The 922,746-nt window shown below is 65.1% G+C and carries 792 protein-coding genes, 23 tRNA genes, 1 other RNA gene, 2 pseudogenes and 1 riboswitch (1 of these 819 only partly in view); of the genes and pseudogenes, 456 read left to right on the forward strand and 362 right to left on the reverse strand.

The genetic code is table 11. From position 1 onward, the window contains the following. Window positions 1-398 precede the first annotated feature (398 nt). The gene (locus F8O07_RS00010) at window positions 399-830 is read left to right on the forward strand and encodes an organic hydroperoxide resistance protein (protein ID WP_158030150.1); all 432 of its coding nucleotides are present in this window, start codon (window positions 399-401) and stop codon (window positions 828-830) included. Between the two features lie 80 nt (window positions 831-910). Here the strand turns inward: F8O07_RS00010 and F8O07_RS00015 are convergent, their stop codons facing one another. Beyond that, complete coding sequence (locus F8O07_RS00015; protein ID WP_158030151.1) at window positions 911-2,740, reverse strand: AMP-binding protein; 1,830 nt, start codon at window positions 2,738-2,740, stop codon at window positions 911-913. 220 nt (window positions 2,741-2,960) lie between these two features. Here F8O07_RS00015 and F8O07_RS00020 point away from each other — a divergent pair, with 220 nt between their 5' ends. Further along, entirely contained in the window at window positions 2,961-3,512 is a 552-nt protein-coding gene (locus F8O07_RS00020; protein ID WP_158030152.1) for an NADPH-dependent FMN reductase, read from the forward strand. Between the two features lie 386 nt (window positions 3,513-3,898). Here F8O07_RS00020 and F8O07_RS00025 read toward each other — a convergent pair whose 3' ends face one another. From F8O07_RS00025 to F8O07_RS00045, 5 genes are all read right to left on the reverse strand, one after another. Beyond that, window positions 3,899-5,479 (reverse strand): amino acid permease, encoded by a 1,581-nt coding sequence (locus F8O07_RS00025; RefSeq protein WP_158030153.1) that lies wholly within the window; start codon window positions 5,477-5,479, stop codon window positions 3,899-3,901. Window positions 5,480-5,623: 144 nt separating this feature from the next. Continuing rightward, window positions 5,624-6,682 (reverse strand): asparaginase domain-containing protein, encoded by a 1,059-nt coding sequence (locus F8O07_RS00030; protein ID WP_158030154.1) that lies wholly within the window; start codon window positions 6,680-6,682, stop codon window positions 5,624-5,626. A 15-nt stretch (window positions 6,683-6,697) separates the two neighbouring features. After that, complete coding sequence (locus F8O07_RS00035; protein WP_158030155.1) at window positions 6,698-7,675, reverse strand: ribose-phosphate diphosphokinase; 978 nt, start codon at window positions 7,673-7,675, stop codon at window positions 6,698-6,700. A gap of 45 nt (window positions 7,676-7,720) precedes the next feature. Next, on the reverse strand, window positions 7,721-9,193 hold the full coding sequence (gene glmU / locus F8O07_RS00040; protein WP_158030156.1) for a bifunctional UDP-N-acetylglucosamine diphosphorylase/glucosamine-1-phosphate N-acetyltransferase GlmU: 1,473 nt from the start codon (window positions 9,191-9,193) through the stop codon (window positions 7,721-7,723). Window positions 9,194-9,222: 29 nt separating this feature from the next. After that, a tRNA-Gln gene (locus F8O07_RS00045) sits at window positions 9,223-9,294 on the reverse strand. A gap of 164 nt (window positions 9,295-9,458) precedes the next feature. On the opposite strand from F8O07_RS00045, the gene F8O07_RS00050 reads away from it, so the two are divergent. Then, the gene (locus tag F8O07_RS00050) at window positions 9,459-10,646 is read left to right on the forward strand and encodes a MarP family serine protease (RefSeq protein ID WP_192496553.1); all 1,188 of its coding nucleotides are present in this window, start codon (window positions 9,459-9,461) and stop codon (window positions 10,644-10,646) included. A 32-nt stretch (window positions 10,647-10,678) separates the two neighbouring features. Here F8O07_RS00050 and F8O07_RS00055 read toward each other — a convergent pair whose 3' ends face one another. Both F8O07_RS00055 and F8O07_RS00060 read right to left on the reverse strand, forming a co-directional pair. Beyond that, on the reverse strand, window positions 10,679-10,975 hold the full coding sequence (locus F8O07_RS00055) for a hypothetical protein (protein ID WP_158030158.1): 297 nt from the start codon (window positions 10,973-10,975) through the stop codon (window positions 10,679-10,681). Further along, complete coding sequence (locus F8O07_RS00060) at window positions 10,972-11,307, reverse strand: ArsR/SmtB family transcription factor (protein WP_158030159.1); 336 nt, start codon at window positions 11,305-11,307, stop codon at window positions 10,972-10,974. Before F8O07_RS00060 ends, F8O07_RS00055 begins: the two co-directional genes overlap by 4 nt. A 135-nt stretch (window positions 11,308-11,442) precedes the next feature. Between F8O07_RS00060 and F8O07_RS00065 the strand changes: the two genes are divergently transcribed. After that, on the forward strand, window positions 11,443-12,387 hold the full coding sequence (locus F8O07_RS00065; RefSeq protein WP_158030160.1) for an NAD(P)/FAD-dependent oxidoreductase: 945 nt from the start codon (window positions 11,443-11,445) through the stop codon (window positions 12,385-12,387). A gap of 339 nt (window positions 12,388-12,726) precedes the next feature. Here F8O07_RS00065 and F8O07_RS00070 read toward each other — a convergent pair whose 3' ends face one another. Together F8O07_RS00070 and F8O07_RS00075 are read right to left on the reverse strand one after the other, a co-directional pair. Further along, on the reverse strand, window positions 12,727-14,628 hold the full coding sequence (locus tag F8O07_RS00070) for an ABC-F family ATP-binding cassette domain-containing protein (RefSeq protein ID WP_158030161.1): 1,902 nt from the start codon (window positions 14,626-14,628) through the stop codon (window positions 12,727-12,729). A 129-nt stretch (window positions 14,629-14,757) separates the two neighbouring features. After that, entirely contained in the window at window positions 14,758-15,696 is a 939-nt protein-coding gene (locus F8O07_RS00075) for a 4-(cytidine 5'-diphospho)-2-C-methyl-D-erythritol kinase (RefSeq protein ID WP_158030162.1), read from the reverse strand. 62 nt (window positions 15,697-15,758) lie between these two features. On the opposite strand from F8O07_RS00075, the gene F8O07_RS00080 reads away from it, so the two are divergent. Beyond that, the gene (locus tag F8O07_RS00080; protein WP_158030163.1) at window positions 15,759-16,646 is read left to right on the forward strand and encodes a TrmH family RNA methyltransferase; all 888 of its coding nucleotides are present in this window, start codon (window positions 15,759-15,761) and stop codon (window positions 16,644-16,646) included. A gap of 83 nt (window positions 16,647-16,729) precedes the next feature. Here F8O07_RS00080 and F8O07_RS00085 read toward each other — a convergent pair whose 3' ends face one another. Then, a complete protein-coding gene (locus tag F8O07_RS00085) occupies window positions 16,730-18,076 on the reverse strand; it encodes a CobW family GTP-binding protein (RefSeq protein WP_192496554.1) in 1,347 nt (448 codons plus the stop codon). Window positions 18,077-18,142: 66 nt separating this feature from the next. Between F8O07_RS00085 and F8O07_RS00090 the strand changes: the two genes are divergently transcribed. Further along, window positions 18,143-18,838, forward strand: a complete 696-nt coding sequence (locus F8O07_RS00090; protein WP_158030165.1) for a TetR/AcrR family transcriptional regulator — start codon at window positions 18,143-18,145, stop codon at window positions 18,836-18,838. Window positions 18,839-18,843: 5 nt separating this feature from the next. Here F8O07_RS00090 and F8O07_RS00095 read toward each other — a convergent pair whose 3' ends face one another. The 6 genes from F8O07_RS00095 to F8O07_RS00120 all read right to left on the reverse strand — a co-directional run bounded on the left by F8O07_RS00095 (window position 18,844) and on the right by F8O07_RS00120 (window position 26,640). Then, window positions 18,844-20,667: an ABC transporter ATP-binding protein gene (locus F8O07_RS00095; RefSeq protein ID WP_225733105.1), complete on the reverse strand. Its 1,824-nt coding sequence runs from the start codon at window positions 20,665-20,667 to the stop codon at window positions 18,844-18,846. Further along, window positions 20,664-22,568 carry an ABC transporter ATP-binding protein gene (locus F8O07_RS00100; protein ID WP_158030166.1) on the reverse strand — a complete coding sequence of 635 codons (1,905 nt, stop codon included), beginning with the start codon at window positions 22,566-22,568 and terminating at the stop codon, window positions 20,664-20,666. The genes F8O07_RS00095 and F8O07_RS00100 overlap by 4 nt, the downstream gene beginning before the upstream one ends. Then, window positions 22,558-24,183, reverse strand: coding sequence for an ABC transporter ATP-binding protein (locus F8O07_RS00105; RefSeq protein WP_158030167.1), 1,626 nt, complete (start codon window positions 24,181-24,183; stop codon window positions 22,558-22,560). Before F8O07_RS00105 ends, F8O07_RS00100 begins: the two co-directional genes overlap by 11 nt. Beyond that, window positions 24,177-24,866 (reverse strand): energy-coupling factor transporter transmembrane component T, encoded by a 690-nt coding sequence (locus tag F8O07_RS00110; protein ID WP_192496555.1) that lies wholly within the window; start codon window positions 24,864-24,866, stop codon window positions 24,177-24,179. Before F8O07_RS00110 ends, F8O07_RS00105 begins: the two co-directional genes overlap by 7 nt. Window positions 24,867-24,943: 77 nt before the next feature. Beyond that, window positions 24,944-25,582, reverse strand: coding sequence for an MptD family putative ECF transporter S component (locus F8O07_RS00115; RefSeq protein ID WP_158030169.1), 639 nt, complete (start codon window positions 25,580-25,582; stop codon window positions 24,944-24,946). A gap of 329 nt (window positions 25,583-25,911) precedes the next feature. Then, on the reverse strand, window positions 25,912-26,640 hold the full coding sequence (locus F8O07_RS00120; protein WP_192496556.1) for a GntR family transcriptional regulator: 729 nt from the start codon (window positions 26,638-26,640) through the stop codon (window positions 25,912-25,914). A gap of 113 nt (window positions 26,641-26,753) precedes the next feature. Between F8O07_RS00120 and lhgO the strand changes: the two genes are divergently transcribed. Further along, window positions 26,754-28,010, forward strand: a complete 1,257-nt coding sequence (gene lhgO, locus F8O07_RS00125; RefSeq protein ID WP_158030171.1) for an L-2-hydroxyglutarate oxidase — start codon at window positions 26,754-26,756, stop codon at window positions 28,008-28,010. A 51-nt stretch (window positions 28,011-28,061) separates the two neighbouring features. Then, complete coding sequence (locus tag F8O07_RS00130) at window positions 28,062-29,405, forward strand: MFS transporter (RefSeq protein ID WP_225732959.1); 1,344 nt, start codon at window positions 28,062-28,064, stop codon at window positions 29,403-29,405. 174 nt (window positions 29,406-29,579) lie between these two features. Here F8O07_RS00130 and rsmA read toward each other — a convergent pair whose 3' ends face one another. From rsmA to metG, 3 genes are read right to left on the reverse strand one after another with little or no spacing between them, the layout of a single operon-like run. Next, entirely contained in the window at window positions 29,580-30,530 is a 951-nt protein-coding gene (rsmA, locus tag F8O07_RS00135; RefSeq protein ID WP_158030172.1) for a 16S rRNA (adenine(1518)-N(6)/adenine(1519)-N(6))-dimethyltransferase RsmA, read from the reverse strand. A 2-nt stretch (window positions 30,531-30,532) separates the two neighbouring features. Continuing rightward, window positions 30,533-31,498: a TatD family hydrolase gene (locus tag F8O07_RS00140; protein ID WP_158030173.1), complete on the reverse strand. Its 966-nt coding sequence runs from the start codon at window positions 31,496-31,498 to the stop codon at window positions 30,533-30,535. A gap of 3 nt (window positions 31,499-31,501) precedes the next feature. Then, a complete protein-coding gene (gene metG, locus F8O07_RS00145; RefSeq protein WP_158030174.1) occupies window positions 31,502-33,097 on the reverse strand; it encodes a methionine--tRNA ligase in 1,596 nt (531 codons plus the stop codon). 63 nt (window positions 33,098-33,160) lie between these two features. On the opposite strand from metG, the gene F8O07_RS00150 reads away from it, so the two are divergent. Both F8O07_RS00150 and F8O07_RS00155 read left to right on the forward strand, forming a co-directional pair. Beyond that, complete coding sequence (locus F8O07_RS00150) at window positions 33,161-33,724, forward strand: hypothetical protein (protein WP_225733106.1); 564 nt, start codon at window positions 33,161-33,163, stop codon at window positions 33,722-33,724. Window positions 33,725-33,757: 33 nt separating this feature from the next. Beyond that, window positions 33,758-35,101, forward strand: coding sequence for a dihydroorotase (locus F8O07_RS00155; RefSeq protein WP_158030175.1), 1,344 nt, complete (start codon window positions 33,758-33,760; stop codon window positions 35,099-35,101). A 36-nt stretch (window positions 35,102-35,137) separates the two neighbouring features. Here the strand turns inward: F8O07_RS00155 and F8O07_RS00160 are convergent, their stop codons facing one another. From F8O07_RS00160 to F8O07_RS00190, 7 genes are all read right to left on the reverse strand, one after another. Further along, window positions 35,138-35,620 (reverse strand): hypothetical protein, encoded by a 483-nt coding sequence (locus F8O07_RS00160; protein ID WP_158030176.1) that lies wholly within the window; start codon window positions 35,618-35,620, stop codon window positions 35,138-35,140. Window positions 35,621-35,703: 83 nt separating this feature from the next. Continuing rightward, window positions 35,704-37,476, reverse strand: a complete 1,773-nt coding sequence (locus F8O07_RS00165) for a hypothetical protein (RefSeq protein WP_158030177.1) — start codon at window positions 37,474-37,476, stop codon at window positions 35,704-35,706. Then, the gene (locus F8O07_RS00170; protein ID WP_158030178.1) at window positions 37,476-37,787 is read right to left on the reverse strand and encodes a hypothetical protein; all 312 of its coding nucleotides are present in this window, start codon (window positions 37,785-37,787) and stop codon (window positions 37,476-37,478) included. The genes F8O07_RS00165 and F8O07_RS00170 overlap by 1 nt, the downstream gene beginning before the upstream one ends. Before the next feature lie 35 nt (window positions 37,788-37,822). Next, window positions 37,823-38,122: a WXG100 family type VII secretion target gene (locus F8O07_RS00175; protein WP_158030179.1), complete on the reverse strand. Its 300-nt coding sequence runs from the start codon at window positions 38,120-38,122 to the stop codon at window positions 37,823-37,825. Between the two features lie 161 nt (window positions 38,123-38,283). Next, a complete protein-coding gene (gene rsmI, locus F8O07_RS00180; protein WP_158030180.1) occupies window positions 38,284-39,108 on the reverse strand; it encodes a 16S rRNA (cytidine(1402)-2'-O)-methyltransferase in 825 nt (274 codons plus the stop codon). Beyond that, window positions 39,105-40,295, reverse strand: a complete 1,191-nt coding sequence (locus F8O07_RS00185) for a VanZ family protein (protein WP_158030181.1) — start codon at window positions 40,293-40,295, stop codon at window positions 39,105-39,107. The genes rsmI and F8O07_RS00185 overlap by 4 nt, the downstream gene beginning before the upstream one ends. Beyond that, window positions 40,292-41,026: a TetR family transcriptional regulator gene (locus tag F8O07_RS00190; protein ID WP_225733107.1), complete on the reverse strand. Its 735-nt coding sequence runs from the start codon at window positions 41,024-41,026 to the stop codon at window positions 40,292-40,294. The genes F8O07_RS00185 and F8O07_RS00190 overlap by 4 nt, the downstream gene beginning before the upstream one ends. A 140-nt stretch (window positions 41,027-41,166) precedes the next feature. Between F8O07_RS00190 and F8O07_RS00195 the strand changes: the two genes are divergently transcribed. The 7 genes from F8O07_RS00195 (at window position 41,167) to F8O07_RS00225 (ending at window position 50,595) form a co-directional block, all read left to right on the forward strand. Beyond that, entirely contained in the window at window positions 41,167-41,814 is a 648-nt protein-coding gene (locus F8O07_RS00195) for a biotin transporter BioY (protein WP_158030182.1), read from the forward strand. Between the two features lie 30 nt (window positions 41,815-41,844). Continuing rightward, window positions 41,845-42,534 carry an energy-coupling factor ABC transporter ATP-binding protein gene (locus F8O07_RS00200; RefSeq protein ID WP_158030183.1) on the forward strand — a complete coding sequence of 230 codons (690 nt, stop codon included), beginning with the start codon at window positions 41,845-41,847 and terminating at the stop codon, window positions 42,532-42,534. Continuing rightward, window positions 42,531-43,127 (forward strand): energy-coupling factor transporter transmembrane component T family protein, encoded by a 597-nt coding sequence (locus F8O07_RS00205; protein ID WP_158030184.1) that lies wholly within the window; start codon window positions 42,531-42,533, stop codon window positions 43,125-43,127. The genes F8O07_RS00200 and F8O07_RS00205 overlap by 4 nt, the downstream gene beginning before the upstream one ends. 52 nt (window positions 43,128-43,179) lie before the next feature. Continuing rightward, entirely contained in the window at window positions 43,180-44,913 is a 1,734-nt protein-coding gene (locus tag F8O07_RS00210) for a dolichyl-phosphate-mannose--protein mannosyltransferase (RefSeq protein ID WP_192496557.1), read from the forward strand. Between the two features lie 97 nt (window positions 44,914-45,010). Further along, on the forward strand, window positions 45,011-49,051 hold the full coding sequence (gene hrpA / locus F8O07_RS00215; RefSeq protein ID WP_158030186.1) for an ATP-dependent RNA helicase HrpA: 4,041 nt from the start codon (window positions 45,011-45,013) through the stop codon (window positions 49,049-49,051). A gap of 16 nt (window positions 49,052-49,067) precedes the next feature. Continuing rightward, the gene (locus F8O07_RS00220) at window positions 49,068-49,943 is read left to right on the forward strand and encodes a DUF3097 family protein (RefSeq protein ID WP_158030187.1); all 876 of its coding nucleotides are present in this window, start codon (window positions 49,068-49,070) and stop codon (window positions 49,941-49,943) included. A 139-nt stretch (window positions 49,944-50,082) separates the two neighbouring features. Then, complete coding sequence (locus tag F8O07_RS00225; protein WP_158030188.1) at window positions 50,083-50,595, forward strand: hypothetical protein; 513 nt, start codon at window positions 50,083-50,085, stop codon at window positions 50,593-50,595. 140 nt (window positions 50,596-50,735) lie between these two features. On the opposite strand, the gene F8O07_RS10810 is transcribed toward F8O07_RS00225, so the two are convergent. Then, on the reverse strand, window positions 50,736-51,587 hold the full coding sequence (locus F8O07_RS10810) for a dihydrofolate reductase (protein WP_412973600.1): 852 nt from the start codon (window positions 51,585-51,587) through the stop codon (window positions 50,736-50,738). Then, on the reverse strand, window positions 51,584-52,402 hold the full coding sequence (locus F8O07_RS00235) for a thymidylate synthase (protein ID WP_225732956.1): 819 nt from the start codon (window positions 52,400-52,402) through the stop codon (window positions 51,584-51,586). The genes F8O07_RS10810 and F8O07_RS00235 overlap by 4 nt, the downstream gene beginning before the upstream one ends. Window positions 52,403-52,747: 345 nt before the next feature. Here F8O07_RS00235 and F8O07_RS00240 point away from each other — a divergent pair, with 345 nt between their 5' ends. After that, complete coding sequence (locus tag F8O07_RS00240; RefSeq protein ID WP_192496558.1) at window positions 52,748-53,758, forward strand: CapA family protein; 1,011 nt, start codon at window positions 52,748-52,750, stop codon at window positions 53,756-53,758. A 3-nt stretch (window positions 53,759-53,761) separates the two neighbouring features. Here F8O07_RS00240 and F8O07_RS00245 read toward each other — a convergent pair whose 3' ends face one another. The 8 genes from F8O07_RS00245 to F8O07_RS00280 form a co-directional block, all read right to left on the reverse strand. Continuing rightward, on the reverse strand, window positions 53,762-54,436 hold the full coding sequence (locus F8O07_RS00245; protein WP_192496559.1) for a TetR/AcrR family transcriptional regulator: 675 nt from the start codon (window positions 54,434-54,436) through the stop codon (window positions 53,762-53,764). A gap of 133 nt (window positions 54,437-54,569) precedes the next feature. Next, window positions 54,570-56,024, reverse strand: coding sequence for a GNAT family N-acetyltransferase (locus F8O07_RS00250; protein ID WP_158030192.1), 1,455 nt, complete (start codon window positions 56,022-56,024; stop codon window positions 54,570-54,572). Between the two features lie 18 nt (window positions 56,025-56,042). Then, window positions 56,043-56,519 (reverse strand): hypothetical protein, encoded by a 477-nt coding sequence (locus F8O07_RS00255; protein ID WP_158030193.1) that lies wholly within the window; start codon window positions 56,517-56,519, stop codon window positions 56,043-56,045. A gap of 156 nt (window positions 56,520-56,675) precedes the next feature. Beyond that, on the reverse strand, window positions 56,676-57,854 hold the full coding sequence (locus tag F8O07_RS00260; RefSeq protein ID WP_158030194.1) for a ferrochelatase: 1,179 nt from the start codon (window positions 57,852-57,854) through the stop codon (window positions 56,676-56,678). Window positions 57,855-58,444: 590 nt separating this feature from the next. Next, the gene (nrdF, locus tag F8O07_RS00265; RefSeq protein WP_158030195.1) at window positions 58,445-59,422 is read right to left on the reverse strand and encodes a class 1b ribonucleoside-diphosphate reductase subunit beta; all 978 of its coding nucleotides are present in this window, start codon (window positions 59,420-59,422) and stop codon (window positions 58,445-58,447) included. A gap of 134 nt (window positions 59,423-59,556) precedes the next feature. Continuing rightward, window positions 59,557-61,707 carry a class 1b ribonucleoside-diphosphate reductase subunit alpha gene (gene nrdE, locus F8O07_RS00270; RefSeq protein WP_225732955.1) on the reverse strand — a complete coding sequence of 717 codons (2,151 nt, stop codon included), beginning with the start codon at window positions 61,705-61,707 and terminating at the stop codon, window positions 59,557-59,559. A 20-nt stretch (window positions 61,708-61,727) separates the two neighbouring features. After that, window positions 61,728-61,973, reverse strand: coding sequence for a glutaredoxin-like protein NrdH (gene nrdH / locus F8O07_RS00275; RefSeq protein ID WP_158030196.1), 246 nt, complete (start codon window positions 61,971-61,973; stop codon window positions 61,728-61,730). Window positions 61,974-62,244: 271 nt separating this feature from the next. Beyond that, window positions 62,245-63,006, reverse strand: a complete 762-nt coding sequence (locus F8O07_RS00280) for an HAD-IIB family hydrolase (RefSeq protein WP_158030197.1) — start codon at window positions 63,004-63,006, stop codon at window positions 62,245-62,247. A gap of 163 nt (window positions 63,007-63,169) precedes the next feature. Between F8O07_RS00280 and F8O07_RS00285 the strand changes: the two genes are divergently transcribed. After that, window positions 63,170-64,177, forward strand: a complete 1,008-nt coding sequence (locus F8O07_RS00285) for an endonuclease/exonuclease/phosphatase family protein (protein WP_158030198.1) — start codon at window positions 63,170-63,172, stop codon at window positions 64,175-64,177. On the opposite strand, the gene F8O07_RS00290 is transcribed toward F8O07_RS00285, so the two are convergent. After that, on the reverse strand, window positions 64,157-64,660 hold the full coding sequence (locus F8O07_RS00290) for a DUF3054 domain-containing protein (RefSeq protein WP_192496560.1): 504 nt from the start codon (window positions 64,658-64,660) through the stop codon (window positions 64,157-64,159). The genes F8O07_RS00285 and F8O07_RS00290 overlap by 21 nt on opposite strands. 88 nt (window positions 64,661-64,748) lie before the next feature. Between F8O07_RS00290 and F8O07_RS00295 the strand changes: the two genes are divergently transcribed. From F8O07_RS00295 to F8O07_RS00350, 12 genes are all read left to right on the forward strand, one after another. Further along, window positions 64,749-65,042, forward strand: a complete 294-nt coding sequence (locus tag F8O07_RS00295; protein WP_192496561.1) for a helix-turn-helix domain-containing protein — start codon at window positions 64,749-64,751, stop codon at window positions 65,040-65,042. Between the two features lie 101 nt (window positions 65,043-65,143). Further along, a complete protein-coding gene (locus tag F8O07_RS00300) occupies window positions 65,144-65,557 on the forward strand; it encodes a DUF6907 domain-containing protein (protein WP_158030201.1) in 414 nt (137 codons plus the stop codon). Window positions 65,558-65,566: 9 nt separating this feature from the next. After that, a complete protein-coding gene (locus F8O07_RS00305; protein ID WP_158030202.1) occupies window positions 65,567-66,613 on the forward strand; it encodes a CobW family GTP-binding protein in 1,047 nt (348 codons plus the stop codon). Between the two features lie 51 nt (window positions 66,614-66,664). Further along, a tRNA-Ala gene (locus F8O07_RS00310) sits at window positions 66,665-66,737 on the forward strand. A gap of 281 nt (window positions 66,738-67,018) precedes the next feature. Then, window positions 67,019-68,272, forward strand: coding sequence for an MFS transporter (locus F8O07_RS00315; RefSeq protein WP_158030203.1), 1,254 nt, complete (start codon window positions 67,019-67,021; stop codon window positions 68,270-68,272). Between the two features lie 65 nt (window positions 68,273-68,337). Then, window positions 68,338-69,492 carry a thiamine pyrophosphate-dependent dehydrogenase E1 component subunit alpha gene (locus F8O07_RS00320; protein ID WP_225733108.1) on the forward strand — a complete coding sequence of 385 codons (1,155 nt, stop codon included), beginning with the start codon at window positions 68,338-68,340 and terminating at the stop codon, window positions 69,490-69,492. 1 nt (window position 69,493) lies between these two features. Beyond that, window positions 69,494-70,477 carry an alpha-ketoacid dehydrogenase subunit beta gene (locus F8O07_RS00325; protein ID WP_158030204.1) on the forward strand — a complete coding sequence of 328 codons (984 nt, stop codon included), beginning with the start codon at window positions 69,494-69,496 and terminating at the stop codon, window positions 70,475-70,477. A gap of 109 nt (window positions 70,478-70,586) precedes the next feature. Beyond that, window positions 70,587-71,969, forward strand: coding sequence for a dihydrolipoamide acetyltransferase family protein (locus tag F8O07_RS00330; protein WP_158030205.1), 1,383 nt, complete (start codon window positions 70,587-70,589; stop codon window positions 71,967-71,969). Window positions 71,970-72,008: 39 nt separating this feature from the next. Beyond that, on the forward strand, window positions 72,009-73,439 hold the full coding sequence (gene lpdA / locus F8O07_RS00335; protein WP_158030206.1) for a dihydrolipoyl dehydrogenase: 1,431 nt from the start codon (window positions 72,009-72,011) through the stop codon (window positions 73,437-73,439). Window positions 73,440-73,829: 390 nt separating this feature from the next. Continuing rightward, on the forward strand, window positions 73,830-75,506 hold the full coding sequence (alsS, locus tag F8O07_RS00340; protein WP_158030207.1) for an acetolactate synthase AlsS: 1,677 nt from the start codon (window positions 73,830-73,832) through the stop codon (window positions 75,504-75,506). Beyond that, on the forward strand, window positions 75,503-76,285 hold the full coding sequence (gene budA / locus F8O07_RS00345; protein ID WP_158030208.1) for an acetolactate decarboxylase: 783 nt from the start codon (window positions 75,503-75,505) through the stop codon (window positions 76,283-76,285). The genes alsS and budA overlap by 4 nt, the downstream gene beginning before the upstream one ends. Before the next feature lie 203 nt (window positions 76,286-76,488). After that, window positions 76,489-77,871 (forward strand): MFS transporter, encoded by a 1,383-nt coding sequence (locus F8O07_RS00350; protein ID WP_158030209.1) that lies wholly within the window; start codon window positions 76,489-76,491, stop codon window positions 77,869-77,871. A 59-nt stretch (window positions 77,872-77,930) separates the two neighbouring features. Here F8O07_RS00350 and F8O07_RS00355 read toward each other — a convergent pair whose 3' ends face one another. Continuing rightward, the gene (locus F8O07_RS00355; RefSeq protein WP_225732953.1) at window positions 77,931-78,827 is read right to left on the reverse strand and encodes a LysR family transcriptional regulator; all 897 of its coding nucleotides are present in this window, start codon (window positions 78,825-78,827) and stop codon (window positions 77,931-77,933) included. Window positions 78,828-78,982: 155 nt separating this feature from the next. On the opposite strand from F8O07_RS00355, the gene F8O07_RS00360 reads away from it, so the two are divergent. Together F8O07_RS00360 and F8O07_RS00365 are read left to right on the forward strand one after the other, a co-directional pair. Continuing rightward, the gene (locus F8O07_RS00360) at window positions 78,983-79,894 is read left to right on the forward strand and encodes an NAD(P)-dependent oxidoreductase (protein WP_158030210.1); all 912 of its coding nucleotides are present in this window, start codon (window positions 78,983-78,985) and stop codon (window positions 79,892-79,894) included. Window positions 79,895-79,958: 64 nt separating this feature from the next. After that, a complete protein-coding gene (locus F8O07_RS00365; protein WP_158030211.1) occupies window positions 79,959-81,470 on the forward strand; it encodes a CoA-acylating methylmalonate-semialdehyde dehydrogenase in 1,512 nt (503 codons plus the stop codon). Window positions 81,471-81,601: 131 nt separating this feature from the next. On the opposite strand, the gene katG is transcribed toward F8O07_RS00365, so the two are convergent. From katG to F8O07_RS00390, 5 genes are all read right to left on the reverse strand, one after another. After that, window positions 81,602-83,854 (reverse strand): catalase/peroxidase HPI, encoded by a 2,253-nt coding sequence (katG, locus tag F8O07_RS00370; RefSeq protein ID WP_158030212.1) that lies wholly within the window; start codon window positions 83,852-83,854, stop codon window positions 81,602-81,604. A 64-nt stretch (window positions 83,855-83,918) separates the two neighbouring features. Further along, window positions 83,919-84,383 (reverse strand): Fur family transcriptional regulator, encoded by a 465-nt coding sequence (locus tag F8O07_RS00375; protein WP_158030213.1) that lies wholly within the window; start codon window positions 84,381-84,383, stop codon window positions 83,919-83,921. A gap of 82 nt (window positions 84,384-84,465) precedes the next feature. Further along, window positions 84,466-85,482 (reverse strand): hypothetical protein, encoded by a 1,017-nt coding sequence (locus F8O07_RS00380; RefSeq protein WP_158030214.1) that lies wholly within the window; start codon window positions 85,480-85,482, stop codon window positions 84,466-84,468. After that, on the reverse strand, window positions 85,479-86,132 hold the full coding sequence (locus F8O07_RS00385; protein ID WP_225733109.1) for a GNAT family N-acetyltransferase: 654 nt from the start codon (window positions 86,130-86,132) through the stop codon (window positions 85,479-85,481). The genes F8O07_RS00380 and F8O07_RS00385 overlap by 4 nt, the downstream gene beginning before the upstream one ends. Beyond that, entirely contained in the window at window positions 86,129-87,046 is a 918-nt protein-coding gene (locus F8O07_RS00390) for a UTP--glucose-1-phosphate uridylyltransferase (protein ID WP_158030215.1), read from the reverse strand. The genes F8O07_RS00385 and F8O07_RS00390 overlap by 4 nt, the downstream gene beginning before the upstream one ends. A 52-nt stretch (window positions 87,047-87,098) precedes the next feature. Between F8O07_RS00390 and F8O07_RS00395 the strand changes: the two genes are divergently transcribed. Both F8O07_RS00395 and mscL read left to right on the forward strand, forming a co-directional pair. Beyond that, window positions 87,099-87,734, forward strand: coding sequence for a 5-formyltetrahydrofolate cyclo-ligase (locus tag F8O07_RS00395; RefSeq protein ID WP_192496562.1), 636 nt, complete (start codon window positions 87,099-87,101; stop codon window positions 87,732-87,734). A 91-nt stretch (window positions 87,735-87,825) separates the two neighbouring features. Further along, complete coding sequence (gene mscL / locus F8O07_RS00400) at window positions 87,826-88,263, forward strand: large conductance mechanosensitive channel protein MscL (protein WP_158030217.1); 438 nt, start codon at window positions 87,826-87,828, stop codon at window positions 88,261-88,263. 143 nt (window positions 88,264-88,406) lie between these two features. On the opposite strand, the gene F8O07_RS00405 is transcribed toward mscL, so the two are convergent. The 7 genes from F8O07_RS00405 to F8O07_RS00435 all read right to left on the reverse strand — a co-directional run bounded on the left by F8O07_RS00405 (window position 88,407) and on the right by F8O07_RS00435 (window position 95,772). Next, entirely contained in the window at window positions 88,407-88,619 is a 213-nt protein-coding gene (locus F8O07_RS00405) for a hypothetical protein (RefSeq protein ID WP_158030218.1), read from the reverse strand. Next, window positions 88,616-92,236, reverse strand: a complete 3,621-nt coding sequence (locus F8O07_RS00410) for an ATP-binding protein (protein WP_158030219.1) — start codon at window positions 92,234-92,236, stop codon at window positions 88,616-88,618. Before F8O07_RS00410 ends, F8O07_RS00405 begins: the two co-directional genes overlap by 4 nt. A 108-nt stretch (window positions 92,237-92,344) precedes the next feature. Then, window positions 92,345-92,953, reverse strand: a complete 609-nt coding sequence (locus F8O07_RS00415; RefSeq protein WP_225733110.1) for a C40 family peptidase — start codon at window positions 92,951-92,953, stop codon at window positions 92,345-92,347. A 46-nt stretch (window positions 92,954-92,999) separates the two neighbouring features. After that, window positions 93,000-93,075: transfer RNA gene (locus tag F8O07_RS00420), tRNA-Arg, on the reverse strand. A 61-nt stretch (window positions 93,076-93,136) separates the two neighbouring features. Continuing rightward, window positions 93,137-93,841, reverse strand: a complete 705-nt coding sequence (locus tag F8O07_RS00425) for a C40 family peptidase (protein ID WP_158030220.1) — start codon at window positions 93,839-93,841, stop codon at window positions 93,137-93,139. A 37-nt stretch (window positions 93,842-93,878) separates the two neighbouring features. Further along, on the reverse strand, window positions 93,879-94,946 hold the full coding sequence (locus F8O07_RS00430; RefSeq protein ID WP_192496563.1) for a M23 family metallopeptidase: 1,068 nt from the start codon (window positions 94,944-94,946) through the stop codon (window positions 93,879-93,881). Window positions 94,947-95,076: 130 nt separating this feature from the next. Next, window positions 95,077-95,772, reverse strand: a complete 696-nt coding sequence (locus F8O07_RS00435; protein WP_158030222.1) for a metal-dependent transcriptional regulator — start codon at window positions 95,770-95,772, stop codon at window positions 95,077-95,079. Between the two features lie 135 nt (window positions 95,773-95,907). Between F8O07_RS00435 and serC the strand changes: the two genes are divergently transcribed. Continuing rightward, on the forward strand, window positions 95,908-97,017 hold the full coding sequence (gene serC / locus F8O07_RS00440) for a phosphoserine transaminase (RefSeq protein ID WP_158030223.1): 1,110 nt from the start codon (window positions 95,908-95,910) through the stop codon (window positions 97,015-97,017). Between the two features lie 10 nt (window positions 97,018-97,027). Here the strand turns inward: serC and F8O07_RS00445 are convergent, their stop codons facing one another. Further along, complete coding sequence (locus F8O07_RS00445) at window positions 97,028-97,525, reverse strand: DUF3027 domain-containing protein (protein WP_192496564.1); 498 nt, start codon at window positions 97,523-97,525, stop codon at window positions 97,028-97,030. Further along, window positions 97,518-97,901 carry a cold-shock protein gene (locus F8O07_RS00450; protein WP_158030225.1) on the reverse strand — a complete coding sequence of 128 codons (384 nt, stop codon included), beginning with the start codon at window positions 97,899-97,901 and terminating at the stop codon, window positions 97,518-97,520. The genes F8O07_RS00445 and F8O07_RS00450 overlap by 8 nt, the downstream gene beginning before the upstream one ends. 91 nt (window positions 97,902-97,992) lie before the next feature. On the opposite strand from F8O07_RS00450, the gene F8O07_RS00455 reads away from it, so the two are divergent. From F8O07_RS00455 to F8O07_RS00465, 3 genes are read left to right on the forward strand one after another with little or no spacing between them, the layout of a single operon-like run. Beyond that, window positions 97,993-98,241, forward strand: coding sequence for a hypothetical protein (locus F8O07_RS00455; RefSeq protein WP_158030226.1), 249 nt, complete (start codon window positions 97,993-97,995; stop codon window positions 98,239-98,241). A 5-nt stretch (window positions 98,242-98,246) separates the two neighbouring features. Next, a complete protein-coding gene (locus F8O07_RS00460; protein ID WP_158030227.1) occupies window positions 98,247-99,794 on the forward strand; it encodes a helicase-associated domain-containing protein in 1,548 nt (515 codons plus the stop codon). Continuing rightward, window positions 99,782-101,428: a DNA repair helicase XPB gene (locus F8O07_RS00465; RefSeq protein WP_158030228.1), complete on the forward strand. Its 1,647-nt coding sequence runs from the start codon at window positions 99,782-99,784 to the stop codon at window positions 101,426-101,428. The genes F8O07_RS00460 and F8O07_RS00465 overlap by 13 nt, the downstream gene beginning before the upstream one ends. A gap of 311 nt (window positions 101,429-101,739) precedes the next feature. On the opposite strand, the gene groL is transcribed toward F8O07_RS00465, so the two are convergent. The 4 genes from groL to F8O07_RS00485 all read right to left on the reverse strand — a co-directional run bounded on the left by groL (window position 101,740) and on the right by F8O07_RS00485 (window position 105,531). Then, window positions 101,740-103,359 (reverse strand): chaperonin GroEL, encoded by a 1,620-nt coding sequence (gene groL, locus F8O07_RS00470; protein WP_158030229.1) that lies wholly within the window; start codon window positions 103,357-103,359, stop codon window positions 101,740-101,742. Between the two features lie 119 nt (window positions 103,360-103,478). Continuing rightward, on the reverse strand, window positions 103,479-104,585 hold the full coding sequence (locus F8O07_RS00475; protein WP_158030230.1) for a DUF3048 domain-containing protein: 1,107 nt from the start codon (window positions 104,583-104,585) through the stop codon (window positions 103,479-103,481). Window positions 104,586-104,641: 56 nt separating this feature from the next. Beyond that, window positions 104,642-105,268, reverse strand: a complete 627-nt coding sequence (locus F8O07_RS00480) for a LytR C-terminal domain-containing protein (protein WP_158030231.1) — start codon at window positions 105,266-105,268, stop codon at window positions 104,642-104,644. Window positions 105,269-105,282: 14 nt separating this feature from the next. After that, window positions 105,283-105,531 carry a DUF3263 domain-containing protein gene (locus F8O07_RS00485; protein WP_158030232.1) on the reverse strand — a complete coding sequence of 83 codons (249 nt, stop codon included), beginning with the start codon at window positions 105,529-105,531 and terminating at the stop codon, window positions 105,283-105,285. Between the two features lie 87 nt (window positions 105,532-105,618). On the opposite strand from F8O07_RS00485, the gene msrB reads away from it, so the two are divergent. Continuing rightward, on the forward strand, window positions 105,619-106,068 hold the full coding sequence (gene msrB, locus F8O07_RS00490) for a peptide-methionine (R)-S-oxide reductase MsrB (protein ID WP_158030233.1): 450 nt from the start codon (window positions 105,619-105,621) through the stop codon (window positions 106,066-106,068). A gap of 189 nt (window positions 106,069-106,257) precedes the next feature. On the opposite strand, the gene F8O07_RS00495 is transcribed toward msrB, so the two are convergent. Together F8O07_RS00495 and F8O07_RS00500 are read right to left on the reverse strand one after the other, a co-directional pair. Beyond that, window positions 106,258-106,330: transfer RNA gene (locus F8O07_RS00495), tRNA-Thr, on the reverse strand. An 80-nt stretch (window positions 106,331-106,410) separates the two neighbouring features. After that, entirely contained in the window at window positions 106,411-107,313 is a 903-nt protein-coding gene (locus F8O07_RS00500; RefSeq protein WP_192496565.1) for a DsbA family protein, read from the reverse strand. 161 nt (window positions 107,314-107,474) lie between these two features. Between F8O07_RS00500 and F8O07_RS00505 the strand changes: the two genes are divergently transcribed. Continuing rightward, window positions 107,475-108,551, forward strand: coding sequence for an ABC transporter ATP-binding protein (locus tag F8O07_RS00505; protein ID WP_158030235.1), 1,077 nt, complete (start codon window positions 107,475-107,477; stop codon window positions 108,549-108,551). On the opposite strand, the gene rlmB is transcribed toward F8O07_RS00505, so the two are convergent. The 4 genes from rlmB to F8O07_RS00525 are packed head-to-tail and all read right to left on the reverse strand — an operon-like array spanning window position 108,522 to window position 111,971. After that, window positions 108,522-109,508: a 23S rRNA (guanosine(2251)-2'-O)-methyltransferase RlmB gene (gene rlmB, locus F8O07_RS00510; protein ID WP_158030236.1), complete on the reverse strand. Its 987-nt coding sequence runs from the start codon at window positions 109,506-109,508 to the stop codon at window positions 108,522-108,524. The two genes, F8O07_RS00505 and rlmB, sit on opposite strands and share 30 nt — an antisense overlap. Continuing rightward, complete coding sequence (gene cysS / locus F8O07_RS00515; RefSeq protein ID WP_158030237.1) at window positions 109,508-110,923, reverse strand: cysteine--tRNA ligase; 1,416 nt, start codon at window positions 110,921-110,923, stop codon at window positions 109,508-109,510. The genes rlmB and cysS overlap by 1 nt, the downstream gene beginning before the upstream one ends. Before the next feature lie 39 nt (window positions 110,924-110,962). After that, the gene (gene ispF, locus F8O07_RS00520; RefSeq protein ID WP_158030238.1) at window positions 110,963-111,457 is read right to left on the reverse strand and encodes a 2-C-methyl-D-erythritol 2,4-cyclodiphosphate synthase; all 495 of its coding nucleotides are present in this window, start codon (window positions 111,455-111,457) and stop codon (window positions 110,963-110,965) included. A gap of 31 nt (window positions 111,458-111,488) precedes the next feature. After that, on the reverse strand, window positions 111,489-111,971 hold the full coding sequence (locus F8O07_RS00525) for a CarD family transcriptional regulator (RefSeq protein WP_158030239.1): 483 nt from the start codon (window positions 111,969-111,971) through the stop codon (window positions 111,489-111,491). A gap of 163 nt (window positions 111,972-112,134) precedes the next feature. Between F8O07_RS00525 and F8O07_RS00530 the strand changes: the two genes are divergently transcribed. Then, entirely contained in the window at window positions 112,135-112,710 is a 576-nt protein-coding gene (locus tag F8O07_RS00530; RefSeq protein ID WP_158030240.1) for a hypothetical protein, read from the forward strand. Window positions 112,711-112,740: 30 nt separating this feature from the next. Here the strand turns inward: F8O07_RS00530 and F8O07_RS00535 are convergent, their stop codons facing one another. Beyond that, window positions 112,741-113,427: a response regulator transcription factor gene (locus F8O07_RS00535; RefSeq protein WP_158030241.1), complete on the reverse strand. Its 687-nt coding sequence runs from the start codon at window positions 113,425-113,427 to the stop codon at window positions 112,741-112,743. A 91-nt stretch (window positions 113,428-113,518) separates the two neighbouring features. Beyond that, entirely contained in the window at window positions 113,519-114,718 is a 1,200-nt protein-coding gene (locus F8O07_RS00540; protein ID WP_192496566.1) for a sensor histidine kinase, read from the reverse strand. A gap of 166 nt (window positions 114,719-114,884) precedes the next feature. Between F8O07_RS00540 and phoU the strand changes: the two genes are divergently transcribed. Next, on the forward strand, window positions 114,885-115,559 hold the full coding sequence (gene phoU / locus F8O07_RS00545) for a phosphate signaling complex protein PhoU (protein WP_158030243.1): 675 nt from the start codon (window positions 114,885-114,887) through the stop codon (window positions 115,557-115,559). 90 nt (window positions 115,560-115,649) lie between these two features. On the opposite strand, the gene F8O07_RS00550 is transcribed toward phoU, so the two are convergent. The 3 genes from F8O07_RS00550 to F8O07_RS00560 all read right to left on the reverse strand — a co-directional run bounded on the left by F8O07_RS00550 (window position 115,650) and on the right by F8O07_RS00560 (window position 118,170). Then, the gene (locus F8O07_RS00550) at window positions 115,650-116,408 is read right to left on the reverse strand and encodes a phosphoglyceromutase (RefSeq protein WP_158030244.1); all 759 of its coding nucleotides are present in this window, start codon (window positions 116,406-116,408) and stop codon (window positions 115,650-115,652) included. Between the two features lie 65 nt (window positions 116,409-116,473). Continuing rightward, window positions 116,474-117,553: a YgfZ/GcvT domain-containing protein gene (locus tag F8O07_RS00555; protein ID WP_158030245.1), complete on the reverse strand. Its 1,080-nt coding sequence runs from the start codon at window positions 117,551-117,553 to the stop codon at window positions 116,474-116,476. Then, entirely contained in the window at window positions 117,550-118,170 is a 621-nt protein-coding gene (locus F8O07_RS00560) for an FABP family protein (protein WP_158030246.1), read from the reverse strand. Before F8O07_RS00560 ends, F8O07_RS00555 begins: the two co-directional genes overlap by 4 nt. Window positions 118,171-118,426: 256 nt before the next feature. On the opposite strand from F8O07_RS00560, the gene F8O07_RS00565 reads away from it, so the two are divergent. From F8O07_RS00565 to pstB, 8 genes are all read left to right on the forward strand, one after another. Then, the gene (locus F8O07_RS00565) at window positions 118,427-119,137 is read left to right on the forward strand and encodes a winged-helix domain-containing protein (RefSeq protein ID WP_225732950.1); all 711 of its coding nucleotides are present in this window, start codon (window positions 118,427-118,429) and stop codon (window positions 119,135-119,137) included. Continuing rightward, window positions 119,134-120,024, forward strand: a complete 891-nt coding sequence (gene mshD, locus F8O07_RS00570) for a mycothiol synthase (RefSeq protein ID WP_192496567.1) — start codon at window positions 119,134-119,136, stop codon at window positions 120,022-120,024. Before F8O07_RS00565 ends, mshD begins: the two co-directional genes overlap by 4 nt. 7 nt (window positions 120,025-120,031) lie before the next feature. Next, window positions 120,032-122,221 (forward strand): RNA degradosome polyphosphate kinase, encoded by a 2,190-nt coding sequence (locus F8O07_RS00575; RefSeq protein WP_158030247.1) that lies wholly within the window; start codon window positions 120,032-120,034, stop codon window positions 122,219-122,221. Continuing rightward, window positions 122,218-123,174 carry an NUDIX hydrolase gene (locus F8O07_RS00580; RefSeq protein ID WP_158030248.1) on the forward strand — a complete coding sequence of 319 codons (957 nt, stop codon included), beginning with the start codon at window positions 122,218-122,220 and terminating at the stop codon, window positions 123,172-123,174. The genes F8O07_RS00575 and F8O07_RS00580 overlap by 4 nt, the downstream gene beginning before the upstream one ends. 232 nt (window positions 123,175-123,406) lie before the next feature. Then, window positions 123,407-124,480 carry a phosphate ABC transporter substrate-binding protein PstS gene (locus F8O07_RS00585; protein WP_158030249.1) on the forward strand — a complete coding sequence of 358 codons (1,074 nt, stop codon included), beginning with the start codon at window positions 123,407-123,409 and terminating at the stop codon, window positions 124,478-124,480. A gap of 126 nt (window positions 124,481-124,606) precedes the next feature. After that, entirely contained in the window at window positions 124,607-125,566 is a 960-nt protein-coding gene (gene pstC / locus F8O07_RS00590; protein WP_158030250.1) for a phosphate ABC transporter permease subunit PstC, read from the forward strand. Further along, a complete protein-coding gene (pstA, locus tag F8O07_RS00595) occupies window positions 125,566-126,468 on the forward strand; it encodes a phosphate ABC transporter permease PstA (RefSeq protein WP_158030251.1) in 903 nt (300 codons plus the stop codon). The genes pstC and pstA overlap by 1 nt, the downstream gene beginning before the upstream one ends. Window positions 126,469-126,520: 52 nt before the next feature. After that, window positions 126,521-127,300, forward strand: coding sequence for a phosphate ABC transporter ATP-binding protein PstB (pstB, locus tag F8O07_RS00600; protein ID WP_158030252.1), 780 nt, complete (start codon window positions 126,521-126,523; stop codon window positions 127,298-127,300). Between the two features lie 58 nt (window positions 127,301-127,358). On the opposite strand, the gene F8O07_RS00605 is transcribed toward pstB, so the two are convergent. The 4 genes from F8O07_RS00605 to F8O07_RS00620 all read right to left on the reverse strand — a co-directional run bounded on the left by F8O07_RS00605 (window position 127,359) and on the right by F8O07_RS00620 (window position 130,971). Continuing rightward, window positions 127,359-128,180: a siderophore-interacting protein gene (locus F8O07_RS00605; RefSeq protein ID WP_192496568.1), complete on the reverse strand. Its 822-nt coding sequence runs from the start codon at window positions 128,178-128,180 to the stop codon at window positions 127,359-127,361. Between the two features lie 168 nt (window positions 128,181-128,348). Then, the gene (locus F8O07_RS00610) at window positions 128,349-128,975 is read right to left on the reverse strand and encodes a DNA-directed RNA polymerase subunit beta (RefSeq protein ID WP_158030254.1); all 627 of its coding nucleotides are present in this window, start codon (window positions 128,973-128,975) and stop codon (window positions 128,349-128,351) included. Beyond that, the gene (locus tag F8O07_RS00615) at window positions 128,972-130,459 is read right to left on the reverse strand and encodes an MFS transporter (RefSeq protein WP_158030255.1); all 1,488 of its coding nucleotides are present in this window, start codon (window positions 130,457-130,459) and stop codon (window positions 128,972-128,974) included. The genes F8O07_RS00610 and F8O07_RS00615 overlap by 4 nt, the downstream gene beginning before the upstream one ends. After that, on the reverse strand, window positions 130,456-130,971 hold the full coding sequence (locus tag F8O07_RS00620; RefSeq protein WP_158030256.1) for a MarR family winged helix-turn-helix transcriptional regulator: 516 nt from the start codon (window positions 130,969-130,971) through the stop codon (window positions 130,456-130,458). Before F8O07_RS00620 ends, F8O07_RS00615 begins: the two co-directional genes overlap by 4 nt. Before the next feature lie 110 nt (window positions 130,972-131,081). Here F8O07_RS00620 and F8O07_RS00625 point away from each other — a divergent pair. After that, a tRNA-Lys gene (locus F8O07_RS00625) sits at window positions 131,082-131,154 on the forward strand. 187 nt (window positions 131,155-131,341) lie between these two features. On the opposite strand, the pseudogene F8O07_RS10815 reads toward F8O07_RS00625, so the two are convergent. Together F8O07_RS10815 and F8O07_RS00635 are read right to left on the reverse strand one after the other, a co-directional pair. Continuing rightward, window positions 131,342-131,536: pseudogene (locus F8O07_RS10815) on the reverse strand (hypothetical protein); the annotation flags it as partial. Continuing rightward, window positions 131,533-132,210 (reverse strand): hypothetical protein, encoded by a 678-nt coding sequence (locus F8O07_RS00635; RefSeq protein WP_158030257.1) that lies wholly within the window; start codon window positions 132,208-132,210, stop codon window positions 131,533-131,535. The pseudogene F8O07_RS10815 and the gene F8O07_RS00635, both read right to left, overlap by 4 nt. Window positions 132,211-132,262: 52 nt before the next feature. Here F8O07_RS00635 and F8O07_RS00640 point away from each other — a divergent pair, with 52 nt between their 5' ends. From F8O07_RS00640 to F8O07_RS00655, 4 genes are all read left to right on the forward strand, one after another. After that, window positions 132,263-133,489, forward strand: a complete 1,227-nt coding sequence (locus tag F8O07_RS00640; RefSeq protein ID WP_158030258.1) for a HipA domain-containing protein — start codon at window positions 132,263-132,265, stop codon at window positions 133,487-133,489. Continuing rightward, on the forward strand, window positions 133,482-134,309 hold the full coding sequence (locus tag F8O07_RS00645; RefSeq protein WP_158030259.1) for an HIRAN domain-containing protein: 828 nt from the start codon (window positions 133,482-133,484) through the stop codon (window positions 134,307-134,309). The genes F8O07_RS00640 and F8O07_RS00645 overlap by 8 nt, the downstream gene beginning before the upstream one ends. A gap of 669 nt (window positions 134,310-134,978) precedes the next feature. Beyond that, window positions 134,979-136,988 (forward strand): potassium transporter Kup, encoded by a 2,010-nt coding sequence (locus F8O07_RS00650; protein WP_225733111.1) that lies wholly within the window; start codon window positions 134,979-134,981, stop codon window positions 136,986-136,988. A gap of 139 nt (window positions 136,989-137,127) precedes the next feature. Further along, window positions 137,128-137,850, forward strand: coding sequence for a DUF805 domain-containing protein (locus tag F8O07_RS00655; protein WP_158030260.1), 723 nt, complete (start codon window positions 137,128-137,130; stop codon window positions 137,848-137,850). Window positions 137,851-138,275: 425 nt separating this feature from the next. Here the strand turns inward: F8O07_RS00655 and F8O07_RS00660 are convergent, their stop codons facing one another. From F8O07_RS00660 to F8O07_RS00675, 4 genes are read right to left on the reverse strand one after another with little or no spacing between them, the layout of a single operon-like run. Further along, window positions 138,276-139,421 (reverse strand): bifunctional 2-methylcitrate synthase/citrate synthase, encoded by a 1,146-nt coding sequence (locus F8O07_RS00660; protein WP_158030261.1) that lies wholly within the window; start codon window positions 139,419-139,421, stop codon window positions 138,276-138,278. A gap of 24 nt (window positions 139,422-139,445) precedes the next feature. Next, window positions 139,446-140,357, reverse strand: a complete 912-nt coding sequence (gene prpB, locus F8O07_RS00665; protein WP_158030262.1) for a methylisocitrate lyase — start codon at window positions 140,355-140,357, stop codon at window positions 139,446-139,448. Continuing rightward, complete coding sequence (locus F8O07_RS00670) at window positions 140,357-141,898, reverse strand: MmgE/PrpD family protein (protein WP_158030263.1); 1,542 nt, start codon at window positions 141,896-141,898, stop codon at window positions 140,357-140,359. Before F8O07_RS00670 ends, prpB begins: the two co-directional genes overlap by 1 nt. Beyond that, a complete protein-coding gene (locus F8O07_RS00675; protein ID WP_158030264.1) occupies window positions 141,879-142,574 on the reverse strand; it encodes a GntR family transcriptional regulator in 696 nt (231 codons plus the stop codon). The genes F8O07_RS00670 and F8O07_RS00675 overlap by 20 nt, the downstream gene beginning before the upstream one ends. A gap of 256 nt (window positions 142,575-142,830) precedes the next feature. On the opposite strand from F8O07_RS00675, the gene F8O07_RS00680 reads away from it, so the two are divergent. Continuing rightward, window positions 142,831-144,789 carry an acetate--CoA ligase gene (locus F8O07_RS00680; protein ID WP_158030265.1) on the forward strand — a complete coding sequence of 653 codons (1,959 nt, stop codon included), beginning with the start codon at window positions 142,831-142,833 and terminating at the stop codon, window positions 144,787-144,789. A 137-nt stretch (window positions 144,790-144,926) separates the two neighbouring features. On the opposite strand, the gene F8O07_RS00685 is transcribed toward F8O07_RS00680, so the two are convergent. The 13 genes from F8O07_RS00685 to F8O07_RS00745 all read right to left on the reverse strand — a co-directional run bounded on the left by F8O07_RS00685 (window position 144,927) and on the right by F8O07_RS00745 (window position 157,528). Beyond that, window positions 144,927-146,687 (reverse strand): SulP family inorganic anion transporter, encoded by a 1,761-nt coding sequence (locus tag F8O07_RS00685; protein ID WP_158030266.1) that lies wholly within the window; start codon window positions 146,685-146,687, stop codon window positions 144,927-144,929. A gap of 49 nt (window positions 146,688-146,736) precedes the next feature. Then, a tRNA-Thr gene (locus tag F8O07_RS00690) sits at window positions 146,737-146,809 on the reverse strand. Between the two features lie 98 nt (window positions 146,810-146,907). Further along, entirely contained in the window at window positions 146,908-148,491 is a 1,584-nt protein-coding gene (locus F8O07_RS00695; protein WP_158030267.1) for an alpha/beta hydrolase, read from the reverse strand. After that, complete coding sequence (locus tag F8O07_RS00700) at window positions 148,488-149,657, reverse strand: DNA polymerase III subunit delta' (RefSeq protein ID WP_158030268.1); 1,170 nt, start codon at window positions 149,655-149,657, stop codon at window positions 148,488-148,490. Before F8O07_RS00700 ends, F8O07_RS00695 begins: the two co-directional genes overlap by 4 nt. 9 nt (window positions 149,658-149,666) lie before the next feature. Further along, the gene (tmk, locus tag F8O07_RS00705; protein WP_158030269.1) at window positions 149,667-150,368 is read right to left on the reverse strand and encodes a dTMP kinase; all 702 of its coding nucleotides are present in this window, start codon (window positions 150,366-150,368) and stop codon (window positions 149,667-149,669) included. Further along, the gene (gene topA, locus F8O07_RS00710) at window positions 150,365-153,145 is read right to left on the reverse strand and encodes a type I DNA topoisomerase (protein ID WP_158030270.1); all 2,781 of its coding nucleotides are present in this window, start codon (window positions 153,143-153,145) and stop codon (window positions 150,365-150,367) included. Before topA ends, tmk begins: the two co-directional genes overlap by 4 nt. A 199-nt stretch (window positions 153,146-153,344) precedes the next feature. Beyond that, window positions 153,345-153,686: a hypothetical protein gene (locus F8O07_RS00715; protein ID WP_158030271.1), complete on the reverse strand. Its 342-nt coding sequence runs from the start codon at window positions 153,684-153,686 to the stop codon at window positions 153,345-153,347. Window positions 153,687-153,807: 121 nt separating this feature from the next. Then, complete coding sequence (locus F8O07_RS00720; RefSeq protein WP_225733112.1) at window positions 153,808-154,200, reverse strand: TadE family type IV pilus minor pilin; 393 nt, start codon at window positions 154,198-154,200, stop codon at window positions 153,808-153,810. 22 nt (window positions 154,201-154,222) lie between these two features. After that, window positions 154,223-154,522, reverse strand: coding sequence for a DUF4244 domain-containing protein (locus tag F8O07_RS00725; RefSeq protein WP_225733113.1), 300 nt, complete (start codon window positions 154,520-154,522; stop codon window positions 154,223-154,225). Between the two features lie 136 nt (window positions 154,523-154,658). Further along, on the reverse strand, window positions 154,659-155,627 hold the full coding sequence (locus F8O07_RS00730; RefSeq protein ID WP_158030274.1) for a type II secretion system F family protein: 969 nt from the start codon (window positions 155,625-155,627) through the stop codon (window positions 154,659-154,661). After that, window positions 155,624-156,745: a TadA family conjugal transfer-associated ATPase gene (locus F8O07_RS00735; protein ID WP_225733114.1), complete on the reverse strand. Its 1,122-nt coding sequence runs from the start codon at window positions 156,743-156,745 to the stop codon at window positions 155,624-155,626. Before F8O07_RS00735 ends, F8O07_RS00730 begins: the two co-directional genes overlap by 4 nt. A 151-nt stretch (window positions 156,746-156,896) precedes the next feature. Continuing rightward, complete coding sequence (locus tag F8O07_RS00740) at window positions 156,897-157,370, reverse strand: RidA family protein (RefSeq protein ID WP_158030275.1); 474 nt, start codon at window positions 157,368-157,370, stop codon at window positions 156,897-156,899. After that, on the reverse strand, window positions 157,367-157,528 hold the full coding sequence (locus F8O07_RS00745) for a DUF4177 domain-containing protein (protein WP_158030276.1): 162 nt from the start codon (window positions 157,526-157,528) through the stop codon (window positions 157,367-157,369). The genes F8O07_RS00740 and F8O07_RS00745 overlap by 4 nt, the downstream gene beginning before the upstream one ends. 40 nt (window positions 157,529-157,568) lie before the next feature. Here F8O07_RS00745 and F8O07_RS00750 point away from each other — a divergent pair, with 40 nt between their 5' ends. The 3 genes from F8O07_RS00750 (at window position 157,569) to F8O07_RS00760 (ending at window position 161,134) form a co-directional block, all read left to right on the forward strand. Further along, entirely contained in the window at window positions 157,569-159,956 is a 2,388-nt protein-coding gene (locus tag F8O07_RS00750; RefSeq protein ID WP_158030277.1) for a penicillin-binding protein, read from the forward strand. Next, window positions 159,956-160,948 carry a metallophosphoesterase gene (locus tag F8O07_RS00755; protein ID WP_158030278.1) on the forward strand — a complete coding sequence of 331 codons (993 nt, stop codon included), beginning with the start codon at window positions 159,956-159,958 and terminating at the stop codon, window positions 160,946-160,948. Before F8O07_RS00750 ends, F8O07_RS00755 begins: the two co-directional genes overlap by 1 nt. Before the next feature lie 112 nt (window positions 160,949-161,060). Next, a tRNA-Pro gene (locus F8O07_RS00760) sits at window positions 161,061-161,134 on the forward strand. 94 nt (window positions 161,135-161,228) lie between these two features. On the opposite strand, the gene F8O07_RS00765 is transcribed toward F8O07_RS00760, so the two are convergent. Next, entirely contained in the window at window positions 161,229-161,795 is a 567-nt protein-coding gene (locus F8O07_RS00765; protein WP_158030279.1) for an HdeD family acid-resistance protein, read from the reverse strand. 469 nt (window positions 161,796-162,264) lie between these two features. Here F8O07_RS00765 and F8O07_RS00770 point away from each other — a divergent pair, with 469 nt between their 5' ends. After that, window positions 162,265-164,442 (forward strand): DEAD/DEAH box helicase, encoded by a 2,178-nt coding sequence (locus F8O07_RS00770; protein WP_412973601.1) that lies wholly within the window; start codon window positions 162,265-162,267, stop codon window positions 164,440-164,442. A gap of 91 nt (window positions 164,443-164,533) precedes the next feature. Next, window positions 164,534-166,753, forward strand: a complete 2,220-nt coding sequence (locus F8O07_RS00775; RefSeq protein WP_158030281.1) for a M3 family metallopeptidase — start codon at window positions 164,534-164,536, stop codon at window positions 166,751-166,753. Window positions 166,754-166,849: 96 nt separating this feature from the next. Here F8O07_RS00775 and F8O07_RS00780 read toward each other — a convergent pair whose 3' ends face one another. Both F8O07_RS00780 and F8O07_RS00785 read right to left on the reverse strand, forming a co-directional pair. Further along, window positions 166,850-168,418, reverse strand: a complete 1,569-nt coding sequence (locus F8O07_RS00780) for an HNH endonuclease signature motif containing protein (protein WP_158030282.1) — start codon at window positions 168,416-168,418, stop codon at window positions 166,850-166,852. A gap of 76 nt (window positions 168,419-168,494) precedes the next feature. After that, the gene (locus F8O07_RS00785) at window positions 168,495-170,459 is read right to left on the reverse strand and encodes an esterase-like activity of phytase family protein (RefSeq protein WP_158030283.1); all 1,965 of its coding nucleotides are present in this window, start codon (window positions 170,457-170,459) and stop codon (window positions 168,495-168,497) included. A 23-nt stretch (window positions 170,460-170,482) separates the two neighbouring features. Between F8O07_RS00785 and F8O07_RS00790 the strand changes: the two genes are divergently transcribed. The 3 genes from F8O07_RS00790 (at window position 170,483) to F8O07_RS00800 (ending at window position 174,518) form a co-directional block, all read left to right on the forward strand. Further along, entirely contained in the window at window positions 170,483-172,021 is a 1,539-nt protein-coding gene (locus F8O07_RS00790) for a glycoside hydrolase family 30 protein (RefSeq protein WP_158030284.1), read from the forward strand. Beyond that, entirely contained in the window at window positions 172,021-173,430 is a 1,410-nt protein-coding gene (locus F8O07_RS00795; RefSeq protein WP_158030285.1) for an MFS transporter, read from the forward strand. Before F8O07_RS00790 ends, F8O07_RS00795 begins: the two co-directional genes overlap by 1 nt. Window positions 173,431-173,525: 95 nt before the next feature. Next, window positions 173,526-174,518: a DMT family transporter gene (locus F8O07_RS00800; protein WP_158030286.1), complete on the forward strand. Its 993-nt coding sequence runs from the start codon at window positions 173,526-173,528 to the stop codon at window positions 174,516-174,518. Between the two features lie 30 nt (window positions 174,519-174,548). Here the strand turns inward: F8O07_RS00800 and F8O07_RS00805 are convergent, their stop codons facing one another. The 3 genes from F8O07_RS00805 to rplJ form a co-directional block, all read right to left on the reverse strand. Beyond that, window positions 174,549-175,745 (reverse strand): cystathionine gamma-synthase, encoded by a 1,197-nt coding sequence (locus tag F8O07_RS00805; protein WP_158030287.1) that lies wholly within the window; start codon window positions 175,743-175,745, stop codon window positions 174,549-174,551. Window positions 175,746-175,997: 252 nt separating this feature from the next. Further along, window positions 175,998-176,381 carry a 50S ribosomal protein L7/L12 gene (gene rplL, locus F8O07_RS00810; protein WP_158030288.1) on the reverse strand — a complete coding sequence of 128 codons (384 nt, stop codon included), beginning with the start codon at window positions 176,379-176,381 and terminating at the stop codon, window positions 175,998-176,000. 70 nt (window positions 176,382-176,451) lie between these two features. Continuing rightward, complete coding sequence (gene rplJ / locus F8O07_RS00815; protein ID WP_158030289.1) at window positions 176,452-176,970, reverse strand: 50S ribosomal protein L10; 519 nt, start codon at window positions 176,968-176,970, stop codon at window positions 176,452-176,454. 493 nt (window positions 176,971-177,463) lie between these two features. Between rplJ and F8O07_RS00820 the strand changes: the two genes are divergently transcribed. Both F8O07_RS00820 and F8O07_RS00825 read left to right on the forward strand, forming a co-directional pair. Beyond that, a complete protein-coding gene (locus tag F8O07_RS00820) occupies window positions 177,464-177,994 on the forward strand; it encodes a DUF6882 domain-containing protein (RefSeq protein WP_158030290.1) in 531 nt (176 codons plus the stop codon). Window positions 177,995-178,075: 81 nt separating this feature from the next. Next, window positions 178,076-178,678, forward strand: a complete 603-nt coding sequence (locus F8O07_RS00825; RefSeq protein WP_158030291.1) for a YqaJ viral recombinase family protein — start codon at window positions 178,076-178,078, stop codon at window positions 178,676-178,678. Between the two features lie 3 nt (window positions 178,679-178,681). Here F8O07_RS00825 and aqpZ read toward each other — a convergent pair whose 3' ends face one another. The 7 genes from aqpZ to F8O07_RS00860 form a co-directional block, all read right to left on the reverse strand. Next, entirely contained in the window at window positions 178,682-179,404 is a 723-nt protein-coding gene (gene aqpZ, locus F8O07_RS00830) for an aquaporin Z (RefSeq protein ID WP_158030292.1), read from the reverse strand. Between the two features lie 299 nt (window positions 179,405-179,703). After that, window positions 179,704-180,408, reverse strand: a complete 705-nt coding sequence (gene rplA / locus F8O07_RS00835; RefSeq protein ID WP_158030293.1) for a 50S ribosomal protein L1 — start codon at window positions 180,406-180,408, stop codon at window positions 179,704-179,706. A 126-nt stretch (window positions 180,409-180,534) separates the two neighbouring features. Next, the gene (rplK, locus tag F8O07_RS00840; RefSeq protein ID WP_158030294.1) at window positions 180,535-180,966 is read right to left on the reverse strand and encodes a 50S ribosomal protein L11; all 432 of its coding nucleotides are present in this window, start codon (window positions 180,964-180,966) and stop codon (window positions 180,535-180,537) included. Window positions 180,967-181,063: 97 nt separating this feature from the next. Beyond that, window positions 181,064-181,888: a transcription termination/antitermination protein NusG gene (nusG, locus tag F8O07_RS00845; RefSeq protein ID WP_225733115.1), complete on the reverse strand. Its 825-nt coding sequence runs from the start codon at window positions 181,886-181,888 to the stop codon at window positions 181,064-181,066. A 57-nt stretch (window positions 181,889-181,945) separates the two neighbouring features. Continuing rightward, window positions 181,946-182,218 carry a preprotein translocase subunit SecE gene (gene secE / locus F8O07_RS00850; protein WP_158030296.1) on the reverse strand — a complete coding sequence of 91 codons (273 nt, stop codon included), beginning with the start codon at window positions 182,216-182,218 and terminating at the stop codon, window positions 181,946-181,948. A 62-nt stretch (window positions 182,219-182,280) separates the two neighbouring features. Then, window positions 182,281-182,353, reverse strand: a tRNA-Trp gene (locus tag F8O07_RS00855). A 207-nt stretch (window positions 182,354-182,560) separates the two neighbouring features. After that, window positions 182,561-183,007 carry a hypothetical protein gene (locus F8O07_RS00860; RefSeq protein ID WP_158030297.1) on the reverse strand — a complete coding sequence of 149 codons (447 nt, stop codon included), beginning with the start codon at window positions 183,005-183,007 and terminating at the stop codon, window positions 182,561-182,563. A 280-nt stretch (window positions 183,008-183,287) separates the two neighbouring features. On the opposite strand from F8O07_RS00860, the gene F8O07_RS00865 reads away from it, so the two are divergent. The 3 genes from F8O07_RS00865 to F8O07_RS00875 are packed head-to-tail and all read left to right on the forward strand — an operon-like array spanning window position 183,288 to window position 185,130. After that, window positions 183,288-184,493 carry a pyridoxal phosphate-dependent aminotransferase gene (locus F8O07_RS00865; RefSeq protein WP_225733116.1) on the forward strand — a complete coding sequence of 402 codons (1,206 nt, stop codon included), beginning with the start codon at window positions 183,288-183,290 and terminating at the stop codon, window positions 184,491-184,493. 29 nt (window positions 184,494-184,522) lie between these two features. Next, window positions 184,523-184,909: a phage holin family protein gene (locus F8O07_RS00870; RefSeq protein WP_158030299.1), complete on the forward strand. Its 387-nt coding sequence runs from the start codon at window positions 184,523-184,525 to the stop codon at window positions 184,907-184,909. Beyond that, entirely contained in the window at window positions 184,906-185,130 is a 225-nt protein-coding gene (locus F8O07_RS00875) for a DUF3618 domain-containing protein (protein ID WP_158030300.1), read from the forward strand. Before F8O07_RS00870 ends, F8O07_RS00875 begins: the two co-directional genes overlap by 4 nt. A 7-nt stretch (window positions 185,131-185,137) precedes the next feature. On the opposite strand, the gene F8O07_RS00880 is transcribed toward F8O07_RS00875, so the two are convergent. From F8O07_RS00880 to F8O07_RS00890, 3 genes are read right to left on the reverse strand one after another with little or no spacing between them, the layout of a single operon-like run. Next, window positions 185,138-186,322, reverse strand: a complete 1,185-nt coding sequence (locus F8O07_RS00880) for a UDP-N-acetylmuramate dehydrogenase (protein WP_225733117.1) — start codon at window positions 186,320-186,322, stop codon at window positions 185,138-185,140. After that, window positions 186,319-186,825, reverse strand: coding sequence for a MaoC/PaaZ C-terminal domain-containing protein (locus tag F8O07_RS00885; RefSeq protein ID WP_158030301.1), 507 nt, complete (start codon window positions 186,823-186,825; stop codon window positions 186,319-186,321). Before F8O07_RS00885 ends, F8O07_RS00880 begins: the two co-directional genes overlap by 4 nt. Continuing rightward, on the reverse strand, window positions 186,822-187,334 hold the full coding sequence (locus tag F8O07_RS00890) for a MaoC family dehydratase N-terminal domain-containing protein (protein ID WP_318655784.1): 513 nt from the start codon (window positions 187,332-187,334) through the stop codon (window positions 186,822-186,824). Before F8O07_RS00890 ends, F8O07_RS00885 begins: the two co-directional genes overlap by 4 nt. Before the next feature lie 48 nt (window positions 187,335-187,382). Here F8O07_RS00890 and F8O07_RS00895 point away from each other — a divergent pair, with 48 nt between their 5' ends. From F8O07_RS00895 to F8O07_RS00910, 4 genes are read left to right on the forward strand one after another with little or no spacing between them, the layout of a single operon-like run. Then, on the forward strand, window positions 187,383-188,162 hold the full coding sequence (locus F8O07_RS00895; protein WP_192496569.1) for an AzlC family ABC transporter permease: 780 nt from the start codon (window positions 187,383-187,385) through the stop codon (window positions 188,160-188,162). Further along, entirely contained in the window at window positions 188,159-188,473 is a 315-nt protein-coding gene (locus F8O07_RS00900) for an AzlD domain-containing protein (RefSeq protein ID WP_158030303.1), read from the forward strand. The genes F8O07_RS00895 and F8O07_RS00900 overlap by 4 nt, the downstream gene beginning before the upstream one ends. A 17-nt stretch (window positions 188,474-188,490) precedes the next feature. Continuing rightward, the gene (locus tag F8O07_RS00905; protein WP_158030304.1) at window positions 188,491-189,291 is read left to right on the forward strand and encodes a DUF4232 domain-containing protein; all 801 of its coding nucleotides are present in this window, start codon (window positions 188,491-188,493) and stop codon (window positions 189,289-189,291) included. After that, window positions 189,288-190,130 carry an alpha/beta fold hydrolase gene (locus tag F8O07_RS00910; RefSeq protein WP_225733118.1) on the forward strand — a complete coding sequence of 281 codons (843 nt, stop codon included), beginning with the start codon at window positions 189,288-189,290 and terminating at the stop codon, window positions 190,128-190,130. The genes F8O07_RS00905 and F8O07_RS00910 overlap by 4 nt, the downstream gene beginning before the upstream one ends. Before the next feature lie 34 nt (window positions 190,131-190,164). Here F8O07_RS00910 and F8O07_RS00915 read toward each other — a convergent pair whose 3' ends face one another. From F8O07_RS00915 to F8O07_RS00930, 4 genes are all read right to left on the reverse strand, one after another. Beyond that, entirely contained in the window at window positions 190,165-192,237 is a 2,073-nt protein-coding gene (locus tag F8O07_RS00915; protein WP_158030305.1) for an iron ABC transporter permease, read from the reverse strand. Next, window positions 192,234-193,289, reverse strand: coding sequence for an iron-siderophore ABC transporter substrate-binding protein (locus F8O07_RS00920; protein WP_158030306.1), 1,056 nt, complete (start codon window positions 193,287-193,289; stop codon window positions 192,234-192,236). The genes F8O07_RS00915 and F8O07_RS00920 overlap by 4 nt, the downstream gene beginning before the upstream one ends. After that, window positions 193,286-194,143: an ABC transporter ATP-binding protein gene (locus tag F8O07_RS00925; protein WP_158030307.1), complete on the reverse strand. Its 858-nt coding sequence runs from the start codon at window positions 194,141-194,143 to the stop codon at window positions 193,286-193,288. The genes F8O07_RS00920 and F8O07_RS00925 overlap by 4 nt, the downstream gene beginning before the upstream one ends. 101 nt (window positions 194,144-194,244) lie before the next feature. Continuing rightward, entirely contained in the window at window positions 194,245-195,099 is an 855-nt protein-coding gene (locus F8O07_RS00930) for a helix-turn-helix transcriptional regulator (RefSeq protein ID WP_158030308.1), read from the reverse strand. A gap of 102 nt (window positions 195,100-195,201) precedes the next feature. Between F8O07_RS00930 and F8O07_RS00935 the strand changes: the two genes are divergently transcribed. After that, window positions 195,202-197,997, forward strand: coding sequence for a cation-translocating P-type ATPase (locus tag F8O07_RS00935; protein WP_192496570.1), 2,796 nt, complete (start codon window positions 195,202-195,204; stop codon window positions 197,995-197,997). 118 nt (window positions 197,998-198,115) lie between these two features. On the opposite strand, the gene F8O07_RS00940 is transcribed toward F8O07_RS00935, so the two are convergent. The 3 genes from F8O07_RS00940 to F8O07_RS00950 form a co-directional block, all read right to left on the reverse strand. After that, window positions 198,116-198,189 (reverse strand) — tRNA-Met (locus F8O07_RS00940). 80 nt (window positions 198,190-198,269) lie between these two features. Next, window positions 198,270-198,341 (reverse strand) — tRNA-Thr (locus F8O07_RS00945). 130 nt (window positions 198,342-198,471) lie between these two features. After that, a tRNA-Tyr gene (locus F8O07_RS00950) sits at window positions 198,472-198,553 on the reverse strand. Window positions 198,554-198,653: 100 nt separating this feature from the next. Here F8O07_RS00950 and F8O07_RS00955 point away from each other — a divergent pair. Genes F8O07_RS00955 through F8O07_RS00965 form a run of 3 tightly spaced genes read left to right on the forward strand, consistent with a single transcriptional unit; the run spans window position 198,654 to window position 200,200 of the window. Continuing rightward, window positions 198,654-199,142: a YajQ family cyclic di-GMP-binding protein gene (locus F8O07_RS00955; RefSeq protein WP_192496571.1), complete on the forward strand. Its 489-nt coding sequence runs from the start codon at window positions 198,654-198,656 to the stop codon at window positions 199,140-199,142. Window positions 199,143-199,154: 12 nt separating this feature from the next. Continuing rightward, window positions 199,155-199,949, forward strand: coding sequence for a tetratricopeptide repeat protein (locus tag F8O07_RS00960; RefSeq protein ID WP_158030311.1), 795 nt, complete (start codon window positions 199,155-199,157; stop codon window positions 199,947-199,949). Next, window positions 199,946-200,200 carry a hypothetical protein gene (locus F8O07_RS00965; protein WP_158030312.1) on the forward strand — a complete coding sequence of 85 codons (255 nt, stop codon included), beginning with the start codon at window positions 199,946-199,948 and terminating at the stop codon, window positions 200,198-200,200. Before F8O07_RS00960 ends, F8O07_RS00965 begins: the two co-directional genes overlap by 4 nt. Before the next feature lie 28 nt (window positions 200,201-200,228). On the opposite strand, the gene F8O07_RS00970 is transcribed toward F8O07_RS00965, so the two are convergent. Beyond that, entirely contained in the window at window positions 200,229-201,428 is a 1,200-nt protein-coding gene (locus F8O07_RS00970; RefSeq protein WP_158030313.1) for a hypothetical protein, read from the reverse strand. Window positions 201,429-201,574: 146 nt separating this feature from the next. Here F8O07_RS00970 and F8O07_RS00975 point away from each other — a divergent pair, with 146 nt between their 5' ends. Next, the gene (locus F8O07_RS00975) at window positions 201,575-202,033 is read left to right on the forward strand and encodes a DUF4190 domain-containing protein (RefSeq protein ID WP_158030314.1); all 459 of its coding nucleotides are present in this window, start codon (window positions 201,575-201,577) and stop codon (window positions 202,031-202,033) included. 9 nt (window positions 202,034-202,042) lie between these two features. Here F8O07_RS00975 and F8O07_RS00980 read toward each other — a convergent pair whose 3' ends face one another. Genes F8O07_RS00980 through F8O07_RS00990 form a run of 3 tightly spaced genes read right to left on the reverse strand, consistent with a single transcriptional unit; the run spans window position 202,043 to window position 205,214 of the window. Next, a complete protein-coding gene (locus F8O07_RS00980) occupies window positions 202,043-203,440 on the reverse strand; it encodes an FAD-dependent oxidoreductase (RefSeq protein WP_158030315.1) in 1,398 nt (465 codons plus the stop codon). A gap of 29 nt (window positions 203,441-203,469) precedes the next feature. Further along, window positions 203,470-204,504 (reverse strand): polyprenyl synthetase family protein, encoded by a 1,035-nt coding sequence (locus F8O07_RS00985; protein ID WP_158030316.1) that lies wholly within the window; start codon window positions 204,502-204,504, stop codon window positions 203,470-203,472. Then, window positions 204,504-205,214 (reverse strand): demethylmenaquinone methyltransferase, encoded by a 711-nt coding sequence (locus F8O07_RS00990; protein WP_158030317.1) that lies wholly within the window; start codon window positions 205,212-205,214, stop codon window positions 204,504-204,506. Before F8O07_RS00990 ends, F8O07_RS00985 begins: the two co-directional genes overlap by 1 nt. 92 nt (window positions 205,215-205,306) lie before the next feature. Here F8O07_RS00990 and F8O07_RS00995 point away from each other — a divergent pair, with 92 nt between their 5' ends. Beyond that, on the forward strand, window positions 205,307-206,596 hold the full coding sequence (locus F8O07_RS00995) for an isochorismate synthase MenF (protein WP_158030318.1): 1,290 nt from the start codon (window positions 205,307-205,309) through the stop codon (window positions 206,594-206,596). A gap of 58 nt (window positions 206,597-206,654) precedes the next feature. Here F8O07_RS00995 and F8O07_RS01000 read toward each other — a convergent pair whose 3' ends face one another. The 3 genes from F8O07_RS01000 to F8O07_RS01010 are packed head-to-tail and all read right to left on the reverse strand — an operon-like array spanning window position 206,655 to window position 209,487. Then, window positions 206,655-207,422 (reverse strand): IspD/TarI family cytidylyltransferase, encoded by a 768-nt coding sequence (locus F8O07_RS01000; RefSeq protein WP_192496572.1) that lies wholly within the window; start codon window positions 207,420-207,422, stop codon window positions 206,655-206,657. Then, window positions 207,419-209,071, reverse strand: coding sequence for a 2-succinyl-5-enolpyruvyl-6-hydroxy-3-cyclohexene-1-carboxylic-acid synthase (menD, locus tag F8O07_RS01005; protein ID WP_192496573.1), 1,653 nt, complete (start codon window positions 209,069-209,071; stop codon window positions 207,419-207,421). Before menD ends, F8O07_RS01000 begins: the two co-directional genes overlap by 4 nt. Next, a complete protein-coding gene (locus F8O07_RS01010) occupies window positions 209,068-209,487 on the reverse strand; it encodes a PLD nuclease N-terminal domain-containing protein (RefSeq protein WP_158030321.1) in 420 nt (139 codons plus the stop codon). The genes menD and F8O07_RS01010 overlap by 4 nt, the downstream gene beginning before the upstream one ends. A 113-nt stretch (window positions 209,488-209,600) precedes the next feature. Here F8O07_RS01010 and F8O07_RS01015 point away from each other — a divergent pair, with 113 nt between their 5' ends. Further along, the gene (locus tag F8O07_RS01015) at window positions 209,601-209,966 is read left to right on the forward strand and encodes a DUF4229 domain-containing protein (protein ID WP_192496574.1); all 366 of its coding nucleotides are present in this window, start codon (window positions 209,601-209,603) and stop codon (window positions 209,964-209,966) included. Between the two features lie 2 nt (window positions 209,967-209,968). On the opposite strand, the gene F8O07_RS01020 is transcribed toward F8O07_RS01015, so the two are convergent. The 4 genes from F8O07_RS01020 to F8O07_RS10500 form a co-directional block, all read right to left on the reverse strand. Continuing rightward, entirely contained in the window at window positions 209,969-210,877 is a 909-nt protein-coding gene (locus F8O07_RS01020) for a 1,4-dihydroxy-2-naphthoate polyprenyltransferase (RefSeq protein ID WP_158030323.1), read from the reverse strand. A 62-nt stretch (window positions 210,878-210,939) separates the two neighbouring features. Then, window positions 210,940-212,289 (reverse strand): AMP-binding protein, encoded by a 1,350-nt coding sequence (locus tag F8O07_RS01025; protein ID WP_158030324.1) that lies wholly within the window; start codon window positions 212,287-212,289, stop codon window positions 210,940-210,942. Next, window positions 212,277-213,248, reverse strand: a complete 972-nt coding sequence (locus F8O07_RS01030) for a 1,4-dihydroxy-2-naphthoyl-CoA synthase (RefSeq protein ID WP_158030325.1) — start codon at window positions 213,246-213,248, stop codon at window positions 212,277-212,279. The genes F8O07_RS01025 and F8O07_RS01030 overlap by 13 nt, the downstream gene beginning before the upstream one ends. Next, window positions 213,245-213,406 carry a hypothetical protein gene (locus F8O07_RS10500; RefSeq protein ID WP_192496575.1) on the reverse strand — a complete coding sequence of 54 codons (162 nt, stop codon included), beginning with the start codon at window positions 213,404-213,406 and terminating at the stop codon, window positions 213,245-213,247. Before F8O07_RS10500 ends, F8O07_RS01030 begins: the two co-directional genes overlap by 4 nt. Window positions 213,407-213,609: 203 nt before the next feature. On the opposite strand from F8O07_RS10500, the gene F8O07_RS01035 reads away from it, so the two are divergent. Next, a complete protein-coding gene (locus tag F8O07_RS01035; protein ID WP_158030326.1) occupies window positions 213,610-214,788 on the forward strand; it encodes an FAD-dependent oxidoreductase in 1,179 nt (392 codons plus the stop codon). 25 nt (window positions 214,789-214,813) lie between these two features. Here F8O07_RS01035 and F8O07_RS01040 read toward each other — a convergent pair whose 3' ends face one another. Continuing rightward, complete coding sequence (locus tag F8O07_RS01040) at window positions 214,814-215,482, reverse strand: response regulator (protein WP_158030327.1); 669 nt, start codon at window positions 215,480-215,482, stop codon at window positions 214,814-214,816. Continuing rightward, a complete protein-coding gene (locus tag F8O07_RS01045; protein ID WP_158030328.1) occupies window positions 215,479-216,804 on the reverse strand; it encodes an ATP-binding protein in 1,326 nt (441 codons plus the stop codon). Before F8O07_RS01045 ends, F8O07_RS01040 begins: the two co-directional genes overlap by 4 nt. Before the next feature lie 203 nt (window positions 216,805-217,007). Between F8O07_RS01045 and F8O07_RS10760 the strand changes: the two genes are divergently transcribed. Together F8O07_RS10760 and F8O07_RS01055 are read left to right on the forward strand one after the other, a co-directional pair. Next, entirely contained in the window at window positions 217,008-218,507 is a 1,500-nt protein-coding gene (locus F8O07_RS10760; RefSeq protein WP_158030329.1) for a PspC domain-containing protein, read from the forward strand. 65 nt (window positions 218,508-218,572) lie between these two features. After that, on the forward strand, window positions 218,573-218,989 hold the full coding sequence (locus F8O07_RS01055) for a hypothetical protein (RefSeq protein ID WP_158030330.1): 417 nt from the start codon (window positions 218,573-218,575) through the stop codon (window positions 218,987-218,989). Here F8O07_RS01055 and F8O07_RS01060 read toward each other — a convergent pair. Then, window positions 218,986-220,512 (reverse strand): DHA2 family efflux MFS transporter permease subunit, encoded by a 1,527-nt coding sequence (locus F8O07_RS01060; protein ID WP_158031724.1) that lies wholly within the window; start codon window positions 220,510-220,512, stop codon window positions 218,986-218,988. The two genes, F8O07_RS01055 and F8O07_RS01060, sit on opposite strands and share 4 nt — an antisense overlap. A 172-nt stretch (window positions 220,513-220,684) precedes the next feature. Here F8O07_RS01060 and F8O07_RS01065 point away from each other — a divergent pair, with 172 nt between their 5' ends. Further along, window positions 220,685-221,701 (forward strand): o-succinylbenzoate synthase, encoded by a 1,017-nt coding sequence (locus F8O07_RS01065; protein ID WP_158030331.1) that lies wholly within the window; start codon window positions 220,685-220,687, stop codon window positions 221,699-221,701. Between the two features lie 23 nt (window positions 221,702-221,724). Here the strand turns inward: F8O07_RS01065 and ccsB are convergent, their stop codons facing one another. The 5 genes from ccsB to F8O07_RS01090 are packed head-to-tail and all read right to left on the reverse strand — an operon-like array spanning window position 221,725 to window position 226,700. Continuing rightward, the gene (gene ccsB, locus F8O07_RS01070) at window positions 221,725-222,612 is read right to left on the reverse strand and encodes a c-type cytochrome biogenesis protein CcsB (RefSeq protein WP_158030332.1); all 888 of its coding nucleotides are present in this window, start codon (window positions 222,610-222,612) and stop codon (window positions 221,725-221,727) included. An 11-nt stretch (window positions 222,613-222,623) separates the two neighbouring features. Beyond that, window positions 222,624-224,471 carry a cytochrome c biogenesis protein ResB gene (locus tag F8O07_RS01075; protein WP_225733119.1) on the reverse strand — a complete coding sequence of 616 codons (1,848 nt, stop codon included), beginning with the start codon at window positions 224,469-224,471 and terminating at the stop codon, window positions 222,624-222,626. Then, complete coding sequence (locus F8O07_RS01080; protein WP_158030333.1) at window positions 224,455-225,279, reverse strand: cytochrome c biogenesis CcdA family protein; 825 nt, start codon at window positions 225,277-225,279, stop codon at window positions 224,455-224,457. Before F8O07_RS01080 ends, F8O07_RS01075 begins: the two co-directional genes overlap by 17 nt. Next, a complete protein-coding gene (locus F8O07_RS01085) occupies window positions 225,280-226,008 on the reverse strand; it encodes a TlpA family protein disulfide reductase (RefSeq protein ID WP_158030334.1) in 729 nt (242 codons plus the stop codon). It lies immediately after the preceding gene. Continuing rightward, window positions 226,005-226,700, reverse strand: coding sequence for a histidine phosphatase family protein (locus F8O07_RS01090; protein WP_158030335.1), 696 nt, complete (start codon window positions 226,698-226,700; stop codon window positions 226,005-226,007). Before F8O07_RS01090 ends, F8O07_RS01085 begins: the two co-directional genes overlap by 4 nt. Window positions 226,701-226,930: 230 nt before the next feature. Here F8O07_RS01090 and aspS point away from each other — a divergent pair, with 230 nt between their 5' ends. From aspS to F8O07_RS01110, 4 genes are all read left to right on the forward strand, one after another. Then, window positions 226,931-228,754, forward strand: coding sequence for an aspartate--tRNA ligase (gene aspS / locus F8O07_RS01095; protein WP_158030336.1), 1,824 nt, complete (start codon window positions 226,931-226,933; stop codon window positions 228,752-228,754). Window positions 228,755-228,945: 191 nt separating this feature from the next. Continuing rightward, the gene (locus F8O07_RS01100) at window positions 228,946-229,446 is read left to right on the forward strand and encodes a flavin reductase family protein (protein ID WP_158030337.1); all 501 of its coding nucleotides are present in this window, start codon (window positions 228,946-228,948) and stop codon (window positions 229,444-229,446) included. 129 nt (window positions 229,447-229,575) lie between these two features. Beyond that, window positions 229,576-230,100, forward strand: coding sequence for a MarR family winged helix-turn-helix transcriptional regulator (locus F8O07_RS01105; RefSeq protein WP_192496576.1), 525 nt, complete (start codon window positions 229,576-229,578; stop codon window positions 230,098-230,100). Between the two features lie 50 nt (window positions 230,101-230,150). Further along, window positions 230,151-231,749, forward strand: a complete 1,599-nt coding sequence (locus tag F8O07_RS01110) for an MFS transporter (RefSeq protein WP_225733120.1) — start codon at window positions 230,151-230,153, stop codon at window positions 231,747-231,749. Here the strand turns inward: F8O07_RS01110 and F8O07_RS01115 are convergent. Next, the gene (locus tag F8O07_RS01115; protein ID WP_158030339.1) at window positions 231,728-231,997 is read right to left on the reverse strand and encodes a glutaredoxin family protein; all 270 of its coding nucleotides are present in this window, start codon (window positions 231,995-231,997) and stop codon (window positions 231,728-231,730) included. The genes F8O07_RS01110 and F8O07_RS01115 overlap by 22 nt on opposite strands. Before the next feature lie 80 nt (window positions 231,998-232,077). Between F8O07_RS01115 and F8O07_RS01120 the strand changes: the two genes are divergently transcribed. Then, complete coding sequence (locus F8O07_RS01120) at window positions 232,078-232,782, forward strand: HAD family hydrolase (protein ID WP_158030340.1); 705 nt, start codon at window positions 232,078-232,080, stop codon at window positions 232,780-232,782. Window positions 232,783-232,889: 107 nt separating this feature from the next. Here F8O07_RS01120 and F8O07_RS01125 read toward each other — a convergent pair whose 3' ends face one another. Next, window positions 232,890-232,988 (reverse strand): 30S ribosomal protein bS22, encoded by a 99-nt coding sequence (locus tag F8O07_RS01125; protein ID WP_003792170.1) that lies wholly within the window; start codon window positions 232,986-232,988, stop codon window positions 232,890-232,892. Between the two features lie 86 nt (window positions 232,989-233,074). Continuing rightward, window positions 233,075-233,578, reverse strand: coding sequence for an ArsR/SmtB family transcription factor (locus F8O07_RS01130; RefSeq protein ID WP_158030341.1), 504 nt, complete (start codon window positions 233,576-233,578; stop codon window positions 233,075-233,077). Between the two features lie 160 nt (window positions 233,579-233,738). Between F8O07_RS01130 and F8O07_RS01135 the strand changes: the two genes are divergently transcribed. Then, a complete protein-coding gene (locus tag F8O07_RS01135) occupies window positions 233,739-235,190 on the forward strand; it encodes a TrkH family potassium uptake protein (protein ID WP_158030342.1) in 1,452 nt (483 codons plus the stop codon). Further along, the gene (locus F8O07_RS01140) at window positions 235,183-235,851 is read left to right on the forward strand and encodes a potassium channel family protein (protein ID WP_158030343.1); all 669 of its coding nucleotides are present in this window, start codon (window positions 235,183-235,185) and stop codon (window positions 235,849-235,851) included. Before F8O07_RS01135 ends, F8O07_RS01140 begins: the two co-directional genes overlap by 8 nt. 49 nt (window positions 235,852-235,900) lie before the next feature. Here F8O07_RS01140 and proC read toward each other — a convergent pair whose 3' ends face one another. After that, on the reverse strand, window positions 235,901-236,836 hold the full coding sequence (gene proC, locus F8O07_RS01145) for a pyrroline-5-carboxylate reductase (RefSeq protein WP_158030344.1): 936 nt from the start codon (window positions 236,834-236,836) through the stop codon (window positions 235,901-235,903). Between the two features lie 58 nt (window positions 236,837-236,894). On the opposite strand from proC, the gene F8O07_RS01150 reads away from it, so the two are divergent. Continuing rightward, window positions 236,895-237,878, forward strand: coding sequence for a cation diffusion facilitator family transporter (locus tag F8O07_RS01150; protein ID WP_158030345.1), 984 nt, complete (start codon window positions 236,895-236,897; stop codon window positions 237,876-237,878). A gap of 41 nt (window positions 237,879-237,919) precedes the next feature. Here the strand turns inward: F8O07_RS01150 and F8O07_RS01155 are convergent, their stop codons facing one another. Further along, window positions 237,920-239,326 carry an MFS transporter gene (locus F8O07_RS01155; RefSeq protein ID WP_158030346.1) on the reverse strand — a complete coding sequence of 469 codons (1,407 nt, stop codon included), beginning with the start codon at window positions 239,324-239,326 and terminating at the stop codon, window positions 237,920-237,922. 71 nt (window positions 239,327-239,397) lie between these two features. Between F8O07_RS01155 and F8O07_RS01160 the strand changes: the two genes are divergently transcribed. Continuing rightward, on the forward strand, window positions 239,398-240,300 hold the full coding sequence (locus F8O07_RS01160; RefSeq protein WP_158030347.1) for a LysR family transcriptional regulator: 903 nt from the start codon (window positions 239,398-239,400) through the stop codon (window positions 240,298-240,300). Window positions 240,301-240,412: 112 nt separating this feature from the next. Here the strand turns inward: F8O07_RS01160 and F8O07_RS01165 are convergent, their stop codons facing one another. Both F8O07_RS01165 and tadA read right to left on the reverse strand, forming a co-directional pair. After that, on the reverse strand, window positions 240,413-241,276 hold the full coding sequence (locus F8O07_RS01165; protein WP_158030348.1) for a universal stress protein: 864 nt from the start codon (window positions 241,274-241,276) through the stop codon (window positions 240,413-240,415). A gap of 112 nt (window positions 241,277-241,388) precedes the next feature. Further along, window positions 241,389-241,850: a tRNA adenosine(34) deaminase TadA gene (tadA, locus tag F8O07_RS01170; protein WP_192496577.1), complete on the reverse strand. Its 462-nt coding sequence runs from the start codon at window positions 241,848-241,850 to the stop codon at window positions 241,389-241,391. Between the two features lie 432 nt (window positions 241,851-242,282). On the opposite strand from tadA, the gene F8O07_RS01175 reads away from it, so the two are divergent. The 3 genes from F8O07_RS01175 to F8O07_RS01185 all read left to right on the forward strand — a co-directional run bounded on the left by F8O07_RS01175 (window position 242,283) and on the right by F8O07_RS01185 (window position 245,379). Beyond that, window positions 242,283-242,996 carry a winged helix-turn-helix domain-containing protein gene (locus F8O07_RS01175; protein WP_158030350.1) on the forward strand — a complete coding sequence of 238 codons (714 nt, stop codon included), beginning with the start codon at window positions 242,283-242,285 and terminating at the stop codon, window positions 242,994-242,996. Window positions 242,997-243,278: 282 nt separating this feature from the next. After that, complete coding sequence (locus F8O07_RS01180; RefSeq protein ID WP_158030351.1) at window positions 243,279-244,469, forward strand: MalY/PatB family protein; 1,191 nt, start codon at window positions 243,279-243,281, stop codon at window positions 244,467-244,469. Window positions 244,470-244,509: 40 nt separating this feature from the next. Next, entirely contained in the window at window positions 244,510-245,379 is an 870-nt protein-coding gene (locus F8O07_RS01185) for a nitroreductase family protein (RefSeq protein WP_158030352.1), read from the forward strand. On the opposite strand, the gene F8O07_RS01190 is transcribed toward F8O07_RS01185, so the two are convergent. The 14 genes from F8O07_RS01190 to F8O07_RS01255 form a co-directional block, all read right to left on the reverse strand. Then, window positions 245,372-245,890 (reverse strand): hypothetical protein, encoded by a 519-nt coding sequence (locus F8O07_RS01190; RefSeq protein WP_158030353.1) that lies wholly within the window; start codon window positions 245,888-245,890, stop codon window positions 245,372-245,374. The genes F8O07_RS01185 and F8O07_RS01190 overlap by 8 nt on opposite strands. Before the next feature lie 77 nt (window positions 245,891-245,967). After that, window positions 245,968-246,044, reverse strand: a tRNA-Arg gene (locus F8O07_RS01195). A 71-nt stretch (window positions 246,045-246,115) separates the two neighbouring features. Further along, complete coding sequence (locus tag F8O07_RS01200) at window positions 246,116-246,988, reverse strand: FHA domain-containing protein (RefSeq protein ID WP_158030354.1); 873 nt, start codon at window positions 246,986-246,988, stop codon at window positions 246,116-246,118. Beyond that, complete coding sequence (locus tag F8O07_RS01205) at window positions 246,985-249,507, reverse strand: transglutaminase-like domain-containing protein (RefSeq protein ID WP_158030355.1); 2,523 nt, start codon at window positions 249,505-249,507, stop codon at window positions 246,985-246,987. Before F8O07_RS01205 ends, F8O07_RS01200 begins: the two co-directional genes overlap by 4 nt. Beyond that, the gene (locus tag F8O07_RS01210; protein ID WP_158030356.1) at window positions 249,504-250,853 is read right to left on the reverse strand and encodes a DUF58 domain-containing protein; all 1,350 of its coding nucleotides are present in this window, start codon (window positions 250,851-250,853) and stop codon (window positions 249,504-249,506) included. Before F8O07_RS01210 ends, F8O07_RS01205 begins: the two co-directional genes overlap by 4 nt. Then, window positions 250,850-251,824: an AAA family ATPase gene (locus tag F8O07_RS01215; RefSeq protein ID WP_158030357.1), complete on the reverse strand. Its 975-nt coding sequence runs from the start codon at window positions 251,822-251,824 to the stop codon at window positions 250,850-250,852. The genes F8O07_RS01210 and F8O07_RS01215 overlap by 4 nt, the downstream gene beginning before the upstream one ends. Before the next feature lie 85 nt (window positions 251,825-251,909). Further along, complete coding sequence (locus F8O07_RS01220) at window positions 251,910-257,843, reverse strand: Ig-like domain-containing protein (RefSeq protein ID WP_158030358.1); 5,934 nt, start codon at window positions 257,841-257,843, stop codon at window positions 251,910-251,912. Further along, a complete protein-coding gene (locus F8O07_RS01225) occupies window positions 257,840-258,964 on the reverse strand; it encodes a serine/threonine-protein kinase (protein ID WP_158030359.1) in 1,125 nt (374 codons plus the stop codon). Before F8O07_RS01225 ends, F8O07_RS01220 begins: the two co-directional genes overlap by 4 nt. Before the next feature lie 64 nt (window positions 258,965-259,028). Then, the gene (locus F8O07_RS01230; RefSeq protein WP_158030360.1) at window positions 259,029-260,147 is read right to left on the reverse strand and encodes a PP2C family protein-serine/threonine phosphatase; all 1,119 of its coding nucleotides are present in this window, start codon (window positions 260,145-260,147) and stop codon (window positions 259,029-259,031) included. Between the two features lie 114 nt (window positions 260,148-260,261). Further along, entirely contained in the window at window positions 260,262-262,265 is a 2,004-nt protein-coding gene (locus tag F8O07_RS01235; RefSeq protein WP_158030361.1) for an ABC transporter ATP-binding protein, read from the reverse strand. After that, window positions 262,265-263,998, reverse strand: coding sequence for an ABC transporter ATP-binding protein (locus tag F8O07_RS01240; protein ID WP_158030362.1), 1,734 nt, complete (start codon window positions 263,996-263,998; stop codon window positions 262,265-262,267). Before F8O07_RS01240 ends, F8O07_RS01235 begins: the two co-directional genes overlap by 1 nt. Before the next feature lie 444 nt (window positions 263,999-264,442). Further along, on the reverse strand, window positions 264,443-267,070 hold the full coding sequence (locus F8O07_RS01245; protein WP_158030363.1) for an MMPL family transporter: 2,628 nt from the start codon (window positions 267,068-267,070) through the stop codon (window positions 264,443-264,445). Between the two features lie 59 nt (window positions 267,071-267,129). Continuing rightward, window positions 267,130-267,840, reverse strand: a complete 711-nt coding sequence (locus F8O07_RS01250) for a TetR family transcriptional regulator (protein ID WP_158030364.1) — start codon at window positions 267,838-267,840, stop codon at window positions 267,130-267,132. Between the two features lie 73 nt (window positions 267,841-267,913). Continuing rightward, entirely contained in the window at window positions 267,914-269,638 is a 1,725-nt protein-coding gene (locus F8O07_RS01255) for an HNH endonuclease (protein WP_158030365.1), read from the reverse strand. Window positions 269,639-269,755: 117 nt separating this feature from the next. Here F8O07_RS01255 and F8O07_RS01260 point away from each other — a divergent pair, with 117 nt between their 5' ends. Continuing rightward, the gene (locus F8O07_RS01260) at window positions 269,756-270,100 is read left to right on the forward strand and encodes a hypothetical protein (protein WP_158030366.1); all 345 of its coding nucleotides are present in this window, start codon (window positions 269,756-269,758) and stop codon (window positions 270,098-270,100) included. Here the strand turns inward: F8O07_RS01260 and F8O07_RS01265 are convergent. From F8O07_RS01265 to F8O07_RS01280, 4 genes are all read right to left on the reverse strand, one after another. Next, the gene (locus F8O07_RS01265) at window positions 270,090-270,449 is read right to left on the reverse strand and encodes a DMT family transporter (protein ID WP_158030367.1); all 360 of its coding nucleotides are present in this window, start codon (window positions 270,447-270,449) and stop codon (window positions 270,090-270,092) included. The two genes, F8O07_RS01260 and F8O07_RS01265, sit on opposite strands and share 11 nt — an antisense overlap. Beyond that, window positions 270,449-270,763 (reverse strand): DMT family transporter, encoded by a 315-nt coding sequence (locus tag F8O07_RS01270; protein ID WP_158030368.1) that lies wholly within the window; start codon window positions 270,761-270,763, stop codon window positions 270,449-270,451. The genes F8O07_RS01265 and F8O07_RS01270 overlap by 1 nt, the downstream gene beginning before the upstream one ends. Window positions 270,764-270,776: 13 nt before the next feature. Next, window positions 270,777-270,841: riboswitch (guanidine-III (ykkC-III) riboswitch) on the reverse strand. A 110-nt stretch (window positions 270,842-270,951) separates the two neighbouring features. Further along, window positions 270,952-271,041 (reverse strand) — tRNA-Ser (locus tag F8O07_RS01275). A gap of 72 nt (window positions 271,042-271,113) precedes the next feature. Beyond that, a complete protein-coding gene (locus F8O07_RS01280; RefSeq protein ID WP_158030369.1) occupies window positions 271,114-272,439 on the reverse strand; it encodes an LCP family protein in 1,326 nt (441 codons plus the stop codon). Window positions 272,440-272,534: 95 nt separating this feature from the next. Between F8O07_RS01280 and nucS the strand changes: the two genes are divergently transcribed. Continuing rightward, on the forward strand, window positions 272,535-273,230 hold the full coding sequence (gene nucS, locus F8O07_RS01285; protein ID WP_158030370.1) for an endonuclease NucS: 696 nt from the start codon (window positions 272,535-272,537) through the stop codon (window positions 273,228-273,230). On the opposite strand, the gene F8O07_RS01290 is transcribed toward nucS, so the two are convergent. Together F8O07_RS01290 and F8O07_RS01295 are read right to left on the reverse strand one after the other, a co-directional pair. Then, window positions 273,227-274,615 (reverse strand): MATE family efflux transporter, encoded by a 1,389-nt coding sequence (locus tag F8O07_RS01290; RefSeq protein ID WP_158030371.1) that lies wholly within the window; start codon window positions 274,613-274,615, stop codon window positions 273,227-273,229. The genes nucS and F8O07_RS01290 overlap by 4 nt on opposite strands. A 55-nt stretch (window positions 274,616-274,670) precedes the next feature. Then, window positions 274,671-275,195: a YbhB/YbcL family Raf kinase inhibitor-like protein gene (locus F8O07_RS01295; RefSeq protein WP_158030372.1), complete on the reverse strand. Its 525-nt coding sequence runs from the start codon at window positions 275,193-275,195 to the stop codon at window positions 274,671-274,673. Window positions 275,196-275,293: 98 nt separating this feature from the next. Here F8O07_RS01295 and F8O07_RS01300 point away from each other — a divergent pair, with 98 nt between their 5' ends. Continuing rightward, window positions 275,294-277,342 carry a M13 family metallopeptidase gene (locus tag F8O07_RS01300; RefSeq protein WP_158030373.1) on the forward strand — a complete coding sequence of 683 codons (2,049 nt, stop codon included), beginning with the start codon at window positions 275,294-275,296 and terminating at the stop codon, window positions 277,340-277,342. A 25-nt stretch (window positions 277,343-277,367) separates the two neighbouring features. Here F8O07_RS01300 and F8O07_RS01305 read toward each other — a convergent pair whose 3' ends face one another. Genes F8O07_RS01305 through F8O07_RS01315 form a run of 3 tightly spaced genes read right to left on the reverse strand, consistent with a single transcriptional unit; the run spans window position 277,368 to window position 279,954 of the window. Next, window positions 277,368-278,771 (reverse strand): D-alanyl-D-alanine carboxypeptidase family protein, encoded by a 1,404-nt coding sequence (locus F8O07_RS01305; protein ID WP_158030374.1) that lies wholly within the window; start codon window positions 278,769-278,771, stop codon window positions 277,368-277,370. Next, entirely contained in the window at window positions 278,768-279,280 is a 513-nt protein-coding gene (locus tag F8O07_RS01310; protein WP_158030375.1) for a hypothetical protein, read from the reverse strand. Before F8O07_RS01310 ends, F8O07_RS01305 begins: the two co-directional genes overlap by 4 nt. Continuing rightward, the gene (locus F8O07_RS01315) at window positions 279,277-279,954 is read right to left on the reverse strand and encodes an EndoU domain-containing protein (RefSeq protein WP_192496578.1); all 678 of its coding nucleotides are present in this window, start codon (window positions 279,952-279,954) and stop codon (window positions 279,277-279,279) included. Before F8O07_RS01315 ends, F8O07_RS01310 begins: the two co-directional genes overlap by 4 nt. A 91-nt stretch (window positions 279,955-280,045) precedes the next feature. Between F8O07_RS01315 and F8O07_RS10505 the strand changes: the two genes are divergently transcribed. Beyond that, entirely contained in the window at window positions 280,046-280,651 is a 606-nt protein-coding gene (locus tag F8O07_RS10505; RefSeq protein ID WP_192496579.1) for a nitroreductase family protein, read from the forward strand. Between the two features lie 63 nt (window positions 280,652-280,714). Here F8O07_RS10505 and F8O07_RS01325 read toward each other — a convergent pair whose 3' ends face one another. Further along, window positions 280,715-281,812, reverse strand: coding sequence for a biotin/lipoate A/B protein ligase family protein (locus F8O07_RS01325; RefSeq protein ID WP_158031728.1), 1,098 nt, complete (start codon window positions 281,810-281,812; stop codon window positions 280,715-280,717). 325 nt (window positions 281,813-282,137) lie between these two features. On the opposite strand from F8O07_RS01325, the gene F8O07_RS01330 reads away from it, so the two are divergent. Then, a complete protein-coding gene (locus F8O07_RS01330; RefSeq protein ID WP_158030377.1) occupies window positions 282,138-283,529 on the forward strand; it encodes an NAD-dependent succinate-semialdehyde dehydrogenase in 1,392 nt (463 codons plus the stop codon). 192 nt (window positions 283,530-283,721) lie between these two features. Here F8O07_RS01330 and F8O07_RS01335 read toward each other — a convergent pair whose 3' ends face one another. From F8O07_RS01335 to F8O07_RS01355, 5 genes are all read right to left on the reverse strand, one after another. After that, window positions 283,722-284,561, reverse strand: a complete 840-nt coding sequence (locus tag F8O07_RS01335; RefSeq protein ID WP_158030378.1) for an alpha/beta fold hydrolase — start codon at window positions 284,559-284,561, stop codon at window positions 283,722-283,724. Between the two features lie 7 nt (window positions 284,562-284,568). Beyond that, the gene (locus F8O07_RS01340; RefSeq protein WP_158030379.1) at window positions 284,569-284,829 is read right to left on the reverse strand and encodes a GlsB/YeaQ/YmgE family stress response membrane protein; all 261 of its coding nucleotides are present in this window, start codon (window positions 284,827-284,829) and stop codon (window positions 284,569-284,571) included. A gap of 108 nt (window positions 284,830-284,937) precedes the next feature. Then, window positions 284,938-287,469, reverse strand: coding sequence for a bifunctional lysylphosphatidylglycerol flippase/synthetase MprF (locus F8O07_RS01345; RefSeq protein WP_158030380.1), 2,532 nt, complete (start codon window positions 287,467-287,469; stop codon window positions 284,938-284,940). Then, a complete protein-coding gene (locus tag F8O07_RS01350; protein WP_225733239.1) occupies window positions 287,466-288,815 on the reverse strand; it encodes an alpha/beta hydrolase in 1,350 nt (449 codons plus the stop codon). Before F8O07_RS01350 ends, F8O07_RS01345 begins: the two co-directional genes overlap by 4 nt. A 3-nt stretch (window positions 288,816-288,818) precedes the next feature. Further along, window positions 288,819-289,712, reverse strand: a complete 894-nt coding sequence (locus tag F8O07_RS01355; protein ID WP_158030382.1) for a rhodanese-related sulfurtransferase — start codon at window positions 289,710-289,712, stop codon at window positions 288,819-288,821. Between the two features lie 61 nt (window positions 289,713-289,773). On the opposite strand from F8O07_RS01355, the gene F8O07_RS01360 reads away from it, so the two are divergent. Both F8O07_RS01360 and F8O07_RS01365 read left to right on the forward strand, forming a co-directional pair. Continuing rightward, on the forward strand, window positions 289,774-290,715 hold the full coding sequence (locus F8O07_RS01360) for an alpha/beta hydrolase (RefSeq protein WP_192496580.1): 942 nt from the start codon (window positions 289,774-289,776) through the stop codon (window positions 290,713-290,715). Then, window positions 290,712-291,713 carry a DNA-methyltransferase gene (locus F8O07_RS01365; protein WP_412973602.1) on the forward strand — a complete coding sequence of 334 codons (1,002 nt, stop codon included), beginning with the start codon at window positions 290,712-290,714 and terminating at the stop codon, window positions 291,711-291,713. Before F8O07_RS01360 ends, F8O07_RS01365 begins: the two co-directional genes overlap by 4 nt. Here the strand turns inward: F8O07_RS01365 and F8O07_RS01370 are convergent, their stop codons facing one another. Next, complete coding sequence (locus tag F8O07_RS01370; protein ID WP_192496581.1) at window positions 291,714-292,799, reverse strand: substrate-binding domain-containing protein; 1,086 nt, start codon at window positions 292,797-292,799, stop codon at window positions 291,714-291,716. Between the two features lie 145 nt (window positions 292,800-292,944). On the opposite strand from F8O07_RS01370, the gene pheA reads away from it, so the two are divergent. Beyond that, on the forward strand, window positions 292,945-293,877 hold the full coding sequence (pheA, locus tag F8O07_RS01375; protein WP_158030385.1) for a prephenate dehydratase: 933 nt from the start codon (window positions 292,945-292,947) through the stop codon (window positions 293,875-293,877). Continuing rightward, window positions 293,874-294,788: a D-alanyl-D-alanine carboxypeptidase family protein gene (locus F8O07_RS01380; protein WP_158030386.1), complete on the forward strand. Its 915-nt coding sequence runs from the start codon at window positions 293,874-293,876 to the stop codon at window positions 294,786-294,788. Before pheA ends, F8O07_RS01380 begins: the two co-directional genes overlap by 4 nt. A gap of 36 nt (window positions 294,789-294,824) precedes the next feature. On the opposite strand, the gene F8O07_RS01385 is transcribed toward F8O07_RS01380, so the two are convergent. Further along, on the reverse strand, window positions 294,825-295,820 hold the full coding sequence (locus tag F8O07_RS01385) for a diacylglycerol/lipid kinase family protein (protein ID WP_158030387.1): 996 nt from the start codon (window positions 295,818-295,820) through the stop codon (window positions 294,825-294,827). 80 nt (window positions 295,821-295,900) lie between these two features. On the opposite strand from F8O07_RS01385, the gene serS reads away from it, so the two are divergent. The 7 genes from serS to F8O07_RS01420 all read left to right on the forward strand — a co-directional run bounded on the left by serS (window position 295,901) and on the right by F8O07_RS01420 (window position 304,111). Next, window positions 295,901-297,169: a serine--tRNA ligase gene (gene serS, locus F8O07_RS01390; RefSeq protein WP_158030388.1), complete on the forward strand. Its 1,269-nt coding sequence runs from the start codon at window positions 295,901-295,903 to the stop codon at window positions 297,167-297,169. Window positions 297,170-297,236: 67 nt separating this feature from the next. Next, window positions 297,237-298,196 (forward strand): HAD hydrolase family protein, encoded by a 960-nt coding sequence (locus F8O07_RS01395; RefSeq protein ID WP_158030389.1) that lies wholly within the window; start codon window positions 297,237-297,239, stop codon window positions 298,194-298,196. A 133-nt stretch (window positions 298,197-298,329) separates the two neighbouring features. Continuing rightward, a tRNA-Ser gene (locus tag F8O07_RS01400) sits at window positions 298,330-298,417 on the forward strand. 27 nt (window positions 298,418-298,444) lie between these two features. Next, window positions 298,445-299,449 (forward strand): glycosyltransferase, encoded by a 1,005-nt coding sequence (locus tag F8O07_RS01405; protein WP_158030390.1) that lies wholly within the window; start codon window positions 298,445-298,447, stop codon window positions 299,447-299,449. A 372-nt stretch (window positions 299,450-299,821) separates the two neighbouring features. Beyond that, a complete protein-coding gene (locus tag F8O07_RS01410; protein WP_158030391.1) occupies window positions 299,822-301,627 on the forward strand; it encodes a helicase HerA-like domain-containing protein in 1,806 nt (601 codons plus the stop codon). A gap of 148 nt (window positions 301,628-301,775) precedes the next feature. After that, window positions 301,776-302,465 (forward strand): FadR/GntR family transcriptional regulator, encoded by a 690-nt coding sequence (locus F8O07_RS01415; protein ID WP_225733121.1) that lies wholly within the window; start codon window positions 301,776-301,778, stop codon window positions 302,463-302,465. Continuing rightward, a complete protein-coding gene (locus tag F8O07_RS01420; RefSeq protein ID WP_158030393.1) occupies window positions 302,462-304,111 on the forward strand; it encodes an amino acid permease in 1,650 nt (549 codons plus the stop codon). Before F8O07_RS01415 ends, F8O07_RS01420 begins: the two co-directional genes overlap by 4 nt. 77 nt (window positions 304,112-304,188) lie before the next feature. On the opposite strand, the gene F8O07_RS01425 is transcribed toward F8O07_RS01420, so the two are convergent. From F8O07_RS01425 to F8O07_RS01440, 4 genes are all read right to left on the reverse strand, one after another. Further along, entirely contained in the window at window positions 304,189-305,001 is an 813-nt protein-coding gene (locus F8O07_RS01425) for a glycerophosphodiester phosphodiesterase (RefSeq protein ID WP_158030394.1), read from the reverse strand. A gap of 238 nt (window positions 305,002-305,239) precedes the next feature. Then, the gene (locus F8O07_RS01430) at window positions 305,240-306,613 is read right to left on the reverse strand and encodes an ABC transporter substrate-binding protein (protein WP_158030395.1); all 1,374 of its coding nucleotides are present in this window, start codon (window positions 306,611-306,613) and stop codon (window positions 305,240-305,242) included. A 149-nt stretch (window positions 306,614-306,762) separates the two neighbouring features. Beyond that, window positions 306,763-307,716 carry a carbohydrate ABC transporter permease gene (locus tag F8O07_RS01435; RefSeq protein ID WP_412973603.1) on the reverse strand — a complete coding sequence of 318 codons (954 nt, stop codon included), beginning with the start codon at window positions 307,714-307,716 and terminating at the stop codon, window positions 306,763-306,765. Then, window positions 307,716-308,675: a carbohydrate ABC transporter permease gene (locus F8O07_RS01440; protein ID WP_192496722.1), complete on the reverse strand. Its 960-nt coding sequence runs from the start codon at window positions 308,673-308,675 to the stop codon at window positions 307,716-307,718. Before F8O07_RS01440 ends, F8O07_RS01435 begins: the two co-directional genes overlap by 1 nt. A gap of 250 nt (window positions 308,676-308,925) precedes the next feature. Between F8O07_RS01440 and F8O07_RS01445 the strand changes: the two genes are divergently transcribed. Continuing rightward, window positions 308,926-310,074 (forward strand): ABC transporter ATP-binding protein, encoded by a 1,149-nt coding sequence (locus tag F8O07_RS01445; RefSeq protein ID WP_158030397.1) that lies wholly within the window; start codon window positions 308,926-308,928, stop codon window positions 310,072-310,074. 45 nt (window positions 310,075-310,119) lie between these two features. Here the strand turns inward: F8O07_RS01445 and F8O07_RS01450 are convergent, their stop codons facing one another. From F8O07_RS01450 to F8O07_RS01460, 3 genes are all read right to left on the reverse strand, one after another. Then, entirely contained in the window at window positions 310,120-310,719 is a 600-nt protein-coding gene (locus F8O07_RS01450; protein ID WP_158030398.1) for a TetR/AcrR family transcriptional regulator, read from the reverse strand. Between the two features lie 4 nt (window positions 310,720-310,723). Next, entirely contained in the window at window positions 310,724-311,278 is a 555-nt protein-coding gene (locus F8O07_RS01455; protein WP_158030399.1) for a hypothetical protein, read from the reverse strand. Window positions 311,279-311,666: 388 nt separating this feature from the next. Beyond that, window positions 311,667-311,750 (reverse strand) — tRNA-Leu (locus F8O07_RS01460). A 140-nt stretch (window positions 311,751-311,890) separates the two neighbouring features. Between F8O07_RS01460 and F8O07_RS01465 the strand changes: the two genes are divergently transcribed. The 7 genes from F8O07_RS01465 (at window position 311,891) to pknB (ending at window position 320,954) form a co-directional block, all read left to right on the forward strand. Continuing rightward, window positions 311,891-312,562 (forward strand): FhaA domain-containing protein, encoded by a 672-nt coding sequence (locus F8O07_RS01465; protein ID WP_158030400.1) that lies wholly within the window; start codon window positions 311,891-311,893, stop codon window positions 312,560-312,562. Then, on the forward strand, window positions 312,562-313,083 hold the full coding sequence (locus F8O07_RS01470; protein WP_158030401.1) for an FHA domain-containing protein: 522 nt from the start codon (window positions 312,562-312,564) through the stop codon (window positions 313,081-313,083). The genes F8O07_RS01465 and F8O07_RS01470 overlap by 1 nt, the downstream gene beginning before the upstream one ends. 4 nt (window positions 313,084-313,087) lie before the next feature. Next, complete coding sequence (locus F8O07_RS01475) at window positions 313,088-314,539, forward strand: PP2C family protein-serine/threonine phosphatase (RefSeq protein WP_158030402.1); 1,452 nt, start codon at window positions 313,088-313,090, stop codon at window positions 314,537-314,539. Further along, window positions 314,536-315,960, forward strand: coding sequence for an FtsW/RodA/SpoVE family cell cycle protein (locus F8O07_RS01480; protein ID WP_158030403.1), 1,425 nt, complete (start codon window positions 314,536-314,538; stop codon window positions 315,958-315,960). The genes F8O07_RS01475 and F8O07_RS01480 overlap by 4 nt, the downstream gene beginning before the upstream one ends. Then, window positions 315,957-317,411, forward strand: coding sequence for a peptidoglycan D,D-transpeptidase FtsI family protein (locus F8O07_RS01485; protein WP_158030404.1), 1,455 nt, complete (start codon window positions 315,957-315,959; stop codon window positions 317,409-317,411). Before F8O07_RS01480 ends, F8O07_RS01485 begins: the two co-directional genes overlap by 4 nt. Further along, complete coding sequence (locus tag F8O07_RS01490) at window positions 317,408-318,970, forward strand: serine/threonine-protein kinase (RefSeq protein ID WP_158030405.1); 1,563 nt, start codon at window positions 317,408-317,410, stop codon at window positions 318,968-318,970. The genes F8O07_RS01485 and F8O07_RS01490 overlap by 4 nt, the downstream gene beginning before the upstream one ends. A 202-nt stretch (window positions 318,971-319,172) precedes the next feature. Next, window positions 319,173-320,954, forward strand: a complete 1,782-nt coding sequence (pknB, locus tag F8O07_RS01495; protein ID WP_158030406.1) for a Stk1 family PASTA domain-containing Ser/Thr kinase — start codon at window positions 319,173-319,175, stop codon at window positions 320,952-320,954. 116 nt (window positions 320,955-321,070) lie between these two features. Here the strand turns inward: pknB and F8O07_RS01500 are convergent, their stop codons facing one another. Genes F8O07_RS01500 through F8O07_RS01505 form a run of 3 tightly spaced genes read right to left on the reverse strand, consistent with a single transcriptional unit; the run spans window position 321,071 to window position 322,638 of the window. After that, the gene (locus F8O07_RS01500) at window positions 321,071-321,709 is read right to left on the reverse strand and encodes an anthranilate synthase component II (RefSeq protein WP_158030407.1); all 639 of its coding nucleotides are present in this window, start codon (window positions 321,707-321,709) and stop codon (window positions 321,071-321,073) included. Next, window positions 321,709-321,864: a hypothetical protein gene (locus tag F8O07_RS10510; RefSeq protein WP_192496582.1), complete on the reverse strand. Its 156-nt coding sequence runs from the start codon at window positions 321,862-321,864 to the stop codon at window positions 321,709-321,711. Before F8O07_RS10510 ends, F8O07_RS01500 begins: the two co-directional genes overlap by 1 nt. 3 nt (window positions 321,865-321,867) lie before the next feature. Then, window positions 321,868-322,638: a class E sortase gene (locus F8O07_RS01505; protein ID WP_158030408.1), complete on the reverse strand. Its 771-nt coding sequence runs from the start codon at window positions 322,636-322,638 to the stop codon at window positions 321,868-321,870. Between the two features lie 33 nt (window positions 322,639-322,671). On the opposite strand from F8O07_RS01505, the gene F8O07_RS01510 reads away from it, so the two are divergent. Next, window positions 322,672-322,929 carry a cell division protein CrgA gene (locus F8O07_RS01510; protein WP_158030409.1) on the forward strand — a complete coding sequence of 86 codons (258 nt, stop codon included), beginning with the start codon at window positions 322,672-322,674 and terminating at the stop codon, window positions 322,927-322,929. Between the two features lie 57 nt (window positions 322,930-322,986). Here the strand turns inward: F8O07_RS01510 and F8O07_RS01515 are convergent, their stop codons facing one another. Together F8O07_RS01515 and F8O07_RS01520 are read right to left on the reverse strand one after the other, a co-directional pair. After that, a complete protein-coding gene (locus F8O07_RS01515; protein WP_158030410.1) occupies window positions 322,987-323,709 on the reverse strand; it encodes a rhomboid family intramembrane serine protease in 723 nt (240 codons plus the stop codon). Between the two features lie 3 nt (window positions 323,710-323,712). Then, entirely contained in the window at window positions 323,713-324,252 is a 540-nt protein-coding gene (locus F8O07_RS01520; RefSeq protein ID WP_158030411.1) for a peptidylprolyl isomerase, read from the reverse strand. Between the two features lie 107 nt (window positions 324,253-324,359). Here F8O07_RS01520 and F8O07_RS01525 point away from each other — a divergent pair, with 107 nt between their 5' ends. The 3 genes from F8O07_RS01525 (at window position 324,360) to panB (ending at window position 327,295) form a co-directional block, all read left to right on the forward strand. After that, the gene (locus F8O07_RS01525; protein ID WP_158030412.1) at window positions 324,360-324,935 is read left to right on the forward strand and encodes a hypothetical protein; all 576 of its coding nucleotides are present in this window, start codon (window positions 324,360-324,362) and stop codon (window positions 324,933-324,935) included. Between the two features lie 203 nt (window positions 324,936-325,138). Continuing rightward, the gene (locus F8O07_RS01530; protein WP_158030413.1) at window positions 325,139-326,224 is read left to right on the forward strand and encodes a 2,3-butanediol dehydrogenase; all 1,086 of its coding nucleotides are present in this window, start codon (window positions 325,139-325,141) and stop codon (window positions 326,222-326,224) included. 174 nt (window positions 326,225-326,398) lie between these two features. Continuing rightward, window positions 326,399-327,295 (forward strand): 3-methyl-2-oxobutanoate hydroxymethyltransferase, encoded by an 897-nt coding sequence (panB, locus tag F8O07_RS01535; protein WP_158030414.1) that lies wholly within the window; start codon window positions 326,399-326,401, stop codon window positions 327,293-327,295. A 9-nt stretch (window positions 327,296-327,304) separates the two neighbouring features. Here panB and F8O07_RS01540 read toward each other — a convergent pair whose 3' ends face one another. Both F8O07_RS01540 and F8O07_RS01545 read right to left on the reverse strand, forming a co-directional pair. Continuing rightward, complete coding sequence (locus F8O07_RS01540; RefSeq protein WP_158030415.1) at window positions 327,305-328,288, reverse strand: zinc-binding alcohol dehydrogenase family protein; 984 nt, start codon at window positions 328,286-328,288, stop codon at window positions 327,305-327,307. Further along, a complete protein-coding gene (locus F8O07_RS01545) occupies window positions 328,285-328,827 on the reverse strand; it encodes a PadR family transcriptional regulator (RefSeq protein ID WP_158030416.1) in 543 nt (180 codons plus the stop codon). Before F8O07_RS01545 ends, F8O07_RS01540 begins: the two co-directional genes overlap by 4 nt. 185 nt (window positions 328,828-329,012) lie before the next feature. On the opposite strand from F8O07_RS01545, the gene F8O07_RS01550 reads away from it, so the two are divergent. From F8O07_RS01550 to F8O07_RS01565, 4 genes are read left to right on the forward strand one after another with little or no spacing between them, the layout of a single operon-like run. Beyond that, complete coding sequence (locus tag F8O07_RS01550) at window positions 329,013-329,825, forward strand: ABC transporter ATP-binding protein (protein ID WP_158030417.1); 813 nt, start codon at window positions 329,013-329,015, stop codon at window positions 329,823-329,825. Further along, a complete protein-coding gene (locus F8O07_RS01555; RefSeq protein WP_158030418.1) occupies window positions 329,822-330,478 on the forward strand; it encodes an ABC transporter permease in 657 nt (218 codons plus the stop codon). The genes F8O07_RS01550 and F8O07_RS01555 overlap by 4 nt, the downstream gene beginning before the upstream one ends. Continuing rightward, window positions 330,475-331,158, forward strand: a complete 684-nt coding sequence (locus tag F8O07_RS01560) for an ABC transporter permease (RefSeq protein WP_158030419.1) — start codon at window positions 330,475-330,477, stop codon at window positions 331,156-331,158. The genes F8O07_RS01555 and F8O07_RS01560 overlap by 4 nt, the downstream gene beginning before the upstream one ends. A gap of 28 nt (window positions 331,159-331,186) precedes the next feature. Beyond that, window positions 331,187-332,104, forward strand: a complete 918-nt coding sequence (locus tag F8O07_RS01565) for an ABC transporter substrate-binding protein (protein ID WP_158030420.1) — start codon at window positions 331,187-331,189, stop codon at window positions 332,102-332,104. 641 nt (window positions 332,105-332,745) lie between these two features. Here F8O07_RS01565 and F8O07_RS01570 read toward each other — a convergent pair. The 9 genes from F8O07_RS01570 to dnaA all read right to left on the reverse strand — a co-directional run bounded on the left by F8O07_RS01570 (window position 332,746) and on the right by dnaA (window position 343,918). Continuing rightward, window positions 332,746-332,818 (reverse strand) — tRNA-Ala (locus F8O07_RS01570). An 80-nt stretch (window positions 332,819-332,898) separates the two neighbouring features. After that, a tRNA-Ile gene (locus F8O07_RS01575) sits at window positions 332,899-332,975 on the reverse strand. A gap of 85 nt (window positions 332,976-333,060) precedes the next feature. Next, the gene (locus tag F8O07_RS01580) at window positions 333,061-333,462 is read right to left on the reverse strand and encodes a DUF3566 domain-containing protein (RefSeq protein WP_192496583.1); all 402 of its coding nucleotides are present in this window, start codon (window positions 333,460-333,462) and stop codon (window positions 333,061-333,063) included. 20 nt (window positions 333,463-333,482) lie between these two features. Continuing rightward, on the reverse strand, window positions 333,483-336,149 hold the full coding sequence (gene gyrA, locus F8O07_RS01585; protein WP_158030422.1) for a DNA gyrase subunit A: 2,667 nt from the start codon (window positions 336,147-336,149) through the stop codon (window positions 333,483-333,485). A gap of 81 nt (window positions 336,150-336,230) precedes the next feature. Then, window positions 336,231-338,177, reverse strand: coding sequence for a DNA topoisomerase (ATP-hydrolyzing) subunit B (gene gyrB / locus F8O07_RS01590; RefSeq protein WP_225733122.1), 1,947 nt, complete (start codon window positions 338,175-338,177; stop codon window positions 336,231-336,233). A gap of 188 nt (window positions 338,178-338,365) precedes the next feature. Next, on the reverse strand, window positions 338,366-338,845 hold the full coding sequence (locus F8O07_RS01595) for a DUF721 domain-containing protein (protein ID WP_192496584.1): 480 nt from the start codon (window positions 338,843-338,845) through the stop codon (window positions 338,366-338,368). Continuing rightward, window positions 338,826-340,058 carry a DNA replication/repair protein RecF gene (gene recF, locus F8O07_RS01600; protein WP_158030425.1) on the reverse strand — a complete coding sequence of 411 codons (1,233 nt, stop codon included), beginning with the start codon at window positions 340,056-340,058 and terminating at the stop codon, window positions 338,826-338,828. The genes F8O07_RS01595 and recF overlap by 20 nt, the downstream gene beginning before the upstream one ends. A gap of 9 nt (window positions 340,059-340,067) precedes the next feature. Next, window positions 340,068-341,207: a DNA polymerase III subunit beta gene (gene dnaN / locus F8O07_RS01605; RefSeq protein ID WP_158030426.1), complete on the reverse strand. Its 1,140-nt coding sequence runs from the start codon at window positions 341,205-341,207 to the stop codon at window positions 340,068-340,070. A 1,100-nt stretch (window positions 341,208-342,307) separates the two neighbouring features. Beyond that, a complete protein-coding gene (gene dnaA / locus F8O07_RS01610; RefSeq protein ID WP_158030427.1) occupies window positions 342,308-343,918 on the reverse strand; it encodes a chromosomal replication initiator protein DnaA in 1,611 nt (536 codons plus the stop codon). Between the two features lie 299 nt (window positions 343,919-344,217). On the opposite strand from dnaA, the gene rpmH reads away from it, so the two are divergent. The 9 genes from rpmH (at window position 344,218) to F8O07_RS01655 (ending at window position 350,125) form a co-directional block, all read left to right on the forward strand. After that, window positions 344,218-344,355: a 50S ribosomal protein L34 gene (gene rpmH / locus F8O07_RS01615; protein ID WP_158030428.1), complete on the forward strand. Its 138-nt coding sequence runs from the start codon at window positions 344,218-344,220 to the stop codon at window positions 344,353-344,355. A 5-nt stretch (window positions 344,356-344,360) separates the two neighbouring features. After that, window positions 344,361-344,711 carry a ribonuclease P protein component gene (gene rnpA / locus F8O07_RS01620; protein WP_158030429.1) on the forward strand — a complete coding sequence of 117 codons (351 nt, stop codon included), beginning with the start codon at window positions 344,361-344,363 and terminating at the stop codon, window positions 344,709-344,711. Then, complete coding sequence (gene yidD, locus F8O07_RS01625; RefSeq protein WP_158030430.1) at window positions 344,708-345,046, forward strand: membrane protein insertion efficiency factor YidD; 339 nt, start codon at window positions 344,708-344,710, stop codon at window positions 345,044-345,046. The genes rnpA and yidD overlap by 4 nt, the downstream gene beginning before the upstream one ends. Window positions 345,047-345,122: 76 nt before the next feature. Then, complete coding sequence (gene yidC / locus F8O07_RS01630) at window positions 345,123-346,301, forward strand: membrane protein insertase YidC (protein ID WP_158030431.1); 1,179 nt, start codon at window positions 345,123-345,125, stop codon at window positions 346,299-346,301. Next, window positions 346,298-346,852, forward strand: coding sequence for a protein jag (locus F8O07_RS01635; protein WP_158030432.1), 555 nt, complete (start codon window positions 346,298-346,300; stop codon window positions 346,850-346,852). Before yidC ends, F8O07_RS01635 begins: the two co-directional genes overlap by 4 nt. Then, entirely contained in the window at window positions 346,852-347,517 is a 666-nt protein-coding gene (gene rsmG / locus F8O07_RS01640) for a 16S rRNA (guanine(527)-N(7))-methyltransferase RsmG (RefSeq protein ID WP_158030433.1), read from the forward strand. Before F8O07_RS01635 ends, rsmG begins: the two co-directional genes overlap by 1 nt. Before the next feature lie 48 nt (window positions 347,518-347,565). Next, on the forward strand, window positions 347,566-347,751 hold the full coding sequence (locus F8O07_RS01645) for a hypothetical protein (protein ID WP_158030434.1): 186 nt from the start codon (window positions 347,566-347,568) through the stop codon (window positions 347,749-347,751). Window positions 347,752-347,952: 201 nt separating this feature from the next. Beyond that, the gene (locus F8O07_RS01650) at window positions 347,953-348,840 is read left to right on the forward strand and encodes a ParA family protein (protein WP_225733123.1); all 888 of its coding nucleotides are present in this window, start codon (window positions 347,953-347,955) and stop codon (window positions 348,838-348,840) included. A gap of 346 nt (window positions 348,841-349,186) precedes the next feature. Continuing rightward, window positions 349,187-350,125 (forward strand): ParB/RepB/Spo0J family partition protein, encoded by a 939-nt coding sequence (locus F8O07_RS01655; protein ID WP_412973609.1) that lies wholly within the window; start codon window positions 349,187-349,189, stop codon window positions 350,123-350,125. 69 nt (window positions 350,126-350,194) lie between these two features. Here the strand turns inward: F8O07_RS01655 and F8O07_RS01660 are convergent, their stop codons facing one another. From F8O07_RS01660 to F8O07_RS01685, 6 genes are all read right to left on the reverse strand, one after another. After that, window positions 350,195-351,208 (reverse strand): D-alanine--D-alanine ligase, encoded by a 1,014-nt coding sequence (locus F8O07_RS01660; protein ID WP_158030437.1) that lies wholly within the window; start codon window positions 351,206-351,208, stop codon window positions 350,195-350,197. 93 nt (window positions 351,209-351,301) lie between these two features. Beyond that, entirely contained in the window at window positions 351,302-352,657 is a 1,356-nt protein-coding gene (locus F8O07_RS01665) for a PLP-dependent aminotransferase family protein (protein WP_158030438.1), read from the reverse strand. 158 nt (window positions 352,658-352,815) lie between these two features. Continuing rightward, window positions 352,816-353,139, reverse strand: a complete 324-nt coding sequence (gene trxA / locus F8O07_RS01670; protein WP_158030439.1) for a thioredoxin — start codon at window positions 353,137-353,139, stop codon at window positions 352,816-352,818. 41 nt (window positions 353,140-353,180) lie between these two features. After that, on the reverse strand, window positions 353,181-354,167 hold the full coding sequence (trxB, locus tag F8O07_RS01675; protein WP_158031731.1) for a thioredoxin-disulfide reductase: 987 nt from the start codon (window positions 354,165-354,167) through the stop codon (window positions 353,181-353,183). A 171-nt stretch (window positions 354,168-354,338) separates the two neighbouring features. Then, the gene (murJ, locus tag F8O07_RS01680; RefSeq protein ID WP_158030440.1) at window positions 354,339-355,997 is read right to left on the reverse strand and encodes a murein biosynthesis integral membrane protein MurJ; all 1,659 of its coding nucleotides are present in this window, start codon (window positions 355,995-355,997) and stop codon (window positions 354,339-354,341) included. Further along, entirely contained in the window at window positions 355,994-358,186 is a 2,193-nt protein-coding gene (locus tag F8O07_RS01685; RefSeq protein WP_158030441.1) for a DUF6049 family protein, read from the reverse strand. The genes murJ and F8O07_RS01685 overlap by 4 nt, the downstream gene beginning before the upstream one ends. Before the next feature lie 85 nt (window positions 358,187-358,271). Here F8O07_RS01685 and F8O07_RS01690 point away from each other — a divergent pair, with 85 nt between their 5' ends. Continuing rightward, on the forward strand, window positions 358,272-359,723 hold the full coding sequence (locus tag F8O07_RS01690) for a CCA tRNA nucleotidyltransferase (RefSeq protein WP_158030442.1): 1,452 nt from the start codon (window positions 358,272-358,274) through the stop codon (window positions 359,721-359,723). A 107-nt stretch (window positions 359,724-359,830) separates the two neighbouring features. Here the strand turns inward: F8O07_RS01690 and F8O07_RS01695 are convergent, their stop codons facing one another. From F8O07_RS01695 to F8O07_RS01705, 3 genes are all read right to left on the reverse strand, one after another. Beyond that, window positions 359,831-360,241: a hypothetical protein gene (locus tag F8O07_RS01695; protein WP_158030443.1), complete on the reverse strand. Its 411-nt coding sequence runs from the start codon at window positions 360,239-360,241 to the stop codon at window positions 359,831-359,833. A 147-nt stretch (window positions 360,242-360,388) separates the two neighbouring features. Next, window positions 360,389-360,652, reverse strand: a complete 264-nt coding sequence (locus tag F8O07_RS01700; RefSeq protein WP_158030444.1) for a mycoredoxin — start codon at window positions 360,650-360,652, stop codon at window positions 360,389-360,391. 85 nt (window positions 360,653-360,737) lie between these two features. Continuing rightward, on the reverse strand, window positions 360,738-362,213 hold the full coding sequence (locus tag F8O07_RS01705) for an amino acid permease (RefSeq protein ID WP_158030445.1): 1,476 nt from the start codon (window positions 362,211-362,213) through the stop codon (window positions 360,738-360,740). A gap of 305 nt (window positions 362,214-362,518) precedes the next feature. Here F8O07_RS01705 and F8O07_RS01710 point away from each other — a divergent pair, with 305 nt between their 5' ends. Both F8O07_RS01710 and F8O07_RS01715 read left to right on the forward strand, forming a co-directional pair. Next, on the forward strand, window positions 362,519-362,857 hold the full coding sequence (locus F8O07_RS01710) for a P-II family nitrogen regulator (RefSeq protein ID WP_158030446.1): 339 nt from the start codon (window positions 362,519-362,521) through the stop codon (window positions 362,855-362,857). A 212-nt stretch (window positions 362,858-363,069) separates the two neighbouring features. Beyond that, window positions 363,070-364,317 carry an ammonium transporter gene (locus F8O07_RS01715; protein WP_158030447.1) on the forward strand — a complete coding sequence of 416 codons (1,248 nt, stop codon included), beginning with the start codon at window positions 363,070-363,072 and terminating at the stop codon, window positions 364,315-364,317. A 221-nt stretch (window positions 364,318-364,538) separates the two neighbouring features. On the opposite strand, the gene solA (F8O07_RS01720) is transcribed toward F8O07_RS01715, so the two are convergent. From solA (F8O07_RS01720) to F8O07_RS01765, 10 genes are all read right to left on the reverse strand, one after another. Beyond that, window positions 364,539-365,681 carry an N-methyl-L-tryptophan oxidase gene (gene solA, locus F8O07_RS01720; RefSeq protein WP_158030448.1) on the reverse strand — a complete coding sequence of 381 codons (1,143 nt, stop codon included), beginning with the start codon at window positions 365,679-365,681 and terminating at the stop codon, window positions 364,539-364,541. A gap of 74 nt (window positions 365,682-365,755) precedes the next feature. Then, window positions 365,756-366,889, reverse strand: a complete 1,134-nt coding sequence (locus F8O07_RS01725) for a tyramine oxidase subunit B (protein WP_158030449.1) — start codon at window positions 366,887-366,889, stop codon at window positions 365,756-365,758. Window positions 366,890-367,114: 225 nt separating this feature from the next. Further along, complete coding sequence (gene purT, locus F8O07_RS10620; RefSeq protein ID WP_225733124.1) at window positions 367,115-368,599, reverse strand: formate-dependent phosphoribosylglycinamide formyltransferase; 1,485 nt, start codon at window positions 368,597-368,599, stop codon at window positions 367,115-367,117. A gap of 73 nt (window positions 368,600-368,672) precedes the next feature. Then, window positions 368,673-368,942, reverse strand: coding sequence for a PLDc N-terminal domain-containing protein (locus F8O07_RS01735; protein WP_158030450.1), 270 nt, complete (start codon window positions 368,940-368,942; stop codon window positions 368,673-368,675). Window positions 368,943-368,951: 9 nt separating this feature from the next. After that, window positions 368,952-369,230 carry a glutaredoxin family protein gene (locus tag F8O07_RS01740; RefSeq protein WP_158030451.1) on the reverse strand — a complete coding sequence of 93 codons (279 nt, stop codon included), beginning with the start codon at window positions 369,228-369,230 and terminating at the stop codon, window positions 368,952-368,954. 353 nt (window positions 369,231-369,583) lie between these two features. After that, window positions 369,584-371,041, reverse strand: a complete 1,458-nt coding sequence (locus F8O07_RS01745) for an aldehyde dehydrogenase (NADP(+)) (RefSeq protein WP_158030452.1) — start codon at window positions 371,039-371,041, stop codon at window positions 369,584-369,586. 4 nt (window positions 371,042-371,045) lie between these two features. Then, a complete protein-coding gene (locus F8O07_RS01750; RefSeq protein WP_158030453.1) occupies window positions 371,046-371,837 on the reverse strand; it encodes an HpcH/HpaI aldolase family protein in 792 nt (263 codons plus the stop codon). After that, window positions 371,834-373,234 (reverse strand): MFS transporter, encoded by a 1,401-nt coding sequence (locus tag F8O07_RS01755; RefSeq protein WP_158030454.1) that lies wholly within the window; start codon window positions 373,232-373,234, stop codon window positions 371,834-371,836. The genes F8O07_RS01750 and F8O07_RS01755 overlap by 4 nt, the downstream gene beginning before the upstream one ends. 67 nt (window positions 373,235-373,301) lie before the next feature. Then, window positions 373,302-374,420, reverse strand: a complete 1,119-nt coding sequence (locus F8O07_RS10820; protein ID WP_158030455.1) for a zinc-binding dehydrogenase — start codon at window positions 374,418-374,420, stop codon at window positions 373,302-373,304. Window positions 374,421-374,630: 210 nt separating this feature from the next. Further along, window positions 374,631-375,410, reverse strand: coding sequence for an IclR family transcriptional regulator (locus tag F8O07_RS01765; RefSeq protein WP_158030456.1), 780 nt, complete (start codon window positions 375,408-375,410; stop codon window positions 374,631-374,633). 742 nt (window positions 375,411-376,152) lie between these two features. Here F8O07_RS01765 and F8O07_RS01770 point away from each other — a divergent pair. Both F8O07_RS01770 and F8O07_RS01775 read left to right on the forward strand, forming a co-directional pair. Beyond that, window positions 376,153-377,229 (forward strand): SPFH domain-containing protein, encoded by a 1,077-nt coding sequence (locus F8O07_RS01770; protein ID WP_158030457.1) that lies wholly within the window; start codon window positions 376,153-376,155, stop codon window positions 377,227-377,229. Window positions 377,230-377,300: 71 nt separating this feature from the next. Next, window positions 377,301-378,212, forward strand: a complete 912-nt coding sequence (locus F8O07_RS01775; RefSeq protein ID WP_225733125.1) for an SDR family NAD(P)-dependent oxidoreductase — start codon at window positions 377,301-377,303, stop codon at window positions 378,210-378,212. 308 nt (window positions 378,213-378,520) lie between these two features. On the opposite strand, the gene F8O07_RS01780 is transcribed toward F8O07_RS01775, so the two are convergent. After that, entirely contained in the window at window positions 378,521-380,815 is a 2,295-nt protein-coding gene (locus F8O07_RS01780; protein ID WP_158030459.1) for an FAD/NAD(P)-binding protein, read from the reverse strand. Window positions 380,816-380,938: 123 nt separating this feature from the next. On the opposite strand from F8O07_RS01780, the gene F8O07_RS01785 reads away from it, so the two are divergent. From F8O07_RS01785 to F8O07_RS10785, 5 genes are all read left to right on the forward strand, one after another. After that, on the forward strand, window positions 380,939-382,594 hold the full coding sequence (locus F8O07_RS01785) for a TIGR04028 family ABC transporter substrate-binding protein (RefSeq protein ID WP_158030460.1): 1,656 nt from the start codon (window positions 380,939-380,941) through the stop codon (window positions 382,592-382,594). Window positions 382,595-382,628: 34 nt separating this feature from the next. Beyond that, complete coding sequence (locus tag F8O07_RS01790) at window positions 382,629-383,564, forward strand: ABC transporter permease (protein WP_158030461.1); 936 nt, start codon at window positions 382,629-382,631, stop codon at window positions 383,562-383,564. Beyond that, entirely contained in the window at window positions 383,561-384,364 is an 804-nt protein-coding gene (locus F8O07_RS01795) for an ABC transporter permease (RefSeq protein WP_158030462.1), read from the forward strand. Before F8O07_RS01790 ends, F8O07_RS01795 begins: the two co-directional genes overlap by 4 nt. Further along, window positions 384,361-386,100, forward strand: a complete 1,740-nt coding sequence (locus tag F8O07_RS01800; RefSeq protein WP_158030463.1) for a dipeptide ABC transporter ATP-binding protein — start codon at window positions 384,361-384,363, stop codon at window positions 386,098-386,100. Before F8O07_RS01795 ends, F8O07_RS01800 begins: the two co-directional genes overlap by 4 nt. 122 nt (window positions 386,101-386,222) lie before the next feature. Continuing rightward, window positions 386,223-387,665, forward strand: coding sequence for an alkylhydroperoxidase domain protein (locus tag F8O07_RS10785; protein WP_158030464.1), 1,443 nt, complete (start codon window positions 386,223-386,225; stop codon window positions 387,663-387,665). A gap of 94 nt (window positions 387,666-387,759) precedes the next feature. Here F8O07_RS10785 and F8O07_RS01810 read toward each other — a convergent pair whose 3' ends face one another. From F8O07_RS01810 to F8O07_RS01820, 3 genes are all read right to left on the reverse strand, one after another. Next, window positions 387,760-388,812 carry a zinc-dependent alcohol dehydrogenase family protein gene (locus tag F8O07_RS01810; protein ID WP_158030465.1) on the reverse strand — a complete coding sequence of 351 codons (1,053 nt, stop codon included), beginning with the start codon at window positions 388,810-388,812 and terminating at the stop codon, window positions 387,760-387,762. A 206-nt stretch (window positions 388,813-389,018) separates the two neighbouring features. Beyond that, window positions 389,019-391,016: a sigma-54-dependent Fis family transcriptional regulator gene (locus tag F8O07_RS01815; RefSeq protein WP_158030466.1), complete on the reverse strand. Its 1,998-nt coding sequence runs from the start codon at window positions 391,014-391,016 to the stop codon at window positions 389,019-389,021. Between the two features lie 104 nt (window positions 391,017-391,120). Continuing rightward, on the reverse strand, window positions 391,121-391,762 hold the full coding sequence (locus F8O07_RS01820; protein WP_225733126.1) for a helix-turn-helix domain-containing protein: 642 nt from the start codon (window positions 391,760-391,762) through the stop codon (window positions 391,121-391,123). 148 nt (window positions 391,763-391,910) lie between these two features. Between F8O07_RS01820 and F8O07_RS01825 the strand changes: the two genes are divergently transcribed. Beyond that, window positions 391,911-393,752 carry an FG-GAP repeat domain-containing protein gene (locus tag F8O07_RS01825; protein ID WP_158030467.1) on the forward strand — a complete coding sequence of 614 codons (1,842 nt, stop codon included), beginning with the start codon at window positions 391,911-391,913 and terminating at the stop codon, window positions 393,750-393,752. Window positions 393,753-393,827: 75 nt separating this feature from the next. Continuing rightward, window positions 393,828-395,105, forward strand: coding sequence for a benzoate/H(+) symporter BenE family transporter (locus tag F8O07_RS01830; protein WP_158030468.1), 1,278 nt, complete (start codon window positions 393,828-393,830; stop codon window positions 395,103-395,105). Here F8O07_RS01830 and F8O07_RS01835 read toward each other — a convergent pair. Beyond that, window positions 395,092-396,009: a glycosyltransferase family A protein gene (locus tag F8O07_RS01835; protein ID WP_192496585.1), complete on the reverse strand. Its 918-nt coding sequence runs from the start codon at window positions 396,007-396,009 to the stop codon at window positions 395,092-395,094. The genes F8O07_RS01830 and F8O07_RS01835 overlap by 14 nt on opposite strands. 279 nt (window positions 396,010-396,288) lie before the next feature. Between F8O07_RS01835 and F8O07_RS01840 the strand changes: the two genes are divergently transcribed. From F8O07_RS01840 to F8O07_RS01870, 8 genes are all read left to right on the forward strand, one after another. Continuing rightward, window positions 396,289-397,464 (forward strand): serine hydrolase, encoded by a 1,176-nt coding sequence (locus tag F8O07_RS01840; RefSeq protein ID WP_192496586.1) that lies wholly within the window; start codon window positions 396,289-396,291, stop codon window positions 397,462-397,464. A 24-nt stretch (window positions 397,465-397,488) separates the two neighbouring features. Further along, window positions 397,489-397,683 carry a hypothetical protein gene (locus F8O07_RS10520; RefSeq protein ID WP_192496587.1) on the forward strand — a complete coding sequence of 65 codons (195 nt, stop codon included), beginning with the start codon at window positions 397,489-397,491 and terminating at the stop codon, window positions 397,681-397,683. Window positions 397,684-397,842: 159 nt separating this feature from the next. Further along, window positions 397,843-399,282, forward strand: coding sequence for an amidase (locus F8O07_RS01845; protein WP_158030471.1), 1,440 nt, complete (start codon window positions 397,843-397,845; stop codon window positions 399,280-399,282). A gap of 75 nt (window positions 399,283-399,357) precedes the next feature. Then, on the forward strand, window positions 399,358-400,890 hold the full coding sequence (locus F8O07_RS01850; protein ID WP_158030472.1) for an ABC transporter substrate-binding protein: 1,533 nt from the start codon (window positions 399,358-399,360) through the stop codon (window positions 400,888-400,890). Window positions 400,891-400,989: 99 nt separating this feature from the next. After that, window positions 400,990-401,937 carry an ABC transporter permease gene (locus tag F8O07_RS01855; protein ID WP_158030473.1) on the forward strand — a complete coding sequence of 316 codons (948 nt, stop codon included), beginning with the start codon at window positions 400,990-400,992 and terminating at the stop codon, window positions 401,935-401,937. Further along, a complete protein-coding gene (locus F8O07_RS01860) occupies window positions 401,934-402,800 on the forward strand; it encodes an ABC transporter permease (protein ID WP_158030474.1) in 867 nt (288 codons plus the stop codon). The genes F8O07_RS01855 and F8O07_RS01860 overlap by 4 nt, the downstream gene beginning before the upstream one ends. Beyond that, on the forward strand, window positions 402,797-404,548 hold the full coding sequence (locus tag F8O07_RS01865) for a dipeptide ABC transporter ATP-binding protein (protein WP_158030475.1): 1,752 nt from the start codon (window positions 402,797-402,799) through the stop codon (window positions 404,546-404,548). The genes F8O07_RS01860 and F8O07_RS01865 overlap by 4 nt, the downstream gene beginning before the upstream one ends. Before the next feature lie 149 nt (window positions 404,549-404,697). Further along, complete coding sequence (locus F8O07_RS01870; RefSeq protein WP_158030476.1) at window positions 404,698-405,450, forward strand: FadR/GntR family transcriptional regulator; 753 nt, start codon at window positions 404,698-404,700, stop codon at window positions 405,448-405,450. Between the two features lie 46 nt (window positions 405,451-405,496). Here the strand turns inward: F8O07_RS01870 and F8O07_RS01875 are convergent, their stop codons facing one another. Both F8O07_RS01875 and F8O07_RS01880 read right to left on the reverse strand, forming a co-directional pair. Further along, entirely contained in the window at window positions 405,497-407,692 is a 2,196-nt protein-coding gene (locus tag F8O07_RS01875) for an acyltransferase family protein (RefSeq protein WP_158030477.1), read from the reverse strand. A gap of 35 nt (window positions 407,693-407,727) precedes the next feature. Further along, window positions 407,728-409,920 (reverse strand): acyltransferase family protein, encoded by a 2,193-nt coding sequence (locus F8O07_RS01880; RefSeq protein ID WP_158030478.1) that lies wholly within the window; start codon window positions 409,918-409,920, stop codon window positions 407,728-407,730. A gap of 170 nt (window positions 409,921-410,090) precedes the next feature. Between F8O07_RS01880 and glf the strand changes: the two genes are divergently transcribed. Both glf and F8O07_RS01890 read left to right on the forward strand, forming a co-directional pair. Beyond that, on the forward strand, window positions 410,091-411,239 hold the full coding sequence (glf, locus tag F8O07_RS01885; protein WP_225733127.1) for a UDP-galactopyranose mutase: 1,149 nt from the start codon (window positions 410,091-410,093) through the stop codon (window positions 411,237-411,239). Between the two features lie 27 nt (window positions 411,240-411,266). After that, window positions 411,267-413,294, forward strand: a complete 2,028-nt coding sequence (locus F8O07_RS01890) for a glycosyltransferase (protein WP_158030480.1) — start codon at window positions 411,267-411,269, stop codon at window positions 413,292-413,294. A 122-nt stretch (window positions 413,295-413,416) separates the two neighbouring features. Here the strand turns inward: F8O07_RS01890 and F8O07_RS01895 are convergent, their stop codons facing one another. Further along, window positions 413,417-414,388, reverse strand: coding sequence for a glycosyltransferase (locus tag F8O07_RS01895; protein ID WP_158030481.1), 972 nt, complete (start codon window positions 414,386-414,388; stop codon window positions 413,417-413,419). Between the two features lie 148 nt (window positions 414,389-414,536). Here F8O07_RS01895 and F8O07_RS01900 point away from each other — a divergent pair, with 148 nt between their 5' ends. Beyond that, the gene (locus tag F8O07_RS01900) at window positions 414,537-416,000 is read left to right on the forward strand and encodes a DUF2142 domain-containing protein (protein ID WP_158030482.1); all 1,464 of its coding nucleotides are present in this window, start codon (window positions 414,537-414,539) and stop codon (window positions 415,998-416,000) included. Window positions 416,001-416,066: 66 nt separating this feature from the next. On the opposite strand, the gene F8O07_RS01905 is transcribed toward F8O07_RS01900, so the two are convergent. The 5 genes from F8O07_RS01905 to F8O07_RS01925 all read right to left on the reverse strand — a co-directional run bounded on the left by F8O07_RS01905 (window position 416,067) and on the right by F8O07_RS01925 (window position 422,176). Beyond that, window positions 416,067-417,872 carry a hypothetical protein gene (locus tag F8O07_RS01905; RefSeq protein ID WP_158030483.1) on the reverse strand — a complete coding sequence of 602 codons (1,806 nt, stop codon included), beginning with the start codon at window positions 417,870-417,872 and terminating at the stop codon, window positions 416,067-416,069. After that, window positions 417,869-418,300 (reverse strand): hypothetical protein, encoded by a 432-nt coding sequence (locus F8O07_RS01910; protein ID WP_158030484.1) that lies wholly within the window; start codon window positions 418,298-418,300, stop codon window positions 417,869-417,871. Before F8O07_RS01910 ends, F8O07_RS01905 begins: the two co-directional genes overlap by 4 nt. Window positions 418,301-418,561: 261 nt before the next feature. After that, the gene (locus F8O07_RS01915; protein WP_318655786.1) at window positions 418,562-420,574 is read right to left on the reverse strand and encodes a DUF6541 family protein; all 2,013 of its coding nucleotides are present in this window, start codon (window positions 420,572-420,574) and stop codon (window positions 418,562-418,564) included. An 8-nt stretch (window positions 420,575-420,582) separates the two neighbouring features. After that, window positions 420,583-421,338 carry an ABC transporter ATP-binding protein gene (locus F8O07_RS01920; protein ID WP_158030486.1) on the reverse strand — a complete coding sequence of 252 codons (756 nt, stop codon included), beginning with the start codon at window positions 421,336-421,338 and terminating at the stop codon, window positions 420,583-420,585. Further along, window positions 421,322-422,176: an ABC transporter permease gene (locus F8O07_RS01925; protein WP_158031733.1), complete on the reverse strand. Its 855-nt coding sequence runs from the start codon at window positions 422,174-422,176 to the stop codon at window positions 421,322-421,324. The genes F8O07_RS01920 and F8O07_RS01925 overlap by 17 nt, the downstream gene beginning before the upstream one ends. A 112-nt stretch (window positions 422,177-422,288) precedes the next feature. Between F8O07_RS01925 and F8O07_RS01930 the strand changes: the two genes are divergently transcribed. The 7 genes from F8O07_RS01930 (at window position 422,289) to F8O07_RS01960 (ending at window position 432,220) form a co-directional block, all read left to right on the forward strand. Beyond that, entirely contained in the window at window positions 422,289-423,203 is a 915-nt protein-coding gene (locus F8O07_RS01930) for a UTP--glucose-1-phosphate uridylyltransferase (protein WP_158030487.1), read from the forward strand. Window positions 423,204-423,229: 26 nt separating this feature from the next. After that, a complete protein-coding gene (locus tag F8O07_RS01935) occupies window positions 423,230-423,994 on the forward strand; it encodes a glycosyltransferase family 2 protein (protein ID WP_225733128.1) in 765 nt (254 codons plus the stop codon). Beyond that, complete coding sequence (locus tag F8O07_RS01940) at window positions 423,991-424,473, forward strand: DUF2304 domain-containing protein (protein WP_158030488.1); 483 nt, start codon at window positions 423,991-423,993, stop codon at window positions 424,471-424,473. Before F8O07_RS01935 ends, F8O07_RS01940 begins: the two co-directional genes overlap by 4 nt. Further along, the gene (locus tag F8O07_RS01945) at window positions 424,470-425,639 is read left to right on the forward strand and encodes a hypothetical protein (RefSeq protein WP_158030489.1); all 1,170 of its coding nucleotides are present in this window, start codon (window positions 424,470-424,472) and stop codon (window positions 425,637-425,639) included. The genes F8O07_RS01940 and F8O07_RS01945 overlap by 4 nt, the downstream gene beginning before the upstream one ends. Window positions 425,640-425,702: 63 nt before the next feature. Further along, window positions 425,703-429,782: a family 16 glycosylhydrolase gene (locus F8O07_RS01950; RefSeq protein WP_158030490.1), complete on the forward strand. Its 4,080-nt coding sequence runs from the start codon at window positions 425,703-425,705 to the stop codon at window positions 429,780-429,782. 197 nt (window positions 429,783-429,979) lie between these two features. Then, complete coding sequence (gene rfbB / locus F8O07_RS01955; RefSeq protein WP_158030491.1) at window positions 429,980-431,008, forward strand: dTDP-glucose 4,6-dehydratase; 1,029 nt, start codon at window positions 429,980-429,982, stop codon at window positions 431,006-431,008. 201 nt (window positions 431,009-431,209) lie between these two features. Further along, complete coding sequence (locus F8O07_RS01960; protein WP_158030492.1) at window positions 431,210-432,220, forward strand: adenosine deaminase; 1,011 nt, start codon at window positions 431,210-431,212, stop codon at window positions 432,218-432,220. 146 nt (window positions 432,221-432,366) lie between these two features. Here F8O07_RS01960 and argG read toward each other — a convergent pair whose 3' ends face one another. Next, window positions 432,367-433,788, reverse strand: coding sequence for an argininosuccinate synthase (gene argG / locus F8O07_RS01965; protein ID WP_158030493.1), 1,422 nt, complete (start codon window positions 433,786-433,788; stop codon window positions 432,367-432,369). Window positions 433,789-433,952: 164 nt separating this feature from the next. Here argG and F8O07_RS01970 point away from each other — a divergent pair, with 164 nt between their 5' ends. From F8O07_RS01970 to F8O07_RS01980, 3 genes are all read left to right on the forward strand, one after another. Further along, window positions 433,953-434,756, forward strand: a complete 804-nt coding sequence (locus F8O07_RS01970; protein WP_158030494.1) for an SDR family NAD(P)-dependent oxidoreductase — start codon at window positions 433,953-433,955, stop codon at window positions 434,754-434,756. Between the two features lie 836 nt (window positions 434,757-435,592). Then, a complete protein-coding gene (locus F8O07_RS01975) occupies window positions 435,593-438,049 on the forward strand; it encodes an immunoglobulin-like domain-containing protein (RefSeq protein ID WP_158030495.1) in 2,457 nt (818 codons plus the stop codon). 22 nt (window positions 438,050-438,071) lie between these two features. Further along, window positions 438,072-438,863 carry a hypothetical protein gene (locus F8O07_RS01980; RefSeq protein ID WP_158030496.1) on the forward strand — a complete coding sequence of 264 codons (792 nt, stop codon included), beginning with the start codon at window positions 438,072-438,074 and terminating at the stop codon, window positions 438,861-438,863. A 456-nt stretch (window positions 438,864-439,319) separates the two neighbouring features. Here the strand turns inward: F8O07_RS01980 and F8O07_RS01985 are convergent, their stop codons facing one another. Both F8O07_RS01985 and F8O07_RS01990 read right to left on the reverse strand, forming a co-directional pair. Next, window positions 439,320-440,735 carry a D-serine ammonia-lyase gene (locus F8O07_RS01985; protein ID WP_158030497.1) on the reverse strand — a complete coding sequence of 472 codons (1,416 nt, stop codon included), beginning with the start codon at window positions 440,733-440,735 and terminating at the stop codon, window positions 439,320-439,322. Window positions 440,736-441,185: 450 nt separating this feature from the next. Next, complete coding sequence (locus F8O07_RS01990) at window positions 441,186-441,956, reverse strand: tyrosine-protein phosphatase (protein ID WP_158030498.1); 771 nt, start codon at window positions 441,954-441,956, stop codon at window positions 441,186-441,188. An 81-nt stretch (window positions 441,957-442,037) separates the two neighbouring features. Between F8O07_RS01990 and F8O07_RS01995 the strand changes: the two genes are divergently transcribed. Further along, window positions 442,038-443,216, forward strand: coding sequence for an FAD-dependent oxidoreductase (locus tag F8O07_RS01995; RefSeq protein WP_158030499.1), 1,179 nt, complete (start codon window positions 442,038-442,040; stop codon window positions 443,214-443,216). A 23-nt stretch (window positions 443,217-443,239) separates the two neighbouring features. Here the strand turns inward: F8O07_RS01995 and F8O07_RS02000 are convergent, their stop codons facing one another. From F8O07_RS02000 to F8O07_RS02030, 7 genes are all read right to left on the reverse strand, one after another. Continuing rightward, window positions 443,240-444,712, reverse strand: a complete 1,473-nt coding sequence (locus tag F8O07_RS02000; protein WP_192496588.1) for a serine hydrolase domain-containing protein — start codon at window positions 444,710-444,712, stop codon at window positions 443,240-443,242. A gap of 244 nt (window positions 444,713-444,956) precedes the next feature. Then, window positions 444,957-446,510, reverse strand: a complete 1,554-nt coding sequence (locus tag F8O07_RS02005; protein ID WP_158030501.1) for an ABC transporter substrate-binding protein — start codon at window positions 446,508-446,510, stop codon at window positions 444,957-444,959. A gap of 36 nt (window positions 446,511-446,546) precedes the next feature. Further along, window positions 446,547-447,395, reverse strand: a complete 849-nt coding sequence (locus F8O07_RS02010; protein WP_158030502.1) for an ATP-binding cassette domain-containing protein — start codon at window positions 447,393-447,395, stop codon at window positions 446,547-446,549. After that, window positions 447,392-448,408 carry an ABC transporter ATP-binding protein gene (locus tag F8O07_RS02015; RefSeq protein ID WP_192496589.1) on the reverse strand — a complete coding sequence of 339 codons (1,017 nt, stop codon included), beginning with the start codon at window positions 448,406-448,408 and terminating at the stop codon, window positions 447,392-447,394. Before F8O07_RS02015 ends, F8O07_RS02010 begins: the two co-directional genes overlap by 4 nt. 2 nt (window positions 448,409-448,410) lie before the next feature. Continuing rightward, window positions 448,411-449,289, reverse strand: coding sequence for an ABC transporter permease (locus tag F8O07_RS02020; protein WP_158030504.1), 879 nt, complete (start codon window positions 449,287-449,289; stop codon window positions 448,411-448,413). Between the two features lie 42 nt (window positions 449,290-449,331). Beyond that, a complete protein-coding gene (locus F8O07_RS02025) occupies window positions 449,332-450,270 on the reverse strand; it encodes an ABC transporter permease (RefSeq protein ID WP_225733129.1) in 939 nt (312 codons plus the stop codon). A 352-nt stretch (window positions 450,271-450,622) separates the two neighbouring features. Further along, window positions 450,623-451,534 (reverse strand): NAD(P)-dependent oxidoreductase, encoded by a 912-nt coding sequence (locus tag F8O07_RS02030; protein ID WP_158030506.1) that lies wholly within the window; start codon window positions 451,532-451,534, stop codon window positions 450,623-450,625. 249 nt (window positions 451,535-451,783) lie between these two features. Between F8O07_RS02030 and F8O07_RS02035 the strand changes: the two genes are divergently transcribed. Continuing rightward, window positions 451,784-453,160 (forward strand): aminopeptidase C, encoded by a 1,377-nt coding sequence (locus F8O07_RS02035; protein WP_225733130.1) that lies wholly within the window; start codon window positions 451,784-451,786, stop codon window positions 453,158-453,160. 18 nt (window positions 453,161-453,178) lie between these two features. Here F8O07_RS02035 and F8O07_RS02040 read toward each other — a convergent pair whose 3' ends face one another. From F8O07_RS02040 to F8O07_RS02070, 7 genes are all read right to left on the reverse strand, one after another. Next, window positions 453,179-454,771, reverse strand: a complete 1,593-nt coding sequence (locus F8O07_RS02040; RefSeq protein ID WP_158030507.1) for a serine hydrolase domain-containing protein — start codon at window positions 454,769-454,771, stop codon at window positions 453,179-453,181. Continuing rightward, on the reverse strand, window positions 454,768-455,514 hold the full coding sequence (locus F8O07_RS02045) for a type 1 glutamine amidotransferase (protein ID WP_158030508.1): 747 nt from the start codon (window positions 455,512-455,514) through the stop codon (window positions 454,768-454,770). Before F8O07_RS02045 ends, F8O07_RS02040 begins: the two co-directional genes overlap by 4 nt. Before the next feature lie 124 nt (window positions 455,515-455,638). Next, window positions 455,639-456,727, reverse strand: coding sequence for a dipeptidase (locus F8O07_RS02050; protein WP_225733131.1), 1,089 nt, complete (start codon window positions 456,725-456,727; stop codon window positions 455,639-455,641). 146 nt (window positions 456,728-456,873) lie between these two features. Next, on the reverse strand, window positions 456,874-457,752 hold the full coding sequence (locus tag F8O07_RS02055; protein WP_192496590.1) for an aminodeoxychorismate lyase: 879 nt from the start codon (window positions 457,750-457,752) through the stop codon (window positions 456,874-456,876). Window positions 457,753-457,852: 100 nt separating this feature from the next. Continuing rightward, entirely contained in the window at window positions 457,853-459,025 is a 1,173-nt protein-coding gene (menC, locus tag F8O07_RS02060; RefSeq protein WP_158030510.1) for an o-succinylbenzoate synthase, read from the reverse strand. Further along, window positions 459,022-459,816 carry a MurR/RpiR family transcriptional regulator gene (locus F8O07_RS02065; RefSeq protein ID WP_225733132.1) on the reverse strand — a complete coding sequence of 265 codons (795 nt, stop codon included), beginning with the start codon at window positions 459,814-459,816 and terminating at the stop codon, window positions 459,022-459,024. Before F8O07_RS02065 ends, menC begins: the two co-directional genes overlap by 4 nt. Further along, a complete protein-coding gene (locus F8O07_RS02070) occupies window positions 459,813-460,667 on the reverse strand; it encodes a GNAT family N-acetyltransferase (RefSeq protein ID WP_192496591.1) in 855 nt (284 codons plus the stop codon). Before F8O07_RS02070 ends, F8O07_RS02065 begins: the two co-directional genes overlap by 4 nt. Before the next feature lie 171 nt (window positions 460,668-460,838). On the opposite strand from F8O07_RS02070, the gene F8O07_RS02075 reads away from it, so the two are divergent. Then, the gene (locus F8O07_RS02075) at window positions 460,839-462,071 is read left to right on the forward strand and encodes a M20/M25/M40 family metallo-hydrolase (protein WP_225733133.1); all 1,233 of its coding nucleotides are present in this window, start codon (window positions 460,839-460,841) and stop codon (window positions 462,069-462,071) included. Window positions 462,072-462,080: 9 nt separating this feature from the next. Here the strand turns inward: F8O07_RS02075 and F8O07_RS02080 are convergent, their stop codons facing one another. After that, a complete protein-coding gene (locus tag F8O07_RS02080; RefSeq protein WP_192496592.1) occupies window positions 462,081-463,187 on the reverse strand; it encodes a C39 family peptidase in 1,107 nt (368 codons plus the stop codon). A gap of 326 nt (window positions 463,188-463,513) precedes the next feature. Between F8O07_RS02080 and F8O07_RS02085 the strand changes: the two genes are divergently transcribed. The 14 genes from F8O07_RS02085 (at window position 463,514) to F8O07_RS02150 (ending at window position 475,996) form a co-directional block, all read left to right on the forward strand. After that, window positions 463,514-465,361, forward strand: a complete 1,848-nt coding sequence (locus F8O07_RS02085) for an ABC transporter substrate-binding protein (RefSeq protein ID WP_158030513.1) — start codon at window positions 463,514-463,516, stop codon at window positions 465,359-465,361. Between the two features lie 119 nt (window positions 465,362-465,480). Then, a complete protein-coding gene (locus tag F8O07_RS02090; protein ID WP_158030514.1) occupies window positions 465,481-466,524 on the forward strand; it encodes an ABC transporter permease in 1,044 nt (347 codons plus the stop codon). After that, window positions 466,521-467,447, forward strand: a complete 927-nt coding sequence (locus tag F8O07_RS02095; protein ID WP_225733134.1) for an ABC transporter permease — start codon at window positions 466,521-466,523, stop codon at window positions 467,445-467,447. Before F8O07_RS02090 ends, F8O07_RS02095 begins: the two co-directional genes overlap by 4 nt. A gap of 2 nt (window positions 467,448-467,449) precedes the next feature. Beyond that, a complete protein-coding gene (locus F8O07_RS02100; protein WP_158030515.1) occupies window positions 467,450-469,102 on the forward strand; it encodes an ATP-binding cassette domain-containing protein in 1,653 nt (550 codons plus the stop codon). After that, window positions 469,099-470,109 carry a S66 peptidase family protein gene (locus tag F8O07_RS02105; RefSeq protein ID WP_158030516.1) on the forward strand — a complete coding sequence of 337 codons (1,011 nt, stop codon included), beginning with the start codon at window positions 469,099-469,101 and terminating at the stop codon, window positions 470,107-470,109. Before F8O07_RS02100 ends, F8O07_RS02105 begins: the two co-directional genes overlap by 4 nt. A gap of 21 nt (window positions 470,110-470,130) precedes the next feature. Next, entirely contained in the window at window positions 470,131-470,646 is a 516-nt protein-coding gene (locus tag F8O07_RS02110) for an Lrp/AsnC family transcriptional regulator (RefSeq protein ID WP_158030517.1), read from the forward strand. Then, complete coding sequence (locus F8O07_RS02115) at window positions 470,643-471,464, forward strand: serine hydrolase (protein WP_225733135.1); 822 nt, start codon at window positions 470,643-470,645, stop codon at window positions 471,462-471,464. The genes F8O07_RS02110 and F8O07_RS02115 overlap by 4 nt, the downstream gene beginning before the upstream one ends. Then, window positions 471,461-472,552, forward strand: a complete 1,092-nt coding sequence (locus F8O07_RS02120; protein WP_158030518.1) for a C45 family autoproteolytic acyltransferase/hydolase — start codon at window positions 471,461-471,463, stop codon at window positions 472,550-472,552. The genes F8O07_RS02115 and F8O07_RS02120 overlap by 4 nt, the downstream gene beginning before the upstream one ends. Further along, window positions 472,552-473,349, forward strand: a complete 798-nt coding sequence (locus F8O07_RS02125) for a serine hydrolase (protein WP_158030519.1) — start codon at window positions 472,552-472,554, stop codon at window positions 473,347-473,349. Before F8O07_RS02120 ends, F8O07_RS02125 begins: the two co-directional genes overlap by 1 nt. 143 nt (window positions 473,350-473,492) lie before the next feature. Further along, window positions 473,493-473,828: a 30S ribosomal protein S6 gene (rpsF, locus tag F8O07_RS02130; RefSeq protein ID WP_225732897.1), complete on the forward strand. Its 336-nt coding sequence runs from the start codon at window positions 473,493-473,495 to the stop codon at window positions 473,826-473,828. Between the two features lie 2 nt (window positions 473,829-473,830). Continuing rightward, on the forward strand, window positions 473,831-474,451 hold the full coding sequence (locus tag F8O07_RS02135) for a single-stranded DNA-binding protein (protein WP_158030520.1): 621 nt from the start codon (window positions 473,831-473,833) through the stop codon (window positions 474,449-474,451). A gap of 80 nt (window positions 474,452-474,531) precedes the next feature. Then, window positions 474,532-474,795 (forward strand): 30S ribosomal protein S18, encoded by a 264-nt coding sequence (rpsR, locus tag F8O07_RS02140; protein WP_158030521.1) that lies wholly within the window; start codon window positions 474,532-474,534, stop codon window positions 474,793-474,795. A 30-nt stretch (window positions 474,796-474,825) separates the two neighbouring features. Then, window positions 474,826-475,278, forward strand: coding sequence for a 50S ribosomal protein L9 (gene rplI, locus F8O07_RS02145; RefSeq protein WP_158030522.1), 453 nt, complete (start codon window positions 474,826-474,828; stop codon window positions 475,276-475,278). A gap of 217 nt (window positions 475,279-475,495) precedes the next feature. Continuing rightward, window positions 475,496-475,996 (forward strand): hypothetical protein, encoded by a 501-nt coding sequence (locus tag F8O07_RS02150; RefSeq protein WP_158030523.1) that lies wholly within the window; start codon window positions 475,496-475,498, stop codon window positions 475,994-475,996. Between the two features lie 25 nt (window positions 475,997-476,021). On the opposite strand, the gene F8O07_RS02155 is transcribed toward F8O07_RS02150, so the two are convergent. Together F8O07_RS02155 and F8O07_RS02160 are read right to left on the reverse strand one after the other, a co-directional pair. Beyond that, window positions 476,022-477,461, reverse strand: a complete 1,440-nt coding sequence (locus tag F8O07_RS02155; RefSeq protein ID WP_158030524.1) for an aminobutyraldehyde dehydrogenase — start codon at window positions 477,459-477,461, stop codon at window positions 476,022-476,024. 352 nt (window positions 477,462-477,813) lie between these two features. Continuing rightward, on the reverse strand, window positions 477,814-479,205 hold the full coding sequence (locus F8O07_RS02160) for an NAD(P)/FAD-dependent oxidoreductase (protein WP_158030525.1): 1,392 nt from the start codon (window positions 479,203-479,205) through the stop codon (window positions 477,814-477,816). Window positions 479,206-479,502: 297 nt separating this feature from the next. Between F8O07_RS02160 and F8O07_RS02165 the strand changes: the two genes are divergently transcribed. Both F8O07_RS02165 and F8O07_RS02170 read left to right on the forward strand, forming a co-directional pair. Next, entirely contained in the window at window positions 479,503-480,075 is a 573-nt protein-coding gene (locus F8O07_RS02165) for a cupin domain-containing protein (protein ID WP_158030526.1), read from the forward strand. A 132-nt stretch (window positions 480,076-480,207) separates the two neighbouring features. Continuing rightward, on the forward strand, window positions 480,208-481,683 hold the full coding sequence (locus tag F8O07_RS02170; protein WP_158030527.1) for a peptide MFS transporter: 1,476 nt from the start codon (window positions 480,208-480,210) through the stop codon (window positions 481,681-481,683). A 66-nt stretch (window positions 481,684-481,749) separates the two neighbouring features. On the opposite strand, the gene F8O07_RS02175 is transcribed toward F8O07_RS02170, so the two are convergent. Then, complete coding sequence (locus tag F8O07_RS02175) at window positions 481,750-482,394, reverse strand: TetR/AcrR family transcriptional regulator (RefSeq protein ID WP_158030528.1); 645 nt, start codon at window positions 482,392-482,394, stop codon at window positions 481,750-481,752. A gap of 567 nt (window positions 482,395-482,961) precedes the next feature. Between F8O07_RS02175 and dnaB the strand changes: the two genes are divergently transcribed. From dnaB to F8O07_RS02205, 6 genes are all read left to right on the forward strand, one after another. Continuing rightward, entirely contained in the window at window positions 482,962-484,416 is a 1,455-nt protein-coding gene (gene dnaB, locus F8O07_RS02180) for a replicative DNA helicase (protein ID WP_158031742.1), read from the forward strand. 277 nt (window positions 484,417-484,693) lie between these two features. After that, window positions 484,694-486,526: an N-acetylmuramoyl-L-alanine amidase gene (locus F8O07_RS02185; RefSeq protein ID WP_192496593.1), complete on the forward strand. Its 1,833-nt coding sequence runs from the start codon at window positions 484,694-484,696 to the stop codon at window positions 486,524-486,526. A gap of 58 nt (window positions 486,527-486,584) precedes the next feature. Continuing rightward, complete coding sequence (locus F8O07_RS02190) at window positions 486,585-488,180, forward strand: C39 family peptidase (protein WP_225733136.1); 1,596 nt, start codon at window positions 486,585-486,587, stop codon at window positions 488,178-488,180. A gap of 46 nt (window positions 488,181-488,226) precedes the next feature. After that, window positions 488,227-488,886, forward strand: a complete 660-nt coding sequence (locus F8O07_RS02195; protein WP_158030531.1) for an HdeD family acid-resistance protein — start codon at window positions 488,227-488,229, stop codon at window positions 488,884-488,886. Then, on the forward strand, window positions 488,883-489,413 hold the full coding sequence (locus F8O07_RS02200; RefSeq protein WP_158030532.1) for a hypothetical protein: 531 nt from the start codon (window positions 488,883-488,885) through the stop codon (window positions 489,411-489,413). Before F8O07_RS02195 ends, F8O07_RS02200 begins: the two co-directional genes overlap by 4 nt. 280 nt (window positions 489,414-489,693) lie before the next feature. Beyond that, complete coding sequence (locus tag F8O07_RS02205; protein ID WP_158030533.1) at window positions 489,694-491,145, forward strand: aspartate ammonia-lyase; 1,452 nt, start codon at window positions 489,694-489,696, stop codon at window positions 491,143-491,145. A gap of 233 nt (window positions 491,146-491,378) precedes the next feature. Here the strand turns inward: F8O07_RS02205 and F8O07_RS02210 are convergent, their stop codons facing one another. Then, window positions 491,379-492,380 (reverse strand): proline racemase family protein, encoded by a 1,002-nt coding sequence (locus tag F8O07_RS02210; protein WP_158030534.1) that lies wholly within the window; start codon window positions 492,378-492,380, stop codon window positions 491,379-491,381. A gap of 1,131 nt (window positions 492,381-493,511) precedes the next feature. Here F8O07_RS02210 and F8O07_RS02215 point away from each other — a divergent pair. The 13 genes from F8O07_RS02215 to F8O07_RS02275 all read left to right on the forward strand — a co-directional run bounded on the left by F8O07_RS02215 (window position 493,512) and on the right by F8O07_RS02275 (window position 506,460). Further along, complete coding sequence (locus F8O07_RS02215) at window positions 493,512-494,297, forward strand: amino acid ABC transporter ATP-binding protein (RefSeq protein ID WP_318655788.1); 786 nt, start codon at window positions 493,512-493,514, stop codon at window positions 494,295-494,297. A gap of 2 nt (window positions 494,298-494,299) precedes the next feature. Then, window positions 494,300-494,938 carry an amino acid ABC transporter permease gene (locus tag F8O07_RS02220; RefSeq protein ID WP_158030535.1) on the forward strand — a complete coding sequence of 213 codons (639 nt, stop codon included), beginning with the start codon at window positions 494,300-494,302 and terminating at the stop codon, window positions 494,936-494,938. 1 nt (window position 494,939) lies between these two features. Continuing rightward, on the forward strand, window positions 494,940-495,584 hold the full coding sequence (locus tag F8O07_RS02225) for an amino acid ABC transporter permease (protein ID WP_158030536.1): 645 nt from the start codon (window positions 494,940-494,942) through the stop codon (window positions 495,582-495,584). 120 nt (window positions 495,585-495,704) lie between these two features. Beyond that, window positions 495,705-496,574, forward strand: a complete 870-nt coding sequence (locus tag F8O07_RS02230; protein WP_158030537.1) for a substrate-binding periplasmic protein — start codon at window positions 495,705-495,707, stop codon at window positions 496,572-496,574. Window positions 496,575-496,839: 265 nt separating this feature from the next. Next, window positions 496,840-498,075 carry an NAD(P)/FAD-dependent oxidoreductase gene (locus F8O07_RS02235; RefSeq protein WP_158030538.1) on the forward strand — a complete coding sequence of 412 codons (1,236 nt, stop codon included), beginning with the start codon at window positions 496,840-496,842 and terminating at the stop codon, window positions 498,073-498,075. 384 nt (window positions 498,076-498,459) lie between these two features. After that, on the forward strand, window positions 498,460-498,834 hold the full coding sequence (locus tag F8O07_RS10525) for a RidA family protein (protein WP_192496594.1): 375 nt from the start codon (window positions 498,460-498,462) through the stop codon (window positions 498,832-498,834). Then, window positions 498,831-499,622: an aspartate/glutamate racemase family protein gene (locus F8O07_RS02245; protein ID WP_158030540.1), complete on the forward strand. Its 792-nt coding sequence runs from the start codon at window positions 498,831-498,833 to the stop codon at window positions 499,620-499,622. Before F8O07_RS10525 ends, F8O07_RS02245 begins: the two co-directional genes overlap by 4 nt. 79 nt (window positions 499,623-499,701) lie before the next feature. Then, entirely contained in the window at window positions 499,702-500,691 is a 990-nt protein-coding gene (locus F8O07_RS02250) for a C-terminal binding protein (RefSeq protein WP_158030541.1), read from the forward strand. A gap of 11 nt (window positions 500,692-500,702) precedes the next feature. Further along, a complete protein-coding gene (locus F8O07_RS02255; protein ID WP_158030542.1) occupies window positions 500,703-502,088 on the forward strand; it encodes an NAD-dependent succinate-semialdehyde dehydrogenase in 1,386 nt (461 codons plus the stop codon). An 82-nt stretch (window positions 502,089-502,170) separates the two neighbouring features. Next, window positions 502,171-503,310, forward strand: a complete 1,140-nt coding sequence (locus F8O07_RS02260; RefSeq protein WP_158030543.1) for a tyramine oxidase subunit B — start codon at window positions 502,171-502,173, stop codon at window positions 503,308-503,310. 39 nt (window positions 503,311-503,349) lie between these two features. Continuing rightward, window positions 503,350-504,504 (forward strand): N-methyl-L-tryptophan oxidase, encoded by a 1,155-nt coding sequence (gene solA, locus F8O07_RS02265; RefSeq protein WP_158030544.1) that lies wholly within the window; start codon window positions 503,350-503,352, stop codon window positions 504,502-504,504. 79 nt (window positions 504,505-504,583) lie between these two features. Next, window positions 504,584-505,522, forward strand: a complete 939-nt coding sequence (locus F8O07_RS02270) for an NAD(P)-dependent oxidoreductase (protein WP_158030545.1) — start codon at window positions 504,584-504,586, stop codon at window positions 505,520-505,522. Between the two features lie 74 nt (window positions 505,523-505,596). Continuing rightward, the gene (locus tag F8O07_RS02275) at window positions 505,597-506,460 is read left to right on the forward strand and encodes a universal stress protein (RefSeq protein WP_158030546.1); all 864 of its coding nucleotides are present in this window, start codon (window positions 505,597-505,599) and stop codon (window positions 506,458-506,460) included. 19 nt (window positions 506,461-506,479) lie between these two features. Here F8O07_RS02275 and F8O07_RS02280 read toward each other — a convergent pair whose 3' ends face one another. After that, window positions 506,480-507,667: an MFS transporter gene (locus F8O07_RS02280; RefSeq protein WP_225733243.1), complete on the reverse strand. Its 1,188-nt coding sequence runs from the start codon at window positions 507,665-507,667 to the stop codon at window positions 506,480-506,482. A 544-nt stretch (window positions 507,668-508,211) separates the two neighbouring features. On the opposite strand from F8O07_RS02280, the gene F8O07_RS02285 reads away from it, so the two are divergent. After that, window positions 508,212-509,090 (forward strand): urea carboxylase-associated family protein, encoded by an 879-nt coding sequence (locus F8O07_RS02285; RefSeq protein ID WP_158030548.1) that lies wholly within the window; start codon window positions 508,212-508,214, stop codon window positions 509,088-509,090. A gap of 54 nt (window positions 509,091-509,144) precedes the next feature. Here the strand turns inward: F8O07_RS02285 and F8O07_RS02290 are convergent, their stop codons facing one another. Together F8O07_RS02290 and F8O07_RS10825 are read right to left on the reverse strand one after the other, a co-directional pair. Further along, the gene (locus tag F8O07_RS02290) at window positions 509,145-510,383 is read right to left on the reverse strand and encodes an MFS transporter (RefSeq protein ID WP_192496595.1); all 1,239 of its coding nucleotides are present in this window, start codon (window positions 510,381-510,383) and stop codon (window positions 509,145-509,147) included. Between the two features lie 809 nt (window positions 510,384-511,192). After that, window positions 511,193-511,897: a FadR/GntR family transcriptional regulator gene (locus F8O07_RS10825; protein WP_158030550.1), complete on the reverse strand. Its 705-nt coding sequence runs from the start codon at window positions 511,895-511,897 to the stop codon at window positions 511,193-511,195. Window positions 511,898-512,166: 269 nt separating this feature from the next. Here F8O07_RS10825 and F8O07_RS02300 point away from each other — a divergent pair, with 269 nt between their 5' ends. Genes F8O07_RS02300 through F8O07_RS02320 form a run of 5 tightly spaced genes read left to right on the forward strand, consistent with a single transcriptional unit; the run spans window position 512,167 to window position 516,894 of the window. After that, window positions 512,167-512,961 (forward strand): amino acid ABC transporter permease, encoded by a 795-nt coding sequence (locus F8O07_RS02300; RefSeq protein ID WP_158030551.1) that lies wholly within the window; start codon window positions 512,167-512,169, stop codon window positions 512,959-512,961. After that, window positions 512,958-513,743, forward strand: a complete 786-nt coding sequence (locus F8O07_RS02305) for an amino acid ABC transporter ATP-binding protein (protein WP_318655750.1) — start codon at window positions 512,958-512,960, stop codon at window positions 513,741-513,743. Before F8O07_RS02300 ends, F8O07_RS02305 begins: the two co-directional genes overlap by 4 nt. Continuing rightward, window positions 513,744-515,294: a gamma-glutamyltransferase gene (locus tag F8O07_RS02310; RefSeq protein ID WP_158030552.1), complete on the forward strand. Its 1,551-nt coding sequence runs from the start codon at window positions 513,744-513,746 to the stop codon at window positions 515,292-515,294. Continuing rightward, complete coding sequence (locus tag F8O07_RS02315) at window positions 515,291-515,998, forward strand: YoaK family protein (RefSeq protein ID WP_158030553.1); 708 nt, start codon at window positions 515,291-515,293, stop codon at window positions 515,996-515,998. Before F8O07_RS02310 ends, F8O07_RS02315 begins: the two co-directional genes overlap by 4 nt. Continuing rightward, window positions 515,995-516,894, forward strand: a complete 900-nt coding sequence (locus F8O07_RS02320) for an ABC transporter substrate-binding protein (RefSeq protein WP_158030554.1) — start codon at window positions 515,995-515,997, stop codon at window positions 516,892-516,894. The genes F8O07_RS02315 and F8O07_RS02320 overlap by 4 nt, the downstream gene beginning before the upstream one ends. Window positions 516,895-516,985: 91 nt before the next feature. Here F8O07_RS02320 and F8O07_RS02325 read toward each other — a convergent pair whose 3' ends face one another. After that, window positions 516,986-518,038 carry an Lrp/AsnC family transcriptional regulator gene (locus F8O07_RS02325; RefSeq protein WP_158030555.1) on the reverse strand — a complete coding sequence of 351 codons (1,053 nt, stop codon included), beginning with the start codon at window positions 518,036-518,038 and terminating at the stop codon, window positions 516,986-516,988. A gap of 204 nt (window positions 518,039-518,242) precedes the next feature. Here F8O07_RS02325 and F8O07_RS02330 point away from each other — a divergent pair, with 204 nt between their 5' ends. Both F8O07_RS02330 and F8O07_RS02335 read left to right on the forward strand, forming a co-directional pair. Beyond that, entirely contained in the window at window positions 518,243-519,148 is a 906-nt protein-coding gene (locus F8O07_RS02330) for a substrate-binding periplasmic protein (RefSeq protein WP_192496596.1), read from the forward strand. A gap of 143 nt (window positions 519,149-519,291) precedes the next feature. Then, window positions 519,292-519,888 carry a short chain dehydrogenase gene (locus F8O07_RS02335; RefSeq protein WP_225733137.1) on the forward strand — a complete coding sequence of 199 codons (597 nt, stop codon included), beginning with the start codon at window positions 519,292-519,294 and terminating at the stop codon, window positions 519,886-519,888. Between the two features lie 130 nt (window positions 519,889-520,018). On the opposite strand, the gene F8O07_RS02340 is transcribed toward F8O07_RS02335, so the two are convergent. Next, window positions 520,019-520,423, reverse strand: a complete 405-nt coding sequence (locus F8O07_RS02340) for a tautomerase family protein (RefSeq protein WP_158030558.1) — start codon at window positions 520,421-520,423, stop codon at window positions 520,019-520,021. A gap of 142 nt (window positions 520,424-520,565) precedes the next feature. After that, window positions 520,566-521,912 (reverse strand): aminotransferase class III-fold pyridoxal phosphate-dependent enzyme, encoded by a 1,347-nt coding sequence (locus F8O07_RS02345; protein ID WP_158030559.1) that lies wholly within the window; start codon window positions 521,910-521,912, stop codon window positions 520,566-520,568. A 302-nt stretch (window positions 521,913-522,214) separates the two neighbouring features. On the opposite strand from F8O07_RS02345, the gene F8O07_RS02350 reads away from it, so the two are divergent. After that, complete coding sequence (locus F8O07_RS02350) at window positions 522,215-523,855, forward strand: PucR family transcriptional regulator (RefSeq protein ID WP_192496597.1); 1,641 nt, start codon at window positions 522,215-522,217, stop codon at window positions 523,853-523,855. Here the strand turns inward: F8O07_RS02350 and F8O07_RS02355 are convergent. From F8O07_RS02355 to F8O07_RS02370, 4 genes are all read right to left on the reverse strand, one after another. Next, window positions 523,821-525,791: an amidase gene (locus F8O07_RS02355; protein WP_158030561.1), complete on the reverse strand. Its 1,971-nt coding sequence runs from the start codon at window positions 525,789-525,791 to the stop codon at window positions 523,821-523,823. The genes F8O07_RS02350 and F8O07_RS02355 overlap by 35 nt on opposite strands. A 73-nt stretch (window positions 525,792-525,864) precedes the next feature. Further along, complete coding sequence (locus F8O07_RS02360; protein WP_192496598.1) at window positions 525,865-527,421, reverse strand: amidase; 1,557 nt, start codon at window positions 527,419-527,421, stop codon at window positions 525,865-525,867. 5 nt (window positions 527,422-527,426) lie between these two features. Further along, the gene (locus F8O07_RS02365; RefSeq protein ID WP_158030563.1) at window positions 527,427-528,902 is read right to left on the reverse strand and encodes a sodium:solute symporter family protein; all 1,476 of its coding nucleotides are present in this window, start codon (window positions 528,900-528,902) and stop codon (window positions 527,427-527,429) included. Further along, window positions 528,899-529,132, reverse strand: coding sequence for a hypothetical protein (locus F8O07_RS02370; RefSeq protein WP_158030564.1), 234 nt, complete (start codon window positions 529,130-529,132; stop codon window positions 528,899-528,901). The genes F8O07_RS02365 and F8O07_RS02370 overlap by 4 nt, the downstream gene beginning before the upstream one ends. Window positions 529,133-529,360: 228 nt before the next feature. Here F8O07_RS02370 and F8O07_RS02375 point away from each other — a divergent pair, with 228 nt between their 5' ends. Further along, on the forward strand, window positions 529,361-530,995 hold the full coding sequence (locus F8O07_RS02375) for a helix-turn-helix domain-containing protein (protein WP_158030565.1): 1,635 nt from the start codon (window positions 529,361-529,363) through the stop codon (window positions 530,993-530,995). Window positions 530,996-531,167: 172 nt separating this feature from the next. Here F8O07_RS02375 and F8O07_RS02380 read toward each other — a convergent pair whose 3' ends face one another. The 7 genes from F8O07_RS02380 to F8O07_RS02410 are packed head-to-tail and all read right to left on the reverse strand — an operon-like array spanning window position 531,168 to window position 536,817. Next, on the reverse strand, window positions 531,168-532,217 hold the full coding sequence (locus F8O07_RS02380) for an LLM class flavin-dependent oxidoreductase (RefSeq protein WP_158030566.1): 1,050 nt from the start codon (window positions 532,215-532,217) through the stop codon (window positions 531,168-531,170). After that, entirely contained in the window at window positions 532,214-532,462 is a 249-nt protein-coding gene (locus tag F8O07_RS02385) for a tautomerase family protein (protein WP_158030567.1), read from the reverse strand. Before F8O07_RS02385 ends, F8O07_RS02380 begins: the two co-directional genes overlap by 4 nt. 13 nt (window positions 532,463-532,475) lie before the next feature. Next, on the reverse strand, window positions 532,476-533,972 hold the full coding sequence (locus F8O07_RS02390) for an aldehyde dehydrogenase (protein ID WP_158030568.1): 1,497 nt from the start codon (window positions 533,970-533,972) through the stop codon (window positions 532,476-532,478). Continuing rightward, a complete protein-coding gene (locus F8O07_RS02395) occupies window positions 533,969-534,730 on the reverse strand; it encodes an alpha/beta fold hydrolase (protein ID WP_158030569.1) in 762 nt (253 codons plus the stop codon). Before F8O07_RS02395 ends, F8O07_RS02390 begins: the two co-directional genes overlap by 4 nt. Then, a complete protein-coding gene (locus F8O07_RS02400; RefSeq protein WP_158030570.1) occupies window positions 534,727-535,278 on the reverse strand; it encodes an amino acid synthesis family protein in 552 nt (183 codons plus the stop codon). The genes F8O07_RS02395 and F8O07_RS02400 overlap by 4 nt, the downstream gene beginning before the upstream one ends. Window positions 535,279-535,298: 20 nt before the next feature. Next, complete coding sequence (locus F8O07_RS02405) at window positions 535,299-535,964, reverse strand: amino acid synthesis family protein (RefSeq protein WP_158030571.1); 666 nt, start codon at window positions 535,962-535,964, stop codon at window positions 535,299-535,301. Then, a complete protein-coding gene (locus tag F8O07_RS02410; protein ID WP_225733138.1) occupies window positions 535,957-536,817 on the reverse strand; it encodes a GntR family transcriptional regulator in 861 nt (286 codons plus the stop codon). Before F8O07_RS02410 ends, F8O07_RS02405 begins: the two co-directional genes overlap by 8 nt. Before the next feature lie 30 nt (window positions 536,818-536,847). On the opposite strand from F8O07_RS02410, the gene F8O07_RS02415 reads away from it, so the two are divergent. Further along, a complete protein-coding gene (locus tag F8O07_RS02415) occupies window positions 536,848-537,786 on the forward strand; it encodes a flavin reductase (RefSeq protein ID WP_158030572.1) in 939 nt (312 codons plus the stop codon). Window positions 537,787-537,851: 65 nt separating this feature from the next. Then, window positions 537,852-539,525, forward strand: a complete 1,674-nt coding sequence (locus tag F8O07_RS02420) for a BCCT family transporter (RefSeq protein WP_158030573.1) — start codon at window positions 537,852-537,854, stop codon at window positions 539,523-539,525. Between the two features lie 80 nt (window positions 539,526-539,605). Here the strand turns inward: F8O07_RS02420 and F8O07_RS02425 are convergent, their stop codons facing one another. Then, complete coding sequence (locus F8O07_RS02425) at window positions 539,606-540,469, reverse strand: LysR family transcriptional regulator (protein ID WP_192496599.1); 864 nt, start codon at window positions 540,467-540,469, stop codon at window positions 539,606-539,608. 217 nt (window positions 540,470-540,686) lie between these two features. Between F8O07_RS02425 and F8O07_RS02430 the strand changes: the two genes are divergently transcribed. From F8O07_RS02430 to F8O07_RS02455, 6 genes are all read left to right on the forward strand, one after another. After that, window positions 540,687-541,850, forward strand: a complete 1,164-nt coding sequence (locus tag F8O07_RS02430; protein ID WP_158030575.1) for an FAD-dependent oxidoreductase — start codon at window positions 540,687-540,689, stop codon at window positions 541,848-541,850. Between the two features lie 44 nt (window positions 541,851-541,894). Beyond that, a complete protein-coding gene (locus F8O07_RS02435) occupies window positions 541,895-543,124 on the forward strand; it encodes an allantoate amidohydrolase (protein ID WP_158030576.1) in 1,230 nt (409 codons plus the stop codon). Window positions 543,125-543,411: 287 nt separating this feature from the next. Then, window positions 543,412-544,551 (forward strand): tyramine oxidase subunit B, encoded by a 1,140-nt coding sequence (locus F8O07_RS02440; protein ID WP_158030577.1) that lies wholly within the window; start codon window positions 543,412-543,414, stop codon window positions 544,549-544,551. Window positions 544,552-544,555: 4 nt separating this feature from the next. After that, window positions 544,556-545,179 carry a HutD family protein gene (locus F8O07_RS02445; protein ID WP_158030578.1) on the forward strand — a complete coding sequence of 208 codons (624 nt, stop codon included), beginning with the start codon at window positions 544,556-544,558 and terminating at the stop codon, window positions 545,177-545,179. 18 nt (window positions 545,180-545,197) lie between these two features. Next, on the forward strand, window positions 545,198-546,463 hold the full coding sequence (locus F8O07_RS02450) for an ammonium transporter (protein WP_158030579.1): 1,266 nt from the start codon (window positions 545,198-545,200) through the stop codon (window positions 546,461-546,463). A 93-nt stretch (window positions 546,464-546,556) separates the two neighbouring features. Next, window positions 546,557-546,898, forward strand: a complete 342-nt coding sequence (locus F8O07_RS02455; protein ID WP_158030580.1) for a P-II family nitrogen regulator — start codon at window positions 546,557-546,559, stop codon at window positions 546,896-546,898. Window positions 546,899-547,017: 119 nt separating this feature from the next. Here F8O07_RS02455 and F8O07_RS02460 read toward each other — a convergent pair whose 3' ends face one another. The 5 genes from F8O07_RS02460 to F8O07_RS02480 form a co-directional block, all read right to left on the reverse strand. Beyond that, on the reverse strand, window positions 547,018-548,817 hold the full coding sequence (locus F8O07_RS02460) for an acetyl/propionyl/methylcrotonyl-CoA carboxylase subunit alpha (RefSeq protein WP_158030581.1): 1,800 nt from the start codon (window positions 548,815-548,817) through the stop codon (window positions 547,018-547,020). Between the two features lie 2 nt (window positions 548,818-548,819). Next, window positions 548,820-550,493 (reverse strand): carboxyltransferase domain-containing protein, encoded by a 1,674-nt coding sequence (locus tag F8O07_RS02465; RefSeq protein WP_158030582.1) that lies wholly within the window; start codon window positions 550,491-550,493, stop codon window positions 548,820-548,822. A gap of 1 nt (window position 550,494) precedes the next feature. Further along, a complete protein-coding gene (locus F8O07_RS02470) occupies window positions 550,495-551,292 on the reverse strand; it encodes a putative hydro-lyase (RefSeq protein ID WP_158030583.1) in 798 nt (265 codons plus the stop codon). After that, on the reverse strand, window positions 551,289-552,065 hold the full coding sequence (locus tag F8O07_RS02475; RefSeq protein WP_158030584.1) for a LamB/YcsF family protein: 777 nt from the start codon (window positions 552,063-552,065) through the stop codon (window positions 551,289-551,291). Before F8O07_RS02475 ends, F8O07_RS02470 begins: the two co-directional genes overlap by 4 nt. A 162-nt stretch (window positions 552,066-552,227) precedes the next feature. Continuing rightward, a complete protein-coding gene (locus F8O07_RS02480; RefSeq protein WP_158030585.1) occupies window positions 552,228-553,535 on the reverse strand; it encodes an NRAMP family divalent metal transporter in 1,308 nt (435 codons plus the stop codon). A gap of 224 nt (window positions 553,536-553,759) precedes the next feature. On the opposite strand from F8O07_RS02480, the gene F8O07_RS02485 reads away from it, so the two are divergent. After that, window positions 553,760-554,422, forward strand: coding sequence for a GntR family transcriptional regulator (locus tag F8O07_RS02485; RefSeq protein WP_192496600.1), 663 nt, complete (start codon window positions 553,760-553,762; stop codon window positions 554,420-554,422). A gap of 3 nt (window positions 554,423-554,425) precedes the next feature. Here F8O07_RS02485 and purB read toward each other — a convergent pair whose 3' ends face one another. Continuing rightward, window positions 554,426-555,805: an adenylosuccinate lyase gene (purB, locus tag F8O07_RS02490; RefSeq protein WP_158030587.1), complete on the reverse strand. Its 1,380-nt coding sequence runs from the start codon at window positions 555,803-555,805 to the stop codon at window positions 554,426-554,428. Between the two features lie 258 nt (window positions 555,806-556,063). Between purB and F8O07_RS02495 the strand changes: the two genes are divergently transcribed. Genes F8O07_RS02495 through F8O07_RS02510 form a run of 4 tightly spaced genes read left to right on the forward strand, consistent with a single transcriptional unit; the run spans window position 556,064 to window position 559,930 of the window. Continuing rightward, a complete protein-coding gene (locus F8O07_RS02495; RefSeq protein ID WP_158030588.1) occupies window positions 556,064-557,002 on the forward strand; it encodes an ABC transporter substrate-binding protein in 939 nt (312 codons plus the stop codon). A gap of 14 nt (window positions 557,003-557,016) precedes the next feature. Continuing rightward, window positions 557,017-558,273: a M20/M25/M40 family metallo-hydrolase gene (locus tag F8O07_RS02500; protein ID WP_158030589.1), complete on the forward strand. Its 1,257-nt coding sequence runs from the start codon at window positions 557,017-557,019 to the stop codon at window positions 558,271-558,273. Continuing rightward, window positions 558,257-559,135 (forward strand): amino acid ABC transporter permease, encoded by an 879-nt coding sequence (locus tag F8O07_RS02505; RefSeq protein ID WP_225733139.1) that lies wholly within the window; start codon window positions 558,257-558,259, stop codon window positions 559,133-559,135. Before F8O07_RS02500 ends, F8O07_RS02505 begins: the two co-directional genes overlap by 17 nt. Further along, window positions 559,136-559,930, forward strand: a complete 795-nt coding sequence (locus tag F8O07_RS02510) for an amino acid ABC transporter ATP-binding protein (protein WP_158030590.1) — start codon at window positions 559,136-559,138, stop codon at window positions 559,928-559,930. A gap of 80 nt (window positions 559,931-560,010) precedes the next feature. Here the strand turns inward: F8O07_RS02510 and F8O07_RS10830 are convergent, their stop codons facing one another. After that, window positions 560,011-560,835 (reverse strand): IclR family transcriptional regulator, encoded by an 825-nt coding sequence (locus F8O07_RS10830; RefSeq protein ID WP_158030591.1) that lies wholly within the window; start codon window positions 560,833-560,835, stop codon window positions 560,011-560,013. 77 nt (window positions 560,836-560,912) lie between these two features. Here F8O07_RS10830 and hutH point away from each other — a divergent pair, with 77 nt between their 5' ends. The 6 genes from hutH (at window position 560,913) to F8O07_RS02545 (ending at window position 568,929) form a co-directional block, all read left to right on the forward strand. Then, window positions 560,913-562,478, forward strand: a complete 1,566-nt coding sequence (hutH, locus tag F8O07_RS02520; protein ID WP_158030592.1) for a histidine ammonia-lyase — start codon at window positions 560,913-560,915, stop codon at window positions 562,476-562,478. Between the two features lie 76 nt (window positions 562,479-562,554). Next, window positions 562,555-563,754 (forward strand): allantoate amidohydrolase, encoded by a 1,200-nt coding sequence (locus F8O07_RS02525; protein WP_158030593.1) that lies wholly within the window; start codon window positions 562,555-562,557, stop codon window positions 563,752-563,754. Then, window positions 563,747-565,084, forward strand: coding sequence for a formimidoylglutamate deiminase (locus F8O07_RS02530; RefSeq protein WP_192496601.1), 1,338 nt, complete (start codon window positions 563,747-563,749; stop codon window positions 565,082-565,084). Before F8O07_RS02525 ends, F8O07_RS02530 begins: the two co-directional genes overlap by 8 nt. Then, a complete protein-coding gene (gene hutI / locus F8O07_RS02535; protein ID WP_158030595.1) occupies window positions 565,081-566,271 on the forward strand; it encodes an imidazolonepropionase in 1,191 nt (396 codons plus the stop codon). Before F8O07_RS02530 ends, hutI begins: the two co-directional genes overlap by 4 nt. 29 nt (window positions 566,272-566,300) lie before the next feature. After that, complete coding sequence (locus F8O07_RS02540; protein WP_225732891.1) at window positions 566,301-568,322, forward strand: urocanate hydratase; 2,022 nt, start codon at window positions 566,301-566,303, stop codon at window positions 568,320-568,322. Next, a complete protein-coding gene (locus F8O07_RS02545; RefSeq protein WP_192496602.1) occupies window positions 568,315-568,929 on the forward strand; it encodes a HutD family protein in 615 nt (204 codons plus the stop codon). Before F8O07_RS02540 ends, F8O07_RS02545 begins: the two co-directional genes overlap by 8 nt. Window positions 568,930-568,948: 19 nt before the next feature. Here the strand turns inward: F8O07_RS02545 and F8O07_RS02550 are convergent, their stop codons facing one another. After that, a complete protein-coding gene (locus tag F8O07_RS02550) occupies window positions 568,949-569,722 on the reverse strand; it encodes a nuclear transport factor 2 family protein (protein WP_158030598.1) in 774 nt (257 codons plus the stop codon). 279 nt (window positions 569,723-570,001) lie between these two features. Between F8O07_RS02550 and F8O07_RS02555 the strand changes: the two genes are divergently transcribed. From F8O07_RS02555 to F8O07_RS02565, 3 genes are all read left to right on the forward strand, one after another. Then, the gene (locus F8O07_RS02555; protein WP_158030599.1) at window positions 570,002-571,393 is read left to right on the forward strand and encodes an NAD-dependent succinate-semialdehyde dehydrogenase; all 1,392 of its coding nucleotides are present in this window, start codon (window positions 570,002-570,004) and stop codon (window positions 571,391-571,393) included. A 102-nt stretch (window positions 571,394-571,495) separates the two neighbouring features. Then, the gene (locus F8O07_RS02560) at window positions 571,496-572,668 is read left to right on the forward strand and encodes a pyridoxal phosphate-dependent aminotransferase (RefSeq protein ID WP_158030600.1); all 1,173 of its coding nucleotides are present in this window, start codon (window positions 571,496-571,498) and stop codon (window positions 572,666-572,668) included. A 26-nt stretch (window positions 572,669-572,694) separates the two neighbouring features. After that, window positions 572,695-573,153 (forward strand): Lrp/AsnC family transcriptional regulator, encoded by a 459-nt coding sequence (locus tag F8O07_RS02565; RefSeq protein ID WP_158030601.1) that lies wholly within the window; start codon window positions 572,695-572,697, stop codon window positions 573,151-573,153. 36 nt (window positions 573,154-573,189) lie between these two features. Here F8O07_RS02565 and F8O07_RS02570 read toward each other — a convergent pair whose 3' ends face one another. After that, complete coding sequence (locus F8O07_RS02570; RefSeq protein ID WP_158030602.1) at window positions 573,190-574,404, reverse strand: MFS transporter; 1,215 nt, start codon at window positions 574,402-574,404, stop codon at window positions 573,190-573,192. A gap of 172 nt (window positions 574,405-574,576) precedes the next feature. Between F8O07_RS02570 and F8O07_RS02575 the strand changes: the two genes are divergently transcribed. The 4 genes from F8O07_RS02575 to F8O07_RS02590 all read left to right on the forward strand — a co-directional run bounded on the left by F8O07_RS02575 (window position 574,577) and on the right by F8O07_RS02590 (window position 579,453). After that, window positions 574,577-575,677 carry a histidinol-phosphate transaminase gene (locus tag F8O07_RS02575; protein WP_158030603.1) on the forward strand — a complete coding sequence of 367 codons (1,101 nt, stop codon included), beginning with the start codon at window positions 574,577-574,579 and terminating at the stop codon, window positions 575,675-575,677. Between the two features lie 29 nt (window positions 575,678-575,706). Further along, complete coding sequence (locus F8O07_RS02580) at window positions 575,707-576,900, forward strand: thiamine pyrophosphate-dependent enzyme (protein WP_158030604.1); 1,194 nt, start codon at window positions 575,707-575,709, stop codon at window positions 576,898-576,900. Further along, entirely contained in the window at window positions 576,897-577,901 is a 1,005-nt protein-coding gene (locus F8O07_RS02585) for an alpha-ketoacid dehydrogenase subunit beta (RefSeq protein WP_158030605.1), read from the forward strand. Before F8O07_RS02580 ends, F8O07_RS02585 begins: the two co-directional genes overlap by 4 nt. Window positions 577,902-577,962: 61 nt before the next feature. After that, window positions 577,963-579,453, forward strand: coding sequence for a dihydrolipoamide acetyltransferase family protein (locus tag F8O07_RS02590; RefSeq protein ID WP_158030606.1), 1,491 nt, complete (start codon window positions 577,963-577,965; stop codon window positions 579,451-579,453). Window positions 579,454-579,579: 126 nt separating this feature from the next. Here the strand turns inward: F8O07_RS02590 and ykgO are convergent, their stop codons facing one another. Beyond that, complete coding sequence (gene ykgO, locus F8O07_RS02595) at window positions 579,580-579,702, reverse strand: type B 50S ribosomal protein L36 (protein ID WP_028245785.1); 123 nt, start codon at window positions 579,700-579,702, stop codon at window positions 579,580-579,582. Window positions 579,703-579,873: 171 nt separating this feature from the next. Between ykgO and F8O07_RS02600 the strand changes: the two genes are divergently transcribed. The 15 genes from F8O07_RS02600 to F8O07_RS02670 all read left to right on the forward strand — a co-directional run bounded on the left by F8O07_RS02600 (window position 579,874) and on the right by F8O07_RS02670 (window position 593,400). Beyond that, on the forward strand, window positions 579,874-580,515 hold the full coding sequence (locus F8O07_RS02600; RefSeq protein ID WP_192496603.1) for an ECF transporter S component: 642 nt from the start codon (window positions 579,874-579,876) through the stop codon (window positions 580,513-580,515). 273 nt (window positions 580,516-580,788) lie between these two features. Next, complete coding sequence (locus tag F8O07_RS02605) at window positions 580,789-581,814, forward strand: permease (protein ID WP_158031747.1); 1,026 nt, start codon at window positions 580,789-580,791, stop codon at window positions 581,812-581,814. After that, complete coding sequence (locus F8O07_RS02610) at window positions 581,801-582,583, forward strand: TIGR03943 family putative permease subunit (protein ID WP_158030608.1); 783 nt, start codon at window positions 581,801-581,803, stop codon at window positions 582,581-582,583. Before F8O07_RS02605 ends, F8O07_RS02610 begins: the two co-directional genes overlap by 14 nt. Further along, window positions 582,564-583,817: a hypothetical protein gene (locus F8O07_RS02615; RefSeq protein WP_158030609.1), complete on the forward strand. Its 1,254-nt coding sequence runs from the start codon at window positions 582,564-582,566 to the stop codon at window positions 583,815-583,817. Before F8O07_RS02610 ends, F8O07_RS02615 begins: the two co-directional genes overlap by 20 nt. A 272-nt stretch (window positions 583,818-584,089) precedes the next feature. Beyond that, a complete protein-coding gene (locus F8O07_RS02620; protein ID WP_158054289.1) occupies window positions 584,090-585,079 on the forward strand; it encodes a metal ABC transporter substrate-binding protein in 990 nt (329 codons plus the stop codon). A gap of 231 nt (window positions 585,080-585,310) precedes the next feature. After that, a complete protein-coding gene (locus tag F8O07_RS02625; RefSeq protein ID WP_158030611.1) occupies window positions 585,311-586,156 on the forward strand; it encodes a metal ABC transporter ATP-binding protein in 846 nt (281 codons plus the stop codon). Beyond that, on the forward strand, window positions 586,153-587,019 hold the full coding sequence (locus tag F8O07_RS02630; RefSeq protein WP_158030612.1) for a metal ABC transporter permease: 867 nt from the start codon (window positions 586,153-586,155) through the stop codon (window positions 587,017-587,019). The genes F8O07_RS02625 and F8O07_RS02630 overlap by 4 nt, the downstream gene beginning before the upstream one ends. Next, window positions 587,016-587,906 (forward strand): metal ABC transporter permease, encoded by an 891-nt coding sequence (locus F8O07_RS02635; protein ID WP_158030613.1) that lies wholly within the window; start codon window positions 587,016-587,018, stop codon window positions 587,904-587,906. The genes F8O07_RS02630 and F8O07_RS02635 overlap by 4 nt, the downstream gene beginning before the upstream one ends. A gap of 145 nt (window positions 587,907-588,051) precedes the next feature. Next, the gene (locus F8O07_RS02640) at window positions 588,052-588,468 is read left to right on the forward strand and encodes a transcriptional repressor (protein WP_318655749.1); all 417 of its coding nucleotides are present in this window, start codon (window positions 588,052-588,054) and stop codon (window positions 588,466-588,468) included. A 213-nt stretch (window positions 588,469-588,681) separates the two neighbouring features. Beyond that, window positions 588,682-588,918: a 50S ribosomal protein L28 gene (gene rpmB / locus F8O07_RS02645; RefSeq protein ID WP_158030614.1), complete on the forward strand. Its 237-nt coding sequence runs from the start codon at window positions 588,682-588,684 to the stop codon at window positions 588,916-588,918. Further along, window positions 588,918-589,085: a 50S ribosomal protein L33 gene (rpmG, locus tag F8O07_RS02650; protein ID WP_158030615.1), complete on the forward strand. Its 168-nt coding sequence runs from the start codon at window positions 588,918-588,920 to the stop codon at window positions 589,083-589,085. Before rpmB ends, rpmG begins: the two co-directional genes overlap by 1 nt. A 5-nt stretch (window positions 589,086-589,090) precedes the next feature. After that, entirely contained in the window at window positions 589,091-589,396 is a 306-nt protein-coding gene (gene rpsN, locus F8O07_RS02655; RefSeq protein WP_158030616.1) for a 30S ribosomal protein S14, read from the forward strand. Window positions 589,397-589,501: 105 nt separating this feature from the next. Beyond that, window positions 589,502-589,789: an HU family DNA-binding protein gene (locus tag F8O07_RS02660; RefSeq protein ID WP_158030617.1), complete on the forward strand. Its 288-nt coding sequence runs from the start codon at window positions 589,502-589,504 to the stop codon at window positions 589,787-589,789. 111 nt (window positions 589,790-589,900) lie between these two features. Further along, the gene (locus tag F8O07_RS02665; protein WP_225733140.1) at window positions 589,901-591,928 is read left to right on the forward strand and encodes a cytochrome c oxidase assembly protein; all 2,028 of its coding nucleotides are present in this window, start codon (window positions 589,901-589,903) and stop codon (window positions 591,926-591,928) included. Continuing rightward, on the forward strand, window positions 591,925-593,400 hold the full coding sequence (locus tag F8O07_RS02670; RefSeq protein WP_158030618.1) for an ATP-dependent DNA helicase: 1,476 nt from the start codon (window positions 591,925-591,927) through the stop codon (window positions 593,398-593,400). Before F8O07_RS02665 ends, F8O07_RS02670 begins: the two co-directional genes overlap by 4 nt. 21 nt (window positions 593,401-593,421) lie before the next feature. Here the strand turns inward: F8O07_RS02670 and F8O07_RS02675 are convergent, their stop codons facing one another. Next, window positions 593,422-595,407, reverse strand: coding sequence for a polysaccharide deacetylase family protein (locus F8O07_RS02675; protein WP_192496604.1), 1,986 nt, complete (start codon window positions 595,405-595,407; stop codon window positions 593,422-593,424). Window positions 595,408-595,571: 164 nt separating this feature from the next. Here F8O07_RS02675 and F8O07_RS02680 point away from each other — a divergent pair, with 164 nt between their 5' ends. Then, the gene (locus tag F8O07_RS02680; RefSeq protein ID WP_158030620.1) at window positions 595,572-597,662 is read left to right on the forward strand and encodes a DUF6541 family protein; all 2,091 of its coding nucleotides are present in this window, start codon (window positions 595,572-595,574) and stop codon (window positions 597,660-597,662) included. Between the two features lie 77 nt (window positions 597,663-597,739). Here F8O07_RS02680 and F8O07_RS02685 read toward each other — a convergent pair. Next, window positions 597,740-597,813 (reverse strand) — tRNA-Gly (locus tag F8O07_RS02685). Window positions 597,814-598,435: 622 nt separating this feature from the next. Between F8O07_RS02685 and F8O07_RS02690 the strand changes: the two genes are divergently transcribed. Both F8O07_RS02690 and metE read left to right on the forward strand, forming a co-directional pair. After that, the gene (locus F8O07_RS02690) at window positions 598,436-599,587 is read left to right on the forward strand and encodes a methylenetetrahydrofolate reductase (protein ID WP_158030621.1); all 1,152 of its coding nucleotides are present in this window, start codon (window positions 598,436-598,438) and stop codon (window positions 599,585-599,587) included. Further along, complete coding sequence (metE, locus tag F8O07_RS02695) at window positions 599,539-601,887, forward strand: 5-methyltetrahydropteroyltriglutamate--homocysteine S-methyltransferase (RefSeq protein WP_158030622.1); 2,349 nt, start codon at window positions 599,539-599,541, stop codon at window positions 601,885-601,887. The genes F8O07_RS02690 and metE overlap by 49 nt, the downstream gene beginning before the upstream one ends. A gap of 154 nt (window positions 601,888-602,041) precedes the next feature. On the opposite strand, the gene F8O07_RS02700 is transcribed toward metE, so the two are convergent. Further along, on the reverse strand, window positions 602,042-602,866 hold the full coding sequence (locus F8O07_RS02700; RefSeq protein ID WP_192496605.1) for a DUF2510 domain-containing protein: 825 nt from the start codon (window positions 602,864-602,866) through the stop codon (window positions 602,042-602,044). 197 nt (window positions 602,867-603,063) lie between these two features. Between F8O07_RS02700 and F8O07_RS02705 the strand changes: the two genes are divergently transcribed. Both F8O07_RS02705 and F8O07_RS02710 read left to right on the forward strand, forming a co-directional pair. Continuing rightward, window positions 603,064-603,330, forward strand: a complete 267-nt coding sequence (locus tag F8O07_RS02705) for a DUF1049 domain-containing protein (protein WP_192496606.1) — start codon at window positions 603,064-603,066, stop codon at window positions 603,328-603,330. Window positions 603,331-603,448: 118 nt separating this feature from the next. Further along, window positions 603,449-604,789: a glycosyltransferase 87 family protein gene (locus tag F8O07_RS02710; RefSeq protein ID WP_158030625.1), complete on the forward strand. Its 1,341-nt coding sequence runs from the start codon at window positions 603,449-603,451 to the stop codon at window positions 604,787-604,789. Here the strand turns inward: F8O07_RS02710 and metX are convergent. Beyond that, the gene (gene metX / locus F8O07_RS02715) at window positions 604,737-605,942 is read right to left on the reverse strand and encodes a homoserine O-acetyltransferase MetX (protein ID WP_412973610.1); all 1,206 of its coding nucleotides are present in this window, start codon (window positions 605,940-605,942) and stop codon (window positions 604,737-604,739) included. The two genes, F8O07_RS02710 and metX, sit on opposite strands and share 53 nt — an antisense overlap. Window positions 605,943-606,067: 125 nt before the next feature. Here metX and F8O07_RS02720 point away from each other — a divergent pair, with 125 nt between their 5' ends. The 4 genes and pseudogenes from F8O07_RS02720 to epsC all read left to right on the forward strand — a co-directional run. Then, window positions 606,068-606,925, forward strand: coding sequence for an SDR family oxidoreductase (locus F8O07_RS02720; RefSeq protein ID WP_158030627.1), 858 nt, complete (start codon window positions 606,068-606,070; stop codon window positions 606,923-606,925). Continuing rightward, the gene (locus tag F8O07_RS02725; RefSeq protein WP_158030628.1) at window positions 606,922-607,617 is read left to right on the forward strand and encodes a uracil-DNA glycosylase; all 696 of its coding nucleotides are present in this window, start codon (window positions 606,922-606,924) and stop codon (window positions 607,615-607,617) included. Before F8O07_RS02720 ends, F8O07_RS02725 begins: the two co-directional genes overlap by 4 nt. Before the next feature lie 113 nt (window positions 607,618-607,730). After that, window positions 607,731-608,666: a cysteine synthase A gene (gene cysK / locus F8O07_RS02730; RefSeq protein ID WP_158030629.1), complete on the forward strand. Its 936-nt coding sequence runs from the start codon at window positions 607,731-607,733 to the stop codon at window positions 608,664-608,666. Window positions 608,667-608,747: 81 nt separating this feature from the next. Then, window positions 608,748-609,278: pseudogene (gene epsC / locus F8O07_RS02735) on the forward strand (serine O-acetyltransferase EpsC); the annotation flags it as partial. A 186-nt stretch (window positions 609,279-609,464) separates the two neighbouring features. Here the strand turns inward: epsC and F8O07_RS02740 are convergent. Further along, window positions 609,465-610,169: an aspartate/glutamate racemase family protein gene (locus F8O07_RS02740; RefSeq protein ID WP_158030630.1), complete on the reverse strand. Its 705-nt coding sequence runs from the start codon at window positions 610,167-610,169 to the stop codon at window positions 609,465-609,467. 165 nt (window positions 610,170-610,334) lie between these two features. Between F8O07_RS02740 and F8O07_RS02745 the strand changes: the two genes are divergently transcribed. Beyond that, on the forward strand, window positions 610,335-611,588 hold the full coding sequence (locus tag F8O07_RS02745) for a carboxylate--amine ligase (RefSeq protein ID WP_158030631.1): 1,254 nt from the start codon (window positions 610,335-610,337) through the stop codon (window positions 611,586-611,588). Window positions 611,589-611,627: 39 nt separating this feature from the next. On the opposite strand, the gene F8O07_RS02750 is transcribed toward F8O07_RS02745, so the two are convergent. Further along, window positions 611,628-612,119 (reverse strand): hotdog domain-containing protein, encoded by a 492-nt coding sequence (locus F8O07_RS02750; protein ID WP_225732928.1) that lies wholly within the window; start codon window positions 612,117-612,119, stop codon window positions 611,628-611,630. Window positions 612,120-612,406: 287 nt separating this feature from the next. Between F8O07_RS02750 and F8O07_RS02755 the strand changes: the two genes are divergently transcribed. The 3 genes from F8O07_RS02755 (at window position 612,407) to dcd (ending at window position 616,922) form a co-directional block, all read left to right on the forward strand. Continuing rightward, a complete protein-coding gene (locus F8O07_RS02755) occupies window positions 612,407-613,456 on the forward strand; it encodes an enoyl-CoA hydratase/isomerase family protein (RefSeq protein ID WP_158030633.1) in 1,050 nt (349 codons plus the stop codon). Between the two features lie 38 nt (window positions 613,457-613,494). Beyond that, window positions 613,495-616,221: an energy-coupling factor transporter ATPase gene (locus F8O07_RS10530; protein ID WP_192496607.1), complete on the forward strand. Its 2,727-nt coding sequence runs from the start codon at window positions 613,495-613,497 to the stop codon at window positions 616,219-616,221. A gap of 95 nt (window positions 616,222-616,316) precedes the next feature. After that, window positions 616,317-616,922: a dCTP deaminase gene (gene dcd, locus F8O07_RS02765; RefSeq protein ID WP_158030634.1), complete on the forward strand. Its 606-nt coding sequence runs from the start codon at window positions 616,317-616,319 to the stop codon at window positions 616,920-616,922. A gap of 43 nt (window positions 616,923-616,965) precedes the next feature. On the opposite strand, the gene F8O07_RS02770 is transcribed toward dcd, so the two are convergent. The 5 genes from F8O07_RS02770 to F8O07_RS02790 form a co-directional block, all read right to left on the reverse strand. Beyond that, window positions 616,966-617,229 (reverse strand): hypothetical protein, encoded by a 264-nt coding sequence (locus tag F8O07_RS02770; protein WP_158030635.1) that lies wholly within the window; start codon window positions 617,227-617,229, stop codon window positions 616,966-616,968. A 145-nt stretch (window positions 617,230-617,374) separates the two neighbouring features. Beyond that, window positions 617,375-618,721: an MFS transporter gene (locus F8O07_RS02775; RefSeq protein ID WP_225733141.1), complete on the reverse strand. Its 1,347-nt coding sequence runs from the start codon at window positions 618,719-618,721 to the stop codon at window positions 617,375-617,377. Between the two features lie 119 nt (window positions 618,722-618,840). Next, window positions 618,841-620,325, reverse strand: a complete 1,485-nt coding sequence (locus tag F8O07_RS02780) for a malate:quinone oxidoreductase (RefSeq protein ID WP_225733142.1) — start codon at window positions 620,323-620,325, stop codon at window positions 618,841-618,843. A 106-nt stretch (window positions 620,326-620,431) separates the two neighbouring features. After that, on the reverse strand, window positions 620,432-621,511 hold the full coding sequence (locus F8O07_RS02785; protein WP_158030636.1) for an aspartate-semialdehyde dehydrogenase: 1,080 nt from the start codon (window positions 621,509-621,511) through the stop codon (window positions 620,432-620,434). Further along, window positions 621,508-622,773 carry an aspartate kinase gene (locus F8O07_RS02790; RefSeq protein WP_158030637.1) on the reverse strand — a complete coding sequence of 422 codons (1,266 nt, stop codon included), beginning with the start codon at window positions 622,771-622,773 and terminating at the stop codon, window positions 621,508-621,510. The genes F8O07_RS02785 and F8O07_RS02790 overlap by 4 nt, the downstream gene beginning before the upstream one ends. Before the next feature lie 219 nt (window positions 622,774-622,992). Here F8O07_RS02790 and F8O07_RS02795 point away from each other — a divergent pair, with 219 nt between their 5' ends. Further along, a complete protein-coding gene (locus F8O07_RS02795; protein ID WP_192496608.1) occupies window positions 622,993-624,354 on the forward strand; it encodes a glycosyltransferase family 2 protein in 1,362 nt (453 codons plus the stop codon). A gap of 46 nt (window positions 624,355-624,400) precedes the next feature. Beyond that, a complete protein-coding gene (wecB, locus tag F8O07_RS02800) occupies window positions 624,401-625,600 on the forward strand; it encodes a non-hydrolyzing UDP-N-acetylglucosamine 2-epimerase (RefSeq protein WP_158030639.1) in 1,200 nt (399 codons plus the stop codon). A gap of 136 nt (window positions 625,601-625,736) precedes the next feature. Here the strand turns inward: wecB and recR are convergent, their stop codons facing one another. The 6 genes from recR to recQ form a co-directional block, all read right to left on the reverse strand. Beyond that, window positions 625,737-626,330, reverse strand: a complete 594-nt coding sequence (gene recR / locus F8O07_RS02805) for a recombination mediator RecR (RefSeq protein WP_158030640.1) — start codon at window positions 626,328-626,330, stop codon at window positions 625,737-625,739. Window positions 626,331-626,384: 54 nt separating this feature from the next. Beyond that, on the reverse strand, window positions 626,385-628,595 hold the full coding sequence (locus F8O07_RS02810; protein WP_158030641.1) for a DNA polymerase III subunit gamma and tau: 2,211 nt from the start codon (window positions 628,593-628,595) through the stop codon (window positions 626,385-626,387). Window positions 628,596-628,707: 112 nt separating this feature from the next. Beyond that, window positions 628,708-628,804: signal recognition particle sRNA small type (gene ffs, locus F8O07_RS02815), an RNA gene on the reverse strand. Window positions 628,805-628,829: 25 nt separating this feature from the next. Next, window positions 628,830-628,914: transfer RNA gene (locus F8O07_RS02820), tRNA-Ser, on the reverse strand. A gap of 220 nt (window positions 628,915-629,134) precedes the next feature. Next, on the reverse strand, window positions 629,135-629,647 hold the full coding sequence (locus tag F8O07_RS02825) for a glutathione peroxidase (protein WP_158030642.1): 513 nt from the start codon (window positions 629,645-629,647) through the stop codon (window positions 629,135-629,137). A gap of 62 nt (window positions 629,648-629,709) precedes the next feature. Continuing rightward, on the reverse strand, window positions 629,710-631,614 hold the full coding sequence (gene recQ, locus F8O07_RS02830; protein ID WP_412973604.1) for a DNA helicase RecQ: 1,905 nt from the start codon (window positions 631,612-631,614) through the stop codon (window positions 629,710-629,712). 416 nt (window positions 631,615-632,030) lie between these two features. Here recQ and F8O07_RS02835 point away from each other — a divergent pair, with 416 nt between their 5' ends. Both F8O07_RS02835 and F8O07_RS02840 read left to right on the forward strand, forming a co-directional pair. Beyond that, the gene (locus tag F8O07_RS02835; RefSeq protein WP_158030643.1) at window positions 632,031-636,500 is read left to right on the forward strand and encodes a DUF11 domain-containing protein; all 4,470 of its coding nucleotides are present in this window, start codon (window positions 632,031-632,033) and stop codon (window positions 636,498-636,500) included. 347 nt (window positions 636,501-636,847) lie between these two features. Beyond that, window positions 636,848-637,951, forward strand: a complete 1,104-nt coding sequence (locus tag F8O07_RS02840; protein WP_225733143.1) for a pseudouridine synthase — start codon at window positions 636,848-636,850, stop codon at window positions 637,949-637,951. Window positions 637,952-638,068: 117 nt separating this feature from the next. On the opposite strand, the gene F8O07_RS02845 is transcribed toward F8O07_RS02840, so the two are convergent. Beyond that, window positions 638,069-638,929 carry an endonuclease domain-containing protein gene (locus tag F8O07_RS02845; protein WP_192496609.1) on the reverse strand — a complete coding sequence of 287 codons (861 nt, stop codon included), beginning with the start codon at window positions 638,927-638,929 and terminating at the stop codon, window positions 638,069-638,071. Window positions 638,930-639,625: 696 nt separating this feature from the next. Here F8O07_RS02845 and dnaK point away from each other — a divergent pair. From dnaK to F8O07_RS02865, 4 genes are all read left to right on the forward strand, one after another. Beyond that, window positions 639,626-641,494, forward strand: coding sequence for a molecular chaperone DnaK (dnaK, locus tag F8O07_RS02850; protein ID WP_158030646.1), 1,869 nt, complete (start codon window positions 639,626-639,628; stop codon window positions 641,492-641,494). Between the two features lie 11 nt (window positions 641,495-641,505). Then, complete coding sequence (locus F8O07_RS02855) at window positions 641,506-642,174, forward strand: nucleotide exchange factor GrpE (RefSeq protein WP_158030647.1); 669 nt, start codon at window positions 641,506-641,508, stop codon at window positions 642,172-642,174. A gap of 120 nt (window positions 642,175-642,294) precedes the next feature. Next, on the forward strand, window positions 642,295-643,317 hold the full coding sequence (locus F8O07_RS02860; protein WP_158030648.1) for a DnaJ C-terminal domain-containing protein: 1,023 nt from the start codon (window positions 642,295-642,297) through the stop codon (window positions 643,315-643,317). A 21-nt stretch (window positions 643,318-643,338) separates the two neighbouring features. Beyond that, window positions 643,339-643,785 (forward strand): heat shock protein transcriptional repressor HspR, encoded by a 447-nt coding sequence (locus F8O07_RS02865; RefSeq protein ID WP_158031754.1) that lies wholly within the window; start codon window positions 643,339-643,341, stop codon window positions 643,783-643,785. Between the two features lie 10 nt (window positions 643,786-643,795). Here F8O07_RS02865 and F8O07_RS02870 read toward each other — a convergent pair whose 3' ends face one another. Further along, window positions 643,796-645,118 (reverse strand): threonine/serine ThrE exporter family protein, encoded by a 1,323-nt coding sequence (locus tag F8O07_RS02870; RefSeq protein ID WP_192496610.1) that lies wholly within the window; start codon window positions 645,116-645,118, stop codon window positions 643,796-643,798. Between the two features lie 158 nt (window positions 645,119-645,276). Beyond that, window positions 645,277-645,894, reverse strand: coding sequence for a DUF5666 domain-containing protein (locus F8O07_RS02875; RefSeq protein WP_158030650.1), 618 nt, complete (start codon window positions 645,892-645,894; stop codon window positions 645,277-645,279). 376 nt (window positions 645,895-646,270) lie between these two features. Between F8O07_RS02875 and F8O07_RS02880 the strand changes: the two genes are divergently transcribed. Beyond that, window positions 646,271-647,197, forward strand: a complete 927-nt coding sequence (locus F8O07_RS02880) for a hypothetical protein (protein WP_158030651.1) — start codon at window positions 646,271-646,273, stop codon at window positions 647,195-647,197. 39 nt (window positions 647,198-647,236) lie between these two features. On the opposite strand, the gene F8O07_RS02885 is transcribed toward F8O07_RS02880, so the two are convergent. Further along, complete coding sequence (locus tag F8O07_RS02885) at window positions 647,237-648,841, reverse strand: CYTH and CHAD domain-containing protein (protein WP_158030652.1); 1,605 nt, start codon at window positions 648,839-648,841, stop codon at window positions 647,237-647,239. A gap of 200 nt (window positions 648,842-649,041) precedes the next feature. On the opposite strand from F8O07_RS02885, the gene F8O07_RS02890 reads away from it, so the two are divergent. The 6 genes from F8O07_RS02890 to F8O07_RS02915 all read left to right on the forward strand — a co-directional run bounded on the left by F8O07_RS02890 (window position 649,042) and on the right by F8O07_RS02915 (window position 654,188). Further along, window positions 649,042-649,500 (forward strand): Hsp20/alpha crystallin family protein, encoded by a 459-nt coding sequence (locus F8O07_RS02890; RefSeq protein WP_158030653.1) that lies wholly within the window; start codon window positions 649,042-649,044, stop codon window positions 649,498-649,500. Window positions 649,501-649,748: 248 nt separating this feature from the next. Further along, window positions 649,749-651,458: a circularly permuted type 2 ATP-grasp protein gene (locus tag F8O07_RS02895; protein ID WP_158030654.1), complete on the forward strand. Its 1,710-nt coding sequence runs from the start codon at window positions 649,749-649,751 to the stop codon at window positions 651,456-651,458. Further along, a complete protein-coding gene (locus F8O07_RS02900) occupies window positions 651,439-652,368 on the forward strand; it encodes an alpha-E domain-containing protein (protein ID WP_158030655.1) in 930 nt (309 codons plus the stop codon). Before F8O07_RS02895 ends, F8O07_RS02900 begins: the two co-directional genes overlap by 20 nt. Beyond that, window positions 652,365-653,210 (forward strand): transglutaminase family protein, encoded by an 846-nt coding sequence (locus F8O07_RS02905; protein WP_158030656.1) that lies wholly within the window; start codon window positions 652,365-652,367, stop codon window positions 653,208-653,210. The genes F8O07_RS02900 and F8O07_RS02905 overlap by 4 nt, the downstream gene beginning before the upstream one ends. 24 nt (window positions 653,211-653,234) lie before the next feature. Next, window positions 653,235-653,825 (forward strand): hypothetical protein, encoded by a 591-nt coding sequence (locus F8O07_RS02910; protein ID WP_225733144.1) that lies wholly within the window; start codon window positions 653,235-653,237, stop codon window positions 653,823-653,825. Between the two features lie 117 nt (window positions 653,826-653,942). Next, on the forward strand, window positions 653,943-654,188 hold the full coding sequence (locus tag F8O07_RS02915) for a hypothetical protein (RefSeq protein WP_158030657.1): 246 nt from the start codon (window positions 653,943-653,945) through the stop codon (window positions 654,186-654,188). Window positions 654,189-654,299: 111 nt separating this feature from the next. Here F8O07_RS02915 and F8O07_RS02920 read toward each other — a convergent pair whose 3' ends face one another. Beyond that, the gene (locus F8O07_RS02920) at window positions 654,300-655,649 is read right to left on the reverse strand and encodes a M20/M25/M40 family metallo-hydrolase (RefSeq protein WP_158030658.1); all 1,350 of its coding nucleotides are present in this window, start codon (window positions 655,647-655,649) and stop codon (window positions 654,300-654,302) included. Between the two features lie 6 nt (window positions 655,650-655,655). Beyond that, a complete protein-coding gene (locus tag F8O07_RS02925) occupies window positions 655,656-658,316 on the reverse strand; it encodes an ATP-binding cassette domain-containing protein (protein ID WP_158030659.1) in 2,661 nt (886 codons plus the stop codon). A 148-nt stretch (window positions 658,317-658,464) separates the two neighbouring features. Here F8O07_RS02925 and F8O07_RS02930 point away from each other — a divergent pair, with 148 nt between their 5' ends. The 5 genes from F8O07_RS02930 (at window position 658,465) to F8O07_RS02950 (ending at window position 664,245) form a co-directional block, all read left to right on the forward strand. Continuing rightward, window positions 658,465-659,115, forward strand: coding sequence for an NAD(P)-dependent oxidoreductase (locus F8O07_RS02930; RefSeq protein ID WP_158030660.1), 651 nt, complete (start codon window positions 658,465-658,467; stop codon window positions 659,113-659,115). 213 nt (window positions 659,116-659,328) lie between these two features. Further along, a complete protein-coding gene (locus tag F8O07_RS02935) occupies window positions 659,329-660,705 on the forward strand; it encodes an aldehyde dehydrogenase family protein (protein WP_158030661.1) in 1,377 nt (458 codons plus the stop codon). A gap of 185 nt (window positions 660,706-660,890) precedes the next feature. Further along, window positions 660,891-661,697: a YceI family protein gene (locus F8O07_RS02940; protein WP_225733145.1), complete on the forward strand. Its 807-nt coding sequence runs from the start codon at window positions 660,891-660,893 to the stop codon at window positions 661,695-661,697. A gap of 32 nt (window positions 661,698-661,729) precedes the next feature. After that, complete coding sequence (locus F8O07_RS02945) at window positions 661,730-662,956, forward strand: glycosyltransferase (RefSeq protein WP_192496611.1); 1,227 nt, start codon at window positions 661,730-661,732, stop codon at window positions 662,954-662,956. A 2-nt stretch (window positions 662,957-662,958) separates the two neighbouring features. Continuing rightward, window positions 662,959-664,245, forward strand: a complete 1,287-nt coding sequence (locus F8O07_RS02950) for a glycosyltransferase (protein ID WP_158030663.1) — start codon at window positions 662,959-662,961, stop codon at window positions 664,243-664,245. Here the strand turns inward: F8O07_RS02950 and F8O07_RS02955 are convergent. After that, window positions 664,186-665,139 carry a hypothetical protein gene (locus tag F8O07_RS02955; RefSeq protein ID WP_158030664.1) on the reverse strand — a complete coding sequence of 318 codons (954 nt, stop codon included), beginning with the start codon at window positions 665,137-665,139 and terminating at the stop codon, window positions 664,186-664,188. The two genes, F8O07_RS02950 and F8O07_RS02955, sit on opposite strands and share 60 nt — an antisense overlap. A 359-nt stretch (window positions 665,140-665,498) precedes the next feature. Here F8O07_RS02955 and F8O07_RS02960 point away from each other — a divergent pair, with 359 nt between their 5' ends. The 3 genes from F8O07_RS02960 to F8O07_RS10790 all read left to right on the forward strand — a co-directional run bounded on the left by F8O07_RS02960 (window position 665,499) and on the right by F8O07_RS10790 (window position 671,213). Beyond that, window positions 665,499-667,697 (forward strand): ATP-dependent Clp protease ATP-binding subunit, encoded by a 2,199-nt coding sequence (locus tag F8O07_RS02960; protein ID WP_158030665.1) that lies wholly within the window; start codon window positions 665,499-665,501, stop codon window positions 667,695-667,697. Between the two features lie 352 nt (window positions 667,698-668,049). Continuing rightward, window positions 668,050-669,435, forward strand: coding sequence for a quaternary amine ABC transporter ATP-binding protein (locus F8O07_RS02965; RefSeq protein WP_158030666.1), 1,386 nt, complete (start codon window positions 668,050-668,052; stop codon window positions 669,433-669,435). Further along, entirely contained in the window at window positions 669,435-671,213 is a 1,779-nt protein-coding gene (locus F8O07_RS10790; RefSeq protein ID WP_158030667.1) for an ABC transporter permease/substrate binding protein, read from the forward strand. The genes F8O07_RS02965 and F8O07_RS10790 overlap by 1 nt, the downstream gene beginning before the upstream one ends. Before the next feature lie 42 nt (window positions 671,214-671,255). Here the strand turns inward: F8O07_RS10790 and F8O07_RS02975 are convergent, their stop codons facing one another. Next, on the reverse strand, window positions 671,256-672,347 hold the full coding sequence (locus F8O07_RS02975) for an alpha/beta hydrolase (protein WP_158030668.1): 1,092 nt from the start codon (window positions 672,345-672,347) through the stop codon (window positions 671,256-671,258). Window positions 672,348-672,412: 65 nt separating this feature from the next. On the opposite strand from F8O07_RS02975, the gene lipB reads away from it, so the two are divergent. The 3 genes from lipB to F8O07_RS02990 are packed head-to-tail and all read left to right on the forward strand — an operon-like array spanning window position 672,413 to window position 675,262. Next, complete coding sequence (gene lipB, locus F8O07_RS02980; protein WP_158030669.1) at window positions 672,413-673,078, forward strand: lipoyl(octanoyl) transferase LipB; 666 nt, start codon at window positions 672,413-672,415, stop codon at window positions 673,076-673,078. Then, the gene (lipA, locus tag F8O07_RS02985; protein WP_412973605.1) at window positions 673,075-674,319 is read left to right on the forward strand and encodes a lipoyl synthase; all 1,245 of its coding nucleotides are present in this window, start codon (window positions 673,075-673,077) and stop codon (window positions 674,317-674,319) included. Before lipB ends, lipA begins: the two co-directional genes overlap by 4 nt. Before the next feature lie 22 nt (window positions 674,320-674,341). Then, entirely contained in the window at window positions 674,342-675,262 is a 921-nt protein-coding gene (locus F8O07_RS02990) for an AEC family transporter (RefSeq protein WP_192496612.1), read from the forward strand. Window positions 675,263-675,481: 219 nt separating this feature from the next. On the opposite strand, the gene F8O07_RS02995 is transcribed toward F8O07_RS02990, so the two are convergent. Together F8O07_RS02995 and F8O07_RS03000 are read right to left on the reverse strand one after the other, a co-directional pair. Beyond that, the gene (locus tag F8O07_RS02995; RefSeq protein WP_158030671.1) at window positions 675,482-676,330 is read right to left on the reverse strand and encodes an endonuclease domain-containing protein; all 849 of its coding nucleotides are present in this window, start codon (window positions 676,328-676,330) and stop codon (window positions 675,482-675,484) included. A 291-nt stretch (window positions 676,331-676,621) separates the two neighbouring features. Continuing rightward, window positions 676,622-677,434, reverse strand: coding sequence for an exodeoxyribonuclease III (locus F8O07_RS03000; RefSeq protein WP_158030672.1), 813 nt, complete (start codon window positions 677,432-677,434; stop codon window positions 676,622-676,624). A 151-nt stretch (window positions 677,435-677,585) separates the two neighbouring features. Between F8O07_RS03000 and pyrE the strand changes: the two genes are divergently transcribed. From pyrE to F8O07_RS03040, 8 genes are all read left to right on the forward strand, one after another. Next, window positions 677,586-678,149, forward strand: coding sequence for an orotate phosphoribosyltransferase (gene pyrE / locus F8O07_RS03005; RefSeq protein WP_158030673.1), 564 nt, complete (start codon window positions 677,586-677,588; stop codon window positions 678,147-678,149). A gap of 126 nt (window positions 678,150-678,275) precedes the next feature. Next, the gene (locus F8O07_RS03010; RefSeq protein WP_158030674.1) at window positions 678,276-679,085 is read left to right on the forward strand and encodes an HAD-IIA family hydrolase; all 810 of its coding nucleotides are present in this window, start codon (window positions 678,276-678,278) and stop codon (window positions 679,083-679,085) included. 25 nt (window positions 679,086-679,110) lie between these two features. Next, window positions 679,111-679,821, forward strand: a complete 711-nt coding sequence (locus F8O07_RS03015) for a TrmH family RNA methyltransferase (RefSeq protein ID WP_158030675.1) — start codon at window positions 679,111-679,113, stop codon at window positions 679,819-679,821. Window positions 679,822-680,007: 186 nt separating this feature from the next. Further along, complete coding sequence (locus F8O07_RS03020) at window positions 680,008-681,819, forward strand: phosphoenolpyruvate carboxykinase (GTP) (RefSeq protein WP_158030676.1); 1,812 nt, start codon at window positions 680,008-680,010, stop codon at window positions 681,817-681,819. A gap of 87 nt (window positions 681,820-681,906) precedes the next feature. After that, the gene (locus tag F8O07_RS03025; protein WP_158030677.1) at window positions 681,907-683,604 is read left to right on the forward strand and encodes a hypothetical protein; all 1,698 of its coding nucleotides are present in this window, start codon (window positions 681,907-681,909) and stop codon (window positions 683,602-683,604) included. A gap of 102 nt (window positions 683,605-683,706) precedes the next feature. Then, window positions 683,707-684,996, forward strand: a complete 1,290-nt coding sequence (locus tag F8O07_RS03030) for an adenylosuccinate synthase (protein WP_158030678.1) — start codon at window positions 683,707-683,709, stop codon at window positions 684,994-684,996. A gap of 18 nt (window positions 684,997-685,014) precedes the next feature. Then, complete coding sequence (nth, locus tag F8O07_RS03035; protein WP_158030679.1) at window positions 685,015-685,680, forward strand: endonuclease III; 666 nt, start codon at window positions 685,015-685,017, stop codon at window positions 685,678-685,680. Window positions 685,681-685,783: 103 nt separating this feature from the next. Continuing rightward, window positions 685,784-686,134, forward strand: coding sequence for a hypothetical protein (locus F8O07_RS03040; RefSeq protein ID WP_158030680.1), 351 nt, complete (start codon window positions 685,784-685,786; stop codon window positions 686,132-686,134). Window positions 686,135-686,170: 36 nt separating this feature from the next. On the opposite strand, the gene F8O07_RS03045 is transcribed toward F8O07_RS03040, so the two are convergent. The 6 genes from F8O07_RS03045 to purD form a co-directional block, all read right to left on the reverse strand. After that, on the reverse strand, window positions 686,171-686,536 hold the full coding sequence (locus tag F8O07_RS03045) for a GNAT family N-acetyltransferase (RefSeq protein ID WP_158030681.1): 366 nt from the start codon (window positions 686,534-686,536) through the stop codon (window positions 686,171-686,173). A gap of 155 nt (window positions 686,537-686,691) precedes the next feature. After that, window positions 686,692-688,989, reverse strand: coding sequence for a phosphoribosylformylglycinamidine synthase subunit PurL (purL, locus tag F8O07_RS03050; RefSeq protein WP_158030682.1), 2,298 nt, complete (start codon window positions 688,987-688,989; stop codon window positions 686,692-686,694). Further along, window positions 688,986-689,786, reverse strand: coding sequence for a phosphoribosylformylglycinamidine synthase subunit PurQ (gene purQ, locus F8O07_RS03055; protein WP_158030683.1), 801 nt, complete (start codon window positions 689,784-689,786; stop codon window positions 688,986-688,988). The genes purL and purQ overlap by 4 nt, the downstream gene beginning before the upstream one ends. After that, complete coding sequence (gene purS / locus F8O07_RS03060; RefSeq protein ID WP_158030684.1) at window positions 689,786-690,040, reverse strand: phosphoribosylformylglycinamidine synthase subunit PurS; 255 nt, start codon at window positions 690,038-690,040, stop codon at window positions 689,786-689,788. Before purS ends, purQ begins: the two co-directional genes overlap by 1 nt. A gap of 216 nt (window positions 690,041-690,256) precedes the next feature. Then, window positions 690,257-691,138, reverse strand: coding sequence for a phosphoribosylaminoimidazolesuccinocarboxamide synthase (locus F8O07_RS03065; RefSeq protein WP_158030685.1), 882 nt, complete (start codon window positions 691,136-691,138; stop codon window positions 690,257-690,259). Between the two features lie 28 nt (window positions 691,139-691,166). Then, on the reverse strand, window positions 691,167-692,444 hold the full coding sequence (gene purD, locus F8O07_RS03070) for a phosphoribosylamine--glycine ligase (protein ID WP_158030686.1): 1,278 nt from the start codon (window positions 692,442-692,444) through the stop codon (window positions 691,167-691,169). A 44-nt stretch (window positions 692,445-692,488) separates the two neighbouring features. On the opposite strand from purD, the gene F8O07_RS03075 reads away from it, so the two are divergent. The 4 genes from F8O07_RS03075 (at window position 692,489) to purM (ending at window position 696,215) form a co-directional block, all read left to right on the forward strand. Beyond that, window positions 692,489-692,947, forward strand: coding sequence for a sterol carrier family protein (locus tag F8O07_RS03075; protein ID WP_192496730.1), 459 nt, complete (start codon window positions 692,489-692,491; stop codon window positions 692,945-692,947). 14 nt (window positions 692,948-692,961) lie between these two features. After that, complete coding sequence (locus F8O07_RS03080) at window positions 692,962-693,453, forward strand: ABC transporter permease (RefSeq protein WP_158030687.1); 492 nt, start codon at window positions 692,962-692,964, stop codon at window positions 693,451-693,453. 2 nt (window positions 693,454-693,455) lie between these two features. Then, window positions 693,456-695,027: an amidophosphoribosyltransferase gene (gene purF / locus F8O07_RS03085; RefSeq protein ID WP_158030688.1), complete on the forward strand. Its 1,572-nt coding sequence runs from the start codon at window positions 693,456-693,458 to the stop codon at window positions 695,025-695,027. Between the two features lie 84 nt (window positions 695,028-695,111). Beyond that, entirely contained in the window at window positions 695,112-696,215 is a 1,104-nt protein-coding gene (gene purM / locus F8O07_RS03090; protein ID WP_158030689.1) for a phosphoribosylformylglycinamidine cyclo-ligase, read from the forward strand. Window positions 696,216-696,363: 148 nt separating this feature from the next. On the opposite strand, the gene F8O07_RS03095 is transcribed toward purM, so the two are convergent. Beyond that, entirely contained in the window at window positions 696,364-696,555 is a 192-nt protein-coding gene (locus F8O07_RS03095; protein ID WP_158030690.1) for a DUF3073 domain-containing protein, read from the reverse strand. A gap of 188 nt (window positions 696,556-696,743) precedes the next feature. Here F8O07_RS03095 and F8O07_RS03100 point away from each other — a divergent pair, with 188 nt between their 5' ends. The 3 genes from F8O07_RS03100 to F8O07_RS03110 all read left to right on the forward strand — a co-directional run bounded on the left by F8O07_RS03100 (window position 696,744) and on the right by F8O07_RS03110 (window position 701,338). Next, window positions 696,744-700,025, forward strand: coding sequence for an efflux RND transporter permease subunit (locus tag F8O07_RS03100; protein ID WP_158030691.1), 3,282 nt, complete (start codon window positions 696,744-696,746; stop codon window positions 700,023-700,025). Window positions 700,026-700,034: 9 nt separating this feature from the next. Next, window positions 700,035-700,946 carry a neutral zinc metallopeptidase gene (locus F8O07_RS03105; RefSeq protein ID WP_158030692.1) on the forward strand — a complete coding sequence of 304 codons (912 nt, stop codon included), beginning with the start codon at window positions 700,035-700,037 and terminating at the stop codon, window positions 700,944-700,946. Between the two features lie 188 nt (window positions 700,947-701,134). After that, window positions 701,135-701,338, forward strand: coding sequence for a cold-shock protein (locus F8O07_RS03110; RefSeq protein ID WP_158030693.1), 204 nt, complete (start codon window positions 701,135-701,137; stop codon window positions 701,336-701,338). Window positions 701,339-701,410: 72 nt separating this feature from the next. On the opposite strand, the gene F8O07_RS03115 is transcribed toward F8O07_RS03110, so the two are convergent. The 5 genes from F8O07_RS03115 to F8O07_RS03135 form a co-directional block, all read right to left on the reverse strand. After that, window positions 701,411-701,890 carry a MarR family winged helix-turn-helix transcriptional regulator gene (locus tag F8O07_RS03115; protein WP_158030694.1) on the reverse strand — a complete coding sequence of 160 codons (480 nt, stop codon included), beginning with the start codon at window positions 701,888-701,890 and terminating at the stop codon, window positions 701,411-701,413. A gap of 107 nt (window positions 701,891-701,997) precedes the next feature. Beyond that, window positions 701,998-702,073 (reverse strand) — tRNA-Phe (locus tag F8O07_RS03120). Window positions 702,074-702,140: 67 nt separating this feature from the next. Further along, a tRNA-Asp gene (locus F8O07_RS03125) sits at window positions 702,141-702,214 on the reverse strand. A gap of 58 nt (window positions 702,215-702,272) precedes the next feature. Further along, window positions 702,273-702,345, reverse strand: a tRNA-Glu gene (locus F8O07_RS03130). Window positions 702,346-702,454: 109 nt separating this feature from the next. Beyond that, window positions 702,455-703,258 carry a FadR/GntR family transcriptional regulator gene (locus F8O07_RS03135; protein WP_192496613.1) on the reverse strand — a complete coding sequence of 268 codons (804 nt, stop codon included), beginning with the start codon at window positions 703,256-703,258 and terminating at the stop codon, window positions 702,455-702,457. A 127-nt stretch (window positions 703,259-703,385) separates the two neighbouring features. Here F8O07_RS03135 and F8O07_RS03140 point away from each other — a divergent pair, with 127 nt between their 5' ends. Further along, window positions 703,386-704,735 (forward strand): M23 family metallopeptidase, encoded by a 1,350-nt coding sequence (locus F8O07_RS03140; protein ID WP_158030696.1) that lies wholly within the window; start codon window positions 703,386-703,388, stop codon window positions 704,733-704,735. 128 nt (window positions 704,736-704,863) lie between these two features. Here the strand turns inward: F8O07_RS03140 and ppa are convergent, their stop codons facing one another. Continuing rightward, window positions 704,864-705,355: an inorganic diphosphatase gene (gene ppa / locus F8O07_RS03145; RefSeq protein ID WP_158030697.1), complete on the reverse strand. Its 492-nt coding sequence runs from the start codon at window positions 705,353-705,355 to the stop codon at window positions 704,864-704,866. Between the two features lie 159 nt (window positions 705,356-705,514). Here ppa and tilS point away from each other — a divergent pair, with 159 nt between their 5' ends. The 15 genes from tilS (at window position 705,515) to F8O07_RS03220 (ending at window position 719,682) form a co-directional block, all read left to right on the forward strand. Continuing rightward, window positions 705,515-706,522, forward strand: a complete 1,008-nt coding sequence (gene tilS / locus F8O07_RS03150) for a tRNA lysidine(34) synthetase TilS (protein ID WP_225733146.1) — start codon at window positions 705,515-705,517, stop codon at window positions 706,520-706,522. 57 nt (window positions 706,523-706,579) lie between these two features. Continuing rightward, a complete protein-coding gene (gene hpt, locus F8O07_RS03155; protein WP_158030698.1) occupies window positions 706,580-707,131 on the forward strand; it encodes a hypoxanthine phosphoribosyltransferase in 552 nt (183 codons plus the stop codon). 161 nt (window positions 707,132-707,292) lie between these two features. Continuing rightward, a complete protein-coding gene (gene ftsH, locus F8O07_RS03160) occupies window positions 707,293-709,293 on the forward strand; it encodes an ATP-dependent zinc metalloprotease FtsH (RefSeq protein ID WP_158030699.1) in 2,001 nt (666 codons plus the stop codon). Next, window positions 709,293-709,877, forward strand: coding sequence for a GTP cyclohydrolase I (gene folE / locus F8O07_RS03165; RefSeq protein WP_158030700.1), 585 nt, complete (start codon window positions 709,293-709,295; stop codon window positions 709,875-709,877). Before ftsH ends, folE begins: the two co-directional genes overlap by 1 nt. A gap of 19 nt (window positions 709,878-709,896) precedes the next feature. Further along, window positions 709,897-710,721, forward strand: a complete 825-nt coding sequence (folP, locus tag F8O07_RS03170; protein ID WP_158031760.1) for a dihydropteroate synthase — start codon at window positions 709,897-709,899, stop codon at window positions 710,719-710,721. After that, window positions 710,718-711,113: a dihydroneopterin aldolase gene (gene folB, locus F8O07_RS03175; RefSeq protein ID WP_158030701.1), complete on the forward strand. Its 396-nt coding sequence runs from the start codon at window positions 710,718-710,720 to the stop codon at window positions 711,111-711,113. The genes folP and folB overlap by 4 nt, the downstream gene beginning before the upstream one ends. Further along, entirely contained in the window at window positions 711,113-711,622 is a 510-nt protein-coding gene (gene folK / locus F8O07_RS03180; RefSeq protein WP_158030702.1) for a 2-amino-4-hydroxy-6-hydroxymethyldihydropteridine diphosphokinase, read from the forward strand. The genes folB and folK overlap by 1 nt, the downstream gene beginning before the upstream one ends. Next, complete coding sequence (locus F8O07_RS03185) at window positions 711,622-712,185, forward strand: DUF3180 domain-containing protein (RefSeq protein WP_158030703.1); 564 nt, start codon at window positions 711,622-711,624, stop codon at window positions 712,183-712,185. Before folK ends, F8O07_RS03185 begins: the two co-directional genes overlap by 1 nt. Continuing rightward, the gene (locus F8O07_RS03190) at window positions 712,182-712,910 is read left to right on the forward strand and encodes a DUF2520 domain-containing protein (RefSeq protein WP_158030704.1); all 729 of its coding nucleotides are present in this window, start codon (window positions 712,182-712,184) and stop codon (window positions 712,908-712,910) included. The genes F8O07_RS03185 and F8O07_RS03190 overlap by 4 nt, the downstream gene beginning before the upstream one ends. After that, a complete protein-coding gene (gene panC / locus F8O07_RS03195; protein WP_225733147.1) occupies window positions 712,907-713,869 on the forward strand; it encodes a pantoate--beta-alanine ligase in 963 nt (320 codons plus the stop codon). Before F8O07_RS03190 ends, panC begins: the two co-directional genes overlap by 4 nt. Next, window positions 713,866-715,422, forward strand: coding sequence for a lysine--tRNA ligase (gene lysS / locus F8O07_RS03200; RefSeq protein WP_158030705.1), 1,557 nt, complete (start codon window positions 713,866-713,868; stop codon window positions 715,420-715,422). Before panC ends, lysS begins: the two co-directional genes overlap by 4 nt. Window positions 715,423-715,432: 10 nt before the next feature. Beyond that, window positions 715,433-715,720 (forward strand): hypothetical protein, encoded by a 288-nt coding sequence (locus tag F8O07_RS03205; protein ID WP_158030706.1) that lies wholly within the window; start codon window positions 715,433-715,435, stop codon window positions 715,718-715,720. 139 nt (window positions 715,721-715,859) lie between these two features. Further along, on the forward strand, window positions 715,860-718,358 hold the full coding sequence (locus tag F8O07_RS03210; protein ID WP_158030707.1) for an ATP-dependent Clp protease ATP-binding subunit: 2,499 nt from the start codon (window positions 715,860-715,862) through the stop codon (window positions 718,356-718,358). 82 nt (window positions 718,359-718,440) lie between these two features. After that, complete coding sequence (locus F8O07_RS03215; protein ID WP_192496614.1) at window positions 718,441-719,007, forward strand: amino-acid N-acetyltransferase; 567 nt, start codon at window positions 718,441-718,443, stop codon at window positions 719,005-719,007. Between the two features lie 9 nt (window positions 719,008-719,016). Then, window positions 719,017-719,682, forward strand: coding sequence for a hypothetical protein (locus tag F8O07_RS03220; RefSeq protein ID WP_158030708.1), 666 nt, complete (start codon window positions 719,017-719,019; stop codon window positions 719,680-719,682). Window positions 719,683-719,692: 10 nt separating this feature from the next. On the opposite strand, the gene radA is transcribed toward F8O07_RS03220, so the two are convergent. Beyond that, on the reverse strand, window positions 719,693-721,060 hold the full coding sequence (gene radA, locus F8O07_RS03225) for a DNA repair protein RadA (protein WP_158030709.1): 1,368 nt from the start codon (window positions 721,058-721,060) through the stop codon (window positions 719,693-719,695). 57 nt (window positions 721,061-721,117) lie between these two features. Further along, entirely contained in the window at window positions 721,118-722,092 is a 975-nt protein-coding gene (locus tag F8O07_RS03230) for a LysR family transcriptional regulator ArgP (RefSeq protein ID WP_225733148.1), read from the reverse strand. A gap of 73 nt (window positions 722,093-722,165) precedes the next feature. Here F8O07_RS03230 and F8O07_RS03235 point away from each other — a divergent pair, with 73 nt between their 5' ends. The 3 genes from F8O07_RS03235 to F8O07_RS03245 all read left to right on the forward strand — a co-directional run bounded on the left by F8O07_RS03235 (window position 722,166) and on the right by F8O07_RS03245 (window position 723,717). Further along, the gene (locus tag F8O07_RS03235) at window positions 722,166-722,831 is read left to right on the forward strand and encodes a LysE/ArgO family amino acid transporter (RefSeq protein WP_158030710.1); all 666 of its coding nucleotides are present in this window, start codon (window positions 722,166-722,168) and stop codon (window positions 722,829-722,831) included. Between the two features lie 70 nt (window positions 722,832-722,901). Next, window positions 722,902-722,989: transfer RNA gene (locus tag F8O07_RS03240), tRNA-Ser, on the forward strand. A gap of 83 nt (window positions 722,990-723,072) precedes the next feature. Further along, a complete protein-coding gene (locus F8O07_RS03245) occupies window positions 723,073-723,717 on the forward strand; it encodes a GNAT family N-acetyltransferase (RefSeq protein ID WP_158030711.1) in 645 nt (214 codons plus the stop codon). 6 nt (window positions 723,718-723,723) lie between these two features. On the opposite strand, the gene F8O07_RS10795 is transcribed toward F8O07_RS03245, so the two are convergent. Further along, window positions 723,724-724,314 (reverse strand): TetR/AcrR family transcriptional regulator, encoded by a 591-nt coding sequence (locus tag F8O07_RS10795; RefSeq protein WP_158030712.1) that lies wholly within the window; start codon window positions 724,312-724,314, stop codon window positions 723,724-723,726. 193 nt (window positions 724,315-724,507) lie between these two features. On the opposite strand from F8O07_RS10795, the gene F8O07_RS03255 reads away from it, so the two are divergent. The 4 genes from F8O07_RS03255 to F8O07_RS03270 all read left to right on the forward strand — a co-directional run bounded on the left by F8O07_RS03255 (window position 724,508) and on the right by F8O07_RS03270 (window position 728,577). Further along, window positions 724,508-726,019 carry an MFS transporter gene (locus F8O07_RS03255; RefSeq protein ID WP_225733247.1) on the forward strand — a complete coding sequence of 504 codons (1,512 nt, stop codon included), beginning with the start codon at window positions 724,508-724,510 and terminating at the stop codon, window positions 726,017-726,019. 211 nt (window positions 726,020-726,230) lie between these two features. Further along, window positions 726,231-727,385, forward strand: a complete 1,155-nt coding sequence (locus F8O07_RS03260; protein ID WP_158030713.1) for an inorganic phosphate transporter — start codon at window positions 726,231-726,233, stop codon at window positions 727,383-727,385. 24 nt (window positions 727,386-727,409) lie between these two features. Continuing rightward, entirely contained in the window at window positions 727,410-727,634 is a 225-nt protein-coding gene (locus F8O07_RS03265) for a hypothetical protein (protein ID WP_158030714.1), read from the forward strand. An 85-nt stretch (window positions 727,635-727,719) separates the two neighbouring features. After that, window positions 727,720-728,577: a universal stress protein gene (locus F8O07_RS03270; RefSeq protein ID WP_158030715.1), complete on the forward strand. Its 858-nt coding sequence runs from the start codon at window positions 727,720-727,722 to the stop codon at window positions 728,575-728,577. A gap of 27 nt (window positions 728,578-728,604) precedes the next feature. Here the strand turns inward: F8O07_RS03270 and F8O07_RS03275 are convergent, their stop codons facing one another. The 9 genes from F8O07_RS03275 to F8O07_RS03315 form a co-directional block, all read right to left on the reverse strand. Then, window positions 728,605-729,093 (reverse strand): MarR family winged helix-turn-helix transcriptional regulator, encoded by a 489-nt coding sequence (locus tag F8O07_RS03275; protein ID WP_158030716.1) that lies wholly within the window; start codon window positions 729,091-729,093, stop codon window positions 728,605-728,607. Window positions 729,094-729,203: 110 nt separating this feature from the next. Beyond that, on the reverse strand, window positions 729,204-730,262 hold the full coding sequence (gene fni, locus F8O07_RS03280) for a type 2 isopentenyl-diphosphate Delta-isomerase (RefSeq protein ID WP_158030717.1): 1,059 nt from the start codon (window positions 730,260-730,262) through the stop codon (window positions 729,204-729,206). A 92-nt stretch (window positions 730,263-730,354) separates the two neighbouring features. After that, window positions 730,355-731,473, reverse strand: a complete 1,119-nt coding sequence (locus F8O07_RS03285; RefSeq protein ID WP_158030718.1) for a phosphomevalonate kinase — start codon at window positions 731,471-731,473, stop codon at window positions 730,355-730,357. 2 nt (window positions 731,474-731,475) lie between these two features. Next, window positions 731,476-732,555 carry a diphosphomevalonate decarboxylase gene (gene mvaD, locus F8O07_RS03290; RefSeq protein ID WP_225733149.1) on the reverse strand — a complete coding sequence of 360 codons (1,080 nt, stop codon included), beginning with the start codon at window positions 732,553-732,555 and terminating at the stop codon, window positions 731,476-731,478. Next, window positions 732,552-733,544, reverse strand: coding sequence for a mevalonate kinase (gene mvk / locus F8O07_RS03295; protein ID WP_225733150.1), 993 nt, complete (start codon window positions 733,542-733,544; stop codon window positions 732,552-732,554). The genes mvaD and mvk overlap by 4 nt, the downstream gene beginning before the upstream one ends. 50 nt (window positions 733,545-733,594) lie before the next feature. Beyond that, window positions 733,595-734,947, reverse strand: a complete 1,353-nt coding sequence (locus F8O07_RS03300) for a tripartite tricarboxylate transporter permease (protein WP_158030719.1) — start codon at window positions 734,945-734,947, stop codon at window positions 733,595-733,597. Next, window positions 734,947-735,273, reverse strand: a complete 327-nt coding sequence (locus F8O07_RS03305) for a hypothetical protein (RefSeq protein WP_192496615.1) — start codon at window positions 735,271-735,273, stop codon at window positions 734,947-734,949. The genes F8O07_RS03300 and F8O07_RS03305 overlap by 1 nt, the downstream gene beginning before the upstream one ends. 54 nt (window positions 735,274-735,327) lie before the next feature. Continuing rightward, on the reverse strand, window positions 735,328-735,789 hold the full coding sequence (locus F8O07_RS03310; RefSeq protein WP_158030720.1) for a DUF3151 domain-containing protein: 462 nt from the start codon (window positions 735,787-735,789) through the stop codon (window positions 735,328-735,330). A gap of 111 nt (window positions 735,790-735,900) precedes the next feature. Further along, complete coding sequence (locus F8O07_RS03315) at window positions 735,901-736,635, reverse strand: glutamine amidotransferase-related protein (RefSeq protein WP_158030721.1); 735 nt, start codon at window positions 736,633-736,635, stop codon at window positions 735,901-735,903. 103 nt (window positions 736,636-736,738) lie between these two features. Here F8O07_RS03315 and tgt point away from each other — a divergent pair, with 103 nt between their 5' ends. Both tgt and F8O07_RS03325 read left to right on the forward strand, forming a co-directional pair. Continuing rightward, on the forward strand, window positions 736,739-737,989 hold the full coding sequence (gene tgt / locus F8O07_RS03320; protein ID WP_158030722.1) for a tRNA guanosine(34) transglycosylase Tgt: 1,251 nt from the start codon (window positions 736,739-736,741) through the stop codon (window positions 737,987-737,989). Further along, a complete protein-coding gene (locus F8O07_RS03325) occupies window positions 737,986-738,468 on the forward strand; it encodes a DUF1648 domain-containing protein (protein ID WP_158030723.1) in 483 nt (160 codons plus the stop codon). The genes tgt and F8O07_RS03325 overlap by 4 nt, the downstream gene beginning before the upstream one ends. Window positions 738,469-738,991: 523 nt before the next feature. Here the strand turns inward: F8O07_RS03325 and F8O07_RS03330 are convergent. Then, window positions 738,992-739,780, reverse strand: a complete 789-nt coding sequence (locus tag F8O07_RS03330; protein ID WP_158030724.1) for a queuosine precursor transporter — start codon at window positions 739,778-739,780, stop codon at window positions 738,992-738,994. 59 nt (window positions 739,781-739,839) lie between these two features. Between F8O07_RS03330 and F8O07_RS03335 the strand changes: the two genes are divergently transcribed. After that, entirely contained in the window at window positions 739,840-740,421 is a 582-nt protein-coding gene (locus F8O07_RS03335) for a DUF4916 domain-containing protein (RefSeq protein ID WP_158030725.1), read from the forward strand. A gap of 7 nt (window positions 740,422-740,428) precedes the next feature. Here the strand turns inward: F8O07_RS03335 and F8O07_RS03340 are convergent, their stop codons facing one another. Beyond that, window positions 740,429-741,649, reverse strand: a complete 1,221-nt coding sequence (locus tag F8O07_RS03340) for a GAF domain-containing protein (RefSeq protein ID WP_158030726.1) — start codon at window positions 741,647-741,649, stop codon at window positions 740,429-740,431. 251 nt (window positions 741,650-741,900) lie between these two features. On the opposite strand from F8O07_RS03340, the gene F8O07_RS03345 reads away from it, so the two are divergent. Then, entirely contained in the window at window positions 741,901-742,686 is a 786-nt protein-coding gene (locus F8O07_RS03345) for an acetoin reductase (RefSeq protein WP_158030727.1), read from the forward strand. A 117-nt stretch (window positions 742,687-742,803) separates the two neighbouring features. Here F8O07_RS03345 and F8O07_RS03350 read toward each other — a convergent pair whose 3' ends face one another. Next, window positions 742,804-744,456 (reverse strand): SulP family inorganic anion transporter, encoded by a 1,653-nt coding sequence (locus F8O07_RS03350; RefSeq protein ID WP_158030728.1) that lies wholly within the window; start codon window positions 744,454-744,456, stop codon window positions 742,804-742,806. 399 nt (window positions 744,457-744,855) lie between these two features. Between F8O07_RS03350 and F8O07_RS03355 the strand changes: the two genes are divergently transcribed. The 9 genes from F8O07_RS03355 (at window position 744,856) to F8O07_RS03395 (ending at window position 761,136) form a co-directional block, all read left to right on the forward strand. Next, window positions 744,856-748,350 carry a DNA-directed RNA polymerase subunit beta gene (locus F8O07_RS03355; protein WP_158030729.1) on the forward strand — a complete coding sequence of 1,165 codons (3,495 nt, stop codon included), beginning with the start codon at window positions 744,856-744,858 and terminating at the stop codon, window positions 748,348-748,350. Between the two features lie 47 nt (window positions 748,351-748,397). Further along, complete coding sequence (locus F8O07_RS03360; protein WP_158030730.1) at window positions 748,398-752,270, forward strand: DNA-directed RNA polymerase subunit beta'; 3,873 nt, start codon at window positions 748,398-748,400, stop codon at window positions 752,268-752,270. A 960-nt stretch (window positions 752,271-753,230) separates the two neighbouring features. Next, the gene (locus tag F8O07_RS03365) at window positions 753,231-755,243 is read left to right on the forward strand and encodes an acyltransferase family protein (RefSeq protein WP_192496616.1); all 2,013 of its coding nucleotides are present in this window, start codon (window positions 753,231-753,233) and stop codon (window positions 755,241-755,243) included. Between the two features lie 102 nt (window positions 755,244-755,345). Then, window positions 755,346-756,194, forward strand: a complete 849-nt coding sequence (ppk2, locus tag F8O07_RS03370; RefSeq protein WP_158030732.1) for a polyphosphate kinase 2 — start codon at window positions 755,346-755,348, stop codon at window positions 756,192-756,194. A gap of 194 nt (window positions 756,195-756,388) precedes the next feature. Next, entirely contained in the window at window positions 756,389-756,763 is a 375-nt protein-coding gene (rpsL, locus tag F8O07_RS03375; protein WP_158030733.1) for a 30S ribosomal protein S12, read from the forward strand. Beyond that, window positions 756,763-757,233, forward strand: a complete 471-nt coding sequence (gene rpsG, locus F8O07_RS03380; protein ID WP_158030734.1) for a 30S ribosomal protein S7 — start codon at window positions 756,763-756,765, stop codon at window positions 757,231-757,233. Before rpsL ends, rpsG begins: the two co-directional genes overlap by 1 nt. A 99-nt stretch (window positions 757,234-757,332) precedes the next feature. After that, window positions 757,333-759,435 carry an elongation factor G gene (gene fusA, locus F8O07_RS03385; protein WP_158030735.1) on the forward strand — a complete coding sequence of 701 codons (2,103 nt, stop codon included), beginning with the start codon at window positions 757,333-757,335 and terminating at the stop codon, window positions 759,433-759,435. Between the two features lie 147 nt (window positions 759,436-759,582). Further along, window positions 759,583-760,773 carry an elongation factor Tu gene (gene tuf / locus F8O07_RS03390; protein ID WP_158030736.1) on the forward strand — a complete coding sequence of 397 codons (1,191 nt, stop codon included), beginning with the start codon at window positions 759,583-759,585 and terminating at the stop codon, window positions 760,771-760,773. A 126-nt stretch (window positions 760,774-760,899) separates the two neighbouring features. After that, the gene (locus F8O07_RS03395) at window positions 760,900-761,136 is read left to right on the forward strand and encodes an antitoxin (protein ID WP_158030737.1); all 237 of its coding nucleotides are present in this window, start codon (window positions 760,900-760,902) and stop codon (window positions 761,134-761,136) included. A 165-nt stretch (window positions 761,137-761,301) separates the two neighbouring features. Here the strand turns inward: F8O07_RS03395 and adhP are convergent, their stop codons facing one another. Continuing rightward, the gene (gene adhP / locus F8O07_RS03400) at window positions 761,302-762,348 is read right to left on the reverse strand and encodes an alcohol dehydrogenase AdhP (protein ID WP_192496617.1); all 1,047 of its coding nucleotides are present in this window, start codon (window positions 762,346-762,348) and stop codon (window positions 761,302-761,304) included. Between the two features lie 136 nt (window positions 762,349-762,484). Between adhP and F8O07_RS03405 the strand changes: the two genes are divergently transcribed. The 31 genes from F8O07_RS03405 (at window position 762,485) to F8O07_RS03555 (ending at window position 781,350) form a co-directional block, all read left to right on the forward strand. Beyond that, a complete protein-coding gene (locus F8O07_RS03405; protein ID WP_225733151.1) occupies window positions 762,485-763,627 on the forward strand; it encodes a ferrochelatase in 1,143 nt (380 codons plus the stop codon). Window positions 763,628-763,692: 65 nt separating this feature from the next. Further along, window positions 763,693-764,475: a hydrogen peroxide-dependent heme synthase gene (gene hemQ / locus F8O07_RS03410; RefSeq protein WP_158030739.1), complete on the forward strand. Its 783-nt coding sequence runs from the start codon at window positions 763,693-763,695 to the stop codon at window positions 764,473-764,475. A 543-nt stretch (window positions 764,476-765,018) separates the two neighbouring features. Beyond that, on the forward strand, window positions 765,019-765,327 hold the full coding sequence (gene rpsJ, locus F8O07_RS03415) for a 30S ribosomal protein S10 (protein ID WP_028245927.1): 309 nt from the start codon (window positions 765,019-765,021) through the stop codon (window positions 765,325-765,327). Between the two features lie 13 nt (window positions 765,328-765,340). Next, window positions 765,341-765,994, forward strand: a complete 654-nt coding sequence (gene rplC, locus F8O07_RS03420; RefSeq protein ID WP_158030740.1) for a 50S ribosomal protein L3 — start codon at window positions 765,341-765,343, stop codon at window positions 765,992-765,994. Between the two features lie 2 nt (window positions 765,995-765,996). Then, the gene (rplD, locus tag F8O07_RS03425) at window positions 765,997-766,647 is read left to right on the forward strand and encodes a 50S ribosomal protein L4 (protein ID WP_158030741.1); all 651 of its coding nucleotides are present in this window, start codon (window positions 765,997-765,999) and stop codon (window positions 766,645-766,647) included. Beyond that, window positions 766,644-766,943, forward strand: coding sequence for a 50S ribosomal protein L23 (gene rplW, locus F8O07_RS03430; RefSeq protein WP_158030742.1), 300 nt, complete (start codon window positions 766,644-766,646; stop codon window positions 766,941-766,943). Before rplD ends, rplW begins: the two co-directional genes overlap by 4 nt. Before the next feature lie 21 nt (window positions 766,944-766,964). Continuing rightward, on the forward strand, window positions 766,965-767,804 hold the full coding sequence (gene rplB / locus F8O07_RS03435; RefSeq protein ID WP_158030743.1) for a 50S ribosomal protein L2: 840 nt from the start codon (window positions 766,965-766,967) through the stop codon (window positions 767,802-767,804). Between the two features lie 13 nt (window positions 767,805-767,817). Further along, a complete protein-coding gene (gene rpsS, locus F8O07_RS03440) occupies window positions 767,818-768,099 on the forward strand; it encodes a 30S ribosomal protein S19 (RefSeq protein ID WP_158030744.1) in 282 nt (93 codons plus the stop codon). Window positions 768,100-768,130: 31 nt separating this feature from the next. Beyond that, window positions 768,131-768,529 carry a 50S ribosomal protein L22 gene (rplV, locus tag F8O07_RS03445; RefSeq protein WP_158031768.1) on the forward strand — a complete coding sequence of 133 codons (399 nt, stop codon included), beginning with the start codon at window positions 768,131-768,133 and terminating at the stop codon, window positions 768,527-768,529. Then, window positions 768,529-769,287: a 30S ribosomal protein S3 gene (gene rpsC, locus F8O07_RS03450; protein WP_158030745.1), complete on the forward strand. Its 759-nt coding sequence runs from the start codon at window positions 768,529-768,531 to the stop codon at window positions 769,285-769,287. The genes rplV and rpsC overlap by 1 nt, the downstream gene beginning before the upstream one ends. Window positions 769,288-769,290: 3 nt before the next feature. After that, window positions 769,291-769,710, forward strand: coding sequence for a 50S ribosomal protein L16 (gene rplP / locus F8O07_RS03455; RefSeq protein ID WP_158030746.1), 420 nt, complete (start codon window positions 769,291-769,293; stop codon window positions 769,708-769,710). After that, complete coding sequence (gene rpmC, locus F8O07_RS03460) at window positions 769,710-770,021, forward strand: 50S ribosomal protein L29 (protein ID WP_158030747.1); 312 nt, start codon at window positions 769,710-769,712, stop codon at window positions 770,019-770,021. The genes rplP and rpmC overlap by 1 nt, the downstream gene beginning before the upstream one ends. Continuing rightward, entirely contained in the window at window positions 770,018-770,305 is a 288-nt protein-coding gene (gene rpsQ, locus F8O07_RS03465) for a 30S ribosomal protein S17 (RefSeq protein ID WP_158030748.1), read from the forward strand. The genes rpmC and rpsQ overlap by 4 nt, the downstream gene beginning before the upstream one ends. Before the next feature lie 27 nt (window positions 770,306-770,332). Next, window positions 770,333-770,701 carry a 50S ribosomal protein L14 gene (rplN, locus tag F8O07_RS03470; RefSeq protein WP_158030749.1) on the forward strand — a complete coding sequence of 123 codons (369 nt, stop codon included), beginning with the start codon at window positions 770,333-770,335 and terminating at the stop codon, window positions 770,699-770,701. A 1-nt stretch (window position 770,702) separates the two neighbouring features. Then, window positions 770,703-771,053: a 50S ribosomal protein L24 gene (rplX, locus tag F8O07_RS03475; RefSeq protein WP_158030750.1), complete on the forward strand. Its 351-nt coding sequence runs from the start codon at window positions 770,703-770,705 to the stop codon at window positions 771,051-771,053. Beyond that, window positions 771,053-771,643 carry a 50S ribosomal protein L5 gene (rplE, locus tag F8O07_RS03480; RefSeq protein ID WP_158030751.1) on the forward strand — a complete coding sequence of 197 codons (591 nt, stop codon included), beginning with the start codon at window positions 771,053-771,055 and terminating at the stop codon, window positions 771,641-771,643. Before rplX ends, rplE begins: the two co-directional genes overlap by 1 nt. A 70-nt stretch (window positions 771,644-771,713) precedes the next feature. Continuing rightward, window positions 771,714-772,112, forward strand: a complete 399-nt coding sequence (rpsH, locus tag F8O07_RS03485; RefSeq protein ID WP_158030752.1) for a 30S ribosomal protein S8 — start codon at window positions 771,714-771,716, stop codon at window positions 772,110-772,112. Between the two features lie 6 nt (window positions 772,113-772,118). Next, a complete protein-coding gene (rplF, locus tag F8O07_RS03490) occupies window positions 772,119-772,655 on the forward strand; it encodes a 50S ribosomal protein L6 (RefSeq protein ID WP_158030753.1) in 537 nt (178 codons plus the stop codon). A 2-nt stretch (window positions 772,656-772,657) separates the two neighbouring features. Beyond that, entirely contained in the window at window positions 772,658-773,023 is a 366-nt protein-coding gene (gene rplR, locus F8O07_RS03495; protein WP_158030754.1) for a 50S ribosomal protein L18, read from the forward strand. Window positions 773,024-773,061: 38 nt separating this feature from the next. Then, on the forward strand, window positions 773,062-773,709 hold the full coding sequence (rpsE, locus tag F8O07_RS03500) for a 30S ribosomal protein S5 (protein ID WP_158030755.1): 648 nt from the start codon (window positions 773,062-773,064) through the stop codon (window positions 773,707-773,709). Then, the gene (gene rpmD / locus F8O07_RS03505; RefSeq protein WP_158030756.1) at window positions 773,709-773,891 is read left to right on the forward strand and encodes a 50S ribosomal protein L30; all 183 of its coding nucleotides are present in this window, start codon (window positions 773,709-773,711) and stop codon (window positions 773,889-773,891) included. The genes rpsE and rpmD overlap by 1 nt, the downstream gene beginning before the upstream one ends. A gap of 2 nt (window positions 773,892-773,893) precedes the next feature. After that, window positions 773,894-774,367, forward strand: a complete 474-nt coding sequence (gene rplO, locus F8O07_RS03510; RefSeq protein WP_158030757.1) for a 50S ribosomal protein L15 — start codon at window positions 773,894-773,896, stop codon at window positions 774,365-774,367. Between the two features lie 75 nt (window positions 774,368-774,442). Further along, the gene (gene secY, locus F8O07_RS03515) at window positions 774,443-775,759 is read left to right on the forward strand and encodes a preprotein translocase subunit SecY (protein WP_158030758.1); all 1,317 of its coding nucleotides are present in this window, start codon (window positions 774,443-774,445) and stop codon (window positions 775,757-775,759) included. After that, window positions 775,756-776,328 carry an adenylate kinase gene (locus tag F8O07_RS03520; protein WP_158030759.1) on the forward strand — a complete coding sequence of 191 codons (573 nt, stop codon included), beginning with the start codon at window positions 775,756-775,758 and terminating at the stop codon, window positions 776,326-776,328. The genes secY and F8O07_RS03520 overlap by 4 nt, the downstream gene beginning before the upstream one ends. Beyond that, window positions 776,328-777,161 (forward strand): type I methionyl aminopeptidase, encoded by an 834-nt coding sequence (gene map, locus F8O07_RS03525; protein ID WP_158030760.1) that lies wholly within the window; start codon window positions 776,328-776,330, stop codon window positions 777,159-777,161. Before F8O07_RS03520 ends, map begins: the two co-directional genes overlap by 1 nt. 115 nt (window positions 777,162-777,276) lie before the next feature. Beyond that, a complete protein-coding gene (gene infA / locus F8O07_RS03530) occupies window positions 777,277-777,498 on the forward strand; it encodes a translation initiation factor IF-1 (protein WP_158030761.1) in 222 nt (73 codons plus the stop codon). Between the two features lie 144 nt (window positions 777,499-777,642). Then, window positions 777,643-778,011, forward strand: coding sequence for a 30S ribosomal protein S13 (gene rpsM, locus F8O07_RS03535; RefSeq protein WP_158030762.1), 369 nt, complete (start codon window positions 777,643-777,645; stop codon window positions 778,009-778,011). Between the two features lie 30 nt (window positions 778,012-778,041). Further along, a complete protein-coding gene (rpsK, locus tag F8O07_RS03540; RefSeq protein WP_158030763.1) occupies window positions 778,042-778,443 on the forward strand; it encodes a 30S ribosomal protein S11 in 402 nt (133 codons plus the stop codon). 141 nt (window positions 778,444-778,584) lie between these two features. Continuing rightward, window positions 778,585-779,577 carry a DNA-directed RNA polymerase subunit alpha gene (locus F8O07_RS03545; RefSeq protein ID WP_158030764.1) on the forward strand — a complete coding sequence of 331 codons (993 nt, stop codon included), beginning with the start codon at window positions 778,585-778,587 and terminating at the stop codon, window positions 779,575-779,577. Between the two features lie 41 nt (window positions 779,578-779,618). Continuing rightward, a complete protein-coding gene (rplQ, locus tag F8O07_RS03550) occupies window positions 779,619-780,212 on the forward strand; it encodes a 50S ribosomal protein L17 (protein ID WP_158030765.1) in 594 nt (197 codons plus the stop codon). A gap of 124 nt (window positions 780,213-780,336) precedes the next feature. Then, window positions 780,337-781,350, forward strand: coding sequence for a tRNA pseudouridine synthase A (locus tag F8O07_RS03555; protein ID WP_225733152.1), 1,014 nt, complete (start codon window positions 780,337-780,339; stop codon window positions 781,348-781,350). A gap of 21 nt (window positions 781,351-781,371) precedes the next feature. On the opposite strand, the gene F8O07_RS03560 is transcribed toward F8O07_RS03555, so the two are convergent. Then, window positions 781,372-781,587: a YbdD/YjiX family protein gene (locus tag F8O07_RS03560; protein WP_158030766.1), complete on the reverse strand. Its 216-nt coding sequence runs from the start codon at window positions 781,585-781,587 to the stop codon at window positions 781,372-781,374. Then, a complete protein-coding gene (locus tag F8O07_RS03565) occupies window positions 781,584-783,935 on the reverse strand; it encodes a carbon starvation CstA family protein (protein ID WP_158030767.1) in 2,352 nt (783 codons plus the stop codon). Before F8O07_RS03565 ends, F8O07_RS03560 begins: the two co-directional genes overlap by 4 nt. A gap of 434 nt (window positions 783,936-784,369) precedes the next feature. Here F8O07_RS03565 and rplM point away from each other — a divergent pair, with 434 nt between their 5' ends. The 22 genes from rplM to F8O07_RS03675 all read left to right on the forward strand — a co-directional run bounded on the left by rplM (window position 784,370) and on the right by F8O07_RS03675 (window position 810,397). Beyond that, window positions 784,370-784,816 carry a 50S ribosomal protein L13 gene (gene rplM, locus F8O07_RS03570; protein ID WP_158030768.1) on the forward strand — a complete coding sequence of 149 codons (447 nt, stop codon included), beginning with the start codon at window positions 784,370-784,372 and terminating at the stop codon, window positions 784,814-784,816. A 32-nt stretch (window positions 784,817-784,848) separates the two neighbouring features. Next, window positions 784,849-785,328: a 30S ribosomal protein S9 gene (gene rpsI / locus F8O07_RS03575; RefSeq protein WP_158030769.1), complete on the forward strand. Its 480-nt coding sequence runs from the start codon at window positions 784,849-784,851 to the stop codon at window positions 785,326-785,328. Window positions 785,329-785,349: 21 nt separating this feature from the next. Continuing rightward, window positions 785,350-786,711 carry a phosphoglucosamine mutase gene (gene glmM / locus F8O07_RS03580; protein WP_158030770.1) on the forward strand — a complete coding sequence of 454 codons (1,362 nt, stop codon included), beginning with the start codon at window positions 785,350-785,352 and terminating at the stop codon, window positions 786,709-786,711. 174 nt (window positions 786,712-786,885) lie between these two features. Then, window positions 786,886-788,010 carry a 5-dehydro-2-deoxygluconokinase gene (iolC, locus tag F8O07_RS03585; RefSeq protein ID WP_158030771.1) on the forward strand — a complete coding sequence of 375 codons (1,125 nt, stop codon included), beginning with the start codon at window positions 786,886-786,888 and terminating at the stop codon, window positions 788,008-788,010. After that, complete coding sequence (locus tag F8O07_RS03590) at window positions 788,007-788,981, forward strand: deoxyribose-phosphate aldolase (RefSeq protein WP_158030772.1); 975 nt, start codon at window positions 788,007-788,009, stop codon at window positions 788,979-788,981. The genes iolC and F8O07_RS03590 overlap by 4 nt, the downstream gene beginning before the upstream one ends. Further along, the gene (locus F8O07_RS03595) at window positions 788,978-789,916 is read left to right on the forward strand and encodes a 5-deoxy-glucuronate isomerase (RefSeq protein WP_158030773.1); all 939 of its coding nucleotides are present in this window, start codon (window positions 788,978-788,980) and stop codon (window positions 789,914-789,916) included. Before F8O07_RS03590 ends, F8O07_RS03595 begins: the two co-directional genes overlap by 4 nt. Before the next feature lie 121 nt (window positions 789,917-790,037). After that, window positions 790,038-791,279, forward strand: coding sequence for a LacI family DNA-binding transcriptional regulator (locus F8O07_RS03600; protein ID WP_192496618.1), 1,242 nt, complete (start codon window positions 790,038-790,040; stop codon window positions 791,277-791,279). 686 nt (window positions 791,280-791,965) lie between these two features. Next, on the forward strand, window positions 791,966-793,438 hold the full coding sequence (locus F8O07_RS03605) for an aldehyde dehydrogenase family protein (protein ID WP_158030775.1): 1,473 nt from the start codon (window positions 791,966-791,968) through the stop codon (window positions 793,436-793,438). A gap of 135 nt (window positions 793,439-793,573) precedes the next feature. Continuing rightward, a complete protein-coding gene (iolD, locus tag F8O07_RS03610; RefSeq protein ID WP_158030776.1) occupies window positions 793,574-795,544 on the forward strand; it encodes a 3D-(3,5/4)-trihydroxycyclohexane-1,2-dione acylhydrolase (decyclizing) in 1,971 nt (656 codons plus the stop codon). Window positions 795,545-795,570: 26 nt separating this feature from the next. Beyond that, window positions 795,571-796,332, forward strand: a complete 762-nt coding sequence (locus F8O07_RS03615; RefSeq protein ID WP_225733154.1) for an HpcH/HpaI aldolase family protein — start codon at window positions 795,571-795,573, stop codon at window positions 796,330-796,332. A 60-nt stretch (window positions 796,333-796,392) separates the two neighbouring features. Continuing rightward, window positions 796,393-797,652 carry a Gfo/Idh/MocA family protein gene (locus F8O07_RS03620; RefSeq protein ID WP_158030778.1) on the forward strand — a complete coding sequence of 420 codons (1,260 nt, stop codon included), beginning with the start codon at window positions 796,393-796,395 and terminating at the stop codon, window positions 797,650-797,652. After that, window positions 797,645-798,595: an NAD(P)-dependent oxidoreductase gene (locus F8O07_RS03625; protein ID WP_225733155.1), complete on the forward strand. Its 951-nt coding sequence runs from the start codon at window positions 797,645-797,647 to the stop codon at window positions 798,593-798,595. Before F8O07_RS03620 ends, F8O07_RS03625 begins: the two co-directional genes overlap by 8 nt. 141 nt (window positions 798,596-798,736) lie before the next feature. Then, window positions 798,737-799,768, forward strand: coding sequence for a substrate-binding domain-containing protein (locus tag F8O07_RS03630; protein ID WP_158030779.1), 1,032 nt, complete (start codon window positions 798,737-798,739; stop codon window positions 799,766-799,768). Between the two features lie 35 nt (window positions 799,769-799,803). After that, the gene (locus tag F8O07_RS03635; RefSeq protein WP_158030780.1) at window positions 799,804-800,883 is read left to right on the forward strand and encodes an ABC transporter permease; all 1,080 of its coding nucleotides are present in this window, start codon (window positions 799,804-799,806) and stop codon (window positions 800,881-800,883) included. Beyond that, window positions 800,880-801,896 carry an ATP-binding cassette domain-containing protein gene (locus F8O07_RS03640; protein ID WP_158030781.1) on the forward strand — a complete coding sequence of 339 codons (1,017 nt, stop codon included), beginning with the start codon at window positions 800,880-800,882 and terminating at the stop codon, window positions 801,894-801,896. Before F8O07_RS03635 ends, F8O07_RS03640 begins: the two co-directional genes overlap by 4 nt. Continuing rightward, window positions 801,889-803,007, forward strand: a complete 1,119-nt coding sequence (locus tag F8O07_RS03645) for a Gfo/Idh/MocA family oxidoreductase (RefSeq protein WP_158030782.1) — start codon at window positions 801,889-801,891, stop codon at window positions 803,005-803,007. The genes F8O07_RS03640 and F8O07_RS03645 overlap by 8 nt, the downstream gene beginning before the upstream one ends. After that, window positions 803,004-803,786 carry an SDR family oxidoreductase gene (locus tag F8O07_RS03650; protein ID WP_158030783.1) on the forward strand — a complete coding sequence of 261 codons (783 nt, stop codon included), beginning with the start codon at window positions 803,004-803,006 and terminating at the stop codon, window positions 803,784-803,786. Before F8O07_RS03645 ends, F8O07_RS03650 begins: the two co-directional genes overlap by 4 nt. Then, window positions 803,783-804,814, forward strand: a complete 1,032-nt coding sequence (locus tag F8O07_RS03655) for a Gfo/Idh/MocA family oxidoreductase (RefSeq protein ID WP_158030784.1) — start codon at window positions 803,783-803,785, stop codon at window positions 804,812-804,814. Before F8O07_RS03650 ends, F8O07_RS03655 begins: the two co-directional genes overlap by 4 nt. Beyond that, window positions 804,811-805,689 (forward strand): sugar phosphate isomerase/epimerase family protein, encoded by an 879-nt coding sequence (locus F8O07_RS03660; RefSeq protein WP_158030785.1) that lies wholly within the window; start codon window positions 804,811-804,813, stop codon window positions 805,687-805,689. The genes F8O07_RS03655 and F8O07_RS03660 overlap by 4 nt, the downstream gene beginning before the upstream one ends. Beyond that, complete coding sequence (locus F8O07_RS03665) at window positions 805,686-806,759, forward strand: Gfo/Idh/MocA family protein (protein WP_158030786.1); 1,074 nt, start codon at window positions 805,686-805,688, stop codon at window positions 806,757-806,759. The genes F8O07_RS03660 and F8O07_RS03665 overlap by 4 nt, the downstream gene beginning before the upstream one ends. Before the next feature lie 97 nt (window positions 806,760-806,856). Then, window positions 806,857-808,377, forward strand: a complete 1,521-nt coding sequence (locus F8O07_RS03670; protein WP_158030787.1) for a CoA-acylating methylmalonate-semialdehyde dehydrogenase — start codon at window positions 806,857-806,859, stop codon at window positions 808,375-808,377. A gap of 412 nt (window positions 808,378-808,789) precedes the next feature. Next, entirely contained in the window at window positions 808,790-810,397 is a 1,608-nt protein-coding gene (locus F8O07_RS03675; RefSeq protein WP_158030788.1) for a GntP family permease, read from the forward strand. 218 nt (window positions 810,398-810,615) lie between these two features. On the opposite strand, the gene F8O07_RS03680 is transcribed toward F8O07_RS03675, so the two are convergent. Together F8O07_RS03680 and F8O07_RS03685 are read right to left on the reverse strand one after the other, a co-directional pair. Next, window positions 810,616-812,070 (reverse strand): dihydrolipoamide acetyltransferase family protein, encoded by a 1,455-nt coding sequence (locus F8O07_RS03680; protein ID WP_225733156.1) that lies wholly within the window; start codon window positions 812,068-812,070, stop codon window positions 810,616-810,618. Next, on the reverse strand, window positions 812,067-814,328 hold the full coding sequence (locus F8O07_RS03685; RefSeq protein ID WP_158030789.1) for a thiamine pyrophosphate-dependent enzyme: 2,262 nt from the start codon (window positions 814,326-814,328) through the stop codon (window positions 812,067-812,069). The genes F8O07_RS03680 and F8O07_RS03685 overlap by 4 nt, the downstream gene beginning before the upstream one ends. 360 nt (window positions 814,329-814,688) lie before the next feature. Here F8O07_RS03685 and F8O07_RS03690 point away from each other — a divergent pair, with 360 nt between their 5' ends. From F8O07_RS03690 to F8O07_RS03700, 3 genes are all read left to right on the forward strand, one after another. Then, window positions 814,689-815,342, forward strand: coding sequence for a GntR family transcriptional regulator (locus tag F8O07_RS03690; protein WP_158030790.1), 654 nt, complete (start codon window positions 814,689-814,691; stop codon window positions 815,340-815,342). Between the two features lie 172 nt (window positions 815,343-815,514). Further along, window positions 815,515-816,033, forward strand: coding sequence for a VOC family protein (locus F8O07_RS03695; protein WP_158030791.1), 519 nt, complete (start codon window positions 815,515-815,517; stop codon window positions 816,031-816,033). Window positions 816,034-816,041: 8 nt separating this feature from the next. Next, window positions 816,042-817,391: an MFS transporter gene (locus F8O07_RS03700; RefSeq protein WP_158030792.1), complete on the forward strand. Its 1,350-nt coding sequence runs from the start codon at window positions 816,042-816,044 to the stop codon at window positions 817,389-817,391. Window positions 817,392-818,196: 805 nt separating this feature from the next. On the opposite strand, the gene F8O07_RS03705 is transcribed toward F8O07_RS03700, so the two are convergent. Next, entirely contained in the window at window positions 818,197-819,759 is a 1,563-nt protein-coding gene (locus F8O07_RS03705) for an RNase H family protein (protein WP_158030793.1), read from the reverse strand. 428 nt (window positions 819,760-820,187) lie between these two features. Here F8O07_RS03705 and F8O07_RS03710 point away from each other — a divergent pair, with 428 nt between their 5' ends. The 3 genes from F8O07_RS03710 to manA (F8O07_RS03720) all read left to right on the forward strand — a co-directional run bounded on the left by F8O07_RS03710 (window position 820,188) and on the right by manA (F8O07_RS03720) (window position 825,449). Then, the gene (locus F8O07_RS03710) at window positions 820,188-822,146 is read left to right on the forward strand and encodes an amino acid permease (protein WP_158030794.1); all 1,959 of its coding nucleotides are present in this window, start codon (window positions 820,188-820,190) and stop codon (window positions 822,144-822,146) included. A 373-nt stretch (window positions 822,147-822,519) separates the two neighbouring features. After that, window positions 822,520-823,866 carry an NlpC/P60 family protein gene (locus F8O07_RS03715; RefSeq protein WP_225733158.1) on the forward strand — a complete coding sequence of 449 codons (1,347 nt, stop codon included), beginning with the start codon at window positions 822,520-822,522 and terminating at the stop codon, window positions 823,864-823,866. Window positions 823,867-824,156: 290 nt separating this feature from the next. Further along, entirely contained in the window at window positions 824,157-825,449 is a 1,293-nt protein-coding gene (gene manA / locus F8O07_RS03720; RefSeq protein WP_158030795.1) for a mannose-6-phosphate isomerase, class I, read from the forward strand. Here manA (F8O07_RS03720) and F8O07_RS03725 read toward each other — a convergent pair whose 3' ends face one another. After that, a complete protein-coding gene (locus F8O07_RS03725) occupies window positions 825,450-825,650 on the reverse strand; it encodes a hypothetical protein (RefSeq protein ID WP_158030796.1) in 201 nt (66 codons plus the stop codon). A gap of 119 nt (window positions 825,651-825,769) precedes the next feature. Here F8O07_RS03725 and F8O07_RS03730 point away from each other — a divergent pair, with 119 nt between their 5' ends. From F8O07_RS03730 to F8O07_RS03770, 9 genes are all read left to right on the forward strand, one after another. Continuing rightward, on the forward strand, window positions 825,770-827,395 hold the full coding sequence (locus tag F8O07_RS03730; RefSeq protein WP_158030797.1) for a hypothetical protein: 1,626 nt from the start codon (window positions 825,770-825,772) through the stop codon (window positions 827,393-827,395). Window positions 827,396-827,499: 104 nt separating this feature from the next. Further along, window positions 827,500-829,428 (forward strand): helix-turn-helix transcriptional regulator, encoded by a 1,929-nt coding sequence (locus F8O07_RS03735; protein WP_158030798.1) that lies wholly within the window; start codon window positions 827,500-827,502, stop codon window positions 829,426-829,428. A gap of 169 nt (window positions 829,429-829,597) precedes the next feature. Continuing rightward, a complete protein-coding gene (locus tag F8O07_RS03740; protein ID WP_158030799.1) occupies window positions 829,598-831,085 on the forward strand; it encodes a sugar transferase in 1,488 nt (495 codons plus the stop codon). Further along, window positions 831,086-832,339 carry a mannose-6-phosphate isomerase, class I gene (gene manA / locus F8O07_RS03745; protein ID WP_158030800.1) on the forward strand — a complete coding sequence of 418 codons (1,254 nt, stop codon included), beginning with the start codon at window positions 831,086-831,088 and terminating at the stop codon, window positions 832,337-832,339. Beyond that, the gene (locus F8O07_RS03750; protein WP_158030801.1) at window positions 832,336-833,460 is read left to right on the forward strand and encodes a glycosyltransferase; all 1,125 of its coding nucleotides are present in this window, start codon (window positions 832,336-832,338) and stop codon (window positions 833,458-833,460) included. The genes manA (F8O07_RS03745) and F8O07_RS03750 overlap by 4 nt, the downstream gene beginning before the upstream one ends. Before the next feature lie 104 nt (window positions 833,461-833,564). Next, window positions 833,565-834,473, forward strand: coding sequence for a glycosyltransferase (locus F8O07_RS03755; protein WP_192496619.1), 909 nt, complete (start codon window positions 833,565-833,567; stop codon window positions 834,471-834,473). Further along, window positions 834,458-835,519 (forward strand): glycosyltransferase family 4 protein, encoded by a 1,062-nt coding sequence (locus tag F8O07_RS03760; RefSeq protein ID WP_192496620.1) that lies wholly within the window; start codon window positions 834,458-834,460, stop codon window positions 835,517-835,519. The genes F8O07_RS03755 and F8O07_RS03760 overlap by 16 nt, the downstream gene beginning before the upstream one ends. 112 nt (window positions 835,520-835,631) lie before the next feature. After that, window positions 835,632-836,861, forward strand: a complete 1,230-nt coding sequence (locus tag F8O07_RS03765) for a hypothetical protein (RefSeq protein ID WP_158030804.1) — start codon at window positions 835,632-835,634, stop codon at window positions 836,859-836,861. Continuing rightward, complete coding sequence (locus F8O07_RS03770; protein ID WP_158030805.1) at window positions 836,858-838,042, forward strand: glycosyltransferase; 1,185 nt, start codon at window positions 836,858-836,860, stop codon at window positions 838,040-838,042. Before F8O07_RS03765 ends, F8O07_RS03770 begins: the two co-directional genes overlap by 4 nt. Here the strand turns inward: F8O07_RS03770 and F8O07_RS03775 are convergent. From F8O07_RS03775 to F8O07_RS03785, 3 genes are read right to left on the reverse strand one after another with little or no spacing between them, the layout of a single operon-like run. Then, window positions 838,035-839,327: a polysaccharide biosynthesis C-terminal domain-containing protein gene (locus tag F8O07_RS03775; RefSeq protein ID WP_158030806.1), complete on the reverse strand. Its 1,293-nt coding sequence runs from the start codon at window positions 839,325-839,327 to the stop codon at window positions 838,035-838,037. The genes F8O07_RS03770 and F8O07_RS03775 overlap by 8 nt on opposite strands. 53 nt (window positions 839,328-839,380) lie before the next feature. Further along, window positions 839,381-840,553 carry a glycosyltransferase gene (locus tag F8O07_RS03780; protein WP_158030807.1) on the reverse strand — a complete coding sequence of 391 codons (1,173 nt, stop codon included), beginning with the start codon at window positions 840,551-840,553 and terminating at the stop codon, window positions 839,381-839,383. A gap of 4 nt (window positions 840,554-840,557) precedes the next feature. Further along, entirely contained in the window at window positions 840,558-841,724 is a 1,167-nt protein-coding gene (locus tag F8O07_RS03785) for a nucleotide sugar dehydrogenase (RefSeq protein ID WP_158031773.1), read from the reverse strand. 245 nt (window positions 841,725-841,969) lie between these two features. Between F8O07_RS03785 and F8O07_RS03790 the strand changes: the two genes are divergently transcribed. From F8O07_RS03790 to F8O07_RS03800, 3 genes are all read left to right on the forward strand, one after another. Further along, window positions 841,970-843,631, forward strand: a complete 1,662-nt coding sequence (locus F8O07_RS03790; RefSeq protein WP_158030808.1) for a polysaccharide biosynthesis tyrosine autokinase — start codon at window positions 841,970-841,972, stop codon at window positions 843,629-843,631. Between the two features lie 101 nt (window positions 843,632-843,732). Then, entirely contained in the window at window positions 843,733-844,290 is a 558-nt protein-coding gene (locus F8O07_RS10835; RefSeq protein WP_225733248.1) for a hypothetical protein, read from the forward strand. A 6-nt stretch (window positions 844,291-844,296) separates the two neighbouring features. After that, a complete protein-coding gene (locus tag F8O07_RS03800; RefSeq protein ID WP_158030810.1) occupies window positions 844,297-845,682 on the forward strand; it encodes a nucleotidyltransferase family protein in 1,386 nt (461 codons plus the stop codon). 82 nt (window positions 845,683-845,764) lie between these two features. On the opposite strand, the gene F8O07_RS03805 is transcribed toward F8O07_RS03800, so the two are convergent. The 6 genes from F8O07_RS03805 to F8O07_RS03830 form a co-directional block, all read right to left on the reverse strand. Beyond that, window positions 845,765-846,238 carry a hypothetical protein gene (locus F8O07_RS03805; protein ID WP_158030811.1) on the reverse strand — a complete coding sequence of 158 codons (474 nt, stop codon included), beginning with the start codon at window positions 846,236-846,238 and terminating at the stop codon, window positions 845,765-845,767. Window positions 846,239-846,382: 144 nt separating this feature from the next. Then, window positions 846,383-847,192: a helix-turn-helix domain-containing protein gene (locus F8O07_RS03810; RefSeq protein WP_192496621.1), complete on the reverse strand. Its 810-nt coding sequence runs from the start codon at window positions 847,190-847,192 to the stop codon at window positions 846,383-846,385. Between the two features lie 54 nt (window positions 847,193-847,246). Further along, window positions 847,247-848,080, reverse strand: coding sequence for a twin-arginine translocase subunit TatC (gene tatC / locus F8O07_RS03815; RefSeq protein ID WP_225733159.1), 834 nt, complete (start codon window positions 848,078-848,080; stop codon window positions 847,247-847,249). A gap of 14 nt (window positions 848,081-848,094) precedes the next feature. Next, a complete protein-coding gene (tatA, locus tag F8O07_RS03820; RefSeq protein ID WP_158030813.1) occupies window positions 848,095-848,355 on the reverse strand; it encodes a Sec-independent protein translocase subunit TatA in 261 nt (86 codons plus the stop codon). A 54-nt stretch (window positions 848,356-848,409) separates the two neighbouring features. After that, on the reverse strand, window positions 848,410-849,096 hold the full coding sequence (lepB, locus tag F8O07_RS03825; RefSeq protein ID WP_158030814.1) for a signal peptidase I: 687 nt from the start codon (window positions 849,094-849,096) through the stop codon (window positions 848,410-848,412). Next, entirely contained in the window at window positions 849,093-849,467 is a 375-nt protein-coding gene (locus F8O07_RS03830; RefSeq protein ID WP_225733160.1) for a twin-arginine translocase TatA/TatE family subunit, read from the reverse strand. Before F8O07_RS03830 ends, lepB begins: the two co-directional genes overlap by 4 nt. 30 nt (window positions 849,468-849,497) lie before the next feature. Here F8O07_RS03830 and F8O07_RS03835 point away from each other — a divergent pair, with 30 nt between their 5' ends. After that, window positions 849,498-850,721, forward strand: coding sequence for a hypothetical protein (locus tag F8O07_RS03835; RefSeq protein WP_158030816.1), 1,224 nt, complete (start codon window positions 849,498-849,500; stop codon window positions 850,719-850,721). A 578-nt stretch (window positions 850,722-851,299) separates the two neighbouring features. Further along, window positions 851,300-851,725, forward strand: coding sequence for a hypothetical protein (locus F8O07_RS03840; protein ID WP_158030817.1), 426 nt, complete (start codon window positions 851,300-851,302; stop codon window positions 851,723-851,725). A 77-nt stretch (window positions 851,726-851,802) separates the two neighbouring features. Here the strand turns inward: F8O07_RS03840 and F8O07_RS03845 are convergent, their stop codons facing one another. Both F8O07_RS03845 and F8O07_RS03850 read right to left on the reverse strand, forming a co-directional pair. Further along, window positions 851,803-852,963: a low temperature requirement protein A gene (locus F8O07_RS03845; protein WP_225733161.1), complete on the reverse strand. Its 1,161-nt coding sequence runs from the start codon at window positions 852,961-852,963 to the stop codon at window positions 851,803-851,805. 2 nt (window positions 852,964-852,965) lie between these two features. Continuing rightward, window positions 852,966-853,295 carry a nuclear transport factor 2 family protein gene (locus F8O07_RS03850; RefSeq protein ID WP_158030819.1) on the reverse strand — a complete coding sequence of 110 codons (330 nt, stop codon included), beginning with the start codon at window positions 853,293-853,295 and terminating at the stop codon, window positions 852,966-852,968. Window positions 853,296-853,378: 83 nt separating this feature from the next. On the opposite strand from F8O07_RS03850, the gene F8O07_RS03855 reads away from it, so the two are divergent. Further along, on the forward strand, window positions 853,379-854,077 hold the full coding sequence (locus tag F8O07_RS03855; RefSeq protein WP_225733162.1) for a TetR/AcrR family transcriptional regulator: 699 nt from the start codon (window positions 853,379-853,381) through the stop codon (window positions 854,075-854,077). 50 nt (window positions 854,078-854,127) lie between these two features. Here the strand turns inward: F8O07_RS03855 and F8O07_RS03860 are convergent, their stop codons facing one another. Continuing rightward, the gene (locus F8O07_RS03860) at window positions 854,128-855,249 is read right to left on the reverse strand and encodes a thermonuclease family protein (RefSeq protein ID WP_192496622.1); all 1,122 of its coding nucleotides are present in this window, start codon (window positions 855,247-855,249) and stop codon (window positions 854,128-854,130) included. 327 nt (window positions 855,250-855,576) lie between these two features. On the opposite strand from F8O07_RS03860, the gene F8O07_RS03865 reads away from it, so the two are divergent. Continuing rightward, complete coding sequence (locus F8O07_RS03865; RefSeq protein WP_158030822.1) at window positions 855,577-856,122, forward strand: excalibur calcium-binding domain-containing protein; 546 nt, start codon at window positions 855,577-855,579, stop codon at window positions 856,120-856,122. 613 nt (window positions 856,123-856,735) lie between these two features. Here the strand turns inward: F8O07_RS03865 and F8O07_RS03870 are convergent. Then, window positions 856,736-857,500: an SOS response-associated peptidase gene (locus F8O07_RS03870; protein WP_158030823.1), complete on the reverse strand. Its 765-nt coding sequence runs from the start codon at window positions 857,498-857,500 to the stop codon at window positions 856,736-856,738. Between the two features lie 125 nt (window positions 857,501-857,625). Between F8O07_RS03870 and F8O07_RS03875 the strand changes: the two genes are divergently transcribed. The 7 genes from F8O07_RS03875 to F8O07_RS03905 all read left to right on the forward strand — a co-directional run bounded on the left by F8O07_RS03875 (window position 857,626) and on the right by F8O07_RS03905 (window position 873,359). Further along, entirely contained in the window at window positions 857,626-858,483 is an 858-nt protein-coding gene (locus F8O07_RS03875; protein WP_225733163.1) for a prepilin peptidase, read from the forward strand. Window positions 858,484-858,761: 278 nt separating this feature from the next. Then, entirely contained in the window at window positions 858,762-862,724 is a 3,963-nt protein-coding gene (locus tag F8O07_RS03880; RefSeq protein WP_158030825.1) for a hypothetical protein, read from the forward strand. A gap of 73 nt (window positions 862,725-862,797) precedes the next feature. Further along, the gene (locus tag F8O07_RS03885) at window positions 862,798-864,345 is read left to right on the forward strand and encodes a SpaH/EbpB family LPXTG-anchored major pilin (protein WP_192496623.1); all 1,548 of its coding nucleotides are present in this window, start codon (window positions 862,798-862,800) and stop codon (window positions 864,343-864,345) included. Window positions 864,346-864,440: 95 nt separating this feature from the next. Then, window positions 864,441-865,376 (forward strand): class C sortase, encoded by a 936-nt coding sequence (locus tag F8O07_RS03890; RefSeq protein ID WP_225733164.1) that lies wholly within the window; start codon window positions 864,441-864,443, stop codon window positions 865,374-865,376. Further along, the gene (locus F8O07_RS03895; RefSeq protein WP_158030827.1) at window positions 865,373-866,959 is read left to right on the forward strand and encodes a SpaH/EbpB family LPXTG-anchored major pilin; all 1,587 of its coding nucleotides are present in this window, start codon (window positions 865,373-865,375) and stop codon (window positions 866,957-866,959) included. Before F8O07_RS03890 ends, F8O07_RS03895 begins: the two co-directional genes overlap by 4 nt. Continuing rightward, complete coding sequence (locus F8O07_RS03900) at window positions 866,956-867,873, forward strand: class C sortase (RefSeq protein WP_225733165.1); 918 nt, start codon at window positions 866,956-866,958, stop codon at window positions 867,871-867,873. Before F8O07_RS03895 ends, F8O07_RS03900 begins: the two co-directional genes overlap by 4 nt. Before the next feature lie 698 nt (window positions 867,874-868,571). Then, window positions 868,572-873,359: a lamin tail domain-containing protein gene (locus tag F8O07_RS03905; RefSeq protein ID WP_158030828.1), complete on the forward strand. Its 4,788-nt coding sequence runs from the start codon at window positions 868,572-868,574 to the stop codon at window positions 873,357-873,359. A gap of 664 nt (window positions 873,360-874,023) precedes the next feature. Here the strand turns inward: F8O07_RS03905 and F8O07_RS03910 are convergent. Then, window positions 874,024-878,724: a glycerophosphodiester phosphodiesterase family protein gene (locus F8O07_RS03910; RefSeq protein WP_158030829.1), complete on the reverse strand. Its 4,701-nt coding sequence runs from the start codon at window positions 878,722-878,724 to the stop codon at window positions 874,024-874,026. Between the two features lie 432 nt (window positions 878,725-879,156). Between F8O07_RS03910 and F8O07_RS03915 the strand changes: the two genes are divergently transcribed. Both F8O07_RS03915 and F8O07_RS03920 read left to right on the forward strand, forming a co-directional pair. Beyond that, window positions 879,157-880,122: an alpha/beta hydrolase gene (locus tag F8O07_RS03915; RefSeq protein ID WP_158030830.1), complete on the forward strand. Its 966-nt coding sequence runs from the start codon at window positions 879,157-879,159 to the stop codon at window positions 880,120-880,122. A gap of 528 nt (window positions 880,123-880,650) precedes the next feature. Further along, window positions 880,651-881,652 (forward strand): LLM class flavin-dependent oxidoreductase, encoded by a 1,002-nt coding sequence (locus tag F8O07_RS03920; protein WP_158030831.1) that lies wholly within the window; start codon window positions 880,651-880,653, stop codon window positions 881,650-881,652. A gap of 305 nt (window positions 881,653-881,957) precedes the next feature. On the opposite strand, the gene F8O07_RS03925 is transcribed toward F8O07_RS03920, so the two are convergent. After that, complete coding sequence (locus F8O07_RS03925) at window positions 881,958-882,431, reverse strand: VanZ family protein (protein ID WP_192496624.1); 474 nt, start codon at window positions 882,429-882,431, stop codon at window positions 881,958-881,960. A 263-nt stretch (window positions 882,432-882,694) separates the two neighbouring features. Here F8O07_RS03925 and F8O07_RS03930 point away from each other — a divergent pair, with 263 nt between their 5' ends. Continuing rightward, window positions 882,695-884,269 carry a S1C family serine protease gene (locus F8O07_RS03930; RefSeq protein ID WP_158030833.1) on the forward strand — a complete coding sequence of 525 codons (1,575 nt, stop codon included), beginning with the start codon at window positions 882,695-882,697 and terminating at the stop codon, window positions 884,267-884,269. 31 nt (window positions 884,270-884,300) lie between these two features. On the opposite strand, the gene F8O07_RS03935 is transcribed toward F8O07_RS03930, so the two are convergent. Then, window positions 884,301-884,957, reverse strand: coding sequence for a TetR/AcrR family transcriptional regulator (locus F8O07_RS03935; protein ID WP_192496625.1), 657 nt, complete (start codon window positions 884,955-884,957; stop codon window positions 884,301-884,303). Next, complete coding sequence (locus tag F8O07_RS03940; RefSeq protein WP_225733166.1) at window positions 884,950-886,608, reverse strand: MDR family MFS transporter; 1,659 nt, start codon at window positions 886,606-886,608, stop codon at window positions 884,950-884,952. Before F8O07_RS03940 ends, F8O07_RS03935 begins: the two co-directional genes overlap by 8 nt. Before the next feature lie 234 nt (window positions 886,609-886,842). Between F8O07_RS03940 and F8O07_RS03945 the strand changes: the two genes are divergently transcribed. Next, the gene (locus tag F8O07_RS03945; protein WP_158030835.1) at window positions 886,843-888,183 is read left to right on the forward strand and encodes a serine hydrolase; all 1,341 of its coding nucleotides are present in this window, start codon (window positions 886,843-886,845) and stop codon (window positions 888,181-888,183) included. 225 nt (window positions 888,184-888,408) lie between these two features. Continuing rightward, window positions 888,409-890,373 (forward strand): DUF4012 domain-containing protein, encoded by a 1,965-nt coding sequence (locus tag F8O07_RS03950; RefSeq protein ID WP_158030836.1) that lies wholly within the window; start codon window positions 888,409-888,411, stop codon window positions 890,371-890,373. Window positions 890,374-890,404: 31 nt separating this feature from the next. On the opposite strand, the gene F8O07_RS03955 is transcribed toward F8O07_RS03950, so the two are convergent. Beyond that, entirely contained in the window at window positions 890,405-891,454 is a 1,050-nt protein-coding gene (locus F8O07_RS03955; RefSeq protein WP_192496626.1) for a LacI family DNA-binding transcriptional regulator, read from the reverse strand. 184 nt (window positions 891,455-891,638) lie between these two features. Here F8O07_RS03955 and F8O07_RS03960 point away from each other — a divergent pair, with 184 nt between their 5' ends. The 8 genes from F8O07_RS03960 to glpK all read left to right on the forward strand — a co-directional run bounded on the left by F8O07_RS03960 (window position 891,639) and on the right by glpK (window position 904,593). Beyond that, window positions 891,639-893,996 (forward strand): FAD-dependent oxidoreductase, encoded by a 2,358-nt coding sequence (locus tag F8O07_RS03960; protein ID WP_158030838.1) that lies wholly within the window; start codon window positions 891,639-891,641, stop codon window positions 893,994-893,996. After that, entirely contained in the window at window positions 893,986-894,909 is a 924-nt protein-coding gene (locus tag F8O07_RS03965) for a carbohydrate ABC transporter permease (protein ID WP_158030839.1), read from the forward strand. The genes F8O07_RS03960 and F8O07_RS03965 overlap by 11 nt, the downstream gene beginning before the upstream one ends. Further along, on the forward strand, window positions 894,906-895,826 hold the full coding sequence (locus F8O07_RS03970; RefSeq protein WP_158030840.1) for a carbohydrate ABC transporter permease: 921 nt from the start codon (window positions 894,906-894,908) through the stop codon (window positions 895,824-895,826). Before F8O07_RS03965 ends, F8O07_RS03970 begins: the two co-directional genes overlap by 4 nt. A gap of 83 nt (window positions 895,827-895,909) precedes the next feature. Next, window positions 895,910-897,208: an ABC transporter substrate-binding protein gene (locus F8O07_RS03975; protein ID WP_158030841.1), complete on the forward strand. Its 1,299-nt coding sequence runs from the start codon at window positions 895,910-895,912 to the stop codon at window positions 897,206-897,208. A 33-nt stretch (window positions 897,209-897,241) separates the two neighbouring features. Continuing rightward, on the forward strand, window positions 897,242-898,351 hold the full coding sequence (locus F8O07_RS03980; RefSeq protein WP_158030842.1) for an ABC transporter ATP-binding protein: 1,110 nt from the start codon (window positions 897,242-897,244) through the stop codon (window positions 898,349-898,351). A 200-nt stretch (window positions 898,352-898,551) separates the two neighbouring features. Then, complete coding sequence (locus tag F8O07_RS03985; protein ID WP_225733167.1) at window positions 898,552-900,324, forward strand: glycerol-3-phosphate dehydrogenase/oxidase; 1,773 nt, start codon at window positions 898,552-898,554, stop codon at window positions 900,322-900,324. Then, window positions 900,321-903,002, forward strand: coding sequence for a helix-turn-helix transcriptional regulator (locus F8O07_RS03990; protein WP_158030843.1), 2,682 nt, complete (start codon window positions 900,321-900,323; stop codon window positions 903,000-903,002). The genes F8O07_RS03985 and F8O07_RS03990 overlap by 4 nt, the downstream gene beginning before the upstream one ends. 64 nt (window positions 903,003-903,066) lie before the next feature. Then, window positions 903,067-904,593, forward strand: coding sequence for a glycerol kinase GlpK (glpK, locus tag F8O07_RS03995; protein WP_158030844.1), 1,527 nt, complete (start codon window positions 903,067-903,069; stop codon window positions 904,591-904,593). Between the two features lie 87 nt (window positions 904,594-904,680). On the opposite strand, the gene coaA is transcribed toward glpK, so the two are convergent. After that, entirely contained in the window at window positions 904,681-905,673 is a 993-nt protein-coding gene (gene coaA / locus F8O07_RS04000; RefSeq protein WP_158030845.1) for a type I pantothenate kinase, read from the reverse strand. Between the two features lie 163 nt (window positions 905,674-905,836). Here coaA and glmS point away from each other — a divergent pair, with 163 nt between their 5' ends. From glmS to F8O07_RS04040, 8 genes are all read left to right on the forward strand, one after another. After that, window positions 905,837-907,687 (forward strand): glutamine--fructose-6-phosphate transaminase (isomerizing), encoded by a 1,851-nt coding sequence (gene glmS, locus F8O07_RS04005; protein WP_158030846.1) that lies wholly within the window; start codon window positions 905,837-905,839, stop codon window positions 907,685-907,687. Window positions 907,688-907,705: 18 nt separating this feature from the next. Beyond that, entirely contained in the window at window positions 907,706-908,185 is a 480-nt protein-coding gene (locus F8O07_RS04010) for a holo-ACP synthase (protein ID WP_158030847.1), read from the forward strand. A 119-nt stretch (window positions 908,186-908,304) separates the two neighbouring features. Beyond that, window positions 908,305-909,501, forward strand: a complete 1,197-nt coding sequence (gene alr / locus F8O07_RS04015; protein WP_158030848.1) for an alanine racemase — start codon at window positions 908,305-908,307, stop codon at window positions 909,499-909,501. Next, window positions 909,494-910,066: a tRNA (adenosine(37)-N6)-threonylcarbamoyltransferase complex ATPase subunit type 1 TsaE gene (gene tsaE / locus F8O07_RS04020; RefSeq protein WP_225733168.1), complete on the forward strand. Its 573-nt coding sequence runs from the start codon at window positions 909,494-909,496 to the stop codon at window positions 910,064-910,066. Before alr ends, tsaE begins: the two co-directional genes overlap by 8 nt. Further along, entirely contained in the window at window positions 910,063-910,674 is a 612-nt protein-coding gene (tsaB, locus tag F8O07_RS04025) for a tRNA (adenosine(37)-N6)-threonylcarbamoyltransferase complex dimerization subunit type 1 TsaB (protein ID WP_158030850.1), read from the forward strand. The genes tsaE and tsaB overlap by 4 nt, the downstream gene beginning before the upstream one ends. Window positions 910,675-910,676: 2 nt before the next feature. Then, window positions 910,677-911,318: a ribosomal protein S18-alanine N-acetyltransferase gene (gene rimI, locus F8O07_RS04030; RefSeq protein WP_225733169.1), complete on the forward strand. Its 642-nt coding sequence runs from the start codon at window positions 910,677-910,679 to the stop codon at window positions 911,316-911,318. Then, on the forward strand, window positions 911,311-912,471 hold the full coding sequence (tsaD, locus tag F8O07_RS04035; RefSeq protein ID WP_158030851.1) for a tRNA (adenosine(37)-N6)-threonylcarbamoyltransferase complex transferase subunit TsaD: 1,161 nt from the start codon (window positions 911,311-911,313) through the stop codon (window positions 912,469-912,471). Before rimI ends, tsaD begins: the two co-directional genes overlap by 8 nt. Before the next feature lie 120 nt (window positions 912,472-912,591). Then, window positions 912,592-913,260, forward strand: a complete 669-nt coding sequence (locus tag F8O07_RS04040; RefSeq protein WP_192496627.1) for a DUF4190 domain-containing protein — start codon at window positions 912,592-912,594, stop codon at window positions 913,258-913,260. A 220-nt stretch (window positions 913,261-913,480) separates the two neighbouring features. Here F8O07_RS04040 and F8O07_RS04045 read toward each other — a convergent pair whose 3' ends face one another. Continuing rightward, on the reverse strand, window positions 913,481-915,097 hold the full coding sequence (locus F8O07_RS04045) for a class I SAM-dependent methyltransferase (protein WP_158030853.1): 1,617 nt from the start codon (window positions 915,095-915,097) through the stop codon (window positions 913,481-913,483). A gap of 165 nt (window positions 915,098-915,262) precedes the next feature. Between F8O07_RS04045 and groES the strand changes: the two genes are divergently transcribed. Then, entirely contained in the window at window positions 915,263-915,556 is a 294-nt protein-coding gene (groES, locus tag F8O07_RS04050; RefSeq protein WP_158030854.1) for a co-chaperone GroES, read from the forward strand. A gap of 556 nt (window positions 915,557-916,112) precedes the next feature. Continuing rightward, a complete protein-coding gene (locus F8O07_RS04055) occupies window positions 916,113-917,375 on the forward strand; it encodes an ABC transporter substrate-binding protein (RefSeq protein ID WP_158030855.1) in 1,263 nt (420 codons plus the stop codon). 1,105 nt (window positions 917,376-918,480) lie between these two features. Here the strand turns inward: F8O07_RS04055 and F8O07_RS04060 are convergent. Genes F8O07_RS04060 through F8O07_RS04075 form a run of 4 tightly spaced genes read right to left on the reverse strand, consistent with a single transcriptional unit; the run spans window position 918,481 to window position 922,302 of the window. Continuing rightward, window positions 918,481-919,218: an ABC transporter ATP-binding protein gene (locus tag F8O07_RS04060; RefSeq protein ID WP_158030856.1), complete on the reverse strand. Its 738-nt coding sequence runs from the start codon at window positions 919,216-919,218 to the stop codon at window positions 918,481-918,483. Next, entirely contained in the window at window positions 919,215-920,381 is a 1,167-nt protein-coding gene (locus tag F8O07_RS04065) for an ABC transporter ATP-binding protein (protein WP_158030857.1), read from the reverse strand. Before F8O07_RS04065 ends, F8O07_RS04060 begins: the two co-directional genes overlap by 4 nt. Beyond that, window positions 920,374-921,348, reverse strand: coding sequence for a branched-chain amino acid ABC transporter permease (locus F8O07_RS04070; RefSeq protein WP_158030858.1), 975 nt, complete (start codon window positions 921,346-921,348; stop codon window positions 920,374-920,376). Before F8O07_RS04070 ends, F8O07_RS04065 begins: the two co-directional genes overlap by 8 nt. 9 nt (window positions 921,349-921,357) lie before the next feature. Then, on the reverse strand, window positions 921,358-922,302 hold the full coding sequence (locus F8O07_RS04075; protein ID WP_225733170.1) for a branched-chain amino acid ABC transporter permease: 945 nt from the start codon (window positions 922,300-922,302) through the stop codon (window positions 921,358-921,360). A 175-nt stretch (window positions 922,303-922,477) separates the two neighbouring features. On the opposite strand from F8O07_RS04075, the gene guaB reads away from it, so the two are divergent. Beyond that, window positions 922,478-922,746, forward strand: the start of a protein-coding gene (guaB, locus tag F8O07_RS04080) for an IMP dehydrogenase (protein ID WP_158030860.1). It continues 1,234 nt past the right edge of the window; only the first 269 of its 1,503 coding nucleotides appear in the window; the start codon lies at window positions 922,478-922,480; its stop codon lies off the right edge, out of view.

A 922,746-nucleotide genomic window follows, 5' to 3' on the forward strand; every position in this document is an offset into this window, starting at 1 on the left:
ACCAAACGGCCCCAGCAACACAATGAGCGGCCCCCGCTTGAGGCCCAGAACCCTACAGATCCCAGCACCTTTGGGGTGACAAGAAGAAACAATACCCACACCCCACCAACCACCCAAAACCACACCACCCACCCGGGCGTGTCGAACACCAACAACCCCACACGCACAGGCACACGCACACCCCACAGGCACAGACACGGACACAGGCACAGGCACGAGCACGAGCACGAGCACGAGCACGAGCACGAGCACGAGCATCCAACTGAGTGTTTCCTATTCGTTCACTCGTCACTCTGGCCGCACCCGGCCTCGTGCGAGACAATGACGGCATACGCGATGGGGTCTGCCCATCGTCCCCAAGACCTGGCGTCGTCTCGATGCCGAGGGAAGGAACACGAATGCCAATCACAAAGACGCTCTACACCGCCGAGGCTCTCGCCACCGGAGACGGACGCAACGGCCATGTGCGCACCACCGATGGCCTGATCGATCTTGATCTGGCCGTTCCCGCCGAGATGGGCGGCGCAGGCGGCAAGGTGAACCCGGAGCTGCTCTTCGCGTCAGGGTATGCCGCCTGCTTCCACGGCGCGCTGCAGCTCGTGGCCAAGAACGAGGGCGTGGCGATCCATGACACTTCGGTGGGCGCACGTGTGCACATCGGCCCCAACGGAGAAGGCGGCTTCGCTCTGGCCGTCGACCTCGAGGTGAACATCCCCGGCCTGCCTCACGACGAGGCCCAGGCATTGGTCGAGAAGGCCCATCAGGTCTGCCCGTACAGCAACGCGACGCGCGGCAACATCCCCGTGAACGTCACCGCGACTGACGACTGACGCTCGCCGCATCGCGAGCACATGCACAGAGGGGCGCACGCCGGCATCTGCTCGGTGGGCGCCCCTCTGTGCATGTGCGGCTACTTCTGTGCGCCCGACCGACGCTCGTTCTCGAGCCGCTCGCGCACCTCTTTGCGCAGCACCTTGCCGATCAGCGACTTCGGCAGCTCATCCCAGATCACGTACGAACGCGGCACCTTGTATTCGGCCAAGTGCTCGCGGGCGTACTCACGCGCCACCTGCTCGTCGAAGGGCTGAGGTGAGTCATCGAGTAGAGCAGTCGCCTTCGCAGCGGATGCCGTGGTCGCAGACGCATCGTCGGCGGACGCTGGAGCGCCGTTCTCAGGCGGGGTCGCGCCGGCATCCGCGTGCTCGGGCACGATCACAGCCGTGACGCTCTCTGCCTGCGACGTACCCCGCCGAACACCGACCACCGCGCACTCCGCGACGCCCGGCACCTTCGAGATCACCGCTTCGACCTCGCTGGGCGACACGTTGAACCCGCCGGTGATGATCAGCTCCTTCTTGCGGTCGACGACGGTGACGAAGCCGTCGGCATCCTGCGTGACGAGGTCGCCCGTGCGCAGCCACCCGCCGTCGAGCAGGACGGCCTCGGTCTCTTCGCGGCGGTTCCAGTACCCCTGGAACACCTGTGGGCCATGGATCAACAGCTCGCCGATCTCACCGGTGTCGACTTCACGCTTCACATCGTTCGGGTCGACCACCTTGATGTCGGTCGACGGGAAAGGAATGCCGATCGTACCGGTCTTGCGTTCGTCTGAGAACGGGTTGCCGAGCGCGACCGGGCTGCATTCAGTGAGCCCGTAGCCTTCGACGAGGCGACCGCCCGCGACCGCCTCCCAGCGTTCGACGATGGCGTCGTTCAGAGTCATCGCTCCCGAGATCGCGTAGATCACGCCGCTGAGATCGAGCTTGCCGTCGCGCGCCACTCGCGCAAGCCGGTCATACATCGGGGGCACCGCCGGTATGAACGTCGCCGGATGCTTCTTCGACGCCTCGACGACGAGCGCCGGGTCGAAGGTGGGAAAGAGCGTCGCCCGCGCGGCAACGTGCACGGCATAGATCACCGAGAGCAGCAGTCCGAACGCGTGGAACATCGGCAGCAGGCCATAGATCGTCTCGGCGCCCGGGGTGAAGCGCGGCATCCAGGCGGCACCCTGACGAGCGTTGGCCCAAAGGTTGCCATGCGTGATCTTCGCACCCTTCGGGTCGCCGGTCGTGCCGCTGGTGTACTGCAGCAGCGCGAGCGACTCATTGGTCGGCCGAGGGTACGACTGGTCGATCGGGCCGTACTTCGAAAGCTGCTCGAACCGCTTGGTCTCGGCCGCCGGGCCGACCAACGCCGCACGTTTCTCGCGGGCTTTCGCCACCGGCAGCCGCAGGGCAAGCCGCAGCTTGAGCGGCATCGCTCGGGTGATGTCGACCGAGACGATGCGGCTGGGCACCGCCGCGTCGCTCATGCTGCGCAGCGTGCCGACCACCTTGGTCCAGGCGATGACGATGTCGGCCTCATGATCGAGAAACTGCTTCTCGTGCTCGCTGGCGGTGTAGATCGGGTTGTGCTCGACCACGATCCCGCCCAGACGCAGCACGGCATAAAACGCGATCACGTGCTGCGGGCAGTTCGGCATGATCAGTGCGACGCGCGTGCCCGCGGCGACGCCTTCGAGTCGCAGGCCCTCGGCCACCGCGTCGACCTGCGCGCGCAGATCAGCGAAGGTGAGCTCCTGTCCGAAGAACTCGATGGCCACGCGATCGCCGAAACGGTTGGCGCTGCCTTCGAGCATGTCGTAGAGCGACCCCGCGGGAAGATCGATGTCTTTCGGCGTGCCGTCTGCATAAAAGCGGTTCCAAGCACGGGTGGCGTTGATCTCAGCAGCGGTAGTCATGCGGTCATTCTATTGGGCGAGACTGGTGCGGCCGCGAAGCGCGCGCAGTGTCGGGGAGCGGCGCCTTAGGACCGACACGCCGACGTAGCGCGAAACATTTAGTTGACACAACAATAGTTATAGATTTGTGTAAGTGCGCAGCGCGTCGTCCGCAATCGACTCCACGCACACACGCGTCATGCATCACTACCCATCAGCACGAAAGCAGAAAGAGACCCGAATGACTCTCAAGATCGGCTACATCGTCGGCAGCATCGCCAGCCAGTCCATCAACCGCAAGCTTGCCGAGGCCATCGCGAAGCTCGACGTCGCCGATGTCGAGTTCTTCGAGATTCCGATCAAGAACCTGCCGCTGTACAGCTACGACTACGATGCGGACTACCCTGCCGAGGGCAAGGAGCTCAAGGCAGCGATCGAAGGCGCAGACGGCATCCTCATCGTCACCCCGGAGTACAACCGCTCGATTCCCGCACCCCTGAAGAACGCCATCGACTGGTCGAGCCGCCCCTGGGGCACCAACTCATTCAACGAGAAGGTCGTCGCAGTCGTCGGTACCTCCCCTGGTGCAGTCGGAACCGCCGCAGGGCAGCAGCACCTGCGCTCGATTCTCTCGTTCCTGAACACCATTCAGCTGGGCCAGCCGGAGGGGTTTATCCAGTTCACCCCTGACCTGCTGAACGAGGCCGGAGAGTTCGCCAGCGAGAGCACTGCGAAGTTCGTGACCAGCATCGTCGACGCCTTCGTGAAGCTCATTCACCGCGTCAACGACTGATCACGGCCTGCCACTGATTCTGGACACTGAGACAGCCTGCGGCTGCCCCTGACCAATCGCCCTGCGCCCTCGCAACTGAGGGGCAGGGCGATTCTGTTTGCAGGAGACGCATCGACAGATCGACGGGCTGCTGTCGCATATGTGCGGCTGGGCGACTCTGCCCACAGGGGGTTGCGCACGGCTTCGTCAAGAACGGCACCGTTCTGTCGAGAATGACACGGTTTTGTCGAGATCGGCCGAGTTTGAGCGGAACCATGTACATCTGGGCGGAACCGTGCACATCTCGACGGAGAGATGGCTGAGCTGGGGCAAGGTCAAGTGCTGCAGCGTGATGTGTGCAGAGTGCTGCTTGCTGCGTGCAGCGTGCAGAGTGCGGTGCTCAGCACTCAGCGCGGGTCAGCCTCTTCAGCCTCATCGTCGTGCGTCACACGACCGTCAACCCGCCGACGCAGCCCCGCCTCACCGGGTTCGTGAGGCAGGTTCGCGACGACCGGGAACATCCCCGTCTCGCCAAGGCGCTGCTCGGCGATCGCACGCACCCGCCCGCGGCAGGCAAACCAGCCGGCAACGAGCGCGGCGGCCACCACGACCATCGAGAGCATCGTGAAGGTTCCGGTCGGATAGTCGAAGCCGATCAGCACCACGACCGCAGCCAAGAACACCAGCGTGATCCAGTTCGTGTACGGCGCACCGGGCATGCGATATTCAGGGCGTTCATAGAGACCAAGCTTCGACAGCTTGACGAAGCGCATGTTCGTGAGCGTGATGGTTCCCCAGGCAGAGATGATGCCGAAGGCCGCGAGGTTCAGCACGATCTCGAAGGCCTGGTCGGGCACGACCATGTTCAGCACGACGCCAGCGAGGGTCACGACCGATGTCAGCAGGATGCCGCCGTAGGGCACGCCCGCCTTCGACAGACGCCCGGCGAACGCGGGTGCGGTTCCACCCTTAGCCATCGAGTGCAGGATGCGCCCGGTCGAATACAAGCCGGCGTTCAGTGACGAGAGGGCGGCGGTGAGCACGACCAGTTCCATGATCGGGGCAGCGGCCTCAAAGCCGACCCCACGGAACAGGGTGACGAACGGGCTCTCGCCCGCGTGGAAGGCTGTGTACGGCAGCAGCAGCACGAGCAGCAGAACCGATCCCACGTAGAACAGAGCGATGCGCATCACGACGGTGTTGATCGCCTTGGGAATCACTTTGCGCGGGTTCTCGGTCTCGCCTGCGGTGGTGCCGACCAGCTCGATGCTGGCGTAGGCGAACACCACGCCCTGCAGAATCACCAGCGCAGGCATCACACCGTTCGGGAACATGCCGCCGTTCTCGAAGATCAGCGTCGGCCCGCGGGGCGACCCGTCGGGCATGCCGAAGATCAGGAACAGCGACCCGACCACCAAGAACGCCACCAGCGCGACGACTTTGATGAGCGCCGCCCAGAACTCCAGCTCGCCGAACACCTTCACCGAGATCATGTTCATGCCCAGCACGACAACGAGTGCGATGAGTGCGATCGACCACTGCGGCACGCCCTGCAGCCAGGGCAGCATGCCCACGTCGCCGAACCACTTCACATAGATCGCGACCGCGGTGACATCGACGATCGATGTCGTAGCCCAGTTCACCCAGTACATCCACCCGCTGAAGAAGGCCATCTTCTCGCCGTAGAACTCGCGGGCGTACGAGACGAACGACCCCGACGACGGGCGATGCACGACCAGCTCGCCGAGCGCGCGCAGAATGAGGAAGGCGAATATGCCGCAGACGGCATAGTCGATCAGCAGGGCAGGACCGGCCTGTTCGAGTCGCCCGCCGGAGCCGAGGAAGAGCCCGGTGCCGATGGCCCCGCCGAAGCCGATCATCTGCACCTGCCGGGGCTTCAGCCCTTTCTTGAATCCGGTCTGCTCTTCGGTGCCGATGCGTCCGGCGCGCTTCTCGGCTGGCGACCAGACGTCGTCATGCTCGCTCATACTGCTCTGCTCTCAAGGTTGTCTTGTGATGGATGCTGTTGTCATGGATGTCTATGTGGTGGCGGCGCTCAGATCGAGTCGCCCGTGTGGTCAGACCTCAGCAGGTTGCGAAACGCTGCGAGGCGACCAAGTCCGACCCGGCCGTCAACTCGCGCTCTGACCGGCCACCGCAGCGACGAAGTCGGCGGCGCCCGCGCCACAGAGACCGCAGGCAAGGGCGACGTGCAGTGCCGCCAGCGCCGCTTCGAGGGTGAGGTCGCGGCCGTCGACGACTCCAGCGGTCTGCAGCGGGGCCGCTGCGGCGTTGACCCCCAGGTGCACACCGCCGTGCCCGCTCTGACTGATGGCGACGACGGCCTGTCGGCGCGCGTGCTGACGCAGCACGTCTTCGACTCCGGGAGTCCCAGACGGCACCGCTCCCGAGCCGAAGCAGCACAGCACAGCGGCCGGCCCGTTGCCGAGCGCCGCATCGAGCTGCGCTGCGGTCACCCCTGGATACACCATGGCGACCCCGATCTCGTGCGGAGCGAACGCCCCGAACTCCAGCCGGCCTCCTGATGCGCCGTCGACAGCACCCACAGCGGCGAACGAGTCGCGGCGTCCGTTCGTCGCGACGAAGCCCTGCGCCGAAACCGACGAGATCTTAGAGACGTGCAGACCGGGCAGCAGACGGCCGCCGAACTGCACGAACACGCCGACCGCGCCCGCGGTGCCGACCTCAGGCGCCTGCGCAGACCCCGACGCAGACGTCTGGGTCGGGGCCGCCGCAAGCACCTGCGCCGCAGCCAGCGCATCGCGCAGGTTGGCCTCGGCGTCGGCATCGTGCGCGCCGTCGGCCCCATACAACGGATGCTGCGCACCGGTCAGCACCACCCGTGCCGGTCGGTCGACCTCCCGCAGCACGATCGGCAGCGCGAGTGAGAGCGCAGCCGCAGTGAAGGCCAACGTGTCAGTGCCATGCAGCACGACCACGGCATCGGCACCACGATCGATCGCGACGACCACTGCGTCGACGATCAGCTGCCACTCGACCGGCCCCACATTGGCGCTGTCGAGCAGCGGAGCGAGCTCGACGACGTCTGTGCCCTCGGGCAGCGCGCCCTCGGCAAGCAGGCGACCGATGAAATCAGGGTCGGGAACGAGACCGGCGGCGCTCTCGGACATGCCGATCGTGCCGCCGGTGTGCACCAGTGTGAGACGCACTCGCTCGAAGACGGCTCAGGCCGCGCCGTCGAACATCGACGTCACCGAACCATCGGCGAAGACCTCGTGAATCGCCTTGGAGATCAGCGGCGCGATCGACAGCACGGTCAGCGTCGGGAAGATCTTCTCGGCCGGCAGCGGCAGCGTGTTCGTCACCACGACGCGGTCGATCTCGGGGCTGGTCAGTCGCTCGACCGCCGGGTCTGAGAACACGGCGTGCGTGGCGCCGACGACGACCTTCGCGGCTCCATGCGCCTTGAGGGCACGTGCAGCTGCGAGAATCGTGCCGCCGGTGTCGATCAGGTCGTCGACCACGAGGCAGGTGCGGCCCTGCACGTTGCCGACGATCTCGTGCGCAGTCGCCTGGTTCGGCACCAGCGGATCGCGACGCTTGTGGATGATGGCCAGCGGCGCACCCAGCTTGTCGCTCCAGGTGTCGGCGACCTTCACGCGGCCCATGTCGGGCGAGACGATGGTCAGATCGTCATGCCCGAGGGTCTCACGGAAGTGCTCGAGCAGAATCGGCTGCGCGAAGAGGTGGTCGACAGGGCCGTCGAAGAACCCCTGAATCTGCGGCGAGTGCAGGTCGACCGACATGATGCGGTCGGCGCCCGCGGCCTTGAACAGGTCGGCGACGAGGCGGGCGGAAATGGGCTCGCGACCGCGGTGCTTTTTGTCCTGCCGAGCGTACGGATAGCAGGGGGCCACGACGGTGATGCGCTTCGCCGAGGCGCGCTTGAGCGCATCGACCATGATGAGCGACTCCATGAGCCACTCGTTGATCGGGGAGGTGTGCGACTGAATCACGAAGGCGTCAGACCCGCGGATGCTCTCGTCGTATCGAACGTAGATCTCGCCGTTGGCGAAGTTCAGCGCTTTGGTCGGCACCAGTTCGGTGCCGAGGTTCTTCGCGATCTCTCGGGCCAGTGCAGGGTGTGCCCTGCCGCTGACCAGAACGAGTCGCTTATGGTTGTCCGCATTAATTCCCGACACGGGATGCCCTTCTGTCGCCTGTCGCCGACTGCTGCTCGTTGTTGACTACTCGTTGCCGCTGGTGCGGCTGTTGCTCTGCTCGGCGTTCTGATCGCCGTTCAGAGCGGCCTCGGCTGCCTCCGCCGCGGCCGTTCCGGCGCGATGCTCGATAACCCAGCCCTCTTTGTTGACCTGAGGGGCCTGGGTGATCACGAGCGAACCCGCCGGGACGTCTTTGCGAATGATGGTGCCGCCGCCCGAGTAGACGCCGGCGCCGATGTGCACAGGGGCGACGAACACGTTGTGCGCACCGGTGCGCACCTGCGGGCCGACCGTCGAGCGATGCTTGTGCACGCCGTCGTAGTTCGCGAAGATCGTGCCCGCACCGATGTTCGAGCCCTCGCCGATCTCGGCGTCGCCCGCATAGCTGAGATGCGGCAGCTTGGCACCGTGGCCGATGGTGACGTTCTTCGTCTCGACGAACGTGCCAATCTTGCCCTCGTTACCCAGAACAGTGCCCGGGCGCAGGTAAGAGAACGGGCCGACGTGCGCGTTCTCGCCGATGCGGGCAGAGAGCGAATGAGTGCGGCAGACTTCGGCGCCGAAGCCGACCTCGGTGTCGACCAGTGTGGTGTCCGGCCCGATCACGGCTTCGTCCTGCACGACGGTCGTGCCGCGCAGCTGGGTTCCGGGCAGCAGCGTGACGTCCTGCCCCAGTTCGACGGTCACGTCGACCCAAGTGCTCGCGGCGTCCTGAATGGTGACGCCGGCCAGGCGCCAGCGTCGGATGATGCGTCGGTTGAGCTCGGCGGCGACCTCGGCCAGCTGCTCTCGGTCGTTGATGCCCTGCACGAGCATCGGGTCGTCGATGACGTGGGCGGCGACGGGTCGCCCCTCGCGCACCAGCACGCCGATGGCGTCGGTGAGGTACTTCTCGTTCTGCGCATTGTCGACGCCCACCTGGGCGAGCGAGCGGCGCAGGTCGTTGGCCTGGAAGAGATAGGTGCCAGAGTTGACCTCGTCGATGAGCAGCTGCTGCTCGGTCGCGTCACGCTGTTCGACGATCGCCTCGAGGTCGCCGGATGCCGTGCGTACGACCCGGCCATAACCCGTCGGGTCTGCGATTCGTGCAGTCAGCACGCTTGCAGCCGCCCCGCTGGCACGGTGCGCGGTGATGAACTCGGCCAAGGCATCCTCGCCCAGCAACGGCACGTCACCGCTCGTGATCAGCACATCGCCGACGAACCCCTCGTCGAGCACGTCGAGACCCGCCTCGGCAGCGGCACCGGTGCCGGGGATCTCTCCCTGCTCGGCGATCTCGACGCGGGGCAGCAGTGTGCGGGCGGCCTCTTCGACGCGCTGACGCTGATGACGGACGACGAGAACCACACGCTCTGGCTCGAGCGCATCGGCTGCGGCGAGCACGTGCCCGATGAGCGGCCGACCGGCAAGCGCGTGCAGCACTTTGGGCGTCGCAGACTTCATGCGGGTTCCCTGCCCCGCCGCCAGAATGATCACTGCCAAGTTGCTGTCAGCCATTTGCCTGAGCTCCCATCGGTTCGACTGCGCTCCGCCTCCAGGATTCGAACCTGGTCTTCACAGCTCCAAAGGCTGTCGTGCTGCCGTTACACTAAGGCGGATCGGCAGCGAGACTGCCGCAGACCACTTTACTCGTGGCTCATCGTCGGCTGCCACCTCACTGCAGAAGACCCCGCACTCTCCAGCTGCTTCGCAGCACCTTGCCGACCGGTTCCACGTCGACTTCTTCTCCGCAATGTCGCAGGCAGTGCATACGATGTCATTCATGGATCTGACACTCGGCGCACTGCCTCTCGACCTCGTGCTGCTGGGCATCATCACGTGGCAGACGATCAGCGGCGCGCGGCGCGGTCTCGCGCGAGTCGCGCTGCGTCTTGCCGGCATGGTGGTGGGCGGTTTCGCCGCCTGGCTCGCCATCCCTTGGGTCGTGACTTTGGGAGGCAACGGTGCGACCCGCATCGCGATGGTCATGATCGTGGGTTTGGGGCTCGTCGTCATCGGAGGCAGCATCGGCGGGGCGATCGGCCGATCGATCGGCGGTGTGCTCGAACGTGTGCGGCTCGGTGCCGTGAACAGGCTGTTGGGTGCCGTGGCCGGGCTGCTCGCGAGCAGCCTGATGATCGGGCTGGTCTCTTCGGCGGTCTCGGGAATCGGCGCCCCGTGGCTCACGCAGACGCTGAGTTCGTCTCGCGTCGTCACCGTGATCGACGGACTGATGCCGAGCAGCCTGCGATCGACTGCCACGCTTTGGGGCCAGAGCGCCATCGACGAAGGCCTGCCTTGGGTCGTCGAGGCGCTGGGCGGTGTGTCGCAAGAGCCATCGCTGCCTCAAGTCGATCTGGCGACACCCCAGCTCACCCAGGCGGCGAAGTCGGTCGTGCGCATCAGCGGCCCCGCATACGCATGCGGGCAGGAGCAGACAGGCTCGGGGTTCGTGGTCAGCGATGATCGAGTCGTCACGAACGCCCATGTGGTGAGCGGCGTCTCAGAGCCGGTCGTCGAGGTGCCCGGCAAGCCTGCGAAGAGCGGCCGCATCACGTATTTCGACCCGAAGGCCGATCTCGCCGTCATCGACGTCGACGGTCTCGGGGCGCCAGTGCTGCCGCTGGCATCGGCCGCAGCCGTCGGCCGTGGCACACAGGGAGCGGTGCAGGGCTATCCCGGCGGCGGACCGTTCACCTCGGGCCCGGCAAGCGTCATGGCTGCCGGCACCGTTGACTTCAGTGGCTCAGGCCCGCGCGACGTGCTCACCTTGGCGGCGAACGTGCAGCCGGGCAACTCGGGCGGCCCGCTGATCACCACAGACGGCGAGATCGCCGGTGTGGTCTTCGCGAAAGAAAGGTCGGTGCCGAACGTGGGCTATGCGATTCCGCTCAGCGATCTCAAACCCGTGGTGCAGAAAGCCCCCGGGCTCACTGCGACGGTGAGCTCGGGGAGCTGCACCACCGACTGAGTGAACGCGGGGGCTTCGAGACGAACGAAAGATCAGTGCTCGTCGTAGTGGTCGCCATGCAGGGCGTGGTGGTGACCGTTGTGGATGTAGTCGGTGTGGTCACCATGCTGCACAGCCTCGTGACCGCAGCCCGGACCGTGCTGGTGCTCTGCGACGGAATGCTCGGCAACCGACTCGTGCTCGTCGTAGTGGTCGCCGTGCAGTGCGTGGTGATGCGTGCCGTGGATGTAGTCCACATGGTCACCGTGCTGCACAGCCTCATGGCCGCAGCCCGGACCGTGCTGATGCTCTGCGACGGAATGCTCTGCGTGAACGTCTGCGATGGTCATGATTGTTCCTCCTGTGAACTCTCGTCAGCCTCGACCGAGTCGGCCGCAGGCTCTTGAACGTGGATGAGCGCATCGGCGATCACATGGCTGACATGGTGGTCTGCGACCCGATAGTTCATCGTTTTGCCGTCTCGTTTCGCTGTCACCAAGCCCGCTTGTTTCAACGTGCGCAGGTGCTGCGAGACCAGGGGCTGCGACAGCCCCGACAGATCGGTCAGCTTGCCGACCGAGAGCTGCTGGTCGCCCAACAGCACCAGCAGGTCAAGCCTCGATTCGTTGCCGAGCACCTTGAACAGCTGTGCTGCCTTGGCCAGTCCCGGTACTGTGCTCATGACTTCATCATGGCATACATATCAACAGATCGCAATATGTTGATTCTTTTATGTGTAGCTATTGTGTGAAACTCGCAACAGCTACACAACCTCTGGATCTTGAGTTGTGGGGTTCAGCCGTGTGAAGTAGACCCCATGAACTCCACTTGGGATGCCATCGTCATCGGCGCGGGTGCCGCCGGTCTGTCCGCCGCCTTGATGCTCGGCCGGGCACGACGCCACGTGCTCGTCATCGACAGCGGCGAGCCCCGCAACCGCTTTGCCACGCACATGCACGCTGTACTCGGCAGCGAGGGGCTGCCTCCTACCGAACTTGCGGCCCGCGGCCGCAGCGAAGCCGAACTGTACGGCATCGAATTCGTCGACGGCAGCGTCGCCACGGTGCGAGAACCGACTGATCGTCCGGACGCGCTCGAAGTGGTGGTCACCCCTTCGGCAGGCGAAACCCAGGAGCTTCTCGTGACCCACACCGTCGTGGTCGCCACGGGAGTGAGTGACGAGCTGCCCGACATCCCAGGTCTTGCGCGCCACTGGGGCAGCACGGTGCTGCACTGCCCGTACTGCCATGGCTGGGAGGTGCGCGACCAAAGACTCGGCATCATCGCGAACGGTCCTGTCGCACTGCATATGGCGCAGCTCGTGCGTCAGTGGAGTCCGACCGTCACACTCTTCACCGACGTCTCAGGCTTCTCGCAGGGCGACCTCGACGCGTTGACCGCGCGAGGCATCCGCACGATGGCGCCTGTCGCCGAGGTCTTCGGCGACGACCGCGTCACCGGGGTGCGTCTGCAGGACGACGCGACGGTCGAGCTGGACGCTCTGTTCGTGCAGTCGCGTATGCACCCGTTGGACGCGTGCGTCGCCGGCCTCGGGCTCGACCGCGCCGAGGCACCGTTCGGAATGGGATCGTTCCTGCAGACCGACCCTATGGGGAACACGAGCCACCCGCGGGTGTGGGCCGCCGGGAACGTGAGCAATCCGGCAGCGAACGTGCCGATCTCAATCGGCAGCGGCGCCACGGTCGGGGCCGCCGTCAACGCTGCACTCGTGCAGTGGGAGGTCGCTGCGGCGGTGGCGTAGGGCGCAAGCGCAGAATCTGCGGGTTCAGCGGCACAAGCCCACCGAAAGTACAGAACCTGCGAGCATCAGCCGATGAAACCCGCACCTTCTACACTTTCGACCCGCATATGACGGATTCTGCACACTCAACGAGCAAAAGCACCTGTCTGAACCAGCGAAAGCACAGAATCTGTGATCTTTCTGCGGTCAGGCCTTGGCGAGAGTACAGAATCTGCCCGGTTCAGGGGCAGGGCCTTGGAGAGCACAGAACCTGCCCGGTTCGGGGATAGGGCCTTGGCGAGAGCACAGAACCTGCGGGCCCCAGAGAGCAGGGCCCCAGCGAGAGTAGAGAACCCGCGACTATCCCTCGAGCTGCTCCGCGAGGTCGAGCCACTCGGCCTCAAGCTCATCGATTTCGCCGCTGGTCGACCTGCGCAGCGCATCGATCTTCGAGAGTCCCTCGAAGTCGCTCTGGTCGGCCGCGGCGAGATCGGCATCGACCTTCGTCAGCGCATCGCGCGCCTTGGCCAGCTTGCGCTCGAGGGCCTGAAGCCGCTTTTCGGCGGCCCGACGCTCGGCACCACTCAGCCCCGCGGCGGATGCACCACTCGCCCCCGCCCCCGAAGCCGCGCCAGCTGCGTGACCAGCCCCACTCGCGGCGCGAGATGAGGACGGGGTCTTGTCGGCATCCGCCGAAGAGCCCTCATGCGCAGCCGCGTCGAGTCGCAGGAATTCGTCGACCCCACCGGGCAGGTGCCGCAGTGTTCCGCCGATCAGGGCGTACTGGTCGTCGGTCACGCGCTCCAGGAAGTAGCGATCGTGCGACACGACGATCAGCGTGCCGGGCCAGACGTCGAGCACGTCTTCCATTGCGGCGAGCATGTCGGTGTCGAGGTCGTTGGTGGGTTCGTCGAGCACGAGCACGTTCGGTTCGTCGAGCAGGGTGAGCAGCAGCTGCAGTCGCCGGCGCTGGCCTCCGCTGAGGTCGCGCACGGGGGTCGACAGCTGCACGCTCGAGAAGCCGAGCCGTTCGAGCATCTGCGAGGGGCTGAGGTCTTCGTCGCCGACCTTGTAGGTCGTGCGCACTCGGCCGATGACTTCGCGCACGCGGTCGTCGTTCATCGCGTCGAGTTCGTGCAGCTCCTGGGTGAGCTCAGCGAGTTTGACGGTCTTACCGACCTTGATGCGGCCGGCCGTGACTGCGGTGCCGTCGCCGGCGTCGAGCTGGGCGGCCTGAGTCGATCCGGCCTTGGCCGAGGCCTCTTTGATCAGGCTCAGCAGCGTCGACTTGCCGGCGCCGTTCGCACCGAGCAGCCCGAGTCGATCGCCGGGGCCGATTCGCCACTCGACGTCGTGCATGAGCACATGCTCGTCGTACTGCACCGTCACGCCCAGCACGTCAATGACGTCTTTGCCCAGACGAGAGGTCGCCATCGACTGCAGCCGCACGCGGTCGCGAACGGGCGGCACGTCGGCGATCAGCTCGTTGGCCGCCTCGATGCGGAACTTCGGCTTCGAGCTGCGCGCCGGCGCACCGCGGCCGAGCCAGGCCAGCTCTTTGCGCATGAGGTTCTGACGCTTGGCCTCGACCGCCGCCGCCTGCCGGTCACGCTCGACGCGCTGCAGAATGTAGGCCGCGTACCCGCCTTCAAAGGGCTCGACAGTGCCGTCGTGCACCTCCCAAGTGTCGGTGCAGACCGCGTCGAGGAACCACCGATCGTGCGTGACCATGACGAGGCCGCCGGCGTTCTTCGGCCAGCGCTGCTTGAGGTGCCGAGCAAGCCAGGTGATGCCCTCGACATCGAGGTGGTTGGTGGGCTCGTCGAGAAAGAGCACATCCCAGTCTTGCCGCAGCAGGGCCGCGAGCGCGACGCGACGACGCTGACCCCCGCTGAGCGCACCGGTCGTGGCGTGCCAGTCGAGGTCGCCGAGCAGACCCTGCAGCACGTCTCGCACCCGCGGCTGCGACGCCCACTCGTGTTCGGGCAGATCGCCCACCACTGCGTGGCCGACCGTCTCGTCGGGGTCGAGGTCTGGTGTCTGGGCGAGCACGCCGACGGTGATGCCGCCGCGACGGGTGACCCGGCCGGTGTCGGGCTGCATCTCGCCGGCGAGCAGTCGCAGCAGCGTGGTCTTGCCGTCACCATTGCGGCCGACGATGCCGATGCGCTGCCCTTCGGCAAGGCCGAGCGAGAGGTCGTCGAAGACGTCTTTGGTGGGGTAACTGAGGCTGATGTGTTCGGCGCCGAGAAGATGTGCCATTCGACAAGGGTACCGCGCCGGTGCAGCGGTGCGGCGGGGTTCGGCGAGACGAGGATGCTGGGTCGGGTAGCGAGCTGCATCCGAGTCTGGGTCAACGCAAGAAAGGCGGGCCTGCGCGAGACCGCAGCCTCACAGCACGTGCGAACCGCGCGCAGGGCTCGAGACCACACTGGCCTGATGTCCGCGAGCCAGCAGCGACTGCGCGAGCGCCGCAGCATGATGCGCATCACCGGCCAGGAGCGCGATCGTCGGCCCCGACCCTGACACGATGCCTGCGACGGCACCGAGGTCACGTGCCTCGTCAAGCGTGCGCTGCAGGCTCGGGCGCAGACTGATCGCCGCAGCCTGCAGGTCGTTGCGCAGGTGCCGGCCCAGCTGCTCCGGATCACCCGTTGCCAGCGCAGTGACCACGGATTCAGCCTCCGAGAGCGCCCGAGCCTTGCCCGTCGCATCGATCTCGCCGTCGTCGACCAGCTCGTCGAAACGACGATAGACGTCGACCGTGCTCAGCCCCTCGGCCTGCGTCACCAGCACCCAGTGGTAGGACTCGCGCGTGATCACAGCCGTCAGACGGTCGCCCCGCCCTGTGCCGATCGCCGTGCCGCCGACCAGGCTGAACGGCACGTCAGCACCGAGTTCCGCCGCCATCTCGCCGAGCTGCTCGCGCGCGACCTCGAGCCGCCACAGCTTGGCGAGTGCGACCAGCGTGCCTGCGGCATCAGCCGAACCGCCGGCCATGCCGCCCGCGATCGGCACCCGCTTGCGCACCATGCACGCAGCGGCCAGGTTCTCGGGTGACGATGCGGTGCGCAGATCTGCGGCGCGCGAGGCAAGCAGCCGACCGGCACGCAGCACGAGGTTGTCGTCGTCGACGAGCAGAGAGTGGCTGCCGGTGAAGTGCAGCGACCATTCCGGGGCCCAGCGCACCGAGATGTCTTCATAGAGATCGACCGCCTGGAACACGTTGACGATCTTGTGATACCCGTCGTCATACTGCCCGCCCACGGCAAGCAGCAGGTTGATCTTGCCCGGCGTGCGGGTCACGATCGGCGGCGATGCGGGATGCATGGCCCCAAGTCTAGCCGCGGCGCGCCCGACGATCGCACCACCGCGCACGGTACCCTGACTGCGTGCCCACCATCGAACTGCATGACCTCGACGACCCGCGGCTGAGCGACTTCGCCCGTCTGACCGACTCGGCGCTGCGGCGTCGCATCGACAGCGAACGCGGGCTCTACCTGGCCGAGTCGAAGTTCGTGTTCGAGCGCGCGCTGGCCGCCGGGCACGCACCGCGTTCGGTGCTGGCCGAGCGCAGCGCACTGCCCGAGGTCGGGTTTCTGCTGACGGCTGCCGGCTTCGGGGATGCCGCGCGGGAGCAGGCGGGTCTGCCACCGGTTCCGGTGTTCACCGGCGATGCAGCCGTGCTCGAACGTCTGACCGGCTTCGAACTGCATCATGGCGTGATCGGGTGCATGAATCGGCCCGCCCCGCTCGATGCGGCTGATGTGATCGCCGGGCGCACGGCGGCGGATGCTGCAGACGGAACCGACAGACGGCGTCTCGTCGTGATCGAGGGCGTGGTTGATCCCACGAATGTGGGGCTGATCTTTCGGTCGGCCGGAGCGCTCGGAGCCGACGGCATTCTGCTCACGCCCCGCACTGCAGACCCGCTGTATCGCCGGGCGGTGCGCATGAGCATGGGCACGGTGTTACAGGTGCCGTGGGCGCATGTCGGAGGATGGCGCGAACTCGGCCCGCAGCTGCACGACGCCGGCTATCACGTGGCGACGCTCGCACTCGACGAGCGATCGGTCACGCTCGACGAGTTCGCCGAGCAGGTGAGCGCAGCGCCCGATCGTTTCGCCCGTCTCGCGCTCGTGCTCGGGTCTGAGGGCTACGGCGTCTCAGACGCCTGCCTGCGCACGGCAGACACACTGGTCGAGATTCCGATGGCTCACGGCATCGACTCGCTCAACGTCGCGGCATCGAGTGCCGTGGCGATGTGGGCGCTGCGGTGACGACTCTGCGCCGATAGTGCACGGACGTCGTGGGGCAGCCGCCGTCGCTGAGGGCCGAACGCAGCTGCGGCACGAGGCGAAGCTCAGATGCGCCGACGGCCGAGACCGGCGGTACGGGCGAACTGGTCGACCGTCACCGTCTGCTGCGGCCATGGGTCGTCGAACTCCTCGCCGCTGCGCCATGCCATGACCTCTTCCGGAGTGCACAGGCACTGCTCGAGCCGAGCGAGAAACGCGCGGGTGTCGGAGTCTTCGCCCAGGAGGGTGATGCTCGTGCGCCGGTCGCCGAAGACCGGGTCGATCTCGTCGACCTCACGCTGCAGCTGCTCGATTTCGCGCGGCAGCAGTCTGCGCCGCTCTGCCTCGCGGGATGAGGTCTGCGCGTCGGCGACCGCGCGCTGCTCGCGGTCGAGCACGCCTGACTTCCAGTAGCCGAAGAACTCGAGGTTCACGCCCCCGGCCGCCTGGTTCCAGAGCAGCACTTTGTCGTCGCGCGTGGGAATCCAGGTCATGCCCTTGCTGCGGTAGAGCGTCTGCGGCAGTGCGGTCGTGTATGCCTCCCAGAGCCTGCGAGGATGAAACGGACGCGCGTCGTCGAGCACCAGCGACACCAGCCGACCGGTCTCTGGATGCTCTGCGTCACGCTGCTCGGTCTCGTGACCCAGCTGCGCCACTCGGTCACGAGGATAACGCGGCTGTGCGAGCACTGCGTCGAGCCGCAGATTGCCGAAGCGCAGACCGGTGATGCCCGCGTAGGGGTTGAGCCGGTGCAGGGCGGCAGCGGTGCGTGTGACCTGCTCGGGCTCGAGCTTGTCGAGCTTGGTCAGATAGACCTCTGAGGCGAACATCACCTGCTCGGCGATCAGCGACTCGACCCCGAGCGTGCCAGCGCCGAGCTGACGGGCCACCTGATCGGCGATCAGCCCTCCGCAGGCGAAGTCGTCGCGCAGCATCGCCGCGTCGACGAGCGAGAGAAACCCGCGCAGCTGCAGGCGCGGATGCCGGGTGAGGGCTTTCACGAGCGGCCAAGGTCGCGTACTGCCTGAGGTCTCGATGAAGATGTGCTCAGGCTGATAGCCATCGAGCATCTGCTCGGCAGTGGCGATCAGCTTGGGCAGCAGCTCGGCGCTGTGCACGCTGCCGCCCTTGATGCTGGCGAAGTTGCCCATCTCGTGGCTGACCACTTCAGTGTCTTCGACCACCAGACCGTCAACGTCGAGCGAGCTCATGTCGTTGACGATCACCGCGGGCCGCAGGTGCGGCGTGCGCTGCCAGGCCTGTACCAGCAGGCTCTGCAGCAGGGTGGTCTTTCCCGCACCGAGAAAGCCGTTCAGCACAGTGACCGCAACAGGCTGATTCTGCCGACGGTGCTGCGCACGTTTGCGCGGGTCTCCACTGCGCGACAGCGAGCGACTATTATTGCGAGCCATTCTCATAACGATACCACGCGGCCCAGTCGCGGTCTCGGACGCATGGACAGCCGTTAGGCTGGCTCTATGGCCCGACTTGATGACGCTCATGGCGCTGATCCGGCTCAGCCGCTCACTCTGGAGCGCATCGTCACGGAGGCCCGCGCGCTGCTCGAGACCGGAGGCTACTCCGCATTGACGATGCGTGCCCTCGCGGCACGCCTCAACTCACGGCCGATGAGTCTCTATCACTACGTGCGCAACAAGTCGGAGCTGCTCACGCTCGCGCTGTCTGACGCCGCCGCAGAGATCGACTGGGTCCTTCCCAGCGGAACACCGGTCGAGCGCATGGTCGCAGTGGGCGTCGAGGTGCATGAAAACCTCAGCAGGCTGCCCTGGGTCGTGCCGATTCTGTCGCGCGGCACCAATATCGGTCTTTCTGCACTGGCCTCGACTGAGCACTTCTTCGCCGCCGCAGCTGACGCCGGCCTCGACGACGCCGCGATGCTCGCCCTCTGGCGAGGAGTCTGGTACCTCATCTCGGCCGACCTGCAGATGCAGGCGGCGGCTGCCGAACGCAGCAGGGACGAACGCGCCTGGTATGAGACGACCGACAGCGAGTGTGTGCAGGGCCTGACGCAGGTCAGCAGGCTGCTGCCGCACTGGCGAGAGCTCTCTGCCGGGTACTCGCTGCAGACGTCCATACGGGCACTGGTGACCGGAACGGTGCTGCAGCACCGCGCTGCCGGCGCGCCCGCCAGCAGCGCTGCTGCACAGGAGTGACAGAGTCAGACCAGCCGCCAGCCGGAGGCCGCAGCCCGCGCCTCGCAGAACGAACGGTACTGACCGGGCTGTGCGATCAGCTCATCGTGGGTGCCGCGCTGTTCGACGTGCCCGTTGTGGCCAAGCACCACGATCTGATCGGCAGACCGAATCGTGTCGAGTTTGTGCGCGATGACCAGCAGCGTGGCCTCTTTGCGCAGGTGCTGCATCGACGCCATCACATGGGCCTCGTTCTCGGGATCGAGCGCGCTGGTCGCCTCGTCGAGCAGCACGATCGGAGCGTGCTTGAGCAGTGCACGTGCGATCGACACGCGCTGACGTTCACCGCCTGAAAGCGCATGCCCGCCCTCACCGACTCGCGTCTGCCAGCCGTCTGGCAGGCGGCGGACGATCTCGGTCACGCCCGCGAGATCGCCGGCGGCCTGGACTTCGGCATCCGTCGCCGATTCGTCGCCCACGCGGATGTTCGCCTCCAGCGTGTCGTCGAAGAGATAGACGTCTTGGAACACCATCGAGAGCTGAACCATCAGATCGGCCGTCGTCTGGTCGCGCACGTCTGCGCCTCCCACACGGACGACTCCGCGGTCGACGTCGTAGAAGCGCGCGACGAGCTTCGCGACGGTCGTCTTGCCGCACCCCGACGGCCCGACCAGCGCGCACATCGATCCTGTCGGCACCTCGAAACTCACATCGTGCAGCACCTGATGCTCGGCGTCGTAGCCGAAGTCGACGTGATCGACCTCAATGCGCCCGGGAGCCGTCGACTCGGCAGACGTCGCCGGTGCAGGAAGCCCCGGCGTGGTCAGAATCTCATTCACGTTCTCGACCATGACCTTGCGCTCTTCGTTGGCGACCACCATGCCTCCAAGGTCTTCGAGCGTCTGCATGAACCGCAGCGACAGACCGATGAACGCAATGGTCTCTATCGGCCCCATCGCCTCGCCGAGCGCCAACCGCACAGCGATGGTGATCATCGCGACCACGATGAACTGCCCCACCAGACCATGCAGCATGAGCGCGAGGGTTCCCCACCAGAGATCAGTGCGGCCGGCGACGACGGAACGCTCATTCGCCGCACGCAGCGGCTCGAAGTCGCCCGAGCGACCGGTCGACCGCAGCGCCCCCTGGCAGCGCGCGTATTCGACGATGCGGTCGCCGAGATCCTCTTCGGCCGGTTCGCTGATGCGCTTGCCGCGGGTGATCGCTTTGCGACCGAGCCAGAGCGCCCCCAGGTAGAAAGGCACCGCAATCGTCAGCACGAGACCGAGGCGCCAGTCCCAGATCCAGCTGCCGATGACCATCACTGCGGCTGTCGCTGCGTTCGACGCCATCGATGCGAGCAGGTGCGCAAGCGACTCGCCGAGCATCAGCACCTCGTGCGAGACGAGCCGAGACATGCGTCCGGCAGCCGAATCGCGGAACCACCCGAGCGGCAGCCGCGTCAGCCGGTCGCCGATGCGACGGTGCACGTTCTTGACCAAGTCGAGAGCGACCGTATAGTTCGTGATCGCCAGCCAGTACTCGGCGATCATGCCGAGCACTGCCAGCACCGCAAAAGTCCACAGCCACCCCGAGAAGGGCAGCCCCCAGATCGTCTCCCCCATCGCGAGTGCGACCGCGGCGGGCAGCAGAACGACGAGTGCGATGCCCCGCAGCACGCCGGAGACAATGGCGAGCACGAGTGTGAGCGTCAGCTGGCCGCGGGCGGGCTTCGACACCAGCCTCGCGAAGCGCGCGATCATCTCAGGTGCGTGCACGATCTCGTCTTCGGGAATCGCGCCTGCTTCGGAGGCGCTGCTGACGCCGGTGTTCTGCCGCAAGGTGTTCATGCCCGGCCCTCCTGTTCCTGAGCGACTGATCCAGCTGTCGCGGTGCGCCCCAGCTCAGCCATATGCTCGCCGGTCGCTCGTCGCAGCGCCGCATAGTGCGGCTCGTCGACGAGCTCTTCGTGGGTGCCCTGTGCGAGCACCCTGCCGCGGTCGAGCACCACGATGCGATCGGCCCCGGCGACCGAGGCCGGCCGATGCGCGATCACCAGCACGGTGCGCCCGCGAACCAGTCGGTTCAGCGCCTTCTGAATTTCAGCCTCCGACTCCGGGTCGGTGAACGCAGTGGCCTCGTCGAGCAGCAGGACAGGTGCGTCGGTGATCAGCGCCCGTGCGATCGCAATGCGCTGCTGCTGACCGCCCGACAATACGGTGTCATCGCCGATCACCGTGTCGTAGCCGTTCGGCAGCGTCATGACGAAGTCATCGATCTGCGCATCGCGTGCAGCCGTGCGCACCCGCTCGAGCGAGGCATCCGGCCGCGCCAGTGCGATGTTGTCGCGCACGCTCATGCGCAGCAGCTGCGGGTCTTGGAGCACGAACGCGACGGTGCGATAGAGCTCGGTGCGCGGGATGTGGCGCACGTCGGCACCGCCGATCGTCACCGTGCCCGACAGCGGGTCGTCGAACCGGGCGACCAGCGTGGCAAGCGTCGACTTGCCCGATCCGCTGGGCCCGATGAGCGCGGTGGTGCTGCCCTCGGCAAGGTCGAGCGTGACGTCGTCGACGGCCAGCAGGTCACCGTATCCGTAGCTCACGTGTTCGAAGCGCACGGCGTGCCCCTGCGGATGCTGCGGGGTCGTGCTCTCGACGAGAGCGTCGACGTGCAGCACCTCTTCGATGCGCAGCGCGGCCGCCCCGGCAAGCTGGTACGACCACTGGCTGGTTCCGATCGTGGTGATCGAAGCGGGCAGCACCAGAGCGATCAGTGTGGTGGTGAGCACTTGAACCGGGGTCACCCAGCCGGCGGCGACCATCGCCGCACCACAGCCGAGGTTGACGAGCAGCAGCACAGCCGGCGAGACGACCGCCATCGACAGCGCAGACGTCTTGAGCATCGGGCGCACCCAGTCGAGGTAGAACTTGCTGAACTCGTCTGCCGCCTCAGCGTAGTTTCTGTGCGCGCGACCGACTCGACCGAAGGCCTTCACCACCGTGATGCCGCTGACGAACTCGACCATAGTCGCCGAGACCTTGGCCAGCTTCGTGTCCATTTCGGCGGTCTTCGTGCCCATGCCTCGATAGCCGAGCAGCTGCAGGGCCAGATAGAGCGGAAAGATCGCAATGGTCAGCAGGCCGAGCCTCCAGTCGACGATGAGCGCGTAGACGAACATCGCGATGGGCATCACGATCGCAGACGTCGTCTCGACCGGGGCGTGGGCGATGAGGGCGTGCAGCGTGTGCGTGTCGTCCTGCACGGCCTTGCGGATGCGCCCCGACGTGGCCGAGGTGAACCATGCCAGCGGCGCGCGGCCCAAGGTGTCGATGATGCGACCACGCAGCAGACCGCCGAGCCGCATATCGGCGAAGTGCGTCACCGTGAGTGCGACGAAGTAGAGCACCAGGCGACCGATGAAGGTGCCGATCAGCACGTTGACCGCAAGGCCGACCGCCTGTGCGTCCGGAGCACGCCCCTGCGTCCATGCGTCGAGAAGCAGTCCGCCCAGCCACACCAGCGAGACATAGGGAAAGATCGCGAGCACCGCCGAGAGCGCCGACAGCGCGCGGGCGAGCATCAGATGCCCTGCGACCGGCTTCATCATGTCTTTCAGCGCCGCTCGGCCGGCTTTGTCCTTCTGCCTGGGGTCGGCGAGGTCGGGTGCGGCCTGCCCCACGGCGTTCGCCGCGCGGTCAGCGGTCGACGCCCCTGGCTGCGTCGACCGTTCGCTCTGTTCAGTCTGCATGGTCTGACCTGTTTCTCGAGAGTTCTGTGATGTGGATGCTCTGGCCGCATGGGTGCTCATCGCTCAGACGGCCGATGGCGACGAGGCGATCGGCACACGCATCGATGAGTTCGGGGTCGTGGGTGATCACGATCACGACCGTGCCGGCCTCGGCCAGTTCGCGCAGGCACTCGGCGATGGCTCGCAGGTGCCGGCGGTCGACGCCGCTGGTCGGTTCGTCGAACACACAGACCTGCGGCTGCTTCGCCAGCGCCGCTGCGATGACGACGCGCTGCTTCTGCCCGCCCGAGAGCGACAGCGGATGCCGGTCTGCGAGCTCGGCCAGGTCGAAGCGTTGCAGCAGCGCATCGATGTCGACCTCGTCACGCGCCTGCGAATCGAGCCCGAGCCGCACCTCGTCGGCCACGCTGTCGCAGAAGAGCTGTCGGTGCACATCCTGCATGACCATGCCGCTACGAGCCATGCGCATCTTGGGCGAGACGCGTCTGCCGTCGAGACGAATGCCGCTGCCCCGGTCTTCGGCGGCAAGCCCGCAGATCACGCGGGCCAGCGTCGACTTGCCGACGCCGTTCGCCCCGACGATCACGCTGACCTGCCCGCGGGGAAACTCGAGGTGCGGAATGTCGAGCACGTCGTGCCGACCGTAGCGGAACCGCACCGCATCGAGCACGAGTCCACGTTCGGGGTCACCGGCGTGGTTTTCGGCAGCAGGCCGTGACGGACCTGAGCCGGCATGGTCGGCGACCACGGCATCCGCATGCTCGGCGACCAGCAGGGCCGCAAGCGCAGCCGGCGCACGCAGCGTGCGCAGCCCGAGCGCAGCCGCGGAGCTCTCGCTCAGTGCACGAAACTCGTCACCAGACCAGCGATCATGCACCCGACCGTGGTCGAGCTGCAGCACTTGGTCGGCGAGGTCGCGCAGAAAGTAGAGACGATGTTCGGCGACCACGATCGCGTGGCCCTGAGCTTTGAGGCGGCCCAGCAGCTGGGAGAATTCGGCGATGGCGGCTGGTGAAAGGTTCGAGGTGGGCTCGTCGAAGAGCAGCACGCTCGTTCCGGCTGCGATGGCCTGTGCACAGGCCACTTTCTGCAGTTCTCCGCCAGAGAGCTGGCGCAGCCCACGGTCGAGCAGATTCTCGATGCCCACTTCGCAGGCCGCGGCCACGCTGCGACGTTGGATCTCTGCCGGGTCAAGCCCGTAGTTCTCGTCTCGGAAAGCGAGCTCGCTGCGCACATCAGCAGTGAAGAACTGTGTGCGCGGGTTCTGGAACACGGTCGCGGTGGTGCGGCCGGCCTCAGAGAGATCGACGCTCGGAACGTCGACGCCGGCGACCTGCACGGTGCCGTCGAGCCTGCCCTCGTGGAAGTTCGGGACGAGGCCGTTGAGCAGACGCAGAGCCGAGGACTTGCCTGATCCGCTGGCCCCGCAGAGCACGGTGAGCGTGCCGACCGGCACCTCGAACGACAGATCGTCAAGCACCAGGGCAGCCGGCTGTTGCGGCTGCTCGTCGACAACCGGACCGTAGGGCGACGCCCCGGTTCGGCCCTGCGTGTAGCTGAATCTGACGTCGGCGACACGGATGCTCGTTTTGGTCTCACCGCGGTCGTTCACCATGACAGCCCCAATCTCAGCACCGATGCGACGCACAGCACGATGAGCACCAGCAGCATGATCACGTCGACGATGCCGAATCGCAGACGCACGATCGAGGTTGGCCGTTCGGGGCGACCGAGGCCTCTGATCAGGGCCGAGGCGCTGAGCTCGTCGGCGATGCGCGAGGTCGAGGCGAGCAGCGGCAGCAGCACGTGCTGCGTGGTGCGCATCGGATGCAGCGCGAGCGCAATTGGACTTGAGGCGATGCCTCGCAGCCGCATGGCATCCATGATCGCGCGCAGCTCGTCGATGACCGTCGGCACGAAGCGAAGCACCACGGCCAGCGGCACGCTGATCATGCGCGGCAGCCGCAGAGCGGCGAGCCCGGCGTTCAGCTCGCTCGGCCCGGTCGAGATGAGAAAGTAGGCGAAGTAGCCGAGCGTGATCGAGAACCGAGCGGCCCAGAACCCGATGGCGACGATGGCCGCAGTGAGCCATCCGGTGGCGACAAGTGGCAGCCCCAAGTAGAGAGCGGCACTCACGAGGTAGGCGATCACGTAGATGATGAGCGGCCTGCGGCTGCTGAGCGACGCCAGCAGCAGCGCGACCACGGCTGCGGCGAGCAGCTGCGCCAGCAGTGACGATGTGCCGTAGGCGATGGTGTTCAGAACGAAGAGCGCCAGCAGCTTCGTTCGCGGATCCATCAGAACTGCGTCACGATGTTTCATCGTCTCAGAGCCGACTGTGGCAGACGCCTGCGCAGCGGGCAGAGCCTGCTGCGTCACAAGATGCCGGCTTTGGCGAAGTTACGCTCGAGGATGCGCGTGCCGATCCAGGCGGCGACCAACGCAACGACGAAGAGCAGCGCCAGGATGAGCACGAGGTTCAGCGGGGTAAACAGCGACATCCACGCTTCGGCGTATTCCTGACCCATTGACGAGGCGACGTAGTCGCTGTACCCGGTGCGGTCATAGAACATCGGCAGGAACGGCCCGATCATCCACAGCTGGAAGACGCCGAACGCGAGGATGTTGCGCCACTTGGAGCGGTACTGGCCTGAGGCGATGACGAAGTCGGCGATGAGCCCGCACACGATGGCGATCGGGATGGTGCCCCAGAAGTGCCCCGTAGAGACGAAGAGCAGCGACAGGATCGCGGAGAGCAGAGTCATCGCGCCGAATGCTGGCGTCTTGACCATGTAGAGCATGATCACAGTGCCGTTGATCAGGATGCCGACGATGTAGCCGACCACGCTGAACGCCGGGCTGAGCATGCCGAGCATGCCGCTGGCGAAGACGACCACGAAGTAGAGCGCGGTGTAGATGCCCACGTTGATGAGTGAGCGCGGAGTCAGCCCCTTCTTGTGGTTCGTCTGACCGGCAGCCACGTTGGCCTGTGCGGTAGGGGTGGTCGCGTGCATGACGCCTCATCTTTCTGTGAGATTCCGCAGCTTTGCTGGCGTTCGGGCAGCATCCTCGTGGTATGCGCAGGCCTGGTCGCTGTCGACCAGACACCCAAATCATCAGATGATGCCAAGGTTCTGTTGGCTTCATCCTTTATCGCATTTTATCGTACATGTACTGACAATGTTTCGCAATACGAGCGCAAGACGCTTGACAGCCTCATAGCCGGTACTTTGCATGTTGCATGCAACAACGACTATTCTCGCTATCACGGTTCCAACGTCGGGATCGTCACGTCAAGAGACTCGACGTGCAGCGCTCAGCAAGAGAGGTTTCTGTGCCCGCTTCAGATGACAAGCCAGCCGAGCCGCTCAGCAGCGTCGATCTCTCGCCCATCGCTGTTCTCGACGAATTCAGGTCGCCTTCTGCTCTCCTGTCGGATCAGGAGGCTCGCGGTGTTGACGATATGTGCCCCCAGAGCCGTTCGCGTCTCGGCGGCATCACGCCGCTGCCACGCCCCGTAGACCTCGGCGTGATCGGCGAAGCACTCTTCGGCGGATCTCGAGGTGGGAACTGTGCCGACTCCGCTCACCAGTACCATCGTTCGCAGGTCTTCGAGAGCAGTCAGAGCGCGGTCATTGTGCGCACCTCTCAGCAGCGCAGTGTGGAAGTCACGGTCAGCGTGCAGCGTCGCCCGGTCGTCGCCATGTGCAGCCGCTTCGCCAAATCTCTCGTAGACCTGATCGACGGCCAGCCGCTCAGCATCAGTGGCCTCTTGTACCGCCCGTTCGACAAGGGGAAGCTCAAGCATCAGGCGCAGCTCGAAGCCCTGCAGGAGGTGCTCAAGCGTGGCCGGCAGAATGCGCACGCCACGATTGCGCTCGATGGTGACCAGCCCCATACGCTCAAGCTGCAGCGCCGCCTCACGCACCGGAGTGCGCGAGACTCCGAGCTGCTCACCAAGGGCCGTCGCCGAGTAACAGACCCCTGGTTCGAGCTCACCTGCGAGGATCGCCCGATGCAGCCGTCGCACCGTCTGATCGGTGAGGGTGCCCGAGCGATCAATTCTCTTCACGCTGGACATTCTCCCACAGCCGGACGGCACGACCACATGTGGCCGTGCCCGAGACGTGCAGACGCCATCAGAGCAGAGTTCCCTTTCCGACCAGCAGCACAGGAGCACATAATATGACCACATACTCACCAGTCAGTCGCCGATACGCCGTGATCGGCGGCGGCATCATCGGCGCAGCGGTCGCCCGCGAGCTCACCCGCAAACATCCCGACGCTCACATCACCCTGTTCGAGAAAGAGGCCTCTCTCAGCGCTCATCAGACCGGGCACAACTCCGGCGTCGTGCATCAAGGCCTGTACTACGAGCCTGGCAGCCTGAAGGCGACTTTGTGCCGTCGCGGAGTGGATCTGCTCAGTGCGTTCTGCACCGAGCGCAGCCTGCCCTACGACGAGTGTGGCAAGGTCGTCGTCGCTCAGAACTCGGTGGAAGAGGAACGGCTGGAAGGAATCTTCGCCAAGTCAGTGGCCAACGGCGTTCCCGACGTGCGCTTGATCGACCGCGCCGAGCTTGCCGATGTCGAGCCGGGAGCCGTCGGTATCCGCGCGCTGCACTCACCGCATACCGCGATCATCGACTACCCCGCCGTCACCAGGGCTCTGGCTGCCGATGTCGTGGCCGCAGGCGGTGATGTGCGTCTGTCCAGTGGCGTGCAGCGCCTCGAAGACCGCTCAGACGGCGTCGACGTGCGCTTCGACGATGGCACCGCGCAGCGCTTCGACTTCGCCGTCGTGTGCGCCGGGCTGCAGTCAGACCGCATCGCACGTGCCTCGAACCAGCCCGCATATCCCGCGATCGTGCCATTCTTCGGTCAGTACGTCATCATCGACCGCGCCCATGAGGATGCCGTGCGCGGCCTGGTCTATCCCGTCCCCGATCCTGCATACCCCTTCTTAGGCGTGCACATCACTCGTCGCATCGACGGGGGTCTGATGGTCGGCCCCAACGCCTTTCTGTCGTTCTCCCGCGAGGGCTACCATGGCCTCGGTCTCGACGTCGGCGACACTCTCAAGACCGCCGCCAACCCCGGATTCTGGAAGTTCGCTCTGCAGAATCTGCCCACTGCCGCCCAGCAGCTCGGAGGGGTCCTCTCAGCTCAGCAGTTCGTCGCTGATGCCTCTCGCTTCGTACCCTCTCTGGCAGGCGCGAAGGGTCACCGAGCCACTCGCGGCATCCGTGCGCAGGCGATGTGGAAGAACGGATCGCTGGTCGACGACTTCGTGATCCAGCACGGCGGACACGCCACCTATGTGCGAAACGCTCCGTCTCCCGGGGCCACCTCGTCAATGGCCATCGCCGAGCACATCGTCGCTCAGGCGACCGAACAGCACGGGCTCGACACGCGACGCCTCACCTCGTCAAACGATCACTGACTGAATCCGACCACCATCACACCCGCACACGAAAGACAATGAGGTACTTCTGTGAGCATCACCGAGAAATCAATCCAGCCATCTGGCCCAGCGCCCAGCTCCACCGGCGAGACTCCTGAGCAGGAACGACTGCGCCTGCGACGGGTGGCCGTCGCAACCGTGGTCGGGACTGCTGTCGAATGGTACGACTTCTATCTGTACGCGACGATGGCGGCCATCGTCTTCGGCACCGTGTTCTTTCCCGCCGGCGACAGCCAGGCTTCAACCTTGAAAGCATTCGCGACTTTCGCGATCGGCTTCATCGCCCGCCCCGTCGGCGGCATCGTCTTCGGGCACCTCGGCGATCGCATCGGGCGCAAGAAGACGATGGTGATGACTTTTCTGCTGATGGGCATCTCCACCGCCATCATCGGTGTGCTGCCGAGCTTCGAGACAGCCGGCTACTGGGCCCCGACCCTGCTGGTGATCGTGCGTATTGTGCAGGGAATGGGTGCTGGCGCCGAGTACGCCGGCGCAGCGGTGAACGCCTACGAGCATGCCCGCCCCGAGCATCGCGGCCGACAGGGGGCATGGCCTGCCCTTGGCCTGAACTTGGGGCTCGTACTCTCATCAGGCACCATCGCGGTGATGACCATCAACGGAGATGACTTTCTGATGGCAGGCGGCTGGCGCATTCCCTTCATCGCCAGCATCGTGCTGGTCGGCATCGGTCTCTGGGTACGCGAGCGGATGCCAGAATCACCAGAGTTCGCTGAGATCAAAGATCAGAAACGCACAGTGACCTTTGTCGAGGTCATGCGCCGTCACTGGCGCGGACTGCTCGTCGTGCTGGTGGTCGCCATCGGATACAACGCGTTGAGCTACATCTTCAAGACATTCTCAGTGGCGTATCTGGCCGAGTTCCAGCACGTCTCAGCCAACCTGAACTCGACTGCTATCACCATCGCCGGTCTCGTCGCGATCGTGACCGTGCCCGTTTTCGGCGCCCTGTGCGACCGCATCGGCAGCAAACGCGTGATCATGCTCGGAGGCGCCTTCGCTGCCATCTTCGCCTTTGTGTTTCTCTGGCTCCTGCAGATCGCCGAACCATGGACGGTCTACCTGGCCATCGGCGTCGGAACGGGTGTTCTGGCTCCGATGATGTTCTCGTCGCAGGGGGCTTTCCTGAGCAGGCAGTTCCCCGCTGACTCGCGCTCCACAGGGGTGGGTGCAGCGCGAGAGGTCGGCACGGCCGTCGCCGGTGCACTCGCTCCGCTCGGAGCGCTCTCGCTCGTAACAGCCTCTCCCACGAACTCGACCGTCGGAGTCGGCATAGTGTTGGTCGCAGCAGGCATAGTCGTCGTGGTCGGAGCCATGTTCGACCAGGGTCGCAAGTTCAGCGAGGGCAAGAACTGACGCGAATGTCGAAGGGCCGGGTGGAAAAGCTCAGGCTTGAGCAGTTCGCCAGGCGATCGCAGCTCCGAAACCGATCAACACGGCACCGGCCACCCGGTCACCAGCGCGCCGAATCCGAGCACAGCCTGCAGAACGGTCAGCGGTCCACGCCTTGTGAAGGTCGTCCAGAAGCAGTCAGTGTCGTTCCTGCGTCGCAAGCGCACGACCGATCGCGACGAACTCGTCGAGTCCGAGCTGCTCGGCGCGCAGACCGGGCTCTACGCCGGCCTCACGCAGCAGGGCCTCGGCCGATTTCGGCCCTCCAGCGATGGCGCCCAGAGACTGACGCAAGGTCTTTCGACGCTGCGCGAAGGCGGCATCCACCGCACGGAAGGTCGACAGCCGCAGCGCTTCGTCACCCGGGCGGTCGGCGACCGGGCGGATGTCGCCGGCGAGCAGCCCGGACGTCACGTTCGGCGCGGGCCAGAACACGTGTTTGCCGACGGATCCGGCGAGCCGCCACGGGCCGTACCAGGCCGCCTTCACGCTTGGCACGCCGTAGATCTTGCTGCCTGGTGCCGCCGCGACGCGATCGGCCACCTCGGACTGCACCATCACCAGCACGCGGCGGATGCTCGGAAAGGTCTCGAGCAGATGCAGCATGATCGGCACGGCGACGTTGTACGGCAGGTTCGCGACGACGGCGGTGGGCCCGTCATCGACGGCAGTGAGCGCTGCAGAATCGGCGGCATGAGCCACTGCGCCAATGCCCGGCGCACCGGATGCGCCGCCCCGAGCTTCGGCCCAGTCGGCGGCGGTGACTTTGACGGCGTCGCCCTGAATCACACGCACGCTGCGACCGGGCGCCTGCTCGGCGATCGTGCCCGGCAGCGCCGCAGCCAGGCCGGGATCGAGTTCGACGACCGTCACGTCGTCGGCGACTTCAAGAAGCCCCAGCGTCAGCGACCCGAGCCCCGGCCCGACCTCGAGCACTCGGTCGTCGCCACGCACGCCGGCCGCGGCCACGATGCGCCGAATCGTGTTGGCGTCGATCACGAAGTTCTGCCCCAGCCGCTTCGTCGGGGTCACCCCGTGCCGCTCGGCGAGCGCGCGCACCTGCGCCGGCCCCAACAACTGCACGGTCATCGTCACCACTCCCCATAGACGCGCACCGTGGTCGCGGCGATCTGCTCGGCGAACTCGACGACCGGCGTCTCGAGCGTCTCGGCCATGAACCGCAGCGTGTTCGGCAGCAGATACGGCGCATTCGGCCGGCCGCGGTACGGCATAGGCGTCAGATACGGCGCGTCGGTCTCGACCAGGATGTGATCGCGGGGCATGCGCCGCAGGCCGTCGCGCAGGTTCTCAGCGTTCTTGAAGGTCACCGTGCCCGAGAACGACGCGTACCAGCCGTGTTCGGCACAGATCTCGGCCAGCTCGGCGTCACCGCTGAAGCAGTGAAAGACCGTGCGCTCGGGCGCACCTACTCGCAGCAGCGTCTCGACGACCTCGCGATGCGCGTCACGATCGTGAATCTGCATCGCCAGCCCGTGCGACTTCGCAAGCTCGATGTGACGTTCGAACGACCCGATCTGGTCGGCGAAGCGCTCTGGCTCGGTGTAGTGGAAGTCGAGCCCGGTCTCTCCGACGACGCGCACCCGGTCTTCGGCCGCGAGACGATCGAGCGTAACGAGCGCATCGTCGAGCACGCCCGCGTCGACGTAGGCCGGCACTTCGTTGGGGTGAATCGCGACGCCTGCGAGCATGCGGCGATCCTGCGCCGCATGCTCGGCCGCCCATTGTGAGGATGCCATGGTCGTGCCCGCCTGCACGATGCCGGCCACCCCGACAGCCTGGGCCCTGTCGAGCTGCTCGACCCAGTCGGCGGGCGCGTTCTCGACGTCCGTGCCCGGAAAGTCGGTGCGATCGGCGTTGCCCGCGATGGCATCCGCGTCACTGTTCGCGTCGCGCGCCGCAGCGGCCGCAGCCTCACGGGCGGGCGTGAGGACCGTATCCTCGAGCCACGGTTCGATATGCGTGTGGTTGTCGTAGACGGGAGCGGGCAGCGGCTCGGGAGCCGGCGGGTAGCTGTGGTCGCGATGTTTGTGGCCCATCGACTACGCCTGGTGCTGTGGCACGGGGGTCTCGGGCACCTCGGACGAGTCGACGCGTGGGAAGAGCGCCTCGATCGCGTGCACGGTCGGTGCTGCGTACCGCTGCCACTGGTCTGCCTCGGTGATGGTCACGTCGGTGATCGCACCGGTGCCGAGCACCTCCCAGAGCTTCGCCGCGGCCTCGGGGATCACCGGTGAGAGCAGCACGTCGAGCGCGCCCAGGCCGAACCAGACGGTGTGCAGAATCGTGCCGAGCCGCTCGGTCTCGCCGCGCTTGGCGACGGCCCACGGCGTCTGCTCGGTGATGTAGCCGTTGAGCGCGTCGACCAGACGCCAGATCTCGCTGATCGCGTCGTTGGTGCGGAACTCGGCGATCGCGGTGTCAGCCTTTGTCGGAATCTCGGCAACCAGGTCGACGATCGCCTGGTCTGCCTCGGTGAGCTCGCCGGCCTCGGGAACGGTGCCGTCGAAGTACTTCGCGATCATCGCGAGCGTGCGCGAGGCGAGGTTGCCGAAGCCGTTGGCGAGCTCGGCCTCGTAGCGCGCGGCGATGTCCTCCCATGAGAACGAGCCGTCGTGGCCGAAGGTGATCGCGCGCAGGAAGTAGTAGCGGAACGCGTCTGCGCCGAACACGTCGGTGATCTGTGTGGGCGCGATGCCGGTGAGCTTCGACTTGCTCATCTTCTCGCCGCCGACCAGCAGCCAGCCGTGGCCGAAGACGTGCTGCGGCAGGTCGAGCCCGGCCGCGAGCAGCAGCGCCGGCCAGATCACGGCGTGGAAACGCAGGATGTCTTTGCCGACGATGTGCACCTGCGGAGGCCAGCGACGCTCGAACGCCTCGTCGTCCTGCCCATAGCCGACCGCGGTCGCATAGTTCAGCAGCGCGTCGATCCACACGTAGAGCACGTGCGATTCGTCCCACGGCAGTTTGATGCCCCAGTCGAAGCTCGAACGCGAGATCGACAGATCGGTCAGCCCCTGCTTCACGAACGAGACGACCTCGTTGCGCGCACTGGCCGGCTGAATGAAGTCAGGATGCTGCTCGTAGAGGTCGAGCAGCGGCTTCGTGAACTCGCTCATCTTGAAGAAGTAGTTCTTCTCTTTGAGCAGTTCGACCGGCTTCGAGTGAATCGCGCAGACTTTCTGACCGGCGAACTGCCCCACGCCGTCGACCAGGTCGCTCTCCTGTTTGTACTCTTCGCAGCCCACGCAGTAGTAGCCCTCGAACTCGCCGGTGTAGATGAATCCGCGGTCGTAGAGGCGCTGCAGGAAGACCTTCACGTTGTCTTCGTGGCGCTGGTCTGTGGTGCGGATGAAGTCGTCGTTCGAGATGTCGAGTGTCTTCAGCAGCGGCTTCCAGGCAGACTCGACGAGGCGATCGGCCCACTGTTTCGGGGTCACCTCGTTGGCCGTGGCGGTGCGCAGAATCTTCTGCCCGTGCTCGTCGGTGCCGGTCAGCAGAAAGGTGTCGTCGCCACGCTGCCGGTGCCAGCGCGCCAGCACGTCTGAGACCACCTCGGTGTAGCCGTGCCCGATGTGGGGCACGTCGTTCACGTAGAAGATGGGGGTGGTGATGAAGAAGGAGTCGCGCTTGGCCATGACCTCCATTCTACGTGCGCGCATGCGAGCCATGCTTGACACCCTGTTTCGTAGACTGGGGGCATGACCAACTCGCCCGACGCCGTCTCGGTGGAAGCTGTGCGCAGCCACGCGGGCCTGCGTGCGGTGGCCGTGCTGCCATTGCTGCCCACGCTGTGGCTCGGCATGATCTTGGCGATCTCGTTCGTCGAGGCTCCGCTGAAGTTCCAGGCACCGGGTATCACGATCCCGCTCGGTCTGGGCATCGGGCGTCTGGTGTTCACCGCGCTGAACATCGTCGAGATCGCCCTCGCCCTCGCGACAGTCGTCACGCTGCTGGTTGGCCGCCGCTCGTCGACGGTCCATGAGTCGCGTGCCGGAGGGCTCACCTGGTCGCTGGTCGCCGCCGTAATCGTGCTCCTGCTCAAAGTGGTCTGGGTGCGCCCGCTGCTCAACGCCCGCAGCGACGTCATCGTCGCCGGCGGCGATCCCGGCCCCTCCCTGCTGCACAGTGCCTACGTCGTACTCGAGTGCCTGCAGGTCGCCGCCCTGATCGTCGTGATCGTCTTCGCGGTGCGCCTGCTGCTCGATGCCGCTCGTGCGCACGCACTGACCGCCCGAGACACGAACTCGTCACCCCGCAGCTGACGCTGCACCCCGAGATAGAGAAGAGACCACCCGATGACGCAGGATTCCACACAGTCACACCAAGGCATCCCCCGAACCACGTCTGCTGTGCTGATCACCGATGTGCGCCCGTACGGAGAGCAGCCGCGTGACCTGCTCATCGACGGGCCGGTCATCGCCGGCGTCTTCGACACCCGCCTGCGCCCGCTCGTGCTGCAGCATGCGCAGCCGGCTCGGGTCATTGCGGGGCACGGCCTCGTCGTGGTGCCCGCGTTCGTCGACCTGCATGTGCACCTGCGCGAGCCGGGCGGCAGCGATCAAGAGACGATCGCGACCGGTCTGGCCGCGGCTGCCGCCGGCGGGTTCTCGGATGTCTTCGCGATGGCGAACACCAACCCGGTGACCGACACTCCCGAGCGGGTGCAGTGGATGCGCGAGCAGGCCGAGCAGACGTCGCGCGTGCGTGCGCATCCGGTGGGCTCGATCACGATCGGGCTGGCCGGCGAGCGCGTCTCACCCATCGAAGAGCTGGCGGATGCCGGGGTCACCCTGTTCTCTGACGACGGCAAGTGCGTCGACGACGCCGGCCTCATGCAGGACGCTCTGCAGCGCACTGGAGCATTGGGCCTGACCGTCGCGCAGCATGCACAGTCGCATGCTCTCGCCGGCTCTGGGCAGCTGAACGCAGGCTTCGCCGCCGAGCGCACCGGACTCGCTCCGTGGCCGGTGAGCGGCGAAGCTGCGATCGTCGCCCGCGATTCGGTGCTCGCCGCTGAGACCGGCGGACACCTGCATGTGTGCCATGTGTCGACGCGACGCACGGTCGAGGTCGTTCGTGCGGCCAAGGCGAACGGCTGGCCGGTGTCGACCGAGGTGACTCCGCATCATCTGCTGCTGACCGACGAGCTCTCGGCACTGGCTTCTCCGACGTTCAAGGTGAACCCGCCGCTGCGCTCGGCCGACGACGTGCTCGCGCTGCGCACGGCGCTGACCGACGGCGTGATCGAGACGATCGGCACCGACCATGCCCCGCACACGGTGGCGAGCAAGTCGTGCGGATGGTCACAGGCGGCGTTCGGGATGACCGGGCTCGAGACGGCGCTGCCCGTGGTGGCCAGCGTGACCGCGGTCGACGGTGTGGTCGACTGGCGCATGATCACCCACATCATGCACGATCGGCCTGCTGCGATCGGCAGTCTGCCCGAGGTTGCGAACAGCGCCGTGCGCGCCGGAGACCCAGCAACGCTGGTGTTCGTCGACGAGCAGCAGGAGCAGACCGTCGACGGTGCCTCGCAGCACACGAAGGGACTCAACACGCCGTTCCAGGGCGTGACCTTCAGCTACCAGGTGGTGGCCACGCTCATCGACGGCGAGCAGGTGCACGGCTCGCTGATCTGAGCAGGTCGTCGGGCCAGCAGGGTTTCGCCAGCGAACTCAGTACTCCGAGAATCGGTTGTAGCCCGGGATCGGAAAGCAGGCGGTGAACCCTGCAATACTCAGCCAATGAGTGTCATTGTGGATGAACATGTTGAGCGACATGCCATTCTCGTGCTTCATGTAAAGGTTCGTGGTGCCGCCAGCGGTCTCGTCCCATTCCAGCTTCCACTCGGGGCGCGCACCCCACTCCTGCTCGACCTGGTGCACATGTGCCCACAGATCGGTCTCTGGCGTGACCTTCGTATCACTCGTGCTCGGCCAGCTGAACAGGGTCTCTTCTTCGTTGCATTTGAAGACCGTTCGCTTACGATCCGGCGACCCTGTGTGCTCCACGATCGAGCCCTCCGGAAGCAGCGCAAGAATCTCATTGCGGTGATCGAACAAACTGGTCTTCGCAGCTTCGAGATTGGGAAACGCCTCAACGGCCTGCTTCTTCGGGGTGACACAGGCGCTCAGCAGCAGCCCGGCTGTCAGCATCATCGTCAGAAGCATTATTGGCAGGACCTGCCTCGTCACGTGGCGCCGTTTGCCGCCGAAATTGCTCAGCGTCGTCGATACACGCATCATTGTGGTCTTCTTCCGAGAATGTCGTCACGCATCGCGCCCAGCGCCCTCTCGTTCTCGTCTGGCCCCTTGGCAATGCGATTGTGCTGTTCGATCGCTGAGTCACCCTCGACCTCGGGGAAGAACCGGTGGGCGAAGAAATCCGAGGCACTGGCCGTCTGGTAGGGCAGCCTCGCTCCGCTTGGCGAGAGGCTTTCGCTCGCGTCGCTGACTCGGTCGATGACCCTGATCGCATCGCCCTCGTAGTTGTAGCTGAAATACAACGTCTCGTCTGCCGCCGTCCACGACTGCGGCGCGTAGGCCCCGCCGATGCCCAACACGGTATGGCGATGAGCCCCATGCGTCTCGGCGGCCAGCTGTATGGTGTGCCCAGCGCTGTGACCGATGCCCACCCGTCTGGCTTCTGCGAGGTTCGGCTGAGCGCCGATCTGCCGTTCGAATTCCGCCACCCGACTGCCGAGACCTGAGAGATAGCGCTCATTGGTATTGGCACGCTCCCCTGCCCAGCTGGGCCACGGACCGTCTTTGTACACGAACGCCACGGCGTTGCCGCCCGACGTCTCGTTCAGATCTCGAACGAGGTAGTTCGCCACCTGCTGAGTCTCGTTGCGGTAGAAGCCGTGCAGATCGGCCCCGGTGCCAGGCAGGTAGGTCATGACGTGAGTCGCCGGTCGGCTGATGTCGCCGATGACCTCGACAAGCCTGTCGTTGCGCGGATCGAAGACGACCAACTGTCGTTCGCCAGAGACGATGCCGCGCAGATAGTCGAGCTGTTCCTGCGAGCGCGGCAGCATCATCGCGCAGTCCCCATTGGTCGCTTCGCCCTGTGGGCAGCGCTGCTCCCACTGCCTGTGTGACTCCTCTGCATCGTGCAGCACGTCTTCGGCACTGCGACGGTTGGCCGCGATCCGGTCGACGAACGGCACGCCGGCCAGACCGCCGACGAACCACGACGCACCTGTGATCAGCTCGGCACGCGTGCTCTCGTCGAGCTGCACCCAGAACGCGCCGACTGCGGCCGGGTCGTGCTGCACCTGCTGCAGATAGGCCTGTGCCGAGGCCGGGTCAGCCGCCCAGCCGTGCAGACCCCGCATGGCGACCAGCGCACCGTCATAGCCGGTGCCGGAGCACTGCGCTGGCAGCGACAGCCCGTTCGCTCGGGCGCACATCTCGGTGTTCACCTCGCTGCGTCGACTCTGCAGCCGCTGCCACGCGGCGATCAGACGATCGACCTCGCCCTCCAGCGCTCGCCAGCGGCCCAGCACCCGCTCGGCTTCTGCTGCCCGACCCTCCCGACGCTGCAGCTCTGCATCGGCCATCTCTGCGCCGGGCTGCGCCAGTCGGTCGACGCCGGCCGCCGAAGGAGCCCGCCAGTCGGTCGTCACCATCTGGGTGAACCCGCCGCTCGCGATCAGCTCGTGGCGGCACCGTGCAATCTGCTGCAGCAGATCTACCGCCTCGCTGCGTACTCGCTCGGCCTGCAGATCGAGCTCAGAGATCTCACCGGCGTACCAGTGCAGCTGCGTGGAACTCTGCTGTGCCGTCTCGCTGAGCGATACCGCCAACTGCTGCGGTCGGGCCAGCAGCTGCTCGGCTCGATCGCAGGCCGCCGCCTGCTGCCCTGCGAAAGCCGAGCGTGACTGGACGATCGCGGCATGCACCTGCAGCACGCCGTCGGTCTGCCGGGCGAGGTGGGTTCCGAGTCCGTGGATCGACTCGGGCTCGCCTCGTCCGGGATGATCGCCGGTGAGCACGCTCTCGACGCTCGCCATCACTCCCCCGCTCCGGCGCGCAGCGCATCGGCGGCGAGACCGAGCTGTTGATCGGCTGCAGTGACCGATGTCGAGATGGCGTGAGCCGCGGCAGCACCGAGCTCGCACCCCTCGATGAGCACCCGAGCCGCGGCTGCGAGAGCACAGCCCACCTGTGACATGGCCGCTTGCACACCGGCATCGCCGTAGTCGAGCCCTTCTGCCGTCTGCACTCGGCTCAGGCTCTCGAGCGCAGCCGTCGCCTGCGCGGTGCTCAGCGTGCTGCCGACGTCGTGCAGCACTTCATGACTCAGTTCGAGTGTCGTCGACATGCTCGCTCCCGCCCCTCGCAGCTCATCGGTGCCGCTCAGCCGATGCGCGAGGCGAGTTCTTGGTCGACCTGCTGCAGCGCTGACGCCGTCTGCCGCAGATACTGGCCGAGATCGGCGAGGCCTTCCATCGCACGCTGCGACCCGGTCACGAACTGCTCGGTCGCCGTGTTGAACTTGCCGGACGCATGCTGCGTGACGAAGCCTCCGCTGACCAGCTCGGCGATCTGCGACCGTGCCCGGTCGAGCTCGCCGATGATCGTCTGCTTCTGCGACTCCAGCCGCGCTGCCGCGCCCTGCAGTTCGTCGTATGAGACCGAGATGCTCGAACCTGCCATGATGACCCTCCTGATGATCAGTGCCGACGCCGGGTGGCGTCGTTCGTGATCAGCACGTTACGAGGGTCTCAGCTCACCGACGATGGCGTCGGCATGCCTGTGGATAAGTCTGTGCACAGCTCAGGCTGTGCACAGTTCCAAAGCCCGCAAACTCGTCAGCGTCAGCGCTCGGCACGGCGCTGCAGCGCGAGATCGTAGAGAGCCTTACGGCTCACTCCGGTGCGTTCGGCGACCTCGGCCGACGCCTCTTTCAGCCGACGCCCTGCGGCGACCAGCGCGAGCACGGCATCCACATGATCGTCGGGCGACTCGATGCGAGCGGGCGCACCGGCGATCACGATGACCACTTCGCCGCGCACGCCTTCGGCAGCCCACTCGGCCAGATGCCCGAGCGAGCCGCGCTCAGTGTGCTCGAAGCGCTTAGTCAGCTCGCGGCTCACGCTCGCGGCCCGATCGGCGCCGAAGACCTCGATCATGCTCGCCAGCGCCTCGGCCACACGGTGCGGCGACTCGTAGAAGATCATGGTGCGCTGCTCATCGGCGAGCGCCCGCCACAGCCTGGTGCGCTCGCCCGATCGACGCGGCACGAAGCCTTCGAAGCTGAACCGATCGGTGGGCAGGCCTGAGACTGCGAGCGCCGTCAGCACCGCCGTCGGCCCGGGCACCGACGTCACGGTGACGCCGGCCTCGCGGGCCGCGGCACCCAGCTGAAAGCCGGGGTCGCTGATCGTCGGCATGCCGGCATCGGTCACGACCACCACGTCGTGGTCGCGGGCGAGGTCGAGCAGCTCGTCGATGCGTTCGCGTTCGTTGTACTCGTGCATGCTGATCATGCGCGGGCGGTTCTCGATGCCCAGCACGTCGAAGAGATGCAGCGTGTTCCGGGTGTCTTCGGCCGCGACGATCTCGGCGTTCTCGAGCAGCTCGATGAGTCGAGGCGAGGCGTCGCCCGCGTTGCCGATGGGGGTTCCGGCCAAGATGATCATCGTGTCTCCTCAGTGTGTTCGCGGGATGCGGATGCGTCGCCCGCCTGGCGTGAGGCGTGCTCGCCGGCGGCCGACGCACGCTGGTCTTCGATGCGCAGACCCGCCACGGCAGCGGCGAGACCGCGGCGGTCGCGCGTCGTCCAGACGCCGATCAGGCTCGCGATCGCAAATGCCCAGGCCGCGGGCAGCAGCCACGCCCGCCACCCGTCTGCGCTCTCACCGGCCGCTCCGCTGATCGTGCCCGACACCGAAGCCGCATCGAGCATGGCGAGCAGCCCGAACCCGCCCGAACCGGCCACGAAACGCAGGCCGCGCGCGAGCCACGCAGGTCGCGCATCCGCCGGCCTGCTGCGCAGCAGCACCGCCCACTCGCCGAACGTGCGACCGCGCCAGAGCACGAACACGAGCTGCACGGCCAACGGCACGCACCAGATCAGCCAGGTCACACGCGGGTCGGCCGCCAGCGTCTCGGCACGGCCGCTGCCCGGCCACAGCCCGGCGACGACCATGAAGAACATCAGCGACAGGCCCTGCGGAGCCAGAAACACCAGGGTCGCATCGCAGAGCATGCCGGTCAGGCGGCGAAGTGCGGTGACCGGCGTCGGCGCGGTGCGGTCTGACTGTGCTCCGCGACTGATGAAGGGGATGGCCGCCAGCGACCCGATGATCGCACCCAGCGTGTTCGTGGTCAGGTCGTCGACGTCGAAGACCCGATAGGCGCACGGGTAGAGCCCCCAAACCCCCGTGAGCTGGGTGAGCTCGATGAGCACCGAGACGCCGAGCCCGCCGATGGCAGCGACGACGACGCCCGCACTGTGACGCACACGCAGCAGCACGCCGAGCGGCACGAAGAGCGCCACATTGAGCGCGAGCTGCCAGACGACCATGCTGCGCATCAGCCCGCCGACCGACGGCCCGCTCGCCAGCAGATGGCGCAGGTCGTGGCCGAGGCTCAGCTGCACGCCGCGGCACACGTACTGCCCGCTCGACGGCAGCGGCAGCAGCGTGTAACAGACCAGAGCGGCCAGGTACACCGCGGTGATCAGCCACCCGCCGACCCACCAGCCGTCAGCGCTGCCGCGACGACGGTAGCTGACGATGACGAAGGGCACGAAGAGCACGAATGCGACCAGCGTGCCGAGCACGACGGCGAGCACGGCGAGACCCGGCTGCAGCACAGAGCTCATCGGATGCGCCTCGACTCTTGGTCTGCACCGCTGCGGCGAGCCGCGAGGCCGTCGACGAGCAGGTCGACGCCGAACGCGAAGTCGCCGGGCACGCTGTCGACCACCATCGCGCCGAAGGCGTCCAGGTCGGCTGCGGCGAACGCGCCGTCTCCGATGCGGTGGTCGACGCGCGGTGCTGCCGGTACATCGAGGCCCAGCTCGCCTGCCTGATCGCGCTGCTGTTCGTGCTGGGTCGAACCGAGCACGAAGTGCAGCAGAGCCGCGGCGCTGGCCTGGGCCGTCTGGTCGTCGAAGCCGCCGTCGCGAACGCTCTTCTCGAGGTGGCGCATAGGGATGCCATGGCCGAGTCCCAGCGCGACGGTGCTCGCGACGATCTCGGCGCCGTCTCGGTGATCGAGCAGTGCGCAGCGCAGCCAGAGAGACTCGGCGCGCAGGGCGCTCGTCCACCCGGGGCGAGCCTGCACGAACGCCGTGCGCAGCTGGTCGCGTTCGGGGCGGTCGCGAGTGATCCAGTCGCTGACGGCGGCCAGCAGACTCTGCTTGTTCTCGAAGTGCCAGTACAGGGCACTGGGCTGCACGCCCAGAGTGGTGGCCAGTCGTCGCATGGTCAGATCGGGCAGCCCGCTGTGGTCGAGCAGCTGCACTGCCGCAGCGATGACGTCGTCACGGCTGTGACGTGCGCCACGACGCTCCCGCTGCTCGGCGCCTGTGCCCTCGTTGTCGACATCCACAAAACGAGTGTAGCGGCGTCGTACCAACCGAACAGTGTTCAGGTGAACGCCGTTCAGGTAATGTGATGAGCGGTCGCCACCGGCTCGACGACCGCCCCTGACACTCGACAGGGGTCGTTCTCAGTGAAGGAGCAGACACGATGTCCACCTCTCCCACCCAGCCGACGCGCACCACGTCGGCCATCAGCGACGCATCCACGAAGACCCCGGCGACGACGCACCGAGGCTTCGACAACCGCGACATCGCCCGCATCGCGGTGTTCGCTGCTCTGATCGCCGCGCTCGGCCTGGTGGGGCCCATTCCCGTGCCGGGGCTCGTGCCGATCACCGCACAGACTCTGGGGGTGATGCTGGCCGGCACGGTGCTGGGCGGCCGACGCGGCGCCCTCGCCGTGGTCGTGCTGCTGCTGCTCGTACTGATCGGCCTGCCGCTGCTGAGTGGCGGGCGCGGCGGCCCTGCGGCGTTCATGGGCCCGTCGGCCGGCTATCTCTTCGGATGGATCGCCGGAGCCTTCGTCGCCGGCGTGATCACCCACGCCGGCCGCAGAATCGTCTGGTGGCGAACCCTGCTCGGCGCCGTCGTCGGCGGCATCTTCGTGGTGTACCTCTTCGGCATCCCGGTGACCTCGATGGTCGCCGGCCTGCCGCTGTCACAGGCTCTCGTCTCGTCGTTCGCCTTTCTGCCCGGCGACGCGATCAAAGCCGTTCTGGCCACACTGATCACCACGGGGCTCTGGAAGGCGTACCCACAGGCCTTCCCGGCACGCATGCAGCTGGCCGGCAAGTAGGCTCGACATCATGACCTCCGAGGTGCTCTGATGGATGCTGCCGAGATTCGGCTCGACGCTCTCTGCGTCGACGCGGGCGGCACGCGCATCATCGACGAGGTGAGTCTCGAGGTCGCCGTGCGTCGGCTTGCGGTGATCGGGGCCAACGGGTCTGGCAAGTCGACGCTGCTGCGTGTGCTCGACGGCCTGATGCGCCCCAGTGCGGGCACGGTGCGGGTTCTCGGGCTCGACCCGGTGCGCGAGGCGAAAGCACTGCGCCGTCAGGTCGGCTTCGTGTTCACCAACCCCGACACGCAGATCGTGATGCCCACCGTGCGCGAAGACCTCGCCTTCTCGCTGCGCGGGCTCAGGCTGCCGCGCGACGAGGTGCGGGCGCGGGTCGACGCCTGGCTCGACCGCTACGAGCTGCTCGATCGCGCCGACGTGCCGGCCCACAGCCTCTCGGGCGGGCAGAAGCAGACCCTCGCGATCGCTGCCGTGCTCATTCGCGAGCCCCGTCTCGTGCTTGCCGACGAGCCGACCACGATGCTCGATCTGGGCAACGCCCGACGCATCAGCCGTCTGCTCGTCGACGAGCTGCCCGGCCCCGTGGTCATCGCCACGCACGACCTCGCCCTCGCACGCCGCTGCGACCTGGCGATCCGGTTCGAGGCCGGCCGCATCATCCGCGTGGGAGACCCCGCCGAGGTCGTCGACGAATACGAGCGAGCGTTCGCGTGATCTCGCAGTACGTTCCCGGCGACAGCCCGATGCACCGCCTGCCCGCGGGCCTCAAGCTGCTGGCGCTCTTGTCGATCGCGCTAATCGTCTCGCTGCTGCCTGCAGTGTGGTGGGCGTCGGCCGGGCTGCTGGTCGTGACCGTGACGCTCTATGCGCTGGCCGGGCCGGTGCTGCGCAGGCTGCCTGCGCAGTTCTGGATGGCCAAGTGGATCATCGTGTTCTTCGGCCTGCTGATTCTGATCTTTCAGGGGCCGATGCCCGCGCTCGTGCAGACGACGCGCTTCGTCACGCTGATCGTGCTCGCCGGGCTCATAACCCTGACCACGACGACGACCGCAATGCTCGACGCGCTGACCCGGGCGGTGGGTCCGCTGCGGTTCGTCGGCATCTCCCCAGAACGGGTGGCGCTCACGCTCTCACTGGCGATCAACGCCGTGCCTGTCGTCTCGGGGCTCTCGCACAGCATCCGCGAAGCCCAGATCGCGCGCGGCACGCCGCCGAGCATCCGCGCCTACGTGCTGCCGCTGCTGGTCATGACGCTGAAGTACTCGGACGACCTCGCCGACGCGCTGACCGCACGAGGCGTCGGATGAGCGACTGATCGACTCACAGGTCGGTCGACTGGCACGACCGTAGAATGGCGTGGTGTCCTCCACCACTCCTGCTCACGACGCTCAGCGAGGGCAGCAGCACACCCTGCGTCACGCCACCTGGCACGAGCCGGTGGCTCACTGGTTCGGCACACAGAGCCCACTGCCGATCTGGCTGAGTCTCAAAGTGCTCGGTCCGGCCGCAGTCACCCTGCTCGCTGCGGTGCTGCGCCTCTGGAATCTCGGCTGGCCGAACACACTCGTCTTCGACGAGACCTACTACGTCAAAGACGCCTGGACGCTCGGCGCTCGCGGCAATGAGGCGCGTTGGCCTGAGTCGCCGAATCCGGCGTTCGAAGCCGGCGATGTGAACTCGTTTCTCGGCGGCGACGGCGCCTTCGTGGTGCACCCGCCGCTCGGCAAGTGGATGATGTGGCTGGGCATGCTGGCGGGGCCCGAACATGCCTGGGCATGGCGGCTGTCGACGGCGATCGCCGGCATCCTCACGGTGCTGCTGGTCTGCGTCGTGACTCAGCGGATGTTCCACAGCGCCGCACTGTCGACCTTCGCTGGCGGCCTGCTCGCGATCGACGGCCTCGCCATCACGATGAGCCGCACGGGACTGCTCGATGTGTTCATCGGACTGTTCGTGCTCGCCGCATTCTGGATGCTGCTCATCGACCGCAGCCGGCACCGCCGAATGCTCGCCGAACGGCTGCACGAACGCGGGTCGATGGGGGTGGTCTGGTGGCGCCCCTGGCTGTTCGCAGCCGCGGTGTTCCTCGGCTGCGCGACCAGTGTGAAGTGGTCGGGCGTCTACTTCGCCGTCGCCTTCGGCCTCTACACCGTCGTCGACGACCTGCTCGCCAGGCGGCGGCTCGCTCGGGCCGCGGGCAGCATCCCTATGACGGCAACCTCGGGGCATCACGCGCACCGACAGACATTCTGGGCGCGGGCCTGGCCGCTGCAGTCGCTCGCTCAGGCCGGGGTCGGCCTCGTCACCGTGCTGCCCACCGTCTTACTGGTGTATCTCGCCTCGTGGACAGGCTGGTTCGTCACCTCGAACGGCTGGGGACGCCACTGGGCCGAGTCGAATCCGGCTGAGGGGTGGCTCGCGGTCGTACCCGACGCGCTGCGGTCGTTCGGGCAGTATCACGCGGTCGCCTACCGATTCCACACGGGGCTCGACAGCCCGCACCCCTGGGCGTCGAGTCCGCTGAGCTGGCCGCTCATGCTCAAGCCCACGCTGTTCTGGCGCACCATCGACGATCCGGGTGAGAACGGCTGCCTGCATGACTCCGGGTGCGTGAGCACGATCTCATCGGTCGCCAACCCACTGCTCTGGTGGGTCGCGCACCTCGCAGTGCTCACGCTGATCGTCTTCGTGATCGTTCGGGTGCTGCGTCGCTCGACTGCGCGGCGGCCCTGGCGTGTGATGTCGCCCGCGAGCGATGTCACCTGGCAGGCCGTCGCGATTCTGTTCGGCTTCGCCGGAGGCTACCTGCCCTGGCTGATGTACCTGCACCGCACGGTGTTCTTCTTCTATGCGGTCGCGTGGCAGCCGTTCCTGATTCTCGCGGTGGTCGCCGTCGTGCGGATGCTGGTGCCGCCCCCGCAGGACAACTCCGGCGCCGCGGTGGCACGTCGGGTCTGGGCACAACCCGTCGTGGCGGGGTTCGTCGTTCTGGTCGTCGCCGTCTCGGCATTCTTCTATCCCCTCTGGACGGGGATGGACGTCTCGCGCACGTTCTGGTCGTTGCACGCGTGGCTCCCGCACAGCTGGCTGTGACGCTGTGCGCTGAACGGCCACTCCCCGCGCTGAGCCGACGTGCGAAAACGCGCACGGACGATCAGACTCCCCTCAGGTACGAAGTACAGTGGATGAGATGACCGATCTGACCCTGACCTACCCCCCGCAGCTGCCGGTCAGCGATCGCCACGACGAGATCATGGCGGCGATCGAGGCGAACCAGGTCGTCATCATCGCGGGTGAGACCGGCTCGGGCAAGACCACGCAGATTCCCAAGATGTGCCTGGAGCTCGGCCGCGGTCTGCCCGTCGAACGAACCGGGAAAGACGGCAGAAAACGCACCTACACTCGACAGATCGGTCACACCCAGCCGCGCCGTCTGGCGGCACGAACCATCGCCGAACGCCTCGCCGTCGAGACGAACACCAAGCTTGGCGAGCAGATCGGCTATCAGGTGCGATTCACCGATCACACCGACACCTCGACCCGTGTGAAGGTGATGACCGACGGCATTCTGCTCGCCGAGATTCGCCGCGACCGCCGCCTGATGAACTACGACACGATCATCATCGACGAGGCGCACGAGCGCAGCCTGAACATCGACTTTCTGCTCGGCTACCTCAAGCGCCTGCTGCCGAAGCGCCGCGACCTCAAACTGATCATCACCTCGGCGACCATCGACGTCGACCGCTTCTCGAAGCACTTCGACGAGGCTCCAGTGATCGAGGTGTCCGGCCGCACCTTTCCCGTCGAGATTCGGTATCGTCCGCCAGAGAAGGACGAAGAGACCCTCGACGCGATGCTCTCGGCCACCGACGAGCTCATGCTCGAGCCCGACGGTGACATCCTGGTGTTCTTCCCCACCGAGGCCGACATCCGCGAAGCGGCCAAGGCACTCGCAGGTCGCCACCGTTTCACCGAGGTGCTCACCCTCTTCGGCCGACTCAGCGCAGCCGACCAGCACAAAGTCTTCGAGACGGGCCGCAACCCGGGCATCCGTCGACGCATCGTGCTGTCGACCAACGTCGCCGAGACCTCGCTGACCGTGCCCGGCATCCGCTACGTGATTGACACCGGCACCGCCCGCATCTCCCGGTATTCGACTCGGTCGCGCGTGCAGCGCCTTCCGGTCGAGGCCATCTCGCAGGCGAGTGCGAATCAGCGCGCAGGGCGATGCGGCCGTGTCGCCGAGGGCATCTGCATCCGGCTGTACAGCGAAGACGACTATATGTCTCGACCGGAATATACGGATCCCGAGATCCTGCGCACCAATCTCGCCAGCGTCATTCTGCAGATGGCCACGCTCAAGGTCGGTGCCATCGACGACTTCCCCTTTCTGCAGCCGCCCGATTCACGGGCGGTCGCCAGCGGCATCGACACCTTGGTCGAGCTGCGCGCGATCGAGTCGCCCAAGGCCAGCCGTGACGGCGAGATGCACATCACCGACATCGGGCGGCGACTGTCCAGGGTGCCGATCGACCCCAGACTCGGGCGCATGATCGTCGAAGCACAGCGCCTGGGTGTGGCACACGAGGTGACCGTCATCGTGGCAGCGCTCACGGTGCAGGATCCCCGCGAGCGCCCGCGTGACCGGCAGCAGGCCGCCGACCAGCAGCACGCGCGGTTCGTCGACCCGTCGAGCGACTTCTTGGGCACGCTCAAGCTCTGGAAGTACCTTGAGCAGCAGCGCCACGATCTCTCGTCGAGCGCATTCCGTCGGCTGTGCCACAAAGAGTTCATCAACTATGTGCGGGTGCGCGAGTGGATCGATCTGGTGCGCCAGCTTGAGCGCATGCAGCCCGATGACCCGTCGTCGTTCCGCATTGAGAGCGCGGCCGCAGCGAACGACACCACGCGTGCCGCAGCAGTCGGCGAGCGCGCGAACGACCGCGGTCACACGAAGAGCAGACACGGCTCCAACCAGCGCAGCGGGCGTCGACGCGGCGATGACGCGACCACCGAGGCTGCCGACGGCATCCATCGCGCACTCATGGCGGGACTGCTCTCGCAGCTGGGCGTCTACGACGAGAAGAAGCGCAACTATCTGGGCAGCCGTGGCACGCGCTTCTGGGTGTTCCCCGGTTCGGGGCTGTTCAAGAAGCCGCCGACCGAGGTGATGACCGCCGAGCTGGTCGAGACCGAGCGGCTCTGGGCACGCGTGAACGCCAAGGTCGATCTGGGGTGGGCCGAGGAGCTCGCCGGCGACCTCGCCAAACACAGCTACGCCGAGCCGCGCTGGTCGGCGAAGCGCGAACAGGTCGTCGCGACCGAGCGGGTGACGCTCTACGGCGTGCCCATCGTGGCCGGCCGGCGCGCGAACTACGGCCGGGTCGACCCAGAGGTCGCCCGCGAGCTGTTCATCCGCCAGGCGCTCGTCGAGGGCGACTGGCACACTCGGCACGCCTTCTTCGCTGAGAACCAGCGGCTGCGCGCGCACGTCGAAGACCTCGAGAACCGCAGTCGACGACGAGACATCGCGATCGACGACGAGGCGCTCTTCGCTTTCTACGACCACCGCATTCCCGCTGAGATCAACACCGGCCGCGCCTTCGACCGCTGGTGGAAGCAGCAGCGCCGCGAGACGCCCGATCTGCTGACGCTCAGCATCGACGACGTGACCGACGATCGCGCCCAGTCGGTCGACGAGACCGACTACCCCAACACCTGGCGGCAGGGCGACCTGACGCTGGCCGTGAGCTACCGGTTCGACCCCGGCAGCGACTCCGACGGCGTGAATGTGGATGTTCCGCTCGCCCTGCTGGCCCAGCTGCGACCCGAGGGCTTCGACTGGCTGGTGCCCGGGCTGCGTGAGGATCTTGCTGTCGCTCTCATCCGTTCGCTGCCGAAAGTGCACCGTCGCAACGTGGTGCCTGCAGCCGACTGGGCGCGCCGCGCGCTCGAGACGCTGCCGCAGCATCCTGACGGCCGCCCCTTCGCCGTCGCGTTGGGCGCAGCCCTGCGCTCGCTCAGCGGCGTGCCGATTCCCGACGACGCGTGGGAGGTCGAGCGCGTGCCCGCGCATCTGCGGGCCACGTTCCGTGTGCTCGACGATCGGGGCCGCGCGATCAGCGAGTCGACCGACCTGCTCGAGCTGCAGCGAGAGCACCATGACAGCGCACGAGTCGCCGTGGCGGCGCGCAGCTCGGCCAACGAGCGCACCGGGCTCACCGCGTGGGCGTCGAAGCCCGGCGACGAGGCCGCCGACCGCGGCATCGGCGCGCTGCCCGTCGAGACCGTCGAAGATCTCGGCGGCAACGTCGTGCGCAGCTACCCGGCGCTCGTCGACGAGGGCAGGAGTGTGGCGGTGCGACTCTTCGCCGCCCCGGGCGATGCGCTGCGCAGCCACTGGGCCGGCGTGCGTCGCCTCGTCGCGCTCAACGTGCCCATGCCGACCGAGTACGTGCTGAAACACCTGACCGGCCCCGAGAAGCTCGCGCTGGCTTCATCGCCGTACCGCTCGCCGCGGGCCGCGATCGAGGACGCGGCGCTGGCCGTGATCGACGCTCACCTCGCCGAACTGGTGCGGCCGAACGCCGCTGGCCACACGGCGGGAGCAGACCTGCAGGCGGGGGCGAGCGGGGCATCCGCAGGAAGTCGTGAACGCGCCCGGCTGCTGCACCTCGCCGAGGCACTGCCCCGCGACCCGCAGGCCTTCGAACAGTTCTGCGACCGAGTCAGCGCCGACCTCGTCGACGCACTGTTCGCGGCGACCTCGCAGGTGGCGAAGGTGCTCGGAGCCCAGCGTGACACCGAGCGCGCGCTGAAGCAGGTCACCTCGATGGCGCTGCTCGGGGCGACCAGCGGCATCCGCGCGCACATCGAACAGCTCGTCTACGAAGGGTTCATCCGCGCCTGCGGCACCGCGCGCCTGCCGCACATCGCCCGCTATCTCGAGGGCCTCGCGCTGCGGCTGCACAAGCTCGAGGCGCAGCCCGGCCGCGACAACACGTGGCGTGCCGAGGCCGACACTGCGCTGCGGCTCTTCGAGGGCGCTGGAGGCCGCATTCCCTCGCCCGACTGGTGGCTGGGTGTGATCGACGAGCGCAGCCGCGTACTCGATGAGGCCCGCTGGATGCTCGAAGAGCTGCAGGTCGGTCTCTGGGCGCAGGAGCTCGGCACGGCCAGCGCGGCGAGCGTTCCCCGACTCAAGAAGCTGCTCGCGAAGCTGCCGAAGTAGGAGCCACAGAAGACACATGTTTGACGATCGCTATGACATCGACCCGCTCGCCGACCAGTCGTGGCGGCGCACGGTGGGGCCGAAGAAAGTCGCCGCACAGCTCGGCGAGGTCTATGAAGACGTCGCCAGCGGATTCTGCGGAGCACTGGTGCGCTTCGACCGGCAGGTGGTCGAGCTCGAAGACCGGCATGGTGCGGTGCGCGCGTTTCAGTGGGGGCCCGGCCTGCTGCTTGAGGGCAAGCCGATCGATCTGGTGCATCCGGGGGATGCCGCACGCGCTGAGCGCGGCGCAGGTCGCGTTGGCGCTGCGGAATCGCTGCGCATCGGAGCCTCGGGCATGCGGGTCGATCCGAATCAGCGGGCCCGGGTGGCTCGGGCCAGTCGGCTCTTCGTCGAGGGCAAGCACGACGCCGAGCTGGTGGTGAAGGTCTGGGGCGACGATCTGAAGGCCACTGGCGTGGTCGTCGAGCAGCTGCTCGGCGTCGACCATCTCGCCGAGGTCATGGCCGAGTTCGAACCCGGCCCCACCCGTCGCATGGGGGTGCTCGTCGATCACCTCGTCAAGGGCTCGAAGGAGTCCCACATCGTCGACGCGCTGCCCGCCGGGCCGGCGCGAGACGCCGTGCTCGTCGTGGGGCATCCGTTCATCGACATCTGGCAGGCCGTCAAGCCCGAGCGACTGGGCATACGGGCCTGGCCCAGCATCCCCCGCGGCATCGACTGGAAGTCGGGCATGTGCCGAGCGCTCGGCTGGCCCGGCGAGACCGGGGCCGACGTCGGCAAAGCGTGGTCGCGCATTCTCGGTACGGTGCGCAGCTACCGCGATCTCGAGCCCTCGCTCACCGGTCGGGTCGAGCAGCTGATCGACTTCGTCACCGAGATCCCGGAGTGAGGTCGGTCGCCGCTCTGCTGCGGGACGCGCCCGCCGTCAGTCTTTGACCAGACCGCCGTCGACATGGGTTCGCGGCTCCGCGGACGCGCGTCGTATTGCATCGCTGCCCCGCCGGCCGGCATGCGCCTATGGTGGAGGCATGAGCACGACCGGTGAGCATCTCGCAGAGTTCGCCATCCGGCCGCCGACATGGGCCCGATGGATCGCCGTCGCGCCCTTGATCTTCGTGGCCGCAGTGCTCGTCATCGTCGCAATGACGCTCGACGGCGGCGCGATCGGCGTCGTGCTCTCGGTCGTGGTCGTCGTCGCGCTGGGGCTGGTCACCTGGTGGTGGATGCGATGGACGGTGATCCGCGTGCGCATCCAGCCGCATGAAGTGCGGCTCTCAGCCCCGTTCTACCGTGCGTCGGTGCACACCGCCGACATCGCACAGACGGCGGTCGTGGACGATGCGACGCTCGGCCGCTCCGGCTTCGACTGGGTGGTGATGGGTCGGCCTCGCGATCGAAGCGGGGTGCGGCTCAATCTCGGCGGTGTGGCCGCGCTGCAGATGCAGACCTTCGATCAGCGGCTCTACACGGTCGTGTTCACGAGCTTCGACGACGCCGAGCGCGCTCAGCGCGTCATCGACCGGCACCGGTTCGGTGGCTGAGCTCTGTCACTGCTTCGAACAGCAGCATTCACATCCAGACATGCCAAGTTCCATGTCTGAATCGGTTTAGGCATCATTTCCCATGGCTCGATGGGCTGAGAGCGCCCACTCCCGCCTTGGGCCTGGCCCAATCAGCAGAGTCAGGCTCGCACAAGCCGTTCGAAGCGATAGCGCATGCCCGAGCGCGAGGTCGCCCAGTCTACCTCGTAGGCGGGGACCGCCCGCCAATCAGCCCCGAGTTCCGGAGCAAAGGTATCGCCGACGACACCCTCATCACCCGCTACGTCGACGTCGAGCATCGTGCGCTCGACCACATCGGCGAGTCCCGAATTGAGCGCCTCGGCGAACAGCTGGGCACCCCCGATGATCCAGGCGTCGATCTCGACATGGGCGCCAGCGCCCTGTGCAGCCGTGCCCGTGCCAGCCGTGCTCTGGGCACCAGCATCCTGCGCAGCCGCATCGTGCGACATCGTGCCGCCTGCGGTCGGCTGCGAGACGGGCGCAGGATGCCCCGCTCCCTCTGCCACTGCATCCTGCGTCGTGAGCGCCACGGCTTCGCTCAGCGCGTGCACGACCTGCAGATCGCCGCGTTCGAGGCCGCGCCGGGCACGCTCGTCGCTCGCCGCGGCGGCTTCGCCCCAGGAGTCCTGTCGAGTGACCACGATGTTGCGCCGCCCGGGCAGCGGACGGAACCGCGGGTTGAGCGAATCCCAGGTGCGCCGTCCCATGATCACCGGCGCGCCCATCGTCACAGCTTTGAAGTGCGCCAGGTCTTCGGGCACGTGCCAGGGCATGCCGCCTTGTGCGCCGATCACGCCGTGGCGATCCTGCGCCCAGATCAGCCCGATCAACGGCCTGTGCGCAATGATCTCTTCGAGGCCGGCGTCTGCGCTGCGTTCCTCGTGCAGAATCTGCTCAGCTTCTGCACTGCGGCCGACGTCTGCCCCGCGTTCGCCACGAGCAGCCTGCTCGGCGGCATCCCCCGTACTCACACCGCCACCGGAGCCTTGATCCCGGGATGGTGCTGGTAGTTCACGATCTCGAAGTCGTCGTACTCATAGTCGAAGATGCTCTCTGGCCGACGACGGATCTTCAACGTCGGGTATGGGTACGGCTCACGCGCGAGCTGCCGTTCGACCTGCTCGGTGTGATTGTCGTAGATGTGGCAGTCTCCGCCCGTCCAGACAAAGTCGCCGACCTCGAGCCCCACCTGCTGAGCGATCATGTGTGTCAGCAGCGCATACGAGGCGATGTTGAACGGCACCCCGAGAAACATGTCGGCCGAACGCTGGTACAGCTGCGTCGAGAGCCTGCCGTCGGCCACGTAGAACTGGAAGAAGGCATGGCAGGGCGCCAGCGCCATCTTCGAGATCTCGGCGACGTTCCAGGCCGACACGATGATGCGGCGCGACTCGGGGTCGCTGCGCAGCTGCTCGATCACCTGCGCGATCTGATCGATATGCCCGCCGTCGGGCGTCGGCCATGACCGCCACTGCACACCGTAGACCGGCCCAAGCTCACCGTCGGCGTCTGCCCACTCGTCCCAGATGCTGACGCCGTGCTCCTGCAGCCAGTGCACGTTCGACTCGCCGCGCAGAAACCAGAGCAGCTCGTATGCGACCGATTTGAAGTGCACGCGCTTCGTCGTGATCAGCGGAAACCCCTTCGAGAGGTCGTACCGAATCTGACGCCCGAAGAGCGAGCGCGTGCCGGTTCCTGTGCGGTCGCCCTTGGCTGCGCCGTGTTCGGAGACGTCGCGCAGCAGGTCTTCGTATGGGGTGGGAATCGCGTTGGTCACGCCGTTCACCCTACCGCGACCGATGCATCGATGAACACCCCGCTCAACGGCTGCAGATGCGAACGCAAAGACGTGTCGAGCGGATGCGTGGGCGGCTCCGCCTCATCAGTCGACTCCGCAGGCTGTCACCGTTCACACAACGTCTCTCACAGCTGAATCACAGCGGCCCATATAATGAGTCGCATGCGCCACCTGCCTCGGTCTCTGCCGCTGTCTCTCACCGTCGGCCTGCTCGGTCTGACACTCGCGCTGACGGGGTGCACTTCGAACGGCGCACCAGATGCACCTGCTTCATCCACCCCAGAGCAGACCAGCAGCACACCAAGCGCACCAAGCGCACCGACAGAACAGCGCGTGACCGTGAGCGCAATGGGCGACATGCTGCCGCATCAGGCGGTCAACGCCGAGGCGAAGACGACAGGCGGCTACGACTACGGCCGTTACTTCGACGCGATCCGGCCGATCTACCAGAGCTCTGACCTGGTCTTCTGCAATGAAGAGGTGCTCGCCTCGGCCACATCCCCTGCACAGATCACGACCTATCCTCGGTTCCGCGCCCCCACTCAGTTCGCCGAGAGTCTGAGCCGCGACGTCGGCTGCAACGACATCAACCTGGCGAACAACCACATGGCCGACTACGAGCAGGCCGACATCGACCGCACCCGCGACACCTGGGATGCCCTGCGGCCGAAGCTCATCGCCGGGGCCAACCGCAGCTCCGAAGAGCAGCGCACGATCGCCTACACCGAGATCAACGGCATGAAGATCGCCCAACTCGCCTTCACCGCGCAGAGCAACATGGGGCACACCACCTTCGGGCTGAACACCACTGACGGCCCGCTCATGGACGAGCAGCTCACCGAGGCCCGCAAACAGGCCGATATCGTCATAGTCTCGATGCACTGGGGCACCGAAGACTCCACGGCGACCGATGCCCCACAGCGCGAGCTCACGCAGAAGCTCGTGAACGCGGGCGCCGACGTCGTCATCGGCACCGGCCCGCATGTACTGCAGCCGGCCGAGTTCATCGATCGTCCGGATGGCGGGCGCACGCTGGTCTGGAACTCACTGGGCAACATGCTCTCGACGCAGGTGCCGGTCAACAATCGCACCGGAGGCATCGCGCAGTGGCAGCTGGTGCGCACCGGCGACGGCCCGGTCACCGTCGAGCAGGCCACGTTCACACCGACGTTCATGGACTTCGTCGCTCGCGGCGTCTCGCTGGGGGCTCGACACGGCCTGCGCATCCTGCCGATGTCGCAGGCCGACGAGCGGGTGCGCAGCGAGTTTCCCGGCGAAAGCGCCGACAGCCGCTACGCGTTCGTGCAGAAGACTGTGGGCGATCAGGTGCAGGTGGTGCGCTGACGCTCAGCCGCGACCAGGATTGCTCGGACGACGCCCGCGCTTCGGCAGCCGGGCGGCCGGCCGGTTGGTGAGTGCGTAGCGTTCGAGGATGCGCAGGAAGTCCTGCTGCAGCTGGCGCCACAGCCACACGCTCACGCGTTTGGCGGGCACCTCGGGAGCTTCGGAGAGCCAGATCGAGATGGTCCCGATCACCGCACCGGCGAGAAAGGCCGCGTCAGCGTCGAACCCCATCGGCACTGCGGTGCTGCGGTCGGCGTACTGCAACAGGCTCTGCTCGATGATCGCGCGAAACTGCTCGCGCAGACGGTGCGTGACCGCGGCGCTGCCTTTCGGGCCGAGCGCCCAGGCATAGGCCGACTTGTATTCGGCGATGTGCTCCAGATACTGCATGAGCGTCTTGGGCAGGCCGGTCTCGGCGTCGTGCGGCACTCCGGGCGAGATCATGTTCGTCTGATTGACGCTGATCGAGAGCTCTTCGAACGCGTCGGCGAGCAGTTCGTCGATATCGCTGTAGTGCACGTAGAACGAGCTGCGGTTGACGCCTGCCTCGCGAACGACGTCTGAGATCGAGATGACCTCGATCGGCTCCTGACTGATCAGGGTGAGCACGGCCGTGCGCAGCGCCTGACGAGTTCGCTGCGCCCTGGGGTCGAGAACTCTGTCATTCTGCCGTGGCACGTCCCTCATTGTATGCCCGTCTTTTGCATAGTGTGCAGCGAATTGTCACCACGTCTTCACGCACGTGTGCGCCAGCGCTGTCGAGGTTCCGTCGCCGGCGATCGGGCCGACACATCCCCTGTGTGGTCAGACCTCAGAAGGGTGTGCGCAGGTGCGGCGCACGGGCGGTCGAGAACAGGTCATCGGCCAGCGCCAAGGTCTCCGCCTCGCATTCGCCCAGCCCACGGGCTCGCCCGGCGCCAGCCAGCAGGCTCGCCGAGGTGTATCCGAAGAGCAGCGACCCCAGGTCGGCGACGTCCAGTTCCAGTGTCGGCACCGAAGCGTCCGTCGTCGCGGCGCTGCGCAGGCGTTCGACGGTGCCTGCGCCCAGCTCGTCGACCTGCAGCAGATAGTCTCCGTCGGCATAGCCCAACGCGTCGCCGACGCGCAGCCGCAGCCGAGTCCCGGCCGGGCTGCGCGACCACGACCGCGCTGCAAGCGCTGAACAGACATCGAGCACACGCACCCAGAGCGAGTCGCTGGTCTGCTTCGCCGCGACCGCCCGCGGATCGTTCAGCAGCCACGGCAGCAGGAAGTCGACCGGCTGACTGCGTGCAGAGACCTCGCCGACCAGATCGGTCGAGAGCAGATGGCGCCAGAGCGCCGCCTCGGCAGCGGGATCTGCCGCGCAGACCTCGTCGACCACCAGACGGCCGTGCTCCTCGCCGCCGGAGACTCGGTACAGGGCGAAGCCTTCAAGTCGCCCAGTCTTCGCAGAGTCGACGCGCAGCGCAAGCGTGGTGCCTGAGTCACCGTGGTTGAACAGCCGCAGCGAGAAGACTCGCAGCGCCTGCTGCCACCACACGTCACGTCGACCGATGTCTCCGGCATTCCGCGCACGTTCGAACACCTGCGGCGCCTCGGCGCGCAGGGCCTGCGGCGCGACCAGCTGCACAGTCATATCGTCGTCTTCTGCCCGGTCGCGCCATGAGACACGCCTCGGATCGAAGCGCAGCCTCGTCGAGCGCGTGGCCGGGCCGAATCCGAATCTCCCGTAGATGCCGCCTTCGGTTGCGGTCAGCACAGCGGCGGATGCTCCGCTCGCGATCGCTGCGTCCAGCTGATCCGTGATCATGGCTCGGGCGATGCCCCGCCGACGATGCGTGCCGGCGACCGTCACAGCAGAAATCGCCCAGGCATCCACCGATGCGCCACCGACAAGCGTGAGACCGGTCGGCCACCCTTGGGCGGTGCCCGCCGGCGATGCCGCGATCGCGCTGTGCATGGCCTCTTCGTCAGTCGGGTCTTCGTCGATTTCGCGATCACTCCGATCGGCAGAATCGCCCTCGATGCTCAGAGCGTCGTCGTAGATGCCGATGATGCGACTGCCGACCAACGTGTCGCGCAGCTCTCGACGCATGCGCGGTGTCGGCGGCAGCGCATCGAGAAAGCCGCGCTCCATGGCGCCGAGCCAGCCGTCGACCGCGACCTCGTCAGACTGATCGACCACTCGGCCCTGCAGTCGGGCGGCGTCCAGTCTGCGCTGCGCGTTCGACGAGAACTTTGCGAGCGCTTCGGCGTTCAGGCGCTGCGACTGGTTCGGCGACATGGTCTCCCGCTTTCTGAGTCAGTCGTCGATGGTCTCAGCGGCCGTGGCCTCCCAGAGGTCGCGATCGACGAACTCGGCTTTGGGCGGAGTCACCGCGTCTCGATGCTTCGCACGATCGATGATGGTGCGCGCCTGTGCAAGCCTGCCGGCCTCGAGCGCGTTGCTGATGGTCTTGGCGTGCGCCAGAAAGCGGGGATCCTCAGCGGTGTCGATGCCCTCCCCGAGCGAGACGAAGCGCACGTGGCTCGCGCTGAGGGTCTCAAGGCTGTCGAGCAGGCTCACCGCGTTCAGACCGAGCACGCAGAGTTCTGAGACCACCGCGGTGTCGTCCGCGTCGAATGTCTCCAGAGTCTCGCGAATGCGGTAGTGCCAGTCTTCCTGCGTGCGCGGTGCGATCTCTGTGCACTCGCTGACCTGAGCGTCGTCGAGGGCCGCGCGCTGGTCGGGAACGGTCGGAAGCCCGGGGTGGTCGATGATCAGTCCGTGTGTCGCCATCAGAAATCCTCATCCTATCTCGCAGCGACGCGCCGATCCTCGACGCGTCCGAAGGGCATCCTGCCTCCACCACGTTACACGTCGCGATCGGCGGTCACGGCTCTCAGCCGACCAGCGGAATGTGCCTCTTCAGACGTTTCACGACGACGACTGCACTCACGGCGCGACGCCTGCGGCAGCACGTTTGAACCCAGCTCTGACGTTCTCGCAGCAGCCTGGTCGACACACGTCGAACCACGGGCCGAGGGCGGTGGCAGACGGGCGATCAGCCGGATCGACCGCCGACATGCGTTCTTCGATGAGGTCCACGATGCCGGCCACCTGCGTGTGGGCGGTGCCGGGAGTTTCCGTTCGCACGGCGCGAAGACCGGCTTCTGACGCCGCCTCGAGAGCCTCGGTGTCGAGATCCCAGAGCACCTCCATGTGGTCGCTGACGAATCCGATGGGCGAGATCGCGATGGCCTCGACCGACTCGCCCGGCAGCTCGGCGATGCGGTCGCAGACGTCCGGTTCCAGCCAGGGCTGTGCCGCGGGCCCTGATCGAGATTGGTAGACGAGCTCCCAGCTCACGTCTTTGAGCATCGCATCCTGATCGCCGACGCGACGCATCACCGCTGCCGCCACCGCCCGGTGCTGTGCCTCATACGCGCCACCCGGGCCGAAGTCTGCATCTCGTGGCCCCGACCGCTGCGCGTCGGCGAGAGGAATCGAATGGGTGGTGAAGAGCACACGCATGTGTTCGACGTCGGTTCCATCGTCGCGGAACCTCTGCAGAGCAGACAGAACGCTCGGAACGAATGAGTCGACGAAGCCCGGGTGATCGAAGAACTGACGAATCTTGTCGATCGTCATGGTCTCGGCGAGGCCGGTCTCTTCGAGCGCACGAGCGAAGTCTTCGCGGTACTGACGGCAGCTTGAGAACGAGCTGTAGGCACTCGTGGCGAGCGCCAGGAGTCGATGGTCGCCTGCCGCATCCGCCTCGCGTACCGCATCAGTCAGATACGGTGCCCAGTTGCGGTTGCCCCAGTACACGGGCAGATCGATGCCTCGCGCCGCCAGCTCGCGCTCGAGCGCCTTCTTCAGTGCTCGGTTCTGTGCGTTGATCGGGCTGATGCCGCCGAAGCGACGGTAATGGTGGGCGACCTCTTCAAGCCGTTCTTCTGGAATGCCGCGACCGCGAGTCACGTTTCTGAGAAACGGGATGACGTCTTCCTGCCCTTCGGGGCCTCCGAAGCCGGCAAGAAGAATGCCGTCGTATCGCTGCGGCTGAGAGACGAACGGCGCCCCTGCTGCGCTTGCAGGCGAGGCATAGGGCACAGCGGTGTTCTGCTCCATCGAAAGCTCCGATCATGGTGAGAAGGCGTTGGGGCGCACTCCGGCTCTGCGTGCACAGCTCTACCGTGAGAAAAGGCGGCAGTCAGGCTCCCTGACTGGGATTATCTAACTTGGTAAACAATATACCTTGCGAGCGGCGTGCCACATCCGCCCGCATCCAGCGCCCGCTTCCAGCGCCACCTGGAACGGTGCACCACGGCCACTGGCGAATGTGTGGAGGCAGCAGATCGAAGCACAGGGCGTCTTGCAGCACGGCCGCGTCAAGGTCAAGCGAGCCGCGACGCGTGAGCAGCGTCGCGGGAGACTGCAGCAGGGGTGGCTGAATCCGAGGTGCACGAACGTTTGTTCTCAACGTCGGTGTCCGCGAGAGCCCCAACTTCAACCCGCCTGCCCCTGCTGCATCGAGATCTTATGAAGGCCGGGGTGTCGATTCGTACGAGGGCGCACAGCCCACCTGCGCGGATCACTCGCTCTCTACCGCGATCACTCGCAAACCGGCCGATTTCGTCCAATCCGCGCAGGCAAAGTGCAATCCCCGCAGGTGCGCTCCGGCAGACAGAGCTCAGCACCTACCGCTGCGCTGTGTCAGATTAGAAGTCCCAGTCGTCGTCTTCGGTGTTGACGGCCTTGCCGATCACATATGACGAGCCCGAGCCAGAGAAGAAGTCGTGGTTCTCGTCGGCGTTCGGCGACAGCGCCGAGAGAATCGCCGGGCTCACGTTGGTGACCGATGACGGGAACATCGGCTCATACCCGAGGTTCATCAGCGCCTTGTTCGCGTTGTAGTGCAAGAAGCGCTTGACGTCTTCGGTGAGCCCGGCCTCGTCGTAGAGATCCTGGGTGTACTCGACCTCGTTGTCGTACAGGTCGTACATCAGCGAGAACGTGTACTCCTTGAGCTCGTCGCGCTTGGCCTGATCGACCGTCTCAAGCCCCTTCTGGAACTTGTAGCCGATGTAGTAGCCGTGCACCGCCTCGTCACGAATGATCAGGCGAATCAGATCGGCCGTGTTCGTGAGCTTCGCATGGCTCGACCAGTACATGGGCAGGTAGAAGCCCGAGTAGAACAGGAACGACTCAAGCAGCGTCGAGGCCACCTTGCGTTTGAGCGGGTCGTCACCGCGGTAGTACTCGAGCACGATCGCGGCCTTGCGCTGCAGCTTCTGGTTGTCGACCGACCAGCGGAAGGCATCGTCGATGTCAGGCGTGTTGCACAGCGTCGAGAAGATCGACGAGTACGACTTCGCGTGCACGCTCTCCATGAACGCGATGTTCGTGTACACCGCCTCTTCGTGCGGGGTGATCGAGTCGGGAATCAGCGAGACCGCACCGACGGTGCCCTGAATCGTGTCGAGCAGGGTGAGGCCGGTGAACACGCGCATGGTGAGCGTCTTCTCGGCCTCGGTGAGCGTGGCCCACGACTGGATGTCGTTCGAGAGCGGCACCTTCTCAGGCAGCCAGAAGTTGCCGGTCAGACGCTGCCAGACCTCGAGGTCTTTGTCGTCTTCAATGCGATTCCAGTTGATCGCGTCGACCCGGTCGACGAGCTTGAGCTTCGGTGCAGACATCTCTCTCCCTCAGAATGAAATTCGCGGTCACGGCAGCAGACAAGAGGAGCCCTCGCAGACACGGGGACTCCTCCTGAGACTAGTCGCATCAATCGGCCTGAGCCGACTGCCGCAGCCAAACAGTCACATCTGCGTCACAGCATGCAGCTGACGCAGCCCTCGACCTCGGTGCCCTCCAGCGCCATCTGGCGCAGACGGATGTAATAGAGCGTCTTGATGCCCTTGCGCCATGCGTAGATCTGGGCTTTGTTCAGATCACGGGTGGTCGCGGTGTCTTTGAAGAACAGCGTGAGCGACAGCCCCTGATCGACGTGCTGCGTCGCCGCGGCGTAGGTGTCGATGATCTTCTCGTAGCCGACCTCGTAGGCATCCTGGTAGTACTCCAGGTTGTCGTTCGTCATGAACGGCGCCGGGTAGTAGACGCGACCGATCTTGCCCTCTTTGCGAATCTCGATCTTCGAGGCGATCGGGTGAATCGACGAGGTCGAGTTGTTGATGTAGCTGATCGAGCCGGTCGGCGGCACCGCCTGCAGGTTCTGGTTGTAGATACCGTGCTCCTGCACGCTCGCCTTGAGCTCGCGCCAGTCGTCCTGTGTGGGGATGCGCACGCCGGCCTGTTCGAACAGCTCGCGGCCGCGCTGCGTCGTGGGCTTCCACTCCTGCTCGATGTACTTGTCGAAGAACGCTCCGCTGGCGTACTTCGACTCGTCGAAGCCGTCGAAGCGCTCGCCGCGCTCGATGGCGATCTGGTTCGATGTGCGCAACGCGTGGTAGAGCACCGTGTAGAAGTAGATGTTCGTGAAGTCGACGCCCTCTTCGCTGCCGTAGAAGACGCGCTCACGAGCGAGGTAGCCGTGCAGGTTCATCTGCCCGAGGCCGATCGCATGGCTGCGGTCGTTGCCCGCCTCGATCGACGGCACCGAGTGGATGTGACTGTGGTCGCTGACCGCGGTGAGACCGCGGATGGCCGTCTCGACGGTGATGCCGAAGTCTTCGGAGTCCATCGTCTTCGCGATGTTCAGCGAACCGAGGTTGCACGAGATGTCTTTGCCGATCTGGGCGTATGACAGATCTTCGTCGTACTGGCTGGGTTCGTTGACCTGCAGAATCTCGCTGCAGAGGTTCGACATGTTGATGCGACCCTTGATCGGGTTCGCCCGGTTGGCCGTGTCTTCGAACAGGATGTACGGGTAGCCCGACTCGAACTGGATCTCGGCGAGCGTCTGGAAGAACTCGCGGGCGCTGATCTTCGTCTTGCGAATGCGGGAGTCGTCGACCCACTCGTAGTAGTGCTCGCTGACCGACAGGTCGGCGAACGCCTTGCCCGTGACGCGCTCGACGTCGTAGGGGCTGAAGAGGTACATGTCTTCGTTGCGCTTGGCCAGCTCGAACGTGATGTCGGGGATGACCACGCCGAGCGAGAGGGTCTTGATGCGGATCTTCTCGTCGGCGTTCTCGCGCTTGGTGTCGAGGAACCGATAGATGTCGGGGTGGTGTGCGTTGATGTACACCGCACCGGCGCCCTGACGCGCACCGAGCTGGTTCGCGTAGCTGAACGAGTCTTCGAGCAGCTTCATGATCGGGATGACACCCGACGACTGGTTCTCGATGTGCTTGATCGGCGCACCCGACTCGCGAATGTTCGACAGCAGGAAGGCCACGCCGCCGCCGCGCTTCGAGAGCTGCAGCGCCGAGTTGATCGAACGGCCGATCGACTCCATGTTGTCTTCGATGCGCAGCAGAAAGCAGCTGACGAGTTCGCCGCGCTGCTTCTTGCCCGCGTTGAGGAACGTCGGCGTCGCCGGCTGGAACCGGCCCGAGACGATCTCGTCGACCAGATGCGTCGCGAGCTCCTGGTCGCCTGCCGCCAGGTAGAGGCTCACGATCGTGACGCGGTCTTCGAAACGCTCGAGATAGCGCTTGCCGTCGAAGGTCTTGAGCGTGTAGCTCGTGTAGTACTTGAACGCGCCCAGGAAGGTCGGAAAGCGGAACTTGTAGCCATAGGCCCGTTTGAACAGGTCTTTGACGAACTGCCACGGGTAGAGGTCGAGGAACTCTTTCTCGTAGTACTCGTTCTCGATCAGGTACTCGATCTTCTCTTCCAGGTCATGGAAGAAGACCGTGTTCTGGTTCACGTGCTGCAGAAAGTACTGCCGAGCCGCCTCGTGGTCTTTGTCGAACTGGATGTGTCCCTGCTCGTCGTACAGGTTCAGCATCGCGTTGAGCGCGTGGTAGTCGAGCTGGCTGTTCTCGCCGCTTCCGGAGCCGGGGTGCGTGGTGTCCAAGATGGTTCTCAGCCTCGGTCTCAGGCCAGGCTTGCGACGGTGGATGCTGCGAGCGCGTCGATCTTGTCGGGGCGGAAGCCCGACCAGTGACCGCCATCGGTCACGACGACCGGCGCCTGCATGTAGCCGAGCTCCTTGACCTGGGCGAGCGCAGCGGCGTCTTCAGTGATGTCGACGACGGTGTAGTCGATGCCACGCTTGTCGAGAGCGCGGTAGGTCGCGTTGCACTGCACGCATGCTGGCTTGCTGTAGACCGTGACTGACATCTTTCGTCTCCATTCTTCAGACTCGCACTCGCCCTCAGCGGCAGTTCGAATCGGTGTCTTCTCAGTGTTCTGGGCAGCTGCGCTCGCGGTGATCCCTCTCTTGGAGCGCCTGCCGCAGCAGATATGAGTCGATACTACATCTAGTGGCGGGCCATGCAAGCCACCACTAGATGATGTGTAACATCAATGTAATTACCACGATGGCGTTCTGCCGCGGAATGACGCGGATCGCGTGCGCCAAGCGGGTGCGACACGCCACGAGAACGATTTTCTACAGCCCCAACAGGTGTCGCAGACGCTGCTCCGTGTCGGGCCAGCCGGTCACCTCGACCGACTCCACTCCCAGAGCCCGCACGGGGTAGTCATTGCCGTCTTCATGGAGCTTGTCGCCGAAGAAGAGCATCTCGTCGAGGCCGATGCCGGTCTGTTCGGCGAGCTGCCGGATGCCATACGCCTTGTCGATGCCGCGCCGCGTGATGTCGATCGACGTGGTGCCCCCCGCCCGCACCTCGAGGTCGGGCAGCACGGCCTGCACCGCACGCCGAAGCCCGTCTTTGCGCTCGCCGGTCGGATCCCACGCCTGCTTGGCCTCGACCGGCGCCTGCTGCCCCAGCGCAGAGAAGGTGATCTGCGACCCACGATCTTCAATGATCGGCCCCCACGTCTTCGACTCCCACAGTCCGAGCCGTTTCGCCTGCTCGGTCAGCGCACGCTCGGCTTCCGCCTTCTCGTCGGCGCTGAGATCCTGCGCGTACACCTCGTGCCAGGCGCCGCCCGCATGCCGGTGGTAGCGCGTTCCACAGGTCGGCATCAGGTGCAGCCGATCGAGTTCGTCGTCGGTGCCGCCGGCAGCCTCGAGCGCATCGATGACTTGGGCCTGGAACTGCCCGATGTTGCCACCCGAGATCACACACACCTGAGTGCGGTCGAGCAGTCGGCGCAGCACCTGCGCCATCGATTCCGGCACGCGCGACTTCGAGGGCGCGAGAGTGTCGTCGAGATCGAAGGCGACCAGTTTGGGCAGATCGGGCACGGGTGGTTCTCCTGTCAGAGTGTTCAGCGGATTCACAGGTACGGGAGGCGCACTCGCCCCCCGAACGTGGCGCGCATCGCTAACATGGGTTGAGCGTGCGGCACGCTCTCAACTGTACTGTTCTCTCAGCAGCCCGGCCGTGCGATGAGAGGGAAGGCCGCACATGCGTCGTCTCGTGACGGTGCTCTGGGCGCTCGTCGTGTTGACGCTGCTCGGAGCCCTCGCCTGGCTGCCCGCGCACCTCGGCCAGCAGATCGGCTTCGCACAGTTCTTCGCGATGCCCGCGCCGTGGCTCGCCGCCCTCGCCCTGATCGGCCTGCTGCTGTTGGCCACATCGCTGCTGCGTCGTCGCGTGCGGATGCTGACGCTGGTCTGCGTGCTCGTCGTCGCTCTCGCCTCGGTGCCATGGCTCTCGCCGCGCCTGACCACCCCGCCGCGCGCTTTCGACGTCGCCAGCCTGCCCGCGGCATCCGCTGACGGCCTGCGCGTGCTCAGCTGGAACGTGGGCGGCTCAGCCGATTCGGTCGACGACGTCGCAGCCCTCGCGCAGCAGGTCTCGCCGCAGGTCATCGCACTCCCAGAGACGACCCCCAGCGAGGCGCACGCCTTGGCCGACCAGCTCGCAGCGGACGGTCTCGACATGCGGGTGCTTCCTGCGCAGGGCAGCGACAGCGCATGGCCGTCGTCGGTGCTGATCAGCTCGAAGCTGGGGAGGTACCGCGTCGTCGACGACACCTCGCAGTCGGTGCGTCCGGGAGTCGCCGCCAAACCGGTCAACGGCCAAGGGCCGACCATCGTGGTGGCGCATGCGCAGCAGCCGGGCTTCGCCGTCGAACAGGCCCAGATCTGGCGGGCACACCTGGGGTGGCTCGGCTCATGGTGCGACAGCGGCGAGGCCGTCATCGTCGGCGATTTCAACGGCACTGACGCGAACATCGGGCCGACGCTGGGCTCGTGCCGGGCGCCGGGCTCAGACACGCAGGGGTCGACCACAGGAGGCACCTGGCCGAGCGTGCTGCCGGCATGGCTCGGAGCGCCGATCGATCGCGCATACACGACCGATCAGTGGCAGGTCAGAGGCCTCTGGCCGATCTCCGGCCAGCGAGTCACCGCAAGCGATCATCGACCGATCGTGGTCGATCTCAGCAGGTCAGCGACGCCAGCCGGCTGAGCGCCGGGCGAACGACCGCAGAACGGCCCGCCAGCCGAACATGAAGACGGCGAGCACAGTGCCGGTGACGATCACGAACCCGAAGGCGACGCCGTGCAGCGTGAGCCCGCGCAGCAGTACGCCCCCGACGAGAGTGAACAGCCAGATCGGCGCAGCAGTGTGCGAGAGGTCGAGCGGGCGACGCCAGGCGTGCGCCCAGACCCACCCGACGAACGCGCTCAGCAGGAACGGCCAGGCCACCTCGAGCACATGCAGGAAGCTCGGGTCGGCTGCGTGCGCACGACCGCCGATGAAGGCGAAGAGCAGAATCGAGACGGCGTCGAGCACGATCGCTGTGATGACCCACACCGGGCCCGTGCCGATGCGGGAGAGCCGATCGGCTCGCTGCTGCGGCGTCTCGAGCTCGGCGAAGACCGTCGGGCTCTCGCCTGCGGCGACGTCGGTTTCGGCGGTCACATCTGGTGCAGTGGTATTGGTGCTCACACAGACAGCGTAGGCCTCGACGCCGGTCTGCGCATTCCCCCTTGTCTGCAAGGGTATGCCACGGCGAAGCGAGCTGCATCCTATTTGGATGCCCCGTCCTGCCCGTCTGACCGCTCACGCGCAGCAGGACTGGCAGCGTTTCATGGCAGACTTCGGGCTGCTGCTCGCTCAGGTGCGGCGAGAGCGCGGCTTCAGCCAGGAGTACGTCGCCGCTCAGGCAGGCATGGCCCCTTACACATATGTGCGCTATGAGCAGGGGCGCGGCCAGGACGGCCGACCTGCAAACCTCACGCTCATCAACCTGATCTGTCTGGCGAACGCTCTGCACGTTCGCGTCGAAGACATCATTCCCGATCAGTACCCCGATATCCGCTTGGACTGAGCACTCTGCACAGACGACCGACCGATCATCGTCTGTGCACACTTCGATGGCCGAGGCCACCCACGTGCCGATCTGTCAGCGCCTGCCGGTGAACTGGCCGCATGAACGAACACGACACCCCAGAGCCCACGCCAGAAGACGCCCTTTCGATCGACGCTCCCGCCACGTCGTCGCACGACCAGCAGCATCTCGGGAACGCCCACGCACTGCATCTCGACTGCCCGTCGTGGTGTGTGTTGGGCGAAAGCCACCAGCACGACCTCGAGGTCGACCTGATGCACATGAGCGCAATGGTTCCCGTGCCATTGGTCGTACGCGAGACGCTGATGACCGACGGACAGGTCCTCTCGACTCCGCGCGGGCACGAATGCTGGGTCGGGCTGATCCAGTGCGGCACCGACCCATACCTCACCTGCAGCACCGACGACGGCCTGGGCATCGATCTCACGCCTGAGAGCGCACAGCGTATGGTCGATGCGCTGATGCTGTTTCTCGGCGTGCTGCGATCGCCGTAGGATGCTGCCATGCCCACCCGTCAGATTCCCGTCTTCGTGCTCGCCGGCTTTCTCGGCAGCGGCAAGACGACCTTTCTGAACGGGCTGCTGCACAACGCACTCGGTGTGCGCGTCGGGGTGATCATCAACGACTTCGGCGACATCCCCGTCGACAGCTGGCTGGTCGATGCCTCGGTCGACACCATGGTGACGCTCGGCGGCGGGTGCCTCTGCTGCGTCACCGACGCCGGTCAGATCGACGACATGCTGCAGCAGCTGCTCGACCCGAGCCTCGAGATCGACGCCGTCGTCATCGAGGCCAGCGGCCTGGCCGATCCGGCGAACCTTGCTCTGCGCGTCAGCCGCAGCAGCACGCGCGGCGTCAGATTCGCCGGCGTCGTTCTCATGGTCGACGCCTGCGAATACCTCGAGACGCTGCGCAGCCACCCGCAGATCGCACAGGACGGCCGCATCGCCGACCTGATCGTACTGAACAAGGCCGACCTGGTGTCGTCCTCCGACCTCGACCAGCTCATGCGCACGCTCGAAGACTCCTCACGAGGTGCGCCGGTGCTGCCAACCACGTTCGGCACGATCGATCCTCGGCTGCTCTTCGACCGGGCCCGGCACGAACCGCCGCGATACGGCCAGGTGCCTCTGCCCTTCGAGAATCTGGAACGCCATGCTCACGACCGGCATCCCCCACACCTGCACGATCAGTACACCAGCGTCTCTTTCCGCACCGACCGCCCGCTCAGCCCGCATCGCTTCCTCGAACTCCTCTATGACCGCCCGGCCGGGCTCTACCGGTTGAAAGGGCACGTTCGATTCACCGTCACCCGGGGGCCGGGAGCGGCACGGCATCCGCTCGAGGTGCAGAGCGTCGGTGCGCACGTGCGTTTCGCCCGCCAGCGCCAGACGCCGAATCATCCGCTCGTCGACGAGACGCAGCTCGTGCTCATCGGCATCGGCGTCGATGCGGCCGACGTCGCCGCACGGCTCGCGGACTGCGAGGCCGACACGGCCACCTCAGACGATCGCACCGCCATGATCACGATCAACCGCTATCTCGACTGATGCGACGACACTTGAGAAGTGGTAGCATCTTCTGGTGCCCGTCAGGGTCACGGGGCTATAGCTCAGTTGGTAGAGCGCTTCGTTCGCAATGAAGAGGTCAGGGGTTCAATTCCCCTTAGCTCCACAGCCGGTCGCCAGTTCTTGCACAGACAAGACTCGGCGACCGTTTCTTTCCTCTCGCCTCCTCTGAGTATGCACTTTTTCGGCCTCACCGCCAGTCTCCCGACACACATCTTCTGCACCTGTTTCGTGTCAGGAATGAACAACGTCTGAACGCAATGCAGACTCCCCGACATCTGTCGGGGAAAGAGTCGTAGAGTGGGATCAGAACCGGTCGCAGAGCGGGACTGAAACCGATGGTCTTCCACATGGCTGCGCACAGGTTCGCTCTGCGAAGGAGTGACGATGAGCCAGACACTCAAGCCCCAGACGTCCGCCGAGCTCGGTGCCGGCGGTTCTCGGAGTCGCGTCCTGCTCGGCACGGTGCTCGCCCAGCTGGGCCTGGGCACGGTCTACGCCTGGAGCGTGCTGAATCCCGCTCTCGCGCAGCGCATCTCGGGCGATCACACGCAGACCTTCCCCATCGCGATCACCTTCTCGATCATGATGATCAGTCTGTCGGTGTCGACGCTGCTGATCGGCTGGCTGCAGCATCGCTTCGGCGTGCGCAGAGTGCTGGTCGCCTGCGGCATCGTGCTCGGAGCCGGCCTGCTCGTCTCGGCCTTCGCCACCAGCCTCTGGATGCTCTACATCTTCGCCGGCGTCATCGTCGGCGCCGCCGACGGCATCGGCTATCTGCTCAGTCTGACCAACGTCCTGCGCTGGTACCCCGACAAAGCAGGTGCGATCTCCGGCGTCTCAGTCGGCTCGTACGGCGTGCCCGCTGTGATCCTGCCGTTCATCGTCACGCCCGTGCTGGGCAGCGCCGACAACGGCTATGCCGGGCTCACCACATGTTTCATCCTCTGGGCGGTCACGGTGATCGTGCTCATCGGCGGCGGCGGGCTGCTGCTCAAAGACGCCCCAGAGATTCCCAAAGACCACTCGCACGCGAGCCACGAGTACACCATTCCGCAGATGCTTCGCCGCCCGCAGGCCTACCTGCTGTACTTCGGCATCACCGCGTTCTGCTTCGCCGGCCTGTTCATCATCGGGCACGCGGGTGACGGCGCGATCACGGCAGATGATCCCTCGAAGTACCTGATCGGCACGGCCATCACCCTGGTGTCGCTGGTCGGGCTGGTCAACACGATCGGTCGTTTCTTCTTCGGCTGGCTCTCCGACCGGGTGCGGCGCACGCTCATCGTGGCCGTGGCTCTCGCGGTGCTCGCCGTCTTCGCGTTCGTCTTGGGTCTGACCTGGCTGCCGCAGCCGGCACTGTACATCGTCGGCTTCCTGCTCTTCGGCGCATCGTTCGGCGGCTGCATCACGATCTACCCGACCATCGTGGGCGAGTTCTTCGGCAAGAACAACCAGGCGAAGAACTATTCGGTGATCTACCAGGGGTTCGCCAGCGGCGCTCTCATCACGCTGATCTTCAACATCCTGATGGCGCAGAAGATCATCACCTTCGGCACGTCGCTGCTGATCGGCAGCGTGTTTCTGGCAGTCAGCGCGGTGATCCTGTTCCTGGTCCGCAAGCCCGGACCAGTCGAATGACCGACCGTTTTCGTGCTCCCACTCGAGCAACCGCAGCAATTAAGAAAAGGAAAGGAACCACAGGCATGATGACCACACCTCATGGCCCTGAGGCCACACCAGTACCCGACGAGGCCAAGCCCATCGTCGACTTCTCGGCGATCGCCGAGAACCTCGGCGAAGAGTACGACCACCCGGTGAGCGTGCTCGACCGCAACAGCAACGTGGTCGACCAGAAGACTTTCGACTCCTACAGCGAAGACGAGCTCGTGCACTTTCTCGAGCTGATGGTCTGGGAGCGTGCGCTGCACGAACAGACGATCGTCTTCTCCCGACAGGGTCGTCTCGGCTTCTACGCCCCGACTCTCGGTGAAGAGGCCAGCAACATGGGCACCATCACCGCCTTCGAGCCGATGGACTTCCTCTTCCCCGCGTACCGCGACCTCCCCCAGCTCATTCAGCACGGCGCGATCACACCCGCTCAGGGCTATCTGTGGTCACGCGGCCACGTGCAGGGCAACGCGATGGCCGAAGGCCACCGCGCCTGGATGCCGCAGATCATCATCGGCGCCCAGTACGTCGAGGCTGCGGGAGCCGCCCTCGGCATCCAGAAGAACGGCGAGCCGAACGTGGCTCTGGCATACGGTGGTGACGGAACCACCTCGCAAGGCGACTTCTACGAGGCGCTGAACTTCGCCGGCGCGTTCCAGTCTCCGCTGGTGGGCATCATCCAGAACAACGGCTGGGCGATTTCGGTGCCGCGTTCGAAGCAGACCCATGCGCTCACGCTCGCTCAGAAGGCGGTCGCAGCAGGCATCCCTTCGGTGCAGGTCGACGGCATGGACATCCTCGCGGTCAACGCCGTGACCCGCGCCGCCCGCGCCTACGCGGTCGCCGGCAACGGTCCCGTGCTGATCGAGACCCTGACCTACCGCTTCGGAGCGCACTCAAGCGCCGGCGACGATCCGAGCCGCTACCGCACACACGAAGAAGAGATGCCGTGGATCGAACGCGATCCGCTCAACCGTCTGCGCGATCTGCTCGTTCCCCGCGGGCTGTGGAGCCCGGACAAAGAGAGCGATCTCACTGAGCAGTACAAGAAGTCGTTCCGTGAGGCGCTGGCCGAGGCCGACAAGGCCCCGAAGCAGACCGTCTCCGACTTCCTGCGCAACACCTACGAGGTGCCCACCCCGGGCGTCGCCAAGCAGATCAAAGCATTCACCGCGAAGGAGGCCGAGTGAGATGAGCTCGAAAAAACTGACGTACATCAAAGCCATCACTGAAGGACTCGATCAGGCGCTCGCCGAAGACGACCGCACCCTCATCTTCGGTGAGGACGTTGGCAAGAACGGCGGCGTGTTCCGCACCACGCAGGGCCTGCAGGCGAAGTACGGCGAAGATCGCGTCTTCGACACTCCGCTCGCCGAGTCGGCCATCCTCGGGCTCTCGATCGGACTGGCCGCCACTGGCTGGCGTCCCGTCCCCGAGATCCAGTTCATGGGGTTCACGTTCGAAGCCGCCGACTCGCTCAACGCGCAGATGGCTCGCAACCGCTTCCGCTTCGGCGGCAAGGTCGCGCAGCCCATCACCGTGCGCACCCCGTACGGCGGCGGCACGCACACCGCCGAGCTGCACAGCGACAACTTGGAGCATGTCTTCACCGGCACCCCCGGTCTGCGCGTGGTCACCCCCAGCAATCCCTACGATGCCAAGGGCCTGATCATCGCGGCGATCGAGAACAACGATCCGGTGCTGTTCATGGAGCACCTGAAGCTCTATCGCTCGGTCAAAGGCGATGTGCCCGAAGAACCGTACCGCGTGGCACTCGACACGGCGAAGGTCGTGCGCGAAGGCACCGACGTGACGATCGTGGCCTACGGCGCCATGGTGCAGCAGGCCGTCAAGGCGGCCGACGCACTGGCTGCCGACGGCATCAAGGCAGAGGTCATCGACCTGATCTCGCTGCAGCCGATCGACACAGACACGATCTTCGCCTCCGTCGACAAGACCCACCGCGTGGTCGTGGCGCAGGAGGCGCAGCGCATCGCCGGCGTCGGAACTCAGGTGGTCTCGGCCATCGCCGAAGAGCGCATCCTCAGCCTCGAGGCACCGATCATGCGCGTCGCGGCTCCCGACTCGGTCTATCCGTTCGCCGCCGCCGAGCTCGACTGGATTCCGAATGCCGCCGACATCGAGGCCAAGGCCCGCGAGGCCCTGACCTACTGATTGCCCACGCTGGTCACGACCAGCGCCGAAATGTCGATTGCAAAGCGCGTCTGCGCAGTGTGACTGCGCAGACGCCGGGCCCCACCGGGGCAATGAAAGGACTGTCAAGATGTCATTCAAGTTCAAACTGCCCGAGCTGGGTGAGGGCCTCTCTGAGGGCGTCATCTCAGCCTGGCAGGTCAAAGAGGGCGACGAGGTCAAGACCGATCAGACCCTCGTCGAGATCGAGAACGACAAGTCGGTCGTCGACCTGCCGTCACCGGTCAGCGGCACGGTGAAGAGCCTGAAGTTCAAAGAGGGCGACACCGTCGAAGTCGGCCAGGTCATCATCGACATCGATGACGGCTCGCCAGACGAGCCCGACGCGTCTGATGAGGCGCCGGCCGCGGATGCCGCCGCTGCCGCCGAGCCCGAGGCACCAAGCGCACCCGCGCCAGCTGCACCGGCACCTGCCGCACCCGCCGCTCCGGCATCCCCGGCACCGACTGCAGCCGCACCCGCGGCCGAACCCGCAGCAGCTCCGGCAGACGCACGCCCAGAGGGCGCTCCGGTGCTCGCGATGCCGTCAGTCCGCCTGTACGCCCGCGAACACGGTGTCGATCTGTCGACCGTGGTGCCCACCGGGGCACACGGTCACGTGCTGCGTGCCGATGTCGACGCCGTCTTCGGCCATCGCGCCGAGCCGGCGGATGCAGGGTCGGCTCCGGCCGTCGCCGCGAGCGCCGAGCCGCATCCCGAGGCAGCCGCCGCACCGACCGACGAGGTCAGCGTCACGCCGACCTACGACGGCAGCGGCGAGCGTCGCACTCCCTTCAGCGGCATCCGCAAGGCCACCGCGAACGCCGTCACGAAGGCGCACGAGATTCCGCCGGTCACCTTCTTCGCCGAGGTCGAGATCTCTGCGCTGCTCGCACATCGCAAGACGTACAAGCAGCTCGCCGTCGAACGCGACATCCATCTGACACCGCTCGCCTACATCGTCAAAGCGCTGGTCGCCGTGCTGAAGCAGTTCCCCGATCTGAACACCCGGCTCGACCTCGACGCCGGTGAGATCGTCTACCGCGACCGCATCGACGTGGGCATTGCGACCGACACCGACCGCGGCCTGTTCGTGCCGGTGGTACGCGATGCCGACCGGCTGAGCCTCTTCGAGGTGGCACAGCGCATCGCCGAGAACACCGAGAAGGCGAAGGCCGGCAAGCTCGGCCCCAACGACATGGGCGACGGGTCGATCACGATCAGCAACCTCGGCAGCGTCGGCGGCGGCTGGTTCACACCGATCCTCAACGCACCCGAGACCTCGATTCTCGGCGTCGGGCGCGCAAAACCGGGCCCGGTCGTCAACGACGAGGGCGAACTCGAAGTCGGGCAGCTGCTGCAGCTGTCGTTCACGACCGACCACCGCGTCATCGACGGCGCCAAGGCACAGCAGGCGCTGAACCTGCTCACCGCGGTGCTGCACGACCCAGCACGTCTGCTGGTCGAGGCCTGATCCGGCCGCGTCACGACACGAAGCATTGAGAGGAACATCATGAGCGACTCCACAGTCGAACACCGCGGCACCATCGTCATCGGTTCGGGGCCAGGCGGCTACGTCGCGGCCATCCGCGCCTCAGAGCTCGGGCAGAAGGTCACGCTGATCGAGGCCACCGATCGAGTCGGCGGCATCTGCCTGAACGAGGGCTGCGTGCCGTCGAAGGCCCTGATCAGCGTCGGGCACCGCATCCGCGCCGCACACGACACCGACCAGTACGGCCTGAGCTTCGAAGCGCCGAAGCTCGACTTCGCCAAGACGCAGCACTGGAAGCAGCACGACGTGGTCGAGCGCATGACGCGTGGTGTGCGCGGGCTGCTCAAGAAGCACGACGTCGAGATCGTCCAGGGCTTCGCCACCCTCGACAGCGACACCGTGCTGCGCGTGATGCCGGCAGGCCCGCAGCAGTTCATGAGCGTCGACCTCGGCCGACAGTTCACCTTCGACGACCTGATCATCGCGACCGGTTCTCGCCCCATCGAGATCCCGAGCTTTCCTTGGGGCGACCGAGTGATCGACTCGACCGGTGCGCTGAATCTGCCCGAGGTGCCCAAGCGCATGATCGTCATCGGCGGCGGGTACATCGGCACCGAGCTCGCCGGCGCCTACGCCGACATGGGCGCCAAGGTGATCATCCTTGAAGGCTCCCCCAGCATCCTGCCGCTCTTCGAAAGCGATCTCTCGTCGATCGTCACGAAGCGGCTCGAGGCCAAGGGCGTCGAGATCCACACCGGCGTGCGGGCGCGCGACGTCGATGAGGATGCCGACGGCGTGCAGGTCTTCGTCACGCTGAACGACGAAGAAGAGACCCTTGAGGCCGACTACTGTCTGGTCACCGTCGGTCGCCGCCCCAACACCGACAACATCGGGCTCGAGTTCACCAGCGTCGAGATCGACAACCACGGTCTCGTCGTCACCGATGAGCAGGGACGCACAGCGTCGCCGCACATCTACGCGATCGGCGACATCACGGCGGGGCCCGCTCTGGCGCACAAGGCGTTCTTCCAGGCGAAGACCGCCGCCGGCGCGATCGCCGGGCAGCCGACGGCGAACGACTACATCGGTGTGCCCGCCGTCTGCTTCAGCGACCCCGAGGTCGCGACAGTGGGCGTGACCAAAGACGAGGCCGAGAAACAGGGCGTCGCGGTCGAGACGGCGAAGTTCCCCTTCGCCGGCAACGCCCGCGCCGTGTCGCTGGGCGAGCCTGACGGCTTCGTGCGGCTGGTGTCGACGAAGGACGAGGGCACGCTGATCGGCGCGCAGATCGTCGGCCCGGGGGCCTCCGACCTCATCTCCGAGCTCAGCCTCGCGGTCAACGCTCAGATGAACGTCGAAGACATCGCGCTGACGATTCACCCGCATCCGACGCTCTCGGAGCCCATCGCCGAGGCCGCCGACATCGCGATCGGGTACCCGACGCACATCTGATCATCGGCTGACCGACGTCGCGTCGCGTCCTCGCCTCTGCGGGCGAAGAGTGAAAAGTGTGGTTTGTCTTCGGACAAACCACACTTTTCGCGTATCAGCCGCTTCATCGACCACAGCTGTCGTCTTCGTCTCGGTGAACTCTTCTGAAACAGATTCGCGCTCAGCCCCAAAGAGATCTAGTATCTATGTTGTATACGGTGAGTCCACCTCAAAGACGCGGGGTGTTCTCGAGCCGGTCGGTTCAGCGTCTCAGCGATGCTGCCGCTCCCCTCACGGAGCGTCAGGCGCCATGACGAGACCGACCCGCTCGTCCACACTTTCCCACAGGTTTCCATCACACACATCCCGGTCGCCGGCACCAGCTGGCGACCGCACAGTTCAGGAGCAGCAATGAACAGCAGCGCAGAATCGGTGCGCAGCGCGAACCGCATCGTCGAAGCACTCGAGGCGGCAGGCGTGAAATGGGTCTTCGGCGTTCCCGGCGCGAAGGTCGATCAGGTCTTCGACGCTCTGGAGGATTCCCCCATCGAGGTCGTCGTCTGCCGACACGAGCAGAATGCGGCATTCATGGCCGCCGCCGTCGGTCGTCTGACCGGTCACCCCGGCGTCGCACTGGTCACTTCAGGGCCCGGCACCAGCAACCTCGCCACCGGACTGGTGACGGCGACCACCGAGGGCGATCCGATGATCGCGCTGTGCGGCGCCGTGCCGCGCGGCGACCGTCTGAAGCGCACTCACCAGTCGATGGATGCCGTGGGCCTGCTGTCGACCGTCTCGAAGTTCGCCGGCGAGGTCGACTCCGCAGACAACGTTCCCGAGGCGATCGTGAACGCCTTCCGCCAGGCTGAGGTGATGCCGCGGGGCGCCGCCTCGCTGGTGCTGCCCTCTGACGTGATGGCGGAGCACACCTCAGTGCCGCTGCCTCCTGTGCAGCCGGTGCCCGACCTCGGTCCGGCTTCTCAGAAGTCGCTGGATGCGGCAGCAGATCTGCTGCGCAATGCCAAGTTCCCGGTCATCCTGGCCGGCGTGCGCTCAGCCTGCACCTCTGGGGCCGAGGCACTGCACCAGCTGTTGAAGGCCACCGAGCTGCCGGTCGTCGAGACCTTCCAGGCCGCGGGGCTCGTCTCACGCGATCTCGAAGATCACTACCTCGGTCGCGTCGGGCTCTTCCGCAACCAGCCCGGCGACGTCATCCTCGATCACGCCGATGTGGTGCTTGCGATCGGTTACGACCCGGTCGAGTACGACGCGAAGATGTGGAATCACGACAGCTCGCGTCGCATCATCAACCTCGACGAGATCGCAGCCGACATCGATGCCAGCTATGCGCCCGCGCTCGAGCTGCGCGGCGACATCCCCACCACGGTCTCGGCTCTCGCCGACCGGCTGCAGGGATTGAAGCTCGAGAGCACGGCTCGCGAGGTCGTCGACTCGCAGCTCGCCCGTCTCGCCGAGAAGGCACGCCCGAGCGAAGAGCACGACGACACGTTCGGACTCGATCCTGTGGCCGTGACTCTCACCCTGCGAGACCTCGTCAGCGATGACACCACAGTGATCTCAGACGTCGGCTCGCACTACATCTACATGGCGCGCTACTTCCGCACCTACCGCCCGCGTCGGCTGCTGTTCTCGAACGGCCAGCAGACGCTCGGCGTCGCGCTGCCGTGGGCCATCGCCACCACCATGGTTCGCCCCGACGAGCCGGTGCTCTCGGTGTCGGGCGACGGCGGCTTCCTGTTCTCGGCCATGGAGCTGGACACAGCCGTGCGCCGCGGAGCGAACTTCACTCACGTCATCTTCAACGACGGCACCTATGACATGGTCGCCTTCCAGCAGATGAAGAAGTACGGGCGCACCTCGGGCATCACCCTGGGGCACCCGGATCTGGCTGCGTACGCCGAATCGTTCGGCGCCCACGGCCGCCGTGCCACCTCGCTCGAAGAACTCGTCACCGAGGTGCGCGCAGGGCTCGCCGAATCGGGCCCGACCATCATCGACGTACCGGTCGACTACCGCGACAACCTCGCGGGTCTCGCCGGTGATCTCAGAGAGGGAGTTCTGTCATGACCACATCATCCGACATTACCGATTCGACGTCGGCACCCGCCGCCAAACGGGTCTCGAACCACATCGTCCGCCACGAGGTCTTTCAGACCTCGCTGATGAGCGCACTGCTCGACGGCATCTATGACGGCGAGATGACCATCGCGGAGCTGCTCGGCCAAGGCAGTTTCGGTCTGGGCACCTTCGACGGGCTCGACGGCGAGATGATCATTCTCGACGGTCACTGCTGGCAGATGCGCGTCGACGGCTCAGTGCAGCCCGCGCCACTCGACGCGCGCACGCCGTTCGCCGTGGTCACCAACTTCGTGACCAGCCTGAGTGCCGAGGTCAAGCCGCACTCCAGCCGTGAGGACGTCTCGGCGCTGGTCGACTCGCTGACGGTGTCGCCGAACTATCTGTACGCGCTGCGCATCACCGGCGAGTTCGACTGGGTCAAGACCCGCACGGTGCAGCTGCAGAGCAAGCCCTACCCGCGCATGGTCGATGCGACCAACGACGAGCCGACGCTGCGCTTCGAGAATGTGTCAGGCGTCGTCGGCGGTTTCCGCACGCCGGTGTATGAGCAGGGCATCTCGGTGCCCGGCTGCCACGTGCACTTCATCGACGATGAACGCACCATGGGCGGGCATGTGCTCGACTTCCAGATGGCCAAGGGCACCGTCGAGGTCTGCCTCGGAACAGACCTGCGTCTGTCGCTGCCGCGCACCGAGGCGTTCGAAGAGGCCAACCTGTCTCCAGAAGACCTGCACGACGAACTGAACCGCACCGAATCGCACAAGTGAGCGACTGACTCCGTATACGATTCCCGCGAGCCGGGGCCTCTGTCATCACGACGGAGACCCCGGCTCGCTGCATGTCTGGCGAGGTCACAGTGCCTGTGCGTATATGCACAGCCACTGTGCGCAATCACCAGCGCCGGTGCATAGACATGACACACCAACTCTTGCAGGATGTTCTCAGATCCCTGACTACAAGGAGGTAGCAGATGTCTGTGTCCGCCCCGGCAGCCCCGAAGAAGGGCCTGCGACAGGTCGTGCTCGCGTCAATGGCGGGCACCATCGTCGAATGGTACGAGTTCTTTCTCTACGCGACGGCCGCGACCCTGGTCTTCAACAAGGTCTTCTTTCCGCCCAGCGAAGACCCCTATGCGCCGATCATCGCCGCATTCGTCACCTACGCCGTCGGCTTCGTCGCTCGACCGCTCGGAGGAATCGTCTTCGCACACTTCGGCGACCGCTACGGCCGTAAGCATCTGCTCCAGGTGGCGATCATCATGGTGGGAGCCTCGACGTTCCTGATGGGCTGCCTGCCAACTTTCGCCACGGTCGGGTACTGGGCGCCCGCGCTGCTCGTCGCACTGAGGTTCATCCAAGGCATCGCAGTCGGCGGGGAATGGGGCGGAGCGGTGCTCCTCGTCGCAGAGCACGCACCGGCGAAGTCACGCGGCTTCTGGGCCAGCTGGCCGCAGGCCGCCCTGCCTCTCGGCAACCTGCTGGCGACGATCGTGCTGTTGGTGCTCTCGGCGTCGCTTTCCCCCGAAGCGTTCCTGAGCTGGGGCTGGCGCATCGGCTTCTGGCTGTCGGTCGTCATCGTGGCCGTGGGCTACTACGTGCGCACGAAGATCTCTGATGCGCCGATCTTCCAAGAGACGCAGCGAAAGATCGAGCAGGAGGACGAGGTGCGCTACGGCGTCTTCGAGGTGCTCAAACGCTACCCGCGTGGAGTGCTCACTGCGATGGGTCTGCGCTTCGCCGAGAACATCCTCTACTACATGGTCGTGACGTTCTCGATCACGTATCTGTCGGTCTGGGTCAAGATGGACACCAGCAGCATTCTGGGGCTGATGTTCTTCGCACATGTCTTCCAGTTCGTGATCGTGCCCCTGACCGGTGCGCTCACTGACCGGGTCGGCCGCAAACCCGTCTACATCGCCGGGGCCGCGCTCACCGGCGTCTGGCCGTTCGTCGCCTTCCCGATGTTCAACACGGCTGCGCCGCTGATGGTGATCCTGGCGATCATCCTCGGACTGTTCGTGCACGGCCTGATGTACGCCGGCCAGCCTGCGATCATGTCCGAGATGTTCCCGACGCGCATGCGCTATGCCGGCGTCTCGTTCGGCTACCAGGTGACCTCGATCGTGGCAGGCTCCGTCGCGCCCATCATCGCGACTGCGCTGCTCGGACAGTTCGCCTCGTGGGTGCCGATTGCGCTCTACCTCGTCGGAGCCGCACTGATCACCCTGATCGCCGCAGTCTCACTGCGCGAGACCAAGGGAATCACCCTCGAAGAGATCGACCGGCTCGACCACGAACGGCACATCGCCCCGTTGATGCAGAGCACACGCGCAGAAGCGACACCGGGAGCCTGAACGCATCCGCCACAGTCTGGCGGGCGGCCGAGGAGAGACCTCTCGGCCGCCCGCCAGACTCATTTCACGAAGTCGCTGCTCTGGGCGTAGGAGACCATAGCCGACAGGCAGGCCCCGACCGCCGGGTTGCGGTCGTTCTCTTCGCGCAGCGCGGCCCAGTATGAGACGCCGTGAGAGAACTCGTGTTCGAGCACCACGGCCAAGTCGTCGTACCGCTGCGCCACATAGTCCGGCAGCAGTCCGATGCCTGCCCCAGCACGCGTGGCCGCGACGTGCGCAAAGACGCTCGTCGAGCTGATGGCCTCGCGCATCCGCGGCAGCAGCTGCAGCGCGACGTCGAGATCGTCGACCTGCAGCGCCGACTCGATGTAGTAGTTGAGACGGTGCTCGGTCAGATCGGCGATCTTCGCAGGCCGACCCATCCGCGACAGATACTCCGCAGTCGCATACAGCCGCAGCTGGTATGAGAACAGCTCGACGGTGACCGCTCGGTTGACCTGCGGCCGACCGACGACCACTTCGATGTCGACGCCTGAGCGGCGCTGTCGAGCCTGTTGCGTCGCCGCGACGACCTCAAGGTCAAGTGCAGGATGTCTGCGCTGCAGCCAGGCCAAGGCCGGCATGGCGATGAAGACCGCATACGCATCCGGTGCCCCCACGCGCACGAGGCCCCGAACGGCATCATGAGGCTTGTCCGAGACCAGATCGTGCACGGAGCGTTCGATGCGCTCAGCCGCCTGCATCGCTCTCGTACCGAGCACGGTGAGCTCCCACCCCGTCGCACCCCGCACCAGCACGCGTCCGCCCAAAGCCTCGTCGAGCTGCCCGATTCTGCGCGAGACCGTCGAATGGTTCACTCCGAGCGCTTTCGCTGCGGCGGTGAAGCGCCCTGAACGAGCAACAGCGAGCAACGTCATCAGGCCCTGCAGGTGCGTCTCGTCAAGTCTGTGTTCCATGGCCCCATTGTGCCGCATCCGCGTCATGAGCTGTGCATGAATGCACAGCTCTGGTGCACAAATGACGTCTCTCAGAGATTGCCACGCACAGAACCGGCGACTTAGCCTGTCATCACACATACGACTTTTCGACAACGGAGCCGAGGAGAATCATCATGGCAACTTTGGGCTGGATCGGGTTGGGCAACATGGGCGGTCGGATGACCGGCCATCTCGTGCGCGCCGGCCACACCGTGCTGGGCTACGACCTGAACCCGGCGGCGACTGCCGCGGCTCAGGCCGAGGGCGTGACCATCGTCGACAGCATCGCCGCAGCACTCGACGGCGCGGATGCGCTGTTCACCAGTCTGCCGAAGGGGCAGCATGTGCGCAGCGTCTACGAAGGTGCCGACGGCGTGTGGGCGCATGCCGCCACGTCGACGCTGCTGATCGACTGCTCGACGATCGACGTCGAGACGTCGCGCTATCTGCACGAGCAGTCAGAGGTCAGCGGGCACCATTTCGTCGACGCGCCGGTCAGCGGCGGCATCAGCGGAGCCGCCGACGGCACACTCGCCTTCATGCTCGGCGGAGACTCGGCCGACACCGCTCGCGCCGCCGAGTACATCGAGCCGATGAGCGGCAGCACCATCGTCGCCGGAGGCCCGACCATGGGCATCGCCGCCAAGATCGTCAACAACATGATGCTGCTGATCGACGTGCTCGCGAATTCCGAAGGCTCGCAGCTGGCCGAAGAGCTCGGGCTCGACCCCAAGGTCTTCTGGCAGATCGCGAGCGCGTCATCCGGCCGTTCCTGGGCCCAGCAGACCTGGTATCCAGTGCCCGGAGTGATTCCGACCTCGGCAGCAGACCACAACTTCGACGCGACCTTCACCGCAGACCTCGCGAACAAAGACATCGGTCTGGCGCTTGAGGCAGGCCGACAGACCGGCGTGCATCTCCCGGCTGCGACGCTGGCGGCCGATCAGCTGCAGCAGCTGATCGACGAAGGGCTCGGTGGCAAAGACTGCACCCTGGTCGCCAAGTACGCCACACCTGACGGCACCCTGCGCGGCTGGCAGCCCTGATCATGCGCATGCGCCGCCCCCACCGCTCATCACAAACACCAGATTCGCAGCTACAGGAGCTCAGATGAACACCACCACCAGCACGACGCAGACGCTCACTCGCATCCCGCACGTCATCGGCGGTCAGCAGACGGACGAAGCAGAACGGTACGGCCCGGTCTTTAACCCGGCAACCGGGCGGCAGACCGCCGAAGTGCCGCTCGCCAGTGCCGCACAGGTCGATGCCGCCATCGCGCAGGCTGCTGAGGCCCAGCGGGCCTGGCGTCGCGTCGGCCTCGCGAAGCGTTCGCAGGTCTTCTTCCGCCTCGTGCACATCATCAACGAGCGCGCAGACGAACTCGCCCGCATCATCACCGCCGAGCACGGCAAAACCGTCCCCGATGCACGCGGCGAGATCGCGCGCGGGCTCGAGAACGTCGAGTTCTGCGCCGGGCTCACGCACCATCTCAAGGGCGAATTCGCCGAGCAGGTCGCCACCGGCATCGACGTGCATCAACTGCGCCAGCCACTCGGCGTCGTCGCCTGCATCACGCCCTTCAACTTTCCAGCCATGGTGCCGCTGTGGATGGTGACGACTGCGATCGCGGCAGGCAACGCGGTCATTCTGAAGCCCTCGGAACGTGACCCCTCCGCATCAGTCTGGATCGCCGAGGCGTTCCGCGAGGCCGGTCTGCCCGATGGCATCCTCAATGTCGTGCACGGCGACAAAGAGGTCGTCGACGAGCTGCTGACCAACCCCGGCATCGCCGGCGCGGCCTTCGTCGGCTCGACGCCGATCGCACGCTATGTCTACGAGACGGCGGCGCACGCGGGCAAACGCGTGCAGGCGCTGGGCGGTGCCAAGAACCATATGGTGGTCATGCCGGATGCCGACCTCGACTCGGCTGCGGACGCTGCGGTCTCAGCGGCATACGGCTCTGCCGGCGAGCGCTGCATGGCGGTCTCGGTGCTGGTCGCCGTCGGCGACACGGCCGACCCGCTCATCGAGAAGGTCGCGGCCCGCATCGCCGGTCTGCGCATCGGCGACGGTTTCGACCCGGATTCGGAGATGGGGCCGCTGATCACACGGCAGGCTCAGGAGCGCGTCGCCGAGTACGTCGGCTCTGCCGCTGGCGAAGGTGCGACGGTCGTCGTCGACGGGCGCGAGCAGCACTTCGAGGGCGACGGCTACTTCATCGGCGTCTCTCTGATCGACCACGTGCGCCCCGGCATGCGCGTGTACGACGACGAGATCTTCGGCCCGGTGCTGGCAGTGGTGCGCGTCGACAGCTATGACGAGGCCGTCGACCTGATCAACTCCAATCAGTATGCGAACGGCACCGCGATCTTCACCCGTGACGGCAAGACCGCCCGTGAGTTCCAGTTCGACATCGAGGTGGGCATGGTGGGTGTGAACGTGCCGATTCCGGTGCCGGTCGGCTCGTTCTCGTTCGGCGGCTGGAAGAGCTCTCTCTTCGGCGACACCCACATGTACGGGCCGGAGTCGTTCAACTTCTACACTCGCCGCAAGGTCGTGACCTCGCGTTGGCCGCACCCCAGCGAAAGCCAGATCGAGTTGGGCTTTCCGACGAACTGAGATGATCTGCCGATCGTCTGAGCGCTGACGCTGCCAGCGCTCGCGACGTGCAAGGGCCCCGTCCACGGAATGATCGTGGACGGGGCCCTTTCGCTCAGGATGCAGCGCTTCGTTCAGCGGCTGCGCACCGCTCAGCGCAGATCGTAACGATCCGCGTTCATCACCTTGTTCCAGGCGGCCACGAAATCGCGCACGAAGATGTCACGAGCATCGTCTGAGGCGTAGTACTCGGCGACAGCGCGCAGCTCCGAGTTGGCTGAGAAGACCAGGTCGAAGCGGCTGGCCCGCCACACGACCTCGTCTTCGCCGTAGTGGCGCATCTCGAAGGTGTTCTGCGTCTCGTCGGTCGCGCTCCATACGTTGCCGTTCTCGAGCAGGTTGCGGTACCAGTCATTGCTCAGCACGCCGGGACGATCGGTCAGCAGACCGAGGTCGGTGCCCTCATAGCCCGTCCCCAGTACGCGCAGCCCGCCGATCAGCGCCGTCAGCTCGGGCACACGCAGCCCGAGCAGCTGAGCACGGTCGATCAGCAGGTTCTCAGCCGGCAGCGAGTGTCCGGGGCGCAGATAGTTGCGGAACCCGTCGTTGGTCGGCTCGAGGTATGCGAACGTCTCGGGATCGGTGTCGTCCTGAGTGGCGTCGACGCGACCCGGTGTGAACGGCACCTCGATGTCGATGCCCCCCTCGTGAGCGGCCTGCTCGATCGCAGCGGAGCCGCCGAGCACGATCAGGTCTGCCAGCGAGATATGGCGCGGCGCGTTCTGCTCGTTGAAATCGCTCTGGATCTTCTCGTAGACCGAGAGCACCTGGTCAAGCTGCTCGGGCTCGTTGACCTCCCAGTGGCGCTGCGGCTCCAGACGGATGCGCGCGCCGTTTGCGCCGCCGCGATAGTCAGTCGCACGGAACGTCGAGGCTGATGCCCAGGCGGTCTTCACCAGCTGCTGTCGGGTCAGACCCGAGGCGAGGATCTGCCGCTTGAGCTCGTTGATGTCGGCGGCCAGCACCGGCTCACCGGTCGCTGCGGGCAGCGGATCCTGCCAGATGTAGTCGGCTGCGGGCACCTCTTTGCCGAGGTAACGCGACTTCGGGCCCATGTCGCGGTGCACCAGCTTGTACCAGGCTTTGGCGAACTCCTGCTCGAAGAGCTTCTGGTCGCCCAAGAACTCACGACCGATGCGTTCGTACTCGGGGTCGACGCGCAGTGCCAGGTCTGTGGTGAACATGCGCGGCTCGCGACGGCCCTCGGAGTGTGCGAGCGGCACCATGTCCTGCCCGGCGCCGTCCTTCGGCCGCCACTGCCAGTGACCGCCCTCTCCCTTGTAGCACTCCCACTCGTATGAGAAGAGAATGTGCAGGTACTCGTTGTCCCAACGAGTGGGGTGATACGTCCACGTCACTTCGAGACCCGAGGTGATGGTGTCGTCGCCGATGCCGCTCTTGTAGTCGTTCTTCCAGCCCAAGCCCTGATCCTGGATGCCGGCCTCAGCCGGACTGCCGTGCACGTGCTCTCCGTCGGGTGCGGCACCGTGCGATTTGCCGAAGGTGTGCCCACCGGCGATCAGTGCGAGTGTCTCGCGATCGTTCATGCCCATACGATCGAAGGTCTCACGGATGTCATGCGCAGCGCGGGCCGGATCGGGCTGTCCCTCAGGGCCCTCGGGGTCGACGTAGATGAGCCCCATCACAGTCGCGCCGAGCGGCTTCTCGAGATCGCGCCGCTGCTTGTCAGTGATGCGGTCTTCAGTGCCCTTCCACTGCGGCTCTGATCCCCAGTAGACGTTCTCGGGCTCCCACGCGTCGATGCGCCCGCCGCCGTAGCCGGCAGTCGGCAGCCCCATGATCTCGAGCGCGACGTTGCCGGCGAGCACGATCAGGTCGCCCCACGAGATGCTGCGACCGTACTTCTGCTTCACCGGCCAGAGCAGACGACGCCCTTTGTCAGTGCTCACATTGTCGGGCCAGGCCTCGGTCGGCAGAAAACGCTGCTGCCCGGTGCCCGCACCGCCTCGTCCGTCGAACTGACGATAGGTGCCTGCACTGTGCCAGGCCACACGGATGATCAGCGGGCCGTAGTTCCCGAAGTCGGCCGGCCACCAGGGCTGCGAGGTGGTGAGCACCTCGGCGATGTCTTTCTTGACCTGGTCGAGATCGAGCGCCTCAAAAGCCGCTTTGTAGTCGAAGCCGTCTTCTTCGGGGTTGCGCTCACGGGGGTTCTCATCGAGCAGCCCGACATTCAAGTGCTTCGGCCACCAGGCGAAGCTGGCGTCGCCCTGCGTGGGATGCGGCAGCTCTTTCTGCGGGATCCCGGGCATGGCGACCCCGGTGGCATCGCCGCTGACCGGTGCTCCGGTCTCGTGGTCGATGGGGCACTTTGATTCAGACATGTGTGCTTCCTTCCGTGCTGTGGTTGTGATTCTGTGTGTCACAGGGGCGACGTCGCCCCTGTGTTCAGTACTGGGGGTCATGTTCGCGCAGCTTCTGCTCGCATTCGGGGCAGACGCCGCGAAAAGTGATGTCGGCGGTCAGCACGCGCATGCCGTGCACGTCGTCAGGCGTCAGGCAGGGGGCATGCCCCACGACGCAGTCGACGTCTTCGATGCGTCCGCAGACCACGCACTGCACATGATGATGGTTGTCGTGAGTGCGCGTCTCGTATCGCGCACTGCCGGAGTCTGGCAGATCGATGCGCCGCACGAGCTCGTGGCGGGTGAGATCGTGCACGATGTTGTGCACCGACTGCGCCGAGATACTCGGCATGCCGTCGCTCAGTCCGGCGAGAATGTCTGCGGCCGAGCTGTGCGGGTGCTCGTCGAGATACTGCAGCGTCGCCAGGCGTCCGGCAGTGACGCGCAGTCCGCTCTCACGCAGCTGTTCACCCCACGATTCGGGAGCGATGGAGACATGAACGCTCATGCCCACAGTCTAGCAATATTTTGATGAACTCAAAATTATGAGCAGGACAAATCACTCTGACGCTCAGACGACGAGCTGCTGCTCATCCAACGTTGCGGCGCCGATTCAGAATGTCGTCGAGGCGCCCCGAGTCGAAGCTCGCGTCGACCCCGGCACGATCGTCGATCCAGTCGTATTCGTCGGGCTCGCCGAGCGATGCCTCGATCTCTTCGGCGACCGCCTCTGCGGCTGGCTGCGCGTCCCGGCTGTGCGCTGCCTCTGCGGCGGATGCGCCCACGGCGTCCGCCTGCGGAGTCACGATCGGGAGCTGGCGCACGTCTGCCTGCTCCTCGTCTGCAGCGCGGTTCGGCGCCGCGGGCCGAAGACCGGGAACCGAGTCGTCACCGATGCGCGCTGCCTCGGCGAGGGCTGCCGCGACGACTTCGTCGCGGGTGACGCCCAGCGGCTTCGGCAGCGGGTTCGGGGTCCAGGTGTGATCCGTCCGAACATCCTCTGCAGCTGCCTGACGCCGGGCTTCGGCGTCGAGATCGTCAGCAACGTCATAGACCGGAGTCTGCTGCGCGGGAACCTGCTGCGCAGTCTGCTCGGTCGCGAGCCGACGACGCTGATGACGCACGACTCGAGTCGCCCGCGCCCGCATGGCCAGCCCCAGCACACCGACGACCAGGCCGCAGCCGAGCCAGAGCCACCCGCTCGCACGATTTGTGACCTGCAGCGCCCCGATGATGACCAGGCCGAGAGCGATCAGGCTCAGTGTCGAGCCGACTCGCTGCCCGCGCACGGCAGCCCGCAGCTTCGGCGGCAGACCGGCTTCGCGGCGGGCTTCGCTACGCTGGGCACGCTGTCTCTCACGTTCCATTCGGCGTGCCTCTCTCGCGAGCACCGCTGCGCGGCGGGCGCTCACTTCTTCTTCGTATTCGTCTGGGAGTTCCTGGTTGCGAGCGATGACGTTGACGGCACGCTGCACACGCGTGGCGTTGCGCGCGGTGGTGCGCAGATTGCGTCGCTCGATCCAGCTTGGAGTGAGCACGGCGAGCCACAGCCCCACGATGCAGAGCACCAGCATGGCGCCGCCGATCTGCCCGAGAAGTCCACTCATGGCATTAACCTACGTTCGGCAGGGTCGTTTAGCGATGATTCGCCACGGTGTGGCGAGCATCCGCCGTCGGCCGCGAAGTGCGCGACCAGGCCGTCACGAGGGGCATCCTCGGCCAACAGCGCGAACACCAAGTGATCGCGCCAACGATCACCGATGTGGATGTAGCCACGGCGCAGCCCCTCGGGGCGAAAGCCGAGTTTCTCGGGCACCCGGCGGGAAGCCGCATTCTCGGGCAGCATACAGATCTCGATCCGATGCATGCCCCACTCTCGAAACAGCAGATCGCAGATCAGGGCCGTCGCCGTCGGGGCGATGCCGCGACCGGCCACACGCTCGGCGACCCAATAGCCGATCGAGCACGAGTTCATCGCCCCCCAGGCGATCTGCGCCACGCTGATCTGACCGACGATCTCGCCGTGCCATTCGATCACGCAGGTGATCGAGAGACCCTCGCGCATGCTGACGATCATCGATCGCACCTGGCGTCGGGTGTCCGGCATTCCCGCCGGCTGACCGGGCAGCGTGGCCTCCCACTGCTGCAGCCAGGCCCGGCCGGCTCTCAGCTCGGCGTCGAGCGCCCGCCAGTCACGCTGCCGCACCGGGCGAATGGCGACCTCTCCCCAGACGCACCGATGCAGCGGCAGATTCACAGCGTCTTGCTGAAGTCGTTGAGCCAGGTGCGGAATGCGGGCCCGAGATCGTCGCGCTCGCTGGCCAGCGTGACCACGGTCTTCAGGTACTCGAGCTTGTCACCCGTATCGAAACGACGACCACGGAACACCACACCCAACACCGGGCCGGCAATCGACTCATCCGCCGCCAACGTCTCCAACGCATCCGTCAACTGAATCTCATTACCCCGACCCGGAGCCGTGTGCGCCAACACATCGAACACCCCCGGCTGCAGCACATACCGACCAATCACCGCAAGATTCGACGGCGACGTCCCCGGCTCCGGCTTCTCCACCAGACCCGTGATCCGCACCACACCATCCTCACCCGTCGCCTCAACCTCGGCCACACCATACAAATGCGTACGATCAGCCGGCACCTCCAACAACGCCACCACCGACGCCCCCCGCGCAGCCTGCACATCCAACATCCGGCTCAGCAAATCCTCATCAGCATCAATCAGGTCATCACCCAACAACACCGCGAACGGCTCATCCCCCACATGCTCACGCCCACACAACACCGCATGCCCCAAACCACGCGGCACACCCTGACGCACCGAATGCACATCAGCCACACCAGTCGCCTCACGCACCGACGCCAACAAAGCATCCTTGCCATCAGCAGCCAGACGAGACTCCAAATACGGCGCCGCATCAAAATGATCCTCGATCGCACCCTTACCCGACCCCGTCACCAACAACACATCAGAAAGCCCCGCACCCGAAGCCTCCTCCAACACATACTGAATCGCCGGACGATCAACCACCGGCAGCATCTCCTTCGGCACCGCCTTCGTCGCCGGCAAAAAACGCGTCCCCAAACCCGCAACCGGCACCACCGCCTTCACCGCACGACGCTGTTGTGTCCCACCCTGATTCTCTGCAGTCATGCGCCTTAGCATACCGGCACCCGTGCGCACTCACGGGTTTAGACTCGTGCCGATGGCCGTTGATCCGATTCCAGAGACGTCGCCGGGCACCGCTGCGGCAGAGACCTCGGCAGCCCGCAAGGCCGAGCTGCGCCAGCGCATCCGCGCAGCGAGACGCCGGTCGCCATCACCGATGCGAGACCTCACTCCGAATCTGCTGCGCCTGCTCAGCCAGCTGACCAGTGGCGTTCCGGCAACCGTCGCCTGCTACCTGGCCGCTCGAAGCGAACCGCAGACACGCGGGTTCATCACGGCCGTGCAAGAGGCCGGACATCGTGTTCTGCTGCCACAGGTACGGGCCGACGGCGGGCTGGACTGGGCCGATGCCGCGGGGGCGGGCGAGCGTGACAGCGGCTTCGGCGTGCCCGAAGTGGATGCTGCGGCGCTGCCCGAGGGAGCATTGCGTGAAGCGTCGGTCATCGTCGTTCCCGCACTGGCGGCGTCGGGCACTGGAGCACGACTCGGGCAGGGCGGCGGCTTCTACGACCGCACGCTGGCCGACCGGGCGCTCACCGCCCACGTGGTCGCTGCCGTCTTCGATGAGGAGGTGATCGCCGATCTGCCGATCGAGGCGCACGACCGACCGGTCGACTGGATCGTCACCGATCGGCGAATCCTCGCCGTGACGCCGCCAACGCATATACAGTAGAAAGCGGCGGCGTTCCACAGACGCTGCACAGGCGCACGGGGCGCCCCTCGACGCGCCATGCGTGCAATCACATGATTCAGGAGCAAACGCAATGAAACAGGTCTTCGCCGGATTCCGAGACTTCATCTCAAAAGGCAACGCGATCGAGCTGGCCGTCGGTGTGGTCATCGGCTCGGCTTTCACCGGACTGGTCAACGCACTGGTCGAGAAGCTCATCATGCCGCTGGTCGCGGCGATCTTCGGCAAGCCCAACTTCGACTCGGTCGGCAACTTCACCATCAACGGTGCTGACTTCTCGATCGGCGCAGTGATCACTGCCATCGTGAACTTCCTGCTGATCGCGCTGGCCCTGTACTTCTGCATCGTGCTGCCGTTCAACAAGCTGCGCGAGTACCAGGTCAAGCACAGCGCCAAGAAGCCCGAGGCACCGGAAGACCCCCGCACCGAGCTCGATGTGCTCAAAGAGATTCAGGAGGCTCTGCAGGCGCAGAACGGCACCACCGGTTCCGGCGCTCACGCGCAGAAATGACCGGTGGTCGGGCGCCCTTCCGCTTTTCCGCTGGGTGGCCCGGCTGAACCGTGTCTCATGGCAGAACCCCGCTGCCACCGCCGCATCGACGTGGCAGCGGGGTTCTCTCTGTCTGCTGAGCGGCAGACACTGATCTCGCCGGCTCAGCCCCAGTGCGGAGGCCGCTGAGCTTTGAGCCAGCGGTCCTCTTCGGCTTCGGCCGTGTGATCGCCCCACTCCCCCTGCTCAGCGGATTCGTCCGCCGCTAGGGTCTGATCACGCCGGGTCAGCGCACGTTCGGCCTGCACGTCGTGTTCGTCGGGCACCGTGCCGTAGACCACGCGCCGACTGCCGATGCGACGGATACGTTCGGTCACTGCTGCCCTCGGCGCGCGTACTCGCGCTGCTGTCGCTCGGCCGCAGCGCGATGCTGATCGAGCTCGGCCGCGATCTCGTCGGCGATGCGCTGCGGGTTCGCGAAGAGCTCGAACGAGTACACCCGGCGAAACTTCCAGCCGAGCTTGGTGAGCAGCGTCGGGTGCAGGCGCAGCACCTCTCGAAGCGTGTCGCGGTTGTAGTCGGAGTCGGTCTCGATGATCATCTGGGTGGTGCCGTCGTCGACCGCCAGCCCCAGATCGTCGTCGAAGTGATCGTTCACTTTGAGCCCCTTGCGGTGCAGCCGACGTCCGAGGTCGACGAGCAGTGCCTGCGCTGAGAAGAAGCGGCGCTCTGGAGCAGGGTCGCGCTCTCCGCCGAGCAGGTCGAAGAGCACACGCGGGGCTCCGGTCAGCCGTTCCAGCTCATTGCCTCTCGGCTGCAGCGCTGCCACCAGCGTGAGATGACGACGGGCGCGGGTGAGCGCCACCCCCAGCCAGCGCATCCCGCTGGGGTCTGGCGTGATCGCCCCGAACGCCGACAGCATCCGGCCGTGCGGCGTACGGCCGTATCCGAGCGCAAAGATCACTCGATCGCGGCTGCGCGCCGCAGCCTGCGCGACAGTGAGCACTAAGAACGGCTCTGGCTGCCGCGGGTCGAAGAACGTCTGCAGCGCCTGTCGCGTAGCCAGCTCGGAGCGCAGCGCCGCACGCACCTGCTGTGCCATGGCCTCGCTGGGCGTCACCACCATGAGCGAGTCGTCCGGGTGCCAGACCGCTGTGGCGAAGGCCAGATCGACGACTTTGGCCACCTCTGCGGGCAGCGCCTCGACGTTGCCGCTGTCGGGGTCGGGCGTGCCTCGTCCGGGGGCCTCGACCTGCACGACGTCGTAGGCTGACTGTCCGGCGAACTCGGCGGCCGAGGGCAGCGCGCGAATCTGCAGGTCGTACCAGCGACGATTCACCAGCGACGCCAGGGCACGGCCGCCGGATCGATAGCTGAAGTCGAGAGTGAACTCAGGCAGCAGCCCGCGCAGCGCCGCGAACGCCGACGGCTCGTCGGTGATCGGCACCACCTCGGGGTCGTTCGGGTCGATGCTGAACCGGCTCGGCGTGCCGAGCACCGGGTCGCCGATGGCGATGACCTGCTCGGACTGTGCGATCGGCAGCACCGCCTCAGACAGCGCCATACTCGCCGCATCGAGCAGAATCACCGTGTCGAAATGCGCTCGATCAGGCACATCAGATCCGAACTGGTATGGCGAGAACAGCCAGACCGGTGCGACGGCCCGCCCGACGACCGGCAGACGCTGCATGAGCGTCGACGGTGTGACGGCGTCGTCGAGCAGACGCTGCCGCAGTTCGGCCGCCTCGTCCGGGTGCAGGTCGATAGCCTCACGCCACCGACTGGCGAGCGTGGCTGCGAGCTCTTGGGCGTGATCGTCGACCACGCGGCGGTCTTCGAGCACGAAATCGCGCTCCAGTCGCGCCAGCACCTGCGTGTTGGCGTTGAGCAGCGAACCGTCGCGCTCGAGCAGCAGTTCGAGCACTGACTGCCACCATGCGAGTTCGAGCTCGTCAGCGGCGTGCTCTGTCGTCACATGCCGTCGGGCGAAGTCGTCGACGAGCTCAGAGAGCCCCTCGCGTTCGAGCGCGGCCAGCAGCTCGGCGCGCTCGTGCAGATGCTCCAACGCACCGACGTCGCGCGACAAGGAATCGAGCACCTCCTGCACCCGCTCGACCGGCACACGCATCAGATCGCCGATGCGCTCACGGTCGAGCGGCCGCTGCAGTTCTTGCAGGTCGGCGGTCAGCGCGGTGTACATGATGTTCACATCGCCGAGGCCGACCGGCACGTTGGGCGGTCGGTGATCGGCCACCAGCTGCCCCCAGAGGATGCGCTCCTCCTGGATCTCCTGCAGCGCCTGGTGCACGTCGTTGACGTGAGCGCCCGGCCGCTGATACTCCTTGGCCAGCTGACGCAGGCGACGGCGCGAGCCGACCGGCATATCCTGTTCGCGACGCGGAGCCGTCGCGATGATGAGCTCTTCGAGCGACCGGTCGTAGACCACCGGCTGAAAACGGTCGAGGGTGCTGCGCACGCGCAGCAGCAGAGCGAGCCCCTCACCGATCTCGGTGAGATTCGTGGGGCGTCGCAGCCCGGCGTCATGGAACACTCGCCGAGACTTCTCGACCAGTACCTGCAGATCATTGCCAGCCAGCCGTTTGGCGAGCAGATAGATGTTCTCAGCGTCTTGCGGGGTGTCGAACTCGGCCCCGTACCACGACGAGTCGTCAGGCCCGAAATCAAACTGGCCGAGGTCAGCGGCCTTGCGCAGCAGAGCCGCTGCCGAGGTGCGGTCGACGGCCAGCGACTCGAGAACGGTCGAGTGCAGACGCACCTTGGTGTGCGGCGGGTCGGGCAGCAGCGACAGACGAGCCAGCTCGCTCAGCGCCTGCTCGACCGAGACGCCATAGGTCTGACTGACCTGCCCCAGGCTGCGCCGGTAGCCAAGCAGCGCATCGCGGATGCGAGCGTAGGCCCCAGCTCGCTCCTCGCGGTCTTGGGGCGCCTGTGCACGCTCGTTGCGCGAGATCGCGTGCACGACGTCCTGGCGCAGGTGCTGCGCCGTGACCGCCATGCCGGCCAGCCCGCGCAATGCCAGCTTCGTCGCCACGGCATCCAGCGTCGCGCGCGACGAGGCGACCACTGCGACCCGACGCCCGACCGGCACCAGGGTGGCCAAGATGTTCGACACCGCCTGCGCAACCCCTGACCCCGGCACTGTGCGCACCACGAATGATGTGCCGGTGCTGGCCTGGGCGACGACGCGCTCCTGCTCGGCGCTCGCATCGAGTATCAGCGCATCCGACAGCGCAGAGCGTTCGTCCGCGCTGTTCACGGTGACGAGCCGGGCCCGTTCCTGCAGCGCGTCGGCCGCGCCGGGCACGCCGGCGACCGCATCGAGAATCGGGTGGATGCGCGTGGCAGCCCGCGTCGAGAGACCGCTCGCCGCGGTGCTGTAGGTTCCCATGACGAGCCGCCCCTGGAAGTCGACGCCGTCGACGAAGTGGAATTCGCGATCGAGACGGTGCAGCGCCTCATCCGGGTGAAAGCCGTTCTCGTCATGCACGGCCGCAACGATGCCGTCGACGTCGATCTCTGAAGAGAAGCGGCGTTCGAGCAGCGAGACGACCTCGGGATTGATCAGAGAACGACCGGTGATGAGCAGCTCGAAGTCGCCGGGCACTGCCTGAATCGCTGCAGGCTGCACAATCAGAGGCAGGTGACCGGAGCGCCCTCTGCTGCCGTGCCAGAGCATCTCACCGGCGAGCAGGTGCACCGCGTCGATGCCCCGGTCTTCGGCCAGTTCGGCCGCCTTGTGCTCGATCTGCCGGGCGACCCGCATCGAACGGGCGCGCGCCTTCTCATCTCGAATGAGCGTCGAGAGTCGGGTGACTCGCCCGCTGAAGAGGCGGGCGATGCCGCCCGGATGCGCGGTGCTGAGATCGAGGATCGCCGAGCGCTCGGTGCCTCTGCGGGCACTTTCGCCGACTGCTGTGAGTCGATCGCGCCACCCCGCCCAGGCGGCGCTGCGCTGATCTGATTCTGCAGTCACACGAACTCCTCCGAAATCCGATTGCACTCCCTCTCCCAGCCTAGCGTCAGCACCGACCGCTGGGCGCCAGCGCCGGTGAGCCTTCGACAGCCTGCTCAGACGGACACCTCACAGATGGCGAAACCCGATCGACGTCCAACGTGAGACCGGGCTGACCATCACCGACTCGCCGGGAGCCGGTGCATGGATCACCTGCCCGCCGCCCAAATAGATGCCTACGTGACCGCCGCCGTTCATCCACACGAGGTCGCCGGGCTGCGCATTCTCGAGCGAGACGGCCTGCCCGACGTTCATCTGTGCCTGCGAGACGCGAGGCAGGCTGATGCCGTTGTGCGAATAGACCCAACTGGTGAAGCCCGAGCAGTCGAACCCGGCCGGAGTCGTGCCACCCCAGACATAGGGAACTCCCAGGTACTGACGTGCCAAGTCGGTCACTCCAGTCGCTGCTTCTGCAGGCGCTGCCGACTCCGACGCACCGACAGTCAGCACCGTCGTCGCCTCTGAAGTAGCTGCGTCGACGGGGCCCTCTGCCTCGGCGTCAAGATCGTTCCGAGTCTGTTCGAAAGAAGGCTCAAGCTGCTGCGAGGGCCCTGAAGCAGGCACAGAGGCAGCAGTCTGAGCCTGTGCGGGCACCACGGATGAGAAGATCAGACCGCCCGAGACGAGAACGGTCGCAAGAACGCTGGACATCTTCGAAGAACGGGACGTGATCAGCATCCGTTCAGTTTACCGCGACTGGCACCTGTTCGCGAGAGCCACGGGATGGTGCCACCGGCGAGAATCGAACTCGCGACGCACAGTTTAGGAAACTGTCGCTCTATCCACTGAGCTACGGCGGCAGAAGGTGAGAGCCGAGTCTCTCGACTCGGCTCTCACCTGCGCTTCAGGGTCTTTGCTGCGTCAAATACGTCGAAATCCGTAATCATTCCAGACGCTGATCGGCGAGATTTTTACCACATCACCTGGCTTAGACGCATGGATTACCTTGCCACCCCCTAGATAAATGCCAACATGGCCACCACCATTCATCCAGACGAGGTCACCTGGCTGTGCCTGATCGAGACCGACAGCTTGCCCAACGTTCATCTGTGCCTGCGAAATCCGCGGAAGGCTAACCCCATGCTGCGCAAAAACGAAGCTGGTGAAACCTGAGCAATCGAAGCCGGCTGGCGTCGTTCCACCCCAGGCATAAGGCACGTTAAGATACAACGTTGCAGTTTGGACAACAGTTCCTCCTGCAACAGCTTGAGCAGAGGCCGGAGTTGATCCAGTCGGAGCTTTCTTCGCCGCGCTCGAGTCACCTACGGTGCGCACTACAGTTGAGGGTGGCGTAAGGGGCGGTGCCGCAACTGGCTCTGGGGTGTCCGCAGAGACCGTACCCACTGCTTCGAGATCATCGAAAGCTGCCGGGGCCAGACTGTTGGTGCTCACGGCCAGCTGCTGCCGCTGCATCTCTGCGCGCACAGGAGCTGTGACGCCCGTCTCCTGGCTGAGACTGACCTCTGCCGCCTGAGAGGGAACCGCAGTCGCGAAGACCAGCCCACCGGCTACAGCGAGTGTTGCGAGAGTTCCAGAGACTTTGGACGATTTCAGTCTGGTCAGCATTGGTACATCCTAACGCTTTCGCGATCCATATCTAAAGTCAGCTCTTACAGCCGGGCAGTGAGGCAGCGTTTCCGGCCTGCAGCATGTCAAGTCCGTCGACGATCTGCCCCGGGCCGCTTGGCCAGACATTGCTGCCGCCGTTGAGGTGCACCTCGAAGTGCAGATGAGGCCCGGTCGAGTGGCCCTCATTGCCGACGACGGCGATCGGCTGCCCCATCGTCACCTGCTGGCCGGCTGAGACGCTGACCGACTCAGGCGGAATGTGCAGGTAGAAATGATCGACCTGTGTGCCGTCGGGCATGACGGTGCGCAGATGAATCATCGGGTTCCCGGCGGCAGACCCGACCTCGATGACCGTGCCGCTCCATGCGGCGACGACCGTGGTGCCGATCGGCGCGGCAAGATCGACGCCGTTGTGCATGCGCCCCCATCGCTCGGCGATGCGAGACGTCACCGTGTACGAGCCCGCCGGCACCGGAATGACACCGGCAGCACTGGGCGTCACCGAGCCCGCCTGAACCTGGCAGACGTTGCCGCTGGTCAGCCGAGCCGTGGCTCGCTCTTCCGCAGTCAGGAAATCGCCGCCGTCTGCGTTCGAATAGCTCGCCGACGACGCGAGCAGAGCACCGGACTGCAGTGAGCCGGAATCGACGAGTTCGGCCTCACGATAGGCGATCTCGGCCGGCGAGAGCTGCGTGAGATTGCTCGTCGCCGCCACAGCGGGCGACACGGCATACGCAGGCACGGCTGCGGTGAAGCTGAGCCCCATGGCAATGGCCACGGCAGTGATGTTGCGGGCGCGCCCCGTTTTCAGAGGGCGGGAGAACGAACGTCGACCTCGCCGAAAGACGGCTCCGCTCGGCAGCTGCTGGCGTCGAGGCATGCGTTCGGGGGAAGGCCCGTCGCCGCCGACCGCCTTCACGACGAGAGCGGATGAGACTGATGGCTCTTCGGCTTTCGCCTCACGGGGGCGCTGAACAGGCTGAGGCTGGCTGGAGTGTGCGACCTGTCGATCTTCTGCTTCCCAGATCGCACGCATCTCGCGGCGAGTCATGGGCTTGCGAGCGGCATGACCGTGGACAGGGGAGCGCTGTTCTGCGGTCACACGCTTCTCACTCTGCATTCGTTCGGAGGTTCCTCTCTGCATAGGCCTGACACGAACAGTCATCAAGCCTATACACCCCGGTGAGAAATGTCACCCTCGCGTTCGACTGGGCACGTCGATCGCGGCTCGATCAGTGGTCGTCCACGAAGATGTGCGTCGCGATCTCAGGGGCCAGCTCGAGCCCTTCGTCACGCCCCTCGACCTTGACGCGCGTGTAGTCGCCCACTGCCTGGATCGTGACCTCGGCGCCGGGCACGATGCCGACCTCGCGGAACTGCTTGAGCAGGTCGGGATCGAGCTGCACAGGCTCACCCATTCGACGCACCGCCCGCTGCAGCGACCCCTTTGCCGTGCGCGCCAGCGTGTGCACATCGACCACGCCGTGCAGGAACTCCACATTGCTCTGTTCGTCCAGCTCGTCCAGACCCGGAATCGGGTTTCCGTACGGGCTCTCGTCCAGCCGCGAGATGAGCGGGATGATACGACGCTCGACGTCTTCGCTCATCACATGTTCCCAGCGGCAGGCCTCGTCGTGCACCAGCTCCCAGTCCAGCTTGATCACGTCTGAGAGGAGACGTTCGGCAAGACGATGCTTGCGCATGACGCGGACGGCTTTTGCCCGCCCTTCTGCCGTGAGCTCGAGGTGACGGTCTCCGCTGACCACCACCAGCCCGTCACGCTCCATGCGGGAGACCGTCTGAGAGACCGTAGGCCCCGAATGGCCGAGTCGCTCTGAGATCCGCGCACGAAGCGGCACGATTCCCTCTTCTTCCAGCTCGAGAATGGTTCGCAGATACATCTCTGTCGTGTCAATCAGATCAGTCACCGAGCAGTCCTCCTTCGGCCGACGCCCGCACGGCCGTCACGCCAAGTTAGTCTAGCCTAAATATTCGGTCGGCTCAGCGCACGACCGTCAACGATCGTCCCGATGTCCGGCCATGTCGACGGCTAGCATTGACGCATGGCTTCCATCGAGATTCCCCAGACACTGCTTCCCCGAGACGGCCGCTTCGGCTCTGGCCCGAGCCGCGTGCGAGACGAACAGCTCGACGCCCTCAACACCGCCGGACGCGCCCTGATCGGCACCTCGCACAGAGCGGCTCCGGTCAAACAGCTCGTCGCCGACCTGCAGCAGCATCTCACCGAGCTCTATGGCCTGCCCGACGGCTACGAGGTCGTGCTCGGCCTCGGCGGTGCGAGCGTGTTCTGGGACACCGCAGCCGCCGGACTCATCGAGCAGCGCAGTCAGCATGTGGTCATCGGCGAGTTCAGCGCCAAGTTCGCCAAGGCCGCGAGCGCACCGTGGCTGCAGACGCCCGACCTGCGTGAGGCGGCGTTCGGCGAGGCGACAGACAACGTGCCGACTCCGGGCGTCGATCTCTATGCGTGGCCACATAACGAGACGTCGACCGGCGTGCAGCTGCCGGTTCGCCGAGTGGATGCCATGGGCGCGTTGAGCGTCGTCGACGGCACCAGCGCGGCAGGCGGCACATTCGTCGATCCCGCCCAGTTCGACGTCTACTACTTCTCGCCGCAGAAGAACCTCGGTTCGGAGGGCGGCCTCTGGATCGCGCTGATGTCACCCACTGCGATCGAACGTGCTGCGCGCATCGCCGACGGCGATCGCTTCATCCCTGCCGCCCTCTCGCTGCAGGGTGCGATCACGAACTCGCGCAAGCATCAGACGATCAACACTCCGGCGATCGCCACGCTCTTTCTGCTCGATCAGCAGGCGCAGTGGCTGCTCGCCAACGGGGGCCTGGCATGGGCCGACGCACGCACGAAACAGTCGTCACAGCTCGTCTACGACTGGGCAGAGGCCGACACTCGACTCACGCCGTTCGTCAGCGATCCGGCGGTGCGGTCACAGGTCGTGACGACGATTGATCTCGACGAGAGCATCCACGCCGCCGACGTCACGGCAGCGCTGCGCGAGAACGGCATCGTCGACGTGAACGGCTATCGCAAGCTCGGCCGCAACCAGCTGCGCATCGGCACGTTCGTCGCGGTGGAGCCGGCTGAGGTGGAGCGTCTCATCGAGTCGATCACCTACGTGCTCGACCGCATGTGATGCCGAGGGGTCACTCCTGCGCGGGTGATCCCTCGGCCTCAGCCGTCGCCTCAGACGTTTCCTCGATCATCGGCTCATCCGCGGCCTCGGACTCGGCGTCACCGTCAGACTGCGATTCGGCATCGGCCGTCGAATCTATGTCGGAGTCGTCCCGGCTGTCGACGTCGTCAGAGTCGTCATCATGCTGCGCTTTGTACTCGGCGAAGCGTTCGGACCACGGCACCCAGGCGGGCGGAACGAGCGCGCCCTCGCCGGGCATGAGCCCGACTTCGAGCACCGTGGGCGTCGACTCAGCGTCGACGCGGCCCAGCACGGCGGCCCATTCCCAGTGCGGGTAGCCGGGAACGTCAGAGGCGAACCGCAGAGTGAACACGTTCGCATCGGGTTCGGGGTCTGCCCGCAGCAGCGCCCCGATCTGCCGGCGTGGTGCGATCTCGGCCAAAGCCGAGCGCGCAGCTGCCTCTTGAGCCAGGAACTCGGCGGGATCAGACACAGTCGGGTCAGACATCGAGTTCGTCCGCCACCTTTCGCAGCACCGCAGCGACCTTGCGCGCATGTGCGTCAGACGGGTAACGGCCGTGCTTCAGACCGCCTCCGATGCCGTCGAGCAGCTTGATCAGGTCTTCGACCACGACAGACATGTCTTCGGCCGCACGTCGACGCGATTTCGCGACGCTCGGCGGCGCCGTCAGCACGCGAACCGAGAGCGCCTGCGCCCCTCGTTTGCCCTCGGCCACACCGAACTCCAGACGGGTTCCCGGGTGTAGCGAGGTCACCCCGGCGGGCAGTGCCGAGGTATGCAGAAAGACCTGTTGGCCGTCATCAGCGGTGATGAAGCCGAACCCTTTCTCCTCGTCGAAGAACTTCACTTTTCCGGTTGGCATCGCACATCTCTTTCGAGTTCACTCACGGTCTCGCGACATCTGCGCAAGATACTCCGTCGCGCGGATCGCGCACGACAAGTATTCTATAAGGATGATCCAACAAGACACACCCCGCCGTTCGCGAGCGGTGAACGTGCTCGGAGCGATCACGATCGGCATCCTCGTGCTTTCCTCAGTCTGTGCGCTGATCACCATCTTCTTCCTCTCCAGGCAGAGCGAACTCGGCACGTTCGCACGCATTGTCGAGACCGTGCCGCTCATCGGTCTCCCCATCGGAATCGTGCTCATCGCGGTACTGACCACAGTCATCATCCGCCAGCGCCGTCGTGAACAGTCGTGATGTGAATGTCACAGACCATCGCCTACTCCGATGCCGTGGTCGCACTCTCTGACACCGATCTCGACACCGTCGTCTCGCTCTCGCACCTGCCCAGACTGCGCATCGCCGATCTCTACGATCTGAGCTCGCGGCTGGCCCACCCTGATGCGATCGACCGTCGACTCGCGGTACTCACCGCCGACGACCTGCGCGCACTGCTCGCCGTCGACACCCCCAGCGAAGCGGCCACCGCACTGCTGCTGGCTGATGGCGCCGGGCATCCTCTTCCCGGAGTTGCAGACCGCATCGCTGCGATGCGTGGGCTGTCGCGCCCAGAGGTGTCGGCCATACCGGCTCTCGACGCACCCGCGCCATGGCACTCCGTCGTCGCAGTGCAGACCGTCGTGCTGCAGGCCGAGAACTCTTCCCTGCCGCTGACCGCGACCGGGCATGTGCCGGTCTCCGCACTGACCGACCTGGGGCACATCCTCGACATCGAGCCCAGCACGGTGAGCGCGCTCATCTCGATCGCCACGACCGCAGGCCTGTTCCGCACCGATGACGACCGCGTCTCTGCCGCGACAGATGCCGAGAGCTGGCTCGACCCGCCTCTGCTCGACGCCTGGCGCAGGCTCGCCGGCGCGACAGTGCCGAAAGACCTCGCGCCCGTCGTCGAGCAGGCCGTTCTGCACGGTGCCGAGACCGCACAGACCATGTCTGATCGGCTGGTCGACGCGGCGAACACGCGCTGGCCGCTGGCACACGAGCACCTCGCCGCCCGGCTGCAGCGCCTGCTTCACGACTGGCGAATTCTGGCCGTCATCGATGCTGCAGGCCGACTGACCGATCTCGGTGAGGCGTGGGTCGCCCACGACGACGAACGGCAGCAGAACCTGGCTGCGCAGTGGCCCGCTCCGACCGAGTACGGCTATCTCTACAACCACCTCGAGCTGCTGGTGCCCGGGCTGCTCACGCCGCAGCTCGCCAGGCAGCTGCGACGGATCGCGACGCCGACGCGACTCGTCGAGACGCACACCTACCAGATCAGCGAGCAGACGATCGCCGCGGCAGTGGGTCATGGGGAGTCAGTGGGCGAGATCCGCGACTTTCTCAAGACGCTGCTGCGCGGCGATCTGAGCCAGCCACTGCAGTATCTGCTGCGCTCCTTCGCAGAGTCGCCCCAAGCCGTCGTCCGCCGCAGTCGGTCAGACACCGCATTCGCATCGACTGGTGCTGCGCTCCGCACCTCTCCGAGCAGCACACCGAGCATTACGATGGAGTCCGCCGACGACCGCGACCCGGTCAGCCGAGCACGTGCGCTGGTCGGCGAGTTCCGCGATTCGCCAGACGCACGCATCCGCCTGCTGCTCGAGACAGCACTGCGCGAGCACGCTCCGATCTCGATCACGGTGCGCGTGGGCGACGCTCTGCGCACCGTCGTACTCGAAGTCATCGGCATGGGGACGACGCGCCTGCGTGGGCGTGAGCCCGGCGCCGAGATCGAGCGCACGCTGCCGCTGAAGGCCATCGCCGAAGTGCATCCGATCACGAAGGAGACCTCATGGGACCACTGATCGTGCAGAGCGACCGTACGGTGCTGCTCGAACTCGACCATCCCGACGCCAACGCCGCACGGCAGACGATCGGCGGCTTCGCCGAGCTGGAGCGCGCTCCCGAGCACGTGCACACCTATCGCATCACCCGCATGGGGCTCTGGAATGCCGCTGCAGCCGGGGTCACCGCCGACGAGATCATCAGCGCGCTGAACACCTATGCGAAGTTCGCGGTGCCCGACACCGTCGTGCGCACCATCACCGACGCGATCGACCGCTACGGCCGCCTCGACATCATCCGCGACGCTGAAGGCCGGCTGGTGCTCACCGCCGACGATGCCCGCCTGCTGACCGACGTGGCCAATCACAAGCGCGTCGCCGCGCTGCTGACCGAGCAGGTCGACCAGCGCACCTGGATCGTGCAGGAATGGGCCCGCGGCCAGCTCAAGCAGGAGCTGCTGCGCATCGGCTGGCCGGCCGAAGACCATGCCGGCTACACCGACGGAGACCCGTATGAGATCGACCTGAACGAGGACGACTGGCACCTGCGCCCCTACCAGCAGCAGGCCGTCGACTCGTTCGTCGCCGGTGGCTCCGGCGTCGTCGTGCTGCCGTGTGGTGCCGGCAAGACCATCGTCGGAGCGGGGGCGATGGCCGCGCTCAGCCGCAAGACTCTGATCTTGGTGACGAACACGCTCGCGGCGCACCAGTGGCGTGACGAGCTGCTGCGACGCACCCTGCTGACCGACGAGCAGATCGGCGAGTACTCGGGCGAGGCCAAGATCATCGCGCCGGTGACCATCGCCACCTATCAGATGCTCACCGCTCGCCGCAGCAAGAAGTACACCCACCTCAGTCTGCTCGACGCCGAGAACTGGGGCCTCATCGTCTATGACGAGGTGCACCTGCTGCCCGCACCCATCTTCAAGCTGACGGCTGAGCTGCAGGCCCGTCGCCGTCTGGGGCTGACCGCGACGCTGGTGCGCGAAGACGGCAAAGAGTCCGACGTGTTCTCACTGATCGGGCCGAAGCGCTACGAGGCACCCTGGCGCGACATAGAGGCACAGGGATTCATCTCACCGGCCGACTGCGTCGAAGTGCGAGTCGAGTTCTCTGAAGACGAGCAGGCACGCTATGCGATGCTCGCCGATGCCGAGCGCTACCACGCGACGGCGCTGGCCGAGGCGAAGCTCGACACGGTGTCTGAGCTGCTCGATGAGCACGCCGACGATCAGACTCTGGTCATCGGGCAGTACCTCGACCAGCTCGAACTCGTCGCTGAGCGCACCGGACTGCCGCTGATCACGGGCAAGACGCCGACCCCGGAGCGAGAACGGCTCTTCGCCGCGTTCCGCACCGGTGAGCAGCGGGCCCTGATCGTCTCGAAAGTCGCCAATTTCTCAGTCGATCTGCCGGATGCGCGCGTCGCGATCCAGATCTCGGGAGCGTTCGGCTCGCGGCAGGAGGAGGCGCAGCGACTCGGGCGCATCATCCGCCCGAACAGCGACGGCTCACGCTCGATCTTCTATTCGATCGTGGTGGCTGACACTGTCGACCAGGACTACGCGCTGTCTCGGCAGCGCTTTCTGAGCGAACAGGGCTACTCGTACCGCATCGTCGATGCCGAAGACCTACCGGTGCAGATTCCGGCCTGAGCTGGCGGCTGTCGCAGCTACGTTCTGCCGCTGCGCCTGCACCAGCGCAAGCACCTGCAGCAACGCCCAGCACCTACACCTACGCCGATTTCAGGACACCACCGCTGATCGCAGGAAGTCGGTCGGTTCCTGCCAATCCGCGACGAAGCCGTCCGATCCGTGGCGGAGCAGCAGCGCCTGTGCTGAGTGCCAGCTGAACCTGTGCCAGCACGGGCGGATGCACCAGTGCAGCGCAGACAGACAGAGGCCCCGGCTGCGAAACGCAGCCGGGGCCTCTGAGACTGGATCAGTCAGCCGAACACGTCAGCTGATCAGAAGTCCATTCCTGCAGACGGGTCAGCCGGAGCAGCCGGAGCAGCCTTCTCGGGCTTCTCGGCGACGACGGCCTCGGTGGTCAGGAACAGACCGGCGATCGACGCGGCGTTCTGCAGAGCCGAGCGGGTGACCTTGACCGGGTCGGCGATGCCGGCCTCAAGCAGGTTCACGTACTCGCCGGTCGCGGCGTTGAGGCCCTCGCCGGGCTTCAGAGTCGAGACCTTCTCGGCGACGACGCCGGGCTCGAGCCCTGCGTTCAGCGCGATCTGCTTCAGCGGTGCGGTGACACCCTTGCGCACGATCTGTGCACCGGTTGCCTCGTCGCCCTCGAGGTCGAGGGTGTCGATGACGTGCGAGGCCTGGATCAGCGCCACGCCGCCGCCTGCGACGATGCCCTCTTCAGCAGCAGCCTTGGCGTTGCGCACGGCGTCTTCGATACGGGCCTTGCGCTCCTTGAGCTCAGGCTCGGTCGCAGCACCGACCTTGATGACGGCGACGCCGCCCGAGATCTTCGCCAGACGCTCCTGCAGCTTCTCGCGGTCGTAGTCCGAGTCGGTCTTCTCGATCTCAGCCCGGATCTGCGCGGCACGACCGTCAATCTGAGCCTTGTCGCCAGCGCCCTCGACGATGGTGGTCTCGTCTTTCGTCACGACGACCTTGCGGGCACGGCCCAGCAGGCTGAGGTCGGTGTTCTCGAGCTTGAGGCCGACCTCTTCAGCGATGACCTGGCCGCCGGTCAGGATGGCGATGTCCTGCAGCATGGCCTTGCGACGGTCGCCGAAGCCCGGAGCCTTCACGGCCACTGACTTGAAGATGCCGCGGATCTTGTTGACCACGAGAGTGGCCAGCGCTTCGCCGTCGACGTCTTCGGCGATGATCAGCAGTTCCTTGCCGGCCTCGCGCACCTTGTTCAGCACGGGAACGAGGTCGTTGATCGCCGAGATCTTGCCGTTGACGATCAGGATGTAGGGGTCGTCGAGCACGGCCTCCTGACGCTCCGGGTCGGTAATGAAGTACTGCGAGAGCACGCCCTTATCGAAGCGCAGACCCTCGGTGATCTCAAGATCGATGCCGAAAGTGTTCGACTCCTCGACGGTGACAACGCCCTCTTTCGAGACCGTGTGAATCGCCTTGGCGATGATCTTGCCGATCTCGGGGTCGCCGGCTGAGATCGATGCGGTCGCAGCGGTCTCTTCCTCGGTCTCGACCTCTTTGGCGGTCTCGAGCAGCTGCTTCACGACTGCAGCGGTCGCCTTGTCGATGCCGCGACGCAGCCCCACCGGATCGGCTCCGGCGGCCACGTTGCGCAGGCCCTCTTTGACCAGCGACTGTGCCAGCACGGTTGCGGTCGTGGTGCCGTCACCAGCGACGTCATCGGTCTTCTTCGCGACCTCTTTGACCAGCTCGGCGCCGATCTTCTCGTACGGATCTTCGAGCTCGATCTCTTTGGCGATAGACACACCGTCGTTCGTGATCGTGGGGGCGCCCCACTTCTTCTCGAGCACGACGTTGCGACCGCGCGGGCCCAGCGTCACTTTCACCGTGTCTGCCAGGGTGTTCAGACCGCGCTCGAGGCCACGACGGGCCTCCTCTTCAAAGGCAATGATCTTAGCCATGTGAAATCGTCCCTTCTGGACTCTCGGAAGTGTCAGCTTCGTTAGCACTCGGCATTCACGAGTGCCAATACATGATTAGCACTCGCACCATGAGAGTGCAAGTCACACGACGAAGTTCGTCAGGCGGCGGTCCGCCCCTCCGGCGTGGCCTGTCCGCTGCCGTCGGGCACCAGCTCTATCCAGCTCGATCCCGGCTGCAGACGGACCTCGCCGGCACCGTCGGTCGTGGTCAGCACGAACGGCGACGCGGCGTCGGCCTTGCTCCACGAGACGTCGAGCACACGACCGCTCGAGAGCACGTACCCCTGCCCACTGGCACCGTCGAGCTGGTAGCGCGGCGAGAGACCTTTCGACCCCAGATCGTAGGGCTTTCCGAGCACCGATCTGATGACCACGACGTTGTCTGCTGCGATCTGCTGCGACTGAGCAGCGCTGGCAGACTCGCCCTGCAGCGTACTGTCGACCTGGCCGTTGGCCGTCGAACGCACCCACCGGTTCTGCGCAGCATCCCACGTCCAACGACGCGGGGCATCCGCCCCGACCGAGACCGACAGCCCCGTCAGCGCGTCGCCGCTCTGCGCGGCCGACGCGGGCTGGTCTTTCGCCGCATAGGCGAACTGGGCGGCCGGCTGCGTCGTCCGGGCTCCGTCGTCGAGCGCATCGAGTGCGGCCTGCGGATGCGCGAACAGGTTGTTCGGAGCGCCTCGACCCCAGCTGTCGTCACGCGTGAGCACATCGCCATGGCTCTCGTCGATTCGGGTGGCCGCCATCGATCCGAGCACGTCGTCGAAAGCGCTGTGCGACCCCGAGTAGACGAAGGCCCCGCCGATCGGCGACACCAGACTGGTGTCGGTGGGGCGGGCAGAACGCACCGGCCCCACGAGGCCCGGCAGCTGCGAGTGGTAGACGGCCACATACCGGGTGATGCCGCCTTCGACCTGCTCCTCGTAGACGAGGTCGGCCGCGTTGAGGTTGACCTGCGGGCGGGCGCCGTCGTTCGCGTTCGGCACTTTCACGGTGACCGCGGCATGGTTCAGGTCGACGCCGGGCATCTCTTCGCCGGTGAGCGGGGCCAGAGCCGGATCCGACGGGCTCGGCGACTCCGAGACCTGCTCCGGCTCATGCTTCGCGCAGCCGGCGAGCCCCGCAGCCCCCAGCCCCACGGCCAGCAGACCGGCGATCACTGCCGAGCCTCGACGAGCGGTTCGCGTACGAATGCTGTTCATAGGGTCTCCTTCGTGATGCGGTTCGGCGGTGTGACAGGTGCAGGCCAGCCAGACGCTCAGCGACGAGCCGAATAGTCGCTGCCGATCGCCACGGTGAGCGGCACTGACAGCGTGTGATTGAGCTGCGGCGAGCTGGAGAGCTGCAGATCGCTGCTGAGCTGTTTGGCGGCGTCTGCGTAGCGCTCATCGGTGTAGTACACGACTGTGGTGCGGTGTGCGCCAAAGTTGGCGGGCGCATTGGTCACCTGGCCGACCTTCCAGCCGTTCGCGGTGAGCTTCGCCCCAGTGCGTGCGGCCAGGCCGCTCTGCGCGTTGGCCCCCTGTGCGTTGAACACGGTCACTTGCAGCGAGTGCGGGTTGACGGACGGGGCTGAAGGGCTGGGCGACGGAGCCGACTCGTTGGGCTCTTCTGACGGTTCGACGGGTTCGGCCGACTCGCTCTGGGACTCCGCCGGCTCAGAGCTCTCGCTCTGCTGCGGTGCTGCCGAATAGTCGTCGAAGACGCTCTGGCTGCGAGTGATCTGCATGACTCCATAGACGATGCCGACCACGAGGGCCGTGGCGATCAGCGCGCCGATCACGATGCGCAGCGTGCGCCAGCCGCGTTCGACCGCACGATGCGCGCCGACCTTGCGCGATGCGGGCAGGTCGTCGAACTCGTCTTTCGGGAACTTCTCAGCCATGTCTCAATTCTCTCTCACTTCTGCGCACGTGGGTCGCGAGGCTCCTGACTGTGCAGCCGACGCTCGACGCGATGCATGACGTCAGGTGCGAACGCCACCGCATCAGGCACGCCGACCAGTGATCGCAGAATCTGCTCGTAGCGCACGGCACTGAGACCGAGTCTGTCGCGAATCGCCCGGCTGCGCCCCTGTCGCAGATTCTGCAGCTCCATCTCGCAGCGCAGCACGTCACGCTGCAGTGATGTGAGTCCGCCCGTGCACATGGTATGGGAGTCTACGCTATGAGTGTGGGGGCGTTCAGGCACGATTCGCCGTTGCGCAGACTGCGGTGAGGCACGGAGGTCAATCCAATGACAGATCAGCACGATTCACCCGCGCACGATGCAGACGCGGTCTCTGACCCGGCGACGGTCACCGAGCCGCAATGGCGACAGCGGCTCGACCCCATCGAGTACGCAGTGCTGCGCGAAGCGGCCACCGAGCGCCCGTGGACGGGCGAGCTGCTCGACGAGCATCGCGTCGGGGTCTACCGCTGCCGAGCCTGCGGCGCCGAGCTCTTCACCTCGACGACGAAGTTCGAGTCAGGCTGCGGATGGCCCAGCTTCTACGATCCGCGCGACACCGACGCTGTGACGCTGGTCAGAGACGACTCACACGGCATGGTGCGCACCGAGGTGCGCTGCGCGAAGTGCGGCTCGCACTTGGGGCATGTTTTCGAGGATGCTCCCCAGACGCCGACGGGACAGCGCTACTGCATGAACTCGGTGGCACTCACGTTCGAAGCAGACTCTGAGGCCTGATCGGGTTCTTCGGGCCCGAAGCCGCCGGTCTGGGTGTCGGTAGCTCTGTTCTCAGCCGTGCCACCGGCACAGCTGACATGCAGGACTGACATCACAACGACATCAGAGATCCAGCCGACGGCGCAGAAGAGGCCCCGACCGTGCTGGTCGAGGCCTCTTTACGCCCGTGGTTCCGGACTGTTCCCCTTGAGCCGACTGCGGGGCTCGAACCCGCCACCTCCTGTTTACAAGACAGGTGCTCTACCAGATGAGCTAAGTCGGCATCGACCGCGCGAACGGCCGAACCCATCTTAGCTGGTGATTCGGGCCGTCCGCACGATCGCGCTCAGATCAGCCTGGCGCTCACTGACCGTCAGAGGCGCCGACACCGGTCTGCGTCATGTCGATGCCACGATCTTTGAGCTTCTGCTGCAGGGTGTCGCTGACTTTGCTGAGGTCATCAACCGACTGTCCATCGATGTAGACCGTGGGCGTACCAGTGAGATTCGCCGCGTCCGTCGACCGTTTGACCCACTTCTTGAACTCGCCGTCACGAATCGACTTCTCGACCTGATCCTGCTGCTCGGGGTGATCGTCGCCGATCACCTGGCGAGCCAGCTCGACGAGCCGGTCATCACTCAGCCCGCTCGTGCTCTCGTTCGCCTGCACGCCGGGCTGCAGCAGCGTGGTGAAGTAGTTCAGAAAGCTGTCGGGCGCATACGTCGCGACCGAGGCTGCGGCTGCGGCAGACCGCGTCGAGTACTTGGTGCCCTGAGAGGCCTGATCCAGAATCGACACCGGGTGGATGACCAGGTCGATGTTGCCCGCCTGAGCCTGCTCGCTGAGCATCTGCCCGTACGTCTGCTCGAACTGGCCGCAGATCGGGCACATGAAATCGGCGTAGATCTCTACGACGAGACGCCCGTCTGGCGAGGTCTGACGTTCCGGCTGCACGTCGGCGGCACGCGGCTCGGCTTTCTGCACCGCAAGACCTTCAGAGATCACCACACCGTCGTTGGGCATATTCGCCGGCATGACCGAAGCCGCTGCCTGCTCGTGCTTCTGCACGCTCTGAATGATGAGCCAGCCGCCGAGAACCACAGCGACCACAGCGACGATCACGCCGATCTGAATGAGCAGGCGCTTGCGCTTGCGCTGCCGTTCCTGCTGCTCACGAAACTGGCGGGCTTTCTCACGCGCCGCCTCACGACGCTGGTTCTTTGTCGGGCGGCTCTGCGGACTGCCGCCTGATGTGCTGCCTGCCATGATCTCCCTCTGGTCGATTCGGCCAAATAAGTTGCATCTACAATGGATTGCGCATACCAGCATGCCACACAGCAGGCCGGATCGCGTGGTCTCACAGCTCTCACCGAGGATACCGTGTCACCCACTGCCTGGCGTCCCCGAGAATCGCGCATAATGAGACTATGCCCTCTCTGGTCTTGGAACGCGCCTCCTGCGTCTATCCGGGCGCGGCCGAGCCCGCGGTGCGCGACGTGTCGCTGTCGGTCGACGACGGAGCCTTTCTCACTCTCTTGGGCCAGAGCGGCTCAGGCAAGTCGACGCTGCTGCGCATGATCGCCGGCCTCGAAGAGACCGCCTCGGGCGCGGTGCGCATCGACGGGCGTGAGGTCACACGCCTGCCCCCGAAGCATCGCAACGTCGCCATGGTGTTTCAGAACTACGCGCTGTACCCGCAGATGTCAGTGCGCGACAACATCGCGTTCGCGCTGAAAGTCGCCGGCGTCGACCAGACCGAGCGCGATCGCCGCGTCAGCGTGGTCGCCGACGGCCTCGATCTCGACGATCTGCTGAGTTCGTCACCGCACGAGCTCTCCGGCCGCGAGCGCCAGCGCGTCGCCGTGGGGCGGGCGCTCGCTCGCATCCCCGATCTGCTGCTGCTCGACGAGCCGTTCACCAGCCTGCCCGCCGATGTGCGCCATCCACTGCTCAGCAGCATCCGCACTCTGGCTGCACGACTCGGCGTCACCACGCTCTACGCGACCAGAGATCTCTCAGAGGCGGCATTGCTCGACGAGCCTATCGCCGTGCTCGACGGCGGCCGGCTGCACCAGATCGGTTCACTCGCGCATCTGCGCAGCCGTCCGGAGGATCTCACCGTCGCCCAGACCGTCATCTACGAGCCGCTCACCTGCTGGACGGCCTCCGCCGAAGACGGCACGATCTGCGTCGGCGATCAGTGCCGCATCGTCCCGGGAGCACACGGCCCGGTGGTGCTCGCGATCGCCTCGCGACACATGACCCTCAGCGATCAGCGCGAAGACCTCGGCGGCACGGTCGAACACATCGCACCGGGGCCCGACGGCGGGCGCACACTCACCCTGCGCCTGGCCGACCGCGACCGCAGCGAGTGTCAGATGCGCACCGACGGCGTCAGGCTGCAGCCCGGTGACCGCGTGCGTCTGGCCGTCGCCGTCGAACTCGCATGGGTGTTCCACGCCGACAGCGGACGACTACTCGCCGCTCCCGCTGCGCGCGGTTGAGACCGCATACATCGCAACCGCGGCGGCGATGCCTGCGTTCAGGCTCTCGACGCCGCTCGTGATCGGAATCGACACGATCTCGTCGCACGTCTCGCGCACCAGACGTGACAGCCCCTTTCCCTCCGACCCCACGACGATCACCAGCGGATCGGTGGCGAGATTGAGCTCGGGCAGCGACACGTCGCCGCCACCGTCGAGGCCGACGACGAACAGGCCGTCTTTCTTGAGCTGGCGCAGCGTCTGAGTGAGGTTGGGCACCATCGCCACGTGCGTTCGCAGTGCGGCACCCGCCGAGGTCTTCCATGCCGATGCCGTCACGCCGGCGCTGCGGCGCTCCGGGATGATGACGCCGTCAGCACCGAAGGCTGCGACCGAACGGATGATCGCACCGAGATTCCTCGGATCGGTCACCCCGTCGAGCGCGACGATGAGGGGCGCATGGTCGCTGGCCTGCGAGAGCAGGTCGTCAAGCTTCGCATACCGGTAGGGCGGCACCTGCAGGGCGATGCCCTGATGCACTGCACCCTCGCCGACCAAGCGGTCGAGTTCGTCTCGAGTGACGGTCGTCACGGGGATGCCGCGCCCGGTCGCGCGAGCGAGCGCGTCGCGAACGCGGTCGTCCGCGTCGATGTGCTCGGCCACGTAGAGGGCGGTGGCGGGCACTTTGGCGACCAGGGCCTCGACGACCGAGTTGCGGCCGCAGATCAGTTCGGTGTCGCGCTGCTTGTGCACCGTCGGTCGACCGGTGCGACTGCTCTGATGGCCGCGGTAGGGCTGTGCGCCGGAGGCGGACCGCTCGGCTCGGGCCTTCGCCTTGGCTTTGGGGTGGTACGGCCGGTCCTCGGCCTTCGGCGTCGGCCCACGGCCTTCGAGCTTCTTGCGCCCCTGACCGCCTGAGCCGGCCTGCGCACCCTTCTTGTGTTTGCGCACGGCTCCCGCGCGACGACGTTCTGCCATCACTCCACACTCCATTTCGCCCCGTTGGGGGTGTCTTCGATCTGCAGCCCGGCTGCGATCAGCTCGTCACGGATGCGATCCGCAGCCGAGAAGTCCCGTTCATTCCGTGCCGTCGCACGCGCCTTGAGGCGCTCGGCCACCAGTTGGTCGAGCACGCGTTCAGCCGCATCGTCACCGTCGGTCTCAGCGGCGAAGTCGTCGGGGTGCAGACCCAGAACCCGCAGCATGGCTTCGACTGCGGCGCCGGCCTGCAGCGCCGTCGCCGCATCGCCGTCAGCCAGAGCTGCGTTGCCGCGGCGCACCTGTTCGTGCAGCACGGCGAGCCCCTGCGGCACACCGAGGTCATCGTCCATCGCCTCGACGAACGCCGTCGGCAGTGCCGCCCAGGCGTCTGCGCCGTCGTCCATGCCCTCGACGGTCTCATGCAGACGCTGCACGAACCCGTTGATGCGTCCGACAGCAGCAGCCGACTCGTCAAGGGCACTCGGCGAGTACTCGAGCGTCGAGCGGTAGTGCGCAGAGCTGAGAAAGTATCGCACGGCCTGCGCCGGGGCCGCATCGAGCAGATCGGCTGCGAAGACCGAGTTGCCGAGCGACTTGCTCATCTTCTGGTCGCCGACGGCGACCAGACCGTTGTGCACCCAGATGCGGGCGAACTCGAAGCCGGCGGCGGTCGACTGGGCCAGCTCGTTCTCGTGATGGGGGAAGCGCAGGTCGAGTCCGCCGCCGTGGATGTCGAAGGTCTCGCCCAGATACTGAGTCGACATCGCCGAGCACTCGATGTGCCAGCCAGGACGACCGCGCCCCCATGGGGAATCCCATGCGGCGGTCTCGGGCTCACCGGCCTTGTGCCCCTTCCACAGCGCGAAGTCTCTGGGGTCGCGTTTGCCCCGCGGATCTGCATCTGCCGCGTCGGCCATGTCTTCGAGGCGTTGGTGGGTGAGCTCGCCGTAGGCCGGCCAGGACTTCGTGTCGAAGTACACATCGCCGCTGCCGTCTTCGGCCGCATAGGCATGACCGCGCTCGATCAGCCGTGCGATGATCTGCTGCATGCGCTGGATGTTCGCCGTGGCACGCGGCTCGTACGTCGGCGGCTGCACGCGCAGCCGGTCATAGGCGTCGTTGAACAGCCGCTCGACCCGATAGGCCAGCGCCCACCAGGGTTCGCCGGTCTGCTCGGCGCCCGAGAGGATCTTGTCGTCGATGTCGGTGACGTTGCGAATCAGTGTGACCTCGAGCCCGCGTGCCGTGGCCCACCGCCGCATGATGTCGTAGATCAGCGCCGATCGCAGGTGCCCGATGTGCGGCGCAGACTGCACCGTGGGGCCGCAGACGTAGATGCCGACCTGGCCGGGGTGCACCGGCCGCAGCTCGCGCAGGGCACGGCTCTTGGTGTCAAAAAGGTGAATCGTCACAGGGCAAGTCTACGTCGAAGGCTCAGATCGAAGACCAGGTCATCGTCGCAGCGTCGCGACCGCCTGGGCCAGCAGCCCGGCACCTGAGCCGATGACTCCGAGCCGGTCTGCGGTCGTCGCCGCGAACGACACCGGGGCCCCGACCAGCTCGGTGAGACGCTGCTCGGCCTCACGACGGCGGGGCGAGATCCGAGGCCGCTGAGTCATCACCTGCACGGCGACGTGTTCGACCCTCCAGCCAGCCTGTGCGACCAGCTGCAGCGTCTCGTGCAGAAAGACCTCGCTGCGGGCACCTGCATACTCGGGCCGATCGGTGCCGAAGTGCTCGCCCATGTCGCCCAGGCCCGCCGCCGAGAGCAGCGCGTCGCAGATGGCGTGCACGACCGCGTCGCCGTCGCTGTGCCCGGTGAGCGCCGGGGTGTCGGCCCAGTCGAGAGCCGCGAGGCGCAGGATGCCGGAGTCGCCGAACGCATGGACATCGCTGGCGATGCCGGTTCGCGTCGCGGAAGACGGAACCTCGGGCGGAGTGGTCATCGAGGAGGCTTCAGAAGCAGAGAGTGAAGCCTCAGGAGGCCAGAACTTTGTCGAGCATCTCGCCGGCGCTGTCTTCGTCGGTCTTCTCGGCCAGGGCGAGCTCTGAGATGAGAATCTGACGGGCTTTGACGAGCATGCGCTTCTCACCCGCCGACAGGCCGCGATCCTGGTCGCGGCGCCACAGGTCGCGCACGACTTCGCTGACCTTGATGACGTCGCCGGAGGCAAGCTTCTCGACATTGGCCTTGTACCGACGCGACCAGTTGGTGGGCTCTTCGGTGAAGGGTTCGCGGAGCACGGCGAAGACGGTCTCGAGGCCCTTCTTGTCGATCACGTCACGAACGCCGACCTCTTCGACGCTGTCTGCAGGAACCTGAATCGTCAGGTCTCCCTGTGCGACCTCGAGCGTGAGATAGAGCTTCTCTTCGCCACGCACGGCACGCTTCTTGACCTCAGTGATCTTGGCTGCCCCATGATGGGGGTAAACGACGACTTCGCCGACTTCAAAACGCATTGAACAACGCCCTCCGTAGGCCGCAAGGATACCATATTCATACGTCCGTTCCGCCGTGCCCACCCAGAGTGATGAGAGACGCACAGAATTCGCGGTAGACTGACCGAGTACGTCTAGTATTTCACCGCCCGCGGCCGTGGGCGGGCACTACCGCGGAGGAAACGTGAGCATTCGCAGAGCATCTTTGGCCGCCCTCTTCGTCGCGCTGGTCTCGGTCGGAGCGGCCGGCTGCTCGTACGCGACGCCAGTCGCCACCGAGCGCACCTACAACGCCTCTGACGGCATCGTGATCGGCGTCGGCGACGTCACCCTGAGCAACATCGCTCTGATCTCTGATGACGAAGGCAGCCAGGCCCGACTCATCGGCCAGGTGGCCACCTCCGGAACCAAAGCGACCAACGTCACGCTGACCATCGAAGGACAGCAGCCGATCAGCTGGAACGTCGAGCCGAACCAGCCGATCGATCTCGAGACCACCGAGAACGAGCACGTGCTCACCGATCTCGGCGCCAAGCCCGGCGCCACGCTGCGCGCGAAGGCGACCGCTGACGGCCAGACCGAAGACCAGAAGACCATCCCGGTCATCGCCGGGCACCTCAAGGAGTACTCGTCACTGGTGCCGAGCAGCGAGCCCAGCTCGCCTGCTGCGACCTCGTCATCCGAAACGCAGTCGCCGAACGGCACCACGGCATCCACCTCGCCGAGCGAAGCCGCGACGCCGTCGCACGCCGCGCACTGACCGGCTGATCGCCGGCGGACGCACGAGACGTCACGCCTCGAGTTTGTACCCCAATCCCCGCACTGTCACCAGACGCTGCGGGTGCTTGGGGTCTTTCTCTATCTTCGAGCGGATGCGCTTGACATGCACGTCCAAGGTCTTGGTGTCGCCGAAGTAGTCGGGCCCCCACACCTGGTCGATCAGCTGGCCCCGAGTGAGCACACGGCCCACGTTCTCAGCGAGGTAGGCCAACAGTTCGAACTCCTTCAGCGGCAGATAGACCTCGCCGCCCTCGACGCTGACCACATGCGAATCGAGGTCGATGCGAATGCCGCCGGCCTCGATGACCGTGATCTCATCGCCGCCGACGTCGGCCCCGCCGCTGCGTCGCAGCACTGCGCGCACGCGAGCCAGCAGTTCCTGAGATGAGTAGGGCTTGGTCACATAGTCGTCTGCGCCGACCTCCAGGCCGAGCACCGTGTCGAGCTCGGTGTCCTTCGCGGTGAGCATGATGACGGGGACGTCCGAGGTCTGACGGATCTGCCGACAGACGTCGAGACCGTTCATGCCCGGCAGCATGAGGTCGAGCAGAATGAGGTCCGGCTCGACTTGGGCGAAGGCCTCGAGAGCCTTGAGACCGTCGTGCGCGACCGTGACCTCATAGCCCTCGCGTCGCAGCAGGTATGTCAGGGGCTCGCTGATTGACGGCGCGTCCTCGACTAGCAGCAGGTGCGTCAACGTGTCTTCCTCTCGTCGCGCGGCGGCAGCAGGCCGCCGTCTTGCCAGAACCGGCTCTGGCATCTGATGAACAGGGGGCGGATGTCAGAGGTCACGGCCGCCGCACCACCACGGGAGCGGCTGTGGGCGTCTCGCGATCGGTGCCGATCACCTGCCCGGTCAGGTCTCCGCTGCGCGGAAGATTCAGGGTGAAGCTCGAGCCGATGCCGACCCTGGACCAGACGCTGACCGTGCCGCCGTGGGTGCGGGCGACATGCTTGACGATGCTGAGCCCCAGACCGGTGCCCCCTGTGCCGGTGGAGCGCACCCGCGCAGGGTCGACCCGATAGAAGCGTTCGAAGATGCGTGCCTGCTGCGCCTTCGAGATGCCCTCGCCTTTGTCGGTGACGACGATCGAGACACCATCATCACGGCCTGAGGCCAGCACGCCGACGTCACTGCCCTGGGGCGAGTACTCGATGGCGTTCGTGAGCAGATTGGCGACCGCCGAGACCAGGGACTTCTCGTCGCCCTCGATGCGCAGGTCGCCCTCAGTGCGCGCGGAGAGGCTGACCCCTTTACGCTGTGCCGTCACCTGCGCAGTGGCTATGGCCGCGTCGACCACTGCCGCCAGATCGACGTCGGAGAACTGCGTACGCTGGTCGAGCTCGCTCTCGATGCGGCTCAGCGAGAGGATGTCTCCGACCATGTCGCTCAGCCGCTGCGTCTCGGAACGCAGCTGCCGGGCGAACCGGCTCACCATCTCAGGGTCGTCCGCAGAATCGGCGAGAGCCTCGCTGAGCAGCAGCACCGCGGCGATGGGCGTCTTCAGCTCGTGACTGACGTTTGTCGTGAAGTCGCGGCGCATGGCCTCGACCAGCACCTCTTGGGTGCGGTCTTCGACGACGACGAGGATGTACCGGTTGCCCAGCACCGAGACGTGCGTGGTGACGTGGCTGTCTGCCCGGTCGCCGCGGCCGCGGCGCAGCACGAGCTCCTGCTGCACTGCGGTGCCGGTCTCTCTGACCTGGTCGATGTCATGGGTGATCTCGTCGAGCACCACACGTCGGCCGGAGACGATGCCCAACGGCTTGAGTGACGGAGTGGTCAGCAGCACCTCGTTCGACGCGTTCACGACGAAGGCGGGAAAAGGCAGAGCCTCCAGCGACTGCACGACGCCGTCGGGCAGAACCTGAGCGACCATGTACCGACCGCGTTCGCCCTTCTGATACGAGCGAAAGAGCAGCAGCCCGACGGTCGTCGCCACGAGCGCGCCGACCAATGCGGCGAGAACGACCGTCCAAAGACCCATGGGCACCATTCTAGGCAAGGAGGTTGGCGCAGAATCGTCACGGCCGTCGCATGGTAAGCTGCCGGTTCGTTCGTGTTCAGCGTCACTTCACCGGTTGTTCACTTCACTCCGAGATGATCAGCAGCGTTGTTCAGCATCGCTGACCCGTCACGTCGTTAGGAATCCCGTGCGCATCGTTTTCCAGCAGGAGCTCGAAGAGGTCCAGGGCAAGCTCGTCGAGATCTCGACACTCGTCTCCGAGGCCATCGAGAAGGCCGTCACCGCATTCAACGAGTCGAATGTGCATCTCGCCGAAGAGGTCATCGACAACGACGACCGCATCGACGAGCTCGCCTCCGATCTCACCGAGCTCTCCATCATGATTCTCGCCAAGCAGCAGCCGGTTGCGCGAGATCTTCGCACCATCGTGAGCACTCTGCGCATCACCGCATCGGTCGAACGCATGGGCGACCTCGCCGCGCACGTCGCCCAGCTGGCCCGATACCGCTTTCCCGATCGCGTCGTTCCCGGCGATCTGCGCGACACCTTCATGCGCCTCGGCGCACTCGACGTCGCCATCGCCAAGAAGGTGCCCGAGCTCCTGGCCACCCAGGACCTCGAGCTCGCCGAGGCGATCCGTCAGGCCGACGACGAGGTCGACGCACTGCACAAGCACGTGTTCGACACCGTGCTCTCTGACGAGTGGAAGAACGCTGCGCTCGACACCGTCGACGTGACCCTCGCCAGCCGCTACCATGAGCGCTTCGCCGACCACGCGGTCAACATCGCCAACATGGTCATCTATCTGGCCACAGGCGACTGGGCGAACGAGGGCGACGAGAGCGACAGCAGCCCGCTCTGATCGCCTCCCCTCCCACAAGCGACATGTCAGAAGAGGGCCCCGACACTGCTCAGCCAGTGTCGGGGCCCTCTTCTGACGGGGCTCAGTCGGTCACTGCTGTTTGCGACCCTGAGCGGCAACGGCGGCGGCACCGGCCGCGGCGGCTTCGGGGTCGAGGTACTCGCCGCCCGGCACGAGGGGGCGCAGCTCCTCGTCCAGACGATAGACCAGAGGGATGCCCGTCGGAATGTTCAGCTTGGCGATCTCGTCGTCAGGCACCCGATCAAGGTGTTTGACGAGCGCACGCAGCGAATTGCCGTGCGCGGTGACCAGCACCGTGCGGCCGGCTGCGAGATCGGGCACGATGGCATCCTGCCAGTACGGCACCAGTCGACCCAGCACGTCTTTGAGGCACTCCGATCGCGGCACGCGCTCGAGCAGCCCGTAGCGGGGATCGTTCGTCTGGGCGTACTCGTCGTCTTCGGCGATCTCAGGAGGCGCGATGTCGTACGAGCGGCGCCAGGTCATGAATTTCTCTTCGCCGTACTTCTCGAGGGTCTCACTCTTGTTCTTGCCCTGCAGCGCGCCATAGTGGCGCTCGTTCAGACGCCAGGAACGGCGCACGTCGATCCAGTGACGATCCGCTGCCTCCAGCGCGAGATTCGCCGTCTTGATCGCACGTTTGAGCACAGACGTATGCACGACGTCAGGCAGCACACCCGCCTCGGAGAGCAGCTCGCCTGCGTGCCGCCCCTCTTCGACACCCTTCTCGGACAGGTCGGCGTCGACCCACCCGCAGAAGAGATTCAGCTTGTTCCATTCACTGTTGCCGTGGCGCAGCAGCACCAACGTGCGCGTCTCTTGAGTCATGCGACAAGTCTACCCGGCCGGCCCGCTCCTGACGCCGCTCGAACGTCTCACCTCGACGTCGTACGTCAGTGCGCCCGGCGACGCGCCCGACGCAGATCGCGTACGGCAGAGGCGGCCAGTCCCCCGGCATCCGCCGGCACGATCGCCTCTTGACGAGCGACCATCGTCTCGTCGCCGTGCTGCACGGTCAGCTCGGCGTCGAGAGCGAGCCCGCGTCGCACCACCGCGAGCGCGACGGGCCCCATCTCCCAGTGCATGCCTCCGGTCGTGACGGTACCGACCTGCTGGTCTCCCGCCAGCACGGCGTCGCCGTGTTCGACCCAGGTGTCACTGCCGTCGAGCTGCAGCAGCACGAGTCGCCGCGGCGGGTGGCCCAGATTGTGCACCTTGGCGATGGTCTCCTGACCCGGATAGCAGCCTTTGTCGAGATGCACTGCGCTGCGCAGCCAGTCGAGCTCATGCGGAATCGTACGGTCGTCGACTTCGTCGGCCTCACGCGGGCGGGCCGCCGCGATGCGCAGCGCCTGCCAGGCGTCGCCGCCGGAACGGCGCACTTCGGCGTCGTCGAGCAGCGTCTTCGCCTCGGCACGCCGGCGGCTGTCGACGAAGGCGATGCGCCAGGTCCACGTCTCGTACTCGACTGTCTCAGCGTCGGCGTACTGCCAGCCTCCGACGGCCAGGTGCGCCCATGGGTCGCACCAGACGAAGTCGGCGAGCTGTTCGAGCGCCGGCTGCCAGTCACGGCCGTTGACGGCGAACCAGCCGACCTGCGCAAAACGCGAGGTGGCATCCTCGGCGTCCACCCGCAGCATGAAGCGCATCTTGTGCACCCATTCGACCACGCGCTCCGCACCACCGCGCTCGGGCAGCAGCCAGACGTCGTCATCGGCGCCGCCGACGGCACCGACGGCGAACTGCACATGGCCGGCGGCATCGAGCAGCAGAGCCTCATCGCTGGCGCCTGCGGGCAGGGATCCGACGTCACGAGAGAGCAGCACGTTGAGAAAGCGCTCGCGATCGGCGCCGGTCACGTGAACGACGTCACGCGTGGGGATGCTCAGCACCGCCCGCCCCGTGATCAGCCGATGCTGCTCGCCGAGGGGATCACCGAGCTGTCGGGGCTCGAGCGGTGCGCGGGAGGTCACTCAGCGACTCCCGCATCTGCTCCGGAGACACTGCGGCGAGCCAACACGCCCGAGGCCATCGAGGCCATCGGCCGGCCGAACGCGGCGATGTCCCACGCCCACATCAGCTGGCCGTCGACCAGGCCGTACATGCGTTCGGCGGCGGTATAGAGACGCGACTCTGCCGGGCGCAGCACGGCATCAGTCCCGATCTGCACGCGGGGGCCGTTGATGGTGCCTACATAGAGCTCGCTGATGCCGTCAGGGTGCAGCACGCTCACCTCGAGCGGAAACCCGGTCTCAGAACGCAGCTCGTCGACGTCGTCGATGGTGCGTGCGGCACCGTCGGCCCCGGGCAGCAGCGCAGGCCCGTGATCGGCAGGCCGCTCGGGCGCGGCCAGGCGCCAGTAACCGGTCTCTGTCGTCAGCGGGGTGCGCTCATCGTCGAGCAGCCAGTAGTACGAGTTGTAGTGCAGGTCAGCCAGGCCCTCATTGGTGAAGCTGACACGCTGCCCGAACTCGTATTCGACGTGGTCTTCGTCGACCCCGTAGCTGACGACGCCTGTGCCCTCCCACACGCCGATCAGCCAGCTGAGCGGGTTGACCTCGGCGGGCAGCCCCTCTGGGATGTCAAACACGCTCAGCGCTGACCCTTGAAGAGCTTGACCAGCACGGTCACCGACACGAAGGCGATCGCGAGGCTGGCCAGTGCGAGCAGGCCGACGAAGAAAATCTCAAGTGCAACGATTCCGTCCATGCCAGCAGTCTAACCCGTTCCGCGCCCCCTCGCGCACGCCCCGAGCAGGGGTATGGATGCGGCTGAGACGCGGCGCTGACGCCGATCGCCCCCAGCCTCGACTATGATGAGGTCAACTTTCCCCAGGAAGGCCCCCAGTGTCGAAGCTCGTCGTTCTCACCAGCATGAAAGACGGCGTGCTGCCCGCTCTCACCCTGCTCAGCCACCAGGTCACGACCGTGCAGCCGTCGAGCAACAGCGTCATGTCATGCATCGACGCCGACGTCGTTCTCGTCGACGCTCGGGCCGACCTGCCTGCCGCGCGACAGTTCTGCTCGCTGATGGCCGCCTCTCATCTCGATGTCGCGGTCATTCTGGTCGTGACCGAAGGCGGACTCGCCGCGATCAGCCGCGACTGGGGCGCATCCGACTTTATTCTGTCGACCGCCGGCCCGGCCGAGATCGACGCTCGCATACGTCTGGCCCGACGCATCAGCGCAGCCGTCGAGCAGGACGGCCCCTCGGTCATCCGCGCTGCCGGGCTCACCATCGACGAAGCCAGCTACTCGGCGCGCATCAACGGCAAACCGCTCGATCTCACGTACAAGGAGTTCGAGCTGCTGCGCTTTCTCGCCGGCCGCCCCGGCCGAGTGTTCACCCGCGAGCAGCTGCTCAGCGAAGTCTGGGGCTACGACTACTTCGGCGGCACCCGAACAGTGGACGTGCACGTGCGTCGTCTGCGCGCCAAGCTCGGCGAGCTCGACTCATTGATCGGCACCGTGCGCAACGTGGGCTATCGCTTCAACCCGGTCGACCAGGAGCGCCCCATAGCCGCGGCGAACGGCGCCGCCAGCGGAGCGGGCGTGTGATCGTCTCGGCGATCGACGGGCCACGGCCGGTGCGCTCCGCCGATCTGCGGGCGCTGCGCGACCTCGCCGCACGGGCGTTCCAGGCTGACGGGGCCCAGCCCTTCAACGACCACTCATGGAGCCAGCTGAGCGAGGGTCAGGCCCGCGTGGCACTGATACACGCCGACGAGAAGACGCTGACTGCCGCCGCAGTCGTCACCGGCGACGAATTCGAGCTCGTGGTCGCCCCTGACGCGCGCCGGCAGGGGCTCGGCAGGCGACTGTGGCAGGCAGCGGTCGGCGCCGGTGGACGCCTCGTCTGGGCCCACGGGGGGCTTGACGCGGCTCGGGCGCTCGCCACGGCATGCGGCGCCGTCGCGATTCGCGAGCTGCTGCTGATGCAGCTGCCGCACCATGCGCTGCTGGAGCTGACCGATTCCGACGCACCCACCCGGGCGCTGCCAGACGGGCTCGAGCTGCGAACCATGCAGACAGGCCGCGACGAGCAGGCCTGGCTCGATCTGAATGCGCGGGCCTTCGCAGCGCATCCAGAGCAGGGCCAGATCACCGCTGACGATCTCGCCGCGCTGCAGCGCGAGAGCTGGTACTCGCCCGACGACGTGCTGCTGCTCTGGCAGGCTGACGAACTTGTCGGGTTCAACTGGACGAAGATCGCACCCGGCCCAGACGGCAGACCCGAGGGCGAGATCTACGCGATCGCGGTGAGCCCCGACCACAGCGGACGCGGTCTCGGGCGGGTGCTCATGGAGCAGGGCCTTCGCCATCTGGCAGAGAGCGTCACCGACGTGTCGCTGTATGTCGAAGCAGACAATGTGCCTGCCCTCGCGCTCTACCGCCGACTCGGTTTCGAGGAGCGTTCACGAGATATTCATTGGCAGGTGAGATGATTGAGGAATGAGCGAACCGTCACAGCAGACTAAGACGAAGAACAGCCAGGGGAAGAGCACCGTCACAGAGCCTTCGCCCACGGCCGCAGCAGAGCCGAGCGCACAGCTGCCACCTGACCGCTATCTGGATCGAGAGCTCTCGTGGCTGGGGTTCAACGAACGCGTGCTGGAGCTGGCCGCAGACCCCGGGCTGCAGCTGCTCGAGCGAGCTTCGTTTCTGGCCATCTTCGCGAACAACCTCGACGAGTTCTTCATGGTGCGCGTCGCCGGCCTGAAGCGCCGCGTGGCACTCGGCATCGCCGTTCCCGCCGTTTCGGGCTATGCCCCGCTCGAGCTGCTCAGCGCGATCTCGAAAGAGGCACACCGTCTGCAGGAGCGTCAGTCGAGCATCCTGCACGAGCACGTTCTGCCAGAGCTCGAGAAGGTCGGCATCGGCATCTCGCACTTCGACGACCTCGATCAGGCCGATCGCGCTCGTCTGCGCACCTACTTCGATGAGAAGGTCTTTCCGATCCTGACCCCTTTGGCGGTCGATTCGGCGCATCCCTTCCCGTACATCTCTGGCCTCTCGCTCAACTTGGCCGTGATCGTGCGCAACCCCACGACGAACAAGCGCGAGTTCGCCCGCGTCAAAGTGCCGCAGTCACTGCCCCGCTTCATTCGCGTCGGCGAGATCGGCGACGCGCAGACGCATTTCGTCCCGCTCGAAGAGCTCATCTCTGCGCATCTCGACCAGCTCTTCCCCGGCATGGAGGTCGTCGAGTCGCACGCCTTCCGCGTCACTCGCAACGAAGACCTCGAGGTCGACGAAGACGAGGCGGAGAATCTGCTGCAGGCGCTTGAGAAGGAGCTTCTGCGCCGCCGTTTCGGCCCGCCGGTTCGCCTCGAGGTGGCCAGCGACATCAACCCGACGATCCTCGAGCTGCTGGTCAGCGAACTGGGCGTGCAGAACGAAGACGTCTACAAGCTGCGCGAGCCGCTCGACCTCACCGGCCTGTTCGCCATCTCGGGGCTGAACAGACCCGAGCTGCACTACCCTGTCGCCGTTCCCGTCACCAATCGCTTTCTGCAGGACATCGAGCCGCATCAGCACGCCGAGTTCTTCGGGGCGATTCGCAAGCAGGACATCCTGCTGCATCACCCCTACGAGTCGTTCGCGACCAGCGTGCAGGCGTTCCTGGAGCATGCTGCGGCCGACCCGACCGTGCTCGCCATCAAGCAGACGCTGTACCGCACCTCGGGCGACAGTCCGATCGTGCAGGCATTGATCGACGCGGCCGACGCAGGCAAGCAGGTGCTTGCCCTCGTCGAGATCAAAGCACGCTTCGACGAGGCCAACAACATCTCGTGGGCGCGCAAGCTCGAACGCGCAGGCGTGCACGTCGTCTACGGTCTGGTCGGGCTGAAGACGCACTGCAAGCTCTCGCTCGCCGTGCGCGAAGAAGAGGGTCGTCTGGTGCGCTACAGCCACGTCGGCACCGGAAATTACAACCCGAAGACCGCACGTCTCTACGAAGACCTCGGCCTGCTCACCGCCTCCGAGGAGGTCGGAGCCGACCTGGGCCGGCTGTTCAACCACCTCTCGGGATACTCGGCCGAGTCGGACTACAACCGTCTGCTGGTCGCCCCCAAGACCATTCGCACGGGCCTGATCGATCTGGTCGACCAAGAGATCGCGCATGCACGCGCAGGCAAGACGAGCGGCATCAAGATCAAGGTCAACTCGCTGGTCGACGAGCAGATCATCGATTCGCTCTATCGTGCCAGCCAGGCCGGCGTTCCCGTCGAGGTCTGGGTGCGCGGCATCTGCGCACTCAAGCCGGGCGAGCCGGGGCTCAGCGAGAACATCACCGTGCGCTCGGTGCTCGGTCGCTTTCTCGAGCACTCGCGAATCTTCTGGTTCGCGAACGAGGGCGACCCGATCGTGTACATCGGCAGCGCCGACATGATGCATCGCAACCTCGATCGTCGTGTCGAGGCGCTCGTGCGGCTGGTCGACCCCGACCAGATCTCAGAGCTCACCGATCTGCTCGCGATGGGTGTCGCCGATACCACCTCGTCATGGCACCTCAGCGCAGACGGCAGCTGGAAACGTCACTACCTCGACGATCACGGCAACCGGCTGCTCGATGTGCAGGAGGAGCTCCTGCGCATCGCCGCGACGCGCAAGGCTCGGGCTCGGGCGAAGCGCAAATGATCGTCGCCGCCGGAGTGCTCTGCTGGCGACGCATCGCCGGCGAGCCCTACATTCTGGTCATCCACCGCGCTGCCCATGATGACTACTCGTTTCCCAAGGGCAAACAGGACCCAGGCGAGAGCGTGCCTGAGACGGCCATTCGCGAGCTGCGCGAAGAGAGCCGGATTCGGGCCGCTCTCGGGCCGTATCTCGACGCCGTGCACTATCACGTCGGGGGCAAGCCCAAGGTCGTGCACTACTGGACCTCTCAGATCTCTGCCGAGCAGGTCAAAGACAGCGCAAAGCACTTCTCGCCGAATCACGAGGTCGACGAGCTGCTCTGGCTGCCCTTCGCCGAAGCGCAGCGACTGCTGACCTACGACTTCGACCGCGAGCTGCTCACTCGACTCGAGGGTCAGCTGCCCACGCTCGACCGCCCGATCCTCACGGTGGGGGTGCTGCGACACGCCAAGGCCACGTCCCGTGTCGACTGGAGCAAAGGCGAGGCCAGCCGCCCGCTGACCTCGCACGGACAGTCCCAGTCCGCACACCTGGCTGCGCTGCTGCAGTGCTGGGGAACGTTCCAGCAGATCGTGACGAGCCCGTGGCAGCGCTGTCTGTCAACGGTGCAGCCGTATGCGACAGCCTGCGGAACCCGTGTGCGCCGTGCCAGCGAACTCACCGAGACCGACTATGCCACCGACCCCGAGGCCTCGGAGCATCTGGTCACCGACGTCGTCTCGCAGGGACGTTCGGCTCTCTTCTGCACCCACCGGCCGGTGCTTCCGGGCGTGCTCTCGGCAGTCGGCGCGCTCATCGACGAGCCAGCCCGTGCCCGGCTGCTCTCACATGCCACGCTGGCACCAGCAGAGCTGGTGATCGCGCAGATCGCCCAGACGGGCGACGCCGAGCGCCCGTTCGAGCTCGTCACGGTGGCGACCTACGCTCCCTTCGACGAAGAGAGTGAGAGCTGACCTGCCTGGCCGCTGAGCGAAGCGCTGAGCGAGCACGGCAACCTGCCCGGGCCATCCTATTCACGAGGTGGCTCGGGCAGAGTGCTCTCAGGGCACGACCCGAACAGCCCTCCGTCGTTCACCTGCCGTTAAGGCACTGGTGAGAATCTCGACACCGAGCATCCGTAGGTTGAGAAACGAACCGGGCCGCTTCTCCCTGCGGCCGCATGCAAGAAACCTGAAAGGGTACATCGTGAAGAAGACTCGCCTCATCCAGGCCGCCGCACTGCTCGGCGTCGCCGCTATCTCGCTGTCGGCCTGCGCCAGCAACGAGAGCGGCAGCAGCTCATCGACCTCTTCGCTGAGCGGTCAGATCAGCGGCTCGGGAGCCTCGAGCCAGAGCGGCGCACAGGAGGCATGGAAGGCCGGCTTCATCGCGTCGAACGCGAGCGTTGCAGTCAACTACGATCCCGAGGGTTCGGGCGCAGGACGCAAGGCGTTCGCCGGTGGCACCGCCGACTTCGCAGGCAGCGACTCGGCCGTCAGCACCGATGAGCTCGCCGGCAAGTTCGCCGCCTGCAAGACCAACGACATCGTCGAGATTCCCGCGTACATCTCACCCATCGCCGTGGCCTTCAAGCTCGACGGCATCGATTCGCTGAATATGGATGCGGCGACGATCGCCAAGGTCTTCTCGGGGCAGATCTCCAAGTGGAACGATCCGGCCATCACCGACCTCAACTCCGGTGTCACGCTGCCCGACACCACCATCAAGGTGAAGTTCCGCGGCGACGAGTCGGGCACCACAAAGAACTTCCTGAACTACCTGAAGTCTGAGGCCCCTGACGCCTTCGGCAGCGCCGAGGTCGGCGAGACCTTCCCCTTCGCGTCGAACCCGAATGCGCAGTCGGCGCAGAAGACCCAGGGCGTCAAGCAGGCGCTCACCGGCTCAGACGGCTCGATCGGCTACCTCGACGCCTCACAGGCCGGCGACCTCGGAACGGTCGCCGTCAATGGGGTGAAGTACTCGGCCGAGGCTGCGGCCAAGATCGTCGAGCACTCGAAGCTCATCGACGGCCGCGGCGATGCCGACCTGGCGTACAAGCTCGACTACAGCGTCGAGGGTGCCTACCCGATCGTGCTGGTCAGCTACCTGATCGGCTGCCAGGAGTACCAGACCGAGGGCAAGGGCGAGCTCGTCAAGGCCTACTTCGAGTACGTCATCAGCGCCGACGGCCAGAAGCAGGCTGCCGACCACGCCGGCTCGGCACCGTTGAGCGATGCCGTCACTGAGAAGGCGAAGACCGCGGTCAACGCGATCAAGTAGCCGAGACACCCGGCTCGCCCATCGCGAGCCTCGCTGAGGCGGAGCGACACACCTTCGTCGCTCCGCCTCAGTCATCACCCAGCAGCACTTCTCCACGCGCCTCCACGTTCTGACCCGATGGGAACCATGAGCACCACCACAAGCCCTCAAGCCGCACCCCGAGCGAAACAGCGCCCCGGCGACATCGTCTTCTCGCGCACGTCGCTCATCGCCGGCGTGCTGATCCTGGTCATCCTCGCCGGCGTCGCGATCTTCCTGGTCGGGCAGGCACTGCCCGCGTTCGGAGCATCGCGGGCGAACGGCGACATCCCCGGCACGGCTGGCGACAACGTCTGGGAGTACGTCGGGCCGCTCGCCTTCGGCACGCTCTGGGTCGCCCTGATCGCCCTCCTGATCGCATTTCCGTTCTCGATCGGCATCGGCCTGTTCATCTCGCACTACGCGAATCGCCGGTTCGCTCAGGTTCTCGGCTACGTCATCGACCTCCTGGCCGCCATTCCCTCAGTCGTCTTCGGCCTCTGGGGCATCGCAGTGCTCGCCCCGGCCGTCGAGCCCTTCTACAACTGGCTGTCGACCTACCTCGGATGGATCCCGCTGTTCGCCGGCCCGGTCGCGAGCCCCGCGACCTCGGTGCTGACCGCCGCCATCGTGCTGGCCATCATGATTCTGCCGATCATGACCGCCATGAACCGCGAGGTCTTTCTGCAGACTCCTGCGCTGCACGAGGAGGCCGCCCTCGCTCTCGGCGCCACGCACTGGGAGATGATCAAGATGGCCGTGCTGCCCTTCGCTCGCCCGGGCATCGTCTCAGGCGCCATGCTGGGGCTCGGTCGTGCGCTCGGCGAGACCATGGCCGTGGCCATGGTGCTCTCGGCCACGCCCGGTCTGGTCAGCTTCGCTCTGCTGCGCGGACAGAACCCGAACACCATCGCCGCCGCCATCGCGCAGAACTTTCCCGAGGCCTCAGGCACGAAGATCAGCGTGCTGATCTTCGGCGGTCTCGTGCTCTTCGTGATCAGCATCGCCGCCAACCTCGGCGCCCGCTGGATCGTCAACCGCCGCAAGGAATTCTCAGGAGCCAACTGATGAGCACAGCCAGCACTCTCTCTGCCTCTTCGGCGTTGGCCGGCAACAGCCGACGGCGCCGGGCCAAAGACGTCACGATGCGCGTGGTGGTCTGGGGCGCATTCCTCATCGCGCTGATCCCACTCGTCTCACTGCTCTGGGTCGTCGTCTCGAAGGGGCTCTCGCGGTTTGACGGCGAGTTCTTCAACAGTTCGATGCAGGTGCCGCTGGGAGCCCCCGGCGGCGCGATCCATGCCATCATGGGCACCCTCATAGTCACGGGTTGGGCCGCGCTCATCTCGGTGCCGATCGGACTGATGACGGCGGTGTATCTCGTCGAGTACGGCCATGGCAGGCTCGCCAAGTCAATCACGTTCTTCGTCGATGTGATGACCGGCATCCCCTCGATCGTCGCCGGTCTGTTCGCCTTCTCAGTGTTCGTGATCTTCTTCGGCGCCGACGCGAAGATGGGCATCACCGGTGCGGTCGCCCTGTCAGTGCTCATGATCCCCGTGGTCGTGCGCTCGACCGAAGAGATGCTTCGCCTGGTGCCAAACGAGCTGCGAGAGGCCTCATACGCCCTCGGCGTGCCGAAGTGGCTCACCATCGTCAAGGTCGTGCTGCGCACCTCGGTGGCCGGCATCATGACCGGTGTCATGCTCGCCCTCGCCCGCGTCATCGGCGAGACAGCTCCTCTGCTGGTCACCGCCGGCCTGGCTTCGAACATGAACTACAACGCGTTCTCAGAGCGCATGACGACCCTGCCGGTGTTCGTGTACAACCAGTACCAGAACCCCGGCATCGACGCCGACCCGTACTATGCCCGCGCCTGGGCCGGTGCGCTGACCCTGGTGCTGATCGTCATGGTGCTGAACCTCGCGGCACGCATCATCGCCAAGATCTTCTCGCCGAAGTCGCGCTAGCTCCACCCCTCGCCTCCGACCTGCAGACCCACATCGTAAGGATTCACAGAACATGTCAAAACGCATCGTCGCCAAGGATCTCAACGTCTACTACAGCAAGTTCCTGGCAGTCGCCGATGTCAGCATGGACATCGAGCCGAAGTCAGTGACGGCCTTCATCGGCCCCTCGGGCTGTGGCAAGTCGACGTTCCTGCGCACGCTCAACCGCATGCACGAGGTCATTCCCGGCGCCCGTGTCGAGGGCGAAGTGCTGCTCGACGGCGAGAACCTGTACGGCCCGGGCGTCGACCCGGTGCTCGTGCGCCGCCAGGTGGGCATGGTGTTCCAGCGCCCAAACCCGTTTCCGACCATGTCGATTCGCGAGAACGTGCTGGCCGGCGTCACGCTGAACAACAGACGCATCTCGCGCAGCGACGCCGACGAGCTCGTGGAGAAGTCGCTGCGGGGAGCAAACCTCTGGAACGAGGTCAAAGACCGACTCGACGCCCCGGGCTCAGGCCTCTCGGGAGGCCAGCAGCAGCGTCTGTGCATCGCGCGCACCATCGCGGTGAAGCCCGACGTGGTGCTGATGGACGAGCCCTGCTCCGCACTCGACCCGATCTCGACGCTGGCCATCGAAGATCTGATCGAAGAGCTGAAGCTGCAGTACACGATCGTGATCGTGACGCACAATATGCAGCAGGCCTCACGTGTCTCTGACAAGACCGCGTTCTTCAACATCGAGGGCACCGGCAAGCCTGGCCGTCTCATCGAGTACGACGACACGCGCAAGATCTTCGCCAATCCGGCTGAGAAAGAGACCGAGGACTACATCTCGGGACGCTTCGGATAGGGCAAACACCCAGCTGCCGTCGGCTTCGGAGGGGGAAGCCGACGGCGTCAGTGCCGGGTCACTCCGGATCGCTGGGATCGAGCGGGGCGTGATGGTCAAGGGCCACCACGCCCCGCTTCCAGTATCCCTGCACGTCGAGATCGCGACGGTCGAGCGTCTCGAGACCGCGCAGATGACGCCGCACCGGAATCAGCGCCGACGCCTCGCCTGCCGCCCAGACGAACGTGCCCGTCTCGAAGTCGATTCCGGCCACGGCATCCTCGAGAGCCGATGACGGCGCATCCGCGGGCACCCAGTTCAGGCTGGCGATGCGGGTTCGCAGCCGCACGTCGAGATATTCGGCATCGGCTTCGTCCGAGCCCCACACGATCACGTCGATGACCGTACGACCCGGCAGAGTCTCGAGCCAGCGGGCCAAGGCGGGCAGTGCCGTCGCATCCGCGATCAGCACGGCGCGAGCGGCTTCGAGCGGAGCCGTGCGCGATCCACGCGGGCCCGCGATCACCAAGTGGTCTCCGACGGCTGCCGCACGCGCCCAGTTCGTCGCCGGTCCGCCTTCGTGCAGCACGAAGTCGATGTCGATCTGCGCCTCGTGCCCGCCCTCGGCGGCACGCCACGCGCGTGGGGTGTAGTCACGGCTGATCAGCGGCGCCTCAGGGCGTCGCAGGCGGCCCTCGGCATCGACGGCGGGCGCGTTGATCGCCCCGTGCTCGTCAGGCAGAAAGAGCTTGACGTGATCGGCCGGCCCGGGTGCGAGAAAGTCGTCGAGCGTCGGCGACGAAAAGGTGATTCGCCGCATGGAAGGCGAGATCTGCGAGACGGCGCTGACCGTCACCTCGCGAACTCTGAGGTCATGGCGGATGCGCTGGCGGTCGAGCATGTCGGATCCTGTCTCTCTCGGGGAGGCAGCCGATCGGCACGTCATCGCCCTCGATCAGAAGTGGTGTGGCCAGGCCGCGAACGCCTCTCGGCGGAAGGCCGCTCGAAGCGGCAAAAGTTGGAGCCCGGGGTTACACGACCTGGCCAGCTCCCGTTGCCGAGAGCCATGTCAGTCTAGGGCATCCTGCGTCCAGAGCACAGCCCCCCTGCGAAAGACCACGACCATGTCGGTGAGCGTCCCGGCCTGGCGGGTGAGTCGTGCGGCCGCATCCGGCTCGGTGAGCTCGATCACGTCGACGTGCGCCAGGCAGCCGGCCGCGAGAACGCTGCAGAACGCCGCCGCCTGCATCAGAGCCAGGTGGAAGTCACCGCTGAAGACGCCCCGCAGGATGCGTTCGCTGAGTCGCTGCACTTCGAGCACCTGTGCGGGCGTGTCGAGCCCGGTGACGATCGGGTCTGCGGTGCTCAGCCGCCGGGCCCCGAGGTCGTAGAGCGCGGTCACCTCTTCGGTCGACGCCATGATGAGGCTGCGCAGCAGATAGATGCGCCAGAGCACGCCGGGCAGACTCTCGGCAGAGGCGGTCGCCCAAAGCTCCGTGATCGTTTCGACGCCGTGCTCGTCGGTGTAGTGAGACAGGCGTTTGAGCACGTTCTCATCGTCCATGCCTCGAGCCCGAGCCATCAGAGTTCGGGCGGTCTCATGAGCTAGGCGGTAGACCGCCGCCGGGTCGGCTGCGCCTTCGATTCTTTCGAACTCCCCGTCGCCGAAGAGCACGGGTCTGTGGTGTTCTCTCACCGCTCCAGTGTATGCGGAGGCCTCTGCCGCCGCTGCACTCGGCGACGCCGTCCGAGCCTGTCGACGTCGATCACGGCGATCTCGGTCGTCACGGTCGAGACCGGCTGAGTGACAGGCTGCCGATCGCCGTCGTCACCGGCCCCCGCGTGCTCGGCTCTGGGCTTCGAGGCGGCCGCAAGATCGACATCCGCCGGCGTGCGAGCCTCACCCCCGTCAAGCTCGATGACGAAGGCATGACGCAGCCCGCCGTCGGGGTTTCGGTGCAGACGGCCATGGTGCGTGAGAAAGAGCCACCAGGCCGCCGCTCCTGCTGCTGCCAGACCCGAGGCTGCGGCGACGACCAACGACCAGCGGGGGCCGAACGTGTTCGCCACCCAGCCGACCAGCGGTGCGCCGAACGGGGTTCCGCCCATCAGCAGCGCCATGTAGAGCGCCATCACACGGCCGCGCACGGTGGGGGCACTGGTCAGCTGCACGTAGCCGTTGGCGCTGGCGAGAATGGTCTGCGTGCACAGCCCCAGCGCGACCAGTGCGATCGCGAAGGTGAGCAGCGTCGGGGCGAAGGCGGCTCCGAGCATGACGAACCCGAAGCCGACGGCACCGAGCATCACGCTGCGCAGCCGAGGCCGTTCGAGAGAGGCGCTGATGAGCGCACCGACGAGCGAGCCGATGCCGAGCACCGACGAGATGACGCCGTACTCCTGCGCCCCCTGCTGATACGTGACGGTGACCATCGCCGAGAGCAGAACCGGAAAGTTCATGCCGAAGGTGCCGATCAAGAAGATCATCAGCATCACGAGCTGCAGATCGGAGCGTCCGCGCACGTAGCGGATGCCCTCGAGGATGCCGCTGGTGCGCGCCGTCTTGGGCGTGGTCGCGACGGGTTCGCCGTAGTAGTCGCGAGGACGAATCAGCAGCAGCGCCGCGATCACCCCGACGAAGGTGAATCCGTTGATCACGAACACCCAGCCCGCGCCGACGATGGCGATGAGCACACCGGCGACGGCCGGGCCGGCCATGCGCGAGAGGTTGAACGACGTGGAGTTGAGCGCGACCGCGTTGCCGACCGCTCCACGGGGAACCAGGTCGCTGACGAACACCTGACGGGCCGGGGTGTCGAACGCACTGACGACGCCGAGAGCAAGGGCGAAAGCATAGATGTGCAGCAGATCGGGGCTGCCGAGCAGCACCCAAGCACCCAAGGCGAAGCCGAGCAGCCCCATGACGATCTGGGTCACCAACAGCACACGACGACGCTGGAACCGGTCGCACACCATTCCGGCCAGCGGCGTCAACAGGAGCTGCGGGCCGAACTGCAGGGCCGTGATGAGGCCGACGGCAGCCGCGTCGTGGTCAGTGAGCTGGGTCAGAACGATCCAGTCTTGGGCCGTGCGCTGCATCCACATGCCGACGTTCGAGACCAGCGCGCCGGCGAACCAGCAGCGATAGTTGCGCACCGCGAGCGAGCGAAAGGTCGAGATCATCGGGCGGCGACCTCGCTGAGGTATGCGGCGGCGCGGCCGAGCTCGGCGCGCTGCTCGGCGGTGAGAGCCGCGAGCTGCCGCCCGAGCCATTCGTCGCGGTGAGCCCGGGTGCGGTCGGCTTCGGCTCGGCCGGATGCCGTGATGCGCAGTCGCGTCACGCGACGGTCGGTCTGTGACTGCTCGCGCTCGACGAGACCGGCCTCGACCAGATGCGACACAGTGCGGTTCATCGACGGAGGGCTGACCATGACGATCTCGGCCAGCGAGCCCAGCGTCTGCTCGCCGCTGCGGTCGAGGGTGAGCAGCACGGTCAGCTGAGCCGGAGTGACACCACCGGGGTTCTCTGAGCGCAGCCGCCGGTTGATACGAGCCACAGCAGTGCGCAGCTCTTCGGCGAGGTCGGCGATCGTGCGGAGCGAGGCGGAGTCAGAGCCGTCAGCGATCGCCGGAGCCGGCGGAGTCGACTGGGGCCGCGGTCGGGAGACAGGTTCAGAGGCAGGAGAGACACTCATGTTGGCTACAACACTAGACAATTAGTTAGCCTAAGTAAATAGGAGCGCTGGTAGCGAAAGGTTCGGCGATTGTGGCACAATGATGGGCGGTGCGCCGCAAAGCGCACTGGGCCCCTCTAGCTCAATCGGAAGAGCAGCGGACTTTTAATCCGCGGGTAGAGAGATCGAAACTCTCGGGGGGCACAAGAAGGCCGGAATTACGCGGGAGTAGCGCCCTCGGTGTCGTTGCTTTTCGCGTGATCCCGCGCTTTCCCCCACTTTGGATCGCGGCCTGCAGTGCTGCGGCAGCGGCCGAGGTGTCGAGCTTCCTGCGCAAATACACGTCTTCGGTCATGCTCGGCCGTGCGTGCCCGAGGTAGTCGGCGATGGCACTGGCACTGAGACCGGCGGCGTCGAGCGCCGTCGCGACGGTCTTTCTGAACGCGTGTGTCGTGAGTTCTGGGTATCCGAGGGCGGCGCGACACGCCCGGAGCTGCTTGTTCACGAGAGATGGGTCTCGTGGTTTGTCGTGGCTGGCTGGGAACACGAGGTCTGAGAGCACGACCCGGTCTGCCAGGAGTTTCACGGCGTCGGCTGGCAGGGTGATTGTGCGGCGGCTCTGGTCGGTCTTGTCAGATCATGCCCTCGCCTGGCACGCGGGCGGGTGTAGCGGCCACTGTGAGCGTCCCGGCGTCGAGGTCGATGTTCATCCCACCGGAGTGCGCACGCTTCGCCTACACGCAGCCCTGTGGCGAGCAGGAGCAGCAGCAGCAGGTCTGTGAGGTCGCGTTCGGCGACGAGTTTGTTCGTGGCGATCGCTGTGCGCAGTGCTGGTACTTCGCCTGGTGGGATTGCTTGCGCGCCGGCCGGGCGTGGTCGCTTCATCTTCGGTAACATGCGCATCGGGTTCTGGTTGAGCGCGCCGTCTTCGATTGCGATGTCGGACGCACCCGAGAGCACCGATCTCGCGGTCTTCGCGATGCCCGCTCCCCTGCTCGTGGCGGTAGAGCGCAACCACTTCACAATGCGTCCAGGCCTGACCTCGAGTAGCGTCGGCTCGCCGCAGCCGTCGGGCCCAGTGATGACGCCGGCTACTGAGTCGTAGCTGCCGATGGTTGCTTGTGCGGTGTCGGTGTCTTGACGTTTGCGCTCGGTGAACCGGTCGACGAGATTAGCGACGGTCGTGACCGTAGTCGTGTCCACGGGGCGCCACGGCTGCTGCTGCAACGCCCGCACACGGCGCCGGTGGAGAAGAGACACGTCTGGGCCATTCTGAGCCTATCCAGCAGGCCATGAGCACGGCGCTGGACTGGTGCTGGTCGACGCCAGACATCGCGAGAAGGGCAAGTGGTCGTACGGGGCCTTCGCCGCGACGAACGATCAAGATTCTGAACACTCAAACAGGAAGTGGAAGGTTGCCCTCGCGCAGGCTGGTTTCATTCTCGATCACGCCGAGCAGGTTGCTGGGGCGAGATGGCAAGAAGAGCGTCGATCGACAGACAACCCATGGGCACTGCAGCGTGGCCCAGAGCGTGGTCTTGGCACGGCCGCCTGTCTCGTGCAGCTACTTGCATCATGCCATACTGATTCAGTGACGGCAGTGGAACGATCGGATATCTCCCGCTGGGAGGTTTATGAAGATGAGCCACAGGGGAAGCATGTTAAGAAATGGCTATTCAACCCTCAGGAATCAGGCTCGTCGCATTGGCTCTTCAAACCAGTTCGAGTGAACCCTGGGACTGGACCTACAGCTGAAGACTTCGCCGAAGTGTTCGCTACCAGAATCGCTCGAGCCCTAGGTATCCCTGCGGCTCGAACTGAGCTAGTCACGTACAAGGGTAAAGCTGGGACGATCTCTGAGAATATCCGCCCGAAGGACTACATACTGACGGCAGGGGGCACATGGCTAGATCTCGGTTTTCCATATGCTGCGAGAAGCGCTGCGAAGATTGCAGGCACCCATCGCGCCAGAGTGCTCCCGGGGTATGGGTATGCGCATCTAGCCTCGTCTCTTCATGCGGTGGGCACGCCTCCGTCATGGGACGGCTCTCCGGAGGTGGACGGCTACACCCTGTTCTCCGGATATCTTCTTCTGGACGCAATCATTGCGAACACCGACCGTCATGACAGCAACTGGGCGATCTTACAACCCGCAGTCGCGAAAGAGGGTAGCTGTGATCGCCTAGCTCCATCGTTTGACCACGGCTCATCATTGGGACAGCAGCTGACGGATGACCAACGTCTTAGGATCTTGAACGGCGCAGCCGATGTTGATTACTTGAGTTGGTGCAGTAAGGGCAAAGCAAGCAGCTTCGACCACGGCCCAAACCCCACCCCGACACTCGTGGACTACTTTCTGGCAGCGTCCCGACTCGCCCAGCAGGACCAGATCAACAGGTGGCTGGCCCAGCTAAACTCAGTCTTGAGTTCCGACGCGCTTGATGAGATCTTAGATGATTACCCAAGCATGTCAGTGGTCACGCGTAAGTTCATGAGAGCAGTAGTACGGACAAATGTGAGGAGGGTCTTAAATGGCTAACAAATCACCGGCATATCCAATCGACCTTGCCCCTGAAGGTGACACTAAACGGCAGCTTATCGTTACTTGGCAGAATATTGACACTAGAGCAATCGAGCCTATCGGCCTTCTGACGAACGCGGGAGACGAGTTTCGTTTTGAGTACTTTGAGAGCGCAAAATCTGTTCTAGGTTTCCGCCCTTTCCCTGGATTTAAGGATTTTGATCACGTCTACACGGCAGAGGAGCTATTTCCTCTGTTCAGCAGTCGAGTCCTATCAAGCACCCGCCCTGACTACCAAGAGTATGTGGAGAAGCTGGACCTCCAAGTCTCAGATGCAACTCCTTGGGAGCTTCTAACTAGGTCAGAAGGTAAGACTGCTGGGGACACCATTCAGCTTTTCCCTGTTCCGCGACGCCGCGGTCAGGAACTTGAGCTGGACGTTCTGATTGCAGGCAGCCGCCACATGACTAAGAAAAAAGTGATTCCTGAAGGTGCAGCCCCTGTCGGAAACTACCCGCCAGAGGATTTCGAGTCCCTTTTGTCGGAGATTTCTCCTGGAGACCAGCTATCGCTGGTCCGGGAGACAGACAACAATGCCGGTCGCGCTTATGCGCGTCTCGTATTGAAAGACACAGTAGACCCCATCGGCTATTTGCCTGATTGGATTGCAAAAGAGTTCGAGCAGCACATCGACAAAGGCGAAGTGTCTTTGACCGTCACCCGGGTGAATCCAGCCCAGGCCGGATGGCATTTGCGAATTCTGGGTAATCTCCGTGTACATACTGACGCCTCTGATCTCTTCCGGGGCGAGCAATGGATGAGCGCGTACGCTGCATAGTGACGATCGAGAGGCTATGGCTCAACGTGGTTAGCGACGTTGGTAAGCTCTCGGCAACATTAAATCCTGACCTCGGGTAGTTGCACCTAGCACCTCCTGTGCTGCAATGTCGTGCCGAGATCCGCCTTGTACGGCGATCCGCACAGGGCAGGCAGACGGATCACCTATCAAGGTCACTGGGTGGCTTTGATGTGCACGCCGCCAGTGAATACGCCAGCAAAGGTGACCTAAAGGGCACGGCCCCGGCATCCACGCGATGGTCGATGGGTCTCATCCCGAGCCGTATCTCAGCTGCTCGAGAGGAGGGCGATGAGTCACGGGCGAACGTCCCCCACTTTTCCCGCACATTGCCTGAGGGCAGAGGGCAAACGGCCGCAACAGGTGAGACGGTCAGCCCGTTTTTCATGAGGGCAGTGCGACTCTCGAGCAACCACCCGGAACCGCTTCGAGGGCTGGTTATGTTCTCCGCGGGTAGAGAGATCGAAACTCTCGGGGGGCACGTCACGAAGGCTCCTCTCCCCAGCGTTTACGCGGGAGAGGGGCCTTCTTGCGCATCCGGCGCACTCTTGGCCGAGCAGCCTGCCACGAGAAGCCGCCCGATATCCGCCTCATTCGTCCGGTCTGCTGCTCGAAACCGCGTTCAGTGTCGCTTCCGTGACACGCCGTGCGATGCAGACGACGCACCCCGCCAGTGGCAAGATGGCGATCATGTTCGCCTCGCGCAGAAACACCGGTGAGAGTCATCCGTACACCGGCCCCGTCACGACGCAGATGACCGCACTGACGGCATCGAAGCGCGGTCCAATCGCTGCGCTCACCCTCGGTGCCATCGGCATCGTGTTCGGCGACATCGGCACGAGCCCGCTGTACACGCTGCGCACGGTACTGCGCTCTCACTCCGACGCCGACATCAACGAGCAGAGCGTGCTCGGCGTCATCTCAATGATCATTTGGTGCCTGATCGTCATCGTCACAGTGACATACGTCGGCATCATCACACGAGCCGACAACCAGGGCGAGGGCGGCATCATCTCACTCGCCGCCATGATTCGACGCAAGAACGGACGCGGTGCTCGCGTCTCCGGGTTCGCGATCGCAGTCGCCGTGGTCGGCGCCGGGCTCTTTCTGGGAGACTCCATGATCACCCCGGCCATCTCGGTGATGAGCGCGTCGGAGGGTCTTTCGGTGGCAGACCCCGACTTCGGATCCTGGGTCGTGCCGATCTCAGTGGTGATTCTCGCCCTGCTGTTTCTCGTGCAGCCTCGGGGCACCGGACGCATCGGCAAGGCCTTCGGCCCGATCATGGCGTTGTGGTTCGTCGTGCTCGCCGTGCTCGGCGTCGGCTGGCTCGCCACCGACCCCAGCGTGCTGCGAGCGCTCTCACCGACGTACGCGCTCTCCTTCGCAGCCGCACACCCATGGGTCGCGTTCATGGCTCTCGGAGCGGCTGTGCTCGCCGTCACAGGCGCCGAGGCTCTCTATGCCGACCTCGGGCACTTCGGCCGACGTCCGATCGTGCTCGGCTGGCTGATGTTCGCCTTCCCGGCACTGTTGCTGAACTACCTCGGCCAGGGTGCGATGCTGCTTCATGATCCTGACGCGCTCAGCAGTCCGTTCTTCCGCATGGCGCCGAGCTGGGCGCTGGTGCCGATCGTCGTGCTGGCAACGCTGGCGACGGTGATCGCCTCGCAAGCCGTGATCTCGGGCGCCTTCTCGATCGTGCGCCAGGCTGTTCGTCTGAGCCTGCTGCCGAGGCTCAAGATCGTGCAGACCTCACGCAGCAACGCCGGACAGATCTATCTGCCGGCGGTCAACGCGCTGCTGCTGGTCGGCGTGCTCGCCTTAGTGCTCGGATTCGGATCTTCCGAACGGCTCGCCTCTGCCTACGGGCTCGCGGTGACCGGCACCCTGGTGCTCGAGCTGACGCTCTTCTTGGTCTTCGCCCGCACGGTCTGGCAGTGGTCGTGGCCGGCCATCGCAACGATGGCGGTGCTCATCGGCGGGCTCGAGCTGCTGCTGCTGGCGGCGAACTCACTGAAAGTGATCACCGGCGGATGGCTGCCGCTCACGATCTCAGCGATCTTCGTCGTCATCATGTTCACCTGGAGCCGCGGCTCGAAGATCGCCTTCGGCCGACGCCACGATATGGAGGGGCCGATCGGCGACCTCGTCGACGAGGTGCGCTGCGGCGGCATCGACCGCGTGCCCGGAGTGGCCGTCTACCCACATGGCGACATCGCGACCACGCCGCTGGCTCTGCGCGCGAACATCGACTTCACGCACGTGCTGCACGAGCATGTCGTCATCGTCTGCGTGCGCAGCCTGGGAATTCCGCATGTGCCGGTCGACCAGCGGATCGTCGTAGACAATCTCACCGACACAGAGGACGGCATCGTACAGCTGCGCTACCAAGTCGGTTTCAACGATTCGCAGAACATCCCTGCTGCGCTTGAGCAGTCCCGTGGTCTCTCACCCGAGCTCGAGATCGATCCGTCGACGGCGACCTACGTGCTCTCTGTGTTCCGCATCGAGCCCGGTGCGACAGAGCACGTCGCGCACTGGCCTCGGTGGCAGCGCCGCCTCTTTCGTGCGCTTGAGCGGCTGTCGACGAACCGCACGCAGGCGTTTCACCTGCCGCCAGAGCGCACTGTTGTCATGGGGGCCGAGCTGCAGGTGTGATCAGTGCTCGGCAGTGATCACCGGATCGCCCCGAGGCCACACCGACCCCTCGCGATCACAGCCGGTCACTGGTCTCCCCTGCCCGCTCGCTGTTAGGCTGCTGGGCAACGACTGGCTGATACCTGAGAAAGGCACTGACATGACCATTCCTCCTCCTTATGAGCCTCCGGCGTCGCCAAACGGCCCAAAGCCGGCCGATGGCAGTGGCCAGCAGCCGCCACAGCCACCGCGTCCCCCGCAGCCACCACAGTATGCCGCGCCCCAGCCTCCCCAGGCCGGAGGCCCCCAGCAGCCGCAGTACGGCGCACCGAGCCAGTACGGTCAGCCGCCCCAGCAGCCTCCGCAGCCGCCCCAGTACGGCGGCCCGCAGGGATACGGGCAGCCCTCGGGGCCGCTCGGCGCAAGCGATCCCGACGACCTCACCCTCCCGCTCTACGGTGCGACGATCAAGCAGGCGGTCGTCCGCTGGCTCAAGAACTACGTGAACTTCTCAGGGCGTGCCAGCCGCAGCGAGTTCTGGTGGGTCATGCTGGTCAACGCCGTGATCTCGTTCGTGCTGAGCGTGCTGACGGGGGTCGGCTCACGCACCGAGGTCTCGACCGTGCGCGTCGGCGACCAGCTCATGACCACCCAGCAGTCCGTGCCCGGGCCGTTCGGCATCGCTGTCACCGTGATTCTGGTGCTTTACAGCCTGGCCGTGCTGCTGCCCACACTCGGACTCGTCTGGCGCCGCTTCCATGACACCGACAAGTCGGGCGCCTTCTACTTCCTGTCGCTGATCCCGTTCGCCGGCGGCATCATCGTGATCGTGCTGCTCGCCCTCGACTCCAAGCCCGAGGGCGCACGGTTCGATCGAAGGTAGCTCCCTCCGAGCTGCCGCCGGCCGTTGGAGCTGCGGCAGCCGGGCATGACACAGGCCGGGTCAGACATCAACGAATGATGTCTGCCCCGGCCTTTTCGTCTGTCTGCATCGCGTTCAGGTCATTTGTGCAGAACGAACACCCGTCGAGACATCGAGACATGGAACTTGGCATGTCTCGACGGGGAGGGCAGTCATATGGCATGTCTCGATGGCGCAGCAGCAGACGACGAACGCCATACCGTGGGCCACAGTCTCAGGCAGACAGGCGCCCAGCAGCCAAGCGCCCAAGCAGACAGGAAAAGGGCGGGATGCGGCATCCCCCGATTCCGCATCCCGCCCGTCTGTAGGCGTCACCCACGCTCATGCCCAAGTGACGCCGGTCTGTGAGTCGCGGCCCCGTTCGATTCGGGTGCCGCAGTGCAAGCCTAGCCCTCGAAGCCCGGCACGTGCCGCTCGTCGACGCCGTTGTACAGCGAGAGCGGACGAATCAGCGCGTTGCTCGCGCGCTGCTCGATGATGTGCGCCGTCCAACCGGTGACGCGGGCCGCCACGAAGATCGGCGTGAACGTCGGAATGTCGAACCCGAGCAGAAAGTACGCTGGGCCGGCCGGGTAGTCGAGGTTCGGCTTGATGCCCTTGGCCTCGTCGACCTCTTTTGCCAGCGCGTCATAGAGACGCTTCAGGTCGTCGCGGTCGTAGCGCTCGATCAACTCGAGCGTCGACTGCTGCATGGTCGGCACGCGCGAGTCGCCCTTCTTGTAGACGCGATGCCCGAAGCCCATGACCTTGCGCTTCTCAGAGAACGCCTGAGTCAGCCAGTCGTGCGCGGCCTGCTCGATCTCGACGCCCTGCTGCTCGGCCTGCGCGTTGATCTCGTTGAAGATGTGCAGCACCGCCTCGTTCGCTCCGCCGTGCAGCGGCCCCTTCAGCGCTCCGATCGCGCCGGTGACCGCCGAGTAAAGGTCGCTCAGCGTCGAGGTGATGACGCGGGCGGTGAAGGTCGACGCGTTGAACGAGTGCTCTGCGTACAGAATCAGCGACACCCTGAATGCGTCGACCTCGAAGTCGTCGGGCTCCTTGCCGAAGGTCTGCCAGAGAAAGTTCGCCGAATAGTCGAGATCGGCGTTCGGCTCGACGTATGCCTCGCCGCGGCGGCGGCGCTGATCGTATGAGACGATCGACGGAAGCTTCGCGAAGAGGTTCACCGCTTTCTCGAGCTCCGCCTCGGGCGACTCGTCAGCCGTCTTGGGGTCGTTCGCACCGATCACGCTGACGGCCGTGCGCACGACATCCATCGGATGCGAGTCAGTCGGCAGCGAGTCGATGACGGCTTTGACGTTCGCATCGAGACCGCGCAGCGAGCGCTCGGTCGACACGAACTCGGCGAGCTGCTCGTCGTTGGGCAGCTCACCGTGCCAGAGCAGATAGGCGACGGCCTCGAACGACTGCGTCGCAGCGAGCTCCTGCACTGGGTAGCCGCGGTAGAGCAGCGAGTTCGTCTCGGGGTTCACCTTCGAGATGGCGGTGTAGTCGACGGGCACACCGGCCAGGCCCTTGTAGATCTCAGTCATGATTGTCTCTTTCGAAAATGCGGATCAGTGGTAGTTGTCGCGCTCGACGTCGAAGTTGAACACCGAGGTGTCGAACTCGCTGTAGGCCGGGTAGTCGACCAGCTCGTAGAGGTCGGCTCGGGTCTGCATGTGCTCGACCTGCGAGCTCAGGCTGCCTTCGCTGATGATCGCGTCGAGCCCGCGCTCAGCGGCGCCCAACGCCAGTCGCTGCAGCGAGACCGGGTAGATCACCAGGTTGAACCCGAGATCCTGCAGCTGCTGATTCGTGAACAGCTCGCTCTTGCCGAACTCAGTCATGTTCGCCAGCAGGGGCACGTCGACCGCCTGGCGGAACGCCTCGAACTCGCCCAGATCTCTCAGGGCCTCCGGAAAGATGCCGTCGGCACCCGCGTCGACCAAGGCCTTCGCCCGGTCGATGGCCGCTTCAAGCCCCTCAGACCCTCTGATGTCGGTGCGCGCCAGGATCACCAGGTTCTCGTCGCGGCGCGCCTCGACGGCGGCATGGATTCGATTGACCGCCGTCGCCTGATCGACGACGGCTTTGCCGTCAAGGTGGCCGCATCGCTTCGGGTTGACCTGATCTTCGATGTGGATGCCGGCGACGCCCGCATCTTCGAGCTCCTGAACCGTGCGGGCCACGTTCATGGGTTCGCCGAAGCCGGTGTCGGCGTCGACGAGCACCGGCAGATCGGTCGAGCGCGCATAGGTGTGCACGCGGCCGGCGACCTCGGTGAGCGTCGTCAGGCCGATGTCGGGAAAGCCGAGATCGTTGGCGAGCACGCCGCCCGACGCATAGACACCTTCGAAGCCTTTGCGCTCGATCAGCCGCGCCGAGAGCGCGTTGAACGCACCTGGCAGCCGCTGCAGCCGGCCGCTGGCCAGCCCGTCGCGAAAGGCTCGGCGCTTCGCCTCGGGGGTGACTTTCGAGTACAACATCAGAAGATTCCCTTCGGGTCGTTGACGCTCTCGAGCAGGCCGGGCCTGGCCACGATGGTCAGCTCGCCCAGCTCGTCGGCAGTCAGAGTGTCAAGGCGCTGAGCGACATCGAGGAAGCGCTCGATCTCGCTGGGCTCGAGCACGGGCTCGGCGAGGGTCTTGAACTTCTGGATGTAGTTCTCTCGCTGGAACGGGCGTGCGCCCAGCGGGTGCGCGTCGGCGACGGCGATCTCTGCCGTGATGTGCGAACCGTCGGCGAGCTCGATCTCGGCGCGACCGCCGAAGGCCTTCTCATCAGGATCGATCGAATGGTAGCGACGGGTCCACTCGGCATCCTCTTCGGTGGTGATCTTGTGCCACAGCTGCACGGTGTCAGGCCGACCGGCGCGCTCGGGAGCATAGGAGTCGACGTGGTGCCAGCGGCCGTCCTGCAGTGCGACTGCGAAGATGTACGGAATCGAGTGGTCGAGCGTCTCACGGCTCGCGGTCGGGTCGTACTTCTGCGGGTCGTTCGCGCCCGAGCCGATCACGTAGTGCGTGTGGTGCGAGGTGTGCAGCACGATCGACTTGACGTTCGCAGGGTTCGCCAGTTCCGGGTGCTCGTTGTGCAGCTTGCGGGCGAGATCGATCCAGGCCTGCGCCTGGTACTCGGCTGAGTGCTCCTTGGTGTAGGTGTCGAGAATGCCGCGCTTGACCTCACCGCGCTCGGGAAGCGGAACCGAGTAATGCGCGTCGGGGCCGTCCAGCATCCACGCAATCACGCCGTCCTCGCCTTCGTAGATGGGCTCGGGGCTGGTCTGGCCGCGCATCGCACGGTCGACCGCCTCGACGGCCATCTTCGCGGCGAACGCCGGGGCATGCGCCTTCCAGGTCGAGATCTGTCCCTTGCGAGACTGACGCGTCGCGGTGGTGGTGTGCAGCGCCTGGCCGATCGCCTGGAAGATCACCTCGGGATCGAGATGCAGCAGCGTGCCGAGGCCGGCGGCGATCGACGGGCCGAGGTGGGCCACATGGTCGATCTTGTGTTTGTGCAGGCTGATCGCGCGCACCAGGTCGACCTGGATCTCGTAGCCGGTGGCGATGCCGCGCACGACGTCGTGGCCGGAGACCTGTGCGCTGCGGGTGCCGGTGACGTGCTGCGCCACGGCGATCATCGCGGGGATGTTGTCGCCGGGGTGCGAGTACTCAGCCGCGAGGAAGGTGTCGTGATAGTCGAGCTCGCGCACGGCGACGCCGTTGGCCCAGGTGGCCCACTCTGGCGAATAGCGCTTGGGAATGGGCAGGCCGAAGACCGTCGAGCCGCCCCGCGTGAACGGGTGAGCCTTTGCCTGTGCGCGAGCGGAGACGATCGGGGCGCGCAGCAGCGATGCCGCGGCCACCGAGGCGTTGTCGATCACACGGTTGATGACCTCGTCGGTCACCTCCTGGCTGACCTCGACGGGGTCAGCGGCGACCTCGGCGATCTTCCAGGCGAGCTGATCTTTGCGAGCCAGGTTCTCTTCGCTCTTGTACACACGGACGTCATGCTGTCTCACGAGCATCTCCTTCATCTGGGCTGACGGCGTCAGCGGAGTGGGTCTCGAGACTGGCGGCCTTCGCCAGTCGGTGGGAAAGACTGTTATAGAGGTGCACGTGCGTGGCGTGCGCAGCGAGGTCGCCGTCGCCGTCGATGATCGCCTGCACGATGAGCGCGTGCTCGCGGGCGGCGTCCATGAGTCGGGCGCGATCGCTGCGCGCCATGTGGCGGATGCGAGCGAGATGCGTGCGCACCGTCGCCATCGCCGAGACCAAGTAGGGATTCCGCACGGCGTGGTCGAGGGCGTCGTCGAGGCGGTTGACGAGTTCGTAGTAGTCGTGCCGGTTGCGGTCACGGGTGTTGAGCAGATCGCTGACGTGCTGGAAGTCCACGAGCAGCGCTCGGAACACGTCGACGTCACGATTGCGTGCGGCGAGTCGAGCAGCCTGGCATTCCAGGGCCAGACGCACGTCATAGAGCTCGCTGATGTTCTCGAACGAGACCTCTGAGACCTCGACGCCGCGTGGCCGCTGCACCGCCAAGCCCTCGCTGATCAGCTGCCGCAGGGCCTCGCGAACCGGGGTGCGGGAGATGCCGAGGCGCACTGCCTGCTCGACCTCGCCCAGCACCGTGCCCGCGGGCAGATCGCCGTTGGTGATCTCTTCACGGAGAGTCTGATACGCCCGGTCACCTGCGCGCATGATCCCCTCCTTCGGTCATCGTCGATCGATCGCCATCAGTGTATACACAAATCACACGTCAATGTATACACAATTTCGCAAAAGCCCGTCATCTCCCGCGATCAAGCGCCATATTTGGCACATTTCATCTGCAGTTCATCGATGATGTTTGCATCTGTGTATACAACGTCGGTATATTGATCCCATGCTTCGAGGATGAGGCGCCACAGAGTCGTCGTGTCGGCATCCTCAGGAGGTACTCAATGAGGAGGACACGATGAACATCACGCGTGACCAGGTGCGTGAGGGAGCCTACGGGCGGGCGTACCAGCAGAGCATCCAGGATCCAGAGTCGTTCTGGCTCGACGCCGCCAAGGCCGTCGACTGGCATTCAGAGCCCACGCAGGCTCTCGATTCGTCCAACGATCCGGAATATCAGTGGTTCCCGAACGGCACACTGAACGTCGCATATAACGCGCTCGACCGACACATCGAGGCCGGCCGCGGCGACCAGAAGGCGCTGATCTACGAATCGGCGGTCACCGACAAGTCGCGCACGTACACCTATAACGAGCTGCGCGACGAGGTCGCTCGCTTCGCCGGCGTGCTGGCCTCCCACGGCGTCGGCCTCGGCGACCGCGTCGTCATCTACATGCCGATGATCCCCGAGGCGCTGATCGCCTCGCTCGCCTGTGCTCGACTCGGAGCCGTGCACTCCGTCGTGTTCGGCGGGTTTGCCGCCAAGGAACTCGCCACCCGCATCAACGACGCGAAGCCGAAGGTGCTCGTGACCGCCGACGGCGGCATCGAACCGAACCGCATCGTCGAGTACCTGCCGATCGTCGCCGAGGCCATCGCCCTCTGCGACCACTTCGTCGACTCGATCATCGTCAAAGACCGCCCAGAGATTCCCGGCGGTGCGAAGGACGGCACCGACTGGGTCGCCGACCTCATCGAGACCGAGTGGTACGACTGGGACGACGAGATGGCCCATGCGGCACCGCACAAACCGGTGCCGGTCGTCTCGACGCATCCGCTGTACATTCTCTACACCTCGGGCACCACCGGCGCGCCGAAGGGCGTCGTCCGTGACACCGGCGGCTACGCCGTGTCTCTGGCCTGGACGATGAAGAACCTCTACAACATCGAGGCCGGTCAGGTCATGTGGACGGCGTCGGACGTCGGCTGGGTCGTCGGGCACAGCTACATCATCTACGGCCCGCTGCTGGTCGGTGCGACCACCGTCGTCTACGAGGGCAAGCCCGTCGGCACGCCGGATGCCGGCCAGTTCTGGCGCATCATCGAACGTCACAAGGTGCGTTCGTTCTTCACTGCACCCACAGCCATCCGCGCAGTGCGCAAAGAGGATCCTCACGCCGAGCTCGTGAAGCAGTTCGACATCTCGTCGCTGCAGGCGCTCTTTCTCGCCGGCGAGCGCACCGATCCCGACACCTATCACTGGGCGGTCGCCAACATCCACCCGAAAGTGGTCGACCACTGGTGGCAGACCGAGACGGGCTGGGCGATCACCGGTAACTTCATCGGTCTGCAGCCGGTCGAGTCTCGGCCGGGATCGTCCGGGCTGCCCACCCCCGGCTACAACGTGCAGATCGTCGACGACGAGGGCAACCCTGTGCCGAACATGGGCGAAGGCAACATCGTCATCAAACAGCCGATGCCGCCGGGAACGCTGACCACGCTCTGGCGCCGTCACAAGCGCTACCAGCGCTGCTACCTGAAGCCGTTCCCGGGCTACTACCTCACCGGGGATTCCGGGTACATCGACCGTGAAGGCTACGTCTATGTGATGGGCCGCACCGACGACGTGATCAACGTCGCCGGCCACCGCCTCAGTACCGGTCAGATGGAGGGCATTCTGGGTGCGCATCCGGCTGTCGCCGAGGCGGCGGTCATCGGGGCCGCCGATGCGCTCAAAGGAGAGAAACCGTTCGGGTTCGTCGTGCTCAAGCACGGGTTCGACAGCACCGAAGAGGTGCTGCGCAAAGAGCTCGTGCAGAAGGTGCGCAAAGAGCTCGGCGCCGTCGCGGCGTTCAAAGACGTGGTCGTCGTCGAGGGGCTGCCCAAAACGCGCTCCGGCAAGATCCTGCGCAAGAACCTGCGACAGATCGTCAACGGCGAGAAGCTGATCGTTCCGCCGACCATCGAAGACACGGCCACGCTGACGCTCGTGCAGATCGCCGTGCACAACTACGAACGCGAGAAGGAGACCGCCTGATCGCCCACTGACTGCGTTGAAGTCGGCGCACTCCCGTGCCCCTGGTCAGGCATCGGGCACTGCACCGCCCAGATCGGCTGCACACCGTGACCGGTGCGCTGCAGGGCCGACTTCAGCGCGAACCACGCCGGCCCGGCTCACTTCGGGGGATGTTGAGTCGGGCCGGTCTCTTGATCAGACCCTGCCTCATGCTCTTCAGCGATGTCGGTGCGCAGGCTTCCGGTAATGGCATCCACCGCCGCTCCCACGGTGGGAGCGAACCGGCCGGTCTCTTCGAAACGCTCACCGGCTCCGAACCGGATGAGCTGATCCTTCATCGGCCCACGAGCCTCGGCAAGAACCAGCCGAACTCCCTGTTGAGTGAGTTCGTCGTCAAGAGCCGCGATCGCATCTGCAGCGGTGATGTCGACTCTGGTCACCGGCTCAGCCGCCAGAATCAGCGTGTGTACCGGCGGGTCGCGAGGCCGATCTGCCAGCTCCTGAACGAATGCGGTGAACAATCCGCTGTTCGCGAAGATGAGCGGCGCATCGAAGCGTGCGATCGCGATGCCGGGCAGTCTTCTGCCCTCGGGGTGCCTGGTGAGGTCATGGTAGCCGCGCACCCCTGGGACCAGCCCCAGCTCGGTGCGATACGGACGACGCGTCTGATTGATGAACGCGAGGAGTGAGAGGCCTACCGCGATCGCGACGCCTTCGAGCACACCGAACGCAACGACGCCGGCCGTCGTCGCAAGGCTCAAAAGGGCCTCGATCGGGCTGCGCCGCACGAGCCTGAGCACATCACGGGCCGAGAACATCGTCGCAGTGGCGGCGATCACCACCGCCGCAAGGGCGGCTTCTGGCAGGTAGGCGGTCACCCCGGGCGCAAGCAGGATAAAAACGATGAGCAGCAGTGCCCCGACGACCGATGAGAGCTGCGTCCGCCCGCCCACCGACTGCACGACTGGGGTGCGTGACGACGAGCCCGAGACCGGAAACCCGCCGAACAGACCAGTCGAGACGTTTGCGACGCCGACAGCGATCATCTCACGATTGCTGCTGACGTGACTGCCGGTTCGCGCCGCAAACGTGCGAGAGAGGATGCTTGTGTCGGCAAACGCGATCAGGGCGATGCCCATCGCCGGAACGGCCAGTTCGACCAGGTCGCTCGGAAGTAGCCCGCTCAGTGTCGGATGCGGCAGCCCAAATGGCAGCGCTCCGACGACGTCGACGGCGGACTGCAGCCCGAGGGCAGCGACTGCGACCGTTGCCAGCCCGATCACAAGAAACGCCGAGGGGATCGTCTTCGCGATCAGACGCAGCAAGATCATTGCTGCGATTGAGGCCAGTCCGATGGTCAACGCGGCCCAGGCGATGTGGCCTGCTCTCAGATTGGCGAGAGTCGCCGGCAGCGCACTCAGCGGCGAGCCCGAAGGGTCGTCGACGCCCAGCAGATTCGGCAGCTGGCTCAGCATGATCACGATGACGATGCCGTTGAGATAGCCGATACGAATGGGCTTCGAGAGAAAATCGGCGAGGAACCCCAGACGCATGAGACCGCCCAGCAGCATGAGCGCACCGATGATGATCGCAAGCAGCCCGGCCAATGCGACGACGCGCTGTGGACTGCCAGCCGACAGCGGCACGATCGCTGCAGCGATCATTGGCGCCAGCGATGAGTCCGGACCGAGCACGAGGATTCTGGACGGCCCCACCACTGCATAGACCAGAAGGGGAACGATGCTCGCATAGAGTCCGGTAACCGGCGGCAGGCCGGCGACCTGCGCGTACCCCATGCCAGCAGGAATGAGCAGTGCGGTGAGCGTTGCACCCGCCAGCAGATCGTGACGCAGCCACGGCAGTCGATAGCGCCCGGCCGTCTGCAGGCCGGGCAGCCAGCGTGCCAAGCGGGGGTTCATGGATTCAGCCTACGTGGCAGGCAGAAAGGAAACACAGAGAAGATTCGAGAGCCACCTGCGAGAATCGAACTCGCGACCCCTTCATTACGAGTGAAGTGCTCTACCGACTGAGCTAAGGTGGCCAATGCCTCGCGGCACCGCCGAACAGACTACCAGAAGTTCAGCCGGATTCACCATTCGCAGCACGACGCGCAGCACGACTTGCGGCGCGGCTTGCGCACTACTCGCAGCGCAGCCCGTCGGCCGGCTGCTCACCGGAGACGAGAAAGCGCTCGACCGCACGCGTGATGCAGGCCGACGCCATGCTGTTGTAGGCGGTGTGCCCCTCACCCACGTTCGTGACGAGAAAACCGTGGTCGAGCTGGTCGGCCAGCGACTGCGCCCAGGCGTACGGCGTCGCCGGGTCGCCGGTCGTGCCGATCACCATGATGGGCGCCGAGCCGGTCGCGCTGACCTTGTGCGGCGCTCCCGTGGGCGGCACCGGCCACCCACTGCACATCGCCGTGCCATTTGCCTGGAACTGCCCGAACACCGGCCCCGCCGCCCGGATGCGCTCGTTCAGCCGCTGCACGCCTTCTGGAGTCTGGTCGGCGGGCAGGTCGATGCAGTTGACCGCAGTGAGCACCTCGGTGGAATTGTCTTCGTATGTGCCGTCGGCCGAGCGCGAGTTGTACTGATCGGCCAAAGCCATCGCACCTCGGGCGTCGCCCTGACTCACGCTGGTGATCGCCCGAGCCAGCGTGCCCCACTGCGAGCGCGAGTACAGCGCCGAACTGATCGCGGTCACCATGGTGTCACTGCCCAGCTGACGACCGTCTGCCACTGACAGCGGATGCTGGTCGAGCCCGCCGACCAGTGCGGCCAGCTGTGTGGCGGCTTCGTCTGCAGTGCCGGTGAAGGGGCAGGAGGCGTTCGAGACGCAGTTCTGCAGGAATGACCGCGCCGCCGATTCGAACCCGCCGACCTGCTCGACGAGCATGTCTTCGGCCGACAGCGAGGGGTCGACGGCCCCATCGAGCACGAACGCCCCGACTCGATCAGGGAAGAGATCGGCGTACGTAGCGCCGATCCGCGTTCCATACGAATAGCCGAGGTAGTCGAGCTGCGGCTGCCCCATGGCGGCTCGAAGCACGTCGAGGTCACGGGCGACGCTTGCCGTGTCGACATGCCCGAGCAGCGGGCCGGTGTTGGCCTGGCAGGCCGCACCGAACGCTTTCGAACTCGCCTCTGACTCGGCGATGTATGCCGGGGTGCCTCGCTGCGCAGCCGGCAGGTCGTAGAGGTAGTGATCCATCTGCTTCGCATCGACACAGCGCACCGGCGTGGACTTGCCTGCGACGCCTCGCGGGTCGAAGGTCACGATGTCGAACTCACGCTGCAGCGCAGACCCGAAGAAGTAGTCGCGGTACGACTTGTCGGTGGCGTACTGCAGGGCTGGAGCCCCGGGGCCACCGGGGTTCATCACCAGTGCCCGGTGATGCCCGCTGCCGTCGGCAGCCTTTCGGGCGAGAGCGACCGAAACGGTGTCGCCCTGCGGCTGCGACCAGTCGAGCGGCAGCGTGAGCGCCGCGCAGTCTGCGCCGTCGCCGCAGTCTGACCAGTCGAGCTGCTGGCTGTAGAACTGCTGCAGCTCGGCGGGCACACCCTGCGTCGGGTCGAAGTCGTCGGCCGCACCGGAGTTCGGGTCCGATCCCGAGACGACCGGACCGAGGGCGCATCCGCCAAGAGAGAGCGCCAGCGCAACGAGACCGGCGAGCGCGGCCAGCAGCGGTCTCGTTCGAGCCGACCGGCCCGCCCGGGTCACTGCAGCACCCCCGGAACGAGACTCGCCAGATATGCGTCGAGCACGAGGGCCGGCGAGACGTTGTGCGCCAGCTGGCCTCTCGCCTGCTCGGTGGCGTCGATGCCGTGCAGCAGCTGAGCCTCGGTGTAGCGCCGTGCGAAGGTCTGCAGCTCGTCGATCAGGTCGCCGTTGATCAGCTGCTGCCCGCTGCCCAGCTTCGACAGCAGCGCGTCTCGCAGCAGCGCCTGCGCATCGGTGAGCACCCGGTCGACGCCGTCGGCCAGCGCGCGCTTCGAGCGACGCTTCCAGTTGTCTTCGGCCTCGCGCAGCTGCGAGCGCAGCTTCGGCGGCACCCGGTCGTCGGGGCCGAGCCCCATCTGACGCATCAGCTTGGCGCGTTCCTGCTGCTCTTCGTCGCCGACCAGCGCAGTGGCGTCGTCTTTGGCGATCTGCAGCAGCTGGCGCGAGACGGCCATGGCACGGCTGAGACTGTCGATGCTCAGGATGCCGGTGAGTGACGAGCGTCGCCGTTCACGGGCCGCAGAGTCGGTGGCCAGACGCCGCGCCATGCCGATGTGCGACTGCGCGGCTCGGGCGGCCAGCAGCGCCAGGTCGCGGCTCACGCTCGACTCGCTCGTGAGCAGATCGGCGATGGCGTCTGGAGAGGGCGTGCCCAGCCGCACGATGCGCACGCGCGAGCGGATGGTCGGCAGCAGATCGGCCTCGCCCGGTGCGCAGAGAATCCACACGGTGCGGTCGGGCGGCTCTTCGAGCGATTTGAGCAGCACGTTCGAGGTGTGCTCGCTCATGCGGTCGGCGTCTTCGATGACCTGGATGCGCCAGCGCCCCACCGACGGCGACAGCTGCGACTGGCGCACGATGTCACGCACCTCGTCGATGCTGATGATGACTTTATCGGTGCGCACCACTTGCACATCGGGGTGCGTGCCCGCCTCGACCATCACCCGCTGATGATCGGGATCGCTGGCGCCGATCGCTTGCAGCTCGGCGGCAAAGGCGAGCGCGGCGACCGACCGGCCCGACCCGGGCGGGCCGGTGAACAGCCAGGCGTGCGTCATCACTTTGGGGTCGTCGGCGTGCGCGATGGTGTGCTCGAGCTGGGCGACGACCTGCGGCTGGCCGACGAGTCGCCGACTCAGTGATGCGGATGCTGCGGGTGCGTTCATGTGTGGAGCCTAGCGTTCGCCGCTGACATCAGGGCTCGCAGGTTCGCCGACAGAGTCGTCGGCAGCGATCTGCCCTGTCAGCCGCTGCATGACGGCGCGGCGGATGCGCTCGGCGATGTCGTCGACCGCCAGTCGGGCGTCGATGATCTCGAAACGCTGAGGATCGGCGGCCGCCAACGCGAGAAAGCCGCTGCGCACGCGCTGGTGGAAGTCTGCACGCTCGCTCTCGAGACGGTCCCGTTCGCCGGGCTCGGCATCCACCCGCGACGCCGCCTGAGCGATCGGCAGGTCGAGCAGCACGGTCAGATTGGGCAGCAGCCCGTCGGTCGCCCAGAGCGACAGATCACGGATCTCGTTCGCGAGCAGCCGTCGCCCGGCGCCCTGATAAGCGATCGACGAATCGAGATACCGGTCAGAGATCACGACCGCGCCGCGTTCGAGACCGGGCCGCACGACCTGATCGACGTGCTGGGCGCGGTCGGCGGCGTAGAGCAGCGCCTCGGCGCGCTCGGAGACCGGGCTCTCAGTATGCAGCAGCAGCTCTCGCAGGCTGCCGCCGAGCGGCGTCGCACCCGGTTCGAAGGTCGAGACGACTTCATGGCCTGCTGCGGTCAGCCAGTCTCGCAGCAGGGTCAGCTGGGTCGACTTCCCGGCACCATCGATGCCTTCGATGGTGACGAAGAGGCCATGCCGCTCAGCCTTCTCGGTCACTGGCCGGTGCTCTCGCCGTCACCTGCGGTCGCGGGCTTCGCTGCCGTGGCTGTCTTGGCCGTTGTCGTCTTCTTCGCCGGGGCTTTCTTCGCCGTGGCCGTCTTCTTGGCTGTGGACGTCTTCGCCGCCGTGGTCTTCTTTGCCGCGGTCTTGCGAGCAGTCGTCTTCTTCGCGGGGGCCTTACGAGTGCGCTTCTTGGCCGGACCCTTCTCTCGCTTGATGGCGAGCAGCTCGACGGCACGCTCGTAGGTGAGCTCTTCGGCGTTCTCGGCCTTGGGTACGGTCGCGTTGATCTCACCGTCGGTGACGTACGGCCCGAAACGGCCGTTCTTCACGACGATCGGCTTCTCACTGACCGGGTCGGGCTTGTCGAACTCGCGCAGCGGTGGAGCCGCCGCGCGACGACCGCCGTACTTCGGCTGAGCCAGCAGTTCTTTCGCCTTCTCGAGGTCGATCGAGAAGATCGCATCCTCGTCGGGCAGCGAACGCGTCTCTTTGCCGTGTTTGAGGTACGGCCCGTAGCGGCCGTTGAGCGCCTCGACGGGCACGTCGTCGACCTCGCCGACCACGCGCGGCAGCGAGAGCAGTTTCAGGGCTGTGGCCAGGTCGACCGTCGCCGGCTCCATGCTGCGGAACAGCGACGCCGTCGGCGGTTTGACCCCCTTGGGCCACTCCTCGCCCTCGGGCAGCGTCTCGGTGACGTACGGCCCGAAACGACCAGCCTTGACGACGACGGTGTGCCCGGTGTCGGGGTTCACACCGAGTTCGCGATCACCGCTCGGGCGATCCATGATCTCGACGGCCTTCGCTGCAGTGAGCTCATCGGGCTCGAGGCCGTCAGGCAGGCTCACCCGTTTCGGGGTCTCCTCCCCGTCGACCTGCTGCTCGAGATACGGGCCGAACTTGCCCATGCGCAGCGTGATCGCGTCGGTGATCGGCGTCGAGTTGATGCCGCGGGCGTCGATCTCGCCCAGGTTGTCGATGACCGAGCGCAGGCCGGGGTGATCGCCTTCGCCGAAGTAGAACTGGCTGAGCCAGTGGCGGCGGTCTTCCTGACCGGCGGCGATACGGTCGAGGTCGCCCTCCATGCCTGCGGTGAAGTCGTAGTCGACCAGCGACGTGAAGTGCTGCTCGAGCAGACGCACCACTGAGAACGCGACCCATGTCGGCACGAGTGACTGCCCCTTGGGCGTCACGTAGCCGCGGTCGACGATGGTCGAGATGATCGCCGCGTACGTCGACGGGCGCCCGATGCCCAGCTCTTCGAGGGTCTTGACCAGGCTCGCCTCGGTGTAGCGCGGCGGAGGCAGCGTCTCGTGCTGCTTCGACTCGGGTTCGATCACCGAGACGAACTGCCCCTGCGCGAGCTCCGGAAGCCGACGCTCTTTGGCGGCGCGCTCTGCGGTCGCGTGGCGGTCGGCGTCACGTCCCTCTTCGTAGGCGTCGAGAAAGCCGCGGAACGTGATGACCGTGCCCGAGGCGGTGAACTCGCTCTTCACGCCCTTGCCGTCGTAGCGCAGCGTGGCTGTGGCGGTCGAACCGGTCGCATCGGCCATCTGCGAGGCGACGGTGCGCTTCCAGATCAGGTCGTAGAGCTTCAGCTCGTCGGCGCGCAGGTTCGAGCGCAGATCGCTGGGCAGCCGAAAGTGGTCGCCCGACGGACGGATCGCCTCGTGCGCCTCCTGCGCGTTCTTCGACTTGCCGGTGTAGACACGAGGCTTCTCAGGCACCGAGCTCTCGCCATAGAGCGACTTCGCCTGCGCCCGGGCGGCGGTGACCGCCTGATGCGACAGAATCGGCGAGTCGGTTCGCATATAGGTGATGTAGCCGTTCTCGTACAGCCCCTGCGCCAGGCTCATCGTCTGTCGCGCCGAGAAGCGCAGCTTTCGTGCGGCCTCCTGCTGCAGCGTCGAGGTGGTGAACGGTGCTGCCGGACGACGACGATACGGCTTCGATTCGACGGATGCGACCTCGAGCCGCGCTGATTCGAGTGCGGTCGCGAGCGCCGTGGCCTCGTCGCCGGTGAGCACATGCGCAGCGGTCTTCAGCTCACCTCGGTCGCTGAAGTCTCGCCCCGTCGCGATCTTCACGCCGTTGTAGCTGACCAGTCGAGCCTCGAACTCGGTCGCGTCTTCATCGGCCTTGGCCTCGACGACGACGTCCCAGTACTCGGCCGATCGAAAGGCGATGCGCTCGCGCTCACGGTCGACCACCAGACGGGTCGCCGCCGACTGCACTCGCCCTGCCGAAAGGCCCGGCCCGACCTTGCGCCAGAGCACGGGCGAGATCTCGTAGCCGTAGAGACGGTCGAGGATGCGTCGGGTCTCCTGTGCATCGACCAGCGCGGTGTTCAGATCTCGGGTGGTCTCTTTCGCCTTGGTGATCGCCTCTTTGGTGATCTCGTGGAACACCATGCGCCGCACGGGAACCTTCGGCTTGAGCACCTGCAGCAGGTGCCACGCGATGGCCTCCCCTTCGCGGTCCTCATCAGTTGCGAGATAGAGCTCGTCGGCACCTTTCAACGCTCGGCGCAGCTCGGCGACGGTCTTCTTCTTCGAGCTGCTGACCTCGTAATACGGCTCGAACCCGTGGTCGACGTCGACCGAGAACTTGCCGAGCGAGCCTTTCTTCAGCTCTGGCGGAAGGTTCTTGGGCTCGATGAGGTCACGCACGTGACCGACCGAGGCGAGCACTGTGTAGTCTTCGCCGAGATACTTGCCGATGGTCTTCGCCTTGGCCGGAGACTCGACGATGACCAGCCTCTTCGTATGTGCCACTTGAGATTCCTCACCCCGCGCACTAGCGGTGTTCCTGCGGTCACAGCTCGCCCGGCGACCTTGAGATTCAGTCTTCCGTCAGTTGTGACTCGTCGTTCCACAATATAGGGGAGCACTCTCGGTTCTACAAAGACGACGCCCGCGACTCGATAAAGACGAGGCCCGCGACAAGCCGTGCAGCGCCTGAGCCACTCGGTATCTAATCTTCGTCGCTGCGGCCGGCATGCGCTGTGGCGGCAGCACGGCCGAGCAGCGTGTCACGAGTCAGCGTGACGAGCATGCCGCGGTCAGTCTCGCCGCACGATGCCACTGTCGCCGCGTGGGCGACGGCGACACGTTCGGCTCGTGCGCACGGGACGTCTGCGATCAGCCCACGCTGTGCGTCAGCGGCCTGCAGCGCGGCGATGCCTGCAGCCGCTCGCACCTGGTCGTGCTGACTCTGTGCGGCGATGACGCCTGCCAGCGCAGCCAGCAGCGTCACGGCGGCGACCAGCACGACGATGCCGACGGTCATGCTGCCCCGTTCTGAGTCGTTCGTCACCGTTCGTTCCTCTTCTCTGCGACTGGTCGCATGTGGGCCGGGAACTCTGTGCGCTCGCGGCGAATCGGGTGTTCGACGGAACCCGGCGTGTCAGCACGCGCTGGCGGCATCGCAACGACCCTCAGCGGCCTCCGCGCGGCACGCACACACGTTGGGTGATATCGAGCGGCAGCGCACCGAGCAGACGCTGGGCAGAGTTCGCGCGCACACAGACCAGATCGCCTTGGTCGGAGATCTGCAGCGTCGCGTCTGGCTGCACCTGGGCGGCGAGGCTGCGCGCCTGTGCCTGAGACTCGCCGCGGCCCAGGCTGCGTGCGGCGGCCGCAGCGGCCTCTGTGGTCGTGGTGATGCGAGCCGACGCCGCGCCGGTGCCGAGCACGAGGCCCAGCACCAGCACGACGACGGGCAGCACGACGGCCAGTTCTGCGGTGGCCGACCCACGCTCCTGTTCGCAGGCATCCCAAGCCCTGCCACGGACGGCGCCTTCAGCACGCTCGCCTCTGGTGCTGCGCACAGTCATATTCTCGGGTGCCGTTCTAAGGCGCCGCGTTGAGCGCATTGCGCACAAGGTTGGTGAGCACCCCGCGCACTTCGTCGCCGCGCAGAATGACCACGAGCACGCCTGCGAAGCCCACAGCGGCGAGCATCGCAATGGCGTACTCCGCAGTGGCGGCTCCGCTTTCCTGTGGTCGCGCCCTGAGCTCGTTCAGACGCTGCAGCGCCAGCGCAGCCGCCGCGGCCGCGACGTCGGTGACGGCCAGCGAGACGCGCAGCAGCAGCGCGCTGGCGACCGCGCGCAGAGCTCGGCGGCCATGTGGCTCTGAGGGGTCAGTCACTGTGGTGATCGTCGACATGGTGTCCTCTTTTCTTCGATGTGCTTTTCTTTGCTGCGTCAGGGATGAACCCGGCTGCGCTTCCAGCGTCGCGGAGGCCGAGGAGAGAGAGCTGGGATATGTGACCGCTGTGCACAGATCAGCGCAGATCGACGAATGTGGAGAACAGAATCGACGCGATCATCGGCAATACGGTGACCACGATGAAGGCCGGCAGCGAACAGACGCCCAGGGGTAACAGCAGCAGCGTCTCGAGCCGGGCGGCACGCACTCGCAATGCGGCCGCACGCATGCGTGCCACGTCGTCGAGCTGACCGTCGAGCAGCCCCAACAGCGGCACGCCGGAGCGCTGCCAGAGTGCGACCAGACGATCGAGCCTCGCGCGCTCGTCGTCTCGGTCGGCGTCAAGGCCGGCGCGAGTCAGCATCCGCTCGCTCAGGTCGATCGCGCTGTCGGCGGCGTGCCCCGCCCGAACCCCCAGCGACACCATTAACAGCAGCATGCCGTCAGAGTCGTCGGGCGGCTGCAGCGAAGCGAGCATCTTCTTCTGCCAGCGAGCGCCCACCAGCATCAGCACCAGCGCCACGACGAGGCAGCCCCACCCGAACGGCGTACCGAAGAGCACTCCGAGCGAATCGACGCCGAGCAGCGCCCCCAGCAGCACGCCGACCAACGGCATCGCCTGCAGCAGACGCGCTGTGGACGTCGGACCGGACGCGACGATGCGGGACTCAGTCTCGATGCGCTCAAGCTGTTCGAGCATGCCGGACATGCGCCGCAGCGCATCGGCCAGCGGAGCCCCGGCTCGTTCGGCAATGCCCCAGACGGCCGCAATGCGGCGCCAGCTGCGAACCGACTGCTGCAGCGCTCTGCCCCGCTGCTCGCCGAACCGGCGTGGCGCATAGGACAGCCGCGCCGCCGCATCGAGCAGCGACGCCGAGGCGCCATGCTGCCGGACTCTGGGCAGCGCCTCGGCGAGCACTTCGCCGTCGAGACCGCCGACGCCGTCGGCCACGAGCTCGAGCGCTCGATGCGGGGCGACCCCCGCATCGACGAGAGCGGAGAGCGCACTGAGCGCCTCTGCCGTGCTGCCGAGAGACTCGGTCATCGGCTCGGTGCGTGCGTGATGCGGTCGGTGGACTGTGGGGGCCCGTGAACGCTCGGATGTTCAGAGTCGACGGTCAGGACCCGTGCGACGAGCAGTCCGTCGGCGTCGACTTCGAGGCGCCCGACCTGTTCGAGACGCCGCACACCGGCACTGCGCCCGAGGTGCAAGACGAGGTCGAAGGCACTGGCCGCCTGACGTGCCAAGGCTCGTTCGCTGACGCCGCACATCAGCGCCAGTGCCTCGAGCCGAGCCGGCACGTCGGCGACCGAGTTGGCATGCAGTGTGCCCGCCCCGCCTCGATGCCCCGTGTTCAGTGCGGTCATCAGCAGCATCAGTTCGGGCCCACGGCACTCACCGACAACGATGCGGTCGGGACGCATACGCAGGGCCTGGCGCAGCAGGACGTCGAGGCCGACTGCGCCGAGACCGTCGGCATTGGGCTGCCGCGTCTCGAGCTGCACGACGTGCGGGTGCCGCACATCAAGCTCGGCGACGTCTTCGACGCAGATGATGCGCTGATCATGCTCGACCAGCTGCAGCAGCGCCCGCAGCAGCGTCGTCTTGCCGGTGGCGGTCGCCCCCGTGATGAGCAGATTCGCACCCGAGTCGATGGCGTCGCGCAGCAGCCTTTCATGCCCGGCGACGATCATGCCTGTGCCAAGCAGCGAGCCGAAGTCGTGCAGCCCTCGCTGGGGCACACGCACCGAGAGCTGGACGCCGCCGACTGCCACGGGCGGCAGCACCGCGTGCACACGCAGCTCACCCAACCGCACGTCGACGAAGGGCGTCGCATCGTCGAGATGCCGCCCTCCGGCGGCGATGAGCGAGACCGCGAGCGCCCGCAGCTGGCGCTGCCCGCTGAGACGCAGAGGCACTCGTTCGACGCCCTTGCCCCGATCGACCCAGATCTCATCGGGCGCGGTGACGAGCACGTCGGTCACTCCGGCGCGGGTGATCAGCGTGCGCAGCGGGCCGAACGCGCCGAGCGTCTCGGCATCGCAGGCGGCGGATGCGGCTGGCAGCGTCGGCGAAGGCGACGAGGGCGCGGTGGTCGCGAGTTCCGTCATCGGCCCACGTGCTGCTGTGGCGTTGAGAGAGACGCGGTGTCTGTGCGGCATGCGCCCATCGTGCAGCGGTCTGACCGCGTGCGCGACAGACGAATGCGACCTGTGCACAGCTTCATGGCATGAAACAGTCTGTGCGCAGATCAGTCGGCACAGATCAGTCGGCACAGATCAGTCGACGCAGATCAAGACCAGCCGGCAGAGATCAGTCGGCGACGAGCTCAACCGTGATCTCGACCTCGACCGGGGAGTCGAGCGGCAGCACGGCGACGCCGACGGCGCTGCGCGCATGTGCTCCGGCCTCGCCGAAGACCTCGCCGAGCAGCTCGCTGACGCCATTGATCACGCCGGGCTGACCGGTGAAATCGGGCGCAGACGAGACGAAGCCGACCACCTTCACGACGCGAGCAATGCGGTCGATGCCGCCCGCAGCATCCGCCGCCGCCGCGATCGCGTTCAGACCCGCCGTGCGCGCCAGGGTCTTCGCCTCTTCAGGCGGTACCAGGCCCTCGCCGACGCCGACCTTGCCGATGGCCGGCAGCTCGCCGTCGATGAAGGGCAGCTGCCCTGAAGTGTGCACCAGGCTGCCGATGCGCAGTGCCGGCACGTAGTCGGCCACCGGGGCTGCGACCGCAGGAAGGGTGATGCCCAGCTCGTTGAGTCTGCTGGTGAAAGTCATGCCTGCTCCTCGATGGGTCGCTTGAAGTAGCCGACGAGGCCGCCGGTGGGCCCCTCGACGATCTGGACCAGCTCCCACCCCTCGGATCCGAAGTTGTTGAGAATCTGCTGGGTGTTGTGGATGATGAGAGGGGCGGTGAAGTATTCCCACTTGACCATGGCTGCTCCATTCATAGGATAATCGCGTAGCATCTAGCCTATGTCTTCTCACCTGCCCGCAAACCGGCGACGTTCCAGCCGCGCGATCGTGCGGTTCATCGCCGCGTCCGCCGCACTCGGCCTCGTCGCAGTCGGCATGTCGACACCTGCTCTGGCCATCGCCAGCGTGTTCGGCGCCGACGCGGTCAACATCGCCAAAACCTTGCCCGCCTCACTCGCCAACGTCGAGCTGCAGAGCCCCTCGACCCTGTACGGCAAGCTCAACGGCCAAGACGTGGCCTTCGCCACGTTCTACGAGAAGAACCGCATCCCGCTGACCGCAGATCAGATGCCTGAGCTCGCGAAGAATGCGGTGGTCTCGATCGAAGACCCGCGCTTCTACGACCACGGGGGCGTGGACTTCGCCGCCGTCGCCCGTGCCGTGCTGCAGAACCAGTCGAGCGGCTCGACTCAGTCCGGCGCTTCGACGATCACCATGCAGCTGGTGCGCAACCTGCGCATCGAGGCGGCCGAGTGGGAGAACGACGAGTCGGCCATCAACGAGGCGCGTGAAGAGAGTGCCTCGCGCAAGCTGCTCGAGATGCGCTATGCGATCGGCCTCGAGCAGAACTACTCGAAAGAGCAGATTCTCACCAGCTATCTGAACTATGCCTCGTTCGGCGGCAACGTCTACGGCATCGGCGCAGCCGCTCAGTACTACTACGGCAAGAATGCTTCAGACCTGACGCTGCCCGAGGCGGCCCAGCTCGTCAGCGTCTTTCCCTCGCCCAACGCCTACCGTGTCGACGCGCCTGAGAACCTGGACCGCGCCAAGGCCCGCCGTGATCTCGTACTGAACCGCATGGTCGAACACGGCTACATCGACCAGCCGACCGCCGATGCGGCGATCGCCACCCCGATCGAGCCGCATATCACCCAACAGCCTCGAGGCTGTGAGGCGGCCACCCACAACGCAAGCTACTTCTGCGACTACGTCGTGAACCTGATTCGCAATGACTCCGCGTACGGCGACACTCCCGAAGACCGCACGGCTCTGCTGCGCCGCGGAGGCCTGCAGATTCACACCAGCATCGACCTCGGGCTGCAGGACGACACCCAGGCAGCCATCGACAAGAACATCAACCGCAACGACAAGATTGGCGCGGCCACGACGATTCTGCAGGTCGGGAGCAGCAATGTGCTGGCCATGGCGCAGAACCGCACCTTCTCGCAGACGGATGACTCCACCGGCGACAACAGCCGAACCGCAATCAACTACAGCACCACGAAAGACGAGGGCGGCTCATCCGGCTTCCAGCCCGGTTCGACATACAAGGTGTTCACTCTGCTCGACTGGCTGAAACAGGGCCATTCGCTCAATGAGCGGCTGAACGCACCCGCACCGGCCACACTGAGGCAGAAGGACTTTCCCGATCGGTGCCAGCCCGGCGGCTATGTCGGCACCTGGCAGCTCGACAACGCTGTGCCGAACATGCCCTCGTCGTTCGACGTGCGCTATGCGACGAAGAACTCGGTGAACACCGGTTTCGCCGCGATGGCGAAGCAGCTCGACCTCTGCGACATCAAAGACACCGCGGCCTCTTTCGGCATCACGAAGTCTGCCAATGGCGAAGACCTTGACCACGTGCCGACCAGCATCATCGGCGGTTCGGCGAACACCATCGCACCGATCCAGATCGCAGGCGCCTACGCCGGCATCTCGAACGACGGCAGGTACTGCACACCCAAGGCGATTCTGAGCGTCGTCGACGGCAACAACGGCAGCGAGCGCCCGACCCCGTCGTCGCAGTGCTCCGAAGCAGTGACGCCGACGGTCGCCCGCACTGCGACCTCAGCGCTGCAAGGCGTGTTCGACCGCGACGGCACTGCCGGGCAGGCGAACCCCGGAGACGGCTCGGCGGTCGCAGGCAAGACCGGTTCAACCGACAGCTACCATCAGACCTGGCTGGTCGGCTACACCACTTCGACGGTGCAGGCGACCTGGATCGGCAACACCGGCACGACCAACAACAAGGCCGACCTCCGGTACTACCGCATCAAAGGCGTGGCCGGTTGGAACGTCCGTTACTCCATGTGGAAGGACATCCAGCGAGGCGTGCACAGCAGGTACCCGGGCGCGGCATCGTTCCCGGCTCCCGATGACACCTCGCTGACCTTCCGCAGCACTGATATGCCCGATGTGACCGGCAAGACGCCCGAAGAGGCGCAGCAGCAGCTCGAAGACGCCGGCTTCCAAGTGGCCATCTCGCCTGAACGTCGACCCTCCGATTCCGTGCCTGCAGGCCAGGTCGTGGCCACTGATCCCGCTGGCGGCGGCCCGGCCGACGCCGGGGCGCTGGTGACCATCTACCTCAGCTCTGGCAAGGAGGGCGCGTCGAACGCTCCCGCAGACGGGGCGGGTGCCTCGCCGAGCCCATCAGCACAGTGATGACTACGGCGGCACCAGGGTCGTCTGGGCCCAGTGCAGAGAACGACGCGAGGCTGTCGGGTCTGCGCACGTTCGCATCCTCGCTCGGCATCGCCGCGCTGGCTGGGATCGGCGCGCTCGCGTACGGCTCGCTGATCGAACGCAACAGCTTCGCGCTGCGTCAGTTCACGGTGCCTGTGCTGCCCGAGGGCAGTCAGCCTCTGCGGATGCTGCACGTCGCCGACCTGCATCTGGCGCCTTGGCAGCGTGCGCGCGTCGCGTGGACCCGTGATCTGGCCTCGCTGAAGCCCGATCTGGTCATCAACACCGGCGACAACTACGGCCATGCGGAGGCATTGCCGGCGATTCTGGATGCCTTGGAGCCACTGCTGGACGTACCGGGCGCCTTCGTCTACGGATCGAACGACTACTTCACACCGATTCCGAAGAATCCGCTCTCGTATCTGCTGCACTCCAGCCGCGTCGGACGAGAGACTCCGGATATCGACACAGCTGCACTCACCCACCGTCTCGTCGAAGCAGGCTGGCGCAATCTGAACAATCAGACCGCTCAGCTGACGGTGAACGGCAGCCGGATCGGCTTGGTCGGCACCGGCGACGCTCACCTCGGCAACGATGATCCCGAGGGGCTGCGTCGACGCATCGCCGGCATGTCCGCAGACGTCGATCTCACGCTCGGTGTGACGCATGCCCCCTACCAGCGTGTGCTCGACGGCTTCACCTCGATGGGCGCCGAGCTCATGCTCGCCGGCCATACGCATGGTGGCCAGGTGTGCGTGCCGTTCTTCGGCGCGCTGACCACCAACTGCGATCTGCCTCGGCCTTTTGTGAAGGGGCTGCACGAGTGGACGACCGGCGATCGCAGTTCGTGGCTGCACGTCAGTGCTGGGCTGGGCACCTCGATCTATGCACCGGTGCGTTTCAACTGCCGCCCCGAGGCCACGCTTCTCACTCTGGTGGCGCGAGACGAGGATGCGCCGGCCACAGTCTGAGCTCCTGCTGCTGCCGTTGCGACGCACTGTCGTTCCGCACGGCGACGACCACACATTGAAACTGCGCCTCAGAATGGACTAAGCTATAGCAGTTGCCGCTGATTCTCAGCGACGGGGTATAGCGCAGCTTGGTAGCGCGCCTCGTTCGGGACGAGGAGGTCGTGGGTTCAAATCCCGCTACCCCGACAGAAAGCCCCCGAGAAGGTCTCACGATCTTCTCGGGGGCTTCTTTCATGCCGCATGTTCAGGGGCCTCCTGCGCTGTCCGCGCAGGCATGCGCTCAGCGCAGCGACTTGCCGAACTGGAACGCGCGGATGATCTGCGCGACGCCGAGGATGATCGCCGAGACGCCCAGCAGCAGCCAGAGCACGGCGGCGCCCCACAGCGGTGAGAAGAGCAGCGTGATGCCCGCGATGATGCTGAGCACGGCGAAGATGATGCTCCAGGCCTTCGAGTCGGAGTCTCCGACGAAGGCGAGGGCCACGATGCCCTCGACGAACCAGGCGATACCGACGAGAATGCCCAGCACGATGCCGAAGGCCGCAGCGGCCGAGCCGAGGTTCGCGAACGCTACGATGCCGATGACGATCATGAACACGGCCAGCAGGATGTCGCCGACCCGCCCCCAGCCCGACTGCAGCTTGCCGAAGATCGAGATCGCGCCGTAGACGAGACCGCCGATGATCGTGTAGATCGCGACGATCGCGACGGCGAGCTCGGCGCTGCGCCCTGGCCAGAACGTGATGGCGATACCGGCGAGCAGTGTCAGCACACCGCTGATGCCGAGTGCGGTGCGAATCGACCCAATGCCCTTCTTGACGAGATCTGCATCGATGCTGTTTGACATGAGGTTCCTCTCAACGTCGCACCAGCCTGCAGCTCGGGAGGTTCCCTGTGCACTCGCCGGCGCGTGATGTCCGACTTCCAGTCTAGGGTCAGTGAAGCCGCTGTCGAAGGCTTGTTTATCAGCTGGTCAATACTTGGGAACCCACCACGCCCCGCCGCCCTCCGTTCCACCACCCGGGACCATCCGACCCCATCACCCTGGACGCGAAAGAAGCAGAGAGAGCCTTCACAGCGACGAACGCCAGAGGATGCTGATAGCATGTGTCGCGGCAGAGGACTACCCTGCGCTGTGGACGCGACACCCTGCCAGCGACTACGATCAGTTGGTGACTTCTGATTCTGCCGCTGGTTCTTCGTCTTCTCCCACATCTTCTTCATCTTCTTCTGCACCATCTGCTGACGCGAGCGACGCGTCAGCTGCCATCGACACCGCTGCCGAGCACACGCCGGCAGCTGAGGAGCACACCCCTGTGAACACCCCTTCCGAACGCCCTGCTGAGTCCGAGTCTGCTGAGCCTGCCGCCGAGACGGTCGCCGAGACCACCGCACCAGCAGAGAATTCGAGCGCCACAGAGAGCGCTCAGGCCGAGACCAAGGCTGAGACTCAGGCTGAGGCCAAGACCGACGCCGACGAGACGACGGGCAACGCGTTCGCCGATCTCGGGCTGCCCAAGCCGCTGCTCGATGCGCTCGACGCCATCGGCTACGAGACCCCTTCTCCGATCCAGTCGGCCACCATTCCGACTCTGCTCGCCGGACGCGACGTCGTCGGCCAGGCCCAGACCGGCACCGGCAAGACCGCGGCCTACGCGCTTCCGATGCTGGCATCCGTCGACCCACAGGTGAACGCACCTCAGGCGCTGGTGCTCGCCCCCACCCGCGAGCTGGCGCTCCAGGTCTGCGAGGCCGTCGAGCGGTTCGCGCAGAAGATGCCCGGCGTGCGCATTCTGCCGGTCTACGGCGGCCAGGCCTACGGCATGCAGCTCTCAGCGCTGCGCAAGGGTGTGCACATCGTCGTCGGCACCCCGGGACGCATCATGGACCACATGAAGCGCGGCACCCTCGACCTGTCGCAGCTGCGCATGCTCGTGCTCGACGAGGCAGACGAGATGCTGCAGATGGGCTTCGTCGACGACGTCGAGACGATTCTCGCCAGCACCCCCGACACCCGACAGATCGCACTGTTCTCGGCGACCATGCCGCAGCAGATCCGTCGTCTCGCCAAGACGCACCTGCATGACCCGGCAGAGATCACGGTCAAGACCAAGACGCAGACCAACACCAATGTGTCGCAGCGTTTTCTCGTGGTCGCCGGCCGCCAGAAGCTCGACGTGCTCGCACGTGTGCTCGAGGTCGAGGGCAGCGACGGCGTGATCGTGTTCGTGCGCACCCGCGGCGACACGGAGACGGTCAGCGAGCGGCTGCGCGCACGCGGCTTCTCAGCCGCCGCGATCAACGGCGACGTTCCGCAGGCGCAGCGTGAGCGCACCGTCGAGCAGCTCAAGAACGGCCAGATCGACGTGCTCGTCGCCACCGACGTCGCCGCTCGCGGGCTGGACGTCGAACGCATCACACACGTGATCAACTACGACATCCCGAGCGACCCGGAGTCGTACGTGCACCGCATCGGGCGCACCGGTCGCGCCGGGCGCACGGGGGCTGCGATCAGCTTCATCACCCCGCGCGAGCGCCGTCTGCAGGAGCAGATCGAGCGCACCACTCGTCAGAAGATGGACCGCATGTCGCTGCCGAGCGTCGACGAGGTCAACGAGTCGCGGCTGAGCCGCTTCGACGACGGCATCACCGAGGCCCTCGAACGTGAATCTGAGATCAGCGAACTGCGCGATGTGATCGACCACTATGTGCGTCACAACGACGTGCCCGAGGCCGACGTCGCCGCGGCGCTGGCTCTCGTCGCCCAGGGCGATCGACCGCTGCTGCTCGATCCCGAGCGCGATCATCTTGAGGCCGTGCCGCACCGCAACCGCGACGACCGCCAGGGTGGCTACAACAAGGGTGGCTACAACAAGGGCGGTCGCGGAGGCTACCAGGGCGGGCACGACAACCGCGGTGGGTACCGTGGCGATCGCAGCGAGCGTGGCGATCGCAGCGAGCGTGGCGACCGAAACGGTCGCGGTGATCGCAATGACCGCGGAGGACGCGGAGGCTGGCGCAACGACCGGAACGATCGGAACGATCGGAACGACCGCAATGACCGTGGCGGGTACAAGGGGAAGCGGCGCGACGGCGACCGTTTCGACAACCGACGTGACGACCGCCAGGACGGCGAGCGGCGCGGAGGTCGCGGCAGCTGGAATCGAGACGACCGACGTGACGGAGGCCGCGGAGGCTGGAACCGTGACGACCGGCATGACGGCGGTCGTCGGGACTGGAACCGTGACGACCGACGCGACAACCGCGACAACGGCGGCCGGCATGAGCATCGCGACAACCGCGGCGAGGGCGACTTCAGGCGCGACGGCCACAGCGGGCCCAAGCGTCGTTGGACGGCTGACGACCGCGCCGCCCGCGACAGCCGGGACAACGGCCACGGCGGCAAGGGCAAGAGCTACCGCCCGGCATACAAGAGCGACCGCCGAGACGGGCACAAGGGCGGCCCGAAGGGCGACGGCAACCAGACCTGGTAACCCGTCAGACCCGCTGATCATGCAGACCCGGTGACGGCTGCCGAACGCCGGGCGGGATTTCTCGACCCGCCCGGCGCGGTACGCTGGCCGCATGACTTCGCACGCATCGCATCCTTCGTCTGATCTGCTCTCACTGCGTCTGCTGCACACCGGGCTTCCCTATGGACTGCCCGACTTCGCCACGATCGGGGAAGACGACTACGAGCCGGCGATCGCCGACGCGCTCGTGCAGCACGACCACGAGATCGTGCACATCGTCGACAGCGACGAACCTGCGACGTTCGAGAACACGATCGTGGCGCTTGAGCACAGCGGGCGGGCTCTCGACCGGGTGCTCTCGGTGTTCTTCAACCTGACGAGCACCGACGGCACCCCGGCGCTGCTCGAACTCGAAGAGCGCATCTCGGGTGTGCTCAGCGAGCACTATGATGCGATGTCGCTGAACCCGCGTCTCTTCGAGCGGGTGCAGGCGGTCTACGATCAGCGCGACGAGCTGACGTTGGATGCCGAATCGCGCTGGCTGGTCGAGCGCACACATCTCGGGTTCGTGCGTGCGGGTGCGGCGCTGAAGCCAGAGGCGCAACAGCGTCTGCGCGAGATCAACACCGAGCTCTCGACGCTGAGCACGCGCTTCGGCGCGAGGCTGCTCGACGATTCCAATGCACTCGGCGTGGTGTTCGACGACCCGGCCGAGCTCGACGGCCTGAATGCGACGGAGCTGGCCGCGGCATCCGCCGCCGCCGATGAGGCGGGCTACCACGGCAAGCACATGGTGACCCTCGTGCTGCCGAGCGGGCATCCATGGCTGTCGAAGCTCACGGTGCGTGCGACGCGTGAGCGCATTCTGCGGGCCTCTCTCGAACGCGGCGCGCATGGCGGCCCCAACGACACGCGGGCGATCGCGGTACGCATCGCTCAGCTCAGGGCGCATCGTGCCGAGCTGCTCGGCTATGCGAATCATGCCGAGTACGTGCTCGCCGACGAGACCGCGGGCAGCCTGGAGGCGGCCGACACCCTGCTGCAGCGGCTTGCCCCGGCCGCGATGGCGAACGCCCGGGACGAAGCACGTGAGCTGCAGAAGCTGATCGACGAAGAGGGCGAGAGAGACGAGGCGAACGGTGCCGCCGAGCCCGCGTCTGCCGAGCGAGGCGTGGGGTTCACGCTTCAGCCGTGGGACTGGCCGTACTACACCGAGCTGCATCGAAAACGAGAGTTCGACATCGACGCCGAGGCCCTGAGTGAGTACTTCGAGGTGGAGCGGGTACTGCGCGACGGCGTGTTCTACGCGGCCGAGCAGCTGTACGGCGTGCATCTCGAAGAGCGGCCCGACCTGCACGGCTATCACCCTGACGTTCGTGTGTTCGAGGTCTCGCGCACGCCCGTCGCTGAAGCCGGCGAGGCTGCGCAGCGCGAGGCGGTCGGCCTCTTCCTGCTCGATCTCTATGCCCGACCGACCAAACGCGGCGGAGCATGGATGAGCTCGTTCGTCGACCAGTCACGACTGCTGGACGAGCGTGCGATCGTGGTGAACGTGCTGAATCTGGTGAAACCGCCGGCGGGCGAGCCGACACTGCTGACGCTCGACGAGGTGCACACGCTCTTCCACGAGTTCGGGCACGGGCTGCACGGGCTGCTGAGCGACGTGCGCTACCCGCAGTTCTCGGGCACCAACGTGCCGCGTGACTTCGTCGAGCTGCCGAGCCAGTTCAACGAGACGTGGGCACTGCATCCTGCGGTGCTGCCGCACTATGCGAAGCACGTGCGCACCGGCGAGGTGATTCCGCAGGAGCTGATCGACCGTCTGAAGGCGGCCAGCACGTTCAACCAGGGCTACGAGACCACAGAGTATCTGCAGGCCTCGGTCATCGACCTGGCATGGCACTCGCTGTCGGCCGCTGAGGCGGATGCACTGGTCGAGCCCGCAGCAGCGGCTGACGACGGCGTCGACTCAACGTCAGAAGGCGAGATCGTGGCCCGTTTCGAGCAGCAGGCGCTGCTGCAGCGGGGACTGGCTTCGAGCCTCGTGCTGCCTCGCTACCGCACGAGCTTCTTTCAGCACATCTTCTCGGGCGGCTACTCGGCCGGGTACTACTCCTACATCTGGAGCGAGGTGCTCGACGCCGACACCGAAGACTGGTTCAACGAACACGGTGGCCTGTCGAGAGCAGCCGGGGAGCACTACCGCCGGGAGCTGCTCACTCGGGGCGGCAGCCAGGATACGAAGAAGACCTATGTCGAGTTCCGTGGTGCGGATGCCGCTATCGAGCCGCTGCTGAAGCGTCGCGGTCTCACTGCGAGCGTCGCGGACTGAGGTGTCGCTGATACTGGAGCGCATCTGGCTGCCGTTCAGGAGCCTCGCTTCTCAGCCGCGTTCAGCCCGACTTCAGAGACACGCCCAGAACCCGCTCTAAAACGGCACCGGATCACCGTCATCAGGCGGGTCGGGCGGGTCGGGCGGGTCGGGCGGGTCGGGCGGGTCGGGCGGGTCGGGCGGGTCGGGCGGGTCGGGCGGGTCGGGCGGGTCGAGATCGACCAGGCTCTCGACATCGATGTCTTGAGGCGGCGTCTCGAAGCCCGGACCGTGTCGAATGGGCCCGGTGCACGGCGCGAAGGTCTGGTGGACTGCGCCGGTCGGGCTCGTCCACAGCAGGTCGGCATCGTCATTGACGTGCATCACGTTCCAGCCGGAATGATGCTTCATCACATGATGCCGCCGGCACAGACACGCCAGGTTGCTCGCGTCGGTCGGGCCTCCCCACTGCCAGTCGAGCGTGTGATCGATCTCACAGTTCTGCGCCGGCACAGCGCACCCCGGGAATCGGCAGGTCTGGTCACGCTCGCGCACGAACCTTGCGAGCGCTGCCGGCGGCCGATAGACACTGCGCCCGACTTCGAGCACGTGCCCGGTGGTCGGGTCAGTGAGGATGCGGCCCAAGCCATCTGCAGAAGCGGCAAGTTCGAGTGCGGTCACCGGGTCGATCGCACCGTAGCCGCGCAGCTCTGCCGTCGCGCCTGTGCTGATGACGGGATGACCGGCGATCTCGTCGATCAGCAGATCAACCGGAATGACCACCTGCACCTGTGCGCGCACGCCCTCGCCCAGCCTCGGCAGGTCGTGGGCTCTGGCAGAGTCTCGACCCGAATGATCGGAGTCTCGGTCTGCACCGCTGGCATCCCGGCCCGCAGTGCCCAGAGCGACGGAACCGCCTTCGACTGCCTGGGCGCTACAGGTGCCATGCACCAGCAGGTCGCGCACCACATCGACGTGCAACTGCGAGAATGTGCGCCGGTCGACCGTGGGCGCGGCCTGCGTCTGATCGCCCTGCGGCATCGTCTTGGCCGCCGCATGCAGACCACGGGCGATCGCGCGAGTGCGCTGGTAGGCGGCCACGGCATCTACCGCAGGCAGACGCACGCTCAGCCAGGCCATGCCGTCGCGGTCGGGCTCGATCGTCACGAAGCGCTCTGCTTGGGCGGCACGATGACGCTCGGCCATGGTCTCACGCTCGAACGTCTCGGCCAGGCGTCGAGCCAGCTCGCGCAGTCGCGCCGGAGGCATCGGCCGATCGACCATGCGCTGCAACAGCACCTGCTCGATCTCACGGCGCCGGTCTTCGTCGAGGCCGCCGAGCTCGGCATTGAACACCTCGACGTGCTGACGCCCGAGATCGCCTCGCTGCCATGCGTCGAGGGTGTCGGGCAGCTGACGCTGCAGGCTCTCAGCCAGATTCATGAGCCGCGATACCGTGCGCTCAGACCAGCCCAGGCGCGTGCCGATGTCTGCGTAGACTCCGCGCAGGTAGACACCAGGGTCGACCCGATGCTGCCGCGCCGCATCGACTGACGCAGCGTGCACGGCGACGAGCTCGGCGGCCTGCCTGCCTTCGGCGGCGAAAAGGTCGCGCTGCCCCGAGCACGCCGACTCAACCAGACCGGCAAGTGCCGCTGCGCTGGGAATCTGGCTTCTCGTGTGCATGGTCAGAGTCTGACAGCACCCACCGACATTGCGGCACCGGCCTTACCGAGCCCTGCCCTACACGCCAAAGTCGCGGTCAGCCAAAGTCGCGCACACCCAGATCGACGAACACCGTCGCGCAGGGCGCATGGCTGTCGCCTGCGTTGTCGGTCAGTGCGAAGAGCCGCCCGCGAGCATCGACCGTGACGCCCTCGAGCTTCTCCTGCACCTGTCCGCCCGGTTCGCGCAGCCACGGCAGCAGATCGGCCACGAGCCGCTTCGTCACCGGCACGGTGATCGGCACCAGGCTGCCGGCGCTGTCGGTCGTCACCTGCCCCGGATGCTCCAGATCGACCGCATAGATGCGTTTCGTGCGCGCACGGTCGCCTTCTTGCTTGTCGCGTTCGGCGAGCACCAGCGTGACACGACAGCCGGGGTCGTCGGCGAACCCACCCTCACCGGTGACCATGGCAACCGAGATCTCAGAGACTCCGACCCAGTCGTTCTTGCGATCCGACGCTGGGTCGAGGCCGTAGCCGTGCCAGCTCCATGCGGCGTCGGACGAGCCGCTCTCATCGCTCACGCCACCGTCATCGCCCACGCCGCCACCGTCATCACCCGCGCCGCCTGTGCCGCCCAGCACAGCATCCACACGAAGGCAGCCGATGCGGATAACGTCGGGGCCGTCGACGCCCACCTCACGAGGCTTCGCCGCCGGGTCTTTCCAGAGCGGCCGCTGAATCACGACGAACAGCCACTCCTGACCGCGCGGGTCGGTGAACGCCGTGACCCCCTCGAACCCCCATTTGCCCATGTGACGCGAGACCGCCTCGGGCAGACGCACCGTCGCACGGATGCGCCCCTCGGCATCGACTCTGTGCACGGCGTTGCCCGGCCCGGTCGCGCCTTCGTCGGCGAGCCAGAACCCGCCCTGCGGCCGTGCAAAGACGCCCTCGACGTCGAGATGCGCCGGCGACCCGTCAGCCTGCGTCACGGTCAGCGCCGCGACGGCCTCGACCGGCGTCTTGGTCGCGTCGAGCGTGAACACACGGGTGAGTCCGACCGAGTCGTCGTTCACCGCATAGAGCAGCCCGGGATGCGCCGGGTCGGCCGAGAGACCGCTGAGCGCCGTGCACTCCCCCGCCCTGATCACGCCCTCCTCGACAAGCCCGTCGGCGACGACGGTCGTGACCCGGTGCGGCTCGACAGCCGGCGGCTGAGAGACCTCTGACGCACCGTCCGCAGCCTGCCCGGATCGCCCAAGCTGCCCGGCCTGCCCGGCCTCGATGTTCCCGGACGCCGACCTGCCGTGCAGCGCGACGGCCACCGCATAGCGTCCGTCCACCGGCTGCCGCCCGGCCAGAAACTCGCTGTGCGAGAAGAACCGCGCATCGCTCACCGTGTCGATGCCGCTCGCGACGATATGGCGCCGCTTCACCCCGGCATCGCGCAGCTGCTGCGGCACCACTTCGGCGAACGACCGATCACCCAGCGCATGCAGCGGGTAGCTCTGACTGTTCGGCGACGGCCCCAGCCACACGACCAGCTGAGCAGGGTCGCTGCGGAACCGCCGCTGCATCCACTCGACCGTGCGCTGCCCGCCCAGCTGCTCGACGCTGTGACGACCGAGATGCGTCAGCGCGACCACCTTATGCTCAGGATCATATGCCACGACCGGCATACAATCGGCGACCGGCAGCAGCAGCGGTGTGCCCGGCAGCCCGGTGGCGAGCGCGTCGCAGGCGGTGGGCGCGTCATCCGCGAACCGAGCGCTGATCGTCTCGTGGTGGGTCGCGTCTCGTTCGTCGCCTGCGCCGTCGGCAGTCGCCTCGTCGACCTCGCGATACTCGCAGAAGTCGGATCGATCGTAGGAGATGCGCACGTAGGCCGCACGCTCGGGGTCGAGACCGGCCTGACGCAGCAGTGCACGTCGGTTTCGCCGTGCCTCAGCCCATGTCTGGGCGTCGTCGCCGTTCGCACCGGGAGCTGCGGCTTTCATGGTGCCGTCACGCACCTCCGAGACGACCAACGTGAGATCGGGATGAAGATCGATGTTCAGCACTCTGCCAGACTACGCTGAGACTCATGCTCCCAGACCAGCCGCCCGAGCTGCTCGCGGCGCGAGTGTCCTCCGGCGACGGCACACGCCTGTATGCGGATGCCACCGCCGGCATCGCCGCCGACCTGCGCTGGCAGCGCGGCGCGTTCGCTCCCGACCACGCGATCGTCATCGACGCCGACTCGCCCCGCCAGCGCATCCTCGGATTCGGCGCGGCGCTGACCGACGCTTCGGCCGAGGTGCTCTCGACGATGCCTGCGCCGAACCGCAGCGCGCTGCTGCGCGAGCTGTTCGCCACACGGGATGCCACCACACGGGATGCCACCACACGGGGGCTCAGCTCGCTGGGGCTCACCACACTGCGTCTCACGATCGGTTCGAGCGACTTCTCGAGCAGCCTCTACAACTACGAGCCTCGGCCCGGTGCGTTCACGCTGCGACACGACGAACGACGCATCGTGCCGCTGCTCGACGAGATCCGCAGCATCCAGCCCGACCTGCGCCTGATCGCATCGCCCTGGTCGGCACCACCGTGGATGAAGACTCGACCCACCATGTTCGGTCGGTTGGGTCCGGGACTCGCCAGACGCACCGCACGCCCGTGGCTCACCTGGCTCGGGCGGCGCAGCCGGCTTGATCGCCGCCACTTCGGCGACTATGCGAACTACCTCGTGCGCTACTGCGAGCGCATGGCCAAGCTGGGGCATCCCGTCGACCTGCTGACCCTGCAGAACGAGCCCGGCCTTGCACCGGGGTATCCCGGCATGGTGATGAGCGTGCACGATCAGATTCGGCTCATCGCCGACCACCTCGGGCCGGCTCTGGCCGCCTCGTCGGTGCGCACACGGCTGCTCGCCCACGACCACAACTGGGATGCCGCACCCAAGGTGCTGCGACTGCTCGGCGATCCGGCGGCCGGCCGCTTTCTCGACGGCACGGCCTGGCACGGGTACAAAGGCGAACCCGATGCTCAGAGCGTCGTGCACCGCGCCTTCCCCAAGCGCAGCACCCATCTGACCGAGATCACCTCGTTTCGCGATCCGAAGACGCTGCTCGCCCAGCCGATCGCGCACGACCTGCGCTGGCACATGCGGATGATCGCCCTCGGAGCGACGCGCAACTGGGCGGAGTCGATCACTTACTGGAACCTTGCTCTGGACGGCCACGGCGGCCCGTTCCTCGGGCCGGGCGCGGTTCCCGGCCAACGCCACGGCTCGCAGATGGAGGGTGTGGTCGATGTGATCGCCTCCCGGCAGACGAACCCGGCAGGCAACAGAGAGACGACCGTCCAGCGCAACGTGGGCTACTACAGCCTCGCCCACCTCAGTGCCGTACGGCCCGGGGCGCGATGCCTCACCTCCACCGGGCACGAGACCGGGTACACGCTCAACGCCGCCTTTCAGAACCCCGACGACTCGCTCGTCCTGATCGTCGCCAGCGACGCCCGTGAGCGACGCACGACGACGATCGCCGTCTCGGGCTGGCATGCCGAACTCTCACTCGATCCGGGTGACACGGTCACTATGGTCATCTCTCGTTCACCTCGGGCCATTAGTCTGCAGTGATGTCGAACGATCTGCACCGCGCCGACGGCAACGCGGCCGCAACCGCAACCGCAACGATCCCGCCGACACGAGGTCGCATCCTGCGCTGGGCATCGTGGGATTGGGGCTCCGCAGCGTTCAACGCGGTGACCACGACCTTCGTGTACACCGTCTGGCTGACCAGCACCGCCTTCATCGGCGACCACACGCTCGTCGACCAGCGCAACGCTGACAAAGCCGCCGGTCTCACGTCGAGCCCCGCCATCGACCAGGTCGAGGCCATTCTGGCGCAGCACTCCTCCTGGCTCGGTCTGGGACTGTCTCTGGCCGGGCTGGTCGTCGCCCTGCTCGCGCCGGTGCTCGGGCACCGCTCCGACGAGTCGGGCAATCGCCGCCGCAACCTCGGCATCACGACCTTCGGCACCGTGATCTGCATGATCGCGATGTGGTTCGTGCAGCCCGACCCCGACTGGCTGTTCTTCGGCATCGCGCTGATCGCCGTCGGCAACATCTTCTTCGAGCTGGCCAGTGCCGAGTACAACGCGCTGCTGCCCGGCGTCTCGTCGCCCAAAGACGTGGGCCGGGTGTCGGGCATCGGCTGGGGCATGGGCTACATCGGCGGCATCGTGCTGCTCGCCATCGTGCTGGTCGGTTTCATCAACCCGGAGGTCGGCTGGTTCGGCGTCGGCGACGAGAACGGCACCCGCTACCGCGCCGTCGCGCTGCTCGCCGCGCTGTGGTTCGCTGTCTTCGCCCTGCCCACGCTGCTGCAGAGAGACGGGCTGCCCGAGCCGGCCCGCGCATCCGGCACGCACACCTCGTTCTTCGGCGTCTACCGCGAGCTCGGCCGCACCATCGCACGACTCTGGCGCAGCGCGCGCAGCACTCTCGTCTTTCTCATCGCAAGCGCCGTCTACCGCGACGGCCTCGCCGGGGTCTTCACCTTCGGCGGCGTGCTCGCGGCCGGCACCTTCGGCTTCTCGAGCAGTGAGGTCATCGTCTTCGCGATCGCCGCGAATGTGGTCTCTGGCATCGCCACGATGCTGCTGGGAATGGTCGAAGACCGCGTCGGCCCCCGCGTGCTGATCACAGTCTCGCTGATCGGCATGATCGCCGCGGCGCTGCTCACACTGCTGACCTCGGGCGGCGGCAAGACCTTCTTCTGGATCTTCGGCATGCTGATGTGCGTGTTCGTGGGGCCGGTGCAGTCGGCGTCGCGCTCGTTCCTCACCTCGATCACCCCGGCCGGGCGTCACGGCGAGATCTTCGGGCTCTACGCCACCACCGGCCGCGCGGTGAGCTTTCTGGCACCGGCCGCGTTCAGTGTGACCGTCGCACTGCTCGGTGCGCAGATCTGGGGTATCTTGGGCATCGCGGCAGTGCTGCTGGTCGGGCTCGTGCTCTTCACCAGGGTGCACGTCGCGCGCTGACCACGACCGTATGAACGTCCCCGCGGCCATGTGCCACCGGGCACGAGACTGCGAGCGTTCTTCACGGCGCCCCGACGCAGTGAACAGGAGCTCCCATGGCATCCCCCGGCACGCCATCGACCACGCCGCCCGCCGCACCATCGCGAGCACGGCTGGTTCTCGACGCCCTGATCACCGTTGCCGCAGGCCTGACCATGCCGGTGCAGTCCCGCATGAACGGCGCCCTGGCCAGCGAGATCAGCGACCCCGTCTTCGCGGCGTTCGTGAGCTTCGGGTCGGGATTCGTGCTGCTGACGGTGCTGCTGGTGCTGCCCGGCAACCGGCGTGCGCTCAGTGCGCTGTGGGCGGCGATCCGCAGTCGACGGATGCAGCCGTGGCTCATCGTGGCCGGCGCGCTGGGTGCGTGGCTGGTGATCGCGCAGAGCATCAGCGTGGGGGTGTTCGGCGTGGCGCTGTTCATGATCTCTCTGATCGCGGGGCAGACCGTGAGCGGGCTGCTCGTCGACCGATTCGGCTTTCTGTCCGACCGGAGGCAGCCCCTGACGCCCATGCGAGTCATCTCTGCCGCCGTCACCATCGTGGCGGTGGTGTGGTCGGTGTCGGGCAGCATTCCCGCCGGGCTCGCCGTCGGCACGATGCTGCTCACCGCGCTGCTGCCGCTGAGCGCCGGCATTCTCAGCGGGTTTCAGCAGGCCATGAACGGGCGCATCGCCACGATCACCAGAGCACCTTTCAGCGCGACCTACATGAACTTCGTGGCCGGCAGCGTCGCCCTGCTCGTCGTCACGCTGATCGAACGCACCTCGCGCGGGCTGGCAATCGTGCCGCAGCTGCCGGGGGTGTGGTGGATGTATCTCGGCGGTGCCATGGGCATCGTCTTCATCTTCACCGGTGCGCATATGGTGCCACGCATCGGCGTGCTGCGCTTCACCATCGCCGCGATCGGCGGGCAGCTGCTCGGCTCGCTGCTGCTCGACTGGGTCTGGCCGACGTCGACGGCCGGTGTCTCGTTCGCAGCGATCGGCGGCGCCGTGCTCACGTTCGGCGCCATCGCACTGTCTGCGCTGCCTGATGTGCGGCGGCGGTAGAGACGGCGGTCGAGACCGGGCTCGAGCCGATCAGATCTGGTCGAGCGCCTGGGAGAGATCGGCCTGCAGGTCGTCGACGCCCTCGATGCCGACCGAGAGGCGCACGACGTTCAGCGGCACCGCGAGGGGCGTGCCCTTGACCGACGCATGGGTCATCTCTGACGGATAGTTGATCAGCGACTCGACACCGCCGAGACTCTCGCCGAGCACGAACAGCTTCGTGCTCTCGGCGAATGTGCGGGCGGCCTGCTCGCCGCCGGCGACGGCCACCGAGACCATGCCGCCGAAGCCCCCGTGCATCTGCTTCGCCGCGACGTCGTGGCCGGGGTGGCCGGGCAGCCCCGGATAGAAGGCCTGCTCGATCTTGGGATGCGATGAGAGCCATTCTGCGAGCTGCTGCGCGTTCTCGGAGTGACGCTGCACACGCACGCCGAGCGTCTTGATGCCGCGCAGTGTGAGCCAGCAGTCGAAGGGCGACGAGATCGCGCCCAGAGCGTACTGGCTGAACCAGAGCCGGTCTTCGTACTCGTCTGTGGCGAGAACCACCGCACCTCCGACCACGTCGGAGTGCCCGCCCAGGTACTTCGTCGTGGAGTGCACGACGAAGTCGGCGCCCAGGCTGATGGGCTGCTGCAGCACGGGCGATGCGAAGGTGTTGTCGACGACCACCAGAGCGCCCGACTGATGGGCGATCTCGGCGAGTGCGGCGACGTCGCTGATCTGCATCATGGGGTTCGTCGGTGTCTCGATCCAGACCACGCGCGGCTGGGCCTCTTCGATCACGCCGCGGGCGAGGTCGACGTCAGAGAGATCGGTCTCGACTGAGTGCACACCCCATTCGCCCCAGATCTTCGCGATCAGACGATGCGTGCCGCCGTAGACGTCGTTGCCACTGACCACGGTGTCTCCGGGCTTCAGCAGTGTGCGCAGCAGGGCGTCTTCGGCAGCCAGACCAGAGCTGAAGCTCAACGCCGCTGCTCCGTTCTCGAGCGAGGCGAGGCTCACCTGCAGGGCGTCGCGAGTCGGGTTGCTCATGCGGCCGTACTCATAGCCATGGCGTCCGTGCCCGATGCCGTCCTGCACATACGTCGACGTCTGGTAGATGGGCGGCACGACCGACCCGGTCTCTTTGTCGGGGTCGAGCCCCACGTGCACAGCGCGCGTCGCCATGTCGGCGTCTCGGAATCGTTCGCGATTGTCGAAGAATCCCTCAGCGTGCTGTGCCATCTGCGCTCCTGTGCTCGGAAGATCATGCCCTGCCAGTCTAGGCCGGGCGGGCATCTGTCGTCGCCGGCGAACTCTGCACCGCAGACGCCTCTGCCAGTAGACAGAGAAGACCGCCCGGAGCACTGTCACGAATGACAGGTCCGGGCGGTCTTTCAGGGGTTCGGCTCAGATCGGGATCAGACCCGGCTCGTCACCGACGCTCGCTGCGTGCAGGCGACCGAAGACGGCCGCTCACTCAGTCGAGCGATCGACTCACTTGAGGGTGACCTTGCCGCCTGCAGCCTCGATGTCGGCCTTGGCCTTCTCGGCGGTCTCCTTGTTGGCAGCCTCGAGAACGGTCGCAGGAGCGCCGTCGACGAGAGCCTTGGCCTCGCCCAGGCCCAGGCTGGTCAGGGCGCGAACAGCCTTGATGACCTGGATCTTCTTGTCGCCAGCAGCCTCGAGAACGACGTCGAACTCAGTCTTCTCTTCAGCAGCCTCGGCGTCGCCGCCGGCAGCCGGGGCAGCAGCCACGGCGACGGGAGCGGCAGCGGTGACCTCGAAGGTCTCCTCGAATGCCTTGACGAAATCGTTGAGCTCGATGAGGGTGAGCTCCTTGAAGGCCGCGATGAGCTCTTCAGTTGACAGCTTTGCCATGATGGTTCCTTTATCTCAGATGTCTGATGTGTGGTTTGCGGATGAAACCGTGGTGAAGACCGAAGAGGTCTTACGCCTCGGCCTCTTCTTTCTTCTGACGCAGCGCGTCGACCGCGCGAGCGGCCTGCGACAGCGGTGCGTTGAACAGGTATGCGGCACCGAACAGCGAGGCCTTGAACGCGCCGGCAAGCTTTGCCAGCAGCACTTCGCGGGTCTCGAGATCGGCAAGCTTCTGCACGTCTTCGGGAGTCAGAGCGGCGCCATCGAAGTAGCCGTTCTTGAGCACCAGAAGAGGATTCTCTTTGCTGAAGTCACGCAGCGCCTTGGCCACAGGGACCACGTCGCCGTGCACGAACACCAGCGCGCTCGGGCCGGCGAGAGCATCGTCGAATGCGTCGATGCCCGCCTCCTTCGCGGCGATCTTCGCGAGCGTGTTCTTCACCACAGAGAACGTGGCATTCTCACGGATTGAATCGCGGATCTTCTTCAGATCTGCAACCGTGAGGCCGCGATACTCGGTCAGCAGCACTGCGCTTGAGCTACGGAATTCCTCCGTCAGCTCGGCGACTGCAGCTTCCTTGTTCGCCATTGCACTCCTCGTGATGTCATGCCGGCGGCCCGATGCCCACAAGAATGAAAAAAGCTCCGACGTAGATGTCGGAGCTCGACGCACGACGCGTTCGACACGGTCGTGCATGTTGTTCGTTCACCTACGCGGGTCGTCACTCTCGTGACCTTCGCCTGTCGCAAGACAGGAACCGGCGGTCTTTGGCCGTCGATCAGCTTACCGGTTCTCAGGAGTCGACACAAGCGGGTCTTCGACCGGCGTTTCCACCCGGACGCTGGATCCTCGTATCGCTGAGAGCACTCCACCGCACGCACGTGCGTACCTACGCGAGAGCGCATACCCCTATCCCTTGAGAACAAGGGGAGTTGTCCACAGTTGCCTGATTCCAGTTGCAGTCTGCACGAACTCCGGTGGAATGGGACTGACGCGGTCGTCAGAGGAGCCGACCCGTCCTGGCCTCTCACTTTGGCGGTCAGTTGAGCCGCGGACGCGGCTCAGGGGGGGGGAAACGCTGATGATCAATGCCTATTGTCCACGCTGCCATCTGCCGCTGAGCGCCCATGAGCGAGGCTGCCCCGCGCCCGAGGCGAACTCGTTGTCGTTGAATCGGCTGGCGCAGATCGGGCTCAGACATCTCGACCGTGCATCGCGTGCGCACCTGATGCGATGGGGCATCGGGGGTGAGCGTCACGTCGAGTTCGACATCGCCACCGGGCAGCTGACCTGGTGGTTCGACGACGCTCGAAGGTTCCGGGCGCCCGCGCAGGTCGTCGGGCTGTATCGCGCTGCACAAGGCGTCTTCTGCTGGGGCTCGACCCTCGGGTTCTCCTGTGCGGCCACCCGAGTCAGCGAGCAGATCGCCCGGCAGACGCATTGTGACGACTGGACCCGGCTTCTGCACCAGCCGCTGCCCTGCAGTCACAGAGAGGCGCAGGCCATCTCTGCCGCAGCGATGGTGCTCTGCCGAGCCCACGGCGTACAGGAGGCGCCGGCTACGCCCGGCACCTCGTGGTACACCGTGTTCAGCCTGCGCGGCCTGGGCTGATCGGTCTGTGCCAGTACGCCGGTCTGTGCCAGTACGCCGATTCTGCGTCAGTCTGCGAGAGCGGTGGCTAGGCTGGAGGGCGTGACTCACGTTCCCGACTTTCTGCGCTCCCGCGTGCTCGCCGACAGCCACGATCGCATCAGCTGGCTCAAGGCCCGCAGCTTCGGCATCACCGCGACCGACGCAGCGCACCTCGCGACCCCGCGATCGGTGGAGGGCGTGGTGCGGTCGAAGTGCGACCCGCACGGATTCTCGGGGAACGCCTACACCGACTACGGTCGCGAACGCGAGCCGGTAATCGCCGAGTGGATGCGACAGAACTTCGGGCTGCACACCAGCACGGTGCTCTTTCGCTCGGACGGCAACGCCCGCCATCTGGCGACGCCGGACGGCATCAACGAATGCAACGGATGCAGCGACCTGCTGCTGGCCGAGATCAAGACCAGCACGAAGCCGATCGAGAAGCTGCCCCGCACCTACCTGCGCCAGATCTGGTGGCAGCAGTACGTGATGGGCGCCCAGCGCACGCTGCTGGTCTGGGAGCAGCACGAGAACTTCCGCCCTTTGGGCGACCCGATCACCCGCTGGATCGACCGAGACGATCAGCAGATCGCGAAGCTCGTGCAGCTCGCTGACGAGACCCTGGCCCGGCTCGACGCCGTGCCAGAGCCCGCCTTCGTCTGACCGCTACTTGCGCTCGCCGGTGACCAGCGCGTAGGTCACACCGGCGAAGATCGCACCGAGAACAGGCGCCAGGATGAACAGCCAGAGCTGCACCAGTGCGTCACCGCCCACGAAGATCGCCGGAGCGATCGAACGCGCGGGGTTGACCGAGGTGTTGGTCACCGGGATCGAGATCAGGTGGATGAGGGCGAGCGTCAAGCCGATGGCCAACGGTGCGAATCCTGCCGCTGCGCGCTTTCCGGTCACGCCGATGATCACGTAGAGGAAGATCGCGGTGAGCACGAACTCGATCACGAACGCCGGCAGCATGCCGTACCCCTCAGGCGAATGCGCTCCGTACCCGTTGGTGGCGAAGCCGTCGCTCAGGCTGAAGCCAGCGCGGCCCGAAGCGATCACGAGCAGCACCGCCGAGCCGACGATGCCCCCGACGATCTGGGCGGCGACGTAGGGCAGCACGTGCTTCCAGGAGAATCGGCCGGCTGCGGCGAGACCGATGGTGACCGCCGGGTTGAAGTGACCGCCGGAGACCGGGCCGAAGGCATAGGCGCCGACCACCACGGTCAGGCCGAACGCCAGAGCCACGCCGAGATAGCCGATGCCGTGGTCGACCGTCGCGGCCAGCACGGCTGCGCCCGTGCCGCCGAAGACGAGCAGGAACGTGCCGAGAAACTCCGCACCGAGCTGATTGCCGAGCTTCGGTGTGGGAAGTGTGGTGGTGTCACTCATGACTGGATCCTCCTATGGATCATGCTCTGGTTCAAACTGCAGAACGCCCTCTGGAGCGTTCCATGCGATTGGGAAGGGCTCAATGATGATGTCCCCCCATCTCAAGTATGGCGAAGTCGACGATCTCTGCCCACTCGCACCGTGCAGAGAGTCTCGATGCGTCCGAGCACACGAGTGGCTGACGAGATGTGGGCCCACGACGCCAGGACACGTCCGGCGCACATCGCCGAGAAAGCCCCGCACGCTCAGTGAGGGTGCGGGGCTTTCTCGAATGCGCACGGTCAGGACGACCGGTGCGACTACTTGGCCGGAACGACCAGTGCGTTGACGTCGAGCGGGATGCCCGGGCCGAAGGTCGTCGAGACGACACCCTTGGTCACATAGCGGCCCTTGGCAGCCGAAGGCTTCAGACGGATGATCTCGTCGAGCGCAGCCTGGATGTTCTGCGTCAGCGCCTCGGGGGTGAACGATGCCTTGCCGACGATGAAGTGCACGTTGGCGTGCTTGTCGGTGCGGAACTCGATCTTGCCGCCCTTGATGTCGGTGACGGCCTTCGCCGGGTCGGTGGTGACCGTACCGGTCTTGGGGTTCGGCATCAGACCGCGAGGGCCGAGCACCTTACCGAGGCGACCGACCTTGCCCATCAGGTCAGGGGTCGCGACGGCCGCGTCGAAGTCGGTCCAGCCTCCCTGCACCTTGGCGATGAGCTCGTCGCTGCCGACCTCGTCGGCGCCGGCGGCCGCAGCTGCGTCGGCCGCGTCGCCGTTGGCGAACACGATCACGCGGGCGGTCTTACCAGTGCCGTTCGGCAGGCTGACGGTGCCACGCACCAGCTGGTCGGCTTTGCGAGGATCGACGCTGAGCTTCAGCGCCACCTCGACGGTTGAATCGGTCTTGGCCGATCCGGTCTCACGGGCGAGGGCGACAGCCTCCGCCGGAGTGTAGAACTTGCCGGGCTCGATCTTCTCGGCCGCGGCCACATAGGCTTTTGAACGCCTGGTCATCTGCTTCTCCTGTATGTCTCGGGGATGGCTCCCCGTTGCAGTGTTTGGTGCAGTCGTGGTTCATCGGGTCGGCGTGACCCTCCCACTCCTGTCTGGTGCGCCGTCGAGGGCCGACGGCGGTGAGAACTACTTCTTGATGGTGATGCCCATCGAGCGCGCCGTGCCCTCGATGATCTTCGCCGCGTTCTCGATGTCGTTCGCGTTGAGGTCGTCGAACTTGGTCTGAGCGATCTCTTTGGCCTGCTCGTGCGTGATCGAGCCCACCTTGTCGGTGTGCGGCACGCCGGAGCCCTTGGGCACACCTGCTGCCTTGAGGATCAGCTTCGCTGCAGGCGGGGTCTTGAGCTCGAACGTGAACGAACGGTCTTCGTACACGGTGATCTCGACCGGGACCACATTGCCGCGCTGAGACTCAGTCGCGGCGTTGTAGGCCTTGCAGAAATCCATGATGTTCACGCCATGCTGGCCCAGTGCCGGGCCGATGGGCGGTGCGGGGTTCGCTGCACCAGCTTCGATCTGAAGCTTGATGAAACCCACCGCTTTCTTCTTCGGTGCCATTTTCTTTCCTTCTTACCTATGTTCTCTCCGCGTTCTGCACGGAAAGTCTGTGACGAGTCGGCGACGACGCATCAGGATGCGCCGCGTTTGCGCCGCCTCAGAGCTGTTTGGTGACCTGGTCGAACGAGAGCTCGACCGGAGTCTCGCGCTCGAAGAGCGAGACGAGCACGGTGAGCTTGCCGCTGGTCGTGTTGATCTCGCTGATCGTGCCGGGCAGGCCCGCGAACGAGCCTTCTTTAATGGTGATGGTCTCACCGATCTCGAAGTCGACGTCGACCGGGATGACCCGAGCGGGCTGTGCCTTCGACTTCTTCGACTTGGGCGTGGCGCCCTGCTCGGTCTCGGCGGCCTTCTCGGCCTCGGCCTGCGCCTCCTGCACCACAGTGGTCTTCAGCATGTCGAAGACCTCTTTGCGGCGCAGCGGCAGCGGGTCATGTGCATTGCCCACGAAGCCGGTCACACCCGGGGTGCGGCGCACCAGCTCCCATGAGTCTTCGTTGAGGAACATGCGGACGAGCACGTAGCCGGGGATGCGCACGCGCTTGACGAGCTTGTACTGGCCGTTGCGAACCTCGCGCACGGTCTCGATCGGCACCTGCACCTCGAGCACGTCGTCGCCACCGGCCTGCGACTCACGGCGCTTCAGAATCGAGTTCTTGACGCTCTTCTCATAGCCGGCGTACGAGTGAATGACGTACCAGTCGCCTGCGGCACGCCGCAGCTCACGACGGAAGTCAGCCAGGACGCGTTCCTCGTCGCTGACTTCGGCGGCCTCGTCGGCATCCGCTTCGGCCGGTTCGACAGCCGCGGTCTCATCGGCAGAAGTCGCCTCAGCAGCGTCAGCCGTCGCCGCGGTCTCGGCTGTCGCCTCGTCGACCTGCGGAGTCTCGGTCACGGCCTGTTCAGTCTCTTCTTCTGCCACGTTCGTCTTCCTCGATTTGCTGCTATGGATGTGCCGGTGCTGTCAGACGACAGGCGCTCAGGCGCTGCGTTCGAACAGGAAGCCCACGCCCATGCCGAAGACGAAGTCCAGCAGAGTGATGATGGCCATCATGATCAGCACGAACACGAGCACGACCAGCGTCTGGTTGGTGAGCTCTTTGCGAGTCGGTGTGGTGACTTTTCTCAGCTCGCCGAAGACCTGACGAAAGAACAGGAAGAGACGCCCGAAGATGCCCCGAGCCTTGGCCCGGTCAGTCTCTGCGTTCTCGACCAGGTGCGCGTTCAGCTCGTCGCTCGACGCTGCAGCCATGTGGTTCCATCCCTCTCATCAACCGTGCCGGTGTGCACAGCACCCCGTTCACACGAGATGTGCAGGGCGGACAGGACTCGAACCTGCAACCTGCGGTTTTGGAGACCGCTGCTCTACCAATTGAGCCACCGCCCTTCACGTGGTTCACACGTGAGGCCCTCGATCTTCACCGACACGCGGTGCGCTGACGTCGAAGGCACAGTTCAGCTTGGTATCTGTCAATACCGTCTGCCAGTGTAGCGGGCTGCGCGCATCATGTCCATACGGCTGCTCCGACCCCTGCCGTGGGGTGGGCCGCACTTCCGATCGACTGTGCCGCAGCCCGCTCACCCGTTGCGCTGCTCAGAGTCCGCAGGTGTCGCGAAGAGTCTTGAGCTTGTCGGTGAAGTCTTTCGTCTTGTCGCTGAACTCAGTCGCCTTGGTCTGCAGCTGTTTCGCTGCCTCGACGTCAGTGACACTGGTGTCGATGCCGTTCGCGAAGTTCTCGGAATAGTAGTCCGAGACACCGCGGGCCGAAGTCGCAGCGTCGTCGACCAACGGTTTGACCTCTTCGTTGCTGATGCCGGAGGCAGCGTTCTCCAGCGTGCTCGCCACATCGGAGAGCGCATCTTTGGCCGCACCGGAGCGCACTTCTGACGCGCTCGGCGTCTGAATGTCGCTGCCGTCGATGTTGCGCAGCTGCGTGCAGGCGTCGTCCTTCGACTGCGCTGTGCTGCAGGCGCTCAGCGAGAGCACGGCTGCGAGCGCCACAGCGGCGGCGGCGCCGGTCTGGATGAATCGGTTTCTCATGGCTGCTCCTCTTGGCTGTCAGCGTTCGGCTGAACGCTGTTGACCCTCACCTGCTCAGAGTCCTCTTTGTCCTGTTCCGCCTCGCGCTGTTCAGCGAGGCCAGGAGCGACGCCGCCACGAGGTTGGGACATTCTCTCATGGACGCGCCCTCTCACCAGGTATGCAATCGCGGGCACCCGACGACGGTGCGCACAGAAACTCAAGTGCATTCTGCAACTCAGTGCATTCTGCGCGCGTCGACTGTGGCCGCGACCGACCACCTGCTCGTAGACTGGAGGCCGTGAGCACTGAACTTCCTCTCTCCCCACGCATCCTGGCCATCAACGAATCAGCCACTCTGAAGGTCGACGCGAAGGCGAAGGCCCTGAAGGCATCCGGCCGACCGGTGATCAGCTACGGAGCCGGCGAGCCGGACTTCTCGACGCCGGCCAACATCGTCGACGCCGCACGTCACGCGCTCGACGACCCCGGCAACTTTCGCTACACGCCCGCGGCCGGTCTGCCCGACCTGCGCAAAGCAGTCGTGGCGAAGACGCAGCGCGACAGCGGCCTGACGGTTGACCCCTCGCAGGTGGTCATCACGAACGGCGGCAAGCAGGCCGTCTATGAGGCGTTCGCGGCGCTCGTCGGCGAGGGTGACGAAGTCATCCTTCCCGCGCCCTACTGGACGACCTACCCCGAGGCGATCCGCCTCGCCGGCGGCACCCCGGTCGAGGTCTTCGCTGGCGCAGACCAGGGCTATCGCGTGACGGTCGATCAGCTCGAAGCGGCCCGCACTGAGCGCACCCGACTCGTGCTCTTCGTCTCGCCCTCGAACCCCACGGGCGCGGTGTACACGCGAGAGCAGACCGAGGCGATCGCACGCTGGGCGGTCGAGCACGACATCTGGATTCTCGCCGACGAGATCTATCAGAACCTGACCTATGACGGAGTGACCGCGACCAGCATCGCCTCGGTCATCCCCGAGGCCGCCGACAACACCGTGCTGGTCAACGGCGTCGCCAAGACCTACGCGATGACCGGCTGGCGAGTCGGCTGGCTTGTCGGCCCGCAGCGGGTGGCCAAGGCCGTCTCGAACCTGCAGTCGCACCTCACATCGAACGTGTCGAACGTGTCGCAGCGCGCGGCCGTCGAGGCCCTGACCGGCCCGCAGGATGCTGTGGCCGAGATGCGCGCGGCGTTCGACCGCCGCCGTCGCCTCATCGTCGACGAGCTGTCGAAGATCGACGGATTCGTCGTTCCGGTGCCCGAGGGTGCGTTCTACGCCTACCCAGATGTGACCGGGGTGCTCGGCCGCGAATGGCATGGCGTGACGCCCACCACGACGCTCGAGCTGGCCGATCTGCTGCTCGACCAGACCGACGTCGCGGTCGTGCCGGGCGAGGCCTTCGGGCGCAGCGGTTACCTGCGTCTCTCATACGCGCTCGACGACGAGTCACTGCTCGAAGGCGTGCACCGTCTGCAGCGATTCTTCAGCGTAGACTGAGGGCCGGACTCAAGGAAGGCGACACGATCATGACTGAGAGACGCCCGATCAGCACTCTGTTGGGAGACATCTCGACCGGCGTGCAGGATCTCGTTCACCAGGAGATCGAACTGGCGAAGGCCGAACTCCGCGACTCAGGCCGCAACGCCGGCATCGGCGGCGCGCTGTTCATCGGTGCAGGCGCCATCGTCGTCTTCGCTCTGCTCTTTCTGTCGCTCGGCGCCTGGTGGGGGCTCGGGCTGCTGGTCGGCAACGGCTGGTCGGGACTGATCCTCGGGGTGTTCTGGCTGATCGTCGCAGGACTCGCCGTGCTCGTCGGCGTCAAGCGGTTCAAGAAGGTCAAAGGCGCACCGAAGACCGTCGAGTCGGTGCGCGGCATCGTCAGCACCATCACCCCGAACAGGAGCGAGCGATGAGCAACACCGACCTCGGCCAGGGCCTCTCAGAGGTCGAGCGCATTCAGGCGAAGATCGAGCACACCCAGCGTCTGCTCTCGGCCGACATCACCGAGCTCACCGCTCGTGCGAATCCGTCAGAATACTCGCGCAAGCTGAAGCGCTTCGGCAAGACCGCAGCGATCGTCGGCAGCTCGGCATTGGGCGTGCTGCTGGCCGCACGGATCTTCCGCCGCCGCTGAGGCCGGCTCAGTTCTCGCCGAATCCCAGCAGAATCGGCTCGGGCTGCAGCGCGATGCCGAATTCGTTGGCCACCCGCGTCTGCACGAACGTGGCGAGTTCGACGACTTGGCGGGCGGTCGCGCCACCGCGATTAGTGATCGCCAGCGTATGCCGAGAGCTGATGCCCGCCTGTGACCCTGGCAGCGCGAAGCTGCGGTGCACTCCTGCGTGCTCGATCAGCCATCCGGCACTCAGCTTGACCAGACGCCGACCGCTCTGTCGCCCCTGCTGACCGGCTGCGTACAGCTCGTCGCCGCGAAAGCGATCGAGCGGGATCACCGCTGCGACAGCGGCATCCCCTGCGTCGCTCGCGGGCGCGCTCGCCGAGCCGGTCGACGATTGCCCGTTCAGCGCTTCTTCCGAGACGGGCCAGCGCGGGGCATCCGCCGGCAGCCCGTTCGCGAACGAGGCGTGCACGATCGGGTTCGTGAAGAACGACCCGCAGCCGTGCGAGTCGATGTCTGTCGGGTCGTAGACCATGCCTTTGCCGCGACGCAGGCTCAGCACCGTGTCACGCACCTGCTGCACCGGTGCGCGATGCCCGACCTCGACGCCGAGTGCCGCTGCCAGCTGGGCATACTGCACCGGGGCTGAGAGCCCGTCGCCGTGCAGCCGCAGGGTGATCGCTGTCACGACACCTTCGAGCTCTCCGCGTTTGAAGGCACTGGTGCGGTAGCCAAGCCCCAAGTCGGCGGCTGAGATCGTACGCAGCTCACCGGTGGCGGCATCGGCGAAGTCGACAGAGACCAGTGCCTCACCCACCTCGTGCCCGTAGGCGCCGATGTTCTGAATCACCGCAGCCCCGGCGCGGCCGGGAACGCCGCTCAGCGCCTCGATGCCACCCAGGCCGGACTCGACCGTTCGAGCCACGAGGTCATCCCAGACCTCGCCGGCGGCCACATGCAGGTCGAGCACGCCCTCGGCGTGCACGCGAACGTCGGTGCCCTCGTTGCGCACCCGAAGCACGGCCCCCTCGAAGCCCTCATCGGCGACGACCAGATTCGACCCGCCGCCGAGCACCACGAATTCGTCATGCACGCCGTCGACCTCGCCGAGTGCCTCCAGGGCCTCGGCCGGTGTGGTGATCTCGAAGACACGCTCGGCCCCGCCGCCGACGCCCATCGTGGTCTCGTCGGCGAAGCGGAACGTCACAGCAGCACCTGCGCCAGCGCCTTGCCGAGCACCGTGCGACCTTCGAAGGTCGCGGTGATCGTGACCTTCGCGGCCTGTTTTCCGGTGTGCACGCCCTGCTCGATCGTCTCGATCGCCGTGATCTTGGCGCTCACCTGTACGTCGGCGCCCGTCTCGACGTCGACGAGCACCGGGCGAGTGAACCGCGCCTGGTAGTCGAAGACGCGGCCGGGATCGCCCGCGGCGACCCAGTCGACGACCGGCTGAATCGCGAGGCCCATGGTGAGCATGCCGTGGGCGAGCACGCTGGGCATACCTGCCTGCTTGGCCGCGTCGTCACGGTAGTGAATCGGGTTGAAGTCACCGGACGCCCCGGCATAGCGCACCAGGCTGTCGCGCGTGAGGTGCACGGTTCTCGGGCCGAACTCTGCGCCGACCTCGACCGCAGGCAGATCGCGGGTGTCTGCGGCGAGCTGCGACTCTGTGTGCGGCTCGACCTGAGGTGTCTGCTCTGCGTCGCTCATCGTGCGTCCTCCTTGCTGCCCTGGGCCGGCTCGGGCACCGTCTCGGGTGCCGACTCAGGCGCGGCCTCGGCCGGCTCCTCGCGAATCACGAAGGTCGCGATGGCAGTCGACACCAGCTGCTGGTCGCGGTCTCGAATCTTGGTGACCGTCGTGACCATGGCGTTGTGGCCGAGCCTGCGCACCGCGGTGACGGTGAGCTGAGCGGTCAGCTCGTCGCCGGCGACGATCGGCCGCTCGTGGATGAAGCGCTGGTCGCCGTGCACCAGACGGGTGAAGTCGATGCCCGCGTCGGGGTCGAAGAGCAGGCGCTGTTCGGCGCGCTGCGAGATGATCACAGCGAAGGTCGGCGGTGCGACGACCCCGCTGTATCCGCTGTCGAGGGCGACCCGCGGATCACGACTCAGCGCGCTGTTCGAGAACACCGCGGAGGCGAACTCGCGCACCTTCTCGCGTGCCACCAGATAGGGCTCTGTGGCCGGATACGTCTTGCCGGCAATGTTGAGATTCACCACGTCTTCAGTGTACCGATGCCGGCCCGGCACGCGATAATGGTCGCCATGCCCGAACACGAGCCGCGCACCGACGAGCACCCCGGTCGTTCCGGGGCCGACGATCGCCGCGAGGCCTGGCGCATGGGGCTGTCGGTGTCGATCGCCACGGCTCTCTACGGCATCAGCTTCGGAGCGCTCTCGGTGGCCGCGGGATTCACCACGGCGCAGTCGCTCGTGATGAGTCTGCTGCTCTTCACCGGCGGCTCGCAGTACGCGATCGTGGGCGTCGTGGCCACCGGCGGGTTCACCCCGGCCAGCGCGGTGAGCGCCATCGCCAGCTCGTCGCTGCTCGCCATGCGACACAGCCTCTACGGGCTGCAGCTAGCGCCGATCCTCGATCTGCCCGGGCTCCGTCGTCTCGTCGCTGCACAGTTCACCATCGACGAGACGGCCGCCGTCGCACTCGCACAGCCGACGAGGGCGGCGAAACGCCTCGGGTTCTGGGTGACCGCCGTCGGCGTCTACCTCGGCTGGGCGGCCATGACGCTGGTCGGCGCACTGATCGGCAAGCAGATTCCCGACCCCCGCGTCTGGGGGCTCGACGCGGCCGCGGCCGCGGCCTTCCTCGGTCTGCTCTGGCCGCGCCTTCGCGGCCGCGAACCGATTGCGATCGCGATCGCCGCCGCAGTCGTGGCACTGGCGCTCACGCCGACGACCCCCGCCGGCATCCCCGTGCTCGTCGCCGCTGCGGTCGGGCTCGCCATCGCCTCCTTCGGCGAGGCGCGACGCGGCAACCCTCGACGCCGACCGCGTGACCGACATGCAGATCGGGGCATGACACGATGAGCATCGCCTGGGTCATCATCCTCGTCTCGGCCGTGATCGCCTTCGGACTCAAGCTGACCGGCTATCTGATTCCGGCCGGAGTGCTCTCGTCGCCGCGTGTGCAGTCGGTGCTCGGCGGCGTCACCGTGGCGCTCTTGGGCGCACTGGTCGCCGTTCAGGCGTTCACCACGAACGGTGCGGTGGTGTTCGACGCCCGTGTGGTCGCCCTCGGCGTCGCCGCGCTGCTGCTGTGGATGCGAGCGCCCTTCATCGTGGTCGTGGTCGCAGGTGCGGCGGTCGCGGCGCTGCTGCGGCTCTGGCTGGGAATGTGACCGTTAGACTTCGGGGCATGGCCACGCCCGGAAAGCGCGCTCGCGCAGCACGTACGACCAGTCTGCTCATCCTGGCGGGCGTCACGCTCACCGCCTGCTCGAGCGTCGGCGCCGATCTGCCGCCACAGACGTCAGAGCCCCCGGCACCGGTCTCGATCACGCCGAACACCGACGCCGAGGTCTCACCCGGCTGGGATCAGCAGCCCGACACCGCAGTCACCCCGGACGCCGAGCTGGGCCAGGCCGAGGTCGACGCACTGCTGCGCAAGACCGCCTCGAACCCGGCGGCTTCGGTCAGACAGGCCTGCCTCCCCGAACAGATCACGTTCGCGTTCACTCAGAGCGACGCCGCGCTGGGCCATCGGTACGCCTCATTGGTGGCCGCGAACTCTTCGAACCGGTCCTGCACGGTGATCGGCTGGCCGGGCATCGGCGGCCGCGGCGAGTGGGGCAGTGCTTTCCTGCTCGACGTCGAGGACTCGCCGACCGATCCCTTCGCGAACGACGCCCCCAACATCGCTCAGCCGGTCACGCTGGCTCCCGGACAGGGCGCAAAGGCCACTCTCGAGTGGACCGGCGACCTGCGCGGCTCGCAGTCCGAGGCGCTTTCGAGCCTGGTCGTCCAGCTCGCCTCCGATCAGCACGCCAAGCTCTACTCTCCGCCGACCGATGACGCTGCGGCCGCCGCTATATCCGCCGCCACACCCGAGTGGGGCGGCTCTCGCATCGGAGTCGCTGGGCGCGACGAGATCGACATCGGCATGTCCACGACGGTGCGGGTCAGCACGTGGAAGCCCATAAACGGGCCGAGCCGATGACCAGCGCCGACCGCCGCACGACGAGCGGCCATCTCACGATCAACGGCCGCGAGATGTATGCCGAAGACACCCGCCCGCACGACGTCGAGGGCGAAGACGCCGGCTCTGCCGAGCGCGCCCCGGTGCTTCTGCTGCATGGCGGGTTCTGCTCGCTCGAATCGCTGCGCCCGCAGGCGGATGCTCTGGCCGCGGAACATCGCGTGCTCGCGTTCGAGCGGCCCGGTCACGGCCGAAGCGCCGATGTTCCCGGAGCGTTCGACTACGACCGAGGCGTGGACGACGTGCTCGCCTATCTCGATGCGATGGGCGTCGACCAGGCCCATGTCGTCGGCTACAGCGACGGCGCGATCATCGGGCTGCTGCTCGCGATGCGGCATCCGCAGCGGGTGCGCTCGCTCGTGGCCATCAGCGCGAACCTCGACCCCTCGGCCTTCGACATGGACGACGAGGCGGGCTCGTCGCCAGAGCCAGAGTCACAGCCAGAGCCAGAACCAGAACCGCAACAAGAGCAGCCGACGGTCGAACCGGGCAGCGAGCGCGACTGGTATCAGCGGCTCTCGCCAGACGGCCCGGAGCACGTCGACGTGGTGCTCGACAAGCTCATGGAGCTCTGGCGCACCGAGCCGCACATCGCTGCGGCCGACCTCGGCGCCGTCACCGCCCCGACACTCGTCATGGCCGCAGATCGCGATGCCGTTCCCGTCGAGCACACCCTGCTGATCGCGAAGTCGATTCCCGGCGCCCAGCTGTGCATCGTGCCGGGAGCCACACACGCGCTGGTCGCCGAACGCCCCGAGCTGATCAGCACGGTCATCGGCGACTTTCTGCACGGGCGCTGAGCCTGCGGCCCCGCTCCTCCGCCCGGCGTGACGCTCAGCGCGACCGACGCATCAGCCAGGCGAAGTAGGGCGCTCCGACCAGCGCGATCATGAGCCCCGCCGGAATCTGCGAAGGGGCGATCAGCGAGCGACCGAGCGTGTCTGCGATCGCGACCAGCAGCGCCCCGAAGACCATCGTCACGGGAATGATGCGGCCATGCCGCGCGCCCACGATCGAGCGCGCCAGGTGCGGCGCCACCAGACCGACGAATCCCACCACGCCGATCGAGACCACGCTGACGGCGGCGAGCACCGCAGCCATCGTGAGCAGCGTCAGGCGCGTTCGTTCGAGCCCGATGCCGAGCAGACGGGGAGTGTCGTCGTCGATCGACACGACGTCGAGCTGCCGACGCATGGCGAAGAGCACCGGCGTCAGCAGCACCAGCGCGATCGCGACCGGCAGCACGTCGACGAGCGTGCGCCCGTAGGTCGTGCCCGAGAGCCAGGTGAAGATGCGCGGGGTGTCCCAGGGATCCGCCCGCAGCAGCAGGAACGTGGTGATCGCGGTCAGCCCGTAGCCGCAGCCGATGCCGATCAGCACGAACCGATCGGGGCGCAGACCGCCGCGCCAGGCCAGCACGGCGATGAGTGCGAACGTGGCCAGACCGGTGAGCACGGCCATGCCGATCAGCAGCGGTCGGCCGCCGGCGCCGCTGGTCACGACCCAGACCGCGCCCAGCCCGGCACCGGCGGTGATGCCGAGGATGCCGGGTTCGGCGAGCGGGTTGCGCACGGTGGCCTGCACGACCGACCCCGAGAGCGCGAGGGCGGCGCCGGCCAGCACTGCTGCGGCCACCCGGGGCAACCGCTCGTCGAGCGCTCGCTCGATCAGGTCGGGTGCGGCGTCCTGGGCCCACAGCACCAGGTCGCCCAGCCGAAGCCAGAGGCTGCCGGCCAGCAGACCGACGACCGCCACCACGACCAGCAGCACCAGACTGCCGACCATGACCGCCGCGAACCGTCGGCTGGTGCACAGGCCGGAGCGAGCACGCTGATGCGGCCGTGAGGCACCGGCGTCGCGCAGCCGCAGCGCGAGCACGACGATCACCACCGCTCCCAGCAGTGCGGTGGGCACGCCGGTCGGGATCGAGGCCGCCGCCTGGGCCCCCATCAAGGCCCGCAGCAGCGCATCGGCTGCGAGCAGCAGGAACGCGCCGAGCAGCCCCGAGGCGGGCAGCAGCAGCGCGTGTCGACGCAACGTCGGCATCCGGCTCGAGATCAGCCGCGCAACCACCGGCGCTCCCAGACCGACGAAGGCGATCGGGCCGGCGAGCGTGACAGCCACGGCGGTGAGCAGCACGGCGCAGACCACTGCGACGCTGCGCGTGCCGCGCACCGAGACGCCGAGCGACGCGGCGGTGTCGTCACCCAGCCGCAGCACGTCGAGGCGCCGAGCGAGCAGCAGCGCAGCGACGAGCACGGCGACGATCATCGGCATCGCACGCATCGCCGCGTCGAGATTCAGCTGTGCCAGCGAGCCGCTCCCCCATGCGAAGAGCCCGGTCGTGCTCTCTTTGAAGAGGATCAGCAGCATGCCGGTCGCGGCGTCGAGGGCCATGGCGATGGCCGATCCGGCCAGAATGAGCCGTGTGGTGGCCGCGCCCGACGCGCTGCCGGCCAACCCGAGCACGACTGCCGCAGCCAGCAGCCCGCCGGCGAATGCGACCAGCCCCGAGGCCCACAGCGGCACGGCGATGCCGAATGCGGCGACGACGGCGAGCGCGAAGTACGAGCCTGCGGTCACCGCAAGGGTGTCAGGCGAGGCGAGCGCGTTGCGGGTGATCGACTGCAGCAGCGCGCCGACGACGCCGAGCGCGAAGCCCACCGCGATGCCGGCGAAGAGTCGGGGCAGGCGCGACCCGGTGAGCACGTCGACGAGCGGCACCCCGCCGACCGTCTCGCCAGACCCGGCGAGCGCCCGCAGCAGATCCCAGGCGCCGACGCCCGAGGTGCCCTGGGTCAGGTGCCAGACGCCGACCGCCATGACCGCGACGGCGAGCCCGCCCAGCACGACGACCCCGCCGGCGATGCCGGACGGGGTCGTCGTGTGCTGACGCGGCTCGGTCACCCCTGGGTGATCGCGTCGACGAAGGCGTCGATCGCCTGCTCGTTCGAACGCGGCCCTCCGGCGCCCCAGACGCCCGAGGGGAAGGCATGCGAACGGTGCTGCTGCACGGCGGGCAGCGACGACCAGATGGGGCTCTTCTCGAGCTCGGTCACATAGCTGTCAGGCGTGTCGTCACTGGAGTAGAACAGGTTCGCGTCGCCCACGGCGGTGAGGCCTTCGATGTCGGTCTGGGCCAGGCCGTAGGCCGGGTCGACGCCGCCGCTGCCGTAGGCCGCGTTGATCTCGTCGGTCCAAGCAGGCTCGAGGCCCAGCTGCTGGCCGAGCGCGGTGAAGAGCGCGCCCTTGCCATAGGGGCGGATCGCGACGTTGCCGCCCTCGATCCAGCCGTCGAAGAAGAGGAAGCTCTTGGTGGGCAGATCGACGTCGGCCACTTTGTCTTTCGCCGCAGCAAGGTGGTCGTCGAACTCCTTGATCACCTGGTCGGCGCGCTCCGTGCGCCCGGTGGCCTCGCCGATCTGCGAGAACACCTTCTTCATGTTGCCGATCGGGTCTGCCGCGTCGGCGCCCAGCGTCGCGAGCACGGGCACACCGCGCTGCTCGAGCTTGCCGATCAGCTCGTCGTCGGCGCTGAACGCCTCGATCACGATCAGATCGGGGTTCGCCCCGTAGAGCGCGTCGAGGTCGGGCTCACCTCGCTCGCCGATGTCGGTCACCTGGTCGGGCAGCCTCTCGGCGCTCACATAGGTCTTGTAACCGTCCGGGTCTGAGACCGCGACGGGCGAGGCGCACAGGCTCAGCAGGTCTTCGGTCTGCTGCCATTCGAGCACGGCGACGCGTTCGGCGGGCTTGTCGAGGTGCACCTGACGGCCGACGCCGTCGGTCAGATCGACGGGGCCGGTGGATGTCGTGGTCGTGTCGTCGGCGCAGCTCTGCGAGGCTGGCGACACGGCTGCGTCGCTCTGATCGACCGTCGTGGTGCCGCAGCCGGCCGCGGTGAGCGACACCGCGATCAGCGCTGCCGCCGCAGCGGCGATTCTGGGGGCGGAGATCATTCGTGATCCTTTCGGGTTTCTTCTCGGGGGATGGAGGCACGACGCCGACGGCGTCTGGAGACCGGATCGATGTGCAGCGCACCGCTGCCCGGGTCGACGCCGACGTCGACGGGGATGCCATAGACCGCCTGGATGTGCTCGGCGGTGAGCACCTCGTCGGGCTCGCCTTCGGCATGCACCCGACCGTGGTCGAGCAGCAGCAGCTCGTCGGCCACGCTCGCCGCCTGCTCCAGGTCGTGCAGCACGACGCCGACGGCCACGTCATGCGCTTCGGCGAGCTCACGCATCAGATCGAGCGTCTCGACCTGATAGCGCAAGTCGAGGTGGTTGGTGGGTTCGTCGAGCAGCACCACACCGGTGCTCTGCGCCAGACACGCGGCCAGCCAGACACGCTGCATCTCGCCGCCCGAGAGCTCTCCGGCGGCGCGACCCGCCTTGCCCTGCAGCCCGGTCACCTGCATGGCATGGTCGATCGCCCGCCGGTCGTCGTCGCTCAGCCCACCGAGTCGGCGGCGGTACGGGTGCCTGCCCAAAGCCACGATCTCGGCGACGCTGAGCCCTTCCGGGGCGGCATGGGTCTGCGCGAAGAGCGTCACCTCGCGGGCGAAGTCGCGACGGGTGAGCAGCGAGACGGGGGTGCCCGGCGCATCCTCGTCACCGAGCAGCACCTGCCCCTCTGCGACGTCGTGCAGCCGGGCCAGCGAGCGCAGCAGCGTCGACTTGCCGCTGCCGTTCGGACCGACGAACGCGGTGACCCGGCCCGGCCGCAGCCGTACCGAGACGCCGTGCACCGCGACCGAACGGCCGTACTGCAGCACGAGTCGATCGCTCTGCAGGCTCCTCGCTGGCCTCATCCGCAGATCACAGCCGCAATGTGGTTGCATCTGAGGGAGGTAAGGGTTGCCTGCACGCACAAAAGAATAGAGACGGCGAAGAGCTGGCCGCAATCAGGACTTCACGACAGCGAGTACGGCTTTTCGGCCACGTAGACGCCCGGCGTCACCCCCATCAGACGACGGAACGTCGCGATGAACGTGCTCGGCTGCGCATACCCGAGTCGGGCCGACACCCGCTGCACGTCGTGCCCCTCGTCGAGCAGCGCGAGCGCATGATGGATGCGCAGCGACTGCCGCCACTGGCCGAACGACAGCCCGGTCGAGGCGCGAAAGGCGCGCGAGAGCGTGCGCACGCTCATGTTCAGTGCGAGCGCCCATTCCCCGAGCGAGCGCCCGTCGGCGGGGTCGTGCAGCAGCACCTCGGCGACTGGGGCGATCCGGTCGTCGGCCGGCAGGCGCAGGGTGAGCTGTCGACTCGCCGGTCGCAGCACATCGAACACCACTGCCTCTGCCCGGGCCCGCGCCTCCTCGGTCAGACCGGGACTCACCAGATGTGAGAGCAGGGCCTGCAGCAGCGGGCTCATCTCGATCACCGTCGGCTCTGCGAACGCCACGGGGGTGCGCCCTGCAGCGAAGAAGGCATCGTGAAACTCCACTTCGGCGGTCAGCCGCCCAGCGTGCACCATACCGGCCGGAATCCACAGCCCGCAGCCCTCCGAGACCGTGAACATGGCGTCGCCGACACGTGCCGTCACCGTGCCGCCGTGACTCCAGACCAGCTCGTGGTGCGGGTGGGAGTGCGGGGCCCATTCCTGGGGCGAGTGCGCCACCTCGGTCTCGGCGAGAATCGTGAAGGAGCCGTGTTCGGTCGGCGCCGCCGTCGTTCCGGTGCGCACGTGGGTGCTCGGCTCCCGACGCCAGGTGCCGCGTATCGATCGACGCGACGGGGGATGCGCCGTCTGTGTACTGACCATCGTTGCAGACTACGTCATCCTGGGCTCACTAGCATGAGAAGAGGACACTTGGGAAAGAGGTTCTGTTCGATGCGTAGCAACGATTCCCCAACGGCCGGCACGATGACCGCCGCACCCACCGATTTCTCCACCCTCTCTGCCGACGCGGCACTGCAGACGCTCGACACGTCGCGTTCCGGGCTCAGTTCGACCGAGGCATCCGGCCGGCTGGCCGAGAGCGGCCCCAACCGCATCGCTCAGGTTGGTCGTGTCAGCCCGATCATGCGCTATCTCTCCCAGTTTCGCGACTGGCTCGTGCTGCTGCTGCTCGCATGCGCCGTCGTCGTGAGCTATCTGGGCGACTGGTCGACCGCCGCCGTGCTGGTGGTCCTGGTGCTCATCAACACCACGATCGGGTTCGCCCAAGAGGCTCGCGCCGAACGCACGATGCAGGCGCTCGAAGCGCTGGTGACGCCCACGGCCGACGTGCTGCGCGACGGGCGCATCACCGAGGTCGACACGGCCACGCTGGTGCCCGGCGACGTCGTGCATCTGGCCGAGGGCGACTCCGTGCCCGCAGACATGCGGGTGATCGAGGCGCAGGCGGTCAGCGCCAACGAGTTCGCACTGACCGGCGAGAGCAATCCCACGCGCAAGACCGTCGCCACACTGGAGTATCCGGTGCCGCTGGCCGACCGACGCAACCTGCTCTTCACGGGCACCGACATCGGCACCGGCGAGGTGTTCGGCGTCGTGACCGCCACCGGCATGCGCACCGAACTCGGACGCATCGCCCAGCTGAGCGATCAGGCTCCGACGACCCCCAGCCCGCTGCAGCGTGAGATGTCGACGATCGCACGCGTGATCGGAATCACGGTCGCCGTACTCGCAGCCGTGCTGCTGGTCTTCGCCGTGATCGCACAGATGCCCTTTCGCGAGGCGCTGCTGTTCGCCGTGGGGCTCGCCTGCGCGCTCGTGCCACAGGGTCTGCCCGCCGAGGTGAACACAGCCCTTGCGCAGGCCTCCGAGGTGCTCGCGCGTCGCCGTGCGCTGGTCAAGAAGCTCAGCGCGGTCGAGACGCTGGGCGCGACACACGTCATCTGCACGGACAAGACCGGGACGCTGACCCGCAACGAGATGACCGTGGTCAGCGCCGAGATCGGCTTCGCACCGTTCACGGTCACCGGCAGCGGCTACGCGCCCACCGGCGAGGTCCACGACGCGCACGGCGCCCGTCTCACCCCGACGCACTGGCAGCGCACGTTCGCCGAGACCGGCGTGCTGGCCAGCAACGCTCGCCTGCTGCCACCCGATGACGATCATCCCGACTGGCACGTGCTCGGCGACCCCACCGAGGGCGCACTGCTGCCCTTCGCCGTCAAGGCCGGTGTCGACCTCGACCAGCTGCAGCACGACCGCGTCGAAGAGCACGAGCTGCCCTTCGACTCAGAACGCAAACGGATGACCTCGGTGCGTCGCGTGGTCGAGGCGAGCCCGGCTCGCCACATCGCCTACGTCAAGGGCGCGCCGGAGTCGCTGCTCGACGTGTGCACACGGGTGCTCGACGGCGACACCGTGCGCCCAATCACCGACGACGATCGGCGTCGTTTCCTCGACGCTCAGCGTCAGGCCGCCGGGCAGGCGCTGCGCAACCTGGCCTTCGCCGTGCGCGACGTGACCTCGCTCGTCGCAGCGGCATCCACCGGCCCGGCCGACTCAGCCGACTCGCCGTTCTCGACGCTCGGCATCGACGACATCGAGCACGATCTGCTGCTGCTCGGGTTCGTGAGCATGCGGGACCCGCTGCGCGACGAGGTGCCCGACGCGATGGCAGAGACACGAGCCGCCGGCATCAATGTGAGCATCGTGACCGGCGACTCGGCGCTCACCGCCGGCGCGATCGCCAAGATGGCCGGGCTCGCCGACCAGGCCGACCACCTCGTCGTGGTGACCGGAGACCAGCTGCACGCCATGCCCGACGCCGAGGTGCTGCGGCACGCACTGGGCGGAGGCGTGGTCTTCAGCCGGGTGGCTCCCGAAGACAAGATGCGCATCGTGAACCTGGTGCGCGACAGCGGACACGTGGTCGCGGTGACCGGCGACGGCATCAACGACGCGCCCGCACTGCGCAGCGCCAACATCGGGGTGGCCATGGGACGCACCGGCACCGACGTGGCCAAGCAGGCGGCCGAGGTCGTGCTGCTCGACGACAGCTTCGCCACCCTCGTGCACGCCATCGGGCAGGGGCGCACGATCTACACGAACATCTCTCGCGGCGTGCTCAGCTGCCTCACCTCGAACGTGGGCGAGTTCGTGGTCAACATGATCAGTCTGGCGCTGACGACGCTGCTGGGCATGCCGCTCGCGATCAACGTGCTGCAGATCCTGGCAGTCGACGTGCTCGGCGAGATCATCCCGATCTCGGCGCTCGGCTCCGACCGCGCCGAGGGCGAGAACATGCGCCGGCCGCCGCGCGACCCGAAGGCCCGCATTCTGCAGGGACACTCGATCACCGATGTCGTGTTCAGCGGCACGGTCATGGGCGTGCTCGCCGCGCTCGCCTATCTGGTCGCCTACCCGCTGCAGGGCCTCGGACTCGGCGAGGGCAGCGCGGCGCAGATCGCTGCGGCCACAACGGTGACCTACGCCACGATTCTGCTCACGCAGCTGGTCAACATCATGCATCGTCGCAGTGTGCACGGCATCTTCAGCCGACACCAGCTGACCAACCGATGGTTCTGGCTGTCATGCCTGCTCGCGATCGCCGTGATGCTGGTGATCGTCTACGTACCGTTCGTCGGCGCCTTCTTCGGCACCTCGCCTCTGTCACCGATGCTCTGGCTTCCGCCGATCGCCGCGATGATCGTGATGGGCCTGGCCCGCGAAGGCTTCGCTCGTGTCAGCGGACATCGGGTGTGAGCGCCGCCTGCGATTTCGGCAGATGCTGCCACCAGCGTTATCACGGGCGAATCTGCGGGGAATGACGAAGGCCCTGCTCCCCAGTGATTCTGCGGGGTGCAGGGCCTTGCATGTGTTGTAGCTGGGGAGGGGATCGAACCCTCGACCTCACGATTATGAGTCGTGCGCTCTTACCATCTGAGCTACCCAGCCAGGGCGATGCGGAGACCGCATCCATGTGGGGAAGTCCGAAGGGGCCAGCGGCTGCTGCGGCCGAACCAACCCGCACTGTGAGCCTCGAGCGAGGATTGAACTCGCGACCCCTTCCTTACCATGGAAGTGCTCTACCACTGAGCTATCGAGGCATGCACTCTGGCCGACCGGCCGAGGCACCATAAGACAATATCATCTTCAGGGCCCCGGCCGACAAGCCGGAGTGCGAGCGGCGAATCGGCTGCGCGACTGCGTCGTGCATGCCGGATCCGCTGCTCGGCGTGGCGGGTGCAGGATTCGAACCTGCGAAGGCTGTGCCGGCTGATTTACAGTCAGCTCCCTTTGGCCGCTCGGGTAACCCGCCGTGCTGCAGTGCTCCAAGAAGACCGCAACCAGATAAGGATACTAGCAGCATCGGCCGCTCGCAAAACAAATCCACAGTTCTTCTCTGTATGATCGGTCACATGGCAGACTCCTCTTTCGACATCGTCAGTTCCATCGACCGTCAAGAGGCCGACAATGCCCTGAATCAGGCGGCGAAAGAGATTTCGCAGCGCTATGACTTTCGCGGCACCGGCGCATCCATCGCCTGGAGCGGCGAAGACGTGCTCATCATCGCCAACAGCGAAGAGCGCGCCAGCGCGGTGCTCGACGTCTTTCAGACGAAGCTGATCAAACGCGGCATCTCGCTCAAGGCCTTCACCGCTGGCGAGCCTGCTGCCAGCGGCAAGGAATACCGCATCCAGGGCTCGTTCGTCGAAGGCATCGCCCAAGACCAGGCGAAGAAGATCGCGAAGCTCATTCGCGATGACGGCCCCAAAGGCGTGAAAGCGCAGATCCAAGGCGATGAGCTGAGAGTGTCGTCGAAGAGCCGCGACAGCCTGCAAGAGGTCATCGCGCTGCTGAAGGGCGCCGATCTCGACGTCGCCCTGCAGTTCACGAACTACCGCTAGGGGTTCCTGTATATGCATAGTGAGCCGACGGAGCATCTGTGGAGGCGCATCGCCGAACAGGCGTGGAACGTCGCGAAAGACTCAGACCCCGAGTCGACCGTGCGTCTGTTCGAAGAGCTCGTGCCCTTCATGGACGCCCAAGACCCTGACGATGTCTTCCAGCTCGCCAGCGCCTACTACTACGCCAACAACCATTTCAAGGCGCAGCTCTTTCTCGAGTTCGTGATCAAGCGCGGTCTCAGCGAAGAGAACCGCCCGCTGGCCATCCTGCAGATGGCCGACTCGCTGCGCTCGCTCGGCCGCGGCGAGGACGCTCTGCGCTGGCTCGACTTCGGTCTCGCTGAGTATCCCGGCGAAGAGCCCGGCCGCTGGTTCGCCGCCCTCAAGGTGCGCACGCTCGCCGACCTCGGTCGACACGACGAAGTCGTCGACATGGCCTTGGGCCTCCTCGGAATGCCCGCTGAGCTGAGTCAGCCGCCGAAACCGTCAGACTCTGTGCCGCCTCAGACTGATCCGACCGACCGAGTGCGCGCGACCCTGCGTCGTCGCGACCTGCGGGTGCAGTCGATGGATGTCGCCTCGGGCCAATCCGCACAGGCCGAGCCCGCCTCCGGCCAAGACCCGTCGGCCACGGCATCCACCAGCCACCCCGGCCCCCAGCGGGCCGCTCGCCGAACCGGCCGCCGGGCGTCTGCACCGGTGCGCCGCCGTGATCTGCGAGACGACCACGCGTCGACCTCGACGCCGAAGCGCTCGAAACCCGACGCGGATGCCGACGACGGTTCGAAGAACCGAGGAGCGAAATGAGCCAGGGCAAAAGCAGGAAGCCGGCGGCCAAGCCTACCGAGAAAGAGCGGGCGCTCGGCAAGCGGCAGATCATCCGCGGGCTGATCATCGGCGCGATCGTCGGACTGATCATGTTCGCGATCACCGGTGAGTGGCTCTACTCACTGGTCGGCTTGGGCATCGGCCTGATCAGCGGACTCGTCATTCAGCCGTCGAAGGCAAAAGACGATCGAGACGGAAAGAACGGCAAAGGGACTCAGCGCCGGCGCTGATCAGCGCACCGGCGCGGCCCCTCCCACCTCAGTACCCGTGATGCGTCTGCCGCGCGCGCTCGATCGCCGCATCAGCCTCAGGCGACCCCTCGACCACCGGCTCGGTGCGCCCGGGGAAGGGCTGCAGCACACTGAACGCCGGCCGGCCGTCGGCTCCCACCGGCAGCGGAGTGATGCCGTCTTCGAAGACGGGCCACGGCAGATGCGGTGCTGGCTCCTCGGCAGCGACCGGTGAGACGACGGGATCGGAGGTCACAGCGGGCTCGGGGTGGGCAGCGGGCTCGGGGTGGACAGGCACCTCTGGGGCGGCCGCAGGTGTGGCGACCGGCGCGACGGGGGCGCTCTCAGCGGCCCACTGAGCTGCCTCTGAGCCGTATGGCCGCTGCCGATGCTGAGCCAGACGCTGCTGACGCTCCAAGCGGCGGGTACGCCGTTCGTCTGCGTTGAACGTCCAAGACAGCAGAATGAACACGCTGATCGCCAGGAACGCGAGCATCAGGACGATCACGATGAGACGCCCGAACCATTCGCCTGCGTCGACACGGAACGAGCGCTGCAGCAGCGTCGGCAGAAACAGGATCACGGCCAGCAGCGAGAACAGCCCCGCCGAGGCGACGGCGAGAAACTTCAGCACAGCGTTCTCACCGGCCTGCTTGAACGTGAACCGAGCCGCAGCGACCGGTGCCTTGGCCGCGATGATCAAGGGGATGAGCAGCCCGAGCGCCAGCGCAGCGTTCTGCCCGGCGGTCGAGACGCTGCTTCGGTAGGAGTAGACGTCGCTGATCTGACGCGCCGGCTCTATCCAGGTGAGCATCACGCCGAATGCCACGACGTAGACGCTGCTCACGATCGCCAGCGGCACAGGGTAGAAGCGATCTCGGTCGGCGATGCTCAGCTCGCCGATCGTGATGCCGATGAACGCCGCGAAATAGACCACCGTGACCGTCACCTTGCCGCCCTTGGCCGGAACGTCTCCGAAGAACAGCGACACGATCACGAAGAGCGTGACGGCGATGAGAGCACCGATGGCGATCCAGAGGTTCGTCGGGATCTTCTGGGCCACACGATTGGCTCGCGGCCGCAGAGCCTCCCCGAAGCCGGCAGCCGGCGGATAGGGGGCCGAAGGCGGCGTCGATGCCTGCTGCTCTGCGCCGGCAGAGCGCGGTTCCACAGGTGGCAGAGGAGGCTGCTGAGCGGGCTGAGGGTCCTGCGAGCTGGGGGCGTTCATCGTTCTCTCCTGACCTCAGGTGTTCGGGCGGGCATCTCAAGCCTAGCCGGGGTGATCAGCTGACGACAGGCAGCCCTGATGCGGACACAGACCGCCACACACGTTACAGTCAGAGAACCAGCTGATCGTTTGAACGAGGAGCAGACATGCCCGATCCGTCCACCCCGAACCCGAATGAGCACCGGTACCAGACTGGCCCCGAGTCCTACGGCACGCCGCCTCAGAATCCTCCCGCATACGACGCGCCGCCGGTCGCCAACGGCGCTCCCGCGTACCCGGGCACGCCGACCTATCCTGCCGCTCCGGTCTACCCCGCAGCACCGGCGTATCCTGCAGCACCGGCGGGCCAGGCGCAGTACGGCTACACGCCGGCACCGCCGACCAACACGATGGCGATTCTCTCGTTGATCTTCGCATTCGTGTTCAACGTGCTGGGCATCGTCTTCGGGCACATCGCACTGAACCAGATCAAGACTCGTGGCGAAGGCGGCAAAGGCCTCGCCCTCGCCGGGCTGATCGTGGGGTACGCCAGTCTCGGACTGACGCTGCTCTGGCTCGCGTTCATCTTCATCATCGTCGCGAGCACCGCCTCATACAGCTACTGAGGCCTGCGTTCACTCGATCGAGTCAGAGCCATTCGCTGTTCGGCTCGCATCGAGCATGCCCTGACGTGAGACGATCTTCACGCGTTCGCGGTCTGAGGCCTCGCCCAGCGCACGCTCAGCGGCATCGAGGTTGTGCCAGCCCTCCAGCGTGGTGAAGTCGACGCCACGCTCACCGAGCAGCTCCGGAATGGTCTCTTCGGCAGCGACGGTCGGCTGCCAGATGCGACCGGCATGCACGTCTTCGATCAGGTTGGTGACCGTCTCGAGCGCATCTGACTTGGTCGAGCCGATCAGCCCCACTGGGCCGCGTTTGATCCAGCCGGTCGAGTATTCTCCGAGCACGGTCTGGCCCTCGTCGACGACGCGACCGCCCTCGTTCGGAATCACGCCGCGCACCTCGTCGAAGGGCACCTGCTCGAGCGGCGACGAGTAGTAGCCGACCGCACGGTAGAGCTGACCGAGCTCGACGTCGTGCGTCTCACCGGTGCCGACCACACACCTCTCGGCGTCGACCTGCGTGCGCTCGAGGCGCAGTCCCTCGACGTGCTCGACGCCGAGCACCTCGACCGGGCGCTGCCAGAAGTGCAGGTGCAGCCGTCGCGATGCCGTGCCCGGCTCACGCTGCAGCCACTTGTCGAAGATGCGCCGGATGACCTTCTTCTGGTTGTTCTTCGCGATCGCGGCCTCGTCGGCCTCGGTGTAGACGAAGTCGGCCGGGTCGAGCACGATGTCGACGTCGGGCACCTCGCCCAGCTCGCGCAGCTCAAGCGGCGTGAACTTCACATCGGCGGGGCCGCGTCGCCCGAAGACGTGCACGTCGGTGATCTTCGAGGCCTTGAGCCCGGCATAGACGTTCGCCGGAATCTCGGTGGGCAGCAGATCGTCGGCGTGCTTGGCGAGCATGCGCGCCACGTCGAGCGCGACGTTGCCGTTGCCCACCACACCGACATGCGGCGCATCGAGCGACCATTCCCGGGGAAAGTCGGGGTGCCCGTCGTACCAGTTGACGAAACGGGCAGCACCATACGACCCGGGCAGGTCGATGCCCGGAATGCGCAGGGGGGCATCCTCGACCGCACCGGTCGCGAAGATCACAGCGTGGTAATGCGAGCGCAGGTCGTCGAGCGTGATGTCACGCCCGAAGTCGACGTTGTCGAAGATGCGGATGTCGCCGCGGTCGAGTGTCTCACGCAGTGCGTTGATGATGCCTTTGATGCGTGGGTGGTCGGGGGCCACGCCGTAGCGCACCAGCCCGTACGGGGCGGGCAGCCGCTCGAACAGATCGATCGACACGTCGAAGTCGCGCTCGGCCTTCAGCAGGATGTCGGATGCATAGATGCCGGCCGGCCCGGCGCCGATGACGGCGACCCGAATGCGCGCCGGCTGTCTCGCTGACGACTCTGACATGCGCGATGCTCCTTGCTGAATCTGGGATCTCAGTGACTTCTGCTGACGATGTAGTCGGCCAGCCGCACGAACAGGTCGCGCACATGGCCTGCGGGCAGCGCCTCGAGCGCGTCGGTCGCGTCTTTCGCCCAGGCCTTCGCCTGTGTGAGCGCCTCATCGGTGACCGGATGCGAGGCGAGCGTCGCGAGAGCCTGGTCAAGCGTGTCGTCATCGGCGAGCAGACGCTTCACCTCGTCTCGCACGGCCGCGGCCTCGGGATCGGTCTCGGCCTGTCGCTGCAGCAGCAGCCACGGCAGTGTCGGCACGCCCTCGCGCAGATCGGTGCCCGGCGTCTTGCCGAGCTCGTCGCTCGTGCTGCGCAGATCGATCACGTCGTCGACGAGCTGGAAGGCCACGCCGATGCACTCGCCGAAGCGACGCACCGCGACGCGGTACTCGTCTGGTGCACCGCCGAGCAGCACGCCGAGCTCGCCGGCGGCGGCGATCAGCGACCCGGTCTTGTCTGCGAGCACCTGCAGATAGTGCTCGATAGGGTCAGCACCCTCGTCCGGGCCGAGCGTCTCATGCAGCTGCCCGAGGCACAGGCGCTCGAAGGTGTGCGCCTGGATCATGATCGCCTGCTGGCCCAGCTCGCTGACGATCATCGACGCGCGTGCGAACAGGATGTCTCCGGCCAGAATGGCGGCGTTGTTGCCCCAAATGCGGTGGGCGCTGGTGACCGAGCGGCGGGTGTCGGCCTCGTCCATGACGTCATCGTGGTACAGGCTCGCCACGTGGGTCAGCTCGACCCCGGTGGCTGCCTCGAGCACGCCGTCGTTCACACCGTCGCCGAGCTCTGAGGCGAGCAGCGCGAGCAGCGGCCGCACGCGTTTGCCGCCCGCCTCGACCAGATACCGGGTGGCGGCATTGGTCACCGAGTCGGCCGAGGTCGACTCCTTGACGATGCGCCGCTCGACGTCTTCGAGCCCCTGCTCCATGCGGCCGACCAGCTGGCGATCCTCGGAACGCAGGAAGAAGCGTTTGGGGCCGCTGACCAGTCGGGTGGTGTCGTTGCCGCGTTCCATCAGTCTTCGTCCTTCGCCGCCGGCTTCCATGCACGATGCAGGGCCACGATGCCGCCGCTGAGATTGCGCCACTGCACATGCTCGAACCCGGCCGCACGCAGATGCCGGGCGAGCGAGCGCTGATCGGGCCAGGCCTCGATCGACTCGCTCAGATACGGGTATGCAGCGTCGTTGGTGCTGGCCAGCTGCGCCAGACGAGGCAGGACGTTGCCGAGCCACCAGTCGTAGACTTTGGCGAACGGACGCCACGTCGGCGTCGAGAACTCACAGATGACGTATCGGCCGCCTGGCTTCAGCACTCGCAGCGCCTCGCTCATCGCTTTGTCCATGTCGACCACGTTGCGCAGCCCGTACGAGATGGTCACCGCGTCGAAGCTGTCGTCGTCGAAGGGCAGCGCCGTGGCGTCGGCCCACTCGAACGTCAGGAACGGGTAGCGGCGGCGCCCCTCGGCGAGCATGCCTTCGGAGAAGTCTGCCGAGACCACATCGGCGCCGGCCTGATGAAAGGGCACGCTCGACGTGCCGGTGCCTGCCGCGAGGTCGAGAACACGTTCTCCCGGCCTCGGGGCGACGGCACGCGTCGTGGCCTGTCGCCACTGCCCGACCTGCCCGAACGTCATCACCGTGTTGGTGCGGTCATATCCCGGCGCGACCTGGTCGAACATCGCCGAGACCTCTTCGGGTCGTTTGCTGAGATCTGCGCTCGTCACAACGCCCCAGTGTACTGACTTTCCCCGAGCAGGGCACGACGGCCTCTCGTCATATCGCCGACAGCGGACGGCTCCGGGCTAGGATCTTGCACGTGTTCCAACTCACCACCCGCACAGTCCAGGTGCACGCCTTCGACACTCCCTTCCCCCTGCTCGACGCCGCAGACCCCCTGCTCTGGTGGCGAGACGGCGAGGGGATGCTGGGCATCGGCCGCGCGCTGACCCTCACGTTCTCGGGCCCGGAGCGCTTCGATCAGGCCCGTCGCGTCTGGAAGTCAGTGGCCGACTCGGCCCACCAGCTGGGTGCCGCGGCAGAGCCGGGAACCGGCCTGGCCGCCTTCGGAGCGTTCGCCTTCGACGACGCCGCAGCCGTGCCCAGCGTGCTCGTGGTGCCGAGCCTGCTAATCACTCAGCGAGGCGGGCGCACCTGGGCCACCCGGGTGATCGACTCGAGTGCGGGAGCCTCCGTCAACGACCGGCTCGACCCCGATCGCATCAGAGCCGAGGTCGACCGTCTGCTGGCCGCATCCGCCGACCGACGCGCACGCCGCGCCGCCGCCCTCGCCGCCGACTCGGTCGCGACGCTGCACGCCGATGCCGACGCACCCGAACGGCACGCGCACGCAGTTCGCCGGGCACTCGACCTGATCGAGCAGGGCACGCTGCAGAAAGTGGTCGTCGCGCGGTCGGAGCACGCGAATCTGCCAGAGGCCTTCGACCTGCCCACCGTGCTGCAGCGGCTCGAGGCCGCCTATCCCTCGTGCTGGAACTTCTGCGTCGACGGGTTCTTCGGGGCCAGCCCCGAGACGCTCGTCGAGGCGCATCGCGGGCGTGTGCACGCGCGGGTGCTCGCCGGCACGCGGCCACGTGACGCGAACCCCGCAGTCGACGAACTCGCTCGCGACCTGCTGACGTCGCCCAAGGATCAGCACGAGCATGCGTTCGCTGCGCAGAGCCTGCTCGACACGCTGGCCCCGCACGTGCATGAGCTCACGACGCGAGGACCCTTCGTGCTCGAACTTCCCAACGTGCTGCATCTGGCAACCGACGTCGACGCCGAGCTCGCCGACGGCGCAGACGTGCTGGCCCTGGTTGCCGCGGTGCACCCGACGGCTGCGGTCGCCGGCGTTCCACGTGAGACCTCTCTGCAGACGATCAGCGCGATCGAAGGCGTGAACCGGGGACGCTATGCCGGCCCGGTCGGCTGGATCGATGCGAGCGGAGACGGAGAATGGGCCATCGGGCTGCGCTCGGCACAGCGCATCGGCTCGACGATCACGGCCTGGGCGGGCGGTGGCATCGTGGCCGGGTCTGTGCCCGAGCAGGAGTTCGACGAGACCAGCGCCAAGCTGCAGCCGATTCGGCAGGCTCTCGCAGGCTGAGAGAGCTCAGGCCTCCCAGGTCGGCCTCGCAGGCAGACCTCGGGATCAGGCCTCAAGATCAGCCCTCGGGATCGGCGAGACGACGACGCGCCTCGGCCAGATCGGCCGCGGTGGTGACTTTGCCGTTCGCCGCGTCGCCGGCGACGACCAGCACCGCGACGTCGGGTCGGGCATGTCGCACCACTGAGCCGTCGTCGGTGGGAGCGAACTCCGGGTCGTTGCGCACACGTCGATGCGCGTCGAGGATCACCCCGAGACGAAACGCCTGCGGAGTCTGCACCAGTCTCATGTGCGACCGCGGCGGCGTCACCGCCAACACCTCTGAACGGCGCCCGCCGACCTCTTCGTCACGCACTTCGATCACGGTGTCGGCGCTCGGCACCGCAGTGACCACCGCGTCTGCACGTTCGAGGCCTGCATCGACTCGCCTGAGCACCTCGGCACTCACGAACGGACGTGCGGCATCATGCAGAAAGACGCGCGCGTCGTCAGGCAGCCGACCCGCCAGATGCTCGACGGCGAGACGGGACGAGTCGCTGCGCTCGGCACCACCGGGAATCACCGCACGCACCAGCGGATGCCGACGAACGCCCGACCCGTCGTCGCCGACCAGCGCGCGCACCGCATCCACATGGTCGGGATGCATCACGACGAGCAGCTCGTCGAACAGGCCGCTGCGCTCGAACGCCGCGATGGTGTGCTCGATGAGCGGCCGCCCCGCGACCTCGACCAGCTGCTTCGGCAGGCCGGCGCCCACGCGAGCGCCCACTCCCCCGGCGAGCAGCACCCCGACGCGCATGACATCGAGCTCGACAGCCGCAGTCACGCGTCGATCACGACCTCGACGATGCCCGGCTCTCCGGCCGCCACCAGACCATCGAGCTCGGCGACGTCGCGCGCCTGACGGTAGGCCCATCCGTAGGCCGCGGCGGTCTCTCGCACGCGCAGCGGCTGCGGCGTGCGCACGACCCGCTCGTAGAGCGCCGGGTCTGCGGTCGCGACCTCGAGGCCGGCGAAGATGCTGCCCCCGTGGTCGTTGACGACGATGATCTGCAGCGGCGGTGCGGCCTCGCACTCCGGGCGCAGCAGGCCGCCCACATCGTGTGCGAAGGCGAGATCGCCGATGACCAGGCGGGTGAGCGCGCCAGCCCCGGCTGCGCGCCGTGCGTCAGCGACGCCCGAGGCGGCCGAGATCGTGCCGTCGATGCCGGCGAGACCTCGATGCCCGAACACGGGAACGGCACTCGCCCCCACTCGTTCGTCGGCCACGCGCACCATGTGCGACGAGGCGAGATAGATCGCATCGGCGCTCGGAGCATCGATGCGACTGTGCCGCCAGACCGCGTCGATGACCGCTTCGCGGGTGAGAGCCTCACCGGTCAGCGGCTCATCCGCAACGACAGACGCACCGGGGGCATCCGCTGCGCCGTCGCCGTGTGCGTCACCCCCCTGCGCACTCGCTTCGAACCGCAGCAGGTCGACGCGACGCGCCCGATGCCCCGGAGAGAAGTGCTCACGCCCGGCCGGAGCCACCGCGATCACCTGCACGTCGGCGCGTTCGGCGAAGTGCCACACCTGCCGCGAGAGTGACGGCAGGCCGGTGACGATCATCCTGCACGCGCCGTCGGCTCCGTGATCGAGCCACTCTCGGTAGCCCTTGACGGTGTGCCACTGCCGCGCTCCCGACGTGATCTCGGCGATGACCGGCACGCCGGCGTCACGAGCCGCTCGCACCAGATCGACGTCGGCGCCCAACCCGGCGACCAGCACGGTGCCGCGCGCCGGCACGGTGGCCGCCTCTTTGCGCGTCGCGTTCAGCAGCGGATGCTGTGGCCGCTCGTCGTCGATACGACGGCGCACCAGCGCCTGCAGCGCGCTCGTCTCGGTGTGGCGGCCCGACAGCGGCTCGACGAACTGCACGTTCACCTGCATGGGCCCGCGCAGCGAAACGTGTTCATCGTCGATGCCGGGTCGGTTGAACTCGGCGAACGGCAGCACCTCGCAGGCGAGTCGAACCGCGAGCCCCACTGGATCGCGCGCGTAGTCCTCCTCAGCGAGGTCGTGGTCGAGCGTCGCCAGATCACCGAGGATGTTCGCCTGTCGAGTGGTCTGGTTGGCTCCGGTGCCGCGCAGCTCGGCCGGCCGGTCTGCGGTGAGCAGCAGCATCGGCACCTGCGCGCGAGCGGCCTCCATCGCGGCAGGCACCAGATTGCCGACAGCGCTGCCCGAGGTCGTGATCACGGCCGCCGGGCGTCGTGTGGCCATGCCGATGCCGAGCGCCAGAAACGCCGCATCTCGCTCGTCGATGCGCACGTGCAGGTGAAGCAGGCCAGCGGCCTCGAGCTCTGCCGCGGCGAGTGCGAGCGCCTGAGACCGCGACCCCGGGCTCACGACGACGTGCTCGACGCCGCGCTCGACGAGCGCCAGCAGCAGGGCCGTTGCGAATTCGCTGGATGCCGCCGCAGCGGCGGTCACTGATCGCCCTTCGAGGATTTGTCTCCGCCGTTCGGCCGATCGTTCTCTTCTTCGAGGTCGGACAGCTGCTGCTCGAGCCAGGCGATGCGCTCGTCTGCCGTCATGCCGTGCATCGCGCTCTCGCTGGGAAGCTCGACTGTCGGGCGCACGCCGCCGGCGTCGCCGTGAGACGAGCCTGCACCACCGGGCCGACTCTGCTGTGCAGACGATGAACCCTCAGCGGTCACCGATGCTCGCGGACGACCCGCGTACCACCAGAGCACCGCACCGATGACCGGCAGCAGCACGATCACGATCATCCACGCCCATTTCGGCATCACGCCGGTGGTGCCGCGAGGCGTCAGGGCGGCATCGATGAACGCCACCACCATGGCGGCCAGCGCCACGAGAGCGACGACGATTCCGATGCGTACCATGCCGTCTATCGTACGCGAGACCGCTGTCAGCGAGCTGGGTGACGTATCTGATCTCGAATCTGGAGACGTGCCCGCACAGGCTCGTCATGAGCAGAGCCTCTAGACTCAAGGGCGTGAAAAAGCTTCCCGCCTGGCTCGTCTACACTCTGCTGCGCGTCGGCATCGTGCTGGTCGCGCTCATCATTCTGCTGCTTCTGGGATTCAACCCGTTCGTCGCCGCGCTGATCGCCGTCGTCGTCGGCCTCTTGGTCTCATACCTCGTGCTCGGCAAACAGCGTCAGGCGTTCAGCGACGAGCTCGCCCGCCGCAAGGCTCACCCTGAAGAGGTGCGGGCGAAGCGTCGCCTCGGTCGTGTGGCCGACGACATCGAAGACGCCGAACTCGACGAGGCCGAGCGGCAGGCCGATGGCCGTGCAGACCGGCCGGCGAAGCCCGACGACGCTGCGAAGCCTGACGACGCGGCGAAGCCCGGCGCCTGAGCTCAGAACTGCAGGCCGACGGCGAGCAGCACCGCGAAGGCCAGCGCTCCGAGGCTGGTGAATTTCAGCGAGGCGATCTGGTCTCGCGGCGAGCGCGGATGCAGCCCACGCACCACGGCGAAGGCGACCGGCACCACCGCAGCCAGCGAGATCCACCCGAGTGACGCATCCGGATGCAGTGCGACCGCTGCGATGACGAAGGGCAGCCCGCACATCAGCAGGTAGGCGATGTTCGCATTGCGATGACCGAGACGGGCCGCGAGCGTGTGCTTGCCGGCCACGCGGTCGGTCTCGATGTCTCGGATGTTGTTGATCATCAGCACCGCGCACGAGAACAGCCCCATGGCCACGGCGGCCCACACGCCGACCCAGCTGGGCGCGCCGGTCTGCACGACCTCGGTGCCCATCGTGGCGACCAGACCGAAGAAGACGAAGACGGCGACCTCGCCGAGCCCTGCGTAGCCGTACGGGTGCGAACCGCCGGTATAGAACCAGGCTGCGACGATGGCCACCAGCCCGATGATCGGAAACCACCAGAACCCCGAGGCGAGCGACAGCCACAGGCCGAGCACTGCCGCCAGCCCGAAGCAGACGAAGGCCGCTGCCTTGACCACCAGGGGCTTCGCCAGTTTGCCGCCGGTCAGACGGGCCGGACCGACTCGATGCTCATCGGTGCCGCGAATGCCGTCGGAGTAGTCGTTGGCGTAGTTCACCCCGATCTGCAGCAGCAGCGCCACCGCGAGCGCCAGCACCGCGAAGAGCAGGTTGAATCGGCCGTAATGGCCGGCGACGCCAGACCCGGCCACGACCGGGGCGATCGCCAGGGGCAGCGTGCGCAGTCTCGCGCCTTCGAGCCAGTCGCCGAACGTGGCTCGGCGGGTCAGGGAACCGGAGGGATCCTGAAAGTTCATGCAGCGGGGGTCTTTCTCGTCAATTCGTCATCGATCAGCCATGAGGCGGCCGGTCGTTCTGGTCAGATGGAGTCTTTGGGCGAGGGGCGCTGAGCTGCGAGCGCCGAACCCGCCAGCGCCTCTGCCGTCTCGTGCAGCGAGCGCAGATCGACCTTGCCGCTCGGCAGCCGAGGCAGCCCGAAGGGGAAGTATGTGATGGCGGCGGCACCGGCATGGCGCCCGAGACGCTCGCGCAGCACGAGGTTCAGCTCTTCTCGCGTCATGCGCTTGACCCGGTTGCGCCCGTCGGCATACACGGCGAAGCGGGTGCCCCACTTCTCGTCGTCGAAGGGAACCGCGACCGCATCGTCCAGGCCGGGCAGGCTGTGCAGCACGTCGTGCACCTCGTTGAGGTCGAGTTTGACTCCACCCGTGATGATGGTCTGATCGTCGCGTCCGGTCACGGTCAACACTCCCTTAGTCAGGTCGCCGAGGTCGCCGGTGGCCAGCCACCGGCTGCCGCCGTGCTCGACGAAGGTCTGTGCAGTGCGCTCGGGGTCGGCGATATAGCCGCTGGCAAGCACAGACCCCGAGACGAAGACGCTGCCGTCTCTGACTGCAAGTGTAGTGTCACCCACCCGCCGCTGCGAACCATCGGCGAGGGTGTACACACAGCCGCCGGCCGTCTCAGAGCTGCCATACGTCGTGACCACGTCGATGCCGGCGTCACGCGCGGCCTGCAGCAGACCGGGCGCCGAACGCTGCCCGCCGACCATGATGTGCGCATATCGACGCAGGGCGTCGAGCGTCTCCGGGTGCGCGGCGGCGTCTTCGAGCAGCACATGCAGCTGTGTCGGCACCAGCGCGGTGAGCAGGTGTGCGGCGGATGCGCTGGGGGCGTCTGCCTGCGCCTCGGCAGCGGCCTGCGCCGCCAGCTCGTCGGTCGCCGCGACGAACGCCTCTGGGGTGAAGTGCCGGTCGACGCAATCGCTGCGCAGGTGGTGTGCGACGACCGGGGTCGTGCCTGCTGCGAGCGACCTCACGAGCACCTGCAGCCCGGCGATATAGTGTGCGGGCAGGGCGAGCAGCCAGTGCCCTTCTCCGAGAATCTCGTTCGTGCCCCGTGCGCTCGACACCAAGGCCTGCGCCGAGAGCCCCACGCGCTTGGGACGCCCCGTCGACCCTGAGGTGCGAATGACGACGGCGACGTCGGGGTCGACGGCGACCTCCATACCCTCGAGGCCGCCGGCCTGCTCGACGAACGCACGCTCGGCATCCGCCGTCTCAGCGGGCGCCGGCAGCAGCGCCGGCCCCTGCCCGGCCAGCACGTCGGGCAGCGCGGTGAACAGCGACATCGGGTCGGCGTCGACCACGACCAGCGGTCGCGCCAGCCCCGGTGCCGACGCCACCTCGAGCGGGGTCAGAACTGCCACGGGAACGGGCTCCAGTCAGGGTCGCGCTTCTGCAGGAACGAGTCGCGGCCCTCGACGGCCTCGTCGGTGCCATAGGCGAGGCGCGTGGCCTCGCCGGCGAAGATCTGCTGACCGACCATGCCGTCGTCTGCGGCGTTGAACGCGAATTTGAGCATGCGGATGGCCGTCGGCGACTTGGTCAGGATCACCCTCGCCTGTCGCAGCGCCTCGACCTCGATCTGGTCGTGATCGACGACGGTGTCCACCGCACCCATCTCATAGGCGCGCTGCGCGTCGTACTCCTCGGCCAGGAAGAAGATGCTGCGGGCGTTCTTCTGCCCCACCTGCCGGGCGAGCAGGGCCGACCCGTAGCCGGCGTCGAACGACCCCACGTTGGCGTCGGTCTGCATGAAGCGCGCGTGCTGGCGGCTCGCGATGCTGAGGTCGCAGACCACATGCAGCGAGTGGCCGCCGCCGGCTGCCCAGCCGCCGACCACCGCGATGACAACTTTGGGCATGAACCGGATCAGCCGCTGCACTTCGAGAATGTGCAGGCGCCCCGAGCGGGCCTGGTCGGCGGCGTCGACGTGCGTCTCGTCGTCTGAGTATTTGTAGCCGTCGCGGCCGCGAATGCGCTGGTCGCCTCCCGATGAGAACGCCCAGCCGCCGTCTTTCGGGCTGGGGCCGTTGCCGGTCAGCAGCACGACACCGATGCGCGGGTTGCAGCGCGCGTCGTCGAGCGCACGATAGAGCTCGTCGACAGTGCGGGGGCGAAACGCGTTGCGCACCTCGGGCCGGTCGATCGCCACGCGCGCGATGCGCCCGCTGACGTCATGGTGGTAGGTGACGTCGGCGAAGTCTTCGAAGCCCGCGACTGCGCGCCACTGCGTCGCGTCGAAGGTCTCAGAGACCGATGCGGCCGCGTGTTCTGCCGCATGTTCTGGGGTGGATGCCGGGGTCGAGTTGTTCGCGTCGCTCACGACGCCGATTCTAGCGGTCGGTCTGGCCGAGCCGCACCGCGCACCACCTCGCGCAGAGCGGCGAGGGCTCCCGTGATCGGCTCGGCGTCGTCACTGCGCAGAGTCACCCGGATGCGGCGTCCCGGCCGGCGGGCAGCCGTGTTTCCCAGTGGAAACATGCCTGGAAGAGCGCCGAAACAATACGTTCGTATAACAATGATGGGTTCTCATTCCGTGCAGGTTCGACCGACACGGCTTCACCTCCCGTTCGGCAGAAGAGGTTCACAATGGCGTTGTCTGCCCTTCATGTGCCGTTGCAGCCGACTCGGCGGTGGAGCGGAGACGGCAGCGTGCCGAACCTCGGCGAAAGGCCGGCACCCGGATGAGCAAGCACACCACACCAGCCGCCAGAGTCGTCGACGTCGCCGTGGTCGGCGTCGGCACGATCGGCTCCATGGCGCTCTGGGCGCTCTCCACAGCACGACGGCGATCCGCGAGCACGCTGCGCGTGCTCGGCATCGAGCAGTACGGCACGGTGCACACCCACGGCGCCTTCACCGGTGAGTCCCGACTGTTCCGCGTCGCCGCCAAAGAGGGACGTCATCTCACCCCGGCGCTGCTCGAAGCGCGCACCCGGTGGCTGGAGCTCGGGCGACTCGCAGCACGCGGTCTCCTCATTCCGGCCGGCGCCATCCACATCGCTCCCAGCGGGCACCCGGATCTTCACGCGGCCTTGAGCGCCGCCGAGGAGTTCGACCTGCCCCACCGGCACTTCGACGCCGACGACCTGAGACGTCAGTACCCTCAGTTCGCAGTCGACCACGGCGACGAGGGCTTCCTCGACGAGCTGGCCGGCGTCGTGCGCCCGGAGAGCGCGGTCTTCGCGGCCTCACGACAGGCTCAGGCCGACGGCGCCGAGGTGCTGTACAACACCGTCGTGACCTCGCTGAGCCCGACGGGCACCGGGGTTCGCATCGAGACCTCTGCCGGCGCGGTCGAAGCCGGTCACGTGATCGTGACGGCCGGCCCGTGGACGGCTCGTCTGGTGCCGGGCCTGAGCCGGATGCTGACGGTCGCGAACTTTGCACTGGCCTGGTTCATGCCCGCCGACATCTCGGCCTTTCTTCCCGCGAGGCTGCCGGGGTTCATGCGCGACTTCGGCGACATGCACGCCTTCGGCGCGCCGAGCATCGACAGCTTCAGCGTGAAGGTCAGCCCGCACCTGCACTTGCCGACGGTGGCCAATCCGGCCCGTCGCCCGATGACTCTCTCGCGAGAGCAGCTGCGCTGGCTCGGCACTCAGGCACAGCGCATCTTCCCGAGTCTCGATCCAGAGCCCGTCCGGTGGTCGGTGCACCCCGACTCTCAGAGCCCTGACAGTCGGCCGATCATCGACACCATCGGCGAGGGACGGATCTCGATCGCCGCCGGCATGTCGGGCAACGGCTTCAAGTTCGCTCCCGTCTGGGGGCAGGCCCTCGCCGATCTGGCGCTCACCGGTGCGAGCCCGTGGCAGGATGCGGAGTTCACGCTGGCGCATCACGCCGACCCCGTGGGCTGAACCGCATGCCGCCGGTCGCGCGCGGTCACAGCAGCCGGCGGGCGAGCGCCCACGCGGTCAGCTCGTGTCTCGACGACATCTGCAGCTTGCGCAGCACCGACGAGACATGCGTCTCGACGGTCTTGACCGAGATGAAGAGGTCGGCCGCGATCTCTCTGTAGGTGTAGCCCTGTGCGATCAGGCGCAGCACCTGCTGCTCGCGCCGGGTGAGCCGGTCGAGTTCGTCGTCGGCCTGCGCGGTCTCTCCGCTGGCCGCTCCGAACGCGTCGAGAACAAACCCGGCGAGGTGCGGCGAGAAGACCGCGTCGTCGTCGGCCACCCGCCGTACCGCGTCAGAGACCTCTTCGGCCGAGGAGCTCTTCGTGATGTATCCGCGAGCACCGGCGCGAATCACTCGCACGACGTCTTCGGCCGAGTCCGAGACGCTCAGCGCGAGAAAGCGCGTGTTCGGCGCCGAACGCTGCGAGCGCTCGATCACCTCTGCTCCGCCACCGCCCTGACCACCGGGCAGATGCACGTCGAGCAGCACGATCTGCGGCTGGGCCTCGCCGATTACCCGCACGGCGGCGTCGACGTCGGGAGCCTCACCGACCACTGCCAGGTCGTCGGCGAGCGACTCGCGCAGCCCCGCCCGAAAGATCGAGTGATCTTCGACCAGCACGACGCTGATGCGTGCTTCATCCGTCTCGTTCATCTGCCGTCCCGCTCCGTCGTCATCGCGTCCTGCTCGTCGAGGGTGAGCACCACGCGCGTACCGTGACCGCCCGGGCCTGCGGTGATGCGCGCCTGCCCGCCAGACCGCCGCATGCGCGCGATGATCGACGAGCGGATGCCATGTCGGTCATCGGGAATCGCACCGAGATCGACCCCCGGGCCGCGATCGGTCACCGTCACGCTCAGCCGGCGACGTGGCGTCGCATCCGCAGCCGCCGCACCCGCGTCGACGCCGCCCTCGACCAGTACCGAGATGCGCCCGCCGACGTGCCGGGCGGCATTCGTCATCGCCTCGTTGGCGGCTGCGACCAGGGCGTCGGCACCGCCGCTCCCGCGCAGCGCCCCGGTGACCACGACCTCCCCGATCGTCACCACGTCGAAGGTGCAGCCGTGCTCCTCGTCCAGCCGCTCTGCGATCGCGCGCAGCCGTGCGCCGACGTCGCTCGGTTCGGCGCGCTCCTCGTCTGTGAGCCCGGTGTCGCGCACGAACAGCCAGTCGCGCAGCTCGCGTTCCTGGCGTCGGGCGATGCGTGCGACGTCGCTGTCCGGGGCAGACTTCTGCCGGATCAGCGCCAGAGACTGCAGCACCGAGTCATGCAGATGCGCGGCGATGTCGGCTCGCTCGTTCGCCCGAGCACGCTCCGCCCGCTCGTTGGCCAGCGTGCGCATCACTTTGACGACCCACGGCGCCAGTGCGACGCCGGCACCTGCCAGCACCGCGAGCGCGCCGCCCAGCACGCCGGTGGGTCGCCCCTCGCCGCCCGGCAGCACGAGCAGGATCACACCGACCACGACGAGCGCCGCGCCGCCGATGACCTGCCAGGTCACCTCCCGCGTTCCGGCTGCGCCGTCGCTGATGAGCCGACGCCAGGCCAGCACCAGGCCCACGACGGCGATCGCGGCGGGAATCAGAATCTGCAGCGGCACACTGCCGGTCGCCACGGCGATGGCGAGCGCGAGCAGCCCGCCGCCGATCAGCAGCGGCACGGCCGGGTTGAAACGACGGTTGGTGGAAGGCGCGGGATCCGACGTTGTCCGAGCTGCATCGCCGGGTCGCTGCAGGATGCTGCCCGCGACCGAGGCGGCCGGTGGCTGACGTGCCGGATCGTCGGCGTCCGGCACCAGCAGCCACAGCCAGAAATAGAGCACGATGCCGGCGCCGCCGAAGAGGGCCGCGACCACCATGCCGATGCGCACAGCCTGCACCGAGACGTGCAGATGCTCCGCGAGCCCTGCGCACACGCCGCCGAGCACACGCGGGCGCGTGCGCAGCATCCGGCGCTGCGAGACGGGTGGGCTCATGCCTCCATCCAACCACGGACGCCTGCGGGGATCGCTCGCTCTCTACCGCGATCGCTCGTCAACGGCTGTTTCGGAGCGATCCGTGGTGGCGGGGAGCGATCCGTGGTGGCGGTGAGCGATCCCCGCAGGGGAGAGTGCCCTGAGCAGAAATCAGGGTGATCCCTGATAGCGGCGGCCCCGGCTCGGCACGCACACTGGTGAACATGAACGCTCACCCCACACCTCCAGCGCCCGAAGGCCCTGCCGACGCCGGCCACTCCGGCGACGGCGCCCAGACTGACCACGGTGCGCAGACAGGCCATGGAGCACAGACCGACCGCGGCGACCAGAGCCGGCAGACCGGCTTCTTCCCCTGGCTGCGCGGCCTCGGGGTGACCCGTGGCGATGACCGATGGTTCGCGGGCGTGTGCTCCGGCATCGCGCATCGCTTCGGCATCGACCCGCTGATCGTACGCGGCATCGCCGTCGCACTGTTCTTCGTCGGCGGCATCGGCGTGCTCACCTACCTCGCGGCCTGGCTGCTGCTGCCGGCGGCCGACGGTCGCATCCATCTCGAAGAGGCGCTGCAGGGCCGCGCGAGCACCGGGGTGTGGGTGGGTCTCGGCGCCGTCGTACTGCTGCCGCTCACCCCGATCGGCGGTCACGGGTTCGGCATCGGCTGGTTCTGGGATGACGATGTGCTGCACCTGTCGGGCCTCGCCATCGCTCTGCGCGTGATCTGGACGATCGCCGTCACCGCCGCGCTGATCTGGCTGGTGGTCTGGCTGATCCGGCGCGCGAGCCGGTCGGGCGGCGGCCCTCAGCCCACCGCATACGACGACGCTGCGCAGCAGACCCGTGACGCTTTCTCTGACGCCGCACAGCAGTCGAAGGCCGCGTTCGCCGCCGCGAACGCCCAAGGTCGTGCGCAGGCGAGAGCAGCGCACGAAGAGGCCCGAGCACGCGGGCGGCAGCAGGCCGAGCAGGCACGGATGCAGGGTCAGGCGGCAGCGGAACGCGCACGTCTCGCACATGAACGCAGCCGGCCGGGCAGCGCGGCCGTCTCGATCGGCTTCGGCATCGCGCTCGTCGTCGGTGGGGCGGTCGGCGGTCTCGCGCCGATGATCAGCTCGGAGGTCAGCGCGCTCACCGCCGTCGCACTCGGATTCGCCGCGGCACTGCTCGTGCTCGGCGTCACGATCACGGTTCTCGGGCTGATGGGTCGACGCGGCGGCGTGCTGAGCTTTCTCGCCGTGGTCGCCGCCGCCGGCACGCTGACGCTCAGCCCGCTGACCGTCGTGCGCACCGGACCCATAACGGTCGCAGGCGACGCGCACTGGAGTGTGCAGCCGAGCGACCTGGTCGACGAGGCGTCGGCACCGTCGTTCTCCATGGTCGCCTCGACCGGCCGGCTCGATCTTGGGGCGCTCGACGACGCTTCGCACACCCCGGCGCCGATCGACGTCTCAAGCACGGCCGGCACACTGTCTCTGATGATTCCCGATTCGGGCACGTTCCGCATCGTGACGACGGCCACCGTCAGCACACTGAACCAAGACGCACTGCCCGGCGGTGAGCCCGAGCAGCGCTCGGGTCTCGGCTTCAGCTCGATCACCGTGGTGCGCGACGGTCGGGTCGTGTCAGGCGACACCGATGATTCTGCGGGCGTGACGGTCAACGCGCATCTGATCGCCTCGACGATGAGCCTGCAGCCGGCACGATGACCCTCGGCCACCCGCACGAACGCGCTGAGCCCGCTCCCCGATCCTCTTCTCGAAAGGTCATTCCGATGTCACTTCCCACCACACCCGAACCGCACGATCCCGTCCAGCGGCCGAAGACGAACACCGAAGACACGCACGACACCCTGCCGCTGCACGAGCCGCTGCACGAGCCGCTCGGCGCGACCACGGCACCCGCCGCAGCTGGTGCGCCCCCTGCGGCTGGTGCGCCCGCTGCGCCCGCCGACGCACCGACTCAGGTGCAGACACCGGAGCAGGCGCCGGGACGCCCCGGCCCGCGCATCGGCACCGTCGTCTGGGGGCTGATCGTCATCGTGGCGGCTGTGCTCGTGGTCGCCTCGCTCACACTGCCGTTCACGATCGACCCGACCATCGCGATCATCTCGGTGCTGATCGGCTTCGGCGCACTGCTGATCATCGGAGGCATCTGGGCCGCGATCAGTCAGCGCGCAGATCGACGTTAGTCGGTCTGCCGGGCAGCAGCCGCTGCGGCAGGCCTGCCGTCGGTCTCGACGCTCGGCGTGCTCCGCCCGCCGAAGTGGTTCGGCCGCTGATAGAACAGGGCGACCAGCCCGGCCACCGTCAGAGCGACCGCGGGCAGGATTATTGAGTCAGACATCGCACTGGTGAAGCCGGTGGCGACGATCTCGGGCAGCGAGCCTGCGGACCCTCCGGCGCTGGCAGCCTCAGACGCACCGGGCAGGTAGTGATCGAGTCGCGATGTCATCACGGCGGCGATCGCCGCGGCGCCGATGACGCCGCCCATCTGGCGAGCCGTGTTGAAGACGCCGGATGCCGCTCCCGCCAGCTTCATCGGCAGGTTTCGGGTGGCCGTGGCGCTGACCGGCCCCCACATGAAGGCATTGCCGAGACCGAGAATCATCGACGGCACGAGCAGCAGCAGCCACGGCGTGTCTGTGTGCATGACGAGCAGGTAGGCCCACATGCCCAGCGCCGAGCACAGCGTGCCCGTCGCCGCGAGGAGGCGCGGGTGCACCCGGTCGGTCAGCCGCCCCGAGATCGGGGCCAGCAGCATGCCGAGCACCGAGGCGGGCAGGGTCATCAGCGCCGACTGAGTCGGTGTGAGGCCCCGGACGATCTGAAAGTAGTAGATCAACGGGATGAACATCGCGGTGATGCCCAGACCGATCAGCGTGATCGTGGTGGTCGAGACCGAGAAGTTGCGATCGCGGAAGAGCTTCAGCGGCACCAGCGGAGCCACACGCTCTGCGCGCTGCCAGAGCACGAACGCGATCAGGAAGACCATGCCGCCGATGATCGACAGCACGACCCAGCCGTTCCAGTCGTAGCGGTTGCCCTCCTGGATGCCGAAGACCAGCAGGAACACGCCGATCGCCGAGAGCACGACGCCGAGCCAGTCGAAGCTCTCGCGATGCGAGGCGAGGTCGGGCACCAGCCAGACGGCCAGCACGAAGCCGATGACGCCGATCGGCACGTTGACGACGAAGATCCACTCCCAGCCGAGGCCGTCGACCAGCAGACCTCCCAGCAGCGGCCCGACCAGCGTGGCCAGGCCGGCGACCGAGCCCCAGACCGCCATGGCGCTGCCTCGGCGATGCGGCGGGAACACACGCTGCACCACCGCCATCGTCTGGGGCGTCATGAGCGCCCCGCCAAGACCCTGAATCGTTCGCGCCACGATGATGTTGACGAAGCCGCTGCCCGGCAGCCAGCCGGCGAGACCGCACCACAGCGAGGCGAGGGTGAAGATCACGAGCCCGACCAGATAGACCCGCTTCGGGCCGAAGCGGTCGCCGAGACGACCGGCCACCAGCATCGGCACCGAGTAGGCGAGCAGGTACGCCGAGGTGACCCAGATCACCTCGTTGACATCGATGCCCAGGCCGTGCTGGATGCTCGGGTTGGCGACCGACACGATGGTCGTGTCGATCAGGATCATGAAGAAGCCGATGATCAGCGCCCACAGCGCCGGCCACGGACCGTGCGGGGTCTCGGGCGGCGTCATGACGTGCTGGTCAGACGAAGGTGCGGTGTTCACTGGTTCTCCCGTTCAGGAATCTCGGTGTGGGGGTGTCAGGATGCGCGTCGGAGCACGCCGCAGAACGACGAACGTGAGCATACTCCGCTTCGATGCGTCCGTGTCGAATCATCTCAGGCCCGTGGAGTAACGTGGGCACATGAGCATACTGCCTTCGCTCGACGAGCTGCTTGAGACGCTGCGAGTCGTCTCGCTGCCCATGAACACGCCGTTTCGCGGCGTCACGGTGCGTGAGGCCGCGCTCTTCGAGGCGCCCGGCGGCTGGGTCGAGTTCTCACCGTTTCTGGAGTACGAGACCGCTGAGGCGAGCACGTGGCTGGCCGCCGCACTCGACGCCGGCTGGCAGCCGCAGCCCGAGCCGGTGCGGCGCAGCGTGCCGGTCAACGCCACGATGCCCGCCGTGCCTGCCTCGCAGGTGCCAGAGGTCTTGGCGCGTTTCGGCGACCTGACCGGGCTGAACACGGTCAAAGTGAAGGTGGCCGCCCGCGGCGAGGCTCTCGAAGACGACCGAGCCCGCCTGCGGGCCGTACGCGAGGTCGTCGGCGACGAGGTGCGCATCCGCATCGACGTCAACGGCCGCTGGTCGCTCGACGAGGCCTTCGCCGCGCTGACCCAGCTCGAGCGCTTCGGGCTCGAGTACGCCGAGCAGCCGGTCGCCACTGTCGAAGAGCTCGCCCGACTGCGCGAGATGCTCGCGAACGCGGCAGTCACCGTGCCGATCGCGGCCGATGAGAGCATCCGCAAGGCCGAAGACCCGATGCGGGTCGCCGCGCTCGGTGCCGCCGACCTCATCATCGTGAAGGCCCAGCCGCTCGGCGGCGCACGCCGGGTGCTCGACATCGTGCGAGACACCGGGCTTCCCGCGGTCGTCTCGTCGGCGCTCGACACGGCGGTCGGCATCGCCTTCGGCGCGCGCGTGGCGGCCGCACTGCCGGCGCTCGAGCACGCCTGCGGGCTCGGCACCGGTGCGTTCTTCGATCGGGATGTCGTGGCCGGCCCGCTGGTGCACGACTTCGCGATCGCCCCGGGGTGGCCCGAGGTCGATGCGGATGCGCTGCGCCAGCTCGACGCCGGCACGGCACGCACCGGATGGTGGCGCGAGCGGATCGCTGACTGCTACGCGCAGCTCACGCGGGATTCACCCGACGCCGACTGAGCCAGAGGCCTTGCCCGAGCGGGTCAGCCGAGCCCGGAGTAGGCGTGCAGCCCCTTGAACAGCGTGTTCACCACGCCGAAGTTGAAGAGCACGCAGGCGAACCCGATGATGGCCAGCACCGCCGCGCGAGTGCCGCGCCAGCCGCGGGTCGCGCGGGCATGCAGGTAGCCCGCGTAGACCACCCAGATGATGAGCGTCCAGGTCTCTTTGACGTCCCAGCCCCAGTAGCGGCCCCAGGCCTTCTGCGCCCAGATCGCGCCGAAGATCAGCGTGAACGTCCAGAGCACGAAGCCGATGATGATCACCGTGAACGAGAGCTGCTCGAGCTTCTCGCTGGACGGCAGCGCATCGAGGTAGGCGTTCTTTCGGCGCTGGTCTTTGGGTTTGGCCTCACGTCGGGCCTGCACGAGCTGCAGTGCGCTCAGTGCGGCGCCCACCGCGAAGAAGCCCGTGCCGAGAATGGCCACCAGCACGTGGATCACGATCCAGGCCGACTCCAGTGCGGGCATCAGCGGTTTGACCGCGGTGTACCAGATGGTCGTCGCGAGCAGCAGCACGATCACGAGAAACCCGGTGACGAACATGCCGGTGAAGCTGACGTCGCGCCAGAGATTCACGAACAGATAGACGCCTGCGATGATCGCGACCGCAGTGATCGAGAACTCGTGCATGTTCGACCAGGGCACACGCTGTGCCGCGACGCCGCGCAGCACGACCGCCGCTACGATGACGACGAACCCGAGCCATGACAGCGATGTGCCGATGCGCAGGCTCTTGTGCGTGCGCGCCGATGCCCGCCCCGCCGTACGCACCGCGAAGTCGTACGCATAGAAGATGAATGCGAGGCCGAAGATGATGCCGGCGGTGACGACCGCGGTCATCGACCATTCCTCGAGTTGCGCCAGATCCATGGTTGCTTAGCCTAGCCCTTCTTCACCGCGTCGCCGGCCTGGGGCCGGTTGTCGTTCGTGTCGTCGTGCGCCCGCGCGAGACGGGCGGCGATGCTGCGCACCGCGTCTTCGAGCAGGTGGTCGTCGCCGCGAGCGAGGCCGCCGATCTCGAAGACCGTGCGCGTGCCGTCGGCGGATGCCGTCTCGCCTTCGCCTGCCGGGTTCGGCCCGGCTGCGGGCACGGGTTCGCTCCACGCGCGCACCCAGATGCGGCGACGGGGCACGAAGAGCGAGGCGATGAGCCCCGCGGCCGCGAGGAGCGCGAAGCCGAGCACCCACACCTGGCTCGCATCGTGACGCATCTCGAGGCTGACGTATGGCCGCACCTCGTCGAAGGTGACCGTGCCACGGCCGCCCGGCAGGTCGACGGTCTGCCCGGGTGTCAGCCGCAGCGACTTCGCCACGCTGCCGCCGTCGCCGGAGTTCGGGCCGCCGGCGATCTGTTCGAGACCGTCGGGGTCGAGGGTGTAGACCGATTTGGGTTCGCCCTGGTCGACGCCGAGGTCGCCCACGTAGACGTTGAGGCTGAGCACCGGGTTGTCCAGCGCCGGGTAGACCGACATCGACATGCCCTCGTGCGCCGACGCCTCAGTGGGATAGAAATAGCCGAGCATGCCGATCTGCTGCGGAGCCACGTCGGTGACCTTCACCACACCCATCGAAGTGAGGTTGGAATCCTGCGGCAGGAACGGAACGGGGTCGGAGAACACCACCTGCCCCTGTGGGTCGCGCACGGTGATCTTGGGCGCATAGCCGTTGCCGAGCAGAAAGACGTCGGTGCCGTCGACGTTCAGCGGCTGGTTGACCTTGATCTGGCCGGGCGCTTCGCTGCCGTCGGCGTGGTGCACGGTCACGTCTGCGGTGTAGTCGAGCGGCTGTCCGTAGGCACCGCTCTTGATGTCGGTCATCGTCTCGGCGTACTTCGTCTCGAACGAGTCCAGGGTGATGGCGAACGGCTTCAGCCGCTCCGAAGAGAACCAGCGGCCCGGGCTGAACGAGTCGTAGCTGCTCAGCGTGTTCGGAAAGGTGCCGCCCTGCACGATCACACGCTGTCCGTGATACGAGATGCCGCCGCCGATGCCGACGGCGATCAGCACGCCGACGAGGGCGACGTGAAAGAGCAGGTTGCCGGTCTCGCGCAGATAGCCGCGCTCGGCGCTCACGCTCACTGCGGCGGGCCAGCGCTTCGACTCGGGCCGGTCATAGCGGGCACGACGGTAGTGGCGCCCGGCCAGCAGCCGATCTGCTGTGGCGATCACCTGCTCCGGCGTCGCGGCCACGGCATCCGCCGTCGACGGCAGCTCGACGCGCTGGTAGCCGGCCAGACGACCCAGCCGCACCGGCGTCTTCGGCGGCTTCGAGAAGAGCGCCTTGGCGTGCAGCTTAATGCGCGGCACGATGCAGCCGATCAGCGAGATGAACAGCAGCAGGTAGATCGCCGAGTACCACGGCGACGCGTACACGTCGAAGAGGCTCAGTTTGTCGAGCACCGGCGCGAGGTCGGGATGCTCGTTGAAGTACTTGGTGACGCCGTTGGGGTCGGCGCCGCGCTGCGGCACAATCGAGCCAGGCACCGATGCGATCGCCAGCAGCAGCAGGAGCAGCAGGGCGATGCGCATGCTGGTCAGCTGCCGCCAGAGAAACCGCAGCCAGCCGACGAAGCCGAGTTTGACATCCTGCGGCAGTGCCTCGGTCTGCCGGCCGGTCGACAGCGTGGTCGCCCGGGCGTCGGCCTCGACCCGAGCACGGTCGGCGGCGGAGGCCTTCTTCGCAGCCTCGGCCTGCTCGGCCTCGGCGGAGTTCTCAGATGAGCGTGACATATGCACCGATCCATCCTTGCAGAGTGTTGATCCACGCGGTCCACAGGCCGGTGGCGAGAGCGAGGCCAAGCACGATCAGCAGCGCGCCGCCTGCCAGATTGATCGCACGCACATGTCGACGGGCCCAGCCCAGCGAACGGTTGGCCCACCCCCACCCGGCGGCGATCAGCAGAAAGGGCACGCCGAGCCCGAGCGCGAATGCGAAGCTGAGCACGGCGCCGACCCAGGCGTCGCCGCTGGTGAAGCTGAGCGTCTGGATCGCGGCGAGCACCGGGCCCATGCACGGCGTCCAGCCGAGCCCGAACACGATGCCGAGCAGGGGCGCGCCGATCAGACCGAGCCGCGGCTGCCAGCCGGGCTTGATCGTGCGCTGCATGAATCCGAATCGTCCGACGAAGACCAGACCGAGCGCCATCACCAGCACGCCGAGCACCCGAGTCACGATCTTCTCGTACGAGAGCAGGAACATACCGAGCGTGCCGATCGCCCCGCCCACGATCACGAAGACCAGGGCGAAGCCGAGCACGAAGAGCAGCGCTCCGACGAGAGTGCGCGAGCGGCTGGGTGATGTCAGCGGCTGAGTCGCGGTCTGAGTCGCGGTCTGAGTCGCGGGGGATGTCGAGGCAGGAGTCGAGGGCCGAGCCGAGGCCTGCTGCCCCGGCGTCACCGCCCCCACATAGGCGAGGTATCCCGGGATCAGCGGCAGCACGCACGGAGACAGAAAGCTGACCAGCCCCGCGAGCAGCGCGATCGGCACGCCCGCCCACAGCGACCCAGAGAGCACGATCTCGGCGAGAGAGCCGCCCATCTACTCGGCCACGGCAGTCTTGATCAGCGCCCGCAGCGTGCCGGCGTCGAGCTGCCCGAGAATCGTCGCGGTGACCCGGCCGTCGCGACCGATCACCACGGTCGTCGGAACGGCCTTCGGCGGCACACCGGCCGCGGCGAAGGCAGCCTGAACGGTGCCTCCGGCCGCCTCGGCGTCGAGCACCGAGGGATAGTCGATGCCGTAGTTGCGCTCGAAGGCCTGCGCGGTCTCGCCGCCGTCGCGAACGTTCACGCCCAAGAACTCCACGCCCTGCGATTCGAATTCGCTGTGCAGCGTCTTCAGGTCGCCGGCCTCAGCACGGCACGGAGGGCAGGCCGCGTACCAGAAATTCACCACCGAGACTTTGCCAGAGAGGTCGTCCTGGGTGACCTGCCGGCCGTCTTCGGTCGTGCCCGAGAAGGTGACGGGTGCCGGGCGCTGGTCGGCGGCGAACTCTTTCACCGCGCCGGTGCCCGAGATGTAGCCCTTGTCGGCCGAGTCGCCGTACTGCTGTTCGGCGAGCGGGTCTGCGTTCGAGCACGCCGACAGCGAGAGGGTGACGCCTGCTGCGAGCGCAGCGGCGACCAGACGGCGGATGCCGCGGCCGGCCGCTCGGCGTGCCTGCGGTTGGTCTGCGCTCTGCTGGGCGGCACGGTGCGGTGCTGAGTGGTTCTGCGCGAAACGGTTCTGCGCGAAACGGCTGTCGTGGTGACGGATGCCCGGGGTCATACGGCTCCCTGGTCGATGCTGGGCACATCCGCCGCCGGATCGCAGTAGGCGACCTCGTGGAACACGTCGTGCTCTGGGTCGTACTCGAAGCTGGTCACGCTCGAGAGCGCGCAGCGGCGGTGTGCGGGGTTGTGAAAGAGCGCGTCGCCGGCGATCGCACGATGCGCCATCCAGATGGGCGACTGATGGCTGACCATCACGATGTCGGCGTCGGGATCGGCGTCCAGGCCGGCATCCTGCGCCCGGTGGTCGTCGACCTCCCGCTGACGCGCAAGCCAGGCGGCGCGCATCACGTCGATCATGCGATTGGCGATGTGCCGGTAGGGCTCGCCCCAGCTCGGGCGGAAGGGGTTGTAGACCCGACGCCACTCTTTGGGGTCTCGCAGCAGGTGCAGGCCCGGTTTGCGAGCCGTGCCCTCATACTGATTGCCGGCTTCGATGAGGCGATCGTCGGTCTGCAGCGGCAGACCGGTGAGGTCGACGAACGGCGCGGCAGACTCCTGCGCGCGCTGCAGCGGCGATGCATAGAGCGCAGCGATCGGGCGGCCGTCGTCGACGAGCGCCCGGGCTGTGGTCTTCGCCATCAGCTCGCCGCGGTCGGACAGCCGGAACCCGGGCAGCCGCCCGTAGAGCACGCCGTCGGGGTTGAAGACTTCGCCGTGGCGCACCAAATGGATGCGTCTGGGAGACATATGCGGCATTCTACGCAACCCTGCGCGCGCGTGCGAGTCGGCGAGCCGTGTCACCAGCGGGGATCGCAGCTGCCTGCACCGATCTCGCGCAGACCGAGCGATTCAGTCCAATCCATGGCGGCGCAGTCCAATCCGTGGCGGCAGGGCGCAATCCGCGCAGGCGATGCCGAGCCGGGCACGGCTCGGCACAGTAGAATCGACAGGACATCACATTCTTCGGAAGGACATCTGTGCTGCGTACGCACGAGGCCGGGTCGCTCGGCAAAGACTTGGTAGGAAAGACCGTCACGCTGGCAGGGTGGGTCGATCGTCGGCGCGACCACGGCGGCGTCGCATTCATCGATCTGCGTGACTCGACCGGCATCGCTCAGGTCGTCATCTATGACGAGGCCGTCGCACACCCGCTGCGCAGCGAGTTCGTGGTCAAGGTCGTCGGCGATGTGCGTCTGCGCCCCGAAGGCAACGCGAACGAGAAGCTCGCAACCGGCGAGGTCGAGGTCGTCGCCACCGAGGTCGAGGTGCTCGCACCCTCCGCCGCCCTCCCCTTCCAGGTCTCCACCGCCCTGGCCGGCACCGAAGAGACCGAGAGCGTCAGCTCCGATGTGCGGCTCAAGTACCGCTACCTCGACCTGCGTCGTCCGGCACCGGCGAAGGCTCTGCGCCTGCGCGCCGCGGTCAGCCGCGCCGCCCGCAGCGTGTTCGACGCGCACGGTTTCGTCGAGGTCGAGACCCCCACCCTGACGAGGTCGACGCCTGAAGGCGCTCGCGACTTCGTGGTTCCCGCACGTCTGTCGCCGGGCAGCTGGTACGCCCTGCCGCAGTCGCCTCAGCTGTACAAGCAGCTGCTGATGGTCGCCGGTCTCGAGCGCTACTACCAGATCGCCCGCTGCTACCGCGACGAGGACTTTCGCGCCGACCGCCAGCCCGAGTTCACTCAGCTCGACGCCGAGCTGAGCTTCGGCGGGCAGGAAGACGTTATCGCTCTGGCCGAAGACGTGCTGACCGCCGTCTGGGCCGAGATCGGCGTCGAGATTCCCCGACCGATCCCTCGCCTGCCCTATGCCGACGCCATGCGCCTCTATGGTTCGGACAAGCCCGACCTGCGCTTCGGCAATCCGATCACCGAGCTGACCGACTTCTTCGCAGACACCCCGTTCCGCGTCTTCCAGGCCCCGTATGTGGGTGCCGTGGTCTACGAGGGCGGCGCGTCGCTGCCGCGTCGCCAGTTCGACGCCTGGCAGGATTGGGCCCGTTCGCGCGGTGCGCGCGGCCTCGCCTACGTGACGTTCAAAGAAGACGGCACCCTGGCCGGCCCCGTGGCCAAGAACATCTCGGAGTCGGAGCGCGACGGTCTCGCCGCCGCCGTCGGCGCGAAGCCCGGCGACGCGGTCTTCTTCGCCGCCGGATCGGTCAAGCCTTCGCAGGAGCTGCTCGGCGCGGCCCGTGTCGAGATCGCCCGCCGCAACGGCCTGCTGAACGACGACGAGTTCTCGTTCGTCTGGATCGTCGACTTCCCGATGTTCAAGCGCGTCGGCGAAGAGGGCGATGACGACGTGGCCGTCGGCGCCGGCGCCTGGACGAGCGAACATCACCCCTTCACGAAGCCGACCCCCGAGTGGATCGACCGCTTCGAAGAAGATCCTGAGCACGCGCTCTCGACCGCCTACGACATCGTCTGCAACGGCAACGAGATCGGCGGAGGCTCCGAGCGCATCCACCGCACCGACGTGCAGGAGCGCATCTTCGAGTTCCTCGGCATCTCGGCCGAAGACGCTCAGGAGAAGTTCGGCTTCCTGCTCAACGCCTTCAAGTTCGGGGCTCCGCCGCACGCGGGCATCGCCTTCGGGTGGGACCGCATCAACGCCCTGCTCTCGCGCACCGATTCGATTCGCGACGTCATCGCGTTCCCGAAGTCGGGCAACGGCCAGGATCCGCTGACCGGCGCCCCGGCCCCGATCTCTGCGCAGCAGCGCAAGGAGGCCGGCGTCGACGCGAAGCCAGAGAAGAAGGGCGACGCGCAGCAGCCCGATCAGAAGTCGGCTGTCGCAGAATAGCCACTGACGTCGAGACCGCGGCCGACCAGCGCCGCAGGGCCGGAGCGTTGCGTCTCGTGACAGAGACGTTCCGCTTCGGCTCTTTCGCGCTGTGCGGTCAGCGAGTACTGTGCCGATCAGATGACATGAGCCCGGGCACGGCAGAGCAGCCGTTCGCCACAGCAGGCAGACGTGTTACGAAGGAGCCACTCATGACCGACCTCGTCCAGGGGTTCAAGAACGCCTTTCGCCGGCATCCCGCCGGTGTCGCCATCGTCGCCGCCGAATCGGCCGACGGACGCTTCGGGCTGACCGTCTCAAGCGTCGCCTCGGTCTCGGTCGACCCGGTGGCCCTCGTGTTCTCGGTGACGAAGTCGAGCGGGTCGGCCGGGCAGATCATCGGCGCCGACTCCTTCGTCGTGCACCTGCTGGGCGAGGGGCAGGCTGACGTGGCCGACGCCTTCGCACGCAGCGGCGAACCCCGCTTCACGCCCGAGCAGCATTGGGGCACTCTGCCCACCGGCGAGCCCCTGCTGCTCGACGCCCCAGTGGCTCTGCGCAGCCGAGCACTCGACACGCTCACTGTCGGGCGATCGCAGCTCATCGTGGCCGAGGTGCTCGACGTCCACGAAGGCCCAGAGTCGGGGCCGCTGATGTATCGCGATCGACAGTACTTCACGCTCGCCGACAGCGCAGCGGTCACACGACCCTGAGCGCGGCACGCCCGCTCTGAGGTGTGACGCGGGCGCCGTGAGACCTGCCGAGCCAGAGGTGACGCGGCGCCGTGAGACCCGCCGCGGCAATTAGTTGCATTCTGCAACCAACTATCTACACTGATGTTCGTGCAAGACCAGACCGCCATCGAGCTCGTGAGTGAGACCGCTCGATTCATCCGCAACGCCCGCGCGGTGTCGTTCGAGGCCACTAAGGCAGGCGCGCTGAACGTTCCGCTCAGCCTGGTGCTCGAGGCACTGCTGAATCACGGCAGCTGCCGTGCCGCGCAGGTCGGCGAGCAGATCGGCTTCACCCCGTCGGTGCTGAGCAGACACATCGCCGAGCTCGAAGAGCACGGCCTCGTCGAACGCGTCGCCGACCCAGACGACGCTCGTGCACGTATCGTGACGATCACCGAGCACGGCCGAAAGCGCCTGCACGAGTCACAGCAGCTCAGAGCGCGACGGCTGATCGACCGCATCGGCGTCTGGGACGAGGTGCAGGCTGCCGAGGCGGTGCAGGCACTCGGCCTGCTCAGCGACCGCCTCGAACGAGGCGCCGCAGAGGCACCTGCGTCCCCTCCCGCCACCCCGTCGTCCAGCGCCCACGACGCGCGCTCAGACGACGAAGCACAGCCAGCTGGCGGCAGCTGATTCGCCCCGCCGCCCCACCATCCACCACGTACCCTTGAACCGAGGCCTGTTTGTCCCCCGCATCCAACACACCTGACAGCTCTGCAGCCGCCCCAGTGCCCGACAGCGCCACCCAGAATCTGACGTTCAGGCAGGTCGCGAAGGTCATCGTCGGTCTGCTGCTCGCGCTGTTCACGGCGATGCTCAGCACGACCATCGTGGCCAACGCGCTGCCGCAGATCGTCGGAGACCTGCACGGCTCGCAGTCTCAGTACGGATGGGTCATCACCGCAGCTCTGCTCGCAAACGCCGCTTCGACTCCGATCTGGGGCAAACTCGCCGATCTGCTGAACAAGAAGACGCTGGTGCAGCTCGCGATCATCATCTTCACGATCGGTTCGGTCGCCTGCGGGTTCGCCCACGGAATGCCCTGGCTGATCGGCGCGCGTGTGCTGCAGGGCCTCGGCATGGGCGGCCTGATGGCCCTCGCTCAGGCGATCATCGCCACGATCACCCCTCCGCGCGACCGCGGCCGCTACACCGGTCTCATCGGCGCGGTCATCGCCGTCGCGCAGACCAGCGGCCCCCTCGTCGGCGGTCTCATCGTGGACAGCGCGCTCGGCTGGCGCTGGACGTTCTTCGTGTGCGTGCCCTTCGCGATCGCTTCGCTGGTGCTGCTGCAGTTCACGCTGAAAGTGCCGAGTGTGCGCACCGGCCCGGTGCACATCGACTGGGCCGGCTCGCTGCTGCTCACCTCGGGTGTCAGCGTGCTGCTCATCTGGGTCTCGTTCGCCGGCCCCCGGGGTTCGTTCGACTGGGTCTCGCCGGCCTCGTTCGCCATGGTCATCGGCGGTGTGCTGCTGCTGGTCGCCACGCTCTTCGTCGAGTCGAGGGTCGCCGAGCCGATCATCCCTCTCGGGCTGCTGCGTGACCGGACCACGGCGCTGGTGCTTATCGCGTCGATTCCGATCGGCGTCGCACTGTTCAGCGCATCGACCTATCTGGGCGAGTACTTTCAGATCGCTCTGCAGCAGACCCCCACAGCCGCCGGCCTGCTGCAGCTGCCGATGGTCATCGGCATGATCACCGCGAGCATCAGCACCGGCGTGCTGATCAGCCGAACCGGCCACTGGAAGGTGTTCCTCGTCGTCGGCAGCCTCTTGGTGACGACCGCGCTCACGATGCTCACCTTCACCACGCACGAGACGCCGATGTGGCAGACCGGATGCCGCATCGCGGTGCTCGGCCTCGGCATGGGCATGCTGATGCAGAACCTCGTGCTCGTCGTGCAGAACACCGTGAGCGTGCGCGACGTCGGTGCGGCCAGCAGCATGGTCGCGTTCATCCGCACCTTCGCCGGTGCGACCGGTGTCGCCGTCTTGGGCACCGTGCTGTCGAATCGAGTCGGCGATCTGGTCAGCAGCGGCTTCGCCGCTTTAGGGCCCGGCGCTCAGGCGGCAGAGGCGACGTCAGGCGCGCCGTCCGGTCTCGACCTCTCCCAGCTGCCGGACTTCGCCCGCGACATCGTCACCAGCGCCTATGGCGACGCCACCGGCCGCATCTTTCTGATCTCTGCCTGCCTGTCGGTGCTCACCGTCATCGCAGTGCTGTTCATTCCGAACCGGCCGCTGCGCAAGACCCTGGACATTCAGGAGTCTGAGACGGCCTGATCGATCTGCGACCGCAGCCGCGCCGGGTCGACATGCCACTGCGCGACCTGTCGGTCGCCGACGAAGACGACCGGGATCAGCTCGCCGAAACGCCTCTGCAGGTCTGCGTCATCGAGGATGCTCCGCTCGCGCAACGTGACCGGCTCGCCTGCCTCTCGCGCCTGAGCGATCACCTCTGCAACGATCGTGCGGGCGTCGTCACAGAGGTGACACCCGGGTTTGCCCAGCAGCAGCACATCGATGGTCATATCTCGATTCTAGGAATCTCGGCGAGTCATCGAGACTCCGACACGTCTCATCTCGGCGCAGGCAGGTAGGATATGCGGTGATGTCATCCGCCTCCCCTTCTGCCGAGATCGCCGTCTTCGACCTCGACAACACCATCGTGCGCGGCTCCGCTGTCTTCCACTTCGGGCAGGGTGCCGTCAAGCAGGGTGTCATCCGCTATCGCGACATCTGGTCGTTCGCCTGGCAGCAGTTTCGCTTCTCGCACCGCGGCGAGAACACCGGCAAACTCACCGACATCCAGGATCGCGCGCTGGGCATCGCCGCAGGGCACCGTCTCGACGACCTGCGTGCGCTCATGCCGTCGATCTACGGCCGCCACATCGCCAAGCGCATCTGGCCGCAGATTCCCGGCCTGATCGCACGCCACCGGGCGGCAGGTCGCGACGTCTGGATCGCCACGGCATCCCCCTCGCTCATCGCCGACTACATCGCCGAACGCCTCGGCTGCACCGGCGCCATCGCCTCGCAGCTCGAGCTCACGCCGACGGGCGAGCTCACCGGACGCTTCGCCGGCCCGGTGCGTCACGGCGGACAGAAAGCAGTCGCCGTGCGCGCACTTGCCGAGGCCCACGGCTACGACCTCGCCGACTCGTACGCCTACACCGACTCGATCAACGACCGCGCCCTGCTCGAGCTGGTCGGGCATCCGGTCGCTGTGAACCCAGATGCGCAGCTGCGCACGCTGGCTCTGCAGAACGGATGGAGCATCCGCCGCTTCACCCGACGCCAGCGCCCTGACGCGTGACCGGGCACGCACACGCACAGGGCACGAAGAAGGGCGCCAGGAAGGAATCCTGACGCCCTGGTCAACACGCGTTCGCGCGGTCGAAGACCGTTCGCGAACCCTGCGACCTACTTCTTGTTGCGACGCTGGTGGCGCGTCTTGCGCAGAAGCTTACGATGCTTCTTCTTAGCCATCCTCTTGCGGCGCTTCTTGATCACTGAACCCATAGGGAAACCTCACTGAATGTTCTGGTCGGGTGCCGACCTTTTGCTCAACCCGCTTATTCTACCAGCAGCTGCACGCCGGCACTACCTCAGCGGCGGCCGAACGCCCGGCCGACCCGCCGCGCACCGACGATGAACGGCCGCGCGACCGCTGCGGCGACCTGACCGAGCGTCTGCGCCACCCCGCGTTCGATCGGGTGCTCTGGTGTGCCGAGACGCGCGGCCAGCGGGTCGTCGTCTTTGAACTGTGCGCCGTCGGTCGGGCATGGGGATGCCCCCTCGCTGCCGCCGGTCGCCCCGACGGTCGCCGTGGCCAGGCCCGTGGGTTCGGGTTCGGGGTAGAACTCGTCGATCCACTCGCGCACCGGATCGAGCGCTGTGACATTGATGCGGTACAGCCGCCGCTGGCCGTCTTCGCGCACCTCGACGAGGTCGTGGTCGCGCAGCACTCTGAGGTGTTTCGACACCGTCGGCTGGCTGACCTCGAGCTGGTCGACCAGCTCGGAGACGCTCAGCTCCGCTCCCGCATCGTGGAGGGCTTGGAGGATGCGTCGGCGAGTCTGCTCGCTGACGGCTTCGAATACCGAGCTCATGCCCTCTAGGCTAGCCAATCGGCCGCGCATGCGACACCGGTCTGTGCGCAGACCCGACGAGGCAGCTCCACCGACCGTGCAGGAGGCACGCACCCTACCATGAGAGATAGGCTGGAGGGCATCGGCGAAGTGCGGCCGATCACGAACCACGGGAGCAGAAATGGCCGCTGAAGTCGGCATCGGTGCGGGGCAGACACGTCTGCGTCGCCTGACCGACCGTCTCAAGACCTATGCGGGGCGCTCTCCCTCGCGTTTCGCGATTCTGGCGTTCACCTCGATCATCTTCATCGTCACACTCGTGCTCAGCACGCCGATGGCCAGCGCGAACGGCACGTGGACCCCGCTGCACGAGTCGCTCTTCACGGCGACGAGCACCGTCTGCGTCACCGGGCTCGCGGTCGTCGACATGGCCACGCACTGGTCGCCGTTCGGCAATGCGGTGATCCTGATCGGCGCGCAGATCGGCGGCATCGGTGTGCTGACGATGGCCTCGATGCTCGGCATGGTGGTCACGCGGCGCCTCAGCCTGCGGCAGCGGCTCATCGCGGCGAGCGACACCAACCCGCTGCGCACGCACGCCGGCCCGGTCAGCGAGGGTCAGGCCATCCGTCTCGGCGAGGTCGGCGGGCTGCTCACCACCGTGCTCTTCACGTCGTTGATCGTCGAGTTCGTGCTGTTCATCGGCATCCTGCCGAATCTGCTCATCGGCGGCGCCTCGTTCGGCACGGCGGTCTATGACAGCGTCTATCTCTCGGTGAGCGCGTTCAACAACGTGGGATACACGCCCTTTCCCGAGGGTCTGGCCGCTCACGAGTCGAATTCGTGGCTGATGGGGATGCTGGTGTTCGGCGTGTTCGCCGGCTCGCTGGGATACCCGGTCGTGTACACCATCATGCGCAACCTCCGGGCTGTGCTGAAACGCAGCACCCGTCACCCGCATTGGAGCCTGCACGTGCGGCTCACCCTGGTCGCCACGGCGGCCATGGCGCTGCTCGGAACGCTGGCGTTCTCACTCTCTGAGTGGAACAACCCTGAGACGTTCGGCGACAACGTCGCATGGAGTCGACCCTTCGAAGCGCTGTTCTACACCACCATGACCCGCTCGGGCGGCTTCGCGCTCTTCGACCCGGCCGAGCTGAACGACTCCAGCCTGCTGATGAGCCAGCTCTTCATGTTCATCGGCGGCGGCTCGGCCTCGACGGCCGGCGGCATCAAGGTGACCACCGTCGCCGTGCTGCTGCTCGCGGCCCTGGCCGAGGCGCGCGGACAGGGCGAGATCCAGGCCTTCGACCGTCGCATCCCCAACGACGTGCTGCGCGTCGCCGTGAGCATCGTGCTCTGGGGCACGACGATCGTCCTGGCCTCGACCATCGCGATTCTGCCGTTCACCGATCGGCCGCTGGCCGACGTACTCTTCGACGTCATCTCGGCGTTCGCGACCTGCGGGCTCTCCACCGGCGTGACCCAAGAACTGCCCACCCCTGCGATCGTGGTGCTCTCTGCGACGATGTGGGCCGGCCGTGTTGGTACAGTGACGTTGGCGGCGGCGATCGCGTCTTCATCGCGTCGCCAGCTGTACAAGCACCCAGAAGAGAGGCCGATCGTTGGTTGAGAGAATCGCCGTCGACGCACCAGTGGCCGTGATCGGTCTGGGGCGGTTCGGAGCCGCCACCGCCGGTCAGCTCAACCGACTCGATCGCGAGGTCTTGGCGGTCGACACGAACCCGTCTCTGGTGCAGAAGTGGTCGGAGCGCGTCACGCACACCGTCGAGGCCGACGCCCGCAACCCCGAGGCGCTCAAGCAGATCGGCATCGGGCACTTTCAGATCGTGGTGGTCGCCGTCGGCACGCTCGAGGCGAGCGTGCTGATCACCGCGAACCTCGTCGACCTGAAGGTGCCGCAGATCTGGGCCAAGGCGTCGACGCAGTCGCACGGCAAGATCCTCGCGCGCATCGGCGCCAACCACGTCGTCTACCCCGAGGCGCAGGCTGGCAATCGCGTCGCGCATCTGGTCAGCGGCCGACTCCTCGACTTCATCCAGTTCGACGACGACTTCGCGATCGTGAAGCTGTACCCCCCGAAGATCATCCGCGACAAGCCGCTGGGGCGCTCGATCGTGCGGTCGAAGTATCATGTGACCGTCGTCGGCGTGAAGTCACCGGGCAAAGAGTTCACCTATGCGACCGAGAACACCGTGATCACCAATCACGACCTGGTGATCGTCTCAGGCCGCGTCGCAGACATCGAGCGCTTCGCCAACCTCGACCGCTGAGCCCGACCCCACGGCCCGGCCAGGCTCCAGGCACGAGCCTCGGCGGGCGTCAGGCGTTCTCAGCCGCCATCTCCTGCGCCCGATCGATCGCCGCATGCAACGCCTCGGTGAGGTTCTCGATCTGACCGCCTCGTGAGATCACCGCGAGCGCCTCCTGCGTCGTGCCGCCCGGGCTGGTCACCGCGATGCGCAGCTGTTCGGCGGTCTGCCCGCTCTCGTCGAGCAGACGTGCGGCACCGATCACAGTCTGATCGGCGAGCAGCCTGGCCTCGTCGGCGGTGAAGCCGATGTTCTGCGCCGCCTGCTCGAACTGCTCGACGAACGCAAACAGGTAGGCCGGCCCCGACCCCGACACCGCGGCCAGGTCGTCGATGCGCGACTCGGGAATCTCGAGCACCGCACCCACCGTCTCAAACAGCGACTTCACCAGCATCCGCTGTTCTTCGGTGGCGCCGGGCCCGGCGGCCAGCCCCGTCACCCCAGCGCCCACTCGGGCCGGGGTGTTCGGCATGGCGCGAAAGACCGGCGTGCCCGAAGGCAGCGCGCCAGCGATGGAGGCGATGGTCACGCCCGCGGCAACGCTCACCACGATCGCCCCCGGCGCGAGATCGCCGCGAATGTCACGCAGCACCTCTGAGACCTGGTACGGCTTCACGCCCAGCACGACGATGCCCGCCCCGCGCACCGCCGCCGAGTTGGCGTCGGCCTCGCGTTCGCCGCTGAGCGCATGCACGCGGCCGCTGTACTCGCTGGCCAGGGCGTCGGCCTTCGCCGCAGAGCGATTGGTCGCACGGATGCCGTCGTCGGCTCCGTCGGCCACGGGGATGCCCGAGGCGATCAGGCCGTGCAGAATGGCACCGTTCATCGAGCCGACGCCGAGAAAGGCGATCGCGGGGAACGCGTTCGGTGCAGCCGCCGACGGCGAGCCGGCGTCAGCTGCGACAGCGGATGTCGGATGCAGGTTCTCAGATGCGCTCTCAGTCATGGTCGTCAGTGTAGTAGCGTGCGGGTCCGCAACGCAGCGCGACGAGTATTCTGAAGGGATGACAACGAACGCGTCAGCAGCGACACCCGCTTCTGCCAGTACACCCACCCCGGCCAGCACACCCGGGCCACGGCAGGAGGGCACCGGCGCGATCATCGCGGCGCTGCTGGCCAACTTGGGCATCGCCGTCACGAAGTTCGTCGCCTACCTGATCTCGATGTCCAGCTCGATGCTCGCCGAGTCAGTGCACTCCTTGGCTGACACCGGCAACCAGCTGCTGCTGCTCGTCGGCGGGCGCAAGGCGCGCCGCGAGCCCACGCCTGAGCATCCGTTCGGCTTCGGGCGTGAACGCTATGTCGCCGCATTCGTGGTGTCGATCGTGCTGTTCAGCCTCGGCGGTCTCTTCGCCGTCTATGAGGGCTTCGAGAAGATCATGCATCCGCATCCGCTCGACAACTGGTGGCTGCCGATCGCGGTGCTCGTGGTGTCGATCGTCTTGGAGTCACTCTCGCTGCGCACCGCACTGCGCGAGTCGAAAGCCGCACGCGGCGACAGCAGCGTCTTGGAGTTCGTCCGGCGTGCGAAGGCCCCGGAGCTGCCCGTGGTCATCCTGGAGGACACCGCCGCTCTGACCGGGCTGGTTCTCGCCCTGTTCGGCGTCGGGCTCACTGTGCTCACCGGCAACGGCGTCTGGGACGGCGTCGGAACGATCGCCATCGGCGTCCTGCTCATCGTGGTGGCGCTCGTGCTCGGCGCCGAGACCCGCAGCCTGCTGATCGGCGAAGGCGCGACCGACGCCGACCTGAACCGCATTCGCACCGCCGTGCTGGCAGGTGACGATGTCGATCAGATCATTCATCTGCGTACGCTCTACCTCGGGCCCGATGCGCTGCTCGTCGCGATGAAGGTCGCGGTGCCTCCGACGGAGTCGGCGCGCGAGCTGGCCCAGGCCATCGATGCGATCGAGGGGCGCATTCGCGCACAGGTGCCGATCGCCACGACGATCTTCATCGAGCCCGACGTCCTGCGCACGACTGCATAGCGCCCAGCCGTTCCGGCGTCTTTCGGCAGGTTTCATCCGTCTCACCGAGACGCAACCGAAGCGGTTCGGCGCCGTCGACGAGCGCTCAGCGCGAACGCCACGCTGGCCACGAAGGCCAGCGCCAGCACGGCGATGCTGAACTCTGCCGAGCCGTCATAGCCGGAGGGCTGCGCGAAGCTCTCCCCATTCGCCGTAGCCATGATGAGAAAAATGGCGCTGAGCGCACTGCCCACGGCATACGCGACACTGCGGTTCAGCTGATATGTGCTCATCGCACTGCTGGTCTCTGCAGGCGGAACCCCATCGGCGATCTGCAGGGGATTGACCGCATAGACGAGTCCGACGCCGAGTCCGTTGAGCGCCATCGCGACGATCAGCTCCGGATACGTGGAGCGCGCGACGAGGAACACCACATACGATGACAGCGGGAACAGGCACCCCAGCGCGACGATGATCTCGTGCGAGAGATGTCTGGTCAGCATGCGCACAAGGCGCGAGGCCATGAAGCTCGCCAGCGAGAACGGCAGAAGCAGCAGCCCGGCGGTCAGGATCGTCGCGCCGAATCCGTAGCCGGTCGACTTCGGAGCCTGCACCAGACGGACCACCAGGGGCGCCAGAGGGTAGAACCCGATCGCGACCAAGAACACTGTGACATTCGCACTGACCACGGCCGGGCGTCTGAACATCCGCAGATCGATCAGAGGATGCGCGGCGCGCAGCTCCCAGAGTGCCCAGACCGCCAGCAGAGCCAGAGCGACGATCGCCAGCATGATGACCGGCACCGATCCCCATCCCCACTCGGCTCCCTCGGAGAGCGCCACCAGCGCCAGGGTCAGTCCTGCCCCAAGCAGGGCAGAGCTGACGAGCCCCACGCGGCTCTGTCCGGCCGCCGTGGCAGGAAGCACGCGGATGACCGCGGCCAGACACACCGAACTGAGCACGGCGACGAACCAGAAGGGCGCAGCCACACCGCCGAGTTCGGCGAGCGCACCCACGACCGGGTATCCGATTCCGATGCCCACCGCCGTCGTGACTCCGATCGTCGCGATCGCACTCGCGCGACGTTCCACGGGAAGATCGTTGCGAGCGGTCGCAAGCGCCAGCGGGACGAGTCCGAGTCCGAGCCCCTGGATCGCACGCCCGAGCAGAAACACGGGGAATCCTGCAGGAAGAGCTCCGAGCACACAGCCGACAGTCATGCCTGCAACCACGCCGATTGTGGTGGCCCTGTGTGCCGGACCCGACCCCAGCCTCCCGATCACCGGCGTGACGACTGCACCGACGAGCAACGTGATGGTCAGCGCCCACTGTGACTCTGACAGCGAGACGCCGTAGTGTTCCTGCACCGCCGGCAGCAGCGGCGTACCCAGGCTCGCGACGGAAGTGGAGAGAACGGCCAGGAAGATCAGGGTCGCCTGAAGCCCTTTGCGAGAGTGTCCAACAGTCATGCTGACAATGGTCGACCCAGTCAGCGAATACTTCCAATACTTATATCGTCTCGGAAATATAATGCACAGTTATGGAGCTACGTCATCTGCGATACTTCGTGACCACGGCGGCCGAGGGAAATGTGACTCGTGCGGCCGCAAAGCTGCATGTGACTCAGCCGGGAGTCAGCGCCCAGCTGCGCCAGCTCGAACGTGAGCTCGGCCAGCCGCTGCTCGATCGAGTGTCACGCGGCGTACGCCTCACCGCCGCCGGCGAAGCCTTCCTGCCTTATGCGCAGGCCGCTCTCGATGCCGCCGAATCCGGCGCTGCGAGCGTGTCTGCCGTGGCCGGTCTGGTCACGGGACACCTCACCATCGGCACGATCTCGACCATCAGTTCCGCCTCCGTCGATCTGCCCGCGCTGCTTGCCGCCTTCCGTGCCGAACACCCCGATGTCGACATCACACTCCACGAGCTGACCAGCGCCCGGCTACTCGACGGATTGAGCCATGCGCGCCCGGAAGTCGGGCTCGTCGGGCTGGGATCCGCCCTCCCCGGAGACAGGACTGCGACACTGGAACTCGCCCGTGAGCAGCTCGTCGCCGTCAGCTGCGGCTCTCCGCTCCGCGCACAGCTCTCAGTGCCGCTGAACGCGCTCGTGGATCAGCCGCTCATCGTCCCCAGCGCCGGAACCGGGCTCCGGGATCGCCTGGACACGGCATTCTCAGATGTCGGAGTCCGGCCGCACATCGCCTTCGAATCAAGTGACCCCGATCTCCTGCTGCGCCTCGCCCTCGCCGGGCTCGGTACGGCTGTCGTTCCGGAATCAGTCATCCTGCGGTACCGCGGCAGCAACCTCGCCGTCAGAACGATCACACCTTGCATCGACGGCGCCATCGGACTCGCATGGAGCACGGCTCGTACGCTGACTCCGGCTGCCCGCGCCTTCATCGACCTCACCCGTCAGTCGCTCGGCACGGCGGCAGAGGGTTGAAGACCGCTCAACGCCAGACGCAGAACGGGCCGCCCCACAGCTGTGGGGCGGCCCGTTCTCTCAGCCGACCTGTGCCGGCCGGCCCTGTCGACGCTGAGACGCGAGTGAACGCCTACTTCTCGAGGTTCTCGTCGGCCCGGACGATGATGACCGGCGACGGAATGTTGTTCAGCACACCGTGGCTGACAGATCCGAGGAAGAGACGGGTGAGGCCCTTGCGCCCCCGGTTGCCCACGACAAGCAGCGCAGCATGCTTGGCGGCCTCGACGATGCCGCGCACCGGCTCGGCCTCGATGAGCTGCGTCTCGATCTTCAGGTCGGGCAGCATGCCTGACACGAGGTCTTTCGCACCCTGCAGCACGGCGCGCGACTCGTTGCGCACCTCTTCGATGATCTGTGCGCTCCATGCGACATCGGTGGCCGGCATGGCGGGAATCGTCCATGCCGAGACGATGTGCAGCGTCTCGCCGAGCGAATCCGCAGCCCGAGCCGCATATTCGAGGGCGACGTTGCCAGTGGGGCTGCCGTCGACAGCGACGTAGACTCCGTGGCGTTCGCCCAGATCATAGGTCGGCACGACGGCGACCGGCGAATGCGCAGACGCGGCCAGGCGGATCGGCTTCGATCCGAAGATCACGTTCGGCAGCTTGCTGCCTTTGTGCGTGCCGACGACCATCAGCTCGGCACCCTTCGACTCTTCTTCGAACACCGCAGTGGGTGTGCCGGGAGCAAGGTTGGTGGTGTAAGTGACATCGGGTGCGACGGACTTCGCGTATGCGACCTCCTGATCGAGCAGCTTCTGCCCTTCAGCGAGAGCCTCGCTCTCGAACACCGGCGTGTCAGAGAACGGGGTGAGGTCGATCACGTAGAACAGCTCGACCTCGGTCTTCGCGCGCTGGGCGTAACCGACACCCCAGCGCAGCGCTGCGCGAGCCGGTTCTGAGCCGTCGACACCGATCACGATCTTCTTGGTCATTCTGGCCTGCCTCCTCAAGGTTCGGCGGAGCCAACTGCCCCCGCCTTCACTCTCAGGCTACCTGTTTCCGCCTCGGCGTTGAGGCTGTGTCGCAAAGATAAACGATCAGAGATCAGCGCCGGGATTGGAAGAACTCCTGCAGCAGCGCAGTGCTCTGCTGCTCGCGCACACCGCCGATGACTTCGACCTGGTGGTTGAGCCGTCTGTCGCGCAGCAGGTCATAGACCGACCCGGCAGCACCTGCCTTGTCGTCCCAGGCTCCGAAGATGACGCGCGGGATGCGCGCCGAGAGAATCGCACCCGCACAGAGCACGCAGGGCTCAAGCGTCACCACCAGGGTCGTATTCGGCAGCTGCCAGCTGTTCCAGGCCCTCGCCGCACGACGAATCGCCAGCACCTCGGCGTGAGCGGTCGGGTCTTTCAGCTTCTCGCGCTCGTTGTGCGCCACCGAGATGACGTTGCCGAGCGCGTCGAGCATGATCGCCCCGACCGGGACGTCTCCGGTCTCGAGCGCGCCTCGCGACTCCTCGAGTGCGGCATCCATCCACTGCTCGAAAACGGGGGAGACAGGCATGTTCACGAAAGGTTCCTCACTCACGGATCGGCTGTGCAGCGCCACGTCCAACTTACCCCAGCGTCACAATCGTCATTGTTCGTCACATCCGACGACCCGATCCATCTCAGCCTTGACTCATCCCTGTCGGTATCGCAGACTGGTCCCTATGAGCATTTTCGACCACACCAGCGCAGCACGCATCGAGGTGGCAGTGAGCCGCCGTTCGATGATGCGCATGGAGGCCGAAGCGTCCCGAATGTGTCGTTGACCCGACATCCCTCCGAGCAGCCAGACCGTTTCGAAGCGCACGCTGACCCACTGTCAGACACTCCGCAGCCTCACCGGCCGAACCATACCGGCGCTCACCCCACGGAGCATCCCGCGCCCGATCAGACGGCAGCGCGCGAGCATCCGCGTACAGACATCGCTCACGACACCAAGGACTCACTCATGACCACTTCATACGATCAGCGCAGCCTCGCCGACGACGTGCAGACCGGCGCCGACGCTCACAGCGCACACACCCAGAGTGCACACACCACGCGACCGGCCTCCCGTCAGACGGACCACGGGCAGCATCCGCACGCCCGCCGCGACGAGAACGTCGAAGCTCGCGGCTTCGCACTCTACGTCGGCTTCGACGAGGTCAGCGCAGCCGCCAGCGGCGTCAGCCTGCAGCAGCTCGTCGCCGCTCTCAAAGAGACCGCCGAGGCGCTGGTGCCCGACATCAAGACGCACGCGACGCTCGCGATCGCACCGCGCGGCGCGGGCGGCCGCGATGTGGATGTCGTGCGGCTGGCTCTGCGCGACCCTGCGGCCCAGCGCGCTCGGCAGCAGGAGCGCCAGACGCAGCGCCGCGGCGTCGTCATCGACTTCTCCCGACAGCGCGTGCTCGTCGACGGCCAGGAGGTCGCGCTGACCTACAAGGAGTTCCACCTGCTCGGGCACCTCGTCGAGCATGAGGGCGAGACCGTGCACCGCAACGACCTGCTCGCCGACCTCTGGGACGAAGAGGCCGAGGGCGTGCCGAACGAGCGCACCATCGACGTGCACGTGCGCCGCCTGCGCGCGAAGCTGGGCGACTACCAAGAGATCGTGCGCACCGTGCGCGGCATCGGCTACCGCTTCGACCGACACGCCGATGTGGCCGTCAAAGCCGACTGAGTCGCTTGCTCTGACGCCCCGCCGATCGGTATCTTTGTAGGGGTCCACACCACGATCTGCAAGTGCTGTGGGCGTGCGGAGACGCACAGCGCCTGCTGTGGCGCAGCACTCTTCTGAGTGCGGGCCGGCTGCCCTCTTCCCCTGGGGCAGCTGGCTCATTCCGCCTCATCTCGCAGCGCCACCCCTCTCATCGAGTCGAGTCACGTCGTGTCGGGCGCATCATTGAACGTGTACCGCACTGAGATTCGCAGCCAACCGAGCACTGCGCCCGAGAGGAACCACATGACCGACGCATCCGCCTTCGCCGAGCTCACCGCCCGCTGGGACGCCATCACGATCGACCAGCTGCGCGCCATCGGCGGCCGCAAGTGGGCGCACTATCCGAATGCCGTGGGCGCGTTCATCGCCGAGTCGGACTTCGGCGCAGCACCTGAGATCACTGCGGTGCTCGAACGCTGGGTCAGCGAGAGCCGCTTCGGCTACCTCGTGCCGCAGCAGGCGCTGGCGCTGCAGGAGGCCACGGCGAAGTGGTACGGCGATGCCTACGGCTGGCAGGTGGATGCCGAACACGTGGGCAGGCTCTCTGACGTGGTCAGCGGCCTCGAGGTGACGCTGCAGCACTTCACGCGCAGGTCGGACAGCAAGGTGATTCTGCCGACCCCGGCGTATATGCCCTTCCTCTTTCTGCCCGAGCAGGCCTGGCAGCGCGACACCGTGCAGGTGCCGCTCGAGGCCGACGGGAGCCTCGACCCGGACGCGCTCGATCGGGCCTTCGGCGCAGGCGGCGAGGTGCTCGTGCTGGTCAACCCGCAGAACCCGACCGGGCACGTCTACACACGCGACGAGCTCGTCGCCATCAGCGAGGTCGTCGAACGCCACGGCGGCCGGGTGTTCGCCGACGAGATCCACGCGCCCCTGGTCTATGCGCCGGGCCGCCATGTGCCCTACGCCTCGGTGAACGAGGCGGCTGCCTCGCACACCATCACCGTGACCAGCGCGTCGAAGGCATGGAACCTCGCCGGACTCAAGACCGCCCAGGTGATCTTCTCGAACGACGACGATCTGCGCACCTGGCAGCAGGTGCGCTACTGGCCGGAAGACGCAGTGAGCCCGCTGGGCGTCGTCGCGAACACCGTCGCCTACAACGAGAGTCGCGGATGGCTCAGCGACCTCATCGCCTATCTCGACCGCAATCGCAGCGCGGTCGACGAGCTGGTGGCCACACACCTGCCTCGAGCGCGCTACCGTCACCCCGAAGGCACCTACCTCGCCTGGATCGATCTGGGCGACTACGGCCTGCCGCGGCCGCTCGGAGGCTTCATTCTCCAGCAGGCCGGCGTCGCGATCACCGACGGTGCCGCCACCGGCCCGAGCGCAGCCGACTTCATCCGCGTCAACTTCGCCACGCCGCTGCCGATTCTCACCGAGATCTTCGAGCGCATCGGCGACGCGGCGAACGCCGCGTCGCGCTGAGGCGTGCGCACGCATCGGCTCAGCCAGATAGCATGACTGCATGAGCGAAGCCGCAGACGCAACGACCAGCCAGAATCCCGACCTGCACCAGCCGACGCGCGACGAGCTCGTCGAGGCGCTGCGCGTGCGCTTCGGAGGTGACGGTGCGCCGGCGTTCGACGCCGTGAACCCGACGATTCTGCGACAGCTGCAGCATCGGTCGGTGCGCAGGTTCAGCGACCGCGACGTCACCGACGACGAACTGCGCGCGATTCTCACCGCCGCGCAGGCCGCATCCACCAGCTCGAATCAGCACTCGTGGAGCGTCATCGTCGTGCGCGACCAGGCTCGCAAAGAGCAGCTGAAGCCGCTGATCGGCAACCAGCCTTTCATCGACAAGGCGCCTGTGCTGCTGTTCTGGATTGCCGACCTGCACCGTTCTGCGGTGCTGGCCGAGCGCGCCGAACAGCCGTTCGTCGGCGGCGCACTGCTTGAGGCCACGCTGGTCGCGTTCATCGACGCCGCTCTCGCCGCGCAGAATGCCGCGGTCGCAGCCGAGTCTCTGGGTCTGGGCATCACGTACATCGGCGGAGCCCGGAATCACCCCGAAGAGACTGCAGCCGCCCTCGCACTGCCGTCGCACGCAGCCGTCGCCTTCGGCATGACGCTGGGATGGCCGAGTCCGACCGACCGCGCGAAGATTCGCCCGCGCCCGCTGCCCGAGGTCGTCGTGCATCAAGAGCAGTACGACGCCGACGTGCTGCCCGGACTGGACGCCTACGCCGAGCGCATCAACGGCTTCTTCGCCGACTACGGGCGCGAGTTCGACTGGGAGAGCTACATCACCGAGCACTTCGCCGACTACGCCGACTTCTACGGGCGCGAACGACTGCGTGACGCCCTGCGCAATCTCGGACTGCCGTCTAACTGAACGGGTCGATGCGCAGGCGAACCTGCTCGGCCAGGTACTCTGCCAGCGGCTGCAGCCGTGTGCCCGTCGTGTGGGGATCCCACCGAACCATGATCTCGCCGTCGACCTCGACGAAGGGGCACGCCTCGGTCTCACCGTGCCCGCTGCTGTTCAGGTCGATCGGCACAGCTTCGAAGTTCACGGTGTCGCCGGGTTCGAAGGGGCCATTCCAGGCGAGCTCCTGCAGCTGTCGGCGCTCTTCGATCGCGAGCGCCGTGTTGCGCGGCCACGCCGGTTCGACCGCCCGAGTCGTCGTGCCGACGATCCACGCGTCGCCGGCCTCGTCGACCAGGAGCGTTCCGATGCGCCAGACGCGGCAGACGGGTTCGAGACGGGCGCGACGGGTGAACATCCATCGCCGATGCGGCGCCACATAACGGGCCAGCGCCTCATCATCGGCTTTGGCCGCACGAAGCGACTCGACCGCCTGTGTGAGCAGCGCACGCACCTGATTCAGCTGCTCGGTGTTCACTTCGCGCTCATGTTCTCTCGCGTCCATGTTCATCGCACGGGTATGAAAAAGGCCCCGCCGCAGCGGAGCCTTTTCGGTGGTGCGCCCGAAGGGATTCGAACCCCCGGCCTTCTGATCCGTAGTCAGACGCTCTATCCAGCTGAGCTACGGGCGCATGTCCGAAGAATCACTATACACACTGCACACCCGACGCACAAGCTCTGATCGGCTGGCGCCTGGCCACAATCAGCGATCGACTTTGAGCTCCATACGGTAGAGCCCGAGCGCGAACGGGCCGTCGAGCGGAGTCGCGGTGTTCGGGGTGATCTCGACCTCATCGTCGGCCGTGCCCAGCGTCACGCCGTTCGTCGACTCGAGATCGGTGATGAACCAGCCGCAGTCGACCCATTCCAGCTTGGCGTGCGTCTTCGAGATCGTCTTGTGCGAATCGGGGATGCGCACGATCTGATCACGTCGGCTGAACTCACCTCGTGGGTTGCGTCCCAGAATCGCCACATCGGCCTCGATCTCGACGCTGTCACCAGACTCCAGCAGCAGGCGGCTGACCGGACGATGATTGCGGCGCACCAGCACAGTCTTCTCGACGTCGTCGTCTTCGACGTCGGAGGCAGTGCCGAAGCCCGTCGAGCCGAAGCCATCAGCGAGCGGCGCCTGCTGCTCTGCCGCGTATGCCTGTGCGGATGCCGGTTCTGCAGCCGTGAACCCGGGCACCGAGTCGATCACCGGCGCTGACTCTCGGTACCACGAGGCAGTCGGCGTCTCTGGTGCCGACACAACTTGCTCGACGACGACCTCCTGCTGTCCGAGACCGCCGTCGGCCGTCGCCTGCGCCGCGAATGCCTGCTGAGCCTGCAGAGCCTGCTCGTACTGATCGGTCATGGCCTGACGCACGTCGTCGCCGCCGTACTCCCACAGCCAGGTTCGCAGTGCGTCATCGACGCTCGGGTTCACCGCCACGACCGCAGAGAGCGAGGGATCCTGCTGGATGATGACGCGCATCTGCTCTGGCGAGGTGGCCGGATCGGCTGCCTGCTGGGCGAGGGAAGGACCACCGGTCCAGTCATTGGATCCGTACGAGGGAAACTGCGGATTCGTCATCTTGTCTTTCCTCTTCCCAGCCCCAAGCGGAAACGCTGGGGTACCTGTGCAAGAATGCGCACGCGTCTAACATATCCTGTCAGCGATTTGGGCGACAACCGCACCCTCCACCGCTGCCAGCGGGTTCTGCCCGCCACCATCCGAGTGCGTTCGGCGTCGACGAGCCGCCAGTACTCGGCAGCCTGCTCGGTGCTCAGTGCGACTCCAGAGAACGCCGCCCAGTCGGCGAGGTCGGCCAGCTGTCGGCTCTCGTCGCTCAGCGGCTCGGCGATCTCGCGTCGCGTGGCCCGAATCGGTACGCTGCCCCCGGCGTCGACGATGTTGTCGACGTGCTCGTCCCAGCCGGCGACGACGCGCTGGTCAGCGGTGCCCCGAGTACGACGACGGCGACGGCGCAGAAGCTTGAGCAGCAGCACTCCCCAGAGCGGCAGAGTGATCAGCGCAGCCCAGAAGAGCACCGTCGTGGCGAAGCGCACGATCGCGAGCACCTGAGCGAGCGTCTGGCTGCCACTGGCGACATCTGACCCGAGGTCTCCCCCCGACGGGTCTTTGTCCGGCGGCGGCACCTGCCCTGCGTTCTGCTGAGCCGTCGTCGGGCTGTACCGCTTGAACGCGTTCTGGTCTGGGTTCTCGACGAAGCGGTTGTCGATGCGCGGGTCGGCGTCGATGGCGACCCACCGACCGTCGCTGGTGAGCACCTCTGCCCAGGCCGTGACATCCCGGCCCCGCACTCGGCCGTCGTCGTCGACCTTCGCTCCGTAGACGACCCGAGACGGAAAGCCGACCACTCGTGCGACGAGCGCGGTCGCCGTCGCATACTGCTCTTGGTCGCCGACCGTGGCCGCGCACTGCGACACCGTGCTCGAGCAGTCGAGATAGCGGCTGTCGAGCATAGAGGCGAACAGCCCGTCGATACGTGCACGCGTATGCCCGGCGTCGCTGCTGCGAAACTGATAGTCCCGAGGCAGCCAGCTGTTCTCATCGTGGCCCGGATCATCCTTGCTGTGCCCCAGATAGCTGCGCTGGATGAGCAGCCGATTCAGCCGCTGCACCTCGCCGAGCGTGGCCCCGCCCTCGCGCTTCTGGGCGACCCAGTCGTTGAGCGCGGGCATCAGATCGGCGCTGACCCCGTCGACCGGGCCGACCCCGGGGCCCAGCTCAGACGACGGCTGCTCGTCGTTCGGGGCGAACGAGAACGTGTACTCGTCGCCAGAGCGAAGACCCTGCTGCCCCGCCCGATCTGCGAGCTGGATGCCCGACTGCAGACGGTCGCTGAAGAAGAACCGGCTGCCGAGCGACCGCTGGTCGCCGCCGTCGAAGCGCAGCTGCTCGAGCTGCTCGCCGAGAGGCACCCACACTGACTGGTAGTCACCGACAGTGACCGTCGCGTCACGCGTCGCACCCGTGGTGTCAAGAACGAACGGCACCCGGCGAAACGCGGTGTCGGCGCTGTTGCTCTGCTCGGGATCTGCCGTGCGGAAGACCTGCCCGTCGTATTCGCCGAGAGTCGCGAACCGCAGCCGCTGCGGTGCATCGCCGCTGACGCTGAGCAGCGTCTGGTTCAGATGCGCCGCGGTGAAGTTGCGGCGGAAGGCCGCCAGCGGGCTGTTCAGCGGCGGCACCTGCGTCTCGGGTTCGACGACGCTGCGGCCGACGATGCGATCGCGGTCGCCGAGCAGCGGGCCGCTGACCGTTCCGGCCACCACCGCTGCGACGACGGCCATGCCGACGGCCAGAGCGATCCGTCGCAGTCGTGCGGCGCGCCTGCCCGAGGATGCGACGGCGACCTTCGCGGCATCGGTCGACTTTCGAGCGGTCTCGCCCTCGGCATCCCCGATCACATCGCTGGCGTAGGCGACGCGAGCGGCCAGGCGCTGCCGTCGCTGCCGCACGATCGGCCAGGCCAGCAGAAGGCCGAGGCCCAGCAGGCCGCAGATCAGGTGCACCGGTGCACGCAGGGAGAGCAGCGGCACCGTCACCGCCTCGGCGGTGGCCCGCGCGCCGAAGACCGTTGGAAAGAGCAGCGCCACCGCGAGCGCCGCCAGAGCGAGCCCCCAGAACCGCACCAGACGCAGCGAGAAGAGCACAGAGAGCAGAGCTGCAACGTAGACGACCAGAAAGAGCGGCAGCTGCATGCCCTGAAAGTCGCCGACCGGAATCGTGATCGTGAGCAGGTTCTTCCAGCCCGTGACCGGAGCGGTCAGCACCTCGAGTGCGCCGTCGCCCAAGGTGGCCGGCAGCGCCGACCACGTCGACGGCACCGCTGCCAGCAGCCCGACGACGGCGTATGTCGCCAGTGCGAGCGCCAGTGCCGGCAGTGCCCGCAGGCGCCGCCGCACGATGATGAGTCCGACGGCCAGACCTGCGACGAGCGCCGCTGCGCCGGCCACAAAGAGGGTGGGTTTGCGATAGATCGGCCAGGATCCGATGATCACGAGCGCCAGCACGACGCTGGTGAACACCAGCGTGGCGACCAGCTGTGCGCGCGAGACGGCCCGCGCCTGACCCACGTCACTCATGACTGCACCACCCTCGCCATCAGATGCCGAAGGTCGTCGAGCACGCCCAGCGTGAAGACGGTGATGTCGCCGATGCGCTGCACCCCAGGCTCGGTGTCGAGGTCGACGCGCACGACGACCACCGCGGTGTCGAGACCGAATCGGTGCGCTGCCGTCTGCAGATCGTGCAGTGAGAGGGACGAACCGCACACCATGAACACCAGCGACAGCCCGTCGATCTGCTGGGCGGTCAGCGTGGCCACCTCGTCGAGGCGCATCATCTGGGCGCTGCGGTCGATCCCGCTGAAGTCGTTGAGCAGGGTGATCGGCGTGAACGTGCTGAGCCGACGTGCCGACCGGATGACTCGCCGGGCCGACTCGGGCACCTCTGCGCTGACCACCACGTCGAGATCTCGCCGGTCACGAATGAGACGCACGCCGATCGACGCCGCGGCGCTCACCGCGAGCTCGAACTCATCGTCGGCGGCGAAGTCGTCAGCTGCCATGCCGAGCACGACGCCGACCTTCGAACGACGCGTCTCTTCGTACTGACGCACCATGAGCGTGCCGGTCTTGGCCGTCGACTTCCAGTGGATGTTGCGCGGGGCGTCTCCCGGCATGTACTCGCGAACGGCATGGAACGAGATGTCGTCGCTGACCAGCACCGATGAGGGCGTTCCTTCGAGGTCGCGCACGAAGCCGCTGGCGGTCGTCGGCAGCGACACGGTCTTCGGGTGCACGAAGAGCGTGTGCCTCTTGGTCCACTGGATGTCACGGTGCAGCAGTCCGATGGGGTCGGCGCGCACCGAGCGAACCGGCCCGACGGCGATGACGCCGCGACGCTGGGCGGGGATGCCGATGCGCTGCGCATGCGTGGCTCCCGCCAGCAGCAGGGGCACGTGCGTCTCGGCCAGGGCGGCGCCGATGGGAATCTCCAGTCGCCCCGGCAGGGCAGGCCGCCGCGAGGCGTTCGTGACAGTGATGTCGCCGGTCACCTCGTCACCGGCGACGACGTGATCCTCCAGCACACCGAGGTCGATCTGGTAGGCGTTCGCCCCGAAGAGAAACACCGATCCGATCAGCAGCAGCACCAATGCGGCGAGCCCGGCGACCAGCCACTCGACGATCCCCAGGCTCAGCCCCAGCAGCGTCGCCAGGACGGCGACCGCGACGGCGACCCACCCCGCCGCCGTCACGGTCTCGCCGAGCCACCGGACGGCATGCCGCATCCACCGCCGAGCCCTGCGCACGGAACGCGCGCCGAACACGCTCAGCCGTGCGCGAGCACGCGTCGAGACGCTGCCCTGCGCGAAGCTGGTGACGGTCTCGGTGCGCGTCGAGGTGCGAGTGCTGGGGTCGAAGGTCACGACTGGGCAGCTCCCTGCGTCGGCGGAGCGGTGTCGAGCAGAACCTGCCCGATGACTTGGTCAGCGGTGACGCCGTCGAACTCGGCTTCGGGGTCGAGGATGATGCGGTGCCCGAGCACCGGCAGCGCCAGCGCCTTGATGTCGTCTGGCGTGACGAAGTTGCGCCCGTGTGCGAGCGCCCAGGTGCGCGACACGTTGGCCAGTGCGAGAGCGCCGCGCACACTGGCGCCCAGCCTCGTCTGCGCCGCGTCACGCGTCGCTTCGACCAGCCGCGTGATGTAGTCGATGAGCGCCGGTTCGACGAACACACCGCCTGTGAGCGCGATCATGTCGTTGACGGCCTTGGGCAGAATGATGCCGGGAATCTGATCGGTGGTGACTGCGGCGCCTTCGAGGATGCGACGGGTCGACGCCGAGTCGGGGTAGCCCAGCGAGGTCTTCATCAGAAAGCGGTCGAGCTGCGCCTCGGGCAGGCGGTAGGTGCCTGCCTGCTCGATCGGGTTCTGCGTCGCGATCACCATGAACGGCCTGTCGAGCGGCCGGGTGACGCCGTCGACGGTGACCTGCCCTTCTTCCATGACCTCGAGCAGCGCTGACTGCGTCTTCGGCGAGGCGCGGTTGATCTCGTCGGCGAGCACGATGTTCGCGAAGATCGGGCCTTTGTGAAACTCGAACTCACCGCGCTTCTGGTCGTACACGCTGATGCCGGTGATGTCGCCAGGCAGCAGGTCCGGGGTGAACTGCACCCGCGACGAGGTGCCCTGCACGGTGCGCGAGAGCGCCCGGGCAAGCGCGGTCTTGCCGGTGCCCGGAACGTCTTCGAGCAGCAGATGCCCGCGGGAGAGCAGCGCGGTGAAGGCGAGCTCGATGACGTGGCGTTTGCCCACGATCGCCTGCTCGACGTTGTCGACGAGGCGCCCGAAGGTGTCGCCGAACCACGCCGACTGCTCGACGGTGATGCTGCTGCTCATGCGTTCTCCTGTTTCGATGGATGCTTGGTCTGTTTCGATGGATGCTTGGTGACATCGCGCTGACCGCTGGTGGCGATCACGAGCGTCACGGGGTGGTCGCGGGTCTGCCGCCCTCGCCGCCTCCAGGCTCAGGCTCAGGCTCCGGGGCAGGGGCAGGGGCAGGGGCAGGGGCAGGCGGCTCATAGGCCTGCGTCTTCAGGGTGAATTGTCGCTCGACTGAATTCGCGTGATCCAATTGGTTCTTGAACTCCACGGACCACTGGAACGTGTAGGTCGCCGTGCCCTCAGGCAGCTTGACAGAAGTGGCGCCTGCCTCCAGCTTTTGCCAGTTGCCGCTGCCCTTGCGGTACTGCACCTTGACCTCGTAGTCACCGCTCGAGGCATTGACGGTCGGCATCGCAGGCAGCGTGAAGGTCCACTCTGCCGCACTGGTGAAGGCGTGCTCCACGGTGCCGCTCTGCCAGCCGCTCGACTCCCCGATGGAGAAGGGGTACTGCGGCGTGCCGGCTGGGCCGACGGTGTAGGTCTGGCTGTCGGTCGTGCCGTCGGAGAATCTCCATCGAATCGTGTAGCTCTGATTCGATGCGCTCGGGAGCGGGCCCTCGCCCACGGCAGTGAAGCCGTCGTCTTCGCTGTCGACCAGACCGCCGAACGTGCCGTCGTTGTTCACCCGATACTTGACTGTGCCTGCACTCGAGGGGAATGTGATCGGCGTCGCAGAGACACTGTTCGACTGCGATGTCGTGTCCCACCCGACGCTTCTGCCCTCAGCGTCGAGCCCTTCGGCCTGCAGCACGAAGGTGTTCGGCCTGTTCTTATTCAGGTCACTCGGGCCGAACGTGGTCGCCGCATTGCCGCCAGACCCCTCACGTCTGCATTCTCCGTTGACGATCCAGCAGTATTTGGTCTGACCGCCTTGGGCGCTGATGTCGCCGGTGACCGAGACCGAACCGTTCTGGGCTGACGCAGAGACGCCGGAGATGCCCGGCTTGCCGACGCCGTAGGCAGAGGTCGTCGCGGTGCCTGCGGTGGTTGCGGGCGCCTGGCGGAGTCCGGTCGGCACGTCGCGGGCGGATGCGGTGACGGTGACTCCTGTCGGCGCATTGTTCACGCCGATGGTGGTGGTTCCTCCCGAGCCTCCCAGCCCGGAGGAGCTGCCGCTCTCACTGGTCAGGGTGATGGTCGAGGCGCTGTCGTCGGGCATGCTGACCTCGATCCTCGCTTGGCGGTCGCCAGAGGGTGCGACGGTGCCGATGCTGGGCGTCGACGGCGCCTTGTACGCGAAGCCCGACACCGACGCCGTCTCACGCGACGACCCGACGTCGTTGACCGCAGCGACGGTGAAGGTCTGGTTCTCGAAGTTCTTGAGGCCGCCGATGGTGCAGGTGCCGCCGACGGCACAGTTCTTCGAGCCGCCGCCGTAGGTCACGTTGAAGCCGGTCACGGCCGGCACGCTCAGCGTCTCGCTCTGGGCGATCGCCAGTGTGACCGTGCCGTCACCGACCGTGTCGAGTCTGACGCTCGGCCTGTTCGGCCGCGCCTGGTAGTTGACCTCGATGCGCCCCTGACCGGTGTTCCCCTGCGCGTCTCTGACCTGGTAGGTGCCGCTCTTCACGCCGCCGGGGGAGTTCGCCGCGACCTGCACCGAGATGTTCGAGCCGCTGATCGAAGCGGTCACTCCTGCGGCGCCGGCAAAGCTCACACCGGTCAGCTCGACCGGGCGATACTTGCTGATCGAACCGTTCGGAGCCAGCGCGTCGACGCTGCCCGAAGCCGCGCCGCCGTCGCCCTCCGAGACATCGACCGACAGGCCGGCCGCCGACAGCGTCTGCGGCGGCAGCGTGCCGACCTGCACGCTGAGCCGCGCACCGGGCTGCGGGGCGAACGACGGCGACACGATCTTCGCGTCAAAGCCGGCCACTGACCCCTGCTGCGCGTCGGCGGCGACCGTGATCGTCGCCGAAGAGCCGCTGCAGGTCACCGTGACACCGGGCGCGCCAGACGCCGGCCCGCACTGGAAGCCGAGTTTGCCTTTGTCGTCGGTCCACTGCACCGAGTCGGTCAGCGAGACGGTCTTGGACTCGGCCGGCGCGACGACCGCGATCTGCTGCGCGCGCATCTCGGGCGGCGGGTTGTCGAGCGTGATCCTCATCGGCAGAGCGACAGTGCTGCGGGTGCCGTCGTCGCTGGCCCACTGCACCTCGACGCTGCACGTGTCGCGCTCGACCTGGCTGTCGCCGCCGGCCGCATAGGTGACCGTGGTGCCGGATGACGAGCAGGTCGCCTGCGAACGTGCGCCGGATGCCCGGGCGGCGTTGACCTGTAGCGTGCGACCGCTGAGCCGGCCGATCTCATCGACGAGATTCACCGAGACCTGCTGCTGCTCGTGCACCTCGTACACCTTGGTCGGGTCTTTGAGCTGTGGCCGGAGGGCGTCTTTCTTCGGCACGCGGACGAACGCCCACGTCTGCGGAGCCTGTTCGGCGTCGCCTTTGGGTGCCGTGACCGAAATCGGCACGATCTGCCGGTGGTCGCGCAGCGACCCCTGCACCCGATCGCCGTCGAGACGCATGCCCTCGGGAGATCCGCGCAGTTCGACCGAGAGGTCAGGGCCCGACCAGACCAGCTTGTTGGCGATGACGTCAGCGCCGAACGAGTCGCCGTCGATCTCTCCCGCACCGATCACGGTGTCGACCAGCACCGGGTACTGCGGCAGAGCGTCGTTGGTGACGTTCAGCACGATGCTTCCAGTGGCGGTGCTGCCGCCTGCGCTCTGCACCGTGTATGTGAAGACGGTCTTGCCGACGGACCGACCGGGGTGCAGCGTGACCGTGTTGTCAGAGACCTCGACCGGCGATCGCGCTGCGTCACCCTCTGCCGCTGCTGACACCACTTCGTCGGCCGACTGCAGTTCGAGCTTCTCGTCACCGACGCGGGTGTCGTTGAGCGTCGGGTCGATCGTCACGGCATCGGTGCCGGGAGCGGCTTCGACGTAGTCGTTGTAGGCGATGGGAGCCAGCGTGGTGTTCGTGATGACACCGACCCGCATGTGCGCGGTACCGGTCGCCCCGCGCGAATCGGCGACGGTGTAGTCGAACTCGATCGGCCCGGCGTCATCGGTGCTGCTGACCTGCACCCGCCCGTCCGCGAGCACCTGCGCCGACCCGCCCTGCCCCGGCTGCGTGACCGAGACCACGCTGACGTCGTCGCCGTCGGCATCCACGCCGAAGCTCGGCACGCTGATCATCGTGCTGCTGCGTGCCTCGACACGAGCGTCGATGTTCTTGGGGGTCGGTGACTGGTTGCCGTCCTCGGTGGTCACCCGCACGTTCACCCGGCCGATCGAGCCCTCCCCCGGGTGCCCCGCGGAATAAGTTCGGTAGTCGATCGTATAGCTGCCCGGTGTGTCACTCGCCAGATAGCGCAGCACGGAGCCGGAGGGGAAGGCAAGACCAGGCAGATCGTCGGTGGTCTGCCGCGGGTCGAGCATCAGAGTGCCTCCCGCCGGGGCCACGTCGTTGTCGAGCACCGGGATGTCGATCTGATCGCCCGCCCGCACCGTCACCTGATCGGCGACGGCGACCGGCTTCGTCGACAGGCTCTCGTCCAGCTGGAAGACCGTCGCCTGGCCGGTGATCGTCTGCGCCCCGTCGGTCACCGCGTAGGTGAACGTGCCGATGCGACCGGGGCGCTTGTCGGGAGTCTGCCCGCTGACCCGCAGCGAACTTCCGCCGACGGCCGCTGCATTGAGCGACGACCTCGGGTCGGCCAACGAGTACTGCTGGCCGTCGCCGACCATCAGCACTCGCCCGCCGGGGTTGCTCACCGGCTGCAGCGGATCGACGGTGACGTCTTCGTCGGGCCGCAGGAACACGCTGATGGGCGGGGTGCTCATCTTGCTCTCGGCGGCACTGGCCGTGATCAGCAGCGTCGCGGTCGCCTGGCTCGACCCCGACTTCACCTCATACGTCACCGGGTAGACCCCGGCCTCGCTCGCCATGACGCTCACCGAGAGCGAGTCGCTGCTGGGCTGCACGCGCACCTTCGACTGCAGGCTCTCATCGACGGTGGCGCGGCTGAGCTCGACGCGGCTGCCCTCGACGCCACCACCCGAGACACCGCTGACGAACTCGCTGAGGTCGATCGACGGCGAGGTGCCGACGGTGACCGTGCGCGAGAACGAGCGCGCCTTGAGCAGCGGGGAGTCGGCGACGGTCACCGGCACGTCTCGCGTCGCGACGCCGCCGCGGCCGTCGGAGACCTCGACGGTGATCACGACGCGGCCGGCAGGCTGGTCGTCGTCGGCCTTGTAGGCGATCATGCCCGACGGCGTGGCTGCGGCGGTGCCGGCGGATGCGGTGGCCTGCGTCACGTAGACCGGATCGCCATCGGGATCGACCCATCCGTTCAGCCCGTTGAACCGCAGCGAGCCGCCGGGAGCGACCTGCAGGTTGGCCAACGACTGGTCGTTGACCGCGCGATACTCCGGTGCGCTGTTCTCGCTCAGCGGGTGCACGGTGACTTTGGCCTCGGCGTTCATCCGACAGTCAGAGCCGTCGGTGATGACGAAGCCGATCGTGCCGCTGCCCTCGGTCGCCGTCGGCGAGAGCGCGACGGCCTGATCGTCATTGACCGCCGACAGATCGCCGAGACCGCCCGCATCCCACTTCGGGCTGTCGGCCGACGGCACGATCGAGATCGTATCCTGTGGGTTCGGATCGAGTGCCGACACCAGAACGGGAACCGTGGTGAGCTGTCCGGGCCGCACCCCGAACTCGGCGTTGGCGCCGCTGGCCGGAATCGGGCACTCGTTCTGTCGGGCGTCCAGGTTCTGCTGCGCGTCGGTGGTCTCTTCTTGCTCGTCATCACGCTGCCAGGCGACCGACGACGGCACCAGCGTCCAGTCGTCACCCGAGCGCTGCCAGATCAGCCCGGAGGCCACGTCGTTGAGCACAAAGCCGCCGTTGTTGCGTCGGAACACCGGCTGGCTCGTGCTCGCAGCCGCCTGAGTCGGTACGTCGAGCGACTGCGAATCACCGCCGCAGTCTGAGACCGACATCGCGCTGCCCGACCCCCAGGCGGCATGCAGACAGCCGGCCTCCCAGACCGGGGCGGCGGGCGTGCCCTGCGCATCCACACTGACGTCGCCGTCATCGCCGTTCGCGTCGAAGGTGCGCAGCCCCGATTCGTCGGCAGTCGCAAGCTGGTCGGCTTCTGCATCGGCGACGGCAAGCCGAGCACCCGCGCCGAGCGAGGACTCCACCTGCGCACCGTCGATCCACAGCGTCGCGCCGCTGTCGCTGTGATCGAGGGCGGCCCAATGCTCGCCGAACACCGTCATCTCGACCTTGTCGCCCGACGTCGGCCCGTCAGTCGACCGTCGTGCGGCCTCTCTGCCGCTGGTGACGTCGAACTCGACGAGGTCTCCCGCGCTGCTCAGCCCGAAGAGGCGCCCCCGCTCGGTGACGGCACCGGCCACGAACCGTTCGGTCTCATCGCCCTCACGCCGATTGATCGGCGACGGCGAGACTCCCCTGGCCAGATCGCCGATCGACTCCGCGCCCAGCGCGCCGGTCTTGCGGTTCAGAAAGGCGACGTAACCGCCGGAGGGCACGATCACATCGGCGTCGAAGGGCGCCGCGGTGACTTCCTGCGGGTCGTCGACGCTCACCGGGTTCGCGGGGTCGACCGTCTTCAGCTTCTGCTGGTCGCTGTAGAGCACGACGTCAGAGCCGCTCTGCAGCACACCGCTGATTCTGAACGCGCTCGGGTCGCCCGCGTGAATCGCACCCAGCTCGGTGACGTCGGTGTTGACCTGCCCATAGAGCGGGCCACGGCCGTTGACCGACCACACTGTGGGGTTTGCCAAGTCGGCCTGCTGCGTGGGCACTCCGCGCCAGACGATGACGCCCACCGCTGCCAGCGAGACGATCACCAGCAGCGCGATCCACCGCGTCCATCGGCTGCGCAGCAGGCGCTGCAGGCCGACGCCCGCACCTGCGACGCCGGCCGGACTCACCGCCCGACCACCCAGATGGTGACGGCCACCGCGATCACGACGAGCGCAGCGGTCATGCCAGACCACAGCCACAGGCGACCCCGCCCCGAAGCACCTCGGGCCTCATCGACCACCTCAGTCTGCGTCGCCAGCTCGCGCACGCTGCGGCCGTGCCGCCGGCGGCCCGAGGCCACCGGCACAGCCGCACGCTTCGGTCCGCGCAGCGCAGCGTCATCGAACCCGAGCACCGACCCGGCGCCCGCCCACTCTGACGAGGCCACTTCGAGCTGCGTGGGCACGACGCCGATCTGCTGCTGAATCTGCTGGATCGCGCGGGCGAACTCGAGCGCCGTCGCCGGGCGCTCGGCGGGATTGGTCGACAGCGATCGCTGCAGCAGCTGCTGCAGTGCGGGCGGAACGTCTTCGCGGTTGATCGGCGTGATGCGGCCTTTGACGATGCGCGCCTTGAGCCGGTCTGCCGAGTTGCGCCCAGAGCCCGGTATCTCGAACGGCGAATGCCCGGCCAGCAGGGTGTAGACGGTCGCAGCCAGCGAGTACACCTCGGTGGCGACCGTGCCTCTCGTCTGCTCGCGCACGACCTCCGGTGCGCTCCAGGGCACCGACATGGCGAACAGATCGGTCGCGTGGCGGCCGGAGAGCGAGGTCGCGATGCCGAAGTCGGCCAGCACCGGCGTGCCGAACGAGGTGAAAAGGATGTTCGAGGGCTTGATGTCGCGATGCAGCACCCCCGCCCGGTGTGCGGTCTCGAGCGCACTGCCCATGCGCACAGCGATGTCGAGCACCGCCGGCAGCGGCAGCACCCGTTCGCGATAGGCCGGGGAGACGCCCGTCGGGCAGTATTCCATGACCAGGCAGGGGCGGCCGTCGGGAGCGATGCTCGCCTGATAGACGTTGAGAATGGCGGGATGCGAGCTGAGCCGCGCCATGACGTCGGCCTCGGCGTTGAACATGCGCACGACGTCTTCGTCGACGACGTCGGAGAGCAGCACTTTCACCGCGACCGGGCGACGGGGCATGTCCTGTTCGAACAGGAAGACGTCGGCGAAGCCGCCGGTTCCCAGCGGCCGCACATAGGTGCAGCCGGAAAGCACCGGAGGAGCGGACGGCAGTCTTTTGCCCATGTCACCCTCCCGAAGTCTCTAGCGATTCTAAGGCACAGGAGGGCGAAGACACACGTCGAAATGGCTATTGCGAACGGTCAGTGGATGCTCGCGCACGCCGCTCTCGACGAATCGGCCTGGTGTCGGCCTCGTCGGAGGCCCGGCCGACCGGCACTGTATCGTCGACGGGCTCGACGACGCACTCGTCTGGGGCGGCAGTCGGCCCGCGCCTGATCACGACGGTGTCGTCGTCGAGGTCGTCGTCGGACTCGCTGGGAGTGATCAGCACGGTCTCGTCTGCCTCAGTGAGGATGCGCGCCCGTCGGCTCGACCGAGAGACATAGCGGGTGTCTCCGGTCTCTGCGGAGTGCTCGACCTCATGGTGGGCCGCGCTTCGACGCCTTTTGTGCACCAACGCAACGTCGGCCAGCGAGGCGAGGCTTTCGCTGGGCGACTCCGGGTCGCTGAGCGACCCGCCCGACACCACGTCGACCACGATCACCGTGACGTTGTCGGTGCCCCCGGCGATCAGTGCGCGCTCCACGAGCGAGTCGGCCGTCGTCTGGGGAGTGCCGCCCATCACGAGCGAGGCCCGCAGCGCCTCGGCGCTGACCAGACCGTGCAGTCCGTCAGAGCAGATCAGCAGCCGCTCGCCGGTGACGACCGGCGCCAGAAAGAAGTCGGGATCGGAGTCGTCGCCCCCGACCGCCTTCGTGATCTCGTTGCTTCGTGAGCTCTCGGCGGCCTGCTCGGGCGTGATGCGACCGGCGTCGAGCCACTGCTGCAGCTGCGAGTGGTCGTGCGTCCACTGCACCAGAGACCCGTTGCGCGACCGGTACACGCGCGAGTCGCCCACGTTGAAGACCAGCCAGTGCGGCTCGCCTGCCGACTCGACCAGCGCGACGCCGCTGACGGTCGACCCTGCGCCATGCGGGCGACTCGCCGAGAGCTCGGCAACCTCGCGCTGGGCCTGCCGCAGAGCATCGGCCACCGCATCCGCCGACGCCGCACCACCTGTCGAAGCCGCTGCGAGCGCACGCAGCCGCTCGATCACCAGCTCGCTCGCGATCTCGCCCGAATCGTGCCCGCCCATGCCGTCGGCAACCGCATAGACGGGTCGCTCGGCGATGCCGGCGTCTTCGTTCAGCCTGCGTCGCAGACCGACGTCAGTGGCGAGGGCGGCGTTGATCTGCAGGGCGTTCACAGTGCTGGCTCCTCATGTCGGCGGCGATGCTCGCCTCAACGTTACCCTGCGGCTTCGCCCCGAGGCGTCAGCCGAAGAGCGTCACCAGCCGATCGAGAAGCGCCTGACTCCCACTCACTCGGCCGCGCCGCTGAACTGACTCTCATAGAGCCGACGATAGGCACCGTGCTGTTCGAGCAGCTCGTCGTGACTGCCCTGCTCGACGATGCTGCCGTGCTCCATGACCAGAATCGTGTCGGCGTCACGAATCGTGGAGAGTCGGTGGGCGATCACGAACGAGGTGCGATCGGTGCGCAGGGCCGCCATCGCGTGCTGCACCAGCGCCTCGGTGCGGGTGTCGACCGCAGAGGTCGCCTCGTCCAGAATCAGCAGCGTCGGTCGGGCGAGGAACGCCCGCGCGATGGTGATCAGCTGACGTTCGCCGGCCGAGATGCTGCCGTTCTCTTCGTCGATGACGGTGTCGTAGCCCTCGGGCAGCTGACGTACGAAGCGATCGACGAAGGTGGCCTGTGCGGCGGCCACGACCTCGTCGTCGGTCGCATCGAGTCGGCCGTAACGGATGTTCTCGAGGATGCTGCCCTTGAACAGCCAGGTGTCCTGCAGCACCATGCCGGTCTGCGAGCGCAGGTCGGCGCGTGAGATGTCTGTGATGTCGACGCCGTCGAGCAGGATGCGCCCCGAGGTGAGTTCGTAGAAGCGCATCAGCAGATTGACCAGAGTGGTCTTGCCTGCTCCGGTCGGGCCGACGATCGCGATCGTCTGGCCCGGCTGCGCCTCGAACGAGAGGTGCTCGATGAGCGGCTCGTCCGGGTCGTAGCTGAAGCTCACGTCGTCGAAGGTGACGCGGCCGGTCGGATGCTCGGGCAGCTCCTCGGTGGCGGTGTCGGGATCCTGTTCGTCGGCGTCGAGCAGCTCGAAGATGCGCTCGGCCGAGGCGACGCCCGACTGCAGCATGTTGGCCATGCCCGACATCTGTGCGAGCGGCTGAGTGAACTCGCGCGAGTACTGGATGAACGCGGTCGCGTCGCCCAGCGTCATCGTGCCCGAGGCGACCTTCAGCCCGCCGAGCACCGCGATGCCCACGTATGACAGGTACGAGACGAACTGCATCACCGGCATGATCATGCCCGACACGAACTGAGCGCCCGCCGACGCCTGGTACAGGCGGCCGTTCTGCTCGGTGAAAGCCTGCTCCATGCGATCGCTGCGCCCGAAGATGGTCACGAGATCGTGCCCTGAGAACGACTCCTCGATAGTGCCGTTGAGCTGGCCGGTCTCTTTCCACTGAGCCGCGAAGAGCTTCTGCGAGCGCACGCCGATCACGCCGGTGATCACAGCGGCGAGCGGCAGCGCGAGCAGGGCGACCAGCGCAAGCTGCCACGAGACGACGAACATCATCACCGTGACGCCGATGACGCTCAGCGCCGACTGCACCAGCTGGGCGAAGGCCTGCTGCAGGGCGTTCTGCACGTTGTCGACGTCGTTGGTGACGCGCGAGAGCAGATCGCCGCGTTTGCGAGTGTCGAAATAGCTCAAAGGCAGCGCGTTGAGTTTGTCTTCGACCTGGGAGCGCAGCTTGCTGACTGCCTGCATGGTGATGCGGTTGAGCACCTCGCCCTGCGCCCACATGAACGCCGACGAGATCACATACATGCCCAGCACGATGACGATGATGACGCCGAGCCGCGTGAAGTCGATGCCCATGCCGGGCACCACGTCCATGTTGGCGAGCATGTCGGCCATCTGCGTGTCGCCCTGGGCACGCATCTGCTCGACGAGCTGATCTCGGCTGACGCCCTGCGGCAGCTGGCTGCCGACGACGCCGTTGAAGATGGTGTCCATCGCCTGGCCCAGCACCTTGGGCGCCCAGACGTTCAGCACCACCGAGCAGGTGACGAACAGCAGCACCAGCACGAGCGGCAGCTTGTGCGGAGCAAGCAGGCCGAAGAGGCGTCGCACCGACGGCCAGAAATGCTGTGCCTTGGTGACCGCTGGGGCGTCTCCGAACATGTCGCCGTCGCCGGGCGCCGGCATGAAGTCCTCGTCATCGGGTTCGTGCACGTGTGAGGCCGCGGCCTTCGTCTGTGCCGCGTCTCGCTTGTCTGCGCGTTCGCTCATCACGCCGCCTCCTCTGCCGACAGCTGCGATCTGACGATCTGTTGATAGGTCTCGTTCGAGGCGAGCAGCTCATCGTGCGTGCCCTGACCGACGATGCGGCCGTCGTCGAGCACGAGGATGCGATCCGCCTCGCGAATCGTCGCGACGCGCTGCGCCACGATGATCGCCGTCGACCCGGCCAGCGCAGGCTTCAGGGCGCGCCGCAGCCGCGCATCCGTCGCCACGTCGAGGGCTGAGAACGAGTCGTCGAAGAGATAGACGTCGGGGTGTGCGACCAGCGTGCGCGCGATGCAGAGCCGCTGCCGCTGGCCGCCCGAGACGTTGGTGCCGCCCTGCGAGATGCGGCGTTCGAGGCCGTCGGGATGCTCGCGCACGAAATCGGCCGCCTGTGCGACCTCGAGCGCCTGCCAGAGCTGGTCATCGGTTGCGTCCTCGCGCCCGAAGCGCAGGTTGCTCGCGATCGTGCCCGAGAACAGAAACGGCCGCTGCGTGACCAGACTCACCCGCTCGGCGAGCTGACGGCGCGAGAGCTCGTCGACCGGCACGCCGTCGATGCGAACCTCGCCGGCGGTCGCCTGCAGCAGTCGCGGAATCAGGCTGAGCAGCGTGGTCTTGCCCGACCCTGTCGAGCCGATGATCGCAACCGTCTCGCCGGGACGCGCGGTGAAGGTCAGGTCGGCGAGCACCGGCTGCTCGGCACCCGGGTAGCGAAAGCCCGCGCCGTCGAACTCGACCACGCCGGTGCGCGGCACCTCGCGTTCGTGCTCCGGCTCGGTCTGATCGGGCTCGGTGCTCAGCACTTCGTCGATGCGCTCGGCGCACACGACGGCGCGCGGAATCATCATGACCATGAAAGTGCCCATCATCACGGCCATCAGAATCTGCAGCAGGTACTGCAGAAATGCGGTGAGCGAGCCGACCTGCATCTCGCCTGCGTCAACCCGGTGCCCGCCGAACCACAGCACTGCTGCGGTCGCGAGGTGCAGCACCATGCCGATCACGGGGAACATGAGCACGAAGATGGCGCCGACTCTGAGCGAAACGTCGGTGAGACGGTGATTCGCGCCTGCGAAGCGTGCGGTCTCATGGGGTTCGCGCACGAACGCCCGCACGACGCGGATGCCGATGATCTGTTCGCGCAGCACGCCGTTGATGTCGTCGATGCGATCCTGCATGCCGCGGAAGAGCGGCATGAGCCTGGCGACCAGAAAGCCCACGATGACCAGCAGCAGCGGCACCGACGCCCAGACCAGCCACGACAGCCCGACGTCTTCGCGCACGGCCATGACGATGCCGCCGATGCACATGATCGGGGTCGACACCATGAAGTTCAGGGTCATGAGCAGTAGCATCTGCACCTGCTGCACGTCGTTCGTGCCTCGGGTGATCAGCGTGGCGGCGCCGAGCCCGCTCACCTGCTGCGCGCTCATCGACGTGACGGTGTCGAACACACCGGCACGCAGGTCGCGACCCACTGCCATGGCGGTGCGCGCGCCGAACCAGATGCCCCCGACGGCGGTGACCACCTGGACGAAGCAGACCAGGAGCATCCTCGCGCCGATCGACCAGATCAGATCGGTGTCACCCTGGCTCACGCCGTCGTCGATGATCTCGGCGTTGAGGCTGGGCAGGTACAGCGCAGCCAGCGTCGAGATGAGCTGGAGCACGAAGACCGCCACGACCCAGGGCCAGTAGCGCTTGGTGAATGCGGTCAGCAGTCTGAGCAGAGTCATGAGCGTCTCTCTGCTGCGGGGACACGTCAGCGGCCCGGCGAGCACATCAGCCCTGAGCCTCTGCGAGCGCTCTCGACTCGATGGTGCGCGCCTCGCGATGTGTGGCCTGCCACCCCGACTGCGAAATCGGCTGGGGATGCTGGCTCAGGTGGTCGCGCAGCGCGTCGCCTTGAGCGTCGTCAGGAGCGTCGCGGTGTGGTGCGAACGGGTGTTCGCATTGTCGGAGGTGCAGGAACAGATGCGTGTCGCGTTGGGGGATGACAGCGCAGCTGCATCAGTATGCCAGACGCATGAGGTCCGGCTCAAACTCGAAGCCCTGACTCGAGTTCGAAGCCCCGGCGCGAACTGCAGCCCAGGCAGGGAGCAGAAGAGGGCCCCACCAATGGTGGGGGCCTCTCACCGATGCGATGTCATCGTGCTGCGACCCTCAGCCGAGGGTCGGACTCATCGCGTCGGCTTCGACGACTTCAGCGCATCGAGTTTCGCACCCTCCACATCGACGTCGGGCAGAATGCGGTCGAGCCACTTGGGAATCCACCAGGCCGAGCGCCGCAGCAGGTACAGCGCGGCGGGCACGATCGTCATGCGCACCAGGAATGCATCGATCAGCACGCCGAACGCGAGCGCGAAGCCGATCGGGCGAATCATCGTCAGCTCCGAGAAGACGAACCCGGCGAAGACGCTGATCATGATGATGGCCGCAGCCGCGACCACGCGACCACCGACTTTGTAGCCGTGCAGCACGGCCTGGCGCGGGGTCGCCCCGTGTGCGAAGCTCTCGCGCATGCCTGAGCCCAGGAACATCTGGTAGTCCATGGCCAGGCCGAAGAGCACGCCGATCAGGATGATCGGCAGGAAGCTCAGCACCGCAGCCGGGTCGTGCACCCCGAAGACAGAGCCCAGCCATCCCCACTGGTAGATCGCCACGACCGCTCCGAGGCTGGCCGCCAGCGAGAGCAGGAATCCCAGCGTCGCGAGCACCGGCAGCAGCACCGACCTGAACACCAGAATCATCAGCACAAGCGAGAGACCGACCACGATCGCGAGATACGGCGGCAGGGCGTCACCGAGCTTCTTCGACACGTCGATGTTCGCAGCTGTGAGCCCGGTCACCCCGACCTGCGCGCCAGTCTGCTGCTCGATCTCGGCGGCATCAGCCCGAATGCGCTCGACGAGCTGCTCGGTCTGCTCCGTCGACGGGCCGTCGTTCGAGACGACCTGCAGCACAGCGGTGCGATGATCGTCGCTCGCTCCGCCGGGCACCGCGGCAGCGACCCCGTCGATCGAACGCAGACGATCGACCAGGTCGAGTGAGGCATCCTCCTGCTGCTCGGCCGTGGTGACGCTCTCGGGCAGCTCGGCCACGACGACCAGCGGCCCGTTCGAGCCGGCCCCGAAGTTCTCACTGATCAGCTGGTACGACTTGTACGCCGTGCTGCTGGGCTCTTCGGAGCTGCCGTCGGGCAGCCCGAGCCGCAGCTGGCCGGCGGGCAGCGCGAGCACCCCGGCGATGATGACTCCGGCGAGAAGCGCCAGCCACGGATGCGCGGTCACGATGCGTCCCCAGCGCGGGCCCGCCTTGGACGAGCGTTTCGAGGCGGACTGTGCGGCAGCCTGCGACGAGGCCTGCGGCGCCTGCTCTGCCGCTGCGTCTGCCGTCTCAGCGGCAGGATCGACGCCGGAGCTCTGCAGCGCACGCCGCTCCCGGCGGCTCAGGATGCGCATCCCCACGAAGCCGAGCATGGCCGGCGTCAGCGTGAGCGCGACGAGCACGGCGACGATGATCGTGCCGGCACCGGCGAGACCCATCACGGTCAGGAACGGCAGCCCGGGAACGGCCAGCGCGGCGAGCGCGATGACTACGGTGAGCCCGGCGAAGAGCACGGCGTTGCCCGACGTGCCTGAGGCATGTGCGATGGACTCGTGCATCGGCATGCCCTGTTTCAGCTGGATGCGATGGCGATTGACGATGAAGAGGGAGTAGTCGATGCCGACGGCGAGGCCGAGCATCAGCGCGAGCATCGGCGAGACCGAGGTCATCTCGATCACACCGGTGAGGGCGAAGGTCGTGCCGACGCCGACGACCACTCCGACGATCGCCATGAGCAGCGGCAGACCGGCACCGATCAGCGTGCCGAGCATGATGACGAGCACGATCGCGGCGACCAGGATTCCGATCGCCTCGCCCGGGCCGAACAGGCCTGAGATGCTCGACGCGATCTCGGTGCTGTACTGAGGTGTCACGCCGGAGCCGTCGAGAGCTTGGTTGACGGCTTCGACGACGGCGTCTTTGTCTTCGGCCGAGACGTTGTCGGACGAAGTCGTGAAGGTCACCTGCGCCTGTGCGATGCGGCCGTTGTCTGAGACCAGCTGCACCCCGGATGCGGCGTCGAGAGAGCGCTCGGCACGAGTGAGTTCGGCCTGCTGTCGGTCGAGTTCGGCGCGACCGGCGTCGAGCTTCTCCTGCTGGGGCGCCAGCTGCTGCTGCGCGGCCTCGAGCTGCGCAGTCAGGGCGTCGGCCTGCGCGGTGGCCTGCGCGGATGCGGCAGACTGCCCGGCGTCAGCAGCCTGCTGAGCCGCCTGCTGCGCGGCGTCGCGGGCCTGCTCGAGCTGAGTGAGGGGGCTCTTCGCCGCATCCAGCTGTTGCTGACCGGCATCGAGCTGCGCCTTTGCGGCGTCGAGCTGGGGTTTGCCCTGATCGATCTGCTGACGGCCGGACTCAAGCTGCTGCTGTGTCTCGAACGGGTCGATCACAGTGGCGACGGCGTCCTGCTGCTTCACGTCGGCGAGCGCACGCCCGATGGCGGCCTTCTGCTCGTCGGTGAACTGCTTTCCCTCGCCCGCATCGAAGACGATGCTGCCGGTGCCGCCCGATGCCGCGGGGATGCGATCGGAGAGTCGGTCGATCAGCGTCTGTGACTGGGTGCCCGGGATCGTGAAGTTGTTGCTGGTCGTGCCGGCGAAGGCGGCGACCGCCCCACCGACCGCGATCATGATGATCAGCCAGATCGACGCGACCATGCGCCGGTGCGCCGCGCTGAAGCGCCCGAGTCGGTAGAGCAGTGAGGCCATGGAGAGGTTCCTTCGTGTGGGGGCGGGCTAGAGCGCGGTCTGCGGGTAGGGGGTCGGCATCAGAGATCCTGATACCCATCGCGCACGGTCTTGACTGCTTCGAGCAGCTGGTCTTTGAGGTTGATGAGGTCGGCATCGGTGAGCGCAGCGCCTGCGAAAGCGGCGTGCGTACGAGACTCTGCAGCACCGATTGCGGCTGTGCCCTGATGTCGCTCGCCGAGCCAGACGTTGATGGTCGCACGGCAGCTCGCCAGCACCGACGCGACGAACACCACCAGGCGTATGCGTGGCATCCCCTCAGGCGCGCGCTGCTGCAGCGCGGTGACGAAGCGAGATTCCGCCTCATCCCACGCCATCAGTTCGTACTGCAGGAATTCGGCGTGCCCATCGAGGGCCGCAGCGAGTTCGAGGCACTGCTGCAGATAGCTGGACGTGACGCTGCTGGTGAAGACCTGCATCACGACATCGATGACGGATTCGTCAGCGGGACGATTCTCGATCTGCTGTCGGGCCTTGACCAGCAGATCTTCGGTGGGCGCATTGAGCGCTGCGTCGATGCCGGGAAAGTAGTTGAAGAAGGTGCGTCGTGAGACCCCTGCATGCTCGGCGATCTGCTCGACGTTCACGTGATCGCGCCCATGCTCGAGCACCAGGCTGATGGCGGCATCGATGATTGCCGCTCGGGTGGCCGCGCGATTGAGCTCGCGTCGGCCAGGCTCACGCACAGCGTCGGGACGCGACGCTGATTGTTGTGCAGAAGAGACGGGCATGAAATTACCCTACGTGCAAGTTTGCCCGGTGTGCAATGACTTGAGCTGAGCGGACGCTGTGAACATGCCCTCGTCATCGCCTTCGACGTGCGGTCTGATGCAGCAGCGAACGAATCTGCGGCGGCCGGATCTGCGGTCTGCCTTCGCACATCGTGATCTGCCAGGCTCCGTTGTCGATGTGACGGTGGTGCCACCAGCACAGCAGCACGCCATTGCCGACATGCGTCTTACCGCCCTGCTGCCAGGGCACGACATGGTGCGCCTCACACGCATGAGCAGGGATGCGACAGCCTGGAATCGCGCACTGGTGACCGTCTCGAGCCGCGATCGCCCGCCGCTGGTGCGTGCTGAACACCCGTTGCGTCGTCGTGAGCGAGACGAGGGCTCCTTGAGCGTCAAGCTGAGCAAATTGGGTGCCGCCGTCACAGGCCATTCGACCGATCGTCTGCGCGGCGACCGGGTCGTCGACGCCCGAGATGCTGCCGGACTCGGCGACCGAGCCGATGCCGCAGCATCTGCCGGCCAGAGCGGCCTCCGCAGAACCGAAACCAGCGCCAACCGAAGCCGCACCGGCGGAAGCAGCACCGGCGGAAGCAGCACCGGCCAGAGCAGACCCGCCCAGGGCAGCAGAAGATGGGCCAGAACCAGAACCAGAACCAGAACCACTGGCAGAGTGATCCGCGGACGGGATCGTCACGATCACCGCAGGCGGCATATGGAACTCTGGGCTGCCGGTGAGCGCGGCGACCATGGCGGCGAAGACGTCGGCGCGCTGTTGGCCGAGCGTGCGCGTCTCGGTCGGTCGACTGCCGCTCACGCCATCTCGGTGTTCATCACCTGTCGCATCTGCACCGCCGACGACGTCACGCAGAAACCGCGGCGGGGTCTTCGCACTGAGACAGGCGTCGAAGACCGCGAGCGCACGAGCTGCGACATCAGCTGGGATCGTACCCCGCACAGCATGCAGCCCGTTGCGAGCCCGAGATGAAATCCAGAAGTCGCGCCGATTGACCGCCTCGTCTTCTCGTGGCTGCACTCCATCGGGGTCGAGCGCCTCTCGCCAAGCTCGCGCCTGCACCCGAACCAGATCTGCGGAGAGGCCGGGCACACGCCGCAGGTATCCCGATTCACAATGATCGTCGTCGCCTGCAGCACTCGGTGAGCCGACATTCGTCTGCTCAGACTCGCGCTGCGGGCACGCCCCGTCGACGAGCGCGCACTCGGCTGCATCCAGCAGCTCAAGATCAGCCCGGGGAGCCGCTTTGCCGAGTTCGCTCACGATGACCTCGGCCGCTTCGACGCCGAGGTCGCCGGCGGCAAGCGCCGCACCAACCTGAGCGAAGAGCGGAGGCAACGGTAGGCCGGTGTCACTCGTTCGCCCGAGCAGCTGCTCACTGAGCCGCACCCGACGGCGTGCCTCCCGAGCCGAGACTCCGGCCACGTACTCGATGAGTTCTGCCGCAGTGCGCTGTCCGTACTTCGTCGACAGACGCTCGTCGCTGTCACACGCCGCGCACCGCTGAGCCACCTCACCGGCCACCTGCACACGCAGCGAATCTATGGCGCGCCCTGCGTGCTCGACGAGTTCGACGGCCGCGACCAAGGCATCCCCGGTCAGGTCGCCCCAGCGCGAACCGGGCCCACTCGTACCAGCACCCTCAAACCCAGACGCAACCCCAGGCGCAGACACGGGCGCTCCGGTCTGCGCACCGACCGCGCCGGCCACGCGACCGAGCGCGATCAAGGCCTGCAGCGGGTCTGGCTGCGAGGGCTGCGCGAGGTGCGTTGTGGCTTCCATGTCCTGATTCAACACGCACCCTCTGACATTCGGCGACTGCAGTCACCGACCCCGCGAGCCCCGGAATGGCGCCGAAGCACGCCTCATATGGACGCTGCCCGATAGACTCGACTCAAGATGACTGCTGAGAACCCCGCCAGACCCCGGCTCAACCGCCGAGAGCAGTGGGCACGGCGCCTGAGCATCGCGCTGCCACTCCTACCGCTGGCAGTCGCGTCGATCTGGTACGCCCTGGTGGCCGTCACCTCTCCCGGCCCATACGCCCCGCTGATCTTCTTGGTGGTGCTCGTCTACGGCTTTCCGGTGGTGCTCGTGCTCGGCATCGCGCTGCACATTGTCGTCGGGGCCGGGTCGTGGAGCTCCCGCTCGACCAAGGTGTTCGTCTCGTGGGCGCTGGGCATCCTGCTCTATCTGCCCGCGGTGATCTTCGCCGCGCTCTACGCGCTGACCTTCACTCTTTAGGCGACGACTCCACGTCTTTCGCGACCGCCGCATCCGACCGCACCAGCTTCAGCCCGATCACCGCCACGACGACACCGCCGATGCAGGCCGCCTTGGGCCATGAGAACGACTCGGCACCCGTCGCCATCGCGAAGACCACCGTCAACACCGCACCGATGCCCACCCAGACCGAGTAGGCCGTGCCGATGGGGATCGTGCGAGCCGCACGACTCAGACCAGCCATGCTGATCACCAGTGCGACGACGAAGACGATGACCGCGACCGGCTGCGTGAGCCCCTGAGAGCTTCCGAGCGCGGTCGCCCAGACGGCTTCGAGCACGCCACTCACGACGAGAATGACCCACGGCATCAGCTCACCACCTTCAGGCCGATGACGGATGCGACGAGCAGCACGAGCAGCAGCACACGCGCGACCGAAGCGCGTTCTCGACCGCTCACCATCGACCAGACCACAGTGAGACATGCGCCGATGCTCACCCAGACGGCATAGGCCGTGCCGGTCGGGATCACCGACATCGCATATGCGAGGCCAGCCATGCTCGCGCCGAACGCGACGACGAAGAGGATGCTGGGCCAGAGTCTGCGAAACCCTCGCGACGCCGCGAGCGCTGCCGCCCAGACGGTCTCAAGCAGACCTGATGCGATGAGTATGATCCATGCCACGACGTGACCCTCCTACGAGTCAGTCTTGTCGTCTGCGGGTACTGCTCCCTCGTCCGCAGGCCTGCATTCAGGCCTCGAAGACAGGTTAGCAGCGGGAGCGATCATGTGGCCATCACTGTGCCGACGACGAGACGACAAAGGCCCCGCATCCCGGTGATTCTGCGGGAAGCAGGGCCTTCGGCTCAGCGCGGAGACGGAGGGATTTGAACCCTCGGTCCCGAAATTCGGGACTCCACCTTAGCAGGGTGGTGCACTAGGCCAGACTATGCGACGTCTCCAGATGTGCCCGCGAAAGGCACCATGTCATCATAGCGGATTCGCACGGGCACGCCACCTTGCTCAGCGCAGACCTACCGGTTGGCCACCGCACAGGTCTGGTCTCGGGCAGTCTGCCCGACGATGCCCTCTGGAAGCACCGTTGCCGGCTGCGAGGCATCCGGCGCAGGCGACCCCGAGGCGGGCGAGGGCTGCGCTGACGTCGACGGCGCGGCATCTGCCGACTGCGAGGCGGCGGCGTCAGGCGCCTCACCCACCGTCTCTGATCCGATGCCCGTCTTGCTGTTCTCGTTCAGCCGCACGCCCTCGCCCGAGGCGATCGCCTGGAAGAGCGGCGTCGACAGCGTCGGATCGAGCACGACGCGGTTGCGGTCGCGAGGGTCTTCGGTCACTGGGGCCTGGACGAAAGCGACGTTGTCGAGCGAGATGCCAGCCGCCGTCGCGCCCAATGAGACCAGCATGCCGGTGTCTTTCAGGTTCGACGAGAACTCCATGTTGCGGGCTGCGGCAGAGGCGAGGTCGTAGAGCCGCACCGGGTTCGTGAGCGCACCCTGTGTCTGAATCGTGCGCACCAGCGACGAGAGATAGACCTGCTGCGAGCTGATGCGCCCGAGGTCGCTGCCGTCGCCCACGCCGTGGCGGTTGCGCAGGAACGCCAGAGCGTCCGACCCCTGGATCGTGTGCTCGCCGGCCGTCAGGTGCAGACCGGAGTCGTTGTCGTTGATGTCGTTCGTCACGCAGACGGGCACGCCGCCGATCGCGTTCGACATCTCGATGACGCCCTTGAAGTCGATCTTTCCGACGAAACCGATGTCGACGCCGGTGAGCTTCTCGATGGTGAGCGCCGTACAGCTCGGCCCGCCGTACGAGATGGTCGAGTTGATCTGCACTCGGCTCTGCGCCGGGTAGGTGCCACCGGTGCCGTCGGTCTTGGGACACGCGGGCATCGAGACCATCAGATCTCGCGGAAAGCTCACTGCGGTCGCCGTCTGGTGGTCGGCCGAGACGTGCAGCAGCATGATGACGTCGGCCAGGTCGGCGTCTTTGTCTTCCGCCGTGAAGCCCTCACCCTGGTCTTTGCGGGTGTCAGAGCCGATCAGCAGAAAGTTGACCGGGCCGTCGACGGTGGCGACCTGCGGGCTGCCGTCCACGTTCGTGAAGTCGAAGTAGCCGATGTCTTTCTGCACCGACCAGACCATGAGCCCGGCGAGTGCGATGCCTCCGACGATGACCATCGTCACGCAGAGGGCGAGCCACTTGAAGATCGCCTTGGGGCCGCCTCCGGCCGGCGCGAGCGCACCGTGGCGTGCGACCGCGGTGAAGCGGTTGTCGTTCGTAGCGGAGGACGCCTTCGCCAGGCGACGTTCAACCTCACGTCGCTCTCGTCGCGACTGCGCCATCAAGGCCCCTTTCGCCAGGTCAGTCTGATCTACAAACTCTACTAGTGTGCCGATGTTTCATGTGAAACGCCTGTCTGCCCGTCTACAATGCCGATGTGCGTCTCGTCATTGCTCGCTGCACGGTGGACTACGCCGGGCGGCTCACGTCCCACCTGCCCCTCGGCACCCGTGTGCTCATGCTCAAAGCCGACGGCTCGCTGCTGGTGCACGCCGACGGCGGCTCGTACAAGCCGCTGAACTGGATGTCACCGCCCTGCAGCCTGACCGTCGACGAACCCGACGACGACCAGCGCAAGGTCGGCGTCACCGAGGTCTGGCGCGTCACCCAGCGCAAGACGTCAGACCAGCTGATCGTGGGCATCCACGAGATTCTCAGCGACACCTCGCACGAGCTGGGCACCGACCCCGGGCTGATCAAAGACGGGGTCGAGGCGCACCTGCAGGAGCTGCTCGCAGCACAGATCGAGCTGCTGGGCGAGGGATGCGAACTCGTGCGCCGAGAGTACGCCACCGCGATCGGGCCGGTCGACATCATGGCCCGCGGGGTGAACGGGGAGCACATCGCGGTCGAGCTCAAACGTCGAGGTGACATCGACGGGGTGGAGCAGCTCACCCGCTACCTCGAGCTGCTGAACCGCGACCCACTGCTCTCCCCCGTGCAGGGCGTCTTCGCCGCACAGGAGATCAAGCCGCAGGCGCGCACCCTGGCCGAGGACCGCGGCATCCGCTGCCTCGTGCTCGACTACGAGGCCATGCGCGGCACCGACGACGCCGACGAGCGGCTGTTCTAGGCGCGCTGCACCCAGCGGTCGCCGCGCAGACGCAGCCCGAGAGTGAGGGCTCGCATGATCATCAGCCCGCCGCCGAAGCACGACCACACCGCGACGAGCTTCCACTGATCCGCGACCATGGCGCCGTCGAGCAGCCAGAGCACCGCCGCCATCCACACAGCCATGCCGGCCAAGTTGAGCAGCCCGGCCAGCGCCAGATAGCGTCCGTCGCCGGCGCCGATCAGGATGCCGTCGAGCACGAACACGTACCCGGCGAGCGGCAGCGTCACCCCCATCGCGATCAGCCCCGGGGTCAGCATCGACAGCACGCCCGGGTCACTGGTGAACGCTCGCCCGGCCCACGGCGAGGCAGCCACGAAGACGACGGTCAGCGCTGCACCGACCAGAACGCCCCACTGCTGCAGTCGTCTGCTCACCACACGCACGCCGAAGGGGGCCGTCGGAGAGCCCTCCGGGGCTCTGGCGTCTGCCGACTCTCGTCGCTGCCGCTCGCGCTCCCCGAGTTCGAGTCCGACCAGCGCCTGACCGGCGACGGCGAGCGCGTCGAAGGCCATGCCCAGCGCACTGAACAGCGAGAAGAGCACCTGGTAGCCGGCGAGGGTGTCGGTGCCGAGACGCGCGGCGAGCCAGACCGTCGCGAGCAGTGCCACGCGCAGCGTCGCCGTGCGCAGAAACAGCCAGCCGCCTTCGCGCATCGAGCGGCCCACGCCCGCCCACTCGGGCCGCAGGCCCGCACCGACGGCACGGGCACGCCGCACGACGATGCCGGCCAGCACGAAGCCCATGCCGCACTGGACGACGACGGTGCCCAGCGCCGAGCCTGCGACGCCCCAGCCCAGCCCGTAGATGAAGAACGCGTTCAGTCCGACGTTCGCCCCCATGCCCGCTGCGACCACCACCAGCGGCGTCTTGGTGTCTTGCAGGCCGCGCAGCACGCCGGTCGCTGCGAGCACGACGAGCATCGCCGGCAGGCCGAACAGCGAGACGCGCAGATACGCATGTGCGTGGGAGGCCACCTCGGCGTCAGGGGTGAGCATCGCCACAAGCGGATCGGCGGCCCACCACCCCACGACCGCGAGCGCGACGCCGGTGAGGAGTGCGAGCCAGAGCCCGTCTATGCCGGCTGCGAGCGCTTCGGTGGGCCGCCCCTGGCCCAGGCAGCGTGCGACGAGGGGCGTGGCCGCATAGGCGAGAAAGACCATCAGGCCGACCGCCGTCTGCAGGATGCTCGCCGCGGCTGCGAGCCCGGCCAGCGGAGCAGCGCCCAGGTGACCGATCATCGCCGAGTCGATCAGCGTGAACACCGGCTCGGCGACGAGCGCGCCGAGCGCCGGAACCGCGAGGGCCGTGATGCGCCGGTCGAGGCTGTGCCGCGGTTCGGTCATACAGGCACTCTAGCGGCGACGCCTGACACGTCGCCGGGTCAGCGCCTCGATCCCGCTAGCGCTGGTAGACGCCGACCAGCGTCGCGCGCGCGAGCGTGTGCGAGAAGAGGTTGAACCCCAGCACGGCCGGCGTCGCGTTCTCTGGCAGATCGAGATGGTCGACGTCGACGGCGTGCACTACGAAGTAGTAGTGGTGCGGCTTGTGCCCGGCGGGCGGTGCGGCGCCGACGAAGTCGCGACCGAGCGAGTCGTTCGTCAGGGCGATCGCGCCCGCGGGCAGTGATCCGCCGCCGGTCGAGGCGTTGCCGGCGCCGGCATCCAGCGAGGTCACCGAGGCGGGAACGTCATAGACCGCCCAATGCCAGTAGCCGCTCGCGGTGGGGGCGTCAGGGTCGTAGGCCGTGATCGCGAAGCTCTTCGTTCCGGCGGGGAAGCCCGACCACGACAGCTGCGGAGACCGGCCTTCGCCGCCGGCGCCGACCCCGACTTGGGCCGACTTCAGCGTCTGACCGTCGACGACGTCGTCGCTGGTGAGCGTGAATGAGGGAACCTGTGGCAGTTCATCGTAAGGATTGACCATGTTCCATGCTAGGCACACTCTGCGGCCGCATGCGAGGGAAATCTACTGGGTGCGGGCAGACAGGCGGACACCGCCACGTCGACAACTATGCTGTGGGCATGACTTCTGCTGCCTCTCGCGACTCTCAGCCCGCCGACCTCTCATCTGGCATCCGCGTCACCGACCTCGATCCTGCGGTGCGCCCGCAGGACGACCTCTACCTGCACGTCGACGGACGCTGGCTCGAACGCACCGAGATTCCGGCCGACAAGTCGCGCTATGGTGCATTCCTGCAGCTCGCCGAGGCGGCCGAAGACGCGATTCGCACGATCATCGAGGCCGACGCCGAGGCCGACGCGAACGCAGACGACGCCTCGACCGCCGACCGCCGCAAGATCGGCGATCTCTACGCGAGCTTCATGGACGAAGACCGCGCCGAGCAGCTGGGCGCCGCTCCAATCGCCGACGACATCGCCGCCGCGCTGGCACCGCAGACCGTCACCGAGTTCGTGACCGCGGTCGGCCGCGCCGAGGAGCGCGGCTCGAGCGGATTCTTCGGGCTCTACGTCGACAACGACCCGGGGCAGCCTGATCGTTATGTGCCCTTCGTCATGCAGGGCGGCATCGGTCTGCCCGACGAGTCGTACTACCGCGAAGAGCAGTTCGCCGACGTGCGAGGCAAGTACCTGATCTACCTGCAGGTGCTGCTCGAGCTCGCCGGCGTCGACGCTGCCGCGGAGCGAGCCCGCGACGTGCTGCAGCTCGAGACCGACATCGCGGCCGCGCACTGGGACGTCGTCGCAAGTCGCGAGATCGAGAAGACCTACAATCTGCGCACGTTCGACCAGCTCGTCGCCGCGACGCCGAACATCGACTGGAGCGCCTACCTCGAGGCCGCGCAGGTCGACCCGAAGGTGCTCGCCGAGGTCGTCGTCGCACAGCCGTCGGCGCTCGAGGGTCTCGCCGCCCTGCTCACCGAAGACCGGCTGCCGGCATGGCGATCATGGCTCGCCGCCAACGTCATCCGCGGTGCCGCCCCTTACCTCTCGCACGACTTCGTCGAGATCAACTTCGACTTCTACGGCCGCACGCTGAGCGGCACCCCCGAGCTGCGCCCCCGCTGGAAGCGCGGCGTCTCGCTCGTGCAGGGAGGCCTGGGCGAGGCCGTCGGGCGCGAGTACGTCGCGCAGCACTTCCCCCCGGCGGCGAAGCACCGCATGGACGAGCTCGTCGCGAACCTCATCGAGGCCTACCGCCGCTCGGTCGACTCGCTGACCTGGCTCGGCGACGACACCAAGCGTCTGGCCCTCGAGAAACTCGCGAAGTTCACCCCGAAGATCGGCTACCCCGTGAAGTGGCGCGACTACTCCACGCTCGAGATCGACCGCGACGACCTGGTCGGCAACGTGCGTGCGATCGGGCGCTACGAGCAGGCGCGGGAGCTGGGCAAGATCGGTCGCCGGATCGACCGCGACGAGTGGTTCATGACCCCGCAGACCGTGAACGCCTACTACAACCCGGGCTTCAACGAGATCGTGTTCCCGGCCGCGATTCTGCAGCCGCCCTTCTTCAACGCCGAGGCCGACGACGCCGCGAACTATGGCGGCATCGGCGCCGTGATCGGCCACGAGATCAGCCACGGCTTCGACGACCAGGGGTCGAAGTACGACGGCGACGGCCGACTGGTCGACTGGTGGAGCGCGACCGACCGCGAGGCCTTCGAGAGGCTCACCGCCGCGCTCGTCGCGCAGTACAACGCGCTCGAGCCGCTCGACGCCCCCGGCCACAAAGTCAACGGCGCCCTCACACTGGGTGAGAACATCGCCGACCTCAGCGGCCTCTCGATCGCCTGGCAGGCATACCTGCTGTCGCTGGGCGTCGATCCGGCGCAGTCAGCGGCGGATGCCGTGGCCGAGGCCGCCCGTCAGGCGCCGGTCATCGACGATCTCACCGGCCCGCAGCGGTTCTTTCTGTCATGGGCGCAGGTCTGGGCCGAGAAGCGTCGCCCGGAAGAGGCGGTGCGTCTGCTCACCATCGACCCGCACTCGCCCAACGATCTGCGCGCGAATCAGATTCCACGCAACCTGGACGCCTTTCACGAGGTGTTCTCGGTCGCCGCAGACGATCGGCTCTGGCTCGGCAGCGACGAGCGCGTGCGCATCTGGTGATTCTCGCCGAATGAATGGCGCCGGGCTATGACCCGGTCTGGCCGGTGATCATCGACCAGGCCGGCCCCGGCAGCAGCCCGATGTTGGCGATGCGCCAGTCGAGCCCCGGGTCGTCGATCGACTGAGAGATCAGCAGCGGCGCAGAGCCGACCTGTTCGCCCGCTCGCTCGATCAGCACCGTGCCCACCTGCGATCCGGCCCGTGCCCCAGCCTGCACCGAGGCGCCGACGAACCGTCCCGTGACCGGCGTGCCCTGCCAGCTCAGCACGTGCACCGTGGCCGCAGACTGCGCATCAGTCGACGCACCCCACGACGTGGTCAGGGTGCCTGCCGACTCCCCAGCGACGAGCACGTCACGCGAGATGATCGACTGCCTGATCGACTGAATGAGCTGCCCGATCTCAGGCTGCAGCTTCGCATGGTCTTCGGTGCTGCCGAGAGCAGCGCCGATCAGCTCGAACGGAACCCCGTCAACGGTGAAATGGGCGGAGTAGGCGAGGTTGAACACATTGGCCAGGCTGCCGGTCTTCAGCCCGTCGACACCCTGTTGACCGAGCAGGGAGTTGTGGTTCTTGATCTCGCCGACCCCAGGGATGTCAGCTGTCGGCGTCGAGACGATCTGACGCACCACCGGGTTCGCCAGCGCCAGCTCGCCCAAGTGCACGATCTGCTCTGGAGTCGCCTGGTTGCGCTCGTCGATTCCGGTCGGGTCGGCGATCGTCATACCGCCCAAGCCGTTCGCCTCCAGCCAGGCCGGGGTGCTCTCCAGATAGTCGTCGACGCTGCCGAACGCCCAGGTCGCCAAGGTGGTGGTGTAGTTGTTGCTCGACGGCAGCAGCGACAGCTCGAGCACTTGGAACTGGCTGAGCGACGCACCCACGGTCACCGGCTCGACCGAACCGTTCTGCTCCACGTAGCTCTTCATGAGGTCTTCGTCGGCCTGCGTCATCGTGATCGACGGCCCTTGGTCGCCGACCTGCAGCGGCCGACGATCGAGCACGCGCAGCGCGGTGACGAGCTTCGTCACGCTCGCGATCGAATAGGCCTTCTGCTCGCCATGCGTCAGCGAGACGCTCACCTGGCTCGCCGCAGGCTGATCGCCGAGGCTGCGCAGCACGAACGCTCCGGCTCCGGTCGACGGCCAGGCCAGCTGAGCGGCGGCAGGCTGAGCATCGTCGGCGGCTGCGACCGCACCGCCGCCGGCCGCCGCTGTGTCTGCGGTCTCTGCGCCGGCAGCCGTCTGCTGCAGCGAAGTGTCGGCGAAGGCGATGCTCGCCGACTGCACCGGCAGCGGCCCCCACGCCACCCACGCCGAGAGTGCCAGCAGAATCGAGGCGACGACGACCGTGATGGGCCACCCGATGCCGCGCGCGGGCCTCAGCGCTGCGGCACCCCCTTGTGCGAGCAGCTCACTGCGTCGACGAGTCATGCTCCGTGCTCTTCCCCTGCTTCGTGATCGCACGAGGGCCGACCGCGAGACGCCGAACCGTCTGCGCGATCGTATTCGGTCTCGTCTGACTCGACGGCCTGTGCGTACCGCGCGCGTGTGCGGGCGGCGTACCCGAACCACTCTACGATGATCGCACGCAAAGACCGGGTAGCGACGTCTGTCTGCAGCCGATTGGCCTCGTCTGCCGGGCTCCCGATGTCATCGATCAGTCGAGTCGTCTGCGGCCCGACCACGGCACGAGTCGTGTTTCCCGCGATCTCGGCCACCGGCAGCCTGCCGGCCAGCACCCGGTCGATCAGGTCGAGCGCTCCCTGTGCGTCGCGCCCCTGCAGGTCGTTCATCAGCAGACGCCCGACCAGTCGGGCTCGTGGGTCGTCGAAGCGGATCTCAGGCACCACCGTGCCGTCGTCGAAGCGGATCTCGGCGAATTCATGGCGCAGATCGCACTGCTGCGGCGCATCGTTCGCTGACTCGTCGTCGCGACTCATCGCTGCACCGGGTACGCCGTGATGATGCGCTCTCGGTCGTCGAGCGCCATCTGTATCGTGAGCCCGCCGCCGCGCCCGACGAACGCGTCACCCTGCGGGCGACGGCTGTCATAGGCCTCATTGATCGCGTCGACCACCTGCTGTGCGCTCATCGAGGTCGGGTAGAACGTCGAGAAACCGCGGTTGCCCGCTTTGGCCCGCCCGTCGACCGTCACCTGGGCGGTGTAGACCCCCTGCGCATCAGGAGGGGTCTCGGTGCCGCCGACCACCGCGCCCTTCGTGCCGGTGAACGCCTGCGAGTGATAGCCGACCGCTTTGCCTGCACGGCTGATCTCACCAGAGAAAATATGGGTGAGCGCGTTGCGGGTGAAATGGTCGGTGCCCTGCAGGCGACTGAGCCCGCTGATGTCGCCCGAACTGCCTGCGTGCGCCCCCGGGGCGTCGAGCGAGGTGTCTTTCGGGGCAGCCTCGCTCGGCTTTGCGCGCGACGCTCCGCTCTCGTTCGGCGCGGCGGATGCCGAGGTGTGCGCTCCGGCATCGTGCGCAGCAGGGTGGGTGGCTTCGTTCGCGTCGAGACCGCGCTGCACGAACACCCAGATCGCGAGCACCGCCACAAGGGCCAGCAGGATCAGATTGCGCGTGAGGCGCTGTCTGCTGCCTCGTCGTGACGTCATGATAGGAGTATATGGAGCCGGCCAGCCGCAGGGCCTACACTGCGCTGTGCAGGCACATTCCTTCCCGACCACGCACACACGCAGGAGCCGCATGTCATCGACCACAGCATCCACCGCTCGCCACGCCGTCACCGACGCCGATCTCGCCCCGGCCATCGCCGCCCGCTGGAGCCCGCGCTCCTTCGACGAACACGCGACCGTCGACAAGTCGGCGATCGCCGCAGCGATCGAGGCGGCACGCTGGGCGCCCTCCGCGTTCAACAGCCAGCCCTGGCGCTTCATCATCGGGCGTCGCGGCGAAGACGGCCGACGCGGTGCGATCTTCGACCGCGTGCTGCCGCACCTGACCGCCTTCAACCAGGCCTGGGTGCACCGTGCGGGGCTCGTCATCGTGAACGCGGCGTACATCGAGGCCGACGGGCACACGCTGCCGACCGCAGCGTACGATCTGGGCCTCGCCGTCGCGAACCAGACCCTGCAGCTGCAGTACGACGGCTATGACACCCACCAGATCTCGGGCATCGACGCCAGCGGCCTGCACGACGAGTTCGAGCTGCCGGACGAGATGCAGGTCTTCACCGTGACCGTCGCCGGTCGGCACGCCTCTCCAGACCAGCTCGACGAGGGCGCCCGTGAGCGCGAGGTCGCCCCGCGCATGCGTCGCGGCAGCGACGAGCTGGTGCTGCTGAGCGACTGAGCAGCTGGCTGAGTGCGCGGCTCAGGGCCGGTAGCTCAGGGCCGGCGGCTGAGCGCAGTCAGCTCAGGGCACGCGGTAGAGCCACTCGTCGCTCGAGAACTTCGTCGCGGCGAGCTCTTCGGCCGCCGCCAGGTGCTCGGGCGACAGAGTGCCGGCGGTGAGTCCGTGCTCTTTGGCGAACACCTCGCACATGTGGTCGATGATCGCCTCGCGGGGCAGACCGGTCTGCGACTTCAGCGGGTCGACACGCTTGTTGGCCGAGCGGATGCCCTTGTCGCTGAGCTTCTCTCGACCGATGCGCAGCACCTGCACCATGCGGTCGGCGTCGATGTCGTAGCTCATGGTCACATGGTGCAGCACGCCGCCGCTGGTGCGGCCGCGCCCGGAGATGCGCTTCTGGGCGGCGCCGCCGATCTTGCCTGCGGTGCTCGCGATGTCGTTGAGCGGTTTGTAATAGGCGTCGATGCCGAGCTCACGCAGCGCCGTGACCACCCACGAGTCGAGAAAGGCGTAGGAGTCTTCGAAGCTCAGGCCGGCGACCAGACTGGCCGGCGCATACAGCGAGTAGGTGACCACGTTGCCGCCCTCCATGAACATCGCACCGCCGCCCGAGATGCGGCGCACCACCGGCACGTCGAAGCGGGCTGCCGCCTCGAGGTCGACCTCATTGCGCACCGATTGGAACGAGCCGATGACGATCGCGGGCTGGTTCCAGTTCCAGATGCGCAGAGTCGGTTTGAGCTCGCCTGCGGCGACCGCCTCGGTGAGCACCTGGTCGAGGGCGAGATGCACCCGCGGAGGCAGCGGATCAGTGCGCACCAGCTGCCACTCATGGTCGCGCCAGGTCGTAGCATGCGTGATCGCACGGCGCAGAGCCGTGACGATGCCCGGCACGGTGACGCCGACAAGGTGCACCTCTGGGCTCAGTGCCGACTCGATGCGCTGCTGCAGCGCACGGGCGGATGCGTCTGCCGGCATGCCTTCGACCGCCGCATTGATCGCGTCGAGGGCGTGGTCGGGCTCGAGGAAGAAGTCTCCGGAGAGCTGAAACCCACGAATGAAGCCGTCGACGTCTTGCAGATCGACGACGACCAGCTTGCCGCCGGGAAGCTTGTACTCGCCGTGTCGGTGCCGGCTCTGGTCGTCGGGCTGGCCGGGCAGATTGGGCTGATCGGGCTGCTGTGCTGTTCCGTTGTGCGCGCTCACGTTCGGCAGTCTACTGACTGTCCTGCCTGCAGATCGGTGTGCTCGGGTTGCAGAGCGTTGCAATTGGCATTCTCACCGCATCGGAATACAATCCGCTCTTCGACGTTGATGACTATCGCAACCGGATCGTGTGGCCCGACCACTAAAATGATTCGGACATCCTGGCGGCCGTTCCCGACCGCCACACGACGGCGGCGACGAAACCGGGTCTGCACCCGGCCGATCTCGTGCCCGCAAGGCCCCCGAGGTCTTCGTCGTCGCATCGAGAAAGAAGAGGTTCATGGCATACGCAACCACCAACCCGTTCACGGGTGAGGTCGTCAAGCAGTTCCCGAACGCCACCGAGCAGGAGGTCGACGCCGCACTCGAGCAGGCACACAAGACGTTCCTCGACTGGCGCGAGACCAGCTTCGAGCACCGTGCCGAGATTCTGGCCAGCGCGGCACAGATTCTGCGCGACAACAAACGCGAGTACGCAGAGATTCTGACCCTTGAGATGGGCAAGCTCATCGGCGAGGCCGAGCTCGAGGTCGAGCTCTGCGCGCAGATGCTCGACTACTACGTGAAGTTCGGAGCCGAGGCGCTCAAGCCTCGCTTCCTGCCCGCCGCCGGCTTCGGCGACACCGACGTGCAGCTGGTCAGCGACCCGCTGGGCGTCATCTTCGCCGTCGAGCCCTGGAACTTCCCCTACTACCAGGTCATCCGCATCACGGCCCCGCAGGTCACAGCCGGCAACGTCATCGTGCTCAAGCACGCGTCGAACGTTCCGCAGTCGGCGCTGGCCATGGTCGACCTGTTCGCCAAGGCGGGCGCCCCTGAAGGCCTGCTGACCAACCTGTTCCTGCCGCATGATCAGACCGAGCGTGTGATCGCCGACCCGCGCGTGCGCGGCGTCGCTCTGACGGGCAGCGAGAAGGCCGGCTCACTCGTGGCCGGGCTGGCCGCGAAGCATCTCAAGAAGAGCACTCTGGAGCTCGGCGGTGCCGACGCATTCATCGTGCTCGAGGATGCAGACGTCGAGAAGGCCGCAGACTGGGCCGTCTTCGGCCGCCACTGGAACGGCGGTCAGGTCTGCGTTTCGTCGAAGCGTCTCATCGTGGTCGACGCGGTCTACGACAAGTTCGTCGCCCGCTACCGCGAGGGCGTTGCCAAGCTCGTCGCCGGCGATCCCATGGATCCCAAGAGCACTCTGGCCCCGCTGTCGTCGCAGAAGGCCGCTGACGATCTCAAGGCGCAGGTCGAGCAGGCCGTCGCAGACGGCGCCAAGGCCGAGACCCTCGCCGCCGACGTGCCGGCTCAGGGCGCGTTCTTCCAGCCGACCATCCTCACCGAGATCGACGAGGACACCGATGCGTTCCACACCGAGTTCTTCGGCCCGGTGACGCAGCTCTACCGCGCCAAGGACGAAGACGACGCCGTGCGCATCGCCAACGACTCGCCGTTCGGCCTGGGCGGTTCGGTGTTCAGCCAGGACATCCACCGTGCTCAGGATGTCGCTCGTCGTCTCGACACCGGCATGGTCTACATCAACCAGCCCACCGGCGTGAAGGCCGACATCCCCTTCGGCGGCGTCAAGAACTCGGGCTACGGCCATGAGCTCATCGACCTCGGCATCAAGGAGTTCGTGAACGAGAAGGTCGTCGTCGTCACCGACATCGACGGATCGTTCTGATCGGTCTCGCCCGACGTTCTCATTGAGAGAACCCGGCTGGCCAGCACAGACTGACCAGCCGACCGCAGAAGCACCCCCGCACAGCATCCGCTGTGCGGGGGTGCTTCTGTCTGAACCCGGATTCGCGGCTCACCACAGGGCGATCAGTCCGACGGGGGCTGGACACAGCGCCAGGCACAGCAGCACCTGGCCTCAGGTGAGACGCGACGCCTGCGCGTTGCCACGCCTCTGCGCTGCCTCCGCCCGATCGGCATCGCACGCACGCAGGAACGCCAGGATGGCCTCGGCAGCCGGGTCGGCATCCGCGATCATCGTCTCGTGCCCCACGCCGGGCAGCTGCACGAACGTCGCTCCGGGAGTCAGCTGCGCACAGTGCCGCACCCAGGGCTCGGGGCAGACTTTGTCATCGCCGCCGCGCAGCACCAGCGTCGGAACACGGATTTGGGGCAGCACCTGCTCGATATGATGGTCAAGCATGATGCCGAGCTTGTCGGCGAACCACTTCGGGCCCACTTTGACATAGTTCGCCAGACCGAGACCCAGCACGCGCAGGCTGTCGTCGCGCAGATCGTCGGCCATGCGCAGCGCCTGTGTCGCCGCAGATCGCGCCGAGGCGTCGACCGTCGGCGCCATCAGCACCAGACGGTCGACGAGCTCAGGGTGACGCACACAGATCTCGGCGGCCACCTGCGTGCCCATCGAGTGCCCGACCAGCGTGACCGGGGTGGGCACGCCGGCCACCCGCATCCATTGGGCGAGCAGGTCGGCGGTCTGCGGAATGTTCAACGGTGTCGGACGCTCCGGCGAGTCGCCGAAGCCCGGCATGTCGGGCGCCCAGACCTCTCCTGCCGAGCTGAGCCGCTCGGCGAGACCGCTGAATGTGTTGCCCGCCATGCCGATGCCGTGCAGCACGACGAAGCGCCGAGACGCGCTCATACCGGTCACGGCGGCGAGATGCAGCATCGAGATCTCGCCGCCGTCGACCGTCACACGGCTGCAGGCGACATGTTCCGAGCGCCAAGTCTCTGCCACGGCAGGCTCAGCTGCGTTTGCGAGTGATCGCGCCCCAGATCAGCAGCACGATCAATGAGCCGCCGATGGCGAGAGCCCAGGAGCCGATCGAGAAGAAGCGGTTCATCTCGGCGCCGAAGAGCACGTTGCCCAGCCAGCCGCCGAGCATGGCACCGATGATGCCGAGCACCAAGGTCGAGATCCAGCCGCCCTCAGACTTGCCGGGCAGAATGGCTTTGGCGATGGCGCCGGCGATGAGGCCGAGCAGAAGGAATCCGAGAAAGCTCATGATGTCGTTCCTCTCTGTCGAGAGGTCAGCCGTCTTCGGTGTCGCGGGGTACGGCACCGCTGTGCATGACCTCGTGTGATTATGGTAGCCGTTCCTGTGAAGAGATGTCTAACTGGGTGAGACGTCGCTCGTCGCCTCGCTGCGCCGAAGCGAGGTCACCAGCTGATCGAGACGCATGCCCGGAACGTACGCCTCGGTGACGGCGAGCGCGATCGACGACAGCGCCGAGGCATCCGGATACACCACCGAGATCTGCTGCTCTTCGGGCTGGAACTTGCGCTTGAAGAAGAAGAGCGAGCGAAAGCCGTAGACCGGTTCCAGAGCGCCGCTGATCGCCGCCAGCAGGCGGGAGAGCGCCGAGCCGTCGTCTTCGTCGAGACCGGCGAGCGGTGCCGCTGAGAGGCTCATGCTCTCGGCCTCGCCCTCCTCTTGCAGCCGCTCGGCCATGCGCGCGATCAGAAACTCCATCACGCCGTTCGAGCTGTCGGGGTGGCGGCGCATGAAGTCGAGCGTCCATCCGACGACCCGACCGTCTCGCCAGAACGGCAGCCAGCTGGTCACGGCGAGCACCTGTCCGTCTTCGTTCTCGGCCAGCAGCAGGCGCACCCGGCGGTCGCGCAGCTGTTCGACGCCGCCGAGCGTGAAGCCCATCTCGGGCAGCGCCTTCTCGCTGACCCATTCCTCGCTGATGGCCTTGATCTGCAGCTGGGTGGCCAGCGAGAGGTCGGCGAACACCGACAGGCGGTCGGTCACTCCCTCACGCTTGGCGCGGTTGATCGCCGTGCGCACATCCTGCCAGCGCTTGCCCTTCGTCTGCCAGTGCACCGGGTCGATGACCGACTCCAGACCGACCGGCTGAGAGCTCCACCCGTGCGCGGCCAGCAGGTCGCGGCAGTGATCATGCACGCTGTAGAACACCGGCACCAGCGCGTGATCGTCACAGAAGCGCACGAACTCCAGCGTGGCCGCATCGATCTCGTTCTCGGCGCCGAACGGCTCCCCCACAGTGAGCGCGACGCCGTGCGACGCACGATAGGCGATGCCGACTCGTCCGGTCGACGAGAACCAGTACGTGTTGTGCGGCCAGGTGGCCATGAACGAGAGAGAGTGGCCGCCTTTGAGCAGCAGATCGTCGACCTTCGCCCGTGCCGCGCGCTCCGAACGCGGCGGCACCACCTGCAGCAGCGAGATCGAGCTGATGACGACCACCAGCCAGGTCACCGGGCCCATCCAGTGATAGATCGTGCTGGCGAGCGCCTCCACAGGCAGGAACCCGGGTTTCGTGAGGCCCAGGAACCCGGCGGGCAGAAACCGCTCGGGCAGGTCGGCCAGCAGCCCGCCGAACGACACCTGCGGCGTGAAGTCTCCGGGACGCGCGACGCCGACGACGAGATACAGCGCCGAAAGCAGCCCGAAGGTGCCGAGGCTGGCGGTGATCGCACCGATCAGACGTCGGCGCGACGGACGCAGCTGCAGGTGCCTGAGCCCGCCCACCAGCATCGCCGAGACGACGAGCGGGGCCAGCGCCGAGGCCAGCAGCACGAAGGTGATCTCGCCGACCCCGTGATGGTGGTTGAGCGACAGCCCGCCGATCAGGAACGGCCCGATCAGGAAGTACCAGAGCGAGAGCAGCGAGTAGGCGAGGTTGATGCCGATGGCCATCCAGGCCGCCACGCGACGGCCGCGCAGGATGCCATACGCGCTCACGAGCAGCAGCAGAGTCGGCAGAATGGTCACCACGATGCCGCTGATCGTCGAGACGCGCGCCACTGAGAACTCATGCAGACATCCCGTGAGCTGGTCGCTGGCGAGGCACCGCGCCAGGTGGTCGGAGTTCGGCCCCGATCCGCTGATGTCGATGTCGCCCTCGCTGAGCAGCAGACCGAGGGGGGCGAGCGGGCCGATCGGCATCGCCGAGAACACTGTGAGCACCGGGCCGACGCCCAGTACCGCGACCATCGTCGCCAGCAGCACACGAGCCTCGTGGTGCGAGCTGCGGCCGACCACGTGCACGTGACGGTCTCTGCCCCACCACATGCCCAACAGCTGCCCGATGACCGCGGCCAGCAGCGCATAGAGGTGGCCCGGAGTCGCGCCGAAGAGCAGCAGCGCGATCAGAACGGAGTAGCCGACCATACGCACCCGACGACGCCAGAACACGTTCATGACGCCGGTCGCGGCCAGCAGCACACCGGTCAGCGGCGCCCACACCGTGCTGCTCGACTGCGCGACCAGGCTCAGCGACCACAGCTCGTTGATGTGCAGCCCCGCAAGCAGCAGCAGCATGCCGATCACCGTGCCGCCGAGGCCGGCGACGACGAGTCCGACCAGCGCGCGCAGCCAGCCCAGCCGGCGCTCCGCGACGCCCAGCAGCACCAGGGTGAGCAGAACGTGCACCGTCACCAGCATCCACCGCTCGCTGATCAGCATCGAGACCGGAACGAACAGGGCACGCCCGGCCACCGTCTGCATGACGCTGACGCTTGACAGGTCGGTGCGCAGCGACGTGCCCAGCACCTGGTCGAGCACCCGCACCAGCACGTTGGCGGCGATCAGCAGAATCACCACCGCCACGGTGAGCGGTTGGGCGCGCAGCCAGCGCGGCACGGCAGCGAAGAGGCGTCTCATCTCGTCGATCATGGCGTCGCCCTCACGACGTTGGGCCAGGTCTGGGCGGGCTCCTCCTGATCGGCCAGGCCGAGCCGGTTCCCGAGCGCATCGATGATCGGCGGCAGCACCGCGCGCACCGTGTACCAGTCATGGCCGGTGCCCTGCGAGATGAAGGTCTGCACCTCACGGCCCGACTGCTTCGCGACCGGGACGAACTTGGCGATCGCGGCCTGCGCGTCGGCGTCGTTGCTGCCGGCGGCCAGAAGAACGTCCTGACCTTGGGCCGGATGCTGTGCGAGCGCCCCGAGCGGAGTCTTCGCGACGAATGCGCTGCGGTCGCCCCCGAAGTACTGATCGATCATCTCGGCCTCGGGTGCGTTGTTGGGCTGCATCTCGCTCGAGATCGCGAAGAGGTGCCCGAAGCGCGCCGTGTTCGCGGGCCCCATCTGCATGGTGCAGGTGGCGCCCTGGCTGAATCCGCCGAGCGTCCACTGACTCGACTCGGTGCTCACCGGCAGGTGGTGCGAGATCCAGTCGGGCACATCCTGCATGAGGTAGGTCTCGACCTGTCCCATCTGCTGCGAATCGACGCAGATGGGATTCTGGTAGGCGTCGCCGAGCTGATCGGGCACGACGACGATGGGGGCGATGCCGTCGTGTTTGGCGGCGTAGGCATCGAGCACCGGCTGCAGCTGGCCGGCGGTGAACATGTCGTCAGGCGCACCGGGCTGCCCGGTCATGGCCACGATCACCGGAAGCTGCGGCGGGTCGTCGGCGACGGCTGCGGGCGGCAGGTAGACCACGCCGTCGCGAGGGCGAAAGTTCGAAGCCTGCGTCGGAATGTGCACCGAGACGACGGTGCCGTGATCGGGCAGGTCATGGTGCCGACCGCGCCAGTCGCCGAGCGAGAGATCAGAGGTGCGCAGCAGCGAGTCGTTCGCCGGGCCGAACTTCGAGATGCCCAGTGCGGCGTGCAGCGTCGGGTACTGCCCAAAGGTCGAGTTCACCTGCAGAGCGGTGAAGCACAGCGAGGCGACCGCCACCAGCAGAGCGACCCATCGCCGCCAGCTGCGCCAGCTGCCTGCGACGACGATCACAGAGATCAGCAGCCCGAGCTCGGCGAACCCCAGCCCGACCCGACGCATGGCGACCCCGCCGATGCTGACGCCGAACACGTTGAACACGTCTGAGACGAGCCAGGCGCCCAGCCACCCCAGGCCGCCGCTCGCCACGGCGATGCCGAGCACCACGAGCACCGTTCGCCAGCGGCGCCACATCGACCCGAGCAGCGCGACGATGCCGGCGAACACCACGATGCGCAGAGTCGAGACGAGCGTGCCGTCGACCAGGTTGACGTCAGGCAGCCAGTTCAGCATCACCTACCGAGCTTTCGCATAGCGGGTGACGACGTCATCGCACAGCAGCACCTGACCCACGTCGCCGGGTGCATGCCCGAGAGCGGTGACGAGGTCGTCTGGCAGACGGTCGAGGTCGTAGTAGGTCGTGGTGGGGACGCCGGTCAGCGCACAGCGGCCCACCTGCGCTGCGTGGTCGCTGAATGTGATCGTCTTGCGGCCGTCGAAGACATAGAGCGACCCCTGCCAGAGGCCGTCGTCGCCACGCTGCTCGCCGTACCGGACGATGCCGCCGTCGATCTGGTAGACCTCGTCGAACCCACGAGCGCGCATCAGCGCCGAGAGCACTTCACAGCGGATGCCACCGGTGCAGTAGGTCACGATCGGCCGGTGCTTGAGGTCGTCGTAGTCACCGCGGTCGAGCACCTCGACGAAGTCTCGGGTGTGCTCGACCGGCGGCACGACGGCGCCAGCGAAGTGTCCGACCTCGGCTTCGAAGGCGTTGCGCCCGTCGAAGAACACCACCTCGTCGCCGCGTTCGGCGACCAGCTGATCGACCTGTGCCGGGCTGAGATGCCGCCCGCCGCCCACGACGCCGTGTTCGTCGACACGGAGCTCTCCGGGAGCGCCGAACGAGACCAGCTCGGCGCGAACCTTGACCCGGAGGCGCGGAAAGACCTGTTCTTCGGTCGATGACCACTTCACTTCGAGGTCGTGGAACGGCTGATACTCGCGTGTTCGCCGAACGTAGGCGCGGCACGACTCGATGTCGCCGCAGACCGTGCCGTTGATGCCGTGCTCCGAGACGATGATGCGCCCGCGCAGATCGAGCCCCTCGCACAGCGCGATCTGCCAGAGCCGCACGGCCTCGGGGTCGGCGACCGGAGTGAAAAGGTAATAGAGCAGGACCTTGCGCATGATTTCACAGCCTATCTGTTTCAGGTCGGCGCAGAACAGTGATGCCGCTACAGTGAACCTCATGACAGCGACTGCACAGGTGCTCGAACAGTACCTCGATCGCCTGCGGCGATCGGGTGCCGAGGTGCACACCATGATCGACCGCTGGGGCGTTGCGAACTACCACTATGTGTGGCGCGCAGAGACCGAGCGGTCGCGCGGTGTGGTGCAGCTGGTGCACGGCATCGGCGAGCACGCCGGCCGCTACATCGCGATCGCAGGTCGGCTCACTGCGGCAGGGTTCGACGTCATAGCCGACGATCATCGCGGCCACGGTGCGACCGGGGCGGCGGCGCTGCTGGACGTGCCGGAGGACGACCCCGCGGGGGCCGCACAGACCGACACGCTCAGAGCGATGGGGCGGCTGGGAAAGGGCGGCCTCGAGGCCACCATCCTCGCCGTGCGCGCCGTCTCGCGAGCCGCTGCAGAGCTCGGCGACGGCCGGCCACCGGTCATCTTCGGGCACAGCTGGGGCTCGTTCATCACCCAGCACCTGCTGAACATCCGCTCGCAGACGTACTCTGCCGCAGTGCTCACAGGAACCGCCTACTGCCAGCCCGGGTGGGTGACTCCCAGCCGTTTCAACCGGCGATGGGACGCTCCGGGCGCCAGCGGCTACGAATGGCTCAGCAGTCGTCCCGAAGTCGGCCGAGCCTTCGCGGCAGACCCTCTGACCACCGACCGCACCGTGCTCTCCAGCCATGGCTTCTGGGACGCTCTACGGCTGTTCACCCGGCCCACGCCGCGCATCCGCAGCGACATCCCGCTGCTGATCGCCAACGGCACCGATGACCCGGTCGGCAGCCCGAAGTCGGTCGAACGACTCGCGCAGGCCTATCGAGACGTCGGTCTGCAGCATGTCGACGTGCGGCTCTACGAGGGCATGCGGCATGAGATCTTCAACGAGGTCGACGGTGATCAGGTGATCAGCGACATCATCGCCTGGATCGAGCAGCAGCTGTGACCCACAGCACGACTGACACGACGGCCGCCGAACTGACCGAGCTGACGCGCGGTCTGGCTTCGGGGCACGGGCTGCTCATCGAGGGCGAGAGCGGCCACGTGCTGCCCATGCTCGACGACGGCTGCTGCCAGCTCATCTACATCGACCCGCCGTTCAACACCGGCCGGCGGCAGACATCGCAGCGCATGTCCGCTCGACGAGTGACCGACGAGTCAGACGGCCAGGAGTCGGCTGGTGGTGACACCTCCGAGCCGAGCACATTCGGGGCCGCGGCCTCCCACGCCGGCGCGACCGCCGCATCCACGGCACAGCCGGCCGGACGGCTGCGCACCGGCTTTCAGGGCGCCTCGTATCGCGCCGTGCGCGGGCGACTGCGCGAGTACGACGACCGCTTCGACGACTACTGGGGGTTTCTCGAGCCGCTGCTGATCGAGGCCTGGCGGCTTCTCGACGAGACCGGCACGCTCTATGTGCACCTCGACTATCGCGAGGTTCACTATGCCAAGGTGATGCTCGACGCCGTCTTCGGGCGCGACTGCTTTCTCAACGAGCTGATCTGGGCCTACGACTTCGGAGGCAAGTCGCGGCGACGCTGGCCGGCGAAGCACGACACGATTCTGGTCTACGTGAAACGCCCGGATCGCTATTTCTTCGACTCGACCGGCGTCGACCGCGAGCCGTACATGGCGCCGGGGCTGGTCACCCCTGAGAAGGCCGCGCGGGGCAAGCTGCCCACAGATGTCTGGTGGCACACGATCGTGCCCACCAGCGGGTCGGAGCGCACCGGCTACCCCACGCAGAAGCCCGAAGGCGTGCTGCGTCGCATCGTGCAGGCCTCGAGTCGGCCGGGCGACCTCGTGCTCGACTTCTTCTGCGGATCGGGCACCACCGGAGCAGTCGCGGCCCAGCTCGATCGGCGCTTCGTGCTGATCGACCGCAACCCCGACGCCGTCGAAGTGACCGCAGCGCGCTTGGGCGACCGGATCACCACGATCTGATCAGCGAGGCCTGACCGCCGGGGCCTGCTGCTGCCACGCGTCGAGCAGCGCGGGCAGCTGCTGCTGCAGCACTGCGAGATCGGTGCCGGATGCCGTGGCCGCGTAGCCGTCGACGAAGCGCTGATACTGCTGCGGCACCGATGCGTTGCGCTGCACCGGCAGTGCGCTCCACGAGCGCGCGATGTCGCTCTGCACCCCATCGTCGAGCAGCAGATCGACGAGCTTCCGCGACTCGTTGACGTGAGCGGAGCCCGCCACGATCGCGGCGTAGCGCACCCGCGGCGTGCATGTCGAGGTCACCGCATCAATATTCCCCTGAGGGAATATATCGACGGCGCGCATCGCCGAGGCGAACACCACCGGGCGATCGCCACCGCCCATTGACGAGGCCTGGAGCGCCTGTGTCTCGGTGGGTTCGATCTGCGCCTGACCGAGCTGACGCAGGGAGTCGGTGAGCTGGTCAGTGCCGCTGCTCTGCCGGTCGACGGCTGCGAGCGCCACCAGACCCGAGCTGTCGGTGGCCGGGTCGGGCATCACCAGACGGTCGGACTGGGCGACGACGTCGTGCAGCGATGTGGGCGACGGCCTTCCGCCGGCAGCAGCCGCAGAGCCGTCGACCAGCGCACAGACCAAGTCGTAGCTGACCGCGGTGAGGCGGTCGCTGCGATCCAGCGCGAAATCTGCGGCTCCGTCGCCGGCACGAGGCGAGACGTACGAGACCAGACCGGCGTCGCCGTCGATGCCAGAAGAGTTCGCGGCGCTCACCCCCAGAACGAGATCGGCGTCGGCATCGTGCAGATGTGCCGCCAGATCGTCGGCGCTGTGCGAGTCGTCGACCGACAGCAACATGCCGGTCTGCTGCTCGAATCGTTCGGCGACGCCGTCTGGCAGCGACAGCCCGGCGGCGATGCGCACCGCGAGCGGCCCGGTCGTGGTCTGCGGAACGGTGGGCGTCGTGCACCCGCTGGCGGCGACGCTCAGCGTCAGAGCGAATGCACCTGTGACGACAGCGCAGGGCACACGGCGGACACGACCACCAGCACGACCGCGGGCACGAGGATGTCGGGAGAGCAGCGGTAAGAGCACACCGAGGAGTCTACCGGCGACGCTCAGTCGGAGCCTCCCAGACCTCGTAGACTGAGTTGCGCTGACGATCGGGCTGCTGCACAGCCGCCCGACGGCGCGATTCAGCCCCAGACGGGCTGAAGTCACAGGTGAAAGCGATGAGTGCATGACCGATTCCACGACGCAGGCCGTCTACAGCTACCTGGGCCCGGCGGGCACCTTCACCGAAGACGCACTGCGCCAGGTCGACCCCGAGCACCTGGGTCGGTGGCGGCCGGTGACCTCGGTGGTTCAGGCCATCGACGACGTTGCCACGGGCCGGTCGACCCACGCGGTGATCCCCATCGAGAACTCGATCGAGGGCGGCGTCAGCGCCACGCTCGACGCCCTGGCCACGATGCCGGGCGTGCGCATCCTCGGCGAACGCCTGGTGCCCATCACCTTCCATCTGCTGGCCCGACCAGGCACGACCCTGAGCGATGTGCGCCACCTCACCACGCATCCGATGTCGTACCCGCAGTGCCGCACCTGGCTGGCCGACCATCTGCCCGAACACGATTTTCTGCCGGCGCCGTCGAACGCCGCAGCCGCCGCGAGCGCGCTGCACGATCAGAACATCGACGCCGCCATCGCCGGAGAGCGGGTGCTCGACCACTATGATCTCGAGGTGCTCGCCCGTGACATCGGCGACAATCGCAACGCCGTGACCCGGTTCGTGCTGCTCGGCCCCGACCGCGGTCTGCCTGCACCGACCGGAGCAGACAAGACGAGCCTGATCGCCGAGCTGCCGGTCGACGAGGCCGGTGCGCTGCTGAGACTGCTCGAGCAGTTCAGCACCCGCGGCATCAACATGACTCGCATCGAGTCGCGGCCCATCGGAGACGAACTCGGCCGGTACCGGTTCAACATCGATCTCGAGGGGCACGCCCTCGACGCCCGAGTCGCCGAGGCACTGCGCGGTGTGCACCGTTTCAGCCCGAACGTCGTGTTCTTGGGCTCCTACCCACGAGCGACGCGCGAAGCCTGCGAGCCCATGCCGCATCAGACCAACGACGACTATGAAGACGCCGCCCAGTGGTACGAGGCGCTTCTGCAGTGATCGACCGACGCCTCCCCACTCCGCCCGGTCGTCGCGCCCAGCTGCGCCCGGGGCGACATCCGCACCAGATCGCCGAACATCGCCGTCAGCTGCGCATTCGTGTGGCGACCATCGCCATGACGCTGCTGGCCGTGCTGATGATCGCGCTGGTGCCGCTGCTCGAACGCGGCGAAGGCGATCCCGCCACCGAGGCCCAGAGCGACGAGGCCACCACCGAGCCGTCATCCGCGGCCGAGCCGCACGAGCAGATCGAGTGGTCTGACACATCGGCGCTCCCCCCGCTCGACACCGATCTCGACCTCACCCAGCACTCCACCGACGATCCGTCCTCGATCTGGGTCGTGACGAACAAGGCGCGCCCGCTCTCTCCGATCGACTGGCAGCCTGACGATCTCGACACCGTCGACGTCTCGGTGAACCGTGACGGCGAGCGCATGCGTCACGACGCGGCTGCCGCGCTGCACGACATGGACGCCGCCGCACAGCGCGAGGTCGGCCAGGGCATCCAGATCATCAGCGGGTTCCGCAGCTATCAGCGTCAGCAGGCCCTCTACGGAACGTACGAACGACGCGACGGGCAGGCAGCCGCAGACCGCTACTCGTCGCGTCCCGGCCACAGCGAACACCAGACGGGCCTGGCCTGCGACATCAACGAGACCCAGCCTCCGTGCGAGCTGTGCAACGAGTTCGCTCACACCGGGCTCGGCACCTGGCTGCAGCAGAACTCTTGGCGTTTCGGCTTCGTACAGCGCTACGAGACCGGCCAGGAGCAGACCACCGGATACATGGAAGAGGCCTGGCACTACCGCTACGTCGGCGTGCCCCTGGCCAGCTGGATGCGACAGCACGACGTGCACACGCTCGAGAAGGTGTTCGGGCTGCCCGATGCGCCGGACTATCTCAGGCCCTGATGCGACGCAGCAGGAGTGGCCGCCTGCCGGCTCCGGTCAGTCGGCGAGCCCTGCAGGCACCTGCACCAACAGCGCCCCGCGTCTGATCCGCGCTTCGAGGCCGATCGCCTCGCCGAAGACGTCGCCGTCCAGCTCGCACGGCACCACCCGTTCGACGCTCACATCGATGGTCTTGCCCACCGTGTGCGAGAGCGTGGTGAGCCGGTGGGTTCCGCCGAGCTCGACCAGACGCTGGCCGGTGCGCGAGCGCGTCAGCTGATGCTCGACCACGATGCGCCGCCAGAGCCCGAACCAGTCGCTGAGCCTCCGCGGAGAGATCGCGAGCACGTCGAGCTCGCCGTCGTCGATCGAGGCGTCGGGCACCAGGAGCAGGTTGCCGGGCAGCATGCCGCAGTTGCAGATCAGCACCGTGTGCGAGCGCGTGCGCATGTCGCGACGCCGGTCGGCGGTGATGCGGGCGCGAAAGCGTTCGGCCCGGTTGACCGCGCGCAGCGCACCGGTCACGTAAGCGACCCAGCCGAAGAGCCGCTTGCCACGTGAGCTGGTGCTGACCATGATCTCAGCGTCGAGGCCGAGGCCGGCCATCACGACGAACGCCTTGGTCTCGATCTGGCCGTCGACACGGCGGATGCGGGCCTCGCCGACGTCGACGGCTCTCGGCTGGCCGGTGAAAGCGACTTCGATCGCGTCTTCGACGTTCGCGAGGCGAAGCTCGAGGTTGCGCGCGAGGACGTTGCCGGTGCCTGCGGGGATCAGCGCGACGGGTACGCCTGAATCGGCGACCTCTTCGGCCACCACACGCACAGTGCCGTCGCCGCCGGCGACGAGAATGAGCTGCACGCCCTGTTCGAGCGCAGTACGGGCCGCAGCGGCGCCCGAGTCGTCGGCCGAGGTCTCGAGCCAGAGCGTCGAGCCCCAGCCGTGGCGTTCGGCCTGACGCTCGACGATCGGATTCAGGCGCACGCGGTCGAGTTTCACCGGGTTGTAGACCACGGCGGCTCGACGACGTTTCGCGCCCGGGGATCTGACCATGCACTCAATCGTAGCCGCGCATTCTGAATGCCTGCTGTGCCTGCCCTGCGTGTGCTGCGCGGGTGGTTTACGCTGGTGGGGTGATTGACGTCGAACTGCTGCGTACCAACCCAGATCTCTTCCGCGAGAGCCAGCGCGCCCGTGGAGGCGATGTCAGTGCTGTCGACCAGGCCCTTGAGGCCGACGCCTCGCGCCGGGTGTCGCTGACCGAGTTCGAGACGCTGCGCGCCCAGCAGAACGCCTTCGGCAAACAGGTCGCCAAGTCGCCGAAAGAGGAGAAGGCCGCTCTGGTGGCTCAGGTCAGAGAGCTGGCCGACCAGGTCAAGCAGGCCGAGGGGCGCGCACGCAAGGCCGAAGAGCAGTTCTCGGTCGCGGTGCGCGGCATCCAGAACCTCGTGCTCGAGGGGGTGCCCGAAGGCGGCGAAGACGACTTCACCGTCGAACGCGAAGTCGGCGAGCACCCTCAGTTCGACTTCGAGCCGAAAGACCACGTGGCGATCGGCGAGCACCTCGGGCTGTTCGATCTGGAGCGCGGCGCGAAAGTCTCCGGCGCACGCTTCTACTACCTCACCGGCTGGGGCGCTCGGCTGGAGCTCGCCCTGCTGAACCTCGCTCTCGACCAGGCGATCGAGAACGGCTTCACCCCGATGATCACGCCCACGATCGTGAACCCCGAGATCATGCAGGGCACCGGCTTCCTCGATCAGCACTCCGACGAGATCTACCACCTCGACGCAGACGACCAGTACCTCACCGGCACCAGCGAGGTCGCGCTGGCCGGGTATCACTCCGATGAGATCATCGACCTCACGGCCGGGCCGAAGCGCTACGCCGGCTGGTCGACCTGCTACCGACGCGAGGCCGGCTCGCATGGCAAAGACACCCGGGGCATCCTGCGCGTGCACCAGTTCAACAAGCTCGAGATGTTCGTCTACACGACACCTGATCAGGCTCTCGCCGAGCATCAGCGACTGCTGAGCTGGGAGGAGCAGATGCTGCAGAAAGTCGAGCTGCCGTACCGAGTGATCAACACCGCCGCCGGCGATCTGGGCTCATCCGCCGCACAGAAGTTCGACACCGAAGCCTGGATCCCGACGCAGCACACCTACCGCGAGCTGACCAGCACATCGAACTGCACCACCTATCAGGCACGCCGCCTGGGCATCAGGTACCGCCCCGAAGAGGGCGGCAAGACCGCCCCGGTCGCCACCCTGAACGGCACTCTCGCGACCACGCGCTGGCTCGTGGCGATTCTCGAGAACCACCAGCAGGCCGACGGATCGGTGCGCGTACCGGCAGCACTGCGCCCGTACCTGGGCGGCATCGAGGCGATCACGCCGGGCGCCTGACGCCCCGCTCCGTTCGCCACAGTGTCACCGGCATGGGCTACTGTGCGGGTGAACGAAGAGGAGCAACATGGTTGGCAACGCACTGCCTTGGCACGCCCCGGGCAAGGGTTCGTTTCCCGAGACCGGCAGCATCCCGCTGCCGCCTGTGCATGATGAGGGCCGCTGGCTGATCGCACTCGACCTCGACGGCACCACGGTTGACGCAGACAACCGTGCCAGCTCCGCCGTACAGCGCGCGATCGACATGGCACAGGCCGCTGGCCACGTCGTGATGATCGCCACAGGGCGCCCCATTCAGGGCGTCACAGGCATTTACCGCGAACTGGGTCTCACCGCCGAATACAGCGTGTGCTCGAACGGTGCGCTCGTCTGCGGCATGCGCGAGCCGACAGGTCAGGCCGCGCAGGGCATCCGCACTCGCGCGGTCGACGACAGCGGCGTCGAGCCGCACGAAGAGTGCACCGGACACTGGCGTGTCGTCGACATGACGCTCTTCGACCCGGCACCGGTCATCGACGCCTTGGTTCCCTCGCTGCCCGACGCCCGATATGCCGTCGAAGACGCCGACCAGGGCTGGCGGTTCTTCCGCCCGTTCAACGCGGGCACCTTCAGTGCTCCCGCCGAGCTGGTGTCGCTCGACGACCTGCGCTCACACCCTGTGACACGCGTCGTCGTGTTCTCTCCGGCACATGACACCGCCGAGTTTCAGCGCATCGTCGAGGGCATCGGCCTGCACCAGGTGAGCTACTCGGTGGGCTGGTCGGCCTGGCTCGACATCGCCCCCTTCGGCGTGAACAAAGGCACGGCGCTCGAGAAGGTGCGGCGCCGGCTCGGCATCCCGCGCAACCGCGTCGCGGTCGTCGGTGACGGGCTCAACGACATCGAGATGATCACCTGGGCGGCAGAAGAGGGCATCGGTGCGGCCATGGGGCACGCACTGCCCGAGGTCAAAGCGATGGCCAACCGAGTCGTCGCCGATCTCGAAGGCGACGGTGTCGCCGATCTGATTCATTCGATCATCGGCTGACGGGCGCTCTCGTCACCACAGAATCAGAAGACGCATCCACGCGGGGCCTGCCCTTGTCTTGTATGATGGTCTGGTTGTCTCTTGCTCTCGCATCCCGATCTCGACTGATCAGGCCGCGCGGCGAGAACGACATGGTGGGCTGTCCGAGCGGCCGAAGGAGCTTGTCTTGAAAACAAGTGAGGGGCAACTCTCCCTGGGTTCGAATCCCAGGCCCACCGCCATGAACTGTGAACGGGAGTCGGGTCGACGTGAGCGCTGAGTCGCAGCCGCAAGCCGAGGGCACTCCCGCGCCACGGCATCCGCTCGACGTCGCCATCGTCGTCGTCACGTACAAGCGCACCAAGCTGCTGCGCGTGCTGCTCGATAGCTTCACTGAGCTCAAGACCGCGCCCTCGTGGATCGTGATCGTGGACAACGCCTCGCACGACGACACCGGCGAGATCGTCGAGTCGTACCGGGAGCGCTTGGGCAAGCGCGCCGACGGCCGCGATCGCCTCGTCTACGCGCCCCAAGAAGAGAACACCGGCGGGGCCGGAGGCTTCAGCGCAGGTACGAAGATCGCCTACGACCTGGGCGCCGAGTGGCTGTGGCTGATGGACGACGACGTGGCCGTGCTGCCCGAGGCGATCGAGCGGCTGACCCCGTGGACCGACCGCTTCAAGGTCATTCAGGGCCGCCGGTACAACTACGACGGGTCGCCGTTCTACTGGCAGTTCGACTTCAACGTGCCGCTGGGCATTCCGAACCCGGTGGCCAAAGACGACTTCAGCGCCCAAGACTGGCTGCCGATGAACACGGTCTGCTTCGAGGGCGGGCTCTTTCATCGCGACGTCGTGCGGCAGGTCGGGCTGCCCGATCCCCGCTTCTTCATCTACTGGGACGACACCGTCTATGGCTACCTGACCTCCAAGGTCACGACGCCGGCGCTGGTCAACACCTTCATTCTGCGGCGCACCCGCGAGATCAAACGGCTCGATCTCGGCACCCGCAAGCTCAACGGCACCAGCGACATGGTGCGCTTTCACATCATGCGCAACCGCGGCTACATGGCGCGGTACTTTCGCCTGCACGGCGACTACAACCGGTTCGTCTTCGGCTTCGGCACGCTGCTGACCCTCGCGAAAGAGGTCATCCGCATCGTCACGGTCGATCATTCGTTCAAGTCGGGGCTGTCGGCGCTGTTCAAAGGGATGCGCGGGGCGCGAAAGATCTACCGCGATCGCTCCTGGAAACCGATGCCGCCGCTGGACTAGGGCCTGGCTCTGCAGCACTTTTTGTGGGTAAAGCTCTCGTTCACCGCAAAAACTGCTACACGGTCGCACGGTCGCGGCTACTGACCGGCCACGGCACGGTTACCGCACGACTGCGGCAACGCGACGCAGCTCCCCTCACAGTCTGCAGCAGACACACCATTTTCCCGCATCACTTGCCGCCTCCAGCAGCTTCGGCGCCGCGTCCACCACCACCGTTTGCTCGACATGCACCGCATTCGCTCCACATCTCCCGATTTGTGCCAATCCGTGGCGGCGAAGTGCAATCCGTGACGGCGGCTCCTCTGCCACTGGCCGCAGATGGCAAGAGTGTCTGCAGCGGCAACAGCTGAGCCCCGGCCGTAGACTTACTGCATGGCCGAGAAGAGCACGGAGCAGCCCGCAGGCGCTGCAGCACCAGAACCCGCACCCGCATCCACTGAGGAGGCAGCGCCGGTTCCAGCGCCTCAGCCCGATGCACCTCAGCCCGATGCTGAGCAGACCAACGCAGCACAGCCCGCGGCTCAGCCCAGCGCGACCACGGCATCCGGCCCGCTCTCGCAGCAGGCCGTCGACGCCGTCAGGGCCGGCTACACCTTCGAAGGCACGACGCTCGACATCGGGGCGCTCGTCAACGGCGAGCCCCTCAAAGACGTGCAGGTGCGCATCCCGCTCGGCATGCTGAACCGCCACGGCCTCATCGCAGGCGCCACCGGCACCGGCAAGACCAAGACCCTGCAGGGCCTGGCCGAGCAGATCGCCGCCAACGGCGTGCCCGTCTTCGCCGCAGACATCAAAGGCGATCTCTCCGGCCTCGCCGTCGCCGGCACCCCCAGTGACAAGCTCACCGCACGCACGCAGGGCATCGGCCAGGACTGGCACCCCGTCGCGACGCCCACAGAGTTCTTCTCACTGGGCGGCGTCGGCCAGGGCGTGCCACTGCGCGCGACGGTCGACGGCTTCGGCCCGACGCTGCTCGCCCGTGTGCTCGACCTCAACGAGACGCAGGAGTCGAGCCTGGGCCTCGTCTTCCACTACGCGAAGCAGAACGACCTGCCCCTGATCACCCTGGACGACCTGCGCACTCTGCTCAGCTGGCTCACCGGCGACGAAGGCAAGGCCGAGCTCAAGGGCATCGGCGGTCTCTCGCCGCAGACCGCCGGCGTGATCCTGCGCGAAATCGTGAACTTCGCCGGTCAGGGCGCAGACGTGTTCTTCGGCCAGCCCGCCGTCGAGGTCACCGACTTTCTGCGCACCGCCTCTGCGACCGGCGCAGACGGCGCGACGACCGAGTTCGGCGTGGTCAGCATGCTCGAAGTGCCCGGTGTGCAGGATCGCCCCGCGGTGTTCTCGACCTTCCTCATGTATCTGCTCACCGAGCTCTTCCGCGCGCTGCCCGAGGTCGGCGACCAGGACAAGCCCAAACTCGTGTTCTTCTTCGACGAGGCGCACCTGCTCTTCAAGGGAGCCTCGAAGAGCTTCGTCGAGACGATCACGCAGACCGTGCGCCTGATCCGTTCGAAGGGCGTCGGCATCTTCTTCGTCACACAGACACCGAAAGACGTGCCCGGCGACGTGCTGGGCCAGCTCGGCAGCCGCATCCAGCATGCCCTGCGCGCGCACACCCCCGACGACGCGAAGGCGCTCAAGGCCACCGTCTCGACCTACCCGACCAGCGAGTATCAGCTCGGCGAGGTGCTCACGCAGCTGGGCACCGGCGAGGCGATCGTGACCGTCATCAACGACAAGGGCGCGCCGACCCCGGTCGCCTGGACGCGTGTTCGCGCCCCGCAGGGCTCGATGGATCCGATGCCCGCAGACGCCATGTCCCAGGCCATCGCGTCCTCGCCGCTGCAGGCCAAGTACGGCACGCCTGCGCAGACCGAGGGCGCCGCCGCGAAGCTGCAGGGCCGCATCGACGCAGCCTCGCAGGCTGCGTCTGACGCGGCCGCCGCCAAGCAGGCCGATGCGGATGCCAAGGCCGCCGACCGAGCAGAGCGCGAGCGCCAGCGCGATGAGGCCGCCCGCGAGCGCGAGTCTCGGTCGACATCGCGCTCAGGCTCCCGAACCGCCAAAGAGCACGGTGTTGCCGACGTGATCGACGACGTGGTCAAGTCGCGCACGTTCCAGACCGTGGTGCGCGAGGTCATCCGCGGCATCTTCGGCGGCAAGAGGCGCTGACTCGCGCAACCGAGTCGGTCTGCCGGCGGCACCCCTTCTCCTGCGTGGTCTGGCCACGCAACCAAGTCGATGCACCTGTGTAACACCCGGGAAACGCAGACCTCTCAAGCTTGTTCTCATGAACCTGTCCGACAGCCAGACTGCAGGAGTGCCACCGGTCAACCGCCTCGGTGCCACCGAGTATGTTCGCCAGAACCTCGAACACGCCATCAGCGCCGGGGTGGTGAAAGTCGGCCAGCGCCTGCCCTCAGAAGCCGCACTCGCCGCACGGTTCGGCGTCAGCCGTTCGGTCGTGCGCGAAGCACTGCGCGTACTCGAGGTGCGCGGCACGACGGCCACGAGAGTCGGGGTCGGCACTTTCGTGATCGCGACCGAACCCGTCTCACAAGTCGACTTCGCCGGGTTCGGCGCCACTGACCTCGTCGAAGCCAGGCCGCACATCGAGATTCCGGCCGCCGGTCTCGCCGCCGTGCGCCGCTCTGAGCACGACCTCGAGCACCTGCAGGGGCTCATCGAGAGCATGCAGCGCACTGATGATCCCGACGAATGGGTCAGGCAGGACACCGAGCTGCATCTCGCGATCGCCGAGGCCTCGGGCAACCGCGTCTTCACCACGGTGCTGCGCAGCATCAAAGCGGCTCTCGCCCTGCAGTCCGGCCAGCTGAACGACGGCTCCAACCGCCGTCTTCCCTCTGAGCACGAGCATCGCAGCATCGTCGCCGCGATCGCCCAAGGGTCGATCACCGAGGCAGAAGACGCCATGCGCTTCCATCTCGATCAGGTCAAAGACGTCGTTCTCACAGAACGATCGAACACACACGAGGGAGAGAACCGATGACACAACAGCACTCGAAGCCCGACGGCCTCTCGCCAGACACGGGCATCGTCACCACCGCTGCATCCGAAGAGAACATCTTCATCGAAGAGGAGGCCGGCTTTCACAAGGGTCTCGGGGCACGCCAGCTCCAGATGATCGCGATCGGCGGCGCGATCGGCACGGGTCTCTTTCTCGGCGCCGGAGGCCGTCTCGCACAGGCCGGCCCGTCTCTGCTGATCATCTACGCCTTCTGCGGCGTGTTCGCCTACCTGATTCTGCGAGCGCTCGGCGAGTTGGTCGTTCACCGTCCCTCTTCGGGATCGTTCGTCTCGTACGCACGCGAGTTCTTCGGTGAGAAGGCGGCATTCGTCAGCGGCTGGATGTACTGGGTCAACTGGGCCACCACATCGATCGTCGACGTCACCGCGATCGCAATCTACGTCAAGTGGTTCGGTCAGTACTCGGCGTTCATCCAGTCGATTCCCCAGTGGACGATCGCCCTGCTGGCGCTCGTCATCGTGGTCGGCATGAACCTCATCTCGGTCAAAGTGTTCGGCGAGATGGAGTTCTGGTTCGCTCTGATCAAGGTCGGCGCGCTGGTCATCTTCTTGGTGCTCGGCGTCATCTTCGTGATCTTCGGCACACCGACCGGCGACCCGCGAGGCTTCACCCTGATCTTCGACAACGGCGGGATGTTCCCGAACGGCATCCTGCCAGCTCTGGTGATCATGCAGGGTGTCGTGTTCGCCTATGCGGGCATCGAGCTCGTCGGCACCACCTCGGGCGAGACGAAAGACGCCCGCAAGGTCATCCCGAAGGCGATCAACACCGTCATCGTGCGCATCGCCGTCTTCTACGTCGGTTCGGTGCTGCTGCTGGTGCTGCTGCTTCCCTACACCGCGTACAGTGCAGGCGAGAGCCCGTTCGTGACGTTCTTCAGCCACATCGGCATCGACGCGGCGGCGCCGATCATGGAGCTCGTGGTTCTCACGGCCGCCCTGTCGTCGCTGAACGCGGGCATGTACTCCACCGGACGCATCCTGCACTCCATGTCGATGGCCGGCTCGGCACCCAAATTCGCGCAGAAGATCTCGCCTCAGGGCGTTCCCTACGGCGGCATTCTGCTCACCGCGATCGTGACTCTCATGGGCGTCGTGCTCAACATGTTCGTTCCCGAGCAGGCCTTCGAGATCGTGCTGAACCTCGCCTCGATCGGCATCATCTCAGGCTGGGCCACGATCACTCTCGCGCATCTGCGGTACTACCAACTCGCGAAGCAGGGTCTCTACCGACGTCCGAAGTTTCGTATGCCGGGTGCGCCATATACGAACTACGCCACGCTCGCGTTCCTGCTGCTGGTCATCGTGCTCATCGGCCTCGACTACCCGACCGGCACCTACACGCTGGCGTCGATGCTCATCGTGATCCCGCTTCTGGTGATCGGCTGGTACGCCTGCCGCTCCGAGGTCAAGCGCATCGCCACTGAGCGCATCGGCTTCACCGGCGCCTTCCCCGTGGTGGCCAGCCGGCCTATGGCCGACGAGCTCGCCGAGGCAGAGGGCGGCGAGGCTCCGGAGGTCACGATCGCCCGCGAGGTGCACGAGGCCAACATCGCCTCGGGCAACCCGAACCCGCTCGACAGCGACAACGACGGCGACAAGCACTGACGCGCTGGTGCCGGCTCGGGGCCAGCCACGGTCTCGAGCCGGCACCAGGCCGAAGGCTGCCGCTGCCCGCGACCGTTTCAGCCGAGGTGCGAGCGAGCCTCGCGCGGGCGATTCGTGATGATCGCATCCACGCCGGCCGCGGCCAGCGCATCCCAGTCGACAGGCTCGTCCGGCGTCCACACCGCCATCTGGGCGCCCAGTCGCTCGTGCACCGCCCGCACCAGGTCGGGTTCGGCGAGCGCACGCCTCCAGTGCGGGTTCACCGCCGAGACGCCCAGAAGTTCGGCGATCTCAAGCTCGGGATAGTGCACGGTCTCATCGATCAGCAGTCCGAGAGCGTAGTCGCCGGCGCGCAGCTGCAGCGAACGCACCGTCGTCGGGTCGAAGCTCTGCAGCACCAGACGCTCCCCCACTCCGGCCGCCTCGAAACTCGCGACCGTCGGCGTGATCTGCTGCGGCGACCACGCCCCCTTGTACTCGACCAGTACGCGGGCGGTCGGGTTGGCCGCGATCCACTCGGCCAACTCGGCGAGCGTGGGGATGCGCTGGCCGGCGAACGTCGTATCGAACCAAGTGCCGGCGTCCAGCGTGCGCAGCTCAGCCGAGGTGCGTGCCGAGACGGCTCCCTGCCCCGACGTCGTGCGATCGAGTTCGTCGTCGTGGATCACCACCACCTCGCCGTCAGCGATGTGCTGCAGATCGAGCTCGATCCAGGCGGGCGCACCCGGCCCCGATTCGCGTGCGGCAGCATCCACCGCCGCATCGAACGCCGCAAGCGTGTTCTCTGGCGCCTCGCTGCTCGCGCCGCGGTGCCCGATGATCGTCGGTGCCGCATGGCTCTCGGCTCGACCGCTGTCGAGGTGCTCACCCCACCTGATATGTCTTGTCATCTGTCTCCCAGCTCTCTCAGTCGTCTCGCGTGCCGCATCTCACGCAGCACCTCATCCGGCACCAGCACGCCGCACCGCACACAGCACCGACACCACCAGCCAGCGCCGTTCGGTCACGCGCAGCACGATTCCGTCAGACTCACCGTAGTGCTGACAAAGCCATGCCCGCTCTGACCGAACGGTGCCATGCCGTTGAGACCAAGCACTCGTCAGCGCAGCCAGGCGCTCATCGTGCTCGTCAGTTCTTCAGGTACGGCTTCACGTTCTCGTCATAGGCCTGCTGCAGCTGCGGTGTGATGGCCCCGAACGCCTCAGCGGCCGCGGTGTTGTTCACCATGATCTGCTCGATGCCGTCGGTGAGAATCTTGTCACCGCCGGGCACGAACACACGTGCCCAATCCTGCGAACGACTCTTCTGTGCCAGCTGGTCGATGGCCGTCTTGAACTGCGGCTTGGTCGACAGCAGCTGCTGCACCGAATCACTCTGAATGGCCGAGGTGCGCACGGGAATGTATCCGGTGCCTGCCGAGAAGAGCGCGGTGTTGTCCGGCTCCGTGATGAAGCTGAGGAACGTCGCCGCGGCGAGCTGGCGCTCGGGCGTGCTCTTCGCGGGGATGCCGATGCCGGTTCCGCCCGTCGGGCAGCCCCCGCCTTGGGGACCATCAGGCAGGAAGGCCGTGCCGACCTCGAAATTGGCGCTCTTGAGGATGCCGCCCAGCGAGCCCGTCGAGCTCAGGGTGCAGGGGAAGGCTCCCGCACCGAAGTCGGTGTCCTGCTCAGTCGCGATGGCCGCGAACTTCTGCTCATGAATCAGCTTGCGCAGATACTCGCCAGCGGCCTCGGTCTCTGCGCTGGTGAGCTTGAGATCCCAGTCGTCAGAGTAGCGCCCGCCCTGACCCCACATCATGTTGCAGAACCACCAGGCGGCCCACGACGTCCCCTTGCCCAAGGCAAGCGCCTGGCCGCTCTTCGAGACGGCGTTGAGCTTCGGCGCCCACTCCTCGAATTCGTCCCAGGTGGCGGGCCCGCGATCGGGAAGGCCAGCCTGTTCCCAGGCGCTCTTGTTGTAGTAGAACAGCGGCGTCGAGCGCGCATACGGAAGCGCCCACAGCTGATCCTGGTACTTGTAGTCGCCCAAGAGCGTGGCGTTGTAGTCGTCGAGCTCGGTGCCCACCTGAGACAGCACGCCGTCGAGCGGCAGCAGCTGGCCGTTGATGAAGTAGCGGAACCACCAGACGTCACTCGCGATCACCAGATCGGGAATGTTGTCGCCTGAGGATGCCGCCTGGAACTTCGCTGCGACCTCGTCGTAGTCTTTGCCGGCCGTCACCAGCTCCACCTGAATCTCGGGGTGCTTCTCGTTGAACTTGGCGATCAGCTGATTCTCGATGTCCTGAGACTTGCCCGGATGGTTGCTCCACCAGGTGATCTTGTCTGCAGGGGTGACTTTCGACCAGTCGGTCGTATCGGCCTGCGTGGTGCCTGCTGCCCCGACGGAGGGCCCGGAGCAGGCGGCCAGGCCGAGGCCTGCAGCACCGAGCAGACCGGCGGCGAGCACGCTGCGCCGACTCACCTGTCGGCTGGCGAAAGATGCGGGAATCGAGGGTTTCATTGGTAACTGCGCTCCTGTTCGAGAAGAGGTGTTGCGGGGGTCATATGGATGCCAGTGTTGGCGGGTCAATGAAGATCGGCAGTGAGAGGGTCAGCGGCGATGGCCGGCGTTCGACGCGCGTGGTCGTCTGTGGACATCGAGCGCCGCGGTCATCCTTTGACCGCGCCGGCAGTCAGCCCTGCGACCAGGCGCTTCTGCATGGCCAGGAAGACCGCCAGCACCGGCAGTGTGACGATCACCGTGGCGGCGAGGATCACACCCCAGTTGTTCGATCCGTCGACGTTCTGCAGCAGGGTGAGCCCGACCGGAAGAGTCATCATGTCGGGCTTGTCGATGATCAGCAGCGGCCAGAGGTACTCGTTCCACTCGGTGACGATCGACACCAGGGTCACTGCGACGATCGTCGGAGCAGACATCGGCACGACGAAGCCCCAGAGTCGACGCCAGTGGCCGGCACCGTCGACCTCAGCCGACTCGAGCACCGACTTGGGCAGCGTCATGAAGTGCTGCCTGAAGAGAAAGGTGCCAAACGCGCTGGCCAGGCCGGGCACGACGATGCCCTGGTAGGTGTTGACCCACCCCAACGAGGCCACCAAGGTGTAGTTCGGGATGATCGTGATCTGCTGCGGAACCATCAGTGCGGCGAGCACGATCACGAAGATCGTGCGCTTGAACGGAAACCGGATGAACACCAGTGCGTACGCGGTGGTCAGGCCCAAGAGCACCTTGAGACCCGATCCGAGAATCGTCACCAGCACACTGTTCACGAAGAGTCGCCCGATCGGCAGGGTGTCGGCGACCTCGGCGTAGTTGCCGAACTGCAGGCTGCTGGGCAGCCACTGCAGCGGAATCGTGAAGATCTCGTTCTGCTGTTTGAAGCTCGAGACCACCATCCAGATCAGCGGAAAGACCATGACGGCTGCGGCGACGATCATGACGAGGTACGAGCCAAGATCGAGATGGCCCAGAAGCCCGCCGCGCGGCCTGCCGCCACGCGACTCAGCGGCACGCGACTCGGAGGCACGCATCATGCTGGTCTGCACCGCTTCGGCGTCGAGAAGCTCGGCGCCCGAACGTGGCTCGGTGATCGTGGGAGTGCTCATCAGAAGTTCACCTTTCGCTCCATGACCACAAGCTGGATGATCGTGATCACGAGCAGAATGAAGAAGAGGACGGTTGCGACGGCAGAGGCGAATCCGGCCCGACCGTTCACGAATCCCTCTTGGTAGATCTGGTACATGAGGGTCGTGGTCGAGCCGACCGGCCCACCACGTGTCATCGCCTGGATCAGATCGAACGACTGCAGTGAGCTGAGCAGCGTGGTGATGCTCAAGAAGAACGTGGTCGAGCCGAGCAGGGGGATCACCACACGCCGCGTCGTCTGCCTCCGAGTGGCGCCGTCGAGAGCGGCAGCTTCGAAGACCTCGTGCGGAATCGCCTGGAGTCCCGCGAGATAGATCAGAGCGACATAGCCGACGTTCTTCCAGATGTAGACGATCATCAGCATGACCAAAGGCCATGGCGACGAGTTGTACCAGTCTGGCGACGGCATCCCGATGGCGCCCAGCACCGAGGCCAGCACCCCGTACCGGGGGTCGAAGATGAAGAGCCACAGCAGGCCGACGGCCACGCCGCTCAACACGTACGGAGCGAAGCTGACGGTTCGCACGATGGTGTGCCCGCGAAGTTTGCGGTTGAGAACGAGTGCAAGGCCGAGTCCCAGCACCATGCCGCCGACGACGGTCACGAGAGTGAAGACCGTCGTGTTCAGCATGATCTGTCCGGTCGAAGGTGCGGTGAACCAGTTGACGTAGTTCTGCAGCCCGACGAACTGCGCGACCTCCGATCCGACATTCCACTGCAGCAACGAGTAACTGAAGCTCTGCAGCAGGGGACGGTAGACGAAGAGTGCCAGCAGAGCCACGTTCGGCCCGGCCAGCAGCAGAAAGAACCCGATGTCCCTCCACTTGTACCGACGGCGCCCACGCGGGCTCACCGAGCGCTGAACACTGACCGGTCGATCAGACGACTTGCCGGCGACGCGCTCTGAGACAGAGGTCACACTCAATGAAAGCTCCTGGAGTTCGAGGCGCTCTCACCTCGTGCAGAGCGCCGACACCGAGTCAGCTTAGGAAGCCGGACTCGCGCCTCAGCCCACTTTCAGCAGTCGGTCAGACAGAGTTCACTCTCGTTCACCGAGCATTAACGAAGGTTCATCACCGGTTCATCGGCTGCTTGAATGCGGCCACTATCTTCGTGCTCAGCGTGCGCCTTCGTCTTGATGCGCACCCGTCCGCCGCGATTGGAGCCCGATGTCATCCGTGCTGTTCGACCATGTCAGCTGTGTCTACCCAGGTGCAGATGCCCCGTCGGTGAACGATCTGCAGCTGAGCATTCCCGATGGCGAGTTTCTCGTGCTCGTCGGCCCGTCAGGGTGCGGCAAGTCGACGACGCTGCGCATGCTCGCCGGGCTCGAACAGGTGACCGAGGGGCGCATCTGCATCGACGGCCGTGACGTCACCGACGTCGACCCCAAAGACCGTGACATCGCGATGGTCTTTCAGAACTACGCGCTGTACCCGCACATGACCGTGGCCGAGAACATGGGGTTCGCGCTCAAGCTCGCGAAGGTCAACCGTGTCGACCGTGAGGCCAAGGTTCGCCGCGCGGCCGAGATGCTCGACCTGACCGAGATGCTCGAGCGCAAGCCCAAAGCGCTCTCTGGCGGGCAGCGTCAGCGTGTGGCCATGGGGCGTGCGATCGTCCGCGAGCCAAAAGTCTTTCTCATGGACGAGCCGCTCTCGAACCTCGACGCACGTCTGCGCGTGCAGACTCGGGCCGAGATCTCCGCGCTGACCCGCGAGCTGGGCGTCACCACGGTCTATGTCACGCACGATCAGACCGAGGCCATGACCATGGGCGATCGCGTCGCCGTGCTGCGCGACGGCACCCTGCAACAGCTGAGCACCCCGGTGGCCCTCTATGACACTCCGGCGAACGCGTTCGTCGCCGGCTTCATCGGCTCGCCTTCGATGAGTCTCTTCGAGGCGCCGGTTCGCGACGGCCGCCCGACCCTGGTCGGCATCCGTCCTGAGGATGTCCGGCTCGTGCCGGCCGATCAGGCTCAGGCCCGCCTGCTGGTGCGTTCGGTCGAGGTGCTGGGTGCCGAGGCGTTTCTGTACGGCGACCTGCTGCGCAGCAGCGATTCCCCACTCGCCTGGGTGGCCGAGGCTCGACCCGCGACCAGCACAGCGCGACCCGGAGTGCTCGGTGCCGCCCATGCGGGATCTCCGCACTCCGCCGAACAGATTCGTCTGGTCGTGCGCGTTGACGGCCGCAGCCACCCGGCCGTCGACGACATCGTGCCGATCGGCTTCGATGAACGCCGACTGCATCTCTTCGAGCCCGCGAGCGGCGAGCGGCTCACCCGATCAGCCGCGCCTGTGCTGCAGTCGGCCTGATGGCGGTCGAGCTGCACTGACCAGCGGGCCCATCTCGGCGACATTTCAAGCAGGAGCACCAGGCAGAGCAAGTTCGTCAAGGTGACGCGCGAGCATGCTGAGCATCTGACTCGCTCCTTGCGTGTCTCCGCTCCAAAGACTCTGCATAGCGATTCCATCCAGCAACGCTCGCAGTCTCTGCGCTTCGTGGTCCGGGTCACGCCCGCCATCGAGTTGGCCTGCTGAGGCTACGAGATCAATCGCGATGCGGCACACCCTACCCACCAGTGCGTTGAGTCTCGCGGCTGCCGGGCGCAGGTCACGGTCGGTGAGGGAGAGCACCCCCAATTGCACCTGCGCGACCAACTCGAGACGCCGCTCCTCGTCCAGTGGAAGCAATTGCGCGAGCAGCGCATCCGCCAAGGCCCGGCCGGTCAGGTCGAGTGACGTGATCCTGGCCGCCGCTCGTTCCTCGATGAGCTCAAGGCAGTACTCTCGAAGGGCGTGCTGAGTCGGGAATGCCCGCCGCAGCGACGCGACGGCGATTCCTGCCTCTGCGGCGAGGCCCCGCACTGACAGGCCGGCGAGTCCGTCGCGTTCGAGGACGCACAGGGCCGCCGCCGCAATCGCAGCCGTGCGTGCTTCGGTGTCGATTCTCCGTGGCATGGCTTTAGTGTGAGGTACTGTTCTGCACCGTGTCGATGGAGCTCTTCGGCCAGACGGTGTAGCTGAGCGCCCAGACAAGGTCGACGGCAAAGATGATCCCGAGAATGCCGAAGTATCCCGAGAGCGCCGCGGTGCGCTCCGAATCGTTGACGAGAAAGATGATCGCGCCGAGGATGGCAGCGGCGATGGCCACCGCAAGGCCGGTCAGCAGCACATCGCGCCAGCACTTGATGCTGTAGCGGGTTCCAGTGAGCTGCTCAGGCTCCGGGCCTCCCGCGAATCGATGGGCAAAGCGAACGTCTGCCCACGTGACCATGCGCTTGCCATATGCCACCGAGATACCGATATAAATCGCGGCGAGACCGTGCTGCCAAGAGGCTGTTCCCCCGCCGAAGAGGTCCACTGCGACCAACGCGAGCAGCACGATGTCGATCACCGGGGCGAGTATCAAGAGTCCGGCACCGAGACGGGGGCGCCGCAGAAGATATCTCGCCGCGAGCCCGCTGAGAATGGCCCCCCAGAATAAGACTTCACACACCACGATCCCCGTCAGAATCATGTCCGCTCCTCGCTGCTTCGCTCACACTCGTCAATTTGTTAGCACAAGTGTACTCACAAAAATCCGTCGCTCGATCGCCGTCACGCTCACCACACTCTTCTGGCAGAGAAACAGCATCCCCCGCAAATGCAGCGCGCTTCACGCCGGCGCATCCACCACACACCTCGGCCGGGGCAGAGTTCGAACCCGAGAAGAGTCTCGTTCAACGAGGGGATATGAGGAGCAGCGGTATCACGTCAGCCACAGCATCGAATCAGCGTTCAACGCGAGGCTGTGACCGCGTTCGGGCGAATCATCGAAAACGCTCAGGGCACCACATGGGACATGCGCCCGACAACGTGCACAAAAAAGCCCCGGAACCGTTGAGATTCCGGGGCTTTTCCCTGTGTGCCCGAGGGGGGACTTGAACCCCCACGACCTTGCGATCACTAGCACCTGAAGCTAGCGCGTCTACCAATTCCGCCACTCGGGCATTGCGCACCTCGACTGGGCCGAACTGCGCGATTGCACTGGAACAGATTAGCATGAAAACGATGCTCCACGGCAACTCGACTCCTCGTCTCACAGCTGAACCGGGTACCATGGCTGCGACAGATCGGTGTGAGGAGACGAGTGGGACTACTCGATAATGTGGAACGCGGCTTGGAGCGTGCTGTCAACGGCGCCTTCGCCAAGACGTTTCGCTCCCGCCTGCAGCCGCTCGAGATCTTCTCTGCGCTGAAGGGAGAGCTCGACTCGAACACGCGCATCCTCTCGCGTGACACGATTCTGGTGCCGAACGCCCTGCGCGTGCGCATCAGCCAGGCCGACTTCGACCGTCTCAAGGCGCAGGGCTCTTCGCTGGCGAACCAGTTCGTCGCCGACCTGCACACCTACGCACATCAGCAGGGGTACCAGTTTCCCGGCCCGCTCACCGTTGCCATCGTGCCTGACGAGAGTCAGAGCGTCGGCATGCTCGACGTGACCAGCTCGACCACCGTCGGCGACGTCACCCTTGTACCGGTGCTCGAGGTGCAGGGGCAGTCCTACCCGTTGCGCCATGGGGTCACGACCATCGGGCGCAGCCATGAGTGCGACGTCACCGTCAACGACTCGGCGGTCTCGAAGCAGCACGCCAGTGTGACCTGGGACGGCACCACCGTCGTGCTGCGCGACCTCGGCTCGACCAACGGCACCAAGGTCGACGGCCAGCGCATCACGACCCTGGAGCTCGCCGGCCCCCTCGACTTCGTGGTCGGTTCGACGCCGATCTCGTACCGTCGTGCACCGAAGGCGGTGGGCTGATGAGCGGCGAGCTGCTCTACCTGCTGATCAGCGCCGTGTTCCTGGTGCTGCTCTGGCTTTTCGTCTTCTCGGTCATCTGGGCCGTGCGCTCCGATCTGTTCGGCCCGAAGGTCAAGCGGATGCGCGGTGCAGCCGCGAGCGCCGGCTCGGCTCCGGCGGCCTCTCCTGCCGCTGCACCTCCCGCACCTGCGGCCTCGGGACGCCGCGCGGCATCCGCCGCCTCGACGGGCACGCCTGCCCACCTCGTGTTCACCGCAGGTCCGGTGCGCGGTCGCCAGCTCACGCTCAGCCAGGACGCCCTGACCTTCGGCCGCAGCGTCGACTCGAGCGTCGTGCTGCGTGACGACTACACCTCGACGCACCATGCCCGTCTGTCGAAACGCGGCGACACCTGGATGGTCGAAGACCTCGGCTCGACGAACGGCACGATGGTCGGCGGTCAGCGCATCGCGCGACCGACGCCGGTCGGCATCGGCGTGCCCATCACCATCGGCACCACCGTCATGGAGCTGCGAGGCTGATCTCATGACCGTGCTGAGAGCAACTGCGCTGAGCCACACCGGCAAGGTGCGGCGCAACAACCAGGATTCGGCCATCGCCGGTCAGTACCTGTTCGCCGTCGCCGACGGCATGGGCGGACACGCCGGAGGCGACATCGCCTCGGCGCTCACCGTACAGTCGCTGGTCGACCTCGACCGGCGCTTCGACACCGTCGACGAGGCCGCGCAGGCGATCGAGCTGGCGCTGCGGCGGGCGAACGCGACGCTCTCCGAGACTGTGGCCGACTACCCGGAGCTCACCGGCATGGGCACCACGTTCTCAGGCTTTCTCGCTGTCGGCGACTCCGCGGTCATCGCGCACATCGGCGACTCGCGCATCTATCGCTGGCGCGACGGCGAGCTCACCCAGCTGACCAAAGACCACACCTTCGTGCAGCGTCTGGTCGACGCCGGTCGCATCACCCCAGAAGAGGCGCTGGTGCACCCCCGACGGTCGGTCATCATGCGCGTGCTCGGCGACATCGAGGCCAACCCCGACATCGACGTCTTCACCGAGCAGATCAACCCCGGCGACCGACTGCTGATCTGCTCCGACGGTCTGAGCGGGCCGGTGGGCGACGAGGCGATCGCCAAGACTCTGGCACGAGGCGACAGCGCCGATATGACCTGCGCGCATCTGCTCGAGCTCGCGCTGCGCAATGGTGCGCCCGACAACTGCACCGTGGTGCTGGTCGAGCCCGATGCCGACCCCGACGCCACTCCGCACGGCACCCCAGGGCATCCGGTCATCGTGGGCGCGGCGGCACGCGAGGTGCGCTTCGACCACCTCGAACGCATCCGCACACAGAAGGCACAGAGCCTGCATGCCCTGCGTGAGGCGGCAAGCCATCTCAAGCCGCGACGACTCGAGCCCACTCAGTTCGAGTCGCAGGCCGACGAATACCTCGACGAGCTGATCGCCGAGACCAGACGCCGCACCGTCCTGCGCCGGGTCGTGGTCAGCGTGCTGAGCGTGCTGATCATCGGCGGCATCGCCCTCGGCGCCTGGCTCGGCTGGCGCTGGACGCAGACGCAGTACTACATCGGCGAAGACGCCGGATACGCCGTCATCTACCAGGGTGTGAACCAGCAGGTCGGCCCGTTCAAGCTCAGTCACACCGTCGACGACTCGCGGCTGCCGCAGATTCCGATGTCCGACCTCGACGAGCTCACGCAGCAGCAGGTGCGCGAGACGGTGGCCTTCCCCTCGCTCGACGCGGCCGCCAGCCGCCTCGGCGAGCTGAACAGCGAGCACCGCCGGCGCGACAGCACCGAGCAGCCGCAGTCGACGCCGAGCCCGCAGCCAGACGACGGCACCGGACCGGTCTCGGTCGCCGAGCCCGACGAGACTCCCCTGACCGCGCATCCTGACGGCACCTCTGACGCCCAGCGCGGCAGCGCGTCGCCGCGCGCCACGACGAACGGGGCCGCCCAGTGAGCCGCCAGCACAATCTGCGTCTGGTCGACCGGAATCTGCGCGGCATCGAGCTGGTGCTGCTCGTTCTCGGCGCCATCGTCTCGGCGCTCGGTCTGGCGGCTGTGCAGCTCGGCGCACTCGGCGCACTCGACATTCCCCCGTTCGTCATCGGAGCCGTCTTCTGGGCCGCCGTGCTCGCCCTGCACATCGTGCTGCGCGTGCGGGCGTCGAAGGCCGACCCGATCATCCTGCCCATCGCCGCGACGCTGAACTCGATCGGCATCGTCGCGATCTATCGCATCGACATCGCCCAGGGGTCGACCGGTTCGACTCCCGCGATGCGCCAGGCGCTCTGGGCGACGGCAGCCGTCGTCATCGCCGCGGTCGTGCTGTACTTTCTGCGCAACCACCGCGTGCTGCAGCGATACACCTACGTGTTCATGCTGGCGAGCATCGTGCTGCTGGTGCTGCCCATGATTCCGGGCATCGGCACATCGCTGGGCACCAATGCCGAGCTCTGGGTCAAGCTTGGGCCGGTCACCTTCCAGCCCAGCGAGTACGCGAAGATCACGCTCGCGGTCTTCTTCGCCGGATACCTGGTCGCACGTGGCGAGAGCATCACCGCCGCCGGCCGCCGCTTCGCCGGCATGACCTTCCCGCGCCCCAAAGACTCCGGGCCGATCCTCGTCGTCTGGGCGATGGCGATGACCGTGCTGGTGGTGCAGAAAGACCTCGGCACCTCGCTGCTCTACTTCGGCCTCTTCTTGGTGATGCTCTACGTCGCCACCGGGCTGGCCAGCTGGGTGGTCATCGGGCTGCTCATGTTCGTCGCCGGCGGCCTCGCCGCCTACCGCTTCATCCCGCTCGTGCAGGGTCGCGTCCACGCCTGGCTCGACCCGCTCGACGACACGCTCTACAACCAGCAGTACGGCGGCAGCTACCAGCTCGTGCAGGGACTCTTCGGTCAGGCGCACGGCGGCATGTTCGGCACCGGCTGGGGGCGTGGCTACCCGCAGCTGACCCCACTTGCCCGCTCCGACTACATCTTCACCAGCATCGGCGAAGAGGTCGGTCTGATCGGCATCTTCGCCATCCTCTGCCTGTTCCTGCTGCTCGTCGGCCGAGGGCTCCGCGTCGGCTTCACGGCGAGCGACGACTTCGGCCGCCTGCTGGCCACCGGGTTGTCGTTCGTACTCTGCCTGCAGGTGTTCATCGTCGTGGGCGGTGTGACGCGGGTGATCCCGCTCACCGGCCTGCCCACGCCGTTCCTCGCAGCCGGTGGCTCGAGCCTGCTGGCGAACTGGGTCATCATGGCGCTGCTGCTGCGCATCACCGACTCGATTCGATCGCAGGCCGACCGATTCGGGGCCCTGCGCAGCACGACGGACGCTGCCCCGGCATCCGCCGTCGGCTCGCCTGCCGAGAAGGAGGCTCACTCATGACCACGCGTCTGCGCCGGGTCGCGATCGTCGTCTTCCTGCTCTTCATCTCGCTCTTCGTGTCGACGAGCCTGATTCAGGGCATCTTCGGCGAGCAGCTCAACAGCGACCCGCGAAACTCGCGCGCCATTCTCGACGGCTTCAAAGTGCAGCGCGGCAGCATCGTGGTCGGCAACCAGGTGATCGCGCAGTCCGACCCGGTCGACAACCAATACCGGTTCACCCGCAGCTACCCCGGCGGCGAGATGTACTCGGCCGTCACGGGCTGGTACTCGCACAGCCTGGCTCCGACCGGCATCGAGGGCGCCGAGAACCTGACGCTCACCGGCACCAGTCGCGGCCAGACCATCGACCAGCTCGTCGACCGCGTCAACGGCACCGAGCCGCGGGGTTCCGACGTGGTGCTGACGATCGACCCGGCCGTGCAGAAGGCCGCCTGGGATGCCCTGGGCGATCGCAAGGGCGCAGCGGTCGCCATGGACCCCTCGACCGGACGCATCCTCGCGATGGTCTCGAAGCCCGGCTTCGACGCCGCCAAGCTCGCCGACAACGACACCGCCCAGGCCAACCAGGTCTTTGATCAGCTCAATGCGGCTGAGGACAAGCCTCTGGTGAACCGCGCGATCGGCGGTGACACGTACCCTCCCGGGTCGACGTTCAAGCTGATCATGTCGGCGGCCGCACTCGAGAACGGCTACACGCCCGAGAGCGCCTTCCCCAACCCCGGTTCGCTCACTCTCACTGGCACCAGCACACAGATTTTCAACGTCACCAAGCGTGCCTGCGGCAACGGCGGCGCTGAGACCACGCTGAAGACCGCGCTGCAGTACTCGTGCAACATCCCGTTCGCCGAGCTCGGTGCACAGCTGGGCGAAGACAAGGTCGCATCGACGGCCAAAGACTTCGGATTCGGCGAGAACCAGCAGATTCCGCTCGACGTCAGCGCGAGTCGATACCCGACCGGCATGAGCACCGCACAGCTGCAGCTGGCCAGTTTCGGCCAGTACGATGTGCGCGTCACGCCGCTGCAGGTCGCCTCGATCTCGGCCACGATCGGCAACAAGGGCGCCCGCATGCAGCCCGGGCTGATCGACGCCGTGCGCGGCCGCGATCTGTCGGTCACACAGCAGTTCTCTCCGCAGAAGCTCAACCAGGCCATATCTGCAGAGAACGCACAGACTCTCACCTCGATGATGGTGAACAATGTCTCATCGGGCGAGATTTCAGGTGCAAGAATAGACGGGGTTGAGGTCGCCGGAAAGACGGGCACCGCCGAGACCACCAAAGAGAGCCAGTACAATCTCTGGTTCACCGGCTTCGCGCCGGCGAACGATCCCAAGGTCGCAGTCGCGGTCGTGGTCGAAGAGGGCGGCGCTTACGGTGACTCAGAGGGCTCGAACCGGGTGGCGGCTCCCATGGCGCAGAAGATCATGAAGGCGGTGTTAGACAGATGAGACCCACAGAAGGCCTCACGTACGGCGCACGATACAAGCTCACGAGCCGTATCGCGGTCGGCGGAATGGGCGAGGTCTGGAAGGCCTATGACGAGGTCATCGGTCGCGACGTCGCCATCAAGATTCTGAAAGACGAGTACATGGGCGACCCCGGGTTCTTGGAGCGCTTCCGCGCCGAGGCTCGGCACGCCGCACTCGTGAACCATGAGGGCATCGCCAGCGTCTACGACTACGGCGAAGAGAAGGGCAGCGCCTATCTGGTGATGGAGCTCGTGCCCGGCGAACCGCTGTCGAACGTGCTCGAGCATGAGCGCGTTCTGCCGGTCGACCAGGTGCTCGACATCGTCGCCCAGACCGCGCAGGCGCTTGCCGCCGCGCACAAGGTGGGTCTCGTGCATCGCGACGTGAAACCGGGCAACCTGCTCATCACGCCCGATCACCATGTCAAGATCACCGATTTCGGCATCGCCCGCATCGCCGATCAGGTGCCACTGACGGCCACTGGGCAGGTCATGGGCACTGTGCAGTACCTTTCGCCCGAACAGGCGAGCGGTCACCCGGCGTCACCGGCCACCGACATCTACTCGCTGGGCATCGTGGCATACGAATGCCTGGCCGGTCGTCGGCCCTTCACCGGCGAGAGCCAGGTCGCCATCGCAATGGCCCAGATCAACGAGACTCCCCCGCCGCTGCCCACCAGCGTGCCCGCTGCGGTGAACAAGCTCGTGATGAGCTGCATCGCCAAGAACCCCGCCGACCGCCCGCAGTCGGCCACGCATCTGGCCAAAGCTGCTGAGGCGCTGCGTGTGGGCGACATCCGCACTGCGGCCATGGAGGTTCCGCAGGTCACGCCGACCGGGCAGCAGACCACCGCGCTCGAAGAGACCGCGCTGATCGGCACCACACAGGATGCCACCCAGCCGGCCACTGCCATCATCGGCACACAGAACGGGCAGCCTCTGCTCGACCCCAGCGCAACCCAGGTCGACGATGCGAAAAAAAGCAGGCCGAAGAAGAAGCGCAACAAATGGACGTGGCCCCTGGTCGCGCTGATCGCGCTCCTGCTGCTCGTCGCCGGTGGCAGCGTCTGGGCGCTGCTGGCCAATCAGAGTGAGCCCGAACCGCCGGCCCCGAGCCCGACGGTGACCGAGACTCCCTCAGAGACTCCCTCTGAGAAGCCGTCTCCGACTCCGACGCACACCCCGACACCGACACCCACGCCGACGCCGACACCCACGCAGAACACGGTGACCATTGCGGCCGACGAATTCGTCGGGCAGGACATCGCCGCTGTGCGGGCCCAGCTGAACGGCAAGGGGCTCTCGGTCAACCAAGTCGAACAGTCGGTGAACTCGCAAGACCAAGACGGCAAAGTGCTCAGCCATGAGGCCGGCACCTTCCAACCTGGTGTGAGCATCAGCGTGACGGTGGGCCAGTACACGAAACCAGCATCCTCCTACACGGACAAGGCGTCCTGTGAGAACGCCGGACACACTTGGACGCCGCCTTCGACGGCAACTCCTACGCCGACACCTGCGCCGACAGGTAAGTGCAGCTGATCCAGTTCCCCAGTCTGCAGACGGTCTTCGGTTGTCACGCTGTTCATCTCAATGCGCTCACAGGCAGCACTTATCCGGTGGCCAGCGACACCGTCTGAAGCGTATGCGAACAGCAATTTGTCTCACCAAAGCCTGTCTACGGTGGCAGCTGCCGTGCTTCCGCTAGACTGGCCGACGGAATCTACTGTCTATAGGTGGGTGTATGAGTGAACAGCCGTTGTTGAGCGGCCGATACAGAGTCGGCCGTCTCATCGGGCACGGTGGTATGGGTGACGTCTACCTTGGTACCGATACCCGCCTTGGTCGCACCGTGGCCATCAAACTGCTTCGACCTCAGCTGGCAGATGATCCGATCTTCCAGAAGCGCTTTCGCAACGAGACCACCGCTGCAGCTCGCATGATCAGCCCGTACATCGTGCGCACGTACGATGCCGGGCAGGACATGATCGCCACTGGACCGAATGCGAGCCCTCAAGAGGTGCCGTTCCTCGTCATGGAATATGTCGAGGGCCAGACGCTCAAAGAGAAACTCGCGAAGGGCACGATCGACCGCGCCGAGGCGCTGAAGATCACCGACCAAGTGCTGCGTGCGCTCGAGTACTCGCACCGGGCCAACATCATCCACCGCGACATCAAGCCCGGCAACATCATGATCACCTCGAGCGGCGACGCAAAGGTGATGGACTTCGGCGTGGCGCGTGCGCTCAGCGAGAGCGAGGGCACCGTCGCCCAGACCGGTTCGGTCGTCGGCACTGCGCTCTACTTCGCCCCTGAGCAGGCGCGTGGCGACCGTGTCGACGGCCGTTCGGACCTCTACAGCGTCGGCGTCATCCTGTACGAGATGCTCGTCGGTCGTGTGCCGTTCAAGGGCGACAGCCCGGCCTCGATCGCCTATCAGCATGTGAACGCGACCGCGCCGACTCCGAGCAGCCTCAACGACGACCTCGGTGAGAACGATGACCGTGTCATTCTGTCGGCTCTCGCGAAAGACCCGACGCGCCGGTATCAGACGGCCGAAGACTTCCGAGCCGACGTCGACCGTTTGGCGCAGGGCGTGCCTACTCGCGGCCCGAGCTACGATGCGGCGAGCACTCTGATTCTCGAAGACTCCCCCATCGACGACGCGCTCGATCTCGACCCCGAAGACGACGACCCCTCGTCGCGCTTCATCGATCGCGAGCTGCGCAAAGGCGGCATCGGCACCATTTGGGCCATCGTGATCGGCGTGGGCGTCATCGGCGTCATCGCCGTTCTCTGGCTCGCCTTGCTGCAGCCGCGCATCGCCAGCCCCGAGGGCGCTCAGGTCGCTGTTCCGAACCTTGCCGGAGCCACCTACCAGACCGCCGAACAGCAGCTGAAAGACCGCGGGCTGAACCCGGTCAAGGTCGATCAGACCGACGACTCGGTCTCGCCCGGTCGCGTCATCGAGACCGATCCCCCGGCAGGAGCCCTGGCTCTGGCTGGCAGCGACGTCCAGGTGAAGGTCTCCAGCGGTGCCCCCATGGTCACCATCCCCGACGTCTCGAAGCTCACTCAGGACGAGGCCACCAAGAAGCTGACCGATGCAGGTCTGCAGGTCGGTCAGATCACCCAGGTGATCAACGGCGACGTCCCCGCCGGTCAGGTCATCGCCTCTGAGCCCACCGCGCAGAGCCAGGTGCGCTCAGGAACCTCAGTGCGGCTGCAGATCTCTTCCGGCCGTGTCGTCATCCCCGGCGATCTTGTCGGCAAGCCGATCAATGACGCGATCAGCCAGCTGCGCGATCTCGGGCTCTCCGCCCGGCCGCAGCCGGTGCGCCGCTGCCAGGCTTCGTCGTACACGGTGCAGTTCTCTGACCCGAAGCCGGGTACCGAGCTGGCAGCGAACGCCTCGACCGAGGTCATCCTGTACTACTACATGGCTGACAGCTCGAAGTGCGCACCACCACCGACGCCGTCGAGCGAGGCACCGGCGCCTGAGTCGTCGGCGCCGCCGGCTCCGTAGTCAGCTCAGCAAGCAGCACAGCCGAGTCAGAGCACAGCACACCCTGATATCCAGCTCGCCCTGATATCAGAGCACGACTGGGGTCTGCTGGGGAGTCTCGCGGCAGCCCCCGCGGCTCACGCCTCGTTGATCAGCGGGCTGAGGTGGGACGCGCGTTCCGCGGCCCCCCTGACACCGGCCAGTTCGAGCCAGTTGCCGAACTGACGGTAGCCGTGCTCGGTCAGCACCGACTCCGGGTGGTACTGCACACCCCACAGAGGCAGCTCACGATGCTGGAGCGCCATAATCACCCCGTCATCAGTACGAGCCGTCACCTGCAGCTCGGACGGCACCGTGGCATCCACCACCGCCAGTGAGTGATATCGCGTGGCCTGAAACCGCTCGGGAACACCCGCAAAGAACGGCACGTCGTCGTGCACGACTGTCGAGAGCCGGCCGTGCATCAGCTGCTCGGCGTTCGACACCGTCGCTCCGTACACCTCGGCCAGGGCCTGATGCCCCAGGCAGACGCCCAGCATGGGCAGGCGATGTGCAGCTGCCCAGCGAATGGCATCGGGGCTGACTCCAGCGTCAGTCGGAGTCCCGGGTCCAGGCGAGACCAGCAGCCCTGCGACGTGGCCCAGAGCCTCGTCGAGATCGCTCGCCTGCAGCTCGTCGTTGCGCACGACCGTCGTCGTCGCACCCAGCTGCTGCAGGTAGCCGTTGATCGTGTAGACGAAGCTGTCGTAGTTGTCGACGACCAGAATGTCGCTCATCAGCCCACCGTCGCTTCGCCGGTGTCGACCAGGGTGTTCACCCAGGGAAAGACGACCCAGTTGAGCAGTGCGAGCACCGCGCCGACCAGAATCAGCGACTGCAGCAGTTTGACCGGCCAAGGCCCCGGCAGAATTCTCCAGATCAGTCCGTACATGGATCAGCCTTTCTGCAGATAGTCCAGTGACGCGGGTGCCCCCGCCGAGCGCGGCTGGAAGCTGTCGAGCACACCGTACGAGATGATCCGCTCGCCGTTCGTGAAGGGATACGGATTGCAGCTCGTGACCGTCAACAGCCGGTCAGTGGCCTGCACGGTGCTCTGCGGCACCGGATTCAGCACGTTCACGTCGACGTCCATGACGTACTCGGTGTTGCGATAGGTGTAGGTGTACCAGCCGTCTTTGGTCTCGACGACCATTTTGTCTCCGACCGTGAGGCTGTCGACGTAGCGCAGGCTCGAGCCCTGACCGCCACGATGTGCGGCGACCGCGAAGTTGCCGACCTGGCCGGGCATATTCGTATCGGGATACCAGCCGAAGCCGATGTGATCGAGCACGGGCTTCTTCTCGACTCCCCGAGCGATCGGTCGCTGCCATTGGTCGCCAAGTCTCTGAATGTAGAGCACTCCGAAGATGTCGTTGCCCTCTGGGTGGATGCTCGGGTCGCCCGGCGTTGCCGTGGCCTGCCCGCCCGTGCCTGGGGTTGCCTCCTGCTGCCAGCCCTGAGAGATGCCGGCTGCGGCTCTTTCCTGAGAGCGGTCGATGCTGGAGTCGTTGACCCACATCTTCCAGCCGATGAAGAGCAGCACGAGCACACCCGCGGTCAGCATCAGCTCGCCGATCACCGTCACGATGACCGACCCCACCGAGCGACGTACGCGGCGCGGCTGCTCGCTGCGGCGGCGCTCTCGGCGCGACATCGGTTCACTCACAAGTCTGCACTCCTTGGGCTACACTGTACTTCCGTGGCGAACAACAAGAAGAAGAACTCCGACCGGCAGGATGCGACCGAGACGGCCGACCGGTCGAAGAGCACGAAACCGAACCCACCGTGGTTCAAGTTCGTCATGTTCGGCCTGATGGCGATCGGCCTGCTCTGGATCATCGTTTTCTATATTAGCTTCAGCGCCCAGTGGCCGATCCCGGCCCTCGGCCAGGGCAACATCCTCGTCGGCTTCGGCATTCTGATGGTCGGCTTCTTGATGACCACACGCTGGCGCTGACCTCCGCCGCGCCCCGCAGGCACCGATGAACGACAACATCACCGCCTAGATCACCGTCTAGCGCTGCCAGAGCATCCCCGGGGCGATCGCGAACAGCACCACCATGACCACACCGAGCACGGCGAAGTAGACGATGCGCAGCGTACGGTCTTTGGGCTGACGCGTTTCGGCCAGGATGAGCCCGCTGAGCAGGCCGACGACGAGACCGCCGAGGTGCGCCTGCCAGCTGACCCCACCGACAAAGAACCCGTAGAAGAAGTTGATCGCGAGCAGTACGAGCAGCTGCGTCGTCTGGCCGCCCAGTCGACGCTGAATCACCAGCAGCGCACCCATCATCGCGAAGAGTGCCCCTGAGGCGCCGATCACACTGGTCTGCGGTGAGAGCAGGTACACGCCCAGTGCGCCGCCCACGAGGCCGAAGAGGTAGAGCGTGATGAAACGGCCGCGACCGATCATCGGCTCGAGAATCGTGCCGAAGATCCACAGTGTGTACATGTTCAACAGCAGGTGCAGCGGCAGCACGCTCTGAGTCGAGTGCACAAAGCCGTAGGTGATCGCCCGCCAGGGTTCGAAGGGAATCAGCCCGGAGAACGCGGCTTCGGGCCCGGCGAGAAAGAACGTGCCGACATACGCGCTGTGAAACTGCATCAGCGATGTGAAGCCGGGCACCACGAGCTGCAGGAGATAGCCCAGCACGCACAGCGCGATGATCACATAGCTGACGACGGGTGCGCCGGGACGCTTCAACGCCCAACGCACCCGCTGAGTCAATGACGGCATGCGTCAGGCCTTGTCGACGTCGACGCCGGTGATGACGACGTCTTCGACCGGGCGGTCGCCGGGCTGCGTGGCGACGGCTGCGATCTCGTCGACCACCTTGCGTGAGGCGTCATCGGCGACCTCGCCGAAGATGGTGTGGTGCCCGTTCAGCCATGGGGTCGCGTCGACGGTGATGAAGAACTGCGAGCCATTGGTGCCGTGGCCGCCTCGCTGGCCGGCGTTGGCCATCGCGAGCAGGTAGGGCTTCGTGAACTGCAGCTCGGGGTGAATCTCGTCGTCGAAGGCGTAGCCCGGACCGCCGGTGCCGGTGCCGATCGGGTCGCCGCCTTGGATCATGAAGCCGGGGATCACTCGGTGGAAGATCACATCCTGGTACAGGGGAGTGGTCTTGGTCTCGCCGGTGCCCGGGTGCTTCCACTCTTTCTCGCCGGTGGCGAGACCGACGAAGTTCTCGACGGTCTTCGGTGCCTGGAAACCGAAGAGGTTGATGACGATGTCACCGTGGTTCGTGTGCAGAGTCGCAGTATGCGTGTGCTGAGTCATGCGTCGATTCTCGCACAACCGACGATGCTGGCAAGATGCGTTGAGTTTGTCACAGAAGCCTGACGGCCTCTGCCTGAGATGGCACAATGGGCACAGGAGGTCACACCATGGCAGACAAGGCAACTGAGAACGTCGAACAGCTCAAGACGCGCCTCGAGAAGGCGATCCGAGACTTCGAGCACTTCACGAACAACACCGTCAAACCGCTGGCGCAGAAAGGCGCAGAGGTCGCCGGCCAGACCACACAGGTCGCAAAAGAGCGCTTCTACAGCGATGTGGTGCCCGCAGCGATCACTGCCGTCGGCACGGCGAAGGCCGTGCTCGAGGCGCTGAAAGAGGCTCCGGTCAACGCCGATGTGGCTGAGAGTGTGCGTCGAGGTGCTGCCGATCTCAAGCAGGGCGCCGAGCACACTGCGGCAGAGGTGAAAGAGGCTGCGGTCGAATCGGTGAAACAGACGAAGAAGGCGGCCAAGCGGGCGGCGAAGCAGGCTCAGCAGGCGACGCACGAGGTGACCGAGCAGGTCGCCGATGCGGCCGAGCCAAAGAAGTCGGGCGCCCGCTGGGTGCTGCCGACACTGGGCATCGCGGTCGTGGTCGGCCTCGGCGTGGCGGTCGTTCGTGCTGTCACGCTGGCCGACGAACACTGGATCGGCATCGACGACGAATTCGGCGACGATCTCTGATTCGCTCGTCAGCGCTGACCTGCACCGCTGACCGACAGCCGCGAAGTGTCCCAGAACAAGACACTTCGCGGCTGTTTCTCTGCCGTTCAGAGTTCGTTGTCTCGCTCTCGATACACTTGGGTCGACGGGGGACACCGTCGACCCAACACTGCGACAGCCACCGTGCGCGTGCTGTCGCGTCACGCAAGGGAGACAACCACACCATGAAGGCAGCACGCTATTACGACCGCGGCGACATTCGCATCGAAGACATCGAGCCACAGCAGCTGAAGCCCGGCACGGTGCGCATCGATGTCGCGTGGTGCGGCATCTGCGGCACCGACCTGCACGAGTTCCTCGACGGCCCGATCTTCGTGCCGCCGGCAGGGCATCCGCACCCCATCTCGGGAGAATCGGCCCCGGTCACCCTCGGGCACGAGTTCTCGGGCGTCATCAGCGAGGTCGGCGAAGGCGTCGACGATCTCAAAGTCGGCGATCACGTCGTGGTCGAGCCGTACATCATCAGCGATGACGTCTACACCGGCCCCGAGAGCAAGGACTACCACCTCTCGAAAGACATGAACTTCATCGGTCTCGCCGGCCGCGGCGGCGGCCTTGCCGAGAACATCGTGGTGCGCCGCCGCTGGGTGCACAAGATCGATCAGAGTCTGCCTCTCGATCAGGCCGCACTCATCGAGCCCCTCTCGGTGGCCTATCACGCCGTCGAGCGCTCCGGCGTTCAGGCAGGTCAGACCGCCATCATCGGCGGCGCCGGCCCCATCGGTCAGCTGACCGCAGCCGTGCTGCACGCACTGGGTGTGAAGGTCGTCATCTCTGAACTGAGCCCGCTGCGCCGGCAGAAGGCCCTCGACGCCGGCGTCGCCGACTATGCCTTCAATCCCGCCGAGGTCGACGTGGTCGAAGAGACCCGCAAACTCACCGACGGCAAGGGTGCCGACGTCGCGTTCGAGTGCACCAGCGTTCAGGTCGTGCTCGACACCCTGCTCGACGCCGTGCGCCCGACCGGCGTGATCGTCATCGTGTCGATCTGGGGCAAGAAGGCCGAACTCGACATGCACAAGATCGTCATGAAAGAGCTCGACATCCGCGGCACCATCGGCTACGTGAACAGCCACCCGGCGACCATCAAGCTCGTCGAGAGCGGCAAGATCGACCTCAAGCCGTTCATCACCGGCAAGATCGCTCTCGAGCACCTGGTCGACGAGGGCTTCGACACACTGATCCATCGCAACGAGACGGCCGTGAAGATCCTGGTGTCGCCTTCTGGCGAGGGACTCGACGAGAATTAGGCGAGACAGCAGTCAGCGCGCCTGCACTGACCTCTTCGAGAGGCGAGCGTCACATGTCGAAAACGGCATATAACGCTCGCCTCTCAGTCGAGTACGCTGGACCACGACCCCGCACGAGCACTGACGCTTCCCGAGTCGTGCCTCCGTGCATCGACTGACGAACAGAGGATTCGCGTGAGCGAGCAGCCCGCACCGTACGGCACACCCCCGGCCATTTCTGCCGACGCATCCACCGCATCCGGCCTGCCCGAGCCGGGCACAGCGCCGGCAACGCCGCTTGCACGCGTACGCATCCCGCATCTGCAGCAGATGAAGGATCGCGGCGAGCGCTGGGCGATGCTCACCGCGTACGACATGTACACCGCGCAGGTCTTCGAAGAGGCGGGCATTCCCGTGCTCCTCGTCGGCGACTCGGCCTCGAACAACGTGCTGGGCAATGAGAGCTCGCTGCCGGTCACCGTCGACGAGATGATCATGCTGACGCGTGGGGTCTCACGAGCTGCGAGGCGGGCGCTGATCGTCGTCGACCTGCCTTTCGGGTCATATCAGGCCTCGCCTGAGCAGGCGTTTCTGACTGCAGCACGCTTTCTCAAAGAGGCGGGCGCTCACGCGGTCAAGCTCGAAGGCGGGGTCGAGGTCGTGCCGCAGGTCGAGAAACTCGTGCACAGCGGCGTGCCCGTGATGGCGCACATCGGGTTCACGCCGCAATCTGAGCACCAGCTCGGCGGCTATCGCGTGCAGGGCAGGGGAGACGACGGAGCCCGTCTCATCGCCGACGCCCGAGCGCTCGAGGCAGCCGGTGCATTCGCCGTCGTGCTCGAGATGGTGCCCGCAGCCGTCGCCGCAGAGGTCACCGCTGCGCTGCGCATTCCGACCGTCGGCATCGGCGCCGGCGCGGGATGCGACGCTCAAGTGCTGGTCTGGCAGGACATGGCCGGGCTGCGCGCCGGCCGTATGCCGCGCTTCGTCAAGCAGTATGCAGACGTTCGCGGCGCGCTGGTGGATGCAGCGCGTGCGTATGCCGCCGATGTCGCCTCGGGCGCCTTTCCCGGGCCTGAGCATCAGTTCTGAACGGCTTGATCAGTCGAGCAGGACGACGAGCTTGCCGTGCGCCTGACCGGATTCCATCAGAGCATGCGCTTCTCGAATCTGGTCGAGAGAGAACACCCGGTCGATCGGCACGACCGTGCGGCCGGCCTCGACGTCATCGAGATACTGCTGCAGCACGTCCACTGGCAGATCACCCGCGTCGCCTGAGTAAGCCGTCAGACGCACACCGCGGGGAATGTAGTCGATGGGGTAGAAGTCTTTGACCGTCCATTGGTTCGAGAGCATCCCTGTGAAGCAGACGACCCCGTGCACACGGGTGGCGCGCAGGGTGTCCGGGAGTGTCGGCGTGCCGACCAGCTCGAGTGCCGCGTCGACGCCCTCGGGCAGCACCGAGCGCACCTGGGGTGCGACGGCTCCGTCGTCTATGAGCACGTGATCGACGCCGGCGGCTCTGAGCGCATCGGCTTTGGCCGGGCTGCGTGTGGTCGACAGCACCGTCAGCCCCTGGCGTTTGGCGAGAACGGCTGCCGCGAGCCCCACCGACGACGTGCCCCCGCGCACCAGCAGGCTCTGCGCGGCCTGCACGTCGAGGCCGATGGTGAGTGAGCCGTGTGCCGTCTGCAACATCTCCGGGATCGCGCCGAGCGTGGCCCAGTCGAGATCCGAGTGAAAGGGGATGACCTGGTGAACCGGCACGCAGGTGTACTGCGCGTAGCCGCCGTCGAAAGTGCGCCCCATGCCCCCCATGAGCGTCATGACCTGCTGCCCACGGGCGAAACGACCCGACGGGTCGTCGTCGATGACTCCGGTGGCCTCGATGCCGAGCACCCGGGGATAGGTCACGGCGGGGCCGGCGAACCCGAGGCGTGTATGCAGTTCTGAACGGTTGAGACCGAACGCCTTCACCGTGATGCGCACCCACCCAGGCGCCGGCACCGGGATGGACAGGTCACGAATGTGCAGATTGGCCACCGGCCCCGGGGCATCGAGAACGACTGCGCGCATGGTGGTCATGTCTGCTCCCGAACTGAGCGTGAGGTGGGCCCGAGCTGGTCACGCAGCCACGTGAGCTCTGCTCTGCGGGCCGCGCGAGCGGTCACGAGGATGCCTTGGCGGTAGGGATCGGTAATCTCGGCTGCACGCAGGGGTCGGTCTGCGTCGAAGAAGAAGCCGACCGGCTGGTCGAGAAAGTCGAGGCGGCGCTGCAGCACGGCGCGACGCTCGAAATCGTCGGGCAGGAGCGACAGGAAGGCCAGCACGATGAAGAACCGTGCGCCGTCGGTGATGTCATGGCCCGAGGCGGCACGCAGCCGCTGCAGCAGCTGCTCATGCCCGCGCTCCGTCAGGTGCAGGGTTCGCCGCGTGGTCGCCCCACGCCCGGTCTCGAGAGTCTGGAGGAGCGCTCCCGACGCGATGAGACGGTTGATCGCCGGATAGATCGTTCCGTCACTGATGGCACGCGCATACCCGTGCAGGCGGTTCATCCGGCGCCTCAGCTCGTACCCGTGCAACGGGCCCTCGGCCAGAAAACCCAGAATCATCAACTCGATCACGTCTCCGACTGTAGCACCACGATTCGAGGCACAACGATCAGAGGTATAAGCTTGAGCTGCGCATCTGCCGAACGATCAGACTGCCGGGCCGAGCGCTGCACAGGGCTTGGGCGTCTGCCGGTTCGAGCTGCGTGAACACGGCGCTCAGCGAGCGGCAGGCCCAGGGAACGGCGGAAGGAATCCGGATGATCGAGTTCACGTCCGTGACGAAGACGTACCCTGGCGGATCTGTCGCGGTCAGGAACTTCACACTGACCGTACCGTCGCATCGCACGGTGGCGCTGGTCGGCTCATCCGGGTCAGGCAAGACCACGCTGCTGCGCATGGTCAACCGCATGGTCGAGCCCTCGTCCGGCCGAGTGCTCATCGATGGTGAGGATGTACGCGCGCGCGACGCCGTGGCCCTGCGCCGGTCGATCGGCTATGTGCTGCAGGCTGGCGGCCTGCTGCCGCACCGCACTGTGCTCGACAACGTCGCCACGGTGCTGCGTCTCAACGGCACGAGGCGGGCACAGGCCCGCATCCGCGCCACCGAGCTGATGCAACGCGTCGGGCTCGATCCCGCCCTCTCAGAGCGATATCCCGCAGAGCTGAGCGGCGGTCAGCAGCAACGCGTCGGCGTGGCACGCGCCCTGGCGCCTGATCCGAACATCCTGTTGATGGACGAGCCGTTCGGCGCAGTCGACCCGATCGTTCGACGAGAGCTGCAGGATGAGCTGCTGAGGCTGCAGGCCGATCTCGGCAAGACCATCGTGTTCGTCACCCACGACGTCGACGAAGCATTCCGCCTCGGCGACGAGGTGGTCGTGCTGCACGATCACGGCGTGATCGCGCAGCAGGGAAGCCCGGCAGAGATTCTCGCCGCCCCCGCCAACGGTTTCGTCGCAGACTTCATCGGTGCCGATCGCGCCGAGCGCACGCTGCACGAGAAGATCGTCGAGGGCCGTTCGATCGTGCTCGACGGCCACGGCCGCCCGGTAGGAGTGATGGCGCCGTGACCTGGCTGACGCTCAACTGGCCGCAGGTCGTCGACCTGCTTCGCAGTCATGTCATGCTGAGCCTTCCGGCGATCGCACTCAGTGTGCTCATCGCCGTTCCGCTGGGTCGTCTCGCATTTCGTCGACCTCGTATCGGCGCTCCACTGCTGAGTGCCGCGACACTGCTCTATGCGATTCCGGCACTGCCCCTGCTGATCGTCATCCCGGTCATTCTCGGCATTCCTCTGCGGTCTGCGGCGACGATGACCATCGCATTGACCGTTTACGGAGTAGCTTTGCTGGTGCGCACCGCTGCCGACGCCTTCTCCACCGTCGAGCCCCACACCCGCGATGCCGCGATCGCGATCGGCCACTCGCCTCGTGCGGTGTTCTGGCAGGTGGATCTGCCACTCGCAGTGCCCGTGCTGATCTCCGGCGTGCGTGTCGTGGCCGTCTCAACGATCGCGCTGGTCACCATAGGTGCTCTGATAGGCGTGCCCAGTCTCGGAACTCTGCTCACTGACGGATTCCAGCGCGGCATCACCGCTGAGGTCGTTACCAGCGTCGTGGCTACGGTGCTGCTGGCCCTGCTGGTCGATGTCCTGCTCTCTGTCCTCGGGCGGGCGCTGACACCTTGGCAGCGCAGTCTGCGACGACGTCGGAGGTCGGCATGAGTCTGCTGATCGATACGGTGGCATGGCTCACCGATCCTTCGAATTGGGCCGGCGCCGGCGGCATTCCCAGGCGAACCCTTGAGCACCTGGCCATCACCGGTGTCTCGGTAGCCGCGGCAGGGATCGTCGCCCTGCCAGCCGGGGTGCTGATCGGACACACCCACCGCGGAGCGGCCACCATCGGTGCGATCACCGGTGCTGCTCGCGCGATTCCCACACTGGGACTGCTCACCCTGTTCGGTCTTGCACTCGGCATCGGGGTCCAGGCTCCGACACTCGCCCTCATCATACTGGCGATGCCCTCGCTGCTGGCCGGTGCATACGCCGGCGTGCAGGCGATCGACCCGGCCGTTCCAAGCGCTTCCCGTGCCATCGGCATGAGCCCTCTCCAAGTCATTCGCCTCGTCGAGGTGCCGCTGGCGCTGCCGGTCATCGTCGGCGGACTGCGCGCGGCCACTCTGCAGGTCGTGGCCACGGCGACTCTCGCTGCGTACACCGCAGACACCGGGTTGGGGCGCTATCTGTTCACTGGGCTCAAATCACGCGACTACGCCCAGATGCTCGGGGGCGCTGTGCTGGTCATCGCGCTGGCCCTGCTGCTCGAGCTCTCCCTTGCCGCGCTGCAGCGTCTCTCAGCTCATCGTGCCGACCCTGCACAGCTGTCTGCTCGACAGCGTTGACCACCATCAAGAAGAAGGAACCCAGAACATGTCACATCGGTCCAAGGTCATCACACTCGGCGCACTCGCGCTCACCGGATCCCTCGCGTTGACCGGCTGCGCCGGAAACGATCCTCTCTCATCCGGCAGCGACGAGGGCTCGTCGTCGAAGACAATCGTCATCGGCTCACAGGATTACTACTCGAATGAGATCATCTCCGAAATCTACGCCCAGGCGCTCGAAGGAGAGGGATTCACCGTCGACCGTCAGTTCCGCATCGGGCAGCGAGAGGCGTACCTGCCTGAGATCGAGTCGGGCAAGATCGACCTCTTTCCTGAGTACACGGGGAATCTGCTGCAGTACTGGAAGCCAGATACCACTGCACGCCTGGCTGACGACGTCTACGGCGAACTGCAGAACGCGACTCCCGACGGTCTGCGCGTGCTCGACCAGTCGGATGCCAGCGATCAGGATTCCTATACCGTCACCCGGCAGTTCGCCGATCAGTGGAAGCTGAGCACGATCAATGACCTCGCCAACGTCACCGTGCCGATGACGCTCGGGGCCAACTCTGAGGCCGAGACACGCCCCTATGGCCCGAAAGGACTGCTCGACACCTACGGCATCACCATCGGTTTCACCCCGATCGAAGACGCCGGCGGCCCCCTGACCGTCAAAGCGCTCAAAGACGGAGACGTCCAGATCGCGAACATCTACACCGCAGACCCGGCGATCTCAGCCGACGATCTGGTCTCACTGACTGACACGAAAGGCCTCTTCCTCGCCTCGCATGTGGTGCCCCTGGCCAGCGACAACGTTAATGACAAAGCCGCTGCGATCATCAACAAGGTCAGCGCTGCGATGACCACCGACGACCTCATCGCGCTCAATGCACGCAGCGTCAACGAAGGTCTGCCGGCCAGCACCATCGCATCCGACTGGCTGGGACAGCAGGATCTCAACTGATCGCCCGGCGACGAACGAAGACTCCTGCCCGGGCGCCGTCATGCTCAGGAGACTCAGGGGCCGCCTGCACGGCCGAGGAGTCGGCTCTCTGCGACACAGCTTGGGCAACGTGGCCGACGGGGGAGCGAACGATTGAGGCGCCGCACCGATCCGCTGGGCCTGGTCGACGACATCATGGCCAGCAGCCTGATCGTCACGCTCGCTCCTCGACATCACATCGGTGCGATCAATCGCTGAAACCCGTTGACGCGACGAGGAGTCCACGCGCAGAAAGAACCTGCGGAGACTCGCCTCGTCCGTAGCACAAGTCGGCCCATCTCGACCGCACGAAGCAGACATGAGTCCAGTTTGCCTCCACGGAGGCCGACTGCGAGCCATCGACAGTGTGACCCCACAGAGAGCCGCACACCAAGAGAGAAGCTTCTGCACAAGTGGGCTCAACCGCTGCCGCTGGCAGCCGCATACGTCACAATCCGTGGCATAGGCCGCGTATCGCGACGATAGTCGCTGCACAGGAAGGGCGCGGGGAATGGCCACATCACGAACCAGCAGCAATCGAAGTCATCGAGATGGATCTGCGATTACCAGCGCCCACGAAGAAAGCCCCGGTTCGCGAACCGGGGCTTTCTCGACGACTGTTGTGGAGCCTGCGGGAATCGAACCCGCGACCTCCTGCTTGCAAAGCAGGCGCTCTACCAATTGAGCTAAGGCCCCGCGTGCTCACCTTATGATTCTGCACGAGCCTGAGACTACGGCAAGTCTGCAACCACGACGAGATTCACCAGAGTGCGCATTGGTGGGCCTACCTGGACTTGAACCAGGGACCTCTTCGTTATCAGCGAAGCGCTCTAACCACCTGAGCTATAGGCCCAATGCACAGCACCAGAAAAGCTTAACGCATAACGGGCGCTGCACACAAGTCGGGATGCTCTCGGGCATCCCGACTCGTGAAATCGCTACTTGACGTTGCTGAACGTGAGCTTCACGCCGCCCACGATACGTGCCACAGCGTTGTAGATCACGGCCATCAGGCCACCGCCGAGTGTGCCGAAGATCACGGTCACGACGCCGGCCAGCAGGCTCAGGCCCAGAACGCGGCCGAAGCTGAAGACGCGTGCCACGTTCTCTGAACCGTCACTGGTCGTGGTCGAGAGCAGGTCGTTGATCGGCTGGAACATGCCCAGCTGGGCCACGAAGAGCCAGAGCACGAGTGCGCAGACCAACTCGACGATCATCAGTGCCAGGCTGAGCAGAAACGACACCTTCAGCGCCGACCACGCGTTGATGCCTGAGAGGCGCAGATGCACCAGACGACGCGAGGCCTTCGAGCCAGAGCCACCCACCGACGGGGGAGTCATGTTCATATTGTGGGTTCCTCTCACTGCTGATCAGCCACGGCGGGCTGATCAGTGTCTTCAGTTGACGGCTCGGTCGCTGCAGCTGCCTCGGCAGCCGCTTCGGCATCAGCCACGGCCTCAGCCTCGTCGAGGCTGTGCTCTTCGTTGCGGGCGACCGAGATCACGGGATCTCTTCCATCGGCGCGCACGAAGACGACACCCATCGTATCGCGTCCCTTGGCCGGCACCTCGGCGACCGCCGAGCGGATCACCTTGCCGCCCGCGAGCACCACGAGCACTTCGTCGTTCTCGCAGACGATGAGCGCCCCAGCGAGATCGCCGCGGTCGTCGTTCAGCTTGGCCACCTTGATGCCCTTGCCGCCACGACCCTGCACGCGGTACTGGTCGACCGCCGTACGCTTCGCATACCCGCCTTCGGTGACCACGAAGACGAACTGCTCCGCAGCATCCGCATCAGCCGGAATCACCGACGCCGACAGCAGCGAGTCGCCCGCACGGAAGGTGATGCCCTTCACCCCCGAGGTGTCACGACCCATCGGGCGCAGCGTCTCGTTCTCGGCGACGAAGCGCAGGCTCAGGCCCTTGCGCGAGACGAGCAGAATCTCGTCATCGTCGTTCACCAGCAGTGCCGAGACGAGCTGGTCGTCGTCACGCAGGTTCACGGCGATGAGACCAGCCGAACGCGGTGAGTCGTAGGCCTCGAGACGGGTCTTCTTGACCAGACCGTTGCGCGTGGCGAGCACCAGATACTGCGCCTGGTCGTAGCCCGAGATGTCGAGCACCTGGGTCACCGTCTCGTCAGGGTTGAGCGCGAGCAGGTTGGCGACGTGCTGGCCCTTCGAGTCGCGCCCGGCCTCAGGCACCTCGTACGCCTTCGCGCGGTAGACGCGCCCGGCATCCGTGAAGAACAGCAGCCAGTGATGGGTCGTGGTGACGAACAGGTGGTCGACGATGTCGTCGGCCCGCAGCTGCGCCCCCTTGATGCCCTTGCCGCCGCGGTGCTGCGACCGGTAGTTGTCCGACCGGGTGCGCTTGATGTACCCGCCGCGGGTCATCGTGACGACGACCTCTTCTTCGGGAATCAGATCTTCCATCGACATGTCGCCGTCGAAGCCGAGCTGAATCGCAGTGCGACGATCGTCGCCGTACTTCGCGACGATCTCGCCGAGCTCTTCGCCGACGATCTCGCGCTGACGCAGCTCGCTGGCCAGAATCGCGTTGTACTCGGCGATCTTCGCCTGCAGGTCGTTGTACTCGTCGGTGATCTTCTGCCGTTCGAGGGCTGCGAGCTGACGCAGCTGCATGTTGAGAATCGCGCGAGCCTGCAGGTCGTCGATGCCCAGCAGCTTCTTCAACCCCTCGCGGGCGTCTTCGACGGTCGCCGACGCCCGAATCAGCGCGATGACCTCGTCGAGGGCGTCGAGGGCCTTCAGGTAGCCCTCCAGGATGTGGGCGCGCTCCTCGGCCTTGCGCAGACGGAACCGGGTGCGCCGAACGATGACCTCGATCTGGTGGGTGATCCACAGGCTGATGAACTGGTCGATCGAGAGGGTGCGCGGCACCCCGTCGACCAGGGCGATCATGTTCGCGCCGAAGTTGTCCTGCAGCTGCGTGTGCTTGTACAGGTTGTTCAGCACGACCTTGGCCACGGCATCGCGCTTGAGCACGATGACCAGACGCTGACCGGTGCGGCCCGAGGTCTCGTCGCGAATGTCGGCGATGCCCGAGACGCGGCCGTCTTTGACGAGTTCGGCGATCTTGATCGCCAGGTTGTCCGGGTTCACCTGGTAGGGCAGCTCGGTGATCACCAGGCAGGTGCGGTTGTGGATCTCTTCGATGTTCACCACGGCGCGCATCGTGATCGAGCCGCGACCCGTGCGGTAGGCCTGCTCGATGCCCTTGCGGCCCAGCACCAGCGCGCCGGTGGGGAAGTCAGGGCCCTTGATGCGCTGGATCAGGGCATCCTGGAGCTCCTCGCGTGATGCATCTGGGTGCTCGAGCGACCACTGCACGCCGTCGGCGACCTCGCGCAGGTTGTGCGGCGGAATGTTCGTCGCCATGCCCACCGCGATGCCCACCGAGCCGTTGACCAGCAGGTTCGGGAACCGACTGGGCAGCACGACCGGCTCCTGCGTCTTGCCGTCGTAGTTGTCCTGAAAGTCGACGGTGTCTTCGTCGATGTCGCGCACCAGCTCAAGCGCCAGCGGGGCCATCTTCGTCTCGGTGTATCGCGGTGCGGCGGCGGGGTCGTTGCCCGGCGAGCCAAAGTTGCCCTGGCCGAGTGCGAGCGGGTAGCGCAGGCTCCACGGCTGCACCAGACGCACGAGGGTGTCGTAGATGGCCGAGTCGCCGTGCGGATGGTACTGGCCCATCACCTCGCCGACGACACGCGAGCACTTCGAGAAGGCCTTGTCGGGTCGGTAGCCGCCGTCGAACATGCCGTAGATGACACGGCGGTGCACCGGCTTCAGACCGTCGCGCACGTCGGGCAGCGCGCGGCCGACGATGACGCTCATCGCATAGTCGAGGTATGACTTCTGCATCTCGACGTTGAGGTCGACCTGCGAGATGTGCCCGTGGTTGTGAGTGCTGCCCGCGCTGCCGAACGAGACGCCCGAGTTCGGCGTCGCGCCTGCGCTCTGGTCGTCGGTGCCCGGGTTCTCGGGGCCCTGTGTGTCGTCTGCCATGTTCTGCTTGTCTCTTTCGTCTGTGCGATTCGAGTGTGCGATGCGGATGCTGTGGTCACGCGTCTGAACGCGTCACGCCCATCAGATGTCCAGGAAGCGCACGTCTTTCGCGTTGGTCTGGATGAAGGTGCGTCGGGAGTCGACGTCTTCACCCATCAGCACCGAGAACACCTCGTCGGCCTGGGCCGCGTCTTCGAGCTGCACCTGCAGCAGCGTGCGCGACTCAGGGTTCATGGTGGTCTCCCAGAGCTCTTCGTAGTTCATCTCGCCGAGGCCCTTGTACCGCTGAATGCCGGAATCCTTGGGCAGACGGTGACCCGCGCCCTTGCCCTCGGCGAGCAGCTCGTCGCGCTCTTCGTCGGAGTAGGCGAACTCGTGCTCGCGGTCGCTCCATTTGAGTCGATACAGCGGCGGCTGGGCGAGAAAGACGTGGCCCTGCTCGATCAGCGGCCGCATGTAGCGGAAGAAGAATGTGAGCAGCAGTGTCGCGATGTGCGCGCCGTCGACGTCGGCGTCGCTCATCAGCACGATCTTGTGGTAGCGCAGCTTGTCGTAGTTGAACTCCTCGCCGATGCCGGCGCCGAACGCCGTGATCATGGCCTGGATCTCGTTGTTCTGCAGTGCGCGATCGAGCCGGGCCTTCTCGACGTTCAGAATCTTGCCTCGCAGCGGCAGAATCGCCTGCGTCTCGGGGTTTCGGCCCTGCACGGCAGAGCCGCCGGCCGAGTCGCCCTCGACGAGAAAGATCTCGCAGATCTCGGCGTTCTTCGACGAGCAGTCTTTGAGCTTGCCGGGCATGCCGCCCGACTCGAGCACACTCTTGCGCCGGGTGGCCTCACGGGCCTTGCGAGCGGCGAGACGCGCCTGCGAGGCCTGCATGCCTTTGCGCACGATGTCTTTGGCCTGTTGGGGGTTGCGGTCGAACCAGTCGGCGAGCTGCTCGCCGGTGACCTTCTGCACGAACGCCTTGGCTTCGGTGTTGCCGAGCTTCGTCTTGGTCTGGCCTTCGAACTGGGGTTCGCCGAGCTTGATCGAGACGACGGCGGTGAGGCCCTCTCGCACATCGTCGCCAGAGAGATTCTCGTCTTTTTCTTTGAGAATGCCCTTCTCGCGCCCGTACTTGTTGATCAGCGTGGTGAGCGCCGCGCGGAAGCCCTCTTCGTGCGTGCCGCCCTCGTAGGTGTTGATCGTGTTGGCGTAGGTGTGCACGCTCTCGGTGTAGGCAGTCGTCCACTGCATGGCCACCTCGAGCGACAGGCGCTTCTCGGCGTCTTCGGCCTCGAAATCGATCACGGGCTCGTTGATGACCTCGGCCTTCTTGGTCGAGTTCAGAAACTCGACGTAGTCGACCAGGCCGCGCTCATAGTGGTACTTGACCTCGACGGGCTCTTCGCCGCGCAGATCGGTGAGGGTGATGGTCAGACCCTTGTTCAGAAAGGCCATCTGCTGAAAGCGCTGACGCAGCGTCTCGAAGTCGTAGACCACCGTCTCGAAGATCTCGGAGTCGGCCCAGAACGTCTGGGACGTGCCGGTCTCTGTGGTGGCCTCGCCCCGCTCGAGCGGGGCGACGGGCTGTCCGCCGTCGCGGAACGACTGGCGCCACACGTATCCGTCACGTCTGACGGCGGTCTCGACCCGGTGCGACAGCGCGTTGACGACCGAGATGCCGACACCGTGCAGACCGCCCGAGACGGCATAGCCGCCGCCGCCGAACTTGCCGCCTGCGTGCAGCACCGTCATGACGACCTCGACGGTCGACTTGTGCTCGGTGGGGTGCTCGGCGACCGGAATGCCGCGCCCGTTGTCGACCACGCGCACGCCGTTGTCGGGCAGCAGCGTCACCTCGATGTGCGTGGCGAACCCGGCGAGGGCCTCATCGACGCCGTTGTCGACGACTTCGTACACCAGATGGTGCAGCCCGCGCGGGCCGGTCGATCCGATGTACATTCCGGGGCGTTTGCGAACCGCCTCCAGGCCTTCGAGAACGGTGATGTCACTGGCATCGTAGGAATGCGGCTCTTGAGTCATCGCGACGTGGTGCTCCTGGTTCTGTGGTGTGACCGACTCTGACGCAGAATCGTCACAGCCCAACTCGCCCATTCTATCAAGAATCCGCCTCAACGGGCCGTACCGCACCCTCAGAGCGATTCACCGTGCCTCCGCGTACTCACCCACGCCAGAGAGACGGGTTCGCGTTGAGACGCCGCTGGCACGATTCACCCGTAGGTGTCGCGCGGCCCGCGCCCGTTCACCGAGCGGATGCCGCGCTTCCACGAGGGCGCATCCGGCCCGATGAAGCGCATGTCGGTGACCTCGACCTCGGGCAGCAGCTCGGCGATGCGGCCGATCAGCCGGCTCTTCATCAACCGCAGGCTCGCCGCCCACGAGGTCGATTCGCAGCGCACCTCGACCACGGTTCCGTTGAGCCTCGCGCTGGTGCGCTGCGCGACGTCCTCGCCCACGATCGTGTGCCATTCGCTCGCCAGCCGCGCCTTCTCGAGCGTCGGCTCCCAGCCGCGATCCTGGGCGAGGCGACCGAGCACCTGCCCGATGCCGCGAAAGTCGCGACCGGCGGCGAAGGGCTCGTCCGACCCGTCGCCGCGCAGATTCCGGCTGCCCGGTCGGGCGCCGCGGCGGGCGAAGACGCGTCGCATGCGCAGATAGACGAGGGATGCCTCATCGCGGATCTCGGCCACCGTCACCTCGCTCTGCACTCGGGCGCGCGTCGTCTGCACTCGGGGCCGCGGCATCCTGCGCTCCGACTTCGACGTTGCCGTAGACGACCCCGTCGCCGGTCAGCTCGCCGTGAGCGACGTGCACCGTTCTCGTCTCACGATCGCCGAAGCTCGGCACGTCGTCAAGCACCGCAGCGGTGATCAGCACCTGCTCGTAGCCTGCCGCCAGCTCGATGAGACGGCTGCGCCGAGCGCTGTCGAGCTCGGCGAACACGTCGTCGAGAATGAGCACAGGGTCGCCTGCTGGAGAGGCCTGGCGCAGCGCCTCGGCTCCGGCGAGCCGCAGTGCGAGAGCCAGCGACCAGCTCTCGCCGTGGCTCGCATACTCACGGGCGGGCAGGTCGTTGATCGACAGCAGCAGGTCGTCGCGATGCGGCCCGACCGTGGTGACGCCGCGGTCGAGGTCGATGTCGCGAGCGGCACGCAGGCGGTCGGCGAACGCGGAACGCACATGCTCGAGGTCGCCCGGGCGATCGGCCACCGTGTTCGTGACCAGCTGCGCGGTGGCTCTGGCGTCGGTGTCGGCGATCAGGTCGTAGAGGCGGTTGAGCGGTTCGGCCAGGCGCGCGACCAGGTCGGCGCGCTGCACGAGCAGTTGGGCCCCGAGGTCGACGAGCTGCTCGTCCCAGATGTCGAGGGTGTTGAGCCCTGCAGCCGCGGTGCGTGCCGACCGCGCCGATTTCAGCAGGGTGTTGCGCTGTCGCAGCACACGCTCATAGTCGCCGAGCGTCTCGGCGAAACGGGCTCGGGTTCCGATGCAGAGCTCGTCGAGAGCGCGACGCCGCACCTCGGGACCGCCCTTGACGAGGGCGAGATCTTCGGGCGCGAAGAGCACCGTCGAGAACTGCCCCTGCGCCTCGCCGACGCGTTTGGGGGCACGGTTGATGCGGATGCGATTGGGGCCGTCGAGATTCAGCTGCGCGTCGATCTGCAGCTGACGGCCTTCGTGCAGCACCGTCGCACGCACCACGGCCTGGCGCTGGCCGGCACGCACCATGGGCGCATTGCTCGAGACGCGATGCGAGCCGAACACCGAAAGATAGCGCACCGCCTCGACGAGATTGGTCTTGCCCTGGCCGTTTCGGCCGGCGAAGACCCAGATCTGCGGCCCCAGAGTGAGCTCGGCGCGCGTGTAGTTGCGAAAGTCGTGCACCTGGAGCGACTGCACGTACACAGCGGCTCGCTAGCGCAGCAGCAGGTTCGGCTGCAGCAGGTACTTGAACGCACCCGGCTGCTCGCCGTCTTTGCTGGTCTGGCCCGTGATCAGCACGGGGCCGGGCTTGTGCGGGTTGTCGGTCTTGGTGAAGGCCATCTTGGCGAACTCGCAGCGAGTGGAGTTCAGCCCGTCGATCAGAAACTGCGGCTTCATCGAGATGACGACCTCGTCACCGGTGAGAAACGCCTCGACACGCTCTCGAGCCTGCGCCTGGTCGTTGCCTGCTGCATCGAGCGTGACGCCGTCGAGGTTGAAGGTGAAGCGCAGCGGGCTCTCGCGATCGAGCACCAGCGAGACGCGGCGCACGGCCTCGATCAGCTCGGCGGTGTTGACCACGGCGTAGTTCTCGACGGTGTCGGGGAACAGTCGGCGAACGGGAGGGTAGTTGCCTTTGATCAGCAGCGACGTGACGGTGCGTCGGTTCGCGCTGAATGCGATGATCTCGCGATCGTCGTTCTTGATCAGAGCGACTTTGACGCTGCCCTGATGCGCGAAGGTCTTGGCGACCTCGTTCAGCGTGCGCGCAGGAACCAGAGCATTGCCCTCAGCCTGTCCGTCGTTGTTCCACTCGATGCCGCGCACGGCGACGCGGTAGCGGTCGGTGGCCAGGAACGTCAGTTCGCTCTCGTCGATCTCGATCTGCACGCCGGTGATGACCGGGGTGACGTCGTCGCGTGATGCGGCGACGGCCACCTGGGCGATCGCGTCGGCGAACTTCTCGGCGTCGACCGTGCCGACCCACTGATCGATCTGCGGCAGGCTCGGGTACTCCTCGAGCGGCATGGTGTAGAGCTCGAAGCGTGCTGCGCCGCTGACGACGAGCAGTTTTCCGTCTTCGAGCGAGAGGGTGACCTCGTCGCCGGGAAGCTTCGACGAGATGTCGGCGAGCAGGCGCCCGCTGACCAGGACGCTGCCCTCTGTCTCGATGTCTGCTGCCACAGCGGTCTGCGATGAGACCTCGTAGTCGAAGGTGGCCAGATGCAAATCGCCGCCCTGTGCTTCGAGAAGAATGCCACCGAGGATCGGCAGGGTTGTGCGCTGAGGCAGCAGTTTCACCGCGAAAGAGACGGCCTCTGCGAGCAGGTCACGATTGATCTGGAGTTTCACGGATGCCTCTCTGTCGGAACTGCTGTCTTGGCCAGCGCATACCGCTGCACCCGCGCGACGTCTCGTCACTGAGACGATCGACGGTTCGGCCTGGTGCGCGGCGTGTCGCCGATCGCAGGCACAGAGGTACTGGTATGCGCGTGAGCGCACCCACCATCTTCGCACAATTCTGCGGCGACACAATTCTGGTGTGTCAGTGTGCGGCTCGAGGTGTTCCTCTCCGCTCAGAACCGTTGAGACAGCGACTATGAGATCAGAGCATGCGTCTCTTATTGAGAATCAGCAAGTGAGCGCTGAAACAGACGTGCAGCAGAGCTGCTCTTCTGCAATGTGCTCGACCATCGCTGTGGTGACGATGATCGTCGCTCTTCATGAGTACATCTTTCCCAGGCTTGCCGAGTGGGGAAGAGAAGGTTCGTAGAGAGTTCGCTGTTGAAAGATGTAACTCTGCAAGGTTAACAACGCTTGTGGATTCCGTGCATGACCTGCTGTCGGCCAGAGAAAACCTGGGAACGACATCGATGTAGTTTGTGCACAGCTTGTGGAGAGCGCTGTGGAGAAAAGAGCGTGGTTCTGGTCAGAAGCGGCGTCTATGCACAAAAAACGTCGATTTCTCCCCAGTTTGGCCCAGTTATCCACAGATCTGTGGAGAGATATGTGGATAAAGTCGCGTATTTGGTGGTTTTCTTGGTTATCCACAGGGTGTGGACAAACCCGTGGATAGTTGCGGTCGCCCAAAACTACATCGGTGTAACTTGTGGAATTCACCTGTGGATTGTGGATAACTCGATCATCCGCCAGCAACCTGTCGTTCACCTTCGTGGCCGTGTCTACAGGGCGATTGAGAGACTCTCTGTGCCGGCGGAATGTGTCCCCCTGCGGCTCGAACTGTGCGCAGGGGGTGTGCAAGTGAGCAGGGGCGGGTGCATATGAGAGGCGCGGATCGGTGTTCTGGAGCGAGGGCGCACCGGAGGAGCTGTGCGTCCAGTGCGACGATGGCACCGGCACACTGTGGGTCGACGGCGGCCGCTTTCTCTGACGCCGGCGGGATGACCCCTCAGAAGGGGGCTGGCGAACCGCCAGCCGGGACAGCCCGCGGTCTAGCGGTGCGCCTGCTTCACAGCGGTCGAGATGTCGGTGACCTGGGTATAGATGTTGCGCTTCTCCTGCATCAGGCGCGAGATCTTGTTGTTGGCGTACATCACGGTCGTGTGATCGCGATTGCCGAAGATCTGCCCGATCTTGGGCAGCGAGAGGCTGGTGAGCTCACGGCAGATGTACATCGCGATCTGGCGAGCCAGCGCGATCTGCTGTGAGCGTGAGGTGCCTACGATGTCATTGACGCTCAATGAGAAATAGGTCGCCGTGGTCTGAATGATCGTGTCGGGGTCGACCAGGTTGTCGTCGGCCAGCGTGATCATGTCTTTCAGCGCCGTCTGCGCCAGGGGAAAGTCGATCGGCTTCTGCTCGATGCTCGCATAGGCGATCACTCGCAGCAGCGTGCCCTCGAGCTCGCGGATGTTCGAAGACACCTTGCTGGCGATCAGCTCCAGGATGTCTCCGGGCACTTCCATCTGTTCGCTCTCGGCCTTGCGGCGCAGAATCGCGATGCGCGTCTCGAGATCGGGTGCCTGCACATCGGTTGTGAGGCCCCACTCGAATCTCGAGGTCATGCGCTCCTGAAAGCCGGTCAGCTGTTTGGGCGGCAGATCGCTGGTGATCACCAACTGCTTGTTGTGATCGTGCAGATTGTTGAAGGTGTGGAAGAAGGCCTCCTGAGTGGAGTCCTTTCCCTGCAGAAACTGGATGTCGTCGATGAGCAGCACGTCGATGTCGCGGTAGCGAGACTGGAACTCGGCCGCCTCGTTGCGCTGAATCGAGTTGATGAAGTCGTTGGTGAACTCCTCAGAGCTCACATAGAGCACCCGGATGTCGGGAAACAGGCTGATCGCGTAGTGACCGATCGCGTGCAGCAGATGCGTCTTGCCCAGCCCCGACTCGCCGTAGATGAAGAGAGGGTTGTACGCCTTGGCCGGAGTCTCGGCGACAGCGAACGCCGCAGCGTGCGCGAAACGGTTCGAGGCGCCGATCACGAAGCTGTCGAAGGTGTACTTCGGGTTGAGCCGATTGCCGTTGCCGCCGGCCGTCGGCTTGGGGGCGGTCGCCTGCACGGTCGGCACACTCGGTCGAATCGGTGCCGGAGGCGGCGGCGCCGAGGGCTGTGCGGCGGATGCGGCACTTGCCTCCGTCTTGGAAGCGTCGGTCGTGAAACGGCCGGCGGCGCTCGGGGCCGTAGCTCCGAGCTGGGACGCGACTGACGCATCCGCAGTCGATGAGGGAGCCGGAGGATGCGGATCGATGTCGAGCGCGTGCAGACTCGGCTGCCTGGTCGAGGGCTTCTGCGGCGCCTGCTTGCTGACCATCTCGCGCAGCGACGAGTTGACGACCACGGCGAAGCTCGTGATGGCGGGACCGTCGGGCTGAACTGTGGTGAGCGCACGCATCACGGCGTTGCGCGCCCGGTGCTCGATCATCTCGCGGGCGAGCTCGTCGGGCACCTCGAGAAGAATGGTGTCGCCGATGGCGCCTTTGGGGTGGATCAGGCCGATGAAGCCAGAGAGCTGACCGGTGATGTCGGGGTCGGACTGCAGGGCGGCAGCCGTCTGCTGCCAGAAGCCCTCCGGGTCTGCTGTCGCATCGATCTGCGGCATGATGCACTCCCGGCCCTTTTTCACGATTCCACAAGGTTATGCACAGGATTACCCACATGTGTATAACTGTGGAAAGCCACTCGTATTGAGTCGCTCCGGATACGCTAGCGCGGTCAGATGCTCTTCGCAAATCTTACTGAGCGGATTTCGGCGTGTCAGAACCGGGTTTCGCCGGTTCTGTGTGCATGATTGTGGATTGTCATGTTTGTCGGCTTGACCTGTACGGGGTTGATCGGTAGGTTTAACCGCTAGTTGCCCGAGTATATCGGCATGCCCTTTTACCATCTTTCGGAGAGATCATGAGCAAGAGAACGTTTCAGCCCAACAACCGTCGTCGCGCCAAGAAGCACGGCTTCCGCGCTCGTATGAGCACCCGCGCCGGCCGCTCGATTCTGTCGGCACGTCGTCGCAAGGGGCGCACCGAGCTCGCTGCGTAACACGCATGCTCGACCGACCGCATCGACTGAGAACATCCGCTGATTTCTCCAGAGTGAGTCGTCGCGGTCGCCGTCGTGGCACCATGCATCTGTTGGTGCATCTGCTGGCCACCGATGACGACACGACCACGAGAATCGGGTTCGTCACCAGCCGGGCGGTCGGTAATGCCGTTCACCGCAACCTCGTCAAGCGCAGGCTGCGCGAGATCGCTCACGAACTCCTCGACACGATTCCCACGGGATGGCTGATCGTCGTTCGAGCGAAGCCCAACGCAGCGCGTGCCACCTATGCCGAGCTTCGTCGCGAGGTTCGCAGTGCCGTGCTCGGTCGTACCGAATCGAAGAGGGCATCATGACGGTCAGCCCTGTGCCCTGCTCCACTCTGCTGTGCGAGGTCGGGGTCTTCGTCTGGACTGCGCCGCGTCGTCTCGCCGTTCTGGTGCTGCGCGGCTACCGCCGTTTCATCTCTCCGCTCTACGGAGACGTCTGCCGCTACTATCCGACCTGCTCGGCCTATGCGCTCGAAGCCTATGCGCGCCGCGGGTTCGTGATCGGCACGGGACTCACTGTCTGGCGCCTGCTGCGCTGTCAGCCCTTCTCAGCCGGCGGCGTCGATCCGGTACCGCAGAGGCGGCATGAATCACAGCATGCGCATCACGACGACGGTCAGCACCGGCACCCGATGCAATGACCAGATCGTCGTGTCGAGACGTCGAGCGCTTGACACCCCAATGACCAGCTGACCGCTTCAGACGAAAGAAGAACACGTGGATCTCATCGGTAGCATCCTGTGGCCCATCAAATGGCTCATCGAGCTCGTGCTCGTGAGCTGGCACTGGGTCTGGGTCAACATCTTCGGCATGGGGGCATCTTCGGGCTGGGCATGGACGCTCTCGATCATCGGGCTGGTGCTCATCGTGCGCGCTGCGATGATTCCGCTCTTCGTCAAACAGATCAAGTCTTCGAGAGCGTCGATGGAGCTCGCACCGAAGGTGCGTGCGCTGCAGCAGAAGTACAAGGGCAAGAAAGACCAGCTCTCACGGCAGGCGATGGCTCAAGAGCAGATGGCGCTCTACAAAGACGCGGGCACGAACCCGATGGCCGGCTGCTTGCCCATGCTGGTGCAGATGCCGGTGTTCTTCGGCCTCTACACCGTGCTGCATGAGGCTGCACAGGGGCACAGCGGCATCGGTGTGCTGAACGGCGATCTCGCCAATGACTTTCAGCATGGATCGATCTTCGGGGCCCAGCTGTCAACCACACTGATGAACTCGATCAATGCTGATCCGATTCAGTGGCAGGTCGTACTGCTTGCCGTCGTGCTGGTGATCTTCATGGTCTCGTCGCAGCTCTACACGAGTATTCAGATCATGGGCAAGAACATCTCTGAAGAGACGAAGGCGTCTCCGATGTTCCGGCAGCAGAAGATGCTCATGTACGGCATGCCGTTCCTGATGATCTTCTCAGGCGTCGCTTTCCCCATCGGTCTGCTCATCTACTGGTTCACCTCGAACCTCTGGACCATGGTGCAGCAGGCCATCGTCATTCGCAGCATGCCCACGCCGGGCAGTGTCGCCTACTTCGCACGTCAGAGTCGCCTCGAGGCCAAGGGCAAGCTGACCGATCGCCAGCGCGAAGAGCTCGCGAAGCACGAGGGCCGTGGCCAGGGGCAGCGTCAGCAGCCGGTCGGCAAGAGCCGCGCGAAGAAGCAGGGCGGGCAGCTGACCGATCAGCAGCGTGACGGCGCGGCCGATGCGAAGTCGGCCGAGAGCGACCATTCGGGCACAGCTTCGGCATCCGCAGCCGGCTCGAAGCCGGGCAGCCCGCAGGGCGCTCAGTCGGGTGAGAACACGAGCCAACAGGGTGACCGAGGCCAGCAGAGTGCCGGCCAGGGCAAGGGCAAAGGCTCCAAGTCGAGCCGGAGCAAGAGAAAGGGCAAGCGATGAGCGACGAGCAGAGCAGCGAGACGCGCAGCGCACTCGAGATCGAGGGCGATATCGCGGCTGACTACATCGAGGAGTTTCTCGACATCGCCGATTTCGACGGTGACATCGACATCGAGGTGCGCAGTGGGCGGGCGTATATCGGGGTGAACTCGGACGATGAAGACTCGAACCTTTCGACGCTGGCATCGCCGCGCGTGGTGTCGGCTCTGCAGGAGCTGACGCGTCTTGCTGTGCAGCAGAAGACGGGTGAGTTCAGCCGCCTGGTGCTCGACGTGCAGGGCTCGCGTGAGCAGCGTGAGCACGAACTCGAAGAGCTCGTCCAGGATGCAGCTGAGCGGCTGCAGGCGGGTGACGATCGTGTGGCGCTGCCCGGCATGTCTTCGTACGAGCGAAAGCTTGTGCACGACTTCGCACGGGCAGAGGGCCTCGAGAGCGATTCAGAGGGCGAGGGCCGTCGTCGCCACGTCGTGCTGACACTCGGCGGCGATGAGGCGACCTCTGAGCACGAGTCAGACGGGCAGGGGTCGTCGGCAGACGAGGCATCGAACTGATGTCGAGCGATCAGCAGCAGATCGGCGAGCTCGAAGACGAGCCCGACGTCGTCGCAGAGCGCTTTCCCGCCGCACGTGTGCAGCTCGTACAGCTCGCCAACGATCTCTATGAGCAGGGCGAACGTCTCGGTCTGCTGGGGCCGCGCGAGTACGGTCGGCTGTGGAGTCGCCATCTGCTGAACTGCGCAGCGGTCGAAGAGCGCATTCCCGAGGGTGCCCGTGTCGCCGATGTCGGCAGCGGAGCGGGGCTGCCGGGCTTGGTGCTGGCGATCATCCGCCCGGACGCCGAGTTCACCCTGATCGATCCCATGGAGCGGCGCTGCACATGGCTCGAAGACGAGAGTGCGCGGCTGGGTCTCACGAACGTGCGGGTGATTCGCGCGCGTTCGCAGGAGGTCACCGACGAGGTCATGGTCGATGTGGTGACGGCTCGAGCGGTCAGCGCGCTGAAGACGCTGATCGGCTGGACGGCTCCGCTGCTGCGGCCCGGAGGTTCGCTGGTGCTGATGAAAGGCCGCTCGGCTGCGGCCGAGATCGAGGCCGCGAGCAAGCCGATTCGCAAGTTCGCACTGCAGGACGTGCATGTCGAACATCTCGGTACCGACTATCTGGGCGAGCCGACGACGGTGGTCTGCGCGACGCTGCCGACCGTCGAAGACGAATAGAGCGCGGTCGCATCGTGAGAGCGGTCACCAACCCGGATGGAGAATGTGATGAGTGACGAGAGCACGCAGCTCCCAGAGATCCCGGCTGACGTGGCGAAGGGTCTCGGGTCTCCGGTCGGCTCGCCAGACGGCGCCCGAGGTCTGGGCTGGCCTCGAGAGTACCCGGTCGGCGAGACTCCTGATCTCGAAGACGCAGGGGGCATGCCTGCGCCAGGCGTGCACGAAGAGTCGTGACCGCCGCCTGAGTGATGTTTCACGTGAAACGTCGCTCCGAGTGTGCGGCTTTCTCGATACGTCGTCGGTGAGGGCGTTTCACGTGAAACACCGACGTCGTGTGATTGTCGGCGCCGGGCACTAAACTGAACACGTCCAATGATGACCCGGTGGGCATCTGCATCGGGCATGATCTAGATCTCGAGCGAGGGTGAAACACGCGTGGAATTCGATGACTCGACACCGCTGGCCAAAGAGCTGGCCAGTCTGTCGAGACGCCGCAAGGCCGTGGCCGAACTCGACTTCAAAAAGCCCAGTCGTACGCGCGTCTTCAGCGTGACGAACCAGAAGGGCGGAGTCGGCAAGACGACGTCGACGGTCAATCTGGCTGCCGCTCTTGCGCTGAACGGCATGCGCGTGCTGGTGATCGACCTGGACCCTCAAGGCAACGCCTCAAGCGCGCTGGGCGTGAACATCCGTGAGGGTGGCGTGGGCATCTATGATGTGCTGATCGGTGATGCCCGGCTCAGCGAGGTGATCGTTCCCAGTGCAGAGAACGATCAGCTGTACTGTGCGCCGTCGAGTATCGACCTGGCCGGCGCTGAGATCGAACTGGTGTCACTGCCGTCGCGCGAGTATCGACTGTGGCAGGCCATCGACAGCCTGAGCCAAGACCGTGAGACGCACTTCGACTTCATCTTCATCGACTGCCCGCCCAGTCTCGGGCTGCTCACGGTGAATGCGTTCGTGGCGGCGCACGAAGTGCTCATTCCGATTCAATGCGAGTACTACGCGCTCGAAGGGCTGAGTCAGCTGCTGAAGAACATTCTGCTGATCAACGACCAGTTGAATCCGGATCTGTGCCTCAGTGCGATTCTGCTCACGATGTATGACGGTCGCACGCGGCTCTCTGAAGAGGTCGCCGACGAGGTGCGATCACACTTCACCGAAGAGACGCTGCAGGCGGTGATTCCACGTACCGTTCGCATCGCCGAGGCACCCAGCTATGGGCAGAGCGTCATCGCGTATGATCCGGGGTCAAAGGGAGCGATCTCATACATCGAAGCGGCTGCAGAGCTCAGCCAGCGAGAGGAGCATCATGGCCGGTAGAAAAGGTGGTCTCGGTCGCGGCATCAGCTCGCTGATCCCCACACACACGGAGCAGCGTCGTGGCGGTCGGCCTGAGACGTCTTCCGACGCCCGCAAGCGTCCCGTCGACGTCTTCTTCGACGGCGCACCCGCAGGAGGGCAGGCGCACTCCGACGTCGAGGCCGCAGAGGCTGCAGAACGCGGTTTCGAGGCGTCTCGTCGTGGCAGCAGTCGGCGTGAGCGCGCTGATGCGTCTGCTGCAGGCAGTTCTGACAGTGCGAATGCAGGCAAGAAGACTCGCCGACAGAAGTCAGCGAAGGCCGTGCCTGCATCCGGCTCTGCTGAGGTCGCTGAGAACGATGTGCGCATCGAAGTCGTCGAACAGGAGCGAAACACGGCCGCATCGGCGGTGCTGCGTGCCGCAGACGAGGCGGCTGCGGCAGAGGGTGTATCCGTCGACGCGGCGGAGCCGGCATCGGCAGAGACAGACCTTGCTGCGGTGCCCGGCCTCACCCTGGTCGAGGTTTCGCCTCACGATGTGGTGCCGAACCCGGTGCAGCCTCGCAAGGAGTTCGACGAAGAGGCGCTCGACGAGCTGGTACACTCCGTCCGCGAGTTCGGGGTGCTGCAGCCGATCGTGGTTCGCCATCGTGAAGAAGGCGGGTACGAACTCATCATGGGCGAGCGCCGACTGCGCGCTTCCAAGGCAGCCGGTCTCGAGGCGATTCCGGCCATCGTGCGCGAGACTGCCGACGAAGACATGCTGCGCGACGCTCTGCTCGAGAACCTGCATCGCTCGAATCTGAATCCACTCGAAGAGGCGAGCGCCTATCAGCAGCTGATGCAGGACTTCGGCATCACACAGGAGCAGCTTGCCCAGCGCATCGGGCGGTCACGCCCTCAGGTGAGCAACACCCTGCGCCTGCTGAAGCTGCCGACGGGCGTGCAGTCGAAGGTCGCTGCTGGAGTGCTCTCTGCAGGCCATGCCCGTGCGCTGCTGTCTCTGGCCGAGACTCATGACATCGACAAGGTGGCAGACAAGGTCATTCACGAGGGTTTGAGCGTGCGTGAGACCGAGCAGCTCGGTGAACGCACGCCACGACGTCAGGCCAAAGCCAAGGCACGTGCCGGCGGAATCCAGGATCAGCTGCACGAAGTCGCAGAGCGTCTCGAAGACCAGCTGGACACGCGTGTGCGCGTCTCGCTGTCGAAGAAGAAAGGGCAGATCGTCATCGACTTCGCGACGGTGGGAGATCTGAACCGCATCGTGGGAGCGCTCGGTGTGAAGGGCTTCGGCGAGCACTGATCGAGAGATGACGGCCGCGTCTCGCGAGATGTTTCACGTGAAACATCTCGCGACGGCCGGCTCGCCGGCTCAGGCGTGTGCGCGCGAGATGGCAGCGCGGGCGATGTCGAGATAGACCTCGCCCTCAGTGCGGCCCGCACCACGAATCGCGAGCGGTGCCAGCGAGGTCTCGGTCGCCCCAGGCGTGACGTTGGCATCGATGAACCAGGGCGTTCCCGCTGCGTCGACGATCAGGTCGATGCGGCTGAAATCGGCGAGTCCGAGTGCGGTGTGCACGGCGACGGCGTCGGCGGCCACGCGATCGGCGACCTCTTCGGTGAGACGGGCGGGCACGTAGAAATCGGTGTCGCCGGCGGTGTAGCGCGCCTCGTAGGTGTATCGACCCTTCACCGGGCTGATCTCGACGATGGGCAGGGCCTCTGGGCCGTCACCTGTGTCGATGATGCTGACGGCGACCTCGGTGCCGCTGACATGGCGTTCGACGAGCAGACCGTCTGAGTAGCTGTACGCGTCGACCAGTGCGCGGGGCAGTTCGTCGGCGTGCTCGACGACTGAGACGCCCTGTGCCGACCCGCCCTTGACCGGCTTCAGCACCAGGGGATACCCGAAGCGGTCGGCCACGGCCGAGAGCACGCTGTGCGCGTCGAGCTCGCTGAACGTCTCACGTGGGAATACGGCGCACTCCGGGGTCTGCACACCGGCACGGCGGGCGATCTCTTTTGCGGTGGGTTTGTCCCACGCCAGGCGTGCTGCTGCCGGACCGCTGCCGACATAGGGAATTCCGGTCAGCCGAAGCACGTCACGCAGTGCTCCATCCTCGCCGCTTGCGCCGTGCAGCACTGACCAGATCACGTCGGGTGCCGCCGCGGTGATCTCATCGAGCAGGCGAGCGTTCGGCTCGAGCACGCGGGTCTGTGCACCGGCACGTCGAATGGCCTCGGCCACCCGGTTGCCGCCGCGCACTGAGACCTCGCGCTCATGGGAGATTCCGCCGGCGAGCACCAGAACATTCAGTGCGTCGGCCTCGCTCTCACTGACGTCACTCGCGGTGGCGTTCTCGCTGCTGACGTTCTCTGCGGTCATCGGTCTGCCTCTCTCAGTCTCATCACGATCGCATCGTGGGATGCGATGGTCGGTCCGTGCTCTCGGCTCGCGTCCGGCTGGGGTGTCCTGCACTCAGACGGTGTCTGGCGGGGGAGTGCTCACTCCGTGCTGCGCGTCGGTGCGAGGGCGTGACGTGCCGAAGGTGGCGAGCAGATCCTGCTCACGGTGCACCACACGGCTGAGTCGTTCGATGCCGGTGCGAATCTCTGCCGGTGTCGGGTAGCAGAACGACAGCCGGATTTTGTCCTGGCCGGTGCCGTCGGCATAGAAGGCCGTGCCCGGGGTGTAGGCGACGAGCTCGTGCACGGCCAGCGGCAGCATCTCTTTGGAGTCGAAGCCTTCGGGCAGCGACAGCCAGATGTAGAAGCCGCCGTTGGGATGCGTCTTGTCAAGGGTCGGCAGGAACTCGTCCAGGGCCGAGATCATCGCATCGCGCCGGTCGCGGTACAGGCCGCGGAAGGTGTCGATCTGCCCGCGCCAGTCGTTGTGCTCGAGGTACTCGGAGACCATGACCTGGCCGAAGGTTGTCGGCGACAGCACGGCGGATTCGTTGGCGAGCACGAGTTTCTCGCGCACCGCATGCGGCGCGAGCACATATCCCAGGCGAAAGCCCGGGGCGAAGATCTTCGAGAACGACCCCAGATACACGACGCCGTCGCTGTCGAGCGAGCGGATGGCCTCGGGTGGCACACGATCGAACCAGAGGAGCCCATAGGGGTTGTCTTCGAGTACGAGGATGCCGTGCTGATGGCAGATGTCGAGCACCTCGCGTCGACGCTCCATCGTCAGCGTCACACCCGCAGGGTTGTGGAAGTTGGGGATCGTGTAGAGGAACTTGATGCGCCTGCCGGCCGATTCCAGCCGCGCGATCGTCTCGCGCAGTGCCTGAGGCTGCAGGCCGTCGTCGTCGATCGGCACGTGCACGGTCTCGGCCTGATACGAGCGGAAGATGCCGAGCGAGCCGACATAGCTCGGGCCTTCGGCGATGACGACGTCGCCGGGGTCGAGGAAGATGCGCGACATGAGGTCGACCGCATGCTGCGAGCCGGTGGTCACGACCACGTCGTCGGGGTGAGCGTGGATGCCCTCCAGACTCATGATGTCGCAGATCTGCTCGCGAAAGTGCGGAATGCCCTGCCCCGAGCCGTACTGCAGAGCCTCGCCGCGACGCGTGGTGGTCGCGATGCGAGCGGCGTCGCCGAGGTACTCCTGCGGCAGCGCCGAGACGAAGGGCATGCCACCAGCCAGCGACACCACCTCAGGGCGTGAGGCGACGGCGAACAGGGCGCGGACTTCGGAGGCACTGAGCCCGGAGGCTCGCTCTGCATACTGATCGAGCCAAGGGTCGAGACGGATTGAGCTCTGCGACGAGTTCGTGGACGGAATTGCATTATCGGACACCGTTGTACCTCCAGATTGCACCAGCATATCCTCCCCATGTGTCGCGCATGTCACAGAGCGCCCGCATGGCGAGCGTGTCGCTTGTTCCGAAGGCGGGGTGACGACACAGAGCTCCCCGCCGCGTGAGTCTCTGAGAGCGGAGACCTGCGCGGCGGGGAGCAGGGAGAGGTGTCAGCGGGATGCGCTCAGGCCACGTGCCCGGCGAGATCCTTCTCGAGCTGTGCCTTGGGGCGTGCGCCGATGACCTCGGTGGCGACCTCGCCCTTCGAGAACAGCTTGAGCGCGGGAATCGACGTGATGCGGTACTGGCCGGCGAGGTTCGGGTTCTCGTCGACGTTCAGTTTGGCGATCACGACCTTGCCCTCGTGGTCGTTCGCGTACTCCTCGAGCACCGGCGCCATGGCACGGCACGGGCCGCACCATTCTGCCCAGAAGTCGACGAGCACAGGTACGTCGGCGTCGAGCACCTGCTGCTTGAAGTTGGATTCGTTCACATTGATGACGGTCATGTCAGCTCCTTTTGAGTTCAGTGGTGGTCTGAGGCCTCGGGTCAGACTGCTGCGGTTTCGGCGGATGCCATGGGCACCCCGGCCTCATCGGCCTCATCGGCCTGGTCGTCCAGGTCGGCGAGGTAGTGCTCGCAGTCGATTGCCGCGACACAGCCCGAGCCGGCGGCGGTGATCGCCTGGCGGTAGGTGGCGTCGAGCACGTCGCCGGCCGCGAAGACGCCGGGCACGCTTGTGCGCGAGCTGCGCCCTTCGACGGCGATGGTTCCCTCGGTGGTCAGGTCGACCTGGTCGGCGAAGAGATCGGTGCGCGGGTCGTTGCCGATCGCGATGAAGAGCCCTTCGATGTCGAGCGTGCTGCGTTCGCCGGTCACGGTGTTCTGCAGCTCGACCGAGCGCAGCTCATCCTCGCCTTCGATCGCGACGACCTGGGAGTTCCAGATCGGCTCGATCTTCTCGTTGGCCAGAGCGCGCTGCTGCATGATCTTCGATGCGCGCAGCTCGTCGCGCCGGTGAATCAGGTAGACCTTCGAGGCGAAACGGGTGAGGAACGTGGCCTCTTCGAGCGCCGAGTCGCCACCGCCGACGACGGCGATGACCTTGTCGCGAAAGAAGAAGCCGTCGCAGGTCGCGCACCACGAGACGCCGTGCCCGGAGAGACGGTCTTCGTTCGGCAGATCGAGTCGGCGGTAGGCCGAACCGGTCGAGATGATGACAGAACGGGCCTCGTAGGTGTCGCCGAGGCTCGTGGTGAGCACCTTCGTGTCACCGAGCAGCTTGACGTCGGTCACGTCGTCGTAGACGACTTCGGTGCCGAAGCGCTCGGCCTGCTGCTGCATCTGGGTCATGAGGTCGGGGCCCTGCACGCCGTCGGGAAAGCCCGGGAAGTTCTCGACCGCAGTGGTCTTCATGAGCTCGCCGCCGGTCTCGACCGAACTGGCGATCACCACAGGGTTCAGACCGGCACGGGCGGTGTAGATGGCTGCGGTCCAGCCGGCGGGGCCGGAACCGATGATGACGACGTCATGCACGCTCATGTGGAATGTCTCCTGTGCTCTCGTGATGTGACCGCGGCCGCACGCTGAGCGTCGGCTGCGGGGCCTGAATCGCAGGCCGACCTCCAGCCTACGGCTGTGTCGATCGGCGCTCGACCCACATCTCAGATCAACCCCGGGTCGGGGGCGCCTATTCCCGCCGTGAGGTCACCCGCGGCTGCGAAGGCGACCCAAGACCTTGCCGACCGGGCGCAGCAGCGTGCCCAGCTCATCCACACGAAGCAGACGCAGTATGACGATGTACACGACGCCCATGACGACTGCGAGCAGCACGCAGCTCACGACCGCCGTGACCTTTGAGGCGAGGGCGAAGCCACCGGGGGTGAACGCGCCGAGCATCACCATCAGACCGAGGCCGACCGCCGCCGAGACCACGGCGCCGAGCAGCAGCCGTACGTGCACGCGCACGATATGGCGGCCGTCGATGCCGCCGAGACGACGGCGCAGCAGCCAGAAGAGCACCATGGTGTCGAAGGCGATGGCGCAGCCGGCGATCAGGGCCTCGAAGAACACCACCGAGTGCGGGTCTCCTCGGGTGATCAGCCAGTAGCAGGGCAGCACCAAGACCATGCGCACCAGGGCGACGAAGAACGGAGTTCTGGTGTCGTCAAGGGCGTAGAAGGCGCGGATGGCGAAGAGGTCGGCGCTCACCACGATCAAGAAGGGCATCAGCACGAGCAGCACGCGGGCGAAGGCCTGGTTCTGGGCGAAGTCGCCGGTGGTGAAGATGCGGGCCATCGGCATGACGGCGACGGTCATGGCGGCGGCGGCGAACACTGTGAGCACCCCGGTGTGGCGCAGGCTGGCCGAGAGATCGCGGGTGAAGGCGACGTGATCGTGCGACGCCGCGTGCTCGCTGAACCTTGTGAAGTAGACGGTGGCGATCGACACGGCGATGATGCCGTGCGGCACCAACTGCAGCAGGCTGGCCGTCTCGAAGCTGGTGAGGCCCATGAGCGTGGTGTCGCCGGGGGTGCGATACGGCTCGGTCGAGTTGGCCACGACGGTCTTCACGAAGGAGTGCACCCAGTCGAGTGCGACCATGCCCAGAATCCACACGGCGGCCACGAACGTGGGCTTGAGCCCGGTGTGACGCCACTGAAAGTCGGGCCGAAAGCTCAGGCCGGCCCTGCGCCACCAGGCGAACATGATCGCGGCCTGCAACGCGACGCCGAGCGTCGCCGAGAGGCCCAGCGTCGAGATCATGCCGGGCGTCCAGTCGCTGACCGGGGTGTTGCCCTGGGGATCGGCGCTGAAGAGCCAGATGAAGACGAGGAAGCCGGCGATCGAGACGACGTTGTTCAGCACTGGAGCCCAGGTGTAGGGGCCGAAGACCCGACGGGCGTTGTAGATGCCGCTGAGCAGCGCATAGAGGCCGTAGAAGAAGACCTGGGGCATGCACCAGTATGTGAACGCGGTGGCGAGGGCGAGGTTGTCTCCCGACCAGCCCCCGGTGAACGCCTTGGTGATCATGGGCGAGAGCAGTGTGAGCAGCAGCGTGACCACGAGCAGCGTCGAGAGCACCAGCGTCATGATCTTGTTGATATAGCCGCGGCCGCCGTCCGCACCGCGGGTCGCCTGCACGATCTGAGGCACGAGCACGGCGGTGAGCACACCGCCTGCGGTGAGCTGGTACAGCAGCGACGGAATCTGATTGCCCGTCATGAAGGCGTTGGACGCCGTGGTGCTGACGCCGAGCGCCGCCACGATGAGGAACGTGCGCACGAAGCCGAGCAGTCGTGAGACGGCGGTGCCGAGGGCGAGCACGAGCGAGCTGCGCCCCACAGAGGCGGGTTTGGCGGTCATCGGGTCGGGGTCTCCGTCGTGTGGTCGGGATGCTGAGCGGTCGGCTCGCCGTCGGCCGACAGGCGATGTCGGCGCCGGATCAGGCTGCGCACGAGCCCGAAGCCGAAGAGCAGGGTGACGGCGGCGCCGGCGATGCCGAGACCGATGCCCTCCCACTGCGCCTGGACGTCCATCGGCCGCGACACCGTCTCGCCGATCGGGTCGCCGCGATCGTTGGTGATCCCGATGTTCAGCACGACGCTGCCGTTGGCGATCGCCCGCACCGGAACCTGTGCGGTGGCGGCGCTGTGCGGATCGATGGTGAGGCTCACGGGAGACTTCGTCGTGATGCGGCCGGTGCTGGGAGAGATGTGCACCTGGACGGTCACCGGCTGTCCGGTGTCGTTGCGCACGGCCACGGGAATCTGCGAGCTGCCCGAGACCAGGGTCAGGTTGGTCGTCGAGGTGATCGCGACGGCATCGAGCTGCGCGGCGCTCTCGGCAGCCTGTGCGGTGACCGCCTGGCGCCAGGCGTCGTTGCGGCTCCAGCCCGCGCCGCACAGCGAGGCGGTCTGCTGCAGGAACGTGCTGTGCACGCTCTGGGGATCGGCCGAGATGGAGGCGAGACGGTCGACCGACGAGGCAGCCTGGGCCAGCTCGCCCAGCGGGCTGAGGTCGTCCTGCTCGGCGGTCTGCGACGAGGTGTCGAGGTCGGTCTGCGGGGCGTCGTGCCCGTCGCTCTGATCGCCGGTGTCGCCGCCGTTCTGTGCGTCGTGGTGCGGGGTGATCTGAACCCCCGGCTGGAACCGTACGCCGGAGCCTGCGACCGACCTGAGTGCGTCGCCGGCCTGTTTGGCCTGCTGGCTCCAGCCGCGCGGCAGCACGGTGGTGACCGTCGAGAAATCCTGTGTGGCCAGCCCGAGCGTCGTCGCCATCGCTGTGATGCGGTCGAGGTCGCGTTGCTGTTGGGCGCCGTCACTCTCGAGACTGTCGTGCAGCGCATCGATGAGGTTGTGGTTGGCCCCGATCACCGGTGTGCCCTGCAGTCGGCGCAGGTTCACATCGGCCGAGGTGTCCTGGAGTCGATCGGTGCTGATGATGAGTGGCCGCTGGCCGCTGACCACGCTGAGTCCTGAGCCGGAGAGGTCGCCAGGCGCCTGTGCGAGCACGAGCGGCTGGTCGGTGCTGCCTGCCACACCGCCGCCGAGCAGGTCGTCGCCGATCTGAGACACTCCTGCCGCAGAGAGCGCCTGCACGTCGGCATCGCCCCAGATGAGCGGCATGATGCCGGGGAAGGCATCGAGCCGCTGCTTCCACGCCAGGGCATCCGCCGGCGCACTCGTGCCCAGCGTCGCGATGCTGGCGAGGATCTTGGGGTCGACGGCCAGCTGTACGTTCAGCGAGTCGAGCGCGTCGATCTGCGTGGTGAGCTCGCCGTCGGCGTCTGTGAGCTGGGCCAGCTGTTCGGCCGTGTAGAAACGACCGGCCGCCGCGGGCGCGTTGATCGGGACGATGACGTTGAGCGGCCGCACATCGCTCTGCGCGACGTTCCAGGCGAGCGTGCTCTGCTGCCAGACGCTGTCACTGCTGTTCGAGGTGAGACGCACCGCGTAGCCGAGCACTCCCTTGTCGTCGGCGAACTGCCAGGTGGGCAGTCGATCGGCGTCGCCGTCGAAGATCACGGTCGCACTGGCGCCGGGCTCGATGGTCTGCATGGGCCGACCCCCGACTTTCGTCGCACGGTTGCTCGGCCCGGTGGCGCTCGCGGTGTCATACCAGTCGCGCACCTGCGTGGTGGTGGTCATTAGGCGGTTGCCCAGATAGAACTCGACCATCGCAGACACCAACGGCTCGTCGCCGTTGTTCGTCACCGTCGCCGTAATGCTCAAGGGGCTGTGCTCATCGAGCGCACGTGGGGGATGGTCGATGCTCAGCTGCACGTCGCTGGCTGAGACCCGAGTGGGCTGGGCCGCGGCTTTGTCACGGCCGGCAGGTGTGACGGCGGATGCCGTGGTGACGCCTGCTGAAGTGCTCGCTGCCGGTGAGGTGGCTGTGGCATGCGCTGTCGGAGCCGTGGTGGCGAAGAGCAGGGCGCCTGACAGCAGGACGCCGCCGATCGCCCTCCACCGCCGGGCAGGTGCTGCCGTCGGCACGGGCCGAGGGAGCGCAGAGGACTGGCCAGCCGAGCGGCCGTGACGTTCTGCGTGCATGAGTACCCTTCGAATTGTGCGTGTCTACTCTACCGGCGCGAGCTCCGGGCCGATTCCGTGCAGGCTGTGGGAAGATTGTCAGGATATGAACGAGAACGAGCAGGCCGAGTCGCAGCAGCAGCCGAAGAGCATCGTCGAGGCGATGGGGTCGATGCATCGGGTGCTCGACTCTCCGACGCTGCTGAAGCTCGGACGCGCCTTCGACAAGGCGGGCTTCGAGCTCTCCCTGGTCGGCGGCTCTGTGCGCGACGCGCTGCTCGGTCATCATGGGGTCGATCTCGACTTCACCACGAGTGCGAGCCCGGATGAGGCGCTCGCCGTACTGAAGCCGCTTGCCACGGCGCACTGGGACATCGGCCGGGCCTTCGGCACGGTGGGGGCGCGCGTCGACGGTCAGCAGGTCGAAGTCACCACGTATCGGGCTGACTCCTACGACCACCAGACCCGCAAACCGACGGTGGAGTTCGGCGACAATCTCGAAGACGATCTGAAACGACGGGACTTCACCGTCAACGCGATCGCGGTGCGACTGCCCGCACGAGCCGTGGTCGACCCCTTCGGCGGTGTGAGCGACCTGCTCGCCGGCGTGCTGCGCACGCCCGGTCCAGCCGCGGTCTCGTTCGCAGACGATCCGCTGCGCATCATGCGCCTGGCTCGCTTCGTGGCTCAGCTGGGGTTCACCGTCGACCCTGAGACCTATGACGCCGCAGCCGAGCGCTCTGCCACGATCACGATGATCTCTGCCGAGCGCGTGCGCGACGAGCTGGTCAAGATGATGCTCTCGGACGATCCCATCAGCGGTCTGCGTCTGCTGGTCGACACCGGGGTCGCAGATCACGTGCTGCCTGAGCTGCCCGCCCTGCGCCTCGAAACAGACGAACACCATCACCACAAAGACGTCTACGAGCACTCGCTCACCGTGCTGAGGCAGGCCATGGATCTCGAAGGCGATCGGCCGGATCTGGTGCTGCGCATCGCAGCGCTGCTGCACGACATCGGCAAGCCGGCGACGCGTCGTCTTGAGCCCGGCGGTGTGGTGACCTTTCACAACCACGACCTGGTGGGCGCTCGTCTGGCGACCAAGCGGCTCAAGGCGCTGCGTTTCGAGAAAGACGTGATCAAGCCCGTCGCTCGACTCATCGAGCTGCACATGCGCTTCTTCGGCTACGGCGAGCAGGAATGGTCGGATGCCGCAGTGCGGCGCTATGTGCGCGACGCCGGCCCGTTGCTGCAGCGTCTGCACTGCCTGACGCGAGCCGACATGACCACGCGCAACCAGCGTAAGGCGGCTCGGCTGCGTGCCGCCTACGACGAGCTGGAGTGGCGCATCGAGTATCTGAACGAGCAGGAGGAGCTCGCGGCCGTGCGCCCTGAGCTCGACGGGCAGCAGATCATGAGCGTCTTAGGCGTCGAGCCGGGGCCTGTCGTGGGCAAGGCCTATAAGTACCTGCTCGACCTGCGCCTCGACGAGGGGCCACTGGGTCTCGAAGAGGCGACGAAACGGCTGCAGGCCTGGTGGGCCGAGCAGCAGAGCTGAGCCTCAGAACCGTCTCGGGCACACGAAAAGACCCTGCGGTCGTCGCCGCACCGTTTCTCGCGGTGGGGCAGCGGCAGCAGGGCCTCTTCTTCTGTGGCAGCGGTTTCTCAGTCGCCGATGACCTCGGTGAGGTGCTGAATGGCGGCCTCGAGCAGGCGCAGGGCCTCTTCTGAGGCGGCGACCGACGTCTTGATCTCGTCGGCGTCGAGCTCGGCGCCGCGTGCGATCTGCTCGGCGTTGATCGCAGCGGCAGCGGTCAGCTGCGCGCGCAGCGTGGCGGGGTGGATGTTCGTCACGCGCATGATCGTCTCGATCGCGGTGCGCGAGATCGTCGAAGTCAGCGTCGAGACCGACAGACGGCGCCACTGTGCGGGCTCGGTGCCGGTCTCGGCGGCGAGCAGTGCGGCGTCGGCGGCCTTCTGCAGGGCGTCGCTGACATCCTGCAGCTTCTGCACGCTGATGCCCGAGAACTCCTCGGGAAGTTCGATGCTGGACAGGTCAGCCTTCTTGGCGGCCATATGAGCTCCTTTGCGTCAATATCTTGTGGCTCAGACGGACCGACGTCGGCGAGGCGGTCCACTGACGATCTTACGTCGCCCGTTGGGGCAGCACGAATTGACCGCACGAGGCGGGGCGACCATGGCATCCGCCGCAGAGCGAGACCGCTACGCGGCACCCAGCCGCTCACGCACCAGCGCGAGCGAGGGGTTCGTCGCCGCACTGCCGTCTGCGAAGAGCAGCGTCGGCACGGTCTGGTCGCCGCCGTTCACTTTGCTGACGATCTCGGCAGCGTCCGGGTGCTGCTCGATGTCGACCTCTTCGAACGGCACCTCGGCACGCTGCATCTGCGCCTTGAGGTTGCGGCAGTACCCGCACCAGGGAGTGGTGAACATCGTGACGTGCCCGGGCTCGGGCTGGTAGCTGGTCATATCGTCGATTCTGTCACTTTCCATGGTGCCTGCGGTGCGGTCACGCTCCGTGGTGCGGGTCTCGTTGCGTCGGGCGACGGATGCGTCAGTCGCGCTTCGTCGACGAGTCGGGCCGCTCGGCGGGCACGTCGTTGTTCGTGCCGGGCACCGGCTCGGTGCGAGGTGTGATGTCGACGCCCACCTCGGCCAGGTCGGTCTTGTTGCTGCTGATGCGGTGCCGCATGAAGAAGTAGACGACCCCCAGCAGAACGAACCAGACGGGCGTGACGATGAGTGCCTGGAGGGTGTCCTGCTCCTGTGTCAGAGCCCAGATCAGGAACGCGAAGAAGACCAACACGACGATCACGCTGACGATGCCGCCGGGCAGCCTGTAGGTCGACTTCTCATGCAGCTCGGGGCGTTTGCGTCGATAGGCGAGGTAGCTGCAGAGGATGATCGTCCAGACGAAGATGAAGAGCACCGACGAGATGGTCGTGATCACAGTGAATGCGCCGATGACCGAGTCGCCGGCGTAGAGCAGCACGATGCCTGCGAGCAGGAAGGTGCATGAGAAGAACAGCGCGTTCTTCGGCACACGACGCTTGCTCAGGGCGCTGAGCCAGAAGGGCGCGTGGCCCTGGGTGGCGAGGCCGTAGACCATGCGCGAGGTCGAGTAGATGCCGCTGTTCGCCGACGATGCGGCTGAGGTGAGCACGACCAGGTTGACGACGTGTGCGGCGATGCCGATGCCGGCCATCGCGAACATGTTGACGAAGGGCGACTGGGTCGGGTCGATCTTGTTCCACGGGTTCACTGTCAGAATCACGAAGAGCGAGCCCAGGTAGAACAGCACGATGCGCCAGGGAATCGAGTTGATCGCCTTCGGCAGCGTCGTCTGAGGGTTCTGCGTCTCGGCGGCCGCGGTGCCGACGAGTTCGATGCCCACGAAGGCGAAGACGGCGATCTGGAATCCGGCGACAAAGCCCCAGAAACCGGTCGGGAAGAAGCCTCCCTCGTCCCAGAGGTGTGTGATCGAGGCGGTGTCGCCTGACGGCGTCTGAAAGTGCGTCGCGAGCATGATGACGCCCACGACGACGAGTGCGGCGATGGCGATGATCTTGATGAGTGCGAACCAGAACTCGATCTCACCGAAGTTGCGCACGGTGGGCAGGTTGAGAGCCAGAAGTAGGGCGATCAGCAGGATCGCGGGCACCCAGAGCGGGATGTTCGGAAACCAGAAGCGTGTGTAGCCGGTGATCGCGATGACGTCGGCGACGCCGGTGACGACCCAGCACAGCCAGTATGTCCAGCCGGTGAAGAAGGTCGCCCATGGTCCCAAGAGGTCACCGGCGAAGTCGGCGAACGACCGATAGTTCAGATTCGAGAGCAGCAGCTCGCCGAGTGCGCGCATCACGAAGAACAGCATCGTTCCGATGATCGCGTAGACGAGCAGGATGCTGGGGCCGGCCAGCGAGATGGTCTTTCCGCTGCCCATGAACAGGCCCGTGCCGATGGCGCCGCCGATGGCGATGAGCTGCAGGTGCCTGTTCTGTAGGTTGCGTTCGAGTGTTGGTGTGGTCATGGAGCGCGATTCTAGTCCACACGCGCTGCAGACGTTTCACGTGAAACGCTTTGACGTGCTCACACCTGCTCTCGAATGTTTCACGTGAAACACTGTCGATCTGGTCTCTCGAGTGGTCACTCCGGCGAGGTTCGGGCATGCTCGTTCGTGCCGTCTCGAACGACGACGCCTTCTCAGATGGGGCTGTGCGGGCGGTTGCCACACATGATTCAGGTCGTAACCGTTCGCTCATGCGACCGAAACACACCTGCTTTTGAATGATGATCATGACCACATGTCCCTGATCTCCTTAAAGGAGTCGCCTCATGCAACTCATCACCGGCGTTATCCAGCCACATCGTCTGCAGGTCGTCAAAGAGGCGCTGAAAAGCGTCAACGTCCACGGACTCACCGTCACTGAAGCCACTGGATATGGAACTCAGGGTGGCCACTCCGAGGTATATCGAGGTGCTGAGGTGCGCATCGATTTCGTCGCGAAGAAGCGAATCGAGGTGCTCGTCGCGGACGAACACGTCGAATCGGTCATCGAGATGATCGTCACAGCTGCCCGCACCGGCAGTATCGGAGACGGCAAAATCTGGACCGTTCCCGTGCACAACGTCGTTCGCGTTCGCACCGGAGAGCGCGGGCCAGACGCCATCTAGCTCCCGACGGCGTTCGCCGGCCACAGCCCAAGTCGGCCAATCCCTCTGGTGCCGGTCGGTTATGGGCCCACCGGCATCTGAACTGTGCTGACGCCTCACTCACCGCACTCCGCTGGTCAGTGGAATCACGGCTTGGCAGTCATGCTGCAGCCGCAGACCAGGCGCAGCACCTTTCGAACACCTGCTTCCCGAATTATTGAGGAGACCCCTTTATGGAAACGCTTCCACAGGCAGATCTCGCCTGGAGCCTGGCTGCATTCGGCCTGGTGATGCTCATGTTCCCCGGGCTTGCCATCTACTACGGCGGCACCGTCGGCCGGAAGAATGTGCTGAACATCATGCTCATGGTGTTCAGCTCGCTGGCGATGACCGTCATTCTCTACGTGGTCTTTCTGCACGGCCTTGTGCTCGGAGACTCAGTCGGTGGGCTCGGCCTCATCGGCAACCCGTTCGACTTTGTCGGCTGGACGTCGTTCACCACAGATCTCGGCACGGGTGGTGCCGAAGACGCCTTCTGGGGGTCGTTCTTCCTGCTTTTCGCCGCGATCACGGTGGCGATCATCGCCAGTGGTGCGGTCGGCCGCATGAAGTTCAGCGCCTGGCTGGTGTTCGTTCCGGTCTGGCTGGTGCTGGTCTACGCGCCTCTGGCTCACTGGGTCTTCGCGATCTCGGATGAAGAGGCAGGCACGACCGGTGGGTGGCTGCGAAACGTCATCGAACTGCATGACTTCGCCGGCGGGACTGCGGTGCACATGAACGCGGGAGTCGCAGCACTCGCCCTTGCCTGGGTGCTCGGTCCCCGCAAGGAGATGGACCCACGCCCGCACAACATCCCCATGCTCGCGCTTGGCGGCGGCATCCTTTGGTTCGGCTGGTTCGGGTTCAACGGCGGTTCGGCCGGTGGGGCGAACTTCTTGGCGCAGTACGTGTTCATGACCACACTGCTTGCCGGATGCGCAGGCATGATCGGCTACATGATCGTCGAGAAGATTCGCACCGGCAGCGTGACCGCATTCGGCACGATCACCGGCATGATCGCCGGCCTGGTCGGCATCACTCCGTCGGCGGATGCTGTGGACGCGATCGGCTCGATCATCGTCGGCATCGCCTCTGGCGCACTGGTCGCCTGGGCGGTGACGTGGAAATCGAAGTGGGGGATCGACGACAGCCTCGACGCCTTCGCCGTGCACGGGGTCGGGGGTCTCGCAGGCACAGTCTGTGTGATCCTCATCGGTTCGTCAGCGGCGCCTGCGGGCGTGACCGGTGTGCTCTTCGGCGGAGATCCCTCCATTATCTGGCGGGAGTTCGTCGCGATCGCCGCCTGCGTTGTCTACTCATTCCTCGTGACCGCACTCATCGCGTGGGTCATGAAAAAGACCATGGGAATCCGTGTCTCCGCAGAAGTCGAGAGCCAGGGATTGGACGAAGGTCTGCACGCCGAGACTGCGTACGAGAAATAACGGCGAGAGAGCCGGGCACAAAGCCCGGATCGTGACGAGAGGTGTGGGCTCGGCTCCCAGTGTCCCGGGAGCCGAGCCCACACTCGTTCTCTTCGACCGCATCCGCCACTCTGTCGAGATCGCGTTCAATGCGGGACGGTGTTCATGCAGGCCGCGCGTGAGCAGCTGTGCGTCGACTGACCCGGTGGCGCATCACATCGCGGGTGACGGCGAACGGGGAATCAGCTGACCGCGGCGAGATGTGCGGCGATGCTGAAGCGATCATCGTAGAGCTCGGTCTGCTCGTCGGCGATCAGCCTGGCTGCGAGCTCACCGAACACGGGCGTGAATTTGAAGCCGTGGCCAGAGAGACCGGTGATCGTCACAACACGACCAGAGTCGCTGCGATCGATGATGGGCACCTTGGTGGCGGTGAAGCCCTCTGGGTGCGTGCTGTAGTGCGCAGGCTGCGGCTGCAGAGCCGGAAAGAACGAGCGTGCCTTGGCCCCGAGGCTGTCGAGCAGAGACTGCGGCAGCACACGAGGCAGGTCAGCGACCGTGCGCACTGCAGGCATCAGATTGTCCGGGCTCACCTTCACGCTGTAGCCGTCGAGTGACGGCGCTCCGAAGAAGTGCACGCCGTCACGATCACGAATGAAGGTGGGGAAGGCTCCGGGCAGAAAGTCGTCGAGACGTTCGGGAATGAACCAGGTCAGCACCAGCGGGTGCACCTTGATGACTGAAGCGAGTTCAGGGTGCAGCTCAGACGCCCATGAGCCGGTGGTGACGACGACGTGCTCGGCGTGAATGATCCGGTCAGACGTACGAATGGTGACGTGCCCGCCGTCTTCGGCGATGCTGTACACCTGTTCGTGATCGTAGAGCGTCGCTCCGTTCACACGGGCCAGCTCCTGTGCGCTGTAGACGGTGAGTTCGGGCCGCAGGCCGCCGCCCAGCAGATCGAGCACGGCCATATCGTCATCGTGAACGCGAAACTGTGGGTAGCGTTTGCGGAGCGCGTCCGCGTCGAAGACTTCGTGCGGAATGTCATGCTCCTGCACGCTCTTCACGACGTTGGCGATCGAGGTGTCCCCCTCTGGTGCTACCGACAGCGTGCCCACCGGAAGGAAGAGTTCTCGACCGGCTGCCTTCTGCAGCTCGAACCACAGCTCACGAGCGCGCATCAGCAGCGGCACGTACATGCTGCCTTCGTGGTACGCGGCGCGGTACAGCCGTGACTCGCCGGTGTACCCGCCGAACGGATGCCCGAGGCCGAACTGCTCGATGCCGATGACTCTGTCGAAGCGTTTGCTCAGCTGCCAGGCGGCAGCCGAGCCGATGGTGCCGAGGCCGATGACGACGACGTCGGCCTGTTCGATGCTCATAATATGCTCCGTTCGTCGTGCCTCTGGAGTCGGTGTGGGCGCTTCTGGGCCCCTGCTCGGCGGCCCGCTGCGTCTCAGGCCAGAGCCGGCTTGTCCCACAGGTTGAGAGAGACGCCGATTCCCCGCTCGATGGCGTTGCGATAGATCGTTGTTCCCCAGGCGACGTCTTCGACGGGCATGCCGCCGACGGAATAGATGATGATCTCATCGTCGCTTCTGCGCTTCGGGCCTTCGGCCTGGGCAATGTCAGCGATCTGTTCGATCTTCTCGAGGTTGAGCAGATCGGCGTTCACGAGATCGTAGAAGTGCGTGCCCACGATGCCGAGAATCTCATAGGCATCGGTTCCGTACTCCTCCTTCCACGCCTCGTACAACCCGGGATGATCGACGATGGTTCGAGCACGGTTGACGATGAAGTCGTCGTCGAAGTGGGCTGCTGCGGGGCAGAGGAACAGTGCTCCGGGTTTGATCCAGGTCTCGTCGAAATGCGGAAAGGTGGATGATCCGCCGGCTCCCGTGGTGACCGCCACGATAACCACGTCGGCGTCTCTCACCGCTTCCTGCTCGGTGTCAACTACATCGATCTTGGTCACCTGCGGGTATTTCTTCTGCACGTATGAGACGAAGTCGTCGATGGCCGCGCGGCCACGACCCTTGACCGTCAGAGTGTCGATGCTCGGGCGCAGCGCGAGCACCCCCTCGACTGCGGTCTTGGCCATCACGCCGGGGCCGATCACTGAGACGGTCTTCGCATCCTCGCGGGCCAGGTGCTTGACGCCGACGCCGGGAACGGCACCTGTGCGGTATGCACTCAACAGGTTGGCAGACATGACCGCCAGCGGTGCGCCGGTGTCGGTGTCATTGAGGGTGAAGAGGTGGATCGATCGCGGCAGGCCCGTGGTGCGGTTCTCGGCATTCGAGCCGTACCACTTGACGCCTGTCGTGCCGAAGCGCCCGCCGAGGTATGCGGGCATCGCCATGAAACGACGATCGGGGCCGTCTGCGGGCATTCCGGGAAAGACTGGGTGTTCGGGAAAGGTGACCATCGCACCATGCGAGTTGCCGTTGGCGCCGGCCATCTTGAAGTCGCCGTCGCGCAGCAGGACGAAGGTCTCTTCCATCACGTCGATGCATTCTGCGATCTCAGTGACACCTGCGGCGATCATGTCGCGCTCATTCAGATACAGAAAGTCGATCTCTGTTGTCATGGACGGTTCCTCTCGTCTGCACGGCTGGTGCCCTGTCTGGGCGACGACGCATCAACGTCGAAGCGGGGCGCTGAGATCCATAGTGCAGGGGCGTCGTGCCTGGGTGTGCGACATGACCGCAGGGGTTACAGGCTGGTAACGCAGCAGAAACGCAGAAGAACCTGGCGATCACATTTGCTTATGCGGGCAGCAGTGAGCGTGTTCGCTGTGTGCTCCTCCAGGTCTTCAGCGCAGCTCGACTTGCAAGGCGTCTGCGATCGCATGGGCACGTGCTCGGGCTTCGTCGACGTTCGCTCCGCGGGCGAGAGCGACCGCCACACGGCGCTCGCCGTCGACTCGAGGCTTGCCGAAGAGACGCAGCTGTGCGGTCGGGGCGGCGGCGAGTGCGGCATCCACATGATGGAACACCGGAACGCCGCTGCCGGCGACTTTGACGGGCACGCTCGCCGCCGCGCCTGGGAAGCGCTCAGGCTCGGCCACGGGGAGTCCGAGCACGGCGCGGGCATGCAGGGCGAACTCGCTGAGATCCTGGCTGACGAGCGTGACGAGCCCGGTGTCGTGCGGTCGGGGAGAGACTTCGCTGAAGATGACCTCGTCGCCCTTGACGAAGAGTTCGACCCCGAAGAGGCCCCAGCCGCCGAGCGCGTCGGTGATGCGCCGAGCGACGTCGCGGGCCTTGGTGACGATCGCCTCGCTGAGGCCGGAGCCTTCCTCGTGGCGGGGGCGGTTCTCGGCGTGCCCTTCTGAGTGGCGCAGGGGCTCTGCGTCGCCCACCGATCGAGACATGGGAATTGTGCCGTTCAGCGATCGAGACATGGAACTTGGCATGGATGAGGGGGCGGAATGCGGCATTTGCCATGATTCGGCGTAGTCGCCGTCGACCTGCAGGTGGTGCACAGGATCGAGGAACGTGGTGCCGCCAGTGTGGCGCACCGTGAGCTGGGTGATTTCGTCGTCGAAGTCGACGAAGCCCTCGACGATGCAGCGCACGGCGTGACCCTCGGCAGCGTGGCCGCGAGACCCGGTCTGGGCGGCATCCCACGCAGCGTCGGCGTCGTCGAATGTGCGCAGCACCGACTGACCATGACCCGACGACGACATGACGGGCTTGATGACCGCAGGCAGACCGAGCTCGCCGACGGCCACGCGCAGTTCTTCGACCGAATCGACGAAGCGGTACGGGCTCGTGGGCAGCCCCAAGGTCTCGGCCGCGAGACGGCGGATGCCCTCGCGGTCCATGGTGAGCACGGTCGCGCGAGCGGTGGGCACCACCCGCACCGGCCACGGCTGCTCCGCTTCGATCTCGGCGAGCACGCTGGTCGCGATGGCCTCGATCTCGGGAATGATCAGGTCAGGTCGTTCGGTCTCGAGCACGCTGCGCAGTGCTGCGGGATCCTGCATGTCGATCACGTGTGCGCGGTGGGCGACCTGATGCGCTGGTGCGTTCGCATATCGGTCGACAGCGACAGTCTCGATGCCGAGACGCTGCAGTTCGATGGTCACCTCTTTGCCGAGCTCGCCGGAGCCCAGCAGCAGTGCGCGGGTCGCATGCGGGGTGAGCGGGGTGCCGATGGTGCCGGGCGTCGTGTCGCGCACAGAGCCGCCGGCGCCGGGCGCAGCAGCAGGTGTTTTGGTCTCGGATCGAGATGCGTCGACGGGTCGACGAGATTCGTCGTCGTTGGATGCGGTGGCGGTTGCAGCGGTGCTCATGCGTCTATTGTGGCGCACTGGGCGGGCAGCAGGGGCGTCGTTTCGTGATGTGTGGTCTAGCCGAGAGAACTGGTCACTTGAATCGGGGCAGAGACGTCGGGTCTTTGCGACCGAGCGCGAAGTACGAGAGCGGGCCTGCCCAGGGGATGTTCAACGCGAGCGACCAGACCATCTTCGGCCCGTGCACCTCGTCTGAGCGCCGATGAGACAGGTCGGCAGCGGCGATGGCCGCGAGAGCGATCTGTGTGATGCCGACGACGGTGACGGCGATCTCACGGCCACGTCTCGACGCAGGTGTTCTCGATGCGGATGCGGCAGCCTGCGAGGCGGGATTCTTCGTCATGTGTCGAGCCTACTCGGGCACGACCCCGAGTTCGCGCACTTTGGCTTCGAGCTCGGCATTCGAGGGTTCGACCTGGTGGGTGCCGTCGGCGAAGGCGATGACGGGGATGTTGGTGCGGCCGCTGATGTGTTTCGCGTCTTCGGCTCGCTCGGGAGTTGCGACGAGGTCGACGTAGTCGTAGGTCACGTGGAGGTCATCGAGCAGGGCCTTGGCGCGACGGCAGTCGCCGCACCAGGCGGCACCGTAGAAGGTGACGGGAGAAGTGGATTCGGAAGTCTCAGCGGTCATGGACTCACTGTAGCGTTCAGGAGTCTATCGCCGTGATTCGACGCCTTTGACGTTGCGGCGTGAATCAATGTGCGTGAATTCTTCGGATCTTAGGCTGCACACTGCCCGGTGACGCATCGCTGCACCGGAATGGCCGTACGTGAGCGTTGCGGTGGGTGAGACGGCTTCGATTCTGTCTGGCTTGGTGTGCCCCCTGAACAGCCGAAGTCTCGAAATGCTGCCCAGATCTCCGGCTCGAACGCCGAGCTGAGAGGTCGCGTGGGGCTCTTGCGACTGGCGCCATTCGAGCGGGCGGTTGCCTTTGTGCGGCCTGCCCACGCGATTGGTACCACGCGGGCAGGCCACACAGACAGTCAGGCGCGTTCCACACGCTTGCCGTCGACCAGTGCAGGCGTCGTTCGAGCCTCATCGCGCAGGTTGGCGGGCAGTAATGACTGTGGCAGGTTCTGGTACGCCACAGGTCGTATGAAACGGCTGATCGCCGCAGATCCCACCGAGGTGCTCATTGACGCGGTAGTGGCCGGATACGGCCCTCCGTGCTGCTGCGCATAGCTCACGGTCACCCCAGTAGGCCATTCATTCCATAGGATGCGCCCGGCGCGTCGACTGAGGGCATCGATCAGCTGAGGTGCCAGCGTGTCATTTTCGTTCGCGATCAGCGTGGCAGTCAGCTGACCAGGTAACGCCTCAACCAGCTGCAGCAACTGCTCGTCGTGCTCATACTCTGCAATCAGTGTCGCCGGCCCGAAGACCTCGTCGAGGAGTGTCGGATCCTCAATCAGCGCCTGCACACTCGTGGCCAGTACGCTGGGTGCTGGGGGAGTGCTAGTGCTTGATTCTGTGAATCGCACTGGCGCGACATGGGGGTGCGCAGCGAGGCCGGCGAGCGAGGTAGCGAATCCCCGCTGGATGCGATCGTTCAGAAGGGGAACAGGATCAGGCAACTGTGCGTGCTCAAGCAGATCGCGAACTCCGGAGCCGGCGGGGTGCAACAGTAATCCGGGTTTTGTGCAGAACTGCCCTGCACCCAAGGTGAATGACTTCACATACTCGTCGACGACTGCTGCCGCACGTTCTGTGGCAGCAGAGCGAGAGACGAAGACCGGGTTGAGGCTGCCTAACTCCCCGTAGAACGGAATGGGTTCGGGTCGGCTTTGGGCTAGGTCGAACAGTGCGCGACCACCGGGAATCGAGCCCGTGAAGGCGCCGGCCTTGATGCGGGGATCAGTCAACGCTTCGACTCCAGCGTCCGTGCCGTAGATGAGCTGCAGTAGATTGTCTGGCGCCTGTACCGTGCGCAGAGCCGAGGCTACCACCTCACCGGTGAGCCGTGAGAGCTCGGGGTGACCGGAGTGCACTTTGAGCACTACGCTGTTGCCGGCAGCGAGCGCAGATGCTGTGTCTCCACCGATCACCGAGAACGCGAATGGAAAATTGCTAGCGGCAAACACCACGACCGGGCCAATAGGAATCAGTGTGCGTCGAAGGTCTGGACGCGCCCCCATTGGCCACTCGGGGTCCGCATGGTCGATGCGAGAATCGAGATACCCTCCGTCTCGAACTACTTCGGCGAACAGGCGAAGCTGGAAGCTCGTGCGCACCAGTTCACCTTGCAGACGTCCTTCTGTAAGGTGTGTCTCACGCTTGGCCATCGGCACGAGCTGGTCGGCTGCGGAATCGAGAGCTCCAGCGATCGCCTCCAAGGCTTGAGCTCTCCGCTCGACCGGGGTAGCAGCCCAGGTCAATGAGGCCTCCGCCGCACGAGTGACGATATCGGGGATCTCTGAAGATGATGTGAAATGTGCGTTCATGGGATCAGTCCTCTCGTTGGCGGGCGATAGCAAGCTGTTCAGCGGCAGCCTCGGCGAGCAGACTCACGTCGGTCGTCACCGTGATCACATTGAAGCCCTGCTGGGCACGCTTTGCCGCAGCCTCGCCGTTTGGTGTGTGGATGCCAGCGATCTTTCCAGCCTGCGTGACGGTTGATCGGATGTGCTCGACACTGGCTTCGAGCTTGGGCAGTATGGCTGGCTCGAACGGCACCTGTGCCCCAAGCCCGAGCGAGAGATCGTAGGGGCCGATGTACACGCCGTCAACGCCGTCGACCGAGACGATCGCGTCGAGATTGTCGAGGCCTTGCTGGGTCTCGATCATCACGAACAATGCGACCGTCTTGTCAACAGTGCGTGGATCTGCGCCGAGCAGATGCTCCGCGCGCATTGGCCCGTACGATCGTGCGCCTCCCGACACCGGATAGCGTGTGGCTCGAACGGCCGCACGTGCCTCGTCGGCGGTGTTGATCAGCGGAACGATGATCGCACTTGCACCCGCATCGAGGGCCTTGCCGATGTCATTGGCGTTGTTGCCCGGCACCCGCACGATGGGCGTGCTTCCTGCTGCGTCGATCACGATCAAGCTCTGAATAACGTCGGCGTAGTCGATCAGGCCGTGCTGCCAGTCGACACAGACGTAGTCAAAATGTTGTCTGGCAGCGAGCTCGAGAGCGACGGTGGGAGTGACCGCGTTCCAGAGACCGAACGAAGGCTCCGCCCCGCGCAGAGCAGCGACCTGGGCCTGGCGTCGCTGTAGCGTCGCGTTGTCGTTCATGCCTCGACACCTTCGGTGCGGATCGACGATACAGGTGTTGTGGCCGATTGTGCTTCTTCAGCTCGGGCCTGGGTGTCGGGCAGGTCGTCGAGATCTTGGTTGTAGCGCTCTTTGGCGAAGGCTACAGCGATCAGTGATACGACGCCGCAAGCTATGACGAACATGCCGACGGGGACGTAGTTGCCGCCAAAGGCGGCCAACAGTGCGGTGGCGATCAGTGGCGCAGGACCGCCCACGATGGCCGCACCCAGCTGGTACCCGAGTGATGCGCCGGTGTAGCGCACTTCGGGCGTGAAGCTTTCGGCCAGCAGCGTGCCGATGAGCGAGCCATATGTGGGCCAGACCAAGAAGAAAGAGACGATAATGCCGATGGCGAGCAGCAATGGATTGCCCGAGTTGAACAGCCACAGGTACGGCAGGATGAAGAGGATCACGGCGATGGTGCCACCCATGAAGACCTTCTTGCGGCCGATCGCGTCAGACAGTCGACCGTAGAAGAGCATGCCGGAGACGCCGAGCAGTGAGCCAATGAGCACCATGTTCAGCACGAAGCTGCGTTCATAACCGAGGCTCACCGCGTAGGTGATCGAGAATGTAGCGAAGATGAAGAAGGTCGAGGTCTCGATGAATTTGGCACCGGTTGCGATGAGAACCTCACGCCAGTGATGACGCAGCGTGGCGGCGATCGGCACACGTTCCTGCTTTCCTTGGGCCTGTACGGCACGGAAGGACGGAGTCTCGTCGACTTTGTGACGAATCCACAGGCCGAGCAGCAGCAAAGCGATCGAAGCGATGAAGGGGATGCGCCAGCCGATCGAGAGGAACAGGTCGCCGGGGAACACCCATCCGGCCAGCACCACGGCGAAATTTCCAAGGGCCAAGCCCAGGAGCGCACCGATCTGTGGCACTGCGCCGTAGAAGCCTCGCTTGCCTTTCGGGGCATACTCGACGGCCAGCAGCAGGCCTCCACCCCACTCACCCCCGAGTGCTACGCCCTGCAGCAGACGCAGCAGTGTGAGCAGAATTGGAGCGGCGACGCCGATCGTGGCGTAACTCGGCACACATCCGATTGCGACGGTGGTGAGACCCATGAGGGTGAGCGTCATGACGAGCGTGCGTTTGCGTCCGATGCGGTCGCCGATGTGGCTGAAGATGATGCCGCCGATGGGGCGAATGAGGAAGGCCAGCGCGAATGAGGCGAGGGCCAGCAGCTGACTGACGATAGGGTCGTTTGAGGGGAAGAACAGCGGTCCGAAGACCAGGCCGCTCATTGTGCCGTAGAGGAAGTAGTCGTACCACTCGATGGTGCTGCCAATGGCACTGCCCCATAGGGCACGCGTACGGTCTTTATGCGGAATCTCTGTCGGGCTCGGTGAGCTCGCGGTCGTCGTTGTCATTATGGCTCCTTGATGATGAGAGGTGATCGACGATGATCACCGGTTGCAGAGGATGGGGAGGCTGCACTCAGACGGGCTGGCTTGCAGGAGAGTTGGGGATGATGACAGGGCGTCCGATGGCGCCCTCGGTCAGGGTGTGCAGAGCTTCATTGACGTCTTCGAGAGAGAACCGCTGGTCGATGAGCTGATTCAGAGGCAGCCTGCCTGCGAGATAGAGATCGAGGACCTCGGGGATTTGCAGGGGGGTGTTCGACGAGCCGTAGAGTGAGCCGTCGATGCTCTTGCCATTCTGCACGAGATGATTGATAGGCAGTTCGGCCGTGTCTCCCACGGCGCCGAGTCCGGCGATGACTGCTTTGCCGCCCTTGCGCAGACTGAAAATGGCCTGGCTGATAGTGCCGGGGCGTCCGATTGCCTCGATGGCGTAGTGCGCTCCTGTGCCGGTGAGACGTTGCACCTCGGCCACGACATCTTGGGTGACTGCGTTGATCACATCTGTGGCGCCGAGCTCGAGCGCTTTATTGAGGCGTGCCGGCACGACGTCAGAGACGATGATGCGCTGTGCGCCGACCAGCTGGGCTCCGAGTACAGCTGAAAGTCCGACGCCCCCAGCCCCGATGATCAAGACGGACTTGCCCGTGACGTCTGGAAGCCGGTTCAGCACGACGCCCATACCGGTGATGACGGCACACCCCGTGATAGCAGCGATCTCGCTTGGCACCTCGTGGGGTACGCGAACTACTGACTCTTGGGGCACCACGCTCTCCTGCGCGAAGCAAGAGATGCCCATGAGGTGATACCGTGGCGCTTCTGACAGGCTGAGGCGTGTGCCTCCGCCCATGAGCTCGTTGGTCGTGCCGTGTACGGCGCCCTTGTCACACAGCGCCGGTTGCCCTGACAGGCAGTATTCGCATTGTCCGCAGCGTGGCCGCCACAGCATAACGACCTTATCGCCGGCAGCTACTGAGGTAACTCCCTCGCCGACTTCCGTCACAATGCCACAGCCTTCGTGGCCGGGCACCAGAGGCAGTCGTGCGTCGAGGTCTCCCATCCAGTAATGCAGATCGCTGTGGCAGACGCCTGCAGCTTCGATTCGCACGCGAACCTCGCCGGCTCTGGGCGCTGCAAGATCGAGATCCTCGATGACGAGGGGCTCGTGGGGTCGGTGCATCACCGCTGCTTTCATCACACACTCCTTCGTGTTGGCCGCTTGCGCCTATCCTCGGGGAATCGAGACGATGCCGACGCGAGCGGCTGCTGAGATATTGTGTGACTTCAGGCAATGACGATGACAAAGAACGTTTCGGTGAGTGAGACGAAAATCGTATGCGATCAAGAGGGAGTGAGCCGCCAAAGCGACCTAGTATTGCGAGGTGTTTGCAATATGCAATGACGCTTAGAGTGATCCAAGTGCTGGATTTGTGCGGATCTGTCGATTCAACCCGAGGGTCGCCGCGTAGACAGTTGGAGCGAAGCGACGAATATCTCCCTCAGATGCCGGTCCAGTGAGCGATATGGCAGCAATGGGTGAGCGGTCTTGTCGCAGCAAGGGGCTCGATACACAGGCAACACCCTCTGCGGATTCCGCGACCTCGAATGCGACACCAGTGGCTCGTATCTCAGCAAACTGTCGGTGTAGTACCGCAGTGTCTGTGATTGTGCGCGGGCCGAGCTTCATCAATGGCCCGGCAAGCAATCCAGCGGTGACACTTGTGTCGGAGTATGCCATCAGCGCTTTGCCTGCTGCAGACGCATGTGCGGGTACGCGTCCTCCGACCCGTGAGGGGAGATGCTCGGGGATGCTTCTGCCGTGCAAAATCTCGATGTAGACCAGATCACCACCGCGCAGCACCGTGAGCTGCACTGTGAGGCCGGTCGCTTGTCGAAGGTCAGACATGGCTGCGACAGCCAGGCGGCGCAGCAGTTTAGACCTGCCAACCATCTCACCAAGTTCGAAGCAGCGCATGCCTAGCTGATAGCCGTGCTCGACACGTTCGAGCAGATCAGTGTCGACCAGCTCTTGGGTGATGCGTGCGACTGTCGCCTTCGGGATGGCGGTGCGTTTCGACAGAGCCCCCAGGCTGAGCACTGGATCGGTGACCGTGAATGCCTGCAGAATCAGAGAGACACGACCGATCATAGATTTCGGGACGGTGCTGAGGCCTTCACGGGACATGCCGAGATTCTATCGAGCAAGCGGTCTTTATCGACACAATCGGGCAGAGCACGGCGCACACGGTGTAGCGCACGTCCAATGCAGTATGTTTCGGGCCTGCGGTTGAAGACTATGTCGTGAGTTGTCGCCGACAGTGATCTTCATCTGGCAGACGCCGACGCCGACTTCCCGACTTTCACGCTTGACGATTCAAGCAGTTCAATCACGGCAGCCACTGCCGGTGTTGTTCCCTCGACTACTTAGATCAGGATACTGAGGGGGCAATGGCGCCACGGTCTGTTTCAGGAGAACATGCGGCTTCTGGTGTCGGCAGAGTCGTCTGCGTGGTGACAGGCAGATCAGCAACTTCTGAAGCACAGCCGTGTTGTCCAGTGCAAACGAGTGTGGGTCGGTCAAGGCGCTTGTCAAGATTTGGTCGGCAGTAGGTGGGGCGGATGGCCCTCCTCGTGGCGTTGTCGGTGCGGTCGCTGAACGGTACGGGCCTGATCGCCGATGTTTCACGTGAAACATCGCGCTTGGGTGAGTGGTGAATTCGTACGTCGGATGCGGATGCGGATGCGATCGCCGTGCAGGCTGCCGACTAACGAAAGGACGGAAGGCCGGAGTGGCGTGCATCGTCTGCGGCGGGCACAGCGCGCCAACATGCTGTCGGAGGGCTTCGATACAATGTGCGCAACCGCGGTCCGCAGCGTCTCGGCGCGCGAGGCCAGTCATCACCGAAGCCTGAAGGGCAAGTGATCCCATGGGAATCATCGTTCTCGCCGTCGTCATCGTCATTCTGATTCTGCTCGCCTTTGGCACGTTCTTCACCGTGCAGACGCAGACCAACACCATCATTGAGCGCTTCGGCCGTTTCGTGCGAATCGCACAGCCTGGTCTGAACGTCAAGATCCCACTCATCGAGAAGAAGGCCGGCGTGGTCTCGCTGCGTGTGCAGCAGCTCGACCTGCAGGTCGAGACCAAGACCAAAGACAACGTGTTCGTGCTCGTGCTGGTCTCGGTGCAGTACGCGGTGCTGCCGCAGCGGGTCGCCGACGCCTGGTATCGCCTCGACGACCCCGAAGCCCAGATCAAGAGCTACGTCTTCGACGCCGTGCGGGCCACCGTGCCGAACCTGCAGCTTGACGAGGCGTTCGAGCGCAAAGACGACATCGCGCAGACCGTAGGTGCGGCGCTCGCCGGCGAAATGGGGGAGTTCGGCTACCAGATCATCAAGACGCTGGTCACCGACATCAATCCCGACGCCAGCGTGAAGTCGGCGATGAACCGCATCAACGCCGCTCAGCGCGAACGCGTCGCCGCGCAGGATCTCGCCGAGGCCGATCGCATCCGCGTGGTCACCGAGGCGCGAGCCGAGGCCGAAGCGAAGCAGCTGCAGGGCGAGGGCATCGCGAACCAGCGCAAGGCGATCATCGACGGTCTGCATGCGTCGATCGCCGAGCTGCGGCATGAGGGCATCGAAGAGTCTGACGTCATCAACCTGATTCTGCTGACGCAGTACTTCGACACGCTGACCACACTCGGCCGCAACGGCGCGACGACCGTGCTGCTGCCCGGCACCCCGGGCGGAGTCTCGCAGCTTGGCGACGAGATTCGCACCGCGCTGCTGACGCAGGATGCCGTGCGTGAGGGGCAGACAGAGCAGCGTGTCGCGCAGAGCCTGGACGAGGCCCGCAATCGCGCGGCCGCCCAACGAGGCACCCATCGCGACGATCAGTCTGGCGCGGAGCGCGGTGCTCAGCGTGGCAGCGCACGCCGTGACGGCAACTCGGGCGGCGGTTCGAGCGCGGACGGCACCGGTGAGCCGACAGGCCGCTGATGACGGCCAGCACCGAGCATCGAGATGTCGCGGGGGCAGGCGAGACGGGCGTGACGAGAAAGGCCGCAGAGATGGTAGAGACCGCAGCAGACAGCATCCACATTGACCTCCCGGTCGCGATCGTCACCGGAGCCACCGGAGGCATGGGGCGGCTCATCGTCGCTGACTTGGCCCGCGACCATCGTGTGATCGCGGTCGGGCGTGACCAGAGCATCCTGCGGCAGCTTGCTCACGAGCACGGGGCCGAGCCGTTTGCCGCCGACCTCGCCGCCGTCTTCGACGCGCGAGTCGCAGCCGAGATGCGCGATGTCGCAGACGGCGCGGCTGGCAGAGAGTCCAGCTGCACATCAGACCGAGCCGAGGGTGCGGCCAGTGCCGAGGCGAACGGCAGCGGCACCGACAGCATGAGAGGCGAACGCGACGCGATCGCTGAGCTGGCGACCGTCGTCGATCGGGTGGATGTCGTGGTGCACGCCGCAGCCATCGCGCGCCGCAACTCGGTGGCTGACGCGCCGGCCGCAGAGTGGCAGCGGCACTTCTCTCTGAACGTCGGCGCACCGGCGGCGCTCACTGCGGCACTGCTGCCGAAGCTCAGGGCGAGTCACGGTATCGCGGTGTTCATCAACTCGGGGGCAGGGTCGAATCCGCAGCCGGGCAACGCCGTCTATGCCATGTCGAAACATGCGCTCTTCGGCGTCGTCGACTCGCTGCGCAAAGAAGAGGCGAATGCCGGGGTGCGTGTGACCACGGTGAGCCCGGGCCCGACCGATACGCCGATGCTGCACCTGATGAACCATGACGCCGAAGCTGCGCAGACCTCTGCAGCCGTGCCGAAGCCTGCCTACGAGATCATCGATCCGGCAGAGATCGCTCGTGCTGTGCGTTTCGTCGTCGATGCCGGGCCGTCTACCCAGATCACCAATGTCGACGTGCGCCCGCGCATCGAGCTCGGTGATCGCATCTCCGACGCCTTCGACGCCTGAGCCATTTCGGGGCCAGCCCGTGCGCACATCTGCGTCGAGACATGGCAAATGTCGTCGTAGCCCATCGAGACATGCCAAGTTCCATGTTTGGATGCGGTGACCGAGCATTTGCCATGTCTCGATGGAGGCTGGCGGCGGGAACGGTGTTAGCTGCGGCGGGAACCGGGAAAAGTGCTGGCAGTAGCGGCAACCGGGAATAGCGCTGGCGGCGGCGAAACGATGCAGTGCAAGTCTTACCCTGAGCCCTGAGCCCTGAGCCCTGAGCCCTGAGCCCTGAGCCCTGAGCCCTGAGCCCCGACCAGCAGCCCCTACAGCCCCTGCGCCACCAGACTGCGGGCGACGCGATCGGTTTCGCGCAGCATCGTCGGATCGGTGCCGGGCATCGGGCTGATCACCGCGTCGCCGAGCAGCTCGTTGAGCGGGATGCCCGCCACGTGCACCCGCGCATCGAGTTCGCCGTCGGCATGCACGACCAAGCCCGTCGCCACATCGATATCGGGGGCGATGCCCTCAAGACGAGTGCCGTCGGCGCGGCGCAGCTCGTGCGGGCGCACGCGAGCATCCGCACGCAGGCTCGCGAGCAGCGGGTCTGCCGAGATGCGCACGTCGGGGGAGTGCATCCACGCGTCGATGAGGGTGCGGGCGCGCAGAGGCTCGCCACCAGTGGTGGGCGAGCGCAGCTCGAACGCGGGACCCTGCGAGTCGCCGCCTTCGTCGATCGTCAGTGTGGGGTGCGCCCCGACGAAGTGCACCAGACCGGCGTCGATCAGCGCGAGCAGCTGCCGACTGCGGAACGCGGGCGGCCCAGAACCGATCATGCCGCCGAAGCTCATCAGATCGTGGTAGCGGCCGCAGCGCGATTCCCAAGTGAAGCGCCCACCGCGACCGAGCACCGACGAGGGCTTGCGTGCGGCGCTGAATGCCCAAAGGCCTGCCTTGATCGGGCTGTCCAGGCCGAGTTCCGCCTCGTGCAGGTCGCCGACGAGGCGGTTGCCGATCAGCTGCGTGAGCGCCTCGACGGTGGATGCGACATCGCGCCCGTCGGCGGAGGACGCCTCGGTCTGTGGTGCAGTGTCGATGCCCGCCAGGGGAGTGATCAGGCGATCCGGATGGAACCGGTCGTCTTCGTTCGGAATCACCGACGCCAGCGCAGCGTCGAGCGCGGCGAACTCGGCCGGGGTGGTGTCGATCAGGTGGATGATCTCGGTGAGGTCGACGAGCAGAGCCTGCGGGCGCACCCGCGCCAGCGTGCGGGCGTGCGCTTCGTAGGCGTCGCGCACGATCGCGGGCCACACCTCGGCGTCGAAGTCGATGCTGCCGACGAGACGGTCGGTCTGGGCCTCGGCCGCCGCCTCGTTCTCGAGCCGACGGACGACCGCGCCGAGCCGATGCAGGTCGGCCTTCGGCGGCAGCGAGTGGTACTTCGACTTCGGCAGGAACGGATACCCGCGCGTCGACGAGACGAGCAGCTTCGGCTCGCGGCCGCCGGCCACGTAGGTGAGCCCCGACCGTGTCTCGGGGGTCACCTCGAACCGCCCGCCCCGCTCGATTGTGAGCAGCGCCATCGCGTCGAAGAACCCCATGCCGGTGCCGCGCACGAGGGCGGTCTCGCCGCCGGGCACGTTCTCGAGCGGCTGGTCGATCGGGTTGTCCGGGGCGATCCAGATCAGCTCCGGGTGCCGATGCGTCGCCAGGCGCAGGGCCTCTTCCTCGACGGTGGGCGCGTTGCGCAGCCAGCCGCCCGAGATCACGGTCGCCGTGGATCGGATGCGCTCGCCGTCGCTGAGCGTGAGGATGTCGGCGTCATCACTGGCGATTTCACCGATGCCGGTCGCTTCGGCTCCCGCAGCGACGAGACCGACGACGCGAGCATGGTGGCGGTGCACCTGCACATTGTCGGGCAGCCAGGCGAGGGCGACGTCCAGGCACCAGCGGATGTACTCGCCATAGAGCGCACGCGTCGGGTTCGACTCGGGGCGTGTGCGGGCCATCTCGTCGAGCACCGGCGACAGCGCGGTCAGATCGGCCGGATGCTCCACCCAGACGCGTCGATGCGCTTCAGAAATCTGTGCGAGCTGCTCACTGTGCAGCGCATGCGTCGGATGCGATGCGCGCGCCGTGCCCGTGCCGCTCGCATCGTGTTCGTGCGCGGCGAACCCGGCAGCAGCATCCGCCGAGACGAAGGGGTCGGCCGAGGTGGCATCCCCGGTCGCCGCGATGCCCGCACGGCGTGCGGCGTCGAGCGCGAGCAGCACCCACTCGTACATCGTGGGCCCCTCGCGAACCGGCCCCTCGACGGTCGCGCCGGGCTCGGTGAAGAGCGTCACGGCGCCTGCGAGCGTGTTCATGCACAGCGTGCGCGTCTGATCGGTGCGCCAGATGCGACCGGCGCCCAGCTGCTGATCGTCGACGAGGTGCAGATCGATGGGCGCGGGGGTCTGCGCCGGGTGTGCGCTCTGCGCGACGCCGATGGCGGCGCCCAGACGCTCGATCAGCGAGACGCCGCGAGGGCCGACGCCGACGACGGCGATGGATGCCCGAGTGGCCGCAGCCGGGCGAGTGTCGGCCGCGCGTGAAGAGAGGAGGGAATTCGTGGTGTGCACTGAAGAACCTTACGTACGCGTCGAAACCCAGTGTCGCACTGTTTCAGTTTGTGACGCGAAAGGTGGCGCGATCGAACGTTGTCGGGTGAACTAAGCCAGTTCCCAGAACCCGAAGGAGTCACCATGCGCACCTCTCGTCTGCGTCGCGCGCTGCTCGCATCAGCTGCAGTCGCCTCATCTGTCGCCCTGTTGGCAGGATGCTCCAGCGGCTCCGGCTCGTCACAGCCGGTCGGCGACCCCAAGACGGGTGGAACGCTCACCTATCTCGAGGCGCAGACGTTCAACGGGCTGTACCCGCCTGCCGCGGGGCTGTACCCGAACGGCGGAATCGTGAACAACATCACCGACCGTCTGCTGTACCAGGATCCGCAGACCCTGGAGCTGAAGCCCTGGATCGCGACCTCGCTGCCGCAGGTCAACGCCGACGCGACCGAATACACCTTCACTCTGCGAGACGGCGTCACCTACTCGGACGGCACGCCGCTCGACGCCGCCAACGTGGTCAAGAACTTCGATCTCTTCGGCAAGGGCGACAAGGGGCGCAAACTCACCGCCTCAGAGCAGATCAACAACTACGACCACGGCGAGGTCGTCGATGCGCACACCGTGAAGTTCCACTTCAAGGCGCCTGCACCGGGCTTCGAGCAGGCCACGTCGACGCTGAACGCGGGGCTGCTCGCCAACGCCACGCTCGACAAGGGCAGCGAGGACTTCGGCCCCGGCCACGCCACCGGCGTGATCGGCTCGGGCCCGTTCGTGGTGTCTGACGAGCAGGTGGGCACGCAGCTCACGCTGAAGGCCCGAGACGACTACAACTGGGCCCCGCCCTCGGCGTCGCACCAGGGTCGTGCGTACCTCGACCAGATCAACTTCGTGCTCGCGGGCGAAGACAGCGTGCGCATCGGCTCACTCGTCGCCGGCCAGGCCGACGTCGCCCGGCAGATCGCCGCACCCGACGAGGCACAGGTCACCGGTGCCGGCCTGCAGCTTGTGGCCGCCGCCACGAACGGGGTCAACAACGGTCTGAACTTCCGCTTCCGCGACTCGCGTCTGAGCGACATCCGCGTGCGTCAGGCGATCATCGCCGGCGTCGATCGCCAGAACATCATCGACTCGCTGTTCACCGACTCCTACCCGCTGGCGACCTCGTCTCTGGCCAAGAACGCCGCCGGCTACAAAGACCAGTCGTCGCACTACGTGTACGACCAGGACAAAGCGAAGCAGCTGCTCGATGAGGCAGGCTGGACGCCGGGCGCCGACGGCATCCGCACCAAAGACGGTCAGCGCCTGTCGCTGACCTTCAACGAGGCCGTGCCGCAGCCGCGCTCGAAAGAGGTCGTGACCAAGATTCAGGAGCAGCTCAAGCAGATCGGCATCGAGGTCAACCTGTATCAGGGCGACTACGCCGCGCAGACCGCTGCGTCGCTCGATCAGGACACCGTGCAGGTGTACCACTCGATGGTCGGCCGCGCCGACTACGACGTGATCAAGAGCCAGTTCGCCGGCGAGAACCGCAACACGCTGCTGAACCTGAACAAGAGCGACGGCAGCTACGGCGACGCGCACCTTGAGCAGCTGCTGCAGGACGTCGCGTCGAAGCCCACCGCTCCCGAACGTCAGGCCGCCAGCCAGGCGGTGCAGGACTACCTCAGCGAGCAGGCCTACGTGCTGCCCATCTTCGAAGAGCCGCAGGTCTTCGGCCTGCAGTCGTACGTGCAGGGCTTCAAGACCGAGGCCGTGGGCCGTCCGGACTTCTACAGCACCTGGCTGAACAAGTAGAGCCGAACATGGACGAAGTGGTGAATCGCCTCATATGAGTTACATTCTGCGTCGCGCCGGGCAGGCGCTGCTGGTGCTGCTGGTCGCATACACCGTGGCCTTCGTGCTGCTCTCGGCTCTGCCCGGCGATGCCGTGATGGCCCGCTACGCCAGCCCCGAACTCGGGCTCTCGCCCGAACAGCTGGCTGACATCCGCGGCTCGTACGGTGCCGATCAGCCCGTCTGGCTGCGCTATCTGATCTCGCTCGGCGGGTTTCTGACCGGTCAGCTCGGCTACTCGGTGCAGACCGGGTCTGCGGTGACGACGATGCTCTCAGAGGCCCTGCCTTCGACGCTGCTGCTCGCACTGCTGGGCTTCGCGCTCGCCGTGCTGCTGGCCGTGACGATCGCCTTCACCTCGACGTTCGGAGCGTTCGCCTGGCTGCGCCGCATCTTTCGCACGCTGCCGCCGCTGTTCGTCTCGGTGCCGGTGTTCTGGATCGGCATCATCCTCATCCAGGTGCTCTCGTTCCAGCTCAAGCTGATTCCGCTGATCGGCGCAAGCGGCCCGCAGTCGCTGGTGATGCCGGTGCTCACCCTGTCGATACCGATCGCCGCCCCGCTCGCCCAGGTGCTCATTCGCAGCATCGACGAGGTCAGGGTGCAGCCCTTCGTCACTGTGGTGCGCGCTCGCGGTGCGAGCACCAGCTGGGTGCTCTGGCGCAACGTGGCCAAGAACGCGCTGCTGCCGACCATGACCATCGCCGGTCTGCTCTTCGGCGAGCTGGTCGGTGGCGCAGTCGTGACCGAGACCGTCTTCGGTCGCGCCGGCATCGGTCAGATCACCGCTCAGGCGGTCGCCAACCGAGACACTCCGGTGCTGATGGCCGTCGTCATCATCTCGGCTGCCGTGTTCGTCATCATCAACCTGATCGTCGACCTGCTCTATCCGGTCTTCGACGCCCGTCTGCGCAAGGAGGTGCGGTCATGAAACGCATCTGGCGCACTCCCACGGTGCTGCTCTCGCTGCTGGTGCTGTTCATCGCGGTGCTCTGGGCCGTCATGCCCGGTCTCTTCGCCCCCGGTGACCCGACCGTGGCATCCGGCGTCTCGCTGCAGGCCCCCAGCGCACAGCACTGGTTCGGCACCGATCAGACCGGCCGCGATCTCTACACGCGCGTCGTGCACGGTGCGGTGCAGTCGCTCAGCGGCGCGCTGATCGCCGTGCTGGTCGGCCTCGTCGTCGGCAGCCTGATCGGTCTGTTCGCGGGTGCCCGCGGCGGGGCGCTGGATGCGGTGCTCATGCGCATCGTCGACGTGCTGCTGTCGATTCCGGGTCTGCTGCTGTCGCTCAGCGTGATCATTCTGCTGGGCTTCGGCACGACCAACGCCGCCATCGCGGTGGGCGTCACCTCGGTGGCCACGTTCGCACGGCTGGCGCGCTCGCGGGTAATGCAGGTGCGTGCGAGCGAGTACGTCGAGGCGGCCTACGGCAGCGGCGGCACCTTCGGCACCGTGCTGCTCAGGCACATTCTGCCCAACTCGCTGGCCCCGGTGCTGGCTCTCGCGGCGCTGCAGTTCGGCAGCGCGATTCTGCAGATCTCGACTCTGGGCTTTCTGGGCTATGGCGCTCCGCCGCCCACGCCTGAGTGGGGGCTGCTGATCGCCGAAGGGCGCAACTACGTGGCCACCGCCTGGTGGCTCACCGTGCTGCCGGGCATCGTCGTGCTGCTGGTCGTGCTGGCCACCAACCGACTGAGCCAGGCCATTCAGAAGGGAGCGGATCAATGAGCGACCTGCTGAGCATCTCTGATCTCGCGGTGCGCTACCGCACTCGCAGTGGGCACATCGACGCCCTGCACGGCATCGACCTCAGTGTTCGCGCCGGCGAGGTGACCGCCGTCGTCGGCGAGTCCGGCTCGGGCAAGTCGACCACGGCGCAGGCCGTGATGGGCCTGCTGCCGACGAACGCCGAACTGGTGCGCGGCACCATCACTCTGGGCCCCGACCTGCGCGTGGGCGATCAAGTGAGCATGGACAGACCCGAAGACGGTGCCGCGGTGCGTGCGACGTCGTCGGTGCTCTCCGACCTCGGGCCGCGCGAATGGCGTGCGGTGCGCGGGCGTCAGATCGGCCTGATTCCGCAGGATCCGAACAACTCGCTCAACCCGGTCAAACGCATCGGCGAGACGGTGTCAGAGGCCCTGCGCATCCACCGCTGGAAGGATCGCGACGCCCGAAACCGGCGCGTGTTCGAGCTGCTCGAGCGCGTCGGCATCGACCAGCCCGATCTTCGTGCGAGGCAATACCCGCACGAGCTCAGCGGCGGCATGAAGCAGCGTGTGCTCATCGCCGCGGCCATCGCGCTGCAGCCGCGTCTGATCATCGCCGACGAGCCCACCAGCGCGCTCGATGTGACCGTGCAGCAGCGCATACTCGATCTGCTCGACGAACTGCGTTCGCAGGACGGCACCGGCATCCTCTTCATCACCCATGATCTCGCCGTCGCCGGTGATCGTGCCGACCAGGTCGTGGTCATGCAGCACGGCGAGGTGCGCGAGCACGGTTCGGCGGTGCAGGTGCTCTCGAACCCTCAGCACGCCTACACCCGACAGCTGCTCGATGACGCGCCCTCGTTCGCGCACATCACCGAGGCCGTGCACTGGAAGCGTCCGGCTGTGACGTCGCCCGATTCGTCGGCGACCGCGGCGGCGGATGCTCCGCTGCTGCGCGTCGAACACCTGCGTCAGGAGTTCGGTGGCGGGCGTGGCAAGGAGCCCTTCGTCGCGGTCGACGACGTGTCGTTCGCCGTGCGGGCGGGCACCACGCATGCGCTCGTGGGGGAGTCCGGCTCGGGCAAGACCACGACGGGCCGCAGCATCGCCGGCTTCAACGCGCCGACCTCGGGCAGCATCCTCTTCGACGGGTCTGACATTCTCGGGCTGGACCGCAAGGCGCGCCGACAGCTGCGCCGAGACATCCAGCTCGTCTATCAGAATCCGTACAGCTCGCTCGACCCGAAGCAGACGATCGGAGACATCATCGGCGAGCCGTTGGCCAACTTCGGCATCGGCGACAAAGCGTCGCGTCGGCGCAGCGCCGCCGAGCAGCTCGATCTGGTGGCGCTGCCTCAGGACGCCCTCGAACGCCGGCCGCGCGAGCTCAGCGGCGGGCAGCTGCAGCGCGTGGCCATCGCGCGTGCCCTGGTGCTGCAGCCGCGGCTGATCGTGCTCGATGAGGCGGTCTCGGCGCTCGACGTCACTGTGCAGGCGCAGATTCTGCGGCTGCTCTCGAAGCTGCAGCGGGAGCTTGCCCTGACCTATGTCTTCATCTCGCACGACCTCGCCGTCGTGCAGCAGATCTCAGATACGGTGAGCGTGCTCAGCCATGGCCGGCAGGTCGAGGCCGGCACCACGGAGCGCATCTTCGCGCATCCCGAGACCGAGTACACTCAGCAGCTCATCGCGGCGATCCCGGGACGTCGCCTGCCCTTCACGAAGAGTGTTTCACGTGAAACACTCGAGTGAGCATGGCTGCGTGACCGCTGTGACCCTGCCCGAGTGAGCCACGGCACAGCACGACCCGGCATCAGACCAGCGCACGACTTCGCCGCGCCGGCACCGCAGCATCCCCGAGACAAGGAACGATCATGACTGAACCGAACGTCGACATCATCGACCAGCTGGCCGGCATCACGCCCGGAAGCGCTCTCGACGAGCTGCGCAGCCATCGGCAGCAGGCGCGCGAGAACGCTCAGCGCAGTTTCGCGGCTCTGCTCGAGCCCGAGCAGCCCGGCACGTTCGGCTACGACGAGCGCTATGCGGTAGCGACTCTGGTGGCCGGTCTGCACGGCTTCGACGAGGCCAGCAGCTTCTATCGAGATCTGCTCTCTGACGCGATCGAAGACGAGACCGCGGTCAAGCGGCTGGCGGGCATCATCGACGAGGTCGTGACGAACAATCGGGTGCAGGGGCCGTTCGGCATCTACCGCGAGCCGCAGCTGGCGAACGAGAATCGTCCCGGCCCAGACCTGCGTCTGACCGACGAGCAGCGCGACGCCCTCGGTGCGCGACTGTCGACGGCGTTCCAGCTCGCGCAGATTCTGGTGCTGCACCCGCGCGACTCACGTCCCGAGATGCTCGTGCCGCTCAGCGAGGCCGGATGGTCGACCACCGACCTGGTCAGTCTGGAGCAGCTCATCGCCTTTCTCGCGTTCCAGCTGCGCAGCGCATGGGGGCTGCGGGCGCTGGCCGGTACGGCTCCGGCTCCGGCATCCGCCATCGCGCCCGACGCGGCGCCGCCGGGGTCGGTTGCGACCGACGAGAACGCAGACGTGATCGCGCTCGCCGACGAGGCGCACGCAGCAGCGGTGGATGCCACGGGCGAGCCCGCACCGCTGCCGGCTGACACGCTGGGCACGGTCGGCACACCGGTGCGCATCTATCCGGAGCTCGCTCGGCCGACGCACTTCGTGCAGCATTCGCTGGGCTGGGTGCCGTGGCTGGAGCCGCTTGCCGAAGACGATCTCACTGATCGACACCGCGAGGCGCTGGTGGAGGATCTGCGCGCGAAGAACCCGTACTTCCGGCTCTTGGTGCGTGACCCCGACGCCCTCGAGGCGCGCACGCTGACCGACATGGACATCTTCTTCAACGTCGACGACGGCATCGGTCGGGCCGAGCGCGAGCTCTCGGCGACGGTGACCTCGCGAGTGAACGGCTGTGTCTACTGCGCTTCGGTGCATTCGGCGCGGGCCAGTCACGAGTCGGAGGCCGCCGGGGCTTCGCGCCAGGCCGACGTGCAGCGTCTGCTCGATCGAGGCGTGGGCGCCGGTGCGCTGAACGGGGGAGCTGCCACCGACCTGGGTGACGACCTCTGGAACGCCATCGAGCGCGCCTCGGCGGTGCTCACGCTCAGCCCGCTCGAGTTCGGTGAGGCCGATGTCGACGTGCTGCGCACGGCCGGTCTCGACGATCTGCAGGTGATCGACATCATCAACGGCGCTGCGTTCTTCAACTGGGCGAACCGGCTGATGCTCGGTCTCGGCGAGCCCGAGGTGCCGAAGCGCTTTCTCGACCAGCACCAGGCATAGAGCGACGGTACAGCGCGACGGCGCAGCGGCTCTGCGGCTGACAGCAGAGCCGCTGCGCACGCCGCTGCACCGTCTCGACGATTCTCGGGTCGGGTCAGCGGATGAGCACCTTGAGTGCCTTGGTCTCTGCCGCGTTGGCGAAGACGTCGTAGGCTTTCTCGAACTCGTCGAATGAGAACTCGTGCGTGACGAAGTTCTCGACATCGAGCTTGCCTGCGGCAACGAGATTCAGCAGCATCTCGAGCGATGTGGTGTTCACCAGGCCCATCGTGATGCCGATGTTCTTCGTCCAGAGCTTCTGCATCGCGATCTCGACCGGCTTGCCGTGCACGCCGATGTTCGCCACGTGACCACCCGGACGCACGATCTCGGTCGCCATCTGCAGAGTGGGAGGGATGCCCACGGCCTCCATTGCGACATCGACGCCCTCGCCGTCGGTGAAGGCCAGCAGCTGTTCCTTCCAGTCGGCGGCGCCGGAGTTCACGCCCGCAGTGGCGCCGAACTCCTTCGCCCGCGCCAGTCGGTTGTCATCGAGGTCGACCGAGATGATCTTCGCTGCGCCCTGCAGACCCGCCGTGGCGACAGCCGCGAGCCCCACGGGGCCTGCACCGATGATCGCGACGGTGTCGCCTGGCTTGACCTGGCCGTTCTGCACGCCGATCTCGAAACCGGTCGGCAGGATGTCGCTCAGCAGAATGGCCGCGCGGTCGCTGACGCCCGCGGGAATTCTGTACGACGACGTCTCGGCATAGGGCACGCGCACGTACTCGGCCTGGGTTCCGTTGATGTAGTGGCCGAAAGCCCACGCATCGCCGACGGCACCCTCGTCGCCGAGGCAGTGGCTGAGCAGACCTTTGCGGCAGTTGGCGCAGTGACCGCAGGTCGACATGCAGCTCAGCAGCAGGCGATCGCCCACCTTGATCGAGCTCACAGCATCACCGACCTCGGTGACGACGCCGACGCCTTCGTGCCCCAGCACGGTGCCGACGGGAGTCTCGGGAACATCGCCCTTGAGCACATGCAGATCGCTGCCGCAGATCGTCGTCGCCTCCATCTTGACAAGTACATCGGTCGGCTTCTCGATGACCGGATCCGGCACGTCCTTCCACTCGCGAACGCCAGGACCGCCGTAGACAAGACCCTTCATGACTTCCTCCTTGAGATCATTTCGTGCCGCGGTGATGCGGCACTGGGCGGGATCGCCACCCGGTGATCTCATGCTGGCAGTCGCCGGGCGGCCTTCGAGGCGTCTTTTTGCGGTTGCTGTCTCAACCTGAGACAGTGCGACGCGTGTGCAGCACTGTTGGGTCGTTCAGTCGTGGTTGACGGGTCGGAGAACGCCCCCGGAATCGGTCAGCTGAGCCCGTACTCGGCCAGCCGTCGATAGAGCGTGGCGCGCGAGATGCCCAGAGCACGCGCTGCTGCCGAACGGTTGCCGCGGGTGCGGTAGAGCATCGTGATGATCGCAATGCGTTCCTGACGCTCCAGCTCGGTCAGCGGTCGCAGAGCCGCGCTGAAGGCATGGGGCGGCAGGTCGGCCGGCGTGAGTACGCCGTCGGGGCGCTGCTCGAGCGCAGAGCGCAGTGCATCCGAGAGCTGATGGATGTTTCCGGGCCAGTGCCCCTCGGCAAGCGTGCGCAGCGCGGCCGGTGAGAGGGCTCGGCGGTGCTTCGGCTGCATCGCGTCGAGCAGGCTCTGGGCGATGGCCGGTATGTCGCCGCGACGTTCCCGCAGAGCCGGTACGACCACGGTGCGCGCGATGAACGGGAGCAAGGCTGAGAGCGGTGAGACCTCGTCGTGCGTGAGCTGCTCAGCGGTGAGCACGATGCGCCCAGGGTCTCCGTGCACTCGAGGCGCTCGCAGAAATCGCTCGATCTGCGTTCGAGAGTCTGCGGGCAGCAGATGCACGTTGCGCAGTACGAGCACTGGGTCTCCGAGTGGATCCTGCCCGACATGGGTCAGAGTGTCGAGCATCGCCGAGAGGTCACCGGTGTGCTCGATCGTCTCGGCTGTGATCACATGTACGTGCAGCCGCTGCGCGGCGGCGACCTCGTTCACCAGCGAGACCTTGCCGACGCCGATCTCGCCGAGCAGCAGCGTGGCCTCACCCCTGCGCAGGCTGGTGCCGAGCTCTCGTCTGGCCAGCTGCCAGGCATTCGACCGCGTTCCTCTGCTCAGGCTGACTCGGTCGACGAGCATGGGCGGATGTGTCTGTGTGAGTTGCTGAGAGAGCGATGCGCCGCGCTGCGTCGCAGCCGGGGCGGCAGGCTGAGACGACGGGTGGGCGTTCGACGTCGCAACCTGTGCAGCGGGGCGTCTGCCATGCGCTGTGCCTGTGCCTGTGCCTGTGCCTGCGGCAGTCGGCTTCGCCCAGATCAGCACCCCGTGTGCGAGGCCGCGATCGAAGCGGGCGGCGGCGACCTGCAGCGCTGCGAACGCACGGTCGTGCAGCGCTCCGGAGGTGCGCGCGGGCGGTGCGGGCGCCCGCAGAGGCCCGCCGCCTTCGAATCCGCTCAGCTCGAAGACGAATCGGGCGCGAGACGCGGCCGCAGTGGCCCGTTTGGCGGCTTGGCACAGTGCGCGGCCTTCGGCGTCGGTCAGCAGTGCATGAGCCTGATCGCTGTGCAGCGTCATGCGGTCGGTGACGGCGAGAACGGCGGTGCGCGACTGCGAGGGGATGCTGCGCATGGCATCCTCGAACGCCTCGAAGACGTCGCGCTCGACTGGGGATGCGGCGTGCAGCAGCTGCCGTTCAATCGCGTGCGCAGTCTGCACGGCGATCGTCTGCATCATCTGACTGGCATCGCGAATGTCGCAGGTGAGATCGAGCACTCCTGCGAGGCGTCTGGTGATCGGGTCCAGGATGGGCGCGCCGGCACAGACATAGCGCAGAAAGCGCTCCTGAAAGTGGGCGGCTCCCTCGACGTATATGGGCATGCGCGTCTGGATGACGGTGCCGACGCCATTGGTGCCGACGAACCCCTCGCTGAAGTCGAAGCCCGGGGCGAGGTCGATGCCGTTGAGCAGCGTGGTCGCGGCGCGTCCGCAGTCGGCTCGAGCGAGTACGTGTGAGCGTTCGTCAGACAGCACGATGCCGACGTCGAGGCTTCCGAGAGCGTGCACGAGCTGATTCATCGGCTCTTGCGCGCAGCGGGCGAGCACGGTGTCGCTTGTGATGGTGACCTGCTTGGTCGCGTCGCCTGTGGCGTCCACGCCTGCTTGAGCAGAACGGTGCCACGAGCCGGCGATCTGCTCAGGCACTAAGTGCCCGAATTCGGCGGCAGCGGCACGTCGGTCGCGCAGAAAACGAGACCTGGCGCGGGAAAGGTCGTCATTGACGGGGATCGTCATATCTCTATTGTGTCCGCGCACGAGTCACTCTGCCAGCACAGGGCGCCGTTTGAGCCTGTGCTGACTGCGTGAGTGCGGCGAAAGCGCGTGACAGGAGCATCCGGTCAGACGAGTGGAGTGGTGATCACCAGCACGGCTTCGACCGGGCCTCTCACCGCGCGGTAGGTGTGCGGGCAATCGCTGACCCACTCCAGATTCTGTCCCGCTGATGCCTCGCGTTCCGCACCCTCACGCCCCGCGCGCAGCAGCCCGGCGAGCACTTGCACGTGCTCGACGACGCCGGGGCCGTGTGCAGGGGAGCGGCGAGAGGCCTCACTGTCAAGGTGCAGCCGGTACACCTCGACAGTGACCTGTGCGCTGCTGTCGACCCCGATGACGTCGGTGTCGAGCAGCCGCACCGAGACCCCCGGGCCCTCGACTGATGAGCCGGCCCGAGCATCCAGCAACAGGGCAAGCGGAGCTCGCAGCGTACCTGCGAGCGCATAGAGGGTCGCGAGCGTCGGGTTGCGCTGGCCGTTCTCCAACTGTGAGAGAGAGGCCACCCCGACGCCGGATGCCTCGGCCAGCGCTCGCAGCGACATCGCGCGTTCGGCGCGCAGGCTGCGGATGCGATCGCCGATCGCTGCGAGGTCTGGCCGAACGGCTGCCGCCGGTGCACCGATCTGTGGCAATGCACCACCTGGCGCAGGAGCCATGCGCGTCTGCGGTGCACGGCCCGGCGGAGGGGTGGTCGCACGGGAGGTCATGCTCGCAGTCTAGCGACGGCAGACACAGAGAGGTCACCTGTTGAAAGAGAGTGCGGCCTTGCCAAGGTCATGCTAATCTCTCACGGTTGTGCTCGTGCGTGCGCACAAGGCGCACGCGAGATCTCGAACCCCCGTAGAGAGCAGCCTAATGACGAAGACGTCCATCATCCCCGCACGTTCGCGTGCCCGAACGCTGACATGTGCCGCACTTGCGGTAGCGCTCGGCAGCGCAGTGCCCGCAAGTATGCCGCAGGCGGCATATGCTGCAGCAGCCTCCGTCGAGGTGGCACATGACGCGACGATTGTCGGGCAGGAGTCGACGGGCTTCGGCGCCACGATGTCGCAGGTTCGATGTGACGTCAACGGCAATGGCCAGCCAGACCTGGGCATCGGCAACTTCGCGATGTTCGGCTATGGCGATGCCGAGCCCAGTGCCGCGTATGTGCTGCTCGACGACACTGCGAGTGCTGCAGAGAGCGGCTCTTCGGTGACCGACCTCCGCCCCGTGCGCATCACTGACAGCGATGTCGACTGGGGCACCGGATCGGATCTTCGCTGTGCCGGCGATGTCAACGGCGACGGCTATGACGATCTCGCCCTGGTGCAGCAGGGCAGGTCGCTCAGCATCGTCTTCGGAGCAGCAGATTTCAGCGACGTCGCACTCGGTGATCTCGGCGAACGCGGACGAACGGTGACCGGATCGATCACGCGCGCGATTGGAGTCGGTGACGTCGATGGCGACGGGTTCGATGAAATCGGCGTCACTGACACGCAGGGCCGCATCACTGTGCTCAGCGCCGACGGCCTGCCGCAGACCAGTGCACTCGACGAGCTCGACGCCCCGATGATCTCAGGGGATCCCGACAGCATCGATCTCGTCTCTGCAGTGTCAGCCGGTGATGCGAACGGCGATGGCCGTGACGATCTGCTGGTCGGGTCGGCCTCATGGTCGATGCCTGGCGTGCAGAGTTTCGCGACGGGGGTGAACTGGGTGCTGACTGACGTTCGGCAGTCTGTGCAGGTGGGGGCAGACGCGGTGCCCGGCTATCGGATCGAAGGGCCCAAGCGCGGCTATGACCTGTTGGGCGGATCGGCGGTCTCCATCGGCGATATCAACGCCGACGGCTTCGACGATGTGATGCTGGGCGGCGACTCCGACGCCCCGAAGACCGGCAGCGCCGTCGTCGTGCTCGGTTCAGACTCCGACGCCCCGGTCACGACCGACCCGGAAGCGACTGCGGGATTCAGCGTGCGTACGGCTGACGAAGCGGGCGTTCAGACCCAGCGCGGCTGGTGGCTCAACGGCATCGCCGCTGACGATCACTTCGGTCATGCCGTTGGCGCTGCACGCATGCAGAACCGGTCGATGCTGCTGGTCGGCGGCATGGATGGGTCGCCCAGCGGAGATCTGGACGGCGCCGGATACGCGGTCGCGCTCGATTCGCACGCACTGGTGACGGGTGCCCTGCCGACTTCGACGACGGGTGTGCTGAATGCCGCCGATCTTGTGAACGCCGACGGGGCGGTCGCCGGGGCTGCTGTGATCATGGGCACCGGCGCGGGCGAGCACCTTGGGAGGTCGTTCGCCGACCTCACTGAGAACCCTGCCCGACAGAGCACCGCGGTACAGTTCGCAATCGGCGCCCCCGCGCTCTTCACCTGGGACGACACCAGGCCCTCGGTGCGCGTCGTGTCGCTCAAGGTCGAGTCTGCGGTCACGCCGGTCGACCCTACGCCGGTCGATCCGGAACCCACAGATCCGGCTCCGACAGACCCGGCTTCCACGGATCCGGCACAGACGCCCGCGAACGATGTGGCTGAGGCGAGTCACGAAGGGACACCGTCTGAGACGGCAGCCGACACCTCGAACGATGCGTTGGCGCGCACCGGCGGGAATGGACAGTGGGTGTGGGCCTGTCTCGGTGCCGCCGGCCTCGCGCTGACGATCGGACTCTGCGTCATACTGCTGCGGCGTCGCATCAGCGAGTAGCACCGGCTGCCGGCGCACCGCCTTCGCCAGTGCTGCGAATTTGGCGGTGCGCCGACGTCGCGCTATGTTCCATATATGGAACAGTCCCGCGCGGCCACACGAGAGGGCACAGCCTCAGGCAGCCTCCAGCCGATTCTCGCGGGCATCACCACGGCTTTGGTCGGCTTCACCAGCTCGTCGGCCATCGTCATCGCCGGCCTGCGCGCCGTGGGTGCCGATCTCGATCAGGCGACCTCAGGCCTCGTCGCGCTCTGCCTCGTGCAGGGCGTCGGGATCATCTGGCTCGCGCTGAGACACCGCACCCCGATCACCCTCGCCTGGTCGACGCCGGGCGCAGCTCTGCTTGCCGGCGCCGCGGGCTCGAGCCTCGCCGGCGCATCCCCCGGTGCCGACCCCGCCGCATGGTCAGCGGCAGTCGGCGCCTTTCTCGTCGTCGCCGTACTGATCCTGCTCACCGGTCTCTGGCGCGGGCTCAGCGACCTCATCGCGCGCATTCCTGCGGCCCTCGCCCAGGCGATGCTCGCCGGCGTGCTGCTGCCGCTCTGCCTTGCCCCTGTGCACGCCCTGACCGTCTCGCCACTTGCGGTCGCACCGGTGATCGTGGTGTGGCTGGTGCTGCTGAGGCTCGCACCCAAGTGGGCTGTGCCCACCGCGTTCGCCCTTGCTCTGGCGATCGCTGTGGCCTTCGCGATGGGCGTCGGGCGTTCGGCGGATGCATCGGTCGCCCCCGCCTTCGCCCTCGCCTCGATGCTGCCCTCTGTGTCGCTCACCATGCCCAGCTTCACCCTCGGAGCAGTGCTCGGCATCGCGGCACCGCTCTACCTTGTCACGATGGTGTCGCAGAACGTGCCGGGCGTCGCGGTCATGCGTGCCAACGGATTCGACGTGCCGTGGCGCGAGAGCATGCTGGTGACCGGGGTGGCCACTGCCGTCGCCGCTCCGGCGGGAGGGCATGCCGTGAACCTGGCCGCGATCTCCGCAGCACTGGCGGCGGGGCCCGATGCGCATCCGCTGAGAAGCCGACGCTGGATTGCGGCCGTCACCTGCGGATGCAGCTATCTGGTGCTCGCTGCGTCGGCGGGTGCGCTTACGACTCTCGTCGCCATTGCACCTGAGGGTCTCATCGAGGCTGTTGCGGGTCTGGCTCTGATCGGGGCGTTCGGTGGGGCGCTCACGTCAGCGCTCAAAGCAGCCGGGCAGCAGACGCAGGCGATCGTCACGATGCTGGTGGCAGCTAGCGGCATCGTCGTGTTCGGTGTGGGCGCCGCGTTCTGGGCGCTCGTGGCCGGGCTGGCCGTGCACGCGCTGCTGGAGCGGCGCGGTACGCGTGAGACAGCCCTCAGACGTCAGTAGGTTCGCTCGGGCCGCGTCGACGGCTGGTCAGCGCGATCGCGGCAATGGCGACCACCCCGAGCGCGACGGCGCCGATGCGCACCGCTGAGTGCAGAGCGACCTCCTGCTCTTCGGCGGCGTCGCGTGTCGTGAACGACGAGGGGGAGAGCCGACCGGTCACGGTGGCGTCGGGCCGCACGTCGTCAGCCAGAAGAACGCTGTCGGCTGCGGGAGCGGCCGCACCTGTCACCGAACCGCCTCGGAACAGCGAAGCGACTGCGGTCGCGGTCTTGGAGATCAGGCTGCGCACGCGGGCGAAGCCCTGCTTGGTGACGCGCAGAGCTCCTTCGGCAGACGTCGAGTCGCCGTCGAGCAGCAGCCGTGGCTCCCCGTGCCCGGTGACCGTGTTCGGCAGCGCGTAGACGGGGTTTCGGCCGCTCAGACGCCTGAGCCAGTTCTCTTCGACGGTCTCATGGTCATGTTCGGGGGTGCGATAGTAGCCGAGCACGGCATGTGACGTGCGCCGATACACGAGCGGCGCAGCGGAGCCTGACACGGCGGACTCGCCGGTGGAGGCGGAGACGCCCACGGCATCCATCGCGGGGTGTGACTGCAGCCAGTCGGTCGCCGACTCAAGTACGGTCGGCGCCCATGACACGTTCTCTGGGTGGACGACGACCAGATCGCCGTGAGACGAACTCACGCCGACGTTGAGAGCGTCTGCTTCGTCGGCTCCGTGCGCGACGCCGATCACCCGAGCCTGCAGATTGGCGAGGTCAAGCTGATGCTCGAGCTCGGTCTGATTCGCAGACGTCACGACGATGACCTCCATGGGGCGCAGCGTCTGCGCCTCGAGGTCTTTGAGCACGTGACGCAGCCGTGCTGCCTGCCCGCTCGCAGGCACGATCACTGAGACAGAAGCCATATACGTACGATACAGCTCTCGCGGAATGCTTTTGACCATCATGGGCGATTGTGGGGAAGGGGTTCTTCGGCGCGATCCGAGTGAGCATGTGCCATGCGACGCGATCTCTCACGCAGCCGTACGAGGGGTCACCGTTTGAAACTCGGGTGAAATGCGCCAGAAATACCTGGCTCCTACGGTTTGCGGGTGCCAAACCGGCGCAAATGACATTGAAGGATCCTCGTGAAACTGCCATCCCCCGTAAGTAAGTCTCTCGTAGCGCTCGCAACTGCCGCCCTTGTGGCAGTTATCCCATTCGCCAACGCAAACGCCGCAGCCACTCAGCCGGTCGCCGACCTGCAGTCGACACTTGACCATCTGGTCACTGAAGCAGAGGCGCAGCATGTGAAAGTCGGAGTGACCGTACAAGATCTCTCAGGTACGTATGGCGATGCCGTGCTGACAGCGGGCGCACATGACGCGCCGTTCAAAGCGGCCAGCACAATCAAATTGGGGCTGACGGCGTCACTCATGCACCAGATCGATCAGGGAAAGCTGTCGCTTGACACCCCGATCACCATTCAACAGTCTGACCTCGTCGGGGGCAGCGGAACGATTCAGAACGATCCGACGATCTTGCCGAAAGCCTTCACTCTTTCGCAGCTCATCGAACTGATGATCACCGTCAGCGACAACACCGCCACGAATCGGCTGATCGACGTGGCTGGTGGATTTGACGCAGTCAACGCCTATACACAGTCGATCGGGCTGCAGGATTCCGGCTTTCACCTCGGCCGCAAGATGATTCTGCCGCACACGGCCGAGCAGGAGAACTGGATTAGCTCAGACGAGGACGCCAAGCTGCTGACGAAGATCTATCAGGCGGCCGAAGCCGGGTCGACGACCCCCGGCATCATCTCGCAGCAGTCTGCTCAACAGGTGATTGCGTGGATGCGTGCCCAGAAAGTGAATACGAAGTTCGGCGCTGTGGTGCCTCGAGAGGTCTTGGCCAACAAAACCGGTGAGAACACCGACGTCAGCCACGACACCGGCTACATTCTGGTGCCTGGCAAGGAGGTCGCGATCTCGGTGATGACTTCGTTCGACCCCGGTGAATTCACAGACTGGAACACGGCGTTCGACACGGCGAACACCCAGGTGCAGCAGGTTGCCAAGGCTGTCTATGACTATCAGCTCACGGATCATGAGGTGGCTCCGGTGGTTCCGGTCAGTCCGAGCGACCCAAAGGGCACTGACCCGGCACCGCTCACGCCGTCACCGACCGACGCGGCGGCGTCGCCCAAGGAGCCGGGATCGTCTGCTGCTGCAGTGCAGCAGGCAGACAGTCACACTGGTCGGCAGACGCTGGCACAGACCGGTGCGTCGGCAATTGAGGTGGCCGCAGGGTTGGCTCTGCTGGCCGCTGGAGGCTGCCTGATCGGCCTGGCAGCGCGCAAGCGGGCGCTGCAACGATAGACGTAGCGAATCAAACAGCCGGGGTTGTCTGCTGCTCTCAGGAGAAGCAGACAACCCCGGCTGTTTGCAGAGCGCCTGCTGCTGCTCGCACTGCTGCTCGCACTGCTGCTCGCACTGCTGCTCGCACTGCTTCTCGCACTGCTTCTCGCACTGCTTCTCGCACTGCTTCTCGCACTGCTTCTCGCACTGCTGCTCGCACTGCTTCTCGCACGCAGGTGAGTCGTGCGCTCGTAGGTGCTTTTGGCCATCGGCATGCCAATGAGCAGTGGACTCGTGCTACTGGTCTGATCAGTAACACATTTGGCTGTTGTCTGACACTGGCCGGTAACAAACGACCCCGACGATGGACTCATCACAACCGAGGAGTTGATCGCAAAGATGTCTGCTTCGACAACACATGACCCGGCCGCAGAATCCGGCGGCACCAGCCTGACCGGGCTTTCGGCAGCCGAACTGGTGGCCGCCTACAAAGAGGGCGACCTTGAGCCACAGGCCGTCGTCTCGGCCAGCTTCGAGCTGATCGAGAAGAGCGAACCTGCGCTGCACGCCATATACGACAGCTTTCCCGAACAGGCGCTTGAGGCGGCACAGGAGTCGGCGAGACGTTGGGCCAGCGGCCACGCACTTGGGCCGCTCGACGGTGTGCCAGTCACGCTGAAAGAGAATCAGAAGGTCAAAGGCCGACCCACACCATGGGGCTCGGCGGCCACGACCCCGGTTCCCGCTGAGTCGAATGCTCCCGTCATCGACCGGCTGCAGAGCGAAGGCGCCATCATTCTGGGGCGCACGACGATGCCAGAGCTCGGAATGCTCTCATCGGGCGTCTCATCACTGCATGAGACGGTGCGCAATCCGTGGAATCTGGCCTGGAGCCCGGGGGGCTCGAGCAGCGGCGGCGGCGCGGCGGCGGCGATCGGCTACGCCCCGATCAACTTGGGGTCAGACATCGGCGGCTCGGTGCGACTGCCCGCATCCTGGTGCGGAGTCGCAGGCTTCAAACCCACGTTCGGTCGCATCGCGGTCGACCCGCCGTACTTCGGTCGACACATCGGGCCGATGGGGCGCAGCGTCGCCGACCTCGCGTTGGCCACCGGTGCGCTCGCCGGGCCCGACGACCGAGACCCCTACAGTCTGCCGAAACAGCGCATCGACTGGGCCGATCTCACGTTCGACCCGGCAGGTCGACGCATCGGTCTCGTGCTCGACGTCGGCGACGGAGCTGCGGCCGACCCCGAAGTGCTTGACGTCGTGCGACAGGCGGCAGAGGTCTTCGAGCGGGCCGGCGCGACCATCGTCGAGATCCCTCCCTTCCTCGAGAGCGGAACGATCGACCTCATCGACCTCTTCTGGCGCATCGGTCACTGGAACGACTACTGCAGAATGGATCCCGAGCGCCGCAAGCTGCTGCTGCCGTTCATCGCCGAGTGGTGCCGTGGAGGTCACGGCATCAGCGGCGAGGATGCTCTGCGCTCGCACGATGCGCAGTTGGACGTCGCACGTCGCACGATCGCAGCGACTGCAGATGTGGACGTCATCCTCTCGCCGGTCTCACCCGGTGCGGCGTTCCCCGCAGAGTGGCCGATGCCGAGCAACGATGTGAACGATCCCATGTCGCATATCGGATTCTGCGTAACCTACAACATGTCAGGACAGCCGGCAGTCAGCGTCAACGGAGGATTCACTGAGGCCGGCAGCCCCGTCGGTGTGCAGATCGCTGCAGCCCGATATGAAGATCGTCTCGCTCTGGCGGCCGCACACTTCTTCGAGAGTGAGCGACCGGCGAGCGCCGTACGCCCCTGGCCGACACTCTCGGCCTGATCCACCTCCATGACCACCGATTCCGAGCTCTGCACAGTCGAACCGTAACCCCCTGCACAACCCTGAGGAGCAAGCATGTCAGTCAACAGATCACTTACTCTGCGCCGCATCGGCGCAGGTCTCGTCGCGACAGCAGTCGCCATCTCTCTCTCGGCCTGCTCGGCCGGGGGCAGCGGCTCCGGAGGCTCCGGAGCGGCCGATGACGCGGCCACCGTCACTGTGGGCATGGCCGCGTCACCGGCTGGCCTGGACTTCACCACCAGCGGCGGAGCGGCCATCTTCCAGGCGCTCGCGGGCAACGTCTATGAAGGCCTGGTCAAGCTGGACGACAAGGGCCAGATTCAGCCGCTGCTGGCAACAGACTGGAAGGTGAGCGACGACGGCCTGCGGTACTCGTTCACCCTGCGTGACGGGGTCAAATTTCACGACGGCACTGCATTCGACGCGGATGTGGTGAAGGCTTCGCTTGAGCGTGTGCCGCAGTGGAAGGCGAACACCCCGTCGAACCTCGCTGCGATCGACCACGTCGAAGTCGTCTCACCCACGCAGGCCGACGTTGTGCTGTCGAAGCCCGACTCAGATCTGCTGTTCTGGCTGACGACGGTGCTGGGATCGATGATTGCGCCGAACTCGGTGGCGACCATGTCGACCACCGCGAACGGCACCGGCCCCTACACGTTCGTGTCGTACGAGCCCGGTGTCAAGATGAAGCTGAAGCGCAACGACAGCTACTGGGGCACGCCGGCGAAGAACGCCGAGGTCGACTTGGCCTACTACGCCGACGCCTCGGCCGCAGCGAACTCGCTGCGCACGGGCGAGACCGACGCGCTCTTCCAGGCCGAGGCATACGACCAGATCGATGCGCTGAAATCCGATTCGAAGTACACCGTGACCGAAGGGTCGACGCAATCGGTCGTCGTGATGCCGATGAACGAGGCGAACCCGGCGCTGAAGGACGTTCGCGTGCGCCAGGCGATCACACACGCGATCGACAAGGATGCCGTGCTCGCCGCGGCCACCAGCGGTCACGGCACCGTGCTCAACGGACCGTCAGTGCCCACCGACGCCTGGTTCGAGGAGTTCGGCGAAGCCGGAAAGCACGATCCTGATCAGGCTGAGCAGCTGCTGCGAGAGGCCGGGGTGTCTGACCTGTCGCTGACCTTCACCGTTCCGAACCGCCCGTATGCGCAGGCAGCCGCTCAGGTCATCCAGTCGAACCTCTCGGAGGTCGGCATCAAGGTGAACCTCGAGGTGCAGGAGTTCCCCGCGGTCTGGGTCGAGAAGACGATGACCGGCAAGAACTACGACCTCACGGTGACCAACCACATCGAGGCGCACAACATGACGAACTTCGGCAACCCGAAGTACTACTGGTCATACGACAATGCCGACGTGCAGTCGGCGTTCGCCGAGGCGAAGGCAGCCACCGATGACTCGGCGAAGACGGCAGCCATGAAGAAGGCACAGCAGCAGATCGTCGACGACGCAGCGGCAGTGTGGCTGTACAACACTCCGAACATCGTGGCCTCCAAGGCCTCGGTGACTGGTCTTCCCACGGATTACTACGGGGCGGGTATCGACTTCTCGCAGGTCACCGTCAGCAAGTAAGCCGCGCTCGGATGGTGGGCAGCTTGGGCCTGTGCGCCTGACTGCCCACCATCCGGCAACCTGACCTCTCTCTGTCTCGGTCGGAAAGGACTGAACAACATGCTTGTGTCCCTGTCACGAAAAGTCCTGTCGTTCGTGGCGTCGGTGATCGTGGCGTCGGTCGTGGTGTTCCTGCTGCTCAGCGTCATGCCCGGTGATCCGGCCAGAGCGCAGCTGGGCACGGATGCCACCGAGGCCGATGTCGAGCGGCTGCAGCAGCAGCTCGGTCTCGATCGTCCACTGATCGTGCGCTACTTCGAGTGGATCGGCGGGTTTCTGCGCGGTGACCTCGGTACCTCATACGCGAGTCACACCGCCGTGGGCCCACAGATCTTCGAGGCTCTGCAGGTCTCTCTGATTCTTGTGCTCTCGGGCATCATCGTCGCCCTGATCATCGCATTGCCACTCGGCACGCTGGCCGCAGTACGTCGCAAGCACATTGACGGGGCCTTCTACTCGGCGGTGAGTCAGGTGGGCATCTCGATTCCCAGCTTTCTGGCGGGCCTGATTCTGGTGACGGTCTTCGCCGTGATGCTCGGCTGGCTGCCCTCTGGCGGATGGTCGGCGCCGGGTGAGGATTTCGTCGGCTTTCTGCAGCATCTCATCCTCCCGGCGCTCGCGCTCGGGCTGGTGCGCGGATCCATCCTCTCTCGATACATGCGCGGATCGGTTCTCGATGTGCTGCGAGAGGATTTCATGCGCACCGCGAGGGCGAAGGGGCTCAAGCCCTGGCAGGCCATGCGCCGGCATGGTCTGCGCAACGCGATCGTGCCGGTGATCACGGTCACCGGAGTCGAGTTTCCCGCGCTGATCATCGGGGCGGTCGTCATCGAGACGGTGTTCGTCGTCCCCGGAATGGGAAGCCTGCTGCTGCGCTCGGTGGCCAACCGAGATCTCATCCAGGTCCAGGGCATCGTGATGGTGATCGTCATGTTGGTGCTGCTGGTGAACCTAATCGTCGATGTCATCCACACGCTGGTTGACCCACGTCTGAGGAGTGTCGAATGAGTGTCAATACCGTAGCTCTCTCTCTGGCCGCGGTGCGCCGACAGAGTTCGCGGCTGAACGGCTCGCTGATCGTCGGTGCCATCCTGGTGGCTCTGATGGTGCTGCTCGCACTGGTCTCGCTGGTATGGACTCCGATGGATCCACTGGCGACAGACCCCACCCATCGTCTGGAAGGGCCGAGCGCCGTTCATCTGCTCGGAACCGACGGTCTCGGCCGAGACATCGCCAGTCAGATCATGGCCGGCGCTCGACCGCCGCTGATGGTCGGGGCGGTGACGGTCTGCATCTCTCTCGTGCTGGGAGTGCCTTTCGGCATCACCTCGGCGATGTCAGGCAGACGTATCGGCGGCGTCATGATGCGGTGGAACGACATCGTTCAGGCGTTCCCTCCGCTGCTGCTCGCCATCATTCTGGCCGCCGTGTTCGGCGGCAGCACGACAGTGGCCATGATCGCCCTGGGCATCGGTGCGGCACCGGGTGTCGCCCGGCTCGTGCGCTCCGGAACCCTGCAGGTGCTGAGTCGCGAATACTCGATGGCCGCTCGTGCGGCGGGCCGTGGCCCGATCTTCAGCGCCTTCCGGCATGTGCTGCCCAACATCCGGGGCATGCTCATCGTGCAGGCTTCAGTCGGATTCGCTGTGGCCATTCTGGCCGAGGCAGCACTGTCATACCTCGGTGCCGGCACGCCGGCCCCGACACCTTCGTGGGGGCGCATGCTGCAGGAGGCTCAGAGCTTTCTCTACGTGCAGCCGCTCACTCTCGTCTGGCCCGGTCTCGCCATCGCGGTGACTGTGCTGGGCTTCAACCTGCTGGGCGATGGCCTGCGAGATCGTTTTGACCCGCGAATGGAGGCAACACGATGAACACCCTGTTGACGATAGACGGGCTGCGTGTCAACGCCGGTCGCAAAGAGCTGGTGCACGGGCTGGATCTGACGATTCAGCGCGGCGAGCGCATCGGCCTGATCGGAGAGTCGGGATCAGGCAAGTCGCTGACCTGCCTGTCGATCATCGGGCTGCTGCCCGATCCGCTGACCTCGACTGGCACGATTGCGCTTGACGGCGTCGGAGACCTGTCGCAGCTGGACGAGGGGGAGTGGTCGAAGGTGCGTGGAGATCGTCTCTCGATGGTCTTTCAGGAGCCCATGACCGCGCTCAACCCGCTGATGAAAGTCGGCGATCAGGTCGCCGAGATCATCGGCCTCCACTCGTCTCTGCCACGCACGGCGTGCAGAAGCCGAGCAGTCGAGCTTCTCGACGAGGTGCAGCTGCCAGACCCTGCGCGCGCCGCGACTGCGTTCCCTCACGAACTGTCAGGCGGACAGCGCCAGCGCGTGATGCTGGCGATGGCCATGGCGAATCGCCCCGATCTGCTTCTGGCCGACGAGCCGACGACGGCGCTCGATGCGACGGTGCAGGCACAGGTGCTGGAGCTGATGCGTCGACAGGTGCGGCAGCATGACGCCTCGCTGCTGTTCATCACTCACGACTTGGGCGTCGTTGCGTCGCTCTGCGATCGCGTCGTCATCATGCAGCGAGGAGACGTCGTCGAGACCGGGCCGATCGATCGGGTGTTCACCCAGCCTCAGCACCACTACACGCGCGCGCTGCTGGCTGCGTCACAGCTGCGCACACGTGCAGACGGGCGTCTCGCCACAGTGGTCGATCTCTCGCAGGCTCGTGACCGCGCCGCCCAGGTGCCGGCCGCTGTCAGAGATTCGAGCACGACCAGGCCGCAGCTGACACCGGCCGCACACACGTGGCTCGAGCCCTCTGGCGAAGCGGCTACCGACAAGGTCTTCAACGCCGTTGCCGCATCAGAGCCCGAGCCGATTCTGCGGGTGCGCGATCTGGTGAAGACCTATCGAACCTCGAGCGGCCCTCTGGGGCGCAAACGAACGGTCGAAGCGCTGCGCGGCATCTCTTTCGATGTGCGGCGAGGCGAGCGGTTCGGCATCGTCGGTGAGTCTGGCTGTGGAAAGTCGACGCTGCTGCGTCTGCTCACGGGACTCGACAACGCCACCTCTGGCGAGGTGTCGATTCTGGGCAATCAGATCGAATCGACGAGAGAGTCACGTCTGCGGTGGCTGCGTGAGTCGGTGCAGATCGTCTTTCAGGATCCAATGGGGTCGCTCGACCCCAAGATGCGCGTGCTCGACATCGTCTCAGAGGGTTTGCGCGGAGTCTCGACCGAGGAGCGCCGCGACCGGGTCGTCGCTCTGCTGAAACGGGTGGGGCTGGCCGCAGAGGCGGCTGATCGCTTTCCGCATCAGTTCTCAGGCGGTCAGCGACAGCGCATCGCCATCGCTCGGGCCCTGATCATGAAGCCGAAGGTGCTGATCGCCGATGAGGCGGTATCGGCGTTGGACGTGTCGGTGCGGGCCGAGGTGCTGAACCTGCTCGACGAGTTGGTGCACGAAGAGAACCTGACCATGGTCTTCGTGTCGCATGATCTGCATGTCGTGCGCCACTCGTGTGAGACGGTTGCCGTGATGCGAGCGGGGCAGATCGTCGAGGCCGGCCCCGTCGACGCCGTGTTCGACGCGCCGAAGCATGACTACACAGAGCGTCTGCTGGAGGCCATTCCGAGCCTGGATCGCGCCGCCAGCTGAGGTCGGGTGCCGTCGTCGGCGAACGCGTAGAATACTGGTCGGGCCAGCTCTGGCTGCTGTTCTCTCACTCTGCCTCGTCGTCGGAGGAGAGCTGCAGCACCACAGGTGCCCACGCCGGCTGGGAGGCCGCACCGATGTGAGGAGACAGCATGGAGTTCAGCCCGGTTCGACGAGTGAACGCGTATGAGCAGATCGTCGAGCAGATCGAACAGGCGGTGATCTCGGGCGAGCTGCAGGCCGGCGATCGGCTTCCCGGCGAGCGCAAACTCGTCGAGACCTTCTCAGTCAGCCGATCGACGGTTCGTGAGGCCATGCGGGTGCTGCACGCGACGGGTCTGGTCGACTCGCGGCCAGGTGACCCTCGTGGCCCTGTGGTGATGCCGTTCACCGCCGAGGTGCTCGACGGGCCGCTGCAGAGAATGGCTTCGCAGGCCGGCACCACCAGAGTCGAGCTGCTGCAGTTTCGTTTCATCATCGACGGTGAGGCCGCCCTGCTTGCTGCCGCACATCACGATGACGAGGCGATCACCGAGATCGCACGAGTGACTGATGAGATCCATCGGCTTCTCGAATCAGGTCAGGTCGGCCCCGAGGCCTTCGGGCCATGGCTCAAACGTTTTCATCAGGCGATTCGGGCCGCCGCCAAGAACCGTCTCATCGAAGTGAGCGGTGCGGCCTTGAGCGACGCGCTCACGCATATCGCGCAGAGCCGACTCAACGAGCCCGGTGACCGTCAACGCGTGGTGCAGCAGTCGGCCAAAGACGCAGGGCGTCTGCTTGAGGCGATCAGGCAGGGAGACCCCACTGAGTCCCGTCGACTGATGACCGGGAACATCTTTCGGTACTACGAACAGGTGCTGACCGATGAGGAGCAGACTGCGCTGAAGCCTTTGATCGGGTGAGTCGCAGAGGAATCAACGTTTCACGTGAAACATAGGGGGCACCCCCTCATGCCGACAAGTGCGCGATCTCCTGACGGTGCTGCACCGCTTGATCCAGCACGTCGGCAAATGCCGGATCGAACCACTGCTCGAGCGTCTGCACGTAGCTGCGTGTGGGGTGATTGTCATCGATGTAGATCAGCCGGCCGCCGATCGCCGGCGGGCAGCTGTCGGCTGTGCAGAACAGGTGCGCGAGATCGAGCGTGAGCACGCCGGGGTCATCGGCCAGGGGCTGCGGCAGCACGTCGGCGAGATCGACGTCGGCGAGCACTTGGTCGCGCGGCGTCGCGCACTGGTCGACCGCCAAAATCGTGTCCTGCGCCTGCGAGACGCAGAGACTCGGCGCCGTCGAGAAGCGTGGATTGTCGCGCATGAGCACGACCGGTGTGCCCAGCTGCGTGATGCGCTGCACCTGCGTTACCAGAGCATCCTCGAAATGGATGTCAGGCGAGTCGGCGACCGACACGTTGCCGACGGTGAACACGGCATCGGGGTGCTCGGTCGCGACGGCATCGAGCATGGTGTCGTTCATGGCCTGGCAGTCAGCGATGCGCTGTGCCTCATCGGGCCAGTATTTGCCGGTTCCCTCTGACTGCACCGGGCAGCCGCCGAGAATGAACGTGCGCAGCGTCCAGTTGTTGCGGTCGGCGAGCGGGGCGAGCAGGGTCATCCAGGTGTCGATGTGCGAGTCGCCGGCCACGAAGATCGTGCGATGCGGCAGCGTCGTCGGGTCGGTGTCGTCATCGGCCATGGTCGGGTCATTGGCCGGCTGGTTCACGCAGGTGATCAGCTCGCTGCCGTGTGCGTCGAGCGGGTCGCACTGTGATGACCAGTCTGCCCACTCGTTGTCGAGCCCGGTGACGGCAGGCTGCAGCGTGGTGAACAGCTGGGGCCCTTGGTAGTCGGCGGTGAGGATGCTGGCGCCGGGATTGTCGGCGTTCGCACTGCGCCCGGTGATGCGGTTGATGTCGGCCTGCCAGCCGACGACCACCATGCCCAGTACGGCGGCGATGCCCACGACCCGGATGGCGGGGCGGCGGCTGGCACGAAGCGCACGGGCGATGTGAGGATGCCGTGTGAGAAACGGTACACGTGCTGCCGCGCTCGCCGCTGGCTGACGCGGGGCGCGAACCGGCTTCTCGATGAAGGTCGTCGTCAGCCAGGCGAGGCCGATCGCAGCGGCGATGACCACGACGCCCTGCCACGCGCTGAGCTCGGTGGAACGGGTGTTCGCCTGCCAGAGCGTCATGAGCGGCCAGTGCCAGAGGTAGATGCCGTAGGAGATGCCGCCGAGCCAGGTGAGCGGCCTGGTCGAGAGCAGACGGTCGGTGCCGAAGGGGCTCGAGGTGCCGGGAACGCGACCGGTCTTGTTCGAGACGAAGATCAGGGCGGCGAAGGCGAGCGGCACCGCGGCGATGGCTCCAGGAAAACTCGAGGAGACATCCGCAATCTGACCGAAGACCAACAGGCCGATCACGCCCGCCCAGCCGGCTGCCAGTCGGAGCGGGCGCGCGACGCGCAGGTGGGGGAGAACCATGGCGAACAGGCCGCCGGCGGCGAACTCCCAGACGCGGGCCAGCGAGTCGTAGTAGGCGAAGGGCTGGCGTGTGCCCGTCGTGACGATCGAGTACACCAGCGAGGCGGTGCCGACGAGAAGCAGGGCCACGGCGACGAACCTCTTGGGACTGCGATGCAGCAGGCGTGCGACGACCACAGCGAGGCCGATCAGCAGCGGCCAGGCGAGAAAGACCTGCATCTGCACGGCCATGGCCCAGTAGTGCTGCACGGGGCTCGCGATGTCGTCGTTGTGGATGTACGAGACGTTGTTCGCGGCGAGCACCCAGTTGACGGTGAACATCGCCGCCGAGGTGAGCTCGTCGACGATCTGTCGCCACCAGGCCATCGGGGTGATCAGAATGCTGGCGATCGCGGTGAAGGCGAGCACCGTCCAGGCCTGGGGCAGCAGGCGTTTGAACTGGTTGCCCCAGAACCGACGCAGCTCGCGCAGGCCCTCGCGAGGCGTGGCGGTGGTGAAGCGGCGCAGCAGCGACGCCGTCATGAAGAACGCCGAGATGAAGAAGAACAGGTCGACGGCGCCTGAGACCCGGTGAAACCAGATGTGATATGCGGCGACCAGCAGGGCGGCGAGTGCGCGCAGGCCCTGGATGTCGGTTCTGTATCCGTTCGTTTGCTTGGAGTTCATCGTCTGTACAGGTTAGACGATGAGGCATCTGAGTCTCAGGTGGCAGTCAGGAGGGGCTCGTCGTGGCCAAGAGAGCTGTTGCTGGCGTCGGATGTGACATCTCGATCTGGAAAGAGTTCATGAAGCGCGCTGGTGAACTGGTCGTCGAACGAGCTGCTGAGGCTGGCGATGTACTGACGCGTCGGATGGTTGTTGTCGATGTAGGTGACAACTCCGCCTATAGCCGCAGGGCAGCTGTTCTCTGGGCAGAACTCGCTGGAAAGATCCATTGTCGCAACCAGAGGATCGTCGGTGAGCTCTTTGGGGAGCAGTTCGTCGAAGGGCCGACTGTCGAGCACGAGACTGCGGTCGGTTGTGCATGCAGTGGAGGCGAGGTCAGGCGTCTTGGCGAGCCGTGCAGCGCAGTCGTTCTGTGACACCACGTATCGAGGGGTGTCTCGAACCATGATGACCGCGATACCCTGAGCGGTGAGGGATTTCACAGTGTCTGCAAATGAGTGCCCCAAGACGAAGGCCGGGCTGTCTGGCTGTGACAGATTCGCGCTGGTGAAGACGACGTCCGGTCGTTGCTCGGTGAGAGCGGACATGCGGTAGTCATTCATGCGAGCGCAGTTGAACACGCTGGCGGTGTCGCTGGGGTCGAGCTTCGCGTCGCCATCTCGCTCGAACGGGCACATGTCCATGTGCAGCTGACGCAGTGCCCAGCCTTGCGCCTCGGCCTGTGGGGCCAGCGCAGTCATCCACGTGGCGGTGTGGGAGTCGCCCACCGCAGCGATGCGCAGCGTACTTTGGGCAGCGCTGACAGAGTTTCGGCAGTCTTGACCGTTGTCGGTCCCAGCTGCGCGTGAGCATTCCCCGATTGCCTCAGGCCACTGTGTGGTCAGCGTGGTGAGTGAAGGCGAGAGGCGCGTGAAAATCTGCGGGCCGTCATAGCCGGCTGTGAGAGCGGCCGCACCGGGATTCTGCGTGCCGTCACTCTTCTTCGTCAGATGGCTGACGCTACCAGCCCAAGTGGTGATGGCGAGGACCAGTGTGAGTCCCAATGCGGCGAGGCGAAACCGTGATGGAGTCAGAAGTTTGAGTTTTCGACGTGGATGGTCACCCGCACGGGTCTGGCCGTTTGCGACCTGAGTCGGTTTCGCAACAGAAGAGTGCCTGATCGGCGCTTCGATGAACCGGGTCGTGAGCCAGGCAAGCACGATGGCAAGCTCGACGACGACCACGCCCTGCGGAAGAGTCAGCTGAGCCTGGTCATTGTGAGCCAGCCACAGGTTCATCAGCGGCCAATGCCAGAGGTAGATGCCGTAGCTGATACTTCCCAGCCAGACGAGAGGCCGAGATGCAAGCAGTCGATCGGTTCCGAATCGGCTGCCGGTGTCATCTGCGAGGAAGATCAGTGCAGCGAACGTGAGCGGCACCGCGGCGACGATCCCCGGGAAGCTGGCTGAAACGTTCAACACCATGCCAAAGCACAGCAGCCCAAGCAAGCCCACCCACCCGGCGAGGAACCGCAGCATCCGAGGAAGTCGGATGTGCGGCAGGGCGATGGCGAACAGAGCACCAGCTGCGAATTCCCACACTCGCGTGAACGTGTCGTAATAGGCAACGGGCTGATTCTGGCCCGTGAGATAGATCGAATAGGCCAGGGATGAGACTCCGACGACTGCCAGCCCTACAGCAGTCATGGCAGTCGCGTTACGCTTCAGCTTTCGTGCCAGCCACACGAAGGCCCAGATGAGCAATGGCCAGACGAGATAGACCTGCAACTGCACAGCCATTGCCCAATAGTGCTGCACAGGGCTGACGATGTCGCCGGCGTGTAGATAGTCAGTTCCATTGGCGGCGAGCACCCAGTTGACCGTGAAAGTTGCCGCACCGACGAACTCATCGATGAGCTGTCTCCACCACGTCATCGGGGTGATGGCCCAAGCCGCAACGAGGGTGAAGACCAAGACTGCCCATGCCTGCGGCAGCATACGCTTCATGAGACTGCCCCAGAAACGACGGATTTCTTTGGCGGGCCGTGTCTCTTGGGTGGCAAACCGTCGCAGCAGCGAGGTCGTCATGAAGAACGCAGAAATGAAGAAGAAGAGGTCGACTGCCCCGGATACCCTGTGAAACCAGATGTGATAGACGGCGACAAGCAGTGCTGCCACCGCCCGGAGCCCTTGAACGTCCTTGCGGTAATGCGGCTTCGGGACGGCCTCTTCCAGGGGTGAGCGGGGCATGACGGTTCATTCTAGAGGGGGCGGCTACCGCCTGCAAAGTCTGTGCACAGATTCGAAGTGTGTGCTCGTCGCGAGAAATGCACCTCTCAGTTGGTAGAGTAGGCAACGGTGTCCAGGCATTATTCAAGGGTTTGGCACATTCCGCACTTATCTGTTTAGGGAGTTTCCTCGTGGACCTGCTCATTGTCGGCTCAGGCTTCTTCGGCCTCACCATCGCGGAGCGGGCGGCGACCCAGCTCGGACTGAAAGTCACCATCATTGAGCGTCGCAACCATCTCGGAGGCAACGCATACAGTGAGATCGACCCCGAGACCGGCATCGAGTACCACAAGTACGGTGCGCACCTCTTCCACACGTCAAACGAGCATGTGTGGGAATACGTCAACAAGTTCACGAAGTTCACGGACTACCAGCATCGGGTCTACGCGAACTACAACGGTGTCGTCTACCCTCTGCCGATCAACCTTGGCACCATCAACCAGTTCTTCAATGCTGCTTACGGTCCTGACGAAGCCCGTGCGCTCATCGCCGAGCAGGCTGCTGAGCTCGAAGGAAAAGAGCCGGAGAACTTAGAAGAAAAGGCAATCTCGCTGATCGGCCGCCCGCTTTACGAGGCCTTTATCAAGGGATACACGGCTAAGCAGTGGCAGACCGACCCGAAGAAGCTGAGCCCCGACATCATCAACCGTCTCCCTGTGCGGTACACGTATGACAACCACTACTTCCGTGACACGCATGAGGGGCTGCCGGTCGACGGCTACACACCGTGGCTGGAGCGCATGGCAGATCACCCGAACATCGAGGTCAAGCTCAACACGGACTTCTTCGACGAGTCTCAGCCTTTGAACAAGACTGCCATGGTCGGCAAGGTCCCCATCGTATACACCGGCCCCTTGGATCGATACTTTGATCACAAGCTCGGTGCGTTGTCATGGCGCACTCTCGACTTCGAGAAAGAAGTCAAGCCGACGGGCGACTTCCAGGGCACCTCGGTCATGAATTACGCAGATCAGAATGTGCCGTACACGCGCATTCACGAGTTCCGGCACTTCCACCCGGAGCGTGACTACCAGACCGATAAGACCCTGATCATGCGCGAGTACTCACGTTTCGCCGGTGGAGGCGACGAGCCGTACTACCCAGTGAACACGCCGGAGGATCGCGAGAAGCTGGAAGGTTATCGCGAGCTCACTGAGGCAGAACCACAAGTGCTGTTCGGCGGGCGCCTCGGCACCTACAAGTATCTCGACATGCACATGGCAATCGGATCTGCGCTCAGCAGGTTTGAAAATGTCGTCCGTGACTGGTTTCGGAACTGAGTCGACACCAACAGAGAGCGGTATGCAATGAGTAAAACTACTGGGACTGAGACCAATACAAAATGGGAGACTGTTCAGAAGACTGTCTTTCCGATCGACGTTGACCCGCTGGTCGAGCCTCTATACATTGCATGGGGCGAGGCGCTCAGCGGATCCGGAATGCAGACGCAGGATGCCGAAAGGCTTTCTGGACTTCGCCGTACGACCGATTCGGGAAGTGTCGCGGTCGGGGCCAAGGTCAAAGACGGCAATCCCCAGCTTTCTGACCGGGCTCGTTACTCCGCATTGCTCCCAGTCGGACAGCGTGTCTCATTTGCCACCTTCTTTAATGCGTTTCCTGCGGCTTACTGGGTGCAGTGGACCGATGTGCCTGCCGTCCGGCTCAAGATTGTGGTCAGCGGTGACATTCGTATCGATGTGTACCGGTCGACTTCGCGAGGAACGTTCAACCGTATCGGAGGTGCGCTCTCCGCGCAGGGAGAGACCACGTTCGAGCTGCCTCTGAAGAACTTTGGTGACGGCGGCTGGCTTTGGTACGAACTGGTTGCTAACGAACTTGATTCCAAGTTGATCGAGGCCGAGTGGCAGGTCGATTCGTCATGCCGTCGCCTAGATCACCCGGGAACGTTTGCTGCATCTATCACGACCTACAACCGCCCCGATGACTGCGTGACGCAGATGCAACGCTTCGCCAGCGAGACCTCGTTGCACGACCGTCTGACTCGTCTGACCATTGTCGACCAGGGAACTGATCTTGTGCAGGAGGCTTCTGGCTACGACTCGGCGCAGAAATCACTGGGTGATCAGTTCGCGCTCATTCGACAGGGCAACTTGGGCGGTTCAGGCGGATTCGCTCGAGGAATGTACGAAGGCGAGCGGTCAAAAGCTGACTACGTCATTCTCCTCGACGACGATATCCTGATCGAGCCTGCCGCGGTTCTTCGTGCTGTAGCGTTCGCTGACTACTGCCGGAAGCCGACCCTGGTCGGTGGCCACATGCTGAACCTGTACGAGAAGTCAAAGGTGCAGAACTTCGGAGAGTATGTCAAAGAGTACCCATTCCGTTATGGTCCTGTGAATGAAGACCTCGTCGACTTCGACTTCGCTCAGAACGATCTGCGCACTACGCCGGGTCTTCACCGACGCATCGACGTTGGATACAACGGCTGGTGGATGTGTCTGATCCCCACTGACGTCATCCGTGAGATCGGCCTTTCTCTGCCGGTGTTCATCAAGTGGGACGATGTCGAGTACGGCGTGCGTGCAGATCGACAAGGATTTTCGACGGTGACCCTGCCTGGTGTCGGCGTCTGGCATATGCCCTTCGTGGAGAAGGACGACCGGCTGGACTGGCAAGCGTACTTCCACCAGCGCAATAGGTGGGTCGCAGCCATGGTCTACTCCCGCTACAAACATGGAGGCTCGCTGCCTGCAGAGAGCTTCGCAACTGATGTGAAGCATCTGTTGGCGCAACAGTACTCTGCGGTCGCCCTGCGCATCCTTGCCCTGCAGGATCTTCTGAAAGGCCCGCAGCATCTCCACGAGACGATCGGCCACAGAGCAGCCGATGCCAGAAAGCTGCGACAGAAGTACTCTGACGGCCAGCTCATCAAGCATGTCTCAGATTATCCCGAGGTCAGCCAAGCTCGACCTGCGCGCCGAGGGCGCACAACTGGAGACCCGAAGAATCGTATGGAGTGGCTGAGCATGGCTGGGTCTGCCATGCTCAAGAATCTGGTGAAGGGAAAGCCCAGCACCAGCCATCCAGAGAGCCGAATCTCTGCTGCAGATGCAAAATGGTGGCGCATCGCTGCCAGTGACAGCTCGCTGGTGTCAGCCTCTGACGGTAACGGTGCCAGTGTGTATCGTCGTGATCCGGAAACGTTCCGTCGGCTCTTGGCGCTGTCCGTCAAACTGCACAGAGAGCTAGTGGGGCGCTGGGATGAGCTGTCGGAACAGTACGCCCGTGAGCATCACGCCTTCACCTCTGTTCACGCGTGGGAAGAGACCTTTGAACGTAATGCAGTTACAGAGCCCGGGCACAAGCAGAAGTAGTTCACTACTGGTAGTGGGAGGGTGCTGAAATATGTCGAGGAGACACGTGGCTTACCGTGTCTCCTCGACATAGAGTTTGTGCGAACGCACTATTGAGTGTTCTGCGCTATCTGTATGTGTGGTCACTCAGACTCTTGAACGCGCGGTTCAACGCTGGGCAAAGCGAGATAAACGAGGCGAGCGTTCTCGTGGCGATTCCGTGTAATCCCATCCAAGACCAAGCCGACGGTCCAGATCATAACTCCTAGAGTCGCGAGAGACGAAGCGAGTACAGCCGTCGGAAGTCTCGGAACCAGGCCAGTCTCCATGAATTCGTTCAGGATTGGAACGCCTAGTGCGACCCCTACCAGTGCAACAAGGGCCCCCAACAATCCGTGAAAGGCCATTGGGCGCTCATGTCGAACCAGGTCTGTGATGAGCCGGAGGATTTTGAAACCATCTCTGAACGTGTGGAGTTTGCTCTCGGTGCCTTCGGCTCGATCCTTGAATCCAACTGGAACCTCAACATGCGGAATACGCAGACTGAGGTAGTGAACGGTGAGCTCCGTCTCTATCTCGAACTCTTTGGACACAGCCGGGAATGACTTCACGAAGCGTCGTGAGAAAACGCGGTAACCACTCAGCATGTCGGTGACTTGGCTCTTGAAAAGGCTGCTCACAAGCCAGTTAAAGGCACGGTTACCGAAGGAATGTCCTGACCTATATGCGGATTGAGTGGTCTCTTTGCGGACTCCGAGCACGTGATCATAGGGGCCTGAAAGTAGGGTTTGAATCATGCTTGGCAGTGCATCGGTTCCATATGTGTCGTCACCGTCAATAAGCACATAAATGTCTGCGTCGATGTCTGCAAAGGCCCGGCGTACGACGTTCCCCTTGCCTTTGGTGTACTCATGACGCACAATCGCTCCGGCTTCCGCAGCGATTTCAGCGGTGTTGTCTGTGCTTCTGTTGTCATAGACGTAGATGTCCATGGTTGGGACTGCAGCCTTGAGATCCAGCACGACCTTACGGATCGCTGCCTCTTCATTGTGGCAGGGAACAATCGCTGCAATCGAGAAACCAGAAACGTCTAGCGGCACTTCCTGTGATTCCATGCAGATTCAATCCTTGGTTTCGTGTGTTTATACGGCAGATATAGTATAGCCGCTGCCCGTCGGCCGCATGTCGCGCCGCTGAGACGGTAGGATTTGCCGTGCTGCCAGACCTTGGGGCGATTGCAAATCTTCTGACAGGAGTTGAACCGTGGTATCCACCCGGAAGACGATGATTCAAGGGCTCATCGTACGTGCTTGGGCGCTGACAGCGAGCCCGATGGCGGTGTTCCTCATCATGGGGGCTTGTTCCATCCTGGCTTTTGCCATCTTGTCACCAGCGGGAACAGGTCCGGACGAGGTGAACCATATCTACCGCGTGGCGGGTATCGCGAATGGCTGGATTCTCCCGCATCAGTACGGAGAGGCTGAGGGGATGCCTCTTTGGGGGGGTGAAGTTCCAAAACAGCTGCATCATGCTCTGCATACACTGCCACAGGCCCCTGACTTTACAGTCACAAGCGCCTACTATGAGGCCCTCAATGCACAAGAAGGCACTGTGCCGGTCAACATCCCGAATACTGAGGTGTACTCGCCGGTACCATACCTGCCCGCATTGCTCGCCTATGGATTGTCCTGGGGCTGTGGTTTTAGCGTGCTCACGTCAATCGTGCTCATGCGGCTGTTCGGCGGAGTCGCCTATCTGGTGTTGACAGCGCTCGTGATCGCCTTGGTGCGCAACCGAAATATGCAGTGGCTAATTGCGGTGGTCGCACTCGTGCCTGTTGGTCTGTTCCAAGCGAGCATTGTCTCCGCAGACACTCTCACCAACGTTGTGGTCGTTGCGTTTAGCTCGATCGCTGCGCTGGACATTTTCTTGAAGCAGCGGCTGGTGAAGTCTCAGCTCGTTGTGTTGCTCATTGCCGCACTGGCTCTTCCGCTGATGAAGCCAACGTACGTGTTGCTTGTTCCTCTGCTCCTCCTCGTGAAGAGCATACGGATTTGGCTCCGTGTGAGCGTGACGGCTGCAGCCCTTGTGCTCTTCGCCTTCTGGTACAAGATGACCGGTACGGCCGGTTACGGAATGGGGTGGATGCGAGTCAGGGAAGACCGGTATCAGGTGCTGCCGAACGAACAACTTCAGGGAGTCCTCCATGACCCTCTGTATTTTGTGAACAGCGTGATCAGAACGTTCTTCATGGACGGAAATGATTGGTTCACACAGGCGTTCGGCCAGATGGGGTACTTCCACGGTGGAACTCTTGCAGCATCAATCGTCACGCCGATCGCGTCACTCATCGCACTCACGCTTGTCGCGAATCTATTCTTGCCCCAGAAGAATCTGCGGCTTGCCCGCTGGGCGACATCCGTCATAGTTCTTGTATCCTTGGGCGCCATCGTTGGAACGCTCTACCTGAATTTCACTGTCTTGGGGCGCAATTTCGTCGAAGGTGTTCAAGGGAGGTACCTATACCCCTTCTTCGTCCTGGGAATCGTGCTCCTCGCAACTGCAGTTCCTGCGAAGTTGGCGCTCCCAGCCTCAGGATCGGGGGGTGGCTGGCAGAGATTCGTAGACACCCGCAAGAGTTGGAGAGTATGGGTGATCGGATGCTGTGCGGTATCGATCTTGTCAGCAGTCGTCACATTCATCATTCGGTATCGAATGGGAGTCTGAGCGACTCCTCGAGTCGTGAGCATGGCGGCCCAGCTCGCCAACGCGAGCTTCGTTCGAGCTGACTGCCTAAGACAAGGCGATGCTGGTGGTGTTGTTTGTGGCGTTCCACGAGATAGAACCGTTCTGGAACTGCTGACGGGCGCCGCTCGGTGAGGATGTTTCTTCCGACACGGGGTACCCCAATTTCCCCTGCGTTCCACCGGCAGCGGCCCACGCGTCACCGATTCCTCCGTGCACGCTGTGCGCACCAGACTGTGGCGACCAGGTGTACAGACCGTTCTGGAAGCGTTGGAGCGCACCTCCGGCGGTGAGGCCTGTCTGCTCTTCCGCTACGGGGTAGCCGAGAAGACCCCGCTCATAACCGCTGCCAGCCCATGCTGTGAGAATAGCCCCGCGAGTCAAGTGTGCGCCGGTCGTTGGGGACCAGTGGACCTGGCCGCCTTGATAGACCTGCGCCGATCCTGCGTTGGAGAGATTCGTGTACTCAGGTGACGTCGGATACCTGAGTGTGCTCTCTTCTCGGCCGATTTCTACCCACAAGTCACCGATGGCACCTCGTGTAATCCAAGTTCCGGTTTGAGGGCTCCAGGTGATCCTGCCGTACTGGAACTGCTGAGTGGCTCCACCGTCTTTCAGACCAGTTGTTTCGTTGCTCACAGGATAGCCCACTTGGCCTGACTCCCACCCGCTGCTGGCCCAGCGGTCCTGAATCGCCCCGCGAGTCATGCGCGCAGGGGTTTGCGGCGACCAATGTACCTGTCCGTTCTGAAATACCTGTGAGGCTCCGTTGCCCCTGAGCCCTACGATCTCATCGGAGGCTGGATAGCCAAGAGGGCCATTCTCCCAGTTGAGGCCTGCCCAGAAAGACTGAATGGCGCTGCCGCCCTTGGTCGCATGCGCACCGGTAGCTGGCGACCAGTGAATCTGACCGCCAACGAAGACTTGATACGCACCGCCTCCACGCAGCCCTGAGCCTTCAGCAGATACGGCGGGGCCCAAATAGCTTCGCTCACGACCAAGCGCGGTGTACTTTGCGCCGATGGCTCCGGACGTGGCGTAACCAGTCGGACTGCCGAACCAGTCGCTGTACCAGAGAAAGAAATTGCGGTTGCCATAGCTCGAGCAGTCGTCGCCAGAACCGTAGCCGGCGTTCTTCGCAGCATTGTTCGGCTGATACGGGGTGTAGATGTACAGCGAGGCAGTCGCCTGATTGCGAATGTAGACGGTACTGCCGCCGCAGGCGGCGTTGGGGTTCCACTGCACATAGTTGTTCTGGCCGGCCCGGTAGGCATAGGAATTCGGGTGTGCGGCGTAGTACTTGAACTGCCATGCTGCTCGGTAGATCTGGTTGAACAGGCCAAAGTACTGCGTATCGCAGGCAGCATTGTCCGGACAGCCGTAACCCATGGCTGTCTGATAGCGCCATGAGCTCGGCCACGTGTGATTGACGAGTGCGTTCTCTTTCTGCAGGGTGACCAGGAGCACCTTCTGGCTGATGCCACAACTGCGAGCGACTCCGTCGATGATCTGGGCGGCGGTCTGTCGTTGAGATGGGTATCCAGAGCAGTAGGTGTCAGCAGGTTTGGCTGTCGTTTGCGTCGAGTAGTCCTTCAGACACGTGACGTCGCGCGGGTTGCTGTCGCGCCATGCTTCACAGTTCGGAACCCGAGCGTTGAGAAAACTCTGCACGTCGCCCGCAGTCATGGAGTTGGAGTCGTAGAAGTTGGCGTCTGAAATGATGTAGCCGGCATCGAAATCCCACGCGCTGGCGGCCTGGGCCTCGTCAGATGCTGCTGGAGCGAGCGTGAGCGCAGCGGCGACCACAGCCATGGTCGCCAAGGCGGCAAAAGACGTTTTGAGAACGCGGATCATGACAGAGTGACCTCCTGCGTGGCCGAAGTGCCGACATATGCCGACGACGAATAGCTGAGGGTGACGTTCCACGTTCCTGCGCTCAGGGCGGCATCGTCGATGCTCAGGCCGTCACCACAGTTCACACCGTTTGGCCCCGCTGCTCCTGAGCCTGACGCCCGCAGCGAAGTCTCGCCTCGTGCGACGGTGAGGGTGCAGGTGCCGCCCTGTTCAGCGATATCAGTGATCAACCCGCCCACTTCGAAGGGGCGCGATGTGCTCCACCGCGTCAGAATGACGGAGACTTTGGCGCGTCCGTCTTGCGCTGTCTGCGACGGTGCCGGCGCTGGTGTGTCTCGGGCTACGCCGTCACCAGGGTCGTTGTCCTGCTCGTGCGCTGTCCCAGAGCCCTGTGGTGAAGCCGACGGGCTGTTCTCACTGTTCGGCATGGCATCTGAAGAAGGCGTCGCAGACACAGAGGTCGAGGCTGAGGGCGAAGCAGCAGGGCTTGACGGAGAATTTGCCATGTTCGCGTCAGTATGGGCGCACGCGGTGGTCAGCAACCCGAGCGCGGCGACAGCCGTTGCTGAAGCGGTGATGGCAAGTGTCTTGGGCAGACGCAGGTGGGAAAACACGCTTTCCACTCTACTGTTTGGGGCGGTGCAGGTTGTGGAACGGATAACTGCACTGTGCTTCGCACGCGCGGAGTGTCATGAGCACTGGTCTATGCGCAGCAGCGCCGACTCGCCGTCGCTCAGCACAGGCGTGAAGAGACCTTGGCTCACAGCTGTATCGATCGCGGCGAATTTGTTGCCAGAAGGGTCACCGCCGTCGAACTCGCCGGTGGACACGAGCAGGTAGTGCACGTTCAAATGCCGAAGGGCGGTGCAGACGGCAGGATCCGACTCAATCTGATCGAGGTGCTGGGCGATGAGCAGGCGATCCGGATCCCATTGGCCGTTGAGATGCGGGAAGACCGGGCGTCTGTCAGCATAGAGCCACGACAGCCCTGATCCGTCCCATGGATCCCCGAGAAGCAACTGATCTGCGGGCACGACGTCGGCGACCTGCCGCATGAAGGCGATCTGCCGGGCATCAACGAAATCCGTTGTCTTCACGTTCTCAAGACGGTACTCATGAGCGGCGGCTGCTCCGACCGGGGCCCACAGGCCCACCCAGCCTGACGCAGCGACGATTGTGGCACTCCCGAGTGCCACAACTCGCGGCCAACGAGTCAGCGCGGCGATGCGGAGCACAGCAAGCGTCGCCAGCGGCACGCCGAGAAGTGGCAAGAGTGCGGAGAGCCGATAGCGATCTTTGTACCAGAGGCCGGTCAGAATCTTCGTCATGTCGGAGTTCGATCCCGCGGCAATCGCGAAGAGCACGGCAATGAGGGCGTAGGCGACGATCATCCACCTGAGATCAGACCTGCGAAAGGCAATGACGAGGCCTGTCAGAACGACGATGGCGAGAATTATCAGCGGGCCAGTCATATCGAGGCCCAAACCGACCAAGGCATTCTGGGTGAGCACCTGCCACAACCCGTCCCAGACGGTCTGCACAGCTTGAGCCTGAGGCCCGTTCAGATGGTCGCCGACGGGTCGTGACGCAACGTGGAAGACTCGGAAAACCACAAGGACGGCAGCGACCGCGGCAACGGAGACGAACGCGAACGCCCCACCGAGCCACCACAGCATCCGACGTCGCCTGGCCCCGCCTGCCTTCCAGGCGACGGCAATCGCGCGAGCACATATCCACAGCACCAGCGGCACGATCAGCAGCACCATGCTGACGAGAGATCGGGGGTGCGTGAAGAATGCGCCCAGCCACCAGACTGCGGCGAGTCCCAGCAGCATCCACCGGTCGTTCCAAGCCCAGGGACGTACCTGATCGCTGACGGCTGGGGCCCAACGGGGCAGCCAGACGTGCGCGAGCAGCATGGCCAGCGCGAGGCCGCTGGGAAAGAGGGCGTACGCAAGAAACGTCGGGTACAGCACACCCCAGATCAGCAGAGCGTACGGGAAGAAGCCGAAAGCTGTGCCGAGCAGCAGGGATGCGCAGAGACCCGCCGTGCGCTGACGCTGGGCGACGACCAGGCTGGTCAGCCAGGCGATGCCGGGCAGCCAGGCGACTGAGACGACGGCGATCGCCAAAGCGTTGAACGCGACGCCGATGCTCACGCCTGTGATCTGACAGATCATCGCGGCAGCCGTGTGCCAGCCTGCCGGATAAGTGCTGATCGTGCGGTCGGTGTTGATCAGGGTGCGCAGCTGCAGTGAGGAGGCATTGCCCGTCTCGAGAATCGACTGTGTCGCATTGAGGTGGAAGAGGTTGTCATAGCTCTGCGAGAACAGGTCGAACGACGGCACTTGATGCAGCAGTACCAATGCAAAGGCGACGGATGACACTGCCCAAGCTGTGACCGGGAGAAGTGCGCTGAGACGAGGACGGCTCCAATGAGGTCTCTTCTCTCGGATGGGCCACAGCACCGCAGCGATGACTGCCGCTGCGATGAGAACGTGAGACCAGTGGAATCGCAGATGGAGGAGGCCATCGATGACGCCTACGCATCCGATGAGCGCCAGAGAAGCAGGTGCCGCCAGAGCCAGACGGGGCAGCGGGCGCAGCCGTAGCGGCAATGTAGCCAGAAGGCCGGGGACGCTGAGCCCGAGACATCCGGCGGCCAAGGCCGACGCGATCGCCCACCACGACACGTTATCCATGACCGGGATCAGCCTGCTCTGAGCGCCGAAATTGTCTCTTCGACAGGTCCGTCGAAGATGAGCTGTCCCTGCTTCAGCAGGATTCCCCGCTGACAGACTTTCTTCACTGACTCCAAATCGTGGCTAACGACCATCAGCGTCTTGCCCTGCTGCTGCAGCTCCGTGATCTTGGCGAAGCACTTCTTCTGAAAAGGTTCGTCACCGACGCTGAGCACCTCGTCGACCAACAGAGTGTCCATCTCGGTGTGGATGGCCACGGCGAATGCCAAACGGACGAACATGCCAGAGGAATAGTGCTTCACCTCGGTGTCGATGAACTGCCCGATCTCGGAGAACGCCACGATGTCATCGAAGCGAGCCTCGGTCTCCTCATGACTCATTCCCAGAATGGCTGCGTTGAGGAACACATTCTCCCTCCCCGAGAGGTCGGGATGAAAGCCAGCGCCGACCTCGATGAGCCCAGCCACTCGGCCGCGGGTCAGCACTTGACCGTTCGTCGGCAGCAGCACACCGCTCACCAGCTTCAGCGAGGTGGACTTGCCGGAGCCGTTGAGCCCGAGAAGTGCGACAGACTCACCCTCGTTGATGGTGAACGAGACGTCGTTCAGAGCCTGAAAGTCGTCGGCGATCGGCTTGCGCTTGATCCACGCCATCGCGGTCTCTTTCATCGAGTGCGTGTGCCTCAGATGAAATTCCTTGGTGACGTGGTCGAGCACGATCGCGGGGTTCGTGCTCAGAGCTGTGTCTTCAGAGGTCTTGTGCAAAGTTCTTCTCCAGATGACGGAACACCAGCTGGCCGACAGCCAAGAAGGCGAAGGCGATGACCAATCCGTAGACCCCGTACTGCATCACATGCTCACCGACGAAGGGCAGCACGTTCTCAGGTGTTGGCGAGGTGATCGTCGGTGCCCAGAATGCGAAATGGAAGAGATTGACTGCGGCCGTGATGGGGTTGAGCTGGTAGATGAAATAGATCAAAGGCGTCGTCGTCTCATGCACCAGTGTGAGCGTGTAGAGCACCGGCGAAAGCCAAGTCGTGAACATCAGAATCATCTCGACGATGCTCTCGGCGTCACGCAGGCTGACGTTGATCGCGCCGAACAGCAGTGAGAGCCCGAGGGCGAGTACGAAGATGATGACGATGCCGAACAGCATGGCGATGATCTGGCTGAGGTTGGGGTGCCAGCCGAAGAACAGGCACACGATGAGCAGAACGACGACCTGTGGAAGAAAATTCACCAACGCAATGAACCCGGAAGAGACCGGAAACAGTTCTCGTGGCAGATAGATCTTCTTGACGAGGGCAGCGTTTTCGACGATCGAACGCGTGCCGTTGCCGAACGCTTCGTTGAACAGGTTAACGATGACAAGGCCCGAGAACAGATAGATGGCGAAGTTCTCCATGCCTCGGTTCAGACCGAGAAACTGACCCATCGCGACGTAGTAGACCACGAATTGGGCAGCCGGCTTCAGGAACGACCAGAACCACCCGAGCACCGAACCGCGGTAGCGAATCTGCACGTCTTTGCGCACGAGCAGACTGAGCAGATATCTGCGGTGAAACACGTCGAGCAGGCCATGCCCGCGGCCGGGCTGGGTCATGCCCGCGTAGAGGTCAGCGGACAAATCGCATCCTTCTCTTTTCGGGAACCAGCGCAGAGTCGCCCTGGTGCTGCAGCGAGTCAGTCTAGTCGAGATGAGTAGACTCGACCCTATGACTGATTTCTCTGGCGACAAAATCTCTCAGCGTGCGGTGAAGGCGGTGGTGCCGGTTGCGGGTTTGGGGACGCGTTTTTTGCCGGCGACGAAGGCGGTGCCGAAGGAGATGCTGCCGGTGGTTGATCGTCCGGCGATTCAGTATGTGTTGGAGGAGGCTTCGGGTGCGGGGCTTTCTGATGTGTTGTTGGTGACGGGGTCGGGTAAGGGTGCGATCGAGGATCATTTTGATGCGGCGCCGTATTTGGAGTCTCGTCTGGCTGCTGATGGCAAGGATGCTTTGTTGGCGTCGGTGCGTGAGGCGACTGGTGTGGCTGATGTGCATTCGGTGCGTCAGGGTGTGCCGCGTGGTTTGGGGCATGCGGTGTTGTGTGGGCGTGAGCATGTGGGGGATGAGCCGTTCGCGGTGTTGTTGGGTGATGACCTGATCGATGCTGATGAGGATTTGCTGAGCCGGATGTTGGATGTGCAGGCTGCGCGGGGGGCGTCGGTGGTGGCGTTGTTGGAGGTGCCGGCTGATCGTACGCATTTGTATGGTGTGGCTGAGGTTGAGGCGACGGGTGAGGATGGTGTGGTGCGGATCACGGGTCTGGTGGAGAAGCCGGAGCCGGGGACGTCGCCGTCGAATCTTGCGGTGATTGGTCGGTATGTGTTGCAGCCGGGTGTGTTCGATGTGTTGGCGCGCACGGCTCCGGGTCGGGGTAATGAGATTCAGCTGACGGATGCGTTGGAGACGTTGGCGGCGGATGAGTCGATTGCCGGCCCGGTGTTGGGTGTGGTGTTCCGTGGTCGTCGGTTTGATACGGGTGACAAGCTCGAGTATCTGAAGACCGTGGTCACGCTGGCCAGCGAGCGCGATGATCTCGGGCCCGCCTTCCGCACCTGGCTCAACGACTTCGTCTCTCAAGACTGACGAGAACCGAGACTGTGCCATCGCCGATGCGGGTTCTGAATGAGCGACTGCCGCTCGTCGTCATGCCCGCGTGGAACGAGGCAGAGGTGATCGGCGGTACCGTGCGGGACGTGTTGGAGAACGGACCGGCCTGCACTCTGCTGGTCGTCGACGACGGCTCGACCGACTCAACCGCACGCCTTGCACGAGAGGCCGGCGCGATCGTGCTGCAGATGCCGTACAACATGGGCGTCGGCGCCGCGATGCGTGCCGGGTTCACGTTTGCCCAACGCTGGGGGTTTACCCGAGCGGTGCAGGTCGATGCCGACGGACAGCACAACCCTGCCGACATCGCCAAGCTTCTCGAACGGCTGAACCAGGGAGGGGCTGACATCGTGATCGGCGCGCGATTCTCCACGGTCGGCGACTACCAGGTGCGAGGCCCTCGCCGTTGGGCGATGCGAATGCTTGCGGCGTCACTGTCTCGCGTTGCCCGAACGAAGCTGACCGATGTGACCTCGGGCTTTCGTGCTGCGAATCGACGGGCGATCGATCAGTATGTTCGGCAGTATCCGGCCGAGTACCTCGGTGACACGATCGACTCGCTGGTCGCAGCTGTTCGTTCAGGCTGCTCAGTCGCTCAGGTGCCGGTCGGCATGCGCCCACGACAGGGCGGCCGGCCGAGCCATTCGCCACTGGCTGCCGCTTGGTCGCTGGGCAGATCGATGATCGCGCTGCTCTTTGCGCTGATCAGGGGGCGAGACCATCGGCCTCCGGCAGATATCGTGCAGAGAGCGTCGGTGTTCAAATGAGAGTTCTCGCAATACTCTTCTTTCTGGTCGGCTTCTTCACGATCATTCAGCTCGTGCGCCGACGCCAGCTCAAAGAGAAGTACGCCATTCTCTGGCTGCTGCTCTGCACGGTCACGCTTGTGCTGCTCTTCTTTCCGCGCCTGCTGTTCAGGGCCGCAGAGATTGTGGGAGTGCAGGTGCCGGCGAACCTGCTGTTCGCCGTCACACTCGCGTTGTTGGCCGGCATTCTCGTGCATCTCTCCTGGGAGTCTTCACGAACGGAAGAGCGCACGCGGCGTCTGGCCGAAGAGGTCGCACTACTGCGTCTGCGGTGTGCCATTCTTGAGGGCGCGATCGCTACGTCACAGGCATCTGACGACCAACCTGATGACAGCGGGAGCACCGCATCCTCCGATGCGCCGAAGTCATGCATTGAACGCCTCCCGACGCAGATGCACGATGAGAACGGCGACAACCCGAAAGACGACTCGAATCGATGAAGACCCGCTTTCTCATCAGCTCTGTGACCGGAGCTCTCAGCATCGCCCTGGTGCCTCTGGTGCCCTTTCTGGTCTTCAGCGCCGAGCAGTCCGGCCGCTTCAGCATCATCTACATGGCCTTCATCATCATGTGGTCGACCATGCTGTCGACGACGAGTGACGTGCGACTGCGCGTCGAAGGCCGCGGCGGGTCGGTGGACGACGAGCACTTTCGTGGCGCTCAGACCACGATCGCACTGATCGGCGCGGTGGCGGGTGCGATCATCGCGATGATCCTCGGTGAGCAGCCACTGCTCTGGGCCGTGGTGTTCGTCGCGGTCGGTGCGAGCCTGCTGCGTGTGGCACTTCGCTTCGAGGCGATGAAATCGGCTGTCACCTTGAAACGGGTGATCGTCTCAGACCTGCTGACTGCGGTGTGCTTTCTCGGAGTCGTTGTCGTCGTGCTCGCTCGCGGCATCCAGGACACGGCTTTGGAATGGGTGCTCTGCGGATGGGCAGCTGGTGGTCTTGCCGGACTCATCGCTCTCGCCCCGTTCGCAGTCGGTTCGCCACGAGGCGCCGGACGCTGGATTCGCGACCACCGACGCGAGGCCCTGCCGTTGCTCGGCGACACCATTCTGCTCGACGCAGGCGGCAGCTTCGCGCCGCTGACCCTGCTCTTCTGGCTCAACCTCGGTCAGTTCGGCATCTACCGGGCGCTGACCAGCGTCGGCACCCCCGTGCAGCTGCTGCTAGACCCTGTGCGTCCGAAGATCTCTGGACTCAGCTCACGAGAGTTTCTGAACTGGCGTGTGCTCGGCGGCGTGACCGTCGGCGGGGGAGCGCTCGCCGGTGCCGCGTATGCCGTGCTTGCGATCATCAATAGGCTCGGCGTCTTTCACAGTGTGCTCGGCGACGTCGCGCACTATGCGCTGCCTGCCGCGCTCTACGTCTTCGGCAACGCCTTCGCCTACTTCGCCTATCTCGTGGCTCGCGGACACTTCACCCCGCGGCTGCTGCTGATCGGGCGTCTGTCACAGACCGCGCTGCAGTTTGCGCTGCCGATCGCAGGCGTGCTGCTGGGCGGCCTCGACCTCGCAATCGCAGGGTTTGCCTCGGCGATCGTCGTCGCTGCGGTGGTCTGGCTGCTGCTTCATGTCTGGTGGGTCGCCGCGCACCGTCGTTGAACATGACCTCCTTGGCTGGATCCCACTAGAGGAGACCAGAGACCCTGTGGATATACTGTGTCGATGGGGAAGAATCATGCTTCGCAGACGCTGAGAACAGCGCTCTTTTCACTTTCGGCAGTCATCACGCTTCTCGCGCTTGTGGTGACGCAGGGGCCATTGCCCGCAGCTGCCACGCCCTCGGGTGCAAATGCGGTTGCAGCGGGTGCCGTCACTCCGAAGGGGCCGACATTTCGTGATGAGGGGTCGGCTGTCTCTGTCTATATCCCCTCGGATGCCGGCGTGCGCTATTACATCTATGTTGGCGAGAGCCAACAGCCGGTGGTGAAAGAGGGCCTGGCATACTCGAAGCCAGGCACATACACGTCTGAAGATGGAGTGACTGCGAACGCAGTCATCCGGGTTGAGGCTCGATCCGCAGGGTCGAGTACTGTTCTCACAGGTACTCTCACATGGTCTCATGCTCTCGTCACCGCCGACCAAGCCCCTCAGTTCTCTGACGAGAACACCACGATCACACTGCCGCAGCTGCCCGGGGCGACCTTCGCCGTCAACGGCACCGATGCATCAGGCACTGTCTCTGGGCAACAGGGGCAGACAGCGACTGTCACTGCGCGCTCGACGCAGAGCAATGACGAAGTGGGGGTGTGGACGCACAAGTTCCCGACTCTTCGCACACCTGAGGCACCTGAATTCAACGCCTCTGCGCTGACTGTCAGGATTCCCTATGGCCAGTCTGGAGTTCGCTACTACATTCATGTCGGTGAAGAGAAGTCGCTCGTGGCAAAGGACGGGCTCGACTACTCCAAACCGGGCACGTATTCTGCCGCAGACGGATTGTCGAACGGAGCTGACGTCGCAGTCTCAGCGAAGCCCGCGAGCTCGCAGGATCTCGTGGTGGGGCAGAGCACTTGGAAGACGCATTTCTTCTCCGATGGCCAAGCCCCGGTATTCGATGATGCGCAGGCCAAGATCACGATTCCTGAGGTTTCAGGCATCGTGTTCACCGTCGGTGGGAATGTCATCGAACCTGGAACCCATCAGTACGCCTCTGGCGAATCGGTCGATGTAGCAGCTCGGTTCTCAGCAGAAGGTGAAGTCATCCGGTCTTGGGAGCATGCGTTCCCAGCTGCCGTCCCGACTGTCACCCCCAAGGGTCCGACGTTCCGTGACGATATCTCTGCTGTCTATATCCCGTCGGATGCGGGTGTGCGCTATTACATCTACGTCGGGAATGACACACAGCCTGTGGTGAAAGACGGTCTGCCGTACTCGAAACCAGGCACGTACTCACTTGCCGATGGTGTCGTGCCAGGGCAGGTCGTGCGCGTTGAAGCGAGGGCTGCAGGATCGAGTCCGCAGCTTTCCGGTACGGTCGTCTGGCGTCATCTGTTCTTCGACGAAGCCTCATCGCCAGCGTTTGACGACAAAGAGACCGCTGTCACCATTCCTGATGTCGCCGGGGTGAAGTTCAGCATCAATGGAGCACAGGCGGATGCAGGCAGACATGAAATGCCCGGCGGCTCGAATGTGAGCGTGGTGGCAAGGCTCGCCGATGGCACCTCCGACGACGTGCTCGGCAGCTGGCAACACCAGTTCGGGTTGGTGCTGACGCCACGTGGACCGGCGTTTCGTGATGACGTATCGACGCTGACGATTCCTTCCGACCCAGGTGTTCGGTACTACATCTATGTCGGTGACAGCCATGTGACGCTTTCGAAAGACGCGTCGCAGGACTTCGCAAAGCCGGGTACGTACACATCGAGCGATGGTCTGGTCGCGGATCAGACGATTCGGGTAGAGGCGAAGCCTGTATCCGCTACGTCAATTCTGTCTGGTGTGACGTCGTGGGAGCACGTGTTCCCCGCGAAGACCCCGATTGGCCCGACGTTCCGTGATGACGGCTCCTCTGTCTACATTCCGTCCGACTCAGGTATTCGGTACTACATCTATGTCGGTGACAGCGATGTCCCCCTGTCGAAGGATGCCTCTCAGAACTTCTCAAAACCCGGTACATACACCGAGTCTGACGGAGTCTCTGAAGGCGTCAGGATTCGTGTCGAAGCGAGACCAGTTTCAGCGACAGCGATTCTGAGCGGAAAGACCGAGTGGGAGCATATCTTCCCTAAACGACCTACGTACTCTCTCACCTCCGGAGACGGATTCGACGATCCTTCGGAGCTGCTGGCCAAAGACTGGTCTGTCTATCGCAACGCGGGCAAAGGGCTGCCGCGAGGCCAGAACACGGTGTACCTCGCCTCAAATGTCAAAGTGAAGGACGGCAAACTCGAGCTGATCACAAAGCGCCATTGTGTCCGAGTGGATGCGGACGGCGGAGTTGACGAAGATCTCAGTGACGAGAACGTCAGTGAGAAGCCATGCGAGGATGGTAAGCGCTCGGTGTTCAGTTCGGGACGAGTGAGCACAGATTTCATCTACAACAGCGCTGCGCACGGCACCCAAGGGCCCTTCACTATGGAAGTGCGCGCCCGGATGAGCGACGGGACGATCCCCGGGCTGCACTTCGCCGGTTGGGTGCGAAACAATCAGCCGTACTGCAGCCCGACGATCAATAAGTCTGATATCGCCGAGATTGACACGATGGAGGTGTTCTCAGATCCAAGCCGCCAGTTTACGACGAACACCTCGCACATTGGCTGTGAAGGCAAATCTTCCACTGACACAAATCGGAACTACAACCAGCTCGACGCTCAGATTGCCGGTGCATGGCACACCTATCGTATGGAGTGGAACGGCTACTCCATTCGCTACTTCCTCGATGGGGTCCCAGTGCCTCTTCGATACAGTGCGCATTCGGAGTATGAGACGACCGCCGCGAGCTTAGGGCTGTCGGACGCTGATTTCAACCGCATGATGAATGACTATCCGTGGCAGCTGATCTTCGACTCGAGAGTCTTTGAAGACAAGACGGGCTGGATTCCCGGGCCCAATCACAACGCCGCGTTCAAGACAAGAACGGATGTTGTCGACTATGTGACGATGACACCGGTTCAGAGCGTCGCGCCTTATGGGGCTATCGGAGCGAAATGGCGCGACAACCAGTGGCTGGGATCTCCACAGTCGGCGGAGGCCACTGACGTCGATGGCACAGGTGCTCGTTTTCAGACGTTTCAGAATGGTGCCATTTTCTGGTCGCCGGATACCGGGGCAGTCGTGGTGTCTGGAGCGATCCGAGATACCTATCTGGGAGAGGCATCTGTGAGGTCAGCAATTGGGCTGCCGACCGGCACTGAGTCCAAGTCTGCAGACGGTCGTGGTGCATACCAGCCTTTCCAGCGTGGACAGATGCATTGGTCGCCGCAGTCCGGCGCGCATGCAACTCGCGGAGCTGTGCAGGACTATTGGGCCCACAGCGGGTGGGAATTCGGGGCCTTGGGGTATCCGATCGGGGAAGAGCTCGCAGTGAGGGGCGGAGCCTCACAACGTTTCGAAGGGGGTACGGTGTTTTGGTCTCCTTCCTCTCAAGCACATTTGGTGAAAGCCGCTGTGCTCGATGAGTACGCCGCCACCGGTTGGGAGGGCGGCGAACTCGGGTTCCCCCTGACCGACGAGATCGGTGGCCTTCGCGACGGTGGTGTTTTCCAGAGTTTCCAGAAGGGGCAGATTCACTGGTCGTCGAGAACTGGCGCACATGCCACGCGTGGAGCGATCAGCTCCTATTGGGGGACGAACAATTGGGAAAACTCCTATGCCGGCTATCCCGTCGGCGATGAGCTCTCTGTTCGCGGAGGGGCCTCCCAGCGCTTCGAGTCCGCGACTCTGTTCTGGGATCAGGAGTCGGGACGGACATTCGGAACGCGAGGGGCTATCCAGCAGAAATACGAATCAGCTGGTTGGGAACAAGGAGAACTCGGCTTTCCTTCAAGCGATGAGCGCGCTCTCTCAGGAGGTGCTTCCCAGAGTTTCCGCAGTGGTTCCCAGATTCACTGGTCGCCGGGCACAGGTGGGCATATCACCAAAGGAGCCATCCAAGGCATTTGGGCAGCTCAGGGATGGGAGACCGGAAGACTCGGCTACCCCACGACAGATGAGCGTGACGACCCGGGAACTCCTGGGGGAAAAGTGCAGTCCTTCTCTGGAGGGGAAATCCATTGGAGTCCGAATAGCAGTTATGTCTCCTGAATTCGGGCATGCCGCCTTCTTGAACACCGTCAGCGCTTGCTGACAGTGCACGCGAAAGCTGCACTGATGATCGTCTCTGTCAGCGACCGCAAAGCATGTGCGGAATCGAATTCGGTCTGTGCTGTACGACGCCTGCTGGGCTGAGCGCATCGCCGGGAAGACGAAGACGGTGCAGGTCTGTCACCTAGCATGACACTATGCACGTACTGATCACCGGGGGCGCCGGTTTCATCGGCAGCAACCTCGTGCGCTGGACGCTGAGACACCGGCCTGACGCTGAGATCACGGTGCTCGACGCCCTGACCTACGCGGGGCACCTGAGCTCGATCGCAGACGTGCGTGAGCGCATTCGCTTCGTTCGCGGAAGAGTCGAGGACGCTGCGCTGGTGAGCACGCTGGTCGGCGAGATGACAGATGCTGATGACGTGGTCATCCACCTTGCCGCCGAGAGCCATAACGACCGTTCGATCGCCGACCCCGCCCCGTTCGTGCAGAGCAACATCGTCGGCACGTTCACGCTGCTCGAAGCCGTTCGCCGTCATGGGGTGCGTCTGCATCACGTGTCGACCGATGAGGTCTACGGTGATCTGCCGCTGAACCCGAGCAGTGCCGCAGGCAGATCTGAGACGGCGGCAGGCGCTTGCCCTGACGAACGAGCAGAGGGGTTTCGCGAAGGCGACCCCTATCGACCGTCGAGCCCATATGCGGCGACCAAAGCCAGTGCCGACCATCTGGTGCGCGCCTGGGTGCGCACGTACGGCATCCGCGCGACGATCAGTAACTGCAGCAACAACTATGGTCCGTACCAGCACCCTGAGAAGTTCATTCCGCAGCAGATCACCCGGGCGCTGCGCGGAGAGCCCGCAGTCGTCTACGGCAGCGGCCTCAATGTGCGGGACTGGCTGCACGTCGACGACCACTGCGAAGCGATCTGGTCGATCATCGAGCGCGGTCGGGTCGGGCAGAGCTACGGCGTGAGCGCGGGCGAGCAGCGATCGAATCTTGCGGTGCTCGAGACGCTTCACACGATCTTGGGCGAGCGGGGCATTCCGTTTCACGTGAAACACATCGCAGATCGCGCGGGACACGATCAGCGGCTGGCGATTGACGCCACCCGACTGTGCGACGAACTGGGGTGGAAGCCGCATCACGCCGATTTTGGGGACGGGCTTCGCGCGACGGTCGACTGGTATCGCAGCAACGAAGAGTGGTGGAGCGCTCTATGACCAGTCGGCGGCGATGAACGACAGCGCCACGCGACGTGGGTTGATCTCACTCGTTCAGGTTGACGACAGCAGGTCGTCGTACGGCGGCTAGACCTAGACTGGTTGCTCGTGGGGGGGGCACAGCGTGCGAGAGTCGCACCGGCAGTGCTGCGTGAGGCTCTCAGACGAGCCGGCCACAGCACCGAGAGAAAGAACCGAACCATGACATCCACCCGAGAATTCATCACCGGCCTGCCGAAGGCCGAACTGCATCTGCACATCGAGGGCACGCTCGAGCCCGAGCTGAAGCTGCGTCTCGCGCAGCGCAACGGGGTCGACATCGGGCAGACGACAGTCGAGCAGGTGCGCGAGAGCTACGAGTTTCACGATCTGACCAGCTTTCTGGCCGTCTACTATCCCGCGATGAACGTTCTGGTCACCGAAGACGACTTCTACGACCTGGCCATGGACTACCTGCGCCGCGCTGCCGCCGACGGCGTCGTGCACGCCGAGATCTTCTTCGACCCGCAGGCACACACCAGCCGCGGGGTCGCGTTCGAGACCGTCATCGACGGGCTCTGGCGTGCTGTGCAGGATGCTCCCTCGCTTGGCGTCGACGCCGCGCTGATCATGTGCTTTCTGCGCGACTTGTCGGCAGAGTCTGCGATGGAGACACTCACGGCGTCGGCTCCGTACCGCGACCGCATCGTCGGCGTGGGGCTCGACTCAGACGAGCGCGACAACCCGCCCGAGAAATTCGCCGAGGTGTTCGCCCGCGCTCGCGAGCTGGGCTACCGACTGACCATGCACTGCGACATCGATCAGGTCGGATCGATCGATCACATTCGCACAGCGCTGCACACCATCGGAGTCGAGCGCATCGATCACGGCACGAACATCGTCGAAGACCCGATGCTCGTCGCCGAGGCGAAAGAACGCGGCATCGGCTTCACCTGCTGCCCCGTGTCGAACTCGTTCGTCACCGCAGACATGAAGGGCGCAGAGATCGCACAGCTGCTGCACGACGGCGTTAAGGTGTCGATCGCCTCTGACGACCCGGCCTACTTCGGCGGCTACGTCGTCGACAACATCGTCGCGCTCGCCGACAAACAGCACCTCACCCGCGACGATCTGGCGCAGCTGGCACGCAACTCACTCGAGATCAGCTGGGTCGACGAAGGCAGACGAGAGGCGCTGCTCGCTCGACTGGATGCGTATCTCTCTGAGCACTGACACAGAGCGGCACGGCCTGACGAAAGCCCCAGCATGAGGTGCCGCCGAAGGCCGTCACTGAAAACACTGAACGCCCCGCGGCGCCTGCATGAGCAGAGGCGCCGCGGGGCGTTCAGCGATGTCACTGCCCGAAAGCAGCGGCGAGATCAGTCGGTGCCGGTGTCGAACGCGGCCGAGAGGCCGAGCTTGTCGGCCTTGGGGTCGACGCCGTCGACGCTGCTGGCGATCTCGCTGGCGCCGCCGTTCTCGAGCTCGCCGAGCAGCGCCGCCGTCTCGCCCTGCACCAGGCCGAGGCGTGCATACTGCTCGAGACGCTGGCGCGAGTCGGCGATGTCGAGGTTGCGCATAGTCAGCTGACCGATGCGATCCTCAGGGTCGAACGCTGCGCCGGCCGTGCGCTCCATCGAGAGCTTCTCGGGCTGGTAGCTGAGGTTCGGGCCCTCGGTGTTGAGAATCGTGTAGTCGTCGCCGCGACGCAGACGCAGCGTCACCTCGCCGGTGATCGCCGAGCCGACCCAGCGCTGCAGCGACTCGCGCAGCATGAGCGACTGCGGGTCGAGCCAGCGACCCTCGTACATCAGCCGGCCCAGACGGCGGCCGTCGTTGTGATATGTCTCGATGGTGTCTTCGTTGTGAATCGCGTTCACGAGGCGTTCGTAGGCCACATACAGCAGCGCCATGCCGGGCGCCTCGTAGATGCCGCGCGACTTCGCCTCGATGATGCGGTTCTCGATCTGGTCGCTCACACCCAAGCCGTGCCGACCGCCGATCTTGTTTGCCTCGTAGACGAGCGCGACCGGGTCGTCGAACTCGACGCCGTTGATCGCCACTGGGCGACCGGCCTCGAAACGCACCGACACCTCTTCGGTCACGACCTCGACATCCTCACGCCAGGCGGCGACGCCCATGATCGGCTCGACCGTATCGAGGCCGGCGTTCAGAAACTCGAGCTTCTTGGCCTCGTGCGTCGCGCCCCAGATGTTCGCATCGGTCGAGTAGGCCTTCTCAGTGGCGTCACGGTAGGGGTAGCCGTTCGCGACGAGCCACTCGCTCATCTCGTGGCGACCGCCGAGCTCGGCGACGAACTGCTTGTCGAGCCACGGCTTGTAGATGCGCAGCGCCGGGTTGGCCATCAGCCCGTAGCGGTAGAAGCGCTCGATGTCGTTGCCCTTATAGGTGGACCCGTCGCCCCAGATCTCGACGTTGTCCTCTTTCATCGCACGCACCAGCAGAGTGCCGGTCACGGCACGGCCCAGCGGAGTGGTGTTGAAGTAGGTCTTGCCGGCCGAGCGCACGTTGAACGCACCGCACTGCAGTGCGACGAAGCCCTCTTCGACCAGCGCGCGCTTGGCATCCACGTGACGCGCGATCTCGGCACCGTACTGCTTCGCGCGACCTGCGACGCCCTCGATGTCGGGCTCGTCGTACTGGCCGATGTCAGCGGTGTAGGTGCAGGGGATCGCACCCTTGCTGCGCATCCACGCGACCGCGCACGAGGTGTCGAGGCCGCCGGAGAAGGCGATGCCGACGCGCTCGCCCACAGGAAGCGCCGAAAGAACTTTGGACATGACTGGATACTCCCTCATCGTTGCACTTGGTCTTTGCACGCCGATACTGTGCCGTGTCGTTGCAATGAGTACTGATTCTAGTCGTGACTGCGCGAGATCGCTGCAGGCGATTCCGTGGGTGGTACGCTGCGCCGTAGACGAGGGGGCTGCGAGAAGGAGTGAGCATGACCGCACACGTCCAGGCGACCGGAAGCACCGTCAACCGTTACGCACTCGATGACAAGGTGGTGATCGTCACCGGCGCCGGCAGCGGCATGGGGCGTGCCATCGCACGAGCCTTTCTGGGCAACGGCGCCACGGTGGTGGCCGTCGGTCGCCGACCCGAGCCGCTGAAAGAGACGCTGGGCGATGCGCCCGCCTCGCAGGCGGTGGCGATCCCCACTGACATCTCTGATGCGGATGCCGTGCGCACTCTGATCGACACGGTCGTCGAACGCTTCGGTCGTGTGGACGTCGTGGTGAACTGCGCGGCGATCTATACGACAGGAGACATCGCCGAGACCGCCGAAGACGCCTGGCGCAGGCTGTTCAGCGTGAACGTCGACGGAGTGTTCCACCTGGCGAAGGCGGCACTGCCGCAGCTGACCGAGACGCGTGGCAGCTTCATCGCGATCACATCGGTCTCTGGTCTTGCCGGAGATTGGGGGCAGTCGGTCTACAACTCGACGAAGCACGCCGTCAACGGGCTGGTGCGCTCGCTGGCCCTCGACTACGGGGAGCGCGGCGTGCGCGTGAACGCGGTGGCACCGGCGTTCACCGAGACCGATCTCAATGCCGATATGTGGGCCGACGGCCGCGACATCTCGGCGTTCACGAACCGCATCGCGTTGGGGCGGCCGAGCACGCCGGATGACATCGCGCCCGCGGTGCTTTTTCTGGCCAGTGACGACGCGAGGTACATCACGGGCACAGTGCTGACGGTCGACGGCGGCACCACCGCTTCGACCGGGCAGCCGCACCAGGAGTAGGGGTGCAGGGGGTTGTAGCAGGCCGCCCGGGCCACGAGTAAGCCTGTAGCAAGCCTCCAGCTGGCCAAGGCGCAGTGCGGCCGGACTGCGAGTGGGCCTGTAGCAGGCCGCCCAGCTGAGAGGCAATGCGGCGAAGATGTGGGCGGCCGGTGCGGGTGCGGCTTCATCGCACACGAACACTTGCGCACGGATTCGCTGATGACTGCACCGTTCCGCTGAATATGGGCACTTTGCAGCGGAACGGTGCACTTCCCGGCCCAACGGTGCACGTGACCCTGTGGCCAAGGCCACAGCTTCTGCGCTTTCGAGGGGCTATCCCACAGCTTCTGTGCACTCGCGTGAGAGGCGCAGGGTGCTCCTCGTCGAGTTGGCAGAAGCCGTGGGCATCAGCGAGTGGATGCCACAGCTTCTGCACTTTCGGGTGCGGGTGCGGGTGTAGGTGTGGGTGTGGGTGTGGGGTGTCCGCATCCGAGTTGGCAGCATATGCGGGCATCAGCGGGCGAAGGCCGCAGGTTCTGTGCTTTCGCGGGGCGGCTCTGGCTCATTCGGCACGTTCTGCACTTTCGTGGGGTCATTCCGCAGGTTCTGTGCTTTCGCGGAGCTGCTCTGGCTCGAACGGCATCGCCTGCGCAGAAGCAGCAGACTCTGTCACCTGAGGCAAGGAGCTGAGCTGGCTTCACCTGTTGTTCAGCTGTGATCAGGCTTGGCGTCATCTGAGAGCCGTACTGTCGCCGAGTCTGATCACTTCGGATGGCCTGATGCTCGTTTCTGCGACATCGTGCTGCGAGCGTTCAGACGACATTCCCCGAAACCCCTGAAACAGAGGAGTCATCTTCGTGAACGTCCCCCTCCCCGCGGCTGGAGCCCATTCGGGCGCCGGCCGTCGGCGCACCAGACTCACAGCCATCATGACCGGCATCGCCCTTGTGGGTGCTCCGCTCGTCGTCGGCGCTTCGTTCGGCACGACAGCCGAGCCGCAGGCCATCGCTGCCGAGGCGGTTCAGCCGCTGCTCAGCACCGCCTCGACGACCTGGAAGTACTCAGATAACAACACCGACCCGGCTGCGGGCTCGGCTGATCGACTCAGCTGGACCACTGCATCCTTCGACGACTCGAAGTGGAAGAGCGGCAAGGGCTCGTTCGGTGCGAAGCACGGCGCTGCGACCGGCATCGGCGGCCACACCGCGAACACTCTGCTGACCCAGTACATCGGCGACAGCAAAGACGACGTGCCGACCTTTCACTTTCGCACCAAGGTGAACGTCACGAAGCAGCAGCTCGCGTCGGCGACGGAGTTCACCGGCACCGCACTCTACGACGACGGCGCGCAGATCTTCGTCAATGGCGCCAAGGTCGCCGGGCTCTCGGACGAACGTGTCGAGCAGGCTCCTGAGGCTCAGCGCAATCTGATGTATGCCGGCAGCGGGGCGAGCGATCCGGCGCCGGCGACGTTCAGCGTGCCGTCGACCGCGCTGCACGAGGGCGAGAACACGATCGCCGTGGCGCTCTACCAGGATCGCAAGAGCAGCTCCGACGTCTACTTCGATCTGCAGTCGCTTGCCCCGGCGCAGCCTGAAGCTCCGGTTGACCCGACCCCGCCCACCGACGTGGTGCTCACCGTCGGCGACGACGAATCGCAGCGTCGCCTGAACTGGTACACCGCCACTTCGACCGACCAAGCCGTGCAGGTCGCGAAGCAGGCCGACGTGACCGGCGATCAGTTTCCGGCCGACAAGGCCAAGACGATCGCCGCATCCGCCAAGGGTAAGACGACCAGCGGCGAGTTCGCGCACGACGCGACCATCACCGGGCTCGAGCCGAACACGACCTACGTCTACCGCGTCGGCAGCGATGTGACCGGCTGGGCGGCAACCGAGACCTTCGCCACCAAGGCGTTCTCGGGCGACTATGAGTTCCTCTTCTTCGGCGACCCGCAGGTGGGCGCCTCGGGCAATCTTGCGAACGACGAGAAGGGCTGGGTCGACACCGTCGACGTCGCCGAGCAGACCTACCCGAACAGCGAGATGCTGTTCTCGGCAGGCGACCAGGTCAACACCGCCTCGCGTGAAGACGAGTACGACACGTTCCTGAAGCCGAAGCAGATGCGCCAGGTGCCGCTGGTGCCGGTCAACGGCAACCACGACGTGGGGTCGAAAGCCTACGAGCAGCACTTCTCGGTGCCGAACTGGGATCAGGAGCACGGCAAGGCGACCAGCGCGACAGCATCGGGCGGCGACTACTGGTTCATCTACAAAGACGTGCTCTACGTGGTGCTCAACTCGAACAACGGCGACACAGCCAGCCACAAGGAGTTCGTCGACCAGGTCGTGAAAGAACAGGGTGCCAAGGCCAAGTGGAAGGTGCTCGCGTTCCACCACTCGATCTACTCGATCGCAGCTCACGTCAACGACAAGCAGATCAAAGACCTGCGAGCCGCACTGCCCACGATCGCCTCTGATGCCGGCTTCGACCTGGTGCTGCAGGGCCACGATCATTCGTACACGCGCACCTACCTGATCAAGGACGGCGAGCTAGCGAACCCCGACGAGACCGCAGCGCAGGGCACGGTCACCGCCAAGCCCGGCGAGGTGCTCTATGTCACGGCAAACTCGGCCAGCGGCTCGAAGTACTACGACATCACCGCGCCCGATGCCTGGTACGCCTCGGTGCAGAACCAGGAGAAGGTGCGCAACTACTCGCACATCGCTGTGACCGACGACTCGATCACCGTAAAGACGCTGCGCAGCGAGCAGAAGGGTGACGACAAGCCGGTGAACAGCGTCGTCGACGAGGTCAAGCTGCAGAAGGTCGACACGACTGCGCCTGCGCTCACCGTGCCGGCTGACGGCACGATCGAGCAGGGCGCCGAGTTCGACCCGCTCGACGGGGTCAGCGCCGTCGACGTTCGCGATGGCGACCTGACCGGCTCGGTGAAGGTCGAGGGAACGGTCGACACCGCGACTCCCGGTGCCTACACGCTCACCTACACGGTGACTGACGCCGCGAACAACGCAGCGACCGCGAAGCGCACGGTGACAGTGGCTGCGAAGGCCACGCCGACGCCTGAGCCTGGTGAGGGCACGGGCGAAGAGGGTACGGGGCAGAACGATGCGCCGCAGTCGCCCGCTGACCAGTCTCCTGCATCCGCTGAGCAACCCGCCGCAGACCAGCCCGCCGCTGAACAGCCCGGGCACCTCGCTCAGACCGGTGCAACCGGGGCCGCCCTCGCCGTCGGTCTGCTGCTTGCGGCCGCCGGTGCGGTCACCCTGATCGTGCGGCGTCGCCGCGCATGACGATGACCTGCGAGGCTCGGCGATGACCGTCGCCGACCTGAGGCAGGCCCGTGCCGCTCGCTCGCGTTCGTCGGTCGTTCCGACGTCGCGGCGGGCGGCACAGGCGTTGCGCCGTCTGGCCGTGATCGCGAGCGGAACGTCGCTCGTCGTGGGGATCGCCTGCGCGGCAGCTGGCTGCGTCTCGGATTCCGCCCAGCCCGAGCAGTCTCTCAGCGCTACGACCGCGCCCACGCTCTCGGCAGAAGCCACGGAGGCCGGCTCGGACGCCGCATCCGCCGCAGCCGGCCCGGCAGACGTGGTCGACGTCGCCGGCGCGACGATCGCACCAGATGCGCTCGCGACGACGTCGGCGAGGTTCGGCTCGGTCGTCGTGGTCGTTCCGGGGGATGCCGCAGGCGACGCCCGCAGCGCATCTGCGGCCGTGATCGAGGCCGTTCGTTCGCAGGCCGACGCTGTGCGACGCGTCGACCTCGCCGTGGCAGAGCAGGACGACGCCCGGCTGCAGGAGCTGGTGGACGATCATCCCGCCCTGATCATCGTGGTGGGCGCAGCGCTCAACGCGGTCGTCGACCGCGTCTCGGCCAGCAGCCTCGATCAGCGGTTTCTGCTGGTCGGCGCACAGCTGCCCGAACCCACCGATAACGTGGCGGCGGTCGTGTGGCCGGGCGCCGATCAACGCGACCAGGTCATGGGCGGCGGGGGAGCATCCGCGTCATCGGGCGGGGCGCTTGCGGCTCGTGCCGCCGAGGCTGTGCCGATCGGTCTGCGGGCGGTGTCTTCGGGGCGTTCTGGCCCCGTCGTCGCGCTGGGGTAGCGGGGCGCGGGCGAGCGTGGAGGGCAGGCTGGCCTCGGTTTGAGCGCCCACGCAGAGTCGTGTCACATTGAGAGCTGACGAGGGGGAGGCCGGCCCGCGCACGGATCCGCTGAGGCGGGCGCCGTTCCGCTGAAATTGAGCTGATCTGAGCGGAACGGTGTCGTGGCCGGCGGATCCGTGCACGGGACTCACTGCGCGGGGCCGAATCTGTACTTTCGGTGGATGCTGTGGCTGGTTTCGGTGCGAGTGTGCAGAAGGCGTGGGCATCAGCGCGCGAAGGTTACAGCTTCTGTACTTTCGGTGGATGCTGTGACGGGTTTGGAAGTGAGGCGGCAGAAGGCGTGGGCGTCACCGAGTGATGGTCGCGTGTTCTGTACTTTCGGGCGGCAGATTTGGCCCGGTCAGCAGGCTCCGCGCGCAGATTCTCACGGATGAGCCTGTGCGCAAGTGACCAGCTCACCGCCCGCGCGCGATGTACGCAGCCATCTCAGCGGCTGGGACCATGCTGCCGCCGGTCGCCCAGGCCACATGCGTGGCGCGAGACATGCGCTCGTCGGTCAGTCGCATCCGCCGGCGGTACGGATCGTCAGCGGGCAGCGACGCAAGCCGCACGAACGAATCGATGCCCACCGTCGACGAGGGCTCTATGTCGATGCCCTCGCTGTCGTGCAGCAGGGCGAGCAGCTCGAACATGTGCGCATCGGGCACGGTCGCGCAGGCGTCGACCAGATGCCGAACGGTGTGGGCGACAAAGCCGGAGGGGCGGGCACAGGCGAGCCCGTCGGCCGCGGTCACGTTGTCGAGGCCGACCGCGTGCACGTCGATCTGGTCGTCGAGGCCGGATGCGAGGCCGAGCAGCATGCTGGGGCTGCGGGCCGGCTCGACGAAGACACAGTGCACGGCGTCGCCGAACGCGTGCTTCGCGCCGAAGGTGATGCCGCCGGGCCCGCCGCCGACGCCGCAGGGCAGGTGCAGAAACAGCGGATGCTCCTCGTCGATCACCACGTCGAGCGCCTCGAACTGCGCTTTGAGACGGTGGGCGGCGACGGCGTAGCCCAGAAACAGGCTGGGAGAGTTCTCGTCGTCGATGAAGTGTGCCAGCGGGTCGCCCTGCGCGCGCTCGCGGCCGGCGGCCACAGCCGTCGAGTAGTCGCCCTCGTGCTCGAGCACCTCGACGCCGTCGTGGCGCAGCCGGTCTTTCTTCCACTGACGCGCGTCGGCCGACATGTGCACCGTGGTGCTGAACCCGAGCTTCGCTGCCATGATGCCGATCGAGAGCCCCAGGTTGCCGGTCGAGCCCACCGACACCGAATGGCGCGCGAAGAACTCGGTGAACGCCGAGTCGGCGAAGCGCCGGTAGTCGTCGCGGGTGGTGATCATACCGGCGTCCAGGGCGAGCGACTCGGCATGGCGCAGCACTTCGTAGATGCCGCCGCGTGCCTTGATCGAACCCGAGATGGGAAGGTGGCTGTCGAGCTTCAGCCACAGGTTGCCAGGCAGCGGCGTGCCGGGCAGCGACATGCCGGGTTGGGTGCTGCTGGGCTGGGCTCTGCTGGTCTGGGTGCTGTCTGTCGTGCCGACGGATGCCGTGCTCGTGCTCGCATGTCCGGCTGACGTTGCTCGGTCTGGTGATGGCGCCGCAGCATCCGCTGACACGCCTGACAGGTTCAGGCTCTCGCCGAGCCGCTGCTGCAGGCTCGGCACCGCTGCCAGCGAAGACTCGATGATGCCGAGCGTTCGCCCGGTCTCGGGAAAGACCAGTGCGAGGTATGGGGCGAACCTGCGCAGGCGTTCGGTCGCATCTGCGATGTCTGCGGCGCCGAGCACGGGGTATTGAGATGCCGCAGGTGCTGCAGACGTTGGTGCTGCCATGGATGCTGAAGATGCTGATGCTGATGCTGATGTTGCTCGTGCGGCTGCAGCTGCCGCAGCTGTGGCAGGTGTTGCTGCTGTTGCTCCTGTCGCTGATGCTGTAGCAGGCGCTGGTGCCGCGAGCTCTGCGGCCGTTGGCGCCGGGGCCAGTGCCTCGTCGGCTGCAAGTACGTCGGGGTCGGGCCAGAACACTGATTCACCGGCACGAAGTCGCATGAGTGCGGCTGCGCCCAGGCGGTCTCTGAGGCGGTTCTCCAGACTGTTCGGCAGATCGGTCACTGCATCCATGCACTGATGATATGCGCCTGTTCGCCTGTGCAGCTACAGCATGGTCTGGTCTGCCTGCAGCGATCGCTCGGAGCAGGCACGGTTCGCTCAGGATCGCTCGATCTGGAGCGAACGAGGTACAGACGGAGCGAACGCTGCAGGTGCGTGCCGGAACCACAAGGCTCAGGCGCTCAGCGAGCTCTGCAGCGCCGCAACCTCGGCATCGGTGAGTCCGTTGCGCAGCAGGTATTCGACCGCACTGCCATACCGAGTGTCGAGGTGGTCGATCGCAGCCTCCAACGCTTCGGGCGGGGCTTCGGCGATCAGCGTGCGCAACGCATCCGTCACAACCGCACCGGCGGCCTCGACCTTCGCAAGCGTGCCCTGCAGCCAGCGCCCGGCCAGGTTCGCGGTGGTCTCGGCGTAGTCGGCGACGACGGCATCCTGCGGCACGCCGACGGCGAGCAGCAGCAGCGCGACGGTCACGCCGGTACGGTCTTTGCCCGCCGTGCAGTGCACCAGCACCGCGCCGCGATCTTCAGCCACGTCACGTGCGATCGCAACGAAGACCTCGGCATCGTCGTCGAGCATGCTGCGGTAGAGGTCGGGCAGCGTGGGCAGTCCGGCGAGGCTCGCCTGGAGCGAGCCCTCGAGCAGCGGCAGGTTGAGCGTGCGTACGGCCCGCCGAATGCCGAACGCGTTGGGCAGACCCTCGCGCTCGCGGGCGGTGCGCAGATCGACCACCGTGTCGATCGGACTGGCCTCGAGCCACTGCGACGCCTCTGGGCTGAGCGTGCCCGGCGCCGCGCTGCGATACAGGCGCTGCGAGCGGGTCTGCCCACCGTGTGCGAGCGGCAGCCCGCCGACGTCGCGCAGGTTGATGAAGCCCGGCAGGCGGATGTCGCGGGAGCGCATCGAGTCAGATTGCGTGAAAGCGTGGTCGGCGGCAGACATGTGTTCAGGCTATCGTGCGGGCACGACGCTGTGCAGCGCGCCTGAGATGGGCCATACGCCGCAGCTCGCTAGGCTGGTTCGATGACTGCAGACGCCAGCTACGACCACATCATCATCGGCGGGGGCGCGATGGGCTCGGCGACCGCCTGGCAGCTCGCCCGTGCCGGCAGGTCGGTGCTGCTGATCGAGCGCTTCGCACAGCTGCACGCTCATGGCGCGTCGCATGGGGCGAGTCGCAACTTCAACATCGCCTACACCGAGCCCGACTACCTCGATCTCGTTGCCGAGGCCGGGTATCTGTGGCGTGCGCTCGAAGCCGAGACCGACACCCGCGTGCTCGACTTGGTCGGCTTGGTCAACCATGGTGCCGGCGAGTCCGAGCACCACGACGAGCTGCTGCATCAGCATGGCTTCTCGGCGACCACGCTGACGCCGCACGAGGCGCAGGAACGCTGGCCGGGCATCCGCTTCGACACTCGTGTGACATACACGCCTGACGGCGGCCGACTGAACCCCGACCGTGCGATTCCCGCGCTGCAGGCTGCTGCGGTCCGACACGACGCCGAGTTCCGGTACGACACCGCGGTGCGCGCGATCGAGGTCGCCGCCGACGGCCAGACCGTTCGTGTGAGCACCGATGATGCGACCTACTCCGCACCTAGTCTGGTCGTCACAGCAGGTGCGTGGGCGCATCCGCTGCTTGACGGGCTTGTGGCTCTGCCGCCGCTGCGGGTCACGCAAGAGCAACCGGCCCACTTCGCCCTGACCACAGCCGGCGCAGCCGATGGTGCTGCAGCACTCGTCGGCGTCGACGAGGCCACGCAGACGCTCTGGCCTGGTTTCAACCACCTTGCGGCCTCAGGCGACCACCGCACCGACTGGTGGTACTCAGATGTCTACGGCATGCTCACCCCCGGCGAGGGCGTCAAGGCCGGCTGGCATGGCACCGGGCCGGTGGTCGACCCCGATCATCGCTCATATCAGCCCGAACCCCGACAGCTGGCTGCGCTGCAGCGCTACGTGCGCGAATGGCTGCCGGGCGCCGACCCCGATCGTCTGGTGCCGGTGAGCTGCACGTACACCACAACTCCCGATGAAGACTTCGTCGTCGACCGACGCGGCCCGATCGTGGTCGGCGCCGGCTTCAGCGGGCACGGCTTCAAATTCACTCCCGCCGTGGGGCGGATGCTGGCTGATCATGCGTTGAACGCCGACGCCCGCCCGATGCCACGGTTCGCGCTCTCGCGGTTTGGGCTGTAGGGGATATGGTCTGCCACAAGTAGTCAGACGACTTGAGTCGTGATGACGTGAGCATGGTCCATGAGATGTGGTAGTCGATTCTGGAGAGCGTCATGACTGTTTGCCTTGCAGATTCGGAGAGCTTGTACGGGATGGGGTGCGATAGAGAGAAGATTTACCTCGCCGACAAGTGTTCCGGAGCGACACCAAATAGCCCAACGTGCACACGCACTGGAGTCTGCTGAAATCCAACGTTGGGATAACTCCGGTTGGAATGGGTCGATGCCGCCGAGCTCGTCTACGAGTTTTTGGAGCTCCTGCTGACGTACCTCTAGTGGACGGTTTCGAAACAGATTCCTAGCCACAGGAACGGGGGTTGATCCGAGGCCTTTTCTTGCCCGAATTGCATGGTCAAAAGCTGCTACGGCCGCTTCTGTTTCGGGCCATAGCTGAATCGCCTCTGCAGGTACACCTATGCTGCCACATACTTCGGACAGAATATATGCGGCAGTTTCCGCTGCGGGGTACTCAGCGGTGTTCGCGAAAACGACTGTTCCAATCTGCGAGCGCGCGTGCCATCGCATATTTGACGAAAAGCCGGGGAGCCCTCCCGAATGTTGCACGATGCGTCCGAGACGATGGTCTTGTTCAACGATCAAACCCATCCCGTATCCTGTGTTGTCAAGATCCCGGCTGAGTAGGCGGTCATCGGAGGAATGGATTGGTGTATGAATCCGTTGCATCTCACGACGGCTCTGTGCTGAGAGTACAGTGGCCCATCTCTTGTTCATGACAGAATCCTGTTCATGAAACGCGCTGCTGAGAAACTGTGACCATCGTGCGATGTCGTCAGGTGTGGAGAAGATGCTGCCGATGCAGCCCAACGCACCACCTTCAATGAACGGAACCTCTTCCCAAGTTAGTTGAGAGTCGAACGACAGGTACCCGTGTGCGATGTGAGAAGTCTTCGAAACCGGTACTGTGTACGACGTGTTAGTGAGGCCCAGTGGGATGAAGATATTCTCTTTAATGTACTGTTCGATCGGTTGACCAGTCACACGTTCGAGCGCGCGTCCGACAAGAGACATGCCTATATTAGAGTACTGATACAGCATGTTGGGAGGGAACGTCAGTCTTAAGCCTTTATCCGATACTAAAGCGAGAAAATCGGATACAGGAATGTCAAGATTATCATCAACCCACGGGTTGTCTTCCGGAAGTCCCGACCGGTTAGACAGAAGCATTTCGAGAGTGATCTGGTCTGCGAGTGAGTGATCATCTGCGCATGTATCAAGATGAAACTTGTCTCTGAACTCTGGAAGTGCGTGAGAAAGCGAGTCTTGAAGTGAGAGAAGATGACGTTCTTGAAGCTGAAGCGCAGCAGCGGCCAGAAAGCTCTTCGACATCGATGCGATACGATAGATCGTCTTTCGTGTGGGCTTAGCGCCAGACATTTTGGCCAGTCCCCATCCACTCCAGCTGACAATTCCCGAGGTGTCAAAGACGGCTGCGCTCACGGAAGGTGCCGCTCGAAAACGTGGATCTGCCAGCGCGTTAGTAAGTGCTTCTCGCGCTATGTCCGCTGTGACGGCCTTGGGGAAGATAGGTGAAGACATCCTGGTTCTTTCATTAAGTGGCGATCGATCGACTTAGGTGTGAAGGAGAAGAGGCCGGCAGTGCTGGATCGGCGACCAAGCCGAAAGCCTGCGCGGGTCGTGAGGGCCCTCAACAGCAGATGACCCTCACGACCCGCGCCATGGCCTACTTGGAAAGCCAGGTATCTTTCAGCGTGTAAGTTCCCACTGTAGAAACTTGGAAGCCGTGCACTGCACTCGACATGGCGAAGAGTGATGGTGTGTAGGCAGTGAGAATGAGCGGAGCATCCTCAGTGACCTGTTTCTGGAGATCACTATAGAGCTGGGTGCGTTCGTTCTGGTCATCGGTCTTTACAGCAGCTTGGGCGAGACGATCAACCTCGGTATTGCTATACCCTGTGTTAATCGTGTTCCCTGTGGTAACAAGGAAGTTAATCATCTGATCCGGGTCAGTGATGTCACTTGTGACGTACGACGTCATCATGTCGTAGTCACCAGAACGGCGCAGGTTCATGATCGCTGTTCCATCCATGACCTGAATATCCAGTTGGACACCGAGTTCCTTCCACGCTTCCTGCGCGATCTGGGCCACTTGCTGGCGATCATTCATGCCGCTCTGTACCAAGATAGTGGCTTTAAAACCATCTGGGAAGGAGGACTGCTTCAGCTCTTCTTTTGCCTTTGCTATGTCGTATGGCAGTGCTTCGATGCTCGGGTCGTGGCCCCAGAGGCCATCCGAGAGGAAAGTTGTCGCTGTTTTACCAACGCCATGATAGACATTCTGAGTCACTGCGTCACGATCCAGTGCCATTGTCAGTGCTCTGCGGACGTGGCTATCTTTGAATGGTTCTCGAGCGCTATTAAGTGCAATATAGTTGACTTCTGTTGACTGAAACTTACCCAGCTGAATCTTGCTATTGCCTTCGAGTGACTTAACACTCGCTGGATCGAGCCCTTCGTTGATCTGTACCTGATTCCCCTGCAACTGCAGCTGTCGAGTGTTGTCGTCCGAAACGGTCTTGAACGTCACTGAGTCCAAGTGCGGGAGCCCATCTTCCCAGTAGTGTTCATTCTTGGCGAGTTTGAGATGCTCGCCTTTTTTCCACTCGTCAAGCTTGAATGGGCCGGTGCCAATTGGGTGCTCACGGAAGTCTTTCTCAGACTGACCGCCAAAGTTGGCCGGGTAGATAGCCGCTGCGAAGAGTGCCAGGTCAGCTGGCAGAGGTGCCCATGGCTGTGACAGGGTCAGCTCGACCGTGTCATCGCCAGCGGCTTTTACATCTGTGATTGCAGTGAAGAGGTCGGTCCAGAGTTTGTCTTCTCGAGCTTCACGAGCGTAGTTCAGAGACCAGACCACATCTTCAATAGTGAGGTCTGTGCCATTTGAGAATTTGACGTTTGGTCGTATCTTGAACTTCCAAGTGAGTTGATCGTCAGAAACGGACCATTCGCTGGCTAGTCCAGGCTCCACTCCCGAACCGTCGACTTTGTTTCTCGTCAGAGTGTCGAAGATCTGCTGCTCGGTCCAGATATCTGGATTATTGTTCGATTGCGCAGGAAGCAGGCCTTCTGGATCTTCGCTTCGCGCCATGACAAGATCACCACCGCTGACTGGCGTCCCATCGGATGATCCGGAGCTTCCGCCTCCAGAACAACCTGTCAGGACGATAGCTCCCGCCGTTAAGCAGGAGAGGATGATCATTAGACGTCGCTTCTTCATTTTCTGGTCTCCTAGTCGTGTGCTGTGTATACGTTGCTAGAGGGGAAGATCGATGCGCTCGGTAGGTGTTGCTCTCCGTATGACGTAATCGCTGTCAAACTTGGGAATGGACGCAATGAGCTGTTGCGTGTAGCTGTTCGTAGGTGAGTCGAAGATTCTCTGTGTGGGGCCTTTCTCGACGATCTGACCGTGATAGATCACAGAAATCTCGTCACAAATCGAACGTACGACAGCAAGGTCGTGGGCAATGAATAGAATTGACAACCCGAGTTCCCGGCGTAGATCAGCCAGCAGGTTGATGATGCCTGACTGCACGGAGACATCAAGCGCGGCGACTGCCTCATCTGCGATTAGTAGTCGCGGGTTCAACGCCAGAGCACGAGCGATAGCTACACGTTGTCGTTGGCCTCCGGACATTGACGATGGATAGGATCCCAGCAGCTTTTTAGGCAACTGCACGAGGTCCATCAGCCTTTCGGCTTGACTGCGCTGTTCCTTGCGGGGCACGATTCGATGAAATGAGAAGAGCTCAAATAACATCGAGTCGATGGTCATTCTCGGGTCTAGCGAGGCGTAAGGGTCTTGAAAGACCATTTGGATGTCTCGTGTCTGAGAGCGCTTGCGGCGTGGCGAAAGCTGAATGCCATCGAATTCAAGAGTACCTTCGTACTCGGTCTGCAAACCGACGACCACTCGTGACAGGGTGGATTTTCCGGAACCTGATTCCCCCACGAGCCCTGCAATTGATCCCTGTTGCACCTCGAAGCTGACGGCATCGAGAGCGGTGACCTCCTCCTTGTCACGTCCTCTGCCGACGCTGAAACGCACGCTTACGTCGTGCAGCGACAGCAACGGTCGAGCGCACTGTTTGGCTAGCTGTGTCATCGCAGGACCGGTTCTTCCTCAAGGACTGATCCTTGGTCATTGACTCGAACACACGCAGACTGCTGAGTTGGGTGCGGAGTGGGGTGTAGGGCATAGAACGCATCTGTCATGCAGATGTCAGTGGCGAACTGGCAGCGTCCGGCGAAGGGGCAGCCGTTTCCGCGGTCTGTAAGCATAGGAGCCGATCCAGGAATCGTCTTCAATCTGCCTCGGGGCCCGTCGAGGCGTGGAGTGGACTCGAGCAGCGCCGCTGTATATGGGTGAGTAGGTTGATTGAAGACTTGTCTTAGACCGCCATGTTCCATGGCTTGTCCTCCGTAGAGTACGGTGATCGAATCACAAATCTGCGATACCACGGCGAGATCGTGTGTCACGTAGAGGAGCGCAATGTTGTCTTCTGCACGCAGTGTGTTGAAAAGGTCGATGATCTGCGCTTGTATAGTGACGTCGAGAGCTGTGGTCGGCTCGTCGCATAACAGAACTTTGGGGTGGCAAGCGACGGCAGCCGCGATCATTACGCGTTGTCTCATACCGCCAGAGAGTTCGAATGGGTATGAGTCGACCCGTTTCTCGGGCTGTACGATACCGACTTTATCGAGCAATTCGATAGCTTTCTGGCGACTGGCAGACTTGCTGAGACTTTCACGCTCTTGCAGGACATCGCTGATTTGCTCGCCGACGGTTGCAATCGGGTTTAGGGCAACCGCGGGCTCTTGAAACACCATCGAGATCCCTGTGCCGCGAATGCTATCGAGGTACCCTCCGCGGTCTCCGTGTAAGAGATCGACGCCATCGAGAGTCACGCTTCCTTTTGTGACATGGGCGTTGTCAGGCAGAAGACCCAGTAGTGCTCTCAGCGTCAGGCTTTTGCCAGATCCAGACTCACCGACCAGGCCCATTGCCTCTCCAGAGCGGACGCTGAATGACAAATGGTCAATTGCGCGGTAAGGGGTATCTCCGATCACTACATCGACGCAGAGATCTTCTACGTGAAGAAGCGGTGAATCTGTCATTCTCATCTTCTCACTTTCAGTGTGCGAGCCAAGCCGTCGCCGAGCAGAGCGAGTCCGAAACTGGTGAGCACGACAGCGATACTCGGGTAGAGAATCAGTGAGTACTGACCTGCGATGATAAATTGCTGTCCATCATTCATCATCTGACCCCAGTCAGGTGTCGGCGGTACAATTCCCAGTCCGAAGTAACTGAGGGTGACGATCACACCGATGTTCATCACGATATCGCTCATGCCATACACAATGGCCTGTGTGGCAGTATTGGGAAGTACATGGCGTATCAGAATTCGTTTGTGGCTTAGTCCAGATGCTTTACAAGCGGCGATGAAGTCTCGATCTTTGAGGATGACTGTCTCGGCTCGAACGATTCGGCAGTAGGCAACCCATGAGACAAGGCTGATAGCCACGAAGATACTGGTAGGGCCGTTGCCCAGCACAAATACCAAGGCAATGATCAGAACATAAAATGGGAACGCGACGACAACATCAGCGATGCGCATGATAGCCGCATCGATCCAACCGCCGAAGTAGCCAGCAATCGCACCGAGAAGCGTTCCCAGTAAGAAAGGAACGACGACAGCGATTGCGGCGATCGCCAAGTTAGTGCGTGCACCATAGAGGAGTCGAGCCCAGATGTCGCGGCCGAGTTGATCAGTGCCTAGCAAATGGCCGTTACCGGCTGGCGCCCAAGCATCCATCAGACTTTGTGCCGTCGGATCGTGCGGGGTCAGCAAAGGGGCGGCGATACCAGCCAAAACGATTCCTCCGACGATCACACATCCCACCCAGAGGGAGATATTGTGACGGCGCAGGAACGCCGGCAGGGGAAGTCTGAATCTGCTCACCTGCTGAGGTAAAGCAGCCACTGTGGTGACACTCATAGATGCTCCTTCAGAAACGCTGGTTGGTGGCGTTGACAATGCTCAGCCTTTAAACCGGGCTCGTGGGTCGAGCCACCCATAAACGAGGTCGGTGAAGAAGTACACGAATACAACCATCACTCCAAAAATCACTGTTGATGATTGAACGACAATGTAGTCGCGCTTTAGAACGGCATCCATCAGCAGTGAGCCCATTCCTGGAATGGCGAAAACATTCTCGACAACGAGTGCACCACCGACTAACCCGCCAACCTGGATGCCGAGAATGGATATTCCTGAAATACTGCCGTTTCGGAGCGCATAGTTGAGATTTACGCGACGAGGAGACAGTCCTTTGGCTATTGCAAACTTGACATATTCGCTTTGTAATGACTCTGAGAGTGAAGTGGTCAAACTGCGGATCAATAGAGGGCAGATCGTGAGCGCCACTGCAATGCTAGGCAGCACAAGAAAGTGCAAGTGGTCGCCGAACGTTTCACCGTAACCTCCGACTGGGAAAAAGCCGGCATTCAGCGCAAGTGAGATCAGAAGCAGAATGCCGATGAGGAAGGTTGGCATGCCTTGGACGATGGCATTGAATACTTTAATGAGCAGACTTGGAAGTGGATTTTGTGAAGTAGCCATCCAGAGTGACAAGGGCAGGGAGATGACAACTGCGAAGATGGTTGACATCATCATTAACAAGAGGGTGGCGGGCAGACGATTTTGCATGAGGTCTACGACAGGCACCTGATAGAGATATGAAGTTCCTAGGTTTCCTGTTACCAACTGGCCGAGAAACGATACGTACTGCAAGATCACAGGACGGTCGAGTCCCCACTCATGTCGCAGCGCGTCTACTGCTTCGGCACTTGCTTTCTCTCCCAAAGCAGCACTCGCTGGGTCTCCGGGGGAAAGCTTCATTAAGAAGAATGTGAGGGTAGCGACAGCCAACACGACAGGAATCATCATGAGGAGGCGCTTCGCTGTATATCGAATCACGTAGGTCCCTTTAGCGGTTATCTGATGTCGAACTTCAGAAAGCTTGCTCTCTTGCGTTTCATATAGTGCATGTTCTCATCTCTGGAATCCAGATGAGAGCAAGTATTCTGCAACTTCGTACCCTGACACTATTGGTGTTACGACGCGGATGAGTTTCAGTTATGTGACGAGAATGTAACAGATCCCAGGCGTCTCATATGTTCTGCAGGGAAGGAGGAAACTAATGGAGGTGACAGTGTGGGAATGGCTCGTTGGGTCTCGCGGTACTCGAGCCCCTCGCCAGATAATTGACTATGGTGAGACATGACTGCGTGTTAACTCTGTAGCCCCTGCTGGCACCGGGTTCAGAACGTCACACCAAGTTTTGCAGGTCAGCGCCTGTGTGCAGAGCACTGACCTGCTGTTGTATCAGGCCCAATAGCTCATGCTCGGCTTGTGTGACCTCACCACCGACGTGAGGTGTGACGACAACGTTCGGCAACGTCCAAAGCGGGCTGTCAGTCCCCAGTGGCTCAGGGTCTACGACATCAAGCATTGCTACCAAGCGTTGGCTTTCAAGGTGTGTTTGGAGAGCGAGTGTGTCAAGCGTTGTTCCGCGCCCGACATTCACGATCACTGCACCGTCGTGTAATGCATTGAACACAGCATCATTGACCACTTTGGAAGTCGAAGGTGTTCCTGGAAGGGTGCAGATGAGAGCATCGGCTCGGGCGGCAAGACTGGGCAGTTCACGTACGCTGTGCACCGCAGTGCCGTCCTGAAGGCGGCGTGCAGTTCGCGCAACCCTGATTATGTGGCCTGGGTGGAACGGGCTCAGCATGTGCTCGATAGTTTTGCCCAAACCGCCGTATCCGAGAAGGATGACTGTGGTGTTTCGGATCGAAGTCGTCGTGCGAGGGATCCAGAGACGCCTTCGGCGATTTTCTTGGTCGATGTCGAGACGTCGGAATCCGGCAATCAGTAGGCCGATAGCATGTTCCGCGGCAAATGGCTCGAGAACTCCTCGTGCGGTGGCAACGGGCACCCCGTCGGGGCGGAACCCCTCAATCCAGTCATAACCCAGTGACATTAACTGGATGAGTCGCAAGGAGGGGATCTCAGAGACACGCGCACGATTGAGATCGTGATCTGGCTTTCCGGTCACCAACATCTCTATATCGGGGACAGGGCCAGAATCGTCTATGTTCCAGATGACTGGCGCAGTGTCACTATCGGCAAGATGGTCTGCAAGGAAACTGCTTGGTACGGCGATTCGCATTTTCATAGATGACTTTCGTCGATGTTAGATCAGGCTCGAGAATATCGGAGCAGTGTTGCTGCATGTGATCATCAGATTACGGATACGTGACGTATGTTGCGACAATGGCAGGCAGTGAGGGCTGAGAACTCAGTAAAACGATGTACTCTGTAATCGTTTGTGTCTGAAGATACGGTTTTGATGTCTCATCGCCGCCTTGATGGCTGAGCATCATGAGCTATTCGTTGAACCGTCAATACGAAGTGGAGATTGTCTGTGCCTTCCTCATCCTCCCGCAGCACCGCCTCTGCCGCCCTGAGCCCTGATCTGCTCGGTCAGCTCCGACAGCAGTTTCTCGCCGACCCCGCACGTGTGCGCGCGGAGAACGCCGTCACCAAGTCGAAGATCGACGACATCGCGCTGAACCGTCAGCGTCTGATCGACACGCCTCGCAGCATGTCGAATCGCCTCGACGACTGGGAGGCCGCGAACCAGAAGAACAGCGGGCGATGCTGGCTCTTCGCCGCGCTCAACCTGCTGCGCAGCGACACGCGAAAGAAGCTGGGGGTCAAGAACTTCGAGTTCAGCCAGAACCATGCCATGTACTGGGACAAGATCGAGCGAGCCAATTACTTTCTCGAAGACGTCATCGCCCTGGCCGACCGTGAGCCGGATGACCGCCTCATGTCGTTTCTGCTGAAGAACCTGCTCAGCGACGGCGGGCAGTGGAACATGGAGGTCAGCGTCTTTCTGAAGCACGGCGTGGTGCCCAAAGAGGTCATGCCAGAGACCGAGTCGTCGGGCAATACGAGCCGCATGAACTCATCGCTCAGCACCCTGCTGCGCAAGGGCGCCAAAGAGCTGCGCGAACTCGTGCGCTCCGGTGCCAGCCTCGACGAAGCCCGTGGGTTCAAAGACCGCCTGCTGGCCGATACGCACACCATTCTGACCATTCACCTCGGTGTGCCGCCGACCGAGTTCGAATGGCAGTGGAACGACGACAAGAACGAGTTCCATCGTGCGGGCGTGTTCACTCCCCAGCAGTTCCTCGCGGAGTACACCGACATCGACCTGCGCGACTACATCTGCCTCGTCGACGACCCGCGCCCTGAGCATCCCAAAGGCTCGACGCTCACCGTCGCCCACTTGGGCAACGTCGTCGGCGGAGACCCGGTGCTCTATCTCAACGCGGATATCGACACGATCAAGAGCGTCACGGCAGCCACGATCGCCGACGGCGAGCCGGTCTGGTTCGGCTGCGACGTCGACCCGCAGTTCTACCGGGAAGACGGCGTCTGGGCTGCCGACCTGTTCGACTACTCCGGCGTATACGGCGTTGATCTGAGCACGACGAAAGAAGACCGCATTCGCTACGGCGACAGCGAGATGACGCACGCCATGCTCTTCACCGGCGTCGACCTGGCCGGTGACGATGCAGAGCAGCCCGGCGCACCCCGTCGCTGGCGAGTCGAGAACAGCTGGGGCATCGAGAAGTTCGACAAGGGCTTCTGCACCATGCACGATTCCTGGTTCGACGAGTACGTCTTCGAGGTCGTCGTTCGCAAGGACCGTCTGTCTGCCGAGCTGCAGGCCGCGATCAGCGCCGAGCCGATCGTGCTCGACGCGTGGGATCCGATGGGCGCGCTCGCCTGACCTTGCCGGGTGGCTGCCTCACCGACCAGGTTCGGCAGTCACCGGCAGGCTGCGCATGGCACTCGGCCGATCGTCGGCAGCGGCGTCCCCTGCGACTACGCTGAAAGCCTGGACGAGCGGGCGACTCAGCCCGACCATCCGCAGCGTGCAGACCAGCTCACCGGCTGCACCCGGCACACGCCAGCGCAGCACAGCCTCAGTGGGGGCGTCGATCAGGCGGGTTTCGAGGGCGGATGCTGCGGCAGGCACGCCTCCGACGCGCGCCCTGGCCGCATTCAGAGCGGCGTCTCTCACATCGGCGGGTTCGTCGGTGAGGACGTTTCGTGCGAAGAGATCGCTGAGCGAGGCGATCGACTGCTCGCCGGTGCGCACGTGCGCATCGAGCAGCCGGGCGGCGCGCAGCGTTTCGGGCCATGGGCGCAGCTGAGCCCCGAGCACACCGGCGGGCTCGGCTCGGCTCGGCTCGCCAGTCGATGTGAGCACGACCTCGTCGAGCAGCCGGTCGTGCACGTCGATCGCGATGGCTGCGGCACTGGTGGCGTCGCTGTTGCCGAAGACGACCACGCCCACACCGCTGTCGACGTGCCAGCGCATATGCGAGGTGAACCCGGGCAGACCTCCCGAGTGCTGCACGATGCGGCCGAGACGTCGATGGTGTTCGACGACTAGGCCGTAGCCGTATCCCGCACCGGTGAGCGGCCGGCTCGACAGCCGTTCGTCAGTGCCGGCGATGATGGTGTGCACCCGCTGCAGCTCGCGACGTGACGCAGCCGAGAGCACGTCTTCGCTCAGTGGATGGTCCGTGAAGGCAGAGCGCAGAAAACCTCCCCATGAGGCGATGTCGTCGACGGTGCTGAAGAGCGCCCCGATGCAGCCGAGCGCGCCGCAGCCGACATAGGGCTCGTTCGCCCACGACGCGCCGGAATCGAAGGTGCGCCAGCCGGTCGCGGCGTCAGGCCGAGCAGACTCGGTCGCGATGTCATCGAGTGAATAGGCGGTGTGGTGCAGGCCCAGAGGGCGCAGCAGCCGCTCTGAGACGAACCGTTCGACAGGCTGCCCGGTCACCTGCTCGATGGCGCGCCCGATCAGCGAGATGCCCAGGTTGGAGTACTGATAGGTCTCGTCCGGGGGCAGGGCGAGCCGAAGCCCGTCGCTGAGCACTCGACTCATCTCGGCCCGAGAGGCGCCGAGGTGGTTGTCGCCCCAGGGATTGTCTTCGGCCAGGCCGCCGCGGTTCGACATCAGCATGTCGAGCGTCACATGCACCGGTCGACCCTGGTAGGTCGCCGCTGCGAACTCGGGCACATAGTCTGTGACCGGTGCGTGCATGTCGAGTCGGCCCTCGTCTCGCAGCACCAACGCCGCCGCACCCAGAAAGCTCTTCGACATCGAGGCGATGCGATAGATCGTGCCACGTGTCGGTGTGGCCGCATCTCGTCGCTGGTGACCTCGGCCGACCCAGGCGACCACGCCGTCCGCGTCGAAGACCGCGGCGCTGAACGAGGGTGCCAGGCGCAGTGTTGCCGCATCGAGACGCTGCTCGAGCGCCGCCGCACCGGCAGCCGCCAGCGCGTCGCGATCAGGTCGCAGATGATCGACGTGCAGACTCATCGAGAGACCTCGGCATGCTCGCGCACTTCGCCGGCGAAGGCGTCGGCCAGCGCGCGGCTGATCGCGGTGTTCTCGCCGTCATGGGCGTCGGCCTCAGCGATCATGCGAGCCAGGTCGAAGTTCTGCTCTGCCAGCGCTGCGTCGTCCCAAGTGCGCAGCCGCTCAGCATTCACCTCAGGGTGAAACTGCAGCCCGCGCACATGCCGACCGAGTCGGAAGGCCTGGAACTCGCAGTCGGCGCTGCTGGCCAGCAGCACGGCCTGATCGCCGAGCGCGGTGATGCGATCTTCGTGGTTCTCGATCATGGGCGCAGAGGGGGCCAAGACGCCGATCACCGGGTCTGCCGTTCCCTCCGATGTGGTGCTGATGCGGGTCATCCCTCGCTCTGACACACCCGTCTTGGCCTTGACTGTGCCGCCGCACACCTGGGCAAGCACCTGACCGCCGAGGCAGATGCCGAGGGTGGGCAGATCACGGTCGATGGCCTCGGCGGCGAGCCGGCGCTCCTGAGCGAGCCAGGGCGCACGCTCGTCGTCGTCGGGCATGAGCCCCCCGCCGAGCATCACGAGCCCGTCGTACCCGTCGAGGCCGGTGGGCAGGCCCTCGCTGCCGATCCGTTGGTCGAGGTCGAGCCCGGCCTCTTCGAGCCACCGCTCCAGACGGCGCAGGCCGCTCGACGTGGAGTTGACGACGACGAGCACACGAGGTGCGGTGCGGGCTGTCAGACGGTCGGTGGTGGTCATGGTCGCTCTCTTCTGTTGGTGCAGCGGGTCTGTAAGTGCAGCCGGTCTGCCTTTGGAGCCGGTCTCTCGGTGCAGCCGGTCTTGTCGATGAATGCTGGTCGTGGGACGCTGCGCGGGCGTGCCCTCAGCCCTCGCCTGCGAGAAAGGCGAGGTGGTTCGCGTCTGAGGCCTCCAGAACGCGCAGCACGTTCTCGTGGGCGACCTTGTCGAGATCTGCGTGCGACCAGCCACGGTCGGCGAGCTCGGCGAGCAGCCGGGGGTAGCCGCTGACGTCGTCGAGTCCGCTGGGCATGCTGCCGGTGCCGTCGTAGTCAGCGCCGATTCCGACGGCGTCGATGCCTGCGAGGTCGCGCACGTGCTCGATGTGGTCGGCGACGTCGGCGACAGTCACCATCGGCGGCTCTCCCTGCTCGCTGCCGATGACCCAGTCGCGTCGCGCCTGGCTGACGAACGATGGCACGAAGGCCACCATGTGCACGCCGCCGCTGGCACCGATGCGCCGAATCAGCTCGTCAGGAACGTTGCGCGGGTGGTCGCACAGGGCGCGCGCTCCTGAATGGCTCACCAGCACGGGCAGGGTGGATGCGTTGAGCGCGTCGCTCATGGTCGCATCCGAGACGTGGGCGAGGTCGACCAGCATGCCGATGCGGTTCATCTCGGCGACCACGTCCCGGCCGAACTCGCTCAGCCCATGACTGCGCGGTTCGTCAGTCGACGAGTCTGCCCACGGAATCGTCTGAGCCCAGGTGAGCGTCATATAGCGGGCGCCGAGCCGGGCGTACGAGCGCAGTACCCCAAGCGACTCGTCGATCTGGTCGCCGCCCTCGATGCCGATCAGCGATGCGATGCGGCCGCGCTGCATGGCCTCCCGGGCCTCTGCCGCAGTGCGGGCCAGCTGCAGATCGTCGGGATACTGCGCCGCCAGCCGATGCACGAAGTCGATCTGCTCCAGCGTCGCGGTCACCTGCTCGGCGCCGTGCAGTGCCTCGTCGTCGACCCAGACCGACCAGAACTGGCCTCCGACGCGACCGGCTCTCAGCCGTGGCAGGTCGGTGTGCAGATCTGGCAGTCCCGTTCCGACTCCGTCGACACGGTAGTTGTGATGCTCGCGGCAGGCCCAGGCAAGGTCGTTGTGCCCGTCGAAGACGAGCGGCAGCTCGGCTGCTGCGGGGAATGCCGCTGACGCGGAATCAGTGAGGCTTTGTGACGACATGGTGCTCCTCATGTGCTGCGGTGCTTGCGCGTGTGCTGCTGTGCTGCCGTGCTGCTGCGCTGGCGCGTGCGTTGCTCTCCTGCAGTGCTGGCGCGCGTGTGCAGTGCTGGCAAATGTGTGCTGTTGTGCTGCTGCGCTTGCGCGTGCTACTTCGTGCGCACCAGCAGCGCGTCGTTCAGCTGATCGGTGATCTCACGAGCGATCGGCACAGCATGCCCGTCGAGCTCGCGAACGGGAGCCGCGCACCGGGTGCTCGACAGCATCCACAGGCCGTCGACACGACCCAGCTCGTCGGCGGCGACCTCGCGGTACTCGGTCTCATGGCCCAGCGACTCGAGCACGGCGAACGCATCAGCCTGCGTGGTGCCCGCGAGGATGCCCTGGTCGGTCGACGGGGTGACGAAGCGCCCGTCGATGAGCAGGATCACGCTCGAGGTCGGCCCCTCGAGCACGAAGCCGTCGCTGCTGATGAAGATGACGTCGTCGGCGCCGCGACGGGCGGCCTCGCGAAGCACGGCCTTGTTCACCGCGTACGACAGAGTCTTCGCGCCCTGCAGCAGCCAGGGCGACGTCTTCGCCACGTCGTGACGGTAGCCGCGGTCGAGAGTGACGGCCGAGATGCCATGCTCACGCTCGCCGTCGTGCTCATCGCCCTCGAAGACGTACACCCAGCCGACCGGCACCCCAGTGCCCTCGATTCCACGGGTCATGATGAACTTCGCCGAGAGTAGATCAGCCGGCTCGTGTGCGGCGACGGCGGCCTCGATGGCCGCCTGCCAGACGTCGAGCCGCGGCTTCGGCAGATCGAGCATGGCGGCCGAGTGCGCGAAGCGGGCGAGATGCGCGTCGATGGCCATCAGAATGCCGTGCTGGACGCCAGCCGTCTCGAAGATGCCGTCACCGCGGGTGACGCTCAGATCCATGACGTTGATGTGCGGCGCATCAGGATCGGCCTGGTGGAACCGCTGTTCAGCGCTGACGCCTTCGGCGAGTTCGTCGACGAAGAACAGGACTGGTGCTGACATTGTGACTTCTTTCGTGCGGGTGCTGAGGTGCTGGTGGGGAGACAGGGTGAATGGGGGAGCTGTACGCGGTTCCGTCGAGATGCACACGGTTCCGCTGAGATCAGGCCGATGTGAGCGGAACCGTGTGCATCTCAGCGGATCCGTGCGGAGCAGACTCAGCCAGATCGGTGTCGAGGTGGCGCAGCCGGTTCTCGGCGACCCAATCGGCATCGACCTCGTGCCCGATGCCCGGGGCCGACGGCACGGCCACGGTGCCGTCGTGGGCGACGACCGGCGGCACGATGACGTCGCGAGCGTAGTACTTGTCCGAGCCTGAGACGTCTGAGGGCAGCGTGAAGCCCGGCAGCGACGAGATGGCCACGTTGGCAGCGCGCCCCACGCCGAACTCGTGCATGCCGCCGCACCAGACGGGGATGCCATGCTCGGTCGCAAGGTCGTGTGCCGCCTTCGCGACGGTGAGCCCGCCCATGCGGGACACCTTGATATTGAGCACGCGGCCGGCGTCGAGCGCGATCATGGTCTGCAGGTCGTCGAGAGAGACCACCGACTCGTCGAGGCACACCGGGGTCTGCAGGCGCTGCTGCAGTCGGGCGTGTCCCACGAAGTCGCGTGGAGCGAAAGGCTGTTCGATCATCGTCAGATGCGCAGCGTCAAGGCCCAACAGGTAGTCGATCGTCTGGTCGTCGCTGGTGTATGCGCCGTTGGCGTCGACATGCAGGTCGATGTCGGGGTGCGCGGCACGCACGGCATGAACCGGCTCGAGATCCCACCCCGGTGCGATCTTCAGCTTGATGCGGTGGTAACCGGCGACCAGCTGCTTCTCGACCTGCTCGAGCAGCGCGTCGATGGTCGGCTCGATGCCGAGAGACACGCCCGCGCGCACCTCGTGCCGGGTGCCGCCCAGCGCCGACGCCAGTGAGACGCCCTCGGCCTTCGCCCACAGATCCCAGGCCGCGCCGACGAATCCTGCCTTGGTGAACTCGTGCCCGCGGATCTTCGCCCAGGCGGTCTCGAGCTTGGCAGGCGTCGCCCAGTCGGCGTCCAGCGCACGGGGCACGAGATAGCGCTCTGAGATCAGCCAGGCGGTGTCGGTCGTCTCTGGGCAGTAGAAGGGGTCGGCGGGCGAGGCGATCTCGCCCCAGCCGGTGCGACCTGCGTCGTCCGTCAGCTCGACCAGAATGTGATCGAGGCTCGACTTGCGATGCGAGCTGGTCTGAAAGCTGTGCACGAGTGGCAGACGCACCTCGTGCAGCTGGATGCGGGTGATCTTCATCGGTCGGAGTTCCCTCTCTGGTGGTCGTGCGTGCGGTGCTTCCGGGTTGCGCTGCGCCGCGCGCCCGTGCCCTTTTCTGCGGGGCCGCTGCCGGCGGCGGACGCGTCGGTGGCGATCGGCTCTGCATGATACAGCCCCAGCGTGGCGCTGATGCGATCGCGCAGGGTCAGCCGTCGTCGGGCGCCCTTGGCGCTCGCGGCGGTGAGCGCGCTGAGCACGTGGCAGACGGCCGCCACGGATGTGGGGGAGTCGGCATAGGAGGCCGAACCGGTCTGCACGATCACGAGGCATGACGCCAGCGACGCAAGCGGGGCATCCGCCGAGTCGGTGACGACCACCAGTGTGCCGCCGGCCTCGGCGAACAGGCGACCGAAGCGCACGCTCTCGGCGCGGTAGCGACGCAGCGAGAAGACCACGAGCACGTCGGTGGCTCGCACGTCGGTGAGCACGGTGAGCTCGGTCAACGACTGGCCGTCGACGCTGAACACGTTCGAGAGCGCTGCAGAGAGATCGGCGGCGAGCAGCGCGGCATAGGTCGCCGACTTGCCTGCGCCCACGATATAGCGACGACGTGCGCCGAGCAGGGCGGCAGCGGCTGCCGGCAGCGCGCCCGATTCGGTCAGATGCTCGAACGTGGTGTTGAGCGAGGCGACCTCTGCCTGCATCAGACGGGTCTGCAGCACCTCTGCGGTGGCGTTCGTCTTGAGACGCTCGCCGAACCGGTCGTGCGGTGACGAGAGGGTGCGGTCGTGCAGGCGCTCGGCCCGTTCCTGCGGGGTGTCTGGCGTCACTTGGCGGCCTCCTTCGGTGCAGGCGTCGGAGCATCATCGGCTCGTTCCACCGCGAGGTAGACCGACGTCTCAGCGGTCAGACGCCGGCAGCTCACGATGACGAAGCCCTGGTTGTACAGGTCGTGCAGGCTCGACCGCAGGTTGGCCCGGCCCCAGCTGATCGCCTCGGTCTCGTCGTCGCCAGAGCTGATGCCCGCATCGATCGGCACCCAGCGCCGATCGCCATCGGCGATCACGTGTCCCCAGTCGCTCTCGCCCAGTGCGCTCTGCGGAGCGAGGCTGCGGTATTGGGCATAGGGATCGGGGCGGTCGTCGAGAATCCACTCGACGAGCACGCGGTCGGTGCGCTCGCGACCGTAGTAGTCTTCGACGAACTTCACGCCAACGCCGCCCAGCGAGTTGAAGTTGAAGTGCCCGTTGCGTGAGAGCATCGGGTCGAACGTCCAGTGCATGCGGTGAGAGCCCCAGCCCAGCGCCACCTGCTTCTGCTGCTCTTTGAGCATGCGGCCGATGCCGTGCCCTTGGAATGCCGGGTCGACGACTGCCGCCTGAGAGTAATGAAATGAGTGGGTTCCGTCGGTTCCCGGGAAACCGTAGGCGAAGCCGATCAGGTCGCCCGAGGGCGCGCGCACGCCCACAGCCGAGCCACCGTTGTGCACCAAGGCGCTGAGCAGGTTGCTGTTGAGGGCCAGCCCTTTGTCTCCGTATCGGAAGACGCGGTTGTAGAGCGCGCTGGCCTCGATGAACTCGGCGTGCTCTGAGAGCGTGCCGCTCCAGAGCGCCAAGTCTTGCGGGGCCGCGGCCCCGGCCGCTCGTTTCGAGCCGGGCTGAGAAGTCGTGCAAGTGTTCACAGAAGACGAGTATACGTATCCTATGTTTCAGGTTTGTTAGCAAGATATTCGGTGACTCCCGCATTTCTTCAGGAAAGGTATCCTCGGTTTATGTGTCACATCGTCGGTAATAAAGGCGAGATGACGGACTGCCTCGGCAGACAGCAGAACGAGAGACCAGAGGAAGCGACGATGAACGCGGTGACGACGAGCAGTGAGATCCACGAGCGAGTGCAGAATGGCCGAGAGCGGGTGTTCGAACGGCTGCGCGAGCTGGTCATGCTTGAGACTCCCTCGTTCGCCCGCGAAGCGTCGCGGCAGATCACCGATCTGCTCGGCGCATGGTTCGAGGCGGTCGGCGGCACGGTCGAGCGCATCGAGACCGAAGCCGGCGTGCACCTGCTGATCGAGGTGCCGGGCACCGGCCGGTTCGACGCGCAGGCCGCTGAATCCGCCCCCGTCGCCCCCGTCGCCGCAGCATCCGCCGTTTCGGGTGCTCCGAGCGAGGCCGATCTGCGGCCGCTGCTGCTGATCGGTCATTCCGACACGGTCTGGCCCTTCGGCACGCTGCAGGGCGACGTGCCCTGGGCCGTCGACGGCGACGTCGTTCGGGGGCCGGGTGTCTACGACATGAAGAGCGGCGTGATCTGCATGCTCACGGCGCTCGAGGTGCTGCGTGATCGTGAGCATCGCCCCGTGCGCATCATCATCGTGGCCGACGAAGAGGTCGGGTCGCCGACCTCACAGCAGCTGATGCGGCGTGCGCTGCAGGGCGTCGCCGGAGCGATCGGGTTCGAGTCGCCGCACCCTGACGGAGCGCTGAAAGTGGGTCGTCGTGGCAGCACTCGAGTGCGCATCGCGGTCACCGGGCGTGCCGCCCACGCCGCGCTCGACCCGAAGAAGGGCATCAGCGCGATCGACGAGCTGGTCGACCAGCTCGTGCTGGTGCGTGGCATCGTGGCGGCAGCGAGCGAGCATACCGAGGTGCTGTGCAACTCGGGCACTGTCAGCGGCGGTACCCGTGCCAACGTGGTGGCGGCACAGGCCGAAGCCGAGCTGGGGCTGCGCTTCATCGACGGCGAGTCGGAGCGCACCGTGCTCGACGCCCTGCAGCATCTGACTCCGGTTCGCGAGGGAGCAGTGGTCGACGTCGAGGTGCTCAGCCACCGCCCGGCCTGGCTGGCGGGGGATGCCGACGCGGCGCTCTGCGATCGGGTCGCGCGGGCCGGTGCGGCGATGGGGGTCGAGATCTCAGGCCGACCGGCCGCCGGCGCCGGTGACACGAATCTGGTCGGGTCGCTTGGTGTGCCGACCGTGGACGGATTCGGCCCGCTGGGCGGCGGAGCGCATGCGGTGAGCGAACACATCGTGCTGCCGACGCTGTACCAGCGCATCGAAATGCTGGCGGTGCTGCTGTCAGAGTGAGCCGCCCTGTTACCAGGTCGGCTCGTGGGTGGGCGCGGGCGGAAGCGGCACGTCCGTCGGGTGCACGAGATAGACGGTTCGGTTGCTGCGCCGCCATGCCAGGTCGAAGACTCCGCGAGGGTATGCGCGTCTCACGCCGGCGTCGTCCGGTGCGGCCGGGTCGTTCACGACCACGTCGCCGCTCGCTGTGAAACCCGCGATGACGAGCAGATGCCCGTCGGTCTCGTAGCCGGCCTCTGGCAGCTCGTCGCTGGTGAACGACACTGAGGCCGCTAGGGGAATGCCGCCGTCGGTCAGCGTCTGTGCCTCGGCCAGACTGTGCAGCCGAGTCACGAGAGCCTCGAGGCCCTGACCGTCGGCTTCGCGGCGGCCGACATGGGCGACGTTGAACGACCAGTTTCCGGCGCGCGAGTATGCGGCATCGTAGGTGCGCAGCGCCGCCCACGGCACCGGGTGCTCTTTCGTCTCGGCGTCGAGGGGACGACCGCGCCAGAACTCCTGCAGCATCACCATCGAGGTCGGCGAGCACCACGATTCGCCGCCGCCGCCGACTGCTCGGTGAGTGTCGGCGTGCAGCATCTGTGATCGCACCGGCACGGCGAGCGGTGCTGTCGGGGGCTTCCGAGAGGCGTTCGCGCCCTGCTCGTTTGCGCCCTGCTCGTGATGGTGGCCCTGTTCGTGATGCTGGCACTTGCCGGGCGCGAAACCGGAGAGCGCGGCAAGATGCAGCACGACCTGGACGGCCGCCTCGCCGGCTGGCTTCGCCTCGATCTCAATCTTCAGCCGTGCGGCGTTCAGGCGCCTGGGAGCCGCGGCCGTGAGCGTGTCGACCTGCAGAGACACGATCTGCGAAGTCGTCTGTGCGGAGGTGTCGGAGGATTCGCTGGAACGCGTCGTCGCCGACGGCGTGGTGATGTCGGCAGGCAGGTCGTTCCAGTGGGCTGTCGGCAGCCAGCCGGTGGTGGTGCCGTCGTCGAGACGAGCCTCCAGTGAGACGACGACCGTCGCCTCGGGCGGAGCCGAGAGGTTCCAGGAGGGCACGATCTCGGTGGCGCCGAAGTCGAATGTCACCCACGGAGAGATCCACTGGCCCTCGATGGCGAGAGGGCCGGTCATCCGGTGCAGAAGACTATGAGGGGCGTGAGGGAGTTCTGGCATGATACGCATCATATATACGTTGCGCCACCGTTCGGCATATGCCCGGCCAGACGAGTAAACTGGTGCAGCGGGAAGCGATGGCGCTGGAAAAGATCCATGATTCATGCAAGGGCGCATGAATTCAACGAGCGATTCTGCTAAGTCACAACATTGTTTCCGATACGTAAAAAGATCAACGAAAGCCCTGTTTCGGTTTGACGTGTGTCGGGCCATCGGCTTGCATCATGTTAGCGAGCTGATGATCCCGTCATGATCATCGATCTCTGAACAAAGGAACAGCTACTATGCGATCTGGAAAAATCTCTCGACGGGTGCGACCGCTGGCCGCCACGTTCACGACCGCGGCACTGGTGATGGGCTCTGCCTTCGGCATCGGCGCTGCGGCATTCGCCGAGCCGGCGCAGTCGTCTGTGACGACGCAGGCAGAGGGCGAGGGCAGCGAACAGGTGCTGCGCATCGCCACGTCGGGCCACGTCGACAGCTTCAACCCGTTCACCTCGATCTACCTGACGCCGACGCAGATTCTGCGCAATGTCTACGAGAACCTGGTGCAGAACGATCAGCAGGACGGATCTCCGACCAAGGGCCTGGCCGACTCCTGGACGGTCGAAGAGGACGGCAAGCGCTGGGTCTACAAGATGCAGTCCGACCTGAAATGGTCTGACGGCCAGCCGATCACCTCGGCAGACCCGAAGTTCACCTACGAGCAGATGATGAACGACTCAAAGCTCGGCACGGCCAACGGCAACCTGGTCTCGAACTTCGAGAGCGTCGAGGCCCCCGACGACCAGACTCTGGTCATCAACCTCAAGACCCCCCAGGCGCCGAACCCCGGCCTCGAGATTCCGGTGGTGCCGAAGCATGTCTGGGAGGGCATCGCCGACAAGGGCGACTACGCCAACGACACCGATGTCGTGGGGTCAGGGCCGTTCCTGCTCTCGAGCTATTCGGCCAACCAGTCGATCACGCTCAAGGCCAATGACAACTTCTGGCAGGGTCGCCCCAAGATCGACGGCATCCAGTACGTCTACTACACGAACTCAGACGCACAGGTGCAGGCGCTGCGCTCAGGCGACATCGACTTCGTGACCGGGCTGAGCCCGACGCAGTTCAACGCGCTCAACGGCGCCGACGGCGTCACCACCCATTCGGGCGAGGGCCGCAGGTACACCTCGATCAGCATCAACTCCGGGCTCAAGACGCCCGAGGGCGAGGCCTACGGCACCGGATCACCGGCGCTGCAGGACAAAGCCGTGCGACAGGCCATTCGACAGGGCACCGACTCCGAGGCGCTGCTCAAGCAGGTGCTCGACGGTCAGGGCACTGTGGCGACCAGCTTCATCCCCTCGGCCTTCGACCAGTGGCACCTGCCGGATGACGACTCAGTGATCAAGAGCTTCGACCCGGACGCCGCCAAGCAGCTGCTCGAAAACGACGGCTGGAAGGCCGGCGCCGACGGCATCCGCGAGAAGAACGGGCAGAAGCTGTCGCTGCGACTGCTCGTCGACGCCGACGAACCGACCGAGCAGTCGATCGCCGAGTACTTCAAGCCGTGGATGCAGTCGATCGGCATCGCCGTCGACGTGCAGTCGTCTGACTCCGACACGATCAGCGATCGCGCAGCCAAGGGCGACTACGACATGTACTTCAGCGGCTGGAGCGTGAACCCCGACCCCGACTACCAGCTCGGCATCAACACGTGTGAGAACCTGCCCGACGCCGAAGGAAACAACGGCACCACGCAGGACGGCTACTGCAACCCTGAGTTCGACAAGCTGTACGCACAGCAGCGCTCAGAGCAGGATCATGACAAGCGCACCGAGATCGTTCGCGACATGCTGCGTCTGAACTACGATGACACCGCTCAGGTCGCGCTGTGGTACGGCAAGGCGCTTGAGGCGTACCGCTCGGATCGGTTCACCGGATTCGGCACGCAGCCCGCCTCGAACGGCATGATCGCCGGTCAGGCAGGCTACTGGAGCTACATCAACGTCGAGCCGGCGTCAGAGGCTGGCAGCGGGTCAGGCACCGCAGTCGGTCTGTGGGTGGGCGCAGGAGTGCTCGTCGTGATCGTCATCGGCGGCGTCATCTTCTTCGCTCGTCGCAAGAAGCGCGCTGACGACGTCGAATAGGTCGAGAATGCTTCATAGGGGTGCGCTCGCAGAGGTCGGGCGCACCCCGCTTCGTCTGCCGGCCGTCTCGCGACGGTCGGCAGACACAACTGCAACAGTCGAGATTTCAAGGAGTCGACATGCCTGATGTCGTGGCGCCCGTCGGGGCGGTGCTGCAGAACGAGGCAGACGAAGAGAGCGTCGCTGGCGGCGGCTCAGGTCTGCGGTATCTGCTGAACAAGGTCGGCGGGGCGCTCATCAGCCTCGCCATGGTCATCGTGCTCGGATTCTTCGCGTTCAAGATCCTGCCCGGCGACCCGGTGCGTGCCATGGCGCGTGAGAAGCAGATGAGCGCCGAGCAGATCGCCCAGCTGCGGCAGGAGTACGGCCTGGACAAGCCGCTGCTCGCACAGTTCTGGGACTACCTGGTCAACGTGTTCTCGGGCAACTTCGGCGAGAGCTATGTGTACCACCAGTCGGTGTCATCGCTGATCGTGCAGTACCTCGGCCCGACGCTGCTGCTCACGGCGACCTCTGCGGTCATCGCGATCGCACTCGGCCTCTGGCTCGGGCAGAAGGCGGCCTGGCAGGCCGGCGGTCTGTTCGACAAGATCACGACCGGCACGTCGCTGGTGTTCTGGTCGGTGCCGACCTTCTGGCTCGGCCTGATTCTGCTGATGGTCTTCGGGGGCACGCTGCACTGGTTCCCGACCGGTGGCATGGTCTCGCCCAACGCACCCTCGAGCGGCTTCGGACTGGTGCTCGACGTGATCAGCCACATGATTCTTCCCGTGATCACCATGGTCGCGGTCATCTACGCCCAGTACGTCATGGTGATGCGCGCATCGCTGCTCGAAGAGATGTCGGCCGACTACCTCACGACCGCACGTGCCAAAGGCCTGCGCGAAGATCTCGTTCGTCGTCGTCACGCAGTGCCGAACGCGCTGCTGCCGACGGTGACACTGGTCTTCATGCACCTCGGCGGTCTGATCGCCGGCGCCGTCACCGTCGAGACGGTGTTCTCATGGCCAGGTCTCGGCAAACTCACCTATGAGGCGATCAGCGGTCCTGACCTGCCGCTGCTGCAGGGCACCTTCGTCGTCTTCTCAGCGATCATCATCCTGATGAACCTGATCGCCGACCTCATCTACCGGCAGCTTGACCCGAGAGTGAGGCGGGCATGACCACCACGACCGAAACCACCATGGCATCCACCACATCGCCCAGACGGCTGGCCTGGCGCCGCCGCACTCAGGCCATCGGCGACTCGTTCCGACTGTTCAGCCACAGCCGTTCAGGCATGGTCGGTCTGATCTTCTTGGTCGTCATCGTGCTGCTGGCCATTCTCGCTCCCGTGATCGCTCCTGCGCGCATGCTCGACGTCACGCAGCTCATGGATCAGCCACGCTTCGCACCGCCGTCACTGGCGCATCCTCTCGGCACCGACCATCAGGGCCGTGAGATCTGGGTGCGGATGCTGTGGGGCGCCCGAGTCTCGTTGATCGTCGCGTTCGCCGCCACGGCGATGTCGATGATCATCGGCACCGTGATCGGTATGGCGGCCGGTCACTTCACCGGGTTCACCGGCGGGCTGCTGATGCGCATCGTCGACTTCTTCTTGGTGCTGCCCTCGCTCATTCTTGCGATCGTGCTCTCGACTGTGCTGTCGCGCGGCGTGCTGACGATCGTGATCGCCATCGGCATCACCTCATGGGCTTCGACCGCCCGAGTCGTCCGGGCGCAGACGCTGTCGGTCGAGTCGCGCGCCTACATCGAGCGCTCGCGCGTGCTCGGCGCCGGGCACTGGCACGTCATCTTCAAGCACGTGCTGCCCGCGGTCATGCCGCTGGTGATGGCCAACACGACGCTGACCGTCGGGTCTGCCGTGATCTCGGAATCGACGCTGGCGTTCTTGGGCCTCGGCGACCCGAACCAGCAGTCTTGGGGCACCATCCTGAAGAACTCCATGGACGTCTCGGCTGCGACGAGCGGGTACTGGTGGTACGTGCTCGTTCCCGGCATCGCGATTCTTCTGGTCGTGCTCGCCTTCACCCTGGTCGGCCGAGCAGTCGAGTCGATCGTCAACCCCACACTGAGGAGCCGCTGACCATGCCGGATCTCGTCTTCGACAACGTCTCGATCACCTATCGAACCTCGGGCCGCAACGACCGAGGCACCGTCGCCGCGGTGAAGGGGGTCTCGCTCGCTCTTCCGGAAGGCGGCACCCTCGGTCTCGCCGGCGAATCGGGCTCGGGCAAGTCGACGCTCGCCATGAGCGCGCTCAGGCTGCTGCCCAAGAACGCCCGCATCGACGGCGAAGTGCTGCTCGGCGACAAGCGAGTCGACGAGCTGAGCTTCGGCGAGCTGAGAGCCGTGCGCTGGGCCGAGGCCTCGATCGTCTTTCAGGGAGCCATGCACTCGCTCAACCCCGTGCGCACGGTGGGGCAGCAGATTCTCGAGGCCCTCGAACTGCACACCAAGGGCAAATGGAAGACCGCCGAGGCACGGCGTGCCCGTCTGCACGAACTGCTGGAATCGGTCGACCTGGCCAAGGCCAAGGCCGCCAGCTACCCGCACGAACTCTCGGGTGGGCAGAAGCAGCGCGTGATGATCGCCATGGCACTGGCCTGCGAACCGCAGATCATCATCGCCGACGAACCGACGACCGCGCTCGACGTGATCGTTCAGAAGCAGATTCTCGACATGATCGCCCACCTCGTCACCGAGCGTGGCATCTCACTGCTGATGATCAGCCACGACCTCTCTGTGCTCGCCACCGCATGCGAGCGCATCGCCGTGATGCGCGGCGGCGAACTGGTCGAGGTGGGCGAGTCGCACCGCATCTGCACGGAGCCCAGCGAGCCGTACACGCAGCAGCTCGCACACGCCTTCCCGACGATCGGCGACCCCGCATCTCGCATGCATCCGGTGACGCGCCAGCATCGAGACAAACCCGATGACGGACTGAACCACGAGATGACCGATGAGGTGCTGCTCGAAGCGCGCAATGTGTCGATCACGTACCGCACCGGCAAACGCCCGCACACGGCTGTGCACGATGTCAACCTCGCCTGCCATCGCGGCGAGATTCTCGCACTGGTGGGCCAGTCGGGGTCGGGCAAGACGAGTCTCGCCCGTGCGCTGCTCGGTCTGCAGCCCGTCGATCCCGGCGGCGAGGTGCTCTACTCGGGCAGCCCCATTCCGACGCGGTCGAAAGAGCTGAGGCGCTTTCGCCAGCAGGTGCAGCTGGTGCTGCAGGATCCATCGGCGGCGCTGAACCCCAAGCTCAGCGTCTACGAGTCAGTGGCCGAGGGGCTGCGCATTCAGGGCTACGGCGGTGACGAGCACGCACGCGTGGTCGAGAGCATCGAGAACGCCGAGCTGCGCCCCGCAGCGCGCTATCTGGGTGCGATTCCGCAGGAGCTCTCGGGCGGGCAGCGCCAGCGGGTCGTGATCGCAGGTGCGCTCGCACTGCATCCGTCGATGCTCATCGCAGACGAGCCGGTCGCCTCGCTTGACGCGTCGGTTCGCGGCGAGATCCTCGCCCTGCTGCTGGGGCTGCGTCGTCGCCTGGGGCTCTCTGCACTGGTGATCACGCACGACCTCGGTCTGGCCTGGAACATCGCCGACACCGTCGCCGTGATGCATCAGGGGCGCATCGTCGAACACGGCACGACCGAACAGGTGCTGCTCGACCCGCAGGACGACTACACCAAGAAGCTGCTGCAGGCGGCTCCGCAGATCGAGCGGGTGACGGCGTGAGCGCGGCACCCCAGACCGTCGGCGTTGCCGACCATGGCCATGCCAGCACGGATGCGGGCTTTCTCGACGACGCCTTTCTCAGCGAGGCGCCGCTGCGCCCGGGTGATCGCGTGCGCTTGGTGGCGCCCTCCGGCCCGAGCAGCGCGGCCAGCATCGCTTATGCCGTCGAGCAGCTGAGCATATGGGGGCTGCGTCCCGTCGTCGGTCGCCACGCCCACGACACCGACGGGCAGCTGCCCTACCTTGCGGGCACCGACGACGATCGCCGGGCCGACCTCGTCGAGGCATGGCTCGACCCGGAGGCGCAGGCGGTGGTCTGTCTGCGCGGCGGGTATGGCGCGATGCGGCTGCTCGACGAGATCGACTGGTCGGCGATGCGTGACGCACGCATCAGCGCGTCCGGGCGAGTCAAGTTGCTCACCGGGTCATCCGACGTCACCGCCCTGCATCAGGCCTGGGGTGCGAACGTCGGCGTTCCCACGCTGTTCAGCCCGATGCCGGCCAACGCGGTGTTTCACGATTCGTCGTTCATTCGAGCCGATGTGCATCGTTGGATGATGGAGCCGTGGGGCGGTCGGGTGATCACCGGGCCCCAGGCTGAGACGCTCGTCGCCGGCGAGGTGCGAGGGCGTACCTTCGGAGGCAATCTGAGTCTGATCGCGGCGTCGATCGGCGCCTCCGAGTTCACGCTGCCCACGGGGGGCATCGCGATTCTCGAAGACATCGAAGAAGACCTCTATCGACTTGACAACCTCATGATCCAGCTGCAGCGCTGCGGCTGGCTGCGTGCGGCCGCCGGCATCGTGTTCGGCTCATGGCACGACTGCGCTCCGTCCGACGACGTTCGTGCGCTCATGATGCACTACGTGGGCGATCTGGGCGTTCCAGTGGCCTGGGAGCTGGGCATCGGGCATGACCCCGAAGCGCCGAGCGTCCCCATGGGCGCGACTGCCCGGCTGTGCGCTCCCGCGACGGAGCATCCCCGTCTGGTCGTCGAGTCGATCTGAGACGCAGAGAGGTGGTGGCTGATGACTGAGAGAGTCGACGAGATCGACCGCATCATCATCGATCTGCTGATGCGCGATGGTCGGGCGCGTCTCGCCGCACTGGCCGAGGCGACCGGGCTGTCGACGTCGGCAGTGCAGCTGCGCCTGCGCCGGCTCGAGAGCACGGGCCTCATCACGGGTTATCAGGCACGAGTCGACTACGACCGGCTCGGGCGCTCGCTGACCGCCCTCATCGAGATCACTCCGGTCGATCCCGGGCAGCCGGACGACGCCCCCGAGCGGCTGCATCATGTCGAGGGCATCGTCTCGTGCTACTCGGTGGCAGGTGCGGCCAGTTACGTGCTGTTCGTGCGCGTGGAAGGGCCCGACGCGCTGGAACAGCTCATCGGCAGCATCCGTCTTCAGGCCCGGGTCACGACCCGAACCACGATCATTCTGAGTACGCCCTTCGAACATCGCCATGAACAGCTGGCCGGCACGCCGATGGGAGCGCAGACCATGACCGACACCGCAACGACCGACAAGGAGCCGCAGTGACCATCGAGATTCCCGAGCTGCATCCGCGTGTGACCTGGTCGATCCAGGCCGCCGATGCGCAGACCGGCGAGGTGCTCGCCTCATACCAGCCTGATACGCAGTGTGAGACCGCAAGCATCGGCAAGATCTTTCTGCTGATCGAGACTGCGCGCCGACTCGACGAAGGCAGCCTGGTCGCGGAGCAGCGCATCGAGATTCCCGACGAGCTGCGTGTCGCCGATTCAGGTCTGCTGTATCGCATGCACGATCAGCGCATCACCGTGCATGACGCTGCTCTGCTGGTGGGCGCGGTCAGTGACAATCTGGCGACCAACGCGCTCATCCATCTGTGCGGCCTCGACTCAGTGCGCGCGGTCGCACCGGCGCTGGGGTATGCGCGCACGTCACTGCATGACTACATTCGCAACGAGCGCACCCCCGATCTGCCCTGGACGCCGTCGTACGGCACCGCCGCCGAGCTCAGCGACGTGATCGGGCGGCTCGGGCGTCGCGAGATCATTTCGGCTGCCGTCAGCGAGCAGGTGCTCGACTGGCTTGCCGCAGACGTCGACACCTCGATGGTCGCCGATGCGTTCCTGCTTGATCCTCTCGCACACGTCGAACCCGAGTACCAGCAGATGGTGCTGCGTCATAAGACCGGCAGCACCGACTTCGCCCGCATCGATGTGGGCGTCGTCAGCGGGCCGCAGTCAGGCGTCGCCTATGCGGTGGCCGCCAACTGGAAGGGTGAGCCCGACGATCTGCGTGCTCCTGTGCTGCGGGCGATGCATGCCATCGGCGAGCAGATTCGCGAGCATGTCACCGGGCTGCCTGCATGACCGCCCAGGTCGAGTCGCTGCCGACTGTCGCAGGTCTGCCGTGGACGGTCTTTCGCGGTGACCGCGAGTCGGTCTTTCTCGCCCTCGGCCGCGAGCACGCCGAGCTGATCGCCTCGGTGCGCAGCCGCGTCGATCAGCAGTGGCAGTCGCTGATGAGCCGAATCGACGACCCGCAATGGGCCGAACGACTGAGCCGCATCATCGACAGCACCACACGACAGCTGCCCGTTGAGGCCCAGGAGCTCGCCTGGATCGCTGCAGGGGCCGGTCAGCACGAACTCGATCTCTGGGTGTACAACCTGCGCGGTGATCTCGGTCGCGACGGCACTGGGTGCTCAGACGTCTGCACGGCGAACGAGGGCCATGTCGTGCTGGGCCACAACGAAGACGGAGACGCTCATCTTCGCGACGACGTGCGTCTCATCACGCTCGACATCGATGGCGACCCCAGCTGCACCGTGATCTGGTACCCGGGAATGCTGCCCGCGAATTCGTTCGTCGCGACCTCGGCGGGCCTGGTCTTCGGCCTCGACCACGTTCCCGTGACGACCCCTGCCGTGACCGGGTGTGGGCGACACTTCGTCGCGCGTCACGCCCAACGCCAGTCTGACGGGGAGGCGGCGCGCCGTGTGGTGCGCGAGACTCCGTGCGCCGGAGGCTTCTCGTTCGACATCGCAGATGCCCTCGCCGGTCGAGCCGACGTGATCGAGAACGCGGCCGGGCGGGTGAGCGAGGTCTCCGCAGCCTCCGCCGCGGTCTGCCACACCAACCATCTGCGTCTCGTCGACGGCACGCAGGCCGGGCTGAGCGTCGCCGATGACGACGAGTGGCTCGCCGAGAGCCGCGCTCGGCGTCGTGCCCTGTCGTCGGCGGTCGAGAGTGCTGAGACGTCGTCGGGCACGGTGGATGCCGCCGGTGTGCTGGCGGCACTGCGCGCGCCCGGCGTGCTGAACCGGCGTGACGACCTGTATACGCTGGCGACCGCGGTGGCCGACCTCACCGGCGATCGCATCACGGTGCAGGCGTCGACGAAGGAGTGGACAGGGCGTCTGAGCGCCTTCGTCCGCGGAGAGCAGGAGGAGATCTGATGCAGGTGCACGACGATGAGACCATGAAGTGGTCGGCCAAGGTGTTCGACATCGACACCGGAGAAGTGCTGCTGGAACACTCCGTCGATCGAGTGCTCAACACCGCGAGCGTCGGCAAGATTTTTCTGCTGCACACGGTGCTCGATCAGGTCGATCGCGGAGAGCGGGTGCTTGAGGAGCAGATCACCCGTCGCCCGTCGGAGATCATCGACAACTCCGGGCTCTGGTATCTGCTGCAGGCTGACACGCTCAGCGTCTACGACATCTGCACGCTGATCGGCGCGGTGAGCGACAACGCCGCCACGAACACGCTGTGTCGAGTGGTGGGGCTGGACGCCGTGCAGCAGCATACCGAGCGACTGGGCTATCGTGACTCGGGTCTCGACGACATCGTGCGCTGGCCCATGCAGCCAGGGCAGTCGCCGACGCTTTCGCATGGCAGCGCGCGCGAGCTCGCGGACTTCGTGGCGCGCATCGCCCGCGGCGAGACGCTCACGTCGTCGAGCATCGACGTCTTCACCCGGTGGCTGGGTGCCGGCATGGACTGCTCGATGGTCGCCAGTGCATTCAACGTCGATCCGCTCTCGCATTACTACTACGATCCTGAGGTGTGGCTCTGGAACAAGACGGGCACGATCGGCTGCGCCCGTGCAGACATCGGCGTCGCGATGTCGCAGACACGTCGAGTCGCCTACGCGGTGCTCGCGAACTGGCGTCGCGGCGATGACCGGCGCGACGAGGCGCTGGCGCAGATGCGCGCGGTCGGCGAGGGCGTTCGGCGGCATCTGCTCGAGTGACTCTGGCAGAACGGCTCCTGCTGCTGATATAATTGGTCAGTCTGTGCCGTCGCACCCCATGTGTCGACGACCGGGCAGTGAGATTACCCTCCTGCTGCAGAAGAGCTCTGCGGCCGTTCGAGTCCGAAGGAGGTGGGTGATTCATGTCTCAGAACATCAACAAGTATGAGCTGGCCGTGATTCTCGATCCGTCGGTGGATGACCGAAAGGTTGCCACGACCATCGAGAAGTTCCTGGCTGTCGTCCCGAAAGAGGGCGGCACCGTCGACAACGTCGACATCTGGGGCCGTCGTCAGTTCGCATACCCCATTCAGAAGAAGACCGAGGGCAGCTACGCCTTCGTGCAGATCAGCTCGACCCCTGACACCATCAACGAGGTCGACCGTCTGCTGCGTCTGTCAGATTCCGTGCTGCGCACCAAGGTGCTGCGCGCCGAAGACGCTCGTGTCGTGCTGCGTCAGCCCCGGAAAGCCAGCTGACCATGGCTGGCGAGACCGTCATCACGGTCGTCGGCAACCTGACCGGCGACCCTGAGCTGCGCTACACCCAGAACGGTGTCGCAGTGGCGTCATTCACGATCGCCTCGACCCCGCGCAGCTTCGACCGCGCCTCGGGTGAGTGGAAGGACGGCGACGCGCTGTTCCTTCGTGCGAGCGTTTGGCGTGACTTCGCAGAGCACGTCGCGAAGAGCCTGACCAAGGGCATGCGCGTCATCGCCCAGGGTCGGCTGCGCCAGCGGTCATACCAGGATCGTGAAGGCAACAACCGCACCAGCTACGAGCTCGACATCGATGAGGTCGGTCCGTCGCTGCGCTATGCGACGGCTCAAGTCGAGCGCGTCGCTCGTGGTGGTGGCCAGGGCGGCTTCGGCGGCGGTCAGAGCAACCAGGGCGGCGGCCAAGTCGGCGGCGGCCAGGGTGGTTACGGCCAGCAGGGCGGCTTCGGCGGTCAGCAGGCACAGCCTGCCGGTGGTCAAGGCGGTCAGAACCCGGGTGGTCAGAACCGCGGCGGTCAGCCCGGCGGCGACGCCTGGGGCGAGCCCGTCTCGAGCGGCGACGGCTGGAATCAGCCGGGCGTCAACCTTGACGACACTCCGTTCTAAGCCGGTCTCAGACACCGCGGAGGCAGGGGCGACCCGGCATCCGCAACACACAGTTTCAAGAACTCAGAAAGAAGTAGAAAATGGCTGGTAAGGGAGCAGCGCGCGCCAAGGCCGCGCGCAACGCCAAGCTCAACCAGAAGGTTGTGCCCTCCAAGGTGATTCGCGTCGACGTCGTCGACTACAAAGATGTCAACACCCTGCGCAAGTTCGTGTCGGAGCGCGGCAAGATTCGCTCACGCCGCATCACCGGTGTGAGCGTGCAGGAGCAGCGCCTGATCGCACGCGCTGTCAAGAACGCCCGTGAACTCGCTCTGCTGCCGTACTCCGGCGCGGGCCGCCACTGAGGCGCGAGAAGCGAAAGGGACTGAAACACAATGTCGAAACTCATTCTGACCCAGGAAGTCGACGGACTCGGCACTGCCGGTGACATCGTCGACGTCAAGGCTGGTTACGCGCGCAACTACCTGCTGCCGCACGGCTACGCCGTCGCTTGGAGCGCCGGCGGCGCCAAGCAGGTCGAGCAGATTCGCGCGGCTCGTGCCGCTCGCGAGCTCGCGACCATCGAAGAGGCCAAAGACCTCAAGCTGCGCATCGAGAACGTGCGCGTGCGCCTCGAGACGAAGGCCGGTCGCGAAGGCCGTCTCTTCGGTGCAGTGAAGCCTGCCGACATCGCCGAGGCGATTGAAGCCGCAGGCATCGGCAAGGTCGACCGCAAGCGCATCGTCATCGCCGACCCGATCAAGGCGACCGGTGACCACAAGGCGCAGCTCAAACTGCACCCCGACGTCGTCGCAGACATCACGCTGCAGGTCATCGCCAAGAAGTAGTTCAGGCAGAGCCGAACGGCACGGGCTGTCAGTCCGCTCAGTCGGCTGATGCGGAGAGGCCCCGACATCCATCACGGATGTCGGGGCCTCTTGCCGTTTCCATGCTGGCGTCAGCAGCGCATCCGTCGGCCCGAGTTCCGGCTCGGGCCGCACGGAGTCTCTCGAGGCTGCTCCGCTCGGCTACGCTAGGCGAATCGTCGTATCGGAAAGGCACCTGATGCACGCCAGACCCCTTCGCAGACCGACCGTCACCGAGCGCATCGACCGCGCAGTGCTCGGTGTGCCTGCCGAGCGTCGCAGTTCGGTGATCTTCGTCACGTCGCTGTTCGGTCTCACGGCCTGCGCCGGCCTTGCGACGCTGGCTCTCGGCATGTCACTCGGCTCAGCAGGGGGTGCCCCAGGCGTGGCGGGGTCACTGCTCTTCGGCCTCACCCTGCCCTGCTTGGTGCTGATGGTCGCGGTCGTGCGCAGAAGAGCGCCTGGGCGAATGATTTGGACAGCCATGCTGACGTCCGGTGTGATCGTCGCTGGTGGGCCGCTGCTCGTGCTCATTAACGGTGGATGGGATGCTCCGGTCTTCGTCGGCGGTCGCTGGGGAGGCAGCCTGGTCGCTCTGCGAGACGCTGCATGGGTGCTGTGGGCGGTCGGCGTCGCCCTGATCGTGTCGGGCGTTCTCGGACTGGCGAGCGCCGGGCGAATCTCTGCGGCGGGTCGCTGACAGAAGAGTGCGCGTCGTCGCGCGTTCACGGCCCGGTGTAGCTCATGACGTGTTTGACTCGTGTGTACTCGTCAAAGGCGTAGTGTGAGAGGTCTTTGCCATAGCCAGAATGTTTGAACCCGCCGTGAGGCATCTCTGAGACGAACGGCAGGTGGGTGTTCACCCAGACACAGCCGAAGTCGAGGTCTCGCTGAAATCGAACGGCTCGCCCATGCTGCTGCGTCCAGACAGAAGCCGCCAGAGCATAGTCAACTCCGTTGGCGAGCTCGAGTGCCTCGGACTCATCGCGAAAAGACTGCACGGTGATGACGGGGCCGAAGATCTCCTGTTGCACGAGTTCGTCCTGTTGGCGCACTCCGGTGATGACCGTCGGTGCTATGAAGAAGCCCAGCTCGCCTACCCGATGCCCTCCCGTGCGCACTGTCGCATGACTGGGCACGCGGTCGAAGATGCCAAGCAGTCGTTCGAACTGGTTGACGTTGTTCACAGGCCCATAGAACGTGTCGGCTGATCGGGGGTCGCCTGTGCGCACATGTCGTTCGATGTGCTCGACCAGGCGCTGCACGAATGCGTCATGCACCGGTGCCTCGACGAGCAGTCGAGTTCCGGCCGTGCAGTCTTGTCCGGCGTTGAAGAATGCCGCGGTGGCCAGCGTCTCGACTGCACGGTCGAGATCGGCATCGGCGAAGACGATGACCGGTGCCTTGCCGCCCAGCTCGAGATGCAGTCGTTTGAGATCCTCGCTGGCCGTCTGCGCGACCTCGCGCCCGGCCCGCACCGAGCCGGTGATCGAGACGAGTCGGGGCACTGGATGACCGACCAGGGCATTCCCAGTGCTCGCGTCGCCCAGTACGACATTGAATGTGCCCGCAGGCAGATGGGCAGAAGCCAGTTCGGCCAACCGCAGAGTGGTCAACGGCGTGGTGTCTGAAGGCTTGACCACGGTCGCGTCTCCTGCGGCAAGCGCCGGACCGATCTTCCACCCCAGCATGTTGAGCGGGTAGTTCCATGGCGTGATCTGCCCGACAACGCCCAGTGGCTCACGCCGAATCGACGACGTGTGGTCTCTGTCGGAGTACTCGGCGGTGGCCGCGCCCTCGAGATGCCGTGCGGCACCGGCGAAATAGCGCAGGTGGTCGACCGTCGGCAGCACTTCGTCTTCTACCAGTGAGGCTCGGACCTTGCCGGTGTTGGCGCTTTCGAGGTCGGCAAACTCGTCACGATGCGCATAGAGCTCGTCAGCGATCGCCAGCAGGGCCTCCTGTCGCTGCGCGGGAGTGGTCGTGCCCCAAGTGCGTTGGGCCATTGCGGCGCTCTGAAATGCGCGGTCGACGTCGCCGGCCGTCGACACCGGCATCGTGGCGATGGTCTCTTCAGAGGCGGGGTCCACGATCGGCAGCGTCCGTTCACCCTCGCTGCTCACGAATGCGCCGTGAATGAAATTCTGGAGGCGGTTTGCGGTCATCGTTTGCTCCTTCTGAGGCGTCGGTCATGCGTCCCGGGCTGCGCATCGAGGTGGGCTATGAGGCGCGAGGCGGCTCGCGCTGCCCCATGCCTCAGTCTGTCATGGTCTCGCCCTCAGACGTCGATGTGCTGGAAGGGTCTTCTGGCGCAGGTGTCGGCGCTGCTGCGTGTGCGCGCTGAAGACTGCACCAACCGCCAGATCACGATACCGAGCAGGAGCAGCCCGAGCGCGATGCCGAGTTCGAAAAAGCCGCCATGATGCAGACTTGGCGGCAACTCACGACGGTGCGAGAGTCAGCCTCTATCAGGTGACCGGTCACCGGCCTGTCTTCGTGATCGGGAGGGGGAGGCGATCAGTCCATTCCGGTGATCTTCGCGGCGAAGCGTGCGATGGGCGCCGTGCGTTCGGCGTTCGCCCGCTCCTCTTGGGTGTCTGCTACGCCGAAGAGGCCGTACATGCTGGTGATGCCGATCCATCTGGCGGGCTCGGGCTCCCACAGGGGCGGGCGGTGTCCGAACCAGGGCAGCCTGCTGTATCGGGAGTCGACCCCGCAGATGCGATCGGCCAAGGTGTTGGCTGCGACGAACGCCGTGGTCACACCGTGACCGGCGTATCCTCCAGCCGTGCCGATGCCGGTCTGCTGGTCGAGATCGACGAATGCGCACCAGTCACGAGTGACGCCGATCACGCCGCACCACGCGTGCGCAAGCGGTATCTCTCCCGCATCGGGAAAGTACTCGGTCAGGCGACTGTGCAGCAGCTGCACGGTCTTGCCATCGACTTCGCCGGCGTGATCCGTTCGTGAACCGTATCTGTATGGCTTGCCGCGGCCGCCGATGGCGATGCGGCCGTCGGCCGTGCGCTGCGCATAGGTGAAGACATGGGCCGAGTCGCCGAAGCATTCGTCATCGTTCCAGCCGATCGTCGACCACTGTGATTCGGCGAGCGGCTCGGTGATCACGATCGATGAGTTCACAGGTGCGATGCGGCGCTTCGGCATGCCGTCGATCTGACCGCTGTATGCCTCAGTGCAGACCAGCACGTACGGTGCGCGCACTCGTTGACCCTGCGCTGTGCGCGCGGTGTGTGCAGCCACGGCGGCGACACGAGTGTTCTCGTGAATGACTGCGCCTCGGCGTTCGACGAGCCGAGCCAGACCGGTGACGAGCAGCGACGGATCGATGCGTGCGGTCGTCGTGTTGAACATGCCGCCCACGGTGCCGTCGACGCGGATGCGCTCGTCGGCCTCCTGTCGGCTGAGCATGGTGATGTGCTCGGGGCGGTATCCCCAGTCGAGTGCGCTTCGCTGAGAGGCCTCCTGGCGGGCAAGGGCGGCAGGAGTGCGCGCCACGCGCAGATGCCCGCCCTTGACCTGATGAGCGTCGATGTTCTCGTCGCTGAGAATGTCGATGATCTCGTCAACGGCTTCGATCATCGTGCGCTGAAACTCGATGACGGCGTCTCGGCCGGATGCTGCTGCGAGTTTGCGGCGATTCGCGCTGAGCAGCGCCGAGACCCATCCGTCGTTGCGGCCGGATGCTCCGTGGCCGACGAAGTCGCTCTCGAGGATGTGAATGCGCAGCGCAGGGTCGTGTCTCTGCAGCAGATAAGCGGTCCACAGACCGGTGAATCCTGCGCCGACGATGCAGACGTCGGTTTCGAGGTCGGCTTCGAGGCGCGGACGCTTCGTCTGCAGACCGTCGAGATCTCGATCCATCCAGAAGGAGATGTGTCCGTTCTTCATGATCGTTTCGCTTTCGGCTGGTGGAGCAGCCCCGGGGGTCGACTCCGTGAGAATTCCCCTTGTCAGAAGCTGACTGGAAGGTGAAGGCCTGCTGCTGCCCGGAAGGGGGGAGAAACCAGGCAGCAGCAGGTGATATGCATAATACCGTCGTATGAGAATTTGGCAAACGATGTCGGAGCAGGCTCTCTCATAAGAAGCTCTTTCCCTTACAAACACAAGGTTCGTCAATTGTAAAAAATGTATTACCAAAAATATATTCTCTTGAGCCCCAGCAGAATCTGGGATTGACTACTGCTCATGACAGACCAGCAGGATCCCACGCTCATCGCCGGCATGCGCATCCGTCGACGCAGACAGGCGCTTCACCTGCGCCTCAGCGACGTGGCATCTCAGGCTGGAATCACCGAGGGGCATCTCTCACAGATCGAACGCGGCAAGTCGAACGCGAGTGTGGCGACGCTGCAGCGCATCTGTGCAGTGCTTCGGCTCGAAGTGGGAAGCATCTTCGCACCTTCTGAGAGCGACCAGTCGTCATCCGTGCTGCGCCACGCAGACGCCCAGGGCATTCACTATGGCGAGGGCGCTTCGAAGATCAGGCTGAACCCTCGAGGCTTCGACCATCTGGAGCTGCTGTTGGGAAGCTTCGATCCCGGCGGTTCGACCGGGCCCGAAATGTACACGCACGGAGACTCAGAAGAGATTTTGCTGGTCGTCGAAGGCGAGGTGGACGTCTTCATCGAAGACGAGAAGCACCACCTCGCAGCGCTCGACTCGGTGCACTATCGCAGCAGCCAGCCGCATCGAGTCGTCGAGAGCACCGGCATCCAGCCGGCGCGTGTGGTCTGGGGCATGTCGCCCCCGACGTACTGACGGGCGTCACGTCCCATCCCAAGCTCGCCGCGCTCCTGTTGCGGAGTCGCGGCATGCGGGCGCCGTCCGGGCCCGCACCATCCGCTCGGTTCCCCCACCTCTCCGAGCACCGAATGTCGAGGAGAACGCACGATGACAACAGCACCATACGTCCAGACGCCGCCAGGAGACGCGCCTCACGGCTCGCGCCGAGAACACATTCCCAAGGGCATCTGGCAGATGGCCTTCACCGAGCTCTGGGAGCGATTCTCGTTCTACGGGCTCCAAGGGATCCTCTCGTTCTACCTGCTCTACTCGTTGGACAAGGGCGGTCTTGAGATCGCACCCGCCGCGGCCGCGGGAATCGTCGGCGCCTATGGAGGCTCGGTATACCTCGCGCAGCTGCTCGGCGCCTGGGCCGGCGATCGACTGATCTCTCCGAAGCGTATGGTGCTGATCGGCGGCATCGTCATCACCGCAGGGCACATCGCTCTGGCAGCGTTGCCAGGGCTGACCGGCCTCGGTGTGGGGCTGGTGCTGATCATCGTCGGCACGGGTGCTCTCAAAACTAATATCACCACGATCGTCGGCTACATGCTCGAAGGGGAGGAGACCAGTCGTCGGGATGCCGGCTTCTCGTACTTCTACATGGCGATCAACGTGGGCGCCGTGGTCGGTCCGCTGCTCACCGGGCTCGCGCAGAATCAGCTGGGCTTTCACTACGGCTTCGGTCTGGCCGCGATCGGCATGGTTGCTGCCCTTGTCCAGTACATTCCCTCCATGAAACGGCTGCCGGAGCGGGCCGGCCAGGTCGACAACCCGCTGCCGCGCGAACGCCGGTTCGTTCCCCTCGCATGGATCGCCGCGGCGATCGTCGTCATCGCAATCGCCTGGTTCACCGGCCTGCTGCATGCTGAGAATCTCTCAAGCATCGTGACGATCATCGCCCTGATCGCCGCTGGCGCCTACTTCGCGGTGATGCTGACGTCTCGGAAGGTGACAACGTTCGAGAAGCGCAGGGTGGCGGCGTTCCTGCCGCTCTTCCTGCTCTCAGGCATCTACTTCGGTCTGCTGTTCCAGAAGTTCACCGCGATCTCGATTCTGGTGACCGAACGCATCGATCTGCACATCGGGTCGTGGACGTTCCCGGTCGCCTGGATCACCATGGTGAGCCCGCTCTCCGCTGTTCTGATCACCCCGCTGATCGCGCGTCTGTGGCAGCGGCTGGGCAAACGGCAGCCGAAGCCGGCGACGAAGTACGCCATCGGCCTGATGCAGATCGGCTGCGCGTACGCCTATCTGCTGCTCATCTCGAGTGTCACCGGGGACGCGACGATTCCGCTGCTGCTGATCCTCTTGTTCATGTGCCTTGCCGGCTCGTCAGAGGTGTTCGTCGGGCCGATCGGTCTGGCTCTGGCGACGAAGATCGGTCCGAAGTCATTCGAGGCGCAGATGGTCGGGCTCAACTTTCTCTCACTGGCACTCGGCTCCTCACTCTCGGGACTGCTGGGCCAGCTCTTCACCGCGATTCCGAACGGCACGTACTTCACCATCGTCGCTGCCGCGGGCATCGTTCTGGGCGGTCTGCTTCTGCTGCTGCGCCGGCCGCTGAACCGCATCATCGAGTAACGTCGCCGGGGCGCGGCGAGAGCGCTGTCTGCACGTGAGGGTCGGACTGCCTGAAGGCGCCGGCCCTCACGCTGCATTTCTGCCGACCAACGCCGCGGCAAGCCCCACGAAGATCGCTTCTGTGCGGTCGTCGACCCCGGGAACGGTGTGGTCGGCGAGCGTGCTGCTCAAGGCGGGCCCGCCGGTGAGGCTGGTCGCCTCGGCCATGGCGTAGCCGTCTGTCAGCCGCAGCAGAATGTCGACGCAGGTCTCAACCGGCATCAGCGGGTGAAAGACTCCCTGCTCTGTTCCGCGTCGGATGACCGTCATGAACGGGCGCCCCCACTCGAAGTACAGTGACTCGAGCAGCGTGCGATGTCTGGGGTTGTTCATCGCGGAGTTCGACAGTGAGATCCAGATTCGTGCGCGTTGACGAATGTCGCCAGAGACGCGGTACCCGTGCAGCAGCGACACCAGCCCCTGCCAGGGGTCGCCCGCATCGGGAATGTTCGACCAGATCTCGCTGATCGTTGCGAGAGTGTGCGCCGAGAGCGCTGCGTCGATGAGGTCGTCGCGAGAGCCGAAGTAGTGCTGCACCGTGCCGATTGACACATTCGCCGACGCGGCCACGTCCTGGAACCGTGTGTTCTCGATGCCGCGCTCGGCGATTGTCTCGATGGCATGCCGAAGAATCTCATGGCGCCGAACTTCGCCGCGTCGAGTGACAGTCATGTCATCACGTTACCTGAGGGCGGGCGTGTCGTTGGGGCTCGTCAGCGCTCGACTCCCGGCGCGGCACATCTGCGCCTCACGATGCACGTCGCCCGGAATCACGGAGATCCGCCTGTGGATAACCTGGGGATAATCGTTGTGGAATGAGGCCGTAGTGCGCTGGTCGGGGTGTTGTCAAATGCTGGAAAACCTTCAACATGAGCTTCAGGTGAACTTGTGGTGCGAAGTTATCCACAAGAAAATCCCCGAAATTCCGGGGGAGTTCGGCGCGCTTGTGGAAGGCTGTGCACAAAAAGGCGAGTTATTCACATGGTTATGCTCAGGTTGGGGAGAGTTCTCACCAGGTTATCCACAGAAAGATTTCGTGGATGGGGATAACCTGCAGTCCGAGGGGTGCACAATTCGGCCTGAGGTGCATAGAGTGGTGCGGGCTGTCTCTCGACGAGGTGCGGGCAGCTACCTCGACTGACCACGGTGTGACCGTGCGGCGCTCCGCACGAGGAGCGATGTCGCAGGGTGCTGTCATGCTGACGGCGACGGATCGCACGGCGGAGGAGGCCACTCATGATGAGCATCGCAAACATCACGGGCGACGCCTCTGGTGGGTCTCGCTCGAAAGGCGACTGGAAGGACGACCGCCGTGGGGGGTCTCGCGGCGAAGGGTTCGCAGGCACGCTCTCCGGAGTCGACCGCACTCCGCCGCATGACGATCTGAGCGAGCAGTCGGTGCTCGGCGGCATGCTGCTGAACAAAGACGCCGTGGCAACCGCTCTCGAAGAGGTCAAAGCCACCGACTTCTATCAGCCGAAGCACGAGATCATCTTCAACGCGATCTTCGACCTGTACTCGAAGGGCGAGCCGACCGACGTCATCGCCGTGACCGACGAGCTGACCAAGACCGGACAGATCTCGCGCGCCGGGGGCATCGAGTATCTGCACACGCTGACCGCCATCGTGCCGACGGCCGCAAACGCCGGTTACTATGCGCGCATCGTCCAAGAGAAGTCGCTGCTGCGCCGCCTGGTCGAAGTGGGGACGCACGTCGCACAGCTCGGGTACAACGCCGAGGGCGAAGTCACCGATCTGGTCAATGAAGCGCAGGCCGAGATCTACGGGGTCGGCGGCAAAGATCAGTCCGAAGACGTGAGCCCGCTGTCGGCGGCGGTCGAGAAGGCCATCGCCGAGATCGAATCGGCCAAGGGGCGCGACGGCTCGATGACCGGCGTGCCCACGGGCTTCGTCGATCTCGACAAACTGACCAACGGCCTGCATTCCGGCCAGCTGATCATCGTGGCTGCTCGACCCGGTCTCGGAAAGTCGACTCTGGCGCTCGACTTCGCCCGATCTGCAGCCATCGCGCACAATATGCCCACGGCGTTCTTCTCGCTCGAGATGGGGCAGACCGAGATCGCGATGCGACTGCTCTCGGCCGAGGCGGGGGTCGAGCTGCAGAAGCTGCGCAAGGGCATGCTCGACGGTCAAGACTGGACCACGATCGCTTCGACGCATGGGCGCATCAACGACGCGCCGCTCTATCTGGACGATTCCCCCAACCTGACGTTGGTCGAGATTCGTGCGAAGTGCCGTCGTCTCAAGCAGCAGATCGGCCTGAAGCTCGTCGTCATCGACTACTTGCAGCTGATGACCAGCGGCAAGAAGGTCGAATCGCGTCAGCAAGAGGTCAGTGAGTTCTCGCGCGCACTCAAGCTGCTGTCGAAAGAGCTGAACGTGCCGGTCGTCGCCCTGTCGCAGCTGAACCGTGGCCCAGAGCAGCGACAGGACAAACGGCCTGCTCTGAGCGATCTGCGTGAGTCAGGCTCGATTGAGCAGGATGCCGACATGGTGATTCTGCTGCACCGCGAGTCGAGCTACGAACCCGGAGCGGTCTCGGGCCTGGGGGAGGCCGAGATGATCGTGGCCAAACACCGTAACGGCCCGACGGCGAACCTGCGAGTGGCGTTCCAGGGGCATCTGTCGCGTTTCGCGAACATGGCGTACAGCGACGTCGAAGAGCCGGTCTAAACGGGCGGCGTATTTGCTGCGCTTCATGTTTTCTATCGGATAATATCCGACAAATGTGCAATATTGCAGCAAGGTAAACGATTGTTGCGAAGTGATGAATGCGCGGTGCCTCCACGGTCCACGCTCCTAGAGTGACTCTTGTCCCCCAGGGCTGACAGCCTGCCCAAAGGTCACTGTCAGCTCAGTCACATGTGCGTAGTGTCGCGCCTTCGTGAAAGAGTCCCACATGCCCATCTCTCGACGTCACTTTCTTCTTGCTCTGAGTTCGGCTGCTGCCGTGAGCACACTGAACGCCTCGCGGCCACCGGCCGCCGTCGCCGCAGAGGTCTCCGCCGGCCTCGAAGCGGCGGCCGCAGACCATCAGGTGCCGATATCCGTCATCGCCGCCTTCTGCGTGCTCAATCACGATGGCTCGAACTCCCAGTCGGGCCTTCCGACGACCCTGGTCGACGGATCCTCTGCGCGTCAGGCGAGAGACGCAGCGTACGGCGGCAGCGCGCCGGCACCTGTCGACCAGCTGGGTGAAGCCGTTCGGCTCTCCGGCCGACCTGCACAAGAGGTCGTGAGCGATCCGGCGGCCAACCTCCAGGCGGCTGCAGCGCTGCTCGCCGACGCTCAGCGGCAGTCCGGCGGAAGCCTGGGCCGGGACACCGACCCCGCCGACTGGATCGCGGCGGCGACGCTGGTGAGCGGCCGCCCGTCTCTCGACGCTCAGACTTCGTTCGCTGACGGTCTTCGCGAGCGTCTGGAGCAGGGCACGACGCTGAAGGTCGGCCGTGACGTCGTACGCCAGCCGGGTCGGTCAGTCGACCGAACCGGGAGCGACAGGGCGCTGCGCCGACGCCGCGATCGGTGGCATCACGCAGTGCCGTCGTCATCGCCCGTCGACGCGCCGCGCGACCTCGGCGTGGAGTGGGTCGAGGCGCCATACCTGCAGACGGGCGCCGGCGCCGGAGACTACGGCAACCATGACCTCGGCGACCGGCCGCGCAGCCCCTCGCTCGACATGGTCGTCATCCACGACACCGAGTGCTCATACGAGCAGGCGATGAACCTCGTACAGGACCCGAACTACTTGGCGTGGAACTACACCGTTCGCTCCTCAGACGGAAAGATCGCCCAGCACCTGCGCACGAAAGACATCGGCTGGCACGCTGGCAACTGGTACGTCAACACGCACGCCGTCGGCGTCGAGCACGAGGGGTACGCGATCAGCGGCACCGAGTGGTACACCGACGCCATGTACCGCAGGTCGGCTCGTCTGGTCGCGTATCTGTGCGAGAAGTACCGCATCCCGGTCGATCGCGGCCACATCCTCGGACACGACCAGGTGCCCGCTCTCAAGACTGAGGGCATTCGTGGCATGCACTGGGATCCGGGACCGTTCTGGGACTGGGAGCGCTACTTCCGCCTGCTGGGCAGGCCTCTCGACCGGGGGACGACGCCGGCAGGACGTCGTCTGCGCCCGGGCAGCACCGTTCGGATCCTGCCGGGATTCGCCGAGAACCTGCAGGTGATCACCGGCAGCTCCGCGCAGGGCACCCTCGACGGCTCGCCGACCTCGTGCAACTTCGTGCCGCTGCGCACCGCGCCCGACGACAACGCCCCGCTGCTCGTCGACGTCGGACAGCATCCGAATGACACCCCGACCACCGACGTCGCCGATGTCGGTGCTCGTGCCTCAGCGGGCACGGACTACGTCGTCGCCGACGTACGCGACGACTGGATCGCCGTCTGGTACCTCGGCGCTCGCGGCTGGCTGCGCAACTCGGCCCGGCGGCCCGTCGTGCGGGTCGTGTCGCGGCCGACGGTCGCTGAGATTCGGCATGACGACACGGCGGTCTTCGGTGCCGCCTACCCAGAGGCCTCGGCCTTCACGAATGCGGCGGATGTGGTCGAGGCCCCGCCTCTCGTCTACCGGCTCGGGCGGGGGCAGCGCTATGTGGTCGTCGACGATCGACCGGCGACCGACTACTACCGCGCGCAGACCTTCGATCCTGACACCCCCGGCGATCATGTCGACATCGTGGGACGCACCCAATACCTCTTGGTGTATCTCGGGCACAGACTCGCCTTCATCAAGCGGGATGACGTGAGGCTGCACCGCTAGGTCTTGAGCCGAGGCAAGACCGCCGTCATCCCACAGCATGCGTGGAAGGAAGAGATTCGTGAACAGACAGACGCTTCGTGCGGCGCTTGCCGCCCTGACCGCGATCGGGGCCGTGCTCATGATTGGGGTGCCCACCGCGACAGCCGATGAGCTGCCGCAGAGTGAGGCCCAGCCGAGGACGGCCGACTTTCAGGCCTGGGACTCCGCAGCAGACTTCAGCCTCGGAGAGAGGAAGGGAGTCGAGATCGACCGCAACGAGACGCTGAGTCTGACGTCGATGCCCGAGGGGCGCACGTCGTATGCCGACCCCTTCGCAGATCATCGTGCCGCTGTCGAGTATGAGACGGGCACATGGACGTCACCTGTGCACGACATCGGCTTCGAGGCCTCAGACGCCATCGTCTCGTGGAACGCGACGACTCCGACCGGCACCTGGGTGCAGAGCGAGATGCGCGGCCGGCATGCTGACGGAACATGGACCGACTGGTTCGTGATGGGGCGTTGGGCCAGCGGCATGGACTTCGCCGCCGGCGACATCCACCGCACCTCGGTCGACGGGCAGTCGAACGCCGACGGAGACGTCTACACCGACACGTTCTCAGCCGCCGACGGCAGACCGATCGTGAGCGACCAGGCGCGGGTGACCCTGCTGCGGCCGGTCGGGGCGCTCGCCGATGTGTCGGTCTCACTGGTCAGCGTCGTCGCCTCTCGTCTTGGCACGGGAACCACGACGACCAGCACGTCGAGCATGACAGAAGACACCGTGCTCGACGTGCCGCAGCTGTCACAGGAGATCCATCGCGGAGAGTACCCGGAATTCGACAACGGCGGCGAGGCCTGGTGCTCACCGACCTCGTCGAGCATGGTGCTCGGGTACTGGAAGAAGGGGCCGACGTCGGCAGATCTGCAGAGCGTCACAGCGCCGAACGGCGACCCGCAGGTCGACTGGGCGGCGATGCACACCTATGACTTCGCATACGAAGGGGCAGGGAACTGGCCCTTCAATACGGCGTACTCCGCGTCATTCGGCCTGAAGAGCTTCGTGACCAGGATGCCGAGCCTGGCCGAGGCCGAGACGTACATCGCCGCAGGCATTCCTCTCGTCGTATCGGTGGCGTTCACACGCGCAGAGCTGCCTCAGGCGGGGTACTCGACGAACGGACACCTGCTCGTCATCGTCGGATTCACCGCTGCGGGCGATGTCATCGTGAACGACCCGTACTCACCGACCAACCAGGACGTCCGGCGAATCTACCCCCGTGCAAACTTCGAACGGGTCTGGCTGAACGGCTCGAACGGCACCGCCTACGTCACGCTGCCGCAAGGTCACCCGCTGCCCGGAGAGGCCTCGCCCGTGTCTCCCACGACGCCAACAGACTCCGACCCTGCGACCCCGGAGCCGTCTCCGGCTGGCCCGACGGCACTTGCCGTGCAGCAGAATCCCGTGCCATCAGCGGGTGCGGAAGACCAGCAGGGTGTGCCGAGCTCGTCTGTCACGGCAGGCGACCAGCCGCAGCAGCTTGCGCAGACCGGATCTGACCTGGCGGCTTGGCGTGCCGCTGCTGCTGTCGCGACAGGAGTCACGCTGGCCGGGCTCTTCACCGCCATGATCGGTCGTCACAGGAACATGCGTCGGCGCGCTCGCGGCAGGTGAGACGATGGCGCTGGTCGAAAGGCAGCTCGACTAGACTCAAGTCGATATGAATGAGATCTCTGCGAGCGAACGAGCGCTCATCACGACTGTGACGCCCAAAGCCTGGTGGTGGGTGCTCGCTCGCGGCGTCGTCAGCGCTGCCGTGGGCGTGATCATCACTCTGAGCCTGAACCACACCGATCAGTTCACCGCAGTGCTCTTCGCGATCTGGGCCGTCGGCGTCGGCATCTCGCTGGTCGGTTTCGCAGCCGCAGGCCTCACCGAGACGATGTCTCGTTTCTACGTCGGCGTGCTCGCAGGCGTCACGGTGCTGGCCGGCGTGCTGAGCACGTTCTGGCAGGGAATGACCGACGACCAGCCGATCTCGACGCTGATTGCCGTCTGGGCGATCGTGGCCGGGCTGATCGAGCTCTTTCTCGGGCTGCGTCTCTCGGCCGGGTCGGACATGCGGGCCGATCACATCATCGCCGGAGCGCTCACGGTGCTCTTCGCCGTTGCGGAGTTCTTCGGCGGGGCAGGCACCACTTGGGCGGCCGGTCTGCTGGGCTTCTACGCTGCCCTGGTCGGCGTGCAGCTCATTCTGGCCGGCGTCGGACTGCGCAGCGTCGGCCGCAGGGCTGCTGCCGACGGCTCGGCTAAGATCCACCAGTCTGGCGTGTATCGTGCAGACGGCGAAGAATCTGAAACGGAGCAGCGCAACGCATGACTGAGCAGCACGAACCCGCGTCGAGAAAAGAACCCGAAGACGCGAACCGCAGGGCACAGGAGCAGAAGCGCCCGCCGATGCAGGCTCGCGCGAAGCCATACGAGATCGTAAGCCTCGCGGGAGTCTTCAGCATCTTCGCCGCGGTGGTCGTCATGATCGGAACCCGTTCGGTCACCCTCACTGCGACCGCTTTCGGCGTTGCGTTCATCGTGGTGCTTGTCGTGTTCGCGACTCTGGCGCTGACGGTGAAACCCGATCAGAGCGAGAAGCAGGAGATCGAGCGCGAGCGGCGGCAACGCGAGATCGACGAAGCGATTCGCCAGGAGGCCGCTCGCATCGAGGCACAGACTGAGCGCGTCAAGAGGCTCAACGACCGCATTCAGGAAGAGCAGGCCGCAGGCGGCGCAGGGCGCAGCACCACTTCGGCAGCAGGTCGCACAGCGCCGGACGCAGCTGCGGACGCAGCCGCAGGCGAGGCCACCGGTGACGGCAACTCTGAGGGCAAGACGGGTGACTCGCAGCACTGACCGCTCAAGGCCGACTCTCACCGATCTCAGCCGCAGTCTCGTCGGCTGACGTGTCGGGACTGCTGACGCCTGCGCTGTCAGCATGATGGCGTCGCAGGGCTGTGCACGGACCTGCGCGGGCAAGAGCCGTGGCGGACCACCGTTGGCCGTGACGGCCGGTCTCTGTTAACACAGACGACACAGCTGCTCTTCTAGACTGTTCGACATGCAGCCGGCAGACGAGGGCCGGCTGCGCAGGTCATGCGACCGCTTCAGTTCCCACAAGGAGAAAACACCGCGCATGAGCAAGATCATGGATGCCCAGACCGTTACCCCGCCCACCGCGGACAGACGCCAGGAGACAGACCTGCTGGGCTCGCTGGACATCGACAATTCGCACTATTACGGCATCAATACGGAACGTGCGCTGCACAACTTTCCGATCACGCACAAATCAGTCGGCAACTATCCGGAATTCGTCAATGCTCTGGCCGTGCTGAAAGAGGCTGCGGCCTCGGTGAACGCCCGTCTGGGGCTCATCAAACCCGACACCTCGAAGGCGATCGTCGACGCCTGTGAGCGCATCCGCTCGGGAGCGCTGCACGATGAGTTCGCCGTCGGCATGATCCAGGGCGGCGCGGGCACGTCGACCAACATGAACGCCAATGAGGTCGTGGCCAATGTCGCCCTCGAAGAGATCGGTGCCGCAAAGGGACGCTACGATCTGATCGACCCGCACAATGACGTCAACTGCTGCCAGTCGACCAACGACGTCTACCCCAGCGCCATCAAGATCGCCCTGCTGCTGATGCTGGACGAGCTCAGCGAGGCATTGGCCTATACAGCCGATGCCTTCGCGGTCAAAGAGAGCGAGTTCGCGCATGTGCTCAAGCTCGGTCGCACCCAGCTGCAGGATGCCGTGCCGATGACGCTCGGCCAGGAGTTCGGCACCTATGCAGAGATGATCCGCGCCGACATCAAGGTGCTGGCGGCCGCACGTGCGCTGCTCAAAGAGCTGAACATCGGCGGCACCGCCATCGGCACCGGCATCAACACTCCACCGGAGTACGCGCCGGCGATGATCGTCGAGCTGAACCGACTGACCGGGCTCGGTCTCTTGGGTGCCGGCAACCTCGTCGAGGCGACACAGGACGTCGGCGGTTTCGTGCAGCTCTCAGGCGTGCTCAAACGCATCGCCGTCAAGATTTCGAAGGTCTGCAACGATCTGCGGCTGCTGTCGAGCGGCCCGCGTTCGGGCCTGGGCGAGATCAACCTGCCTCCGGTGCAGGCTGGCTCGTCGATCATGCCCGGCAAAGTGAACCCGGTGATTCCCGAGGTGGTCAACCAGGTCGCGTACGAGATCATCGGCCACGACGTGACCATCTCGCTCGCGGCCGAAGGCGGGCAGCTGCAGCTGAATGCCTTCGAGCCGATCATCGCGCACTCGCTCTTCGAAGAGATTCGTCATCTCGAACGCGCTCTGCGCACACTGACCGATCGCTGCATCGTCGGCATCACGGCCAACACCGAGCATCTTCGCGAGCAGGTGTGGAACTCGGTGTCGATCGTCACCGCTCTGTCGCCTGTGCTCGGCTACCAGACGGCCACGCGCGTTGCACAGGAAGCGCTGGAACAGAAGCGCAGCATCCCTGACATCGTGCGAGAAGAAGGACTCATGAGCGATGAGCAGCTTGAGGCCGCTCTGCTGCCCGAGCACCTGATTCACCCGTGGATTCCGGTGGTCGAGGAGTGAACTGACCCCGCGAACGGCGATCGGGCTGCCACTGTGCCGCACGGTATCTCACAGACCGTCAGTCCGGCCAACACCATGTCCGAGGCCAATGCCGGTTTTGCATCTGCAGTGACGTACGCAGACTTCATTCGTTGATGCCGAGGTCGGTCATCGGCAGGTCTCTGAAGCGCCCGTTGACCATTACCGACTCAAGCGAACGTCTTACGTGGTCGGTGGTGCGCGTGGGCCTGAAGTCACACAGTGAAGCCTGCAGGGAACGGGTCTGTCGGGTCGAGCATCCACTGAGCCGTACCTGTGACCCAGGCGCGGCCTGTGATCTCGGGGATGACTGCGGGCAGGTCGCCGACCATGGTTCTGCCGACAAGCATTCCTGTGAACGTCGTGCTGATCAGAGACTCATTGACGAACGGCGTCTGGAGCGGGAGTTCACCACGTGCGTGCAGCTGAGCCATGCGTGCACTGGTGCCGGTGCCGCACGGCGACCGATCGAACCACCCCGGGTAGATGGCCATGGCATGACGAGAATGTCGAGCGGTCGAGCCCGGTGCCTGCAGATACACGTGGTGACAGGTGTTAATGCTGGGCTGCTCAGGGTGCTCGGGGCGGTTCGTCGCGTTGATGGCGTCCATGATGCGCAACCCGGCGTCGAGCATCTCTGCGCTTCGAGCTCGATCGAATGGCACTCCGATCTGGTCGAGCCGCACAATCGCATAGAAGTTGCCGCCGAATGCGAGGTCGTAGGTGACCATGCCGAGCTCCGGCACGCTCACCTCCTGATCCAGCGCTTGAACGAAGGAGGGGACGTTGCGGATGGTGACCGCTGTGGCATGGCCCTCGCTGACATGCACGCGCGCCGTGACCAAGCCAGCCGGAGTATCGAGCCGGATGACCGTAACCGGCTCGACGGCAGGCACCATACCGGTCTCGACGAGCACGGTGGCAACGCCGATGGTGCCGTGACCGCACATGGACAGGCAGCCGGAGACTTCGATGTAGAGCACTCCGAAATCGGCGTCTGGGCGGCAGGGCGGCTGTAAGATGGCGCCGCTCATGGCACTGTGCCCGCGGGGCTCAGTCATGAGCAGTGTGCGCAAGCCGTCCTGGTCGGCCATGAACCGTTGTCGGCGCTCTTCCATGGTTGAGCCGGGAAGGACGCCCACCCCGCCGACGACGACACGCGTCGGCATGCCCTCGGTGTGCGATTCGACTGTGCTGATGATCCGTGCAGTTCTCAAGTGTCCTCCTGCGAACGCTTATCCCGCGAAGTCTTCACCGCACAAGCCGTTGCAGAGAGGGGGCGTCCGATGTCGGGGCGTTCTGAGCTTGTCGGTCATGAAGATCGCTCGATTCGTTGACGACACGGAGGCTCCTGACTCGAGTCGGCGAACACACCGCCGCATCCTCTGGTGCTCTGCTGTTGGCGCTTCGAAGGTGTGTCTGAACGCACCGCACTTATGCAGCATAGATCTGCGGAAGGTGCTCCGCCTTCGAGTAACGAGGAATTAACGACAGGACAGGAGCGAATATCGAGACGTAGCCATTGAGTAATCAGTGTGCAATACTCGGATATCTCGTTCTCGAGAATCATGGCACTTCCAGATGTCTTGCCTGCCAACTGCAAAGAACGTCCATGGCACCTGTCACGTGTCAGTCTCCCGAATCGCCTCGCTCGTTCGCGAAGAACACTTCGGCAGGCCAAGGAGTTCATTGGGGATCCGAATGCGCCTCATTCCTCAACCAACGAATTTCGAATCGGCTGACGTCGTACTCTTCTTGACGGTGTGGACGCCTGTGCGATTGAGAGGTATGGGGGCTCGCCGAATCTGCGCCTCGTTCGGCAGAAGGCCGCAGGTTACGGCCGCGTGACGGAACACGCCTGACATGGTGTCATGACCGTGACTCTCGTATGCGGTGCCTCATCTAGACAAGGCGGGATCTATTGGTGCGGCGTCGGCGACCGGACATCTGGCTTCCGTAGCGATCTTCATTGGAAGCTGCCGCGCGGTCAAGACCGATTTCAGACGGGCGGAAAGCTCTGAGCTGTTGTGAACAGACCGCATCGGGTTCCTCGTCGTTTTTCTGACACACGAGATGTGCGGACGAGTCGATGCGTCATACGCGGATCGTACATTCTGCAGACATCGTGCTCGGTGAAAAACCGATTGATGAAGTGAACTGCAGCGGACACCTCTGTGAAACACACAAGAAACAGCTCGTCGATAGTGTGATGTCACGTTCGCCGCAGGGGTGAGTTTCGTAATCGAGTCTCAGCGTGCGAACACGTGCGACTGTGCTGGCTGCACGGTTCTACAAGCTCGATCTGTGAACTCAGAAGCTGTTTCATTCGAGAGTCTAAGGAACGGAAAATGGAAGCACCGATTATCACGATGCCGAATGATGTTGTGCATCTCGGCGTCGATCTGGAGCACATCTCCAAACGATTCGGCGATCATGTCGTACTTGATGATGTCTCTCTTCATGTGGAGCCCGGAAGCGTTACGGCATTGATCGGCCCATCAGGAGCAGGAAAGAGTACGTTTCTGCGGTGCATAAACCTGCTGGAAGTCCCTGATTCTGGAGTGATTAAAGTCGACGGACACACCATCGAACCCGGTAAGCAGGTGTCGGCAAAAGACCTCACCGCTCTGCGTCGCACCGTCGGCATGGTCTTTCAGTCATTCAATCTCTTTCCCAACCTCACGGTTCTCAAAAACGTAAGCTTTCCCCAGCAGAAAATACTGGGTCGTTCGAAGGCAGAGGCAGATGAGCGTTCGCTTGAACTGCTCGACCGCGTCGGCCTGAAAGACAAAGCCGACCAATATCCTGCGAGGTGTTCGGGCGGTCAGCAGCAGCGTATTGCGATTGCTCGAGCCCTTGCACTCAACCCCAGCATCATGCTCTTCGACGAGCCGACCTCAGCGCTTGACCCGGAGCTCGGGCTTGAGGTGCTTGCGGTCATGCGTGAGCTTGCGGCTGCGGGTATGACGATGATCGTGGTCACACACGAGATGTCATTTGCTCGTGACGTCTCCGATCACCTCGTGGTCATGGCCGACTGCAAGATCATCGAGCAGGGAGATCCTCGAGAGATCATGAGCAACCCGAAGGAAGAGCGCACCAGGCGCTTTCTTCGCGCAGTCCTGGAGCGCTGACCGTGGGCGCCCTCACAGCTGTTCTTCTCGGCTTGCCACTGACCTTGCTGATCACCGTGGTCTCGTTCGTCATCGGTTTCATCTTGGCGATTCCTCTCGTCGTCGCACTCCGATCCGAGTGGGCGCCGGTGCGTCTGTTCTTCCGTTTCCTGGTCGATCTCATACGCGGTATTCCGATCATTGTTTGGCTCTTCATCATCTACTTCGGCATCGTCATCGGTCACTTCAAGTTCAAGCCGATTCAGGCTGCGATAGTGGGATTCAGTCTGATCTCCGCGGCGTATCTCGCAGAGATTCTTCGAGGTGGCATTCAATCAGTGCACTTCGGACAGTGGGAGGCTGCGGAGGCGCTTGGGCTCAAACGTTCCACAGCGTTCCTCAACATCGTCGCGCCGCAGGCGTATCGCATCACTTCGCCTTCGATCGCCACGTATCTGATCGGTCTGCTGAAGGACTCATCAATCGCGTCAACGATCGGAGTGACGGAGATGGTCTACTACTCCACCAACTTCGCGAGGCAGAACCCAGGGCCGGATGCGCTCACCCCGTTCTTCATCGCGGCACTGGTGTACATCGTGGTGAGCGTGCCGCTGGCCGTGCTCGCGCGCAGACTCGACGCTCGTCTGAGGAAGGCTGCCTGACATGGATATTCTTCAGTACTTGCCGCGTTTCCTGAGCGGCCTGCAGATCAGTCTGTATGTGACGGTCGTCTCCGTCGCCCTGGGCTATGTGATCGGGCTGCTGCTGGCTGTCGTGGTCTCTGCCCGGAACCCATGGCTGAAATGGCCCGGGCTCGTCCTCGTGGAGCTCGGACGCGGAACGCCTGCGCTTGTGATGCTCTATATCGTCTACTTCGGGTTGCCTGCGATCAACGTGCTCTTCGACAATGTGGTGGCAGCGATCATCGCATTGACCATCACCACCGCCGCCTATTCATCAGAGATGATTCGCGGTGGTCTGCAATCCGTGGCGAAGGGACAGGTGGAGGCCGCACAGGCTCTCGGCCTCGAACGACGAACTGTCTTTGGACGAGTCATCGTTCCCCAAGGGCTCCGGTCGGCGATCCCCTCGCTTATGGGTCTTGCCATCCAGATGTTTCAGGCGACGTCGCTGGCCTACTCGATCGCCGTTCCCGAGCTGATGAGCGCGGCCTACCAAGTGGGCAATGCGACATTCGAATACCTGAAGGTCTTCCTGATCGCAGGAGCTATCTATGCGGTGATCTCGATGCCCGTCACCTGGCTGTCGGTGTTCGTCGAGCGTCGTATGAACCGGAACTACTCATGAGGAGGAACACGCTGTGAGGCGCTCAAGCACAGAGTTCTGCTGCGCCTGACCCCGACATGAACGGTGCCTGTTCTCTTCGACAGTCACCATGATCGAGCTGTACTCGAAAGGATCATTGCAATGAACAAGAAACTGACGACGCTGACCTCGGGCACGGCGATCCTCGCATTGGCGGGCATCGCGCTGGTCGGCTGCTCAAGCGACTCGGGCAGCTCGCAGAACAAAGACTGCACTCCCGCACACTCAGGTCTGAGCACCGCCGCTGACGGGAAGCTCACCGTGGGCGTTACCGACACACCTCCGTTCAGCGCCAATGCGGCCGGAGGTGCCGCCACTGGTCTCGACATCGACATCGCGAAGAAACTGGCGGAGATGGAGTGTCTCGACGTGGCGTACACTCAGGCGACCTACGCCAATTCGATCCCCATGATCAGTCAGCAGAAGACCATTGATATCACTACCGGCGCCTGGTACCCGACTGCTGAGCGCAACAAAGTCGTCGACTTCTCAGGGCCCATGTATACCGACTCCATGTCGATTGTGTCGAAAGACGGTGTCAGCACGGTCGCCGGTCTCGAGAGTCTTGACGCCGTCGGCACCGTTGACGGCTACCTCTGGACCGAGGACCTCAAGTCGGTGCTGGGAGACAAGCTGCAGACCTACCCGAGTTCGGTCGAACTTCAGCAAGACCTCCTCAACGGACGGTTGGGCGCCGCCGTGGACTCCTATGGTGTGCAGGTCTCGGAATACAAGGATCAGACTGATTACACGGTGAAGATCGCCGAGCCTGACAATCGGGTCGTGGCATCGGTGGAACCAGCTCAGACGGTGTTCCCCATCTCGAAGGAGAACTCGGGACTGAAGGAGGCTTTGGACGCTGATCTGAAGAAGATGCGGGAAGACGGATCCCTGGCGGAGCTGGTCAAATCCAACGGCTTTGACGAGAGCATCGTCGTTCCCGCCGAGACAGATCTCAAGATCATCGGCTGATCAGACTGATTCGAAGTCGGAACTCGAGCGGGTGAGACATCTTTTCCCATGGTGTCTCACCCGCTCTTCTCTCAGGGCGGCTGCTGTCACCATTCCGGTGGTCTCAAACCTCCGCCATCGTTCGAGATCAGCAGACCATCTTCATCTAGGGCGTCTTACCAGACAGCCCGGGCGGCGACGTCACGACGCGGTTCTCGGACGTCGACCGGCAAATGCCGGACGTCAGAAACGAATAAACGATTTCAGTCAGAGAAAGGAACGAACGATGAGAATCGCAGTCGTCGGTGGGGGAGTCGTCGGTCTGATCAGCGCTTACCAGCTGGTGCGCAGCGGGCACGAGGTCACCGTTTTCGAGAAGCACCGCATCGGGGCGGGAGCGTCCACGGGCAATGCATGCCTCGTGAACCCCGGGTCATCGTTCCCTGTGCCCGCACCGGGCGGCTTCAGTCAGGCAGTCAGATCGTTCGGTGGTGGTACAGCCCTGTTGATTCGGCCCCATCTTCGTCCTTCGTACGTGCGATTCCTGCTTGGCATGGCTCGGGCATCCAACCAACGTGTCTTCGACAGACAGACAGACGCGTACTCATGGCTCGGCAGAGAGGCGCTGGCCGCCTTCGACCGTCTTGACGACACCGGGCTCGAGTACGAGCGGCACAACCGAGGGCTGGCAGAAGTGTTCACCGAACGAGACCAGCGAGATCGGTATCTGCAGCAGTACCAGCGCGTGAGTTGGATGGCGCCCAAGGTCAGGGCTGTGGAGGGAAACGAGCTCGCCACCCTGGAACCGGCCCTTGCCGACGTTTACCGTTTTGGCGTCTGGACCCAGGAAGCGCGGCAGGTGAACCCCACCAGTCTCATGCAGGCGCTGCGTGACGCGATCGTCACAGCGGGCGGGGCGGTGCGCGAAGAGACGGCGGTGCGTCGTCTTCTGCGTTCGTCCAGCGGACAGGTCAGCGGTGTCAGCACTTCGAGCGGAGAATTCACGGCAGACCGTGTGGTGATCGCTGCAGGCTACACCTCGCCTGAGCTGACACGTGCCCTCGGTCTGCGTCTGTGCATGGAAGGTGGCAAAGGGTACAGCGTCGACTACATGGCCCCGGGTCATGGCATCGTCGGCACGGTGATTCTGGAAGACTCGCACCTCGCGCTATCCGTCTTCGGCGATCGTCTCCGGGTCACCAGCTTCATGGAGTTCGGTGGGGATTCGGCGGTCAAAGACCGGGCGATCTCGTACATCACAAGTCACTTTGAGCAGGCGTTTCCCGGCGTTGACAGTTCCCAGCGCACGGCGGGGTGGGCTGGGTTCCGTCCCATGGCGCCAGACGGCATGCCGGTCATCGGCAGTGTGCCGGGGGCACCGGAGGTCATACTCGCCACTGGGCACGCCATGCTCGGCCTGAGCCTGGGGGCGATCACTGGAGAGGTCATCAGGGATTTGGTCGACGGCACTCTGGACGAGGCGAGCATTCCCAAGGAGTTCTCACCCGGAAGGTTCGCATGAGCCGCAGAGAATCTCTGCGACTGATGCCATTCTTGGCGCTCAAGTGTATTTCGATGAGTTTACGAACAGTCGGCTCTCACCCCGCAGCGCTATCGCATTGAGCACGAGCTGGCCGTTGCGATGCGCAGGCGCATCTTCCGTGGCGGTCTGGGCCCATCGGCTGCACACGCTCGTGAGAGCTCGTTCGCTCTCATGCGCGCGGCGTCTGCTTCGCTTCGCAGTCGCAATGAGCAGGAAACCACGGGGAAACATCCGGTTTCTACCATCACGGAAAGAGGGAAGCAGGACGATTCAGAGCGAGCCCTCGGCCTCCGGCTCTGCACTCGGTATCTGGGCCGAACATCCGCAGCATCCACATCGAGCAGTTGGAGAGAGGAACACCACATGGTAGAAACCATCAGCGTCGGATCAAGCGTAGCCGCCTACAGCCATGCCAAGGTCGTCGGAGGGCTCATCTTCACATCAGGGGTCACCAGTCATGATCTTGAGACCGGCGAGGTGCGTGGAACGACCATTGAAGAGCAGACCGAACTCGCTATCGATCTACTGCGGAAGATCTTGGAGAAAGCCGGAGCCGGCCTTGCCGACCTCGTGCAGGTGAAGGTGTACCTGAACGACATCACCACAGATTTCGCCGGTTTTGATGCGGTCTATCGACGCCTGATACCGGCACCATTTCCTCCGCGTGCGACCGTGGGAGCCACGCTGCCGGGCTATCACATCGAAATGATGGCCATCGCTGCGGTGCCGGAATCATGACCCTGCATTGGCCGAATCGGGTCTACGGCGAACTCGGTCCTGAAACGGACGGTCTGCGACTGCGTGTCGGACAGAACCAGAACATGGGCGGGTTCCCCATCGGCATCGTGTTCATCGACGGTGTGCGTTATCCATACATGCCTGGAAACGTGTGCAACGGGTGGACCTATGATTTTCCGGTGCGCCTCGCTGCCGTTCCCGAGCTGCAGGTCACAGAGCTCTTCGCCGCCGATGACAGCATTGCCGAGCGGGTGATAGACACCTGCCTTGGTCTGCAGCGCGAGGGTGTGCGTGCCATCAGCTCAGGGTGCGGATTCTTCGGCAACTTCCAGCGTGAGGTGCGTGACGCGCTCGATATTCCAGTTGCGCTGTCCAGCCTCGTGCAGATTCCATGGATCGAGCAAGTGGTGCGCTCAGACGAGTCGATCGGTGTGCTCACCGCTTCGTCTCCGGATATCACATCGAAGCTCTTAGAAGGATGCGGGATCGCACACCCCGAGCGTCTGGTAATTCGCGGGCTGCAGGAAGCCCCCGAGTTCTCAGCCATCATTGAGGGCCGAGGGGAGTTCGACAACGGCGAGGTCCGTCGTGAACTGGTGGCGGCGGCTACGGCGCTTGTGGCGGAGTCATCAGCGCCGATCGGCGCGATTCTGCTGGAGTGCAGCGACATGCCTCCGTACGCATCCGCCGTTCAGAGCGCCACGGGGTTGCCCGTCTTCGACTTCATCACGCTGATCAGATGGCTCGAATCGAGCGTGTGCCAGACACCGTATCGAGGTTTCCATTGAGATGCGACGACCACGGTGAGCCCCCACGAGCACTGCACGACGGATGCGTGAGAGAGACGCGCATGAGAGGAGCACGAACATGACAATCCCCAAAGTGGTCTACTTCAACATCCCGGATGACCTCGCCTACGAGCGCCAACTGCTCGCTGAGTGGGGTATCGCCGATCAGATCGATCTGATCGAGGTGAAGACTGAGGACAACAGGCCCGAGACGTTTCTTGAGGCTGCGCAGGACGCCGACGGCGTGATCGTGGAGTACTTCGAACTCACGGGTGACGTGATGAGGCAGATGCCGAATCTGAAGATCGCCTCTGTGCAGGCGATCGGCTCGAACAACATCGACTCGGCGACGGCGAGCGAACTCGGCGTCGCCGTGAGCAACACCCCGGGGTTCTGCGTCGATGAGGTGGCCGTGCACACTGTGGGGCTGATTATCGACCTGTCCCGGAACATCTCTCGTCTCGACCGCAGTGTGCGGGCGGGCAAGTGGGATCCGATGGATGCTCCGATGCCGCACCGACTCGCCGGCAAGACCGTCGGGCTTGTCTTCTTCGGCGGCATCCCCCAACGAATGGTCCCGATGCTGAGAGCTCTGGAACTCGACGTGGTGGTCTTCGCTCCGACTAAGTCCGCAGAGATGCTTGCTGAGTTCGGTGTGCGCAAGGCAGAGTCGCTCGAAGAGCTTCTGCGCGAGAGCGACTACGTCTCGTTGCACACGCCTCTGCTGCCCGAGACCCGAGGGCTGATCGGAACCGAGGAACTGGGGATGATGAAGCCCACGGCGTTTCTGATCAACACCGCACGTGGTGCCGTGGTCGATGAAAAGGCTCTCGTCTCCGCACTGGAAGCCGGAGGCCTCGCGGGGGCGGGAATCGACGTCATCGAAGACGAGGACACCGAGCAGACTGAGCTTCGTCGCTTCGAGAACGTCGTCATCACACCACACGCTGCGTTCCTCTCGGAGGAATCGTTTCTCCAAGCCAGGCGACAGTCGTTACAGTGTCAGATCGACCGACTCGTCCACGGGGTAGCGCCTCGGCACTTGGTCAATCGCGACCTCCAGATCTGAACGAAGGACTCATGAGCTACATCTCTCGCAATCCGTATACCGAAGCAATCGAACACGAGTACCCGGACGCCACTGACGCTCAGGTGGAACAGGCATTGGCCACTGCGCACAGCGCGTTCCTCGACTGGAGCCACACCGATCATGCGCAGCGCGCAGAGCTGCTTCGAGCCGTGGGGCGCCTGCTCACAGAGAGGACCGAAGAGCTGGCAGCGGTCCTCACGCGTGACATGGGCAAGACCATAGGCGAGGCCCGAGCCGAGGTGGGAACCTGCGTGCGCATCCTCACGTGGTATGCGGACCATGCCGAGAAGTTTCTGCAGCCGCGCACTGAGCTCGCCGCGAACTATAAGGGAGGCACCTATCAGATCGTGCCGTCTCCTCTCGGAATCATCTTCATCGTCGAGCCCTGGAACTTTCCGTACTACCAGATCGCCCGTGTGCTTGCGCCTCAGCTGGCAGCAGGGAACACGGTGATTCTCAAGCACGCCTCGAACGTGCCGGGTGCAGCCCAGGCCTGGCAGACCGTGATGGACGACGCCGGTGCGCCCCGAGGACTCTTCACCAACCTGTTCGCCACGCATGATCAGAGCGCCAGAATCATCGCAGATCCACGAGTGCGCGGCGTTGCACTGACCGGCAGTGAGGCCGCAGGTGCCGTCATCGCCGGGCAGGCGGCTCAGGCGCTCAAGAAGAGCACCATGGAACTGGGCGGCGCTGACGCACTGATCGTCCTGGAGGACGCTGAAGTCGAGAAGGCGGCTCGCTGGGCTGCCTACGGCCGGCATCGCAACGCGGGCCAGGTCTGCGTTTCATCGAAGCGCATGATCGTCGTGGACGCGGTCTACGACCGCTTCGTCGCAGCCTATCTCGCCGAGGTGGGGAAGCTTCGCGCCGGTGATCCCTTCGATCCCGACACCACTCTCGCTCCGCTGAGCACAGAAGGAGCTCGTACGGATCTTCAGGCGCAGGTGGAGCGCGCAGTGGCCGCCGGCGCGACCGCACAGTACGTCGATCTGCCAGTTCCGGAGCACGGCTGGTTCTTTCCACCGGTGGTGCTCAGCGACATCAGCCCGGACAACCCGGCGTATCACGAGGAGTTCTTCGGGCCAGTCACGCAGCTCTACCGAGTGGCGGACGAGGACGCCGCGGTCAAACTGGCGAATGATTCGCCGTATGGACTGGGAGGATCAGTCTTCACTGCAGACGAGCAGCGGGGACTTCATGTCGCTCGCAGGCTCGACACCGGAATGGTCGCCGTCAATCGTCCGTCTTTGGGAGGCCCCGACGTGCCGTTCGGGGGAACCAAACGATCAGGCTACGGGCGGGAACTCATCGACCTCGGACTTCTGGAGTTCGTCAATCAGAAAGTGATCGGTCTCGGCGATATCGACGCATAGGCTCTCAGACTGTGTTTTGGGGGGCCTTGACCGTGCACAGGGAGCCAGACCAGCAAGATCGAACAAGAGTGGAGTGAACGAAGTGAGTGAATCGACCAAGCTTGACCTTTTGTATCTCAGCGAGCCGGACATGATCACAGCGGGGGTTCGAGACATGTCCAGATGCATCGACACGATGGAGGAGGTCATGGGGCTGCTTCATGACGGTGACTACCGCATGGGCGGCTCGGATCACAATTCCCACGGCATGATGATCACCTTCCCTGATCATCCACTCTTTCCCGCCATGCCGCATAATGCGGCGGATCGACGTTTCATGGCCATGCCTGCCTACATCGGCGGCCGTTTCGATGTCGCTGGAGTGAAGTGGTATGGGTCAAACACGGAGAATCGTGAGAAGGGCCTGCCCCGTTCGATTCATCTCGTCGTACTGAACGACAAAGATACCGGCGCTCCCATCGCTGTCATGGCAGGAAACCTGGTGAGCGCCTATCGAACGGGTGCCATCCCGGGGCTGGGCGCGAAGCTGCTGGCACGGGAGGATGCACACGTGCTCGCGGTGATCGGCCCCGGCGTCATGAACCGCACGGCGGTAGAAGCGTTCGTCTCCGCACGACCAGGAATCGACACTCTGCGCATCCATGGGCGGCGACGGGTCACATCAGAGCGGTTCGAGCAGTATGTGCGGGAGCAGTTCCCCTCCATCGTCACGATCGAGATCTGCGACACGATCGAAGAAGCCGTGCGCGGTGCGGACATCATCAGCTCGGCGACAACCGGTGCGCGGGGCTCTGAGAACTATCCGTATATCGCCGAGGAGTGGATCAAACCCGGTGCTCTGCTGACTGTGCCTGCGAACCTGCGGCTCGACGAGGACTTCCTCATCGAACGAGCGCACAAGTTCGTCGATCACATGGGGCTCTACAAATCCTGGGCGAGTGAGTATGACGTCCCGAAACTCCATGAGTTCATCGGCATCATCGGCACTCACTTCATCGATCTCATCAATGAAGAGGCGATTCCGGAAGCAGCGGTGACCAGTTTGGGGCAGGTGGTTCGCGGAGATCGTCCGGGACGCACCTCGGACGACGAGATCATCGTGCTCAGCATCGGCGGTATGCCGGTGGAAGACATGGCTTGGGGCGTCGAGCTGTACAGGACTGCCGTCGAACAGGGAATCGGTGTGCGGCTGCCGTTCTGGGACCAGCCGGCGTTGAGCTGAGCCGAGACAGCCTCGGAAGAAAGTCGAAGGAGAGAGCAGATGACTGAACAGAGCGAAGCCAGTGACATCGATGCCGACGTCGTCGTCGTCGGGCTGGGCACGATGGGGTCGATGGCACTCTGGCGAATCGCCAGAAGGCGCAATCTGCGCGTCGTGGGAGTCGAGCAGTATGGTCTGGTTCACAGTCACGGTTCGTTCACGGGTGAGTCACGCGTCTTTCGCACGGCCTATCATGAGGGCACCCGCTATGTTCCTCTCCTTCTAAGTGCCCGAGACATCTGGCACGAGCTCGAAGCCGACAGCGGCCGACAGCTGCTGCTCGAGGTGGGCACGCTGACCATCGGGCATGCAGGAGAACCGGCGGTCGAGAACGTCTTGGCGAGCATCCGCGAGTATGAGCTACCGCACCAGGTGTTCGACGCAAAGGAGCTGCGCAGCTCCTATCCTCAGCATTCCGTCGGAGACGACGCCATGGGGGTGCTCGACCTCTACGGGGGCGGCATGCGGCCCGAACTCAGCGTGTTCAGCGCAATCGAGAGTGCCGCGGCCAATGGTGCGACAGTGCTGGACCATGAAACGGTTCTCAACGTCGAAGCCGATGGCAGCGGTGTTGTCGTCACTACCGAGCGGCGAGTGATTCGCGCGAAACGCGCCGTCATCGCCCAGGGATCGTGGGCGCGGAGGCTGAACCCGGACCTGGCCGCAGTTCTTACCGTGCAGCCGCTCCCGTTGACCTGGTTCATGCCGCACCACCTCGAGCTGTTCACTCCCGATCGTTTCCCCGCTTTCATCCGCGACGAAGGCCCGGTGCACTTTTTCGGAGCACCCTCACTCGATGGCTACTCGGTCAAGGTCACCCCGAGAAGATTCCACGACCCGGTTGCAGATGTGGATGAGGTGCCGAAGACGATCTCTGCGGAGAAGCTCAGTGAGATCGGCCATCTCGCACAGGAGTTCTTTCCCGACCTCAACCCTGAACCGGTGCACTGGAGCGTTCACCACGATGCGTTCACGGCTGACAAGGTGCCCGTCATCGACGCGGGGCTCGACGGGCGTGTGCTCACACTCGCCGGGTTCTCGGGGCATGGGTTCAAGCTGGCTCCGGGCGTCGGGGAGATCGCTGCGCAGTTCGTCAACGATGAGGAGTCCCCGCTGCTTGCCTCTGACTACTCGCTGGCTGCTCATCTGAGGTGATCACCGGCCCGTGGAAGCGGGGCGTCCGGTCTACGAGGGAAGAGCTGCGTGGTCGTGGGCGGAAAGAAGAGGTGAGGCGATGAAGCGTGTTGTGCTGGCGACACGTCTGCCTCTTCAGCGTGCGCAAGAGATTCTTCAGTACCGTCTGAGCGGCATTGCCACCGTGCTCCGCAGCGCAGAGCCAGAGAGTCTCTCTGAGGTGACCGCGGTGATCGCCGAGCCGGACATCACTCTGCGGGCAGAGCAGCTGCAGCACATCGACGGCCTGAGACACATCGTCATTCCGTCGGCAGGCACGGACAACGTGGACCTGCAGGCGGCCCACAGCTTGGGCATCGACGTGTGTGAAGTGCGTGAGCTGGTGCGCCGAGACGCCTCGGATCATACCTTGGCGCTGATCCTCGCCGTCGTCAGAGACGTGCGCACCGGCCAGTTTGCGGCCGCTCACGGACAGTGGGACGTTACCTTGACCCATCCCCGCCAGGTTCAGGGCACCCGTCTGGGCCTGGTCGGGTTCGGTACGGTGGCTGAGGCTGTGGCACGTGGCGCGATCGCGTTGGGGATGGAAGTGCGCGCGCACAATCGGCGCGGTCTCAGCGTAGATGCGGCTGCGCGGGGAGTGAGGCTGGCCCCAGACCTGCGTTCACTGCTGGCCTGGGCAGACGTGATCTCTGTGCACGTTCCTTTGACACCGGCCACGAAAGGACTCATCGGCATGCGCGAGCTGTCGGCCATGAGACCGGGGTCTGCGATTGTGAACATCGCGCGTGGAGCCATCATTGACTCACGAGCACTGCGTCAGGCTCTCGACTCCGGGCATCTGCGCACCGCTGCGCTCGACGTCATGGACCCTGAGCCGCCGCCAGCCGACCATCCACTGCTGCATCACGCCCAGGTGCTGGTCACCCCGCATATGGCTTGGTATTCGCCGATATCCGTTCTGGCCACTTACGAGCGCGTCGGAGACGAACTCCGAAACATCCTGACACGCGGCGCCGACGAACGGTTACACGGCTGAAACGCTGCAATGAAAGGCTTCACAAGTGACGTGGTGATCGGTCTGATCGCCACTCGCCCGAACAGGAGGAAACCATGTCCATTCTTGTCGCATACCGTAACTCTTCGGCAGGCAGAGACGCTCTGCAACTCGGTATCAGATTGGCGCTGAGCGCCGGCACCAGCCTCGATATTGTCACTGTGGTGCGACCAGGCACGAAGGCCGCGACCTTTGCCGCAGGAACCGCTCACTCGAGCGACTCGAGCGACCCGCGCCGATGGCTGGAGAGCGCGCAGAAACTCGTGCAGGCCAAAGTGGAGGTTCATACGCACCTGTCGCTCCATGAATCCGAAGCCCGTGGAATTCTCGATACCGCCCACGAGCTGGGGTCGCGGATCATTGTGCTTGGTACCGCATCAGGGGCGCTGCTGGGACGATTCTCGTTGGGCAGTGTGAGTAATGTGCTGCTGCACAGTGCAGACGTGGCGATCGCCCTGGCCCCTGACAGCGCCCGGGAGATCTCGCAAGGTCAACCGCTCTCTCGCGTCTCAGTGGCGATCGGCGACATCGGTGGCAACCGGACCATGTTCGAGACCGCCCACTACCTCGCGTCGCGCAAACACATTCCCGTTCGCCTGCTCACCTTGGCCACCTCTGACGGCGGACGCGAAGAAGAGGAGAAGGCCCGCACCGCAGCCATCAAGGTGCTGAAGACCACGGCTGCGCGTCATGCTGCCGACACCGGGCCGATCACGACTCAGGTCGAGGTGGCGGGCAGGCTTGACAGGGCTGTCGAACAGGTCTTTTGGGACGACAAAGAGGTCGTGCTCATCGGCTCGGCGCGCATCGCTCGTCAGCGTACGACCTTCCTGGGGTCGACTGCCGCCAAACTTGTCCGACAGCTCACCGTTCCCATGGTCGTTGTTCCACGTGACGACCAAATGCCGGCAGAGGGCTAGTCTTCCCGCCCCGGTCATGTCACATTGGGCCGCCTGTGACTCGGCGGCGTGGAAGACGGATCACCGGCACTGCTGAGGTGTCTGTCGGAGGACCAGCGTGCAGGCTGAGATCCGGGAGAACCCGGAGGGCCCCAAAAGCCAGAGCGATGGCAGACGCGCTGAAGAGCGCTGCAAGAAAGATCGCGCTGGTCGAGCCGAAATGGTCGACCATGTAACCGCCGGCCGCACTGCCTATTGCGATTCCGCTCAGCATTGCGCTGCCCATCCACCCGACCGCCTCAGCCGCATCCGCTGGGCGCAGGCTCGATGAGATTGTGTTGTGCATGACGGCCAGCGCCGGGGCCGCACCGAGACCCGCAACGGCCATGCAGGCGCCGAGCCACCAAGGGTCGCCTGAGAGCGTGGCGATGATCAGCGCGACGAATGTGGGAATCTGCCGCACCGCAAGCGAGCGTCGATGCATCTGGAATGAAACGCTGATGGTGCCCGCGATGACCGAGGCGACGGCGAAGGCGGCGAGTACGAGACCAGCGAACGCCGGAGTGGCCGCGAACGTCGCGACCACTCCGGTCTGAGCCGCACCGTAGCTCGCGTTGAACAGGATCGACGACAGAACGGCGATCAGCACCGGCCACTTCAGCAGGACGCCACCGAGGCCATGTCGGGAACTGGCGAGTCTGAATGTCTTCGTCAAGGGGAAACCGGCGATGAGAAGCCCCCCGACGAGGCCGGTCAGGCCAAGTGTGAGAAATGCCGCAGAGGTGCCGATCAGGGGAAGCAGCACTGTCGCGATGATCGGGCCGACGGCCCAGACGACCTCCTGTGTGATTGAATCCAGCGAGAACACCTGCGCACTCATCCCGGGAGGAGTGAGCTGTGGGTAGAAGCTTCGAACAGCAGGCAGGATCGGAGGGGTGAAGAGGCCGATGACGACAGAAACTGCGAACAGAGCCGGGGGAGACGGTGGTAAGACTCCGAATAGGGCTATGGCAGCTGAGTCGACGACGACGGTGATCAGAAGTATGATGCGCATTCCGAAAACGGAGAGCATTCTGCCCAGAAGCGGGCCGGAGGCCGCCGCTGCGACAGAGAATACCGCCACGACGAGACCGGCGGCCGCGTAACTGCCGAGCACGATTTCGGAATGGACCAAAAGCAGAATGCTCAGGGCGCCCTGCGGCAGCCGTGAGAGGCACTGCGAGCCCATGAGTCGAACGATATGAGGGATGCGGCAGACCTCGACCAGCGTTGACAACAGGCCTCCTGACGATGTGACAGAGAACACGAGGTGTACCCGGTCTGCATCGACATGTGACGAGACCGCGTAGAGAGGAGACTAAACGCAGATTGTTTCTCAGAGGAGTCGGGGCTGAATCGATCTCACGACGGCAGGCGAGACGACCATGATCTCTCGGTTCCGCCGTCGGCGTTCATTCTTGCCTGTCTGAGATTTCTCCCGGGCACGTCGGATGTGCGTTCCTCAGTCGTGCGCGCGAAAGTGTGCCGGACGCAATAGAGGTCCAGGTGAGGCTGACATCCATCGACTGCTTCGACGAAGCAGTCGTCCGCTTGAGGGATCCCGTCTCGGAGGAGGGGAACTGAATCTGTTACAGCACCGTCATGCTGGTGGCACATAAGACGGCTGAACAATCGATAGTCTTCGAGACGATACGCGGTGGCAGGGCAATTAGCTGGGCAAACAGATGTGCCACACCCTCCGCGATGACGTTTCGACGGAAAGCGTGGAGACCATGGCAGGCACAGAAGCGGCATATCAGGCATTTCCAGGAGGGCCGCTCGATGTGAATCGTGACTTCTACGATGCAGTCGCCGACGAGAGCGGCCGCGAGCTCGCCGACGACTTCGAGATCGAGGTCAGATCGGCTCGAGCTTGGCCTGTGAACTCTGGGCAGGTCTGCAGAATCCTTCAGACGGATGGTCCCCAGGTCGGCGATCTCAACGTCTGGAATCGGCACGATCCGCGAGAGCGTCTGTGGGCGGCTCGCACCCGCCAGCTGCAGCGAGCGACTGTTACCACCTACGATCACCTGTGGTCGACTCTTCCCTCGCTGCGACCACTGCTGACGTTCACCTCGGACACGCTCGCCGACCACCCAGAGGCACTGGTCATCCACGATCTGTTGGGAACCCGATGCGATCCCTACGTCAATCGCATGCTCTCCGGCTACGACTTCGATTATCACTGCCACTCGAATCTGACTCGAGCGGTGCAGCCGTTCGGACTCACGGAGTACGACGTGCACGATGTGCTGAATGTGTTTCAGTGTGCAGGGCTGAACGACGACACGCAGTATTTCATGAAGGACTGTCCAGCGCGCGAGGGTGACTACCTGGAGTTCTTCGCTGAGATCGACCTGCTCTGCGCCTTGTCATGCTGTCCGGGCGGCGATCTGTCACTGGCAATGTGGGGGCCGGATGCCGCGAGCACGGAAGAACAGCTGCAGCACTGCCACCGACTTCGTGTACAGGTCTTCGACGTCGACCCCGGGCGGCTGGCCGGATGGGCGCCGCCGCAGCCATCGCGGTACCGTGGGCAGAACGGGCGACACGGTCTGCACGCCACACCCTTCCGACAGCTGCCGCCCGATCAGCAACGCGGCGGGGCATGAAGGTCGTTCCTCCAGCGGCCGGGTGCGTCGATCGCGGCACGATGGCCAACGGGCTCAGCGCTGAGGAGTAACTGAGGCAGGTCGAGCAGGCAGCAGCATCGCCGCGAGGAGAGCAGCGATTGCGCACAGTGCGATGATGCCGATGCCGACACCGGGCCAGTCGAACACCTCGAAGGCGCGCCCGAGCATCCACCCGAAGACGCTGTTGCCGATGTAGAAGACGAGCTGATATATGGCGGTGGCCTGTGATCTGCAGGGCCCCGCCATCAGCGATGTCATGGCCGACGTCACCGGGCTCGTGACGAAGTATCCGGCGGTGAAGACGGCGACGCCGAGCACGATGATCGTCAACGGGCCTGCCAATGTGAGTGCGGCGCCCACTGACATCAGTGCGATACCCGAGTAGAGCAGGCGGCGGTGCCCTAGGCGTCCTGCGGCGGCGCCGGACCAGCGCGCGGTGAACGTTCCGACGAGATACACGGTGAAGACCATGCTTGTGACGGCCGTACTCAGACCGTACGGTGCCGCCTGCAGATGATAGCCGAGAAAGCTGAACAACGAGATGAACGACCCCATCAGCAGGAACGGCTGCGCATACGCGCCCCACAATGAGGGAGTGGTGAGTGCAGTGGTGAAGCGCTGCCAGGCAGACGGCAGGTTATCGGGTCGCCGCCCCTCGTGACGCAGACGGGACGGCAGGTATCCGTGCGGTGCCGGAACGGCGATGACGAACACGGTGCACGCGACGACGCACAGAGCCGCAACCGTCATCAGTCCCAGCTGCCACCCGAAATGCTCGGCGACGAGGCCGGCGACGAGTCGCCCGAGAAGCCCACCGATGCTGTTGCCAGACACGAACGCGCCAGCTGCTGCTGTCACTCGCCGGGCTGGCAGCTCATCCGTGATGTAGGTGATCGCGATGGCCGGTATCGCCGCGAGTGCCAGTCCTTCGATCAGACGTGAACCGAGGATCAGCGGCAGGGAGTGCAGAAACGGTGTGATCAACCCGATCACCGCTGCCGAGACTGCAGAGATCTTCATCACTCGGACGCGACCCCATCGGTCGGCTGCGAATGCCCAGGGGAGGACCCCCGCTGCGATGCCGGTCGTGGCCATAGAAATAGTCAGAGCTGCGCGCGACGGGTCGATCCCGAAGTCTGCGGAGATCTCTGGCAGCACTGACTGCACACCGTATAGCTGCGCGAAGGTGGCGAATCCTGCGGCGAACAGCGCAAAGACGATGCGTCGAAACAGCGCATCGTTCGCCGCTGGATCGTTCGCTGCGTCAGACATGGTTCTCCAGAGAGACAGGTTCGGCGGGGAGTGAGGCCCCGACCCACTGTAAGCACACCATGTTTCCATCGGGTGCCAATGTGGCGTGTGCTGGTATGACGGTCGCTGCCAAATCGAAGAGTCGTTAGCCCGAACAAGCAGTCAGCAGTCAGGGAGGGCACTATGGAAGGGCAGCCGCCTAGGCGCTTGACAGTCAGCAATGAGGCCATCGTCACCAGTCGCGGCAGTAAGTCTAGCATCGACGCCCATAGTCTGGACTGTATAGAGTGGCTCTTCACCGATCTCGGCGGTGGATGCGATCATCACCGCATTCGGTGAGGTTGCGTTCAAACCGGTGCTGGAACTCACGCGTGAGGACTTCATCCAGGCCTCGCACAGGAGACGCTCGCGCAGCTCGACGTGCTGAGCCTCGCCACTCCACACATCAGCGATGGGGGATCAATCGCGCTGACCACTGGCATGCTGGCGCGAGAGGTCGTTCCTGCCGCCTCGGCCTTGGCGGGGCGCTCGAGTTGTTTGTCCTAACGGCCGCGAAGGGCATTGACCAATGTGGTGAGCCCGAGCGTGCTTGACTCTACCTCGGAGAACTTCGACACCTTCCCGGACTCGTCCCGGTGGTCGCCGTGTGTGCCGGGTTCGCACTCAAACGCGCGGCCGACGGAGTGCGGACCGGGCAGATCTACCGTCTCGACTGAAGCTCACAACCCCAAGCTGGGCACAAACCTGTGACGGCGGATACCGCGGTGCGAAAACAAACGATCGATTACCGGTATTGCTTGACGGCCAGACAGACGAGCGACCGCCGAGTTCTAATGCGAGACGAGTCTCGATCGCAAGGAGTCAATGTGGTGACTTGCGGCATCCGACGCACGCGCAGGGTCATGATCGAGGATTGCTGCAAGTATTGCGTGGTGCTCTTTGATTGACGACTGCTGGCGCGCGGCAGTCAAATACGGGCTCTGTCGACTGACTGTGATGATTTCAGTGACTCGATCCAAGAGTGAGACTAACATCGGATTGTGGCTGTAGACGGCGATGGTGCGGTGAAAGAGTTGGTCTAAGATAGCGAACTGGCTTGGGCTGAGGCCAGTGTCTGACATGCGTTGCTCAAGTCGAGCGAGATGGCGAAGATCGACTTCAGACGCTCGGTCGGCGGCTAACGCTGCCACTGGGGGCTCAACACAGGCACGCACCTCCAGTGCTTGCCATAAGGGGGCATCTGTTCCCCCTAAGCCGTCCGTAAGTGCTACTTCATGGGGGTGCGCCGCGGGGCCTTGGACAATGGTTCCCCGACCGCGGCGTCGGTCTATGAGTCCACGCACTTCGAGCTTTCGCAGAGCGTCTCGTAAAGTCGAGCGGGATACACCAAGCTCCCGCGCGAGAACTGTTTCTGGGGGCAGTTTGGTATCTGGGGCGAGTTTTCCTCCAATGATCGCTTCCTCCATGGACAGGGCGATCTCATCCGGCTTCAAAGCTTGTGGTGACTCGTTACCTCTGTCTGTATGGAAGTCCACTTGGTTCCCCTCGTTGCTCCAGAAGTAAATACTGCAAGCTTATTAGTCCGACTAAGAAGGTGCTCGGTAAAACCTAGTTCGGTAACAACCTTGTAATAGTCGCGCTATTCTCTTGAAATCCCGCTGAGAGCACACTTGCTGCAATTTAGATGACATCTAAAAGTCGGACTAAGTCAGCTGCTTCGTGACCCTTGATTACTACCCGGATAAGCCAGGTATTTGCGGATAACGAGCACAGAGGAGATCGGGAGAAGAACGGTGGAAGCGTCATGAAGTTTGACTGGACATATTTTTGGAAAGCGCTCTTTTCGCCGAGTGAGGCATTTCTTAACGGGTTCTATCTGACTATTGGAATCTCGGTTGCCTCAATGGTGTGCGCGCTGGTTCTTGGCCTTGTGATCGCTCTGTTCGGACGAGCCCGTTGGCGATTGCTTAACTGGTTGGCAGCAGGGTACGTCTGGCTAATTAGAGGGACACCACTGCTCGTGCAACTGGTCATCATCTATATGGGCTTTGCTGTTGCAGGCATTTACACCTTTCAAGACACCGCATTCTTTGGTATCCAGCTCAAGGCCGCTGTGCAGGCTGCAATTGTGGGGATGACTATCCACGAAGCGGCCTATATCTCTGAGATTATTCGTGCTGGCTTGGGTGCGGTTCCCCCTGGGCAGTTCGAGGCTGCCAAGACTCTTGGGATGTCCGCACCCAGTGCCATGCGTTGGATCATTCTGCCCCAAGCACTTCGGACTATGGTGCCTCCGCTTGGCAACATTTTCAACGGCCTTATGAAGAGTACCTCGGTATTGAGCATTATCGGCGTGAGCGAGATGTTCCTCGTAGCTCAGTCCATCAGTTCAGCAACGTTTAAGACATTTGAGATTTTCATAGTGGCCGCGATTTACTACCTGCTGCTAACGACAGTGTGGACATTTATTCAGAATGCGATCGAGCGGGCACTGGATCACCAGATTGGGCTGGAGACTCGACGGAACATGATCGACATGCTGTTCCGAAGAAGAGGCAGAGGTGCTTTGCGTGAGGGTGAGATGAGGGAAGCCGTATGAGTGCACAGTCGATGACACAACCGGTGGTGAAAATTGAGCACATCAAGAAGTATCGTGGCGGAAAACTTGTACTTGATGATGTGAGCCTCAGCGTCAGAGCGGGTGAGGTGGTCGTTCTCTTAGGGGCGTCCGGGGCTGGGAAGACCTCGCTGCTGCGAACGATCAACCAACTCGATCCAATCGATAGTGGAAATATCGAAGTCGGGGGCCCGATGGTCGGGTACCGAAAAACCAAGTCTGGTCGTCTCATCCCTGTCGAGAACCGAGAGCTGAAATTGCAACGGCGTGAAATCGGGTTCGTGTTCCAGCATTTTAATTTGTTTCCGCATATGACCGTTTTGGAGAACATCTGGCATGCACCCGTGCGTGTTCGGAGACAGGACCGAGCGAGCTCTATCCAGGAAGCCAGAGACCTCCTCGCTCAGGTAGGGCTTTCTGACAAAGCGGATGCCCATCCAAATAATCTATCTGGAGGTCAGCAGCAACGAGTTGCAATAGCCAGAGCTCTGGCCATGCATCCCACGGTCATGCTTTTTGACGAGCCAACGAGCGCTTTGGACCCTGAAATGACGAGGGAAGTCCTCGAGGTTATGAAATCTCTAGCTCGTAAAAATATGTCCATGATTATCGTGACACATGAAATGGCCTTTGCCCGTGAGGCTGCCGATCGGATCGTGGTTATGGACGCAGGGCGAATTATCGAGAGCGGATCGCCACAGCAGGTTTTTGACAATCCTGTGCAAGAGCGTACTCGAGAATTCTTCGCAAAGACTATGGACTGAATGGAGCTACAGGTGATTTATCAGGGAGCAATCGCGACTGCGCATGATTCCGCAACGAAAGCGGGTGCTGAAACGTACAAACGGGGAGGGAATGCCGTCGATGCCGCTCTAGCTGCTGCGCTAGCGCTGGCGGTCGTATACCCGCACAATACATCGATTGGTGGGGATGCGGTCATCATTGTCAGAACGCCCGAAGGTGAGGTGCGTTGCATTAACGCGACCGGATGGGCCTCTAAGAACATCGACTTGGACGCACTCACTTCGCGCTATGGCCAGTGTCTGCCAGACCGAGGGATCGATACCATCACTCTGCCCGGAGCGATCAGAGGATTTGAATCGCTTCACCAAATCGGTGCTCAACTCCCTTGGGAAGCACACTTCGACGAGGCTGTCCACCTTGCGCTCCATGGCTCTACTGTTGGACGATCACTGGCAAGTGCCATTGCGGCATTCCCCTGGCAGGATTCGGGGAGCACGAGTCTTCAACAGCTCTTCCTTCCTAATGGAGCGCCCCTTCGTGAGGGAGATCGCTTCGTACAGCCGGAACTGGCAGCCACACTGGACACCATTGCGCATAAGGGGGCTGATTCCTTCTACCAAGGATCAGTGATGCAAGATGTCGTGAGTGGCCTGCAGGCAATGGGAAGCGTGCTGGAAGAAAGTGACTTCACTGACTATTGCGTCGAGCTCGTCGCACCGATTTCTACCGCTATCGGCGATCTGACCGTGCTGACCAGTCCTCCAAATACTCAAGGCTTTTCACTCATAAAGTATCTTAATACGCTTAAGGCCGAGCGAGTCAGCTTGGCCGAGGGGTTACACAATCGCGCAGATCTGTTTGCGTCATGCTTCTTTGAATCCAATCGTCTGCGCGATTCAGAGTTAGCAGATCCACATTTCTCCGTTCAGGACACCGAGTATTTTTGCTCTCCGCTGGGGGCGCAGAGATCTGCCCTACCGCAGCAGATCGGTGACGGAGATACTGTAGGGATCGCCGCGGCAGACTCAGATGGATGGGCTGTCTCTCTCATCTTCTCCGTGTTCAAATCTTTTGGCGCCGGGATACGTGACAGTCGAACCGGTGTGCTATTTCAAGACCGTGGAACTGCTTTCAGCCTGTCCTCGTTATCTCCTAACGTGATCGCAGCGAGAAAACGTCCGCGACACACATTGATGCCGGTGCTGGTTCTAGACGATAAAGATGAACTGGCGTGGGTCCAGGCGACGATGGGCGGGTCAGGGCAACCACAGATCCATGCGCAACTTCTGAGCCATATCTCTTGCGGTGCAACGCTGTCTGAGGCTTTAGCCGCTCCGCGGATGAACGTGGGAGCTCGTGGCATTGCAGATGCCCTGAACACCGTTTATGTAGAGCGTTCAGTGTCGGCCTTACCTCGTCAGGCTTTGTCGAAATGGGCTTTGCGTGAGGTTCCTGATCTTACGGACTGGATGGGGCACGCCAATATCGTACGTGTTGCCGGCTCAATGCTTGAAGCAGCTGCAGACCCTCGCTCGGATGGGGCAGGCATGGTCGTGAGGCTGAATCGATGAAGTGGCGAGTGCAGGCCTCATCAAGTGAAGGGAAGTGGAGACGCGAGGTCATCGGGCTCTTGGGGCTCACTGCCTGTACGGGGGTACTCGATGCCGTCAGCTACTTGGCACTCGACGGAGTCTTCACTGGCAACATGACAGGAAACGTTCTGGTCGTCGGGTTCTCCCTAGGAGGTAGCCAAGGGTCGACCCTCATTTCTGGGGTGACCGTTCTTCTGACATTTGTTCTGGGAGCGTTTGCATCCGGTAGCGCGTTGCGTGCGGCAAAGAATGCTCAACGTTGCGCCTATCGCCAGCTTCTGCTCGGAGGCGTCCTCATGGCGATTGCTGGAGTGGTGATGCTCATGACGACTCGCTCTCAGTATTTGGATATGGCCTTTGCGGCGACTCTTGCTGTGGTTATGGGAGTTCAAGGAGCAGCAGTGAGAACCCTTGGCAATAAGAACATCACGACGATCGTGGTCACATCGACATTGGTTCGTTTAGGTGCTGAAGGTATGGCTGCTGTACTGCGGAAACCTCGGGACTTCGCTGAACAGCTCGGAGCCGTTTTAGCTATGGGGATTGGGGCGCTGGTGGGGGCAGTATCAGTTCAGCACATACTACCGGGCATTACGGTTCTCATCACCGGGTTGGTCTATCTATTCGTCACTGTGTTCTTGAAGAAAGTCTTCATTCTCCCCAAACAAACGGGTGGCGTATGAACACCGCCCACAACGAAAGGAACAGCAAGATGCAAATGAAATTCTCTCGCAGAATGGGTACTGCAGTGGCGTTGGCGTTCTTCGCTTCCGCGGCGCTGAGTGCCTGTAGCTCTTCAACGGGCGAGACAGAGACAAGCCCCTCGAAAGAGCCGGTCGTTACTACTCCCACGATCATCAGCGACGGTAAGCTGACAGTTTGTGCGTCGTTCTCGAACCCGCCGGACAATTTCAAGAATGACTCCAATGAACCTGACGGGGCTGAGATTGACATTGCAAAAGCAATTGCAGGTGAGATGGGGTTGGCAGTTGACTATAAGCAGTATTCGTTTTCCGGTCTCATACCTGCACTTCAGGCATCCCAGTGCGACGTGATCATGTCGTCTTTGTACATCAAACCTGAACGTGAAGAGGTAGTGGATTTCGTGCCTTACCTGCAGTCGGGGTCAGCTGTGATGGTTTCAGCGGCGAACGCTCAGGGCGTGACGGGATACAATGACACGCTCTGTGGGCGGAAGGTGGCTGCAGCGAACGGGTCGACCGGGGCGTCCAACGCTCAGACTCAGTCTGGTGCATGTGAGGCTGGGGGGAAGAGCGCTATTGATCTGACCTTGACGGAGAATACCACGGATGCCCTCCATCAGCTGCAAGCTGGTCAGGTCGACGCGGTGTTGTCGACGACTGAACTCGTTGACTATTACGCGAAGAAGACGGAGGGAGAACTGGAGCGCGCTGGTGACTCTTTCTCGCCCATCACAATCGGTGCAGCAACCCAGAAGGGGAGCGCTGAGCTGCACGATGCGCTCTCAACGGCTTTCAAATCGATTGTGGAGAGCGGTGAGTATGGATCGATTCTCGATGAGTGGGGTCTTTCTGAGACTGCTGTTCACCCTAGCTAATCAACAGGGAAACAGTGATGCGCTGATTCCTGATGCGGCTGTGAAGGTTCGTTCAAAGTGACGCTGAAAGAGTTCGCGTACTTTGGGGCCTTCACAGCCCTAAGCTGGGCACGAACCCGTGACGACGGCCATCGTTGTCGATGAGGTGGCCGGCACGCTTGGCGAAACGGGTCGACAACCACCGATCGAGGATGCGGGTGCCGGGGAAACGCTGGATAAGCTGTGCCTCGAGCAGATCGACAGCCGAGAGATCCTGCACCCACATGTGTACATAAAGGTTGGCCTGACCGACCATCGATACGCATTCGCGAACGGTGCGCGACTGCCGTCTGAGAAAGGCTCCGATCTTGTCGAGCTGGTTCTGATCCGCCTCGATCCAGAGCGTTGAGAGGAGTTTGTATCCGATGACGTGCTGGTTGAAATCAAGCCGGAACGAGAGCAGGCCGGATGCCTCCAACCTGTGAAGAGTGCGGCTGACGCCGGAGATCGAGCGCCCAGTGGCATCCGCAATCTGCGCCATCGAGAGCCTGCCGTCGGCGGCGAGCACCTTGACGATCTGGCGTTCGAACGGTGACGGCTGCCGTCTGCCGGAACCGGGATCTGGTGCATGCTGGTTTGTGCGCATCGTGAGGATGGCCTGCTCCTGATCAGCAGTCAGGGCGTTCAGCCGCCAGTCACCCGGCTGTACGTAGAAGCGGCGCAGAGGGTTCGTCACGGTCTTCACGACCCCGTCAATTCGTCCCAGCTGTTCTCGGACGATACGGTCGAGCTCGGCCCAAGACGGAGTGGTGACGGTCAGAAGCAGGTCGCGCGAGCCTGTTGTGCATTCAACGGTCCATACGCATGGAATGCGGCTCAGTGCTGAGATCACAGAGTCCTGGTACCCGGCCTCGCAGGTCACTTCGACATAGGCTGTGGAACCGTACGGCTGTGAGTAGTACCAGTCGGCACGATACCCGGGCTGGCACGCGATCCAGGCCTCACCGGCGTCGTTGAGACGCCGCCAACGTCGGGACAGCGTCGAAGAGTCGACTCCGAGGACGCCGGACAGCTGTGCCCACGGTGCTCGAGGTGTCAGCTGCAGTGCGTGCAGAATCTGCAGTTGCTCCAGCCCCTTGGAAGAATCATGCAACTGAATTGCCATAAATCAATTATCCAGCAATGAAACAGGCCGGTAACAGGAGATCGTGATTATCGGTATGAGCGTGTTTGGGTACCGCGAACGGCCGAGAGGCCACTCCGGGTAAAAGCAGTTCTCGCAGGTGACGTGATGGCGCAGCCAGCGTCGGGGGATGCCCGCTCACGTGGGCACGCCTGGTGCCGAGGAAGAAGAATGGAGAGCATACGCATGAGCGAAAACATGAGGGCAGGACGCAAGCGGTGGTCGAAGACGCGCTGGACGGTCTCGGCTGCAGCATGTCTGGCAGTGGTCTCAGCCGCAGCGCTCACTGGCTGCAGCTCAGACAGCGGCAGCACGGTGGCCGAGGGGTGCACACCTGCCCACGACGGGCTGACGACGACGACATCAGGAAAACTGTCGGTCGCCGTGGTCGATGCGCCGCCGTACAGCTCGAATGTCACGGGCGGCGGAGCCGAGGGGCTTGAAGTCGAGATTCTCAAGAAGCTCGCCGAAGTCGAGTGCTTGGACATCGCCTACTCGGCGTCTTCATTCGCTGGTGCCGTGCCGCTGATCACTCAGCAGAAGAGCGTGGACATCGCGGCTGGCGCATTCTACCCGACAGCCAAGCGCAACGAAGTGGCTGACTTCGTCGGGCCTCTGTACTACGACAACATGTCGATCGCCACCCGCAGCGGAGCGAAGAAGGTCTCAGACCTTGAATCCCTGGGGTCGATCGGAACTGTGGACGGGTTCCTGTGGACTGACGACCTTCGCACCGTGCTTGGGGACAAGATCCGCACGTATGCAAGCTCGACCGAACTCAGTCAGGACATGCTGAACGGTCGGCTCGATGCCGCAGTCGACTCAGTTGCGACATCGCAGCTGTACTACAAGGATCAGAGCGACATCTCGGTAGAGGTCGCCGAGCCAGATCCGAGAGTCGCTGTCACTGAGAACACGCCGCAGGTGATCTTCCCGGTGTCGAAAGACAACGCGGCGCTTCGTGACGCGCTGATCGCGGATGTCGCGAAGATGCGCGATGACGGCACTATGGCAGATCTCATCAAGTCGTCAGGATTCGATGCCTCGGCGAACATTCCAGCAACTGATTCCACGCTTCGCGTCATCAGCTGAGAGTAGATTCATTGGGTGCAGTCGCCGGAAAAGAGGAGAGGCGGCTGCACCGGATGCCACTGACCGCACCGTCGGTGAACCATGGCGGCTGCGGGCCAAACTGTGAGCAGAATTATGAGTCGGGCTGTGAGCAAGGAGTATCAGTGAAGCGAGTGGTGGTCTTCGGCGGACATGGGCATGTCGGCCGAGCAGCGGTTGAGGCACTCCAAAGTGATCATGAGGTAATCGTCGTCGGTCGCAGAACCGATCCGGGGGCTGACGCCAGAGACCCTCAGAGCGTTACGGCGCTCTTCGGTCGGCTGAGCAGGGTTGACGCGGTCGTCGTGGCCCTGGGCGACGTGCCTTTCAAGCCTGTCGTTGAACTCACCGGAGACGACTACCAGCAGGCTTTCGCCGGGAAGGTGCTGCCGCAGGCAAGCATTGTGCGCGCTGCGATGGAGCATCTCGCCGATGGGGGATCGATCACCCTGACAACCGGAATTCTCGCTCGACAGGCGATTGCGGCGGGTGCCGCGGCAGCAATGGCGAATGGAGCTCTCGAGTCGTTCGTCATCGCAGCGGCTCCGGAGATGCCGCGTGGAATTCGGCTTAACGCGGTCAGCCCCACCGTGCTGGAATCGGCTCCCGAATACTTTGACTCGTTTCCCGGCTTTGTCCCGGTTTCAGATGCAACGGTCGGGCAGGCGTTCAAAAAGTCAGTCGACGGAGTGCAGACCGGGCAGATCTACCGCATCGACTAACCGGCTGGCGTGGCGCCGAGCCGTGCTGCACCTGGGTATGGCTGTCCTCCCGGTGCGAACCGAGCGAGGGCTGCCGGCCTGCTGACAGTACAGTCGCAGGCCGGCAGCCGCTTTGCCAGATTGCTGCGCGTCAGCGCTTCGGCACCCCCAGCTCGCCTGTCACATACTGTGCACGCCCGAACCCGAAGGTCCAGTCATTGGGCGTGTTCTCGAAGTAGCCGAGAAAGATGTCTTCGCCTGCCACCCCGACGGCCGCGAGGTTCTCGGCGATCTTCGCGTAGAGTGCCTGCTTCGCCTCCGGAGTGCGGCCACCCTGCGTGAACACGTGAATCATCACGACGCCGTCGCTTCGCTCGAAGCCCAACCCGGCATCTTCGGCGATGATCTCGCCCGGCTCGTGCTTCGTGATGATCTGGAACCGGTCACGCACCGGGATCTTGTAGACGTCGACGATGGCGCTGTGGATGCTGTCGGCGATGGCGCGCACGCTGGCGTCGTCGCGGGTCTTGTTCACGTCGATTCTGACGAGGGGCATGTTGGGGATTCTCTTTCTCTGTGTTCGAACGGATGCGGAATTACGTGAGTGGTGTGCGGCCCGCAGACGTCAGGGGAGGTGCGCCTGCGGGCCGCGGCTTGAGACGTGTGGCGAATCGTCGGCCACACGCACGGGTCGGAGGTCAGGCCTGAGCGGCCTGGTCGGCGATCGACAGGGTCTCGTCGATGATGTCGAGGCCCTTCTTCAGCTCGTCGGCGCTGATGATCAGGGGAGGCGCGATGTGCACGCGATTGCCGTGCACGACCGGCCACAGGCCCTTTGCGATCGCAGCCTTCTCGATGGCGACCAGCGGGTTGTTCTCGCCGCCGGCCTCGATTGCGGGCAGCGCCTCGCGGGTGGTGCGGTCGCTCACGAGTTCGATCGCTGCGAACAGGCCTTTGACGCGGAACTCGCCGATTGAGGGATGCTTCGCCTGCATCTGCTCGAGCCACGGCACCAGCACGGTGCTCTCGAGCTCGCGCACATGCTCGAGCAGGTGATCGCGTTCGAACACTTCGAAGGTCTTGACGCCGATGGCTGCGCCGAGCGGGTGCCCCGAGTAGGTGAGGCCGCCTGAGTACTTGCGCTCGTCGAACGTCGCGGCGATGGCGCCGTTCATGATCACGCCGCCCAGGGGCGAGTATCCCGAGTTGACGCCCTTGGCGAAGGTGAGCAGATCCGGTGTCACGTCGAAGCCCTGCACGGCGAAGAGGTAGCCGGTGCGGCCGAACCCGACCATGACCTCGTCGGCAATGTACTGGATGCCGTACTTGGTCGCGAGCTCGCGCACCCCCTGCAGATAACCGGGCGGCGGCACCAGCACGCCGTTGGTGCCGACGACAGTCTCGAGGATGACGGCCGCGATGGTGTCGGGGCCCTCAGAGAGGATGGTCTGTTCGAGGTGGGTGAGTGCGCGCTCGGTCTCCTGCTCCGGGGTCTCGGCGTAGAACGCCGAGCGGTAGGCGAAGGGACCCCAGAAATGCACGACCGAGGGGTCGGGAACGACAGGCTGCATCGTGCGGCGGCCCTCGCCCGTGAGTGCGATGGCTGTGCCGGTCGCCCCGTGGTAGCTGCGGTAGCTGGCCAGCACCTTGCTGCGGCCGGTGAACTCGCGGGCCAGTCGAACGGCGTTCTCGTTGGCGTCTGCTCCGGCGTTGGTGAAGAACACCTTGCCGTCGTTGATCGGGCCGTTCTGCACGATGAGGCGAGCCAGTTCGCTGCGTTTGTCGTTGGCGAATCCCGGGGCGATGGTCGCGAGGGTCTGAGCCTGGTCGATGATGGCCTGGATGAGATCGGGATGCTGGTGGCCGAGATTCAGGTTCACCAGCTGTGACGCGAAGTCGAGATATTCGTTGCCGTCGTAATCGCTGAAGTAGACCCCATGCCCGGTCTTCACTGGAATGGGGTGGATCTTCTTCTGCGCCGACCAGGAGTGCAGCACGTAGCGTGCATCCTCTTCGACGACGGTTGCTGCATCGAGCTCAGTCATGAGTGAACCTCTCTGTGTGGTGCATCGCGAGTGGGACAGTGCCTGTGGCGTGTCGGCTGCGCGGGCTGATTGCTGTCAACGATATGAGGCTTGAGGCGTCATGACGCGCATGATTTCGTTCGTCTTGGCGCTGTGATATAGGCGATATGCTGCATGTGGGGTGCTGGCAGGGCGAAAAAGCGCGGCAAGTCACGCCACGACAGCGGGGGTGAGACCCACCTCGGCATATGAAGGCTGGGTTACAGGGTGCCGTCGGATCGCCCGATGCAGCGCTCACGTGCAGTCAGTCAGAGGAGCAACGCATGAATGCCATCACCCTGCGAGGGCTGCTGCAGCGCCAGGATCTCTCGCTGCAGTTGGTGAGCGCGATCACCGACGACGGCAGCGGCGCGCTCGATCACCCGATTCGGTGGGGGTACAGCACCGATCTGCTCGATCCCACCCCCTTCCTGCGAGGCAGCGAACTCATTCTCACCACAGGGCAGCAGCTGCTGTCGGCATCAGACGTCGAGACCGTGACGCGCGACTATGTCGAGCGCATCGCACGGGGCGGAGCGGTCGGTCTCGTGTACACCCTTGAGCACCCTGACCCCCGCTGGGAGGCTGTGCTGCGGCGAAGCTGCGTCGCAGCGGGCATGCCGCTGCTCGAAGCCCCCTTCTCGACCCCCTTCATCAGCATCAGCGAGGCCATCAGCTCCGGGCGTGCGGATCCTGAGCGAGAGAGCCTGCGCAAGGTGCTGCATGCGCAGCACGCCCTCACCCTTGCCTCTCTCGAACGAATGCCCGCACAGGCGCTCGTTCGCGAGCTCGCGCTGCTGCTGGGCTGCTCTGTCTGGCTCTGGGGAGGCGGAGCTCGTCTGCTCGGAGTCGCCCCGGTCGACCCTCCGCCGAGCTGGGTGGCGCCGCTCGTGCGAGATCGGATGCACGATGCCCGGCGTCGCCGCCAGTCGGGACGTGAGGAGCACGACGGTCAGCACCTGATCATCCACATGCTCAACGCGCCCGAAAGCACCGCACCCATCGGGGCTCTCACCCTGCTGTGGGCCGCACAGACAGCAGGGCGGCTCGCCAGGCGACCTTCGCAGCGGCGCAGCGTCGAGGCGAACGATCGTGATGAGCGCATGATCGTCAACACGGCCGTCGCCATGCTGCAGCTGGCGCTGACCAGTCGACCGCCGGGGGGCGTCGATCATGACGAAGTCGTTCAGCTGGGGCTGCGCGCGCTGCTGACTGACGAAGTGAGCACGGGCCGCGCCCTGCTCGAGCGGTCATTCGCCGACGGAGGTCGACTCGACGCGGGTGCGCACCATTGGCAGCTGGTGTGCTCGGGGCGCGCGCTGGCGACACGGGGCGAACCTGCGCTCAGCGTTCGCGACGTCGCAGCAGGTGTCTGGGCGACCTTGGTCGCGACGCCGCTGAACGAAGACCCCGACGACACGCTGCGTCGGCTCGCGCGCGTGAACGTGAACGGGCCGGTCGAGGGCTCAGCCCGGCGGGCTTCGGTGGTGGCGGTCGACCTGCCCGCATTCGGTCCGGCGCAGGTCCATGGCCTGTCGGCGCCGTTCGCCGCCGCACTCTGGCGATACCGGCGGCTGCCTGACGCGGCAGGTGTGATCGAACGTCTCGATGCCGGCCAGACAGCCGTGCTGCGTGCGCTGTCGACTGATGCGGATGCCGCCGCGGTGCTGCGGCGTGTCGCGACGATGGCCGACCCTGCTTTGGCTGCCACGTTCACCGTCTGGTGCGACTGCATGTACGAATGGCAGGCGGCTGCCGACCGGATGGGTGTGCACCGCAACACCGTGGTGCGTCGCGTGCGCGCCTTGGGGGTCGCACTCGGATGCGACCTGGAGCACGACGCCGACGCCTGTCGCGTCACGTGGCTCGCACTTGCGGTGCAGGCCGAGCTCAGCGGCCCTGTGTCGGCAGAGCCTCGAACGTGAGCGAGGCCGAGGCATGCCCGGCCTTGACGACGATCATGACCTGGTCGTCAAGACGTGGCCGGTGCACTGAGATGGTGCCACGATAGGTGCCTTCGCCATCGGCGACGGGGCGAAGCAGATGCCCGTCGGCCCACACTTGGGCAGCCGTATCGGCGGGCAGCCGCACCTCCACCTGCCAGAATCGTGCGTGGCGTGAGATGCTCACCTCGGGCACCACGTCGGCCGCAGATGCGGGCGTTCGACTCGTCGTGCCGACCTCGATCTGGTCGCTCGGGAGGGTCGGGGTGAGGAATGCGGGCTCGCGTCGCCGTGTCGCCTGCTCGTAGGCCCAGGCGGCATCGATCAGATGGTCGTCGCTGTACGCCGCCCCGGCGAAGGTGAGCCCGACAGGCATGCGAATGTCGGCCATGACGCCCATCGGCACGGTGACCGTCGGAATGCCCAGGTGACGAATCACCCGATTGCCGTTGGAATACGCCACGCCGTTTCGTGACGCCGCCTGCAGACTCTCGGGGCGTGTGAACAGGTCGTCTCGGCCCACGTCACCTGCGGCGGGAAACACGACGAAGTCGAGCTCCAGCTGCGCCATCCACGCCTCGAAGTCGTCTTTGCGCGCCTGCTCGAGGCCCTTCAGCAGATGATCGAGCTCGGGCACGTCGTCGTAGCTCTGCGGCAGGCCCTGCTTGACGAACTCGGCGAGTCGCTGCCAGTCGAAGCCGCCGCGCGTGCGAGTGACCCAGAGCGGCACCGGCTCGTCCTCCAACGGGAAGACATCGTCGCCGTCGACATCGGCCCAAGTGCTGAGGTCGGGATCGTCGTTCGTGCGCAGAAAGGCGTCGAGAGCCATCGCCGTCAGGGTGTCGCCCTCGATGGCGCGCCAGCTCGCAGGCACCAGCCCACGTTCCGGCAGCCCGCGAGCTCCCGGACGGTCTTCTTCGTAGTTCGAGACGACCGGAAAGTCGACCTCGACCACCTCGGCGCCGAGGTCGCGCAGATCGTCGGCGGCACGATCCCACAGTGCGCGAACCGAGTCGCGAATCGCCGGAGCATCGGTCGTCGTGTCATCCTCGCCGATGTACAGCTTCGGCACGCCGATGCGCACGCCTCGCAGATCTGTGGGGCGCTCGCGTGCCGACGGGTGGTCGAAGACCTCCTTCGGCGAGGGCAGCGCCACCGCGCTCTGCTGACGCCAGAAGTCGCCCGTCGTATCGGGGTCTTCGACGGCGAGCACATCGAGCAGCAGCAGCAGATCGTGCACCGACCGAGTGTGTGGAACCACGACGTCGCAGGTCGGACGCAGCGGCCAGTTGCCGCGCAGTGACAGCACGCCGCGAGACGGCGTGTACGCCACCAGGGCGTTGTTCGACGCAGGAGAGCGGCCCGACGACACGGTCTCTTCGCCCATGCCGAAGGCGCACATGCTCGAAGCCGTCGCGGTGCCCGAGCCGTTCGACGACCCTGAGCCGTAGGCTGCGGTCAGGTACTCGGGATGGTAGGGGCTGCGTGCGTAGTCGTAGACCCCGGGCTGGATGCCTCCGGCCGCCATCGGCGGCATGTTCGTCTTGCCGAGAAGCACCGCACCGGCCGCTCGCAGCTGTGCGACCGAGGCGGCATCCTCAGTCGCGATCAGATCTGCCAGTGCCGGACTGCCAGAGGCGACAGTCAGCCCTTTCGCTTTGTAGCTGTCTTTGATCGTGAAGGGGATGCCTTCGAGGGGCCCTGCGATCCCCTCGCTTCGGCGGCGGTCTGATGCCTCCGCCTCGGCGAGGCAGTTCGGGTTGAGCACTGGAACGGCGTGCAGACACGGGCCGGTGCGGTCGTAGTAGGCGATGCGATTGAGATAGGCGCAGACCAGATCGACGCTGCTCACCTCCCCACTGCTCAGCGCGGCGAGCAGTTCGGCGATGCTTTTCTCAACGATGTCGAAACGGGTCATGATCGTGTGCCTTTCAACGATGGGTGGTGGTGAGGTCGGATGCCGTGCGGCGCGTCGACCGCATCAGTCGGGGTCAGAGCGCCGGGTGGCGACCGGCCCAGGGACGGACCGATTCGACGGCGGCTCCGATCGCGAAGGCGTCGTTCTGCGCATAGGGGTGCGCCACGATCTGCAGGCCGGTGGGTACGCCTGCGTCACCGATGCCGGTCGGCACCGCAAGCACGGGGCAGCGGTTGTTGATGTTGAACGGCACGGCCATCTGCTGCTGCCAGTAATGGCGGCCATGCTCGTCGACCGAGTTGATCGGAGCCTGCGCAGGCAGCGCTGTTCGCGCCGTGACCGGTGCGAGCAGGGCGATCGCACCGTTCATCGTGGCGCTCAGCTCGTCTCGAACGGCCGTTTCGCGACGCAGCGTCTCGTGCAGTGGGATGCGCGCCGCGGTTGCGAGCGCGTGCTCCACGAACTGCGTGATGTACGGAGACACTGCGGCGTGTGCACGGTCGATCTCGTCGCTCATCGACGGAGCGAGCATGTGCCCGTAGTGGGCGAAGGCGAGCTCCATCAGCGCATCGGCGTGCCAGGCGGGCTCGCGTTCGACGACGTCGACGCCGAAGTTCGCCAGGGCCTCAGCCGTGGCATGCAGCTCGCGAAGGGTGTCGGCGTCGACGTCGTAGTCGCCCAGGTGCGAGCTGAGCACCACACGACGGCCGGCGAGCTGCGTCTGCAGCTCGGCTGCGTCGCCAGGAAGCGCGGCGACCGGCGTCGACGGTATCGAGAGCTGGTCTGCCGTATGCTGCCCGGCGATCACGTTGTGCATCACGCGCACATCATCGACGGTTCGTCCCATCGCGCTGTCGCTCCGGTACCAGTCCATGCTCGAGGGCTGCAGACCGGGGACGACGCCGTACGGCGCCTTGTACCCCACGACGCCGCAGTAGCAGGCCGGAACGCGCGTCGAGCCTCCGATGTCCGAGCCCGTCGCGAGCGGGGCGTATCCGGCAGCGAGCGCCGCACCTGAGCCGCCGGATGAGCCGCCCGGGGTGCACTCGACGTTCCACGGGTTGCGCGTGACGCCCCACTGTCGTGACTCGGTGACGGTCGCGGCGCAGAACTCCGGCACCGTCGAACGAACGATCGGCACGGCGCCGGCTGCGATGAGTCGCTCGACGATCGGATGGTCGGCGGTGGGCGTCTCGGCCAGCTCGATGACGCCCTGGGTCAGCGCGTGGCCTGCCAGCGCATGCTTCTCTTTCAGAATGACCGGCACACCCAACAGGGGCTGTGACGCGAGCCTGCTCGTCTTCGCGGCCTCGGCATCCACGTGATCGGCCTGACCGCCGTCAGCCTGTGCGTAGCATCGGTCGGCTTCGGCCGCTCGCGCTCGAGCCGAATCGGCGAGCACCTCGGTGACTGCGTTCAGCTGCGGTTCGAGACGGTCGACACGCTGCAGCAGAGTGTCGACGACGGTCGAAGGCCGCAGCGCTCCGCTGCGATAGGCCCGCACCAGATCTGCCGCGCCTGCTGCGGCTATCTGCGCCTCGTCGGCCCGGGACGTGCGGCCGACCGCCGTTTCTTCGTGCGATGACGCGATGTGCGACGCCGCAGGCTCAGCAGATCTGGAATCACTCATGACGGTCATGCCTCCAAGTCAGCGATCTGCGGTGTACGGTTCGCGGACGGTCGTGCGGCCCCGCGATCCTGTGGCCATGCCGGGCGCACAGCCGGGCCGGTGGCGGCAGACACCGCCAGCATCACGATGATGTTGATGACCAGGGCGACGACGCCGATGTTCAGACCGAAGATGCCGATCTTGCCGAATGTGCAGACGATGACGACTGTCTCTGAGACGATCAGACCCGCGATCAGGCCCCGGGCGTTCACGAACTTCTGCCGTGTCACCGAGAGCACATTCGAGGGAGCGAGCTGGGCCAGCCCCGCATAGGTGAGCAGATACAGGTTCGCCATGAGATCGGGCCGTGAGAGCGCAAGGCCGAGCGACAGGAGCAGGATCACCCCGGAGGAGACGCGACCGACGAGCAGTTTGCGCTCTTCGCTGATGCCCGTCGGCGTGAGGTTCGACGAGACGAGCGTGGCGATCGCCAGCACACAGTGCGCTGCGGGAACGATGGCGCAGGCGAGACCCGAGATGATCACGAGGCCCATGAGCCACCCGGGCAGCGAGTCCGACGCCAGGGTGAGAATCGCGGAGTTCTCTTCGCCCTTGTTGATCTGCAGGTGGCTGACGGCGAAGAAGCCGAGCACGATCGGAATGAACGTTGCGAGGGTGTAAAGGGGCAGCATGATGTGGTTCTTCGAGACTGCACGAGACTTGTTCGCAGCCAGCACCGCCGGCCAGCTCTCGGGAAGAGTCATCGCGCCGAGCCCGATGCCGCTGATGATCACGCTCGAGACGAACCAGACGATCCCGTAGGTCTGCGTTCCCGGGCTGACCACAAGCAGCTTCTCGGCGTTGGTCATCACGTCGGCCATCACGTCACCCGCGTGGTACGTCGCAAGGGAGCCGATCAGGATGATCACGAGAGCGACCACCATCGCGACGTCTTTGAAGTACGCGGTCAGTGCGACGCCGCGCAGGCCCGCCCACGAGACGAAGAGCAGAATCAGCACGGTGGCAACGATCATGCTGAGCGTGCCGGCCTGCTTGTACCCGGTGCCGAACGACACCATGGTTCCGAGCCCGACGATCTGCACCTGCACGATCGGCATGAAGAAGACCACCGCGAGGAATGCGACCAGGCGCCCGAGGAAAGGACTGGAGAACTGATGGCCGACCATGTCTGCGTTGGTGTGGTAGTTGAAGACCTTGCCGAGCTTCCACACGATCGGGCCCAGCAGGAACATGCCGATGTAGCCGATGACGAGGTAAGCCGGCAGGTAGGCGGCAGAGACCCCGCCGAGCACCGTGAGGCCGGACATTCCGAGGAATGTGAAGCTGGTGAAGATCGCGCCCGCCTGCAGAAAGAAGGTGGTCAGCGAACTCATGCCGCGGTCGCCGATCGCCCAGCCGCTGTTGGTGTTCAGCGACCTTCGTCGACCGAGGAAGCCGAGCGTCGCGATGACGGCGAGACCGAGAACTGTTGCGAAGATCATGCGTGGGGCTCCTGTTCGGCAGTGTCTGCGATGGTGTCGTCAAGCTCAGGCTCGCTGCGGTACAGCATCGATAGGATGAGCGTGGTGGCGATCGCCCAGCCGCCGACCCAGAAGAGGATCGGTGGGAGGCCGAGCACGCTGGCCGGAGTGTTGATGAACGGGAAGAACGGAGTGAGGACCAAGGCGGCGATCGGCAGGATCAGCGCCAGGTGCGCTTTCGTGAGATGCATGGTGGGTTCCTGGGCTTTCTCATCTGTGCTGCGTGATTGCTGACGAACTTACGGGCCTGGCCGGAGGGGAATCTGGACGCTTTGTTCGGATTCACTGCCCTGACACGCCGAAATGTCCAGTGAGAAGACTCCATGCCTACGGATCAGGGGTTCGTCAGACGGCACCTCTGAACACCTGTTACGGGAGGTTTACACCGCCGAAACAATTCACACCGTACGGTGTGCCCCATGACCCTGTGCATCAGCGACGTGATCTCACATTTCGCAAGACAGCTGCAGCCAATCGTCGGCAGTGCAGCTCCGGAGTGGCAGCAGGCGATGCATGGCCCTGTTCGATGGACGACATACACCAACCTGATCGACCCGGCTCCGTATCTGAGAGAGGGAGAGCTGGTGTTCACCACGGGGCCGATTCCTGACGCGACAGACGATGACTCGGGTGAATCGGCAGCGGCAGACGGCATCCGCCGATCTGCGACTCTGCAGGGGGCTCAGGCCCGGGAGTACGTTCGGCGTCTTCGAGAAGTCGGTGCTGTCGGAATCGTGGTCGGCCCGGTGCATCCGGACGGAGGCGACACGTCGTCGGGGGAGCACGACCAGGCGAGACGGCTGTTCGAGGGCCAGTGGCACGACCTGATCGACGCCTGTGCAGCGCAGGGGATGCCGCTGCTCTGGGGCAGGAACACCGTGTTCATCGAGTTCGCACGCGAGCTCGGCGCCCTGATCAGAGCCGATGAGCATCGAACCGATGCCTGGCTCACCGACGCGCAGCAGCGCATCACCGACGCCGCGCTGACCGACGGAGGCCCGGCCGCTGTGGTCGAGCAGCTGGCCGAAGAGCTCGGATCGTGGGTGGTGTGCTTCGACGACATGGCACGTGCCCGGTATCGCTCAGCTCGTGCCGACGACCTGACCGGGGCACAGCTCGAGGCCCTGCAGTCGGCGGCCGCTCGTGTGCTCGGCAGCGGTCTCAGAGGCGCGATGCGCCTCGACGTGAGCGATGTGCAGGGAGAGCTTCAGACGCTGGGCCCCTCGCACGGGCTCGTCGGAGTGGTGGCAGTCGGCACTGTCGACTGGGCGGACGCCGACCGTCGCGACGCAGGCAGGCATCTTCTCTCGAGAGCCCGTGCGCTGCTGTCGCTGTCGCTGGTGCGCACACAGGAGGTGCGTCGGGCCGAGTCCGGGCTGAGCGCAGCAGTGCTGCGGCTGCTGCTCAGCGGCGCGGTCGAGGCGGCGCACCACACCGCGGCGTCGTTCTCACCGCTGCCCGACTCCCCAGTCGTCGTCGTTGCCGGATGCTCGAACACCATGTCGGTCGACCAGGTGGCGAGCCTGCTCGGGCGTGCGCATCGTGGCACACGCTCGCTGACGACGGTGCACGAGGGAACCGTTCTGCTGGTCGTCGCATCCCACGATCTCAACGTCGACGGTGACACGCACGAAGACCTGCGCCTCGGGGTCTCTCAGCCGGTGCTCTACGACTCGATGAGCGGCGGCCTCGATCAGGCGATGGATGCGCTTCGACGAGCGCTCGCGGGCGATCAGCCGACAGTGCGCTACGAGCCGGCGGTGCTGGACGATGTGCTCACCGCCGTGCAGCGGGTGCCGGGCATGGAAGACCTTGCCCGCAGCCTGCTGCAGCCGCTCATCGATGTCGACCGCGGTCGGTCAGACGCGCTTCTCGAGACCCTGCGTGTGTGGCTCGAGACCGGGGGACAGTGGGAGGCGGCATCGGCGCGGCTGCAGGTGCATCGTCACACACTGCGAGCCCGCATCGAGAAGTGCGCGCGGGTGCTCGATGTGGATCTGCGCGATCCGAAGGTGCGACACGAGCTGTGGCTCGTGCTGCAGGCGCTCGCCTGAGTGAGCAGATGGAGTCTCAGTGAACGCAGACAACAGGGCGAACACCGTGGCGGAACATTAACCATGAGCGAAAAACTGCTTCACTCCTGCCTCTCAGAGCTGGCCGCCATGCAGCAGAAGATCCCAACCCCGGCCGGCGGGGTTGGGATCTTCTGCTGCATGGAGAGCGTCGTCACTCGGCGAATGCCGGTGCCACCTCCTGTGCGAAGAGTTCAAGCGATCGCTTCTTCTCTTCATGGCTCAGGCTGTTGTCACTCCAGAAGCTGAACTCCGAGACCCCTAGCCGCTCATAGTGACGCAGGCGGGTAATGACCTCTGACGGGGTGCCGATCATCGCGGACTCATGCAGTGCATCGAGGGTGAACTCGGGGCGGTCCGCGAACTTTTCGATCGGGCTGGGCTCCAGAAAGCCATTGGTCGGCGTCGTCTTGTTGCCGAACCATGCGTCGAAGGTCCGGTAGTAACGCTGAATGCCGGCAGCGCCGACTTTCCATCCCTCGGGGTCGTTCTCAGCATGCACGAAGGTATGGCGCAGCACCATCAGCTTCGGACGGCGGGTGACCTCCGGGTGATTGTTGATGGCCGCCTCGTACTTGCTGACTAAGCTCTCAACCTCTTCGTCGCCTTTCATCAGTGGTGTGACCATCACATTGCAGTCGTTTGCGACCGCGAAGTCGTGCGACTCCGGGCTTCGGGCGGCGATCCACATCGGCGGGTGTGGCTGTTGCACGGGTTTGGGCACGCTGGTCGATGTCGGAAACTGCCAGATTTCGCCGTCGTGGGAGTAGTCGCCCTCCCAGAGACGGCGAACTGCCGGGACCAGTTCGTGGAGGTATGCTCCGCCGTCAGTCGCCGGCATGCCTCCCGCCAGACGGTCGAACTCAAACTGATACGCACCGCGTGCGATGCCGATTTCGGCGCGACCGTTGCTGATCACGTCGAGCAGGGCAGTCTCACCGGCGGCCCGCAGCGGGTTCCAGAACGGAGCGATGATCGTGCCTGCACCGAGGTGAATCCTCGTCGTCTGCGCGGCAAGATAGGCGAGCTGCGGCATGGGACTGGGTGAGATCGTGTACTCCATCGAGTGATGCTCGCCGATCCACACGGTACTGAATCCAGCGTCTTCGGCGATCTTGGTCAGCTCGACCAGATTACGAAAGCTCTGTTCGTGGCTGACGGAGTCATCCCAGCGTTCCATGTGGATGAAGAGAGAGAATTTCATGCGTTGTCTTCTTTCGTTTCAGTAGTTTCTTGTGCAGTCTGTGCAGGTGTCAGGTCGTGGTCGCGCTCGGCAATGGTCATGCCAGTGCGCGCCCAGTGCTCACGGTCGACTTCGCGCAGGATGATCGTGATGTTCTCGGGCGCGGCGCCGACTGCTGTCTCCGCGGCCGTGTGCAGTGCTGAGATGAGGGATCGCAGCTGCTCAGGCGAACGACCGCGGGCGATGGAGACATCAATCAGAGGCATGGCTGCTCCTTGCTCATCCGCGCATGACGAACGGGTCGGCGACCGGGCCTTCGTCGGTGTTGATCCACACACTCTTCAGCCGTGTGTACTCGTTCATCGACTCGATGCCGTGCTCGATGCCGACTCCCGAGCTCTTAAAGCCTTGGCGGGGTGACATTGGTGACATCGCTCGGTAGGTGTTGACCCAGATGGTTCCGGCATCGAGGCGGCGGGCCAGACGGTGTGCGCGGGCGAGGTTGTTCGTCCAGACTCCGGCAGCAAGCCCGTAGTTAGTGTCATTGGCCAGTGCGACCAGTTCGTCTTCAGTCTCGAACGGCATGATCGCAGCCACCGGGCCGAAGATCTCTTCACGCACGACACGCATCGAGTTGTTGGCTCCTGTGAGCACGGTGGGTGAGTAGTAGTAACCAGGAAGACCGATCTCAGGACGGCCGCCGCCGGTGTGGAGCGTGGCGCCCTCAGACACGCCGAGGGTCACATACGATGCGACCTTGTTGAGCTGCTCCTCGAATGCCAGTGGACCCAGCTCGGTTTCGGCGTCGAGCGGGTCGCCGATGCGGATGCTCTGGGCACGTTCAGTGACCCGTTCCAACAGTTCGTCGTAGACGCTCTTGTGTGCGAACACCCGGCTGCCAGCGATGCAGGTCTGCCCGCCTGCTGCATAGATGCCAGCGATGACGCCCATCGCGGCATTTGCGACGTTCGCATCGTCGAAGACGATGTTCGGGCTCTTCCCGCCGAGCTCGAGGGTGCAACCGATGAAACGCTCGGCCGCCTGACTCGCGATCGTCGAACCGGTTCGCGTCGAGCCAGTGAACGAGATCTTCGCCAGATCTTTGTGGGCGGCCAGAGGTGCACCGGCCTCCACTCCGGTGCCGGTGACCACGTTGACCACGCCCGCGGGGAAACCGGCTTCAAACGCCAGCTCCGCCAGACGCAGGATCGTGCGCGAGGTGTACTCACTGGGTTTGATCACGAGGGTATTGCCCCCGGCAAGGGCGGGTGCGAGCTTTGAAACGGTCAGGGTCAACGGGGAGTTCCAAGGGGTGATGGCACCGACGACACCCAAGGGCTCCCGTGCAGTGTAGTTCAGGATCTCTTGGGTCATCCCTGGAATCTGGGAGCCCTGGACCTTGTCTGCCAAGCCTGCGTAGTAGTAGAGGTACTCTGGCAGACTTGCGAGCTGGCCACGCATCTCACGGAGCAGCTTGCCATTGTCAAGCGACTCTGACATGGCGAGTTCTTCGGCGTTCTCTCCGATCAAATCGCCGAGCCGTCGCAGCAGGTGGCCTCGTCGAGTCGGTGTCAGCGAGCGCCAGGCATGTGATGCGAATGCCGAGCTGGCGGCTGAGACCGCCTTGTCGACGTCTTCGTCATTGCCACGGGCTGTCTCGTAGAGCACTTCGAGTGTGGCCGGATTCGTGCTGGCGAAGTATTCGCCCGTGCTGGGGCGGGCGTGCTCTCCATTGATGAAATGGTCGAGTCGGATGCTGGACTGTTGGTCACTCATGAGGTTTGATCTCCTTCGGAAAACTCAAGGAATGCGGAGACGGCGGTCAGGAACTCCGCCGGCTGCTCGACAGGCAGCATGTGACGCGCGTTCGGTACGATGACCTTGTCTGCGTCGGGAATCGTCAGTGCGAGACGATGCGTCATCTCCGGTGTCGAACCGGAGTCGAGCTCACCCGTTATCACCAGCGTGGGCTGGGATATCTGAGACAACTCGTCGGCGAGCTCACGGTCGGCGAGTGCGAAGACGGCATAGGCCTGCAGGTAGGAGTCCACATCGTTGGCCCGTAACACGTGTGCGATCTCGTCGATGATGGCCGGGTCGGTACTGGTTCCGGCGGGAAACCAACGGTCGAGTGATCCGCAGACACTTGACTCGAAGTCTGTCTGAGCACGCTCGAGACGCTCTGCGACCGCCGCGGCCTGTTGCGGTGATCGGTCGAAGACCGAGCTGACCAGTGTGAGCGTCTGCACCCGCTCGGGATGAAAAAGGGCGATGTGCTCCGCGATCAGAGCACCGATCGAGAATCCGATGAGGTGGACCGGTCGCTTCTCTGGCATACGTGTCAAGACGTCGTCGGCCAAAGAGGTGAGAGTTGTGGGTCTGCTCAGGGGCGGCTGCTCACCGTGGCCAGGCAGGTCGAGTGCGATGATGTCGCGATCCCCGTGCAGCTGGTGCGCAAACTGAGGTTGAATACGCTGCCACATGGTGCGGTCGAGGCCGACCCCGTGCAGCAGCACGACCGGTGTGGCACTCATCGTTCTGTGCTCAGCGATGCGAGACGCTGCTGCGGGCGGCCCTGGGCCGAGGCGGCAAGGGCGATGATGATCTCGTCGGCATGGGGGGCGTCAGAGATCCGGACCTCGATCGTCTGATGATGGGATCGGATGGTGGCGTCCGTGATGTGCTTCATGGGGATGTCGAAGGTCGTTCCTGCTGCGGCACGCTTCTCGACGGCTGGCAGCAGCGTCGAGGCATGCGCTGCGTCACGGAAGTGATTGCCGAACTTCAAGGTGTGTATGAGGGCTGACCCGTGTTCGATCTCGCCGTTCAACCCGACGATCGCCGCCTTGCCGAACGCCTCAATGGGTGCTCCAAGTGCCTCTACGACGCGAGGCGCCAGAAGCGCTCCGAGGTCGGAGGCGTTTTCATCGATCCCTGCAGACAGGTCTTCGACGAACCCCCGACCTGCCCAAGGGTTGTCGACAACCGCTGCGACGACGGCAATGCGCGCCGTAGGTTCGACGGCGTGACCTCCCTCGTGCAGGATCTCTTCGACGATGGTCGTGATCTTGCGAATGCTCATGTTCTAGTTCCTTTCCAGTGTCAGAGTGTGATGGTCTTAAGGACTTCTGAGGTCACGGGTTGATCTGTGCTGCGATCGCCGATGCGTGCATGGGGGCGCGGCCCGGTTGACGCCGCAGCTATGATGACGATTTCTTCTGGGTGAGGTGCATCGACCAGCGGTGTCTCCAACGACTGATAGTGACTCCGCGTGGAAGCATGGGTCTTGTGCCACATCGGAACATTGATGTGCGTGGTCGGCCCCGTCTGCGTGTCAGAGAAGACGATGATGGAGGTTCCCCCCAGGGCTTCACGCAGCAGGTTGCCGAAGTATGGGGTGTGTATGAGTGCGGCTCCATGCTCGTACTCTCCGGCGGTGCCGACCGCAGCGCTCTTGCCGAACGCTTCGATCTGGTCGGCCCCACCGAGCCGGTCGAGCAACCGGTCGCTGAGAAGCTTCGCCAGAATCGGTGCAATCTCGATGGTCTCGGGCTGCAGGTTTCTGTCTGTCGGAGTGCCGAGCCACGGGTTTGCTATGACTGCGAGGGCGGCAGCCTGATGAATGCCGGAGTCGGCTCCGGCGACGTAGATCTCATCGCAGATCGTGTCGAGGCGGCGCAGACGGATCTTCTCGGCCAGACGAGCGTAGTCGCTCAGCGTCGAGCGAGTGGTCAGGTCGACGGTCTCGACGTGCGGTGAATCAGGCATGCGGCTCCTCTGAGTGGGGTCTGGTCTTCGGATCGATCAGTGCAGTCGTTTTCGGTGATGACAAGTGTTCATGGGCGAAAGCCGTGAACACCTGATCGCTCGAGGCAACGACATGGTGGCGCATGGCGAACTCGGCGCCGATGTGATCTTTGCTCTCGATAGCCTCCAGCACTGCTTCGTGCTCCTGCATCGAATGCGCCATGCGGCCGGGCTGTGCGACCGATTTGAGGACAAGGCGTTGGTACGCGAGCTGGTTCATCAGTAGCTCGTAGTGTGCTTGGAGCTTTTCGTTCGACGACCCCTGCACGATGATGTGGTGGAAATCGTGCACCAGCTCGGCATAGCGATCTCGGTCATCGGAGCGTACCGCCATAGTCGACGTTCGAAGGTTCTCTCGCAGCTGCTCGAGCTCGGGGACGTCGCCACGCCGCGCGAGCAGGCCTGCGGCGAGCCCCTCGAGGCTTTCCTTGAGCTGAAACATCTCGACGATCTCGCGTCTTGTGGGAACCCGTACGAACGTGCCGACACGAGGCTTGATTTCGACTAGGCCCTCGTTCTCGAGCTGTTTCAACGCTTCGCGCACCGGGGTTCGACTCACGGCGAAGTCTTCTGAGAGGGCCGCCTCAGACAGCTGTGATCCAGGCAGGGCCGTTCCGCTCAGCACCAGCTGACGCAGTCTACTGAGCAGGGGTTCCGGCTTCGAACTCTGCGTGGTCGGCTGTGACGAGTTGGGTGTTATCGGTGACATGCCGACACCATAGCTTGCATGCAAGAAGGGTGTCAAATGACGTGAAATGTGTCCGAAATTAGCAATTAACATATTTGAACCCGCTGATTCATTGACCTCAGGCAATGAGCGACTTAGATTCCTTGCATGGTAGCGATGAGAGAAAACATAATTCAGGCTTGGATCGACGCATGGGACACCGGCGACTTCGGCGCGTTAGAGCAACTCACTGATCCTGAGTATCAGCGTGTGAGCTCGCGGTCGGGAGCCGTGAGTGATTTTGATGCGTTGAAACGAGACATCCAAGAGACCCGGGCAGCATTCCCTGGTCTGCGGACAGAAGTCGAGCACGTCGTCGGCGACGACGAGGAACTCGCCATTTTCTGGAGAACCGTCGGCGTCTTCAGTGAGCCGTTGGCCGGCATCCCGCCGACCGGCAACTCTGTAGTGACGCGTGGGTCGAACTACGTGCACGTTCGTGATGGGCGCATTCTGTCTGAAGAGGTCACTTGGGATCAGAGCGCACTGCTCGCCGATGTCGGCGTGCCCTCGCTCAACTCGGCTTTTGAGAAGGTCCCAGAAGACGTCGTCGTCGACGACCTCTCAGGCCAGATTGACCTGAACGCCTTCAAAGGCTTCAACCGCAAGTTCGTTACCGGTGTCACGGTGGTGACGGCCATCGACGCCGCAGGGCAACCACGAGGGCTTGCCGCCAACTCGTATGCATCGGTCTCGGTCGAGCCGCCGCTTGTGCTGGTCTGTGTGCAGAAGACCTCGTCGACCTATGCGACGCTATTCGGCGCGAAGTACCTGGGCATCAACATTCTCAGCAATGGCCAGCGTGAGACGGTCGGCACGTTCGCCGGAAAATCCGCAGACAAGTTCGCTGGGATTGACTGGCACCCGGCGCCACAGGGCAGCCCCATGATTGCCGGATCGTCTGCCTCGATCGAGGCAGAGATCAAGGAGCGGTTTCAGGCGAAGACTCACACTGTTTTCATCGCTCGCGTTCGATATACGGAGTCTTCAGACGCCGGCCCCATGATCTACAAAGCCGGACATTTCTTCGACAGCGATCAGCTGACCGAACTGTGACGATCAGGCTCAGACATTTTCCGGCAGCACCTCTGCCGACCAACTGACGAAACTGGAGCGAACCTATGTCCCAACAAGCTAATGGCCCCGTTGCGGGGCCCGAAGGTCAGGAGCCGCTGAGCATCGGTACCCACGATGCCGAACCGGCCTTCGAAACCGGGACGATCGACATTGTCGACGCCCACCGTCTGCGCAAACGCCCAGGCAGCGTCTTCTGGATCTCGCTATCAGTGATCCTTGCGTTCGTCGTCTGGGCGGCGATTGCCCCAGACAAGCTCAACGAGTTGATGACTGGAGCCATCGACTGGGCGGCGAACTCGATCGGCTGGAGCTATCTGGTTGTGACCTTAGGATGTCTGCTCATACTCCTGTATTTGGCGTTGAGTCGCTTCGGCGGTATCCGCCTCGGCGAAGACCATGATCGACCGGAGTTCAAGACCTGGTCATGGATCGCGATGATCCTCTCTGCAGTCATGGGGATCGGCCTGATTAGCTACGGCGTGGCAGAACCGATCAGCCATTTCGTGACTCCGCCGCATGGACTAGCGGAGTCCGGCAGCCGAGAGGCGGCGGTGGTCGCTATGCAGTTCTCCTACTTTGACTGGGGGCCGAATGCGTGGGCGGTGTTCGGCGTATTCGGGCTTGCCATCGCATACTCGACACACCGCCGTCACAACCCCGGCCTGGTCTCGCCGATGCTTCGACCTCTGTTCGGGAAAGCAGTCGACGGGTGGCTGGGCAAGAGCATCGATATCTTCGCCATCATCGCAACCCTGCTCGGCACGACGACGTCGTTGGGCTTGGGGGCGTCTCAGATCGCTGAGGGAATGAACCGCGTCTTCGGCATTCCGACCGGGGTCTTCACGCAGATCGTAATCATCGGAGGCATCACTGTCGTGTTCACGCTGTCGGCGCTCTCAGGAGTGAACAAGGGCATCAAATGGCTCAGTCAGGGAACGATGGCCATCTCGTCTCTCTTGGCCTTGTTTGTGCTTTTCGCCGGGCCGACGGACTACATCTCGAACCTGTTCTTCCGCTCACTGGGCCAGTTCGTCGGCGACTACTTTCAGATTGCCTTGCTGACGCCGGCGACGCCGACTGACGTGCAGTGGATGCAGTACTGGACGTACTTCATGATGGCGTGGTGGCTGAGCTGGGGGGCATTCGTCGGCGTCTTCCTAGCGAAGATCTCGAAAGGACGTACAATCCGCGAATTTGTCGCTGGCGTCGTGGGCGTGCCGAGTCTGGTGTTCTTCGTTTGGTTCACCATCTTCGGCGGCTCGGCAATTCACTTCGACATGGAAGAGGGTATAGGGATTGGAGCTGCAGCGACCCAAGACGTGAACTCCGCCTTCTTCGAGACGCTCGCTCAGCTGCCACTGTCGACCCTGACATCAGTGATCGCGATCATCCTGGTGGTGCTCTACTTCGTCTCTGGTGCAGACGCCAACACGTTTGTGCTGAGCATGCTGTCATCTCGCGGTACGTTGAACCCGTCCGCGCCGGTTCTGACCGTCTGGGGTGTGCTCACCGGCGTCGTCGCTGTGGCACTGATGATCGTCGGTGGCCTGACCGCACTGCAGCAGGCGGCCATGCTTTCGGCTCTGCCGTTCACGATCATTGTCGCTCTGCTGGCGATCAGTCTCGTCATGGAGTTGCAACAGGATCGGAGGTTCGCAGGAACCTATCCGGCGTCCAAACTGGACATCGCGAGGCTCGAGGGAGAAATTAGGAGCTGACCGTGTGAAGGTTCGTGCCTGACGAGCCGGTTAGACCTCCGGGAAACAGTCTGTGATGGTGTCTGCTGACAAAGACACCATCACAGGCAGTTGAGAAATGCTTCGCAGGCTGGGGAGAGATGATCAGGCATGGTTGCAGCCAGCAGCGAGGTTTGTGGTGCGTTCTCGATCGCTACGGTGGTGACCGAATCAGGCACAGCCACGGCCACTGACTCCGGAAGGATCGCGAAGCCCTCTCCTGCTCCTACGAAGCTCAGCGCAGTCTCTTGATGCACCACCTGCTGGCCGGCCTGCAGGTCGGTAGATCGTGTTCCGAACAGGCTGCGGATGCGATCAATGTATCCAGGCATCAGGCCATACGGAAATGTGATCATGGGCAACTGCAGTAGTGCCTCGGTGGTGACCACCTCCTGGCCGGCCAAGGTGTGTGCGGACGGCACACAGGCGACCAGATGTTCAGTGAGGACGGGAGTGAACTGGAGCGAGCTATTGGCTGCAGTGTCGCGCACGATGCCCATATCGATGGAGTGCTCGTAGAGCGCGTTGATCTGCTCGGCGCTGGTGAGCGGAAGCAGGCGCAAGGTGACGTTTGGTCGGCGCTGTCGGAAGAGCCGCACGGCCGCAGGGAGGAGGGAGTAGTTCGCAGAGCTGACGAAACCCACGGTGAGGTGCCCACGGTGACCAGACTGCACCTCCTGCAGGTCGGCGAAACAGGCGTCGAGCTCGGGCAGTGCGCTTTGCAACCTCGACGCGAGCTCCGCACCTGCAGGAGTGAGCTCCACATGACGTGTCGAACGGGTGAGAAGCGTGACTCCGAGTTCGGCTTCGAGCCTTCTGATCTGCACGCTCAGAGGCGGCTGAGAGATGTGTAGCCGAGCGGCGGCTCGGCCGAAGTGCAGCTCGTTGGCGACGGCGACGAAGTAACGCAGCTGGCGCAGTTCCATGATTCCGCCTCTGAGTATGGTGGTGCTGCCTGTGCACTGGTCGGTACCTTCCGCCATCGCAGGTCACGTTCACAGGTCTTGAACATCGTACCCGCTATTGATAGCAGATCAGGAACAATCTGATGTGAATAGATATTGGACAGAGAATCAATTGACGCGCTCTACTGGTGTGCAGGCCATAGCAATCGTGGTCAGGGTGGACACGAGGAGTAAGAAGATGAACAGCGAATCAGCAAAGGTCGTCATCGTTGGTGCAGGGCTCGCGGGTGCGTCAGCAGCGTGGCGACTGGCGCAGCAGGGTGTTGAAACGTTGGTGCTCGAGCGGACCAAGCCGGCCAACGCGTCGGGAAGCTCGCACGGGTCGGCCCGCATTTTTCGCTACCCATACCTCGACCGGTTCTACACGCACCTCGTCGTGGAGTCGCGCCGTGGCTGGGATGAACTCGAGGCGGTTGGAGGCACACGTCTGATCACCCCGGCCGGCTCGCTTGACTCGGGGGCTGTGCGCAACCCACGGCGTCTCGCGGAGATACTGGGGGCCGAGGACGTCGAGCACGAACTTCTGTCTGTCGATGAGGCGAGTAGACGCTGGCCTCAGTTCTCGTTCGACACCGAAGTGCTCTGGCACCCGGGAGCTGGCGTGATCGACGCAGAGACCACGGTCAAGACGCTGCTGCGCCTCGCCGCAGAGGCCGGCGCGCAGGTGATCAGTGACTGGGAGGTCGCCAGCGTGACCCGCAACGGCAGCGGGTATGCGCTGACCGCAGCCGACGGGCGCACCGTCTCAGCAGAGAGAGTCGTCGTCACTGCCGGCGGCTGGCTGCCGGCTCTGCTCGGTCAGTTGGATCTTCCGGTCGACTTCGTCGACCGTGTGCCGGAGCTCCAGGTGCGGCAGGAGAACGCCTACCACTTTCCCTACCGTGATTCGGCTGACACAGGTGAGGTTCCTGCTGGTGGGCAAACCTCGTGGCCGACATTCATCTACAAAGGCGCCGACATCAAGACCTACGGTCTGCCTGGCGGTCGGGATGCCGGTTTCCGGGGACAGAAGCTCGCTGAGTACAACGGCGGCAAGGTGCTGCCCTCCGCGCTTGACCAGGACGGCCAGATTGATCCTGCGAATCGAGAGCGCGTCATCGAGTTCGTCAAACGCTTCGCGCCTGGGCTGGTTCCTGAGCCGTATGCCGAGACCACCTGCCTCTTCACCAATGTGCCGAACGAGGATATCCTCATCGACTCGTGCGAGGGCATCACGATCGTGTCGCCTTGCTCCGGTCAGGGGGCCAAATTCACACCGCTGCTCGGTGAGTTCATCACTGATCTGGTGACCGGCGCTCGCGGGGTTCCCGACCAGTTCCGTGCTCGCGGACAGCGTTTCTGACCGCCGCACACAGACCGCTGAGACAGCAGAGAGGCGAACCGACGATGAACCATGACATCGCGACACCGAGCGCCCTGCTCGGCGAGATCCAAGAGATCGGTCGAGACTCCGAACGCGGAGGATATACCCGACCGGTGTTCTCAGAACCCGAAAGACGACTCACCGAGTGGTTCGTCAGCCAGGCGCGCCGACGGGGGCTCGATGTCGAGACTGACGGTAACGGTATCACTTGGGCTTGGTGGGATGTGCCCGGAGGCTCGCGAGTAGACGCGATCGGCTCCGGCAGCCACCTGGACTCGGTTCCGGGCGGCGGGGCGTTCGACGGGCCGCTCGGCGTGGTCTCGGCACTGAGTGCGGTCGACCATCTCCGGGCTCGCGGCGTGCAGCCGAAGCGGGCGCTCGCCGTGATGGTCTTTCCCGAAGAAGAGGGGTCACGATTCGGGCTCGCATGCTTGGGATCGCGATTGGCTGCTGGTCTCGCAAGCTCAGAATACGTTCGGGGTCTGCGAGATGCCGACGGAATCACTTATGCCGAGGCAAGTCGAGCCGCGGGGGTCGACCCGAGCGGCATCGGAGCAGATCCTCAGGGCTTTGCTCGACTCCGTTCGTTCGTCGAGCTGCACATCGAGCAGGGGCGAGGACTGGCCGAGCTCGAGCAGCCGGTGGCGATCGGGCGATCGATTCTGGGGCATGGACGCTGGCACCTAGTCATCGAAGGCCGCGGAGATCACGCAGGCACCACACGCATGGTCGACCGTCAAGACTCGATGGTCGTAGCGGGGGAGGTAATCGGCATCGTACGTCGTGAGGCCCTGGCCGTCGAAGGCGCGCGCGGCACCATTGGACGAATCCGTGCCGTTCCTGGTGGAACAAACGTTATTGCCTCGCGTGTCGAACTCTGGCTTGACGTTCGCCACTTCAATGACGATCAGACTCTTGAGATCGTTCGATCGATTGCGAAACATGTCGACAAGGCTGCAGATCGGGAGGGGTGTGTATTTCGAATAGCGCGTGAGTCATTCAGTCCCACGGTTCAATTCGATGAAAGACTCCGTGAAAAGATTGGCAGCATTTTATCCCTGGCTCCCGTGCTTGACACCGGGGCGGGGCACGATGCGGGAGTGCTCTCCGCACTGCTGCCCACCGCCATGCTCTATGTCAGAAATATGACTGGGACGTCGCATTCTCCGCTGGAACACTGCGATGTCGAGGACGCTGATGCGGGAGCGGTTGCGCTCGCCGATGTTCTGCAGGGGCTGTTGACCGAAGACTGATTCAGATGAGAGGTTTGCCTTGCAGGCGCTGCTGGCGTGAGCGCCGAACATGACGAATGCTGACGATCATTCTGGTGTTCGGCGTTCGCGTGTTTCTGTCATTCAACGACTGTATGGCGATGGAATTTGTTGGTGAGTGTCTCATTCGAAAGAAATGTGTTTTCACTCAATTGACGCTGATGCGATACACAGTCGAAACAACTTTAATTTGTACTTGTCTCTGTAAACACATCACGCGGGGGTGACGTGCCTTCAGGATGTGACAGCCGATTAAAGGAGACTCTCGGATGACCGATACAAAAATCGACATGCTGTACCTGAGCGAGCAGGATGTTATCGATGCCGGCGTGATGAATATCGATGAGTGCATCGACGTGATGGAGGAAGTGCTGGTGCTCGTGGCCAACGGGCAGTATCGCATGGCTGGCAGCAGCGCCAACTCGCATGGCGCCATGGTCACCTTTCCGGAGCACTCGCCATTCCCTGAGTTTCCCAAAGACACTGAAGACCGTCGCTTCATGGCCATGGCTGCCTATCTTGGCGGTCGCTTCGACACCGCTGGCGTCAAATGGTACGGCTCGAACATCGAGAACCGGGAGAAAGGGCTCCCGCGCTCGATTCACCTCATCGTGCTCAATGACAAAGACACCGGAGCGCCGTTCGCCATTATGTCGGGCAACTTGGAGAGCGCATACCGCACTGCCGCAGTTCCGGGCGCCGCAGCTCGCAAGCTGGCACCGGAAAACGCCAAGTCTCTTGGCCTGATCGGCCCGGGAGCGATGAACAAGAGCGCGCTCGATACGTTCTCACGACTGCGGCCCACACTCGACACCGTGCGAATCAACGGGCGTCGTCGCTCGACGTCTGAGAAGTATGCCGAATGGGTGCGCGAGAACTTCCCGCAGTTCACCACCATCGAGATCGTCGACAGCGCGGAGGGAGCCGTGCGCGACTCCGACATCGTCAGCGTCGCGGTGACCGGCATGGTCGGCTCTGAGAACTACCCATACATCAACGGCGACTGGATCAAGCCCGGCGCGTTTCTGAGCCTGCCGGCCAACCTGAAGATGGACAAGGAGTACACACTGAGCGGCAAGGCCCGTCTGGTCGCCGACGCGAAGGCCATCTACGAGGCATGGGCAGAAGAGTACCCAGCCCCCTGCCATGAGACCGCCTTCGGAATGATCGGACTCAACTGGCAGGATCTCATCGGAGCCGGTGAGCTGGAGTCAGAACGAGTGGTCAACATCGGCGATGTCTTTGCGGGCAAGGTGCCCGGGCGCGAGTTCCCGGAGCAGCCTGTGCTGTTCAGCGTCGGCGGCATGGGCGTCGAAGACGTCGCCTGGGGCAAAACCGTCTATGAGCACGCGGTCGAGAAGGGAATCGGCACCAAGCTGAACCTCTGGAACACGCCGAAGCTGGTCTGAGGCCATGCGGGTGATTCGGTTCGGCGAGCAGACGGCCACTCCATGGGCAAACGGAGGCGGCCACACGGTCACCCTGCTGCAGCATCCGGCGCATGCCGAGCCGACCGAGGTCATCTGGAGGCTCAGTGTCGCCGAGATCGTCGGATCATCTGCATTCTCGATGTTTCGCGGGCTCAGCCGGTGGTTCGTGCCGCTGACCGATGAGGTCGAGGTCACCGTCGACGAGCAGAGCAATCGTGTGCACCCGCTTGACGCGCTCTCGTTCGACGGTGCTGATCGGGTCAGCACCCGTCAGCATCAGCAGACCACACACAATCTCAACATCATGGTGCGCACCGGTGCGGTCGATCTGCGACTGCGCCGGTGCACACTCGAACCGGGAGAGTCTCTCGGGCCTCGCCTGACACCGTCTTCGGCGAGGCCGATCGGTGACGAATATCCCGGCGAGCTGGATGCGCTGGTCGTTCTCGACGGCCGGCTCACCGGCGCATCAGGCGAGGTCGCCCCCTGGAGTCTCGTGACAGAGCCGACTGGGTGCGATCTCGCAGCGACTGCTCCGACGCATGTGCTGCACGTGCACATCACCTTGGCCGACAGAGGCAAACCGTCGGCAGCACACCCACTGTGACAAGAACAGGATCAAACTATGGACATCACTTCACAGGTGAACACCGCCTGGATGCTCGCGGCGACCGTCGCGGTCACGCTCATGCTGCCGGGCCTCGCGCTCTACTATGGCGGCCTTTCACGCACGAAGAACATTCTGAACACGATCATGGTGGTGTTCGGCGGCTTCGCTGTCACCGCGCTGCTCTGGGTGCTGTTCGGCTACGGCCTCACCCTCGGCGACTCTGTGAGCGGAGCCGGCCTGATCGGCAACCCCAGCGGGCTCTTCGGACTGGTCGATCTGATCGGCGCCGAGACGCCGGAAGGCGCCGTTCCCGGAATTCTCATCGCCGGCTTCCAACTGATCTTCGCCGGGCTGACGGTCGGCATCGTCGGCGGTGCTGTCGAGGGGCGCATGAAGTTCTCGAGCTGGCTGGTCTTCGCCGGGCTGTGGGCCACACTCGTCTACTTTCCGGTCGCGCACTGGGTGTTCGCCTTCGACGCTGCTGACGGCAGCACGACCGGTGGCTGGATTGCGAACAAGCTCGGTGCGCTCGACTTCGCCGGAGGCACCGCGGTGCATATGAACGCTGGTGTCGCCGCGCTCGTGCTGGCGATGTTCCTGGGCAAGCGCAAGGGATTCCCGGCAGTCGGGCGACCGGGCAACCTGCCGATCGCCATTCTCGGCGGCGGCCTGCTGCTGGTCGGGTGGTACGGGTTCAACGGCGGGTCTGCCGGTGGCATCAACGAGGCAGCAGGGTTCTCTCTGACCAACACCCTCGTCGCCGCCTGCGTCGGCATGCTCGGGTGGCTGATCGTGGAGCGCATCTTCGGTGGGCATGCCACCTCACTCGGAGCCATCTCGGGCGTGCTGGCCGGCCTCGTCGGCATCACCCCGGCAGCGAACTCCGTGTCGGTCATGGGAGCGGTCGTGATCGGTCTGATCGCTGGAGCCATCGCCTACTGGGCGCTGTCGTTGAAGGCCAAGCTCGGGTACGATGATGCGCTTGACGCGGTGGCCATCCACATGTTCCCGGGAATCTTCGGCACCGTCGCGATCGCCTTTCTGGCCGACCCCGCCACCCCAGCGGGTGCCGCGGGGCTCTTCTACGGCGGCGGCGGTGAGCTGTTCGCCCCCCAGATCATCGGTGTCGTCTCAGTCTTCGCCTACACCTTCGTGGTCACCGCACTGATCGCCTGGGCGCTCAAGGCGACCATGGGGCTGCGGGTCACCGACGCCGAGGAGAACGCCGGCCTCGACTCGTCACTGCACGTCGAGACCGCCTACGAAAAAGAAGACGCCTGATCGTCGCCGATGGCATCGTCCGGGCAGGCGGCACTGGGTGACGTCGGCACGGCAGTGCAGAACAGACGTCTTGTCGAAAGGAACACGAACACTATGAAACTCATCACCGCAGTTCTGCAGCCTGGAACGCTGCAGCCGATCAAGAGTGCGCTGGAACACGTCGGGGTGAAGGGCCTGACAGTGGTGGACGCCCGCGGATACGGGGCACAGGCCGGAAAGGTCGAGGTCTATCGCGCCCGTGAGGTGCGTGTCGACTTCGTGCCGAAGATTCGCATCGAGGTGATCGTCGCAGACGAGCAGGCCACTGCCGCGATCGACGCGATCCAGGAGACGGCTCGTACCGGAAGCATCGGTGACGGCAAGATCTGGGTCACCGACGTGGTTGAAGTGGTGCGTGTGCGCACCGGTGAGACAGGAGACGCAGCCGTGAGCTGATCGTCTCGACGCCGCCTCTCGCAGACACGGGGTGCCGCTGAGGAGTTTCACCGAACTCAGCGGCACCTTCACCGTCTGTGAGAAATGCCTCGCCTGACCGCTGACGACACCGTGTGGTGCTAGCGCACGATGCCGATCTGAGCCCCCGCGGTGATCAGAGCATCGTCGATGTCGACTTCACGCGTGAGCACCCCGGCGCATGGCGAGAGCACCTGCGTCTCCATCTTCATCGCCTCCATCACTGCGAGCACCTCGCCTTCGGCGACCGACACTCCGTCTTCCGCCTTCCACGCGACGAGCGTTCCGGTGATCGGCGCGCACACCGCACCGGGCTCGTTCGACCCGACTCCGCCGGCTGCGGCATCCGCGGCGGATGCGCTGGCCGTGACCACCTCGCCGCTGGGGCCGCTCTGCAGCACGGCGGCCGCAGAGACTCCGCCTGCCAGCGAGCCGACCAGCTGTGCCGGAAGCCCGAGCTCGACACGGCGGCCGTCGAGTTCGATCCAGCTGCGCGTCAGCGGTTCGCTCGGTATCGGGTCAGAGAAGGGCTGGTGCAGCTCGTCGAGCCAGGAGCATTCGGTCTCGATCCACCTCGTGTGCACGGCGAAGCCGTCAGCGCCGGCGGCGGCGAACGCTGGATCGTCGACGACGCGCCGGTCGAAGTCCAGCAGCGTCGGCACACCGTCGACCTGGAACTCCCGCAGCGCCTGGCGGGCCTTGCGCAGTGCCTCGTCGCGATCGGCACCCCAGACCACGAGCTTCGCCAGCAGCGAGTCGTACAGCCCGCTCACCACACTGCCCGCGACGACACCGGAGTCGAGACGCACGCCCTCGCCGCCCGGAGCGTCGAAACGGCTGATGCGCCCGGGTGCCGGCAGAAACCCACGCCCGGCGTCTTCGGCGTTGATGCGGAACTCGAAGGCATGGCCCCGTGGCAGCGGAGTCTGGTCGATCTCGAGCGGCAGCCCGTCGGCGACTCGCAGCTGCTGTCGCACCAGATCGACGCCGCTGGTCAGCTCGGTGATCGGATGCTCGACCTGCAGGCGGGTGTTCACTTCGAGAAACGAGACCGTGCCGTTCGCCCCGACTAAGAACTCGACCGTGCCGGCGCTGACATAGTCTGCGGCCTCGCAGATGCGCTTCGCCGCCGACTCGATCGCGCTGCGCTGCTCGTCGGTGAGGAACGGCGCCGGTGCCTCTTCGACGACTTTCTGATTGCGTCGCTGCAGCGAGCAGTCACGAGTGCCGACCACGACGACGTGACCGTCGGCGTCGCCGACAACCTGCGCTTCGACGTGTCGCGGGTGTGGCACGTACTGTTCGATGAAGCATTCTCCGCGGCCGAACGCGGCGACCGCCTCTCGTTCGGCCGACTCGAACTGGTCGACCACCTCGTCGAGTCTCCAGGCCACCTTCAGGCCTCGTCCGCCGCCTCCGAACGCGGCTTTGATCGCGATCGGCAGACCGTGCCGCTGGGCGAACGCCAGCGCCTCGGCTCCGTCGGCGACCGGGCCCGGAGTGCCCTCGACGAGTGGGGCCCCGACCGACGAGGCCAGCTGGCGAGCGGTCACTTTGTCTCCGAGCGATCGGATCGTCTGCGGCCGAGGGCCGATCCAGACAAGGCCTGCGTCGATGACGGCCTGAGCGAAGTCGGCGTTCTCTGACAGAAAGCCGTAACCGGGGTGCACGGCGTCAGCATGCGCACGTCGAGCGACGTCGATGAGGGCATCGATGTCGAGGTACGTGTCAGCGGCCGTCGCCCCGGGCAGCGCATAGGCCTCGTCGGCGACGCGGGTGTGCAGCGCATCGGCATCGGGGTCGGAGTACACCGCGATCGAGGTCACCCCGTAGGCGGCGCAGCCTCGAGCGATGCGCACGGCGATCTCGCCGCGGTTGGCGATGAGCACTCTGCTGATCATGTTCAGTTCTCCTTCGTGAGAGATGCGTCGGCGGCGGATGCCTGCCCCGGAGGGGCGGTGACCGCGCGAAAGCGAATGCTGGCGCCGATCGGCACCTGCCCGGCGAGATTGAGGTGATATGAGGCGACTGAGCCGATGACGGGGTAGCCGCCGGTCAGCGGGTGATCGGCCATGAACAGCACCGGCTGCCCGTTGGGCGGCACCTGCAGAGCACCAGAGGAGGTGCCCTCAGACTCGAGCTCTCGGTGGTCGCGGCGCTCCAGCGGCGTCGGCCCGTGCAGGCGCAGACCGACGCGGTTCGACTGCGCCGTGACCTCCCACTGCTGATCGAAGAGTGCCTGCACCGCGTCATCGGCGAACATCTCGGTACGCGGCCCGAGCACCACATCGAGAGTGACCACGTCGCCCGGGGCGGGCAGACGGCTGTGCAGAGTGTCGTCGGGCGCATCCGCACCCCAGATCTGTGCGACCGCAGCGACTGCGGCACGGCGCACCGGCAGCACGTCACCGGCGCGCAGAGGCTTCGGGCCAAGGCCCGAGAGCACATCGGTCGAGAGGCTGTCGAGCACCGGGGCGACGGCGAACCCACCGCGTACGCCGACGTATGCGACGCTGCCGCGCGTGGGAAAGCCGAGCTCGAGCGTCTCGCCGTCGCGCAGAGCGAAGGCCTGCAGCTCGGGAGCCGATCGGGGAGCCTGCATCCGGGCTGCTGGGCGTTCAGCGTCCGTCTCCGTCTCCGGCGTCGACGCGGGGCGGACGGTGGCCGACACCTGCGCGCCGGTGACGGCGAGCACCAGTTCGCCGATCGCTCGCAGTCGCAGACCGCCGTGCGTCTCGATGCTTGCGGCATCGGAGGAGTTGCCGACGAGACGGGCCGCCAATCGGGCGCTGTCATGGTCGAGAGCACCGGAACGTGAGACGCCGAGATCGGCGTGCCCCGGTCGCCCAAGATCTTGCAGAGTCGAGCCGAGCCCAGGCTCGACGACCTCCAGTGCGGTTCGCGAGCCGCTGTCGTCGCCTGCGATGGCAGAGGGCTGGGGTGCGGCTGGCTGCTGCCGCGTCGATCTCTCGGTCTCGACGAAGCGCACGCGCATGCCGGGGCGCAGGGTCGCGGGAGGATCCAGGCGCAGATCGAACATCGGCAGCTCGGTGGTGCCGATGATCTGCCAGCCGCCGGGGCTGACGCGCGGATAGATCCCGCTGTACGTACCGGCCAGACCGACGGCTCCGGCGGGAATGGCAGTGCGCGGGGTGCTCCGGCGCGGCACGTTCAGCCTCGGGTCGCCGCCGACCAGATAGCTGAAGCCGGGAGCGAAACCGGTGAATGCGACGGTGTAGGTCGAGGCGGTGTGCATGGCGATGACGTCTTCAGGAGTGACGCCGAGCAGATCCGCCACCTCGGCGAGGTCGTCGCCGTCATAGCTGATCGGCACCTGGACGATCTCTCCGTCGGCACCGAGCGGCGCGCTCACGTCGCGTTCCAGCAGCAGCGCGGTGAGCTCGGCGGCATCGATGCGGGTCGGATGAAAACGCACGAGCACCGTGCGGGCGGCCGGAACGAGCTCGTGCACTCCCGCAATCGGATCGTCCAGCAGCGACTGGTTGAGAGCCACCGCCTGCGAGAGCTCGTCCAGCTCGACTAACAGCACATCGGTGTTGACTGGCAGCACGCGCATCTCAGACCTCGTACGTCGTGTCGGAGACGTCTGAGACGAACATGTATCCCGGGGCGTGCGTGATCGCGAACGGAAGCCGCGAAGCCATGACGGCCGCCTGCGGAGTGACGCCGCACGCCCAGAACACCGGCACCTCGCCGTCATGCAAGGGCACTGCATCGCCGAAGTCGGGTCGCGCCAGATCGGCGACGCCCAGGCCGGCCGGGTCGCCGACGTGCACGGGCGAGCCGTGCACCGCCGGATAGCGACCCGAGATCATCGCCGCCTCGGCCACCCGATCCGAGGGGATCGGCCGCATCGACACGACCATCTCGCCGTGGAAGGCCCCTGCGGGTCGACACTGCCGATTCGTGCGATACATGGGAACGTTCGTTCCCTCTGCGATGTGCCGAACCTCGATGCCCGCCCGCTGCAGCGGCGTCTCGAAGGTGAAGCTGCAGCCGATGAGAAACGCGACCAGGTCAGGGTGCTCCGCCCAGGCCTCCGTCGCATCGGTCGGCTCGTCGACCAGCTCGCCGTCGCGCCACACCCGATACTTCGGAAGGTCGGTGCGCAGATCCGCGGTCGGCGCCAGCACCGTGCGAGGCGAGCCGGGATCGGTCACGTCGAGCACCGGGCACGGCTTCGGGTTGCGCTGGGCGAAGAGCAGAAAATCGTAGGCGTACTCGCGTGGCACGGCCAGCAGGTTCGCCTGCGCCATGCCCGGGGCGACGCCGGCGGTGGGCAGGCACTCGCCGGCGCGGTAGCGCTCGCGGGCGGTTCGGGCTTCGAGCTGCGCGGATGCGATGGGGGAGTTCATGCGGCCTCCTCAGGGTCAAGCGTGGAACGAACGGCAATTCCTTCGTGCTGTAAGCGGTCACGAATCGCCCGGGCCATGTCGAGGGCACCCGGCGAGTCACTGTGCACGCAGACCGATTCGGCATCGAGATGGAGCTGGCTGCCGTCGACGGCGATCAGGGTGCCGGTCTCGGCGAGGCGAACGATGCGATCGGCCACGGCATCCGCATCACTCAGGACGGCACCGGGCTCGCGACGTGAGACGAGCGTGCCATCGGGCTGGTAGCCCCGGTCGGCAAAGGCCTCGGCGATCACCCGGAGGCCGGCTTCGTCGGCGACACGGGCGAAGACCGAGCCGGCCAGTGCCATCACGGCCAGGTCTGAGTCGTACTCGCGGATCGCCTCGACCACAGCCGCCGCCTGCACCGGATCGACGGCGATGCGGTTGTAGAGCCCGCCATGCGGCTTGACGTAGCGCATGCGCCCGCCGGCCGAACGCGTGATGCCGTCGAGCGCGGCGATCTGATAGAGCACGTCGGCGGTCAGCTCCGGCGAGGCGACATCCATCGCGCGACGCCCGAAGCCGGCGAGATCTCGGTATGCAGGGTGGGCGCCGATGACGACGCCTCGGCCGACGGCCGACTTCGTCGTGTGCATGAGACCGATCGGGTCGCCGGCGTGAAAGCCGCAGGCGATGTTCGCGCTGGTGACGATGTCGAGCATGGCGTCGTCGTCACCGAGCGACCACCGGCCGAAGCCTTCGCCCATGTCGCTGTTGAGGTCTATTGCTGTCATGATGCTCCAATTCTGCGCCCGAAGTCTCGACGACGGGCGGTGCAGGTGTGGTGCTGCGGTGATGATGCTGCGAGGCCACCGCGGTAATGGAGGGCCGGCGGGCGCTCCGGGGAGGGGAGAGCACCCACCGGCCCGGTCTGATGCCGGGTCTGAGCGATCAGGCTACGAGAGGCCGAGCAGAGCGAAGATCGGCTGGATCGACGAGATGCCCATCCACCAGGTGAAGACGCAGACGAGCGCTCCGAGGATGAGCAGCCAGATCGGGTAGCGGTAGTTGCCGAGCAGATCGCGCCGGGCGAAGCCGATGTAGATCATCAGCGTGAGGCCGATGGGCAGGATCAGTCCGTTGAAGCCGCCGGCGAAGACCAGCAGTGCTGCCGGAGCCGTGCCGAGCAGCAGGTAGACGACCAGCGAGACGGCGATGAAGCCGATCGTGGTGATGTTGCGCAGACGCGGTTCGAGGAACTTCGGGCTGAAGACGTTGAAGAATGACACCGAGGTGTACGCGGCGCCGATGGTCGACGTCGTGCCGGCCGCCCAGAAGATGACACCGAAGATGCGGAACCCCCATTCGCCGAGCGCGACCTGGAAGGCCTGCGCGGCGGGGTTGGCGGTGTGACTTGCGAGATCAATCGTGACTCCGCTGGCTGCGACGCCGAGAATGGCGAGGAACAGCAGGTAGCGGATGACGCCGGTGATGGTGACGCCCCAGAACGATGCCGTGCTGATGGCCTTGATGTTCTCGCTGCCGGTGATCTTCGCATCGAGCAGGCGATGCGCGCCGGCGTAGGTGATGTAGCCGCCGATGGTGCCGCCGACGATCGTGGTCAGTGCAGCGAGGTTGACGTTGTCGGGCATCACGGTCTCGGTGAGCGCGTGACCGACGGGGGGCTGCACGACGAAGAGCACGACCACCACGATGGCGACCTTGACCGCGGCGAGCGCGATCACCACTCGATCCATCACCTTTCCGGCACGTTTGTACAGAAAGATGCCGATCGCCAAGAGTGCGCCGATCAGCCCGCCGATCTTCGGGTCAAGCCCGATCGCGGCGTTCAGCCCGAGGCCGATGCCGGCGATGTTGCCGATGTTGAACACGAGCCCGCCGAAGATGACCAGCACGGCGAGCACGTAGCCGGTGCCCGGAATGGCGGCGTTGGCGAGCTCTCCGGCGGTCTTGCCCGAGAGTCCGATGATGCGCCAGACGTTCAGCTGCACGATGAAGTCGATGACGATCGACAACAGGATGCCGAATCCGAAGGCTGCCCCGAGCTGCACGGTGAAGGTCGCCGTCTGTGTGATGAAGCCGGGGCCGACTGCAGACATGGCCATCAGGAAGACCGCGCCGATCAAGGAGCTTCGGCGTTCTTTCAGAAACTGAGCGGTCTGGCTGCCCTTCGATGCAGAAGGGCTGACGCTCGATGATGAGGGCTCTCGGGTTTCCGGCCCGGGAGAGGTCTCTGCGCTCATGGTGCTCCATTCGAACAGGCGGGCGTCGGCCCGCGGTCGTCGTTGACTGTGCGATATCGTACAGGTTGTTCAACAAAGAGCATGAACACTTGAAATATGATCGGAGTTTCGTTCATGTTACAAGTAGGTGAAGTGAACAATTGCCGACCGGTTGAGGTCGGATGCGCTGCACGTGTCACCATGGGGCAGCCGGGAGCCGAAACGGGGCGGGTAGAATTTCTGCTGTGACCCAAGCGCTCCCACTCTCCGTGCCTGAGAAGGCGGCGCAGGCTCTGCGTGTGCTGATCACCGACGGCGAGGTCTCGCCGGGAGACAAACTTCCGGAGGCCGATCTGGCCGAGCGGCTGGGCGTGTCTCGGAACACACTGCGAGAGGTCTTCCGCCTGCTCGCTCGCGAGCGCCTAGTCGAGCACGTTCCCAATCGCGGGGTGTTCGTCAGCCGTCCCGGTCTTCCCGAGGTCTTCGACGTCTTCCGGGTGCGGCAACTGATCGAACCCGAGGCGATCGCCGGTGCCGCACCGGGGCATCCGTCGCTCGAGCGCATGCGAGACTGCGTGCTGCGTGCTCGAGCCGCGGCCGAGGCCGACGACTGGCGCGCTGTCGGCACGGCCGATGTGACGTTTCACGAGGCGGTGATCGCCCTCGCCGACAGCCCGATACTCGAAGACCTGTATCGGTCGCTTGCCGCGCAGCTGCGGCTGATGTTCGGGCTGATCGGCAGCCCGCGCTACATGCATGAGCAGTACATTGACCGCAATGAGCAGATCGTCGGTCTGATTCAGCGGGGCGACTCTGCGGGTGCGGCGCAAGAGATGCGCGCATACCTGCACGACGCCCAAGAGCAGATCGTCAACGCCTACGTCTCCGGGCGAGTCTCCTCAGTCTGAGCCTCACCGCGTCTTCGCCAGCTGAGGCGCGAGCCCGATGTAGGTCTCGGGGCGCAGAGCGAGCAGACGCTGCTTCGCCTCGTCGCCGATGTCGAGGCCCTGTACGAACTCTTCGAGATCGGCCTGACCGATGCGATGCCCGCGAGTGAGCCCTTTGAGCAGCGTGTAGGGGTCGTCGATCTTCGAACGACCGGCGGCGACCTCGGCGCGGATCACGGTCTGAATGGCCTCGGCGAGCACCTCCCAGTTGTGGTCGAGATCGTCGAGCAGTGTCGGCGCGGCCAGCTCGACCGTGTTCAGCCCCTTGGCGACGTTGTCGAGCGCGAGCAGCGAGTGCCCGAACGCCACGCCGATGTTGCGCTGCGTCGTCGAGTCGGTGAGGTCGCGCTGCATGCGGCTGGTGATGAGCGTCTGAGCGAGTGATGAGAGCAGCGCGTTCGAGAGCTCGAGGTTGGCTTCGGCGTTCTCGAAGCGAATCGGATTGACCTTGTGCGGCATGGTCGACGACCCGACCTCTCCTGCGACCGGGATCTGATGGAAGTACCCCATCGAGATGTACGTCCAGAAGTCGGTGGCGAGGTTGTGCAGGATGCCGTTGAAGTGCTCGACCGTCGAGTAGAGCTCGGCCTGCCAGTCGTGCGACTCGATCTGCGTGGTCAGCGGGTTCCAGGTGAGGCCCAGGCCCTCGACGAAGTCGCGTGAGACGTCGGGCCAGTCGGCACTCGGGTCGGCGACCACGTGCGCGGCGTAGGTGCCCGTCGCGCCGTTGAACTTGCCCAGATACTGCTGTTCGCGCACATGCCCCAGCTGGCGACGCAGGCGGTGGGTGAACACTGCCAGCTCTTTGCCCATCGTGGTCGGCGTCGCCGGCTGCCCGTGCGTGTGGGCGAGCAGGGGCACGTCGCCGTAGCGCTCGGCGAGCTCCGCGATCTGGGCGACCACGGCATCCGCCTTCGGCAGCCACACCTCGCGCACCGCGTCGCGCACGATCACGGCGTAGGAGAGGTTGTTGATGTCTTCGCTGGTGCAGGCGATGTGCACCAGTTCGGCGCGATCTGCCAGCCCCAGGGCAGGCAGATGCTGGCGGATGAACACCTCGACGCTCTTCACATCGTGCTTCTTGACGGCCTCGAGCTTGGCGAGCTCGTCGATGCTGTTCTGATCGAAGTCGGTGACCAGTGCTCGCAGACCGGCCTTCTGCTCCGCGGTGAGCGGGCTGGTGCCGAACAGGCCGTTGTCGGTCAGAAAGATCAGCCATTCGACCTCGATGTGCACGCGCGCGCGGTTCAGGCCCGCCTCGCTGAGGTACTCGCCGAGGCCGCTGACGGCCTTCTGGTAGCGGCCGTCGAGAGGGCTGAGTGGCTGGTGGTCGAGAGTGCTCACGGTAACTCCTGCGAAGTGGTGTGGTCGCGTGCGGCGTACCGCACATCATGGCTAAGTCTACCCGGGGGTGGTGCGTTGCTCGGGAGGGCATGTGTCGTCGCGATCGCGCGCCGTCTGTATATGCAGATGTGAAATCAGGTGGAAATTCCGTCGATATCCTCGAGCAACTTTTAAGCCATAAGTTTCAAATGTCCAAAATCGATGGTTTGGAATCGTCGTGCAGATGAAGTCTTTGAACGGTAATGAGGAGTGGAATCTATGAAGTCCGAAATGACGAAACGATTCAAGGGCTGGACGAGTATCGTCTCAATTCTTGCGGTCAGTGGAGCGCTCTTAGCCGGTTGCTCAGGCACTTCAGAGAGTCAGACAAGCAGTGATGGAGATACGATTCCCAATGTTTCGTTGGACGGGGTGCAAAAGAGCGAGCAGCTCAGTGCTAGGGTCCCAAGTGACATTGCTGCAAGAGGGAAACTGATTGTTGGCTCTGATACCACCTTTGCTCCAGCAGAGTTCCTAGCGGGACCAGATGGTAACACGCCCGTAGGATTTGACGTGGATCTTTCAAACGCGATCGCAAAAAAACTGGGCTTGGATCTTGATTTTCAGAGCGCCAATTTTGATTCCATTCTTCCTGCACTAGGAACAAAATACGACATTGGTGCTTCAGCATTTTACATAACGAAGAAACGCCTCGAGGCAGTCAATATGGTCTCGTACCAGAAGGGGGGGTCGACTCTCCTAGTGAAGGCGGGAAACCCGCACGGACTGACTCTAGACAACCTATGCGGTCAGACCATTGCTGTGCAGACTGGCTCGACACAACTAGACGACCTCCAGGAATTCTCGAAGAAATGTCAGGATTCCGGTGAGCAAGCGATCGATGCAGTCGAGCTGAAGACAAATGCTGAAGCTATTACACGCCTCAGTACGGATGGTGCAGTCGGAGTGCTCAGTGGCCAAACGCTGCTTGGGTATGCCGCGACACAGAGTCATGGTCAGCTGGAGACAATCGATGCGACTTACAATGCAGGAATTGATGGTATTGCAGTAGCGAAGTCGGACACCGAATTTGCGCAGCTAATTGCCGACACAATCAACGAACTGATCAATGATGGAACGTACGCACAGATCATGTCGGCTTGGGGGCAAAAGGGCTTAGTGGAACGCGCAGATGTAAATCCAGAGACATCGATGTGAGTAGGGTGTAAGCAATGTCCGACGAGTCTATGATATCGACCGCGAGTCTTCTCAAGAACCGCAGAGTACAATCCGTTCTGACCTCGATTAAAGATCGTGAGTCAGTGACCATTGAGCAACAGGTTGCCCTTAGCGAGACCGCAGCTCCAACTTTTGATGAGGGGCTCCGAAGCCAGCTCTTTCAAGACCTGCTCGTTCGCACTGGCGTTCATGATGTTCTGCCAGACACATACGGCAATGTGATCGGTCGGATCGGCAACGTAGGAAATGGGCCTGTCCTGATGATTACTGCACACCTTGATACTGTCTTTGACGCTGATACTGATGTCGCTGTTACCAAGAAGGGTGCCAAACTGTATGGCCCAGGTATCTGCGACGATTCCAGAGGCTTAGCCGCTGTTTTATCAGTAGCGAAAGCGCTCGTTGAAATCGAGGATGAGCTTTCAGGTGGAATTCTGATTGGAGCGAACGTTTGTGAGGAGGGGAAGGGGAATCTCAACGGAATCAAGCAGTTGATGAATGCGTATAATTTCGATGCATTTATCACGGTCGACGGCGCAACCCCTGACCGGCTCATTACACAGGCCACTGGATGTCTGAGCTATGTAGTCGAGTTTGAGGGGCCAGGCGGTCACTCCTTCGGCAACTTCGGGCGACCGAGTGCTATTCACGCTGCTGCTCGGTCGGCAACTGCAATTGCGGATATCTCCGTGCCTGAAGAGCCAAAGACAATCTACAATGTTGGGGTGCTCAGAGGAGGAGTTACTGAGACTGCTATTGGATTCTCCTGTCGAATGGAGATCGATCTTAGGTCTACCGACGACCGTGAGCTCGCGATCTTGGACACAAAAGTCAGGGACATAATTATTGCGGCAGTTGAGAGAGAAAATGATATCTCGGACTGCGAAGCTGGAAGAGTGAGCTTCGACATGCGGCAGACTGTCGACATTCCAACAGGGTCGCAGGCTCCGGATGCTCCGCTGGTACATGCTGCAGCTGAGGGTCTTCGATCAGTGGGGTTGGAACCTCAGATGCAAGAGGCTGCGACTACGGATGCAAACGTGCCAATTAGTCGTGGAGTTCAGGCAGTCTGCATGCCGGGGGGTGGAACGGGTAGTGGGCTTCATTCAACAAATGAATCCTACGACATCACGAACAGTCACTTGGGGCCGCAGGCGGTGTTCATCGCTGCTCTGTTAGCAGTCGGACTCACGGGCATCTCTCCCCTATTAGAGGCCGAAAGTAAGGTAAACTGTGAAAGTACGAAGTAGCGGCCCTGAGTCTGTCGACGCATCTACTGCTGATATCGAACTGATTCATGCTCGGGCAGTGAGACATCCTGGCAGGTGGATCTCGTCGATAGTTGTCGTCTTTCTTCTTGTCTGCTTTATTGATGGGCTTTTCTCTAATCAGAATTTCCACTGGGACATTGTCGGTCAGTATCTGTTTGCGCCAAATATTCTGAAGGGCGTCCTCTGGACACTTATTCTGACTATCTCGGCGATGGTGATTGCGATCGTTTTGGCCTTGTTGCTGACCATCATGCGTGAATCAGAGAATCGACTGCTGAGATACGTCGCCAATGTCTGGCTCTGGTTCTTTCGTGGGACGCCTGTTTACACCCAGCTGGTCTTCTGGGGTCTGTTTGCTGTGATCTATCCCAAACTTGGGGTTGGTCTCCCCTTTGGAGGGCCTGAGCTGTTCTCGATTTCGACTCAGGACTTCTATAACGCAACGGTCGCGGCGATCGTTGGGCTTGCTTTGAACGAATCAGCATATCTCGCGGAAATATTCCGATCAGGTGTGAATTCGGTTGCGTCGGGACAGCTGGAAGCGTCTGCGGCCTTAGGGTTGTCTCGTCGATATACATGGACAAGAGTCGTGCTACCGCAGGCTATGCGTATCATTATTCCCCCTACAGGCAATGAAATGATTGGCATGCTCAAAACGACATCGTTGGTTCTAGCTGTCCCATTCACTCTAGAACTTACTTACGCTGCAAATGCTGTAGCGAATAGGCTTTATCTGCCGATCCCCTTGCTTGTGGTGGCTGCCACATGGTACTTGGCTATCACCAGTTGTCTTATGATTGGTCAACATTTTCTTGAGAAGCACTTCGGTAAGGGGCATTGAATGTCTGATCAGTTCTCAACGAACCACGGTAAATCGTCTTGCGTAGTTCGTCTAAGCGGTGTTCACAAGTTTTTTGGAGATGCGCACATCTTGACGGGCGTTGATTTGGAGGTCAATCGCGGGGAAGTTGCAGTCATAATAGGACCTTCTGGGTCTGGAAAATCGACAACTCTGCGTACTATTAATCTCCTCGAGAATATCCAAGCCGGCGAGATCTGGGTGGACGGTCAGAGAATGGGGCTCCGTGAGAAGGAAGGTACGCTCTACGAGCTTACGCCCGCTCAGACTGCCGCTCAGCGAGCCAGAATCGGGATGGTCTTTCAGCATTTTCATCTGTTTCCGCACATGACGGTCATTGAGAATCTTGAGCTTGCGCCGAAACTGATGCAACATCGGTCTTCACGTGATCTCCGAACAGAGTCTCTGAGTTTGCTCGAATCAGTGGGATTGAAGTCTAAAGCAGAGAGCTACCCGAAAGACCTTTCCGGGGGGCAACAGCAACGTGTCGCTATCGCGCGAGCTCTTGCTCTCAAACCTCAGCTGATGCTGTTCGACGAGCCGACAAGTGCACTTGATCCTGAGCTGGTCGGCGATGTGCTGGGCGTCATGAAAGACCTAGCCGAGAGCGGAATGACGATGATCGTTGTCACTCACGAGATGGGATTTGCCCGAGAAGTGGCCGATTCAATGGTTTTTATGGATCAAGGACGGGTTATCGAACGTGGAACTCCGGGCGAGATTCTTGATCATCCGAAGAATGAGCGAACGCGTGCATTCCTCGAGCGAGTTAGGTAGGTCACTTCAGCCCAATCAAACTCTAGGAATCTCAGCGGTGAGATCGTTGATCGTTTGCCTGAGCTGTAGATGTGCTTGAGTTAACGTCCTTGGACTCTTCTCGACAGTTCAGCTGATGTGGCTATGAGGTCGGGTAGGAAATCTTCTCGTGCTCTATCAAGGGCAACTCCATCCGAGGATGGTTTGAATGTCACGGCAATGCTGGCTACTGGCCAGCCCAAAGCATTGACAATTGGTACAGCAATCGAGGCCAGGCTACTCGTAACTTCTGACATCTCGAACGCGAAGCCTCTTGCTTGATCTGTGCGCAAAGTTTCCAGGAGTTGCTTGAGGGTTCTCGGCGACCTATCCGGGTGTCTCACAGGTAGGTCCTGAGGGGTCGGAAATGTGGCATTCACCTGCTCACGAGAAAGGCAGCTAAGCATCGCCCGTCCGCTGGCGGTTACGCTGCTTGGCAGGGTTACTCCTACATCGGTCACCAAGGAGGGCCTGTTCCAAGCTCGTGCTTCGACGAGATAGACGACATCACTTCCACGAAGCACGGTGAGGTGAGAGCTCTCACGAAGCTTATCTGTCAAACGATCTAGAAGAGGCTGACCAAGCAGAGTAAGGGGTTGTTGGGCAGAATACGCTGAACCTAGCATAAATGCGGCGGTGCCTAAACCGTAGAGATGTTTCTCCGGAAAATGCACAACGAAGCCATGGTGGCTGAGCGTCGATAAGAGTTCATAAGTGGAGGAGCGAGGAAGGTTGAGGCTCCGTATGAGCATGTTCGCTGTTACAGGTGATCGTCGTTCTGAGAGATACTTCAGTATATTCAAAGCATTATTCACGGCAATCTTCTGCAGTCCGGCTTTTGTGGACTTTGGATTAGTAATGCTGAACCTCCTTAATATAAGCAACATGTTTCATGTCTGTAAATGTAGACGCCAATTGCAATTCCGTAAGTATATCCCGCACACCAACGACAGATACTGAGCACATGACACAGAACTTGATAGATCAGCGGACCATTATCGTTTCACCGTCCGGCGTCTCTGCGCAGGAGCTTGTGGAAGTCGCACGAGACGACGCAAAGGTTGTTCTCAGTGCTGACGCAATCGCGGCGCTGACTCACGGCGCGAGAGTGATCGCTGCTCTGGCTGATGATGCGGAACCGCATTATGGAGTGTCGACGGGGTTCGGCGCACTTGCCGCGGTCTCGATCCCCAAGCAGAAGCGACAAGCTCTGCAACTGAGTTTGGTACGCTCCCATGCGGCATCAACTGGCCCCTTGGTTGAGCGAGAAGTTGTGCGGGCTTTGATGCTGCTTCGTCTCGCCACATTGGCGTCCGGACGCACCGGAGTTCGAGCTGAAGTCGCTGCCGTGTATGCAGATCTGCTGAATGCGGGGATCACACCCGCAGTTCGCGAGTACGGCAGTCTGGGGTGTTCTGGTGATTTAGCGCCTCTGGCCCACTGCGCTCTCGCTGTAATCGGCGAAGGCGATGTCTTCACCCGTGACGGCAGACATCTGCCTGCAGCGCAGGCTCTGGCTGAGTGCGGCATCACTCCAGTTCAGCTTCGTGAGAAAGAGGGCTTAGCCCTCATCAACGGTACAGACGGAATGCTGGGAATGCTGGTGCTGGCGGGCGAAGATCTACACCATCTCTTGAGCCTGGCAGATGTCGCAACGTCGTTGAGTCTCGAGGCGTTGCGTGGCAATGACCGGGTGTTTGCCGCCGACTTGCAGCGAGTGCGTCCGCATCGAGGCCAGAGCGATTCCGCCGCGAACATCTTCCACGCGCTTCAGGGATCGGAGATTATTGCAGCGGCTCGTGCCGCGGGCAAAGTACGTGTGCAGGATGCCTATTCGCTGCGCTGCGCACCTCAGGTGAATGGTGCAGCGCGCGACACACTTGAACATGCTTGCGCCGTGGCTGACGTGGAACTCAACAGCGTTGTCGACAACCCCGTGCTCACAGACGATGATCGTCTCGAGTCGAACGGCAACTTTCACGGGGCCCCATTGGCCTATGTCTTGGATTTTCTTGCGATCGTGGTTGCTGACGTTGCGAGCATGGCGGAGCGTCGCACAGATAGGATTCTCGATCCTGCTCGCAATGGAGGGCTTAACGCCTTCCTCGCGGCAGACCCCGGGACGGACTCCGGGCTGATGATCGCGCAGTACACACAGGCTGCGATCGTCAGTGAGCTGAAGCGGCTGGCGTCACCGGCATCAGTCGACTCTATACCGACATCTGCGATGCAAGAGGACCACGTCTCGATGGGGTGGTCAGCTGCCCGTAAACTCCGGCGGTCCATCGACGGTCTTGAGCGTGTGCTGGCTGTTGAGATTCTCACGGCCTGCCGGGGGATTCGTCTGCGTGAGGAAAAGCCAGGGCGGGTGGCAGCACAGATTGTGTCCTTGATCTCTCCGGAGGCTGTTATCGGAGCAGATGAGTTCTTGTCTCCTGAAATCGAGCGTGTGGTGGCGCTCGTAAAATCTGGTCAACTCTTGTCCTCGGCTCAGGAAGCATACCGAGAAACCGGCTCTGAACTGCGCTGACCTGCTTCTGCTGCCGGCTAAGCGGATGTGCTGTGGTGAAAATCTCCCAGCCGACCAATATCAGACAAGGAATCACATGCACATCTCACTGCAAGATCTCTTCGAACAGATCGACGGGATCGGCAACGGAGGAGAACTCGGATACACACGCCTCGCCTGGACCGAAGAGGACGCTCAGCTCCGCGCTTGGTTCCGCGAACAGGCCGAATTACGAGGTCTCTTGTACGAGGTCGATCGAGCTGGCAACCAATGGGCGTGGTGGGGTGGTCGACCTACGCCCGAGGACCCTGCGATTACCACAGGGTCGCACCTCGATTCCGTCCCTGGCGGTGGGCAGTTCGACGGGCCCCTCGGCGTCCTGTCTGCGCTGGCGGCGATCGACCTGCTGAGAGACCAAGGCTTCGAGCCGCGGCACCCGATAGGTATTGTCAATACGAGTGACGAAGAAGGGGCTCGCTTCGGCATCGCCTGTTTCGGCACCCGCGTGCTGACAGGAGTGATCGATCCAGACCAAGCCCTCGCTCGTGCTGATGCCGACGGCATCACGCTCGCTGAGGCACTGGACGAACACGAGATCGACACCGATGACTACGGTGCTGACCCGATGCTTCTGAAGAGCATCGCTTGTCACCTCGAGCTGCACGTCGAGCAGGGTTACGCGCTGGGAGAGATCGGCTCTCCTATTGCGGTGGCCAGCCACATTTGGCCGCACGGCCGGTGGGAAGTGCGTCTGCAGGGTGAGTCGAACCACGCCGGCACCACACCGATGGGACGCCGCTGTGACCCCATGAACCAGCTTGCAGATCTCATCGTGGCCGTGCGCGAGAGCGCTGTGCGGCACGACGCCGTCGCCACTATCGGACGACTGACAGTGATCCCCAACGGGGTCAACGTGATTGCAGCTGCGGTGATCGCTTCACTCGACGTTCGTGCGTCTCATGAAGAAGCGGTGGGCGCAGTGCTAGCAGATCTTGCGCGGTTCGCTCCACGCCGTGAATCCTGGACAGCCTCCACCTACTTCGACACTTCCGTGAGCGGCATCGTGTCTCAGGCCGTGAGTGAAGAGATCGGCTCAGTGCCGCCGGTGCTCGGCACGGGCGCTGGGCACGATGCCGGTGTGTTGCAGAACGCAGGAGTTCCTACAGCGATGCTTTTCGTGCGCAACACGACCGGAGCGTCGCACACACCTGCAGAGCATGCAGACCCCGAAGACTGCGAGACCGGTGTGGCCGCGCTCGCTGCAGCGCTGCAGATGATGGATGCAGGAGATGAGTGAGATGAAGAGCGTCACCTCCACGTTCTGGTGTGAACATGCCTGGCTCAACGATGGCATCGCTGATTCCGTGCGATTTGTCGTGACAGACGGCCGTTTTGAGTCGATCACCGCCGGTGCGCCTCGACAGCCCGATGACCATGTTCTGGAGGGGCTTACGCTCGCTGGTGCGGCGAACGGTCACTCTCATGCGTTCCATCGTGCACTGCGCGGTGCCGGGGCGCCCGGGGGCACGTTCTGGGAATGGCGAAAGACCATGTACCGTATCGCGCAGGCGCTCACCCCCGATTCGTATTATCGTCTCGCGCGCGGTGTCTACGGAGAGATGGTGGCTGCCGGTTACACCAGTGTCGCAGAGTTTCACTACGTGCATCACCAAGCTGACGGCACACCCTACGACGATCCAAATGAGATGGGGCATGCTCTGCGTCATGCCGCAGCAGATGCGGGCATCCGTCTGACTCTGTTGGATACCTGTTATCTCTCGGCGGGCTTCGGCGAACCTCTCGCACCGGAGCAGCTGCGGTTTTCAGACGGCGACGCCGACTCATGGGCCGATCGGGTAACGCAGCTGGCGCCGACACCGGACTTTCGTGTCGGCGCGGCGATCCACTCCGTCCGGGCCGTTGACGAAGCCTCGATGCGGCGGGTCGCCGAATGGGCGCAGGAACACCAGGCTCCACTTCATGTACATCTCTCCGAGCAGACGGCCGAGAACGATCAGTGCCTGGACCATACCGGCCTCACCCCGACGGCTCTGCTTGATCGGGCCGGCGTCTGGAACGCCCGCGCAACCGGCGTGCACGCAGTCTTTGTCACAATGCAGGACATACACACACTCGGTGAGCGCGGTGCATCGGTGTGCGTCTGCCCCTCGACCGAATGCGATCTCGCCGATGGCATCGCACCGGCGAGCAGCCTCGCCGCAGCCGGCGTGCGTCTCGGCGTGGGCTCCGACCAGAACGTGCTGGCAGACCCGTTCACCGAGGCGCGTGAAGTCGAGATGCACGAGCGTCTGCGGCTCGGAACCCGAGAGAACTTCACGCCTGCCGCGCAGATTGCCATGCTCACCACAGACGGTCAGCGGCTCTGTGGGTGGCCTGAAGCCGGACGACTCGAGGTCGGTTCTCTGGCGGATTTCGTCACCTTGGACACCCGGAACTCGGTGACGGCCGGAAGCCGCCTTGATCGAGTTGTGCAGATGTCCACAGCCGCGCAGGTCGTCGAGGTGTATGTGGGAGGTCGGCAGGTCGCCCACGACGGTCACTGCAACGGCGTTGACCAGGTGCAGGAACTCGCAGAGTCCTGCGCGCAGCTGAGAGGGGAACGATGAGCCACTCAACGACGATCACCGGCATCTCGGAACTGGTGACCAATGACGGAGCAGACTGGGAACTCGGCATCAGACACGATGCCGCAGTTGTCGTCGAAGACGGCAGGATCGCTTGGATCGGACCGAGACAAGCGGCCCCATCGACAGACGATCAACGTGATCTGGGCGGACGCACACTCATCCCCGGATTCGTCGACTCACACAGCCACATTGTGTTTGCCGGCGACCGTAGTGAAGAGTTCGCGCATCGCATGCAGGGGGAGCCGTATACAGGTGGCGGCATCGGACAGACCGTGCGCGCCACTCGCGCGGCTTCGGACGACGACCTTCGCGCTTCAACGCGCCGTCTCCTGCGTGAGAGTCGCAAACAGGGAACGACAACCGTCGAGATCAAGAGCGGTTACGGACTGACCACCGCTGAAGAGCGGCGTCTCCTGCGGATCGCTGGAGAGCACACCGATGAGGTCACTTTTCTGGGTGGACACGTCGTTCCCGCGGAGTACGAGCATGATCCAGACGGCTACGTGTCGCTGATCGTGGACGAGATGACCCCGGCCTGCGCTCCTCTGGCGCGGTGGGCGGACGTCTTCTGCGAGCCGCACTCGGCACACGCGTTCACGGGCGAACAATCCCGAGCCATTCTTCAGGCGGGGCTGCAGAACGGACTGCAGCTGCGTGTGCACGGGGCGCAGCTGGGGCCAGGGCCAGGGCCGCAGCTCGCGGTCGAACTTGGTGCGGCATCTCTCGACCATGCGACGTTCCTGACTGATGCCGACATCTCGGCGCTCGCATCGGTTCGCGCCCAAGGAGGACCTGTCGTGACCTACCTGCCGATCGTCGAGTTCTCGACCAAACAGCCGTTTCCCGATGCGAGACGCACCATCGACGCGGGCATCCCAGTGGCGATCGCCACTGACTGCAATCCCGGCACGTGCTTCTCGAACTCGATGCCTTTAGCGATCGCTTTCGCGGTACGAGACATGCGCATGAGCCCCGACGAAGCCCTTTGGTCGTCGACGGCAGGCGGTGCAAAGGCACTGCGCCGCAGCGACATCGGTCGGATCCGTGTGGGAGCGCGTGCCGATCTGGCAGTCATCGATGCCCCCAACCACTTGCACATCGCCTATCGCGCGGGAGTCCCTTTGGTCTCCGCGCTCGAGCTGTACCCCAAGGCGAACCGCTCATGACGAAGCCATACGACCGACAGGAGATCACCATGACAAACACCAGCAGAACGGTTTTCACCGCACCGCTCATCGACGAGCTGCCCCCTTACCCGGAGTTCGAACCCGGTATTCGACGAGCTCCGTCACGAGGGTTCCACCTGACCCCAGCACAGACCGAGACCGCGTTGAAGAACGCCCTCCGTTACATCGACCCGGCCCTGCACGAACAGGTCATCCCGGAGTTCCTGCAAGAGCTGACGTCGCTTGGGCGTATCTACGGATATCGTTTCCGGCCCCAGGGCCGAATCCACGGACGCCCAGTCGACGAGTATCCCGGCGCAACGCTCGAAGGTCGAGCCTTCCAAGTGATGATCGACAACAACCTCGACTTCGAGGTGGCCCTCTACCCGTACGAACTCGTCACCTACGGCGAGACTGGCTCCGTCTGTCAGAACTGGATGCAGTACCGTCTCATCACGCGCTATCTGCAGCAGCTCACGCAGGAGCAGACCCTGGTGGTTGAGTCTGGGCACCCGTTGGGGCTCTTTCCCTCCCGCCCCGAGGCTCCTCGCGTGATCATCACCAATGCACTCATGGTGGGTATGTTCGACAACATGTCGGACTGGGAGATCGCCGAAGAGATGGGTGTTGCGAACTACGGCCAGATGACAGCTGGCGGCTGGATGTACATCGGCCCGCAGGGAATCGTGCATGGCACATACAACACGCTGTTGAACGCCGGACGCCTGCAGCTGGGTATCCCGAATGACGGCGATCTCGCCGGCAGACTCTTCGTCTCGAGCGGTCTGGGCGGCATGAGTGGTGCACAGCCGAAGGCAATGAAGCTGGCCGGCGGGGTCGGAGTGATCGCCGAGGTTGATCCCTCACGTGTGCAGACCCGCTTCGATCAGGGGTGGGTCGACGAGCGGTACAGCGATCTCGACAAGGTCTTCGCTTCGGCGAAGCGGCATCAAGCCGCTGGAGAGGCGGCGTCGATTGCCTATGAGGGCAACATTGTCGATCTGCTGCAGTACGTCGTCGACAACGACATCCATATCGACCTGCTGAGCGATCAGACGTCATGCCATGCTGCGCATGAAGGCGGCTACTGCCCGCAGAGCCTCTCGTTCGCAGAGCGCACCGCGCTGCTGGCCGAAGACCAAAAGAGATTCGCTCAGCTCGTCGATGAGAGTCTGCGACGGCAGTACGAACTCATCGAGAGACTCGTCTCTACAGGCACATACTTCTTCGACTACGGCAATGCCTTTCTCAAAGCAGTGTTTGACGCCGGAGTGCGAAGACTGTCGAAGAACGGCGTCGACGACAAGGATGGCTTCATCCTGCCCTCATACGTCGAAGACATCATGGGCCCTCACCTTTTCGATTACGGGTACGGGCCGTTCCGTTGGGTGTGCCTCAGCGGCAAGCGTCAAGACCTGCACGCGACCGACGTCGCAGCCATGGAGTCGATCGATCCGGATCGTCGCTATCAGGATCGCGACAACTACAACTGGATCCGTGACGCTGAAGAAGCCGACCTGGTCGTCGGCACGCAGGCTCGCATCCTCTATCAGGATGCCGAGGGTCGCATCCGTATCGCGCTCCGGTTCAACGAGATGGTACGCAACGGCGAGACCGGGCCGATCATGCTGGGACGGGATCATCATGACGTCTCGGGCACAGATTCTCCGTTCCGCGAGACAGCGAACATCAAGGACGGATCGAATGTGATGGCGGACATGGCTGTGCAGTCATTCGCCGGAGATGCAGCGCGCGGCATGAGCCTGGTGGCGCTACACAACGGCGGCGGCGTCGGAATCGGCAAGTCGATCAACGGCGGGTTCGGGCTTCTGCTCGACGGGTCGCCCAGAGTCGACGGAGTCATTCGTTCGGCGCTACTATGGGACGTCATGGGCGGTGTCGCTCGCCGAGCATGGGCGCGCAACGATCACTCGATCGAGGTCGTCTCTGAGTTCAACGACACGTATTCGGAGCTCGGGCACATCACTGAGCCGGCAGTGGCCGATGACGACCTCGTCTCACGTGCCGTCGCAGGTCATTTTCGTGGCTGAGAGAATTGAGGTCATCCGCTTCCGGGACCTTTCGGAAGTGTGTTGGCGAAACGGTACCGGCCGCACCGTGACATTGGTGCAATCCCCTCTTGACGCACCGATCGACGAAGTCGACTGGCGTCTGAGTATTGCGACGATTGACAGCGAGGCGACGTTCTCTGACTTCATCGGATACGATCGGTGGCTGATGTCCATCGGGCCGGCCGGTCTGACCCTGAGAATTGACGGTGAGCAGTGCGAGCTGGCACCATTCGAGTCGGTGCGGTTTCGTGGCGACGACCCTGTGACGTCGAGGCCCCATGGGTCTGGTGAGCGAGATCTCAACCTGATGGTCCGCTCCGGTTCTGTGCACGCAGACCTGCGCCTCAGCACGCTGCGTCCTGAGGAGCATCTGCTGTTGCAAGGCGGCGATGCACAGGTCGAGATCGGCATACTGGTCTCGGGGACGGCTTCAGCCGCGTCGCCTAAAGGCTCGGAACGGGTGCGTGAAGTCATCGAGCTAAACGATGCCATAGTCGCCCGGAACGACGATGTCGGTCTCGATGCCGGTCACACCGGCGCCGTTGTAGTGGTCGCACAGCTGAGGCAGGCGCACGTCGACAGATGAGAGTCGTCGAGACGGAGACTCAGAAGAGACCGTAGGGATGCACAGCCTCGCTGTCTGCCGGAATCTCGGCGATCGCATCCCACAGCTCGACGATCTTGCCGTCGGCCACGCGCCACAGTTCGAGAAAGGCGTGTCTGACGCCGTCGATGCTGCCCTCTGACTGGGTCAGCACGAAGTCGTTCTGTGCGACGCGTCTGTGCGTGCGGTCGTAGACGAGGGGAGTGCCTTCGCTTTTGAGCTGGTGCAGAAACTTTACGACGGCCTCGGTGCCGTCGGCGATGTCGGGGCTGTGCTGGCGAAAGCCCTCGCCGTTGCTGAACGTCGCCCACTCGTCATACTGCTGTTCGACCAGCACGGTCTGGAAGAAATCAGCGACTTGGCGGCGGCTGGTCTCGGTGTCGACGCTTAGGTCGGTGTGCACCGGCCCGTCGAGCTGTGTTCTGCCGCTCGCATTCGGGGGCGCTTCGGGAACGAGGCCGTCCCAGTGCTCGACGATTGCCCCGTCGGCCACCCGATAGATGTCGAATCCGATCAGCGGTTCGTCGTCCAGCCCGGTGTATCGGCCGTGCAGCGCGACGAGGTCGCCGTCGACGAACTGTCGGACGAGTCGATACCTGAGCGTCGGTGCCTCTTCGACCAGCTGCTTCAGCCCTGTTCGGCCGTCGGCGACGAGTGGGGAGTGCTCGATGAAGTCTGGAGCGAAGGCGTCGGTGTCGAGCACGCTGGTGTCTCGGTCGCCGAACAGGCGCTGGTGGGCGGTGACGACGAGCTCGAGGGTCTCTGCTGCAGTCATGTCGGGCCTTTCTGAGAAGAATCCGCGGCACAGCGAGCTGCTGGTGCTCAGGCATCGCCTGCTGTGTGGAAAGGCCCTGCACGAATCGTCGATGAGGCGACCGAGATGTGGGCCGGGTGGCACGTCAGCGGGCTGCCCGGATGCGGCCAGCCTAAGCGATGCTCCCTCGACCGAGGCGGTACGTATACGATCACCGGCGATTCCTCCCATTCCGTCCACTCCGATGACGCGGCGGATAGGCTGGCCGCCAACCGACCCCAACGACAAGGAGACCTCACTATGTCAACGTCGACATACGCTGTGACCAATCCCGCCACGGGTGAGAAGCTGGCCGAGTACCCGGCCATCCAGGACGCCGCGCTCGCCGAGGCGATCAGTCGAGCCACCGAGGCACACGCACGCTGGAGCACGACTTCGATCGCCGAGCGCGTCCAGGCCATCCACCGCGTCGCCGCGCTGCATCGGGAACGCCGAGATCGGCTGGCTGAGATCGCCACCCGCGAGATGGGCAAGCCACTCGAGCAGTCGCTGGGCGAAGTCGACTTCTCGGCCGACATCTACGACTACTATGCCGACCATGCCGAAGCGTTCCTGGCGGATGACCCGATCGAGCCGGCCAATCCCGGCACGGCGTTCGTACGCAAGGCCTCGCTGGGGCCGCTGCTCGGCATCATGCCGTGGAACTTTCCCTACTATCAGGTGGCCCGCTTCGCCGGCCCGAACCTGATCATCGGCAATACGATTCTGCTGAAGCCCGCTCTGCAGTGCCCGGAGTCGGCGCAGCAGATCGAAGACATCATGGCTGAAGCCGGAGTCATCGACGGGGCGTACGTCTCGGTGCTCGCCACCCATGAGCAGATCGAATCGGTCGTCGCCGACCCACGTGTGCGCGGGGTCTCGCTGACCGGCTCTGCCCGTGCCGGTGCGGCGGTGGCTGCGCTCGCGGGGCAGCACGTGAAGAAAGTCGTGTTGGAGCTGGGAGGCTCCGACCCGTTCATTCTGCTCAGCACCGACGATCTCGATGCCACGGTCGAAGCTGCCGTCGCCGCCAGACTCGACAACAACGGGCAGTCGTGCAACGGGGCGAAGCGCTTTCTGATCGTCGACGACCTGTACGACGAGTTCCTGCGGCGCTTCGTCGCAGCGCTCAGCGACGTGCATGCGCAGAATCCCGAAGTGGCGCCGGATATCGCGCTCGGGCCGCTCAGCTCGCTGTCGGCTGCCGAGCTGCTCAGCGACCAGGTGCAGCGAGCACTCGACCAGGGGGCCACTGCGGTGCTCGGCGGCCCCGAACACCGCGGCGCCTACTTCGATCCCGCGGTGCTCACCGGGGTGACGCCTCAGAACGACGCCTATCGCGAGGAGTTCTTCGGCCCGGTGGCGCAGGTCTATCGCGTCAGCGACGAAGACGAGGCGGTGCAGATCGCCAACGACACGGAGTACGGCCTCGGCTCCTACCTGTTCACGACGGATCGCGCCCAGGCGCTGCGCGTGGCAGATCGCATCGACGCCGGCATGGTCTACATCAACGAAGTGGGCGCCGACTCTGCTGAGCTGTCGTTCGGCGGAGTCAAAGGCTCGGGCAACGGACGCGAACTCGGTGCGCTGGGCATTCAGGAGTTCGTCAACAAGAAACTGATCCGCTCTGGAGACACCGATCTGCTGAGCTGAACACAGTCGGCCGGAAAATATCCGGCAGATATTGCAAACACCGGAATTCTTCCGTAATCTGAATGTGGTTGTCTACTCATTCGCAGGTTCAGGAGGACGCAGATGGTTCCGGGAGATCTCTCGCTCGTCGCACAGAGCACGCCGCGCTCGGGAATTCGTGACGTCTTCGACGACTGCGAGCTGATTCCCGACGTCATCACCTTCGCCGTCGGCGAGCCGGCGGAGTCGGTGCCCGAACGCGCGGCCAAGGCCGCATGCGAGGCGATCAGCCGAGGCGACACCCACTACACCAACGTGCTCGGCGTGCCCGAGTTCCGTGCCGCCGCAGTCGCCTACACCAAACGGGCCAAAGGCCTCGAATACGACGCCGAGACCGAGGCCCAGGCGGTGCCTGGAGCGACCTTCGGTCTGTATCTTGCTCTGCGGGCGCTGCTCAACCCCGGTGACGAAGTCATCATTCCCTCACCGCACTTCACCTCGTACGATGCGCAGGTGCTGCTCTGCGAGGGGCGGCCGGTGACGGTGCCGCTCCGGCCTGCGAACGGCATGAGGCTCAACGCCGAAGACATCGAGCGCGCGGTCACCTCACGAAGCAAGGTCGTGATCGTGAACTCGCCCGGCAATCCCACCGGTGCGGTGACCTCGGCGGCCGAGCTGGAGCGTATCGCCCAGGTCTGTCAGCGACATGGTCTGTGGGTGATCTCAGACGAGGTGTACCATGCCTTCGTCTACGGCGACGCCCCGGTCGCTCCGTCAATCGCGTCGTGCCCAGGCATGCGCGACCAGACCGTCATCGTAGACAGTCTGTCAAAGACGTATGCGATGACCGGGTGGCGCATCGGCTACCTGCTGGGGCCGAGCGCTCTGGTCGAAGAGACGGCGAAGATCGCCGAGCTGATCCATTCGTCGAACAACACCCCTGCGCAGTTCGCCGGAGTCGCGGCGCTCAACGGCCTCGACGCCGACATCGCACGCATGCGCAACGCATATGCCGTGCGCCGTGACGCGGTGCTCTCTGCTCTGCAGGATGCGCCGAACCTGCGCGCAGTCGCGCCCGACGGCGCCTTCTACGTCTTCGTCGACGTGCGCGACAGCGGTCTGGACTCTGCCGAGTTCAGCAGCCGTCTGCTGCAGCAGGAGCACGTGGCCGTCGTGCCGGGTGAGGCGTTCGGGCCGCTCGGGCAGGGGTTCGTGCGCATCTCCTACGCGGGCGATCTCGATGAGATCGTCGAGGGCATGGGACGGCTGGTCCGGTTCGCCAATCAGCTTGGCTGAGCGGTGCGAGCCGTAGACTCGGAGTCATGGACAGCATCGACCAAGCCATCGTCACCGCACTGCTGACCGAGGGGCGGTCGACCCTCGCGCGCCTCGCCGAGGTCTCCGGGCTCTCCACCTCGGCTGTGCAGTCGAGGGTGCAGCGTCTCGAGCGAGACGGCACGATTCGTGGGTATCGAGCGGTCATCGACCACGAGGCTGTGGGCCGACCCCTGACCGCATTCATCGAGATCACGCCGTTCGACCCGGCCGCCCCTGACGACGCCCCCGAACGTCTGCGGGGCGTCGCGGGCATCGAGGCCTGCTATTCGATTGCGGGGGATGCCAGCTATCTGCTGTTGGTTCGGGTTGCGGCTCCGAGCGTGCTCGAAGAGCTGCTGCAGCAGATTCGCAGTGTGGCGAACGTCAGCACGCGCACCATGGTGGTGCTGCGCACGTACTTCGAGGGTGAGCCCGAACCCGTCGGCGAGCCGCAGCGCGACTGAGGTCGTCTCTGCCGTGCCAGTGAGGTCCGAGCGCGATCAGCGCTCGCCGATATGAATCACCGGCACAGCGCTGGTGTCGAGCAGCGGCCCTGAGCGCACCGTGAGATCAGGCAGCTTGGACGTTCCGAACGCCGGCAGCAGCACCGCCAGGACGGCGAGCCCCGCACCGAAGAGCATCGCAGACTGCGCCCCGACGTGGTCGACCAACACGCCTGAACCGGCACTGCCCATGGCTATGCCGGCGAGCAGCCCGCTCGACATCCATCCGAAGGCCTCTGTGGCATCTCCGCTGCGCAGGCTCGACGAGACCACGTTGTACATCACCGCAAGCGACGGGGCGGTCCCGAGCCCTGCCACGAAGAGCGCGGCCCCGACCCACCACGGGTTCGGCGACAGTGCAGCCGCCAGCGTTCCGATCGCCAGGGCGCTCTGCCGTGTGGCCATCGACCAAGGTCGCATGGCCACCCGCGCCATCACGATGCCGCCGACGATCGAGCCGATCGCGAACACCGCGATGATGATGCCCACCGTGAACTGCTGCCCGTCGAACATGGCGACCGCCGCAGCCTCGACGGCGCCGTAGCTGGCGTTCTGCAGCGCACACGAGACGATGGCGATCAGCACCGGCCATTTGAGCAGCACACCGCCGAGTCTCTTGCCGCTGACGGGAAAGGTCGCGAGTCGAATCGCCGGAGCCGTCAGCAGCAGCACACCGCCGACGAAGCCAAGCGCGGCGACCAGTGCCAGTGCGATGCTGGTGCCGGCCAGCGGTGCCACCGCCGTGACCAGCACCGGGCCCACCACCCAGATCAGCTCCTGCGTGATGGAGTCGAGCGAATAGACCTGCGCACTGAGCCGAGGCGGCACCAGTACCGGATAGAGGCTGCGCGTGATCGGCAGAATCGGCGGCGTGCAGAAACCGAGCACGATCGCCAACAGCATGAACGCCCACAGTCGATGCGGGCCGAAGGCGATGGCCGTCATGGCCGCCGCGTTGAGCAGCAGCGTGGCCCCGAGCAGACGCCTGGCGCCCAACACGATCATCCAGCGCCCCATCAAGGGGCCTGACACCGCTGCGCCGATCGAGAAGGCGGCGACGGTGAGTCCGGCGTCTGTATACCGCCCGAGGACGTGCTCGACGTGCATGAGCAGCGCGATGCTCAGCATGCCCTGCGGCATGCGGGCGATCAGCTGCGAGCCCATCAGGCGCACCAGGCCGTCGACGCGCACGACCTCGCTGAGAGAAGCCATCTAAACCTCGCAGACACGACAGCGTGAACCACAGATCACTCAGTTGAAAGGGAAGATCAGGTCGAGGAGCCGCGGCTCGGATCGGCATGACGCTGTTGATTGTCGCACAGAACAGAGGGCTTCGGTGCGTGTGGGGCGGGCGAATCGTGCGCAGACGGCATACACTGAAAGAATGGATGACCCGCGACAACAGCCGTCCGTCGAGACGGCTCCAGTGAAGATTCGACCCGAGATCGCCAGTGCAGCTGCCTATCGACAGGGACGCCCCGCTCCGACCGGCGGGTTCAAACTCAGCTCGAACGAAGTGCCCTTTGCCCCGCTGCCCTCAGTCGTGGCGGCCATCGAAGGAGCTGCCGAGAGCATCAACCGCTACCCCGACTCTTCGGCCGCCGACCTGGTGCGCCGTCTGGCGGCGCTGAATCACGTGAACGACGATCAGATCGCGGTGGGCCCGGGATCGATCTCGGTGCTGCGCCAGCTGATCACCGCGGTGGCCGTGCCCGGCGACGAGATCGTCTACGCCTGGCGTTCGTTCGAGGGTTACCCCTCGGTGGTGACCCTCAACGGTGCCACCTCGGTGCAGGTGCCGCTCACTGACGACGGTCGGCACGATCTCGATGCGATGCTCGATGCGATCACCGATCGCACTCGTGCGGTGCTGCTGTGCAGCCCGAACAACCCGACCGGCACCACGCTGACTCATGACGAAGTCGAGCGCTTCGTGGCGTCCGCCCCACGCGACGTGCTGATCGTGATCGACGAGGCCTATACCGAGTTCGTCCGTGATGAGGATGCCGTCAACGGGCTCGCGATCATCGCCGACCACCGCAACGTGGTCACGCTGCGAACCCTGTCCAAGGCGTACGGGCTGGCCGGACTGCGCGTCGGCTATGCCGTCGGCGATCCCATCGTGATCGCCGCAGTGCGTGCGTCGGGGCTCCCGTTCGAACTCACGACCGCCACGATCGAGGCTGCGAAGGCCGCGCTCGACGCGCGTGAAGAGCTGGACGAAAGACTCGAGATTCTGGTCAGCCGGCGCAACCAGATCGAGGCCGGTCTCGTCGACCAGGGCTGGCAGGTGCACGAGTCGCAGGGAAACTTCGTGTGGCTGCCGACCGGTGACCAGACAGAGTCCGCAGCCGAGATTCTCGAAGGGCACGGCATCATCGCGCGAGTCTTTCCCGAGGGCATTCGTGTGACGGTCGGAGAACGCCAGTCTATAGAACCCCTCCTAAGCGCCACCGCTGAAATTGTGCGTGGTCTGGAGAATTAACACAGAAGTGCGCGCCTAGATTGGGGAGCATGACTTCGACTTCGTCCGCTTCGACGCTTCGCCCGGCTGAGGCCGAGCACACCGCGACGTCAGATGCGCCATTCGACTCAGCGACCGGAGTTCAGCTGCTCGACCCCTCAGGGGCACGACAGCGGAACGACCGCAATGAGCCCTACCAAGCCCTTGTCGAGGGTCTGTCGCTCGACGAGCTGCAGCAGTTCTACCGAGACATGGCGATCATGCGTCGCCTCGATGCCGAGGGAACCGCGCTGCAGCGTCAGGGGCAGCTCGCGCTGTGGGTGCCGTCAGTGGGGCAGGAGGCCGCGCAGGTCGGCGCCGGTCGCGCGACTCGTCCCCAAGACTGGGTGATGCCGTCATACCGCGAACACGTGATCGGCATGATCCGCGGCGTCGACTTCGTCGACATGCTCGACATGCTGCGCGGCAACACCCACGGTGGTTGGGACTGGCAGCGCACGCATTTTCATCTCTACACGCTCGTGATCGGCACGCAGTCTCTGCACGGCACGGGCTATGCGCAGGGTGTGGCGCTCGACGGGCTGGTCGGCACCGGCGACATCGACCGCGACACGGCGGTGCTCACCTGCTTCGGCGACGGCGCGACCAGCGAGGGCGACGTCTCAGAAGCCATGATCTTCGCCGAGAGCCTGCACGTGCCCGAGGTCTTTCTCTGCCAGAACAACCAGTGGGCCATCTCGGTGCCGGTGGGCATCCAGGCCGCACGTCCCCTCGCCGACCGTGCGGCGGGCTTCGGACTCAACGCTGTGCGCATCGACGGCAACGACGTGCTCGCGAGCTATGCCGTCGCTCGCAGCCTGCTCGACGACGCCCGCTCGGGCGAGGGGCCCGGGTTCATCGAGGCGGTGACCTTCCGTCGCGGGCCGCACACGACATCCGACGACCCCACGAAGTATCGCACCCGTGAGCTCGAGGCGTGCTGGGCCGACCGCGACCCCATCACTCGCTACGAGACCTGGCTGCGCACCGATCGCGATGTGCCGCAGTCGTTCTTCGACGAGGTCGAGCAGCAGGCGGGCGATGAGGCCGCACGCGTGCGCGAGGCCGTGCTGCACCTGCCCGAGCCCGAACCTGCGAGCATGTTCGCCCATGTCTACAGCGAACCGCACCCGGTGATGCAGGCGCAGGCTGCCTGGCTGGCCGACTACGAGGCGGGCTTCGCAGACGAGGAGGAGCAGGCATGAGCGCCCAGACCGAGACGCAGAAGCGCGTGCGTGAGCTGCCGATGGCCAAGGCGATCAACGCCGGGCTGCGTGAGGCGCTCGCGAATGACGACCGCGTGCTGCTCTATGGCGAGGATGTCGCCGCACTCGGCGGCGTGTTCACCGTCACCAGCGGGCTGCAGCAGGAGTTCGGCGTGCGTCGCGTCTACGACTCGCCGCTCTCTGAGGCGGGCATCGTGGGCACGGCGATCGGTCTTGCCATGCGTGGCTATCGTCCTGTGGTCGAGATCCAGTTCGACGGCTTCATCTTTCCGGCGTTCGATCAGATCACCAGTCAACTGGCCAAACAGACGAACCGTCACGAAGGCACGCTGTCGATGCCCGTGGTGATCCGCGTGCCGTACGGCGGCGGGGTCGGTGCTATCGAGCACCACCAAGAGAGCCCTGAGGCCTATTTCGCGCACACTCCCGGTCTGCGCGTGGTCGCTCCGTCCAATGCGAACGACGCCTACTGGATGATTCAGCAGGCGATCGCGAGCGACGACCCGGTGCTCTTCTTCGAGCCGAAGCGTCGCTACTGGCAGAAGGGGCCGGTCTCGCTGGATGCCGCTCCCGGCGAACTGCATGGCTCGCGCATCGTGCGTCCGGGCGATCAGGTGACGGTGATCGGGTACGGTGCGATGCTGCCCGTGCTGCTCGATGCCGCAGAGATCGCCGCGAAAGAGGGCGTCAGCCTCGAAGTGGTCGATGTGCGCTCGATCTCTCCGATCGACTACGGGCCTCTGGTGGAGTCTATCGAGCGCACCGGGCGCGCCGTCGTCGTGGCCGAGGCCCAGGGGTCAGTGTCGGTCGCGAGCGAGATCGCCGCCCAGCTTGGGGAACGGGCGTTCTACTCGCTCGAGGCGCCTGTCGCCCGCGTCACCGGTTTCGACGTGCCGTTCCCGCCCGCGAAGCTCGAACATTTTCAGGTTCCCGACGCCGATCGTGTGCTCGACGCCGTCGATCGTGTGCTGGAGTACTGATCGACGTGCAGTGTGAGACCACATCGGCGGGCGGCAGCAGACAAGAAGTGAGGAACGACGCATGAGCGAGACCTTTGCGCTCCCCGACGTGGGAGAGGGCCTCACCGAGGCCGAGATCGTCAACTGGCTGGTTAAACCCGGTGACTCTGTCACCGTGAACCAGGCGGTGGTCGAGATCGAGACGGCGAAGTCGGTCGTCGAGCTGCCGGTACCGTTCGCCGGCACAATCGAGCAGCTGCACGCCGACGTCGGCGACATCGTCGAGGTCGGCGAGCCCCTGGTCACCGTCGGCGTCACGGCGGGGTCGGCGCCGTCGACATCGGCGCCGCGGTCAGCCGAGCCGCAGCCAGCCGAGCCGATGCCTGCCACCGCCGACACATCCTCATCGCCCCGCGCCGAGCAACAGTCTGCGGCTGCGGCTGCGGCTGCACCGAAGGCCAGTCGACCTGCCGACGCCGACGAGGGCGGAGCCAATCTGGTCGGCTACGGCGCGAGCAAACGGCCGAAGTCGCGACGCACGCGTCGTCATGCGGCCCACAGCACCTCGCAGCACACGCAGACGGATGCGCATACCGGGGGTTCGCCAAACAACGGAGTCGCCGCCTCCCGCGCGTCGACTGCCGGGGCGCACGCACAGCACCCGCGAACGGGCAGCCCGAGCCTGCCCGCGATCGCTCGTCCACCGATCCGCAAGCTCGCCAAAGACCTAGGTGTGACGCTCTCAGAGGTCACCGGGACCGGGCACGGCGGAGAGGTCACCAGACAGGATGTCGTCGCGAACGCGAAGCAGATGAGCGTGTTCCGTAACATTGAGACTCCGGAGTGGCCTGAGGGTCGCGAGCAGGTGGTGCCGACCAGCGGCCGTGACGAAGTGGTCAAAGTGCACGGGGTGCGCCGATCGATCGCCAAGGCGATGGTGTCGTCGGCGTTCACCGCGCCGCACGTGACCGTGTTCGTCGACGTCGATGCGACTCGCACCATGGAGTACGTTCGTCGGCTGAAGAACTCGTCGGCGTTCGCCGGCGTCAAGGTCTCGCCGCTGCTGATCATGGCCAAGGCCGTGATCTGGGCTGCTCAGCGCAACCCCGAGGTGAACTCGAGCTTCGACGACGAACGCATCACGATTCACCACTATGTGAACCTGGGCATCGCAGCGGCGACCCCCCGCGGGCTGCTGGTGCCGAATATCAAAGAGGCTCAGTCGCTGAGCCTGCGCGAGCTGGCCCAGGCGCTCGGCGATCTGACCGCGACCGCACGTGCCGGACGCACACCGCCGGAGGCGATGCAGCACGGTACCATCACCATCACCAACATCGGCGTCTTCGGCGTCGATGCAGGCACCCCGATTCTGAACCCGGGAGAGGTCGCGATCACGGCGATGGGCGCGATCAGGCAGAAGCCGTGGGTCGTCGACGGAGAGGTGCGGCCGCGCTTCGTCACCACGGTGTCGGCCTCGTTCGACCATCGCTGCGTCGACGGGGATGTCGCCAGCCGATTCACCGCCGACGTCGCCTCAGTGCTCGAAGAGCCGGCGCTGCTGCTCGACGTCTGAGTGGTGCGCGCCATCGCGAATCGCTCGCCGCGATCGCGTGGTTCGCAGAAATGAATGAACCCCCGATCCAATGGATCGGGGGTTCATTCTGTCACCGGTGAAGCCGATGACGAAGTCTCGTGTGGATCAGCCCTGACGGCCGTTCCAGCGCGGGTTCTTCTTGTTGATCACGTAGGTGTGGCCGCGGCGACGAACGATCTTCGAGCCCGGCTTGTTCTTCAGTGACTTGAGCGATGCACGAACCTTCATGGTCACTCCTCTCTTCTCGGTTGTACGACATTTACCGAGGCGGCAAATACGTCAAAGCTGTGTGGGTATGCAACCCGACGCTCAAGCATAGCCCATTAACCGACTCGGTGCATGGTGCGTCGGGAGGGCGGACGGGCGTCTCAATTTGACTTCACCCTTATGCTAGTGAGTATGACTCGCAATAGCCCTTCTCGTTCTCCTCAGTCTCAGCACGTCGACGGTGTCGCAGGTGCCGAAGCAGGCTCTGTGCGCGGCCTCTGGCACTGGTCGACGCGTGAGCTGCTCGTCGCCGCAGTGATCGGGGCGTTCGGAGCCGCCATCACTGCGGCGACGAAGGTCGCGGCGGTTGCCCTCTATGCCGTCTCTCCCATGCTCGCCGCCCCGATGACCGGCACGGCCCTGTTCGTGGGCGTGTTGGCCGCCAGCCTCATTCGGCGCCCGGGAGCGGCGCTGGTGGCCGGCTTCGTCGCCGCAGTGGTGGTGACGCCGTTCGGTGGCTTCAACCCGCGCAACATGGTCGCGGCGCTCGTGGTCGCGATCGCGGTCGAGCTGGCTCTGCTCATCGGACGGTACCGACGCTTCGGCCTGCTGAGCTGTGTGGTCGCGGCGCTGATCAATGCGGCCTTCCTCTTCAGCATTCACTGGTTCGTATGGCATCTGGCACGCACCCCGCTCTGGGTGCAGATCGGCACCGGTCTCTCGCTGCTGGTCGGGCAGCTGCTCTGGGCCGAGATCGGCGTCTGGCTCGCAGCAGCGCTGCGTCGCGCCGGGCTGGCGTCGACGGGGCGGACGGTGCGCACGCGTCAGCCCTGACGTCAGGGGTAGGATGCCCGAGCCTGAGCACAAACCGACGTTGATGCCGCTGGGCTGTGCACAGGATCCCGTGGAATAATGAGCGCCGTGTCAGCCGCATCCGATAATGAGAGCAGGCCTCGGCCCGCCCCTCGCCGCGACCGCAGCGCTCTTCGAGAGCCTCCGATCGAGGTTGATCTGCGGCCGGCCGCCGAACACACAGAGGCACACCGTGCGGTCGCGGCGCAGCGAGTCGCCGCAGAACCGGCTGCCGGGCCCGCCCGCGACGAGCACATGACGATCTCGAGTCGCGAGAGTGCTCGCGCCGGTCGGCGTCGGATGCTCTGGCCGCTGCTCGGGCTGCTCGCGTTGGCGGTCTTCATCGTCATCCGCATCGCGAGTCCGCTGCAGGATGTGACGTTGGGCGATGCGCTGAGCGACTGGGTCACTCTGTCGCTCAGCGTGCTCGTGGAGTCGACGCCCTTCGTGGTGCTCGGCATCATCATCGCCATCGCGCTGCGCTTCTGGCTGCCGCAGGGCCTGCTGCTCGATCATCTGCCGCGCAACGGCTTCACTCGCCGAATCATCATCTCGCTGTTCGGCATCCTGCTGCCGGTGTGCGAATGCGGCAATGTTCCGGTGACCCGAGGGTTTCTGAGTCGCGGCATGAACATTGGCGACGCGTTGACGTTTCTGGTGGCTGCCCCGATTGTGAACCCGGTGACGATCATCACGACCTATCAGGCGTTCGGCTGGCAGAATGGCGTGCTCGTCGGTCGTGTCGCTGGTGCCCTGGTGCTGGCCAATCTGGTCGGCTGGCTGTTCAGTCTCTATCCCGAGCAGCGCCGTCTGCTGACCCCTGCCTTCGGCGAGGCCTGTCGACTTGACGCGCATGAGCATGCGGGGGGCGGCTTCGTCGGGCGGCTGCGTTCCAGCGGTGGGGTCTTCCGCACTGAGACGCAGGCCATGCTGGTCGCCTTGGTCGGTGGCGCGTTCATCGCCGGGGCCATTCAGGTGTTCGTGCCGCGTCATGTGCTGGTCGATCTCGGAGCCGACCCGGTCTGGGGCGTCGTCGCCCTGATGCTGCTGGCGTTCATCGTCTCGATCTGCTCGAACGTCGACGCCTTCTTCATCCTCGCACTGGGCTCGACGTTCCTGCCGGGTGCTCTGGTCGGGTTTCTCGTGTTCGGCGCGATCATCGACATCAAGATGCTGGCGCTGCTGCGCACCACCTTCTCGACCCGAACGCTGATCTGGCTGACGGTGATCGTGGCACTGTTCGTCCTGGTACTCGGATCGGGGATGAATGCACTGGCCTGAGCACTTTCGACGTTGGCACGGCGTCGTCATCGCCGTCGCGCTCTCAGCCTTCATCCTGTGGCTGGCAGCGCAGCATCATCTCGATCTCTATGTGAACCCGCGGTACGTCTGGTTCGCCGTGGCCATGGCTGCGGTCGCTCTGCTGCTGGGCGTGGTCGCGGTCGTGCTGCCAGACCGCGATCACGACCACGGCGACGACGACCACAGTCACGGCGACGACGGGCGGCATCCCACACGAAGCATCCGACGCTGGCCTGTGGTGAGCGGCGTCGGCACCGTCGTCATCGTGGCGATGCTCGCCGTCGCGCAGCCCACGACGCTCAGCGCCTCGCAGGCTGTGACGCGAGACGCCGCCGTCGGCGGCACCACGCTCGCCCAGACGATGACCGGCGACATCGCGACGGTCGGCGCTGGCCCTGAGTCGTTCACGATGTCGGACTGGGCGTCGACGATGCAGCTGCGTGGCGATCTGTCGTTCTACGACGGACACAATGCGACGTTCTCTGGTTTCGTGACGCCGGATCGACAGGATCCCGACAACGTCATGCTCGTGACGCGGTTCATGGTCACCTGCTGCACGCTCGACGCTCAGCCGGTGTCGATTCCTGTCTACCATCCCGGCTGGCAGGCGACGTATCCGCCGCAGTCGTGGGTTGAGGGCAGCGGCGGCTTCGCGGTGAACGCGAGCCAGTCGAGCCCGTATGCCGTCGTCTTCGCGCCGACCGATCTGCACAGCATCGAGGAGCCCGGTGATCCGTATCTCAACTGACCGCTCTGGCGTGACGCCTCGTGCACGTTGGCCCTGGCGAGTCGGGGTCATCTGCACGATTGTGCTGCTCGTCGCGGTGTTCGTCGGCGCACAGTGGTACGGGCAGCGCGAGAACACCGTGCTGACCGATGCCAACGCGGCGGCTGTCGTCGATGAGGCGCCGGTGCTCTCGCTGCGGCGCGGCGGCGGGTACCAGGACGACAGCGCGCTGCGCGGCGACGACCGGATCGTGCGCTCCGGCATCAGCGACACGGGCATGCAGACCGTGTTCACTGCGCCGCGCATTCAGACGTTTGTGGTGGACGACCGCTGGATCGTGGTCGCCGTGGCCGATCGCAGGACGGCTGCCACGAAGCTGGAGCTGCTCGATCGTCAGGCCTCCGATGCGACCTCCAAGGATGCCCGCGAGCTCGTGCTTCCGCTGGATGCGACGGTCATCGGTCTTGCGCTTTCGGGCGACACGGTCTCGGCGACGATCAACCCTCTCGACTACGGGCAGCCCGGCGGGCAGGTCGTCGCCTGGAATCTGGCGGGTGCGGACGGTGCGGTGACGGGTGCCCCTGTGCATACGCCGGACGGCGAGCTGGTGCAGGGCAACCAGGTCGTGCTGACCGATGACGGGCGGTTCGCGGTCGTTCGGCAGTGGGACAACACCATGCTGCGGGTCGCGCTCTTCGAGGTGCGCACCGATCAGCAGTACGACGACGCAGAACAGGCCCCGCTGCCGCTGGGCAGCTACACCGAGGTGCTCGGGTCGGCCGCGCAGCAGCGGCTGCTGATGTCTGATCAGAACGGGACGTTCGCTCTGGTCGACCCGGTCAACGGCGGGCGCCAGCGCCTGGACACCTCGCAGCCGAAGGGTGTCGACAGCGGATCACGGCTCGTGCGGCTCGCGCCTGCGCCGTTCGGCGCGGTCGCGGTGTATGAGAGCAGCTCTGGAGACCAGACCACAGAGACCGTCTATGCGCTCACCGGTGACGGTGCCCGTCGTATCGCCACATCGCCGGGGCGTGGGTCGGTCTCTGGTGTGTGCGCATCGCCATCGGGAAGGTTCATCGCGGTCACGACGGCACCTGCCGATGCCTCGGACGACGGCTATGTGATGATGCCGAACGTGATCGGTGCGAAGACCGAGGTCTTCGCCGCCGATCAGCCGGTGTCGATCGGCACTCTGCCCGGGCTTCGTCCGAGCTGGTGCCAGGGGTATCAGCAGGTGCTTGCCGGGCTGTACTGAGCCCAGGCGGCGACGCGCGTCGCCGCTAATTGACATCGATTCCCATTAGCGCTTAGAGTGGGCGCGTGGTTGTCGTCGCTCCGGCGCCGGCCTGCCGCAGACATCGAGGATGCTCTGCTCGGCGGCCTGCGTCGGGGCGGCACATCTGTCGTCAGACTCGGTCTCGACTCTGACGGTGCTGCGCTCTGGCGGCAGAAGCTGGTCTGCAGAGCATTCGCATCGTCATGGACGGCACCGCACATTTCACACCAGCATTTTGGAGAGAAGTCTCGATGAAGTACACCCGCACCGCATCAGTCATCGGTGTCGTCGCCGCGAGCGCTCTGCTGTTCGCCGGCTGCAGCAGCCAGAGCAGCAGTCCGTCGGCAGCACCGGCCAAGAGCGATCTGAAGATCACGGTCTCGACCACGCAGCTCGGCGATTTCACCAAGCAGGTCGTCGGTGACACCGGTGCCGAAGTGACGCAGATCGTCGCTCCGAACCAGAGCCCGCATGATCTCGAGCTCACTGCCGCCAACTCGGCTGCGCTCGCCGACTCGGGAGCGGTCATCGTGAACGGATTCGGTCTCGACCAGGTCGTCAGCGACGCCGCGCCGGCTGACAAGATCATCGACACCAGCACAGGCGTCACGCCGATTCCTGCGACTGAGGACGAGAAAGAGGAGTCTGAAGAGGGGCACAGCCACACCGAGCTGGTCAATGACCCACACATCTGGACAGACCCGGCGAACGCCAAGATCCAGGTGCAGAACATCGCAGACGGGCTGGCCAAAGCCGACCCAGACCATGCCGACGACTATAAGAGCAACGCCTCGGCGTACGAGGCCAAGCTGGACGACGTCGACAAATGGATCAAAGACACCTTCGCCCCGGTGCAGCCTGATGCTCGTAAGTTCGTGTCGACGCACGATGCATTCGCCTACTTCGTGAAGGCCTTCGACATCACGCAGGACGACTCGGTGCTCAACAGCCTCGACGACCACGCCGAGCCCAGCGAAGCCGAGCTGCAGTCTCTGGTGACCAAGATCAAGGGCACCGGGGTCAAGGCCGTCTTCGCCGAGGCCTCGGTCGATCCGAAGATCGTGCAGCGCATCGCCGACGAGTCGGGTGTGAAGCTCTACTCGGGGGACGACGCGCTCTACGGCGACTCGCTCGGCGAGGCCGGCTCAGAGGGCGAGACCTACCTGAAGGCCACCGTGCACAACGTCACGCTCATCGGGCAGTCGTGGGGGCTCGACCCCAAGGCTCCCGAGGGACTCTGAACGTCATCGGGGGCTCTGCCCCGCGTCTGACAGGCATGGCCTTCATGCCCGTCACGCCGCCATCGTCGCGACGCGCATGCGCTCGCGACTGATGACCGCATCCGCTCGATCACGCGCATCAGTGCGCGCGGCCGGGCGGTTTGCGCTTTCCGGCGACCTTTTCGACGTCACGGCGACGCGGCGTGCCGACACCTCAGCAGATCAGAACCGAGTGCCGATACAGTGAACACCATGCACGCCCCCAAGCCGACCCTGCAGTTCTCCCATGCCGATCTCGGCTACGACAGCACCACAGCTGCGCTCGTCGACGTCGACGGCACGCTGTGCGAGGGGCAGGCACTCGCGCTGATCGGACCGAACGGCTCGGGCAAGTCGACGCTGCTGAAAGGCGTTCTCGGGCTGCTTCGCGTGCAGCGCGGCTCGATCACCGTGCTCGGTCGCCGCCCGGCCGACGCTCGAGAAGACGTCGGCTACCTGCCCCAGACCACTGACATCGATGCGGCCTTTCCGGTGACGGTGCGTCAGGTGGTGGCGATGGGGCGCTACCGCAGACAGACCGGTCGGCCCTTCGGGTGGGTGCGTCGGGCGAGCGCCGCCGACCGTGCGGTCATCGAGCGCAGCCTCGACCGGGTCGGACTCACCGGGCTCGCGAGCCGGCGCTTCGGTCTGCTGAGCGGCGGCCAGCAGCAGCGAGTGCTGCTGGCGCGTGCGCTGGCGGGCGACCCGCGCATCCTGCTGCTGGACGAGCCGTTCAACGGTCTCGACGAGACCAACCGCACCGCCCTCGAACGCATTCTCGAGACCCTGCTCGCAGACGGTCTCTCCGTCGTGCTCTCGACGCACGACATCGGCCTCGCGCGAGTCGTGTGCTCGCATGTGGCGGTGCTCGCCGGACGACAGGTCGCCTTCGGGCCGATCGACGAAGTGCTCACCCCGGAGGTCATCGAAGAGGCCTACAGCGGTGGCAGCGACGTGGCAGAGGCCTTCTCGTCGAGCTGGCGCCCCCACCACCCGGATTCGGGCACACATGACACCGGGTCCGATCCGCACATCGCGGCGCTCGGAGACCACCGATGAACCTGATCGCCCCGTTTCTGCAGTACGACTTCATGCTGCGCGCGCTGCTCGCGTTCGTCGTGCTGGCCGTGCTGGCCGCGGCCATCGGCCCATTCGTCGCTCTGCGCGACCTCGAGTTCGTCTCAGACGGTCTGGTGCATGCGGTGTTTCCCGGGCTGGCGATCGGGGCGCTCGCGTTCGGTCGTGACGGGGCGCTGTCCGGAGCGATCATCGCAGGGGCGATCGCGGCCGCTGTGCTCACGCTGACCGCGACCCGGGTCAGGCAGGCGGACGCCCCGGTCGCGGTGGTGCTGACCACGGCGTTCAGCATCGGCGTGATCGCCGTCTCGGCGAGCGGCTTTCCGGGGCAGCTCGAGCTGCTGCTCTTCGGGCAGATGTTCGCGATTCGTCCGGCGCAGCTCTGGTCGATCGCGATCGTCGCCGCAGTCGCTGTGGTCGCGATGATCGTGACCCGACGCGGGCAGCTCTATCGGGCGTTCGACCCAGAGGGCGCGCGTGCTGCGGGCTTTCGGCCTGTCGTCACCGACCTCGTGCTGAACATGTCGCTGGCCGTGGCGGTCGTCGCAGGCTCGCAGGTGCTCGGCAACCTGCTGGTGCTCGCGCTGCTGATCATTCCGGCTGCGTCTGCGCGCAACTTCGGTGCGGGCATCATCGGCATGGTCGTGCTCGCAGGGGTGTTCACCCTGGCGGCTGGGTGGGCCGGGCTGGCGGTCGCCTTCGACGTCTCGGTGGGACGCGGCGTGAACCTGTCGCCGAGCGGCGCCGTGGTGGGGGCGTTCGTGGTGATCTACGCCGCGTCGCTCATTGCCGGTGCCGTGCGACGAGTCGGGCTGCACCGCCTGCGACGGGGGAGTGCGTCATGAACGTGCTCACCGACGCCATCGGATTCTTCGGCCAAGCGCTCGTCGAGGCGGTGCTGGTCGGTGCGCTCGCCGGGCTGGTCGGCGTGCTCGTGGTGCTGCGCAAGCGCACCTTCTTCGCGACGGCGCTGACGCATGCCACCTTTCCCGGAGGCATCATCGCCGTGCTGCTCGGCTGGAACGTGCTCATCGGCAATGCGATCTTCGCGGTCGTGCTCACGCTGGTGATGCTCGCGCTGACGACCTGGTTTCGCCAGCGGGCCGCCGTCGCCAGCGGTGTGGTGCTCACCGGCGGGTTCGCTCTGGGTACCGTGCTCACCGGGCTGAACCCGTCGCTGCCCATTCGGGTCCAGACGTTTCTCACGGGGTCGATTCTTGCGGTGGACCTGCCGGATGTGCAGTTCGCCGGCATCCTGCTCGTGATCTCGATCTCTGCGATCGTGCTGCTGCGGCGGCAGCTGCTGTTCTCGACCTTCGACCCGGCGGGCTACGAGGCGGCCGGGTTTCGCGGCTGGCGCATCGATGCGGTGGTGCTCGTGCTGATCACCGCCACCGTGGTGGCGCTGATGCCCGCGGTCGGAGCGATCCTGGCGATCGCGCTGCTGGCTGCCCCGGCTCTCGCGGCAGCGCAGCTGACCGTGAGCATGCGCGGGATGCTTTTCGTCGCTCCGATCCTCGGTGCGGCGAGCGGAGTCGTCGGGCTGCTCATCTCGGCACGGTGGCCGGTGCCCGCCGGGCCTGCGATCGTACTCAGCGCCACCGGAATTCTGCTGGTGTCGTGGGGGCTGCGTCGCACACTCGGGCTGATGCGTCGAGGCGGGCCGAATGCGGCATCCGCACGAAGCGCACGCACACGGGCCGACAGCCCGAGGGCGTCGACCTCACGCTGACCCGAGGTGCTCGTGCGGCAGAGTCGTCGAACCTGAGACAGCCGTGAGCCGTGCGTCCAGGCCGTCGCGGCTGCCTCCGGCATGCGGGGCCGCGTCGAGAAAAGACTGACGAGACGACGTGTTCGGGTGGCACAATGGAGGCATCATGACCGATGTGAAACGGCGCAACACCTGGCAGCAGACCGCGGTGCGCGAGGCCCTCGAACGCGAGCACGGCTTCATCAGCGCTCAGGGTCTGCACCTTCGTATGGCCAATGCCGGGTCGACGGTCAGCGTCGCCACGGTCTACCGTGCGCTCAGCCGCATGGCTGAAGACGGCGAGGCCGACGTGCATATCGACGCCGATGCGCAGCAGCTCTTCCGGGCCTGCGGCAACGAAGCTCACCATCATCACCTGATCTGCCGACAGTGCGGGGCGACTGTCGAGATCTCGGCTCCTCCAGTCGAGCGCTGGGCGCATATGGTGGCCGCCGAACACGGATACACCGACGAGGCGCACGTGATCGACGTGATCGGTCTGTGCCCGGACTGCACTGCAGAGCGCGCGGGGCAGCGCCGCTGACCGGTTGCGGTCGCGCTTCTCCCGCTGAGCCGGCGCAGACGACGCACGGCGGTCGGAACACCGGTGTCTGTTGCGGTCTGGGCGTGAAAACCAATAGACTGCATAGGTTGCAGATCTTCCACGTCTGCATCGCGTGATGCGGAACCCCGCATCACAGCCGACAAGAGATCTTGGGTGAACGCCATCGGGGCGGTCACGGTACAGGAGGAAACCATGGCAGCAGTCTGCCAGGTGACTGGAGCCACGCCGGGCTTCGGACACAGCATCTCGCATTCGCACCGGCGTAACAAGCGCCGATTCGACCCCAACGTGCAGAAGAAGACGTACTTCGTTCCTTCACTGCGTCGCAAGGTCACGCTGAACGTCTCGGCGAAGGGCATCAAAGTCATTGACAGCCGCGGTATCGATGCCGTCGTGCAGGAACTGATCGCTAAAGGGGTGAAGCTCTGATGGCTAAGAAGTCTGATGTTCGTCCCATCATCAAGCTGCGTTCGACCGCAGGCACCGGGTACACCTATGTGACTCGCAAGAACCGCCGCAACAACCCTGACCGCATCGTGCTCAAGAAGTACGATCCGGTCGTTCGCAAACACGTCGAGTTTCGCGAGGAGCGCTAAGAAGCATGGCTAAGAAAAGCAAAATCGCGCGCAATGAGCAGCGCAAAGTGATCGTCGAGCGGTACGCCGAGAAGCGTGCTCAGCTCAAGAAGCAGCTGGTCGACCCCAACTCGACCGACGAGCAGCGCGAAGAGGCCCGCGTCGGCCTGCAGAAGCTGCCCCGCAACGCATCGCCGGTGCGCGTGCGCAACCGCGACGCCATCGATGGTCGTCCCCGCGGCCACCTGAGCGCCTACGGCATCTCTCGTGTGCGCTTCCGTGATATGGCTCACCGCGGTGAGCTTCCAGGCATCACCAAGTCCAGCTGGTAGCCTGATGATCCGTCGGTTCTGCAGCGTTTCGGCGCTGGACCGCGGATCTCAAGCACAGAACGAACTGTCCGTAGCCAAAATCGAACTGAACACTAGGGAGCACTCATGGCTGACAACACCCTGAACCGCAGCGAGCTCGTCGCTGAGGTCGCGAACAAGACCGGCGAGACCCAGGCCGCTGTGAACGGCGTTCTCGATGCCGTCTTCGCGACCATCTCGGAGAACATCGCAAATGGCGTCAAGGTGAGCGTGCCCGGCTGGCTCTCAGTCGAGCGCACCAACCGTGCCGCACGCACCGGCCGCAACCCGCAGACCGGCGAGACCCTGAACATCCCCGCAAGCAAGGGTGTCAAGATCTCGGCAGGCAGCAAGCTGAAGGCTGCAGTGAAGTAGTCTTCACCGCTTCATTCGAAAGGGCGCATCCTCTGGGATGCGCCCTTTCTGCGTCTGCAGGGGGGCTGCACCCGATCTGCGTGCGTCTGCGGGTGGCACTAGGCTGGTGTGGTGCAGCGCAAGACCCTTCTCTCTCTTCTTCTCGGCGTCGTCGCCACCGGCATCGGGCTCGTTCTGGCCTTGGTGCATGGCGGTGCGGCGGCGACGTCCGTGCTGCTCGACCCCGGTGCGGTCGTGCGGTGGGGGCTGCCCGCGACCAAGGCTCTGAACAACATCTCGATCGGGGTCACGATCGGTGGCCTGATCATGGCAGTCTGGGCGCTGTCGCCGAAATGGAAGAGCGCCTACAACCGATCGCTGAACATCGCGGCGGTCGCCGCCGCACTCTGGACGATCAGCGGTGCGCTGTCGACCATCCTCACGTACATCTCGCTCGACCCTGACTCTTGGGGCTCGGAGACCTTCGGGGCCAGACTCTGGCTGTTCCTCACGCAGGTGCAGGTCGGCCAGCTCGCTCTGTGGAGCATCTGCATCGCCGCAGTCGTCACGGTGCTGACAGCCGGCGTGCGCGGCCAGATCGGCGTGCTCTTCGTGCTCCTCGCCGCGTTCGCCGGGCTGATCCCGCTGGCCTCTGCCGGGCACGCTGCGGGCACCGCAGGCCACAACCTGGCGGTCAGCGCGATGCTGCTGCACTTGGGCGGAGCCTCCATCTGGATCGGCGGTCTCGTCGTCCTCGCTGCAGTGTCGCCGAAGCTGGGGCGCCATCTGCAGGCGGTCACCGAACGCTACTCGTCGCTCGCCTTGGTCTCGTTCCTGCTCGTCGCGTTCTCTGGCGTAGCCAACGCCGTGCTGCGCGTCGGAACCTGGGACCAGCTGTTCAGCACCGCTTACGGCCAGATCGTGATCTGGAAGGCGATCGGGCTGATCCTGCTCGGCGCCGCGGGTGCGGTCAACCGTCTGCGGCTGATCAGGCGACTGCACGCGTCAGAGACTGCGAAGCGGGCCTTTGGGTGGATCGTGACCTGCGAGTTCGCGCTGATGGGAATGGTCAGCGGCTTCTCCGCTGCTCTCGGCCGCACGGCGACACCGATTCCGCAGCAGCTGTCGAGCGATCCGACGCCGGCCGAGCTGCTCACCGGCGAGCCGGTGCCGCCCGAACCCACCTGGCTGACGTACATCACGGTCTGGCGCATCGACCCGATCTGGCTGGTCGTGTGCGCGTTCGCCCTCGTGCTGTACTTCATCGGGGCCTGGCGCCTGCATCGGCGGGGCGATCGCTGGCCATGGCATCGCACGCTGCTGTGGAGCATCGGCGTGCTCTTCCTCTTCTGGGCGACCAACGGTGCGTTCAACCTCTATCAGACGTATCTGTTCAGCGTGCACATGACGATGCACATGATGCTCACCATGCTGATTCCGCTCTTCTTGGTGCTCGGGGCGCCGGTGACCTTGTGCATGCGGGCGATCACCCGACGCACCGACGGCTCACGGGGAGGTCGCGAGTGGATTCTCTGGGCCGTGCACAGCCCGTGGGGGCAGTTCGTGGCCGGCCCCGTGGTCGCAGCGTTCATCTTTGCGTTCTCACTCGTGGTCTTCTATTACACGCCGCTGTTCGGCTGGGCCACTCGCGACCATCTCGGTCATCAGTGGATGATCGTGCACTTTCTGATCAGCGGCTACCTGTTCGTGCAGTCGCTGATCGGCATCGACCCGGGGCCGAACCGGCCGCCGTATCCCGTGCGGCTGCTCTTCTTGGTGGTCACGATGGCCTTCCACGCCTTCTTCGGCATCTTCATGATGATGGGCACGGGTCTGCAGGAGGCCGACTGGTACGGGGCCATGGGTCGCACCTGGGGAGACAGCGCGATTCGTGACCAGCAGATCGGCGGTGCAATCGCGTGGGGGCTGGGCGAGTTCCCGACGATCGTCCTGGCTCTGCTTGTCGGGCTGCTGTGGTCTCGCAGCGATGCCAAAGAGCGCCGGCGCAGCGACCGCAATGCGGCTCGAACCGACGAGGCGGAGCTCAACGCCTACAACGAGATGCTGGCAGGTCTGCGGCACCCGGTCTCTGACGGGCCCGACAAGTCTGCTGACGAGGCGTCGGCAGAGGCCGAGAACTCGAAGGGAAGCAGAGCATGAGCGACCCCGCAGCGAGCGAAGGCGCGAAGACCGAGAGCAGCGAGGCAGACGACGTCGCGGCGACTGCGGCGAGTTCTGAGGCAGAGGTCGAGACGGCGTCTGAGACGACGACCGGCGGGCGAGCCGGCTCGGAAGCCGACCCGACGACAGACGCGACCGGGGTGCATCAGAGCGCTGCGGCATCCGCCGACGGCATCACGCTCACCGGCGAACAGCAGGCCGTCATCGACGCCGCCATGCGCGGGCAGAGCGTGTTCGTCACCGGGCGGGCGGGCACCGGCAAGTCGACGCTGCTCGCTCGGCTCATGCGCGAGCTGCCGGGCAAAGTCGTGGTGTGCGCTCCGACCGGTGTCGCGGCGCTGAACGTGGGCGGTCAGACGATCCACTCGCTCTTCGGACTGCGCGTCGGCGTGCAGGACGTCGCCAAGATCGCGCGGTACATGAGTCGCGAGACCCGTGAGGTGCTCGCTGCCGTCGACACCGTGATCATCGACGAGGTCTCGATGGTGTCGGCTGACCTGCTCGACGCGATCGACCGCAGCCTGCGACTGGCCAAGAAGCGCAGTCGAACGCCGTTCGGCGGGGCGCAGATCGTGATGTTCGGCGACCCCTACCAGCTGGCACCGGTGCCGCCGCGCTCGACCGATGAGCGCGCGTTCTACACCGAGCACTATGCGAGCCAGTGGTTCTTCGACGCTCATGTGTGGGCCGAGGCGACGGTGAGCGTCTACGAGCTGACGAACATCCACCGACAGAACCACGACGGGTTCAAGCAGCTGCTGAACGCGGTGCGCGAGGGCACGGTGCCCGATCACTGGATCGCGCGGCTGAACCAGATCGGCCACCGCGACCCCGATCCCGATCAGCCGATCATCACGCTGGCCACCACGAACCGCATCGTCGACGAGCGCAACGCCACCGAGCTCGCGCGGCTGCCCGGGCGCACCAAGGTCGCGCGGGCGCAGATCGACGGGGAGTTCGGCAACGCGTTCCCGGCCGACCCCGAGCTCGAGCTCAAGGTCGACGCGCAGGTGATGTTTCTGCGCAACGACCCCGACGGCCGATGGGTGAACGGGTCGATCGGCAAGGTGGTGAGCATCCGCCCCGACGTCGTGGTCGTCGAGCTCGACGGCGAGGACGTCGAGGTCGAGCCGGTGGTCTGGGAACGCTACGAGTACACCTTCGACCCGAACGAGAAGACGATCGAGCAGGATCAGATCGGCGAGTTCACGCAGTTTCCGCTGCGGCTCGCCTGGGCCGTCACCGTGCACAAGTCGCAGGGGCAGACCTATGACCGCGCGGTCATCGACTTAGGCACGCGAGCGTTCAGCCCCGGGCAGACCTACGTCGCGCTGAGTCGGCTGACGAGCCTCGACGGGCTCTACCTGGCGCGGCCGGTGCGACGAGGCGACATCATCGTCGACCGTCGCGTGCTCGAGTTCATGCGCACGGCATCCGCTCCGATGTTCTGACCGGGCCGGCACACCGCGGGGCTACCCGAGACGGTGAATGACATTCTGCGTCTGCTGCGCGGGCACCCGTGCCAGCAGCGTGTCGAGATTCACCAGGGTGAGACCCGAGGCGCGCAGATCGTGCAGCAGCTTCGGCATCATCTCCATGGTCGGCTCGTGCACGTCGTGCATCAGCACGATCGACCCGGCCTTCGCCTCGCGCAGGATCTTGTCGTGCACGACGCTCTGTCCGGGCTCCTTCCAGTCGAGCGAGTCGACGTCCCACAGCACCAACGGGTGCGGTGACGCCTGCGCGACCGTATCGTCAAAGAAGCCGTACGGCGGCCGCACGTGAGCGGGGCGCACCCCGCAGATGCGTTCGACCGCATCATCGGTGCGAGTCAGCTGGTCTCGAACCTGCGCCGAGGTGAGATCGGTCAGCGCGGGATGATCCCACGTGTGGTTGCACACCGTGTGCCCCTGCGCGATCTCGTCGCGAATCTGCTGCGGATAGATCACGGCATGCTGCCCCTCGACCATGAACGACGCGTGCGACCCCGCCGCGGCGAAGTCGCCCATGATCGTGTCGGTGTAGTCGCTCGGCCCGTCGTCGAAGGTCACCGCGGCACATGCGACGAGGTCGGCCGGCGTCGGCCAGACGTATGCGCTGGGGCGCACCGGCCCGTCGTCGTGCGGTTCGGCCTGCGCGCTCTGGTCGGCGCTCAGCGTGCTGACGGCGGATGCCATGGTCGCCTCCGCCGCAAGAGGCGCGGCGAACGACACCTGCGTTCGAGCCGCCTGCGCATCGGTTGCGCCGGTGCGAGCCGGGCCCGACCATGGCATCCGCCGCACGGCCGCCTGCCGAACCACTCGACCGAACTCGGTGCAGTCGTCGTCTGCGACCGCCACACGCACGGTCAGCAGGCCTGGCGTGGCGAGACCGGCCGCCCACTGCTCGCGCTGCTCGTCGCTGAGGCGCCCGGTCTCGACGGCCAGACGCAGCACGAGCTGTCCGCTGTGGTCGAACGAGACATCGTCGAGCAGGGTGCCGCGGTCGATCGCGTCGCGCAGCGGGTCGTAGCCCGGCGCGTCCTTCTTCGACGAGCCGATGGGGGCATCGAGATCGGTGCCCAAAAGGGTGGCGAGGGCGGCGATGGCGCGATTGCGCCCACCGGAGGTGAGCAGGCTGCCGCCGACTCCGGCGGTGCCGCTCGAGATGTCGACGAACACGCTCTGTCGCTGCTCGAAGAGCGTGTGATGGGCGTTGTCGACGGTGGCGGCGCGGGTGGCGCGCAGCTGCACGCCGAGCACGGAGCCGGTGGCCTGCGTCGTGTCGCAGCTGACGGCCAGCAGGTGCCCGTGCGCCTGTGGCTCGGGAAACTCGGCACGGTCGGTGAGCCTGGAGTTGGCATCGCTGCGCGTCGATCCGGGCAGCGGCACGGTGTCGAGCAGACTGCCCGCGCTGAAGCCCACGACCTGTGCGGCATCGGGGCGGCTCCAGGTCGAGCCAGCGGTCGAGGTGCCGGCGCGCAGTGCATCGGCGGTGTCGACCGCCTCTGCCGGTGCGACGTATGAGCCGTCGTCGGCATGGCCGGGCACCGGTGTGAGCACTGGAGAGAACCCACCGGAACGGGCGTACTCGTGGGCGTAGTCCTGCAGCGCTCGGCGAACCCAGGCCTCGACGCGGCCGTTGAACGCATCCTGCCCGGTGAGCACGGGCCAGCGGCCGGCGAACGACACTGAGGGATCGAGCGTGAAGGTGCGCTGCACGCCGAGGCCGGTCACCGCTGCGGCGATCACTGGCACCGTTTCGCCGAATCCTGCGTCGACCACCGGCGCGGCGTCGGCATCGGCGGTGTCGCCGGTCTGGACGAACCCGAGTGCGCCCCGCTGGTGGTTCTGCACCGCGGTCACGACGCCTGCGGCGACTCCGGATCCGACGACGAGCGTGCCCACGACGAGCCCGAGAAACCGTCGACGAGGAAGCTCCGGCTGGTCGGTGGACGCGTCGGTCGAGCTGTCGGTCATGTGTGAATCGCCTTTCGAATGCAGAAGCCATTCGAGCTCTGTGGTGGTGCTGTGCATGGCTGCGCGTTCACGCGCGCTTGCATACATCAGCGTATCGCGCAGGGCAGAATGGAAAGACCGTGCACAGCAGGTGCTCAGGGAACGAACGAGAGCAGAGAACGACGATGGACCTCACACAGGCGCAGACCTGGGTCGAGCTGGTGCCCGCCATGCTCGTCGCTGTCGCACTGCTGCTCGTGCCGGGCGCAGTGCTCGCCCGTGTGCTCGGGCTGCGCGGTATGGCCGTCTGGGGCGCCGCTGCGCCCATATCGGTCTCGGTGATCGCGGTCAGCGCGATCGTCACCCCTCGGCTCGGCCTGCACTGGTCGCTGTGGTGCCTGCTGATCGGCTGGGCGGTCGCTCTCGCGCTGGTCGTCGTGCTTCGTCGTGTCATTCGGCGGATGCTGGCTCGTCGTCCGGCGTCGGTGGCGTGCGGTGCGCAGCCCGTCTCGGCCGGTCCCGATGTGTCGCAGCCGGCGACCGGTGCCTGGCGCCGCGGTGTGATCCCCGGGCTGCTGGCGCTCATCGCCGCGGTGGTGCTGATCTCGACGACCTTCTTCAGACTGGTGCCCGACGCCGAGTACATCATGCAGCTGTTCGACACGACGTTTCATCTCAACGCCGTGCGCGCGATTCTCGACAGCGGAGACGGATCGTCGCTGACACTGTGGTCGATCACGAACAAGGCCAACAACTCGTCGTTCTACCCGGCCGCCTGGCACGACGTGGTGGCTTTGGTCGCACAGCTCAGCGGAATCGGCGTGCCGCAGGCCACGAACGTCGTGGCGCTTGTGGTGAGCGCCGTGATCTGGCCGCTCGGAGCGATCTGGCTCGCACAGGCCATCGGCGGGCCGAACCTGGCGAGCAGCCTCGCCGGCGGTCTGCTGAGCGCCTGCTTTCCGGCGTTCCCCTGGCTGTTTCTGCACTGGGGGCCGCTCTACCCGAACCTGCTGGGTAACTCGCTGATCGCCGCGGCGCTGGCGCTCACGCTCTCGATCTGCCGTCAGCGGCCTGACTCGGTTCGGCACCGTCTGAATGCGGCAGCCGCCCTGCTGCTCGTGCTGCCGGGGCTCGCTCTCGCACACCCGAACTCGCTGCTTGCCGCCGTGGGGTTCGCCGCCATGATCGTCTTCGCGACGCTGGGACCGCAGCTGCGCCGACTGCGGGCCGGCGGCGCAGAGGCGGGAGTGAGCGGGGCCTCCGCCGAAACGCTCGTCGACTGGCTGGGCGTGCGCGGCACCCGCATCACGATCTGGTCGGTCGCCGGCGTGTTCGTGCTGCTGTGGGGCGTGCTGCGCACCGGGCTCGACGTGGCACCGTGGAAGGCCGACGAGAACCTGCGCGACGCTCTGGCAGACATCGTGACGAACGGACCGGTCGACCGCCCCGCGGCCATCGCAGTCAGCGTGCTGGCGCTGATCGGGCTGGTGCGCTGCCTGCGCTCGCGGCGGTGGTGGCCGATCATCGTGTTCGGGTTCACCGTGGTGCTGTATCTGGTGGTGGTGGCGTCGCCGGTTCCGCTGCTGCGCGACGTGCTCACCGCCGGGTTCTACCGCGACCCGAAGCGCATCGCCGGGCTCACGGTGTTCGGCTTTCTGCCGTTGGCCGTCATCGGTTTCACGACGGTCTGGGCGCTGGTGACGATCGTGGTCATGCGCATCGGGCCGAAGCACGCTCATCGACTGTCACGGTCTGCGCAGGCCATGCGGCGGGCGGTGGCTGGGGTGCTGCTGCTGATGCTGGCCGCGGTGCTTGTGCTGCCGATTCGCAACGGGGCGATCGCACAGGTGGTGAGCTGGGCGCAGCGTGACTACGTCATCGCGCCGACGTCGAAGCTGCTGAACACCGATGAGCGCGATGTTCTCACGCACCTGCGTGACTTCGTGCCGACGGGGCAGACCGTGCTGGTCGACCCGGGCAACGGAGGTGCGCTCGCCTATGCCTTTGAGAACGTGCCGGTGACGCGCGTGCACATTCTCAGCGATGTGCCTGACGATCTGCAGACGCTGGACTGGCACTTGAGCGATGCCAGCTGGAAGGATCGCACATGCCCGATCGTGCGTGCGAACGATCTGCACTTCGTGCTCGACTTCGGCGACGCGATCGTCGACAACGTGAAGAAGCCCGGGTTGAGCGACATTCCGCCCGAAGTGGGCACAGTGGTGTACTCGCAGGGACGGGCGCGACTGGTCGAGCTGACCGGGTGTTGGGAGTGAGCGGATGCTCGGCGCGCGTGTTGCTGGGGCCGGTCGAGCGGCTGACTGGTGCGAGCTCTGCTGCAGACGGAGCCGAATGGAGCGGCTGACGGGAATCGAACCCGCGTATCAGGCTTGGGAAGCGTGCGCTCTACCATTGAGCTACAGCCGCATGGTCTGTGACCGCCTGTAAGGGTATCAGAACGGTGAGCCGCTCAGCCACCTGCACGGATTCTCGGGTCGCTCTGCTTGCCGACGCGGTCTTGTGCCTCGAACTTCGACTTTCAGCTGCGCAACAGCCCAGACGTGCAGCCACAGATCAGTCTCTTTGCTCAGAAACCCGCTTGCTGAGCTGCCTCGGCTGGTCGGCGTCGCCACGAAATTGCACGGAATGCGGGCACCACGGATCGCCCAGAGTGTAGCCGCACGGATTGCACGGAATGTACCGGGATCGCTCGAAAATGCCCCCTTTCTGCCAATCCGTGGCGGTGAGGTGTGATCGCGGCAGCTCCCGAGAGTGCAGAACCTGCTCTGAGCCCCGGGGATGCCGCCCCGAGAGTGCAGAACCCGTTCAATGTCGGCGAGTGTGCAGAAGACGTGCGTATCAATCGGTTTTGGCCGCGTCTTCTGTGCTCTCGATGCCCGAATTGCTCTGAAACGATCTTGCCGACAACCGCACCGGAACCATCTCGCCGACAACCGCACCGAAACCAGACCCCCGAAGCGCCCCGCGATGTAACGTGACGTCACACGTGTGGCATCGGCGCAGCGACGCAGAATACGATGAGACCACTATGACCGCCAGCGCGCAGCCCGCAGCAGACCGTCGACCCCAGGTCGCGCGGTCGAACGATGCTGCCGTCTCGACCGGAGCCAGCGCCGAAGAGCCTATTGCTGAGCGCCGCTTCAGCGCGAGTCGCTTCGGTCTGTCCGGCGAAGACGCGTTCGACGACGGCGATGATGCGGCGGATGCTCTGCATGCGCCCGCAGCGCACATCACGCCCGCATGGGACACCCTGCCGAGCGTCGAAGCGCCCACGCTCTCGCTCGAAGTCTTCCCAGCCAGGGGAGTGCCGCAGCTGCGACGCAACGTCGCCGCAGTGCGCAAGCTCCTGAAACTCGGTCCCGACTTCGTCACAGTGACCTACGGCGCGGCGGGCAGCCGTCAGGAGGGCACGAAAGAGCTGGTCACCTGGATCGCACAGTCCGGAGTGCCCACCTATGCACACCTCACCTGTCAGGCCACGTCTCTGCGCGAGCTCGACGAGACGATCGACGAGCTGCTCGAAGCCGGTGTCACGGGCATCCTCGCTCTGCGCGGCGACGCCCGGGACGACGGCAGCGGCCTGGTGCTGCCGCACGCCACCGACCTGATCGCGCGAGTGAGCCAGCGTGCCGAAGCGGCGGGGCAGCGCATCCGCATCGTCGGCGCAGCGTTCCCGACCGGGCATCCCGACAGTCAAGATCTGCGCGAAGACGCCGAGAACGTCGCCCGCAAACAGCAGGCGGGTGCAGACTTCGCGATCACGCAGCACTTCTTCGACGCCGAGGACTACGCGCGCTTTCTCGACCTGGTCGCTGAGACGGGTGCGACGCTGCCGATCGTTCCCGGCCTCACCCCCACGACCACGGTGCGCCGTCTCGAGCGCATCTCAGAACTCTCCGGGCTGACCCCGCCGCCTGCGCTCGCTGCAGCGCTCGGCGCCGCACCGGATGCACAGACTCGCCGCGACATCGCGGTGCAGAACACAGTTGAGCTGGCTGAGAAGCTGGCGCGAGCCGGAGCCCCGGGCATACAGCTGTTCACCATGAATGACGAGCCGACCGCGCTCAGGGTGTTCGACGCCCTCAGCTCTTCGCCTGCAGGTGCGCTCGGCCAGAACACAGGAAGAGAACCATGGCTACTCAACACACAGGGGCCGGCCTTGAAGGCGGCACTGCACTAGGCTACCCGCGCATCGGTCGCAGCCGAGAGCTCAAGAAGGCGCTCGAGCGCTACTGGGGCGGCCGCATCGAGGCACAGGAGCTGGCCGAGACGGCAGCCGAGATCCGTGCGACCAACTGGCGCCGTCTCCACGACCTCGGGTTCGAGGCGCACAACGCCAGCATCGCCAGCGACTTCTCCTACTACGACCAGGTGCTCGACGCCACCGTGCTCGTGGGCGCCCTGCCGAAGCGCTTCGACCAGTGGGTCGACGAAGACGGCAGCCTGAGCCTCGACGGCTACTTCGCCGCCGCTCGCGGAGTGGACCGCGTGCAGCCGCTTGAAATGACCAAATGGTTCGACACGAACTACCACTACCTCGTGCCCGAGATCGGGCCCGACACCACCTTCCGCCAGGGCAGCGATCAGCCGGCCCTGCTCTTCGCCGAGGCGCTCTCGCACGGGTTCGTGACCCGTCCGGTCATCGTCGGCCCGGTCACGCTGCTCGCGCTGGCGAAGCCGACGGCCGACGCTCCTGAGGGCTTCGACCCGATCGACCGCCTCGACGACCTGCTGCCGGTCTACGCCGAGGTGCTCGCCGGCCTCGCCGAGCTCGATGCGCCGTGGGTGCAGCTCGACGAGTCGGCGCTGGTCAGCGAGCTGCTGCCCAGTGACCGCCCGAAGCTCATCGCAGCGGCGAAGCACGCCTACGAGGTGCTCGGCGCGCTCGAGGCCCGCCCGCAGATTCTCGCCCAGGCGTCGTACGCCGCTCTCGACGAGGCACTGCCTGCACTGGCCGAGGCCCCGATCGAGGGCATCGCACTCGACCTGGTCGAAGGCGACGTGCCTGCCGCAGACACCCCCGGCGTGACCGGACTCAAAGACAAAGTGGTGGTCGCCGGTGTGATCAACGGCCACAACATCTGGCGTGCCGATCTGGATGCCGCGCTCGCGAAGCTCGAAGAGCTGCGCCCGCTGGCGGGTCGAGTCGTGGCCTCGAGCTCGACCTCGCTGTTCCATGTGCCGCACACGCTCGACGATGAGTCGAAGCTGAGCGACGAACTGCGCTCCTGGCTGGCCTTCGCAGCAGAGAAGGTCGTCGAGATCGTCACACTCGCCCGCGCCTACGACGGCGACAAAGCGGGGGTGCAGGCAGCGTTCGACGAAGCGGCTGCCGCGCTGGCATCCCGCGCTGAGCATGCCGGCGTGCACCGCCCCGAGGTGGGTGCACGCATCTCGGCCCTCACCGACGCCGACTTCACACGCACCCCGTACGCCGAGCGTGCGCAGGTGCAGCAGGCCGAGCTGGGGCTGCCGCTGCTGCCGACGACCACCATCGGATCGTTCCCGCAGACGCCGGAGATCCGCCGCACGCGCTCGCAGTTCACCAAGGGTGAGATCGACGAGGCCGCCTACAACGAGCAGATCAGGGGGCACATCGCCGACGTCGTGAAGTTGCAGGAAGAGATCGGTCTTGACGTACTCGTGCACGGCGAGGCCGAGCGCAACGACATGGTGCAGTACTTCGCCGAGAACTTCGAGGGCTTCGACGTGACCGAGAACGGCTGGGTGCAGTCGTACGGGTCGCGCTGTACGCGCCCGAGCATCCTCTGGGGCGACGTGGTGCGCCCGAAGCCGTTCACGGTCGAGTGGATCAGCTATGCGCAGTCGCTCACCGAGAAGCAGGTCAAGGGCATGCTCACCGGCCCGGTGACGATTCTGGCCTGGTCGTTCGTGCGTGACGATCAGCCGAAGGGCGTCACCGCCGACCAGGTCGCCTTGGCGCTGCGCGACGAGATCGCCGATCTCGAGGCCGCGGGCATCGACATCGTACAGGTCGACGAGCCGGCCATCCGCGAGCTGCTGCCGCTGAAGCGCGCAGACCACGCCGACTATCTCAAGTGGTCGGTCGGGTCGTTCCGTCTGGCGACCGCCGGCGCCGCCGACCGCACGCAGATTCACACCCACCTCTGCTACTCGGAGTTCGGCCAGGTCATCGACGCCGTCGACGGGCTCGACGCCGACGTGACCTCGGTCGAGGCCGAGCGCTCGAAGATGGACATCGTGCGCGACATCAAGGCCGCCGGCTTCAGCCGCGGGGTCGGGCCGGGCGTCTACGACATCCACTCGCCGCGCGTGCCCACTGAGGCCGACATCGAGGGGCTGCTCGACATCGCGCTCGAGTCGATCCCCGACCAGCTGCTGTGGGTCAACCCCGACTGCGGGCTGAAGACACGCCGCTACGAAGAGGTGGTGCCTGCGCTGACCGACATGGTCGCCGCCGCCCGTGCCGAGCGTGAGAAGCTCGGCGTCGAGGCCTGAGCGTTGGCCGGTCGCCTGATCGGCTGAGATGACAGCAGGGCCGCGACCCACATGTGGTGGGTGCGGCCCTGCTCGTCTTGTCGCCGTCTCTGCTGTCTCCGCCATGTCGCGGGGCGGGCGGATGCGGTGGGCGCGCCGGCTCGGCGGCCAGCGGTCAGATAGTGGTGCCGAGGCGGGTGGCGCCCGCTCCGGTCCCTGCGCCGGAGCCCGAACCGCTGCCGTACTGACCTAGGTCGCCCAGGTCGCCCAAATCGCCCAGGTCTCCGTAGTCCTGGTTCAGATCGTTGTTGTACTGCCTGCCCAAGTCGCCGTAGCGCTTGCTGAGGTCGCCCAGCCCCGGCACGTCGATCTTCATGTTCGAGGTGTCGATGCCCGAAATCTTCCAGCTGCCGCTCTCTTTGACCAGCTTGTAGTCGTATGTGCCTGAGACGGTGACCTTCGTGAGTCCGGAGCCGGACTCGCCGTCGACGTCGTAGGTCACCGTGGCGGAGTCGCCGGTGATGCTCTCTGACGAGAAGTCGTTCGAGATGCCCATGCCGTTCGTGGTGTCAGAGCCCGAGCCGCTGTCGTTCAGACCGTTCGGCAGGCTGCCGATCTGGCTGCAGCCTGCCTTGATCTGCGAGGCCATCGACGACGTGTAGTACTCGGCGGCGCCGTCGCAGTCCCCGCTCTCGGCCGATGCGATGGCTTTCGCGACGACCTCTTTGGGGCTGCTCGTGGCGTTGCCGATCACCGCGAACAGGCCGATGGCGATTCCGGCCAGAAGCAGCACACCGGCCACGGCGATGCCGACGATGAGCCCGGTCTTGCCTTTACGCGGGGTGGGCGAGCCGTATCCGGGGGCAACCGCCTGCTGATCTGGTGCGGTGTGCTCGGTCCACTGGGAGCCGTCCCACCAGCGCAGCCAGCCGGTCTGAGCCGGATCCGGATACCAGTTCGCCGGCGGAGTCGTCGGGTTTTCAGGGGGAACGGAACTCATCGTGATCCTTCTCATCTGGCGAACATGACGGACGGCATACGTCTCTGAGCCACAGTGTATCGAAGGCCGTCGTCCGCAGAGCGCATCGCATACGACCGCATTTCTGCGCAGGAGCATGAGAACGGTCATACTGTTGAGCACAGGGAACTGTGGGGTCGATCGGAGCGATCAGCCCCAGACACAGGCAGGAAGAGATCATGGCTGACAAGAGAAACCCCACACCGCACCACGAGGTCACCGCTGGCGAGCGGGTCGGCGGGTGGCTCAAGAAGACCTGGCCCGCGCTGGTGCTCGTCGTGCTCGCCCTGATCTTCATCTTCCAGAACACCTCGACGGTGACGCTGGTGCTCTTCGGCATGCAGCTCAGCGGCTCGTTCTGGATCTTCACCGTGATCCTGCTGCTCATCGGCATTCTGATCGGCTGGCTGCTGGGTCGCGGCGGCAGAGCCGACCGAAAGAACTGACCATCGGTCTGCTCTCGCCCGCATCAGCTGGTCAGACGCCGCAGAGATGCAGAGCACGGGGACAGAGACGTCGCTGCCGGATGAGCACGTCGGCAGCGCCCGGTAAACTGAACCTTCGATGACGAGCAGCGCACCGAAGACGGATTCGACCGATGTGATGGCCGCGCCCCGGCGAACGAGACTCATGACCGTCGTCAGCCGGGTTGCCGCACGACCGACTGTGCTCATCGTGGCGTTCCTCATGGTGCACCTCTGGCTCGCACTGAGCGGTCGCCATCAGTACGGGGCGCCCTTCGGCGACGTCACCAGCGTCTATCACCTCTGGTCGTTCGACGCAGTCCGGTACGGCACCTGGTACGGCATCACCGACCCATGGGTCTATCCGGCGCTCGCCCTGGTGCCGATGCTCCTGCCACTGACGCTCTGGGCCTCGACCGGCTTGGACTACACGTTCAGCTGGCTGATCATGGTCACTCTGCTGAACGTCGTCGCGCTCGGCGTCTTCACCGAGGGGTTCCGCAACGAGCGCCGCATGCGTACCGCATGGTGGTGGGCGGTCTACCTGCTGCTGCTCGGGCCGGTCGCGTTGGGGCGCATCGATACGGTTGCGCTCGCTCTGGTCGTCATCGCGCTGTCGCTGCTCGAACATCGCCCGGCGCTCGCCGGGCTGCTGCTGGCCGTCGGCACGTGGGTCAAGGTCTGGCCGGCGGCTGTGCTCGCGGCTGCCGTCACGTCGTTCTGGGGGCGGGGCCGGCGGATGCTGCGCGCGCTGATCGCACCCGGCGTCGCGCTGACCGGAGGCCTCGCCGTCGTGGCAGCCATCGCATCCCTCGTCAGCGGGCGCGGCTTCGGCGGCGTCGCCAACCTGCTCGGCTTCGTCGGCGGTCAGGCCTCGCGCAATCTGCAGATCGAGGCGGTCGGCGCGACCGTCGGACTGTGGCGGGCGCGTTCGGGCGACGGTGCCGTCGTCTACAACCACGAGATATACACCAACGAGCTGATCAGTGCGTCGTCACCCGTCATCGCGACGACCGTCACAGTGCTGATGGGCATCATGGTGCTGGCGATCACCCTGCTCGCCTGGCGGCTGCAGCGCGCCGGCGTCGACCGGCTGCAGGTGTTCGCCTGGGCGTCGCTTGCGCTCGTGACGACTTTCATCGTGTGCAACAAGGTGGGGTCGCCGCAGTTCGAGGTGTGGCTGGTGGCACCCGTGCTGCTGCTCGCCGCGGTGCGGCCGCCGCGCTGGTGGGTGCCGATGGCGCTGACGTCCATGATCGGAGTGCTCACACAGGTGATCTACCCGTCATGGTACGGCTACCTGCTGAATCTGAGCGCGTGGATGCTCTGGGTGATCACCGTGCGCAACCTGCTGCTGGTGGTGCTGCTGATCTGGGCCGTGGCCGAGCTCAGGCCGCGAGGATCCGTTCGAGCTGCGCCCCGATCGCCTCTCGCTCGATGAGGAACGAGTCGTGCCCGTAGGGGGAGTGCACCACGACCGCTTCGTCGCCGGCGATGTGCGTGCGCAGACCTGCGACGATGGCGTGCTGCTCGTCGATGCCGTAGAGGCGGTCGGAGTCGATGCCGACGACCAATGACTTCGCCGTGATGCTGCCGAGCGCTTCGACGACCCCGCCGCGGTCACGGCCGATGTCGTGCGAGTTCATCGCCTCCAGCATGGTGATGTAGGTGTTCGCGTCGAAACGCCGAGTGAACTTGTTGCCGTGAAAGTCAAGGTACGACTCAATGGCGAAGCGTCCGCCTTTGCCCAGCGGTGAGACGCCGGACTGGGCCGAACGGCCGAAACGGGTGTTGAACTCTTCGGCGCTGCGGTAGCTGGTGACGGCGACCCGACGGGCGAGCGCCAGCGAATGCCACGGGCCGCGCCCTTCGGGAAGGTCGTAGTAGTCGCCGCCGAGGTAGTCGGGGTCGCTGCGGATCATGTCGACCTGCACCGAGTTCACGGCGATGCGGTCGGCGCTCGTGACCGCCGGTGCGGCGATGACCACGAGTCGTTCGACGTCGTCGGGATACATGATCGCCCACTCCAGCGCCTGCATGCCGCCCATCGAGGGGCCGATCACGGTGTGCCAGCGGTCGATGCCGAGGGTGGTCGAGAAGTTGTGACTCGCGTGCACGATGTCACGGATCGAGACGTACGGAAACTGTGATCCCCACGGCTGACCGGAAGGGCGCATCGTGCTCGGCCCCGTCGTACCCTGACAGCCGCCAAGCACATTCGCGCACACCACATAGAAGCGATCGGTGTCGATCGGGCGCCCAGGGCCGATCTGATCGGCCCACCAGCCGGCGGTGTGATGCCCGAGTTCTCGCACGCCGGCGACGTGGCTGTCACCGGTCAGCGCGTGCAGAACGAGCACGGCGTTACTGTGGTCGGCGTTCAGCTCGCCCCAAGTCTCGTATGCGACGCGCACGCAGTCGAGGTGCCCGCCGAACTCGAGATCCTGCTTGCCGACGTGCACGAACTGTCGGCGCCCCGGAGGATCGCCGACCAGCCAGGCCCCGGTTACGGGAGGTTTGCCGGCGACGCGGGCGATCATGCGGTCGGTGACCGGCGAGAAGAGGTCGCTGTCGTTGTCGCGTGCCCGATCGATGCGGTGCGCGTGTGCTCGGCCGTCGCCGTACTGCTGCATGTGAAGGCCGCCTCTGCCGAATGGGTGAATCACCGTATTTTATCAAGTCAGCAATTCTGCGAAGGGCAGCATCTAGGATGTTCTGCATGACACCAGCGACCCCAGAACCGCAGGCATCCCATCTCCCGCTCAGCGCGAGCGTCGTCGAGCTCGACGAGACCGACGACCGACAGCGCACGGCGCTGGTGACCGGCGCCAGCAGCGGCATCGGGCGCGCGACGGCGGCACTGCTGCGCGAACACGGCTGGCAGGTCATCGCCGTGGCTCGCCGTGCCGAGCGGCTCGACGAGCTTGCGGCGCAGACCGGAGCGATTCCGTTCGCCGCCGACCTGACGTCGCCAGCCGAGGTGCAGGCGCTTGCCGAGTTCGTCGACGAGCATGGTCGGCTGGACGCGCTGCTGAACATCACCGGTGGAGCCATCGGCGTCGACCCGGTCGAGCGCGGTCGTGTCGAAGACTGGGTTCAGATGTATGAGATCAACACCGTGGCGACGCTGCGTGTGACCCAGGCGCTGCTGCCGGTGCTGCGACGCACCGCAGCCGAGCACGGTTGGGCCAGCATCCTTACCCTGACCTCGACGGCCGGGCTTGGCGTCTACGAAGGCGGCGGCGGGTACACCGCGGCCAAACACGCCGAGCAGGCGCTCGTCGACACGCTGCGGCTTGAGCTCAGCGGCGAGCCGATCCGTGTCATTGCGATTGCTCCGGGACTGGTGCACACCGAGGAGTTCTCGCTGAAGCGGCTGCACGGCGACCAAGCGAAGGCCGACGACGTCTACGCCGATGTGGATCATCCACTGAGCGCCGAAGACATCGCTCTGGTGAACGTGCAGACGATCGAGCTGCCGCCGCACATCAACCTCGACTTGGTCGTGGTGCGTCCGGTCGCCCAGTCGGCGCAGCACAAGCTGCATCGAGGCCCGTTGCGTCCGAAGCTGTCGTGACCGATCCCCAGCGGCATCCGCACCCGGTCACCGATCTGGTCGACCCGTCATGGGCACCGGTGCTCGCGCCTGAGACCGAGCGCATCGCGCACATTGGCGAGTTCCTGCGCGGCGAAGTCTCCGACGGGCGCCACTACGCTCCTGGCGGGGCCCACGTGTTCCGTGCCTTTCAACAGCCGCTCGACGCCGTGCGGGTGCTGATCGTGGGGCAGGATCCATATCCGACGCCCGGTCATGCGATGGGGCTCTCGTTCTCGGTGCGGCCCGACGTGCGGCCGGTGCCGAAGTCGCTGCAGAACATCTTCACCGAGCTGCACGACGACATCGGTGCGCCGACGCCGGCGAACGGCGACCTCACGCCGTGGGAGCGACAGGGCGTGATGCTGCTGAACCGCGTGCTCACCTGCGAACTCGGCCGACCGGCCTCGCACCGCGGCATCGGTTGGGAGCAGGTCACGGAGCGTGCCATTCGGGCGCTCGGTGAGCGCGATCGCCCGCTGGTCGCCATTCTCTGGGGGCGAGATGCGCGCAGCGCGGCGCCGATGCTGCCCAATGCGCATCTGATCGAGTCGGCGCATCCCAGCCCGCTCTCGGCCTACCGAGGCTTCTTCGGATCGCACCCGTTCAGTCGCGCATCCGACTGGCTGCAGCAGCAGGAGGGACAGGGCGTCGACTGGGCGCTGCCGATCTGACTCTCTGTTACGAAGTGCGACGGCCGGTTCGTCGGGATGCCGTAGACGCTCGATAGTCTGCGAGAGGCGCGCCGTTCGGCGTGTGCGAAGAGACCGGCGGAAGGCATCACGACATGGCTGAGATTCACGACAGCATCCTCGATACGATCGGCAACACCCCACTGGTGCGCCTGCACAGACTGCCGGGTGACAGCGCTGCCGACGTGCTCGCCAAAGTCGAGTTCACCAACCCCGCAGGCAGCGTCAAAGACCGCCTTGCCTCGGCGATCGTCGAGGCCGCCGAACGCAGCGGCGAGCTGAAACCCGGCGGCACCATCGTCGAGGGCACCAGCGGCAACACCGGCATCGGCCTGGCATTCGTCGGCGCGGCCAAGGGCTACCATGTCGTTCTCACGATGCCTGAGACCATGTCGGTCGAGCGCCGCGTGCTCGCCCGTGCGTACGGTGCAGAGATCGTGCTCACACCCGGCTCTGAGGGCATGAAAGGGGCTGTCGCCAAGGCGAAGGAACTCGTCGAGCAGAGCGACAACGCCATTCTTGCGAGCCAGTTCGCAAACCCCGCAAACGCCGCCGTGCACCGTGCGACCACCGGCCCTGAGATCGTCGAGGCGACCAAAGGGCGCGTCGACTACTTCATCGCCGGCATCGGCACCGGCGGCACCCTGACCGGAGCAGGCCAGATCATCAAGGCAGCGAATCCAGAAGCCAAGGTGATCGGCGTCGAGCCCAGCGACTCGCCGATTCTCAACGGCGGAAAGCCTGGGCCGCACAAGATTCAGGGCATCGGAGCGAACTTCGTGCCCGATGTGCTCGACACCGAGCTCTGCGACGAGATCATCGACGTGGAATTCTCCGATGCGACGGCGACCGCACGCGCGCTGGCCAGCGAAGAGGGCATCCTCGCCGGCATCTCGGCAGGTGCCGCGACATGGGCGGCACTCGAGGTGGCCAAGCGTCCCGAGGCTGCGGGCAAGACCATCGTGGTGATCATCCCGGACTTCGGGGAGCGCTACCTGTCGACGTCGCTGTACAGCGATCTGCTCGACTGAGTCGATGCGAAGATGTCGGTCGTGACCGGTGCTGCGTCTGCTGAGCCGATTGACCAGGTCGACGGCACAGCAGATAGAGTCGTGGGCGTGTTCAGCAGACTCCGGGAAGACATCGACAACGCTCGTCGACACGATCCTGCGGCGCGGTCGGCGGCCGGCATCTTCTTTCTCTATTCGGGCCTGCACGCGATCTGGAACCATCGTCTTGCCCACTGGCTGTGGAGCCATCACGCGAAAGGGCCTGCGCGGTTCGTCTCACAGCTGAGCCGTTTTCTCACCGGTATCGAGATTCATCCGGGCGCGCGCATCGGGCGGCGCTTCTTCATCGATCACGGCATGGGAGTGGTGATCGGCGAGACGGCTGAGGTCGGCGACGATGTGATGATCTATCACGGGGTGACTCTCGGCGGCACCAGCCTGGCGGCTGAGAAACGGCACCCGACCATCGGCGATCATGTGCTGATCGGCGCGGGTGCCAAGGTGCTCGGGCCGGTGACCATCGGCTCGCACTCGTCGATCGGAGCCAACGCCGTCGTCGTCAAAAGCGCACCACCCGACTCGCTGCTGGTCGGCATTCCGGCCAAGCCGCGCCCGCGCCCGCAGACCCGGCCACGAGACGTAGAGAGTCGGCGCGACGGGCTCAGCCCGGCGTCCTCAGACCGCACCACGATCGACGGGCTCTCCCCGGGATCGACGAGGCCGGGCCGTTCAGCGGCGAACGTCGAGCCCGAAGACATGGAACAGTTCCGCGATCCGGCGATGTACATCTGAGGGCACTGAACCCTCCCGGAGCAGCTCTCAGAGCTTCAGCGTGCCACCTGCCCTCACGATGGTCGCGCGGGCCAGCACGTCGAGTGCATCCACACTCGCGTAGTCATGCGCGAACGCGTGTTCAGGCACGCTCAGCTCGGTGCAGCCGATGAGCGCGATCTGAGCTCCGGCTTGCATCGTGCGCTCGAGCACGCTCATATAGAGGTCACGATCGAGCGGCTGGTTCGCCTTGACCTGGTCGAAGATAAGGGTGTCGACGTCATGTTGGACGGCTTCGCTCGGGTTCAGCGCATGCAGGCCGACGGCTTCAAGGGCATGCTGGTACAGACCTGACGAGATCGTGCCGCGGGTGCCCAGCACGCCGACGCTGCTGCCCGGAGGCACGAGTTCGGCCACGTGAGCCGCAGTCAGATCGATCATGTTCAGCACGGGAGCCTCGCTTGCGGCCGAGATCTCGTCAAAGAAGAAATGCGCAGTGTTACACGGAATGGCGATCACCTGCACCTGCCGACGGTTGAGCTCGCGCACGTCGTCGAGAATCGGGACGACCGGGTTCGGCTGGGTGTGATCGAGGATGTAGGCCGTGCGATCAGGGATGCTGCAGTGCTGCAGCAACTCGACATCGAGGTGATCCTGATCGCTCGCGACCTTCGTCATGCCGGTGAGCGTGTGCAGAAAGAGGATGGCGGCGTCTGGCCCCATACCGCCGATCACACCGACATCTGGTCTCACGTGGGTCTCCTTCGTGTGTTCGCCGTGGCCGATTCGTCTGGTCACCGGGGCTTGAGGACGCAGAGATGCGCCCGACGGCCGCAGACTCAGTGTACGGCGTGCCCCCGACTACAATTGCAGCGACGCAGGGCTTCCCGGCAGCGTCAGACACCCAGTGAGGATGATATGACCGCCACAACGACACATCGGTTTCAGCCTGTGCTGCTCGGCACGGACATCAACGCCTATGGCATGGCTCGCTCGTTCCACGAGGAATACGGTGTGGTCTCATGGGCGCTGGGATCGTTCCCGCTGACGCCGACGCGCGACTCGAAAATCGTGCAGGTGAGCATCGACAGCGAATTCGCATCGGACGACGGGTTCGTGCGGGTGCTCAGCGAACTGGGCCGACGCGAACGGGCGGCTGACCCGAATCGCAGCCTGTTGCTGGTTCCGTGCGGCGATGCGTACTCGGCTCTGCTCTCGGCCCATCGAGAGACGCTTGCAGAGTGGTTCGACTTCGTGATGATCGATGACGAACTGCTGGCGAGCCTCGTCGACAAAGCCTCGTTCTACCGACTGTGCGAGCAGCACGGCCTGGACCACCCAGTCACCCGAACCTACAGTCGGCAGCAGTTCGTCTCAGGCACCCCGATCGAACTGCCGAGCGAGTTTCCGATCGCGCTGAAACCGGCTGACAGCGTCGCCTACCTCGACTGCCAGTTTCCTGGGCGCAAGAAGGCCTATGTGCTGGCGAATCGGCAGCAGCTGGACGAGACGGTGCGACGGATCTTCTCTGCCGGGTACCCCGGAGAGCTCATTCTGCAGGACTTCGTGCCCGGCGACGACTCGCAGATGCGGGTGCTGAACGCCTACGTCAACCGTGACGGTACCGTGGCCATGATGAGTCTCGGCAACCCGCTGCTGGAAGACTATGCGCCGGCGAGCATCGGCAACTACGTCGCGATCGTGTCAGAGAGCAATGACGCCGTCTATGCTCAGGCGAAACGTTTTCTCGAGGCCATCGGATACGTGGGCTTCGTGAACTTCGACATGAAGCTCGACCCCCGCGACGGGCGATACCGATTCTTCGAGCTGAACCCGCGCCAGGGACGCAGCAGCTTCTTCACCACGCTCGCCGGTCTCAACCTGGCGCGGTGGCTGGTGCGCGACGTCGTCGAGCAGGAGTACGGCGAGACCGTCTACGGGCGGGAGCACGCACTGTGGGTCGGAGTTCCCCGGCCCATCCTGAAACGGTACGCCGCTGAAGGTCAGCTGAAGGCTGAGGCGCTGCAGCTCATTCGCGAAGGCCGATGGGGCAGCACGGTCTTCTATCGACGTGATCTCGGGCTGCGACGTCGGCTCAACATGTGGAAGCTCTGGCTGTCGTACTACCCCGACTACCGTCGCAACTTCGGCAACCGCGAACTCGATCTCTGAAACCGCCGACGCTGACGGAGGCCGTCACCTGGTGTGCGCTCAGCGCGCCCGGTCGTCGTTGATGTCGACTGAATGCGCGTCTTCGGGATGAACGACCGGGAGCACTTCGGTGATGGGCGCGCGGGGAATCGGCCCGCCGGTGCGCTTGGGGATGCGGTCGCGCAGATACGTGATCTCGGTGTAGCCATGAGGGGCGGGCTTGCCGTCGGGGCCGAGGTTCACGAACACGATCTCGTTGATGGTGAGAATCGTCTTGCGCGTGATCATGTTGCGCACGATGCAGCTCATCGTCAGCGACGTGCGGCCGAACTTCGTGGCGACCAGACCCATCTCGATCAGATCACCCTGCCAGGCGCTCGAGACGAAGTTGATCTCGGAGTAGAACTTCGTGACGCAGCGTTCGTTGCCGAGCTGCACGATCGCGTAGATGGCGGCTTCTTCGTCGATCCATTTCAGCAGCGATCCGCCGAAGAGCGTGCCGTTCGCGTTGAGATCCTCGGGGCGCACCCAGCGGCGGGTGTAGAAGTTCATGTGATGGCGATTGCCCAAAGGCCGATCGTCGTACTGCTCGGCGTCGTGGGCGTCGAAGGCAGCGCCGGTGCCGCCTCGCCGCGAGGAGGCGTCGTGGTCGGGAGTGTGTGCGTTCATGCGGTTAAACCTAGCCCACACACGTGACGTCCGGATGAAGTCGTGAGCACTGCACGTGCTTCGACGGACGCCGCGGTGAGACAGCGACGATCGGCCGGGGCATGCCGGTGAGCGTATATCATCATCGACTGGTGCGGCGCTTCTCAGCAGCACGTGCTTAAATCGGGGGCATGACCACTGAGCAGACGACACAGACGCATGTGCTGACCACCGTGCGCGGCCACCTCGGTGAGATTCTGCTCAATCGGGAACGTGCCATCAATGCGCTGACCTCTGACATGATCGCGACCATTCACAGCCAGCTCGACGAATGGATCGACGACGACCAGGTGCAGGCGGTGCTGATTCGCGGTGCCGGTGCTCGAGGGCTGTGCTCTGGTGCCGACATCCGGGCGCTCTCGCAGGCGTCCGCCTTCGAACGCTATGACTTCTTCGACGCCGAGTATTCACTCGACCTCTGCATCGCGCGGTATCCCAAACCCGTCGTGGCCTTCATGGACGGCATCACGATGGGCGCAGGCGTCGGCATCAGCGCGCACAGTGCGTTCCCCGTGGTGACCGAGCGCTCTCGCGTGGCGATGCCCGAAGTGCGCATCGGCCTGATGCCGGATGTCGGCGCCACCTGGCTGCTGGCTCGGGCTCCTGGTCGCCTCGGCCACCTGCTCGCCTACACGGCGGGCGAGATGACCGGCTCCGATGCGATTGCGATGGGCTTCGCCGGCCACTTCGTTCCGAGCGACTACCTCGGCGACGTCGTCGACGGGCTGATCGCCGGAGTCGGCACCGGTGACGAAGCCCTTGAGAACACGCGACGGGTCATCAGCAGTTCTGCGGTGGAGCCGCCGGCTTCGGTGCTGGTGCGCAATCAGGCGGGCATCGACGAGGCCTTCGCCGATACGTCTCCCTCGAAGGTGATCGCATCGTTGCACGATCACGGCGATGACGGCGCCGACGAGGCCGCCGACCTGATCGCCGGCATGTGCCCGTTCTCACTGATCGTGACCGAGCGAGCACTGCAGCTGGCTGCCGAGAGCACGCTGGAGCAGGTGTTCGAGACTGATCTGCGTCTGTGCAGCGGGCTCACGGCCCGGCCCGACTTTCGCGAAGGAGTGCGTGCACAGGTCATCGACAAAGACCGCAACCCCGTCTGGAACCCGTCTCGACTCACTGACGTCGACCCGGCCGACGTCGACGCCCTCTTCGGCGACCTCGACAGGTGACACTTGTGTGCAGCGCTGGGCGCTGCCACCATTGAGGCATGTGTGCGCGCTCATCCCTGCCCGTCGGGGGCGAGACCATCGTGCAGGTGCGCGACCTCGGAGTCACCTATCCGGAACGCGCACAGACGGCGCCTGACGGCGTCACCTTCGACCTGCAGACCGGCGAGGTCGCGCTGCTGCTCGGGCCCTCTGGCGCCGGAAAGTCGACTCTGGCGCTCACGCTCGACGGTCTGATCCCTCATGAGGTGTCAGCGACCGTCAGCGGCTCGGTCATCGTGGCGGGAACGGACGTCGCGCGTTCCCGTGTCGCGCAGATCGCCACAGATGTGGCGATGGTCTTTCAGGATTCCGACGCGCAGATCGTCGCCGCCACCGTGCTCGACGAAGCCTGCTTCGGGCTCGAGAACCTGCAGAGACCTCGCGAAGAGGTCCTGGCCGCCGCCGAGCGCGCGCTGCGCCGCGTCGATTTGTGGGACCGCCGCCGAGACGATCCGGGCGACCTCAGCGGAGGCGGTCGACAGCGGCTGGCCATCGCCTGCGCACTGGCGCTGGGCTCGCGGGTCATCGTGCTCGACGAGCCGACCGCGAACCTCGATCCGCAGGGCGTAGTCGACGTCTATGCGTTGCTCGGCGAGATCGCGGCCGAGCGCACCCATGCCATCCTGCTGATCGAACACAACCTCGATGAGGCGATGAGCATCGTCGACCGGGTGATCGTGCTCGACTCGGCCGGACGGGTGCGATTCGACGGCCCATCGCGCAGCATCCTCGAGACCTATGCCGACGAGATCGACCGACTCGGCGTCTGGCTGCCCGTCTCGACGGTGGCCGGTCGACGGCTCGGGCTGCGAACGCTGCCGCTGACTCCCTCCGAGCTGACGGCTGCGGTCGACGCGGGGGTCGCCTCCGGCGCACTGCCCACTGTGCCGAGCGCGGTGTCGCAGTCGGCGGATGCCGGCGCTCCCGTCGTCGATGGCGCGCCCAGTGGCGAGGCGGCCCTCGAAGTGCGACACCTGAGCGCGCACGCACACGGCCGCGACCGGCCGCTCGTCGACGACGTCTCGCTGCAGGTGCCCCGTGGGGCGTTGGTGGCCATTGTGGGTCGCAACGGCGCAGGCAAGACGACGCTGCTGCACCGTATGGCCGGAGTCGTGTCGCCGCCGCAGGGCAGCGTGCACATATATTCCGCTCAGGGAATGATCGATGTCGCTACGGCTTCGCCCCGGCGTCTGGCACGTGAGGTGGGCTTCGTCTTCCAGAACCCCGAACATCAGTTCATCACGCCCACAGTGGTCGAGGAGCTGGCGCACGGTCTGAGCCTGCAGGGACTCGGCGAGGACGAGATCACCGCGCGAGTCGAGGCGATGCTGCGGCGCCTGGGACTTCAAGACTGCCGTGAGACACACCCATATCTGCTCTCGGGAGGGCAGAAGCGACGTCTCTCGGTGGGAACCGCGTTGATCACCGGTGCACCCGTGCTCTGCCTGGACGAGCCGACATACGGGCAGGATCAGGCTCGGGCGGCCGAACTCGTCACGCTCTTGAGAGAACTCGTCGACACGGGCTCCACGGTGGTGATCGTGACCCACGACATGCAGCTCGTGACCGAGCAGGCGACCCATGTCGCGGTCATGAACGACGGCCGGGTCGAGACATTCGGCCCGACTGAAGACGTGCTGGCCGGTGACGCGCTCGAACGCGCCGGTCTGCTTCGACCCCCGTTGGCACGGGCTATGGCCGCAGTGGCGGCTCCCGCGTGGCATGGCGTCACCAGACTGCAGCAGCTGGAGAGCCTGCGGACGGGGGCGGCGGACACGAGCGATCTGCTCCCGCCGACCGTGCCGACCGTCAGCCGATCGCCAGCGTTCCCTGCGATGCAGACACAAGTGACCCCGGCATCCGCCGAACACCGGCCGCGTCGTCGGCCCAAGCCCCGACCGACCACAACCAGTATGTTCGATCCGGCCGTTCCTGCGGCAGGCCGCCCCCGCTGGGCGCCGCTGGCCACGCTCAACCCGGTGGCCAAACTGATCGCGATGATGCCGCTCACGATCGTGGCTCTCGCGCTGCACGACATCGGCGCGCTGCTCGGCATGCTGGCCGTCGTGCTGGCGGTCGTCATCGTCGGCTCAGGCGCGGGCTGGCGACGGTTGACCGTCGTGATCGGCGGCATTCTGATCGGCGTCTCGGTGCTCTCGATCAGTGTGGGAGTGTGGATGGACCCGGCCAAAGCCGACCAGCAGCAGACGCTCTGGCAGATCGGCGACTGGCGATTCACGGTCGGCATGTGGCTGGTCGGTCTGGGCGTCACTCTGCGCGTCGGCACGGTGGCGGCGCTCGGCATGCTGCCGGGGCTCACAACGACCGGCGTCGATACGATTCGAGCGCTGGTGCGTCGACTGCACGTGCCCTACCGCCTGGGCTACACGGCGCTCGCGGCCTACCGATTCGTGCCGCGCTTCGGCAAAGAACTCGAGCAGATCAGGCGGGCACACCGCGTGCGCGGCGTCTCGAACGGACGAGGACCGGTCGCTGCCCTGCGGCGGGCGGCCGGGTACGCGCTGCCGCTGCTGGCCAGCGGCATCCGTCATGCCGAGCGCGTCGCTCTCTCGATGGATGCGCGGGCCTTCGGCGCCGGATCGTCGCGCACTGAGCGGTATGAGATTCCGTGGCGCACACGCGACTGGGTGTTCGTCGTCGGGTTCTGGGTGCTCGTCGTAGCCGGGCTGCTGATCGGCGCGGCGCTGCTGCCCGTCTTGGTGTGAGCGATCCGCTCGACGGGCGTTCACAGGGGCGCCGCGGACGAGAGTGCGACGGCGCCGACGCCTCTGCCTGCGGTGCAGCCGTCTACACTGGAGACATGCTGCTTTCTGATCGCGACATTCGCCGTCAACTTGCCGAAGGGCGCATCAAGCTCGAGCCCAGCGAAGACAAACTGGTGCAGCCTGCGAGCGTCGATGTGCGTCTCGATCGATACTTCCGTCTGTTCGACAATCACAAGTATCCAGTGATCGACCCGGCCGAAGAGCAGTCAGAGCTGACCCGGCTGATCGAGGTCGATCGCGACGAGCCGTTCGTGCTGCACCCCGGCGAGTTCGTGCTGGGCGCGACGTTCGAACGGGTCACGCTGCCGAGCGACATCGCCGCACGGCTGGAGGGCAAGAGCTCGCTGGGGCGTTTGGGACTGCTGACTCATTCGACGGCAGGCTTCGTCGACCCGGGGTTCAGCGGCCACGTGACCCTCGAACTGTCGAACATGGCGACGCTGCCGATCAAGCTGTGGCCGGGCATGAAAGTCGGCCAGCTGTGCTTCTTCAAGCTGTCGAGCGAGGTGGAGCATCCGTACGGCTCTAAGAGCTACGGGTCGCATTACCAGGGACAGCGCGGGCCGACGGCGTCGCGGTCATGGCTGAACTTCTCTCGCATCGACGTCAGCACGACCGATGCCGGGTCGCTCGGAGCCTGAGGCGCTGCCGAGTCACTTGGTGCGAGCGGCTCGGCCCTCGAGATCACTCGTCGTCGAGTGAGTCGTCGAGATCGTCGCCCTCATCCTCTTCGGCATCGCGAGCCAGTTCGGCGTCGACCGCCTGAATCAGGTCGTCTGGGTCGTCGGTGAGCAGCTCCTGGAAAGTGTCGTTGTCTTCCATCGCCTCAAGACCGGCCTCAATCGCCTCATCGACTGTCGAGCCCTCGTCGACGGCATTCCAGAGCACCTGCTTGTACCGGTGCAGGGCGTTCTCGACGGCTTCATCGTTGGCGTAGTTCTCAGTCATGCTCACATTCTTCCACCTCGTGGGCCGCTGAGCGCAAACGGCATTGTCGGCGGGCATGGCGTGGCACACACCGCCAGGGTCTCTGTGATCCAGCCGTGCCGAGTGTCACTTGTCAGTCCCCACGACGGCCGGGCATCCCGAGTGATCAGGCCAGACGCTGCCGTCGCGGCCGCAGATCGAGCCCGAACGACACGGACATGAACACCATGCCGCCGAGGGTCAGCCAGATGCCCAGCTGCAGCGTCGACAGATAGCCGGCGCCGGATGCCACCACGAGTCCGCCTAAGAACGCACCGATCGAGTTGGCCATGTTGAATGCCGCGTGATGGCTGGCCGCCGCGATCGTCTCGCTGCCCGGGGCGACCTGCATGAGCCTCGACTGGGCGGCCGGCCCGAGCATCGAAGACCCAATGCCCATGAGAAACACGAACGCGAAGAGCATCAAGAAGCTGCCGCTGTACTTCAGCCCCAAGACGAACTGACCGGCGAACATCAGCACGAGCATCAGCCCGAACGACGCGAGGATCGTGAAGAAGATGCTGCGGTCGCCGAAGCGCCCACCGAGGATGTTGCCCAACGTCATGCCCAACCCGGTGACCACCAGCACCGCCGGCACCCAGACCGGTTCGATGCCGGCGACCTCTGTGGCGATCGGCGAGATGTAACTGTAGAACGCGAACCATCCGCCGAACCCGACGGCGCCCATGCCGATCGTCAGCCACACCTGCACACGGCGATAGGCGCTGAACTCGGTCGAAAGACTGGCGTCCGGATTGCCTCGGTCGCTGGGCACGAAGACGGCGATGCAGGCGAACGTGAGCGTGAACGTCGCCGCCACCACGAGATAGGCCGAGCGCCATGAGGTCTGCTGCCCGAGAAACGTGCCCAGCGGCACGCCGATCACGTTGGCCACCGTGAGGCCGCCGAGCACGAACGCGCCTCCGCGCGACTGCGCTCCCGGGCCGATCAGTCGCGCGGCGATGATCGACGCCACCCCAAAGTAGACCCCGTGCGGCAGGCCCGAGAGAAAACGCGCGATCGCGACCTGCCCGAGCGTGGTGAGCAGCGCGACGGCAAGATTTGAGAGCACGAGCCACGTCAGCACCACCAGCAGCAGGCGCTTCTTCGGCCAGCGGGCCGTGAGCCCGGTGATCAGCGGAGCCCCAACCACGACGCCGGCCGCATACGCCGAGATCAGATGCCCCGCGCTCGCGTTCGCGGCCTCGGGGTCGCTGGCGGCGAGATCGGGCAGCAGACCCTCGGCCAGCTGCGGCAGGATGCCCATGGTGACGAACTCGGTCATGCCGATTCCGAACCCGCCGAGGGCCAGCGAGAGCAGGGCGATGGTGCGCATCGGCCTGCTGAGCACACGGGTGTGCATGGGGATGTCGAACGCGCCGGTCGTGGTCGGCGGCTCTGACGGCAGGGGAGCCTCTCCAGCGCGTTTTTGGGCGTCTGGATTCTCAGAGAAGTTTGGGGGTGTGGAAGTCACCCGCCAAGTGTAGACCGTCGCTGTTACAGGTGTGGAAACGGAGCAGACGAGACGGGGCGGCCCGGCGATGTGCATCGCGGGCCGCCCCGTCGGACGTGCTGAGAGACTGCGGTCAGGGACTACGCAGTGAGTCCGAGCACCTCTGCGGTCGACGCGAAGGTCTTCGCTGCGAGATCTGCGTCATCGCTGAGGTTCGTGCCGTAGGTGGGCACGAGGGTCTTGATCTGCTCGGCCCAGGCGCCGTCGAACTCGGACGGGAACGCCTGCTTCAGCAGCTTGAGCATGATCGGCACTGCAGTCGAGGCACCCGGCGAAGCCCCGAGCAGGCCGGCGATCGAGCCGTCTGACGATGCCACGACCTCGGTGCCGAACTGGAGCACACCGCCTTTGCCCTTCTTCTTGATCACCTGCACTCGCTGGCCGGCCACGATGAGCTCCCAGTCGTCGCCGTTCACCTCGGGGTAGAACTGGCGCAGGGCCTCGACACGTTTGGTGTGATTCTGCGCGACCTCGCCGACGAGATACTTCACCAAGTCGAAGTTGTGCAGACCGACGTCGATCATGGGCACCATGTTGCCGAAGCGAATCGAGCCGGGCAGATCGGTCCAGGAGCCGCTCTTCAGAAACTTCGGAGACCAGCCCGCGTACGGGCCGAACATCAGATGCTGCTCGCCGTTGACGTAGCGGGTGTCAAGGTGCGGCACCGACATCGGCGGTGCGCCCACAGCAGCCTGACCATAGACTTTGGCGTGATGACGCTTGGCGATCTCCGGGGTCTTGGCCCGCAGGAACTCACCACTGATCGGGAACCCTCCGAAGCCGGCGATCTCGGGGATGCCGCTCTTCTGCAACAGATGCAGGGCACCGCCACCGGCGCCGATGAAGACGAACTTCGCGGTGAACGTCTCGGTGGCGCCATTGCCGCGGTTCTTGACCTTGAGCGACCAACGGCCGTCGCCCCGACGCTGGACGTCGCGAACCTCGGCGTTGTATGTGATCGAGGTGTCGCGCTCGGCGGCGAACTTGAGCAGGCTCTTGGTCAGTGCGCCGAAGTCGACGTCGGTGCCGGCCTCGGTGCGCGTCGCGGCGACCTGCTGCTCGCCGTCGCGGCCCTTGATCAGCAGCGGTGCCCACTGCTGGATGGTGCGCTTGTTGCCGGTGAACTCCATGCCCTGGAACAGCGGGTGGTCTTTCAGCGCCTCGAAGCGTGCCTTCAGAAAGTCGCTGTGCTCTTTGCCCATGACAAAGCTCATGTGCGGCACGGTGTGGATGAAACGGTCGGCCTCGAGGTGGCCTTCGTTCACGAGATGCGCCCAGAACTGGCGGGACAGCTGGAACTGCTCGTTGACGTTGACGGCCTTGTCGATGCTGACGGTGCCGTCTGCGGCCTGCGGCGTGTAGTTCAGCTCGCACAGCGCCGAGTGCCCGGTGCCCGCATTGTGCCAGGGGTCTGAGCTCTCACGCCCAGCGCCGGGCAGGCGCTCGAACACCTCGATCGACCAATCGGGCTGCAGAATCTTCAGAAAGGTGGCGAGCGTTGCGCTCATGATGCCCGCCCCGACGAGAATCACGTCGCGGTCGTTGCGGGAAAGCGGTGTAGTCACTGACGGGTCTCCAGTTTCACTTCGGCCTCGTGCCGGCCTCTTCGCCGACGGGGTGTCGAGCACGCCGACACCTCATCCATCATAGCGCCGGGTCAAATCGCGCTGCTCAGGCGCCGAAGCGCTCGTCGGCGATCAGTTCGCCGATCTGCACGGTGTTGAGGGCCGCGCCCTTGCGCAGGTTGTCGTTGGTGACGAAGAGCACGAGGCCACGGTCGTCGTCGACGGTCTGATCCTGCCGAATGCGACCCACGAAGCTCGGGTCTGCTCCGGCGGCCTGCAGCGGGGTCGGCACCGCGCTCAGCTCGACGGCAGGCGCCGCTGCCAGAATGCGCTCGGCATCCGCTGGCGAGATCGGGCGTTCGAACTCGGCATGAATCGAGAGCGCATGGCCAGTGAACACCGGCACGCGCACGCAGGTGCCCGCCACACGCAGCTCGGGCAGCTCGAGGATTTTACGGCTCTCGTTGCGCAGCTTCTGCTCTTCGTCGGTCTCGAGCGAGCCGTCGTCGACGAGGTTGCCGGCCAGCGGCACGACATCGAAGGCGATCGGCGCGACGTACTTCTGAGGTGCCGGAAACTCCACCGAGTCGCCGTCGAAGGTGAGCTGGCGGAAGTCCTGCTTCACCACGGCCTCGACCTGCGAAGCGAGCTCTTCGACGCCTCCGAGCCCTGAGCCCGACACCGCCTGGTAGGTGCTCACGACGAGCTTCTTGAGCCCCGCCGCATCGTGAAGCGGTTTGAGCACCGGCATGGCCGCCATGGTCGTGCAGTTGGGGTTCGCGATGATGCCCTTGTGCAGCCCAGCCAGCGCATGCGGGTTCACCTCGCGCACGATCAGCGGCACATCCGGATCGCCGCGCCAGGCCGATGAGTTGTCGACCACGATCGCACCGGCGGCTGCGAACTTCGGTGCGTACTCGCGTGATGCCGCGCCGCCTGCCGAGAAGAGCGCCAGATCGATGCCGGCGAGATCGTCGGCGGATGCAATGGTCACGTCTTCGACGATGATCTCGCGGTCGCGCCAGGTCAGGGTCTTGCCGGCAGAGCGTGGTGACGAGAAGAAGCGCAGCTGATCGACCGGGAAGTCGCGTTCGTCGAGCAGGCGTCGGATGACACCGCCGACCTGGCCGGTCGCGCCGACCACGGCGACGTTCAGCGGGCGGGTGGGATGTGTGTAGGTGCTCATCGTCCTGTTCCTCCGTAGACCACGGCCTCGCCGTTGGCGTCAAGGCCGAAAGCGGTGTGCACGGCGCGCACGGCCTCGTCGAGGCTGTCGAGCCGGGTGACCACTGACACGCGAATGTCACTGGTCGAGATCATCTCGATGTTGATGTCGTTGTCGGCCAGCGCAGAGAAGAAGCGAGCCGAGACACCGGGATGCGTTCGCATCCCCGCACCGACGATTGCCAGCTTCGCGATCTGGTCGTCGTACTGGATCGACTCGAAGCCGAGTGCCTCTTGATGACGACGCAGCGATGCGACCACCCGAGGACCGTCGCCGGTCGGCAGGGTGAACGAGATGTCTGTGCGACCGGTCGCTGCGGCCGAGATGTTCTGCACGATCATGTCGATGCTGGTGCCCTCGTCAGAGACGACCTTGAAGAGGTCGGCGGCGCGACCGATCTTGTCGGGAACCCCGATGACGGTGATCTTCGCCTCGTCTTTGTCAGTGGCGACTCCGGTGATGATGGGTGCTTCCACGGTCTCTCCCTCTTCGGGCTCGGCGACGATGGTGCCGGCCTTGTTGCTGAACGACGAACGCACGTGCAGGGTCACGTGATGACGGCGGGCGAACTCGACGGCGCGAATATAGAGCACCTTCGCGCCCGACGAGGCGAGCTCGAGCATCTCTTCACTGGTGACGAAGTCGAGCTTGTGCGCGGTGGGCACGACGCGCGGGTCTGCGGTGAAGACGCCGTCGACATCGGTGTAGATCTCGCAGACGTCGGCGTGCATGGCTGCGGCCAGCGCGACGGCGGTGGTGTCCGAGCCGCCTCGACCGAGCGTGGTGATGTCGCCGGTGCTGCGGTTGAACCCCTGGAAGCCGGCGACGATGGCGATTGCCCCGTCTTCGATGGCTTCGAACACGCGCTTGGGCGTGACATCGACGATGCTGGCGTTGCCGTGAATGGCGTCGGTGACCAGGCCGGCCTGCGACCCGGTGAACGACCGGGCCTCCTGCCCGAGGGCGATGATGGCCATCGCGAGCAGCGACATCGAGATGCGCTCGCCAGCGGTGAGCAGCATGTCGAGCTCGCGGCCGCTGGGAGTGACCGAGACCTCGTGTGCGAGGTCGATGAGCTCGTCGGTGGTGTCACCCATGGCGCTGACGACGACGACGACGTCGTTGCCGGCCTTCTTCGTCTCGACGATGCGCTTGGCGACGCGCTTGATGCCCGTTGCGTCCGAGACGGATGATCCCCCGAACTTCTGTACGACGAGTGCCACGCGGTCTTCCCTGCCTTGTCTGAGTCTGCGGTGGCCGAGATCTCTGCGCGCAGCGCCTTCGAGGCCCCACGCGTCGGATGACAGCCAGACTTCAGTCTAACCGGTGCTGCGCGCCCACGGCAGGGTGGGGCGCCGCACACGTCTTTCTCATACTGAGCAACTATTGTGATGAGGGGCATGACACCTGTGCCCCGAGAACATCGACGAGGCGGTGCCGAAATGTCGCAGCTGGAGTCACTGCGTGACATTCTTGTCGCGATCAACCCCTTCAGCGGGCTGCCTCCAATTCTTCAGACGGTCTACTGGGTCGTCTTCGTCACGATTCTGATATCGATCCTCTCGGAGCTGTGGCTGATGGCCAAGGGGGCTCGGGCGACCTCGCGCCACGGCTCGTCAGGGCCAGCCCAGGCGACCGACGACTATCTGTGGGTGTTCGTCGTTCCTGCGCTCAACGAGGAGACCACCATTCGCGACTCGGTCACTCGGCTGCAGGCGGTCGACGTGCGGCACCGACGCATCCTCGTGGTCAACGACGGGTCAGAGGACGGCACAGGCGCGGTGCTCGACGAGATCACCTCGGCCTCTGACGACGTGCTGGTACTGACTAGAAGACCACCGAGTGCCCGCCGGGGGAAGGCAGCAGCGCTCAACGCGGCCTACCGCCATCTGCTGGCCGAGCGCAGCGACCCGACCTCGTCTCTCGCTCAGTTCGACGAGGCGCACACCGTCATCGTCATCGTCGACGCCGACGGTCGTCTGGAGCCTGACGCTCCCCGAGCGGTGACTCCCCATTTCGACGACGCGCGTGTCGGCGGTGTGCAGGTGCTCGTGCGCATCTACAACCGTGCTCGTGTGCTGCCCTGGGTGCAGGATCTGGAGTTCGCCGTCTTCGGCTGGGTTTATCAACGTGGCCGTTCGGCGCTCGACACCGCCAACATGGGCGGAAACGGGCAGTTCAACCGTCTGAGCGCTCTGCAGTCGATCGCCGATGAGTGCGGCCCGTGGCGCAACCGTCTGACCGAAGACCAGGATCTCGGCGTGCGCCTTCTGGAACAGGGATGGAAAGGGCGCCAGGAGAACTCGACGTGGGTGTCACAGCAGGGGCTGTCTTCGCTGCGCCGACTCTACCGACAGCGTGTGCGCTGGTCTCAGGGCACTTGGCAGGCGCTTCGTCTGATCGCACAGTCGCGCACTGGCATGAGGCCGCTCGCACGTGCTGACCAGATCTGGTATCTGCTCACCCCATGCACCCAGGCGCTCGTCGGAGCCACCGTCGCGCTCAGCGTCGTCTACGTCGCCATCGACATCGAGCATCTGCACATCGCAGTGATCACGGGGGTCATGTTCTATCTCATGTCGTTCGCGCCCGGCGTGGCAGCCATGCTCGCCTCGCTGCGTGGAAACGGCCCGTGGCGAGTGCTGCTGGCCATCGCGCTGGCGCATTGCTTCGTGATCTACAGCTGGATAATCTATCCGGTGGTGTATCAGGCCGCCCTGCGGCAGCTGCTGCACAGACAGTCCTGGTCGAAGACGGCGAGAGAACCGATCGACGACGACCCCGCGCTCAGTCTGTCCGCCTGACCGTGCCCTGGACGAGGTATCAGCCATCGAAAGGAATCCTCTCGCCATGACGCAGCCCGACCCGACGACAGCGACAGCGACTGCAGCTGCAGCTGCAGCTGACCATCCGCTGCGCGTCTGGGTGATCTACGGCACGCGGCCCGAAGGTATCAAAGTCGCCCCGCTCGTCCACGTGCTCGAACGTTCACCGCTCTTCGCACCAGTCGCGATCTCGACGAAACAGCATCGAGAGATGCTCGAGCAGGTCAACGAGGTGCTCGATCTGCACCCGGCGCTGACAGATCATCTTGACGTGTTCCAGCCCGGACAGGGCGTGAACGAGCTGTTGAGCAAGGTCATCGCCGGGGTAGACAGACTCATCGTCGAGGCGCCGGAACCGCCTGACTGCATCGTCGTTCAGGGTGATACGACAACGGCGGCGGGCACCGCGATCGCAGCCTTCAACCGAGATGTGCCTCTGGTGCACATGGAGGCCGGGCTGCGCAGCTGGGACATCCGCTCGCCTTTTCCCGAAGAGGCCAACCGGCGCCTGATCTCGCTCGTGGCATCGCTGCATCTGGCCCCCTCAGAGCGCGCGAGGCACAACCTGCTGGGGGAGCGGATCCCAGCAGACCGCGTGATCGTCACCGGCAACACCGTGATCGATGCGCTGAAGTACATCACAGCAAAGGCTCTGCCCGTCACAGACCCGCGGCTGCGAGCCCTGCTGGACAGCGGGCGCCCGTACATTCTGGTGACCACGCATCGCCGCGAGAACTGGGGCGAGCCTCTGCGGCACATCGGAGCGGCACTCGCGACGCTGGCAGCGGCGCATCCTGAGATCGACATCTTCATCCCGCTGCACGGCAATCCGATGATTCATGCGACGCTTGCTCCCTTCATCGACAGCTGCGAGAACATCATCGTCACCACGCCGCTCAGCTATCCCGATTTCGTGCACGCGATGAGCCGAGCCCATGTCATCCTCAGTGACTCTGGAGGGGTGCAGGAGGAGGCGCCGACCTTCGGCGTGCCGGTGCTGCTGCTGCGCGAGACGACTGAACGCCCCTCGGCGGTGGCCTCGGGCGCGGTTCGGCTCGTCGGCACTGATCGCGACCGCATCGTGGCCGAGACCGAGCAGCTGCTGACCGATTCGCAGGCGTGGGCGAGGATGGCCCATGCTTCGAACCCCTATGGCGACGGGCACGCAGCCGAACTCTCGGCGGCTGCACTTGCCGACCTGCTCATTCACCCACGAAGCGAGTGAGCGAGTCGACGACTCTCGCTTCTGGCGTCAGGCGGTTCGATGCAGCTAGTCAGGAAGGCCCGGGCGGCGCGCGGTGGTGATACGGACGTCTGCACTGCGTGCTCACAAGGCCTGTGTGCGGCAGGGATCCGACGCGTCAGAGACTGCGTCGCCCCTCGAACGCGCGGCCGAGCGTGATCTCGTCTGCATATTCGAGATCGCCGCCCACGGGCAGGCCGGAGGCGAGTCTGGTCACTGAGATGTCGAGGTAGCCGAGCTGCCGAGAGAGGTAGGTCGCGGTCGCCTCGCCTTCGAGGTTCGGGTCGGTCGCGATGATGACCTCTTGCACGGTGCCGTCAGCGAGCCGAGGCATCAGGCTCGTGACGCGCAGCTGATCGGGGCCGATGCCGTCGATCGGGCTGATCGCGCCGCCGAGCACATGGTAGAGGCCGTGGTATTCATGGGTGCGTTCGATCGCCGCGACGTCTTTGGGCTCTTCGACGACGCAGATCACCGTCTGGTCGCGTCGGGCGTCGCTGCAGATGCTGCAGATCTCGCTCTCTGTGAGATTGCCGCAGATGCTGCAGAAGTGCACGTGCTCGCGCACTGCCGCGAGCGTCTGTGCGAGCTTGGCCGGATTGTAGTGCTCGTCCTGCACGACGAAGAACGCGATGCGCTGGGCAGACTTCGGGCCGATGCCGGGCAGCTGCCCCAGCTCGTCGATCAGATCCTGGATCAGACCTTCGTACATGTGTTCCTACTGTTCGTGCTTCGTGACAGGTGACTCCCGGCGCGTGGCGGGCGCTCAGCGCTCGTCGATCGGCTTCGCATGCAGCATCTGGCGAATCACGGCTTCGCCATACTGTGCTCGGTGGTGTGGGGTGGTTGACTGCTGCGTTGGTGCAGGAGGCGGGGTGACCGGTTCGGCCGGCTGCGGGGTCTCGGGATCGAGATCGTCTGGGGCAGGAGCACCACCGTACTCGTCTTCGGGCGGTTCTGGCGGGAGCTCTTCTGGCCAAGGAGCGTCGGCGGCGGCGGACTGCGGAGTGGTCGACGGCGGAGCCGAAGGTTCTGTGGCGTTCTTCGCTGGCGCCGTCGCTGTTGAGTGTGATGTAGCTGCATCGCCCGCTGTCGGACTCGTCGGCTCTGCAGGAACAGATGCCGGGGCGCCAGCGTCACGAGGGACGGGGCTGCCGGTCACCTGCGGGGCAGGGCGGGTGCTGCCGCTGTGTGCGATGAAGCGCATCCGGATGCCGAAGATCTGCTGCAGTGCATCGCGTACGCCGTCTGCGGCCGGGTTCGATCCGGTGCGGCTGCCGCGGAAGCTCTCGGCGTCTGTGGACGAAGCGAAGCTCAGCGTCAGGATGTCGTCGCGGAAAGCCACCGGCTTGGCGTTGATCGCAACGATCCAGGCGCGACGGTTTGTTCCCTCCAAATGTGCGAGCACTTGATCCCAGCCGGCTCGAATCTGATCGAGCGTGAGCGCGGTTGCCGGTGCGCTCGGCTGCTGCTTGTCGGCCGTGCTCTCGCGGGATGCGGAAGCGGCGCCGTCGGCTGCGGGAGTCTGCTGCGTCGAGGGCGCGGGAGACTCGGCTGGGGTCGACGTCCTGCTCGCTGGGCTCTCGCCCTGAGCGATGGGACGCTGGGCGGACTCTCTCTGCTGCTCGGTCGAATGACTCGGTGCCTGTGCCGGTGCCGGTGCTGGCTGTTGGGCTGCCGGCTGAGCTTTGGGCTGTACTGCAGGCTGCGGGGGAGTCTGCTCGGGCTGTGCCGTCGGAGGTGCTGCAGGCTCTGGCGAAGAGGCCTGTGGGGCGGCCCCATGGTTGATCGGGGCGCCATTGGTGGCGGTGCTCTGCACGCCGATGCGGCGTTCGAGGCGGTCGATGCGGCTCAGCGCACCGAGCTCGTTTGCGTCGGCGGCTGGGACGAGCAGTCGTGCACACATGAGTTCGAGCTGCATGCGCGGGCTCGTGGTGCCCGCCATGGTGTTCAGTGTGTGGTTGACGATGTCGGCCGCACGCGACAGCTCGGCCGTGCCGAACTCGCGAGCCTGTCGCTGCAGCACATCGAGCTCGTCCTGGCTGGTGCCGCGCAGAATCGCCTGGGCTTGGTCAGGGGCGGCCTGTACGACGATGAGGTCGCGCAGTCGTTCGAGCACGTCTTCGGCGAAGCGCTTGGGGTCTTGCCCGGTCTGCACGACTTTGTCGACGCTGAGGAACAGCTGCTCGGCCTGCTGCCGGCCGATGGCGTCGATCACTTCGGCGAGCAGATCGCCGGGCGTGTAGCCGAGCAGGCCGATCGTGCGTGCATACGAGATCGTGCCGGTCTCAGAGCCTGCGATGAGCTGGTCGACCACCGACAGGGTGTCACGCACCGAACCGCCGCCCGCCCGCACGGCCAGAGGCAGCACGCCGGGCTCCGCCGAGACATCCTCGGCAGACAGGATCTTCTCGAGAAACGGCAGCATCGTGGCAGGGGGCACCAGCCGGAAGGGGTAGTGATGCGTGCGCGACCGGATCGTGCCGATGACCTTCTCTGGCTCGGTGGTCGCGAAGATGAACTTCACGTGCTCCGGCGGCTCTTCGACGAGCTTCAGCAGCGCGTTGAAGCCGGCTGCCGTGACCATATGTGCCTCGTCGATGATGAAGACTTTGTAGCGGTCACGGGCTGGGGCGAACACAGCGCGCTCGCGAAGGTCGCGGGCGTCGTCGACGCCACCATGACTGGCCGCGTCGATCTCGATGACGTCGAGTGAGCCGGACCCGCCGGTCGCGAGTTCGCGGCAGCTGGCGCATTCGCCGCACGGGGTGTCGGTGGGACCCTTCTCACAGTTCAGGCAGCGGGCCAGAATGCGTGCCGACGTGGTCTTGCCGCAGCCGCGCGGGCCGGAGAAGAGATAGGCATGGTTCACACGATTCGTGCGCAGTGCCGTGGACAGGGGAGCCGTCACCTGCTCCTGACCGATCAGGTCGGCGAAGGTGTCTGGGCGATAGCGTCGATAGAGTGCGGTGACCACGTGTACAGAGTACCTGCCGGGTACGACACGAACGATGGATGCCGTGCATCTGTGAGCGAACACGAGCACGTCGTGCCGGTGTGCAGAGGCGAAGATCGGTGTGCCAAGAAAAGAAAAAGACTCCTCGCGCACCCGACAGAGCCCGGTTACCCTTGCTGCGTTTCCGCCCTGGGGGAATTGGCCTGGATGTCGTCACACGAGGAGCCGACTGCAACATTAGCACAGCCGTGAGAGCGGAGGATAGGGGATTCGAACCCCTGAGGGCTTGCACCCAACTCGCTTTCCAAGCGAGCGCCATAGGCCACTAGGCGAATCCTCCAGGCATTGTCGTCGTGAAGAAGACAACTCTCGGAGTATACCAATTCGTCAGGTTTGGGGCGTCGGCGTGAGCGCCGAGCGACTCGACATGGCAACCGAATCGTCTCAGTGTCATGAGCGCGTCGACAGGGCAGAACCGAGTTATGTCTGATCAGCTGTCGTCATCGGGGCCATTCCGCCGCAGCATCCTGCTCGATCTGAACCGGTTGCGAGCGAGTCGATCACTGCGTGAGAGACGCCTCGATCGCTTCGATGATCTGTGGTGCGTCAGGCTCGGTGCGCGGCCTGAACCGGCGGATGCCGGGTACGGCGTCTGCGTCGTCTGCAGCCGGTGGCGTGATCAGGAATTTCTCGAAGTTCCACTGCACGCGCCCGGCCTTGCCGTTGTCGTCGGGCACTTCGGTGAGCACCTTGTACAGCGGATGACGGTCGCGGCCGTTCACCTTGAGCTTCTCGAACATCGGGAAGGTCACGCCGTAGGTCACCGAGCAGAAGGACTGGATCTGTTCGGCGCCGCCTGGCTCCTGGCCGAGAAACTGGTTGCAGGGAAAGCCCAACACGGTGAAGCCGCGTTCGGCGTAGGTGCGCTGCAGCTCTTCGAGCTTCGCGTACTGGGGTGTCAGCCCGCACTTCGACGCCACGTTCACGATCAGCAGCGTCTGGTCGCGGTACTCGGTGAGGGTCGTCGGGGTGCCGTCCAGCCGGTGCAGGGGGATGCTGTAGATGTCGGTCATGGCGGCAGTCTAGCCGCGAGGGTGGGCGCTGTCAGCAGCGATCGCCGACTGCCGGACCGCGGCTAGAAGTCGGCGACGATCTCGAGCAGGGCCTCGCCGTAGGCGGCGAGCTTGGTCTTGCCGACGCCGCTGACCTCGCCGAGCTCGTCGAGGGAGTGCGGCTGGCGTGTGGTGATGCCGCGCAGTGTCGCGTCGTTGAACACGATGTATGCGGGCACGCCCTGCTCTTTGGCCGTGGCGGTGCGCCAAGAGCGCAGACGCTGATAAAGCGGGTCGAGCGCCTCGGGCACGGCTTCTGCCGCAGCGGCTCCGCGCCCACGGCGACGTGCGCCGCCTGAGGAACGACGGCCGATCAGATCGCGGCGCAGCTCGAGCGTCTGCTGCCCCTGCAGCACCGGCACCGCAGCCTGGGTGATCGACAGCGTGGCGTATTTGTCGCCCGAGGTGCGCAGATAGCCGAATGCCAGCAGCTGGCGGATGACGGCGCGCCACTCTGCGGCAGAGAGCTCACCGCCGATGCCGAAGGTGGGCAGCTCGGCGTGGCCGTACTGCTGCACGCGCTCGTTCTCATGCCCCAGCAGCAGATCGATCAGGTAGCCCGACCCGAAGCGGCGGTGGTAGTCGCGTTCGAGGCGCACCACGGTCGACAGCAGCTTCTGCGCCGGGACGGTCGCGTCGAACCGCTCAGGGGGCGTCAGGCACGTGTCGCAGTTGCCGCAGGGCTCGCTGGCCTCGCCGAAGTGGGCGAGCAGCCGCACCCGACGGCAGTCAAGGGTCTCGCACAGCGCGAGCATCGCATCGAGCTGCCGGCGCTGCACCTCACGGTGCTGCTCGTCGCCGCTGCCGCGTTCGATCATCTGACGCTGCTGCACGACGTCTTGCAGCCCGTAGGCCATCCAGGCCGTCGCCGGCAGCCCGTCACGGCCGGCTCGTCCGGTCTCCTGGTAGTAGCCTTCGATGCTCTTCGGCAGATCGAGATGTGCGACGAAACGCACGTCGGGCTTGTCGATGCCCATACCGAATGCGATCGTCGCGACCATGACCAGGCCGTCTTCGCGCAGAAAACGAGCCTGGTTCTGCGCCCGCACCTCGGCGGTGAGCCCTGCGTGATAGATGAGCGAGGGGATGCCCTGGCTGCGCAGAGAGTCAGCCGTGCGTTCGACGCTCGCGCGAGACAGACAGTAGACGATGCCCGCCTCGTGCTCGTGCTCGCCGGTGACGAACTCGACGAGCTGTTCGACAGGCCGGCTCTTCTCGACGATGCGGTACTGGATGTTGGGTCGATCGAAGCTCGACACGAACTGTCGAGCGCCGTCGAGGTTAAGGCGCTCGACGATCTCTCGTCGTGTGGCCGTGGTGGCCGTCGCAGTGAGCGCGACACACGGAACGTGCGGCCAGCGCTCATGAAGCATGCTGAGACGCAGATAGTCAGGGCGAAAGTCATGGCCCCACTGCGACACACAGTGGGCCTCGTCGATGGCGAACACCGAGATGCCTGGCCCTGAGGCCAGACGATCGAGCAACTCGACGGCCTGCTGGCTGCCGAGGCGTTCGGGTGCCACATAGAGCATGTCGAGCTCACCGGCGAGAGCCTGCTGCTCGATCATGCGCTGTGCGTCGAGCGGTGCACTGGAGTTCAGGGCTGCAGCGCGCACGCCGTTGGCGTTGAGCGCTGAGACCTGATCTTGCATGAGAGCGATGAGCGGCGAGACGACGATGCCCACACCGGGGCGCAGCAGCGCGGGTATCTGGTAGCAGACGGACTTGCCGCCGCCGGTCGGCATGAGCACGAGTGCGTCGTGGCCGGCCGCGACTTCGCAGACGATGGCCTCTTGCTGCCCGCGAAAGGCGTCGTACCCGTAGACGTCGTGCAGGATGCGACGAGCTCGTTCTCGCAGTGCCTTCTCGTCGGGCATACCCTGCCCGGTGGCGGAGGGCTGAGGCTGCACGAGGTCTGGAGAAGACATGTGGCCATGCTACGCGCCGCCTCTGACGTCGAAGAGCGGCGACCCAGGTGTGTGAGGGCGTGCCGACGGCCGTGCCTCAGCCAGCCGAGTGGAATTTGATATACGTTCCGATCTGGCTGAGGCGCCCCGATCGCGGGACTGCTAGCGTGGCATCAAGATAGCGATCTCAAGGGGCCAAAAGGGGCGATATCCGCTGACGCACAATGCTGTGCGTCGGCAGAGCACGCTCGGGGGATCGATGGCGAAATGTCATCGAGAGGGCCTGAATCATGTCTGGTGAGAAGCGCAGTCAGTATCGCACGCACACACATCGCTCAACTCGGCGAAGGCGGCCGCACTCCCCGCCAGGCGGTGTGCGATCGGGCGAAGAGAGCTCCGAGCCGCTTCGGCTGAGGCTCCTGCCTCGCATTGCGGCCATGGTCGTCGCCACGTCCGCAAGCTTCGCGCTGGTGGCGAGCGTCGGGTACGGCAGTGTCCCGGCCGTCGCAGAACAGGCGACTCCGCCATCCTCATCAGAGCAGGCTGACATCGACGTCGTGACCTCGCGGTCGGCACAGGCAGTCAATGACGACGCCAACAGCGGTGAGTCGCAGACGAATGAGGCGACGACCTCTGCGCCCACGACGCCAGAGGCCACCTCCGTCACGCCGTCATCGCCGTCAGATGGCGCGACCGAATCGACGGCGCCGGCAGCGAAGGCGACCACGTCACCGGCCGCAGGCAGCGCCGAGGCCGGTGACGGCGGTCTTGAGAACGAGTCGTCTGCGGCGGCCGCAGACGATCTCATCGCGCCGCTCAGCGTGCCGACACCGGGTGAGGGCGAAGCCGTCATCACGGTGAAGGTCGGCGGGGATCGCTCCGGTGTCTCGGGTACCATCCCGTTGGCCGGAACTGTGCTGCATCTGCGCACAGGCGGCAGCAGCGGCCCCTCGAACACTCGGGCCGACGGCGTCGCGGGTGACGGCGTCGGGTGGGCCCGATGCGTCTCAGATGCGCAGGGCGACTGCAGCTTCGTGGTGCCGAGCACCGGCAACGGCGGAGCGAACCGCGACCAGCAGTACTGGGTCGTGCAGCACACTGCTCCTGCCGGGTTCTTTCAGAACTCGCAGTTGAGAGTCGGGCCGAACAGCGGCGGCGGCTCTGCCCAGAACTACACCTTCCGGACTGGCACGCAACTTCGAGCCGGCAGCGTCTACAGCTCGCAGAGCACTTTCATGGTCGGCACAGGAGCGACCAATCTGCAGGCATCGGGCGGCGTTTGGCAGCAGTCCAGGACGAACCCCCCGGCGATGAAGAAGTGCGGGCTGTCTGTTGCGCTGGTACTCGATCTGTCCGGTTCAGTTCAGTCCAGCGGCAGCCTGGCCGCGCTGAAAGCCGCATCTGACGAGCTCGTGGATGCGTTGCAGGGCACACCCTCGCGGATGTCACTCTTCTCGTTCTCCTGGATCTCTCCTGCCCAGGGAGCGACGCAGAACTACCCATCGCCCGTCGGCGTGACGACGGCGGCTCAGGGAACAGAGTTCAAGGATCGTTACAAAAACTGGACAGCGGCGGGAGGTACGAACTGGGATCGTGGGTTCGCCTCGGTGGCAGAGGCCGCACCGTCCTATGACATCGCCGTGGTCATCACCGACGGCAACCCCACCGTCTACAACTCTCCGTATGAGAACAACGGCGTGAACAATCGTCTGCGTGAGATCGAAAATGGGATATTCTCGGCAAACGCGGTGAAAGCGGAGGGCACTCGCGTGCTCGCGCTGGGCGTTGGCGCCGGTGCGACGGGTCAGAACACTGCGCTGAACCTGGCCGCCGTGTCAGGTCAGACAGGCTACAGCGGCGGCAACCTCACGAGCGCTGACTACTTCCAGCTCAGCAGCTACGAGGCCGCGGGACAGGCCCTGCGTGCGCTGGCGATGGAGAACTGTCAGAGCACAGTGTCTGTGGTCAAACAGATCGTGCCGTCGAGCACGACAGGCGAAGACGTCAGCGGTGCGACACCAGCTGGCGCCGGGTGGACATTCGACGCGAGCACGACCACGTCGGGGGTCGGCGGGCTGCCCACGTCGAAGACGACAACGACGGACGGCACCGGGGCTGTCAGCATCCCCTTCACCTATCCGAGTGGGGTCACCGGCATTCCGCTCGAAGTGAGCGAGCGACAACAACCGGGCTTCTCTCTCGTCACCCAAGGTGGAAAGAACGCGATCTGCACGAACCTCGTGACGCAGCAGCCAATCGTGGTCGAGAACGCAGGAGCAACCGGATTCACCCTGGCCACTCCGAACCAGGATGCAGTCAGCTGCACCATCTACAACAGAGAGCCGGCGCCTCATGCCGATCTCACCCCGATCAAGAAGTGGGTGGTCGACGGTGTCGAGTATGAGAACGGCGCACAGCCTGCGGGGCTCACTGCAGCGGCGTATCTGACCGGTCCCGATGGCGCGGATGCGTCGTTCCAGTCGTGGAGCCAGCCTCGCAGCGGGTACACCGCCGGAGACACCGCGACGGTGTCTGAGACGACGACACTGCCATCTGATCTGTGCACGATAGACAGCCGCGTGACGTTGGTCAACGGGCGCCTGCCGGACGGTGCACCTGCTGCAGGAATCCCGCTCGGAGACGGATACCAGACCACACTCGTCAGCGGCGCGAACTCTGTCCAGATCACGAACAATGTGAACTGCACGACCGAACTCACGCTGACGAAGACGGTTCAGGGCGGTTCGGCAGATCCTGCCGCATGGACGCTCACCGCGTTCACCGGCGATGATGGCCCAGTCGCTTTCTCGGGGCAGGCCGGAAGCAGTGCGGTCACGAAACAGAGGATCGCCGGCAACAGCCTGTATGTGCTGGCGGAGGGCTCTGGTGATGCTCGGTACGCACAGGTTGACGTGCGAGAGCGGCCGCTTCGACACGAGCGCTCAACCGGATCCTGGACGTGTCAGGAGATCGACGCGAACGGAGACGTCGTCCCGGGCTTCAACCTTGGGCTCAACGGCTCGGTCTCGGTGCCTCTGGGCAAACGTGTGAGCTGTGAAGCGGTCAATCAGACTGCCTCCCTGACGCTGCTGAAAGCTGTGGTCAACGATGACGGTGGGACAGCGGTCGCCAGCGATTGGGATCTGACGGCCACTCCCGCGGGCGGCATCGACGGTCTGCAGGCGAGTACAGTCGCCGGGGGCGACACTGCGTCGGCGGCCAACACGTTCAACGTTCGGCCGGAGCATACTTACACGGTGAGCGAGTCGGCCGGGCCCGCAGGCTACGTGAAGACGAAGCTGCAGCGGCTTGAGGGCAGTGACTGGACCGATGTCGAAGGCTGGGACGTCAAAGTGCCGGTCTTGGGTGATGCGACCTATCGCATCGTCAACGACGATCAGCCGCGTCCCTGGACGGTCAAGAAGACATCGGATCCGGTGACGGGTTCGACGGTCAGGCCGGGTGACACCATCACCTATTCGGTCACGGCGAGTGCGGCGGATGCACCCGGTGCGATTCGAGACGTGGTGCTGACCGACCGCCTCGACGATGTGCTCTCCGGAGCCGACTTCGTGAGCGGCTCGGCGAAGCTGACCATCGGCTCGACCGCGACCGACGTGGCTGACCCCACAGGTGAGCGTCTGCAGACTTCCGCTTTCGATCTGCCAGCAGGGTCGACTGCGACGCTGACCTACCAAGTCGTCGTCAAGTCGGATGCCTACGGAGCGACCCTGCGCAACGTGGTGACCGGCACGGGCGACGTGCCGCCGACGACGTGTCCGACGCCGGAGGGCGATGACCCCGTCACGGATCCTCAGTGCATCACCACGCATGTGACTGCGAAGTGGTCGCTGTCGAAGTCGTCTGACCCGGAGCCTGGAGCGCAGGTCGTGCCTGGTGCGACGATCGACTACTCCCTGACGGCGACCAACACTTCGGGCAACGGGGCGGTTCTCTCCGGCGCGACGGCAGCGGACGACCTTGGCGGCGTGCTCGATCACGCCACACTGGTCTCGCCCCTGCCGCCCGGGCTGACGCTCAACGACGACGGCAGAACGCTGACTTGGGCCGTGCAGACGCTGGCAGACGGTGCGTCGGCGACCACGACGTACCAGGTGAAGGTGAACTCGGACGCTGTGGGCGTGCAGGTCAGGAACCTGGCGACGCCTGGGGTCGGCGGTGAGTGTGTGCCGACCGAGGGCCAGGACGTGAAGTGTGAGACGTCGCATTCGGTGCCGACTCCGGGGTTCGCTCTGGAGAAGTCGTCGGATCCGGTGACGGGTTCGACGGTGGCACCGGGGCAGGTGATCACATATACGGTGACGGTGTCGAACACTGGTGAGACGGTGCTGACGCCGGTGACGGTGTCGGATGATCTGACCGGCGTGCTGGTGCATGCGACGTTCGATCCGGGGTCGGCAAAGCTGACCGTTGGCGACGCAGCGCCGGTCGATGTCGCTGATCCGGTGGATCAACGGTTCGGCAGCGGCGAGTTCGAGCTGGCGATCGGGGAGTCGGCGACGCTGACCTATCGAATCACGGTCAACGGTGATGCCCATGGAGTCACGCTGAAGAACGTGGCGACGGCAGAAGCGACTCCACCGGGATTCCCCCCGATCACCCCGCCCCCCGGCGAAACCACGCACAACGTGCCGCCGGTGACACCAGATCCAGATGATCCCGGCACGCCGGGCGATCCTGGGCATCCACATGATCCAGGCGGCACCGTCTCGACCTACCGCTCGTACGGCGGCGGTGGAGGCCTCGCGAGAACAGGTGTCGAAGTCGGAGGGCTCATCGCCCTCGCTGCGATGGCCGCCCTCTTCGGAGGGCTGATGGTGGTCGGCTCGCGTCGACGCCCGAAAGGAGCCGAATCCAACCAGTCGTCAGCGCAGAAGAAAAACTGACTGACGTGAGACCGCGGCGCTGAGTTCCCCTTGTCAGCGTCGCACCCAGAGATGCAGTCGTCGGGTATGACCCCTTTGCCCGGCGGCTGCATCTCGCTGTGTGGCGGATGCGGTTCGGCCGGGCTGCGCTGTGTGGCTGATGCAGTTCGGCTGGCATGCGCACAGTTCTGCTGAGATGTGCCCGGTTGGGCCGATCACACATGGTTGCGCCGAGACGTGCGCGGTTCCGCTGAGATGTGCACGGTTCCGCTGAGATCAGGGTGATTTGAGTAGAACGGCGTACATCTCAGCGGAACGGTGCGAGACAGATGTGTCTGCAGCGTCCGGCCGAGGCTACGCTGATGCCTATGCCTTCTGCACCGTTCGCTCCCCGCGACGGTGTGTCGGCCACGCGCGTGGTCACCCCGCCACCGGTGCGCCAGACACAACCCGCGGGTCAGACCCCGCCACGCACGATCGGGGAGTGGCTGCGCGTGCGCTTTCCAGCATCCGTCGATGTCGATGCAGGCCTCGCCGACGGACGATATGTCTATGCAGGCGGGCAGCCGGTCAACGCAGACGATGCATACCGCCCGCGCACCGAGATCTGGTTCGAGCGGGATCTGCCAGATGAGGCGGAGGTGCCCGGCAGCATCCACATCGTGCACCGAGATGACCGGCTGATCGTCATCGACAAGCCTCCGTTCCTGGCGACGATTCCGCGCGGGCAGCACGTGCGGCAGACGGTCGTGGCTCGGCTGCGCTCCGAACTCGGCCTGCCAGAGCTGCAGCCGGTGCACCGGCTCGACCGGCTCACCTCGGGCCTCGTCGTACTGACGACGGAGCGGCGCTGGCGCGGCGCCTATCAGACGCTGTTCCAACGGCGTGAAGTGCACAAGGTCTACCGGGCACTTGCGCAGCTGTCCGCAGAGCGTGTGGCGCTGATGCCTCTGTGCGAGGGTGCGCCGCGCAGAATGGGGGATGCCGGTGTGCGCCCGTCCTGGACGGTCGGGCAGGCCGTCGAAGTGCGCAGCCGCATCGAGAAGCGCCGTGGATGCTGGCAGGCTGAGGAACTGCCGGGCGAGGCCAACGCGATCAGCAGCATCGTGCTTGAACGAGTGCTTGAGCCCGCGGGCGACGAACGCGCATCGAAGGAACTCTTTGGTTCCGGGGCGAATTGTGGCGGTGTCGAGGGCGTGACTGCTGGCGTCGGCGTCTTCCGGCTGGAGCCCTCGACCGGACGCACACATCAGCTGCGAGTGCACATGAACCGGTTAGGGGCGCCGATTCTTGGCGATCCTCTGTACCCGGTGGTTCGAGAGGCATGGCCCGGCGGGCCGCCTGCGGATGGCGTCGAGCAGCCGCTGCAGCTGCTGGCAGCCGAGCTGTCGTTCACGGATCCGGTCGATGGCGTCGCCCGACACTTCGAGGCGCAGCGGCGGCTGCCGATCAGCGTGCAAGAGTGCGAGTGAGGGACGCTGGCCTCTTAAGCTGCTTGGCCCCTTAACCTGCCTGGCCTTTTCCAGCTTGGCTTCACCTGCTTGACCTTTTCCTGCCTGGCCTCGGCGTGCTGGCCTGGAGCGGGTGGCTCAGGCGCGAGCGAGTCGACTCAGGATGTCGCGGTACACCTCAGGCCACTGATGCAGAATCTGATGATAGGTGTACCTGGCGTTGACATATCCTGCATGCTCGATGGCAATATCCTTCGCATGATCACGCTGAAACTGCTCGGCGTCGCGATGCGTGCCTCCATTGAGCTCGATGGCCAGCACTCCGTCGACGACGAGATCGATTCGCTGACGGTTGTCGAGCAGAACCTGTGATTCAACCTGGTGACCCGCCAAAGTCAGAAGCGTACGCGCAATGCTCTCAAGACCGGACTCAGCCTGTGCGTCGATGAGCGCGAGTACAGCGCGACCGCGAGGAGTGCGCCGCAACTCGGCCATAACATCCACAGTGCTGATGTGCAGCTGGCGTCGCGTGCCGTTGCCCGGGCGCAGCGTGGCATGGTGCAGCAGTGAATCGACGACCGCGACGGTCTCGGGTATCGACACATCGTTCAGGCCATGGCGCAGGGCGGTCACCGGAGGCACGACGCCATGCTGCAAGACGGTGCGATTGTAACGAGGGTGGGTGTGGGTTATCACCAAACGGCCTGATGCGGCGGGGGCAGGCGGCAATGTGGTGTTGACGTGCAGGTGCATCTGAGCCTGTGAGGGCAGCCAGATGTCTTTGTGCAGCAGTTTCAACCGGTGGAGCCCAGAGAGATGCCCGCCGGACTTGACGGCTGCGACCACCCACGCGTCGGCGTCGAGAGTCGCGAACCAGCCCGGTCTGAGTCGGACGAGCTCGTTCTGTCGCAGGAGCTGGTCGAGCCTGCGTCGCGAGATGCCGGCGAGCGCTAGGGCTCGTGCGTTGGATACCCCGAATGGTGTTGAAGGAACGGCCATGTCGCCTATGGTCGTGCCCCGGGGCCTGAGCTGCCAGCGGGGCGGCTGCACTGTGGTGAAAGCGATGGCGCCCGAACTGCTGTGCAGAACTGTCTGTGGGCGCGGATGTGTGGGCGGCTGTGGCTGTGGGGTTTGGGCTCGGGCGTGGGGTGTGTGCAGCCGTGGCTGTGGGAGGGTGGCGCAAGTTGGGAGGTGTCGGGCGTGCACAGTTCGACCCGGGTGTGCACGGTTCCGCTCAGATGTGCACGGTTCCGTCGACATCGGGGTGATTTGGGCGGAAATGTGTACAGTGCGGCGGAACCGCGTGCATGCGGCGGAGTCGCGCGGCCGCAGAGATGGGCTGGCTGGCTGGGTTGGTTGGCCTGGTTGGGCGGGTGAGCTGGTGGGCCGCCGGGTGCTCGAGCTGTCGGCGGATGTGCGGAGAGAGCGGGTGAGGACCACCGCTGAGAGGATGGTCGGGTTCGTTCCGCCCCGTCTGATTTCGAAGACCTATGAAACTTGAGTGAACTTTGCTCAACATTTCGGGAATAGCTTGACTAGCGGATGCCGTTGTGTAACCTTGAGCGTAGATGACTCAAGGGTGTGCATCAGAAGCTGATGTGCGAATGACCTGGAGGTCATCGAAGAAGACTTATGTTGCGCGGGTGCAGAGCCCGTGCATGCGTGGCTCGGTTCGCCGAGCAGAAAGGACACACAATGTCACGTGCAGTAGGAATCGACCTCGGCACCACCAACTCGGTCGTCGCGGTTCTGGAAGGCGGCGAACCCACAGTCATCGCGAATGCTGAGGGCTTCCGCACCACTCCATCAGTGGTCGCATTCGCCAAAGACGGGGAGGTGCTCGTCGGCGAGACCGCAAAGCGCCAGGCGGTGACGAACGTCGACCGCACCATCGCATCGGTGAAGCGCCACATCGGCACCGATTGGAAGACCGATGACATCGACGGCAAGAAGTTCACGCCGCAGGAGATCTCGGCTCGCATTCTGCAGAAGCTGAAGACCGACGCCGAGAGCTACTTGGGCGACAAGGTCACCGACGCGGTCATCACCGTGCCTGCGTACTTCAACGACGCCCAGCGTCAGGCCACCAAAGAGGCCGGTGAGATCGCAGGCCTCAACGTGCTGCGCATCATCAACGAGCCGACTGCGGCTGCTCTGGCATACGGCCTCGACAAGGGCAAAGAAGACGAGCTCATCCTCGTGTTCGACCTCGGTGGCGGCACGTTCGACGTCTCGCTTCTGGAGGTCGGCAAGGATGACGACTTCTCGACCATTCAGGTGCGGGCCACCTCGGGCGACAACCACCTCGGTGGTGACGACTGGGATCAGCGCCTCGTCGAGTACCTCATCAAGAAGTTCAAAGAGGCCACCGGCGTCGACGTTTCGGGCGACAAGATCGCTCTGCAGCGCCTGAAAGAGGCCGCCGAGCAGGCGAAGAAAGAGCTGTCGAGCCAGACGACCGCCCACGTGCAGCTGCCGTACCTGTCACTGACAGAGAGCGGCCCGGCCAACCTCGACGAGACCATCACTCGCGCGAAGTTCGAAGAGCTGACCGCAGATCTCGTGCAGCGCACGGCCAAGCCGTTCACCGACGTGATCAAAGAGGCCGGCGTCAAGGTCTCGGATCTCGACCACGTGGTGCTCGTCGGCGGTTCGACTCGTATCCCGGCAGTCGTCGAAGAGGTCAAGAAGCTCACCGGCGGCAAAGAGCCGAACAAGGGCGTCAACCCTGACGAGGTCGTCGCAGTCGGCGCAGCCATCCAGGCCGGCGTGCTGAAGGGCGAGCGCAAAGACGTGCTGCTGATCGACGTCACCCCACTGAGCCTCGGCATCGAGACCAAGGGCGGCATCTTCACCAAGCTGATCGAGCGCAACACGGCCATCCCGACCAAGCGCAGCGAGACGTTCACCACGGCTGAGGACAACCAGCCGTCGGTCGCCATCCAGGTGTTCCAGGGCGAGCGCGAGTTCACCCGTGACAACAAGAGCCTCGGCACCTTCGAGCTGACCGGTATCGCACCGGCTCCGCGCGGTGTGCCGCAGGTCGAGGTCACCTTCGACATCGACGCCAACGGCATCGTGAAGGTCTCGGCTAAGGACAAGGGCACCGGCAAAGAGCAGGAGATCACCATTCAGGGTGGCTCCGGCCTTTCGCAGGAGGACATCGACCGCATGGTCAAGGAGGCCAAGGACAACGAGGCCGAAGACAAGAAGCGTCGCGACGCCGCTGAGGTGCGCAACAACGCCGAGCAGCTGGCCTACTCGATCGAGAAGCTCATCAAAGAGAACGAGGACAAGCTCTCTGATGAGGTCAAGACCGAGGTCACCGCTGATGTCGAGGCCGTCAAGAAGGCACTTGAGGGTTCGGACGACGACGCAGTGAAGGCTGCGTTCGACAAGCTGAACGAGTCGCAGGTCAAGCTCGGCCAGGAGATCTACAAGACCGCGCAGGAAGAGAGCGCCGCTGGCGCTGCTGACGGCGAGGCCAAGGCAGACGGCAAGTCGGGCGATGACGACGACGTGGTCGACGCAGAAGTCGTCGACGACGATGACGACAAGAAGTAAGGCGATTCACCATGGCTGACAACAACGTGGCTGGCACTCCGAACGAGTCAGGGCTTCCTGACGACGGGGCCCAGCCGACGAGCCAGCAGCCAGAGGCCCAGCCGAACGGGCAGCAGACCGAGGGCGCGCAGGGTGCTGATACAGCATCCGCCGCCCCCGGCCGGCCCGCCGGCGAGGCTGACCAGGCTGCAGGCGAGCATGATCGGGCGGATGTCGGCGTGAGCGCCGAGGGTGCCGCGGCAGACGCTGACGGCGAGGCCTCACGCGAGGACAAACTGTTGGACGAGCTGCAGCGTCTGGCGGCGGAGTATAAGAACTACCGCCAGCGCACCGAGGCCCAGCAGATTCGCGATCGCGAGCGTGCGGTCGGCGATGCGGCCAAACGACTGTTCCCGATCTTCGACGACCTCGACCGGGCTGAGAAAGCCGGCGATCTCGCAGAGGGCACGGCGTTCGCGACCATCGCGTCGAAGCTGAGGGCCGTCGGCGAGGGGCTCGGCATCGAGCGCTTCGGAGCGAAGGGCGAGCCGTTCGATCCGAACCAGCATGAGGCTGTGCTGCAGCAGCCCAGCCCCGATGTCGATGCGCTGGTCATCGGTGAGGTCGTCGAACCCGGCTACAAGCTGGGCGACACACTGCTGCGCGCGGCCAAAGTGGTCGTGCTGGCACCTGCTGAGTGATCGGCCGCATGAGAATGCGCCCGACGGGCAACGCGCCCCGTGGTGGGATGCGGATCCTCTCTGGATCCCTTCCGTCACGGGGCGCTCGACACATGAAGACGACAGAAGGAGGCGAGAGGCATGGCGAGTCAGGATTGGCTTGAGAAGGACTTCTACGCCGTGCTGGGAGTGTCGAAAGACATCTCCGACGCCGATCTGAAGAAGGAATACCGCAAGCTGGCGCGCAAGTATCACCCCGATGCGAACCCGGGCGACGCTGCGGCAGAGAACAAGTTCAAAGAGATCAGCGAAGCGTATTCGGTGCTCTCTGACCCCAAGCAGCGCAAGGAGTATGACGCGCTGCGGGCCATGGGCGGAGGTGCACGCTTCACCGCGGGCGCCGGCGGCCAGGGCGGTCAGGGGTTCGAGGATCTCTTCGGCGGGCTGTTCGGCCAAGGTGCCGGGGCACCAGGCGGTCAGCGAGTGCGCTTTCAGACCGGGGGACAGCCCGGCGGCGCAGGTGCGGGCTACGAGGACCTCTTCGGCGGACTGTTCGGAGGCGGAGCCGGCGCCGGAGGGTTCGGCGGTCAGGGATACCGCGCTGCGCCGCAGCGTGGTCGTGACGTCGAGGCTCGTGCGCAGCTGACCTTTGCCCAAGCGGTGCATGGCGCGACGGTGTCGTTGGCATCGCCGCAGGGCAAGCGCGTCAAGACGAAGGTTCCGGCCGGAGTTCGAGACGGCCAGAAGATCAAGGTTCGCGGCAAAGGCGAGCCCGGTCAGAACGGCGGTCCGGCTGGCGACTTGATCGTGCGTGTGCACGTGGGCTCCCACCCGGTGTTCAAACGCGACGGCGACGACCTGCGGGTCGAGCTGCCGGTGACGTTCGCCGAGGCGGCGCTGGGCGCCACCGTTCAGGTGCCGACCTACGACGGCGAACCTGTCAAGGTGAAGATTCGTCCGGGTACCCCTTCGGGCCGCGTGCTGCGAGTCAAAGGCAAGGGCGTCAAGGCAGGTCGGCACACCGGCGATCTGCTGGCAGAAGTCCAGATCGTGGTGCCGAGCAAGCTCGACAGCGCGGCAAAGAAGGCATTGGACGACCTCACCGAGGCGATCGGTGACGCCGACCCGCGCGCAGAGCTCTACGCGCAGGCCAAAGAGAAGTAAGAGAGCAGGTGAGTCGCCATGATGGATGAGACGGAGCATCTGTTCAGCATCTCGGCGGCCGCACAGCTGGCGGGCATGCACCCGCAGACGCTGCGGCAGTACGACCGAATCGGTCTGGTGCAGCCGCAGCGCACTGCGGGTCGCTCCCGTCGGTACTCGCTGCGTGACATCGTGCAGCTGCGAGAGGTGCAGCGTCTCTCGAACGCCGGCGTGAGCCTAGAGGGCATTCGCCGCATGATCGATCTCGAGAACCAGGTGCACAGGCTGCAGAGTCGTGTGGCCGAGCTCGAGGCCGCTCTTGACGATGCACTCATCTACCGCCCCGGTGCTCGCACGTTCGCCGCCGGCATCGCCGGTGAAATCGTCACGCTCGACCAAGGTCGCCGTCGCGTCCAGGCGACGGGCGGCGAACTCGTCGTATGGCGGCCGGTCCGTCAGAACGGCCGGAAGCCGCCGTCAGAGGCCTGACAGCGCATCCTCACCCGCGCAGGGCGTCGAACGACCACTCGCGCTCGGTGAGCATGCGCGCGATGGTCAGCCCGACGGCCAGCGACACGATGGTCGCGAGCGCCTGCACGCCATAGCCGCCGGCCTGCACGATATCGCCCTGGTTCAGGTACACCAGGGCGCGATAGGCGCTGGAGCCCGGCACCATGATGAGCACCGCGGGCACGGTCAGCGTGATGCGCGGGGCATCCAGACGCGAAGCGATCATGTAGGCGAGCAGCCCCACGAGCAGTGCGGCCACGACCGTCGACACCTGCGGCGGCCAGCCCATGTCGCCCGTCGTCAGACGGAACACGTTCGCGATCGCACCGATCCCTGCTGCGCTCAGAGCGAGCCTGAACGGGGTATTGAACATCATCGCGAATCCTGTGACGGCGACGAACCCGGCGACGAGTCGTGATGCGATGACGACCCAGACCGGCCATGTCGAGGGAGTCGGCGCAGCAGTCGGCTGCAGATCGAACATCATGGCGACCGCCCATGCGCCGAACGACACTGACATCAGCACCAGCCCGGCGAACGTGAGGCGGCCGATCGCCGAGTTGAGGTCGAGCCGAGCCAGATCGAGGGTCGCGGTCACCAGCGGAAAGCCCGGTACGAGCAGCAGCAGCGCCGAGGTGAAGCCGGCATCGTGCAGCGGACTCACGTGCCCGCTCACCGCCGACAGGATGCCGGTGAACAGCACGTAGCAGAGACTGGCGATGAGACCGCAGACCGCATACATCGCGAGCTGGTTGATGCGCAGCTTCACCAGCGTCACGCGCAGCCACTGTGCGATTGACACGGACAGCGCGACTCCGACGCACTCCTGCCACCCACCGTTGTTCAGAAACGCGAACCCCGAGCAGGCCATTATCGCGGCGATCAGCGTCAGCCACGTCGGATAGTGTCGAGGTCTCTTCTCGATGACGTCGAGACGCCGGTTCAGCTCCTCTGCCAGCATGCCCTGCGGCATGTGATGCGAGAGTCGCTCCAACTCGACGATGCGATCGGCGTCTACCCCGCCGACTCGTGCCTCGGCGACGCGCGTGCGAAAGATGGCGCCGCGAAAGAACGTGCAGACGATCTCTGTGGCGGTGATCTGCGTGTGCAGTGAGGTCATGCCCAATGCCTGGGCGGCGCGTGACATGGCCTGCTTGACGCGGAACGAGCTCGAGCTCGCCTGCAGCATCATCCGTCCCAGCCGCATGATCGCGTTCGACTTCTCGATCAGATGGATCGGCTCGAGCAGAATCTCGCCGGTCGGCGTCGGGTCGACGGGGGTCGAATCTGGGGAGGGCGAAGACGGACTCATATTCTCTATTGTGCCGCTTCCTCCGGTGGACCGTTCGACGCGTTCCATTGCCGGAGACCACCCAGCGTGCGCGATTGCTGGCCGAGAGGCCTTCTGGTGAAGAGGAGAGAGGGTGTGCCTCCGACTCGCTTGCGGAAGGCAAGTCTCAGGAGGAACGATCAGTTCGTGGTGCTCTGCGAGTTCTGCTGCGGACCGGGGGCGTCTTGCCCCGGACCGCTCTGTGTCCCAGCCATCGGCGTGTTCGAATCGTCATCGCCTTCGGTGATCGACTGAGCCATGATCGAGCCGTTCGACTCCTCGCCCTGGACGCGGATCGAGTCTCCGACGGCCAGATCCGAGACCGTGCCCTGCTGCGTGGTGGTCACTGAAGTGCCTGATCCGGTGTTGATCGTGGTCGTTTCGCCAGACTGCGTCTTGATCGTGATGGTCCCGTCTGAGACTCCGGTGATCGTACCGCTGGTCAGCCCGCTGAGCATGCCGCCGGACGCGGCCTCGCCATCGGGTGCAGCACCCATTGGGGCTCCTTGTCCGCCGGTTCCTCCAGGCCCCTGCTGTATCGAACCGGCTGAGGTGGAGGCCCCCTGAGCGAAGACCGTGCCTCCGAGGAATCCGAGGCCGATGAGGATCACGGCGGTCAGCCCGCCGGTGAGCCACCTTCCGACCTTCGATCTCGACTGCGAGGTCGGCTGTCCGGTCTCGGGTGCGGTGGGTGGGGTCGAACGCGATTCGGCGCCGTCTACGTCGCCGAGCCGGTTGTTCGTCGTCGGGGTGGTCAAGGTTGCTCCTTCATCTCAAGGCGTGTCGGCCGGTGACCGACGAATGCCGCTGGGCAGGTGATTCCCAGTGTTGCGGCGCACCCTGTCCGGTGGGTCTTCGACTGCTGTGTCGTCTCTGTCTCTCTCTTGTGGGGCAGCCAGCACCTCTCGTGCGGGCCAGCCAGCGGAGCCAACCAGCGGTGCCGTTGACTCGAAGAACGCCACCTCTGCTCGGGCGCACTGGCAGCTGCCTGCAGACGTCTGTCGGCCCGCTGCGGGTGGTCTGCGACAGTCTGATGATCGAAGTCGAGGAACTTCACAGCTCGGCATCAGCCGGAGGCCAGCTGAACCGATCACACTGTGAAATGGCCACCATCGTCACGACAGGGAGGACCCCATGCAGATTCAAGAGTTCGCTCGCGTCTACCAGACGCCATACCGTGTGCCGCAGCGTCGCGGCAGCGAGACAGACACGATCATGCTGCCGGCGCGAACGTTCTCATGCGCGTGGGGAGAAGTGCTGTGCCAAGCTCTCGACGGGCAGCCGGAAGGAGCGCTGCGTGCGCGCGTGAAGACGCTGCAGACCGCGTACCAAGGGTGGTTCGAAACAGTGGGAGACGTGCTCATGCGGCAGCTGAGCCATACCCTCGAAGCATCTGACGCCGAAGTGATGACGGCGCTCGCCGAGATGGCTTTTCATCGTATGAACACGCATCTCGGCGCCGCGTGGCTGCGTCTTGCGAGGAGTTCCGAGACCCACGGGGCACGTCGACAAAGCGGTGAGGTCGCGGCCGATGCGACGGCCAGCGCCAGAATCGCCATCCGCGCTGATATCGATCGGCTCAGCGGCGCCCACCGAGGCATCGAGACCTCGGGCGAGTTCGCGGCCGACGATGTCGTCGAGCTCGACGACTGGTATTCCGCGCTGGTGACGCAGATGCGCGCCTTCGACGATCTGCTCGAGGTCGCTCAGATCGATCCGGATGTCGTGGTGCTGCCCGCCCCGGTTCAGTTCAGCACGCAGGGAGCGGCGAGCTGCGACGTGGTACTGGTGAACCCGGCCACTGATCGAGCGATCGGCGTGAGAGTGCCGCACCGGAGCGGCTGGCGATCCTCTCTGAGCAGCAGCTCTGGGATGCCGCGGGCAGGCCGCGTCGCCGCAGCCCAGTCTGCCGACTCGGGGAAGGATACTGAGGACACATCGCCATCGGGCGTCGGCCAGCGCATCGATCACTCCCGCGTGCTTGAGATGGGCACGCTGCGCCCGGCGCAGATCGTGACCATTGCGCTGCATCAGCTGCGGCCGGTGGAGGCGCAGGCCTGACTCCGGCGGTATCCGGCTGAGCGTCGAGCGCGGTCGAGATTAGTCGTCGAGCGCGGTGTTCGCCGAGGCGAGCAGCTCGTCTCGGGCCTCGCCGTAGCGGCCGAGCGCCGCGGCCCCGCGTTCACGGGCGCGCAGAGCGAGCAGATAGTAGGGAAGTGCGGCACGCTGTGTCGTGCGTGCTCGTTCGTCGTCGGCGGCCACATGCAGCACGTGGTCGGTGAAGAGCGCGTCGTCGCGGTGGTCGCCGAGCAGATCCTGCAGTCGTTTCGCCGCCTTCGCCAGGCGCTTCGCATCTGTGCGCTCCAGCACCCGCACCGGGGTGTCGGCGAGCCCGAGCGAGATCGCCTCGGCCGCATACCGGATGCGACGGGCGTCTTTGCGCACCTCGTGCAGGGCGTGCTCGAATCGCAGGCGTGCGCGCACCCCGGCTCCCGTGGGTGGGAGTCGATCCCAGACCTCGACCAAACAGTGGTCGTCTGCGACGAACGAAGCGACTGCCTCTGCGAGCTGTGCACGCAGCGCGGGTACGGCATCCGTCTGGCCCTCGGGTGAGGCCGCTTTGGGATCGGCCAGACGCCGAAGCTGCTCGGCGATGTCGTTGCGACGTTCGTCGGTGAGATCGGCAGTGAGCCGAGCGTGCTCCACGGCGTAGAGCCGCCATGCCGGTTCTGACAGACGGCCGACCAGACGCCTCGCCGCGGGCACACCCTGCAGCTGCAGCACCTGCTGCTCGGCGTCGCGGGCACGCACTTCGGCGTCGCGGGCGGCACCGAGATCGTCGCCGAGACGTTTGAGGTGGCGGCGGGTTGCCCGCACGATCGCCGGGTCGACGAAGACACCGTAGACGTCGAGCACACTGCGCAACCGGCGGATGACGATTCGAGCCTGATGCACGCCGTCGGGTCGGTCGGCGATCGCGTCGTCGAGGCGCGAGTCGAGCTCGGCGGCCAGCCCCTGCGCGATGTGCGCGACGGTCTGCGCCGCCGTCGCCTGTGCTCCCCGGTCGAGGCCGAGCGCGCGCTGCAGCTTCGCCACGGCCGACGAGGGGCGGGCTCCGGCCCCGACCAGACGATCGGAGACGGCCTGCAGCAGCAGTGCACCGAAGCTGCCGGGAGTGTCGTCGAGGCGTTCGTCGAGCTCGGCCTCCCACTCATGCCACTGTCGCACCGATCCGTCGCGCAGGTCGGTGGTGCGCACTTCGTCGTCGGCGATCTCGGCGAGCGGTCGTCGTTCGGCGTCACTCAGCTCGGTGGCCGTGCGTGTGGTCTCGATGCGTGCGACCGGAGCCAGCTCGTCGGGCTTGGCCCAGGCCTCTACCAGACGCAGTGCGCCGACAGGAATCTCGTCGGGGGCGGCCGAGTCTATGGGCCAGTGCCGCTCGATGCGCCCGTGCTCACCGGTCGTCTTCACGTGCCAGCCGGCATCGTGGCCGCCGGTGCGGCGGCGCAGCGCCACTTTGGCCTGTATCAGCGTGAGCGACGGGGTGTCGTAATAGGTGGCGTCGAGATGCGCAGGATCAGCGGTGACCGCATGCGCGACGATGCCGATCTTGGTCAGGTCGGGCAGGGTCGCGGCACCTGGAACGTCGAACTTGCGCTCGATCTCGACGTGGCGTTCGCCAGCAGAATCGGAGGTTGCAGTCATGCTCCAAGACTAGCCGCGGCACCCGGGCGATGCCGCCTGTCAGAGAGTTGAGCGAATCACACTCAAGTTTGGAATAATGTCGATGACGCGACGTTGATACAGATGCAGCCGTCAAGAGGCGGTCGCACCGCATGATCGTGTCGATGACCCGGCGAGTGCCGGGCACCGAATCACAGACATTGACGAGAGGATGAAGCATCATGGCCATGGTTTTCGACCCGTTCCGCGAGATTGATCGTCTGGTGTCGAGCGCACAGCGAGGCCCCAAAGGCATGCCGATCGACCTGTATCGCAAGGGTGACCACTATGTGCTGTTGGCAGACATTCCGGGCGTAGAACCCGATTCAATCGACATCGACCTCGACGGTCAGCAGCTGTCGATTCGAGCCGAGCGCAAGGCACACCGCAGCGGGGAGGTGCAGTGGATCGCGCAGGAGCGCCCCGCAGGCACCTATCTGCGGCAGCTGACTCTCGGCGACGGACTCGACGTCGAGCACATCACGGCCGACTACAGCAATGGGGTGCTCACGCTGACGATCCCGGTGAGTGAGAAGGCGAAGCCTCGGAAGATCCAGGTCTCGACTTCGGCCGATGAGTCTGGGGCGGCGGTCGCTGGCGATGCGGCGAAGGCCTCTGTCGAGGCCCCGACGCAGGAGTGATCGGTCTGGCGGGCTGTCTGAACGACGGCTTGTTGTGGCTCGTCTCCTGAGCCACCTCACGCTTCGACGGGCGGGCTGTGGTCTTCTGCGACCGTGGCCCGCCCGTCGCTTTCTGCGACAGACCCGGCGAAGGCACTGCGCGTGTAACATTCCCGACACCTGAGACTGAGAGACTGCTCAGTGTTCGCAGAACCGACGACATCCGATCCCCTCGTCTCAGCCGCTCGGCTCTGCAGGAGGGGAGACAGATGAGCGATCTGTTCGCCGGGTATCACACAGCTGCGGCACGGCATCCGTTCGGATCTGACGCTTGGGACGAGATGTTCTCGGTGCTGCCGGGCACGCCGGGAACCAGTGTGCAGGTGCGTGACGGGTACGATCGAGTGCTCAGCGTGCTCGAAGGCATGCCGCGTCGAGAGCTGAGCGCACGCATCGACGCGCTCGCGAACTCGTACCTCACTCAAGGCGTCACCTTCGACTTCGCCGGTGAGGAGCGTCCCTTTCCGATCGACCCGATTCCACGCATCATCGAAGACGCCGAGTGGCGGCATGTCGAGGCCGGCATCGCTCAGCGCGTGCGCGCACTCGAGGCGCTGCTCGACGACGTTTACGGGCCGCAGAACGCCATTCGGGATCAGGTCATCCCCTCGCACATCGTGGCATCGTCGAAACACTTTCATCGGCAGGCGGCTGGCATCCGGCCGGCCAACGGGGTGCGCATCCAGGTCGCCGGCATCGACCTGATCCGTGATGCCGCAGGCACGCTGCGCGTGCTCGAAGACAATGTGCGGGTGCCCAGCGGAGTCAGCTACGTGATGTCGAACCGCAGCGTGATGGCCCAGTCGCTGCCCGAGCTCTTCGGAACCCAGACGGTGCGACCCGTCACGGAGTATCCCTCTCGCCTGCTCGCGGCCCTTCGCGCTGCGGCACCCGCTGACGTGGAGGATCCCACCGTGGTCGTGCTGACCCCGGGCATGCACAACTCGGCGTATTACGAGCACACCCTGCTGGCGCGACGCATGGGCGTCGAGCTGGTCGAGGGTCGTGACCTGTTCTGCACCGGCGGCCGCGTGTACATGCGCACCACCGGCGGCCCGGAGCGCGTCGACGTGATCTATCGGCGCACGGACGACGAGTTCATCGACCCGCTGAACTTTCGGGCCGACTCGTTGCTCGGCTCGCCGGGGATCATGCTGGCGGCTCGCTTGGGGCACGTCACGATCGCCAACGCCGTCGGCAACGGCGTGGCCGACGACAAACTGATGTACACCTACGTCCCCGATCTCATTCGCTACTACCTGCACGAAGAGCCGATCATCCCCAACGTGCCGACGTGGCGCCTCGAAGACCCGGTGCAGCTCGAAGAGGTGCTCGATCGGCTGGACGAACTCGTCGTGAAGCCGGTCGACGGGTCGGGCGGCAAAGGCATCGTGCTCGGCCCCCAGGCGAGCCGTGACGAGCTCGATCAGCTGCGCCGGCGCCTGAAGAAAGATCCTCGCGGGTGGATCGCGCAGCCGGTGGTGATGCTGTCGACGATTCCCAGCGTGGTCGAAGACGGCATCCGCCCTCGGCACGTCGACCTGCGCCCCTTCGCCGTCAACGACGGCGAGGACGTCTGGGTGCTGCCCGGCGGGCTGACTCGCGTCGCGCTGCCCGAGGGACAGCTCGTGGTGAACTCGTCTCAGGGCGGCGGGTCGAAAGACACCTGGGTGCTCGGAGCACCCGCCCGATCGTCACTCGCCGACGAACTCGTGCACGACGACCAGATCGACGCCCCGGCCAACGATCTGCTGAAGCTCGGCGGTGCGGTCGCATCCGGCGGCACCGGCAGTCTGATCGGGCCCGACCAGGGCCCGCGCAACGCGCCGGATCTGCGCCGCCAGCAGGAGCAGGAGCAGCAGCAGAGCCGGGATGCGCACAAACACGGGGAGGTGCGTCATGCTGTCGCGAATCGCTGAGAGCCTGTTCTGGATCGGCCGGTACGTCGAACGGTCCGACGGCACCGCACGTCTGCTCGACGTGCACCTGCAGCTGCTGCTCGAAGACCCATGGGTCGAGGAGTCGAACGCGTGTGAGGCGCTGCTCGGAGTGATGGGCAGCGCACCCAAGACGTTCAGTCGCCTCTGCCGCGCCGACGTGCTGCGGCTGCTCGGCACGGATCGTACGCAGCCCTCGTCGATCGCGACGTCGCTGTGGGCGGCGCGAGAGAACGCCCGTGGTGCGCGTGACGTGCTGCCGAGCGAGCTCTGGGAGGCGCTGAACATGACGGTCAAACGTCTGCCCCGGCAGGTGCAGCAGGAACGGTCGCACGAGTACTTCAGACTGGTGCGCGAACGTGCGGCGCTGGTCTTCGGCATCATCGACTCGAACATCAGCCGTGATGACGCCTGGCGACTGATCACGCTGGGACGCTGCCTCGAGCACGTCGACATGACGGCGCGCCTGCTCGCGACCCGCTCGCTGACGGAGGCCAGCGGGCCGTCCTGGTCGACCATCCTGCGCTCGTGCGGCGGGTTCGAGGCATTCCAGCACACCTATCGCGGGCGGGCCAGCAGCCGCCACGCGATCGAGTTCCTGCTGCTCGATCTGCTCTTTCCACGGTCGATGACCTACTCGCTCAACCGTGCCGTCGACTGCCTGCGCGGGCTCGATCCGATGCAGTCGCGAATCTCGGTCGGCGTCGACTCCCTGCGGGTGCTCGGTCGCGTGCGCAGCCAGCTGGAGTATGCGCCCATCGAGACGCTGCAGGACGACCTGCCGCGATACATGGCCACAGTGCAGTCGGCAGTGCAAGAGGCCGCCGAGGGCATTCGCGACCGGTTCTTCCCAGTCAACCCGGATCCGACCTGGATCGGAGAGAACGTATGAAGCGTCTGCGCATCGAGCATCGCACCGGCTACACCTATGACGGCCCGGCCTTCGCCTCGTACAACGAGGCGCGCATGCTGCCGGCGAGCGGCAGATCGCAGCTGGTGATCAGTTCCGACCTGACCGTCTCTCAGGCCACATCGCAGTTCGGCTACGTCGACTATTTCGGCACCAAGGTGTCGAGCTTCGACGTGCTGGTTCCCCACGACGAGCTGACCCTGGTCGCAACCAGTCTGGTCGAGGTGAGACCGCACTCCGACGGGCCAGGTGGGGCAACCTGGGAGCAGCTCGCCGATCACCGCAACGACACGATCGCGCTCAGCGAGCAGCTGCAGCAGACCGGTCGCACCCGACCGCCGGCAGAGGTGGCCCGGCTGGCCGGGCGAGCCGTCGAGCAGACCAAGACTCCCGCTGAGGCCGCAGCCAGCATCCTCAGCGCGGTCGGCGAGTCGATCGAGTACGTGCAGGGTGTGACGGCCGTGACCACGAGCGCGGCTCAGGCCTGGGACAAACGCAAGGGAGTCTGCCAGGATATCGCGCACATCGCGTTGGGCGCACTGCGCGCAGTGGGCATCCCGGCTCGGTATGTCTCCGGCTATCTGCATCCGAGCCCGGATGCGGCCATCGGCGACGAGGTCGCAGGCGAGTCGCATGCGTGGCTGGAGTGGTGGGACGGCGACTGGCACGGCTACGACCCGACCAACCACACCGAGATCACCGACCGGCATGTGCAGGTGGGGCGCGGACGCGATTACGGCGACGTGCCTCCGCTGCGCGGCGTCTACTCGGGCGAGGGCGCATCGCACCTGTTCGTCTCGGTGCACATCACCCGCGAGGCGTGAGCGCGACGCAGTACGCTGTGGTGCGTGGATCATTTGCCTGCGCTGACGGCGGACTGCCGCGAGATCGGTGACTGGCTCGTCGCGCAGGATGCGCGGACGGTGCTCGTCGACGGGCGCTCGGGCAGCGGCAAGTCGTCGATCTCGGCGCGTCTGCAGCAGGCATGGCAGCACCGACTGAACGACACGAGGGTGCGGCTCGTGCATCTCGACGACATCTATCCGGGCTGGTCAGGCCTGCAGCGGGGGAGCGAGCATGTGCTGGAGCAGCTGCTGCAGCCGAGATGTCGCGGGCGGGACGGTCGCTGGCGGGCCTGGGACTGGGAGCGTGATGCGCCCGGGGAATGGCATCAGGTGCCAGCGGACGCCCCGCTCATTCTCGAGGGTGTCGGCGCGCTGACGGCACGATCGAGATCGTGTGCGGATCTGGCGATCTGGGTGGAGGCCCCGGCCGAGCTGCGTCGGCGCAGAGCGCTGCGCAGAGACGCAGACCTCTACGCCCCGTATTGGACGCATTGGCGGGCACAGGAAGACGCCTTTCTCGCTCGGGAACAGCCGCAGAGCGCGGCAGATATCATCGTGCGGAATATGACTCCGGGAGAGTTCGGCGAAGGCTGACCGACAGGCCTATTATCTGAGAGACTTCGGTCGAATTGACGCAGCAGTCAGCGATTCTCGTATCATGTCAGTAGTCTGATTCCCCCATCAGAACATGTGACGAATGAAAGGCCGATAATGGCACGCCGACCCGCAAATCCTGATCGCACTTATGAAGTTGTTCTCGAAGAGTTCCGCGTGGCTCGCGCTCAGGCAGACGAGCTGAAAGAACGCAGCAAAGAAGCGAACGCAGCGGCTGCGAAACTGAAGGCAGAGGCGACTCGACTGAAGAAGCGTGCGGTCGCTGAGGCCGAGAAGAAACTCGAGAAGGCCAAAGAGGAATACGAACGAGTCATCGATCTCGTCGAGCAGCCAGAAGACTGAACGCTCTGCTGCTGTGAACCGGGTGTCAGCGTGACCAGAGACGTCGCACTGGCACCCGGTTTGGGGCATAGCCCCCGACAGAAGAACAGCATCAAGACCGTCACGCAGCAGTCAGCACCGGTCAAAGACCAGTTCGGCCAGCGCTGTCGTCGTCAGACGAACAGACTCGACGTCGACGCGTTCGTCGTTGCCGTGCAGACGACGCCGGAACTCCGCGACGTCGATCTGTTTTGAGAAGAGGCCGAATCCATAGACGTTCGTGCCCATCGGACGCAGAAAACGGCCGTCGCTGCCACCCGGCCCGATGACCGAAGCGGGCACGGCATCCGGGTAGTGGTGTCGAAACACCTTGAGAATGCGCGCGTACATGGCGGTGTCGGTCGGCGTGATGTTGCCCGGTGAGAACTGATCGCCGGTGATGCGCACGCAGTCAGACCACGGCTTGAGCAGCCGTTCGAGCAGACCGTCGACGTCTTCGGGCGTCTGGCCCGGCAGCACACGGATGTCGAGATCGACTGTCGCAGTGCCCGGAATCACATTGTGTTTCTCTCCTGCGCGCACGATGTTCGGCGACACCGTCACACGAGTGAGCGCGTGCCCGAGCGGTGCGAGCGGGCCGAGCGCAGGCAGCGCCCCGTCGAGTCTTGCCGGGTCGAGAAGACGCTCGGTGAGGTCGGCGTCGAGCTGCAGTGCGTGCACGAGACTCACCCAGTGCGGCTGCACCACCGGAGGTGCCGGGTTCTGCAGCAGTTCGAGCACGATCTCGGCGGCGATCCCGGCGGCGTTGCGCGACCCCCACGGCACCGAGCCATGACCGGGCACGCCCGTGACGACCAGACGGCGTGCGGCCTGGCCTTTCTCTCCGATGCCGACGGTGATGCCTGAGGTCGCGCTTTCGGGTCGCAGCAGCACGCCGCCCTGCTCTGTGAGCGCCTCGTCGGTGCGCAGCAGGTCGGGACGATGCTCGCTGATCCATTCGGCTCCGTACCTGCCTCCGGACTCCTCATCGGCGACGGCAGCGAGCACGAGGTCGCCTTCAGGGCGGTGCTGCGGGTCGGCGGCGTGCCGGAACACGGTGGCCATCGCAGCCGTCAGTGTGAGCATGTCTATGGTTCCGCGGCCCCAGACCTCGCCGTCGATGAGCTCGCCGCCGAACGGGTCGTGCCTCCAGTGTTCGGCATCGGCCGGCACGACGTCGATGTGACCCAGCAGACACAGCGACCGTGCGTTCGGGTCGCGCCCGGGAATGCGCGCGATGAGCGAGGCGCGACCGGCGTGCGGCTCGACGATCTCGCTGACCACGCCGGGCTGTTCGAGCGCGTCGCGCAGAAAGGCCTGCAGCGTGCGCACACTGGTGAGCTCCTGGCCCGAATCAGGAGTGCCGTCGTTGACGGCTGCGTTGCGGACGAGGCGCTGCAGCAGCTCGAGCGACTGCTGAGACATGGCGGAGAAGTCGTTCATGACACCTCACGATACCCTGCCGGACTGCGGCGTCAGATGCCGGCTGAGGTAGCGGCCGGTGAGCGAATCGGTGTCGTGTGCGACCTGGTCGGCGGTGCCGCAGGCGACGATGCGTCCGCCGGCGGCACCGCCACCGGGCCCCATGTCGACCAGATAGTCGGCGTTGGCGATCATGTCGAGGTCGTGCTCGATCACGATCACCGTCGCTCCGCGCGCGGTGAGCCGGTCGAGCACGTGCAGCAGTGTGCGCACGTCGAGCGGGTGCAGGCCGACGCTCGGCTCGTCGAGCACGAACACGGCGTCTGACTGGTCGCGGTGCAGCTGGTTGACGAGCTTGAGCCGCTGCGCCTCGCCGCCCGAGAGCGCCGGCGTCGCCTCGCCCAGCGTGAGGTAGCCCAGGCCGAGGTCGTCGAACGCCCGCAGCCGCCGGGTGACCTTCGGCAGACTCGTCACCGTCGTGATGGCCTCGCGAATGGTGAGACCCAAGAGGTTCGGCAGCGACTGCCCGTCGATCAGGTAGCCGTCGGCGGCCGGGGCGAAGCGCGACCCGTGGCAGTCGGGGCAGGGGATGTCGATGTCGGGCAGAAACTGCACGTCGAGTGATACCTGACCGGTGCCCTCGCATCGCGGGCAGGCGAGCGAGCCGGTGTTGTATGAGAAGTCGGATGCGGTGCGGCCGTCCGCCTGCGCCTGCTCGGTGGCGGCGTAGGCCTTGCGCAGCTCGTCCATCACCCCGGAGTAGGTGGCCACGGTCGAGCGCACGTTGATGCCGATCGGCGTCGCGTCGACGACGTGTGCGGTGGCGATGCCCGGCGCCGAGATCGCGCGCACATGCGTCGGCAGTCTGGTTCCGGCGGCCGAGGTTGCGATCGCCGGCACCAGCGACTCGAGCACCAGTGTCGTCTTTCCCGACCCCGAGACCCCGGTGACGGCGGTGAGTCGCCCGCGCGGAATGCGCACCTGGAGGGGATGCACGGTGTGGACCGCCTCAGTGGCCATCTCGATGGCTCCGAGGGCGAAGACGTCGGCGGCGGCCGGGCGCTCGCGCACGACGACCGGCTCGGCACCGGTCAGAAAGCCGGCGAGCCGAGACCCACGTCCGACCGGCTGGTCGTCGTCAGGTGGGCTGCTTGCGGCATCCGTCGTCGTCGCCTCGGGGCGCTGCGAGGCGACCAGATCGTCGACGCTGCCCTGGGCGATCACACGACCGCCCTCTCGGCCCGAGCCCGGCCCGATCTCGATGAGCTGCGAGGCCTCGCGCAGCACCTGCACGTCGTGATCGACGAACACCACCGAGTTGCCGTCGGCGAGCAGATCGTGCATCACGCCGACGAGACCCTCGACGTTGGCGGGATGCAGCCCGATCGACGGCTCGTCGAGCACGTACAGCACGCCGGTGGTGCGATTGCGCACGGCGCGAGCCAGCTGCACGCGCTGGCGCTCGCCGGTCGAGAGCGTCGACGCCGCCCGGTCGAGTGTGAGGTAGTCGAGGCCCAGCTGCATCAGGCGCTGCGCCATCTCGGCGAAGGTGTCGACCAGGCCGTGCGCCATGGTCTGCATGTCGTCGGGCAGGGTGTCGAACACGGTCGGCGCCCAGTCGAGCACCGTGGCCAGCGTCATCGCGGTGACCTCGGCCAGGTTGCGCTGGCCGATGCGTGGGGCCCGTGCGGCGGCGCTCAGGCGGGTGCCGTGGCAGTCGGGGCAGGTGCGTTCGGTGAGAAAGCGGGCGACGCGTTTGAGGCGGCGTTCGTCGCCGGCCCGTTCCAGCTCTTTGGTGACCGTGAGACGCGCGTTGCGAAAGGTGAAGTCGAGCTCGTGCACGCCTTTGCGGCTGGTGACGGTGATGTGCTTCTTCTCTTCGGGGCCGGTGAGCACGATCTTGCGCTCGCGGTCGGTCAGGTCGCGCCAGGGCACATCGGTGCGAACGCCGAACTCGCGGGCGATCGCAGGCTGCACGTTGAAGCCGAACATGTTCCACGGCACCACTGCGCCCTCGTCAAGGGTCTTGCCGGGGTCGGGCACCAGAGCGTCGTCGTCGACGTCGCGCACGACGCCGGTGCCCTGGCAGCGCGGGCACGCTCCGGCCGAGTTGAAGGCGAGCGCCTCGGCGCCGGGGGCCTCCACGGTCGCACCGCACACGGGGCAGACGATCGGTCGTTCGGCCGCGACGTCGATGGTCGGCGGCACGTGGTGGCCGTTGGGGCAGACATGGCTGGCCAGACGCGAGAACATCAGCCGCAGCACATTGAGCAGCTCGCTCGAGGTGCCGAAAGTCGAACGCACGCCGGGCACGCCGGGGCGCTGCCGCAGCGCGAGCGCGGCGGGAACGTGGTCGACCGCGTCGACGGCGGCTCGCGGGGCCTGCGACATGCGGCGCCGCGTATAGGTCGAGAGGGCCTCGATATAGCGACGCGACCCCTCGGCATAGAGCACGCCCAGCGCGAGCGACGACTTGCCCGAGCCCGAGACGCCGGCGATGCCGACCAGCTGGTGCAGCGGCACGTCGACGTCGACGTCGCGCAGGTTGTTCACGCGTGCGCCGCGCACGCTGATGTGATCGGGCAGCTCGGTGAGCGGTGCGGGGATGCTCCGGTCGCGCCCGTCGTGGCGCCCACCGACCGTTTCGCTCGCGTCGTGGCTCGAGACTGCATGCTGAGAGGGCTTCATCGGTTTCACGATAGTCACGAATGCCGTGCGTGACGGCGGCGAACGTCCTCCGGTGCACCGCCGAGGGTCTGCGAGAGTCTGGAATAACCCGGGCGGAGAACCGTTCAATTTCTTGAAGCATCAACAATTTCTGACAGAAAGGCTCGTCATGACGACCATCAGCATCTTCGGCGGAACCGGCTACACCGGCGGAAACATCGCGAAGGAGGCCGCGTCGCGCGGCATCAGCGTGATCTCGTATTCTCGCCACCTGCCGGCCGACGACGCTCGCACAGACGGCGTCGACTACCGCACCGGGTCGCTCTTCGACGAGTCCGTGGTGCGCTCCGCAGTCGATGCGAGCGACGTGGTCGTCGTGGCGCTGCCGGCACGCGAGATCGACGGGCGCAAGCTCATCGAGGCGATTCCCGAGGTGACCGCGGCTGTGGCTGCTGCAGGCAAGCGTCTGGGCGTCGTCGGCGGCGCTGGGTCGCTGAACGTCTCAGAGGGCGGCCCCAAGGTGCTCGACACCCCGGAGTTCCCGGATGCCTTCAAAGAGGAGGCCGGCAACCATGGGAAGGTCCTCGATCTGCTGCGCACAGAGCCGAACGACGTCGACTGGTTCTACCTGAGCCCTTCGGGCGAGTACGGTTCGTTCAACCCCGGCGAGCACACCGGCACGTTCCGCCTCGGCGGCGACGTGCTGCTCACCACCGACGACGGTCACTCGTTCATCTCGGGCGCTGACTACGCACAGGCCTTCGTCGACGAGATCGAGCACCCGGCGCACAGCCGTCAGCGCTTCACCGTCGGGTACTGACAGCAGCCTCGACACCGCAGCGCTGTGTGCACACGTGGTGACAGGGCGACCCGGTCAGGTCGTCGTCCGGCACCACGCCCGTGCGCTGTGAGCGTACCCGGTGGAAGGTCGTCGATCGCAGCGATACTCTTTTGCTGGGAATCCACGGCCACGGTCGCATGAGCACCCGCACGCCGCGTCACCTGTTCAGAGAAGAAGAGAGGCCCACCAGACATGTCCATTGCAACCGTCAACCCCACCACGGGTGCCGTCGAGAAGTCGTTCGACGAGATCGACGACGCCGAGCTCGAGCGCCGCCTGCAGGTCGCGCATGACGCCTGGCTCGCTCATCGCAAGACCACGTTCGCAGAGCGCTCGGCGTTCCTGCTGAAGGCCGCCGACCTGCTCGACGCCGATGCCGAGACGCTCGGCCGCACCATCACCGTCGAGATGGGCAAGCCGCTGGCGCAGGCCGTCGGCGAGGTGCGCAAGTCGGCCAAGGCGCTGCGCTTCTACGCTGAGAAGGCCGAGGGGTTCCTCGCCCCCGAACCGCTCGACGATCCGTCGATCGTCGACGCCAGGCAGGCGTTCTCGGTCTTTCAGCCGATCGGCCCCGTGCTTGCGGTGATGCCGTGGAACTACCCGGTCTGGCAGGTCATCCGATTCGCGGCTCCGGCCATCATGGCCGGCAACGTCGGGCTGCTGAAGCACGCATCGAACGTTCCGCAGACCGCGGTGTACCTCGAAGAGCTCTTCCTGCGCGCCGGCCTTCCCGAGGGCGTCTTCCAGACCCTGCTGATCGGGGCACGCCGCGTCGAGAAGGTCATTCGTGACACTCGCGTCGCCGCCGTCACGCTGACCGGCAGCGAGCCTGCGGGCCGTTCGGTCGCCTCCATCGCCAGTGACGAGGTCAAGAAGAGCGTGCTCGAACTGGGCGGCTCTGACCCCTTCGTCGTCATGCCGTCGGCCGATCTCGACCAGGCGGTCGCGACCGCAGTGACCGCACGCGTCTCGAACAACGGCCAGGCCTGCATCAACGCGAAGCGTTTCATCGTGCACGCCGACGTCTACCATGAGTTCCTTGAGAAGTTCGTCGACGCGTTCTCCAAGCTGCGTCTCGGCGACCCGCTCGACGCCGCCACCGACATCGGTCCGGTGTCGACCGAGCAGGGGCGCGAAGACCTGGTCGAGCTGATCGAGGATGCCAAAGCCAACGGCGCCAGCGTGCTCGTCGGCGGCAGCGTGCCCGAGGGCGACGGCTGGTTCGTCGAGCCCACGGTGATCGCCGACCTGACCCCCAAGGCGCGTCTGTTCTACGAAGAGGCGTTCGGCCCAGTGGCATCGGTCTACAAGGTCTCGAACCTCGACGAGGCGATCGACCTGGCGAACGACACGCCCTTCGGTCTGGGCTCCGCGGCGTGGACCAACGACAAGGCCGAGCAGCAGCGTTTCATCGCCGAGCTCGATGCGGGCAGCGTCGTGATCAACAGCTCGACGATCTCGTACCAAGAGCTGCCCTTCGGCGGCACGAAACGGTCGGGCTACGGCCGCGAGCTCGCCGCAGAGGGCATCCGCGAGTTCACGAATCTGAAGTCGGTGCGCGTCTGCTGATCTGAGTCGGCCGCATCCGAACGCCCCGTGGCGTCGGCATCACATGATGCCGGTGCGGCGGGGCGTTCTCTGTGGGGGTCGACAGGGGGTACTGTCTCGCCCCGCAGGTCACAGTGGCGGCACAGCCGACCGCCCTAAAGTTGCAGGTACAAACAACGTGCATGCGCGGCCTGAGACATTGAGACATGATCAGGCTGCTGCCCGACGAGCAGAAGGAGCACACGATGCCCGCCACCTCCTCCCATGAACCGACTCCGGCATCCGACGAGGCCTCAGCAGATGGCCAGCCGAAGACGAGTCCCAAACGTCGGCGCCGGGTGTGGGGATGGACGATCGGCGTCGTCGTCGTGCTCGCCGCCGCCGCACTCATCTGGGGCCCGTCGGTCTATCGGACGGCATTCGTCGCCCCAGCTGCCGAGAGCCCGGTGGACGAGCTGCAGAACGATTCGTCAGGTGTGCAGGCCTCGCCGGTCGCGGCCGGGCAGTGGTCGGTCGCATCGGGGTCATACGCCGGCTACCGCCTCGACGAGGTGCTGCGAGGCGAGAACGTCACCGTGACCGCACGCACCCAGCAGGTCACCGGCACGGCCGAGACCACGGCGACGCAGCTCACGGCAGCGCAGCTCAGCGTCGACGTCGGCTCCATCGCGAGCGATGCCGATGCGCGCGACCGATACTTTCGCACACAGGCCGTCGACGTGAGTCAGCATCCGACAGCGACGTTCACCCTGACGCAGCCCGCCGACATCGCCGACGCAGGCGGCGCCACGCAGGAGTCGGTGCGACTGCATGGCGATCTCGAGATCAACGGTGTTCGACAGTCGGTGACTGTGGATGCCACCGTCGCCTCTGACGGCACCGGTGTGCGCGTCGCCGGGCAGATTCCGATCGTGTTCGCCGACTACGGGGTGCAGGCGCCGAATCTCGGCTTCGTCGCCGTCGAAGACCACGGATTCGTCGAGTTCTCGACCGTGCTGAGCCACGTCGGCTGATCGTCTCGGCGCTCTTCGGTACTCTTGAGGGCGTGACTCAGACGCCCCACGACCCACCCCTCCGCATTCTCATCGGCTGCGACACCTTCTCACCCGATGTGAACGGCGCGGCGAGATTCACTGAGAGGCTGGCTGCGGGGCTCAAACAGCGCGGCTACGACGTGCACATCGTCGCCCCGGCCACCAGCCGCCGCACAGCGGGCACGTCGACCGAGGTCATCGAGGGGGTGCCGATGACGGTGCACCGGTGGCCGTCGTGGCGGTGGTACCCGCACGACTGGCTCCGCTTCGTTTGGCCGCTCACGATCAGACGTCGGGCGCGTGCGCTGCTCGACGAGGTCAAACCCGACGTCGTGCACTTTCAGTCGTTCATCATCGTGGGCCGCGGGCTGGCTATCGAGGCGCACGCCCGGGGCATCAGGGTGATCGGCACCAACCACTTCATGCCCGAGAACGGCGTCGAGTTCACCGGTCTGCCGGCGAACCTCGATCGCAAGCTCATCGATGCGGTCTGGCGCGAGGCCCGCAAAGTCTTCGCGCTGGCGCAGTTCGTGACGACGCCCACGCAGCGGGCCGCCGACTACCTCGAGCGGTGCACCGGCCTGCGCGACGTGCTGCCGGTCAGCTGCGGCATTCGCGCCAGCGACTACACGCCCCGGCTCGTCGCGGACGACCCGGGCGTCGATCAACGGCTGGTGTTCGTCGGCCGGGTCACCGAAGAGAAGCAGATCGACGTCGCGCTGCGGGCGCTCGCCTCACTGCCGCCCGAGCTGCACGTGGGCTTCGACATCGTCGGCGGCGGCGACCAGCTCGACCGTCTGAAGCGGCTGGCAGTGGTGCTGGGGGTGAGCGACAGCGTGGTCTTCCACGGCCGGGTGACCGACGAGCACCTGCGCCGTGTGCTCTCTGAGGGCAGCGTCTTCGTGATGCCCTCGATCGCCGAGCTGCAGTCGATCGCGACGATGGAGGCCATGGCGTCAGGGCTTCCCGTCGTCGCCGCAGACGCGATGGCGCTGCCGCATCTGGTACACGACGGTGAGAACGGCTACCTCTTTCGCGCCGGCGACGTCGCAGACCTCACGGCCAAGCTCACCACCGTGCTGCGGCAGAGTCAGGCTGAGCGTCTGCGCATGCAGCGCGCCTCGCTGCAGGGCGTTCGCGTGCACGACATCGATCGCACGCTTGACGTCTTCGAACAGCTCTATCACGGGCATCGCCCGAAGACGCAGCCGGCGGACGAATCGAACGAACCGCGCTGATCATGCATGTGCTCATCGTCACCGACCAGCACGCCGACTCCCTCGGCGGGGCGCAGGTGTCGATTCGGCAGCAGCAGGCTGCGCTGACCGAAGCCGGCCATCTCGCCACGGTGGTGGCCCCACGTCTGCACCGGCCGCATCCGCCCCGCGCTCATGACATCGACCTGCCCTCGATGCGCATCACCCGCGACGGCGAGTACGGCATGTCCTGGCCAGGGCGCCGCATCGACCGTCTTCTGCTGCAGCGCCTTGGCCAGCTTCCGCCGGTCGACGTCGTGCACGTGCAGGGCGACTTCTGGGGCGCGCTGATCGGCTACCGCATCGCACGACTGCTGCACGCGCCGGTGGTGCACACACTGCACAACGACGTCGACTCCGGCACGCGCGCAGTCACGCCGCTGGCAGGCCTGGTGTTCGTCGCGCTGCGTGCCTGGCGGCGGATGCTCCTGGGGCGTTCGCTGCCCGTGTCACCTCGCGCTCGGGGGGCGTGGCGATATCTCGCCGAGCTCACCGCCGCTGCCCGAGTGGTGATCTCTCCCAGCGCGCACTTCGCCCGACGGCTGCACGAGCATGGGGTCGAGGGAGCGATCGTGATGCCGACGGGCGTCGACGACCAACTGATCGCGCAGGCCCAGGGCGGGGCAGAGTCACAGGAATCTGCGCCGATTCGGCTCGTCTGGCTGGGACGCATGAGTAGCGAGAAGCGCATCGTCGAGGCCGTCGAGGCGTTCGCCGCAAGCGAGCGCGCAGCCGCAGCCTCGGCCGAGCTGCACGTCTACGGTCACGGGCTGCTCGAAGCGATGGTGCGACGGCGCATCGACGAACTGGGCATCAGCTCTCGGGTGCGGCTGTACGGCGCTGTGTCGCATCCTGAGGCGCTGCGTGCGATCGCTCGGGCGGACGCACTGCTGCAGACCTCCGTGGGGTTCGAGACCCAGGGCATGACCGTGTACGAGGCCTCGGCACTCGGCACCCCGGTGGTGTTCTGCGATCGTGCGATCGCCGACGAGGTCGACGTGCGGCCGAGCTGGGTGACGGCGGGCTCGTCGACCGCCGACCTCGTGCGAGCGATCGACGAGGCCGTCGCCGCGATCGAACAGAGTCGAGCCGATGGCCGTGAGCTGCGCGTCACCGACGTCGATCGCATGCGCTGGCTGCAGAGCCGGCTCACCGAGCAGATGCTGCGACGGTATCGAGCCCTGATCGGCGCGCGAACGACCGTGCGACGCTCAGGCGCGGCGGCGTCGAGCGATCACGAAGATCGTTCGGCTGACCAGGGCAACCACTAAGAAGACCACGCCGATGACGGTGGCCAGCGTCTGCAACGGCATCGTCACGCTGGTGAAGAGCGGCTGTGCGGCGTCGCCCAGCTGGCGCTGCAGCAGATTCGCCATCAGCCAGGCGCCGGCACGTGCGAGCGCGAAGGTCGCCGCACACGCGACCACCAGCCACGTGGCCACGCGACTCAGCGCTCGCATCCGCCCGCCGGCTGCCAGCGCAACGCCGGCGACCAATGCGATGACGACACCGGCGATCAGCGGAGTGGCGTACTGATCGGCGATCGCCACGACGGGCTTGGCCTTCTCGATCGACCCGGTCGGGCCGATGGGCATCGTGATGTCGGCATCAGGCAGCATGGCGGCCAGCGGTGCGTTGATCGTGGCCAGCTGGGTGCGTGCCTGGTCGACGAGGGGGCCGAGCTGCAGGGTGAACGAGTCGTCGGTGGGAGTCGTCTCGCCGCGCAGGGCCGCGACGTTCTGCTGGTGCGACGCGGAGAGCAGGGCACGCCACGTCTGCTGCATGGTGTCCGGGGCGAGGGCGGCGTCGATCCCGGCTCGCAGATCTTTCTGCACTGCGTCTCCGATGACGGCCTGTGCCCCGGCGGGCAGGGTGACCCGTGCCTTGATCGTGTTGGTCGCTTTCGTCACGATGGCGTCGCGAACGTTCGAGTCGTTGATCAGATCGGCGTTCTGGGCCACGAACGCGTCGGTGTCGAGCAGATCGTGCTCGAGCCACCACCCTCCCATGGCCAGCGGCGAGGCCAGCACGGCGAGGGTCAGCAGCAGGCCCGAGAAGAAGCTCGCCCAGCGTGAGCCGATGCTGCGAGGCTCCTGCGTGGGGGCGTCTTCGGCGTCTCCGACGAGCTCGTCGAAGCTGACGGACTGGGCATGCTGTCTCGACATGGGGGCCTTTCCTCGTCGGGCTGCGCCGACTTCGCGGCGGTGCTGTGACCGACTGACTGGTGCTGCGCTCTCTGCATCACTGTAGTGGTGACGCAGCGGATGTCGCCGGTGACCTGCGCAGCGCAGGTGTTCTTGGGCGCTGTGCTGCGGGCGGCGTTCAGCTGGCGCCGACCGCCGGGCTTCGCATCAGCTGTGCGAATCAAAGTTGAGTGGAATAGACTCAAGTTGTGAGGAGTTGTGAGAGATGTGAACGTGAGAGTGGGGTCGCGGTGGCGGCCCCAGGTATCGCACATGTCTGACTGAGGTTTCACCGCAGGTGCGGACGAGACGACAGGGCTCGCCGCACGAAAGGAGACAGCATGGCACAGCAGCCACAGGGCCAACAGCCCAATCAGCAGGAGGAGAAGTCGGCGCTCGAGCAGTACGGCACCGATCTGACCGAGATCGCGAAGAGCGGAAAGCTTGACCCGGTGATCGGTCGCGACGCCGAGATTCGTCGGGTGTCGCAGGTGCTCACCCGTCGCACGAAGAACAATCCGGTGCTCATCGGCGAGCCCGGCGTCGGCAAGACGGCCGTCGTCGAAGGACTCGCACAGCGCATCGTGAAGGGAGACGTTCCCGACTCGCTGAAAGACAAAAGGCTCATCTCGCTCGATCTGGGCGCACTCGTCGCCGGTGCAAAGTATCGCGGCGAGTTCGAAGAGCGGCTGAAGAAGGTGCTCGCCGAGATCAAGGCGAGCGAAGGCCAGGTCATCACCTTCATCGACGAGATCCACACGCTGGTGGGTGCGGGCGCCGGTGACGGGCAGGACGCCGCGAACATGCTGAAGCCGATGCTGGCTCGTGGCGAGCTGCGCCTGATCGGCGCGACCACCCTGAACGAGTATCGCGAGTACATCGAGAAAGACTCCGCACTGGAGCGTCGCTTCCAGCAGGTCTATGTCGGCGAGCCCAGTGTCGAAGACACCGTGGCGATCCTGCGCGGTCTGAAAGACACGTACGTGAACTTCCACGGGGTGCGCATCACTGACGGTGCGCTCGTCGCAGCCGCACAGCTGTCGAATCGCTACATCCCCGATCGTCAGCTGCCCGACAAGGCCATCGACCTGATGGACGAAGCGGCCAGCCGACTCAAGATGGAGCAGGAGTCTTCGCCTGAAGAGATCGACGCGCTCAACCGTGAGCTCGCACGACTGAACATCGCCGAGGCGTCGCTGAAGAAGGAGTCCGATGCGGCGAGCCAGGATCGTCTGAAAGACGTGCAGAAGAACAAAGCGAAGGTCGAGCATGATCTCGACGAGCTGAAGACGCGCTGGGAGTCGGAGCGTCAGGTCTTCCAAGGCGCGAAAGAGCTGCGCGAGCGCAAAGCCGACCTCGAGAAGCAGCAGGAGCGGCTGCTCAACGAGCAGCTCGCCAGCGGCAGCAACGATCCGGGCGTCTGGAAGAAGCTGTCTGAGATCGAGAGCAGGCTTCGTGCCATCGAGGGCCAGCTGAAACAGGCGGAAGAAGCCGAACAGACTGCCGAGCACAATGGCGAGCGCATGGTCAGCACCGAGGTGACCGAAGACGACATCGCCGAAGTCGTGGCAGCCTGGACCGGCATCCCCGTCGGCAAGCTGCTGCAGGGCGAGACCGAGAAGCTGCTGCACCTCGAAGACGAGCTGGGCAAGCGTCTGATCGGGCAGAAGGCCGCCGTTCACGCGGTCGCCGAGGCCGTTCGGCGCACCCGCGCAGGCATCGCCGACCCGAATCGTCCGACCGGATCGTTTCTGTTCTTGGGGCCGACCGGTGTGGGTAAGACCGAGCTGGCGAAGGCGCTCGCCGAGTTTCTCTTCGACGACGAACGCGCGATCGTACGCATCGACATGTCGGAGTACGGAGAGAAGCACACGGTCTCTCGTCTCGTCGGAGCTCCTCCGGGCTACGTGGGCTACGAACAGGGAGGTCAGCTGACCGAGGCCGTGCGGCGCCGCCCGTACTCAGTGGTGCTGCTCGATGAGGTCGAGAAAGCTCATCCCGACGTCTTCGACGTGCTGCTGCAGGTGCTCGACGACGGTCGCCTGACCGATGGTCAGGGTCGTACGGTCGACTTCCGCAATACGATTCTGATTCTCACGTCGAACTTGGGCAGCCAGTTCCTGATCGACGCATCGCTCGCCGACGACGTCAAGCGCGAGCGGGTCATGCAGGTCGTGCATCAGACGTTCAAGCCGGAGTTCCTGAACCGCCTCGATGACATCGTGCTCTTCGATTCGCTCACCAAAGAGGAGCTCACGAAGATCGTCGATCTGTACGTCAAACGGCTCGGCGTTCGCCTGGAGTCGCGCCGGCTGCGCCTGGTCGTCTCGCCCGAGGCGAAGACCTGGCTGGCAGACAAGGGGTACGACCCGGTCTATGGAGCTCGCCCGCTGCGTCGTCTGGTGCAGAAACAGGTCGACGACCAGCTCGCCACGAAGCTGTTGGCCGGCGAGGTGCGTGACGGGCAGAGCGTGCGCGTCACGGTGAAGCCTGACGGAGACGGCTTGGAGGTCGATGCCGAGGGGGTCGTCGAGGGCTGACGTGAGACCGCTGCGATGACAGCGCTGTGAGTCGCGGATGTGGGGTCGAGCCTGAGGGCTCGGCTCCACATCTCTTTCACCAGGTAAAGAAGTCGCGGCGCAGTGGCGTACACTGCTTGGAGCACAATAGAACGCGCGTGATCGCGACGGGCTCTGCTCCGCGGTCATTCGTATGGTTGTCGCAGGGGCGTGCGAACCGCGCACGTATGGTCTCACTGATCGCCGCCATGAAGGCCAGGCTTGATCCGGTGAGTGTCTCAGACCCGCGGCGACCCGTTCGCGACACTCGGCACGACGTCTGAGCGCCACGCATTGCAGCGCCAGCTCCCGACGACGTGCCACGGAGGTGAGCATGACGTCTGCCGTGATCGAAGTCGAGCATCTGTACAAGGTGTTCGGCAGAAAACCCCAAGAAGTGATTCGGCGCCTCAAAGAGGGCGCAGACCGCAGCGAGCTCACCCAGCTCGGCACAGCCGCGGTCATCGATGCGAGTTTCACCGTCGATCGCGGCGAGTTCTTCGTCGTCATGGGGCTGTCGGGTTCGGGCAAGTCCACGCTGATCCGCATGCTGAACGGGCTCAACGAGCCGACCGCAGGGTCGGTCAGCATCTTCGGCCATGACTTGAGCGATCTCGATCCCAAAGAGCTGCGCGCGCTGCGTCGCAAACGCATCTCGATGGTCTTCCAGCACTTCGCCCTGCTGCCCAACCGCACCGTGCTCGAGAACGCCGCATACGGCCTCGAGGTGCAGGGCGTCGACTTGCCCGAACGCACCGAGCGGGCCATCACGGTGCTCGAACGCGTCGGGCTGCGTGACTGGGCGAGCAAGTATCCCGGCGAGCTCTCGGGCGGCATGCAGCAGCGCGTCGGGCTGGCGCGTGCGCTCGCCGCCGACACCGACATCCTGCTCATGGATGAGGCGTTTTCGGCTCTCGACCCGCTGATTCGCCGAGAGATGCAGGAGCAGCTGCTCGACCTGCAGGAAGACCTCAAGAAGACCATCGTCTTCATCACACACGACCTGAACGAGGCGATGTTCCTCGGCGACCGCGTCGCGGTGATGCGCGACGGACGCATCGTGCAGAGCGGCACGCCCGAAGACATCCTCACCGACCCGGCGAACGACTACGTCGCGCAGTTCGTGCAGGACGTCGACCGAGCGCGCGTGCTCACCGCGCGCAGTGTGATGGAGCCGATCCTCGGTCAGGTGCAGATCGGTTCGGGCCCGCGCACCGCGCTTCGGCTGATGCGCGAGCAGCAGATCCCCTTCGTGTTCGTGCTCGACCGCGGCCGCAAATACCGCGGAGTGGTCTCGGACCGCGACGCGACCCGTCTCATCAAAGACGGCGTCACCGATCTCAGCTCGGTCGTGCAGCCCTCGATCACCGTCGGCCCCGACGAGCTGCTGGCCGATCTGGTGCGCCCGTCGGTCATCTCGAAGATCCCACTCGGCGTCGTCGACGACCACGGTCGGCTGCTCGGGGGCATCCCACGCGCCACGCTGCTGGCCTCGCTCGGCAGCGTGCCGGCGACGACGCAGGCGATCGACGTGATCACTCCGGAGGTGCGGGCACTGGCCGAGGGTGACACCCTGACCGAGCAGGCGCACGCAGCGCTGCAGGGCGCCATCGACAGCGGAGGCGAACCTCGCGAGTCGGTGAGCATCGGCACCGGTGCGACAGCGGATGCCGTGGCTGCGCCCGAAGCGGCGGCTGACGACCGAGAGGAGGCCAACTGATGGATCCCATCGTTCGCATTCCGCTCGGTGACTGGGTCGCCGACTTCATCTCCTGGATCACCGACGTGCTCGGCTGGTTCTTCACCGGCATCGGCGTCGGATTCGGCGGCATCTACGACGGCCTCGCCTGGCTGCTCGTCACCCCGCCGTTCTGGGTGGTGATCCTGCTGCTGGCCGCACTGGCCACGTGGGTCGCGACCTGGCGTCTGGGGCTTTTCTCACTGGTCGGGCTCACCCTCGTCTACACGCTGAATCAGTGGTCGAATGCGATGGACACGCTCGCGCTCGTGATCGTCGCGAGTCTGATCGCCGTGATCATCGCCGTGCCGCTGGGCATTCTGGCGGCGAAGTCGCAGACCGCCTCGAAGATCATCAGACCGGTGCTCGACTTCATGCAGACGATGCCTGCCTTCGTCTACCTGATTCCCGCGATCATCCTCTTCTCGGTCGGCGTGGTGCCGGGCATCGTCGCCGCGATCATCTTCTCGCTCGCTCCCGGCGTGCGTCTCACCGAGCTCGGCATCCGCGGCGTCGACGCCGAAGTCGTCGAGGCCGGGCGGTCGTTCGGGGCCTCGCCCTGGCGCATCCTCAAGCAGATTCAGCTGCCGCTCGCGCTGCCGTCGATCATGGCCGGCGTGAACCAGGTGATCATGCTGAGCCTGTCGATGGTCGTCATCGCGGCCATGGTGGGAGCCGACGGCCTCGGCAGCCCGGTGGTGCAGAGCCTGAGCCGCATCGACGTGGCGCTCGGCTTCGAGGCCGGGCTGTCGGTCGTGATCCTGGCCGTCTACCTCGACCGCGTGACCTCGGCCATGGGGCGTCGCGTCTCGACGTCGGCGCGCCCCGTTTCGGCGGATGCCGGCGCAGGGGAGTCGGCCGGCCCGGCTGCCAGTCACACGCGTCGCAACACGCTGATCGCGTTGGGCGGGGTCGTGGTGCTGGTGCTCGCGAGCATCTTCAACGGCGGTCTCTCCGGGCTCGGCTCGACGCAGAAGACTGTGCGCATCGCCGTCATGAACGGCTGGGACGAGGGCATTGCGGCCTCGTGGCTGTGGAAGCAGGAGCTCGAAGGCAAGGGGTACAAGGTTCAGCTGACCAATGTCGACCCGGCCGCCGCCTACACCGGTGTCGCGCAGGGCAGCTTCGACTTGGTGCTCGACACCTGGCTGCCTGAGACCCATCGCGACTACATCGAGCAGTACGGCGACAAGATGATCGACCTGGGCGCCTGGAACGACGAGGCCAAGCTGACCATCGCCGTCAACGAGGATGCTCCGATCACGTCGCTCTCCGAACTGGCGGCGAACGCCGACGCGTTCGACAACCGTCTGATCGGCATCGAACCGGGCGCCGGGCTCACCCGCATCACCAAAGAGGCGGTGATCCCCCAGTACGGTCTGCAGGGCATGGACTACACGACGTCGTCGACCACCGCGATGCTCACCGAGCTGAAGAACGCGACCAGCGGCGGCAAGAACATCGTGGTCACACTGTGGAAGCCGCACTGGGCGTACGACGCGTTCCCGATCCGCGATCTCGAGGATCCACTGGGCACACTCGGTCAGGCCGAGCAGATTCACAGCTTCGCCCGGGCCGGTCTCGAAGACGACGACCCAGATCTGGTGCGCTGGATGCGCGGCTTCCGCATGGATACCGCGACGCTCGCCTCACTCGAGAACGCGATGTTCAACAGCGGCGTCGACGGCAACGACTACACGCGTCCCGTGCGCGAGTGGTCTGACGAGAACCGCGAATACGTCGACCGGCTCACGCAGTGAGCGGTCGCCGGTTCGGCCGGCCGCGATGATCATGCCGGCGCCTCAGCGCAGGTAGCCGCCGGCCCAGCGTTCGATGGCTGCGAACGCTGCCTGCCTCACCAGAGGCCGCGAGAGAAAGATGTCGTGCAGGGCGTCTTCGATGCGCACCACTGTGACCTCCGCCCCCAGGCCGAGGGCCCGTTCGGCGACGTCGCGAACGTTGAGCACGCTGTCTGTGCGAAGCATCGCATCGTTCCACGTGGTCGACAGCGTGCTGTGCGCCGAGGTCATGGTGAGAATGGGGATTCGCACGTCGAGCCCGGCGGCGACGCGCGCGTGCCCGGCGAGCACCGCCGACAGCCAGATCGCCGGCATGTCGCAGCCGCGGGGCAGCCGCCACTCCTCGTTGAACGTCCACTGTCCTCGGGCCTCGGCGCTGACCGAACGGTTGTAGTAGCCCAAGTCGATCGACGGCAGCGTGTTGTGCGGATCGACTCGGGACTGCAGCTCGAGCATCGGCGCGATCACCTGTCGCCCGATGGCCTTCGCCTGCAGCTCGAGCCAGGGGCTGTTGAGCAGCAGGGCGTCGGCCCGACCGGCATGCCGATCTGCCCAGAGGCTGAGGATGAGACCGCCGGTCGAATGTCCGAACAGCGCCAGTCGACGCTTGTGAGCGTGGTGGCGGCGTGCGGGAGTGAGCAGGCTCGCGATCTCTTCGAGCGGGCGTCTGGCTCGTGTCGGCTCGAACGGATCGTCTGCCATCGCCTCGAGCGCCGTAGCGATGTCATAGTCGTATTCGTTCAGATTCGAGATCAGCCCATGCGTCTGCCCGGGACGCAGGCTTCGGCCGTACTTGCGCAGATCGAGCGCATAGAAGCGCGCCCCGCGCTCGGCGAACCATCGTGCGACGTGAGGGTGGAAGAAATAGTCGTTCCAGCCGTGCACATAGAGTACGTCCCACCCGGCGAAGATCTGCCCGCCGGCGGGCAGACGCCCGGGCTGCGCGCTGCGGGCGGCATCCTTCGGCCGATATCTGACCAGGGTTGCGAAGACGTCGCCTTCTGCGTCGACGCCCAACGGCAGGGTGCGCTGTTCGAAGTCGTCGCCGAGCACATCCGGGTGCCAGCGACCGTCTGGCGGCGTGAAGGTCTGCATGCCTCACATTATGGTCGAGTGGCGGGTGTCATTTCGTGTCATCGAGATGGGATAGTGTGACAGGTGTGAACGTCAGCACTGCCACCGGGATCCCCATCAAGGTGGTCGGGCTCGCCCCCGACCTCGTCGACTACCGCGAGGCCCTCGACCTGCAGGAGCGAACCGAGGCCGCCGTGAAGGCGGGCGACAGCCGTGGCGACGTCTTTCTGCTCGAGCACCCGGCGGTCTACACCGCAGGTCGTCGTGCAGACCCCGCAGACTACCCCACCGACGGCACGCCCGTCGTACCGATCAACCGCGGCGGCAAAGTGACCTGGCACGGGCCGGGCCAGCTGATCGGCTACCCCGTCTTCGAACTGCGCGAGCACCTGCGACTGGTGCCCTACGTGCGGTCGGTCGAGCAGGCGCTCATCGACTCGCTGGCAGAGATCGGCATCGACGGCTTTCGCGTCGAGGGCCGGTCAGGAGTCTGGGTCAACACTGGGCTGCCGACCGACGAGAAGATCGCGCAGATCGGCATCCATGCCTCGCGCGGCGTGACCACGCACGGCTTCTCACTGAACTGCAGCACTGACAACTCCGTCTTCCATACTTTCGTGCCCTGCGGCATCACCGATGCCGGTGTGACCAGCATCTCGCAGGTGCTCGGCCACACCGTGACGCCAGCCGACATGGTGCCGATCGTCACCCCCCATCTTGAGAAGCTCATCGAGGAGGTCGCCGTCTCATGACTCAGCCCGTTCCCGATCATGTCGCCCGAATGCTCGCAACTCGTGTCGAGACCGCGCCGGGCGCGGCGGCGCAGGGCGCCGGCTGCGCCTGCGGGGGCACGCATGAGTCGAATGCTGACACGACCCACGCCGCTGGCGGCTGCGGATGCGGCTCTCACGGTGCCAGCGCATCCGCTGGCCCGGCCAGTCTCGGCATGCCCACCATGCCGGCACGCACCGCGGGGCCGTCGCGTGGCAACCTGCGCAACCTCAGACAGGACGGTGAGCGAAAACTGCGCCGCGTCGAGCGCCGCAACGCCGAGACCCCGATCGAGAAGAAGCCCTCGTGGATCAAGACGCGAGCGCACTTGGGCCCCGAGTACCAGCAGCTGCACGGCCTGGTGAAGAACGAGGGGCTGCACACGGTCTGCCAGGAGGCCGGGTGCCCGAACATCTTCGAATGCTGGGAAGACCGTGAGGCGACGTTCCTCATCGGCGGCGCGATCTGCACTCGGCGCTGTGACTTCTGCGACATCATGTCGGGCAAGCCCGAGCCGCTCGACATGGACGAGCCGCGTCGTGTCGGCGAGTCGGTCGCGCGCATGGATCTGCGCTATGCCACGATCACCGGTGTCACCCGCGACGACCTGCCCGACGACGGCGCCTGGCTGTATGCCGAGACCATTCGCCAGATTCATGAGCAGAACCCGGGCACCGGCGTCGAGGTGCTCGCCGACGACTTGAGCGGCAAGCCCGAGCGGCTGCAGCTGGTGTTCGACGCGAAGCCCGAGGTGTTCGCGCACAACCTTGAGACGGTGCCGCGCATCTTCAAACGCATTCGCCCGGCGTTCCGCTATGAGCGCTCGCTCGATGTGCTCACCCAGGCGCGGGCTGCCGGCATGATCACGAAGTCCAACCTCATTCTCGGCATGGGCGAGACCCGTGAAGAGATCTCGCAGGCCATGCACGATCTGCATGAGGCCGGATGCGACATTCTGACCATCACGCAGTACCTGCGGCCGTCGAAGCTGCACCACCCGATCGATCGCTGGGTCAAGCCGCAGGAGTTCGTCGAGCTCAAGGCCGAGGCCGAACAGATCGGCTTCCCCGGGGTGCTCTCCGGGCCGTTGGTGCGGTCGTCGTACCGGGCCGGTCGGTTGTGGGCGCAGACCATGCGCAAGCGCGGGCGTGCCATTCCTGCGCACCTGCAGCACCTTGCAGACAAGGCGGATCAGCCGGACGCGTTCCGGCAGGCCGTCTGACCATGCATCCGGGAATCAGCTCGTGAGCGGGGTGCTCGTCGGCTTCGGCGTCATCACGGTCATCATTCTCGTCGGCTTCGGCCTCGGGCGTGGCGGGGTGCTCGGGCCTGAGGCTCGGCCGGTGCTGTCGAAGCTGATCTTCTATGTGGCTCAGCCCTGCCTGCTGTTCAGCCTGATCGTCAAGACGCAGCCGCAGGATCTGCTCACCCCGGCTCTCGGCGTGCAGATGATCTCGGTCGCCGCGGCGATCGTGATCTATCTCGCCGTGGTCGTGCCGATCTGGCGCCCCAAGGGCGGCGAGACGGTGATCGGAGTCATGTCGGCGTCCTACGTGAACATCGGCAACCTCGGTATTCCGATTGCGGTATATGCGCTCGGCGACTCCTCGCAGATCGCCCCGATCATGCTCTTCCAGATGGCGCTCTACACGCCGATCGCGATGATCTGTCTCGACATCGTGACCGGCGGAGGAGACGGCTTGTGGCCCACCCTCAAACACGTGCTGCTGAACCCGGTGCTGATCGCGAGTGTCGTGGCCATCGCGGTGGTGACGATCGGCATTCCGGTTCCCGACGTGATCTATGAGCCTGTCCACCTGATCGCTGGCATCTCGGTGCCGACGATGCTGATCAACTTCGGCATGTCGCTGGCTGCGAAGCGTCCGTTCTCAGCAGGCAGCCCGATCGGGCGCATCACGGTGGCCGTGCTGGTCAAGAGCTTCGTGCAGCCGGCGATCGGGTGGGTGCTCGCCGTGCACCTCTTCGGCCTGTCGGGGCATGCGCTGATGGTGGCTGTGGTGATGGCCGCGCTACCGACGGCGCAGAACACGTACAACTACGCGACGACCTATGGTGTGGGGCAGACGCTTGCGCGAGACACCGCGTTCACCAGCACGCTGATCTCGGTGCCAGTCGTCGCGGGCATCGTCGCGCTGCTCTACTGAGCCCACCTGCCGTACTTTCGCTCACCCCAGCACCCACCTACTCCAGCCCACCCGGCATCTGCACCTGCCTGCTCCTGCAGAGCGCTCATCTGCGAGGATTGCAGCTCGCCGCCACGGATTGGCGAAACTATGGGGGACTTTAGCCAATCGAGGTGCACGGTGTGCGAATTCGGGCGGCGTCGCGCTCTGGCAGCTCACACGGCAGGAGCTGCAGACGTTTCAGTCAATGGTGAGCAGCCGCAGAATGTCGGCATAGACACCAGCCCAGTTCTGCATGATCTGCGGATAGCTGTATCTGGCCAGACGGTAGCCGGCAGCGCGGATGTCAGCCTCTTTCGCGCGATCCTGCAGCGTGCGCTGGTGCTCATCGTGTGTGCGCCCATCGACTTCGATCGCCAGAATTCCGTCGACCACCAAATCGATGCGCTGACTGTGTGCGATGACCACCTGAGCCTCGACATGGTGGCCGGCCAAGGTCAGCAGCACTCGTACGATGCTCTCGAGCCCCGACTCGGCAGCCGAGTCGGAATGCGCGATGACTCGGCGTCCGAAAGGCGTACGCGAGAGCTCGGCGAACAGATCGGTGGGGCTGATCGTGAGGGACTGTCGGCTGCGCTGGGGCTTCGCCAGCGTGCAGAATCGAGCCAGTGAGTCGACGACCGCGACCGCCTGCTCAAGCGGCTGATCCGACAGCCCATGACGCAGCGCGATGATCGTCGGGACCACGCCGAACTGCACGTCTGGGCTGCACAGTCGGGGCCAGCGGTGGCCAACCCAGCCCTGGGGGTGAGCAGGGTGGTGTGTGTACATGTGACGTGGTGAGTGGGGCGGCAGCCAGATACCGTCGGCGAGGAGTTTGAGACGGTGGAGTCCGCTCAGTACCCCGCCGGCCTGAACCGCTGCCAGAACGGCGCTCTCTGCGTTACGTTCGGCATGCCAGCCTGTCCGCACCGTTGTGAGCGTGCCGTCGGCGTGCAGGCTTCTGATCTGCCACCGTGAGATGCCTGCACGGGCGAGCGTCGCAGTCGTGCAGACGCCGAACGGTGAGAATCGGTGCGGTAACGGCATAGCTCTGATGCTCGCAGCAAATGGCAGCTCGCCATATGGGCGTTTCGCCGTTGTGGAGAATTCCGGGTCTGCCTGCCCAATGTGGAGAATCTGTCACGTGCTCTGGATCTCGCACTCCGTCTGGGCGCTTTGTGAGACGACCCCGCCGGCAGGCTTCCGCGCACAGCTCAGTTCGCACAGCTGACCCAGCGTGCCTGCGGGGATTGCACCTCACCGCCACGGATTGGCAAAATACGGGCGATTCTGAGCAATCGCGGTAGACAGCCTGCAATCTCCGTCAGCGCGCAGCGCTCAGAACGCCATCGGCCGGTCGTCGTCGAAGGCGCCGGGCACATCGATGTCGACGACCACGGGCACATGGTCGCTGGGCTGCACACCCTCGCGTGCACCGCGGTCGACGAACGCGTTCTCGACACCCGCGGCAAACGCGGGCGACCCCATCACGAAGTCGATGCGCATGCCTTCGTCGCGGATGAAGCGCAGCTGCTTGTAGTCCCAATACGTGTACCCGGGGGCGTAGGGGCGCACGACGTCGGAGAACCCCGCACGTTCGAACGCCGCGAAAGCGTCACGCTCGGGCTGTGAGACGTGCGTCTTGCCCGCGAACGCCTTCATGTCCCACACATCAGTGTCGCGCGGAGCGATGTTCCAGTCGCCGACCAGCGCGATGCGGGCGTCAGGGTCGTCGGCGAGCCAGCCCACGGCATCCGCATGCAGCTGACGCAGCCAGGCGAGCTTGTAGGCGTAGTGCGGGTCGTCGAGCTCGCGGCCGTTCGGCACATAGAGGCTCCAGACGCGCACGCCGTCGAAGGTCGCGCCGATTGCTCTCGCCTCGACCACATCGCGAAACTCCGGCTGCCCGGAGAAGCCGCGCTCGACGTCCTCGGCAGGAATGCGGCTGACCAGCGCCACGCCGTTCCACTGGTTGAGGCCGTGCATGTGCACCTCGTAGCCGAGCTCCTCGAAGCGACCGAACGGGAACTGCGACTCCTTGCACTTGATCTCCTGCATGGCGAGCACGTCGACGTCGTTCTCGTCGAGCCATTCGACGACCCGATCGATGCGGGCCCTGATCGAGTTCACGTTCCAAGTTGCGATGCGCACGGGGTCACTTTATCAACGTCGGGGGATGCCGGAGGCGCGCTGGGTCTGCGAGCCGCGCGCTGGTCGGGTGTGCAGGGCGCCGCCGGGGGAGTGCACGCCCCGCCGGCCATCGGCGCCAGAGCCACTCGCCGCGCACACGTAGAATGGCGGCATGACTTCTGCGCCCGCAATCGACGACGTTCGCCGTCAGCTCATCTCGTACATCAACTCCGACGCGGTGTTCCACGGTGACTTCACCCTGGTCAGCGGCAAGCATGCGACCTACTACGTCGACATGCGCAAGGTGAGCCTCGACTACCGAGTGTCACCGCTGATCGGCCAGGTCATGGTCGATCTGATCAAAGACGTGCCAGACATCTATGCGGTGGGCGGGCTGACCCTCGGGGCAGACCCCATCGCTACCTCGATTCTGCATCAGGGCGTCGCGGCGGGGCAGCACTATCACGCCTTCGTCGTGCGCAAAGAGCCCAAAGACCACGGCCGGGGCCGTCAGGTCGAGGGTCCTGATCTCACGGGCAAGCGCGTGATCGTGGTCGAAGACACCTCGACCACCGGAGGGTCGCCGCTGAAGGCAATCGAGGCCCTGAAGAAGGTCGGCGCAGAGATCGCCGCGGTGGCCGTCGTCGTCGACCGCCATACCGGTGCGAAAGAGGCCATCGAGGCCGAGGGCATCCCGTATCTGGCTGCGATCAGCGTCGACGAGCTCGACGTCTGAGCTCATGGTCTTGCGCTGTCCTGCTGCATCGCCGGATCCGGCGTCTGAACTGAGGCCTGCGCACCGCGAGCTGAACAGACGCTGAACGCGCCCGCCACTCTCGCACGTCTGTGGCATTCTGGAGTCATGAGCGAAGATCTGCAGCCCGAGTCACCAGTCGAGCCGGAACGGCGCTCGCGCATCGTCTCGTGGCTGACCGACATGGACGGCGTGTTGGTCAAAGAAGGTCGCGCCCTGCCTGGCGCGGGTGAGCTGATCCGCAGCTGGCGAGCGGCCGGTCGGCGCTTCTTGGTGCTCACCAACAATTCGATCTACACGCCGCGTGACCTGAGCGCACGGCTGCACTCGATGGGCATCGACGTCGCCGAAGACGAGATCTGGACCTCGGCGCTCGCCACTGCGCACTTTCTGAAGTCGCAGATGCCCGGCGGCAGCGCCTATGTGGTCGGCGAAGCGGGGCTGACCACGGCGCTCTACGAGGCCGGCTTCGTCATGACCGATCGTGACCCCGACTACGTGGTCGTGGGCGAGACCCGCACCTATTCGTTCGAGGCGATCGCCAAGGCGATCAGGCTGATTCTCGGCGGCGCGCGCTTCATCAGCACGAACCCCGATCCGACCGGACCCGGCCCCGAAGGGCCGCTGCCCGCCACCGGAGCGATCGCCGCACTGATCTCGAAGGCCACGGGCGGTCACGAACCCTATATCGTGGGCAAGCCGAACCCGATGATGTTCCGCTCGGCGATGACGCGCATCGGCGCCCACTCGCAGACCACCGGGATGATCGGCGATCGCATGGACACCGACGTGGTCGCCGGCATCGAGGCCGGTCTGCACACTGTGCTCGTGCTCACCGGCATCTCAGACCGTGCCGAGGTCGAGCGCTACCCGTTCCGTCCCGACGAAGTGCTCGACTCGGTGTCAGACCTGATCTGACGGCCTGCGGCGCTACACTCGTCGGGTGAACGAGCAGAGCAACGCAACCGACAGCCGACCTGACGCGCAGCAGTCTGAGCCGAGCACGGCATCCCCGGAACGCACCACGCACGGCGTCGGCCCGTGGCCCGGCGGTCAGGCCAGCTGGCCCGACGACCCGTGCTACGACCCTGAGCTGCTCGAGCATGGCGACTCTCGCAACGTGATCGACCGCTACCGGTACTGGAATATGGCGGCCATCGTCGCCGATCTCGATCAGCAGCGGCATCCGTTCCATGTGGCGATCGAGAACTGGCAGCACGACATGAACATCGGCTCGATCGTGCGCAGCGCCAACGCGTTTCTGGCCGAGCGCGTGCACATCATCGGCAACCGACGCTGGAACAAGCGCGGTGCGATGGTCACTGATCGCTACCAGCACGTCGACCACCACGCGACGATAGAGGAGTTCGTCGACTGGGCGCATCGCTTAGAGCTGCCGATCATCGGCGTCGACAATGTGCCGGGGTCGGTGCCGGTCGAGGGGCTGCACCTGCCTGAGCGATGTGTGTTCCTGTTCGGGCAGGAGGGCCCCGGGCTCAGCGAGGCTGCGATCGAGGCGTCGGACGAGATCGTCGAGATCACGCAGTTCGGGTCGACCCGGTCGATCAACGCGTCGGCGGCGGCTGCGGTAATCATGCATGACTGGGTGCGGGAGCACGCCGTGATCCCTGGAACGGCCGCTCCGGCGCACTGAGATGACGCGGATGCCGTGCGCGGCGTGCGCCCCTCGTCTCACGGTGCGTGTCTGGTCTCCGACGTGGAGCGGACGCCCGGTCGGCCACCGGTTCGCACAAAATATATTGCCGGTATAGTGTAGGTCTTGCAGGGCCAACGGCGTCCCCTGAAACACCTCAGCTATCAATGAAGAGAGTCGAATTCCATGGTTCAGCACAATGAGTCCGTACGCCAGTGGGTCGGTCAGTTCGCAGAGATTCTGCAGCCTGATCGCATTGAGTGGGCTGACGGCTCGCAGGAGGAATGGGATCGCCTCACCCAGCAGCTCGTCGACGACGGCACCTTCATTCGGCTGAACCCCGAGAAACGTCCGAACAGCTTTCTCGCTCGCACCGACCCCACCGACGTGGCGCGCGTGGAAGACCGCACCTTCATCTGCTCGAAGAGCGAGGCAGACGCCGGGCCGACCAACAACTGGCGTGACCCCGACGAGATGCGCGCAGAGCTCAAAGAGGCGTTCACCGGCGCCATGCGCGGTCGCACCATGTACGTCATCCCCTTCTCGATGGGTCCTTTCGGCGGTGACATCTCGAAGGTCGGCATCCAGCTCACCGACTCTCCCTACGTCGTGGTGAGCATGCACCTGATGACTCGCGTCGACAACGACAAGGTCGCCGAGCAGATCAACGCCGGCGCCGAGTGGGTGCCGGCTGTGCACTCGGTCGGTCACCCGCTGCGCGACGAGGCTGGCAACGAGATCGCCGACGTGCCGTGGCCGTGCAGCAAGAAGAAGTACATCGTCCAGTTTCCCGAGACCCGCGAGATCTGGTCGTTCGGCTCGGGCTACGGCGGCAACGCCCTGCTCGGCAAGAAGTGCTACGCGCTGCGCATCGCCTCGGCGATGGGGCGCGATCAGGGCTGGCTCGCCGAGCACATGCTGCTGATTCGCGCCACCAGCCCGGCAGGCCGGAGCTACCACATCACCGCGGCGTTCCCGTCGGCCTGCGGCAAGACGAACTTCGCGATGATGCGCCCGACGCTGCCCGGCTGGAAGGTCGAGACGCTCGGCGACGACATCGTCTGGATGCGCCCCAAGGCAGACGGCCGCCTGTACGCGATCAACCCTGAGAACGGGTTCTTCGGCGTCGCTCCGGGCACTGGCGTCACGACGAATCCGAATGCGATCGAAGCGCTCAGCGAGAACGTCATCTTCACCAACGTCGCACTGACAGACGACGGCGACGTGTGGTGGGAGGGGCTCACCGAAGAGGTGCCCGAGCACCTCACCGACTGGCGCGGTCGCGAGTGGACTCCGGCCAGCGAGACGACTGCCGCGCACCCGAACTCCCGCTTCACGGTGCGCGCCGACCAGGCGCCGTCGCTCGCTGATGACTGGGATGCCCCGGAAGGCGTGCCGGTCGACGCAATTCTCTTCGGTGGTCGCCGTCGCACCAACACCCCGCTCGTGGTCGAGTCGAACTCGTGGCGTGACGGCGTCTACATCGGGGCCACCATGGCCAGTGAGCAGACCGCCGCCGCTGAGGGCACCGTGGGGCAGCTGCGCCGAGACCCCTTCGCGATGCTGCCGTTCTGCGGCTACAACATGGCCGACTACTGGGGGCACTGGCTTGAGATCGGCGAGACGCTCGGAGAGGGTGCTCCGCGCATCTTCGGCGTCAACTGGTTCCGTCGCAGCGCCGACGGATCGTTCCTCTGGCCGGGCTTCGGCGACAACTCGCGCGTGATCGACTGGATCGCTCAGCGCCTCGACGGTGACGCCGAGGGCGAGAGCAACGTCCTCGGCGTCATTCCCCGGCAGCAGGAGTTCGCGCTGGAGGGCACCGACGTCACCGATGAAGACTGGCAGGCACTCTTCGCGCTCGATCCGAAGGCCTGGCTGCACGAGACCGACGACGTCGAGAGTTATTTCAAGATCTTCGGCTCCCGCGTGCCCGTGGCACTGCGCGAGCGTCTGAGCGATCTGCAGCAGCAGCTCGAAGAGGCCGCCGACCACTGATCGCGTGACCTCCGGTCGGGCGAAACACATTCGGTAGGGTGGAGGCAGGTCGAACAGGTCTGCTCCGCTCTGCCGAAGGGAACCCCGATGACGAATCCCGCGCTCGAACACGAGGTGCGCGATCCTGCCACCAGCGCTGCCAGACTCGCCGAGATCGCCGTGGCAGAACCTGGCCTGGGGTCGCTGATCGCTCGTCACCCGAACGTCTATCCCGGACTTCTCGACTGGCTGGGCAGCGAAGGCGACCAGCGGGCCAGAGCAGAGGTCGCTCGACTTCGCTCGACCGAGGCATCTGACCGGCAGGCTGCAGATCTGGCGACCAAACCGGCCACCGGTGAAGGCGGGCCTCCGCCACGTCTGCCGCACAACACCCCACCAGTCGGATCCGCACTGCAGCCAGCGCAGCCCGAGTGGTCCTCGTCACAGCCGACGGCACCAGAGCGGCCAGGAGCAGACGAGCCGCCTACGGCCACGAAGAAGGGGCGTCGCTGGATCTGGATCACGGCGATCGTGGTCGTCATCGCACTGGCGATCGGCGGGGGAGCCTGGTGGGCGGTTCGCTCGATCGTGGGAGGCGGCCACTCGTCTCCGGAAGCCGCCGCGGTGAGCCTGATCGACGGGCTCTCCGCGAAGAACCCGGTGAAGCTGCTGGAATCGGTGGCGCCATCCGAGGCCGCGGTGCTCACCCCGCTGGTGCAGCAGTCCGCAACCCATGCCAGCGACTCCGGTCTGGGCGCAGAGGCGACAGACGTGCTCCAGAGCCTGCAGCAGGTGGTGCAGCTGATCGATGTCGAGCAGAAAGACGTCTCGACTCGCCAGGAGTCGATCGCAGACGACGAAGTGTCCAAAGTGACGTTCGTCTCAGGCACGCTCACAGTCTCGACCACCGACGAAGACACACTGGCCCAGCGACTGGCCGATCTCAGCAACAGTGCGGCCGCCATGCAGGGCAGGCCTGGAAGACAGACCACACCAGAGCAGATGCAGCGGCAGATCGACCTGCCGCAGACGATCGATCTGGCGAAACCAGACGAGCACAGCACCCTGCCGCTGTCGATGGTCACAGTGAAAGAATCCGACAAATGGTACTTCAGCCCGCTGCTCACCGCAGGCGAAGCGGCGCTCGGATCGTACAACGAGCAGCATCCCAGCGCTCAGGTGCAGCGCGGGAGGGTGCTCTCAGCGGCCGAGGCCCCTGGCGCGTCCAGCCCCGAAGAAGCGCTCTCGACGACGACCAAGGCTGTGGTCGACGCGATGCAGAGCGGCCGCTACGACGACGTGGCCAAGAGCCTGCCGACTGCTGAGCGACGAGCGTTCAGCCTGTACGGCCAGCCGTTCGCAGAACGATTCGGACGGCCGAGCTCGAACCCCCAAGTGCGGTTGGGGCAGACGCATGGGTCGAGCACGGTCAGCGGAGACCAGGCGCGCGTGATGCCCGACGGCTATGTCTTGGACTTTCCGATGTCGGGCCAGTACGTCCGTCTGGAGATCCGTCAGCTCAAGGTGACTATGACCGTGCAGGGCCGGCCGGTCACGGTCGACTTCGCGGAGCCTCCGCAGGCCGGCGAGCTGGGCATCGACCAGTTCTCGTTCATCGCGGTCAAAGAGCAGGGCGGCTGGTACTTCAGCCCCTTGTCGACCATGGCAGACGTCACCAGCAACATCTCCGGCAGGTTCATGCGGCTGCAGGATGAAGGCCGTCTCGACAGCGTGCTTCAGGACTACGGCCGGGCGATCGGCGAGCAGGTCTCACGGTCTTCGGGGTCGGGCTCACGGAGCTACTGACGCAGTCAGACCCGTGCACTACACTGGGAATGTCGTGCCTGCTGGCGAACGCCATGTTCCCGGGCCGACGGCGCACAACAGCGAACAAGTGAGAGGTGCCGAATGCCTGCCATCGTTCTGGTCGGAGCTCAATGGGGCGACGAAGGAAAGGGCAAGGCCACTGACCTGCTCGGTTCCAGCGTCGACTATGTCGTCAAGTACAACGGCGGCAACAACGCCGGCCACACCGTGGTCATCGGCGACGAGAAGTACGCCCTGCACCTGCTGCCCTCGGGCATTCTCAGCCCCGGGGTCGTGCCGGTCATCGCCAACGGCGTGGTGGTCGATATCGAAGTGCTCTTCCAAGAGCTCGATGCGATCGAGGCCCGCGGCGTCGACACCTCGAAGCTTCGGGTGAGCGCGAATGCGCATGTCATCACGCAGTATCACCGTGTGCTCGACCGTGTGAGCGAGCGCTTCCTCGGCAAACGCCAGATCGGCACCACCGGGCGCGGCATCGGCCCCGCATACGCCGACAAGATCAACCGCGTCGGCGTGCGCGTGCAGGATCTCTTCGACGAGAACATCCTTCGGCAGAAGGTCGAGGGTGCGCTCGAACAGAAGAACCAGCTGCTGGTCAAGCTCTACAATCGTCGTGCCATCGACGCCGAAGAGATCGTCGACGAGCTGCTCGGCTATGCCGACCGACTGCGCCCGATGGTGCATGACACCTCGCTCGAGCTGAACCAGGCACTCGACGCCGGGAAGACGCTGCTCTTCGAGGGCGGCCAGGCGACCATGCTCGACGTCGACCACGGCACCTACCCCTTCGTCACCTCGTCGAATCCCACCTCGGGCGGTGCAGCGACCGGTTCAGGCGTCGCCCCCAACCGCATCGACCGCGTGATCGCCGTGGCCAAGGCCTATGTCACACGAGTCGGAGCCGGGCCGTTCCCGACCGAGCTCTTCGACGAGAGCGGTGACTACCTGCGCAAGACCGGCTTCGAGTTCGGCGTCACCACCGGGCGCCCGCGCCGCACCGGCTGGTATGACTCGCTGGTGTCGCGCTATGCCGCGCGAGTCAACGGGGTCACCGACTTCGTGCTCACCAAGCTCGACGTGCTCACCGGCATCGAGAAGATCCCCGTGGCCGTGGCCTACGACGTCGACGGCACGCGCTTCGACGAGATGCCCGTCAACCAGAGCGACTTCCACCACGCCAAGCCGATCTACGAGTACTTCCCAGGCTGGAGCGAAGACATCTCCACCGCGCGCGAGTTCGACGATCTGCCAGCGAATGCCAAAGCCTACGTCGAGCATCTCGAAGAGCTCTCCGGCGCACGCATCTCGGTGATCGGCACAGGCGCTGCTCGTGACGCGATCATCGAACGTCACAGCATGCTGCACGACTGACCCGACCCGGGCATCCGCATGACCACTTGGGCCGACGTCGAACGCGAGACGCCGCTCGCGCGCACTCGCCGTGCGCGAAAGATGGGGCGCATCCTCGCTGAGACCTATCCCGAGGCTCACTGCGAGCTCGACTTTCGCTCGCCGTACGAGCTGACGGCGGCGACGATTCTCTCGGCGCAGTGCACCGACGCCAGGGTGAACATGGTCACCCCGGCCCTGTTCGCCCGGTATCCGTCGCCGCAGGCGCTCGCCGAGGCCGACCCGATCGAGCTCGAGTCGATCATTCGCTCGACCGGGTTCTTCCGGGCGAAGTCGCGCAACCTCATCGGCATGGCACAGGGCGTCGTCGAGAATTTTCATGGGGAGATCCCGCATCGGCTGAACGAGCTGGTCACGCTGCCCGGGGTCGGGCGCAAGACGGCCAACGTGGTGTTGGGCAATGCGTTCGGAGTGCCGGGGCTGACTGTGGACACCCACTTCGGGCGGCTGGTGCGGCGCTTCGGCTGGACGAAGCAGAAAGACCCCGTCAAGGTGGAGTTCGAGATCGCGGAGCTGTTCCCGAAGAAAGACTGGACTCAGCTCTCACACCAGCTCATCTGGCATGGGCGACGCATCTGCCATGCGCGCAAGCCGGAGTGCGCCAGCTGTCCGCTCGCGCAGCTGTGTCCGTCGTTCGCGCCGTGAAGGGCGTGCTGCGCCGGCGCCTCCGGCTGCGCAAACATCGGCTGTAGGTCAGGCAAGGCGGTGCTCGCGGGCGCTGTGGCTCGACCGTGGATATCGTGGACGTATGAGCATCGTCACTTCCATCCTGGTCTTTCTGCACATTCTCGGCGCGGCGGCACTCGTCGGCGGGTGGCTGGCGACGTTCAAGACCCCGACGGTGACGCAGTGGCAGCTCATCGGCGCACTCGTGCAGCTGGTCAGCGGCATCGCTCTGGTCGGCCTCGCCGAAATGGACGGGCACACGATCAACTACATCAAGATCGGCGTGAAGCTGGTGCTCGCGATCGTGATCGCCGCTGCGGCGTTCGTGGGCCGCGGCAAGGCAGTGCGCGGTGAGACCGTGCCGGTCGGCCTGGCGCATGCCGTCGGCGGGCTCGCGCTCGTCAACGTCGCGGTCGCGACGCTCTGGCACTGATCAGACCGCACCTCGGCTCGCAGCCTGTCTGACCGGCTACTCGGACGCCTCACCCTGCAGTCTCTTCATGAACTCGGGGTCGAAGATGCGGCCGTAGTCTTCGGTGTGCCTCGACAGCCATCCGCGCGCGTACGGGCACGTGGCCTTCAGCCGCGGTTGGTCGGCCTCAGCCGCGAAGTGATCTGCTGCGGTGCGCACGAGGCGCCCGGCGAGTCCACGACCGCCGTACTCCTTGTCGACCTCGGTGTGATGCAGATCGATCACACTGTCTGATCCCGTCCCCTCGCGCGCATAGTCGATGCGGCCGATACGAGCGTCGCCGTCGTAGAGGGCGAAGGCGTGCTCGTCGGGCAGGTGTCTGATGTCGACGTCGTCATGTGGATGCTGTCGGTGCGCGCTCATGCCGTCACGCTACGTGATGGTCGTTCAGAAGAGCCAGCGAACTTATACGATGCAGCTCGGCCGGCGAGCTGACACCGCAGCGACCCCGTTAACGAGCGACAGCGCCGACGAACGGGAAGCCCCGTCGGTCGGCGCTGTCGCAGCGCAGCAGCCGCTCAGCCGAAGTAGCGGGGCAGCGTGCCCTGATGCGCGGCCCGGAGCACGTCGACGCCCATCGAGAACAGCCCCTGCACCTCGAGGCCGACGGTCTTGTCGGTCACGCCGATACGGATCACCGGGTAGTCTCGGGCCGAGAGCATGCCCTCGAACCGAACCTGGTCTTCGCGAGCGACCGAGACCAGCACGCGGCCCGTCGACTCAGAGAACAGCGCAGCCGTGGCATCCACCTCATCGCGCGACATGATCTCGTCGAGCCAGACCCGCGCACCGACGCCGAAGCGCATCACGCCCTCGGCAAGCGCGACGCCCAGGCCGCCCTCGCTCAGATCGTGCGCCGAGGTGACCAGGCCCTCACGGGCGAGCGAGGCGAGAATCTCGCCGAGCTTGCGCTCTGCCGCCAGGTCGACCGTCGGCGGCACACCGCCGAGGTGGTCGTAGACCGTCTCCGCCCAAGCCGAACCGTCGAGCTCGTCGTAGGTCGTGCCGAGCAGATACAGGTTGTGGCCCTCATCCTGCCAGCCGCTCGGCACTCGGCGCGCGACGTCGTCGATGATGCCGAGCACGCCGACGACCGGCGTCGGGTGGATCGGGGTTTCACCGGTCTGGTTGTAGAAGCTCACGTTGCCGCCGGTCACCGGGATGCCCAGCTCGCGGCAGCCCGCGGCCAGCCCGGCGGTGGCCTCGGAGAACTGCCACATGACCTCGGGGTTCTCGGGGCTGCCGAAGTTCAGGCAGTCGGTCACCGCGGCGGGCACAGCGCCGCTCACGGCGACGTTGCGGTAGGCCTCTGCGAGCGCGAGTCGGGCGCCGGCACGCGGGTCGAGCTGCGCGTAGCGTCCGTTCGCGTCGGTCGCGAGAGCCACGCCCAGACCGGTCTCCTCATCGACGCGGATCATGCCTGCGTCTTCGGGGAACGAGAACGCGGTGTTGCCCAGCACGTAGTAGTCGTACTGGTTGGTGATCAGCGCTGTGTCGGCCTGGTTCGGGCTTGCGATGATCGACAGCAGTGTGTCGCCCAGACCCTCGCCCGAGTCGTCGCGCTCCAGTGCGGCCGCAGTGTCGGCCTGCAAGTCGTCGATCCATTCCGGATGCTGCACCGGGCGGTCGTAGACGGGCCCGTCAACGGCGACCGTGCGCGGCGGCACGTTCACGATCTCGACGCCACGCCAGTTGATGATCAGACGGTCGCCGTCGGTGACCTCGCCGATGACCGAGGTCTCGACGGCCCACTTCTCGGCGACGGCGAGGAACGCATCGAGCTTCTCGGGCCGCACCACGGCCATCATGCGCTCCTGCGACTCGCTCATCAGAATCTCTTCGGCGGTGAGCGTGGGGTCGCGCAGCAGCACGCTGTCGAGTTCGACGGTCATGCCGCCGTCTCCGTTGGCCGCCAGCTCACTGGTCGCACACGAGATGCCCGCCGCACCCAGGTCTTGGATGCCCTCGACGAGATCGTGCTTGAACAGCTCGATGCACATCTCGATGAGCAGCTTCTCGGCGAAGGGGTCGCCGACCTGCACGGCCGGCCGCTTCGTGGGCCCACCTTCGCTGAATGTGTCAGAGGCGAGGATCGACGCGCCGCCGATGCCGTCGCCGCCGGTGCGCGCACCGAAGAGCACGACCTTGTTTCCGGCGCCCTTGGCATTGGCCAGGTGCAGTTCGTCGTGGCGCAGCACGCCCACCGCGAGGGCGTTCACCAACGGGTTCGCCTGATACACCTTGTCGAAGACGGTCTCGCCGCCGATGTTCGGCAGGCCGAGGCTGTTCGCGTAGGCCGAGATGCCGCGCACGACTCCGTCGACGACGCGGCGGGTGTCGGGAGCGTCGATCGCGCCGAAGCGCAGCTGATCCATCACCGCAACCGGGCGTGCGCCCATCGAGATGATGTCGCGCACGATGCCTCCCACGCCGGTGGCCGCACCCTGGAAGGGCTCGACGAAGCTCGGGTGATTGTGGCTCTCGACCTTGAACGTGACGGCCCAGCCCTCGCCGATGTCGACGACGCCGGCGTTCTCGCCGATGCCGACCATCATGCGCTCGCGCTGCTCCGGAGTGGTGTCGCCGAACTGTCGCAGGTACTTCTTGCTCGACTTGTACGAGCAGTGCTCGCTCCACATCACCGAGTACATTGCGAGCTCGCCTGAGGTGGGGCGGCGCCCGAGGATGTCACGGATGCGCTGGTACTCGTCGGCGGTCAGACCGAGCTGGTCGTAGGGCTGTGCGACGTCGGGCGTCTCGGCGGCGTGCTGCACGCTGTCGGGCTGGGGCACGGCTGGGTTCTGTGTGGTGGTCATTCGCGAATCCCTGCGTCTGCGGTGTGGTGCTCTGGTGCGTGTGAGGCGGGCACCACATCGTCGACGGGTGCGATGCCCAGATGCGTGAGCACAGAGGTGAAGAAGGTCAGGCCGTCGGTGCCCGAGCGCATGCGCTCGGCGGTGTCGGGGCCGAAGCCGGGCACGATTGCGTGCTCGGGGTGCGGCATGAGGCCGACGACGTTGCCTGCGGCGTTGGTGATGCCGGCGATGTCGTGGGCCGAGCCGTTGGGGTTGCCGTCGATGTAACGCGCGATGATGCGGCCGTCGTCTTCGAGCTGCTGCAGCGTCGTCTCGTCGGCCACATAGCGGCCTTCGGCGTTCTTCAGCGGAATGACGACCTCTTGGCCGCGCTCGTAGCCGTTCGTCCACGCGGTCTCGGTCGACTCGATGCGCAGGCTCTGATCATGTCGAATGAAGTGCAGGTGCTCGTTGCGCACGAGCGCACCGGGCAGCAGGTGAGACTCGGTGAGCACCTGAAAGCCGTTGCAGATGCCGAGTACGGGCAGGCCGTCGTTCGCCGCTTCGATGATCGAGCGCATGATCGGCGACTGTGTCGCGAGCGCGCCGGCCCGCAGGTAGTCGCCGTAGCTGAACCCGCCCGGCAGTACGATGGCGTCGACACCTGAGATGTCGGTGTCGGCGTGCCAGAGGGCGACGGCCTCGGCCCCGGCGAAGCGCACCGCGCGGCGGGCGTCGCCGTCGTCGAGTGTGCCGGGAAAGGTCACGACGCCGATGCGCGCCGGCCGTGAGGCGGATGCTGTGGTCGCGTCGGCCATCAGTCCTCCTTGGCGGCGGCGACGCTGACGACGTCTTCGATAACAGGGTTCGAGAAGACGTCGGCGGCGACTTCGGCCACCTTGGAGAGCAGCTCGTCGCTGACCTCGCCGTCGACCTCGACCTCGAAGCGTTTGCCGATGCGCACGCCCGTGATCTGCTCATGGCCGAGACGCTGCAGCACCCCGGCGACCGCTTTGCCCTGAGGGTCCAGAATCTCTGGTTTGGGCATGATTTCGACAATGATCTTCGACACTGATACTCGCCTTACCGTGTGAGTGATTGTTGCGCCTGACGGCGGGCTCTATCCTATCGCAGGCGAAGGTCGGCGCACCGGGGCCGACCGAGACGTCGGGCGGCGAGACTGCGAGTCGGCAGGGCCGAAAGCCGAAGGTGGGGCTGCTCGGTTCTCCGAACAGCCCCACCTTCCGGGCGGAATCCGCTCAGCGAGGTCTCGCTAAGCGCTGCAGACTCAGCGCTCGGCCGGGGCACTCTCGCCGGTGAGCTTCTCGAAGAGCTCGCGATAGCGGGCGGCGGTCTGCTGCACGATCTCTTCGGGGAGCTCTGGCGGCACCCCGGTCTTGTCCCAGTTGTCGCTCAGCCAGTTCCGCACGATCTGCTTGTCGAAGCTCTCGCGGCGGCGGCCCTCGGCCCAGGCCTCGCGACTCCAGTAGCGGGACGAGTCAGAGGTGAGCACTTCGTCTGCCAGCACCAGACGGCCGAGGTCGCTGCCGAACTCAAACTTCGTGTCGGCGATGATCAGGTCGTGCTGCTCGGCGACGGCCGCACCCTGCTGGTAGAGGTTCAGCGAGGCGTCCCGAATGGCCTTTGCCGCCTCTTCGCCGACGAGGTCGATGCTCTGCTCGTACGAGATGTTCTCGTCGTGCTGGCCGGCAGGAGCCTTGAACGCAGGTGTGTAGATCGGCTCGGGCAGTTTGTCTCCGAATTCGAGTCCGGCGGGCAGCTCGATGCCGCACACGGTGCCGCTGCGCTGGTACTCATCCCAGCCTGATCCGGCGATGTAGCCGCGAACGACCGCCTCGAGCGGGTACATCTTGAGCCGCTTCGCGATGATCGCACGACCGGCGACGGCGTCTGGCACATCGGTGCTGAGCACGTGGTTCGCGAAGTCGAGCTTCTCGAACCACCACAGCGCCATCTGGTTGAGCAGCTCGCCCTTGCCCGGGATCGGCGGTTCGAGCATGTGGTCGAAGGCGCTGACGCGGTCTGAGGCCACCATCAGCACCTGTGTGGCGGTGTCGAGCGACTCTGCGCTCAGAGGAATGTAGAGCTCGCGCACTTTGCCGGAGTAGACGTGCTTCCAGCCGGGCAGCTCAAGGGCAGACGAAGACATGGTCACCTTTCCAGTGGTTCAGTTGTCGTCAGGCGTTCGGATCGGTCAAAAGGTCGGCGCGGGTGCGGCTCGCGGCGGCGATGTCGCCGCGATGGTGCTCGCCTTCGAGCCCGATGCGTTCGATGCCAGCATACGCTGCGGCCCGAGCCGCCTCGAAGGTGTCGGCGACCGCGACAACGTTGAGGACTCGGCCGCCGGTGGCGATCAGATGGCCGTTCTCATCGGCGGTCGCCGCATGGATGACGCTCACACCGGGCAGCTGCTCGGCCTCGTCGACGCCGGTGATCACCCGACCGGTGAGCGACTGCTCGGGGTAGCCCTCGCTGGCCATGACCACGGTGATCGCGCACTGGGGAGAGAAACGAGGTGCCGGCACAGAGTCGAGGCGGCCTTCGGCGGCGGCGAGCAGCAGCTCGCCGAACTCGCCTTCGAGGCGGGGCAGCACGACCTGCGTCTCGGGGTCGCCGAAACGAGCGTTGAACTCGATGACGCGGAGGCCTTTCGGCGTGATGATCAGACCGCAGTAGAGCAGACCGCGAAACTCGTCGCCCTGTTTCGCGAGCTGGGTGATCGTCGGCTGGGCCACCGTGTCGCGCACCTGCGCCACGAAGTCGTCGCCCACCCAGGGCAGCGGCGAATAGGCGCCCATGCCTCCGGTGTTCGCACCCTGGTCGTCGTCGTCGACGCGTTTGTAATCCTGCGCGGGAGAAAGTGGTGCGACCCGGGTGCCGTCGGCGAGAAAGAAGAGCGAGACCTCCTGCCCGCTGAGGAACTCCTCGATCAGCACGCTCTGGTCGATCCATCTGCTCGCGTGTGCGACGGCCGCGTCGCGGTCGTCGGTGACGATGACGCCCTTGCCTGCGGCGAGACCGTCGGCCTTCACCACATACGGGGCGCCGAACTCGTCCAGCGCGGCCTCGGCCTCGGGCAGGGTGCTAGCGCGAACCGCGCGCCCGGTGGGCACCCCAGCGGCCTCCATGACCTGCTTGGCGAAGCTCTTCGAGCCTTCGAGCCGAGCCGCGTCACGGTCGGGGCCGAACACGGGCACGCCCAGCGCGCGCACGGCATCCGCCACACCCGCGACCAGAGGCGCCTCGGGGCCGACGACGACCAGATCAGGTCGGTCGCGCTCGACCTGCGCGACGACGGCCGCACCGTCAGCGGCGTCGAGGGCGACGACGGGCACGTCTGCCGCGATGCCGGCGTTGCCGGGAGCCGCGACGATCTCATGGGTGGTCTGGTCGGCCAGAAGCCGACGGATGATGGCGTGCTCGCGCGCGCCCGAGCCGAGTACGAGAATCTTCACTCGCCCAGCCTACCGAAGCCGACCCGTAGAATCGCCCCGTGGCGATGAAGAGAATCGAAGAACGCGACGGCATCAGCGCGTTCGATGCGGCGCTGGCCGGTCTGAGCGCGGGCGAGGTCGATGCGGATGCGCCGGTCGAGCCCGCAGGCGAGGGCACTCTCGAGCGGGGCACGATCGCGGCTCCCCGTGCGACGATCGCGACGGCCGTGCGGTTCACGCTGCAGACACTCGCCGACGACCACCCGGGCCATTCGGTCGAGGTGCGGGTGCCGCCGTACGGCGCGGTGCAGTGCATTGAGGGGCCGCGGCACACCAGAGGCACGCCTCCGAACGTCATCGAGACCGATGCGGCGACCTGGCTGGCGCTCGCGAGCGGCCGGCTGCTCTGGGCCGAGGCGTTGTCGTCCGGCCTGGTCGACGCCTCCGGCGCCCGGGCGCATCTCGACGGCATGCTGCCGATTCCCGGGCTGCATCGGGTGCGCAGAGGGCAGCCGCACAAGTGAGATAGGGTGTCTGGGTGAGGCGAGAGACCCAAGAGGTGCAGGTGCAGGTGCGCCAGGCACCCAAATATCTGACGTTCGCGATGTTCGGAGCGGTCATCGGCCTGGTGATCTCTGCAGTCGTGTCGCTGATCGCGATGGCACAGCCCCGTGACCCGGCAGACGCCGACGACCCGACGCGACAGATCAGCCCGATGCAGGCCTTCCTGCTGCTGGGACTGACGCTCGCCGTGGTCTGCGCCTTGGTCATGCTCGTGATCGCCCTCGTGCTCGACCGTGTGATGGCACGCCGGGCCCGTGTGGCCAGCGCCGTGCACGAGAAGTTCACGAGTGACGGCGAAGAGGCTGCGGCGGATGCCGTGGCCGGGCCCGTCTCCGAATCTTCCGCTGGGGGTGGCCTCGCCCGGGGTGCCGGTGCGACAATTGACGCTGAGGCGTCTGACGGGGGAGCCGACGCCTCGTCTGAAGACCGCACGAACTCCACCTCGGGTGGAGAAGACAAGGAGTGACCGTGGCTCGCGGTGACGGCATGCTCAACCACGACCTTCTGCCGAACGAGAAGGGTCCGCAGGACGAATGCGGCGTCTTCGGAGTCTGGGCGCCTGACGAAGAGGTGGCCAAGCTCACGTACTTCGGTCTCTTCGCCCTGCAGCACCGCGGCACCGAGTCGGCGGGCATTGCGACCTCCGACGGCGAGCAGATCATGGTCTACAAAGACATGGGTCTGGTCTCGCAGGTGTTCGATGAGTCATCGCTCAACACTCTCACCGGGCACATCGCGGTCGGGCACAACCGATACTCGACGACCGGCCGCTCGACGTGGGCGAACGCTCAGCCGACGCTCGGCAAGACCGCCAACGGCACGATCGCACTGGGCCACAACGGCAACCTGACGAACACCGCCGAGCTGCTTCGGCTGCTGCACGACCTGCATCCCGATCAGACCTTCGGCGAGCTCTCGCATGGGAACACCACCGACACCGCAGTGCTCACCGCGCTGCTCAGCGGCGACGCCGACCACACGCTTGAAGCCACCGCGATGCAGATTCTGCCGAAGGTGCGCGGGGCGTTCTGCCTCGCCTTCATGGACGAGCACACGCTCTACGCCGCACGAGACCCGCAGGGCGTGCGCCCGCTGGTGCTCGGCCGACTCGACCACGGGTGGGTGGTGGCCAGCGAGACCGCCGCGCTCGACATCGTCGGCGCCTCGTTCGTGCGCGAGGTCGAGCCGGGCGAGCTGCTCGCGATCAACGAGAGCGGCATCCGCAGTCAGCGCTTCGCGCAGACGAAACGAGCCGGATGCGTCTTCGAATACGTCTACCTGGCGCGTCCCGACACCACGATCCACGGCCGCTCGGTCAACGCATCGCGCATCGACATGGGCAAAGCGCTGGCGCGTGAGTACCCTGTCGAAGCCGACCTCGTGATTCCCACTCCCGATTCGGGAACGCCGGCGGCGATCGGCTACTCGCAGCAGTCGGGCATTCCCTATGGGCAGGGTCTCGTCAAGAACGCCTATGTCGGGCGCACGTTCATCCAGCCGTCTCAGACGATCCGTCAGCGCGGCATCCGTCTGAAGCTGAATCCTCTGCGCGAGGTGATCCGAGGCAAGCGTCTGGTCGTGATCGACGACTCGATCGTGCGAGGCAACACCCAGCGTGCGCTGGTGGCGATGCTTCGCGAGGCCGGTGCCGCCGAAGTGCACGTGCGCATCTCGTCTCCGCCGATCACCTGGCCGTGCTTCTACGGCATCGACTTCGCCTCGCGTGCCGAGCTGATCGCGTCGGGCGCCTCGGTCGAAGAGATCCGCAGCATGATCGGCGCCGACTCGCTGGGCTACCTGAGCAAAGACGGCATGATCGAGGCCTCGCAGCAGCCCGAGAGCGAGCTGTGCACCGCATGCTTCACCGGGCAGTACCCGATCGAGCTGCCGAGCGACGACGAGCTGGGCAAAGACCTGCTCGAGCAGGCAGGAGCGAAGGCCCCGGCAGCCTGCAATCCCGGCCCCGACTCCGAGCTCGACCGGCTGGTGAGCGGGCAGAGCGGCATTACGCACGGAGCGCTCTCGACCCCGAAACGCTGACTCGATCGAGCCCCGCAGCATCCCGCACCGACACCATCCAGCACCGACCAGCGATCCCATCATCGAGAGCACCAAGGAGAACCTGTGAGCCTCTACGCGCAGTCCGGAGTCGACACCGAGGCCGGCGATCGCGCCGTCGAACTGATGAAGGCGGCGGTTCAGGCGACCCACGGCCCTCAGGTGATCGGCGGGGTCGGCGGCTTCGCCGGCATGTTCGACGTGTCGGCGCTGAAAGAGTTCGACCATCCCGTTCTGGCCACGTCGACTGACGGCGTCGGCACCAAGGTCGCGATCGCCCAGGCGATCGACAAACACGACACCATCGGTCAGGATCTCGTCGGCATGGTGGTCGACGACATCGTCGTCGTCGGGGCGAAGCCGCTGTTCATGACCGACTACGTCGCGACCGGGCGGGTGATCCCCGAGCGCATCGCCGAGATCGTCGGCTCGATCGCACGCGCCTGTGCCGAGACGGGCACGTCGCTGGTCGGCGGGGAGGTCGCGGAGCATCCCGATCTGCTGGGGCCCGACGAGTACGACCTCGCGGGCGCCGCCGTGGGGGCGGTCGACTTCGAGCTGCGCCTCGACCCCTCGCGTGTGCGTTCGGGGGATGTCGTGCTCGCTCTGGCCTCGAGCGGCCTGCACTCGAACGGCTACTCGCTCGTCCGCCGCGTGCTCGCCGATGCAGAGCTTGACTACACCTCGTCGATCGCAGACTTCTCACGCTCAGTGGGCGAAGAGCTGCTGGAGCCCACGCGTCTCTACGCCGGACCGGTGGTGAGCGTGCTCGAGAGCGCAACGACCAAGGGTGCGGTGCACATGCTCAGCCACATCACCGGCGGTGGCATCGCGGCGAACATCGCCCGGGTGCTGCCCGCTGGTCTGTGGCTCGAACTCGATCGCTCGACCTGGCAGCCTCCGCAGGTCTTTCGCGTGCTCGCCGATTTGGGAGGCTTCGCACTGGGCGAGGTCGAAGACACCTGGAACCTGGGCATCGGCATGGTGGCTTTGGTCGAGGCCGATCGCGCCGAAGCCGTGCAGCAGGCCTTCGTTCAGCAGGGCATCCCGACCTGGCAGGCCGGTGTGGTCAGCGATGCCCAGCGCGATCTGGCGGCTGACGGATTCACCGTCGGTGCGAAGGGTGTGCATGCGGGCGGTGTTCGTCTCGTCGGAGACTTCGCCAGCTGAGTCCGGGGCGAGCCGCGTGCTGTCGACGCAGCATCGCGGCTCGGTGACCGCACCGCGCCGTGTTCTGGCTGCGTTCGATGCTCAGTGTGAGTGTGAGAGAACAGGAGTGTGCGGGAGCGAGCGCAGTGCTCTGCTCAGCGCTCGGAACTCAGCGTTCGTCTTCGTCGCGCTCGTCGTCGGCGGGGTAGTGGTACTCGCTCCAGTCTTCGCTGGAGCCCTCGTCGTGATGAGCACGGCTGCGCAGCTCTCGCTCGAGAGCCTCGTAGTCAGTTGCAGGAACGTTGTATTTGAGTTCCCGGGCGACTTTGGTGTGTTTCGCCTTCTGGCGGCCGCGTCCCATGAACGAGACCTCCTGTCACTGTCATGATTCGTTAAGACGGCGCGTACGACCACTGTCACGTGGATTGCGCACATGCTGGCCGCAAGTCTATCACGGGTGTGGCCGATGCGGCCTGGCCGAACCTCTCAAACAGGTGTGAAACAATGCACGAAGCGGCCCGACTCCCGGAACCCGTCAGGTAAGGAAACATGTCACGACTGACTGCTCTCAGCATGCGTAACCGAGCGCTGATCGCGCTGATCACCATCGTGGTCGCCTTCTTCGGCGTGTTCTCGATGACCGGCGCTCGACAGGAGCTCATGCCGAGCATCGAGCTGCCCATGGTGGTCGTGCAGTCGTCGAGCCCGGGCGACGCCCCAGATGTGGTCGATGCGCAGATCAGCGCACCGATCGAAGCCGCGGTGCAGAGCGTCGAAGGCATCGAGTCGACGTCGTCGACGTCGAGCACCGGAGTTTCGATGGTGACGGCCAAGTTCGCCTTCGGCACCGATCGCGTCGGTGCCGAGCAGAAGGTGCAGCAGGCGGTCAACCGCATCTCGAGCCAGCTGCCGAAAGACCTCGATCCGATCATCGCGACCGGTTCGACAGACGATCTGCCGGTGATCATGCTCTCGGCCGCCTCGTCACAGGTCGCACCGGTCGACATCGCCGAGCGGCTGCGTTCCACAGTGACCAACGACCTCGAACACGTTGACGGCGTCGCCTCGGCCACGGTGGTCGGCGGGGGCAGTCTCGAGGTTCGGGTGGTGCCCGACCAGACCAAGCTGGCCCAGCACGGGCTGACCGCAGCTTCGATCTCGCAGGCGCTCGCTGCCAACGGCACCGTCGGCGGTGCCGGCAGCGTCACCGAAGGAGACCGAGATCTCTCAGTGCGCGTCGGCGACTCGTTCACCTCGACAGACGACCTGGCGGCGCTGCCGCTGCTGCCTGCCGCCGGTGGTGCGAGCCAGTCTGCCGCCGGTGCTGCTGGTCAGTCTGCCAGCGCTGGTGCGAGCCAAGGTGCCGCTGCCGCCGGTGCTGCGGCGCAGCCCGCCGCGATCGCGCCCGTGCGGCTGGGAGACGTCGCCCAGGTCACGCTGACCGAGGCGCCGGTCACCGGCATCAGCCGAGTCGACGGTCAGCCGGCCGTGACCATTCAGGTGACGAAGCGCCCGACCGGCAACACCGTCGAGGTGTCGAAGCAGATCAACGCTCAGGTGGACGAGCTGCAGGCGAAGGTCGGCGACGACATCACCCTCTCGGTGATGTACGACCAGGCGCCGTCGATCGAGCAGTCGATCGAGTCGCTCACGACCGAGGGGCTGCTGGGGCTGGCCTTCGCGATCGTGGTCATCCTGCTCTTCCTGCTTTCGGTGCGGTCGACGCTGGTCACCGCGATCTCGATTCCGACCTCGCTGCTCGTGACGTTCATCGGCATCGAAGCGGCCGGATACTCGCTGAACGTGCTGACGCTCGGCGCGCTGACGATCGCGATCGGTCGAGTCGTCGATGACTCGATCGTGGTGATCGAGAACATCAACCGTCATCTCGCCCTCGAACGGGGCGAGCGCAAGTCGGCCGTGATCCTGCACGGTGTGCGCGAGGTGGCCGGCGCGATCACCGCATCGACGCTCACCACCGCGGCCGTGTTCCTTCCGGTCGGGTTCGTCACCGGTCTGGTCGGCGAACTCTTCAAACCGTTCGCGTTCACCGTGGTCATCGCGCTGATCGCCTCGCTGCTGGTGTCGCTGACCATCGTGCCGGTGCTGGCCTACTGGCTGCTCAGGGGGCCCAAAACGTCGGATGCCTCGATGAGCGAGAGTGAAAGCGACGCGTTGCAGCGTGGGGAGTCGCGGCGTCGTCAGCGTACGCTCGGAGCCATCGACGCGCTCGCAGACGAGCCACGCACCCGCCTCCAACGCTGGTACGAGCCGGTGCTGCGCGGCACGCTGCGGCATCCCGCGCTCACGCTGGTCGGTGCGGTCGTCGTCTTGGGCGTCACGCTGGCGCTGACGCCGCTCATGCAGACCAACTTCATCGGTGACTCGGGGCAGAACACGGCGAGCATCTCACAGGCGCTCAGGCCGGGCACGAGCCTCGAGAGTGCGACGCAGCGTGCGCTGCCGGTCGAGCAGGCGCTGCGCGACGTCGACGGCGTGCAGACCGTCTCGACCACTGTCGGCAGCTCCGGCGGCATCAGCATGGCCTCGTTCGCCGGCGGCGGTGCGGGGCAGAGCACACTGTTCCAAGTGGCGTTCGCCGACGGAGCCGATGCCGCCAAGGTGCAGCAGAAGCTGCGTGACGCGCTGAACGCCCAGCCTGACGCCGACGATCTCTCGCTGTCGACGTCGGGTGGCGCCGGAGTCTCGAACGACATCGCGATCGACGTCGAGGCGCCTGACGACCAGCGCCTTGAGGACGCTGCGAATCAGCTGGTCTCGGGAGCACGCGAAATCGACGACGTGGCCGAGGTCACGAGTAGCCTGAGCTCGACGATTGACACGCTGCATGTCGCCGTCGACCGGCAGCGTGCGGCGGAGCATGGCATGACCGAATCTCAGATCGTCCAGACCCTCGCCCCGGCGATGAACCCCCAGCAGGTTGCGAAGGTGACGATCGACTCGAAAGACGTCTCGGTGGTGGTGCGCAGCGACGAGCAGCCCAAGACCGCAGACGAACTGCGGGCGCTGCCGGTGACGACGCCCACCGGCACGGTTCGCCTCGACGCGCTCGCCGACGTGCAGACGCAGCAGGTACCGCAGTCGATCAGCTCGGTACGGGGCAGCCGTTCGGCGACGGTGACGATCACCCCGGCAGGTGAGTCGCTCAACACCGTCTCTGCAGGCGTGACGAAGCTGCTGGACGACACCCAGCTGCCTGCGGGTGTCACAGCATCGATCGGCGGGGTGCTCAGCGATCAGGCGTCGGCGTTCGGCAGTCTGGGCCTCGCTCTGCTCGCCGCTGTGCTCATCGTCTACGTGATCATGGTGGCGACCTTCAAATCGCTGCGGCAGCCGCTGCTGCTGCTGGTCTCGATCCCGTTCGCTGCGACAGGGGCGCTTGCCGCGCTGCTGATCAGCGGCACGCCGCTGGGGGCGGCGTCTCTGGTCGGGCTGCTGATGCTTGTCGGCATCGTGGTCACCAACGCGATTGTGCTCATCGACCTGGTCAATCAGTTCAGGGCCAAGGGCGTGGGCACGCTCGAAGCGATCGTCGAGGGAGCCTCTCGGCGTCTGCGGCCGATTCTGATGACCGCTGCGGCCACGGTGTTCGCACTTGTGCCGATGGCCCTCGGAATCACAGGGCATGCCGGATTCATCTCGCAGCCGCTGGCGCTCGTGGTGATCGGCGGCCTGGTGTCGTCGACGCTGCTGACGCTCATCGTGCTGCCTGTGCTCTACTGGGCGGTCGAAGGCCACCGCGATCGTCGTGACCGGGCGCGGTCACGACGGCTGTCGGCGGAGCCCTCGACCGAGAGTGCGCCTGCCTAGACTGGTGACATGACTTTCAACCCCAACGCCAAGCTCGACCCGTCTCACGTGCGCCGATCGTCGGGCGCTCGGGGCACCGCCATCGCCGGCGGTGGCGGGCTGGTGGTTCTGCTGCTGGTGTTCGTGATCTCACAGCTGACCGGCATCGACCCGGGCACGCTCGAATCGGCCACCGGCCAGTACGGCGGCCAGATTCGCACGACTGACGGCAGTTCGGCGCCGATCGACGACTGTCTGACCGGCGCCGACGCCAACGCGCGCGACGACTGTCGCATGGTCGGTGCGGCGAGCTCCATCTCGGCGTACTGGAAAGACGAGTACCCGCAGTTGGACATGCGCGGCACGTATCACGATCCTGACATGCAGCTCTTCTCAGGTGCGACGTCGACGGGATGCGGCAGCGCCACGTCGTCGACGGGGCCGTTCTACTGCCCGGCTGACGAGACGATCTACATCGACACGTCGTTCTTCCAGGTGCTGCGCTCGCAGTACGGCGCCAGCGGGGGATCGCTCTCTCAGCTCTACATCGTGGCGCATGAGTGGGGCCACCACATCCAGCAGCTGGGCGGCCTGCTGACCTCGCAGCGCACACAAGACGTCGGCAGAACCGGAGGGTCGGTGCGCACTGAGCTGCAGGCCGACTGCTTCGCCGGAAGCTGGGTCGGAGCGGCCTCCACGACTCGAGACGAGAACGGGCAGGCGTATCTGGAGCCACCCACCTCGGCTCAGGTGGCCGATGCGCTCAACGCCGCAGCATCCGTCGGAGACGATCACATCCAGGAGCAGGCACAAGGCCATGCCGATCCGGACTCCTGGACGCATGGATCGTCTGAGATGCGCCAGCGCTGGTTCACTGCTGGCATGCAGCAGGGGCCGCAGAAGTGCCTGCAGATCTTCGATGTGCCCGACCGGCAGCTCTGAGTCAGCCGGTCACCGGACTCCGCGCGTCGACGGCGAATCCGTCTACACTTGGTCACGAGGTTTTTGTTTGATCGCCGTACCGCAGGTCGGGCTGCTCATCGCCGGCCCAACTGTTCTGTCGGAGTGCAAAGCAACACCGCACAAGTCGTCGTGAGAGTCTCGGCGCAACAGCAAGAAAGAGCAGTGATATGGCAACCGGTACCGTGAAGTGGTTCAACGCTGAAAAGGGCTACGGATTCATCTCGCCTGACGACGGCAGCGCAGACGTGTTCGCTCACTACAAGAACATTCAGTCTGAGGGCTTCCGCTCACTCGACGAGAACCAGAAGGTCGAGTTCGATGTCGTGCAGGGCCCCAAGGGGCTGCAGGCAGAGAACATTCGCACCATCTGAGATTCGTCAGTCGGCGCTCTGAGCGCACCTGACCTGGCCCCGCACTCCGTGCGGGGCTTTTTCATGTCCAGTTCAGCGCTGCACTTCGAGCCGGTTGTCCGGGTCGAGCTTGGCGAGCAGACGAGAGCAGATCTGATCGAGCTGCACGACCTGTTCTGGTGCGAGCTGGTCGAAGACGGTCGCGCGCACGTTCTCGACATGACCGGGGGCCGAGGCGACGACTTTGTCCCAACCCGCGTCGGTCAGGCGGGCGATCGTGACACGGCGATCGGTGTCGCACGAAGAGCGCTCGACGAAGCCGCGACGCTCCAGCCGCGAGACCACATGCGAGAGCCGGGGCAGCGTGGAGTTCGTCGAGGCCGCGAGCTGCGTCATGCGCATGGCGCGATCGTCGCGTTCAGAGAGCTTGGCGAGCACCAGGTAGTCGAAGTGCGTGAGCTGCGCGTCGCGTTGCAGCTGTGAGTCGAGTGCCCCGGGCATGAGCTCGACGACGGCCTCGAAACGCATCCATGCGTTGAGCTCGATCGGGGAAAGCCAGCGAGGTTCGGTCATGTGCCGATTGTAGCAGCATAACTTGCTGCTACAACGAATTCTGGGCAGCCCGGAAAAGGATCGCACGGTCAGACTGTGAAAAGGAGAATATAGGAGCAGGAGGAATGTGGTGGCTCCGACGGGCGTCGATCCCGTGACCTCACGATTTTCAGTCGTGCGCTCTACCAACTGAGCTACAGAGCCGGGGCGCGCTCACACGGCCCGATCGGTGAAAGAGCCCTTCCAAAAGGAAGGGCTCCTGTCGCCGAAGCGACCCTGACGGGACTTGAACCCGCGACCTCCGCCGTGACAGGGCGGCGCGCTAACCAACTGCGCTACAGGGCCATGCAGTGTACTGCCGATACTGCCTGTGGAACTATATCATGCTGCCGGCACCGCTTTGTGACCCCAACGGGATTCGAACCCGTGTTACCGCCGTGAAAGGGCAGTGTCCTAGGCCACTAGACGATGGGGCCGCTTGTTCTGGCGTTTCTGATGTTTCCGAACCCGCAGTACCGACGTCATACATTACGGAATTCCGACGCCGAGTGCAAAACGGATCCATCCGCGGGGTGTGTCGCGATATCAGCGGGCGTCGTCCGGGGCGCGGAAGATGCGCACCGGCGAGAGCGAGCCGCCTCGGCGGGTGTCGATGCGCCGATACACAGCGGGGGGCTCGGCGGGTGCGGCGGCAGAGCGGCCGCCGTCGCTCTTCTCGCTGTCGCCGGGAACCACGACGAGATCTCGATCACCGTGATCGTTGGCCGCGTGGACCGCCTCGACGAGATCGTGCTTCACCACGGCTTCGAAGATGCGCTCGTGATCGCGCAGCTTCTCGTCTGCAGGCGATGACTTGACTTTGCCGTCGCGGATGCCGAGCTTCACCGCATGTGCGAGCCCCTGATAGAGCTCGGTCAGCAGCGGGTTGCCGCTGGCCTGCACCAGCGCCACATGAAACGGCCCCGGTGGGTCGAGCGCCTCGGTGTGACCGCTTTGAACATGTTCGCGCTCCTCCTCGAGAGCGTGGCGCAGGGCGTCGATGTGCTCGTCGCTCAGGTCGAGAGCAGCCTTTCGGGCAGCCTCGATCTCGAGAGTGCGGCGGATGCCGAGCACGTCCGAGATCTCTTTCTCTCCCAAGTAGTCGGTGAGTACGGCGCTCACAGGGCTGCTCGATCGGACGAAGGTGCCTCGACCGGGAGCAGTCTCGAGAATGCCCAGGCTGGCCAGCGCGCGTACCGCCTCGCGGACGGTGCTGCGCCCGACACCCAACTGTTCGGTGAGCTCTGGTTCAGTGGGGATCTTGGTGCCGATCGGCCACGCTCCGCTTGTGACCTGCTCGCGAAGCCAGGAGATGACTCGCGCGGCCCGTTTCGATCCAGTGGTCGGCATGCTGCTCCTCAATAGGTTCCTGAGTAACCAGTCTAGAACCGCAGAGATTGTGCGAACGAATCGTAGTGGCCTGCGAGACGTGCACAGGTGTGCCGTGTAGTCTGGCGAAGGTCTACGTGAAGGGAGCATGATGCGCGCACTGCGTCGAGTCGTCATCGGCACGGCACTTTCCGTGGCTCTGGTCGGGGGACAGAGTCTGGTTGCCCCGGTGGCTCCGAGTCAGGCTGCGAACTATCCGTCGTGGGATGACATCAACAACGCCAAGAACAGCGAGCAGGCGAAGCAGAGCGAGATCACTCGCGTTCAGGGGCTCATCTCCGATCTCAACGGCCAGCTCGACTCCGCTCAGGCCGCCGTCGACTCCGCTCAGGCCGCGGCAGACTCCGCGCTGCAGCAGGTGGCAGACCAGCAGACGACGTATGACACGCTCCGAGTGCAGCAGCTCAATGCTCAGGCACGCGCCGACGAGTCGAAACGCGCTGCCGGGGCGAGCATCGCGCAGCTGTACCGCAGCGGCGGCAGCAACGCGAGTATGAACATCTACCTCTCCGGCGACGGTGCCGACGAAGTGCTGTATCAGCTCGGAGTGATGGGGCGATTCGGAGAGAGCAGCGACGAGACCTACCGCGGTGCGATCGCCGACGCCAAGACTGCGGATTCGCTCAAACAGCAGGCAGACGCTGCGCTGACGCAGCTGCAGGCGCTCGCCGACGACGCCGCGACAAAGGCTCAGCAGGCTCAGCAGGCTCAGCAGCAGGTCGATGCGTCGCTGCAGGAGCAGAAAGACCACGCCGCCAATCTCGCGGCTCAGCTCTCGTCGCTGCAGGGCGAGACCGCTGAGCTGCAGCAGCAGCGCGCTGCAGGCATGCAGGCCGAGGCCGAGGCTCGGGCGAAGGCGGCCGCGGCTGCTCAGGCCGCAGCGGCGGCGAAGCGCTCCGGCGGCAACGACGATGACGGGTCATACGCGCCCTCCCAGCCCAGCCGGCCGGCCTCAGGTGGTGGGGGCGGCGGCGCACCTGCTCCTGCAGTCCGCCCGGGCAGCGGAGTCGGCTACCCGATCCCGTACCTTCGTGCCTCGAGCGGCTATGGGTTCCGCGTGCACCCGATCGCCGGAGTCCGAAGGTTCCATTACGGCACCGACTACTCGGTTCCGACCGGCACTCCTGCGCTGGCCATCGCCAATGGCACGGTCACAGCGGTGACCTACGACAGTGCACGAGGCAACTACATCGACGTGCGCTACGTGATCGGCGGGCAGACGATCTACGGCCGCTATCAGCACCTGTCCCGAGCGACGGTCTCGGTCGGCCAGTCGGTCGGCAAGGGGCAGCAGATCGGGCTGACCGGCAGCACCGGTGCGTCGACCGGCCCGCACCTGCACTTCGAGATTCACATCGGCTCGATTGGCTACGGTTCGCCATACGGCGTTGGCGGGGGAAACACCGTCGACCCGGCAATCTGGCTGGCGTCTCACTGAGCGTCAGCTGACGCATCCGCGCTGTGATGCATTCGCCGCACCGCCGAGCGGCAGAGACGACTCAGGGCCCAACCTCGCACGTGTGAGTTCGCACGGCGGTCGGGCCCTGGGCTTTGCGATGCAGGAGGCTACTTCGCCTCTTCTGCCTTCAGTCGATCGAAGCCCTCCTGGACCTCGCGCTCGGCGGCCTCGACGCCCTCCCAGCCGCCCAGCGTGACCTCTTTGCCCTTCTCGAGGTCTTTGTAGTGAGCGAAGAAGTGCTCGATGCGATCCTTGAGCTCCTGGGGCACATCGTCGATGTCCTGGATGTGGTCGAAACGCGGATCCTTCGGCACGGCGATGACCTTGGTGTCGATGCCCGCCTCGTCTTTCATGTTCAGCATGCCGACCGGACGAACCTTGACGCCGACCCCGGGGAACACCGGGATCTCGGTGAGCACCAGCACGTCGACCGGATCGCCGTCTTGGCCGAGCGTGTTCTCGAAGAAGCCGTAGTCGGTGGGGTAGACGAAGTTGGTGAAGAGCACGCGGTCGAGAAAGACGCGGCCGGTCTCGTGGTCGACCTCGTACTTGTTGCGTGAACCAGCGGGGATCTCGATGATTGCGTCGTAGATTGCCATGGGTTGTCTCCTTGTGCGGCGTGCCCTGGTGCGCCGGCTGTCGGCGTCGGGGCGAGCGCCCGTGTCTTGCGGATGTCGAGCGGCGGCCGATGCTGCGTGCGACACCGTGACTCAGCAGTCGCTCGGCGTCGCTCCGACCCCCGCACTAGATTAGTGCACATGCCTGAACAGCGCCCCATGGAGCGTCGCCCGTCGCTTGACGCGGCCACCGCCGCGATCCGACACGATGTGCGGCGGATGCTGCAGCAGCCCGTCCCATCGGCGCCGGCCGGCATCGGGCGCGTACTGGTCGGAGTGAGCGGCGGGGCCGACTCACTGGCGCTGGCGGCGGCCGTCGCACACGTGGCGCCGCGACTGGACATCGCCTGGGGAACGCTGACCGTCGACCATGGGCTGCAGCAGGGCAGCGCAGCCGTGGCGAGACGAACGCAGGCCGAGATGCTGGCCCTCGGAGCATCCTTCGCCCATGTGAGGCGAGTCGAGGTCGGCGACGCCGGCGGGCCCGAGGCCGCAGCCCGTCGGGCGCGGTATGCGGCGCTCGAAGGCGAGCGGGTTGCCACGCAGAGCGATCTGATCCTGCTGGCGCACACCATGGACGATCAGGCCGAGACGGTGCTGCTCGGGCTCGCCCGCGGTTCGGGCGCCGCCTCGCTGCGGGGCATGCGCCCGCTGGCGGGAAGACTGGGGCGTCCGCTGCTCGGCCTGCGTCGCGAGACCACACGTGCCTCGTGTCGGGCGCAGGGCATCGACTCATGGGACGATCCGCAGAACCACGACGCCTCGTTCGCTCGGGTGCGGGTGCGTGACCGGGTGCTGCCCGTGCTCGAACGCGAGCTCGGTCCCGGTATCGTCGCGGCGCTCGCTCGCACGGCCGACCTGCTCGCCGAAGACGCAGTCGTGCTCGATGCGCTGGCGGTCGACCGGCTGAACGCGTGCGAGCCGGGCGCGCTGCCGGTCGAGATGCTGCGCGGCCTGCCGGCCGGCCTCGCGACTCGGGTCGTCAAAGGGATGCTGGAACGAGCCACCGGGCGCGCTCCCGCACGTCGACATGTGCTTGAGACGCTGCGCCTGGCGACCGAGTGGCACGGTCAGGGGCCGCTCGACGTGCCTGGCGGCCGTGTGTGGAGGGCCGAGGGCGAAGTGCGGGCGTGCGCTCGTGCGCACTAGAGTGGTGAACGGGTTCCGACCCGTTTTCCGATCACACCCCTGAGGAGTCGAACACACATGGAGCTTGCTGACATCCAGAACGATCTGAAAGAGGTTCTGCTCACCCCGGAGCAGATCAGCACGCGGGTTGCCGAGATGGCGCGCGAGATCGAAAAGGACTACCAGGGCAAGGACGTGCTGCTCGTCGGCGTGCTCAAGGGCGCGGTGATGATCATGGCCGATCTCTCCCGCGAGCTGAAGCTGCCGGTGACGATGGACTGGATGGCCGTCTCGTCATACGGTTCGGGCACGAAGTCGTCGGGCGTGGTGCGCATTCTCAAAGATCTGGACACCGACCTGCACGGCAAACACGTGCTCATCGTCGAAGACGTCATCGACTCGGGGCTCACGCTCTCGTGGCTGCAGAAGAATCTGCGCTCGCGCGGCACCGAGTCGATCGAGATCTGCGCGCTGCTGCGCAAGCCCGAGGCGCTCGCAGTCGACATCGACGTGAAGTACGTGGGCTTCGACATCCCGGTCGACTTCGTCGTCGGCTACGGCCTCGACTACGACGAGCGCTACCGCAACGTCAAAGGCGTGGGCATCCTCAAGCCCGAGGTGTACAGCTGATTCTGCGTCTGCCGTGCGCGGGCGGCTCGAACGCCGGGGTGCTCAGACGCCGACCGGGGCGAGTGCTCACAGCGAACACGCAGAACGCCGCAGAACACCTCAAGTACTATTAGGCTCTATCGCACCAACGTACGGAAGGATTCGGGGGCTGCCCGCAATCTATGAACGCTTTGAAACGGTTGACCAAGGGCCCGATCTTCTGGATTGTGGCGGCTCTCATCATCGTGCTGATCGGCATGAACATCGCCAGCATGTTCGGCGGCTATCAGAAGATCACCACCTCGCAGGGGCTCACGCTGCTGCAAGAGAACAAAGCCAGTCAGGTCGAGATCAAAGACGCCGAGCAGCGCGTCGACATGACCCTCAACGATGACTTCGAGGATCACGGCAAGAAGGTGCAGTTCTACTACGCCCAGGCCCGTGGCAGCGATGTCGTCAAGGCCGTCAACGACGCGAACCTGAGCGACGGCTACGACGACACCGTGACGCAGCCGAACATCTTCACGAACATGCTGATCACACTGATCCCGTTCCTGCTGATCGGCGTGGTGTTCTGGTTCCTGCTCTCGCGTATGCAGGGCGGCGCCGGCGGCGGTGTGATGAACTTCGGCAAATCGAAGGCGAAGATGGTCACCAAGGACCACCCGCAGGTCACGTTCAAAGACGTCGCCGGCGTCGACGAGGCCCTCGCCGAGCTCGAAGAGATCAAAGACTTTCTGCGTGAGCCCGAGAAGTTCCGTCGGGTCGGCGCGCGCATCCCCAAGGGCGTGCTGCTCTACGGCCCTCCCGGAACCGGTAAGACCCTGCTCGCTCGGGCCGTGGCAGGAGAGGCCGGCGTGCCGTTCTTCTCGATCTCGGGTTCTGACTTCGTCGAGATGTTCGTCGGCGTGGGCGCCTCGCGTGTGCGCGACCTGTTCGAGCAGGCCAAAGAGAACGCTCCGGCGATCATCTTCATCGACGAGATCGACGCCGTCGGCCGCCATCGCGGCGCCGGCATGGGCGGAGGCCACGACGAGCGCGAACAGACGCTGAACCAGCTGCTGGTCGAGATGGACGGCTTCGATCCCAACCAGAACGTCATCCTGATCGCGGCGACGAACCGCCCGGACATCCTCGACCCCGCGCTGCTGCGCCCCGGTCGCTTCGATCGCCAGGTCTCTGTCGAGGCTCCCGACCTCGCCGGACGCAAGAAGATCCTCGAAGTGCACGCGCTGAACAAGCCGCTGGCCGACAACGTCGATCTCGGGCTGGTCGCCAAGCGCACCCCGGGCTTCACCGGTGCCGATCTTGCCAACGTGCTCAACGAGGCCGCCCTGCTCACAGCACGCTCGAATGCGCAGATCATCGACGACCGCGCCCTGGACGAGGCCATCGATCGTGTGATCGCCGGCCCGCAGAAGCGGTCACGCGTGATGCGCGACCACGAGCGTCTGGTGACCGCCTACCACGAGGGCGGTCACGCCCTGGTCGCTGCCTCGCTGAACCACACCGACCCGGTCACCAAGGTGACGATCCTGCCGCGCGGTCGCGCGCTGGGATACACCATGGTGCTGCCCATGGACGACAAGTACTCGGTCACACGCAACGAGCTGCTCGATCAGCTCTCGTACGCCATGGGCGGCCGCGTGGCCGAAGAGATCGTGTTCCACGATCCGACCAGCGGTGCCTCGAACGACATCGACAAGGCGACTGACACGGCTCGCAAGATGGTCACCGAGTACGGCATGAGCTCGAGGCTCGGCACCGTGAAACTCGGCGAGCCCGATGGCGAGGTCTTCATGGGCCGAGGCATGGGCGGCGGTCGGGAGTACTCAGACGGCGTCGCCGAACAGATCGATCTCGAGGTTCGTCAGCTGCTCGATGCGGCCAACACCGAAGCCTGGAAGGCACTGACGCAGAACCGTGCCGTGCTCGACCGCCTCGCCACCGAGCTGCTGGAGCGCGAGACGCTGAACGAGAAAGAGATCGCCGAGATCTTCGCCGATGTGCAGAAGCTGCCGGAGCGCCCGCAGTGGCTGTCGAACACCGATCGCCCGGTGTCGACCCTGCCGCCGGTCGCTGTGCCGCAGAAGGTGCAGGCCGACACCGAGCTGAGCGCTCAGAGCGATGACCAGCCGGCCGCAGACCAGCCCGGCGAAGGGCAGTCGCCCGAAGGCAAGTGATGGTCGACCAGGTCGCCGCGCAGCAGGCGGTGCGCAGCTTTCTCAGCGCCGTCGGGCTGGACCCTGACGACGACGTGCTGCGCGACACGCCAGCGCGCGTCGCCAAGGCAGCCACCGAACTGTTCGCCGGTGTGTCGGCAGACCCCGCCGTGCTCTTCGAGAAGACCATCGTCGCGCAGTCACATGATCTGGTCGCGATGACGGGCATCACCGTTCGCTCGCTGTGCGCGCATCACCTGCTGCCGATGTACGGCACGGCTTCGATCGCGTATCTGCCGAACGAGCGCCTCGTCGGGCTCAGCACGCTGCCGCATCTGGTCGATCTGCTGGCCTCGCGGCCGCAGGTGCAGGAGACGCTCACCGCTCAGATCGCCGATGCGCTGATGGCCGGCATCGACGCACGCGGGGTGCTCGTCACCCTGCGCCTGCACCAGGACTGCGTCAGCGCGCGCGGAGCCCGTCAGCAGGAGGCCGTGTCGATCACTGTCGCCGCACGGGGCGAGCTCAGAGAGCCCGCAGGGCAGACACAGGCGTTGGCAGCGCTGTCCGATCTGTCGACGGAAGGCCAGCGCCGTGAGGTCTGAATCGGCCCGTCCCAGAATCATGGGTGTGCTCAACGTCACTCCAGACTCGTTCAGCGACGGCGGATGCTGGCTTGATCCGACGGACGCGGTGCGCCACGGTCTCGACCTCACGGCACAGGGCGCCGACCTGATCGACGTGGGCGGAGAATCGACCCGGCCCGGCAGCCAGCGCGTGCCGGTCGAGGTCGAGCAGCAGCGCATCCTGCCAGTGGTGCGACCGCTCGTCGAGGCGGGCGTCACGCTCAGCATCGACACCATGAACGCCGCGACCGCCCTGGCGACGGCTCAAGCCGGCGCCGTATACATCAACGACGTCTCGGCCGGCCTTGCCGACCCCGACATGTTCGACGCAGTCAGCGACACCGACGCCAGGCTCATCCTGTCTCACTGGCGTGGTCTGCTCAGCCCGGGGCACGCGCCCGCGCACTACGACGACGTGCTCGGCGAGGTGCTCGCCGAGCTCGAGCAGCGCGTCGAGGCGGCGCGAGCCGCGGGCATCGACGACTCGCGGCTGATTCTCGACCCGGGCCTCGGCTTCAGCAAGAACGCCGAGCACAACTGGCAGATCATCAACGGGTTCGACCGACTGCTCGCGTTCGGACTGCCGGTGATGATCGGGGCGAGCCGCAAGCGGTTCGTCGGCCGGCTGCTGCCGGCGGCGCTGCGCGAGCCGGACGCCGATCCTGCAGCGGTGCTGCGGGCCAAGGACGCCGCCACGGCTGCGATCTCGGCGCTGATGGCACACCGCGGAGTGTGGGGGTTTCGCGTGCACGACGTCGCAGCGACGGCCGCAGCGTTGGCCGCGGCAGAGCGGTTCGAACCGACAGAGGGGGAGCACCGATGAGTGCAGAGTCAGCGCAGACGAATGCGGTGGAGTCGCCAGACCTCATCCGGCTGAGCGGCGTGCGCGCCCGCGGACGCCACGGGGTGTTTCCCGCCGAGCGCCGAGACGGGCAGTGGTTCACGGTCGATGCGGTGCTCGAAGTGTCGACACGTGCTGCGGGGCGCAGCGACCGACTCGATGACACGGTCGACTACGGGGTGGCCGCCGAGCTGATCAATGCACGCATCACCGGCGAGCCGGTCGATCTGATCGAACGCCTCGCCGAGCTGATCGCCGGCGATCTCTTGGCCCTGAGCGGTGTGCAGGCGGTCGAGGTCACGGTGCACAAGCCCCAGGCGCCGATCACCGTCGCGTTCAGCGATGTGACTCTGACCATTCGCAGGCAGCTCTGATGAACGAGAACTCGCAGCCGTCTGCGTCCCGCGCTGCGGTGATCGCGCTGGGCAGCAATCTCGGCGACACCGGAGCGACTCTGCAGGCGGCGGTGCGCGATCTCGGCGCGACGGCGGGCGTCACCGTCGAACGCATGTCCCGCATCCATGAGACGGTCGCGGTCTCGCTGGACGGGCCCGATCCGTCGCGCCCGCGCTTCGCGAACGCAGTGGCGCTCATCTCGACGACACTCGAGCCACTGCCGCTGCTGCACGCACTTCAGGCGATCGAGCAGCGTCACCACCGGCGCCGTGATGTGCGCTGGGGCGATCGAACGCTCGACCTCGACATCGTCGACATCCCAGGGGTGCGACTGCAGACCGCCGAGCTCACCGTGCCGCACGTACGCGCGGCCGAACGGGACTTCGTGCTCGCGCCCTGGGCCGAGATCGATCCCACGGCCACGCTCTCGGGCACGCCGATCGTCGAGCTGCTCGCCCGCGTGCGGTCCGAGGGGCAGGAGAGCTGATGGGCACCACCCGCATTCGCTCCCTGTTCTTGATCGCCGGCATCTTCGCGGCGCTGGGCTGGGCCGGCCAGGCGAGTCTCGTGCAGCTCGGCCAGCGTCAGCTGCTGCCACCGTGGACCCTTCCGGGGGCGCTGATCGTGATCGCGCTCGTCGTGTTGGGCATGGCCTGGAGAGTGCGGTCTCGCACCCGAGCCCGTGACCGCGAGCTGCGCGAGCACGGCAGCTCGAACGTCGAGGCGATCGATCCGTTCTTCGCCACACGTGCGCTGCTGCTGGCCAAAGCCAGCTCGGTGAGCGCCTCTGGGCTGAGCGGGGTGTTCGTGGGACTGCTGGTCTTCGCGCTCATTCCCCCGGCGACGCCGAGTGCGAGCATCGTGCTTCCGCTGGTCGTCACAGCGGGCGCATCGCTCGTGCTCGCGATCTGCGGCGTGGTCGCCGAGCTCTGGTGTCGGCTGCCGCCGAGCGACGGCGACGACCAGGGCCGCGGAGGCACCCCGAAGTCCGGCACTCCGGCGACCGGGCCGATCGATCCGGCGCCCGCGCGCACACGGAGCCGACTGTGAGCCCGGCGCCGAGACTCGACGTCGGTGTGGTCGGCGCCGGCGCGGTCGGCATCGCTCTGGGGCTGGCCCTGGCCGGAGCCGGCCATCGCATCGTTGCCGTCTCGACCTCGTCAGAGCGGCATCGTGATCGTCTCGAGACCGCGATGCCGCAGGTGCCGGTCGTCGATGAGGCGCAGGTGATTGAACGGGCCGATCTGGTCGTGCTCGCCATCCCCGGTGATCAGCTCGCCGTCTTCGTCGAAGGCACCGCCGCTGCGCAGCTGTGGCGTCCGGGGCAGCTCGCCCTGCACACTGCGCCGCAGTTCGGCGAACGCGTGCTCGATCCGATCGCACGGCAGGGCGTGATTCCGCTGGCGGTGAGCCCGGCGGTGCAGCTCACCGACACCGGGCTCGATGTGCAGCGGATGCACGGTGCGGCCTTCGCGGTGTCGGCACCTCCCGCGGTGTCTCCGATCGCACAGGCCCTGGTGATCGAGATGGGCGGCGAACCGGTGCCGATCAGTGACGCAGATCGCTCGGTGTATGCTGAAGCGCGTGCGGTCGCAGGCGATTTCTCGCGTGCGATCGTCGATCAGTCGACGGGTCTGCTGCGCGAGATCGGTGTGCAGAACCCTGCCAGGCTGATCCGTTCGGTGATTCAGTCATCGGTGGATGCGGCCCTCGACCGATCCCAGTGGCCAGACTCGAACCCCGGTCTGACCGACCTCCGCCCAGACGAGAGATGAGCGTTTTGTCCACGTCACCCGAAGAAGCCGGCACCTCGATCCCAGCGGATCCAGTCAGCGCCGATGCCGCTCGACCGCTCGGGCCGGTCGTGATGCACCGTCTCGCTGAGATGCATGCCTACGTCAGCGCCCTGCGGGAACAGGGGCTGACGGTCGGGCTCGTGCCGACCATGGGTGCGCTCCACGCGGGTCACCTCTCACTCGTCGATGCTCTGCAGCAGGAGGTCGACACGGTGATCGTGTCGATCTTCGTCAACCCCACGCAGTTCGCACCGGGGGATGACTACGACTCCTATCCGCGCACGCTGGATGCCGATGTCGAGCTGCTCGCCACCGTCGGAGTCGACGCGGTGTTCGCCCCCACGCCCGCCGAGATGTACCCGCAGGGCGAGCTGCGCACCAGCATCCTGCCTGGTCTGCCGGGGCGCTATTTCGAAGGCAAGACGCGACCGACGCACTTCGCCGGTGCACTGACGGTGGTCAACAAGCTGCTGAACATCGTGCAGCCCGATGTGGCCGCCTTCGGCGAGAAGGACTTTCAGCAGCTCGTGCTGGTCACGAACATGGTCGCCGACCTCGACCTGCCCGTGCGCATTCTGCCGGTGCCGATTCGTCGTGACACCGACGGTCTGGCGCTGTCGAGTCGCAACGCCCGGCTCAGCGAGACAGAGCGTGTCACGGCGCTGTTTCTCTCGAAGGCGGTGCTCGCCGTGCAGCGACAGTGCGTCGACGGGGCTCTGCCGAGCGAGGCAAAGCGCGTCGGTCTCTCTCTGCTCGAGGCACAGCCGGGCATCGAGGTCGACTATCTCGAGATCGTGGAACCACAGACTTTCGTGCCGGTCGCAGACGATGTCGCCGGCGCCGCCAGAGTGATTCTGGCCGCACGCGTCGGCCAGGTGAGACTCATCGACAATGCTGCGGTAGAGATCGCCGGGCCATCAACGGAGGAGAACGCATGACCGAACACGATGTGACCGGCGAGCAGGGGCTCAGCGCCGAACAGCAGTTGGCGGCTGACTCGAACGAGCAGCGCGAGGTGCGTCTGGCCAAGCGCGATCGTCTGCTGGCCGAGGGCGACGCCTACCCGGTGAGTGTGCCGGTGACCACGAGCATCCATGCCGTCCGCGACCGTCATGCCGGTCTCGAGGCCGGTGAAGAGACGGATGACATCGTCGGCATCGCCGGCCGCGTCGTCCATGTGCGCAACACCGGGCGTCTGTGCTTCGTGGCGCTGCAGGCGGGCGACGGGGAGCGCATCCAGGCGATGCTCAGCCAGGGCGAGGTGGGCAAAGAGTCACTCACCGCGTTCAAAGAGCTGGTCGATCTCGGCGATCACCTCTTCGTGCACGGCAGGGTGATCGCGTCGAAGCGCGGCGAGCTGTCGGTCTTCGTCGACCGCTGGCAGATCGCCTCGAAGGCGATCCGCCCGCTGCCGAATCTGCACAGCGAGCTCGGCGAAGAGTTCCGCGTGCGCAACCGCTACCTCGATCTGATCGCGCGTGACGCGGCCCGCGAGATGGTGCTCACCCGAGCGAACACCAATGCCTCGCTGCGTCATACCTTTGCCGAGCACGGCTTCGTCGAGGTCGAGACGCCGATGCTGCAGACGGTGCACGGCGGTGCCTCGGCGCGTCCGTTCGTCACGCATTCGAACGCCTTCGACATGGATCTCTATCTGCGCATCGCTCCCGAGCTCTTTCTCAAGCGCGCCCTGGTGGGCGGCATCGATCGCGTGTTCGAGATCAACCGCAACTTCCGCAACGAGGGCGCCGATTCGACGCACAGCCCCGAGTTCGCGATGCTGGAGGCCTACGAGGCCTACGGCGACTACAACAGCATCGCCGATCTGACGCAGGAGCTGATTCAGAACGCGGCGAAGGCATCCAGCCCGACCGGCGACGAGACCGTGGTCTGGAGCGACGGCACGGCGCACGACTACTCGGGTGACTGGGATCGCATCGACCTGTACGGCTCGCTCAACGAGCAGCTCGCCGCTCAGTGGGCCGGCACCGGCAGCGCTCCGCAGATCACGGTCGAGACCTCGGTCGCCGAGCTGTCGTCGCTGGCCGACGCCGTGGGCATCACGCTCGATCCCAAGACCGCCACGCACGGCAAGTTCGTCGAAGAGCTCTGGGAGCACTACGTGAAGCCGGGGCTGACGCGTCCGACGTTCGTGATGGACTTTCCGCTCGACACCAGCCCGCTCACGCGCGCACACCGCTCGAAGCCCGGCGTCGTCGAGAAGTGGGATCTCTACGTGCGCGGGTTCGAACTCGCCACCGGCTACTCCGAGCTCGCCGATCCGGTGATTCAGCGACAGCGCTTCGTCGAGCAGTCCCTGCTGGCCGCCGCCGGTGACCCCGAGGCGATGCAGGTCGACGAAGACTTCCTGACCGCCATGGAGTACGGCATGCCGCCTGCAGGCGGCATGGGCATGGGCATCGATCGCCTGCTGATGGCCCTGACCGGCCTCGGCATCCGCGAGACGGTGCTGTTCCCGCTGGTGCGATAAAGGGGATGCGATGAGTGCGCAGGAATGGATGACGGCGGCCCTGTGGGCGATCACACCCACGGCGCTGGTCGGCGTGCTGTTCTGGTACACGTTTCGGTCGGTGCTGCGGGCCGACCGCACTGAGCGCAAGGTGCGCAAGAGCGTGGAACAGCAGGAAGAGGCCCGGTTCGCCGAGCGCTATGGTGCGCTCCCGGACAGCGATCGGCAGGCGAACGCAGTCGCGCGCCCCGCTTCGTCGGCTGACGCACAGGCTCGGCCGAAGCATCCGTCTGACGCAGACGCAGCCACCGACCGCTGATCTGACCCTTCTCATCGCCGAGCAGGACGCGAGCGGAGCCGCAGCCGCCGGTGTGCGCTTAGCCCACGGCGAACACGCCCCGATCTGCGGCAGGTTTCTGGTTTGATGTTCATAACCGGCAAACCGCGAAGGAGATGCCATGTTCGAACGTTTCACCGACCGCGCCCGCCGCGTGGTGGTCTTGGCCCAGGAAGAGGCCAAGATGCTCAACCACAATTACATCGGCTCGGAGCACCTGCTGCTCGGGCTGCTGCACGAGGGCGAGGGTGTCGCAGCCAAGTCGCTGGAGCAGGTCGGCGTCACGCTCGACGAGGCTCGTGAGCAGGTCGAAGACATCATCGGCGTCGGCCAGCAGCCTCCGACGGGGCACATTCCGTTCACCCCGCGTGGCAAGAAGGTTCTCGAGCTCTCATTCCGCGAGGCCCTGCAGCTCGGCCACAACTACGTCGGCACCGAGCACATCCTGCTCGGGCTGATCCGCGAGGGCGAGGGCGTCGCCGTCCAGGTGCTCGTCAAACTCGGCGTCGATCTGACGCAGCTGCGTCAGATCGTCGTGCAGCAGCTTGCGGGCTACCAGAACGGCAAAGACGCGCAGCTCGCCGGCGTGGGCGCCGAAGGAGGCACGCAGGCCAAGGGCTCGCAGGTGCTCGACCAGTTCGGCGAGAACCTCACTCAGAAGGCCCGCGACGGCAAGCTCGACCCGGTCATCGGGCGTGAGCGCGAGATCGAGCGCGTGATGCAGGTGCTCAGCCGCCGCACCAAGAACAACCCAGTGCTCATCGGCGAGCCGGGCGTCGGAAAGACCTCGGTCGTCGAGGGGCTCGCACAGGCCATCGTCTCGGGCGAAGTGCCCGAGACGCTGAAAGACAAGCAGCTCTACACCCTCGACCTCTCGGCGCTGATCGCGGGTTCGCGCTATCGCGGCGATTTCGAAGAGCGACTGCGCAAGGTGCTCAAAGAGATCAAGAACCGCGGCGACATCATCATCTTCATCGATGAGATTCACACGCTCGTCGGCGCTGGTGCCGCAGAGGGAGCGATCGACGCCGCCAGCATCCTCAAGCCGATGCTCGCCCGCGGCGAGCTGCAGACCATCGGAGCCACCACCACTGACGAGTACCGCAAGTACTTCGAGAAAGACGCCGCTCTCGAGCGCCGGTTCCAGTCGGTGCAGGTGCGCGAGCCGAGCCTGCAGCACTCGATTCAGATTCTGAAGGGGCTGCGCGAGCGCTACGAGAAGCACCACAAGGTGAAGATCACCGACGGTGCGATCGTTGCCGCGGTGAATCTCTCGGCCCGATACATCCAAGATCGGCACCTGCCTGACAAGGCCATCGACCTGATCGATGAGGCCGGTGCTCGTCTGCGCCTCAGCGTGCTCTCCGCTCCGCCGCAGCTGCGTGAGTTCGACGAGAAGATCACCGAAGTTCGCGCTGCCAAAGAGCAGGCCATCGAAGACCAAGACTTCGAGAAGGCTGCCAGCCTGCGCGACCAGGAGAAGAAGCTGCTCGGCGAGCGGCTGAAGTCTGAGAAGGAATGGCGCAAGGGCGACAAAGAGGTGCACGCCGAGGTCGACGAAGGGCTCATCGCCGAGGTGCTGGCTCAGGCCACAGGCATCCCCGTCTTCAAACTCACCGAAGAGGAGTCGTCGAGACTGCTCTTCATGGAAGAGGAGCTCGGCCAGCGCGTCATCGGGCAGAAAGAGGCCATCAAGGCGCTCTCTCGCAGCATCCGCCGCACGCGCGCCGGTCTGAAAGATCCGAAGCGCCCCAGCGGGTCGTTCATCTTCGCCGGGCCCACCGGCGTCGGCAAGACCGAGCTGGCCAAAGCGCTCGCGAAGTTCCTGTTCGACGACGAAGACGCGCTCATCTCTCTCGATATGTCCGAGTTCGGCGAGAAGCACACCGTTTCACGCCTGTTCGGCGCCCCTCCGGGCTTCGTGGGGTTCGAAGAGGGCGGGCAGCTCACCGAGAAGGTGCGACGCAACCCGTTCAGCGTCGTGCTGTTCGACGAGATCGAGAAGGCGCATCCCGACATCTTCAACTCGCTGCTGCAGATTCTCGAAGAGGGCCGCCTGACCGATGGTCAGGGCCGCAGCGTCGACTTCAAGAACACCGTCATCATCATGACGACCAACTTGGGGTCGAAAGAGATCTCGGGCGGGCCGGTGGGCTTCCAGGTCGAGAACGACCAGACCGTCAGCTACGAGATGATGAAGGGCAAGGTCAACGACGAGCTGAAGAAGCACTTCAAGCCCGAGTTCCTGAACCGCGTCGACGACATTATCGTCTTCCCCGCCCTCGACAAAGAAGAGCTGCTGCAGATCGTCGATCTGTTCGTCAAGCGTCTCAACGATCGACTCTACGATCGTGACCTGCGCCTCGAGCTCAGCGTCTCGGCCAAAGAGAAGCTCATCGAGATCGGCTACGACCCCACCCTCGGTGCGCGCCCGCTGCGTCGCGCCATTTCGGTGCAGATCGAAGACCAACTGTCTGAACGAATTCTGCGCGGCGAGATCTCGGCCGGGCAGAAGATCGACGTCGACGTCGACGACAAGAACGACTTCACGTTCACGGTCGTCGATGGCGAAGGGCCTGAGCCGGAGCAGGGCAAGATCGCTGCGACACAGGTGCTCTAGACGCACGATGCCGAGTCTCTGAGACGGGACGCGGTGCGGCAGAACAGAGGAGCCATGCCCGCCAGGGGTTATTCTGGGGGGCATGGCTCTTTTGATTCGCTCCGCCCGCACCAGTGACATTCAGGCCATTCGTGACCTGATCACTCCGTACGTCGAGGAACGCGTACTGCTCGGCAAAGAGCTGGTGGTGCTCTACGAGGCGACGCAGGAGTTTCTGGTCGCCGAGCTCGACGGCCGCGTCGTCGGCGCGGGCGCTCTGCACATCTTCTGGGAGGATCTCGCCGAGATTCGCACCCTCGTCGTCGACCGCACCGCGCAGGGGCACGGCATCGGTCACAAGCTGGTGTCAGCGCTCATCGAGCGCGGCCGCACGATCGGGGTGTGGCGCATCTTCTGCCTGACCTTCGAGGTCGACTTCTTCACTCGCAGCGGCTTCACCCGCATGCTCGATCCTGGAATCGACCCCGACACCTATGTCGAGCTCGTGCGGTCACCCGACGAAGGCGTGGCAGAGTTCCTCGAGCTGCAGCGTGTGAAGCAGAACACCTTGGGCAACACCCGCATGATCCTGCACCTCGACCATGACTCGTCGAACGGTGATGCGCCGAGGGCTCAGCAGGGGCGATTCGACGACCCAGCCGATCGGTAGTCTGGAACCATGCATGCCACGTCGAAACGTCCTTCCCCCGCGGTCTATCGTCGCAGGCGTCTCGCAGCACTCGTTCTGCTGGTCGTCATCGTTCTGATTGTCGTCTGGGCGGTGAGCTGTGCCACGAGCAGTGGCAGGAATGGCGGCAGCGAAGCCGACTCTGCTGCACAGACCTCGCAGACGAGCGAGCCGCAGAGCACAGGATCTGCAGACCCCACGAGCGACGACGCAGCCAAGAGCGAATCCGCTGCCTCGGCCACGCCGTCGGCAGATCCCGGCTCAGTGCCGACCTGTGACCCCGGCGAACTCTCGGTGAGCGTGAAGACCGAGAAGGGCCAGTACTCGTTCTCACAGCAGCCGGTCTTCGTGTACGAAGTCTCGAACATCACCTCAGCGCCATGTTCGGCCAACGTCGGCACGTCGCAGCAGGAGCTGGTCGTGGGCTCCGGGCCGGCCGAGATCTGGAAGTCGACGCCGTGCATCGCGAATCCCTCCGACGCCATGAACGTGTTGGAACCCGGCAAACCGCTGACCGGAACGGTCTCGTGGGACCTCTCGATGAACGACGGCTCGACCTGCTCGAAAGATCGCCACGCGTCAGTGACCGGCACCTACTGGGTGCAGGCCACGATCGTCGGCCGGTCGTCTGAGCAGTACTCGTTCGTCATGCAGTAGCCGCCCGGCATCACGCTCTGCGGGGCTGCAGCGCTCTCGCCAGTGCCTCGTGCAGGCTTGAGACGCTGCGATCGTCGAGATGGGTGGCGTATCCGAGGCGCACGGCCTCGTCGGCGCGCTGGGCCGACTGGGCGGCGCGACGCACCTGACCGGCGAGGCTGATCTCGCCGTAGGCGACGGTGTGCTCGTCGATCGCGCGCCCCGTGGCAGCGGATGCGATGGCCAGTGCGATGGGCAGGTCGGCGGCCGGGTCGGTCACCTTCACCCCACCCACAGTCGAGACGTAGACCTCCATATTGCTCACGGTGATGCCCGCGCGACGCTCGAGGACGGCGATCAGCATCGAGACGCGCGATGAGTCGAGCCCGTTGGTGACCCGACGGGGCTGTGGTGCAGTCGACGTCACCACGAGCGCCTGAATCTCGACCGGCAGCGCACGACGACCCTCCATCGCGATGGTGACGATCGTGCCCGGCACGTCGCTGCCACGGGTGAGGAACAGCCCTGAGGGGTCGGGCACCTCACGGATGCCTTCGCCTCCCATCTCGAAGCAGCCCACCTCGTCGATCGAACCGAAACGGTTCTTGTGCGCACGCAGAAATCGCAGTGAGGTCTGGGGGTCGCCCTCGAACTGGCAGACGACGTCGACGAGATGCTCGAGCAGACGCGGGCCGGCGATCGAACCATCTTTGGTGACGTGGCCGACGAGCAGCAGCGGGATGCCCCACTGCTTCGCCGCGCGGGTCAGGGTGTGCGCGACGGCTCGCACCTGAGCCGTGCCGCCGGGGATGCCTTCGATGCTCGCATCGGTGATCGTCTGCACCGAGTCGACGATGACCAGCGACGGCTGTGCCGCCTCGACCTGCGCGAGGGCGGCGGTGAGATCGGTCTCGGCGGCGAGCAGCAGATGCTCGTGCACGGCTCCGGTGCGTTCGGCACGCAGGCGCACCTGCCCGGTGGACTCCTCGGCGGTCAGGTAGAGCACGGTTCGCTCTTCGGCCGCCCAGCGTGCGGCGACTTCGAGCAGCAGGGTCGACTTGCCGACGCCGGGCTCACCGCTGAGCAGAATGGCCGCACCCGGGACGATGCCGCCGCCGAGCACACGGTCGAGCTCGCCGATGCCGGTCGGCACGTGTGTGGCATCGTGAGACGACAGCTCGGTGATCGGCCGGGCAAGGCGGTCTGCATCGAGCGTCGGCAGTGCCCCCAACGCATCGACCATCTGTACCGATCCGCGGCGGCCGCTGACGATGCCGGTCTGTGTGCCGGCCTCGACGACGGTGCCCCAAGCCTGGCATTCAGGGCACCGGCCGACCCACTTCGACGCCTTGAAGCCGCACTCTGTGCAGTGGTACGGAGCAATTGTGTTCTTCGCCATGCGTCCACAGTAGGCGACCCCACTGACACGGAGCGGTCTGGGGCGTTCCTGTCTGTGCTACTCGTTGCGCAGCAGGCTCTGCGCGGCGTGTGCCACGACGGTTTCGCTGAGCAGCTCCAACGCATCGGAGGGCAGCTTCCATCGCTGCCAGTGCAGCGGCACGTGCACTGCAGAACCGGGCATGAGCTCGACGAGTCGGCCCGCGCGCAGCCACTCGTCGGCCTGCTGATCTGGGAGCAGACCCCAGCCGAGACCGAGCACGATGGCGTCGCCGAAGTCCTGCGCGGCGGGAACATAATGGCTCGGTGGCTGGGCGGCCTTGCCCAGCACTGAGTCGAGATAGCGCTGCTGCAGCATGTCGGAGCGGTCGAAGTTGATCATCGGTGCGAGCCGGCGCAGGGGCCAGCCGAGCGGGCTGCCGGCTGTCTCGTCGTCTGGCTCTCGACACCATCGCTCGTAGAAGCCGGGCGAGGACACCGCCCGGTAGCGCATCATTCCGAGAGGTGTGCTCGTGCAGCCCTGCACCGGTTTCGCCGTCGTCGTGATGGCCGCCATCACCTCGCCTCGACGCAGCAGTCGAGTGGCGAGCTCCTCGTCTTCTCGGCGGATGTCATACACCGCGTCGATCCGATCGCGAGTCGCGGCCAGCGCACCAAGGAACCAGGTCGCGAGACTGTCGCCGTTCGCCGCGATCGGAATGGTGATCGTCTGATTCGAGGCCGCCTCTCCGGCGTCACCGTCGCCGCGGTGGGTTGCAGCCGGGCCGCCGCCGTCGAGACGGAGCGCACGCGCTGCATCCGCGCCGACCAGCAGCAGCTGACGGGCGTAGCGCAGGGCCACGCGGCCCGCCTGCGTCGGCACGACCGGGGTGGTGCGCTGGACGAGCACGCTGCCGACCGCCTCTTCCATCGCGTGGATGCGCTGCGAGACTGCCGAGGGCGTCACGTGCAGAGAGCGGGCCGCGCGTTCGAAGCTGCCTTCGTCGACAAGAGCGACGAGGGTGGCGGCGTGGTCGAGCTGAAAGGACATCATGTATGAAGAGTATCTAATGCAGGTTTAGATAGATTAGCTGGACTTGATCCACGAGTCGGGTGACGATCGAGTCATGCAAAACTCACTCCTGCTCTCGTCGGCGCTCGGCCTGATGACCGGTCTCTCGCTGATCGTCGCGATCGGCAGTCAGAACGCCTATCTGCTGCGGCTGGGGGTGACCGCGAGCCGTTCGGTGATGCTGCCGGTCGTCACCGTGTGCGCCCTGTCGGATGCTGTGCTGATCATCGCGGGTGTGGCCGGGGTCGGCGCGTTGGTGCAGTCGTTGCCGGTGGTGATGACGGTGATTCGTGCGGTCGGTGCGGCGTTCCTGATCGGGTACGGGGTGCTCGCGGCGAAGCGGGCGCTGAAACCGACGGCGATGGCCGTCGACGCCGGGACAGCGACAGGTGCTGGCGACGCCGATGCCGAGACGGACGCAGGCCGCGGTCGCCGCTCGCTGATCTCGGTGCTGCTCACCGTGCTGGCGTTCACCTGGCTGAATCCGCACGTCTACATCGACACCGTGGTGCTGCTCGGCTCGCTCGCGCAGCACCAGACGCACCCGTGGTGGTGGGCCGCTGGGGCGATCCTGTCGAGCTTCGTCTGGTTCTACGCGCTCGGGTTCGGTGCGCGGATGCTGCGGCCGCTCTTCGCGAAGCCGAGGGCCTGGCAGATCCTGGACATCTGTATCGCCGTCATCATGTTCGCGCTGGGGCTGCGGCTGCTGCTCGGGTTCTGAGATCGTCTCTGCCGACTGTGCTCCCTGGAAGGATTTGGCGAGTCGGTCGGACTCCGCTATATTTGCTTGCGGTGACGTGTCTGAGCGGCCGAAAGTGCATCACTCGAAATGATGTGTAGGGCAACCTACCGCGGGTTCAAATCCCGCCGTCACCGCCACAGGTCGAAGGCCCTGTATCCAGTGTGTTAACTGGGTGCGGGGCCTTCGCCGTCTGTTGGCCTCGGCAGAGTACAGTGCTCACATGACCGCCATCGCACCGCTGCCGCAGCACCTGCTCGGCCACCGCATCCGCCTCGACCCGCTCACAGAACAGGATCTGCCCGCCCTGCACGCGGCGATCGGGCGTCCCGAGATCTTCGCAGACGGCTATGGCGGGGGAGCAGCCAACTACCACGCCGACCTGCCGAGCTTCACCGAGTGGGCGCGCGGCTATTACCCATGGCGGGTGGGGCTGCCGTTCGTCGTGCGTGTGCTCGACGGCCCTGACGACGGACATGTCATCGGCACCAGCTCTCTGACCGACTTCGAGCTGCATAAGGAGCGCCTGCACCTCGGCTGGACGGCCTACCATCCGCACGTCTGGGGCACCTCGGTCAATGCCGAGACGAAACTGCTGCTGCTCAGCCTCGCGTTCGACCATGGTTTCGGGCGAGTGCGCATTCAGGCCGACGCCCGCAACGAGCATTCGCGGCGGGCGATCCTCAAGCTGGGCGCCACCTTCGAGGGCATCTCGCGGCGTGATCAGCCGCGTGCTGACGGCAGCTGGCGTGATGCGGCGATTTTCTCGATCGTCGCCGACGACTGGCCGCGGGTGCGTGCGGGGCTGCAGGCTCGTGTGGATGCTGCACCGGCGGAACCGATCACGCTGAGCGGGCCGGCGGCGTGAGTGCACTCAGCCCTCAGTGGCCTGCATCAGCTGCCGCACCACGACGATCGCCGACTCCATGTCGCGCTGGGTCGGAGCGAGCTGCTGTGCGGCCGGCACCTGTGAGAGCGCCGAGCCATAGTAGATGCCGTCGCTGATCAGCAGAATCGTGCGAGCAAGATCTTCGTCGTGCACCGTGTTGCGCAGCAGCGTCAGCCACCGCTGGTTGACGTCATGAAGGGCCTGCTGCGCCGCCTCGCTGCCCTGCGCAAGACGAACGGTCGCGAGCAGAGCCCGATCGAGCGGAGTGCCGGCGTTGTTCGACGTCCGCAAGAAGTTCTCGACCGTCTCGAGCGCGGTGCCCTCCAGACTGTGCACGTCTTCGTCCATCAGTGCGTCGAGACGTTCGAGCAGGCCGCGCTCGAGGTCGCTCTTCGACGCGAAGTGGTACAGCAGCCCGCCCTTCGAGACCTCGGCGCGCTCGGCGACGGCCTCGAGCGTCGCAGCGCGCTCGCCGGAGTCGAGCAGCAGGTCGATGTATGCGTCGAGCACCCGCTCGCGGGCCGGTCTGTCACTCACGTTGATCTTCGCTCCTGTGGTCGGTCTGGTGGATGTCATACTCGACGTCCTGCGAGTCATCGGCTCGGTCGTATGCGTCGTTGCCGGTTTCGCCACCAGTGTCGTCGTCTGCTCAGCTCACTCCATTGTGCCCCTATGGCAACTATACCGTCCGTACGGTACAGTATCTCGTGTGAGGCAGCACGAATCCCCTGAAGCAGTCAGAGAAACCGACCACCGCGCCGCAGGCAGTCTGCGGGCGGAATCGGTCGAGACGCCCCCGCTCGCGACGGCTCGAGACTGGATCGCGCTGGCGGTGCTGATGCTCCCGGTGCTGCTGGTCTCGATCGACAACACTGTGCTGAGCCTCGCGCTTCCGCACATCGCCGAGGCGCTTGAGCCGGATGCCGCACAGCAGCTCTGGATCATCGACGCCTACTCGATCGTGCTCGCCGGCCTGCTCGTCACCATGGGCAGCCTGGGAGACCGCATCGGCCGTCGCCGCCTGCTGCTCATAGGGGCCGCCGGGTTCGCCGTCTTCTCTGTTGCCAGCGCATTTGCGACGACCGCGCTGGAACTGATCCTGCTGCGCGGCCTCACGGGCATCTTCGGCGCCATGCTGATGCCGTCGACGCTTGCCCTGATCCGCGGTATCTTCCGCGACCGCAATCAGCGTCGAGTCGCGATCGCCGTGTGGGCAGGATGCTTCTCGGCGGGCTCTGCCGCAGGCCCGCTGGTCGGCGGCGTGGTGCTGGAGCACTTCCACTGGAACGCGATCTTCCTCATCGCACTGCCTGTGCTGCTGCCGCTGTTCATCCTGACGCCGCTGCTCGTCAGAGAGTCCCGCGACCCGCACCCGGGCCCCATCGACGTGCCCGGAATGCTCGCCTCGATCGTCGCGCTGGTCGCCATCGTGCTGGGCATCAAGGAGTTCGCCGCTCAGGGCTTCGGCCTGCAGCCGATCGTCTCGATCGTGGTCGGCTTCGCCGTCGGCGCCTGGTTCGTGCGCCGCCAGCTTCGTCGCCCCGTGCCGCTGCTGGACCTCACGCTGTTCCGCAACCCGCTTTTCAGCGGCAGCATTGCGGTCAACCTGCTCAGCGTCGTCTCGATGGTCGGCTTTCTCTTCTTCGTCAGCCAGCATCTGCAGATCGTCGTCGGCCTCACCCCGCTGGCGGCAGGGGTGGTGCTGCTGCCGGGCATCGTGCTGATGATCATCGCGGGATTCGCTGTCGTGCCCCTGTCCAAGCGTGTCACGGCGCGCGTCATCATCACCGGATCGGTGCTGCTCTCGGCGACGGCCTACGTGCTCATGGCTGCGTTCGGCGCCGGATCCGCCTGGCAGATCGTCCTCATCGCCTTCGTCATTCTCGGAGTCGGCGTCGGCATGGCCGAGACGCTCTCGAACGATCTCATTCTCTCGGCCGCACCCAAAGACCGAGCCGGGGCGGCATCCGCACTCTCAGAGACGGCCTACGAAGTCGGAGCCGTGCTCGGCACGGCGCTGCTCGGCGGGCTGCTCACGGCGCACTATCGCGGCGCGCTGGTCGTGCCTGACGGCGTCGATGCGGATGCCGGCGCACGCGCCCGAGAGACGCTCGCCGGCGCCGAGCAGGTCGCTGCGTCGCTGCCGAACGATCTCGGTGCGGAGCTCATGAGCATGGCCAACGCTGCGTTCGAGGGAGGCGTCGTCATGACGTCGGTCATCGGAGCGATCCTGATGGTCGCGGCGGCTGCGGCGGCCTGGTTCGTGCTGCCGAAACGCTGAGCCTTGGCCACATGCATACGACTCGATATCACCATCTAGACTGTCATTGCACGTTGGTTGCCTGAAGGCCGCTTGATGTTTCCCTTCCCGTAACCTTGCGGGCGCAGACTCAGCAATTGCAGTCGACGAATCGTATGTCGGGGGGAGTTCCCGGAGACCTCGTCGAGGCAGTTACGTATTTGGTCTCTCAGAAGGGAACCACGAAGCTCAGATGGATGCTTCCACAATCATCGTCGTCGTGCTGGTCATTGCAACGGCGCTGACATTCGACTTCACGAACGGGTTCCATGACACGGCGAACGCCATGGCCACCTCGATTGCCACGGGTGCGCTCAAGCCAAAGACCGCAGTCATCGCCGCGGGCATCCTCAACCTGATCGGCGCCTTCCTGTCGACTGAGGTCGCCAAGACGATTTCGGGCGGCATCATCAACGAGGGCGACGGCGGGGTGGTGATCGGGCCTGAGGTCATCTTCGCGGGCCTGGTCGGCGCCATCATCTGGAACATGCTGACGTGGCTGGTAGGGCTGCCCTCCAGTTCGTCGCATGCCCTCTTCGGCGGTCTCGTCGGCGCTGTGATCGTCGCGGTCGGCACCTCGGGCGTGAACTTCATCAACGTGTTCACGAAGGTGCTGCTGCCGGCGTTCGTCTCGCCGGTGGTCGCCGGCCTCGCTGCGTTCTGCGCGGTCAAGATCATTCTCGCGATCGTGGGCAAGATGGATGCGAAGAAGGTCGAGAGCGGATTCCGCCACGGTCAGACCGCGACGGCTCTGCTGGTCGCTCTCTCACACGGCACCAACGACGCGCAGAAGACGATGGGCATCATCACGCTGACGCTTATCGCAGCAGGTATGCAGCCCAGCGGCAGCGGCCCCGAGTTCTGGGTCATCGCAGCCTGTGGTCTCGCCATCGCACTGGGCACCTACACCGGTGGCTGGCGTGTCATCCGCACGCTGGGCAAAGGCATCACCGAGATCACCACGCCGCAGGGCTTCGCCGCCGAGGCGAGTTCGGCGACCACCATCCTGGTCTCTTCCCACCTCGGTTTCGCACTGTCGACCACGCAGGTCTGCTCCGGGTCGATTCTCGGTGCCGGACTCGGACGCAAAGGCGCCAGAGTCAGCTGGGGAGTCGCCGGTCGCATGGGCATCGCCTGGCTGGTCACCTTTCCCGCAGCGGCGCTGGTGTCGGCTGCCGCGTCGGCGCTCGCTCACACCGGCCTGATCGGCACCCTCGGCGTCGCGGTGCTCGCCCTCGCGATCGTGTGGGGCATCGTCCGGCTGTCGCATCGCAACCCGGTGACCGCCGACAACGTGAACCATGAGACCGCCGGCGAGCCGGTTCCAGCTCCTGTCCCTGCTGCGTAGTCCTGAAAGGAAGAGCACACAACAATGGCTTCTCTCATCAGCTTTCTGACCGTCCTCGTCGTTGCCGTCGGGATCGCCAGCATCGTCAGCGCACTGTACGCGACTGCACTGCGCCTCTGGGAATCGGGGCAGGTCGACAGCAGCGGCAACGCGCATCTGATCGCTCGCACCGGTTCGGTGCTCTGTTTCTCGCTCTGTGTCGCCGTCGTGCTGTTCACCCTGTGGCTCATCGTGCCGCAGTTCCACTGAGCCGCACACGACTCGTCATCACACAGACTGCGCCCGGGGCGGCTCTGCCGAACTCAGTGTCGGGCCTTTTGACCAAGGAGCAACAATGACCACCATCCTCGTCGGCATCGACGGCACCGTGCGCGGTGAACGCGCACTCGAATGGGCGCTGACGCAGGCCGAGCTCGTCGCCGACCCGCAGCTGCACCTGCTGACCGTGGTCGATCCGCATGTGCTGCGCGGCACCGGCGTCAGCGAGGCGGATGCGACGCAGGCCGCCGAGAACCTGATCGCTTCGGTGCGGCGCATCGCTGCGGAGGCGCATCCCGAGCTCGGCATCACGGCAGCGGTCACTCGCGGCGGCATCGTCGACGCGCTGGTAGACGCGGCCGACCAGAGCGATCTGATCGTGCTGGGATCGCATCACGGCGCATCATTCGGCGAAGCGGTCGGTGGGGCCAAGGGGCTGCGCGTCTCAGTGTCGACGAACGTTCCGACTGCGGTGATCCCGTCAGACTGGACTGCCGCCGGGCAGCACGAACCCGGAATCGTCGTCGGCGTGGGCCCGGACGACGTTAGCGAGAGTGCGGTCGAGTTCGCCGTCACCCAGGCGCTGGCCACGGATCAGCCGCTTGAGCTGGTCTCTGTCTGGGGTCTGCCGCCGGTGATCAGCAGGCCGGCAGAGGCCATGGGCGGGGGGCTCGCTCCGGTGGGTCGCCAGTTCCAGGAACAGCTTGACGCACGCGCCCTGCAGCTGCGCACGAGGCACGAGGATCTCGACGTCACCGGTCGCTCGATCGAAGGCGCTCCGGCGTCGCAGCTGACTGCGGCCGCGGCCGGCCGACGCATGCTGGTGCTGGGCACTCATTCGCGCACCGTGCTCGGACGCGCGCTGTTCGGCTCGGTGTCGCACGGCGTGCTGCTCGATCTTCGTGTTCCGACGGTGGTCGTGCCGAACGTCTGAGCGAGACTCTTCGCGGGGCCGGCCCGCTCAGCGAGACTCTCGGGCCTGCCGCGCTGCTGCGACGTCGCGGGCGTTGTCGATGAGCACATTGATGCGCTGCAGCAGGCTGCGTTCGTCGATGCCGGTCAGCAGAGCGTTCTCGAAGGTGTCGAGACCCTGCCAGGCTTCGGTCAGTTGGCGTGCACCACGTTCGGTGAGGGCGACGCGCTGCGTGCGACGGTCGTTCGGGTCTTGGTACAACGACGCGAACCCGACCTCGACCAGTGTTCGGGTGCGTGTGGCGGCTGCCGCACGGGAGATGCCGAGCTGCTCGGCGATCTCTCGAACGCTGAGCTTCTCTTTGCCCGCTGCCGCAAGAGCCATCAGCGCATAGAACTGAGTGGCCGGAAGCTGCCACTCAGCACGCAGGTAGTCATCGATCAGACGGTCGAAGAGCGAGGTCGCGTAGTGCAGGCGAAAACCGGCATCGGTGATGCGGGGCAGAGGGCCCTGGGAGTCTTCGGACTGCTGCGTCATGGTATCTGCAGTGAACCGCTTTCCCCGGCGCAAGTCAAGGACATCGTGCGGGCGTCGCGGAATGTCTGTGAAGAGTTCTCCAACACGACATATGCATTTGCGGGCATATCTCAGTGGCGGTGCGCCAGTTCCGCGAGATCGATGCCTCGCAGCCGTGCGAACTCCGCCGTCGGGCCGGTGATGAGCAAGTCAGTGCAGGCAAGGGCCGCCAGGTCGGCCGCTCCGAGCAGCGTGAGCAGAGTCTGCACCTGCTCTTTCCATGACTCCAGCTCTGCAGTCAGAGCCTCGACTCCGTCAGAGACGAGCACGTGCAGAAAGTGGCCGCTGACCCCGACGGCGCGAGCGCCCAAGGCGAGTGCGCGCACGACATCCAGCGGATTGCGCACGCCGCCGGAGGCGATCGCCTCGACCGGCAGCGCAGGCGCCGCGTGCAGGGAATCGAGCAGGCACTCGACGGCGGTCTGGCCCCAGCCAGACAGGTAGTCGTACTCGCTTCGCTGCCGCCGACGGTTCTCGATCGCGATGAAGTTCGTGCCGCCGCGTCCGCTGACGTCGACGGTGCGCACACCGCGTTCGAGCAGCTGCTCGACGCTGTGTCGGCTGAGGCCGAACCCGACCTCTTTGACCACGACCGGCACGCCGACCTCGGCCACGATCCGCTCGATCCGGTCGAGCCAGCCGCGAAAGTCGCGGTCGCCCTCGGGCATCACGAGCTCTTGGGCCGGGTTCACATGGATCTGCAGCGCGTCGGCAGAGAGAATCCCGACGGCTCGCTTCGCCTGCTCGACGGTCATCTCGGGGCTCACATTCGCGAATACGAACGCCTCAGGGGCGTTCTCTCGGATCACCCGAAACGTCGATTCAAGGCCCGGATCGCGCAGTGCAGGGCTCACCGAACCGCTGGCGATTGACACACCTGCAGCCGCAGCAGCCTGCGCGAGGTCGGCGTTGAGCGCCCCGGTCATCTTGCTGCCGCCGGTCATCGCGTTGATGTAGAACGGCACCGGCCAACGCCGACCGGCCACGGTCGTGCTGATGTCGACCGCGTCGCGCGTCAGACCGTTGAAGGTGTGATGAAGAAACCGCACGTCGTCGAAGCCCGAATCGCGTCGTTCGTCGCGAAGCTCCTCGGCGAGGCGAACGTGCTCGTCTTTGCGCTCACTGCTCATGCTGCTCTGTGTCCCTTCGTATCTGCGACATCCCGTCTCGAGCTCGAACGGCAGAGCACGACGCTCGTCGTGCGAACGTGCTCGGCCATGCCCTACTCGACCGTGCCCTCCGGCTGGTGCACCCGCAGATTCAGCGGCCTGATGTCGGCCCGCTCCCACGCTGCGAGCATGCCGTCGATGTCGGCGTCGCGGTCGATCAGCACGATGCCGCAGTCTCCGCCGCCCGCGCCCGACGTCTTCGCCGCACCGCCGCATGCCTCGGCCGTCTCGATCAGGCGCTGCAGCTTCGGGGTCTCGATGGTGATGCCCGAGTGCTCGCCCAGGCCGCGCAGCAGCTCGCGGTTGCGGCGGATGCCTGCGGCGATCCCGACCCCGTCGTCGCGTTCCAGGGCTTCGGCGAGTTCGGTCACACACGAGCGGCTCTCCGCGAGGAAGTGGCTGTAATGCACGCTGCGCTGGCCTTTGCGGGCCTGCACCCCGCTGACCAGGCGAGCGGTCGAGGCGGGCGAGCCAGTCCATCCCACGACGAGGCGAAGACGATCGGGCGGCACGACGCGGCGCACTTCAAGGCCAGGCCAGTCGATGGCGAGCATCTCGGTCAGCGGTCGGGCGACGCGCTCGGCGCGCACCCACTCCCGATCGAATGCGCGGTAGACGATCCAGCCGCCGAACATGCTCGCCGCCACGTCGCCGCCCGAGCCGCTGCGCTGCACTTCGATGCTTGCGATCAGGGCCAGTTTGAGCTGCTCCATACGGGTCAGATCGAGACGATAGTGCTCGCAGAGCGCCCGCACTGTGGCCACCGTGACCGCGGCAGACGACCCGAGGCCGAACTTGCGACCGGCATCGTCGTCGAGCTCGCTCGTGATGTCGAGGTCGTACAGCTCGAGCGACGCGCCGAGTCCGACAGCAGCCTCTTCGACGACTCTGATGGCGGCGAGCACGAAGTCGAACGGCGTCTGGTCAGGCTCGATCACCATGTCGTTGTCACGTCGATGCCACTCGAGCGAGAGGCTCGCGTACTGATCTGAGGTGATGTGCCCGGTGTCGCGGGCGGGGCTCACCCGCACCTGCACATAGCGGTCGACGGCGATCAGCACCGCCGGGTATCCGGCTTCGACGACGGCATACTCGCCGGCGATGTAGAGCTTGCCCGGCGCGCGCACGACGGTGGTGCGAGCCGGAACGGCGACGTCATGGGCAGCGCACATGTCTAGAGACCTCCTGCATGGTTCGTCGTGGCGGTGTCGAGAGCGCAGGTTCTGGGCACGCCGACCTCGCCCGGCCAGACCTGCAGGCCCGGGCCTGACCGTGCCACCACGGTCTGCAAGCCCGGCACACTCGGCTCCAGTCGCTGCCGCAGCCAGGATCGCACCTGCTCAGATGCCGAACCGCTGGTGAGCACCTTGACGTTCGCTCCGGCATCCATGGTCGCCCAGGCAGGCAGACCGGCTGCGCGGGCCTCGCGCACGGCCCGCAGCGCCTCGATGCTCGAGGCGTTCAAGTACTGCACACGAGGCTCTGCGGCGAGCATCGTGGCGTGCATGCCGAAGGCGTTCGCCTCGGCTGCCTCGCCCAGTCGGGGCAGGTCTGCCTGTTCGATCGCGTCGAGCGCCTCGGCCAGATCTTCGTGGCTGCGTCGCACCCAAGGCTCGTACTCGAGCGAGGTCTCGACGGTTCGTCGCATAGCCTCACGGCTCGAGATCGCCTTGCGCCCCGAGTCGATCACGAGCACGACGATCGCCAGATCGAGATCGCTCGGAAGCGGCTCGGCATACGAGCTTTCGTGGTCGTGGCCGGCGTGCCAGACGGCCAGGCCGCCGAAGACCGACCGTGATGCCGACCCCGACCCCCGTCGTGCGAGTCTGGAGAGGCCGCGATCGTCGAGTTCGAGCCCGGCGGCGGCAGCTGCGGCCCCAGCCAGCGCGGCGAACCCGCTGGCAGAGCTCGCGAGCCCCGCCGCAGTCGGCACGGTGTTGTGTGTGACGACATCGGCCGCGGAGGTGATGCCAGCACGCTCGCGCACGATGTCGAGGAAATCTGCGATGCGCCGCAGCGGCTGACCGGTCATCGGCTGGCCGTCGAGCACGGCACGGTCACCCGCGCCGTCGTCGACGAAACGCACTGTGGTGACCGTGTGCAGATCGTCGAGGGTCAGTGACAGGCTCGAGGTGCGCGGCAGGATCAGCCGCTCGTCGGCTTTGCCCCAGTACTTGATCAGCGCGATGTTCGCATGCGCCACAGCAGTGGCCACGCCGGGAGCCGCTGCCACCGGTTTCAGGCGATGCGTCACGCGGCGACCTCGTAGGCGTGCGGTGCGTAGACCCACGTGCCGGTGGCTCCGGCCATCCCCAGCGCGGCGGCGATGCGCTTCGCATCAGCGCTGGTGCGGGCGAGGGCGATCACGCAGCCGCCGCGTCCGCCGCCGGTGAGCTTCGCTCCGACCGCGCCCGCACTGCGCGCTGCGGCGGTGAGCTGGTCGAGGCGTGCGTTGCTCACGCCCAGCTCGGCCAACAGCCGGTGTGCGTCGTTCATCTTCTGGCCGAGCCCGCTGACATCGCCGGCGCGCACGTCGCCCACCGCCTCGGCGGTGATGCGCCCCAGCTCGGCCAGCCGTGGTCGGGTGACCTCGGGGCAGCGCTCGTGCTCTTCGCGAATGTGCCCGACGGTCTCACGGGTGCTGCCGTGAATGCCGGAGTCGGCCACGACGATCCACGCTGAGAGATTGATCTGCACGGCCGTGGTCGCGCCGGCCTGAAAATGGATCGGCGACTGCGACGAGGTCGCGGTCGCATCGAGACCGGACGGATGCCCATGCGCGATGCGCTCGGCCACCTGCGTCAGGTCGAAGAGGTCTTCTGGCTCGACGTCGACGTCGAAGGCGTTGAGCACGGCGCGGATGACTGCGCCGGCCGCTGCCGCAGATGACCCGAGGCCCCGTTCCGGCGGGAACTCGGCGTGCGTCTCGATGCGCAGACGGGCGTTCGGATGCCCCGCGAACTCGAGCGCCGCATCCACCGCCCGAACGATGCTTGCGAACCTCGCCGGCGCCTCGTCGAGCGGACCGACCCAGCCCAGGCTCGACAGCTCTGACGGGCGTGTGGTCGGTTCGACTCGGGCGATCATGCGCAGATTGCGCAGCGGCATCGCGATCGCCGGGTAGCCGTAGACGACAGAGTGCTCGCCGAAGAGGATGATCTTCGCGACGGTCTGGCCGACGCCTGCGTGCATCGGAGTGTCGACCGATGAGCGGTCTGAGGGGGAGGGGTCGCCGACCTGCACAGTGAAGAAGCCTTTCCCGGTGCATGCGCACCGACGCACAACGCTGCCGCTCAGAGCAGGTTCTGCACGATCCATGGCGCGGCGTACAGCGTCATGAACTGCACGCCGTAGCTGACGCCAAGCTTATTCAGGGTACCGCAGGCGACGCCGACGAGCAGCACGCCGAAGATGTTGGCCACCCCGGCGTCGAGATAGGCGAGCAGCAGAATGAACCCGATGAAGAGCCCGAGCACGGCCTCGTGCGGGATGTAGCGCATCACGAAGTAGGTGATCTGGTACGAGTAGCGCACAGCGATCACATAGGTCAGCACGAGCGCGAGCAGAGCGCCGACGACCACCGCGGTAATGAACTGGCCGGTGCTCAGCAGCTGGTGCAGATTGTGGTCGAGCGAGAAGACCGGCGGCGCGTTGAACAGCGCTTGCGCCGGGCCGATCGCGACCGGCGAGAGCGGAATGCCGACGGCCAGCAGCGGGATGATCACACCAGACAGGTAGGCGGCGTGTGCGACGCCGTTCATGCTCGACACCGCGCGGTTCGCGTGCTTGAGCCTGTCGCCGCTGCGACCGGCAGAGGCCTCGCCGATCAGGAAGGTCAGGCCGACCGGACTGAGGAAGAACAGCGGGGTGGTGATCAGCGAGGCGAGGCCGGTGCGGCCCATCTCGTCACGAGTGAGGATGCGGCCGGGCGCGAGGGACTGGCCGCTCAGATCTCTGCGCGAGATCTCGACGGTGGTCGGCGCGTACCTGGGCAGACGGTCGCGGCTGCGTTTGTTGAGCAGCCCCAGGATCGAGACCAGCAGTGGTCCGATGGTGATGCCCAAGAAGAACGAGACCGAGATGTTGCCGTCTTTGGGAATCACCTCCTGCGTCCGGTAGAGCGAGAGCAGGCCCTGGAAGAGCAGCGCCATCGGGATGATCGAGATGAGCGACAGCAGGCGATTGCTGCCGAGCAGCGCGAGCAGCACGGCGCCGAACACGAAGAGCAGTGAGCCGTACTGGCGCAGGGTCTCGGCATAGGGTGTGATCGCCGTGGCGATGGCGAGGCTCACCGGAATCGCGATGATCGTGCCCACGGCGCTGCCGGCGGCCATCTTCTTGATCGTCTCGGCGGCGCGTCCCTTGCTCTTGAGATAGAGCGAGTGCTCCATCATCGGGGTCGACATCACGCCCCCGGGCAGGCCGACCAGAGCCGTGGGAATCGCATTGGTGAGATTGAGCGTCACGATCGCGGCGATGAAGAAGGTGAGCACCACGATCGGCGCGACGCCCGCGAGCACCAGCGCCAGGGTGACGGGCACCAGCACGCTGGTCTCGTCGGTGCCGGGAATGAACCCGATGAACGAATAGAACATGATCGCGCCGATGGCGGCGATCAGCATCTGAATGATGATCGAGACGTCCATCAGCGGTCACCGGCCCTGTCGGCGTCTGCGGCGACATCGGCTTCGGCACTGATGTGGATGCTGTGTTCGAGCCCGTCGTCGGCGCTCACGATGCGCACGTCTCGTTTCGGCGTGAACGCGAAGGTGCTGATGACGAAGCCGATGACCGAGCCGCCGAGCCCCCAGAAGAAGACGTTGAACGAGAGCAGCGTTGCGATCAGCAGCGCGGCTGCGGTGGTGCCACCACAGATCAGAAGTGCCCACGTGAGGTCTCGCGGAGAGACCAAGTCGTTCCACACTTCGATGTACCGCGCCTGATCGTCCGATTGACGGTCAGTGGAAGTCATGCTTCCTGATGCTAGACGGTCGGTCGGAACAAAGAAAGATATGCGCCGCAGCGATCAGTTGATGCCGCGGATGACGATCGTCTCAGTGCCCGGGGCGTGCGCCGCCTCGTCGGCCAGGATGGCGTCGATGACCGAGGGGTCGCTGTCGGTGAGGAACGTGTGCACGCGATCGACCTCGTCAGCTTCGCCGATCAGCTCGGCGGCTTTGCCCAGCTCGAAGAGCGAGAGCAGGAAGCCACGGTTCGGCTCGTGCGACCACGGAATCGGCCCCTGCCCCTTCCAACCGTGTCTGCGCAGAGCGTCGAGGCCACGGTGATAGCCGGTGCGAGCGTAGGCGTATGCGTTCACATAGTTGCCGTGCGTGCGGGCCTGCTGTGCGAGCAGAGCCCAAGGCAGTGACGCTGCGGGGAACGAGGCCGCCACGCGGTTGAGCGGCTCGTCGGCGAGAGCGTCAGCGAGACCCGGCACCTCATCGAGGAACGTCGGTGGAATCGAAAGCAGATTGTTGTCGCCCATGCCATCCAGTATGCCTGCTGGCGCCAGCAGTGTCGATTAGGTCGCAGACACCTGTCGGAGGGATACGATCGCGCCGGTCAAGGCGCGTCTCGACGAACGGTGCAGGGCCGCTCAGCGACGGCCGTGCTCGAGCGCGAAGCGGCGCAGCAGACGGTGTGCCGGGGCGGTGTCGAGGCCCAGCGTCGCCTGCTCGATGGCTGCGATGCGGCCGGCAGGGTAGTAGCCGTGCCCGTCGTAGAGCGTCGCACGCCGAATGAACGCCGACCGGTCAAGCTCGGGATGGAACTGCGTCGCGTAGCCGCGCTCGCCGACGCGGATCATCTGCACCGGAGCAGTCGCCGAGGTCAGCAGCAGTTCGGCGCCCTCCGGCACCTCGAGCAACGACTCATGGTGTCCGACGAACGACGAGATCTGCGCAGGCGCGTCATCCAGCAGGCAATCGGATCGGCCGGCCGAGGTGACCTGCAGGGTGACGGCTCCGGCATCCTCGGCGAAGTCGGGGCCCAACGGAGTCTCAAGCACCGTTGCGACCGCGCCCATTCCGTAACAGGCCCCGAAGAACGGGAAATCGGCATCGAGAATGCGGCGCACCAGGACGAACACGTCGTGCTCGACCCGTCGCTGCAGCGGGTCTTTGCGCTCGGGTGGGGCCGACCAGTCATAGGGGCTGCCGCCGAGCAGCACTCCGCTGAGCTCGGTGAGATCGATCTCGGGCAGCGGCGCGCGGTCGAGTCGGTGGTGTACGAGGGCGTCTGCCCTCAGCCCGGTGTGCTCCAGCATCGAGGCGCGCTCGGCCGCAGTGGCCTCGTCATTCGTGCGCGCGCTCAGATACAGGAATGGCTTCATACGATCAGCCTATTTGTGCCCGAGCCCAGACGCCAGATTGTGACGCTCTGCGACGAATGCCCGCCGAAGACCCCGAGCCGCAGGCAGGTGGCAAGATGGACGGGTGAACTTCAGCTTCGACATCGACATCCGACTCGACGATCAGCCGAGAGGCGGGCGCACGGGGGTCATCCACACGCCACACGGCGACATTCGCACCCCGGCGTTCATTCCGGTCGGCACCAAGGCGGCTGTCAAAGCGGTGCTGCCCGAGTCGATGAGCGACCTCGGGGCGCAGGCGCTGCTCGCCAACGCCTACCACCTCTACCTGCAGCCGGGACCCGACGTGCTCGACGCCGCCGGCGGTCTCGGCCGCTTCATGAACTGGCCGGGGCCCACGTTCACCGATTCCGGAGGCTTCCAGGTGATGAGCCTGGGCGTGGGGTTCAAGAAGGTGCTCGCGATGGACACCAGCGGGCGGCAGTCCGACGACGTGATCGCGAAGGGCAAAGAGCGGCTCGCTCACGTCGACGACGACGGCGTCACGTTCAAGTCGCATCTGGACGGCACCATGCATCGGTTCACCCCGGAGGTGTCGATGCAGATTCAGCACCAGCTGGGTGCCGACATCATGTTCGCCTTCGACGAGCTCACCACGCTGATGAACACCCGCGGATACCAGGAGCGTTCGCTGGAGCGCACCCGCCTGTGGGCCGAGCGGTGCCTCGCCGAGCATCGGCGCCTCACTGACGAACGGGTCGGCAAGCCGTATCAGGCACTCTTCGGCGTGCTGCAGGGCGCGAACTACGAGGATCTGCGCCGCAAGGCCGCTCGCGACCTCGGCAGCATGGAGATCGAGGGGCAGCGCTTCGACGGGTTCGGCCTCGGCGGCGCGCTCGAGAAGCCGCGCATGGCCGAGATCATCGGGTGGATGGCCGAGGAGCTTCCCGAGGATCGGCCGCGTCATCTGCTCGGCATCAGCGAACCCGATGACATCTTTGCCGCGGTGGCAGCAGGGGCTGACACGTTCGACTGCGTCTCGCCGACGCGTGTGGCGCGGTCGTCGGCCGTGTACTCGCGCCACGGGCGCTACAACCTGAAGCAGACGAGGTTCCGCATGGACTTCTCGCCGATCGACGAAGGCTGCGACTGCTACACCTGCACGCACTACACGCGGGCGTATCTGCGGCACCTCTTCAAGGCGAAAGAGATGAATGCGGCGACTCTCTGCAGCATCCACAACGAGCGATTCATCGTGCGTCTCGTCGACGACATCCGCGCCGCGATGCAGGAGGGCACGTTCGACGAACTCCGCGAGGAGTTCTTGGGCCGCTACTACGGCGGCGGGGCGAAGTCAGGCGCTGCAGCGGTATGAGCAGATCAGAGCGACCGAAGGCCGAGGGCATGGGCGCAGCCGCTGCCGTGCTGATCGGCGTCGGTCTGTTGATGACTTTGGCCGGACTGATCTATCTGCTGGTCTCGTATCCGAGCCTGCCCGAGGTCATTCCGACGCATTTCGGGATACACGGTGAGCCCGATGCGTGGGGCCCTCGTGGATCGCTCATCGGGCTCGGTCTCGTCTGGCTGCTGCTGTCGGTGCTGGTGGCAGGGTTGGCGCGTTACCCGCATGTGGCGAACTACCCGGTCGAGGTGACCGGTCAGAACGCGGAGCGGCTCTACCGCATCGCTTCTCAGCTGCTGGGGACCACACTGCTCGGCGTCAGCGCTCTGATGTGGGGCATTCTTCGGCTGACCGTCACGGGTACGTCGCAGACGCCGCTGTTCGTCATCGGGTTGGTGCTGCTCTTCGGCGGCATCATCGTCGGACTCGTGCGCATGGTGCGTGCGCGGTGACCGCCTGGTCGAACGCTGGGCTCCGCTGAGCCGCCCTCGTCGAAAGAAGGTTGAGTGCGTGGAAGTCGGTGGATGCGGTTGAGCGCCTCGTCGAGTGTGCAGAAGCCGCTGAATGCCCTGTCGAGTACCGCCGGACACCCCTCGAGTGTGCAGAAGCCGTTGAATGCCCCGCGAAAGTGCAGAACTTGGTGAACGCCCCTTGAAAGTGCAGAACTTGCTGAATGCCCCGCGAAAGTGCAGAACTTGCTGAATGTCCCGCGAAAGTGCAGAACTTGCGGGCTTCAGCCTCTGATGGTCGCACTTTCTGTACTTTCGCATGCGGTCGTGCTCTGGGGGGGGGGGGGCAGGCTCACAAGCGTTCTCACTGGGCCTCGGCACCTCGATCATGCAGGACCGCTGAACGCCTTTCGCCTCGAGTGTGCAGAAGCCGCTGAGTGCCCTGTCGAGTACCGCCGGACGTTCCCTCGAGTGTGCAGAACCCGCTGAGCGCCCCGCGAAAGTGCAGAACCCGCTGAAAGCCCGCTCAGCTCGCGGCGGACTCGCCTGCGCCCACCGGGCGGTAGTCGGGCTCGTGCCGCTTCACCCAGGCGATCACTCGGTAGGTGAACGGAAGCAGTGCGGCCTCGACTGCGGTCTTGTATACGAACCCGAGCGCCACGTAGATGGCGAAGTCGGCCGGCTCGGTGAACCCGAGCACCGGCGCTGCGATCAGACAGAAGATGAGGGTGTCGGCGAACTCCCCGACGACGGTCGACCCGAGCAGTCTCGCCCAGAGCTGGCGTTCGTCGCGGCGGCGGCGCTTCATCCATGTCACGACCCACGCGTTCAGCGTCTGACCCACCAGAAAGCCCAGCACCGACCCCAGCAGAATCTGCGGCACGCTGAGACCGAGCAGCGCGTTGAACGACTCCGTGTCGGTGCCCTCCGACTTCGGCAGGGCGATCACGAACTGGAAGTACAGCATGGCCCCGATGGCGATGCAGAACGACACGATTGTCGCCGTACGGGTCCGCTTGAACCCGTAGACCTCGCTCAGTACATCGCCGAGCACGTAGGCCAGGGGGAACAGCAGGAACCCACCGTCAGTGTTGATCGGGAATCCCCAAACCGGACCGAACACCACGCCCTGCGTCGCCGCGATGTTCGAGACCAGCAGCAGCGAGGCGAAGATCGCGACGATCACCGCGTAGAAGCGGTAGCTGGGCCGCACCGATCCTCGGCCCTGCCCGTCTGAACGCTGCGCTGACCCACCGGCTTCGGAGGATCGGGTCGAAGCGGTCTTTGGGATGGCATTCGGGTGTGAAGCGGTCATGAGCACCGATTGTACCGAGTCGACTGCGACGGCCCGGGCAAATGCGCCATAATCAGACCATGAGCATCGTTGGCACGCCCGACCCGCAGGATCCAGACGATGACGTCATCGGCAGCAACGGTGGCGCCGACTCCGGCTGGCTGACCGACTCCGAGCTGGAAGAGGCCAGGCGGCACCTGCCCATGCTCTACGTCGAAGCGCTGCCCGTGCGCCTGACCGGCAGTGGCAAGGTCGCGCAGATCGGCCTGCTCATGCGCGTCAGCGACACTGACTCGATCACCCGCACCATCGTCTCGGGCCGTGTGCGGTTCGGCGAGAGCCTGCGCGAAGCGCTGCTGCGCCATCTCGAGAACGACCTCGGCCCGATCGCCTTCCCGCAGCTGCCGCTGTCGATGTCGCCGCAGACGGTGGGCGAGTACTTCCCGGTGCCCTCGACCACGAGCGAGCTGTTCGACGGTCGCCAGCATGCCGTCTCGCTGGCCTACGTCGTGCCGGTGACCGGCACCTGCCAGCCGCGTCAGGATGCTCTCGAACTCGCCTGGCTCACCCCGCAGGAGGTGCGCGAACAGGACGTACTCTCAGATCTCGAAGGCAATCGCGGCGTGCTGGTCGAACGTCTGCTGGCCTCGGTCAGCTGCTGACCGGAAGTCAGTCGATCTCGACCCGCATGCCCTCCGCGAAGCGGTACGGCGCGGCAATGATCACCGGCCCCAGCGCTCGCCGAATTCGGCTGACCTCGGCACGCACGGTGACCGTGTGCGTCCGGTCGCCGAAGATCGCCTCTGAGAGGTCTGCCGCGCTGACGCCGTCTCGGTGTGCGTTGATCTGGGTGATGACGTCGACCTGCCGAGGCGGAATCTCGACGCTCCAGTGCACGTCGCCGGCATCCATCGTCACGTGCGCGCCGCCCGACGTGCGAGTGATCTGCAGCCGGTTCTCTCCCGGTTCGGCTTCGACGACGGTCTGCCCCTGAATGAACCAGCCGCCCGGCAGCGAGGTCGCTTTCGCGCTGCCGAACTCGGGCAGCCAGAGCAGGTCGCGATCAGGATGCTCGGGCAGCGTGAACCGGCTGCCTGCCGACGCGCTGTTGGTCGCCGCGACCCAGCCCAGACGGTCGGTCACCGCCCACGGCTCGTCTCCCTGCGTGTGCTGCATCGGCCAGCTGATCGTGCGCAGTCGTTCGAGCTCGTGCTGGTGCGCCTCGTGCAGCTCCATCTCGAGGGTGTGGGCGAGCAGCGAGGCCAGCGCGAGCATGGCCGGATGCGCCTCGGCGACCGTGCACGAGATGTTGACGATGCCCAGGCAGGCGCGTGAGCGTGGGTCGATGATCGGCGCTGCCGCGCAGCTCCAGCGCTGATGCGCGAGACAGAAATGCTCTGCGCCGTGCACCTGCACCGGGTGTCGAACGGCGAGTGCGGTGCCGATCGCGTTCGTGCCCACTGTGCTCTCGCGCCACAGCGCGCCTTTGACGAAGCCGATGCTGTCGGCGCGCTGTCGGGCCTCGGTCGATCCGTAGCGCCACACGATGCGCGCCTCGGCGTCGGTGAGCACGACGAGGTAGCTGCCGTTCTCGAACATGCCGTTGTCATGCTGGGGCAGCGTCTGCTTGAGCATCGGGATCAGCTGTCGGGTGGTCGACGTCCGTGATGGCACTCGGCGTGCTCGCACGGGGGAGTGCATCGGGCAGCGGCACTGATCAGGCCTGAGACCGGCGCGGCGGGAGCGCTTCCAAGAGGCGCTGATCAGCGGCCGCGGTCGGGCCGGAGCGCGTTCTCCTCGCGAAGTGGCTCGAAAGACCTCCTGCAACAGGTTGTCGTATTCGACGGGGTCCTCCCCGGTTGAGAACGACGATTCCAGCTCGTTGGCCATCGCAGGTGCACCTCATTGTCTCTGGCCGCAGAACGGAGGCCCGAGTCGGCCAGCCGTTGCGTCCGGTTGCATGAGGTATTTTCGCGCGTGTTCTCGCGGTTGGCAAGGTCTCCCTTACCTGACACGCTGACTCACAGCGCACACCTGACTTACAGTGACTCCCAGATGCACCGCACGCCACAGGACGGCGTGTGGAGGATGGCCTCGACGCGAGGTCATTTGCACGACATCGCGAAGAGGAAGGATCTCCCATGAGTGATCAGAAGGTTGCGCTCGTTACCGGCGCTGGGCAGGGAATCGGCCGCGGCATCGCACTGCAGCTGGCCAAGGACGGCTTCGACATCGCCGTCGCCGATCTGGATTTCCAGCAGGAGAAGGCAGAGGCCGTCGTCAAAGAGATCGAGGCTCTCGGTCGCAAGGCGTTCTTCGTCGCCGCTGACGTGTCGAAGCGCGATCAGGTGTTCGCCGCCGTCGATGCCGCAGCAGAGAAGCTGGGCAGCTTCGACGTCATCGCCAACAACGCCGGCATCGCCCAGATCAAGCCGCTGAGCGACGTGACCACCGAAGATCTCGAGAAGATCTTCAACATCAACGTCTTCAGCATCGTCTACGGCATTCAGGCTGCTGAGAAGAAGTTCGCCGAGCTGGGCAAGGAGAAGGGCAAGATCATCAACGCCTCTTCGATCGCCGGCATCAAGGGCTTCCCGATTCTGGGCGCCTACTCGGCGACCAAGTTCGCCGTGCGCGGCCTGACGCAGGTCGCCGCACAGGAGCTCGCTCCGCGCAACATCACCGTTAACGCCTGGGCTCCTGGCATCGTCGGCACCGGCATGTGGGATCTCATCGACGAAGAGCTGGGCAAGCTCAACGGCAAGGCCAAGGGCGAGAACCTGAAAGACAACGTCGAGTCGATCGCGCTCGGCCGCATCGAGACTCCTGAAGACGTCGCTGGCGTGGTGTCGTTCTTCGCGAGCGACAAGGCTGACTACGTCACCGGCCAGACCCTGCTGGTCGACGGCGGCATGCTCTACAACTAAGTCGAAGCGACTCAGCTGGTGCCTCGTGCACACGGATGGCGCGGACACGATTCGTCGTGACCGCGCCATCTCTGTGTCTGGGGCGATCTGCGCGCCTGCGCCGTCGTCGAGTCGGGCTCAGGCCACCAGAGCCTTGGCGCGGGTGATGGCCTCAGGTGTGGTCGCGAAGACCTCGCCGTCGGCCCACAGCGCGTCGAGCTCGTCGACGCTGCGCAGCACCTGCTCGTGCTCGGGCCGCACAGCCGAGAGCAGCACGACGATGTCTCGATCGTGCAGCTGTCGCACAGCGGTGCCGATCGCCTGCGCGCCGGTGGCGTCGACCGTGCTCAGGTGACCCATGCGCAGAATCACCACGCGCACCTCGCTCACCTCGGTCAGGTCGATCAGAAAGCGCTGAGCGACGCCGAAGAACAGCGCCCCTTCGAGCCGGTACGGCACGATGGCCTGCCTGAGCAGATCCCGTTCGGCCTCGCTGTGATCGGCGGGATCGAGCGGCTCCGGTTTCGCCTGCGTCGCGTCGCTCACCGCCTTCAGCGTGACGAGTGAGGCGAGCGCGAAGCCCACGATGACGGCTGTGATCACGTCGACGATCACCGTGGTCGCGAAAGTGGCGAAGAAGACGAGTGCGTCTCCGCGGGTGGCGCGCACGACGCTGCGGATGCTGCCCAGCGAGACCATGTTCACGCACGTCGCGAGCAGCACACCGGCCAGCACGGCCAGCGGGATCGCAGCGACGACGCTGCCGGCGACCAGAACGACCCCGAGCAGAATCAGCGAGTGCGTCACCGCCGAGGTGCGTGACCGAGCCCCGGAACGAACGTTGACCGCGGTGCGTGCGATGGCGGCTGTGGCGGGAACCCCACCGAAGAACGGCACGACGATGTTGGCGAGGCCCTGACCGAAGAGCTCGCGATCCGGGTCGTGCTGTTCGCCGACCGTCATGCCGTCGGCCACACTTGCGCTGAGCAGACTCTCGAGTGCTCCCAGCGCCGCGACGGCCAGAGCGCTGGGGATCAGCCCGGCCACCGCATCCCACTGCAGAAAATCATGGTTCGGGGCGGGAAGCCCGGTCGGCAGCTCGCCGATGCGCGCCGTGGGCAGTGCCAGCCACCAGGCGAGAGCCGTCACCACCGCCACCAGCAGCAGCGGCCATGGCAGTCCGGGACGCAGTCGGCCGGCGATCAGGATCACAGCCGCAGTGCCCAGCGCGACGAGCGGCTCGAGCCAGTGCGGTTCGGCGGCCCAGCGCAGCAGCGCCTCTCCGGCGGCGGCCCAGACCTGCTCATGCTGTCCGGCCGGCACTCCCAGCGCAGTGGGCACCTGCTGCAGGGCGATGACCACCGCGATGCCCGCGGTGAAGCCCTCGAGCAGCGAGGCGGGCAGCATCTGCACGTAGCGTCCGACGCGGGCGAAGGCGACGACTGTCAGCATCACGCCGGCCATCAGCCCGACGGTCAGCACGCCGCCGACGCCGTGCTGGTGCACGATCGGCAGCAGCACCACGGTCATCGCTCCGGTGGGGCCGGTGACCTGCAGGTTGCTGCCGCCGAAGACCGCGGCGATGATGCCGGCGATGATGGCGGTCGTCATGCCCGCCGCGGCGCCGACGCCCGAGGCGACGCCGAAGGCGAGTGCGAGGGGCAGCGCGACGACGGCGACGGTGGCGCCCGCCAGCAGGTCGGTGCCCGGGCTGCGTCGTGCGTCGATGAGATCCTGCCGGTCGGGCAGCAGCGAACGGATGCGATGGCCGAACCCGGCTTGAGCGATCATGACGTTCCCCCGTCTCGCAGGGCCGGCGCATCGGTGCCCGGCGGTCGCTGCAGAAATCGTACAACACGTACATGTTTATCTGCTGCGTCGTATACGCCGGTCAGCGAGAGTCGAAATCGGGTGTCGAGTGGGCGTGCAGGCGGGGTTGTGTTGCAGGTCTGGACATCGCGTGCTATATGACGTATGCTGAATCTCTGCGCTCGACGGTGTCTTCTTCATGCCCGCATATGGCGGTGGGCAGGTGGTGTGTCATATTGCGGTCACATTGCACTCGATCCACGTCGGCTGCGGATACAGATTGTATCCCCGGTCGAGGTGTCGCATCGGTGTGGATGCTGGCGAGTCGCGGTCGAAGTCAATGAAACGACAAGCCCCACCAGGCTTTATTGGAGGAATCCCTTGGCTGCTGCGCGCAACGCATCCAACACCACCGTCAACTCTCAGGGCCGCAATTACAAGCGCCTCTCCTTCGCCAAAATCACCGAGCCGATCAACGTTCCCGATCTGCTCGCCCTGCAGACCGAGAGCTTTGACTGGCTGATCGGCAACGAGGGGTGGAAGAAGCGTCTGGCCGACGATCAGGCTGCGGGACGTCACGACGTTCCGGTCAAGAGCGGCCTGGACGCGGTCTTCGAAGAGATCTCGCCCATCGAGGACAACCTCGAGAAGATGCACCTCAGCTTCGCCAACCCCACGCTCGAGCCGGTGCGCTACAGCATCGACGAGTGCAAGGAGCGCGGCAAGACCTACGAGGCCCCGCTCTACGTCGAGGCCGAGTTCATGAACTACGAGACCGGCGAGATCAAGACGCAGACGGTCTTCATGGGCAACTTCCCGATGATGACCCGCAAGGGCACCTTCATCGTCAACGGCTCGGAGCGCGTCGTCGTCTCGCAGCTGGTGCGTTCGCCCGGTGTGTACTTCGAGCGCCAGTTCGAGAAGAACTCAGACAAAGAGGTCTTCTCTGCTCGCGTGATTCCGAGCCGTGGCGCGTGGCTCGAGTTCGAGGTCGACAAGCGCGATCAGGTCGGCGTGCGCATCGACCGCAAGCGCAAGCAGTCGGTCACGGTGTTCCTCAAGGCTCTGGGGCTGACCGCCGAAGACATCCAGGCCGAGTTCGCCGGCTACGACTCGATTCTCTCGACACTTGAGAAAGACACCATCGCCACCAAAGACGAGGCTCTGCGCGACATCTACCGCAAGCTGCGTCCGGGCGAGCAGGTTGCCGCCGAGGCGGCCCGAGCCCTGCTCGACAACTTCTACTTCAACGACAAGCGCTACGACCTCGCCAAGGTCGGTCGCTACAAGATCGACCGCAAACTCGGCATCGATGCGCCGATCCAGCAGTCGGTGCTGACCGTCGAAGACATCGTCAAGACCATCAAGTACCTCGTCGCGCTGCACGCCGGTGAGGCGACGGTCGAGGGTGTGCGCGAGGGCAAAGAGGTCGAGATTCCCGTCGACGTCGACGACATCGACCACTTCGGCAACCGTCGCATCCGCGCCGTCGGCGAGCTCATCCAGAACCAGGTGCGCACCGGCCTCAGCCGGATGGAGCGCGTCGTTCGCGAGCGCATGACCACGCAGGACGCCGAGGCGATCACGCCGCAGACTCTGATCAACGTGCGCCCCGTCGTCGCTGCGATCAAGGAGTTCTTCGGAACCAGCCAGCTGTCGCAGTTCATGGACCAGAACAACCCGCTGGCCGGCGTCACGCACAAGCGTCGTCTTTCGGCGCTGGGCCCCGGCGGTCTGTCACGTGAGCGCGCCGGCGTCGAGGTGCGAGACGTGCACCCCTCGCACTACGGCCGTATGTGCCCCATCGAGACTCCTGAAGGCCCGAACATCGGTCTGATCGGCTCGATGGCGACCTTCGCCCGCATCAACTCGTTCGGGTTCATCGAGACCCCGTACCGCAAGGTCGAGAACGGTCGCCTGACCGACCAGATCGACTACCTCACCGCATCTGACGAAGACGAGTTCGTGGTCGCGCAGGCCAACGCGAACGTCGACGAGCAGGGCAACTTCATCAGCGACCGCGTGCTGGTGCGCCTCAAGGGTGGCGACGTCGAGCTGGTGCCGGCCGATCAGGTCGATTATATCGACGTCTCGCCGCGTCAGATGGTGTCAGTCGGTACGTCACTGATTCCGTTCCTCGAGCATGACGACGCGCACCGCGCCCTCATGGGGGCGAACATGCAGCGTCAGGCGGTGCCGCTGCTGCGCAGCGACAGCCCGCTGGTCGGCACCGGCATGGAGGCCTACACTGCGGTCGACTCCGGTGACGTCATCACCGCCGCACAGGGCGGCGTGGTCACCGAGGTCTCGGCCGACCTTGTCGTCGTCGAGAACGACGAGGGCGGGATCGACAGCTACCCGACGCGCAAGTTCGATCGTGCCAACCAGGGCACCTGCTTCAACAACCGCGTGCTGGTTCGCGAAGGCGACCGCGTCGAGGCCGGTCAGGTCATCGCCGACGGCCCCGCCACGCAGGGCGGCGAGCTCGCACTCGGCAAGAACCTGCTGGTCGCGTTCATGCCGTGGGAGGGCCTGAACTACGAGGATGCGATCATCCTCAACCAGAACCTGGTCAAGAACGACACGCTGACCTCGATCCACATCGAGGAGTACGACGTCGACGCTCGTGACACCAAGCTCGGCAAAGAAGAGATCACTCGCGACCTGCCGAACGTTTCGCAGGACATGCTCGCCGACCTCGACGAGCGCGGCATCATCCGCATCGGTGCCGAGGTTCGCCCCGGTGACATCCTCGTCGGCAAGGTCACGCCGAAGGGCGAGACCGAGCTCAGCGCCGAAGAGCGTCTGCTGCGCGCCATCTTCAACGAGAAGAGCCGTGAGGTTCGCGACACCTCGCTGAAGGTGCCGCACGGGGAGCGTGGCACCGTCATCGGCGTTCGTCTGTTCGACGCCGAAGAGGGCGACGACGAGCTCGGCAACGGCGTGAACCAGCGCGTGGTCGTGTACATCGCCCAGAAGCGCAAGATCACCGAGGGCGACAAGCTCTCAGGCCGTCACGGCAACAAGGGCGTCATCTCGAAGATCGTGCCCGCCGAAGACATGCCCTTCCTGCCCGACGGCACGCCGGTCGACATCATCCTGAACCCGCTGGGCGTGCCCGGCCGAATGAACTTCGGCCAGGTGCTCGAGCTCCACCTCGGGTGGGCTGCCAAGCAGGGCTGGAAGGTCGACGACAACGCCGAGTGGGCCAAGGAGCTCCCTGAGCGCGCCCGTCAGGCCGAGCCGAACACGAAGGTCGCCACGCCGGTCTTCGACGGTGCGTCCGAAGACGAGATCTCGGGTCTGCTCGACTCGACGCTGCCGAACCGCGACGGCGATCGTCTGATCGACCACAACGGCAAGGTTCAGCTGTTCGACGGTCGTTCCGGCGAGCCGTTCCCCGACCCGGTGTCGGTGGGCTACATGTACATCCTGAAGCTGCACCACCTGGTCGACGACAAGATCCACGCGCGTTCGACGGGCCCGTACTCGATGATCACGCAGCAGCCGCTCGGTGGTAAGGCGCAGTTCGGCGGTCAGCGATTCGGCGAGATGGAGGTCTGGGCGCTGTACGCCTACGGCGCTGCGCACGCGCTGCAGGAGATGCTCACGATCAAGTCCGACGATGTCACCGGCCGTGTGAAGGCGTACGAGGCCATCGTCAAGGGCGAGAACATCCAGGAGCCCGGTATTCCTGAGTCGTTCAAGGTGCTCATCAAAGAGATGCAGTCCCTGTGCCTGAACGTCGAGGTGCTGAACTCGGCCGGCCAGGCCGTCAGCCTGCGCGACAGCGAGGATGACGCCTACAACGCCGTCGAAGAGCTCGGCATCAACATCTCGAAGCAGTTCGAGAGCGGTCCGATCGACGAGATCTGACCCGGCTGATCAACAGACACACAGAGACTTCCAGAAAGAGAGACAAAGTGCTCGAGACTACGACTTTCGATGAGCTGAAGATCGGCCTGGCCACCGCAGACGACATTCGTCACTGGTCGCACGGCGAGGTCAAGAAGCCCGAGACCATCAACTACCGCACGCTGAAGCCTGAGAAAGACGGCCTCTTCTGCGAGAAGATCTTCGGCCCGACCAAAGACTACGAATGCGCCTGCGGCAAGTACAAGCGCATCCGCTACAAGGGCGTCGTGTGCGAGCGATGCGGCGTCGAGGTCACGAAGAGCTCGGTGCGCCGTGAGCGCATGGGGCACATCGATCTGGCCGCCCCCGTCACGCACATCTGGTACTTCAAGGGCGTGCCCTCGCGCCTCGGCTACCTGCTCGACATGGCGCCGAAAGACCTCGAGAAGGTCATCTACTTCGCCGCCTACATGATCATCTCGATCGACGAAGAGGGACGTCACGAAGACCAGGCCACTCTTGAGGCCGAGCTTCGTCTCGAGGCTCAGGAGCTCGAACAGGCTCGTGAGTCCGAGATCGCCGAGCGCATGAAGCAGCTCGAGAACGACCTCGCCGCACAGGAGGAGTCGGGCGCGAAGGCCGACGCCAAGCGCCGTACGCGTGATGCCGGTGAGAAAGACATCGCCCGCATCCGCAAGTCGTTCGACGAGCAGATCGCTCGACTCGACCAGACTTGGGAGGTCTTCCGCAACCTCAAGGTCGGTCAGCTCCTTCCCGAAGACGCCGTGTACCACGAGCTCGAAGACCGCTTCGGCGAGTACTTCGAGGGGCACATGGGCGCCGAGGCGATCCAGCGTCGTCTGCAGGACTTCGACCTCGAGTCCGAGGCAGAGAGCCTGCGTCTGCAGATCGAAGAGGGCCGCGGTCAGAAGAAGATCCGCGCCATCAAGCGACTCAAGGTGGTCAGCTCGTTCCTGCACACCGGCACGTCGCCCGCATCGATGGTGCTCGACGTGGTTCCGGTGATCCCGCCGGAGCTGCGTCCGATGGTCCAGCTCGACGGCGGTCGCTTCGCGACGTCAGATCTCAACGACCTCTACCGTCGCGTGATCAACCGCAACAACCGTCTGCGTCGTCTGCTCGACCTCGGTGCTCCCGAGATCATCGTGAACAACGAGAAGCGCATGCTGCAGGAGGCCGTCGACGCACTGTTCGACAACGGCCGCCGTGGCCGCCCGGTCACCGGCACCGGCAACCGCGCCCTCAAGTCACTGAGCGACATGCTCAAGGGCAAGCAGGGTCGTTTCCGTCAGAACCTGCTGGGCAAGCGCGTCGACTACTCGGGCCGTTCGGTCATCGTGGTCGGCCCGCAGCTGAAGCTGCACCAGTGCGGTCTGCCGAAAGAGATGGCGCTCGAGCTGTTCAAGCCGTTCGTCATCAAACGTCTGATCGAGCTGGGCTACGCGCAGAACATCAAGGCAGCCAAGCGTAAAGTCGAGCGTTCGAACCCCGACGTCTGGGATGTTCTCGAAGAGATCATCAAAGATCGGCCGGTGCTGCTGAACCGCGCACCTACGCTGCACCGTCTGGGCATCCAGGCGTTCGAGCCGCTGCTCGTCGAGGGCAAGGCCATCCAGCTGCACCCGCTCGTCTGCTCGGCCTTCAACGCCGACTTCGACGGTGACCAGATGGCCGTGCACCTGCCGCTGAGCGTCGAGGCGCAGGCTGAGGCCCGCATCCTGATGCTCTCGAGCAACAACATCCTCAAGCCGTCAGACGGCCGCCCGGTCACCCTGCCCTCACAGGACATGGTCATCGGTCTGTTCACGCTGACAGATCACATCGAGGGCGCTGCCGGCGAGGGACGTTACTACTCGTCGATCTCGGAGGCCATCCTGGCCCGCGACCTCGGCGACCTCGATCTGCACGCCAAGGTGCACATCCGCCTCGAGAACATCGCGTTCGAGCCGGGGAAGGAACCGGAGGGCTTCGAGGCCGACAAGCCGTTCCTGCTCGAGACCACGCTGGGGCGCGCGATCTTCAACGAGCTGCTGCCCGACGACTACCCCTACTTCGAGGCGCAGGCGGGCAAGGGCGAGCTGGCACAGATCGTCACGAACCTCGCTGAGCGCTACCCGAAGGTGATCGTCGCCGAGACCCTCGACAAGATCAAAGACGCCGGCTTCCACTGGGCGGCTCGTTCGGGCGTCACCGTGGCGCTGAGCGACGTGGTGACTCCGGCCGAGAAGCCGAAGATCATCGCCGAGTACGAGAAGAAGGCGACAGAGGTTCAGGAGCAGTTCGATCTGGGTCTGACGACCGAGATGGAGCGTCGCGCCGATCTGATCAAGGTGTGGACGGAGGCGACCGACAAGGTGGCCGACGCGATGAAGGCCTCGTTCCCGCGCGAGAACAACATCAACCGCATGGTCACCTCGGGTGCACGAGGCAACTGGCTGCAGATCCGTAACATCGCAGGCATCCGTGGTCTGGTGAACGACGCGAAGGGTGATATCTACCCCCGCCCGATTCTCTCGAGCTACCGTGAGGGCCTGTCGAACCTCGAGTACTTCATCGCCACGCACGGCGCTCGAAAAGGCCTCGCCGACACCGCTCTGCGAACGGCTGACTCGGGCTACCTGACTCGTCGTCTGGTCGACGTGGCACAGGACGTCATCATCCGCGAGGCCGACTGCGGCACGAAGAAGGGCATCGACGTCACCATTGCCAACGACGTCGACGGCACGCTGGTGCGTGACGAGAACGTCGAGAACTCGGTGTACTCGCGCACGCTGGCGACGGATGCCGTTGCGGCTGACGGAACGGTGGTGGCCAAGCGTGGCGCTGACGTCGGCGACGTGCTGATCGACGAGCTGATCCAGGCCGGCATCACGCAGGTCAAGGTTCGCTCAGTGCTGACCTGTGAGTCTGCGGTCGGTGTCTGCCAGGCCTGCTACGGTCGTTCGCTGGCCACCGGCAAGCTCGCCGACATCGGCGAGGCCGTGGGCATCATCGCAGCTCAGTCGATCGGTGAGCCCGGTACGCAGCTGACGATGCGCACCTTCCACACCGGCGGATCGGCTTCGGCTGACGACATCACCCAGGGTCTTCCTCGTGTGACCGAGCTCTTCGAGGCACGTACCCCGAAGAACTCGTCGCCGATCTCTGAGGCCGACGGTCGTGTGCACATCGAAGACACCGAGAAGGGTCGTCGCGTCATCGTGACCCCCGACAACGGTGACGACGAGTTCGTGTACCCGGTGCTGAAGCGTGCGAACCTTCTGGTCGAAGAGGGGCAGCACGTCTCGCTCGGCGAACAGCTGCAGGCCGGCTCGCTCGATCCGAAAGAGGTTCTGCGCGTCAGCGGCATCCGCGCCGTCCAGCGTCTGCTGGTCGAAGGGGTGCAGGGCGTCTACCGGTCACAGGGTGTGCCGATTCACGACAAGCACATCGAGGTCATCGTGCGGCAGATGCTGCGCAAGGTCACTGTCGTCGAGCACGGAGCGACCAACTTCCTGCCCGGCGAGGTCGTCGACGTCGATGCCTACAACAAGGTCAACCGTCAGACGGTCGTCGAGAAGAAGCAGCCGGCAACCGGCCGTCGTGAGGTCATGGGCATCACGAAGGCTTCGCTGGCGACCGACTCGTGGCTGTCTGCTGCCTCTTTCCAGGAGACGACCCGCGTGCTCACGCAGGCCGCGCTCGATGGCAAGGCCGACCCGCTGGTGGGCCTGAAAGAGAACGTGATCATCGGCAAGCTGATCCCAGCCGGCACTGGCCTGAGCGTCTATCGCGACGTCAAAGTCGAGCCGACCGAAGAGGCTCGTGCCGAGCGCTACCCGAACCGTCTGTTCAACGATTCGGTCGATTTCAGCCAGGGCGATCTGGGCTTCACCGATCTCGAAGACTTCGGGAACTTCGAACCCGGAACGTACAACTAGGCGATACCGGCTCGATCGGTTGTCTCGTCGCTGCTGCCCATCCGGGTGCCCGACTGAGACGGCTCGGTAATGCGCCGTGACCAAGAGGGCCGCATGCAGTTGTTCTGCATGCGGCCCTCTTCGTCTTTCGGCTCTTCTCACTCGTCCTGCAGCGCCGTCGAGCCAAGTGCGGCATGGTGGCGCCACGATCAGCGCACTGCTTGCCGGGGCAGTGCTGTCGGTGTCGCAGCAGTGCCGTCGCTGCGGGAACGCCTGCGGCGAGGTGCGGGCGCAGGCCGCGCAGCAAGGAGCGTGAAGAAGGAAGCCGGGAGATCATCCTGGGAGACAGAACGCCGACACCCGTCGCGCCAGCCGACGCCATGAGAACTCGGCACTACGCTGTAGAGGATCATGACCAAGAGGGAACAGAGCACACCGGCAAAGGCGCCCGACCGGGGATCGGCGAACACGGCTGACGTTCGGCGAAGCGGAACGCAGAGATCCGCCGCACAAGCGACTGTGCATTCGGCATCGGCATCGCGGCCGCCGTCTGCTCCCTCGATCACTCCTGCTTCGTCCCAGACCCCGGCGAAACCTGTGAGAAAGCCCTCCTCTCGCCGCGTCCAACGGCCGACCGGAGCACCGGACGCGGCGCCGAAGCCGGTAGAGTCGAAATCATCCTCGACGAGGAGCCCAGCCCAGAAGACGGGGCCTGAAAAAGCACCTGCACGTCGACACGGAATCGAACCGCAGCATTGGCGCCCCGCTCCGGAGAAGAGCCGCACAGCATCCGCGCAGCCTCAGTCGCTGTCGGGCCCGGACCCACAGCCACAGCCGCCTGTTCCGCGGGCTCAGTCACCAGCTCCCCACACACCGTCGGCACCTCACACACGGTCGGCACCTCAGACGCCGATGCGCCCGACGCTGCCGGCAGCGCAAGCCGCTGCCCGAGCGCGGAAGACTCATGTCTCGCCGTCTCAAATGCCGACGCCGCAGAGCAGCCCCCGGCAGAGCAACCTTCACCAGACCCAATCGTCAAAGGCCCAGAACAAGAAGACTCAGGGCCAGAAGACTCAGGGCCAGAAGACTCAGAACAAGAAGACTCAGAGTCAGAAGGCTCAGACACAGCGTCCAGAGGCGGATCAGCCGCAGCCCGCTCCCAGGCGACGCCTCGGAGCCCTCGACGGACTCCGCGCGATCGCCGTGCTCGCGGTCATCGTCTATCACCTCGACACCTCGTGGCTGCCGGGCGGATATCTCGGCGTCGACGTGTTCTTCGTGCTCAGCGGCTTTCTCATCACCTCGGGTCTCGTTCGCGACCACGACGACCGAGACGGCATCAGTCTGGGCAGATTCTGGGTGCGGCGCCTTCGGCGGCTGATCCCCGCTCTCTGGGCGATGGTGCTCGTCTGTACGGCGGCGCTCGCTCTGTTTCCACCCGACCTGCGCGCCGCACTCGGCAGGCAGCTTCTCGGCGCGTTCACCTACACCTCGAACTGGCTGTCGATCGCCGCACACGACTCATACTTCGCCAAAGACACGCCGCTCGCCTTCGTTCATCTCTGGTCGCTCGCGATCGAAGAGCAGTTCTACCTGGTGTGGCCGCTGCTGCTCTTCGGCGTGCTTGCGCTGCGCCGAGCGGGCCGCGTGACCGTGGCCCTCGCATTGGCCATCGCCTCGGGGGCAGGCATGGCGCTCATGTACGTTCCCGGTGCCGACCCGAGCCCCGTCTACTTCGGCACACACACTCACCTCTTCGGACTGATGCTCGGAGCCGCGTTCGCCTTCGCGCGCCCTCTCTACAGCACCAGAGGGCTCGGCCAGCTCGGTGCGAAGCGTCCGCTGGCGGCAGGCGCCGTCAACGTCATTGCGCTCGTATCGCTCGCCGTGCTCGGCGTCGCCTTCGCGCTGCTCGGCGACCAGCTCCCGTTCACCTATCAAGGTGGCATCTTCCTGGTCTCAGCGCTCGTCGTGATCGTCATCGCCACGCTCGGCGACCAGCGATCGGTCGTCACCAAGGTGCTGCAGACGGCCCCGTGCCGCCTGATCGGCCGTCTGTCGTACGGCATGTATCTGTGGCACTGGCCGGTCATCATCATGGTGCGTCATCTCGTCGGCGGCAGGGGAGAGCCGCTGCCCACCGCACTGGTCGTCGTGATCAGCCTCGGTCTGACGACGCTCGCCAGCTGGCTCAGCTACCGCTACGTCGAGCAGCCGATTCTGCGGCTCGGCTTTCGACAGGCCGTCAAAGCTGTGCATGCCCGCCTGGTCGAGACTGGGGGGATGCGTCGGCACGTCGTGCCGATCGGTGCGGCGGCGATCGTCAGCGTGCTCTGCGTCGTCTCTCTGATCAGCGCGCCCGATCGGTCGACGGCCCAGCAGTATGTGGAGGACGGAGCCGTATACGCCAACGCCGCTTCAGCGAAGGCGCCTGCGATCGATCCTCACGGTGCGCCGCCAGCCGAGCCGCTCTTCCCCTCGACACAGCCCATCGCGCAGATCCACGGCACCGACATGATCGCCGCCGGAGACTCGGTGATGCTCGCCAGCGCGCGTCAGATCAGCCAGAGCTACCCAGGCATCCTTATCGACGCTCAGGTGGCCAGGCAGAGCGGAGACACCTTCCACGCCGCCCGCCAACTGCTCGCCGACAACCCAGATCGTCGCGTGCTCGTCGTGCATGCCGGTACCAACGGAGGCATCGACGCCAGCGCGCTCGAAGACCTCGTGACCTGGGCTGGGCCGAACCGGCGCATCGTGCTGGTCGACATCTTCGCGGCGCGCAGCTGGGAGCAGCCCGGCAACGCGACGCTGGAGTCGGTCGCGGCGGAGCATCCGCAGACGGTCGCCGTGGCCCACTGGCACGCGGCCGTCCAAGACCACGTCGACGAGCTGGCCGGTGATCAGATCCATCCCGGGGATGCCGCCGCCGGGAGGTACGTCGCATCGGTGACGGATGCACTCGGTCGGCTGGGTGTGACCGTCGTCGGCTGATCGACCTGGCCACCTCCCGGCCATGCGGCGCCGGGCGCAAGGTGGGATACTGAACAGTGGCGCATTCTCGGCGCCGCACCAGAGCCACGAGCAAGGGGAAGAATGAGCAAGGGCAAACTGCCGAAGAAGGTCTATGAGCCAGAGCTGCGTCGTCTGCAGGCCGAGCTCGTGAACCTGCAGCAGTGGGTGAAGACGACCGGTGCGCGCGTGCTGATCATCTTCGAAGGGCGTGATGCCGCAGGCAAAGGATCCGCGATCAAGCGCATCACCGAATACCTCAACCCGCGTTCGGCGCGCGTGGTGGCGCTGCCGGCCCCGAGCGAGCGTGAGCAGACGCAGTGGTACTTTCAGCGCTACATCGAGCATCTGCCCGCTGCCGGTGAGATCGTGCTCTTCGACCGGTCGTGGTACAACCGTGCCGGCGTCGAACGCGTGATGGGCTTCTGCACTTCTGAGGAGTACCGTCGGTTTCTGCACCAGACGCCGATCTTCGAGCGACTGCTCGTCGAAGACGGCATTCTGCTCTTCAAATACTGGTTCTCGGTCAGCGACGTGGAGCAGGAGAAGCGGTTCCGCTCGAGGCTCAACGACCCGATGCGTCGCTGGAAGCTCTCTGACATGGACCTGCAGTCGATCACTCGGTGGGAGGACTACTCACGAGCCAAAGACGAGATGTTCGTGCACACCGACATCCCTGAGGCACACTGGTACACGGTCGAGAGCGAGGACAAGAAGCGCTCGAGACTGAATGTGATCCACCACCTGCTCAGCTCGATTCCCTACACGGTGCAGGAGCCGAAGCAGATCGTGATTCCCGATCGGCCTGAGCGAGCCGGCTACGAGCGGCCTCCGCGCGAAGAGAACATCTATGTTCCGGACTTCGCCCAGACGCTCGTCGACCGGGCTGAGAACGAGTCATCGGGCAAGAAACACACCGGCAAAGACAAATGACCGACATTTGACGCGCCTAGGGTGTATTGACTAAGCTCAGTCGATGGCGCATTAGTGGTGTGCCAAGAGAGTTCAGATGTTCGCGCGGGTCAGCAGTGAATGCCGGACTCGCCGCATCGTGAAGATGTCGACTCGACAGAGTTTGCGCCGCAGTGCGCGTCAGACGTAGAGAGCAACGAATACAAGGAGAAGTTGTGCCAACAATTCAGCAGTTGGTTCGCAAGGGGCGCAAGCCGAAGGTGACCAAGACCAAGGCTCCGGCCCTGAAGTCGAACCCGCAGCAGCGCGGCGTGTGCACTCGTGTGTACACGACCACCCCGAAGAAGCCAAACTCGGCACTGCGTAAGGTCGCACGTGTCAAGCTCAGCAACGGCATCGAGGTCACCGCGTACATCCCGGGTGAAGGCCACAACCTCCAGGAGCACTCGATGGTGCTCGTCCGCGGCGGTCGTGTGAAAGACCTCCCCGGCGTCCGTTACAAGATCGTCCGCGGTGCGCTCGACACCCAGGCAGTCAAAGACCGTCAGCAGGCTCGCAGCCGCTACGGAGCGAAGAGAGAGAAGAAGTAATGCCACGTAAGGGTCCCGCTCCCAAACGTCCCGTCGTCGCCGATCCGGTCTACGGCGCTCCCGTCGTCACGCAGCTGGTCAACAAGATCCTGCTCGACGGCAAGAAGGGCCTCGCCGAGAACATCGTCTACGCCGCTCTCGAAGGCACGCGTGAGAAGAACGGCGAAGATCCGGTCGCCACGCTGAAGAAGGCGCTCGACAACGTGCGCCCCACGCTTGAGGTTCGTTCACGCCGCGTCGGCGGTTCGACCTATCAGGTGCCGGTCGAGGTCAAGCCTCACCGCGCGAACACGCTGGCTCTGCGCTGGCTGGTGACCTACGCTCGCCTCCGCCGCGAGAAGACCATCACCGAGCGCCTGACCAACGAGATCCTCGATGCGTCGAACGGTCTCGGTGCCGCGGTCAAGCGCCGTGAAGACACGCACAAGATGGCCGAGTCGAACAAGGCCTTCGCACACTACCGCTGGTGACCATGGCTGTCGGCGGCCGAGGCATGGAGTCTCGGCCGCCGACAGGTCATTGCTCTCGACATCAAACACTCTTCACACACTCTCTCGGAAGGAACCATCGTGGCGCTCGAAGTGCTCACGGATCTCAAGAAGGTTCGCAACATCGGCATCATGGCTCACATCGATGCCGGTAAGACCACCACCACGGAACGCATCCTGTACTACACCGGTATCACCCACAAGATCGGTGAGACCCACGATGGCGCTTCTCAGATGGACTGGATGGATCAGGAGCAGGAGCGCGGCATCACCATCACGTCTGCCGCGACCACGTGCTTCTGGCACGACAACCAGATCAACATCATCGACACCCCCGGACACGTCGACTTCACCGTCGAGGTCGAGCGTTCGCTGCGCGTGCTCGACGGCGCCGTCGCCGTCTTCGACGGCAAGGAAGGCGTCGAGCCGCAGTCTGAGACCGTGTGGCGTCAGGCTGACAAGTACGACGTGCCGCGCATCTGCTTCGTCAACAAGATGGACAAGCTCGGCGCTGACTTCTACTACACCGTGCAGACGATCAAAGACCGTCTCGGTGCTCGTCCGCTCGTGATTCAGCTGCCGATCGGTGCCGAGAGCACCTTCGAGGGCGTCGTCGACCTGGTCGAGAACCGTGCCCTGACCTGGCGCGGCGATGTCGAGCTCGGCACACACTACGAGATCGAAGAGATCCCCGACGACCTCAAAGAGAAGGCCGCCAAATACCGCGAAGAGCTGGTCGAGGCCGTGGCCGAGACCGACGATGCGCTGCTCGAGAAGTTCCTCAGCGGTGAAGAGCTCACCATCCCCGAGATCAAGGCAGGCATTCGCAAGCTGACGATCTCGAGCCAGGCCTACCCCGTGCTCGCCGGCTCGGCGTTCAAGAACAAGGGCGTGCAGCCCATGCTCGACGCGGTGGTCGACTACCTGCCGTCGCCGCTCGACGTGCCCGACATGGTCGGCTATGTTCCCGGCCACGAAGACGAGCAGATCACTCGCAAGCCTGAGGCCTCCGAGCCGTTCGCGGCGCTGGCGTTCAAGGTCGTGGCACACCCGTTCTACGGTCGTCTCACCTACATCCGTGTCTACTCGGGGCATGCCAAGTCGGGCGAGCAGGTGCTCAACTCGACCAAGGGGCGCAAAGAGCGCATCGGCAAGCTCTTCCAGATGCACGCCAACAAAGAGAACCCGGTCGAAGAGATCACTGCCGGACACATCTACGCGGCGATCGGTCTGAAAGACACCACCACCGGCGACACGCTGAGCGACATCCACAACCCGGTCGTGCTCGAGTCGATGACCTTCCCGGATCCGGTCATCTTCGTGGCCATCGAGCCCAAGACGAAGGCCGACCAGGAGAAGCTCGGCATCGCGATTCAGAAGCTCGCCGAAGAAGACCCGACGTTCAAGGTCAGCCTCAACCCCGAGACCGGTCAGACCGAGATCGGCGGCATGGGTGAGCTGCACCTCGACATTCTGGTCGACCGCATGAAGCGCGAGTTCAAGGTCGAGGCGAACGTGGGCAAGCCCCAGGTCGCCTACCGCGAGACGATTCGCAAGACCGTCGAGAAGTACGACTACACGCACAAGAAGCAGACCGGTGGTTCGGGTCAGTTCGCCAAGGTGCAGATCAAGCTCGAGCCTATGGAGGTCGAGGGCGACAACACGTACGAGTTCGTGAACGCCGTCACCGGCGGACGCGTTCCTCGCGAGTACATCCCTTCAGTCGACGCGGGCATCCAGGACGCCATGGCGTCGGGCATCATCGCCGGTTACCCGGTCGTCGGTGTCAAGGCCTCGCTGCTCGACGGCCAGTACCACGACGTCGACTCGTCTGAGATGGCGTTCAAGATCGCCGGTTCGATGGCCTTCCGCGAGGCGGCAAAGCTGGCCAAGCCGGTTCTGCTCGAGCCCGTCATGGCTGTTGAGGTGCGCACGCCCGAGGAGTACATGGGCGATGTCATCGGCGACCTGAACTCCCGTCGCGGCCAGATCCAGTCGATGGAGGACGCCACAGGCGTCAAGGTCATCAAAGCGAACGTTCCGCTCTCTGAGATGTTCGGCTACGTCGGCGACCTGCGGTCGAAGACCCAGGGTCGTGCGATGTACTCGATGCAGTTCGAGACGTATGCCGAGGTGCCTCGCGCCGTGGCAGACGAGATCGTCCAGAAGTCAAAGGGCGAATAAAGCTTGGGGTCTGGCGGCACGGTGCTGGTTACGGCACCGTGCCGTAGGCTGTAAGATAGGTAAGTACGCAAGAATCAAATCGTAGGTAACTCTCCGAGACAGAATCGGGTTGAGCCAACTACATGAGAGTCCTGAGGAGGACCCACAGTGGCGAAGGCAAAGTTCGAACGGACAAAGCCCCACGTCAACATTGGCACGCTTGGTCACGTCGACCATGGTAAGACCACGTTGACGGCGGCGATCACCAAGGTGCTGCACGATAAGTACCCCGATCTCAACCCGTTCACCCCATTCGATCAGATCGACAACGCTCCTGAAGAGCGCCAGCGCGGCATCACGATCAACATCTCGCACGTCGAGTACCAGACCGAGAAGCGTCACTACGCACACGTTGACGCCCCCGGCCACGCCGACTACATCAAGAACATGATCACCGGTGCTGCTCAGATGGACGGCGCGATCCTCGTGGTCGCAGCGACCGACGGCCCCATGCCCCAGACTCGCGAGCACGTGCTGCTCGCTCGCCAGGTGGGCGTGCCGTCGATCCTCGTCGCTCTGAACAAGACCGATATGGTTGACGACGAAGAGATCCTCGAGCTCGTTGAGGAAGAGGTCCGCGACCTCCTCGAGAGCCAGGACTACGATCGTGACGCTCCTGTCGTGCGCGTCTCGGCGCTGAAGGCGCTTGAGGGCGACGAGAAGTGGGCTGCCACTGTGGCCGACCTCATGGACAAAGTTGACGAGTACATCCCGGACCCGGTGCGCGACACCGAGAAGCCGTTCCTGATGCCGATCGAGGACGTCTTCACGATCACCGGTCGTGGCACCGTCGTCACCGGCCGTGTTGAGCGTGGCATCATCCACATCAACGAGGACGTCGAGATCGTCGGCATCCAGGAGGTCACTCAGAAGACCACCGTCACCGGCATCGAGATGTTCCGCAAGCTGCTCGACGAGGGTCGTGCGGGCGAGAACGTCGGCCTGCTGCTTCGTGGCACCAAGCGCGAGGACGTCGAGCGCGGCCAGGTTGTGGCCAAGCCCGGTTCGGTCACCCCGCACAAGGAGTTCGAGGGCAGCGCCTACATCCTGACCAAGGATGAGGGCGGCCGTCACAACCCGTTCTACTCGAACTACCGTCCGCAGTTCTACTTCCGCACCACGGACGTCACCGGCGTCATCACGCTGCCTGAGGGCACCGAGATGGTCATGCCCGGTGACACCACCGACATGAAGGTTGATCTGATTCAGCCTGTCGCCATGGAAGAGGGCCTGCGCTTCGCCATCCGTGAGGGTGGACGCACCGTTGGCGCCGGCACGGTGACCAAGATCATCAAGTAGTCCTCACAGACCGCTTGTCTGAAAGACCCCGGAGAGATCCGGGGTCTTTCTGCGTGTTGGGACGGATCTGTAGAGTTGTCTGCAACGGGCCCCTACCGGTGAGGCCCAACGAGAAAGGGATCTGCCATGGGACTCGAAGATCTGGTGAACAAGGCGAAGAACGCTGCTGGCGGCGTCGCGGGGCAGGCCGGAGGGCTTGCCGACAAGGCGAAGCAGGCGATGCAGAGTGACAAGGCCGAAGAGATCTCAGACTCGCTGCTCGACAAGGCGGCCGATCTGGCGAATAAAGTCACCGGCGAGAAGTTCTCGGATCAGGTGCAGCAGGCCCGTGACGCCGCGGACAAGGCGATCGGCAACGAGTGACCTGTCCGCCCGTGAGTGAATCGAGCGTCTGACAGAGCTCTCTTCTGACGTGTCGACGCGAGTCGGCAGCAGGGCGCGAGAATGAAGGCGGGAACCCATCAATGGGTTCCCGCCTTCGTGCGCTCTGCCGCAGACACAGCGTGTCGGGCGCGGACTGCTCAGAGACTACTTGAGCTGCGCTCGAGCGTCTTTGACGTTGAGCACGACGCGGCCGGTGATCTTGCCTGCGCGCATCTCGTCGAACACCTCGTTGATCTCGCTGAGCGGTCGCTCGGTCGCGATCGTGTGTACCTTGTCGCGCGCGGCGAAGTCCAGCGCGTTGGCGAGATCGAGGCGGGTGCCGACGATCGAGCCACGCAGAGTGATGCCGCGCAGCACGGTGTCGAAGATGTTCACCGGGAAGTCGCCGACGGGCAGACCGTTGATCGCGACGGTGCCTCCTCGACCCACGATGTGCATGGCCTGCTCGAACGCGATGTTGCTCGGTGCGGTGACGAGCACGCCCTGGGTGCCGCCAAGCTCGTTCTGCAGCACCTCGACCGGATTCTGCTCGCGGGCATTGACCGTGATCGAGGCGCCGAGCTCCTTCGCCAGCTTGAGCTTGTCGTCGCCGACGTCGACCGCAGCCACGTTGAAGCCCATGGCGACCGCGTACTGCACGGCGAGGTGACCCAGGCCGCCGATGCCGCTGATGGTCACCCAGTCGCCGGCCTTCGCATCCGTCGACTTCAGGCCGCGGTAGACGGTCACGCCGGCGCAGAGAATCGGGGCGATCTCGATCGGGTCGACCCCGTCTGGGATCTTGCCGACGTAGCGTGAGTCGACGATCATGTACTCGGCGAAGCTGCCGGCCACCGCGTAGCCGCCGTTGACGACGTCGGGGCACAGGTTCTCGTCGCCCGCGAGGCAGTACTTGCACTCGCCGCAGGCGCTCCACAGCCATGCGTTGCCGACGCGATCGCCGACCTTCACGTTCGTGACGTCGGGCCCGACCGACACGACCGTGCCGTGGCCTTCATGACCGGGGATGAGCGGGAGATTGGGCTTGACCGGCCAGTCACCCTCGACCGCGTGCAGATCGGTGTGGCAGACGCCCGTGTAGTCGACTTTGACCAGGGCCTGATACTGACCGGGTTCCGGGATCGGCACCTCTTCGATGCTGAGACGGTCTCCGAAGTTGTGTTGGACGGCAGCGAGCATGGTGTCAGACATGTGTGGCTCCTTCTTGTGTGGTTGTCGTCGCCCCGCTGGAGGCGCCGCATTCTCGTGGCGAACCACAAGATTCGGCCAGCCTATGAATGGTCTCCTCAATGTGGCAAGTGAAACGTCTGATGATATTCTTTGGCTTGTGACCGCCCAGAATCCCTCAAGTTCAGATACCCTCGCAGACAGCCCACTCAGCCCGTACGACGCCATCCTGCTGCTCTCGTACGGCGGCCCGAACAAACAGGAGGACGTCCTCCCGTTTCTGCGAGACGTGGTCTCTGGAAAGAACATCCCGGACTCGCGGCTCGAAGTGGTCGGCGAGCACTACCGCCTCTTCGGCGGGCGCAGCCCGATCAACGGCGAGAACCTCAGACTCCTCGCCGATCTGCGCGCCGCCCTCGACCGCCGAGACGTCGACACCCCGATTCTCTTCGGCAACCGCCACTGGAACCCCTACACGGTCGACACGCTGCGCACCGCAATCGCCTACGGTGCCCGTCGCATCCTGGTGGTCATCACCGCCGCGTACATCTCGTACTCGGGTTCGCGACAGTACCGTGAGCACCTGGCCGAGACGATCACCGCGCTCGAAGCCGAGACGGGTGTGCGACTCGACGTCGACATCCTGCGTGCGTTCTACAACGATCAGGCCTTCGTCGACGCCAACGTCAACGCAGTGCGCGAGGCAGCGAGCGAACTGCCCGTCGGTCAGCCGCTGCACATCGCCTATGTGACTCACAGCATCCCCGAGACGATGAACGAGGCCAGCGGCGCCACAGGGCCGACCTACCTCGAGCAGCACCAGCTGGTCGCCGCCGAAGTCACTCGGGCGGTCGAGGGCGAGTTGGGCGACCGTCTGCTCGGCACCTCGCTGTCGTTCTGCTCGCGGTCGGGCAGTCCGCACCAGCCGTGGCTCGCTCCCGACATCAGCGACCGGCTCGACGAGCTCAAAGCACAAGGCGTGCAGAACGTCGTGATCGCTCCCATCGGCTTCATCGCCGACCACATGGAGGTCGTCTTCGACCTCGACACCGAGGCCGCAGCACATGCCGACGAGATCGGCCTCGAGGTGCGTCGTGCGACCACGGCAGGACATCGCCCCGAGTTCGTCGAGGGCCTCGCCGAGCTGATGATCGAGCGCGCAGCGGTCGAACGCGGCCATGGCACACGACGTCCGGTGATCGGATCGCATCCGATGACGCCTGACGTCGCACCGCCGAACAGCTGCCGTCAGCGAGCCGGCGTGGTCACCGGGCTGCCGGTGGTCGCGGGCGACGACGACTGACGCGACCGGTCGCACACTGAGCACAGACATCCACGAGGCACAGAGCAGAAGAGGCACTGAGAACGATGACCGCAGACAATGCGAACCAGAGCACGACGAACAACGCCACCGCCAAGGTGGAACGACCGAACGTGGCGAAGCCCGAGAGCTTCGCGCAGAAGGCCGAGCGCATCAACTCGACTGTGACCTACACACAGTGGGCCGTGTTCACCGTCGATGAGCCGTTCGACGAGGATGCTGCTGTGCGTGCGGCTGCCGCGCGTGAGACGCTGGAGGCGCTCGACGAGATCGAGGGCCTCACTGTGCGTGGGTTCTATGACGTCGCCGGATACCGTGCCGAAGCCGACCTGATGTGCTGGTGGTACGCCGAGAGTCCTGAGACGGTGCAGCGTGCCTATCACCGCTTTCTCACCACGCCGCTCGGACAGCACCTGTCGCCGTACTGGTCGAACGTCGCCGTGCATCGTCAGGCCGAGTTCAATCCGCGGCACATCCCGGCGTTCCTGGCGGGGGAGCAGCCCCGCGACTACCTCTGCGTGTACCCGTTCGTGCGCTCCTATGAGTGGTACCTGCTGCCCGATGAGGAGCGCTCGACGATCCTGCGCGAGCATGGGCAGTATGCGGTCGACTACCCCGACGTGCGTGCGAACACCATCGCGTCGTTCGGGCTCGGCGACTATGAGTGGATTCTGGCCTTCGAAGCCGACGAGCTGCACCGCATCGTCGATCTGATGCGTCATATGCGCGGTACGAAGGCCCGTCTGCATGTGCGAGAAGAGACGCCGTTCTTCACCGGCCCCCGCGTCGAGCTCGAGCAGTGGGCCGGGCTGGTGGCCACCGGCCGCTGAGCGTGAACGGCGTCTGCCGACGGGTGACAGCGCGAAGCCCGGGTGCCGGTTCCAGGGCGTCGGGAAGGCACCCGCAGCGACTCGCCCAGGGCGACACGCCCGGGTTGCTTAATGGCCCAAGTCTGTGGCAAACTTGTTCAGTTCCAGAAATTCCGCGTTCGCGCGGATCACTGCCAGTATGTGTCGGATCTGAGATTCGGCCGCTTGCAGCAGAACACGTCGGTACGAACAGTGCGTCCAGCCGTGAACAACGGCAGTGATGCGGTTCTTGCCGTTGAGACCTCACAACACGACAAGAGTTCGGGTGCCTGCGTGCCCGCCCCTCGGTCGTTGTGGGGGAGTTCACACAGGCAGTGGACGCAGCTTTGACAGAAGAACAGTGGTGCGTGAATGAGCGAGAGCTCACAAGCGTCCTGACGGAGTCAAGGCGTCAGGCAGACACGGGACAGTGTCGGCGAGACGTCGAGACCTCGGAAGCAAGGTCGGCACAATTGCCGAAACGATGAAGGCAGTATTGCCTTGGAATGAAGATGGGAGTCAGCGATGGCGGGACAGAAGATCCGCATTCGACTGAAGTCGTATGACCACGAGGTGATCGATTCCTCTGCACGCAAGATCGTCGACACGGTGACCCGTGCCGGTGCGACAGTGGTCGGCCCGGTGCCGCTCCCCACTGAGAAGAACGTGATCGCTGTGATCCGTTCGCCGCACAAATACAAGGACAGCCGTGAGCACTTCGAGAAGCGCACCCACAAGCGCCTGATCGACATCGTCGATCCGACGCCGAAGGCTGTCGACTCGCTGATGCGTCTCGACCTTCCTGCTGACGTGAACATCGAGATCAAGCTCTGAGGAACACGAGAGAATGACTACTGAAACCAAGACCCGCAAGGGCCTGCTGGGCATCAAGCTCGGCATGACCCAGGTGTGGGACGAGGAGAACAACCTCGTGCCCGTCACCGTCGTCGAGGCCACGACCAACGTCGTGACCCAGATTCGCGACGCCGAGCGCGACGGCTACCAGGCCGTGCAGATCGCCTACGGGCAGATCGACCCGCGTAAGGTCACCAAGCCTGCTGGCGGTCACTTCGCCAAGGCAGGCGTGACCCCGCGTCGCCACCTCGTCGAGGTGCGCACCAACGACACCGATCAGTACAGCATCGGTCAGGAGCTCACCGTCGAGCAGTTCGAAGCCGGCCAGAAGGTCGACGTCGTCGGCACCAGCAAGGGCAAGGGCCTCGCAGGTGTGATGAAGCTGCACAACTTCCGTGGTGACAACGCATCGCACGGTGCGCACCGCAACCACCGCAAGCCGGGTTCGATCGGTGAGGCCTCGACGCCGTCGCGCGTCTACAAGGGCCTCAAGATGGCTGGCCGCATGGGTGCCGAGCGCGTGAGCGTTCAGAACCTCAAGGTGCAGGCCATCGACGCCGAGAACAACCTGCTGCTCATCAAGGGCGCAATCCCCGGCCCCAAGGGCCAGGTCGTGTTCGTCCGCAACGCTGTGAAGGGGGCCTGACCATGGCTGCCACCAAGATCGATGTGCTGACCGCCGAGGGCAAGAAGTCCGGCAGTGTCGAGCTGCCCGCCGATCTCTTCGACGTGCAGCCCAACGTGCCGCTGATCCACCAGGTCGTCGTCGCACAGCTGGCCGCCGCCCGTCAGGGCACCGCCAAGGTGAAGAACCGTGGCGAGGTCTCAGGCGCAGGCCGCAAGCCGTTCAAGCAGAAGGGCACAGGTAACGCCCGACAGGGTTCGATCCGTGCTCCGCACATGACCGGCGGTGGCATCGTCCACGGGCCGGTGCCGCGCGACTACACGCAGCGCACCCCGAAGAAGATGATCGCCGCAGCTCTGCGCGGTTCGCTCAGCGACCGTGCTCGCAACGGCCGCGTGCATGTGATCACCGACGTCGTCTCAGGCGAGACACCGTCGACGAAGGCCGCGAAGGCTGTGCTCGCACAGTTCGCCGCCGACGCAAACATCCTGCTCGTCGTCGATCGCACCGATGAGCTCACGATCAAAAGCGTGCGCAACCTGCAGAACGTGAACAGCCTCGACGCCGGCCAGCTCAACGCCTATGACGTGCTGGTCGCCGACGACATCGTCTTCACTAAGCAGGCCTTCGAGCAGTTTGTCGGCCGCGCCGCGCAGAAAGGTGATGCAGAATGACTGAGCTCAACAAGCACACACACGACGTGGTGATCAAGCCCATCGTCTCTGAGAAGAGCTACAACCTCATCGACCAGGGCAAGTACACGTTCGAGGTCGCTCCTGACGCCAACAAGACCGAGATTAAGCAGGCCATCGAGGCCATCTTCAACGTCGAGGTCGATCAGGTTCGCACCCTCAACCGTCAGGGCAAGACCCGTCGCACCCGCACCGGAACCGGCAAGCGCAAAGACACCAAGCGTGCCATCGTGTCGCTGAAGTCGGGTTCCATCGACATCTTCTCGGCAGCGAACTAGGTCGGGGAAAGGCTAAGAATCATGGCTATTCGCAAGTACAAGCCCACGACCCCGGGTCGTCGCGGTTCATCGGTGGCTGACTTCGCCGAGATCACCCGCTCGACGCCCGAGAAGTCGCTGCTGCGGCCGCTCTCGAAGACCGGTGGTCGTAACTCGACCGGTCGCATCACGACGCGTCATCACGGTGGCGGACACAAGCGCCAGTACCGCGTGATCGACTTCCGTCGCGCAGACAAAGACGGCGTCGTTGCCAAGGTCGCTCACATCGAGTACGACCCCAACCGCACCGCACGTATCGCGCTGCTGCACTTCATCGATGGAACCAAGCGCTACATCCTGGCTCCGAACAAGGTCAAGCAGGGCGATGTCATCGAGTCCGGCGCCAGTGCCGACATCAAGCCCGGCAACAACCTGCCGCTGAAGAACATCCCGACCGGTACTGTGGTGCACGCCATCGAGCTGCGCCCCGGCGGCGGCGCCAAGCTGGCCCGTTCGGCCGGTTCGAGCGTTCGCCTGGTCGCGAAGGACGGCGCCTACGCGCAGCTGCGTCTGCCGAGCGGTGAGATCCGCAACGTCGACGCCCGCTGCCGTGCCACGATCGGCGAGGTCGGCAACGCCGAGCAGTCGAACATCAACTGGGGCAAAGCTGGTCGCAACCGCTGGAAGGGCATCCGCCCGACGGTTCGTGGTGTCGTGATGAACCCGGTCGACCACCCGCACGGTGGTGGCGAGGGTCGCACTTCGGGTGGTCGTCACCCGGTCAGCCCGTGGGGTCAGCCTGAAGGCCGTACCCGCAAGCCGAACAAAGCCAGCGACAAGCTCATCGTGCGTCGTCGCCCGTCGAGCAAGAAGCGCAAGTAGGAGATAGACAAGAATGCCACGCAGTCTGAAAAAGGGCCCCTTCGTTGACGAGCACCTGCTTCGCAAAGTTCTCGCTCAGAACGAGGCCGGCACGAAGAATGTGATCAAGACCTGGTCACGCCGTTCGCTGATCATTCCGGCGTTCCTCGGCCACACGATCGCCGTTCACGACGGTCGCAAGCACGTCCCGGTGTTCATCACCGAGGCGCAGGTCGGCCACAAGCTCGGCGAGTTCGCGCCGACGCGCACCTTCCGCGGTCACGAGAAGGACGACAAGAAGGGCCGCCGACGCTGAGGCGTCGGCAGCTCCTGAAAGAGAGGTCATGATGGTAGAAGCAACCGCGCGTCTGCGTCATATCCGTGTTACGCCTCAGAAGGCCCGTCGCGTCGTCAACTTGGTTCGCGGCAAGCAGGTCAACGAGGCTCTGGGAATTCTGAAGTTCGCCCCGCAGGGTGCTTCGGAGCCGGTCTACAAGCTCGTCGCATCGGCTGTCGCCAATGCTCGAGTCAAGGCAGAGGCTTCGAACAGCTTCCTCGACGAGGACGAGCTCTACATCGCCGAGGCGTATGTCGACGAGGGCCCGACCCTCAAGCGCATCCGTCCCCGCGCTCAGGGTCGTGCCTATCGGGTGCTGAAGCGCACGAGCCACATCACTGTGGTCGTCGCCACGCCTGAAGAGGCAGCTGGGGCAACCGAGGCATCAGCGAAGAAGGAGAGCAACTGATGGGTCAGAAAGTCAACCCTTACGGCTTCCGTCTGGGCATCACCACTGACCACGTGTCACGGTGGTTCTCCGACTCGAACAAGCCTGGTCAGCGTTACAAGGACTATGTCGCCGAGGACGTCAAGATCCGTCACTTCCTGACAGAGAACCTTGACCGCGCCGGCATCGCGAAGATCAACCTGGAGCGCACCAAGGATCGCGTGCGAGTGGACATCCACACCGCGCGCCCTGGTATCGTCATCGGCCGTCGCGGCGCTGAGGCTGAGCGCATCCGCGGCGATCTCGAGAAGCTCACCGGCAAGCAGATCCAGCTGAACATCCTCGAGGTCAAGAACCCCGAGGCTTCGGCTCAGCTGGTCGCTCAGGGTGTCGCAGAGCAGCTCGCTGCTCGTGTCGCGTTCCGTCGTGCCATGCGCAAGGGTCTGCAGGGTGCCATGCGCGCAGGCGCCAAGGGTGTTCGCATCCAGGTGGCCGGTCGTCTGGGCGGCGCCGAGATGAGCCGTTCCGAGTTCTACCGCGAGGGTCGTGTGCCGCTGCACACGCTGCGCGCGAACATCGACTACGGCTTCTACGAGGCACGTACCACCTTCGGCCGCATCGGCGTGAAGGTCTGGATTTATAAAGGCGAGATCACCGATCGTGAGCTGGCGAGCCTCGAGGCTTCGCGTCCCAGCCGCGGTGATCGTTCCCGCCGAGCCCCTCGCGGCCAGCACGGCCAGCAGAAGGATGCTCCGGTGGCAGCAGGAGCGGAGGCGTAGAACATGCTCATCCCACGTAAGGTCAAGTACCGCAAGCAGCACCACCCCAAGCGCTCAGGGCGTTCGAAGGGTGGCAACGAACTGGCATTCGGCGAATACGGCGTTCAGGCTCTCGGCCCCGCCTACATCACCAACCGTCAGATCGAGGCCGCTCGTATCGCCATGACGCGTTACATCAAGCGTGGTGGCAAGGTCTGGATCAACATCTTCCCGGATCGCCCGCTCTCGCAGAAGCCGATCGGAACCCGAATGGGTTCTGGTAAGGGCTCGCCCGAGTTCTGGGTCGCCAACGTCAAGCCCGGGCGTGTGCTCTTCGAGCTGAGCGGTGTTAGCGATGAGATCGCTCGCGAAGCGCTCACTCGTGCCATCTACAAACTTCCAGTCAAGGCGCGCATCATCAAGCGCGAGGAGGGTGACGCATAATGCCGATCGGATCCAAAGACCTCGCTGTCGACAAGCTCGAGACGCTCGAAGAGGCTGCCCTGGCAGCCGAGCTGAAGAAGGCCAAAGAAGAGCTGTTCAACCTGCGCTTCCAGTCGGCCACCGGTCAGCTCGCTTCGGGATCGCGTGTTCGCGCCGTCAAGCGCGACATCGCACGCATCTACACCATCATCCGTGAGCGCGAGCTCGGCATCCGCCAGCAGCCCGCCCCGGCTCCGGCCGAGAAGGCGTCGAAGGCCAAGGCCAAGACGTCGAAGAAGGCCGCCAAGACTGACGAGGAGGCTCAGGCATGAGCGAGAACAAGCAGGAGTCGCCTGTCGCCGAGGAGCGCGGGTACCGCAAGAGCCGTCGCGGCTACGTGGTGAGCGACAAGGGCGACAAAACCATCACCGTGGTCGTCGAGGATCGTGTGAAGCACGCCCTCTACGGCAAGGTCATGCGCAAGTCGTCGAAGGTTCGCGTGCACGACGAAGAGAACGCCGCTGGTGTGGGCGACCTCGTTCGCATCGACGAGACCCGTCCGCTGTCCGCCACCAAGCGCTGGCGCCTGGTTGAGATTCTGGAGAAGGCCAAGTAGGCCTGAACCTACCCAAGGAGAATTCACATGATTCAGAACGAATCGCGACTGAAGGTTGCCGATAACACCGGCGCCAAGGAGTTGCTGACGATTCGTGTGCTGGGCGGTTCGAACCGTCGGTATGCAGGTCTCGGCGACACCATCGTGGCGACCGTCAAGGATGCGATCCCTGGTGGCGGTGTGAAGAAGGGTGAGGTCGTCAAGGCCGTCATCGTTCGCACTGTCAAAGAGACGCGTCGTCCGGACGGCTCGTACATCAAGTTCGACGAGAACGCCGCAGTGCTCCTCAAGGGCGACGGCGAGCCTCGTGGCACGCGTATCTTCGGCCCCGTCGGCCGTGAGCTGCGCGACAAGAAGTTCATGAAGATCGTTTCACTGGCACCGGAGGTGATTTGAGATGGCGAAGATTCGCAAGGGAGACCTCGTCGAGGTGATCTCGGGCGCGAGCCAGGATCGCGGCGGTGACCGAGGCAAGCAGGGAACTGTTCTGCGCGTCATTCCCGAGACTGACCGCGTCGTCGTCGAAGGCGTGAACATCGTGAAGCGTCACGTGCGCGCCGGTGTGAACGGCGAGCAGGGCGGCATCAAGGAGTTCGAGGCTCCGATTCACGTCTCGAACGTCGCGATCGTCGATCCCGAGACCAAGAAGCCGACCCGTGTCGGCTTCCGAGTCGAAGAAGTTGAGACCAATGGCGTGAAGCGCACCGTCCGCGTTCGCTACGCCAAGAAGTCGGGTAAGGACATCTGATGACTGAGACTGCAGAGACCACCACGGTTGAGAAGGTGACCCCTCGCCTCAAGGTCAAGTACCGCGAAGAGATCATTCCGGCTCTTGAGAAGGAGTTCGGCTTCACGAACCTGCATCAGGTTCCGAAGATCGTCAAGGTCGTCGTGAACACCGGTGTCGGTGAGGCTGCCCGCGATGGCAAGCTCATCGAGGGTGCTGTGCACGACCTCGCGGCCATCACCGGTCAGAAGCCGCACGTCAACCACGCTCGCAAGTCGATCGCTCAGTTCAAGCTGCGCGAGGGCCAGGCCATCGGCGCGCACGTCACACTTCGCGGCGACCGCGCATGGGAGTTCCTGGATCGTCTGATCAGCCTGTCGCTGCCGCGTATTCGCGACTTCCGCGGTCTGAGCGACCGTCAGTTCGACGGCAACGGCAACTACACCTTCGGTCTGACCGAACAGTCGGTCTTCCACGAGGTCGATCAGGACCAGACCGATCACGTGCGCGGCTTCGACATCACGATCGTGACGTCGGCTGACAACGATGATCAGGGTCGCTCGCTGCTGCGTGCCCTGGGCTTCCCTTTCAAGACCAAGACCACTAAGTAACACCGATTGCCGAAGGTCCCCGCTCCGTGTACGGGGCGGGGATACCTGGCGAGAACAGGAAACACTGCACATGACAATGTCAGACCCCGTTGCCGACCTGCTGACGCGGATCCGCAACGCGAACAACGCGCACATCGAGCGCGTCGCGCTGCCTTCCAGCAAGCTGAAGCGCAGCGTCGCTGAGATCCTCAAGCGTGAGGGCTATGTCGGCGAGGTCAGCGAGGAGCCCGCTCGCGTGGGCAAGACGCTCACCATCGATCTCAAGTACGGCTCCGATCGCCAGCGTGCGATCGAAGGCATCAAGCGAGTCTCCAAGCCCGGTCTGCGCGTCTACGCGAAGTCGACCGAGCTGCCCAAGGTCCTCGGCGGCCTGGGCATCGCGATTCTGTCCACCTCCTCGGGTCTGCTGACTGACCGTGAGGCCAAGGCGAAGGGCGTGGGTGGGGAAGTCCTCGCCTACGTGTGGTGATCGAACATGTCACGTATCGGTAAGCTTCCCATTGAGATTCCGGCAGGCGTCGACGTCAAGATCGACGGCCAGCACGTCGCAGTGAAGGGCCCGAAGGGTCAGCTCGAACTGTCACTGCCGAAGCCGATCACGGCTTCGGTCGACGGCAGCCAGGTCATCGTCGCGCGTCCGGACGAAGAGCGCGAGTCGCGTTCGCTTCACGGACTGAGCCGCACGCTGATCCACAACAACATCATCGGCGTCACAGAGGGCTATTCGAAGCGCCTCGAGATCGTCGGCACCGGCTATCGCGCCGTCGCCAAGGGCAGCTCGGTGGAGTTCTCGCTCGGCTACTCGCACACCATCGTGGTCGACCCGCCCGAGGGCATCTCGTTCGAGGTCGAAGGCCAGAACAAGGTCATCGTCAAGGGCATTGACAAGCAGTCTGTCGGCGAGACCGCCGCGAAACTGCGCAAGCTGCGCCTGCCCGAGCCGTACAAGGGCAAAGGCGTGCGGTATGAAGGCGAGCACGTGCGGCGCAAGGCTGGAAAGGCTGGTAAGTAATCATGGCTTCACGCAACAAGAGCAGGCAGGCAGCGCGTCAGCGTCGTCATGTCCGTGTGCGCAAGCACCTGAGCGGCACCGCTCAGCGGCCCCGTCTCGTGGTGAACCGCTCGGCTCGCCACGTCTTCGTGCAGGTCGTCGACGACACCCGCGGCGTGACCGTGGCGAGCGCGTCGACTCTCGAAGCAGATCTGCGTGTCTTCGACGGTGATAAGACGGCGAAGGCCAAGAAGGTGGGCCAGCTCGTTGCCGACCGTGCCAAGGCGGCCGGTGTCGAGGCGGTCGTCTTCGACCGCGGCGGCAACCAGTACGCCGGTCGAGTCGCAGCAGTCGCTGACGGCGCACGCGAAGGTGGGCTGACACTGTGAGCGAACAGACGAAGACCGAAGCATCAAAGGAGCAGCAGGTGAGCGCAACCTCAGCTGAAGGCCAGGGCAAGAGCCAGCAGGCCACCGACCCCAACGAGCGCGAGCGTCGTCACGGGTCGCGCGAGCGCCAGCCCGGTCGCGATCGCGGCGATCGCGGCGGCCGTGACAAAGAGAGCCCGTTCCTCGAACGCGTCGTGACCATCAACCGTGTGTCGAAGGTCGTCAAGGGCGGTCGTCGCTTCAGCTTCACGGCGCTGGTCGTCGTGGGCGACGGCGATGGACTCGTCGGAGTCGGCTATGGCAAGGCCAAAGAGGTTCCGGCCGCGATTGCCAAGGGCGTCGAAGAGGCCAAGCGCAACTTCTTCCGCGTGCCGCGCATCCTCAAGTCGATTCCGCACCCTGTGCAGGGCGAGGACTCAGCCGGCGTCGTCCTGCTGCGTCCGGCATCAGCTGGTACCGGTGTTATCGCCGGTGGCCCGGTGCGCGCCGTGCTCGAGTGCGCCGGCGTACACGACGTGCTCAGCAAGTCGCTGGGGTCGTCGAATACGCTCAACATCGTGCGTGCCACTGTTGCCGCACTCAAGCAGCTCGAGGAACCGCAGGCCGTGGCAGCACGTCGTGGTCTGCCCCTCGACGAGGTCGCACCCGCGGCGCTGCTCAAGGCTGACGAGAAGGTGAGTGAGTGATGGCGAGCCAGCTGAAGGTCACCCAGGTCAAGAGCAAGTACGGGGCACGGCCCGAGCAGCGAGACACGCTTCGCTCACTCGGCCTGCGCCGCATCGGTCAGACAGTCATCAAGGATGACAACCAGGTGAACCGCGGGTATGTCAACGCGGTTCGTCACCTGATCAAGGTTGAGGAGATTTGAGCATGGCTGACAAGAAAGCGCCACAGGAAGAGGAGAAGGTGAGCCTGCTCAAGGTTCATCACCTTCGCCCCGCTCCTGGTGCCAAGAAGGATCGCACCCGCGTGGGTCGCGGTGAGGCGTCGAAGGGCAAGACCGCAGGTCGCGGCACCAAGGGCACCAAGGCCCGTTACCAGGTGCGTCCCGGCTTCGAAGGCGGGCAGATGCCGCTGCATATGCGCACCCCGAAGCTGCGTGGCTTCAAGAACCCGGCTCGCGTCGAGTACCAGGTCGTGAACCTGGTTCGCCTCGCGGCACTCTACCCCCAGGGTGGCCAGGTCACCGTCGACGATCTCGTCGCAAAGGGCGCCGTGCGCGCTGGCGAGCCTGTCAAGGTGCTCGGAACCGGTGAGATCACCGTCAAGCTCGATGTTCGCGTTGACAAGATCTCGGCCTCCGCAAGCGAGAAGATTCTTGCTGCCGGCGGTTCGGTAGAGTAGTAAAGAATGTGTCGTCTCTCGACCGTGGCGTACGTCACGGTCGAGAGACGTCTCAACTTGACAGGAGCCTGAGGTTTGTCGAACGCCGTCGTCCGTATCTTGAAGACGCCTGATCTTCGAAAGAAGATTGGTTTCACGTTATTCATCGTTCTGCTGTTCCGCTTGGGCTCCTTCGTTCCCACCCCCTACGTCGATTACAGCGCTGTCAAGCAGTGCATCAATCAGACATCGCAGACCTCAGGTCTGTACGAGCTCGTGAATCTGTTCAGCGGTGGTGCGCTGCTGCAGCTCTCGGTGTTCGCCATGGGCATCATGCCCTACATCACGGCCTCGATCATCGTCCAGCTGCTGCGTGTGGTCATCCCGCGTTTTGAAGAGCTGCACAAAGAGGGCGAGTCGGGTCGCGCCAAGATGACGCAGTACACCCGTTACCTCGCACTTGGCCTCGGTCTGCTCCAGGCCACCACACTCGTCACCGTCGCACGAACCGGCGCACTCTACGGCACAGCCTGCAGCGAGTCGCTCATCGTGAACGACCAGTGGTACACGATCGTGCTCATGGTGCTGACCATGACCGCCGGCACTGGCCTGATCATGTGGTTCGGCGAGCTCATCACCGAGCGTGGCATCGGCAACGGCATGTCACTGCTGATCTTCACCTCGATCGCCGCGCAGTTCCCCAGCCAGATGGGTGCCATCTGGAACGGCAACGGCGGGCCTCGTAACTTCTTCTTCGTACTGATCCTCGCATTGGTGCTCGTCGTGGCCGTGGTCTTCGTCGAGCAGTCCCAGCGTCGCGTTCCAGTTCAGTACGCCAAGCGCGTCGTGGGGCGCCGCACCTACGGCGGCAACACCACGTACATTCCGATCAAGGTGAACATGGCCGGTGTCGTGCCCGTCATCTTCGCCTCGTCGCTGCTCTACCTGCCCGCACTGATCGCGCAGTTCAACCAGGGCGACGGCTCGCAGGAGCCGCCGGCTTGGGTACAGTTCATCTCGAATTACCTCACCCGCGGCGACCATCCTCTCTACATGGCGCTGTACTTCCTGCTGATCGTCGGTTTCACGTACTTCTACGTGGCCATCACGTTCAACCCGGAGGAGCAGGCCGAGAACCTGAAAAAGTACGGCGGTTTCATTCCAGGCATCCGCGCTGGTCGCCCGACCGCAGACTTCCTCAACTACGTGCTCAGCCGCATCACGTTCCCCGGCTCGATCTACCTCGGCCTCGTTGCGCTGCTGCCGCTGATCGTTCTGGGCGGCCTCGGCGTCGGCCAGAACTTCGCCTTCGGTGGTACGTCGATCCTGATCATCGTCGGCGTCGGCCTTGAGACGGTCAAGCAGATAAACTCGCAACTGCAACAACGTCACTACGAAGGGCTACTCAAATGAGCAAACGACTGCTTCTCATCGGTCCGCCAGGAGCTGGCAAGGGCACGCAGGCCGCACGTCTGACGAAGAGTCTGGGCATTCCGGCGATCTCGACTGGCGACATCTTTCGCGAGAACGTCAAGAACCAGACCGAGCTGGGCAAAGAGGCGAAGCGGTACATGGATGCCGGCGAGTATGTTCCCGACTCTCTGACGAACGCGTTGGTGCGCTCACGCCTCAACGAGGCAGACGCAGCCGAAGGGTTCCTGCTCGACGGCTACCCGCGCACGGCAGAGCAGGTCAAAGAGCTCGATGACATCCTTGGTGACGCTGGTAAAGCGCTCGATTCGGTCGTGCTCATCGAGGCCGATCAGAGCGAGCTGGTCGAGCGGCTGCACAAGCGTGCCGTCGAGCAGGGCCGTTCGGACGACACCGAAGATGTCATTCGTCACCGTCTTGAGGTCTACGCAGAGCAGACTGCTCCGCTGATCGACACCTACCGCGAACGCGGCCTGCTCGTGACGGTCGACGGACTCGGTGCGGTCGACGAAGTCACCGACCGCATTCTTGCCGGTCTCGGCGAGAAGTGATGTTCCGTCGACCCACTTTCGACTACAAGACCCAGCAGCAGATTCTGCAGCTGCGTGATGCGGCGATGGCCACTCGCCACGTGCTCGACGAGGTCTCGAAAGCGATTCAGCCGGGAGCGACCACGCGACATCTGGACGACGTCGCACTGCGCACGCTCGCATCCGACGGCGCCACTGCGAACTTCGCTCTGGAGGACGACTATGTCGACGCGATCTGCGTCTCGATCAACGAGCAGATCGTCCATGGCATCCCCGGCGACCGTGTCATCGAGCCCGGCGACCTGGTCTCAGTGGATGCCGGAGCGCTGCTGAACGGATGGAACGGCGATTCGGCCGTCACCGTGCTCGTTCCCGGGGGAGACCCCGAAGTCAGTGCACGTCGGGCTGAGCTCAGCCGCGTCACTGAGCAGTCGATGTGGGCAGGCGCCGCAGCGTTGGCTTCGGCGAAGCATGTGAACCAGGTCGGCACGGCGATCGAGGACTACACCCTCGGACAGGGCGACTACGGCATCCTGCGGGAGTACATCGGGCACGGCATCGGTCGCGAGATGCACGAAGACCCGCCGGTGTTCAACTACCACATCTCGGGTCGCGGTGCGAAGGTGCAGCCCGGACTGGTCATCTGCATCGAACCGATGCTGACCGACGGCACCGAAGACACCGTCATCGCTCCCGACGGATGGGCGATCTCGTCTGCCGACGGGTCTGACGGCGCACATTGGGAGGTGCAGGTCGCCGTGACCGATCGCGGCATCTGGGCGCTGAGCTACGCAGACGGCGGTGCGGCAGGGCTGGCGCCGTTCGGCGTCGTGCCGACTCCGCTGACAGCCTAGGTCGCATTCGCGACACGCCCGGTCTGTACAACCATCAAAAAAAGCCATAAGATGTTTAACTGGTGTCTTTTGGCATCGGTGTATCCACTCTAGAGATCAAGGCGGTAAGGCATACATGGCGAAAAAAGACGGTGTCATCGAGATTGAAGGTTCAGTCGTCGAGGCCCTCCCCAACGCCACGTTCCGCGTCGAGCTGACCAACGGGCACCTTGTGCTCGCGCACATTTCAGGCAAAATGCGTCAGCACTACATCCGCATTCTGCCCGAAGACCGCGTGGTCGTCGAGCTCAGCCCCTACGATCTCAGCCGCGGACGCATCGTCTACCGCTACAAGTAGGCCGAAGCACCACAATAAGCAGCATCGCTGACGAGAGTCAGCACACCCCTAGTCGGAGGCTGGGGCCGTGAAATCGTCTGAGCGATCAGGCGGACTCACGGAGATGCTGCCCGACACCTCCAATGCACCATAAGGAGCAGCCGCATGGCACGTCTAGCAGGCGTCGATCTGCCTCGCGAGAAGCGCGTGGAGATCGCACTCACCTACATCTTCGGCATCGGGCGCACGAGCGCGCTCAAGATTCTGGAGGCCACCGAGATCAGCGGTGACATCCGCGTCAAGGATCTGACCGACGATCAGCTCGTCGCACTGCGCGATTTCATCGAGCACAACTACAAGACCGAGGGTGACCTTCGCCGTGAGGTTGCCGCCGACATCCGCCGCAAGGTCGAGATCGGCAGCTACCAGGGTCTCCGCCACCGTCGTGGCCTGCCCGTGCACGGTCAGCGCACCAAGACCAACGCGCGTACGCGCAAGGGTCCGAAGCGCACCGTCGCAGGCAAGAAGAAGTAGTCCACAGGATTCAGGAGACAGAGCACAACAATGGCAGCACCGAAGTCAGCCGTGGCTCGTAAGCCACGCCGCAAAGACCGCAAGAACATCGCCGTCGGCCAGGCACACATCAAGTCGACGTTCAACAACACCATCATCACCATCACCGACACCACCGGGGCGGTCATCGCCTGGGCGTCTGCCGGTGAGGTCGGCTACAAGGGCAGCCGCAAGTCGACGCCCTTCGCCGCACAGCAGGCGGCTGAGCACGCTGCGAAGCGCGCTCAGGATCACGGCGTCAAGAAGGTCGACGTCTTCGTGAAGGGTCCGGGGTCGGGTCGCGAGACCGCGATCCGTTCGCTGCAGGCCGCCGGCCTCGAGGTCGGGTCGATCAACGACGTCACTCCGCAGACGCACAACGGGTGCCGCCCGCCGAAGCGTCGCCGGGTCTGAATCGCTGCACGTTCGCGTCACCGGCGGCGTTCGCCCTAACGTCGCCGGTTTCGTGGTCATCATCCCAAATACCGGTCCTGGGAGGATTCCCAGAACACGCGAGTCGTCATATGGCGGTCGATTCGCCGAAAGGAAACACACGTGCTGATTGCACAGCGACCCACACTCACTGAAGAAGTCGTCTCAGAGAACCGCTCGCGGTTCGTCATCGAGCCGCTGGAGCCGGGGTTCGGCTACACGCTCGGCAACTCCATGCGCCGCACGCTGCTCTCGTCGATTCCGGGCGCGGCCGTCACCAGCATCCGCATCGACGGCGTGCTGCACGAGTTCACCACGGTTCCCGGTGTGGTCGAAGATGTCTCAGACATCATTCTGAACATCAAGGAGCTCGTCGTCTCAAGCGACCATGATGAGCCCATCACCGCGTTCCTGCGCAAGCAGGGTGCCGGTGAGGTCACGGCTGCCGACATCACCGTGCCGGCCGGCGTCGAGGTCTACAACCCCGATCTGGTGATCGCCACGCTGAACGCTAACGCGAAGCTCGACATCGAGCTGGTCATCGAGCGCGGCCGTGGCTACGTCACGGCGCAGCAGAACCGCAGCGAATACGCCGAGGTCGGTCAGATCCCGGTCGATTCGATCTACTCTCCGGTCATGAAGGTCACCTACCGCGTCGAGGCGACTCGTGCCGGTGAGCGCACCGACTTCGACCAGCTGGTCATCGACGTCGAGACCAAACCCTCGATCTCGCCCCGCGACGCTGTGGCTTCGGCCGGCAGCACGCTCGTCGAGCTCTTCGGCCTGGCCCGCGATCTGAACACCGAGTCAGAGGGCATCGAGATCGGTCCGGCACCGGCAGACGTGGTGGCTCCCACCGAGCTGTCGACGCCAATCGAAGATCTCGATCTCTCAGTGCGCTCGTACAACTGCCTGAAGCGCGAGAACATCAACTACGTCAACGAGTTGGTGGCTCTGAGCGAGCAGCAGCTGATGAACATCCGAAACATCGGTCAGAAATCCGTCGACGAGGTCAAGGACAAGCTCGAAGAGCTCGGCCTCTCGCTGAAGGATGCAGTGCCCGGCTTCGACGGCGCCCACTTTTACACGGGCTTCGAAGACGACACGCAGGCCTGACCACACTTATAACTTTCTGACCGAAGAAGGAGACCACAATCATGCCGAAGCCCGCTAAAGGCCCGCGTCTCGGAGGCAGCCCCGCACACGAGCGGCTCATGCTGGCGAACCTGTCGATGCAGCTGTTCGAGCACAAGGCCATCACCACCACTGAGACCCGTGCCAAGCGACTGCGTCCGTTCGCCGAGCGTCTGGTGACGTTCGCGAAGCGCGGCGACCTGAAGTCGCGCCGCAAGGTGCTCGCGATCATCCGCGACAAGTCTGTCGTGCACGAGCTCTTCACTGAGATCGCGCCGCAGGTTGCCGACCGCGAGGGCGGCTACACTCGCATCGTCAAGCTCGGCTACCGCAAGGGTGACAATGCGCCCCTGGCGCGTATCGAGCTGGTGCTCGAGCCCGTCGTCAAGAAGAACCGCGGCGGCAAGCACGCGGCTGACGAGGCCGTCGAGGTCGCAGCCGACGTCGACGAGCAGATCAAAGAAGAGACCGTGGCCGTCGAGCCCGACACCCAGGTGCAGGGCTCAGAGTCGCAGATCGAGGCAGAGGCTCAGGCCGAGGCTGAGGTCGCCGAGGCCGCCGAGCAGGTCGACGAGGCCATCGAGGCTGATGAGACCAAGAAGGCTGACGACAAGTAGTCGATCAGACTGATCTGAGAAGCCCGTCGTTCCGGTGATCCGGTTCGGCGGGTTTTTCGTCGTCTGCGGGCGTGGCAGCATGGTGTCGGCAGCGCCGACGGATGAAGCAACGAGGCAGCCGGACATGGCTGAGCAGGGAACTGACGAAGACAGGAGCACCATGAGCGACCGAGGCGACAGCACCCGGGTGCGCATCGACCTCGCCTACGACGGCACCGACTTTCAGGGCTGGGCCGCGCAGCCGGGGCGGCGCACCGTGCAGGGTGTGCTCGAGGATGCCCTGGCGCTGATCCTGCGCGAGCCCGTTCGCACTGTGGTCGCGGGACGTACCGACTCCGGAGTGCATGCGACCGGTCAGGTGGTGCACGTCGACGTGCCGGTCGGTGCACTCGAGCAGCTCGCGCGCGCCGACCGCGCGAAGCGAAACACACGCGGAACTGAGGCGTCGTGCGACTTGGGCGAACCGCTGCCGGAGCGCGCGGCACGTGTGCTGTGCTCTCGCCTGCGCAGCGTTCTCGGTCGGGTGCCCGACCTGCTCGTCCGCAGTGTGCGCACGGCTGCACCTGGCTTCGACGCCCGATTCTCTCCGATCTGGCGTCGCTACGAGTATCGAGTCAGTGATGACTGGGGCACGCACGACCCGCTGCTGCGACGACACGTGCTGGCATGGCCGCAGCGCGTCGACGTCGAGCGCATGAATCGTGCGGCGCAGACTCTGCTCGGGCTGCATGACTGGGCGGCGTACTGCCGTCCGCGTGCGGGAGCGACGACCATTCGCGAGCTGCAGCGTTTCGAGTGGCGTCGCGAAGCAGCCAGAGCCTCTGGCGTGACGTCTGTGGCGACGCCGAATGGCATCCTCATCGCGACGGTGCAGGCTGACGCATTCTGCCACCATATGGTGCGCTGTCTCGTCGGGGCGACGCTCGCCGTCGGCGCAGGAGATCTCGAGATCGACGACCTCGTGCGCCTGCGCGACCGGGGCAGCCGAGGCACCGAATACAAGATGGTGCCGGGCCATGGGCTGGTGCTTGCAGAGGTCGGGTACCCCGCTGATGCGGAGCTGGCGGTGCGGGCCGAACAGACTCGGGCCCGCCGAGACGGGGTGCATCCTGGCGGGTCCGAGTCGTTCAGCGACTGAGGGGCCGAGAGGCCGGGTGGCTCAGCAGCAGCGCGCCCCCGGGTTGGCCTCCTGTTCGCGTGCCTGCTCGCGCCAGAACTCGCGTTCGCTCATCACCGGCTTGTCGGGGTGCACCCGCTGACGGTGCGCGACGTAGTCGTTGTACGCGTTCGCCCCGAGCATGCCGCGCAGCAGACGGCGGATGCCGTTGAGCCAGGCGAGCACGGCGTTCGTCGTGTGTGGCGTTGCGCTGCTCATCCGCTCACGTGCACTTTCAGCTTCTCGGGGGAGACCTGCTCCCATTCGTGATTCAGATCGCTCTCTTCGCGTGAGGCGATCAGCCCCGACGGTGCGTAGGTCTCGCTGGCGACCGGCGCCGGCTCGGTCGTCGGCAGCCCGTTGCCACGCCAGGCCTGCACGATCTTGGTCAGCGCCGCGACGATCACGATCACGGTCAGCACGGCGAAGAGAATAGACAGTGAACCCTGCACCGCGGTGTTGCGGATCGTCGCCTCGAAGCTGGTGATCTGCGCTGCGACCTTCTCTTCGGCGATGGCGACGCCGGCGACCGTGCCAGACTCGCGCAGCTCGGCGAGCTTGCCCCGTGTCGCAAAGTGATTGGCCCAATAGCCGATCGTGGCGTTCGACGAGAAGATCTTGTACCACGAACCGGTCAGCGTGACGACGAGATCGAAGACCAATGGGATTCCGGTGATCCACAGGTACTTGAAGTACTTGCGGCCTTTCTTCGCGAAGATGGCGGTTGCGACGGCGAGGGCGATCGCGGCGAGCAGCTGGTTGGCCACGCCGAAGAGAGGGAAGAACGTGTTGATGCCGCCCAACGGATCGGTCACACCCAAGATCAGGATGTAGCCCCAGCCGGCGACCATGATCGCGGTTGCCAGCCACACTCCCGGTCGCCAGTTGTTGTCTTTGAACCGTGGCCAGAAGTTGCCGACGGCCTCCTGCAGCTGGAATCGTGCGACGCGCGTGCCAGCGTCGACCGCGGTCAGGATGAACAGCGCCTCGAACATGATTGCGAAGTGGTACCAGAACGCCTTCAGCCCGGGAGTGATGTTGTGCATGATCTCGGCGATGCCGACGGCCAGGGTCGGAGCACCGCCGGTGCGCGAGACGATCGAGTGCTCGCCCACGTCGTTGGCCACCTGCTGCAGCATGCTGCCTTCGACGTGCACGCCGTTGAGACCCAGCGAGTTGACGAACTTGGCTGCGCCCTCGACCGTGCCTCCGGTCGCCGCGGCCGAGGAGTTCATCGCGAAGTAGATGCCGCGGTCGATCGAGAGGGCTGCGACGAAGGCCATCAGAGCGACGAGCGACTCCATGAGCATGCCGCCGTAGCCGATGAATCGAGTCTGCCGCTCTTTGTGCACCATCTTCGGGGTGGTGCCTGAGGCGATCAGCGCGTGGAACCCGGAGAGGGCGCCGCATGCGATGGTTACGAAGAGGAACGGGAAGAGCGGGCCGCTGAACACCGGGCCGTCAGAGCGTGAGGCGTACTCGCTGAACGCCGGGACGTTCAGCTCGGGGCGCACCACCACGATCGAGACGGCGAGCAGCAGGATCACGCCGATCTTCATGAAGGTCGAGAGGTAGTCGCGCGGGGTCAGCAGCAGCCAGACCGGAAGAACCGCGGCAACGAATCCGTAGATGATGATCGCCCAGGCGATGGCGATGCGATCCATATGGAAGATCGACTGGCCCCAATCGGTGTTCGAAACCCAGCCTCCGCCGATGATCGCAGCCAGCAGCAGGACGATGCCGATCACCGACACCTCCATGATCTTGCCCGGGCGCAGGTAGCGCAGGTACACACCCATGAACAGGGCGATCGGGATCGTCATGCCGACGCTGAACACGCCCCAGGCGCTCTCGCCGAGGGCGTTGACCACGACGAGCGCGAGAATCGCGACGATGATGATCATGATCGTCAGAGTCGCGATGATGGCCGCCGTGCCGCCGATGCGGCCGAGGTCTTCGCGAGCCATCTGGCCGAGCGAACGGCCGTTCCGACGTGTCGAGATGAAGAGCACGACGTAGTCCTGGACGGCTCCGGCGAAGATCACTCCGAGAATGATCCAGAGTGTGCCGGGCAGATAGCCCATCTGCGCGGCGAGAACGGGGCCGACCAGCGGGCCGGCGCCCGCGATCGCGGCGAAATGGTGGCCGAAGAGCACACGGCGGTCGGTCGCGACGTAGTCTTTGCCGTTCGCCGAGTACTCGGCGGGTGTGGCGCGGCGGTCGTTCGGACGCAGCAGCTTGCGCTCGATGTACTTGCTGTAGAACCGGTAGGCGATGAGATATGAGGCGACGCCGGCGAAGACGAACCAGATGCCGTTGATGGTCTCGCCGCGACTGACCGCGAGAATCGTCCACCCGATCGCACCGACGGCTGCGATGAGAATCCAGGTGATGACCTTGGCCGGGGTCCACTTCGGTTTGTCGAGAAGCTTGGGGTCTACCGCAGTGGGCGGCAGCGCAGGGTCTGAGACGAGCTTCGACTCATCCCACTCTGCTGGAGGTGTTCCGGCGGATGCCGCAGGCTGCCCGCCTGCAGTCGGCCGTTCTGAGGGTGTCGTCGTGGACATGGGGCATTCTCCTTTGAATGTCTCAGCGGCACCAATGCCACGCGAGCATATGCCGTGCCACTGGTACGCAGAATGATAGGGGAATCCTCGGACATTCACAGCTGGTTGTGCCCACGTGGGCGCGTCGTGCGGGATTCTGACGGCGGCCAAGGCCGCACCCGAGCGCTGGCGTCACGCAGGTTGCTGTGGCTGCGCGCATTCGACTAGACTCTCTCTTTGGTATGCGCGGCTGAGCCTTGTGCAACAGCTGTGCTGCCCGACTTGAGCCCTCCACCGTCTGTATTCACACGACTGAGGATGCTCCAAACGTCTCGTTCGACAGGTCACGCATCGCGGTGGCCGATGTCGACTGCGGGGCGAGAAGGAGCATTCGACGCGCGGGAATCGCATCGGAGTGGGATTCACGAACACCTCAAATCGAGAGAGAGAAGCTAGTGACACGCACATACTCGCCGAAAGCCGGCGAAATCAAGCGCAACTGGGTCATCATCGACGCCACCGACGTGGTGCTCGGCCGACTGGCCAGCCACGCTGCCGCCATCCTGCGCGGCAAGAACAAGCCCACCTTCGTTCCTCACCTGGACACAGGCGACTACGTCATCATCATCAACGCCGAGAAGGTCGTGCTGAGCAACGGCAAGGCCGACAAGAAGATCGCCTGGCGGCACTCGAACTACCCGGGCGGCATCAAGGGAGTCAAGTACAGCGATCTGCTGCGCGAGAACCCTGAGCGCGCCATCGAGAAAGCCGTTCGCGGCATGCTTCCCAAGAACACCATCGGCCGCGAGCAGCTTGGCAAGCTCAAGGTCTACAAGGGTGCCGAGCACCCGCACGCCGCGCAGAAGCCGGTGCCGTACACCTTCAGCCAGATCGCCCAGTGACCGGCGCCGAGAGACTTTCACAGGAGAACACCGTGGCAGAGAACACAGAAAACCTCACTTCGTACAGCACCTCGACGCCTGAGGGCGCAGAGGCCGTTGAAGAGCGCGCACCGCGCAACCTCAGCGTGCCGGGTGCCGCAGTCGGCCGTCGCAAAGAGGCCATCGCTCGCGTGCGCCTGGTTCCGGGCAGCGGCGAGATCACGGTCAACGGCCGTACCCTCGATGTCTACTTCCCGAACAAGCTGCACCAGCAGCTGATCAAGGATCCGCTCACGCTCCTCGGGCTCGAGAGCGCGTATGACATCACCGCGACCATCAACGGCGGCGGCCCCTCGGGTCAGGCTGGCGCACTGCGTCTGGCCATCGCCCGTGCCCTCAACGGCATCGACGCCGACAACAACCGACCCGAGCTCAAGAAGGCCGGCTTCCTGAGCCGTGACGCCCGAATCAAAGAGCGCAAAAAGGCCGGTCTCAAGAAAGCCCGTAAGGCTCCTCAGTACTCGAAGCGCTAAACCGCTCGATCTGGGAACGTCATGCCTCGACTTTTTGGCACCGATGGGGTGCGAGGACTCGCCAACCGCGACCTCACCGTCGAACTCTCGCTGCAGCTGGCTCAGGCCGCTGCGCGGGTACTCGGCGCTGAGGCGCGGGCGGCGGGTCGTCGTCCCATGGCCGTCCTCGGTCGCGACCCACGCATCTCCGGTGAGTTCATCGGCGCTGCGGTCGCGGCGGGGCTGGCCAGCGGGGGAGTCGACGTGCATGACGCGGGCGTGCTGCCCACGCCGGCGACGGCGTTCCTCGTGCAGGATCTGCAGGCCGACTTCGGCGTGATGATCTCTGCATCGCACAACCCCGCACCAGACAACGGCATCAAGTTCTTCGCCAAGGGCGGTCTCAAACTGCCTGACGAGGTCGAAGACAAGATCGAGGTCGAACTCGACCAGCCGAAGCTCGCTCCGACCGGTGCCGATGTGGGACGCATCTCCACGTTCGCAGACGCAGAAGACCGGTACCTGCTGCACCTGCTCGGCACTGTGCCCAACTCTCTTGGCGGCATTCGTCTGGCGCTCGACTGCGCGAACGGAGCAGCAGCCGGGGTCTCGCCCCAGGCGTTCACCGACGCCGGTGCCAAGCTCGTCAGACTCATCGGTGCAGATCCCAACGGGGTCAACATCAACGACGGCGTCGGTTCGACGCATCTCGAGAAGCTGCAAGAGGCGGTCATCGCAGATCGTGCACAGGTCGGCATCGCCCACGACGGCGACGCAGACCGCTGCCTGGCCATCGACGAGAACGGCCGTGTGATCGACGGCGATCAGATCATGGCCATCCTCGCCACTGCGCTGCACCGTCGGCGCCAGCTGCCCGGCAACACGCTCGTCTGCACTGTGATGAGCAACCTCGGCCTGCACCTCGCCATGCAGAAGGCGGGCATCGAGGTTCGTCAGACCGCTGTGGGTGACCGCTACGTGCTCGAAGAGCTCAACCGGTCGAACCTCGGTCTCGGCGGCGAGCAGTCTGGGCACGTCATCTTTCGCCGCTACGCCACCACAGGCGACGGCCTGCTGACCGGCCTGCAGCTGCTCTCGGTCATGGCCGAGACGGGCAAGCCGCTCTCGGTTCTCGCCGACGAGGCGATGACGGTGTATCCGCAGACCCTGATCAACGTGCGCGACGTCGACAAGACCGCACTGTCGTCGAACGCCGTGATCAAAGACGCGGTGACGGATGCCGAGGCTCAGCTGGGTGACGAAGGTCGCGTGCTGCTGCGGCCGAGCGGCACTGAGCCGCTCGTTCGCGTGATGGTCGAGGCGACGTCAGAGCGTGTCGCACACGACTGGGCAGAGAAGCTTGCGGCTGTCGTGCGCGAGCAGCTCACCGTCGCCGCCGCATAGCGCCGCAGACAGATCGCAGAGCACGTCGTACCGAGCCGATCGTCACTCCAGCTCACCTCCTGAGCACCTTCGCGCTCCACGGAATCGCCCGTCACGTTCGACGCCGGTCGTCTCGGTGGGCTAGTCTCGTCAGTACCCCTTACTCACTGCAAAGGCGCACTGAAGGAGACAGAATTGGAACGGTCCAATAGTTCGGTCGGAGACTCGGCTCCCCCCACGAGCCCTCACAGAGGCACAGATGCAGACACCGGCACCGCTGGCGCACCCTCGTCGACTCCTGACGTCGTCGCACTCGGGCGCCTCGGCGTCGACGTCTACCCGCTGCAGAACGGCCTCGGGCTCGAAGACGTCACCAGCTTCGGCAAATACCTCGGCGGCTCGGCAGCGAACGTCACCGTTGCGGCGGCCAGATACGGGCACCACCCAGCGCTGATCTCGGGAGTCGGCGACGACCCCTTCGGCCGATACCTGCGGCACGAGCTCCAGCGCCTGGGCGTCGACTCGACCGGTGTGCGCACAGTGGCCGAGTACCAGACTCCAGTCACATTCTGCGAGATCTTTCCGCCCGACGACTTTCCCCTCTACTTCTACCGAGAGCCCAAGGCCCCCGACCTCTGCCTGCTGCCCGAACAGCTCGACGAGGTGCTGCCCGAGGCATCGTCGACGTCGACATCGCTGAAGCGACCACGTCTGGTCTGGCTCACCGCCACCGGGCTCAGTGAGCAGCCGAGCTTCGACACCCATCTCGAGGCCCTGCGACGGGCAGGCGGCGGCGGGAACGAGCCGACTGTCGTGCTCGACCTCGACTACCGTGCGCAGTTCTGGCCCAGCTCGGCTGTGGCGCACGAACGCATCACGCAGATCCTGCCGCAGGTCACCGTGGCCGTCGGCAATCGCGAAGAGTGCGAAGTCGCCGTCGGAGAGACCGATCCCGATCGCGCCGCGGAGGCGCTGCTGGCGACCGGTGTGCGGCTCGCGATCGTGAAGCAGGGGCCGAAAGGCGTGCTCGCACGCACTGCGACCGAACGCGTCGAGGTTCCGCCGACGCCGGTCGTGGTGGTGAACGGGCTGGGTGCCGGCGACGCGTTCGGCGGGGCACTCATCCACGGGCTGCTCAATGACTGGCCGCTCGAACGGACTCTGCGCTTCGCGAACGCCGCCGGAGCGATCGTGGCATCGCGCCGCGAATGCTCGACCGCGATGCCGACCGAGTTCGAGGTGGATGCGATGCTCGGCTCGACCGGTCATGCGGGTGCCACGAACCATGCAGACGACGCACACAGTGAGGTACGCGCATGAGTACGATCCCTGACGACGACTTCGCAGCAGTGCTCGCCGAGCTTCGCGAGGTGCGCGCCTGCGAGCCGCACCGCATCGACATGTCACATGCAGATCGCGTTCGCCGGCCGCTGTTGCAGGATGACGGCCGTCTGCTCATCGTGGCAGCCGATCACCCGGCACGTGGAGCGCTCGGCATCGGCGACGACCCCATGGCCATGTCGAGCCGAGACGACCTGCTGCGGCGTCTGGCGGCTGCACTCGAGAACGACGAAGTCGACGGAGTGCTCGGCACCCCCGACGTGCTCGACGACCTCGCACTGCTCGGGCTGCTCGACGGCCGCGTGGCGATCGCGTCGCTGAATCGAGGCGGGCTCGCGGGCGCATCCTTCGAAATGGACGACCGCCTCACCGCACACCGGCTGGCCGACGTGCTGCGCGACCGACTCGATATGGGCAAGGCACTCGTGCGCATCGACCTTGACGACCCGGGAACCGTGCGCACCCTTGAGACGATCGCGGCTGAGGTGAGCGCCTTCGCGCAGGCAGACGTGCCGATCCTGTTGGAGCCGTTCATCAGCCGGCGCGTGCCCCAGGGACAGCGCACGCGCGTCGTCAACGACCTCAGCACCGAGGCCGTCGTGCGCTCGGTGGCGATCGCATCTGGGCTCGGCGGGTCTTCGCGCAGCACCTGGCTCAAGGTGCCGGTGGTCGAAGACATGGCTGCAGTAGCGGCGGCGACGACGCTGCCGATACTTCTGCTCGGTGGCGACACCAGCGCCGACCCAGAGGGGGCGTTCCGAAGCTGGGCCGACGCGTTGGCGCTGCCGGGAGTGCGCGGCCTGGTCGTGGGACGCTCGCTGCTCTACCCACCCGACGGCGATGTCGAGGGTGCGGTCGCTCGCGCCGTCGAACTGGTGCACGGCGATCCTGCCGGCGAGACACCTGCCGAGGCGGCTGACGCCGCGGGCGTGAGGGGAGCATCCGCATGACCCGAAAATGGGCCTATCGACCCGGCGAACTCGCTCGTGACGGCTGGGGCGACGTGGTCGACCGCGGCGTTCCCGGTTGGCGTCACACCGCGCTGCGCATCGCCGATCTCGACCGGGGGCCGGTCAGCGAGCGGGCGAGCGGGCGTGAGTCGATCATCCTGCCGCTGACGGGTGAGTGCGAGGTGCGCTACAGCGTGCCCGGCGCGGCGCCGGATGCTGCCGTGGAGCTGCGCGGGAGGGCGTCGGTGTTCGACGGGCCGGCCGATGCGCTCTATCTGCCCATCGACGCCGAGTACACACTCACGGGGCACGGTCGGGTGTCGGTGTCGCAGGCATACACCGATCTGCGGCTGCCGGTCGAGGTGATTCGGCGCGAGAGCGTGCCGGTCGAGCTGCGCGGCAGCGGCAACATGAGTCGACAGGTGCACAACTTCGGCACGCCGGCCCGGCTGCGTGCCGGGGCGATCATCGCGTGCGAGGTGCTCACCCCCGGCGGCTGCTGGTCGTCGTACCCGACGCACAAGCACGACCGCGACGTGCCCGGAGTCGAGACGGCGCTCGAAGAGATCTACTACTTCGAGGTCGAAGTCGAGCGCGGGCTGGGCAGGGTCGCCGATGCCGGAGCTCGGGCTGTCGAGGCTGGGATGGAGGCGGCGAGTCACGAAGCCGATCCGTTCGCGCTGTTCGCGACGTATCCGTCAGATCGTCGGCCGATCGAGATCAGCGCCATGGTGCGCACCGGCGACATCGCCTTGGTGCCGTACGGCTATCACGGACCGGTGGCGGCCGCGCCGGGCTACGACGCGTACTACCTGAACGTGATGGCCGGGGCGGGTGACCGCGAGTGGCTCATCCAGGACGACCCGGCGCACGGATGGCTGCGCGAGACCTGGGATGCCGGGCAGATCGATGCGAGGCTGCCCTTCGGTGGGTGAGGGGATGCGCTGCGAGTGCGCAGAGCGGGCTACGACGCGCGGCGAATGCTGCGATGATGAATGTGGCACCAAAGGGGGCATCATGGGGCAAGGTCGAAGAAGTGGGCCGACGATCAGAGACGTGGCGGCTGAAGCCGGCGTGTCGAAGTCTCTCGTCTCGATGGTGTTCAACGACGATCCGCGGGTCAGCGATGTGCGTCGAAAGCTCGTGCTCGATGCGGCGCAGCGGCTCGGCTTCTCACCGAACTGGATGGCGCGTTCCCTTGCAGCCGGCGACGGAGACTTCGTCGGAGTGATGGTGCCCGACCTCGCGAACCCGATCTTCGCCGAGATTCTGGAGGGAATTCGCGCCGAGCTGCGCGGTGCAGGGCAGCGCACACTCGTGTCGAGCGCGTTGTTCACCGACGCCGGTGGCAACCGGGAGTTCGACGATCGTGTGCTCCCCGTGCTGCGTGACATGCATCCGAGCAGTCTGGTGGTCATCGGGTCGGTGCCCTCACTCGACATCGTGCAGCCGCTCATGGAACGTATACCGACGGTAGTCGCCAGCGGCACGGCTGATGACCTCGAGCACGTCTATGTGGTGCGCAACGACGACGTCATCGGCATCGATCTGATCATCGATCATCTCGTCGAGCGCGGGCATAGACGCATCGCCCACGTCGGCGGTGCCGGCGGCGGCGCAGCTGTCAATCGACGTGATGCGTACGAAGGCGCGATGCGTCGCCATCGACTGGCCGAGCACATCGAGGTCGAGCTCTCTGACTACACGACGGAGCAAGCGATCGAGGCGACACGTCGTCTGCTGACGCGTTCGCCGGGGGATGCCGGCGGGCGAGCCCGTGTGATGGGGGATGCTGCGGTGGGGAATGCTGCGACGAAAACCGCTGGGAGGGGAGCTGTGCCGGATGCTGCGGTGGGGAATGCTGCGCCGGAGGGCGTGGCGGGGGAAACTGTGACGAAAGCTGGTGGGACGAAAGCCGCTGAGACGGGTGCCGCGATCAGGACCCATGCCCTGCATCCTGATGATGTACGCCCCTCGGCGATTGAGAATCTGACCCTGCTCCCAGCTGCAGAACGTCCCACCGCGATCGTGGCGGTGAACGATCTGGCGGCGCTTGGCGTGATCACCGCAGTGGAACAGCTCGGGCTGCGCGTGCCCGAAGACATCGCGGTCACCGGATATGACGACACGGCGCTCTCGGGCATCGATCGCATCTCGCTCACCACGGTCGATCCACGCAATGAGGAGATCTCGCACGAGACCGTGCGTCTGCTGCTCGACGCCGACGGGCCGTTCGAGGGGCATCGCGAGCGGCTGGTGATTCCACGACTTGTCGTGCGCGGTTCGACTGCTGCGTGACCCTTGCCTGGCCGCGGCGAAGCGGCCTCTCTCGGTGCGAAGGGCGACGGCGCGGGGAACTGCTGATCTGCTCTGGGCCTGAACTTGCGAGCCTGTGTGGAGCGGCCGGTGTGCAGGGCTCAATTGCAGGGTTCAGGGGGCTGTGATCGAGCGCCGAGCGGCGCTGGCTGCGGACAGTGCTCGGTCGGTGTGCACGGTTCCGCTGAGATGTACACGGTTTTGCTGAGATCAGGGGGATTTCAGCGGAACCGTGCAGCTGTCGGCGCAACCGCGCGCAGCGAAGTCGATGCGCAGGGCAGCCGGAGTGAGCGCCGGCGTGAGTCAACGGCAGTCTCGCCGAGGATTTGCTGAGAGTGGGGAGTCAGTGCCCCGGCACACGAGCAGAAACCCAGCTCGGTACAGGTGCAGGAACTCAGGTCGGCGCACGACGAGAAGTCCAGATCGTATATCTGGGCCGCAGCACTTGTCACTGACCTGGGTCTTATGCCTAAAGTTGGACCGGTCCAACACTGAGGTTGGACTCGAATCGAGTACGACCGCATGAAGCTGAGCGGCCCCGGCCTCAGAAGAAACCGAGATGAACGAGTTTCAGACGAGACTGCGAGCACCGGCGTCAGAAGAGCCGACAGCATCGGCTTCAGCGGCCACAAGCTCGAAACGAACGGTGAAGCGAAGGAATCGTGACAATGGCGTCAGCACACAACCCGCAGGGCGCGGCAGAACTCGCACACGCGGGGCAGCTGCTCATCGGCAGCCAGTGGCAGTCGGCGAGCGATCAGAGTGTGGTTGAGGCAGTCACCAATCCCTACACCGGCCAGACCGTGGCCGAGATCACCGCTGCTGCAGCCGAAGACGTCGAAGAAGCCGTCCGCGCCGCAGAAGCCGGTGCCGCCCGTTGGCGTCGCACTCCAGCTCACGAGCGCTCGGGCATCCTGCTTCGTGCTGCCGAGCTCGCCGATGAGCGCGTCGACCGCATTGCGGCGATCCTCTCGGCCGAGAACGGCAAGACGATCGCCGAGGCCACCGCCGAGTGCTCACGCAGCGGCGAGCTGATCCGCCTGGCCACCTTCGAAGGCACCCAGCTCTACGGCGAGACGCTGCCCCTCGACGCGAACCCCGGCACCGGTCTCGAGAAGGTGGGATTCACCGTCCGCCAGCCTGTCGGCATCGTCGCCGCGATCACCCCCTTCAACTACCCGTCGCTGCTCGTGCTGCACAAGATCGCCCCGGCGCTCGCAGCGGGCAACGCCGTGATCCTCAAGCCCGCCCGCACCACGCCGCTCACCGCGCTCGCACTGGCCCAGTGCTTCGTCGACGCAGGGCTCCCCGAGGGCGTGCTCTCCGTGCTCACCGGTGCCGGCTCGCTGATCGGCGACCTGCTCGTGAGCGACCCGCGCATCCGAAAGATCTCGTTCACCGGCTCGACCGGAGTGGGCGAGCGCATCACTCAGATCGCCGGCGTCAAGAAGCTCTCGCTCGAACTCGGCGCCTCGTCTCCGACTGTGGTGCTGCCGGACGCCGACCTCGAGCGCGCTGCCGAGGCAGTCGCAAAGGGCGGCTACGCGAACGCGGGCCAGGTCTGCATCTCGGTGCAGCGCGTGGTCGTGCACCGTGACGTGCACGCCGATTTCGTGGATGCCCTGGCCGCGAAGGTCTCGCAGCTGCGGGCCGGCGACCCGTCGAGCGCGTCGACAGACATCGGCACGCTGATCACCGAGGGCGAGGCCGAGCGCGTGCACGACAGCATTCGGGATGCGGTCTCGCGCGGCGCCCGACTGGTCACCGGGGGCGACCGTGACGGTGCGGTCGTGCAGCCGGCGATCGTGGACGGTGTGCGGCTCGAAGACCCACTCTCGCAGCAGGAGCTCTTCGGCCCGGCAGTCGCGATCACCGAGGCCTCTGACCTCGACGACGCCCTCGCTGTGGCGAACGGCACCCCGTACGGCCTGGCAGCGGGCGTCTTCACCGGCAGCGTCTCGACGATCACGAAGGTCATTCGCGAGGTCGACGCGGGCTCGGTGCACATCAACTGGACGCCGCTGTGGCGCGCAGATCTGATGCCCTACGGCGGGCTCAAAGCCAGCGGCATCGGCAAAGAGGGGCCACGCGCCGCGGTCGCCGAGATGACCGAGGTCAAGACCATCGTGCTGCACGGCTGACCAGGCTGCGCAGCTGACGCCCGCACACACCCCAACAGATCAGCGTCGCGCTTCGACACCGCTCGAAACGAGACGACTTCAGGAACACGAAACTCGCAGATTCAGGAACGCGAAACTCGCAGAGAGGAACCCGACATGGTTCACGGAGCATCCGGCAGGACGGTGCGGCTCACCGTCGCGCAGGCCATCGTTCGCTACATCACCGCGCAGCACAGCGTGGTCGACGGCGAGCGGCAGCGCTTCATCCCCGCAGCCCTGGGCATCTTCGGCCACGGCAATGTCGCCGGGCTGGGGCAGGCCTTCGCCGCCAACCTCGACCAGCTGCCCTTCATCCAGGGCCGCAACGAACAGTCGCTCGGCCACATCGCCGTCGGCTACGCCAAAGCGGCCAAGCGGCGTCAGGCGCTCGCGGTCACCGCATCCATCGGTCCGGGGGCGACCAACACGATCACCGCAGCGGGCCTCGCCACGGTCAACCGGCTGCCCCTGCTGCTTCTGCTCGGCGACACCTACGCGACCCGCCGCCAGGGGCCGGTGCTGCAGCAGCTCGAGAACCCAGCGGCGCCCGACACCACGGTGAACGACGCGTTCCGTCCCGTTTCGCGCTTCTTCGACCGCATCAGTCGTCCCGAGCACCTGATGACGGCGCTGCCGCAGGCGTTCCGCGTGCTGGCGAACCCTGTCGAGACGGGTGCCGTCGTTCTCTCGCTGCCGCAGGACGTGCAGTCGCATGCACACGACTGGCCTGTCGAGATGTTCGAACCGCGTGACTGGAAGATCCGTCGTCCGCTGCCCGACCCCGCCGAGATCGGCGAGATCGCCGAGCTCATTCGTCGGGCCGAGCGCCCTCTGATGATCGCCGGCGGCGGTGTGATCTACTCCGACGCCCAGCGCGAGATCACCGATCTGGGACGTTCGACCGACCTGCCGATCTCTGAGACCTTCGGCGGCAAGGGCGCCGTGCTCGAGCCCGGCCCCTTCCAGGTCGGCGGAATCGGACTCGAGGGCACCCCGGCGACGAATCACTTGGCGCAGCATGCCGACCTGATCGTGCACGTCGGCACTCGACTGACCGACTTCGCCACCGCTTCGCAGTCGCTCTTCGCGTCCGACGCGCGTTTCGCCTCGGTGAACGTCAGCGAGTTCGACGCGATCAAAGAGGGCGCGGTCGCCGCGGTCGCCGACGCGCAGCTCGCGCTGCGGGCGCTGGCCGACGAGCTGGGCGACTACAGCATCCCTGCGGCTTGGCGCGAAGAGATCGCCCGTGAGCAGGATGCCTGGGCGCCGAAGCGAGCAGCGGCTCTCGACCCCGATCGGGCGTTCGTTCGCGCCGATCACCCGGATGCGCCGGTCACGAACGCCGTGATCACGCAGGGGCAGCTGATCGGCGTGCTGCAGGAGCACGCACGCAGCGGCGACACCATCATCGCGGCGGCGGGCAGCCCTCCGGGAGACCTGCAGAAGGTGTGGGATGCGACTGACGGTCGCCATGCGCACCTCGAGTTCGGCTTCTCGTGCATGGGCTACGAGCTGCCTGCGGCGATCGGTGTGCGCCTGGCCGACCCGAACCCGGAGCACCGGGTGACCGCCTTCATCGGCGACGGCACCTTCCTGATGCAGCCCACCGAGATCGTCACGGCAGCCGCCGAGGGCATCGGGTTCACGCTGGTGGTCTCTGAGAACCATGGCTTCCAGGTGATCCGTCGTCTGCAGATGGGCAAGACCGGCCGTCACTTCGCCAATGAGTTTCGCTATCGCGACGAGTCTGGAGCCTCGCTGCACCAGGCCGTCACAGAGGTCGGCGAGACCAAGCCGGGCCGTCTCGAGGGCGACTACCTGAAGATCGACCTGATCGAGATCGCGCACGGCCTCGGTGCTGAGACGCACTATGTCGAGACCGCCGACGAGTTCCGTGCGGCGCTTGACAGCACCCGCGGAGCCACGCACCCGGTAGTGATCGTGGTGGCCACCGTGCCGCAGGTCGACCTGCCGGGCGCCGAGGTCTGGTGGGACGTCTCGCCCGCCGAGGTCAGCGGCGACAAAGTGGTCGAGGAACTCTACGACGAGTACCTCGAGGGCCGCGCAGATCAGAAGTGGCACGGATGAGCGCCGCCCGGGTATCACCCCTCACAGTGAACGCAGAGCTCAAGCAGCGCTTCGCACGCGGCGAGACGACCGTCGGGCTGTTCATCGGCCTGGGGTCGACGATGGCCGCCGAAGTGGTCGCCGCGTCGGGCGCCGACTGGCTGCTGGCCGACCTCGAGCACGGTGGCGGCGACGAGTCGCAGATCGGCGACATCGTGACCGCTGCGGCCGCCTACGGCGTGCCCACACTGGTGCGGGTCGAGACGCCGGAGCGCATCCGCGTCGGTCGCGTGCTCGACTCGGGGGCGGCGGGCGTGATGCTGCCGCGCATCACCTCTGCCGAACAGGTCGCTGAGGCTCGTCGCGGCCAGCTCTACCCGCCCGAGGGCATTCGCGGGGTGGCCTCGTATAACCGTGCCGCCCGCTGGGGGCAGGATCGCGAGGCGCTCGATCGCGCCAACGACGACACCATCACCGTGGTGCAGATCGAGACGCTCGCTGCGCTGGAGACGGTCGACGAGATCGCCGCGCAGCCTGGAGTCGACGTGCTCTTCGTCGGGCCGCTCGATCTCAGCTACGCACTCGGGGTGCCGCGTCAGTTCGACGCCCCGGTGTTTCAAGAGGCGCTCGACCGGGTGCTCGAGGCCGGTCGACAGCACGGCGTCTCGGTCGGCATCCTGGCTGCGAATCTCGAAGCTGCGCGGGCCTATCAGCGGCGCGGTTTCACCTTTCTGACCATCGGCTCTGACTCGACTCTGCTGGCCCAAGCGGTGCACGACACCGTGACCGGGCTGCGTGAGCAGAGCTGAACCGACCCCAGCACCCCAGTTTTGACGAACACTGAGCACTCAGAGACACGGAGCACACCAATGACCGACACACCAACGACGAACCCTCCGCGACAGATCGGCGTCGGCCTGATCTCGGTGGGATGGATGGGCAAGCTGCACAGCCGTGCCTACCGCAACCTGCCGCTGGTCTACCCAGAGCTCGGCATCGCGCCACGCCTGGTGCACGCCGCCGACACCGCCGCCGACCGCGCCGCCTACGCGCACGACGTGCTGGGCTACGAGAAGTTCACCACCGACTATCACGACGTGCTCAACGATCCCGAGGTCGACGTGGTCTCGATCTGCGCGCCGAACTTCTTGCACGCCGAGATGGGCATCGCCGCGGCCAAGGCAGGCAAGCCGTTCTGGATCGAGAAGCCGGTCGGCCGCAACGTCGACGAGACTCGCAGCGTGGCCGAAGCCGCAGACGCCGCCGGCGTGGTGACTTCGATCGGATTCAACTATCGCCACGCACCGGTGGTCGAGCACATTCGCGAGCTGGTGGCCGACGGCACCCTCGGCCGCATCACCAACGTGCGCGGTCGCATGTTCGCCGACTACTCGGCCGAGCCCAACGGCGCACTGTCGTGGCGGTTCATTCGCAACCTGGCAGGCTCTGGCGTGCTCGGCGATCTCATGGGGCATCTCATCGATCTCATCCACTACACCGTCGGACCGATCGCCGAGGTGAGCGCGGTCACCAAGACGGTCTACACAGATCGTCCGGAGCTGCCGATGGGCGCCGCCACACACTTCGCGGTGATCGAGAACGGCGTGCGCAAGCCGGTCGAGAACGAAGACTACGCAGGCATGCTGGTGCGCCTCTCAGGGGCGGCAGTCGGTGCAGACGCGGTGGGCACGCTCGAGGCGTCGCGCGTGGCTGTGGGCCCTCGGGCCAGCTACGGCTTCGAGATCTACGGCACTGAGGGATCGGTGCGCTGGGACTTCCAGCGCATGAACGAGCTCGAGGTCGCTCTGGGGCGCGGCGCCGCTGAGTTCGGCTACACCACCGTCTACGCCGGTGACGGCTACGGCGACTTCGGCCACTTTCAGCCCGGCGCGGGCACTGCCATGGGCTACGACGACCTTAAAGTGATCGAGGCGCGCAAGTTCCTCGAGGCCGTCACCGGAGCAGGACAGGCCAACTCGAACATCCACGATGCGGTCGCGGCCAACTCGGTCGTCACAGCCGCCGAGCAGAGCGCCGCCGACGGCCGCTGGCAGCAGATTCCCGACGAGGCGGGCAGCACCACCGTCGCGGTGCGTGCGAACGCTCCAGAGCAGGTGCGACATGGCTGACATGAACGGCGGTCAGCCGGTCGTCGTGGGCCTCGGCCCGGTCGATCCGGCGCTGGTGACCGAGTGGCTGGGCGACGACGTGCGCCTGGTGACCGATCCGAGCGCAGCCGATCTGGCCGAGGCGCAGGGGGCGATCGTGCGTGCGGCCTACGTGGTCGACCGTGCGGCGCTGGATGCGATGCCGGCGCTCAAGGTCATCGCGCGCACCGGCGTAGGCGTCGAGCGGGTGGACGTCGCGGCGGCCACCGAGCGTGGCATCCCGGTCGCGATCACCCCGGGCAGCAACGCCCGCGCGGTGGCCGAGGGAGCGATCACGCTCGCCGCCGCACTCGTCAAGCGTGTGCCGCAGGAGCACCGTCTGGTGAGCACGGGGCAGTGGGGCACCGCACCCATTCCGACTCCCGGCGATCTGCTCGGCAGCCGCCTCGGCGTGGTCGGCTACGGTCGTATCGGCCGCATCGTCGCGCAGCTCGGTCAGGCGCTCGGCTTCGAGGTGAGCGTGCACGACCCGTACATTCAGGCCGACGACCTGCCCAACCGGTCGCTCGCCGAGCTGGTCGCCGAGAGCGACGTGCTCACGCTGCATGTGCCCGAGACCGATCGGCCGCTGCTCGACCGCGATCTGCTGTGGAGCGCGAAGCCCGGGCAGGTGCTGATCAACTGCTCACGTGCCGGGCTGGTCGACATCGATCTGCTCGACGAGGCGCTTGAAGCCGGTGTGCTCGGCGGCGTCGGGCTCGACGTCTTCGCCAGCGAACCGGCACCGCATCATCCGGTCTTCGACCGCGACAACGTGCTGGTCAGCCCGCACGTCACCGGCCTCTCGGTCGCGGCCAGCGAAGCGACCTTCCGCATGGCTGCGCAGGCCGTCGCCGCCGTGCTCGCGGGCGGTCGCCCGGAATTCGCGGTGAACGCCGCAGAACTGGTGGATGCCAACCGATGAACGCCTGAACGTGAGACACGGCTTCTGAGCCACCGCTCAGAACCGAGAAACATCACAGAACCGAGAAGCATCAGAAAGTCCGCAGTACCAATCGAATATCGAATCGCAACAGAAACCGAATCACAACGAAGTGAGGACAACATGAACACCACGACAACGACGCCGGGCAGCCCCGGCGCGGCTGCAACCGCACCTCGTCGGCGACGCAATGGCATCCGCAGGATGCTCGCGCTGCTGATCGCAGTGATCGCCGGCGTGTCCCTGGCGGCGTGTTCCGGCCCGGCAGGGGCCAAGAGCGCGAACGTCGACACGCCGCGTCTGAAGATTGCCATGGTGACGTCAGCGGCTCCCGGCGATACCTTCTGGGACATCGTCCGCAAGGGCGGCGACACCGCCGCGTCGAAAGACAACGTCGAACTGCTCTACTCATCAGACCCTGACGGCAGCCGACAGGCTCAACTGGTGCAGCAGGCCGTCGACCAGAAAGTTGACGGCATCGTCGTGGCGCTGTCGAAGCCAGACGCCGTGGGCGGCGCGGTGAAAGAGGCTGTGGCCGCAGGCATCCCCGTGGTGTCGATCAACGCAGGCGAGAACCAGTTCGCAGATCTGGGCATCTCGGCTCACTTCGGGCAGAACGAGACTCTCGCTGGTGAGTCGGCGGGCAAGCAGCTCAACGAGGTCGGCGCCAAGAAGGTGCTCTGCATCGTGCACGAGCAGGGTCAGATCGCTCTCGAACAGCGCTGTGAGGGCGTGAAGTCGACGTTCACCGGGCAGGTCGAACAGATCTACGTGAACATCGCCGACATGGCCAGCTCCGCGTCGACCATCACATCGAAGCTGCAGACCACGACCGACATCGACTACGTGATGGCCCTGGCCGCTCCGATCGCCATGAGCACACTGGACTCCGTGCAGAGCGCAGGCAGCAGTGCCAAAGTCGCGACCTTCGACATGAGCGCCGACGCCATCACCGCGCTGCAGGACGGCCGACTCGCCTTCATCGTCGATCAGCAGCCGTACCTGCAGGGGTACTTGAGCGTTGAGAACATCTGGCTGCAGAAGACCAACGGCAACACGATCGGCGGCGGCAAACCGGTCTACACCGGCCCGAACATCCTGACGAAGGACGATGCCGACGCAGTCGCAGAGTTCGCCAAGAACGGCACACGCTAGTCTGCCCGATTCATTCTGAAGCTGAGGAGCACATCATGACCACCTCGACCACTGCGGTGGGGCCTGCGAAGACCGGCCCCACCCCGGGCAAAGACGAACGTGTCGCCCGCTCAAGCGTGTTCGTACGCATTTTCTCGAAGCCTGAGTTCGGGGCCGGATCGGCAGCCGTCGTACTGTTCATCCTGTTCGCCTCGGTCTCTCAGACATTCACGCAGCCGTCGTCGATCGCCACGGTGCTCTACGGCGCCTCGACGGTCGGCATCATGGCCGTCGGAGTCTCGCTGCTGATGATCGGCGGCGAAGTCGATCTGTCGGCCGGCGTCGGCGTGATCAGCAGCGCGCTCAGCGCCTCCCTGTTCACCTACTGGTTCGGCACGAATGTCTGGCTGGGCGTCGTCTTCGGCCTCGTCTTCTCACTGGCAGTGGGCGCCCTGAACGGATGGCTGCTGACCAAGACGAAGCTGGCCAGCTTCATCATCACGCTGGCCACGTTCTTCATGCTGACCGGTCTGAACCTCGGTGTCACCAGGCTCATCACCGGCGGAGTCGCCACTCCGTCGGTGCAGGGCCTGCCGGGGTTCGACTCGGCTGAGGCGGTCTTCGCCTCTGACATTCCGGTCTTCGGCGTGAACGTGAAGATCACGGTCTTTTACTGGATTCTGCTGGTCGTCGTCGCCACGTGGCTGCTGAAGCGCACCAAGGGCGGCAACTGGATCTTCTCGAGCGGTGGTGCACCTGACGCCTCTCGTGCGGTCGGCGTTCCGGTCGCTCGCACGAAGATCATGCTCTACATGGGCGTCGGCTTCTGCGCCTGGCTGCTGGGCATGCACCAGCTGTTCGCGTTCAAGACCGTGCAGTCGGGTGAGGGCATCGGCAACGAGTTTCTCTACATCATTGCGGCCGTCGTCGGCGGCTGCCTGATGACCGGTGGCGCAGGAAGCGCCATCGGCGGCGCCATCGGCGCACTGATCTACGGCATGGCGCTCAAAGGCGTCGTGTATGCCGAATGGAATCCAGACTGGCTGAAGTTCTTCCTCGGCGCTATGCTGCTCGGCGCCACCGTGCTGAACCTCATGCTGCAGCGTCGCGCTGCGAAAGGCGGAGGAAAGAAATGAACACGACCGCAACCACCACGGCCCCGACCACGGCGACCACGGCATCCGCGGCAGGCACGCGCACACAGGCGGGCGGGAACACGCCGCTCGTGAAGCTCGAAGACGTCGGCAAACGCTATGGCAACATCATCGCGCTGCAGGGCATCGACCTCGAAGTCGGCGCCGGCGAGGTGACCTGCGTGCTGGGAGACAACGGCGCAGGCAAATCGACGTTGATCAAGATCATCGCCGGGCTCCACAAGCACGACGACGGCGTCTTCTCGGTCGAAGGCGACCCGGTGCACCTGGCGTCACCGCGCCAGGCGCTCGATCTCGGCATCGCCACGGTCTACCAGGATCTGGCCGTCGCGCCGCTCATGCCGGTGTGGCGCAACTTCTTCCTCGGGTCGGAGGTCACGAAGGGGTGGGGGCCGTTCCGCCGCCTCGACGTCGACTACATGAGGCGCACGACGAAGCAGGAACTGCTCGACATGGGCATCGACCTGCGTGACGTCGACCAGCCGATCGGCACGCTCTCGGGCGGCGAGCGTCAGTGCGTCGCGATCGCCCGCGCCGTGCACTTCGGTGCGAAGGTGCTCATTCTCGACGAGCCGACTGCCGCCCTGGGCGTCAAGCAGTCGGGTGTGGTGCTGCGCTACATCATCCAGGCGCGTGAGCGCGGGCTCGGTGTGATCTTCATCACGCACAACCCGCACCACGCCTACCCTGTCGGCGATCGGTTCCTGCTGCTCAAGCGCGGCCGCAGCATCGGCTACTACCGCAAGAACGAGGTCACCCTCGACGAGCTGACCAGCATGATGGCCGGCGGTGCCGAGCTCGAAGAGCTGGTGCACGAGCTGGCGCAGACCGACACCGACACCGGTGTGCTGCGCACGATTCGCGACGACATCGAAGAGGACTCGACGGTCGACGTGCCGCATCTCACCGTGACCCGCCCGACGACGATCATCGACGAGTCGCAGGCCGCTGCGGCCAAGCACTGCCACGGCGCAGAAGGCGGTCGTCATGGGTGAGGCCCGAGCCGTCGAGCAGGGCCGGCCGCTCGGCCTGGCCGTGCTCGGGGCCGGCCGCATCGGTCAGGTGCACGCCGCAGCAGCGGCGGCACTGCCCGATATCGAGCTGCGGTGGGTGCAGGATGCCGTGCCCGCCGCGGCCGAGCGGGTCGCTGCGGCGAACGGCGCGCGTGCCGCGGGCACTCTCGAAGAGGTGCTGGCCGACGACGGTGTCGACGCCGTCGTGGTCGGCACGCCGACGCCGACGCACCTGGAGTTCATCGAGCGTGTGGTCGAGACCGGTCGCCGTGTGCTCTGCGAGAAGCCGCTGCATCTCGATTTGGCTGCGGTGGATGCCGCTGCGCGCCGCCTGGGCCCGGCTGCGGCCCGTGTGATGGTCGGGTTCAACCGGCGCTTCGACCCCGACTTCGCCGAGCTTCGGCGCCGCATGGGCGGTGCCGAAGCCGGAGAAATCGGTCGCATCGAACAGGTCGTGATCACCAGTCGCGACCCTGCGCCGCCGCCGCAGGAGTACTTGGCGGTTTCGGGAAGCATCTTTCGCGACATGACGATCCATGACTTCGACATGGCCAGGAACCTGGTCGGTGAGATCGCCTCGGTCAGTGCATCTGGCGGTGCGCTCTTCGACGTCGGCGCTCGTGCAGTCGGCGACCTGGATACGGCGATGACCACACTCACCTCGGCCAGCGGCGTGCAGGTGCTGATCGTGAACTCGAGACACAGCGCCTCGGGCTACGACCAGCGCATCGAGGTCTTCGGCCAAGACGGCACGCTTCGGGTCGAGAACCATCGCACCTCACGGGTGCGCCTCGACACTGCAGCGGGCACCGACCAAGGCGCGGTGTGGGAGGAGTTCTTTCTGACTCGGTATGAGGCCGCCTACCGTGCCGAGCTGCAGAGCTTCGTCACCGCAGCACGCGAGGGGCTGCCGTTCTCGCCCGGCTTCGACGACGGACGCCAGGCGCTCGCGCTCGCAGTCGCCGCTCAGCGCAGCCTGGAAGAGGGCCGCGTGGTCACCGTCAACGAAGTGGACACCGCCGCTGAGGTCGATGCCCCCTCTGAACTCGATGCTGCCGGGCCCACCCCACTCACCAGAGAGGCACACGTATGAAGAATCTGCTGCAAGACAGAGTCGTCCTCGTCACCGGCGGCACACAGGGCATCGGCGGCGCGACCGCCGTGGCAGCTGCTCGCGAAGGAGCGCGCGGGGTCGCCATCGTGGGCCGTCACGCTGAGAAGGCCAAACCAGTGCTGGACGAGATCGAACGGCATGGCGCGGAGGCGCTGATGATTGCGGCAGATCTGCTGCAGCCGGGCGAAGCCGAGCGCTCGGTGGCCGAGACCATCGAACGCTGGGGCCGGATCGACAGTCTGGTGAACGCAGCCGGGCTCACCACCCGCGGTACGATCACCGACACCACACACGAGCTGCTGCAGCAGCATCTGCAGCTCAACCTCGCCTCGCCGTTCTTCGCGATGGCCCGCACCATCGACGACCTGCGCCGACGTGGCGAACCAGGCACGATCGTGAACGTGATCTCGATCTCGAGCCACGCGGGGCAGCCCTATCTCGCGCCCTACGTGGCTTCGAAGGGCGGTCTGGCTGCGGCGACGAAGAACGCTGCGTTCGCGCATCGGTTCGACCGCATTCGCATCAACGGGCTGAACATCGGCTGGGCGCAGACTCCAGGCGAAGACGCCATTCAGCGCGCCTTTCACGGTGGTGAGGAGGGCTGGCAGAAGAATGCTGCAGCCGCGCAGCCGATGGGCCGTCTCGGCCAGCCGGACGAGATCGCAGATGCGATCGTGTTTCTGCTGAGCGAACGCAGCGGGGTCGTGACCGGGTCGGTCATCGACTGGGATCAGAATGTCATTGGAGGCTACGAATGAGCGATCAGCAACTACGAATCGGCGTGATCGGAACCGGGGTCATGGGCGCCGATCACGTGAAGACCATCACCGAATCAGTGTCGGGGGCACGCATCGCCGCGGTCGCCGACATCGACCTCGACCGCGCCCGTGCGGTGGCCGAACCCATCGGAGCCGTTGCGAGCGGCGACGCGCTCGACCTCATCGCAGGCGAGACTCTCGACGGGGTCATCATCGCATCCGCCGATCGCACCCATGCAGAGCTCACGCTCGCGGCTATCGCCGCCGGACTGCCGGTGCTCTGCGAGAAGCCGCTGGCGCCGACCGTCGCCGAATGCGAGGCGATCGTCGCAGCCGAGCAGGCGGCCGGACGCCCCCTCGTGCAGGTGGGGTTCATGCGACGGTTCGATCCGTCATACACCGACCTGCGCCGGCGCATCGTCGCTGGCGAGATCGGGGCGGCCCTGCTCGCGCACGCAGTGCACCGCAACGTGTCGATGCCCGCGGGATGGGACGCCACCGCAACCATCGTGAACTCGCTGGTGCACGAACTCGACGTGATGCCCTGGCTGCTCGACTCGCCCGTGCTCGAGGTGCTCTGGCTCGCGGCGCGGGAATCGACGAGGGTGCACTACGCAGACCCGCAGGTGACCCTGCTGCGTCTGCGCAACGGCGCACTGGTCACCGTCGAGGTGACGGCCAACGCCGTCTACGGCTATGAAGTGCGCTGCGAGACGGTGGGGGAGCTCGGAACGCTCGAGCTCACGACACCAGTCACCGCGGTGCAGCGTCGTGGCGGCGGGGTGCGGCATGACCTCGCCGCAGACTGGCGCCCCCGTTTCGCCGAGGCCTACCGCATCGAACTGCAGCACTGGGCGAACGCGATTCGCGACACTCCGGAGCACCCCGTCGCCGGCCCCGGCAGCTCTGACGGGCTCGTCGCGGCTCGGCTCACCGAAGCGGTGCTGCGCTCGCGCGAAACCGGCGGCTGGCAGGCCGTCCCCACCACAGCCACCACAGCATCCCCCGAATCAGGAGACCCAGAATGACGACCATCACCGACCGCATCGCCGCAGCCCCGATCTCATGGGGAGTGTGCGAAGTGCCCGACTGGGGCTACCAGCTCAATCCCGATCAAGTGCTCGGTGACATGCGCCGCCTGGGCGTCGCAGCGACCGAGTTCGGCCCCGAGGGGTTTCTGCCGCAGGCTCCCGCAGAGCGGGCTCAGGTGCTGAGCGGCTGCGGGCTGAAGGCCGTCGGCGGGTTCTTCCCGCTGGTGCTGCACAAAGCCGACCACGACCCGCTGCCCGAGATCGAGGCCGAGCTCGACGCGTACGTCGCCGCCGGTGCCACCACCGTCATCTACAGTGCGGTGAGCGGCGAAGACGGCTATGACGAGCGCGTGCAGCTCGACGACGATCAGTGGGACGTCTTCTTCGCGAACCTCGACCGCGCTCGTGAGGCCGCCGAGTCGCGCGGCATCACGGCGACGCTGCATCCGCACGTCGGCACGCTGATCGAGAGCCGCGACGACGTCGAGCGTGTGATCGAACGGTCGACGATCGGGCTCACTCTCGATACCGGGCACCTGTTCATCGGCGGCACCGACCCGCTACAGCTGGCTCGTGAGCATGGCGACCGCATTCGCCACACGCATCTCAAAGACGTCGACAACGCGATGGCGCAGCGCGTGCGCGATGGCGATCTGACCTACTATGAGGCCGTCGTGCAGGGCATGTACCGGCCGCTCGGGCAGGGCGATGCGCACATCGGCGACATCGTGCGCGCGCTCGAAGACCAGGGCTATCAGGGGTGGTACACGATGGAGCAGGACACTGTGCTGCCAGACGTCGAAGCCGTTCACGCAGCGGTCGCCGACGTCGCCGAGAGCATCGAGTTCCTGCGCAGCCTGGAACGACCATGAGTGCGAAGCCGCTGCGCATAGGGTCGATCGGCGCGGCTCGGATCACGGTCACCGCTGTGAGCGATCCGGCCCAAGAGACCGGGGATGCGCTGGTCGCCGTCGCCGCCCGCGATCCGGAGCGTGCGCGGGCGTATGCAGACACGCACGGGTGGCAGGATGTGGCTGCGACCTATGACGAGCTGCTCGCTCGGCCCGACGTCGATCTCGTCTACATCGGCCTGCCGAACGCTTTGCATGCGCAATGGGCCGTTCGCGCACTCAAAGCGGGCAAGAGCGTGCTGCTCGAGAAGCCGTTCGCCGCGAATCTCGACGAGTTCGATCAGGTGGCCGAGGTGCTCAGAGACTCCTCCGGATGGCTCTGGGAAGCATGGCACTATCGGTTCCACCCGCTCTTCGGCGACCTTCTGGCACAGGTCGGTGCAGGTCGTCTTGGGCGAATCACAGGACTCGACGTGCATATGCACATGCCCGAGCCTGCAGAAGACGACCCACGCTGGAGTTTCGATCTCGCAGGCGGCGCACTCATGGACGTCGGATGCTACGCGCTGCACGCCTCGCAACGGCTGGCCGAGGCGCTCGGGCAGGGCCTCGACAGCGACGGGCTTGCACCTGGACGGGTGCGGCGTGCGAGCGCCGACGTCTGGAGACTCGACCACAGGGTCGACCAACGGGTGACGGCAGAGCTCTCATTCGGCGAGCTGCCCGTGCACATCGAGGCCAGCATGGCCGACGACGTGCTCGAAGCGGGCGGCGGCGAGCATGGCGACGGATTCGACTTCAGCATCACGGTACACGGTGAGCGCGGCACCGCGCGCGTGCCCCGCTTTCTGATGCCCGAGGTCGACGACCGAGTCATCATCACCGATGACGCCGGCGAGCACATCACGCACGCGGGTACGAGACACACCTACGCGTACCAGCTCGATGCGGTGCGTGCCGAGCACGCGGCGAATCAGCGTGACGGCGACGAGCTCGCCCGCTCGCGCGAGGTGATGCGACTGATCGACGAGGTGTACCGCGCCACCGGCCTGCCGCTGCGTGCAGGCATCCTCGACACGGCATCCGCATGAGCTTTCAGCGCCACCCCGACACCAACATCGCACGTCTTCGCCTGGCTCGTTCATCGCGAGCCGACATACAACGATCGAAAGAGAAAGGCATCCACCGATGAATGCACAGACCGAGACCCACACCGATCTGCCCACCGTGCCGCACTGGTACGACGGCCACGCAGTCGAGCAGCCCGGCGCGCGCACGTCTCCTGTCTACGACCCCGCGCTGGGCGTCGCGACGAAGCAGGTGCCGCTCGCCACGCAGACCGAGATCGATGCTGCGGTGGCTTCTGCGCAGACGGCGTTCCCCGCCTGGAGCCAGCTGTCGCTCGCGCGTCGGCAGGCCGTGCTCTTTCGCTTTCGCGAGCTGCTGAACGAGCGCAAGGGCGAACTGGCCGAGATCATCACCAGCGAGCACGGCAAGGTGATCGACGACGCCCTCGGCGAGATCAGTCGCGGGCAGGAGGTCGTGGAGTTCGCCACGGGCCTCGCGCACCACTTGAAGGGCGAGTTCTCTGACCAGGTGTCGTCCGGCATCGACGTGTACTCGATTCGCGAGCCGCTCGGCGTGGTCGGTATCATCAGCCCGTTCAACTTTCCCGCGATGGTGCCGTCGTGGTTCTTCCCGATCGCGATCGCGGCCGGTAACACAGTCGTGGTGAAGCCGAGTGAGAAAGACCCCTCGGCGTCGATCTGGATGGCCGAGCTGTGGAAGGAGGCCGGCCTGCCCGACGGCGTGTTCAACGTGCTGCACGGTGACAAGGTGTCGGTCGACGGCCTGCTCACGCACCCTGACGTGAAGGCGATCTCGTTCGTCGGCTCGACCCCGATCGCGCAGTACGTCTACGAGACCGGCACGGCGCACGGCAAGCGTGTGCAGGCGCTCGGCGGGGCCAAGAACCACATGCTGGTGCTGCCTGACGCCGACCTCGACCTGGTCGCGGATGCTGCCATCAACGCCGGGTTCGGCTCGGCCGGCGAGCGCTGCATGGCGATCTCGGTGCTGGTCGCCGTTGACCCGGTTGGTGACGACGTCGTCGACCGCATCAAGGAGCGCATTGCGAAGCTGCGCATCGGCGACGGCAGACGCGGCTGTGACATGGGGCCGTTGGTGACCAAAGCACACCGCGACAAGGTGGCGTCGTACATCGATATTGCGGCGGGCGACGGCGCGGTCGTCGAGGTGGACGGTCGCAACGTGAATCCTGACGGCGATGCCAACGGATTCTGGCTCGGACCGACGCTGCTCGACAAAGTGCCGACCTCCTCGCGCGCCTATACCGAAGAGATCTTCGGGCCGGTGCTGGCGATCGTGCGGGTGTCATCGTTCGAAGAGGGCATCGAGCTGATCAACTCGGGAGCCTTCGGCAACGGCACGGCGGTGTTCACCAACGACGGCGGTGCGGCGCGGCGCTTCCAGCGCGAGGTGCAGGTCGGCATGATCGGCATCAACGTGCCGATTCCGGTGCCGGTGGCGACCTTCTCGTTCGGCGGGTGGAAGCAGTCGCTCTTCGGCGACACCAAGGCGCATGGCGCCGAGGGCGTGCGGTTCTACACGCAGACCAAGGCCGTGACGTCGCGGTGGCTTGACCCGAGCCACGGCGGGATCAACCTGGGGTTCCCGCAGAACGACTGAGTTGGGGCGGGCGCCTGTGCACGGTTCTGCTGAGATGTGCGCGGTTCTGCTCAGATGCACGCGGTTCTGCCGGTGTCGATCACCTTGACCGCGAGGGCTTTCTGTTCTGCCCAGATGTACGCGGTTCCGCCCAGATGTGCACGGTTCTGCTCAGATCGAGGTGATCTCGGCGGAACCGTGCACATGCAGCGGAACTGTGCACATGCAGCAGCCGTGCGCTGCTGCAACCGTCTGCTGCTGCAGCCGTGCGCTGTGCTGAATATGAAGGATGCTGTCCGCGGGCTGGCCGCCGAGCGCACCGGCCGTGACCCCTACCCTGAGCGAAGAAACGGGAGTATCTTTGGCCGTGGGCCGCACGACCTCGTGACTGGCCGGTGCGTGTTCACCGGTTTCAGACTCAACGAGGAGACACATGTCAGGCCACGACATCCTGTTGCTGTGCACCGCTCTCGGCGGCGTGCTGATGCTGATCGCGCTCATCACCAGCAAACTGCGAATGCACCCGTTCCTTGCCCTGCTGATCACCTCAGTCGCCGTCGGACTCGTCTCGGGGCTCAGCACCGGTGACCTGATCGACGCGATCGAAGACGGCGCAGGCAATACCTTCGGCAACGTGGGGCTCGTGGTGGCTTTAGGCGCGATGCTCGGTCGTCTGCTCTCTGACTCGGGCGCCACCGACCGCATCGCGCAGATCGTGATCGGCGAGCACACCGGCCGCGCAGCTCCGTGGCTCGTGGCGATCGCAGCGTTCGTCATCGGCATTCCGATGTTCTTCGAAGTCGGACTGGTCATGCTGCTGCCGCTGCTGTTCTCGATCGCGCTGCGCATCGAGCGCGCTGGGCGGCTCAAAGGCTCGGGGTTCGCCTGGGTGGCCATCCCGGCCATCGCATCCCTGTCTGCGCTGCACGGAATGGTCCCGCCGCATCCCGGCCCGCTGACCGCGATCTCGACCATCGGCGCAGATCTCGGCCTCACCATGATCTACGGGCTCATCGCCGCGGTGCCCGCTGTGATCCTCGCCGGTCCGGTCTACGCGCGGTTCGTCGCTCCTCGGCTGCACATTCGCCCGGATGCCGCCCTCGTCGAGCAGTTCACCGGCGCCGCCCAGACCGCCGCAGTCCCGACTGCCGCAGTCCAGGCTGGCGCCGCTCAGACCTCCGCAGCCCAGACCTCCGAAGCGCATTCCGGTGGGTCAGCCAGCGCGTCGAAACGTGCGACTGGTGACGCGGCCGGTGGCGTGTCGCGTCTCGGTGGTGCGGCAGGCCTCGATGGTGCGGCGGGCGGCGTGGCGAACGTCACCAAAGATCATCCGGATGCGCCGGTCGCGCAGCCCGAACAGCATCCGGTCTCGTTCGTGGTCGCGATCATTGCGACGCTCATCCCGGTGGTGCTCATGCTGTTTCGCACGCTCACTGCGACGCTGCTGAGCAACGACTCTGTGACCGGCAAGGTCGCCGGCTTCGTCGGCAGCCCGGTGGTCGCGATGCTGATCGGGGTGCTCGTCGCACTGGTGATGCTCGGCTACGGTCGAGGCACAAAGCCAGAGCAGCTGCGCAAGTGGCTCGGTTCGTCGCTGAAGCCGATCGCCGGCATCCTGCTGATCATCGCCGGCGGTGGAGCCTTCAACAAGGTGCTCATCGCCTCAGGAGTGGGCGACGCGATCATGCATATGGCGTCGAACTGGGCGCTGTCGGCGGTCGTATTGGGGTGGGTGATTGCCGCGCTGCTCTCGGTGTCGACCGGTTCGGCGACCGTGGGAATCGTCGGTGCGTCCGGTCTGGTGGCACCGCTGGCCGCGGCTGACCCGACCGTCAACCTGGCATTGCTCGTGGTGGCCATCGGCTCGGGCTCGATCTTCTTCAACTATGCGAATCACGCTGGCTTCTGGCTGGTGAAAGAGTCGTTCGGCATGACCATGGGCGAGACGTTCAAGACGATCACCGTGGTGCAGACGATCGTGGGACTGATCGGCCTGGTCGTGACCTTCGCGCTCAGCCTGATCGTGGGGCTGCCGGGATAGCAGGGATGCTGAGCTGAGGATGCCGGGGCGGCATCGTGGTGGGCGGCGCGTGCACGGTTCCGCTCAGATGTACACGGTTCCGCCGAGATCACCTCGATCAGAGCGAAACCGTGCATATTCGGGTAGAACCGTGCACATTTGGGCTGAACCGTGCACTGCAAGGGGCGATCGACGGCACCGATCCGGAGGGGAATCAGCAGCTCGGTGCCATCGACCTTTCAGCCCAGAATCGACAGGGGGGATTCGATCCGCCGCTGGAAGGCGGCGCTCAGCTGGGCTGCAACCGCGCCGTCGATGGCGCGGTGGTCTATTGAGAACGTGCACTCGATGACGGTGCCGATCTCGATCTGATCGTCGACGATCAGGGGCTTGCGGTAGGCGGCGCCGACAGCGATGATCGCCGACTGCGGGGGGTTCAGAATCGCGCTGAACCGCTTGGTGCCGTACATGCCGAGGTTCGACACGGCGAGCGTGCCGCCAACCAGATCAGCGGGTGAGGTGCGGCCGGCTCGTGCCTGCTCCGCGAACCCGCGTACCTGCTCGTGCACGGCTCCGACGCTCAGCTGGTCGACACCGCGAACGACCGGAGTCACCAAGCCGCCGTCGATCGCCACCGCAACTGCGACATCCACCTGATCGAAGGTGAGCAGCCGGTCGCCGTCCCACAGTACGTGTGCCTCTGGAACGTCGCGCAGCGCGAGCGCCGCCGCCTTGACGATCAAGTCGTTGACCGAGACGCGTCGCGCACGGTCGTCACCTGCGATCGTCTCGTTGAGTTCGGCGCGCAGCGCGAGCAGCCGGTCGACCCGACATTCCACATCGATGTAGAAGTGGGGCACCTGCGTCTTGCTCTCGGTGAGGCGACGGGCGATGGCGCGGCGCATCCCGGTGAGGGGAATGGCCGTGGCGCCGTCCGGCACCTCTCCGGCTGACGGAGATGTGCGCTGCACCGGGTTCGTGACTACCGGTGGTGCAGGCACAGCGTGGGGATGCTGGGTCGCGCCCGCGGCATCGCCTGCGGGCGTCTCGGCGTGCGCCGGAGAGGCAGCTGCGTGAGCACGATCGATGTCGCGACGCACGATGCGTCCGCCTGGGCCGGTCGGCTCGACGCGGTTCAGATCGATGCCGCGCTCGCGAGCCAATCTGCGAGCCAACGGGCTCGCGAATCGGCGCGAGCCGTTCGTGTGCGCATCGGCCTCGGAGCCCCGATCGCTCAGCTCTGCCACCTCTTGCTGGGGAACCGCTGGGGGCTGAGCGCTCGACGGTGTCACGGAGAGATCTGCGGGTGCATGTGCATCTGCGGCTGAGGAACCGTCAGCTTCTGCTTCAGCATCAGCATCAGCATCAGCATCAGCATCAGCATCAGCATCAGCAGGTGCAGGTGCGCCGTCTGCCTCATCAGCGCCACCGCCCACTGCGTCCAGGTCTTCGCCGGGCAGGGCGAGCAGCAGCATGGGGGTACCCACGGTCACTGTCTCACCGGGCTCGACCAGCAGCCGTGCGACCGTGCCGGCCTCTTCTGCCTCGTACTCGACGACGGCCTTCTCAGTCTCGATCTCAGCGAGCGGCTGCCCGACCTCGACCGTGTCTCCGACCTGCTTGAACCACTCGTTGATCGACGCCTCGGCTGCTCCGGCGAGCACCTCGGGCATGTTCACGGTCTTCGGCATCATCGACCTCCGAACTGCGCGCGCACCTGCTCGAGGCCGGCGACGACTTCTTCGTGCCCGGCGATCGCCGCGCGCTCGAGCACCTTGGAAATGCTCGGGCTCGCCTCGCTGCCGGTCACGCGCTGCACCGGCTGATCGAGCCAGTCGAACAGACGGCGCTGAATCTCGTCGGCCAGCCAGCCGCCGTACGAGGTGCCCTGAGCGCCCTGCTCGACGATGAGCACGGCACCGGTCTTCTTCACACTGGCCTCGATGGTCTGCCAGTCGAGGCTCGCTCGGTCGAGCCAGCGCAGGTCGATGACCTCGCCGTCGACCCCGGTCTCGTCGACCGCGTCGAGGCAGTGCTGCACCATGGAGAGGTACGACAACACGGTGACCTCTGAGCCTTCGCGGCGCACTGCGGCCTTGCCGAAGGGCAGCTGGTAGTCCCAGTCGTCGACCAGCACCTCGCCCTTCTGCGCATAGAGGTCGACGTGCTCGATCACGACGACCGGGTCGTCGATCGCGAGGGCTGCGTTCATCAGCCCCACATAGTCCGCGGGCGTCGATGCGGCGACCACGCGCCAGCCGGGCGCGGTGGCGAAGATGCCTGCCGGATCCATCAGATGCTGTGAGCCGTACCCCGACCCCATCGCGATCTTGGTGCGCAGCACGAGCGGCACTGCGCTGTGCCCGCCGAACATGTGGCGCGCCTTGCCGATCTGATTGAACACCTGGTCGGCCGCCACCCACAGAAAGTCCGGGTACATGAACTCGACGACCGGTCGAAAGCGCCCGTCGAGGGCGACGCCGCCGGCGAGGCCTGCGAATGCGTTCTCTGAGATCGGGGTGCCGAGCACACGGCCGTCGAAGCGCTTCGTGAGCCCTTTGGTCGCGCCGTTGGTGCCGCCATTGAGCCGATGCACGTCTTCGCCGAGCACGATGATGCGGTCATCGGTCTCCATGCGCCGCTCCATGACCTTGGCCACTGCGTCGATGAACTTCATCGTCTTGGTCTCTGGCTGCGTTGCGTCGGCCGGGCTGGTCGTTGCGGTGTCGGCATCTGCATTGGTGCGGATGCCCGTCGCGGCAACGACCAGCGCCACCGGATCGAGCGTGCGCGCGTCGGCGATCTCGCTGAGGTCTCCGCGCACGCCGACGTCGACGAAGCCGGGCTCGGGCCAGAGCTCCGGACGAATTCGAAGCGCTCCCGTCTGCGACTCGGGATCGGCCTCGGTGAGAGCTGAGACGGCCGCACGCATCGCATCCTGCGCCTGTGCACGCACCTGATCAACCTGCTCACGAGTGAAGACGTCGCGCTTGATCGCTTCGAGAGCGACCTTCTCAAGCGGGTCGCGCTCACGCCATTCGGCCTCTTCGGCTTTGGTGCGGTAGCCGAACGCGCTGCCGGGGTAGGGGCCGTTCTGATGGAAGAACCGATAGACGAGCGCCTCGATGACGACCGGCCCTTTGCCCGCGCGCATGTGGTCGAGGGCGGCTTCGGTCGCGAGGTGCACGGCGAGCGGATCCATACCGTCGACGCGCCATGAGGGAATGCCGAAGCCGGGGCCACGCCCGCTGAGCCGTGACTCGCCGGTGACCTCGTCGACGTTGGTCGACACGGCGTAGCCGTTGTTCTCGATGAAGAACGCGAGGGGGATGTCCCAGGCGGCGGTGAGGTTCATCGACTCGAGGACCGAGCCGATGTTCGTGGCTCCATCGCCGAAGTAGGTGAACGTCACATCGTCGGTGCCCGCATGTCGCTGCGCCCAGGCGTTGCCCGCGCCCAGCGGCACCCCGCCGCCGACGATGGCATTGGTGCCGAGTGCCCCGGCCTTGTGCCACTGCAGGTGCATGGAGCCTCCGCGGCCTTTGCAGTACCCCTGCGCCAGACCGAGGATCTCGGCGAGCGTGCGCTGCAGTACCTCCTGCGTCGTGTCGTCGACGATGGCGCCGAGGTCGTACGCGCCGCGATGCACGTGACGCAGAGCCTTGGCGAGAAACTGGTGGTGGCCGCGGTGCGAACCGTTGATGCCGTCACTCGAGCGCAGGCCGGTGATCGAACCGACGGCGCCGCCCTCCTGGCCGATGCTGGAGTGTGCGGGGCCGTGGACGAGGCCCTGACTGGCGAGGTCGAGCACGCTCTCTTCGAACGCGCGGATGAGATGCATCTGTGCGAGCATGTCGCGCAGCAGCTGTGGGTCGGCTTCGTCCCAGTCTTTCGCGGTCGCGCGCAGCTCGACCCATGGAACGGCGGGTCTGAGATTGACAGTCTTGGGCATCGTCACTTTCTCCTTTGACAGTGCATGCGTGGTGTGGTCGAGCAGACGGATGATTCGTCGCCGTCGCTTGTCGACTGGGCATCACTCTAAAACGGTAATTGGATCCAATGCAAGTGCCCTCAGGGATTCATATTCGATTATCGCGACCATAAGGCCTCTCAATGTATCCAATAATGAGTGAAGGTCTGCGTCGTGCAGGGGCGAGCCTTGGTACACTCATGATGGTTTGCGCGCGATGTCGACAGCCTGGGCGCCCTGGCAGGGACAGCCGCGGGATTCTGAGACAGCGAGTCAGCAGTCGCCCGGCCGTGAGGGGGTGTGACGTCCAGTCGCAGGATCGAGGTTTGGGAGGAGCCTGGTATGGGGACGATGAAAGAGACATCGACCGGTCGTGTCGTCGACCAGCTACGTGCGTTGATCCTTGATGGCGATCTTCTGCCTGGAGAACGCCTGCGGCAGGAAGAACTGGCCGAACAGCTCGGAGCGAGTCGTGTGCCGATTCGCGAAGCACTACGAGTGCTGGCTGGGCGCGGGCTGGTGCGCTTGGTGGCGAACACCGGGGCGTGGGTCTCTTCGCTGACGCATGACGAATGCGTCGAGCTCTATCGCGTGCGGGAACGGCTGGAGCCCCTGCTGCTCGAACAGAGTCTGCCTGGTCTGCGTGAGGCCGAGCTGCAAGAGATCGATGTCGCTCGAAGAGCTGTTGACGAGTGTCGCGATGTGCGCGAGTTCATAGCGCTGGATCGACGGTTCCATTCGCTGACCTATCAGGCGGCGCCAGACGGCTACGTCAAACGCGAGGTCGGGCAGCTCTGGGACGTGACACAGCACTATCGGCGTCGATTCACCGAGATGCAGGATGATCGGGGCAGGGCGCTGATCGCCAGCGAGCATGGGCTGCTTGTCGATGCGCTCATGCGGGGTGACTCGGTGGCAGCCGTGGCTGTCTTGGAGATGCACATTCGGCGCACACGTCTGGCACTCCAGCATGCCGTGCATGTGTTCGACAGCTGAGAGAGCAGTCAGAGTCGCTTACCGGCGATCTAAATATGTATCCAAAATCTCTTGATTATGGCTGAATCAATACGATTCTGGACTTAAGTTGCAATCGTTGGATCCAATCTCTTAGTGTGTGACCATTCGCACTACGGTGCGCTCACAACATGTTCGATTCAATGAGGAACACATGGCATCTCTCCCAGACCCCACATCACTCGCGCTTCCAGAAGTTCTGCGCGGACATCCCGTCGATCAGGTGGCCTTTCTGGTCCCTGACCTGGCTCAAGCCATCGAAGCGTGGAAAGAGCTCGGCTACGACGAATGGAAGATCTACACATACTCACCCGATTCAGTTCCGGAGCTGACCTACCGCGGTCAGCCGGGTACCTACTCGATGCGTCTTGCACTGAGTGGCAGCTCACCCCAGATCGAGCTGATCCAGCCGATGGACGGCCCCAGCATTTACCATGAGTGGGTCGAAAGCCGCGGATACGGTCTGCACCACGTGGGCTTCTTCGTCGATTCCGCCGCGGAGGTCGTCGATGCCTTCGCTGCGCTGGGCACTGCCCCAGCACAGACCGGCAGCGGCTACGGCGCTGACGGCGACGGCGCGTTTGCGTACTTCGATGCTGTCGATTCGACGTTCGCCGTCGTGCTCGAAGCCATCGAGGTGCCAGCACAGCGGCGCCCCAGCGAGACGATCTGAGGGCCGAGATGAGCGTGACTTCAGAAACATCCGCAGCCACAGCATCCACTGAAAATGCTGTAGACCATCGCCACCTGCGCCGATCGCTCGCGGCCAGCGCCGTCGGTAACGCGCTTGAGTGGTTCGACTGGACCGTCTACGCGATCTTCTCGACGTACATCGCCGGAGCGCTCTTCGATCAGTCAGACAAGGTGTCAGCATTGCTCGGCACGCTGCTGGTCTTCGCCGTCGGCTTCATCGCCCGCCCGGTGGGCGGCATGGTGTTCGGTGCACTCGCTGACCGGTACGGGCGCAAGGTCGTGCTCGTGACCACCATGCTGACGACCGCAGGTGGCAGCCTGCTGATCGGCATCGCTCCCTCGTATGAGGCCGTGGGTGGTTGGGCCTCATTCGTCCTGCTGATCGCGCGCCTCGCCCAGGGGTTCGCGCATGGCGGTGAGTCGACTGCCTCATACGCCTATGTCTCTGAGATCGCACCGCCGAAACGGCGTGGTCTGTGGTCGAGTTCGGTGTATGTGAGCATTGGCGCCGGTACTCTGCTGGCGACACTGTTCGGCAGCTTGTTGACCAGCTTCACGACCAGCGAACAGATGCACGAATGGGGCTGGCGTGTGCCGTTCATCGCCGGGGCACTGCTGGCAGTGGCGGTGCTGTTCATGCGTCGCGGGATGGTCGAGTCGCTGCCCGACGAAGAGTCGGCCGAACAGTCGAACGACGCTCAGCCCGAGAAGACCCTGTCATCGCGTGCACTGTTCGTGATCGGGTTGAAGATGTTCATCTTCGTCGGCGGCACCTCGGTCGTCTACTACACATGGAACTCGTTCGCATCAACCGTAGCGATCAGCCAGCGTGGTATGGACGCCCAAGCGGCCTTCACCGCCAGCCTCATTGCCCAGGTGATCGGAATCGTGGCGCTGCCCTTCGCCGGCATGCTCTCTGACCGCATCGGACGCAAACCGATGCTCGCCATCTGGGCCGCAGGGTTCGCCGTGCTGGCTTTGCCGTTGATGGGGCTCATCTCGACGCAATCATGGACGCTGCTGGTCGCGCAGGCGGTCGCGCTCACATTGAATGCGTGTGCGACGTCGGTGTTCGCCTGCGTGCTCTCGGAACAAGTACCGACTCGGTACCGTACGAAGGTACTGGGAGTCTCGATGTCATTGTCGGTTGCCGTGTTCGGTGGCACGACGCCATACCTGAACACGTGGCTGACGTCGCTCGGGCTCGGTTGGGTCTTCAACCTCTACTTCATCGTGCTGTGTGTGGCTTCGCTCATCGTCGTTCTGTCGTGGCGTGAGACGGCCAAGCGCCCTCTGAAAGAGATCGAAGACGAGATTCTCGCCGGTGCGGGACGCTGATCGCAGAACCTTGACATTGCGCTGCACGGCTGAGCGAGCACTTCGCTTGGTCGTGCAGCGCTTTGCGTTTTGGTCTGCACAGAGCCCTCACCCCGTGCTGGATTGTCGAGGCTTGTGACCTGCTTGCCCTGGGGCAGTGGGGGATCAACTTGGTCTTCACACAGAACGGCTGAGGGCGTTGTGGGGGGGGGGGGGCGGCACGTACATGGTTCCGCTCAGGTGTGCACGGTTCCGCCGAGATCACCTCAATCTGAGCGGAACGGTGTGCATTTGAGCGGAACCGTGCACGTGTGCAGAGGATAGGCCGCCACTTGCTCACTACGAAGAGGTGCCGTCACCGCTGAAGCGTTCGGCCTCCGTGCTCTGTCGTTCCTGTGCGAAGCCTCGCAGCTGTGCACAGTTGTACCCCGGGAAATCCAACCGGGCTGTCGATAATGCGGCCAGTTTCGGCAGTGATTGCGGCTGTAGTTCTCGGGGCTGGTTGTATATCTCAAGCGCGGTTGCATTCTGTCCGATGGATCGCGCGGAGTAGGAACGAAAGTCACGTTGACCGACTCAGCACCGAGCAAGACTGCTGCCGGAACATACCGCTAGAAACTGGGGACAGAACCCGAGGCTCCAACCCACTGATTGAAGCTTGAATCTGATTGAGGCTTGAATCCTCTGTCAGAGCACGAAGTCAGAACCTACTGATTGACGCTAGAACCCACTGTCAGAACACGAAGCCAGAGTCGGAAGCCCGAAGCCCCTGGCAGAAATTGCTACAGAAACGTTTGACCAGACCCACCAAATCCCCAGCAGAACCTCACGCGCGCCGGTCGCGCAGCATGATCTCGAGCGCCTCACGAAGCACCGCATGCTCGTGCCGCAGCTGCTGATTCTCGAGTTGCAGCTGATCGAGCAGCACGAACGGGTCGCTCGACCTCGGCACGCTGAAGACGTCGGCGTCGGTCGGGCGGCCCAGGTCGTTCGAACGAGCTGACGCAGGATGCTGAAGCAGGTCATCCTCTCGGCTCGCTGGAGGCGCACTCGAGTAGGTCATGGTCGGCTCTGGAGAGGCCTCTGAAGAGAAGATCCCGAAATCAGTGGTCTCGAATTCACCGGATGCGAAGCGTGCCTCCTGTGAGTCCGCAGAATCGAGCGGTGCGGCAGAGGCGGCGCCGATGTGGAACGATGTGGCGTCGAACTGGCCTGGATCGAACTGGCCCGGGTCGAACGGCCCTCCGTCGGCATTTGCGGTGTCGAAGAGTGCGACGTCAACCTCGTCGATGTTCGATGGAGCAGCCTCGACAGACTCTGTGGGTGAGCTCGCCTCGGCGACCAAGTCGAAGATCGAGTCGATGGGTGCGGCAGTTGGGGGCGAAGCCAGATCCGAGGCGATATGCGCGCTCGCAGGTCGCTGACGTGCAGACCGAGCCTCGACCGAGCGTCTGGTCTGAACCGGAACCGCGAACGGATCCGACCAAGTCTCTTCAGGCTCGTCTGCAGCATTCGTCGAATCGGCGTCACCGTCACCGTGACCATCACCCAGGCCGGCAGCGGCGAGTTCGGCTGCGACTTCGGCGCCGGCCCCGAACAGCGGACTGAGCGCGCCAGCCGATGTGGGGGCCAGGTAGTCGGGCACTTCACGCTCGGCAGCGGATGCCGCAAGCAGCTCGGCTGACAAGGCGGCGGTGAGCTGCGTGGCTGAGTCGGCCGCAGCCGACACGGGGGCCAGACCTGGCTGGGACTCCAGCCCCGACCCCGACCTGACAAACCGATCGGCCTTCTCGACCTCATGCTGTTGGGCCTCGGCGGCGGCGGACTTCGCGGCCTGTTCAGAGGCATCCCGCTCGGCTTTGCGCGCGGTCTCGTTCGATGTGCGGCGGGCTTCGTCGAGCGCGGCCTGTACGACATCCTGCTTGGGCAGGTGCACCTGATCGGCGTCGACCTCGAGCCGGCGCATCACGGCGCGCACGACGCGGTCGACGACGTTGTTCCAATAGTCGGTGGTGTGCGCGGCCACTTTGCGTACGTCGACGCTGACGTGCTGCAGCACCTCGTGCAGGGCTTCGACGCGCGCAGACGGCACTCCCTTGACCGCCTCAGAACGGGTGGCCTTCTCGAACGCGACGATCACAGCGTGGCTGTCGGTATAGAGGGTGACGTCGTGCGCATCGGCGTGCGCCATCACGGCGGCGATCGCGGCGAGCACTTCGAGCTGGTTCACCGACGGAGCCTTGCGCATGCCCACCCAGTGATCGGGCTGCTGGCCGTCGGGGCAGGGGCGAACCCAGCCGTACACTCCGCGCTTCTCGTTCGGGTCGAATGAGGCGTCGGTGTAGACAGTGATGCTCTCTCCGGCAGCGCTGGTCTTCTTGGGTCTCATCGCCTTAACAGTAGTCGGGTGCGTGCGGATGCGCGCTGCGGTCGGCGCAGGAGAGCCAGCACCCCTCTGAATCGGCGCTGGAGTGCCAGTCTCTGTCACTCCAGCGCTGACCTGTCACTCCTGTACGAAGACCCCGTGCTCTGTGCGAACAACCTGTGTGCTCTCGCGCAGCCCCCGGTGCTCGTGCGGCAATTCGTGCAAACTGCACACGAAAACCACAGCTTGACTAGACTATTCGCGGCATCGGCACGCATCTGCCCCTGATCAGCGGCTCACAAGGCACCGGGTCGGCGGTCGACAGGGCGCGACGTCGGCCGCCCACAAGGCAGACGAGAATACGGATGCTCTGGTTGTGATTCGAGAAGAACCAGCGGGCCGCTGCGCCGAGAAAGAACCGCAGTGGCACAAAGAGAGGATGTGACTCAGCAATGAGTCTTTTCGCGCGCAAGACGATCACACAGGTCAACGAGGATCTCGCAGATCCGGAACGCCAGCTCAAGCGAGAGCTCACCGCCTGGGACATCGCGGTCATGGGTGTCGCGGTCGCGGTCGGCGCGGGTATTTTTTCGGTCGGCGCGCAGGCGGCGGCCAACTACGCTGGCCCTGCGGTCATCATCTCGTTCGTGATCGCTGCGGCGATCTGCGGCCTGGCCGTGATGAACTATGCCGAGTTCGCCTCGACCGTGCCAGTCTCGGGGTCGGCCTACACCTTCTCGTACCTCACCATGGGTGAGCTGATCGCCTGGATCATCGGCTGGGATCTGATTCTTGAGATGCTCATGGCCGCCTCAGTCATCTCGAAATACTGGGGCATCTATGTGCGCAACGTCTTCGAGTTCGTCGGCTGGCACATTCCCACTGACGTGCAGATCGGCCCGTTCACCGCATCGTGGCCGCCGATCGTCATCGTCGCGATCTTCACGACACTTCTCGTGCTCGGTACGAAGCTCACCACGCGTGTGAACAATATCTTCACCGTCATCAAAGTCGGCATCACGATTTTCATCGTGCTCGCCGGGGCCTTCTACGTCAAAGCCGCAAACTTCGTGCCGTTCCTGCCACCGAGCGAGCCCACCGCCGGCGGCAGCGGAGCCGCAGACGTCATGCATCAGTCACTCTTCAGCTTCATGATCGGTGCCGACCCCACCCGCTATGGGGCCTACGGACTGCTTGGCGCCGCCGCACTCGTGTTCTTCGCGTTCATCGGTTTCGACATCGTCGCGACCACGGCCGAAGAGACCAAAGACCCGCAGCGCAACCTGCCGCGCGGCATCTTCGGCGGTCTCGGTCTCGTGTCGCTGCTCTACATCGCGGTCACCATCGTCGTCACTGGCATGGTCAGCTTTCGCGAAATGGCCGAGCAGCCTGAGCCGAGTCTCGCGACCGCGTTCCAGATCGTGGGCGCGAACTGGGTCGGCACGTTCATCACAATCGGCATTCTGGTCGGGCTCACCACGGTCATCATGGTGCTGCTGCTCGGCCTGGCCCGCATCGTCTTCGCGATGAGTCGCGACGGTCTGCTGCCTCGCGCGATCTCGCACACCTCGAAGCGCGGCACTCCGGCTCGCCTGCAGATCGGCTGCGGTGTCGTCGTCGCGGTGATCGCCAGTCTCGGCGATGTGAACGAGCTCAGCGAGATGATCAACATCGGCACGCTGAGTGCGTTTGTGCTGGTGAGTTTCGCCGTGCCCGTGCTGCGCCGGCGCTACCCCGACGTGCCCCGAGGATTCCGCGTTCCCTGGTCACCCGCTCTGCCGATCATCTCGGGTGTGCTGTGCATCTGGCTGATGACGAACCTCGCGGTCGAGACCTGGCTGCGTTTCGTGGTGTGGTTGCTGGTCGGCCTCGCGTTCTACTTCGGATACAGCTACAAGAACTCCCGCGTGCGTCTCGAGGGTGGTCTCGGTTCGCTGCGCCGTACCGAAGAAGCTGACGACGCAGATCGCACGCTGGCTGCTGCCGGCGCAACGGGAGAGGCTGGCGCGACGGGTACATCCCCAGCCGGTAAAACGAGTTCGACCGCACTCACGGCAACCGGTACCGTGTTCATCTGGATCGCGGCCGTGCTCGTGCTCGCCACGGTCGTGGGGCTGTTCGCGGGGATGCTCTCTGCAGCAGGGCTGAACGGAGCATTCGTGTGGGTGCTGATGCTGGCGGCGATTCCGGGACTGGTGGTCTCGCATGTCGCATTGCATCGCGCAGAGAGAATCCACGATGCGAGGGTCGCGTCTGCTGCCGCCTGCTCTGATGGCACGCTGGCCCAACAGCATGTGCATGTGGCCAGTGGTGCGTCGCGTGCCCTGCTCACGTCGCTGTGCATCGGTTACTCGACCGCGGCCGTCGCAGTCGTGGTCGGCATCGTGCACATCGTGGCAGTGCTGTCATAGGAGTGCCAGACCTTTCCGCCAGTTTCTGCGCACAGCTTCTTCGCACAGTTTCTGCGCAGAGGTGCCAGCGCCTCGAGTCTGTTGCGCAGGAATGACGGTGGCTGGTACTTGCGTGCTGGGCTGTCACTCCTGCTCTGGTGGGAGGGCAGATCCGGCTGATCTGACCCGCGAAGATCGTCTAACTCTCAATCTGAACGTGAAAGTTTTACGACACGCCGCCTTTGAGCTTGCCCTGTCAGGTTGCCTAGACTAGAGAGCGTCTTTCGCGCGGGCATGGTTGACCAACGTGGGTCTCGCAAGCAGCACCCATGAACACCGGCCGCCCAAGCATGGGTCAAACGGCCCGGCCTCGCGCGTGCAACAAGGAGGATCGGTGAAGTCTCGCATCATCCCTGGGGCCAGTGCAGCTGGCCTCGCACTCACGACCGCACTCTGGGCCGGCGTCTGGTCAGGCGTTCCCGCAGTAGCAGACCCAGTCACCGCACCGAGTCAGGATGACGTCAATGCGGCCGCGAACGACCCCGGCAAGCGCGATGACCTCGTGAAACAGGTGCAGGGCACGCTCGACAGACTCCAGGCTGATTACACCGCCGCAGCACAGGCCCGTTCCGATGCCGAGTCGCAGAGCGCGCAGGTGCAGCAGCGCCTGTCTGACGCGATCGGCTCGTTCGTCGATCTGCAGGTGCAGGTGCAGAACGCCCAGCAGGCGGCGGATGACTCCAAGCGTCAGGCCGGTCAGGTCACGGCTCAGTTGGCCCGTGGCGGAGGTTCGGTCGCGAACTCTCAGCTCTCGACGGTGGTGGGTGTCGCAGACGCCGACGATGCGCTGAAGCGTATGGCTGCTCTTGACAAGCTCGGCGGCGACGTCGACGGCAAGGTCAAGGGTGCGCTCGCCGATGCGAACACCCTCTCTGCTCTGCGTGATCAAACGCAGTCGCAGCAGCAGGCCCTCGAGCAGCTCGCCGACGAGTACGACCAGCGCACGCAGGCTGCGCAGCAGGCTGCGCAACAGGCGTACGACATGTTCAACGGTCAGACCGATGAAGTCGTGACCCTGCGCGGGCAGCTCGCACAGCTGCAGGGGCAGAACGCCGATCAGGCCAGGCAGCAGGCACAGGCCGAGCGCAGCACCACTGCGCATCAGATTGCGCCGGTCTCAGCAGGCGACGAAGCGAACTTCAACACCGGGGCGGCTCCTGCCGTCGTGCAGCGCCCGGCGGCTGTGGCACCAGCTGCACCTGCTGCCGTGACGCCTGCTCCGAGTCGTCCGCAGACCCCGGCAGTCACACCTGCGCCGACTCCGGCCCCTCAGCCGAAGCCTACACCCGCGCCGACGCCGGCTCCGACGCCGTCTACTCCGGCATCCACGGGAAGCCGCGGTGCGGCCGTCGTCGGCACCGCACGCCAGTACCTCGGCACGCCGTATGTCTGGGGCGGCACTACGCCGGCCGGCTTCGACTGCTCGGGCTTCACCTCATGGGTGTTCGCACGCAACGGCGTCTCGCTGCCGCGCGTCTCGCAGGCGCAGATGAACGTCGGCACCGCGGTCTCGATCGATCAGGCGCAGCCCGGCGACCTGGTGTGGATGAACGGCGGCGGCCACGTCGGCATCTACCTCGGCGGCAATCAGGTGATCCACGCACCGAAGCCCGGCGACGTGGTCAAGATCTCGCCGATCAGCGTCTGGAACGGCAACTACGGCATCCGTCGCGTACTCTGACCTGCTCCTCGGCGGCACCCACAGCGCACCTGGAGGCTGGGGCAGCCGCAGCACAGGTTTTGCTCGGTCGATGGCCGGGCGCCCGTATCGTGCGAAGAATATGTGTCAGATCAGCAGTCTTTCTATCAGATTCATAAGAAATGATGCTCTGAGGAAGACGTATTGCCCAGAACCCGCTACCATGTTGAACAGCCCGAGATTCTGTGTCACCCCCCCGACCGGAGTCTCGGGCCTCTTCATATCGGCTGGGCGTCTGCACCATTGGGACATGCACGATACGATGACTTCTGATGTCACTGCTGATCGACAACGAGCCACGCGACTACGACTGGGGCGCGCCCGGCGGCATAGCGCGTCTGCGAGGTGTTCCCTCCCGGCGATTCCACAGCGCAGGCGCCTTCGTGGCCAGCGAGGTCTCGGCGGCGACTGGATCGGCAGCAGACTCTTCCGTGGCGATGCCGGCCGAGGCTGAGCCCGAAGCCGAGCTCTGGCTGGGCACACATCCCACCTGGCCGTCTGTCGTCGTGGACGGCCCGCATGAGGGTGAGACGCTTTCTGAGGCGCTGCAGGAGCTCGACCGCCCTGCCGACATCGGCTATCTCTTCAAGCTGCTCTCGGTCGAGCGACCGCTGAGCGTGCAGGTGCACCCAGACGCCGATCAGGCGAACGAGGGCTTCGTGCTCGAGAATGCGATGAATGTGCCGCTCAAGGCCGCCGTGCGCAACTATCGCGACCCGAACGCCAAGCCCGAGATGGTCTACGCGCTGAGCGAGTCGTTCGACCTGCTCGCTGGCTTTCGCGATGCAGAAGACGTGATCGCCGACGTCGAGCTGATTCTGCGCAGCTGCCAGTCGCGCACCGAAGAGATCATCTGGCTCGAGCTGCTGCACGCGCTGGTCGAAGACGACCCGATCGAGGCTGCGGTGCGGTGGATGCTGCAAGACGACGCGGTGTTCGGCCGCGCGCTGGCGAATCAGATGCATATTCGCTTCATCGGCGGGTTCGGCGTCTGTGCGAACGAACGCGACGACGTGCTGCGCCGGCTCGACCAGCACTACCCGGGCGACCGCGGTGTGTCGTTCGGACTGCTGCTGCGCCACGAGACGCTGCAGCGCGGCCAGTCGATCTACCTGCGCCCGCGCACGCCGCACTGCTATCTGCACGGCACTGGTCTCGAGCTGATGGGGCCGAGCGACAACGTGCTGCGTGCCGGGCTCACCTCGAAGCACGTCGACGACCACGAGTTTCTGAAGGTGCTCGACTTCGAGCCGTCAGCGCCGAAGCACCTGTACGAGTATCACAAGAACGATGTGGTCGAGGTGCAGGCCGAGGGCGCCGGTCTGCGACTCACGTTCGCGCATGTGGGCGACGGGCAGCGCGCCCGTGTGCCGTTCCATGACGGTGACATCGCCTACGTGATGCATCACCACGGCGACGGGCGTCTGCTCATCGACGACGCAGACGGCTCTCGGCTGACCGTGGGCGAGGGGCAGGCGGCCGTGCTGGTCGACGCCCGCGAACTGCGCCTCGTTGCCCCCGCACAGGGCCACGCCACAGTCGTGGTCGCCGGCCGCGACGGCTGATCAGTCTTCGCCCGGGCCCCGGTCGGTGCTCCACATGACCACTGCTGCAGCCAAACCGATGACGCAGCCGATCCAGACGTTTCTGAAGAGCAGCCCGGCCGCGACGCCGATGATCACACCGACGGCGCTCTTCATCTGCAGGCGTCGGCGTTCGCGAGCCTTGCGTTCAGCGGCAGAGTTCGGCTCAGACTTCTCGGGCATGAAAACAGCCTAGCCGCCGCTGACGGTGCTCTGCCGAGTAAACTTGAAACGTTGAGATCTGTCAGTCGAGCGAGGCTGATCGAATGCCGTGTGCTTTTGTGCTCAAGGGGGAATGACGTATGACGCCCGAGAAGGAACGACCTGACGATGCCCGGCAGCATGGTGCACCGCCGCCACGGCTGCCACAGGTGCCCCATGAAGCAGGTCTCGAAGAAGAGACCGTGAAAGCACGAGCCACCTGGCACGCCCACGATCAGCCAGACGAGGCCACACACCTCGTGAACAGTGACGACGAGGCCACCCAGATTGCGGGCTCGTACAGTCAACAGGCACCGACCGAGCCGATCGGATTCGTGGGCAGCGACGCGGCCGCCGCACCGTACGGTTCGTGGCAGGCCGATGCGGCGAATGCTCCGGGTACGCAGACCTACCAAGGTGCTGCGAGCTATGCCGACGCTGCGGGCTACCAAGGCACGGCAGCTCCCATAGGTGTCGGCTATGCAAACGGCTACGCGCAGCAAGGCGGCATCACTCCGCCGCCGGGGCCCAACGACGGCGCCGGCTGGCCGGCAGAAGCAGGGTGGGGTGACGGAGAAATCGTCGGTGCCCTGAGCGCCGACGAACTGCAGCAGCAGAAGCGCAAGCAGAAGCGACGCTGGGCCTTCATCATCCTGGCCCTTGTCTGCGTCGGTCTGCTGATCGCCGCTGGCTTCATCGCGCGTGCGATCGGCAACAGCTCGACCTACGGGCCCGAGGCCCGCGCCAAGGCCTATCTGCAGGCGGTGGTCGACGGCGACGTCGATCACGCGCTCGAACTGTACCTCCCCAACCTGAGCACCGATCAGCGTGCGCTGCTGACCTCAGAGGTCTTCGGGGCATCCTCGGACAGGCCGACGTCGTTCAAAATCGACGGCACGACGATCTCGGGCGACACTGCCACGGTGAACGCCGACCTCACCATCGACTCGAAGAGCTACCCAATGGCCATCGCGCTGCAGAAGCGCGGGCAGCAGAGCGTCATCTTCGACGACTGGGCGTTCACCGATGGGGGCCTGCAGAAGATCACGGTGAGCTCGCCCGACGCCGTCGACACGGTCAACGGCGTGAAGGTGCAGCTCGGCAGTGCCAATGAGATCTCGGTGCTGCCCGGGGCGTATACGTTCGCCCCGCGGCAGAACAGCCAGTATGTGACGTTCGGCGAGCCGGTGACGGTCAAAGCGTTCAGCCCGGGTGATGCGGATGCCGCCTCGGTGTCATTCACCGAGACCTGGTCGCAGCTGGGTCGCGACTATGCGATCAATCAGGTGAAGAGCCGTATCGCCGAGTGCATGCAGTCTGACAAGTTCGAGCCGGAGGGGTGCAAGCACCTGAAGATGGACGACCCCGGCTCGTATGCCGTCACGGGCATACATCGGTCATGGTCGGGTCAGCCCACGATCACCTTCGCAGACGAAACGGTGCAGCAGTCATCCCGATCGGGCGGCTGGGCAGGTTCGACGAGCTCGGGGCAGGGCTCGAGCGGCCAGAGCAGCCAGAGCGGCACAGCAAGGGTCGAGGGCTCGACTGCCGGATCGGTCGTGCTCACTGGCGGTGATATGCACATCGACTACAAGTGGCGCTACGACGACCAAGACGACTGGGTGGGTGACTCGCGGGTGAACAGCGGAGTCTTCGACTACACGACTGTGGTGCCGGTGTCGATCGGGGCCGATGGCACGCCGCAGCTCGACTTCAGCTCGTTCTGACTGAGCGAATGGTCAGGTGCGAGGCATGAGATCATAGGGCCAGACCACATGGTCGGCAGAAGAACGAGCCGGTTCGCCAGGTGCGGTGAACAAGAGGGGAAGCGATGAACCCCCAGAGCAGAATGCTGACTCGCGATGAACTGCTCGATCTGGTCGATGGCGATTCCAAGCGTGCAGACTCGATCATGCGTGACGTCGGGCTGTTTGACGACTTGGTGCAGATGAAGCTCGGTGCTGTCACGACGGCAGGCACCCTGGAAGACGCCGCCCTCGGCTACATCTCGTCGCTGCATCTGCGTGAGCGCGCATACGACGGCCTCGCAGTTCTGGCCATGCCGGTCGTTCTGACGCATCAAGTTGTGAGCAGGCTCTTGCGAGAGACCGATCTGCGGGCTCTGGTGCACGAGCTGGCCGCGTTCGGCCTGGTTCTGCCCGTACCTGATGACCCGACGGTGATCGGGCAGGTGCCTGATGTCTTTCGTCGCGTTCTGCGCCGACAGGCCGAAGCAGGCCATCCCAAATTGCATCAACATACCGCACAGCTGCTGCGCGAGGTGCTGACTGACACCGGCCAGAGCGCCGAGGTGCGGTTGCGGCAGGCGGTCGAGTTGCACGACGTTGAAGGCATGATCGCCGTGCTGCAGACCAACCTGTATGAGCTGAGCAGCCTGGTGCCCCAGATGACACTCGCGGCGTTGAACAGTCTGCCGCGGCAGAAGATGCAGAGCCTGCCAGACTTGCTCTTCTGCCAGTCGATGTTGACGGTTCCGACGCCTGGTCTCGGGGGCAGGCCAGGCGATCCCGGTGTCGATGGCCTTGCCCAGCTGACGAAAGGGCAATCGAGAGATGTGACCGATCTGAGCCGTGTGCTGCTGCTTCGCCTGCAGCGACGTTTTCGTGAGAGCAATCGTGCAGCTCGCGGCTTGCGATCGCGTGATATCGGCATGATCTTGTTGCACACCGGAATCTCAGCGCTGCTCGCCGGAGACCTCGCTGTGGCCGCAGTCGACTTCGAACGAGGGCGAGCAGATGCCGAGCAGTCGCACGACCGCTATCTGCTGCGCGACATCATCTCGAAACTCGCACTCACCAAAGTGCTGCAGGGCGACGTGATGGCTGCTGAAGAGCACCTCCATCTGCTGCGCACGCTGCCCGAGCCCAGGGGGCGTCTGGGCATCATGGTTCGCTGCGGCGAACTGACGGCTTCGCTGCTCATCGCCGCCGAGCGGCTTGAGGTCATTGACGTGCGGCGTCTTATCGATGCGACGATGGCACCAGAGTTCTGGTCTGATGAGCTGTGGCCGTTCGTGCTGTTGGCCCATCGACGAGGTGCTCAGGTGCTCGGTGTGCCCAGTCTGGTGGCTCAGCGGCTCGCCCAAGTGCACGAGCAGGTGCCTGGGCCAGCGGAATACCCTGCTCGACTCGTCACGATCTGCAGAGCGGAGACGCTCATCTCGCAAGAGCGGCTGAGCGAGGCCACGGCGCAGCTCGATTCGCTGTACGACAGCGATTGCTTCGTCGCGTTGCCGACCCGGGCACGCTTGGCACTCTATGGTGGCGATTTTGCCGCGGCCGAGGCCGCTGCTGCCGCGCTGTGCGACGATGACGAGGTCGGGCCTTTGGTGAGGTGCGAGGCGATCGCATTGCGAGCCTGTGCCGCAAACGAGCTGGGCAAGACGCATCTGGCCGATCGGCTGCTGCGCGAGGCGGTGGCCATTGCAGACATGCAGGGCAGCGCTCGGTCGCTTGCCGTCGTGCCCGGCAATCTCATCGCACCGGTCTATGCTCGCTGTGGGGTCTCGCAGCCGCCTGCACTGGTGCCTGATGCCAAGCCTGTGGTGAAACTGTCCCCGACGTTGCAGCGACTTCTCGCTCACCTCGTCGCGGGGCTGTCGAACACGCAGATCGCAGAGCTGTCGCACATCTCGGTGAACACGGTGAAGACCAACATCAGGCGGCTCTACCGGGCCCTCGGCGTGCACACACGGCAAGAAGCCGTCAAGGCCGCTGCGCGACGAACCCTGGTGCCCTGACCGTCTTCGTGAGGCAAACCGGTGACTCGTCTGCCGGCGTGCGATAGACTCTGAGACTGTTGGCTTGGGGTGGGCCCAGGCAAGGGGGATTGAAATTGTCGTCGAAGACCGACAGCACACCAACGACTTGTGATCACCATGCGGCCGATCAGAGAGTCGGCACGCATTCATGAGCACTATTCCCCAAGTTTGGCAGGCACAGGCACGAGCCGCGAGCGCGCATCGCGCAGAGATTCTGCAGCCGTTTATTCAGCGGCTCTTTCTCACCGACCTGATCGCAATCATCATCGCCATGTGCACGGCACATCTGCTGCGGTTCGGCGCCGATGACCCCGATGTGAGCACCGGACAGTGGCTTGAGCAGCTGCAGCTGAGCTATCTGCCGCTCACCATCGCCTGGGGTGTGCTCTGGGTGCTGCTGCTCTCGGCCTATCACGTGTATGACCCACGGTATCTCGGCACAGGCACCGAAGAGTACCGCAACGTGCTCGGTGCCACGATGCTGCTCTTCGGTGGCGTCGCAGTGTTGAGCTACCTGGTTCGTCTGCAGGTGTCGCGCGGCTACTTTCTGGTCGCTCTGCCGGTCGGCATGCTGCTGCTGCTCGCCAGCCACTGGCTGTGGCGCAAGTGGCTGAGCCGCCGGCGACGTCAGGGCAGTTTCGTGGCATCGGCGTTGATCGTCGGGGGCTCCAGTACAGCGGCTGCGATCGCCCGCGAGATCGCGTCGACGCCAGACGCGGGCCTTCGCGTGGTCGGCTGCTGCGTCGCGAACAAGGTCGAGGGCAGCAACCTCGAAGGCACGAATGTGCCGGTACTGGGTGCTCTCGACGATTGTTTGAAAGTGGCCGACAGATTGGACGTCGACACGGTCGTGGTCACCGCATCACGGCATCTCACACCGACCCGTGTGCGCCGAATCAGCTGGGGGCTCGAGACCAATCGGCGCCATCTTGCCTTGGCTCCGAGCCTGATCGACGTCGCCGGGCCGCGCATTCATATGCGCCCTATGGCCAATATGTCGCTGGTGCACGTCGAGACCCCCCGATTCGACGGGCGCACGCAGCTGCTGAAACGCGCGTTCGACATCGTGGCATCAGGGATTGGCCTCGTCGTCCTTTCCCCGCTCTTCCTGATGATCGCCGTGTGCGTCAAATCGCAAGATGGAGGGCCGGTTTTTTTCAAGCACACTCGAGTCGGTCGACGCGGAAAACACTTTCGGATGTGGAAGTTTCGCTCGATGAGAGTGAACGCTGACACCGAGCTGAAGAAACTCCTTGAAGAGCAGGGCAAAGAAGACCGGCCTCTTTTCAAGATTGAGAACGATCCAAGGATTACGAGACTTGGTCACTTCATTCGCAAGACATCGATTGACGAGCTTCCGCAACTTGTCAATGTGTTCAAGGGCGACATGAGTCTTGTCGGGCCACGGCCGCAAGTTGACGCGGAAGTCGCTCTCTACGATCGTGGCGCAGCCCGCCGTCTGAATGTCAGGCCGGGGGTTACAGGGCTCTGGCAAGTCAGTGGCCGCTCTGATCTTGACTGGGAAGAGGCCATTCGGCTTGACCTCTATTATGTTGAGAACTGGTCTTTCTTTGGTGATCTGCAGATTCTGTTCCGTACGTTCAAAGCAGTCATGAAGTCAGAGGGGGCGTACTGAATGTCGCTGATCATCGACAACGAGCCCAGAGCCTATGACTGGGGAAAACCCGGAGGCATTCGTGCTCTCCGCGGCACTATCTCACGCGCTTACCAGACTGAACGACCTAATGACGGGGTCTTTCCAGCGACTGATCCTGAGACTCCCGAAGCCGAACTGTGGCTGGGCACACACCCAACGTGGCAATCGGTGGTCTCTCGTGGCAACGCTGCTGGGATGCAGCTCTCTGATGCGCTCAGAGCAGAAGGGCGAGAACCTCGTCTCGGGTTCTTGCTCAAGCTGCTTGCTGTAGACAAACCGCTCAGTTTGCAGGTGCACCCTGATCAGGAGCAGGCGAAAGCAGGCTTCGACCGGGACAATCTCGCTGGGCTGTCATTCGACGCCTCCGACCGAAACTATCGAGACCCGAACGCGAAACCCGAGATGCTTTTCGTGCTCTCTGACACCTTCGAACTGTGCGCAGGTGTGCGTCCGATAGACGAAATCTTGATCGATGTTCGTCGTGCGCAACGAAATGTCGAGAATGATGACGCCGAGCATCGTCTCTGGCAGTCCTTTGCTGAATCTCTTGAAAGTCAAAGCGATATCAGTGAGGCACTCAACTGGCTCTTAGCTGATGGCGGAGTCAGGGGATCTTTGCTGACCGAGGCCATCGTCCGTCGTCTGCGTGCAGAACTCCCAGTCTTCGGCGTTGAACGGGATACGCTGGCCGTCAAACTCGATGCGGCGTTTCCTTCGGACCGGGGCATTGCCGTGAGCCTGTTGCTGCGTCATGAACTCCTTGCCCGCGGCCAGGCGATCTTCTTGGAACCGCGCATTCCGCACTTCTACATTGAAGGCTCTGGGATTGAACTCATGGGGCCAAGCGACAACGTCTTGCGTGCAGGCCTCACCCATAAGCATGTCGATATCGACGAGTTGCTGCAGGTCATCGATCCAGAACCGCGTGCACCTCGGCACCTCTTTGAGTATCACAAAGGGCCCATGACGGTCTTCCACGCTGCCGGAGCAGGTCTTCGTCTCGCTCATGCTTCAGCGGAGAACGAGGAACAGCTCCAGTTGCCGTTCTACCAAGGAGACATCGCTTTCGTGATTGACGGGACGCTGGAGGTCAGCGATATGGATGGGAAACGTCAGACTCTGTCGACAGGCCAGGCGGCACTGCTGACGAATGCGCAGGAGCTTCGCTTCACTGCACCTTCAGGGCGACAAGGAACTGTGATTCTCGCGGGTGTGACGGATCCTGAACTGTGAGCGGCCTGATCGTTCATGAATGGCTTGAGCCACGCGGCGGGGCAGAAAAAGTCGTCGACGCCATGCGTGAGGCCTTTCCCGATGCTGACCTTTTAGCACTGTGGAACGACGCGCCAGAGAAGTACCCGGATGCGCAACAGACATGGCTGGCGCGCACACCGCTGCGCAGGCACAAGGCTGCGGCATTACCCGTGCTGCCGGCGACGTGGCGAAGCGTGCGACCATATGCGCATCATCGACAGCATGACTGGATGCTGGTCAGTTCGCACCTGTTCGCCCACCATGTGCGGCCTCGCGGCCTCGACCGAGACATTCCGAAATACGTCTATGCGCACACCCCGGCGCGCTATATCTGGACTCCTGAGCTCGACGGCCGGGGGAGTTCCCCCGCGGTGAAAGCAGCAGCGGCTCTTCTCAAGCCGCTCGATCGAAAGCGAGCGCAGGAGCCAGTGAAGATCGCTGCGAACAGCAGATTCGTTCGTGATCGCATTCGTGCGACGTGGCAACGTGACGCGGATGTCATCTACCCACCAGTTGACGTCGAACGAATTCAGGGTGTGAGCGACTGGCGCACCAAGCTGAATGATGACGAGCAGAGCATCCTCGACAGCCTGTCAGCTGACTTCATTCTCGGTGCGTCACGGTTCGTGCCGTACAAACGACTGGACTGGGTGATTCGCGCTGGAAGTGCAGTTGATGTTCCTGTAGTCATCGCTGGCAGCGGACCCGAGGAGCAGCATCTGCGGGGGCTCGCCGAGGATATGCGCGTTCCAATCACTTTCATCATTCAGCCTTCAACAGCGATGCTCTACGCTTTGTACCAGGCGGCGCGCGTCTTCGTATTTCCAGCGATCGAAGACTTCGGCATCATGCCGGTTGAAGCACAGGCTGTGGGAACACCAGTCGTGACCACAAATATCGGTGGCTCGGTTGAAACGTTGACTGAAGGAGAGACAGGAATCTCCGCACAGGAGGATAGTCAAGCCGCGATCACCGAGGCAGTTGTCACGGCGATGAGTGTGCGGCCAGTCGCCGGAAGGTTTCTCAAGACTGCCGTTGCCCAGGCAGTGACAACCTTTGAGCGGCGACTCCAATTGTTCATTGAAGGGTCTCAAAGCTGATGATCATCTTTTCGGATCCCATGACTCGAAGGGGTGGCGGACAGGTCGTTCTGGAGGAGCTCCTCCGCAGATCTGCTGCGCAGCTCCATGACATCAGACTCGCTATGCCTGCCGAAGGACGCGAGCAGATTGCTGTTCCAGAGGAGGTTCGAGCGGCGGATGACGTGGCTGGACTCCTGCCGATCACTGAGGACGTGAGTCAACCCATTGTCTTTGTCTCGACTGTGACTCGTGGTTACCCAGCTGATCTCTTGGAAGTGAGAAAACTGCGGAGGCGAGGACATCAGATAATCAGTGTGGCAATCATGCATAATTACCCGGAAACTCCGGCCAAAACTGTGGCGACAAAACTCTTCCTCCGGCAGTTTGACTTCGCAATTGCCGTTGAACCGGGGCTCGCACGCCTATGTAAGAACGCGATAATACCGCCGTGGCTGGCACCGGTGAGTAACGACAGCGAGAAGACGGACGGCGCCAGCGCGTTTACTGGTGAAGTGAAGTCATTTGCGCGGCCAGATCCTTCCAAAGGATTGGATCTTCTCGCAAGAATCTATCCTCGGTTGGAAGCGGCTGGTTTGACCTGTCGAGTGGCCCTGGGTACGGCCCTACAAGATCATGTTAAGTATGTCTCTCATCTTCGAAGCAGCTTGTCGCCTTGGCTTGAGCGTAGTCCACGGAGCGCCTCGTGGATCAATCCCGGAGATCTGTTCCTCGTACCGTCAATTGCTGGGGAAACGACCTGTCTCGCGGCACAGGAGGCAATTCTACGAGGTGCATTCGTGATTACGAGTCGTGTGGGCGTTCTGCCATATTTGTCGCCTGAACTCACGAGCCATGTCACGACGGTGACCGGTGATCCCAATGAAATGGCTGATGCCGCACTTCGCGCAGCGCGATTGTCCCCAGAGGATTTTGCTCGGAGAGTTCTTCGGGGCCAACGGATGATTGCCGAGCGCAGCGGTGAATGGTACGAATACACAATCTCGCGACTCAGAGAGTGGAGCAGACCATGAGACAACCTCGTGTGGTCGTGAACTGCCGGTTCATGAGGCAGGATCTCACTGGAGTCCAGCGGTTCGCGGAGAACATTGTCGAGCGTCTTGCAGCATTCGGGCTTGACTTGACTCTGGTGGCTCCGGAGGGAGCCCTCCGGAAGAAGGAAATCGGCGGTGTGCCGATCCGACAGTTTGGTCGCTTCCAAGGCCATCTCTGGGAGCATCTGGAACTCGGACGTTATGTCAACCGACACCGTGCGATACTGCTGTCACTCGCAAACAGTGCTCCATTCCTGTGCTCGAAAAAGATCTCGACGCTTCATGATGTGACGTACTTGAAGTATCCAGAAGGGTATTCACTTCCGATGCGCGTCTTCTTGCGCACTTTTGTGCCGCACATGCTCAAGACGAGTCTGTCGGTTTTGACCGTCAGCCAGTTCTCCGCTTCAGAGATTCGTGACCGTTATCGAGTGTCTGCGGACAAGTTCTCAGTTGTCTATAACGCAGCGGCACCGCAGTTTACCAAGGGGGACGATCCAGTCGGAAAGGACTTTCTGGCGATATACAACGCTGGCGAGAACAAGAACATGCAGGTTCTTGCTGAAGCGTTTGCCGAAACACCGGATAAGCGCCTCCTCCTCGTGGGAGGCAATGCTGGCGATCACTTTCACGGACTCGCGAATGCCGTGTTTCTAGGACGTTTGACGGACGATGAACTCGTTCACCAATATCGATCGGCACAGGCAGTCATCTCGCCCTCATTCTACGAGGGTTTTGGTCTGCCTGTTATCGAGGCGCAGGCGTGTGGGACACCTGTCATTGCATCAGATATCCCGGTGTACCGTGAAGTACTCGCCTCCAGTGCCACATTCTTCCCACCCACAAACAGTCGTTTGCTCATGGAAGCCGTTGACCGAGTAGATTGCATGGGAGCGGCTGAGCGGCAAGAAGCGCGACGAGTGAGCGTCAAGAACGCGCAGCGATTCTCTTGGGATGAGTCTGCTCGTGTGGTCGTCAGAGCTGTCGAACGCATTGGTGCCTCTCTGGGGGCCAAAAATGACTGATGCTGACTTGGGATATCGCTCTCTGAACCCAGGGGGGAGGCAGACCCGAGACAGCAAGGTCTCGGCTGGGGGTGAGCGGCAAGGTGCGTGGCCTCGGCGAAGCGCGACAGCCTTGATCGTTTTTGCCATCGGTCTGCCTCAAATCGGCCTCATCGCTGGCCTCGCGGGCGTTGACAGCGGCATGCTCACCCTCCTGGTTACTCTATGTGCGCTCATCGCCGCTCTCATCGGTATGACTAGGGGGATTCCTCGAGTCGGCGGAGGTGCCGTTCTGGCATGGGTAGCAGCCACTTTGATCATCATGCTCGGACTCATCGTAGGCTTGGCAAACCTTCCGACGCTGCAAGTGATGCAGGGGCTGCGTATTCTTGCACTGCCCTTGCTCATTGGCATTGGAGGCTTTGCCCTCGCGGAATCAGATCTTCGGATCGTTATGCGAGTGCTGAGCCTTGTCATCGTCGGGAGCGCAATCGCTGCCACAATTGAGGTATCCCGGGGTGTTGACTACCTGATCGACGCAGGGCTCACCTATGGTACGACTGTGCGGACGTATGAGGGCGAAACGCTCCGTGCGCCCGGTCTGGCATTGACGAACTACGATCTCGGGTCGTTCGCGGGAGTGTTCACCGCACTGTGCCTCCTCTGGTGGATCAGAAATGAGCAGTCGAAGCTGGGCCGCGTATGGGCGGTCTTTGCGTCAGCTGCAGGTATTGCCTGCCTTTTTCTCTCTGTCTACCGTACTGGCCTCATTCTCTTGGTCGTTGCCCTTGCACTTGCTCTCATAGCGATGCTGTACAAGCGTCCGGCGCTGGCCATACTTGCTGGAGCGGGTATTCTGGGAATCTATCAGTTGGTTGGCCGTTTGGGATTCGACAACGCTGAAAGCCTGACCAGCCGACAAGAAACATGGGGGCAGCTTCTCGAGGCAGACTCGGGGTTCTTCGGCAGCGGTATCGGCGCCGCTGGTGCGGCATCCGGTGGTACGGCATCAGTTGCGAGGATCGTGACAGACAATTACTTCTTGAGTATTTGGGTGCAGTTCGGGGTGCCAGGGCTGGTGCTCATTCTTCTGCTGCTCATCTGGGGGGTGAACGTTGCATGGCGGTCTCTCCGGTCTGCGGACATGTACTGCGGGCTTGTCTTTTGTGCTGCCCTCGTGGCATGTTTGTTTGTCGAGTTTTGGGAGTACTCTTCTGCAATGGGATTTGCCTTGCTCGTCTACTCGGTTGTTCACCGCTGTCATCGTGAAGTAGAGCTGAGATCGCGGTCGTTGGCCAACACGGACAAGCTTAAGATTGAAACAGAAAACACCACGACTAGACCGAGGCGGCGGCGGCGATGAGAGTAGTCATTGTCAATACTGCCTACTCTCCCGACCTGTTGGGCGGCGCAGAACGATCGGTTGGAGAACTGGCTCAGGGACTGGCTGAGCGCGGCCACTCGGTGTCCGTGATCTGTTTGGGTAGTTGGCGCGCTGAAGACGATGAAGGAGCGGTCAAGATTAAGCGCTTATTCCGACGACGGCTTGATTACGTCACGAGGGGGAGTGCTTCAGCAGTCTGGAAGGCTCTCTGGCATGCCACTGAGCTCGTTCGATTGGGTAGCTTCATGAGACTTCGCGCTCTCTTTCGAGAGCTTGACCCCGACATTGTTCATTTCAACAACCTGTCGGGATTCGGTATCGCTGCATGGGCTTCTGCTCGCAAGATCCCGTCCATTCAGACGTGCCGAGACTACTCTCTCATTTGCACATCTGCACTGGGGCAACGCAACGGGGAGGACAGGTCTGGACGTGAAGTAGCGAACCGGATCTTGAAAGGCGTGTACCGGCTGAAGACTTTCGCGCCGAGTCTGGTTGTCGGCGTCAGCGACTACGTCTCAAAGAGAATGGAAGCTGCTGGCGTATCCGGACGGTTGGGGCGAAATGTTACGGTGTATAACCGCCCAGATTCTATTCCTCTGTCAGATCACAGACAGGATGGCTCCGTTCGTTTCGGCTTCATAGGGCGCGTGTCGAAAGACAAGGGCATCGAGGTCGTCTTGGAAGCCTTCAAAATGGCGAACATCGAGGGCGCCCACTTTATTGTCGCTGGTGGCGGTGAAACGAACTACATTGAGCATCTTCAGCGGCGCTTCCAGTCTGAGGTAGAAGCCGGTGCCATCACTTTCGCCGGCCCCGTTCTTCCGCAGGAATACTACCCGAGCGTGGACATCGCCCTCGTACCATCACAGTGGCAGGAACCTTTCGGCCGGGTCGCAGCTGAGGCTCTCATGTCCGGTTCTGGGCTCATCTACTCGGAAGCGGGCGGCCTACCAGAGGTGGCGTCACTCTACGGAGGTGACTCGAGCCCGGTTCATGACTATACCTCTCCAGATGCTTGGGCGCAGGCGATGTCGCGAGCGGCACGGCAGGAATGGTACTCATCCACTTCACGTCATCCTCCAGTGGATACACCTGTCGATCGGTACTCCAAGCTATACGACAGAGTTCTGGCGGCCGAGCGCGGCTCAGACGCTAGCTGAGATGCCTACGACGGATCATGCTGAACATGGACTGAAAATCTGAGAGTCTAAAAGCATAGAACGCGTGCAGTGGTGTCCCGGTGAGTTTCCTGTTGAAGACGATGTTCAGATTTCCGGCGAGAACATTTCCTGCCAAGGTGGCCAAAGCAGCACCGACACTGCCCAACGTCGGAACGAGGCAGATGAGCAGCGTCGTGTTGGCAATGAGTCCGAAGGTGATTGCGGTGCTTCGCAAACCTGGGTGGCCGAGGCCGGATAGAGAGGCTCCAGCGACTGACCCCGGGTTTCCGAGGACCACTGCAAGAAGCAAAATCAACGTAGACGGGATCGCATCGGCGAAGTCTACCCCGAAGAACAGCGGCAAAGCCCAGCAGATATTTGCGCCGATGACCACACTGGTGAGTGTGGTCACAACGGTGGATATTCGGGAGATGCGAGCCACCCGTTTGGGATCGGCCTTGTCTGCTTCAGATGCGAACACGACACCCGTCACGGCGCCATTGAAGAACAAGGCAACCTCGCTGATGCTTGCCGCGACAGTGTAGAGCCCGAGTTCACGGACAGACGACAGAGGTGTCATCAAGAGCTGGTCAAGCCTCATCAAGAGGATGCCGGCCAGCGAGCCGATCCAAACACGAGCCGCATATGAGCAGAGAGCGCTGATGGTTGGAGGTGTCTGGCTGCTTGCGGAAGGGCTGGCTTTTGTCTTGCTATAGGGAAGAACATAGATGAGTGCGGGCACCACCAAGGCGCCTGCCATGACCAAGGTGGCAGTTCTGACCGACAGGTGTGACGAGAGTAGCAGAAAACCGATACCGAGCAGACGGACGATACTTGTGCCGAGCTTCTCGTAGAACACGCGTTCCCAAGCCATGCGGCCGCTTGCGATACCTCGCAGGCCTGCGAGGATCAGTGACGGCGCGATCCACAGGGATGTCATCGAGATCAGAAACGCAAGAAAAGCATCCCCACCAGCCAGGAACTCGGCAGAGATAGCCACCAATCCAGTGACCAGGAGTCCTGACCCAAGCAGCGCACTTGTCGCCCAGACGACGAGCCGCTTCTCTAGAATCTTGAACCGAGCGACTGAGTAGGTCAGAGACTCCGGAATTCCAAAGGTGGCCGCGGCATTGGCAAGCAGGAGCGGCGCTAACGCCGCTGCTACCTCGCCTCGCCCTGTGACTCCAAGACCGAGCGCGAGCATGGGCTGTACTGCCAGGCTCCCGATCGGTGCGACAAGAGACGCGGCGGTGCTAAAGGCGATGCTTCTGCGGATGGAAGACATCAAAGGCCCTTGCGTGCTGTAGCTGAAAGAAGCGCACTAGTGAAGACTGTCACTCAGTAGACTCCCGCCAATACGGCGCGATAGTGTTCTTCCAGCAACCTTGTCTGGGTAGACAGACTAAACGATGTCTCTAAACGTTCTCTCCCCCGTAAACCGTACTCTGAAGCTAAACGACTGTCGCTGAGTATTGTGAGGATATCTGCGGCAAGACCGGAGCTGTCGGCCTCAGCCGACAGAAGTCCGGTTTCACGGGATATGACTGCCTCGGGAATGCCTGAGTGCCTGGTTGAGACAATGGGCAGTCTGGCACCCATCGCTTCCAGAAGAACCATGGGCAATCCTTCGGAATCTCCATTTGCCGCGGTCTGGGAGGGAAGGCAGAACAAGCGTGATTGCAGGAGTAGTTCGCCGACAGACTCGTGGCTTTGTGACCCGAGAAAGTCAATTTGCGCTGTGGAAAGGGTTGCCCGACGCTGCAGCTCAGTACGCAAAGGGCCATCGCCAATGATTGCGGCGTGGACAGGCATTTGTTTTGAAACAGTGCTCAGGGCATCGATGAGGGTTGCGACTCCCTTCTTTTCCACGAGCCTGCCGACAAACAGCACATCGTACTTCTTCGGCTGAGAAGGTTGAATCGCTTGGATTCGTGTACCGATGTGATGCACGATGACCTTTTCAGATGGTGCCCCGAGCGCGATTGCTTTCTCTCTGATGAACTCTGAGACTGCAATGATAAGGGAGGCTTGATCCAGGGTGTCGCGAATTGCTGTGTGACGAAGTCGCACGCCGAACGAGCCGAGTCGCGAGGGTGAATCCGGGTATGAAGTTACGTCTTGTCCGTGCAATGTGACGACGAGTGGGATCTTCTGCGCAGCGAGAGAAATGCGAATCTGCATTGCACTTTGGAGGAAATGAGCGTGAACGAGAGCGGGTCGCGTTGACGGTGTTCGAATGAGTCGCGAGAGCGCTTGGACGCGACCTGTGTGCATACTCACTTTTGCCTGAATTCGGTGAAACGGGGTTCGAGGGTAGAACACCGTATCAGTCATGCGAGACAACGAAGGATGCGATGTCGTCTTGAAGAGCCCTACATAGCGGGGGTCGAAATCTCGTAGAGCGTCACCTTGATCCCTGATGAAAGTTTCAGACAAGGGCAAGAGATCCGTCTTGTAGATGAAAACCTTGGGACGATCTCCCCTGTCTACAGCGGAGGTGTTGCTCTGCATTACTTCAGTCTCTTCCGTAGATGTCTCGCGTGTAGACCCGATCAGCTACGTCTGCCAGCGCAGAGGTGATTCGGTTCGCTACGATGACGTCCGAACGGCGTTTGAACTCCTCGAGACTCTTCGACACCTCAGAACCGAAGAACGATTCGTCTGTCAAAGTCGGTTCGTAGACAATGACTTCCAGGCCCTTGGCCTTGAGACGCTTCATGACACCTTGAACCGCGGACTCACGAAAGTTGTCAGAACCTTCCTTCATGACCAGGCGATAAATCCCGATGACGTGAGGCTTGCGTCGCAGAATGTCTTCGGCGATGAAGTCCTTGCGTGTCTGGTTGGCGGCCACGATGGCGGATATCAGACTCTGAGGCACGTCTGAGTAGTTAGCCAAAAGCTGTTTGGTGTCTTTGGGAAGGCAGTATCCGCCGTATCCGAAGGAGGGGTTGTTGTAGTGCGTGCCGATTCTGGGGTCGAGCCCGACGCCTTCGATGATGCGGCGTGTACCTAGGCCGCGAGACGAGGCATAGGTGTCGAGCTCATTGAAGTAAGCCACACGTAACGCGAGGTATGTATTCGAGAAGAGCTTGACTGCCTCGGCCTCTGTGGAAGCGGTAAGTAAGATTGGCGGGTCTTGATCAAGAGCCCCTTGACGCAGGAGGTTCGCGAAAGCAGATCCTGTCGGTCCCAGATCTCCGACAACGATGCGTGAAGGGTGCAGATTGTCGTAGAGCGCGTGACCTTCGCGCAGAAACTCTGGCGAGAAGATTATGCTTGATTCTGGATGTACATCTTGTCTCGATTTCGTGAAACCGACCGGTACGGTCGACTTGATCACGATATGTGTCGAGGCATTTGCTTCCAAGGCTTCATTGAGCACGTTGTCAACCGAGGCAGTGTTGAAGTAGTTGCGATCGGGATCATAATTCGTGGGAGTTGCTATGATCACCCAATCCGCGTCACGGTACGCAGCCGTCCCATCTTGCGCGAAATCAATATCCAGATCACGCTGCGACAGATACTCGCTAACTTCTGCGTCATCTATCGGCGACTGGCGCTCTTGGAGCATGTGCACTCTTGCTGCGTCGATATCGATGCCCGTGACGTGATGATGCTGAGCGAGCAGAATCGCATTCGAGAGACCTACATAGCCGAGACCGACGACAACAATGTTCAACTTGCCTGTCGCAGAAGGTGCGAAACTGCCCACCGAGAAGCCCCCTTGGATTTTGTCTGTGCGGCGATGTCCGCACGGGTGAAGTCGCGGGCTGGCGCTAGATGCAAGGCTACCAGTATGCGCAGCGGGTCGGGAAATGCCGCCGGCAATGTGAATTCTGATGCACCATGATATTCTGGAGAGTGGTGCAGTAAATCGCGGTATGAGTGATACTCATGCCGCCAGAGCCGTAGGGGAGAACTCGAGTGACACTCGACGAATACATCCGGGTGTTCCGCAGGTATTGGTACGTGCTGGCCATCGGAATAGTCGCAGGTGTCTTGGTGGCGGCTACTGCGGCCTTCCTGCAGCCGAAGACCTACACTGCTGATTCGAGCGGCTTTATCACCACGCCGACGCAGGCGAATGACGGGGGCAATAGCGTCGGCTCTGCAGTGGCCGGCGACTCATACGCCAAGAGTCGCGCGAAGTCTTATGCCGACTTGGGCAAGACCCGTGCAGTGGCTCAGGAGGTCGTCGACAAGCTTGGGTTGAAAACAAGCCCAGAAGACCTTGTCGGGCAGATCTCAGTCAGTGTGCCTCTGAATACCGTGACCGTAAAAGTTACCGCAAAAGCATCCACGCCCCAGGGTGCCAGCGATCTTGCGAATGCCTGGATCGCGGCAATGGGCACGCAGATCGCTCGTCTGGAGTCAGGGCAGGCTACCGACAGCTCAGCCGACGCCAAGGGGGCAGAGTCACAGGGTGAGCCGGCGGCCACATTGACGCCGCTCGAATCTGCCGTCGTGCCGACTTCGCCAAGCTCGCCCAACCTCAAACTGTACCTTGCTATCGGGGCCCTGGTGGGTCTTGTAGCTGGCCTCGTGTATGCGCTGGTGCGTCGTCAATACGACCGTCGCATCCGGTCGAGCGACGATATCCGTCGGGCAACAGAGACACCGATTGTCGGTACTCTGCCCATCCAGAACTCGCTCGTGAATTCTCGGTCCAGGCTTTCAGCAGCTTTCGGCAGCAGCGCTGACCCAGCAAAAGTTGAAGCGTCGACGCGGCAGCTCAACGAGGCACTCCGCGAACTGCGCACGAACATCTCGTTTCTTGACGTCGATCGCCCCCCGCGTTCAATCGTCGTGACTTCGGCGCTTCCAGGCGATGGCAAATCGACTGTGGCGGCGAACTTGGCCGCGGTCTTCTCTGAAACCGGTTCGACCGTGGTGCTGATCGATGGCGACCTGCGCAAGCCGACTGTCGCTGACTCATTCAACCTCAGCGGTGACCTGGGGCTAACTGATGTGCTCGCAGGGCGTACGACTCTTGATGTCGCAATGCACCGGTGGTCGGATGAACGTGCACTCTTTGTGCTGCCGGCTGGCAGCGTGCCGCCAAACCCGAGCGAGTTGCTCTCATCTGACGCATTTCATGACCTTGTGAAGTCGTTCACTGAAGAGGGGGCCACAGTCATCATCGATGCACCACCACTGCTGCCAGTCACAGATGCGGCTGTGCTCACGGCACGCAGCGACGGAGCGCTGCTGGTTGTGGCGGCAGGGCAGACTCGTGTCGACAGTCTCTCTGCAGCGCTCGAACGCCTGGATAGCGTAAAGGGGCGCACTCTTGGCGTCGTGTTGAACCGTGTGCCGACCAAGGGGCTCGACAAAGGCGCCTACGGCTACTATCAGGGCGACTATTACGGGGCGTCTGAGAAGGGTCACGAGAAGACGTCGGTGCTGCAGAAGGGCAAGACCGAACGGCCTCGGCGCCGCCGTCCTGCTGCCTCGCAGCGGCACGACCGAGGAAACGCGCGTGAAGAGACGTCAGTGAGCATTGAATCCTTCTTCACTGATGCTGACCCCGTACCGTCTCACGCGCCGACCAAGCGCCCACTGCTCGGCGACGACACAAGGCCATGAACGGGGGAAGACGGTCGATCTTCGCCGATCAGTTTCGCCGTCTCGCAGAAGCCAGAACGCCTCAAGCAACTTCTTCTGGGCATCGTGCGCTGTCGATCATGATGGTCTGCACTGGCAATATCTGTAGATCGGCATACGCCGAAGCAGCGCTGCGTGATCTGCTTCAGCATTCTCACGTCCTTGACGTAGTTGTCTTTAGTGCCGGCACAGACGCCGTTGTCGGGGCTGCCATGGAGTCAGAGATGCGCGGGATCTTACGTGAGCGGTATCCCTATGCAGCAGGCACCCATAATGCCCAGCAGCTGCATGAGGGGGCTCTTGATGAGGCCGACTTGGTCTTGGTCATGACGCGTGAACACCGACGTCGTGTGGTGCGCCGGTGGCCAGAGGCGGCGACAAAGACTGTGATGCTCACAGACTTCTGCGTCGCGGTGTCACAGCCACCTGCAAAGCATGAGACAGACCTCAGCGTGATGATTCGCACTGCTCAGCAGAGTGCATCTGCCGGAAGTCTCGATGTTCCCGACCCATACCGAGCAACAGCCGAGGTGCACCGTCGCGTCGCTGATGCTCTGGATCACGACATGCGTGCCATAGCACGGTGGCTTGAGAAGTCTCGAGAAGTACAGAGCACGAGAGACACAGGCGGTAGGGGGTAGAAGAGTATGTCAGAGAATCTGCCATTGGCCGTCGCTGTTCAGCTTGCGGCCGGGTGGTGTGCCGAGGTCGCGCGGTTCGAACGGGTGCGAGTGCTGTTCATCAAAGGCGCTGCGGCGGTAGCACAGGGGCTTCGCCCAGAAGGTGAACGGGGAACTGATGTAGACGTTCTCGTCGATCCAGTCGATTTTGACCGATTTGTTCAAGCCCTCATTGCGCGTGGGTGGCTCGCTCGACCTCAGCTCGACAACGAGTTTCACATCTTGCAGTACCACTCAGTCACGCTGATCCATCCGCAGTGGCCGTGTGACATCGATGTGCACTATTACTTTCCCGGATTCTTCGCCCCAGAGCAGCAAGCATTTGATGCCCTAGCGCAGCATGCAGAGACCGTCGACTGTGCTGACGGCACCCTGCCCATACCTTCGCGCAACGCTCACGCTGTGCTGCTCGCAGTCAACGCGTTGCGCGGTGACGGCTCACCCAGGGCGCAGGCCGAAATGCGACGCATGATCCGCTACTTCTCCGAAGACGCAGACCGCTGGCAGCAAGCCCTGCATATCGCCCATCTCTTGCGGGCGGGAACCGTGCTTGCCCCCTTCGCAAGGCAGGCAGGTCTACCGATGCCCGGTAACGATCTCTCTACTTCAGAGGCTCGAGCCTGGCAGATGTCATGTGCATCAGGCGGTGGAGTTTCGCGTGTGCTCTATCATGCACCGAGCAGCTCATGGCGTGAACGCGTTCGTCTGCTGCGCTGGGCTATCTGGCGCAGTGGACAGGAGTTGCGCAATGCTCATCCTGACCTGCCAGCAGGGGCGCTCTCAACGCTGCGAGGCAACGTCGAACGGTGGGGCAGAGGTCTTGCGCAGGCCCGTGGCCTTGCACGATTGCCTCGAATAGGTGAAACGAGAAAGCGAGTAGCGACGCAAGCAGCGTCGGCATCTACCGCTCCGGAGTTCGGGCGCGATGTTGAGCCCGCAGGCCTGCCTCACGCTGTGATTGTCGTTGATAAAGGAACTATTCAGGTGAGTGCACCTCGGGGGCAAGGCCCGGTGTCAAGCACAAGACCCTCACAGTTTGCGCTGCCAAGAGATCCGTTTCAGGTCGTGCGAGTGAGCGCCCTGTCCGTCGAATCAGCTGACACGATCTACGTGCTGCCGCAGAATGATGGGCTGGTGCTGACACAGCCTCTGGTGTTGAGTGGTGCAGCTAAAGGGATTTGGCACTTGCTTGGGGTAGAGCCAATCGGGGTTTCAACGCTGCAAGAGCTGGTCGCACACTCGGCGGGATTGCAAATTGAAGAATGTGCAGATCTTGTCAAGACGATCATCGTTGAGTTCGTCCGAGCCAGTCTCGTTAGATGTGATTCGGGTGCCCCGGCGGTCGATCAGTAGCTATGAACGAGAAATGAAATCGGGGTGGGACAAGCGAACCAAGTCATCTTGTCCCATCCCGATGATGCCAAAGGCTACGAGATTACGCCTTAGCGGAAACGTTTCCGCCCCATGGGCCGCCTGTAGCGGGACCCGAAGTAGACACGGAGTAGGAACCGGGAACTGGGCTACTAAAGCGAATCTTGACGATGTTCGCACCTGAGTTGGGCGTGATGATCCAGGTATTGGCACCTGAAGGAGTAATCGTGCCACCGGTGATCGAAGTCACGATGGCGTTGAAATCGAGATCGGCGGAAGTGAGGGTAAAAATCTGCCCTGTCGGGAAGAAGCCATCCTCGGCTGTCGCGTCCTGCCCGAAGACCTCGATTCGGCCAAATTCATTGACGAATGGGCTCGTCGTGGTAGCACCGATAGAGGTCGCCTCAGGCAGAGGATCAGTCGAAGCAGCAGCGGACATCGGAGCTGCAGCGGCGATGGCGACGACAGGTGCAGCCCATGCGCCAGCCTTGATGATGGTACGGCGGCTCAGGCCCGCCTTCTCATTGTTCTCGGTCATATTCGAGACCTTTCATTGTTCGTGAAAACAGGCAAGGTGACGAGTCCGAAGGCTCAACACCTCTACGAGTGTCATCCATTGGTCGCGTCTGCGTCGGGGGTGCGGCGTTGATATGGCGTGATTCGTATAGCATCTGTCGCGTTGTCAGCTCGGGCGCAGGCTGATGGGCGTGCCCAGGCCGCTGTCGCTCATGGCGCGCGAGAGACTCGAACCGTTGCTGAACCCGAGATGCCGTGCAATCTGGTCGACGGTCAGCATGGAGTACTCCGGATCAGCCAGCATTTTCTGGGCTTCCCGAACACGCAGCTTGCGCAGCTCTGTGCGGATCGTCGTGCCGTGCTTCGCGAACTCGCGCTCAAGCTGGCGCCGTGAGATGTTGGCAGCCTGAGCTATCTCTGCAGAGGTGAGACTGGGATCAGAGTATCTCGCCGCCAACGTGATCATTGCGCGTGTGTACGAGTCGTTGGCGTCGACGGGAATGTCTTCGATCAGAGTCAGCTCGGCCAGAAGGCCTTGGAACATCTCTTGCAGAAGACGTTCGACATAATATGAGGTGAGTGGTGTGAAGCTTCGTCGGTTGCTGTTCAGCGTCTGCGAGGCAAATGCGCTGAACGGGCCAATAAGCGCGCTGCGTTCGGGAATGAACGCTGGCTCCTCGACCTCCCTGTGCAGATCGAGGCCTTCAGCAAGAGAGGCTGGGCCACGAACGATCAATGCCGTGCAGCCAGTCTCACTGCTCAGCTCGAAATCTGAGCAGGCAAGCAAGAGAACGGCAGCTCGAGGCTGCAACTGCCATATATCTGACGCAGATCTGAGAGTGGTCGGCCCCTGAGCTGTGCCGATCACTGCGATCTCTTGCGGTGTGTCGAATCGCCGAACTTCATTTGACAGCAGGCGGTGCCGTTCGAGCGTCACCGCACCGAACACGAGTGTTGTGCTTCGATTTGTCTCCATGATGGTCTCCGGGTGCCGAGTTGCACAGCGAAAAGTCATATTGACGACCGCCGACTAGCGAGCTGAGGCCTCACTGGGGCGATTCTCTGGGTGGGGCGAGTCTGTGGCGAAGTCGTCGTCGAGCAGGCCTCGTTCTCGTCTGGCTGCGCGTCGGTCGTGCAGCCAGGAGATGAGGCAGGCGATCAGATAGAGCCCGAGCATGGGGCTCGAGAGCAGGAACATGCTGAGAATGTCAGTGGGCGGGGTGATGAACGCCGCGAAGACGAGGGCGACGACGATCGCCACGCGCCAGCCCTTGATGATCGTCTTCGCGCTCATCACGCCGACGAAGTTCAGCAGCACGAGCAGGAGCGGCAGCACGAACCCGATGCCCATGAACAGCATCAGGTTCATCACGAACCGCAGGTAGGTGTCGGCGCTGATCAGCTGCACGTCGTCGGCCGATGCGAAGCTCGACATGAACGACACCAGGTTCGGAAACGCCCACCAGCCAAACAGACAGCCGGCCAGGAACAGCGGGATCGCCGAGCCGACGAAGCCGACCGCGGTGAGCTTCTCTTTGCGCAGCATGCCCGGCGCGAGAAATCTCCACAGTTCGTAGAGCCAGATCGGAGCGGCGATGATGATGCCCAGCACCATCGTGATGTGCATGCGCACGTTCAGCGGACTCGACACGTCCGAGTAGTTGATCTGCGTCTGCCGACCGGTCTTCTGCATCACCAGCAGCAGCGGCTCACGCAGGGCATCGAGCACATATGGCGCCAGGAACCATGCACCGATCGCCGCGACGACGATCGCGATCGCACAGATGATGATGCGCCTCTGCAGCTCCACCAAATGCTGGGCGATCGACATCGTGCCGTCGCGACGCTTCTTCTTCTCAGACACCTGAGGCGCCCCGACTACGCGCTCTTGGGCGCGTCGCCCTCAGCCGGCCGAGCAGGCGGCTGTGCTGGAGCCGACTGCGGGGCCTGCGCCTGCGGCTGCGCTGCAGACGACGCGGCCGAAGCCGAATCTGCGGCCTTGTCTGCTTCGAACCCCTTGACCTCTTTGCGGAAGATTCGCATCGACTGGCCGAGGCTCTTCGCCAGGCCGGGCAGCTTCGGCGCGCCGAAGAGCAGCAGGATGACGAGGACGATGATGATGATCTGCCAAGGTTTCATATGGTTTACTTTCTCGGAATCGTGAACGGCACCGGTGATGGTGTCGTCTGCTTGCTAACTCGTGAGGCCAAGCCGGGACAGCGGCCAGAAGACGGCGAACTCTCTGCCGATGACTTGGTCTGTACCGGCCCACCGTGCACAGTCGCTGGCATCTTCGTCGGGCGAACGGCTACGGCACTGCGCCATTGAATCTGCGGAATGCGACCGGTGATCGCCGAGCACCAGCAGCTTGTGCTCTGGAACGGTCACCGACCCGAAGCACCGTGAAGATCTCGGCGTCGTCTGGCAGTCGAGTGTGCCCGGGATGAACGCCAGGTCTTCGAACACGTATGCTTCGTTCAACGGCTGATCGTTGACGGTCACCCGCCCCTGCACATCACAGCAGCTCACCGTGTCGCCTGCAGAGCCGATGACTCGTTTCACCAGGTAGTGAGCATTCCCAGGCCCGTACCCGAGCGCACCGGCTGCCCCTTTGACGGCGGTTTTCCAAGCCGGCTGCTCTGCCGTCGGTGACGCGCCCCAAGTTTCGTCTGCTGAGAAGACGACGATGTCGCCATGCTGCGGCTGTGACCCCCAGTAAGCCGTGCGATTGACGAGTACGCGATCGCCTACCTGCAGCGTGTTCTGCATAGAGATGCTGGGAACAGAGCCGATCTTCACCAGAAAGGCCTGCACCAGACTGATCACCAGCAGCACGAGCATCAAGTGGGTGAGGGGGTGCGAGAAGATACGACGAGTCATGCGGATGCCGGGGGGTGCTGAGCGGCAGGCGCAACTGTCGTCTGAGCGTCGGGCGTGGCGGTATCTGCAGATGGGCGGGCCTGTGGCGGCTCCGGCTTCGAAGGGATTGCTGGTGCGGCTGGGCGAGGCGTCTCGCGCAGTGCTTCGCGGATGATGCGCCGGGGATCGTACTGGCGAGGGTCGAGCTGCCGCCAATCAACGTTCGAGCCATCGACGCCGAGTTCATCTTTGAGGTCAGATTTTGTGGTTCGCCACTGGGCTCGAAACTTGCGTACAGTTTCGCCGAGCCATTGAGCGTATCTGGGCAGGTTTTTGGGGCCCATGATCAGTACGGCTACAAAAGCCAGTAGCAATAGTTTCTCGAAAGTCATCCCCATAAGGGTTCAGTGTAGCCTGTTCCTATGCGTCTTAATGTGCTCGGAGTCATCTTCGACGTCGTCTTCGACAATACGATTTCATCTGTCGATCAGACCCGCATCAAATCTGCTTGGAGTCGGTGTGAAGTGGGTTCCCCAGCCGCCAATTCGTGGGATGAAGTGGCTCCCTCGCCGCGTCGCTATGTGATCTGGCTCGCTGTCGCTTCTTCTCGCGAGGTAATTGACGCTTTAGAACGTGAGTGTGACGCACGTACCCGACAGACGGGCGTCGAGCACAGACTCCTGCACGCTCCGCGCCTTGCGCACTTAGAGCAACGGCTGACAAGCAAGCTCACACTCTGGGCCATTGACGCTCGCCAGCACGACTTATTAATGCTGCATGCAGTGGGGCTTGCCGATGGGCGTGGGAAGATCGGGATTTTTTCTGCCGCAAGTGGGACGGGCAAGACCACGATGGCCAGAACGCTGGGAGCTGAACTTGGGTACGTGACCGACGAAACGGTCGCAGTTCTGCCAAGTGGGCTCGTGCTGCCATACCCGAAGCCGCTTTCTGTAGTCGTTGAATCGGGCGCGCCGAAACGGCAGGTTGGGCCCGACGATCTGAGGCTGAAGGTACCAGCGTACGGTGCTCTCAAACCTGCCGTGCTGTTTCTGCTGGCGCGTGATCCCGACCGGGTGAGACCGCCTGAGATCGAGGCGGTGACCGCCCTTGACGGGGTCTTCGAGTTGATTGGGCAGGTGTCATTTCTGGGGAATGCGCCTGGAGGCATCGGTGGTCTGCTTGCCCTGATTGAACAGTGTGGGGGCGTCTACCGTCTTCATTACCGAGACATCTCTGACGCCGCGCAACTCGTTCGTCAGGCGATGGCCCGCAGTCAGAGCCAGAGAATCAATTGGCGCAATGCCCAGATCTCTGCGGCCAGAGCGTTCGAAGCGGGGCAGCACGGTCGTGGGCGAGAAGAACTGGTGATCGCGGGAAGTGCTGTGGCTGACGCGGTCTGGATTGAAGGTGGACTGGTCGTCTCTGCGGCAGGCCGTCTCATGAAGCTGGAGGGTCTTGGCGAGGAGATCTGGTCTGCTCTTGAACGAAATGGTGCGATGAGCAGGGATGACCTGTACCAGAGTCTCATCGACTGCTCTGACATCGGCACTGAAGTCAACACTCATGACCTGTTTGAACAAGCGATGACGACACTGATGGAGGCTGAGGTCATCGAGTATTCTGCGCAAGATGCGGGTGAATTTTAGGGTGAATTTAGGCTCGTAGCAGCTCGAGTCTGGTCACCATTGGCGTAAATTTAGTGGGTAGTGCCTGTGAACAAATGGTTACCGCTGGCTGGACTCTGAAGTCTCGATCTGCTCAGAGAACAGTGTGTTCTCATGCTGGGGAAATACCGCCGCTGTGCGTTGTAGCCTCCCTCTGATGACGAGAGGTTTTCGTCGTCGTGATGTGGTCATTTTGAGATTTCGTGTCTCGGCCTGCAATGAGAAATCCTGTCTGTGAACTGGCCTCGATTGAATAGTAAAGGGGAGTTGGAATTTTGACTGAAGAACTCAACGAAAAGCGCGGCATCTCTCGTCGTGGAATCTTGAAAGCGGCCGCTTGGGCAGCGCCCGTCGTTGCAGTTGCAGCCTCGGCACCGTTTTCCGCAGCCGCTTCGACAGAGACGACCCCGGGCTGGGGATACTCTGTCCCGTTCGGGCAGATGGCCAATACCAACCAGGCACACTTCAACCATATGGGCACTGGCGGCTACAACAATGGAACTATCACGTTCGCGGGAGACGGAACCAACACATCTGACACGACCGCTACTGACGTGGTGATGACTGTCAGTTGGACGCAGACGGCCCCGGGGGTTCCGTCATACGTCTACCGCGAAAATGTCGGCACTCTCTCAGACGAGCAGCCCGACACCTGGGTCTACACTGGCGGGACTCCTCTGCTCGATGTGCGTGAGAGCCATGATGCCTACCCGCTGGTCACCAACACTGATCCGGCGACCGCCGTCGCCAGTGGCTCGATGACCTTCGCGCTGCCGTCAATCACCACCGGGCAGTCTGTGGCCGTGCCGCATCTCATGTTCGCTGGGCTGGGCGACACCAGAGACCCCCAGCCCTGGACTGGTACTCAGAAGTACATCACGCCTGGGTTCACCGCCACGGTCATCATTCGCGTCTATCGACTGTCAGAGCCTGAGACGTCCATCTTGTATGTGACCCAACAGGTGAAGCCGTCGGTGATTTTCTAGGCACGTTCACGCCGGTCGGATACTGTCGCTCTCAGTGCTAGAGCTGGGGGAGGGTGGGGTCGAGGAATGGCTCGGCCTCACCGCACGGCACGTCGCGACATCTCAGTCGACACAACCGCGGTGGCAACTCCGATGGCAGTGAACAGTACTGCGCCAAGGGGTGCCAAGAGGGTGCTGACCAAGATGACAACTAGGCCAGCGAGCAGCGTGGCATTCGCTGCGGGTCGCATCCGTCGGCGCAACGACAGCATCCAGATGCCGAAGACAAAGAGGGCAACCGGAAGCGTCAGCAGGCCGGAGGCAACCATCGGCGAGATCTCGGCATGGCCGTCGGTGCTGTCGATGATGAGCTCGATTCCGGCCGAGAAGGCGCCGGCCCCGGCGAAGATGAAGTAATGCGAGTAGCCGTAGAGCAGCCCAGATTCCAGATCGGTGAGCTGGTCGTGCTGGTCGCGTGAGAAGTAGACCCACCACATGCCCGCCGCGATGATAAGCCCGGCGGCCGAGACGGTCAGCAGATCTGGTATTTGCTGGTGCTCTTCGACAGCAGTGACGACGGCATTGGCCGACGCCAGAACCGACTCGCCGAGCAGAATCAGGGTGAAGAGACCGTAGCGTTCGGCGATGTGCTCGGGATGCCAAGGGGTGCGATGACGCGCCTCAGCCCAAATCGGCACGGCGATCTCGGCGGCAACGAGCACGAAGAATGCGAAGAAGCCGAGCTGCTCGGGCAGAAACACGCGCACGGCCCAGAGAACCTGAACGACGGCGATGCCAATGGCGTAACGCGCTGCCGTCTGATGCAGGGCAGGGTCACTAGCGGCAGCGCGCAGCCACTGCACGCCGAGGGCCAGCCTCATGACAACGTATCCAATGGTCACGAGGGTGAAATCATGGTGCTGCATGGCATCTGCAGCACCGGCAGCAAGAACGAGAACTCCGGCCATCTGCACGATGGTCAGTAGGCGGAAGAGCCAGTCATCGGTGTCGAAGGCAGAGGCGAACCAAGTGAAGTTCATCCACGCCCACCAGATGGCAAAGAAGACCATGAGGTAGCCGAGTACCCCTGACCCCAGGTGCCCCTCGGCCGTCAAGTGGTGCAGTTGCTGCGATGAGAACGAGACGGCGACGACGAACACCAGGTCGAAGAAGAGCTCGAGGGGGCTGGCTGCGCGATGCGACTCTCGTGGATCGCGGGGGAGTAGGGGAATCAGGCGGGGGCTCTCAGCTGTGCTCACGGTCAACCTTCGCGAATGGTCATCCGAGAGATCTTGCCGCCAGCGACTGTGAAGTCGAAACGGCTGAGGCCGTTGGCGAATGTGCTCGACCATTCACCGACGACGGTGACTTTGGTCCCAAGCTGCGTGACTCTGGTTGGGGTGAGCGTGCCTGCAGCCCCGATGAACTCTCCGTCGCTCCAGGCCTTTATCGCCTCACGCCCTGAGAAGATGCGTCCCCAGTCGTCGACGAGACCGTCACGGGTGAAGGCATTGAGAAACCCGTCTTCGTCGTGTCTGTTGACCGCTGTGATGAAAGAGGCAACGGGCTCAGGAATCTCTGGGGTGCTCATGAAAGAATCCGCTCTATGTCATTGGTATACAGAAGCATATCAGCGATACAGGCTACCATTGCGGCATGAGACCCGATGATCGAATGAGCACGCGAACACGTCTCATCGAAGCGGCGGCCGACCTGATCGCCGCTTCACCCGGCGAAGACGTCGCGCTTCGGCAGATCTGCGAACGAGTGGGCGTCAAGATGCCGACGCTTTACCACTTCTTCGGCAGCAAGCAGGGCCTTCTCGACGCTGTCGTCGCACATGGCTTCGATCTGTACATCTCGCAGAAAGAGGCGCACGAGAGCTCAGGCGATCCGATTCAAGACATTCGCGAGGGATGGGATGCCCATGTTGCCTTCGGTCTGCAGAACCCGGGGTTCTACACGTTGATGTATGGCAGCATTCATCCCGGCGACACGACTGCTGCTGAGGCGCGACCGAGCGTGATTCTGTTCGAGATCATGCGGAGGGCCGAAGCCGAGGAGCGACTCACTGTTCCTGCAGATCAGGCAGCAGCACACATTCTCGTGACGAACATCGGCGTCACGCTCAGGCAGATCATCTACGCCCGACCCGACCCTGTGCTCAGTGCGGCAGTACGAGAGGGTGCGATCGCTGCGATCACCGGGGTGAGCATGCAGCCGGAGACTGCGACGTGCAGGCAGTCGGCGCACTCCCTCATGGAATACTCAGCCGCGCACCCCGATGTGCTGGGGCACGCTGAGACGGCGCTGCTGAACTCTTGGCTGCAGCGCCTCGCCGAGTCTGGTCACGATCGACCATCCCGTCGGTGAAGGCACGTGGTGCGTGCCTCAGCTTGAAAATGCCGAGCGCCAGGCAGCGCTCAGATCGGCTGCTTCGTCACGCAGTCGATGTAAGTGAATGACTTGCCTCCTGGCGCGTATTTGCGGCATGGTGCCGCAGTGCTCGGGCGTTTGCCCGGCGCACCTGCTGAGCTGTTGTCTGGGTTGGGCGTCGGTGCCGTTTCTGGTGCTGGTGTGGGGGCTGGCGTTTGTCTCTGCGCGGGCTGTTTTGCCGGTGCCGACCTCTGAGCAGGCTTCGAGGCAGGCGCCGAGGCAAGTGCAGGTGAGCCTGAGGTATCGTGCGCTGCACGATCGGCCGCTTCCTGTTCGCGGGCCTGGATGGCATCCTGCTCACGCAACGTGGTCTGCCGCGCCCCGACCTCGCCAGAGCGAGCGCGCGCCGCGTCGACACGTGTGCTGACACTCTGTCGCATGGATTCGATCGCACTGTCTGAGTAGAACGACAGTGGTGCGACGGCGCGATCGGCGCTGAGTAACGTGAGCAGGTGTGTGCCGAGCCCGATGACACTGTCGAGGTGGGCGGCCGCGGCATCGGCGTCAGCGGTGGTGGCGAGGTCGTTCGGCGCAGTCTGCTCAGCGGGCGTTGAAGTGAACTCATTGACCTGCCCGGCGAGACTGCAACCTTTTGTGGGGGAGTAGAGGCCCACCTTGTCGGCTTCGGCCTCGGCCTGGGCGTCTTGGACTTCTCTCAGATGCTCGACGTTGGGCCCCACGCTCATGGCCGCTCCGAGACCGTGACGGGCGATCTCAGCGTTGACGAGCGTGCCGTCTTTGTAGACGGCTGCGAGGTCACGCCCGTAATTGTCTTGTGCCTCGCGGTCGTAGTCGAGCTTGACATTGGTTCCGGCGGGTAGGTGCTCTTTGAGCCAGGCGCTGGCCTCTTCGCCGCCGCACTCGACAGGCTTGTCAGGGTCGACGGTCTCAGGGGTATTGACGTTGAGTAGCCGGACGCGCTTGGTCTGCCCGCCCTGGGAGACCTCGATAGTGTCGCCGTCGATCACCCTGTCGACAGTGGCACCGTGCATGAAGGCGGTGGGGTTTGCCTGGGCGTACGCCAAGCCGCCGCCCGCGACGAGGGCGAGTGCGACTACGACGGCGCCAGTTGTCTTCAAGAGGCGGCCACGGGCGGTGCGGGCGGACATTGCGTGGCTCGCGGGCATGATGAGTTGACCTCTCAGGGCAGTGTCGGAGTCTATGGCTCGACTGTGTGTCAGCCATGAGATATCGTACCGGTTTCTGCGGGCATGACCATGGCATCCGACGAAGGCACACTCGTCCAGGCAGGTCTCCCGGCGCGGGGCGCGGGCATGGTCGGCGTGGCTCGGGCTGTTAGCGGCGTCGCCGCAGCTGCCGGGTCGGAGAACCGTGAACATGAGTGCGCGTGATTTCGGGGCACTGAGAATTGTCGTGCTCTACCCCCATGTGGTTTGATTGCCGAGGTATTCACAGCTGACTGCTAGGGGAGCTATATGGCGAAGCCAGGCGCAAGGAAGAGCCGAAGCATACGAGTCGCAGGCATGGTGCTTGCGCTGATGCTGTCGGGCACGCTGCTTTCGGGATGCCTCGAGTCGTCTGAAGACGTCTCGAAGGCAGAGGCGAAGGCCTCGCAGAAGGCCGAGCGAGCGCAGCAGAAGGCTGAGGAGAAGGCGCGCAAGGAACAGGAGAAAGCCGAAAAGAAGGCAGAAAAAGAGCGTAAGAAGGCCGAAGAGCAGCAGCGCAAAGAGGCGGAGGTTGCTGAGGCCGCAGCAGAGGCAGAACGGGTGCGCCAGGAGCAGGAAGCCGAGTCAGCTCGCGTGGCTGAAGAGCAGCGGCAGGCCGATGAGCGAGCGAAGGCCGAGCAGGCGGCTCAGCCGCGCGGGTTTGCAGACACCGGTTCGTCGTCGGGCGGCGGCGACGTCTCTTATGCGAACTGCACAGAGGTCAAGCGAGCAGGCAAGGCACCGCTGCACCAAGGGCAGCCCGGCTACTCGTACAAGCTCGATCGTGATCGCGACGGCATCGCGTGTGAGAAGTGAACCGGCCGGCTTCGGTATGCAATTGAGAGTCTCCGTCTAGGCTGCCCTCTTCGCTGATGATCGCTCATCCATCCATGGCAAATGCTGGCTGAGAGCTTCCAGACATGGAACTTGGCATGTCTCGATCCAGTGAGCCGACATTTGTCATGTTGCTGCGATCAGGCAGGCGGTCTTAACCGCGCACGGGCCGAGAGCGATCGTGCCTTGGGACAATGGATCCGGTGAAATTCGGGTGCGATTTGGGTGATTTGAACGCCGGCCGAACTCTTGCACAGGGCAAAGGGGCGGTGCACTGAGCAGCGAGTTCAGCCGGTGGTTCAATCAGAAGCTATCTAACGCACCCGCGCGAGAACGCCGCTATACACGGAACTTGCGGGCTGAGAGGCAATCGCCGCGGGTTGCGTTGCGGGTTTTGCGGGGCGGAGGCAGCCTCACTCTGCTGTCACGTCGGTCGCGCAGTGCACCGTCGCGCCAGTCCGGTGAGCACTTTTCGTGGTTTACGTCGGCGATAACCACAAATACCGGAGATCCAATGTGGGGTTTCGCCACGGCAGTGCGCTCCAGGTGGCAGCGCGGTGCCTTCCTGTGTTGGGGGTGCCGTGCTTCTCGCCGGTCAGACAGGCTCAGTCAGCTCAAGGCCATCACTGCGCAGCGCAGCGACCTCGTGCCACGCGAGCGCCTCAGCTGTGGCAGCGCTCGCGGTCTCGACCTCGTGCGCGAGTGAGCTGCCATCGATGTCGGGGGCGAGCCAAGCGTCGAGCAGCCCTCGGCCTCCCGCGCTGGAATCCAGCATGACGGGCATGCGATCGTGCAGCCAGGCGAGACCAGGAGCTGCAGCCTGCGTGAGCACGGTCGCAGTGAGCACCCAGCCGTCACCGTGTGCACCGGGCTCGACTGCAGCATCCGTCGCCGCATCTGGCGCACCGCTTGCCACGGACGCGCAGAGCTCGCCGGCGCTCGTATCGCGCCACCAGCTGTAGAGCCCGGCCAGCGCGAACGGCGTCGCCTGGAGGTCGGCGTGCACCAAATACGGTCTCTTCGACCTGCCGACGGTCTCCCATTCGTAGTACCCGTCGACTGGGAAGATGCACCGGCGGCGCTTCATCGATGCACGAAAGGTCGGCTTCTGCCCGGCCGTCTCGATGCGAGCGTTGAACGTCGGAAACCTGAGCTTGAGCTCTTTCGACCAGGGAGGCACCAGCGACCAGCGTGCTGGCGTGAGCCGGCGGATGCCGTCTTTGTCTCCGTCTGCGACGACCAGTGCGCTCTGGGTCGGCTTGAGATTCCAAGTGGGGGTGAAGCCTGCGGTGTCTTCCTGTTCGACGTCGAACAGGGCGACGTAGTCTGAGGTCTTGGCCTGAACGATGCGTCCGCACATGGTCTGAGGGTAGCGGGTGGGGCGGGTGACAGTTCGGGCGCACTTGCTGCTCTGGGATGTGGACTGCTGGAGTGCGACAATCGAAAGACCATATCAGCAGGTGCGCCAACCTCTCGGAGGGCTCTGTGACCACCATCCTCACCAATCTCATTACCGTGCTGGGCCTGTTCATCGGTTCGTTTCTCAACGTCGTCATCTACCGACTGCCCAGACGAGCGTCGCTGAGTATGCCGCCGAGCCACTGCACGAGCTGCGGGCGGCGGCTCGCCTGGTACGAGAACATCCCCGTGCTCAGCTGGGTCGCGTTGTGCGGGCGCTGCCGCACCTGCAAGTCGCGCATCTCGCTGCGCTACCCGGTGATCGAACTGCTGACCGGTCTACTCTTTCTGACCACCGCGCTGCGGTTTGTGCCCGACCTGGCCAATGCGCCGACGCTGGCAGACGCTGTCGCGCGAGGCAGCGTCCTCATTGCAGCGCTCTGGTTCGTCGCTGCCAGCATCGCGCTTGCGATGATCGACCTCGACACGCTGACGCTGCCGAATCGAATCATCTACCCGAGTGCCATCGTCATCGGAGGGCTCTACCTGATTGCCACGGTGAGCAGCATGATCGGCGTGGCTTCGGCCGGTGCTGGCAGCGCATGGAACAGCGCCCTCACCGCGCTGCTCGGCGCGTTGATCGTCGGTGTGCTCTATCTGGCAATCGCGTTCATCTCGCCGCGCGGCATGGGCCTGGGGGACGTCAAATACGCTGCGCTGATCGGCCTCGCACTCGGCTGGCACGGGTGGCCATACATTGTGCTGGGTCTGCTGCTGCCGTTTCTGATTGGCGGCATCGTCGCCGCGATCCTGCTGGTCACCGGGCGTGTGAGGCGCAAAACCGGTATTCCGTTCGGGCCTGCGATGGCGCTCGGTGCTGTCGTGGCCTTGGAATGGGGTGGTTCCCCGGCCAGCGCATATCTGCCGATCTGGGGGCCTGCATGAGATTCTGCGGGAACGTGAGGATCGCATTCATCGTCGACTTCGGCACCTCGCGAGAGTTCGCGCCTGGATCAAGCACGACCCTTCGTCTGAGCGGGCAATGCGCCCCTGGTGTTTGATGTACAATTTCGACATGATGCGAGTTCGCCGGTGACGGCTAAATGCGGCCAACAGCTGATGCTGCCGTCGAATTGCGACTTGCGCATGTCTTGGGGGAATCTTGACTGCAATACACAACTTCGCGACCTTACTCTGTCACGAAGTGGTGTACGGAGGGTTCTGTGACTGAAGTTCGAAAGCGACGCGCGCGCGCCGCCGTAGCGGTGATGGCAACAGTGTTGAGCATACTTGCGGGCACTGGGCTTTCATCTGCGTCAGCGATCGTCGGCACACCCGCCGCTGCAGCGGCCACGGCGCAACCAGCCGCTGCCGCTCAGCCAGCGGTCGGAGCGCAGGCGGCAGATGCGCTGACCGCGACGACCAACGGGTGCAACTACGCAAATGCGGGTGCAGGGGTGGCCGAGTACAAAGACACGCTCTGCTGGCTCGACTTGTCTGGGGTGACCACAGAGTATCAGCAGGTTGGTGAGCCGATATATGTGAATAATGGCGGCTCTGGCTGGCCGTGGAACCCGTATTCCTATACGGCCACGGTGACATTCGCCAGCGTGCTCGGCGCAAGCTACGGAAGTGTAACGAAGACTGCTACCGCCACATCCACGTCTTCGTCTGCTGCAGCGCGAACTCAGAGCCTGACGAACGCGCTGAGTGCCTTGAGCGATTCTCTGTACTCAGTGAGCAGCGGCGCGCGCTTTGGTAATCTCACGAACTATCCAATCACGATCAGCCTAGCCAATGGTCTCACTCTGAGCGCACAGCTCGATATCACCGCAAACGGCGGCAATGCCGGCCATTATGTCGGCGCTCACGTCTTTCCCACATGGAGCGGCGCGTTCTTAGGCAACAACGGCTTCTACGAGTTTCCCACTGCAATTAAGAACACGGTGAAGCCAGCCATGTATCAGCAGGGGAGCGGTGGTGTCACGACGGCCAACCTGAAGAATATTCAGCTGAAGCAGAATGCAACCGCCGTGAGCGGCTACTCCATCGTCGTTGCAGACGCCGAGTCGACTGATAACGGTGAGTCGATTGCCTGGACCACCAACGGTGGATCGAACTTCTCATGGCTGCCGAACAACCCCAGCAGCTTTGCCTCAGCGACGACGGCCGATGCCAAGAAAACGGCAGCCGTCGGCAACGCGTGCCGTGCAACCGCGTCGTCGACGTGGAATGCGCTGAACACTGGCAGTCAGTCTGTTACCTGTACCGCAGGCAACAGCCAGCCTTCGCCGAAGACCGGTACGCCGATGCTGCAGGTGTCGCCGACAAATGCTCAGACGAGCTTCAACGTCTCACAGCAGATGACTGGTGGTGGCCTGCAGGGCGTCGCATTTGGCCTGCTCATGGCGAAGACGAACATGACGGTCAACATTGCAGATCGCGTGTTGGGCACTGACGGCAACCCGACGAACGCCGACTTCAGCGCCAGCTTGACTGCGCCTCTCAACGTCACGGCGAGCACCGGCAACTCGACGACTGTCAAGACGGCCACGATCGGCGATCAGCAGTTTCCTGTGGACTCGACCGGTACGCAGCTCGGTTTCGCCTCCTCCGTGGCTGGTGCGAATGCAGCCTCGTACACGCCGTCATGGGTGTGCACCAAGACGCCATCGACTAATGGCACCACATGGCCGGCCTCGGGCGCGGGTAGTACGATCGCTCCCTCACCGACCGACCCCTGGTTCAAACTCACTCCGGGGCAGTACATCTCGTGTGTTGTGACGTATACGCCGCCGTACCTGACACTTGTCAAGTCAGTGAATGCGAACGGCACTGCTGCGAGCGATCCAGCCTCAGCCTGGACGTTGACGGCAACGGGAGCCTCTACCGTCGCCGGCGTGAAGTCGGGCGCGAAGCTGCCGCTCGCAGTCGGCTCATACGCGCTGACAGAGTCATTGGCGAACCCAGCGTGGCAGTACGGCTATGACTGGACGAATCTCGTGTGCACGCCCACAGCAGCGACGACCACGACGGATTCTTCGACTGGCACGACCACTGTCGCGACGGCCAATCTCAACGTCACCGCAAACTCGGCGAACACGTGTACATTCACGAATACCGCGAGACAGCCGAAACTCTTGGTCAGCAAGTCAGCAGACCCCGTGACCGGGACCACTGTCGATGCGAGCGTTGATGGCACAGACAGTGTCGTGAAATACAAGCTCACGTTTGACAACCGCAACGGCACTTACCAGGGAGCCGTTGACCACATCGATCATCTACGAGATGTGCTTGACGACGCTACGTTCAATGCCGGGAGCGTGCGCGTCTCTGACGGTAGTGAAAGCGACTATCCTGCGCAGAGCATGGAAGATTCCGGTCTTTCCTGGGTGACTAATAATACGGATCAGCAGAGCGATGGTACGAACTATGCTGATCTGAACCCCACCTTGGCCGTCTCAGGCCAAGTTCCTCGCGGGCAGATGCGAACAGTCTGGTTCACCGTGACAGTGAAGCAGAACTCGGCTGATGTTGTGAACAGAGAGGCTGAGCAAGCTCCCCTGCAGGGATACCTGCTGCGCAACTACGTAACCCCGCGTCTTGATACCAATGGCAACACGGTCGTGCCTCCGGCAACCTGTGTGCAGCCGACAGACACGGCGACTCCTTCGACCTGCGCTGAGCACCCGATCAAGGCATGGTCATTCTCGAAGACCTCGCTGCCCGTCGACGGCGCGCGGCTGCATAAGGGTGGCAACGTGCACTACCGGCTGGCTGCGACCAAGCTCAGCCCTGAGACAACGATCAACGGACTTCAGCTCACTGACGATATGACGCAGGTCTTCAAAACTGCTGGTTGGGCCCCGAACGCGGCCGTGCCCGGTGGTGCGCGCAGCCGTGGCATTTACTTCTTCGACTCTGTCGGCAACTCGTTGAATGCTGACGGTGCCATAAACGGAACATCGACTGCACCCGTCGCAGCATACGCAGGTGATGCTGGGGTTCCAGCCCCGACGTATGACTCTTCAACCGGGCGTTGGATTCTCAAGACGACGACAGTAGATGTTCCGGCAAACGCGGTGTCTGCAGAAGCCTGGTTCGCCGTACAGCTCGCTGAGTCTCCTGTCGGCATTCCCACAACATGGAGCTCGACTCCGCAATCAGGATCGAAGTTCGTCAACTACGCGGCGGCTACATCTGCGACACTCTCTCCGGTCATCTGCGGCACACTGCCTGACGTCTCGATCAGCCCCTCTGCAGACGACCCGGCATATGAGGATTTTCCTGCTCAGTGCCGCGTCACGCACGAACTGCGGGACAACTTCTTCACTATTCGTAAAGATGCGTCTGGCGTAGGCGAAGATCTTGAACGCAATGGTGCGTGGGGCACAGACCCGACTGGTCTGTGGAACATGGTCGGGCACGAGTTCGATATACAAGACGACGTCAGCGGAAGCCCGTCAGGAACCTCGAGCGCGAAACTCTGCCGGTCTGATTACAACCCAGGAACTGGCGCCACGTCGGCGTGGGACGGAACATTCACCGATACCGGCGGTACTCCCGATTGGGGGCAGGCGTCGCCGACGCTGCAGGCAATCAAAGACTGGAATAACAGTCACGGCACTGACCAGCAGCTACCTCTTTGCGGCCTGCTCTATGCGCAGCCCGAGGGCAGTGGCGGCCAGACCGGGCGCTGGCGCTCAGAGAACCTGAGCGAAGGCGACTACTGGCTGATTGAGACGAAGGCCCCCAACGAACAAGTCAGCCTTGACGGCACGCAACGGCGTTCGGTTGACGGGGTGCAACTGCTCAGCGAACCCATTGCGTTCAAAATCTGGCCCGACGCAGACGGCGACCCAATCCCCGTGCCCGGCAATGAAGGCCAAGCGCAGAAGGGGCGCGGACAGCTCGACATCAAGAATGCTGATGACAGCTTGGTAGGACGCTGCCTGCCCGGCGCAGACGTGGGCGACCGCCCAGTCGCCTGTGTCAACCCCACCGGGTACCTGATGATCGTCAAAGACACCGTGCCTGCTCGGCTGCCATTGACCGGTGGCCAATGGCTGATCGTCACCCTGGTCGGCGGCGCTGTCGTGCTCGGTGGAGGTCTCGGCGGTGCGCTCTGGTGGCGGCGACGCCACGTGCACTACACCCCGGCCATGAACAGTGGGCGACATGTCTGACCCAAGACGCGCTCGCACTGAACTTCCTACTGCGCCACAGCAACACCTCATCACCACAACAAAGGAGAAAACCATGACTCACCGCAAACGGAGCCGGGGCATCCTCGCCTCAGCCGTTGCGCTGCTCTCGGCTGCAGCACTCGCCGTGTCAGGTGCCGTTGCCGCTCAGGCAGCGACGCTGGACAACGTGCCGACAAAGGGCACAGTGCACATCACCAAGCTGCCCCAGCCTGCCGACCTCGGCCCTGCTGCGGACGGCCTCGACAAGGGGCCGCAGACTGGTGGTATCGATGGCGTGACGTTCGAGGCATATAAGGTGCCAGGCATCGATTTGGGCACGAACGCCGGTCAGCAGACCGCTGGCACACTGACCGCTGCGTCTGCAGCCGCTTTGATCCCCGGCGGGACGACACCTGCCGACACCCAGAGCACACAGGGCGGCGGCATCGCAACGTTCACCGATCTTCCGCGCGGCCTCTACCTCTTCAAAGAGACCGGCACTCCTGCCGGTGTGACGCCTTCAGGTGACTTCCTCGTGGCGGTGCCCTTGACCGATCCCACCAACGAAGACGCGTGGCTCTCTGACATCTACGTGTACCCGAAGAACGCACAAGTCGCCGCGCAGAAGACAGTAGACGATGCGGCAACGCTTGAGGTCGGCAAGAACATCGACTGGACGATCACGACCAGCATTCCTCGCAACCCGAATCCCAATGGAACCGACCCCCAGTTCGTGGCCCCTGATGCCTACCGCATCGACGACACGCTGAAGAACAGTGAGCTCGAGCTCGTTGGCACCCCCGTCGTGAAGGCGGGCGATACCACGCTGTCGGCCTCGACCGATGGTGGCGTGACGGGTGACTTTGTCGTCACCCCCGTTGCCGGAGGAACCGCTGAAGAGCCCACCACGACGTACCAGATTCTGTTGACCGCAGATGGCCGTGCCAAGCTGGCTACCGCTATCAACGCCGACGCCAACGCCGAAGTGACGGTCACGCTGACCACGACAGTGCTCAAGTCGGCGATCATCAATAACACGGCAAATGTGTTCCCCGATCAGAAGGCGATCACAAACAACAAGCCGATTCCGACGAACAACGCGATCTCGAAGTACGGCAGCTACCAGCTCGTCAAGAAGAGCACCGACAGCTCAGTGGCAGATCTCTCCGGAGCGCAGTTTCGCGTCTACGCATCAGAAGACGCAGCAAAGGCCGGCGGCAACGACTACTTGAAGCCCTCGACGAACACCGATGGTCTCTGGACGACCGATGCAAGCGGAAAGGTCGTCATTGACGGTCTGCGCTACAGCAACTGGGCCGACAACGCCACACAGATTGAGGGTGCTGACGGGTCGAAGTTCCAGCGTTACTGGCTGGTCGAGACCAAGAGCCTCGACAACCACCAGCTGCTGACCGAACCAGTGAGCTTCACCGTTGGTGATGACTCGGCAACGCAGACCGCGCAGACGATCACTAACCAGAAGAACACGGGCGGCTTCGTGCTGCCACTCACTGGTGGCACCGGAACCTTGCTGCTCACGGTGTTCGGCATCGCTATTCTCGCTGCCGTGATCATCGTTGCACGTCGTCGCCGTGCCCACGAAGAAGCAGCCACCAAGTAGTCGGTGCTGCACCGTGAACGGTGGCGGCTCAGTGGTCTTCTTCAGCTGAGCCGCCACCGCACGACGTGGTGATGAGAGCGAAGGGAGGTGCCGAGATGACACAGACAGTCGAGCCCGAGCAGGTCGCGAAGTCTGCTCAGCCCGGTGCCTCCCCACCGCTGCCACGTCCGTCGCGCAGGTGGGCTGTACCTGTCATTCTGCAACTGGCTGCAATGCTCGGTATCGCGGTGCTGCTCTACCCGACCGCCTCCAATTGGTTCGCCGAACGAGCACAGCAGTCTGCGATCTCTGGGTACAACGAAACAGTGCAGACACTGTCACCGAATGATCGTCAGCAGAAACTGGCGGCTGCCGAGGCATACAACAGCAAACTTCCCGCCGGTGTGCTGCGCGACCCGTATACCAACCCCGACGCCAACGCAGACACCGCGGCTTACTCCGCCTACCGTGACACGCTGAACCTTGGAGACAACGGCATGATCGGCGAGCTGTCGTATCCTCGGCTGAGCATCGATCTGCCCATCTACCACGGCACCAGCTCCGAAGTTCTGGCCACGGGTGCAGGGCATTTGTTCGGCTCGTCACTGCCCATCGGCGGCCCATCCACCCACGCCGTGCTGACCTCCCATTCAGGGCTCACAAGCGCCCAACTATTCACTCCGCTGCATCAGGCGAGCGCAGGTGACACGTTCACGATCAACGTGCTCGGCGAAACCCACTACTACCAAGTGCAGAGCACCGAGGTCATCACCCCAGACCAGACTGACCACCTTCGCATCGTCAACGGTCAAGACTTGGTCACCCTCATCACCTGCACTCCGATCGGCATCAACAGCCACCGTCTGCTGGTCACCGCGGCGCGCATCCCCGCTCCAGATGACAGTGGCCTGCAGACACTCGCCGGGCACCCCGGTCCGGGCTTTCCCTGGTGGGCAGTCATCTTCGTCGCGGTCTCAGGCGCCGCGGCCTACATTCTGTTCGTGCCGCCGCGGAGGCGACGCCGCACAGCATCCACGAAGGAACTCCAATGACCATGTCCACTGTGAATCTGCAGGGCGAACGCCCAGCACGAGCCGGCGTCGCGCTGCTCGCGATCATCGCCTTCGTGGCTGCGATGCTGTCTTTCGGGACCATGGCGCACGCCACCGGCGAACCTCACACGGGTGACATCGATCCGAATGCGCAGACGCAGCTGGTGATTCACAAGTTCGCGCAGCCGCAGGAATTCGGACTGCCCACCGACGGTCTGCCCATGAACGACAGCTCTGGGTATCAGCCAATCTCGGGCGTGCAGTTCAGCGCCACCCGAGTGCCCGGCATCGACCTCACCACCGACGCCGGGTGGAGCGCCGCGAAAGCACTCACCGTCGGCAAGGCCGCTCAACTGATCGCCGGGGAATCGGCCGCCGATGCAGGAGCGACCGGCGGTAACGGAACGTTGACCCTCGACTTGGGAGTCGGTCTCTACTACGTGCAGGAGACTCAGGCGCCAGCCGGCGTCATCGCGGCCGACCCGTTCTTGGTCGCGTTGCCCTTGCAACACCCCACGCTGGACAAATGGATGTACACCGTGCACGTGTACCCGAAGAACCCGCGCGTGGGCGTCTCACTCGCCGTCACCGACGAAGACGCCGTCACCCTTGGCGACACAGTGAGCTGGACGTCGACGTCAGACATTCCACGAGCAGCCAGCATCGACGGATACGTGGTGCAGAATCTGATCGCCGACGGCCTCGAGCTCTCTGACGCTGCAGAGCAGGTACAGGTCGAGCTCAGAGGAACCGGTGTTCCGGCGCTGGTCGCCGGTGACTTCGAGACCCAGATCGTCACCGTCGACGGTCGCCCGACTGTGCAGGTCACCTTCACTGAGTCTGGCCGTGCAAAGCTCGCACAGGCCCGAGAGGCAGACCCGCAGGCGCAGGTCGCGATCACCTATCACACCACGGTGCAGACCAAGGGCACACATACCAATGAGGTTCGGCTGCTGCCAGACAATCGGGCGATCACCGGTCAGACGGTGCCTGTCACAGACCAGGCGACCACGAAGTTCGGCTCCCTGGTCATCAACGTGCACGAGAAGGGCAACCCGTCGAATCTGATTCCAGGGGCGAAGGTCAAAGTTTACCTGAGCGCAGATGACGCTGAGAACGACCGCAACGCGATCGTCGTCGACGGCTCTGACCAATGGACGACCAACGATCAGGGGCAGGTCATCCTCGACGGGCTGCGTCTGTCGAACTTCGTGAACGGGCTCGACCGTGACACCTCTGACCCGCTCTACCGCTCGTTCTTCGTCAAACCGACGTTCTACCCAGCGGGCTGGACGGGAGATTGGGCCGTGCAGCAGACCGCTATCACTTCAGTCGATGACCCTGCCGTGGTCACCTTCGAGGTCTGGCGCGACGACACGAACGGTGGCGGCGAAACACCGCCCGGAACAGGGCCGAACGACTTGGCCAAGACCGGTGCACAGCTCGCCGGACTCGTCCTCTTGGGTATCGTGCTGATCGGCGGCGGCGCGTTGGCGCTGGTGCGGCGGCGCCGCAAACCCGGCGACACGGCGAAGGCAAGTGCCAAGGCGGATTCGCACGAGGCATCCGCAGACGACGAATGACCTCGCACCGCAAGCCCCGCGCACCACGCAGCCGCGCGCAGAAGCGCCGGCTGACGTGGAACGTCGTACTGCAGACGGTCGCCATGCTGGGCATCGGGCTGCTGGTCTACCCGCAGGCCGCCACCTGGGTCGCCCGCATCGGGCAGAACAACCAGATCTCGGGCTACGTCGACCGTGTGCAGCAGACACCGTCGGCCGAGCGTCAGGCCATTCTCGACGCTGCGTACGCCTATAACAACCAGCTGAAACCTGGGCCGCTCACAGATCCGTATATCACTGAGAACCCGGATCAGGCGCAGCGCACGGCGGTCTATCAGGCCTACGAGAACATGCTTCGTGTGAGCGGAACCGACGTGATCGGCACACTGAGCTATCCTCGGCTCGACATCGGGCTGCCGATCTATCACGGCACGGCTGACGAGACGATCTCGAAAGGCGTCGGGCACATGTACGGCACGTCGCTGCCGGTCGGCGGGCCCTCGACGCACTCGGTGCTCACCGCCCACGCGGGCCTGCCGCAGTCGAAGCTGCTGACCGACCTGTCGAATGCCGAGGTCGGCGACACTTTCTGGATCAGCGTGCTCGGCGAAGACCACCACTACCAGGTGATGAGCACTGAGGTCGTGCTGCCCAGCGACACCGAGTCGCTGAAGATCACGCCGGGGGAAGACTGGGTGACGCTGTTCACCTGCACGCCGATCGGCATCAACAGTCATCGGTTCATGGTGCACGCCAAGCGGCTGCCCGACGGGCAGGGCGACGCGCATGAAGAGCTCGGTGCCGACGGGGTGCCGCTCGGGTTTCCGTGGTGGGCGGTCTGGTTCGTCGGCGGGTCGGGCCTCGTCGGTTGGATGCTCTTCGCACCCCCGCGCAAGAAGGGCCAGAAGCGGCGTGGCGGGGAGTCAGAGGGCTGAGCGGGCTGAACGGGTCGGGCTCTGAACGCTGGGCCCCGTCGTTCATCTTGCCAGCGGGTTGCCGGCGGGGCCCAGCGCTTCGTCTGAACTCAATTACTCGGCTTCGGCCGCTCTAACCGTCTGGTGCTCGAGTTCTGCGGTTCTCGCCGTTTGGCTCTGCGCGGTCTTGCCGTGTACGACCATGTTTCGCATGGCACGGTTTTGTACAACCTAGTCTTGCACTGCTTGCTCCTGGGGCGAGTTGTTGTAGTTGCGTTCATCGAGATGGTAATTAAGCGGTCCATGGGTGAGTTTTGGCCCGTGTTTTTGCCAACTCGGTGCTGGCACGCGTGGTCGTGAGGGCGTCTTCCGCGGGGCGGTCGCACATGCACGGTGCCAGACTCGTGTTCACTGTCAGTTCACCTCGCACTCACCGGGCAGCCACTCACTCGGGAAGAGATGTTCACAAGGAACCCGTAGGTTCTGACGGTCGGCCACGAGACGGTGGCGGACAGACCCCGTCAGCGCATCAATGAGGAGAACCTGTGAAGCTGGGATCGTCCCTCCACGCCCACCCCCATCAAACCCGCGAGTCCCATCAGCGCCGCGACCTGCACGAGGCTGCCCACCCGCTCCGGGCCGGCCAACCGCACGTGGCTGCCAACCTGCAACAATCTGCCCAGTCGCACTCGTACGCTCAGCAGCATCGGCACAGCGACATGCACCGGTCCGTTTCGTCGCGAACGCGACGACTGCTGGCCGGCGCCGTGGCGACGCTGGGCATCGCCGCCCTGCTCGCTGCCACGCCAGGACTCACCGGCTCGGTGCCGGCGGGCGCGGCCGAAGAGGTCTCCGGGCCGATCGTCACCGAGATTCAGGGCGACAACACCGGCGATGACAACTTCGAGTACATCGAGCTCTACAATCCGACCGCGTCCAGCATCGACTTCGCAGCCGACGGAGTGACGCTCGGGTACGACGTCAGCGGCGCCGTCAAGAAGCTGAGCACCGTCGGCATGGACAACACAGGAACCCCGAATCTCGTGCTCGCACCGGGCAAGACGGTGGTGCTCTGGCTCTCGTACAACGATGCCAAGAAGGTCGACTCGTTCTCGAAGACCGAGGCGCAGTTCCGCGACGCGATCGGTCTGAACGATACGGAGGTTCCCGTGGTGCGGCTGACCGGCCAAGCGGGCATCGCCAACGGCGGCGACCGCGGCATCGTGGTGCAGCGCAACGGCGAGACCACGTCGGAGTCGTACCTGCCGGCTGTCTCACCGCTGGCGCCGGGCAAATCGACGCACTTCGCGCTGCCGGCCGATGCGACCACGCATCAGCTGAAGGTGTGGCAGTTGGCCACGGACGGCACCCCTGGGGTAGTCGACCCCGAACAGACCGCCGATCAGGGCACCGACCCTGGAGACAGCACCAACCCTGGAGACAGCACCAACCCTGGAGACAACACCGGCACCGGAGACGACAACACCGGCACCGAGCAGCCCGCCGCCGACGATCCCACCCCGGGGTTCGAACCCGTTGCAGACGACAGCGCGACGGGGCCGGCCCTGCAGATCACCGAGCTGCTGCCCGACAGCTCGAACGTCGGTGGGTCAGACGGCTACGAGTTCATCGAGGTCTACAACTCGTCGAGCGAGCCGGTGAACTTCTCCGACTACGTGCTGACCTACCTGATTCCGATCGACTACGACACCAACACGACCGAGACGCTGTGGCCGTCGACCAAGCGCGACGTGGTCATTCAGCCGGCCGGCACGCTGGTGCTGTGGGTGAAGAACTCTGCCAACCAGCAGCTCACCGCCACAGACTTCAACGCGAAGTTCGGCACGCACCTCGTCGCCGACCAGAACCTCGTCGAGGTGCAGTCGTCGGGCATGGCCAACGGCAGCATGCGCGGCCTGGCGCTGCGCACCAACACGGGCGACACCGTGAGCCGCGCGTACTACAACATGAGCATCGGCCAAGGGCAGAAAGACGTCGCGGCCGATCAGGGCCTGCACTACACGCTTGGCACTGACGCGGTTCGACCCGATGTGCAGCGCATCCAGAGCACCAGTGCAGCCACCCCGGGGCAGGTGAGCCTCGATCAGGTCGGTGACAAGCTGGTCAAGCCGGCCGCAGACTCCACGCGACCGGTGATCGAGAACCGCACCGTGGCATCCACCGACGGCACGGGCGACCTGACGATCTCGGCGCGCATCACCGATGACCAGCAGGTGCGTACCGTCGAGCTGCGATACCGCAACAACGTCGACAACACCGACCAGACTCTGCAGCTCAAACGGGGCGACGGCGACGTCTACTCGACGACCATCGCCGCGGGCGACCTGACGGGCAAGTCGAGCATCGACTACACCTTCACTGCGTCAGACGGCACCACCGAGCCCTCCGCTCTCAGCGGCACGGTCGCCATCGAACGCGGCGAGACCGGCCCAGTGCGTCTGAACGTCACCGACGGCCAGGTGGTCTCGGGCACGGTCGACCTTGTGACCGACGGCGACGCCGGCGACACGACCCTGCTCATCGACGGGCAGCAGCAGTCGACCACGCCCAGCCTCCCGAGTCAGCCCGCCTTCCTCTTCGAGGCGACCAACACCGATGTGTTCTTCCGCAATGGAGTGAAGGCCACGAACGCCGAGGGGCAGAACGATGTGCTGAAGATCTTCGACGAGGGCACCTACTCGAACGTCGAGACCATCAGCACCCCGGTGCCGCTGAGCTACATCGCGCAGGGGCAGCCGCTCAAGCTGAGCATCTGGGCCGGCACGAAGGCCTGGCCCGACATCGATCTCAACGAGAACAACGACGACTTCATGGTGCAGAACCTGCGCCTCGTGCTGCCCGACGGGCGCACGCTTCGCGCACCCGAATGGTCAGATCCCGGTGAGGTCATCCAGATGGGCGACTCCACGGGCAAGCACGACTACATCGACGCCACGTTCAGCATCGACGACGCAGCGTTCAGCGGGTCGGGCTTCTCATGGAACACCACGCAGGCCGCCGATGGCAGGCACACGGTCACCGGCCGGTCAGGCGCCGACGAGCTGCAGGCAGACGTGATCGTCGACAACACGGCGCCGCAGGTCACCCCCACGGTGACGTCGCAGAACGACACCGAGCAGGGCATGCACGGTGCGATCAACCTCGACGCCGCGATCGACGACGGCGCGGGGGATGTTGCAGGCGTGCCCGCCTCGGGCGTCACCGCGAAGCTGGACGGCACCGCGATCGACCTGCCCCATCAGACGAGCACCGTCGATCTCGCCCCCGGGCAGCACACCTTCACTGTGGCGGCAGTCGACGCCGCGGGCAACCGCGCCGAAGAGACGACGACCTTCACCACCGTCGACGAGACGCCCTCTGCGGCCGAGCTCGCAGTCGGCCAGCAGGCCACGCTGAACGCCGACGGCACCGCGACCGTCGACCTCTCGGCGACGTCGACCGACCCGACGGGCGACGACCTCACCGTGACGTTCAACGAGGGCACCGCCCAGCAGCTCGGCACCGACGTGCAGGTGTCTGCAGGGCAGACGGCTGACGCGCTCGCCACCGATCGCAGCAGTGCCGTGGCGCTGAGCGAAGACGACCTCGCCAAGCTGGGGTCGACAGACGGCGTCGGGGCGACATCCGCCGGCACCGACGGCCTGCCGTACCAGCTGTTCACCGTCGCCGTGCCGCAGGGCGTCACCACGGGCCAGGTGCGCACGGTCTGGTCGGGCACCAGCAATCCGAACGCCCAAGTCACCCTGTACGCGAAGAAGGCCGACGGATCGGGCTGGGACCGGATCGACCGGCACTACACGCCTGCTGACGACCAAGGCGCGAACTTCACCTTGAGCGGCTACGTGGGGGTCGAATCGCATGCGGTCGACGGGCAGGTCACGCTGATCGTGCAGCATTCCGACGGCTGGTCGGGCGCCGACCTCACCACACGTGACTCGACGGTCGATTCGTACAACGCGGATGCGACCGCGCGCAGCGACTACGACTTCACGCTGGCCTGGGAGTCTGACACGCAGTACTACAACGAGAACCTCAGCGAGAACTATCACTATCAGCGAGACATCCACCAGTTTCTGCTCGATCAGCGTTCGAACCTGAATCTCAAGTACCTCTTTCACACGGGTGACATCGTCGACGACTTCGACCAGGAGTACGAGTGGCAGAACGCCGACTCGGCCTACAAGATGCTCGAGCAGGATGCCGACGGCAACCCGCTCGCCTACGAAGACCGCCTGCCCTACGGCGTGCTCGCCGGCAACCACGATGTCGGGCATATGGCCGACAGCTACACCGAGTTCAGCAAGTGGTTCGGGGTGAGCCGCTACCAGGGATCACCCTGGTTCGGTGGCGATTACAAAGACAACCGCGGGCACTACGACCTGTTCAGCGCAGGTGGCATCGACTTCATGGTGGTGTCGATGGGCTGGGATCCGGGCACGTCTGAGATCGAATGGATGAACAAGGTGATCGCCGAGCACCCCGAGCGCACCGTGATCATCAACCTGCACGAATTCATGCTGACCACGGGAGGCCTGGGGCCGATTCCGCAGAGCATCATGGACGAGGTCGTCGCGACGAATCCGAACGTGCGCATGGTGTTCAGCGGGCACTATCACGATGCCTTCACGCGTCAGGATCAGTTCGACGACAACGGCGACGGGGTCAACGACCGCACGGTCACCTCGATGCTCTTCGACTACCAGGGGCTCGAACAGGGCGGCCTCGGCTACCTGCGCCTGCTGCACTTCGACAACCAGTCGCAGACCATGCAGGTGCGCACCTACTCGCCGTCGCTCGACGACTTCAACGCCGACGAGGCGTCGCTGTTCGGCCCGAACGGGGAGCCGACCTATTACCAGGACTTCCCGGTCTCATATGCCGACCTCGGCATCACCCCGCGCGACAAGACGCTCACCACCGATTCGTTCAGTGCGTCGGTCTTGCAGAACGTTGCCGGGGTGCAGGGTGCTGCGGGGTTGCAGGGCGTGATGGGGTTGCAGAGCGTGGCAGCGGCTCAGAGCGCCGCGTCCATCGCTCCGGCGGATGCCGTGAGCGGCCTCATCGCCACGCGTCAGGTTGCGAGCGGTGAGACCGCGCACGCGGCCTGGACGGTTCCCGGCCCCGGAGTCTACGGATGGTACGCACAGGTGACCGACCCATACGATGCCAGCTCGGTGTCGGCGGTCAATACATTCACCGTGCGCACTGACGGCAGCGTCGTCGCCGGCTCGGTCGACCCGAATGTGGGCGGCTCGGACGGTTCAGGCACGGGTACCGGCACTCCTCCTGGCAATACGGGCGACAGGAGTAAGAAGGCTGGTGATGACAGCGATGGAGATGCACCGTCAGCGGCCTCCACCGGCGAGCTCGCGCGCACTGGTGCAGACATGCTGCCGCTCGCAGCAGCGCTCGCATTGCTGCTGGCAGGTGCCTGCGTCCGGCTCGTGTCGGCACGCCGCGCGTTCAGGGGGCGTGCGACCAAGTAAATCAAGTAAATAGGGCCAAGCCCGTCACAGACGACTGTGCAAGAAGGGCCGCAGCTACTCAGGCAGCTGCGGCCCTTCTTGTCGTTCTGAAGCTGACGAATACACGGTCTGTACGGCTGACGAATACACCGTCTGTACGGTCGTACCCACCATCTGCGTGAGCCTCCGACCGGCAGCGACGGTGACAGGTGTTCCAGGCCGCAGCCCTCAAAGGTGAGTCAACGTGTGAGCGGCGCGAGGAGTCCCTGCTCGGCAATCACGAGTTCTCAGTCTGAATCGAGAGCGTGGTCACAGGGCTGAACCGAGCGGGTGACAGAGAAGCTCGCACTGAGAGAGGCAGGCATGACGGTGTGGGGCGCTCCGGGGTTGCACTGGTGCCCAGTGCTCGGTGTTGACGTGTGCCACGTCTTGACGCGCGCCACCCGGTGAGAGCACACTGCACCGCGGTCGCTCGTGCGCGCAGAGTGCGGGCTCTCCGTGCTCTGTGAAGGTACCGAGACATGGCAAATGCCGCCCACTGACGTCGAGACATGGAACTTGTCATGTCTGGATGTTGTGGAGCGGCATTTGCCATGTCTCGATCGTCAGATCGCGTCAGATCTCGGCGGGCAGACGACGACCGTCAGGTCACGGGCGTCAGATCACCGACGTGTGATCGCGAAGGTCAGGCGTCGTGCGTGCGGCGGCTCCTCGCTTTGACGAGCATGGTCGTGCCGATGACAGTCACGCCCGCTGCGACCAGTGCCCAGAAGAGCATGATCGAACTGGTGCCGGTCGTGGCCAGGGCGTTGTGTGCGACTGGCTCCTGAGCATCTGCATCGTCTCGGCCAACAGTACGGCTGCAGTCGACGTCGCAATCGGTGCTGTCACTGATGCCGTCACTGTTCCCGGTCCCGGTGCCGGTGCCATCGCCATCGCCATCGGTGGTGTCACCGTTGCCGCTCCCGTTCACGTTCCCGTCATCGTTCCCGTTCCCATCACCGCTCCCGCTCCCGTCATCTGACTGCCCGATCTGCACGGTGATCGGCTCGGAGTAGACCGTGAAGTCTGCGCCCTGGATGCTCTCGGTCGTCTGCAGCAGCACGGTGGCCGTGCCAGTGGCACCGGCCGCGGCGGTGAGCGTGTTGCCCGTGACCTGCACCTTGTCGCCGCCGTCCATGACGACCATCGAAGGCGCATCGACATTCACGAGATCGCCCACATTGGTCTCGGCGCTGCCCTCCAGCGTCACCGACGAACCGGGAGCCACCTGATACGACCGGCTCGCCGCATCGATGCCGAAGAAGGCGTCTTTCGTCCAGTCAGAGTTGTTCGTCGTCATGCCGTTGATGCCGAGCAGCAGCGACTGCTGAAAGCTCTGACGGTCGCCGTCACCCGAATACGTCCAGCCCCACAGCGTAAGGTTGCGCGCATGCGCGTTGGCGACGAAGGTGCGGTTGTCGGCAGACTGGGCATCGTTGCCGCCCAGCTGGTTGAACGACGGGTCGTAGGCCGCATTCTGCGGGGTCAAATACTGCAGAGCCTTGTGCAGTGTCTCCATCGGCCGACCGGTGGCGATGCCGCCGACCCCCTGCAGATTGCCCACCGAGTTGCCGGGCAGCAGCTGCTGCATGGTCGGAATCTCATACTGGTTGAACGTGATGAAGACGACCTGGTCAGCGGCCTGCTTGGCCTGCACTACCTCGGCCGTGCGCTCTTCGATGGCGGGCGAGGTCGGGTCTTTCAGCTCCAAGAAGAGCACGACGTCGTGGGCCTTGACGAAATCGAGCAGTTCGTCGAGGGTCGGCACCGGCTCGGCCGTCGCAGCCCCGTTGGCATCGCGCAGTCGCAGCTTCTCGATCTGCGCAAGCGTCAGATCGCTGGGGCGTGCATTGGCACGGGTCACGCCGCCGGTGAACTCCGAGTCGTCGAGTGCTCGAGTCGTCGTGATGTCAGTGGTGCGGGCGAACGTCGAGTCGTGCAGAACGACGACGTGGTCGTCTTTCGTCACGTACACGTCGGTCTCGACCATGTCTGCACCGTTCTTCTCGACCGCGGTGCGGTAGCCGCTGATCGAGTTCTCCATCGCCTGCGTGGGGATGCCACGGTGGCCGATCGTGAAGATGCGGCGCAGGAGCGCGTTGTCACCGAGTTTGTCGACGACCTGCAGCGCGGTCTCGGGAGCGGCCGAAATGATGGTGTTCGCCCCCGACGCGATCGCCGCAGCATTGCCTGTCGCGGTGTCGTCGGCCTGCACGGTCACCGAGAGCAGACGACGCTGCAGCTCTTCGACCACGGCGCGGTCGGCTGCGCCCTGCCTGAGAATGACATGCTGCGAGCGTGAGCGGTTCGTCTCGTCGACGACGGATGCCACGTCGGCCTGCGAGATCGTGTCGCGGTCGCTGAACAGGCCAGAGCGAGTCGACGGGTTGTCGGTGCGGAACCCGGCGAGCAGCTGCACGTCGCTGCTGACCACCTCGACATCGCTGAGTTCGCGCTGCCGCAGCACCTCACCCAGACGGTTGGCGCTGCTCTGATCGCTCACGCGTGCGATGATCAGCGTCTTGCCATAGGCGCCATCGGCGAAGTCATCGAATGAGCCGATCTTCGTGTCGCCAGAGAACACGTTCAGAGCGTCATCGGAGTCTGACGCGCGCACGTCGACGAGCGTGCCGTCGGTCGCATCGTCAGCGACGATCGACTGCACGTCGTCGAGCGATGCGAGGTGATCGGTCATGATCGGCGTGGTGCCGATCACCTTCGACGTCTTCTGCTTGACCTCGACGTCACCGTCTTCGATGTGCGGAACCGGCCCGAGATCGGCAGGGCTCATCGTGACCTTCAGATTGTCGACGATCATGGTGAGGTTGTCGCTCTGCATGCCGAGGTCGCCGGCGGCATAGTCGCCGGCTCGGTCGGTGAAGATCATCTGCTGGCCGTCGATGAGCTCTTTCACCCGGTCGCCGGTCACCGTCGCAGCGAAATGATAGGTCTTCGACCCGTCGATGGCCTCGGTGAAACTCGAGGTCTGTCGAACGTCCCATTGATCCTGCGCGTTGCGGTGAGCGAACTCGACGCCGTTGGCCGCAGTCGCACCCTGACGCACCGCCATCTGAAAGTAGGGATGATCGCCGTTCTGCACCCGGTACATGAGCGACCCCCAGCGCGCGCTGTTCGCGGCGTTCTGATAGGTCACATCGGCTTCGATCGTGTAGTCGTTGCGCTCGGTGATGTTCGGAATCAGCACGCGCGTCGACGGCGCCAGCTGCAGGGCCCGACCCTGGCCGTCAGCGACGGCCGTCACCTGGGAGGCGTTTCCGCTTTTGAGCTGCAGACCGGTCGGCAGAGTGCCGGCGGTCAGATTTTCGTCGAAGTGCTCGTCGATGTACACCAAGTCGTTGTCGTCGGCTCGCACCCAGACATCGAGAGACGCCGGGGTCTTCGCGACGGTGGCGGTCAGTCGGGCGAGCCCCTTCTTGCCAAAGACGATCTGCCCGTCCTGCACCGTGACGACGGCGTCGTCACTTGAGGCCCAGGTCACCGCGGCGTCATCGCCTGCGAGCTGCTCGGTCGTGCCGAGCACCGTGTTCGCCGTCAGCGAGACGTCTGACAGCGACAGATTCTGACCGACGATGTGCTCGGCGAGTTGGCGGGAGTCGTCGACCGTCAAGGCCGTCAGCGCCGGGCGGTCGTCGCTCGCCTCGACAGTGATGGGCGCCGTGACCGCACGCGCCCCGACGATGAACGTCAGAGTGGCCTGACCAGCGGCGTTGGTCACGAGCGTTCCGTCGTCTCGAACCGTCACCACACTCGGGTCAGACGAATATGCGCGCACGGTCGAGCCGGTGGCGGTGTAATGATCGCCGTTCGACAGAGCGACCTCGACCGACGGTGCGATCTCGGCATACTGCTTCGCCGAGCCCGGAACGGACGAGGCGACGGTGAGCGAGTCGATGCTGAGCTGTCTGACCACGATGTTGTCGAAGGCAGCAGCCGCCTGGTCGACCTGCACTCCGATGCGCCCGCCGTGGCGCAGATCATCGGCGGCGACGATGCCCGACTGGTCGGCGTCGGCGGTGAGGTCGAGCGTTGCAGGCGATCCGCCGCCGGTGCGCACATGGTGCAGATGCTGCCCCGAGGCGGCGACTGACGAGTGATAGGCGACGCCCTGCTGCAGAGCCCCCGGCGATGGGGCGTTGTTGAACGCCTTCCATTCGTTCGCCTTCACCTTCTCGGTGATCTCACCGCGACCGTCGAGCCGATTGGTGAAATGGTAGTAGCCGAGGCTGTCATCCGGCGCGCTGCGGTAGACGACCGACGCCCACCGGCCGGCATTGACGGTCTTCTCGAAGGTGACGTCGGCATCCACCGTCACGTCTGACCCGAGGGCGGGCAGCAGCAGTCGCTTCTCGGCGGCGCCGCCGACGGCGAAGTCGCCGTGCAGCGCCCCGCCGCGCACCGACCAGCCGTCGGTGCCCGACGCCGAGCGAACGTTCGCCGGCAGCTGCCCGTCGGCGATGCCGTCGAAGCTCTCGTCGTAGATCACCGGGCTGTCGGAGTTCTGCCTGGTCTCGTCGTCGAGGCGGAGCACGCCGAAGCCGCTCGTGTCGTTCCAGAAGCTGTTGCGCCCGTTGGTCTCCCACAGCGCGAGCTCGCTCGACGAGCCTGTGAGGGCGGCCGTCTTGTTGTCGACGCCGAGGTCGAAGCCGATCTCGCGGTCGAGGTAGGCGTCGATGCCGAGCTGCTGCCAGGGAATCGCCACCTCGGCATCCCAGCCGTCTGCGGTGGGCTTGGTGACGCCCTGCACCTCGTCGGCGATGCGCGTCTGGTCGTCGCTGGTGAGTCCGGTTCCCGGGGCCGACCCGAAGAGAATGTGCGGTGCGAAGTTGTCCGTCTTATTCAGGCCGATGCCCAGCTGCAGATCGCCCGCGGCGAACGGAGCAGACTTGTGATTCGACTTGTCGAAGAAGAGCGAGACGATGTCGCCGTGGCCCCAGTTCGTGCCGTCGACGAGGTCTTGGTCGCCGGTGACATGCACTGCGACGTACAGATTCTGGTAGTCCCAGGTCGCATCGAAGGTGTTCTGCGTGGTCGACGGCTTGGTCTGGTCAGTGGTCGGGATGCTCTTGTCTGCCGGGGTGCCCACCTGCCAGACCGAATCGTCGAGATTGCCGTCGATGATCGGCGATCGCGAGACGCTCTTGGCGTCGAATGTGCTGGTTTGAGCCGGTTGCAGGGCGGTGTCGCCGCCGGCGTCCGTCGCGGCGGCGGATGCGATGTCTGGGCCGATGCCGACGGCTGCGGCGCCGGTCGACGAAGCCGCGATCGTCGCGACCGTCAGCGCGCCGGCGAGCAGAGTCAGTCGCGACTTGTGGATGAATGACATGAACAGCACTCCTTGCAGATGCGCCCGAGGCGCGTGGGGGATCGGGGTGATGCGCCAGGCCCCGTCGCCGCGCAGGGCGCGCTGGCGAGTGCCGGGGCCTCACTGCGTCGAAAGCACTGAGATCCCGCAGAGCCAGCAGACAGGCTGCGTCTGGAAGAAGGCCGAACACCCAGAACCTATGGGCAAGCTGTGAATGAGAAGTGGCTCAGATCTTGTCGTTTCGTGACCGTGGAGTGACGTTCGGCTGCACTTTATGGAGCGCGAGTGGCCGTTCGGTGAACGACTGGTTCCAAGTGTCGTATTCGATTGGTGCGGGCGACGCTGGTGAGAGCAGACTCACTCGCATGCGCGCACTGCCAGACCGCGGTGAACGCGCATTGCCCACAGTGACCATGCATCCGCACAGGGTGCCGAACAGGTGAGGAGCCTCTCATGACAGAGTTGTCCGTAGACCCCGAATTCGCCGCCTTTCTCGCGGCCCAGCAGGCCGGGACAGAGGCATCAGCAGAAGTGGTGCTGCCAGCTGTCGGCGATGTCGAAGGCCGCCGCGAAGCGTTCAAAGCGCTGCTCGGCACCGGTGACGAGCCTTTCGACGAGACCGAGGTGACCATCACCGATCATGAGATTCCGCTCGAGGGCGGCCAGAGCATCCGCGGTCGCCTCTTCACACCCGTCGACCGACGCAGCGACGCGTTTGGCGTGTACACCCACGGCGGCGGCATGATTCTCGGCACGATCGAGCAGTACACTCCCATCATCGCCGGCTATGCTGCCGCCGCGGGGGTGCCGCTGTTCGCCCCGGACTATCGGCTGGCGCCAGAGCATCCGCACCCGACGCCGAGCGAGGATTCGTATGCAGGTCTGGTCTGGGCATGGGAGCACCTTGACGAGCTCGGCGGCGGTGATCGGGATCGGTTCTTCGTCATCGGCGACAGTGCCGGCGGCAACCTGGCGGCGGGGCTCGCCCTGATGGCGCGAGACCGTCGCGGCCCGAAGCTCGCCAAGCAGATTCTCATCTACCCCATGCTCGACGACCGCACCGTGGTGACCGACCCCGCGATCGCTGCGTTTCTGACGTGGAGGTTCGAAGACAACATCACCGGATGGCAGGCTCTGCTGGGCGACGGCGCCGGAGCGCTCGAGCCGGTTTCGCCCTACGCTGTGCCCGGTCGTGCCGCAGATCTGGCGGGGCTGCCCGAGGCCTTCATCGACGTGGGCACGCTCGACATCTTCCGCGATGAAGACATCGACTACGCGAAGCGGCTGCTGCGCTCAGGCGTGCAGGTTGAGCTGTGCGTCTATCCCGGCGTGCCGCATGCCTGGGAGCTGCTGGCGCCTGACACCGAGCTGGCGAAGGTCGCCCGCGCGAACAGAGTGCGGGCGATTCGCGCCGTGTGAGGGCGCCGGGGCAGGGGACTGCGGCCTCGTGACGGAGCCATGGCAAATGCCGCCCCTTGACACGGTCGAGCCATGGCAAATGCCGCCCACTGACTGCCAAGACATGGAACGTGACATGTCTGGCTGTCTGGAGCGGCATTTGCCATGTCTGGATGGGGCTGTCTGGGGGGCGTCTGGATGGGGACAGAGCGGCCTGCTCAGCGTCGTGTGTGTTCTGGTGGGGTGGGTGCGTCGAGTTTGTAGAAAAACCGGAATGGCGTGCCTGATAGCCGTACTTTTTGCAAACTCGGCGAAGGAGACGCCGGTGTTCGGCACTGAACGTGCGGAAACGGGTGCGCGATCGTGACGGGTGGGCGAGTCAGAGCGCGCGATCGTGCGACATCCGTATGGGAAGAACCGACGCACCGGCTGCGTTGGGTCTCACCGTGAGTTCGCGGCAGAGGGGGAACCGCGCCGAGGATGAGCTCCGGCAGAAGACTGCAGAGTGCTGCGGCTCGCAGAAACCAGAAACCAGCAACCAGGAGTCTCATGCGCAACCACATTCCCCTGAACGTGCTCGACCTGGTGCCGGTCAGCGCCGGCAGCGACATGAACGCGGCGCTCGACGCGTCACTCGACTCGGCGAAGCTGGCCGATGAGCTGGGCTACGAACGGTACTGGTATGCCGAGCACCACAACACCGAGCAGCTGGGAGCGAGCGCAACCGACCTGTTGATCGAGCGAGCAGCGGCGAACACGCACCGCATCCGCGTGGGGTCGGGCGGGGTCATGCTGCCGAACCACCCGCCGCTCATGGTCGCCGAGGCGTTCGGCACCCTCGCGCGGCTGCATCCCGGGCGCATCGATCTCGGCCTCGGGCGCGCTCCGGGCACCGACCCGACCACATCGTCGCTGCTGGCGCGTTCCGGGTCGGCTCCGCAGGCGGTCATGCGCAACATCGCCGACCTGATCGGCTGGTTCGGGCCTGAAGGGCGTGCGCTCAGCGCGCCGGTGGTGTCGGGCGTCTCCGCCGGAACGAACGTGCCGATCTGGGTGCTCGGCTCGAGCCCGGTCGGCGCGACGATCGCCGGCGCGATGGGGCTGCCGTTCGCGGTCGCCTCGCACTTCGCGCCAGACGGCCTGCAGCAGGTGATCGAGACCTATCGGGCAGAGTTCAACGCCGATGCGCCCACGGCTCAGACCGAGTGCCCGCGAGTGATGGTGGGCGTGAACGTGATGGTCGCGCCGACCGATGCCGAGGCTCGGCGTCTGTGGACGACCGTGCAGCAGATGATGGTCAGCGTCCGCACCGGTGCCCGACTGCCGCTGCAGCCCACGGTCGACCCCGAGTCGCTGCCGGTCGAGGTGCACCGGTTCAGCGACGCGATGCTGCGTGTTCGTGCGGTCGGTACGGCGGATGTCGTGGTCGCGCAACTGCGAGCGCTCGCAGACGTGACCGGGGCCGACGAGCTGATCACGGTGACGTATGCGCATGATTCTGCGGATCGGCTGCGCAGTATGCGCCTGCTCGCGGAGGCGTGGGAGAGATGAAGACCCCTCAGCGTCGGAATCGGCTGCGGTGCCGACGCCGAACAGTGCACCGACGCTGAACAGTGCACCGACGCCGACGCCGAGGAGATTGCCGATGTTCGGCTCTGCCAAGCGCTGTGCTCCTGTTCAGATCTTCTCTGAATCTTCGCAGCAGCCATCTAATCTCCGCAGTATTGGCTCGTTGTTGCGGGCATTTGGCTGGTGTTGCAGAGATTTGGGCGAAGTCTTGGGCGAAGAGAGGATGCAGCACGTGGTGACGCGTCGGGCTGTGTGTTGCGTCGGCCTGTGACTCTGCGGCCGGCGGCTCAGCGATCTGAGGTCGAGTGGCTGACCCGCATGCGGCGACGTACGAGGGCAGCGATTGCCACCCCGATGAAGCCGCCCAGACTGTTCATGATGATGTCGTCGACCGAAGCGAACCGGTCGGGCAGCAACAGGAGCTGGCTCAGCTCGATAAGGCATGAGCCGACGACGCAGATCGCCCAGGCCAGCCACCAGAGGCGTCGTGGCATCAGCAGCGTGATGAAGAAACCTGCGGGCACGAACATGAGTACATTGGCTGCTCGTTCGACAAACAGGTAGTCGATGAATTCCGGCGCCCCACGCCGATGGATCCAAGCCAGTGTGCGCGATAGCTCTGGGCTCAGATCACGGTCTACCGGAGTCGGCCACATCACGATGAAGCCCACGATGACCATGTAGACGACGAACATGCAGCCGGCAAGCAGACGCAGGCGTCGGTGCTCCGACGGGCTGGGATGTGCACGGTTCTGCGGCATCTGATCATCGTACGGCGTGGCATGCTCGCAGCATGATGCGTCCTGCGGCTGACAGCTCGGTCTCAGGTCTCCGAAAGCAATCACACGGGCATGCGCCATGTCAGTCTCAGGCTCAGCCGCTGTACTGATTCCTGGACGCAGGATGGCGCCAAGAGCACCCGTTGTGGCCGAGCAGCACGATTCGTGCAGAGGCTCACAGGTCGCCGACGAGGCTCGAACGGCAGAATGCGTCACTCGACGACACGAGCCACAGGAGGCAGATCATGTTCGACGATGATGACACCCGGCAGGTGCCGCAGCAGACCCCTCGGCAGCAGCCCCAGGCCGACCGCCAGGAACAGGGCGAGTCTGAGACGGACCCCTCGCAGGGTCAGCCTCCGCGCTCGCCGAACTGGGCGTTCGTGACAGATACGGCACACCCAGCACAGCAGCCCGACACGTCGTTCGCGTCAACGCGCTCGCCGAACGCGTTCGCAGAGCCCTCGGCGCAGCAGCCCACCGGCCCAGTGGCGGCGCAGCAGCCCACCGGCGCAGTGGTCTCGGGCCGCGGGCGCTCGGCCTTCTGGCGCAAAGCCCTCGCGCTCGGCGGTGCGATGGCCATCGGCGCGGGGCTGACGCTGGGCATCGGCGCCCTCACCGGTGGCTTCGGCGCAGCGGCATCCGGCTCCAGCAGCCAGGCCCTGCCCGCATTGGGCAACGGCTACGGCGTCAACGGGTCGCGAAACGGCAGCAGCGGGTCGGGCCAGTCCAACGGGCTCGGCGACGACACGATCGACGACTCCGGGCGCACGGGCACGTCGAGTGCGGGCGCGACCGCGGCATCCGCCGAACAGCAGCGCGGCGCCGTCATCATCGAGACGGTGCTCTCGTACGGTGCCGGAGAGGCTGCCGGCAGCGGATTCGTGCTCAGCAGCGACGGAATCGTCGTCACGAACCATCACGTCGTCGAGAGCGCGACCCAGATCAAGGTGACCGTCGCGTCGACCGGAACCACGTATACGGCCAAAGTGCTGGGCAGTGACTCGACGAAGGACGTCGCGCTGCTGCAGCTGCAAGATGCGTCGGGCCTCGAGGCCGTCTCGCTCGACGACGACGGCGTGAACGCCGGTGACACGCTCACCGCGATCGGCAACGCCGAGGGCAAGGGGCAGCTGGTCGCCGCCGCAGGCACGGTGAGCGCCACGAACAAGACGATCACGGCCTCGACGGCGAGCAGCGTGACCGGAGCGGCGAGCGGCAGCGCCACCGGCGGAACGTCAGGGGGGTCATCGAGCAGCAGCGAGTCCGAGACCCTGAGCGGGCTGATCGAGTTCGGCGCCGCGGTGGTGTCGGGCGATTCGGGCGGGCCCGTGCTCGACGCTGAAGGCGAGGTGACCGCGATGACGGTCGCCGCGAGCAGCGGCGGCCAGACCGTGGGCTACGCGATTCCGATCACCACCGTGTCGAGCGTGGTGCAGCAGATCGAGAACAAGGATGCATCAGGCAGCGTGCGCATCGGCGGCTCGCCGTTCTTGGGCGTCTCGATGCAGAGCGCGGGCAGCTCGTCGGGGTCGGTCTCGTCGAATCGCGGCTCTCGCAGCGGCTCGACGGGCTCGTCGGCGCAGACCGGCGGCGCAGCTGTCGCCGGGGTCGTCGATGAGACCCCGGCTGCCGAGGCCGGCATCACTGCGGGCTCCACGATCACCGCGATCGACGGGCAGACCGTGGGCAGTGCCGAAGACCTGAGCGCGATCATCGCCAAGCATGCGGTCGGCGATCAGGTCTCGGTCACGTGGGCAGATGCGCAGGGCACCTCGCACACCAAGACCGTGACGCTGGCCGAAGGCCCCGTGCAGTAGCAGAAACACCTCGCTGGGCATCGTGCCGCGGTCAGCCCAGCATGTCGACGGCGAGACCGCGCGCACGGCGCAGCCGCTCCAGCACAGCGGTCTCACTCGCCTGCATGTCCGGGGGCAGCCGCTCGGGGCCGGTGACCAGCGCGATCTTGACCACGGCGATCACGACGGCGAACAGCTGTCGCGCTCGCTGCTGCACCCGGGCATCCATCGTCGCCGTGCCCAGCTCGAGCGCGACCCGCTCGGCGATCGCGTCATTCAGACGACTCTGCAGGCGTTCGACGCGACTCGCTATCTCGGTCAGCAGATGCGGGTGCTCATGCAGAATCCGGTGACGCTGTACCTGCAGCGACGACTGTCGCAGCGGGCTGTGCTCTGCAGATGCGATCAGCTGCAACAGCGCATCGATGATGTCGTCGTTCGAGTGCTCGATGAACTGCTGCAACGCGGCTGCATCGATGCTCGCCGGTATGTACCCGAGAATCGCGGCATCCTTGGTGCCGAAGTAGTTGTAGAACGTGCGCGGCGAGATCTCGGCCTGATCACAGATCATCTCGACCGAGACCTGGTCGTACCCGAGGCGATCGACGAGTTCAACCGTCACCTGCTCGACATGCTCGCGAGTCTGGCGCAGCTTGCGCTGACGCAGCCCCTCGTGCGCGCATGCCATCGCGTCGGCCTGATCAGCCATCGTCGCGAGCCTGTGCGTGATCATGCGTCGATGCCGCGGATGCTGCATGCGTGCCTTGTCGACGAGTCGCGGTCGTCATCTCGGCATCGGCCGGGGCAGCGCCGCCGGTCTTGCCCGACTCATCGAGAGAAGTGGCGAGCGGGTGTTCCTGCACGAAGAGCAGCAGCACGAAGGCGATCAGCAGCAGCGGCATCAGCCACATGAAGATCGGGGTGAGGGCGTCGTTGTACGCGTTCACGATGACATCGCGAATCGGCGTCGGCAGGTCTCTGACCACGGTCGGGGTGAGTGAGTCGAGGCTGGCCCCGGAACCGTCGCCGGCGCTGGTCTGCGGCATGCGCTCTGTGACCAGAGCTGTGAGACGCGAAGTGAACACGCTGCCCACGATGGCCGACCCGAGAGTGGCGCCGATCTCTCGAAAGAAGTTGTTCGCACCGGTCGCGGTGCCGACCTGCGTGATGGGAAACTCGTTCTGCACGATGAGCACGAGAATCTGAATGCCGAGACCGATTCCGGCACCAAGCAGAAACAGGTAGCTGCACAGCAGGAACAGCGGGGTGTCGGCGTGCAACGTGGACAGCAGTACCAATGAAGCCGCCACGAGCAGCATGCTGGCCAGGGGCATCCACTTGTAGTGCGACGTGCGGCTCGCGAGCTGGCCTGAAGAGATTGCCGTGATCATCAGGCCGATGACCATGGGCACCAGGAGCAGCCCTGACTCGGTGGCGCCCGTGTCGTGCACGATCTGCAGGTAGGTCGGCATGTAGCCGAGCGTGCCGAACATCGCGATGCCGACGGCGAGGCCTGCGGCGGTGGTGAGGTTGAAGTTGCGGTTGCGGAAGAGCGCGAGGGGCAGCAGCGGGTCGGCCGCCTTGGCCTCAGCCCAGAGAAACAGACCGGCGAAGACGATCGTGGCGATGATCAGTCCGATGATCTGGGGGGAATCCCAGTCGTACGTGTTGCCGCCCCACGAAGCGAACAGCACTAGGCACGAAACCCAGATCGCGAGCAGCACGGTGCCGAGCACGTCGAGGCGCACTCGGTCTGTCGCATGCTTCGGCAGGTGCAGCAGCACGCTGAGTGCGATGATGGCGATGACTGCGAGTGGAATGTTCATCCAGAACGCCCAACGCCAGCCGATAGAGTCGGTGAACCATCCGCCCAGCAGTGGACCGGCCACTGCTGAGAGGCCGAACACGGCACCCATGGGGCCCATGTACTTGCCGCGGTCTTTCGGCGGCACGATGTCGGCGATGATCGCCTGTGAGAGAATCATCAGGCCGCCGCCGCCGAGGCCCTGAATGCCTCGAGCGATGATCAGCCAGGTCATGTCCTGCGCGAGGCCGCCGACGATCGAGCCGACCAGAAAGGCGGTCACTGCGCCGATCGTGATCGCCTTGCGGCCGTAGAGGTCGCCGAGCTTGCCATAGACCGGCATCATCACGGTCGCGCAGAGGATGTATGCGGTGGCGACCCAGAGCATGTGCTCGACACCGTTGAGCTCGCCGACGATGGTCGGCAGGGCTGTTGAGAAGATCATCTGGTCGAGCGAGCTCAGCAGCATCACGACGATCAGCGCGACGAAGATCAGATTGATCTGTCGTCTGGGCAGCATGCCTGTCGGGGCGTGCGTGAGAGTGGGGTCGGGCATGGAAGAGCCTTCTTCGTGAATCGGGGGAGTGTCGTGCAGATGTACATGCGGCAGATGCGCATGGACACGACGGCGCGTGCCATCACGGCAGCGTCGCGCGTGTCAGTGCACTAACTGTAAACTTGCAGACTCTGCAAAGTCAAGCTGAGGCTTTGCCGGCGCCCGAGCTGCGGTTCGGCCTCAGCAGACACCCTAGAATACCTTCGGCGCCTTTCGATCGCGGATGGTGCAGTGATGGGGGGTGAGACTGCGATGAACCTGAAGCGGCGGCTGTACGTGCCCTCGCATGCGCTGATGCGCGGCACCGCCGCGATGCTGACGCTCTGCCTTGCCGCTGCGGGGGTGATCCAGATCGCGGCTGGGGATGCTCCAGCCGCCCAAGCCGTTGAAGTCGATGCCCCCAGTGCGGCTGCGGCGGTCGACGCGCCGCAGCTGCAGAGCCCGCAGCTGCAGATCGAACTGCAGAGTCGGCTGCAGGGCATCGTCGACAGTGCCGCGCAGCATGGCGTGAAGATGGGCATCGCGCTCGGTGACTTGTCGGGGGTGCTCGGTGGCGAGTCTGTGGCGGTCGGTGCCGCAGACGAGGAGTTCAAAGCTGCCAGCACGATCAAGATCGGCCTCGCTGCAGTGATCATGCGCGCTGTCGACGACGGGCGGTGGGATCTGCAGACCCCCGTCACCGTGCGGCCTTCAGATATCGTCGGCGGCACGGGAACGCTGCAGGGCGGGGCCGCGGCGACATCCGTCAGGCAGCTGCCGTTGGGCGAGCTGCTGCGCCTGATGATCACCGTCAGCGACAACACCGCCACCAATGTGCTGATCGACTTCGTCGGCGGGCTCGACGCGGTCGGGGTCGGGCTGCGCGCGCTCGGCATCGCCGACGCCGACATGCACTTCGGGCGCAAGATGGTGCTCTCGCATGATGCGAGACATGAGAACCTCATCACCGCAACAGGCGACATGCGGCTGCTCGAGCGCATTCATGCTGGTGAGATGCTGTCGCGCGCGGCGAGCGATCAGATCATCGACTGGATGCGCCAGCAGACCGTGAACACCAAGTTCGGCGCGGTTGTGCCGCGGACCGAGCTGGCCAACAAGACGGGCGAGAACGTCGACGTCAGCCACGACACGGGCTACCTGCTCACCCCAGGCCGAGAGGTGGCGCTCGCCGTGATGACCTCGTTCGGCCCGGGTGTCGCGGGTGGGGCAGGCACGGCGTCGGCTGCCGACCGTGACGTGCAGGACGTCGCGCGCGCGGTGCACGACGTTCTTGTCGCGGCACCTCGGCCTGCTGCGGGCTCTGAGGCGGGCGCGAGCGAGTCGGCTTCGCCCGTGGGCTCGGCGTCAGGGCTGGCCGATCAGGTGCCCCAAGACACCGCCGGTGACGCCCGCCCGCCCGCTGAGACCGTCATGGGGATGCCCCGCTCACTTGCCGTGGGGCTGGCCAGCGCCGGGCTGGGTGCGGGAGTGCTCTGCGTGGTTGCGGGCATGGTGCTTGCGGTTCGTCGCCGCCCAGACTCCCTGACCGCTGTGCTGGGCGATGTCGGTCGGTCAGGCCGTGAGTCTCTTCGCTGAGCAGGGGGCACTGCTGTCGCGAATGCGCAGACTCGGCGAGACCAGGATCTCTAACTGAAAACGTGCAGACTTGCAGAGTCAACTCGGTTCGCGGCCAGCGTGTCGATAGGAGCCGCAGGCCGTCGTGCTGCGCGCTGCCAGCGTGGGCCGTGCAGCTCGAGACACCTGTGGCGTGGACGACGCGAGTATCCATTCGTCAGAAGACGAGCGGATAAAGTGGAGATCATGTCTGCAGACGAATTGGGGAGAACAACCGGCCGCACGCCTTCACGGCGAGAGCTGCGCGACGCACGGTCGGAGCCGAGTCGAACCGGCGGTGCCGGCGGGGCGATTCCCGATGATGACGCTGGTTCTGGTTCTGCCGGTTCTCATCACCGGCGGCACCGGTATCACCGCAGGCGTCGTCGACCGGTGTGGCCATGGGTGGTGGCGGTCATTGTCGTAGTGCTCGCGGCGCTGGGCGTTGTCGGGGTGCTGCTCGGCAAACAGGCGATCGACACCCGCGACCACCTGCAGAGTGCCAAAGACACGCTGGCAACAGTCGCCGAGAAATACAAGGCCGGCGATCGCGCCGGCGCGCAGGCTTCGTATGAGACCGCGCAGCAGGATGCCGCGGCTGCGTCGACCTCTGCAAGCGGCGGCCTGTGGTCGACCGTCCAAACCCTGCCTTGGATCGGCGGCAATCTGCAGGCGGTGCGAACGGTCGCCGACGAGACTTCTGGGCTGCTCGACGACGCTCAGCCGCTGGCTGAGCACATCATCTCGCTGAACCCCGACCAGCTGGTGCACGACGGCGCATTCGACATCAACACACTCAGCAGCATCGTCGTCGAGCTTCCACAGCTGAACGAGCGCCTGACCACCGCGCGCAAGACGCTCAACGCGATCGAGACCGGCGGTCTGATGGAGCCAGTCGCCGACGGCGTGACGCAGCTGCGCGATCAGGTCGACGGGCTGCAGCCGGGCGTGCAGCAGGCCTCTGACCTCGCTCAGCATGTTCCGAGTCTGCTCGGGGCAGACCGGCCGAAGAACTATCTGATGCTCTTCCAGAACAACGCCGAGGTGCGCAGTCTGGGCGGAAACCCGGCATCGCTCATGCTGCTGCGCGTTGACAACGGACACTTGAGCATCGCATCGCAGAAGTCCAGCGGCAGCTTTCACAACAATCGAGCTGATCCGATCGCCGAGCTGCCCGAGGGGGCCTACGACGTCTTCATTCCCAACGTCTCTCGGTTCGAGATGGACATGACCGGTTTCCCCGACCTGCCGAGCGTCGCGAAGCTGGCACAAGGCTGGTGGAAGGATGCCGGCGGACGCGACCAGATCGACGGCGTCATGACCTTCGACCCCGTCGGCTTGAGCTACATGCTGCGTGCGACCGGGCCGGTGACGCTGTCGAACGGCGATCGGCTCACCAGCGACAACGTGGTGCAGAAAGTTCTGAGTGACGTCTACGCGAAGTATCCGGATCCTCGTGCGCAGGATGCATACTTCGCTGAAGCTGCGGCCAGCGTGTTCGACGCGCTGACTGGGCAGAAGGTCGATGCGAATGCACTCGCGGGCGCGCTCGGCCAGTCGGTCAACGAGCGGAGACTCTCGTTCTGGAGCGCTGACGACTCGATTCAGCAGGCGCTGAGTGAGAACCCGTCGCTGCAGGGAGTCATGGGCGCCGACGGCACCGGCCCCGATGGCAGCACCGTCATGGGCGTCTATCTGTGGGACACGTCGAACGGCGGTTCGAAGATCGACTACCACGTCACGAACTCGAACGTGGCGAAGCGCACGGTCTGCTCGGCGAAGAACTCGACGACGTACAGTGTCGATGTAACGCTCACATCGACGATCTCGCCGAAAGACGCGATGAAGCTGCCGAGCTATGTGCTTTCACAGAGCAACAAAGATGCGCAGTACTTCAACACCGACATCTACGTGTTCGGGCCTCAGAACAGTACGTTCAAAGGCATGCAGGTGGTCGATGGCGGCATCAGCCAGTCAGTGAAGCAGCAAGGCAGTACTCTGGGGCGCCCCGGAGTGCGCGTTGCGACCGAAATGGGCTTCGGCACCGCGACCACCGTCCGACTGACGTTCGAGGCGGATGGAGTTCAGGATCGTGCTCCGCTCGACCTCGTGCACACACCGATGGCGCACCAGACCGAATCGTCTACTGAAGTCTCGGAGCGCTGTGACTGAGCGACGCGACGTCGCGGCTGCGCAGACGCGCTCAGCTTGAGACGGCGGCCAGCCGCAGGTCGGGACATGGCCCGCTGCTGTCGCGGATGCGCAGCGTCGGTGTGATCCGCGTCTGCGCCGGGTGTGTGGTGGCTTCGGCCGAGTCGATGCGCCGCGTCGCCTCGGCGACGGCGAGCGCCGCGATCTGTGTGACGTCTTGATGCAGCGTCGTCATGATCAGCCCGGACTGCCAGGCGAATCCGCTGTCGTCGAATCCGACGACAGAAACCTCGTCGGGCACCTGCACCCCACGAATCTTGAAGCCGAAGATGAGACCGGCGGCGCACTCGTCGTTGTGGGCGATGACTGCTGTCGGCAGGTTGGGCTCGCGCGCCAGCCGCGATGCGGCCTGCACCCCCGACTGAAAAGTCTCGCCGCCAGCCACGATTCGGGTCAGATCGCCGAGGCCGATCTCGGCCATGGCGCTGCGGTAGCCGATCAGGCGATCTGTGCTTCCGAGCGCCTCGGCGGCGTCGGCGAAGACGATACGGGTGTGACCGGCTGAACGCAGATATCTCACAGCCTGGCAGACGCCCGAATAGCCGTTGACTTGAATGCTGCTCACCTCACTGCTGTCAGTGCTGCTGCCGAGCAGAACCACGGGAACCTGCTCGGCGGCAGCGCTTATGGCATCTCTCTGCGGCCGACTGCTGACGAGGATGATTGCCTGGCACCTGCTGTCGAGGAGGTGTTCGGCTGCGGTGCGCGCGGGGTGGTCTTCGGTTGCTGCACTCAGCAGCAGCTCATACTTCTGTGCCAGAGCGGCTCGGTAGAGGTCTTCGACGATCTGCGCATGCAGAGCTTGTCGCAGCGAGAACACCACACCGATACGACGAATCGTGCTGCGCGCGAGGAGGCTCGCGGCCTTGTCAGGTCTGTAACCGAGCCGTCGAGCGACCTCACGCACGTGCTCACGCGTGCGCTCGGCCGGCCCGGGGGCTCCGGTGAGACACATCGAGGCCAACCCGACCGACACACCCGCCACCCGGGCGACCTCGGTCAGCGTCGGACGCGGTGTGCCGCGATCATTCTGTGCTGACATCTGCAACTTCTTTCGTCGAATGATCCTGCCGCACCTCTCGGGGGGGCGAGGGCAGACGAATATCATTTGCCCAGTCTATGCGTTTCTGTCGTACGGTATTAAAACGTTTCAAGCGACGATGTGGTCGGCTGCAGAACCATACGGCGCATCAATCTCGGCAATGACGCGAAATGAGGGATGCACAGTGAAGACGGTTGAAGAGCATTATGACGTGGTGGTGTGCGGCGGAGGCCTCGCCGGCGTCAGCGCAGCGATCAGCGCGGCGCGCCACGGCGCGCAGGTGGCACTGGTCCACGACCGGCCGGTGCTGGGCGGCACCTCGTCGTCTGAGGTTCGCGTGACACCGCACGGGGCTGCAGCATTTCACGCCTATGCACGTGAGACCGGCATCATCGCCGAGACGCTCATCGAAGAGCGCGTGCGCAATCATGTGAAGATCACCGAGAACGGCTGGACGAACAGTGTGTGGGATCTCACCCTCTACGACTTCGCGATGCAGACGCCGGGGCTCACCGTGCACCTCAACACGCCGCTCGAAGAGGCCGAGGTCGTCGAGGGGCGCATCGCCTCGATCACGGCGCGCACGGTCAACGCCGAACTCAGCCATCGCATCCGCGCCGAGGTCTTCATCGACTGCACCGGCGACGGCACCCTGGGCGCGCTCGCCGGCGTCGAGTCGCGGCACGGCATTGAGGCGCGCTCCGAGTTCGACGAGCCCAGCGCCCCCGATGAGGCGAGCAGCGACACGATGGGCAGCTCGCTGCACTTCAAGACGGTCGACGTCGGGCATCCCGTCGACTTCACCCCGCCGCCGTGGGCGGCGAAGTACGAAGACTCCTCGTTCTTTCGCAGCGGCGGGCGCATCGCCAAGACGCTGGCCAGCGGGTATTGGTGGATCGAGATCGGGCCGCCGTGGAACACCATCGACGACAACGAAGAGATCAGACACGAGCTCACCCGTCAGGTGCTCGGCATCTGGGACTGGTACAAGAACCACGACGACGAGTGGTCGCCGAAGGCGCGCAACATCGCACTCGACTGGATCGGCCAGGTGCCGGGCAAGCGCGAGAGCAGAAGACTGATGGGGCAGCGCCTGCTGACCGAGCACGATCTGCTCGCCTCGCCCGCATATGACGACGAGGTCGCCTACGGCGGCTGGTACATCGATCTGCACTCGATCGGCGGGCTCTATCAAGACGAGGCCGAGCCGCTGACCAGCGCACGCCACGTCGATCACTCCAGCTCATATCAGGAGTCTCGCTATGTCGGCCCCTTCGGCATTCCGCTCGGGGCACTGGTCAGCCGAGACATCGGCAACCTGATGTACGCCGGCCGCAACATCAGCGCCACACACGTCGCCCTCGGTGCGCTGCGCGTGCAGGGCACCACCTCGGTCATGGGGCAGGCGGTGGGCACTGCGGCTGCACAGAGCGTCAGCACGGGCGGCGATCTGTGGCAGAACGTGCAGCGAGACATCATCGAGATTCAGCAGTCGCTGGTGAGAGACGGCTGCTTTCTGCCGCATGTCGCGACAGCAGACCCGGACGAACTGGCAGCGCGTGCCCGTCTCAGTGCGAGCTCGACACACGCGTGCACCGGTGTCGACCCCGACGACGAGTCGGTTCTCGGTGGTCTCGACTACTGGCGCGACTACCCGATCTTTCCCGAAGACGGCAGGCTCGACAGACGTCTGGCCCAGTGGATCGCTCTCGGTGAGGGGCAGGGCGTCGACGAGATCGCCGTCTGCCTCACCAACCGCGGCGACCACGAGGCCGAGGTGCGTGCGCATCTCTACGATGTGCCCGACATCTGGACGTATGCCGCCGAACCCTCTGCGCCTGTGCGCGAGACGACGCTGCATGTCGCCCCCGGCGAGCGCATCTGGGTGCCATGGCCGGTGCAGGCCAGCGCCGAAGAGCTCGCGCAGACGACCTACCTGCGCCTCGATCTCGATGCCGTGCCGAACGTCGAATGGCACGTGTCGAAAGCGGTGCTGCCGGGGCAGGTCGCCGCATACGAGGTCGCTGCGGGCCGTCATCGCCGCTTCGGCGGCGGTGCGACGCTCAGCCACCGCGTCTCGCCGGCCCAGCAGGCCTATCCGATCACCCACGTGGTCAACGGCGTGACCAGGCCGCATCGCGCGACGAACCAGTGGCGCTCGATGCCAGACGACAGCCCGCAGTGGGTGCAGCTCGACTGGGCTGAGCCGCAGACCGTCGCGCAAGTGCAGCTGACTTTTCCCGGGCACCTGCTGCGCGAATACCACGCCTGCCCTCCGGGGTATCGAGACCCACAGAGCGCGCGCGACTACCGCGTACAGGGGCTGACCGCCGATGGGTGGCAGACGCTGGCGGTTCGGCAGGGCAACTATCAGACTCGCGTCGTGCACGACTTCGACGCCGTGCAGATCACTCGTCTGCGCATCGAGATCGATGCGACGAACGGCGACCCCTCGGCCGGTCTCTTCGAGGTGCGCTGCTATGCGCATGCGAAGTGCACGCCGGCGGGCGTGGTGCGAGAGGGGACAGACCATGACGGCTGAGACTGAATTGGGTCGGGTGCCGGCGAGAACCAGACGCAGCGGGTCGACGCGTCGGTTCGCGGTCATTCTCATCGCGCCGGCGCTGGTGCTCTTCATCGCGGTGATCGGCTACCCGATGGTGCGGTCGCTGGTCTACGGCTTCTACAAGGGCAGCCTGCTCACCGACGCGTCGACGTTCGTCGGGTTCGACAACATCGCGAACCTGATGGGCAGCCCGAGCTTCTGGGGCATGGTCTGGCACACAGGCGTCTTCGTGGTCGTCTCGTCGATCGGTGCCTTCGTGCTGGCCCTGGCCCTGGCCCTGGCGCTGAACAGCCGGATAGCGGGCAAAGGCGTCTGGCGCACGTCGTTTCTGATTCCCTGGGTGCTGCCGGGCGTCGTCGTGTCGTTTCTCTGGTCGTGGATCTTCAACACGAACTACGGGCTGCTCAACGGGGTGATCGCAAGCCTCGGCGGGCCGGGTGACACGAACTGGTTGAACTCTCCCACGCTGGCGATGGCAGGCGTGATCATCGCGAAAATCTGGCATTCGTTTCCGTGGATGGCTGTGCTGCTCATGGCCGCCATGCAGGGCGTGCCGAGCGAAGTGCACGATGCCGCCGCGGTCGACGGGGCGAGAGGGTGGCGCAAGCAGTGGTACGTGGTGCTGCCTCAGATCAAGCCGGCCATGGCCCTGACGCTGCTGCTCGAGACCATCTGGGGGCTCCAGCACTTCGAGATTCCCTGGGTGATGACCGGTGGCGGGCCAGTCGGATCGACGACGACACTGTCGATCGGCCTCTACAAGGCCGCGTTCAACAACTACGACCTCGGGCAGGCCGGCGCCATCGGCATCGTGTGGACTGTGATCATGGGCGTGCTCGCGGCGATATACGGAATCTACTCAGTGCGACAGGAGAGGGCAGCACGATGAGCGACACGACCCTGGCGAATGCCATCGACGCCGAACAGAGCCGATCGGGCAGATACGTGCGCGAAGCCGAGAGCAGAGAGGCTGAACGGCGCCCCCGCAGGCTGCGCCGCAGACCATGGGTCGGCTATGCGACCGTCGCAGCGCTCGCGGTGTTCGCGTTCATTCCGGTGATCTGGATGATCATCACGGCATTCACCTCAGAAGAGAGCATCTTCCGCGACCCGCTGGGCGCTGACCGCACGTGGACGCTCGAGAACTTCACCGCTGTGCTCACCGACCCCAATCTGGTGAGATTCATCGGCAACGGACTCTTCGTGTCGCTGACCACCTCGGTGGTGAGTCTCGCGGTGGGGTTCCTGGCCGGATACTCGTTCTCGAAGTTCCGCTACCGCGGGCGCTCCACTGCGATGTACACGCTGCTGCTCGCGCAGATGGTTCCCGAAGTGCTGCTGCTGCTCACGCTGTACACGACCATGGCGAAGTTCGGGCTGCTGAACACCTACCCGGCCCTGATCATCTCGTACACCACGTTCACACTGCCGCTGTCGGTGCTGATGATGAAGAATGCCTTCGACGCCGTGCCCGACGAACTCATCGAAGCCGGGCGAATCGACGGTGCGAGCGAGTGGCGCATCATGAACTCGGTGATCTTCCCGGTGGTCAAGACCTCGATGATCGCCGTGTGCATGTTCGCGTTCATCCGCGCCTGGAACGACTTGGTCTACGCGCTCACGCTGGTCGACACCTCGAAGCAGACTCTTCCTGCGGGCCTGACCCTGACCTACCTCGGAGAGTTCCAGAGCCAGTACGGGCAGATGATGGCTGCCTCGCTGATCAGCTCGCTGCCGGTGATCGCCATCTTCCTGGTCTTTCAGAAGCAGTTCGTCAGCGGAGCGCTCGCGGGCTCGATCAAGTGATTCGGCGCGTCGAGCGCGACTGCCGAACGACCAGACTCTCAACACCCGACCGCCACAACCTCGACTGAACAAAGGAGTTCACGATGAATACCACACACCTCGACCAGAAGTCTGCGTCGCCGCTGCAGATGCCCGTCAGCCGACGCGCACTGCTGGGCCTGATCGGATTCGGCGCCGCCACCGCCGGCATGATGACTCTCACCGGCTGCAGCACGGCCGGATCGTCGGCCACGGGCTCGGACACCGAGACACAGTTCACCTCGTGGATCCTGGGCGATGACAAACAGGGGCCGCAGATCAAGCAGCTGCTCGACTCGTTCGGGCAGTCGAAGTCGGTCACGGTCTCGACCAACACGTATCCGTATCAGCAGTACATGGATCAGATCGTGCTCAAGGCCCGCAACCGCGACATCAGCGGCGTCGCCCACATCGACGAGGAATGGCTCTCCACTCTCGCGACGGCAGGTGTGCTGCAGTCGGTCGATGACATCTTCGACGCCTCGAAGTACTCGTCAGCAGTCAACGACAGCGGGGTCTACAAGGGAACCCGCTATGGAATGCCGTGGGCCTATTCCGCCATCGGTCTGGTCGGCAACAGCGAGGTGCTGAAAGAGGCCGGTGTCGACCCGCAGGGACTGACGACGCCCGAAGGATTTCTCAGTGCGCTTCGGGCCATCAAACGCGCGGACTCCTCGATTGTGCCCTACGCCCCGTGCACGAATGTCAAGCAGGTCAAAGACATCATTCCGTGGATGTGGGCGTTCGGATCCTCGGTGGTGGAAGGCGACCAGGTCACGCTCGGCGACGACGGGTCGGTGAAGGCCCTCGACTTCTGGAAACAGCTCCTGGACGAAGGGCTCATCCAGGCGGGCACGCTCCGAGAAGAGACGAGAACGCTGTTCGCGCAGGGGAAGGCCGCGATCTACGACGACGCTCCCCAGGCGATCGGCGTGATTCCGAAGCAGTCTCCCGACCCGAACATCGTCGACAAGATGGTGCCCGTCGTGCGACCGGGCGGCGACTCGCTCTCGTGGAGTCAGCCGGTCGTGCTCTTCGACACGGGCAAAGCCAGCAGCGAGCTGGCCGGCTTTCTGTCGACGGACGATGGCGCGCTGCAGACCGCGTTCGAGGTGTCGGGTCAGCCACCGGCCCTCGAAAGCGCGACGCAGCAGCCCTGGATCGCGCAGAACCCCTTCTACCAGCAGTGGAATCAAGAGGTTCTGCCACACGCCAGGCGGAACCCGTTGTGGGCGTTCCCCAGCGCCAGCGCTGCGCAGACCCGGCTCAACGAAGAGGTGGAAGCGGCTCTGTCCGGCGCCAAGAGCGCATCTGCCGCGATGGCGACGGCAAAAGACGATCTGCAGGGACTGCTCCAGGGCTGACCCTGGCGCACACGAACGACGAGGAGAGAGCTCATGGCGACAGTCACCTTCACATCCACCACTCGCGTCTATCCGGGGCAGGACCATCCTGCCCTCAACCACCTCGACCTCGAGATCGACGACGGCGAATTCCTCGTGCTCGTCGGCCCGTCAGGCTGTGGCAAGTCGACGACGCTGCGCATGCTGGCCGGGCTGGAAGAGGTGTCAGAGGGCAGGATTCTCATCGATGGAAAAGACATCACCACGCTCTCTCCTCGTGACCGTGACATCGCGATGGTCTTTCAGAACTACGCGCTCTACCCGCACATGACGGTGGCCGAGAACATGGGATTCGCACTGAAGATGGCGAAAGTGCCGAAGGCAGAGCGGGAGCGCAGAGTGCGCGAGGCCGCCCGGCTTCTCGACCTCGAGCCCTATCTCGACCGCCGCCCGAAAGCGCTCTCGGGCGGGCAGCGTCAGCGAGTCGCCATGGGGCGCGCCGTCGTGCGCGAGCCGAAGGTCTTCTTGATGGATGAGCCGCTGTCGAATCTCGATGCCAAGCTGCGAGTGCAGACGAGAACGCAGATCGCCCAGCTGCAGCGGCGCCTGAACGTCACGACCGTCTATGTGACCCACGATCAGACTGAGGCGCTGACCATGGGCGACCGCATCGCGGTGCTGAAAGACGGTGATCTGCAGCAGGTCGGCACCCCGCGAGAACTCTACGAGACACCGGCGAACGAGTTCGTGGCCGGCTTTCTCGGCTCTCCATCGATGAATCTGCTCGAAGGCGTCGTCGACGACTCGGGAGTGCGCCTCGGCACGCGACACATCGACGTGCCTGCCGAGATTCTCATCGGGGCCGGGCCGACGGTCACATTCGGCGTGCGCCCCGAAGACCTGTACCTCAGCGACAGGCCGGGGGAGGGACTCAAGCTGAAGGTCGACATGGTCGAGGAGCTGGGAGCCGACGGGTACCTCTTCGGGCATCCCACCGACCAGCCCAAGACGACGGTCGTCGCGAGAGTCGACGGGCGTGACCACCCGGCGCCCGGCGACGTCGTGAGGGTCGTGCCCAAACCCAATCGGGTGCATCTCTTCGATCGGGCGACCGGCAACCGGCTCTACTCGACGGTGACCGCACCCGTTCGGCTGCCGTCGTGACGCGTCGCCGCTGACCGGGCCTTTCGTCATGGCGCCGCAGGCGCCAGTACAGTCAGACGACAGCGGGCTCGTCGAGGCTGTTGTCGCCGTCGTCTCCACCAGTCTCAAGGCTGCGACCTAGACTGGTGGAGCGCGGCCGCAGACTTCACTCGGCAGCGCCAGTACCGTCGCAGGTGCGAGCGTACGACGAGGGGAGCACGGTGGGCAGCATTCTGAACGCGCAGACCAGGCAGCAGGCAATCGAGACCGTCAGCGACTCGACGCTGGATGTGCTCGTGATCGGTGGAGGCGTCACCGGCGCGGGCATCGCACTGGACGCCGCGACGCGCGGGCTGAAGGTCGGCATCGTCGAGGCAGACGACTGGGCCTCAGGCACGTCGAGCTGGTCGAGCAAGCTGCTGCACGGGGGGCTTCGGTATCTCGAGATGCTCGACTTCGTGCTGGTGCACGAGGCGATTCTCGAGCGCAATCTGCTGCTGCGCGTCATCGCCCCGCATCTTGCCGTGCCGGTGCCGTTCATCTACCCGCTGCACAAGGCCGTCACCGAGCGGGCCTATGTCGGCAGCGGCATCACGCTCTACGACAGCATGGCCTGGCTGGGCGGCACACCAGCCGTGCCCGGGCACAGACACCTCACGAAGCGGGGGCTGCACGAGCTGTTCCCCGGGCTCGATGAGAATCGACTGGCCGGCGGCATCCGCTATTACGACGCTCGCATCGACGACGCCCGCCTCGTCTCGACACTGGTGCGCACCGCTGCGCACTTCGGCGCCCGTGCGGTCAACCGGGCCAAGGTCACCGCTCTCATCACCGACGAGTTCGATCGCGTGCGCGGGGCCGAGGTGCTCGATCGCGAGAGCGGCAAGACCTTCACCGTGCGCGCGAAGAACGTGATCAACGCCACCGGCGTCTGGACGGAACAGACCGAGGCGCTCAGCGGCACCAGCGGCGGGCTCAAAGTGCTCGCGTCGAAGGGCGTGCACATCGTCGTGCCGCGCGAGCGCATCCCCGGCCACGCCGGCATCATCTCGCAGACCGAGAAGAGTGTGCTCTTCGTGATCCCGTGGAAAGGCCGCTGGATCATCGGCACGACCGATACGCCATACACCGGCGACTACGCGAAGCCGGTCGCCACCGAAGAAGACATCGCCTATCTGATCGATCACGTCAACGAGCTGCTCGCCGACCCGATCTCTCGAGAGGATGTCGTGGGCACGTATGCGGGTCTGCGCCCGTTGCTGCAGCCCGGCACCAAGGCGGGCACTGCCTCGACCAAGGTCTCGCGCGAGCACACCGTTGCCTCACCGGCACCGGGACTCACCGTGATCGCCGGAGGCAAGCTGACCACCTATCGTGTGATGGCCGAAGACGCCGTGAACTTCGCCCTCGGGCCGAGCAAGGCCCGCAAGAAGCCCTCGCGCACGAAGCAGACGCCACTGCTCGGCGCCCGTGGGCTCGACGCGATCACCGCCAAGCGAGCCGAGATCTCACGCATTCACGGCTGGCCGATGTGGCGGGTCAACCGTCTGATCAACAGATACGGCACCCTGCTCTACGACGTGCTCGAGCTCATCGGCGTCGAGCCCGAGCTCTCAGACGAGATCGACGGGGCCCCCGGATACCTGCAGGCCGAAGTCGTCTACGCGGTGACGAACGAGGGGGCGCTGCACCTCGACGATGTGATGGAACGGCGCACCCGCATCAGCATCGAGTACCCCGATCGGGGGGCCGCCGCGGTCGACCAGGTCTCGCATCTGATGGCCGCGCAGCTCGGCTGGGGAGAGAGGCAGCGCCTGGCCGAGGTCGACGGTTACCTGGCAGAGACTGCGCACACCGGCATCGGCGACGACCAAGAGCCGGTCGTGCACGCAAGTGGTGACGACGTCGCGCCCGCGTCAGACGAGACCGCGCCAGAGGCCGTCGAAGAGAGCGTCGCCGGCGACCATGCCGACGGGCGGAGTGCAGGCCGATGACGGCCGGTGACCGAACCGTCGACATCGTTCTCTGTGCCCCACGCGTTCCCGCCGGAGTTCTGCCACGGCCCAGACTCAGCGCTCTGATCGGTCGGGGCATCGAGCAGAGAGGCGGAGTGGTTCTGCTCGGGCCGTCTGGCTGCGGCAAGACCACGGCGCTCGCCGACTGGGCGCACAGCCAGCCAGACGACGGCACGATGCGTCTGTGGATCGCCGTCGACGACGGCAGCCGCACGCGTGAGCAGTTCTGGAGACTGGTCGCCGAGCGCCTCACGCGCGCCGGTCTCATGCCGGGCCTCGATGCACAGCGACCGATCGGCCTGGCGACAGACTCCCGAGACCCGCTGCCGGTGCAGATCGCACGGGTTCTGTCTGCGAAGAACACCCGGGTCGTGCTCATGGTCGACCGAGGCGAAGACCTGATCGATCCTCAGATCGCGAACGACTTTCTGATGCTGAGCAGCCGCTGCCCTGCGCTGTCGCTCGTCATCACGGCGCACACGATTCCCCTGGGCATGGACGCCGATCTGCACGCAGCAGGTGCCGCGATCATTCGCGCTGATGAGTTCTCACTGACCGTGGACGAATGCCGTCAGCTGCTGATGCGAGAGGTCGGGCCTCAGGCCGTGCCGCTTGCCTCGCATCTGCGCGAACAGACCGGTGGCTGGCCGATGCCGGTCAGACTGGTTCTCGCCGAGCTGGAGCACACTCGGGCACCAGAGTGGGACGCGCTCATCACCTCGACCACCGTCGCCTTCATCGAATCACGAGTCCTCGGTGACGCGCAGATGCCCGGTGCGGCGGAGTTCATCACGCTGACGAGTTTCGCAGAGACCTTCTCGATAGACCAGGCCGCCCAGATGGCAGAGGTCTCACCGACCGAGGCCGAGCGCATCATCGACACCCTGCACCGGCAGGGCCTGGGCACCTGGCTGCCGTGGGACGGCTCTCCACAGGGGCTCTTTCGCTATCACCGCATGATCGTCGACGTCGCGGCCACGCGCCAGGCCGAGATCTCGGCAGCGCGCCGCCGTTGCATCCACCGTCTGGTCGCGACTTGGGCCGAGCGCAGAGAAGACTGGCGCACAGCGATCCTGCATGCCGCTCGCGGACGTGACATGGCGCGGCTCAACGCCCTCATCTCAGATCATCTGCATGCCACGCTGATGGCCATCGACGCCGAGATCGCCGAGTCGTTCAATGAAATCGATCTCGACACGATGCGCTCTGAACCGCTGGTGCTCTACATGCGGGGGCTCATGCGCATGGTGTCGGCGACCAAGGCCCGACAGGGAGCAGTCGAACTCACCGAGGCAGCTCGGGTCGCGATGCAGCAGGTTCCGAACGCTCGAGGACGGCGCCGAACGACGCTGCTGAGCATGATCTCGGTCGTCCAGCGCATCACCGGCGAGTGGGACGACCTGGGCAAGACCCTGCTGCGACTTGAGAATCAGCTGGACGAGTTCGATGCGCAGCCCGGCCTGATTGCGCCCGATGTCGAGGAGTACCAGCGCCTGCAGGCGGCCCTCGGGCATCTGCGACTGGGCGAGAGCGCGCAGGCCCGTGTCCAGGTTATGCACGCTCTGCAGAAGTCGGATGCCAGCCGGCCGACGCTGTCTCGTGGCAGTGCACTCGGCCTCATGGCCTGTCAGCAGGCGTTCGAGGGGCACCTCTACGAGTCAGAGGAGCTCGTCAGCAAGGGGTTCGCCCAGCAGCGGCCATATGGGTGGCAGAGCTCGTACAATGGCCTCCACCTTCGACTGGCTGCCGCCACGATCGCTCTTGAACGCGGCGACCAGAGACTGATGGACGAACACCTGGACGCCGTCTACCCGCATCTGCCTCGGTCGGAGTACTGGTCCGATGCGGTTCCGCTGATCGGGTGGGGGCTGATGGTGACCCGAGGCATCGGCGCCGCAAACGCCTTCATCTTTCAGCAGGTCGAGATGCACGCCGCAGGGGCGCCGTCGTCACCGGCCGCCCAGCAGCAGCTTCATGGTCTCTGGGCCGGGGCGTGTGCGACCGGCGGGCTGATGCCGCAGGCCGAGCAGCATCTCGTCGGTGTCGATCCGAAGCTCGCACCGGTGCGCCTCGCTCGCGTCATCATCGCGCTGCAGACCTCTCGGTACGATGCCGCTGCTGCCGATGGCATCACACTGGCGACCGACACCACCGTCGCCCTGCGTGGGCGAGTGACGGGCTCTCTCTTCGCAGCCGCCGCGCTCTGGCAGAAGGGGCAGCAGGAGGTCGCGCTGCGATACTACGATGCGGCCAGCGAGGCGGCGCTGCGCGATGGGCTGAGCCTGCCGCATCGCATGCTGCCGGCGACCATCGGCTGTGAAATGCTCGATGACTGGAGACTTCGACATCCTGCTGCGCTCGATGAGACCGAGCACGCCCTGATAGAGCTCTGGGGAAGGCCGATCGGCGCGACTCCGCGAGAGCAGGTCGATCTGACGCCGCGCGAGATCGAGGTGCTGAGACTGCTCAAACAAGGGGGCACGACTTCGTCGATGGCTGCTGACCTGCACGTCACGGTCAATACGGTGAAGACACAGCGCACATCGCTCTACCGCAAGCTCGGTGTGAAGAATCGAGACGATGCGCTCAATCGCGCCTACGAACTCGGTCTGTTCGTCTCGGACTCGGCCGATCCCGGGTCAGGAACGGCCCTGTGATGCAGCGTCGAAGACTCGCGACGACCGTGACGAAGACCGCCGAACCCGTCGAAAGGGCTGGGAAATGATCAGACTCGACAGCGCTGACGACCGGTATCTGCTGGCGATCGACCAGGGCACGACGAGCACCCGCGCGATCGCCTTCGACACGGCCGGGCACGCTCTGGCCGCAGCTCAGCGCGAGCACGATCAGGTCTTTCCCGAGCCCGGCTGGGTGCAGCAGGATGCCATGCAGATCTGGCACAACACCTGTACGGTGATCGCCCAGGTCGTCGAAGCGATGAGCAGCCGTGCCCCGGCGGCGATCGGCATCACGAATCAGCGTGAGACGACGCTGGTCTGGAGCCCCGGGACCGGTGAGCCCCTGCACGATGCGATCGTCTGGCAGGATACCCGTTCGCAGCCGCTGGTCGACCGCATCATCGAGCGCATCGGCGTCGACGGGCTGCGCGAGATCACCGGGCTGCCGGTGCATCCGTATTTCTCGGCGACCAAACTGCTGTGGCTCTTTCACCATGTCACGGGGCTGCGCGAAGCCGCTGAGAGCGGCGGCGCACTCTTCGGCACCATGGACGCCTGGGTGCTCTGGAACCTCACCGGCGGTGCGCACGGCGAGCACACCGTGCACGCCACCGACGTGACGAACGCCTCGCGCACGCTGCTCTTCGACGCCCTCGACCTCGGCTGGAGCGACGAGGCGCTCGCCGGCTTCGACGTGCCCCGACGCATGCTGCCCGAGGTGCATCCCTCGTCGTATGCCTTCGGCCGCGTCGACGCCGCCGCGGCAGGGCTGCCCGCCGCACTCGACGGAGTGCCGATCACCGGCATCCTCGGCGACCAGCAGGCGGCGGCCTTCGGCCAGACGGCGACCCGACCGGGCGACGCCAAGAACACCTACGGCACCGGCAGCTTTCTGCTGGTCAACACCGGCGACGAACCGGTGATCGACTCGGCGGCCGGACTGCTCACCACCATCGCCTACCAGCTCGACGGGCAGGCGCCCAGCTATGCGCTGGAGGGATCGATCGCGGTGACCGGCTCACTGGTGCAGTGGCTGCGCGACAACCTCGGCTTCTTCGATGACGCGGCCGAGATCGAGGCGCTCGCGAACGAGGTCGACGACAACGGCGGGGTGGTGATCGTGCCGGCGTTCAGCGGGCTGTTCGCCCCCTTCTGGCGACCCGACGCGCGCGGCGTGATCGTCGGGCTGACGCGCTATGTCACGAAGGCGCACATCGCTCGTGCGGCTCTCGAGGCGATTGCGCACCAGAGCGCCGACGTGGTCGAGGCGTCGGGGCGCGAGATCAGCGAGCTGCGCGTCGACGGGGGAGCCAGCACGAACGACCTGCTCATGCAGATGCAGGCCGATCTGCTCGGCGTGCCCGTGCAGCGGCTGACGACCTTCGAGACGACGGCGCTCGGTGCGGCCTATGCCGCCGGTCTGGCCGTGGGAGTGTGGCACGATCTCGACGAGCTGCGCGATCTCACCGAGCTCGGGCGTCGATTCGAGCCACAGCCTGACGAGGCGATTCGCGCTCGCATGCGTGCGCAGTGGGCTGACGCCCTGCCACGCAGCTACGGTCTCGCTTGAACGTCCGGTGCACTGAGCTGCGAATGCGCCTCGGGCTGCGTCATCATGCGATGACGGCTCTGGGCTGCTCGTCGCAGCGTGCCTCGACTACAGTTTGCGCAGCAGCACCCGATTCACCGTGTGGTCAGCGGCCTTCTCGAGAATCAGGTCGGCGCGAGACCTCGTGCGCGCGATGTTCTGCCTGAGGTTCGGCAGGTTCACCGTGCGCCAGATGCGGTCGGCGACCTCGGTCGCCTCGTCGTGGCTGAGCTCCGCGTACTTCTTGAAGTAGGCGTCGGGGCTGTCGAAGGCGTTCGCCTGCAGCTTGAGAAACCGGTCGATGTACCAGCGCTCGATGTCGTTGGTGCGCGCGTCGACGTAGATGCCGAAGTCGAGGTAGTCGCTCACGGCGGCCTGCGCGCTGTCGGCCGGCGTCTGCAGCACGTTCAGCCCCTCGAACACGAGCACCTGCGGGCGACGCACGACGACCTCCTCGCCGGGCACGATGTCGTACTTCACATGCGAGTACTGCGGCGCGCGCACCTCGGGCGCACCACTCTTCACCTGGCTGAGAAAGCGCAGCAGCGCACGGCGGTCGTACGATTCGGGAAAACCCTTGCGCGAGAGCAGACCACGGCGCTCCAGCTCGGCGTTGGGCATCAGAAACCCGTCGGTGGTCACCAGGTCGACGCTGTCGATCTCGCTCCAGCGCGACAGCAGCTCGCGCAGCAGCCGGGCCACCGTCGACTTGCCGACGGCGACCGACCCGGCGACACCGATGACAAAGGGCGTGCCGCCGCCGCGGGTGCGCAGAAAATTCTGCAGCCGGTGGTTGAGCCCCTGCCGGTTCACCACGAAGTTCTTCAGCAGCAGGCTCACCGGCAGGTAGACCTCGGCGACCTCGCGCAGATCGAGCGGATCGCCCAGCCCGCGCAGGGCTTGAACCTCGCTCACCGTCAGAGGGTTCGGCACCTTCGGCGCGAGCTCTGACCACGAGTGACGCGGAATCTGCCAGAACGGCGAGGGCCGTTCTTCAGGCGCAGCGGCAGGTGAGACACGCTCTTCGACGGCCGCGGCCGTGCTGGCGTCATTGGCGGGCATGACCTCCATCATGCCTCACCGCCGCGCACTTCCGCACATTGCACAGCCTTCAGACCGCAACCTCCGAGATGAGACGCGATTGCATCCGCACCGACACCGCAGCACGACGGGCTGATGCCAGACGTGCCCAGCGGCCGTTCAGGCATGCCGTAAGATTTGCACCATGTGCGGAATCATCGGCTATGTCGGCCCCGGAAACACCCTTGACGTGCTGCTCAACGGCCTGCGCCGGCTCGAGTATCGCGGCTACGACTCAGCAGGCGTCGCAATCGTCGCCGAAGACGGCACGCTCGGTGTGCGCAAGCGCGCCGGCAAGCTGCAGAACCTGGTCGATTCGATCGAGGATGCCCCGCTGGCGGCCGGCAGCACCGGCATCGGTCACACCCGGTGGGCGACGCATGGCGGCCCAACCGACGTGAACGCACACCCGCATCTGGGCGACGACGGGCGCCTCGCCGTGATTCACAACGGCATCATCGAGAACTTCTCGCAGCTCAAGCAGGAGCTCATCGACGAGGGCTGCGAGTTCATCTCAGAGACAGACACCGAGGTCGCAGCCGTGCTGCTCGGCCGTGAGTACCGCCGCACCGGCGACCTGTACCAGGCGTTTCTCGCCACCGTGCAGCGACTCGAAGGCGCATTCACCCTGCTCGCGGTGCACCAAGATCAGCCCGGCACCGTGATCGGCGCCCGCCGCAACTCGCCGCTGGTGATCGGCCGTGGCACGGGCGAGAACTTCCTCGCTTCAGACGTCGCCGCCTTCGTCGAGTTCACGACACACGCCTATGCGATCGGCCAGGATCAGATCGCGATCATCACCGCCGACTCGATCGACGTGACCGACTTCGAGGGCAACGCGGTCGAGCCCGAGCCCTTCGAGGTCGAGTGGGACGCCACGGCTGCTGAGAAGGGCGGCTGGAAGAGCTTCATGGCGAAAGAGATCTCGGAGCAGCCCGAGGCCGTCGCCAACACGCTGCTCGGCCGCATCGCCGACGGGCACGTGGTCGTCGACCAGCTCGGCGCGGTGGATGCCGACCTGCTGAGGCACATCGACCGCATCATCATCGTGGCCTGCGGCACTGCCTCGTACGCCGGCCAGACCGCGGCCTATGCGCTGCAGCAGTGGACCCGCGTGCCGGTCAGCGTCGAACTCTCGCATGAGTTCCGCTACCGCGACCCGATTCTCGACGACCGTGTGCTGGTCATCTCGATCTCGCAGTCGGGCGAGACCATGGACACCCTGATGGCCATTCGCTGGGCCAGCGAGCAGGGGGCCAAGACGCTCTCGATCTGCAACACGCAGGGTGCGACGATTCCACGTGAGTCTGACGGTGTCATCTACACCTATGCCGGCCCCGAGGTCGCCGTCGCCTCGACCAAGGCGTTCGTGGCCCAGATCGCGGCACTTTATGTCTTCGGGCTGCACCTGGCTGCGGTGCGCGGCACACTCACCGGCGATGAGGTCGCTGAGATCACCGAACAGCTCGCGCAGCTGCAGCCGGCGATTGCCGAGGCAGTCGAGGCCAGCAAAGAGATTCCGAACCTGGCCCACTGGATGGCAGACACGCGCTCGGTGCTGTTCTTGGGGCGTCACGTGGACTACCCGGTTGCGCTCGAAGGCGCGCTCAAGCTCAAGGAGCTCGCCTACATTCACGCCGAGGGGTTCGCCGCGGGTGAGCTCAAACACGGGCCGATCGCCCTGATAGAGCCCGGCCTGCCGGTGTTCGTCGTGGTGCCGAGCCCGCGCGAGTCGCCGTTGCTGCACGCCAAGGTGATCTCGAACATTCAGGAGATCCGCGCTCGCGGAGCTCGCGTGCTGGCGATCGCTGAGAAGGGCGACACTGCGGTGCTGCCCTTCGCTGATGAGGTCATCGCACTGCCACTGGTGCCCGCGCTGATGCAGCCCTTCGTCGCCGTGGTGCCGTTGCAGGTGTTCGCGATGGAGCTCGCCGAGGCAAAGGGGCTTGACGTCGACCAGCCGCGAAACCTCGCGAAGTCGGTCACGGTCGAGTAGCGGCTGCGGGCACACGCCATGATCGCAGGCATTGGCCTCGACACGGTCAACCTCGATCGGTTTGCCGAGCACCTGCAGCGCACTCCAAAGCTGCGTGAGCGTCTGTTCTCGCCTCTCGAGCTTCGTGGCGCAGACGAGTTTCGTGGTACGGACAAGCTTCGTGGCGCAGACGGCCAGGACGGCGACCGAGATCAAGAGACGACGGATGCCGGAACGGTCGGGCAGCATCCGAAGCACATGACGAGGGCCCTGCGCCCCGAACAGCTGGCGGCTCGCTTTGCTGCGAAAGAGGCACTGATCAAAGCGCTGGGCGGCGGCGTGCGAGGTTTTCGTTTCGCAGACATCTCAGTGATGAATGATGCCCATGGTGCCCCTCGGTTCGAGCTGACGGGGGCGATCGCCTCGCATGTGCAAAGCCGGGGGCTGCACCTGCACGTGTCGCTGACGCACGACGCACCGGTGGCCCAGGCGTTCGTGGTCGCTGAGACGCTGGACTGAGGCGTCGGGGAGCCATTGGGCTAACCCCGCCGAGAGTCGGCCGCTGCCGGGCGAAGGATGTCGTCGCAGACGGAGAGAAAATGTCTTCACCAGTCCACGGCAGTGCGACAATAGAGTTCATGACTTCTCTGCAAGAGGTGCGCGTCGATCGCGCCGCCTACCGGCATAACCTCGAGACCATTCTGCAGCGGGTGCAGCCCGCGAAGGTGCTCGCCGTGCTCAAGGCCAACGCATACGGACACGGCGCCGTCGAGCTCGCCAAGGTCGCTGACCAGACCGACGTCTCGTATCTGGGCGTGGTCTCGCTCGAAGAGGCGCTGCGACTCCGCAAGGCAGGCCTCGGCAAACCGATCATCGCCTGGCTGCATCTGCCCGGCACCGACTTCACCGATGCCGCGCGCCACGACATCACACTCGGTCTCTCGACCGCCGACCAGATCGAGGCTGCGGCAGCGGCCGGTGCGCGTACCGTGCATCTGGCCATCGACACGGGGCTGGGGCGAAATGGCGCGACACGTGCACAGTGGCCGCATTTCTTCGAGACCGCAGCCCGACTCCAGGCCGCCGGTCAGATCGACGTCGAAGGCATGATGTCGCACCTGTCGAACACCAGCGTCGACGACGACACCGACCAGCTGCGCGTGTTCGACGATGCTCTGCAAACGGCAGCCGAGTACGGCATCCACCCGCGTCTGCGGCACATCGCCGCAACCGGCGTCGCGCTTGACCGACCCGAGGCCCGCTATGACATGGTTCGCATCGGCATCGGCTCGTACGGGCTGTCGCCCGACGAGCGCACGAGTGCCGATCTCGGGCTCACGCCGGTTATGCGCGTCTCGACGCAGGTGGCGCAGATCAAACGTGTGCCCGAGGGAACTCCGGCATCGTACGGATACCTCTACCGCGCCCCGGGCGAGACCACCTTCGCCCTCGTGCCCTTCGGCTACGCAGACGGCCTGCCGCGCCAGGCGTCAGAGGGCGGCGGCGTGCTCGTCGGAGGCAAGATCTATCCCGTGGCCGGACGCATCGCGATGGATCAGTTCGTGATCGACGTGGGTGACGACGACGTACACATCGGCGACGAGGCAGTCATCCTCGGCGACCCCGAGCGCGGCGAGCCCTCGGCGACGCTCTGGGCCGAGTCTGCCGGAACGATCAACTACGAGATCGTGACCCGCATCGGCGATCGTCCGCAGCGTGTGTATGTCGACCAGGACGGTGCGGATCAGAACGACACTTCTCGTGCCAGTGCGGCCGAGGGCGATGCCGAAAGCCGTCTCGACGCCGCAGACCGCAGTCAGGCCCGCGGTGCGTGACATCATCGCGACGCTGCACGGCGTCGACGAGCAGCACGTCGCAGACCTCGGTCGCCGCATCGGCTCGATCATGCAGCGCGGCGATCTGCTCGTGCTGAACGGTCCGCTCGGCGCAGGCAAGACCACTCTGACCCGTTCGCTCGGCGAAGGCCTCGGCGTGCGCGGTCCGGTGACCAGTCCCACGTTCGTGCTCGCTCGCACGCATCCCTCACAGGTCGGCGGCGCGCCACTCGTGCACGTCGACGCCTATCGTCTCACCAGTGGCATCGAGCTGGACGATCTCGACCTCGATCTCGAAGGCTCGGCCACCGTCATTGAGTGGGGCCGCGACTGGGTCGGACAGCTCGCCGACAGCTGGGTGTCGATCGACTTGATCCCTGAAGAGGACGCACCCGACGACCCCACAGCCGCACCCGGCGACGACGGCGAGGCAGCATCCGCCGAAGCGTCGAACGACGCCGACGATCTCTTTGCCGCACCGCAGACCCGCACCGTGATCATCGCAGCGCATGGGCCTCGCCGTGCACACGACCTCGCCGCACGGGTAGAATCGAAGGCCGTATGATCATCCTCGCCCTCGACACCTCTGCCGGCACCAGCATCGCGCTGCTGCGCGACGGCACCCCGATCGCTGTGCGCGACGACCAGAACACCCGCGGGCACGCCGAGGCCGTGGGTGCGCTCGTCACTGAGGCTCTCGACGAGGCAGACGTCGCCGCAGAAGAGATCGACCTCGTGGTGGTGGGCGTCGGCCCAGGCCCCTTCACCGGTCTGCGCGTCGGCATCGCCGCTGGCGTCGGGTTCGCCGCAGGCGTCGGCTGCCCGGTCGTCGGCGTGCCCAGTCATGACGCCGTCGCCGTCGATGCGCTCGCTCCAGCTGAGCCCTGCCCCATCTCGGTGGCCACCGACGCGCGTCGGCATGAGGTCTTCGTGACCGAGTACGACTGCCTTGACCAGCACGGCATTCCGCATGAGACCCGTGCCGCCCGAACCGAGCCCAACACCTGGCCAGAGACCTGCGAACAGGTCGTCATGTCGCCGAACGTGTCGGCTGCCGGCCTCGGTCGTATCGCCTGGCTGCGGCACGAGGCAGGCCTCGACCAGCGCGGCACCGACCCCATCTACGTGCGCCAGCCTGACGTGGGCCGCGCGAAGCCCAAGCAGGTGCTCTGACCGTGGCCGAGGTGGCCCGGGCCGAGACCGCCCTGACCGCAGCGTCTCAGAACGGCGTGACGCTGCGCGAGGCGATGACGGCCGATCTCACCCCGATCAGCCGTATCGAGCAGGCGAGCTTTCCCGACGACCCGTGGACTCCGACGATGCTCGCCGAGACAGTCGCGAGCCCGGACAGCCCCGTGTGGGTGGCCGAGCGGCGTGCGGAGTCGAACGAGGCCGAGATGCTCGGGTTCGCAGCGGTGCTCGCGGCTCGCGGGGCATCAGACGCCGACGTGCTCACCATCGCGGTGGATGCCGCAGCACGCGGGCTGGGAATCGGCCGCCGCCTGCTGACCGCCCTCGCCACCACGGCCAAAGCCAGGGGAGCGCACCAGCTCTTTCTTGAGGTCCGCGCTGGCAACTCCGTCGCTCGCGGACTCTACGAGAGCGAGGGCTTCGGCGTGATCGGTACGCGTCCGCGCTACTACCAGCCTGATGGTGAGGATGCGACCGTGATGCGGCTCGACCTGCACCGTTGGGCCGCCGCGCGGGGTCTGAGCTCACCAGGCGCGCACGCAGCAGGACCGACTGCCGCACAGCCCACAGATCGCGACGAGGCAGTGAACCAGACCGTCAGCAGACTTGGAGTCTCGAATGACTGAACCCATACTCTCTGCAGCTTCTGCGGGGGCAGCTGTGCCTTCTGCGAAACCCGCAGCAGACGCTCCCATCGTGCTCGGCATCGAGAGCTCATGCGACGAGACCGGCGTGGGAATCGTGCAGGGCACGACCCTGCTGGCCAACACCGTCGCCTCGTCGATGGAGGAGCACGCACGCTTCGGCGGCGTGGTGCCCGAGGTCGCGGCTCGCGCGCACGTGCAGGCCTTCGGCCCGACGCTGCGTCAGGCGCTTGAGACCGCAGGCATCACCATGAACGACGTCGATGCGATCGCCGTCACGAGCGGCCCGGGACTCGCCGGCGCTCTCATGGTCGGCGTCTCGGCGGCCAAAGGCCTCGCGCTCGGCAGCGGCAAACCGCTCTATGCGGTGAACCACCTCGTCGGACATGTCGGCGCCGAGATTCTCGACAGCGGTCACCTCGAGACTCCGACGATCGCCCTGCTCGTCTCGGGCGGGCACACTTCGCTGCTGCTTGTGCGCGATCTGGTCGACGACGTCGAGCTGCTCGGTGAGACCATCGATGACGCGGCTGGTGAGGCTTTCGACAAGACCGCACGTCTGTTGGGACTCGGCTACCCGGGCGGCCCACGCATCCAGCGGGCGGCTGAGGCCGGCGACCCGAAGGCCATTCGCTTTCCTCGCGGCCTGAGCACGGCGAAAGACCTGCGCCGGCATCCGTACGATTTCTCGTTCTCGGGGCTGAAGACCGCCGTGGCCCGCTGGGTCTCGCAGGCGGAGGCGCAGCAGGTGGGCGGCGAACTCGACGATGCCGCGCGCGCGGCGGCCGAGACCGGACTGCCGGTCGCCGACATCGCGGCGAGCTTTCAGGAGGCCGTCGTCGACGTGCTGGTCACCAAGGCGCTGAAGGCCTGCGCCGACCACGGCGTGCCGCGACTGCTGCTGGGCGGCGGCGTGGTCGCGAACGCCCGTCTGCGTCAGGTCGCGACCGAGCGTGCGGTGGATGCCGGCGTGAGCCTGCGTATTCCGGCACTGTCGCTCTGCACCGACAACGGCGCGATGATCGCCTCGCTCGGTGCCCAGCTGGTGATGGCCGGCAAACCGCCGACAGGGCTTGACTTCGGAGCAGACTCGACGCTGCCGGTCACCGATGCCTACGTCGCACCGCGAGGCTAGGCTGGCGCCGTCATCACTTGGCACAGATCAGCACCCGCGGCCGAGGTGCGCCGCTCAGAATCGCAGCGCGCATAGACTGACCCAGAGAACCGACGAGGCATCGGCCTCGAAAGGATGCACATGAGCGAGAACACCCCGAACAGCTCACCTCGAGACGACGCTGCAGCGGCATCGGGCGCGCCTGACGATCAGGCGTTGTCACGCCCGCGCCCGGCGCCGCAGTACGGGCAGTACGCACCCGGCTACGACGCCGAGACACAGCCCGCTGGCAATGATCGGCAGGGGTGGCAGCAGGATCCGCGGCAGCAGCCCGTCGGGCAGCCGCAGTACGGGCAGTACGGGCAGCCTGGTCAGAGCCAGCCGGGGCAGCCGGGGCAGTACGGGCAGCAGAACCCGTACGGCACGCCGGTGCCCGCCCAGCGCTTCTCGCCCCAAGGCAGCTCGGTGCTGCCGAATGCGAAGACCAACGTGCTCTCGATCATCAGCCTGATCTGCGGCGTGCTCTCTGTCGTCACGTTCTTTCAGCTGATCGGTCTGCCGGGCATCGTCGCGATCATCACCGGGCACATCGGTCTGAGCCAGATCAAGCGGCGCGGCGAACAGGGCCGCGGCATGGGGCTCGCGGGCCTCATCATGGGCTACATCACCGTCGCCGTGGGGCTGTTGTTTCTGATTCTGGGCATCATTCTGGTGATCATGCTGATGAACGACCCCTCGTCGCTGAACGGCGTCGTGCCGCCGGATCAGCTCAATCAGCTGCGAGACGAGCTCGACAATCTGAACGTGTGACGCCGCTGCGCGGCTGAGGGCTGAACCTTCCTCTGCAGCACTGCTGAGGGGGCCGAATCGAGGAGCAGAGGCCTAGCGGTGGCCGAGTCCGTGCAATGGGTCAGAACCCTGCTGGCAGGTGCACTCGCTGCCTGTGGTGCTTTGAGACAAATTGCTCGCGGGGTTTTCGGGGCGCCCGCTCTGATCAACGCTCGCCGCGTCTCAGGTCGCCGTTTGCCAGTCAGATGCGACGAGCGATAATCGCGCGGTGACGGCCGGCCACTCGTGTGACGAACACGATGGCCTCGCCGGTCGTCCGGCCTGATCGATCGGTCGGCCCCGCCGAGGTAGTTGTCGTGCCTGATTCGTCTGCAGCGTCAGCACTGGCATGTCTATCTGCTGGGCCGCTGTCGACCTGTTTGTCTGCCGTCATGATCGTGGCGCTGGCGGCACTCTTGCCCAGCGCCTTGCCCAGTGCCTTGCCGAGCTGCCTGTTCCACTGTTTGGCCAGCGCTGCGGGGTCGATATCGGCACCGCGCTTCTTCACGGTCACCCGGGGAACTCCCAGCTCGACGAGTCGGGCCTTCACCTTGCGCTCGTCGAACGGCAGGTCGTCGAGCACCTCGAACCCGCGCATGAACGGACTCTCGACGAGCTCTGAGCCGGTCAGATAGGCGATCGTATCGTCGATCGTCGAGAGGTCGTGCTGCTGGGCGAGGGTGCCCAATGCGCGCGCTCGGATGACCGCTCCGTCGGGCTCGTAGAGCCAGCGCTGCAGTGACCCCACCTGTGGGTCGCTGCCGTCGCTCACGATGCGGTGCCAGCCGGTGTCGTCGTGCAGCAGCGCGCTGCGCGCTCCGGGGTGCTCGGTCAGGGCTCCGAACCAGAGCGACACCTCGACGACATTGCCGTTGTCAGAGACCCACTCGGCCTCGGCGTCGTCTGGGATCAGCTCGTGCGGCAGACCCGGCCCGAGTTTGACTCCGGTCGGCCACCGGTGTGCGACCTCGAACACCCAGTCGAGACTGGGGGAGAACTGCTCGGGGTTCCACGTGCGGTGCGATCCGCGCCCGCGCCCTGGGGCACGGTTGTGTGCGTGTTCGTGCGACGTACTGCCAGAGGTCTCTGCGACGCGCCGAGCCGGGTCGAGAAACACTGCGCCAGTGCTCTGACCTTGTGTGCGGCTGCGTGCATCACTGCTGTGTGCATTGCTGCTGCCCGAATCGCGTCTCATGTCAGTGCCGCCGTCTGTCTCGCTGCTGCGCGCATTGCTGTCATCTGCTGCGCGGGCGCTGTCAGAGCGCCTCTCTGTGCTGTCGTCGCGACCGTCTGTCGAAGTCTCATCGACTGAGTGGTCGTCACTGAGGCCGCCGAGCTCTCGTGCGAGATCGACGTCTTCGGCCCGCGCCTGTCGCACCCGCACGTTCGGCCAGGGCGCGAGATTGAAGCCCGCGAAGGCGGCGGTGACCGGGTCGGCGTCGACGGCCAGAACATCCACATCGGCGGCGGCGAAGGCAAGCGAATCAGCGCCGATGCCGCACCCCAGGTCAGCCACTCGGCGGATGCCGGCTCGCGTCAGTCGAGAGGCATGCGCTGCTGCGACGGGCAGCCGCGTAGCCTGCTGCACGCCGTCTTCGGTGAGCAGCATGCGGTCGCTGAACTCGCCGAACTTGACCCGAGCCCGGCGGCGCAGCTTCGCCTGGGTGAGCGCGGCGGCGATCAGCGCCGGGGCGATGCCTTCTTTATGCAGGCGGGTCGAGATGCGCAGCACGTCTTCGGGCGACTCGATCGGTGGGAGGCTGTCGAGCAGCGCGAGCGCTTCTGGCGTGAGCAGGGTGCGGGCGTCTTCGGGAGTCACGCTGCAATTGTGGCACGAGCCGCTGACACGGGTTCGTATGACGACGATTAGCACTCGGGTTGCACGAGTGCTAACACGTGGCTACAGTTCTAATTGCACCCATGGAGGGTGCCTCAGTTGTGTTCATTCAGTCCAATGAAATGGATGAAAAGGAAGAGGTCACAAGTGTCGGTTTCCATCAAGCCACTCGAAGATCGCGTTGCTGTCAAGCTGGTCGAGCAGGAGCAGACCACTGCTTCAGGTCTGGTCATCCCCGACACCGCGAAAGAGAAGCCCAGCACGGCTGAGGTCGTCGCTGTGGGTCCCGGCCGCGTTGACGACAAGGGCAATCGCATCCCGGTCGACGTCAAGGTCGGCGACAAGGTGCTCTTCAGCAAGTACGGCGGCACCGAGGTCAAGTTCGGCGGCGAGGACTTCCTCGTGCTGTCGGCTCGCGATCTGCTCGCGATCGTTGACTGAGACTGGTCACTCGAGTCTGAACGGTTGAGACTCTTCGGCTGAGGCGTGCAGAGCGCGTCTCGCCGTGCAGAGGGCGGAGATGCTTCGGCGTCTCCGCCCTCTGCGTGTCTGTGTGGCCTGTCTGTCTGCGCGTCTGCTCGCGACGTGCGTGTGTGGGCCTGTGTGGCTGTGAGCCTGCGTGTCCGTGCGGCTGCCTGCCTGCGTGTCTGTCTGCACGTCTGTGTGCGTGCATGGGCTTGTGTGCGTGCCTGAGCCTGTGTGCCCGTCTGCAAGTCTGTGTCTCCGCTGGCGCTCGCGCCCTGCTGCGCGCTCGTCGCCCCGCCTGCTTCTGCGTGCTGTGCCTCTGGGGTACCGATTCGCCCTCGCGGCTGAGGCAAAAGATCTTAGCCGGGCGAGCATCCGCAGGCCCAGAACATATACGACTCGCCAACGGATTCGTGTGTAGCCGACGACGCGGCGAAATCAGGACGAAACACTTGGATATACTGGCGTAACTCTGCGCACATAACGTCATGAGCGCACGAGGAGAACTCGATGCAAAGGAGCAGGAGTACATATGACAACAGAATCCAACGCACGGAAGTTCGGGTCGACGTTCATGCGACGCGGAGCCCAGTTCATCGCCATTGGCGCTGTTGCAGCGCTGGCGTTGACCGGATGCGCGAAGTCGGGAGGCTCGACGGGCAGCGGTGACGACTCGACCCTGAACATCGGCGGTCTTGTGCCGCAGACCGGTTCGTTGTCGTTCATGGGGCCGACGCTTACCGCAGCCATCGAGCTTGCGTCGTCAGACATCAATGCCGCAGACGCCGGCCTGACGGTCAAGACCGACATCAAAGACGAGGGCGACTCGACCACCGACACCGCGACGACGTCGGCGAAGTCGCTCATCGAGAAGAACTCCGTGATTCTCGGCGCGGCCTCTTCGGCGGCATCGAAGAACGTGCTGCCGACGGTCTCGAAGCGTCAGGTCGTGCAGATCTCGGCTTCGAACACCTCGCCCAGCTTCACGAACATCGATGACAACGGCGGATACTACTGGAGGACTGCTCCCTCTGACCTGCTGCAGGGCAAGAGCCTCGGCAAGCAGATTGTCGCCGATGGCAAGAAGAACGTGGCGATTCTGTTCATGAACGACGACTACGGCTCGGGTCTGAAGGATGCGGTCAAGGCGTCGATCGAGGCCGAGGGCGGCACCGTGTCGAAGGAGCAGTCGTTCGATCCTGCGGCCAAGGACATCTCGAGCGAGGTGTCACAGGCGATCAGCGGCAACCCCGATGCTCTCGTGGCCATCTCGTTCGACCAGTTCAAGGGCGTTGTGCAGACTCTGCAGACGAACGGTTTCGACTTTGCCAAGCTGTACGGCACAGACGGCAACAACGGCATCATGAAGTCAGGCGACACCTCCATCCAGGGGGCGACCTTCTCACAGCCCGGTCCGTACGAGGGCCTCGATGACTTCATCAACCGCGTCAAGCAGCAGGCCGGTGGCTCTCTGACTTCGACCGTCTACGCACCCGAGATGTACGACGCGACGGTGCTTGCGGCGCTTGCGGCGCTGCAGGGCGGCAAGACCGACGGCACCACCATCAAAGACAACCTGCAGTCAGTCTCAGAAGGCGGCGAGAAGTGCACGTCGTTCAAGGACTGCGCTGCGCTCATCAAAGATGGCAAGGACATCGACTACGACGGCTTCTCAGGGCCGATCGACTTCGATGGCAACGGTGATGTGACCAAGGCGACGATCTCGTTCTACGGGGTCACTGATGCCAACAACACCACGACGTTCAAGCGTCAGGAAGAGGTCTCGGCCAGCTGACTCTCGGCAGGCATTTGATCTGATGGGGTCGTCCTTCGGGACGGCCCCATCTCTGCGTTTTGGGTGTGTGCGGTGCGGCGCAGCGTGGCGCTGTGTTGGGTGTTGTGTGGTCTGTGGTGGCGGCGTGTTGTGGGCGTTGGCTGTGGTGGTTTGGGGGAGTACCAGGTGTTGCGGGGGGGGTCATGGTTGTGATCTGTAGGGCGCAGCGGGGTGTTGTGTGTTGCTGCTCTGCATGCTTGCCGGTGTGTTTCCACGCAGCTGCGTGCTGAGCGCCTGTGTGCTGTGCATGTGCATGCTGTGCGGGTATGCTCTGCGCGGGTATGTCCAGATGCGTGCCGTGAAGCACGGTGGGTATGCGCAGGTGTGTGCCGTGAAGCACGGAAGGAATGCGTCTAGGAGCTCGATCTGATTCTGTGAGAACAATCCTGTGTTCATGCGTGTGGTGGTGCTGACGACATCGGCACTGCTGCTTGGGCGATGAGTGAGCAAAGTCCTCACAGCGTCGTTCTCTCTCTCACATCATCACGAAGGTCTGGGGCAACAGCGCGGAGCTGACTGCAGGCTGCCACGTCTTGAGGTCGGCATTTGCCGTGAAGATGCGTCGGATTCGGAGCATTCGCGCACAGAGCTCGACATCGCCTCTGCCGAGCAGGAGCAAATGCGTCGAAGAGGAGCAAATGAACTAAACAGGACCTGGAGAAAGCCTAAATCTGCTCCTGCCTGGTGCGAATGCTCCTGTTGGGCACAATGCTCCTGCTGGGCACAAATGCTCCTGCTGGGTGAGGATGCTCCTGCTGGGTGAGGGTGCTCCTGCTGGGTGAGGGTGCTTGGCCGGCCGGTACTCTAGACTGCGGAGTCGCAGTTGCTCTGCCCACTGTGGGCAAAGCATGCAGCTGCTCAGTCGACTGTGTGTAAAGCTGCAGCTGCTCAGGGGGGTGCAAAGCATGCACCTGCTCAGTCAACTGTGTGCAAAGCCACCACCGACCGATGCCAGCCACCGACTGTACCCAACCATCCCCAGCTACCGCCCAGCTACCGCCCAGCTACCGCCCAGCTACCGCCCAGCTACCGCCCGGCACACATGCGCGACGACCGCGCCCGACGCCTACCCCGCGGTGTGATCCTCGGCCAAGGTGCCCAAGTACAGCTTGATCACCTTCGGGTCATTCAGCAGCATATGACCAGGTCCAACATAGGCGTCTTTGCCCTGATCGAGCACATATCCGCGATCGCAGATCTGCAGCGCGCGCCGCGCATTCTGCTCGACCAGCATCACCGACACCCCGGCGGCGTTGATGCGCGCCACATTCAGGAACGTCTCGTCCTGCCGCACTGGCGACAGCCCCGCCGAGGGCTCGTCGAGCAGCAGCACCTTCGGATCCATCATCAGCGCCCGCGACATGGCGACCATCTGGCGCTCACCGCCAGAGAGCCCGCCGGCACGCTGCCCCAGACGCTTCGACAGCTCCGGAAAGAGGGAGGTCACGAACTCCAGCCGCGGCCCGAACAGCTTCGGCTTCTGAAAGCACCCCATCTCGAGGTTCTCGCGAATGGTCAGACTCGGAAACACATTCTCGGTCTGCGGCACGAACCCGACGCCGGCGCGAACCAGCTTGTCGGCCTTCAGACCGGTGATGTCGCGCCCGTCGAGCACGACGCTGCCCGAGCGCACGCTCACCATGCCGAACACCGTCTTCAGCAGCGTCGACTTGCCAGCGCCGTTCGGGCCGATGATACCGACGAGTTCGCCTCGCTCGACATAGGTGTTGCACCCGTTCAGAATGTTCACGCCGGGCAGATACCCCGCGACCAGATCCTTCGTCTCAAGAACGCGCTCGGTCATCGTGGGTCCTCCTCAGTGGTGCCGGCCGCGTGAGCACCGGATGCTCTGCTCGTGTCGCCATGCGAACTGCTGGTTGCGGGCGGTGCTGAGTCAACGCCGGATGCTGTGCTCGCGTCGGCCTGCGAACCGCCGGCTGCACGTGGGGCTGAGCCTGCGCCGGATGCCGGGCTCGCACCGCCCTGCGGCCTTTCGGTCGCACGGTGCTCGGCGCGGATCTCGGCCACCACCTCACCGAGGTCGCGATCTTTGTTCGATCCCAGATATGCGTCGATCACAGCTGGATCCTGCATGACCACGCCGGGCTCGCCTTCGGCCACGATGCGGCCCTCCGCCATCACGATCACCCAGTCGGCGATCGCCTGCACCATGTGCATGTCGTGCTCGACGAAGAGCACGGTCATGCCGTCGTCTTTCAGCCGCACGATGTGACCGAGCAGAGACTGCGTCAGCGCCGGGTTGACACCCGCCATCGGCTCGTCGAGCATGACGAACTGCGGGTCGCTCATCAGCGCACGCGCCATCTCGAGCAGTTTGCGCTGCCCGCCGCTGAGCGCCGCAGCGTAGTCGTCCTTCTTCTTGTCGAGCAGGAACTTCTCGAGCAGGCCCATGGCCTTCGCCTCGATCGCCTTCTCCTGGCTCTTCCACGCTGGTGGCCACAAGGCGCTCCAGAAGTGCTCGCCACGCTGATCCTTGGCGCCCAGCTTCATGTTCTCGAGCACGCTCAGCATCGCCAGCGACTTGGTCAGCTGGAAGGTGCGAACCTGCCCCAGACGCGACACTTTGAACGAGGGGATGCCCGACAGCGTGGTGCCGTCGAACGACCAGCGGCCCGTGTTCGGCTTGTCAAAGCCGCTGAGCAGGTTGAACAGCGTGGTCTTGCCGGCGCCGTTCGGGCCGATCAGTGCGGTGATGACGCCGCGCGGAATCTCGACGTGCTCCACATCGACGGCGGTGTTGCCGCCGAATGAGCGGGTGATGTCGTCTGCGACGACGATCGGGTCGGTCTTCTTGCATCCTGGCGCGGCGGGCTCCGCTGCGATCGGGCGTGCGCCGCCTGAGGAGGCTGCCACAGTCGAACCGCCCTGCGACGTCTCGCCGACGGCGTGCGCCGTGGGATCTGACGGCTGCGGCTCGGGCACTGGTGTGAGGGGAGTGTCAGGCATTGAAGTACACCTCCGACTTCTTTCCGAACAGACCCTGAGGTCTGAAAATCACGAGCAGCATGAGCGCGACGCCCACGAGGATGAAGCGCACCTGGCCTCCTTGGACGCCGGTGATCGGCAGGATCTCTTCGCTGACCAGCAGCGACACGATGCCGTCGGTCGCGACGATGACCACCCAGAAGATCATCGAGCCGACGATGGGGCCGAAGACCGTGGCGGCGCCGCCGAGCAGCATGATCGTCCAGAGGAAGAACGTCGTCTGCGTGCCGAAGTTATCCGGCTGCACCGACCGCGGCAGCACGAAGATCATGCCTCCGAGGCCGCCTAGAACGCCGCCGAGAATCAGCACCTGCATCTTGTAGGCGAAGACGTTCTTGCCGAGCGAGCGAACGGCATCCTCGTCTTCTCTGATGGCTTTGACCACGCGACCCCAGGGGCTGCGCACCAGACGCCAGACCAAGAGCATCGAGAGGGCGACGACGACCCACGCGAAGATGATCGTCCAGAGATCCTCTTCGGTGTAGGTCAGCGGACCGATCTCATAGAGGCCGACGGGGATCGGGTTGAGCGACTGGAACGAGTCGGAGCCGCTCTGCATGCCGGCAGAACCACCGGTGAGCCACGAGAGCTCAGGGGTCTTGGCCACCAGCCTGATGATCTCGGCGGCTGCGATCGTCACGATGCTGAGGTAGTCGGCGCGCAGGCGCAGCGTCGGTATGCCGAGCAGCAGCCCGAAGAGCACGGCTCCGAGGATGCTGAACAGCAGCCCGACGAAGAACGGCACCCCGAAGGTGTTCGACGTGATGGCGAAGAAGTACCCGCCGACGGCCATGAAGCCGGCCTGGCCGAAGTTGAGCAGCCCGGTGTAGCCGAAGTGAATCGAAAGACCGAGTGCGGCGAGCGCGTAGGCCGCCGTGGTCGGCGAGATGATCTCGCCGAGAGCCTGTGAGATGAACGACAGATCCATGGTTGCCCCTTATCCGATGCGTTCTCTGCGACCGAGGATGCCCTGCGGGCGAACCAGCAGCACCACGATCATGATCACGAGCGCCGTGACGTACTTGAGGCTGCCCGGCAGGAACAGACTGGAGAGATTCACTGCGATGCCGATGATGAGGGCACCGACGAGAGCGCCGTATGCGGTGCCGAGGCCGCCGAGCACGACCGATGCGAAGATGAGCAGCAGAATCGACGCGCCGGTGTCCCACTGCTGCGTCTGATAGAACGCGAGCAGCACGCCGGCGACGGCCGCGAGTGCGGTGCCGCCCGTCCACACCACCCGAATGATCCGGTTGACGTCGATGCCTGATGCGGATGCCAGCGCCGGGTTGTCGGCGACGGCGCGCGTGGCCTTGCCGATGCGGGATTTCGTCAGCAGCGCCGCGGTGACGATGAGCAGCACGATGGCCACCAGCGAACCGAGCACGTCCCACTGGCGAAGCCGCACCGAGCCCAGCACGAGCCAGGCGTCACTCGACACCGGCATCACGATGCGGTCGGGGCCGAAGAGAAAGGCGTAGAGGTAGCGCAGCGCGAGCGAGAGGCCGATGCTCACGATCATCAGCGGGATGATGCCCACTCGCTTCTTGCGCAGGGGCTTCCAGAGGGCGGCATCCTGCACCCAGCCGAAGACGCCGCCGACCACGAAGGCCAGGATCACGGCGATCCAGGCTGGCAGCGCCAGCGTGGTCATCGCGGTCACGGCGACGAAGCCGCCGAATGTGACCAGCTCACCGTGTGCGAAGTTGTTGAGCTTCGTCGTTCCGTAGATCAGCGACACCCCGATCGATGCGAGCGCGAGGATGAGTCCGAAGATCACCCCGTTGATCAGGCTCGGCACGAACTGGTCGGTGAGAAAACCGCCGCCCTCCTGTGCGAGCACGACTGTGGGCGCCGCGTGAGCGAGCGCACTTGCTGTCAAGGCCGTTGTCAACTGAGCCTCCCCGTTTGGCGATGGACGCGTGGGATGCCGCACGCGTCACCGTCACCACCCTCAGGGGGTTGCGACGGGTGGCACACAAGCTACCTCGCTTTTGTGTCGCCAATGTTACACAGGAGTCGGGGTAGACTGAGCGCACCGCGTCTGGAAGGAAGAAATGGCACACGACCCCTTTGCCTACACCGGTCTCACTTATGACGATGTGCTGCTGCTGCCCGGCCACACCAACGTCATTCCCAGCGAGGTCAACACCAAGACCCGCCTGACCCGTGAGCTGTCGATCAACATCCCCCTGCTGTCATCAGCGATGGACACCGTCACTGAGGCACGTCTCGCGATCGCTCTGGCCCGCCAGGGTGGCATCGGCGTGCTGCACCGCAACCTCTCGATCGAAGACCAGGCCCGCCAGGTCGACCTCGTGAAGCG

The organism is Pseudoclavibacter sp. CFCC 13796 (assembly GCF_008831185.1).
Taxonomy (GTDB): Bacteria; Actinomycetota; Actinomycetes; order Actinomycetales; family Microbacteriaceae; genus Pseudoclavibacter_A.

Coding starts and splice junctions, on each gene's coding strand:
- F8O07_RS00010 (WP_158030150.1), top strand. CDS start 399: ATGCCAATCACAAAGACGCTCTACACCGCCGAGGCTCTCGCCACCGGA.
- F8O07_RS00015 (WP_158030151.1), bottom strand. CDS start 2,740: ATGACTACCGCTGCTGAGATCAACGCCACCCGTGCTTGGAACCGCTTT.
- F8O07_RS00020 (WP_158030152.1), top strand. CDS start 2,961: ATGACTCTCAAGATCGGCTACATCGTCGGCAGCATCGCCAGCCAGTCC.
- F8O07_RS00025 (WP_158030153.1), bottom strand. CDS start 5,479: ATGAGCGAGCATGACGACGTCTGGTCGCCAGCCGAGAAGCGCGCCGGA.
- glmU (WP_158030156.1), bottom strand. CDS start 9,193: ATGGCTGACAGCAACTTGGCAGTGATCATTCTGGCGGCGGGGCAGGGA.
- F8O07_RS00050 (WP_192496553.1), top strand. CDS start 9,459: ATGGATCTGACACTCGGCGCACTGCCTCTCGACCTCGTGCTGCTGGGC.
- F8O07_RS00055 (WP_158030158.1), bottom strand. CDS start 10,975: ATGACCATCGCAGACGTTCACGCAGAGCATTCCGTCGCAGAGCATCAG.
- F8O07_RS00060 (WP_158030159.1), bottom strand. CDS start 11,307: ATGAGCACAGTACCGGGACTGGCCAAGGCAGCACAGCTGTTCAAGGTG.
- F8O07_RS00065 (WP_158030160.1), top strand. CDS start 11,443: ATGAACTCCACTTGGGATGCCATCGTCATCGGCGCGGGTGCCGCCGGT.
- F8O07_RS00070 (WP_158030161.1), bottom strand. CDS start 14,628: ATGGCACATCTTCTCGGCGCCGAACACATCAGCCTCAGTTACCCCACC.
- F8O07_RS00075 (WP_158030162.1), bottom strand. CDS start 15,696: ATGCATCCCGCATCGCCGCCGATCGTGACCCGCACGCCGGGCAAGATC.
- F8O07_RS00085 (WP_192496554.1), bottom strand. CDS start 18,076: ATGGCTCGCAATAATAGTCGCTCGCTGTCGCGCAGTGGAGACCCGCGC.
- F8O07_RS00090 (WP_158030165.1), top strand. CDS start 18,143: ATGGCCCGACTTGATGACGCTCATGGCGCTGATCCGGCTCAGCCGCTC.
- F8O07_RS00095 (WP_225733105.1), bottom strand. CDS start 20,667: ATGAACACCTTGCGGCAGAACACCGGCGTCAGCAGCGCCTCCGAAGCA.
- F8O07_RS00100 (WP_158030166.1), bottom strand. CDS start 22,568: ATGCAGACTGAACAGAGCGAACGGTCGACGCAGCCAGGGGCGTCGACC.
- F8O07_RS00105 (WP_158030167.1), bottom strand. CDS start 24,183: ATGGTGAACGACCGCGGTGAGACCAAAACGAGCATCCGTGTCGCCGAC.
- F8O07_RS00110 (WP_192496555.1), bottom strand. CDS start 24,866: ATGGATCCGCGAACGAAGCTGCTGGCGCTCTTCGTTCTGAACACCATC.
- F8O07_RS00115 (WP_158030169.1), bottom strand. CDS start 25,582: ATGCACGCGACCACCCCTACCGCACAGGCCAACGTGGCTGCCGGTCAG.
- lhgO (WP_158030171.1), top strand. CDS start 26,754: ATGACCACATACTCACCAGTCAGTCGCCGATACGCCGTGATCGGCGGC.
- rsmA (WP_158030172.1), bottom strand. CDS start 30,530: ATGACCGTGCAGTTGTTGGGGCCGGCGCAGGTGCGCGCGCTCGCCGAG.
- F8O07_RS00140 (WP_158030173.1), bottom strand. CDS start 31,498: ATGGGCCACAAACATCGCGACCACAGCTACCCGCCGGCTCCCGAGCCG.
- metG (WP_158030174.1), bottom strand. CDS start 33,097: ATGGCCAAGCGCGACTCCTTCTTCATCACCACCCCCATCTTCTACGTG.
- F8O07_RS00150 (WP_225733106.1), top strand. CDS start 33,161: ATGACCAACTCGCCCGACGCCGTCTCGGTGGAAGCTGTGCGCAGCCAC.
- F8O07_RS00155 (WP_158030175.1), top strand. CDS start 33,758: ATGACGCAGGATTCCACACAGTCACACCAAGGCATCCCCCGAACCACG.
- F8O07_RS00160 (WP_158030176.1), bottom strand. CDS start 35,620: ATGATGCTGACAGCCGGGCTGCTGCTGAGCGCCTGTGTCACCCCGAAG.
- F8O07_RS00165 (WP_158030177.1), bottom strand. CDS start 37,476: ATGGCGAGCGTCGAGAGCGTGCTCACCGGCGATCATCCCGGACGAGGC.
- F8O07_RS00170 (WP_158030178.1), bottom strand. CDS start 37,787: ATGTCGACGACACTCGAACTGAGTCATGAAGTGCTGCACGACGTCGGC.
- F8O07_RS00175 (WP_158030179.1), bottom strand. CDS start 38,122: ATGGCAGGTTCGAGCATCTCGGTCTCATACGACGAACTGCAGGGCGCG.
- rsmI (WP_158030180.1), bottom strand. CDS start 39,108: ATGATCATCTTGGCCGGAACCCCCATCGGCAACGCGGGCGACGCCTCG.
- F8O07_RS00185 (WP_158030181.1), bottom strand. CDS start 40,295: ATGAGCTCTGTGCTGCAGCCGGGTCTCGCCGTGCTCGCCGTCGTGCTC.
- F8O07_RS00195 (WP_158030182.1), top strand. CDS start 41,167: ATGTCCACCTCTCCCACCCAGCCGACGCGCACCACGTCGGCCATCAGC.
- F8O07_RS00200 (WP_158030183.1), top strand. CDS start 41,845: ATGGATGCTGCCGAGATTCGGCTCGACGCTCTCTGCGTCGACGCGGGC.
- hrpA (WP_158030186.1), top strand. CDS start 45,011: ATGACCGATCTGACCCTGACCTACCCCCCGCAGCTGCCGGTCAGCGAT.
- F8O07_RS00220 (WP_158030187.1), top strand. CDS start 49,068: ATGTTTGACGATCGCTATGACATCGACCCGCTCGCCGACCAGTCGTGG.
- F8O07_RS00225 (WP_158030188.1), top strand. CDS start 50,083: ATGAGCACGACCGGTGAGCATCTCGCAGAGTTCGCCATCCGGCCGCCG.
- F8O07_RS00250 (WP_158030192.1), bottom strand. CDS start 56,024: ATGTCGCCGAACCAGTCGCAGCGCCTGAACGCCGAAGCGCTCGCAAAG.
- F8O07_RS00255 (WP_158030193.1), bottom strand. CDS start 56,519: ATGGCGACACACGGACTGATCATCGACCACCCCGGGCTTCCGACCGTT.
- F8O07_RS00260 (WP_158030194.1), bottom strand. CDS start 57,854: ATGGAGCAGAACACCGCTGTGCCCTATGCCTCGCCTGCAAGCGCAGCA.
- nrdF (WP_158030195.1), bottom strand. CDS start 59,422: ATGTCTGCACCGAAGCTCAAGCTCGTCGACCGGGTCGACGCGATCAAC.
- nrdH (WP_158030196.1), bottom strand. CDS start 61,973: ATGTCAGTCACGGTCTACAGCAAGCCAGCATGCGTGCAGTGCAACGCG.
- F8O07_RS00285 (WP_158030198.1), top strand. CDS start 63,170: ATGCGTCGTCTCGTGACGGTGCTCTGGGCGCTCGTCGTGTTGACGCTG.
- F8O07_RS00295 (WP_192496561.1), top strand. CDS start 64,749: ATGCCCCGTCCTGCCCGTCTGACCGCTCACGCGCAGCAGGACTGGCAG.
- F8O07_RS00300 (WP_158030201.1), top strand. CDS start 65,144: ATGAACGAACACGACACCCCAGAGCCCACGCCAGAAGACGCCCTTTCG.
- F8O07_RS00305 (WP_158030202.1), top strand. CDS start 65,567: ATGCCCACCCGTCAGATTCCCGTCTTCGTGCTCGCCGGCTTTCTCGGC.
- F8O07_RS00315 (WP_158030203.1), top strand. CDS start 67,019: ATGAGCCAGACACTCAAGCCCCAGACGTCCGCCGAGCTCGGTGCCGGC.
- F8O07_RS00320 (WP_225733108.1), top strand. CDS start 68,338: ATGATGACCACACCTCATGGCCCTGAGGCCACACCAGTACCCGACGAG.
- F8O07_RS00325 (WP_158030204.1), top strand. CDS start 69,494: ATGAGCTCGAAAAAACTGACGTACATCAAAGCCATCACTGAAGGACTC.
- F8O07_RS00330 (WP_158030205.1), top strand. CDS start 70,587: ATGTCATTCAAGTTCAAACTGCCCGAGCTGGGTGAGGGCCTCTCTGAG.
- lpdA (WP_158030206.1), top strand. CDS start 72,009: ATGAGCGACTCCACAGTCGAACACCGCGGCACCATCGTCATCGGTTCG.
- alsS (WP_158030207.1), top strand. CDS start 73,830: ATGAACAGCAGCGCAGAATCGGTGCGCAGCGCGAACCGCATCGTCGAA.
- budA (WP_158030208.1), top strand. CDS start 75,503: ATGACCACATCATCCGACATTACCGATTCGACGTCGGCACCCGCCGCC.
- F8O07_RS00350 (WP_158030209.1), top strand. CDS start 76,489: ATGTCTGTGTCCGCCCCGGCAGCCCCGAAGAAGGGCCTGCGACAGGTC.
- F8O07_RS00355 (WP_225732953.1), bottom strand. CDS start 78,827: ATGGAACACAGACTTGACGAGACGCACCTGCAGGGCCTGATGACGTTG.
- F8O07_RS00360 (WP_158030210.1), top strand. CDS start 78,983: ATGGCAACTTTGGGCTGGATCGGGTTGGGCAACATGGGCGGTCGGATG.
- F8O07_RS00365 (WP_158030211.1), top strand. CDS start 79,959: ATGAACACCACCACCAGCACGACGCAGACGCTCACTCGCATCCCGCAC.
- katG (WP_158030212.1), bottom strand. CDS start 83,854: ATGTCTGAATCAAAGTGCCCCATCGACCACGAGACCGGAGCACCGGTC.
- F8O07_RS00375 (WP_158030213.1), bottom strand. CDS start 84,383: ATGAGCGTTCATGTCTCCATCGCTCCCGAATCGTGGGGTGAACAGCTG.
- F8O07_RS00380 (WP_158030214.1), bottom strand. CDS start 85,482: ATGAGTGGACTTCTCGGGCAGATCGGCGGCGCCATGCTGGTGCTCTGC.
- F8O07_RS00390 (WP_158030215.1), bottom strand. CDS start 87,046: ATGACTGCAGAGAATCAGGGTGGGACACAACAGCGTCGTGCGGTGAAG.
- F8O07_RS00395 (WP_192496562.1), top strand. CDS start 87,099: ATGGCCGTTGATCCGATTCCAGAGACGTCGCCGGGCACCGCTGCGGCA.
- mscL (WP_158030217.1), top strand. CDS start 87,826: ATGAAACAGGTCTTCGCCGGATTCCGAGACTTCATCTCAAAAGGCAAC.
- F8O07_RS00415 (WP_225733110.1), bottom strand. CDS start 92,953: ATGCTGATCACGTCCCGTTCTTCGAAGATGTCCAGCGTTCTTGCGACC.
- F8O07_RS00425 (WP_158030220.1), bottom strand. CDS start 93,841: ATGCTGACCAGACTGAAATCGTCCAAAGTCTCTGGAACTCTCGCAACA.
- serC (WP_158030223.1), top strand. CDS start 95,908: ATGGCTTCCATCGAGATTCCCCAGACACTGCTTCCCCGAGACGGCCGC.
- F8O07_RS00445 (WP_192496564.1), bottom strand. CDS start 97,525: ATGTCTGACCCGACTGTGTCTGATCCCGCCGAGTTCCTGGCTCAAGAG.
- F8O07_RS00450 (WP_158030225.1), bottom strand. CDS start 97,901: ATGCCAACCGGAAAAGTGAAGTTCTTCGACGAGGAGAAAGGGTTCGGC.
- F8O07_RS00455 (WP_158030226.1), top strand. CDS start 97,993: ATGATCCAACAAGACACACCCCGCCGTTCGCGAGCGGTGAACGTGCTC.
- F8O07_RS00460 (WP_158030227.1), top strand. CDS start 98,247: ATGTCACAGACCATCGCCTACTCCGATGCCGTGGTCGCACTCTCTGAC.
- F8O07_RS00465 (WP_158030228.1), top strand. CDS start 99,782: ATGGGACCACTGATCGTGCAGAGCGACCGTACGGTGCTGCTCGAACTC.
- groL (WP_158030229.1), bottom strand. CDS start 103,359: ATGGCTAAGATCATTGCCTTTGAAGAGGAGGCCCGTCGTGGCCTCGAG.
- F8O07_RS00475 (WP_158030230.1), bottom strand. CDS start 104,585: ATGAACAGCATTCGTACGCGAACCGCTCGTCGAGGCTCGGCAGTGATC.
- F8O07_RS00480 (WP_158030231.1), bottom strand. CDS start 105,268: ATGGCTGAGAAGTTCCCGAAAGACGAGTTCGACGACCTGCCCGCATCG.
- F8O07_RS00485 (WP_158030232.1), bottom strand. CDS start 105,531: ATGTGCACGGGCGGACTCACATCACTGCAGCGTGACGTGCTGCGCTGC.
- msrB (WP_158030233.1), top strand. CDS start 105,619: ATGACAGATCAGCACGATTCACCCGCGCACGATGCAGACGCGGTCTCT.
- F8O07_RS00500 (WP_192496565.1), bottom strand. CDS start 107,313: ATGGCAGGCAGCACATCAGGCGGCAGTCCGCAGAGCCGCCCGACAAAG.
- F8O07_RS00505 (WP_158030235.1), top strand. CDS start 107,475: ATGCCCTCTCTGGTCTTGGAACGCGCCTCCTGCGTCTATCCGGGCGCG.
- rlmB (WP_158030236.1), bottom strand. CDS start 109,508: ATGGCAGAACGTCGTCGCGCGGGAGCCGTGCGCAAACACAAGAAGGGT.
- ispF (WP_158030238.1), bottom strand. CDS start 111,457: ATGACCACTCCGCCCGAGGTTCCGTCTTCCGCGACGCGAACCGGCATC.
- F8O07_RS00525 (WP_158030239.1), bottom strand. CDS start 111,971: ATGCGTTTTGAAGTCGGCGAAGTCGTCGTTTACCCCCATCATGGGGCA.
- F8O07_RS00540 (WP_192496566.1), bottom strand. CDS start 114,718: ATGGGTCTTTGGACGGTCGTTCTCGCCGCATTGGTCGGCGCGCTCGTG.
- F8O07_RS00550 (WP_158030244.1), bottom strand. CDS start 116,408: ATGACTCAAGAGACGCGCACGTTGGTGCTGCTGCGCCACGGCAACAGT.
- F8O07_RS00575 (WP_158030247.1), top strand. CDS start 120,032: ATGAGCGAACCGTCACAGCAGACTAAGACGAAGAACAGCCAGGGGAAG.
- F8O07_RS00580 (WP_158030248.1), top strand. CDS start 122,218: ATGATCGTCGCCGCCGGAGTGCTCTGCTGGCGACGCATCGCCGGCGAG.
- pstC (WP_158030250.1), top strand. CDS start 124,607: ATGAGCACCACCACAAGCCCTCAAGCCGCACCCCGAGCGAAACAGCGC.
- pstA (WP_158030251.1), top strand. CDS start 125,566: ATGAGCACAGCCAGCACTCTCTCTGCCTCTTCGGCGTTGGCCGGCAAC.
- pstB (WP_158030252.1), top strand. CDS start 126,521: ATGTCAAAACGCATCGTCGCCAAGGATCTCAACGTCTACTACAGCAAG.
- F8O07_RS00605 (WP_192496568.1), bottom strand. CDS start 128,180: ATGCTCGACCGCCAGCGCATCCGCCATGACCTCAGAGTTCGCGAGGTG.
- F8O07_RS00615 (WP_158030255.1), bottom strand. CDS start 130,459: ATGATCTCGACCTTTCGCTCGCTCGCGGTGCGCAACTATCGCTGCTGG.
- F8O07_RS00620 (WP_158030256.1), bottom strand. CDS start 130,971: ATGAGTGTCTCTCCTGCCTCTGAACCTGTCTCCCGACCGCGGCCCCAG.
- F8O07_RS00645 (WP_158030259.1), top strand. CDS start 133,482: ATGGCTAACAAATCACCGGCATATCCAATCGACCTTGCCCCTGAAGGT.
- F8O07_RS00650 (WP_225733111.1), top strand. CDS start 134,979: ATGCAGACGACGCACCCCGCCAGTGGCAAGATGGCGATCATGTTCGCC.
- F8O07_RS00655 (WP_158030260.1), top strand. CDS start 137,128: ATGACCATTCCTCCTCCTTATGAGCCTCCGGCGTCGCCAAACGGCCCA.
- F8O07_RS00660 (WP_158030261.1), bottom strand. CDS start 139,421: ATGACTGAGATCTACAAGGGCCTGGCCGGTGTGCCCGTCGACTACACC.
- prpB (WP_158030262.1), bottom strand. CDS start 140,357: ATGTTGTACTCGAAAGTCACCCCCGAGGCGAAGCGCCGAGCCTTTCGC.
- F8O07_RS00670 (WP_158030263.1), bottom strand. CDS start 141,898: ATGCTCGTGAGACAGCATGACGTCCGTGTGTACAAGAGCGAAGAGAAC.
- F8O07_RS00675 (WP_158030264.1), bottom strand. CDS start 142,574: ATGCGCGCAGGTGACCGGGCGTATCAGACTCTCCGTGAAGAGATCACC.
- F8O07_RS00680 (WP_158030265.1), top strand. CDS start 142,831: ATGAACATCACGCGTGACCAGGTGCGTGAGGGAGCCTACGGGCGGGCG.
- F8O07_RS00685 (WP_158030266.1), bottom strand. CDS start 146,687: ATGAACCCCCGCTTGGCACGCTGGCTGCCCGGCCTGCAGACGGCCGGG.
- F8O07_RS00700 (WP_158030268.1), bottom strand. CDS start 149,657: ATGAACGCACCCGCAGCATCCGCATCACTGAGTCGGCGACTCGTCGGC.
- F8O07_RS00730 (WP_158030274.1), bottom strand. CDS start 155,627: ATGACCGAGTCTCTCGGCAGCACGGCAGAGGCGCTCAGTGCGCTCTCC.
- F8O07_RS00735 (WP_225733114.1), bottom strand. CDS start 156,745: ATGCCGCACAGACACCGCGTCTCTCTCAACGCCACAGCAGCACGTGGG.
- F8O07_RS00740 (WP_158030275.1), bottom strand. CDS start 157,370: ATGACTTTCACCAGCAGACTCAACGAGCTGGGCATCACCCTTCCTGCG.
- F8O07_RS00745 (WP_158030276.1), bottom strand. CDS start 157,528: ATGGTCAAGTGGGAATACTTCACCGCCCCTCTCATCATCCACAACACC.
- F8O07_RS00750 (WP_158030277.1), top strand. CDS start 157,569: ATGTCTTCTCACCTGCCCGCAAACCGGCGACGTTCCAGCCGCGCGATC.
- F8O07_RS00755 (WP_158030278.1), top strand. CDS start 159,956: ATGACTACGGCGGCACCAGGGTCGTCTGGGCCCAGTGCAGAGAACGAC.
- F8O07_RS00765 (WP_158030279.1), bottom strand. CDS start 161,795: ATGTCAAACAGCATCGATGCAGATCTCGTCAAGAAGGGCATTGGGTCG.
- F8O07_RS00775 (WP_158030281.1), top strand. CDS start 164,534: ATGACTTCGCACGCATCGCATCCTTCGTCTGATCTGCTCTCACTGCGT.
- F8O07_RS00780 (WP_158030282.1), bottom strand. CDS start 168,418: ATGCACACGAGAAGCCAGATTCCCAGCGCAGCGGCACTTGCCGGTCTG.
- F8O07_RS00790 (WP_158030284.1), top strand. CDS start 170,483: ATGCTCCCAGACCAGCCGCCCGAGCTGCTCGCGGCGCGAGTGTCCTCC.
- F8O07_RS00795 (WP_158030285.1), top strand. CDS start 172,021: ATGTCGAACGATCTGCACCGCGCCGACGGCAACGCGGCCGCAACCGCA.
- F8O07_RS00800 (WP_158030286.1), top strand. CDS start 173,526: ATGGCATCCCCCGGCACGCCATCGACCACGCCGCCCGCCGCACCATCG.
- F8O07_RS00805 (WP_158030287.1), bottom strand. CDS start 175,745: ATGGCACAGCACGCTGAGGGATTCTTCGACAATCGCGAACGATTCCGA.
- rplL (WP_158030288.1), bottom strand. CDS start 176,381: ATGGCAAAGCTGTCAACTGAAGAGCTCATCGCGGCCTTCAAGGAGCTC.
- rplJ (WP_158030289.1), bottom strand. CDS start 176,970: ATGGCGAACAAGGAAGCTGCAGTCGCCGAGCTGACGGAGGAATTCCGT.
- F8O07_RS00820 (WP_158030290.1), top strand. CDS start 177,464: ATGATCAATGCCTATTGTCCACGCTGCCATCTGCCGCTGAGCGCCCAT.
- aqpZ (WP_158030292.1), bottom strand. CDS start 179,404: ATGAGTGACACCACCACACTTCCCACACCGAAGCTCGGCAATCAGCTC.
- rplA (WP_158030293.1), bottom strand. CDS start 180,408: ATGACCAGGCGTTCAAAAGCCTATGTGGCCGCGGCCGAGAAGATCGAG.
- rplK (WP_158030294.1), bottom strand. CDS start 180,966: ATGGCACCGAAGAAGAAAGCGGTGGGTTTCATCAAGCTTCAGATCGAA.
- secE (WP_158030296.1), bottom strand. CDS start 182,218: ATGGCTGCAGCGTCGAGCGACGAGCTGAACGCGCACCTGGTCGAGAAC.
- F8O07_RS00860 (WP_158030297.1), bottom strand. CDS start 183,007: ATGAGAAACCGATTCATCCAGACCGGCGCCGCCGCCGCTGTGGCGCTC.
- F8O07_RS00870 (WP_158030299.1), top strand. CDS start 184,523: ATGACTGAGAGACGCCCGATCAGCACTCTGTTGGGAGACATCTCGACC.
- F8O07_RS00875 (WP_158030300.1), top strand. CDS start 184,906: ATGAGCAACACCGACCTCGGCCAGGGCCTCTCAGAGGTCGAGCGCATT.
- F8O07_RS00885 (WP_158030301.1), bottom strand. CDS start 186,825: ATGAGCGACGCAGAGCAGACACCTCAGGTCGAGCCGCACACAGAGTCG.
- F8O07_RS00895 (WP_192496569.1), top strand. CDS start 187,383: ATGCCCGAACACGAGCCGCGCACCGACGAGCACCCCGGTCGTTCCGGG.
- F8O07_RS00900 (WP_158030303.1), top strand. CDS start 188,159: ATGAGCATCGCCTGGGTCATCATCCTCGTCTCGGCCGTGATCGCCTTC.
- F8O07_RS00905 (WP_158030304.1), top strand. CDS start 188,491: ATGGCCACGCCCGGAAAGCGCGCTCGCGCAGCACGTACGACCAGTCTG.
- F8O07_RS00910 (WP_225733118.1), top strand. CDS start 189,288: ATGACCAGCGCCGACCGCCGCACGACGAGCGGCCATCTCACGATCAAC.
- F8O07_RS00920 (WP_158030306.1), bottom strand. CDS start 193,289: ATGATCTCCGCCCCCAGAATCGCCGCTGCGGCGGCAGCGCTGATCGCG.
- F8O07_RS00925 (WP_158030307.1), bottom strand. CDS start 194,143: ATGAGGCCAGCGAGGAGCCTGCAGAGCGATCGACTCGTGCTGCAGTAC.
- F8O07_RS00930 (WP_158030308.1), bottom strand. CDS start 195,099: ATGGTCAGTACACAGACGGCGCATCCCCCGTCGCGTCGATCGATACGC.
- F8O07_RS00935 (WP_192496570.1), top strand. CDS start 195,202: ATGACCGCCGCACCCACCGATTTCTCCACCCTCTCTGCCGACGCGGCA.
- F8O07_RS00955 (WP_192496571.1), top strand. CDS start 198,654: ATGGCAGACTCCTCTTTCGACATCGTCAGTTCCATCGACCGTCAAGAG.
- F8O07_RS00960 (WP_158030311.1), top strand. CDS start 199,155: ATGCATAGTGAGCCGACGGAGCATCTGTGGAGGCGCATCGCCGAACAG.
- F8O07_RS00965 (WP_158030312.1), top strand. CDS start 199,946: ATGAGCCAGGGCAAAAGCAGGAAGCCGGCGGCCAAGCCTACCGAGAAA.
- F8O07_RS00970 (WP_158030313.1), bottom strand. CDS start 201,428: ATGAACGCCCCCAGCTCGCAGGACCCTCAGCCCGCTCAGCAGCCTCCT.
- F8O07_RS00975 (WP_158030314.1), top strand. CDS start 201,575: ATGCCCGATCCGTCCACCCCGAACCCGAATGAGCACCGGTACCAGACT.
- F8O07_RS00980 (WP_158030315.1), bottom strand. CDS start 203,440: ATGTCAGAGTCGTCAGCGAGACAGCCGGCGCGCATTCGGGTCGCCGTC.
- F8O07_RS00985 (WP_158030316.1), bottom strand. CDS start 204,504: ATGGAACGCGGCAACGACACCACCCGACTGGTCAGCGGCCCCAAACGC.
- F8O07_RS01010 (WP_158030321.1), bottom strand. CDS start 209,487: ATGGTACGCATCGGAATCGTCGTCGCTCTCGTGGCGCTGGCCGCCATG.
- F8O07_RS01020 (WP_158030323.1), bottom strand. CDS start 210,877: ATGAACTTTCAGGATCCCTCCGGTTCCCTGACCCGCCGAGCCACGTTC.
- F8O07_RS10500 (WP_192496575.1), bottom strand. CDS start 213,406: ATGTTTCCACTGGGAAACACGGCTGCCCGCCGGCCGGGACGCCGCATC.
- F8O07_RS01035 (WP_158030326.1), top strand. CDS start 213,610: ATGAGCAAGCACACCACACCAGCCGCCAGAGTCGTCGACGTCGCCGTG.
- F8O07_RS01040 (WP_158030327.1), bottom strand. CDS start 215,482: ATGAACGAGACGGATGAAGCACGCATCAGCGTCGTGCTGGTCGAAGAT.
- F8O07_RS01045 (WP_158030328.1), bottom strand. CDS start 216,804: ATGAGCCCACCCGTCTCGCAGCGCCGGATGCTGCGCACGCGCCCGCGT.
- F8O07_RS10760 (WP_158030329.1), top strand. CDS start 217,008: ATGAACGCTCACCCCACACCTCCAGCGCCCGAAGGCCCTGCCGACGCC.
- F8O07_RS01055 (WP_158030330.1), top strand. CDS start 218,573: ATGTCACTTCCCACCACACCCGAACCGCACGATCCCGTCCAGCGGCCG.
- F8O07_RS01060 (WP_158031724.1), bottom strand. CDS start 220,512: ATGACGCCGCCCGAGACCCCGCACGGTCCGTGGCCGGCGCTGTGGGCG.
- F8O07_RS01065 (WP_158030331.1), top strand. CDS start 220,685: ATGAGCATACTGCCTTCGCTCGACGAGCTGCTTGAGACGCTGCGAGTC.
- ccsB (WP_158030332.1), bottom strand. CDS start 222,612: ATGGATCTGGCGCAACTCGAGGAATGGTCGATGACCGCGGTCGTCACC.
- F8O07_RS01075 (WP_225733119.1), bottom strand. CDS start 224,471: ATGTCACGCTCATCTGAGAACTCCGCCGAGGCCGAGCAGGCCGAGGCT.
- F8O07_RS01080 (WP_158030333.1), bottom strand. CDS start 225,279: ATGGGCGGCTCTCTCGCCGAGATCGTGCTCTCTGGGTCGCTGTGGGCG.
- F8O07_RS01085 (WP_158030334.1), bottom strand. CDS start 226,008: ATGACCCCGGGCATCCGTCACCACGACAGCCGTTTCGCGCAGAACCGT.
- F8O07_RS01090 (WP_158030335.1), bottom strand. CDS start 226,700: ATGTCTCCCAGACGCATCCATTTGGTGCGCCACGGCGAAGTCTTCAAC.
- F8O07_RS01100 (WP_158030337.1), top strand. CDS start 228,946: ATGACCGACCTCGTCCAGGGGTTCAAGAACGCCTTTCGCCGGCATCCC.
- F8O07_RS01115 (WP_158030339.1), bottom strand. CDS start 231,997: ATGACCATCGATGTGCTGCTGCTGGGCAAACCCGGGTGTCACCTCTGT.
- F8O07_RS01120 (WP_158030340.1), top strand. CDS start 232,078: ATGTCATCCGCCTCCCCTTCTGCCGAGATCGCCGTCTTCGACCTCGAC.
- F8O07_RS01125 (WP_003792170.1), bottom strand. CDS start 232,988: ATGGGTTCAGTGATCAAGAAGCGCCGCAAGAGGATGGCTAAGAAGAAG.
- F8O07_RS01130 (WP_158030341.1), bottom strand. CDS start 233,578: ATGAGCTCGGTATTCGAAGCCGTCAGCGAGCAGACTCGCCGACGCATC.
- F8O07_RS01135 (WP_158030342.1), top strand. CDS start 233,739: ATGGCCGCTGAAGTCGGCATCGGTGCGGGGCAGACACGTCTGCGTCGC.
- proC (WP_158030344.1), bottom strand. CDS start 236,836: ATGACTGAGAGCGCATCTGAGAACCTGCATCCGACATCCGCTGTCGCA.
- F8O07_RS01150 (WP_158030345.1), top strand. CDS start 236,895: ATGACAACGAACGCGTCAGCAGCGACACCCGCTTCTGCCAGTACACCC.
- F8O07_RS01155 (WP_158030346.1), bottom strand. CDS start 239,326: ATGACTGTTGGACACTCTCGCAAAGGGCTTCAGGCGACCCTGATCTTC.
- F8O07_RS01160 (WP_158030347.1), top strand. CDS start 239,398: ATGGAGCTACGTCATCTGCGATACTTCGTGACCACGGCGGCCGAGGGA.
- F8O07_RS01165 (WP_158030348.1), bottom strand. CDS start 241,276: ATGACCAAGAAGATCGTGATCGGTGTCGACGGCTCAGAACCGGCTCGC.
- tadA (WP_192496577.1), bottom strand. CDS start 241,850: ATGCCTGTCTCCCCCGTTTTCGAGCAGTGGATGGATGCCGCACTCGAG.
- F8O07_RS01175 (WP_158030350.1), top strand. CDS start 242,283: ATGACCACTTCATACGATCAGCGCAGCCTCGCCGACGACGTGCAGACC.
- F8O07_RS01180 (WP_158030351.1), top strand. CDS start 243,279: ATGACCGACGCATCCGCCTTCGCCGAGCTCACCGCCCGCTGGGACGCC.
- F8O07_RS01185 (WP_158030352.1), top strand. CDS start 244,510: ATGAGCGAAGCCGCAGACGCAACGACCAGCCAGAATCCCGACCTGCAC.
- F8O07_RS01200 (WP_158030354.1), bottom strand. CDS start 246,988: ATGACGAATCCGCAGTTTCCCTCGTACGGATCCAATGACTGGACCGGT.
- F8O07_RS01205 (WP_158030355.1), bottom strand. CDS start 249,507: ATGAGTGACGTGGGTCAGGCGCGGGCCGTCTCGCGCGCACAGCTGGTC.
- F8O07_RS01215 (WP_158030357.1), bottom strand. CDS start 251,824: ATGAGCAGCAGCATCACCGTCGAGCAGTCGGCGTGGTTCGGCGACACC.
- F8O07_RS01225 (WP_158030359.1), bottom strand. CDS start 258,964: ATGGGCAAAAGACTGCCGTCCGCTCCTCCGGTGCTTTCCGGCTGCACC.
- F8O07_RS01235 (WP_158030361.1), bottom strand. CDS start 262,265: ATGAGCGAACGCGCAGACAAGCGAGACGCGGCACAGACGAAGGCCGCG.
- F8O07_RS01240 (WP_158030362.1), bottom strand. CDS start 263,998: ATGACTCTGCTCAGACTGCTGACCGCATTCACCAAGCGCTACTGGCCC.
- F8O07_RS01245 (WP_158030363.1), bottom strand. CDS start 267,070: ATGGCCTCACTGCTCTACCGACTCGGGCGCTTCAGCGCGGCGCACCGG.
- F8O07_RS01250 (WP_158030364.1), bottom strand. CDS start 267,840: ATGCCCGTCTCTTCTGCACAACAATCAGCGTCGCGTCCCGACGCTGTG.
- F8O07_RS01255 (WP_158030365.1), bottom strand. CDS start 269,638: ATGGAAGCCACAACGCACCTCGCGCAGCCCTCGCAGCCAGACCCGCTG.
- F8O07_RS01260 (WP_158030366.1), top strand. CDS start 269,756: ATGACTGCTGAGAACCCCGCCAGACCCCGGCTCAACCGCCGAGAGCAG.
- F8O07_RS01265 (WP_158030367.1), bottom strand. CDS start 270,449: ATGCCGTGGGTCATTCTCGTCGTGAGTGGCGTGCTCGAAGCCGTCTGG.
- F8O07_RS01280 (WP_158030369.1), bottom strand. CDS start 272,439: ATGGCGCAGTCGCGACGAGAGCGACGTGAGGTTGAACGTCGCCTGGCG.
- F8O07_RS01290 (WP_158030371.1), bottom strand. CDS start 274,615: ATGACCGAACCGCGGCACAGCCTCGACCGGCGCATCACGGCCCTCGCG.
- F8O07_RS01295 (WP_158030372.1), bottom strand. CDS start 275,195: ATGGTCAATCCTTACGATGAACTGCCACAGGTTCCCTCATTCACGCTC.
- F8O07_RS01300 (WP_158030373.1), top strand. CDS start 275,294: ATGACTTCTGCTGCCTCTCGCGACTCTCAGCCCGCCGACCTCTCATCT.
- F8O07_RS01305 (WP_158030374.1), bottom strand. CDS start 278,771: ATGACTCGTCGACGCAGTGAGCTGCTCGCACAAGGGGGTGCCGCAGCG.
- F8O07_RS01310 (WP_158030375.1), bottom strand. CDS start 279,280: ATGAGTCGCGACGACGAGTCAGCGAACGATGCGCCGCAGCAGTGCGAT.
- F8O07_RS01315 (WP_192496578.1), bottom strand. CDS start 279,954: ATGACGTCACGACGAGGCAGCAGACAGCGCCTCACGCGCAATCTGATC.
- F8O07_RS10505 (WP_192496579.1), top strand. CDS start 280,046: ATGTCATCGACCACAGCATCCACCGCTCGCCACGCCGTCACCGACGCC.
- F8O07_RS01330 (WP_158030377.1), top strand. CDS start 282,138: ATGGCATACGCAACCACCAACCCGTTCACGGGTGAGGTCGTCAAGCAG.
- F8O07_RS01340 (WP_158030379.1), bottom strand. CDS start 284,829: ATGAGCTTTCTCGGATTCCTTCTGCTCGGCCTCATCGCCGGCGCCATC.
- F8O07_RS01345 (WP_158030380.1), bottom strand. CDS start 287,469: ATGATCGACGAGATGAGACGCCTCTTCGCTGCCGTGCCGCGCTGGCTG.
- F8O07_RS01350 (WP_225733239.1), bottom strand. CDS start 288,815: ATGCTGAACTGGCTGCCTGACGTCAACCTGGTCGACGGCACGCTCGTC.
- F8O07_RS01355 (WP_158030382.1), bottom strand. CDS start 289,712: ATGCGCAAGGTCCTGCTCTATTACCTTTTCACTCCGGTCGCCGACCCC.
- F8O07_RS01360 (WP_192496580.1), top strand. CDS start 289,774: ATGACAGCGACTGCACAGGTGCTCGAACAGTACCTCGATCGCCTGCGG.
- pheA (WP_158030385.1), top strand. CDS start 292,945: ATGACCGATTCCACGACGCAGGCCGTCTACAGCTACCTGGGCCCGGCG.
- F8O07_RS01385 (WP_158030387.1), bottom strand. CDS start 295,820: ATGGTCAGATCCCCGGGCGCGAAACGTCGTCGAGCCGCCGTGGTCTAC.
- F8O07_RS01395 (WP_158030389.1), top strand. CDS start 297,237: ATGGTTGGCAACGCACTGCCTTGGCACGCCCCGGGCAAGGGTTCGTTT.
- F8O07_RS01410 (WP_158030391.1), top strand. CDS start 299,822: ATGGCCGAGAAGAGCACGGAGCAGCCCGCAGGCGCTGCAGCACCAGAA.
- F8O07_RS01420 (WP_158030393.1), top strand. CDS start 302,462: ATGACACAACAGCACTCGAAGCCCGACGGCCTCTCGCCAGACACGGGC.
- F8O07_RS01425 (WP_158030394.1), bottom strand. CDS start 305,001: ATGACAAGACATATCAGGTGGGGTGAGCACCTCGACAGCGGTCGAGCC.
- F8O07_RS01430 (WP_158030395.1), bottom strand. CDS start 306,613: ATGAAACCCTCGATTCCCGCATCTTTCGCCAGCCGACAGGTGAGTCGG.
- F8O07_RS01435 (WP_412973603.1), bottom strand. CDS start 307,716: ATGAGCACTCCCACGATCACCGAGCCACGTTCGGGCGCCGAGCTTCTC.
- F8O07_RS01445 (WP_158030397.1), top strand. CDS start 308,926: ATGTCATCCGTGCTGTTCGACCATGTCAGCTGTGTCTACCCAGGTGCA.
- F8O07_RS01450 (WP_158030398.1), bottom strand. CDS start 310,719: ATGCCACGGAGAATCGACACCGAAGCACGCACGGCTGCGATTGCGGCG.
- F8O07_RS01455 (WP_158030399.1), bottom strand. CDS start 311,278: ATGATTCTGACGGGGATCGTGGTGTGTGAAGTCTTATTCTGGGGGGCC.
- F8O07_RS01470 (WP_158030401.1), top strand. CDS start 312,562: ATGAGCGGCGAGCTGCTCTACCTGCTGATCAGCGCCGTGTTCCTGGTG.
- F8O07_RS01475 (WP_158030402.1), top strand. CDS start 313,088: ATGACCGTGCTGAGAGCAACTGCGCTGAGCCACACCGGCAAGGTGCGG.
- F8O07_RS01485 (WP_158030404.1), top strand. CDS start 315,957: ATGACCACGCGTCTGCGCCGGGTCGCGATCGTCGTCTTCCTGCTCTTC.
- F8O07_RS01490 (WP_158030405.1), top strand. CDS start 317,408: ATGAGACCCACAGAAGGCCTCACGTACGGCGCACGATACAAGCTCACG.
- pknB (WP_158030406.1), top strand. CDS start 319,173: ATGAGTGAACAGCCGTTGTTGAGCGGCCGATACAGAGTCGGCCGTCTC.
- F8O07_RS01500 (WP_158030407.1), bottom strand. CDS start 321,709: ATGAGCGACATTCTGGTCGTCGACAACTACGACAGCTTCGTCTACACG.
- F8O07_RS10510 (WP_192496582.1), bottom strand. CDS start 321,864: ATGTACGGACTGATCTGGAGAATTCTGCCGGGGCCTTGGCCGGTCAAA.
- F8O07_RS01515 (WP_158030410.1), bottom strand. CDS start 323,709: ATGCCGTCATTGACTCAGCGGGTGCGTTGGGCGTTGAAGCGTCCCGGC.
- F8O07_RS01520 (WP_158030411.1), bottom strand. CDS start 324,252: ATGACTCAGCACACGCATACTGCGACTCTGCACACGAACCACGGTGAC.
- F8O07_RS01525 (WP_158030412.1), top strand. CDS start 324,360: ATGGCAGACAAGGCAACTGAGAACGTCGAACAGCTCAAGACGCGCCTC.
- F8O07_RS01530 (WP_158030413.1), top strand. CDS start 325,139: ATGAAGGCAGCACGCTATTACGACCGCGGCGACATTCGCATCGAAGAC.
- F8O07_RS01540 (WP_158030415.1), bottom strand. CDS start 328,288: ATGACCACCATGCGCGCAGTCGTTCTCGATGCCCCGGGGCCGGTGGCC.
- F8O07_RS01550 (WP_158030417.1), top strand. CDS start 329,013: ATGATCGAGTTCACGTCCGTGACGAAGACGTACCCTGGCGGATCTGTC.
- F8O07_RS01560 (WP_158030419.1), top strand. CDS start 330,475: ATGAGTCTGCTGATCGATACGGTGGCATGGCTCACCGATCCTTCGAAT.
- F8O07_RS01565 (WP_158030420.1), top strand. CDS start 331,187: ATGTCACATCGGTCCAAGGTCATCACACTCGGCGCACTCGCGCTCACC.
- F8O07_RS01580 (WP_192496583.1), bottom strand. CDS start 333,462: ATGACTCCCCCGTCGGTGGGTGGCTCTGGCTCGAAGGCCTCGCGTCGT.
- gyrA (WP_158030422.1), bottom strand. CDS start 336,149: ATGGCAGACGACACACAGGGCCCCGAGAACCCGGGCACCGACGACCAG.
- gyrB (WP_225733122.1), bottom strand. CDS start 338,177: ATGACTCAAGAGCCGCATTCCTACGATGCCAGTGACATCACCGTTCTC.
- dnaA (WP_158030427.1), bottom strand. CDS start 343,918: ATGCCGCAGATCGATGCGACAGCAGACCCGGAGGGCTTCTGGCAGCAG.
- rpmH (WP_158030428.1), top strand. CDS start 344,218: ATGAGCAAGAGAACGTTTCAGCCCAACAACCGTCGTCGCGCCAAGAAG.
- rnpA (WP_158030429.1), top strand. CDS start 344,361: ATGCTCGACCGACCGCATCGACTGAGAACATCCGCTGATTTCTCCAGA.
- yidD (WP_158030430.1), top strand. CDS start 344,708: ATGACGGTCAGCCCTGTGCCCTGCTCCACTCTGCTGTGCGAGGTCGGG.
- F8O07_RS01635 (WP_158030432.1), top strand. CDS start 346,298: ATGAGCGACGAGCAGAGCAGCGAGACGCGCAGCGCACTCGAGATCGAG.
- rsmG (WP_158030433.1), top strand. CDS start 346,852: ATGTCGAGCGATCAGCAGCAGATCGGCGAGCTCGAAGACGAGCCCGAC.
- F8O07_RS01645 (WP_158030434.1), top strand. CDS start 347,566: ATGAGTGACGAGAGCACGCAGCTCCCAGAGATCCCGGCTGACGTGGCG.
- F8O07_RS01660 (WP_158030437.1), bottom strand. CDS start 351,208: ATGACCGCAGAGAACGTCAGCAGCGAGAACGCCACCGCGAGTGACGTC.
- F8O07_RS01665 (WP_158030438.1), bottom strand. CDS start 352,657: ATGCTGGTGCAATCTGGAGGTACAACGGTGTCCGATAATGCAATTCCG.
- trxA (WP_158030439.1), bottom strand. CDS start 353,139: ATGACCGTCATCAATGTGAACGAATCCAACTTCAAGCAGCAGGTGCTC.
- murJ (WP_158030440.1), bottom strand. CDS start 355,997: ATGACCGCCAAACCCGCCTCTGTGGGGCGCAGCTCGCTCGTGCTCGCC.
- F8O07_RS01685 (WP_158030441.1), bottom strand. CDS start 358,186: ATGCACGCAGAACGTCACGGCCGCTCGGCTGGCCAGTCCTCTGCGCTC.
- F8O07_RS01690 (WP_158030442.1), top strand. CDS start 358,272: ATGAACGAGAACGAGCAGGCCGAGTCGCAGCAGCAGCCGAAGAGCATC.
- F8O07_RS01695 (WP_158030443.1), bottom strand. CDS start 360,241: ATGGCCGCCAAGAAGGCTGACCTGTCCAGCATCGAACTTCCCGAGGAG.
- F8O07_RS01700 (WP_158030444.1), bottom strand. CDS start 360,652: ATGACCAGCTACCAGCCCGAGCCCGGGCACGTCACGATGTTCACCACT.
- F8O07_RS01705 (WP_158030445.1), bottom strand. CDS start 362,213: ATGACCACACCAACACTCGAACGCAACCTACAGAACAGGCACCTGCAG.
- F8O07_RS01710 (WP_158030446.1), top strand. CDS start 362,519: ATGCAACTCATCACCGGCGTTATCCAGCCACATCGTCTGCAGGTCGTC.
- F8O07_RS01715 (WP_158030447.1), top strand. CDS start 363,070: ATGGAAACGCTTCCACAGGCAGATCTCGCCTGGAGCCTGGCTGCATTC.
- solA (WP_158030448.1), bottom strand. CDS start 365,681: ATGAGCATCGAACAGGCCGACGTCGTCGTCATCGGCCTCGGCACCATC.
- F8O07_RS01725 (WP_158030449.1), bottom strand. CDS start 366,889: ATGACAACAGAGATCGACTTTCTGTATCTGAATGAGCGCGACATGATC.
- purT (WP_225733124.1), bottom strand. CDS start 368,599: ATGAGCACCGCTGCAACCGCCACCGCATCCAACGACGACGAATCTCGT.
- F8O07_RS01735 (WP_158030450.1), bottom strand. CDS start 368,942: ATGACGAAGAATCCCGCCTCGCAGGCTGCCGCATCCGCATCGAGAACA.
- F8O07_RS01740 (WP_158030451.1), bottom strand. CDS start 369,230: ATGACCGCTGAGACTTCCGAATCCACTTCTCCCGTCACCTTCTACGGT.
- F8O07_RS01745 (WP_158030452.1), bottom strand. CDS start 371,041: ATGAACGCACATTTCACATCATCTTCAGAGATCCCCGATATCGTCACT.
- F8O07_RS01750 (WP_158030453.1), bottom strand. CDS start 371,837: ATGAACGACAACGCGACGCTACAGCGACGCCAGGCCCAGGTCGCTGCT.
- F8O07_RS01755 (WP_158030454.1), bottom strand. CDS start 373,234: ATGACAACGACGACCGCGAGCTCACCGAGCCCGACAGAGATTCCGCAT.
- F8O07_RS10820 (WP_158030455.1), bottom strand. CDS start 374,420: ATGAAAGCAGCGGTGATGCACCGACCCCACGAGCCCCTCGTCATCGAG.
- F8O07_RS01765 (WP_158030456.1), bottom strand. CDS start 375,410: ATGTCCCGTGAAGGCCTCAGCACCGTCCCGAAATCTATGATCGGTCGT.
- F8O07_RS01770 (WP_158030457.1), top strand. CDS start 376,153: ATGGGAATCATCGTTCTCGCCGTCGTCATCGTCATTCTGATTCTGCTC.
- F8O07_RS01775 (WP_225733125.1), top strand. CDS start 377,301: ATGGTAGAGACCGCAGCAGACAGCATCCACATTGACCTCCCGGTCGCG.
- F8O07_RS01785 (WP_158030460.1), top strand. CDS start 380,939: ATGCGCACCTCTCGTCTGCGTCGCGCGCTGCTCGCATCAGCTGCAGTC.
- F8O07_RS01790 (WP_158030461.1), top strand. CDS start 382,629: ATGAGTTACATTCTGCGTCGCGCCGGGCAGGCGCTGCTGGTGCTGCTG.
- F8O07_RS01795 (WP_158030462.1), top strand. CDS start 383,561: ATGAAACGCATCTGGCGCACTCCCACGGTGCTGCTCTCGCTGCTGGTG.
- F8O07_RS01800 (WP_158030463.1), top strand. CDS start 384,361: ATGAGCGACCTGCTGAGCATCTCTGATCTCGCGGTGCGCTACCGCACT.
- F8O07_RS10785 (WP_158030464.1), top strand. CDS start 386,223: ATGACTGAACCGAACGTCGACATCATCGACCAGCTGGCCGGCATCACG.
- F8O07_RS01810 (WP_158030465.1), bottom strand. CDS start 388,812: ATGAAGGGTCTTGTCTACGGCGGTCCTGGCGTTCGCGAGTGGAAGGAC.
- F8O07_RS01815 (WP_158030466.1), bottom strand. CDS start 391,016: ATGACGATCCCCGTCAATGACGACCTTTCCCGCGCCAGGTCTCGTTTT.
- F8O07_RS01820 (WP_225733126.1), bottom strand. CDS start 391,762: ATGACCTCCCGTGCGACCACCCCTCCGCCGGGCCGTGCACCGCAGACG.
- F8O07_RS01825 (WP_158030467.1), top strand. CDS start 391,911: ATGACGAAGACGTCCATCATCCCCGCACGTTCGCGTGCCCGAACGCTG.
- F8O07_RS01830 (WP_158030468.1), top strand. CDS start 393,828: ATGGAACAGTCCCGCGCGGCCACACGAGAGGGCACAGCCTCAGGCAGC.
- F8O07_RS01835 (WP_192496585.1), bottom strand. CDS start 396,009: ATGGCTTCTGTCTCAGTGATCGTGCCTGCGAGCGGGCAGGCAGCACGG.
- F8O07_RS01845 (WP_158030471.1), top strand. CDS start 397,843: ATGTCTGCTTCGACAACACATGACCCGGCCGCAGAATCCGGCGGCACC.
- F8O07_RS01850 (WP_158030472.1), top strand. CDS start 399,358: ATGTCAGTCAACAGATCACTTACTCTGCGCCGCATCGGCGCAGGTCTC.
- F8O07_RS01855 (WP_158030473.1), top strand. CDS start 400,990: ATGCTTGTGTCCCTGTCACGAAAAGTCCTGTCGTTCGTGGCGTCGGTG.
- F8O07_RS01860 (WP_158030474.1), top strand. CDS start 401,934: ATGAGTGTCAATACCGTAGCTCTCTCTCTGGCCGCGGTGCGCCGACAG.
- F8O07_RS01865 (WP_158030475.1), top strand. CDS start 402,797: ATGAACACCCTGTTGACGATAGACGGGCTGCGTGTCAACGCCGGTCGC.
- F8O07_RS01870 (WP_158030476.1), top strand. CDS start 404,698: ATGGAGTTCAGCCCGGTTCGACGAGTGAACGCGTATGAGCAGATCGTC.
- F8O07_RS01875 (WP_158030477.1), bottom strand. CDS start 407,692: ATGAACTCCAAGCAAACGAACGGATACAGAACCGACATCCAGGGCCTG.
- F8O07_RS01880 (WP_158030478.1), bottom strand. CDS start 409,920: ATGCCCCGCTCACCCCTGGAAGAGGCCGTCCCGAAGCCGCATTACCGC.
- F8O07_RS01890 (WP_158030480.1), top strand. CDS start 411,267: ATGAGTAAAACTACTGGGACTGAGACCAATACAAAATGGGAGACTGTT.
- F8O07_RS01895 (WP_158030481.1), bottom strand. CDS start 414,388: ATGGAATCACAGGAAGTGCCGCTAGACGTTTCTGGTTTCTCGATTGCA.
- F8O07_RS01905 (WP_158030483.1), bottom strand. CDS start 417,872: ATGATCCGCGTTCTCAAAACGTCTTTTGCCGCCTTGGCGACCATGGCT.
- F8O07_RS01910 (WP_158030484.1), bottom strand. CDS start 418,300: ATGCCGAACAGTGAGAACAGCCCGTCGGCTTCACCACAGGGCTCTGGG.
- F8O07_RS01915 (WP_318655786.1), bottom strand. CDS start 420,574: ATGGATAACGTGTCGTGGTGGGCGATCGCGTCGGCCTTGGCCGCCGGA.
- F8O07_RS01925 (WP_158031733.1), bottom strand. CDS start 422,176: ATGACCCAGCCCGGCCGCGGGCATGGCCTGCTCGACGTGTTTCACCGC.
- F8O07_RS01930 (WP_158030487.1), top strand. CDS start 422,289: ATGACTGATTTCTCTGGCGACAAAATCTCTCAGCGTGCGGTGAAGGCG.
- F8O07_RS01935 (WP_225733128.1), top strand. CDS start 423,230: ATGCGGGTTCTGAATGAGCGACTGCCGCTCGTCGTCATGCCCGCGTGG.
- F8O07_RS01940 (WP_158030488.1), top strand. CDS start 423,991: ATGAGAGTTCTCGCAATACTCTTCTTTCTGGTCGGCTTCTTCACGATC.
- F8O07_RS01945 (WP_158030489.1), top strand. CDS start 424,470: ATGAAGACCCGCTTTCTCATCAGCTCTGTGACCGGAGCTCTCAGCATC.
- F8O07_RS01950 (WP_158030490.1), top strand. CDS start 425,703: ATGGGGAAGAATCATGCTTCGCAGACGCTGAGAACAGCGCTCTTTTCA.
- rfbB (WP_158030491.1), top strand. CDS start 429,980: ATGCACGTACTGATCACCGGGGGCGCCGGTTTCATCGGCAGCAACCTC.
- F8O07_RS01960 (WP_158030492.1), top strand. CDS start 431,210: ATGACATCCACCCGAGAATTCATCACCGGCCTGCCGAAGGCCGAACTG.
- argG (WP_158030493.1), bottom strand. CDS start 433,788: ATGTCCAAAGTTCTTTCGGCGCTTCCTGTGGGCGAGCGCGTCGGCATC.
- F8O07_RS01970 (WP_158030494.1), top strand. CDS start 433,953: ATGACCGCACACGTCCAGGCGACCGGAAGCACCGTCAACCGTTACGCA.
- F8O07_RS01980 (WP_158030496.1), top strand. CDS start 438,072: ATGACCGTCGCCGACCTGAGGCAGGCCCGTGCCGCTCGCTCGCGTTCG.
- F8O07_RS01985 (WP_158030497.1), bottom strand. CDS start 440,735: ATGGCAGCACCAACGTCTGCAGCACCTGCGGCATCTCAATACCCCGTG.
- F8O07_RS01990 (WP_158030498.1), bottom strand. CDS start 441,956: ATGTCTGCCGCCGACCACGCTTTCACGCAATCTGACTCGATGCGCTCC.
- F8O07_RS01995 (WP_158030499.1), top strand. CDS start 442,038: ATGACTGCAGACGCCAGCTACGACCACATCATCATCGGCGGGGGCGCG.
- F8O07_RS02005 (WP_158030501.1), bottom strand. CDS start 446,510: ATGAAGAAGCGACGTCTAATGATCATCCTCTCCTGCTTAACGGCGGGA.
- F8O07_RS02010 (WP_158030502.1), bottom strand. CDS start 447,395: ATGACACAGCTAGCCAAACAGTGCGCTCGACCGTTGCTGTCGCTGCAC.
- F8O07_RS02015 (WP_192496589.1), bottom strand. CDS start 448,408: ATGACAGATTCACCGCTTCTTCACGTAGAAGATCTCTGCGTCGATGTA.
- F8O07_RS02020 (WP_158030504.1), bottom strand. CDS start 449,289: ATGAGTGTCACCACAGTGGCTGCTTTACCTCAGCAGGTGAGCAGATTC.
- F8O07_RS02030 (WP_158030506.1), bottom strand. CDS start 451,534: ATGAAAATGCGAATCGCCGTACCAAGCAGTTTCCTTGCAGACCATCTT.
- F8O07_RS02040 (WP_158030507.1), bottom strand. CDS start 454,771: ATGAGTCTGCACGTCGATCATCTGCGACCTGATCGCGACGCGCTGGCG.
- F8O07_RS02045 (WP_158030508.1), bottom strand. CDS start 455,514: ATGACCACCACCGACCGTCTGACAGCCCGCACCGCACCTCGTGTGCTC.
- F8O07_RS02050 (WP_225733131.1), bottom strand. CDS start 456,727: ATGTCGTCACAAAGCCTCACTGATTCCGCGTCAGCGGCATTCCCCGCA.
- F8O07_RS02055 (WP_192496590.1), bottom strand. CDS start 457,752: ATGTCAGCACCAGTCCTGTTCTTCGTCGACGAACTCGCCGAAGGCGTC.
- menC (WP_158030510.1), bottom strand. CDS start 459,025: ATGAAGATCACCCGCATCCAGCTGCACGAGGTGCGTCTGCCACTCGTG.
- F8O07_RS02075 (WP_225733133.1), top strand. CDS start 460,839: ATGAACGCGGTGACGACGAGCAGTGAGATCCACGAGCGAGTGCAGAAT.
- F8O07_RS02080 (WP_192496592.1), bottom strand. CDS start 463,187: ATGACCGGCCCTCTCGCCATCGAGGGCCAGTGGATCTCTCCGTGGGTG.
- F8O07_RS02085 (WP_158030513.1), top strand. CDS start 463,514: ATGCGATCTGGAAAAATCTCTCGACGGGTGCGACCGCTGGCCGCCACG.
- F8O07_RS02090 (WP_158030514.1), top strand. CDS start 465,481: ATGCCTGATGTCGTGGCGCCCGTCGGGGCGGTGCTGCAGAACGAGGCA.
- F8O07_RS02095 (WP_225733134.1), top strand. CDS start 466,521: ATGACCACCACGACCGAAACCACCATGGCATCCACCACATCGCCCAGA.
- F8O07_RS02100 (WP_158030515.1), top strand. CDS start 467,450: ATGCCGGATCTCGTCTTCGACAACGTCTCGATCACCTATCGAACCTCG.
- F8O07_RS02110 (WP_158030517.1), top strand. CDS start 470,131: ATGACTGAGAGAGTCGACGAGATCGACCGCATCATCATCGATCTGCTG.
- F8O07_RS02120 (WP_158030518.1), top strand. CDS start 471,461: ATGACCGCCCAGGTCGAGTCGCTGCCGACTGTCGCAGGTCTGCCGTGG.
- F8O07_RS02125 (WP_158030519.1), top strand. CDS start 472,552: ATGCAGGTGCACGACGATGAGACCATGAAGTGGTCGGCCAAGGTGTTC.
- rpsF (WP_225732897.1), top strand. CDS start 473,493: ATGTCTCAGAACATCAACAAGTATGAGCTGGCCGTGATTCTCGATCCG.
- F8O07_RS02135 (WP_158030520.1), top strand. CDS start 473,831: ATGGCTGGCGAGACCGTCATCACGGTCGTCGGCAACCTGACCGGCGAC.
- rpsR (WP_158030521.1), top strand. CDS start 474,532: ATGGCTGGTAAGGGAGCAGCGCGCGCCAAGGCCGCGCGCAACGCCAAG.
- rplI (WP_158030522.1), top strand. CDS start 474,826: ATGTCGAAACTCATTCTGACCCAGGAAGTCGACGGACTCGGCACTGCC.
- F8O07_RS02150 (WP_158030523.1), top strand. CDS start 475,496: ATGCACGCCAGACCCCTTCGCAGACCGACCGTCACCGAGCGCATCGAC.
- F8O07_RS02155 (WP_158030524.1), bottom strand. CDS start 477,461: ATGACCGCAAACCGCCTCCAGAATTTCATTCACGGCGCATTCGTGAGC.
- F8O07_RS02160 (WP_158030525.1), bottom strand. CDS start 479,205: ATGAAGAACGGACACATCTCCTTCTGGATGGATCGAGATCTCGACGGT.
- F8O07_RS02165 (WP_158030526.1), top strand. CDS start 479,503: ATGACAGACCAGCAGGATCCCACGCTCATCGCCGGCATGCGCATCCGT.
- F8O07_RS02170 (WP_158030527.1), top strand. CDS start 480,208: ATGACAACAGCACCATACGTCCAGACGCCGCCAGGAGACGCGCCTCAC.
- F8O07_RS02175 (WP_158030528.1), bottom strand. CDS start 482,394: ATGACTGTCACTCGACGCGGCGAAGTTCGGCGCCATGAGATTCTTCGG.
- dnaB (WP_158031742.1), top strand. CDS start 482,962: ATGAGCATCGCAAACATCACGGGCGACGCCTCTGGTGGGTCTCGCTCG.
- F8O07_RS02195 (WP_158030531.1), top strand. CDS start 488,227: ATGAATGAGATCTCTGCGAGCGAACGAGCGCTCATCACGACTGTGACG.
- F8O07_RS02200 (WP_158030532.1), top strand. CDS start 488,883: ATGACTGAGCAGCACGAACCCGCGTCGAGAAAAGAACCCGAAGACGCG.
- F8O07_RS02205 (WP_158030533.1), top strand. CDS start 489,694: ATGAGCAAGATCATGGATGCCCAGACCGTTACCCCGCCCACCGCGGAC.
- F8O07_RS02215 (WP_318655788.1), top strand. CDS start 493,512: ATGGAAGCACCGATTATCACGATGCCGAATGATGTTGTGCATCTCGGC.
- F8O07_RS02225 (WP_158030536.1), top strand. CDS start 494,940: ATGGATATTCTTCAGTACTTGCCGCGTTTCCTGAGCGGCCTGCAGATC.
- F8O07_RS02230 (WP_158030537.1), top strand. CDS start 495,705: ATGAACAAGAAACTGACGACGCTGACCTCGGGCACGGCGATCCTCGCA.
- F8O07_RS02235 (WP_158030538.1), top strand. CDS start 496,840: ATGAGAATCGCAGTCGTCGGTGGGGGAGTCGTCGGTCTGATCAGCGCT.
- F8O07_RS10525 (WP_192496594.1), top strand. CDS start 498,460: ATGGTAGAAACCATCAGCGTCGGATCAAGCGTAGCCGCCTACAGCCAT.
- F8O07_RS02245 (WP_158030540.1), top strand. CDS start 498,831: ATGACCCTGCATTGGCCGAATCGGGTCTACGGCGAACTCGGTCCTGAA.
- F8O07_RS02250 (WP_158030541.1), top strand. CDS start 499,702: ATGACAATCCCCAAAGTGGTCTACTTCAACATCCCGGATGACCTCGCC.
- F8O07_RS02255 (WP_158030542.1), top strand. CDS start 500,703: ATGAGCTACATCTCTCGCAATCCGTATACCGAAGCAATCGAACACGAG.
- solA (WP_158030544.1), top strand. CDS start 503,350: ATGACTGAACAGAGCGAAGCCAGTGACATCGATGCCGACGTCGTCGTC.
- F8O07_RS02270 (WP_158030545.1), top strand. CDS start 504,584: ATGAAGCGTGTTGTGCTGGCGACACGTCTGCCTCTTCAGCGTGCGCAA.
- F8O07_RS02275 (WP_158030546.1), top strand. CDS start 505,597: ATGTCCATTCTTGTCGCATACCGTAACTCTTCGGCAGGCAGAGACGCT.
- F8O07_RS02280 (WP_225733243.1), bottom strand. CDS start 507,667: ATGGGCTCGCAGTGCCTCTCACGGCTGCCGCAGGGCGCCCTGAGCATT.
- F8O07_RS02285 (WP_158030548.1), top strand. CDS start 508,212: ATGGCAGGCACAGAAGCGGCATATCAGGCATTTCCAGGAGGGCCGCTC.
- F8O07_RS02290 (WP_192496595.1), bottom strand. CDS start 510,383: ATGTCTGACGCAGCGAACGATCCAGCGGCGAACGATGCGCTGTTTCGA.
- F8O07_RS02300 (WP_158030551.1), top strand. CDS start 512,167: ATGAAGTTTGACTGGACATATTTTTGGAAAGCGCTCTTTTCGCCGAGT.
- F8O07_RS02305 (WP_318655750.1), top strand. CDS start 512,958: ATGAGTGCACAGTCGATGACACAACCGGTGGTGAAAATTGAGCACATC.
- F8O07_RS02310 (WP_158030552.1), top strand. CDS start 513,744: ATGGAGCTACAGGTGATTTATCAGGGAGCAATCGCGACTGCGCATGAT.
- F8O07_RS02315 (WP_158030553.1), top strand. CDS start 515,291: ATGAAGTGGCGAGTGCAGGCCTCATCAAGTGAAGGGAAGTGGAGACGC.
- F8O07_RS02320 (WP_158030554.1), top strand. CDS start 515,995: ATGAACACCGCCCACAACGAAAGGAACAGCAAGATGCAAATGAAATTC.
- F8O07_RS02325 (WP_158030555.1), bottom strand. CDS start 518,038: ATGGCAATTCAGTTGCATGATTCTTCCAAGGGGCTGGAGCAACTGCAG.
- F8O07_RS02330 (WP_192496596.1), top strand. CDS start 518,243: ATGAGCGAAAACATGAGGGCAGGACGCAAGCGGTGGTCGAAGACGCGC.
- F8O07_RS02340 (WP_158030558.1), bottom strand. CDS start 520,423: ATGCCCCTCGTCAGAATCGACGTGAACAAGACCCGCGACGACGCCAGC.
- F8O07_RS02345 (WP_158030559.1), bottom strand. CDS start 521,912: ATGACTGAGCTCGATGCAGCAACCGTCGTCGAAGAGGATGCACGCTAC.
- F8O07_RS02350 (WP_192496597.1), top strand. CDS start 522,215: ATGAATGCCATCACCCTGCGAGGGCTGCTGCAGCGCCAGGATCTCTCG.
- F8O07_RS02355 (WP_158030561.1), bottom strand. CDS start 525,791: ATGACCCGTTTCGACATCGTTGAGAAAAGCATCGCCGAACTGCTCGCC.
- F8O07_RS02360 (WP_192496598.1), bottom strand. CDS start 527,421: ATGAGTGATTCCAGATCTGCTGAGCCTGCGGCGTCGCACATCGCGTCA.
- F8O07_RS02365 (WP_158030563.1), bottom strand. CDS start 528,902: ATGATCTTCGCAACAGTTCTCGGTCTCGCCGTCATCGCGACGCTCGGC.
- F8O07_RS02370 (WP_158030564.1), bottom strand. CDS start 529,132: ATGCATCTCACGAAAGCGCACCTGGCGCTGATCCTGCCGATCGCCGCC.
- F8O07_RS02375 (WP_158030565.1), top strand. CDS start 529,361: ATGACCCTGTGCATCAGCGACGTGATCTCACATTTCGCAAGACAGCTG.
- F8O07_RS02380 (WP_158030566.1), bottom strand. CDS start 532,217: ATGAAATTCTCTCTCTTCATCCACATGGAACGCTGGGATGACTCCGTC.
- F8O07_RS02385 (WP_158030567.1), bottom strand. CDS start 532,462: ATGCCTCTGATTGATGTCTCCATCGCCCGCGGTCGTTCGCCTGAGCAG.
- F8O07_RS02390 (WP_158030568.1), bottom strand. CDS start 533,972: ATGAGTGACCAACAGTCCAGCATCCGACTCGACCATTTCATCAATGGA.
- F8O07_RS02395 (WP_158030569.1), bottom strand. CDS start 534,730: ATGAGTGCCACACCGGTCGTGCTGCTGCACGGGGTCGGCCTCGACCGC.
- F8O07_RS02400 (WP_158030570.1), bottom strand. CDS start 535,278: ATGAGCATTCGCAAGATCACGACCATCGTCGAAGAGATCCTGCACGAG.
- F8O07_RS02405 (WP_158030571.1), bottom strand. CDS start 535,964: ATGCCTGATTCACCGCACGTCGAGACCGTCGACCTGACCACTCGCTCG.
- F8O07_RS02415 (WP_158030572.1), top strand. CDS start 536,848: ATGAGAGAAAACATAATTCAGGCTTGGATCGACGCATGGGACACCGGC.
- F8O07_RS02420 (WP_158030573.1), top strand. CDS start 537,852: ATGTCCCAACAAGCTAATGGCCCCGTTGCGGGGCCCGAAGGTCAGGAG.
- F8O07_RS02425 (WP_192496599.1), bottom strand. CDS start 540,469: ATGGAACTGCGCCAGCTGCGTTACTTCGTCGCCGTCGCCAACGAGCTG.
- F8O07_RS02430 (WP_158030575.1), top strand. CDS start 540,687: ATGAACAGCGAATCAGCAAAGGTCGTCATCGTTGGTGCAGGGCTCGCG.
- F8O07_RS02435 (WP_158030576.1), top strand. CDS start 541,895: ATGAACCATGACATCGCGACACCGAGCGCCCTGCTCGGCGAGATCCAA.
- F8O07_RS02440 (WP_158030577.1), top strand. CDS start 543,412: ATGACCGATACAAAAATCGACATGCTGTACCTGAGCGAGCAGGATGTT.
- F8O07_RS02445 (WP_158030578.1), top strand. CDS start 544,556: ATGCGGGTGATTCGGTTCGGCGAGCAGACGGCCACTCCATGGGCAAAC.
- F8O07_RS02450 (WP_158030579.1), top strand. CDS start 545,198: ATGGACATCACTTCACAGGTGAACACCGCCTGGATGCTCGCGGCGACC.
- F8O07_RS02455 (WP_158030580.1), top strand. CDS start 546,557: ATGAAACTCATCACCGCAGTTCTGCAGCCTGGAACGCTGCAGCCGATC.
- F8O07_RS02460 (WP_158030581.1), bottom strand. CDS start 548,817: ATGATCAGCAGAGTGCTCATCGCCAACCGCGGCGAGATCGCCGTGCGC.
- F8O07_RS02465 (WP_158030582.1), bottom strand. CDS start 550,493: ATGCGCGTGCTGCCAGTCAACACCGATGTGCTGTTAGTCGAGCTGGAC.
- F8O07_RS02470 (WP_158030583.1), bottom strand. CDS start 551,292: ATGAACTCCCCCATCGCATCCGCGCAGCTCGAAGCCCGAACCGCCCGC.
- F8O07_RS02475 (WP_158030584.1), bottom strand. CDS start 552,065: ATGACAGCAATAGACCTCAACAGCGACATGGGCGAAGGCTTCGGCCGG.
- F8O07_RS02480 (WP_158030585.1), bottom strand. CDS start 553,535: ATGAGCGCAGAGACCTCTCCCGGGCCGGAAACCCGAGAGCCCTCATCA.
- F8O07_RS02495 (WP_158030588.1), top strand. CDS start 556,064: ATGAAGTCCGAAATGACGAAACGATTCAAGGGCTGGACGAGTATCGTC.
- F8O07_RS02500 (WP_158030589.1), top strand. CDS start 557,017: ATGTCCGACGAGTCTATGATATCGACCGCGAGTCTTCTCAAGAACCGC.
- F8O07_RS02510 (WP_158030590.1), top strand. CDS start 559,136: ATGTCTGATCAGTTCTCAACGAACCACGGTAAATCGTCTTGCGTAGTT.
- F8O07_RS10830 (WP_158030591.1), bottom strand. CDS start 560,835: ATGTTGCTTATATTAAGGAGGTTCAGCATTACTAATCCAAAGTCCACA.
- hutH (WP_158030592.1), top strand. CDS start 560,913: ATGACACAGAACTTGATAGATCAGCGGACCATTATCGTTTCACCGTCC.
- F8O07_RS02525 (WP_158030593.1), top strand. CDS start 562,555: ATGCACATCTCACTGCAAGATCTCTTCGAACAGATCGACGGGATCGGC.
- F8O07_RS02530 (WP_192496601.1), top strand. CDS start 563,747: ATGAGTGAGATGAAGAGCGTCACCTCCACGTTCTGGTGTGAACATGCC.
- hutI (WP_158030595.1), top strand. CDS start 565,081: ATGAGCCACTCAACGACGATCACCGGCATCTCGGAACTGGTGACCAAT.
- F8O07_RS02540 (WP_225732891.1), top strand. CDS start 566,301: ATGACAAACACCAGCAGAACGGTTTTCACCGCACCGCTCATCGACGAG.
- F8O07_RS02550 (WP_158030598.1), bottom strand. CDS start 569,722: ATGACTGCAGCAGAGACCCTCGAGCTCGTCGTCACCGCCCACCAGCGC.
- F8O07_RS02555 (WP_158030599.1), top strand. CDS start 570,002: ATGTCAACGTCGACATACGCTGTGACCAATCCCGCCACGGGTGAGAAG.
- F8O07_RS02560 (WP_158030600.1), top strand. CDS start 571,496: ATGGTTCCGGGAGATCTCTCGCTCGTCGCACAGAGCACGCCGCGCTCG.
- F8O07_RS02565 (WP_158030601.1), top strand. CDS start 572,695: ATGGACAGCATCGACCAAGCCATCGTCACCGCACTGCTGACCGAGGGG.
- F8O07_RS02570 (WP_158030602.1), bottom strand. CDS start 574,404: ATGGCTTCTCTCAGCGAGGTCGTGCGCGTCGACGGCCTGGTGCGCCTG.
- F8O07_RS02575 (WP_158030603.1), top strand. CDS start 574,577: ATGGATGACCCGCGACAACAGCCGTCCGTCGAGACGGCTCCAGTGAAG.
- F8O07_RS02580 (WP_158030604.1), top strand. CDS start 575,707: ATGACTTCGACTTCGTCCGCTTCGACGCTTCGCCCGGCTGAGGCCGAG.
- F8O07_RS02585 (WP_158030605.1), top strand. CDS start 576,897: ATGAGCGCCCAGACCGAGACGCAGAAGCGCGTGCGTGAGCTGCCGATG.
- F8O07_RS02590 (WP_158030606.1), top strand. CDS start 577,963: ATGAGCGAGACCTTTGCGCTCCCCGACGTGGGAGAGGGCCTCACCGAG.
- ykgO (WP_028245785.1), bottom strand. CDS start 579,702: ATGAAGGTTCGTGCATCGCTCAAGTCACTGAAGAACAAGCCGGGCTCG.
- F8O07_RS02600 (WP_192496603.1), top strand. CDS start 579,874: ATGACTCGCAATAGCCCTTCTCGTTCTCCTCAGTCTCAGCACGTCGAC.
- F8O07_RS02605 (WP_158031747.1), top strand. CDS start 580,789: ATGACGATCTCGAGTCGCGAGAGTGCTCGCGCCGGTCGGCGTCGGATG.
- F8O07_RS02610 (WP_158030608.1), top strand. CDS start 581,801: ATGCACTGGCCTGAGCACTTTCGACGTTGGCACGGCGTCGTCATCGCC.
- F8O07_RS02620 (WP_158054289.1), top strand. CDS start 584,090: ATGAAGTACACCCGCACCGCATCAGTCATCGGTGTCGTCGCCGCGAGC.
- F8O07_RS02625 (WP_158030611.1), top strand. CDS start 585,311: ATGCACGCCCCCAAGCCGACCCTGCAGTTCTCCCATGCCGATCTCGGC.
- F8O07_RS02630 (WP_158030612.1), top strand. CDS start 586,153: ATGAACCTGATCGCCCCGTTTCTGCAGTACGACTTCATGCTGCGCGCG.
- F8O07_RS02635 (WP_158030613.1), top strand. CDS start 587,016: ATGAACGTGCTCACCGACGCCATCGGATTCTTCGGCCAAGCGCTCGTC.
- F8O07_RS02640 (WP_318655749.1), top strand. CDS start 588,052: ATGACCGATGTGAAACGGCGCAACACCTGGCAGCAGACCGCGGTGCGC.
- rpmB (WP_158030614.1), top strand. CDS start 588,682: ATGGCAGCAGTCTGCCAGGTGACTGGAGCCACGCCGGGCTTCGGACAC.
- rpmG (WP_158030615.1), top strand. CDS start 588,918: ATGGCTAAGAAGTCTGATGTTCGTCCCATCATCAAGCTGCGTTCGACC.
- rpsN (WP_158030616.1), top strand. CDS start 589,091: ATGGCTAAGAAAAGCAAAATCGCGCGCAATGAGCAGCGCAAAGTGATC.
- F8O07_RS02660 (WP_158030617.1), top strand. CDS start 589,502: ATGGCTGACAACACCCTGAACCGCAGCGAGCTCGTCGCTGAGGTCGCG.
- F8O07_RS02670 (WP_158030618.1), top strand. CDS start 591,925: ATGAGCGACCCCGCAGCGAGCGAAGGCGCGAAGACCGAGAGCAGCGAG.
- F8O07_RS02675 (WP_192496604.1), bottom strand. CDS start 595,407: ATGACCGACAGCTCGACCGACGCGTCCACCGACCAGCCGGAGCTTCCT.
- F8O07_RS02680 (WP_158030620.1), top strand. CDS start 595,572: ATGGACCTCACACAGGCGCAGACCTGGGTCGAGCTGGTGCCCGCCATG.
- F8O07_RS02690 (WP_158030621.1), top strand. CDS start 598,436: ATGACCGCCAGCGCGCAGCCCGCAGCAGACCGTCGACCCCAGGTCGCG.
- metE (WP_158030622.1), top strand. CDS start 599,539: ATGGCTACTCAACACACAGGGGCCGGCCTTGAAGGCGGCACTGCACTA.
- F8O07_RS02700 (WP_192496605.1), bottom strand. CDS start 602,866: ATGAGTTCCGTTCCCCCTGAAAACCCGACGACTCCGCCGGCGAACTGG.
- F8O07_RS02705 (WP_192496606.1), top strand. CDS start 603,064: ATGGCTGACAAGAGAAACCCCACACCGCACCACGAGGTCACCGCTGGC.
- F8O07_RS02710 (WP_158030625.1), top strand. CDS start 603,449: ATGACGAGCAGCGCACCGAAGACGGATTCGACCGATGTGATGGCCGCG.
- F8O07_RS02720 (WP_158030627.1), top strand. CDS start 606,068: ATGACACCAGCGACCCCAGAACCGCAGGCATCCCATCTCCCGCTCAGC.
- cysK (WP_158030629.1), top strand. CDS start 607,731: ATGGCTGAGATTCACGACAGCATCCTCGATACGATCGGCAACACCCCA.
- F8O07_RS02745 (WP_158030631.1), top strand. CDS start 610,335: ATGACCGCCACAACGACACATCGGTTTCAGCCTGTGCTGCTCGGCACG.
- F8O07_RS02750 (WP_225732928.1), bottom strand. CDS start 612,119: ATGAACTTCTACACCCGCCGCTGGGTGCGCCCCGAGGATCTCAACGCG.
- F8O07_RS02755 (WP_158030633.1), top strand. CDS start 612,407: ATGACCACTGAGCAGACGACACAGACGCATGTGCTGACCACCGTGCGC.
- F8O07_RS10530 (WP_192496607.1), top strand. CDS start 613,495: ATGTGTGCGCGCTCATCCCTGCCCGTCGGGGGCGAGACCATCGTGCAG.
- dcd (WP_158030634.1), top strand. CDS start 616,317: ATGCTGCTTTCTGATCGCGACATTCGCCGTCAACTTGCCGAAGGGCGC.
- F8O07_RS02770 (WP_158030635.1), bottom strand. CDS start 617,229: ATGACTGAGAACTACGCCAACGATGAAGCCGTCGAGAACGCCCTGCAC.
- F8O07_RS02785 (WP_158030636.1), bottom strand. CDS start 621,511: ATGAGCACCTACACACATCCCACCCGCCCGCTGAACGTCGCCGTGGTC.
- F8O07_RS02795 (WP_192496608.1), top strand. CDS start 622,993: ATGTCGCAGCTGGAGTCACTGCGTGACATTCTTGTCGCGATCAACCCC.
- wecB (WP_158030639.1), top strand. CDS start 624,401: ATGACGCAGCCCGACCCGACGACAGCGACAGCGACTGCAGCTGCAGCT.
- recR (WP_158030640.1), bottom strand. CDS start 626,330: ATGTACGAAGGTCTGATCCAGGATCTGATCGACGAGCTGGGGCAGCTG.
- F8O07_RS02825 (WP_158030642.1), bottom strand. CDS start 629,647: ATGACCGACATCTACAGCATCCCCCTGCACCGGCTGGACGGCACCCCG.
- recQ (WP_412973604.1), bottom strand. CDS start 631,614: ATGTCTTCTCCAGACCTCGTGCAGCCTCAGCCCTCCGCCACCGGGCAG.
- F8O07_RS02835 (WP_158030643.1), top strand. CDS start 632,031: ATGGTCGTCGCCACGTCCGCAAGCTTCGCGCTGGTGGCGAGCGTCGGG.
- F8O07_RS02840 (WP_225733143.1), top strand. CDS start 636,848: ATGCCTTCTGCACCGTTCGCTCCCCGCGACGGTGTGTCGGCCACGCGC.
- F8O07_RS02845 (WP_192496609.1), bottom strand. CDS start 638,929: ATGGCCGTTCCTTCAACACCATTCGGGGTATCCAACGCACGAGCCCTA.
- dnaK (WP_158030646.1), top strand. CDS start 639,626: ATGTCACGTGCAGTAGGAATCGACCTCGGCACCACCAACTCGGTCGTC.
- F8O07_RS02855 (WP_158030647.1), top strand. CDS start 641,506: ATGGCTGACAACAACGTGGCTGGCACTCCGAACGAGTCAGGGCTTCCT.
- F8O07_RS02860 (WP_158030648.1), top strand. CDS start 642,295: ATGGCGAGTCAGGATTGGCTTGAGAAGGACTTCTACGCCGTGCTGGGA.
- F8O07_RS02865 (WP_158031754.1), top strand. CDS start 643,339: ATGGATGAGACGGAGCATCTGTTCAGCATCTCGGCGGCCGCACAGCTG.
- F8O07_RS02870 (WP_192496610.1), bottom strand. CDS start 645,118: ATGAGTCCGTCTTCGCCCTCCCCAGATTCGACCCCCGTCGACCCGACG.
- F8O07_RS02880 (WP_158030651.1), top strand. CDS start 646,271: ATGCAGATTCAAGAGTTCGCTCGCGTCTACCAGACGCCATACCGTGTG.
- F8O07_RS02885 (WP_158030652.1), bottom strand. CDS start 648,841: ATGACTGCAACCTCCGATTCTGCTGGCGAACGCCACGTCGAGATCGAG.
- F8O07_RS02890 (WP_158030653.1), top strand. CDS start 649,042: ATGGCCATGGTTTTCGACCCGTTCCGCGAGATTGATCGTCTGGTGTCG.
- F8O07_RS02895 (WP_158030654.1), top strand. CDS start 649,749: ATGAGCGATCTGTTCGCCGGGTATCACACAGCTGCGGCACGGCATCCG.
- F8O07_RS02900 (WP_158030655.1), top strand. CDS start 651,439: ATGCTGTCGCGAATCGCTGAGAGCCTGTTCTGGATCGGCCGGTACGTC.
- F8O07_RS02905 (WP_158030656.1), top strand. CDS start 652,365: ATGAAGCGTCTGCGCATCGAGCATCGCACCGGCTACACCTATGACGGC.
- F8O07_RS02915 (WP_158030657.1), top strand. CDS start 653,943: ATGGCACGCCGACCCGCAAATCCTGATCGCACTTATGAAGTTGTTCTC.
- F8O07_RS02920 (WP_158030658.1), bottom strand. CDS start 655,649: ATGAACGACTTCTCCGCCATGTCTCAGCAGTCGCTCGAGCTGCTGCAG.
- F8O07_RS02925 (WP_158030659.1), bottom strand. CDS start 658,316: ATGAAGCCCTCTCAGCATGCAGTCTCGAGCCACGACGCGAGCGAAACG.
- F8O07_RS02930 (WP_158030660.1), top strand. CDS start 658,465: ATGACGACCATCAGCATCTTCGGCGGAACCGGCTACACCGGCGGAAAC.
- F8O07_RS02935 (WP_158030661.1), top strand. CDS start 659,329: ATGTCCATTGCAACCGTCAACCCCACCACGGGTGCCGTCGAGAAGTCG.
- F8O07_RS02940 (WP_225733145.1), top strand. CDS start 660,891: ATGATCAGGCTGCTGCCCGACGAGCAGAAGGAGCACACGATGCCCGCC.
- F8O07_RS02950 (WP_158030663.1), top strand. CDS start 662,959: ATGCATGTGCTCATCGTCACCGACCAGCACGCCGACTCCCTCGGCGGG.
- F8O07_RS02955 (WP_158030664.1), bottom strand. CDS start 665,139: ATGTCGAGACAGCATGCCCAGTCCGTCAGCTTCGACGAGCTCGTCGGA.
- F8O07_RS02960 (WP_158030665.1), top strand. CDS start 665,499: ATGGCACAGCAGCCACAGGGCCAACAGCCCAATCAGCAGGAGGAGAAG.
- F8O07_RS02965 (WP_158030666.1), top strand. CDS start 668,050: ATGACGTCTGCCGTGATCGAAGTCGAGCATCTGTACAAGGTGTTCGGC.
- F8O07_RS10790 (WP_158030667.1), top strand. CDS start 669,435: ATGGATCCCATCGTTCGCATTCCGCTCGGTGACTGGGTCGCCGACTTC.
- F8O07_RS02975 (WP_158030668.1), bottom strand. CDS start 672,347: ATGCAGACCTTCACGCCGCCAGACGGTCGCTGGCACCCGGATGTGCTC.
- lipA (WP_412973605.1), top strand. CDS start 673,075: ATGACTCAGCCCGTTCCCGATCATGTCGCCCGAATGCTCGCAACTCGT.
- F8O07_RS02995 (WP_158030671.1), bottom strand. CDS start 676,330: ATGCCGTTACCGCACCGATTCTCACCGTTCGGCGTCTGCACGACTGCG.
- pyrE (WP_158030673.1), top strand. CDS start 677,586: ATGACTTCTGCGCCCGCAATCGACGACGTTCGCCGTCAGCTCATCTCG.
- F8O07_RS03010 (WP_158030674.1), top strand. CDS start 678,276: ATGAGCGAAGATCTGCAGCCCGAGTCACCAGTCGAGCCGGAACGGCGC.
- F8O07_RS03020 (WP_158030676.1), top strand. CDS start 680,008: ATGGTTCAGCACAATGAGTCCGTACGCCAGTGGGTCGGTCAGTTCGCA.
- F8O07_RS03025 (WP_158030677.1), top strand. CDS start 681,907: ATGACGAATCCCGCGCTCGAACACGAGGTGCGCGATCCTGCCACCAGC.
- F8O07_RS03030 (WP_158030678.1), top strand. CDS start 683,707: ATGCCTGCCATCGTTCTGGTCGGAGCTCAATGGGGCGACGAAGGAAAG.
- nth (WP_158030679.1), top strand. CDS start 685,015: ATGACCACTTGGGCCGACGTCGAACGCGAGACGCCGCTCGCGCGCACT.
- F8O07_RS03040 (WP_158030680.1), top strand. CDS start 685,784: ATGAGCATCGTCACTTCCATCCTGGTCTTTCTGCACATTCTCGGCGCG.
- F8O07_RS03045 (WP_158030681.1), bottom strand. CDS start 686,536: ATGAGCGCGCACCGACAGCATCCACATGACGACGTCGACATCAGACAC.
- purL (WP_158030682.1), bottom strand. CDS start 688,989: ATGACCACCACACAGAACCCAGCCGTGCCCCAGCCCGACAGCGTGCAG.
- purQ (WP_158030683.1), bottom strand. CDS start 689,786: ATGGCCGACGCGACCACAGCATCCGCCTCACGGCCGGCGCGCATCGGC.
- F8O07_RS03065 (WP_158030685.1), bottom strand. CDS start 691,138: ATGTCTTCGTCTGCCCTTGAGCTGCCCGGCTGGAAGCACGTCTACTCC.
- F8O07_RS03075 (WP_192496730.1), top strand. CDS start 692,489: ATGAAGAGAATCGAAGAACGCGACGGCATCAGCGCGTTCGATGCGGCG.
- F8O07_RS03095 (WP_158030690.1), bottom strand. CDS start 696,555: ATGGGACGCGGCCGCCAGAAGGCGAAACACACCAAAGTCGCCCGGGAA.
- F8O07_RS03100 (WP_158030691.1), top strand. CDS start 696,744: ATGTCACGACTGACTGCTCTCAGCATGCGTAACCGAGCGCTGATCGCG.
- F8O07_RS03105 (WP_158030692.1), top strand. CDS start 700,035: ATGACTTTCAACCCCAACGCCAAGCTCGACCCGTCTCACGTGCGCCGA.
- F8O07_RS03110 (WP_158030693.1), top strand. CDS start 701,135: ATGGCAACCGGTACCGTGAAGTGGTTCAACGCTGAAAAGGGCTACGGA.
- F8O07_RS03115 (WP_158030694.1), bottom strand. CDS start 701,890: ATGACCGAACCTCGCTGGCTTTCCCCGATCGAGCTCAACGCATGGATG.
- F8O07_RS03135 (WP_192496613.1), bottom strand. CDS start 703,258: ATGCCGACCACTGGATCGAAACGGGCCGCGCGAGTCATCTCCTGGCTT.
- F8O07_RS03140 (WP_158030696.1), top strand. CDS start 703,386: ATGATGCGCGCACTGCGTCGAGTCGTCATCGGCACGGCACTTTCCGTG.
- ppa (WP_158030697.1), bottom strand. CDS start 705,355: ATGGCAATCTACGACGCAATCATCGAGATCCCCGCTGGTTCACGCAAC.
- tilS (WP_225733146.1), top strand. CDS start 705,515: ATGCCTGAACAGCGCCCCATGGAGCGTCGCCCGTCGCTTGACGCGGCC.
- hpt (WP_158030698.1), top strand. CDS start 706,580: ATGGAGCTTGCTGACATCCAGAACGATCTGAAAGAGGTTCTGCTCACC.
- ftsH (WP_158030699.1), top strand. CDS start 707,293: ATGAACGCTTTGAAACGGTTGACCAAGGGCCCGATCTTCTGGATTGTG.
- folE (WP_158030700.1), top strand. CDS start 709,293: ATGGTCGACCAGGTCGCCGCGCAGCAGGCGGTGCGCAGCTTTCTCAGC.
- folP (WP_158031760.1), top strand. CDS start 709,897: ATGGGTGTGCTCAACGTCACTCCAGACTCGTTCAGCGACGGCGGATGC.
- folB (WP_158030701.1), top strand. CDS start 710,718: ATGAGTGCAGAGTCAGCGCAGACGAATGCGGTGGAGTCGCCAGACCTC.
- folK (WP_158030702.1), top strand. CDS start 711,113: ATGAACGAGAACTCGCAGCCGTCTGCGTCCCGCGCTGCGGTGATCGCG.
- F8O07_RS03185 (WP_158030703.1), top strand. CDS start 711,622: ATGGGCACCACCCGCATTCGCTCCCTGTTCTTGATCGCCGGCATCTTC.
- panC (WP_225733147.1), top strand. CDS start 712,907: ATGAGCGTTTTGTCCACGTCACCCGAAGAAGCCGGCACCTCGATCCCA.
- lysS (WP_158030705.1), top strand. CDS start 713,866: ATGACCGAACACGATGTGACCGGCGAGCAGGGGCTCAGCGCCGAACAG.
- F8O07_RS03205 (WP_158030706.1), top strand. CDS start 715,433: ATGAGTGCGCAGGAATGGATGACGGCGGCCCTGTGGGCGATCACACCC.
- F8O07_RS03210 (WP_158030707.1), top strand. CDS start 715,860: ATGTTCGAACGTTTCACCGACCGCGCCCGCCGCGTGGTGGTCTTGGCC.
- F8O07_RS03215 (WP_192496614.1), top strand. CDS start 718,441: ATGGCTCTTTTGATTCGCTCCGCCCGCACCAGTGACATTCAGGCCATT.
- F8O07_RS03220 (WP_158030708.1), top strand. CDS start 719,017: ATGCATGCCACGTCGAAACGTCCTTCCCCCGCGGTCTATCGTCGCAGG.
- radA (WP_158030709.1), bottom strand. CDS start 721,060: ATGGCGAAGAACACAATTGCTCCGTACCACTGCACAGAGTGCGGCTTC.
- F8O07_RS03230 (WP_225733148.1), bottom strand. CDS start 722,092: ATGATGTCCTTTCAGCTCGACCACGCCGCCACCCTCGTCGCTCTTGTC.
- F8O07_RS03235 (WP_158030710.1), top strand. CDS start 722,166: ATGCAAAACTCACTCCTGCTCTCGTCGGCGCTCGGCCTGATGACCGGT.
- F8O07_RS03245 (WP_158030711.1), top strand. CDS start 723,073: ATGACCGCCATCGCACCGCTGCCGCAGCACCTGCTCGGCCACCGCATC.
- F8O07_RS10795 (WP_158030712.1), bottom strand. CDS start 724,314: ATGACATCCACCAGACCGACCACAGGAGCGAAGATCAACGTGAGTGAC.
- F8O07_RS03260 (WP_158030713.1), top strand. CDS start 726,231: ATGGATGCTTCCACAATCATCGTCGTCGTGCTGGTCATTGCAACGGCG.
- F8O07_RS03265 (WP_158030714.1), top strand. CDS start 727,410: ATGGCTTCTCTCATCAGCTTTCTGACCGTCCTCGTCGTTGCCGTCGGG.
- F8O07_RS03270 (WP_158030715.1), top strand. CDS start 727,720: ATGACCACCATCCTCGTCGGCATCGACGGCACCGTGCGCGGTGAACGC.
- F8O07_RS03275 (WP_158030716.1), bottom strand. CDS start 729,093: ATGACGCAGCAGTCCGAAGACTCCCAGGGCCCTCTGCCCCGCATCACC.
- fni (WP_158030717.1), bottom strand. CDS start 730,262: ATGAGCAGTGAGCGCAAAGACGAGCACGTTCGCCTCGCCGAGGAGCTT.
- F8O07_RS03285 (WP_158030718.1), bottom strand. CDS start 731,473: ATGTGCGCTGCCCATGACGTCGCCGTTCCGGCTCGCACCACCGTCGTG.
- F8O07_RS03300 (WP_158030719.1), bottom strand. CDS start 734,947: ATGGACGTCTCGATCATCATTCAGATGCTGATCGCCGCCATCGGCGCG.
- F8O07_RS03305 (WP_192496615.1), bottom strand. CDS start 735,273: ATGACTTCCACTGACCGTCAATCGGACGATCAGGCGCGGTACATCGAA.
- F8O07_RS03310 (WP_158030720.1), bottom strand. CDS start 735,789: ATGGGCGACAACAATCTGCTTTCGATTCCACCGACGTTCCTCGATGAG.
- F8O07_RS03315 (WP_158030721.1), bottom strand. CDS start 736,635: ATGAAGCCATTCCTGTATCTGAGCGCGCGCACGAATGACGAGGCCACT.
- F8O07_RS03325 (WP_158030723.1), top strand. CDS start 737,986: ATGAGCAGATCAGAGCGACCGAAGGCCGAGGGCATGGGCGCAGCCGCT.
- F8O07_RS03330 (WP_158030724.1), bottom strand. CDS start 739,780: ATGACCGCTTCACACCCGAATGCCATCCCAAAGACCGCTTCGACCCGA.
- F8O07_RS03335 (WP_158030725.1), top strand. CDS start 739,840: ATGAGCATCGTTGGCACGCCCGACCCGCAGGATCCAGACGATGACGTC.
- F8O07_RS03340 (WP_158030726.1), bottom strand. CDS start 741,649: ATGGCCAACGAGCTGGAATCGTCGTTCTCAACCGGGGAGGACCCCGTC.
- F8O07_RS03345 (WP_158030727.1), top strand. CDS start 741,901: ATGAGTGATCAGAAGGTTGCGCTCGTTACCGGCGCTGGGCAGGGAATC.
- F8O07_RS03350 (WP_158030728.1), bottom strand. CDS start 744,456: ATGATCGCTCAAGCCGGGTTCGGCCATCGCATCCGTTCGCTGCTGCCC.
- F8O07_RS03365 (WP_192496616.1), top strand. CDS start 753,231: ATGCCGACGCCGCAGAGCAGCCCCCGGCAGAGCAACCTTCACCAGACC.
- ppk2 (WP_158030732.1), top strand. CDS start 755,346: ATGAGCAAGGGCAAACTGCCGAAGAAGGTCTATGAGCCAGAGCTGCGT.
- rpsG (WP_158030734.1), top strand. CDS start 756,763: ATGCCACGTAAGGGTCCCGCTCCCAAACGTCCCGTCGTCGCCGATCCG.
- F8O07_RS03395 (WP_158030737.1), top strand. CDS start 760,900: ATGGGACTCGAAGATCTGGTGAACAAGGCGAAGAACGCTGCTGGCGGC.
- adhP (WP_192496617.1), bottom strand. CDS start 762,348: ATGTCTGACACCATGCTCGCTGCCGTCCAACACAACTTCGGAGACCGT.
- hemQ (WP_158030739.1), top strand. CDS start 763,693: ATGACCGCAGACAATGCGAACCAGAGCACGACGAACAACGCCACCGCC.
- rpsJ (WP_028245927.1), top strand. CDS start 765,019: ATGGCGGGACAGAAGATCCGCATTCGACTGAAGTCGTATGACCACGAG.
- rplC (WP_158030740.1), top strand. CDS start 765,341: ATGACTACTGAAACCAAGACCCGCAAGGGCCTGCTGGGCATCAAGCTC.
- rplD (WP_158030741.1), top strand. CDS start 765,997: ATGGCTGCCACCAAGATCGATGTGCTGACCGCCGAGGGCAAGAAGTCC.
- rplW (WP_158030742.1), top strand. CDS start 766,644: ATGACTGAGCTCAACAAGCACACACACGACGTGGTGATCAAGCCCATC.
- rplB (WP_158030743.1), top strand. CDS start 766,965: ATGGCTATTCGCAAGTACAAGCCCACGACCCCGGGTCGTCGCGGTTCA.
- rpsS (WP_158030744.1), top strand. CDS start 767,818: ATGCCACGCAGTCTGAAAAAGGGCCCCTTCGTTGACGAGCACCTGCTT.
- rplV (WP_158031768.1), top strand. CDS start 768,131: ATGGTAGAAGCAACCGCGCGTCTGCGTCATATCCGTGTTACGCCTCAG.
- rpsC (WP_158030745.1), top strand. CDS start 768,529: ATGGGTCAGAAAGTCAACCCTTACGGCTTCCGTCTGGGCATCACCACT.
- rplP (WP_158030746.1), top strand. CDS start 769,291: ATGCTCATCCCACGTAAGGTCAAGTACCGCAAGCAGCACCACCCCAAG.
- rpmC (WP_158030747.1), top strand. CDS start 769,710: ATGCCGATCGGATCCAAAGACCTCGCTGTCGACAAGCTCGAGACGCTC.
- rpsQ (WP_158030748.1), top strand. CDS start 770,018: ATGAGCGAGAACAAGCAGGAGTCGCCTGTCGCCGAGGAGCGCGGGTAC.
- rplN (WP_158030749.1), top strand. CDS start 770,333: ATGATTCAGAACGAATCGCGACTGAAGGTTGCCGATAACACCGGCGCC.
- rplX (WP_158030750.1), top strand. CDS start 770,703: ATGGCGAAGATTCGCAAGGGAGACCTCGTCGAGGTGATCTCGGGCGCG.
- rplE (WP_158030751.1), top strand. CDS start 771,053: ATGACTGAGACTGCAGAGACCACCACGGTTGAGAAGGTGACCCCTCGC.
- rpsH (WP_158030752.1), top strand. CDS start 771,714: ATGACAATGTCAGACCCCGTTGCCGACCTGCTGACGCGGATCCGCAAC.
- rplF (WP_158030753.1), top strand. CDS start 772,119: ATGTCACGTATCGGTAAGCTTCCCATTGAGATTCCGGCAGGCGTCGAC.
- rplR (WP_158030754.1), top strand. CDS start 772,658: ATGGCTTCACGCAACAAGAGCAGGCAGGCAGCGCGTCAGCGTCGTCAT.
- rpmD (WP_158030756.1), top strand. CDS start 773,709: ATGGCGAGCCAGCTGAAGGTCACCCAGGTCAAGAGCAAGTACGGGGCA.
- rplO (WP_158030757.1), top strand. CDS start 773,894: ATGGCTGACAAGAAAGCGCCACAGGAAGAGGAGAAGGTGAGCCTGCTC.
- F8O07_RS03520 (WP_158030759.1), top strand. CDS start 775,756: ATGAGCAAACGACTGCTTCTCATCGGTCCGCCAGGAGCTGGCAAGGGC.
- map (WP_158030760.1), top strand. CDS start 776,328: ATGTTCCGTCGACCCACTTTCGACTACAAGACCCAGCAGCAGATTCTG.
- infA (WP_158030761.1), top strand. CDS start 777,277: ATGGCGAAAAAAGACGGTGTCATCGAGATTGAAGGTTCAGTCGTCGAG.
- rpsM (WP_158030762.1), top strand. CDS start 777,643: ATGGCACGTCTAGCAGGCGTCGATCTGCCTCGCGAGAAGCGCGTGGAG.
- rpsK (WP_158030763.1), top strand. CDS start 778,042: ATGGCAGCACCGAAGTCAGCCGTGGCTCGTAAGCCACGCCGCAAAGAC.
- rplQ (WP_158030765.1), top strand. CDS start 779,619: ATGCCGAAGCCCGCTAAAGGCCCGCGTCTCGGAGGCAGCCCCGCACAC.
- F8O07_RS03555 (WP_225733152.1), top strand. CDS start 780,337: ATGGCTGAGCAGGGAACTGACGAAGACAGGAGCACCATGAGCGACCGA.
- F8O07_RS03560 (WP_158030766.1), bottom strand. CDS start 781,587: ATGAGCAGCGCAACGCCACACACGACGAACGCCGTGCTCGCCTGGCTC.
- F8O07_RS03565 (WP_158030767.1), bottom strand. CDS start 783,935: ATGTCCACGACGACACCCTCAGAACGGCCGACTGCAGGCGGGCAGCCT.
- glmM (WP_158030770.1), top strand. CDS start 785,350: ATGCCTCGACTTTTTGGCACCGATGGGGTGCGAGGACTCGCCAACCGC.
- F8O07_RS03590 (WP_158030772.1), top strand. CDS start 788,007: ATGAGTACGATCCCTGACGACGACTTCGCAGCAGTGCTCGCCGAGCTT.
- F8O07_RS03595 (WP_158030773.1), top strand. CDS start 788,978: ATGACCCGAAAATGGGCCTATCGACCCGGCGAACTCGCTCGTGACGGC.
- F8O07_RS03605 (WP_158030775.1), top strand. CDS start 791,966: ATGGCGTCAGCACACAACCCGCAGGGCGCGGCAGAACTCGCACACGCG.
- iolD (WP_158030776.1), top strand. CDS start 793,574: ATGGTTCACGGAGCATCCGGCAGGACGGTGCGGCTCACCGTCGCGCAG.
- F8O07_RS03620 (WP_158030778.1), top strand. CDS start 796,393: ATGACCGACACACCAACGACGAACCCTCCGCGACAGATCGGCGTCGGC.
- F8O07_RS03625 (WP_225733155.1), top strand. CDS start 797,645: ATGGCTGACATGAACGGCGGTCAGCCGGTCGTCGTGGGCCTCGGCCCG.
- F8O07_RS03630 (WP_158030779.1), top strand. CDS start 798,737: ATGAACACCACGACAACGACGCCGGGCAGCCCCGGCGCGGCTGCAACC.
- F8O07_RS03635 (WP_158030780.1), top strand. CDS start 799,804: ATGACCACCTCGACCACTGCGGTGGGGCCTGCGAAGACCGGCCCCACC.
- F8O07_RS03640 (WP_158030781.1), top strand. CDS start 800,880: ATGAACACGACCGCAACCACCACGGCCCCGACCACGGCGACCACGGCA.
- F8O07_RS03645 (WP_158030782.1), top strand. CDS start 801,889: ATGGGTGAGGCCCGAGCCGTCGAGCAGGGCCGGCCGCTCGGCCTGGCC.
- F8O07_RS03650 (WP_158030783.1), top strand. CDS start 803,004: ATGAAGAATCTGCTGCAAGACAGAGTCGTCCTCGTCACCGGCGGCACA.
- F8O07_RS03655 (WP_158030784.1), top strand. CDS start 803,783: ATGAGCGATCAGCAACTACGAATCGGCGTGATCGGAACCGGGGTCATG.
- F8O07_RS03660 (WP_158030785.1), top strand. CDS start 804,811: ATGACGACCATCACCGACCGCATCGCCGCAGCCCCGATCTCATGGGGA.
- F8O07_RS03665 (WP_158030786.1), top strand. CDS start 805,686: ATGAGTGCGAAGCCGCTGCGCATAGGGTCGATCGGCGCGGCTCGGATC.
- F8O07_RS03670 (WP_158030787.1), top strand. CDS start 806,857: ATGAATGCACAGACCGAGACCCACACCGATCTGCCCACCGTGCCGCAC.
- F8O07_RS03675 (WP_158030788.1), top strand. CDS start 808,790: ATGTCAGGCCACGACATCCTGTTGCTGTGCACCGCTCTCGGCGGCGTG.
- F8O07_RS03680 (WP_225733156.1), bottom strand. CDS start 812,070: ATGATGCCGAAGACCGTGAACATGCCCGAGGTGCTCGCCGGAGCAGCC.
- F8O07_RS03685 (WP_158030789.1), bottom strand. CDS start 814,328: ATGCCCAAGACTGTCAATCTCAGACCCGCCGTTCCATGGGTCGAGCTG.
- F8O07_RS03690 (WP_158030790.1), top strand. CDS start 814,689: ATGGGGACGATGAAAGAGACATCGACCGGTCGTGTCGTCGACCAGCTA.
- F8O07_RS03695 (WP_158030791.1), top strand. CDS start 815,515: ATGGCATCTCTCCCAGACCCCACATCACTCGCGCTTCCAGAAGTTCTG.
- F8O07_RS03700 (WP_158030792.1), top strand. CDS start 816,042: ATGAGCGTGACTTCAGAAACATCCGCAGCCACAGCATCCACTGAAAAT.
- F8O07_RS03705 (WP_158030793.1), bottom strand. CDS start 819,759: ATGAGACCCAAGAAGACCAGCGCTGCCGGAGAGAGCATCACTGTCTAC.
- F8O07_RS03710 (WP_158030794.1), top strand. CDS start 820,188: ATGAGTCTTTTCGCGCGCAAGACGATCACACAGGTCAACGAGGATCTC.
- manA (WP_158030795.1), top strand. CDS start 824,157: ATGTCACTGCTGATCGACAACGAGCCACGCGACTACGACTGGGGCGCG.
- F8O07_RS03725 (WP_158030796.1), bottom strand. CDS start 825,650: ATGCCCGAGAAGTCTGAGCCGAACTCTGCCGCTGAACGCAAGGCTCGC.
- F8O07_RS03730 (WP_158030797.1), top strand. CDS start 825,770: ATGACGCCCGAGAAGGAACGACCTGACGATGCCCGGCAGCATGGTGCA.
- F8O07_RS03735 (WP_158030798.1), top strand. CDS start 827,500: ATGAACCCCCAGAGCAGAATGCTGACTCGCGATGAACTGCTCGATCTG.
- F8O07_RS03740 (WP_158030799.1), top strand. CDS start 829,598: ATGAGCACTATTCCCCAAGTTTGGCAGGCACAGGCACGAGCCGCGAGC.
- manA (WP_158030800.1), top strand. CDS start 831,086: ATGTCGCTGATCATCGACAACGAGCCCAGAGCCTATGACTGGGGAAAA.
- F8O07_RS03755 (WP_192496619.1), top strand. CDS start 833,565: ATGCCTGCCGAAGGACGCGAGCAGATTGCTGTTCCAGAGGAGGTTCGA.
- F8O07_RS03770 (WP_158030805.1), top strand. CDS start 836,858: ATGAGAGTAGTCATTGTCAATACTGCCTACTCTCCCGACCTGTTGGGC.
- F8O07_RS03775 (WP_158030806.1), bottom strand. CDS start 839,327: ATGTCTTCCATCCGCAGAAGCATCGCCTTTAGCACCGCCGCGTCTCTT.
- F8O07_RS03780 (WP_158030807.1), bottom strand. CDS start 840,553: ATGCAGAGCAACACCTCCGCTGTAGACAGGGGAGATCGTCCCAAGGTT.
- F8O07_RS10835 (WP_225733248.1), top strand. CDS start 843,733: ATGGTCTGCACTGGCAATATCTGTAGATCGGCATACGCCGAAGCAGCG.
- F8O07_RS03800 (WP_158030810.1), top strand. CDS start 844,297: ATGTCAGAGAATCTGCCATTGGCCGTCGCTGTTCAGCTTGCGGCCGGG.
- F8O07_RS03805 (WP_158030811.1), bottom strand. CDS start 846,238: ATGACCGAGAACAATGAGAAGGCGGGCCTGAGCCGCCGTACCATCATC.
- F8O07_RS03810 (WP_192496621.1), bottom strand. CDS start 847,192: ATGGAGACAAATCGAAGCACAACACTCGTGTTCGGTGCGGTGACGCTC.
- tatA (WP_158030813.1), bottom strand. CDS start 848,355: ATGAAACCTTGGCAGATCATCATCATCGTCCTCGTCATCCTGCTGCTC.
- lepB (WP_158030814.1), bottom strand. CDS start 849,096: ATGACTCGTCGTATCTTCTCGCACCCCCTCACCCACTTGATGCTCGTG.
- F8O07_RS03830 (WP_225733160.1), bottom strand. CDS start 849,467: ATGACTTTCGAGAAACTATTGCTACTGGCTTTTGTAGCCGTACTGATC.
- F8O07_RS03835 (WP_158030816.1), top strand. CDS start 849,498: ATGCGTCTTAATGTGCTCGGAGTCATCTTCGACGTCGTCTTCGACAAT.
- F8O07_RS03840 (WP_158030817.1), top strand. CDS start 851,300: ATGACTGTCAGTTGGACGCAGACGGCCCCGGGGGTTCCGTCATACGTC.
- F8O07_RS03850 (WP_158030819.1), bottom strand. CDS start 853,295: ATGAGCACCCCAGAGATTCCTGAGCCCGTTGCCTCTTTCATCACAGCG.
- F8O07_RS03855 (WP_225733162.1), top strand. CDS start 853,379: ATGAGCACGCGAACACGTCTCATCGAAGCGGCGGCCGACCTGATCGCC.
- F8O07_RS03860 (WP_192496622.1), bottom strand. CDS start 855,249: ATGTCCGCCCGCACCGCCCGTGGCCGCCTCTTGAAGACAACTGGCGCC.
- F8O07_RS03865 (WP_158030822.1), top strand. CDS start 855,577: ATGGCGAAGCCAGGCGCAAGGAAGAGCCGAAGCATACGAGTCGCAGGC.
- F8O07_RS03870 (WP_158030823.1), bottom strand. CDS start 857,500: ATGTGCGGACGCATCGTTCAGGCCAAGACCTCAGACTACGTCGCCCTG.
- F8O07_RS03885 (WP_192496623.1), top strand. CDS start 862,798: ATGACTCACCGCAAACGGAGCCGGGGCATCCTCGCCTCAGCCGTTGCG.
- F8O07_RS03890 (WP_225733164.1), top strand. CDS start 864,441: ATGACACAGACAGTCGAGCCCGAGCAGGTCGCGAAGTCTGCTCAGCCC.
- F8O07_RS03895 (WP_158030827.1), top strand. CDS start 865,373: ATGACCATGTCCACTGTGAATCTGCAGGGCGAACGCCCAGCACGAGCC.
- F8O07_RS03900 (WP_225733165.1), top strand. CDS start 866,956: ATGACCTCGCACCGCAAGCCCCGCGCACCACGCAGCCGCGCGCAGAAG.
- F8O07_RS03905 (WP_158030828.1), top strand. CDS start 868,572: ATGCACCGGTCCGTTTCGTCGCGAACGCGACGACTGCTGGCCGGCGCC.
- F8O07_RS03910 (WP_158030829.1), bottom strand. CDS start 878,724: ATGTCATTCATCCACAAGTCGCGACTGACTCTGCTCGCCGGCGCGCTG.
- F8O07_RS03915 (WP_158030830.1), top strand. CDS start 879,157: ATGACAGAGTTGTCCGTAGACCCCGAATTCGCCGCCTTTCTCGCGGCC.
- F8O07_RS03920 (WP_158030831.1), top strand. CDS start 880,651: ATGCGCAACCACATTCCCCTGAACGTGCTCGACCTGGTGCCGGTCAGC.
- F8O07_RS03925 (WP_192496624.1), bottom strand. CDS start 882,431: ATGCCGCAGAACCGTGCACATCCCAGCCCGTCGGAGCACCGACGCCTG.
- F8O07_RS03930 (WP_158030833.1), top strand. CDS start 882,695: ATGTTCGACGATGATGACACCCGGCAGGTGCCGCAGCAGACCCCTCGG.
- F8O07_RS03935 (WP_192496625.1), bottom strand. CDS start 884,957: ATGGCTGATCAGGCCGACGCGATGGCATGCGCGCACGAGGGGCTGCGT.
- F8O07_RS03940 (WP_225733166.1), bottom strand. CDS start 886,608: ATGCCCGACCCCACTCTCACGCACGCCCCGACAGGCATGCTGCCCAGA.
- F8O07_RS03945 (WP_158030835.1), top strand. CDS start 886,843: ATGGGGGGTGAGACTGCGATGAACCTGAAGCGGCGGCTGTACGTGCCC.
- F8O07_RS03950 (WP_158030836.1), top strand. CDS start 888,409: ATGTCTGCAGACGAATTGGGGAGAACAACCGGCCGCACGCCTTCACGG.
- F8O07_RS03955 (WP_192496626.1), bottom strand. CDS start 891,454: ATGTCAGCACAGAATGATCGCGGCACACCGCGTCCGACGCTGACCGAG.
- F8O07_RS03965 (WP_158030839.1), top strand. CDS start 893,986: ATGACGGCTGAGACTGAATTGGGTCGGGTGCCGGCGAGAACCAGACGC.
- F8O07_RS03970 (WP_158030840.1), top strand. CDS start 894,906: ATGAGCGACACGACCCTGGCGAATGCCATCGACGCCGAACAGAGCCGA.
- F8O07_RS03975 (WP_158030841.1), top strand. CDS start 895,910: ATGAATACCACACACCTCGACCAGAAGTCTGCGTCGCCGCTGCAGATG.
- F8O07_RS03980 (WP_158030842.1), top strand. CDS start 897,242: ATGGCGACAGTCACCTTCACATCCACCACTCGCGTCTATCCGGGGCAG.
- F8O07_RS03990 (WP_158030843.1), top strand. CDS start 900,321: ATGACGGCCGGTGACCGAACCGTCGACATCGTTCTCTGTGCCCCACGC.
- glpK (WP_158030844.1), top strand. CDS start 903,067: ATGATCAGACTCGACAGCGCTGACGACCGGTATCTGCTGGCGATCGAC.
- coaA (WP_158030845.1), bottom strand. CDS start 905,673: ATGCCCGCCAATGACGCCAGCACGGCCGCGGCCGTCGAAGAGCGTGTC.
- glmS (WP_158030846.1), top strand. CDS start 905,837: ATGTGCGGAATCATCGGCTATGTCGGCCCCGGAAACACCCTTGACGTG.
- F8O07_RS04010 (WP_158030847.1), top strand. CDS start 907,706: ATGATCGCAGGCATTGGCCTCGACACGGTCAACCTCGATCGGTTTGCC.
- alr (WP_158030848.1), top strand. CDS start 908,305: ATGACTTCTCTGCAAGAGGTGCGCGTCGATCGCGCCGCCTACCGGCAT.
- tsaB (WP_158030850.1), top strand. CDS start 910,063: ATGATCATCCTCGCCCTCGACACCTCTGCCGGCACCAGCATCGCGCTG.
- tsaD (WP_158030851.1), top strand. CDS start 911,311: ATGACTGAACCCATACTCTCTGCAGCTTCTGCGGGGGCAGCTGTGCCT.
- F8O07_RS04040 (WP_192496627.1), top strand. CDS start 912,592: ATGAGCGAGAACACCCCGAACAGCTCACCTCGAGACGACGCTGCAGCG.
- F8O07_RS04055 (WP_158030855.1), top strand. CDS start 916,113: ATGACAACAGAATCCAACGCACGGAAGTTCGGGTCGACGTTCATGCGA.
- F8O07_RS04060 (WP_158030856.1), bottom strand. CDS start 919,218: ATGACCGAGCGCGTTCTTGAGACGAAGGATCTGGTCGCGGGGTATCTG.
- F8O07_RS04065 (WP_158030857.1), bottom strand. CDS start 920,381: ATGCCTGACACTCCCCTCACACCAGTGCCCGAGCCGCAGCCGTCAGAT.
- F8O07_RS04070 (WP_158030858.1), bottom strand. CDS start 921,348: ATGGATCTGTCGTTCATCTCACAGGCTCTCGGCGAGATCATCTCGCCG.